We start from the raw sequence: 897,387 nt of genomic DNA on the forward strand, positions 1-897,387 counted from the left end.
ATAAATAAGTATCCTTTTCCCGGCACCTCGCTGAAGAAGGGGATGTACCTGCACGAATGGGGATATATTTCGGAGATCCGCAAAGAGTGGGGAATACCAGCAGGTAAGAAAACGTTGGAGGCTCAGCTTATGGACCTTTGTGACGATATCGCTTATTCTGCACATGATCTGGAGGATGGGATTAAAGCCGGAAAGATTGAAGTGCATGAACACTTTATGCATGATTCTTATATCCAACGGTTAATCGTGGAGAAAATCACCACGCTCGAGGATTTCTTCTGGAAGGGCTGGGAAGAGGAAGGCATTCGCGCGAAGGTCGAGGAAGTGCTCAGTTCATTTCTTCGGGTTTGGAAGGAAAAAATGCCAACCTGTGAAAACGACTATTCCCGCACTCGACGTGAAGTTAAGGCTTATTGGGTAAGTACCTTTGTCGCAAGCTTGGGAGTGATCCAAGATGGAGACTGGAAGAAGGTCACCTTTATAAAGGAAGGAAAAGAAGATGAAGATATGCTGCGGACCGTCAGTGTGTTGAAAAGCTTCGCATGGGTCACTATGATCCGTGATTTGCGTGTGCAGCGGCTGCAGAAACGTAGTGAGTGGATTTTGCGCCGACTATGGGGAGCATTTCTGGATCCACAGACCTCTAAAGCCATTATTCCATCGGATTGGCTGCAGCGCTTTGAGAAAGATCAGAAGAAGGCAAAGCCGATTTGGACTTGGGAGCATATGGTGATTGATTATATCGCAGGGATGACTGATGCTTTTGCAGAGAAAATATATAATGAGCTGTACGGACTGAAAGTCGGCTCGATTTATGATTTGGATTAGAGGCTCTTAGACAAGTAGCCCCTGCTGTTCATTTAGATCATCTAAATGAACAGCAGGGGCTATTTTTATAAGGATTATTGATTTAAATACCACTCATATGCAGTTTTTTCAAGATTAACCACAAATTCTTCTTTCCCGTCTATATAAGCTCCAATATCCTCTGGGAATTGTTTGGCAAGAGTATCTTTTAAATCTCCGTACTGTTTAACCGCCTCCGGATGTGATCGAAGGTAGTCTCTTACAGCCAGATGACGACCGATATCTATCTTATTATCCATTTGGAAGACATGAACATGATGGGTTCTGCTATTTCCGCCTTTTCTGAAATATCTTCTGCCACTGATACCGAACTCACCCATACATTCATAACCAAGTGCTGTCATTTGCTGGTTGAACTCATCTACAGCTTCGATATTTCGTACTACTGGCATTATATCTATGATTGGTTTCGCTTTGAGTCCGGGAACAGAAGTGCTGCCGATATGGTGAATATCAACGAGGGCATCAGCAAAGATATCTTTAATCTTCTGAGCTTCTTCGTTGAACATTAGACTCCATTGTTCGTTAAATTCTGTGACCGTGACCTTCATTGCACTAACCCTCTCTTTATGGATAACTTTGGATTTTCTTATTATAGAACAGATGTTCCTGTTTTGTAAAGCTTATTATTAATATTGCCGGTCATAATCAACAAGGTTTAGAGAAGGCGTGCCTGATGATAAGTAAGACTTCACATTTTCGGTAAAAATATTAACGATCCGGTCAGCATATTGATCTGTAATTCCAGCGGAGTGTGGAGTGATGATAACCTGCTCCATAGACCAAAGCGGATGATCCTGCGGAAGGGGTTCGGTCTCAAAAACATCCAACCCAGCGCCACGGAGTTGTCCGCGATTCAATGCGTCGATCAGCGCCTCTGTATCGGTAGTTGCGCCCCGGCCAATGTTAATGTAATAGGAGCCTTCTTTAAACGCGGAGAAGCTGGTGGCATTAAATAAATGCTTGGTCTCATCGGTAATAGGAAGGGTATTGATGATGAAATCGCCTTGACTTACAGCTTCGGATAAACGATCTGTTGTATAGATTTGATCAAAGTCTGCGACTGGCTTACCGGAACGGCTGACACCGATAGTCTTCATCCGGAAGGCTTTAGCAATTCTGGCGGTTTCACTGCCGATCGCTCCAGTTCCAGCTATTACGGCTGTTTTACCGAACAGCTCGCTTTCACTGCCATCAGATTTCCAAATCCGGTTCTGCTGATTGCGTACAGCTGTATGCAAATTACGGGTGAAGAGAAGTATGAACCCGAAGATTACCGCAGAAATAGGTTCGGCATGAACCCCGCTCCCACTGGTGAGCAGGATTCCTTGTTGCTTAAGACGATCGAGTGGAAGCTTCTCAATACCAGCAGACCAGGACTGAACCCAGCGAAGGGAGGACTCGGGGCGAAGGAGTGTATCCGAAATACCTTTTGCCCAGCCAATTACAATTTCTGCTTCTGCAAGCAGCTGCAAATCCGGATTTTTTGCGTCTCCTTGTGTAAATGTATAGCCTGGGGCAGCCGCTTTGATCCTTTCCTGCTGCTGAGATGTAAGTGGTTGTAGACATACTATAGACTTAGTCATGATGTGTTCCTCCTACTTTGTGGTTTAATGGATATGGATCATGTTATAGGTTAAGAATACCAAATCTATTGGAGAAGGTGAAATTGACCATGGATGCTAAAGCATCAGAGAACGAATCAGAACGGCTTTTTTTAGCTGTGAAATTACCTTCTGAGCTGCAAGAAATAGTGGCGCAGGCATGTTCAAAGCTATCTGAAAATTTTGATTTTGCTAAATGGACAAATCCGCAAGATTATCATATTACCCTGCAATTTTTAGGAGATACCCCAAAGGCCAAAATTCCAGATTTAGTGAAATCCTTGAGGAAGACTGCGGGGCAAGGCAGACCCTTCAATCTCTCTTTGGACAAATGGGACACATTTGGTCTTCCAGCTTCCCCAAGAGTCCTGTGGATAGGGGTTTCCGGCGAAATAGAGGCATTAAATCAATTAGCTGCCAGAGTGCATTCAGCGACGTTTCCACTAGGTTTTTCAGGCGAATCCAGGGCCTATAAACCGCATCTTACCGTGGCTCGAAAGTACCGGGGAAAAAATTCATATGATGATAAATTGCTGGAAAATTTACTGAAATTGGATGATGATTGGAACCTAAAAAACTATCAGAGAGACTGGACGATTGATAGTTTTGTGTTGTATGCTACCAGAATGTATGCCATTCCTATGTATGAAATTATTGAAAAGTTTACAGTTTAAAATCGATAATAAAGTTTTCAAAGCTTCCGTTTTCGGTTACATACAATAGGAATGTGCCGTGAAATAGGAGGAATATCATGTTAATTTTTAAACAAAACCGCTATATTGCGTTGCTCGTTGGCGTTATACTAGTGTGTTTCTCTGCCATAAGCTTATTGCAACCCGAACAAGTTGCGGAAGGGAAGGTGGACAGGGTGCAGATGGATAAGTTGCAATCCACTAGCCGTGCATCCGTACTTTCTCTATTGCAAGATGAATCGAAGTCTAGTATAACGAGTAGCATTACGAGGGGCATTACTGAAGTTACACAAGCCAATAAGCTTAATAACACATTCAGTCTTTTAAGTTCCGCTTGGAAACCGGCGAAGGGTGTGGAATGGCTTAGTGTAAAAAAATTAAAACAAAAAAACACAAAAAACACATCGAACGTTTCCATTATTCGGGTGAAGGCTGATGTAGTACAATCCAAGCCAGCTGCGCAAAAAGCGTCGCAATTGGCGGAAACAGCAACAAAGAGTAGTCAGGCGACAGCGAAGACAGTCTCGGCTTCTCAGAAACATCCCCTCACAACATTGTACTTCTCTCGGACAGAGCTATTAAGCCAGGAGCAGCAAAGTAAAGCAACCCGGCGCTACGCTGTATCCGAAGAAGAACTGCTTCTGCTACAAAAAATTGTAATGGCAGAGGCGGAAGGTGAACCGTACAAGGGCAAGGTGGCAGTTGCCAACGTTGTTCTGAATAGGCTGCGGTCAGCCAATTTCCCCGACACGATATATAAGGTTATTTATCAGAAGAGCCAGTTCAGCCCTGTAGCTAACGGGCGTCTTAACCGTGTGAAGCCTAACGATGATAGTATAAAAGCGGTGAATGCTGCACTCTCCGGAGTAAAGGAAGTTCCCGACAATACTTACTTTTTCTTGTCGCTAAAACTTGCACAGGATCTGACCGTACATCATACACAGACTTATGTTAAAACCATTGGCAATCATACTTTTTATAAATAAATTTGGTGGATCTGTGAACCTCAGCGCTATATAGGGTAAACTAAACTATATGAATCTGGAGGTGGAAGATAACCATGAAAATCACTTATTATGGACATTCAGCTCTGCTGGTAGAGACGGGGAACGTGAAGGTTATTATTGACCCTTTTTTGTCAGGCAATCCGAACTCCGGTATTTCACCTGCCAATATTTCAGTTGATGCCGTTCTGCTTACTCACGGCCACTCTGACCATTTTGGAGATGCTGTCGAAATTGCCAAGCAGAATGATTGTCCGATCTTTGCGGTGTTTGAGCTTGCCGAATATTGCCGGATGAAAGGTGCACAAGTAAAGCACATGAATATAGGTGGTAGTCATACCTATGCCGGGATGACTGTGAAATTTACGCAGGCATTTCATTCCTCATCCATTCAGGAGGGCGACTCTTGGATTTATGCTGGACAACCCGCGGGGATTTTGTTGACGATTGAGGGCAAGACGATTTTCCATGCGGGGGATACCGCGCTATTCAGCGATCTGCGCCTCATTGGAGAAAGGAACGCGATTGCCTTGGCAGCTCTGCCTATAGGCGATATGCTAACCATGGGACCGGATGACGCCTTGCTGGCCGCACGCTGGCTGCGGGCGGATAAGGTGATCCCGCTACATTACAATACATTTCCGGATATTGCTCAGGATGGAGCTGATTTCTGCGATCGCCTGCATCAAGAGGGAGTGGAAGGTTTCCCGCTTAAAGCTGGTGAGAGTGTAGAAATTTAAACCAATCCGATTTATATTAAAAAAAGCAGGTAGCCGGGGGAAATTCCCTGACTACCTGCTTATTCTTTAAGGTGTAATACATACAGGTTCTTCATTACGTGCTTGCGCTCTAGAGCCTCTGATTTCAGTTGCCTCGCTTACGGGGTTACCTAACATCTTCAGAACAGTAGTCGCACAGCTTTGCGGTTGATGTTTATCTGGAGCGAGACGTCGTCTGCGTTGCTCTTCCAGAACTGAATATTCACGAAGCATCATAGTGAACCATTTGTTCACTACTTCCGAGTCGAGCACCTCTGCCAGCCCAAGCTCTACGAAATATTGGCAGTTTTTCTCTTCCTGACCTGGAATAGCTTTATAGAAAAGCATCGGAATTCCTTTGGCCTGACCTTCTGTGCAGGTCATCCCTCCAGGCTTCGTGATCAGCAGGTCTGAGGCATCCATCAATTTATTGATTTCACTGCTATATCCCAGAATTTTAACATTGGGATGATTAAGCAGTGGATTGGACTTCATTTTGGCGATTAGCTTCTCATTGCTGCCCATACAGAAGACGAGCTGAATATCATCCATTCTGGCGGTGAGGGAATGCATAATCTCTTTGCCGAACATTAACCCCCAGCCTCCACCCATAATGAGTACGGTTGGGATATCAGCCAATCCCAGTTCCTTGCGCAGCAGCGTCTTGTTGGAGCGTTCCCAGAACTTTGGATGCACTGGGATGCCAGTGACGGTTACTAGCTCTGGAGCGATCCCACGGCCTGTCAGAATGGATTTGACGCGTGGGGTAGATACGAGATAACGATTGACCTCGGAATTTACCCAGCTCCCATGTGCATCATAATCTGTAATTAATGTATACAGAGGCACATTTAATCCACGACGCTTTAGTCTGGAAATGACCGCAGCCGGAATGGGATGAGTGCAGATAATCAAATCAGGCTTTAGCTGTTCGATCACCTGTGAAGCATGTGTATAAAAAATCCGGTGAAGCGCCATTTTAGTCAACGGGTTCAATGATTTATGATATTGTGTCTTATACATCATGCCGACCAGCTTAGGCTGGCTGCTAACTGTTTTGCGGTAAGCGGAAAGAATCCAAGGGGCGACCGTCGGGTTAAGAAATTTCCCCAGCTCGATGACTCGGCACTGGACATCCGGATTCAGCAGCTTTATTCCTTCGGCCAGAGCATAGGCTGCTCCTGTGTGGCCCGTACCGAAGCCTTCCGAAAACAGCAGTACTCTTTTCTTTCGCATAAGTTCACCTGCTACTTTCCTTTTCTATAGAAATGCTTTCCTTCTTCTAATTATACTAGGAAATCTATACTATACTCACATTATACAAGTAAGACGTAAATAGAAAGTTAAAACCCTGCAATAAATAAAAAAATAAAAGGTTCGCCCAAAGTATTGCAAACTAGAAAACAACATGATAAAGTAGTGAATGACCAATTGACCGGATTAGTAAAGTGGTCAGAAGTCAGCGGGAACGATATTTTCTGGAGAAAGGAAGTGTGCACAGGTGGCAGTGGTGGATCGAAGACAGCAGGTGCTTCAGGCCGCAGCGAAATCTTTTTCATTATTTGGCTATAAGGCAACTACAATGGATCAGGTTGCTAAGATTGCAAATGTCGGTAAGGGAACCATCTACACCTTTTTTACAAACAAAGAGCAATTGTTTGACGAGATCCTGCGCGATATGATGATGGAAATGAAGACGATAGCTGAACGGGAGATCAGGCGAGACAGACCTTTCTTTGATAACTTGCATCGTGTGCTGGATGCTCTGCTTGAGTTTCGAAGTGAGCAGGAGCTATTCATAAAACTTTCCCAGGAGAATCGCGAATTCGGTACGCCGCAGGCTGGAGAAGGACTCGAGAAGATCGAGAACGTAGTTTTAGAATATTTAGAACGGGAGGTGCAACAAGCGCTCCAACAGGGAGAAATCAAACCTTGCGATCCCAAAATCGTCTCGGTAGTCATGTTCAGATTATATATTGTATTGACTGCTGAACTGAATAAAACACATACTCCCTTGGACAAGGAACAGATCAAGATGTATTTTCATTTGTTTCTCGCCGAAGGATTGGCACAGTAAGGGTTGATTCAGGATAGGGATGGCGTTCTCAGCATCACTCGATTCGCTTTCCCTTAACAATTCTCAAGATGATTAGGCATTGAAGAAGAGCCGCAAGGCATTTTTTTATACCCTGAATTGACCGAATGGGGAAAACAGTCACTTAGTGTTACGTAATATTTCGCAAACAAAGCATTTTAAAGAGAGCATAAGCTCATAAGGAGAGAACCAGAATGAAATCATTATCCGTATTTACCAAGGATCTTGGCGCAGCCCTTAGAAATCCGAAGGTGCTGATTCCAATGATTGCTATCCTATTTATTCCGGTGATGTACAGCGGATTCTTCCTGAAGGCATTCTGGGATCCGTATGGCAAGATGAATGAACTTCCGGTTGCTGTGGTCAACCAGGATGTCGGCGCTAATTATGAAGGCAAGCAACTACAAGCCGGTAATGATCTTATAGAAGAGTTGAAGGTAACCGACGGCTTCCAGTGGAACTTCGTTTCCCTTGAAGAAGCGGAAGCAGGAATGAAGGACAATACTTATTATATGTCGATCATTGTTCCGGAAGACTTTTCTGCTAAAGCTACTACTCTTATGGATGATGAACCACAGCCGGCAAAAATTATTTATGAGCCAAATGAAGGTTATAACTTCTTGGCTGGTCAGATCGGTGGTACGGCTGTAGCAGAAATTAAAAATAAAGTATCTGCTAAAGTAACAGAAGCTTATGTGGAGTCTGTATTCAATCAGATTACAGAAGTATCTGATGGATTGGGCGAAGCCGGAGATGGTGCTTCCAAGATCGCTGATGGCGCTGGTAAGCTAGATGACGGAGCCTTGAAGCTGAAAGATAATCTACTTGTACTGACAGATGGTACAGGTAAACTTCAAAATGGTGTAGAACCCCTTACACAAGGTGTGACTGATTTGAATGCAGGTGCTACGGCGCTTAAAACAGGATCAACCACGTTGGCAAGCGGATTGCAACAATTGTCTACTGCACATACGCAACTTCAAGACGGTGTTGCCCAAAGTTCTGCCGGCAGTAAACAGCTTAGTGACGGCTTGAAACAAGCTGTAACAGGTGCTACACAGCTTCAGGCGGGAACACAGTCTGCTGTGGATGGTACTTCTAAACTACAAGCAGGAACACAATCTTTAGTTGATGGCAGCGCGAAGCTGGAAGCGGGCTTAACTTCTTCCGTAGATGGCAGCGCGAAACTGGAAGCGGGTTTGCAAGCTTCCGCCGCAGGCAGCACGAAGGTAACTGAGGGTGCTAAAGCGGTAGCTCAAGGATTGGAGCAATTGGCACAGGCTAGTCCTGAGCTGGCACAAAATCCAGCGGTACAGAAGCTGCTGGCAGCTAGTGCAGCCGTGGCACAAGGCAGTGAGCAACTGCAACAAAGCCAAGAGCAGCTGGCACAGGGTGCTACTGCACTCCACAGTGGGCAAGAGCAACTGGCACAAGGTGCAACTCAACTGCACTCGGGGTCACAGCAGTTAGCTGCTGGTGTAACTCAGTTGCATGATGGAGCTAAGCAATTAAATGCTGGTAGCACACAGCTGTTGACAGGACAACAAAAACTGGCACAAGGCGCATCTGCACTTGTAGCTGGTGGCGATAAGCTGAATGCAGGAATGCAACAATTTGGTGCGAAGCTTAAAGAAGCTGCAGCTGGAGGCAGCAAGCTGGCTGAAGGCGGTAAAGCACTTGGTGATGGTACCTCAAAACTGCTTAGCGGTGTAGGCGAACTAGGTTCCGGTATCAGTGCGGTAGCAGATGGTTCGAAAAAACTGGCTGATGGCGCAGGCGAGCTGAAAGATGGTATGGATGATCTGAAATCTGGATCAACAGAACTGGCAACTAAGCTTGGCGATGCTGCTGAAAAAACAGGCAGTGTGAACAAAACAGATGCAATGATGGAAATGTTCGCACAACCAGTTGTGGTTGAGGATAAAGTTGTGAATCATGTTCCGAACTATGGTACAGGTTTTGCTCCTTACTTCCTATCCCTTGGATTGTTTGTAGGTGCTTTGATTTCAACAATTGTTATTCCAATGCGTGATTCGGCTGTCCTTGGTGCTAGCCGTATGAACCGTTTCATCAGCCGTACGCTTACCTTCACAATCATGAGCTTCATCCAGTCTATGCTGGCTGCTGTGGTTGTATTGTACGGACTTGGACTGGAAGTACAAAGTAAACCGCTATTCTTCGTATTTACATTCTTAACAAGCTTAGTTTACACATGGGTAGTTCAAGCGATTGTTACTTGGATGGATCAACCGGGACGTTTCGTTGTTATCGTTATTCTTATTTTCCAATTAACAACTAGTGCCGGAACATTCCCACTTGAATTGATCCCTGACTGGATGAAATTCTTTAATCCACTGCTTCCAATGACTTACACAGTTAGTGGTCTCAAAGCAGTAATTTCTACAGGTGATTTCAGTGCAATGTGGGGAGATGTAGGTATCCTGGCAATCTTTGGTCTTGGATTCCTTGCTCTTACCTTCGCTTACTTCATGACACGTAGCCGTGAGAATGAAGTTGGAGTGAATAGTGAACAAGTTTTGACTGTATAAACTGATAAATTTTTTGAAAAAAAAGTATAAAAAAGCGTCTCCTCTGGGAGACGCTTTTTTTGATTTAAAATCATAAAAACCCTTTTTCTTGCAAACATAATAGAAGGAGTGAAAAATCTTGTAACGCTTTCATTGCATATGCACTTATGCGTTATTTATGTATAATTATGCAACATGAAGTTTTTTTAAACTTTTACTCGCTAAAGCTGTGATGCAAAAACAATTGTTAATCAGCATCATAAAAAAGTTTAAATTGCGCTGATGATACCTCGGTGATAAAATAATAGCACTAATCTGGATTGAATAATTATTAAGATTTTCATGTGAAAAATTTTCCTAACACATTGCATACTTTATAATAGAAAGGTTGCGTTCGATGAAACACACTGAACTGCCCGTAAAACAGGGCCTGTATGATCCCCAGTTCGAAAAAGATGCTTGCGGCATGGGATTTGTAGCTCATATTAAAGGCACACCGTCTCACAATATCGTAAGTAATGCTTTGACAATGCTCTTTAATATGGAGCATCGGGGAGGCCAAGGTAGCGAACCCAACTCTGGTGACGGAGCAGGTATCATGCTTCAAATTCCGCACCGTTTCTTTGCAAGCGAAGCTCAGAAGCTAGGCTTTGCTTTGCCGGAACAAGGCAATTATGGCGTGGGCATGATCTTTTTATCTCATAACGAAGAAGTTCGGGCGCAGCATGAAGCTCTCTTAAGCAATATTATTGCTGAAGAAGGTCAAATAGTACTCGGCTATCGTGATGTGCCTACCTATGATGAAATGCTTGGCAAGACAGCGAAAGCTGCTAAGCCTTTTGTGCGTCAAGTATTTATCGGCCGCTCGGCTTCGGTCACGAATGAGTTGTCTTTTGAACGTAAGCTTTATGTAATCCGCAAACGTGCAGAGCTTGCCATTCGTTACGGTGGTGCAGAAGAGGATGAATCCTTCTATATTCCAAGCTTGTCGTGCCGTAAGATTGTATACAAAGGCATGCTGACTACAGAACAAGTCGGACAATTCTACCTGGATTTGCAGAACGAAGAGCTGGAATCAGCGATCGCGTTAGTTCACTCCCGTTTCAGCACGAACACCTTCCCAAGCTGGGAACGTGCGCATCCCTACCGCTTTATGATCCACAACGGTGAGATCAACACCTTGCGTGGTAATGTGAACTGGATGCATGCGCGCCAGTCATTGTTTAAGAGCGAAGTGTTTGGTGAAGATCTGAACAAGATCAAGCCTGTTATTAACCCGGATGGATCGGACACTGCAATGTTCGATAACACCTTTGAGTTTCTCTATTTGAGCGGACGATCCCTGCCACAGGTAGCCATGATGATGGTTCCTGAACCATGGAGCAATCATGATAGTATGGACGCTGATAAAAAAGCATTTTATGAATATCACAGTACTCTAATGGAGCCATGGGACGGGCCTGCTGCAATGGGCTTTACCGATGGGATACAAATCGGCGCTATTCTGGACCGTAACGGCCTGCGTCCTGCTCGTTATTATGTAACGAAAGACGATATGATTATTTTATCCTCAGAAGCCGGTGTACTGGACATTCCAGCAGAGGACATCTTATATAAAGACCGCCTGAAGCCTGGACGCATGCTGCTCGTGGATACGAAGGAAGGCCGCATTATCTCCGATGAGGAAGTTAAATCGGCTATCGCCTCTGAGAAGCCTTATCGCCAGTGGCTGGATGAGCATTTGATCAGTCTTGATGAGCTTCCGGATGCACCTGAACTGCCAAATCCTAAGCATGATAATGTACAACAGCTACAGCAGGCTTTCGGCTATACTTTTGAAGACTTGCGTAAGGTGCTTGAGCCAATGGCATCTACTGGTGCTGAAGCTGTCGGTTCCATGGGTTATGATGCTCCGCTCGCCGTATTTTCGGACCGCCCGCAACGTCTCTATAACTATTTCAAACAAATGTTTGCTCAGGTAACGAATCCACCCATCGATGCCATTCGTGAAGAGCTGGTGACATCCACAACGACTACGATTGGACCAGAGCGTAATTTGCTTAAACCGGAACCGGAAAGCTGCCGCCAGATCTCGCTGCAAACGCCAATTCTTTCGAACGAAGATTTTGCTAAGATTCGCCATGTTCGCCGTGCAGGCTTCAAATCGATGTCTATTCCAATTCTTTTCCCGGCTGAGCTTGGGGCAGAAGGATTACGCATCGCGCTTGAGCGCATGAACGAGGCTGCTGACCGTGTTATGGCTAAAGGGCATAACATTCTGATTCTGACTGACCGCGGTGTGGACAGTGAGAATGCTGCGATTCCAGCTCTGCTTGCGGTATCGAGTCTGCATCACCATTTGATCCGCCAAGGAACACGGACGAAAGTTAGTATTTTGCTGGAATCCGGTGAACCACGTGAAGTCCATCATTATGCGTTGCTGCTCGGTTATGGTGTGAGTGCAGTAAATCCTTATCTGGCTTTTGAAAGCTTGGATGACATGATCGGCCAAGGCTTATTGCGGGGAATCTCGCATGAAAAAGCAGTGAAGAACTATATTAAAGCTGCGACTAAGAGCGTAGTTAAGATTCTTTCCAAAATGGGAATTTCGACGATTCAATCTTACCGCGGTGCGCAGATTTTTGAAGCTGTGGGTCTGAACTCTGAGTTCGTGGATCGTTACTTTACTTGGACACCTTCCCGGATTGGGGGGATTGGCCTGGAGGAAGTGGCAACTGAGGCGCTTATCCATCATAACCGTGCTTTTACAGAAAAAGACGGAAATGATAAGGTGCTTGACTCCGGGGGCGATTATCAATGGCGTAATGATGGGGAAGAGCATCTATTCAATCCCCAGACGATTCATCTGCTTCAGCACTCTGTGCGTAGCGGGAATTATGATATGTACAAGAAATATGCTGCCCTTGTTCAAGGAGAAAGCGAGAAGCAATTGACGCTTCGTTCCTTGTTGCAATTCAAGTCAGCCTATGAACCGATTCCACTGGAAGAAGTAGAATCTGCATCGTCCATTATGAAACGGTTTAAGACGGGTGCAATGTCCTTTGGTTCCATTAGTAAGGAAGCACATGAGACACTGGCCATTGCGATGAACCGTATCGGTGGTAAGAGTAATACGGGGGAAGGCGGCGAAGATCCAGCCCGCTATATTCCGGATAGCAATGGTGATTCACGTCGCAGTGCGATTAAACAAGTAGCTTCTGGACGTTTTGGTGTTACCTCGAACTACCTAGTTAACGCTGATGAGATCCAGATTAAAATGGCTCAGGGCGCTAAACCAGGGGAAGGTGGACAGCTTCCGGGACGTAAAGTTTATCCTTGGGTCGCTGAAGTACGTGGCTCAACAGCAGGTGTCGGTCTGATCTCACCTCCACCGCATCATGATATTTACTCTATCGAGGATTTGGCAGAGCTGATCTATGATCTGAAAAATGCAAATCCACGTGCAAACATTAATGTTAAGCTCGTATCGGAAGTTGGAGTGGGTACGATTGCTGCGGGTGTAGCCAAAGGGCGCGCTGATATTATCTTGGTTAGTGGCTATGATGGAGGTACAGGGGCATCGCCGATGAACTCCATTCGTCATGCGGGTCTTCCGTGGGAGCTTGGCTTGGCTGAAACCCATCAGACATTGATGCTCAACAATCTGCGTGACCGTGTAGTTCTGGAAACAGATGGTAAAATGCTAAGCGGCCGCGATTTGGCTGTAGCTGTATTGCTTGGGGCCGAAGAGTATGGTTTTGCCACTGCTCCGCTAGTATCTGTTGGCTGTATTATGATGCGTGTCTGCCAAATGGATACTTGTCCGGTTGGTGTAGCTACACAGAATCCGGATCTTCGTAAGAATTTTACCGGTGATCCGCAGCATGTAGTTAACTTTATGACCTTCGTGGCACAGGATCTACGTGAAATTATGGCAAGTCTCGGCTTCCGTACAATTGAAGAGATGGTAGGCCGTACCGATTGTCTAGACGCAACTCAGGCGTCGAAGCATTGGAAGAAGAAAGGCATAGATTTGAGCAGCCTGCTGCATACACCGGAATTACCGGAAGGAAGCACACGCTTCCGCAGTAAATACCAGAATCATGGTCTGGAAGAGACACTGGATGTTTCGCAGCTGCTCGACCTGGCAGCACCTGCACTGGAATCAGGTACGGCTGTTGAGGCATCACTGCCAATCACGAACGTTAATCGTGCCGTCGGAACTATCCTTGGCAGCGAGCTGACCCGCAAGTATGGGGCCGCAGGTTTGCCGGATGATACGATTCGGCTTCATTTCACCGGTTCTGCTGGTCAAAGCTTGGGTGCATTCGTGCCTAAGGGAATCACGCTTACGGTGGAAGGAGATTCCAATGACTATGTAGGTAAAGGATTGTCGGGTGGTAAGATTATTATCAAGCCATCTCCGAAAGCTACCTTTGCTGCTGAGGACAATATCATTATCGGAAATACTGCATTCTACGGTGCAACAGGTGGAGAAGCTTATATTAACGGTATCGCTGGTGAACGTTTTGCCGTCCGTAACTCCGGAGCGAAGGTTGTTGTAGAAGGCGTGGGTGACCACGGCTGTGAATACATGACTGGAGGCCGAGTGGTTGTCCTTGGTGAAACTGGCCGTAACTTTGCGGCAGGGATGTCAGGCGGTATCGCTTATGTCTACGACCCAGATAGAACCTTCATCGGCCGCTGCAATCTCGAAATGGTACTGCTCGAGAGAGTGGAAGAGTCTGAGGAGATCGAAGAGCTGCGTGAGCTGATTATCCGCCATACCGAGCTTACAGGTAGTGCGGCTGGCGCACGAGTACTGAATCAGTGGGCAGATAGCTTGCCGAACTTCGTTCGTGTCATTCCGAAGGATTACAAACGGATGATGGAGCAAATTCACAAGGTAGAACAAACCGGATTGACCGGAGAAGCTGCGTTGATGGCTGCATTTGAAGCAAATATGCGCGAGCTTGCCCGTGTTGGCGGTTAAACTGTTGTACTTGAATGAAATAGGAACTAAATGAATAAGGGGACCTGACTCTTCCTAATACCGGAGAAGTCAGGTTCCTTTTTTAGCTGGCAGACTCTTATCCTCTAGTGATTTTCGGAAAAAAGGGTATATGTGGTAAACTAGGTTATAGATGAAAGGAAGTGAGACTATGTCGAATACAGAAATATTGATGGAGCCTGTTGCCCGCCTGCAGGGAGTCACCAAAAAAATCGGCTCGAAAACGCTGGTGAGCGATTTAACGCTGGACATCCCGCCTGGACAAATCTTCGGTTTTTTGGGACCCAACGGAGCAGGTAAGACTACTACAATACGGATGATGGTAGGGTTGATTTCCATTAGTCGTGGAGACATCTTGATCTGTGGCCGTAGTATTAAAAACCATTTTGAAGAGGCTATCGCAAATATAGGGGCCATTGTAGAAAATCCAGAGATGTACAAGTTCCTCACCGGTTATCAGAATCTGCGCCAATATGCACGGATGGTGCCAGGGGTAACAAAGCAACGGATAGATGAGGTTGTCGAGCTAGTCGGACTAGGTCAAAGAATTCATGACAAAGTTAAGACCTATTCGCTAGGTATGCGTCAGAGGCTGGGAGTGGCTCAAGCACTGCTGCACAGACCCAAGCTGCTGATTCTAGATGAGCCAACCAACGGGCTGGACCCACAAGGGATACGCGAGCTCCGAGACTATTTACGCCGTTTATGTCAGGAAGAAGGAACAACTGTATTCGTCTCCAGTCATTTACTTTCCGAGATGGAGCTCATGTGTGACAGCGTTGCGATTATCCAAAATGGACGACTGGTGGATGTGAAGCAGCTGAAAGGGGTAGGCAATACTGTAATGCCTCTGGGAGAAACCTTGTTCGAGGTTGATAATGCTGAGGCTGCGTTAGCCCTCATTGGACGTGGAGTATTTAAGAGTGGGGGACTTGTGCTTGAGGCAGAGCGTGAGGAGATTGCAGAATTAAATGCCAAGCTAGTGGCAGGTGGGATTAAGGTGTATAACATCAGAACCCTTGCCCGTACGCTGGAGGATCAATTCTTAGAGGTTACAGGAGGTGAAGGAATTGGGTGAGTTTACAGCTCTCATACATAATGAGAATATCAAAATATACAGCCGTGTCCGCACATGGATTATGCTGCTTATTCTTGCAGTGATGAGCGTGCTGCTTCCTGCGCTTATTTATTTCACAAGCGAAGGCGATTCATCGCTTATGGGGCTTTGGGACAACTTTCAGATGACGGTGAGTATTGCGTTCTTCTTGAATACAATCTTTACCGTTGTAGTGGCTTCTGACTCCGTAGCGGGCGAATTTACCTGGGGAACCATTAAGCTGCTGCTGATTCGCCCGTGGAGTCGCTCCAAGATCCTGCTCTCGAAATATATTTCCATGGTGTTATTCAGTTTGCTTAGCACCGCAGTATTGATTGCTTTTGGGTTTGGTGCTTCGTTAATCTTCTCCTCATCTTCGGGAGATACGATGTCATCCATTACGGCTTGGAGTCCAGCGGAATATTCCTTCCTAGATCTCCTATGTCGTTACATTGAGCTTTTCCTGACTGCTGCTCTGGCTTTCATGGTATCTAGCGTATTCCGCGCAAGTGGGCTGGCTATTGGATTATCCTTATTTATTATGTTTGCCAAGAGTATTTTTACGGTTATTTTTAGTCCAGAACGGTTTGAATGGGCCCAATACTTGATCTTCACACATATGGATCTAAGAGGTTACCTATTGTCGGATACGGGTCCGGGGGGCTCAACACTTGGCTTCTCCATAGCTGTATTAGCGGTGTACTATATCCTATTCCTGGCCATTTCCTGGATTGTCTTCCGTAAAAGGGACGTTGCTTCATAGAAATAAGTCTAGCCGGCTTCAAGTGTTCCTTGAGCTTTGGAGGAGCGCTTGGCTGCCTTGTCCTTTTTCATATTACTTTTGGGCTCACCTGCTTTTTCAGAGGTGGGCTGTTCTTGCATGGCAATGGAGCCATTCAGGAGGCTGCCTTCCATAATGCTAAGTGCTCCTGCTGAAATATTGCCATGCAATTCTCCGGTTCCGGTCATAATGAGTCTGCGATCAGCCGTAACATCCCCGTATACTTTGCCGGCAATCACGATTTCTTCCGCTTTAATACTGGAGCGCACTGTTCCTTCTTCTCCTACAGTCACGACACCACTGCAAATAATCTCACCGCTAAAGGTACCCTCAATCCGCAGGTTTGTATCACATTGCACCTTACCCTCCAGTGTTCCTCCATGCCCAATTAGGGAATCGGTAGATTTAAAGGGGACACGCTGCTGCCGTTTGTTCCACATTTATAAATTCCTCCTATTTTGAAATTAAATGCAACCCTTTAGGGTTTGACATACGCCAAAGGGTTGACTGTTTTATTCTGCTTCACAACCTGAAAATGAAGATGAGGACCTGTGCTTCGGCCAGTGCTTCCAAGCAAGCCGATTTTCTGCCCTTTGCTAACCTTGTCTCCCGCAGATACGATCATTCCGTTCAAATGCATGTACCAGGTTTCCAATCCATTTGAATGCTTAATCACGATGTATTTTCCGCGTGCGCCCATTTGTTCCGCAGTAATAACCTCGCCATCTAAGGCAGCATATACAGGATCACCGATGTTCCCAGCAATATCGACACCGGAATGGAACGCAGACAAACCTTTGAATGGATCTGAGCGGTAGCCGAAGCTTGAAGAAATGACTTTGGACTCGGTAGGCCAGAGCGGTACAGCGTTAAGTTTAGCCTTTTCTGCACGGGCCTTTTGAGCTTGCAGATTTGCCTGTACGTTATTCTCGTGCTCTGCCTGTGTGATCGTCTGTGTGATACTTTCCACCATTTCATCAAGCATCCCGTGAATCTCCTCAAAGTCATCCTTAGTTTCTTCCACCAAGCTCGTAGCGTCGTTCTGATACACCGCGATGTATTCTCCACCAACCTGCGGGGTGAGTGTTTTTGGAAGGGCTGCGGTGATGGCCCCAAAGCGGAAACTTATGGCGGATAGAGAAGTGGAAGATGAGTTCTCTTCTGTACTCTGCTTAAAGGAAGTCTCTTTAGGAACAGGAGAAGAAAGACGGTTCGATAAACCTAATGTTGAATTTGAAGTGGCCGATCCAGCTTTTGATTTTTCTGTTGCGGATTTCTCCGGTTGAGATTCATTCGTGTCTGTAGCGGCAGCAGCACCTTTGCTTTTGTTAATCAATGCTTGCAGCTCCTGTTCCAGTGCATTTACACTCTTCAGCTTGTCTTTAATGTTATCTGCCTCTTCCGAAAGTTCGCTGACCTGGCTACGAAGCTGTGTTAAATCTTTATCCTTGTCGGCGACCTTCATTTCCATGCGGAGATTGGTTAGCGATAGTGCGGCTGCCTCGGCTTCTAGCTGTGAGATGGACTGAGAGGCATGGAAATGCATAGAGGTGACCAGACTGGAGATAGACAGGGCTGCTGCTGCCGGTAAGGCGAACGCTAGCGGTTTGGAAATGTGGAGCTGTTTGACTGGACGTCCGGCATCCCTTACGACAAGCAGCGTAATCCGTTTATGATCTGGCTGACTCTTCATGGCTTCTCCTTTCTGCGGCTTATGGCAGCCGCTTGCGATACCTGAGGCTAACGACTTTTCTTCCATTAGGCTCATCCGAATTGTCCTACTACTCTATGTATTCCATATCTTTCAGGAACATGACAACGGTTTGTTTGAATAAAGAAGGAGAGTTACGGCAAAACCTGTACTAGAGTCATCGCAGAGAGTCTATTGCATCTGTTTTTATTAATTGAGGGGGTAGAGAATTGAAGATTTTCGCGATAATTCTAATTCTTTTTATCATACAGATTGCATTGATTGTATTTCTGGAGTACCGACGCCCGCAAAGGGCTATAGCATGGTTGTTTATTTCCTTCTGTTGTCCACCGCTCGGTCTGGCATTCTATTATTTTCTAGGTCGTGACTACAGACAGAATAGAAAATTGAACAAAAGATGTACTTCACTCTTCCGGGAAATCCGTTCGTATGTCACTGGTAAGATTAAGGTAGTAAAACAAGCGTCGGATACTGGAAACGCTCAGTTTGAGAATAACGAGGGTTTATTGGTTTTGCTTGCAAAGCTCTCGGAAGGGCCTATTACAGGCCATAACAAAAGCAGAGTGCTGTCAACTGCAAGAGAAGCTTACGACGCTATGCTGGAAGCCATGGAAGAGGCAAAAGAACATATCCACATGCAATTTTATATTTATCGTGATGATGAGATCGGAGAACAGTTTCAGGACGTTATGATTCGAAAGGCGCGGCAGGGAGTAAAGGTGCGTTTGCTTTGTGATGGACTGGGCAGTCATCGATTAAGCCGTAGGTTTATTCGAACCCTGAGAAATGCCGGGGTGGAGTTCCACTTTTTTTTACCTCCGATTAGTTCTTTACTGGATCGTCGGTTTAATTTCCGCAATCATCGGAAGATCCTAGTGGTGGACGGATTGATTGGTTTTACGGGGGGAATGAATATCGGTGATGATTACTTAGGAAAGGACGCCAAGATGGGTTACTGGCGCGATACCCATCTGCGTTTAGAAGGAGATTCTGTTTATTATATTCAGTATGTCTTCCTGAAGGATTGGAGACTGGCCTCTGGTGAAGGTATGAGTCATCCTCGTTTGTTCCCTGAGCACTCTTGCAAGGAGCAAGAGGCCGTGCAGATTGTAGGAAGTGGACCGGATGCTGCGATCGATGCTTCTCAGGAGATGTATTTTGCCGCTTTTTGCTCTGCTAGGGAACGGATCTGGATTACTTCACCGTATTTTATTCCGGATCCTGCGATTTGTCGTGCTTTGAAGAGTGCAGTCCTTCGTGGAGTGGATGTTAGAATCATCATTCCGGCGAAGCCTGATAATAAGCTTGTTTATCATGCTTCTTTGTCTTATCTGGAGAATTTACAAGATGCAGGCGTGAAGTTCTATCGCTACACCAAAGGATTTATGCATGCCAAAGTCATGATAGTGGATGATCTGCTGGGTACGGTGGGAAGTGCGAATCTGGATATGCGCAGCTTCTATTCTAATTTCGAAATGACAGCGGTTTTGCTGCATCCTGAGACGATAGCAGAGCTAGTCGCGGGGTTTGAAAAGGATCAAAAGAACAGTGAATTCATTGATCCTGTAAAATTTAAGGAGAGAGGGAGAATTGTCAAACTCGGTGAAGGGCTATGTCAGTTGTTATCACCGCTGTTATGACCGGAAAGAGGACTAAATCTGAATTTTTCGAAGGATAGTACGTGTTCCATTCATTATTAGAGCATATTTTGTGATATAATAATTGTATAAGAAGAAATGTAAGAAAGTATAGATTGTAGTTATACTTCCGAATGTTTCAAAACTATACTGTTAAATTGTAGGGGGAGTTCTATGAATGTGAGTCCACAAATGTTTACCAAAGAGGAGCAGAACAAACTGCAGAAGACCGGTGCCCATAAAATGGCTAAGTTCGCGCAGCGTATGATCATGTTATCCGTAGGGGCCGCCATGATGGCTGTTGCACTTGAGATATTCCTAGTACCTAATCAAATGATTGATGGCGGGATTACCGGTATCTCCATTATTTTATCACATTTATTTGACATTCCTCTGGGTATATTATTGACACTGCTCAACCTTCCGTTCCTGTTAATCGGTTATAAGCAAATCGGTAAGACATTTGCCTTATCTACCTTATATGCGATTTTACTTATGTCTATCGGCACTTCAATGCTGCATCATGTAGAGGCCTTTACAGTTGAACCGATGCTTGCTGCCGTGTTTGGCGGTATCATTCTAGGTGTAGGTGTTGGATTGGTTGTACGTTTCGGGGGATCTCTAGACGGTACAGAAATTGTTGCGATTTTGGTAGCCAAGAAGCTTCCCTTCTCTGTAGGTGAAGTAGTTATGTTCTTCAACCTGTTCATCTTGTCCGGAGCTGGATTTGTGTTCGGTTGGAATAACGCGATGTTCTCCCTGATTGCTTATTATATTGCATTTAAGGTTATTGACATCACCCTTGAGGGTCTGGATCAATCGAAATCAGTATGGATTATCAGTGATAAATTCCGCGATATCGGGGAAGCTCTGACAGAGCGTCTTGGACGTGGTGTTACTTATTTAGATGGAGAAGGCGGATTTTCCGGTGAGAACAAGAAAGTGATCTTTGTAGTTATCACCCGTCTGGAAGAAGCTAAGCTTAAAACCATTGTTGAAGATTGGGATTCTGATGCATTCATCGCAATAGGTAACATCCATGATGTTAAAGGTGGCCGCTTCAAGAAGAAATCCATCCACTAGCGTAGCTCTTAAGTATCATTAACTGAAAGAAGGTATTTTTACGGATAAAAAAGCAATAAATACGGTGAACAAAGCTCGGCCTGCCGTATTCTTATATAGTATACCTTCTGTCCTTGAGTGGGACGCCAAATAAGCTCGTAGCATGTAGTTGATGCTGCGGGCTTATTGCTGTTTTTAGGGTCTTTTTTCTATGGGATTGCTCCTTTATGGGAGCTTAGCAATGAGCTGTTCAACGGGCTGTGGGGGCACTTTCTCTAAAAGATCTCCCATACGCAGAAGGCGTTCCTCGATATTGAGCAGATGAAAATTAGAGGGAGATACATTTTGCTGAACCTCCTCCCATAGCAAGGGTGTAGAAACTGTAGCAAGTGGTCTTGCACGTGGTGTGTAAGGTGCAGCTAATGTTTTGCCGCTATAATGCTGGAGGTAGTCAAAATAGATTTTATCTCCGCGATTCTTTTTTAGACGTTCCAGGGTGAACAGGTTGGGATGCTTTTCGGTGACGTAACGACCCACAAAATGCCCGATTTTCCGCAATCCATCAAAAGTAACGCCAGTCTCGATAGGGACAATGATTTGCACCCCGGTAGCACCGGAGGTTTTGGGTACAGAGGAGAGGCCAAGGGAGGTTAAGACCCCCCCAACGATCGCAGTTGCTTCCATGATACGAGGTTCGATTTCAAGTGACGGATCAAGATCAATCATCCACTCACAGGGCAGCTCGCTGCCTACATAATGCAGGGAAGGGTGGAATTCCAAAGCGGCGAGATTTCCCAGCCAAATCAGCTCAGGTAAACCTTGCAGCTTGATATAGTTAATATTCTCGTGCACAGCGGTTTGGACAAAGGCCGGGAGCGGATCAGGTGCATTTTTTTGATAAAAGGACATTCCAGAGATGCCGTGCGGATAACGAATGACGGTAAGCAGCCGGTCTCGGCAATAACGCAGCAGATAGGGAGAGAGTGCAGCGAGCTTTTGCAGATAAATCCGTTTGGTAATGCCACATTCGGGCCACAGCAGCTTCTCTGGGTTAGTGATGATGATTTCTTCTCCGTCTATGGTAATTGTACCTTTGATCGCTGCCGGCATCGGGGAAACTCCTTTCTGTGATAGGAATGAAGGTATTATGTGTCAGTCTGCTCCTTTTCATGAAAAAAATATTCCCAAAGTGTCCCTTTTGGATGATCATAAGACTTATAAGGATATACGTTAATGAGAAAGGGGAGTTTGCTGATTTTGGACGGGATCGAGCACACTGTTGTTCGGGTACAGTCAGGCGAGGTAGATTCCTATGCCTTGATCGTCGAGGCTTTTCAAAAGCCGATTTACCGCTATTGCTGTCGGCTGCTTGGGAGCCGTACTGAAGCGGAGGATGCAGTACAGGAAATTCTGGTAAAGGCATATCAGCATATAGGCACATACCGCCCTATCGCGAGCTTCTCTTCATGGCTATATAAAATTGCCTACCATCATTGCCTCAGTCTGATCCGCAAACGTCAAAGCCAAATAAAGTTTATGGCGCTTTTTCAACCAGATCCGCCTGCAGAAAGCCCGGAACAGTTGATGGACCGTTACATATTTAACGAACATCTGACTTTTGCCCTCGAGAAGCTGAAGACAGAGGAGCGAAACCTGTTAGTACTTAGAATCTTTGAGGAACAGAGCTTCCCGGAGATTGCGGAGATTCTGGATAAGAATACTGATGCTGTGAAGAAAAAATACAGGCGAACGATTACGAAGCTTGGCAAAATGCTGAATGCTCAGAAAGGGGGAACGGAATGGTGCGGCAACGAGGCTTTGTTGAAGAGAAAATGATCAAGAAAATGGATGCGGTAGGGAGCTGCCAAGAGCTGGATGTAAAAGCAGCTGTTATGAAGCGGGTAAGAGCAATTCATGAACAACAGAATAGGATTGACGGTGAAAGGACGAACATCGTTATCGAGCTGAAGCCGTTCCCAGAACCGGAAGATCCTATTATGCAGAAGCAAAAGGAGATGCCCCAACACCCGTCTAGGTTTAGAAAAAGAGTGCTCACAGGAGTCTCCGCGGCTGTATTGCTAGGGATTATCGGGTTGGGTGCTTTTCAGCTATCTGCTGATGGAGATTTATCGGAACAAGGTAGCCAGGTTACAATTGATATCTCAAAACCCCAAGGTGGTAATATTACACTAGTGAACAGCGGAGGGAAGGCTGTTGTGAAGACGGTGCATAATAATACGCCTGATCCGACAACCTCGCCTGCGATAGAGAAGTATCAGAGCTTATCTATGACTTATAAAGAGCAAGTGCTTGCTCGTTTAAACACTGGGGAAATGGCTGCTTATTATGTGAAGGATGCTGAATTAAATAAGCTGGAGTTAGGGTTAGGCTATGGAAATCAATTGCAGTTTGCTTTTATTTCGCCGGTGTATTCGAAATATCAAGACTTCGTAAAAGAATTAAAAACGGTTGGCGATTTCTGGCCAGGGTTGCCTTCCTCGTTAGCTGATGGTTATGAATTCGAGCAAGGAACTTTTAATGCAGCTCCCCTATACAAGTCGCTAGACACAGAATATGAAGAAATCCTTGAACAATTTCAAAAAAAGGCTACAACCGATAAAACTGGACAAAACTTGTTTATGGAGAAGATAGCTGCAAATTCCATAGATAATGCTGAGGTTACCTACCACAACGGAGATCAAAGAATTACACTATCCTTAAGGCAGAGTGTTTTTAAGGGTTATACCATGCAAGTGTCTATCTTGGAAGGCCAGACTGCTGAAAAATGGTCTGTGACAGGTACAGGTAAAGAGGCAATATTTATCGCGGCGGGTACTGGAAAAGGGAAGAATGCTTGGTCTTCTCAGAATCGATTGTATTGGTATGATGAAGCCACCCAGATGGTTCTTTCTCTGAGCGACAAGCAGGAGAATAAACTGACTCGTGAGCAATGGCAAAAGATTGCCACCAGTTTTATTCACTAGCTACTGTTCTAACTGTACATTAGGAGAAGCTGTCTCAAAAGTAGTGAATTCTACTTGGGAGGCAGCTTTTTTATGGAATAGGGGAATAATGGATTTTACTGTGCCATGTGACGATATGCCACGCGTAGAGTTCTATGTTAATGGTTGGGGCGATGTGCTATGTATGATTTTCGTGCGGCTTGCAGTAGATGATTTGTGGAATTAGTGGTATATGTGACGGTGGACTATGGGCGATACGTTCTGTGGACAGAAATATCTGAGGTTTAGGGAGAAATTCCCCAATTGTTCTATAAGTGCTTCACTTATTGCATCATTAGGAGCGTCACTTGATGCGTCACTTGTAATGTTAAGAACAAAAAAGAGGCTGTCCCAAGCAACTATTTCATGGCTTTTGGGACAGCCTCTTTTTTGTGAAAAAATGTCCCTTTTTCTAATGTTGGATTGTTATAGAAGTGTAGTTAAAAACAGGGGTGAAAATACATTTACCTTATTGAAGGAGAGGATGTTAGAAATTGAAGCTCCATTCTGATTTCAAAAAAACAGTTATCACGTTCTCTGCAGCAATCTTGCTGGGAACAGGAGTGGCCGGGGGTGTGGATGTACCCGGCTTGTCTCTTACAATTGCGGCGGCATCAGGAGCGCAGGTTGCATCACAAACCGATCAGAAGACCCAAAAGGAATTGCAGGCACTCGTAGCTGGAGTGAAGGAAGGTACGCTTTTGGCCTACTACGTACGGGATAAAGTCTCCAATCCACAGGATGCGATCAGCTTCTCTGGCAAAGGGTTTGTTTTTAAAGACTATAAATCCTTTGCTGCGAAGTTTAAAGCGCTAAAGGGTCCGTCTATTCCGCAGCCCGGAAATCTTCCTAAAGGCTTCACTCTGGCGAGAGCCATCATCTATCCACCGGCTGTAGCTAATGATTCAGAGCTGTATTTGCAACTAGAGCAGGAATTGAAGGCAGCAGCGGTTGCTGGTAATTCTAATAAACAGTTGTTTAGTAAAATCATCAGCTGGAACCAGACGAATTTGTCTATGCAGCTGTATGCGAAAGGAAAAGCCAATTTTAGCATTGTAACTGGGTCGCCGCCCGCCAAACTTCCGGAAGGAGCGGTACCTTTTGTAAGAGCCTCGGAATCTAAGAAAGAATTAACGGTCAACGGCAGGAAAGTAGTACTTACAACTGATTCCGCTAAAGACGCAAGCTTTAACACAAAGCTAGTATGGCTGGATAACTCAGGCACGATACAATATACCCTTTCAGACAATCGGGCCAGTACGCTGACGACAAATGAAATGCTGGCGGTAGCTAAAACCATGATCAAATAACCAAGGGGCTAAAGGAGGATATTATAATGATGATTAAGAAAAGCGCGGCGATTACAGCCTTAAGCTTATTAGTATTGATAAGTGCGGTGAGTGGAACAGCAGGCGCAGTGCCTGCGGGGAGTAATAATAAAAGTAAAGCTACCGCACCCGTTGAGCAGAATACGCCCATATCTTCAACGATTGAAGCTTTGATTGCCAAAGAAAATACAGTTCCCTTACAAGCAGGCGAACTTAAGATCCTGTATGTAAATGATAAGAAATCTAATCCACATGAAACCTTGAGTATAAGCTATATGCCGTATAGATTCAGTTCTATAAACGAAGCGGCGCAGAAGTTACTTTCATTAAGCGGGAAGTCACTCCTGATACCTACTTCTCTACCAGAGGATTATAAGTTACAGGATGTCGTTTTAAATCCGGTGATTCCAATGTTTTTTAGCTCAGAGTATAAAACCCTTAGGGATCAGTTAAAAGCTAAAGCCCAAGCTGGTGGTAAAAAGGTGATTTCGCAAAGCTTGAAGTGGAGCAATACAGAAACCTCTATCACCTATCTACGAAATGGAGAGAGGTTGAATTTAAGATCTGCACCTGCATACACGCTACCGGAAGGGGTGACTTTGGCCCAGCTGCCTGGGGATCAGGATGAGAGCTTGACCCTCAACGGGGTTGAGGCGATTTACACAGTTTTGGGGCCTCATCACGGTGATCTTAAAGTCCAGCTGGTATGGTCCAGTGCTGATGGAAGTGTCGATTATACACTTACGAGTACAAAAAATGCTGCGCAGACAAAGGCAGAGCTTGAGGCCCTTGTAACAAGTTTTACAGCACAATAAGAAACGTCCTCCCATTTCAGATTGGGAGGACGTTCTTTTATCCTTTTTGCTCCATTGTGCATGCCTCCGGGGGAAGATTCACTTTAGCTTGAGTAACAGGCTGACGCAGAGTGCCCGAGGTGTTCCATTCCAGAAAATGAACTTTGAAGACGAGCTCCGGCTTTATCCAAAAAGCACCCTTACCTCGTTGTGGAACATCTGCAAAGGGCATCCGATCCAGCTTAAGGCGGTGTGCCTCCGCAGTTAAGTCGCGTTTATCCTGCACAGTCAATTTTCCCGGACCGGCATGTCCGATATAATGCAAATTTCCTTTATCATCATAAAGACCAAGAAGCAGTGCGTTGACGATACCGTCACGGAACGTCACACCCCCGGCTACAGCTGTAATATCAGAACTGATTTTGCGTTTCTGCCAACGTTTATCTTTTCCGCCCGGAGCATAAGTACTGTTGATGTCCTTGCAGACGATTCCTTCCAAGCCCTGGTTCTGAGTGGCGACGAACAGTTCTGTAGGATCGGTATAACTTGGCACAGCTTGAACATGGGGATGCGGCAGCAGAATGTCACTTAACAGCTGCTGCCGCAAGAATAATGGTTGATCCATCGTCGATTGGCCATTATAAAACAGAATATCAAAAATCATATAAATGACAGGAACCTGATGCCTAACGACGGAAATTGTGGAACCATTTTTCAAGCTGTCCCTCCGCATCACCTCATGAAATGAAGGTTTGCCGTCCTTGAGTGCGATAATCTCACCATCTAGAATCACGGAGTCAGCCTTGCAGTAAGCAGATACATCAGTAAGTTCAGGATATTGCGTGGTACGGTAATTGCCACGTCTGTTAATAAGCTGAGTAGTGCTTCCATCGTAATAGGACAACATCCGTACGCCGTCCCATTTAATTTGTGCGATCCACTGGTCACCTGCTGGAAGCTGCCCAGCCAGTATAGGTTCAAAAGGAATAATGGGCTGAAGCTTCATCCGCAGAGCCTCCTAAGATACGGTTGTTTTGCTTTTCGTGCTGCGGCGTTTCGGTTTTGGCGTGATGACTGGAGTCGGCCCGGAGACCTCGTTTTGCTGCTTCGCAGGTTCCGCGGCGGTTGTTTTGGTCTTGGCTGTTTTTCTTTTGGCAGCAGGAGCCGCTTTAGTTTTGTTTTTTGTGTTGCCTGTTAATGAAGGACCAGGGTCTGAAGGAATATGCTGCACAGCTTGAATACTAGCCTGCAAGGCGGCCATTAGATCAATCACATTGCTTTCCTGTTTAGCAGGAGCGATATGAAATTCCTCGCCTGCAATTTTATGTGAGATCAGATCAAGCATACGCTGGCGATAATCATCGGTATATTTTGCCGGATCAAAAGGAGTGGATAGCTGTGAGATCAGCAGCTTAGCCATTTCCAGCTCTTTATCGTTCACTGTCCCTGCTTCGGGCAGACCAGGCACTTGCGAGATCGGCCGTACCTCATCAGGATAAAAAATGGTCTCAATCGCAAGGCAATCCTCAAGCACACGGATCGCTGCCAGACTGCTTTTTGAGCGGATTGAAATTTTGGCGATGCCAATTTTACCTGTCTGCTTCATGGCCTCCATAAGAAGTCGATAAGCATTTGATCCTGCCTGATCCGGGGATAAATAGTAGGTTTTTTGAAAATAAATAGGATCGATCTCCGTCAGGTCTACAAAGTCGAGAATGGAGATGCTTTTACTGGTCTCGTCGGATAGTTGATCCAATTCCTCTTTGTCGAAGAGCACAAACTTCCCTTTTTCATACTCATATCCTTTACCGATCTCTTCCCAAGCAACCTCTTTGTCACACACCGGGCATTTGCGTACATACGACAGCGGGCTGCCACACTCCTTATGGATATAACGCAGAGAAATGTCCTTGTCTTCCGTAGCGGAGAACATTTTAACCGGAACATGCACAAGCCCGAAGCTGATGGCTCCTTTCCAAACGGTATGCATGAGAAACACCTCCTGATCTAAGTTGATTTGCTTTGGGTTAGTATGAGGCAGGAAAGGCTTTTCTAGCCGGGTGCATTTTTTGAGAAGCTTGGGAAAAAATAAACTCGGACCTGTGAAGTTGAGGAGGAGAATCTAAGGTATGGAACCAAGAGATAACGAATGGAGCGATACGCTGAGCGAGCAGGATATTCCGGCCACAGTTGTGGATTGGGAGAGCATTATTGCGTCCACGGAGGCCAGTCAGGTTTCCGATTCGGAAAAGCTGGATGCGGAACGAACCCTCGAAGATACGTCACCCTTAGAATCGTAAACTTTAGGAAAGATAAAGGAGGAGAACAGTTGTGGACGTCAAACGGGCACAGGATATTTATGCTTCTAAAGAAACTGTAAGTGTACATTTGGATGGGGAGCCTGTATGGATTGAACATGTGGATGAAGAGAACGGAATGGCTACGGTACAAGTTGGCTCTCGACCAACCAATACGCACACTGTGGGTGTTGAACGACTCGAAGAGCAAGAGCACTAACAAAGGTCTACTTAGAGCGTACGTTAAAGCTGAATTATAGTTTAAAAAAAAGAGACTTTTATGCTTAAGTTTGCGTAAAGGTCTCTTTTTGATTTGGAGCATAACTGACGTCAAGGTTGACGGTGTAAGATTTAAACCAATATATTGGATCAGGCAGGACAGTCCATTATTGTTGCGCTGTGTTCAGGAGTTATTGCCACAGTATTATTCTTTCAAGCTACAGATATGGTAGGAGCAGCATGAGCGGATTAGCGGCAGTCGAAGCCATCCAAACCCTAGAGGTATTATTCGCATTATTAAGTGAAATGTTGATCCTGTCTTCGCCTTCACCTTCCTTATTGTCATGGGGAGGAATCTTAGTCATTATCCTTGGAATGATTCTACATAGCCTTTTCTCGCAGCGATCGGTATCGAAATCCAGCTTGACCACGCAAGTGAAGAAGAGGACTGTATCTCCTTCAGCTTAAACAATGGGCAGGGACAGTTGTTGCGGTGGATGCACCATACCGATATAATTGAATGTAATGGTTTTCGACAGGTATATTTTAAAAGGTGGTAGTTGTAGTTGGACAAAACAGTCGAAACGGTGTTCACTTACCGTTCTTACAATCTGCAGGATACGGAGCAACTGGCAAGTGCAATAGCTGCTGCTTCAACGGCAGGCATGGTTATCGGTTTGGACGGTGATCTAGGCGCAGGAAAAACGGCCTTCTCGCAAGGTTACGCTCGCCATCTTGGAGTGAAAGGGATCGTAAACAGTCCTACTTTTACTATTATTAAAGAGTACGAAGGTCGTCTGCCGTTATATCACATGGATGTATATCGGATTTCACTTCAGGAAGCAGATGAGCTTGGATTGGATGAGTATTTCTATGGTCAGGGTGTTTGTTTGGTAGAATGGAGCAGTATTATTACGGAGTTAATGCCGCCGCGGCATATGCATATATACATGGAAACAGTTGGACCGGAGGAACGAATCATTACGGTGACCGGAATCGGGGAGCCTTATGGTGAGCTTTGCCGGGAGCTGATCCAGAAGTGGGGTTAATAAAAATGACGAACGAGAATACAGAGCCGCGCAAGCGGCTTTTAGCGCTGGATACATCAACTGCCGTATTGGGGGTTGCAGTGACCGAGAATGGAGAATTATTGCATGAAATTAATGCTTCCGGTGAACGGAATCATTCGGTGCATTTGCTGCCGATTATAGAGCAGGCGCTGCAAGCTTCGGGAACAACCGTTGCTAATCTGGGCGGGATTGCGGTTGGTGTGGGCCCGGGATCTTATACGGGAACACGGATCGCGGTTACCGCTGCCAAAACACTGGCTTGGGCATGGAATGTCCCGGTAGTTGGTATTTCGAGCCTGCATGCTGTGGCATGGGGTGGGTATGAAACAGCCCTTAAGAATAAGACGACAGCAGAGTCAGGACAAGCCACTGCGAACAGTGGCTACGGTCCAGATTGGATCATTCCACTGATGGATGCGCGTCGGGGACAGGTTTACACAGGATTATTCGCAGCGGATGGGAATAGTTCTCTTAGCCGCCTTGAACCTGATGCCATCCGGTTGATGGCCGACTGGGTGGAGTACTTGGCAGAACGTTTACAACAGGCTTCAGCTGAAGGAACTAAACCAGCTATTCTATGGTTTGTTGGAGAAACCGCTGTACATGGCAGCGAAGAATCACTACATCCGCTGGCGGAACTCGGCACTTCTGTAGCTGTTCCATATGAGCTGGAGGGCCGCTGGACAGGCTTCCTTGGTGAAGCCCGGCTGCAAGTAGAGAATGATGATATTCATAGCTTGATCCCTAACTATACTCAGATTTCGGAAGCGGAGGCCAATCTGCGGTTAAGTAGTAAAGGAGGCTTAAAACGATGACGGAAGTGGAATCATTGAGACCACAAGAGGCTGACCTTGTTTTTCGTCTGATGAAGCTGGAGGATATTCCGGACATTCTTATTATTGAGCGCGAAGCCTTTACCATGCCGTGGACGGAGGAAGCTTTCCGGAATGAGCTGACGCATAATCATTTTGCTAAATACATGGTCATGGAGCTGGCGGGTCATATAATTGGCTATGCTGGAATGTGGGCTATCGTGGATGAGGCGCATGTGACGAATATTGCCTTACTCGAAGCTTATCGTGGACGTAAATGGGGGGAGCGCCTGTTGGAGGAGTTAATGAATACAGCCTCTTACGTAGGCATGAAATCCATTACACTTGAGGTGCGGGTATCCAACGAGGTAGCTCAGAATTTATATCGTAAAAAAGGCTTTCGTTCTGCCGGTACGCGCAAAGGATATTATTCCGATAATCGCGAGGATGCACTCATTATGTGGGCGGATCTACCGGATTATAAGGAGCATGGCTATTTGGAAGGAAGCGTGGACTTGAAATGAAGACAGAAACGGGCGCAGCTCAACCTGTACTAATACTTGCTATAGAGACCAGTTGTGATGAAACCTCGGTGGCCGTGGTCAAAAACGGATCAGAAGTGTTATCCAACATCATCTCGAGTCAAATAGAGACACATCGTGCTTTTGGGGGCGTGGTGCCAGAAGTGGCTTCCCGTAAACATGTGGAGGTAATTACGCTCGTAATCGAGGAAGCGCTCGCCAAGGCAGGCGTTACACCCGAACAATTGACTGCGGTAGCGGTGACTCAAGGCCCGGGTTTGGTGGGAGCTTTACTGGTCGGGGTAGTAGCAGCTAAAAGCCTTGCTCTTGCATGGGGCAAGCCGTTAATTGGCACGCATCATATTGCAGGCCACATCTATGCTAACCGTCTGGTTGCAGAGTTGCAGTATCCATGTATGACACTAGTGGTGTCAGGTGGACATACGGAACTGGTTCATATGGAGCGTGAGGGTGAGTTTCGAATTATCGGCCGCACGCGTGATGATGCTGTAGGTGAAGCATATGATAAAGTGGCTCGGGCGCTAGGGTTCCCTTATCCCGGCGGACCCCATGTAGATCGCCTGGCACGCGAAGCGACGGAAGTTGTTGCATTGCCGCGGGTATGGCTGGAGCCGAACTCTTATGATTTCAGCTTCAGCGGTCTAAAATCGGCGGTGCTGAATGTGGTGAATCAGAGCAAAATGAAAGGTCTTGAACCCAATGTCGCAGGCATCGCCCGGGGGTTCCAAGAATCCGTAGTTGAAGTGCTGGTGGAAAAGGCGGTACGCGCCGTTAAGGCCACTAACTCCAGACAGTTATTGCTCTGTGGGGGGGTCGCTGCTAATGGCGGACTTCGCTCGGCATTAATTTCGCGCTGTGAAACGGAGGGCATTGAACTTATTATTCCTCCACCGGTGTATTGCACGGATAATGCGGCGATGATTGGAGCGGCTGCATACGTGAAGTGGCAGCATGACGGTGGAATACCGCTGGATATGGTAGCTGACCCTGGATTCTCACTGGAACAATGGTCTGTATCTGCCTATTGACATCATTTGGAGCTAACGAGTATAATCAGTTCAATTAAACAAGGCAAACGCGATGAGCGGAAGTAGTAAGGATACTCTGGGATAAGAGAACTGCGGGTGGGTGCAACGCAGTCGAAGGAGTCCTGAACTCGTCTGGGAGCGGAGCGGTGGAAGCATTACTGGCAATTGTCGCCGGAACGTTTGTACACCGTTTACGGGTAACCTCCGTGATAGGGTGGTCTAGTACCTAACATACTGGACCGTAGAGTGGATGTTCAATTGGAATCGGCAGGAACTTAGCCGATACAGAGCATCAACAAGAGTGGTACCGCGAAGGTTAACAGCCTGTCGTCTCTTGAATGAGATGGCAGGCTTTTTTGTATGGATTTAGAGTGGTGAGTAATTTATATAATACACGCTAAGAACGGGAGTAGTAGAGTTTGACGGTGAACAGAGAGCTGCGGGTTGGTGCGACGCAGTCACCGGATTTCTTGAAGCTCGCCCGGGAGCGGAGCGGCGGAACAAGAGTACGCTGCCTACGGCTGTCCTCGTTATCGGACCTTTCCGGATTTAAGCTGGCATGCCAGCTTGAACCGGGAAGAAGAGCTGGACGCAGCTTTGAGGCTTGTTATTAGTGACAGCTGATGCGTCAAAAAGAGTGGTACCGCGGAGGGGTAACCCGCCGTCTCTTTATTAGAGACGGCGGGTTTTTGCGTTCTTGTAGAAGAAGTCCGGGGAATGGACTCAACGCTACATAAGACGCCAAAAGTGAACACTCTGCACATTGTGCAGAGATTCATTTGTTTCAGCTGCCGGCAGCAGTGGGTGGGAAATGAGCAGAACCGCAAGTCGACGTGTGGTTCTGCGCTGAAGCATAGGATAGAGATAAGGCATCCAATTACATGAAAACAAAACTAGGAGGAATTCAGATGATTATTCCAGTTAAGAAACGTATTCAAATTTTCGATACGACCCTGCGTGACGGTGAGCAGGCCCCTGGGGCTAGTCTGACTCCTGAGCAAAAAATATTGCTGGCTTATAAGCTAGCTGATCTGGGTGTTGATGTAATGGAGCCGGGGTTCCCGGTATCGAGTCCTGGAGATTTTGCAGCGGTGCAGACGATTTCGCGCAAGGTGCGCAACGTGGAGATTTGTGGTTTCGCGCGGGCCGTAAAAGGGGACATCGATGCTGCAGTCCGGGCCACTCAAGATGCTGAACGTCGGCGGATTCACTTGTTTATCTCCTCTTCTGATATTCATTTGCAGCATCAACTGCGTATGAGCAGAGCTGAAGTCGTAGCTAAAGCGCGTGAGATGACGGCTTATGCGCGACAATTCTGTGATGTAGTTGAATTCACGGCCATGGACGCTGCGCGGACAGGGATTGATGATCTGATTGAAATGGTTGAGGCAGTTATAGAGGAAGGGGCCTCCATTATTAACCTGCCGGATACAGTAGGATACGCATTGCCACATGAATATGGCGAGATGTTCCGGAGAGTGCGGCAGGGAGCAAGAGGTGGTGGCAAGGTCAGCTATAGTGCCCACTGTCATAATGACTTGGGGCTGGCTGTAGCTAACAGTCTGGCAGCGATTGATGGAGGGGCGACTCAGATAGAAGTCACCGTGAACGGTGTAGGCGAGCGCACAGGGAACTGCGCACTGGAAGAGCTTGTTATGGCGCTTGAAACCCGCGGCGATGCAATCGGTGCAGAAACAGGTATCGTGCTGGATAAACTGTATGATACTTCACGGCTGATTAGTGGAGCGATGCATTTTCCAATCGCCTATAACAAGCCGGTCGTCGGAAGAAATGCCTTCCAGCATGAATCCGGGATTCATCAGGATGGCCTGCTCAAGGATCGTAGTACCTATGAGATTATGGATCCCGAACGGCTGGGCATCCCCCGCAGCATGATCATTCTGGGCAAACATTCTGGCAGACATGCGCTGAAGGATCGGGCTGCGAAGTATGGAATAACGCTGGAGCCTGCGGAGCTGGATGCACTTTATGAGTCCTTTAAAGAGACCGCTGACCGTCAAAAGGTCGTAAGTGATGACCAGCTGCTGCAAATGGTAAGCAGTACAACTGGACAACAAGCTCAGGTCTATGAGCTGGGTGAGGTTCAGGTATTGGCGGGCAGTGCCCAGCGCCGTGTAGCTGCAGTTACGGTACGCCATCTGCAGACTGGCCGGGAAACGTCACATACCAGCACTGGTGAAGGTCCGCTTGAAGCGATTATCGCTGCTATTGGGCAAGGGATTGCTGAGGAGGTAGACTTTGCAGGACTCGAGCTTCATTCGCTTGGAAGCGGAGAGAATGCGCAAGCAGAAGCAGCGGTGATGGTGGAGTGGGAGGGCCTTAAATTCAGAGGCACGGCCACTCACCAAGATATAATTATGGCGGCAGGCATCGCTTATATCGCAGCCTGTAATGCCGCCCTGCTCTCTACACAGATTGTCTAAAATACGACGTGCCCGCTGTCAGTTTAGGAGATAGCGGGTTCTTTTTTAGCAGAAAATCAGTCTTGTAAAATGGGGTTACGTCTTTTGTCAAGTTGTGGACAACGTTATCCACATATTCTGCCTGAGTTGTGTAAAAAGTGCGTAAAATCAGCAATAACGGCTTTTTTCAAAATGCTCTAATAAACAATTTTGTTGGCAATGAAACACTGTGAGAATTGTGGATAATGTGGATAGATCCGTGGATAATAATTCCTTTTCCTTAAAAATACCGATTTAACGCATAAAAAAGACCCCGAAGGGTCTTTTGAAGTAGGGAGTTATACACGAAACCTGTGTATAGAGCTGTGGATAACTATTTATGAACAAATCTAGAACGATGAAAAAATATTTATAAGGAGGGTTTACATTATTCGTCAGCAAGGATTTCCCATTCGCTAAAGAAATCTGTCAGCTGAGATTTTTTGTTCTTCAGGTCCTCTTCATAACCTTGAAGTGCTAAATAATCCTGATAAACTTCAGGTTTAGTCATTTCATGCTCTATAAATACGATTGATTCTTCAAGTGAGGCAATGTTCTCCTCAAGCTCTGCAATACGCCGTTTGCGGTTACGCTCTTCACGCTTAGCCTGCTTGTCTGCTTCAAAAGAGGTTACAGCGCTTTTTTCAGGTACAGCAGCGTCCTTATTAACGTTTTTAGTAGCTAGTTCAGCGGCATCTTTTGCAATCTCTTCTAATTCTCGTTTCTTCTCGACATAGTCATCGTAGTTGCCGAGGTATTGGTCGATCCCTTCGGGATGCAGCTCCAGTACCCTTTCCGCCATTTTGTTCAAAAAATAACGGTCATGGGAGATGAACAGCAGGGTGCCTTCGAAATCAATTAAAGCAGATTCCAGAACCTCACGGCTGACCAGATCCAAATGGTTGGTAGGTTCATCGAGAATTAGCATATTTGCACCGCGGAGCATTAGTTTAGATAACGAAACCCGAGCTTTTTCGCCGCCGCTGAGTGCGGAAATCTTCTTAAGAACATCCTCTCCGCTAAAAAGGAAATTACCAAGGATCGTACGAATTCTGGCTTCCTCGATCATTGGATATTCACTCCACAGTTCTTCCATAACCGTATTTTGTGGATTAAGGCGGGTCTGTTCCTGATCATAATAAGCAATTTTTACTTTAGTGCCCCAATTCACCGTTCCAGCAGAAGGCTCACGGGTTCCGGTCATACACTGCAGCAATGTGGATTTACCGATACCATTGGGACCGATCAGGGCAGCAGTCTCCCCGCGACGAAGCTCAAAAGAAGCGTCCTTGAATAAAGGTGAACCTTCATTAAAGGCAACCGCAACATTGCGCACTTGAAGCACCTCTTTTCCAGACATAAAGTCTGGCTCAAAGGAGAAGCTAGCCTTCTTCAGATCACCCATTGGACGATCTAGACGATCCATCTTCTCAAGCGCTTTGCGTCTGCTCTGCGCACGTTTTGTGGTGGAAGCCCGGACAATATTTTTCTGAACGAAATCCTCCATTCGAGAAATTTCATCCTGTTGCTTCTCATATTGCTTCATCCGTGCTTCATATTCGGCAGCCTTCAAATCTACATAACGACTGTAGTTACCCGTATAACGCCGGGACTGGTGCCGCTCGATCTCTACAATAGTGGTCACGAGACGGTCTAGGAAATAACGGTCATGGGATACAACCAGAATCCCGCCAGCATAGCTGCGGAGGTAATCCTCCAGCCACGTTAACGTTTCGATATCCAGATGGTTAGTAGGCTCATCCAGCATCAGAAGATCTGGAGCCTGAAGCAAAATACGGGCCAGCGCGAGCCGGGTTTTTTGGCCTCCACTAAGGGTAGAAATGGGTGTATCTGGTGGGAAATCACTGAAGCCCATGCCGTGTAGGACACTGCGAATCCGTGTATTCATTTCATAGCCGCCGTGGTCCTTGAACCAATCCGATCGCCGCGCATATCGTTCAAGCAGTTCTTCGTACCGCTTGGGGTCTTCCGCGAGCTTAGGATCAGCAATACTTACTTCTAACTCTCTCAGCTCAGTTTCGGCTTCGATCAGCGGAGCGAAGACCGCCATCATTTCTTCATGAATGGTTTTGTCAGATTGCAGTCCGCTATTCTGAGCTAAATATCCGATTGTTGTTTCTTTTGATTTATGAATTTGACCGCTGTCATAAGACATCTCACCGGCCAGAATTTGTAGAAAAGTTGATTTGCCGGCACCATTCACACCCACTAGCCCGACACGTTCCTTTTCATTTACCTGTAGGCTTATGCCATCCAGTACGTTCTGTATACCATATGATTTAGTAATTCCTGTCGCTTGAAGAAGCATAACGATGAAACCTCCACCCTTGCATATTTCGCCTTGGTATTTATCCCTCAGCCGTATGAACAACTTATTCTATAGTTTACATGAAAAGCGTTTCCCAAGCGAGGGTTCGATCTAATGTAAGGAGGGAATAACGACCTAGTCCGATAACACAGTTCTATCCACCTTGGCGAACCGGGGAGAAGAGTGGTAAACTGGATTTACAAACAAGGATAAGCTAGGGATGAATAAGAGGGGGAGGCCGACAATGTCCAGCAAGGAGTCGGAGATCTCCAAAGTAAAGCAACAATTACGAACGGAGAAGACCATCGCCCGAAACGAGCTGTCTTCGGACCAGAGAAGTAAACTATCATCTGAAGTCTGCCACTATGCATTGGAGTGGCTGGAGTTGAAGGGTATAACTTCACTAATGGCCTATGTGTCTTTTCGTTCAGAGCTTGATACCCGCCCACTTATCACACAGGCGTGGAAAGATCAGCGTAAGGTGCTGTTGCCGCGTGTAATTCCAGCAAGCGGTGAAATGAGTGTCCACGCGGTGAATGCATGGAGCGATTTAGAGCCGGGGGCTTATGGTATCCAAGAACCTATTGTCTCCAGCAGAGATTTATTAGAGATTGAAGAGATTAAGCTACCTGCTGTTGTGTTCGTACCAGGGCTAGCATTTGATCTTCAAGGCGGCAGGCTTGGCTACGGTCGAGGATACTATGACCGGTTACGTGCGTCTTGGGAGAAAGCCGGGTACGTTAGCGCACAGCCCCCGATATGGATCGGGTTAGCTTACGGCATGCAGTTGGTTCCAAGGGTGCCGATGGATGAGCATGATGCTTTAATGGACATGCTGATTACTGAAAATGGTATAGTGCACTGCCGAAAAGGAGAGTGAGCCATGGAATTGACCCATTTCAACGAGCAGGGAAGAGCTCGTATGGTGGATGTGAGTGAGAAGGAGATTACGAAGCGGACAGCTGTCGCGCGGAGTATGATCAAGATGGCTGCTGGAACGCTGAGCGCCATTAAGAGTGGCAAGATCAGCAAAGGTGATGTCCTTGCTGTTGCACAGATCGCCGGGATTATGGCGGCTAAGAAGACGTCAGACTGGATTCCGATGTGCCACCCGCTGCCACTTACCGGTATTGATATCAGCTTCTCCGATAACAGCGAAGATGAACTTTATATAGAAGCAACAGTCCGTACTACAGGAAAAACCGGAGTAGAGATGGAAGCCTTAACCGCTGTTTCTGCCTCAGCACTAACGGTGTACGACATGTGTAAGGCTATTCAGAAGGATATGATTATCGGACCGACGCTTCTGGTATCTAAGAGCGGGGGCAAGAACGGAGATTATGCGCTCGAATAAGTATCAGCTGCTTTTGTTCGAAGCGCTGAGGCGAGCAGGCTGAACTGTACAGCCAACTATACATATAGAGAGGAAGGACAAACCTATGGCGTGGAAGACAGCAATCCTAACGGCCAGTGATAAAGGGGCCAGGGGCGAACGGGAAGACACGAGCGCCCAGGTTATTCGGGAGCTGGTGGAAGAGGAACTAGGTGGCGAGATCATTGAATATCGAATCGTTCCCGATGAACAAGATGAGATTATCGCAGCCTTGATTGAACTGACAGACTATTTTCAGGCAGATTTGGTACTGACCACCGGAGGCACAGATCTGGCAATTCGTGATGTAACCCCGGACGCTACTCGGCGAGTAGTAGAACGGGAAGTGCCTGGGCTCTCAGAAGCCATGCGAAGCACAGTGATGCAAAAAAACCGTGCAGCTATGCTTTTTCGTGGGATATGCGGCATTCGCGGTCGCACGTTGATTGTCAATTTACCTGGAACGCCGAAGGGTGTTCATGAGAATCTGGCAGCTATTATGGATCAATTACCGGAAGCACTGCTCATGGTAACTGGCCAATACCGTCAATAACCCTTTGTCATCTTCTTGTCACGTCACAATGATAATCTATTTATAGAAGAAAGTGGATGTAACTGTGACATAAGTTATGGTATTATTAAATTAAAGTAAACGATACCATGAACGGACAGGTGGACAAGGAGGAATAATAATGTTTAGTGGAATTGGTACTCCTGGTATTATTTTGTTGGTCATACTGGCACTTCTGCTCTTTGGCCCAAATAAACTGCCAGAGCTAGGCCGTGCAGTTGGACGAACCTTCCGTGAATTTAAGGAAGGCGCGCGTGAAATCATCGGGGATAATGAACCGGTGAAGAAGAGCGAAGCTCCTGTGCCGACGGCCCCGCAAACGGTCGCTGCAGATATTCCTCAGGACAAACGCCTGCCGGAATAATAGAAGATCTTTCAATGGGGCATTCTCAGGAGTCTACTAGACTTGAGGAGACGCCCCTTTTTCTTTGCTTTCCGCAGCAACGGACACTGCTTCGAAGAAAGTTAGTGTTATCTTTTTTACTCTTGTCATGGGATGGTGTCTGGATGTCTCTGAAATCGGAAGAAATGTCGGTGGTGGATCATCTCACCGAGCTGCGCAAACGGATTATTTATGTGTTAGTCGTATTTGTCCTTGGATTAATTGGCGGTTTATTTTGTGCAAAGCCCATTTACGATTATTTGATTAGCACGGACCTGGCGCAAGGTTTTGTTCTGCATGCATTCTCATTCTGGGATGGCATTGGGATGTACATGAAGATCGCGATGGCCGTTTCGCTAGTGATTTCTGTCCCGTTTATTGCCTACCAGCTGTGGGCATTTATCAGTCCGGGCCTGCGGCCGGAGGAGCGAAGTGCGACACTTCGTTATGTTCCCTATGTGTTTGTTCTTTTCCTTATCGGTCTTTCTTTTGCTTATTATATTGTTTTTCCAATGGCACTTTCGTTCACGATCTCAATTACCAGAAGCATGGGACTGGAAGAGACCTACGGGATTGCACAGTATTTTAACTTCATGTTCAGCCTGGTATTGCCGCTGGCATTGCTGTTTGAACTTCCATTGCTGGTGATGTTTCTGACCAAACTAAGAGTACTCAACCCGCTACGCTTGCGTAAAATGCGTCGGTACGCCTATTTCACGCTTGTTTTTATTGCTGTAGTTATCACGCCCCCGGATTTTATCTCAGACTTTCTGGTGACGATTCCACTGCTCATTTTGTATGAGTTCAGTGTATTTTTATCTGCATTTGTCTATCGCAAGCAACTTGCTGCGGACGCGGCACGGGATGAACGGTATGTTCAGAAGCAGGAGTGAGGAGAGAGGCTGCCGCTAAGTAGATTTTCTACGAATGTGGCAGCTTTTTTGCTATAAGTTGATTTCATTAGTTGGATTGAATACACTTAGTAAGTAATTGTTATCGATCAGGATCATTAGATGCAAAGGTCTAACCATTCTAGCAACCTTCATATCTATAAGGGGTGAGAGGAAAGCGCTGGAATCCTACGCATATTTTCAAAACCCGTGGATACAATGTAATAGAGTGTGTGCTTGGACAAGCATTGAAACGTATTTTTTTGCGAAAACTAATACGAATTTGTGTAAAAAGACTTGAAATCCGGGCTCAAGTTGAGTATCATAAAAATTGTTGTTAGCACTGCACGCTGTTGAGTGCTAACGCTCTTGAAAAATAGGAGATGGGCTGGAGATTAGCAGGGTTCCATTGATATTTTTCAAGAACATCACAGCATTCTAAGTTTGACCGGTAAGTTCTAAACTATGTTTTGAAGCAAAATAACATAATTTTAAAGGAGGCTATTTTTTCATGATCAAACCATTAGGTGAACGCGTATTGGTGCTACCGAGCGAGCAGGAGGAAACAACTTCATTCGGGATTGTGCTTCCGGACTCCTCGAAAGAAAAGCCACAAGAAGGAACTATTATTGCAGTAGGCAGCGGAGCTTTGAAAGATGGAGTACGTGTAGCGCTTGAAGTTAAAGAAGGCGACCGTGTTCTTTTCTCAAAATATGCAGGTACAGAAATCAAATATGAAGGTAAAGAATATTTGATTATGAAAGAAAGCGACATTCACGCGATTCTTGACTAAGCAAGAGTCGATCATAAGCTAAATCTAAACTACTTAAAGTAATATGATATACAAAAAATTCTAGGAGGTAATTACACAATGGCTAAAGAAATTAAATTCAGTGAAGAAGCTCGCCGCTCTATGCTTCGTGGTGTAGATGCTCTGGCAAACGCGGTAAAAGTTACACTTGGACCAAAAGGCCGCAACGTGGTGCTTGAGAAGAAATTTGGTAGCCCACTCATCACTAACGATGGTGTAACGATCGCTAAAGAAATCGAACTTGAAGATGCATTCGAGAACATGGGTGCTCAACTGGTTAAAGAAGTTGCTACTAAGACTAATGATGTAGCCGGTGACGGTACTACAACTGCAACGGTTCTGGCTCAAGCTATGATCCGCGAAGGTCTGAAGAACGTAACTGCTGGTGCTAACCCAATGGTTATCCGTAAAGGTATCGACAAAGCGGTTCGTGCAGCTGTTGAAGAATTGCAAAAAATCGCTAAGCCTATCGAAGATTCCCAAGCTATCGCTCAAGTAGCTGCTATCTCTGCTGCTGACGATGAAGTAGGTCAATTGATCGCTGAAGCTATGGAAAAAGTAGGTAAAGACGGTGTTATCACTGTTGAAGAATCCCGTGGATTCGCTACTGAGCTTGAAGTAGTAGAAGGTATGCAATTCGACCGTGGTTACATTTCCCCATACATGATTACTGATACAGACAAAATGGAAGCTGTTTTGGAGAATCCATACATCTTGATCACTGATAAAAAAATCAGCAGCACTCAAGAAATTCTTCCATTGCTTGAAAAAATCGTTCAACAAGCTAGACCGCTTGTTATTATCGCTGAAGATATCGAAGGCGAAGCACAAGCTATGCTGATCGTGAACAAACTGCGTGGAACATTCAACGCTGTTGCTGTTAAAGCTCCTGGCTTTGGCGACCGTCGTGAAGCTATGCTGCAAGATATCGCTGCCCTGACTGGTGGCCAAGTGATCACTGAGAAGCTCGGTCTTGATCTGAAGAGCACTTCCATTGAACAACTGGGTAACGCACGTCAAGTACGCGTAACTAAAGAAAACACAACAATCGTAGACGGAAGCGGCGACAAAGCGGACATCAATGCACGCGTAAGCCAAATCCGTGCTCAACTGGAAGAAACAACTTCCGAGTTCGACAAAGAGAAATTGCAAGAGCGTTTGGCTAAATTGGCTGGCGGCGTAGCCGTTGTCAAAGTTGGCGCTGCAACTGAAACTGAACTTAAAGAGCGCAAACTTCGCATCGAAGATGCCCTGAACGCAACTCGCGCAGCGGTTGAAGAAGGTATCGTATCCGGTGGGGGTACAGCTCTTGTGAACGTATATAACGCTGTTGCTGCTGTAGACGTAACTGGTGACGAGAAAACTGGCGTTAACATCGTGCTTCGCGCGTTGGAAGAGCCAATTCGCACCATCGCAGCTAACGCTGGTCAAGAAGGTTCCGTAATTGTGGACCGCTTGAAAAAAGAAGAAGTAGGTATCGGCTACAACGCTGCTACTGGTGAATGGGTGAACATGTTCGAAGCGGGTATCGTTGACCCTGCTAAAGTAACTCGTTCCGCACTTCAAAATGCTGCATCCGTAGCTGCTATGTTCTTGACTACTGAAGCAGTTATCGCTGACAAGCCTGAGCCTGAAAAAGGCGGCGGCATGCCAGATATGGGCGGCATGGGTGGAATGGGCGGCATGATGTAAGGAAATCATTATCGAAGCAATTCGATGATGAGTTTCCTTGAGAGGAAACACCATTTGACCACATAGTACAAAAATGAGAGACCTTTCATAAGTTCATTGAACTTTTGAGAGGTCTCTCATTTTTTTGTGGGTATAATTTAATCTAATTCTTGCTCTAAAACAGTTTTTACTAAACGACGTACTTCATCAGTTGATCTTGTATCCATTAATTGGTTTCTTAGTTCGCCTGCACCTCTAAATCCACGAACATAGATTTTGAAAAAGCGAAGAAGTGGTTTAAATAAACGTGGCTCAAGTTCATTTGAATATTTATCGTGAAGATCCAGCTGTAAAAGAAGTAAATTGAGAAAATCCTTCGCGCTGTGTTCTTTAGGTTCTTTTTCAAAAGCAAATGGATTGGTGAAAATGCCGCGGCCAATCATGACTCCATCAACGCCGTATTGTTCTACTAATTTTAATCCTGTTGCGCGGTCAGGAATATCTCCATTAATAGTTAACAACGTATTTGGAGCAATCTCATCGCGTAATTTTTTTATTTCAGGGATTAGTTCCCAGTGTGCCTCTACTTTACTCATCTCTTTTTTTGTACGAAGGTGAATGGAAAGGTTCGCAATATCTTGTTTCAATATATGTCCTAGCCAGTCGCGCCACTCGTCAATATCAGAGTATCCTAATCTTGTTTTAACACTAACCGGCAATCCACCTGCTTTTGCTGCTTGAATAATTTCTGCTGCAACTTCAGGATGTTTTATTAATCCAGCACCTTTTCCATTCGATGCGACGTTTTGTGCTGGGCACCCCATGTTTAAATCGATACCACGAAAACCAAGTTTTTTCATATCAATGCTCATCTGTTCAAAAAATACGGGTTTATCACCCCAAATATGAGCGACAATCGGTTGCTCATCTTCTGTGAACGTTAATCGACCACGTACACTGTCTTTTCCTACAGGGTGACAATAGCTTTCTGTATTTGTGAATTCTGTGAAAAATACGTCGGGTTTTGCAGCTTCACTAACGACGTGCCGAAATACAACATCTGTGACATCTTCCATGGGCGCTAATATAAAAAACGGCTTCGGTAAATCAAGCCAAAAGTTTTGTTCGTTACTCATATTATCTCCTCTTGTTGTAATATATAAAAACGATATAAGGATAGCAAAGTCCTATACCCATCATACATAGTATCATTTTTTTTCGTTTGATGCACAGAATCAATGATATGAGAATGTTCATCCATGGCTATTTGTTTATAATCTGTTTATTGATACTTGTTATAATCCTGTAGATGAAAAGTTTGTAATATAAAGTCGAATCGTGTTAACGAATCGATTATAGACAAACGACATAACGCATCCAAAGAACAGGGGGATAAGCAAGTGAACAAAAAGCAATGAATAAGCTCTATATTGGCTGCTGCTGTATTATCAAGCCCTATCATTATGCCGACCAAAGGATCGGCAGCGGCTTCCTTTATTGATATTGATGGCTCATACGCAAAGAAAGCGATTGTTGAGCTATTCGATCAGGGGATAGTGACCGGTGTCGGAGAGAGTAAGTTCTATCCTACGTCGAATATTACAAGGCAGGATTTTGCAATTATTTTAGCAAAGACATTAAAGCTGGATGTTTCAAACCCTCCTGCACTGCCAACCTTTCTGGACGTTCCCACAAGCAACTACGCATACAGCTATGTAGAGGCAGCTGTCAAAGCCGGATTGATTAAGGGTACAGGCAGTAATCTTTTCGGTACGGGGCAAAATTTATCACGTCAGGATATGGTCGTCATGTTCGTGAGAGCATTGGGAGTCAATCCTACGGGTAAAGCTGGAACTTTGCAATTTGCTGATAGTAGCCAAATTGCTGATTATTCCAAAGATTTTATAGCTGCTGCTGTGGAATATGGATTGATTACCGGATATAATAATTTTTTTAATCCTGATGCCAAAGTAGATCGTCAGGCCGTAGCTCTAGTAGCCTCTAAGTTTCTGAAGTTTAAGGAGAACGGAAACACTGAGCAGCCCGCCTCCACCCCAACTGCTCAACCGAGTAAAGAGCCGGTAACAGTGCCTACTCCTGTTGTTGGAGGGTCTTCCTCTTCGCAAAGTGAGCATAGCAGCAATTCAGATACAAATGCACCTATGGTTGAAAGTACCAAGTTCGAGGCGATCGACAACTACAACGGGACACAAGATCAGCTTCGCGGGTTAGCGGGAGCCATTGGCGAGCAAGGAGCAGCGGTACAAGCCTACCTGTGGACGGATGCGAATGAGAACGGTGAAGTAGATGCCGATGAGTTAGGAACCGCCATCGCATTAGGCACCAGCGAAGCAGACGGATCTGTGAGTGCGGCCAATATTGGGGATCTGAACGCAGGAACGTATCGTTTCGTGATTACCGGTAAGGATTCATCCAATAATGAATCAGCGAAGAACGCTGCCCATGCGGTTACGGTGACCTTAAGCAAAAACGAAGTTCCGGATACGAGTGCACCGGTAGTGGACGCAACCAAGTTCGAAGCGATCGACAACTACAACGGGACACAAGATCAGCTTCGCGGGTTAGCGGGAGCCATTGGCGAGCAAGGAGCAGCGGTACAAGCCTACCTGTGGACGGATGCGAATGAGAACGGTGAAGTAGATGCCGATGAGTTAGGAACCGCCATCGCATTAGGCACCAGCGAAGCAGACGGAGCTGTGAGTGCAGCCAATATTGGGGATCTGAACGCAGGAATGTATCGTTTCGTGATTACCGCTAAGGATTCATCCAATAATGAATCAGCGAAGAACGCTGCCCATGCGGTTACGGTGACCTTAAGCAAAAACGAAGTTCCGGATACGAGTGCACCAGTAGTGGACGCAACTAAGTTCGAAGCGATCGACAACTACAACGGGACACAAGATCAGCTTCGCGGGTTAGCGGGAGCCATCGGCGAGCAAGGAGCAGCGGTACAAGCCTACCTGTGGACGGATGCGAATGAGAACGGTGAAGTAGATGCCGACGAATTAGGAACAGCCCTCGCATTAGGCACTAGTGCAGCAGATGGATCTGTGAGTGCGGCCAATATTGGGGATCTGAACGCAGGAACGTATCGTTTCGTGATTACCGCTAAGGATTCATCCAATAATGAATCAGCGAAGAACGCTGCCCATGCGGTTACGGTGACCTTAAGCAAAAACGAAGTTCCGGATACGAGTGCACCAGTAGTGGACGCAACTAAGTTCGAAGCGATCGACAACTACAACGGGACACAAGATCAGCTTCGCGGGTTAGCGGGAGCCATCGGCGAGCAAGGAGCAGCGGTACAAGCCTACCTGTGGACGGATGCGAATGAGAACGGTGAAGTAGATGCCGACGAATTAGGAACAGCCCTCGCATTAGGCACTAGTGCAGCAGATGGATCTGTGAGTGCGGCCAATATTGGGGATCTGAACGCAGGAACGTATCGTTTCGTGATTACCGCTAAGGATTCATCCAATAATGAATCAGCGAAGAATGCTGTACATGCGGTTACGATTGAGCTTGTTAATGGTATTCTGACCACACCTACGGTTACTAGCTCTATATATGGCTTTGACGGAGGCGGCGGTTCAAAAACAAAACAACTGATAACGGGTTCTACACAATCGCGCATTCGCTTCGACTTTTTCTCGGGAGAAAGCTTTACGAATGCTGAAATTCAGGTAACGTTGGAAGGCATGATCTTTACCACAAACGACTATTATACCATTAGTGGATGGACACATCCGACGAGTGATCAAATTAGCAATAATGGGCATACGTTAACTTTCACAGGAAGTAACATAGGTGTTTCGGATATCGCTTTTGAACTTCATAATAAAGTGATGCCGGCACCGGGAACCTATCTCATTAAGTTCAAAGCAGATGCGGATGGACCTGGAACAGCCAGATCTTATTCCGAGGAACAAGTCATTACCTTAATTATTTTGCCACCGGCTTAAACTAGAAGCTTCTCATGAGTTCTTTGAACTTGTGGGAAGCTTCTTTTTTATGGAAAATAGGATTGCTCAATATAGTCTAAATGAGTATTATGAGTAAGGTATGTTCATATAAAAATAGAGATAAACAGGATGGAGAGCACCATGAAAACAACACGTCAGAACGCATTGATTTTCTCGTTTACTTTTATGGCTTTTATTCTGGGTACGACGGAGTATATTATTGTTGGTTTACTCTCTGAAATATCCTCAAGCCTCGGAGTTACGCTTGCGACAGCCGGGGGATTGGTATCTGGCTTCGCGATTTCTTATGCCATTGGCACACCAATTATGATGTCCTTGTGCAGCCGTGTTCCGAAACGGATTACGATTCTTGTATCACTTGTATTGATTTTACTGCTAAATTTGTGGAGTGCTGTAACTGGAACTTACAGTATGCTGCTGGTGACTAGAATAGTTACTGCCATACTATGTGGCTTTGTTCTTTCTGTAGCTATTACGGTAGCGAATGAAGCGGTTGATCAGGAGAAGAGAGGCAAGGCGATTGCTACAATTTTGAGTGGTTTTGCTATTGCGAATGTTTTTGGTGTGCCGATCGGTACTTTCGTCGGGCAGTTTTTTAATTGGCCAGCAGCGTTTGTTCTGAATGGGATATTAGCTGGAGTTGCCATAGTCCTAAATTATATCTATATTCCACGCCAATTACCGAAACCTGTGCCTAGCTCACTCAAGGATCAGATCGGACTGCTCACAAACGGCCGCATTATTCTTGCATTTCTCATTCCGGTTACGGCAGTGGGAGCCGTATTTGTGATGTACACTTACATTACACCTATACTGGAGCAAGTCATGAACGTTCCTAAAAGCTCAGTTAGCGGTGTGCTGTTTGTATACGGAATTGCCACGATTGTCAGCAACTGGATTGGTGGCAAGGTTGCGACCGGGAATGCGGTTAGTAAGCTGAGATTCGTGTTCCTTATCCAAGCTGTGGTCTATGTTATCTTTAGTATGACCGCATCTGTTTCCATTCTAGGAATGATTGTGCTAATGGCTCTAGCCATGATGTCGAGTATTGTGAGCGCCCCTGCGCAGCTCTATTTGATTGACTTAGCTAAGCAGTTCTCACCAAAAACGAAGGATCTTGCTGCCTCATTGAATCCAGTAGCCTCAAACCTGGGAATTGCAGGCGGGTCCGCGATCGGTGGAGTGGTTGCCGGGCATGGAGGATTAATCTCTCTTCCTGTAGCTGCTGCCATCCTGGCGATATTGGCCTGTGTGATTACGTTGATATGTTATAAGATGGATCATCAAAGCCAAGCAGCGGTCATCACTCAGCATCATAACTTAACCTAATGAGATGATATAAAATATCCCGGCTTCATACGAGTTCATTGAACTTGTGTGGAGCCTTTTTTATATGGAAAGCTTCAAAGCGTTGACTTCCTACAGATTCAGTGCTAAACTTATCTTAAGTTAAAGATATTTAAAGTGAAGATAAAAAAACTCGATGTTATCCACCAAAGAGCTTGTACAGTAGAAAAAGATCTTTTTTTTTAAGTGATATCTTAATATTAAGATAATTAAACTAAACCTTTTTGTTCTTGGGAATTATATTACGAGTCAAAATCAACTAAACATTAGGAGTGTATAACAATGAGAAACTTAAAAGGGATTCACCACGTTACAGCCATCACAAGCAGTGCAGAGAAAAATTACGAGTTTTTTACTTACGTGTTAGGTATGCGTCTAGTGAAGAAAACAGTTAATCAAGATGATATTCAGACGTATCATTTGTTTTTTGCAGATGATAAGGGCAGCGCCGGAACAGATATGACCTTCTTTGATTTTCCTAACATCCCTAAAGGGGTTCATGGAACTAACGAGATTGCGAAAACATCCTTCCGGGTACCAACAGATGCAGCATTAGACTACTGGGTTAAGCGTTTTGATCGGCTTGCAGTGAAGCATACCGGCATTAAAGAGCAATTCGGCAAAAAGACATTATCCTTCGTAGATTTCGATGATCAACAGTATCAACTTATTTCAGATGAATTGAATAAAGGTGTCGTATCAGGTACACCGTGGCAAAAAGGACCTATCCCTTTGGAGTATGCAATAACTGGCTTGGGACCGATCTTTGTACGAATTGCTGACTTGAACTACTTCAAAGAAGTATTGGAGAAAGTGATGTTGTTTAAAGAAATTGCTCAGGAAGAGACGTATCATTTATTTGAAGTTGGCGAAGGCGGAAACGGTGCACAAATTATTGTAGAGCATAACGAGTTCTTACCGAATTCACGCCAAGGTTTTGGGACTGTTCACCATGCTGCTTTCCGTGTAGAGGATCGTGCGATGCTGGACGAGTGGACAGAGCGTTTTGAAGGCTTTGGATTCCAAACTTCAGGATATGTAGATCGTCACTTCTTCGAGTCGTTGTATACACGTGTTGCACCACAAATATTGTTTGAGCTTGCCACTGACGGGCCAGGATTTATGGGAGATGAGGAATATGAAACCGTTGGCGAGAAGCTTTCATTGCCACCTTTCTTGGAACCTAAACGTGAGCAAATTGAGAAGTTAGTCCGTCCTATTGATACCGTTAGAAGTACGATCGACTTTGTGAAAGAGTGAAGAAGGGGCTGAGGAAATTGATTTCAATTGATCCAAAGCACAACAGTGAGCGGGAAAATTACAAATTATTAATTGGCACTATTATTCCTAGACCTATAGCCTTTGTCACAACACAATCAGAAGAGGGTCTCTTAAATGGTGCACCTTTTAGCTATTTTAATATCGTTTCGTCCAATCCTCCAATGGTTTCATTGGCAATTCAAAGACCAGCAGGGCGTTTAAAAGATACAGCCCGTAATATTTACGATAATCAACAGTTTGTTGTGCATATTGTAGATGGGGAGAATGTTGCGAAGATCAATCAGACTGCAGCCACATTACCTGCTTCTGAAAGTGAAATTGAACTGGCGAATCTTACACCGATTCAAAGTACAAGTGTTGCTGTGCCTGGCGTTTTGGAGGCGAAGGTGCGGATGGAGTGCAAGCTTGTTCAAGCAATTCCTCTAGGTGGCGAAGAACCTGGGAGTGACTTGTTTATTGGCGAAATTGTTCAATTCCATATCGATGAATCGATCTATCAGGAAGGGCATATTGACCCGAGAGTTCTAAACGCTGTGAGCCGTTTGGCGGGAAATAATTACGCAACCCTTGGAGAGATTTTTACAATAGATAGGCCGGAATAAGCAACTATAGAATAGACCTGCTAGTAAGCAATGAAGCCTACTTAGCAGGTCTTTTTGTGTACCGAAGCTACAGCTCGTCCGCAACCCCCAACAAAGCAATCCCTAGAATCACAACGATAATAACGGCATATTGTGCCTTGCTTAGTTTTTCTTTGAGGAAGATTCGCGATAATATTACGGAAAAAATGCTGTATGAAGCAATAAGTGGTGCCGCGATAATCGCGTTGCTGGACATAGCAAATACGTAGAAGAATTGTCCGGTCGTTTCCAGAATGGCTGCGAAGCCCTTATCCCGTTCTTTAAATAGGTTGAACTTTACCTTTTTAAAAAATTTCAGGTATGTAAAAGACAAGATGGCACATATAAAGAAGGTGTATTCATACGCGAGCAGAGCTGCTTTTTCGCTAATCAGGCTGAGTTCATCCAAATAAATAGCATCGGCAAAGGTGCCAAGTCCATCGATTAGGCAGTATAGGATTGGAAAAATGATGGCGATCACGCCAATCTGATATTTTTTATCAATCTGTGTGGTGCTGTTTTGAAGCGCTTGGTGTTCTGCTCTCTTTTCCAAGATGGCGATCCCGATAATGCCCAAGGTGATAACGGCAACACCAACGATTTCAAGCGCCCCTAGCTCATGGGTGAAAAAGATAAATAATAATATCGTCGTTACAGCGCCAGATGAATTTTGTACGGGGGAGGCAATGGATAACTCAATATATCTGAGTCCAATATAACCAACTGCCATCGACAGGATATAGAGTGCAGACACAGGGAAATATCGGATTAAGTCCATAGGATCAAAGGTTAATCCTTGAATGAGCATATAAGCTGTTGCGTGAATACCCATGACTATCCCCACGATAATGACAATCTTAATATGGCTATACCGATCCTGACTATCGGTCCCCTTTTTATAAAATAAGTCAGCCCCTCCCCAAGCGAAGGCTGTTAATAATGCAAACATAAACCACATGATCATTGCTCCTTGCTGTAGATTAAAATCCCCGCCGATTATACCAGATTAGATTCTACACAGGGTGCTCATTTCATCACACATAAAAAATACACCCTCTAGAATCGACCGGACAAACCAAAGGTTTATCAAATGTCTATTCTAAAGGGTGTACTTCATAACATAACAGAGGGGTAAGGCGCTATCTTAACGTAGAGTTTTCAATGCGCCACTCCAAGCCAAGACTTGATCCAGCATCCCATTAAGATTGGTAAGATGCAGATCCGCTGGTTTAAACACAGTTCCGTTCTCGAAATCAGTGAACAGTGACAATGCAGGGTGTACACGAACGTCTGCTACAGATAGTTCTCCCAAGATTCCGCGTAGATGTTCAGCTGCACGAGCGCCCCCTACGGAACCATAACTTACGATACCTGCTGCTTTATTATTCCAAGCTTCACGGGCATAATCGAGCGCATTTTTCAGTGATGCAGAAATACTGTGGTTATATTCTTGTACGATAAATACGAAACCGTCTAGTGTAGCGAGTTTAGTGTTCCATGCTGTTGCTTGTTCAGTTGCATCAGCCTCACCCAATAGTGGAAGCTTGAAATCTGCAATATCTATGATCTCATAATTAGCATCCCCGCGTGCATCCGCAATCTTTTTAACCCATTCTCCTACTTGCGGGCTTAAACGACCTTGACGAGTACTTCCGAGAATAATACCGATGTTTAATTTTGACATTGTTTGTTCCTCCTCAATTTTTGTTCTACCAAATAGTTTGTCTAGAAATCCCATGAAGTACACAACCTTTAAAAATTATTTATCTCAAGAGTAGTAAACTCTGGTTGTCTTTAAGTTAAGTATCTTTAAGATGAGATAATAATACCGCACACAGTGTGCTTTGTCAAGCAACTTTATAATAGTTAGTTTATAGCTTTGCTTCACCTTTACAAAATTAGTTGTTAGGAATATAATTGTTTAAGCAACTATTAAAACAGTGTTAATTGAGAAGGGATACGATCATGACGACAAAGCATAACCAATCCGAGCTTACGTTAGGATTTATGATGGGCACGACTTATCGTAAATTAAGCATGTTATTTCAAAGTGGGCTGAAAGAACATGATATAACACCAGAGCAATGGTCAGTCCTTTTTCATATTGACAGAACGGAAGGTTTGATTCAGAAGGACATTGCTAAGCGCTCTGGTAAGGATAAGCCAACTACAACGCGAATTCTGGATCATTTGGAAGGAAAGGGACTGATTTACAAAAGAACCGGTGAGAACGATCGGCGTTCTTTTAAAGTCTATATTACGGAAAAAGGAAGGTCTCTGGTGAAGGAAACCGTTCCTATTGAAGATAAGGTGACAGAAGAGATTATGAACTGTATTTCTAGTAAGGAATATGAGTTGCTCATGGAATTGCTGCTAAGAATAAACAATCATGTAGATCAAATAACAGATGGAGAGTAGGAAGGCAAGTTATGTTAGAACAACAAGAACTACGTACGAAATTATGGACCAAATCTTTTATTGCTTTAACGATTAGTGCTTTATTTTTATTTATGAATTTACAGATGTTGTTATCTTCATTTCCGTCTTACGTAAAAAGCGAATTTCAGGCCGGAGATATTATGGTCAGCCTCGTTACCAGCGTCTTTGCATTAACTGCGATCGCTTCACGTTTTATGACCGCTTTTCTGATGCGAAAGGTTAGCCGCAATGTATTATTATATATTGGTTTAGCAATTGCCGCCGCTATTACCGGCCTTTATGTTGTAGCAGATTCCATTGGCTCGCTGCTGCTGATGCGTGTGGGCTATGGGATTGGATTCGGGATTGCCAGCACGATTATTCCCACGATTGTTTCACAGATTATTCCGAGCAAAAGAATGGGTGAAGGGATAGGTTATTTCGGTTTATCCACCAGCCTGGCGATGTCGATCGGTCCAATGATTGGTTTGAATGTGATGAAACAATCGGGTTTTGGAACACTGGCTATGATCGGTATGGTAACCTTACTTCTTGCCTTTCCAGTACTTTTATTTTCTCGTTCACTTCCTGCACAACCGAAAAAACAGCCTACCCCGAATCAAAGTGAGTCCACCAAACCTCTCAAGGTTCCGTTTAATACAAAGTTAGTATTGCCTGCCATTCTAAATGTCATGTTGGCAATTACCTACGGGGGATTGCTAAGCTTTATCGCTTTATTCGGCGAATCAGTTCATCTGGAGCAAGTGGGTTTGTTCTTTTTATTTAATGCGGTTACGATCATCATTATAAGACCTATCTCCGGCAGATTATTTGATAAAAGAGGACCAGCTTCTGTCCTAATCCCGGCGGCGGTTTGCGTCGTTGCAAGCTTAACTGTGCTTTCTTATACGACCTCTATGCCAATGCTCATCGTTTCTGCACTGCTATATGGACTTGGCTTCGGCGCTATTCAGCCAACGATCCAGGCTTGGATGCTTCGCACCTCAACTCCAGCACAATATGGTATGGCCAACAGTATGTTCTATAACTCAACGGATTTGGGTGTAGCCAGCGGAGCCATTATTCTGGGGGCAATCTCGGCAGCAACTGATTATGGGATAATGTATCGTTATTCGGCTGGGTTTATGGTGTTGTTCCTTATCGTGTATGTGGGAATTCAGATTAACAAAGCTAGAGTGAATCCATCAACCTTAAGTCAATAGGGTTCGGAGATTAAGCCAATCTTTATCTACTATTCATATTATTTTAAGCTAAGAGGGTTATAGTAATCACATAACCCCCTTATAATATAGACTTTGACCCTGCCGGACGTTGGCAGGGTCCTTTTTTTGTGTATGAAGAGAAGAAGTACATTATGTCGATGCACTTTTCTGGCAGGATGGATTATGCTTAGAAGAATAGGAATCGAAGGGGGAGAGATTTGCGAATGAATATGACATGGAACTTAGATAGTTTATATCCTTCCTTTGAATCGGAGCAGTTAAAAAGGGATCGCAAGCTACTGGACCAGCATATACAAGATTTAAAGCGGTGGGCTGAGCACCATTTGAAAGTAAAAGACGTTACAGCCATGTCTGTGGAGGGCTTTTTAAGAATTTATAATGATTATAAAAGCATATATGTATGCTTGTTAGCTTATGCAGAGTTAACACTCAGCGCAGATAGTTGCTACGAGGAAGCCATGAATCTTGCTGATGATATTGAGGAGGCCAATTCAGAAATCATAGGGGTAGTTGTGGCTTTTAAGCGCTGGTTTAGCACTTGTGATCATATGGATGAGCTTATCGGTGGCTCACCTTATCTAATGGAGCATCAATTTTATTTGCGAGAACTCCTGTTACAATCCCGCTATGAGTTAAGCGAAGAACTTGAAATGGCCATAGCCAAAATGCAGAGTACAGGATCTAAAGCATGGAGCAGACTGTATATGGAGAGGACTTCAAGTGCACTTGCAGATCTAGTGGTAGATGGGGAAACTAGACAAGTGACACTTGCGGAGCTAAGAAGTATGGCTTATGAGAATAATGCCAGCTTAAGAAAAGCTGCTTATGAAGCGGAGGCAGAAGCCTGTAGTCGTATTGCTGAGGTCTGCGCAGCCAGCTTAAATGGCATTAGTGGTGAGGCGCTGACGATTTATGGCATGCGGGGTTATCAATCTTCTTTGGAAAAAGTGTTAATCGCTTCGAGAATGGACAGTGAGACTTTAGCCGCTATGCTCACTGCTCTTCGGGAGAGCCTGCCAGCCTTTCATACCTATTATCAAAAGAAAGCCGAGCTGCTGGGACATCCGGCAAAGCTGCCTTTTTACGATATTTTTGCACCAGTCGGTGTAGAAAACGGGAAAATTACATACGCTAACGCCAAAGATACAATCTTCTCGAGCTTCGCAACCTTTAGTGAGGAACTGTCTTGTTTTGCTCAGAAGGCTTTTGATCAGCAATGGATTGATGCAGAACCTAGATCAGGCAAAGGGGGGTATGGACTTTGCATTGATATTTTTCCGATTGGCGAGAGCAGAATTATGACCCAGTTCACCGGAAATGCTATAGATATTAGTATCCTTGCCCATGAGCTCGGCCATGCCTATCATAGCTCCTGTCTGGCTAATGAAACGATGCTGAATACGGATTACCCGATTCCGATTGCTGAAACGGCTTCGATTTTTTGTGAGACGATAGTGAACCATGCCATAATTACAAATTCAACGGAGAAGGAAGCTCTGCTTATTCTGGAGAGAAGTATTTCTGATGCCGGTTATTATCTTGTAGACTTTTATGCCCGTTATTTATTTGAGATCAAATTATATGAGAGAAGAGCATTAGGCCCGCTGTCTGTTCAAGAGCTAAATGAATTGATGATTGCCTGTATGGTGGAAGCCTATGGTGAGGGCATTGACCCGGGTACAATCCATCCGTACATGTGGATGAACAAAGCTGGATATTTTATGGCTAGTAATGAATTTTTGAATTTCCCGTATTCCTTTGGTTTGTTATTCTCTAAAGGACTGTACGCGGAATATTTAAAGAGGGGCGAAGAGTTCGCCCCTAAGTATCGCCAGTTCCTTAGGGATACCAGCAAACATAATATTGTTGATGTAGCAAAAACAATGTATCTAGATGTTCACTCCGTCGACTTCTGGAGAAGTGCATTGAAGTTAATAGAGAGCGACATTGGGGTGTTCATCGCTAAAGCCTAAACAACTCTCCAATTATGGTCACAGGTAGCTTCAATTTGGCCATGCTTTTCAATGTAGTCCGTGACAATTTCAGATATGTCGATCATAATTTCTTGAACAATCGGTTTACCCTTATACATCTCATAATCTCCGCCACCGCTGGCTCTATAATTGTTCATAACAACCTCATATTCTTTAGAGTCCTCTATAGGCTGACCTTGGTACAGCAGATGGAGGACTCTTTCGCCTACAGGTCTAGCGGTATCAAGCTCGTATTGTATTCCTTCCCACATATCATAATTGTAATGCTGCGGTTTAGGCTCGATGTAGGCGGGGTTAACGATTATTCCGTTTTCGTCTTGTTGGAAATAGTTAGCGGTTTGTTCTAAGGCCTCTCTAATATCTTGTCCTGTCAGTCTTAGGACGGTTAAGGTGTTGGGATAAATGAAGTTCGATAAAATGTCTCTGCGTGTGATGGTTTCGCTGAAACCCTTGCAATCGTTACTGAGTAAGGCTGCTGTAGAAATATCTATGCCAGTAGCCTCCATTTGTACCTTATTCATAAATTCTATAAAAGGGTGGTCAGCTAAGCGGCATTCATCAGCACTGGAAATAGACAGGTCCCCGATAACCGTTCCTATTCTCTCATCCAGCCAAGTTTGTGTTTCTGATTCAAGAGTACTGCTCAGCTCTAGGATTATTTCATCTGCAGCTGTTGTCTCATTAACGTTAAGGAGCTCGGCATGTTTACGCTGAATCTTCCAGTGTGTATTTTCTTTTTGGAAAATAACCGAAATTTTACCGAGGGAAAGTCCATTACAACCAGGTTGTATGATTGTAACACCGTTCAACTCTCCAGCTATGGAGCGGTGCTGATGTCCGGTAATTAGCACATCTATGCCCTCTACCTCTGTACACATGGCGTAGGCTTGATTCTCCCCCGTTAGTCTTTCTACAGGTTCTCCACTGCTTAGATCGCGTTCGAATCCGCCGTGGTAAGCTACAACGAGCAGATCAGGCTGCTCTTCTGCCCGTATAATGGCACACCAATGTTTTACAGTCTCTAGCGAATCCTCAAATTGAAGCCCTTCAATATGGCTAGGGTTCTCCCAGTGGGGGATGTAATGCGTCGTAACCCCTAGAACGGCTACTTTGATTTTATCTACCCATTTGATGATATAGGGTTTACCAAAGGCGGGTTGATTTGTCGTGTTATCTATAATTCCAGCTGATAACCAAGGAAAGCAGGAATCCTGAACGGCTTTATTCAGCAGAGTTTTGCCAAAATTGAATTCATGGTTGCCAATAATTGCAGCGTCATATTTCAATTCATTTAGTGCAGCTATGCCCGGATTCAGCTCATTACTATAATGTGTAGCTGCATAATAAGTTAACGGTGTGCCTTGAATAAGATCACCGTTATCTATAAGGATCAGCTCAGGAGTATGGGATCTTTCTTGTTTAATGAGGGTAGCAATTGTTGCTAAGCCTGCTGGTCGTTTCTCCCCCGTGCGGTAATCGACGGGCCCAAAATGTCCATGTAGATCACTTGTTACGAGGATTTCACAGGTTATTGAATTCTCTTTATTCATAGGTAGCCCCTCCTGATAATAAGTTCAGACCTCATTCTAGCAGATAATTTGGTAACTTTAAGAGATTGGAATAAATTTTACATATATTTGATGCTTGGTTGCTATTGATTTAATAAAACACATCTATAGTTTAGAAGTACTCAAAAATAAAAATAGAAAACAGTGGAGGTCTTTCGTTTGAGAAAAATCAGTAAATTCGTATTGCCGCTAATGATGTCTATTACATTGCTTAGTGGTTGTGGCGCTAACAACACTACAAATAATGCAAACCAAGGATCGACGGACGGGGCAAATGCACCGAAGGAAACGGCAGCTCCTGTAGCAGAGGGTTATGTTCCAGAGAAGCTTACTGTACAATTTGTTCCTTCTCAAAATGCAGATACGCTCGAAGCTAAAGCGAAACCTCTTGAAAAATTACTGGGTGACAAGCTCGGTATTCCTGTAGAAGTAAGTGTCTCTACTGATTACAACACCGTTATCGAAGCTATGGCCTCTAAAAAAGTGGATGTAGGTTTCCTTCCTCCAACTGCTTACGTGTTAGCTAAAGAAAAAGGAGCAGCTGAGGTTATTCTTCAGGCTCAACGTTTTGGTGTAAATGATGAAACCGGTGGTCCAACAGATGAATTAGCGGATTTCTATAAATCTATGATTATCGTCAAGAAGGATTCTGCGATCAAATCGGTTGCCGATTTGAAAGGTAAAAAAATTGCCTATCAAAACGTTACATCCTCAGCAGGTTTTGTATGGCCGGCTGCAACACTAATGGATGCAGGACTTGATCCGTTGAAGGATGTACAAGCCATTACGGTTAAAGGTCATGATCAAGGCGTGCTTGCTGTGCTGAATGGTGACGTAGATGCAGCAGCTATTTTCCAAGATGCCCGGAACACGGTCGTTAAGGATTATCCAAAAGTATTTGAAGATACTCAAGTTCTCGCCTTTACTGATAAAATTCCTAACGATACGATTTCGGTCCGTTCAGATATGAATAAAGAATGGATAGAAAAAATCCAGCAGGCATTCATTGATATCGCAGCTGACACAGAAGGCCATGAGATTATCAAAGACATTTACTCTCATGAAGGTTATGTGAAATCACAAGACAGCAACTTTGACATTGTTCGCGAATACAACAGTAAAGTAAAAACAGAGTAGAACAGGCCGTTCAAGGATACAACGATGTTGGTGTATAACAGGCATTAAGGATAGCCAGCTCCGGATTCCCCCCCGGATCTGGCTATCTCTTTTATACGAATATACGAAAACACATAAAGGGATGATTTCATGATAGAGCTTCGTAATGTATCCAAAACGTATCTAAACGGAACCAAAGGATTAAACAACATTAACCTGACCATTCCAGCCGGAGAATTTGTAGCTATTGTTGGTCTTTCGGGAGCAGGGAAGTCGACCTTGCTGCGTTCCATTAACCGGCTTCATGATATTTCCGAAGGTAATATTCTTATTAACGGGCAGTCCATCACGAATGCAAAAGGAAGCCGGCTACGAATGATCCGTAGGAATATCGGAATGATCTTTCAAAGCTTCAACTTAGTGAAACGTACGACGGTGCTTCGTAATGTTTTGGCAGGACGGGTGGGCTATCATTCCACACTGCGGACGATACTTGGCAGATTCCCACAAAAGGATATCGATTTAGCCTTCGAATCCCTTGATCGGGTAAATATCGCCGAGAAGGCCTATACACGTGCAGATCAGCTATCTGGAGGTCAGCAGCAACGTGTTGCTATTGCCCGTGTTCTTGCGCAGGAGGCACAGATTATCCTCGCAGATGAACCTGTAGCTTCACTAGATCCGCTCACAACCAAGCAGGTTATGGATGATCTAAAGAAGATTAATATGGAACTGGGGATTACGACCATTGTGAATTTGCATTTTATTGATCTGGCTAGAGAATACGCTACCCGGATTATCGGGCTCCGGGCAGGAGAGGTTGTCTTCGATGGTCCTGTATCAGAGGCAACTGATGAGAGGTTTGCTGAGATTTACGGCAGACCGATTCATCAGGATGAGTTGTTGGGTGAGCCTGTAGTCGGAGGCGTGTGAGATGAGTGTAAATGCAGAGAAGCTACATCCCAAACCGCCAAGAAAGATAAAACATTATTTCACAGCCATTATATTAGTAGTATTACTGTGGAGAAGTGCTGTCTTAACCGATTCATCCTTCGGGGAGCTGATCTCCGGTCTGCCGAATATGCTTGATTTGCTTAAGGAAATGTTTCCCCCGAACTGGGGGTATTTTGACAACATTATAGATGCGATGCTGGAGACGATCCGGATGGCGCTGGTTGGCACAACGTTTGGTGCCATTCTTGCGGTTCCGGTTGCGCTGTTGTGTGCAAGCAATATTACGCAAAGCCGTTGGCTTCATTATCCGGTCCGTATGCTGCTGAACCTGATCCGTACGATTCCCGATCTGCTGTTGGCTTCTATCTTTGTGGCTATTTTCGGCCTCGGTGCGCTTCCTGGGATATTTGCATTGACGATATTTTCGTTGGGGCTGATCGCTAAGCTTACCTATGAAACGATGGAGACGATTGATCAAGGACCTTTGGAAGCAATGACTTCAGTGGGGGCTAATAAGATTCAACGCATTATGTTCGGAGTCATTCCACAGGTACAGGCTCATTTTATGTCTTATGTCCTATATGCCTTCGAGATTAATGTTCGTGCTGCGGCGGTTTTAGGTCTGGTAGGAGCGGGTGGGATCGGCCACTATTATGAAGTCACCCTAGGCTTTTTGGAATACGATAAGACTTGCACCATCATCTTGTTCACATTAGCAGTAGTACTGATTATTGATTATGTAAGCACTAAGCTGCGGGAGAAATTAATATGAGTAAATCATGGAATACCCTTGTCCCTAAACCCCGTAAAAATCGTTTTCGTTGGCTGATTTATGTAGCCCTAGCCGCGTTATATATTTGGGCTTTTTCGGGAGTGCCGTTTAATGGATTCAAAGAAACCGCCGGGATCATTACTAAAGCAATTTTTGCCGGGATATTCTCACCTGACTGGGCCTTCGTTTATTTACCAGATGGGGAGGATCTCCTGCGAGGATTGCTCGAGACGTTAGCTATTTCAATCCTAGGCACTTTTATCTCGACCTTTTTATGTATTCCTTTTGCATTTTGGGCTGCAGTTAACATGAGCAAGGGAAAGGTAATTTCAGGTTCCGGCAAGCTGATGTTGAGCTTTATACGAACCTTCCCTGAGATTATTATGGCTTTGTTATTTATCAAGGCTGTTGGACCGGGTTCTTTTGCAGGTGTGCTGGCTCTGGGACTACATTCGGTGGGCATGCTCGGCAAATTGTTCGCGGATGAGATTGAGAATATCGACAACGGTCCACTCGAAGCTTTAATTTCTTCTGGTGCCAGCCGCATGCAGGTATTGTGGTTTGCGGTGTTGCCGCAGGTGCTGCCGGGATTCTTATCCTATACCTTATATAGATTCGAAATTAACGTTCGTTCGGCTACGATTCTAGGTGTGATTGGAGCAGGGGGGATCGGCACACCGTTAATCTTCGCGCTCAGTTCACGGAATTGGGACCGCGTGGGGATTATACTGCTAGGTATCATTGCGATGATCACAATTATTGATTTGATTTCCGGCAAGATCCGGAAGAAGCTGGTGTAACCGAGTTGCATAATGATATGTGAGACAAAGACCTCCTTAGGGTATGAACCGAACCTAGGGGAGGTCTTTTATGATATGATCCATACTATATTGGACCATTCGAAAATGTATGAAAAAGTAATAATTATTTTTTCTGAAACATATGTTGGTCTATCCGACTTGTACCAAAGGAGTTGAAGGTTTGGAATCTGCGCTTATTGGCAGCTTTGTATCGGCAATGGCTACCGTTCTTGGAGCATTTCCGATCCTGTTCGTGAAGAGGTTATCCGAGAAGTGGAAAGATATCCTCGTAGCCTTCACTGCGGGGATTATGGTGTCCGCCTCCACGTTTGGACTCATGCCGCAATCGATCAAAGAATCGGGGATTATCGCTTTAACCTTGGGCTTGATTACCGGAGTGCTGCTGCTTGATTTAATTGAAAATAACATCCCACATATCGATGTGGAGAATAAGCCCGGTTATACCAATATGGATTCAAAAGCGCTGCTTGTTATGATTGCGCTGTTCATCCACAACATACCAGAAGGCCTCAGTACAGGTTTCAGTTATGCCAGCGAACAGGCCAGTTTAGGTCCTACCGTGGCGATTGCCATTGGCGCACAGAATATGCCGGAAGGTTTGATTCTTGCGGTCTTTCTGATGAATTCGCGAACTAGCAAGCTAAAAGCCTTAGGAATCGTTACACTTACCGGCTTGATGGAGATGGTATCTGCGGTGATCGGGTATTTTACTGCTAGTTACCTGCATAATGTTGTGGGTTATGGTCTAGCTTTTGCAGCCGGGGCTATGCTCTTTATCGTTTACAAGGAGCTGATTCCGGAGAGTCATGGCCATGGTTATGAGCGGCCTTCGACGTATTCGTTTATTTTTGGATTATTGATCATGGTGTACATCACGCAGATATTTGGGTGAGCAAATAGAACTCTAATCTATAAAAAAGAAGACCAATGAAATGCCAGAGCAGCTTTAAGCTGCCTGACCTCATTGGTCTTTGTCTTGTTATAACTAAGCTTTATCCCCGCAGAATTGCCTCAATTTGCTCTAGTTCTTCAGCGCTAAGCTCTGGGGCATTTAAGGAAGCGACGGCATCTTCAATCTGGCTTACCTTACTTGCGCCGATCAATGCAGAAGTTACTTTGTCTCCACGGAGTACCCAAGATAACGCTAGCTGAGACATTTTTTGTCCACGTGCAGCAGCAATCTCGTTCAGTTTGCGAACCTTGCCGATCGCCTCTTCGGTAATGGCATTCTCAGACAGGAATACACTTGGACCAGCGGCACGGGAATCAGGAGCGATTCCGTTTAGATAGCGATCGGTCAGTATGCCACCTTGTAGCGGGGAGAACACAATGGAGCCGATGCCTTCTTCAGACAATACATCCTGCAAGCCCTCTTCAATCCAGCGGGACATCATGGAATAGTTTGGCTGATGAATCAGGCATGGCGTGCCAAGTCGACGCAGAATTTGTGCCGCTTCGCGTGTTTGTTCAGGTCCGTAATTCGAAATCCCGACATACAACGCTTTACCTTGGCGTACCACGAGGTCCAGCGCAGCCATGGTTTCTTCCAGTGGTGTATTTGGATCTGGGCGGTGGTGATAAAAAATATCAACATAATCCAGTCCCATACGTTTTAAGCTTTGATCTAGGCTGGAGACGAGATATTTTTTGGAGCCCCATTCACCATAAGGACCAGCCCACATATAATAACCAGCTTTAGTAGAGATAACCATCTCATCACGATAAGGGGTCAGATCCTTTTTAAGAATTTGGCCAAAACTTTCTTCGGCGGAGCCTGCAGGTGGACCGTAATTATTGGCAAGGTCAAAATGAGTGATTCCAAGATCAAAAGCTCTTCTTACCATGGCGCGGCCATTCTCAAATAAGTCGTTGCCGCCAAAGTTATGCCATAGACCAAGCGAGATCGCTGGCAGGAGTAGACCGCTCTTTCCGGTGCGATTATATTTCATATTGTCATATCTGGTAGCGCTTGCGTTATACATGATTTATTCCTCCTCTAAACACTTATTACTTAGTACGTTACGTCCTTATTGTAGCGAAAGATCGCGGACAAACGTATGTCAGCAAGGAAGAAGTTTATAGTACAATGTCATTTTCGAGATGACGGCTACGGTATTCTTTTGGCGAACAACCTTTCACCTTCTTGAACATCCGCGAAAAGAGTAAGGGGTCCTGATAGCCCACAGAACGTGAGATTTCACCAATCGTGCATAGGGTCTCTGTCAGCAGCTCGCACGCCTTAGCGATGCGGAAATTTAATAAATACTGCTGGGGTGGCATACCTATTGTCCGTTTGAACAAGGAGGATAAATATTTGCGATCCAGCTTGAGCGAAGAGGACATCATCTCAACCGAAATATTTTCACAATAATGTGTATGCAAAAAGTGCAGGCATTGCTCGACGTAAATACTCTTTTGACGTGGTAAAGGAAGTACATCTGGAACTGCTGGCACCGCTCGAAGTAACAGAGAAAAGAACTCATACATAATTGCTTTTAGAGGTAGATCCAGACTGTCCGAAGCTTCAGCTGCTTGTGTCAGGAGCTCGTATAAATTCGGCATAAGCTGTTCATCCATTGGAAAGATCGGGTGCTCAGGTGACAAGGCGGTTTTGGCCAAAATATAATCAACCTGCTCCCCGGTAAAAGCTACCCAAGAATAGGCCCATGGATTTGCTATGTCTGCTGTGTAGGCAGTTACGATATGCGGATAGGTGAGAAAAGCTTGTCCTGGCCTAAGATAATGGGTCTGTTCACCCACAGTAACTTCACCTGTTCCTGCATGGATAAAATGTATTTTATATACGTCACGGACCCCAGGTCCAAAAAAATGTCCGGGAAGACACTGCTCCCGCCCCCAGTAATGGAGATGCAGGTCGGGATTGCCTCGGAAGGGACGCTCAGAATTATAGTTAAATATCGCCATGGATGATTCCTTCTCTTTCTTCTATAGAGTTAATCAAGGTAGTTGTACCCGCTTACTTTTATTATACAGCATATTTTAGAAGGAATATTAACTCGGAATTGCAGACAATTCAAAGATCGTAGTTTATCCCTGTCCAGTTTGGTTAAGTAAGCTATGAAGCTGAACGTATGAGCTAACTACATCAATAGGAGGTAATGGAGATGAATAAGAGAATAGTGGGTGTCTTTGCTGCCGAATACGAAGCTTCGCGAGCTATTGAGGAGTTGAAGCGTCAGGGCTGTAGGACAGAGGATATTTCGATTATCGCGAGAAATAAAGCGGACGAGGAAACTCTTAGAGACGAGTCAGGAACCGTGGCCCCGGAGGGTATGGCTACAGGTGCAGCTACTGGTGGTCTGCTGGGTGGAGTAACGGGGCTGCTGATGGGAATTGGCGCTTTGGCTATTCCTGGTATTGGACCTATTATTGCAGCCGGACCTCTTGCGGCAACACTAGCCGGAGCGGCGATAGGCGCAGGCAGTGGCGGGTTAGTCGGCGGACTTATTGGCCTTGGCATCCCTGAAGAGGAAGCAGAGAGCTACGATAATTACGTGGATGAAGGTCATATTCTAGTAATGGTGGATGTGGAAGGCGAGCAGAAGGAGCAAGAAGTGAAACAAATCTTCGCAAAGTATAACAGCCTGAACGCAGAACGCTTTGAGAAAGTTGCTAATATAGATCCATTAGCGAGTGAACGTATTGGAAATAAATAAGAAGCAATTAGCATTCAGTGTAAAAAAACAAAACAGGCTATCTCACTAGCAAAGGATACTGCTAGTGAGATAGCCTGTTTTTTGCGGTTTTATAGAGAGACAGCATTTTGTCTAACAGTCTGCGCAGCCGGTATTTCTTTTCCTGGCAGGAAATGAATGCTGCGAATATAGCGGATTGTCCGGCTCTGTGCCCGCATGATTACCGAATGTGTCTCCGCGCGTTCTTTGCCGATAAAACGGACACCGTTCAGGAATTCACCTGACGTTACACCCGTGGCGGCAAAGAGGACGTCGCCCGTGCCAACCATGTCTTCCATGTGTAGCACTCGCGTTGGATTGGCAATTCCCATGCGTACACAGCGCTGTAGCTCTACTGGTCCATCCGGGAGCAATCTGCCCTGCATTTCACCACCAAGGCATTTCAGTGCAGCGGCAGCAAGAACACCTTCGGGTGCTCCACCGGAACCCATATATAAATCGACATCGCTGTCTGGCAGTGCAGCCGCAATAGCGCCAGCGACATCTCCGTGACCAAGCAGCTTTATTCGTACCCCGGCTTCACGCAGGCTATTAATCAGCTGCTCATGCCGTTTGCGATCCAGCACCATTACGGTTAACTCGGAGAGGGATTTGCCAGTGTAATGGCAGGCTTTTTGCAGAGTGATCTCTACAGGGTCCTCGAGTCTAAGCTTACCGGCAAGCTCGGGCCCGCAGGCTAACTTCTCCATATAAATGTCCGGGGCATGCAGCAGGCTGCCTTTATCTGCTATAGCAATAACAGATTGCGCATTATGCAGGCCGCAGGCAACAACCTCAGTTCCTTCGAGAGGATCGACGGCTACATCGACAGCGGGACCTTTTTGGTTCCCGACTTTCTCACCAATATAGAGCATTGGAGCATGATCCATCTCTCCTTCACCTATCACAACAGTTCCGTCGATGGACACAGAATCGAACATGGAACGGATCGCAGTCGTGGCTGCATCATCTGCCGCATTTTTATCGCCCCGTCCAATCCAACGAGCCGAGGATAAAGCACCTAGTTCAGTTACCCGTACAATCTCAAGGGCCAGTTCGCGCTCCATTCTAATTCCCTCCAGTGCATTCTATATATTTTGTATACTGAAATTTAGATATAACCCATAATAATACCAGCGGTTTCTTCTATAGCCTTGTCAGTAATATCAATTACAGGACAGCCCAGCTTGTTGAACAATGAAGCGGCGTATTCCATCTCTTCGGTGATCCGCTCCAGACTTGCATATTGGGAACCTGTTGGTAATCCGAGAACCTTAAGCCGCTCAGAGCGGACCTTCAGCATGTACTCGGGTTTCATGGTTAATCCGATAAGCCGGTTCGGCGGCAAGCTTAATAGTTCTTGCGGAGGACCAATCTCCGGGATAATTGGATAGTTAACGACTTTTTTTCCTCTATGGGCCAAAAAGATGCTAAGCGGTGTCTTTGAAGTACGGGACATGCCCAGCAGAACGATATCGGCTTTGAGCATGGCACCCAGATCACGGCCGTCATCACAGGCGACGGTGAATTCTATAGCTTCTATGCGGCGGAAATAATTCTCGTCGAGCTGGTGGAGAAGACCTGGCCGCTGCTGAGGAGCATCGTCGAAGGTATCAATGAAGGCCTGCATCATAGGGCCCATGATATCAACGATCCGCAAATCAAGACGTACCGCTTCCTCGCGGATCATTTCTCTTAATTCTGGCTGCACTAATGTATAGGCGACAAAACCTTGATGCTGAGCTGCTTCTTCCATAAGCTTGCGTAGCTCGTCTTCATGCCTAATATTGCCGTATCTTTTAATGGTGACCTGCTGATTCTGAAATTGGTGAATAACGGCCTGCACGACAGCCTCTGCCGTATCTCCTATAGAATCCGAGCATATCGTTATTAAGTTGGAAGATTGCTCGATGCTCATGGGTTCCTCCTGTTATCCTTTGGCTTCAAGTTCGAGGAGAAGTTTGATGATGGAGGTTTTTGTTAAACGTCCTACCACATCCAGTTTTGTACCACCGTCTTCAGCGGCGCTGGGAACAACCACCGGCAAACTGTCTACCTCGTGAAAAATCATCTTATGTGCAGCTTCAAGCACCGGCTCATCCGGTGAAGTTGTGACCACTTTGGGCTGGCGCGTCATAACCATGCTTACGGGCATGGAGACTGCACCGGGGTTGCCCAAGGTTACCTTTAGGAAATCCTTACGTGAAGCAACGCCCGTGAGTTTACCCTCTTCGTCACAGATAATAAGAGTGCCTACATCCTGTAGAAAAAGCGTAACTACGGCATCTTGAATAGTTGTGGTCTCACGGATAACTATAGGTACACTTTGAATTTCTTTGACCATCGTTTCCTGCAGCAGATAACCGCTTCCCTGACGACTGGATGATTTCAATCCTGGGAAGTACCCGACCTTCGGCTTGGCGTCGATATATTTGAGCATAACCAAAACAGACAGATCCGAGCGAATTGTAGGCCGGGTAAGGTTCAAACTTTCGGCAATCTGTTCGCCGGTAATCGGAGCTCTTTTGTTAACGATATCGATAATCTCTATTTGACGTGATGTCAGTTCGATCACAATTCCCTCCACTTCCGATAAAAAAGGCATTCCTCTTTAGAAAAGAAGCGCCGTTAAGCGAATCCTCCTTTCATATATGAGTCATATTTAGCTGTGTTTAATTTAACTTGTTTATATAATACGCAATAGTGGTCATAAATGCAATATATAGTACGTCATATATTTGATTTTTTTAACGCAACAGTGTTGATCTTCTTTTTTTGCAGTAATTGCTTTAAAGCATCAGCATTCACTAGGATCGTTCCGGCAATGATGGTGAACACTCCAAGAATTGTAATCCAAGATACGGACTCCTTGTAAAAGAAAAAGCCTACACCCACGGCAATCGGTGGAGAAATATAAAGCCAGGTAGAAGGAAACACTGGGTTGGTCTTAGCTACGAGCCAGTAGAACAAGGTATGGCCGACCATGGAGCCGATAACTGTGAGATAGAGCAGTGAACCTGCTGTCTCGAATGAGAAGAGAAATGCAGGATGTACTTTTTCCGTGGCAAAAGAAAGAATGAATAACAACGCACCGCCATACATCATTTGAGCCGCATTCAGCGCAATCGGTGAGACCTCAGGCATACTGTTAATTACTTTTTTGGAGTAAATCGCACCTACAGCATAGCAACACTCTCCAATTAGGACTACGGCGCAACCGATGAGCCACAGTGGTGAAATATCAACGGCGAGATTGGGGAGAACCAGCAGCAGTACGCCAGTGAAGCCGATGATGCAGCCATATAGGGAGATGGCGGGTGCTTTTTGCCGAAGAATAGAGGTTTGGAGCAGCAGGATCATGATCGGTCCAGTGGCAGAGAGTACAGCTGCAAGCCCTGAAGAAACATATTGTTCAGCCCAGTAGAGACCCGCGAAGGTGCCAAAGGTTAGTGCAGACCCGGTGAACAACATTTCTTTGCGCAACAGCAAGGAGAAGCTGGCTTTTCGTTTCCAGACCATCCATAGGAATAGAACAGCGCCTGCGACAAAAAATCTTAAGCCCGCTGAAAAGAAAGGAGGCGCACCGGCATCTACGCCGATTTTGATAGCTAGAAAGGTCGTGCCGAAGATCAGACATACAAGTGCATAAGCAAATAAGATCATTTTGAAAGTCCCCTTTTGTGTGCTTTATAAAATATAAGAATTTATAAGCTGGCATTTTGTTAATCATATAGGGGAGAGGACAGAACAGATTGCCTTGTGTAGAACAGATTAATTCGGAAATCGTGTACAATATGATTACAAGGTTGTTCGGAGAGGAGTTGTAGCCAGATGAAAAAGGTTGTGGGAGCGGAGCATAATCATCCTTTGTTTCGGCAGGTCTATGAATTTCTATTAAATCGCATGGAGCGAGGGGAATGGGTCGCACATGATAAGCTTCCTTCTATACGGCTGCTGGCGGAGGAGCTTAAGGTACATCGACTGACCGTATTCAAAGCGTACAGACGGTTGACGGAGGATGGAAAGGTTTATGTAAAAGATAAATCAGGATATTACGTGGCACCCATAATCTCGCTTCCTGCTATTGAAGTAGGAGCCGCAGTATCGGCTTATGCGCTCACTAATCCGCTGTCTGATATTCAGAGAGTGCCAGTTAAGTATCAGTTCTCGCAGGCGCTGATTGATCCGGGGCTGCTGCCGAATCTTTTTCTATCTGACTATGTTAAAAAAGTGTTCGATCTATATCCCAAGGTAATGGGAACGTATGCCTCGGTCCAGGGGGATAACGAGCTGCGTGAGACGTTAAGCCACCACTTTCGGAAGCAACATCGGCTGCAGTTAACTTCGGAAGAGCTGCTTATTACCTCGGGTGCACAGCAGGCGATCAATCTGATTGCCCGGATTGTGCTTGGTCCTCTGGATACGGTGCTTGTGGAGCGGCCTACTTATAGTGTTGCTATGGATATTTTTCGCCGGGAGGGGGCACGGTTGGTTCCGGTAGAGATCACTCCGGAGGGATATGATCTGGAGGAAGTAGAAGCTTTGATGAAAAAGCATAAACCGCGTATGTTCTACATTAATCCAACGCATCACAATCCAACGGGATACACGGTGCCTGTGCAACAGCGCAAGCTGTTGGTAGAACTGGCCGAACGTTATCGCTGTTTACTGGTGGAGGATGACCCGTTCCGCGATATGTATTTTGATGAGGAGCCGCCGCCGCCCTTTTTTGCTTATGATACGGAGGGGTGGGTGATCTATATCAGCAGCTTCAGTAAATATGTAGCCCCTGGCTTACGAATCTGTGCGGTGGCCTGCCGATATCCATTTATGGAGCGTCTAATCACGGCCAAATCACTCGCAGACAATGGCACTCCGCTGCTGAATCAAAAAATATTTCTACATTACTACACCTCCCCACGCTTGCAACAGCATCTCGGTAAGCTGCGTATTGCGCTTCAAGTGCATAAGGAAATTGTAGAAGAGGAGCTGGCGGGGACTGGCTGGGAATGGACGACTCCGCAAGGCGGACTAAATCTATGGGTGAAACTACCGGAGCATCTTACGATGGATCGCCTGTTTGCTTCAAGTATGGCGCAGTCGATCGCTTTTGTTCCTGGGGAGTTATTTGATCCACTGGGGGAAATGAAGTCAAGGCTTCGCCTAAGTTATTCCTTTGCAAGCGAAGGGGTGCTGCGCGAAGGAATACAGCGTTTGATTGGGATCGCGCACAGTTTGTGAGTGGTACAGCAGGTATGGGGGATTAATGAAGAGGATATGAGGAGTTAAAGAAGATTAGAGGAATTAAAGAAGAAGTTTAGATTAATTGCTACCGGATAGACTTGTATCACTTGTTTGGCAATTCCTGTAACACTTTCCACGTTTGCTCCGTCTGTAAGGTAAAGAAGGGGGTTATCAAAGTGCGAAAGATCAATTTCCGAAAGTTCAATTTCCGAAGTCCAATGATGATATTTCTAGGTGTCCTATTAATATTTACGGCTTTGCTGACGGTACGACCCTCGGTCACTTACGCCTGTTCCTGTGTTATGCCTGCGGAGCCACTGGAAGCTCTTGAGAAAAGTACAGCTGTTTTTGTCGGAAAAGTAGTGGATATGAAGGAGCCGTCACAGGGGAACATAATTTCTTCTGCTGATCCAGTAAAGGTAACCTTTGAGGTGGATTCCAGCTGGAAAGGGGTCAAGGGGAATCAAGTTACATTAACTACGGCTTTATCTTCTGCAAGCTGCGGCTTTGAATTTGTGGAAGGGGAAAGTTACATTGTCTATGCTTATGCTAGAGACGGCGGAGACTCTGGTAATCTGGAGGCTAGTTTATGCAGTCGAACTAAGCGGCTAACCGCTGACTCAGTGGATCTAAAAGAGCTGGGACCGGGTATTTCGCCTACAAGGCCTACCGCTTCTCCGGAGGTAACCCCGAATAATTCACCGGAGTCAGAAGCTGGGAGTAATGAGCCTGATCAAACGGGGAACCCGGCTGGGGACAGTGATTCCTTTCCACTTGTTAATGTGGGGATTAGTGGAATAATTATCGTTCTAGCAGCTATAGCTGGGGCTGTTCTATACCGTCGTAGAAATGATGGAACGCGCAAAAAATGACTCTAACTGTAGAGTCACGTCATGTAATGTAATGGTGGGATCAAGTTAGGACGTAAGAGTATATAAGGGGTTGTGATAAAATAAGCGGTCGCTCGGGATAAACATCCGAGCGACCGCTTATTTGTTTGAGAAGACCTTGAGTAACTGGTGTTGGGCTGTGTTGGTGGACCAGTGGTGGAGTATGTTGGTGGGCGAAAAGGTACTGATGCTAATGCTGGTGTGTGCTGAAGGGCGGCGTAGGTCTAGAGTTGGTATGTGTGGAAGGGCGATGCAGGTCTAGTGCTGGTGCTGGTGCTGGTGCTGGTGCTGGTGCTCAAGTGTAGCTCGGAACCATCTAGAATCAATAATTAGGGAAATCCTCCCTGATTTTATCGTGTTTTACTCATTAATAGCGATAATTGGGGAATTCCTCCCTAAAATTCTGCGGAAATTGCCCTTTTTGCCTATAATCGGCTAATTATTAGGGAGAAATTCCGCAAAAAGTCCAATGTGTGCTTATAAAGATCGATTATCAGGGAGAAATTCCGCAAAAAGTTTAACGCGCGCCTATAAAGTTCGAATTTGAGGGAGAATCTCCTTAAATATCAGTTCAAGGAGGGCAGAATTTTGTGAAGCAAGTTGAACTTTAGATTGTAAGGTAAAGTAAGGTGAATTCCGTGTAGCAAGGTTAATTTGGGTGATGTGATTAAGGTGAATTTAGTGAGTTAATGATGAATTTTTGCGATGTAAGTTGAAATCAGTTGAAGTCAGTTGTGATGTCACTTGAGTTTAGATCGCAAGCCTACCTCACCCTCGTCACACCCACCCAAATAACCGGGCAAGCTGAGCGACAGCAAAGGTTACTCCGATGGCGATACCCAGCGGAATGACTGCTGAGAGAACGGCCCACTTCATGCTTTTTGTTTCCTTGTAAATGTTCACGAGTGTCGTACCACAAGGATAGTGGAGCAGGGAGAACAGCATCATGTTGAGTGCGGTCAGCCAGGTCCAGCCATGTGAGAGAAAGACATCTTTGATACTGCCTAAGCTGTCGATATCAACCATAGCGCCTGAGGACATATAGCCCATAAGCAGGATAGGCAATACGATTTCATTCGCAGGAAGTCCAAGAATAAAGGCCATGATGATAAAGCCATCCATGCCAAGCAAATGTGCGAACGGATCAAAGAATGCAGCCATATGATTCAGTACAGAATCGCCGCCAATAAACAGATTGCCTAGAATCCAAGTGATAATCCCGGCAGGGGCAGCAACGACGATAGCCCGAGTAAGTACGTTAAGGGACTTATCTTTGGAGGAAATAAGTATGGTCTTCCAGATTTGTGGACGGCGGTAGGGAGGAAGCTCCAATGTGTAATGTGTGGGAACCCCACGCAGCGCAGTTTTGGACATGACCCAGGAAACGGTTAAGGTAACAATTATGCCGATTAGAACCATTCCCATTAGGACGGAGGCAGTGGTGAATGTACGAAGCGCGCCTGTCGTAGCGGCTCCTGCCATAAATAAGGAAGACAATAAAATCAGCGTGGGCCAGCGGCCGTTGCAAGGGACAAAATTGTTGGTCAGTATAGCCAGCATTCGTTCACGCGGCGATTCGATGATTCGTGTGGAGAGGATAGCGGCCGCGTTACAGCCGAAGCCCATGGACATGGTTAAAGCTTGCTTGCCATGACCACCTGATTTTTTGAACAGTCGGTCCATGTTAAACGCAACGCGTGGCAGATACCCGAAATTCTCAAGCAGAGCGAATACGGGGAAAAAGATCATCATCGGTGGCAGCATGACACTGATTACCCATGAGGTGCCTCGATACAAGCCAAGCACAAGCACGCCGTGCAGCCAAGCAGGGGCATGGAGAGCCTCAAATCCCGCTGTCAGATATCCTTCGATGAAGCCAAAGAAGGAAGCGAGCCAGCTAGAAGGGTAGTTAGCCCCGGCAATCGTAATCCAGAATACGACACCGAGAATGGCGAGCATGATGGGAAAACCCCAAATTTTGGAGGTCACGATATTATCCAGCTTGTAAGTGCTGTTCAGTTTCTTCTTATCCCGATAAGTAACTGCATCTCCGCAGATGCCTGCGGATACGCCATATATACCACTGACAATCTCATCCCGAATGGCTCCGCCGTCAGCGAGCTTTTTTGCGGTGGACAATAGGGAATCTAGAGCGTCAGATCCCTTAGTGATAGGCAGTGACTCCATGGCCGATGACCTCCTTTGCTTCGGGTAAATCCTTGCTTTTCATATGCTCTTTAAGTGAAGTAAGCAGGCTGTCATCACCGTCCAATAAGCGCAGTGCAATCCAGCGAGCGGGATATTTGGTACCGATGGTTTGCTCTACCAATGGTGTAAGCTCGGCAATTCCCCGTTCGATCTCTTCGTTGTAACTAATCCGCAGCGGCTGCGCTGTGAATGAGCCTGTAGCCACTCGCTCCACTTGATCCAATAAGGCATCGATCCCTATTTTATTGCGTGCCGATATCGCAACGACGGGTACGCCGAGACGTTTGGAGATACTCTTCAGGTTGATGTCGATGCCCAGCTTACGTGCTTCATCAATGAGGTTGATGCAGACAACCGCCCGTCCGGTAATCTCCAGTACTTGCAAGGCAAGATTGAGATTACGTTCCAGCGAAGTAGCGTCAAGCACTACAAGTGTCACGTCTGGCTGTTCAAAAATAATATAATCTCTAGCCGCTTCTTCATCCGCGGAATTTGAGTATAGGGAGTACGTTCCTGGTAAATCTACCGCGAGGTATGAATGGTTATTGTGTTTGAATTCGCCTTCGGCAGTAATGACGGTTTTACCTGCCCAGTTTCCAGTATGCTGTCGCATGCCGGTTAGCAGGTTGAATAGTGTGCTTTTTCCGGTGTTAGGATTGCCTGCAAAAGCGACGGTGAACTGACTCATGCTTCTACACCTCCAATTAATTCTCCGAATATTAAAGAACTTTCTTCTCTACGCAATGCAATGGTCGTATTGCTTACCCGAAAAGCTATAGGATCTCCTAATGGACTACGCCGCAACACCTCTACGATATTCCCGACTACGAACCCGAGGTCCAGTAATCTTCTTCTAAGCACACCTTGAACTTCAATGTCGCTGATGCGCAGCGTGCTACCCTTTGCAGCCTCTGATAAAGGAATAGTTGTTCCAGTCATGAGATCCCTTCTTTCATTTATATTTTTACCGCCTACGGTTTTTATTTTGTGTATTAGAACATTTCTTGTAGTCTGGCACAACATTAGTATATGGCAACAACTTTGTCCCTGCAACAAGAATGTTTCCCTTAGGCAAAATAAAATTAAGCAAAAAAAGCCCCTGACGAAAGAGGGCTTGTACGCTCTTTTCCGCAGGGTTGAGCTTAATTCTTAATTAACATTAAAATTACGACCAGCTGCCAAAATCAAGTGTACGTCCGGTCTCGACCAAGGTTTTAATATTACTCAGAACCTGCCACCAGGCGTTGATACTGCCAGCATATGAAGGATCATCAGGATGCCATTCATCGTGGATAAGCGTAAGCTTAGTAGTTCCACCCACCGGTTCAAGCAGCCAAGATATACGCGATTCATATCTTTCTGTACCCTTATGATAGGAGGGGCCGACCTTATGCGTGAAACGAAACGCTTTTTGTGGAGTGAACTCCAGCAGAGTCCCATATACATGTATCGTTTCATCGCCATCTGCACCGGGACCAACATATTCCAGCAATTCACCTTCTTTAAAAGTGGATTGGATTACGCTCCCGTAGTAAATCTGTTTAGTACCTTCGGGAGAGATCAAAGTCTCCCATACCTGCTCAGGTGTTCCGCCAATATAAAATTCATAGTGAAGTTCTTTCATTCCTTATTCCTCCTTGGTTTGTACAATCATTTATTCCCTTAGACTTATTTACACTATACAAAAGGATCACTGACAACTACGGTCAGTGATCCTAAAATAATCATTTTAAGTTTTATAATAAGCTGCCAGATCGGTAGCTATAGCGGACAGCTTTTGTTTCAGAGCTAAAGGCTCTAGGATTCGTAGTGTTGATCCATAAGGCAACAAGAAGTAAGGCGCATAAGTCAGTAAGGAGGTCTCATCGACTTGAAAACGGGCTTGTCCGTCAATGCGCTGCACCAGCGCATGTCCAAACAGCCAATGACTGCATAGATCGTTCAGGATTCCTTCATCGGCGGCGATGACTACTGCTATGAGTTTCTCTGGAGTATTTGGTGTGGGCAGCAAGCTTTTTAACAAAAAATCACGTGCAGAGAAGTCAGCAGGACGGGCAAACAGAGCTTCTGTGCGGTGCAGTTCAGTTATTCTATCGACTCGGAAAGACCGAATTTCTTGCCTCTGATGGCAATAAGCAACGGTGTACCATTGCCCTTTCCACAGGACAAGTCCATAAGGATCAATAGCGCGGGAAGAAATCGTCTCCCCGTTTCCCTTCCGATATTCCATCTGGAGGGTATGTCCGTTCGCCGTCGCTAATTCAAGCTCTTGCAGTAGGTGGGGAAGCGGCGCAGCAGGGGAGTGGATGGTTTCTATCCCGCTCTCATGACGCTCCATCTGTTCTAATTGCTGCGCATTGCTGTACCGTTTCAGTTTGGCGATTGCTTGATCTAGAGCTTCTACATAAGGATATCCAGTTCCCCGCGCAAAGGAGGCGGCTTGCAGGAGGGAACGTTGTTCGTCGGAGTCAAAGAATAACGGGACCTCGGAAAAATGCTCCGGAAGGCTATAGCCACCACCAGGTCCACTATCCGCGATAATGGGTACGCCACTGATGCATAACGCGTCGATGTAACGATAGACAGAGCGGACACTGATCTCTAGCGCTTCTGCTAGTTCCCCGGCGGTTCTTCCCCGTTGCTTGAGCATCCAGAGAATGGATAACATGTGATCAGCCTTGGACATAAATCAGGAACCTCCTTGCCTCATTAATTAGTAATAGTTTACTAACTATAGCAAATTGCCTATTGATCAGCTAGAGAACCTTTTGGTGCTGCCATAAGTTCCAAGCCGCGAAGTACATCCAGGGTTACGATTCTTTTCAACATGGTGTTACACCATTATTTTCTTGAGACTATGAATGTACCGTGATCTCGCAATAAGGAAATAGATAGTTTGCACAACCAGAAATACAGCAGATGTAGTAAGCACGGGCACAGTTACATTTGTGATATTAATCTGTTTCAGTATCGGGCGTATCACGACAAGGGTCTGAATGGTGGCAATAATAATCGGAATATAGAAAAGCACAGAAATCTGTTTGGTAGCAGAAGCTGACATTTCTTTAGTACTTAAACCGATTTTGGACAAAGCATTATACATTTGCTTATCTGTGTTGAGCTCAGTATGAAGTTTAAAAAAGAGAAAGCTGGCCGATGAAAGCGAGAAGATCAGTGCGATAAAAATTCCTATAAAGCTAAGCATGGCGGCTCCCTGTTTGGTCGATAGATAGCTGTCTGCTCGCGATCCCAGTATAGAGCTGTATTGATGGTTAGCCTTGTTAGCGGCTTTATTCCATTGGATAAGGTCTCTGGTGACAACAGCTTCAGCTGAGCTGTCATTAGGTGTAGGACCGTCCCATGCAGGGATTTTGTATAGATATTTCACATAAGGTCTCGTGTACTTCTCTGCTGAATTTGAAATCTTATGATATAAGTTGTCATCTACGATTAGAAGTGAGGTGGCCATTGGATCTACTGGATGCACCTTTGGTGTTCGTAATTCTTTTAACATCAGTTCCTCATCTTTTTGAACCTTCAAATGAATCGCTCGATTAGCAGCATAATTCTGTGAATCCATATGTGGGTTCAGCAGCAATACAGCTTCTTTTTCAGACAAGGGTCCAACCTCGGATACATCCATCTGTAAGCCCAGTTGATTGAACTGTGAGCGGGAGATCAGATCAATTCCAAGTATTATTTCCTTATCGATTCCTTGAATGGAAGCAGAGATTAGATCTACTTTATTCTCTGTATACTCGACTTTAGCATTCTTTAATTTAGTGTGAATGGGCTCTAAATCTGGTGCTTCATCCTTCGGATCATAAATCGTATAACTCACAGCGAATGGGGATTTTTTATAGAGGTCTGAGTTCGCTTGATTAATCGATAAAAGAATTCCCGAAGCCATGCAGGCAAGCGAGGTAACCACAGTTACAAGGAACAGCATTCTTGCATTGTCTTTAATCTTATAACTCATCTCGGAAATCCACAGCAGATTGGTTCCGCGCCACAACTGTTTGCGTCTTAGTTTTAGTAGGCGAATGCCCAATACAGATAACTGAGAGTAGAAAAAGTAGGTTCCAGCGATACCTGTGACAGCGGCGACTAACAGTGAGGACGGGGACAATTGCTTCCGAATCGCGAGAGCGCCGACGGTCAACAGTAGAAGCCCAAAGAGCGAGAACAACAAGGAGACACGGGGTTCTTTTTTAGGTTTAACATTTCCCTTAAGCAGTTCAAGAACTTGATGTTTACGAATGAACAATAATGTGAAGATCGAAATGACCAGAAATAATGAAATGAAAGAGATAGAAGTAATCATTAACGCCTTCATTGGCCAATAAAAGGGTAGTGGCTCCATGCCCATAATTGTCGTGCTTAGCAGCAAGAATAACTTGGATAAAAGCATGCCGAAAGACACACCTGTTACTATAGAGAGCAGTCCGATCAGCATGTTTTCTATAAGAATCAGCTTGTTGATCTGGCCAGGGCGTGCGCCTAAAATCATCAGTATGCCGAACTCCAGATTACGCATTTTCAGAAACGCACTAATCGAATATAGTACGAAAAAGAACGCAAAGATAAACACAATGTAAGAAGCAATTTGCATGCCGGAGGCTGAATTCGCACCCAGCGCGATGTTGGTAATACTAGGGTGATAAATAAAGACTGAATAAGAGAAAAAGATCATGACCATAAAAGCACTGCTTAAGAAAAAAGCAAAATAAGCGCGCGAATTACGGCGTACATTATTAAACGCGAATTGAGGAAAGTTCATGACTATTCCCTCCCCAGAACGAAAGTGTATCGATAATCTTTTGGAAGAAGGCCTGACGGTTATCTCCCCGGTGAATTTCCGCTGCTAGTTTGCCGTCTTTTATAAAAACAATTCGGTTGCAGTAGCTCGCTGCCAGTGGATCATGTGTTACGAGCATTAGCGTGGTGCCTTCTTTGTGGTTAATATCCTCCAGCGATTCCATCACCATCCGCGAAGAATTGGAGTCAAGCGCACCCGTAGGCTCATCGGCCAAAATAATCGAAGGAGAGGTGATGATCGCCCGGGCAATTGCGGTCCGCTGACGTTGTCCCCCTGAAATTTCATAAGTGCGTTTGCTCAGAATATCGGTAATGTTTAAGCGTTCAGCGACTCTTTGAAGCAAGATTTCCATCTGTGAGAGCTTACGGTTATCCAAAGTCAGGGGCAGCACAATATTTTCGGCGACGGTTAATGTCTCAAGCAGGTTGAAGTCCTGAAACACAAAGCCTAGCTGTTTTCGGCGAAAGTGAGCGAGCTCTTTTTTATTCAAAAGATAAGGGTTGCTGCCATTGATATTCACTTCGCCAGAGGACGGCTGGTCGATTGTGGATACCATATTGAGCAGTGTTGTTTTACCGCTACCAGACGGTCCCATAATTCCGACAAATTCACCTTTTTCAATATTAAGATGAATATCGGTGAGGGCTTGGGTCACTATTTTGCCAGGGTATACCTTATGAAGTCCTTTGACTTCCAATACGTTCATATCATTCATTCCTTCCAATACAAAAATGATTTCATCCGCCTTATTCGGGGAACGGGTTATGTATATAATTTATAAGATCGAGAGATTAGCTGCTATGGATTTACCTTAAGGTTTCCTTACAGAGACGTTAAGGTTATGTTCGCCATTCTCCTTGTGGAGAATGGGTTGAGAGATAAGTAGCCTATAAAGAAGAAGGAGGCTTCAAAGCCATGAATAATGACGATGAAGTCCCCTCAATATTATTTCTGTAGATGATCACTGTTGCTAAAAATAAGCCGCACACGGGTTCCTTCCCCGAGCCGGGACTGAATATCCACCTTGTGTTCGAGCCTGTTGCAAATCTCCCGGACGAGATACAGTCCCATCCCCGTCGATTCATGATAATGTCGTCCGCGGTCACCCGTAAAGTAGGGATTAAAGACCCGCTTCAGATCCTCAGGAGAAATGCCGATCCCTTGATCGGTAATATCCAGAATCGTGTCGGTGCCCACACGCTGAGCTGAGAGGGTAACGGTCTTGCCAGTACCGGAGGTATAGTTTACGGCATTGGTTAAGATTTGGGCCAGCATAAACATTAACCATTTAGCATCGCTATATACCGCGAGATTGGCATCCACCTGTACATCTACTTTTATACCCCGGCGTATGAATAGTCTGCGATTTTCGGCTACCGCCTCACTAACGGTTTTGCGCAGAAGTAACGGTTCAACTTGAAAATCATTTTCAAATCGGTCAAGTCTTGAAGTGTAGATAACCATCTCCAGCCCTCCGCGCAGACGTTCCAGTTCCTCCTGAATACTTGCGGCAGCCTCCTCTTCAAGATCCTTTAGCGTAAGCTGAATTACAGAGAGCGGGGTCTTCATTTGATGAACCCAGCGATTCATGAATACGATATGCTGATCCATCTGGCGCGCATGCGCATTCACTTGCTCCTGATACTGGCGGTCAATCAGCTGCAATAACTCATGGATAGCTTCTGAAAGAGGAGTGTCTCCTAAGGAAACAAGATGTTTTTGGAGCATGTCCATAGGTTCGCTTAATGCTGCATACAATCTCCGGTGCTGAACGTATCGGTAGCCTAGATATAGCAATAGAACTACGGTACTCAAGGCGATTCCATAAAGCATGATAGAGATCGGTCTGTTCTCACCAGACAGCCAATACAGCAAAGGGATAAGCAGCATCTGAAGCAGATAGAATAGGATCAGTGAGATCTGGTCTCTCCAAAAAAGCCTCATGGCGTATCCTTAGAGACATTAAGCCGATAGCCAGCGCCTCTTACGGTTTCCACAATGTCGCCAAGACCGAGATCCTTGAGCTTTTTGCGGACACGGGTTATGTAGACATTTAATGTATTGTCATCTATGAAATGCTGATCCTTCCACATGAGATCGAGCAGACGCTCCCGGTTAACCACTCGTCCTTCCTTAAGCAGTAAAGCTTCCAGTAGAACCGCTTCCTTTTGGGTTAGCTCACTCGTGTACCCGTCGTATTGGATCATATATCGTTCAGGATAGAGGATTAAACCTCCAGATTGGAGTTTATGCTCTTCTTGAGTCTGTGAGTATGAACCGTATGCTCTACGTATGTGGCTGCGGATTTTGGCAAGTACAACCTCATAGTGAAAAGGCTTAGTGATATAATCGTCCCCGCCATTCTCAAGCGCCATCACCTGATCCATTCCACTATCCCGTGCAGAAATGAACAGAATCGGGCAGAGTGAGAGGGAACGAATCTGGCGGCACCAGTAGAACCCATCGTATTTAGGCAGATTGACGTCCAGTAAGATAAGGTCAGCCGAGCTTTCATTAAAAGTCTCCAGCACCCTGTTGAAATCCTCTACAATAATTGTACGGAACCCATATTTCGATAGGTACGTGCTCAGCAAGCTTGCCAGCTTGGCATCGTCCTCTATGATTAGAATCGTCTCCATATTTTCACTCCTTTGTTCAGTTATACAGTAACATGGACAAGGAAAATTATGCAAAAAGAGTACTCTTATTCGTGGTCAACGTAAGAATCTAGCTAGATTTATCGAAGGGGAATTTGGCTGATCTAAGCCTAGCTGATCTAGCTCTAGCTGACCTAGCTGTAGCTGGCCTAGCTGTAGCTGATCTAGCTCTAGCTGGCCTAGCTTTAAGCAATCCAGATTTCGCTCAAGCAGCTTATTCAGACTTAATTGCACTTTGTACACTTATTTCTGCGTAGATAGACCCTAGAAGCCGTTTAGTTGCACTTCGTGCAGCTAAAAAGGGTGAATTCGGTGCAATTAAAGGAAAACCGGAAATTTAACTGCACGAAATACAACTAACTATCTTTTGAAGGAGCATTCTGAGGAATAGTTGCACTAAATGCAGTTAACGGATGCGTGGAGCTCATAATTATCGCTTGAGAAAGCTTGATCAGTGACTATTTCCTCCGGAAGAAGATCGCGCACTCCAAAGCTTTCTCTAATTGCACTTTGTACACTTATTTCTGCGTAGATAGACCCTAGAAGCCGTTTAGTTGCACTTCGTGCAGCTAAAAAGGGTGAATTCGGTGCAATTAAAGGAAAACCGGAAATTTAACTGCACGAAATACAACTAACTATCTTTTGAAGGAGCATTCTGAGGAATAGTTGCACTAAATGCAGTTAACGGATGCGTGGAGCTCATAATTATCGCTTGAAAAAGCTTGATCAGTGACTATTTCCTCCGGAAGAAGACCGCCCACTCCAAAACTTTCTCTAATTGCACTTTGTACACTTATTTCTGAGTAGATAGTCCCTAGAAGCTATTTAATTGCACTTCGTGCAACTAAAAAGGGTAAACTGGGTGCAATTAAAGGAAAACCAGAAATTTAACTGCACGAAATACAACTAACTATCTTTTAAAGGAGCATTCTGAGGAATAGTTGCACTAAATGCAGTTAACGGATGCGTGGAGCTCATAATTATCGCTTGAAAAAGCTTGATCAGTGACTATTTCCTCCGGAAGAAGAACGCCACTCCAAAGCTTTCTCTAATTGCACTTTGTACACTTATTCCTGCGTAGTTGGTCATTAGAAGCCATTTAATTGCACTCTGTGCAACTAAAAAGGGTGAATCTAGTGCAATTAAAGGGAAATCAGAAATTTAACTGCACGAAATACAACTAACTATCTTTTGAAGGAGCATTCTGAGGAATAGTTGCACTAAATACAATTAACAGATGTGTGGAGCTCATAATTATCGCTTGAAAAAGCTTGATCAGTGACTATTTCCTCCGGAAGAAGACCGCCCACTCCAAAGCTTTCTCTAATTGCACTTTGTACACTTATACCTGCGTAGTTGGTCCTTAGAAGCCATTTAATTGCACTTCGTGCAACTAAAAAGGGTGAATCTAGTGCAATTAAAGGAAAACCAGAAATTTAACTGCACGAAATACAACTAACTATCTTTTTAAGTAACTTTCTGAGGAATAGTTGCACTAAATGCAGTTAACGGATGCGTGGAGCTCATAATTTCCACTCGAGAAATGTTTGTTTTGTGAACGTACGGATCATATTAGGTAGTATAAAATAATAATAACTAATTATGATATATGCTTCATTTTGCATCCCCCTTAATATGAAATTAAAGAGAGGGGCGTGGAAAATGAACATTAATTTTAGAAGCTACCGTTCTGAAGATCTGCTAAAGGTACGTCATTTTCTTATAAAAAGTTATAGTAAGCTAAAGACTCCAAATACCTGGCTTATAGACCGCTGGGAATTTGTTATTTTTTTTCAGGAGACGAGAAGTGGAACGCTGGAGCAGTGGGAACAAAAAGTGGGCTTATGGGAGTATGAGAATGGAGAGCTTGCAGCTGTAGTGTGCAGGGACGATGGGTTCTATTTTCAGTGTGCTGAGATGAATCCTCCGGAAAAATTACTTGAAGAAATGTTCGCTTTTGCTGAACAAAAAGCTGAGGAAGAGAACGGTGGTTACGTAGAGCTGTATGTGCCAATACCGGAGAATATGACTTCTGCGGCGGAGGTTGCTCGTAAGAGGGGGTATTATCAAACGGGTGGTAAGGAAAGTGTAAACTCCTTGCGATTGGATAAGGAATTCCCTGTGGAGCTCCCCTCTGGCTTTAGAATATGCAGCGGAGATGAGATTGAGGTTACTGCAAAAGCGCTCGGACATATCATGGCCTTCGACTATGCAGAAACGGCGGAGGCAGAGCTCACGCTGCTGCATTATGGGAATATGAGTAACGCTCCAAGCTATAATCCGCAGCTCGATCTTAGCGTTGTGAATGACGCGGGCGAAGTGGTTTCCTTTTGTAATATTTTTTGGGACAGCAGCAATAGAATTGGTGCTCTGGAGCCTGTAGGCACATCCATTAATTATCGAAAGCTGGGACTGGGACGGGCGGTTCTACACGAAGGATTTAACCGTTTAAAACAACTCGGAGCTAGTAAAGTTTACGTAGGTTCTATGCAGCCTTTCTATGAGAAATTGGGCTTTACTACAGAAGTTTGGTTACAGGTGTGGGAATATTCAGGTCACACAGATTAAGTTGCACCGGCTGCCCCCGACATTGGATCTGTCAGCAGTACCTAAACTGGCAACGTTTTATGAAAAATCCCCTTGATGGGTAAGTCATCAAGGGGATTTTTGGGTTTGAGCTCGGCAATCATATGCTGCACAGTAATCTCATACGTCGCACAGCAATCATACCGCCATAGCAATTATGCGCTGCAAACTGCCTCTGATTGCACTTTGTACAATAGAATCATATATTCTTAGTAGCCATAGTCGAGCAGTAGCTGAGTCAAATCACAAAGCTCAGCACTCGCAACTAGCCGTCTGGCCAAGAGATTTTATTGATATTTGACTACAATCGCATTGCTGATCTGACGCCCAGGGGACGTAAGATATTTGCCGTTGTAGTAGAGCCCGCTGGATGCACCACCATCCAGATTCATGGCTTGATACGCTCCAGCTTGCTTCATCATTTCTGCCAGCTGTGGGATGGTGGCTCCACCAGTGGTCAGTAGAATGAGCTTATGGTCGCGTGTTAATCCGAGCGCGCTGCGTGCTCCGCCGCCGGTTAAGATTTTTGGATCTTTGAAGCCTTCTGCCGCGACATTTAGGGATACCTTGCCGTTCACAAGAAGACGCGGGCCGGCTTGAAGAGCTCCTTCCATAGAACCGGAAGCGAAGCGGCTTGTGAATTCCAGCCCAGGAATCAGTGACGCCAGATGGTTGCTGTCATAGGTAAAAATCGTCCGGCGATCCCCGGAGCTATTTTTAAGCATTTTTCCGCCGCTGACAATGTACCCGTATGGAGCTTTGTATGCTCCTTTTGTATAGGCATCAAAAAATGTTCCGTTAATCGCAACTACGGCATTATTACGTTTAGCCAGACTGCTTAGGTCCTCTACTTTTCCGACCGTATTTCCAGCCAGTACGACATCAAGTTTCACCTTAGGATGCATCAGGGACACTGTAACCGTCTGGGCTTTGAAGGATCTGCCGCCAACTTTGAAGGTTTTACTAGCGCTGACAACTGGTGAAGAATCCGCTTTGATTAGTGCGCCGGACTGTACAGGAACAGTGGTTGCAATATCATTACTCTTAAGGGTTAATGAAGAGGCTTCCTTATCCCAGGTTAATTGAATGCCAAGCGTTGTGCTGATAAAAGACAACGGGATATATACCGTGCCATTATCACTGAAAGCAAGATCAGTTAGCGTAACCGACTTTTCATTGACGAGCGCAGCGGTTTGACCTAATGTAAGCGTTATGGTGGTGTCTGCATTCGTAATGCTTATACGTTTTTCGTTAGGATTCCATACAGACTGTATACCAGTGAAGCTATTTAAGAGACGCAGTGGTATGTATGAATGGTTATTCTTGTCCACATAGACGGTGTTTTTAGGAACTGGTGTTGCACCAACAGTGGATGGGCAAGTGGCGACAAGTGGAACGAGCAGTAAGAAGGTAAGAAACAGAGTGGACCCTAGCTTTTTCATCATAAACAATTACTCCTTATCTTGTAGCTGTTGTAAAAAACGACAAGGTTTATTATACCTCATGTTCAAAAACTTGGATAACCTTTATTTTTAAATGTTCATAGGGTGAATCTGATAGAATATAGATTATATTATTTATATTAGCACTGAAATTGCACTGAAATTGCACTGAGATTAGCACAATAACCAGCACAATAACCACCACAATAACCAGCATCACAATTGCCACTAGACTCAATAGCTAAAAGGAGATTTTTATGACTACGATAGGTTTAATTCGCCATGGAAGTACCGCGTGGAATAAAGAAGGCAGAGTGCAAGGGCATACAGATAATTCATTGGATGCTGAAGGCCTGCAACAGGCACAACTACTGGCTGAACGTCTTAGCACAGAACAATGGGATTACATATATTCAAGTGATTTACTCAGAGCGCGGCAAACGGCAGAGGTTATTGCAGAAAGATTAGGCCTTGAGATCACGGGTTTAGCGTCGGGCATTCGAGAGATGTATGCGGGACTTATTGAAGGAACTACGCAGCAAGAGCGGATTGAACGATGGGGAACCGATTGGAAGACGTTAGATTTGGGTTTGGAAACTCCAGAAGCCAGCGAGCTCAGAGGCAGCGAAGTGATTGAAGAAATTGCGGCGAGACATTCAGGCAGTCATATTCTGATCGTTAGCCATGGTGCAATTTTACGCAGTAGCCTTAGAAGACTACTTCCAGAACTGGACGGCACAGTATTATTGAACAATACGTCAATTACGCGAATAACAAAATCCGAATCGGATGGCTCCTGGAACTGCGAGTTATATAATTGTGCGCGGCATTTGGAGAAAGAGTAAGTGTTCAGATAATGTTCAGAGCTTTTTTATATATTGGTATCGCAGTACAGTAAGCTAATTATTTGTAGTTCAGAAGGATGTGCGAATTAAAGGTGGTAGAGGTTCAGATTTATTTACAAACGTTAATGTCCATTATCATCGCAGGGGTTGTAGGTTATTTAGTATTGAGATTTTACCGGGATGTTGCTAGTAAGGAACCAAAACAAAGAGCGGTTTATACGGGCCTTTCCATTATAACTATCGTCGTTGGATTGTGGGCAATGCATCAGCTAGGCAAAAAAACCTTAGAAGAAACTATAGAGGTCAATGGGGGGATTTTCACTCCGTTATTGATATACGCGCTTACGATAGCTGTTTTAATGTTTTTGCTTACACGGCTGAACCTTGTTTTGGCGGAAAGAGAGCAGCTTAAGGAACTTGCCTATAAGGATGGCTTGACGGGGCTCTTAAACAAGAATGGAATGGATCACTTTTGGGATCGCTGCAAAGTAAATGAGCAACTAGCCGTATTGTTTATGGATTTGAACCGGTTCAAATCAATCAATGACAGCTTAGGACATCATGTGGGCGATTTACTGCTGCAAGAGGTGGGAGGAAGGTTAAGTCAATTCTCCAGCAAAAGAAAACGCCATATTTTCCGCATAGGCGGCGATGAATTTGTGATTGTAGCTAAAGGCTGCAATCAGAAGGAAGCGGAGCAGTTAGCGGTGCAGATTCTGGAGAAGACGACCAGACATTATCAGCTGGGAGAGCATAACCTCTTTGTATCTGCGAGCATAGGCATCAGCATTAGTCATGGCAAGGTGGATCATTTCAGGCTGCTGCACGAAGCAGATACAGCGATGTACACCGCCAAACAGCTGGGTACAGGTCGTTATTCAGTTTATAAAAATTAGTTTGTTAAGTATAAAATATAAGCGTCAGCCTTGGACATAAATGGATGTCTAAGGCTGACGCTTTTTTTTAGGCTCCCGGTGTGTGAAACTTGTGGGGGACTTGCTTGCGTCCCTTCATCAAGAAGAGGCAGAGCAGGGCAACCGCCATACTAATCGCTGCTACATAAAACAGGATGGAGTAATCAAAAATATCAATCATTAGCCCCAGCAAAGGTGGCGAGCTGATCGCTGCCAGTGAAGAGACCAAATAATACATCCCTGTTCGAGTACCGATACTCTCCTCAGTTCCCGTTGCAACAACATAAGGATAAGAGTTGATGTTGATACAAGCCCAGAAGATTCCTCCTGTCAGGAGTAACGCTCGAAGCACCAGCAGGTCCTGTGCAAACCCAACAAGCGCAAAGACCGTCATCAGGCCACATACGCCGACGATAATGATCTTCTTTTTCCCGAATCGCCCACCCAGCCAACCGCTCGGAATAGCGAACAGCACAAAGGCAAGGGAGAAGAAGGTAAGGGAGAAGGAGGCTGCTTGTTCACTGAGGCCCAGATGGTTTTTGCCATACAAGGTAAACAAGGTTTCGACCCCTTGATAAGCTACAAACCAGAAGAAAATCGCTGCCAGTAGAAAGACTGTAGTACGATCCAGCTGGCCGCGAAAGGAGACTCTGGAAGGCTTAACTATCGTCGTATAAGGGCTCCCCGCTGTATCGGATAGAAGCGTAGGGCTTATATTCACACCATCCCGTTTTTCTTTGATGAAGCGCGATACGATAAACAGACATAACAGGGTAATCAGTCCAGCAACGAGAAATGGCAGCGCAGGATTTGATTTATAGAGGATCGAACCCACGCCGAAAGCCAGAATTGATCCGAATCCACCCATGAAATTAATTAATCCGTTAGCCTTTGTACGCTGCTCTTCAGGTGTTATGTCGGGCATGAGAGCGACGGTAGGGGAACGGTATAAACTCATGGCTAAATTCATCAGCATCATAAATAAAAGCAGTGTAAATAGTCCGGTATGAAACGGAATCAGCATAGTCAGCACGGCAGCGAAGGGCATACCGATCATAAGATAAGGCATTCTGCGTCCAAAACGCGAGGTCGTGCGGTCACTCCGATTGCCGATCCAAGGCTGCAAGAATAAGGCGAAGTAATTATCAATCGTCATCATGAAGCTGATTAGGGCCACGCTATGTACATATTTTTCGAGGAAAAAAGGTACAAATGCGTTATACAGACTCCATGTAATGCTGATGCTGAAAAAGCCGAATCCGAGCAGCCAGACTTTTTTCACACCATCACACTCCCTTGTCAGCCAGAAGTCCAGCGAGTAGGTCTGGATGATCGGTAATAATGCCTGATACACCAGCTTCAATTAAATATTTCATCCGCTCGGGATCGTTAACGGTCCAAGGATGGTAGGCGACGCCATGCTTCGCCGCTTCTTCGACGAATTCAGGCAGTACCGCAAAATGATACGCATGCAACGCAGTCGCTCCAAGTGTAGCTGCATAGTCCCAAGGACGATACAAGCCTTCCCCGTATAGAATTCCTGTTCTGATCTCCGGTGCCAGCGACTGACAGTAAGCTAGTGAATAATGGTTGAAGCTCGAAAAAATGACGCGATCGCTCATCTTGAAATCACGTACGGCCGCGATCACTTTTTCCTCCATACCCGGATATAAAAAAGTGCCATTTTTAAGCTCGATATTTAGGATGGTATCTCTACCTTGCAGCAGATCTAATAAATCTTCCAGCAATGGAAGGCGCTCATCTTTGAATTCAGGTCCGAACCATGAGCCTGCGTCCACTTCCAGTAGTTCTGCGAGTGTATGATCCTTCACATAGCCGGTTCCGCTTGTTGTGCGGTTTAGAGTTTCATCATGAATGAGGACTAGGCCGCCATCCTTGGTCATTTGTACATCAGTTTCTATTCCGGTTGCACCCAGCTCAAGACCTTTGCGAAATGCTGCCATAGTATTTTCTGGACACACTGCCGACGCTCCACGATGCGCAAAATTAATGATGTTGTTCATAAGTTATTGTCCCTCCAACTTTAGTGTTTGCTATGCCCCTATAGATGGGGGCTACTTGTCATATTCCACAGAGAGTAAAGAAACCCTGTCTGGAATTTTAAATCAGTTATTCATAGCGCCATACGGGATTCGTTCCAAAAGTCCAGCTTCATAGATGCTCCGCAGCTTCAGCTCGGGCATATGAATATAACCGATATAACAATCGCATACCTTCATTCGGCAGCTTCTAACCGCAGAGAGACCCTCTAGCCCATCACGGTAAAGATTGCCTATGACCCCTCTGTCCTTATAGCAGCGTTTCACAAGCCCAGCGCCCTGTACGTAAAAAACATCTTTTCCTGCATTGCAGGCTTGGCCAAGGCTTTCATAATCCATAGCATTCACAGAAAAATGTGGATCAATCTCGCTAAGGAAGACAAAATCCTCAGCTGTATAATAATCAGGTTTATCTTTGTAAGCATTGACCCATAAGTACACGTTCTCTGGTAACGCAGAACGAAGTGAAGCTATAGCTGAAAAAGCGCTGCGTATTCCAACGCTTCCCACACTAAATGGAACGTCGTTCTCATATAAAGTCAAACATTGCGCCAGAAATTTATCCTCCCGCACTTGTCCGGGGTGGTAGGTGGCCCAAAAGGCCACTTTTTTACGATTCAGCTGGGAGATGAAATCCAGGTTGGCAGATAGGTTGGTCTGAATCGCTACCTTCTCTACATGGTCCATATTGGAGAGGGCAATCATTGCTTCTTTGTACCAGCGATGAATTAGCCCTTCGCCATAGGGATTAAAAAATATAGAAAGCCGATGACCTGCCGCACCTTGCTCAGAGGCCCACGCCACAAAGGCTTCCAGCCCCTGGCGGTCCTTGGCGAGCGTAGCTGCGCTGTCTCTTGTTTTGCCAAAAGGACAATAGGGGCAATCATAGTTGCAGGACGTGAGGGAACCGCGGTAGTAGAGGACCGCATTCATGGCAATACGAACCTTTCCATCTGCTCTCGGATCTCCCCAGAAATAAACCAATCCCCAATCGAATCAGAGTAACCCATCCCTTCGGTGGTAAGGCGCAGGATGCCATCTTCCTCCTGCCCAAGACCGGAATGAAGCAGGTTGGACAGCTCAGGATAATCGCTCCAGAGCGATTGACCGAAACGCTGGCTGTAATCTTCAAGCTTCAGCCCTTCGCTATGTAGAATCGCCTTCAGAATAAAGCGGCGTTTCTGTTCTTCAAGACTCAGCACAATCCCGTAATCCGCAGTATCGTAACGATCCGTCGCAACGTAATCAGCAATAATGCTCTCGGTTGCTTTACGGCTTACCCCATAACGGGAAGCGTAATGCACATGGCGGGTGTAGGATCTTGCTCCGCAGCCCAATCCGACCATTCCTTCTTCTTGGCAGCTATAATCGAGAATGGGTTTAGCTGTTCCTGCGTCTTCCTTGGCGAAACGACGCATGGAGTATTGGCGATATCCTCTCGCTCTAAGCAGCTGCCCAGCGGCTTTGTAGCAATCTAGGCGAATATCGTCCTGACGCTGGATATCACCAGGCTTCACAATCGTATGCTCACGGGTGTAGAGCGGATAGATGAAAATTTCCTCTGGCTCAAAGCTGATCGCTTGATTGAGCGAATATAGCCAAGAGTCGACCGTCTGCCCCGGAAGCCCGTAGATCAGATCTAAATTCAGTATGGGAAAATCATATTTCCCCAGCAGCTCTAGTGCCCGATATACCTCATCCGGATTTTGTGGGCGATAGATGGCCGCCGATTCAGCAGCGACAAAACTTTGGATGCCCATGCTGACCCGATCCACCGTATACTCTTTTAGAATATTCAGCTTCTCTTCGGTAATCGTCTCCGGTGAAGTTTCCACTGAGATGGAGGCTGTATTTGTGTCCAGTCCCATCGTATCAACGGCAATGTGGAACAAGCGGCGGAGCTGATCTGCTGCCAGCAGGGTGGGAGTTCCACCGCCGATCGCAAAACGCGCATAAGGTTTATGTCTGGTGAATTCCGCCCATTGCTTTGCTTGGCGTTCCAGGGCATCCACGTATGTGGCATGAACATTTGCGCGTTTATCAGGCAGGGTAAATAGGTTGCAGAATCCGCAGCGTGCGCCACAAAACGGAATATGCATATATAGAAAGAAAGATTCCGCAGGCTCATCACGCCAGAGTGTTTCTAGCGGCATCGGAGGCTGCAAATCCCTGTAAGCCGTTTTATGTGGATAGGAATACAGATAAGAACGGTAAGGGTGAGCAGTAATGCTGTCTTTCCACTTGTGAAGCTCTTCTAAAGAGAAGGACGATAACGTCATATCAGTTCTCCATCCTTTCCTTGTTATAAATATTATAAAATAAACTCCCGATAAGGGACGTTCCATACCGTCTCGTGGGCAAGGCGATGCCCCTGATAGCCATCTTCCCCATAAGCGGTTCCATGATCTGAAAAAGCCAGGCAGAAGACAGGATTGCCGCGTTCCCGGAACGCATCGAACAACCGGCCCAGTTCACCGTCCACATAACGAAGAGCGGCGCGCTGGCTGTCTACGGAGTCTTTTTTAGCACCAGGTACAAAATAATGATTTGGTCCGTGAATGGCAGAGACGTTGAGGAACATAAACAATCTTTGCTCGCTAGGAGTATCCTTTAGCAGCTTCAAGGCATGGTTCACCTGATGCTCTGTGGAACGCGGATTGGTCACACCGAAGGTCATCCGCCAGTAGCTTTGCTGGAAATAGCTTGGCAACACACGAGCGAGTGGATTTTTTTTGGTGAAAAAAATAACACCTCCAATACAAACCGTGCGATAGCCCTCGGCAGCAAGTCCTGACACGATATCCGGCGTATCGAACAGCCATGTATGAGGATGCGTCTTCATTCCGGTATTTCGGGAATGGAACATACGGATATGCTCAGTCTTATCCGTTGTAGCTGGAGTAGGCAAGAAGCCGCCGAAAAAAGCGTGATGGGCCGCATAAGTAAAGCTGCCGGGAGTATGTCTTTTCTCCCAGGATCCCGTTCCGCACAGGTTCGGGCAGTTCGCTTCCTCCATAGTAGCTGCATCGTATCGAAGGGTATCAAGCGTGATCATTAGAATGTCATGGGTGCCAACGATAGTGTTCATATCCATTAAGAGGATCCTTCCTTTATAAGCGGTGTTGAGGGATGAGTAATATAGTCTCTGGCGGTCAATACCTTCATTTCCCATTCGTAGGTGCTGCAGCCACGGTATTTTACATCGTACAGCAAATCGCCAAATGGATTAACGTCGGCGACAAAACACTGTTGCGATCCTCCAGATATCAGCACGTCTATCCCGGCAACTCCAGAACGGGGAAATGCCGCCAGCGCTTGCAACGCGGTATTTCGTACCTGCTCCTGTATGAATTCTGATAAACCGGCTTCTGAAGGAGACATCCGCTGGCTGCGTAAATGCAGATTCGTAATTGGGGTGGAACTTACACGAGCAATTGCATGACAGGCCTCGCGGAGAACCACGAGCTGGCGGATATCGAAGGCTTTGCCGTTATGGCCGATCTTAGGGATCCATTGCTCGGCATAACCACCATGCCGATAAATCCAGTTAATAATGCCGGAGATCGTGGCGGTATCTGTGTATCGCCGCAGTTTACCGGAATTATAGTAAATGGGCGGTCGGGTGATGTAATTCTCGACCCCCACTGTAGTTAAGGCAACTTCGGCACCTGTAACGGGATGGAGCTGATAGGCGATCACCCCGGAAGCGGCAGAGCCGAAGGCTAGCTTAATGAATACCCGGTGCATTCGCCGGGAGATCATCATCTCACGGAGAGAGGCATAGTCGGTAGGCTGTTGTTCCTCGCCTAATGGACGAGGAATAGTGATGCCTGCCTCACTCAGAATCTGTTGTGCCCGCCGTTTATCGGTCATGGCCGCAATGTCAGCGGGGTCATTTAACCATAGCGAGCCTGGACAAACCTCTTTGGCTTCGCGCTGTAGTCTAGCCAGCATGCGGCAATAACCGCGGAACCATTGCGAAGGATGATGCAGGACACCCTGCATCTCCTTCAATTGATGGGCTACCTTCACACGGAGTGGGCGCGGATCAGGTCTTTCAGCGTAGGGATGCAACGAATCGTCAACATCAACGGCATCAGGTGCGCCAAGAGCGATTAAGGCACGTTCTACTTCAAAGCTGCTGCCAGGCGATTCCAATCTCAGCAGCGGGGGAGCCGCACTGAGATCTATTCCGTTATAAACAGCCGGCTGGCTGGATAACTGCTGCTTCTGCACTTCCAGCAGATCACCTAACGATTGGCCTTGCAGAAATTCAGCGTACGATAAAATGATGGCAGGTGGCATTCCGAGATCGGAACGTGCTTGCTGAATGCCGCTAGTCCGTTTATCCCCAGGAATACCGATAACGATCATCGGCCGCATAGGGGGCTCACTCTGTGATGGAAGGATAACGCCAGTCTTCCTCATCATCGCTTTCCTGTTTGTCGCTGACATCGACAGGTAATCCACTCTGCTGCCACCGGCTGATCATCTCGTCGGACATAAAATGATGGCTTAGATTCAATGCTTTTAGTCCCTTGATTCTCTCGCTGGCAAGAAGCAATTCAGCACCTTCGTCGCTGAGGGTACCCAGAGATAGATCTAGCGTATCCAGCTGATCTAAGATAGGCGCATTTGCTACTGCACCGGCGATTTCATCTTGTATTTCGCTATTTTTTAATCCCAGATAGGTAAGTTTAGGGAACTTTCCTACTTCTATAAGAGGTAGAATATCTGCGAGGCTTCCGTCAAAGCCGTAGTTATCTACGCCAAGATATAGTTCCAGCTTGCGTAAATTCGGCAATTGGCTGGCTGCAATATTTTCAAGTACGGCTTTACTTAAGCCGCCGCTAATAATTATCAGTTCCTCCAGCTTGTCATGCTTTAGCTCTGAGAGGCTCAGCTCATTCCCGCCTTGAATCGTGAGTGATTGTAATTCTGGAAAAGCAGGGAGCAGCGGTGATAGATCGCTTTGGGTAATCCATGAAATCTCGCATTCCTCATAGCCCATCTCACCAATAAAAAGCTTGCGTAAAGCAGGGAAGCTGGCGCTATGCGTAACCAGTGCCTCTACAACCTCTTCCGAGCTATTCTCGTAGGCTTGCCCCCAATCACCGATAATTAGGCTGGTCAGCGACGCACCTTCAGGGCTGCTGCTTAACTTCTCAATTGCTTCGCCAATTCTTTGACCTTCTTCGAATTCGTCGTATCCAATACTAAGCTTTACTTCCGTCATGGGTGTTCCCTCCCGGAAAAATTTAACTTCGAAAATACCCTATCATCTGTAGCCGAGGGAGTCAAATAGCTGAATATAACTATAGTTAAACTCTCCATATTATTGAGGTGAAATTTTGTGGTAGGTTTATACTAGAGGCAATTTTATTTTTTTGGAAGGAGTTATTCGTATGAAGAATAAACTTCAGGAATGGATTATTGAGACGGATATAATTAAAATGCAAGAGGCTCTGGAAGCAGGTTTAATTACCTCAGAGGATATAGTTCAAGTATATTTGGAGCGGATCCATAAATACGATATAGACATAAACTCTATTTTAGAAATAAATCCAGAGGTTATACAAATCGCGCGAGCACTCGATAAAGAACGAGCAGAAAAAGGGAGCCGCGGGAGCCTGCACGGTATTCCTATTGTATTGAAGGATAATATAGACACCGCGGATAAGATGCATACGAGTGCCGGTTCTGTAGCTTTAGCTGGATCAATTGCGGCAAAAGATTCATTTGTAGCGGCCAAGCTTCGATTGGCGGGGGCTATTTTACTTGGGAAGGCGAATATGTCGGAGTGGTCTAATTTTATGTCTAGTACAATGCCTGCGGGATATAGCTCGCGGGGAGGGCTTGTACTGAATTCGTATGGACCTGGGACGGTATTTGTCAGTGGTTCCAGCTCCGGGCCTGCGGCAGCCGTAGCAGCGAATCTGGCAGCAGCAGCGATCGGAACGGAAACCGCAGGATCTATTGTCGGTCCAGCCAGCCAACATGCTCTTGTCGGAATCAAACCTACGGTGGGATTAGTGAGCCGTTCTGGAGTCATTCCCATTTCAGTAAGCCAGGATACCCCTGGGCCTATAGCTAGAACGGTTACAGATGCGGCAATTATTTTAGGGGCGTTAACCGGAGTGGACGCCAACGATTCAGCAACATTTTCAAGCGAAAAATACGCTTATACAGACTATACTTCAAGTTTAGATAAAAGCTTTATACGACAAGCAAGAATAGGTATTCCACGGCATTATTATAAGCATTTAGACGCTGAGAGGCTTGCAATTATGGAAGCAGCTATCTTGACCTTGAAGAATGAAGGGGCTACCCTTATAGATCCTGTCACAGTACATGTTGAACAACAGAATTGGAATAATGATGTGATTTGTTATGAATTTAAAAAAGGGCTCAACCAGTATTTAGCACAAGTAGATGATTCCGTTCCGATTCACTCTTTGCAAGAATTGATAGCCTATAATGAAAGACATGCTGAGATTGCTTTGCAATATGGGCAAGACACCCTGACAAGATCAGAAGAAGTAACATTAACTGAAGAGGCCTATGAAGAGAAGAGACAAGAATACAAGGAATTAGCGCTTGAGCAAGGAATAGATTATGTGTTGGAGCAATATAGTTTAGACGCGTTATTGCTGCCTGGTGATGTAGATGGCATGTATATTGCGGCACGCTTAGGTTATCCATTAGTTACCGTTCCGGCGGGATATGTATCTCAAGGCATTATTGATGCGGATGGGGATTCGACCAGGGGACCTTTTGGTGTTGTTTTTTCCGGAAAAGCTTATAGCGAGCCTACGCTCATAGCCTTAGCATACGGGTTTGAACAAGCTACGTATCACCGGATTCCACCTCAATTGGAGTAGAATTAGGCTAACTTAGAATAGAAGGAAGCGATCAGTTTGAAGTATTGCCTGGAATGTGGGACAGAGTTAGTAATGAAAGAAAGTGAAGGGGAAGGGCAGGTACCTTATTGTAATGCGTGTGAAATGTTCCGATTCCCTATTTTCAGCACGGCGATTAGTACAGCAGTATTAAACAGGGAGAAAAACAAGATTTTATTAATTCAGCAATATAATCGGCCAGACTACATATTACTCGCAGGATACGTGAACAAAGGTGAAGATGCGGAAACGACTCTCGTACGTGAGGTAAAAGAAGAGGTAGGACTTGATATTGTCGCTTATGAATATATGCGCAGCTTGTACTTCGCACCATCCAATACGCTAATGCTGAATTTTATAGGTGTTGCAGATTCGGAGGACTTGAGCCAGGTGAGTACTGAGGTTGATCATGCTGAATGGTTTACTTTGGAAGAAGCCGCCAGAGCGATTAAAAAGAACAGCCTAGCCGAAACCTTCTTACTGGCGATTATTGAGAAATTGAACGCGGGACAGGTACAGGTCAATCCGGTAGCTGTTGGAGGAAAGTAAAAAGGAGCCGTGAGGCTCCTTTTTATTGTTTCCATGTAGGGGGTCTAGTTTATTTAAGCTTATACACACGAGCTTCATAAGGACGAAGCTGAATTGTGTTTAGTTCTTCTTCTGGATTTACTTCGTAATTGGCAATAAGCAATGCCTTCGCTTGGAACTTCACAGTAGAAGGAAGTTCGAAGGTCGCAGGCTCTCCGAAGAAATTCAATACAACCAGTAGCTGTTCTTCACCAAGAGTACGCAGATAAGCATATACCTGTTCATTCTCCTCAGCCAGAATTGTATAATTTCCGTATACGATAATTTCATGCTGCTTGCGCAGCTCAATAAGTCTCTTATAATAGTAAAAAATAGAATCAGGATCAGCCAGCGCCTGCTCCACATTAATTTCCTTGTAATTAGGATTTACGGCTAGCCAAGGAGAGCCCGTCGTGAAGCCTGCCTGCGGCTCGGCGTTCCATTGCATCGGCGTACGGCCATTGTCCCGGCCTTTAATGTAAATGGAGTTCATGATAGCTTCTTCCGAATGTCCGGCAGCCAAGTATTCTTTATACATATTCAAGATTTCAATGTCTTTGTAATCGTTGATGGAATCAAACTGTACATTCGTCATGCCGATTTCTTCGCCTTGATAGATGTAAGGTGTGCCTTGGAGCGTGTGCAGCAGTGTTGCCAGCATCTTGGCAGACTCTTTCGGATATAACTTATCATCTCCGAAGCGGGATAACATACGCGGCTGATCGTGGTTGTTCATATACAGACTGTTCCAACCTTTACCGTCCAGCGCGATTTGCCATTTGGAAATGATGGACTTGATGTCCGCCAGCTTCCAAGGCTGCACATTCCATTTGCCTCCAGGTCCGGAATCGACGTCCATGAGCTCGAAATGGAATACCATGTTCAGCTCGTTGCGATCCTCGGAAACGTACAACGAAGCCTCCTCGGGAGTGACATTAACGGCTTCGCCCACTGTCATGATATCGTACTTGGACAGGACCTCACGGTTCATTTCCTGCATATACTCATGTACGCGTGGTCCGTTAACGAAATAGTCTCCTCCGAAGTGGTACGTAGGCTGTTCTCCGTTATTTTCTGGGGCAACGCTAGGTAATTCCGGTACTTTGGAGATCAAGTTGATTACATCCATACGGAATCCGTCAATGCCCTTGTCCAGCCACCAGGTCATCATATCGTAGACTTCCTGGCGCAGCTTAGGATTATCCCAATTCAGGTCGGGTTGCTTTCTCGAGAAGAGATGGAGGTAATATTCCTCCGACTTCTCATCGAATTCCCAAGCCGAACCGCTGAAGAAGGAACCCCAGTCGTTAGGCTTCTGTCCGTCCTGGCCCGGCCGCCAGATATAATAATCACGATAAGGATTATCCTGCGATTTGCGGGACTCCACGAACCAAGCGTGCTCATCAGAGGAGTGGTTGACCACGAGATCCATAATCAGCTTCATGCCACGGCTGTGAAGTCCAGCTAGCAGTTCCTCCCAATCAGAGAGTGTTCCGAAATCATCCATAATACTTTGATAGTTACTGATATCATAGCCGTTATCGTCGTTTGGCGACTCGTATACCGGGCATAACCAGACTACGTCGACGCCAAGCTGATTTAAATAATCGAGTTTCGAGATAATGCCCTGCAGATCACCGATGCCGTCCCCGTTACTGTCTTTGAAGCTGCGGGGGTAGATTTGATAAACTACGCTTTCTTTCCACCATTTCTTATCCATGTATAACTCTCCTATCTCTCTATATAAATCTTAGTTATTTAATGGACCCTGATGTTAGTCCACTGATAATCCATTTTTGCGCGAACAAATAGACCACGAGCATCGGGGATAAAGCAAGCAGATACGAAGCAAAGGCTAAGTTGAAATCTGTGCTGAATTGACCTTGGAAGACATACTGTACAAGCGGAAGTGTGTATGAATCCTGATCACCGAGCAGAATCAGCGGCAGCATAAAGTCATTCCAAGTCGACAGACAGGAGAGGATACCAATTGTTGCACTGACCGGAGCAAGAAGTGGGAAAATAATCTTCCAGAACGTTCCGAATGTCGTTGCACCATCTACTGTGGCAGCTTCCTCTAGCTCATAAGGAATAGAGCGGATATAACCAGTGTATACAAACACGTTAAAAGCCAAGCCATAAACAATGTATAGAATAATAAGACCCAGAATGTTGTTCATATGCAGATCCGTTGTCACTTTGACCACAGGCAGCATAATAATCTGGAAAGGAATAAACATTGCGCTGATAAAATAAAAGTAGAGCGCTTTGAAGAATTTTCGGTTCATATTGCGGGCAATCGCGTAGGCTACCATGGAGTTGGTAAGCAAGATGAACACTACTGATGTTATTGTGATCGTGGCGCTATTTCCTAAGGCGTTGAAGAAATTGGTTGCCTTAATGGCATTGGCGAAGTTCTCAAAATGCAGGCCAGTCGGCAGTGAAAAGATGGATTGAGCCATTTCCTCTGGATTCTTTAGCGCGATAGCAATAGTCATGTACAGCGGAAAAAGGATCAGTAGTGAGCCTAGCGCGATAAGAATCGTTGCAGGCCAGTTGCTTGATTTTTTGATCATAAGTCCATCTCCCGTTTCTGCAGAAATTTAAGCTGAAGGGCGGAGATCACAACGATCACGATAAAATAAATCACGGCGTTCGCCGATTGATAGGCAAATTCTCCGCCTTGGAAGCCGCCTGTATAGATTAAGTGGGCAATGGATTGTGTTGAACGTCCAGGTCCCCCACCTGTCAAGGCTACGATTTGGTCGAATACCATTAAGCCGCCCTTCATCGCCAGCACCATGTTGATCGTGAAGAAGGAAGCAAGCATTGGAAAAGTAATGCTCCAGAATTCTCTCCAGCGGCTAGCGCCGTCCAGATTGGAGGCTTCGTAAAGATCTTGCGGAATGGTCTGTAGACCTGCCAGATAGAGAATCGTGTTATAAGCAATTCCCTGCCAAACGGCTACAATGACGATACCGATCCAGGCCCAATCGGAGTTGCCGAGAATGTTCTGCGAAAGGAATTCGCTGCCAAGCTTCTCGCCCCAGATAGGGAATACATTTGCGAACAAATAGTTGAAAATAAAGCCGACAATCAGCACGCTGAGGATATTTGGCAGGAAATATACACCGCGGAAAAAGTTTTTGGCTTTAATCTTGGCGTTAAGCCCAAGCGCAATCAACAAACTGATGATGTTGATGAGAATAGTCGTTAAGATGGCATATTTAAAAGTGAACACATATGAATTCAGCACATTTTCGTCTTGAAAAATGTTAATGAAGTTCTTAAATCCTACGTAATCAAAGCTGTCACTGAAGCCGTCCCAGTTAGTGAACGAATAATAAATACCCTGCAGTGCAGGAAAGGTGTGAAAGGCAAAGAAAAGAAGCAATGCCGGTATAGTCATTAGATAAAAGGCGACTCGGCGTTTGGCCATCATGTAATCCTCCTTGGAAAAGAGAAAGAGAAAGGGGAGTCCCGTTCTCTTTCTCGGCTCTTATTTGTCAGGTCTCGTTATTTCCGGTCAGCTACCTTATCCCATTCTTTATCAAGCTGTTTCAGGTACGCATCAACATCTTTCTTTTGTAGGAAGGCTTGATTGATGGTATCCACTTTCATTGCACTTGGGATGTAGTGGTCCGCAAAGTCGGCCAAGTTACCTGAGGTAAATGCTGCTTTGAAGCCGTCCATTGTTGGATCATCTTGTGTTACACCTTGCACAGCTGGGAATGCTTTTTGCTCGTTAATGTAGAGGCTGACATTCTCAGGCTGGAGCAGGAATTCAACGAATTTTTTAGCTTCTTCTTTATGTTTAGTGCTCTTAGAGATAGTCAACAATGTGTCTACGCCAGAAATGACCTTATTGTTAGCAGCATCATTTGTCGCTGGGAAAGGGAATACACCAAGCTCAATGGATGGATTAGCCTTCACGATTTCTGGAATCGCCCATACCCCTTGCAGATACATTGCAGATTCACCTTTAGCGAAAGCTGTGTTGCCGTCATTGTAGCCTTTTCCAAAAATATCTTTTTGACCGAACTCCGTCAGCTTAAGCAGCTTTTCAGCAATTTCGGTGAAGCTGTCTGCGAAAGTCACAGTACCTTCAGTACGTTGCTTGAAGAAATCATTGCCTTTAATGATTGTAGAGAGGGAGTTGAACGGCGTAAGGGTTGTCCAGGAATCCTTAAGGGTCAGGTAAAAAGCATTTTTACCGCTGTCCTTGAACTTTTGAGCGACGGCAATGAACTCATCCCAAGTGGTTGGCACGGTAACGCCGGCTTCAGTGAACATCGCTTTATTGTAAATGACACCACTTGCGTTCGAAGAGAATGGAAGACCATTCAGCTCGCTCGAACCCGTCAGGTCTTTCAGCATTTGAACATAAGCAGGCTGGATATTTTCAGCAAGTGGATCACTAGAGAAGTCTTCAAACAGACCACTTCCGGATAATGTTTTGTAGGTGTCAGTGGCTCCTATACCCACTACGTCAGGGATGTCTTTTTTAGCTGCACGAGTCTTCAGCACTGTTTCGGCATCCGGTGGGTTCACTTGAGTGACTACGATGTTCGGATTGGCTTCATTAAATTTCGCAACCAGCTTGTCGAAGGTGGCTTTGGCTTCGGTCTTATTTTGGAAAAACTCGATTTTTACCTTGTCACCGGAGGAGTTCCCGCCGCTAGATGTGTTGTCAGCCGCATTGTTACCACTATTGCTACCGCAGGCGCTAAGCACGGACATAGCCAGTAGACTAACCATTACGGGTTTGATTGTTTTTTTCATGATAAATCCTCCTAATAATGTGTTGGTATTATGGTGAATTTGATAAGAGTAAACGTTTACGTTGACGGCAAACTTAAATGATGTTCGTGTTCTTCTAAGCGACGGGTATGCAATAAAGTGAACAGTAAACGTTTACGTAATATTGATAAAAAGACTTAGGTAAGCGATCTTACCGTTTGTCTTTCCACAATTGTGTGATCGACAATCTGGCTGTTGACAGACTCGCCTGTTTCAATCATCTGAATGAGCTTCTCCACGGCGATCTTTCCAATATCGTACAGCGGTTGGCGTACTGTTGTTAAAGGCGGAATAACCATTTTGGCTAATCCAAGATCGTCATATCCCATAATGGAGATATCCTCGGGCACGCTTAGACCATTTTTGATAACGGTAGAGAGGGCACCAATCGCCATTTCATCACTAGCAGCAAAAACGGCAGTCACATCAGGCGCTTGCTCCAAAAGAGTCTCCATAGCTATACTTCCGCTCTCATACAAAAAATCTCCGTAAGCAAGATAGCGGCTGTCAAAAGGAATACCATTTGCTTCAAGCGCATGCTTATAACCTTCTGCTCTTGGCGCACCAGCGATAAGATCGCTAGGGTTTCCACTAATCATGGCTATTTTGCGGTGACCTTTTGAAATTAAGTAGAGGATAGCGTCAAAAGCTGCTCGATAATCATCTACTTTCACATAAGGGACCTTGGCGAATTCTGTTTGGGAAGAGACCAATACAACGGGGATCCTCATGGTTTCGAGCACATCGTAATATTCTTTCTTAAGGACTTCACTAGAAAAAATAATGCCATCAACCTGTTTCTCTCTCAGGAGCTGTAAGTACTTCAACGTTCTTTTACCGTCCTGATCGGTATTGCATACCATCACACTGTAGTTCCGGTCATTGGCCAATTCTTCAATACCTTTGAGCAGATCGGAAGAGAAAGCACCAGAAACACTAGGGAACATAACACCAATGGTTTGTGTACGCTTATTGATTAGACCCCGGGCAATCGCATTGGGTTGATAACCAATTTCTTTGATCGCCTCATTTACCTTTTGTTTCGTTTTGTCCGAATACCCACTTAAATTGTTTAGCACGCGAGAGACTGTGGCAATGGAAACGTTCGCTTTCTGTGCAACATCTTTAATCGTTGGGTTCATTCCTATGAGCTCCTTAAACTACGGTTATCCTTGAATTAAACGCTTACGCTGATGAGAGTAAGTTATGAAAGAAGAGAACGTAAACGCTTACCCCGAATATAAATGCTGGTAGGCGCTTTTGTCAACTGTACTTAAAAAATAAAAAAATGATCAAAACTACGCAAGAGCAGTAATCTTTTAATAGGAATGAAACCAATGTATATACCAAAAATTTACTTAGAAATATCGGAATTGACAAAAGAATATTGGAGGTCTAACATTTAGAGAGTAAACGCTTACGTAAAATTTTTAAATATGGCATGCAAGCCCTGGTTATAATGATTTACTCGGATAAGGAGTTGCATTTATGAATATTTATCTCGAGATTCCGGATGTGGATAAGCACTTTCCTTACCGCAGTTTACTCTGCAATGGTGATACGTTGTGTTATCCGCATTGGCATAAAGAAATTGAAATTATCTATGTTACCAAAGGAAGCCTGAATCTGGGAATTAACGATACCCCTATTCACATGGAGCAGGGCGAAGTCCAGTTTATCAATGGTGGGGATGTGCATTATTTTCTCTCTTCCCCTGAGAGTGAACGGGTAGTGATTCAATTTGACCTGAATTTGTTTCAAGAAGTAGCCGCTTTGAACGGTAATGACTACTCACTTCGTGAGGTCTTTACGCTTATGGAGTATTCCAGTTCTAGATGGCCCGTGGCAACTGCCGCGAAGGTCAAAGGGCTGATTGAGAGTATTTACGAGGAAGATGTACAGCGAAGAGAAGGGTATGTTTTTCTAATCAAGGCTAGATTATTTGAACTGCTGACCGTTATTTTACGTGAGGTACCGAAAAGTCCGATCAATAAACAGCCTAAGTTCTCAGAAGATACACTGAATCAATCCAGAGAAACACTGGAGAGACTAGAGCGGATTTTTATTTATGTGGAGCAGCATTATCAGGAGGCTATTTCACTGAATGAGGTAGCTAATTATATGGGTTTTAGTCCTTATTATTTTACCAAATTGTTCAAGAAAAACACGGGCATGACCTTTATCGCATTCTTAAACGAATACCGGCTTAACAAAGCCAAATGGATCTTGATCAATGAAGATCTGCCGATGTCTGCCGTGGCAGAAGCAGCCGGGTTTGGCAGCGTGAAGACCTTCCATCATTTTTTCAAGGAAGCAACGGGGATATCCCCGCTGAAATACCACAAGACAATATTCGGGAATAATACAGCAAGATTACAGGAAGAAAGCCCTTCCTCAGCTTTGTATGATAGAGATATCAAAACAGGAATAAGTGGAGGTTAGACCAGAATGACTTTAACAGTAGGAATTATCGGCTGCGGAGGTATTGCGAACGGCAAGCACATGCCCGCGTTAAAAAAAGTAGAAGGTGCGCGAATGGTTGCTTTTTGTGATATCGTCGCTGAACGTGCCGAGAAGGCAAAAGCGGAGTTTGGAGATGAGCAGTCCGTAGTTTACACAGATTATAAAGAGCTTCTTAACGATGCAAGTATAGATGTGATTCATGTATGTACGCCGAACATTTCCCATGCGGAGATTTCCATTGCGGCTATGGAAGCAGGCAAACACGTAATGTGTGAGAAGCCGATGGCTAAAACCACGGCAGAAGCACAAGCGATGATCGAGGCCTCAGAGCGAACTGGGAAAAAGCTGACCATCGGTTATCAGAACCGTTTCAGACCAGATTCAGCTTATCTGCATGCGGTATGTGAGAATAATGAGCTTGGTGAGATCTATTACGCCAGAGCTAAGGCTATCCGTCGTCGCGCGGTCCCAACTTGGGGTGTATTTTTGGATGAAGAAGCGCAAGGCGGCGGTCCGTTGATTGATATCGGCACCCATGCGCTCGATTTGACCCTGTGGATGATGGATAATTACAAACCTAAATATGTCGTGGGCAACGCTTATCATAAGCTGTCCGGTCGTAAAAATGCTGCGAATGCATGGGGCCCGTGGGATCCTGAGAAGTTTACAGTGGAGGATTCCGCCATTGGATTCATCACTATGGAGAATGGGGCTACCATCGTCTTAGAAGCAAGCTGGGCACTGAATACACTCGATGTCGGTGAGGCCAAAACGGTACTTTGTGGGACTGAAGGCGGAGCAGATATGGAGAAGGGTCTGCGCATTAACGGAGAAGCCTACGGTAAAACCTTTGAAAAGCATATCGGTCTGGATGCCGGTGGCGTCGACTTTTATGATGGTGCAGGAGATGATCCTGCGGTGATAGAGGCAGCTCAGTGGATTGACAGCATTGTAAATGACACCGAGCCTGTAGTGAAGCCGGAGCAGGCGTTGGTTGTGACTCGCATCTTGGAGGCTATTTATAAATCCTCTGAAACTGGAATGCCTGTGTTTTTTGAATAATCAAGCAAGTTCGATGGTCATAGATAAATATGAACTAGGAGCGTGTCGCAAGTGACAAGAGTAACCGTATGGAATGAATTCCGTCATGAACGTCAGGAAGAAAGAATTCTTAAGGTCTATCCGCAAGGTATTCATGGACAACTGGCAAGTTTTCTTCAAGAGGCAGGACTGGACACTCAGACAGCTACGCTGGATGAACCAGAGCACGGACTGACGCAAGAGGTATTGGATAACACGGATGTACTGATCTGGTGGGGACATATCGCCCATCATGAAGTAAGTGATGAGATTGTAAATCGTGTACATGCGCGAGTGCTGCAAGGTATGGGACTTGTAGTGCTTCATTCGGGCCATATGTCCAAAATCTTTATGAAATTAATGGGCACCAGCTGCGATCTGAAATGGCGTGAAGCTGAGGAGAAGGAGCGTCTGTGGGTCATGGACCCAAGTCACCCGATTGCTGAGGGCATTGGTGAATACATCGACTTGGAGCAAGAGGAAATGTACGGTGCGCATTTTGATGTGCCAGCACCAGAGAGTCTTGTATTTGTCGGCTGGTTCGAAGGCGGCAACGTCTTCCCAAGCGGATCGACCTACCGTAGAGGCAGCGGGAAGATCTTTTATTTCCAGCCTGGTCATGAATCTTATCCAACCTATTACAACAAGGATATTCAAAAAGTTATCATCAATGGCGTGAACTGGTGTGCACCAACGAAACGTGACTATCCGGTTTACGGACATTCTGAAGCCTTAGAGCCTATCAAAGAAAAGGTGGTCGTATAAATGAAATTAGGCGTATTTGATCCTGTATTTGGAAGCTTGAGTCTTGACGAGATGTTAGATAAAATCGCCGCCGCAGGTTTGAATGCGGTAGAAATCGGCTCGGGCGGTAATCCCGGCAATGCTCACTGTCCGACAGATGAGCTGCTTGCCAGCGAGTCAGCACGACAAGAATATTTGGAAAAGTTCACGAAACGTGGCATTATGATCAGTGCCTTCAGTTGCCATAATAACCCGATTTCACCAGATAAAGAAGAAGCCCGCGCCGGGGATGAAATTCTCCGTAAATCGATCAAGCTGGCTTCACTCATGGGTGTTAAGGTCGTGAACACTTTTTCGGGAACGGCTGGGGACAGCGATGAGGCAAAAGCACCGAACTGGCCAGTCACACCTTGGCCTACCGTGTACAGCGACATCAAAACCTGGCAGTGGGAACATAAGCTGATCCCTTACTGGAAGGAAATCGGCAAGCTGGCCGAGGAGCATGGCGTTAAGATCGGTATCGAGCTGCATGGCGGCTTCCTGTGCCATACCCCTTACACGATTTTGAAGCTTAGAGAAGCAACCTGCGATGCTATCGGAGCTAATCTGGATCCGAGCCATCTGTGGTGGCAAGGTATTGATCCTGTAGGTGCCATCAAGATTCTCGGTAAAGCTGGCGCGATTCACCATTTCCATGCCAAGGATACTTACTTGGATCAGGACAACATCAATATGTATGGTCTGACCGATATGCAACCTTATGGCGATGTGCAGACCCGCGCATGGACCTTCCGCTCCGTTGGTTGCGGTCACAGCATATCTGAGTGGTCAGATATCATGAGCGCGCTGCGCACTTACGGTTATGATTACGTGGTGAGTATCGAGCACGAAGACCCTCTTATGACGGTTGACGAAGGCTTCCAACGTGCAGTAACCAATTTGCAATCCATTCTTATTCATGACCAGCCTCAGGGTATGTGGTGGGTGTAAGGTCGAATTAGAAAGCCTTGATTCTCTATTTAGAGAATCAAGGCTTTTTTTTGCGTGTAATGGGGATGGAGGGAGAGCGGGAGGGAAGAGCGGAAGAGCGGAAGGAAGAACGGAAGGGAGTAGAAACGAGCTGACAAAGAGATAGGGAGGAGGTAGGGACGAGTAGTAGCTAATAAGAAACGAACTAGAAACTAATCAGAAATGTACTGGAAACCAACTAAAAACCAACTAAAAACCAACCTGAAACTAACTGGTTTGCCAAAGGACTCAGATGCAGCTATTCGCGTGTTTTAGGCCTTTTTGAGCAAGTTTCGGACCCGAGAGACCTTATTGGTCCTGAAAAGCAAGAAATTCGAGGTGTTTTGAGCAAATAACTGCGCTGGAGTCCGATAGCATCTCAAAACAGCGGATTTGTTGCAAATAGGGTCTCTGGAGTCCGCAACTAATACGCTAGCTGATCTGCGATGGTAAAACCGTAGTTAGTTTGGGGGCTGGTGCGTTGAGCTTCGGGAGAATGGGATACGGGCAAATGTGCAGCGCAGTTAGTTTGGGGCTGGAGCGTCAGGAGCATGGTGGAGATGTGGTAGAGATGTGGTAGAGATGTGGTAGGTAACTGTGCTAACGGACTCAGATGCAGCTATTCGCGTGTTTTAGGGTTTTTGGAGCGAGTTTCGGACCCGAGAGACCTTATTGGTCCCGAAGAGCAAGGAATTCGAGGGTTTTTGAGCAAATAACTGCGCTGGAGTCCGATAGCATCTCAAAACAGCGAATTTGCTGCAAATAGGGTCTCTGGAGTCCGCGACTTATGCGCTGATGCGCTAGCTAATCTTCGATGGTGTAAAACCGTAGTTAGTTTGGGGGCTGGTGCGTGGAGCTTCGGGAGAATGGGATACGGGCAAATGTGCAGCGCAGTTAGTTTGGGGCTGGAGCGTCAGGAGCGTGGTGGAGATGTGGTAGAGATGTGGTAGGTAACTGTGCTAACGGACTTAGATGCAGCTATTCGCGTGTTTTAGGGTTTTTGGAGCGAGTTTCGGACCCGAGAGACCTTATTGGTCCCGAAGAGCAAGGAATTCGAGGGTATTTGAGCAAATAACTGCACTGGAGTCCGATAGCATCCCGAAACAGCGAAATAGATGCAAATAGGGTCTCTGGGGTCCGCGACTAATACGCTAGCTGATCTTCGATGGTAAAAACGTAGTTAGTTTGGTGTTAGAGCGTTAGAAGCGTGGTGGGGTGTGGGAGTAGATAACTGTGCTAACGGACTCAGATGCAGCTATTCGCGTGTTTTAGGGTTTATGGAGCGAGTTTCGGACCCGAGAGACGTTATTGGTCGTAAAGAGCAAGGAATTCGAGGTGTTTTGAGCAAATAACTGCGCTGGAGTCCGATAACATCCCAAAACAGCGCAATAGTTGCAAATAGGGGCTCTGGAGTCCGCGACTTATGCGCTTATGCGCTAGCTGATCTTTGCGTATCTAAAGTTCGGCTTTTTTGTCGTGCATTCACTGGTTACAGTATTGCAATCTCTGCGTCAAGCGGGAGTGGACGAGTTGAAAAGAATAGGTACAGGCTGGTACGCAACATATTTGAAATGATTTCGTCTTTATATAACGGAGGTGGAGCAAGATGAACTTATGCTTTTCGGGAGGCCGGTTTCAAACTTTTTTACAGCGGAACATTAAACTGATGCTAGTATTTGGACTTTTGTTCGCTGCTTGCTTTACAGGAGTTGGAAGGGTGGAAGCTGCTGGCTCAGATCTGATCATCGTGAACAAAAAAACAAACAAACTCGCGTATTTCAGTGACGGCAAGCTGGTGAAGACTTTTCCGGTTGCCACAGGAAAGTCGAAGGAACTGACGCCAGAAGGTAGCTTCAAAATGGTGGTTAAGGTAAAAAACAGACCCTACTACAAAGAGAAAATTCCCGGTGGGGATCCGGCCAATCCGCTTGGCGACCGCTGGCTGGGGCTGGAAGTGAACGGTACCTATGGCACGACGTATGCGATTCACGGCAATAATAATGAGTCATCGATAGGGAAGTATGTTAGCGCCGGTTGTATTCGAATGCATAATGATGATATTCATTGGCTGTATCCAAAAGTAGCCAAGAATACTCGAGTTATCATTACAACGAGCACACTGGCTATGGAGAATATTGCAACTAAAAACGGGTACTCTGTGGGAAGTAATAAGTTTGCGGGGACTTTTGAGATCAATGGGACGACAACAAAGCTGAAGGATCCTTTTATATTGGAAAATTCCCGTGTGTTTGTTCCGCTGAGAGAATCCGTGGCCTTACTGGGTGGTACTTTGCAGAGTGAATCGGGGACAGGAGCACTGATAATTACGATCGGCAATCGTACGGTGACACATAAGCCATTATCCAATAAGGCTATTGTGAATGGGAAATCCATTACGATTTTACCGTCACGCAATGAAAATAACCGATTACTAATTCCGCTGAGTATCCTACCTGATTTATTTGCTGTTCAGGTGCAGTGGAATGCGCAGACTCAGGTGGTAAAGATTAAGTTATAATTGTTCTTGGCCTTTTATTTCTGATTTAAATTGTTATATACTGTACTTATTCTAAAATACGGACAATTACGGAGGGCCACCGACTGATGAATAACTAACACGTTTCCTGAAACAGACCATAAAGTTTGTGAAGTGCATATGCACAAGTCACGGAGCACCCGCGCAGGGTGATAACGGTCAGGGATACGTGTGTCGGTCGGGGGTCTTACGATGCTTTTATATGGATAGTTCTATCTATTGTGTTGGTTTACTCTGCATCCAGCAGGTGAACACGGCCGTAGTCTATCCATGTCTGGGCACATTCCCCCTTCATACGCTATTCGACCGCAGACCGTTGGCTGCGGTTTTTTATTTGCAATGAAATCGGAGGAATGAAAGATGACTATAATTAAAGTGAAGAATTTACGTAAGGAATGGAATGGGATCCCTTTATTTAAGGAGGTATCCTTTGAGATAGCAGAGGGAGAGCGCGTGCTTTTATTCGGACGAAACGGGATTGGCAAAACCACACTGCTTAAGGGGCTGATCGGTCGGCTTACTTTTGAAGAGGGAAGTATCTATCATGGTTTACCATCTGAAGAATGGGGTGTGCTCGATCAACAGCTTGAGGTACCGGGGGAAGTAACCGCATTGGACTACGTTCTTTCAGGGTCAGCACAGCTGCCTGAATTAAAACGCCAGCTCGAAGCCCTCAGTCAGAGACTGCAGGAGCAGAATGCTGATAACGAAACTGAATTGGCTGAATATACAGAGGTGTACGATCGTTACTTGCAGCTCGATGGATATGGCTGGGAGGTCAAAGCGGAAAAAAGTCTAAAGCAGCTCAAGCTTGAACATGCAGTCTGGGATTTGCCATACGCCTCACTTAGTGGAGGGCAAAAGACACGGGTGCAATTGGCAGCTTTATTAGCCCGGCAGCCCAAGCTATTGATTCTGGATGAACCGACCAATCACATAGATGGAGAAACGATGGAGTGGTTGGAGCATTGGGTGTGCAACTACCCTGGAACCGTGTTTTATGTATCGCATGATCGTACATTTATCGATCGAACTGCGACGTCTGTGCTGGAGCTTAGTCCGGAGGGATGCCGGCGTTATTCGGGTGGATATACACAATACCGGGAGCAGAAGACTATAGAGCTGAGAACATTGGAGGGACAATATAAAAAGCAGGAGCAAGAAAAGGAGAAGCTGCTGGAGAGCATTAGGCGGTATGCAGAATGGTTCCAGCAAGCGCATCGTGCTGCCGGACAAAATGATTTTCTGCGTTCGAAATCCAAGAAAAATGTGTCTCGTTTCCATGCCAAGGAAGCTGCGCTGGAACGGTTAAATAAAAACCGTGTAGAATTGCCCCATGAGACTGGCAAGCTGAAGATGAAGCTGGAAAGCGAAGAGTTTCTGGCAGATTCTTTACTGACACTCCGTGAGATAGAGTTTGCCTATCAGGGGAGTGCGCCTTTTCTTAGGGATTTCAGTTTGTCGCTAAACCGGGGAGACCGACTGTCTATTCTGGGTCCTAATGGTGTTGGAAAGTCTACGCTGCTGAAATTGATTGCAGGGATCAATAAGCCTACAAAAGGTGAAGTGCGGCTGCATCCACGGACGACAATCGGTTATTTTGCACAAGAGCTAGATAACTTAGAAATGAACTCTACGATTCTGGATAGCTTGCTTGAACTGCCGGGAATGACCCAGACGGAGGCGCGGACGATTCTGGGTTGCTTTTTATTTACGCGGGACGATGTATTTAAACGGATTGGGGATTTGAGTCTGGGGGAGAAATGCCGTGTGGCTTTCCTCAAGTTGTATTTTGGAAAAGCAAATCTATTGGTCTTAGATGAACCCACTAATTATCTGGACATTGATACTAGGGAACGAGTAGAAGAGGCACTTATGGTGTATCCCGGCGGGTTAGTAATGGTCTCGCATGACCGTTATCTTCACTCTAAAGTGGCTAATCGCTTGGTGATATTAGAGCCGTCTCAGGCACCAAAGTTTTTTCAAGGAACGTATGCTGAATACTTCGCAAAAGACAGAACCCGTCTGCTTACTGGTATAGAACAGGCTCGGGAGGATGACCTTGCCCTCCTGCAGCTGCGTCTGAATCAGCTGATTCAGAGTAGCAGTGTGGATTCTGAGGCGAAGAATGCAGCGCTAGTGGCGGAAATCGTTAATTTGCAGCGACAAATACAGGAACTAAGGGGCGAGGGGAAACCCGCATCCTCCTAAGCTGATAAAAAACACAACCTTGCTCAGGATAAATTTATCTTGGGCAGGTTGTGTTTTTAGGTAGGAGTCGTAAGGTGTAAGGTGTATAATTTGGAGGAATGTGGATTTTTTTAGCGATAAAGAAACCTTGAGAGGATGATTGCAGAATTGCTGAAATTGGGCTCTTTTATATTGGAATTACTTCGCTTGTGTATATTGCTTGTGCTGACTTTGTTAGTTTTGGGTTGGGCAGAAAGATTGATTTATCAATTGATATTTGGTCAGCCCGTGTATAACTGGAGTATGGGACTCGGGAATTTATTGTTATTTTTTATGCTGTACCGGAATCATTTTCAGTTTAAGGGCTGGTATAAATCAGAGAAAAATAAAAAGCTAACGCTCCTCACCACAAGAATAATCACCGTAATTTCTATAGGACTAATAATCCTGCCGATAGGGCTAGGCTGAGCTTATGAAGATTAGAATCATTGGAGCTTGCGGCAGCGGCAAATCCTATATCGCCCGGGAGTTATCTAGAAAATACGGTGTAGAGTATTACGAGACTGACAACTTGGTATGGGACAGAAGTGCCGAGAATTTGCGCTTTTCAGTTGAAGCAAGGGATGCTCAGTTGGAGGAAATCCTTGATAAACCCTCATGGATTCTGGAAGGCGCACATTACAAATGGGGACAAGAGAGTTTTAAAGCTGCTGACTTAATCGTTATTTTGAATCCTAATAAAGTGATCAGGGATTTGAGAGTGTTTACAAGGTTTATAAAAACAAGACTGGGTTTAGAGCAAGCGAATTACAAGCAGTCATTTAAGAATCTGTATGTGATGATTTTTGAATGGAACCGTGGATATGATCATGAGGCCGCACATAGGATTATAGAGTTAACGGATACTCTGTCTGATAAACGGGTAATTGTGAAAAATAACAAAGAGCTGGAGTCCATTATCCAAGAGCATCTGAGGAAGGGATTGTTAAATAGGGATTGAGCGACAAAGTAAATGATAGAGAGAGGAGTGCTTACATGGATAACATTCTACCCGAGCATTTGGATCAGGAGAATTTTATAGGCTTTTGGAAAAGAGTGCTGGCTTCCATTCTTGATTTCTTGGTCATTGGAATACCTGGGGTTATCGTATACTTGATACTCAATTCATTAGCTGTTTCATTACACTCGGAGATACCTATTATCCTGGAGTACATTTTGTTTATCGCATTTGATATCTTTATGATCGTTAGATTTGGCGGAACTCCAGGGAAGCTGATTTTAAAAATAAAAATTGTCAATGAGCAAGGGAATTACCCTACAGTGAAGGAAGCTCTGATTCGAAATGTTTTCCGAATGATTAGTATGATTCTTTCAATGGTAATTGTGGTCAGCAGCTATGACTTTACCGTTATTTCCGCCAAATTATCCTTATGGTCGGATTTGGCTTTTGACCTCACTCAAGTCCTGGGTCCAATCATGCTGGTGGATTACTTGTTGGTTGGATTACATCGCCGTAAACGTGCGATTCACGATTTGCTGGCTGGCACTTATGTTGTTGAGAAATCCGCAATTTGAAGAATGCTTTTCACCAAGCATTCTTTTTTTTAATATTAGATATTTTACTATTAAATATTTTAGTGTTAAAATACTTCTATAAGCAGCCGATCATCATGAATGCCAAAGGAGAACCTCTTGGAAAATCCAGATATTTTTAAGCTAATACATGCAGTTGAATTATTTACGAATGAAGTTATTGTCCGATGGATGAACGCATTTGATCACAATATTGGGATATCTCCAGTTCTAGTCTTGGGCGAATTGAATAAAAAAGGCCCCTTGAAGCAGACTATTTTGGCTAAGAGACTAGGATATACGCCGGGAGCAATGACTAACATTGCTAATCGACTAATTAAGCAGGAGATGGCCGAGCGAAAATATAACGAAGATGATCGACGGAATGTACTTCTATCTATCACGGACAAAGGAAAAGACGTTTTGAAGGAAGCACAGCTTAAGGGACAGGAGCTAAGAGCTGAAATGTTCCAAAAGCTCAATGAGGAGGAACTGCAGCAATTCTTGAAAATCTATGAGAAGTTGTTAACGAGCTTTGATAGCTCTGAAACATAAACCAAGTCATCTTAGAAGCACAATAACATTATAAAGGGGTATGAACATGGGAAGAGTTCAAGGTAAAGTTGCATTAGTAACTGGAGGCGCTTCAGGTATTGGCTTATCAGCTGCCACTCTATTAGCTAGAGAAGGAGCAAAGGTTGTTATTGCCGATTTTAATGTGGAAGCAGCCAAAGAAGCAGCATCTAAGATTAAAAATGAAGGCGGAGAAGCTGAAGGTCTTTTCTTAGATGCCTCCCAAGCGGATTCGATCAAGGAAGCTGTTGACTTCACAGTTGCTCAGTATGGCACCATCACAATATTGTTTAATAATGTAGGTCTAACTAATCTGCAAAAAGACCTTGATGTGGTCAATATAGATTTGGAAGAGTGGGATCGCCTGATGAACGTAAATACCAAAAGTGTTCTGTTAGGCAGCCGGTTTGCTATTCCTCATATGATTAAAGCGGGCGGAGGCTCGATCATTAACACAGCTTCGATGTCAGCATTCGCAGGGGATTCATTGCGTACTGCTTATGGCTCCTCTAAGGCAGCTGTTGTGAACCTTACTCGTTACATCGCTACACAATATGGTAAAGACAAAATCCGTTGTAACGGGGTGGCACCAGGGCTGATCCTAACACCTGCCGCTGCAAGAAATATGCCGCCAGCGGTATTGGATATTTTCCAAAAATTCAACGCGCTTCCTTATCACGGTGAAGCTGATGATATCGGCAATACGGTTTTGTTCCTGGCATCGGATGAATCCAAATTCATCACAGGCCAAACGATTGAAGTAGAGGGTGGCCACTATATGTCTAACCCAAGTATCACGGATTTCCAGAATTATATGATGGAAGCTAAATCTAAATAAAAGACTACGCGTAATTAAAAATCCGGTCCATGCTCGAATTTGTCGAGCGGGACCGGATTTTTGTTTATTTTAATGAATTAGCGTACCTCTAAAACCTCCTGCATAAAGGTCTTCAGAGCAGAGGGTTTGGCACTTGCAATCCATTGCTTCAGCACATCCGTCTGACCGTTCACGTACCATTCAAGCTTCTCTTTTAACTCTTGGTCAAAGACTTTAGGTTGATTCTTTTGTTCCGCTAACAGTTGTTTAATCATTCGTGGCCAGCGATACCCACTATGACCAAAGCTGAGTTCAGGATAACGCTCAGCAAGTGTCATTACCGAAGAGAGTGATTCACCAGCGTATAATTCTGCCGCCAAAAAGCTGCCAATAAAACGATGGCTATCATCATACTTTAGGGCGATCGCGAATTGTTTACGAGCTTCTTCCAGCTTCCCTTGTTGCATGAGTGCTGTGGCGTTAATAGAAAGTACATAACCGTTAGTATTAGGTCGGTTTAGTTCGTTGTAGTAGGAATAATATTCGTTATACGACTTCCAGTCCGCATGGTCAAAATAGTACTGCGATAATGTGAAGGCGTAATTAGTAGAAGGCTGTAGTTGTATTAGCTTTTCGAGTAAAGGAATCGCCTTATCTTCTAATGTTGTATCCTTTGTGAGGGATGATTTTGCCAGCATCAACTTTACTAGCATGTGCAGGGCATGAACATCCTGTGGGTCATCGGCAATATTTTTTTGGTACATTTCTAGTGCCTGATCCGTTTTTTTATCCAGTAGTAGTTGGTCAGCCGTAGTAAGCTCTCTTTCCTTGAGATAAAAGAACGGCATATTGCCGACGGTGTCTTCGTTCAATCTGTAGCCATTACTGCGGGTAATCAGGCGTCCATCTGCATCTAAGGCTTCAATATTCCAAGAAAAGCGCACTTCGGGATTCATAAATCCGAGAAGGGAGAGGGGATCAATAGATTCCCAGCCATCTCCACTGCTGCCATAGGAAAAACCGCCGCCATCGTAAAGTTCTTCTACAGGAATGGAGATATGGTTATCTACAATACGATCCCGAATTTGTACGCCCAACACGGCCCCCTCCCCGCCACCGCTTAAACGATAGTAAGCTGCACCTTCAACAGCTTTCCAGCGGAAATCTATGGTCTTGCCTGTTAGGGTTTCCTGATTAATGGGAGACTGCAGCTCAAGCAGAGGTTGTAGAACTATGCTCTCATTCAACCTGTCATCTGGTTTAACTTCAATCCAATCGTCATATTGTACTGGCCAAGTCCAGCCGTCGATCTGATCATAGCCAAGTCCAAGCTGTAACTGATAAAAGCCCGGAATCACACCGTGAAATTCGAAACGTCCTTCAGTATCTGTGACGATTCGGTAGGGTTCAGCAGAAGTGATGCTATGGTTAACTTCGCTTTCAGCGCGGAGAAAAATACCAGCCCGCGGAACTGGGGTGCCATCGCTTCTTGTAAGGGTACCAGAGACGACAGCAGTTGAAGTATTTCCCATATCTATAGCAGACTGAATTGCGGTTCGAAGCGATTCCAGCTGTCTTTCAGTATCCGATGTCCCAGCTTCTGGTGCTGCTGCTGATCCTGTATTGTCTCTGGAGCCTTCGTTCGAACTGCTGGTGGCAGCGTTCATTTGTTTATGAATATCCTGCCAGAATTTTTTGTAGCTCTCCAAGCCATCGTTTACTACGGCAAGTGCTTCCTGTGCTTTGCCTTTTGTAAAGAGTAAACGCCCGGTAAGCCATGCTTTTTGTGCGTTTAGCTCTTCCTGAGACTCGGATGGAAAGGGGGTTTGTTCAAGAATTGTTTCAGCGGTTGTTATATCGCCACTATTTAGGGCCCGCTCCGCTCGAAGGAGCTCCAGCTGTTTAGCTACAGAGGAGCTGCTGTTTAACGGTTTCGCTGCGGTGATTAGCGCTTGATCTCCATCTTCCTTTCGGCCAAGAGCATCATATTCATAAGCTAACTGCTTAGCCGCAAATATACGTGTATTATCCGAAGGCCCCTCAAGGATATATTCCTCAAGTAAAGGTACTATGTCCTCCGGTAATAAACCGGAACGCTGGGTTTCATCATTACTCCACTGGCTCATCGAAGGACTGACATTAACGTCATATCTGTAGGGATCATAGCTGTGATCCTTATCAAGGATGTTTGTGCGGATTAGCTCCATACGTTTACTCCCGGTTGTGGATGCCAGCTTTTGCAGAAGATCAGTTCTAGCTATGTTAGATTGAATAGCTGTGCTCTGATCTATCTGCCTCTGTGAAGGTAAGAAGTTAAACAGAAGAATAAGCAGGGAGGCAGGGAGCAACACGAATAACACCAGATGTTTGATTTTTATCTTAATTCTCATGTTTTTTCACCGCCTGCTCGTAGATATCCTTCCAATACGTATTGCCTCCAGCTTCGATTAGTTCTCGGTTTACACGTTGCGGGGTATTTTGTTGTGGCTGCTGTTTAATCTCTGGCTGATGCAGGGTCAGCGAAACGATTAGAATTATGGCACCGATCGCACCTATAGGTTTGACAGGGATCTCAATTTCTTTATTCCACAGCGCCAATAAACGGGCTCCAAAGGTTGGAGGGTGAGTCTGCTTAATGACCCGGTCGTGTCCAGTGAACTGGAGGTTCTTTAATTCTTCATCCAGCTGCTTTTTGACCACATCGCGTTCTGTATTCATAAGAAATGTCCCTCCTTCACCAAAATCTTTTTTAAGAGCGTCCGGCCTCTGGCGAGTCTGGATTTGATCGTATTTTCAGAAGTATTTAATTGCTCGGAAATTTCCCGGATATTCATTTCATGAAAGTAATATAAAGTCAGACATTCCCGGTATAGATAATCAAGATTTCTCATGGACTCGGCGAGCCTGACATTATGCCATTCCACCATAAAAAGCTCTTCCGCTCCGGCTGTGAAGTCAGCATCTTCGTTAGTTTGCAGCTCTGACCCTCCCGCCGGGAAAATATTACGCCAGCTCCAAGTCCGTTGCCTCATGCGACAGCGATTGACCACTATCCGTATCAGCCATGCCTTCAGCCGGTCCGGCTCCTGTAACTGACTCATTTTGGCATAAGCTTGAATAAAAGTATCTTGTACCGCTTCTTCGGCACTTTGTCTATCTTTGAGCAGTAAAGAAGCGGTTCGCAGCAGCATATCTCCATATTCGTCCATTAACAGGCGGAGAGCTGACTCATCTTTTGCCACAATTCTCTCTATAATATTCAGATGCAGCTCCCCTCCCTTTACTAATAAGATGCGGCTTGGAGGATTAAGGTTGCGTTTGAATGGAAAATTCTTCAACAAATGTCGCGATTACAGTTCGTGTACTCAGAAGGACGCAGGAACGCCGGATATGGGTTTACTGTTGGAATCTATTGCACAGAATGCAATGGATTGCTTTTTAAGCAGGATGATCTCCTTTCTATTGTACGTTCTGCAATGAAACCTTCGAGGCAGGGAATGACGTCTAAGGTCATATGGTTCATTAGTTTATGAGCTTATGAGTTCACGAGTTTATAGTTAAATGGAGTTATGTGGAGATTTTAAAAGAGAAACTTACTTGAGTTAGGTGTCGAAAAAAAGGGTTTTATGTAGAAAAATAGAGTGTGTATGAATTTATATTTGTAGATATGGGTAAAAGAGGGTTAGCCAGAAAAATTGCCGCTATCCTGCAACTATTTGATTTTCACCTCGTCTGTATGTTCAGTTTCATTTTTTGCAAGTCGACTTTAAGGTAATCCACTAAGGAGATGACATCATGTCAGTACAGATAAAATTAATAGCAGGCTCTATTCTACTCACAGGAATGATTGGGCTTGCTGGATGCAGTTCGAACAATGAGGCGGGGAATTCAGAATCCCAGGCAACGGCGCCAACAGAAACGGCTGTAACAGCAACCTCTGAGCCGGAAGTGAGCCCAGCAAGCACCCCAGCAGCAACTGCACCAGAAACTGCACCAGAAACTGCACCAGCAGCGACTTCCTCCCCTACGGAGACTGATAAAGATTCAACCAGCTCAAATTCACAAAATAGCGACAAACAGCTTAAAGAGTTACTCGAGCTTGCCAAAAAAGGGAAGGTGCCTGGTGTAAAATATGCCGCTCATACCGGACTCATTGATGAGGTCGAAGCGGATTGGGGCAAACCTGATCAACAGGAGTCAGCGGGAAAAGGTATTTATGCAACCTATACTGACAAACATGTCGTGTTTGGATTTAATAAAGGAAGTTTAATCTTCGATGTTCGTTCAAGTGATTCCGCGCTGCAAAAGCTGACGCTGAAGCAAATTGAGGCAACACTCGGTAAGCCTGACGATACCAAAGTGAACGGAGAGGATAAGATTTACACCTATCAAGCCAATGACCAATACCAGCTGAAATTTATTATTCCAAGCTCGACCGGTACAGTAGATCACATATCCGTATTTAGTGAACAGGATTCTTTTAACAATATGGCTGGGTAAGTGGCATGGGTTAGAAGAGGAGAGAGCAATCATGCAGAGGAATCTGTGGGTTGCTCTTTTTGTATGTTCTTTTTTGAGGTGGAGTAGGCCTTGGACGGACTGTTATAATGAAACCAATGAGCGGGTTCGGGGAAAGTGAGGTTCTATCATGCAGCTGGAATTAAATGAAAGTGAATATAAAGTGACCGCAGAAGGGATAACGATAGAATTATTCCCAAAAGAATTTACGCTTTTTCAGTTCTTGTACAAAAATAGAGGGCGTACATTCAGTCGAGAACAACTATTGGATAAAGTATGGCCGCTTGAATATCCGGTAGAGCGAACGGTAGATGATCATATTTATCGGCTTCGTAAAAAGCTAGGCAAGCTTCAAGACTTAGATATTAAGACTGTTCGGGGATTTGGTTATAGTCTGACTATGCAGGAGCCCTCAGCTGCTATGGCCAATCCGACTACATATGACTTAGAGATGCAAAAGACGATGCGGGAAGTATTCAAGAAATATCACCTATATGGCCAAGGTCGCTCGATGTTAATCCTCGCACGCCAACAGGATGTTTTGGGGTATGCGATGGATCCGTTTTATTCGATCTATATTCATTTTGTACAGGGAGATTTGGATTGGCTGCTGAACACAACCGAGGTGGGGATAGAGGAACGGTTTTATTCCTTATTAATCTGTTATGTTCTATTGGGTGATCCTAAGAAAAAACTAGAGTTCTGCGAGTTAGTCCTTGAGAAAAAGATTCTTTTGCCGCCTCAGCATCGAGAAGTGGAGATCCTTAATATTCTGGATTTGTACATACTGGCTGGGCAACCGGAAAAAGCATTGGAACGACTAAAGCTAACATATGAAGTGATCAAAGAGCCGGGGTATGAGAGTTTCATTCCTATTACGGCGACCTCAGAAATGCTTGCACACTTGTGGATGGGAACAGAAGATCACGTAATAGAACGGATGGCAACAGACATTGAAGCGCTTTTGCTGGAGAAACCTTATTTGCGTGAGATCGGCAGTTATAAAGTTGCAAGGGGCTTGTGGTTTCTGCGGCGCCAGTCTTGGCGTGAAGCCGAGCAACTGTTGGATGAGGCACTTCAGGTGCTTGAGATGTCAGGGTTCGTGCCGATGCGGATATATGCATTATACCGAATTGTTCACTATTGTAACCAATTTCCACCCAAGCCAGCTTTGTATCGCAAATATGTGAATTTATTTGAACGAGAGAAGGAAGAGCGGGGGTTCCATCGGTTAGAACAATCCTTGGATACCGTGCTTACGAACCTTGTGACCGCCCCCTGATAATTTTCTGACAATTCTCCATTACATTAAGGTCATGCTAATAAGTTCTTAATTGTAATTTGGAGGAATGTTTAATGAATGCTTCAACACAAGCAGGCACGAGCCTGCTTAAGAACAAGGTGTATATGCGTGTGTACAGCGCATTTGCGACAGCGACCTTTGGGGATTGGTTTGACGCCTTGGCGATTCAGGTACTCGTAGGGTACCGCTGGCAGGCCAGCCCGCTAATGCTGGCTTTGATTCCGGTCTCCATAGCTTTGCCGGGGATTTTGCTGGGCTCGTTCGCAGGGGTAGTGGCTGACCGACTGAACAAGCTGAAGCTGATGCGAATGTGTGATCTGCTTACGGCATTGTTAACCGTATTCGTATTATTTGCTCCCAGTATGGTGTGGTTGCTCCCGTTATTGATGTTGCGTGCTGCCATTTCTACGTTAAACGTGCCTGCTCAGCAGTCGATGACCCGTAGTATGGTTAGAGAAGACCAGCTGCTCCAAGCTACCTCGCTTAATGGGCTTGTAAATCAAGGCTCGAAAATCGCAGGACCTTTACTGGGCGGCTTCGCGTTGTCTGTTCTTACGCCTCAGTGGTGTATATTGATCAATGCTTGTCTCAGAGGCTGCTCTTATTTGCTCTTACTTACCGTTAAAAACAGTGAGGCAGGACAAGTCAGCTCAGAAGGTAAAGGTGATCAAGAGGAGCGTGTTGCTCTACGCACGATGTGGAAGGAAGGCTGGAGCTTTATGCTGCGCAGCAGACTGCTTCTAAACAGCATGCTGTTTGGTTTAGTTGGTGCGTTGGCCATTCAGATGATCGATTTCCAGTTCACTAGTCTATTCAGAATTATTGCACCTTCTGAGGAATCTATGCTGGGCTGGCTTGTTGCGGCAACAGGCGTGGGGGCTGTATTCATGATCATGGTCCTGAACAAATTGAACAGGGGAACAGGCTACGGCTGGAAGCTGGGTACGGGTTACGCGCTTATTGGTATATCGGTCGGAGGGCTGGGCCTGCTTCAGCCGGGAGTCTCCATCCTTACTGTATTGCTGCTAGGATTTTTATTGGGTCTCGGGAATGGAATGTTTATGATCACCTTCAATTATTGTCTGCAAAAAGAAACACCCCCGCACATGACAGGGCGTGTGTTCGGTATTCAGAGTACCATTCTTAGCGGAGTTATGATTGGCGCGCCACTCCTTGGCGGAGTGATGGTGCAGGTTGCTGGGCCTAGCCGTATCTTTTTGAATTTTGGCATCGTAATCGCTCTGATTGGTGTGCTGGGCATCGCATTCGGGCGCGTGCTGTGGCCCGCGCAGAAAGAGAAGAGCGATAGCTCTGCGGAGAAGGCTAGGACGGTTGAGGTGATGGAGGGTAGCTAGCAGGTAGCACGCTAGTCTAGCTAGCGTGACTTCCTAGCCGATCGCTTGCGGGACTAGAAAGTTTGAGTGGGAGAGAGAAACTAGCGTGACTTTCTAGCATTTAGTTGCAGAATGTGCAGTTAAATTCTCTTTCAGCGATCGAACTGGGATTTAGTTGTACTTTGTGCAGTTATTATTTGATTTTCTCCCTTTTAGTCTAGGAAAGATGATTTTTAGTTGCACAGAGTACACTTATTTGCTCAGGAGGCCTCTTTTACCGCTTAATAGTTGTATATAGTGCAATTAATAGTCTCCTTAGTCATAGTCGCCTTAATATGTGACTTCTCAGTGAGCGATTTCTCAATAAGTGATATCTCAATAAGTGACTTCTCAATAAGTATCTCCTTAATAAGTGACCTCTCAATCAGTTATTACTTTGTGATCTAAAGCAACTGCTGCACGAAACGTTATAAGTTACAATATTACCTAGCCCGATAGGACAGTTTCTCGTCCATAAGGGCTTTTTTAGTGTGTAGAGGAGATTGGTTAGAACATTAGAATTTGTAGAGGTAAAGGAGGGAAAGGATGGCTACTTTTATTTATATGGTGAGGCACGGTGAGTCGCCCAAACTGCCCGGAGGAACTGAAAGGACTCGCGGACTAACCGCGAAGGGGGAGGCAGATGCCCGCAAGATAACGGAAAAATTACGTCTGGAAGGAATTCAAGTCTTCTATTCAAGTCCATACCTTCGGGCTATACATACGATTTCTGGATTGGCGCAGGAGTTAGGAGCAGAGATTCAAAGTGTTGAAGACCTGCGGGAGATCCATTTCTCGGACGGAAGTACGATTATGACTGATCAGGAACTGTATCCATTACTGGCAAAAATGTTTGAAGATCCGGATTTTGTCCCAGTTGGTGGGGAATCCATTCATGCGTGTCAGAAGCGTTCAGTTAGTGTACTGGCAGAAATTCTGAGTAATCACAGCGGTCAAAAGGTTGCTATTGGAACTCACGGGGCAGTCATGACGCTTATGATGAACTATTTTGATGCCAAATATGATCTGAATTTTTTACTTCAAACCACAAAGCCAGATATTTATAAAATGGAGTTCGCAGGCGGAACGTTAGTGGGTGTGGAGCGGTTATGATTATTGGGGGCTGCCAACAAGCGGCCCGAGCATCATCAACCTGAGACTTACGGACCCAGATGACATTATTCACAGATTATTAGCCTTTGGAGCATGGTTTCGGACTCCAGCGTCGTTATACCTTAAAAAGAACACCTTATTGGGTATTTTTTATACCAATAGCGACTCTGGGGTCCGTTCTCATCCCAAAAGTGGGGAATTGCTGCATATAAGGTCAGCGGTGTCCGATAGCGGCTTCACACGCGTAAATATGCACGTGTAATTGCGTACAGATAAATAGATACACGTAAATAAGCGCGTAAACTACGTGCACGTAAATACTACAGATAAATAAGTACGCGTAAACTACGTACACGTAACTATGTACAGGTAAATAAGCACGCATAAATGCGTACAGGTATAAGTACGTGTAAATACGTTTGTGTAAATGCGTACAGGTATAAGTACGTGTAAATACGTTCGTGAAAATACGTGCAGGTATAAGTACGTGTAAATACGTTTGTGTAAATGCGTACAGGTATAAGTACGTGTAAATACGCTTGTGTAAATACGTGCATGTATAAGTACACGTAAACTACGTACACGTAAATGCATACGCAAAAATATGTACGCGAAAATATTACCGAATCAAACGAAAATTGGTAAGGGGATCTGGATTAAGTAAGGTCGGCTTGTGACCAGTACTTCCACTATGAAAAATACGGATTCACAAGCTAAGTTGTGTTTATTCATAATGTTGGTCTGGCGTTAGGCTAGGCTAGCTAAGGCCCTGACTTTCCTCTACTCCTAGAATAGACCTATCAACAAGCTATAGAGCATCTACAAGCTATAAAATCGCTTAGTATTCGCAGTCAATAACTCTTCCGCTTCACCGGGAGTGTAACCATGGAGCGCTCCCCAAGCAGCGGCGACTTCACGAATCATAGACGGATGGGTGACTTTCCCTGCAAAAGGTCCTTCGAACGGCCAAGGACCATCGGTTTCAGCCATGACTAGCTCTGGGGGATAACGGCGGGCAAGCGCCTGTATCTCTGGCTCATACAGGATATCCGGGGTGAAAGAGATATAGTAGCCGTTCTTCATCATGCGGGCAATGGCTTCTTCCGGACCTTTGAACCAGTGGAAGTGGGCATGCTGTATGTTATGTTTCTCCAGGAGATCACAAGCAATAAGCGCATCTTCATAGACAGCATGCAGCACCACAGGTTTATTGAGATGGGAAGCTAACCCAAGCAACTGATCCAGCAGCTCAATATAGGGCTCCATATCAAAGGTTTCGCCACGTTCTAAGGCTTCAGCACGCGAATAGTAAGGTAGCCCGATTTCCCCCACAGCAATATAATCCTCACTAGATTGACTCTCGATCCATTTCAGTAGAGCAGCCAGCTCAGCATCCTGCGGCAAGGGTTGCTCTGGATGAAAGCCATAAGCTGGACGGACCACGCCGGGATTTATGGCTGCAAGTCTTTGGGTGCGTATACAAGAGTCCAAGTTCATAGAGACAGCGATAAGGGCTTTAACTCCCATGTCAGGCAGTTCACTCAGTATCTGTTCGGCAACTTCAGGTTCATATTGCTCTAAATGTATATGGGCATCAATCATAACTGTTCACCCTCCACGTAAGAAGCTAATTCCTCATGAACCTCAAAGCGAATAGAGTCGGGTTCCATTCCATCTTTTCCCGGTTTGTAGGCAAAAGTTAGTGTGCCAATACTCTCCAGAAATCCAATATAAACATTTGTTTCCGCCTTCAGCTTGCCCTCTTCCACTATGTAGTGAGTAACAGCACCAATGCCGGCTTCTTCGCCTAGATTGCCATCCTCAGCACGATCTGGATATCGCAAAGTCACCATGGATGGAGTTGAGCCTTTAACTTGAATTTGAATCAGGGCGTCCCCTTTTTCATTAGAAATTTTTGACGTAACCAATGCGGAGGCAGCTTTATCTGCAGAAGGGACAGTGACTTCTTCCCACTGGTTAGGCTTAATCACGTGAAGCTCTTGCATGGACATGCCCGTACCTGTTCCGAGCCACAGAATGACAACGATTTCTTCCTGCCCATCCTGATCGACGTCGGCATAATGAATCTCAGGAGGGTAACTTAGGAGTCTGGGTGCTTCCCAATCAAATGTATGCTTGTTACCGTTCACCTCTACAACAAATCCCTCATAGGTACCGCCATCTTTAAGGGCAGCATACAGCTTCACTTGGTCATTTTCTGTAGCAATAGCAAGAGGTTCGCTGGGTGTTCTGACGGTAGTACTAACATCCCCTGATGTTATTAATACTTCAGTTTCAGCTGCATTCAGCTGCGCAGTGGCACCAGACAGAGAGTTTAAGGAATCGGCTGGAATATATAAAATACCGTTTCGTAGAATAGCTGGTCCTTCAAGTGAGGTTTGATATCCGTCAGCTTGCATATACTCATTGTCCGGCGTCAGAACATAACTGCTGCTTCCGTCAGAGATGGTTAAGGTCTTTAAGTTATTATCCCATTTTTGTTCTGAGGTGTAGTATTCCATTAATACTTTTGCAGGTACATAGACCTTATCATCTAGGAAAAAAGGGGAGAGGGTAGGAAGAACGGCTTCGCCGTCGACGATTAGTTTCAGTGGTGCTGAAGTAGCTTGTGTTTGGTTAATAGCCATTGTTGTATCCATATCTATGGTTGCCGATGCTCCGCATCCGGCCAAAAAGAGCGTGATAGCTCCGATAGCGATGATTTTATTCATAATTACCTCCAGGATAAAGTCCAGTCCCCTTAAGTATAGAATAAAACAGCGCGTTGTAGGTCACTTTCTATTAACAAAGAGAATACAAGCTTGTTACAGTTCGCTAGTTTTTAATAAAATGCAGGCATCCACGCAATAAACGACGAGTGTAATAGAAAGAAATGAACAAAAGTAAGGAGAGGCAGAGGCCGATTGGAAGGCTGAGAATGTTCGGTAAATCATAATCTGGAAAGGCATTTAGTCCTATTCCTTGGATGCCAACAATACCTAGTACACCACCGATAGGTGCAATGATTGCACAGACAACACTCCCCGCGGCCCAGACACTAAGGATTGGTACACAGAATAAGATGATGGCTCCTTTGGCGATGTTTTTGAGCACAGTGGCTCCTGACAAATGAGTGCTTTTTTTCATGTAAACTCTCCTTTATGGGTTTAAAAATACAGTTCGGTCAACTTGCGACTTAAGATCCACCGTAAGACTTTTGCTATAGCGGATTTCCCCAATGGTACAACCCGGTCCGACGATGATTTCTTCACCGCACACAAGGTCAGCTGTCGTCCGGTATAACGTTATGTTAGTTCCTTCAATTGTTGTGCAGGTAAGTTTTCGAAAAGGGTGCATCAGCGCATTAATCAACTTGGAAGAGGGTTTAACGATAATGTTACCGCCAGCTCTCATAACCTCGACAGTGCTTCTATTGCCTAAACGGATCTCAATCGATGAATCTGCAGTTAGTCTGTTTATCTTCACGGCACCTTCAGCATAAAAAGTCCCAGCTGCAGCATTTTCTGCTACGGACATGTATCCAGAAGAGCGGAGATTATCTGCTTGGATATTTTGAACGCGCAGACTCCCTAGATTGTTTACCTGATTGGCCTTACAATTCCCCCCAATTGTACAGTCACCAGATACTTTGAGTTTAGAAGTCGAGACGCTCCCTTTGGTACTTAAGTGGCCAAACACATCAACCGTGACCGTATTAATATTCTCTCGAACAAACTGCGAACCTCTTACCTTCAAGGGTGGATCGATCATGTCAGTACGTTCATAAGTATTGTTATTATTGGACATTTACAGTACCGTCCTTTGAAATATATTTTAATGATTAAAATATATATTTATTATAATATATAGTCAATATAATAATTTGGGAGTTAAAGCTAAATAAACACTGCCGTCAGTTTCCTGACAGACAGTGTTTATAGAAAATAGTATAGCTGATAAGGAGCAAAATGAAGGCTGTTAGTGCATCATTTGTTCCATCAATTTATTTATTTGTTCTAAAGTTCCGGAGATTTTATTCAGATCAGGGGTAGGAAATGCTTCAAATATTGTATGGATACGCTGATCACCTTGTTCTGTAAGGACAATATTGACAACTCTGCGGTCTTCTTTAGTCCGCACCCGTTCAATAAGTCCAGCTTCCTCAAGCTTATCGCACATAGAAGAAGCGGCTCCGGGTGTAACCACGAAGCGTTCAGAGATGTCAGTAATGTTCAAGCTTCCGGTAAGCCGGAGTTGAAACAGCAGCATGATCTGATTGTGAGTCAGGGTTTCCTTTTTAGTGATCATATCAATGAAAAACTGGGATTTCTGCTGCACATTTGCCATAGATTCCATGACCTTATGGATAGCATTTTGTTTCTCTTCCTTTATGCTCATAACATTGCCTCGCTCCAATTTACTTTAATTACTAAAATATATAGAAGCTATAATAAGCTTGTCAAGTTTCCGGGTTACTGTAGCTTGGTTAGAAAGACTGAAATTAGCGGCGCTGGAACTCTTCTTTTTTTATATCTTGTAATGAAATTGGAAATGTATCGTATTAACTGATGATTTTACTTAGCTAAGTGAAAATTTGGTGGGAAAGGAGAGTTAGATTGATGCATGAGCGCGCATTGCTTCATCCTTTTGTAAAAGAGAATATACAGGAAAATGCTGACATAGATGTTTTGTTCACAACGATTTTTGAAACCTACTATAAAAGAATATTTAACTACATCGCTTACCGGGTTAGTTCTCTCCATACGGCTGAGGATCTGACAAGCCTCGTTTTTGAGAAAACGTTGGCGAAACTATCGACCTATTCTCAGGAAAAAGCTCCTTTAGAGGTATGGTTATTCGCCATTGCCAGAAACGTGGTCAATGATCATTACCGGAGTTTTAAAAGGAAAATTTTCTTTTCGCTGGATGCCGTCAAGGAACTGGTTTCTAGCAGGAAAGATCCGGAAAGCTTGATCCTCCAGGGAGAACGTAGTGGAAGGCTTAACGAAGCCTTGAATACATTGAGCTCAAAGGAGCGGAATATTGTGGCTCTAAAATTTGGTGCTAATCTGAGAAATAGAGAGATTGCCCAGGTTACGGGAATTTCGGAGAGCAATATCGGTGTGATACTCTACCGGACTATGAAAAAGCTGAAGACTGAAATAGGGAGCGTGGAGCAGCTATGAACAGTAAAGACATACAGCAGAAGTTCTCAGCAGATTTAGATGAAAGTATATATGGAGCGGCAAATGATCTAAAGGGTGCTGGGGAGTACAAGGAGCTGCTGGAGCTAGGCAGGGTTCTGGCCCATCAAGATTTCAGCGAGGGCTCTGACAAAACAGCCATTCTGAATAAGGCACGAAGAAAGTATGCCGGCCAAAAGGAGGAGAAAGGATTGCATACAAAACATAGATTAAGACGTCCTGCTGTTATGCTGGCAACTTTGCTAGTGGTTAGCGTATTAAGTGTAACTTTTGTGCAGCCGTCATTTGCGCAGGAGCTGTTAATGAAAGTATTGCAAACGATAAACTTAGGCCATATTGTAGCCCATGAAGTAGAATTTTCTGCGGATTCCAACGTGATTCCGGATGACTTTAAGGGGAAGATTTTTGATAGTAAAGGAAATGCGCTTGTGACCCTCGATGCTGCTCAAAAGGCAGGTGATATCTACAATGCTGACGGGGAAAAAATCGTCGGAGTTGAAGACGGCAGACTGGTTAAGCAATCTGAGAGGGATCAAGAGAAAGCGGAATTGCTGATCGAGAGGGATTCTAGCAAGCTAAACGAATATACGATTTTTGATGTGGGCTTACCGGCGTATTTACCAGAGGGTTATACCTTTGATCGTGCAGAGTTTTATAAGGATAGCAATGGTGATGTGATCCATAGCAAATATATTAATTTATATTTTGTTAATGAAGCTACCGATGAGATCATCTCGATGCAGCAGCGGCACGCTGATTCCGAAACGGCTTACGAGATGTCGACGGATGGCACCATCGAAAAAGTGAAGATTAACGGAGTTGATGCTGTATTGGTTAATGGAAAAGGGTTGGATTGGGAAGCCAATGGAGTGTTATACGGTGTAACATCAGCTAGCTTGGACAAGAATGATTTGATCAAAGTTGCTGAGTCTATCCGCTGACTGATTTTTTAGAAAGATAGGCGGTTACTATTCGAGTATATACGGGTAAGGGGATGATCCATATGGATCTCCCCTTTTTCGTTTTATTGAGGGCACATGCAAACAACGATTGGGAGGATATAGCTGTACTTTGTACAACTATATTTCTGCGAAATATCTTTCCAATGAAAATAGCTGTATTTCGTACACTTATTTTCACGATTTACACCACTATAGGAAGTTTCTCTGCTTTTTAATTGTATAGAATACACTTAAAATCAGAGTAAATCCTTTTGCATACGGAATAAGTGTACAGAATGCAGTTATCTCATAGATTTCGGCAGGGTCCGGCCAAAGCTGGTGTGAAAAGCTGAAGATCAGCTTCCACCGCCCATAATCTGCTCAAGCAAAGCTGAAGATCAGCTTCCACCTGCGCATAATCTGCTCAAGCAAAGCTGAAGACCAGCTTCCGCCGACTTCATCTACTCCAATAAGCCGCTGCAGAGTAAAAACACCAGGCAGCGATTCTCCAATAACCGGAAAATCGCTGCCTGGTTGTTTTTTTAAAATAAATCGAACGATTTATTTTCTATTTACCAATACATAGTGTAAGACCGAAGGAGGGATTGAGAGGGATGAAACATCCAAATGAATATTCTCAGCTCATTGCGCTTACGCTAGCCGGCAGCCGTGAAGCGTACAGTGAACTATATGAAGCAACGATTCGGGATGTGTATCAGACCGTTCATTTTCTCGTTCGCGAAACCTCCGATGTGGATGATGTTGTTCAGGAGATTTATATTCAGGTGCACCGGTCGCTTGAGCAATTTGACGTCAATCGTCCTTTTAGGCCTTGGCTTATGGGGCTGGTTATGCGGCAAATTCATGCCTATCGAAGAAAGAGATGGACGCATCTCCGAATGGTCAAAAAAGTAGAGCAGACTGATCTAAGGATGGAACCTGATTTCACTAGTGATGTTGTGGACAGGTTAGCTAACCGCCGTCTACTAGCAAGTGTTGATCGTCTTCCATTTAAGCTGAAGCAGGTGATTATTCTGCACTATTTAAATGAATATTCACAGGAAGAAAGTGCCGCGATACTGGGTATCCCTCTGGGTACGGTGAAATCCCGTATTCATGCTGCACTGCATAAGCTTCGTCAGAAGCCAGAAAATCATACTCTTTTTAAGGGAAAGGTGGAGGACCTGCATGAATTTCAATGAAGAGTTACGGACAGTTCTGCAGGAAGAGGCGAGAAATCTAAGTGCCCCACCGGAACTGAAGGAGCAAATACTAAATCAGACCGAGACTAGGTTAGGGGGAAGACGAATGAAAAAATGGCTTGTAGCAAGCATTTTGGCGGCTGCATTATTAATTCCTACTGGAGCATATGCCGGATATAATTATTTGGCGGATACCCTGTATGGCTCACAAGCAACTGCTGCTACGATTGGAGTAACCCAGCAACAATATGACAGGCTTGAAGCCAAACTGCAGAGCGCGAAGCAAAGTTTTAACGAAGAGGAATTCACAAAATTGATGTCATTACTAGAGGAATTGGGAGCTTACAATCTGCAAATGGCCGATGCTGAAGGAGTCTTTCACCTGGAACAGTTAAGTGCGAAGGATCAAAAGGCATATAACGATTTACAGGTTGAGCTTAAACCTTATTTTGAGAAAATGAATGAAACGGAAATCCCTAAGGCAAAGTCGGCTGTCGTTGATCGTGATACTTTCTGGGATGGCTTGCTGGAAAAAGCAGAACAGAGGCTTACTAAAGAAGAGTTTGCGGAGATCGAACAATTAATAAATGAGTTGCAAAGCTATGATGCCAAGGTATTTGATGCAGATGGAAGTGTTCATATGGATCGGCTTTCGAAAGAGGAGATACAAAACCAAGAGAAGTTAATTGAAGCGCTCGGCCCTTATATAAATAAGCTGGACATGATGATTAAACCTAGTTCTTAGTTGAATTTAAATGCATGTATTGAATAACGATGGATAGAAGTAGCATTAGAAAAGCCACCAGAAAAGGTCTAATACACCTTGTGTTCTGGTGTTTTTTTACATTCGGCTAATTTGTATTTTATACATCACTAATTGAATAAATGTATAATCAATTGAGTCAAAAAAAGTATTTGACCACTGGAATAATTAGACATATTATTATTTAAATACTATTGATCTATATATGAATCATGATGGCGAAAGGTGGCTTTGATCATGAAGCAGATGACCATTCGTGCAGAACTGGCGGACTACCTCAAGAAGAATGGAATAACAATTAATCAATTCGCAGAGGTATCTAAAGTAAATTCAGGCACGATTAGCAACATTATGAATGGGAATCGTCCTATAGCCATGCAGCAATTAGATCGGATTACAAAAGGTATGGGATTAGAGGAAGGCTGCTTTTACGATATGTATGTGGAGGAGTGTTTTATACATTCCAATCCCAATTGGAGACGTCTTCGACCTTTTCTATATCGCTGTGCTGAACTAGATAAGCTGGAATGTATAAGCCGGGTGATTGGAATCATGATGGACAGCCTATCTTATACACACCCGTTGTTTGATACAGCAGAAGATTTCTTTGCACAAGGGAAATATGAAGCTGCAGCGTTGTTATACCGGAGTGTGGCGGAGAGTGAGAAGTATCAGCATTCAGAGCGGCTGGCTTTTTGCCAATACAGATTGTTTACGATTGCTCTAGGGGGCGATCAGGATGTGAATTTGCGGGCAGCGGTGCAGTTTGAGGGCTTTGTAAATCGGCTTGATGAAGTTGATCAGCTTGACGCACTGAAGGTTCTGGCGAATACATATAGCGCTTTGAGGCATTGGGATAAGGTAATGGTAATGACTAAGGAATTGGGCAAAAAAGCATCCATTCAATATAATTATAATAATGAGCGAGCCAGAAAAAACGGGGTACAAAAGGAACCTGCAATGCCCTTATTTTCATATATTTTATATTCTTATGTGTTACGTTCAGTAGTTTACAGAGAGCTTGGAGATTATGATAGAGCATTGCATTATATCAACCTTTACATGGACATGAGCTGGATTCGTGAGGATACGGAGGAAGCTTTGCAACTCATGAATCAATGTATGGGTTGGGCGCAGGCTAATATTTTTTTGCTGAAAATTTTAAAAGGTGATGCAGCAATGCTTCCGGAATATGTGACCTATATTGAAGATAGAAAAGAAGAATTTCTTCCAGGCCTGTTCAAAATCCTTCAGGCAGCCAACCACTATGATTTTAATGTGGATGATATTCTTCAGCGGTTTGAGCCAGAAATATCAGATTTTAGAGATCAGCAGCGAAATCTTAAATGTTATAATCGACAAATTATCGAAGACAGATACACTTTTTTTATGGCTGAAATAGCATTGTATTATATAAGAAGAGGAAAATATGAGCTTAGTATAAAATATATAATGGATAGTTTGGAGACTTCTGTAAGGATTAATAACGAATCATGTATAATTAAGTGTGTCGGAATGTTTGAGCAGCTTCGGCATATTGCATCTTTAGAAACGCAGAAGGAGTACCAGAATCTGCTTAGAATCAATGAAAAGAAAAATTGCTTTGTTATTGACAGTGCTTAGTAGTGATAGTTTCATAGAAGATATCAATCAAGAGAGTTCTCAATTAAATCTGGTATCGCTTTTTTTTTTGAATTCTAGTAATGCACTTCAATGTAAAATTAAGAATTTGACATATACCTCTAGAATATTTCATTAGGGAGGTAGTGTTAATGAATGATCAGGAAATTATCCAAAAGAGAATAGAGGGTGCTAGAAACAAACTTTATTTGATGGAGAGGCAACATGGAGGGCTTTCGCATCCAAATGTGATCAGACAGTCCATGAGATTAGATGAATTAATTAATCAGTACAATAAAGCAGTACATAGTGATAACGAGAATTGAAGAGAATGGTTAAAACACCCTACATAATGATATTGCAACTTCTGATGAAGTATAGAGCCAGCGCTGTGCGCGGGCTTTTTGGCTTGTTGGAGCCCATAAAATAAATCAATGCTGCACGCTTGTCATGCCCGTCTGCATATTGCGGCCAAGTCCCTCATAGACATGTACTAATCAATGCATTCAAAACAGGTTAAGGGGATGATGTCATGCGCCGGATAACATGGGTACTCGCGATCATTATGAGCGTGGCCCTGGTGATGACGGGGTGCGGGAAGAAGGATGCCGCTTCCGTAGTCAAGGATTTGAACAATGTGGCTGACAAGTTGGAAAGTAAGCAGGGAACGTACCAAGGTTCTGGCACAATGACCCTGTATACCGGGGAACAGCCGCAGGAGTATAAGGTAGAGGTATGGTACAAGAATCCTTCCTACTACCGGATCAGCTTGGCAAATGTTCAGAAGGATATTACGCAGATCGTACTTCGTAATGATGAGGGAGTATTCGTACTCACACCAAGTATGAATAAGAGCTTCCGCTTCCAAAGCGATTGGCCGGATGATCAAGGTCAGGTCTATCTGTATCAGACGTTGGTTCGTGGCATAGTTTCGGATAATAATCGCCAATTTGTGGAAGATGGGGATAACTATGTGTTCGAGGTAGCCGCGAATTATCAAAGCAATGCCCTTGTACGGCAAAAGATTTGGCTTGATAAAAAGACTTATGAACCTAAACAGGTTCAAGTCTCGGATTCTGAAGCGAAGGTAGTTGTAAACGTGAAGTTTGACACCTTCAAATTCGATACGGATTTCACCAAGGATTCTTTTGATATGGAAAAGAACATGGCCTCGGGTAAGTCCGCAGAGAGCACAGTAGCTGAGGTTGATGAGAATGGTAATCCAATTACAGCTCCTGAAGGCCAAGAACCGGCTGAGCAACCAGTGGCTGCAGAGCTTGGAGACTTTGGGATCATTGAACCTGATTATATTCCAGCTGGTGTCGAGTTTAAGGACTCGCATAAATTGGAGGGCAACAAAGACCATGCTGTTCTCATCCGATATGATGGGATTTATCAGTACACTATTATGGAATCCCGTCCACTGGACCGTGCGGTAGCACTGGCGCCTGGAACCCTGAAAGACCTTGGTTTTACATGGGGAGTTCTGAGTGGGGATGAGCAGCAGACATTGACTTGGATGTCTGAGGGAGTAGAGTACCGAATTACAAGTGCCAATCTTCCTGCTAATGAAATGATGCAAATTGCCGCTTCTATGGAGGCACAATCGGGTAAATAATAAAAAGTAGGCGGATACTGCGTTTTGTGGGATTCTTTCCTCTACAACGTAGTATCCGCTTTTCTTTATTTGCCGGGGCTCCAGCACACATTGACAGCCACCTTCTGTAGCATTACCATTGGTACTAAGACAATGATTAATGCAATGCAGCAATGACGTTTTACTACAACGTAAGAAGGTGACTTGAAGTGCAAGCAAGCTATCGACCGACAGTAGCCGAAATTAATCTGGATGATTTGCGTGCCAATTACGAAGCCTTTCGCCGCTACTTGCCGGCAGAGACAAAGTTTATGGGATGCGTCAAAGGAAATGCGTACGGCCATGGAGCAGTGGAAGTGACACGGGAGCTGGAAAGACTCGGAGCAGATTATGTTAGTGTGGCTTTTTTGGATGAAGCATTGGAGCTGCGTCAGGCGGGAATACTGATTCCTATACTGGTGCTTGGCTACACTTCCCCAGAAGGAATAGCCGTTGCCTGGGAGAACCATGTAACTGTAACACTGTTCACACCGGAGGTATTGGAGGCTATAAGACAGCTTCCTATAGATCCGGAACATCGGCTGAAGGTGCATATCAAGATTGATAGCGGGATGGGACGACTGGGTCTTTTACCAGCTGACGCACCTGCATTTATCTCTGAAGTGCAGTCTGTTGCGCAGGCGGAGCTGGAGGGTATGTTTACCCATTTTGCCAAGGCAGACGAACAAGACAAAAGCTATACACTGGAACAGCATCGACGGTTCATGAGCGTGGCGGAAACGCTGCGGGAGCAGAACATTCAGATCCCGATCATACATACGGGCAATAGCGCTACGGCCATTGATTCACCTTATTTATCCAGCAACATGGTGCGTGTAGGCATCAGCTTGTACGGATTTTATCCCTCCACAGAGGTGAACCGTCAACTGGTAGAACTACGTCCGGTATTGACGCTGAAGACGCAGGTTGTATATGTCAAAAGCCTGCCTGCCGATTGGGGCGTCAGTTACGGCACTAGGTACATCACAGAGAGCGAGGAGATTATTGCAACGCTACCTGTGGGGTACGCAGATGGATATTCCCGCATGCTAACTGGCAAAGCGGAGGTGCTAATACGTGGACGCCGCGTTCCTGTCGTCGGAACAATCTGCATGGATCAGTGTATGGTATCACTCAAATCTTTCGCTGCAGAAGCGGAACAAATTAAAGCAGGCGAAGAAGTTGTTCTCATCGGCCGTCAAGCTGACGTGATGATCACGGCAGACGAGTTGGCTCTCCAGCTTGGAACAATTCACTACGAGGTTATCTGCATGTTGGCTCATCGGGTGCCCCGCGTTTATATAAGTGAAGGCACACTTCCTAAATTAGTAAATGCTCTGCTCACAAACTGAAAGTTCTTGACAGTGATGTTATACAAGGGAGAAAATAGAAGGAATTGTATCGTATTAGGAGATGTGACTAAAAGCCTATACGAACCACCATTTCTAGTTTATAATGGGATGCAGCATACTTGATATACTGGCGGCATATATTCCTTGTATAAAATTCCTTGTATATTGTAACACTGGAACACAAGGGCAGAAGGTTTGTGGGGGTGGAAGAGAAGGTGGCTAATTTGCAGAACACCAAAAGAATCATGATCAGCTTGCCCGATCATCTCTTGCAGGAAGTGGACGGAATTGTTCAATTGGAGAATTCCAACCGGAGTGAATTGATTAGGCAGGCCATGAAGCTGTACTTGAGCGAACGGAGGAAACGTTCCATCCGGGAGTCCATGCAGCGCGGCTACATGGAAATGGCTAAGATCAACTTGACCATGGCATGCGAGGCTTTCCTCGCGGAGGAAGATGCAGACAGCACTCTTGGCCGCTTAGTAAGCGGGGTGTAGACATTGATCGTTAAACGTGGCGATGTTTTTTTTGCTGATCTTTCGCCGGTTGTAGGTTCTGAACAAGGCGGAGTAAGGCCAGTTCTGGTCATCCAGAACGATATTGGCAATCGCTTTAGCCCGACGGTAATTGTGGCTGCAATCACAGCCCAAATCCAGAAGGCTAAGTTACCTACACATGTGGAAATTGACGCAGCTGCTCATGGCTTTGACAGAGATTCTGTTATTTTGCTGGAACAGGTTAGGACGATTGACAAACAACGCTTAACTGACAAGATCACCCACCTTGATGATGAAACGATGAAAAAGGTGGATGAATCGCTGCAAATCAGCCTTGGTCTGATTGATTTTTAATCACCCTAGGTTATAGATAACTCATGAGATTGGCGCTCGGGTACGAATCCGGGCGTCTTTTAATGTGCGTTTTTGCGTATAGTAAATAAAGAATCGTTAGGTCTTCACTTTTTGAAAATGATCTGATATTATTAGACCGTACGGTCGGTTTAGGAGGTGCTTAGAATCAAAGGACGCTCAGACGGAGAAGAAACTAAAAAAAGAATTGTGCGCAAGGCCACGCAGCTGTTTGTACAGAAGGGTTATGCTGCCGTAACTATGAATGAAGTTTGTGTAGCCTCGAATGTCAGTAAAGGCAGTCTGTATCACCATTTTCCGAGCAAGGATGAGCTTTTTCTATTTGTAGTGGAAGTGGATACGTTAGAGTGGCTGCAAGCGTGGGATGATAAGAAACAGGAAATTGTAGGGATCGAAGAACGATTTTATGCGTTAGCCGAACACTACGCAAATGATTTTCAGAATCCATTGATTCATGCGCTCGAGGAATTCTCCAGAAGCAGATGCCACCCGGAAGAGATTAGCAAGCGGCTTTCACTTCTTTATGAAGCAGCCTCACATGCTTGTCGTGATCTTTTGAAGGAAGGTATTGAAACGGGATATTTGGTAAAGGGCGACTTAGAGAACTATGTAATCATCGTGAGTGGCATGCTTGAAGGGATTGGAAGAGTTTCTGAATTCTCGATTCATGAGAAGACCCAGGAGGATATAAAAAAATATTACCGGGAAGCAGTAAATTTATTATTACAAGGGATCCGTACGGGGTAAGATAACGAGGGGCATGAAAAGAAGCTTTACATTCAGGAACATGAAGGCTGAAGCTTCTCAAAGGCACCGGAATAGGAAGGGTTATTTTTTTACTATTATTTAGACCGGATGGTCGGTCTTAACATGCATAATATTCGAAGTTTTGGCTTTAAACACACGGAGGGTTAATACAATGTCATTGTTACTTAGAAACAGAGGCGCTATGCTGCTTGTTATGCTTAATATTTTTCTGGCTTTTACTGGAATTGGGCTAGTAGTCCCAATAATGCCAACCTACATGAATGAGCTTGGGATCAGCGGAAGTACTGTCGGTCTCTTGGTCGCCTCCTTCTCGCTTGCCCAATTATTAATATCGCCATTTGCCGGCAGATTATCCGACAGAATCGGTAGAAAAAAGGTGATTGTAGCAGGTTTGATCGTGTTTGCGATATCGGAGCTGATTTTTGGTCTGGCCAATGTACCCTGGCTCTTGTTCGTTTCGAGATTGCTTGGTGGTGCAGGAGCTGCTTTAATTATGCCGGCAGTTATGGCTTATGTAGCGGACACGACTTCTTTTGAAGAGAGAGCTAAAGGAATGGGGCTAATTAATGCAGCCATTACCACCGGCTTTATTATTGGTCCTGGGATTGGCGGTTATCTTGCTGAGCTTGGAATGCGGGTACCCTTTTTCTGTGCGGCTGGGGCAGCTGGAGTTGCAGCTCTAATTACAGTTTTAATTTTGCCTGAGTCTCTATCTGAAGAGAAACGTAAGGAAGCGACGTTATCAAAAAATAATCAGGAAAGCTTCTTGACGCAGCTGATGCGTTCTTATCGCGAACCGTATTTTTTCGGCTTAATTATTGTATTTGTTATGGCTTTTGGGCTGGCTAATTATGAAACGGTGTTCGGATTGTTCGTGGACCATAAATTTGGCTTTACGCCTAAGGATATCGCTTTTGTAATTACCTTTGGTTCTATCGCAGGTGCGGTGGTGCAGGTGTCCGCGTTTGGCTGGATCTTGAATAAATTCGGGGAGAACAAGGTGATCTCCACTTGTCTTATAGTCTCATCATTGTTTATTCTGCTGACCTTGTTTGTAAGCGGCTTTTGGGCGATTATTACGGTTACCTTTATTGTGTTCTTTGCAATGGATATTCTGCGTCCAGCAGTAGGCACACAGCTTTCCAAAATGGCCGGAGAATCGCAGCAAGGTTTCGTAGCGGGAATGAACTCAGCTTATACAAGTCTCGGAAATATTGCTGGGCCTATCGTCGCAGGTTATTTGTTTGATCTTAGTATTAACTTCCCATATGGGGCAGCCGCGCTCGTTCTGGCTTTGTGTTTTGTATTGTCACTGAGTTCCGGAAAACGGGGAATGGGACAGCGGGCGTAATCGCCGAATCCGGGCTCTGACGACTCTACCATGCCTCGCTTTATCGCACAGCGGTTCAGTACAAAGCGCGCTATTCGGGCTGGTCTTTGGTGCAGAGCCGAATCTGTGATACTATTTTAATTATGAGATCAAGATATGTATAAGCAGATTGTGTACGGGAAGAGGGATACTAATGGCGGTAGATAACAGCAATACGGAAGTCATTACGGATGAGGCAAACGCACAGCGGGAGCAGGAATTGATAACCGTAGCGATTGCCAAGGAATTGAACATTAGTCTGAAACAGGTACGCACTACGGTAGGACTGCTGGATGAGGGAAATACCATTCCGTTCATCGCCAGATATCGGAAGGAAATGACGGGTGAGCTGGACGAGAATGCGCTTCGTGATATTGAAGAACGGCTGGGTTATCTTCGCAATCTAGGCGAACGTAAAAAAGACGTTATACGCAATATTGAAGAGCAGGGTAAGCTGACCAAAGAGCTTCATGAGCAAATTATCAATGCGGTCAAGCTTCAGGAAGTAGAGGACTTGTATCGTCCCTTCAAGCAAAAGCGTAAGACGCGGGCTAGTGTTGCGAAGGAAAAAGGACTTGTGCCGCTTGCTAACTGGATCTTGGAGCAGCAAAGACAAGGGGATCCACAGACTGAAGCATCGAAATATATTGATGTGGAAAAGGGAGTAGAGAGCGCAGACCAAGCGCTGCAAGGCGCACTGGATATCATTGCCGAGAACATAGCAGATGATCCTGCGATCCGCTCTTGGGTTCGCCAGTATACAGCAAGTCAAGGTATTCTTGTGTCTGAAGCAAAGGATGCAGAACAAGAATCTGTATACGAAAATTACTATAGTTACCGTGAACCTGTACACAAAATGCCACCTCACCGCATCCTAGCAATTAACCGTGGTGAGCGTGAAAATATATTAAAGGTAGGCATTGAGGTCGTCACTGATAAAATTCATGCCTATATCGCACGGAAGATCATTAAAGGGCCATCCCCGGTGAAGGAACTGCTGGAAGCAGTGACTGAGGATGCCTACAAACGTTTGATTGCTCCTTCTGTAGAGCGTGAAGTTCGTGGAGAGATGACCGAACGTGGGGAGAACCAGGCGATTTCGATCTTCTCTGGCAATCTACGTAGCCTGCTGCTGCAACCGCCAGTAAAGGGACGTTGTGTGCTGGGTGTTGACCCTGCATACCGTACTGGCTGTAAGCTGGCTGTTGTAGACGATACAGGTAAGCTGCTAGAGGTAGCTGTGACCTATCCGACGCCGCCGAACAACAAGAAGCTCGAAGCTGCTGCTAAGTTTAAAGAGTTGATTGCTAAGTACGGCATTCAGCTCATCGTAATCGGCAATGGTACAGGCTCGCGTGAAACGGAGCAGTTTACAGCAGAAGTGATTGCCGAGATTGGCAATCCAGAGCTGGCGTACCTGATCGTTAATGAAGCGGGAGCGAGTGTCTATTCGGCTTCCAAGCTGGCGCAGGAGGAATTCCCGGATCTGGATGTAGCGGAGCGCAGCGCGGCTTCTATCGCCCGTCGTGTGCAAGACCCGCTGGCGGAGCTGGTGAAAATCGATCCGAAAGCTATTGGTGTGGGACAGTACCAGCATGACGTCTCCCAAAAGCATCTGGAGGAGAGTCTTAAAGCCGTCGTGGAATCAGCGGTAAACCATGTTGGCGTGGATGTGAACACGGCATCTCCTGCCTTGCTTTCTTATGTGGCAGGAGTTAATGGAACAATTGCTAAGAATATCGTTAAATTCCGGGAAGAGAACGGCAAGTTCACGACTCGGAAGCAGCTGCAAAAGGTACCTCGTCTAGGTGCCAAGTCCTATGAGCAATGTATCGGCTTCCTGCGGATTCCAGGTGGAGACAACACCTTGGACCGCACGCCTATTCACCCCGAGTCCTATCCGGTGGTGGATCGTTTGTTCCGTGAGCTAAGCCTCGATGTGAATAAGCTTGGCAGCAAAGAAGTGGCCTCACAGCTTGAGGTGCAAAATGCCGAGGAGCTGGCTGTGAAGCTGGATGTTGGCGTACCTACGCTGCGTGACATCCTGGAGAGCTTGCAGCGTCCGGGCCGCGATCCGCGCGAGGAGCTGCCGCTGCCGATCTTCCGCACCGATGTGCTGAAGATCGAGGACCTGGTTCCTGGCATGGAAATGCAGGGAACCGTCCGCAATGTTATCGATTTCGGCGCATTCGTCGATATCGGCATCAAAAACGATGGGCTGGTGCATATTTCCCAGCTCAGCGGCAGCTTTGTGAAGCACCCGATGGACGTTGTCTCCGTAGGAGACAATGTCACCGTCTGGGTGATGGGGGTTGACCTGAAGAAGGGCCGGGTCAGCTTGACGATGCGTCCGCCGCGTGTTGAGGCGGGAAGCGTAAAGTAGACAGATCGCAGTGATCCTCAAAGAACGACAACAAGAAGCCAGTCTCCATTATTGGGGACTGGCTTCTTGTTGATTATTTTCAGCTGGAACCCTTTTTGTCATTATAGAAGTGAAGGACGTGCACTCTTTGGGTAAGTTTAGAGTAACAGTTGAACTAATGGCTTATTACTAGGAGGAGATAGATGTGGGAAATCCATTGAAAGAATTAAAAAATAGTGTGAATGGCCTGAAGCAATCCCTTGACGGAGTTAAGCAATCAGTAGAGGGGTTGAAAGAACCTATAGATGAGATGAAGGGAAACATTCAGATCACGTTGGAGCAGGCGAAGGACAGATCTGAGGGATTCAAATCGGAGATCAATCGTATGAAGGAATGTGTGGAGGAAACTAAGCTGGTTGTTAATGAGGCGAAGGAAACGGTAATGGAGGCGGGTGAGGTGCTTTACACTCAAAAACGCTATAAAAGATTGTTGAAGAAGCAAAACCGAAAAATGCAGCCTGCAAAGGCAGGCCGCCGTTTAATATAATCAACCGGAAGTCCAAACATTTACCGCAGTTACGAAATCTTTTTAATTATAGGAATGAGAAGGAACCGCATTTAAAAAAATCTGCAATAGCTCATTTACCGAAGTCTCTATATTGGAACGTTGCTCAGCTGCAAGCCAATCCTCTTGAATGATGATGTAGCTGCAGGAGCTGCTTTTTAAATAGCTGTATATTATTTGTGCTTCGTCAATTTCATGGCGGCCGATCGCTGCCGGGGTCTGATTGGGTTCACTGTGAAAAGTGGTCATAATCGCTGACTTTATTGCCGCTTGCAGGTGGGTGATATCCGGTTGATCATATTGTAGCTTGGTATGGGACAGGATACGGTTGCCCTTGAGCAGAATGAGTTTAAGCGTCTGTTCATTCATGGCCTCAAGAACTGCAATATTCTGATTCTCTTGAGCAAATTCGATGACCTTCTCTTTGTGAATCAGGAAGCTGACAGCTCCAATATAATCCCTGTATTTGGCGGCGGTTTCGAAGTCATAGTGCTCCGCGGCCACTGCCATCCGTTGCTCCATTTCCTCGAGGATGCTGGAATCTGAGCCGTTTAGTAAGCCAATGACCTGATCAATAATTTTATTATATTGAACAGCGGCATCTCCGCCTGCACACATCCCAATGCATAGGCCAAGCGAATGGTTTAGGCATAGGGAATTTTTAAAGCTAGGGTTGCTGCAAAGGATTTTTGAGCTTTCTTTAATGCCTTGCACTGCCCGTTCCACCGTGCTTCTGCTTGTATAGGGACCCAAAACCTGAGTGCCTTCTTTGACCGCAGGATCATAGGTGATCTCTAACGAACGTATTTTTTCATTCGCTCCTATTACGATATAGGTATAAGCCTGCGGATTTTTCATTTTTTTATTGTACATGGGTTTGATCTCTTTAATTAATTTGCATTCCAGCATAAAGGCTTCGAATTCTGTATCCGTAAGGATGATTTCCAGATCTTTAATATTTCTTACAAGCTGCTTAACCTTTGGGGAATGAGATTTTGAGTTTTGAAAATAGGATTGGACTCTCCGTTTTAACTGTTTTGCCTTGCCAACATATATAATATGACCGAGATTATCCTTCATGAGATAAACGCCGGGAGTTAGGGGAAGGCTTTTAAGTTTTTCTGTTAAATGAATGATAACCCCGCCCTCTCATAAGAGTTGTATGATTGATAGTTTTAGTATAAGCTTGCAACCTTCATTTGTTCAAATCAGTCTAAAGAGTGAAGGATGGAAGCTAAGGAGGGATCTTATGTACTTCGCAAAAAAAATCGGTGGGCTGGCGCTGATAGCAGCAATGTTATGGCTTACAGCATGTAGCGGAACGCCAGAAGCAGGGACGGAGCCGGAGCAGACGCCAGAGCATTCACAAGAGCAGACGCCAGTGCAGACGCAAAAGCCGATACCCGAGCAGGCACCAGAGCAGACGGAAAAGCAGACGCCAGAGCAGACGGAAAAGCAGACGCCAGAGCAGTCGCAAAAGCAGACACAAACTGCACAGTCAGCGGCTACTACGGAATCACCACAGGAGACTGAGACATCAAGTACGGGGCAGCCGCAGGATCTAGAGGGATTACCGCCATCAGTTGAGGAAGCAGCGACGACGGTTATAAGGTCAATTAAAAACAAGGATATGAAGCAATTAGCGGCATGGGTACATCGGGATAAAGGGCTACGTTTCTCTCCATATGCATACGTGGATACAAAAAATGATCTTGTATTCACCCGGGAGGAAGTAGAAGGATTAATGAATGACTCTACCAAAAGAGTCTGGCGAACATTTGCTGGCTCCGGTGATTTAATCGAGCTGACATTCGCAGATTACTACAAGCGGTTTGTTTATGATGCGGACTTCATTCAGAAGGCCGAAATTGCTGTGAACAAGGGGCTTGGGCAAGGGACGACGATCAATAACTTAAACGAAGTGTATCCTAAGGAGCAATATGATTTCGTTGAATATCATATTGCTGGTATCGATCCTTCTGTCGAGGGTATGGATTGGCGCAGCCTGCGTCTAGTCTTCGAAAAGATCGGAGAAGACCATGCATTAGTCGGCATTATTCATGATCAATGGACGCCTTAGCTTACGGACCCAGATGGCGCTATTATGGACGCCTTAGCTTACCGACCCAGATGATGCTATTATGGACGCCTTAGCTTACGGACTCAGATGGCGCTATTATGGACGCTGTTTGCCTGCTTCAACTAATTATTCACGTCCGTTGGTATACGCTGATCCTTACGGACCCAGATGACGCTATTCGCGTGTTTTTAGCGATTAGGGCATAGTTTCGGACTCCAGTGCAGCTATTCATTAGAAAAAGGCATATCTATGGTGCTTTTTGTGCCAATAGCGACGGTGGAGTCCGATAGTATCGTGAAATTGGCATTTTTCTGCGAATAAGGTCATCTGGGTCCGATAGCTACTGCAACCCCATCCGCTGCAAATCCTTCTGTTGCACACCTAGTTGCTGCACACCTAACTGATGCACACCTAGTTACTGCATACCTAACTCCTACACACCTAACTGTTGCACCTAGCGGTTGCACACCATCTGCTACGTTCGCATACCGCAAACATTGGAACATCGCTGATCTGTATCTTGTTTTTGGGTACCTGCTTCAGCGGATTTTCATATTCGTTGATACAGGATGAGCCTTACGGACCTAGATGACGCTATTCGCGTGTTTTTAGCGATTAGGGCATAGTTTCGGACTCCAGTGCAGCTATTCATTAGAAAAAGGCATATCTATGGTGCTTTTTGTGCCAATAGCGACGGTGGAGTCCGATAGTATCGTGAAATTGGCATTTTTCTGCGAATAAGGTCATCTGGGTCCGATAGAAGCTACGTCCGTGCAAATATGATCTAATCGCTCGAAGTTTGATGTTCATCCCCGTCAAGTAGCCTCTTGCACACAAAAATGATCTAATCCCTGGAAGTTTGATGTTCATCCCCATCAAGTAGCTTCATGCACACAAAAATGACCTAATCGCTCGAAGTTTGATGTTCATCCCCATCAAGTAGCTTCATGCACACAAATATGATCTAATCGCTCGAAGTCTGATGTTCATCCCCGTCTAGTAGCTTCATGCACACAAAAATGACTTAATCGCTCGTAGTTTGATAATCATCACTGCCAAGTAATCAGCATTTCTGAGCCTGAGTTAGCTTGCGAACCCAGCGACGTTATTTGCAAATTTATTGCGATTGGAGCACAGTTCGGGCCCAGTGCAGCTATTCGTTAGAAATAGGCCCATATTGGATGTTTTTTAAGACAATAGCAATTATGTAGTCCGATAGCGGCTGCATCCGTTACCTAATGAATCAGAGTTTGGAGTTGGGATAAAGGGCGAAGGAACAACAAACAAGGGATGCTTCAGCAGCCATATGATGGCTTTTGAGGCATCCCTTATTTGCTTATAAAAATGAACTTAGATACCTGAGGAAAGGGAAGAGAGGCGAAGGGGAACTTTAGAACTGTAAGAGTGATAATGCCCTCCCTATAGCTTTCCACAGGAAAGCCATCTTCGTAAGCATAAGCTTCTCCGTATCTCAGCCGTCATAAACGGCAGCTGGAAATCCAAATATTCACCGCAGCTGCGACTGACCCTTAACTCTAAAACCCTCAAGTTCAATTTATATTATTGTGCCGCGCTAGACGAATAAGAGGCGGAGCCAGTTACAGGTTGAGCGATAGCTTTGTATCCATCTGGCAGATAAGTGGCAACAGATGCTTTTGTGATCACCTGCGCGTACATTTTCCCTGGTTCAGGAGCAGTCACGTTAAAGTAAATCACAGCCGTATTGTCTTTACCAAATTCGATTCGCTCAATCACCAGCCCATACCCGGGGTTAGGTAGATTATTAACGGTAAGGGTGGCTTTATTTACGCCTTCACCCGCTTTGGTCAACGTAACCTCTGTTTCGTAGGTTGGAGTAGTGGGACTGCCATTAGATACAATTACACGTTTAGCAAAAGCGGCTGCATCATAGATCAGAGCGGCTGCTTCAGAGCGGGTAATAGCATCATTCGGCCGGAAACTACCGTTCTTATCGAGTGTGGCGATATGTGTATTCAGCAGGATCTGGAGACTATTTATAACCTCCGTAGAGAGTTTATCGCCATCCTTAATGTCTACATACATCAGCGTAACAGGGAAGTTACCTTTACTTTGCAACGCTTGCGTCAATAAGTGCGCGAACTGAGCACGGGTGATAGTTCCATTAGGATCCACTGTCCGGTCGAGTGAAAGGCCATTTTGCTTGGCAGTCAGGAAAGCCGAAGCATACCAGGCCTTGTCGTTCACTTTATCAAAATAATCACTGGCTTTGGAAGAACTACTACCTGCCGCTGGTTGCGGAGTCAGATTCAGACCCCCAACGATGAATTGTATCCCTTGCGCAAAGCTTACTTTAGATTTAGGAGCAAACTTATCTTTTTCTACTCCGTTTATAATCCCCTCTTTATGCAAAGAGTTGATTTTTGCTTCCGCAGGATCACCTTTCAAATCTGAAAAAGCAAAAGCGGATGCCCCAAAAGACACACTCGCTGCCAAAATGCCGCAGGCTATAGTCATTTTTTTAGCGTTATTTATGAATAATGGTTTTTTCATTTGCGTCACCTCCATACTCTTAGATGGTAGATTAGACCAAAATGTTGCATAGAATTTAAAATATTATAACGGTTCAAGTAAAATATTATCCACGCAGTAGCGATTCGGCACCATCTACATAAATTTCAGTTCCCGTCACATGAAAAGATTCATCCGATGCGAGAAATAATACCAGATTGGCAACCTGCTCAGGCTTACCCGGTGCATTTTCCAGCGGATGATTACCTTCCGGAAACTCCACAGGAATCTTCACTTCTTGAAGATCATCGCTTTTATACGTATTATCTCCAATTTGTGTATCGATTGATCCAGGACAGATGGCATTTACACGGATGCCGTATTGCGCCAGCTCTAGTGCAGCCATTTTCATAAAAGCAACTTGTCCTGCCTTGGAAGATGAGTAAGCGGAAGCGCCAATGTTCGAGAATACTCGGTTGCCGTTAATGGAGCTGGTGATAATGATGCTGCCGCCATTTTCTTTCATGTGGGGGATGGCGTATTTTACTGTGGAAAAGGTGCTGCGTAGGTTGGTATTCAGTGTCTGGTTCCAATCTTCGATTTCTAGTGTTTCGATGGGAGACCATGTACCATTAATGCCAGCATTGGCAAAAACAATATCAATCTTCTCGGCCGCCTCCCCAACCTTACGAATACTTTCTTCGACCAGACCTGGATTGGAGACATCGCATTCAATTACTGTTGCTGTACCGCCAATAGATTCAATCTCACGTTTAGTTTCATAGGAATCCTCGGGAGTGCGGTCAAGCATATATACCTTAGCTCCCTGTTGGGCAAACCGTATCGCTGTAGCTTTTCCAATACCGGAACCAGCACCTGTAACCACTGCAACTTTATCCTGTAAACGTTTATCTGTCATGATGAATTTCCTCCTCGGCGTTAAATTTCTTATATTAGTAATTACATACCCGGCATAGCTGAATCTAACCATTTGAACTGGAGGGTGGAACAACGTGGATGGATATATTACTATGGAACATAAGGATGTAAATAATATAAATTCAGATAAATTTAGATAAATCTAGCTCATGATAGGGGAACTATAGATGATTCAGCAGCAGGGAGCAGAACGGATTAATGTGGGGATATTTGCCCATGTGGACGCCGGGAAGACAACAACAACGGAGCATATTTTGTATGAAAGCGGTCGCATTCGAGCGCTTGGCAGCGTAGATACGGGGACGGCATTGACGGATTCTATGGATGTGGAGCGGCAGCGGGGGATATCCGTACGGGCGGCATTGGCTTCTTTTGCTTGGAAAGGTGTGCAGATTAATCTGGTCGATACCCCGGGGCACGTCGATTTTCTGTCCGAAGTTGAGCGGTCTTTGCGGGTGATGGATTGTGCGGTGCTTGTTCTTTCAGCCGTGGAGGGTGTGCAGGCCCAAAGCGAGATGATCTGGAACGCGCTGCGCAAGCTGGGAATCCCCACACTTATTTTTGTGAACAAAATGGATCGTGTAGGTGCTGACCCTGAAGCTGTGCTGGCAGAGGCGCGAAATTATTTGTCTAGTGATATTATTCCAGTTCAGCAACCCATCGGCAAAGAGAAGGAGTACATAGGAGCAAGAGATTTATGGGAGAATGAAGCTGATGCTAACAAGCGAACAGAATTATTAGAGGCTTTAGCTGAACGGGACGAAGAGCTGTTGGAGAAGTATATGTCTGGTAGTCCGATTGATTTGGCTGAATGGAAAAAATATATGAAAACAGCCTCCTCATCAGGTCGCTTTTTTCCGATGGTTTATGGCGTCGCCGCCAAGGGGCTTGGGATTACTGCCTTGCTGGATGCGATGGTTGAGTATTTTCCGCGCGCTGGTGGGAATGTGGAGGGTCCGGTGTCAGGCATCGTATACAATATTCAACGTGATAAAAGTATGGGACGGATGGCGTTTGTCCGCCTTTATGAAGGGACGATCCGTAACCGCGATACGCTGTTGAATTATACGCAGGATATTCAGGGAAAAGTGACCCAGATCCGCAAGGTCGAAGGTGGTCGGACCGAGGATGTTGGAGCGCTTGAAGCGGGAGATATTGCTGTTATCTATGGTCTTTCCGGGGTGCGCATCGGAGATGTGCTCGGCCATCCGGGGGCCATTCCGGAGGAGGCGAAGCTGGCTGTACCGCTGCTAACAGTGCGTGTATTCTGGGAACCAGATATGGATGACCATAAAGTTATCGGGGCGCTGCAGGAGCTGGCGGATGAAGATCCGCTTTTGGATGCACAGTGGCTGCAGGATGAGCGGGAGCTGCATATCAAAGTAATGGGACCGATTCAGCTGGAGATTCTGAACAGTGTTCTGGAGGAGCGATATGCGCTGAAGGTGACCTTCGGTCAGCCTTCTGTCATTTATAAAGAAACGCCAGCCCGTGCCGGCGAAGGTTTTATCGCTTACACGATGCCGAAACCGTGCTGGGCGATTCTACGCTTTCAGATTGAGCCTGGACCTCCGGGCAGTGGTTTAGTCTATGATTCGATAGTGCGGAGTTCCGATCTGCTGCCGCAATACCAGAGCGAAACCGCACGTCGTGTACCGGAAGCCTTGCAGCAGGGTTTGTATGGCTGGGAGGTTACCGACCTTAAAGTGACCTTGACCGAGGGACAGCATCATGTATGGCATACCCATCCGCTGGATTTTGCTGTGGCGACTCCGATGGGAATTATGGACGGACTCGCTCGGGTAGGCACTAAGCTTCTGGAGCCGATTCTGCAGGTTCGCATCGTGGTCCCTGAGGAGAATGGCGGCCGGGTGATGAACGACCTCGTGCAGATGCGCGGCACGTTCGAGCCTCCCGTGCTGCAAGGCGAACGGATGATCATCGAAGGACGTCTGCCGCTGGCAACGTCACTCGATTATCCTGTCAGCTTAAGCTCCTACACGAAGGGGCGCAGCACGTTTACTTCTTTTTTTGCCGGCTATGAAGAATGTCCACCAGACGTATCTGCTGAGCGCACCCGCCGGGGCGTGAACCCACTTGATCAGGCGAAATATATATTAAGCGTGCGAAAGGCACTGCAAGGGTAAATTGAGGTAGAAGGACTATTGAGACTAATAGGCAGGGTGAAGACAAAGGAGCGTGTCAGCGATGTTAGTACTAAGATATACTCAGAAATTATTAAAAGATATGAAAGTAGCTCCAGTAGAAGTAGAAGACATCTCCTCCTTTTTTAGTTGGCATGTGAATATTATGCAACTCAGAAAAAAACATATTTTATTTGTACATGATGCAAGCCGGTTATGTATATTATTGGATGGAATAAGAAGTGGTCAAGCTGATAAATTGGTTGAAAAGTTCAGAATAGAACTTAAGGAGTATTTATTGCAGGAGGGTTTTAAGAAGCAGCTCATAAATCAGTATTTACTAGAGGCCGGAGAAATCACTATATCCCGTACAAATAATAAAAGTGTACTTGGAACAATGAATGAAATAACACTATACAATTCGGTAGCTCAAAGTGATTTCAGCTTGCTTGAGAGGAATAAGTGGTTGAACACTATTATATATAAACCTATTGATTATAAAGAGCCCATTAATGTCTTTAGAGAATCCTTAAATAGTTACTATTCATAAGCAAGTACTGTCAATCTTGGACTAGCTGAAGCTTTTATCGGAAATCTGAGGGGGAAATAAATTGAAGATTAGAGAAGCAACAGCTAGTGAAATAGACGGGATCGCTTTTGTCCACGCTGCGAGTTGGAAAACCACGTACAGAGGGCTAATTTCGGACGAGTTTCTCGATAAAATCACAGTGGAAGCAAGAAGAAAGCTCTGGATTCGGAATTTTGAAAACCCCAATAAAGACGAGGTTATGTATGTGGCCGAAGATGGGGCTGGGACGATTATTGGTTTTGCAAATGGAGGAGCGCGAAGAGGGTCAGATCTCTCTGATCTCTATGATGCGGAGCTATATGCACTCTATTTGCTTAAGGAACAGCAAGGAAAGGGTCTTGGAAGGCAACTCATAAGAAGCGTAGCACAGAATTTATTGGAGAAAAATTATAGCTCATTCATGACTTGGGTGGTAACAGGAAATCCCGCGATTCATTTCTACCACAAAGTGGGTGGGCAATCTGTTGCGACAAAAGAAGTGAAGATTGGGAATGAGATTGCTGAAGAGATCATGATCGGGTGGAGGGATATTGGGGTTGTTGGGGATTAAGAGCCAAGGAGAGCGATGTGCAGAAGCTTTTAACTGTATTTTGTACAACTATAATCCCACAAATAACCCGCCAAAGGATATAACTGTATTTCGTACATCTATTTTTGTGATTTAATACTCTATGGGCACATTTTATAGTTTTTAAGTGTACAGAATACAATTAAAGTCCTGATGATCCCCTTTGGATGCGGAATAAGTGTATGAAATGCAGTTATTTTACGAGTTCATTAAGCTCTGCCAGCCTTTTTCCACTTGCCCATAATCTGCCGTAGCAAGCCACCGCAAACCGGAGTATCGTTGCTACAACCGCCTATTCCCCCTCAGACTCAGCCTTCTTCCGCGCCCGGAAGCGCCGCACCTTCATAAGGTTGCCACAAGCTTTGTCATCGCAGTACCGCTTGGAGCGGTTGCGTGTATCATCGTAATAGACCCAGAGGCAATCGGGATTCTCGCAGATGCGGAATCTGGTGGGTTCTTTTTCAAGCAATGCCTCGGCAAAAGACGCCGCAATCTCCGCCATCACCTGTTCCCAACCGCTATGGAGTGGCAAAAGCTTTATTTCCGCTTGCTCGTCGCTTTTCCATACAATTCGCCGTGTAACAGGACCCTTGTCCAAATAGATATTGAGCTGTTCAAGCATTTGTCCATACACTGTGTTTCCTTGCACAATAGCCTGTACCCAGTTCCATAGTAGTGAGCGAAGCTTTTTAAGCTGCGCCATTTCTATCGTGTTCGGCATCTGTGTTTCTAAAAGAGAATACTCCTTCAGCCATTTAAAAACCCATTCTTCTTCATCGAGCCTGTCCCGATCTTTATTCTTATCACCTGTTCGCCAATCCCGCCAGTAGCTGTTAATGAAATCCTCCCACAACACGGTCTGTTCATCCTTTCCGATTCAACGCTCATTACAAATCATTGTAACAGTTAAAAATAAGTTTAGCTAGTTACTTGAATACAATCTGGAAATATGCTACATTTCTTTTGTAACCACTATATTGTGGTTTAAGTCGTTACATATTAGTTCGCTTTGAAGTAGTTCTTTTTGAAGCTACACCATGAAGTTTATGTTTACACAAATTTTTAGGAGGTTGAACATGCAAAATAAAATCAGTGAGGTCTTGCTCCAAAATTGGGATTATTGCATGGATATCGAGGATTGGGCTCCGCCGCTTAGCGATGCGCTGGAAGGTGTGGATAGCAAACAGGCTCTCTGGAAGCCAGAGGGTGGGGCGGCCAATTCTATCTGGGAAACGGTTAACCATCTAACTTATTATAAGGTGCGTTTGCTGCGAAAGCTAAAAGGGTTGCCCAAACAACCCGATGCTGAAAGCAACGATGATACCTTTACTGTAACAGCTGAAGGAGAAGAAGCATGGGCGAAAGCCGTTGCAGACCTGAAGGACGTGCATGCTGCTCTTAGAGAAATCATTGAAGCGTTGGAAGAAGGCGCGTATGATTGGGGCGGTTCGGGTCATGCGCCAGGGGAAGAGGTAATGAGCCTTATCCTACACGATTCTTACCATACTGGACAAATTATTATGCTGCGTAAATTGCAGGGTTCTTGGGTGTCCAACCGTAGTTTTAATTAGAACCTCCACATTTAAAAATACAAGCCGTACACTGCTATTCCGGTATACCCGGGTCAGCGGAGGTACGGTTTTTTTGTGTGCAACTCTGGTAGGCACGAGTATATATTCTATATTGTTTTTTTTGGTTGATTTGGATAAATTAAAACGCGATATGGATATGGGCTCAGAAACTAATCACTGATATCATATAATCCAAAGGCTGAATTAACAAATAACTAGAGCTGCAGATGATTCCTGAAGATTTAAGGGTCATCTTTTTTGATGAGGAATCAAGTTTATCAGGCGGAAGGGAGTGTAAAGATTGACGAGGTTTGGACAGTTAAACACATTGCGTAATCAAATTTTCCTGGGTTTTATGTTTGTCATGGTGATCGTACTAGCCACGGTTGGTTTTTTTATGTACGGGCAAGTTTCGGTTCTATTACGCAATAGTGCGGAGAAGCACATTGAACAGACTGCAGTTCAGGCAACGGGCAAATTGGATGTACTGATCCGGCAGATTAATACGTTGACGGCACAAGTGGCAACCAACGCCTCCATTCAGCGATTGCTCGCTCAAGAGGCCGAAGGAAAGCCGATCAGCTTCGCCGAACGTCAAACCATCCAGCAGGAAGTACGTAAATATGAGGCGTATGCGACAGGGATTCGTTCCATTGAGCTGTATGCAGGTGATTATCAGAAATTACTTTCGGTTGATGACGCCAGCCTGAACAATCGAGTATCCGAAGAATGGATCAGCCGGGTGGACGAGGGCAAAGGACGTCTCGTATGGTTTGGACTTGACCCGCGGAATTCGGATATCGTCATTGCGATTCGTAATATTAGGCTGATTGATCATTCATTCACGAAAGCTGGCTATATTATGGTTCAAATTGAGAAAAGTTACTTCCAGCTTACGGATGAGGTGGACAGCTCACAGGCGGAAACGCGTGAATTAATGAGATTATTTGATGAAGCGGGACGGCAAATTTCTTCCGATTTTTCCGTAAATGTCAATGCAAATAAGATACTGGATCATGGAGGAGAAAAGGTTGAGGTTGGCGGAGAAGACTACATTGTAATTCAGAAGCAGTCCAAGGCAACAGGCTGGAGGCTAGTAATCCTCACTCCAGTTGACTATACGACAGAGGGGATATCTGTCCTTCGTACAGCGATCATCGTATCCGGTGTTGTTGGCAGTTTATTGTTTCTCATCTTTACTTTTATTTTATCCACGATGATTACACGGCCCATACTGAATTTGATAAAAGTGATGCGCGGTTCACGATTTGGAACCTTGAAACCGATTTCAGTCACTTCTACCACTATGGAGATCAATGAGCTCAATAATACTTATAACCAGATGGTTCACTCTCTGAATGAACTAATTGAAGTCGTCTATCAGAAGGAGATCGTCCAGAGTCGCACAGAATTAAAGGCACTTCAGGCTCAAATCAATCCGCATTTCTTATTTAATACATTAGAAGCATTCTACTGGGCCCTAGATGAAAAAGGTGAGGAGGAATTAGCCCAAATTGTGGTTGATATGTCGGGGCTTTTTCGTTATGTCATCAATCGAACTGATGATGATGAATGGGTGACTATCGGCGATGAGCTCGATCATGCCGAAAGATATTTGAAGATTATGGAGATGCGTATGCTCGACAGGTTATCCTGGCGGATTGAGTCAGATGAAGCTTGCCGAAGTGTCCCGCTACCGAAGCTGTTAATCCAGCCTCTTGTCGAAAATGCGATTCTTCATGGCGTAGAGCAAAGGGTTGGACCGGGGACAGTCATGCTAATTGTCAGACCTTCAAGTCGTCCGGGATATACATTGGTTACGGTAACTGACGATGGTCCAGGGATGGATGCAGCAAAGATATCGTCTATCTATCACACCATGGAGAAGGGGAGCATGAGGTCTTCCAAAGGGACTGGGATTGGTATTGCTAATATAGAGCGGAGACTGAAACTCAGTTACGTAGACAATACGGACGGGCTTGAAATACGAAGTGAAGAAGGTTATGGAACTAGCATCTCTTTTGAAATACCAAATGAACCTGGAGAGGGGAAAAACACGTGAAAACTATACTCATCGTAGATGATGAACCGAGAACAAGAGAAGGGGTTCGTAAAACATTAGAAGCCTGGTCATCCGGTCAATATCGCATCGAAACCGCAGCAAGCGGTGTTGAGGCACTGGCATGGCTGCAAAATAACGAAGTTAATCTACTTATTACCGATGTGCGCATGCCTGAGATTGGAGGGCTAGAATTAGTTGAAAAGCTGAACGAAATGCCTCATCCTCCAGTGGTTATTGTGATCTCCGGCCATCCTGAATTTGACTATGCACAGAAAGCCTTGCAGTTTGGTGTAGTTGAATATTTACTGAAGCCACTCGATAAAACGAAGCTGGTCCGAGCAGTGGAATTAGCATTGAAACGCAAGGATGATATTTATCGAATCGAACGAATGGAGAAGCTGATCGATCCCAAGCTTATGGAAACGGTACAGCAGGAGAAAGTGTATAGCACTCAAGTGCGTGAGGCACTCCAATACTTAGACGAACATCTTCACGAATCGATATCCATGCGTGATATAGCGGATCAATTACACATGAATGCCAGCTATTTCAGCGTCCTTTTCAAAGAGCAGACGGGACTGACTTACAGTGAATATGTAACGAGAAGGAGAGTACAACGAGCCAAAGAACTACTGGTGAACACCCGGCTGTCCATTGCTGAAATCGCGGAACAAGTAGGCTATCAAACAGCCAAATATTTTGTGAAGGTATTTCGTGCACTCGAAAATGTTAGTCCAGGGCAATACCGACAGAACGTCATGACCACGGAGGAAAGAATCCAATAATAGTGGTATTAGTCCCAATCCTTATGACCTTACGACATCATGGGATCCAAGCTACAATTTAGTTAAGCGGTTACAAGGCCGCTAGACAACAATAGAAAAGGGGTTGTAAGCGTGCGCAATAAAAAATGGACAATATTGTTCTTAACGATGTGCCTCGTTCTTGTCACAGCTGGTTGTGGTCAAAAAGATAACAATGCAGGTGAATCTAAAGGTAGTGCAAATGGGGGAAGCGACAAAGTCACCGTTAACTTCATGCATTTATGGCCAGAAGGTGTTTCTGCCGGACAAAATAAAATTGTTAATCAAATCATTAAAGAATATCAAACAGAGCATCCCAATGTTGTAATCAAGCAAGAGGTTCTTGACAACGAGCAATACAAAAATAAGCTGAAGGTATTGTCTGCTTCTAACGAATTGCCAGACGTTGGGGTAACTTGGGCCGCTGGCTTTTTGCAGCCTTACGTTGAAGGAAATCTGTTCGCACCTGTAGATGACTTGTTGAATGGTGAATTAAAAGACAAGTTCGTCGCAGGAACTACAGAAGCTTATGCTATTAACGATAAAACGTATGCGCTTCCACTTGAGTTTAACATCGCACCTATCTACTACAATAAAGCTATTTTTGAAAAGTATAATCTTGAGGTTCCACAAACCTACGATCAGTTTAAGCAAGTTGTAAAAACACTATCTGATGGGGGCATTGCACCGATTGCTCTCGGCAATAAGGATCGCTGGACAGGATCGCTTTGGTATATGTATCTAGCTGATCGGATCGCAGGCCAACAGGCACTTGCAGGTGCGATCAGTGGATCAGGCTCATTTATGGATGAAGGATTAGTAAAGGCGGCATCAGAGGTCCAATCACTTGTAGACAGCAATGCATTTGTTAAGGGATTCAACGGTTTATCAAATGAAGAGGCAAAATCAGAGTTCGTAAATGGCAAGGCGGCAATGTACATGATGGGATCATGGGATCTGCCAAACTTCACAACGAATGAAGAAATTCCACTGGAATTCCGTAATAGTGTTGGTTTCTTCAAATTCCCGACAGTTGAAGGCGGGAAGGGAGACATTAACAGCTGGGTAGGTGGACCAGGTGTAGGATTATTTGTTGCTGAGAACTCTGAGGTAAAAGAAGAAGCAAAATTATTCGTCGAGTATTTCGTATCCAAATGGGGAGAGCAATCCGTAACTGGAGCAGGCGTTATTCCAGCTACGAAGGTGGACACCGCCACACTGGATCTACCACAGCTCTACATCGATTTGTTTAACGAAATGAACAAAGCTAGCAGCATCACTTTATTCGCAGATGTTCAAATGCGTGCCAATGCAGCAGAAACGCATCTGAATATGATCCAGGCTCTTTTTGGCAAAGCGGTGACGCCAGAGAAGTATTCCGAGGAGCATGACGCGGCCATCTCTAAAGGCAACTAAAGCTTCGACAACTAGGCGAAGGGGACAATTAGCTTATCCGGCAGCGTGATGCCGGATAAGCCTTTCCTCAAACGGTTTATGAAGGAAAGGAGTCGGACACTTTGGATAAAGTGATGTCTAACAAAAAAATAATCGCGTTATATGTATTTCCCGCCTTGCTTCTCATTCTGGCTATTGTATATATTCCGATTGTTCTAACGGGTTATTATGGACTGAATAAATGGAATGGCATAGGTGCTCTGACTTTTATCGGATTTGATAACTATAAAGCTTTGCTAACAGACCAAACCTTCTGGAATAGTGCTTGGCATTCTCTGCAGTTAGCGTTGTTTTCTACCCTAAGTCTCATTATTTATTTGGCAATTGCTATGGTATTAGCCGCCCGGATCAAGGGAGCTAACTTGTTTCGCAAAATATATCTGATTCCGATGCTGCTATCGTCCGTTGCGATTGCGCAGCTTTGGCTAAGAATTTATCATCCGACGAACGGAATTGTGAACAGCTTATTAGTATCCATTGGTTTTGCTAATCCTCCTGCATGGCTTGCAGAGCCTACATTAGTTTTGTTTGCTTTATTTATTCCCATTCTGTGGCAATATGCTGGTTTCTATATTCTGATCTATTACGCAGCACTCAAGAATATCCCGACCTCTCTGGAAGAGGCAGCAAAGATTGACGGAGCCTCTGCCTTACAAATCGCTTGGAAAATTAAGCTTCCACTCGCAATGGAAGTCATTAAAGTTACGATTGTTCTGGCCGTTGTAGGTTCTCTGAAGTATTTTGACTTAATCTTTGTTATGACGGATGGAGGTCCTAATGGCTCTAGTGAAGTGATGGCGTCTTATATGTATCATCAGGCTTTTCGGGCTTATGATTTTGGCTACGGGAGCGCAATTGGTTTCTTCCTGCTCGTCATCTGTCTCGTCATTACTTGGGTCATTCGCAAATTAACTGCTACGAAAGATTCGATCCAATACTCATAAGGAGGGGCGCTTCATGATGTCTGGAACTGCAGGAAGGCTAGAAATCGGGCCAAAGACAGGCGGCGCTGGCACGGAGATCACACGTAAATTAGGCTACTCATTGCTATATATCGTGTTGATTGCCGTTGCTGCTCTGCAATTGTTTCCGCTTGTATGGCTGCTGTTTTTCTCATTAAAAAATAATCAGGAAGTGTTCAACCTTCCTGCTCTATCGTTGCCGATGAATCCTCATTGGGAGAATTACGCGAAGGTCTGGAATGTAGGGAACATCAACGTGTATTTCTTCAATAGCGTATGGATTACCATCGTGGCTACGGTGTTAACGGTTATCTTCGGGAGCTTGGTTACGTATGCAGTTACCAGGATGAAATGGAAGGGAAGCTCGTTCGTACTGGGATTGTTTATGGTAGCGATGATGATTCCTGTTCATTCCACGCTTATTCCGTTATTTAGTATATTCAATAAGATTGGCTTAACGGATCACCCTTTGTCACTTATTTTGTCTTATGTCGCTTTTAACATGCCGATAACGATTATGATTTTGCTGGGTTTCTATTACGCACTGCCACGCGAAGTGGAAGAGGCTGCAGTAATTGATGGTTGTTCCGTGAACAGAATGTTTTTTAGAATTATACTTCCTATGACAAGCTCGGTGATCGCGACTACAGCCATTATTAATATGATCTATAACTGGAACGAATTTATTTTTGTAAACACATTTATTAGTTCTGATTCTTACAAGACGCTGACCGTGGGGGTGCAAAACTTCATTGGTCAATATACGACGGATTGGGGTGCGATCGGGGCAACGCTTATGATCAGTATTTTGCCTATTCTGATTACATTCCTGTTCCTCAGTAACCGTATCGTTGAGGGAATTGCGGCGGGTTCGGTTAAAGGGTAAGTAGAAAGAAGACCTGAATTTCTCAGCTCGAAAAGCTGAAGAGAATTCCGGTCTTTTTTTTAATCCAATCTAGAATTTTGATTCAATCTTGAAAGCCTCGGGTTAATGGAGGCTATCAAAGATGAACATTCGAAAGGAGAGATTGCTGATGGAACCGGGCTATAAGGATAGAAGTGTTGAAGTGGAGCATAGGGAGGTACAACGGAAATCGGATTCCAGCGTTGTCGCATCTACCTTTATTAAATATGCTGCTTACATTATTATATTTTTTGGTTTTCTGTTCTTTTTGGTTAAATATGTATTTCCTAAGTTTTAATAAGGATTGATTCTTAAGGCGGAGTCTTATTGTTTCTCTGCGATGATCTTTTTTATTACTGCTATAGTTTCTGGTGCAGCATTCTCCAGCATAAACTCAATTGCAGCGAACTGCCGCATAACGTACCTGTGCTCAAGCTTTTCTAAAGGGTTGAAAAAGCCTTCCGGATAATCGATAATCTCCAGATCCCGCTCCGTGACCTGTCCTATGTATTCAAAGGCGTATTCGAATGTACCTTCCGAAATATATAAATCGACGATTTCTTCAATTCGCTTGCGATCAATATGATCCACGACAGTTAGATAATTAGGTGCACTCCAGTAGGCCCCATTTAGACAAGCACCACTTTGGATGTAGTCTTGTCGGATCGCTTCGATGTTCTTGAAGGTGTAGAAATCCGATGCCCAGCGGGAGCGGTCAGGGAATGTGACTATGACATAGAGATTATAATTGTCCTCTTCCTCAGTCCCACTTTCCGGAGACAGCTGTATATGTCTTGTTCTACTGATCATAATTATAAGTCCCCTTTCTTAACAAAAACGGCTACCGTCTTTTTAAAAGACGGTAGCCGCTGCTTTAAATATGTCCTAGATTTTAATCATCCGAGGCTATAACTTCATCTCATTACTCGATTCCGCAGAATTACGATAAAAGAACCAGCACTCATTCAGCAGCTTGATCTGACGGCGGTCTTTTTTGTAATAAGCTTTCATTAGCTGATGGCAGAGCCACTGTGGCAAGCGAATCCCTCCTCTAACAACTTACGTAAGTTAGAATATGGAGAAATAAGCCTAAAGGTGCGGATTACAGTAGGCTTTCTGCTTCCTCTTCGTACCACTGCTCCAATTGAGCCTGTAGTGCTCGTATCTCAGTAAGCAGGGAGATCAGTGGGTAGTTCTTCTGCTCTTGAACAGAGGCGAAGGCTTGTTCCAATCTATTGATATAATCCAGACCGGACTCCAGGGAGTAATCCTCACGTAACAGATCCAGCGAATCGCACTCGGCGATGGCTAAGGGCAGATCCGGAACATTATCGGCTGTCAGCTTGTCGATTTCTTTGTTCAGGCGTAAATTGAGCGCACTTAGTTGGTACGCATATTCCTCAGGCATTTCCACGAATTGTAGTTCTTGATTTTGCTGCAAAATTACATACCGCATTTTCGGCATTGTTCATTCTCCCTCCGTACTTGTCTTCCTTCTTGACAGTTTAGCCTATGCACAAGTTACAATTCAAGTAGAGATCTTATTTCCCGTGGAAAGGACTTGTGATAGAACGCTATGGAAACTATGAGCAACGAAGAGCTGCAGCTGTGGATTGAGCAGGTATCACGGGACAGCTTTGGCGTGCCGTTTAGGCATAAGGCCAGCTTTAACAGCCGGTTGTCCTCAACGGGCGGCCGATATTTTACCAAAAGCCATAATATAGAGATTAATCCCCATCAGCTTACCATGTTTGGCAGAGAAGAGACGGAGCGGATTATAAAGCATGAGCTATGCCATTATCATTTGCATTTGGCTAAGCGAGGGTATATGCATCGTGACGCTGATTTCAAAAGCCTGCTGGCGCAAGTCGGCGGAAGCCGCTACTGTCAGACACTGCCGGGTGCAAAAGCTCGGAAGTCGCTGCCCTATCGATATAAGCTTGTATGCAGTGCCTGTGCCATGGAGTATCCGCGTAAGCGAAAAGTAGACCCTAAGCGTTATCGCTGTGGTAAATGTTCGGGCAAGTTGAAGTTATTTATTTTATAACCAAACCTAATAATCCGACAAAAGAAACAGCTTGCTGAGGCGAAATGATACATCCTTCTAAATCTTTGATATCCACGATCAAGCCACTGAACTCGCAGTCACTAAGGTCGATCCCATTAAGCTTTGATCCTGACAATGTGGCTTGATCCATATTACACTCGCTGAAGCTGATTTTTTGGAAATTTGACTGATAGTAGTCGGAACTCATTAATGAGCTGTTCTCAAAAGCAACCTGCTTCAGATTAGCGAATCGAAACGTAGCAAAATCCCCGATACAATCTACTACCCGAACATTCTGGAATCTGCCTCTTGTAAAGTCTGTGCCGATGAGCTTGCAGTTTCTAAATTCAGTTCGATGAATAATGCCATTCGTAAAATCCACATTGGATAGATCACAGTGATCAAATATCACGTCCATAAGCTCGATCCCAGTTAGGGAGCACTCCGTAATCGTTACATTTTTAAAAATCACGCGATCGAAGCTGACCTTATTAGCCTCTTGATTATCAATAACCGTATCGCTGATGCTGCAACAGCTGAATTCGTCTTTAGTTTGCAGTGAATATATTTGCTCAGGAAGAAGAGAGTCTGGATCTGCTATTTTTGGCGAATCAATTTTGAAATTCATATGTACCTCCGTTTGTTTACTCCTTGCGGGTAGCTAAAACTAACTATCATCGCGTTAAACCGATTTGTCAATCTTCATGAAGGTTGTAGGGATTGGATATCCGTACAAATACACCTTTTTCTGGATAAAATCGCACATCGTTTTGTAAGCGTTACCAAACTAATATGAAAAGGAAGTCCATATTAATTAGAGGGGGCACATGTATGAAACGAATCAGGTCCGCAATGGCGGGTCTGCTCGCGCTGCTGCTGATTTTTTCAAGCTTGCCTGTAATGGGAACCGGTAGTGGTTCCGTGGGAGCAGAAGGGGTTGGAGGAACAGGCGCTGAGCAAATTCCATCAGGTACGGTACTCATCAAGAATAAGTGGAAAAACAACTTTTTATATGAGACATCCGCAGGAATCGTGCGTTATGGCATGACCAATCCAGCCGATGCTTCAGCGCATTGGACGGTTGAGACGGTGAACGGGCTGTCACGAATCAAGAATGTGAAGACAGGCCATTACATTACAATGGCTGGTAACAACGGCAAAGAGGATTCACTTAAGGCGGCAGAACACCAAGGTTCAGGAAGTGTTGCGGATCAGTGGCTAATTGATACTTCCAATCGCAATGGATACATGATCATCCGAAGTGCGACTGTGCCAGAGGGGAAGTTGGTTATCCACGAGGAGAATCAGCTTGGTTATGCGCAAGTAAGCTCGGATATCAATGTTACGTTTGAGAGTCCGCAGTGGGCTTTTATAGATCTAAATGCAGCACCTGTACGGCTAGAGAGTCGTCTCCGCCCCGGTCAGGTAATGTATGAAAGTGAAGGGAATGTTCTTTACGGTAAACAGCCTGTCAGCAATGAAGCGGCCCAGTGGTATCTTGAATCAGGGACGGATGACGGAACAGTAATGATTCGCAACCGTGCGACAGGTCATTATATTAAGCAAAATGAAGTGACCTGGGCTGGGGTTTTTTCGCAGGAAGTCGATATGGATCACGTGAAGCTAAGTGAATGGGTCCAAGAGCATGCACCAGGCCCTGATGGGACGGGCTTCATTACCCTTCGTAACAGTGGTTTAACTGAAGAGGGGAGTCCATTATGGCTAAATCCACAATTCAGCGATGACAATAATGTGCGATCTAACAGCTGGCCGGGTTCAGCCTCTAATCCAAGCGCGCAGTGGAGAATCGTGCCTATTTCCGAATTACAGCCTGTACGACTGGCAACTTACACGGATGCACAAGTGGCTACAGATTTCTTATATGAATCCGCAAACGGCGAGCTTAAGCATGGAATTATTGCGCCAGATGCCGCTAACACCTCTGACTATCTATGGTATATAGAAGATTATGACGGCAATAAGCGTATTCGTAATGCGGCAACCGATCATTATGTTTCTTATAGTGAAGGTACTGCCAAGGCCTTGCAGATTAGCGGAAGTCAGCCGTCGGATCAATGGATTTTTAATGATTCCGATGATTATGATGATTACCAGACGCTTCAGAATCTCGAAAGCACAGGCATTTATTTGTCTACATTGGGTGGAGAACATGCGGGTGCGATTGGGGATGCGACTTCTTTGAGCGCTCAGTGGCAGCTTTTAGATCCTAACACACCGACTGACGGCACCGTGCCCTATTACCGGATTCAGAATGGCTGGAAGTCATTTTATTGGTATGAGAGTGTTGATGGTCTTTTAAAATATGGAAATATGCAGAAGGACGGCTCCGATCAGTGGCTCGTGGAGAAATATAACGGCCGCAAGCTGTTCAAAAACAAGAAAACAGGCCATTACATGAACACGATGAATATGCCAAATGGCCACCTTCAGGTCACAGAGCTTCCAGACAGAAATCATGTGGAACGAGAATACATCTGGACAGGCAAAAATGTTGGGAACAACACCTACGTAATCAGTAGCGTTCTCGACAAGGAACCTAATAAAATCCCAGAGAAGTATATTTCACTTCAAAACCTCACTAAATATGCTGAGTACGGAGTGATCAATCCAGGTTGGGGCAGTCCGCAGTGGAGATTTGTTCCGGTCACCGAGAAAAAACAAGATTTGTTCCGTTTTCAGCTAGATGCTGTAAATGGAGAAGATCAATATCTTAAGGATGGTCCTTTGCTGACTTCTTCAGCCGCACTAGAGGAATTGCCAGAATCCAAGACGGTTACTGAAGCTGTCTATGCTGACCAGGACTCTGCACACTCTAACCAAAATCTTGCACCTCTAGCAGCTGCCAACGAGGATGTAACAGTAGGCCAGGCTACTTATGGTCCACTTGATTTGAATGACGATTCCTTTGTCTGGCAGCTGCAAGAAATAGCGGGCAGCAATGGATCGGTGAAGATAAAAAATAAAGGCACTGGACGTTATCTCTCCCTTGAGCATATAGGTGGGGCTGTAGATGAGATTGATCCTAAAGTTAGCGTTCAAACTTTGCAAACAGTGTACGATGTATGGGCCAGCATTAAGTGGAAGGTTGATATGCAACCGTCCGGTGTGACTACCATTATGAGCTCATGGGCTGGTCACTATATCTATGGTGCGCCGGATGATAACGGCAACCCAATTCTCCGAATCAGTAAAGCTGCAGATACAGCGGAAAAAAGCAGTGCACATTTTACTGCTGAAGCGGTTGAAGCGATTGCTCCGCCACTGCCTGATTACCCTGTAAGATTCAAGAATGCAAGCAGCGGAGAGTATTTATACGAAAATGAGCGTGGGGTTGTTCTGTATGGGCAGCCGTCAGCAGACAATGGATTTTCGCACTGGAATGTAACTGTACAGGAGGGTAAACAGACGATCACCAACCGGGCAACAGGTCATTTTTTAACGCTGAATGGTGATTATTCATATTTGGAGAGCAGTAGTACAGATCCTGCTGTAGACGGAGCATCCGCCTGGGAAGTAAGCTTGGCTTCCGATTATACACATTACACCATTCGTAGTCTCTTTGGAGAATACGACGATGAATTAATAAACATTGCCAATAAGACAGGATATGCTGAACGTGCGCTTTTGCTAGAAAGTGAGGGTACGGCACTATGGACACTTGAGGCGGCTCCACAGGAGTTTACTACTCCATCTGGAGAACTGCGCAATAACAATACAACTACTCCAGTTCAAAATGATACCAACATCATAACCATTGTACCGAAAGGCATGGCTGGTAAAGTATTGGCCGAAAAAGAGGGGGCTGTCCTATATGCAGATGCTTCCGATATGGCGGCTCAATCCCAGTGGCTGGTCCAGGAGATAAACGGACGCAAACGGATTATGAATGTTCAGACACAACATTATCTTTCGCTCAATGAATCGGGCCAAGTGGTCTTGTTAGCTGCTGGAGATACAGAAAGATCCCAATGGAAGCTGGAAGAGAAGTTAGGTTATGCTCTTCTGCTAAGTGCGAACGGAACAGGTCTTCTTTCTCACAGCACATCGGCTGTTCAGCTTGGTTCTGCTGCAAATGGAACTGATAGTGAGCTCTGGAGCTTCTTACCTATCCCTGCTGATGCAATTTATGCAGGAGGAGAAGCATTCAAAGGGGAACGTGTTATACGGTTTGCAGTCAACGCCCAGCAGGCTGGGGAATACGATGCTGTTATTCGATACAAAAATACCGCTGCTGCCGCAACGGATCTGGCACTAGAGGTGAATGGATTACACGAAGGGGGCAAGGTTAGTCTTGGCAAGTCTGCCTCTTGGAAGACTGTAGTGGTAAAACTGCAGCTTCGTGCAGGCATCAACACGGTTTCTCTAAGCAGTGACAACGTGGATTGGAGTAAAGTAACCCTTGATAGCCTGACCGTAAAAAACAGCGTAAACAAAACATACCGTGGAGCAACGGTTCCATATATCAGCTATGAAGCTGAGGATGCGGCAACAAACGGAACGTTGATTGGTTCGTCGCGGAAATATCTCAGCATGGCTTCCGAGGCTTCTGGACGACAAGCGGTGGCCTTAAAGAATACGGGAGATTATCTAGAGTTCAAGCTTGCAGAATCAGCTAACTCCATCGTTCTTCGATATTCTATTCCTGATAGTCCAGATGGGGCTGGTGCGGAAGAAACCTTGACTCTATATGTGGATGGAATTAAGAAGCAGCTTAAGCTGACATCCAAATATGCTTGGGAATATGGCAGCTACCCATGGTCAAATGACCCTCGCCAAGGCAGTGGACACCGCTTCTTTGACGAAATCCATGCTCTGATCGGCGATGCTCCTGCCGGAGCAACTATTCGCTTAGAGAAGGGAACAGGAGACAACGCAGCTTCTTACGTCATTGACCTGGTGGATATGGAGCAGGTTGCCCCTGAGTTGGCTCGCCCGGACGGATTTATTTCCGTAACGGATTTTGGAGCGGCAGCGAATGATGAGGGAGATGATACCGCAGCCTTCAAGGCAGCCCTTGCCGAAGCGAATGCGACAGGTAAAGGTGTGTGGTTCCCGGCGGGTACCTTTAATGTCGGTGAGGGTCTGCTGGATCTGGATACCGCTGAAATACGTGGTGCCGGCATGTGGTATACGGTTCTGAATGGAGCTAAGTTTTATGGTCACGGCGGTAAGGTTGGTGTTTACGATCTGATGATAGAAGGCGGCATTAACGAACGGGATGATGAAGCGATCACCAACGCTTTTCATGGTGCTTTTGGCCAAGGTTCGATTATACAGAACGTTTGGATAGAACATACCAAAGCAGGCTTGTGGTTAACTCAGCCGATGGGTGAAAAGGCGCGTACGAATGGTCTGTACATGGCAGGTCTGCGGATCCGCAATCTTATGGCAGACGGAATTAACTTTGCCGTAGGGACTGGCAACAGCATGATGGAACAAAGTGACATCCGCTATCCAGGGGATGATGGAATCGCAATGTGGTCGTTTACTGACGGCAAGTTGACGGATGTGAATGGTACGGAACGTACACCGAGCTACAACAACACGGCACGTTTTAATACGGTATCCTTGCCTTGGTTAGCGGATAACATTGTAGTCTTTGGGGGGAAAGATAACAAAGTCCAGGACAACGTGGTAAAAGACACTGTGACTAATGGAGCCGGGATTGCAGTGTCCACCCGTTTCACCGCCGAGCCATTCCAAGGAACAACGATTGTGGAGCGAAATACCTTGCTTAGAACTGGCAGCTACGATTCCGGTTACGGCGTGAATCTGGGTGCGTTATGGCTTTATGCTGGTGAGAGTGATCTGAAAGGAAAAGTACTCATTCGCAACAATACGGCACTGGACAGCACTTATTCGGGGTTGATTGCTCAAGGTGATCTAGAGGGAGATACTCTCACTTCCATTGATGGAGTTGTGCTGACGAATAATGTATTGGATGGCGCAGGTACAAGCGGTATAGAAGTTACGAAAAATCTGAAAGGGAGTCTGTTGGTCGACAACATGATTATTCGTGGTGAACGGATGAACCTACTGACCAATGCCTCTCCTGACTTAAGCATTAAAGAACAAAATCAAGGAATAGCCTCAGCCATTAAACCGTTCTCTATCAAACTAGCAGATGGACAGAGCGGGCCTGTGATATTAGAGCAGGGTAAGTCAGCTACGCTTAAGGTACTAGATAAAGAAGGCAGAGATCTTACCGCACAAGCTACTCTAAATATTATGAGCAGTGAGATTGCTACATTTACCAACGACAGTCTTAATGGAATTCAAGCGGGAATCACAGACTTCACGGTAACTGTGGGCAACGAGAAGAGGGGATATACAATTGAGGTGCTATCACCTGGCGGGACAGATCCTGTAGACCCGATCGATCCTGTGGACCCAACAAGTACTCCTAGTCCGACGAGTACTCCAGAACCAACAAGTACTCCTGGTCCAACAGACCCTACAGGGTCAGTGAACCCTGTTCAACCCGGCATACCGACGGCTACACCAGCACCTACGCCAGCAGCTAATCATGATGCGCAGCTAAAAGCTAAGGCGACTGCAGGGCAGGCTGTTATCGAGATATCAGCTAACGGTGACGGCACAGCCCGGTTTAGTGCAGATGCTTTACGTAAGGCGGCGGCACTTAGCCCCAAAGCTGTGCTTGTTATTGAAAGTGGAGGGATGAGCTACCGCTTCCCGTTAGAGCTTGTGGAGAGTGTGCTCAAAGCCGCACAAATGCCGGCAGGCACACTGGAGTTCAATGTAAATTCGCTAAGCGGAAAAGGATTGGAACAACTGCTTGTCAAAGCTAAGCAGCAAGGCTTTACTGTGCAAGGAACACCGGCTAATTTCACTCTAAAGGTAACGGATGGAAAAACCTCTGTAGCAGCAAGCGGGTTCGGTACCACTTATGTAGATCGTACATTTATGCTTAAGGAGGCGCTGGATGCGAAGACAGGTGTAGTCCTTATTTACGATGAACAGACGGGTTCCTTCCGTTATGTACCTGCATTGTATGAGCCCGTTAATGGGATGACCAAGGTTACGGTTAAGAGCAGTATTGCGAGCGGTGTATTTGTCGCTGCGCTGCACCCTGTGACTTTTGGGGATATTGCTACACATTGGGCGAGAAATGAGATTGAGGGACTTGCCAGCCGACTGATCTTGACCGGACAATCCACAGATACCTTTGCACCTCAGAAATCTGTCAGTCGTGCCGAGTTCGCAGCTATGCTGATTCGATCGTTAGGTCTTGTAGCTGCGAACACGACGAAGACCTTCAGTGATGTGTCCGATTTATCTTGGTATGCAGCGGACGCCAGAGCTGCTGCAGCCTTAGGACTGGTTCAAGGCTATGAGGATGGAACCTTCCGTCCGAACGCCCCTATTACACGGGAGCAAATGGCTGTTATGGCAGCCAGAGCAATGAAGCTGCTGAATCTAAAAGCTGAAGGATCTAGAGCAATCGTTGCTACAGATGTTTTCACAGACGCTTCAACTATTTCCTCATGGGCTAAAGAAGCAGTGTCTGACCTGGCTGCAAAAGGCATTATGAAAGGTCAACCATCAGGCAGCTTTGTACCTAGCAGTGATACTAGCCGTGCAGAAGCCGCCGTAATTCTTGTACGGTTGCTTAGAGCAGCTGAATTATTGAATTAGCTACCGCGGTAGAAGCTACAATATGGCATAAGTAAAAAGACAGCAGAGCAGCGATCCTCCGGTTATTGGAGAATCGCTGCTCTGCGTTTTTGACGATGGCTGGCCTGCTATAAAAGCTTATGGGCAAGCGAAAGCTCATTGACTTTGAGTAACCCAATCACTTGCATAAACACCAACACCAACATCGCCGAGCTATCATTGGCTGAGGCTTACGGACCCCAATGACGCTATTGGCAAGTTTTTAGCCTTTTGGGCAGGGTTTCGGACTCAAGTGACGCTATTCGTTCGAAAGAGGCTCATATTTGGTGTTTTTCGTGCCAATAGAGGCAATGGGGTCCGATAGTATGCCAAATATGCGATTATGCTGAGTATAAGGTCAACTGGGTCCGATAGTAGCTTCATATCCGATTCCGATGCAGCCTTACTTCAGTTTTCCCATCGATAGATTGACTCTGTAATTTCCGAACTTCAGCAGTTCGTCGAGAAAACTATTCAACTCCTCTTGGCTTCCGGTACGAACACGTATCCAGTAGCAGCCTTCTCCGCTGACCCTATGTATTTCTTTTACACTATCATGCTGCTTTGCGAATGTCTGAAAGGCTGGGTGAACCGTATTCGAACCCAAAAAAACAGTAATAAAGGCATGAATAGTCTCCCCAACCTTATCCGGATTCCAGCGTACCGTGTAGCCTTCAATCACTCCGGTGTCCTGCATTTTGCGAATACGTGCGCCCACAGCCTGACCGGTCATATGCACTTGCTGCCCAATATCTTTGTGACTGATCGTGGAATCTTCAATTAGAAGCTGCAGGATGCGAAAATCCACATCATCTATAAAATAAGAACTCATTATTATCTAAAATCCTTTCTGCGTGAAAGTAGAACGAGCCAATCTTTTTCCAATCTCAATGTATTCTGTTTCAAGGTCCAACTATAATTAATTGTAGCAGAAGATATCTGAAAGAAAGAAGGGCTTCCGATGAAAATACAGCATATCCGCAATGCGACCCTATGGCTAGAGTATGGTGGCAGTACATTTTTAATTGATCCTATGTTGAGTGAACAGGGTGCTAATCCACCTATTTTTAATACTGACAATGATCGCCGCAATCCGCTCGTTCCTTTGCCGGGAGCCGTAGAACAATGGCTGAGTCCTAATGCAATTCTTGTCACACATCTTCATCAGGATCATTGGGATGCTGCTGCCATTTCTTTGTTGCCGCATGATCTACCACTATTATGTCAGGAAGGAGATGGAGATAAATTAGCGAAGCAGGGGTTTGAGCATACCACGGAAATTAGCGGTTCTCTGACGTTTAATGGAATAACTATAACACGTACTGATGGACGGCATGGCACTGGAGTGACTGGTAAACTTATGGGTAAGGTATCCGGGTTTGTGTTTCAGGCGGAAGGCGAACCTGTTCTATATGTGGCTGGGGATACGATTTGGTGTGATAAGGTGAAAATGGCATTGGATGCTTTTAAACCTGAGGTGACCGTTGTGAATGCTGGTGGTGCGCAGTTTTTAAGCGGATGCCATATTACAATGAATGAGCAGGATGTCGTAGACTTATGTGAATATGCTCCTTCTACTAAAGTGATTGCTGTGCACATGGACGCCATTAACCATTGTTTGGTTACCCGAGATAAGCTAAAAGCTCATTTAGAGAAGGAATCGTTGGGGGATCGGGTACAGCTTCCGCAGGATGGAGAATGGTGTAATCTATAGACGGAGAGGGATGGAAATCTCTTTAAAAAATCTAGCAAGCGGCCGAATAATAGCATAAATTTGAAAACGATCACAAAAATTATTTTGCCCGCTTGACTAGACCTTGAAATCATGATAAATTAATTCATGTTCACTTGTAATGTTCCCTGATAGCTCAGTTGGTAGAGCACTCGACTGTTAATCGAGTTGTCACAGGTTCGAGTCCTGTTCGGGGAGCCATTTTCATGGAGAGATACCCAAGTGGCTATAAGGGGACCCTCTGCTAAGGGGTTAGACTGCGTAAGCGGTGCGTGGGTTCGAATCCCACTCTCTCCGTTCTGAATTACATAAGAAGAGCTTCCATTCTGGGAGCTCTTTTTTTGTTGTGTAAATTTATTTTTCGGTTGCTATATGCGATTCTGAGAACGGTGAATTCAATATTTTGGAAGGGGAATGGAGTGGAGGGATCGAATGTTTATTTGATAAGTGTGAAGATTTTAAAGGAGGAGCATGAAAACTATAAATCAAATACAAACAAAACCGTCAAGCCGATATGATAGTTTTGATCCGGATCAAGAGGGAAATAAAAATACTATTTTTGCCGACATAATAATTGATGATAGGTCTCTTTACCAAATGTTAAAAAAATATGATAGGGTTCCTTCGCTCGGGTGGGGTAGTGAAGAGCATCAAAGGAAAATGATTAATTATTTTTTGTTAAACGAAATGCATGAATATTTGTACTACAGGTACCCAATATTAGTCTGTCCCTGGTGTGGCGATGAAGAATGTGGCTTTATATCCGTATTTATTGAGAGAGAAGAGGATCTTATTATATGGAGAGATTTCAAATTAGAATCCGGTAATAAGACTATTGATATAGGCCCTTTTTGCTTTAAATGGGATGAATACGAAAAAGTTATTAAAGAGACATTTGGAACTGCGGGGATTCAATAAAGTAAACCTGAAAACCCATGGAAGAGATGTGCTCAAATAATTTATATGGGAAAGATCTATGAGTGAATCCAATAACTACATGATCAAAGGAGTGGAATCAACATGGAACTGTTTAAGCAGATCCCCTTGTACAGATTTTTGGCATTATGCAATGAAAGTGGTATGGAAAAAAACATATTAGACTGCGGGGCGGGAGGGGATTCACCTCCACTAAGTTTGTTTGCAAACTATGGATACAGTACATACGGTATTGAGATGAATGACGAACAAATTAAAAGAGCTAGTCAGTTCGCAACTGAAAGAGGACAGAATCTAAATATACAACAAGGCGACATGAGACAGTTGGCACTAAGTGATGAGTCGATGAGTTTTGTGTATTCATATAACTCTATTTTTCATATGAGAAAACAAGATGTGAAAAAAGCGATAAATGAAATGAAACGCGTTCTAAAACCTAATGGATTATTATTTGTAAATTTTTTAACTCTAAAGGATTTTAGAGTCGGCGATGGAGTTGATTTGGGGGATAATCAGTTTGAACAAATAGAAGACGATGAATTCGTAATACACTCTTATTATGATTATCATGAGGCGGATTCTATGTTTGATGATTTGCAGTTAATATACAAAGAAGATCGAGTACTGGAAAGAAAGTTTGAAGGCGAATGGATACGACAAGGATTTATCGATTACATATATAGAAAATAGCTGGATGCTGAAGAACATATTAGTAGCTCCGAAAAAGCTAGATAGCTGCGAACAATACGTTCACGCCGTGGACCACGAGGTGTTGGTTCGATAAAGGTAAAGGTTTGAAGAAGAGTTAGCTAGGTGGACAACCCCGCGAGTCTAATGCTAGCGACTGTTTCCTAGGTAATAAGTCGGAAATAAATAAGGTTATTTTTATATGTTTCGATGAAGCGAACTATGAACTATATAGGAATGAATTAAAGAGATTTTGTTAGAATTTTGATGTTTACCAGAAAAGGAGATGTGCCAATGAATAACAGATCAGATTTGCTAAATCAGTTTAAGGAATGGAATGGATTTGTTCTAGAAATTATTGATTTAGATTGGAAAACACCCATCGCTGAAGGAAAATGGACCATTCATGATGTTGTTAGTCATATTTTGTTATGGGATAAATACTTCTATGAATCGACGATCGAACCGATAGCATACGATAAAGCGATAACACTTCAACTTATTGATTTCGATCAATTCAATAATGATGCTGTTACATATGGTAAAACAAAAACCAAAGACGAATTAATAGAATTGACTGTGAAGTATCGTAACTTAATATTAGATTGTATAAGTAGTCTTGAGGAGGGAAAATACTCAGGCAAATATGTGGACGGAAGGTTTTCCTTTGAGTCCTATTTAAAGGATTTTATATCGCATGACCTACATCATATGATGCAGATTAAAGAATTAAACAAGAAAATGATGAGTAATTGACTCGTGACGGAAGTGCAAAGAATGGAACTGACCACCCTAATTAGCTTTCTCTCACTCGAATTATTGTGTGGGACAGAGCTTTTTTTTGCGCAAAAATAGAGATACAACTTGACCAGTAACTCATAATAAACTCGAAAAACACATATCCAAAGAGACAAATGTTATATTATTTATCATTAAATGCAATCTGTAGGTAAAATCAAAGACTCCCCCTCTGAAAATCAAACTTTAAAAATCTCCATAATTCTTCTGTTTTCTTCTCTTTACCCACTTTCTATCTTTATACATCCCAAAGGTTTAACTCGAAATGTTATGTAATATAACATAAAATATTGAATATTATAGTAAAAACCTCAAATTTTACTGACGCATGTATAGTACTGTGTTAATATAAGTGACATAAAACGATGAAAATGAATGTAAGCTAAAGAAAGGTGTTTTTAAAAATAAATATGGGGATTGGGGGACGGCGATGGAGTATTTCATTCAACAGTTAATTAACGGGATTTCTGTAGGGAGCATCTATGCTCTGATCGCACTAGGGTACACCATGGTTTACGGGATTATTAAATTGATCAATTTCGCCCATGGAGATGTGTTTATGGTTGGGTCGTTTATTGGATTGTTCAGTGCCAGGTACTTGGCTTCAGCAGGGCTTCCTCCGATACTGGTCTTACTTATCTCATTGGTGATTTCTATGACAATCAGTGCGTTGCTGGGGATGTCAATCGAACGGCTAGCATACAAACCTCTACGAAAAGCTTCACGAATCGCTGTGTTGATTACTGCAATTGGCGTTTCTTTTTTGCTGGAATACAGCGGTGTGTTTGTGCTTGGTCCTCAGGCTAAAGGATTTCCGGAGATTCTTAATAAGCAGCAATACAACTTGTTTGGTTCCTCGATTCAGGTGGACTCCAATCAAATCATGATCTTGGGGACGACGGTTATTTTGATGATCATCCTTCAGTATATTGTGCACCGAACAAAGATTGGTAAAGCGATGCGGGCCGTTTCTTTTGATATGGAAGCAGCACGGTTGATGGGGATTAATGTAGATCGGACCATTTCAGCCACCTTCGCTATAGGATCTGCACTTGCGGCAGCAGCAGGCGTTATTTTCGGAATGACTTATAATTCAGTGGATCCGATGATGGGGGTGCTTCCGGGTCTTAAAGCTTTTGTGGCTGCCGTTCTAGGTGGCATTGGCAGTATTCCTGGTGCTCTGGTAGGGGGAATTCTGCTGGGCACAGTTGAGACAGAGGTTTCTTCTCTGGGATACTCTTCATGGCGTGATGGTGTGGCATTTGCTGTACTCATCCTAATCCTTATCTTTAAACCATCCGGGCTATTTGGTAAAAATGTCCGCGAGAAAGTGTAGGGAGATGCCTATGAAGAAGATAAACAAGTCATTTTGGATAGGCATTGTATTTTCTGTCATGCTATATATCGTCATTCAAGTTCTTCTAACAACGGGAATATTTGATGATGTCATGGAGTCTACGCTAATTCTAATTTGTATAAATGTCATGCTGGCGGTGTCTTTGAATCTGATTAATGGGATAACGGGGCAATTCTCAATCGGGCATGCTGGATTTATGTCTATTGGTGCTTATGTTTCTTCCATTTTAACTTTAAACTTTGAGATGCCATTCGTGCTGGCGCTAGTGATCTCTGGACTGGTTGCTGCATTTTTCGGTGTACTTATCGGGATTCCGACCTTGCGGCTGAATGGAGACTATCTGGCGATTGCTACGCTGGGATTTGGTGAGATTATCCGGATTGTCCTGCTCAATACAGAATATGTGGGCGGAGCTTCAGGTCTTAGCGGCATCCCCAATCAAACGACTTGGACGATTATGTTTCTGTTCACACTGGTCACGATTGTTGTGATCAATAACTTTATACGTTCCACTCACGGCCGGGCTTGTATAGCGATTCGGGAGAATGAAATTGCTGCTGAAGCGATGGGGATTAATACAACTTTGTACAAAGTCATTGCTTTTTCACTTGGAGCATTATTTGCGGGAATAGCGGGTGGTCTCTCTGCTCATAAGTTCTACGTCATCAATCCTGGCAGCTTTAATTTTCTGAAATCATTCGAAATTCTAGTCATGGTAGTGTTAGGTGGGCTAGGAAGTACAAGCGGGGCCATCGTGGGTGCGATTGTACTGACGGTGCTCTTCACGGTGCTTCAGGAATATCCGGAGCTGCGGATGATTATTTACTCGGCGATTCTAATTCTGATGATGATTTTTCGGCCTAAAGGGCTGCTTGGCAGCACGGGTTTTTCTTTCTTGAAATGGTCTAAAAAGGAGGTCAAGCCAAGTGACAGCATCAACAGTGGAAGTGCTTCTTGATGTTCAACAAGCAAGTCGTGCATTTGGCGGGCTTAAGGCGCTTAACGAGGTATCTCTCCATATTAATAAAGGCGAGTTGATTGGGCTCATCGGACCTAATGGCGCGGGAAAAACAACCCTTTTTAACTTGCTGACAGGTGTATACCCGCCTTCCAGTGGCGATATTATCCTCAGCAATCAGGCAGTAGGCGGGATGAAGCCTTATCGGATTAACCGAAAAGGGGCAGCGCGGACATTTCAGAATATCCGTCTATTTACTTCTATGACGGTGCTGGATAACGTTAAGATCGCATTTCACCAGCATGCCAGACATTCAATGTTCACTTCCATGCTCCGTCTGCCTAAGCATTTTGTAGAAGAAAACGAAATTACGCAAAAGGCTATGGATATTCTCAAAATATTTAATCTTGCCGATCAATGTGCTGAATGTGCCGGGAATCTTAGCTATGGAAATCAAAGGCGTTTGGAAATTGCTCGCGCGCTTGCAGCAGGACCTAAGCTTTTGCTATTGGATGAACCAGCCGCAGGGATGAACCCGAATGAAACTCGGGATCTAATGAATCTTATTGCCTGGATCCGTGAAGAGTTTGAGTTGACGATCCTGCTTATCGAGCACGATATGTCCCTGGTTATGGGGGTGTGTGACCGGATTTATGTGCTGGACCGCGGAATGTTGATTGCTGAAGGTACGCCCGTTGAAATACGGAATCATCCCAAAGTGATAGAAGCCTATTTGGGACAGGAGGCGTAGTGGACCATGCTTAGCGTACAGGGGATCAATGTATATTATGGGGCTATTCATGCCTTGAAGGATTTAAGTATGAATGTAAAAGAAGGCGAGATTGTAACTCTAATCGGCGCAAATGGAGCAGGCAAGTCCACGTTGCTTAAGACGCTTTCGGGACTGCTGAAACCCAAAACAGGCAGTATAGATTTCATGGATAAATCTATTACGAATCAGAGTGTTCAGTCCATCGTAAAACAGGGGCTTATTCATTGTCCGGAAGGCAGGCGTGTATTTGCTAATATGTTTGTGGAAGAAAATCTGGAGCTAGGAGCTTTTTTACAGGATTCAGGCAGCTTAGCTGCTGATTTTGCCAAGGTTTACTCCACCTTCCCGCGTCTTTTAGAAAGAAAAAAACAGCTTGCCGGCACATTATCCGGCGGGGAGCAGCAGATGCTTGCTATGGGGCGCGCGATGATGGGGCATCCCAAGCTTTTATTATTAGATGAACCCTCGATGGGGCTTGCTCCATTGCTCGTTCAGGATATTTTTCGGATCATCCAGGAAGTAAATGCCTCTGGAACAACAGTACTTCTTGTAGAACAAAATGCCCATCAGGCGCTAAAAATTGCTCATCGGGCTTACGTTCTTGAGACGGGCAGAGTGGTGCTTGAGGGAGATGCCAAGGAATTGGCAGATTCGGAAGAGATCAGAATGGCTTATCTGGGACATTAATTCATCGGCTAGTTCACAACAGCATCACAGAAAGAACCTATAAAATATTTATTTTGGGAGGCTGGAAGAGGATGAAGAAAATCGGGGCCATATTGCTGACTGCGTTACTGGCTGGTGGATTGCTGGCAGGCTGTGGGAACAAGACAGACAACACTACTGCTGAAGGTGGGAATGCTGGTGGAGGGACCATCAAGATTGGAGCAGACCTTGAGCTTACAGGCGGCCAGGCTTCCTTCGGTGATTCTGCACTCAAAGGGGCAAAGCTGGCGGTAAAAGAAATTAATGACGCAGGTGGAATACTCGGCAAAAAACTTGAGCTGATTGAAGCGGATAATGCTTCCAAGTCGGAAGAGGCGACACGCGCAGCGCAAAAGCTAATTACTACCAATAAAGTTGTAGCTATTATAGGTGCAACTACATCTACGAATACACTCGGGATTGTTCCCGTTGCTCAAGAAAAAGGCATCCCGCTGGTTAGCTCCTCAGCCACCAATCCCAAAGTAACAGTTGATGAACGTACTGGAGATTTGAACGAATGGGTATTCCGGGCCTCTTTTATTGATCCTTTCCAAGGTGAAGTAATGGCTAACTTTGCTAAGGATACACTTAAAGCAAAGACGGCTGTTATTTATACGGATGCTTCAAGCGATTATTCCAAAGGGCTGCAGACCTTCTTTAAAGCAACGTTTACTAAGAACGGTGGCTCAATCTTAAGCGAAGAATCCTATCAACAAAAAGATTCTGATTTTAAAGCCGTATTAACACGTATTAAAGAAGCTAATCCCGATGTTATTTATCTTCCAGGCTATTATGAGGAGGTCGGCAAAATCGTAAAGCAAGCTCGCGAAATGGGGATCACCGTTCCGTTTATGGGCGGGGATGGCTGGGATTCACCTCAGCTGGCTGAGATTGCCGGAGCGGATGCCCTAAACAATACGTTTATGTCCAATCACTATTCACCTGAAGATAGCTCGCCAGAAGTAAAATCGTTCGTAGATGCCTTCAAGGCTGCTAACGGTGATCTTGTTCCAGATGGGATGGCTGCGCTTGGATATGATGCTGTGAAACTAGTGGCAGACGCGATTACACGTGCGGATTCCACAGAACCTGAGAAGCTGAAGGATGCACTGGCGGGGACAAAGGATTTACAACTGGCCACGGGTAAAATCACAATGAATGAAACGCATGACCCGGTAAAAGCAGCTGTGGTGCTAAAGTTTGTAGATGGGGTACAAACCTTTGAGGCAAAAGTAAACCCATAAGCGTTGTGATTAGAGGCGCGTACCTTTATTGGTGCGCGTTTCTTTTAGTTTAAACTTTTTTTTAAAAAAGGCTTGTCAAAATTCTTATGGTTTGATATACTCATTTTTGTTGTGACAAGAAAATAACTTGTAAAGCATGGCCCGTTGGTCAAGGGGTTAAGACACCTCCCTTTCACGGAGGTAACATGGGTTCGAATCCCATACGGGTCATATTATGCGGTAGTGGTGGAATGGCAGACACGCTATCTTGAGGGGGTAGTGGGTGTATACCCGTGGAGGTTCGAGTCCTCTCTACCGCATACAAATAAAAAGTAAGAAACCCTTTGTTCGCAGAGGATTTCTTACTTTTTTTTATAAGATTAGAAGTGAAATTCAGTGACGTCAGGTCATCTCTTAAAAGCCCCAGCATACTGGGGATAGAGCTGTCTTATGCAGTCTGGGCAGATATCATGAGTGAATTGCAAAGAAAGCTGATGCTTTAAGAAATGTTCAATGGTGATCCATTCATCCTTGGGATTACGAATACATTTACAGGAAGCACAGATTGGGATTAGCTCAAAAGATGATGGTAAGGTTGAACGGAGGTTTATGATCTCCGGATGAAGAGGTTCTTCTTTATAGGGGCCCACATCATATAGTGAAATTATAAAAGTGGCTTCTGGGTGCGGATCTGAGAGAAATGGGTAGATCTCCAAACGGAAGATTCGTTTCCCTTTATTAGCGGTTTGTATGGAGAATTCGGAAGTATAAACCTGATGCTCTCTGCGGAGTATATATTTCACTGATTCATAAAGCTTGGCCCATTGATCGGGATCGACAATCACATCTTGCATGAGCTCTGAGTAATACGCGCCAATCCATTTCTTATTAGTAGAAAGACCATATTCATGACTAAAGGCCTTCCACCTGCTGTTGGTGAACTGGATAATCCCATGACTGTTGATTACCACCGCATTGTGCGGTAAAGCTTCAAGTGAATGGATAATGGAAGATGATAAGCATTTTGACAAAAGTCACCGCTCCCTCCTAGAGATCATTCAGGATGATAAGTTAACAAAGGGGGCCAGACGGTATTCTACAGATACTTGTCACCTGAGTCGCCTCTTATCGTCACTCCAGCCATATGATATAATCGGATAATACATAACAATACTAATTATATACTTTTTTACGTTATTTTGCAATAGGTAATTACGTAAATAAGTAATTTATTTTTAGATGGAGGGCGATTCACCGATGCAGACCATATACGAACGTATAGAATACCTGATTAAGCAGAAAGGTTTGACCAAAAAATCATTCTGTGAGCAGTTAAATATCAGCACAGGTAATATGGGAGATTGGAAGCGGGGGAAGACTACTCCAGGAACACATAAGCTGATTGAGATCGGTGATTTTTTTCATGTTAGTCTGGACTGGCTCATTCTCGGCAAAGATACACCGGATACTGTACGAGAGAGCGGCGTAGACTATGATTTGAGTGATGTTCAGCTATCGGAAAGCCGAGTAGATGAATTACTTCCAGCAGAAAAGAATTTTATCAAGGAATATATAGCTTTTGCTGAATATCGTAAACAGAAAATGGTCGACGAAGAATCTTAAAATCTGCATCTTTACTTTTGAGAAAAGTACATTTATAATAATGAATGTTGACCTCAAACAAATTTATGTTCTATGTTTAACACACCGCGCGGTAGTGGTGGAATGGCAGACACGCTATCTTGAGGGGGTAGTGGGTGTATACCCGTGGAGGTTCGAGTCCTCTCTACCGCATACAGAATGAAGAAAGAGGCCTTGCGATGCAAGGCTTCTTTTTTTGTTCAATCCTCAATCACACAACCTACTTCTTTACAAGCGGCACGCATAGATTGGCTTCGAATCCTTCATCATCCGGACCGGACTTTTCCGTGTATTGGATGTAAAAGACTCCATCAGGGTTGAACTTATAACCGGAATCCGGCAGCCATTCATTATGTATATAATTCCAGGTATGTTGAAAAGCCAACTGAGGGAATCCTTTTGCAGTAAATATAGCATAGGTAGACGCAGGAAGTTTCTTATGAACAAGGCCTTCAGGGATACAATCTAACTGCTCGACTTCAACACAAAGGAAAAAATCAATATCCCATGCGGTATGCTCCCACAGTTTAGGCACGGATGTACGGTTCTGAAATAGACCGAGATAACAACCGCTGCTTTGAACTTTTGTGGGTATAGCATCAAATTTTGCATCAATATCCAGCTCGCCAAAAACATATTCCCAAAGATTCGCGTATGGCTCCCCGGATGAGTTTACATTTGCCCAGCCAATAACATTTAGTTCGGGTATATCAAGCAGTTGAACAGTCACCGATTGTCCCTCCCAGCAAAAATATTTCAACAATATTATAAAATATTCCAAGAGATTAAAGGGTGCTGATATATAGCGATATTATGACGTTCTTTCTAGTTAAAAAGGATACTTTACCGCATAACAACAGGGGGCTGTGTGATGTGGTGAGTATCCTTTTTCTAATGAATTATTTTAAAAGCTTGGAGATATCGGATTCGATCTGCTGTGGAGTGGTTTTAGGAGCAAACCGTTTTAGAACACGGCCATCTTGGTCAACCAGAAACTTCGTAAAGTTCCATTTCACGCTTTTTGAGCCTAAGACACCAGGGGCTTCTTTGGATAAGTATTTGAATAATGGATGTGCTTCATCGCCTTTTACGTCAATCTTCTCGAACATAGGGAAGGTTACCCCATAATTAATCTCGCAGTATTCCGCAATTTCATCACTTTCGCCAGGCTCTTGTCCAGCAAATTGATTGCTTGGAAATCCTAAAACTTCGAACCCGCGGTCCTTGAATTTCTCGTACACTTCCTGAAGACCTTTATACTGGGGAGTAAATCCACATTTGCTGGCAGTATTCACAACCAGGAGTACTTTACCCTTGTACTTTGACAATGATTCCTCTTCACCCTTAAGAGTGTTGACCTCAAAATCATAAATACTCATGGATGACACCTCCATAGCTAATTTAAGTTTTTAACAATTTAATTGTACACTATTTATGGTCTGGAGCCAAATAAGAAAGTATTATGAATCATTCCTCATCATCGTTTCAAATCATACCTGTTGTTTAAAGTATAAAGTATGAGCATGACCAATACAGCTTGATGAAGGAGAAGATGACTCATGAAAGCATTATACACAGCAACTACAACAGTCCATGGCGGTCGTGAAGGCTCCATTGAATCCTCGGATGGCGTGTTAAAGCATAATCTAAGCATGCCTAAAGAGCTTGGAGGGCCGGGAGGTTCCGGTACCAATCCAGAGCAACTATTCTCGGCTGGTTATGGAGCGTGTTACGAGAGTGCACTAGCGAATATCGCCCGTAAAGAGGGCGTGAAACTCCATGACGTGGAGGTCACTTGTAATGTGTCCATTGGGAAGGATGACAGCGATGGAGGCTTTAGACTTGCTGTGAGAATGGATGTGAAGCTGCCAGGGATTGAACACGACAAAGCAGAGGAACTGGCGAAGAAGGCTCACGAATTCTGTCCTTACTCCAAAGCAACCAGAGGTAATATCGAGGTTGAATTAAAGATTGTTGATTAAATGTATCTGTATATATTTTATGGAAATAATGGCTAAATAGAGACGTAAATCATAAAAGAGTAATAAATAGCTGCCGTGTTAGGCGTCTTTGGTTGACATCACCCTTAAAATTCTTTAATATGTCTAAGTATCTGAGAATGTGCCTGCGTGTGCAATTTACAACCAAAAATTTAAATAATGGGTGATGAAGATGTCTTACAGACCGAATATTACGAATGTGACCAAAGCCAGCAGCAACGATAAGGAAGGATTGTACGAGTTCATTATCAAGCTTGCTGATGGAACGGAGTGCCGCGCGTTTTATCATCGGTTTCCGGAATGGAAAATGACGAACATCAGCCGCCTGCTTAAAACTCCATGTCCAATTTGCCGCAAAGATTTCATCTGCAAATGCATGGAGGCATTCACTGCTGATTTCGAAGGGCAAATGATCGGGGATCAATGGATTGAGAAAGCAATCGCAGAATAATTAAAGAACGGCACTTGATGGCGCGGGAGGTTATCCCGCGTTTTTGTTTACCCAAAAAAGCAGAAATTTACGCCTTTAAGACAGAGGGGGAGCCATGAACGAGGAACTGAACCTTATGAAAGATAAGTCCATCGTATTGATAGACGGAGTGTGTCATCTTTGCCAGGGGGTAGTTCGTTTCATTATCCCGCGTGACCCCGAGGCTAAATTTCTATTCGCACCTTTACAGAATGAGATTGCGGCAAAGCTAATGAAAGAGTCTGGACTTCAGCCTGGACAATTAAACACGGTGATTTTACTGGAGAACGGAGTGTATTATACAGAGTCGGCCGCTGTGCTAAGAATTGCCCGTAAATTGAGATTTCCTTGGCCTGCCGCATACGTGTTCATCTTAGTACCACGCTCATTGCGTAATGCCCTTTATCGGTATGTAGCTAAGAACCGCTATCGTTGGTTCGGACGTGATGAGCAGTGTATGCTCCCTACCCCAGAGATCAAACGGAGATTTTTGTAAACCATAATCTGGGAGAATGTTATAATGAAACTATAAATGGGGACAGTTTTTTCATATTATCACTAGGGGTGAACGAATAGTGAAACGGAAAGGGCTTCTGCTTTGTATAGTCATGTTGTTATCTTTAAGTATGATCGGTACGGCCTCAGCTGCCCCCAAGCTTCGCATTATGGTGAACAATTCAAGTGTGGATGTTGGTGTGCAAATCGTGTCGGGGAAGACGCTGGTTCCGCTGAAGGCTTTTGAAAGATTCAAGAATACTTCTATTCAATGGGATGCCAATACCAAGCAAGCTACGATTGCTAGAGATTCTATGAAGATTAAGCTTACGGTTGGCTCACGGACGGCTTGGAAGAACTCGGAGGCTGTACAACTGGATGTATCGGCCAAAATAGTGGATGGAAGAGTAGCGGTACCCCTGCGGTTTATTGCGGAGGCTCTTGGAGCGAGAGTAACAGTAGATGCTGCTTCGAATACAGTCTGGGTTCAGGAACGGGCCAATGCTAAACTTGTGCAGAATTATAATAGTAATGACTTAGTTGTTTCCCGCATAGCTGCTCTGCAATTCCCGGTTGAAGAAAGAGAACCCTCCAAATTGACGGGTGATAATGAAGCATTGTCTATGACGTATTATTTTCCTGAAGGCAGATCTGATGGTTATTTTATATTGTATGGACATTTCGTAAAGTATTATGAGATCAAGGATAATATTGTAAAAGTAGTTTGGGAAGCTGATCTGGATATGTCCAAGGAGGCTACAAATAAAGATTTTACCGCGATATTCGGTTACCCAGTTGCGAAGGAATATGGTAAAGCACCTGTTCTAGCTCCATCCTATGCCTCTTTTTATACGAGTGTTTGGGGAAGTCAGATTATTTATGGAATGGTTAATGCGGATGGAACTACTAAAGTTTCAGGACAGTCTCTGTACTGGGGGAATAATGAACCTTTTGTCGTAGCTATTCCCGGAGAGACTAAGCTTTAAGCAATATATAAGTCTTATAAATATGGAGATGAATGATGAACAAGGGGAAGCCTAAAGGTTTTATGCGTTTTGATTGGCCTTATCATTTTGTAACTATGCCGCTAGCGCTGATTATATTTGTATGGTCGGGAATTTATGTCGTTCAGGTGTTACGTGATGATGGTGCTCTAACAGTGCCCTTGCTATTATTTGGTTTATCTCTATGCCTATTATTTGCGATTACTCGAATTCGAATTTATGCCACAAAAAATCAGGATCGAGTAGTGAGGGTAGAGGAGCAGTTCCGGTATTTCCGATTGACAGGTGAAGTATTAAATCCAGAGCTTGAATTAGCTCAGATTATCGCGCTTCGGTATGCAGGAGATGAAGAGTTTCCGGCACTATGTCAGCGGGCGGTGAAGGAAAAGCTTAGTCCTGCCGATATCCGGTCTGCCATCAAGAATTGGCGTGAAGATACGATGAGAGTCTAAAAACCACTTGATGTGCGAAAAAACTTATTGCTGCCTTCTTATATATATGCTACTATAGCTGTAAATTAAAGGGATAGTAACGGAAGCACCGTTCAATGTACCGTATCCACGGTTATTGTCGGTGCTTTTTTGCTGTCTTTTTTTTGACAATATTTATGAATTTCTTGCGAAAGGAGAGAGGTTTTATGGCGGCAAGGATTGTACTCGCAGTGCGTGAAAGCCAATATATCGAACCATTGCTACACTATCTTCATCATAGTGAGTATGGAGAAATGCTGCGAATCACGGCTTTTAGTCGGCTGGATGCTTTTATCGATTTTATGAGGGGAGAGGATATGCCGGATGCTGTTGTAGGCGACGTTACTTTTATCGAGGCTTGGCTTGTGGAGGGAAGAACTAAGGTGCCTTGGGCAGTTTTGAGTGAGGAGGGAGCTTATCTTAGCAGGGGTTCTAAAAGCCTGGCTGGAGGCATCATGATTGCGAAATATCAGGCACTGCCTTCTCTGCTGGGAGCATTTATTCAACTATGTGAAGTGAAACGAGCTAGAGGTTCCTCTGTATTAGATGAAACGCTGCTGCTCGGTATCGTCTCCTCAAGCGGGAACACGGGCAAAACCACAGTAGCTATGAATATGGCTAAGCAGCTAGGTGAATTGGGGCTTTCGGTCTTTTATTTGAATCTTGAAAGTGTGGACAGCAGTGGATTATTTTTACGGCCCCCTGCAGGAAATACGCCTGGACTAGAGCGGCTCCTTTATGAAATCAAAGCCAGCCGGGATAAGGGTGGAGCCGATACGATTGATTTGGGGCAATACGTGATTAGGTATGATCACCTTCGAAGTGCTGCTTTTAGGCCAATTATTAATGTAAAAGAAATGCTGCAGATGACTACGCAGGATACGCTAGATTTGTTGGCGCTGTTGGTTGCGGAAAGAAATTTTGACGTAGTTATAATAGATACCGGCAGTATTGAAGAAGAACGTGCCAAAGCTGTGTTACATAAATGCGGAATTCTATTGTGGGTAGTTAGAAATGACGAGGTAAGCATTCATAAGACCATGAGATGGCTATCCCATTGCAATGCTCCTAATTCTGGTATGCCCAGCCAAGTGATGGACAAAAGTAGATTTGCCGTGAATTTTGCCGCAGAGGGTTTAGAGGTGTGGGCACCTCCGGAAGGAATTACCGTTGAAGGTGTACTTCCGTATATCCCATCTTGGACGCTGCAGCACCGTGAGGAGCTTTTTCTGAACTCACCACAATTCCAAAAGGAGATCTTACAGCTGTGCAAGCAGATTATAGAACCGTCGCTTCCGCAAGTATTCACTGGTAAGGGTTTACATGAATGAGGAAATGTTTAAGGCACTTCGCAGTGACATCCGGGCAGGATTAGATGTTACTTCTGCAGTTGGAAATCGTGAACTCACCCAATATATTGAAAGGACAATTTTGGACAGCGAAAATCTGCGTTATTTAACAGCACAGGAGAAACATGAGCTCGTGAAGAGATTGTTCGATTCTTTTCGAGGATTGGATGTACTCCAGCCCTTAGTGGATAATCCGGCGATCACTGAGATTATGATTAACAGCCATACTGAGATTTTTGTAGAAGAGGAGGGGCAGATTCGTCGTCTCCATTTGGAATTTGAGTCCAGCAGCAGGTTGGAGGATATTATCCAGACGGTTGTATCCGGTGTGAACCGGGTTGTAAATGATTCTTCTCCTATCGTTGACGCTCGGCTAAAAGACGGATCGCGTGTAAATATCGTGCTTCCGCCGGTAGCTCTGAAAGGCCCGGCGATGACCATTCGGAAATTTCCTGAAACACCGATGACGATGCAGGATTTAGTCCGTCGTGAAGCTTTAAGCTTGGAAGCCGCAGAGTTGCTGCAAATTTTAGTGGCTGCTAAATACAATATTTTTATTAGTGGCGGGACAGGCTCTGGAAAGACTACTTTTCTTAATGCATTATCTCAGTATATCCCCCCACAGGAGAGGGTCATTACGATAGAGGATTCCGCTGAACTGCAGATTGTAACCGTGCCGAACCTTGTTTCACTGGAGACCAGGAATGCTAACACGGAAGGTAGAGGGGAGATTTCCATCCGAGATTTGATTCGTTCTTCTCTGCGAATGCGCCCTAACCGGATTGTTGTGGGGGAGGTACGGGGAGCGGAATGTCTCGATATGCTGCAGGCTATGAACACCGGACACGATGGAAGCTTGTCTTCCGGCCATAGTAACAGCGCACACGATATGGTCAGTCGACTGGAGACGATGGTGCTAAGTGCTGCGGAGCTTCCGGTAGCTGTTGTTCGCCAGCAAATTTCATCGGCAATTGATATCTTCGTACACTTATCACGTCTCCGTGATCGTTCCAGGCGGGTGATGGAGATCAGTGAGGTTGCGGGGTTGAAAGACGGGGAAGTGATCTTGAATCCCTTATATGAATTTCAAGAAGCTGGTGAACGAGAGGGAAGGGTGCAAGGGGGGCTGCTTCCCTGTGGTAACCCATTGTTGCATACAACGAAGCTTAGGATGGCTGGTGTAAACTCCTATCCATTGGCTCAATAGAGATTCAAAATTCCAGAAGGGGGGGAGGACATGCTTAAGTTTAAATTTGTTGCTGCAAAGCCTGTAGAAGCGGATCCTGACGGTCCTTCGTTATTACCAGATTATAAGGTATACGAATTGACCTTGCTGCAGAGGATTCTGACCCTTACTGCGGGTGGACTGCTGATGTATGGAATTGGATATCTTTTTTATCATCATTGGCTGCTGTCGTTGCTGCTTATGCCTGGCGGAGCTTATGCCCCGCATATGCTGCGTAACTATCTACTGAAAAGACGTCGAAATGCACTGAATTTACAATTTAAGCAGACGTTATTTTCGCTGTCTTCCTCCCTTTCAGCTGGGCGTTCGGTGGAGAATGCATTCCGAGAGGCGGTTCAGGATTTACGTATGCTCGACCCGGAGGGAAGCAGTGATATGATCTCCGAGTTAAACATTATCTGTGCACGCATGGAATATGGACAGCCTGTGGAAGAAGCGCTGCGGAACTTTAGTGAAAGAGCGGGAATGGAGGACATCGAGCGATTCGCGGATGTGTTCTCGGTCTGTAAGCGTACTGGTGGTGATCTTGTAGAAGTGGTGCGCCGTACATCAACGATTATCGGTGAGAAGCTGGATATTCAGCAGGATATTGCTGTAAGTATTGCTCAGAAGAAATTTGAGGCTAAGGCACTGCTGATATCTCCGCTGATCATGGTGATGTTTATGAGTTTGACGGCTGGAGAATATATGGAGCCAATGTATACAGGAGCGGGTATAGCCATATCGACATTAGCGCTTGTTGCTTTATTCCTATGTTATCTCTGGACTACTAAAATAATGGACATTCCACTGTGAAGGGGGTGAAATCATGCGCTGGCTATGTGCGGTGGTTACTGTTATTTTGCTGATAGTCTGGGTTCTACTGCGAATTCAATGCGGCAACAGATATGTCGCGTTACGCATTCTTCCTATGGAAGGATTACGGCTTCGGAAGTTAAGCGAACCGTTATTACTGCTTATTGAGAAGAGTGGTATCGCCAGTCGGTTTCCCTCACTGTTGTTCAGAATTCAGCGTTCTCTACAGCGCAGTTATGGGATGCGTTATAGCGCAGAGCGGACCCTGCTGTTCATGGGTGAGATGCTAAGTTACAGCTGGCTGTTGCTTGTAGGTGGAAGCTTGATTACAGCATTTAGTGGCGAACAGGCAGGTATGATATTGGGTGTGTTTTTGGCAATTGCTCTACCAACCGCTATGGTCAGTGATCTGCACAAAAAGGTGAGAGTCAGGGAGCAGAATATTATGCTCGAATTGCCAGAGCTGCTGAACAGTATTGTGTTGTTGGTTGGCGCAGGAGAGACCGTGCAACGAGCTATTATTCGCTGTGTGGAAAGCCACCGGGGGGATACGAATCATCCTCTGTATAAGGAGCTAATGACTATGACTAGTGAATGGGAGGGCGGATATTCTTTCCAGCAGGCTTTTGAAAATTTTAGCAAGAGATGCGCTGTACAGGAGGTATCGGTATTCACAACGACAGTTTTGCTGAATTATCGCAGAGGTGGAGCGGATTTTGTGCTATCGCTACGTGATCTGTCGCAGATGTTGTGGGATAAACGAAAGGCACTTAGCCGGACGCGCGGAGAGCAAGCATCCTCTAAATTAGTTTTTCCGATGGTAGTTATCTTTTTAATAGTAATTGTACTGGTGGGAACGCCAGCATTTTTGATGTTAAAAATGTAGGAGGCTGAAGCTGATGGTATCAACAATGTTGGACAGTATGAAGAACTTTTGGGAAGACGAGGAAGGTTTAGGAACTTTGGAGATGATTTTGATTATTGCTGTCTTGATTGCAGTTGTTCTTTTGTTTAAGGACAAAATTCAAGAAGTAGTAGAAGCCTTAATTAAAACGGCGGGTGAAAAGAGTCAGGAAGTATTCGATTGAACAAGTTTAAGGGTGATCAAGGCAGTTTTACTATTGAAGCGTCACTTCTGTTGCCGATCGTCATGTTTATTACGATGCTTCTTTTGTTTTTTTGCTTGTATAGCTATCAGAAGTCCATGCTGTTGCAAGTGGCCTCAGGAGCTACTGAGCGGGCGGCTTACAACTGGGACAACAGTCACAAGGAGGTCTCTGGTTCTTACATGGCTGGTGAGTATGACTCCCTTTATTGGAGAATTGGGGATGATGCCTTGTTAGCCTCATTATTTGGTGGAGAAGCTGGCAGTGCTGGCGTGACAATAGAGTTGCCCGGTGAAGTATCAGGGAAGAGTGATTTGCCAGTGCTTAAACTGGGCCATTCGTCTACTATGATTCCGGACAATATGCCAGGAACTATGCGTTATGCTCACAGCCTTACAGGACGGAGAGTAAAGGCCGAGTTAAATCGTCTACTGAGCTTGCCTGTGCTTGATAGCGTTCTATCGGATGAGGCTAACCCAACTGTTGAAGCCCAGTCTATCATTGTCGAGCCTGTTGAGTTTATTCGTACGGTCGACCTGATGCGTTATTTTGGAGCTAAATTTAAAGGGGGCTCTGAGGGTAGTGGATCTGCAGTTTACATGGATAAGAAGGATGCTTCTGCTATGCTGACCAAGCTTCAGGATAAGTAAAATCTCTGTTCAAGGGAGGGGGTTTTAATGAAAAGTATAATTACGGGTTGTCCTGCTAAGGGCAAAACAGAAGGCTCAGTTACAATTTTTCTAATCATGGTGCTGGCTTTCGTCTTTCTATTTACTGCTGTGCTGATTGATTATGCGCGAATCGCTGCGTTCAACGTTCAGGAGGAACGATTAGCGAGAGCCAGTATCCGCTCTGTTATGTCTTCATATCATGTTGAATTGCGTGAGAGATACGGTTTATTTGCATTCGGTGATAGTGATGGTGATATGCTGCTGTCCAAAGTGCTCAATGAAAATTTGCATAAAAGTGGGCGGGGGGATACGTTCAATCTCTTACCCTTTGCACTGGAATCCTCCTCTTTGGAATGGAGCCGGCCGCTGGGAAGTTATGATGTTTTTCGTCATCAAATACTGGAAGAGATGAAATATAAGGCTCCGGTTGATTTCGCCTTGGAGCTGGCAGGTAAATTCAAGCCGCTGTCGGGCGTAATGGCAGAGGCCTCAAGAGCTACTGAATTACTTAGTAAGCTGCAACCTTTATATGATGAACGTGAAGAGAATTTGGATCTAATGTTAGAGCGGAGAAGCCAAGCGGCGGAGAGTGGAAGAAGAGTACTGCTATGGATTATGAATCCGCCCGGAGATTCTATCTCGGCCCATTCGCTCGGAAGCATGCAAGCAGCCGCGGATATACCAGCACAGTATAGTGACTATCTTGGGAAATATTACGAAGATCTATATCGTGATAGTAAAAAGCCTGCAAAGTACACTTATCAGTTGGCACTTTATCAGAGCCGAACTTCAGAGATGTTGTCGCGGCTCCCATCCTTATTAACAACCTTTCATGAAGAACATGGACAATCAATGGAGGAAGCGAAGGATGCGTTAAACAAAGCGCAGCAATTGAATGACGAGATGAGAGATGTTTTGGCAGCTTCCCGAATAAGTGGCGTAAATCTGGCAGACGATCCTGCTAAGGACTGGGATATTCCGGGAAACTCGGGGGAAATAAGCGCTGAGCCACTTAAAAAGCTGCATGAACAGGAAGATGCCTTGATCCTCTCTTCGGCTGACATTAGTAGTATGGAGAATGGTTTATTTATGCAGCAAAGTGCGTACGAGTCCATTGAACCGACGGTAACAGGATTATCAGGAGTGTTGCATGAAGCTTTGGGAGTCAACGGCGATTCCTACCAAATGATTTCCTCTGTTCTAGGGGCTTCGCATGTAGTGGACAACTATTATAAAAAATACGGTAAGAAGGGAAGTGTTATCGCTAGTGATTTGGCTTTTCTTGAAGAGCATCGCAGCTCGGATAAAGCACGTAAGCAAGTAGAGTGGGAAGCCAAATCCAAGCTGGGCGAGGTTAGAGCACTGCTGGACAAAATTAGAATGCTAGGTAGCGGAGCGGCAGCTTCGATGGAACGTTATCAAATCCTTCATCAATTTTATGAGGACAATGTTTCATTTAACAACGGATTGGAGTCTCAATCCTCTGATAAATCTGAAGTATCCTCAGATCCCTATGCTGCTGGAAGCTCGGCGATGAAGGATATTGACGGGATTTATGCAGCAATGAGTGGCATTATGGGGGGCGCTAGAGACAGGCTTTTTCAAACAGAGTATTCCGCGCTTTATTTTCAGCATTTTGATGTTTCAAAGTTAGCTAGTCTGGCACTGAATTCTCTGGAAGACACTAGTGAGCTCACAGATCAGCTTGATCCTCGCGCTCAGGAGCTGGAATACATTTTATACGGATTTCATAATCCCGCAGGGAATGTGGCCGCAGCCTATGCCGAAATATTCGCGACGAGGTTGTCCATTCGCACAATGGAAGGATTTATAGAAAAGGCAACCTTGGGAAATCCACTGGCTGTTCTAGCGGCGGCACTGTTGTATGGAATCCAGCATGCCATTCAGGATATGTTGCAGCTTTGTGAGAAGGATGCGATTCCTTTATCCAAATATATGCCGGCGCAGCTGACTTACCGTGATCATCTGCGACTGTTCATGATAATGCATGGAGGCGGGGAAGTGCAGCTATCGCGGATGCTGGCTCTAATTCAACTGAACACAGGAATAAATCCAGCGGAAAGAAACACCTATGTATCATCGGACATTAAGCTCCAAATGCAGTTATGGTTTCTGCCAAGTGTAGTTAAAATGTTGAATTACACTGCTGGTTTTCCGGGAGAGGTACAAGGGAATAAGTATCTGAGGGCAGTAAAAGCTGATTATTCTTATTAGCGGGAGGTTGGTAAGGAGATGGGGGATGGGTATGGAATCAGAGGGGAAGACAAGGAAGAAGGTAGCATGGTAGTAGAAGCGGCGATGGTTCTTCCGTTCTTCCTGCTATTCGTCCTGTTCCTGATTTCTATCGTACAGATGACCTTGTATTCGACAGCTTTGCAAAGTACAGCATCAGACACTGTAAAGTCTATTTCAACTCATATGTATCCTACGGCTTTGGCGGTGCAGAAATGGGGAATATCCAGCGAAGTAAGTGATGATTCAGGAGGGGATGACAGTGATCATTCTGCTGGCCTGAATTGGACTATTCCTCGCTTGTCACTTACTGATTGGGGCGATAGTTATGCTGAGTCTTTACCCAAGCCGTTAAATGAGTGGGTTATGTCGGCTTTAGAAAGTGGTGAGGGACCGTTGCAGAAGCTTCAGGCAGAGACTAGTGAAAGTGTACTTGATCTTGCGATCAAACCTTTATTGAAACCATACCTGACATCAGATTTACTGGATTATGAGCGAATTCATGTATCTAATGTTATGGTGCCGGAGCTAAAAGAGGGTACTCGTCCCTACCTTGGGCTAGTGGTTAGTTATAAGCTGCCGATGAAGGTCCCCTTTCTAAACCAAAGTATTGTTTTAGAAGCAAGTGCTGTTGAACGCCTCTGGATCGGGGATACGGGAGAAGGCACAGCCAAGGAGGGGAACGGTACTGGCCAACCAGATGAATTCATTGAAATCTTAGAAAAGCCGAACCCGGCTGTAGCGAATAAGCAAGGCAAGGTTCGTGCCAGAATACCGCCGAATGCTTCTGCCAGCTTGTCAGTCTTTTATAAGAGCGGGGGCAGTACTGCCAAATATTTAGGCTGGAAACAAGCGGATGCAGATGGATATATCGAGTGGGAATGGAAAATTGGTGTAAATACCACACCGGGCTCGTGGCCGTTTGTTATACAACTGGATGATGGTAGATCTGTTGAGGTTATGTTCACAGTAGTGAAGTGAAAGGGTGGAAAAAGGAGTGTAATAAATGGCAGAGTGGACATTTTGGGGATGTCTACCGTTTTTAGCAGCGGCACTGATTACAGATTTGAAGTCGATGAGAATACCAAACTGGATCACCTTGTCAGGCTTGCTCACCGGTCTGCTTGCACAAGGGGTGATCAATAGCTGGCATGGACTGCTGAGGGCTTTCTGGGGAGCTGCTGTAGGATTTACAGTCCTTCTGATCATGCATTTAATAGGGGCGGTTGGCGCGGGAGATGTTAAGCTTTTTGCTGGAATCGGAGCGTGGACAGGGATGTTGTTTACGCTGCAAGTCGTCATGTACTCCGTACTATTTGGTGCTTTAATAGGCTGGTTAATTGTTTTAAAGAGACGGGAGGCGGTCAGTCGTTCGCGTAAGATCATCAGCAGAATTTCTGGATTTATTTTATGGAAGAGCCCGTTTCTATTAAAAAATAACGATAGTGAACTGTTGAAATTTCCCTTCATGCTGGCAGTAATTCCTGGTTCCATATGCGCTTATCTATACTTTTAGTTCGGGAGGTGATGTTTGTTGTTCGGATTAACCCGTGATTTTATACAACAGGATGGTATATATATGATCCTTGGTGAACCCGAAGAAATACCTGCGGAGAAGCTTAATTTAATTCAGGCGCGCATGCTGATGAACACCGACATTCCTCATCATTTGAGGCTGTTACTTAGAGAAATAGATATGAAGGTTACTATGGAATACGCTGTTTTACGCGAAAAATGCTTAGTCATCTACTCAAAGGAGAGAAGCTAAGTATGAGCTCATTTTTCGGGTTATTGCTGCAAATTGCCCAAGGCATGGAAGATGGCAGGTTATATATGCTGCGGGCGGAACAGTATGCTTTGCATGCGGATTACATTTTTATTGAAGGGTCGTTACAGAGCGGTAAAGTATACCTGACCTACATACCCATTCAGGAGAATAAGTCTGGTTCAAAGCTTGGAGAGTCACTCAAGTCACTAATCATGGTGTTAATGGCATCTATCACAGAGCTAACTGGCAGTGGTGTGCAAAGACTATTGCAATATTGCAGTGAAGAGGGATTTACTCCAGCTGGCTTAAAGATTTTTTTATCAGAGTTGCTGACAGAAAGAGCGCCCGTTACACCTGAAAGACAGCTTCATGAAGGCGTAAAAGAATATCTAGTGAAAGAGGCAGCAGCTCCACCATTAAGAAAAATATATGAGCATCGCGAAGATAAGGGATTGGAGCAGCCGACTGCTACTCCTTGGATCAGCAGCTATCCTAATCTTAAGATAAAAGAGGAGGAGAGCCTGTCTCTAAGCTTGGAGGATGAGCAGGTAACGAATCCGCAAGCCTCAAGCTCCAGAACCTATATAGTGCTAGGGTGTCTATTAGGCGATGCACTCCTGTGGAAGTTTCTATATTTGGATAGTCCAAAGCCGTTATGGCTTGCCGTCTGTGGAGTTGTGACGATTGTATTGGCTGTTTTAAGCTGGATGGTTTGGAGCGGAAGGCTAAAGGTTGGTAAAGAAGATGAGGATTGTCTGAGTGAGGATTCTGAAGATACTAACTGTAATCCGAGTCGGAAAGAATTGGAGTGGAATTTTGGCAGGAACCCTGTGGCTTCTACACGTCCTCCAGCAACAATCCCAAAGGTAACTCCGCAATTCTCAGATTCAGCAGCTAACGTTCCGGTAACCCGTCATGAATCACTAGCAGAGGAACATTGTTCTGTTAAAGCACCAGAAGCCATAGCACCAACAACTTTATTATCACAGGAGAAACCGCCTAAGCAAGGACGACAAATCGAAAAGCTGGATCGGAGTATTCCTTATCTCCAAAGAAGCGGTGAGGAGGGTGAAGAGGCGGAAATGATCGAGTTAAATCGAACTAGCTTCATTATCGGCCGATCGGCAGAGGTGGCTCAATATGTGGAAAGATCAGAAGGAGCCTCTAGAGTACACGCTGAAATATCTAGAAGCACCAGCGGATATATTCTGAAGGATCTTGACTCCAGAAATGGAACGCTTTTTCAAGGTGAAGCCATGGTCCCGTATAAAGAGTATCCACTAACAGAGGGGACCACATTTAAAATTATAAAAGGAAGCTACACATTTCATACAGCATGAAGGTGAGTTCTAACGATGAATGTGGCTCTACAATTTTTGTTTTTTCAAATCTTCTAAAGCGACTTGAAGTGTAGGGAAGGTAAAGTCAAAGCCATGATTTAATGCCGCTGCGGGCAGGACGCGCTGACCTTTGAGTAGGATTTCGGATAATTCCCCGACTGCTGTTTTTAACAGGAAGGCTGGCAAAGGGAACCAGTGCGGCCGTTTGTAGACTTTGCCAATCGTTCTGCCGAACTCTTCGTTCGTTACCGGATGTGGAGCAGTCGCATTAACAGGTCCGTTAATCGTTGGATTTTGCGTACAGAAATCAATTAGACGCACAATATCCGTCAGATGGATCCAAGAGAGCCACTGCTTTCCAGAGCCAATGTTGCCGCCACAACCTAATAAATAAGGCAGCTTCATTTTGGGGAATGCTCCGCTCTCATTGCCGAGCACAACTCCGGTACGCAGCTTGACCACGCGGATATCATGGTAGGTTTCATCTGAAGCCTCTTCCCATGTCTTAACTACTTCTGAAGGGAAATCCATGACCTGGGCTGGTGAGGATTCACTAAAAGTATCCTCTAAAGAGGTACCGTAAATCGCTACGGCGGAAGCCTGAATGATTGCGGAAGGCTTTTGCTTCATTTGATCTACTAACTTAGCTGCTGCGGAAACGGTTGCAAGTCGGGACTGCATAATCGCTTTTTTGCCACTTGGACTCCAGCGCTGGCTAAGGGAAGCTCCGGCGAGATTAATTAGGGCAGCTGCATTTTCCACTGGATCGGGATTAGAACTTAGACTGTCCCAGGTGTGGTAACTCAGCTTAGGATGAATTGTTGTTGCGTCTTTTGGTAAATTCCGACCTACAATAGCAACTTCATTACCTGCTTGCAGCCAGTATTTTGCTAGTTCGCTACCTATAAAACCGGTGCCGCCACATATCACATATTTCAAAGGAGGGCCTCCGTTCTAAATCGTACAATTCATTAAAAATTACTTAAACAAATGCTGGTAAGCAGAGTAATCGATTTTATTCTTTTCGAGAAAATTGACAAGAAAACGGTTATCGCGCCGCGGTGTGGCAACTATGTAACCTTTAATGCAGTGATCGCGAGTAACTTCTTTTGCATTGCTCTCGACGGCGATCTTTCCGATCTCGGCAGCAATAGAATGCTTCGCAATATCACGAAATGGCCCAGGTACAGGCTGAACAAGCTGGTCCAAAAAGGCTTTTGTTTCGTCACTCCAGAGCGGGCGGCTACGTTCCACCCAGTAATTTTGCCAGTCTAGCTTTGACTTTCCATCAGCTTTGGGCAGGACCTTTAGGAATTTGCGGAACATAAAAAAACCGCCGATACACATGGAACCAAGCAGCATAAATGTCCAGAAAGCGATAGAGTTCATAAACCAATTGCTCGGTGTGGATAATAAACCAAGTCCTGATTGGATAAACATGCATACACCACCTTTTGGCAATGAGGATTCTCACACGAATTATTCTCATATTAAAGTATAGCTTATTTCCAAAGTTTTGCGAAGCAGAACCCGGCATATTGGCCTCGTCTAGATTTATTTTTCCGATCACGGTAGAATAGGGGTTAATTCGTGAAGGAAAGAGGGAAGAAGTATGCTGAAAATAGGTTCACATGTGTCTTGCTCGGACAAGGGTCTTTTGACCGCAGCAAATGAAGCAAATGAGTATGGTTCCAGCTCGTTTATGATATATACAGGAGCGCCGCAGAATACGCGCCGCAAGCCGATTGATGCCATGTATCCCAACGAAGGGAAGCAAGTTATGAAAGAGAATGGTGTAGAGGAGATTGTTGTCCATGCACCTTACATTATTAATCTCGCTTCCTATAAAGAGAATACGTACCAACTGGCTGTTGATTTTCTGCAAGAGGAAATACGCCGTACCCATGCACTTGAGGTCAAGCATATTGTATTACATCCTGGTGCGTTCACTGATAAAGATGCTGAATATGGTATTCAGCGGATTGCAGATGGCCTGAATGAGGTGCTTGGAGGCACGAATGAAACGGAAGTGCATATCGCTCTAGAAACTATGGCTGGTAAGGGAACAGAGATCGGCCGCAGTTTTGAAGAAATCGCTTCTATTATTGCTAAGGTCGAACATAACGAACGTCTATCGGTCTGTCTTGATACTTGCCACATTCATGATGCTGGTTATGATATCGTTAATGATTTGGACGGTGTTCTCAACAAATTTGATGAGACTATCGGGTTGAATCGTCTTGGTGTAATCCACATTAATGACAGTAAAAATCCATGTGGCGCTCGCAAAGACCGTCACACGCCAATTGGCTCGGGTTGGATTGGGTTTGATACGATTAACAAAATCGTACACCATGAAAAGCTGGAAGGTCTGCCTTTCATTCTGGAGACCCCATGGATTGGTAAAGATGCTAAGACACAACGTCCGATGTATGAGGTGGAGATCGCTTTGCTGCGTGGTAACGTAGCTGAACGCTTTGGACCGGAATTCGTGCAGGATGTTGAAACATTACGTGAATTTTTTGCCAAGCAGGAGATTGATTCCCGTCAATATGTACTTAATGTCTGGGAGCTGCTGAAGAACGATGCCAAAGCTAAAAAAGCTGATCCACGTGAACCACTGGAGCGTCTGTACGATGAAGTTGTCGCTGCCCAGCTGTTCCCGCAACTAAGCGAGGAAGCTATTAATCATCGTTTAATTGCTTGGTTAGCAGGCAAATAAGTGCTCGTGAACGCTTAAGCTATACTTCAGATTGCGTATGTAGATGAGAGGATGGGAAGAGGGTCATGGAATTACACGTAAAAAGAAACAATTCGTCAGGTGTCGAGCATTATTCCAACCGGGCACGTATGCTCATTTCCTGTCCTGACGGACCGGGAATTGTGGCGGCTGTATCACACTTTCTGTATCAGCATGGCGCAAATATTGTGCAGTCGGATCAGTATACGATGGATCCAGATGGTGGAATGTTCTTTATGAGAGTCGAGTTTGACCTACCTGAATTAGGCGATCGTCTGGAAGAGATTCGCTCTCAATTTGGCGGAGTGGCGGAGCGTTTTAAGATGGACTGGAAGATTTTTAATGTTCGTCATAAGAAGAAACTTGCCATATTCGTCTCTAAAGAAGACCATTGTCTTGTTGAACTGCTCTGGCAGTGGCAAGCGGGCGATCTCGATGCCGATATTGCCCTCGTCGTTAGTAACCATTTGGATATGAAATCTTATGTCGAGTCGTTTGGCATTCCATTTCATCATATTCCAGTCACAGCGGATACTAAGGATGAAGCAGAAAAACGCCAGTTAGCGGTCATCGGAGACGATATCGATGTTATTATATTGGCACGGTATATGCAGATTATCTCGCCGTCCTTTATTGAGCATTATCGCCATCAGATTATTAATATTCACCACTCTTTCCTGCCTGCCTTTATTGGCGGCAATCCATACGCCCAAGCGTACCAACGTGGGGTGAAAATTATCGGGGCAACCGCTCACTATGTTACTGAAGAACTAGATGGTGGACCGATTATTGAACAGGATGTGCAGCGGGTAAGCCACAGTGATGATGTTATTGAGCTGAAACGGATTGGGCGTACCATTGAACGTGTTGTTCTGGCTCGTGCGGTGAAATGGCATATCGAGGACCGGATTCTCGTCCATCAGAATAAAACTGTAGTATTTAAATAAAGGTCTTCTCCGGTGAAAGCAACGGTTATGCCTGAGGGCTTTCACCGGAATCCTTTAATTTAATAGTTCACTAAATCTCTATCAGGTAAAAAAGCATTTTACCAGCAGCTTGGCTATTTATGCCAAGGTGCTTTTTGTCGTTCTCAAAAATCATGTAGTTAAGGAGGTGGAAGGTTTGGCGTTACAGCGAGGACGTTTGTTAAAACGTAATTATTTTTTCGCAAGTCTCATTTTGATTACTGGATTCGGGGGATTGCTAGGTTATGATCTCTATTTCAAGCCCTACGTGCTTTCCCAAACCGTGGTCAAAGTTAAGGTGCGAGCTGGGGAATCTCTACCTAAAAATTATGAGCTGAAAGCAAGTGATTTGTATCTGGATTCTGTTCAGACCAAGGATATACCTTCTGGTGTAATTACGGAAATCGCACAAGTGGAGTACAAAATTACGAATGTGAATCTGACTAACGGTAGTATTTTGACAGCATCACTGGTGGATGTTAGTGATTTAGAGCCTTTGCAGGATGAAGGTATATTTCCTATTCCGAAGGAGGCTATTTATGCCATCAATGGTTCGTTGCGAAGCCGGGATAAGGTAGACATTTATCTTGTAGAAGGTGAGCGAGAGAAGCAGCGAGAGGCGCTTGGTTCAAATACAGTTAAAAAAGAAAACGAGGAACAGGTGAAAAAACAAAGCTTGCTTAGCGATCCTGCTAAAGAGATCTTTTTATCTGGAGTTACCGTGAACTATGTGCGAACAGAAGACAATAATGATGTGCAGGATTCTGAGAAAGGCAACAACAATAACCGATTCACTTCTACTGGCAAGGTGGCGACACCAGAATTGAAGCTGAAGAAAAGTGAGGGTCAACGGCTAGGGCAATTTTTGGAGCAGGGCAAAAAACTGTGGATCGTACGGGTAGAGTAGGGGGAGATTGCCTTGAAAATATTTAGTCTGGGCATAGATCAGTTAACGATTAATGATATCAAAAACGCGGGATTTAATGTAGTTACACAAAACGTGTATCCCGATCCGGCGCATACCGAAGGTCATATGTTAATGGTTACTAGTGACCAGGTATCTGTTCAAGCGCTTAGCGAGCTGCGATACAAATATCCAAGCTCTATGATCCTGTATTTATATCTGCAAAAGGGAATTCGCGGCTATCAAGCTGTGCATATGTTGTGTGAAAGCTTAGGTCTATATTTTATTCCTCCTCGTTCTACCTCGTCAGCAGTGATAGAGAAGATTCGTTTTATCTTGGAAGAGGATGGCGAGGAACGGAGCAATTTGGTTGGCTTTTTTGGCTCAGGTCCAGGCATTGGCTGCACGAGTGTGGCGAAGCTGTTCGCAAGACGAATTGCTGCGGCAGGTCTACGTGTTCTTGTACTTGGTTTGGATTTATATGACCCCGGGTATGACCGCAAAGCGACGATAAGTCTAGACAAACTGCGCCCCAAGCTTACAGGGAAGATGATTCATGATGAAGATTTCGAGCAATTGATTAGGCAGGATGGCTATTTGTATCTACCGGGGAATTACGACTACTTGAGTGTCCAGGATTATCTGGAGGAAGAGATCGAATATTTCTTGGCTAGAGCTGGAGCAAATGCGGATGTGGTTATTGCTGATTTCGGTTCAATTCCCGAGAGTGCTGCGTGGTATGTCGGTATGCAAAAGTCGTCGTTACGCATGATTGTCACTCATCCTAAACATGAACACAGATTAGAACCTCTATTCGAGCTTGCGGGGCATATAGATCTGCGTCCGCATGATTTCCAGCTGATCATTAACCGCAGTAATGTGGAGGAAATATCTTCGTCCAAAAATATAGCCCTTAGATTTGGCACTGAAATCTTGCTGGAGCTACCGTATTACCAGCCCTTGCAGGAAAGCTTGCCTCTAGGCAAAAAAGAGCTACAGCATGTGGATGATAAGGTACATTCTCTATTGGTGTCGATGGGATTAGCGCCAGAGAACAAAAAGAAAGGGATATTTCTATGATTGAAACTCTCGCGAGTCGTCCACTCTTTTCTCTAAAACAAAGCGTGCTGCGCACTAGCAAACCGGGCAAGGAAGATTTTTATGCTTTTTTACAAAAAATGAAAACCGAGATGAACGAAGGGTTAGAACGTGAGGATGACGCTTACTTCGAGCTAAATGCAAAGGCATTAATTGGCGATCCGCAGGCAGTTAGCTTTTTTATGAATGAGATTGAGAAGTACTTACGAAAAACACCTTTTACTGGAAAGGTTCCAGAAGCGTACCGAACGGCGGCAGAGGCCCTGTATCACGAGTGGAAGGGTTTTGGACCAGCGTATCGTTGGTTTACTGATCGTGCATACAGCGAGTCAACCGGATTACAAATGATTGGGAAGCAAATTTTTTATAACCATAAAGGTGAGTTTATAGCTTACCCGTATGAGATGCCTTCACTGGATCGGGTGGAGCAGCTGAAGCGTTCCTTGCTAAAAAGTGATCCCAATAAAAAGCTGAACAAGGATAATCCTTCGGTGGAGTTCAAAATGGATGATCCGCTTTGGCCAGGTAGATTTATTCGGCTTGCGATTTGGGTATCACCTAGGGTCTGGGAGGGTTTTACTACGATATCACTGCGGCGACAGGTTGTGGAATTTCTGGATTTGGAGGATCAAGCGGGTACGGAATGTATTCCTGCCGAGGCGGTTGAGTTCATTCGGGCGTTATCGTCCACGTTTCGCAATACCATTATTGCGGGTGCTGTAGGGTCAGGAAAAACAACCTTTGCCAATACGATCGTTGGTGAGCAACTGCTTGGCTCTTCCTCCTGCATGGGAGTAGTGATGATTGAGAAACATCCGGAATCCATTTTACCGTATCAAATTAAAGGCCATCGGATTATTCCAATTCAAGCTGCGAATGAGGAACTGATGGAGGTGGGAGTAGAGTCGCTGCGGCATGACCCAAATATTTTGTATATGACGGAGATGCGTTATAACGAGTGGGAATTTTATTTGTGGAGTGGGGAAAAAGGATACGACGGGATTACCGGAACCTTCCACACCGTGGATTCGGAGGACATTCCTTATCAAGGTGCGTTTGCTGTGTCGACAAGAATTGGCGGGAGTTTAAAGGGGCATTTGATCTCTGCGCTGAAATCATGCGAGCTGGTGTTTATTTTGGAGAGTGTCCCGAACGGGAAGAAGCGGCTGGTGCGAATATCAGAAATCTTTTACGAAGAGGATAGAAATTCAGTGTTTGCTAATGATCTTATGCGCTGGGAGCCGGAGGAAATGTGTTGGTCTTATAATGACAAGCTGACGAAAAATCTGATGCTGAAAATGACTAAGAAAAATGCACAGGCTACGCGGATTCTCCAAAAAGAGCTGGGACGACTTGCTTCAACAAAACCAATGGATCAGCCGCTTAAAGAAAGCTTGAAATCTAAGATAGTACTTAATGAGTGAGGAGGTGCAGATATGGATTTACTATTTTATATTTTTCGTTTTGTTCTTCATTTATGGATTGTGTGGGGACTGTGGTTACTCACCAAACTGCTCATCGAAAGGCATTTACGGCAGGTAGTCCAGAAATTCGATTTTCGAATTAAACATAAGATGAGCATTTTTGGCAAAAGAGTTAGCTCGGTTAAAAAAAGGCTGTGGCTCTACCGCCATCTGGACAAGCTTCTGTATTTCGTACACCGGAAGTATGAACCGGGTATTAGCGTTATGCGTTTTGTTATGCGTACAGCCATTTTGTTTATTGCGGTTTTCTTATCAGGACTACTGACACTTAGTGAGCTCCCTGGAAGGTTGAGTTTTAACAATCCTTTTTTGGAGGGGATTACTTTTAATGAAGGACAGCCGATTCAGGGGGCGTGGAGATTTCCGCTTTTTATAGCTGTAATATCTGCGACGATTCCTTATTTTCGTATGAGATACATCTATGCACAGCGGAAGGTACATGGAAGCTACGATCTCCTCGATGTAGTCAAAATCTCCACCAAATTCACACATTTGTCGGTAGATTCGATTCTTGATCGTACAGCGGATTTTCTAACAGATAAAAATGTACTAAAGAGTCCTCTGAAGCTGCTTGGTGCCGCATTTTCTAATTACAGTAATGAGAAGGAGCTTGTTGAGGAGGCAGGGAGATTCTCCAGTGCGATTGGCACCACCTTCGCTTTAGAGTTTATATCAGATCTGCTCTATGCCGAGAAGGAGGGAACCCGTTATTTAAAAAGCTCGCTAATGCTGTTGAATCGTTCTATGGAGCAGCAGAGAGAGACGATTTTAACTGTAAAAGCAGGAAGCAGAGATGCGATCAGCCTTGGCTTATATGGGAATCTTCTGGTGCTGGTATCTACGGTTGGTACCTTTATGTATATGCTGAAGCCCGATATCTATTTTCAACTGCAGTTCGAAACTACGGTAGGTCTTTCCTTTTTGATGGTGATCGTCTCCGGCCTTTTTATCTCTTTTGTGATCAGTACTATTCTTGCCAGGCCCAAACTGGACTACCACTAAGGTGATGAACTATGGATAGATTATTACTACTAATTACAGTGATCGGGATCGTGTATGTCGCATTACTTGTGTTTGTGAGCAGCAGCAGTAAGCAGGAACGATATCTTGTCCGACTGGGCATCCGGTGGAATTCGCTGGGTGAACACGTGCAGAGTGATAGATTTCAGCAATTGTTGAATGAATGCGGTTTATCAATTTCGGCTCGAAAAGTTACGCTATTTCGTTATTCAGCGGCAATCATCTATTTATTTAGCCAAGTCGTCAGCGATTTCATCCGATCTGTTCCTTTTTCATTCTATGACCCTCTAATTGCTCTACTTATTCTCGTAATCAGCAGTCCGATGCGTTATCTTCCGCTTGGTTGGGTGTTGGCGTGGCTTCACCAAAAGACGAATATTCAAAAAGATGGCGAGTTGATCTCCTTCATTCGTCTCTATGAGAATAATCGCCTACGTAAGCGCGGATATGTGCAGTTTGGTGCTTTTTGTGGGAGTACAGCGGGACATTTTCAATATATACGTCAGGATTTGTATGAGCTGTCAGAACGGGCAGTAGATGAGGGTGTGGAGGGGGCGATTGAATGGTTTTGTGCCAAATTTCCGGATAACCATCACTTTATTAATGACATCCGGTCCATTTTGCTGGCGACAGAAGGCATGGATGATGACACGGAAGCTGCAAACTATTTGCGTGAACAAGGCAAGATTATCTCCAAAATCTCCAGCGATCAGTATTTAAAAAAATGGTCTTTCATCGGTGATCTATCGACGATTATTAATGTTATTCCATCGATTGCTACTTTTTTGATGATCGTTGCCATGGCGATGCAGTACATTTTGCTAATCAAAGGAAATTTTAATGGAGTCGGCATGTTCCAGTGAAAAATTGTATATTCAACCTTATTTTTAAAACCTAAAATAAAAAGGGAGAAATTAACAATGAAAAAAGACGCTATTTCTACAGGTTTGTTTATCGCTATCGGTTTTTTGTGTGTGGCCATCGTAATTGCCATTTTGATTCCTCTGGTGCGTGACGTGATTAATGCTGCCGATGATAATAGACCGACGATCCCGGGGGTATCTCTAACTCAACCGCTGGATTCCAGCCAGACTGCACTAACTATGTCCATGACTCATGTTTTGGTATAAGTCAGATGAAAAAAGACTCTATTTCCGTCGCTATGTTTTTGGCCATTGGCTTTGTAATTGCGGGGATGTTTGTCACGGTAGCTACGCATATGATCGGCAGCAGTCAGGACGATATCATCTCACATACTAAGCAAGTGGAACAGTATTAGAAGGAGGCATTTCTAATGAAGGAGACCGTCCTCCGGGCATTGTTCATGTGGCTAGTCCTGTTTATTATCCTGCAGCCTATCTTCACCTACATAGATTATCTGCTAGATTTACAGGTCAAAGCTAATACGTCCTATATCACACAAAAAGCAGCAACAGAGGGGATGGTTACAGCTTCTATGCGGAATGAAGTAATTTCAAATCTGAAAGCGATTGGATTTTCTGAAGCTTCGATAGAAATTACTAGCAGTACAGACACCGTTCAAGAGCGAAAGCAACGAATTGATGTGTATGTAACCGCGCCGCGGATAAATTTGTTTCCTTATAATTTTTCTACGGTTTCGCAGCCGACTCGATATTATGGGCATGGATCAATTATGAGTGAGTATCTCGATTGACTAAGGGATGAGCGTAATTTATGGATTACATTATTAAGCTGGCATTTGTCCTACTGATCTTTATCTACTCCTGGTTCTTTCAGATCCAGAATCAGGAGTGGGACCAGCTGCGCAGCATGTTAAAAGACGTAAATAATATCGCTGTTCACGATGCCGCACAGGAATTAGATGAGACCGAATTGACTCGTGGTCGTCTGATTATAGATCCTACAGAAGCGTACGATACTTTTCAGCAAACCCTGCAGAACAATCTAGGCCTTGATAGCGGCCTTTTCCCCCAAGGGAGCAGTCGTTTTAAGACACAAGTAAAGATTGTGAAATTCGATATTATTGATGATTCCGATGGTGTGACGTTCCCACTTTTATACGAGGATAGCGAATATGGCATAACCAAATACATCGCAGGTCCTTCGGTTATTGCCGTCATTGAGACGGAACACCCGGTTCTGATCTCTAGATCCAAAACACAACAGCCCATCAGGGTGCCAGCAGTTCAAGAGTATAAGTTCAATAAGTAAGAAAAGCCAATTAAAGAAAAGGGAGAGATTCAGTGATGAAGAAGAACATTTTAAGAGCAGCTTTGACTACAACAATGTTACTTAGCATGGTATTGGGGCAAAACGTGATTACTAACGCAGCAGCGGTTACACCAGTAACCGCAGCTACACCATCAGCTACAGCAAAACCTGCTGCTACACCAGCACCCATTATGAGGGATAACTTAAGTAAATATGGTTTGAAAAAGGATTTAGAGTTGCCGGTTACGGTTACGGCGGGTGGGCTTAGTTATACGCTGGAGAAGTTTATGATTTATGATTTCAAGTCAAAAGATGCACAAAATTTAGTGAAAAAATATGATTATGATTCATTCAGTGCTATGGTTAGTAATCCTAGGTACCTCATTTGGACTAAGATCACAATTATAAATAACAGTAAAAAAACAGTAAAAAGAACATTGGATGATCGTAAAGAAAAATGGACTTTAACTCTGCAGAGATTTGGGCAAATAGATGAAATTTGGCCAAAAGCAAACGTGAAAAAATTAAATAATAAAGAAGCTTATTATTATTATACCCTTAAGCCAGGAGAGCAATTAACTACTTACCAAGCTTATTTATATGATAAAGACATTAATTATTTTATTATTCGGTTATACCATGACGGTGGATTTGATGAAAAATTTGTAGTCAAATCTCCGGAGTAAGTAAAAATGAAAAAAATAATCATCTCATGTCTATGTTTTTTATTGCTTATTCAGCTTATGACACCTATTTCAGTACAAGCAACTGAGACGAAATTGACCTCGATTACTGTTCCTATTACCACTGGTTTGCAAGGGTCAAACAATGCAGCTAAAGATTTTTATTTAGAACTTCCTAGTGGAGTGTCTAGTTCATCAGTCAAGACAAGTACTTTAAAATACAGTGGATCTAACGAAAAAACAAGCCTATCTTTGGAGAACGGGAAGATTAAAGTTACGTTAAAGGGAGTCTCTAATCAAAAATATATTAAAGGTGTGCAGGGGTATAGAGCTTCTTTTGAAGCACTGTATAAGACGATAATCTACAATTCAATTTGGTTATACTCAGACGGTAGAAGATGGCAAATTAATGAGTACAGTGAAAAAAAAGATATTATGTCGACATATGATAAGCATGCAGAGGATGGATATCCCTCCAAGAATCCACCTGTAACCTCAGTAACTGCAGGTCCCTATCAAGAAAAAGAATATCTAAAATGGTATAACGGATCTAAAACTGAGATTATTGAATCTCAAGACATTATTCAATCTACTATAGAACCTAAATACACCGGTAAACCCTCATATGCCCAAGATCCAAAATTTAAAAATGGAAGAGTAATTATAAACTATTCGATTCCTAAGGGCGTCCCATGGGATCCTGAAAATAATGATGGTTTAACTGGAAAGGCAGAAGGACGAAGATATCTAGCATTCGCAGAATATTATTACACTGCAGACGCTAAAGTCACCACCTACAGCTACGGGGGAACAGTCAGCTTTGAATATGGTCTCCCAGATGAAGCTACACTCACAGGTTCTGCAATTCTAGAACAACCTAATCCAAACCCAATTAAGTTTGATAATAAGAATGTTTCGGTTAAGATCGCATTGAAGGGTGAGCTGCTATCCTATAAAGATACATCAAACATTTCAGAATGGATTTTTTATGCCAAAGAGAAAGGTAATGAAGGCTCACTCCAGACAAAAAAGATGTATATCAAAACTCTAACGGCAAACGAAACTTTCAAGTTTGAAATTCCGAAGGAGAAAGTGGCAGGTAAAAGTAACTACAGTCAAGAGTACGAACTAAGTATAGTAGTGAGATTTAAGAATGAAGTCGTGACCAAAAGAAGTAAGTTCGACTCGTTAAAAGAATCTTTTACAGTCAAAGCAGGAGTGTATACAACCTCAGGTCCTCCGGGAGGAGGGTTTCCAGGTCCTACATCACCGCCAGAACTACCGAGAGAGTTAAAACCCCCAGTAGCTCTTATAAATGCACCGAAAACTGTAAAAGCAGGACAAGAGTTTGTAGCCAGTGCAGCAGGGTCGTATGACCCCGATGGTTATATTACGGATTACTTTTGGGATACGCCTAATGCTAAGGGAGAATTGAGCACTTTGCCAAGGGGAACGCTTTGGTATGATAAAGACCATTTGGGGGAACAAACACTTGCTTTGACTGTAATGGACGACGACAAAATGACTGGAAGTACTAGTACTGAGGTTAATGTCATTGAGCCAAAACCAGATGCATCTATCAGGGTAGATGGTACATTAAAGCAAAATCGAAAGGTTATCATACAAAGTTACGTTAGTAGCCCGACCCACTACCCATTAGTAGATGCTAAGACTAAATTCACGATCACAGCCGTATCAGGTGGAACGAATTCTGATATTAAATATAGCGGATCGCTGAACGGAGTATATAGCAAAGATGTGCTATTCAAGAAGCCAGGGAAATATAAAGCAACCATTTATGTGGAGAATACATTAGGGCTAACTGCCAGAAACGAAACAACTTTTGATATAGCACCAGACCAGAAGCCTTTTGCATACTTTACGATGGCTGGAACAGTGTATCGCAATCCTTCAGATGGTAAACAAGCGACCCTATCAATAGATGATATGTCTTACTCTCCAGATCAAGATATTGTGGCTCGTAGGCTTTGGGAATACCGTTACGATTCAGATAACAACGGTAGTTTTGCAGGTGAGCAATGGGTTATTTTTAGCAATGAGAATTTAGATCGTTTGAATCTCAAGGTAAGAGATGTTGGGCAATACGAAGTGCGACTAACTGTATTCGAAGAATTTGGCCAGCCGACCATCGATGAGTATGTGACACAGGCTGATCGGCAATCCATTAATTCGGAAACTACACAAAATGTGATCGAACGGATCTTCACGGTTAAAAATCAGGCACCTGATGTCGACTGGTCATGGTAGAGAGGAATAGAGATGCAGAAATTAAAAAAAACAATTTCAACGTTTATGGCCCTTGTATTACTACTTCTTTCATTCCCTGAATTTTATTCGGGGAGTGCAAAGGTAGAGGCGACAGGTGACCCAAATATCATCAATTTTATGGATATCCGTCTTGAAGGATTTAATAAAACAACTCCTTGGGAGCCAGCTATGGGGAATATAGGATCTTTAAGTTTGAATATGCCTGCTATGACCCTAACCAATATTACTTTTGATCTAACAACAAGAATACTGCGCTACGATTATGTACCTGATGCGCCTGTAGTTTTAACATCAGGGGATATTAATTGGTACTATGATACGCAGCGTACTAGATTTCTTAATATTTACAGTTATATGTACAGGACAGATGGAAGTGGTAATACTGATTATGCTACTGATGCCTCATGGAGAATTGAAGAAATGCCACCTGTGAAAAGTTCGGATAGTCTTCAGTTTAACCTTGATAGAAATACAACCGCTTTTTATGAAAGTTATGCTTATCCAGCGAAGTATGGCATTCCAAAAGCCCTTAAAGTCGCACTAAGAGCAAGTGATGCGCAACACCAACCTAACGAATGGATGAATGGTTGGCATAACAACGTATATTATGATTGGGATAACATACCTCTAGTAATAAATTCAGCACCTACGCTCACAGTGACTACACCAAGCGAGCAGCAGCTACTGAATGAGCCAGGATTCAGTGGTATGAATATCGAAGGATATGTTCGAGATGTGGACAATAATGATCTAGTCGTTAGTGCTGAAATTCCTAATGTGTTCTATAAACAAGTCAATGTCCAACAGGCACTGAATAATAAATGGTTTTCCATCCCAATAGATGTTTTGGCAGACGGAATTCCTCCCGGACGACACAATATCATTATCAAGGTTGTGGATCCCTATAATTATAAGGATGAGAAATCGTTGGTCGTTAATGTATCCTATAGGCTTAGGAATAAATCCTTTATATTGATTAACACTCCTATAGACTTATCAACCACATACAAGGACTATGAAGGAGATTCTAAATATCAAGAACGCTATAGATACGACCATAACCCGTATTTCTTCGATAATTCGATGGGTATCATTTCGGATAGTGGGTTATGGCGTTCAGAAAGGTATACCTCCTTTCCATATAGCGGACTCTATAACGCAACCTTTCAAGCACGAGATAATCCTAAAAACGATGACAGATTCGATGTCTATCGTTTATGGAGCCGAGATAATTTATCTTCAATGACCTATCATGTTCATCGAAAGCCAATTGCATTGTTTGCTGCCAAACTGGCGTGGGGATCTCTTCTGCTAACAGATAGTTCCTACGATTTGGACCACATCACGGCTGTTAATAAGGGACTTATAGCTTGGCAATGGCAGTATAAAAAAACTGATTCTGAAATATGGACAGATGGTCAACCGCCAGCTCAATTACCGAGTTCTGTACAATATGACATACGCCTTAGAGTACGTGATGTCGATGGCGAAAATGGGTTGGGGGTCTGGAGCGACTGGTGTGTAAGGACGGTGGGGGCTGCAGGTAATCTACCTCCCGTAGCGTTATTTAGTGTTGATCCTAATATTGTTTCCTATCGTAAAGCTACTACCATAACTGACAAATCGTTTGATCCGGATAATGATCCATTAGATGTGTATTACTGGACGGTTATCAAAGACGGTTGGAACAAAGTTTGGGAGCATTGGGGTGGAGCTACAACGCCACCTAATATCGCAGCTTTTGGAATCGGTAATTATCAAATTAGTTTACAAGTGCATGACAACCGAGGATTATGGTCAGATTGGTATCGCCAAAATGTTCAGGTGATTAATCACCCACCCGCAGCAGCATTTAACATGCCAGCTGAAGTATATCGAGACACTGTAATTACAATGGATAATCTAACACCAGATCCTGATGAAGATGGAGATTCGCTTGCTTATTTATGGTACGCCAAACTCAACAATAGTCCTTATTATTATGCTGGCAGTAACCGCAACCAATCTTTGACGATACGAGATCTTATTGCTGGAAACGGAATTTCACCGCAGCAGGCTATATCAGAAGGATGGGAAATGCGCCTTAAGGCAACAGATGTACCTAATCCCTCAAGTATTGGAGCTTTAAGTTCCAATGCAACACGCGTATTTACTGTTAAAAATCATGTTCCAACAGCTGCTATTAATGGTCCATCGGCAGTATTCCAATATGATACCCGACAATATACATCTTTTGATGAGGATGGAGATCCCTCCGACATCGCTAGTCTGCAATACTTCTGGAAAGTAACGGATAGTGATGGCCTTACGCAATGGCTTCGAACTCCTAGTATTGATGTTAATTTTCCTGAGTCCGGTATCTATACATTGGAACACTGGGTTATCGATCAGATCGGTGATAAGTCTAATATAGCTACGTTGAAGGTGAGTGTTACTAAAAATCTAGCGCCCTCAATGACATTGATAACCCCGGCGGGAACCGTAACCAATCCATCCGTTATAGATGCCGAAATACAAGGAGATCCATTAATTAAATGGAATTATACAGACCCAGAGAGTGATCCGCAGGAGAAGTACCGTTTAGAATTTTTTTCGAAAGACGGACTCTTAGTTAAGACAGTTGAAAACCTTGACACCACAGGTCAGCTGCGGCAGTATCAACTCCCTAACCATACATTCAATCGATTTGAATACTTCACCGTATATGGTCGGGCTTATTCCAAATTATCCTGGTCAGAAATATCTAACGAAAAAACGTTTATCATCGACAATCCGCCGCAGCCCGGATTCACACTTATCACGGATACAGGCAGAGATGCTGCCAAAGAGCCGATTTATCGCACGGATCTTCTAAATATCAAGAGCAAAGCGACGGATCCAGACCTTCCAAAAGGAGATACGATCAGCCATAAGTATGATTTGAAATCATCTAACGGGACGGAAGGATTGGCTAGTACTCAAGCTGAATTTACGAAGAAATTCACCTCAAATGGCGTCTTTACCTTGAAACAAACCGTTACGGATTCTCTAGGACTGTATCGAGAGCTATCTCTGAGTATCACCGTAGCCAACCGTAAACCGACCGTAACGATAACGTACCCAACAAGTACTGACTCAAGTAAGCCTATGATCGCAAGTACGCTTACACCAATCATCAAGTGGGATTATCAAGATGAGGATGGAGATGAACAACAGCGGTATAAGGTACAAATTATCAACTTGGCGACAGGGATGGTTAAGGTTCAATCTGGCGAACAAAATTCAAGTGCCAAACAGTGGCAAGTGCCAACTGGAATATTGGTTGAGAACGAAAAATATGCCGTGGAAGTGGAAGCTTTTGATGGTTATAACTGGAGTAATATCTCAGCGCGTAAATATTTCATGGTTAATCTACTGAGTATTAAAGGTGGGGTCCAGCACACAGAGGAATGGAATAACAACCGTAAAGGCTACAATTTGAACAAGAGCGGTAATGAGGAGAGTCCAAGAGGCTATAATGTGTTTTGGGCAGGTGAGCGATTTATTTTGCAAGGGATAGCAACCGGTCTACCTGATACTGTTGAGGTAACGATGACGGGAGGTTATTCTACGCAACTAAATCCAACGAACAGTGATAAAACCTTGTGGACAGGCGAATTTTATAATCCGGCATTTGTGAAACTTCCCGATGGTCCAGTGACCTTTACCTTCACAGCTAAGAATGAGTACAATACCAAAATTGATACAGTTACTGTTGTGATTGCTGGCGATTGGTCTGAATATTTTCGGAACCATCGTGTGAAGTAATGATACATCTACGAATTTATCCTTTTTCCATCTAAAAAGGGCTACGCGGAAATACGATCCGCATAGCCCTTTTTTACGAGCAACAACTTATATAACTCCTTCAGTCCGTTCTTCATTCATTCTCATCATTCTTGTCGCAACGGAAGGTGTATGTAAAGGTATGTTCGTCGAACGTGCAGAGGCTCTTTGAGCTCTACGCACATAATAGGATAACTTGCCGCTGAATATTTTATGGGAACAGAGTGAAAGAGCGAAATCCTCCGGGGTAACAAAGCAGGAAGGCTTATTCACAGGCTGAACTGCGGTATTTTCAAATAAGGAAGCAACAAAATGAGAGCAGAAATAAGCGTTCTCTCGATCTATTTTAACATTTAGAAGTACGCCGATCAGGCCTAAAAGATGGTATTTATAACGTTCCTGATTTTTCATCATCCCTTGGACATGATTGTACATGGCATCGTATTCCGTGGCACTGACACGTAACTGATAAATAGAGCAATTTGCGCTGCTATAGAAAGGGTGAATGAAATTTTCTTGAATCAGACCCGCGACGAATGGATTGTGCATTTTTTTTCTTCCGAAGCTGTACACTTCACGTAGTTCACTATCAAAGGCGATCGAAGCATGGTTCAGATCAGCTTTTGTAAACCACTTAATGAAACCACTGAAGGCTGTACCTGTACCGGTAAGCACAATATAAACATCCTTTTTCGAAGTCATGTTCAGAATTCCTTTCCACTTGGAGATATTGGATAATGAATGAAAATTTTACTTGTGTAACTCCATCTTACTTTATATTCGAGCATTGTAAAACAAACTTTAGTCGCAATAGAAAACTAGACCATAGGCTAAGTAAAAACCCGTCTCATGACATAGTTACTTTTGCGTATATAAATGCGTAGATATTGCAAAACATAAGCTGTCAAACAAAGAGTTTTTAAAAACAATTGGAATTGCTTCCACACTAGTGATACAATAAGAGTCAAAATGACATTCTTGAGATTTCAGAGGAGGAACTATTAAATGAGTGAACAAGAACAAGCGATCCAGAAGGAAGAAAACTCAACAGTAGATAACCTGTCGATCACAACAATTCGTACGTTGGCTATTGATGCTATCGAAAAAGCGAATTCCGGCCATCCAGGTATGCCAATGGGTTCTGCACCAATGGGCTACCAACTGTTTGCAAAAACAATGAATCATAACCCTGATCATCCAACATGGGTAAACCGCGATCGTTTTGTATTGTCCGCTGGACATGGTTCCATGCTTCTGTACAGCTTGCTGCACCTTAGCGGCTATGATCTTCCTATGGAAGAATTGAAACAATTCCGTCAATGGGGTAGCTTGACTCCTGGTCACCCGGAAGTTGGTCACACAGCTGGTGTTGATGCAACTACAGGTCCGCTTGGACAAGGTATTGGCATGGCCGTTGGTATGGCTATGGCCGAAGCTCAATTGGGCGCAACCTACAACAAAGAAGGACATAACGTAGTTGACCACTATACTTATGCTATTTGTGGTGATGGTGACCTTATGGAAGGGATCTCTTCTGAGTCCGCTTCTCTTGCTGGTCATTTGAAACTCGGAAAATTGGTTGTATTGTATGATTCAAATGATATTTCCCTTGATGGTAAATTGAATCTTTCTTTCTCCGAAAATGTAGCTCAACGTTTTGATGCTTATGGTTGGCAAGTTCTGCGCGTAGAAGACGGAAATGACCTTCCGGCTATTGAAAAAGCTATTGCTGAGGCGCAAGCTGAGACTAGCAAACCGACTTTGATCGAAGTGAAGACAGTTATTGGTTATGGTAGCCCTAACAAACAAGGTAAAGGCGGCCATGGCGGTACTCACGGTTCCCCACTTGGAGCAGAAGAAGCTAAGCTGACCAAAGATTTCTACAAATGGGTATACGAAGAAGATTTCTATGTGCCTGATGAAGTTCGTGCACATTTTGCAGAAGTGAAGAAAAACGGAATCGCAGCTAACAAAGCTTGGGACGACAAATTTGCGGCTTACAAAAAAGCATATCCAGAGCTAGCTGCACAATTCGAAACAGTAATCAATGGCGATCTTCCAGAAGGCTGGGATGCTAACCTTCCAACTTACACTACTGAAGATAAAGCAGTATCGACTCGTGTCGCTTCCGGTAGTGCGCTTAACGGTCTGACTGCTGGCGTTCCTCAGCTAGTGGGTGGTTCCGCTGACTTGGAAAGCTCCACTATGACGCATTTGAATGGTTTGACATCTTTCACACCAGAATCTTATGATGGCCGCAACATTTATTTCGGCGTACGTGAGTTTGGTATGGCTGCTGCAATGAACGGTATTGCTCTACACACTGGTCTTAAAGTATTCGGAGGAACATTCTTCGTATTCACAGACTACCTGCGTCCAGCAATTCGTTTGGCATCGATCATGAAATTGCCAGTAACCTATGTACTGACACATGACAGTATTGCAGTTGGTGAAGATGGTCCTACGCATGAACCAATCGAACAATTGGCTTCCTTGCGTATCATCCCAGGTCTGACTGTTATTCGTCCGGCTGATGCTAACGAAACTTCTGCAGCATGGGCTTATGCTATGGAAAACAAAGAGAATCCGGTTGCTTTGGTTCTGACTCGTCAAAACTTGCCAATTCTTGCTGGAACCGTAGATGGCGTTCGTGAAAACATCAAACGTGGTGGTTATGTTGTCTCTGATTCCAAAAATGGCACTCCACAAGCACAACTTATCGCAACTGGTTCTGAAGTACAGTTGGCAGTTAAAGCGCAAGCTGCTTTGGCAGAAGAAGGCATCGATGTTCGTGTAATCAGCTTGCCAAGCTGGGATCTGTTCGAAAAACAAGACAAAGAATATCGTGATTCCGTAATTCTTCCAGGAGTCAAAGCCCGTCTTGCTATCGAAATGGCACAAACCTTCGGATGGGAACGTTACACTGGTGACCAAGGCGATATCCTAGGCATCACTACTTTCGGAGCTTCCGCGCCTGGCGATAGAGTTATGAAAGAATACGGCTTTACTGTAGAGAATGTAGTTAGCCGTGTGAAAGCACTTCTGTAATTAACTGAATAATCATTAGGGGGAGAACAAGTAATGAGTCAGTTTAACAACGCAACGATCGAAAAAGCAGCCAATGTATATTATGGCGGACAAGTAACCAGCCGTACGGTAATTTTGCAAGATGGATCTAAGGTGACACTGGGCATCATGTTGCCGGGTGTGTATGAATTTGGTACAGATGGTCCTGAAATTATGGAGATTCTGTCCGGCGATCTTAAAGTGCTGCTTCCCGGCACTGAGGTATGGCAGGAGATTAAGGGAGCATCAACGTTCAATGTTCCTGGCAACTCTAAATTTGCGTTGGAAGTATTTGAAGTAACTGATTATTGCTGTTCTTACCCGGTTCTATAGAAAACAGACTTTTCTAAGGGCTGTCCTATAAGTAGCTTTTTTCTATGAGTGAGACGACCCGGATTCAATTTAAAAATCGTAAAAGTCAGCAAGGCAGCGGTTCTCCTGTTATTGGAGGATCGCTGCTTTTTGTGTTGTTGGTTGGTGATATTGCTTGATGTTCAATTATGTATTCATCATTCTATTTTGAGGCTTAAGGACTCAAATGACGTTAGGGCTGAATCGGATCATCACCAAATTAGCACTGAGTCATAACCATCCCCACCGCGTACGGACCCAGATGACGCTATTAGCAAATTTATAGCCTTTTGAGCAAGTTTTCGGACACCAGTGCAGCTATTTCATAGAAACAGGCTCATAATTGGCGCTTTTTATGCCAATAGCGACTATGGAGTCCGATAGCATGCCAAATGTGGGATTATACTGCGAATAAGGTCAGCTGAGTCCGAAGGTGCTGTGTCATCACCAACTTTAGGCACCGGGTCCGCACCAACCCACTGCGTAACTACCCAGATGACGTTAACACTAGATCAACACCAATGTAGTACCGGGTCACCACCAATCCTACTGCTGTAGCACCCGGTCAACACCAATCCTACTGCTGTAGTACCCGGTCAACACCAATCCTACCGCTTAAGGACCCAGATGACGCTATTAGCAAAATTATAGCCTTTTGAGCAAGTTTTCGGACACCAGTGCAACTATTCCATGGAAATAACCTCATAATTGGCGCTTTTTATGCCAATAGCGACTATGGAGTCCGATAGCATGCGAAATATGAGATTATACTGCGAATAAGGTCAGCTGAGTCCGATGGCGCTGTGTCATCACCAACTTGGGCACCCGGTTAGCGCCAACCCACTGCGTACGGACCCAGATGGCGTTAACACTAGATCAACACCAATGTAGTACCGGGTCACCACCAATCCTACCGCTAAGGACCCAGCTGACGCTATTAGCAAATTTATAGTCTTTTGAGCAGGTTTTCGGACACCAGTGCAACTATTCCATAGAAATAGGCTCATAATTGGCGTTTTTCATGCCAATAGCGACTATGGAGTCCGATAGCATGCCAAATGTGGGATTATACTGCGAATAAGGTCAGCTGAGTCCGATAGAGATAGCTGTGTACCGCAGAGGTTACTTAGTTAAGGAGCTTGAGGTTTGGAGCGAGGGAGAGGTTCCAGAAAATACGGGATATACCATAGTCATCAAGCGATCATCTTGGTAACCAATTTGCAACTAAACAGCAGCTCACCCAGTGACTCCTCCAGTAACTAAGCAGCAACTAACCAGCAACTCACCCAGTGACTATCCAGTAACTTCTCCAGCACTTACCCAACATTTCAGCGCTCCCTCAGTAACTTTTAAGCGACTATTTAGCAACTCATCAGTAACTCCACCAGAACTATCCACCGTTTCATCACTAATACAGTAACTTTTGCGACAAACTAGTACTTCGCGACCTTCTTAGTAACTATCCCACCAACACCACCACAACGTTCTGAGTAACTCCACAGCAACCAATATTTTCTTGCACTACAACTGTTAATTTGGTATTATAATTATACAAACAAACGTTCGTATAATTGGTTTGACAATGGGATTGTCCATAAAGAAAAGACCGCATCGCAATATCATGTGCGAGGCGGTCGTAAATGTTCTTATGAAGTAGGTTTTGAGCTCTTGGATTTATTTATTGGATACATTTGCACCCATCTTTTGGCCGATCCACTCTTCGTAACATTTCACTACGGCAGAGAGATCTTCTTCACCATAACCTTGGGTGAATCCAGCTTGGAACATGCTTTTAGCCAAGCCCAGCATAGGAGAAGGAACGCCTGTTGAATCGCTATGGGCAGAGGCAAGCTTCAAATCCTTAAGCATTAGAGCGAGGGAGAATTGATTGCTGAAATCATCTTCTATGATTTTACGGCCTTTAAGCTCAGCTTGTTTGCTGCCCGCAGAACCAAGTTGTACTAGTTCCAGGAACTTGTCTGCTGGTACGCCTGATTTAACGGCAATGGCGAACCCTTCGGCTAGGGCAACATTATGAATACCTACCATAGCATTGTGAGCCAGCTTGGCCACAGCGCCGCTGCCGTTCTCACCCATATGTAGCAGCTTCTTACCCAAAGTATCAAAGATATCACGATGTTGTTCTATGACCTCAGCACTACCGCCGACCATGAACACTAAGGTTCCTTCAATCGCTGCTGGTTTGCTTCCAGTTACTGGCGCGTCTAGGAAATGTCCACCGCGCGCTTCTACAGCAGCGGCAATTTCACGAACTAGTCCTGGTGAAATTGTGCTGGAATCAATAATTAGTCCACCAGGCTTTACAGCATCAAGAATACCATCTTGACCATAAAACACTTCACGAACCGAATCATCATTGCTGATCATGGTAATAATAACATCCTTACCCTCAGCCGCTTCGCGGGGCGTGAGAGCAGTCTGGGCACCTTCTGCTTCAAGAGGTTTACACTTGGCTGCCGTACGGTTGTATACCGTAACCTGAAAGCCGCCACGTAGTAAATTGGAGGCCATAGGCGCACCCATTGTTCCGAGTCCGATAAAACCGATTTGTTTCATTTATATAGCCACCTTCCGTTTTCTTTATTCTATCACGGCACTTAGTCCAGCACCACAGCACACCTATGTCTTTTGATACAGGAAACGCTTCCAAGGAACTTTGGAAAACTTGGTTCTAATGCCCTCTATGTGCCCTAAGACCTTGCCAGTCAAGGCAAATTAAAGTATCCTAATTATAAAGTTGTAACAAACGGTTTTAAATTTAAAGAGATAAAACAGGAGGTTACCATTACCGATGTCTAAGAAGATTAATTTTGACTACACAAAAGCTCTTTCGTTTTTTAACCAACAAGAAATCGACAACCTTGCCGCCCCAGTTAAGCTAGCACACGAACAGTTGCATAACAAAACTGGTGTAGGCTCTGACTATCTTGGATGGATCGATCTGCCGACAGCTTATGATAAGGAAGAATTCGCTCGCATTCAACAAGCTGCTAAGAAGATCCAAAGCGATTCCGAGGTACTGATTGTAATTGGTATCGGAGGTTCTTATCTGGGAGCACGCGCAGCTATTGAGGCGCTATCGCATTCTTTCTACAATAACCTTTCTAAAGATAAACGCAAAACTCCAGAAGTTTATTTCGCTGGTAATAACATTAGCTCTACATACATCACGCATCTGCTTGATCTAGTAGAAGGTAAAGACTTCTCCGTGAACGTAATCTCCAAATCTGGAACTACTACTGAGCCAGCGATTGCTTTCCGCATTTTCCGCGCTGCTCTGGAGAAGAAATACGGCAAGGAAGAAGCTCGTAAACGCATTTACGCTACTACAGACAAGGAAAAAGGTGCCCTTAAGAAATTGGCAACTGAAGAAGGTTATGAATCCTTCATCATTCCAGACGATGTTGGCGGACGTTACTCCGTATTGACACCTGTAGGCTTGCTGCCAATTGCTGTAGCTGGCATTAACATTGAAGAAATGATGCAAGGTGCTGCTGCCGCTGCGGATGAGTTCAACAATCCAGATGTAGCTACTAACCAAGCTTATCAATATGCTGCAGTTCGTAACGCTCTATACCGTAAAGGTAAAACAACTGAAATTCTCGTCAACTATGAGCCTTCCTTACACTTTGTATCTGAGTGGTGGAAACAATTGTTTGGCGAAAGTGAAGGTAAGGACTTCAAAGGAATTTATCCTTCTTCCGTTGATTTCTCCACAGATCTACACTCCATGGGTCAATTTATCCAAGAAGGTAACCGCAACATTTTTGAAACGGTTATCCAAGTAGATCAAGTAGCTCATCATGTTACGATTGAGAATGATCCGGATGATCTGGACGGCTTGAACTTCTTAACAGGTAAGACTATGGATTTCGTGAATAAGAAAGCTTTCCAAGGTACAATGCTTGCACATACAGATGGTCAAGTACCTAACCTTATCGTTACTATTCCTGATCAAACACCATACACCTTTGGATATTTGGTGTACTTCTTTGAAAAAGCCTGCGGTATCAGCGGATACTTGCTCGGTGTTAACCCATTTGACCAACCAGGCGTAGAAGCATACAAGAAAAACATGTTCGCATTACTTGGCAAACCAGGTTACGAAAAAGAAAAAGCAGAGCTGGAAGCAAGACTTACTGAATAGTATTGCAGTAGGTTTTACAATAGCTATTAATCACAGAACATTCATACTAATGTAAGTCACCAGGAGCAGTCCATAGGTAATCCAATACCGGGACTGCTCCTGACATTATATGAAGACATCATATGTAAATAAGGACTGGAATAATTATGTTAGAACAATATCAAACGGTCCGCTCTTCCGGCTCAAAGGAAGTTGTGATCCGTAAATCTCGTTTCATTGGTCATGTTATGCCAGTGGAGAATGAAGAAGAAGCTTTGTTGTTTATCGAGGACATCAAGAAGAAACATTGGAACGCAACGCATAACTGTTCTGCTTATGTGATTGGGGAGAGAGACGAAATCCAGAGGCAATCGGACGACGGGGAGCCGAGTGGTACAGCCGGCAAACCGATTTTGGAAGTAATCCGCAATCAGGGAGTTAAAAATGTCGCAATCGTAGTGACCCGTTATTTCGGAGGCATTATGCTGGGTGCCGGTGGGCTGATTAGAGCTTATACGGATGGAGCAGTGCTTGCGCTTGAAGCAGGAGAAGTAATCACCCGTGTACTGAGACGAGAGGTATTCGTAGAGATTGAGTACACTTGGCTGGGCAAGGTTGAGAACGAACTTCGAGGAAGAGGGATTCAGACTGGCGAGACTTTGTTCACCGACAAAGTAACGTTGTTATGTTTGCCGCGAAATGATGAGGGTGACACTTTTATGGCATGGATAACAGATCTAACCCAAGGGCAAGCCCTGATAACAGAAGGGCGGCGGATTTACTACAGCGAAGGGGATTAGTATATGGCAAGGAGAGCAGTGGAGCAGGAGTTGTCGAGGGAAAGGATTTTAGAGGCCGCTAGGCATCTGTTTATAACCAAAGGGTATCGAGCAATTTCAATGCGAAGTATTGGTCAGCATTTGGGATATAGCCACGGCTCTCTCTATTATCATTTCAAGGAAAAGGCGGAGTTGTTCTACGCTATTGTTGTAGAGGATTTTAATCATGTGGCTGCTTTACTCAGTCAAGTGATGAATAAACCGCCTGAAGAAGGAATGACAAGGGTAGAACAGCTGATTATGGAATTTATTAGATTTGGAATTGATCATCCCTATCAATATGAAATTATGTTCATGATTCGCGATGAGGAATTGCTAGCTTATTGTAGAGCAGAACAGGGACGATGTTTTGATTTATTCTCAAGTATTGTGCGCCGTCATATGAAGGAAGAGGGATATGTGTCTGAGGACTGGCAGAATGTGCCGTTAACAATGTTCTTGTCTGCACACGGATTTATTTCTTATTATATCCAGGATAAAGTATCATTTGACGATGTGAAAGAGGCAGCGTTAGCTCATATAAAGGTTTTATGTCGCAGCCTTTAACATGCTGTTTTTTTTATAGATCTTCACTTTAAAGCTGTGCATTGGTATAACACTGCTTCTCTGCTTGATGAAAGTATTACTAGACTCTAGTTATAGTCTAAATGGCCGCTCCGCAGCGATAACGGAAGCGGCCATTTGTATGTTTATTATCCCTCTACTATTTTTAAGAAACATTGCCGGCGTCTAGGTCCATCGAACTCACAGAAATAAATACCTTGCCAACGACCGAGAATTAATTCACCTTCGTGGATGATCAGGGTCTGGGAAGGCCCGGTAGTAATAGATTTAAGATGAGAGGCAGTATTGCCTTCCTCATGCCGATACTTCGGATGCTCCCAAGGGTAGACCTCATCCAAACGCATCAGAACATCATGCTTCACATCAGGATCTGCATTTTCATTAATAGCAATACCAGCAGTGGTATGAGGACAATAAACTACAATCAATCCGTCTTGAACTCCACTTTTTTTTACATAAGAAATGACTTCCCGAGTAATATCACGTAATTCATCCCGCTTTGTAGTAGTGATCTCCAGAGTATGCAACATAATCAATCCCCTTCCTGTGAGGTGCCATTTTTTAGTGTACCTTTGATACATATATTTTAACCCAAATTCACTTGAAAGTAATTGACGGCGGTGAGAAGGATTTGGTAAAGTAGTAATAATATAAAACCAAGTATATAAATAGGAATAATTAATGAGGATTTTGGTTAGTATACCGACCGGTTATCCGGAGGTGGGAGGGCAAAAATCATTGAATTCGCTACTTAGACACAAAGGCTGGACTTGGGGTTTCCGAACTACAATTTTGCTCTATTTTGTAGTATTGATCGTGTTGCCCATACTCGGGGTCTATTACAACTCTTTTTCTCTTGGTTTTGGCAATTTTGTGGAAAGCGTCAGCGATCCAATTGCTTGGAAGTCGGTGCTGCTAACCTTAAAGCTGGCGATTTTCGCCACTTTAATTAATGTTTTGTTAGGAACTATGATTGCTTGGGTCCTTATTCGTTATCAATTTGCTGGTAAAGCGCTGCTAAACAGTCTGGTCGATTTACCTTTTGCACTGCCAACAGCTGTCGGAGGTTTGATGATTCTACTGCTGCTTGGACCAGGGAGCCTTATCGGCAAAGCAGCTGAGGCACTTGGATTTGAAATTGTTTTTCATCAACCGGCTATCGTAATTGCTATGGTGTTCGTGACGTTTCCATTCGTGATTCGAGCGGTTCAGCCCTTGCTGGAGGAGTTGGATCCATCCGAAGAGGAAGCAGCATATACAATGGGTGCCAAGGGGGCAAGGGTATTCTGGCAAGTTATTCTTCCATCAATGGCGCCTGGGATGATCAGTGGTGGGATGCTCGCATTTTCAAGAGCACTTGCGGAATTTGGTGCAGTGGTACTCGTCGCAGGTAATATTCCGGGGCGTACGCTTGTATCTTCTGTTTTTATTTTTGGTGAAGTTGAAAGTGATAATCCGGTCTCCGCCGCTGCGGTTTCTGTTATTCTCTTGACCTTATCCTTTCTCATTCTTTGGCTGATTAATATGCTGCAGATGCGGGGGAGACGCTCATGAGGAAATTATGGATTGCTCTTACTTATTTAGTGTTTTTTCTGCTCATTGCTGCTCCATTAGGAAAAATGGCTATCGGTGCTTTTAGTGAAGGATTTGGTGGTTTCTGGAATGCTCTGACTAGGCCTGAAGCGCTGCATGCGCTCATGATGACTGGGCTTGTTGTGATAGTAGTTACGTTATTAAATACATTGTTCGGTATTATGATGGCTCTGTATCTTGTTCGGGCGAACTGGATCGGCAAGCGTCTAAAAGGATTATTGAACAGTATTGTGGATTTGCCTTACGCGGTATCCCCTGTAATCGGAGGATTGATGATTGTCCTGTTGCTGGGTCCCGATAGTACCTTGGGAGCGATTTTTGAGGGAATTGGACTAAAGATCGTTTATGCGATTCCCGGGATGATCATTGCCACTTTATTTGTTACCTTTCCTTTAATGGTGCGTGAGGTTATGCCGGTGCTTCAGGAGATTGGTTCACAGCAGGAGGAAGCGGCTTCGACATTGGGCGCTCGTAGCTGGACTATTTTTTGGAAGGTAACTTGGCCTTCGATTCGTTGGGCGGTTGTGTATGGTGTCATTCTTACGGTGGCACGTTCACTTGGAGAGTTCGGCGCGGTACTTGTGGTTTCGGGGAACATTATGAACAAAACTCAGACGGCGACAACTTTAGTCTATCAGGATGTTGAGAATTTTAATGTGACGGCTGCTGGAGGAATAGCGCTAGTTCTGGCTGCATTTTCCGCAGGTCTGCTGCTGTTGATGGAATGGACCAAGAGAAGAAAGGAAGTGCAGTAATATGCATGTAGAAGTGCGGGGGTTAAACAAGCATTTTGGAGATTTTCATGCGGTCAAGGACGTCAATTTCACCATTACAAAAGGTCACCTGATTGGATTGCTCGGCCCAAGTGGAGGCGGGAAAACCTCAATTCTACGTATGCTGGCGGGACTGGAGTCACCGGATACCGGAGAGATTATTTTTCATGGTCAGACGGTGAACAATCTTCCTCCTCAAGAACGTGGGATCGGCTTCGTCTTCCAGAACTATGCACTCTTCAAACATATGACTGTTTTTGATAATATCGCTTTTGGCTTAAAGGTTAAAAAGGCTAACAAAACAGCTATCCGCGATCGTGTTATGGAACTTGTGGAGCTTACAGGGTTAAAAGGGTTCGAGAAACGTTATCCGCATCAGCTATCAGGGGGACAACGTCAGCGTGTGGCTTTTGCACGTGCGCTTGCGCCTGAACCACAGCTGCTGCTTTTAGATGAACCTTTTGCCGCTATTGATGCGAAGATCCGCCAGGAGCTGCGCGCTTGGCTGCGTGAACTGATTGAGCGTGTAGGTATCACCTCTATTTTTGTAACCCATGACCAAGATGAAGCGATTGAAGTAGCGGATGAAATTATGATCATTAATCAAGGACGTTTGGAACAAAAGGGTACCCCGTGGGATATTTACAAGGAACCCAAAACACCGTTCGTGGCAACATTTATCGGCGAATCTACGCTGATTGAGAACGCTTCTGAGGTTAAAGGCTTTACAGGTGCGGGGGACGGAAAACCTACCAAAGCGCTGATTCGTCCTGAATATATTGAAGTGGGTAACCTGCATGAGTTCAAGATGGCTTCTGCCACGGAAAAAGGTGTTGTGAAACATCTGCATTTCCGCGGCAGCGAATGGCTCGTTGAGGTTGAAGTAAATGGCCACAAGCTCGTCACCTACCGTTCGTTGGAGAAAGAAACCTTGCAGCCGGGTCAGGAAATCTCAGTACTGGTACATCGGGCTTATCTGTTTAATGATGAGCGCAGTTGGATCCAGGAGAACAACCTGAAAGAAGATCCAATGCCGATTTTTATTTAAAAATAAATAAAATGATTTTCAATTTCTTATAGTAGCGAATGTGATTCGCTAGGATTAGAGGAACTGATGTGAAGGCCAGAAGTAATGAAGTGGAAGTTTGGAACTGTAGGAGCGGAGCGACCGCCTTTGTTTCCGGATTTAATCCGCTGAGGATATAAAATTAATAAATCTGGGAACAACAGCGGCCGAAAGTCCAAACATTCCGCGTAATTACGGCAAATACCGAACGTTGGATACTTGAATTTTAAGTTTCAGCCATAGAGCTACTTTCAAGGAAATATTAAAAATCATTACCTCGAAGGATGTGGGCCGCAATGAATATCAAAAGGAGCAGACAACTGCACGGATGTTTTGCTGCCCTAATGCTGGCCATACTCACGCTGACAGTAGTCGGTTGCGGGAATGAGAAGGCAGCTACGACGATGGCAGAGCCTTCGAAGCAAGGGGATGTTACGCTGGTAATTGGCGCATACAGTGTGGCTAAGGATGCGATGCAGGATATTTTGCCGTTATTTGCTGCCAAGTGGAAGGCAGATACGGGTCAGGATATTAATTTTCAGGAGTCTTATGAGGCTTCAGGGACACAGGCGAGAGCGATTGTAGGTGGATTTGAAGCGGATGTGACGCTGCTAGCCATGGAAGGTGATGTCGAGAAGCTAGTTAAGGCTGGACTCGTAGCGCCAACATGGAAAGAGCAGGGTGAACAAGGCATGGTAACACGTTCAGTAGTAGCTCTTGGTACCCGCGAAGGAAATCCCAAAGGCATTCGCGATTTTGCGGACTTAGCCAAGCAAGGGATTAAAGTGTTATATCCAAACCCGAAGACCTCTGGTGGTGCGCAATGGGATATCAACGCGATCTATGGGGCTGGTCTGAAGCTGTCAGAGGAGCAGGAGGGGGCAAAGGATCCAGCAGCAGCCAAAGCTTTTTTGGAAAGCATCCATGCCAATGTAGAGTCTCTGGATAAGAGTGGCCGCGCTTCTATGGCAGCCTTCGAGTATGGAGTGGGGGATGTAATTGTCACCTATGAGAATGAACTGCTGGCTCGGATTGCTCAGGGAGTCAAATACGAAGTCATTATTCCTAAAAATACAATTCTGATTGAGAATCCAGCGGCTGTTGTAGAGAAATATGCGGATGAGCATGGGACACGCATAGCATCAGAAGCACTGGTTGATTTTTTGATAACTCCACAGGCACAAGAGATCTTTGCAAAATATGGCTTTCGTCCCGTGGATAAACAAGTCTATGCTGAGCACAAAAGCGATTACCCTGATCCGGCGGGCCTCTTTGATATTAACTATTTAGGAGGCTGGGATGAGGTGCGAAGCTCACTTTATTCCAAGCGTGGAATTTGGTATCAGGTACTTGCCGGAATATAAGGTAGAGGTATAACAAAAGAGTCATCCCAGCAGTTCATCTGTGGTGGGGATGGCTTTTTTTGGTGGGTCTCTTTAAGATAGAGAGAGGGTAATTTAGATTTATTACTTCGTTGAAGAGAACCTGAAGGAGAGATAGCAGATGGATACGTTGGTGTTTTTGGGTACAGGGGATGCCATGGGGGTTCCTCGGGTATATTGCAGTTGTGAGACCTGTACAGAGGCAAGGGAACAGGGTGAAAATATTCGCCTGCGCTCTTCTGTGCTTATAGATAATGGCAGTGACTTTTTAGTGATCGATTGTGGGCCTGACTGGCGGCGTCAGATGGAGGCGCAGGGAGTACGGAATATGCGCAGACTGCTGGTGACACACGCTCATTTTGATCATATTGGTGGGCTGCCGGAATGGGCGGATTCTTGCCGCTGGATGGGATATAAGGGCCAGCTCTATGCCCCAGCAGAAGTGATCCCGATAATAGAGCGGCAATATCCATGGCTGCGCAATCAGATCGAGATGATTCCTTGTGATGAAGGCATAGAGCTAGACGGCTGGACAATTGATACCTGGAAAGTGAACCATGGCAAGAATGGATACTCGTATGCTTTTCGTCTGGAGAAGGAGGGCTATGTATGGGTGTATTGTCCAGATTCCATTTCTCTTGGAGCTGAAGAGACACGCCTGATGCATGGAGCTGACTTGCTGGTATTAGGTACAAGCTTCTATTACGAAGCAGCGGAGTTATCGACTCGTTCTGTATACGATATGACGGAAGCAGCGGAGCTGCTGCAAACTGTGAAGCCTCAAAAGGCAATCTATACCCATATGTCGCATGATGTGGATATGAGAAAATCATATATTTTACCGGAAAATGTTACGCTGGCCGAGACGGGGATGAGAATACCCTTAGGATCTTCGGAGATCAGCTGAAATTTAGATAAAAAGAAAACTCCCTTTTGCTGGAAGGAAGTTTTCATGATCCTATTTAAACCTGTTATATTCCGCCTTGTTGAATATGTTTAATGAACTCTTCAAGCCAATAAATGGAGTGGTCCGCTTTAGTTGAGATATTCACTAAATCAAAAAGGGACATCATTCGGGCAACTTCAGCCTGTTGATGTTCCTTTTGTGATTTCTATTGCATTCAGTATTCAGATCCCGATATATACTATATAATCAAAAAGCATATCGTATTATTTTTACATATTTAGAATAATTATCATCGCCAAAGGAGGAGTACGAAGTGGCTGACTCCAAGGATCCAATCCTGCTTGATTTTCCCGAGAGTTTTGAAACAGAGAGGCTGCTCATTCGTGCCCCTTTATGGGGAGATGGAGTTAGCATGAATGAGGCTATCCGTGAAAGTATAGATGAATTGAGACCTTGGATGGCTTTTGCTCAAGTAATACCCACATTAGAAGAATCAGAGAAAGTTACTAGAGAAGGCAGACTGGAGTTTCTAAAAAGGGATAAGCTACATATGCGTATTTTTAGAAGGGATACGGAGGGTTTTATCGGCTGCATTAGCCTGCATCATCTAAACTGGGAACTCCGCAATTTTGAGATTGGTTATTGGATCCGGAGCGCCTGTGCAGGCAAAGGATATATGACAGAAGCCGTAAATGGAATCACCAATTTTGCCATACGGGAATTAGAGGCGAATCGTCTCGAAATCTTTTGTAGTGCACGAAATACCAAAAGTGCCGCGGTAGCCGAACGTGCGGGTTTTACACTGGAAGGGATCCTGCGCAGTGCGAGTCTTGGGTATGACGGGGAACGGCATGACAGTAAGGTGTTCGCTAAGGTTAGAGGTATAGAATTTTAAGTGAGAGGGCTGGTTCTTTGAAGCAGAAAGGCGTATTTTCAAGATTAAGTACATATATGTTAAGGCACAAGCTCTTATATACGATTTTATTATTTACGACTTTATTTGGGATTGTTCTGGATTTAACGATTGCTTGGCTGCTCTCAGTAATTACGGATGCTGCGGTTAGACTCGATGTGAAAGCTTTTAAAGGGCTGGTTATTTTCGGATTAATCTACTTATTAGTGAGTGCAATTAATGGTTTCATCGATCGATATCTCAAAAATAAAATCGCAGCTAAGATCAGAAATGAGCTGCGGTTGGATATGATGCGGCATGCCTTAGCTCTTCCTCAGTCTTATTTTGACCGTAATCATTCCGGGGATTTATTGTCCCGCTTTACTAATGATAATCAATCTGTTGGTAATGCTACAGGCGAGGTAATGATTGATCTAATCCGTAACCCTTTACTAGCCCTCGCGGCATTTGGTTATTTGCTCTATATTAACTGGCTACTGGCATTGATCTGTTTTGCAATGGGGCCTTTGATGTTCCTTACGGGAAAAATCTTCGGTTCAGCGATGCGTGAGAACAGTGTGAAGATTCAGACTAATATGAGCAAGATTACTTCCTTTTTACATGACATTCTAGGCAGTAGTATGGTGTTTAAATCCTTTAGCATTGAACGCAGACTAATGAAGCAGTATCAGGAGCATAGTGAGAATATTACTTCTGAAGAATTGAAGCGGGGAAGAATTGAGGGAGCTACTGGCTCATTCTCCTCTTTTTTGGGAAACTTTACGTTTCTTCTGGCGCTGGTCGTGGCTGGTTATTTTGTGGCAAAAGGATCACTTGAGGTCGGTGCGATGATTGCTTTCATCCAGCTCATGAATTATTTAGTGATGCCGTTCTCATCATTGCCGGGACTGATCAATTCGATGCAGCAATCACTTGGGGCGGCGGGACGGATCTTTGAGGTGTTGGATAGCCCGGTGGAGGTTGAGACCCTTCCAGAAGTGAAGACTAAGCAACCAGAATTTATGAGTATGGTTATGTCGTCGATCTCATTCTCGTATCCGGGAGCAGAGAGACAAAGTATAAACAAGATCAGCTTAGAGCTTCAAAAAGGAACACAGATGGCGGTTGTGGGACCGAGTGGTGGAGGTAAATCTACGCTTTTTAAACTATTGCTGGGATTGTATGAACCCGATGAGGGCGAAGTAATAATCAATGGGCAGCGGATCAACGAGATGAGTCTGGCTAAGCTTAGAAGTTATTTTTCCTATGTGCCGCAAGAGGCAGGTCTTTATACAGGAAGCATTCGTGATAATATCCGGAATGGAAATCCAGAGGCGGATGAGCAAGAAATTCTGGAAGCTTTGCGAAAAGCGAATGCCTATGATTTTGTAATGGAATTGCCTGAGGGACTGGATACTGATATTGGTGAGGAAGGCTCACGACTGTCCGGGGGACAACGTCAGCGGCTTTCCATTGCAAGAGCAATTCTGAGAAACGCTCCTATTCTACTGTTGGATGAAGCTACTGCTGCACTTGACAATGAATCAGAAAAACTGGTACAGCAGGCCATTCGTAAACTAATGGGAGACAAAACTACACTCGTTATCGCGCACCGTTTATCTACGATTCAGAACGCTGATATCATTCTCGTGATGGAGAATGGTGAAATTGTGGAGAGTGGAACGCATGATGTACTGCTTGCTGCTGAAGGAAGATATAATGATTTGTACTATTCTCAGCTAGAGCAGGAAGAAGAGAGTGGAATGGGAACCGAGAAAGTGGAATTAGCTTCTACAGGAGTTTGAGTTTTGGAATAAAAAAGGGTGCAGCAACGTCATGAAATATGGCGTTGCTGCACCCTTTTGCTTAAGGAAGTTTAGTTCACTTTATTAAGAATGAATTTATCAATCGCATATTTCACGCCATCGTCATTGTTGCTTAAGGTCACGAAATCAGCAATTTCTTTCAGAGCAGGAATAGCATTCTCCATAGCGACGCCAAGTCCGGCAGCTTCCAGCATCTCATGGTCGTTCCAAGAATCACCTACAGCGATGGTCTCGGAAAGATCACAGCCGTAATGTTTGGCTAGGAATTCAAGTGCAATGCCCTTGGTTCCTTCATGATGCATGATTTCCAGGAAGTGTGGTTTGGATTTGGTAATATGCACGGAATCGCCAAGCAATTCATGCAGGATTGGAGCCAGTTCATCCAAGAAATCAGGATCATCGATAATTAGCATTTTTGGTGTTTTTTGCGGGACAAGCTTTTCCCAGTCAGGCTCAATAAAATATTGCGTTTTATTCAAGTCCGTATAGTCTTTGATCTTTTGGTTGTCTTCACGGGCATATAGCTTGTCGTCAATGTAAGTTTGCAGATGCAGATTATGCTCCACGCAGTAAGTGAACAGCTTGCGGACTGCATCTTGCGGGACGTAACGCTCATACAGTACTTTTTCATCGAGCAAGTTCTTAACGAGTGCACCCTGGTAAGTAATGATAGGTACGTTTAGTCCAGTTTGACGGGCAATGGCTTGAGCGGAAGCGTAAGCACGGCCTGTAGCAAGGGTTACAACAACACCTGCGGCAACAGCCTCTTCAAGCGCAGTTTGGGTAGCAGGTGTTACTTCCTTGTCATCATTAATCAGAGTGTCATCAATATCAATCGCGATCAATTTGTACATTTGTCTCTCTCCTTATCTCTTTCTAAATAGATGTAATTTGGAAAAATAACTCTTCTTATGTTGATTCTGACCCGGTTCCGGGCTCAGCTCTGCCATAAGCATAGCCCCCAGAATACAACCACAACCGAGCAGAGCGGACAACCCGAGTGTTTCCCCGCCAAAGGCTAAACCCGTCAGAACGGCAAATACCGGTTCTGTGGCATAAATAATGGCTACCCGTGATGGGGTAGTATATTTCTGACAGGCGGTTTGAATCCAGAAGGCAAAAGCGCTGGTTGGCCCGATGGAGATCAGCAGAGCCCAAAGCACATCTGGGTCCTTAATCAGCTCCCCGCTGTGGGCGAGCGGTGTTGCCCCTTCAAAAATAAGCGAGGCAGCAATACTGAACAGCCCAACGAAAGCAAGCTGCAGAGTAGCTAGCGGCAACGCCGGATAATGAGGTGCATAAACGCCAGTATAGGCTACCTGTAACGCAAAAGCTATGGCACACAGAAGAATCAAGGCATCGCCTTTATTCAAGGATAATGCAGAGCCTGTGAAGGTCAACAGATAAAGCCCGATTGCGGCGAGTGCCGCACTGAACCAAGTGTATCGTGAAATCGCATGCTTCAATAGGGCAAGAGACAGAAAGGGAACTAGGACAACCGATAGCCCGGTAATAAAGCCGGTATTAGAGGTTGTTGTATATAGAAGTCCCATCGTCTGAAAGCCATAGCCCATAAACAAAAAAAGGCCAAGCAGCAGAGAATCGCGTACCATGCGGAAACTAAGCTGTTTCCAATCCTTGCGGTAAAAAATAACTGTGATTAGAGCCAGCAACAGGGCAGCGCCCATAAAGCGGATACTATTAAACGCGAGCGGTGGCAACACCTTGACAGCATTTTGTACAATCAGAAAGGTACATCCCCACATCATCGCCACCAATAGCAGGCTAAAATCGGCTATACGGGAACGCTTCACTACTTAGGTCATCCTTTCTTCAGCAGCTGCCGTCTCTATGTAGACGACAAGGTCAAGTTGTCCAAATTGTATCGTATATTCATGGGGAGGACAAGATAGAAATCGCGTAAAGGCTTATATACTAAGCGATTTCAGCGTTTTATGTAGACAAAAAAACCGGGTCTTGATATACTTCGATAACCGCACATTTGTTCTTGTTTTTGCATCTTAGAAAGGAGCGGTTTCACTATGATGGGCAGATCCCATTTAATTATCAGCACCGGGGTTACCCTATCTGTAATGAGTTTGATGGCCCATGAGATTACAATCCCGGTTATTGCCGTCGCCGCATTAAGCTCGCTCCTGCCAGACATTGATGAACCGAATTCGTTACTGGTACGCAAGGCGATTCCTGACTTTCTGCTCAGGGTACTACAGGTTGCTTTGATAGGAGCAGCGATTTATCTTTATTTTGCAGGAATCGTTGAAAGCCCTTGGAATATTGTACTGGCCCTACTTGTGGGGAGTGTGACTTTCCTGCCGGGAAGAAAGCTGCGGCATCTGGTGATGGTACTAATCGCTACTGCGGTATTTGCATACGGAGGGGCATATGACCCTTGGAACTACATAGTAGCTTGTATACTCGTAGTTACATCACTTGTCCCGCATCGTGGATTGACTCATACCTTATATGCTGTTGCAGGCTGGAGCACTTTATTGTATTTTGCTTCATCGGGTATACAGGATGGTGGCAGTCTATGGATTGCAGGCGGCATGTCTTATGCGCTTCATCTATTAGCCGACTCTCTCACCCAAAGGGGAATTACGCCCCTGCCGCCCATTCCATTTAAGCTGCGTCTAAAGCTAATGAGTACAGGCACGAAAAAAGGTGGAGCTGTAGAGAATGTTTTTATCCTGCTGACACTCGCCCTAGTTGTATATGTATTTATACTTTCTCCTTGAGATTTACGGATATGAAGCACATAATGAATTACCGCTAGAACACACAGGAGGCGGCTGTTATGCGGGGGGATTCCTTAGTGAAGTGGTTTGGAAGATTGCAGATTCGTAATAAAATTATCCTTATTTTTATACCTTTGATCATTTTTCCATTGCTTGCTTTAGGCTTGCTCTCAGGGCAGATGTTCAGCCGTTCGATGATCGAAAAGGCTAAGTACAATTTTAAAGATGAATCCAAGCTCATCATGCAGCAAATAGATACGATTGTAAAAAATACGGAGAGTAGTGCTAACATTATAACTACCGACATCCATCGGATGTATGCTGAACGTCCGTTGTTATCCTCGACAGTGGAGCAGACGCGGTTTCGCAATTTAATGCAGAGCCAGCTTTCTATCGATCTGATTATTTTTCCGGATGTTGATTCTGCTGTGTTTGTGGATACGGAAGGCCAGATTTATTCCTCTTACGCCTACGGTAATCCTAACGAGCAGAAGGTATTCACCAGCGATATGCTGGAGAAGGCTAAAGAAAAAGGCAGCTACGGGGTTAACCGTTGGCTTCCCATGGAGCAGAGAGATTATCTGGTTAGTGATCCGGCAGTTCCGGTACTCACACTAAGTAAAGTCGTGTACAATCTTAAAACGGGCAACCTAATAGGTACATTATTTGTGAACGTAAAAGAAGATGCTCTTTCTGCTTTTCTGGAAACCGCTAGAGAAACCTCTTCGGACAAGAAATATTTTATAGTAGACGGAACGCAAAGGACCGTGTCTACACCTGATAAATCAAAGCTTCTACTGAAGCCTGAGGACAGACTGAACGGCAGTCTTAGGAAGACGGGAAGCTCTGTCTCGGAAATTATCGGCAGGGGGAGCGGGCGAGAGCTGGTCACTGTGACGTATTATGATAAGCTGAATTGGAAGCTTGTGAATACCATTTCGCTGCAAAAGTTAACCGCTGATATTCACCGTAATATAACGTTAACTATATTCGTGGGAATTGGATGCCTGTTACTGTCTCTGCTGCTTGCAGGAAAGCTGTCACAGATTATCGTAAATCCGCTTCTTCAGGTGACGAAGGCGATGCGTAAAGTAAGGGAAGGCGATCTGAATGTCACCTCACCAGTGACTACAGAGGATGAGACGGGGTTGATCTCCACCGTATTCAATTCCATGGTTGGTCGTATTCAGGAGCTGATGCGGACGATTACGAATGAACAAGTCCGGAAACGTGAATATGAACTAGCTCTGATTCATGCCCAGATCAAACCACATTTTCTGTACAACACACTGGATACGATTTATGTACTCAACGATTTGGAGCTTAATGAAGCGGCTCGGGATACGACCAAGGCACTGGCAGACTTCTATCGGGTTGTTCTTAGCAAAGGAAACGAGGTTATTCCACTGTCCGAGGAAGTATCAAATGCAGCTGATTATTTGGCTATTATGCAGGTTCGCAACCCCGACGTATTACGTTACGAGATTAATATCCCAAAATCTCTCGAAGGAGTCAAGGTACCCAAATTGTCCCTGCAGCCACTCATAGAGAATGCAATCTACCATGGATTAAAAACAAAGGGTAGTCAGGGGCTTATCTCAATAGAGGCTTATACACACGGAAGAGAAGTTATCATTACCGTGGAGGATAACGGTGTTGGCATGTCCGAGGAACAGGTGTCCCGGATTGTAGAATACCGCTCACGAGAAGGAAAACCGGCATCCATTGGCATTTACAGCGTTCATGAACGGATTAAGCTGTATTTTGGAGAACCATATGGCCTATCGGTGGAAAGTAGACTGGGAAAGGGTACTGTTATGAAAATGACGATTCCCGGAACGGAAGCGCAGGGGGGCAGCATAGATGTATAAAGTGATGGTTGTAGATGACGAGCCGCTGTTTCGTTATTATATGCGGACCAAGCTGGATTGGAGTAAATATGATTTCAGTGTCTGTGGTGAAGCGTCAAATGGCAGAGAAGCGCTGGAAGAAGCGGAACGGACGAAACCTGATTTGGCTTTAGTGGACATTAGCATGCCCTATATGGACGGTATGGAGCTGGTTACCCGGTTACAGGCCAATGCTCCTGATATGCTGATTGTTTTTGTAACAGGGCACAATGAATTTGATTATGCGCAAAAAGCGATTCGCTTAGGTGTACAAGATTATTTATTGAAACCGTTTAACCAGCAAGAGTTTAACGAGATGATGATCAAGGTGAAGCAGCGCCTTCAGTCACATAAAATAGGTGCACGCAAAGCTGGTAAGCCGGAAATAATTGCAGAAGGGACGGCTTCTAGTAAGCTCTTTCCACTCCAAATGGACGAGCAGAATTCCTCTGAAGGGATAGAGGAGTTCTCCTTTCCATCCAAAGAAATCACTCATCTTGGAATTCAGGATGCCATGCTGATGGCGTTAAAGATGGGGGATGGCGATGCAGCGGCGAAGGACATAAGCAAATTAATTGAGATTTTACGACGCCAGAAAGGGGGAGGCAGCTATTCCTTTACTCTTTTAATGAGTATAGTATCCCTTTGCCTTGCCTATGCTGGAGAAAGAGGGATCAATCCGGAAAGTCTCTGGAAACCAGCAGGTTCATCAGAGCAGCGGCTACGGGAGATGGATAACTGGGATGAGACCGAAAGCTGGATAAAAGGCTTGTACAGTAAAGTCATTGATCAAGGTCGTGAGCACCGCCCCTCTAAGTCGTACAATTTATTCATTGCCGCCAAAGAGTACATCCGGGAGCATTATTCCGATTGTGAGCTGACGGTTGACCAGGTAGCGAATGGCGTATATGTAGATACCAGCTATTTACGGAAGGTTTTTCGAAAAGAAGGTGGAATCTCTGTACTTGATTTCATTACCTATACTCGTATGAAGCAGGCCAAGGAACTGCTTGCTGGAGGAAATGTGAGACTGTCTGAAATCGCCGGTAAAGTGGGCTATAATGATCCGAATTATTTCAGTAAATGCTTTAAAAAACACTATGGCATGCCGCCGTCTGAATTTGAGCAGCTGGCTGCCCGTTCCCGCCATATTGGCGTTAATAATGAAATTTAATAAACAAATTTGGTGGCGGCTCTCTGGTGAGGCCGCTTTCATTTTGTCCTGTTTATTACCGATTGTGCCCGATATGGCTCTTTTTGGGTCTTCAAGGCTCAAATATAATAGAAACAGGACGATGAAAACGCTAACAAATAGCGGTTTCAACTAGCTCCACTAAATAGAGCATCAGAAAGGGGATTCATTATGAGCAACAAGCTATTCAGAACACTGGGGGTTGCAACCGTTTTATCCTTAGCTTTCTCACTTACAGCCTGTGGTGGTAACAATGCCGGAAACGGTGGTTCAACCTCTGAAGATTCCAATACGACCGCTGGGAACACCGATAAGAAAATTCAAATAAAAATTTATGCACAGCATTTTGACGAAGATACTTCAAAGCCATTTGATTATGCCGTAGAGGAATTAAAAAAGGAAATGCCGGAGGTGGAGATTGTACTGGATGAGGCTGTTCAAGACGGCTACCAGAAGCTGAAAACATATGCCGCGACTGGGAACATGCCGGATATTTATGAAACAGACTGGCCTACGCTGCAAACCTTCGCCAAATCTAAAAATGTCGAGCTGCTTGATGAATACCAAGCCACCAAAGATTTCAAAGCGAATCTAAACACAGGGAATGAGTCCCGTCTGATTGCCCCAGACGGTCATGTATACGCATTCCCATATACGGGAATTGAATTCCAAATGTTGTTTTACAACAAGGATATCTTTAAAGAGGTAGGCATCGAGATGCCGATCAAGACGATCGATCAGCTGGCTGAAGCGGCTAAGAAGCTTTCTACAGCAGGGTATACACCGCTCTCAATTTTCGCGAAGGAGAAATGGATCACTACTTCTTTTTATAGCGGACTTGTGACTCGTGAGGAGACGAAAGGGTTTGGCCCACTCGAAACGAAGGGAACGACAACTTTGCCTTCGCCTTATGTAACAGCAGCAGAACAAATGAAGAAGCTGGAAGAAGCAGGCTTATTCGACGTCAATGCTACGAATACCAATTATGATCAAGCCTCATCTTTGTTCTACCAAGGAAAAGCTGGCATGTTCGTCAACGGTCAGTGGGAAATCTACAGCAGTGCTGAGAAGCTTGGGGATAAAGTGGATTGGATGTACTGGCCAGCTAAGGACGAAGCGACTTATGAGAACAACAAAATGTACATTAACGGTGCCGGAGGCCCTGGTGGTTTTGCCGTTTCTCCTAGCAGCAAGAATGTTGAGACCGCAGTGAAAGTAGCTAGTTTTATCGCACAAAAATATAGCGAATACAAATATACACAGCTGGGTAGCCCGATCGTAGCGACTAAAGTGGATAAAGAAATGACCGGTGAAGTGCCTGCCATGATGAAAAGAATCGCTGAAGAAGTGCTGCCAAACGTAAAGGGTTACGCCAATGCGGTAAGCAGTGTTCAAATTAAAAATGCACTGGACGACAATACACAAAATATGTTGATCGAAGGATTCTCGGCTAAGCAGTTCACGGATAACATGAACCGAGTGCTGAACAAAGAAAATAAATAATTAGAGAAATAAAATAAATAAAAATTGGTCCATGCCTGCAGCTCACCCGGATCGAGCCCTTATATCGGGTGAGCAGCTTGGTAAGGAAGGAGTGGAATCTTACCGCATGCATAAATACTTAGGTAATAAGAAAGCCATAATGCTGTTTCTGCTTCCCGCTCTGTTGATTTATAGCGTAGTGATTATCTATCCGGTGCTTCAATCCTTTTATCGTAGCTTTTTCGAGTGGGACGGGCTCAGTACGGCTACTTTTAACGGATTGTCCAACTATGTAGAGATGTTTGATGATCCATTGCTTTTGACATCCCTTCGTAACGGCCTTATTTTTGCACTGGTGCTCGCTGTATTTCAGATCGGATTGGGAACCATTCTTGCGCTTGCCTGTGCCGATCCGCGAATCAAAGGGCGTAAGTTATTGAAAACAGCTTATTTTATCCCCGTAGTTCTGTCGGTTACGGTTGTTTGTCAGCTATGGATTGCCATCTACGATCCGAATAACGGATTGATCAATAGGCTTTTTGAAATTTTGCATATTCCTTATCAACAAAACTGGCTCACTTCTCCAACCACATCCATAATTGCGATTGCCTTTGTTAATGCCTGGCAGTTCATGGGTTACCAGTTCAGTCTTTTATATGCGGGGGTTAAATCTGTCCCTGAGCAGTACATGGAAGCTGCCACGATTGACGGTTGCTCCAAATGGATGGCGCATCGTAAGGTGACGATTCCAATGATGAAGGAGACGTTCAAATTCTGTCTGATCATTGCCATTACTTCAGGAATCGGTGCTTTTGTACAAATGTTGATTATGACTAACGGCGGACCGGGAACGAGCAACTATACGCTTACCTTTATGATTTATCGTTATGCTTTCTTGGAAAGCAACTACGGCTATGCCTGTGCGGTATCGGTTGTGCTTGTCCTTCTGTCGCTTCTGGCCACCATTATTATCAACAAGACATTTGACCGAAATGAAGCATAAGGCAGTACGCCGGAAAGGAAAAGGAACGTTATGAAAAAAGTGAGAGCATTGCTCATACAGCTTCCCTTATGGATTTATTTTATCATTTCCATCTATCCGCTATTATGGATGATTTCTTATTCTCTGAAAAATAACGATGAGATTTTTGTCACCAACCCTTTCGGATTTCCGACTAATTTCCGGATTGAAAACTATGTGGCCGCTTGGTCACAGTTCAATATACCGCGATATTTTACGAATAGCTTGGTAGTCTCTACGATTTCAACGCTACTTATTATCATATTATCGCTGATGTTCTCATTCGCAATTTCCCGGCTGCGGTGGAGATTCCGTGAAGGGGTCAGATTGTATATGACGATCGGAATGTTCATGCCGCTGCAGGTAATTATGATTCCACTTGCTATACTCGTGCGGGACTTACATCTGACTAATACCTACGGTGGGCTGATTGTTCCTTATGTCGCCATTGGATTGCCGTTCTCTTGTCTGGTATTCTACGGCTTTATGAAGGGTATCCCTGGGGAGCTGGAGGAATCCGCTTGTATGGACGGCGCGAATGTATACCGGATGTTTCTGCAGATTATTGTGCCGGTTGTAACGCCAGCTGTCGCAACAGTAGCCATTTTTCAATTTCTGAACAACTGGAATGAATTTTTGCTGGCTTATATTCTGATCTCTGATGAGGGGATGAAAACACTGCCGCTGGGTCTATTGTTCTTCCAAGGCCAATACAGCACAGACTGGGGTGGCATGGGGGCGGTTATGACGATGGCGAGTCTGCCAATGGTTATTGTCTATTTGTTCTTTAGTGAGCAGGTAGAACGGGCTATGACAGTTGGATCTGCTGTAAAAGGATAAAGCGAAGAGTATTAATTCATGCAAAAGAGGACTTCTGGCGAATGCGCAGGAGTCCTCTTTTTGATTCAAATCATGACCAGTGAATTCATCCTATTCCTCTAGGAAGACCAATCCGATAAAATCCTCCGGCTCAATACGACCGAAATAATGCTTCAAATCGAGATCAGCTAATGCTTCTCTAACCTCAGCCTCGTCATAACGTTTGCCACGAAGTGCATTTTCAACATCTACTACGTCACCGACTCCGAAGAAGTCACCATAGATTTTGATGTCTTTAATGAGGGAATCTTCAATATCCATCCGAATATCAATAATTCCGGCAGGGAATTTGCGCGTGTGCTTAACGTTGCTTTTTGGTGACAGACCGTAGTTCCAGTCCCAGTTCTGGTAGTGCTCCTTGGAGATCTCATTAATTTTGTCCCAGTCGGCTTGTTGCAGCTTGTACTGAGGAACCTCCGAAGGATCCATGCCAAAGATCGAACGCAGCAGGCCGGCGCGGAACTCCTCGATCGTCATATCTGTACCCAGCAGCTCTTTGATATTCGCTACACGGCTGCGTACGGATTTGGTGCTCTTTGATTTAAACTTCTCTGGATTCACTTTTAGAGAGGCTTGTACATCATCTAAATTAAGATTGAACATCAAGGTACCATGGCTGAACATACGTCCGCGTGTGGAGAACTGAGCGTTACCGGAAATCTTTTGCTCACCAACTTGCAGGTCATTCCGTCCGCTTAGCTCGGCGTTAACACCCATGCTTTGCAGGTAATCGATGACCGGTTGGGTGAATTTCAAAAAGTTATGAAAGGATTGGCCGTCATCCTTGGTAATAAAGCTGAAGTTCAAATTTCCAAGATCGTGATAAACAGCTCCACCGCCGGATAGACGACGTACGACCTGAATATTATTATCTTTTACATACTCTTGGTTAATTTCTTCGATAGTATTCTGGTGTTTCCCTATGATGATGGATGGGCTGTTGATATAAAAAAGCAGGTAACTCTCGTCCATCGGCAAGTGCTTCAGCGCATATTCCTCAATCGCCAAATTGATGGATGCGTCAGTAATCCCTGTGTTATCAATAAAAAGCATAGTGAATTCCTCCGTCGCAGCAAAATTGATTACAACTTTCATTTTAAACCAAAAGCGGTTTTTTAACAAAAGAGATCACATTGTTGAGATTCATGTCGGTTTGAGGGAAGCGGGGGATTTAGCTGATTCCTTCTGCGAAAGCATTGACGTTCTTCCGGCAAAGAGGCAATAATGGTGGCAATGACATACATATCGTGCTAGAGAAAGTAGATAGAGGGAGTGTAATTATGCTTGAAAAATATGGGCATGGCGGTGATTTGTTGACGGCAGCGGAGCTCTATGGAGAAGCTGGGGGCACATTTCTCGACTATAGTGCCAACATCAATCCACTCGGTCCTCCACCGCAAGTTTTGGAGCTGCTCAGAACAGCACTGTCAACGGTGGTGGCATATCCGGACCCTGGACACCGTCGCTTTAAACGCCTACTGGCGGAAAATCTTGGCGTAGATAATAGCTGGTTAACTGTGGGCAACGGAGCAGCGGAATCTATGGCTTTGCTGCTGCTGGCGATAGCTCCGCAAAAGGTTGGCATCGTGGAGCCTTGTTTCTCTGAGTATCGGCAGCTTTCCGTACAATTTGGCGCTGAAGTATTATCGGTTCAGGGGACAAGGGAACAGCATTTTCGCGCTGGAGTGGAGGAGATTGCCGGGCTGTTGGAACAGGTGGAACTGTTATTTCTCGGACAGCCGAATAATCCCAATGGCGTTCAGTATGCTGTGGAGGAACTGCGCTTGTTAGCGCAGAAGGCTGAAAGCTGCGGGACTTATTTGGCTGTGGATGAAGCTTTTATTGACTTTATCCCGGAGTCAGAGCGAAATACACTCCTGCCGGAGCTGGAGCGGTTTCCGCATACGGTTCTGGTGCGGTCGATGACGAAGTTTTATGCGATTCCCGGCTTGCGTCTCGGGTTTGCGATTTCACATCCGAAGCTGGCGAAGGCGATGAGCGGAAAGCAGGTCACCTGGAGTGTGAACGGCTTGGCGCTGCTCGCAGGGGAAGCCTGCCTTACAAGTGGACGTGACTATGAACAGCGTACGCGTGAGCTTATTGCAGCAGAACGCGAAAAACTGCGGCAGGGTCTTATGCAGCTGGGCTGCGATGTCCCACCGGGAGAAGCCAACTTTCTGCTCTGTGGCTTGCCATCACCGTGGAGCGCGGCTGAGTTTCAGACTAGGCTTGGCCGCGTAGGTATACTAGTGCGCAGCTGCGCTATGTATGCAGGGTTAGGTGCTGAGCATATTCGAGTTGCCGTTAAGGGACATGAGGATAATGCCCGCCTTTTGCTGCAGATGGCGGAGATTCTAGCGACTAAGTGACAGGTGCATGTAGTCTTTAATGACTCTATGTGCGGAGCGAGCTGACAGCGCTATTGGTGTGGCATCCTTTCGAGGATGGTTGTAAGTATTCAATGAAAGAAATGAGCGGTGAAAGGAGCGGGATCGGCTATGGTGGAAGTGAAGATTCCATTTAATCTTACAGGGGGAATCAGGGAGTATCGTCCGGCCGTCTGGCCAGGGCTTGCTCTGCAATGGAAGGATAAGCATCTGCTGCTGGAGCTGCCAGCAGAAGCCGATGGTTTATCGAGCGCGTTCTACGGCGGAGGAATGAACCGGCTGCAGCGGGCCGTCAATTTATATGTTGATCGCAATTACGAATGTAGTGATCCTGTCCAGGATATGGAGAATAAGCTGCGCGATTGGGGTTATCCTTTATCCGGCTGTGCTGGTCTGATGACGGCTGTGCCGCTAGAGCATGCAGCGGTAGCTGAAGAGGACACGGGTTCAGCGGGAATATTTGTTTGCGTTACAGCCGCTGCAGGAAATGCTGCGCGCGCAGGTGTGGAACGCAATGTGCTGGCTGTGTATCGGCCGGGTACGATTAACATCATGCTCTGCATTGATGGCCGCCTGACACCGGCGGCCATGGTCAATGCTGTGCAGACAGCTGTCGAAGCCAAAGCTGCTGCGCTGGCAGATCTCGGGATTACCGATCCCGAGAATGGCCTGATCGCAACCGGCACGACTACGGATGCTATTGTACTCGCTGTGAGCCAAAGCGGGCGATACAGCGCCGAGCATGTATATGCCGGAACAGCAACCGATCTTGGAGGCGCTATCGGCCGGCTTGTATATAGCGCTGTGACGGGCAGCCTGCTGTCGGTGCAGGCAAGGAAGGATAGCTAATGAGAATGGATAGCTGGAGAAGTAGAAGCTTGTTCAGAGGTGATTGCTTGTGACAATCGCTTTGGTGTTGCTTGCAGCTTATGTGATTGACCGGATCGTAGGTGATCCGCGTAACCTGCCTCATCCCGTAATTGGTATGGGCAAAGCAATCACGGCTCTGGAGCGGGCGATCCGTCGTTTATGGTCCCGCCCGCAAAGCCTGCGCAGAGCAGGGGTGTTACTTCCGCTATGTGTGGCGGGCGGTGCTTGGGCACTGACAGCCATCCTGCTATGGCTGCTGTCATCTATCTCACCGTGGCTCGTCTGGATAGCCGAGGTTTGGTTGATTTCAACCACGATTGCCTCCAAGGGACTAAAGGATGCAGGAATGGCGGTGTACGTGGAATTGCAGAAGGGCGATATCCCTGCTGCCCGCAAGGCGTTGGGGATGATCGTGGGACGTGATACGACTTCGCTAGACGCCCCGGAAATTGTCCGTGGAACGGTGGAGACCGTAGCAGAAAACATCGTCGATGCGATTATTTCTCCACTTTTCTACACGCTGATTGGCGGTGCACCGCTTGCTATGGCTTATCGGGCGGTCAATACACTCGATTCAATGGTTGGTTATAAGAACGATAAATACCGTGATCTCGGCTGGGCATCTGCCCGGCTCGATGATGTGGCTAACTTTATCCCGGCACGAATTACGGCATTGCTTTTGGCTCTATGTGCAGGGATGCTTCGTCTGGATTGGCGCAGATGCCTGCAAATGGTGAAGCGGGATGCACATCTACATCCAAGCCCTAACAGCGGTTATCCAGAATCAGCTGTGGCTGGCGCACTCGGCATCCGACTCGGAGGCGAAAATATGTATCATGGCGTCGCTTCTTTTCGGGCTTATATGGGTGATCCGGTACGTACGATGGAACCGGATGATATCATCCAGACCTCGCGGATGATGATGCTCTGCTCTTCAATATTTGTAGGTCTATGCGCGGTTGTGGCATGGATATGGATTGGAGGCTGAGCGTCGGTATGGCAATTCCCTCTATAGAGCTTGAGCTAGTGCTTATCAGACACGGGCAGACGAAATGGAATGTTGAGCATCGTTACCTGGGACATACGGATCTTCCATTGCTTCCTGACGCAAGTGAGCGGCTATCCCAACCTCAGCAGCAGATCTGCCTGCAGACTGAGTTATCAGGTGGTTTTTGGCGTGTGTTCTGTTCCGATTTGCTAAGATGTCGGGAGACCTTGGCTTTCGTAGCCCCTTCACTAGAGCAGGACGCTGTTTACGATCAGCGGCTTCGTGAAATGAACTTCGGAGCTTGGGAAGGCTGCACTTATGAGCAGCTGAAAGATAACTCTCTATATAGACGTTGGATTGATGATCCTTCAAAGGTTACACCGCCAGAAGGAGAATCGTGGACAGCATTCGATGCTCGGTTGCGTAGTTTCCTGTTGGACCTAGGTCAAGCTGCTGTGGCTGCATTTGGATGCTGTGCTATCAAGGAGAAAAAAAGTGAGGTTACATCGAATAGAGTATTGGTAGTGACGCATGGGGGTGTAATCAGGAATTTACTTGCACAGTTAGTTCCTGGTCTCACATTCTACAGTGCAGTGGCTCCTTCTCCAGGGAATGTAATGGTACTAAAAATACTCTGGCAGCATGGACAATGGTCAGCTGATAAAGCTCATATTTTGGAAAAAGGATGATTACATGAAAAAAGGGTTCCACGTCATTAGGAAAACCTAATAGGTGGAACCCTTTATGTTTGAACTATCGTTTGCTGTCAGCAGAATAACATGGTTAATTAGATATTAGGTAATAGGTAACCATTCCTTATAGGTATCTGCACGTGATTGTAATTCATTATACAGCATGCTGGCATGGTAACCGTCACACACGGCATGGTGGAATTGCCCCGAGATGGGTAATAGTATTTTTTTGTCTTGCTGAAAATATTTCCCTATCGTAAAGATGGGAAGTAGGTAGGTTCCCTCGTTATACACATTCAGGTTAAAGCTTGTGAAGCTGACCCACGGAATGCTGGAAATAGGGAAGGTGTTCGGTGGTTCGTTTGCTTTAGCGATAAATTGTTTCACGCTTCCGTACATTTTCATATCATCGAGATAACGGTTATAGAAATCATTAAACTGTTCACCGTACGAAGTCCAGATGCTTGAGAAAGTCTTATCATCATCATGGAAAATTGTAAAACTAGGGGACAAGCTATCCCAATAACCTAATCTACCTTCAGAATCAAAACATGTGCGGAATTCACTATGACGGTTCACTACCGTAGTTATCATGTGGATTAGTGCTGGGTACAGCTTAATCCCCTTTAGCTTGAGCTCTGACAGTAGAAGGGTGATATCAATATTTACGGTCATGCTGTAGGTGCATCTGACATTGTTTAAATAATGTTCAAAATAGGGTTTTCTACTCCAGTTATCAATGACAATCGGGTTAAAAATCATTTATTATGACCTCCTAAAATTATTTCATTTTTCATTTTAGGAGGTCTGCTGGACTGATTTCACCATATCCTTATCACAATCCCTTGAGAAAGTATTTTGTAACGATGAGTATACCATCAATTGGAAGGGAGATGCATTTATAATGCTGAGCGAAAAGTTGGTTATTGAAAAATTGCTTCAGCAAAAGCGTACGAGTGTTGCTTCCAGCGTAGTGATGATGTGCGGTGTAGCGGGGTCGGGTAAAACAACCTTTGCTAAAAAGCTGGAAAAAGAGGGATTCGCCAGACTTTCGATAGATGAAGATATTTGGGCCACGCACGGCCGTTTCGGGGTGGATTATCCAGAGGACAATTATGAGTCCTATAAGGAAGAGTCGGAGATAAAGCTGCGGGGGGAGCTGGTGAATCTGCTTCAGGCAAAACATCATGTTGTTATCGATTTCAGCTTCTGGCAACGTCAGAGACGGAACGATTACAAGCAGCTCATTGAGAGTTATGGTGGCGTGTGGGAACTGATTCACTTAAAGGTTCAGCCGGATGAATTGCGTCAGAGACTGCTTATCCGGAGTGAACGTTTTGACGCCAATGCCGCATTTCCGATTACTGAGGACATATTAACCCGGTTTTTAAATGGTTTTGAGATCCCTGCTGGAGAAGGGGAGCTTGTGATTGAGCATAGATCTGTAACTTGATTTTTTTGGCATTTGTCCTCTTATAGAACCACAGCCGGATTAAAATCCCATGGCTGTGGTTCTTTTTTTAAGCGAGTGATTGTGCCATGATAGTCATGGGGGCGATTGAGAGATGTTTAAGGATTTTAAGCTCATAGCCGGACGGCCGGTATATATACAAATTAAAGACTATATGAAGCACTTAATCATAAAAGGCGGTCTGCAAGGCAATCAAAAGCTGCCCTCCACACGAGAGCTCAGCACATTGCTTAAGGTTAGCCGCAACTCCGTAATCTCTGCTTATGCAGGGCTTGAGGATGATGGCTTTGCTTATGCCGTGCAAGGGCAAGGAAGTTATGTTGCTGCTACGCCGCCCGGCAGTGAAACGATCTCTTCCTGGACGATGGACTGGAAGTCACGTCTCAATGATCACGCGGTGCTGGCAGAGGAACTGGATATCATGAAGCGCGGGATTCGAGCGGAGAAGGGGACGATCTCCTTCACCAGCATAGCGCCTGATGAGAGTCTTTTTGATCTGGATAATGTGAAGCGGTCCTTTATGGATCGGATGTCGGTAGAAGGCAACGTTCTGCTAAATTACGGCTATGCCAAAGGGTATAAGCCTTTAATAGACTATTTGAAGCAGTATATGGAGCACAAGGGCGTTGAAATGAAAGGCAAGGATATATTGATCACCAATGGCTTTACTGAAGGGTTCGATATTGTATTGTCTGCTCTGAGTAAAAAAAATGGTTCGGTCATTTGTGAGAATCCGACGCATCATACAGCGATCAAAAATTTGAAGCTGAACGGTTTTGAGATCACCGGGATTTCGATGGAGCGTGATGGGATTGATTTGGCGGAGCTGGAGAAAGCATTGCAACAGCAAGCTTTTGACTGTGCATACTTCGTCCCTTCTTATCATAATCCGACCGGAATTGTAATGTCTCCAGAGAAAAGACAGCGGCTAATGAAGCTGATGAATCGCTACCAAGTCCCGGTGATTGAGGATGGTTTTAACGAGGAATTACGATATTCGGGCTCACATGTGGCTCCACTTATCGCAGCAGCAGGCAGCGGCAACAGCGTGATTTATCTCGGCAGCTTCTCCAAGGTATTATTTCCGGGACTACGTGTAGGTTGGGTGCTGGCGGATCAGGAGTTGATCAATTCCCTCGAAAGCGTCAAGCGCGCCCGTACCATTCATACCTCGACGCTGGATCAATCCATTTTGTATCAGTATTTATTGGGTGGTCATTTAGAGAAGTATTTGAAAAAAGCCAGAGCGGAATACAAACGAAAGTATGAATTAACCCTGCAATGCTGCAAGGATTGTATTCCTTATACGGCGCTGTCAGGGGACGGTGGCCTGCATCTTTTTGTAACCTTCGCGGAGGGCTTTAATACAAGGACGCTGTTGGCGGCCTGTCATGAGCAAGGGGTTATTTTTACAGCAGGAGATATATTCTTCACAGACGGTAAGGGTCAAAATACGATACGGATCGGTTTCTCCAGAGTGACGGATGAGGATATCCGCAAGGGGATCGAGATTATTGGCAGAACAGCTCGACAACTAATGGGATAAAGAGGTGCTTGAGATGAAGGTAGGCGTAATTATGGGCGGGGTATCCTCAGAGTATGAGGTATCCATGAATAGCGGTAGAGAAATATTGAAGAATCTAGACCCCAATAAATATGAAATTATTCCAATTGTGATCACCAAGCGTGAGGAGCTTATTGAGCAGGCAAAAGGGATCGATGTCGCACTGCTTGCACTTCATGGAGCTTACGGCGAGGATGGTACGGTTCAGGGAACGCTGGAGACGATGGGGATTCCGTATACGGGCAGCGGGGTTTTGTCTAGCAGCATTTGCATGGATAAAGATCTCTCCAAAAAGCTTATGCGCTGCGCAGGCGTCAATACAGCAGATTGGCTATGCTGGGACAGCATGAAGGATTATTCGGCTGAAGCGGTGGAACGGCTCGGATATCCTGTTATGGTGAAGCCATGTTCAGGCGGCTCGAGTATCGGAATGGAAAAAGTGAGCAGCAGCGAGGAGCTGTTGTGCGCAGTGCAGAAGGCTTTTGCCTGTGATCAGTCGATTTTGATTGAAAGCTACATTCAAGGCCAAGAAATCACCTGTTCTATTCTAAACGGAGAGCTGCTGCCTATTCTGGGAATAACCTCAGCAAATGCCGAGTGGTTCGATTACAGTGCTAAGTATGAAGAAGGCGGAGCAGATGAACGGGTCATTGAATTGCCTGCTGAGGTGCATGAGCGGGTACGCGAGGCTGCCTTGAGCTGTTACAAAGCACTAAAATGTAGCGTGTATGCACGGGTTGATATGCTGCTTAAAGAGGGGATTCCTTATGTGCTGGAGGTGAATACGTTACCAGGCATGACGAAGGCCAGTCTTTTACCCAAAAGCGCGCAAGCGGCAGGCTACACCTTCAGCGGACTGCTGGACGAAATCATCTCCCTTTCCCTAACGGAAAAGAGTGCAAAAGAAGAGGTGTACAGCCATGCATAATGAATGGATTGCTCCACGTGTGCGGGAGATTGCACCCTCGGGGATTCGGGCTTTTTTTGACCTAAGTGCGGGGAATCAGGATATTATATCGCTGGGTGTAGGGGAACCAGATTTCGTTACACCGGAGCATGTAAGAGCTGCCTGTATTCGTGCCTTGAATAATGGGGAAACGATGTATACGCCAAATTCCGGTTTACTGGAGCTTAGAGAGGAGATCGCTTCTTATCTGCACACAAGTTTCAAGCTTCGCTATGAGCCAAACGATGAGATTATGGTTACGGTGGGAAGCAGCGAGGCTGTGGATTTGGCATTACGAGCTTTCATTACACCTGGGGATGAGATTATCGTCCCTTCTCCGAGCTATATCGCATATTCGCCGATTACCCATTTGAACGGGGGGGTTACGGTGGAGGTAGAATCATCGGCCGAGCAGGGGTTTAAGCTTACTGCTGAAGCGTTACGGAAGGTGATTACTCCGCGTTCCAAGCTTCTTATGGTGAATTTTCCGACTAATCCTACAGGTGCAGTAATGACTTATGAAGATTGGCTGCCTATTGCACAGATTGTAAAAGAGAATAACCTACTGGTCATTTCAGATGAAATTTATGCCGAGCTTACGTATGACAGTCAGCATGTCAGCATCGCCTCTCTTCCCGGGATGCTGGAAAGGACGATTGTGATTAGCGGCTTCTCCAAAGCTTTTGCAATGACTGGCTGGAGAGTGGGTTATGCTTGTGGCGATCGAGAATTAATTGCTGCGATGCTAAAAATCCATCAATACACTGCGATGTGTGCCCCAGTGCTCGGTCAAATTGCTGCGATTGAATCATTGCGCAATGGAATGCAGCATAAGGAACATATGAAGCAATGCTTCGATGAGCGGAGAAAGCTGCTGGTTAGTGGATTTCGATCCATAGGACTACCTTGCCATGAACCTGCGGGTGCATTTTATGCCTTTCCTTCCATCGCTCACACCGGAATGAAATCAGAAGACTTCGCTTTGCAGCTGCTCAGGGAGGTCGGTGTCGCTGCGGTTCCGGGTCATGTGTTTGGAGCAGGCGGAGAGGGTTATATTCGCTGCTCCTATGCCGCTTCCTTACAAAAATTGACGGAGGCGCTGGAGAGAATCGAAGATTTTATGAAAGTGAAGTTGTAATTCTAGAAGTCCCCCTCTATCATAGATGGGGGCTTTTCTGCGAATATGAGATAGAATAGGTTATACGGATACATTTAATAGGAGGTCGTAATTATATGCTTTCAGATATTCAAGACGTAATTAAACAAATCATTCCGGCTGATGATCAGTCCATCCTCAAGGCGGAGCATCGGCTGAACATTCTGACCAAACCTCCGGGCAGTTTGGGACAATTGGAACCTTTGGCCGTTAAGCTCGCTGGAATTTCGGGTACGGAGCAGCCTAGTTTCACCAAACGAACAGTTGTTGTGATGGCTGCTGATCATGGGGTGTGCTGCGAAGGGGTTAGCGCATTTCCACAGGAAGTCACGCTACAGATGGCCCATAACTTTCTCAGCGGTGGAGCGGCTGTGAATGTATTGGCACGTCAAGCTGGGGCAGAGGTACAGTTTGTTGATGTCGGCATAAACGGCGATCTTAGTCATGTCGATCTGATTGATCGTAAAGTGCGCCGGGGAACGGATAATATGGCTGTGGGACCTGCGATGAGTCGTGAGGATGCCATGAATGCTCTTCTTGTTGGGATAAGAGTTGCGCAGGAAGCGGTTAAGAACGGCACGGAGATTTTTATAACAGGCGAAATGGGCATTGGGAATACTACGGCTAGTGCTGCCATTCTATGTGCTCTCAAAGGAATAGCCCCTGAAGTAGCTGTGGGACGAGGAACGGGAATTGATGATGAACGTTTACTACATAAAATTGCAGTGGTGGAACGCGCCTTAAAGGTAAATCAGCCGAATTCAGCAGATCCGTTGGATGTGTTATCTAAAGTTGGCGGACTGGAAATCGCTGGCTTGGCGGGACTGATTCTTGGTGCCGCTGCTAATCGGACACCTATCATTTTGGATGGTTTTATTTCGGGGGCGGCAGCGCTTGTGGCAAAAGCCCTTGCACCTGAATCCATCGCTTATATGATAGCGTCTCATGTATCAGGAGAACGGGGACACAAGTTAATGCTGGAGCAGCTTGGGCTTGAACCGCTGCTTAACCTCGGTCTGCGATTGGGTGAGGGAACAGGGGGAGTATTATGCCTTCATTTAATCGAGGCGATCTGCCGCATTTTGAGCGAAATGGCAACCTTTGAAAGTGCAGGCATCTCTGGAGCTGGTCAACGATGAGCATTCTTGTAACGGGAGGTGCACGTAGCGGGAAAAGTGGTTTTGCAGAAAAACTGATACAGTCACTGGCAGATCAGGCCTTCTATGTAGCAACCGGACAGGCCTTTGACGACGAAATGAAGGAACGGATTGCTCTGCATCAGCATCAACGAATGGAAAGTGGTTACGCTTGGGAGACGCTTGAGGAACCGTATGATTTACCAGATCTGCTAAAGCGATTATCGGGGGAAAAAGCGGTGCTCGTAGATTGTTTAACCTTATGGTTATCCAATGCATTATTGGCTGTGGAAGGTTTTGAAAATAGACAAGAGCTTGTTGAGAGTGAAATAACAAGGCTTGAAGACAGTGTGCGTTCTTTTCAAGGCACGCTTATTCTGGTCTCTAATGAGGTTGGCGACGGGATTGTTCCGGAGTATGCGCTTGGCCGATTGTATCGTGATCTGGCGGGACGAATGAACGCCCTGATCGCTCGGCATTGCGAACAGGTCTTTCTAGTAACTGTTGGAATTCCGATTGAGCTGAAGAGCAGGGAGTATCGTTTATGAGGGAGCGTAGGGATGCGGCCGTAGCTGCCTTTCAGTTCTTATCCCGATTTCCTGTAAAAGGTGATCCGGGATTCTCTCCTGAACTGCTGCGCCGGAGTGTAATCTTCTATCCCATGGTAGGCGCAGCAATTGGGCTGTGTGTAGCTGCTGGAGCAGCCCTGACGGGATTGCTTTTACCTGCTTGGCCAGCAGCTGTGCTCACTCTGATTCTGTGGGTAGGCCTCACTGGCGGGTTGCATCTTGATGGCTGGATGGACAGCGCGGATGGTCTGCTCAGCTATCGGCCACGGGAGCGAGCCCTGGAGATTATGAAGGACAGCCGTGTGGGTGCGATGGGCGTACTCGCCTGCGTGCTGCTCCTGCTGTTTAAAGCATCTTTGTTGGCAGCTCTAATCGAAGGCTTCGCCTACTACGAGCTGCCGCTGCTCTTGGTACCAGCGGTCTGGAGCCGCTGGTATATGGTGCGGGCAATGGTGCGTTATCCCATTGCCCGTGGAGACGAGGGGATGGCCGCGAACTTCGCCGGCCTTAGCTTCCTCGCATGAGCGGCGCGCGCTGGCAGTCGCCGCGCTGCTCTCGCTGGCCGCCGCCGCTGCGCCACTGGCGCTCGGCGCTGGCTTAGCCGCGTGGCCGCTGCATCTGGCGGCAGCTCTGCTGCTGCGGTCGCGGCCTTGGCCTGCGGCACCGCGGCTGCGCGGCGGATCAGCAGCTTTCGGCGGGCTCACCGGCGACGTGTACGGCGCGCTGAACGAGCTGCTGGAGGTTGTGCTGCTGCTAGTGTTATTGCTGCTCCAGCACAATTTAATGTAAGCTCCACGGGGGAATCTTGAGTAATTTGGTGTAGGTGGTACTACGGATGAACCTTGAGTGGTTTGTTGTAGGAGCTCTACGGGTGAACCTTGAGTACAATTTGTTGTGAGCAACCTTTGCGTTTTTATGAGATAGATAGGGAAGAGGGATGACATGTTATTTGCCATTCTGCTGTTTATAATTGCTGGGCTTGCTGAGATCGGTGGCGGATATTTAGTATGGTTATGGTTGAGAGAATCACGGCCACTTTGGTACGGTTTAGTGGGGTCTTTGATTCTGATAGCGTATGGGATTATCCCTACGTTGCAGAAATTCCCTTCCTTCGGTAGAGTGTATGCGGCTTACGGCGGGGTGTTTATCGTACTCGCGGTCTTATGGGGATGGCTTGTAGACAAGAAGACACCAGACGTATACGACTGGGTCGGAGCTGTTATTTGTGTGATCGGTGTATCGGTTATCCTCTGGGCACCGCGGCACTAGGTTGAGTGAGGTTTGCTTAGCCATAAAAGCGGAATGAAAGCTGAGTAACCCAGTTTTTACTAAGTGAGTAACTTGGCTCCGGACTCAGGAGACCTTATTTGCGATAAAAGGGTTAATTTGGAGCGTTTTCGGACATCAGAGGCGCTATTTGAACAAAATAGGCTGAGTCTGGGTTGATTATGAGGCAATAGCGTCTCTCGAGTCCGAAAAAGTCTCCAAATGGCAGTTTTTCGAGTAATAGCGGCATCTGAGTCCGCAAGCCAGCAGCAAATGGCGTGCTGAGTCTAAGTGAGAGCTTCGCGCAAGCTAGCGCATGTAGCCGATTCTATTGCAGAAGGTAGCATCCACGGAGGGACTTTGAGTAATTTGCAGTAAGTAGCATCCACGGAGGAACTTTGAGTAATTTGCTGTTGGTAGCGCCACGGATGAACTTTGAGTAATTTGCTGTAGGTAGCATCCACGGAGGAACTTTGAGTAATTTGCAGTAGGTAGCATCCACGGATGAACTTTGAGTAATTTGCTGTAGGTAGCGCCACGGAGGAACTTTGAGTAATTTGCAGTAGGTAGCATCCACGGATGAACTTTGAGTAATTTGCAGTAGGTAGCATCCACGGATGAACTTTGAGTAATTTGCTGTTGGTAGTGCCACGGATGAACTTTGAGTAATTTGCTGTTGGTAGCGCCACGGATGAACTTTGAGTAATTTGCTGTAGGTAACTTGGCTCCGGACTCAGGAGACCTTATTTGTGATAAAAGGGTTAATTTGGAGCGTTTTCGGACACCATGGACCTCTGTCAAGAAAGTGGACAGTCACGCAACAGACATTCTAGTCAATTGCTCAGCAAAACGAACTGGAGAAAGATACCCCAGCGCGCCATGCATTCGCTTGCGGTTATAGTAAAACTCAATATATTGAAAAAGTGTCTGGTAGGCTTGCTCCTTAGTTTTGAATCGCGGATTACAATAAATGAGCTCCTTTTTCAAAATGCTGTGCCACGACTCGATACAGGCGTTATCATAACAGTTACCTCTGCGGCTCATGCTGGACTCCATGCCATACGCTTTCAACTGCTTCGTGTATTCATGAGAAGTATATTGAGAACCTCTATCGGAGTGATGTAATAGACCCTTTTCCGGTTGTTTAGCTTCGTAGGCATCTTGTAAAGCGCCCGAAATCAAGCTAGTTTCCATATGGTTGTCCAAACGCCACCCCACGATTTCGCGCGTGCAAAGGTCCATCACACTAGCCAGGTACAAGCGCCCTCCCCGGCAAGGAATGTACGTAATGTCGGTAACCCATACTGAATTGGGTTTGCGTATTTTAAATTGCTGGTTCAGCGTATTCGGGGCAATCGGATGGTCATGATTGGAGTCAGTGGTCTGTACCCGATACGTTTTGGAGACAATGGAGCGAAGCTTCATATGTCGCATGTACACACTCACCGTGCGTTCGGTAACGGTATAACCTTCTTGATGTAACAGGCGGGTGATCTTCGGACTCCCATACCGCTTTTGATGGTCTGTAAAATGATACTGAATTCGCTTCATTATCGCAGCCTTACGAAGCATATGCGTACTGTTTTTTTCTGTCCGCCACTTGTAGTACCCGCTCCGTGACACATGTAGGGTCATGCACATCTTCTCCAAGAGAAACTCGGAGCGATGTTTTTCAATAAACTGGAATCTCAGTTCCTTGGTTTGCTGAAGATGTGCACTGCTTTTTTTACGATCGCTAATTCCTCTTCCACATCGGCAATCTTGATATCTTTTTCTTGAAGTTGACGGCTCATTTCTTTCAACTGTGCCTCGAGTTCTCGTACTCGATCCACGCTAGCTGCCGGCTCATTCTTTAATTCTCGATACTGGCTCATCCATTGATGCAGGGTACTTTTTGGGATGTTGAGCTCTTCCGCCAAGTCGCCCACTGTTTTTGTTTGCTCTTGAATGAACTGCACTGTCTGTTTTTTAAATTCTTCGTTATACCGTTGTCGATGTTCTCCCATGTGAACACACCTCCGTGGACTCATTATCGCCAGTCTGTTAACTACTGTCCACTTTTTATTCTAGCTTCACCAGAGGCGCTATTTGAGCGAAATAGGCTGAGTCTGGGTTGATTATGAGGCAATAGCGTCTCTCGAGTCCGAAAAAGCCTCCGAATGGCAGTTTTTCGAGTAATAGCGGCATCTGAGTCCGCAAGCCAGCAGCGAATGGCGTGCTGAGTCTAAGTGAGAGCTTCGCGCAAGCTAGCGCATGTAGCCGAGTCTATTGCTGTAAGTAGCATCGACGGAGGAACTTTGAGTAATTTGCAGTAAGTAGCATCCACGGAGGAACTTTGAGTAATTTGCTGTTGGTAGCGCCACGGATGAACTTTGAGTAATTTGCAGTAGGTAGCATCCACGGATGAACTTTGAGTAATTTGCTGTAGGTAGCATCGACGGATGAACTTTGAGTAATTTGCTGTAGGTAGCATCGACGGATGAACTTTGAGTAATTTGCTGTAGGTAACATCGACGGATGAACTTTGAGTAATTTGCTGTAGGTAACATCGACGGATGAACTTTGAGTAATTTGCTGTAGGTAACTTGGCTCCGGACTCAGGAGACCTTATTTGTGATAAAAGGGTTAATTTGGAGCGTTTTCGGACACCAGAGGCGCTATTTGAGCGAAATAGGCTGAGTCTGGGTTGATTATGAGGCAATAGCGTCTCTCGAGTCCGAAAAAGTCTCCAAATGGCAGTTTTTCGAGTAATAGCGGCATCTGAGTCCGCAAGCCAGCGGCAAATGGCGTGCCGAGTCTAAACGAGAGTATCGCGCAAGCCAGCAGCACATGACGCGCCGAGTCTAAGCGAGAGTATCGCGCAAGCCAACGGCAAATGACGCGCCGAGTCTAAACGAGAGTATCGCGCAAGCCAACGGCAAATGGCGTGCCGAGTCTAAACGAGAGTATCGCGCAAGCTAGCGCATGTAGCCAAGTCTAATCGAGGTTCCGCGCAAGCCTAGCGTATGCCCCCAAGTCTAAGCGAGCCATCGCAAACTAAAAACCCCCGTTCAACACTTTCGTGTGAACGGGGGTTTTAATTTACAAGCGTTAAATCTTAAATTGCTGCACAGCTTCTTGGAGTTTCTTGGCTTGCTCATACAGATGTTTAACGGTTTCTGCATGGCCTTCCAGTTCGACGCGCTGCCGCTCTGAGTTAGCAGCGAGTGTGTCCGCACTTTCTTGCGATCTTGATGTAATTTGTGCAGTTTCTTCGACGGAAGCACTGACTTCTTCTGTACTTGCCGAGATTTGCTGTGTAGCCGCAGATACGGATTGGATGCTGTGATTGATGCTTTGGATAAGAATCAGGAGGTGATTAAAGGCATCACCTGCTTCTGCTACTTTGCCGACTCCAGAGGCAACCTCAGAATTCACGTGGTTCATCTCGGTAACGGAGCGACTCATATCTTCTTGAAGCCCAAGTAGGAAGTCACGGATCTGTTCGTTTGCGTTACGGGATTGTTCAGACAGCTTGCGTACTTCTCCCGCAACAACAGCAAAGCCGCGTCCATGCTCTCCTGCGCGTGCAGCTTCAATTGAAGCATTCAGCGACAGCATTTGGATCTGTTTCGTAATTTCAGTAATACTGTGAACGACTTCTCCGATCATTACTGAACGCTCATTCATGATTTGTAATTGATCCAGCGACTGTAGGGAAGCACGTTCAACCTGGCGCATTTGCAGCACAGCGCTTTGAGCAATTTCATTACCGCCACTTGCTTCAGCGGAAGCCTCACTGATTTGCTCCGTGACTTCATTCGCTGCTGAGGCAATACTTTGAATGCCTAAATTGATTTCTTCCATTGCTCTCGAGTTATCTGATGCACTGCTAGCGATAGTCGTACTACCTTTGCCGATTTCTACTACCGATGAGCTGGAGTGTTCCGCCATATCATTGAGAACCTCAACACGTTCTTTTAAAGAGTTGGAATCCGCAACGACAGTATTAGAGGTTACCAGTACATGTCCAATCATTTCTTTCAGGCGTTGGGTCATCGCTTGGAAGCTTACGGACAACTGTGCAACTTCGTCATTTCCTTTAACTGATAATTCTTCGGTGAAATCTCCCTCTGCGAGCCGGGCACTATAAGCTGCCAGTTTTGAGATTGGACGTGTTATACGCACACTCATGAACCATGCACCAGTTAGGCCGATGATCAACGTCAGAAGTGTGATTCCGGCACTTGTCCATAGAATACTGTCTGTTTTTTCTTGAATGAAGCTTACGTCACTGCTTACACCGATAACCATCGTACTTCCGGGAATACCGATATAAGCTGTTTTATGTATACCATGTGCGTCGCTATATGTATCGCTTAGTCCAGTTTTTCCTTTAGAGGCTTGTTGCATTGCAGAGGATACGGTGACACTTTCTGCCCGTTGCAATTTTGCATCGTGATCTGCGGATAGAATCTCAGCTTCTTTCCCTTTCAGATTGACCAGAAAAATGGTTTCCACTCCATGTTGTTTCCTCTTTTCCTGAAAATAGAACTCGAGATTGGTGGCAGACTGATCGTTCTTATTTAGGGTTTGCTGGGCGTGCATTACGTTGAGATTCTTATATACGTCCTGAGCAGCGGCAGTAAGGATTTTGTTAATCTGCGGCATAACATAGCTGTTGAAGATACTGATAGAGATAAAATAGAAGCTGGTGCTTAACAAAAGAGACGTGAGCAACAGAACAACAAATAATAAACGCGTAAATTTGCGACTGATCGAATGCTTGATACGAAACATATCGTTCTCTCCTTTTTTTATGGACGGTGAGGTCATTTCTTTTTTAGTCTTCACTAGATACTCCATGCCAACTGCTGGAAATTGGCGACCCGAGATATATTCCATAGTTATGTCATATTTCTACTAAATGGATCGGGAATAAGGTGTTTGATACTATTCTATAGAATTAACCTCTGGATGAATAGTGAAAGTTTTGTCCTATAGAGCATTTTTTTCTGAAAAAAATGAATTATTGCTGACTATTTTAGATAATTGGCGAAAAAAAAGAAATGGAACTACCAATTTCATATAAAAATATTATTTTTATGGATTGTTAAGCGCTATTGTGATAGAGTATTAATGTTTTGTTCCGAAAATTTAATATTGTAAGCCGCGGTTCGTAACCATCCCGCGTAAACAAAACTAGGAGGAATTTCAGTAATATGTTTAATTTGCTGTGGGGAGTTTTATTTGTTATTGTCAATTTTGCTTTTTTTCTACTCTGTTACCGCTTGTTCGGGAAAAGTGGAATGTACGCCTGGGTAGGTATTGCTACTGTAATTGCTAACATTCAGGTAGCTAAGACGATTGCTATGCCATTTGATATTGTGATGACACTCGGAAATACGATGTATGTCACTTTATATATGACCAGCGATTTACTTAATGAGAAGTACGGAAGAGCGGAAGCACGTAAAGCGGTCTGGTTTGGTTTCTTCACCTTGCTTATGACTACAGTCATTATGCAGATGGTATTAGTATTTAAGCCGCAGGAGACCGATATCGCTCAGTCTTCTTTAGAGACGATTTTTGGGCTGATGCCTCGACTAGCTTTGGGTAGTCTTACTGCTTACTTCATTAGTCAGTTCCTAGATGTTCGGTTGTACTCTTGGATTCGTAAATATTACAGCACCTCAAGTCAGCTGTGGATTCGTTCCAACGGTAGTACGATGATTAGCTCCTTTGTGGATACACTTATTTTCTGTACCATTGCGTTTGCGGGCTTGTATGACTGGAATGTATGGCTTGAAATTTTGCTTACGACTTATCTAGCGAAGTTCTTACTAACCGCAGTAAGCACACCTATCTTATATATCGCCAGAACCTTTACTTTTGCTGAAGAGGGTTCACCATCATCCGTTCAAAAGAAGGACTAAACAACAATACAGCCAGCGCGTACCGATCATAATCGATGCGTGCTGGCTGTTTTTTCGTTGTAAGATGGACTTAATCGTTACATGAAAGATGTGTACATAAAAATAATATAAAGCTAAAATAAGCTATCGTAGCAATTCTAGCGGGTTAGTTTAACAGGAGCGACTTCGATGGCGCTTATCACATATCCTTTAGTTTGGGCTGGACTTGCGGGGCAGTCCGATTGAAGAGAATGTATATAATCGGTAGTCACAGAAATTACGAACAGGTGTGATCAGGATGAATCTAGTAGTTCCTATACTGCGTCATGCAGCACAGCAGCCCGACAGCATTGCCTTAACCCATGACCAAGCAAGTCATACCTATGCCACATTAGTAAAAACGATGCGGAGAATCGCGAATGGCTTACAGCAAAAGGGTCTGAGGCATGACAAAATCGCGATTTTATCTACGAATCGTATTGAATTTGTTGAGGTTTTTTTGGGGGCGATTTATGCGGGCTGTGTTCCCATTCCCTTAGATCCCAAGTGGAGTGCTAATGAACTGCAGGTTATTATAGAGCAGTGCCAGCCGACAATGATTTTTGCCGAGCCGGAAGCCGCAAAGAATCTGGTTTTCAAGGATCAAACGATCCCAACGCTGACCTTCTCAAATGAACGAACAGGTTCCTATGATCAGTGGCTGGCTGCCCTGAAGCCGGAGGCTGAGTTGGATGAGACGAATGAATTATTATTTATTGGCTTTACTTCAGGCACAACCGGATTGCCCAAAGGTTATATGCGTACCCATTTATCATGGTTAAAAAGCTTTGAGGTTTCGAATATTGCTTTTGAATTGGACGCTATGAAGGATGTTTTGGCACCAGGTCCATTTGTGCATTCCCTATCCTTATTCGCCGTAATGCAGAGTCTATATGGTGGAGCAACCTTTCATATCACACAAAAATTTAGTGCCACGCAGGTGTTAGAGTTGTGCCAGCAAATTCCGGGCGTGGTGCTGTTCGTCGTACCAACAATGATCGAATCCATGATGCAGCAGGCTGTACCTGGGCAGATACAGATTGATGCGATTATTAGCTCAGGTGCAAAGTGGTCGGAGTTGTCCAAGAAAAGGGGCATGGAAGTGTTTGGTGGAGCGCGGCTTTATGAATCCTACGGTTCTTCAGAAGCGAGCTATATTAGTTATTTGAATGTTCTGACCGAGCATAATCCGACCTCTGTAGGCAAACCTTATCCCGGGGTGCAAATTTCCATTCGTGATGACCAGTTCCGGGAAGTCCCTCCTGGGGAGATTGGGCAGCTATATGTGCGTAGTGATATGATATTTTTAGGCTACCATCAATTGCCGAATGAGACAGCAGCAGCTTTTAGAGAGGGATGGCTTGTTTTAGAAGACTATGTTTATCAGGATGAAGCTGGTTATTTATATATGGCGGGACGTTTGAAGAATAAAATCATATCCGGAGGGCTGAACGTTTATCCGGAAGAAATAGAGAGGGTGCTGGAGTTTCTTCCGGAAATAGATGAAGTGATGGTGCTTGGCGTGCCTGATGATTACTGGGGAGAACAGCTGATAGCCCTCGTGAAGTGGAGCGGAGAACAGCATTTATCTGTCGAAGAAATTAAGAATTATTGCCGCCAGTATTTAGCGAGCTACAAAGCGCCGAAGCAGCTGCTAACCGTGGATGAATTTATCTATACAAGTAGCGGGAAAATTGCCCGGCAAGCGATGAAAGACTATGTGAAAAGAGCGATGATATGATAGAAGCAGTAATTGTCATGGCAAAACGTACACCGGTTGGCAGAATGGGTGGCTTATTAAGTACACTTGAGCCGGAGGCATTACTGGCGCCGCTTATTCAGCATATTGTAGCCGAAACGAACTTGCCTAAAGAACTGATTGATGATGTCATTATTGGGAATGTTGTGGGCCCAGGAGGTAATATTGCCCGGGTAGCTGCGCTTGAAGCGGGGCTGCCTGTTTCGGTTCCGGGTGTCACCGTGGATCGTCAGTGCGGATCTGGGCTAGAGGCAATTAATATAGCAGCAAGACTGATTCAAAGCGGCGCTGGTGAGATTTATTTAGCAGGTGGTGTCGAAAGTACGAGCCGTGCTCCATGGAAAATGGCTAAACCACAGACGTTAATGGGGGTTCCACAGCTGTATACCCGTGCACATTTTACGCCTAGCTCTTACGGTGATCCGGATATGGGAATTGCTGCAGAGAATGTAGCTAGGAAATACGGGATTTCTCGAGAAGAGCAGGATCAATATGCCTTAAAAAGCCATCAAAAGGCGGTTCATGCTCAGCAAAGTGACCGGTTTCAGCAGGAGATAGTACCTCTTCAGGTAGAGGGGCAGTGGGTGAACACCGACGAATGTCCTCGGGCAAATACGAGTCTGGACAAGCTGCAAAAGCTGTCGCCAATTTTTGAAGAAAAGGGTACCGTCACTGCTGGAAATGCCTGTCCTATTAATGATGGCGCAGCGCTTCTATTAATGATGTCTCGAGAGAAATGCCAGCAGCTTAAGCTTACCCCTATTTTGCGGGTCGTGGATGCGCAAGCTGCGGGTGTAGATCCGAACTATTTGGGTATGGGACCTGTACCAGCTGTGCAAAAGGTGTTAAAACGCCAAAAGCTTACCGTTGCCGATTTAGATATCGTAGAGTTTAACGAAGCTTTTGCTTCACAAGTATTGGCATCACTGAACGAGCTTCAAATTCCACAGGAAAAGGTCAATCTTGGCGGGGGGGCATTAGCAATAGGCCATCCATACGGAGCTTCCGGGGCTATGTTAATGACTCGCTTATGTGCTGAAATGCAAAATGCCCCTTACCAACGAGGGCTTGCTACTCTGGGAATCGGCGGTGGGATAGGTCTGGCAACACTCGTGGAGGTTATAGAATGAACAGTGTCCGACATCAGATCCATATGACTGCTGAATGGATTTCGGACTATGCACAGAGTATTGAAGCACCCGTGCAGACGATAAATGGAAAGCTGATCGCTCCTGCGACGATGCCTATTATTTTCTGGCAAGACTTCGATATTCCTTGGTTAATCATCGGTGAACCCTTGCTTCACGGCACTCAGAAATTTTCATATCAGGCTCCGATTACGGAGGGGATGATTTTGGATTGTGAATTAGCGTTAACGGGCGAGGTGCAAAAAGAAGGCAGACAGGGTAAACTGACTTTTTACACACATACGCTGGTTTGTAGGTGTGAGGGTGAGCTTATAGTCACCGCAGAAACGGTGTTAATTCGGGTAGGTGATGATCATGATAAAAAAGTGCATAACAGCTGAGGCTATCCGGCAATATGCAGCTGCTTCCCAAGATTTGGCGCCTATACATCTAGATGCAGAGGCCGCAGCCAAGGCTGGTTTGGAGCGACCCATCGCACATGGGATGTATCTTATGGGATTAGCCCAATCTTTGTATATTGCTGAGCACCCTACACAGTGGATCACTCAATATGATATGAAATTTCATAAGCCAATAGAGGTCGATAGTGTCGTGATTTTTGATTTTGCAGCGGACGATTGCTTTGTGAAAGTGATCCTTACAACAGAAGCTGGCGATGTTATTGCTGCGGGAGCTTTTGCAGTGAAAGAGGTGTAGCGATGAATAAAGTGGCCTTAATTACTGGAGCAACAAGAGGGATCGGACGTAGTATCGCCATGCAGCTTGGCAAGTCAGGTTATATAGTGGTTGTAAATGGTACGAAACAAGTCTTAATTGATGAGGTTGTGCGCGAGATCCGCCAGGCAGGCGGAGAGGCGCTAGGGTACGCTGCTAATGTAGCCGATTCCGCCGCAGTCACTGCCATGGTAGGTGAGGTCATTGCCCGATACGGTCGTATCGAGGTGTTGATAGCTAACGCGGGAATTGTGCAGGATCAGAAATGTCAACGTATGACGGATGAACAGTGGAAGAATGTTCTGGATGTGCATTTAAATGGCACTTATTATTGCATTCAACGAGTATTACCACATATGCGTGAAACAGGTGGGGATATCCTGTTGATGACCTCTGCTGCTGGACTAGCAGGTTCCGTAGGTCAGGTGAATTATAGTGCAGCCAAGGCTGGAATACTGGGCATGATGTGGACGCTCGCAGCAGAGCTGAAACGTGACCAGATTAGGGTCAATGCGATTTCTCCAGCGGCATTAACGGATATGACCAGACCAATAATTGACCATTTGAAGGAGAAACATGACAGTCGTAATGAACCTTTGCCTGACTTTTGGAGAATAGGTGACGCTGAGGCTATTGCTTCCTTCGTGACTGCATTATTGAATGAGTCCGACGCGGATTTAACCGGTGAAATCTTTGCTGTGAATGGATCAAAAGTGACAAAATGGGAGAAGCCTGCACCTGCATTTTCCGAGAATAGCATTGAGGCATTTTTTGCTGCTTGGCACCGTCAAAAGGGGACTGAATAAATGCTTACCTTCGATCAAGTTTGTTTTTATTATAAAAAGGGACAACCTCTCCTGGAGGATATTAGCTTTACGATAGACGCAGGGGAGTTTGTGGCGATAGTCGGGGCGAATGGTTCTGGCAAATCCACTATTGCAAAGCTCATGGACGGACTGCTGCTGCCGCGAAAAGGGACTGTACAATTTAAGAGCTTGGACACAGCAAAACCAACAGATCTTGCGGAGATTCATCAGCAAATCGGTTTTGTTTTTCAGAATCCAGAGGATCAATTTATCACCACAACCGTTATGGATGAGGTGCTTTTTGGTTTGGAGAATATCCGTGTGCCGAGGGAGGAAATGCGCAGCCGATTGGATCATGCCTTACAGGCCGTTCATATGGAGGATTATCTGGAAGCTATGCCACATCAGCTATCTGGAGGTCAAAAGCAACGTGTCGCTATCGCAGCTATATTGGCGATGCGCCCGCAAGTCATTATTTTTGACGAGGCTACCTCAATGCTTGATCCTCAGGGAAGACAGCAGGTTCTTTCCATCATGCAAGAGCTGCATCGTCAAGGCCTGACGCTTATTCATATCACCCACCATATGGAGGAAGTGTTTGCAGCAGAACGCGTATTGCTCCTGCACCAAGGACGACTTGAGTTTGACGGCGATCCACTGACTTTTTTTGAAACCATGCCTGTTGCGGACTATCAATTACAACTGCCCTTCGCAGTGCGTGTACATACATTGCTCCATTCAGCAGCACCGCTAACAGCCGATTGGAAGGGGATAATTCGATCACAATGGTCTACCAATTAAAAAATCTAAGTGTGAACTATGCCGATCATGAGGCTTTGCGCAATATAAACTGCACTATTCCTGAAGGCAAATGGATTTCTATTATCGGTCCAACAGGCGCAGGAAAGTCTACCTTTGTCAAAGTGCTGAAGGGCTTGATTCCCACCGTAAAAGGAGACTATTGGATTAACCAGCAGCCTGCCAGCAGAGATGCTAAAGGACGCTTAAAGGTTGTCCCCGAGTTGGGTTTCGTTTTTCAATATCCGGAGCATCAGCTATTCGAAACAACGGTGCATAAGGAGCTTGCTTTTGCTCTGAATCAGCAGGGTGCTTCACGTCAGCAAATTACAGAGGCGATTGAAATGATCTTGCCGCAAGTGGGTTTGCCAGAGGGGATTCTCCCCTTAAATCCATTCCAGCTAAGTGGTGGTGAAAAGCGCCGTGTAGCTATTGCCTCTGTACTGATGACAAATCCGAAGCTGCTGATATTGGATGAACCGACAGCGGGTCTCGATCCAGCTAGCCAAGTGTCTTTGCTGAGGCTACTAAAGGAATGGCAGCAACAAGACAATCGCACCATCCTCTTCGTTTCGCATCAGATGGGTGATGTTGCCGAATTCTCAGATGAGGTCATGGTTTTTCATGAAGGTCAGTTAAAAGGGCATCATGATACCAGAACATTGTTTCTGGAAAAGGAAGAATTACTGCTGGAACTTGGACTATCCTTGCCTGAACCCGTACAGCTCTTGAAGCTAGTGGAGGAATTATCTGGTCAGAAGATTGAAGTTGCCAGCTGTAAAGAGCAGGATATCTTCGAAGCGATTTTGCCGATTTGGCATTCGAGGGGGCAAGGGCATGGCTGATTCCGTATTAGTCGGTCAATATGTGGAGACGCATTCGATTTTTCATCGTTTAGATCCTCGTACAAAGCTTGTAAGTATCGTGATGCTCATGCTTAGCTTTATGATGCTTGGTACGGGGCTTAGTTATGTTGTTGCAACCTTTTTTGTATTGGGATTGTTACTACTGTCTAAAGTTCCTGTGCATTTTTTTTGGCGAGGGCTACGGCCGGTATTATTTATTTTATTATTTACTTTTGTTTACAATGCTGTGTTCACCAAGGGGACGATTCTCTGGTCATGGTTTTTTATCGAGGTGACTGAAGAGGGATTGCGGATAGGATTACGTTTTGTATGGCGGATTATATTGCTCATCTTGTTAGCCTCAATTCTGACATTAACTACTAAACCGCTAGACTTAGCTTATGGTCTGGAGAAGCTGCTTGCCCCTCTGTCCAAATTGGGGGTACCCGTAGAGCAGTTCTCTTTAATGATAGTGATTGCGATCCGTTTTATCCCTACCATCAAGGAGGAGCTTGATCGTATCCTTCTCGCACAAAAGGCTAGAGGTTATGATCTCACAGTATTATCACTGCCTAAACGGATATATGCGTACATTCCGATCATTATTCCTCTGCTCTTCACAACGATTCAACGTGCTGAACAGCTGAGCTATGCAATTGATGCGCGTGCTTATGGGAATGGTAAAGGAAGGACTTCTTTTAAAAGACTGCAATTTCAGCAAATAGATTATCTGGCAGGGGGAGCTGCCCTTTTAATTGCCGTGATTCTGCTTTGCTTAAAGATAGGAAAGGTGTAGATGAAGATGAAATGGAACACCCGTATTACGGAGTTATTGCACATAGAATATCCTATTATTCAAGGAGGACTTGCTTATTTAGGTTATGCAGACCTTGCGGCTGCGGTTTCAAATATCGGTGGACTGGGTCAGGTCACAGCAATGAGTCTTCCGGATGCGGAGGCCTTACGTGCAGAAATACGTCGGGTACGAACACTAACGGACAAACCATTTGGTGTTAATTTTGCTATCGGCATGCATGGGATTGGTTATGAAGATCGGGTGCAGGTCGCCATCGAAGAGCAGGTTCCCGTGGTGAGCCTCACTGGAGGGAATCCAGCCCCTATACTGGAAATGTTACAGCCCACCGATATTAAAACACTCGTGCTCGTCTCCTCACGCAGACAAGCCCAAAAAGCTGAACAATTAGGGGCTTCTGCGGTTATTGTTGTTGGGCATGAGGGAGGGGGCCACTTAGGGCGTGACGATGTTGGAACCATGGTGCTCGTTCCCCAAGTGGTTGATGCGGTTAATATTCCTGTGATTGCTTCCGGAGGGATCGGAGATGGCCGTGGATGGATGGCTGCTCATGCACTTGGGGCTGAAGGAATCGAAATGGGCACTCGTTTCGTTGCTACAGTGGAATGTGTTCATGCGGCCGCGTCTTATAAAAAAGCTTTAGTAGAAAGCTCAGAGTCGGATACGGTTGTAATCAAACGTTCTATTGGAGCACCCGCACGAGTGTTACGTAGTGATTACATTGATCAAATTCTTGAAATCGAGCGCGTGACTCCGACCTATGAAGCATTAAAAGAATATATCAGTGGTGCAGCCAACAAGCGCTGGATCTATGATGATATCAAAGAAGAGGGCATCGGCTGGGCAGGTCAAGTGACAGGAATGATCCAAGATATTCCTACAGTCGCGGAGCTGATCGGCAGGATGGTGAAAGAGGCTAAGTTGGTTCGCGGGATGTGGGGAACACAGGTTTGAATTTAAAAAAACACAGAGCGGCGATTCTCTCATTATTGGAGGAATCGCTGCTCTGTGTTTTTGGCTGTGGCTTGTAATTCTTTTCTATAAATGAAGAATAGTCAGTTCCTTAGGGAAGCTTGTTAAGGTCTCTGCACCTTCAGCTGTAATAATCAGATCATCTTCGATACGTACACCCGCTAGTCCAGGCACATAAATTCCTGGCTCAACGGTGAACACATTGCCGATTTCGATAATGTCGTCGTTCTGTCCGTGAAGTGATGGATATTCATGAACATCCATGCCCAGTCCGTGTCCGACACGGTGTAAGAAATATTCTCCGAATCCAGCTTCTTCAATCACATCACGTGCAGCTTTGTCGACTGAGCCGAAAGGTGCTCCAGGATTGGAGGCAGCGATCCCAGCTTCGTTGGCAGCCAGCACAGTGTTATAGATAGTGACTAGCTTGTCGTCCACGGATTCAATAGCAAAGGTACGTGTAATATCAGAAGCATAACCATCGGCATACACCCCGATATCAAACATCAGGAAGTCGCCGGGTTGAATGACCCGGTTGCCCGGAACACCGTGAGGCAGGGCAGTTTTCGGACCAGAAAGCACCATAGTGTCGAAGGAAGGGCCGGAAGCGCCAACCTTTTTCATTAGATATTCTAGCTCCGCTACTAGATCGTTTTCTGTAACGCCTGTTTTTACGTGGGTAAGAACGCGGCGCAAGGCTTCCTCAACTAGCTCAGCGGCATGTTTCATGCGCTTAACTTCATCCGGGGTCTTTTTGGAGCGCATGCTGCGCAGCAATGGACCAATATCACTAAACCTTTCAGCTGGAACAGCAGCGGTTAGGTGCTCAAAACGGGCTACTGAGAAATGTTCTTTTTCTATGCCGAGAGTACCTAGCTTACTGCTGCCGAAACAATCTTTTAGCAGGTTATAGGGATTATCAGTGTCAGTGTGAGTTAGGATTTTGGTGACCGAAGAGGCTGCTTGAGCTGCTTCTGCATCCAATGCAGGCAGAATGAGCATAGGCTCTTCTCCGCGTATCAGCAGCAGACCCAGAAAACGTTCATGCGGATCGCTGGCGAAGCCGGTTAAGTAGTAGACATGCTTAGGATCTGTTACGAGCAGGGCATCCAGACCTTCGCCCGCCATTTGCTGCTCTAGGCTTGTCAGAGCATTATTCATAGTTGGTGTTCCCCTTTCAACTTCACGATTAGAACTGCAATATTCCTATTATAGATCAAAAATAGACCAGACGCACCTGACGAACTATAACTATCGTTGGCTAATCATGACATGAAGCTTTTCTTAACCCTACTAGTTGGTGTAACATATCTTTAAATATACTTCTCCTAAGGTTAGGCTGAAGCTTATTCGGGTACGGTTGTTGAGAGAGGAGTGATTCTTGCAATGAGAGGAACAATCGCACTTGTTACCGGAGCGAATTCCGGTATGGGGCTAGCCACAACAGTTGAACTGGCTCGCAAGGGAGCTAAAGTTATTATGGTTTGCCGTAATCGCCAGCGGGGAGAAGAAGCACTTGCTGCCGCCAAACAAAAGAGCCACTCCGAGGATATCGAGCTCATGTTGTGTGATCTGGCTTCACTTGAGAGCATTCGCAGCTTTGCTGAGGAATTCACTTCGAAATATCCTATGCTAGACATACTTATCAATAACGCCGGGGTAGTCACGATTAAGCGTCAGCTTACGAAGGACGGCTTTGAGATGGATCTTGGCGTAAATCATTTGGGGCATTTTCTACTTACCAATCTGTTACATGAGTCGTTGCAGGCAGCAGAGCAAGGCCGTATCATTGTGGTTGCCTCCGGTGCTTACAAGATAGGTGCGCTCCATTATGAAGATCCAACCCTCGCTCGCCGTTTTAATCCTGCAAAAGCCTATGCCCGATCCAAGCTAGCCAATATTCTGTTCACGCGGGAGCTGGCTTCGCGTCTTCACGGAACAAGGGTGACGGTGAATTGCCTGCATCCAGGAGCAGTGGGGACGAATATAGGTGTAAACCGGGAGACTGGTTTTGGCAAGTCGGTACTTAAGTTACTCTCATACTTTTTCTTAACACCTGAACAAGGTGCCGATACAGCGATTTATTTGGCTACAGATCCCGATCTTGGAGAGGTAACCGGTCAATATTATTATCGAAGAAAGATTAAACAACTGTCTCCCAGAGCGCAGAATACAATAGAGGCCGAACGGCTGTGGCAATGGAGCCAGGAGCAGGTCGGCCTGAGTTAATTAACACATTTGGAGGAATTAAGGGATGAATTGGGAGAACAGCAGAATTGAAGATGCAACATCTGCAGACTTAGCAGCTATTGTAGATATTTATAACTCAACGATTGCTGGGAGGATGGTAACTGCAGATCTGGAACCCGTTACTGTTGCAGATCGGGAGAAATGGTTTCTTGAGCATAATAGCCATCACCGTCCCTTATGGGTACTGAAGCAAGGAGATGAAATTGCTGCATGGTTCAGTTTTCAATCCTTCTATGGTCGTCCAGCGTATAATGCAACAGCAGAAATCAGTGTATACGTGAATGAAAAGTTCCGTGGTGGTGGTGCGGGCAGAATTCTTCTGACAGAGGCCATTGAGAAAGCCCCTAGTCTCGGAATTAAGAATCTAGTCGGCTTTGTGTTTGGACATAATGATCCAAGCCTTGGTTTACTGAAAAAGTTTGGTTTTGAAGAATGGGGAATGCTGCCTGGTGTGGCTGAACTTGACGGTATAGAGCGTGATTTAGTCATTGTCGGCCTTAAAATCTAATGCCTCAGATAAAACGCTTACATTTTGAGAGTTGAATTTAGATTATCGGTGTCACAATCGACCCATTCTTTGGACCAACTCTGTAAGTCTCGGATGACTGATTCCAGGGCAAGACCTTTATCCGTCAAAGAATATTGGATCCGCACGGGGGTCTCTGGGAACACTTCTCGAAGAACGATCCCTTCCTGTTCCAGCTCTTTGAGCCGTTCGGAGAGCAGTCTTCCACTGATGGGTAATGCCGCTTCAATTACATTGAAACGTTGGGGTCCTTGAAGGAGCTGGTAGATAATTAAACCAGTCCAACGCCTGCCGATAATATCCATACTTTTTTGTAGCCGGGGACATAAATCATTGGACTTCATAGGGCTCACCTCTTAGTAAACATTATAAACGAAAAGACCAATAACTTAAACAAATTCCAATTTAATTCAGTACTAGAAAGGATGATGGACAGTGGCTAAAAAAAAGAAAATGCCTACCACACCAAGAGCCGCTACGAATGATGGCCCTGCTACGTTAAAAGATCTGCTAAGCAGTGATGTTCTAGGAAAGCTGAAGGCGCAATCTGATGCGTTGAAAGCGGAGGAAAATGACCGTAAAGAAGCTGCCCGTAAGGCAGTGGAAGATCAGCGGAAGGCTGAGCAGAAGCGGTTGGATAATGATTTTGCACATCTGCTGGAGAACAGTAATCAGGATTGGAAGAAATATAAATAAATCCTATAGTTTAGCGCTAAAAATATGGCAGAGATTAAAGAGGCACCCGTTAGGGTGTCTTTTTTTAGGTAACTTAAGCAGATAAGCCTAAGTCTTAATTATTTTAAATTTAAGTATATGAAAGGGTTGACCCTCAAAGTGGGCTTAGGTATAATTTAAAACATTGCGAATGAAAATCATTATCATAAAAGCGCATTTGTAAACTATTAAACAGATAAGGAACAACTCATGAAACTAAAATATTTGTCCCTACTTCTAATAGTATTTTCATTTATATCTTTGTTTATAGGCGTTAAAGATATATCCCCATTAGATCTCTTTCATCTTACGGAATCTCAAGCACAGACCTTGCTGGTAAGCCGGATTCCCCGGTTAGCCGCATTGATTATCGCTGGAGTCAGCATGAGTATTGCCGGATTAATTATGCAACAGCTGTCACGCAATAAATTCGTCTCCCCGACTACGGCCGGAACGATGGATTCCGCAAAATTTGGTATTCTCGTATCCCTCATGTTATTCACAGGCGCAACGCCAATGCAGAAATTGCTGGTTGCTTTTGTTTTTGCACTATTGGGCACCTTTATTTTTATGAGAATCCTGGATCGGATCAAGTTCAAGGATAGTATTTTTATCCCGCTGGTCGGACTCATGTTCGGAAACATTGTAGGTTCGATTACAACATTTTTTGCGTATAAAAATGATTTGATTCAGAATATCTCGTCTTGGATGCTTGGAGATTTCTCAACGATTATCAAAGGCCAATACGAATTAATTTATATCAGCATTCCACTTGTCATCCTGGCGTATCTCTTCGCTAATAAATTTACGGTAGCCGGTATGGGCGAGGATTTCTCCGTTAATCTTGGCATGAATTACAAAGCGGTTGTCAACGTGGGATTGGTAATTGTAGCGTTAATCTCTTCTGTTGTCATTTTAACCGTAGGTACGATTCCATTTCTGGGTCTGGTAGTACCTAACATTGTAACGTTGTACATAGGAGATAACCTCAAAAAAAGTCTGGCGCATACAGCCATTCTCGGAGCGGTGTTCCTCCTGTTCTGCGATATTCTGGGCAGGCTCATTATCTATCCATATGAAATATCAATCAGTCTCACGGTAGGCGTCATCGGTAGTGGTCTGTTTATCTACTTGCTGATGAGAAGAAAGGCGAACTAGAGATGAAGACAAAACTAACTATATTATCTATAAGTGCTGTCGCCCTCATCGTCTTGTTTATGACGTATCATGCTTTGGGAAATTGGGACTACGTTCTGCCCAGCCGGGGAAGAAAGCTGGCGGCCATTCTGATTACCGGAGCTGTGATAGCTGTCTCTACCGTAGTTTTTCAGAGCATCACGAACAATCGTATTTTGACACCAAGTATTCTCGGGCTCGATTCCCTGTACATGTTAATCCAGACGTTCGGTGTATATGCCTTAGGTTCATCGAATATGACCTTTATGAATAAAAACATCAACTTCTTGTTCTCTGCGTGTCTCATGGTCCTGTTTTCAGGCGTATTGTATAAGCTAATGTTCCGTAGGGAAGGACAAAATATTTATTTCCTGCTGCTGGTAGGGCTAATCATGGGGACGATGTTCCAGAGCGCGTCTTCTTTTATGGAAGTGCTTATTGATCCGAACGAATTCCTGATTCTACAGGGGAAAATGTTTGCCAGCTTCAACAATGTCAGCAGTGACCTATTGATTCTCTCTACCATTGTTCTGACGCTAACTACGTTGTATTTCTTGCGATTTGTTAAGTATTTGGATGTTATTTCGCTTGGAAAAGATGAAGCCATTAATCTGGGCATCAATTATGACTATGTGGTCAAAAGGCTGCTAGTTATTGTATCTATCTACGTTTCGATCTCGACGGCTCTAGTGGGGCCAATCACTTTCTTAGGTTTGTTGGTAGCTAATGTGGGACACCAGCTGTTCCGTACCTATAAGCATGCCTATCTGATTCCTGGAACGATTCTGCTGAGCATTGTTGCGCTTGTCGGCGGGCAGTTCCTGGTCGAACGTGTTTTTGGATTCAATACTACGGTTAGTGTGATTATCAATTTTGCAGGCGGCGTCTACTTCGTCTATCTGCTGTTAAAGGAGAATAAGTCGTGGTAGAAGTTAAAAATTTAACCAAACGTTATGGCGGAGTAACCGTCGTTGATGATGTGTCCTTGTCCATCAAAAAAGGCGCAATCACCTCGTTTATCGGACCAAATGGTGCGGGTAAAAGTACACTGCTCTCCATGATCAGCAGACTTATCTCCAAAGACGCGGGAGAGGTGCTGATCGAAGGTAAGGAAATCGGTACCTGCAAAAGTAATGAGCTTGCTCGTAAAATATCGGTGTTAAAGCAGTCCAATCATATTAGCGTACGTCTCACTGTGAAGGAGCTCGTTTCTTTTGGGAGATTCCCGTATTCACAGGGGAAGCTGAGTCCGGAGGATCGGGCGTTCGTTGACGAAGCGATTGCTTACATGGATCTCCAAGAGATGCAGGATAAATATATTGATCAGCTCAGTGGAGGACAACGCCAGCGGGCATATATTGCCATGGTTATGGCTCAGGATACAGAGTACATTCTGCTCGATGAACCGCTCAACAACCTTGATATGAAGCATTCCGTCCAAATTATGAAGGTGCTTCGCCGTTTGGTGGACGAGAAGGGGAAGACGATTGTGCTCGTTATCCACGATATTAACTTTGCATCTTGTTACTCTGACTACATTGTTGCGCTTAAAAATGGAAGAGTAGCTTCCTCGGGTACAGCGGATGAAATTATAGATTCTGCAGTTCTTAAAGAGGTATATGACATGGACATTCCTATTGAAACTATAGGAGGCCGAAAAATCGGTGTCTATTTCTAAAAAGGTAACTATTACTATGCGGATATTATTATGACGTAACGTAAGAAGTGAAAGGCGCCAGCTTCTTAACGCATACGCGAATAATTCAAATAGCTTCACTATAAAAATTAGGGGTGAATACATTGAAGAAGAACTTATCTTTACTGATTATGACAGTATTTCTTGCGGTAATCTTGGCGGCTTGTGGCTCCAATAATGCAGCAACTTCAAATAACAACACAGCAGCGGCAGGCAATTCGGAAGCTACTACTGCACCAACAACGGAAGCTACTACAGCACCGACAGAGCTTACTTTCAAGCATGCGCTTGGCGAAACAACTATCAAAAGCAATCCGCAAAAAGTGGTTGTTTTTGACTTCGGTACACTGGATACGCTGGATAAACTGGGTGTAGAGGTGACTGGAGTGCCTCAAAGTAATGTACCGGCTTATCTCTCTAAATATAACGATGCTAAATATGAGAATGTTGGGGGTTTGAAAGAGCCTGACTTCGAAAAAATAAACAGTCTTTCTCCGGACCTGATCATCATTTCCGGCAGACAACAGGATTCTTATGAAGAATTCAGCAAAATTGCACCTACTCTGTATGTGGCTGTAGATAATGCAAACTACATGGAATCTTTTACGAATAACGTGAAAATGCTGGGTCAAATTTTTGGAAAAGAAGCAGAAGTAGAAACTGAGCTTGCGACTATCAATGATTCCATCAAAGCTTTGAATACGAAGGCAACAGCTGATGGCAAAAAAGCACTTGTTATTCTTGCGAATGAAGGAAAAATCAGTGCTTACGGTGCAGGTTCCCGTTTTGGGATTATCCATGATGTGTTCGGATTTGCACAGGCTGATGATAAAATTGAAGTATCCACTCACGGACAAAGCGTATCCTACGAATATGTAGCGGATAAGAATCCGGATTATCTGTTTGTAGTGGACAGAGATGCGGCTGTGAAGAGTGATGGCGGCGAAGCCGGCTCAGCTAAAAAAGCAGTTGAAAACGATCTAGTGAAGAACACAAATGCCTTTAAAAATGGTAAAATCATCTACTTGGATCCTAACTACTGGTATTTGTCCGGTGGCGGTTTAATATCCGTTAGCGAAATGCTCAAAGAAGTTGAAGTTGTTCTGTAAGCAGAGTAACTTGGTGAATTAAAAAGCCTGTTGGCAGGAGTAATACTCCTTGCCAGCAGGCTTTTTTCGCTTTTTTCCATGGAATTACTGGTATATTCATACTAGTTGCTAAATTTATCTGTAACTTTTCAGGCTGGGATACGTGGTTAGGTTAAGGGGGGAGTGCATGAAGCGAAAGTCATTGGATGAAATATATCAGATGTATGTGATGGATATTTACCGCTATTTGCGCTCCCTTTGTGGTGATCATTATGCGGCTGAAGATTTGATGCAAGAAACCTTTTATCGCGCTTATCTACATTTGGAGGATTGTAAAGAAGAGAAGATTAAGCCATGGTTGTTCCGTGTCGCTTATAACGCCTTCGTAGATTACAAGCGAAAGGAAGGCCGCAGTACAGTTCAGAGTGAGGATTATTTCAAAAAGCTTGCTCATCCAGATACCACAGAAAGCACACTGCTTCATCAGGAACGTTGGGAAGAGATGAGGATAGCAGTAGGTGAGCTACCGGACAATCAGAGAAATGCACTGCTGCTGCATGATTTTCATGGGCTGAGTTATCGGGAAGCATCGGACATTATGGATGTGGGCTTGTCCCAATATAAGATATTGATCTTTCGGGCCAGACAGAAGCTGCGTGAGGTAGAGCGGAGGAGAAATGAACATGAGTGAAGAGTTTAAGGAGAAGTTAAGAAGGTATGGTGAAGGCACTCTTGCTGATAAGGATAGGGATGAGGTTGAACGTGAGCTAGAGAAGATGGAAGCTTACCAGGCTTATCTGGATGAACTCATGAGTGAAGAAAAGCCGGCTTCAGATGAGGAGAAGAGCATAAAATTCGGAAAGGGTAAAAGAAACAGACCCGGTAAAGAAAAAAAGATCATCCGCCGGGGCAAGTGGAAAGCACGCATATCAAATACTTTGACGGTGATTTCTGCATTTTTGATTTTTTTGATCGTCAGCAGTATCATCACAGCGTTATTTTATGGCACTGGAGAAAGAGGAGAGACTTACCGTGATGTCGTTTCTTCCGCAATTGCTGTTTCACAGCCGAATACAATCGTCCATTTGAGTAGCGATTCCGGACCGTTTTTTAGTATGAATCTGCAGGGTGAAATAATAAAACAAATTGGTGATGCGCGGATTAATGTTGGAGATTATTCGATGAAGTTTCTATTAGGCTGGCCCAGAATATATAGTTATTCATGGACATATGAACGCAGTGGGACAGGTAATTACTTTATCTATCCCACTGAGAACCAGTCTGCAGAAAATAGGATGGATGACAGCAGTGACTGGGAAAAACTAGAAAAGCTCCCTGAAGGTACGGTAGGAGAAGCCTATTTGTCTTTTGAACAATTTTTTACGACAGATGAGCTATTGAAGAAGTTTCAGCATAAAAATCTTGAGCTTTTATGGTTCGCAGCAGATACAGGTCCAAGGACACAAGAGCCAGTAATAAATGATCCCTTAGGATTTCCAAGTACGCCCATCTGGCATGCCGATGATATGAAGGTGACACAAGAGTCAAAGAAAAAGTGGGGTTGGTTTGGAGGGGTGACTAGCCGCACGAGTGTTTCTCCATCTGTTGACTCATATGGGGATGGTGAACTTCGTAATGCGAACTTCCTTAAGACACTGCACTTAATGCAGGAGCATAAATCGATCGCCAACAAGGTAATTCCGTTTATTGATCTGGATGACTCCATTAGTTATCTGGAGAAGAACGGAGTTAGGCTGTATGGAGCTGTCGTAACCGGTCCGGTTAAAGAACTGCTCAAGTTAAAGGAAGAAAAATGGGTCAGTAATATTCATGTTGAAGAAGTAAGATTATGGAATTGGCAGGATAGAGAGAACTGAGTTGGGATGCTAAATACTGTAGAAGGTAGTAAGCATAAATGATTTCTTTGGAATTACTTTATGGCAGCCGGATATGCCCTGTGTTAGTGGGGTGTACCCGGCTTTTCTGTGTGGGAGAAGTCACAGAGCTTGCTTCTCGTTTAAGCAAATCGTACAATTATTTGAATATGAGATGAGTATGATAGATTAGGAGCTGAGTTATATGAAAGTAGGCGTGGTATCAGATACACATATGACAAGAATGGCTAAGTCTCTGCCCAAAGCACTTGTTGCTGAATTCCGGAATGTAGACTTGATTCTGCATCTTGGAGATTGGGTGAGTATGGGAATCTACGATTTGTTGGCTGAATTGGCTCCAGTGGAAGGGATTGCTGGGAATAACGATGGAATAGAGATCATCGAGCGTTTCGGGGAGCGTAAGCTGCTAACGCTTGAGGGAGTCCGGATCGGAATGGTCCATGGTCATACGCCACACTCCCGCAAAGGAACGGACGGGAATGCGCTGCTTGCTTTTGCGAACGATAAGGTGGATTGTATTTTATTCGGTCATTCGCATCAGCCTTTATTGCGGGAAGAGAATGGGATTCTGCTCTTTAATCCAGGATCGCCAACGGATAAACGACGTGAGAAACTGTATTCCATCGGAATTTTGGATATCGAAGAGGGTAAAGTCAGTGCCCGGCATGTGTTCTACGATTCCAAAGAATAAGAATAATTGTCCAAATGATCTGGCGTTCGCTCCATGGTGCACGGTACGGCTGAAATATACAATAACGTTAAAACGGCCCAAGCCGGAAAGTGAGCGTTGAGGATGAACAACTATCGTATTGAACGTGTGATCTATGATGATTTGGAACGGCTTATCCCATTGTTTGATGAGTATCGGGTATTTTATGGGGCAGTCTCTGATCTGGATGGTGCGCGCGCTTTTTTATCAGATCGATTGAAGCTGAACGATTCGGTAATCTTTATTGCGGTGGAGGGAGAAGGCGAGGAGAAACGAGCGTGGGGCTTCACCCAGCTCTATCCCTCTTTTTCATCGGTCTCTATGGAGCGTCTCTGGATATTGAATGATCTATATGTAACTACGGAACTGCGAGGTCATGGGCTCGGCTCCAAGCTGCTGGAAAGTGCCAGAGCTCATGCGCTCGCAACGAATACGAAGGGCTTGTCCCTTACAACAATGACGGCGAATGTGGGGGCACAGCGTTTATATGAAGCGCATGGCTACATTCGGGATGATGATTTTTATACCTATAACCTTTTTTTCTAAAGCTAGAGAGAAAGACGAGTAAGGGGCGTTAAAGTGGATACAAGTAATAAGCTGGCAATCTTTTTTGACCTTGATGATACCTTATATGATCATTTGATTCCTTTTAAAGAAGCGGTGCGTCAAGTACTTAAACCGGATGAGAGCAGTCTGGACTTTGCGGAATTATTTTATAAAGTAAGACATCATAGTGATGTATTATGGCCTATGTATTTACGTGGAGAAATTCCGCTGGAGGAGACTAGGGTACGCCGATTGGAGCTTGCTTTTGCAGAGTATGGTTTACAGCTCGATCGTGATCAAGCCACGGCGGTACAAGCGGCTTACATTGGCCGTCAGTACACCATACAAATGATAGATGGAGTCCGGGAGCAATTGGAAAGGTTCATTACTGCTGGTCATAAAGTAGGCATCATTACGAATGGACCCAAAGATCATCAAATGAAAAAGATTCGCGGATTAGGTCTGGATCAGATGATCCCCGAGGAGATGATTTTTATTTCTGACGCTGTAGGTCTGGCCAAACCAGATCCGCAACTCTTTTTGCATGTGAATCAGAAGTCTGGCACTTCACCAGACCATTCACTTTATATAGGTGATACCTGGGCTAACGATGTAGTAGGAGCGCTTGCGGCTGGCTGGAAGGTCTGCTGGTATAATCCGAGAGGCAGACAGCCGGCTACGGATCATAAGCCTAGTTATATTTTCACGAATTATAAGGAATTTAGCGAGTTGCCTTTGGTGCTGCAAAAATCTTGATCGGGAATTAATTAGGGAAAACCTCCCTGAAATTAATCGATTAAAGCGCGAAATGGAGGTTATTGGGGAATTCCTCCCTAATAAAACCTAAATAAGCACGGTTATAGCCATATTCGGGTGATTTTTAGGGAGGAATTCCCTGATTATCAGGCTGCTGGGCGATGAATATCCCTCAGCCACGCCAAAGAACCTTTATCCACAACAAAAGAGCTTGCCTCCCAAAGCCAATAATGGCTTTATGGGGGCAAGCTCTATTTCATTTAATCAGCGAAGCTGTACGTAGGGTCAGTCAGATTCATTCTTTCTTTAATGCCTGGTGTGGCGTAGATTTTGTTGTCATCGGTAATAAAGAAAGCTTCTACATCTTCAGGTAACGACTCCAGATATTTCATGCCTTCTTCGATCCCCATCAAGAATACCCCAGTGGACAAAGCGTCCGCATCTGTTGCATTAGGGCTCATAATGGTCAAGCTTTTGAGACCGTTCTGAGAAGGGTAACCTGTGCGTGGATCAAGAATATGGTGGTAACGAACATTGTCTTGCATAAAATAACGTTCGTAAACACCAGAAGCATCGATGACCTCATCTGCGATTTTAATCGTTCCTAGCTGTGTGCCGCGGCTTTGGTCAGGGTCTTGCAGACCAATATTCCAATCCGTTCCGTTTGGTTTCGTACCTAACGCAATAATACTGCTGCCGCCGAGGTTGATCATTGCACTGTTAAGGCCTTGCTCTTTTAAATAATCAGCGATACGGTCAGCAGCATACCCTTTGCCGATACCTCCAAGATCCAGTACCATATTTTCCTTCAGTAGCTTCACGGTCTTAGCAGCTTCGTCAATTTCAACGTCCCTGTAATTGGTTAGGCTCTTGGCTGCATCGATAGCTGCTGGATCAGGGACTTTATCCCCGCCACTACCGATGTTCCAGAGGTCGATCAGCGGACCAATCGTGGGATCGAATAGCCCGTCCATTTCTTTTGCATATTGCACCGATTGTTTTACAACATCTAAGGTCTCTTCCGAAACGACAACCGCTTCTTTTCCTGCTGCTTGATTGACTGCGTAAACCTCGCCGCCTTCTTTTGTACGGCTAAGCTCCATATCCATTCGCTCCAGCATTTGCTGGATATCATCCATATTTTTTTGGGCTACATTTTCTCCGAACACTTTGATATTCACGACCGTGTCATAGATATAAAAGGTCTGTGAGAGTGACTTGGCTTCGCCTTTTCCTGAAGCTGTTGCGCCACCCGGTGTTTCCGTCGCTTTCTCATCCTTATTTTTAGTAATTAGCCAAGCGCCGACAGCTATGACGACGATGAGGATAACAACGAGGATCAACGTCGTTTTTTTGTTCTTGAACATATTCCACCATCCATAAAGTTAGTTTCTAAAACACATTATCACTATCATACCCTAGATCAGAAGTTGATGGAAATTAATTTCATGGCATATTTAGGTACAACTCCGTCTGCACGAAAAAAAAGCCCCGCAATCTGATTCGGAGCAACGCTGTGGATATAGAGGTAACTATTAAGCTAATCTAGCATGTATTCACGGTATTTGTTTTTACGAGGATTCATTACGAAAAGGATTCCCTTGGCATAACCGCTAACGGCTTTGAAATTTCGTTTGAGAGTTTCTTTGCCTGTCAGACAGGTTAACGTCCAGATCAATGCGGCATAATTCATAGGGGGTGCTTTACGTAAGTTGAGCAGATAATAATGATTGATGGCAGTAGCTCTTGCAACAACGCCCGCCTTATCCCGAGAACCCGGCGACTCATGATGAATGATTTTCATAGCCGGGTTAATGACAAGCTTGCCATAACGGCTAGCCAAATGGGACAAGTAAATATCCTCGGCAATGGAGTAACTTGTCATCCAGGGATAGGGTTTCATATCTTGTAATGCTGAGCGCCGGAATGACATATTACAACCGTGAAAAAAATCTGTCTCAAAAACCTGCTCCTTCTCTCCCCAGAGGTATAGGGAGCCTGCAAACATGCTTGGGGATAATCTGCCCGGGGATCCGGACATTTGTCCGGTCAGCATGCCAAACAGCCGGCCCGGTTTGCTGCTGCGCATGCCTTTAGCAACCCCGCCTACACCGACAATTGAATCGTCCGCTGCATAAGTATCAAGTAATCGTCGAATATATAAGGAATCATCTAATTCTGCATCATCGTCTAAATGAAGCACAATTTCAGCATTTACTAGTCCAAGTGACTCATAACGGGAAAGCCAGAGACCCGGATTAGTCTTACGATGATATCGAAACTCAGCCTGTGGCAATTTGTTCAGTATGTTACGATAATAGGTTAATCTTTCTACAGGAATCTCACCGTCATCTACAATCCAGAGCTCGATGGAGACATTCTCTAGCTGTGTCTGCTTGCTTATAGATTCTATGCACACTGTAAGGTCGTTTATACGGTTACGGGTAGGTATCACTATAGATACATCATGCATATGGGGATCTCCCTTCGGAATGTCTGGTGTTAACTTCATTCTATCTGCCCTGAAGGGGAGCGTATATACCACTTTCGTTTACTTTTTGCTTTAGCATTCACGTCTATAAATGTTATTTTAATAAAAGTTAAGTTTGTAATTTTGAGTTTTTAACTATATAATAGTAAGCGACGTATATTTAGTTATTGCTCTTATATAACAGCTACAAATTATCAATAATATTAGGAGGTTTTTTCGTGAGAATAGATATCTGGTCCGATTATGCATGTCCTTTTTGTTATATTGGCAAAAGACGGTTGGAGAATGCGCTCAGCCAATTTCCGAACCGTGATCAAGTAGAGGTAGTATTCCGTAGCTTTCAATTGGATCCACATGCAGAGGTAAGTACAGACAAGAGTATTCATGAGCTGTTGGCTACCAAATACGGGATGACCGTCGAAAAAGCAAAAGCAATGAACGCACAACTAGCGGAGCAAGCTAAAGATGTGGGTTTGGAATTTAATTTTGATACAGTGAAGCATACCAACACTTTTGACAGTCACCGACTGAGTCATTTTGCAAGCACAAAGGGAAAAGGCGCAGAAATGTCCGAACGTCTGCTGCGCGCCTACTTTACGGATTCATTAAATCTTGGAGATCGCAGTGTACTGGCTTCACTCGCTGCTGAAGTAGGTCTGGATCAAGCGGAAGCTGCGGCAATGCTGGAAACGGATGCTTTTGCGAATGAGGTTAATGGCGATATTGAAGAAGGAAGCCGTCTTAATATTACCGGTGTACCTTTCTTTGTATTCAACAATAAATATGCTTTATCTGGTGCACAACCAGGTCCTGTATTTACAGAGGTACTGGATACTGTGTGGGCGGAGGAACAAGCAGGGCCAACATTACAAGTGGTTGGTAAGGGGAATTCTGAAGTATCCACCGATGATGGCTGCGCAGATGGATCTTGCAATATTTAAAGTTTAGATTCGAGTAAAACAAAAGAGCTGAGGGAGCCCTCAGCTCTTTTTTGTTTCGATAAAACTGTTCTTTTGTTGCTTCCCACACTCAAAAACAAGCGCTCCCGATATCCGGAAGCGCTCGCTGCTGATTGTTGTTTTATCTGAAAGATGTAACAAAGCTTGAGAATAGTGTACGTACATCGTATTGATATTGGTTGATTGGCTCGATAGGCCGTTCGATACCAAGTAGAGTATATACCGCAATTCTCGCTGCTCTCACGGAGTATTCTTCAGTGAATACAACGTCATCTGGAATTTCACAGAATTGTCCAATAAAGGCCAGGTTCGTGGAACCCTCAGGGACAACTTTTGGTCTGTCACTATTGAGTCTAGGCATGAACTGTGAAGTGATATAAGGCATCATGCAAGGAATACAGTTGGCGGTAGCCATGATCTCGTCCTTATGTTCTTCAAAGTGAAGATGACCGATCAATTCTTGCATGATTTCTTCGCCGGTACAATCACACATTCTCTTTTTCACGAAATCCCCAACTTTGTCTGGATACAGTCCGTAACCCCAGAACACTTTAACATGCTCAGGTTGATTGCGGAAATGCGGTTGGTAGGCCAGTACAACGGACATAAACCAGCTCGAATCCTTGAATGTGACCAAAGCGCCTGTGCCGGCACGGTTACGTGTGAAATTTTCCATCAGATCGAAGAATTTGGAGTCATGGAAAGTTACAGTAAAGGACTCCCATTTCGAACCGTCTACATGATCATCGAACGAAGAAGGATTGCCAAGACTTGGTTTCTTGGAAGCGATGTTTTCCCATAATTTCCACGAGCTTCCCTTGCCGTTAAGGCGTGGAGCAGAAGTCATAGAACCAAGGCTGGAGCCTTCGGTCATAGAACCGTTTGTGATAATCACAAGATCATCTTCTTTTACATCAATCACATCTTTGACACCTTCGCGCACTACATTCATTTGGGTTACGGTAATTCCGTCACCTTTTTTGAACTGCAGATCAGTCACTGTACATTTCAGTGTGAAATCGACACCAAATGGTTCAAGATATTTGTGCAAAGGCAGAATGATGGAATCATATTGGTTATAAGGAGTGCGGGTTACACCTTCCAGTGTTTGAATTCTTGGGAATTCATGGAAGAAACGGAGCATATATCTTTTAAACTCTACAGCACTGTGCCAAGGTTGAAATGCAAAAGTAGTAGCCCACATATACCAGAAGTTAGTTGTGAAAAAGTGAGGGGCGAACCAGTCGTTGATACGCGCTTTCCCCATTTTATCTTCTGGTGTAATAATCAGCTTGCCCATAGCGAGACGATCAGCCATATCAAAACCCATGGACAATACATCTTCTACTTTGCCGTCTTTATTTACTAGTCTGGCGTTTGAGTGTGTTGGATTAGCGGTATCAAAAGCAATAATTTCATCCCGCACAGACAACCCCGGACGGTCGACAGAAGGAATCGTTGTTAATAGTTCCCAGAGATTTTCATAAGCTTCATCGTTGAGCATACGGCCGCCGCGGACAACGTAACCATGTTCAGCGTCACCTGCGCCGTCATTGCTACCACCAAGAATCTTCATCTCTTCAATAATGTGAATGTTTTGTCCCGGAAAATCACAGTCTCTGACCAGGTAAGCAGCGCCCGCTAGGGATGCAATTCCGCCACCGACAAAATAAACCTGTCTATTACCGTACTCTTTTTTCACAATGGTCGCCTCCAAGTAGTTGTTTAAATAATCACACTCTTAATGTAAACCAACTCCTATTTTGAAGGTATAATCAAACTCTTTAGAGTGTCTGGATTTTTGTCATTATGGGTGATCTGTCTAGTTTTTAGACAAAAAAAACCGCTGCAACCAAAGGTTACAACGGATGGTTCTCATATTTGTGTAAAGCTTTCAGAAAATTTCCTTCAATTAGATCACTTAGCTTCTCAATCATATGGTGCGGTTGTTCCTTCATGCCTTCTCTCATCCACTGAATGATTAGGCCTGTGAAGGCGAGCGTATAGAAATTGGCTATAAAATGCTTGTCTTCTTCGCAAACCTCCATCCCGGAGGACAGCTCGTTTATAACCCCCATGATGAGATCGTTTGTCACCTCGTACAGATATGCATCCAGGTGATTTCTGCCTAGTGAATTTAGCGTGTTACAGCAAAAGGATTTATTCCGCTCAATATAGCAGAAGATTCTATAAAAACCGTCCGTCCAAGTGCTGTAGCTGCGATACTGGGCGAGGCTTTCGACAGCCTCAGTCTTATAGATCCAACCTAGCAAATCAAATATATCCTGAAAATGATAATAAAAGGTTTGTCTGTTTAGTCCGCAATGGTCCACTAGTTGTTTAACAGTAATTTTATTGAGCGGTGTATGCTCCATTAGTTCTTTTAAAGAATGGGACAATGCATTTTTGGTTAGAAAAGAATTGGACAACAGCGTTTCACCTCTTCCATTCAAGACTTCGATGCTCGCGTATACAGCAGACGAATACCTTCCGCTAATAAACCCAGTGCAAATCCGGCACATGAAAATAAGGAAAATGCGAGGAAGCCTGCGAGATCCTCCCAACCGGACATCTCTTTGTAGGTGTAGCCCAGCATAAATGCCGCGCCTATGATTATTCCCGCCGTACTAAATACCCAGAGCAGACGTGCTCCGAGCCAGCCTAAAGTGTTGACGATGCCTGCCACTACTACGGAAAAAAGAGCAAAGCGCAGTAAGAGTGTGGTATCCATTTCTTGGGCCAGCATCACAAATCGGTGCAGAGGGAAGAGAAGCCATAGCAGAATGGCATAAACGGTCATCCAGAGAAACCAACTTTTACTTTTGGTAGCAGGCAGGAATTTCATTTCATGCACACCTCTTTTCCCATAGTTCGAACGTTAAAAAGTAGGAATTATACCGTGAAGGATTCCAGTTCTTCCGCACTTTGCAGCAGGTGGCTTAGCAGGTTTGGAATGTCCTCCATTTGTTCTTCTGTAAGTTGTCTTTTGAATTGTAGCTCGATGCAGTTATTGTAAGTTTCACTTTCCTGGCCATATATGAAGCTTAAAGATTGCACAGGCTGGAAATCAGGTCCCCAGATCGCTTTTAGAATACTGTCTATCGCCTGACATTCGTTAGGAATATCTTCGACTTCCATATAAAAACGAAGTGAAAGATTACAGCCGGGATCCGTATTAGGAACCTCCATGATTTCATCGCTGAGATCTTTCGTGGTCGAAGTGAGCAGGATTTCGGCGGTTACTTTCCTGCCTGCAGTTAATTGGAAGGAGAGACTGAACTCTCTGGACATCAGCGCCATATTCAGAAGGTCGGAGCGATCCGTAACCACCAGTATTCCGTCTAAATTATCGTAGTCATAAATCTGGTTCTCAAAGGCGATCTTAATATTATCGAAAACAGTAGGATGGAACAATAAGGGCACCTTCTTTGTTTATTTATATTGTAACATGATGTGATAGGAAGTTAAAAAAAGACGCCCAGGACCAAATGGACCGGGCATCTTGTGTAGAAGTTACGGCTTCCCATAAGCGGGAAGGCTCGTCAGTCGTGGGTATACGTTCAATTCTTAGTTTGTAGGCGCAGGCGCAGTATATTTCAGGAACGTCTTCGGAATCGGGCTCTCAAAGGTCATCAGTTCTCCAGTGGTTGGATGAATAAAAGAGAGCACTCGAGCATGTAGGCCAAGTCTCCCTACCGTTTTGGTCTCTGCCCCATACTTCTTGTCACCTGCGATAGGGTGGCCGATATCTGCCATGTGCACCCGAATCTGATTTTTTCGTCCGGTTTCGAGTTTAACCTCTAGCAAGGAAAAATGGCGGTTAGCCTGAATAAGTTTATAATGTGTAATTGCATGTAGTCCATCGCCTTCATGAGGACTGGAATACATTTTAAGGGTTGAGGTTTCTTTGAGCCAAGAGCTTATCTTGCCTTCAGGTCTTTTAACCGCGCCTTCGACGAGCGCTACGTAAGAACGTTCCTTCACAGTATCTTTCCACGTAGTTTGTAATGCCTGCTGAATCCGTTCGCTTTTGGCAAACATCATTACGCCTGAAGTATCTCTGTCCAAACGGTGTACGACAAAAATCCGATTTTTTGGATTGCTAACACGGACATGCTCCATAAGCTGGCGGTAAGCCGTCAATTCATTTTCTTCCGCAGTGGCGATAGATAGCAGTCCAGCATCCTTTTGAACAATGATCAGATCTTCATCCTCATGAACGATTTTAAGTCCGATCATCTCTGCTGTTTGTACAGGCTTCTCTTGATCAATAGTAACGTTTTGACCCGGATGCAGTTGGAAATTATGCTGTGTAACTACCTTATCATTCACCGACACTTGTCCACGCGATAGGATGGATTTAATCGCATTTCGTCCGCGACCCGTGACGTGGGTGAGTAAGAAGGGCAACAGTTCAGAAGGTTCATTTACAGTAAAAGACTTGGGTGCTGCGGTTGTTTTAGTTTTATGGTTAAGCTTGCCAGTAGGCTTGCTGTGAGAACGAGTACCTCTTTTGGCTGTTTCTTTAGGATTTCTTCTTGAGTTCATGGATGCATTCTCCGTCCTTTAATATTGTACTCCTCAATATACCATGGGCTGTGAAGAAATACTATGGAGAGGGCAGGCTTGCTGGTTTGGTTTGTAAATGCTCATAGATAGAACAGCTGGGCTAATCCAAGAAGCAGGAATAAACCGAGATATACCCAGCCTAACACGCGGGCATATTTTTTTTCCCGGTGCATAGCATTGACTGCATATATTTTAGTATCCACAGTAAGCAACAGAACACTGGAGATCAGCAGCGCAACAATTACGTAGGTTAGCTGGTGATAGAGCATAGTAGAGCCTCCCATAAACGTCATTTAATTTTGTTTAAGACCTACTCTGTCGATGTGAGTTTTCAACTTAACTTCAATACTGAGATTGGAATACTGCTGCTCCCAGTCATGTTTGTCACGAATATTGGCTTTCCAGTAGGAGGGAGCATATGCACGAATATATTCACCCATGCCAAAGACATCGGAATGCGCTTGTTGAGTTTCTTTGATAAGGTGGTTGAAAATACCGATCACTCTCTTTTGAAAAATATCTTCAATCTTTTCTAAAGAACGGCTGGAATCGATAGGGATATCACTACGTAAATGCTCATCTAGAGCCGCCTCTAAAGTGAGGTTATAAGTGATGTGAGGTTTGCCCTCTTTGAAATGGACCTTCACCCTCGTGAACCGGTCGTTGACCTTGAGCATCACCGGACCGAATTCATCAGCATAAAAAAGATCGGAGTATCCCCCTGGATTAATGCCCTTCATGGACATATATGCGCCAATCTCAATCGGAATCGTCGATCCGACCATCACTCCACCACTAAAGTAAGCTAGGCCTTTAATCATGATATTGTCTTCCTGATGTAATGAGACGTAAGGCAGATAACCACTTTCGCCCCATTTGGATTCTGCTGACCAGAATACACCTATATAATCAGCGGGGAATTTTCCTGATGTTACTGCTTTTTCCATAGTGGAGAGGATGTAAAGGGTCGGCACTCGCTGCAGCGGAGGATTAATATTCATAAATTTAGCAGCCTCCCCTTCGGATACTAGCAGCCAGGTCCGGCGACGAACTTCTGGATTTCGCCGCAAATAATCATTTAAGTCATTCATGCTTTTTTTTGCTATGTCCTCACTAATGATAATCACTCGTAAATGAATTAGATAACGTGGATCAGAAATTTGCTGCTGTAAATTGTTCATGGCGTCATCTAAGGTGTACCCGTACACTTCTACGACCCATACTGGATTTTGATTCACGCCTCCGCCTTCCCCCCCACTGCCTGGTCCGAGTGGAACTCTTCCCGGAACCGCAATTTGGGCGGTCACACGGATTTTGGGAAGGTTAATATTTGCGCTTTTAAGATGAGTGGTTTGATCATCATTTATTTTGCTGTCTGGAGGGACGGAATCAATGGATAACCCTAGTACCAATGCACGGTCTTCTATTTCAAGCTGGTCCCAGCACCCTGAGAGTAAGCCAGACATGAGTGAGAGAATAAATATAAGAACTACACGCTTGTAAATTTTTTTATTCATGAGAAATGGCTCCTTTATTTCGGATTAGAGAGACTAACCATAATAAAAGAGGATAGAAGGTCAAAAAAATCAAACCGATTATCGCTGTAATGCTAGCAAATGAATAGACCTGAAATATATTTCTCGGCAAAAGTGAAAAAGTGATGATAAGTGGAAGTAAGAAGCTGGATATTAGGCGGTGATCCTTGTGCCGCAGCACTTGTTGCAGAGAGTATGCAGCTAAGTAGTAGTTCGTAAAGATGGAAGTGAATATAGAAACCACCCAAATTATTATAAAAAGAGCATCAAACCGTTCTAAAAGTCCTGCGCCGATGGATATGGAGCGAGCAGCTTCTAAGGTTGGATAGGAAAGTAATTTGGTTTCTTGAGCTCCAAACATGCCTAAAGTGACCCAAACGATCATTACATAAATGAATCCAATGATACAAAGCGCAACAGTGCCTGCTTTAAGGATCTGTTGAGGTTTTTTCATTAAAGGAACCAGCAGGATGATGACAAAGGTGCCCTGATAAAGGCCAGCGGACGTAATCGTTCCTTTGGAAAAGCTTGAAAAGGTGGTGTGATTTCCGGTGAGGGGTAGCAAGTTTAGAACGTCAACATTTTTCATAGCTACCAAGGCAATTGCTATAACAGATAATAGAATAAAAGGTAAATAGAAAACATGGACATAAGTGAATTTCACAATATTTCTTCGGATTGATAAGGCAACCAGTAGGAGCATTAAGAGAATTACTGCTTCGATGGGTGTCTTTTTAAAGACAACCGCAATACATACTTCTCCGAATTGGCGCATGGTGATCCCGGCAGAGAAAGCAAAAAACAAAGAAATAAAAATGGAGAAAATATCCGCGAGCCCAGTTCCGAGAAGGCGGCGGCTGAATACGAACAACGTTTCGTTCGGGAATTTTCGGCAGACAGCTGCTGTAAACCAGCAACCCAAAAAAGCAACAGGTACACCAGAAGCAGTCACGAGCGGTGCACCACTGTCTCCGGCTTCAGCCATATAACGAGGAATACTTAAGATTCCTATTCCTATAATCGTACTAACGATTACAGCCATGACTTGGATCGTTGTTATGGGGCGGTTACTATTCATCAGCTTCACTTTTCTCCTTAAAAATCAGATCGGTATGCATTTTCGGAATATCCTTGGCAAGAAGATCAGGATCAGGTGTATTAAGAAAGCTTGGGCGGCTTCGCATCCACCATAAAGGTACCCGAACGATACTATCCTTAAGGTCCTTCCATATCGTAGGGACAAAGGGGGTCATGTAGGGAACGCCAAAAGATTCCAGGAATAATAAGTGGTTGATAATAACAATAGTGCCCAGCATTACTCCGTACAGGCCAAAGCAGCCTGCCAATATGATCAATGGAAATCTAAGCATTCTTGAAGAGATTGCGGCGTTGTAAGCGGGTGTGGCAAAAGACCCTATGGTCGTTATAGCGACAACAACTACGGTGGTTGGACTCGCCAGACCTGCTGCTACGGCTGCCTGACCAATGACAAGCACACCTACAATAGAAAGAGCCCCGCCAATCATTTGCGGTAGGCGAATGGTTGCTTCGCGCAGCACCTCCATGAAGACTTCCATAATCAGAACTTCCAATACGGCTGGAAAGGGTACGCCAGCTCTTGCACCTGTTATTGCTACGGCGAACTCTGTCGGCAGTAGCTCAGGATTGAAAGAGATAATGGATACATATAAGGCAGGGAAGAAAAGGGAAAATAATAATGCGATCAGGCGGATCATTCTTAGGAGGCTTCCTACGATAAAACGTTCCGTATAGTCATCCATCGTCTGAAAGAATTGGTTGAAAAGTGCCGGGACGATAAGGCAGAAAGGTGAGCCATCTACAAGGATGATGACTCGTCCTTCTAATAAAGAGGCTATAGATTTATCCGGACGTTCAGTTGGCTGAACCTGTGGAAACGGGGAAAGGGGATGATCCTCTATAAATTGCTCGATATACCCCGCATCAAGGATGCCGTCTACATTTATTGCTGATAATCTCTTCATCACCTTTTGAACTAGCCCTGGATCGGCTATTCCTTCGATATAACAAACAGCTACTTTTGAGCGCGTCCGTACGCCAAGAGGGGCAGTTACTACACGAAAATCCGGCGTTTGTAGTCGATAGCGAAGCAAAGAGATGTTGGATTCTAAATTCTCTATAAACCCATCACGTGAACCGCGTATAACTTGTTCAGTTTGAGGTTGCTCAATGCTACGATGCTCAATTTTACGCAGATTGAAGTAAAGTGCCTGATCCATTCCATCTATGATTAGAACTACATTTCCATCCAACAAGACGGAGACTAGAGTATTTAGGTCCTTAGTGCGGTTACCTTGTGTGACTTGTACCGTCATACTCCAGATGTAATCAGGTAAATCCTTTAGATCTTTTGGAATTTCTGAGTGGTCGGAGGAAACATTCATTAATGGCTTTAAAACATAGTTCTGAATTTGATTCTGGTCCACCACAGAAGAAAAAAAGATAATAGCCGCATCATATCTACCGTATACCTTGAAGTTACGGACAATAAGGTCGCTGTCTTCTCCAAAGACTTGTCGAATGAAGCTTATATTGCTCTTCAGGCTGGAATCCAATGGCTTTACTGGACGATTGTCCTGGGCAGAGGACTCGTTACGTGCAGGCTTTTGTTTAAAGGAGGTATATTTTTGTTTCCAATTTTGCACGGTCGCTCCACCTTTCTATGAAATCACGCTTATTAAAGCTTGGCTTAAAAGAAGACCTTTTATGTAAATATTTCAAAAGAAGAACAGGGTGATGATAGTTAAGAAGTGTTGCTCATTACACCATTGACCGCTAAACTAAAGATAGAAACGCCTAAGGAGTTATGAGAGATATGAAGATGCAAGCACCTACTATTGAACAGGCGCAGGCTGAGCTGCAAAAATATTACGGTTATCCAGACTTTCGGGATGGCCAGAAAAAGATTGTTCAGAACTTGCTGGAAGGACGCGACACACTGGGAATCCTCCCTACGGGTGGAGGGAAATCGATCTGTTATCAGGTTCCTGCACTGCTCCTGCCAGGGCTGACACTGGTGATATCACCACTGATCTCGCTGATGAAAGACCAGGTGGATGCGTTAACTACTGCGGGTATTCCGGCAGCCTTTATTAATAGCACGTTAAGCGGAAAAGAAGTGAATGAGCGGATTCGGGCTGCCCGGCGGGGCGATTTGAAGCTGCTCTATGTTGCGCCCGAAAGACTTGAGCTGGACTGGTTCCGTCTGGAAATGGCTGAGCTGTCTATTTCCTGCGTGGCTGTTGATGAAGCGCACTGTGTATCCCAGTGGGGACATGATTTTCGGACAAGTTATCTGTCGGTATCTCCATTTGTAGATGAGCTGCCTGAACGTCCGATCCTGGCAGCATTTACCGCCACGGCGACGCCGGAGGTTATGGAGGATATGGTCCGGCTGCTGCGCTTGCGCGAGCCGGGTATTTTCATGACGGGGCTAGGAAGAGATAATCTGGCAATGTCCGTGCTGCGGGGAGAGAACAAGCGGGAGTTCGTTATGGATTATGCGGCTACGCATTCTCACCAGCCGGGGATTGTATATGCGGCAACCCGCAAAGAAGTAGATGATCTGTATCAGAGGCTGCAAGCTTCGGGCATAGCGGCAGGTCGCTATCATGCGGGTATGAACGACCAGGAGCGGGCAGATAGCCAGGAAGGGTTCCTCTATGACGATATCCGGGTCATGGTGGCTACGAATGCCTTTGGGATGGGGATTGATAAATCCAATGTCCGGTACGTAATTCACTACAATATGCCCAAAAATATGGAAGCTTATGTTCAGGAAGCAGGTCGTGCTGGACGTGACGGGGAGCCGAGTGAATGTATATTGCTGTTTAGTGCGCAGGACATTATGACGCAAAAGTTCCTGATCGAGCAGAATCCACAGGATACTGACCGTAAAGCTAACGAATATCGCAAGCTTCAGCAAATGATTGATTATTGCTATACTACCCGCTGCTTGCGCAGTGCCCAGCTGGATTATTTCGGGGAAGAGCATGGGGACAAGCCATGTGGTATCTGCAGCTCATGTACGGATGAACGAGAGCTAGTGGATATGACCGTCGATGCGCAAAAGATCTTCTCCTGCATCCACCGCATGCGGGAGCGTTATGGTGTAGCGTTGGTGGCATCTGTGCTGAAAGGCTCGCGCAATCAAAAGGTGATGCAGTACGGCTTCGATAAGCTGCCCACACATGGGGCGATGTCGAGCCGGACGGAGAAGGAAATCTCAGAGAGTATCAATGTGCTCATCTCAGAAGGGTATCTTGCCTTGTCGGAAGGCCAGTACCCTGTAGTACGGCTTCAGCCTCTGGCTGCCGAGGTCCTGCGCGGACAGCGTGAGGTGATGCAGCGTGTGGCACGGCCTTCGCGGACAGGTACAACATCTGGTACGAGAGTTCGTAGCCGGGGGCATGACCTGTCGCCATCAGCCGTCAATGAGACTGTCTTTGAGCAGCTGCGTCTTATCCGGCGTGAATTGGCAGGACGCGAGCATGTGCCGTCGTACATTATTTTTAATGATGCTACGCTGCGTGAGATGAGTGTGGTTTGCCCGCAGACCGAAGCGGAAATGCTGAGGGTAAAGGGTGTTGGGGAAGTGAAATACCGGAAGTACGGTAAGGCATTCTTAGAGTTTTTTCAAAATGAAATGTAGAAAAGGTCGTGTAGCATGAAAATCGTCCTGACCACGTTAAACGCCAAATATATTCATACCTCACTCGCAATCCGCTTGCTAAAAGCGTACAGTGAGCATGAATTTAAGGATATTCATTTGGCAGAGTACACCATCAAAGATCCCGTGATGAATATTGTGTCCGACTTGTTTCAGAAACGGCCAGATGTGATTGGTTTCTCCTGTTATATCTGGAACATCGAAGAGACGCTGAAGCTGATTGGTATTCTTAAGCAAGTGATGCCTGAAGTTACGATTGTTCTCGGAGGACCGGAAGTTTCGTATGAGCCGCTTCATTGGATGAAAAGAGAAGCTGGCATTGATTTTATAGTTAATGGAGATGGGGAAGAGACGTTCCACCATTTGCTGCAGGAGCTAAGGGATGATCGTAAGTTTCACTTTGTGTATGGAGCCGCTTATCGCAAGGGAGAAGAGATCATTGTCAATCCACCACGTCCCAAAAGCGATCTGAATACGCTGCCTACGCCGCATCGTTTTCCTGAGGATATTCCAGATTTGAGTAAACGTATTGTTTATTTTGAGACAAGCCGCGGGTGCCCATTTAACTGCCAGTTCTGTTTATCTAGTATTGAGGTAGGCGTACGTTATTATGATATTGAACGAGTGAAATCTGATCTGCTCTATTTAATACAGAATGGCGCCAAAATCATTAAATTTCTGGATCGTACCTTTAATATCAACCGCAACTATGCGATGGAAATGTTTCAATTCCTGATCGATAATCATCAAGGCTGCGTGTTTCAGTTCGAAATTACCGCAGATATCATGCGGCCGGAAGTTCTGGATTTCCTATCTAAGAATGCGCCTCCGGGTATTTTTAGATTTGAAATTGGGGTGCAATCTACCAACGATGAGACGAATGAGCTTGTTAAACGCCGCCAGAATTTCAAAAAGCTGTCCCGTACCGTAATGAAGATTAAGGCAAGCGGCAATATCGATCAGCATCTGGATTTGATTGCCGGATTACCTATGGAGGATTACAGCACCTTCCGTAAAACGTTTAATGATGTATTCGTTATGGAGCCGGAAGAGCTACAGCTAGGATTCCTCAAAATGCTGCGGGGAACGGGGCTGCGGGCGCAGGCGTCTAAATATGAGTACACGTATATGGAACACGCACCTTATGAAATCCTTAGCAGTCATATGATGCCTTTCTCAGACATTATCCGTTTGAAGCGGCTTGAGGATGTGCTGGAGAAATACTGGAACAGCCACCGGATGGACCATACGGCCAAGTACTTGATCCGACATGTATTTGATTCGCCATTCGATTTCTTTCAGGAGTTCGGTGACTATTGGGAGGAGAGAGGCTGGCAAAAGATTGGCCATCAGCTGGAAGATCTCTTTACCCGCTTGCAGTCCTTCCTGATAGATCGCGGGACGCCGTCTATGGAGGTTATAACTGGCTTGATGAAGCTGGACTATTTTCTTGGACACAAGTACAAGCCGCGCAAAATCTGGTGGGATTTCGTGCTGGATAAGTCGGATTGGTCGAGCTATTTGAAAGATATCGCGGCTAATCCGGGTCAAATTTCTGCCCAGTTAGCAGAAGCAGGACTTAACGAAAGAGAACTGCAAAAGTATACTGTGCTGGAAGTATTGCCATTCTCGCTGGAAGCGGTGCTGGATTCCATCAGCGGCATGCGTGCCGATGAAGGCTTGGAGGATAGTGAAGCTGATATGGCTAATCTGGAGGCGTTGCCTTCGGCAGACTCGCCATTACAGGGAGCAACGGATAGTAGTTTAGAAGAGACTGCGCAAGCAGCAAACTCGGCTGTAGCTGTAGCGGAGCCCGCTTCCATTAGGGAAGGGCGCACGCTACTAATCGTAATGTATCAGCAGAACGAGAGCCAACGCGCTCAGTACTACACACTGCCTTTGTAATAGGCGGGTGGAAGGATAGACCGTTCCTTTATGGGACGGTCTATTTTTTTGTCTTGGGCGATAGCGTCATCTGGATTCACAAGTGGCTGGGAAGGGGATGAGGTGGAGCTAGTGGCGATTGAGTCCGCATGTGGTGGAGGAGAGAGATGGTGGGGATATTGACAACTGGGTCCGAAAGCGGTGAGTAACCCGACGCAGGCGGACCCAGCGGACCTTATACGTGGAATTATCTTGTTTTTTTGATGCTAACGGACCGCATAGTCGCTATTGTCACGAAAAACACCCAATATGAACCTGTTTCGCATGAATAGCTTCACTGGAGTCCGAAACCTAGCTCGAAAGGCTATAAATCAGCAAATAGCGTCAACTGAGTCCGAAAGCGGTGAGTAACCCGACGCAGGCGGACCCAGCGGACCTTATACGTGGAATTATCCTGTTTTTTGGATGCTAACGGACCGCATAGTCGCTATTGGCACGAAACACACCAAATATGATCCTGTTTCACATGAATAGCTGCACTGGAGTCCGATATCTAGCTCGAAAGGCTATAAATTAGCAAATAGCGTCATCTGAGTCCGGAAGTAGCGGGGAGAGTAATGAGTGTAGTTAGATAACAACTGAGATCGAAAGTGGCAGGGGAGAGTGACGATGTGTAGTTAGTGTTAACTGAGTCCGAAATTAGCGGAGAGTGTAATGACTCGGCGTAGGCGGACCCAGCAGACCTTATAACGTGGAATTATCCTGTTTTTTGGATGCTAACGGACCGCATAATCGCTATTGGCACGAAACACACCAAATATGAACCTGTTTCACATGAATAGCTGCACTGGAGTCCGATATCTAGCTCGAAAGGCTATAAATCAGCAAATAGCGTCAACTGAGTCCGGAAGTAGCGGGGAGAGTAATGATGTGTAGTTAGTGTCAACTGAGTCCGGAAGCGGTGAGTCACCCGACGCAGGCGGACCCAGCGGACCTTATACGTGGAATTATCCTGTTTTTTGGATGCTAACGGACCGCATAGTCGCTATTGGCACGAAACACACCAAATATGAACCTGTTTCACATGAATAGCTGCACTGGAGTCCGAAACCCAGCTCGAAAGGCTATAAATTAGCAAATAGCGTCAACTGAGTCCGGAAGTAGCGGGGAGAGTAATGAAGTGTGGTTAGCGTCAACTGAGTCCGGAAGTAGCGGGGAGAGTAATGATGTGTGGTTAATGTCAACTGAGTCCGGAAGTAGTGGGGAGAGTAATGAAGTGTGGTTAGTGTCAACTGAGTCCGGAAGTAGCGGGGAGAGTAATGAAGTGTGGTTAGTGTCAACTGAGTCCGGAAGTAGCGGGAAGAGTAATGATGTGTAGTTAGTGTCATCTGAGTCCGAAAGTAGCGGGGAGAGTAATGATGTGTAGTTAGTGTCAACTGAGTCCGAAAGTGGAGGGGAGAGTGACGATGTGTAGTTAGTGTTAACCGAGTCCGAAAGTGGAGGGGGAGAACGATGAGCTGAAAACAGCGTCAACTGAGTCCATTAGCGGTGGCGGAAGTTTATTTACTAAAGTTCAGATGCGCGGAGGAACTGGAGATTGTTAGATTGAGAAGTCTGCTGAGATAAGTTACGCAAACCGCAAAGAAGCGATCTCCCAAATACCGGGAGCATCGCTTCTATGTTGTCTCAATTCTCGTCTCATAAATTCACTAACTACCGCGTTTTCTCTTAACTTATCGTTGAAACCTCTGAAGGAAGGTGGCGCTCTAACCAGTTGAGCACATCGGCTGTGACTTGATCTCGATTCACTTCATTTAGCATTTCGTGTCTGCCTTCTGGATAGAGTCGGAACTCAACGTCTGACACTCCTCGTTTCTTATACAACTCCGCAAGACGGGGAATGCCTTGACCGTTCATCCCGACAGGGTCCTTATCCCCACCGAATATATAAATGGGCTTACCTGTACATAATGTGCTAAGTGATTCCTCAGTATGGATCTCTCTTAGGAGGTGGAAGAAACCACGGAAAAAGCGTGTTGTACAAATAGCTCCGCAGAATGGATCGGAAATGTACTTATCTACTTCCGCAGTATCGCTGCTCAGCCAGTCAAATGTTGTTCTGACCGGGGAAAAGGCGCGGTTATAGCTGCCAAATACCAGACTGTTCAGCAGTACACTGCGATGATGCTCACCCTTTAGCTTAAGCTGCGCGCTAGCCAGAGATTCTCCAATACGCAGCATACTGCGTGGACCATTTGTCCCGCTTAGGATAAACCCTGAATAGATTTCGTTGCCTTCTTCGCACATGAGTTTTTGACCCAGAAAGGAACCCATACTGTGTGCGAATAAAATGATGGGCTTTCCTTCATGCTTGGAGAGTGCTGCGGCACCTACCTGCAGAAGATTGCGCCGCATCCAATAAAATCCGTCCTCCCCAACATCACCAAGCAGGTTGACTTGACCAGCGGTTCTACCATGTCCCCGGTGGTCATTGGCATATACTGCATAACCAACCCCGGTTAAAGCTTCCGCAAAACGAGCGTAGCGGGCAGCAGTTTCACACATCCCGTGTGAAATTTGCACGATTCCTCTAACTGGCACATCGGACTCAGGTAACCATTCATAGACATGGATGGTTACACCTATGGGATCCGTTAGAGTAAAGCTGTTTTCCTTCATGGTCCATTCCTCCTAAAGGTTCTCGACTTATGGTAAATAAGAGCGAAGCACAGTAGAATGACCCTCGATAGTATAACGGCCTAGGTTGGAAGGAATTAGATAACATTCCCCTGCGGCATAAGGCTGGGAGCCGCCTTCCCAAGTCAGATGTCCGCTGCCTTCGCAGATAACCAGAATAGTGAAGCTGTCTTCTGAAGTGGTGAGATCCCATGAACCATTTACGATCCCTTTTTCGACAATAAAATAAGGTGAAGCGGCGAGCTGCAGCCACTCTCCAGGCACTGCATGATCGGTCTTCATCGAAGTAGCGCCAGCGCCTTCATAAGCTGTAACATTCAGAGAATCCTCGATATGAAGCTCGCGTGGTTTTCCATCTAGACCTGGACGGTCGTAGTCATAAATACGGTATGTAGTGTCGGAATTCTGTTGAATTTCCGCTACAACGACACCAGCGCATAGAGCATGTACCGTTCCGGCAGGGATGTAGAAGGAATCGCCAGCGGAGACAGATACCTCTTGAAGGCTATCCATAACCGTGCCTTTTTCCAGTGCTTCGCGTAATGTTTCACGGTCTACACCTTCTTTAAGGCCGTAGATGATTTTTGCATCTGGCTTAGCGTCTAATACGTACCACATCTCTGTTTTACCCAGTTCACCTTTAGGCAATCCTACATAATCATCCGTAGGATGGACTTGAACGGAAAGGTTGTCGTTGCAATCCAACAATTTGATCAAGAGTGGAAATCTTCCGCCAGCTTCTGATATTCCCTTGCTTCCGAACCACTCGTGACCAAATTGCTCACGAATTTGATCCAGACCTTGTCCAGCTAATTCTCCATTAACCACCGAAGATGTTCCATTCGCATGATCGGCAATCATCCAGCCTTCACCAATATGACCTTCTGGTAGATTCAGGCCGAATTTCTCCAGCGCGCGGCCACCCCAGACACGTTCTTTAAACTCCGGTTGAAATTTTAAAGGATATGGTTGTGTCATTCGTAATCTTCCTTCCCAATTACAAGATTGTTTGATTGTTTACAAAGCTTAAGATGGGGAACCTTTTTTCTTCTCGAGGGCAATTACATAAGGTGCGTCCGTGCGCTGCAACTGGCGGTATACAATGCTCTGCGCTACCTTAGGGGAAACAGTCGCAGCCCAAGCTTCAACAGCGGCGGCTTCGAGATCTCCGCCTGCATGGCCAGGATACAGTACAGCCGTAATAATTCCCCCCGGACGCAGCAGCTGGAGTGAAGCTTCCAGGGCTGCAATAGAGCTATCCGGCTCAGTAATGATATTCTTATCGGCATCGCCTGAAGGCAGATAGCCAAGATTGAACATTACAGCACCAACGGTGCCTGGCCAGTTAGCCGGGACGGCTTCTGCCATTTCGGCATGGCTGCGTTCCAGTAAGGTAACGGCAGAGAGTGAGGAAGTGTCCTCCCGCGCAAGCCGGAGACGTTCTTCTGCCAGCTTCAGCGCCGCAGCTTGAATGTCAAAGCCGTAGACTTCGCCACGAGCTCCGGTTGTTTTGGCTAGAAAAAGCGTGTCAGCACCAGTACCTACAGTTGCATCAATCGCACGGTCACCTAAAGTTAGCCGCTCAGAGATTAATTTATGAGCAAAGCTTAGAACGGACATAAAGCCCATTAGCCCTTCCTCCAATACTTACCCTGCCAAGTATCACGAGCAACAAGCTCATCGTCAATGGCATTTAGCACTTCCCATTTCTTGAGACTCCACATCGGTCCAACTAAGAGATCCCGTGGGGCATCTCCAGTCAAGCGATGAACAATCATCTCAGGGGGCAGAATTTCAAGTGAATCAGCAATCAGCTTCACATACTCGTCCTGTTCCATGAATCGGAGCAATCCTGCTTCATACTGCTTCACCATTGGTGTTTTCCGCATGAGATGCAGAAGGTGAATCTTAATTCCCTGCACATCCATGCGAGCTACAGCAGATACCGTTTCAAGCATCATTTCGTGCGTCTCCTGTGGGAGACCGTGAATGATATGGGTACAGATCCGAATATTGTGACGGCGCAGCTTCTCCACAGCCTCCACATAACACTGCGTATCATGCGCCCGGTTAATAAGCTCAGAAGTGGAGTCATGTATAGTCTGAAGACCCATCTCTACCCAAAGATACGTACGCTTGTTCAGCTCTGCTAAATATTCGACCACATCATCCGGCAGACAGTCAGGGCGCGTAGCAATCGATAATCCAACGACACCAGGCTGCTGCAAAATAACTTCGAAATATTCTCTCAGCTCTTCGACCGGAGCGTACGTATTAGTATAGGCTTGGAAGTAACCGATATATTTAGCATTTGGCCATTTCAGATGCTGTCTGTCACGGACGTTATTGAATTGTGTGACTAGGTCATCTCGGCGGCTTCCGGCAAAATCACCAGAACCTCTGGCACTGCAAAATGTGCAGCCTCCCTTAGCAATGGAGCCGTCACGATTGGGACAGGTAAAGCCTGCATCAAGCATAACTTTGAATACCTTGGTGTTCATGTGTTCACGCATTTCGTAATTCCAAGTATGAAAACGTTTATCTCCCCAAAGTTGCGGAGGAGAAGTGTATTGAAGATTAGACACGAGAAGCCCCTTTCTGAAAATATAATTATGGATAAGATTCCTTATCCTTATATTTTTCTGAGACAGATGGCGTCCTTATCCCAGAGAACGCACAGCCGTTTCTTATAATCCAATACATTGTATCAAAAAACCGAGCTCGGCGTAACATTGACTCCTCATAACGGCATGAAAAATAGGCAGGAAATAAGGCGCTTTCAGCTTGAAAATGCTTACATAGTATGTTATATTCAGAGTGTGAAAAGCTGCTGTGGCATAAAGAAATTCATCCAAGAGTTCATAATTTCGTGTCGTCCGATCCATAATAATAACCGTGAGGTGATAGCAATGAATTCTCAAACGGTATATGCTGAGGGTAAAGATTCGATTGAAGTCCACTTAACACCAGATGAAGCCCTTGCACTAACGGGCGTGGAATTTAACGGCAACCCTAAGATCAAGACAGATGCGCAGCGCAAAATTCGTAGCGCATTCGAAAAAAAGACATTTGCCACAAACACAAAGTAAATCCTGATTTGTCAGACAAGAACGAAATCTATTCCAATATACAACAACGAAGGAATTCCTCTGAACAGCTCATTTAAGAGCTGAACCAGAGAATTCCTTTTTCTTTTTTTACCGCAATCCCTTTACTTTTTGGGACAATTTCGGCACAATATTGCAAGTGACAGTTATCGTATAAGAGATAATCGGAGGAATACCTATGCGTTTACGCGGAAGAAAAGGAATACGTGAAAGTTTGGAAGAACAGACGGATTTAGTCATTCTAGATCCTCGGAGTTATAAAGGTGAGTGGTCCAAGCTGTTCGGTAACGATCATCCGATCCATGTGGAGTTCGGAATGGGCAAAGGACAGTTTATCAGCCAAATGAGCTTTAAATATCCTGATATTAACTTTATCGGAGTGGATATGTATGATGAGCTGATCCGCCGTGCTGGAGATAAGGCTAGAGCAGTATGGGAGCCGGCAGGACATGAAACACCGCCTAACCTGAAATTGGCACTTGCAAATATCGATTATGCTGAGGAAGTATTTGCTCCGGGAGAGCTTGAACGGATTTATCTTAATTTCAGCGATCCGTGGCCTAAAAGCAAGCATGCCCGGCGTCGTTTGACACATCCGCGTTTTCTTGACAAATATCGCGGTTTGCTTAGCGATCTAGGTGAAATTCATCTAAAAACAGATTCCCGCAGTCTTTTTGAGTTCTCATTAAATGCCTTTGCGGACTTTGGCTTGCAGATGAAAAATATTTCTTTGGACCTACATGCAGATGGCATCATCAACGAGGATCATATCATGACAGAATATGAGACGAAATTTGTCGGACGTGGCGTGAATATCCATCGTTGCGAGGCAATTGTAGGTGCAGAAGCACTCAAACAGTATCAGGCTACCCGATTGGATAAATATCGGCTGTAGTTACAAAGCACTGCTTCAAATGGCATGCTTCAATAATAAAGCGGCAACTCTCCAAGTAAAGTAGTTTGGAGGCTGCCGCTTTTTTAAATTAACTATTCCAATAATTCGATGATACTCTGAGCACATTGTAAAGGATGGTAGCGCGCAATTTCTTCAAGATGAAGTTTGCGCTTGTTTTGCACATCCTCATAGTTGTTTAAGAGGCGCTCCATCCACATTTCGACAACCTCTAAAGATTCGATGGGTTCTCCGAAGCCGGCTGCAGTAAAGTAGCGGCAATTCTCCTCCTCCTGCCCGGGAAGAGGGTGATGGAAGAGCATCGGAATACCTTTTGCAAGCCCTTCACTGCAGGTCATTCCTCCCGGTTTTGTAACCAGCAGATCGGACACCTCCATCAGCTTGTGGATTTCACGCGTAAAGCCGAGTAAGGAGATATTAGGATGATTATAATGCGGGTCTTCTTTCATTTCCTTTAGCAGCTGTTCGTTATTGCCGAGACAGAAAACAATCTGAATCTTGTCACGCCATTCCGCCAGACAAGCATTTACGACTTGGTCGTTCATGATTCCCCAGCCTCCGCCCATGACAAGAACGGTTGGCATCTCCCGCAGATTGAATTGCTCTCGAATCTCCTGCTTTCCGGGATGCTTCCAAAAATTAGGGTGTATCGGTATACCTGTTACCTGAATTTTCGTGGCAGGAATATTTCGGCTGCGTAATTTGGATTTAACCTCAGGTGTTGAAACCAGGTAAAGGTCTACCTCTGGGCTAATCCAGGTTGCATGCGCATCATAATCCGTTATGACGGTGACGAGCGGCACATTTAGGGTAGGATCCAATCTCTTTAGGCGGGACACTACAGCACCTGGAATAAAATGTGTGCAGACAATTACGTCGGGTTTCAGTTGTCTCACAATATTTTTGGCATGCGTATAAAATATACGATGCAAGGCAAGCGTGGTAAGACGATTGAATGATTTCTGGTGACGGTAGACATAACCCATCAATTTTGGCTGTGTCGTTACCGTCTTTCGGTAAGCAGACAGAATAATAGGTGCCATCTTGGGGTTTAAAAAATTTCCAAGTTCTAGCACCTTCGTTTGTAAATTAGGCGATAATTGGCGCAGACTGCTCGACAACGCATAAGCTGCTTGTGTATGTCCGGCGCCAAAACCTTCCGAGAGTATTAAGATTCTTTTTTTACGCAATGTTGATTCACCTATTCTCAAGGGTTTTCCCGGTTATTAACAATAAATGCTTTACATCCATAAGGCTATAGTACCAGCTGCTACGCAGGAACCGATCACTGCGCCAGCTATAACATCTGATGGATAATGCAATCCAAGATAAATACGAGAAAATCCGACAATACAAGCTAGCGGCAGCAGAATAACGGTCAAAGCAGGAAACGCCAGCATATAAGGGACCGTAGAAGCAAAGATAGCTGTAGTATGACCAGATGGAAAAGAATGATCCTTTAATGGATTACGAAAAGTATTGGTTTCCGGTAACGCCAGATAAGGACGCATACGCGGGTACAGTTTTTTGGCGATAGCTACGGGTATATGGCTGACAGCTAGTGCTGTTAAGGCTTGTAAACCTGTAGTTCTCCAAGGCTCAGGAGCTAATACCCATACCAGTATATTGATAACAATCGTGCTTGTAGCTCCACCCAAATGAGTAAGGTAAAAGAGCCAAAAGTTCAAAAAACGATTATGCATTCGTCCGTTGATCCACTTAAAAAGATGCCGCTCCCAGAGATGTAGTTTCATGAATAAATGTCTCATATCTAATTCCCTCCGCTAGTCCGGCTACCGTTAACAGATGTTAATGCAGTAATCCGTTCTATAGCTTAGATCTGTCTTAATCATACTTTTTAAAGGTAGTTCATTTCAAGGAAAAGCTCAGGTTTACACGAAATTTGCCAGTTTTGACTTAGAGCACTATTACGCTTTACAATGATTCAAGCAGACTAAACCTGTTTAAAAGGGTAAGAGATAAATAAGGATTCAAAAAAAGGAATCCATAGAATTCTTTTAAACAGCATATATAAAAATTGTGAAGTCTGCCGAGAATAAGAATACTCTTGGTCTATTGTTAAGGGATGCAACAAAAGGGTCAGAAAGAACGTCAAGCAAGCTAGAGAGAAAAAAAGAACACCAAGAGTGAAAAAAGGGGGCATCAAAAGGTCATGACAGACGCACTGTTTGTTACGCTCCAAGTGATCTTGGCAGCAATCGCAGTCTATCAGTTTACGTTTTCATTATTCGGACTGCACAGGAAAAAGAAAAAAACGCAGTATAAGCCGGAAAAATCTTTTGCCGTACTTGTTGCCGCACATAACGAGGAAGAAGTTGTCGGCGCATTAATGGAGAATCTGAAGCAGCTTAATTATCCATCAGAACTGTACGATGTATTTGTAATTTGTGACAATTGTACAGACGGTACAGCTCGCATCGTTAGAGAACACGGCATGAACGCTTGTGTCCGCACCAATGCAAATCTGAGAGGTAAAGGCTATGCAATAGAATGGATGCTTAAAGAGCTGTGGGCTATGCCGCGGCAATATGATGCTGTTGTCATGTTCGATGCCGATAACTTGGCGCATACTGAGTTCCTGATGGAGATGAATAATGATCTTTGTTCAGGTGCACGGGTAATCCAAGGTTATATCGACACCAAGAATCCAGAGGATTCCTGGATTACAGCTGCTTATGGTATTTCGTACTGGTATATTAACCGTTTGTGGCAACTTTCACGCCATAATTTAAATATGGCTAACTTCCTTGGCGGAACCGGAATGTGTTTTGAGACCACACTTCTTAAAGAAATGGGCTGGGGAGCTACAAGTTTGGTCGAGGACTTGGAGTTTACGATGCGTAGTGCAGCACATGGTGTATATCCTAAGTTCAATTATGATGCAAAGGTATTTGATGAGAAGCCGTTAACCTTCAAGGCCTCCTCAAGACAGCGTCTGCGTTGGATGCAGGGGCACTTCACTGTGGCTCGCCGTTATTTTTTCCCATTGCTTTGGCAAAGTATTAAAGAACGCAGCTTAACGAAGTTTGACCTCGCGCTTTATGGAGCGAATGTATATATTGTATTGCTCACTTTTTTAATGACGGCGGTAATGTGGGTGGATATGGCGTTCTTTAACGGACCGAATATCGCTAACATTTACGGCAGCTTGCCGATCTGGCTCAGCTTCCTGGCTATTGGCGCCAATCTGGTGACTTTTGGTATTGCGATGGCATTAGAGAAGGTTACGTTCAAGAAAGTATATGCTTATCTTGTATTCTTCCCGATCTACTTGATCTCGTGGTATCCGATTACGTTCTATGCGTTCTTCACGCAGAACAATAAGCAATGGAGCCATACCAAGCATACTCGCGTAGTACGACTTGAAGAAGTGCAAAGTAAGCAGGTATAAAATTCACGAAATTTCTGCATAAAAGGATTGACACCCCAAATAGTGTGGTGTATAGTATTCAAGTACGCAAATCATAGGGATTGCAAGAAGAAGCACCTGCTTCTCACCTGACTGGCATATTCGCCGGCTGGTTTTGATCTCAATGCTTTATGAATGTTAATGTTCATGAACGTTGATCAAACACGGGGTGTCGGGTGTTACCGGCACCCCTTTTTTATGGAGTTACGTGAGAATAGTTGTTAAAAAGATCCGGAGGTGGAGAGTTATCAGTAAGGAACATATGATCAATGATGAAATTCGGGCCAAAGAGGTACGGTTGGTTGGTGCGGAAGGTGAGCAAATCGGAATTAAACCGATCCGCGAAGCGCTGCAAATGGCGATCGATCTTAATCTGGATCTAGTCAATGTAGCACCACAGGCTAAGCCGCCGGTATGCCGCATCATGGATTACGGCAAGTTCCGTTATGAAACGCAGAAGAAAGAGAAGGAAGCGCGTAAAAACCAGAAGGTCGTTGATATCAAGGAAGTCTGGTTCCGTGCTAACATTGAGGAACATGATTATCAAACTAAGTTCCGCAATGTGATCAAGTTCTTGGGTGAGGGCGATAAAGTGAAGTGCTCCGTACGTTTCCGCGGACGTGAGATTACACACGCGAATATCGGCCAAAAAATCCTCGAACGAGTGAAGAACGAAGTGGCTGATATATCTGTTGTTGAGCGCCAGCCAAAGCTGGAAGGCCGCAGCATGATTATGATTTTGGCTCCTAAAGCTCAATAAATCTGGAGTCACTTGCTTATCTGCAATTTGGCGCCGCATAATATTCAAGGAGGAAACACCATGCCTAAGATGAAAACACACAGCAGCCTGAAAGGCCGCTTCAAAATTACCGGAACTGGTAAAGTAACACGTTACAAAGCTCACAAAAACCACTTGCTGTCCCACAAATCTAAACGCGCTAAGCGCGTTCTGAACGGAAATCCAGTAATGGCCCCTGGGGATGTAAGACGTTTGAAACAAGGATTGGCTAACTTGAAATAGTTTATTACACATTTTTGGGAGGTTTATTAATATGGCAAGAGTTAAGGGCGGATTTGTAGTTCGTCGTAAACATAAAAAAGTGTTGAAATTGGCAAAAGGTTATTTCGGTTCTAAACACCGTATTTTTAAAACAGCTAAAGAACAAGTAATGAAATCGATGGTTTACGCTTACCGCGACCGTCGTCAAACTAAACGTAACTTCCGCAGACTGTGGATCGTTCGTATTAATGCAGCAGCTCGTTTGAACGGTCTTTCTTACAGCAAGCTTGTATACGGCCTGAAATTGGCTGGTGTAGAAGTTAACCGTAAAATGCTGGCTGATCTGGCTGTGAATGATCTTAACGCATTCAACTCCTTGGCTGGTATTGCTAAAGAGAAAATCAACGCGTAAGTGTTGTAATATAACCGAAAAGCACCGCCTGCGGGTTGCCCATGCAGCGGTGCTTTTTTGTGCGGTAAGATAGGGATGAAGCAGCGTTGACATTCCCTACATAAAAGAAAAAGCTCTGCATCTGCAGAGCTATTCCCAGTACTTTATGGTGTTTAATTGAGCGGCGAGTTTTTTGCTGATATTGCGGCGAACTTTTCGTAGCTCGGAACGTTCATTAGCAGATTCGTTGATCAGCTTCTCTTCGTCTGTCTCTGGGATGATAGCTGGGACCGGAGTAGGCGTGCCATCCTCTTCGACTGCGACAAAGGTTAGGAATGAAGTAGCAGCGACAGCGCGCTCTCCAGTATATAGATTTTCTGAAATGATCTTCACAAACACCTCTATGCTTGTCCGTCCGGTCCAGGAGACGAAGGATTCAAAGCATACGGAGTCCGTAGGGCGAATGGGTCTCAAGAAGTCTACAGAGTCTGTAGAGGCTGTGACGACGTTAGTTCGACAATGGCGCATAGCTGAAATGGAGGCTACTTCATCAATGCCGCTCATAAGCTTGCCACCGAATAATGTTTTGTGATTATTGACATCATTAGGGAAAACGCGTCCGGTTTTGAAGACACGGGATTCACGGCAATACTTGAAGGCCGGTGTTGTTTGTGGATTTATTTCTTCGGTCATGATCTGATAACTTCCTTTCAGTGCAATTACTAAGGAATCATAATAATAGAAAACACTTAAGTGTGCAATAATATTTGTAATGTGTTGGAATACTATACAGAGTAAAATCAGGGTTTCTGACATTAACCAGACATAACTGTAACATGCTATGTCATGGAAAGCGGTTACTTGCTAAAAAGTGCAAATTATTATTGACCTGAGGTCATTTATGCACTGGATTTTAGATTTTATTGCAGTTATAATTTGAACTAATGGAATGTCCAAGCAGAACACAGAAGACATCCAATATTTTAAGGGGGATTACATTCAATGAAAAAAGGTTTAAAGCTATCTCTTGCAATGTTGCTGTCTCTTACAGTCGTTTTGACAGGCTGTGGAAACAACAATAACAACGCCGCTAAAGGTGAAACTAATGCAGGAACCAATGCAGGAACAAACGCACCTAAATCCGATTTCAAATTTGGTATGGTTACTGACATTGGTGGCGTAAACGATAAATCGTTTAACCAATCCGCATGGGAAGCATTGCAAGCTCTTGAAAAAGAAACAGGTAGTGGCGTTAAGTACTTGCAAAGTAAATCAAATGCTGACTATGAGCCAAACCTTAACTCCTTCGTTAAAGATGGATACAACTTGACTTGGGGTATTGGTTTTGATCTTGGCGACGCAATTAAAAAAGTAGCTACTGAGAACCCAAATGCTAACTTGGCTATCATTGATAGCGTAGTTGAAGCTCCTAACGTAGCTTCCGTTACTTTCTCCGAAAATGAAGGTTCCTTCTTGGTTGGTGTGGTTGCTGGTCTGACTACAAAAACTAACAAAGTTGCATTCATCGGTGGTCTGGAAAGCCCTGTAATCAAACGTTTTGAAGCTGGCTTTAAAGCTGGTGTAGCAGCAGTTAACCCTTCAGCTAAAGTAACACCTACTTATGCTGGTGGTTATGACAAACCAGACGTTGGTAAATCTCTTGCGGCTACATTGTATAACGACGGAAACGACATTATCTTCCCTGCTGCTGGACAAACAGGAAATGGCGTATTCAACGAAGCTAAAGCTCGTAACAAAGCAGGCGGTACTAAAGTATGGGTTATTGGTGTAGATAAAGACCAATCCATCGAGTTTGGTACTGACGTTACTTTGACTTCCATGATCAAACGTGTAGACGAAGCTGTTCTTAAAGTTTCTAAAGAAGTAATTGACGGTACGTTCAAGGGTGGTACTACAACCGTTCTTGGTCTGAAAGATAATGGTGTAGGTATTTCTGATACTAAGGACAACGTTTCTGAAGAGATCCTGGCTAAAGTTGAAGAATACAAAAAACAAATCATTGATGGAACAATCACTGTTCCTTCCGAGTAATAGTTAGTCTCCATTTATTGCATTACAATAAGGATCAAAGAATAAGGCCGGTGTTGTGCTGGCCTTATTCCTTGTTAAAGCACTGGTTATGATAAGAGGAACATAGATATACCGCCTTACAAAGGGCGGTACATCCGTGTCTATAAGGTAGTTATATATTCTGTGATGAGGGTGATTCCATGAGTGCTGCGGCTCCTGTCGTAGAGTTGAAGCAAATCACAAAACGCTTTCCCGGTATTGTTGCTAACGATTCCATTAGCTTGACGCTTAAAAAGGGTGAAATCCTTGCATTGCTTGGTGAGAATGGTGCAGGCAAGTCCACTTTAATGAACATTGTATTTGGATTGTATCAACCGGATGAAGGCAGTATTGAAATCGACGGGAAACCGGTTATTATTGATAACCCCAATAAAGCTATTGAGCTTGGTATTGGTATGGTTCATCAGCATTTCAAGCTTGTGGAGCCTTTTACGGTGACCGAGAATATTGTTCTTGGGATGGAGCCGAAAAAAGGTCTTAAAATTGACTATAAATCCGCTGCGGAACAGGTTCGGAAGCTATCGGAGCAATATGGCCTGCAAGTGAATCCAAATGCCGTTATTCATGACATTTCGGTAGGTATGCAGCAAAGGGTAGAAATTATGAAGACCCTGTACCGTGGAGCGGATATTCTCATATTTGATGAGCCGACCGCAGTACTTACGCCTCAAGAAATTACGGAACTCATGGCGATTATGAAGCGGCTTGTTGCAGAGGGAAAATCCATTATTTTGATCACGCATAAGCTTAAAGAAATCATGCAAATATCTGATCGGGTCACCATTATTAGACGTGGGAAAGTAATTGATACTGTGAATACCGCAGAGACCAATCCTAATGAGCTAGCTGAAAAAATGGTTGGGCGTGGCGTAACTTTCAAAGTGGACAAGAAGGTTCCTGAGGTTGGCCAATCTGTACTCAAACTGAAGGATGTCAGCAGTAAGAGTAAAGATGGGGTCTCCGTACTGGATGGTCTTAGCTTTGAAGTAAAAGCAGGGGAAATTCTCGGGATTGCTGGCGTAGATGGTAATGGACAAAGTGAGTTGATCCAGGCCATTACAGGTCTGCGCAAAATTGATTCGGGTTCGATAACCGTGTCTGGCAATGAAATTGCTAATTTATCACCGCGAAAGGTTTCAGAGATGAATGTCTCTCATATTCCTGAGGACCGCCACAAGCATGGGTTAGTGCTTGATTTCACCATGAGTGAGAATATGGTTTTGGAAACCTATTATAAGAGTCCTTACAACAAAAATGGCTTTTTGCAAAATGATGTCATTGATAAGTACGCAGCGAAGCTTATAGAGCAATTTGATGTACGTACACCTTCAATAGAGACCAAAGCACGTTCTTTATCCGGCGGAAATCAACAGAAAGCGATTATTGCGCGGGAAATAGATAAAAATCCGACATTGTTAATTGCCGCACAACCTACACGCGGTCTAGATGTTGGGGCTATTGAATTTGTTCAGAAGCAACTCATAGCTCAGCGTGATCAAGGAAAGGCTGTTCTACTTATTTCCTTTGAATTGGACGAGATTATGAACGTCTCTGACAGAATCGCTGTTATCTATGAAGGGAAAATTGTCGGTGAAGTGTTCCCGCAAGATACGAATGATCAGGAACTGGGTCTTATGATGGCAGGCAGCTTGCAGCGGGGAGGTAAGGCAGTTGAATAAGTTCAAAAAAATCTTCACAACTGACAGCTACATCGTTCCTCTGGTTGCCATCGTGCTTGGTTTTCTTGTGGGAGCAATAGTTATGCTTCTGGGCGGTTATGATCCGATAACTGCTTACTCCGCACTGTTCAAACGTGTGTTTGGTAATTTGTATAACTTTGGTGAAGCTGTGCGCGAAATGACACCATTAATGCTTACAGGGCTAGCCGTAGCTTTCGCATTCCGTTCAGGGATGTTTAATATCGGGGCAGATGGCCAAGTAATGATTGGTATGACAGCGGCAACAGTGGTGGGTATTAAGATGGCAGGTCTGCCATCCTTCCTGCTTGTCCCGCTTGCTGTAATTATTGCGGGTGTCTGCGGTGGTTTATGGGCAGGGATTGCCGGTTATTTGAAAGCAAAACGTGGGATTAACGAAGTTATTACCACAATCATGTTAAACTGGATTGCTCTTTACCTGTCGAATTATATCGTTAGAAACTTTTTGTTGCTTCCAGGACAAAATCGTTCCGAGGATATTCCGGCCTCGCTTTCCATGACCTTTTTGAATTCGATATTTGATAATGCACGTCTACACTGGGGTACAGCTATTGCTCTTGCTGCAGCGGTATTCTTCTATGTGTACTTATGGAAGACCAAGCAGGGCTACGAAATGCGTGCAGTTGGTTACAATCCACATGCTGCCGAATATGCAGGGATGAATGTTGGACGTAACGTTATGAAGGCAATGTTCATAAGTGGTGTATTCGCCGGTCTGGCCGGAGCAGGAGAGGTGCTTGGTGTATTCCATTATCAAGCTATTTTCGCGGCATCGCCAGGATATGGATTTGATGGTATCGCTGTTGCTCTTCTTGGTTTAACACATCCACTTGGTGTTATTCTGGCTGCGATTCTCTACGGTACGCTGACTTATGGTTCTGCGGGTATGAGTTTTGCTGCAGATGTTCCACCAGAGCTTATTCGTATCGTTATTGGTTCAATCATATTCTTTATTGCGGCACAAGGGATTGTGCGCTGGGTGCTTAAGCCCTTTTACTTCAAGCGCAAGAAAGAGAAGGTGTTATAGATGGATCTGCAGACGTTAGGTCAACTGCTTAATACAACGCTTGTTTTTTCCACAGCGCTCATTTTTGCCTCACTTGGCGGCATCTTCTCTGAACGTTCCGGTGTCGTAAACATTGGACTTGAAGGTTTGATGATGTTTGGTGCCTTTGCGGCAGCAGTAGGCGGTTATTATGCTCAGGACGCTGGAATGGGCGAATGGGCTCCTTGGGTTGGTGTACTCTGTGCTATAGCTGTTGGTGTGCTAGGCTCACTAATTCATGCGGTTGCATCTATAACCTTTAAATCTGATCAGACGATTAGTGGTACGGTTATTAACTTTTTAGCTGCAGGAAGCACGCTCTATATGGTAAAGCTCCTGTTTGATGGATCTGCTGAAACTCCGATCATTGATGGGTTTAGCAAGGTTGCAATTCCTGGGCTCTCCAAAATCCCAGTGATTGGTGAAGGGATTTTTAATTCCTATCCTACAACTTATCTGGCCATAATACTGGTCATCGTTATTTATTTGGTTCTGTTTAAGACGCCATTTGGATTGCGTTTGCGTGCAGTAGGTGAGCATCCAAGTGCTGCAGATACACTGGGTGTAAAAGTTAATCGGATGAGATATATCGGTGTAATGTTGAGTGGATTGATGGCGGGTATTGGTGGAGCTACAATCACTTTAACAACAACCGGAACCTTTGGACATAATACAATCTCTGGTCAAGGTTTTATCGCCATTGCAGCGATGATCTTTGGGAAATGGAATCCACTTGGTGCCTTTGGTGCAGCGGTATTCTTCGGATTCTCCCAAGCGATTCGCAACTATGTTCAATTGTATGAGTGGTCACAAAATATTCCTCAAGAGTTTATCTTTATGATCCCTTATGTACTGACTATCATCGTGCTGGTAGGGGCTGTAGGCCGATCCTCTGCTCCTAAGGCATTAGGACAGCCATACGATCCTGGTAAGCGATAGAAATGTAACCTTTCAAAGCCGTATTTCCGGTCTTTTCCCGGAAATACGGCTTTTTTATTAGGATCAGCAAGGATAAACATTGAGGCAGGAGGGCAAGTGTACAGGCGAAGGTCCTTTCCATCGAATAGACTGTTTTGTAGATGATGCAAATGAGAGGCGTACAAAACATTTAGGAGGGGATCATATGACTAAGCCAGTTACGAAGAAGCAGGTTATGAGACTCGTGGGTAAGCAGATCATTGCAGTAAAAAAGGACGGTACTCAGGTGACAGGGAAACTGCTTCGTGTATCCGGAAATCGTCTGATATTACAACGCGTAAGTGGTAAAAAAGTACAAACCAAAGCAATCATTCCTTTAGTGTTGTTTGATTTGCTAGCTATTGGTACAGCACCTTATGCTTTTGGTGGTGGCTATGGCGGTGGAGCTCCTTATGGCGGAGGTCCTGGCTATGGTAATCCTTATGGAGGTTACGGGTACGGAGGCACACCCTATCCACCTTTCGGATTCTTTTAAGTTCAGTTGAAATTCGATTTAACTAGATGAACCTTTTCTCCAATTCGTAACAGAAGCTTAGGGATTGATAACGGGCTACGCTGTAGCCCAATTTTTGATAAAAGGCAAGAGCTGCTGTGTTTCCTAAATCGACGGATACCTTAGCCCGATGACATCCGCGTGATAGTGCAAATCGTTCTGCTCGATCCATGAGCATATTCCCCAAGTGTTTGCGCCGTGCTGCGGGTGCTATGGCTAACATATCGATATAAAGTAAATCACCATGCAGCAGGAAATGGACAAACCCCATTGGATCACTCTCATAGTCGGGACAGGCGACTAAGGTGATACCGTGTCCCAGACGACGGGGGATATCTTTTTTGATTTTGGCAATTTCAGTCTTTGGTAAATGAGATAATGGTACAAGCTGTCGCTCGATTAAATCAAGGATAATGACGTCATCCTGCTTGGGTCGACGATAACGGATCATAGAGCGCCCCCTTTCTACGCATTGTCGTACATCATATGTCGGGAGCGTGGTGGGGGTTCCCAGCACGTAGAAGTAGGAGTTGTGACAATATTAAAAATAAGGGTATTGACTTATCCATGTTAGGAATCATATAATGTGTCTAAACATTTTATCGAACATACATGTATCGGCAATGATGAGGACGAAGTTTTAAGGGCTCTTTTGCTCAGAGAGTGTGAGGATCTGCTGCAACCTCCACCGAAATCCCTTATATACGAGCTCACCTCGGAGCTGTTTTCCTGAAAGGTCCACTGGCTAGAGTGGTGGAATTATTAGGGAAAATCGTTTAGTCCGCGTTAGGGACTTCAGGTTACAGAGATTAGGGCCCTTGCCTACATCGATGGATTTTTGTATACCTGATAAGGCGTTGCATCGCGAGATGTAATGCAAACATGGGTGGTACCACGGAAGATCAACCTTTCGTCCCTCACGCGCTAATACTGTGCGTGGGAGGCGAAAGGTTTTTTTGTTTTATAAGGAACCATTTGCTGATGTATAAAGGACGGTCCGTCATTTGCATAATGAATGTTAAATATCGGAGGAGGAATACTGATGAGCGCGCAAATACCGGAATTACGGTCTACTGAGCAGTTAAAAGAAAAATGGATGGAGCCGGAGGTCATTTCCGGTTCCGAGATATTACTCCGCAGCCTTGTATTAGAAGGTGTAGACACTGTATTCGGATATCCGGGTGGAGCTGTACTGTACATCTATGATGCATTGTACGGTTTTACGGATTTCAATCACGTGTTAACACGTCATGAGCAAGGTGCTATTCATGCAGCTGACGGTTACGCTAGAGCAAGTGGCAAACCAGGGGTATGTATAGCTACCTCAGGTCCCGGAGCAACGAATCTTGTAACAGGTATTGCTACAGCATATATGGACTCCACTCCATTGGTTGTAATCACAGGTAACGTATTCTCCAGCCTGATCGGTACAGATGCTTTCCAGGAAGCAGACATTACCGGGATAACGATGCCAATCACTAAGCATAGCTACTTTGTAAGAGATGTTGAGGATCTCCCCCGTGTTATACATGAAGCTTTTCATGTGGCGAATACCGGTCGTAAAGGTCCAGTGTTGATCGATATTCCGAAAGACGTGTCAGCAGCGAAGACGTTGTTCACACCAGTGAAAACAGTGAATCTTCGGGGCTACAATCCTTGTACAGTTCCAAACAAACTGCAGCTTGATAAATTGGTTCGTGCGATTGCGGTTGCTGAACGTCCGATCATCATTGCAGGTGGTGGAGTTATTTACTCCGGAGCACATGAAGCTATGTTCGAATTCGTGAAACGGACAGAGATTCCAATTACTACAACCTTGCTGGGTCTCGGAGCTTTCCCTAGTGCAGAAGAACTTTGGATGGGAATGCCGGGTATGCATGGTACGTATACCGCGAATAATGCGATCCAACAGTGCGATTTGCTCATTAATATCGGTGCACGTTTTGATGACCGTGTTACTGGCAGACTGGACGGCTTCGCGCCAAAAGCCAAAATCGTGCATATCGATATCGATCCTGCAGAAATCGGGAAAAATGTATCGCCTGATATTCCGATTGTAGGCGATGTGAAAACGGTATTGGAAATGCTGAATCCTGAGGTTGGCCGCGCATCTAATGCTGATGCTTGGAGAACACAGATTGCTCAGTGGAAGCTAGATCAGCCGCTTCGGTATAAGGATTCAGAAACAGAGCTTAAACCACAATGGGTGATTGAAATGATCAATGACACCACTAAAGGTGAAGCGATTGTTACAACGGATGTTGGTCAGCATCAAATGTGGGCTGCACAATACTATAAGTTCAATCATCCGCGTTCATGGATTACTTCAGGCGGTCTTGGAACGATGGGCTTCGGATTCCCGTCAGCTATCGGTGCACAGATGGCACATCCTGAACGGTTGGTAGTATCGATTAATGGTGATGGCGGCATGCAAATGTGTTCCCAAGAGCTAGCGATATGTGCGATTAACAATATACCAGTCAAAATTGTAGTAATTAACAATCAGGTGCTTGGCATGGTTCGCCAATGGCAGAATCTTATCTATGATAAACGTTACAGCTTTACAGACCTCGCAGGCAGTCCGGACTTCGTTAAGCTGGCTGAGGCCTATGGTGTAAAAGGTCTACGGGCGACGAATAAGGAAGAAGCACGTGATGCATGGCAGAAAGCACTGGAAACACCGGGTCCAGTATTGGTAGAATTCGTTGTTCCAAAAGACGAGAATGTCTACCCGATGGTAACTCAAGGTTCAACCATCGATCATATGCTGATGGGGGATGAATAACAGTGACAAGACATACGATTTCTGTACTCGTAAATGACCAGCCGGGTGTGCTTCAACGGGTGTCGGGTTTGTTCGGTCGCCGCGGATTTAATATTGAGAGTATAACGGTTGGCCAGTCTGAAGAGGTTGGATTGTCCCGGATGGTTATCGTTACTCTTGGAGACCAGCATACGCTTGAACAAATCGAGAAGCAGCTCTACAAGTTAATTGATGTAATTAAAGTCGTTGATCTTGGATCTAAGCCCATGGTTGCTCGTGAGCTGGCTCTGATTAAAGTGAATGCTGATCCAAGTGAGCGTCCGGAAATTATGGGCGTTGTAGAAACCTTCCGGGCTTCAGTTGTTGATATTGGTAGCACTACATTGTTAGTACAGGTAGTTGGAGATACAGTGAAGATTGATGCGATGATCGAGCTTTTGAAACCTTATGGAATCAGAGAACTGTCTCGCACGGGTATTACGGCTATGGTACGCGGTAACTCTTAAATATTTTATTTTGCGACTTTAACGGATTACTGCTTGATTGCATTAATCTGATATGATATGAATGAACTTCCCGCTAAAGAGCGGGAGCTTGAGGAGCAGCTAGATCTTCTATGATTCCAGTTCTCTTGAAGCACCCGCTCTTTATGATGGGTCTCAAATTAAAGGAGGATATTGACAATGGCAGTTACAACGTACTATGAACAGGATGCAGAACTTAGTGTATTAAAAGGAAAGACAATTGCGGTAATCGGGTACGGTAGCCAAGGACATGCCCAAGCACAAAACCTGCGTGACAGTGGTCTTCAAGTTGTCATCGGTCTTCGTGAAGGTAAATCTTTTGAAACTGCGAAAAATGACGGTTTTGAAGTATTGCCAGTAGCTGAAGCAGTATCCCGTGCAGATGTTGTGCAAATCCTAATGCCAGATGAAACACAGGCTTCGGTATATAAAAATGAAGTAGAACCAAACCTTAAAAAAGGCGCAGCTTTGATGTTCTCCCACGGCTTTAACGTACACTTTGGACAAATCGTTGCTCCTAAAGATGCAGACGTGCTGCTTGTAGCACCAAAATCTCCAGGTCACATGGTTCGTCGTACTTATGTTGAAGGCTTTGGCGTTCCTGGCTTGATTGCTATCGAACAAGATGCAACTGGAAAAGCTAAAGAAATCGGTCTTGCTTATGCAAAAGGTATCGGCTGTACACGCGCAGGGGTTATCGAAACTTCCTTCCGTGAAGAAACCGAAACTGACTTGTTCGGTGAACAAGCTGTACTTTGCGGTGGTGTATCCGCACTGATCAAAGCTGGCTTCGAAACATTGACAGAAGCAGGATATGCTCCTGAGATGGCTTACTTCGAATGTCTGCACGAATTGAAGCTGATCGTTGACATGGTATACGAAGGCGGATTGTCCAGCATGCGCGATTCTATCAGTAACACTGCTGAGTACGGTGACTATGTAACTGGACCACGTATTGTAACTGAAGATACTAAAAAAGCTATGAAAGCTGTTCTGACAGATATTCAAGAAGGTAAATTCGCTCGTGACTTTATCCTTGAGAACCAATCCGGACGTGCTTTCCTTACCGCTACTCGCCGCAACGAAGCTGCTCACCCAGTAGAAGTTGTAGGTAGCCAATTGCGTGAAATGATGCACTGGATTAAGAAATAATCATAATCATACTTATGATTAAATAGTATTACCTTCAAATGCGGCCGTGACTTTGCGAGCCGCATTTGAGAGTTTCAGCACAATTTTTGGGAGGTGCTTAGCATGCGGAAAATTTATGTGTTCGATACGACACTGCGAGATGGAGAGCAGTCACCAGGTGTGAACCTCAACACGCGTGAGAAAGTGGAGATCGCTTACCAGTTAGAGAAGCTGGGAATTGATCGCATGGAAGCGGGTTTTCCTGCAGCTTCTCCAGGTGATCTAGCTTCTGTTAATGCGGTGGCAAGAGCTGTGAAGAACGTCACGGTAATCGGCCTTTCTCGTTCTAGAGAGACAGATATTGATGCTGTAAAAGAAGCACTACAGGGAGCGCAGGACCCTTGTATTCATATTTTTCTGGCTACATCTCCTATTCACCGCCAGCATAAGCTACGGATGGATAAGGCTCAGGTGCTGGAAACTGCACAGTCTGCTATCCGATACGCTAAAAAATATTTCCCTAAGCTCGAGTTTTCATTAGAAGACGCGGGCCGTACGGAGTATGATTTCATGGCTGAAATGGTCGGCATGGCTATCCGGGAAGGCGCTAATGTTGTTAATATCCCGGATACTGTAGGTTATTTGAATCCTTCGGAGTACGGAGCTATCTTTAAATATCTAAAAGAGAATGTGCCTGATATTGAACGCGTACAGCTTAGTGCCCATTGTCATAACGATCTTGGTATGGCTACAGCAAATACGCTGGCTGCGATTCAGAATGGTGCAGATCAGATCGAAGGAACGATCAACGGTATCGGTGAACGTGCCGGGAACACAGCGATTGAAGAAGTTGCGCTAGCGCTTGAGACACGGGCTGAATTTTTTGGTGCAAAAACATCGCTTACGTTATCTGAGATCTCTCGCACAAGCCGTCTGGTCAGCAAGCTTACAGGTATGGTGGTTCCAGGGAATAAAGCGATTGTAGGAGCTAACGCATTTGCTCATGAATCGGGTATTCACCAGGACGGGATGCTAAAAGAGAAAACTACCTACGAGATCATGACACCGGAGACTATTGGACTTAAAGAGAGCAAGCTGGTACTCGGCAAACACTCTGGACGGCACGCTTTCCGCGATAAGTTGAGTGATCTTGGGTATGATTTGTCCGAAGAAGAGCTGAACACCGCTTTTTCTAAATTTAAGGATTTGGCAGATAAGAAAAAAGAAGTATCAGATGAAGACATTTTGGCTTTGATTGAAGAGAAATTAATTGATACGCCAGAAGTCTTTAAGCTGCAAACGATGTTCGTTACTTATGGTAATGAAGCTGTTCCAACCGCCAAGGTTATTATTGCGGGTCCGGAAGACCAGCCGATTGTAGCTGAGGCCGAAGGTAATGGTTCAGTAGATGCCATCTACAATGCTATTGATAAAGCCACGAATGAGGAAGTTACCCTTGGAGATTATTCGATTAAATCGGTCTCCCGTGGTAAAGATGCGCAGGGTGAGGTTCATGTGGTGCTTTCGCAGGGAGAAGTAGCTGCACAAGGCCGTGGACTTAGCACCGATATTCTAGAAGCAAGTGCCCGCGCTTATATTGATGCGCTGAACAAGCTTCTGGAGAAGCGTAAGACTTACACCAAACGTGATCACGCTAGTCTATAAGATGTACAATGTTATTTTTATTTTCCACTAAGTAGTAAATACGACAGGGATATGCGAGTTATTGCGCATATCCCTGTTTTTTTTTTGCAATAAAAAGATCTCCAAGACTGCAATAGGACGCTGTTCAGATTATGTATAGATGGACTATTTACAATAGTTGTTAGGTTGCAAATTTATATCATGAGAAAGAGTCAAGGAGGTTAATGCGGGGGAGTAGAGTACGGGATTCAAAGGATAAAGCTTAGGAAAAGCACGATAAACGGAGTGATAAAGGAGGCATTTTTAATAATGTTATCAAAAAAGAAAATTAGCGCATTGCTCGTAGTATTCTTGCTTGTGACGCAATGGGCTTACAGCTTTGGCTTTGGAGTCAATTCGCAGGCATATGCGAGTGGCAACGGTACTGTAATTGGAGATGACCTCATTACTAGTGTTACGCTTGCTGTATACACTGATGATAAATACACAAATACGGTTACAGAAAGCGTATATGAACTTGATTCCTATTCGGAATTGAACTATACATGGTCACTTCCAGATGGGCATGGATATAAGGATGGGTCCACCTATACCTTTGATCTTCCAACACAGTTTGAACTTTATAACGATCTGAATGGTGATCTTATTTTTGACGATGAGCCTGTAGGGACTTATACCGTCGACAAAAATACTAACCGCGTTGTATTTACATTTAATGCTTATATCGAAACTCACGATAAAGTGGGAGGGACTTTCTCCGTAAGGTCGCTTTTGAGCTCAAAGAAAATTACAGGCTCCACGAAGCAAACCCTGATTTTCCCGATACAAGGCGGTACTCAGACTATTGAGCTTAATTTTAAGCCGAAGGTTAGCTCTACTATAGAAAAAGACGGTTCGCCTAAGCCGCAGTATTATAACCCAACAAGCATCGCTTGGACGGTTGATGTGAATAAGGCACTGGAAAGCGTAAAAAATGCAGTTGTCACCGACACACTCCCTGCGGGATTATCACTGAATACGGTATCTATTGCTGTTTATGAGCTTGATGTGAAGGTCGATGGGACTGTGAGTCTTGGCAATCTAGTGGACAGCAGCAAGTATGATGTGACAGGATCCACTTTGGGAGAGTTAAAGCTGAAATTTGCGGATAACCCGCTTACTAAGGCTTACCGGATTGGCTTCTCTACGGATATTACTGGTACTGGTGTAGATGCGAAAACCTTTTTGAATGAGGCAGTCTTAACAGGAGATAACGGATTTTCTAAAAAGGCTAGCACTACAGTTACAGTAGGACGTGGCAAACCACTATCGAAAGAGTCCATCAATTACGATGCAGCGAATCAGGTGATTTCCTGGGCTGTTAATTTCAATTACAATGAAAAAACAATTTCAGCGGCAAATGCTATTTTGAAGGATACATTCAATAACACCCAAGATCTAATTCTCAGCTCGGTTAAAGTTTATCCTGTAACGATCGACAGTAATGGCAACGGGGTTAAAAGCGCGGAAATCGCTTCAAGCGAATATACAATAACTCCAACAACTGCAACGGGATTAAATGGTTTTGATCTGAAATTTAACAATGATATAAATTCTGCCTACCGTATTGAATATCAGACAAAGGCAAATGGCAGAGTATTTGATGATGGCAAGATTACGAACAAAGTTACTTATGATGGAAAAACAGAAACGGGTTACAGTGATATCAAGCAGCAAATTCTCCATAAATATTATAGCAACGTTAATTATGCGACTAAGACCCTTGATTGGACTATCCAAATTAACGACGACAGCAAGACTATGGAAAATTTAGTGGTGACGGACACTTTTGGCAATGCCGGATTAAAGCTTGTTCCGGGTACATTAAAGGTTCAACCAACTAAAGGCGGAACTGCTACCGTCCATAGTGTTGTTTACAATGCGCATGATCCGGTTGCAGTAAACGATGGATTTGTGATTACTTTTAATGCGCCGATAAATGAACCTTACACAATTACTTATACAACAAGCTTTAACTATGATTGGCTGGCTCCGGGCAAAACTCAATTCACTAATACAGGTGCACTCGATTGGAAAGAAACGGTTAATGGGGTGCAGGAGTCTAAGCATAAAGAAGCGACCGTAATCTTTAATCCAAGAGATGAGGTTAAAAACAATGGGAAGAAGAGTGGTTCCTACAATGCTGTAACTAAGGAAATCACTTGGAACATTGGGGCTAATTATAATCAGAAAACGTTAAACCAAGCTCAACTGGTTGATACCATTTCAGCTGGCCAAGTTGTAAATATGGATTCTGTGAAAGTGAATAAATGGGAGTATGGAAAGGATGGAAATCCTTCTCCTCAAGCTAGTGTGAATTCCGCGGACTATAAAGTGGAGCTGGATGGCAGTGAGCTGAAGGTGACATTTAATAAAACGATTAATTATGCGTTCTACGTCACTTTCAAAACAACGTTCGCGGATCAAGCGATTGATTCAAATGAAATTAAAAATACAGCTACGTTATATGACGGTGCGAAAGTAGAGTCCGCTAAACTGCAAGCTTCTGTTAATATCCCTCAGGGCGGGGAATACGTTAACAAAGAAGGTGCGCAGGATGGCAATAAAATACATTGGACGGTTTACATCAACCGTAACCAATCTTTTGTAAAAGAAGCGGTAATTACGGATATTCCAAGCGACAATCAAATCCTGCTGTCCAATACATTCCATGTCTACAAAACGAAAGTTGCAAGCAATGGGGATGTAACATCGACCAACCAAGAATTGGTGAGTGGTACAGATTATAAGCTGGAAATCACTACGGATAATGACGGAAAAGAAAGCTTTAAGCTTAGTTTCCTGAAGGATATTTCCGAAGCTTATATTTTGAAATATGACTCCCTGATCACAGCACAAAACAATGATAAGGTAACCAATAAGGTTAGTTTCGATGGTAAAAACATCAAGGTAGTTCCAGGTGTAAGCACCGAGGAAATTATCGTTAAGCTCTCTAGCGGCTCCGGCACAGGAAGCGGCGTAAGAGGACCGTTGACGATTACCAAAGTAGAAGACGGGAATACGAGTAAGGTGTTAAGTGGGGCCGTTTTTGATCTGTATCGGGTAGTTGATGCCGATAAGATCTGGATTAAGGAAGGCACTACGGATACAAACGGGATACTTGAATTTACCAAACTAACAGGTGGGAAATATATATTAATTGAGAAAACAGCGCCTGCTGGTTATGTTCTTGATCAAACACCACATGAAGTGACTATTTCTTCGACGACAGGGATAAGCCTTGAGGTAAAAAACAAAGTTCCGACACCAACAGCAACGCCTATACCGACCGTAACGCCCGCACCAACGGTAACACCAACGCCAGCGCCAACAGCAACACCAACGCCAGCGCCAACAGCAACGCCAACGTCGACACCGACAGCAACACCAACGTCGACGCCAACAGCAACACCAACGTCGACGCCGACAGCAACACCAACGTCGACACCGACAGCAACACCAACGTCGACGCCGACAGCAACACCAACGTCGACGCCGACAGCAACGCCAACGTCGACGCCAGAGGAACCGACAGGTCCTATCTGGACACCATCACCGACACCGGAAGTAGTCGTTACTTCTACACCAACAGCAACACCAGTTGTGGTGGCAACACCTTCGCCAACACCGATGGTAACGCCAGTGTCGACGGCAACGCCAACGGTTACGCCAACAGCTACTCCAAGCCAGCCTGTGGCAACTAGTACGCCTGTTGTTCCGCAGGTAACTCCACCTGTGCAGAAAGAGATTACCAATGAAGATGTTCCTATTGAAGGTGAAATTCCACTTGGGGGAGTGCCAAGCTTGGGAGATGAGCCGGGACATGGTAAAGTGACTATTACTAAGGATGGCAAATGGGTCTACACACCTGATCCGGGCTATATTGGTAAAGATAAGTTCACCATTATTGTTACAGATGAGAATGGAAATGAAGAAGAAATCCTCATAGAGATTGATGTGGAGGAAGTACCAAAGGGTACAGTTACTGAGCCAGGAAATAACAGCAATAAACCGACTCAGCTTCCGAAAACAGGAGAAGACAGCGCGTTTCCGATCTACTTGGCTGGTGGAAGTCTAGTACTTTTAGGGTTTGTATTAACAAGACGATTCAAACGTAATAACTAGGAAGGTAATAATAAAGACACCCGGTTTTATCCGGGTGTCTTTATTATGTCTTGATAGGTTATTTAGCTCATCGCACTCTATGGTTAAGCTGTTCCCATTGCTCGTACCATTGCTCAACGCTGGCTGGAAGGCCAAGGTTAAGTTCCTTTTGGAACAAATCCTTGAGCAGCTTGTACTGCTCTTCCACAGCGGAACGTTCTCCAATGCTGTCGTAGACCTTCATTAATCCTAAATGCCCTTGTTCAAAATAAGGCTGTAACTGCACTACTCGTTGATAGACAGTAACGGCCTCGGCAATTCTGTTGCTTTCTATATAAAATTGAGCTATGCCCATTGCATGGTGCAGCCAAATGGTACGAAGACGTTGCCGCTCACTTTCAGCCCATAAATAATCATAATCGTCATAGTAATCTCCAGAATAAAGCTCGAATAAAACTTGATGCTCCGCACAATTAACTTCACTGATGGTTTCCAGAGCCAGGATACCCTGTTCCCACTTATCTACATCAATCAACATTGATCCGGTTTCAAGGGTATAGCCTTCCCCCCCGCTAAGGTTGCTGATATGCAGGTCGACTTCATTCTGCTTTAAGCATTGCCGGACTTGATAAATTGTTGTATAGAGATGGGTAGAGGCCTTTTTCAGATTGAAGTCTGGCCACAGCAGTTCAATCAGCATGTCTTTACTTACGAAGCGGTTGCGATTATGGAGCAAAAAGGCAAATAACTCTTGGGCCTTAGAGGTTCTCCAACGCAGATTATTTAGAGATTGTCCGCCTCGTTCAAAACGAAGCGATTGAAGACAACGAATGGTTACCTCTTCTTTTGCAATTATGAGTTTTGGTGCAAGTGACAATCTTTCTTCTAACCGCTGGACAGCTTTCAATAGTCGGTCATTTCGCACAGGCTTCAAAATATAATCGAGCGCATTGATCTCAAAAGCCTCCACAGCATAATGGTTATACGCGGTAACGAAGATAATATTTGCATTTGGACAGGCCTCTTGGAGCATCTCCGCAGCTTGAAGACCATTAATTTCTGGCATTTCAATATCAATAAAAATAACGTCAGGATGATAAGACGGAGCCTCTTGAATGGCCTGTGAGGGGTCCGTATAGGAAGCGGCTATATGTAAAGATGGTATTTTTTTTAACATAAACTCTAATTTCACAAGGGCAAGCCGTTCATCGTCAACTAATATTGCCTGAATCATTATTAATCACCACTCAGATATAGTATTTTAGCCAAAATACGTCGAATCCTTACTTGATATTTCGGTTCACAATAGTTTGTCTGTTAATCAGAAAGTTTTCGAAGCGGATTTTTTTTGTCAGAAGGAATAATAAAACTCACAGAAGTTCCTTTCCCTTCGGAGCTTTTAATCTGCAGCCCTTTTCCGTAGACCCGCAACAGCCGTTTATGTGTATTTAAAAATCCGATTCCTCTTGCATCATTAGACGGATTGCTGAGCAACTGCTGGAGTTGTTCGTTTTTCATGCCTTGGCCATTGTCTGATATCGTGATTTCAATATCGCCAGCTTGTTCCTTGATGGTTATGGACACCGTTCCTCCTTGGGAGCGACTCAAAATACCGTGCCGGACAGCATTTTCAACCAGTGGCTGTATAGTCAGAGGCGGCAGTTGAAAATGCAAGCTTTCCTCATAATCCCAAAGAATGGTCATCCTATCTTCAAAGCGCTCCTTTTCTATGTAGAGGTAGGCATGAACAAGCTCAAGCTCTCGTTCAATCGGTATCATAGGCTCAGCATTCAGGAAATTGAAGCTTAAACGTAAATAAGAGCTGAAGGCATCCACAAGGTGACTCATTCTATTAATATCAAAAGAAGCCAGCGCGGATATTGAATTTAATGTGTTGAACAAGAAATGTGGTTGTATTTGCGCTTGAAGATAGGCAGCTTCCACACGAAGCCGTTCGTTTACGGACTGTTTTAGATCTGTTAAGGAGCGTACACGGGCCTTCAGCTCTATTGCATTCATAGGCTTCATTACATAGTCATTTGCACCTGAAATAAAACCGGTATAAATATCTTCCGCTTGGCCTCGTGCCGTCAGAAGCAGAATGGGAAGCTCAGCAATGGTGTAACGTTCACGAATTCTATGCGCCAGCTCATACCCGGACATTTGTGGCATCATTACATCTGTAATAATTAAATCCCACTGAACGGTATCCAGCAATAGTAAAGCATCGTTTCCGCTGGTCACCGTAACGATTTCATAGTCCTTGATGGAAAGTACGTTGGTAAGTATTTTTAGATTAACCGGATCATCATCTACAGCCAGAAGCTTGGGTCTCCTTCCATGGGCTGATGAAACGATACCCGGTGCGGTTAATTTGGATAAAGTGATCATAGATGGCGTGTCTGAGAATTCAGTCATAGAGGGCAGTTCTGAACTCAATACCCGGCTGGTTGAATCGTATAATGGCATTGTGAATGTAAAGGTAGTACCTTCTCCAAGTGTAGAGACTACACTTATTTTCCCGCCGTGAAGTTCAACTAACTGCTTGCTGGTGCTTAATCCAAGCCCGATGCCACCGCTAACTTCGTTCATGCTGGAATCGCCCTGTTCATAGGGCTGGAAAGCTCTGAGCAACGTCTCCTCGTTCATGCCAAGACCCGTATCCGTAATATGAATCTGCGCCGATTTTTTATGAATAGCTGCATGGATTCTTATCGTGCCTACAGTCGTATATTTAACAGCATTTTGAAGCAGATTGAACAAGATCTGAATGAGTCTTTTTTCATCAGCCACAATAGAAGGGAATGAATCTGGTATTTCTGAGATTAAGGTTAAAGATTTCCCTTCCGTTAAGAATTTGAGCATATCAAGCACACCCACTGCGAAGGATTGGATCTTAAGTTCTCTGAGCTGCAATTGTATATTGCTTTCACGGAGCTGGGATTGATCCAGCAGATCGTCAACCAGAAGAGACATACGTCTTCCAACGGTAATGAGCAGTTTTAAATTCTCAGCATTTTGATGCGTTACAGTGTCACGCTCGCTGTCCAGGACAGTTTCGGCAATGTTAATGATACTGTACAGCGGATTTTTTAATTCATGTGAGGTGTTAGCCAAAAAAACATCCTTTTGCGTAACACTTCTCTGCAGGCTGTGCGCCAGTTTTTCTGTCTCCTTAGTATTCCAGTGATATCGCTTAAATCCAAAAGTCGCAAAGCACAAAAAGGCGATAATTAGATCAAAAGGATAATAGGTAACGTTAACCCAGTTATAATTCTTGAACATTCCCCAAAGTGTGCTGTTAACGATGGCAAACATAGATAACAACAGGAAAATAGAGCCTTCGTAATTTTTAACAATAGATCTCAGAAAAAGAATTACGACACCTAATGCTAAAACTAATAAATTTATGCCGAAAATCAGTGTGTGAAATTCATAATAGTGAACAACGGGTCCAAATAATATGAACAGGATGTCTACTACGGACAGGATGGTTAGGATACGAATACTTTTTATTTTTAAATCCGCGAACAAAAGATGTTTGCTTGTCTGCAGGATAAAAATAAATACAGCAATATAAGAGATAAAAAATAGCTTGAAATTCCATTGATAGTTCAAGGGAAATACGTGCAATAAAAGCCTGTCATCATCTATGAGTACGGTAGTTATAGCGGATATTACCAGTAGAAAAAAATAGATCAACATCTTTTGCCGCAGCCCAATTATATATAAAATAACAGCATATACAGCGTGCAGTATTAGAACAACACATAATAGCAACTGTAGGCTAATAGAGAGCAGTCTTTCCTGTGTTAAAGCTTTTTCGCTGCCAAAAACAATCGTTTTAGAAATTCCTCCCGTTTGGGAAAAGGAATAGTTGGCTACATGGATCACAATTTCAAGTTCACTTTTATCGGTTGTAAAGGATACTGAATAAGGCAGTATGTACGGAATATAGTGTTCTTTACTCTCAGCAGGAGTGCCAGAGCTGTCCAGCCGTTCACCGTTGATATACACTTCTGAAGAGGACCGAGCTCCGGAAATTAGAAGACTATAGGATTGCTTCTTATAATTATCTGTTAGGACACGTAGCCGATAGGAGCCGTAGCCATAAGCAGATTTATCGCTATCGCTAAGGGCATCTTTCCAGTTCCCCGGGACTTGTATATATTTTGCAGGAGCAGCATTTACAGATTGTTCGTTGAATGAAGGAAGCAGCATACCCGGATAGAACTCCCACTGCCCATTTAAAATAAGGAGTTTGTCCTGATTCCATTGTTTATCCCGTAAATCCAACACACCATTGATCAGTGGTGGTTGTGTGGTGTGCGGAGAAATCTTTACCCATAGGATACGGAATCCAGTGAGTATAATAAGAAACAATGCGATAATTAAGAAGAGTTTTCTTTTAGTCATAGTAGTTAAACATTATTCGACAACAAACTATATATTCCTCTCTTCAGCCTATTTCAAAAAAACCAAAAAAATTTATGTATAGGTTGCAGGGGAGAACGATTGGTTGGCGTCTAACGTTATGAAGGTGAAGGAGGGGAGAAAGCTGGAAGAGGCAGAATGGATTGCTGCTGTGCTGAACGGTCAACATCAAGCCTTTGGGCATTTGGTGACACGTTACCAAGGCATGGTATACAGAGTATGCGTCAAAATCACAGGAGAAGCCGAATCGGCCAAAGATATGGCCCAGGAGGTTTTTATAAAAGCATATAAAGCGCTCCCCTCTTTCAGAGGACAATCCTCCTTCTCGACATGGCTGTATCGGATTGCCTACCGAACCTGTCTGGACTGGAAACGGGCCAATGATAGGGAGTGGAAGTACCGAAGTGCAGCTGATTACACAGAAAATGATTGGGTAACGTCTCAAACTCCGGAGCATGAGGTACTTGAGCAGGAAACATCAGCTGAATTAGGTGAGAATGTGAATAGTCTGGCGGAACCGTACCGGTCGGTCGTCCAGCTGTACTATTTTCAGCGGAATTCCTATCAAGAGATTGCAGAGCAAAAGGGAGTTTCCGTGAAAACAATCGAATCGCAGCTTTATCGAGCCAGACAGATGATGCGTAAACAAAGGGAGGAATGGCGATGAATTGTGCAATAGTGAAGGAATGGATGCCACATTATATAGACGGCCTACTGTCTCCAGAGATGGAGCTGAGTATCCGATTGCACATAGAGTCATGTCCTGATTGCGCAGAGTGGCTGGAGGAAGCCAAAGCAATGTCGGAGCTGTGGTCGGAAATGGATGCTGACAGAGAACAGTTGCAGGCGCAGATGGACTTCCCGGATCTCGCAGCAGATGTTATGACACATATTGAGCAGCTCGAAACAGGGCGCAGATCACGAGCGACTAAGGCAACCAATGTAAGACGTCGTTCTGCCCCAAAAACCTCATGGATTCATTATGGAGTGGCTGCTTGCCTCAGTTTGTTATTGTTGCAGTTTGGGGTATTTGAGAATTTGGCCTATGGCATTACCGAAATAAACGGCCATATGTCGAATTCAGTAACCCAGTGGTTTGGTGGCTTTGGGAGATAGTAATAAAATAATTGATCATCAATAGATGTTTAAATTGGCTAAAGTTTTGCTACCCAAATTTTAGGAGGATGTATTATGATTAAGAAGAGACGTTGGCTCACTTTTATGCTGGCTATGATACCTGGAGTAGGTCATTTGTACTTAGGCTTTAAAAAGCAGGGTTTACAGTTTATGATCGGGGCCTCCTTATGTATAATGTTTATTCCGTCCGAGCCCTTGATCTTCCCGTTTGCCCTGGCGGCGCTGTGGTTTTATCAGTTGTTTGATGCCCTGCAGAAGGCGGCTTGGATGAAAATAACTGCTGCTGAACACGAACGAATGATGTTTCATCCAGACAGCTTCGGAGCCCCTTGGACCATGGGGATGTCCTCTATGCCTGGATATCCACATGAAGAGATCAATCCAGCTTGGGTGGGAATCGGCTGTGTTGTTGCTGGGTTCCTTATGTTGGTAATCACAGCTTTCCCTACCCTTTGGGATATGCTGACTGAGATCAACATCGGTACGATCTTATTATCAGTGGGTCTGATTGCGTACGGACTGAAGATGTTAAGGAACAATACGAGAGCATAAGAAACGGGGATTTAACTATGGGGAGATGGAAAATAGGAAGTTTCACAGCAGCCTTGGGCTGCATTGCCCTTGGTGTCATTATCGTGATGGCTCAGTATGATATGATCAGCTATGAGGTGCTTGGTTTTTTATGGCCGGCGTTGTTGGTCTTATTCGGAATTGAGATGTTGATTAGACTTTTTATCAAATCCGATGTCAAAAGCCGTGTAAGCGGCTGGGCCATCCTGTTAATTATTGTACTGATCGGAGCAAGTGCTGCTCAGACAGTAATGGCTGGAGGTTCACTCAGCAATCTGATCGGTAATACACATCTAACTCCGCTTAGTGGGAATGTGGAAGTGAAAGAGAATATTACGACGCTCAAAATCGTACTTCCAAGTGGAAAAGTAAAGGTTGAGGGTGTAGCTGGAGGCACTTTGGATTATGAGGGGAGTTTACTGCTGCCTGGAAAATCGCAAAGTGATGCTGAAAGTGCACTGGAAAAGAAATGGAAGGTTAGTACTGAAGGAGATACACTGATTATGGAGCTTGATACCGATCATAATTGGTTCTCTAACATTCAGTTTGGATTCAATACCAAAAGTCCTTATTTAAATATAAGTGCACCCAATAACCTTGCTGTTGAGGTTGAGACAAGTGATGGCTCTATAGAAGCCTGGAATCTTAAGTCAGGTATAGAGGTTGAGACAAGTAATGGTGCATTAAATATTCATGATATTATCGGCGAAGTGGATGCGCATACCAGCAATGGGTCACTATCCGTACAGAATATCCAAGGTGAAGTTGAACTTGTGAGCTCTAATGGAGCCATAGTATTGGATAACATTGATGGGGCGTTGTCAGCCAAGAGCAGCAACGGCAAAATTACTATAAACTCAGCAGTGACCGGAAACTGGAAATGTACATCCAGTAACGGAAAGATTATAGTGGGCTTGCCGGCCGTGTCGGATGCGAAGATTATTGCAGATACAAGCAATGGCTCGCTGAAGGGGAATGTACCCTGGGATCGGGACGGCGATAGCTATGGTACCGCTGTGCTTGGTAAAGCCACGTATACTGTGGATTTAAGCACGAGTAATGGAAGTGTGACCGTGGACACAGCTGAATAAGTATGAGTAAAAGGGAGCTGAGGCTTCAGCGAATGGATTCTGCTGAGGCCTCAGCTCCTTTTGTGATAGAACTTACCTACCAAGCATAGGCTTTAGGGGCTTCACCGCCGGGTCCAGGGAATATTTCATCTAGTCGTTTAAGCACAGCTTCATCTAGTACAATCTCAAGACTGCGCAGCGCACTCTCAAATTGCTCCAGTGTGCGGGGGCCGATAATAGGAGCTGTTACAGCAGGATTAGCCAGTAGCCAAGCAAGAGCGACATTATCCTGTGGTTCTCCCAGCTCCATACATAAGCTGGCAAAAGCCTCAAGCTGGCTCTTGTGCTGCTCTACACGATCTGCATTTCCGCCACTTCGGCTGCCCTCTATTTTTTTGAGTGCATTTCTTCCGAGCAGACCTCCATCGAGTGGGCTCCAAGGAATAATACCTATTCCCAGATGGCGAGCGGCTGGCAAAACTTCAAGTTCAGGAAGCCGACAGGTCAGACTGTATTTATGCTGCTCTGAGACTAGTCCAAGAAAACCACGAGCCTTTGCTTCTTGTTGTGCTATGGCGATATCCCAGCCTGCAAAGTTACTGGAACCAACATAACCAATCTTGCCTTGACTCACAGCCAGCTCGAAAGCCCCCCAGAGCTCTTCCCAGGACGTACTGCGGTCTATATGATGCATCTGGTACAATTCAATATGATCGGTCTGAAGACGCTGCAGGGACCCTTCAAGATGGCGGCGAATGATATATGAGGATAATCCTTCTTCATCATTAGGACCATCAAGCTTATCATTCATGGCTCCATAAACTTTGGTGGCTAGTACAACCTTTTCCCGCCGCCCGCCGCCTTGTTTAAACCAGCGTCCGATAATGGTTTCAGTCAGGCCAGAATTTTCGCCCCAGCCGTAAATGTTAGCGGTATCAAAAAAATTAACACCTGCATCCAGTGCAGCGTCCATGATGCGGAAGGCTTCTTTTTCATCCGTCTGTGGGCCAAAATTCATCGTTCCTAGACATAGGCGACTGACCTTCATGCCGGATTTGCCAAGCTTTGTATAATGCACTTCGCATTCACTCCTTTGATAGATGACTTCATAGTAATTGTAAACATCTTCAGAACTAAGAGCAAATATGCTCAGCATTTACGGTGGTGTTCTGATTCTCACTGTTTATAGGCTATACCTATCAGTTCAATAGAATCTATATCTTTGTCCTTTACGACTGGGTATGATACAACAATATAAAGAAGAACTATGTCTGTTAGAGCAGAAAACTTGAGGAGTGACTGAGATGAGTGAAGTTAAAAAAATCGCCGTTATCGCAGGGGACGGTATTGGACCAGAAGTTGTAGCAGAAGCGGAAAAAGTATTGAAAGTAACAGAAGAAGTATTCGGTTATGCCTTTGAAACAGAGCATGCATTATTTGGCGGTATCGCTATAGACGAGAAGGGCACTCCGCTGCCGGAAGATACACTTGAAATCTGTCGTAGCGCAGATGCTGTGTTATTGGGTGCTGTTGGTGGACCGAAATGGGATAATAATCCAAAGGAACTTCGTCCTGAAACCGGACTGCTCGGAATTCGCAAAGCACTGGGGTTGTTCTCCAACCTGCGTCCAGCTGTCGTATTTGACTGTCTTAAGGATGCTTCGACTTTGAAGCCTGAAGTCCTGGAAGGCACAGATCTTATGGTAGTTCGCGAACTGACTGGCGGGATTTATTTCGGAGATAAATTGCGCCGTCAAGGAGAACATGGTGAAGAAGCTGTGGATACCTGTGTATATAACGTAATGGAAGTAGAACGAATTGTCCGCCAAGCTTTTGAAATTGCCGGCAAGCGCCGCAATAAACTGGCGAGTGTTGATAAAGCGAATGTACTTGAAACTTCACGTTTGTGGCGTGAGGTTGTGAATAAGATCGCTCCAGAATATCCGGAGGTAGAGGTAGAGCATGTACTGGTTGATAACTGCGCAATGCAGCTGCTGCGCCGTCCATCTAGCTTTGACGTTATCGTTACTGAGAACATGTTTGGTGATATCCTGAGCGACGAGGCTGCTATGCTGACAGGTTCTATCGGTATGCTTGCTTCGGCTTCGATGGGTGACGGCAACTATGGTCTCTACGAGCCCGTTCACGGCTCTGCTCCTGATATTGCCGGACAAGGGCTTGCGAACCCGATCGCAACAATCTTGTCGCTGGCCCTTATGTTCCGCTTAACCTTTGGTTATGAGGATGCTGCTGCTGCAATCGAAGCTGCAGTTGCTGCAGTATTGGATGCAGGGCACCGTACAAGTGATATCGCCGTGGATAAGAGCAAAGCGATCAGTACAACTGAAATGGGCGACCTGATTGTTGCAGCAATCCGCAAAGCCTAATCTTCTATTTATAATAATTATAAATAAATAATTGATCTAATCTTGACTTTGATTTTGTGCGATGATACCATTTGTTTAGTAGACAAGATATTATCGATTTCTGCAAATTTCAATATATTTCAGTATATTGAGAGATACAAATGGTACTTTTTCTTACATAATCAGAGGGAGGATTCTAGCAATGGCGGAACGTTTAGTAGGTAGACCGGCTCCCGATTTTACTATGGAAACCGTATCAGGTGATGGTAAGGATTTTGGTAAAGTAAGCTTGTCTGATTATCGTGGCAAATGGCTTGTATTCTTCTTCTATCCGCTTGATTTCACATTTGTATGTCCAACTGAAATCACAGCGCTCAGTGACGCAGCAGCACAGTTTGAAGCACTTGATACAGCGATTCTCGGCGCAAGCATCGATTCGATCCACAGCCACAAAGCTTGGATCAATACCCCTAAGGATTCTAATGGCCTGGGTCGTTTGAATTTCCCGCTTGCAGCTGATATTACGAAACAAGTCTCTAAAGACTATGGCATTCTGATTGAAGAAGAAGGTATCGCATTGCGTGGTTTGTTCATAATCGATCCTGAAGGCGAATTGAAATATCAAGTCGTTAACCACAATGATGTAGGCCGCAGCGTGGAAGAAACACTTCGTGTTCTGCAAGCCTTGCAATCTGGTGGTTTATGCCCAATGAACTGGAAGCCGGGAGATAAGAATCTGTAAATTTTAGACCGTTATCATAGTGATCCTTGATATTCTGATTTCTACCTCCTTGCAGAAAATTTTCTGTAAGGGGGTTTTTTGCTCCAAAAGATCTTGTATATCTAAATAGATTTGAAAATAGGCGCGAAAAGTTATATTATGTCCTCGAGTGGAGGAATCTCCATTGGGGTAATGTAATACAATAATAAACAATCAAAGGGTTATTTCTAAGGAGGGCGAACAAATATGAGCTTTTGCTGTGGAGCGAGTATGGTAGGAACAAAGGGGACCCTAAAACATTATCGCACGCAAGTCCATAATGTTCCCCTGCTTTTTTGTCCGGTATGTCATCGTGTGGAGGTTCACTACAAGGTCGAGAATGAATATGAGATCTTAGCGGAATATGCACATGGAGATGGTGTTACCGACGTGGACTTTCAGGACTATGTCATGGAAGACGAAACTGCAATATTCGAGAACGTCATTAACGTCGAGAGTGAAGATCCTCTAGCCGTTGTACGCAATCAAATCGATATGGCGCTTGACCTGCTAGCTGTAGCCAAACAGATTGAGGATACCAAGTGGGAACGGGAATTGAAAAAAAGGTTAGCTGTGATGAGTCAGCGCCGTCTACGCCTGCAACAAAAGGCATAAGTTTATTACTAATTTTTTGGGCATGCCCCATTTTTCCATGTAAGCCTCCGCAATCGCGGGGGCTTTTTAGCTTTTTATAATCCTTTTTAGTTTTTCGTGATCCTTTTTAGATTTTTTTAAATCATTTAGGCGAATAAATAGCGATAAATATAATTTGATGTGATGTTTCATATGTCTTTGGAATCATTTTATGAATTTTTTTACCATTCGACAGTTTCTCCGATTGCGTTGTCTAGTTCTCTTGGATATGATTGGAATATAATTGAACCGGTTGGAAAAAGTGCAACGATTACCGAATGTTCTGGCGGCTTCGTCATACACTCAAATACATAGTAATTTGATGTCGCTTAAGCGTCTTCGTCAAATGCAGTAAAAGGGGGAACTTCGTATCGTGATTAGCCAATATCAAGAAAGTCTTCTATTACCGGGAAGAACCTATCAAACTGGACCTGTGGATACTACATACGAGGATGTTCTAGAGAATATTGACAGCGGAATCATGCTTTTTGATGAAGAGGGAGTTATAAGTTTTGTAAATAAGCAAATGTACGGGATGCTTGAGCTTACCCGTCACTCTCTTGTGGGCTGCACATTTTCCCATCTGCTGTCTAATGTTCGACTGAGCCGTTCCAAGAAAAAACAAGTACTGCAGAGCTACAGAGAGATGGTATACAAAGGAAAATCAAATTATGAGTTTCTAGACGAGTATGGCCGTTACTGGAAGGTTACTTTATGCTGCGGAGAGCAAATGAAAGGCTGTTATTTGTTCACTGTCAAGGAAATCTCGGATTATAAGTTAATCGAACAAACGGCTTACCAGAACGATAGCTTGGCTATGCTAGGCAAATTATCCGCATCTATTGCCCATGAAATCCGGAATCCGTTGACCGCGATCCGGGGATTTATTCAACTGCTTCATCCATACTTGCATCAACTGGGGAAAGAGGAATATGCCAAGATTATATTGGCCGAGATCGATCGTGCGAACGATATTATCCATGAATTTCTGTCCTCCTCTAAGCCGTCAGTTCCGCAGGTGGGGATGATACCCGTGTCCGCATTGCTCAAGGAGGTTGTTCTCCTTACAGAGAGCGAAGCTTTAATGAAGGGCTGCCAGATCAATCTTCATCCTCTTCAAGAGGACATGGTGATTTCTGGCGATGTCAAACAGATGAAGCAAGTTGTGCTTAATATGATTAGAAATGCAATGGAGGCTGTAGCGGATCGAGAAGATGATTCGATGGGGAAAATCGAGGTTGGTGCCCGCAGAGAAGGCTCTGAGGTCCGTATGTTCATATCTGACAACGGTAAAGGAATGGATATTCGTACACTGGACAGGTTATTTAATCCTTTCTTTACTACCAAAGAGAATGGTACAGGATTGGGTCTTTCCGTAAGTGACCGCATCATCAAAAATCATGGCGGATGCATTTCTGTTAGCAGCAGAGTCAACGAGGGTACTCATTTTGTGATCTCTTTGCCATTAATCCATTAGAATAAGTAATAAGAGGCTGATCCCTGCGGATAATACAGATGCGGAGATCAGCCTTTGCTTATGTTACAATGGGTGTTGGTTTGGGGAAACAAATGGAGGGAATCACAATGAATATAGAATACAACAGTGGTGTTGCCAACAATGTGCAGGGTGATGCCCTTATCCTTATTATTTCTGAGTCTGAGGTCGAAAATGGAGGCTTTTCCGAGGGCTGGGATGACAGAATTCGCCTATTGGGAAAGGCAGGTTTATTTAAAGGCAAGCTTAATCAGACTTATGTACTACCTGCTGAGAATTCATCTGGTTGTCCTGTTGTTATTTTGGTTGGCAGGGGGGACCAACTTCTCACGACTGAGGATCTAAGGCAAATGGGGGCTCAGACAGTTCGTGCAGCACTTCGTTTGAAGGCGCTCAAGCTGATATTTGAAGTGCCGGACAAATTACAGGAGCTTACCGTAGAGAAGGATGTGACTTCTATTGCTTATGCGCTGACGGAGGGGCTAATGCTTGGTTCCTATCGTCGGTCTACCTATAAGCAGGTGCAGTCTTTTTATACAGGCCCAACAGCAGTTGTTTTCACTATAAAAGAGAAATTAGAGGGTACTGCCGGGCGGGATTGGACTCAAGGCATTCAGAAGGGGCTAGCTTTCGGTGAGGCCACGAATTTGGCGCGGAGCTTGACCAACATGCCTGGTAATCTATTGACCCCCTCAGACCTTGCTGTGGCCGCTATAGAGATTGCTGAGCGATATGGCTTTCCTTCTGAGGTGCTGGACGAACGGGAAATTGAGCAAAAAGGAATGGGCGGATTACTCGCCGTCGGAAAAGGAAGTGTAAACCCTCCACGAATGATCGTCATCCGTTATCAGGGGACAGGGAATTGGGATAATGTAGTGGGGCTTGTAGGGAAGGGAGTTACCTTTGACACCGGCGGGATCTCCTTAAAAAGAGCACCAGGTATGGAAGAGCTGATTAGTGATATGGGAGGGGCAGCGGCTGTACTTGGAGTAATGGAGGCGCTTGGCCGCTTACGTCCACGAATTAATGTCGTTATGGTTATTCCTTCTGCGGAGAATATGCCATCGGCCAATGCTTTTAAGCCTGGAGATGTTATTACCTCCATGAGCGGACGAACGATAGAAGTGTTGAATACCGATGCTGAAGGCAGAATTGTCCTGGGAGATGCGCTGACTTATGCTCGGGAATGGGGAGCGAAACGTATTATCGATGTAGCTACGCTGACAGGCGCTGTGTTGTCCACTTTGGGAGATATAGCAACAGGTGCTGTGACTAATGATGAAGCGTTTCTGGAGCGATTTCTGGCCGCTTCAAGCTATTCAGGGGAAAAGGTCTGGCAGCTTCCGGCATACCCGGAATTTCGTGAAATGCTAAAGAGCGAGGTTGCCGATATCCGTAACACTGCTGGAAGATATGGTGGAGCTACTACAGGCGGATTATTTGTAGGTGAGTTTGCTGAGGGCTTGCCATGGATTCATCTAGATATTGCTGGCACTGCATATGTATCTAAAGAACGTGGAGTTAATCCTAAGGGAGCAACAGGTGTCATGGTTCGTTCTATCATTCAGTGGCTGCTGAGCGAAAGCGAGATCTAAACATCCGGGGAGCTGTCCGTTCTAAATAACAAGGGGTGTTCCCTAAACCAGAGTCTGGTTCAGGGAACACCCCTTTATTGAAATCCAAGAGCAGAAGCTTAAACAGTGCCATTGGATTTTTTGACCTTCGATTGGGAAGTGTAGGATTGAATGCCGTTCATAATTTTATCGCGAGTTCCCTTATTCTTCAGTAAATATACTGCTCCCAATGCGACCGTTGTAAATAATGTCTTTTTGGTATTCATAGGAATTACCTCCTTGGTATTGTCTGTAGTTGCTTATAACAAACATACCCGTTAGTTAAGGAGGCTAAACGATAAATCTCTATTTATTGCTCGTTTTACAAGCTTACTTCTTGTTGTTAACCGGTGTTGAACAACAAGAAAGAGGGGAATCCACCGATGCTGCCGAGCAGCTTTTTCCTTTATCACAGCCTGCACAAGCGCCCTGCTTCCCCTTTTGCACATGTCGATAGATGGTCCAGCCAGAATAACCGAAAATTAAGGCGACAATCACAACATTTATCATAATGGTACCCCACTTTCATCATGAGAATCTTATAATTTACAAGTCTACGACCATCCTAATAACCGTCCGCCTTGAAAAATAATTAAAGATACGATATACGCCAGAACGAGAGAATAGCCCATGGAGAAGAAGGTCCATTTCCAAGACGCTGTTTCTTTTTTGATTACCCCTACAGTAGCCAAACAAGGAATATATAGCAGGATAAAGGCCATAAAGCTGATCGAACTCAATGGTGTGAAGACTTGAGAAATTTGATTTTCTAAACCAGCAGCATCTGGTGCATGATAGATGATATTCATGGTAGAGACTACGACCTCTTTTGCCAAAAAACCCGGAACCAATGTAGAGCCAGCCTGCCATGTTCCGAAACCAAGCGGTGCCAGTAGCGGGGCGATCATACCTCCAAACTTAGCCAGGAAGCTGTGATCCATGTCCACATCAAACCCGCCAGGACCGGCATAAGACATAAACCAAATAATTGCTGAGCCTGCAAGAATAATAGTTCCAGCTTTTCGCAGGAAACCTTTGCCCTTTTCCCAAGTGCTGCGCGATAAGGTCTTGATCTGCGGCATGCGATAAGGTGGAAGCTCGATCATGAAAACTGAGGATTCATTTTTGAATAAATATTTAGAGAATACCTTACAAAGAATCAGCGCAAACACAATACCCATCACATACATGGACAGAACTGCTACGGCCTCTTGCGCCGGAAAAAACACAGCTGCGAATAAAGCGTAAACAGGCAGTCTCGCAGAACAGGACATCAGCGGCATTAGCAATGTGGTCAGCATTCGGTCTTTGGGCTGTTCGATGCTGCGCGCCGCCATTATGGCAGGTACATTGCAGCCAAAGCCAATGATGAATGGAATAAATGCTTTTCCGTTTAGTCCCATACGTTCCATCGTGCTGTCCATTAATAAGCAAACCCGAGCCATGTATCCTGAATCCTCCAAGAAGGAAATGATCAGGAAGAGAATGAAGATTTGCGGGACAAAGACGAGGACGCCCCCTACACCGCTAATTAATCCTTCGACGATCAGGGCATGGGTGAAGCTGGATGCTCCAAGCGTCTGTAGCAGGGAATTGGCTCCATCACTAATCGGTCCGGAGATCAGGCCATCGAGGAGATCTGATAGAGGTCCGCCGACCCAGTCAAATGTGGTCTTAAAGAGAGCATACATAAAGAAGATAAATAAGGGCAGTCCTAGAAAACGATGCGTCAATATGGAATCTAATTTTTCTGTTAAGTTATGAGGCTTCTGCGTTGTTGTATCAAGTACAACCTCACAAATGGAGTGGATATAATCCATCCGCTGTGAGCGAATCCATTGGGGGAGCGTCAGGGCCAGCTTTTTGATCTGTAGCTCACTCTGACAGGATTCACAGATATTTAGCAGGCGGGTGGTGTCCATACGTGTCTTTAGAAAATGAAGAATAACCGGATTCTGCTCCATAAGCTGTAGAGCAATCCAGCGGTGATTGGGTAAGTCCTTGATAGGAAGTAATTCCTTTTCTATAGAAGATATCGCATGCTCTACAATCTCACCGTAGTTTAACTTGAACTTTACAGCGGGAATCGCAGAGGATTTCTCTAAAATACTGAGGACTTGTGCGCAGCCTTTTCCCGTTCTTGCAACAAGCGGGAGGACAGTTATACCCAGTCGTGATTGTAAGACTTCATGATTGATGCGAATTCCACGTGCATTAGCGACGTCAATCATATTCAGTCCGAGTAAGGTAGGTTTGCCATACTCAAGTAATTGAAGCGTGAGCAGCAGATTTCGTTCCAGCTGTGAAGCATCCACGATATTAATTAAGGCTTCAGGAGATTCTTCTATTAAATACTGGGCAGCAACTCCCTCATCACGTGAGAGTGGGTGCAAGGAATAAATGCCCGGCAAATCAATGAGCTTGCCAGCGCCGTTCTTCAGGCTGCCGATCTTCTTTTCTACCGTTACCCCAGACCAGTTACCAACATATTCGTATGAGGAGGTCAATGTATTGAAGAGAGAGGTTTTACCTGTATTGGGGTTACCTACAAGTGCTATTGAACTCAAGACACGTTCACCTCAATCAATGAAGCTTCCTTCCGGCGGATGGCGAACAGTTGTCCATTGCATTCCAAGGTAATAGGTCCTAAAAAAGGTCCTTTTCCTTTCAGGCGAATGCTTACACCCTCGGACACTCCAAGATCAGCCAGACGACGACGCAGGATGGGGTTGATTCCTTCTATTTTATGAATACATCCAGTCGAACCCGGTTGTAGTCGCAGTAATGAGCAAGAGGTAGAAGCCATTTTTATCCCTCCAAAAGAGACTGATAATCAATCTCAATGATTTTCTTGTAATGTAGCATTTTTAGGGCTTATTTACTGTGATCATTGTCGCTGACACGATGTGGTAATAGCATTAAAGAGAAGAAGATGAAATTCCTTTACATTTTATTCTTCATTAAAGTATGATTATACGATATAAATTGCATAGTAAAGCTATATTCGCGGTTATAATGATTGCAATAGTTGAAGGGAGATAATTATGAAGACTAATCAATGTAAGATTGTTGACTGCACCATCCGAGATGGGGGCCTAGTGAACAACTGGGATTTTAGTGTGGAATTTGTACAAAACTTATATGCCGGCTTGAATGAAGCTGGTGTTGATTATATGGAAATCGGTTATAAAAATTCACCAAAATTGCTCAAAGGAGCAGAGGGTGCCGGACCATGGCGTTTTCTGGACGATGATTTCCTGCGTAAAGTGATTCCGCAAAAAGGTCACACCAAGCTATCTGCTTTGGTTGATATCGGCCGCGTGGATGAGAATGATATTTTGCCCCGCAGCGAAAGTATGCTGGATTTGATTCGTGTGGCATGCTACAGCAAAGATGTAGAGAAAGCCCTGCAATTGGTACAAACTTTCCATGATCTAGGCTATGAGACAACGATCAACATTATGGCTTTGTCTAATGTTATGGAGAATGAATTGTTGGAAGCTTTTGAAATGATCCGTGAGAGCGTTGTTGATGTGGTATATATTGTAGATTCATACGGCAGCTTGGATCACAATGACATGAATTATCTGGTTGAGAAGTTCAAGACACATCTGCCAAACAAACGTCTAGGCGTACATACTCACAATAATCTTCAGTTGGCGTTCTCCAACACGTTGATTGCTGCTGAGAATGGTGTAGAGTTACTGGATGCTTCTTGTTATGGAATGGGACGAGCTGCAGGAAATTGCCCTACAGAGCTGTTAGTAACTCATTTGAAGAATACACGTTACTCCTTGCGCCCTGTGCTTGATATTATTGAACGCCTGATGATTCCTTTGCGTGAGAAAGAGGAGTGGGGCTATATCATTCCTTATATGATCACAGGTACACTTGATGAGCATCCACGTTCAGCAATGGCACTTCGTGCATCTGCAGACAAGGATAAATCCGTTGATTTTTTTGATAAGCTTACAACACCAGAAGTAACCTTTGGTGACAAATAAACTTGAGTTTCTTAGAAGCACTGAACCCTTTCGTAGGGGGAAGTGCTTTTTTGGTTGCCTGCTAGCAGAAAATGGTTTATATTTATGCAAGATTTATGAATATATAACTTATAAACGCGCCTTCCATTTGAATGCCCATAAAAGAAATGTAACTTAAAAGTCCTATCCCGCCGATATTTATACATAGGACATAACTATACTTGAATGTTAATTAATAGATATTATTTTCAGACGCGAGGGACTTATGAGACAAGAAGAGAAAAAGACAATTCAAGCAGCTGCTGTAGGCGCCTTGCTGTTCCTTTTAATTCAAATTTTCCATACATCGCTTAACCGATTGGACGATTGGGATATTATTTCTTCTCTCTATCTCATTGTCGGCTGCTGTAATGTTGCTTTTGGATTTGCAATATTTGCACAGGGCTGGTTATTCTTCTCTAGCAGATTATCTAAAGGAAGATTATATGCCGCTGCTCTTTTTGGTGGAATATGTATTATTGATTTCTTGCATACACTGGGTTTTGTCGGCGTCCCGTTGATTTCATCATTCATAACTTTTGAAGAATCGTTGTGGCTGCGAACCCTCTCACGACTAATCAGCGGTTTAGGAATGTTGTTTATTTTTAGCAGGGAAGATAAGCCCGTGTCTGTCTCTGAAAAAAGAAAATTGTTTAGAATAGCCTTCATGTTGATTGTGCTTTCCATTGTTTTGTTTATTTTCAGCCACTCGGCGTTGCCTCAGTTATTAACTAAGCCTTGGATGAATCCATTGAAGCAGATTGCTGATTTAGCAGTTCTTTTTGTTTACTTGGCAGGTGTTGCAGTTATTGTATTTCCTGAAAAAAGTGAAAAGTCAGCCTCACTGCTTATTATTATTCGAGCACTTATCTTTTTCTCTTTGGGCCAAGCCTTTTTTATGAGTCCATTCAGTAGTGGCAATATAGATGATCTTTTTGGAATGGTGTGTAGCGGAGTTGCTTACTACTTGCTGCTTACCGGAGTATATCGTCTGACGATTGAAGAACCTTTTTACGAAAAGCAGTTGGCTGAGGAGCGGATCAATTATTTAGCCTATCATGATGATTTAACGGGACTTCCCAATAGACGTCGTCTGACGCAGCGTGTAGAAGAGATGATTATTGCTGGAGAGAAGAAAACGAGCGATAAATTCTCAGCGTTAGCTATTATGAATATTAATCATTTCAAGAATATAAATGACTCCCTGGGCCATTTTGCCGGAGACCATTTATTGAAGCTAGTTTCTGAGCGGCTTGTGAATGAGGCCAAATCTACTGAAGAGCTTTATAGTATGGGGGCGGATGAGTTCGCTTTTCTTATGATGGAGAGAGCAAGTCTTGGAGAATGTTTGGTACGAGCTACGGAGCTGCATCGATTGTTTGAGGTACCTATTGCCTTAGAGTCGGGGGAGTACCATATTTCGCTTAGTATGGGGTTAAGTATTTATCCCGGTGACGGTGAAACTGCGGAACATCTAATTCAGAATGCTGATACGGCTGTACATAATGCCAAGGAACAGGGAGTGGAGATTCGCCGGTATATCCCAGCTATGCAGATGAAAGCAAAGGAACGTCTAAAGCTGGAAAATGACCTCCGCAGAGCGCTTGAACGCAATGAATTCTTTCTGGTGTATCAGCCAAAGGTTTTGCTGGAGACGGAAGAGATCGTAGGAATGGAAGCTCTGCTCCGCTGGAATCATCCGAAACGTGGTCTGGTCTCTCCTGCGGAATTTATCCCGTTAGCTGAGGAGAGTGGACTCATTGTTCCGATTGGGGAATGGGTACTCAAAACAGCTTGTCTGCAGAATAAAAAATGGCAGCTGGCCGGCTATGTGCCGATTTGCGTCTCCATCAACCTATCTATGCGGCAATTCCTTCAGCCTAATCTAGCAGGGAGGATTCATACCATCTTAACCGACATTGGATTAGATCCGTGTTATGTCGACCTTGAGATTACTGAGAGTATGACCTTGGATAAAGAAACAGCCTTTGATCAGCTGAAACGTCTGAAAGAGCTTGGTGTCTTCATCAGTATTGATGATTTTGGTACAGGCTACAGCTCCCTGCATTATCTAAAGAACATGCCAATCGACAGATTGAAAATCGACAGGTCGTTCGTATCAGAGGTTATGGAGGACAGCAACAATGCTGCTATAGTCTCTACAATCACTTCTATGGCGCATCATTTGAAGCTGAAGGTTACGGCTGAGGGTGTTGAGAACAAGGAGCAGCTGCAGTTTTTGCGTGAGCAGCATTGTCATGAAGCTCAAGGATTTCTGTTCAGCAAACCTATTCAACCAGCAGAGTTTGAGGCGATATTTTTAAAAAAGGCACCCCTCGGCGCTTCCCTGTAAACTAAAAAAATGTTGATTTTTACTTGTAGGGATGATACAATATCTCTTGTATTCAATTTCTAGTGCGGGTGTAGTTCAATGGTAGAACTTCAGCCTTCCAAGCTGATAGCGTGGGTTCGATTCCCATCACCCGCTCCATAATTCAAACTTCCAAATCCTTGCGATGCAAGGGTTTTTTTATATCCCATCAGCCTATTAATGGTTGGTGGGATTTTTTTGTTTATGCTATTTGCCTAATGGAAAAACTTTAATATAGCGTACAAGGTTGTGAAACTTTTGAATGGTGCAAAGAATGCGTTCCTATCTGTACTTAGCTATACATTTATCGTTTCTTTAAAGCTTATGGTCGGAGTACTTACAGGTTCAGTAGCAATTATCTCGGAAGCGATCTACTCCTCCTTAGATTTAGTTGCTTCGTTGATTGCTTTTTTCTCGGTCCGATGGTCGAGTCGCTCTGCGGATAAAGCTCATCCTTATGGTCATGGCAAAGTGGAGAATATCTCAGGGACGATTGAAACGTTGCTTATTTTTGTTGCTGGAGATATTACATGAAGGCTAATAATGGTGATTAAGCACAGAGTTTCTCTGCTATTTCAATATTTTGTATTAAGTGATATGGTGATTATATCTCTTTTATATTCATTCTATATGGGGGACGGATAATGATCGCTTATTTAAGACCTTTAATAATAAGTAGCTCAGTTAAAAGTCTGATTTTTCTTTTAATAATAATGGTGATAGCAATGGTATGGTGGTTTTATAAATGGACTAAGCAATGATGCTCTTTTGTTTGGCCGCATACTAAAAAGCCAGGCTCCCAATTTAGGGAACCTGGCTTTAATTGTTTGTAGGGAGCTTATACAGTCTTTAGGAACTCAACAATGGTGAGTAATCCCTTGTCGAAGTTCTCCAGGTTGAAATGCTCATCCGGTGCATGCAGGTTCTCATCATCGAGACCAAAGCCCATCAGAACGACAGGTGCTTCCAGTACACGGGAGAAGCTCTCCATGATCGGAATGGAGCCGCCGTCTTTGGTGAAGAGGGCACGGGTTCCATATACTTTGCCATATGCGTCTGCTGCAGTTTGCAGAATAGGATTCGACGGATCGATGTTAAAGGCACGTGCCTTCTCCATTTGCTTAACATGCACTTTCGCTCCGGTCTGAATATTAGCCTTCAGATGTGCTTCAACGGCATCGAGGATATGCTGTGGATCCTGATCGCCTACTAGGCGGCAGGTAATCTTCGCATGGGCTTCTTTAGGGATAACCGTCTTACTGCCTTCCCCTTGGAAACCGCCGTATACGCCGTTAAGCTCAAGCGTAGGACGAGCGCCAATCCGTTCTACAAAGGAATAACCTTCTTCCCCGTATAACGATTCCAATCCAAGACCTTCGCGGATTTTATCTTCATTCACACCTTGCTTCACGAATTCTTCCCGCAGCATTGGGGAAAGTTCAGGAACACCATCATAGAATCCGTCTACAGATACACGTCCTTTGTCGTCATGAAGCGAGCTTAGTAAAGATACTAGGGCATGCAGTGCATTCGGAACACCGCCGCCGTAAGAACCGGAGTGCAGGTCTGTCAAAGCGGTAGTTACATCAACTTCAAGGGAAGCTAGTCCACGTAACCCAGTGCAGATGGCAGGACGACCGCGTTCCAATAGGGATGTATCGGAGACTAACACCGCATCCGCAGCGAGCTTTTCTTTATTGGCTTCAAGGAACGGAGGCAGATTCACACTGCCGATTTCTTCTTCCCCTTCGATGCAAAGCTTGAGATTCACAGGAAGAGTACCTTCTTGTTTCAGGATCGCCTCAATGGCTTTGAGGTGAACGAATACTTGTCCTTTGTCATCTGTTGCTCCGCGTGCATAAAGCTTGCCATCACGAATCTCTGGTTCAAATGGAGGTGTGGTCCATAGGTTTAATGGGTCTACTGGTTGTACATCGTAGTGACCATACACGAGAATGGTTGGTTTGCCTGGAGCATGAAGATAATCGGCATATATAACGGGATGTCCCGCTGTCGGATGCAACTCAATGTTCTCAAGTCCGGCTTTTTTCAGGGTGTCTGTCAGCCAATGGGCTGCCTTCAGTACATCGTCCTTATGTTCAGATAAGGCAGAAATACTTGGAATTCTGAGCCATTGTTTTAGTTCTTCGAGATGTTCATCCCGGTGGGTTGAAAAATAAGTTTCGTATGACATAGTGAGTATGTACCTCCTTAAGTTTTGCTGCGCAAAACCGGCTTTGTAAGCGCCTGGGCATAAGCTTATTGGCCATGCGTGACCGTCTTGTTTAGCATTCTATAGGAACCATTATACTGGAGAACTCACTATGGATCAAAAGCGATGGGGCAAACCTCTCACCAGATGATTGTAGCCGGTGTCACACCTTGGGGAAAAGTATCCTCAGTTTTGCTTTTGTCCATATACATCTCATACCAAACATCAGCGATGAGTCCTGGATCTGTAGCAGTGCCGGGTTTAATGAATACACCAAGTGCTAAATGACCTACATAGATTCCTTGTGGAGCCAAATCTGCATGCAGGTTAAGTGCGTAGTTTCTTAATCCGCTAAGCGCAATGCCAACATTACCCATCATCTGCATGGGATAGACGGAGGACAATCCGGTTGTGAACAGCAGTGCGCCGCTGCGTTTCTCCAGCATCTCAGGCAATACCTGTGCTACGCTGCGGATAGCGGCTACAACCAGTGCCTGAAAGGCATCCTGTGCATTTTCTTCGGTTACTTGTGAAGCAGGAGTAGGAAGGTAATTTCCACTTGTCGGGCTGAATTCGAGCACATCGATAAAGCCGTATTTTTTCTTGATATTATCGAAGGCTGTGGCTACTTGTTCTTTATTGTATACGTCGGCAGGAAAAGCAGCAGCCTCGATATTTAGTGCTTGCAGTTCCTGAACAAGGGTGTTCAGCTTCTCTTCATTTCGAGAGATTAATGCCACTTGAAATCCGTTGGCTCCGAATTTTTTGGCGATTGAGAGTCCTAGGCCGGGTCCAGCACCCATGATGGCAATGGTCTTTTTCATGATTTATTAGTTCCTTTCCGGTTGTTGATTACTAACAGTAACCATGATAAGCTGAATAGGCTTGAGGGACAAGAAGGCACTATTACATGCTTAAGTTACATGGAGGTAACCACAGTTGGAACATTCAAAGGAAGAACCCACCCGGTTCATGCCGATGCTGGAGGATTGCTCCATTACCCGCCAGATTCTGGACAGGGTCGGAGACAAATGGAGTGTACTGATCATAGTCAATTTAGGTGCTGAAGCTTTGCGGTTCAAAGAGTTGCAAAGGCGCTCTGGAGGGATATCACAACGGATGCTGACCCAGACCCTGCGCCATTTGGAACGGGATGGATTAGTTTGGCGTAAGGCGACGCCTACAGTCCCACTGACTGTGGAATACGGTCTGACGAGCATAGGAGAATCATTGTTGGGACCTTTAACCTCGCTTGTGGACTGGGTCAACAAAAACAATGGGAAGATCGCCAAAGCGCGTATAGATTATGACCACCAGCACGACACACAGGAGTAACAAGACAGCAGAACAATTCACTGGGATAGAGGATGGATTATATTGCATACGGAAAGTGGAACCAACACATTTATTTATACTTACACCTGTTCAGAGGACGAGTTATCGCTGTGTCAGATGGAGCTGCGATGTCTTTTTGGCGAGCAGGTGCCGACTGCTCTTTTTAAGAGTGAGGTTGAAGTGGATGTCAGCCGCAGTCCCTTCATTAAAGAGCGGATAGATGTAATGTATGAAGGGGATAGTCTGCCTGAGATTTATGATCAAACGGAGCAGGTGGAGCTTGGCGGCAAGACGTTTAAGGTTATTTTTGTGAAGACCAACGATCTGGGCCCTGCAGACAAAATAGAGTATGATGAGCGCAGAGTGATCGAGCGGGAAATTGGGTTGCGGATTGAAGGAGAAGCGGATGTTAACCATCCGGAGCTGGTATACGGCATTGTTACGCTGGGTGGACGCTGGTACTTCGGATCTTATCATAAAAACAAGGCAACTTGGTTCCGCCAAATGAAGAAGCCACGCAGCTATTCTATCGCGCTTAGTACACGTGTTGCCCGTGCCGCGGTTAATATGGCTATTCCGAATCCTGAAGGTATACGTGCTATAGATCCTTGCTGTGGTATTGGAACTGTAATGGTAGAAGCCTTGTCAATGGGAATCGATATGGTTGGACGTGATATTAACCCTATGATTGCTACCGGTGCGAGAACAAATATTGCCCATTTTGGATTCACCAGTGAGGTAACGCTTGGGGATATTGCGGATATCACTGATCATTACGATGTAGCCATTGTAGATATGCCATATAATCTATATTCTAGTATTACACCTGAGGAGCAGTTCGCGATTCTAGTGAATGCGCGCCGGATTGCAGATCGGGTGGTTATCGTTGCGATTGAACCGATGGACGAGATGATCACTGAAGCTGGATTTACAATCATAGACCGTTGTGAAGCTAAAAAAGGAGCCTTCTCGCGTCATTTAATGCTTTGCCAGTAATCCTAATCATGGTACCGAAAAAGGGGTGCAGCAATGGAGCAGAAATGGTTAACGTGGGCCAAAGAAATTCAGGCCATCGCACAGACTGGATTAACTTATGCTAAGGATGTTTATGATATAGAACGATATCAAGCTTTGCGGGAGCTCAGTGTAGATATCCTCGCTAATTATACCTTCGAAAGCAAGGAGAGAATTAGACTCTCCTTTGCGGGTGAAGGGGGTTATGCTACTCCAAAAGTTGATGTCCGTGGTGTTGTATTCCGGGAGGATGAAATTCTACTTGTTCGCGAGAAGTTGGACGGGAATTGGGCGCTTCCTGGTGGTTGGGGAGACATTGGACTGTCCCCGAGTGAGGTTGTTGTGAAAGAAATCAAAGAGGAATCGGGTTTTGAGGCAGAAGCAGTTCGCTTACTGGCTGTATTAGATAAGAAATTTCATAACCATCCACCGGAGCCTTATCACGTGTATAAGTTCTTTATTTTATGCCGCATTGTGGGCGGAGAGGCAATGGAAGGGGTAGAGACAAGCGAAGTTTCTTTTTTTGCAGAAGATAAGCTGCCTGGGCTCTCAGCAGAGCGGAATACAGAGGCACAGATTCGGACGATGTTTGAATATTTACGAAATCCGGAAAAAGTAGTAATATTGGACTAAGAATCTGCATATACTGTATGACTTCCGCAAATTTAAGTTTTTAATTATTCAAAATTTGGTTAATATCTAATATGTAAGCACTTACAACGGTTTGGCCGCTGAGCCTTTATATCTACCAAAATTCAAAATTTTAATTTTTTGGGTCGAGCGGTCTACATTTTTTCCTCTACTGTGACGATAAGATATTTTAGGAGGGGATCGCATGGAACAAGAAGAATTGAGCATTCCATTGAAACAGGAAAATGTGGTGCGTCCTGCAGAAGGCAATATTGCCACTGGGCTGGTTTGGGGTATCTTAATCAGCATTCCGTTATGGATCTCTGTTATTGGCTGGATTTTGGGATTTTGGCACTAAACCATAAATTAATGAGGATCTAATTCTGTTGAATTTATAGTATACACAAAAGGCTGTCCCTTCCTTGTGGAAGAGACAGCCTTTTGCGTTTTCTGAAGATCTTAGCCTTTTGTATATACCACTTTAAAATTCTCACAAACAACTTTCATCTTTGGATCAAAGGGTTTGTTTAAGAATTTTAAGGATTCTCGGGTGAAGAACTGCTCATGATCATGACGCCATGACTTAAGCGTCCGGTCACCCTCTCCTTCAGTATAGGCAAACTCAGCGCTAACCTCATCAAAAGGTATAATTTGTACCTCTGTAGTAATAATTATTGCCTGCGGATCACCAGAACCATCCAGCACGATACTGTGCCCGCCAACTTGCGGAAACGTCTCGTCACAAGTTTCAAATATATCATAATTTGAAGCAGTTCCTGTCTTGATCCCACGAATCACCAGATCGAGCAGTTTATCGGCCATCTGGGGACTGTCACCAAAGGCCCAGGCGTCATATTTATCCGCTGTTTGTGGATGAAGCTGGGTATATTCTTTCCATAACAACTTAATTTTCTCTTTGTTGCTCATATGCTCATCTCCTTATAGATCAATTTATAGATCAGTTGTCTCCATCCATCCTGTATAGAGCTCATCCAACTGTTCCTGTATCGCATCACGTTCTTGTTGCAGTTCAGCAAGTTCAACTGCATCGCTGCTGATCAGGGGCTCTAACATCTTGGCATCGATCACGCCAAGGCGTTTCTCTACCTCTGCAATGGCCGTTTCCCAGTCGAAGGTGGTGTTTTTCCTACGGGAACTGGAGGATTTAGCGTTGGTTTCTTTCCCTGAATTGTTAGATTGAGGCTTATCAGAGCCTGAACTTGTTCGTTCTGCAGAGAAAGGTTTAGCTTGATCCGCAAAAGAGGGAGCTAATAATGCTTTTTCAGCTTGTTTTTCCTTGTAATATTCATAGTTTCCGTTAAACACTCCAAACCGCCCGTCTTCAATGGACCATAGTTTGTGAAATAGACGATTGATGAAATAACGGTCATGAGATACCGCCAGAACTGTGCCTGGAAACTCCTCTAATGCTTCTTCGAGTGCTTCACGAGAATCTATGTCCAGATGATTGGTCGGCTCATCGAGAATCAGCAGGTTTGGCTTGCGATGCATTAGTACAGCGAAACGCAGGCGGGTCCATTCACCACCGGACAGATTCGTAATGTCTTTGAATACATCGGGACCATAGAATAGGAAACGTGCAAGCTGCCCGCGAGCTTCACCTTCTTCAAGTCCAGCTTCTTCGCGGAAGTAGCGGAGTACAGACTGTTTGTTATTTTCCGGAACAGCCTCTTGTGCGAGGTAGCCGACCACAGTTCTTGAACCGAGTGTACAGCTTCCGCTGTCCGGGGTTTCCTGCCCTAAAATAATTCTTAAAAGTGTACTTTTACCTGCCCCGTTACCGCCGATGAGTGCCGTAGTCTCTCCGTAGCGAAGCACTTCGTTTGCCTCTTTGAAAAGGCTTCGCTGACCATATGCTTTTCCGATATCCTCCAAAATGACAACCTGATTACCGGAACGGTCATTTTGCTGTAGCTGCAAATCCATTGATTTGCGCTCCAGAATGGGACGTTTAACCTTCACCATACGATCCAGTGCTTTTTGCATGGATGCTGCTCTCCGGTAAAAGGAAGGGTTAGGAGGAGTCCCGCGATTGCCAAATTCAATGAGACGTTTGATGCTTTCCTGCATTTGTTTTATTTTTTTCTGCTGCTCTTGATAATCAGCAAATTGTTGAAGAAGTCGTGTTTCCTTCTCCACTTGATAGCCGCTGTAGTTGGTGTGGAAGGTAAAAGCCTCGCCATCTTCAATCTCGATGACTTTCTTGACTACAGCGTCCAGAAAGTAGCGGTCATGGGAGATCGCCAGCACTGTTCCATCATAACTCTGTAAAAATTGCTCCAACCATTCGATGGCATTCATATCGAGATGATTGGTTGGTTCATCCAGTAGAAGGATGTCTGGACGGCGTAGCAGCAGCTCCGCAAGTCCGACTTTTGTTTTTTCTCCTCCTGAAAGAGAGGCGAACAGTCGGCTGTATTGTCCGGTTCCGATCCCGAGACCCGAGGCTACGCGCTGAATAGAGGATTCGATCTCGTAACCTCCGGCGGCCTCGAACTTATCCTGCAAGCTGCCATATTCTTTTAACAGCCGATTCCAGAGGGTTTCATCCGTTCCGCTGTTAAAGCTGGACATTTCCAGCTCAAGCTCCCGCAGGCGGTGCTGCCATTGCAAAGGTTCAGCAAAGCTGCGCTGTAGAACATCATATACGGTTTCTTTTTCGCTAACTTCTTGTATTTGAGCCAGCAGGCCTACTACGCTACCTTTGCGTATCGAGATTTGCCCTTCATCGGGACGTTCTTCCCCGTTCAGCAGGTGGAATAGTGTCGTTTTGCCACAACCGTTGCGGCCGATCAGGCCAATTTTTTCCCCTTGGCGGATATCGAAGGTAATGCTATTCAGCACGAGTTGTGCCCCGTGGTATTTTTGAACATTTTGGCATTGGATGATCATATATATTCTCCTTTAAGAATGCCCTTCGCACCGCCAGTACCCTAAATGGCTCCGAAATCCTGTGAAAAACCATAAAAAAAGACCGTAGGGAAATTTCCCCACGGCCTTATCATTCTCCGGTTAACTGATCCGTCCGGGTGATGGCAGGAAAGGCATTTCACAATTGTGTAGTGTTATTAAATTCATACAAATGGACAGACTTCTCCCGTTATCGCCATTTACATGAGCAATGCCAGCTATCGCTTTAGGTAGCCGACTCATAACACTGTTGGTCCAATTGTGATCCATTCCTTCCACACCCCTCTCTTAGTAAATTTAATGACAGTGTAATCAAAAATCAAAGAATAAGCAAGTAAAAAGATGTCAGAGAGTATTTTTACACAGCATAGAATATAAAAAATAGAATAATATGGTTCTGTAGTGGGGGGCAAGTGGCTAAATTTAACGGATGAAAAGAGGAAGAGATATGGCACTTTTTGACGGGTTAATGGGCAATGCATCGCAAGTGAATCTTACGGAGGTCCAGCGGGAATACGCACAAATTCTTGCCCCTCAGGAGAAAATTGAACGCGCCTATAAGCTGATTAGAGATATGTTCATTTTTACGGACAAGCGGCTTATTTTGGTGGATAAACAAGGTCTGACGGGCAAAAAAACAGAATATCATTCGATCCCTTACAAAAGCATCTCGCATTATTCCGTGGAGACGGCAGGGCATTTTGATCTGGATGCGGAGCTATGTATCTACATTTCCAGCAGCACGCTTCCGGTGAAGAAGACCTTCAATAAATCCGTAAATATTTACGAGGTGCAGGCCGTGTTATCGCAATATATTTTAAAATAAATTGTTTATTCGGTGTTCCAAAGCACAAGCCCCCCCTAAGTAAAAGTGGCTAAGATTACTAAGGTTAGATGCAGCTAGATATATCTGAGATAGGCAGCCACAAGACATAACCGAGATAGGTAGCTATATAGCGGCAAAAGGTGACTATATATATTCGAGATGGGTAGCGATTTGGCGGCAAAAGGTGACTATATATATTCGAGATAGGTAGCGATTTGGTGGCAAAAGGTCACGGTAGTACGCCATGGGTGTATGCAGCTCCCTGTAATTAAAATGATTTTATAATATTCGTAGGCGTGAATCTACAAGGTTAAACAAAGAGGACCTCTTATTTGTGCATAGCTCACAAAAAGAAGAGGTTTATTTTGCGTTTCAGCGTAACCGATTGACAAAGGATTTTCGTGTAATGTTAAATGACACTAATTAAACCAGAAGTTATAGGGGGCTCGCAGAGGAACCTGCCGCAGAATATAGGAGATTGAATATGATGGAGAAACCGGCCGCAAAAAAATAAGGAGTTGGGACATGGCGGAAAAAACCGTAAAACATAGGGGGATGGGACATGGCGGAGAAACCCGTAATAGGCACAAAAACTATGGTAGTTAGCCCCCATTATTTAGCCTCGGCTGCTGGTGCACGTATGCTGGAAAAAGGGGGGAATGCCTTTGATGCAGCGGTGGCGATCAGTGCGACATTAGCTGTAGTATATCCACATATGACGGGGCTAGGCGGAGATTCCTTTTGGTTGACCTATAACACGCAAGAGGCGCGTGTTCGGGCCTATAACGGAAGCGGGCGCTCCGGGTACGGAGTCCGCAGAAGCAGCTACGCCGGGGAAGCTTTCATCCCGCGGCGGGGGATTCGCAGCGCCATTACGGTGCCGGGGATGGCGGACAGTTGGGATGCCATACTGAGTAAGTATGGCCGCTTTACGCTGGCGGAAGTACTGGAGCCTGCCGTTGGTTACGCTTTGGAGGGGTTTCCGCTGTCGCCGGATCAGCGGAATAACACGGCTGTTGCGGGCTCTGCGCTGTCACCGGAGGCGGCAGCGATTTACACGCCAGGCGGCGTGATTCCTTGTGCTGGATCGCGATTCCAGCAAAAACAGCTGGCGGCCACCCTGCGGACATTGGCGGCGGGTGGGCGGGATGCTTTTTATAAGGGAAAGATTGCGGAGGACATCTGTGACTTTATGCTGGCATCTGGCGGGTATCTGACTCGGGATGACTTTGCGGATCATCAGGGCGAGTGGGGCGAGCCGCTTCATACGGATTATCACGGGCATACGGTGTACCAAGTGCCGCCTAACTCTCAAGGTTTCACAGGACTAATGAGTCTTAATATGTTGGAGTATTTCAATTTTGAAGCAATCGAGCATGGATCGTATGAATATTATCACCTGCTTGTTGAAGCGTTGAAGTTAAGTTTCCGCGATCGGGATAGGGTGCTTACGGATCCGGATTTTAGTGCTATACCTTTGGAGCAGCTGCTGGATAAACGTTATGCAGGACAATTAGCGTCTGCGATTTCGATGCAAAAAGCTACACAACTGACAAGTCAGCCTATCGGCAGTGATACAGCTTATGCTGCAGTTGTGGATGAAGACGGGAATGCGGTCTCTTTTATTCAGAGTCTGTATTTTGAATTTGGTTCGGGCGTGATCGCTGGGGATACGGGGATTTTGCTGCAGAATCGAGGTTCGTTTTTTTCGCTGGATCCCGGGCACATCAATACGCTTGAGCCGCATAAGCGCAGCTTCCACACACTGATGCCAGCGATGGCCTGCCGCCAGGAAAAACCTGCAATTCTGTATGGGACGCAAGGTGGCGAAGGTCAACCACAGACTCAAACTCTACTGCTTACACGGATGCTGCATTATGGCATGAATCCACAAACGGCTGTGAATGAGCCGCGTTTTGTGTGGGGGAGAACGTGGGGAGAGCCTACGCAAGAACTGAAGGTGGAGAGCAGGGTAGCTGATGAGGTGCTGGCAGATTTGGCCGCAGCCGGTCATATTGTCCGGAAAGTAGATGACTATGATGGGGTTATGGGTCACGCACACGTGATTTCGATAGATGACAATGGATACCGCAGTGGGGGAACGGACCCGCGCTGCGATGGTGCGGCGATTGGGTGGTAGGTATAGGAATGATGGAGCGGCCGGAAGGACTCTGAAGGAATCGTAGGAGAAAAGGTGACGGATACGAAAAGCTACTAGAGGGATTGTAATAGTAATGGTCAAGGGAGGAGGGGGAGTTATGGTTTTGGATAATCGGTATGGTGCGTTTATAGATCCTGGGCTTACGGTTGAGAGTTTAGGTAGCGGGATATTGGATGGACTGACCTTTGCAGTAAAAGATGTATTCGCTGTAGCTGGACACAGCTCTTCAGCAGGTAATCCTGATTGGCTGCATAGCCACCATCCGTCCACGGAGCATGCGGTGGCTGTACATCGTTTACTGTTGTCGGGTGCTACACTTCGTGGTGCTGCCCATACGGATGAGCTGATGTATAGTCTGGGTGGCGAGAACCATTATTTTGGAACGCCGATTAATCCGCGTGCTGTAGGTCGTATCCCGGGCGGATCTTCAAGTGGTTCGGCAGTAGCGGTAGCTTCTGGTAGTGTTGATTTTGCGCTCGGTACGGACACCGGTGGCTCAATTCGAGTACCTTCCTCCTATTGCGGAGTATATGGCTTTCGACCAACGCATGGAGCTGTAGATTTTCAAGGTGTTATTCCATTATCTCCGGCTTTTGATACCGTTGGCTGGATGTCAGATCGTTTGGATGTGCTCCAGAAGGTAGGGGAAGTGTTGCTTGTGGCTGGGAGTACATCTGTGAAGATGGCGAAGAAAATAGAAAGTAGTATAGAGGAAACTGTAGGGAAGAGCATAGAGAAGAATGTAATTAAAAATTTAGAGAACAACCTAGAGGGAGACATGGTGAAGACTGATGAAAATAATTTAGAAATGAGCCAGAAGGAAAGTTTAGAAACGATTTTGGAGAAGCGTATTGAGAAGAGTACGGAGGAAATTTTAGAGATCGGCCCGGAGAACAAGGTAAAAAAGAATATGGAAGACAAAAACACAATGGGTACTTTATTTGTTGCTACTGACTGCTGGGCTTTGGTTAATCTGGAGAATGCAGCTATTTTATCGGAGGGATTAAGTTGTTTGCGATCCGGGGCAGATCATCTCATGGAGATAGAAACTGCTTTGGAGGGGTTAAGGGTCTGGATGGATGTTTTTAGAGAATTGCAGGGGAATGAAATTTGGGAAACTCATGGCGTTTGGATTGAGAACGAGAAACCAGTCTTTGGGCCTGATATTGCAGCGCGATTCTCGTGGGCTGCCAGTTTGGCGGAAGAGGATCATAGTGTTGCGAAATGTAAGCAAAAAGAGATTTCTAATCAGATGCGCTTGCTGCTAGGTGAGGACAATTGTCTTGTGATTCCGACAGTTCCGGGACCAGCGCCGCTGCGTGGAGGGGATTTGCGCCAATTGGAGGAGAATCGTAGCGGTGCGATGATGTTGAGTTGCATAGCAGGGTTGGCGGGTTTGCCTCAGGTAACAATACCTATGCTCTCCACAAGTGGATTGCCACTGGGATTATCCGTTATTGCCGGACATGGTCAGGATCTCCGGTTACTCTCTTGGGTGAATGAAGTGTGGCAGCAGTCCTGAGATACTGGGTGCAGTGGTCTTGAAAAAGTGATACTAAACAGACTGAAGGTACTGAACAACATATCTTGATGATACTTTTCTAGTTACTGTTAACTGGTACTCCTCCATTACCCTCTAGGAATACACTCTAGAAATACACTCTAGGAGTACACTCTAGGAGTACACTCTAGGAGTACACTCTAGGAGTACACTCTTGGAATACACTCTAGGAATACACTCTTGGATTACATTCTAGCAATACACTCTAACGCCACACTCACTTATTCATTCACAAATTAACGAAATGCACATGTCATTCCCTCCTGCTTTTAGTTTTATTGACACCTGGGAGCCTAGTGGAGTTGCTTTTAATACTAAGGCAGTTGGAGTTAGCTCAATAGTGGGGCAGTAGTGTGAAAAGATAAATTCAGCGCTCGATTGTGTGGTGTAAGACCAGTGGAATTAAGTGAATACGTCGCTGGAGAGAAAAGAACGGTATAACTCCCGCAGAAATCGGAGAAATGGCTAAAGAAGCTAAAAAGTACAGTATAAATCCCGTAGAATCTAGGAAAGTGGCATAAGTAACTAAAAAAGAACGGTATAAATCCCGTAGAATCTAGGAAAGTGGCATAAGTAACTAAAATGAACGGTATAAATCCCGTAGAAGTCGGGGAAATGGCTCAAGTAACTAAAAAGAACGGGATAAATCCCGTAGAAGTCGGGGAAGTGGCACAAGTAACTAAAAAGTACAGTATAAATCCCGCAGAATCTAGGGGAATGGCTAAAGAAGCTAAAAAGAACGGTATAAATCCCGCAGAATTCGGGGAAATGGCTGAAGTAGCTAAAAAGAACGGGATAAATCTCGTAGAAGTCGGGGAAATGGCTGAAGTAGCTAAAAAGAACGGGATAAATCCCGCAGAAGTCGGGGAAGTGGCACAAGTAACTAAAAAGAACGGTATAAATCCCGTAGAAGTCGGGGGAAATGGCTCAAGTAACTAAAAGTACAGTATAAATCCCGCAGAATCTAGGGGAATGGCTAAAGAAGCTAAAAGAACGGTATAAATCCCGCAGAATGTGGCGAAGACGCCTATGTAGCCAAAAAAAAGGGCAAAAGTGCCCTTCACCTCAGCAATTTCGGCTGGATAGCTGGAAAGAAGGGCAGAAGTGCCCTTCATCTCGGCAGTTTCGGCCAAACAGCCAAAAAGAAGGGCAAAAATGCCTCACACCTCGGCAATTCCGGCCGAATAGCCAAAAAGAAGGGCAAAAAAGCCTTTCACCTCGGCGATTTCGGCCAAACAGCCAAAAAGAAGGGCAAAAAAGCCCTCCACTTCTACCAGCAGCAGTAGATCTATAAGAGCTTGTACCTCCACCACAGTTGCTACAGTGGGGTGGTATTATCTCTACTCGTATGGATCTCCTCCACCGCTCAATTCCCCGTCTTGCAGCGCTGGTGTGCCTGTGACTTCGATCCGATGGCCAATGCGAATGGCCCGAGAATACCCTCCCATCAACTCCCATGTTGAACCCGTAAAAACTTGTTTTTACTCGAAAGCCCTCCCTCAACTCCACCTACTATTTTCCAATCCCCTTATACAGTTCACATGAACGATATGAGCTAAAGTTCAATAATTCATCATTCATCATTCATAATTCATCATTCATAATTCATAATTCATCATCCATGTTCATTTTGTGTTAAGTTTATTTACATATAATCATGAAATTTTAACTTTCCTCTATTCAACACGGTTCATTTTAATTATAATGTTACATAAAATAACATTATAAATCAGAAATGGTTCTATTGATCCTAATAAGGAGGGGTGGCATGCATCTTACGGTTGAAGAAGCGTTGTCCATTTATCCTTTGTCCGAGGCGAAGCTTATCGCTGGGTCTAAAGGGAAACATCGAATTGTGAAGTCAATTAATGTGATGGATGCCCCCGATATTTCGGATTGGATCAAAGAAGGCGAGATGCTGCTAACGACAGCCTATTTGATAAAGGACAATATGGAGGAAGCCTCTGCCTTGCTGCAGACTTTAAATCGCCGGGGATCTTCAGCCTTGGGCATTAAGCTGGGTCGGTTTTGGGATGAAGTACCAGAGCAACTGGTCGCAGAAGCGGAGAGTCTTAACTTCCCTCTAATCCAGCTGCCGTTCGAGTTTACTTTTTCGGATCAGATGAATGGTCTGTTTCGCGCCGAGCTTAGCCGCAGCACTCACGTTCTGCAGAGCATTATGGAGAAGCAGAAAAAGCTGATGCAATTCGCCTTAAGATCTGTCCGCAGCCGTCCGTTGTTTGACTCGGTGTCTGAAGTGATTGGCCATTCACTTGTGGTGGTTAGCGCGCGGGGGGATGTGATCTACAACAACTCTGAATACCATCCTTCACAGCTGCTGGAGGGGTGGCCATGGCAGAAACGGAATCAGCGCTTTCGTGTGGGAGATCATGTGAGCTACCGTACGCCACTTTTGCAAGGAGAGAAGTGTTCCGGATATCTATTGTTTTGTGCCATCGACCCTTTATTGCTCCCAATGGAAGAAAGTTTGTTTGTTCAGGGAGCTGAACTTATTTCATATCATATTCATTCAGGATACGAAGATTATTTTGAACAGGCAGAACACAGGGAGTTTAGCGGATTGCTGAGACGTTGTTTGAGTGGTAATTTATCTTACACAGAATTGGCGCAGGCTGCTCTCGATTTGGAGATTGAGCTGCTTCAATTACCATTTTGTCTCTTATTGACCGATACAGCTGCGACTGGGGAAGAACGCCAAGGGGAGCTACTCAGGCTAAAAGAAGAATATCTTGAACATCCCGGGCTGCGGGAAGTAAAGGGAATTCATGTGATCATAGATCAAGGACTTTTGTCTATATATCCGGGAGATCGTCAGCGTCCTGAACAATTTCGGGATCTAATCCAGCTTTGTTTTGACAACATGAAGTTTGATAAGGGATATTATCCGCGAGCTGCGATAAGCAGTTGTAAAGCGAAGCCGGAGGGGCTGAAGGAGGCTTTTGCCGAGGTAAAGGATTGTATGGGAATGCTTCAGGGCGGGGGAGTAAAAGGGAGTGTTGTGCATTACCGGCAGCTTGAGCTTAACCTGCTGCTCGGGCAAATCCCGGCAGAGGTTATGGAGAAATATTGTAATGGAAGTCTTAGAGGGTTGCTTAGCCGAGAACCGGAGTATGTCAGGGAAATGCTGCGGACGCTGGAAGTTTATCTAGAGAACGATGGTCATGTTAATGAAACGGCTAAGAAACTGTTTATTCATCGAAACACGGCTACCTACCGGATCGAGAAGCTTAGTGAGCTGCTGGACGTCGATTTTAAAAAAATAAATGATCTCATGAGGTTGAAGTTAGTATTCATGTTTCGGAGGATGCTCGGACGGGACTAAGGTCTGAGTTCTAAGGTCTAAGGTTTAAAGTCTAAGGTCTAAGTTCTAAGGTCTAAGTTCTGGATTGAAATGCAAACACGGAGGAGGGGTACCTCGTGAATACACATGAGATCGCCATGCATATTCAAACCCATCAGGCGCCTGCGGTGCTGGCAACGCTGATAGAGGTGGAGGGACACTCGTATCGTAAACCCGGAGCGGTGATGTTGTTTTTTGAAGGAGGTACGATTGGGAGCCTGAGTCCAGGTTGTCTGGAAAACGATCTGCAGCTGCGGACTTCTGAAATCTGGGAACGAGGGCTGCCCGAAATTGTGGAATACAACATGCTGTCTCCGGATGATCTGTCCTGGGGTGAGGTTGTCGGCTGTGGAGGCAAAATCAAAGTAGTGCTTGAACCCGTGCAGGGTCAGCTCTACAAGCTTTTAGTGCAGGCGAGTGACAGATTGGCTAGGGGAGAAAAGCTAATTCTGTTCCGCGAAGCATTGGAGAAAGGTTTTGCCTATAAGCTGGAGCTGGATCCAGAAATTGTACTGCCGCAGAGCAAGAAACATCCGAAATTATCCCACTCGGCAAAAGAAAACCTAGCGGCAGGTCGCTTTATGGCCGCTCCAGCAGAATTGACAGCATTCCATACGTCTTTCGTGCCTAAACCGCGGCTTGTGATTTTTGGCGGGGGACGTGATGTGGTTCCTATTGCGGAACTTGCTGACAGAGTTGGCTTTCGGGTAGCGGTTGCGGATTGGCGTGAAGGAAGCTTGCACAATAAGTTTCCTCGAGCTGAACAAGTAATTTGTTCCCCCATGGAGGTTGTTCAGCGATTGGGCGTAGCTCGGGAGGATTATGTATTGATTTGCAGTCATCAACTTGGGCGGGATAGACAGTTCCTGGAGAGTGTGATTCCGCTTGCTCCTCTATATATAGGGATTATCGGTTCGAAGGCGCGAATATCTCTTTTACTGGAAGGGTTTGAGGCTCCTGCATCTTTGCATGCACCTGTAGGGTTGCCGATTGGAGGAGAAGGTCCGGAGGAGATTGCGGTCAGTATTATAGCAGAAATTATTCAAATTAGAAGGGTGGGCTCACGAGAGCTGCCCAAAGGAGCGGATAGTATTGAAGGTAGCAGGAATATATTTGGCAGCGGGGCAGAGCAGGCGGATGGGCGTGTCCAAGGTTTCACTGAAATTGTCGCAGGAGGTCTCCCTCGGGAGCGTCGCGCTTAGTGAATTGGATCGTTGCAATCTAGAACCGCTAATCGTGGTAGTGCGTGCGGATGACAACTTGGAATGGCTGCCACCCGCGATTGAGCCGCAAGGCTCCAGACGTACCGAAACTTGCTTAACCGCACATCTAGGATTGTCTTTTTCACTGCGCTGCGGCCTTAATGCGGTATTGCCTTTACAGCCCGATGCAGTAGTTGTGGCGCTTGCGGATCAGCCATTTATTACTACAGCATTAGTGAACCGTCTAATACAAACGTTTGAACAATCTCCGGAGATGGATTATGTCGCTAGCGTCAGTAATGGGTCGGCTATGCCCCCGGCTTTGTTCTCGAAGACGTTGTTTCCAGCACTACAGGGATTAGATGGAGATCGAGGAGCGGCGGGGATATTGCGTTCACCTGATTATAAGGGGATTGTTCTGGAATCTGAGTCTGCCCATTATTTCATGGACGCAGATACAAAAGAAGATTTTGGTGAGATTCAGGAGCAATGGATTCTGAGAAATGGAAAGTGAAGTAAAGAATAGTCTGGAAAGTAATCTGAAAAGTAATCTGAAACAGTGTTCCTTTTCCACCTTTGGTCATATAATATGACACGCAACTCACCTTACGAAAACCAATTAGTGCATTACACACAAAAAAAGTTCTGATTCTTATATTCCTATACAAACGTATGTTATATAAATTTACGCCAAGGCCACCTCTAAGTATAGTAGAAGTACATTAATGGTTGCAGCCATGATGAGAGATGATTTGGAGGAGGAGAATTATGAAAAAAAGGGGTCAGTTCATAACATCTTGTCTTGCATTAATGGTTCTAATGACGGTGGCTTTGGTGGGGTGTGGCAGCAATAATAATACTTCTACAAATGCAACGGAGGCACCAGCGACAACTACAGCGGCAACAGAGGCAACTGCAACAACAGAACCGGCTGCAAAGAAACCGACGGTTGCTTTTGTTTATATCGGACCTCCAGGGGATGGCGGCTACACGTACCAACATGATCAAGGACGGCTGTATATGGAGAAGGAGCTGGGGATTAAAGCTGACTTTGTAGAAAATGTCCCTGAAAGTGCTGACGCCGAACGAATCATCACAGAGCTTGCGCAATCACACGACATCGTGTTTACAACGAGCTTCGGATATATGGATTTTACATTAAATGTAGCGGGCAAATTTCCCAACGTGAAGTTCCTGCATGCTTCGGGTTACAAAACCGCAGAGAACATGGGGACCTACTTCGGGAAAAACTATCAGGCCAGCTATCTGAGCGGCATAGCGGCAGGGAAAATGACCAAAAATAATCAGTTGGGTTATGTAGGGGCTTTTCCGATCAGCGAAGTGATTTATAACTTGAATGCTTTTACCCTTGGAGCACAAAGTGTCAATCCTGATGTAAAGGTGAATGTGGTATGGACGAATACATGGTATGACCCGACGACTGAACGTCAAGCGGCAATCAGCTTGCTGGATAAGGGGGCGGATGTGCTTTTGGCCTATCAGGATTCACCTGCAACCCTGCAGGCTGCTGCTGAACGAGGGGCTTTTGCCGGGGGAAATGACTCGGATATGAGTAAATACGCTCCGGACAATTATTTGACGAATCCGGTATGGAATTGGGGGCCGTATTACGTAAAAGCTGTGCAGGCAGTTATGGATGGAACCTGGAAGAGCGAGCAATATTCCGGTGATATGGCTGACGGTATGGTGGAGCTGGCTCCTTTCGGGAACAAGATCCCAGATGATGTGAAAAAGCTTGTCGAAGACGCCAAAGCCAAAATTATCAGTGGTGAGCTTGAGGTTTTCACAGGTCCGATCTCAGATAATCAAGGGAATGTGAAGGTTCAGGAGGGTCAGAAGCTGACCTTGGAGGAAGTGCTGGGCATGAACTGGCTCGTAAAAGGTGTGGAAGGAACTATCCCGCAATAATGTTTAAAAATAGGGAATAAGATGTGCACAATCTATGGGTGGGGCGGGTTCCGTTAAGCGGAAACTTCCCCACCCGTACTACAACTTGAAGGAAGGAGGGGTTCAGGCCATGCGGGGAACTTCAGTTGAAATGCGGGGGATTGTGAAAAAATTCGGCTCGGTAACCGCCAGTGATCAAGTCGACTTTTCGGCAAATGCGGGTGAGATTCATGCGTTGCTTGGGGAGAATGGGGCCGGGAAGAGCACGGTGATGAGCATGCTGTCAGGGGTGTACAGAGCAGATGAAGGAGAAATCTTCATTCATGGGAAAGGTGCTCAGATCCGTTCTCCTAAAGATGCTGCGCAGCTGGGTGTAGGTATGGTGTTTCAGAACTTTAGGCTGGTGCAAAGCCTCACAGCAGCAGAAAATATCGTGCTTGGCGAAAAGTCGTCTTTCTGGCGCGGCCGTAAGTGGATGAAGAACAAACGCGAGGAGATAGAGGCATTAGCGGAACGGTTTGGACTGAATTTCCCGGTGGATCGCCCGATCTGGCAGTTGTCCGTGGGTGAGCAGCAGCGTGTTGAAATCGTTAAGACGCTGTATCGCGGGGCTGACATTATTATTCTGGATGAACCAACCTCTGTATTGACCCCGGGAGAGGTGGAACAGCTATTTGAAACGCTGCGGGTCATGAAGCAGGCAGGAAAAACGGTCATTATGACTACTCATAAAATGAAAGAGGTTATGGCGTCCTCCGATCGGATTTCCGTCATGCGCAAAGGGAAAATGATCGCCACACTGACCACGGCAGATACAGATGAACTGGAGCTGGCTCGTCTGATGGTGGGCAAGGAAGTAACCATCACTCGTCAAGAACGGGAAGCCACTGAAGGGGATTCTTTATTAGTAGTGAAAGATGTGGACGTATATGCCGATCACGGGCGAAAAGCACTGGATCACTTCTCACTGAACGTATGTAAAGGGGAGATTGTAGGCGTAGCTGGGGTAGCTGGTAACGGGCAAAAGGAACTGGCTGAAGTGTTAACAGGTCTTAGAGGCTGGAAAAGTGGTGAAATCACGTTTGATGGAAAAACGGTGAAATCGGCTTCGGTTAGAGGGGCAATTGATTCAGGAATCTCCCACGTGCCGGAGAACCGGATGAAGAGCGGTTTAGCTGGACGCCTCGGATCGGTGGATAATCTTTTGTTTAAGTCTTACCGCTCAGAGGAGCACTCCAAATTTGGTTTCTTGAAGTCCGCGAAGAACCGTTTGTGGTCACAGGAGCTGGTCCAGCGCTTTAACGTCAAAACACCTGAGCTGGAGACGCCAGTACAACAGTTGTCAGGTGGTAATCAGCAGAAGCTGCTCTTTGCACGTGAAATCAGTCATCGGCCTAAGCTGATGGTCGCCGTTCATCCGACACAAGGGCTGGATGTAGGTGCCACGGCTGGTGTTCACGACCTTCTTATGGAGTTGCGCGGTTCAGGTAGTGGCGTGTTGTTAATTTCGGAGGATTTAGATGAATTGCTTCAGTTGTCCGACCGGATTCTAGTGATCTATAACGGCTCAATTATTGGTGAGAGTACACATGAGGAAGCGAATCGAGAGAGCATCGGACTACTAATGGCTGGTATTCATAATAGAGAGGAGAGCGCCGTATGAGCCCGGAGAATGGAAGAAATACCGCAGCAGCTGTACTGGAACCCCTCCCCTCTCACTCCGGAAAACGATTCTCTCTACGTTTCGAATACGATGCCAGCCGCATCCGTTCTCCTTGGTGGACACCTATTGTATCTATAATTTTAGCGCTATTGTTGTGTGCCCTATTTATTGCGGCGAATGGCATGAATCCGGTGCTGGTCTATGAAAAAATGTTCCGTGGCGCATTTGGCACTGCGTATGGGCTCACGGAAACGATGGTTAAAGCGATCCCGCTACTCCTATGTGGGCTTGGGATTGCTGTGGCTTACCGCATTTCGGTATGGAATATTGGAGCAGAAGGCCAGTTAACTGTTGGGGCTATGGCGGCCACAGCGGTCACGATTTATTTTCCTGACTTACCTTCATTCTGGTCCCTGAGCTTAATGCTGCTGTTCGGGATTGCCGCGGGTGCGCTTTGGGGACTGCTGACTGCTATTCCGCGGACGCATTTTGGAGTGAATGAGCTAATCACTTCATTAATGCTGAATTATGTTGCCCTATTGGCGCTCGATTACGTGGTATTCGGACCCTGGAAAGATCCTAAAGGATTTAATTTCCCGGGATCCCCTATGTTTACTGCGGCTCAGTCGCTGCCTGTTCTCGGAAGTACAAGATTGCATATTGGATTGTTATTTGGACTTATCGCCGTTGTGATTTATTACTTAATGATTCGTTTTACCAAGTGGGGTTACGAGCTCCGTCTGATTGGGGCCAATCCTGTTGCAGCCAGATACGCGGGGGTTCCTATCAAGCGCCATATTATTATCGTCATGCTGATCAGTGGGGGGCTCGCCGGGATCGCTGGCATGGCGGAGGTCTCCGGTGTTACACACAAGCTGATGCAGGGCATTTCACCGGGTTATGGATACACCGCCATTATTGTGGCTTGGTTGGCCAAATTGAATCCACTCGGTCTAATCGTTACTTCTATTTTATTCGGTGGCTTAATTGTTGGTGGATATAGTGTTCAAACCATCGGGCTGCCCTCATCGATATCAGAAATGCTGCAGGGCTCCATCCTGTTTTTCTTGATTGCTGGCGATATGATCTATCGTTTCCGCATTCGCCGTAGCCGGGTTCAGCTGAAAGGGGGGAGATAGGCGATGGATTTTACAACACAGCTACTTATTGCCGCTATTTCCGCAGGGACCCCGCTGCTGCTGGCTACGCTGGGAGGCATTCTAAATGAACGAGCCGGCATTATACAGCTTGGGGCTGAAGGTCTGATGCTGATGGGAGCGGTCACCACTTGTATCGTGTATATTCGCTCCGGAAACCTGTTGCTGGCTCTGCTGGCTACCGTAGCTGTAACGGCTGTGCTTGGTTTGCTGCATTCTTTTCTCTGTGTGACCTTGCGGGCGAATCAAACGATGTCCGGTCTTGCGATGACCTGTTTCGGCAGTGGGTTGAGCGCTTATCTTGGTAAACCAATCAGCGGCATTCCTTTGCCGGGAACCTCCCCTAAGCTGCATCTGGCTTGGCTGGAAAATGTACCGTTCATCGGAAAAATATTCGGCAACATGGACTACCTAACCTGGTTCAGCCTGCTGCTAGTGCTTGCTCTGCATCTGCTAATTCACCGCACTTCATGGGGCCTGCATTTGCGGGCAGTCGGAGACAGTCCGGCTACCGCAGATGTGATGGGGATCCGTGTGCAGCTTATCCGCTACAGCTATGTGATCACCGGTGCTGCTCTCATCGGCCTGGCCGGAGCGGATATGGTATTGGCCTATGCGCCAACCTGGAATGAAGGGCTGACAGCCGGTCGAGGCTGGATTGCGGTAGGGCTAGTGATTTTTGCCAGATGGAATCCGCTGCGCGCCTTGTTCTGCGCTTACTTTTTTGGGGCATTGGATTCACTTGGCTTCCGCATTCAATTGCTGGGCAGTGCAGTTCCGCCCTATTTTCTCAAAATGATTCCGTACCTTGTGACCATTCTGGTCCTGATGTACCTGGGGTACCGCAATCGCAACAAACCATCCGGTACACCGGAGGCGCTCGGAGTTCCTTATATTCGGGAACAAAGGTTTTAAGGCAGGCTATACGAGAAGGGAAGCGGCAATCTGGTACTCAAAAAGGGAGGCGGAGTGTATAGGAGTTATACGGGAAGAGGATGGAAGGCTACCTGAAGTAATTCAACCCCACAGCCTGCACGAAGCTTGGGAGAGAAAAACGGCGTTTGGAGACAGTTCCCGATATGTCGCAGGAGGAACATTGCTGAGAACAGGGTGGGAAAATGGAACGGATCATATGCCCAAACAGCTGATTGATCTTCGGCAAATCACAAATCTCGGCGACATTACCTTAACGGAATTTCACTTATCTCTGGGCGCTCTTGTTCCACTCTCCCAGTGCCGCAGTAATGAGCATTTGCAGGCCGTGGCTCCTGCGCTGCAAGAGGCTGCACGTTGCATAGCGGCTCCGTCGGTGCGTAATCTTGCCACGCTCGGGGGCAATATCGCTTCTGGCTTCGGAGATATTCTACCTGCGTTACTGGTCTATGACGCGGAGTTAATCTCCTTTGACGGCAAATTTATGACGGCACTACCTTTGATAGAGTGGCTAAACAATCACTGGAGCGGGATAAAACCTGCGGCAGATCTTGTGGCTGAGATTCGCATCTCACCTACTCGCTTAGAGAGTCCGTTAACGGATAGGCTAGAAATTTTTCGTAAGGTTGGCCGCAGGGAAGTGTTCACCCCTTCACTTGTAACAGTAGCAATCTCAGCATCAATCGATGAGGAACTCCGTTTCCGTGAGGTGCGTATCGCCGCAGGTGGGGGCTCTGGGCGGCCGCAGCGACTAAGTAGAGCTGAAGTTATGCTTGAAGGTGTGAGGTATACAGAGGAGCTGTTGGCTTCTTTATATGAAGAGGTTGAGAACAGCTTTGAGACGTATAGTGATCCCTTTGCAACAGAACTTTACAAGAAAAAGACTGCTGGGAATTTGGTTGTATCTGAGCTGTGGAAGGCTATGAATATACGGAGTTAAGAGGTGAATAACCCGACGAAAGGAGAGAGGGAAAATGCTGCTGAATAAGGAATCCAGCGGTAGCCGCTGGCGTACACGACCCGATGGAGAGGGCAAGGTATCCGGTAAGCTGCAGTATTTGACCGACATGAGGGCAGAAGGAATGTTGATCGGCCGCGTGCTCCGCAGTGAGCAGGCACATGCTCGTATTTTGTCCATACGCATTGAGAAGGCCGTTGAAGTCCCTGGTGTACACGCTGTAATTACTCATGAGGATGTGCCCGGACTTAACGGCTTTGGCATAGCTTTGCCGCATCAACCGGTATTTTGCAGTGACCGTGTGCGTTACACTGGCGATGCGATTGCGGCAGTCGCGGCAGAGACGGACGAAATTGCGGAATATGCCTTATCTCTTATCGAAGTGGATTATGAGCTTCTACCCTTACTTGAGAATCCGGAAGAGGCGATGAAAAAGGACGCAATTCTGCTGCATGCCGAGGGAAACGTGCTTCATCATACGGAATATCGGAAAGGGGAGCCGGAAACGGTATTTACGGATTGCTGTCATGTGGTAGAGGAGACTTATTATACACCACGCCAAATGCACACCTATATGGAGACTGAAGGTGGACTGTTTATCCCAGAGGATAACGGACGGCTTACCGTATATTCAGCTACACAACATGGGTTGATGGATCGCCTGCAGCTATCCAGAATTCTGGCTATTCCTCAAGAAGATATTCGCGTCATCTCGAGTCCTATCGGCGGGTCCTTTGGAGGAAAAGACGAGCTGAATGTACAGCCATATGGAGCGCTGCTCGCCTTGCGGACACTCCGTCCGGTAAGACTGCATAATTCGAGAGCTGAATCGGTACGTGCAGGACTAAAACGCCATCCCATGAAAATCACCATGAAAACTGGCTGCGACCCCGAAGGAATCATCAGGGCACATCAGGTCAGAATTATTTCGGATACGGGAGCTTACGCAACACTGGGGGCGGAGGTGCTCAACTTCGCGACAGAACATGTGATGGGCCCTTATATCATCGATCATGTGGATGTGAAGGGTTTTGCTGTATATACCAATAACGGTGTATCTGGTGAATTTCGCGGTTTTGGCGGCAATCAGGCGATTTTTGCTTTGGAGGGACAAATCGATCGGTTGGCTGAGCGATTGCAGATCGATCCGTGGGAAATGCGCCGCCGCAATTTGCGTAAATATGGAGATCTGGGGCCGCTGGGTCAGGAAATTGCTCAGACCGATGGTGCCTTTCAGGTGTGGGAAGCGCTGGCGGGTTCGCCTCTTATGACTGAGGCCGCATCTACAGACAGTGATTCAGGTGTGGTGGAACCTTGGATCGTAACTGGAACGGGTGCTGCTATAGCTATGCATGGTGCAGGACTTGGCTATGGTATTCCCGATCCGGCGGGTGGCAGGCTCTCTTTGACGCTAGAGGGCAAGATTGAGGCGGTGTTTGGTTACGAGGAGTTTGGTCAGGGGTTAATCGCAACAATGGAACAAATGCTGATTGAACAGTTTGGCTTGGCGGCAGAGGATCTAAGCATCGTCATTGGCGATACGGATGTTGTGCCCGATAGCGGATCTAGTACGGCTTCCCGATCAACCAGCATGATGTGGATGGCCTTAAAACGGCTGCGTCCAGACTTCACCGCTCGAGTGCTGCAGGCAGCTGCGATGATAAAGCCAGAGCTGGATAACTATGAAATGAAGCTCGGCCCTGGCGGTATTTGGCTAAAAGACGGCGGTCTGCTTCTGACTTACAAGGACTTGGCACAGCGTATTTCAGAACCCATTGTCTGTAATACAAAGTTTACTTATCCAACCACACCCTTTAAAAGAGTGGGGGCACATTTTCTATACACTTATTCCGCAATCGCAGTCCGCGTGGAAGTTAATCTGCTTACAGGACGTGTTCGTGTACTGGACCAATATCATGCGGTAGCGGCGGGACCGGTGGCTAATCCGCAAGGTTATCTTGGACAGATCGAAGGTGGCAGCAGTATGGCGGTCGGTTTCACCTTGTCAGAGGATGCTGTGATGTCTGGCGGCAGCTATGTCACCAAAAATTTAGACACCTATTTGGTGCCGACCATTGCCGACATGAATGGCAGCATTCAGGTGCAGCCGATAGAGGATTTGCCGGATCATGACACGTACGGTCCTCGCGGCATTGGAGAGGTGGGTTCCGTCAATTTAGCTCCGGCAGTCGCGTCAGCCATATTTCAGGCTGTAGGGAAGCGGATAACCAAACTGCCCATTGATCCCGAATGGCTGCAGTCTACACCGTTTATTCCACAAAAGGTGGTGAACATCCATGTCGAGCCATAATTCAGATGCGAATCTAGATGAAGATAACCTTGCCCCCTTATCGTCTGAGGAAGCCTTTGCAGAAGAGAGGTTCACCTTTAATTGCAATCTTAATGGCAAAGCGATATCCACGGAGATTCCACCCTCCCGTCGGCTTTTAAAGGTCATACGTGAAGATTTGGAGCTGACCGGCACAAAACGTTCTTGTGAGATTGGCCGCTGCGGGGCATGTATGGTGCTGGTGGATGGACGTCCAGTGAATTCATGTCTGGTCATGGCCTATCAATGCTCAGGTGCGGAAATTACAACGATTGAGGGTCTTAGTGAAGTAGGCCTGCATCCCGTTCAGCGGGCTTTTTTAGAAGAGGGGGGGTTCCAATGCGGTTATTGTACACCAGGGATGGTTATCTCGGTGGTTGCTCTGCTGGAAGAGAACCCGCATCCTACTCAGGCTGAAGTGGAAGAAGCTTTATCGGGTAACATTTGTCGCTGTACGGGGTACGGTGGCATTTTACGAGCTGTTAACAAAGCTATTGGAGGTTGAGTGGATGGTCGTTTCTGAAGGCAGGTTTACGATGGAAGAGATAAATGCCATGAGTATAACGGATTTTGTGAAGCATCTAGGCGGCATTTTTGAACATTCACCGTGGGTAGCAGAGGAGGCTTATAAGCAGATTCCGTTCCATTCTTTAGAGCATTTGCATAGCACCATGATGCAGACCGTACTGAGTGCTGACCGGAGCCGAATGGAGGGACTATTAAAAGCTCACCCGGATTTGGCGACTAGGCTTCAAGTTACGGCTTTGTCTGCCTCAGAGCAGCAGGGAGCTGGACTGGATCGGTTAACAACGAAAGAGTTCAATCTATTGAATGATCTGAATCGAAAGTATACGGACAAATTTCATTATCCTTTTATTCTAGCTGTTCGTGGCAAAAACAAAGATGACATTATCAGCGCCATTGGAGTGCGAGTAGAGCGTTCCCCTCAGGAGGAATGGGTTCAAGCCTTTTCTGAAGTCGGTACAATTACGAGATTTCGCCTAAGTGATTTAATTATTTAATTATTCATTCATTCATCATAAACGGGGAGGGTGTCAGCCATGCTGGAACCAATTAACGGACGTACAATGTTTTATGGAAAAAGTGATGTGCTAACTTATCGTACCTATGCTAAACCGCTGGCCGTTACCCCCGTTCCCGAATCTTCCTTCACGGGCTGTGACAACATTATATTCGCACATAATATTACATTCGCAGTCACGGGCGAAGCGTTTCTTCCTTCTTTTTCAGAGGGGGATAATTCCATGGTTGTTGCTACCGATTCTATGAAAAATTTCATCCTGCGCAATACCGCGGACTACACTGGAAGCACAACGGAGGGGCTACTGCAGCTTTTAAGCAGCCGTTTTCTCGATAAATACGATCATGTCACCGCAGTTTCAGTTTCCGCAGACCGGTTACCTTTTGAACAGGTGATGGTGCCCGGGGTTGAGGGGCTTAAACAGAGTCATTTAGTACTGCGTCACTCCAATAATGAATCTTATTCGGCTTCGTTAACTATAAAACGTGGAGAGAATGGGACTGAGGTTATCGCTCATGAATGCCGATTGAAGGATTTACAGCTGATAAAAGTGAGTGGAAGCTCGTTTTATGGATTCGTCCGTGATGAGTATACAACATTGCCGGAGAGCTTTGACCGTCCGCTTTATATTTTTCTGAATATTAACTGGACCTACAGTGATGTTCAGCATGCTCTGGATGGAGATCTAGGCCAATATGTGGCATCGGAGCAGGTTCGCGATATCGCCCATAGCGCTTTTCATGAGCTGAACAGTCCATCAATCCAATCGTTGATTTATCAAATTGGGCTGCGCGTATTGTCCCGTTTTCCACAGCTGGCTACCGTTTCATTTGAGTCCAATAACCGGACTTGGGAAACCATTGTTGAGCCTGAAGAAACTAAAGGTGGAGTCTTCACCGAACCTCGTCCACCCTATGGTTTTCAGGGCTTTTCTGTCAGCCGTGCAGATCTGGCCGGAGAGACAGCGTAATGAGCGGGCGTCTTACCACCCATGTGTTGGATCTGTCGCGGGGGATTCCTGCTACAGGTCTGACGCTTCAGCTCTGGAAGCTTACGGATGGGATGAGCAAGCTTCTGTGTGAAGAAGTCACGAACAGTGACGGGAGGCTGGATGCTCCGCTGTTGGAGGGAAACGAAATGGAGTCTGGATGTTACGAGCTGCTGTTTATGGTTGGCGATTACTACCGTAGAGCGGATGCCAAAGCGTCAGCAGACACTCAACGTGAGATGCCTTTTTTTCTAGAACAGATACCTATTCGCTTTCATATAGAGAGCTCCATGCAACACTACCATGTACCTTTGCTAGTAGCACCTGGTGGATATAGTACGTATCGGGGAAGTTAAGAGAAAGTTGACGACCGGAGGAGGTGGCAGCTCATGAAGGAATCCTATGAACTTGTGATTAAGAACGGGAATGTAGTGCTGCCCGATCAGGTACTCAAGCTGGATATTGCAGTATCAGAGGGTAAGATTGTCGCACTTGGAGAGGAACTTTCGCTTGCGCCGCTAACCAAAGTCATCGACGCAGAGGGGTTCTATGTGCTCCCCGGTATGATTGATATGCATGTCCACTTTAATGAACCAACGTTTGGACATTGGGAAGGCTTTCGCAGCGGTTCTGCGGCGTTGGCAGCTGGCGGCTGCACAACCTATGCAGATATGCCGCTTAACGGCAATCCACCTACTGTGAACGAGGCTGGGCTTCGTCAAAAGGTAGATGCTGCGGCTGGAAACTCTGCCGTTGATTATGTGCTGTGGGGTGGGCTCGTTCCCGGCAATCTGGATGATTTAGAAGTTTTGGCAGCCGCTGGCGTCACTGGGTTTAAAGCCTTTCTCTCCAATCCTGGAGGGGAGGGCGAAGGCAGATTCCGTGAAGTGGATGAGGATACACTCTATCAAGGGATGCAGCGAATCGCTTCTCTGGGCGGGATTCTGGCGCTGCATGCAGAAAGTGAGACTATCACGGCGGTGTTGACCGCAGATGCAGTGCGAAATGGCAGAACCAGCGCAAGTGATTTTGCGGCTTGCCGCCCTGCTGAAGCAGAGCTGGAGGCAGTGTCCAGGGCGCTGCTGTACGGTGAACGTACGGGCTGCCGGTTGCATTTTGTTCATATCAGCACGGCCGCCGCCATTGAGAAAATCTATGAAGCTAAGCTTCGAGGTCTGGACGTTTCGGCCGAAACCTGTCCACATTATCTGGTCCTCACTGAAAATGATATGAAGGCTTTAGGCCCTGTGGCGAAGTGTGCGCCTCCGCTGCGAAGTGCGGTGGAGCAGGAGAAGTTATGGGAGATGCTGGCCCAAGGCAAAATCGATCTGATTGCTTCGGATCATTCCCCCTGTCCAACGGAATTGAAGGTGAAGCCGGACTTGTCTTTTTTTGCAGCTTGGGGTGGGATCTCGGGTGCGCAGAGCAGTCTGGAGCTTATGTTCCATGAAGGCGTGAATGTGCGGGGTTTGGATGTTACATTAATTTCCAGTCTGCTTGCAGGGCAACCCGCAAAACGTTTTGGAATAGAGCATCGCAAAGGCGCTATAGCTCTAGGTCTAGATGCCGATTTAGTTCTGCTGAATCCAAATACAACCTATACGCTGACTGCGGAGGATTTATTGTATCGCCACAAGCACAGCCCCTACATCGGAAGAACTTTATCCTGCAAAGTAGTTGCTACGATCTGTCGCGGGAATGTGATCTATACCTCTGAAGAAGGAGTGATCAGTGAGGGAGGTGGACAGTGGCTGCGAATTAGGAAGGAGCAGTACAGCCTATGAATGATTCCAGAGTTCAAGCGTCGACTCAGAAACTGCTGGAGCTGCTGGAGGAGCTGGCGGCATTCAGCACACCTGGGCCAGGAGTTACTAGACTGCTATATACGGAGGAATGGAGCCGGGCGCAGATTTTTTTGCAGGAAAAAATGGCTGGGCTCGGCTTAGAAGTTTCCATAGACAAGGTTGGCAATGTATATGGACGATTGAGTGGATGCAATCCGCAGCAAAAGGTTATTTTAACCGGATCGCATATCGATACTGTAGTCAATGGCGGAAAATATGATGGTGCCTATGGGATCGCTGCGGCTATGATTGCGCTTCAAGATTTGCAGAGGAACTTTGGCCAGCCGCAGCGGACGCTTGAGGTCGTATCTTTTTGTGAAGAAGAAGGGAGTCGATTTCCGCTTGCTTATTGGGGTTCGGGCCATGTCACGGAAAGGTATGACGGAAGCGAGGCCGAGACCTGTATGGATGCAGAGGGCGTGACGTTAAAAGCAGCAATGGCACAATCCAGCTTCTTACAGGACATAACGGAGGAGAAAGCTTCTAAGCGGACTGGAGTCAGAAATGATATTGGTGCTTTTGTAGAACTGCACATCGAGCAGGGGATTATTCTGGAGAAAACGGACACTCAGATAGGCGTAGTTCAGGGGATTGTTGGACAGAGACGATATGTGGTCAAGGTCAGTGGTATTGCTAATCATGCGGGCACGACACCGATGTTTATGCGGCAGGATGCACTGGCTAGTGCGGTTGAAATGCTGTACGTGCTTGAAAGTTCTGCTAAAACGGCTGGTGAACCTCTTGTAGCAACCTCGGGTAAGCTTGAGGTGTATCCGAATACGCCAAATGTGATCCCGGGTGAGGTTCTTTTTACACTAGATATCCGCCATAGTGAAGAGGACGAACTGGAACGTTTCTGTGAGAAGCTTCTTGCGGAATGTAATGAAATTGCTGTTAAACGTGGGGTGATTCTTGAGGTTACATCCGTGCTCCACACAGTCCCTGCACCTATGGATACGAAGCTATCTGCAATGCTGGAAAATATCTGCCGCCAAGAGGGGAAGACGTACCGCATGATGGTAAGTGGAGCGGGACATGACGCCCAGCTGTTTGCGCCGCGTTGCCCTACTGCGATGATATTTGTGCCAAGCCGAGCTGGCATCAGCCATTCTCCGGAAGAGTATACTTCCCCTGAGCAGCTCGTTGCTGGGCTTGAGGTTCTGACTGCGATGTTATATGAGTTAGCTTATTAAAAAGAGTTCGCCGAACTTTTAAGGGAGGATCATCATGAAGCGTTACGAAGATTTGTCGCCGTCCCAACGCTGTATTATGACTCCGGGTCCGGTCGAGGTAGATCCGCGTGTACTGCGGGCGATGTCTTTTCCGGTGCTGGGTCAGTTTGATCCAGAGTTCACCTCTATTATGAATGAAACGATGGAAATGCTGCGGGAGTTGTTTGCTACTTCTAATTCATGGGCTTACCCAATTGATGGTACCTCCCGTGCTGGAATTGAAGCCGTGATGGTTAGTTTGATCCTGCCGGGTGAGCGTGTGCTGATTCCGATCTTTGGCCGCTTCGGACATCTATTGCATGAGATTGCTGAAAGATGTGGCGCTGAGGTGTTCGTGTTGGAAAAGCCATGGGGGAGTGTGTTTGAGCCGGATGAAGTGATAGCAGCTATGGAGACTTTTAAGCCACATGTGGTGGCAATGGTTCACGGGGAGACCTCTACAGGACGTGTGCAGCCACTCGCGGAAATTGGTAGAGCTTGCCGCCGGATGGATACTTTATTCATAGTCGATGCAGTTGCAACCATTGGGGGCATTCCTGTCGAGACAGATGCTTGGATGTTGGATGCCGTCGTTGGCGGTACACAGAAATGCCTGTCCATCCCTTCCGGAATGGCACCGATAACGTATAATGATCGTGCTGAAGCTAAGCTCATGACCCGAAAACGAGTAGAACGCGGGATTAGAACAAGTGATGTCCAGCCAGGTGACTTATCTTTTGTCCGCAGCAATTATTTCGATCTCGGCATGCTTCAGGATTACTGGAGTCCACAACGTCTCAATCATCATACAGAGATGACCTCAATGCTTTATGCACTGCGGGAGGGCTTGCGGCTTACCCTTGAAGAAGGGCTGGATGCCCGATTCGCCAGACATATCCTCCATGAAAAAGCACTTGTAGCTGGATTAACAGCTATGGGTTTAGAACTATACGGGGATCCTTCCTGCAAGCTTACTGTTGTTACCTGTGTGCTGATCCCTGAGGGGATAGATGGGGAAGCTGTCCGTTCGCTGCTGCTGGGGCGGTTCGGAATTGAAATTGCCAGTTCTTTTGGACCGTTAAAGGGAAGGATCTGGCGCATCGGTACGATGGGTTTTAGCTGTCGTGAGAATAACGTGTTGCGGCTGCTTGGAGCGCTGGAAGCCGCATTACAGCGTCATGGATTTAAGGGGCCTTGCGGGTTTGGGGTTCAGGCAGCACTTGACGTATATGAGGCAAAAGTAAGATAATCGTTGGAATAGAGCGGATGGCGGGAGAGTAAAAACAGGGGCATGTCCGGATGGTTCGGACAATCTTTGGGAATAAGTAAACGGCTATCATCTACAGGGATGATTGAGCCGTTTTTTCTTACAAATACAGACCTGCGCAACTATATTATCCTAGGCTTAATAGTTAGGCAATCCTCTATGATTACGGATCTATTCACTACATCAAGACAACACTTGGATACTAACGGGGGAGAGATGAAGATGACAACTTTTACAAGAAAGCCTTTAGCGGATTGTGTACCTGAGCTTGTGGCTACGGCAAGAGGCGATAAACCGGCAACACTGGTAATTACAGGTGGAAAGCTGGTCAACGTATGCTCTGGTGAAATTCTAGAAGGAATGTCTGTTGGTGTTCAAGGTGGACGAATTGCTTATGTTGGTAAAGATGTGACACATATGATTGGCGAAGGAACGCAAGTTATTGATGCGAACGGCAAGTATATAGCTCCGGGATTGCTCGATGGCCACTGCCATATTGAGAGCACCCAGCTAACCGTTACTGAATTTTCCCGCGCTGTTCTGCCGCTTGGCACAACAGGTGGTTTCTTTGATGCACATGAGATTGCTAATGTATTCGGGCTGAAGGGTATTCAATTGATGCTGGATGAGATGCGGGGGACGCCGTTAGCTGCTTACATGCAGGTGGCTTCTTGTGTGCCTGCGGCAGGTGCGGAATTCGAGACAACGGGAGCTTCTATTGGACCAGATGAAGTGGCAGAAGCCTTTACTTGGGGACCCGATGTGATTGCGCTGGGTGAAGTGATGAACTTTCCCGGCGTTGTTTATGGCGATGAGAAAATGCTTGGGGAAATTCAAGCTACGCTGCGGGCAGGCAGATTTGTAGATGGTCATTTCACATGGCCTTCCAGCGACTGGAGACTGCCCGTGTATGCTGCGGCAGGGGTGACTGGCGATCATGAGTGTGTGACAGCAGACGATGTGATTGAGCGCGTTCGACTGGGGATGTATGCCAAAATGCGCCGGGGCTCGGCTTGGCATGATGTGGCTAAAACAATTACGGCCCATACAGAACACGGCATAGATACACGCCGAATGATGCTGGTAACGGATGATCGTAGTTCGGAATCCTTACGAGATGAAGGGCATATGAATTTCGTCCTGCGTGATGCTATTGCTCAAGGTGTTAAGCCTATAACGGCTATCCAAATGGCTACCATTAATACTGCTGAACGCTTTGGTTTAGCGCGAGATATCGGATCTATTACTCCGGGTTCTTTTGCAGATATCATCCTTTTAGACGGGAATTTGGCGGATATTAATGTAGTGCTGACAATTGCCGCAGGTGTAGTAGTTGCGGAGAACGGGGTAATGACGGCAGAGCTTGCTAAATTCACTTATCCGGAGGAAGTGTTGGCTTCGGTTCATTTGCCACAGCGTCCTACTTCAGAAGACTTCATCATTGCTGCTCCAATTCAAACAGGTGAACTTACTACAAGAGTTATTAAAGTAAGAGAAAATCATGTGGAGACTATTGAGCGTATGGTTTCGATACCTGTAGTGGAGGGGCAACTGGATGTAAATGCTATAGAAGGTTTGTGCAAAATCGCAGTGCTCGAACGTCATAAAGGTACAGGCAATAAATCAGTGGCCGTTGTCGAAGGCATTGGATTTAAAGAGCCGGCTGCCATTGCAATGACGGTTGCTCACGATAGTCATAATGTACTCGTTATCGGTAATGATGATGAGTTAATGGCTAAAGCTGCAAATGCGGTGGCGGACGCTCAAGGTGGGGTCGCCGTAATTACATCTAGTGGAGAAACGTTATTCCCGTTGGCCATTGCAGGCCTAATGTCTACAGAGCCATTTGAAATTGCTGCTGAGAAATCAGCTGCGATCAGCAAAGCGTTGTATGATGCCGGCTGTACTTTGAATTACGCGTTTATGACTTTATCGCTGCTTGCTTTGGCGGTTATCCCAACGTTACGTATCACAGATAAAGGACTCGTGCGGATTTCACCCGAGGGAATACAGTTAGTGCCATTGTTTGTTTAAGTAAATTAACTGAAGTATAATCCTAATGCAAAAAACTGTTCTGAGGTCATAATGACCCTTCAGAACAGTTTTTTTGTTTAAATATAAGAAAGCAAAAGCTTCACATGATGCGTAATCTTTATACATCTTATTGTAATGAACAATAATATTAAACAGATTTTTAGAGAATGAAACATTTTTCTGAGCGAAATCCTAAAAAAATATAAATAAAGCATAGTCAGGTGACGATAATAATGTTAAATTAGATAAAATTAAAGTGAATTAATGGAGTTAATTTTACATTAATGGCATATAAAGAATTATAGATAATGGCAGGTTTCGAATAACCCAACTAAGAGGGACGAGGTGCATGGAGAGATGATCAGACTAGAAACGCAAGATATTTTGAATATTAGCATGAAGCAAATTGCTACTATTTTTAAGATGAAGCCGCTTGAACTGAGATTTGTCACCGATTTTCAGGGTGAGAAATATCTCTTAACTAATGATAAGTTACACCTCAACAACCAGCAATATTGGGCAAAGGTTATGGAATGTGTCTTTGATGATCATGTTAGACCTGTGTTAATGTGTGAGGTATTATATTTCCTTCGTAATGAATTTCTGGAAAGTGACATTAAGTTATGTTTTTCTTATGATTACGCAGAGGATGGGAATGGCGCAGCTACAGCTACGGCTGAAGTATCCTTTAATGACTCAGCAGATTTACAGCCGAGTGAGATTGCCGAGCTGATTGATTTTGCGTTGACCTTGCAGGACAAGCAGTGGTTCCATGAACTGACTACGAAATATAAGCAGCTTACAGCATAAGTATCCTTTCGATTCTTCATGCTTAACAATTGATATAGCTAACCGTCTTGTCTGCAACAGAAATGATCTGTGGACAAGACGGTTTTTTTGATTTACCATCCTTGGGCGTTTTTTTCTACATGTTCAGCCAAAAAATCAAGCCAATCCTCATGGTCATTCAAACAGGGGATTGCCATAAATTCCTCTGCTTGTCCTCCACCAGCCTCGAATTGTTCTCGTCCTTCTATGGCTAGCTCATGCAGCGTTTCCAGACAATCGGTCACAAGACCCGGTGAAAAAATCAGAGGCTTACGTATTCCTCGTCCGGCAAGCTCTCCCAGAACATCCGCAGTAGAGGGTCCTACCCATTCTTCTCGTCCGAAACGTGATTGAAAACTAAGCTGCCAGCGTTCGGGCTCCCAATTCATAGCAGAAGCAAGAAGATGCGCGGTTTCCATACATTGCTGCGGGTAGGGATCGCCGGTATCCGCATACCGTTTGGGAATCCCATGGAAGGTCAGTACAAAATAATCAGGTTCTTTGCTCAGAATCTCCATTTGACGCAGTAGGTGTGACTTCAAGGCTGAAATATAACCGGGCTCATTATAGTAGGCATCAATAAATCTTAGAGCCGGAATCAGACGTTTAGTTACAGGTCCAGTGGAGCTTTGGCGACCTAAGGCTGCAAAGCTGGCCTGATCGAATACGGACGCGGTAGTCGTGGACGAATATTGCGGAAACAGCGGCACAATGATAATTCGGGTAACTCCAGCGGTGTCGAATTTCGCCATCGCTTGCTCCATGCTGGGTTCGCTATAAGCCAATCCAAGCTCTACCTGATACCGTGGACCCAGCAGTTCTTGTAATCCAGATTGCTGAGCTAAAGAGTGAAAGAGCAATGGTGATCCTTCGGTTGTCCATATTTGACTGTACAGCTCAGCGGACCGGCGTGGACGTGAACGCAGAATGACACCTCGCAGCAAAGGCTGCCACAGCAGAGGAGAATAATCTATGATTCGGCGATCTGATAAAAAACGTTTCAGATAAGGCCGTACAGCTTTTGCAGTTGGTGCAGTAGGGGTGCCGATTTGGGCGAGTATAACTCCAATAGGTGGCTGTTTGCTCAAAGCACAGAACTCCTTTCCCATATAAGAGATCGTTCTAAAATAGCATAGCTAGCCTTGAATGCACAGTTATTGAGATCACTTTGCGCGTATAAATTAAATTTAATCGCAAATAGTGATGTTTCTTATAGGGTGTGTGATTTTCGATACAGAAGAACCGCAGAAAGGTCTGGTAGTATCAAACCAGAAATTGATGGAAAACGGGTGTAAGTGTTTTTATAGTAACTCATGTGAATTATTTCACCTTTTATACAGCTTTGTGTTAAAAGGAAGAAATGAAATAGATTCAAGCTATTTTTTATTGAAAATCGAGCGTGTAAAGGCATGAGAGGGGGGATGAGTTCTTATGAAGAGAGAAGTTATGCTTCATAAGAAGAGAAGGGGCATCGTACGAAAAAGGTTTGGTTAACAAAAAGCTACATATCACTGGGGTTTGGTAAAGGAGAATTTTCATTGAAAAAACTAATTTCTTTAACGGTTAGCGCGGCTATATTGTTAGCGCCGTTTGCTTACACACTTAATGTGCCTGCTGTAAACTTGAAGGTGGATGCAGTATCGGCAGCCTCCGAAGAAGCGGATGCACCGGCAGCAAAACCAACAGCAAAACCCACGGCAAAACCAGCAGCAACACCAAAAGCAACGGCAAAACCAGTAGCAACACCAAAGCCAACGGCAAAACCAACAGCAACGCCAAAGCCAACGGCAAAACCAACAGCAACAGCCAAACCAGCAGCAACCCCAAAAGCTACAGCAGCACCAGTAGCAACCCCAAAAGCAACCGCTGTACCAGCAGCGACAGTAGTACCAGCGGAAACTGTTAAGCCTGTGGCTACAGCAAAGCCTGTTACAGTTAATGAAAACGTATACCAAGATGGAGTTTACGTAGCTTATGGCGATGCATACTCCAAAGGCACGGAAGGTGCCAAGATCGAAATTAAAGATGGCAAAATTACTAGCATTGAGCTTTTGAGAACCAGTCCTAAGCTGATTGATAGAGATGCTCGTAACAATTATAGTGCTTTATGGCAAGCTTATGGATTGATGAAGGATAGATTGCTTGGCAAAACAAGAGATGGAGCAGCGGCAGTTGATGCTGTTTCGGGAGCTACCCGCTCCAGTAATGGCTGGAAATTGTCTGTAGATAGAGCGTTTGAAAGAGCTCTGACAGTGAAAGATACAAATGCCGTTTACTTTGATGGAGTTCATATGGGCGTAGATCCTACAGGTAAATATTCTGTATTCGCGACCTACGAATCCAACAAGCTTACAGATGTTAAAGTGTATCCTATGAACAGCGCTGGTGATTTCATTGAGGAGAAAGCTTACACAGCTGAGCAAGCGGCAGCGGTTGCAGCTATAGCTCCAGCCTTGCTGGCCAAAGGAACAGAGGCACAGCCTGTTGCAGGTCTTGAAGCCGACTTTATAGCAGCGATTAACGCTTTCTGGGATGCTGAGCAGAATGCAATAATCAACAATACATCTGCTTATGTAGACGGATTCTATTCCTCTTATGGTACGGCAAGAAGTGTTGGCGTTGAAAGAGCCGACATCGTGATTCGCAACGGTAAGTTGGTTGATGTGAAGCTGTTTAGACTTGGCAACAACCTGATTGACAGAGGGGCAACAGCTTATGCGGAAGTAGTAAAAGCAAATGCTCCTATGACAGCTAAGCTGCTAGCGAATGGTTCATATATCGCTAACTATGATGAAAAGGTTGACGGAATTTCCGGAGCTACGGAAAGCAGTCACAGCTGGAACCAAGCTGTAGAAAGAGCATTTGAGAAAGCGCTGAAGGTTCCTGCTGAAGGTCAATATTTTGACGGCAAATTTGCCGGAGTAGATAACCAATCTAAAGTACTGCTGCTAGTTGATGTTGATGCAGATGCGGTAACAGGCATTAAAGTAAGTCTGTTTGGAGCTGACGGCAAGCTGATTGCTGACGATAAACTGAGTGCAGAACAAAAAGGATGGGTAGCTACACTCACATCCGGGCTGTTAGAAAAAGGTGTGCAAATGGCCGATATTACAGGCCAAGAAGCATTTTCGGCAGCAGCTAAAGCAGCACTGACAGATGCTTTGACCAATGCATCCAAAGTCCAAGGAACCTATAAAGACGGAACCTTTACTGCATTTGGTGATGCTTATGATAAAGGAACGAACAGAGCGGACGTTACCCTGCGTAACGGCAAAATCGTAAATGTAGCCTTGTACCGTGTAGGAATGAACCTTGTAGATAGAGGGAACGCTGCTTATCCTGAGGTGGTAAAAGCAATTCCTCAGTTGACGGCTAGCTTCCTCGCAGCAGGGACTAGAGAAGGTGTGCAGGAAGTAGATGCTGTGTCTGGTGCAACTAGCAGCAGCGTGGCTTTGAAGACTGCGGTGGATAGAGCATACGGAAAAGCTGAGATTGTAGAAGCTAATAAAGCGGCTTATTTCGATGGAATCTTCATTGGTGTAAGTGCCGATAAGCTTGTAAATGTTATGGTGAATGTAGAGTACGGTGTTCCTGTCAAAATGCTTGTTTATTATTTGGATAAAAACGGAAGTGTAAGAACAATCAATCAGTTAACGGACGCGGAGCTGGCAGTGAAAGGTGAAATCGAGTCGACATCGACCGGATACAGCCTGCACAAATATGGTTACCGTCCAGCAGCCTTCGGAAAAAATGATGCAGAGAAAGAAATATCCGCTAAAGCGGTAGAAGCTATTAAATCAGCGCTTGAATCGGCTGGTAAATAATTATCGTTTTATAATAAAAGGAGGATATTCCAGTGCCAGAATATGGCCGGGGAGTAGCCTCCTTTTTCAAATATTCTTGGCTTGTACATAAATATGAAAATAGATCGTATAGTGATTTAAAGGGATTTTGGAGGTGAGTGTCTAAAGTTTAATATAGAGAGCAGGCCAAAAGCCTGTTATTAATAGGAGGCTCCAACATGACACAAATTAAACAGCTCGCTCCACAAGATGAATTTGTTGGCTTTTATCTTTTAAGAGAGCTGGCAATTAAACAAACGAACGGCACTCCTCCAAAAGATTATTTCGACATCGTTCTGGGGGATTCCACTGGACAATTATCTGCGAAATATTGGGATGCCAGCACAACCGATAAAGAAACTTTTTTTCCTATGGCGCTTGTGAAGGTACGCGGGATTGCTCATACTTATCGTGAGAAATTACAAATAAAAATTACTAAAATCAGGTTGGTTAACGATGAGGATGGTGTTGCACTTACGGATTTCATCCGTTCTGCCCCAATTCGTCCAGTAGACCTTATTCATACGATTAAAGGGGTTATGGCAAGTATTTCAGATCCGGAAATTGCTTCGATTGTCTCTTTTTGTGTGGGTAAAGTGGAAGAGAAATTGATGCATTATCCGGCAGCCAAAACACATCATCATGCTTATTTTGCCGGACTTGCTTATCATATGGTGCGTATGCTGGAGATTGGTGATTTTCTGTGCAAGCAGCGTCCGTTCTTGAATCCAGATCTAATGAAGGCAGGAATCATTCTGCATGATATCGCGAAGCCGGAGGAGATGGTCTCCCAGCTTGGGATTGTCTCGGAATACAGCGTTCAGGGCAAGTTGATTGGCCATATCTCGATGGCGTCTAACTGGATCACGGAAGCGGCTATCCGTTTAGATATTGATTTGAATTCGGAAAAGGTTATGGCGTTACAGCATCTCGTATTGTCACATCATAATTTGGGCGAATGGGGTAGTCCTGTTCAGCCACAGACAGCTGAGGCAGTCGCTCTGCATCATATCGATGCGATGGATGCGAAGCTGCAAATGGTGGAGGATGCTTTGGACACCACACCGGAGACCGAGGAATGGACACCGTTCATCAGAGGTCTAGAGAATAAGGCTGTGTATCGTTTGAAGATTTAAGAGATACCCTGTAAAACCAAACCCCCAATCAGCAGAAAGGAGCTGGTTGGGGGTTTTTGATGTTCTTTGGTTATTTGGACAAAGTGGCGCGGCTGCTATAAATGGAGGGTTTATGTTTAGTGCCTTGTTTCTTAGCAGGCTTTTTCGCGCGAGTGGAAAATGGGGTATACCCGCCGGCAAACATCGTTCCGCTAGTATATCCTTGACTGGCAGAGAGCAATAGAGGATCATAGTGCTCCTCCTGCTCCATAAGTTTTACTAGAATTGCAGCGGCTGCGCGTGCGTCATCCAAGGCATCATGGTGCTTTAGCGTAATGCCGAAAAAATCGGAGACTACATTAAGTTTATGGGAGGGCAGGTCGGGCAGCATTTTTTTGCCTAATAAATAGGTACATAAGTATTGAAAGCTTGGGTAGCTCAGGGACATTCCATCGAGACAATAACGCAGGACACTCATATCAAAAGCAGCATTATGCGCCACGACGATTTGTCCGTGTAGTAACGGTTCAACGGTGGGCCACAGTTCTTGAAAAGTAGGTTGCCCGATTACCATTGATGGCGTGATGCCGTGTATCGAAATGTTCATGCCATCAAACCGCTGCTGCGGGTCAATTAGCCAAGAATGTTCTGCGGTTATATTTCCAGCTTTAACTTCCACAAGTCCCAAGGCACATGCACTGGATCGACTGGAGTTCGCGGTCTCAAAGTCAATTGCTATAAAGTCCATTCGTAAAGCTCCTTATCTATCATATATACGTTTCATATTAAAGTAGTAAAATGATAAATACAATCTAGTGAATCACAATGAGCTGTTCAGTAAAAATAAGGAGATGATAGAGTGCGGCTTATAAAGGGGCAAAAGGTGGATATTACGAAAGGGAGAAACGTGAACAAGCTTTTGCTGAAATTTGGGTGGATGACTGCTGATACTAGAATTGGCATAGACTCTGCTGCTTTTTTACTGTCAGAGCAGAACCGTTGCGAACGCGATGAGAACTTTATCTTTTATGGTAATCCGTTGTCTATAGACGAAGCTGTAACTCATTCTGTCTTACAACTAGGGGATAAAGAAGCTATCGCCATTACACTTTCTCGACTTCCTAAGGATATTACTAGAATAGCTTTAACTTTAACGATCTATGAAGGAGAAAAATTAGGACACTCTATGAAGCAAGTAACCTCTCCTTATCTACGCTTAGTGGATGCTGCTAGCGGCGAGGAAATATTCGTTTTCGAGTATGGCTCTGACCTGTCGACGGAGACAGCTATTGTGGTTGGAGAGGTATATCGCTATGGTCCAGAGTGGAAATTCAGTGCGATTGGTAGTGGCTTTGAGGGAGGATTGGCTGCGTTATGTACAAACTATGGGCTCGTTATTGAAGAAGACGAAGGGAACCCTGAGGTAGCGGCCACAGCTGAGTTAACCCTGCCTTTAGAGACGATCCGTTATGAAGAGAAGAATGTACTGTCCTCTATTGATTTACGTAAAAAAATTGTTCAGATTACCTTAGAAAAAAAGAATCTGACAGGAGTCATTGCAAGGGTAGGCGTTGTCCTGGATATTACAGGATCTATGAGAAATCTCTATAATAATGGAACCGTTCAAGAAGTAGTTGAGCGTATATTAGCCGTTGCCTGCAAATTTGATGATAACCAATCGTTAGATGTGTGGGTGTACGATACGGAGTTTAGCCGGCTGCCACCTGTGACAGAGCAGGATTTAGGAAGATATGTGTTTACACATATTTTAAATAATCGTACCATTCATAAGTTTGGCCGCAATAATGAACCGCCAGTAATGGAGGATATCATTAAAAAATATACGGAGGAAGAACCCGATTCTACACCAGTATTTATCATATTTATTAACGATGGTGGTGTAGTGAAATCCACTAAAAATGTGATTATGGCTGCTTCGGTCCAACCGATTTTCTGGCAGTTTGTCGGAATCGGTAACTCGGATTTTGAAGTATTGAAGCAACTTGATACGATGAAGGGCCGTTTGGTGGATAACGCCAATTTTATTCATCTGGACAACATTGAAAAGGTGACTGATGAAGATCTGTATGATCAGCTGCTGAATGAATTCCCCTTGTGGCTAAGCGCAGCGAAAGAAAAAAGAATCCTGCGAGCATAAAAATACATTACTGAGAATGAATAAGCCTGTGCGCTACAATAGGCCATAACCACCTATCTTAGGAGGTCTTATGGCTTTTTTTGGTTTCGCTATCTTGCTATTCTATTCAACAATCCGTACACTGCCAAATAGGTATTGTATATTAGGATTAGGATCATCACTATCAGATACGGGAGGAAACACTTTGAGCAGCGTAATTACTAAGTTTTTTGATTATGGGCAAGAAGACATAGATTATCTCCGAAGTGTGGATCCAGTACTTGGTGCAGCTATGGCACGGATGGGCAGAGTGGAACGTGTAATTATACCGGATCTTTTTACTGCGCTTATCTATGCTATAGTAGGACAGCTTATTTCAGTAAAAGCGGTTCGGACCATTTGGAACAGAATGTTGGCTCAGTTCGGAGACATCACTCCGCAGCAGTTAGCCTTACATACGGCGGATGAGATTCAAAGCTGTGGGATGACGATGAAAAAGGCACTATGTATCCATGAGATTTCCAATTTGGTCGCTCAGGGTGATTTTAAGCTGGAGGAATTGCCTGGGTTATCAGATCAAGAGGTTATACAAAAACTTATGACGTTAAAGGGCATTGGCAAGTGGACGGCAGAAATGATGTTAATCCATTCTATGGAACGACGGGATGTGGTCAGCTGGGGAGATATTGCGATTCGTCGGGGGATGATGAAGCTGTATGGACTTGATAAGCTTACCAAAGATCAATTTGAACAATACCGGCTAAACTATTCTCCTTTGGGTTCTGTGGCTTCTATATATTTATGGGAAATTTCATTTGAATAATGGACGGGTAAGGAGTACTACTATGGAAAAAACAATAAGAGAACAGCTATTGAATTTGGCAGATGTGGACTACCAAAAGTTTTCTGCGGCCTTAATTCCGACGATAGATAATGTTATAGGCGTCAGGCTACCGGAACTGCGCAAGCTTGCCAAAATCATTGCAAAGGGTGATTGGAGAGCCTATTTGGAGCATGCCGAGACAGATTATTTTGAAGAAGTGATGCTGCAAGGTATGGTGCTTGGCTACGTGAAGACAGATCTTGAAGAAATCCTACGTTATATCGCTGACTTTATTCCCAGAATCGATAACTGGTCGGTATGCGATAGCTTTTGCACAGGCCTGAAGTTTACCGTAAAGAATAAAGAACGGGTATGGGAGTTTATAATGCCGTACTTATCATCAGATAAAGAATATGAGATCCGATTTGCTGTGGTAATGCTGCTTAATTTCTTTATTGAAGAAACGTATATCAGCCGGATTTTACCATTGCTCGATAAGGTCAGTCATGAAGGCTATTATGTAAAAATGGCGGTTTCTTGGGCGCTTTCGATTTGTTATGTGAAATTGCCAGAGCCTACGATGAGTTATTTGAGAAACAACAGCTTAGATGATTTCACTTACAACAAGGCTTTGCAGAAAATCACGGAGTCTTATCGCGTGGATCCGGAAACGAAAAAATGGATTCGCGGGATGAAAAGAAGTAAAAAACAAACCCCTTATTCAGCACAATAGCTGAGTAATAAGGGGTTTATTGTCCTATTTATTTTTTCTCAGTGTTTACTTCAGTGTTAGTTTTACGGTTGCGGATTCGCTCGATTTCGATGTCAACAGCGCTACGCAGGTTAGGATCGATGGAAGGACTTATTCCTGTACCTGTATTGAATTTATTTTTGGAGTTTTCCGCCAATGCTTCCCACTCGAAAATCTTCTCTTCCATACGTTCGAAGCCTTGCGAAGCTGATCCTACATTTAGACCTTTCGTAGAACTACGTGGAGCTGAGTGGAGTGTTTCTGTGGCTTGTTGAGCGCGAGCGATAAGCTCAGTTCTTTTCGCTTTGAGATGTTCACGCTCTTCTTTAGCTCTAGCGATATTGATCTCAAGCTCTGCCAGGGATTGCTTAGTTTGTACTTGACTATTTATGGACTCTTCCAGCTGTTCCACGTACCGTAACTTGGCTATGAGTGCCAGGCGAGCTCTTTCTTCATTTCCTTGCTCAACTGCTTGAACGGCTTCGGCTTCACTTTGCTCTACTAACTGAGTATATTCTTGCTTGCGGCGTTCCAACACACTGGCTGTTACTTGCAGATCACGCTCATTACGTTCCGCCTTAGCAATATCATTTTCAAGATCACGTAAATACTGACCTGTCAGCAATACCGGGTTTTCTAATTTATTTAGGCCTTCGTGTAGGGCTGCTTTAGTAATTGTGGAAATTCTTTTTAATAGACTCATGTTCTATCTCTCCTTTTTTATGGCTATATTAGGGCTGGCTTGTATTGAACGACGATTAATTAATAGAAATCATGTCCATCTGAAAAGCTGTTAAAAGGTTCTTTAGGAACGATGATACTAGCGATGACGTAGAAGATAAGTACTGTTCCGAAGCTGAACAATGCTGCGGCAACAGCAACAAGACGGATTACTGTAGCATCAATACCAGACCAACGAGCAAGACCTCCGCACAAACCACTTATCTTCTGATCACTTTGGGAACGATATAATTTTTTCATTTATTGTTTTCTTCCTCTCGTATGGGTGTGATTGTTATTGAATCCTGCAACCCGTTTGCTTATGTACTCATTCTAATGTCTTTTTGCATGCGAAAAAACGGCCTGGAGGCGGTTTTGTATACCAGACCTGAGTCGAGGTTCGTTCCCGCAGGAAGGCGGGGAAAGGGTTAGTAAATCGGTTATAGGCTACAAACCATGGACGAAGTTAGGTACAATAAAGAAAGGAATACTTCTGGCGGTGTCGAAATATGCTTATATATGACTACTACGGAATTGGGGGCTGAATATGAGTTTTTTTAACAAAGTAAAAGCAGGGGTAAGCGAGGCTGGGAATAAAGCAAAAACAGTGGTGGAGATTAACCGGTTGAAGCTGCAAAATAACGGTAAGCAAAATGATATTGACCAGCAGTATCAGGTCATGGGCAAACTGTTATTTGAAGCCGTAACTCAAGGTGCAGGACCACTGCCAAGTGAGCAAATCGAGACTAATATTAATCGTATTCTCGAATTGAAGGCGGAGATTGAGACGAACCTTCAGCAAATTGCTGAGTTGTCCGATGTAAAGCATTGCAAAGCATGTGGTGGGAATGTGGCGATCGAGGCACGCTTTTGTCCGGCCTGCGGATCCACTTTTGAAGTGGCAAAAGAACCTGTCAGTGATGTAACTCCATCGTCGATTTCTTTGGATAAGAAGGAATAGAGTTACTTCATACAAGAAACTTATGAACAAAGAGGCTGTCTTAAAAGTAGTGAATACTACTTATGAGGCAGCTTCTTTTTTAGTAAAAAGGCTATAAGCGGATTCTTGCTTTAGCCAATAGACTATGGGCTACGCACACAAAGTATTCTATGCCATTAGGTTGGGCGGCGGAATATTCACTTTGTGAATTTCAGGGAGAAATTCCCCAATTATTTTAGTGGAGCGTAATTAGATCATTAAGCGGGATTCGTATCTACAATCTTAATTTCACTTATTCACAATCTAGTGTCGTTTAAACCTTAGAAGCGTGGCGTTTCTTAAATTTATACACAACTAGCAACATAAGCGGCAGAACAAATGCACAGGTGAAATCCCAATCTACCCAGTAGGCGGGGATCTCCTTCACATAGAAAATGATGTCTTTGGCAATCAGCTGTGACATCCCGAATAACAAAAATCCAGTGGGTATGATCAGAGGACGGTGGCTTTTGAGTTTGAATAATTGGGCTGTACCTAAGGTTAAAGCATAGTAATAAACTGCAGTTTTGAAGTATGTGCTGATAATCCATGCTGTAGCCATAAGCGCTTCAATACGTTGCAGAGAATTAGCAATATTAATTTTTTGAGCAAGAATATAAGCGGCATAAAATTGATGTTCAGAAGCGTAAACACCTAGAACGGTAAGGGAAAACAATAAGATGAGGTTAAGGCCCAGAGCTCCGATGATCAAGGCTATGAAAATATCCCGGCTTGTTTTGCTATTTTTCTGAGCATAAGGATATATCATTAGAAACACGCACAATTCGCCAAAAGGATAAAAAACACCATACATCAAAGTATGAAGCATGTCCGGTACTGGTGTGTTCAAGATGGGGTATAAACGTTCCATTTTGACATCGGGGGTCAGCAGGAGCAGCAGACCGATTAAAAAAACTGCAAATAAAGGGAAAAATAGCTGAGCTGCCCGGCCCAAGGTTTCTAGGCCAAGTCGTACCCCATATACCAGCAGGAAAATGGCCATGAAACGAATAACCCCACCGGGTGTTTTCTCGTAAATCTGTGTACACATGAAATCTTCAATTTCTCTTATGTAGGTGGAGGCAGCAATCAGGAAGAACCCTAAATAGAATAAGGCCACAGCAGTTCCGACCCATTTTCCTAAAATTTGTAGGCTAAGCTCGATAATATTCTTGTTGGGTTCAAGGTCTGCTAAGCAGAGTAACAGTTTTATGGTCACTAGACCCAAGGGAATGCTAATCAAAGCAGCAATCCACGCATCTTGTTTCGCTCCTGATATCATTAACGCCGGATACACAAGCGCCATATCCCCAATAAATGTGAATAGCCCGAGTATAATCATTTGATTGGTACTAATTCGATCTTTCTCCAAACTCATATACCCCCTCAAATTTATTGGACTAGTTTTAGTATGGTTGTAGTTACCAGAATTATGCCATTCCGATTTTTTAATCCGAAGGAATAATTATCATAATTAACATCAAACTATACTCATCTATCTATGGAGAAGTGGAGGTTGCATCATGAAAGATACGGAGATTGGTACATTATCAAGCCGGTTGGAAGTTAATATTGCTAATTTGTACCAATTGATGGGTGAAAGCTCTGATGTAGTCATAAAAGAGTTGCAGATAGAAGAAAACACTCATATTTCTTTGGTTTACATAGATGGTCTTGTGGATACTCAGGTGCTGCATAATTCAATTTTGTATTCCTTGCAGGAACACATTCCTTATGAACAGCTGAGGGGGCTTTCTCCTGAACAGAAGTTTGAGATGATTAAGAAACAGATATTAATAGCCGGCGATATAGCCGTCATTGACGATTACAGCCAATTTATTCATCATTTATTGTCCGGTAATATAATGCTGCTGCTTGACGGGTTATCCAGCGCTCTGCGGATCGGCTTACCAGGCTGGGAAGATCGTAATGTAGGGGAGCCTAGCTCACAGTCGGTTGTTCGGGGTCCAATGGAAGGATTCACTGAGAATTTACGGACGAATACGGCACTGGTTCGGCGAAAAATCAAAGATAGCCATTTATGGCTGGAAACCGTTCAGATCGGAAGGGTGACTCAAACCAGCGTATCCATTATGTATCTAAGTAACATCGCGAATAAGGAACTGGTACAAGAGGTAAAGCGCCGTCTGAATAAAATAGATACGGACAGTATTCTCGAGAGTGGATATATTGAAGAGTTTATTCAAGAGACGGCAGTTACACCTTTTCCTACCGTATACAACAGTGATCGTCCAGATACGATTGCAGCGGGTATTTTGGAAGGAAAAGTGGCCATTCTTGTTGATGGAACTCCTTTTGTACTGTTGGTGCCCACATTTTTTGTGGCATTTTTCCAGTCAGCTGAGGATTATTACCAAAGAGCTGATATTGGAACATTGCTGAGATTAGTTCGTTTTATTTCATTTTTTATTACTTTGCTTGCCCCTTCATTGTATGTTGCGATTACTACTTATCACCAAGAGATGATACCGACCAATCTTGTAATCAGTTTAGCTGCCCAGCGGGAGAGTGTTCCTTTTCCTGCTTTTATTGAGGCACTGATCATGGAAATGACTTATGAAATTTTGCGGGAGGCCGGGGTGCGGATACCCAAAAATATTGGTCAGGCGATTTCCATTGTCGGAACGCTGGTGATAGGACAAGCCGCGGTAGCAGCGGGTTTTATTTCATCCGCAATGGTCATTATTGTATCGCTAACAGCCATTTCTAGTTTTGTTATTCCGGAGACAGGAATGTCTATTGCTGCGCGGATGATCCGTTTTGTGCTTATAGCTTTGGCCGGATTTATCGGATTATATGGAATTCTCTTCGGTATTTTCATCATCGTATTGCATTTGTCGAGTCTGCGTTCTTTCGGAATGCCTTATATGAGTCCGCTCGGACCGTATAATTCCAAAGATTTAAAAGACTCTATTTTTCGCTTTCCGTGGCCGTTTTTAAAGACAAGGCCTGCTGAGAATAAGACGCAGAACCTGTTTCGTCAAAGCACATCCAGTGATAAGGAACCAACAAAATGAATAAAAAATTAGTTAGAGGCGTTCTTCGATTAATGATAGCCCTCCAATTTACGTTAGTGCTAAGCGGCTGTTGGGAAAGAAATGAGCTGAATGAGATAGCTTTTGTCTTGGGGATAGGGATTGACAAGGCAGAAAAAGGTTATACCGTTTCGATGCAGGTCGTTATTCCATCTGCGATTTCCTCCCAAACGAATGGAGGAGGGGGAGGCAGTGGAGTCCCAGTGGTTGTATATAAATTTACTGTACCTACGTTTTATGATGCGCTGCGTAAGCTGAATCTGGATAGCTCTAGGTCAAGTTATCTCGGTCATATCCGGGTGTTGGTGATTGGGGAGGAGCTTGCCCGCACCGGAGTGGGTGAGATACTGGATGTATTTAAAAGAAGTCGGGAACCCCGGATGGATTTCTACGTTATGGTTGCCAGAGATACAACCGCCAGCAATGTCTTGAATGTCCTTACACCTATGGATAAATTACCAGCGAACAAATTATTTAGTTCCTTGGATAATTCTTATAAAGATTCAGCAAAAACAGTCGCTGTCACGCTGGATGATTTTATTGAGAATTTATTGTCTGAAGGCGAGAATCCTGTGCTAACCGGAGTGAAAATTATAGGCGATCCCAAAGATGGAGAGGACAAAAGCAATGTAGAGCGAACAATGCCTAAGGCAAGATTGGAATACCATACTGTAGCTGTGTTCAAAAAAGACAAGTTGATCGGTTGGCTAACCGAGGGAGAAACGATTGGTTACAATTATATCAACGATAAGGTAACCGCACATTCTGGCCCGATCGCAGGGGAAGACGGAAAGCCCATTGTAATCGAAGCGATCCAGGCTACAACTAAACGCAAAGTGAAAATCATTAATGGGGAGCCGCATATTTACCTTAGTGTTAAGACGCTTTGCAATATTGAAGAAGTGCAAAGTGTAGAAAATTTGGAATCGGAAAGCACTATAAAACGTTTGGAAAAGGAAACAGAGGAGCGGATTATAGAGCGGATGCAAAAAACTGTGGAGCATGTAAATGATCGTTTCAATGTTGATATTATGGGATTCGGACAATCGATCTACCATGCCAGCCCTAAAGCTTGGGCAAAGCTGCAGCAACAAAAGGGGGACGATTACCTTAAATCATTGCCCATCCATTACAAAGCCTCAGCAGTTATTAACCGCGTGGGTCTCACAGATAATTCTTTTCTTGAAAAAATCAAGGAGTGAAGTCAGATGCTAGTACTGTTATTCTCGGTGATTGCTGTAGGTTGTATGGCACTTGATTTGCCTAAATTAATGCGAAAGCGCCGAGTGCGTGATCTTAGCGTATATTTTATTTTTTGGATTTTGGGTCTTGGTGCGACCTTCTGCTCGTTGTTAAAATTGAACATCCCCAGTCCGCTGTTTCTTATTATTTTTATCTATAAGCCAATAAATAATTTATTTGGATTATTGTTTCATTAACAAAGAAGCTGCAAATATCGCAGCTTTTTTTGTTGCATCATCTAGAAGTTTTTTCCTTAAATTTAAGAATATTTCATGGGATGAAAAATGAGAGGTTGACCATATTTGTCAGTGGGGCATATGATTTGGAATGAACAATTTTTAAGTAAGCTTACGGCTTTACTTGTCTAGAAGCTTGCTCCTTGTTGGATGTATTGTATACTAACAAATGGAAAGAAAACGGTTACAAGGGGGAAGAAATGAAACCAATATTCAAAATTATGATTGTTGATGACGAGATGCTAGTAAGACAAGGAATCAAACATCTTTTGGATTGGGAGAATGAAGGGTATCGAATTGTTGGTGAGGCTGCTAACGGTCTTGAAGCACTAAATATGATGGATGAGGTCAGCCCACATATCATCATTACAGATATTGTTATGCCAATAATGGGCGGAGAGAAACTGGTTAAGATTGTTAAGGAGAAATACCCTCATATTGAAGTAATCGTCTTAAGTAGTTTCAGTGAATACGATTATGTCCGATCCACATTTCAAAGTGGGGTAGCGGACTACATTCTGAAGCCAAAGCTGGAAGCTGACTATTTGTTATCCATCCTAAATAAAACCACTGCTAAATTGGTAGGGATGGAGATGTCCGATCAAGGAACGGAACCTGGCGAAAAGCAAATTTTGCTAGTTATCGAGAAGCTTATGACCGGATATGAGTCTGGGCTTGAACCTGCTTTGCTTCATGCGAAGTTTCCACACCCACTATTCGCTTTCTTCGGAGCGGATATGAGACATATTAAAGATTCTGGGGACAGGTTAACTTTCACACAGAAAATAGAAAAGGGGCTTAGTACGCTCCCTTTGGGTGATACAGTGTTTATTCGGCTGAAGTTTGTCAATGATTCGGTTATTTATTTGCTTAATGCAAACCCGGAACAGTGGGATGAGCTTGTTATAGAGCTCCGATATCTGGTCTCGGAAATGGATCATTGGGCGAGAGAAACACATTTCGTTATCAGCCAAAGCTTTACGGATTTTAATAAGCTGGGAGAGATTTATCGAGACAATTATTTAAAGCTTACACGATACAGTTTCTACTTGCCGGATCGAAGCTTAATTGAAAACGATCATTTGCCCAGCCTTCCGAGAGCCTATCAGGAATATGATATGGGCGAATTAATGGAACAACTGAAACGTAAGCAATACCAGAAGGCATTTACTGGATTTCTGGAATATGTTCATCTCCGTTCGATGGATTATAGGACCGATATTTTCGAATTCAAATCGTTATTGGGGAATTTCATATTTAACGTAGCGACCACACTTGGAAAAATGAAGTACGAGACTGGAGGCTTGGAGGCATCCAAATACGACTTCTTTCGAAAAATAGATGAAGCGATGTATGCCGGAGACGCAATTGCTGTTGCTGAAGCCTTTATTCGCGAAGCTGAACGTGCGATTGGTGAGACGAACCTAACGATCAATCCCAATATGACCCGATTGCTTGAATACATTCAGACTCATTACGCTGATCCCATCACGTTGACTGGGGTTGCACGGCAGTTTCATTTCAACGCTTCTTATTTATCGAGCCATTTCACTGCTCAGAATGGTGAAGGATTTAATGAATATTTGAACAAGGTCCGGTTGGAGAAAGCTATGGAATTACTCGTGACGACGGAAAAAACAATTTCTGATATCAGCGCTAGTGTGGGGTATTCGGATCAGAGTTATTTTACTAAAGTGTTTAAGAAACAGGCTGGTATTTCTCCGAGCCAGTACCGAAGACGGGACGTAGAGCGACCATGATTGGAACTATCATTAACAAGATTAGAAAGCAGGGCCTATTTCTCAAGCTTTTTCTAGTGACCCTCATAAGCATTGTTGCTGTATCCCTGCTGACTTTGTCTATTACCATCCGTATGTCAGAAAATTTATTCTTAAAGACCTTCAGCATAACGAATGGCAAACTACTAAATCAGATGAAGACAAACTTGGAGTCCTACAACAACGTTGTAGCTACGGGTGCTACAATGACAGCTCAGAAAGGTGCCATCCGCAGCTATTTGTCTGGGGGAGAGACGGATTCATTGACACTCGCTATCAAAACCTACCAGATGACAGAAAGCATGCGGGCAGTCCGCTCCAACCTCAGTGCTTTTGATGTGGGGATTATGATTGTAGGTGCGAATGGCAGAAGTTACTCAACTGACCCTTGGTATTGGTCTGCTACTGCTGAAGAATTGAAGAACCACCCGATTACGAAAGAGACAGTGGCTCATCCGCAGCAAATTCTGTACCAGCTTTATCAAAAAGAGGATGGTCAAACCCATAAGAAAGAGATCATGTTAGTGGCTTCTAAAGCTCTATTTGATCATTCGACCGGCAGTATCTATGGCACTATGTACATTGCAATTCGTGATAGCGATTTCAAGGCCTTCTATGCCAATTTTACGAGTGAAGGTAATGATGTTGTGTTGCTGAATGCAAAAGGGCAAATTGTATCCAGCAACAGGACAGAGCTGATTGGACTGAACGATCAACAGCTGCTTCAAGAAGTAGTTGATGAACAGAGCACAGGAGACAATGGAGAATCTGTCTATGTGATGGGGAATGAACGGGTAGTATTCTCGGAATACTTGCCTGAATTTGATGTTTATTTGGTGAATCTGATCGATAAAAAAGCTGTGACCGGGCAGATGGTTAATGCCAAAGCAGTGTCGTTGACGATCATGGCTATCGTAGCCATTTCGCTTATTATTGTATTTTTAATTACAAGGAAAATGACGAAGTCCCTGCGTGTACTCGTTGAACAGATGTCGAGTATTCCTAAGGGGGGATTCGATAACCACGTGGATGTCGCTACTAGTAGTTATGAAGTTAAGGAGCTAGGCAATGCCTTTAATTTTATGCTTGATTCCCTACATGATTATGTTGATCGGTTGATGGAGACCCAGAAGCAGCAGCGTAATGCGGAGCTGGCCGCCCTTCAAATGCAGATCAATCCCCATTTTTTATACAATACACTGGCTTCTATCAAATTTCTGGTGCAACAGGGCAACAAAGAAAAAGCAGCTGGCACGATAAATTCGCTAATCTCACTCCTGCAAAATACTGTCAGTGATGTTCAATCCACTATACCTGTTAGTCAGGAATTAGAATCGCTGAAGCATTATGTATATATCAATCATGTAAGGTACGGCGAGAAGATCCGCGTGAATTATTTTGTGGAGCCTGAAAGCTTGGATTATCATATGCCAAAGCTAATTCTGCAGCCTTTTATCGAAAATGCGTTCTTTCATGCATTCAATCTTAAAGATGAGGGAAGAATTCTAATCATGATCGCTGTTCAGGAAGATCAGCTTGTATGTGAAGTTGTAGATAATGGTGACGGGATGGACCTTGATCCTAATTTTCTGAAAGAAGAACAGTTGCCAGCCTCGAAGCACAAACGCCAATTGTTCTCCGGGATCGGTATACGGAATGTGGATGACAGAATCAAATTGCTGTACGGAGAGAGTTACGGTATTAACATTACAAGCAAACGAAATGAAGGTACGAAGATCATAATTACGCTTCCATTGTTAAAAGGCTAAAAAATTTACAAAAATCTAAAATTAGTACCAGTGTCGATCTCAGAGGGAAAATAGAATCCAATAATAACACCAAAGCTAACAAAGATACTGCCAAAGAAAGCGAATACAAAATGATAATATGGAATTGTAGCAGAGAAAACGCTTCCATCTTTATTATTTTACAGATTAACAAGGGGGTTACGAAGTGAAAAAATTATTATCCGTGATGCTGGCTAGTGTGGTTCTACTTTCGGCATGTTCCTCAGGTGGAACGAAAAACGAAACGGGCAACTCCGGAAGCGAAGGTAGCAGTAAGCCACAAGAAATCACAGTTTGGGCTTGGGACCCAGCGTTTAACATTGCAGCCATGAATGTTGCCAAAGAAGCTTATGCGAAAGTCAATCCAGACATAACGGTAAACGTCGTAGAGAACGCGCAGGCTGATATCGTGCAAAAGCTGAACACAGGGCTGAACTCTGGATCTACGAAGGGTCTTCCTAACATTGTATTGATCGAGGATTACCGTGCGCAAAGCTTTTTACAAGCGTATCCGGATTCCTTTTATGAATTGACTGATGTTGTAAAAGCCGCTGATTTTGCGGATTATAAGATTGGCCCGACCAGTGTTGACGGCAAGCAATACGGTGTTCCGTTTGATTCTGGTGTGACTGGAATGTATGTACGGACAGACTATCTTGAGCAAGCAGGCTACAGCCTGGATGCACTACAGGATATCGACTGGAAGCAATATATCGAGATCGGTAAAGCTGTAAAAGAAAAAACCGGCAAAAGCATGATCACACTGGATCCCAATGATCTTGGACTTATCCGGGTCATGATTCAATCGGCGGGTGCATGGTATACAGGTGAAGACGGTCAGACTCCGACCATTGCAGACAACGCTGCTTTGAAAGAGGCACTTGTATTGTACAAAGAAATGATGGATTCCGGCATCGTGAAAGTTAACTCAGACTGGAGCCAATTTGTAGGCGCATTTAATAGTGGTGAAGTGGCAACCGTGCCGACGGGTAACTGGATTACCCCTTCAATTAAAGCCGAAGCTTCCCAATCCGGTAAGTGGGCAGTAGCTCCACTTCCTAAGCTGGCAGCAACAGCAGGCTCCGTCCATGCATCTAACCTTGGGGGCAGCTCCTGGTATGTAATGAATGTAGATGGTAAAGAAGCCGCTGCGGAGTTCCTTGCAAAAACATTTGCTTCTGATGCTGATTTGTATCAGACGTTGAATACAAAAGTTGGTGTTATCGGCACTTTAAAAGCTGCGGCAAGCGGAGAAGCTTATTCAGCAGCGGATGAATTTTTCAAAGGTCAAAAGGTTGTATCAGATTTTGCGGCATGGACCGAGCAAATCCCTAACGTCAACTACGGCATGAACACTTACGCAATAGAGGACATTATGGTTGTAGCAGTGCAATCTTATCTTGGTGGAAAAGATGTAGATACTGTTCTGAAAGATGCCCAGAAGCAAGCAGATACCCAAGTTCGCTAATCACACTTAGGCTGTACAATCTAAGCCCTTGCTTCTACTTCTCCTGTAAATTGGATTTCTACAGAAGGATGGGTAGCAGGGGCTTTCATCTCTAATAAATCAGACAGAAGGGTGTGAAGTGGAGTGGAAAATGTAAAGCCAGGGCTAAGCTCTCAAAGACATAAAAGCTCTAAGGGTCAACGGCAGATCCATCTGACAGGTTGGTTATTCGTTATTGTGCCGGTAATTATGATCAGTATTTTCTATTTCTATCCAATGATTCAAGCCTTAATTCTATCCTTCAAGACAGGTAGAGGCAACAATCTTCATTTTACCGGCCTTGATAACTATATTCGGCTGTTTAGCGACACCACTTTCCTTACAGCCGTCAAAAACACTTTTATTTACTTGATTATTCAGGTCCCAGTTATGCTGGTGCTAGCGCTCTTTATCGCTGTGCTGCTAAATGACGAAAGACTGAAATTTAAAGGGTTTTTCAGAACGGCCATATTTCTGCCAACGGTAACTTCACTTGTAGCGTACTCCGTTGTTTTCAAGTACATGTTTGGAGCCGAAGGTATCGTCAATAAATTTCTGGTGAATCTGCATCTAATCAGCGAACCGATTCAATGGATTACTGACCCCTTCTGGGCCAAAGTCACTATCATTATCGCTATTACTTGGCGCTTTACTGGCTATAATATGATTTTCTATTTGTCCTCACTGCAAAATGTCGACAAATCAATATATGAGGCTGCTCATATAGATGGTGCGAGTGCATTTACACAATTTTTCAAAATTACAATTCCCCTATTGAAGCCGATTATCTTGTTCACGACGATCACATCGACCATTGGTACCCTTCAGTTGTTTGACGAGGTGGTTAACATCACGAAAGGTGGACCCGGCAATGCAACCATGTCGATTTCCCAATATATTTATAACCTTTCCTTTGAATACACACCTAACTTTGGATATGCTGCAACTGTCTCCTATTCGATTGTTGTAATGGTGCTCATTCTGACGCTTATTCAGAACAAAGTAGGAGGGGATAAGAGATAATGAAAACCAAACGCATGTTTACTTACGTTTTTCTAATCATCGCTGCGCTGATCTCTATCTTTCCATTTATCTGGATGGTTATAAGCGCCACGAACCAGTCGGTTGATGTAACCAAAGGAACATTGTTGCCGGGTGCACATTTAGTGAAAAATATAAACAATCTTTTTAGTTCAGTGGATATGTGGCAGGCTCTCTGGAACTCTGCAAAAATCTCTGTGGTGACTACTGTGCTTTCACTGCTAGTCGCATCGGCGGCTGGATATGGTTTTGAAATGTACCGCAGCCGGAGTAAAGATATCGTATTCAATATTTTACTTGCTTCAATGATGATTCCATTTGCGGCGATCATGGTACCTCTATTTCAAATGTTCGCAAAAGTATCTAGTGTAGTGCCTTTTCTGGGCATCGATACAGCATCGGCGGTCATTCTTCCGACATTTACAACAGCATTTCTAATTTTCTTCTTTCGTCAAAGTACAAAAATGTTTCCTAAGGATATGATGGAGGCTGGGCGCATCGATGGTCTTTCGGAATTTGGTTTGTTCTTCCGCATTTATATGCCAACGATGAAATCAACTTACGCCGCCGCTGCGATTATCACATTTTTAAACAGCTGGAACAATTATCTGTGGCCTTTGATCGTATTGCAATCACCAGAAAATATGACTGTGCCCCTTCTTATCTCGAATCTAGGTTCAGGTTATGCCCCTGACTATGGTCTGATCATGTCTGCGATTGTCATTACGACCTTGCCGACAGCACTAGTGTTCTTCATGATGCAAAAGCAATTTGTAGCTGGGATGACGGGTTCGGTTAAATAAGTTAGCGATCATGTTATGAATAGAGGAGGATATATAGATGATGCAGCAGGTTGAACGAAACCTCACTCCAAGTCTGGAATGGTTATCAGACCCTTCCATTTATGCAATAGGCAGAGTGCACGCGCATTCTGACCATCGATATTACCAAACGAAAAATGAAGCCGAAGCGCTTGGAGAAATGCCCTGGCGCCACAGCCTGAACGGCAGCTGGAAATTTAGCTATGCCCAAAATGCCATGGAACGACAGGTTCATTTTTATAAGGAGAACGTGTCTTGCAGAGGCTGGAAGGATATTAAAGTTCCCGGTCATATCCAACTTCAGGGTTATGGGCAGCCACAGTACGTGAATACGATGTATCCATGGGACGGTCATGAGCATCTTAGACCTCCAATGATCTCTGAGGACCACAATCCTGTAGGCAGCTATGTCAAATATTTTGAAGTTCCTGCGGGCTGGGAGCAACGTCCGGTGTATATATCTTTTCAAGGAGTTGAATCGGCTTTTTATATATGGCTAAACGGGGAATTTGTTGGCTATAGCGAAGATAGCTTTACACCGAGTGAATTTGATTTAACATCGTACTTGACGGAAGGTGAAAATAAGCTGGCGGTCGAAGTCTATCAGCGCAGCACGGGGAGTTGGTTGGAGGATCAGGACTTCTGGCGCTTTTCGGGAATCTTTCGTGAGGTGTATCTATACACCGTGCCGGATGTTCATGTGCGGGATCTCCACGTTCAAACCGATTTGGATGAAAAGTTTGAGCAAGGAACGCTGACGGCTGTCATGCAATTGATAGGTAAGTCTGCCTCAAAAGTGCTCCTTGAGCTAAAGGATAGAGCAGGTAATCTTGTGGCTAGTGGGGAAAGTGAAGTTTCAGGAGATTCCCTTTCGCTTACGCTTGCGGCAACAAAGGTGCAGCTGTGGAGCGCAGAAGCTCCTAATCTGTATACCCTTTACGTCTCTGTTTACAACGCATCCGGGGATCTTGTAGAAGTTGTGCCGCAAAAAATTGGTTTTCGGAAATTCGAAATGATAGATAAGATTATGCACTTAAACGGCAAACGTATTGTATTTAAAGGTGTCAACCGACATGAGTTTAATCCGCGCTTTGGACGCAGCATTACAAAAGAAGATATGCTGTGGGACATAAAAACCTTAAAGCAGGCGAACATCAACGCTGTGCGGACCTCGCACTATCCGAATATGACACTCTGGTATGAGTTGTGTGATGAATACGGAGTCTATGTCATTGACGAGATGAATTTAGAGTCGCATGGATCATGGCAGAAAATGGGGGCAGTTGAGCCGTCTTGGAACATCCCCGGCAATAAGCCTGAATGGCAGGATATCGTGATGGATCGTGCGATTTCCATGGTAGAGAGAGACAAAAACCATCCCTCCATTCTAATTTGGTCCTGTGGGAACGAATCTTTTGCAGGAGAAGTAATTCTGAACGTAGCCAATTATTTTCGAGAGAAGGATCCTACTCGTTTGGTTCATTATGAAGGGGTGTTCCATAACCGTGAATATGATGATTCGAGCGATATGGAAAGCCGCATGTATGCGAAAGCAGCAGATATCGAAAGGTATTTAACAGAAGATCCGTTAAAGCCATATATTAGCTGTGAATACATGCATGCGATGGGTAATTCCGTCGGGGGACTGCATAAATACACAGAGCTGGAGCAGAAGTATCCAATGTATCAGGGTGGATTTATCTGGGATTATATGGATCAGGTGATTATAAAAAATGATCGATACGGTAAGCCCTTCATGGCTTATGGAGGAGACTTTGATGACCGTTCAACCGATTACAACTTCTCCGGTAACGGAATTGTGTATGCGGATCGGAGATGGTCGCCAAAAATGCAGGAAGTGAAATTTCTGTATCAGAACGTCAAGCTGGTCCCGGACAGTCAGGGGTTTACAATCAGAAATGAAAACTTATTTGTGGGCTTGGATGCTTATGAATTACAATACGCTCTGAACTATGAGGGTAGGGTCATCCAGCGTGGAACTGTATTCGCTCAGGTTAATCCGGGCGAGGAAAAATATGTAGAAGTTGATCTGCCCGATATCAAGAATCAGTCTGGCGAGTATAGCTTGGATGTTTCACTTGTCCTGAAGGAAGATTCATTATGGGCGAATAGCGGTTATGAAATCGCTTTTGGCCAGCATGTTTTTCAAGTGGCCAATACGTCAGCCGAGGAGTCTTTAACAGATGCTAAAATAACATCTGTCGTGAATGATTTTCGCGTGGTTGAAGGAGATGTGAATATTGGTGTACATGGTCGTGACTTCTCCGTAATGTTCTCAAAGCAGGCGGGTACATTAATTTCTGTTAAATATTCAGGACAGGAAATGATCTCTTCACCGCCGGCACCACTCTTCTGGAGAGCAATGACAGACAATGATAAGGGGGCAGGAATGCATTTCGACTCTTCCCCTTGGTATGCAGCAAGCTTGACCCGTAGAACGTTAAGCTTCGAGCTCGTGGAGGAGAAAGATCGTGCGACCGTGACTTACGTGTATAAGCTTAGTGTATCAGAGGAGGTACGTGTACGTGTAACTTACACAGTGTTCTCCAATGGAAGCATACAGGTGAAATCAAGCTACCATGGAGCAGCGGGTTTACCAAAGCTTCCACTCTTCGCTTTAAGCTTTAAGGTGCCAGCGGATTATCACCAGCTGAATTGGTATGCAAATGGGCCGGAAGAAAATTATATCGACCGTGCGTGTGGAGCAAGATTGTGTCGCTTCCAGAATCATGCGGTGGATAATGTGTCGTCCTATTTGGTGCCGCAGGAATCGGGCAACCGCACAGGTGTGCGCGAAGTATCCATTAAGAACGATTATGGTCAAGGCATTATAATATCGGCACCAGCTACAGCCCCTGTTGAAGCCAATATCTCGCCTTACTCGGCAATGGAGCTGGAGAATGCGACACATCATTATGAGCTGCCGAACGTTCACTATACCGTTGTTACCATTGCTGGACGTCAAATGGGCGTAGGCGGGGATGACAGCTGGGGAGCTCCAGTTCTTGATGAATATCAAATCAATCCATCCTTAGATATGGATTTTGAATTTACAATTCGCAGAGCATGATGATAAAAATTCAACAGGCTCGGTTCAATGTTAAATTTGAACCGAGCTTTTTTTATGCTCGTTATAATTCCTTATAATTTGAGCTCAGTAAAACCTTATAAAGTCCTTAGATTTGCTATATATGATCAACGTATAGCAAATGAGAGGATGATATAGGATGGGAGAGTATATTTTACAAACTAATAATTTATCCAAGAGTTTCAGGGGGCAGCGTGCGGTTAATGATATCAGCATAACCGTAAAAACTAATTCGATTTATGGACTGTTAGGCCCAAACGGCGCAGGTAAATCGACGACTCTAAAAATGATAACAGGGATTCTTCGAGCGACGTCAGGACAAATTTTATTTGACGGTCATCCATGGACACGTAAGGATTTACTACACATTGGAGCGCTGATTGAGTCCCCGCCACTTTACGGGAATTTGACTGCTGCCCAAAATTTGAAGGTACATACGACAATATTAAACTTACCGGATTCTCGGATTCGGGAAGTTCTTGAAATTGTTGATTTAACAACAACAGGCAAAAAAAGAGCGGGACAATTCTCTATGGGCATGAAGCAACGTCTCGGGATTGCGATCGCCTTGTTAAATCAACCTAGACTCTTGATTCTGGATGAACCGACAAATGGGCTTGATCCGATTGGGATTCAGGAATTACGTGAGCTTATACGCTCATTTCCTGCACAAGGGATTACCGTCATCTTATCGAGTCATATTCTTCATGAGGTGGAGCAAATTGCCGATCATATTGGGATCATTAGTAATGGTGTTCTAGGGTATCAGAATGCAATATATCCTGGTGATGATTTGGAGAAATTGTTCATGGAAGTCGTGACTCGGAACAGACAGGAGGTAACAAGATGATCCACTATCTGTTATCCGAAAATCTTAAATTCAAACGAACATTTTCGCGAAAATTGATTGTTGCGGTGCCACTGTTTTTTCTTTTATTTTCATTTTTCACACAACAGAACCTGCAAACGGAAGAACACTATTTTATGGAAATGGTATTTAATTGGTGGCCGCTGTTATTCATGACCATAGGATCTGCTTTGTTGTCTACACTATCGAATAACAAGGATCGTAAGGCTGGAGGGTACCGTAGCTTAAGCAGTCACGGAATTAGTATCGCTAAACTTTGGCTCAGTAAAATAATTGTGGTGTCATATTATTTGTTGCTGTCTTCGCTGCTTCTTATTGCAGTAATGTACCTATCTGGTCTTTTGTTTCCTTTGGGTGCAGCACCCTTATCTGAAATTACAACAGCCGCTATTGTTGTTTGGTTGACCTCTTTGGGGATGATTCCAATCTATCTATTCTTAGCCGAACAATTTGGGGCGGTAGTATCTATTCTTGCAGGTCTGTTTGGGATGATTGTGAGTGTACTAGCAGCGGATCAACCTTCATGGATTTATGTTCCGTGGAGTTGGGCTTTAAGGTTAATGTGTCCCATTGTTGGTGTGCGTCCCAATGGTGTGGCTCTTTCAGCACAGGATGCTCTAAGAGACTCTTCGGTTATTTTACCTGGAATTGTGGTGTCGCTGGTATTCTTTTTGGTGACCCTCACCTTAACTAGCTGCTGGTTTAGTAGAAGAGAGGTGCGATAGAGATGGTGATACTCCGACTATTACAAGCTGAATGGTTGATGACTAAGCACACTGCAATTCGTTGGTTGATATTCCTTGTTCCTGTTCTATATCCGATGATGGTACTTTGGTATTTTTCACAGCGTGCGGATCAGCTTCACATCTATGATGGTTATTTTTCATTAATAGCCTTTGGGTTGCCTGTTGGGATAGGATTATTCTCTGCTTTAATGAGTGGTTTAGAGGAGGGGGCAGGGGGATTCTATAATCTATTAAGTGCTCTTTCACGTCCGAAGTGTTATATAAGAAAACTAGGGTTCATAATCTTGGCGATGATATGGATCGTATTCGGTTCAACATCAATTCTAATACTGGGCATGAAAAAAATTTTGCATATAGAGCGGATACAATATCTAATATTCTGGCAAGGAGCTTGTTGGGTAGTAGGCACTGCTCTAATCTTAATGATCTTTCATCTCGTCTTAAGTTATGCTGGAGGCATGGGACTTTCTCTAACGGTGGGTAGTGCAGGTACGCTAATTGCAGCTATCGTAGGTGGAACAATTGTAGGCGATAAAGTGTGGTTATACATACCGTGGGCCTGGTCGATGCGGATGATTCAACTTCCCTTATTTTATGCTCAACCCAACAGGCTCATTGAAACGGAAGTATTGAAGCTGCAACTTCTTCATTCCGTACCTGCTATACTTATTAGTACAATGGTAATGGCAGTGTTAGGCTTGATATGGTTTCATTACTTTCAGGGTAGGAAATCATATGAATAAATAGGAGTGAGGTCACTGGCTAATATTTTAATAATAGATGATGAACCTGATATTTTGGCGCTAGTAAATAATATTCTTAGCAAAGATCACCATAGGGTTACGATAAAAACAAGTGCACGACATATGCCTTTGAATGAGTACTCGACATTTGATTTAATCCTGTTGGACGTGATGATGCCAGATATCGATGGTTTTGAGCTCTGTACTCAAATCAGGGATATCGTAGACTGTCCGATTCTGTTTCTTACAGCTAAATCAATGGAAACGGATATTATGTTTGGACTTAGTGTAGGTGCAGACGACTATATCGTGAAGCCTTTTCGTGCAGGCGAGTTGAAGGCTCGGGTGAACGCTCATTTGCGGCGTGAAAATCGAGAGAAAAATCATATGTTAAGCGCATCTGGAGTGAAATTCAATCTCTCGGCAAAGGAGATTTTTGTTGATAAAGAGAAAATAAATCTCACTAAAAGTGAATATCAGATATGTGAATTTCTTGCTAGAAATAAAGGTCAGGTTTTTTCCAAAGAACAAATTTATGAATCGGTTTATGGCTATGACAGAGAAAGCGATAGCTCAACTATTACAGAACATGTGAAAAATATCCGCAGTAAGCTGAGTGCGAGGGAGGTTTCACCGATTGAAACCGTTTGGGGGATAGGTTACAAATGGGTGTGAAACGAATACGGCTCCGTACAGTCTTCATTCAATATTTATTATCATTAGGTGCGTGTACTCTATTATTGGCATTTCTGTGTTTAGGGGTATTTACTCTCTTAATGCAGTATGGAATGATTGTTCCAGCAAACCATACCGAGCAATCCATTGCAAAGTCTTGGGATGTTTTGCAGCGTGCGCCACAAATTACGGAAGAAATGATCCCTTGGGGAGCGGAATATGCGGTATTGGATCAGCAAAAGAACTATATTTCAGGAAATATTCCTAAAGAACGTGCTCTAGATATATTGCAGAAGAATCAAAGCAGTTGCAATCTCATGGGTACAAACTGCAGCGATGTGATTGAGCGGGAGCATGAGGTTATCGTACTGCAATATGCAATTGTACCGCAGTTCACCTCAAATTTTCTGCATAACACGCTGCCTAATCCGCAATTAACGCTATTGCTGTTTTTTGTAGTTCTGATGTTACTGGAAGTTATTCTGATTTCTGGATTTTTCGCTCGAAGACTGAGTCAAAAAATGGCTTCCTTGCAGGAAGCTGCACATCACATTGAAGCTAAAAATTTGGATTTTACTGTCGTGTATTCTGGGGTCAGTGAAATTGATGAGGTGCTATCATCCCTGGAACAGCTGAGAGAGGAATTGAAAAAGTCACTAGAACAGCAATGGAATCTGGAACAAATGAAAAAAGAGCAGATTTCTGCGCTTGCCCACGACATTAAGACTCCTCTTACGATTATTCAAGGAAATGCAGATTTGCTGATAGACTCAGATTTAGCAGAGAATCAGCAAGAATATATAGGGTATATTTCCAAAAATGCAGATCAAATCGAACAATACATGGCAACACTCATTGAGATTTCTAATACAAGAAAACAAATTTCTCCCCGCTCTAAATGGGTTGCAACGGATGCCTTTATCCAGCAAATTCGTATGCAGTTAGATGCGTTGGTTGTCCCTAAGCGTCTTCAGATAGAATTTCACCAGGACAATAATCTGCCCCCTGAGGTGTTGATTGACGATGAGCTACTTCATCGGGCTGTGATGAATGTACTCGCTAATGCGGTAGAGTATTCCCCGTATGAGAGTGTGATTTATTTGCAGGTTGAGGCAAAACAAGATCGGTGGAGTATAACGGTAGCAGACAGTGGATCAGGATTTACGAGTGAAGGACTCCAATCAGCACTTAAGCAGTTTTATCGAGGGAACAGTAGCCGTACCTCCAAAAGTCACTATGGATTGGGACTTTATATTGCCGACACCATTGTCAGGCAGCATCAGGGCAGTCTGCATATTAGCAATTCTACCCTCACGGGTGGAGGTCAAGTTCGAATCGACGTCCCAGTTCGTGGAGTTAGGTAGAGGTTTATTACACCTCTTAGAATAACATTGGATAAAACTTCTGGTTTATCTGATGAAATTCTAAGGGGTGTATTTTTTATGACGATCAAAACCAAATTCTCAATTGTTGGAAAAGTAGATTAAAATATTGATTGCTATATACAATTAAATACAATAAAGTTGTCATATAGAGGATAATTTTGTCGATTTTTCTGCAAAAATGTTCCAATCCACATTGTATCAGGTGACATTAGGGTCTATGAGGTTCAAATCCTCTTCCTGAAAAAGACATAAGAAAGTGGTGCGCATAATGAGTAGCAACAGATTTGAAAACAAAGTAGTTATTATTACGGGTGCTGGTACCGGAATCGGAAAAGCTACAGCATTGAGAGTAGCAAGAGAGGGTGGTACTGTAGTAGTTGCCAATCGATCAGATGCTGGCGCTAACACAGTCGAAGAAATCAAAGCTTTAGGTGGAGAAGCGCTGTTTGTGCGGTCAGACGTTTCAGTTGAAGCAGACTGCAAAAATATCGTAGATCAAACCTTAGCAGCTTATGGAAAGATTGATTGCCTTTATAATAACTCAGCAATTACAGGAGATAATGCGGATGTTACAGAATATGATCCGATATTGTTTCAAAAGGTGATTCAGACAAATCTTAATGGCCAATTCTACATGTTGCATTATGCATTACCACATATGAAATCCGGTGCTTCCGTTCTAAACTGTTCCTCCTTGCATGGTATTTTTATTGGGATGGCAAATGATGCAGCTTATTCAGCAAGTAAACACGCCATTGTGGGCATGACTAAATCGGTTGCTAAAGAAGTGGGTCACCGTAATATCAGAGTAAATGCTATTTGCCCTGGTCCTATTCCTACACCAACCATGAACAGATACGAAAAGCTGTTGTCTGATGATGTAGAGATGCTTCAATCTCTTATCGCTTCTGGAACGGCTTTGGGCAGATATGGTACGCCTGAGGAAGTAGCTGCTTTTGCATGTTTCCTTCTAAGTGATGAGGCTTCATTTATTACAGGTACAGCACATGTGATTGACGGGGGCTACTCCGCAACTAAGTAATTAGACGGATTAATTTACTTATATAAGCATCTAGTATTGAAGGCTTTGCGGCGTATTCCTGTTCAAATATCCTGTAGGATGAATGGACTGGAGTTGGAAGGCGCACGCAGAGCCTTTTTTAGTTGTTTCTAAACGATAACGGAATTACACAAGTGTGAATGAAATTAAGGCAAATATAACCATGGATATGTTGGAATTTGTAGAAATTTGTATTTTAATATAAATAAAAAAAGAAATTTGTCGATAATAATATAGGTAATAGGTATGAGTTAAAATATATTAGAAAGGATGTTGCAATAAAACGATACAGGAAATAGATGTCATTAACTATTGATTGTAACGATATGGCATCATTTAAACAAGGCAGTTTGTTCCAAACCCAGTTGCCAAAAGTAGAAGTTACTGAAAAGCCTGGGCAGAAATTTTTTGTCTGTTGGAGTTACATACATTACTTTCTATTATTAAAAAATAACTATTAAAACTTGGAGGAATACAATTATGTCATACACAATTAAATACAACAAAAGTGAAAACCACATCGATGTAGTATCTATCGATTTTTCTGCTGAGGATGTTCCAGGATACTTGAAAGATTTTGAGAATATCATGAAGCTTGTTAGTCCTAAATTTACGGGTACAACTGATGTAACTGAATCTGCAAGTGTACTTTCTCCTGAAGTTGCAGCAATGTTGGCTCCAACAGGTGAGATGGCGAAAGCAGCTGGCCAAGCAGGATGGGCTTATGTAACTAAAAACCCAATTTGGAAAATGCAATTGAAACGTATTTTTGGCAGAGATTTTGCTGATGCTTACGATACCTATGAAGAAGCTAGAACAGTACTGAAAAAATTGCAATAATCTAATAAATAGAGTTAGCAAAAAGTGCGGAGAGCTTTCTCCGCACTTTTTGTTTTATCTATATTTAAAATTGAAAATCTTCATCCTTCAGTGGCTCCACATTAAGCGCCCGGACATATCCGTTGCCTTTCTTCGAGAAGAAGTCATGCTGCTTGGTGTGGGTGCTGATCCCGTTCTGAACAATCGGGTTGATCTCTTCCTCGTCGAATAGCGGATCATGGCCCAGATTCATCATCGCTTTATTGGCATTGTATCTTAGGAAAGTCTTAACCTCGTCCACCAATCCGATAGGGGCATAGATCTGCTCGGTATAACGCTCTTCATTCTCATGCAGCAGTCGAAGCAATTCTACCAGCGTATGGTGAAGTTCGCGTTGCTCGTCTTCTGGGAGCCCGTCAAAGATCTCCTGTGCCAGCACACCGACATATACCCCATGGATGCTCTCATCCCGTAGAATAAGGTCGATGATCTCACCGCTGCAAGTCATTTTGCCCTGCCCAGCCAGATATAGGGGATAGAAGAAACCACTGTAGAACAAGTAGCTCTCGAGCAGCACGGAGGCTGCCATGGCGAGGTACAGGTCTTTTGGTGAGTCTATGTTTTTGTAATATTGTGAGATGGTCTCCGCTTTGAACTGGAGGAAGGGGTTCTCTTCTACCCAGCGGAATACACTGTCGATCTCCTCTGTAGAGGATAAAGTGGTGAAAATACTGCTGTACGATTTGGCGTGAATTTGTTCCATCATACCCATGAAGCCCAGTACGGCTTTGCGTTGAAGGCCTTCGACATGTTCCATAATCTGTGGCATTCCGACTCCGCCTTGAATCGTATCCAGCAGTGTCAGGCCGCCCAGCACCTTCATATAGGAGTCCTTTTCTTGCTCACTGAGCGTGAGCCAGGACATTTTATCATCGGATAATGGAATTTCATCGTCCGTCCAGAATTGCATAATGTTCTGATTCCAGAACATCAATGAGAAATCGTCGTCGGGACGGTTCCAGTTAACGGCTTGGATAGCGGTCATAATATTGCAATCTCCTTTTCTGCGGCTATAGCCTTCCTTTTAGATCGAGCAGGTGAGGCATTCCTCGACGGACAGCTTTTTGGTCCGGGTGTAATACAGCGACTTCAAGCCTTTATGCGCCGCATACAGGTAGGAGCGGGCCAGTTCTCTGGTGGAAACATCACTGTTAACATGCAGAACGGTCGAGATACCCTGGTCGATATGGGGCTGAATTTCCGCGATCAGATCGATTACCTTGAACTGGTCCATCTGGTAAGCCGATTTATAGAAAAACACATTGTCCGGCCGCAGGTACGGCATCGGATAATAAGTAGTTGAATTAGCATAAGTCCGAGTCTCAATCTGCTCAACAATCGGCATAACGCTTGAAGTGGCGTTTTGGATATAGGAAATGCTGGCCGTTGGCGCAATCGCCAAACGGTAAGCATGGTATAGGCCATTTGTTTTTACCGCATCCCGCAATTGTTCCCAGTCTGCTGGGGATGGGATATAAATATCTCCGAATAATTCTTGTACCCTTGGGGTAACCGGGCGGTAATCGGTAGTCAGGTAACGCTCGAAATAAGCTCCCGTAGCATAATCAGAAGCCTCAAATCCATGGAAAGATCGGCCCGTGGCGGCAGCGATTTCCATGCTTTTCTCCAGCGAGTGGAAATTCATAGTCATAAAGAAGGTCCGGGCAAAATCGCGGGCCTGCTCGCTTTCATAAGCAATGTTGTTCTTAGCCAGATAGCCGTGCAGATTCATGACGCCAAGACCGACAGAGTGCATTTCCTTGTTTGCTTTGGCTACGCCTGGGGCATTGGAAATACTGGTCATATCGCTAACAGCGGTCAGGGCGATCATGCCCTCATGTACGGATTCACGGATTTTGCCATGTTCCATCACGTTAACAATGTTCAAGGAAGCCAGATTGCAGCTTACATCGCGGCGGATTGTACTCTCCTGTCCGTAGTCGGCAATCTCTGAGGTCTCCTGCAGCTGAAAGATTTCAGTACAAAGGTTGGACATTTTGATCTGTCCGACGTTTTTCAGGGCATGGGCCGCATTGGCATTGCTCTTGTTCATGATATATGGATAGCCAGATTCCAGCTGGATCATGGCGATTTTGGTCAGCATATCCCGTGCGCTCATAGCTTTCTTCTTTTTGACACGTGGATCGGCCAGCAGCTTATCATACATGTCATCCAGATCCATATCGTCGAGATGCGTGCCGTAGGCTTTGAACACACTGTAAGGAGCAAATACATGCAGCGCTTCATTGTCCTTCGCCAGCTTATAGAAGCGGTTTGGAATAATCAGGCCGATGGACAGGGTTTTGAGTCTTGTTTTTTCGTCGGCGTTGATCTTCTTGCTGTCAAGGAATTCCAGAACGTCCCAGCCAAAAATGTTGTAATAGGCTGCTCCTGATCCTTTACGTTGACCCATCTGATCTGCATAGGAGAAGCCGTCTTCCATCAGCTTGAGTACAGGTATAATTCCCTTTGCAGCATCCTCAACACCCTTGATAGTTTCACCACGGGAGCGTAGCTTGGATAGGTTAACGGCCACACCGCCACCGATCTTCGACAACTGCATGCAGGTATTCAGCACATAGTTGATGGAATTGAGCGAGTCGTCCATTTCGATTAGGAAGCAGGAGACGAGCTCACCACGCCGGCTCTTACCGGCATTTAAGAAGGTTGGTGTCGCAGGTTGCAGGCGCTGTTCCATCATCGAACGGGCAAGTACCCCCGCAGTATCGGCGTTGCCGCGTCCCAGGTGAAGGGCGACTGCCGCCACACGGTCCGGGTAATGCTCCAGATATTGTTTACGGTCATTGGTTTTTACAGCGTAATCCGTGTAGAATTTCGAAGCTGCCATATAAGATGGAAAACTGAAGTTGTAGGCATGGCTAATCTGGTAGACTTCTTCAATTTCCGCCGTGCTGTACTGATCGTAAAAATTCTCGTAGAAATCCTGTTCAATCATATAATCAACCTTGGCTTTTGTATTCGCAAAAACCAGACTCCGGCGCTCTACATCCCGCATAAATTCGGCTACTGCCTCAAGATCTTTGTCTAACTGAAAGAAGCCACTTTCGTCTCTCTTCATCAACATGTTGTTTAATTCAATATGCCGCAACCCGGCTCACCTCCTGTTTAATCCGTTCTACATCGCCAAATGTACCCGATAACTCAAATTTACCGATAACGGGCACGTTATACCGATCTGCAATCAAGTCCGCGCTGTGCGCGAACAGCTCGCCCCAGTTCTTATTGCCGCTGGCGGCGATGCCCTTCAGATTGGCATTATTGTTCTTCAAGAAAGTAGACACCTTTTCTGGAATCTGTCCAAAGCCGGTGGTATATGTAATAAGCACATAGGGCTCATCAATCGTCATATGCTCCTCAATCTGCACAGCCGGCAACTTAAGTTTGCTGATGAAGCGTCTGACATTTCCTGTTTTTGAATCATACGCGACTAGCATGGTGTCTGTCCCCCTGTAAATATTAAAAACTATTGAAAATAGTATGAAAACTGAATGGATAAGCTATAAATTCTGAAAAATCGTATCTATACTATATTTAGTGTGCGTTGTTTATTTTAATTACTATATGTTGAAAAGTCAATATAGGAACAGCAGTCTTAATAGCTGAGAAAGTGTCTCGTAAGCGGTTTTTTGGTAGACTTTTAGGGCAGAAAGACCGGAGTATTAGCATTTTGCTAGTTTAAAAATAAAAATAAAAAAATTGCAGGAATAAGGGTGATACTTAGGGATACTGCTGAGGGTGATGGCAAGCCAATAAATCTGCAAGGAACAGAGCCTGCTCCTTGCAGATTTATTGGCTTTATTTTTGCGAAGTGGGATTATTCTTAATAATCTCTTGATCTCAAGAACGGTTGTTCACTCCGAGGCTTCGGTCAGATGGTGAATCTGCTTTAAGTTGCTGCATGTATTCCCTGGGGGAAATTCCGGTTACCTTTTTGAAAACTTTACTGAAATAGAAGGCACTCTCATATCCCAGCTTCTGTGAGATTTCGTAGATGCGACCTTCCCCACGTGCCATCATTTCTTTGGCTGTCGTGATTTTGATCTCCGTGATATATTCCACATAGTTGACCTTGGCAACCTTGGAGAAAAGGTGGCTCAGATAGTTGGGACTGAAATTGAAGACATCAGCCACTTGATTGAGCGAGAGCTTAGTTCCGAGATTTCGTTTAATATACTCTTGGACATTTTTGACGAGCTGCTCCTTGTAGCTTTGTCTGCGGGTAGAGAGGATGTCTGAGCAACCGTCCCGGAACTGGATCAGCCAGCCGGCGATCTCTTCAATCGTATGCATCTGGTAGATAGCCCGGTAGCCCTCCGGTTCATTTTCGAAAATGTGTTCCACAATGTTCTCACCGTCTGCGAGCAGTGAAGTGGCCATGTACAGAATGTTGCAGGCGGCATCAGTGGCGGGAACCAGCAGGTCGGCCCGGCCGTCGAAGATTTCGATCATTTTGGAGATAATGGCGTATAAAGCTTGGGTATCCATTTCTTCAAAAGCACGGCGGATCTCTGTACGCAATTCGGAGAAATCAAACAACAGATGATCCTGCTCCAGCGACTCTCCTTCGGCAAAAAACACAAACGACTGTGCTTTAACCGCAGCAGGGAGCGCTTTTCGCGCAGCGAGGTAGCTTTCCCGCAGCAAATAAGGATCCTCGACCGCAAAGCCGATCGCGCCGATGATCCTTACATTAAAGTAGTTATGGAGTATGGAGGCCATATGGGTCAATAGCATTTCAATCTCAGGCATCCATTGCCGTGAATCCGTCCCGTTGACGGGCAGGGTTACAGCAAAATTGCGCAAGTCCAGACTGGTCACATAACAAGGTCTTATGGAAGTAAGCGTATCTTTAGCCATTTGGACGGTACTTGAGCACAGAGCAACCATTTTATCGCCGCGGGGCGGGACACTGTCTGGCCCCAAAATACGGCAAGTGCAGACTAGATAAGCAGGTTCCTTGAGCTCAAGGTTTAAATCATCTCTCTGCAAAAGGTACTGGTTTTTATTTGCGAATAAGTTATTGAACAGGCGGATGAAAAATTTATCGCGTTGAGCTTGTAGATTGCCTCTATGAGCAAGCATGGGATAGCTGTCTAGGGTTTGAAAAGCCTCTAACTGGGAAATTGCTTTCCGAATGGAGGCATCAAGTGCCTCTGGTGTCAGTTCTAGCTTCACTAGATAATCTGTGGCTTGCACTTCAATCGCTCCACGCGCGTATTCGAATTCCTCGTAGCTTGTTAAGATGATGAACAGCGGAAGCCGGCCGTGTTTTTTGCGTACCGCATTGGCAACTTCTAAGCCGCTTTTAATTGGCATTTTTATATCGCTGATTACGATGTCAGGACGTAGGGTGTCAATCATTTCTTCCTCTTGAGCCCCGTTGTGTGCAATGCCGACAATTTCTATATTATATTGCTCCCACTTCAGCATGGACTGCAAGCCGATGCAGACCAGCGCCTCGTCATCAGCAATTAACAACTTGATCAATTCCATCACATCCTTGCTTGATATGCTACTCTATTCCTTTTGCAGGAACGGCAGAAGAATCTTCATCCGGGTATATTGGCCCGACTCACTCTCAATCGAAAGACCGTAATTATCCCCAAATGCCAGGCGCAAACGTTCATTTACGCTGCGGAGTCCAATATTCTCGGGCATTTCTTTGCTTCCATCACCTGGATTCGACAGAATCGTGGAGATTTCTTCTTCCTTCATCCCTACACCATTGTCTTCAATCGTAACTAGAATATCGGCGAATCCACTTTTGGTCACCTTAATGAGAATTTCTCCTCTGCCTTTGGGCTCGATGCCATGGAAGATGGCGTTCTCGACCAGGGGCTGGAGCGTGAATCGTGGAATTAGGCCGGTTAGCAGTTCCTCGTTGTCAATCTCCTTTACCATAGAGACCGTACTGCCATAGCGGTATTTCTGAATTAGAAAATAATCATCCAGCAGGCTCAGCTCATCTTTCAGCGGCATTAGTCTACGGTTGTCTTTGGCGATGCTGCGCAGCAGTCTGGATAGTGAAGTGGTCATTTCCGCGATGCCGGTAGCATTCTGAATTGTAGCCATCCATTTGATCGAATTTAGTGTGTTGTACAGGAAATGGGGATTGATCTGACTCTGCAGCATCCGGTATTCCAGCTCCTGCTTCTGTTTCTCGTCAGCGAGCCGGCTGTCCATAAGCGCTACGATATCTTGGGACAGGCGGTTAATGCCCCGGCCGACATCGCCAAGCTCGCTGTTCCATTCGATATTGCGGTCCAGCAGGAAATTGCCCTGGGCGATCTTATCAATCCGCTTCTTCAGTTTTTCCACCGGAAGACTGATGGTACGGGTCAGATAAAGCGTAATGATAGCGCTTAAGACAATAACCAGGAGACAGACGCCGAGCATAACCAGAATCCATATATTTGTCTTGGGAGCGAACAGGTCATTGGATAAAGTCTGTGACAGAATGACTCCGCTGCGTACGGGATAAGATACCACGATATGGCTCTCTTTCTCGTCCTCGAGCTTGACCATGGACAGCTCAGTTTGCGGACCGACAGGTTTATCATTGGTATAGGCCACCGGTTCATACGGCTCTGCAATGGCGATGACCTGATCGCCGATGAGCTGATAATGATGATTGCCGAGCGTCAGCAGCAGCCGGGAATTCTTCGGCAGGGAGTACCCTTTCAGCTTGTCGGTAATAACAGTGGTATTCGCTAACAGGTACACTGTTCCAACGCGGGAAGCTCCTTTGCCGTAAATAGGAAAAACAAAAGGAATTCCGTTCGTGTTGGAGAGCGGGTCCTTGATCACCCGGTCCCATTTCTCCTCGGCATCGTTGCTAAGGCCGGTAATTTGACCGATATTGTGTATGGTAAGCGGAACAGAGGTGCCGGTTTTATCCACCTGCAGAAACTTTCCATTGCTGTCCGTAACAATCAGACGGCGGGCATAGCTGTTGGAGCGGTTGTTCAGGAAGTCCTGCTGCATCGAGTTGAATACATTAACTGCTTCCTTAGAGCTAGCCTTAGGTGAGCTGAAGTAGTCTGTAATCAGGGTATTAGTAGAAGAGTTAGTGCTGCAAGTCATCGCCAGCGATGACAGATCAATTAGATCCTGTTCAATAATATGGGATACCAGCTGCAGATTGAACTCGGTCGCCTGGATGGTTGTTTTACGCTGATAATAAGTAATTAATTCATAGCTAAAAAAAGACAACAGCGACGCTATCAGCAGTGCGAATACGGCCATGAGCAGAATAATGCGACTTTTAATGGTGGATTTTCTTACCGTATTTAACACTCCTCTACAAAATGTGAAAACATATAAAGCGTTTTCATATACCATAGCATATTCTTGCGTTCCGATACAGGGGGAGGTACATAAGCTGAATATTTTACATGTTTTAGATAGAAAATTACAGGTTTGAACCGGAGCAGGGAAGAAGAACACAGAAAAGTGAATGAACTTTGTTTGATAATGCATGCCATTCTTGCGAAAAAAGCTATAAACTTTGAACTAAGCTCAGAAGAGCCGATCGTAGTTACACAATCAGAAGAAAAGGGGATATTTAAATGAAACTGAAAAGATTCTATGGCATAACCCTCGCCACAGTGTTCTCCATGAGTCTGTTGGCTGGATGTTCTGGTAATAACAACAACGAAGGTGCTGCTGCAACGACAGCTCCAGCAACGGGGAATTCTGCAAACGCTTCCGCTGAACCGAGCCAGGAGCCTGTGACTTTGAAATGGGCCTTGTGGGATTGGGAAGCTACCGCTTACTACAAGCCGCTAATCGATGCCTATAAAGCTGAGCATCCGAATGTAACAATCGAATATGTCGATCTGGGGTCGACGGACTATATGACCATGTTAAGCACACAACTGTCCGGTGGCGCAGATCTGGACGTACTTACAATTAAAGATATTCCGGGCTACTCGAACCTTGTGAAACAGAATCACCTAGAGCCGCTTAAAAGCTTTATGAGTGGCAACGCTATTGATCCTTCGGTATATGGAGGTACTGTAGAACAAATCGAAGTGAACGATGAGGTGTATGCGCTTCCTTTCCGCAGCGATTTCTGGATTCTCTACTACAATAAAGATTTGTTCGACAAAGCAGGCGTGGAATATCCAAGCAATGATATGACATTCGAGCAATATGATGAGTTGGCCAGAAAAATGACATCCGGCAGCGGTTCTGAAAAAGTGTACGGAGCTCACTACCATACTTGGCGTAGTGCGGTTCAACTGTTCGGTATTCTGGACGGCAAGAACACTGTTGTTGACGGAAACTACGATTTCTTGAAGCCAACCTATGAGCGGATCCTGAAAGAACAGGAAGACGGCATCGTAATGGATTACGCCACACTGAAGACTTCAAGCACGCACTATTCTGGCGTATTCTACAATAATTCCGTTGCTACTATGAACATGGGCAGCTGGTTTATCGCTACACAAATTGAGAAAGTGAAGAGCGGCGAGTCCCAATCGGCTAACTGGGGCATTGCGAAATACCCTCATCCGGATGGTGTGGAAGCCGGTACAACCCTGGGTACAATTACTTCCCTAGCTGTAAATCAGAAATCCAAACATAAAGAAGCCGCACTTGATTTCATGAAATTCGTGACTGGTGAAGAAGGCGCTAAAGTCATTGCTTCCACCGGAACCATTCCAGCGATTAAGAATGATGAAGTTATCAATTCCATTACTTCCATCGAGGGCTTCCCTACGGATGAGAACAGCAAAGCGGCACTGACTACTGTTAAGACTTATCTGGAAATGCCTATGCATGAAAAGAGCGCAGACATCGAAGTTATTTTGAATGAAGCGCATGACAATATTATGACTAAAAATGCTTCGATTGACGAAGGTTTGGATGATATGAATGCTCGCGTACAGCAGCTCTTGAATAATTAACCTTAAGAGAGCCGGTTCTAAGGGCGGGTGAAAGCCCGCCTTTTATATTAAAAAGTATAGATTTGTGGGGAAAGTTTTAGAAGGTTTGGAGGAGAAAGAATGCAGAACGAAACCATATTGGGTACAAAAAAGATCCCTAAACGTCATTTGTCAAAAGGTGTCCGGGAAAACCTGGTAGCTTACAGCTTCATTGCGCCGAACTTTATCGGATTTGCCCTGTTTACACTGGTACCTATGTTTTTTGCCTTTATCCTTGCTTTTGTGAAATGGGACGGGGCCAATCCAATGAAGTTTATCGGGCTGGACAATTTCACCCGGTTGATCAGAGATACAACATTTCACAAAGCATTATGGAATACCATTGTTTACACTATTGGCGTAGTACCGTTCACCATGATTGTCGCGCTGGCGCTGGCGATTCTGCTTAATCAGAAGATAATGGCCCGCAATTTCATGAGAACCGTATTCTTTTTCCCTTATGTAGCATCCCTGGTAGCCGTTGCTGCCGTATGGAACTTTATCTTCAGTCCTACGATGGGTCCGATCAACAATATCCTGCATACCCTTACCGGTATCCCGCTGGAGGATCTTCCCCGCTGGGCAGCGGATAAACACTGGGCGATGTTCACAGTAATACTGTTTACAGTGTGGAAAAACATGGGTTATTACATGGTTATTTACTTGGCAGGTCTTCAGGGCATCAACCCTGAATTGTATGAGGCTGCTGAACTTGATGGTGCGGGCGCGTGGAGAAGATTCCGCAATGTGACGGTCCCTCAACTGGCGCCTACCTCTTTCTTTGTTCTGATGATTCTAGTCATCAATTCGTTCAAAGTCTACGATATCTTTATCAACCTATTTGCCGGCGCCGATAACCAGTTGAATGATTCTACAAGGGTTATGGTGTATCAAATCTATAATACGGCGTTCCGCTCGCTTGATTACGGATATGCCAGCGCCATGGCCATTGTATTGTTTCTGCTGGTACTTGGCATCACCATCGTCCAGTTCCGCGGCGAGAAGAAATACGGACAATAGGAGGATTCAAAAGATATGGTTGGTAAAAGTAAAGGACTTCGAATCAGCATTATGGTTCTTGTGTATATTTTGTTGTTTGCGACAGTACTGGCGATGCTGGTTCCGTATATATGGATGTTGTCTTCTTCACTCAAGATGAACAAAGATGTGTTTTCCTTCCCAATGCAGTGGATTCCACAGAATCCGCGCTGGGAGAATTTCGCGGATATCTGGACACGCATTCCGCTGGGCCGTTTTATTTACAATACGGCGAAATTATCGATTATCGTAACGATTCTACAACTACTGACTTCCAGCTTTGCTGCGTACGCGTTCTCCAAACTGCATTTCCGGGGAAAAAACATTCTATTCCTTGGATATATTGCAACGATTGCGATCCCTTGGCAGGCTTACATGGTGCCGCAATTTATCCTGATGCGTTACATGGGACTTAACAACACGCATTTGGCAATCATACTGCTGCAGGCATTCTCGGCATTTGGAGTATTTCTGATGCGCCAGTTCTATCAAGGTGTTCCGGATGAATTATGCGAGGCTGCCCGTATTGACGGCTTGAGCGAATATGGAATTTGGGCGCGAATCATGCTGCCGTTGTCCAAGCCAGCCTTGTCTACATTGACGATCTTCACCTTTGTCGCTACCTGGAATGACTTCCTGGGGCCAATGATTTATCTGACAGATACGAAACTCAAGACTATCCAAATCGGACTAAGAATGTTCATCTCGCAATATTCCGCCGAATATGGCCTGATTATGGCCGCGAGTGTGGTGTCCATTATTCCGGTTGTAATTGTTTTCCTGGCTCTGCAAAAGTACTTTGTACAAGGTGTTGCAGCATCGGGCATTAAGGGCTAGAACCGTATTTGACCTGGCAGTTGCATGCTTCATAGGCTGCCAGGTTTTTTTATAAGTCAAAGGGGTCTGTATAACTCTAGTAATTATTCATTTAACAATAAAATGAATACGCTTTCTTTTATTATTGGCCATCAAAGGAGGAGAAGAGAATGAACAGAAAGCACTTTCGAAAAAGGCTTTTCTCAATAACGATGACTACTGCGCTCGTAGTTGGGATGTTTCCGGCATTCACTCTGCCTGCAGCCTCTGCTGCTACCGTAAATTCTATCTACGCTGCCGCCCATATGGGGGCTACAACAATTGCAGATACAACGCTGCCAGCCAGCATTGATATCGGAGGCCAGAGCACAGCAGTGAACTGGAATATTGGAGCAGATACCTTTGCCGTGCCATACGATGCCGTGACCGTCAGCGGTACAGCAAACGGGGGGCCGGTCGTAGCCAGTGTGGAAGTTATTCCGCCCGCAAGTAATCCGTTGGTTTACTTTGTGGATAGCGGCAGAGGGGGCGATTCCGTAGGCAACGGGCCTACTTCCTCGCCGCTGTACGAAGCGGTCCGCACGCTGAGCGGCAGCGATTTGCTCAACCAGTCACCCGACCAGAAGTATATCAGCGGTACGGCGGACTGGGGATTTGATGATTCCGTAAACAAGGTCAAGAATTCCAAAGACGGGGGACTTACCGATCCAGCCACCGATCCGTCCCTATGGACTGTCGGACTTCGTGCCGACCCTGCCAGCAATCATATCGTGTATAAATTAAAAGCGCTTGAAGCTGGAACCTATACGCTCAGCAGCGGTTTCCATGATTGGTACGGCAGCCGCTCCCGTGTAATACGTCCTCAGATCGAGTATAAGGATGCTAGCGGGGCAACCAAGACCATCTTGTTTGACCAGTTCAACACTAATGTGACTAAACTAATTTCCGGCGAATTCACCATTCCTGGAGACATTGACGTTAGTAGTCCAATGACGTTGACTTACGCCTATGTTGCTGACGAAAAACCTATTTTGAGCTGGTTCGCCGTTGCCAAGGGCGGAATCAAGAAACAGATCGAAGAGGCTACACAGAGCGCAGCTTCTATGGTCAAGGTTCTGCTTGACGGCAACGATATCCAAGCTGACAATGTCAACGGCCTCACATTCAAGGGATTTGGCGTACTAAGCGCTAACAGCACCAGTGCGCTTTTGATGGACTATAAGTCAGAGCATCCAGAGGCTTATGCAGAAATGCTACAGATCTTGTTCGGTGGAGAACATCCGCTCATGACGCATGTGAAAATCGAGATGGGCAATGACCGCAATAACTCCACGGGACCTGACCCGGCGACTATGCGTACGGCCGATGAAGAGGCAAATGTTACCCGGCATCCCGGCTTCCAGCTTGCCGCAGATGCCAAGGCAGTGAACCCTGATCTTAAAGTGAGCATCCTGAGATGGAGTGCTCCGGCCTGGGCGAATAACAACGACAAAATCTATACCTGGTACAAAAAAACCATTCTGGCCGCTTATCGTGAATACGGTTATATGGCCGATTACGTTAATCCTTATATCAACGAGCACGCTCCAGATTTGGCGTGGACCAAACAGTACGCTGAGAGAGTCAAGACTGACAGCGAAGGCTTCAACAGCACCGAAGAGCGGGAACTGTACAACCGGATCAAGTCTGTGATATCCGATGAAGTCGGGATTGGCAGCTTCGGTGCCAGTATGGTGAGTGATCCTTCTCTGCGGGAAGCTGTGCCGATCGCTGGATACCACTACAACACGGACGACGACAGCGCAGGCAATTTCAAAAAACTTGCAGAACAATATGATATTGAGGTTTGGAACAGCGAGGCGCAGTCTACCTTCAGTAATTCCTCTTTCCGTCCCAACAACAATATGAAAGATCCTACAGTGGCAGGAACCGGCATTGGTGGTGTCGGCAGTCCGCTGGAGATGAGTAACACGATTATTAAAGGATTCGTTAACTCCCGCCGGACACACTTTATTTACCAGCCAGCCATTGGTTCCTTTTATGAAGGCGGACAATATTCCTTCAAGGAATTGGTCAGCATGCGCGATCCGTGGTCGGGATGGATTCATTATGATGCGGGTCTTGTCACTCTGCAGCATTACAGCTGGTTTGCGAATGTAGGCTGGGAGAACGAGGATAATACTGCTGGGATCTGGCGAGCGGTTCCTCAAGCCAGCTCTACAGGTGCGACAGGCACCAATCCGGTCAGCGGCCGCAACGGTTCCCCTAGCTATATAACCCTTGCAGCACCTGATAAAAAAGATTTCTCGACGGTTATCGTGAACGATAGCGAGTATTCCAAAATCTACAAGCTGCAGACAGTCAATATGGCTTATACGGGTAATCCATCCATGGAAGTATGGGAAACCCGTGCCGCTGATGCAGGAGAAGCGTTCAACAGCAATTATATGCAGTATCTCGGTGATGCCACTGCTGATGGGAGCGGGGTGTATACCGTTAAGGTTAAACCGTATTCGACCGTGACTGTGTCTACTTTGAAGAACAAGGACAAAGAAGAATATAATACACCGCTGCCTGTAGAAGGCGAGCGTACCGTACTGGATACTGATGCTACAGGAGCAGGACACAGTACTGGGGACAACATTCTGTACGCTGATGATTTTGACTATTCCAAGCAGACTGTTGTGAAGATTGGTGCAGGCGGTCAATCTGAGGGTACCCAGAGCTATATCGAATCCCGCGGCGGTTCCCAAAGCGTTATCCCGCGTTATACCCATGACCGCAACGGGGCATTTGAGGCCTATCTTCCGGACGGTTCAGACAATTATGTCCTGCGGCAGCAGCTGGACACGGGAACCATGGGGCTTGGCGGCACATGGAACAGCGGAGATCCCGTAACGGCCATCGGCGACAACCGGTGGATGAACTACAAGGCCAGTGTTGATGTATCGTTCGAAACAAACAATACTCAGGGCGGAGCCAATTATGCTGCGATAGGCGCCCGTTATCAGGGAGGTGGCAGTTCCCACTCCATAACCGGTACACCGTATGTGCTGAAATTCTGGTTCGACGGCGGCTGGCAGCTGCTGGTCAACAATAGCGCAGTTGCGAGCGGAAATGCCGCGAACGGTTCCGGCGGCGTGAAGATCGACGGATTCGATACCGCATATGACGCATGGCATAATATTGCCGTTCAGGTTGCAGGCGATAAAGTGACTGCCTATCTGGATGGGGTGAAGCTGGCTTCCTATACCGACCCTACTCCTGAATTGTCCGGCCGGGTAGATCTGGCCAGCGGCTACTATCACGTCCGCTTCGATAATTTGAAGGTGGAGAAGGTTGAGGGCTACACGCCGTATTATTCAGAGCTTCTAGACAATCTTGAGATGTATGACCTGGCAGCTGCTCCGAACCCTAAACTGATATATACCGGGTTGTGGAGCCATATAAATGGAGCGGGCATGTACATTTACCAGCGTTCTCTTTCTACCAGCCAGGCTGTAGACGCTGCAATGGAATATACGTTTGAAGGCACCGGACTGGATATTCTAGGAGCGAATAACGGATCGGCGAAGCTTGAGGTAACGGTGGACGGAAAAGTTATTGTTCTATCGGCTGATACATTAGCTTCCAAGGAGCTGTACCAGACGTACGCACTCCGCGGGCTTAAATATGGCCAGCACCATGTGCAGATAAAGGTGGTAAGCGGCACCTTGGTTGTCGACGCGGTGGCGGTTGTTTCCGGGGAAGTAACCGGTACTGTAGATACTGCTGCTCTTCAGGCGGCGGTAACAGCCGCGAAAGAAATGAACAAACAGGATGAATATTCGGACAGAGACTGGCAGCTCTTCGTAGATGCACAGAGCGCTGCACAGGAAGCACTGGATAATCCTATTTTATACAAATTGGATCAGGAAGGAGTTACTCAGCTTGAAGCACGCCTGATCTCCGCCCAGAACCAGTTGACTACGGGAGATATACGGGAGCTTGTCGCTCCTCAGGATTTGGCTACTTATGCTGGAAAACTGCCGAATCTTCCAGACAAGGTGGAAGCCACTCGGGCAGACGGATCCAAATTGCTGGTATCAGTAAAGTGGAATGTAAATGCGGCCAGCTTCAACAATCCGTATGAACGGGTAGCTGTAACCGGCACTTATGGAAATCTGAAAACAACTTGTTATGTGGAAGTGGTACCGGAGGGGCTCTTATACTTCCTCGATGCTGGTGTATCGGTGGACGGTATCACGCCGCCGTATACGTTAATCAAGGATTTTGTAGGTGACAGCTTGCTTAATAACAAGGCGGATCAGCCTTCGACAGGCAATGGCGTATGGGGGCATACCAGTACTAAGTACCTCCTCAAGGGGCTTGGTGGCGCTGTAGTTCTCTCTGATAAAAGTCAGACAGGTGTTTATGGTTCGGATACAAAAAATAATCCACTTGTATACCTGCTCCCTTTGAATGCAGGCAAATATACGATTACGTCATTCCATCGGGACTGGTGGAACAACACCAACCGCACGATGGATATTACGCTTAGCTATATCGACGCTGAAGGGAAAGAAGTGACCAAACCGGTCCGAACCGGCTTCGTCGCAGGTCCTAATGGCGCTATGATTAACTATGACTTCACGCTTCCGGTGAGCGGTACTGTGAAATACTCAATAAACAATACGTATTCAGGCAATCAGGCGGCATTGATCAGCTATGTGGCTGTAGCTAGAGATAAAGCCAGTGTTGTTAATGAGCAGGCTGTAAATGAGGCTAAGAGTATCATAGAAGGTGCGGTATACAGCGTGCAGAAGGAAGCGGCAAACAGCGAAGAAGCTGTCCAGACTTGGCTGCTGCAGACGATAGGCGCTCTGCCCGGTTTCAATGATACCGGAGTTACGATCGGTGAGATTACCTTGTCTTCCTTCCAAGAAGCAACCGATGAGACTAACGGCAGCTTCAGCTTTACGGTATCACTTAGTAAGGGAGAGGCTACAGCGGATAGTTCGGTGAGCGGAACAATCAAGCTGCCGGAACCGGATACTGTTCAGCCTTTGATTACTCTGTTAGGTGATGCAATAGTGAATTTGCACATCGGTTCTGAATATACAGATGCAGGAGCGACTGCTTATGATGACAAGGATGGTGATATTACAGACCGTATAACTACAACAGTTAGCAGTGAAGTATACGGGGTGACTGCTCTCGATACAGCGAAAGCTGATATTTATACCTTCCATTATAATGTCAGCGATACTGCGGGCAATGAGGCTGAAGAAGTGACAAGAAAAGTAGTCGTTGCACTTGATCCGGATGTAATGAAGCCGGTGATTACACTGCTTGGTGAACCGTCCATTCAACTGGAAAATGGCGCAAGCTATATGGATGCCGGAGCGACAGCGGTAGATGACCGTGACGGCGACATTACGGAGCACATTGTAGCAACGATTACGAAGAATGAGGAGAATGTGCTGGCACTGGACACTAAGGCGGCAGGCATCTACACCTATCATTATAATGTGAGTGATGCGGCGGGCAACGCGGCTATCGAAGTGACTAGAACCGTGACAGTGGGCGAAGCAGAGCAACCTCCGGTAGTGACACCAACACCAACACCGACATCGACGCCGGAACCGGAGCCAACAACAGCACCAACATCTACGCCGGCGCCAACGGAAGCACCAGTGTGGACGGTAGCACCGACACCAGCAGTCACCCCGTCCCCAACGCCAACACCGCTGCCGCAGACCGAAAAGGTTCTTGATCCAAAGGATTTCACGGCACCGGTTGGAGGAGTAATAACGGTTCAGCTTACTGAAGCTACAGAATCCGTGCTCCTTCCAGCAGGACTATCAGGAATCATCGGAGAGAACACTCTACGTCTGGCTTGGAGTAAGGTTGCTATCGATCTGACCCCAGAAGTGCTGAAGAGCATTCAAGAAAAAGCTACTGGAGGTCAAACGGAGGGGGCGCAAATTAAGCTCTCAGCAGTGAAGGTATCCAGAGATGCTGTGGAACAGTTAATCAATAATCCGGCTGTTAATGGTTCCGTACATTTATCTGCGGCGAGTGATGTGATTAACTTCAGCTTGGAGATTGTTGCTGCCAACGGCACTGCTGTAACGGTAACTGCTTTTGATAAACCGTTGACACTTACGTTCAACGTAGATCCGGATGCCAATACAAGCTTGCTCGGCAGCTACTATATTTCTGCAAATGGTGCGCTTGAATTCATGGGCGGAACGTTGACTAATGGTAAATGGACTGCTGAAATACGGCATTTCAGCCAGTATGCAGTCCTGGAATACGATAAGCTGTTCACAGATGTCAGCAGTGACAGCTGGGCCAGCAATGTGATTAAGACCATGGCTGCGAAGCATATTATTGAAGGCATTTCCAGTACGGAGTTTAATCCGCAAGGGGATGTAACTAGGGCACAATTCGCTGCTATGATTGCACGCGCGCTTGGGCTTAAGGCAGGAAGCCATGCAACATTTGGTGATGTGGATTCCAAAGCCTGGTATGCCGAAGCCGTGGCAGTTGTTAGCGGAACGGGTATCGTGCTCGGACGCAGTGCGGATTCGTTCGCCCCGGATCAGAGCATTACCCGCGAGGAAATGGCTGTGATGATCGTTCGTGCTTATGAATATTTGCAGGGAAGCGAGACCAATGAACCTGCTGTAGGATCGTTCAGTGATTATTCCCGGATTCATGACTGGGCGAAGAACGCAGCAAACATCGCCGAACAGGCGGGACTGATCAAGGGACGCGGCAATAAGCAATTCGCGCCACAAGAGACGATGACCCGTGCCGAAGGTGCGCAAGTTATCTCCAATCTGCTGGGATATTTGTAAGTAGCATTTCAAAGAACCTGGCAGGCTGCATTAAGCGGGCTGCCAGGTTCTTTATAGATTTGGAGAGGCGGGGGAGTGCTTAGGAAAACAGCGGCCGGAAGTCCAACTATTCACCGCAGTAGCGATTGCATCTTTTTTTGAAAAATCCTTGAATTTGAGTTTTAAAGCTCAGCTTCTTTTACTATATTTTCCGGGTGGAATGCCCGTGATGTTCTTGAAGGTACGGATGAAATTGGCATAATCGTTAAAGCCGGACAGATAGCAGGTATCGGATACGGAGTTCCCGGCGGACAAGAGCTGCTTGGATAACGCAATTTTTTTGAGCAAGACGTAACGGTAGATGGTTCCGCCTGTCTGCTGTTTGAACAGATGGCTGAGATAATATTTATCGACGTTCAGTTCTCCAGCGATTTGCTCCAGTGACAGATTTAGATGCAAGTGGTTGTCGATATAGCTCATGGCTGATTGAATATGTGAGGAAATGATGCTGGGCACGGTAGATCGGGTGCGGCTGTACAGCTCATTGATGAGGACGAGGATCTGAACCAGGTAGGTCAGAGCCAGAACTTCACTCCCGTACTGCTGATTCTCTAATGTCTCAATCAGGCGGGAAGCAAGGACTGTATACTCTTCAATCAGCGGTTCATCCATTTGCGCGAGATTATGCTCTCCGGGCTGGCGGTTCTGGAAACAAGCGAGCAGATTTGTAGTTGCGGTACAGAAGGGATAGACAAGTGGAGCTTTGAAATGGATTGTCAACCGTTCATAGGGCTCCGGAGATAAATTGATGATTTTATGAATCTCGTGATTGTTGAACAACAGGACATTGCCCCGCTGCAGGGGATAGCTGAACTGATCTACAAAACCGTTCACCTTGCCGCCCAAGAACAGGAAAATTTCATAGTGGTCATGGATGTGGAAATCCCTGGTAGGTGAGATCGGCGAATTTCCGATACCTGCCAAAATATCTCCATCGAACGGCTCATAATACTGGGCATGCTTCATTGGAACTGCCCCTTTCAGATTGATCACAATATACGCAATAAAACATCATTATTCGCAAAGACATTGCAATAATACAACACTAAACTATAGTAGAAGATTACGCAATATAACAAGATTCAGGCGTTAGGCAAGAGAAGTAGCTGTAGCTGATTAGATGCAATTGAAAGGGTGGAATTGTGCATGAATGGGAAGGAACAGCGTAAATACTGGCTGGATACAATGCTGCTGATCGGGGGGCCTGTGCTGAATGCTTTGGCTGAGCGGAAATTAAAGGAACAGTTGCCTACAAAGTTTCATAGTGACCGGAGCCAGTTTGCCCATTTGGAGGCTTTTGCTAGATTGGCATGTGGAATGGCCCCTTGGCTTGAGCTAGAGGGACTTGAGGGTGAGGAAGAACAGCTTAGAGCGCGTTATGCCGGGCTAATGCTGGAAGCCATTGATGCCGCTGTTGATCCGAATTCACCTGACTATATGGAATTCAAGGCTGAAGGCCAACCGCTGGTAGATGCGGCATTCCTGGCACATGCGCTGGTGCGTGCACCAAAGCAGCTTGCCGGCAAGCTGAGTGCGCGGGTCAAAGGCAATGTAATAACAGCGCTGAAGCAGACACGCCGGACAGCGCCAAGCGGCAGCAACTGGCTGCTGTTCAGCGCAATGGTGGAAGCCGCTTTGTATATACTTGGCGATCCTGAATATGACCGGATGCGCGTTGGCTATGCGGTCCATATGTTCATGGATTGGTATAAGGGCGACGGAGTTTACGGGGATGGCAAGGACTTTCACTGGGATTATTACAACAGCTTTGTTATTCAGCCGATGCTGGTGGATGTGGTAGCACTTTTTGAACAGGAGTCGGAGCAATATTCCGCATTGAAACCGCTGATTCAGCAACGGGCACAGCGATACGCTACTGTTCTCGAACGGATCATTGCACCGGATGGAACCTATCCCTTTATCGGGCGTTCGATCGTTTACCGTTTTGGGGCGTTTCAACTGCTGTCGCAGGCGGCGCTGCAGCATTTTTTGGAGGAAGCATTGCCCCCTGCACAGGTACGCTGCGCTTTGACAGCTGTGATTACGCGAATTATGGAATATCCGGGTACGCTGGATGAGTCCGGATGGCTACGTCCGGGGGTATACGGTTATCAGCCGGAGCTTGCGGAGAGCTATATCAATACAGGCAGTCTTTATTTATGCGCCTCCGTATTCCTCCCGCTGGGGCTGCTCCCTTCTGATCCATTCTGGTCAGGGGAAGAGATGAAATGGACTTCACTAAAAATTGCAGCCGGTGAGGATGTTATGAGAGATCATGCCTTGGAATAAAAAGTATTCAGCCATATTAGTGAAGAATAAGATGCTTCGCGGATCTGACTGACCATTAAGGAGGAAAAAAGGCATGAATAAACAGATGCTTTTGGAAATAGTGCATGAAATGAAGCCAGTCGATCTGAGCTTGTATTATCCAAAGGGGGATGCGGCTGCTTTTTGGAAACGGGCGTTATCATCGGGAGTACTACAGGCAGATATCAGCGAGATCCGCGCGGAGGCGGTAAGGCTGGACGGGCAGTCTATACCTGAACTGTCGTATACGTTATTTTCCATTTATTCGCGTACGGGTTCGAGGCTGGAATATGAACGGGTCTATTTTGAACGGAGAAGAAGGCTGAATACTTATGTATTTCTGGCTTTGCTGGAGCCGGAACATCCGGAAGTACTGGAGAAGCTGGAGGACATCCTCTGGGCTATATGCGATGAGTACACCTGGTGTCTTCCGGCCCACCTCCCAGCGGATCATAATGCAGCTGATATCAACCGGTATATTGATCTGTTTTCTTCCGAGACCGGATTTACTTTAAGTGAAGTTTTACTTTTGCTCGGGGAACGACTTTCGCAGCTTCTGAAATCCCGAATCCACCATGAAGTAGAGCGGAGACTGTTTCGTCCATTTCTTGAAAATGGCCCTTATGATTGGGAGACAGCGCGGCATAATTGGGCAGCGGTCTGTGCGGGATCAATCGGGGCTGCTGCCTTGCTGTCTGTGGAGGACCCAGCCATGCTTGCGGATATTCTGCTGAGGACAGAGCGCGCCATGTTGTATTACCTGGAAGGGTTCGGTGAGGACGGTGCCTGTCTGGAAGGCCTTGGGTACTGGAATTATGGGTTTGGTTATTTCACTTATTATAGCGATCTGCTCTGCTCCAGAAGCACAGGCAGACTGGACTGGTTCAACCAAGAGAAGGTAGCGCAAATCGCGCGCTTCCAACAAAAATGTTTCATTGACGGAAGTCATGTAGCCAATTTCTCTGATTCAGTGCCTCAGGTGCTAGTACATATGGGATTGTCTCATTATCTGGCGGAAGTCTGTACGGATGTCGAACGCCCCCCATCCGCTTTGCGCGCTCCTTACACTGAAGATCATTGCAGCCGCTTTGCACCGGCTTTCCGCAATCTGATCTGGACCAGGGCTGGCAAGGAGGACGAAGCTTGGCAAGCCGCCAGCTATTATCTCCCTGATGCCGCTTGGCTTGTCTCGCGTTATGTGTCAGAGGCGGGTTCATTCGGATTCGCCGCCAAGGGCGGGCACAATGCTGAACCGCATAACCATAATGATCTGGGACATTTCATTCTGAGCGGCCGGGGAGAGATCTACGCATCCGATCTTGGAAGCGGAGAGTATACCGCTGATTATTTTGGGGCTGGCCGTTACCAGTATGACTGCAATGGATCGCAGGGCCATTCGCTGCCGATCATTGATGGCCAGTATCAGCTGGCCGGTCGGGCGTTCAGCTCCACAGTGCTGCATGCATCGGCGGAGGAGAATGATGAGCTGACATTGGATCTGACACAGGCGTATCAGGTAACAGGACTACAGTCCTTAATCCGTTCGTTCGTCTGGCATAAAGAGGAATGTCCACGGCTGGAGCTGACAGACACTTACCGGTATGCGGGAATTCCGGCGAGCTGGACGGAGCGGTTTGTCACCTGGCGTGAGCCTAAGCTCCTTCATCCGGGTACCTTGCTGCTGCCGGGGACTACGGCTCGCGGCGTTGAAGTGACATACGATTCGCTGAAAGTTGAGCCGGAGATTACTGTGCATATGTACCGGGATCATTTTGGCATGGAGAAGCTCTGGTATAGTCTGGACTTCCATGTGCTTCAGCTTGGCGCGGTGGGCAAACTGGCATTCACTTTTCAATTTCTATAAAAGATGGGCCTGAGCATATAAAAAGTCCTCTATCAGAGGGTAGAGGCTAATTCAAATAAAGGCGGGATTTAGATGAGTAGATTAGTAAAGCAAGCTTGGGTAGACGAGGCTTGGGGCAAAGCCTTGGAGAAGACTAGAACGAACAGCCGGAGAATCGGTGCAGAATTCCCCCATGCCAGTCAAGGCGGCAAATACGTGCTTGAAGCACCAAACTGGTGGACGGCTGGCTTTTGGCCGGGAATGCTCTGGCAGCTCTATGCTGAGAGTGGTGATGAGGATTTGAAAGCGGTTGCTGAGCAGTGTGAGGAACGTCTTGACGAGGTGCTGGATGGTTATGTGAAGCTGGACCATGATCTAGGCTTTATGTGGCTGTTGACCAGTGTTGCGAACTATAAGCTCACGGGCAGAGAAGCATCACGAGTCCGGGCGTTGAAGGCAGCCAACTATCTGGCGGCCCGCTTCAATCTGAAAGGGCGCTACATCCGGGCCTGGAATCCATGGAGTGAAGGCGAGGATAACAGCGGGGTAGCCATTATCGATTGCTGCATGAATACCAGCCTGCTTTTCTGGGCTTCCGAAGTAACAGGGGATCCACGTTATCGGCATATCGCTGAGGCGCATATGGATACGGTGCTGGAGCACTTCATCCGGCCGGATGGTTCGGTTTATCACATCGTCAAATTCAACCCGGAATCGGGCGAAGTGGTTGAAAAGCTTGGCGGGCAAGGTTATGCGTCCGAGTCGGCTTGGTCGCGCGGGGCAGCCTGGGCGCTCTACGGACTGTCATTGGCCTATCATCATACGGGCAAGCAGAGTTACCTCAATGCATCCAAGCAGGTCGCGCATTTCTTCTTGACCCGTCTGCCCGGAGATCACGTTCCACATTGGGATTTCCGTGCTCCCGGTGAAGTTGGCGAGATTCGTGATAGCTCTGCTGGTTCCTGCGCAGCGAGTGGCTTGCTGTTGTTAGCTAGCCAGGTTGACGACTTGGAGGCTCATGTGTATCGGAACGGGGCTATAAGAATTACAGAATCCCTTTATAGGAATTATGGAACTTGGGACAATGCAGAAGAAGAAGGATTGCTGCTTCATGGTACGAGTAACTATCCTGAGAATCGGAATATAGATGTTCCGCTTATCTATGGCGATTTCTTCTATATAGAAGCGCTAGCTCGGCTGAAAGAAGCCGGACCGTTCTACTGGGAATAGGGGGGATATGATGCAGACCATGAAGGCTTCTACTACTATAGCTATTAATCCGCTGAAGACCCGGGAGGATCTGGTCTCTGCTCTTGAACAGCTTACAGATCCGCTTCGGCCGCTCTACAGCAGAGGCGGTGCACGGCTGGCAATCGGCGGGACAGGAGCGAGCTATCCAGCAGTAACTGCAGAAATGGAAGGTTTCTCCCGGGTATTGTGGGGCTTAGTGCCCCTGCTCATGGGAGGTGGAGAAAGCGGGCTTTGGGATACTGTGCTGGATGGCATACGCCACGGCACGGATCCTGCCCATGAAGAATACTGGGGTGAAGTTCAAGATTATGACCAGCGTCTGGTAGAGATGGCGGTCTTCGGTTTCGCCTTAGCCGCCATTCCTGGACAGATCTGGTCACCACTTACCCAGAAGGAACAGGAGCAATTGTACAGTTGGCTGAATCAGATTAATTCCCATCCTTGCTATGACTGCAACTGGCTGTTCTTCAACGTGCTGGTTAATGTTGGATTCCGCAGAATCGGCCGCCCCTACGACGCGGAGCAGCTGGAGAACAATCTGAAGCGAATGGATGATTTTTATCTGGGTGATGGCTGGTACAGTGATGGAATTAACGGGCATAGCGATTATTATGTTCCTTTTGCCATCCATTACTATGCGTTACTGTACGCGAAGCTGATGGAACAGGAGGACCCGGAACGTTCACAGGTGTTCAAAGAACGGGCCCGGCTTTTTGCCACCGAATTCTTGGGCTGGTTCGCTCCGGACGGATCTGCCCTTCCTTATGGAAGGAGCTTAACCTACCGCTTTGCCCAGTCTGCTTTTTGGAGCGCACTCGTCTATGCAGGCGTTGAAGTATTCCCTATAGGTGTGGTCAAAGGATTAGTACTGCGCAATTTGCGCTGGTGGTTCAGCCAGCCGATCTTTGATGCCGGAGGCGTACTGACGATTGGTTATACCTATCCCAACTTGGTCATGGCGGAGAATTATAACGCTCCCGGTTCCCCCTACTGGGCGTTAAAGACATTCCTGCCATTAGCTCTCAGCGCGGAGCATCCATTCTGGAAGGAAGAAGAACTGCCGCTGCCGGATATTCCTGCAGTTATAGTCCAGAAGCCTGCGCATCTTGTCATTGTCCGCGAACCTGCTTCCGGCCATGTGGCTGCCTTCAACAGTGGTCATCTATATACGAATGAACATACCCACACGTCTGCCAAGTATGAGAAATTCGTATACTCAACAGGCTTCGGGTTCAGCGTACCCCGCTCCGAATGGGGATTGTCTCAAGGGGCATTTGATTCCATGCTCGCTCTAAGTGAGAGCGGGGACAACTTGTATCGGGTCAGACGGCGGAATATGGAGTCAAGAATTGTGGACAATGTGCTGCACTCCGTCTGGAAGCCATGGACTAATGTGGAGGTTCGGACCTGGATCGTTGCTGGGCTGCCCTGGCATATTCGGATACACCGGATCGAGACCGGACGACCGTTGGACGCCGCAGAGGGCGGCTTCGCGCTTGGTCAGGAAGCGGGGGTGGAACAGCAGATCGGCCTTACAACCGCGGCAGTATCTACAGCATGGGGAATAAGCGGAGTCAAGGGTTTGATCGGCTACGTAAAGGCTGAGCTAATTTGGCCTAATGCCAACACAAACCTGCTTCATCCCCGGACTGTTTTGCCTACACTGACGACTTTCCTTGAGCCTGGAATCCATTGGCTGGCTTCGGCTGTATACGGTGATCCGTCGGGAGATTCTTGCGGCGGTATTATAGAACAATTACCTGAGTCTATTTTGAAGGTTACTTTTGATAAGGACATCATAAAGGTTCTTACGTCTAGTGAAGCGGAATTTATTATCAAAAGAGAGTGAGAATTACCGCTAACAACATTGTGTTAAAAAGACAAGTAATTGAGTAGAGTATGACTGATTTCTCGTATGAAAAATAAATTTCTGTGGTTGTACAATTTCCCCCGTACAGGCACTTCTAGGCGCACGCCCACATACAATAAGGATGACCATGAACCCGTAAGGCAAACAGATCGGTTTCATTGTACAAGTGCGGGAGGTGTCGCCAAGTTGCCTGGATTCTTAAGCACGATTGCGTTGCTGATCAAAGAACTGACGCTGCTGGTATCATACGTAAGGAATAATGCATTTCCACAACCGCTCTCGGAGCAGGAGGAAAGCCGATACTTAGGGATGATGGCTGAGGGAGATGCCAAGGCCCGCAATTTGTTGATTGAGCATAATTTGCGGCTCGTTGCCCATATAGTGAAAAAATTCGATAACACCGGAGAAGACATGGAGGATCTGATCTCCATCGGCACCATCGGCCTGATTAAAGCTATTGAGAGCTATCGTCCAAACAAAGGAACCAAACTAGCCACATTTGCAGCACGTTGTATTGAAAACGAAATTCTGATGCACCTAAGATCCTTGAAGAAGACTCGTAAAGACGTATCCCTGCATGATCCAATTGGGACGGACAAAGAAGGTAATGAAATTACACTTATCGATATCCTTGGCTCCGAAGCGGATGATGTCATTAAAGAAGTAGATCTGAAGATCGAAAAGAGTAAGATTTATCGTAACCTTGATATTCTGGATGACCGGGAAAAAGAAGTTGTCGTGGGGCGGTTTGGATTGGATACAGGTGGAGAAGAGCGGACACAGCGGGAAATTGCTAAGGAGTTGGGGATCTCGCGGAGTTATGTTTCGAGGATAGAGAAAAGGGCGCTTATGAAGCTGTATCATGAGTTTTATAAGGCGAAGCGCTAAATTCGAGATAGTGTGAATTAATTAAAATCGGTAGAAGCCATATGTTTTAAAAGCGACTTTTCTTCGGGAAAGTTGCTTTTTATTATCATTATTGCGTTGGAAAAGTTAATTAAATATATAGTTCATAAGTACAAGAGTTTGATAACTTTCTAGCTATTAGAGGAGTGCTACAATGAGATACAAAGAAATTTATGATCTCCACGTTCAGCTACTACACGTATATGAAAATAATGAGAAGTGTCAAGGTCCATTTCAGACACAAATAAATTATTACAAGAGACAATTTTTCATAGCTGAAGATATTGTTCAACGTATTTTTGTTCTAAATCAGCTCTTAAAAATCCATGAGAAAAGTAGAGCATTTAAAATTAAATGGTGTTCAGAAGAATACTTTAAATGACACAACAGATCAATGAGTAAATGTAGAAAAAGGAATGGAGTATAATTTGTATGGTACATTCGAAAAAAAGACATATGATGGATAGACCCTATATTAAAGAAGTTATTCGTGAACTTAAGCTTCTAGGATATGAGGAAGATGAAGCTAAGATAATTCTTATCAAGTACTATAGACCCTTAAAAAGGAGTTGGGGTTTTGGGCCCAATGCCTACTATTTTGCAAAAGAAGTCGATTCAATTCATAAAGCTGTTAATAAGAGAGTTGCTCCTTCTGAAAGTGGTCAGATCTTTATAGGTCATTTGAAAAATCGAATGAAATCAAATCAGAAGGATACGCCTTGATTTGAATGATGGAAGATGGAATATGTATGGAAAAGTTGCTTTTGACTGTATTAGAAAAAGACTAGTAACTCCTTATACTTCCGATAATTAGTCATCCATAGTTAAATTCTCGATCATTCATTTTCTCAATTTCACTGGTGCAATATCCTTTACAATTTGCCCGTATCACAAGAATGGATACAGGTTATTAGAAACATATATATATGAAGTACAATCGTAAATAGTGAAACAACGAGCTTCATTACCAATTGCTCTTAGTTTATTTTTTACATTGGTACATATCACAACCTCAAAAAAATCGACAATACTGGTGAAGACATAGAGGATCTCATCTCTATCGGCATCATCGGCTTGATCAAAGCCATCGAGAGCTATCGCCCGAACAAAGGCACAAAGCTAGCCACTTTTGCCGCTCGTTGTATTGAAAACGAAATCTTAATGCGTCTTCGCTCGTTGAAGAAAACCCGTAAAGACGTATCTCTCCACGATCCGATTGGGACAGACAAGGAAGGTAATGAAATTACGCTTATCGATATCCTCGGCTCGGAAGCCGATGATGTTATTAAAGAAGTGGATCTGAAGATTGAGAAGAGTAAGATTTATCGTAACCTTGATATTTTGGATGATCGGGAGAAAGAAGTTGTGGTTGGGCGGTTTGGACTGGATACTGGTAGAGAAGAGAGGACGTAGAGGGAGATTGCCAAGGAGCTGGGGATCTCACGGAGTTATGTGTCGCGGATTGAGAAGCGGGCGCTGATGAAGCTGTACCATGAGTTTTATAAGGCGAAGCGGTGAGATCTTAGATAATAACTAAAGATTTACTATAGAGTGTTTTAAAAGCGACTTGCCAACCAGGGAGTTGCTTTTTTGTATATTCAAGTAGGGGAGAATAGCTGATTAAAGCATTATTGAAAATTATCTTTTAGTTGCTCAGGAGAGTTTTACTGTGAAATACAAAGAAGTTTATGAGTTCCATATTCAATTGCTATACGTATATGAAAGTAACGAAAAGTATCAAGATCCATATCAGACACAATTTAATTATTTCAAAAGACAATTTTTCTATAGCTGAAGATATAGTTACCTCGTATTTAATATAATTCGACTACCGTATTGTTTATTTGAGTGGAATCATAGTTCAATATTCCCATTATTAAGTGAATTTTTGTGGTTTGGAAAAGTATTATAGCTAAAATTTATATAAAATGTAAAAATGTTGATTATGATGAAATGAATCTAAAGGGAATTAATTCTTTTAATGAAATATTATTCCTTGTATTCTTAATATTATCATCATAAAATCTGTCTATCTAGATCCATGCTATGGGAAGTAATTGTGTAGTGGTTTTACAGTTAATGGATTTTTTTATGGAAAGAAGTGATGTAACCTGAATTTATAGATTTTATGCTAAACAAGTGCGATGAGTCATGCTGAAGTTTAACATTCGTTATGGAATTAAGTTTTTGACTTGCGTACATCAATTAACTAAAGGAGGAAACAAAATAATAATTTACGCAATTAATATCGAGAGTGTTTCTAAATATTTTATTAACAGTCTTTGGGGTTATATTCCAGAAAGTAGGGTGCTGAGTATAAAAAAATATAAAAATAATGATGACATTACCAGATCTTTGTTAGGAGAAGTAATAATTCGAATATTATTATCTGAATTAAAGGGGGGGGCGTTAATTGAACAAGCAATTTCTAGAAATCTTTTTGGTAAACCATTTTTAGTAGGAGGAGAAAATATTCATTTTAACATTTCTCATTCAGGAAAATGGGTAATATGTGCAATAGATAATTATCCTATTGGTATTGATGTAGAGGAAATTTTGGGAGTCACTGAAAGTGATTGCAAACAACTATTTACAAAAGATGAGAATTATCAATTACTAAATGAAAATATCTCGTTTTACGATTTGTGGACATGTAAGGAAAGTTTTGTGAAGTTAGTAGGTAAGGGATTATCCATACCTTTTAATTCGTTCACTGTTATATTCAATGATGAATATCCATATATTCACTATGATTCAACTATCTACTATTGTAAGCAATATGAATTTGATACTGGTTATAAAATTGCTTGTTGCTCTGTAAGAACAAGGTTTCCAAAAAAAATAATAGTATTAAATGAGAGGAAAATAAATAAAAAAATTAATTGTTCGATGATAACGCAAAGTTAAAAATGTTTATGAATGTCTAATAAAATTATATAAAGGACCAGTGAAGTTCTAATGATAAAATTATTTTGTATTCCCTATGCAGGGGGTTCTTCGGCATCATATGTGAAGTGGAAAAATTCACTAAACGAAGATATTCAGCTTATACCCTTAGAATTAGCAGGTCGAGGGAAACGGATTTCTGAAGGTCACTACATCGATTTCAATCAAATGGTAGATGATATATTTGAATCAATTATAAGCAGTATTCATGATCATACTCCTTTTGCGGTATTTGGACATAGTATGGGCGGTTACATAGCGTATGAATTGTTTGAAAAGCTTAAATCATTTAACTTGAAACATATTTTCTTATCCGGTACTAGGGCACCGCACCTAAGAATAATGAATTACAAATTTAAGTCAGATCAAGAACTAATAAACACCTTAAGAATTATGGGGGGGACTCCGGAAGAAATATTAAACGACCAAGATTTTCTGAAAATACTAATACCGGTTGTACGCTCTGATTTTACAAATATCGCAACTCATTCTTTCTCGAAGATAAAAATATCAGTTTCGGCTACTATTTTACATGGGTTGCATGAAGAATATAATGTCGAGGATGTTTACGCTTGGAATGAGTATTTTAATATTGCTCCTAAGATGTGTTTCTTTGAAGGCGGGCACTTTTTTATTAACCAATTTGAGAGTTCTATAATTGATATTATTAACAAAACGTTAACGTGTTCTGAATTAATATCGATTGAAAAATAAATTGAGGATAGAGCATTTAAACTGTTTAAGTTATAAGAAGCGCTGTTAGGTGTTTCTTATAACTTGTAATTGACTTGACATACTTCAGGGTAACTTTTTATGTGCGATACAAAGTTAAATTGCTTTATATGTAATATTATAGATAATCGAATTTAACTCAACTCACCTATTTTATTTAATACATGTTGAACAAATATCGTATTATCTGTTATTTCAAAAAGATAAAGTGATTTTTCATAATAAGATCTTGCATTGGTTATTTCCTTAATAAGGGAGTAGTTATAGCCAATATGATAGTATAATTCGCCTAAAGAGAATGTTGAATAATGCTTAAGGCATATATTTACAGCTGTATGGCATTCTTTAATAGATTTTTCAAACAGTTGAAAACGTGTTAGCGTCACTGCGTAATTGTATAAAATCCTTACCAAGATTTTGTAATTAGATTGAACAGGAAGTTTATAATAATAGTGAAGACCACTTTCAAAATATGCAAGGGCTTCTTCCAGTCGGTACTCTTCGCAATACAATACTCCAATGCTATTTAACATCTGAATATCTTGTTCGGTCATGAACTCTGAATTTATTGAGTTCTTAATACAACTTAAGGCGTGCTCAAAATTATGATCAAGATAATATATACATATTCCCTCATGCCAAGAAAGATATCTTTGATATCTACTATTTTGAAATAAAGGGTTGTTTTTCTCTGATCGGATAAGATCATATAGATTTTGGTACTCGTGTTTATTTGTATACCCCTCAATTAAATCATAAAGGTCGGTAACATAATCGAAACGATCTGTCTGTCCCAAACTAAATAGATAATTAATATCTACACCAAGTCTATCAGCAATAAAATATAACATAGTTGCTTGTGGTTCTAACTCCCCGTTTTCAATTCTGCTTAATTGTGCTTGAGAACAAATTCCTTGGCATAACCTTTTTTGAGAGATTTTTTTTGATTTTCGAATGATTCGAATATTCTCCCCTATGGTTTTTAAATCCATTTTATAGCTTGTTGACACGTAAAAAGGCCTCCATCCAAAAATATTCTTATTAGTATATTTTATATTATCCACAAAAGAAAATTAGGGGTAATTTAGAATATTATATGTATTAAAGTAAATTATGGGCGGGTCGTTAGTTTAAAAATTCCTATATAGTAATAAATATACAAATATGATCAGGAGGATAGAAAATGAGAACAAAATGGAGAGCAGCTTTACTTATAATGACTATGGTCTTTATGTTTGGAGTAATGATACCCACAATAACTACCGGAGTAGGTGTTATTAGCACTAATGAACTACCGCTAAAACCCTAGAATCTGCTTGATGGTTTATTTTAAAAACTTATCTGTCTCTAGGGAGATTTTTGATTCGGTAAAATAATGTGGTTGTCAATTGTTATATATTAATAAATATTCCGATTAAAACCTTGGGATATAAGGAATATAAGGAGCTGACTGTGTGAACGAAAATAGTTTTACCACAAAAAAGGGACTATGGTCTTTCGCTATCTTAATGATAGGTAGCTTGTTGTCTGGTATTGGAACTCAAATGACACAATTTGCCTTGATTGCTTGGGTGTATGAAAAAACAGGATCCGCACTCAGTGCAGGTATACTTGCGACTGCTTCATATGGCTCTGTAATTGTTGCAAGTATATTTGCAGGTGCATTCGTAGACAAATTCAACCGAAAAAAAATGATTATTTTGACAGATATTATAGCCTCATTAGCCACTGTGCTACTACTAACAATCCATTCATTGGATGTAATGTCTAGTTTCGTATTAATTTTATATGGAATTGTAAGAGGAGTAGTTGGCTCAGTTCAATTCCCAGCTTACATGTCTATTATTACCTTAATGGTTCCTGCCGGACAAAGATCTAGAGCAAATGGAATGTACCAAACTGCTTCAAGTTTGTCTACAACACTTTCGCCTGCTCTGGCAGGTATGTTACTTGGATTTATCGGAATTGAGCAGATTTTCCTTATAGATATTTTTACGTTTTTGTTTATTATCTGCACGATTATTTTTATTAAGATTCCTGAGTCTCAAAAAACAACAGAACAAAATGAAAGAACAATATTGTCAGATACTATAGATGGATTTCGTTATTTGTTTGCAAGAATGAGTTTGCTTGGTTTTGTACTCGTTTTGACATTCTATAATATTGCATTTGGTGCATATGAAGGATTGTACCGTCCAATGCTACTTGCTTTTTCAGATAACAGTGTAAAAATTGCTGGTTGGGCACTCATGGGTTATGGAATCGGTAACGTAGTGTCTGGAGTATTTATGACCATTTGGAAAGGACCAAAAAATCGTGTGCCACTTACTCTACTAGCATGGGCTATTTCTGGATTATTTGGGTTTGTTGTAGGCGGATGGGGGCGTTCTCTACCAGTTTGGATTATCTCCGGTTTTTTACAAGGTGTGTTTAATAATATTGCTGTGGTTCTTACTGTAGGAATATGGCAATCAAAGGTTGAACCAGCATTTCAAGGACGTGTATTCGGTATTATGAAGTTGGTGGCACAAGTAACTATTCCTGTTGCAGTATTTGTAATGACATTTATATCGGATAAAGTTGCTATCCCAGGTTTTAAAGAAGGGGGGATTTTATCTAACCTCTTTGGTGAATATGTTGGTAATGGTCCAGGAGCAGGTATGTCATTCGTACTCATCGTGAGTGGTTTACTGTTTGGTGTGATTAGTCCATTAATCATGTTCGTCTTTCCTTCACTCCGCAATGCTGATAAGTCAGAAGACTCCTCTGTCAATTTAGCAAAAACTGTTTTGAAGGGATGACTACAAAAATCAAAGTAATATAAATATAAAAAACCACTTCTGTGAGAAGGAGAACGATGGTGAAAATTAAAGAGATTCTTGATTTAGAGCATGATGAAGTAAAAGGGTTAGAAAAATTAAGAGATGTACAAGACCTTCGTTTAATAGCGCCTACCAGAAGAGCTCCCATTATTAATCATCAATTACTAGAAGACAACGGTAAAGTAAACTTTGAAATCCCCAAAAATACAATAAAGAATATAGAAAAATATTCTCAAGAATTAAATATTGAAGCTAAGTTCATTTAAAGAGCCATAGAGTTCAAATTGAATAATGAGCTTCCTCAGTTAGAAAATGAACTTTTACATATCGAACAAGAACTAAACTTAACTGAAAGTAAACAGCTAAAAGAGGTCATTACAAGAGAAAATATAGATGCAATATTCAAAGTGACAACGACAAATGAGATAGGAATAGTAAATAATTTTCACAATATTAAGGGTAGTGAATATTTTGATCTGTTAAAATATCTTATCCGTTATGGATATATTGATGAGACTTATCCCGATTATATGACTTATTTCTATGAAAATAGTCTTAGTAGGGGGGATAAAACATTTTTGCGCAGTATAACTGATAGAAAGGCGAAGGAATACACCTATCAATTAAAGAATCCGAAGTTAGTAACTGCTAGAATTCGAGAAGTAGATTTTGAGCAAAAGGAAGTTCTTAACTTTGATTTGTTTGAACACCTTCTGCAGACACCTGAGAACGAAGAACTTCTCAATAGATTTATAAAGCAACTTAAAGAGGAAAGAAATTTTCAATTTATAGGTGCATATTTTAATACTCAAAGAGAGATTGCGTCTTTTATCATGAGTCTGAATCATCAATGGCCTGAATTTTTTGGAAGTATTCTAAATGGTCAATTTTTAAGTAATAAACAGATACGTATGTATTCGGTTTATACCTTGTATTTTTCGAATGAAGATGATATTCATGGTGTTAATGCTGAAAAGTATCTTTCTCACTACATTTCTACTTCAAATGATTACCTGAGTCTTAACGAGCCAAATGTTGAAAAATTAATTCATGGTTTTATAAAATTGGATGTTGCTTTTATTAATATTAATCAAGCAAATGCAGAGCTTTTGGAAGGAGTGTACTCCAATTGGTTATATGAGATTAACTTTGAAAACCTTTCACTCATGCTATATACTTTTTATTCAATTAATGAGGAAAGTGATATTTACCATCGGAATTATACTTTAATTAATAATAAACCAGAATCTCCATTAGCTAATTATATCGAAGAGAATATTTATGACTATGTTAATATCATATTAGCAGGTTGCAGAGGCACCATTTCTGATGATGAAAAGGACGTACTATTACTTTTAAACAATGAGAAGATCACATATGATCAGAAAAAAACTTATATAGATCATTTGAAAACATCTATTCAATTAATTAATGATGTAGATGATAAAGATCTATGGAGTTCATTGTTGAGTTGTAATTTAGTAGCATATGCTGAAGAAAATATAATTAAATATTTTCATTTTGGTTTAGAACTTGAATCTTTATTGATAACTTTTATTAACGGAAATGATGTCCAATTGAATTTCTCAGAAATGAAGAATGATTATGGTGAAGAAGTTGCAGGCGAATTTTTTGATGCAATTTTAGTTTGTAATGAGCTTTCAAATCAGAAGTATAGAGAAATATTAACAACACTTGAGTTGTCATGTGATCCTTTTGATAGGGAAGGGATATCTGTCGATAAGTTCCAGATCATTACTGATGAAAGCATTATTCAAATGAATTTGGAAACGCACTATTTTATTCGAGAACATTATCAGGAACAAGCACTATATTTTATAGAAAGAAACATTAATAATTATATTAGTATCATGACAACAGAAACCATAGTTCTAAGCGAAATAATTGATATTCTTTCTATAAATATAGAAGATGCCATTAAAATTAAACTTTTAGAAATTACGAATGGTCCTATCTCAATAGTAGGTAAAAGATATTCTGATACAATTAATGCATACGTTTTACAAAATAACCTCGATGCTAATGAGATACCTCACTTGTTCCTTTCGTATAAACAGTGGGCTACTGAAGTTAAGCAAATAGTATTTGAATTGGCAAGAGATCACATAGATTTAATTATCAACACACCTTTTAAAATTTGCAGCGAGTTGCTTAGGAAAATGCTTGAATCGGAAGAGATCGAAGGCGTTTATAAGCTTGATCTTTTTCTATCTTCAATACCCAATCTTGATGTAGAGATGTGTAGGGTATATCTTGAAATGTTAAATTTAGCTGAATACAATAAAGTTTTTGAACCTCGGACCCGACCCAAGTATGAAATTAATACAACAAACGAGAAAATATTATCAGCATTCAAGAAGAGAGGCTGGATAAATGATTATGAAAATGATGGGGACAGAGCAGGATATTATAAATTAATTCGAAACAGACCAATACTTAGAACCTCGCTTGATTTACTTTAAAAAAACACTTTAGGAAAATTAAACTACAATTAAAACTTTCCAAGACTTCAAAAGAAGCTTTGGGTCTTTGTCACTATTTATTAGGGAACGGATTTTCATGTTTATGTTTGTGTATCCAATGAGAGGTAATCTTTATTTCTTACTAATGCTTGGATTGATTCGGTTCGCAATCCTCTATTTTTTCGCACTGCGTGCGTTTCACGGCGCACGGTCTTTTGTCCAAGGCGATAGCTGGAGAAATATATGTAGATCCAAATCGATTTGATTTAACATGCTTCATTTTATTGAAAAACAATAATAAATATTAAAATGACATCGCATCGTGTCCATAACCTCAAAAAATTCGATAATACCGGAGAAGACATGGAGGATTTAATCTCCATCGGCACGATCGGCTTGATTAAAGCTATCGAGAGCTACCGCCCGAACAAAGGGACAAAGCTGGCCACTTTTGCGGCACGCTGTATTGAAAATGAAATTCTGATGCACCTAAGATCCTTGAAGAAAACACGGAAAGACGTATCTCTGCACGATCCGATTGGGACAGACAAGGAAGGTAATGAAATTACACTTATCGATATCCTTGGTTCGGAAGCGGATGATGTTATTAAAGAAGTGGATTTGAAGATCGAGAAGAGTAAGATTTATCGCAACCTAGATATTCTGGATGACCGAGAGAAAGAAGTTGTGGTGGGTAGGTTTGGGCTGGATACAGGTGGAGAAGAGAGGACGCAGCGGGAGATTGCCAAGGAGTTGGGGATCTCGCGGAGTTATGTTTCGAGGATAGAGAAAAGGGCGCTTATGAAGCTGTATCATGAGTTTTATAAGGCGAAGCGGTAGGACTGATGACAATTACACAGTAATAATCCATTAATAATAAAACTTGAAAAGCGACTTGTCTACGGATGAGTCGTTTTTTGTGTGGATAGGGTTCGCCTTACTTATGATACGGTTCACCGTAACATCTATAGAGAGAAATACAGGTAATTCTCATATCTATACCGTTTACAATTCCTCTTTCTGTAAATTGCCTAATAGCATCACTAGCATATGATCCTTCAATATCAGAATAACTGACTGTTATATCCTGTTGAAACAGTCACTCATAAGTATATTTCTTCTTGATTGATAGGCATTTTGCTCTCAATCCACCAAGTTACTAAACTAAGCACGGCTCCGATGTACGCCTCTATTTTAATTTGCTGTACTATTCCACATATTCGTACTTTTCATTAAAAACCCGCACTTGATTTCGACCAGCTCTTTTGGCAGCATAAAGTGCTTCATCAGCTTTATGAAGAAGTTGATGGATTGTTTCCTCCACAGCTCCTGTCGTTACGGATACCCCAAAACTAGAGGTAATCGTTACCAATTTTTCATTTTCAACTAGAGGCTTCTGTTCAATGCAAAATCTAAGGTGATTAGCGAAGTTTTCCCCTTCCGCTAGTGTATAACCAGATAAAGCGAGTACAAATTCTTCACCACCATATCTAGCAAATAGTATATGTTCTCCCATCTCAGCCTTACATATTTGAGCCACATGTACTAGCATTTGATCTCCGGTTTGATGCCCATAAGTGTCGTTCACTTTTTTGAAAAAATCAATATCAAATAGAATAATCACAAAGGATGATAATTCACCCTTTGCTTTCATTAAGCATTGCTCACTTTTCTGGAAAAAGGCACGACGATTGTATATTTGTGTAAGATCATCATAATAGGCTTGATGCTCTAACTTTTGTTGTAATGTATGTAGCTCTGTTATATCCGTAAATATAATTAGTAAGCCAGAGTTATTATTAGATTGTTGAAGCATAGAAATACGTAGCTGATATATATAATTACCTTGATGAATCGTAACATTCAATTTATCTGAGATCGTATCTAATTGAACAGGGAATGATTGATCCGTTAGCATATACCAAACTTGATCAAATGGCTGCCCTAACGTTGATCGATCCAATTCACTAAACATACTTTTACAAGCTTGATTATATTCGATTAATTGATAGGTATCATTAAGCACAATGACACCATCGTTCATACTATTAAAGATCGTTTCCTTTGCAATTGGCATTATTGATAACATTCGAGAGGAGGTAATAGACCAAAGGTACAAAACAGAAGAAAACCAAATAACCATGGGTACAGGATCGATACCATCGGGTGTCACTCCTATGAATAATAAAAATGCAGTCATTATTGGAAGCAGTTGACCGCAGATGAGGGCAAATAATTGAGATCGATATACACTAACGGTTTCCTTCCAGCGTGAAAGCAGCAATAAGAGCGCAGCTAACATACAACAGAAAATGTAAATATTATGTACGGCAAACCATGCCCCATACTCAATCTCACTATATGGAGCCCCGAGCACCGAATGGATATCATATATTCTATAGTAAAAATGATGGGATTCATTAGTTACATTGATGAGAAAAGTAATACAAGGCATTGTAAGTAGCGCGATTATTCTTTTTCTCGTTATTTTATAACCCAAATATTGCATGACAAACATTAATCCTAACGGAGGGAAAAATGGCATCCCTGCATACTGTACAATATTCCAAAATCTAAGCTGTTCTAACGAAGTCGATGTTAAGCTAAAGGCATAACCAAAGCAATAAATCATTGAAGTTAATGTATTCCACATGAACAAATTAGCGATATTTGTATAATAATGTCTCCTCCAATAAGTAAAGACAAGTATAGACAAATTCAGAACAGCCGAAGTACAAACTAATGTTATATATGCTGCTAGCTTCGAATCCAATAGGTATACCCACTTTCATACAATACATATATTTACGTTAACACGATTAATATAAGATGTTGATTTGTTCCTTGAACCATTTACAGGATTCCGTCCACATCACTATTATGTCTGTACTACCCACATCGTATTGATTATTGCTTCATGAAATAGATTGTTTTTAACTTAGCATGACACTCATGACAGTAGCAACACATTTAGCCAATCAGTAATGCTATGATTACTATTTCGTCTATACCGATCACCAAATAGTTAGTACAACATTACGTAATTCATCACTTCTATTGCATTGCAAACAAGTACCCATCGATTGGATGGGTACTTGTTTTTATTTCTAATTATAAAGGCTTCCCCATGTACGACATAAGTCAACTAAATCCATTTAGAATTTTGTGAAGCGCTCGCAGATCTATTCGTATTGTACAGAACGTGCAAGTGCCGCAACAGAGCCGCGAAAATCAGGTCTGCCGTCATCCGTCCACAACAGCTCCGCTACAAATGTATGGCGATTCGGATCGTATAGCGGATCTCCTACAATATGCTTATACGTTCTTGCGTGGAACACAAACAGCGTCTTCTCGCCAGTCTCTGACACCGTGAAACTATTATGACCAGGACCATACATCGAGATGCTCTCATCAGTCGTGAGAACCGGTACTTTCGACTTGCGCCATGAGGCAGCATCGAGCAAATCCGAGTCCGCATCGGCTTCAAGCAAGCCCATGCAATAATTGAAATCAGTAGCGCTAGCAGAGTAAGTGAGGAATACCCGATTATCTTTGCGAACAAATGCCGCGCCTTCGTTCACTTTATACCCGATGATCTCCCAGTCATATTCGGGCATCGTAATCATCGTTTGCGCCCCAATCAACGTCCACGGATTGCTCATTTTAGATATGTAGAGATTAGAGTTGCCTTCGATTTCCGGATCCTTTTGTGCCCATACGTAATAGAGGCTACCATTGTGCTCAAAGGTAGTGGCATCGAGGGAGAAGCTTTCCCAAGCGGTACGAACCTGTCCTCTTTCCGTCCAGCTGCCTTCGAGCGGATTTGCATTTTCATTCTCCAGTACATACATCCGATGGTCGAACAAGCCTTCTGTCGTTTCCGACGTATGCGCGGCAGCGAAATATACGTACCATTTTCCATCAATAAAATGCAGCTCTGGCGCCCAAATATTGGCACTAAGAATGCCAGTCTCTCTCTTTCTCCAGATCACTACAGGAGCTGATGTAATAAGCCCTACAAGGTCCTGTGCCCTACGGATTTCAATCCGATTATACTCTGGAACCGAGGCCACGAAATAATAATAACCATCTGAATGTCGGCATATAAAAGGATCAGCTCGTTGCTCGATCAATGGTTTAATGACGCGTAACTCCTCTTGTTGGACTCCCATCTTATCACCTATTTCATAAGTAATAGATACTAACCTTTAACAGCACCCGCAGTCATACCATCAATGAAATATTTCTGGAAAGCGATAAACAATATGAAGATTGGAATGATGGAGAAGAAGGAGCCCACGATCAGAAGGTCATAGTTATTCCCATAAGGAGTTAACAATGTTTTTAAACCGATTGGCAGTGTATATTTATTTTGATCTCCCAACACCATGAATGGCCACAATAGATTATTCCAGCTATTCATACCATTCAGAATGGCCATTGCCGCAAAGGAAGGCTTCATAATCGGCATAATCACTCTGAAATATATCGCATATTCGTTTGCTCCATCAACTCGCCCAGATTGAATAATTTCTTTTGGTATGCTTCTGAGATATTGCCTAAAGAAGAATATCGTCCCGGCATTAGCTATACCCGGCAGAATGATTGCCGAATAGCTATTCACCATTTGCAAATCATTTATTAAGCTGTACAAAGGAACCAGCAATATTTCAAATGGCACCATCATAATGAGCAACACACATATAAAGAGGAAGTTCTTACCTTTGAAATCATACGCTGCAAAACCATATGCAACAAAAGCGCTTACAAACAGTGTTAAAGCAACCTGAATGATTGTTAACGTCATACTGTTCCAAAACCATACAAAATAATCATGTTGTCCAGTGAATAAATAGATAAAATTATCAAAACTCATTATTTCAAAATTCAAACTTAAGTTAAGACCATATCTTATTAAAGCTTCACCTGGTTTAAAGGAAGAGAGGGCCACTGCATAGAATGGAACCATAATTATAACGAATAGTATAATAAAGGTACTAATTATGACTATTCTAGCAATTACGTTGTTCTTCATCTGACTAGTGTCCATTTTAATCCTCCTCCTTTTTGAACATTCCACTAAATTTCAACTGCGTTAAATTGATAATCATAGCAATGACTAATAGAACGATACCAACTGCTGCAGCGTAACCGAGCTTATTCTTCTCAATTCCTTGTCTATACAAATATCCGACTATAGTTAGGCCAATATTTTTCGGTGAATTGTTACCGTTAAACATCATTAAGCTCTCGGTAAACATTGCCAAACCTGCATAAACACTAATTGTCGTAACATATATCGTGGTCGGCTTCAATAATGGCATTGTAATCGATCTGAACTTCTGCCAAGCAGATGCCCCGTCAATTGAAGCAGCCTCATAATAATCATTGTCAATGTTTTTCAAACCAGATAGATAGTACAGCATATTAACACCTGTCCATCGCCAACATGCAAGAATTAATAGTGCAGCCATACTCCATTCTGCATCTTTCAAGAATTTAGTAGGCTCTACACCAAATAGACCTAGAAAACTGTTCATTAATGAACCATCCATTTCGCCGAATGTTAGGCGAAAAATAGTACCCGCCACTGCGACAGATGTCAATGCAGGAAGAAAGAACGAAGATTTAAAAAACTCCCTCCCCAGCATTAACTTACTGTTTATCATAACTGCAAATAACATTGGGAAAGGGATTAACAGCACTAAGGTTCCTAGCATGTATACAACGCTATTTTTAATAGCCGTCAAAAACACTTTATCTGTGAATAACTTCGAATAATTCGCTTCACCAACCCATTTTGGATCCTGTCCCAACATCCTATCTTGAAAACTCATTACGAATGAATTTACAAGTGGATAAGACCAGAATATCAAGAATATGATTATGAATGGCAACACAAATACATAAGGTGCAACCTTTTGAGAGTATACAAATTTCTTTATCATAATCCCACTCTCCCTTGACTATGACTAAACCTGCCGAGCACCATTCTTGCCGACAGGCTTAATCATAACCATTTACTTATTATTTTTATTTCAATTCTTGTTCAATTGCTGCCTGTGCTTCATCGAGAGCTTCCTTCACGTCTTGGCCATCTTCAAAGATCGCATTCAGAGTAACCGTATTGAGCACATTGCCGATCGTCGGTGAAGCTTTTACGGATTTGATAGCTCTAATTTCGTCTTTGATTTCATTCAAAGTATCAAATGCATTTGTTTTAAAATACTGGACGTATTCGTTATCAGGGTTTTTCGTTACAGCCTCATCTTTCCATACTTCCATATTGATTGGGTCAAATCCAAGTGTATTCCAGATTTCAGTAGTAGCTTCTTTCGAAAGCTTAGCAAAAGCTACAAACTCTTTTGCCAACTGAACATCTTTACCAGTCTTAGTAACAACTGTGCCAGTACCGCCTAAGCCAACGGAACGAGGATTACCTTCTTCGAATACAGGCAATGGAGCAATTGCATACTTACCTTTAAGGTCCTTCATTTCGTTTACAAAGCGGGACATGTACCACTCAGGCATCAATGCGCTTGCGTAGTTGCCTTTGTTGTATTCGCCTTTTGCTTCTTCTGTGTCGGGTTGTCCGCCTGGGATCGTATGAATAACATTATTCTTCTGCAGGTCAACTAACATTTCAAACGCTTTAATCATCTCAGGGGAGTTAACTTTTGGATTGCCATTTTCATCTGTAAAATCAGCGTTTTGCTGAGCAAGTAACAGCGAGGCTTGCCACGTAGCGGATGTATCAGCAGTACCTAAGTACTTACCAGTCTTTTCATAAACCTTGATACCTGCTTGATTGTAATCTTCCCAAGTTTTGATCATCTTGTAGTCAACACCTGCTTGTTCGAGAATTTCCGTGTTGTAGAAAGCAAGCGTAGCACCTACGTGATAATCAAAGCCATAAACCTGGTCAGCTTTGGAGTAAATATCGACACGTGAGGGAACGACAACGTCTTTGTATGGTGCAAATACATCATTCAAAGATTCCAGTGGAACGTTGTCCCCTTCCAAGAATTTAGGGAACTGACCAAGCTCGATATCCGCAATATCAGGAGCACCTTTTCCACTTGTAACTGCCAATAAGAGCTTGTTGTGCATATCATCGTAAGGCATAACCGTTACATTCAACTTAATCTGTTTGTCTGGATTCTGTTGGTTCCATAACCCCAGCATTTTATCCAAATGCTTGCCATGCAAATCTACGAATGTCCAAAATGACATTTCTGTTGCATTCTCACCGGCATCAGCGCCTAACTGCTGTGTTTCCGTTGATGAACTGGAAGACTTACTACATGCCGACAAAACTAGTGACATCATAAGGATTGTAACGATGGAGATTAATGTAATGCGTTTTTTCATTTGTTCGTCATCCTCTCTTTTTTTGTTACTCATTTGAGATGCTGGGTGACTGGTCACTTCTGTTAATTTAAGCGGTTTCAATACGTCTCGTTACCAACCTTCTTAACATGATTCTAACCTTTCAATGAAAAGACACCTTCGTAATAAATTTCCTAATTCTGTATTGTAAGCGCTTTATAAATTGCATTATAATATATACGTAATATATTTTATATAACCAATTGATTATAAAAATCATTAAATTTTAAGGGAGATGTACTTATTTGAAAAAGCTGGTGCTCTACAAGCAAATTCAAGAAGATATTGTACAGAAAATTAAATCTGGGCAGCTTCGGCCAACGGACCGCGTCCCTTCTGAACAAGAATTAATGGACGAATTCAAAGTAAGTAAAATAACCGTCAAAAACGCCTTAACCCAGCTAGCTGACGAAGGATTAATTATACGCGTACAAGGCAAAGGCACATTCGTCTCTTCTAGTCTTGATATTTCTAGCATTGATTCTCCATTATCTCCACACAGCGCGTCGTCCTTGCCGCTCATCGGCTTCATTATTCCGACGATGGTAACCCGTGTCATTCAGAAGCTCGTCGACTACACGGAACAATTCCTGTCTGAAGCTGGCCTCAGCATGGTACTAAGCATCACGCGAGAGTCCTCCTCTATCGAATCGAACGCCATTCGTACACTAACGGGGCTCGGTGTGAAGGGATTGATCGTTTTTCCAACAGAAGATGAGAAGTACAACGAATCACTACTGCGTCTGTCGCTCGATAAATTCCCATGTGTGTTCATCGACCGCTACCTGCGTAACATTGAAACATACACGATTACATCAGACAATTACGGCGGTGCGTATAAGGCTGTCTCTCATTTGCTATCCAAGGGTCATCATCAGATTGCGCTCATCTCACCTGAGAATGCCAATACAGCCATCGAGGATCGCACGCTCGGCTTCGAGAAGGCGTACACAGATCGAGGTATATCAATCGACAAGAGCTTGTGGTGTCACATCCCTCTCGACATTCTACGCGGTAAGCAAGCATTGGACTATGTAAGCGACTTCTTGCAGGGGCATAGTGGAATTTCGGCAGCTTTCTCCTTAACCGAAGAAACCGCACGCCTTACATCGGCCGCTATCAGCCGTCTCAACAATCACTCAAATATCGATTTGCTATCTTTCGATAATCCACATCTTTCATTCGTAGCTTATGTACAGCAGGATGAACAGGAAATGGCACGTACAGCCGTAAAGCTGTTACTTGAACAAATAGAGAATATATATTCACCTAAGAATGCCGTCATTCCCGTGCAGCTCATCTTCCCCTAACTATTTCATTGGACTTTATCGACACTCTAGGAGCACCTTCAGTAGAAGTTGTCTTCTTTTGCGTTCCAGCGCATAGAGTATAACAATATATCATAAAGGTGCTAGCGGCCAAAACGGGAGATTCGCTCCACTTTGTTACGAAAACCGCTGATTCATACGGATGAAACCGATCTTCGGGTCGGGGAGTGAGTGTCAAGGAATCTCAGAGCATGATGATCATGAAGGAATATTCAAATGTCTCCAGGAACTCAATGAGGAAATAAATATGAAAATGTTTATATGAGCAAATAATTTTCTAGGCGCTGGATGGAGTAAGATCGAGTAGGGATGACATGCCGAGTGTACCGACTTGTACATCGACCGAGCCCCCACCATAGTAGATTGTAAGATATTCATGCTGATTTGAGTCCATATTTTATTCACGTTTTGTAGCCAACTATTTGTAGAATCTTTATAGTGATTATCGCCGCTGTAGCTTGCAGGAATAGTGTGATTACCAACCGTAAGATCTGACGCCTCATAGACCGCTAGTCCCCTAGCATACAGTCCCTAACTCTACTTTTCCGCCATAAAAAGTGATAGTCCCGCTAGGAACAAACGACTTACAGAGGGAACTTCTGCTATAAACGAGACCGTCTTTCCATAATCCGGAAAAAGTCTTTTCGTTCTACTTATGATACGGTTCATCGCACTATCTGTAACGGCAAGTTATAAGGCCATCCCTTTCGGGATGGCCTTTCTTGTAAACGTGGTTACTCGAGTACTCTGTCATTTTTAATTGAATTTCTTTTAATTAGTAGTCTCTAGTAAGTCTCTAGTAATCTGGAAACAATTGTTGCAAACTCTGCTCTAGTAATATCTTTTTCAGGCTTAAATGTACTGTCTGCGTATCCTGTAATAATATTATTGGATGCGAGTGCATCAATGGAATCATAATACCATGCATTTCTTGTAACATCTTTGAATGATGTGTTTCCAGTACCTGTTAGCTTAAAAGCTCGAGTGATTAGTGCCGCTAATTCACCACGACTAATCTTCTCATCTGGACGGAAGCTTCCGTCACTATATCCGTTCATCAAGCCTGATCTAGCAGCTGCACCAATAAACTTATTCGCCCAATGAGTTGGAGATACATCTATAAAGTTACTTTCTTGTCCTTCAAGTTTCATGTGCGTTGCAATTACCTTGATGGCTTCCGCACGAGTCAAACCTGAATTTGGACGGAATGTTCCATCGGAATACCCCGTCAATAATCCCTTAGCAATTAGTGCGTCAATGCTTGTTTTTGCCCAATGATTCATTGTATCTACAAAACTAACAACTTTTGGCTTATCTGCTGGTGTTATTGTTTCTGCAGGTGCCGGTGTTTCTATAGGCGTTGTTATTGCTGGAGGTGTCACTGTACCTCCTCCAGTATTTGGATGGGTTGGTCCATTATCTGTGTTTGGATCAGGATTAGTAGAGTTTGAAACGTATTGAAGTGCTGGAGCAAATGTTGTAAGTAGTCTAGCTTGACTTTGTTGCTCAAGAGCGTAGCTCATGCCTAAAACTTTTGCATCGTCCCATGCTCTACCAACCAGTTGCATAGAGATAGAATATCCGCTGTCATTCGTTCCTACAGGAACAACTACCGTAGGTAGACCCATAGTAGAGGTTAATACGCCTGTGTTACGGTCTGAACTTAATTGAGAAGCTGCTGCGTCATTGTTATATACGTCGCTAATAAAACCTGCATAAACAACAGCATCAACACCATTCGCGTCCATCCAGCCTTTGATAACTTCCTTATAGTCAGTTCTATACTTAATGTAATCTTGTACAGCCTGTTCAGTCATACGAGTTGGGGTACTGTATCCTCTTTGATTATAGATAAGCACTTTATCTGAAGCTAGTACACTTGCTCCATCAATATAAGGGAAGTCCTTATGCAACTCAATATAACGTGCCCAACCTTCAGTAGATCCATTAATACCTGAAGGACGACTAGGGCCTGATGGTACAGCTGACATTTCAACCATAGTCGCACCCGCTGCTTGAAGCTCTGAGAACTTATCCATCACTGCCTGTCCAGTATCATCATCAGCATATGCAGATACAAAGGATGCAGGAATGTATCCAATTTTCTTTCCTTTCAATGCATTAACATCCAGAGATTCCTTCCAATCCACTGGACGCTTATGATCTGCATCAGCAGTGACTGTGAAAATATCCTGTGGGTCCGTACCCGTTGTAGCATTCAATATAATAGCTAGGTCAGTTACTGTTTTAGCAATGGGACCTGCATAATCTTGTCCCCAAGTGAGTGGCAGTACACCTGTAGTACTTGCCATACCGTCTGTACCCCGGAAGCTTTTTAAGCTAGCGCCTGTAGTTGGTGCATAGAGAGATACCCCTGTTTGCGATCCCATTGCTGCTGCTGCAAAATCAGCTGCAACAGATACTGCAGACCCGCCGCTTGAGCCAAAAGATGTTTTCGATGGATAGAGTGCATTCCATGTTTGCTGCCAGCCGCTTTCACTAAAACTTCCGCTGTTAGCAAACTCAGAAGTATTTACTTTACCAATAATTACAGCTCCAGCTTCCCGCAGTTTTTTCACTTGGAATGCATCAGAATCAGGCTGCCAGCCTTCAAGAGCTTTACTGCCACCGGTAGTAGGCATATCCTTTGTATCATAAATATCTTTTATCGCAATTGGAATACCCAATAAATCACCTTTTACACCTTGTGCACGGGCATCGTCAGCAGCTTTTGCTTGGTTAAGCGCAGTTTCAGATACATGCAGGAATGCATGGAATCCCAATTGTCCCTCATCGTATACCTTGATTCTATCTAAATAGGCTTGAGTAATTTGTACAGAGGTAGTTTTGCCAGTAATCATATCCTGTTGCATTTCTGCAATGGATTTATTCTTAACATCATACGGCGATGAAGTTACTAATTCTTTAGGCGCAGGAGCATTTGGTATAACCAGATGATCTCCAGTATCAAGTCCCTCTATAGAAGATATATCCCAGTTGCTAATTGACCGAATTTGTGCGTTTGTTAATCCTGTTACATCCAGAAGACTATTAAGTCCATCTAGCATAGCAACCAGATTTTTCAACCCTTCTTCACCAGCTTCTCCAACTTGTACATAATTTACTAGGGATTTCGATTCGCCCGGCCCAATATTTAGTGAATTAATGAACCCATAGAAATTCGCTTCATTTCCATACTCAGCTAAGGGTATTGTGAATGGATCCTGTTGCTGATTACCTAGACCGGTTAATCCATTATCAAACGGCTTTGGAGATCCCACTGCAACGCCTAGCGGCTTATTGTTTTTGGCGCTACTATCTACAACAATCCATGAATCATCTGTAGTTACCTTTAGATCGCCTGAATAGGTTGCCTTAACTACTGAAGCATTTGTTGTTGTACCATATCCTAAAGAGCCACCGAATGATACATCAACTTTTATTGCCACATCATTTTTATTAGTGAAAGTATCAAAGAATCTCGTTCGATTATGAATAGTATCCACATACACCTCACGTGTTACTGTTACATTTCCTAGATTTACAGATTGAGCCGAAGTAAACTTATTAACGCCGTCATATTTCAAGTCAAACCCACGCATCATTTGACCATTCATCAGCGGAGCTGAAGGCGAGGACACTTTAACAAAGATATTGCCGAAACCTTGTACTTGTGTAGCACCAACTGTACGTAAACTTCCTGTGTCTAAGCTAGGAGCAAAAACATCGTGAATCTCCCATACTGTGCCACTTTCTGAAGTAACTCTAGTTAAAGCGTCAGCTGTTTGGAACGGAATTACACTCGTAGCAATAACAGATAACACAATTGAAGTAGCTATAAATTGCTTTTTACTCCAATTTTTTTTTGCTGGTGAATATTCAGATCGGGAGGAACCAGAATGCTCTCTTTTAGTTTCACGTAGACGTTTGAACTTATTCATGTGCGTAATCTCCTTTTCCTGTATGTATTTTATTATTTAATGTTAGGAAATATAACACTAGTATTTGTTTCAGTCAATGAATATTATAAATTTAATATATTTTGAGTTTGTTAAAAGGCGAAAACGGCTCTTTTAATTATTATGTGTAACGTATATGTAAACTATTGTGTTAAATAGATTACAATTTATGATAGGTTTTGGAGTGTCTATAGGATATTGAGTATCATCATCCGGCTGCATCACCAAAAACCTTGAATTTCACTTATCTCTATGTGAATTTGACGAAATCAAAAAGAAAAGGAACAGCTAAAAATTAACGGAGAATATTATGTTTTTCATTTCATGAAAGTGGAAGATTCTATATCGGAGCATGGCATAAAACAGAATCACTGATGATTCCAGATGCATAGCCGCAAGATCACTAATGGGCATCCTGAAAAGAGTAAAGTATCTGCTGGGAAAGAAGCCATAAGAATAGCCAGGTAGTGTATCTGGAATAAGTGGGATTTCATTGTGGAAACCACTTTAGCGGGTGGTAACGTTATAAGGCAGATGAGGATGCAAAGGAACAAGGCTTTGAAATTATTGTGTTTTATGTGGAACTAGCAGATGTTCGGCTAAATATTGAATGTATTGCTCTACGTGTGAAAAACGGTGGCTATCATATTGAAACCGAGGATATTATTAGACGCAATTTAACAAGTATGAATAATCTGATATCTTACTTAGAGTTGATTGATCAAGTAAAGTGTTATTTAAATGGATTACCAGGATGTACACAAGAAATCAATCGGAAACTACAAATTAAATATAATATGCAAAAGGAAACCAATTCGAATCAGAATCGATCGTAATTGGTTTATTTTTTGACATCACATCGTGCCCATAACCTCAAGAAATTCGATAACACTGGGGAGGACATGGAGGATCTGATCTCCATTGGCAACATCGGAATGATTAAAGCTATTGAGAGCTATCGTCCAAACAAAGGAACAAAGCTAGCCACATTTGCAGCACGTTGTATTGAAAACGAAATCCTGATGCACCTGTGTTCGCTCAAGAAAACACGTAAAGACGTATCCCTGCACGATCCAATTGGGACGGACAAAGAAGGTAATGAAATTACACTTATCGATATTCTTGGCTCCGAAGCTGATGATGTCATTAAAGAAGTCGATCTGAAGATCGAGAAGAGTAAAATATATCGCAACCTAGATATTCTGGATGACCGGGAGAAAGAAGTTGTGGTGGGTAGGTTTGGGCTGGATACAGGTGGAGAAGAGAGGACACAGCGGGAGATTGCTAAGGAGTTGGGGATCTCGCGGAGTTATGTTTCGAGGATAGAGAAGAGGGCGCTCATGAAGCTTTATCATGAGTTTTATAAGGCTGAGCGGTAAACTCATAATCACAAGGTAGTATCCGTTAACCGGCATACATAGAAAGCTTCAAGGACCATATTTAAATTTTTTAGAGAAGATATAGTTCAGCGAATTTTTGTATTAAACCAACTCATAAAAATACATGAGAAAGGGAGAGGGAAAATTGTTAAGTGGTGCTCTGAAGAGTACATATATCCAGTCATCTTTTGCGATTGGGCATATTGCATTTTGGCTGTGAAGATATTTAGCTGTTGTTGCAATTAAAAAGAAAGGTACGGAAATCTTTGGTTAATACAACACAAAAGCTTATTAAATATAACTAGATTTGAGTATCAAGCGAAATAAAAAAACCACTTATGCTCGGAAATCCCAAGCTTGCTTAAGTGGTTAATCGTGCTTTTGAATCTTATAACAACCTTAAGTTGTCGGGTTCAATGCCCCTTGATACTCATCCATTAAATTGTCGATAATCTGCTGTACGGACAAAATCTCTTTAATCTCATGAACTCTGGACCCAGCAAAAACCAATCCGTTCTTAACATCTCCTCTAAGGGAAGTGAGCAGGGATTCCATTGTACAGAAGCGATGTGAACAAACCTTTAGACAATTATAGCATTTGACTATCTTTAATTTGGCATCATCACTGATCCGGTCCGTAAATTCATTCCGAATCGCTCTACCTTCTAGACCCACAGTAGACTTGATTAGGACAGTATCTCCTTGCTGAGCATCTACATACTTTTGCTTGAAGGCTAAGGGAGCATCACACTCAAGGCTAGCCACAAAACGGGTACCCATTTGAACACCAGATGCGCCGATCCGAAGGGCTTTTGCGATATCATCCCCTGTTAGAATTCCACCCGCAGCAATAACAGGAATCGAAACGGCCTCTAAGACTTCAGGAAGGATATCAAACATGGATCTGTCTGTACCTAAATGGCCTCCAGCTTCGAACCCTTCCACAACGACTGCGGAGGCACCAAGTCTTTCGGAAATTCGGGCTAATTTGGCGGATGAAACAATAGTTACGACAGGAGTACCATATTCTTTACCCCAAGCATAAATATCTCTAGAAATTCCGGCTCCGGAAATAATAAAGTCAACCTTTTCCTCCAAAGCAATCTTCATTTTTTCGGCAAAGTCCTTCACTGCGAATAGTACATTCACACCGATGTAGCCATTTCCTTTAGAGAGTTCTCTTGTTTTGCGAATATGCATTCTCAGCTCATCAGGAGTAATCCCTGTACCAGAGATGGTGCCGATCCCGCCTGCATTGGCTACAGCAGCGGCTAGTCCACTTAAGGATATGCCTACACCCATTCCACCTTGAATAACAGGAACTCTCGATTTAATATGTCCGAATTGGATTGTTGGAAGTTTCAATTACACACCTCTTTTGCAAGTTGTTGACATTATTAATACTCCTCTAGAGTAATAAGATATATCGTAACACAGCTAATTCTTTCCCGGATGTGACTGTAAACATGCTCAAACTATGTTAAATATCATGTCTTTCAACTGTTAAGTTGTTGATATCAAGTGAAAATTTAAGAAAACGAAGTGACTATTAAAAAAAGGACAATGAATAACAAAAAAAAGAGCCATCCATCCGGTAAAACCTTCATACTTCTATCAACGCTTTTCTATCAAGAAAGTGGATTTTGACATCGTATCGTGTCCACAACCTCAAGAAATTCGATAACACTGGGGAAGACATGGAGGATCTGATCTCCATCGGCACCATCGGCCTGATAAAAGCTATTAAGAGCTATCGTCCGAACAAAGGAACCAAACTAGCCACATTTGCTGCTCGTTGTATTGAAAACGAAATCCTGTTGCACCTGCGTTCGCTCAAGAAAACACGTAAAGACGTATCTCTGCACGATTCGATTGGGACAGACAAGGAAGGTAATGAAATTACACTTATCGATATCCTTGGCTCTGAAGCTGTATCATGAGTTTTATAAGGCGAAGCGGTGAGGATATTAGATAATAACTTAAGATTCACTATAGAGTGTTTTAAAAGCGACTTGCAAAAAGGGAGTTGCTTTTTTATGTGCGCCCAGCATTGGCGATCTATAGGGTTGAAGTTCCGCATACATCGTACAAAAATGGCAGACCTTGCGGCAAGCGATAGAAGAAAGAACCTATGAACCGAGTCCCTCCCCTACATAGAATTAGAAGGAATAACGGAATCGTGCAAAAAGTAACTTTCTTTGCTAAATAAAAATATCCATCATTCTTATATAATAAAGGTGACAAGGTATCATAACAAGATGCAGGTTATTCTGTAGTAGTCCGGTATTGTACAAATGTAAGAGAAGTATATGCATGAAGAATGGTAAATCATCAATGCCCAAGAAGACTAGACGTTGTAAGGAGACTTCGGTTTCTCCCAACAAGGAGCTTGGATCAACATAAAATAACCTCCGCGAGTGAGAAGGATAGGATGGATGCATCATGAAAAGGTACGGGGCGGTCGTGATAGGCTGTGGTTATATGGGCTCTCTCCACTTGGACGCGATATCACGACAGGTGCGGGTCCGGTTGATCGGCGTGGCGGATTGGAACCGTGACAGGGCCTCCTTAGTGGCAAGCCAATACGGAGCTGAGTGTTGGAGCACGGATTACCGGGTCTTGATAGAGCGTGATGATGTGGATCTGGTCATTATCGCCACGTACCCGTCCTCCCATCTGGGGATCGCAAAAGATTGTCTCGCTGCAGGGAAGCATATCCTATGCGAGAAGCCGATGGCGGGCAATGCACGGGAAACACAGGAATTCATGAAGCTGGCCCGTGGAGCTAAAACCAAGGTGCTGATCGGTCACATCCTTCGCCATAACACTACGTACCAGGCGGTTATGAAGATGATCCGGGAGGGCGCCATCGGCTTCCCTTTGGTCATCCGGCTATCCCAATTGAAGCCCTCCAAAAATTGGGCTTCCCACTTATCCCTGCTCCGGGACGTCTCGCCGATCGTGGATTGCGGCGTCCATTATATCGATGTGATGCGTTGGGCTACAGGGGCGGACGTAGTAAGCGTCAATGGGATCGGGCAGCGTCTCTACGAAGAAGTCCCGCCGTATACTTACAATTACGGACTCATGACCCTCCGTCTGTCGGACGGCTCCATCGGCTACTTTGAGACAGGGTGGGGCAAGGGGCTTCCGACTGATAACCGGAAGGAATTTATCGGACCGGCAGGCCGGATTCGCATCATATACAAGAACGAACGACCGCGAGAGGATCAGCATCTGGGGAATCTGATCGAGGTCGAAGACTACCAGAAAGGAGCGGTCCGGCAGATCAATATGGACTTCTCCGTAAAGCCTACGGGTGCCCAGCTGGACTATTTCCTGTCCATGCTGGAGAACAACTTGCCCCCTATACCGGCAATGGAGGAAGCTTGCCGGGCGATGGAGATCGCTCTCTTAGCCGACCGGGCGATCCATGAAGGAATTACGTTACCTTGCGCGAAATAAGGGTTGACCAACATGGTGATGGTAACAGGGGATGAACCGGTGCATGGTGTACACCTGCTGAGGAATAAATTGACCCATGCAAAGTACGGCAGCCGACATCAGTCAGTCGAACTGAGGGATGTATACGGTGCCGTCGGGTACCACCCGCTGGATCATCAACGGATTGCAGGGCTAGTAAGCTCCGGAGCCATATTCCGGGAGGTTCCATTCGGCGAGGTGAAGGTAGATTTCGACGCATTGCAGGAGAACGGATACGGGGGGATCTGACCATCGATCGGGAAGTGGGGGATGCGCCCGAGGGGATATAGAGTGTGCAGTTCCATCATCCGCCAATACAGGTAACGGCAGACGGCCGTGCGAAATTTCGGGGATCGAGACTGCGTATTGGAAAACCGGTAAGTCGCGGGTCTAAATAATCAAGTTAATTAATAGGGTTGTTTTGCTGTGTTAGCCTAGTGGGATTTCCAACCGAAGGGAATGAACCATGGAAAGAAAATTAGAAACCTTAGTGATTTCCCGCCTGATAAATCAGACGGATGTTTCAGTTACAGAAGATTTCCAGATCATTAAACAGTATCAATGGCTTAAAGGATATAACCCGGTCGTTACAGCAAGATTAAATTACAGTCAGGAGGATCTGAAGCTTCAGTTTAAGGTTTACGAACAGAATCCAATACGAACATATAGAAACATGAATGATCCTGTGTATAAGGATAGCTGCATCGAGTTCTTTTTTCAGCCTTCTCCGGATTCGGACCAGCGCTATATGAATTTCGAATTTAATGCGAATGGCGCAATTCTCTTGCAGATAGGGGCGGATCGGTATGATCGCTTCCCAATCACTATCAATCCAGCACTTTTCCAAGTCCTATCCACCACGGATCAGATTAATGATAAAGGGGAAGCGTATTGGGAATTAAGCTTTTCGATCTCATGGGCATGGGTACAATCTTATTTTTCGGATTTTCGGGCAGTGCCGGGAAAAAGGATAAGAGGAAACTTTTACAAGTGCGGCGATGAAACGGTTTATCCGCACTTTGGAACATGGAGCAAAGTTCATTCGAACAAACCAGAATTTCATAGAAGCTGTGATTTTGGGATTCTGTACTTAGAGTAACTGCGAAATGCAGGTTAATGAATAACTTCCGAAGCCGCATATACGGGGTTGGAGGTTTTTTTGTCGTAGTAGACACATCGAACAAATGTCATATTGGCAGCGCAAGGATACTATTATTTTAAAAAATCACCTGTTTTTTAAACTTTTAGAAGGGAGTGTCGTTATACTGTTCGACAATCTACTCGTGCGCACGGTAGTTGGCCAAGTACGAATGGAGGCAGGTAATGATGCATGTAGTTATCCAGCAATTGTGCAAAAAATATGGCAGTAAACAAGTACTGAACGGAATTAACCTGACATTGGGTACGGGTATGTTCGGCTTACTCGGTCCCAATGGGGCGGGAAAATCAACATTGATGCAAATATTGGCAACAGTAATACCGAAAACATCAGGGGATGTACAAATTGGACATTGCAAGCTTGGGCGGGATGAACGTGAAATTCGTGGCTTGCTTGGCTACCTGCCACAAGAGTTTGGCGTATATCGCAAGTTGACAGGCGCAGAATATCTCGATTATGTCGCGTCCATGAAGGGCATTACAAATGGAAAAGTCCGGAGGAAAGCAGTAGCCGAAATGTTGCGCCGAGTCAATCTGGAGGAGAAGCGCCATGTGCGTATAGGCAAATATTCTGGCGGGATGCGGCAGCGCATCGGTATTGCCCAGGCGCTGCTAGGTGATCCGCAGTTCATTATTGTGGACGAGCCTACGGCAGGGCTTGATCCCGAAGAACGCATGCGATTTCGTGATATGCTGACTGAGCTGGGTAAAGATCGTACTGTGCTACTGTCTACACATGTCGTCGCCGATATTGATAATAACTGTAAGAGTATGGCGATTATGAGCGGAGGGCGCATCGTATTTCACGGTACGCAAGAACAATTGCTCCAGCGTGTGCAGGGACAAGTGTGGACGGTCCAAGTGGGTGATGAGAAGCTTGCAGAGCTCAAAGAAACTGCAGCCATCGTGACTGCAAAGCGTTCAGGAGCCGGCTATGAGGCGCGTGTTCTTGCCAGTTCTGTCCCATTACCTGGAGCAGTCCAGGCAAAGGCAGGACTTGAGGACGGATATATCGGGGTCATGAGAGCGGGGAATAGCCAATGAGCCTGATTCGCTATTACAAAACAGAGTGCAAGCTACTGCTGCGTGGCCCAGGCTTGTATCTAATGCTGGCAACTGTGGTCGGCATCCTGTATTTGATGTTTCAGAACGCCGATGCCAAATTGGATCGTGCAGTATACGTGATGGATATTTCTGAGGTGTATTGCCTTGTAGCCCTCATTATTTTGCCTTTGCTGGCAACAGCGATAGCACGGCGGGATGAAGAATGGAAGACAGCAACCATGATGGCTACCTTTCCGTATCGAACATGGGAAATGGAGGCTGCACGCTTGCTCTGTGCTGTAACCCTTCCGTTAGCAGCTGCGCTCGTGCCGATGGGGGCTTATGTATGGTTGGTCGTAAATGATGGCATCTCATGGGGAATGCGTGAATGGTATACCTCTGCTGTATTGGCTTCCTTTGCCATCCCGATGTTATTTGCAACTGTAATTGCCTACTTAGTAGGTATCCTTATCCGCAAGCGATACAGTTACTTGATCAGCTTCGTCCTGTTGCTTAGCTTGGCAATTATTTTACCGGAATTTTTTAAGACCGATCGCCCTTCTTTTTCATTACCCCCTCATACGCAGATTTGGTTCGATTATTCACTAGTTAAATATATTGGTAAGTCTTACTCACGTATGTGGGGATTTATATATGATCCGGCATTTTGGCTGCATCGCGGCATCGTTGCAGCTTTAGCAGCAGGAATGGTCATGACTGTTCTACTTGTAGTATGTAGACGCAGGCGGGAACGGGTCAAGGCATGGCTTGTCTATCCCACGATGCTGATTCTAGGTGCAGCATTGTTATGGGCAGGTAGTGCGATGTACGGATACCTGCAGGAACGGGCAGATATTGCGGATGCCAATGAACGTTTCTATCGCGAACGTCTTACTTCAGCCAATGATATCACGCAACAGCGTGAATTGGAGCAACTGCTCGTTGCTGGAATTGCAGCGGGTAAATATTCGGAGGCGGATATTGAGGAAATGTCTCGGATCACCCTTAACACAAACGGGAATACCAGCAATCCGCTCTCGGTATCGCATATTAAAGATCTGCTTGTCGGAATGAAGTTCCAGGATCTACACATTAACAGCTACAAGCTGAAGTTGGAATTACTGCCGCGGCATGGGTTAGAAATACAGGCGACGATGCAAGCAAGCAATGGACAAGCGGCAACACTAGAGCGATTCCCAATCATGCTGCGACATATCTTTGATGTACAGGAACTGAAGGTGAACGGTGCTGCTGCTGCCTATGAGTGGGAAGAGGCTACAGATGTACTTTGGATCAAGCCTGCAACGGATGTTATGCCAGGGGAGCATCTGGAGATCGAGATGACATATAGAGGTACCCTAAATGATTGGCGGCATTATTATTCCGTCGCTCCTAGCAGGGATAGATGGGAGCAGATCGCTGTTGTCGACGATAACAGGATTTTCCTGCCAGCTTTCTATGGCTGGTACCCTGTTATCGGCAATAGCCGGCTATCGGAATTGCTTACCGATCACTACGAATGGGGGCGTCACGCTACAGATATTCTGGACACACAACTGCCGCGCCCTATGGCGGGCTTTGAAGTTGCTATCACAGGGCCAAGTGGCTTGAAACTGTTCTCCAACGCCTCTGTCATTACTAGTAAGATGGCTGGAGAGAAGGGAGCGACCATCACGCGCCTGGAGCTGGATGAAGCAAGCGGACTTACATTATTTGGGGGCGATCTGCAACTTGCAGAAGCGACGGCAGACGGCAAGACGTTGCGTCTGTTGGCATCTGGTCAATTGCCTGCCCGTTCTGTCGAAGAAGCAGCACAGTTCGCAGCCAGGCATTACGCCCAAGCGGCGCGTACTTTGAAAAAGTTGGATGGAGAAGCTGCAACGAGTTTTCCCCAGACGGTTACTATGGCACTTGCCGATTATCCGTATTATAGTTTGAATATGGTGAGTATGAGCACCCTTGGCATGGTAGATGCATCAGTTGGAGGTCCGGAAGCTCGCGATGTCCACTTTTTGTCTAAGGTGTCTGTGTCAAGTTATTTTGGGGCGGAAATTGATCGAGGGAAAAATGGGAATATCCAACTGAGAACGGGGCAGTACTGGCTTGATTACAGTGCCAAACGTAGAGAGATTAGAAATGCGAGAATGTTAAATTTAAACGCCCAATATACACTGAATAACTTTTTTCAGGCTTATAACGAGCTCAAGCTGGTCGGAGGGAAACTGCCAGATCGACTGTTCGAACCTGTTAGCAGCTATTTTTTGAACGGTACACCGAATCAGGTTTATGACCTTATGAATACCATATACAGCCAGTACGGTATTGAAAGTGTCTACGATGTCATCAAGCTTGTCTATGACAGTATTGGCACAGAGCAGCTAATCGAGGACATTGATGAACAAATGGAAGCGCTTCTGCGAGGCTATTTGCAAAGGAAAATGGAGGGAGGACAATGAAGGTTGCCCTCATTCTTTTGTCCCGTGCAAAATATGCTTGGCGCATCCTATGGGGCGGCTACTTGCTAGCTATAGCTATTATTGCGGCGCTGATAGCAGCTGGTTGCCTCATGCTGCCAATGATGATGCCCTCTCCTGGTTTTTATCATGTCAAAGTGGCTTTTATATTTGTGCTGCCTTTACTTGCGATTGCCTTGAGTGCTGCCTTGTTCGCCGATGATTTCAGTGAGGGTACTTTTGCCCATCATTTCAGCTATCCATATTCACAATTACTCGTGTTCGCCGAGCGAGGAGCGGTCGCTGCGCTATTGCTAGTTATCTATGAAGCAGCGTTGCTCTGGGCAATTGACCGCTGGGCGATCGTTTTAAGTACGGCACAACTAGCTTACATAATTAAACATAGCCTCAGTGTGAATATGTTCCTTGGCGGTCTGGCGGCATTGGGCACTCTGCTAGGGCGCAATATGGCTGTCGGGCTAGGAGTGGGGGCAACGGTGTGGCTGCTGGAGTATTTTATGTCCAGTATGCCGCTCAATCGGTACTATTTATTTCAAGCCGTCTGGCCGGTGAGCCGGTTCACAGATAAATCGCATAACGCTATCGCATTATTTGCAGCAGCTGGAATACTGCTTTTCTGCTGTATGCTTCTATTGGGGAAAGGCAGAGGTTGGCTCGTGTGCAGGCAATAGTGCTGAGCGAGAAAGGAGAGAGTCAAGTGAACAGCAGGGCTGTTGTTACGGATGAGCAACTGCTCGAGCAATACAAGCAAGGGAATACAGCCGTGCTGGAGTTGTTCGTCTATCGGTATCATCAGACCATCTATGCGTATTTATACCGACTGACCAGCAAGCGTCAGCTCGCAGAAGATTTGGTGCAAGAGTGTTTTGTCAGAGTATTCACGGCTTTGCAAGCTGGTCGGTTGCCTGAACGGTTTCGACCATGGATTTATCGAATTGCGACGAACCTGTGCCGTGATGTATGGAAGTCCGGAGCTTATCGTTATGAAGTAGCGGCTAAGGATACCGGAGTGTATGATGCGGCAGATGGCGGTAAGGATACGGTAGCGTCTTTTTTAGACAAGCAATATGAGCGTGAAGCAGTCATTGCTGCCCTTGGCGCTTTGCCTGAGGAGGAGCGGCAAATTGTTATTTTGCGTTTTTATGAGGAGCTCAAGCTGGATGAAATAGCCGAGTTGCTGGAACTGCCGCTTGGAACGGTCAAGTCCAAGCTGTATCGGGCGTTCAGGCGACTGGCCCATACATTGCAGAAAGGGGAGGATCAGGATGAGTTACATATCCGGAGCCGGTAGCGCCGATAAGGCTAGTCGCGACAGTCAACTGCACAGGGAATTGCAAGAGCAGCGGCAACTAGAGGAAAAGGGTGAAGCAGCAGCGGATCGATGGGAGCATGACCAGATCGGAGCCGTATTCAGCCAACTGGATCGCTATACCGTCGATGGTCCCAGCGGCCAGCAGACGGAATCTCTGCTGGCGCTTGCCGCCACATATGCCACACAGCCTGAGTGGGCGGTTGCTGTACCCTCTTCCAAGCGAGTGGCAAGACATGACAGGCCTGGGCGGCAAGCAACTGTCGCTATATCTTTACCAGTAAGGCTTATGCAACGCATGGCAGCTCAGGTAAGGACGATGCATTGGCTGTTTTGGCTTACATCAGCGCTTATGATTGGCATAGGAGCAGTCGTTGAGGGGCTGGTAGCAAGTGAATGGTTCAGTAGCTCTGCCAAGCCGGATGTATTTTTATTTACGATTCTGTTGCTTCCTGTAGCCAGTGTGGCCTATTCACTCCGATCCATGCATAAGCCAATGAGTGAGCTTGAGGCGACCTTTCCTGTTACACCCGTACAGCTTATGGTAGCCAGAATAGGAACCATACTGCTATATGACCTCCTTCTAGCGCTGTTGTTTTATGGAATACTCGTTATGACGGGTACCAGCGGTGAATTCGGATCTAACACTACTTTACTGATCACAGATCTATTACTGCCGATCTGCCTGAGCGCTTTTGCAGCGCTGGCTGCAATGCTTCGTTTCGGGACATGGCCTGGTACCGCGGTTGTGCTCGCAGTGGGCGTCATCCAGTTTTCCACTGGCGAGAGGCTTGGCGTATTTCAATTGTTCAGCGAATACGGGTCCGAACACTGGCTTGCAAGCAAGCTTGTTGCTGTTAGTCTGGCAATAGCGCTGGGTGTTATAACAAGTATTTTGCTGCGCCATCGGCATTATTACAAGCAATATGGATAGGAGGGAAGAGTGGTGCGAGGAGCTGAGCTAAAACTTACCGCGGTTGAACTTCTTGCAGATAATGGTCACCTGCTGCTAGGGGATGTGAATCTGGCTTTGCCGCCAGGCTGGTATGGTCTGGAGGGCGCCAATGGCAGTGGAAAAACAGCATTGCTCAAAGCGATAGCTGGTCTATACCAGCCTGTACGCGGCCTGATTACCTATCAGCTTCATGGCGTGACGTTGTCAGGCAATGCTTTCAAGCCTTATCTGGGCTACAAGCCACAGCAGGCAGCGTACTATGACAATATGAATGTCGAGGCATACTTGCGTTATGTGGGTGAGATGAAGCTGATGCCACGGGCAACCATTGAGGAACGATCTCGTGAGCTAAGTGAACGGCTCGGGCTTACTGCCGAGTGGAAAACGCCCATTCAGCGGTTGTCAGGCGGCAACAAGCAACGGCTTATGATTGCTCAGGCGATGCTTGCTGATCCATGGTTTCTGCTGCTGGATGAGCCTCTCTATGGCATGGATATCGAGATTCGTTTCCTGCTGCTAGACACGTTGTACGAAATGACACCTGGCACAGTCGCAATCTTTTCAGGCGCTTTGGAGGGCCTACAGGGAGGTTGGTTGGATGCTGTGATCAAACTTGAAAATGGTACAGCGGCGCTGCACTGATGCAGCGCCGTTTTCTATATTAAATCATCCTGCTGCGGCTGCGAAACTTGCCTGGCGGATAGCCAGACATTTGTTTGAACCATTTGCTGAAGGGGTGGATAAAGTCGGCCTCTAGATGGCTGGCAATGGAGACTCTTCTACTCTTATCATTGGCAAAGAACGGGGAGTTTTGAACACAAATAAAATAATGAGAAGTGACAGATTGCTTGGGTAGTGTTGGGATAATATCAATAATTGGCGAACCAGCCGATGGAATCAATGGCGTGATTTTCTCTTTGAATGGAGATTTTTTGGTACCTTATTGTCAGTACAATCATACAGAGAAAAAAAGGAGGAGAACCCAGAATCATGCACACCAAGAATAAGGGGAAGTACAATGATTTTTCGAGATATTTACGGATAGCCAATTGTTGCGGAAGAAGACGAAACACTTCCCTTGGCTCATCCTGATTTGATGTTGTTTTTGCTTAACACCACAAATGTAATTGATAGTGTTGATTATAGACTGTTCAAAATAAAGGAAACAGCTATCGTTCAATTTTTTGTAACGGACGCATTTAAACAACTAGTGGAACTCCATGACCTTAAGGGCTTAGATTTCTCAGAGGTATACGATTCAGCTTTTACTGCAGAAAAAGAAGAAGAGCAAGAACGTAATTACCAAGCTGCCCTTGATTTCATAGAGCGCAATAAAGGAATTGAAGTTCATATGATGAGGCTCGTTTCCTTATGGAGCAGGAAAAAGTTGTTGCCAGCGGAAAGTGGAGAATGCAACTAGATGAGAATGGGGAGCTATGGCTTGCGAATTTTACACCTGATTTGATTTATTGCTGGGGCCAGCCAATTTATATTCCTCCTGTGTTAATGCTTTTTCAATGGCATGAAGTAGAGAAGTCTGAAATTAACTTATAGAACCCGGTGGAATGAAATATACTCTTATGAAGCTTTATCATCATTTTTAAAAGGCTAAGCGCTGAGCTTAAAGTCATAAGTTAGATCCGTTAACACTAAAGTTTTACAAAGGCGACTTATCTGCGGACGGGTTGCTTTTGTTTTTTTCAGTTCCCATCAAAACAATATAGTCCTGACCGATCTGCTTATCCAAATCATTGAATACTATCAATAAAGATAACCGTCAAACAATAGAATATATGATATAATGACGTGGTTGTTGTAAGGTGCAATTTTAATATGAAAAATAGGATGGGCAATATGAAGGGTTATCTTTATAACGTGGATAAAAAACGATTGATTATTATGGTTATCGGCAATGTATTTCTGGGCATGGGAATTAGTATTTTTAAGCTGTCCGGCATGGGGAATGATCCCTTTAGCGGCATGGTAATGGCACTTGCAGAGTGCGTGGGTATAACATATGCAAATTTTCTGATCTTGCTGAACCTGGTATTGTTTGTAATCGAATTCATCACCGGACGAAGGTATATTGGAGCAGGGACTTTTGTAAACGCAATCTTTTTGGGGTATATCGCTACGTTCTTTCATAGTACTTGGCTATCTCTGTTAGGCGAACCTCAGCTGTTATGGCAGCGGGTGGTCGTCGTAGCGATTGGCGTGGTGGTATGCAGTTTTGGGGTATCCCTGTATCAGACATCGGCTGTGGGAGTCGCTCCTTACGACAGCCTGTCCCTGATTATGAGGGATAACGTCCCGAAAATATCTTATTTTTGGCACCGGATGTTTACGGATGCTCTTTGTGCTTTGATTTGCTTCCTGGCAGGAGGCATTATAGGCTTAGGAACTCTAGTGTCCGCACTTGGTTTGGGACCCATTATTCATTTTTTTGATGTGAATTTTACGGAGAAGCTGCTGGCAAAAAAGCGTCCAAATTAAGAAAGGCGGGGCAGACCAATCTGCCCCGCCTTTTCTGTAATTTGAAGGTCCATTTTTAATGAGTAAATGCACTCTTAATGTTATTTTTTTTATGAACATCTTCCGTGCCGCTATCCAAGGCGGTCTTGTAGTAGAAGCATTTATGGTCTATGACTTCCATCGTTTTTCTCAATTCTTCCATCTGTGCTTCTACAGAAGCTTTCCGCTCCAGGAACATATCATATCTCTGCTGCAAGGTGGAGTCCCCTTCAGAGCACCACTCAATGAAATGTTTTATTTCCTTAATCGGCATCCCGGATGACTTCAGGCATTCAATTACTTTTAAAGCATCCATATCCGTTTCTTTGAAAATGCGTTTCCCGCTGGGGGTTCTTTCTATAAAAGGCAAAAGCCCTTCCTTGTCATAGTAACGCAGGGTATGTGATGTCATATTAAAATATTCTGCAACTTCACTTATGGAGTATGTCTTCATCATCTATCTCCAGTCTTAATTATATTTTATGCTTGACTTAGAGTTAACTTTAAGTAATAACATAGGTTTTGTAAAGTCGGCGTTACAGCTTTTTATATTAACTAGAAGAGAGGTTTCACTATGATAAAAGTAAATGCACGTGCTACATTCAGTCAGGAAGGCCCGTTCAAGCTAACTACAATCGAACGCCGGAATCTGCAGCCGCACGATGTTCTTATTGAGATTAAATACGCTGGCATTTGCCACTCGGATATTCATACAGCCCGCGGGGAGTGGGGACCGGTTAAGTATCCACTTGTTCCAGGGCATGAGATCGCCGGTATTGTCAGCCAGGTCGGTTCCGAAGTTACAAAGTACGCAGTCGGCGATCGTGTAGGGGTTGGTTGTATGGTTGACTCCTGTGGAGAGTGCAGTAATTGCCAAAAAGGTGAGGAGCAGTATTGCCTGAGTGGAAATACGGGCACCTATGGAGCTATCGACCGGCATGGTCACTATACTCAGGGCGGATACTCCACGCACATCGTTGTAACAGAAGACTTCGTGGTCCGGATTCCTGATGCTATTCCGCTTGACGCGGCTGCACCGCTTTTGTGTGCAGGAATCACCACCTATTCACCGCTGCGCCATTGGGGAGCCGCTCCCGGCAAAAAAGTAGCTGTAGTGGGTCTTGGCGGGCTTGGACACATGGCTGTGAAGATTGCTCATGCCATGGGAGCTGAGGTTACTGTGTTATCACAGTCACTGAAGAAGAAGGAAGACGGATTGCAATTAGGAGCGGATCATTATTATGCGACCAGCGATCCGGAGACATTTAAGCAGCTTGCCGGTTCATTCGATCTTATTGTGAATACAGTAAGCGCACAAATTAATATTGATGCCTATCTTTCACTTCTGGCATTGGATGGTACATTAGTCAATGTTGGTGCGCCCGCTGATCCATTGGCAGTTAACGTATTCTCGCTGATCGGCCACCGCCGTTCGTTTGCCGGGTCGATGATTGGTGGAATCCGTGAAACGCAGGAAATGCTTAATTTCTGCGCTGAACATAATATTGCTTCTGAAATCGAGGTCATTTCTGCTGACCGGATTGATGAAGCTTGGGAGCGTGTGCTTGCTTCAGATGTCCGTTACCGGTTTGTCATCGACATCAGCACGATGGGGAACGAATAAGAGACACCTTCATTCTTGACCTCGGTTCGTGGCCACAACCTCAAGAAATTCGATAACATAGCGGGAATTTGCTAAGGAGCTGGAAATCTCACGCAGTTATGTTTCGAGAAGAGAAAAAAGGCGTTGTTGCATACAGCAGCATATGTGTATAAATGCTAAATAGGCAGAGCAGTGCTTCTACCATTGGGGTAGGAGGACGGCTCTGCTTATTGTCGTTGCTGCAATTGAATATTTTGGTTCAGCTGATTCTGCCGTTTTTATGAAAAAGCTGATTCTTTAAAGGTTGGAATTTTTAAAAATCAGGTTGAAAAATGCTATTTTCCCTAAAAGAAAATCATGACACAATAATAATAAAGCGCTTACTTCATTAAAACATCCCAAGTTCATGAAGACTCTATACCACTTTTTGAAAATATTTACGATATTAAAAGTCGTATCTGCTGGCCGAAATTGCGGATTCCAAGCAAAGGTTGAAATTATTAAAAAAGTTGGTACTAAACGTTTAACTCAATAACTTAAGGGGTCAAACGGTTAGACATATCTATGTAATTATGAAGGGGGAGAGGGAAATGAAAGTAGGTAAAGCATTCGGGGTAGGTATTCTTTCAACTGCACTAGCGTTAAGTGTCATTGGCTGCGCGAAAGACGAGACAAACACAGCAACCAAGGCATCTGATGCACCCAAAGCATCTGAGAACGCAACCTCCAAGCCTGAGGAGAAGGTCAAGATTATCTATTCGATGTGGGGAAGTGCGGAAGAGGGAAATGTAACCCAGGGAGTGGCGGATAAGTTTAATGCTTCTCAAGACAGAATTGAAGTAGAAGTACAAGCAATTCCTTGGGAAAACTACATGACTAAGCTGAATACAATGGCTACGGCAGAGCAATTGCCTGATACAGGGATGCTCAGAGAAGATGGGGTCGTTCAGTGGTCTACCCAAGGCATGCTGAATGATGTAAATACAATGTACGAAGGAAGCGACAGCAAACCACTGGATAGCTTAGCCTACAAATATCAAGGGAAAACCGTAGCCTACGCGGCTGCCAATGAAATCTTACTCCTCTATTACAACAAAGATATGTTTGACAAGGCCAATGTACCCTATCCCCCAGCCGCTTTAGACAAAGCGTGGACATGGGACGAATTTGTAACAACAGCAAAGAAGCTGACCCTTGATAAAAATGGTAAACATCCTGATGAGAGTGGCTTTAATGAGCAGAGTATCGTACAGTTTGGCGCATCCGTTGAAAACTTACCATGGCAGCTTGAGACCTGGGCGCTTGGTAATGGTGGAGGGTTCTATTCGGGTGATGGGACTGAGGTGAGAATTGGAGAAGACGCCAGTATAGAGGGAATTCAGAAGGTTGCAGATCTTTACTTGAAGGATCATGTTGCTCCGTTGTCTGTCGGACAGACTGATGATGGCATTCAACGAACCATCATCGCGGGAACTGTTGCCATGGCTACTAACGGTGCGTGGAACGTGGGAACTAGTCTGAATACGGCCAAGAATGAAGGCTTGAACTATGGCGTCGCAGTATTGCCTTACATGAAGGATAAGGTTACTCTCAACACGGGTGGCGCCAATGTCGTCTTCTCCCAGACTAAGCATCCAAAAGAAGCGATGGAATGGCTGAAATGGTACAACTCAGAAGAAAATAACTGGGGCCTCATTAGCTCGGGGATCTGGATGCCGACACTGGAGAAGTGGTACACGGATGAGACCCTTACCCGTAAATGGGTCGAAAATCCTAACTTCCCTGTTTATGACGAATATAAATCTGCAGTAGTCGATTATGCGCAATCACCTGCTGTGAAGCCTGCAGCGTGGTTCTATACGAATCATACGACGGAGTTTAACACCTTGCTCGGGTCGGTTCTAGGGGATGTATGGACTGGAAAGACGACCGCTAAGGATGCTATTTCTAAAAATCTCGATGCGTTGAAAGCAGCCCATTCAGGCAATTAATAAAGTTCGTAAAAGACTGGCCGCTGCCAAGCTCACACACGCGGCGGCCATATTATGATCTTCAGGTGGGGAGATAGAGATGGAAATGATTAATAAATCTCCGAAACGTCGTTCACGTATTCATGCAGGTGAGGCACGAGCCGCGTATATATTATTGATCCCTGCCTTCATTGGGCTGATCTTTTTAACGTATCTACCTCTTATTGGGGTGCTCGGGATCAGCTTAACGAATTGGACGGGACTTTCAGACCCCAAATTTGTTGGCTTCGAGAATTATATTAATCTATTTACCACTGATCCTTATATTAAAGATTCGATTATCGCTACGGTCTACTTTGCCGTCTTATCGGTAGTTGGAGGCATGATTTATTCACTTTTTATTGCGATGCTACTGAATCGTAAAATTCCGGCTAGAGGGTTTTTCCGGGCTGTGTTCTATGTACCGTACGTTTTGCCAGCAGCAGCAATATATGTAGGATGGTCCTGGTTATACGAAGCTAATTTTGGATTTTTTAACTTTATTCTCTCTGAGATGGGTTTGAACAAAGTTTCTTTTATCGCAGATTCCAGCTATGTCATTCCATCCCTATCCTTGATTTCGGTTTGGCTGTCAGGTAACTTAATTGTTATTTTCTTAGCTGGGCTGCAAAATGTTCCGGTCGTCTACCATGAAGCGGCTGAAATGGATGGTGCGAATGGATGGAAACGATTCTTGCATATCACTTTACCGTGCATGTCGCCCATTATCTTTTACAATTTGCTAATGAGCTTGATTGCCAATCTCCAAATTGTTACGCCGGCTCTTTCATTAACGAATGGCGGCCCGGGTAATTCTTCACGCTTTTTAACTTATCTGATGTATGATCAAGCTTTTGTAAATTATAAATTGGGGTATGCTTGTGCGACAACAGCCGTTATTTTTGTTATTCTTGCAGGCTTTACTGGTGTATTATTCAAAACCTCCAACCTATGGATCTTTAATGAAGGAGGCGATGACAAATGAGTGTAGCCTCATACGGAAGATTAAAGAGCAAAAAACTTAATAATCAATGGATGAACCTGATCTCGTTTGTCGTTGTTATTTTTTTTACTATACTCGTGCTCTTTCCAATCTGGTGGATATTTCGCACGTCGCTCATGTCGAATGCCGAGATATACCAATATCCGCCTTCACTGCTGCCAGGAAATTGGTTGTTTTCAAACTATGCAGAAACACTAGAGATCTTTAAGTTTTGGAAATATTTATGGAACACTATGATTATTATTGTACCCGCCTGTTTGGCAGGAACCTTTACAGCGACTTTATGCGGTTATGCCTTTGCAAGACTGCGTTTTCGGGGCAAAAAATTGATTTGGGCTCTTTGTGTCGGTTCGATGCTTCTACCTGCCATGGTTACACTTATTCCGCTATATATTGGGTGGACGAGAGGCTTAGGAATTCATGACAGCTATCTGCCGTTGATTTTGCCTTATTTCTGTGGTGGCGGGGCTTTTAATATCTTTTTGATTAGGCAGTTTATCATGTCTATTCCGAGAGAGCTTGATCAAGCAGCAACGATCGATGGCGCTGGATATTACCGCATTTTGTTCAGCATTATTATGCCGGCCATTAAATCTGCGATGATCGTCGTCGCATTATTTATCTTTATCGGTTTATGGAATGATCTACTTCAACAGATGATTTACATAAACTCAAGCGATAAGTATACGATAGCCTTGGGACTAACCGCCTTTAGAGGCCAACTAAAGCAGGACTGGTCGCTGACGATGGCGGCTACGTGTATGTCCTTTGCGCCGGGTGTCATTTTTTATCTGATTGGTCAAAAATATTTCGTAGAAGGAATCACGTTGACAGGACTGAAAAATTAGCTTCAATGTACACCCATCCGTTAAATTAAAGAGCCTCATCATTTTCTTGTATGCCACTTCAAGATAACACTGGTCATTGTATTGAAAACGAAAACCTGATGCACTTATCGATATCTTTGGCTCCGAAGCTGTATCATGAGTTCTATAAGGCGAACATGATAAAAAAGCAACTTATCTGCGGATAAGTTGCTTTTTGACGATACGTCATTCTTTAGCTAATTCGGCTCTTTTATTATTCAGAGCGGTTCTGCTCAATCATTAGGTTGTACCTCTTTACAAGCAGCTTGTTGAAAAAATAAAAACATAACCCGTTAAGGAATCCTATTACGGTTGAACTGAATGCCGAGATTAGATATCCTTCATTTTCTACATTTGAAACAAGGTTAATGACAATAATTGAAAGAATGAGACTGAAAGCAAAACCTCCCAAGGAGAAATATAACAAATTGAGTAGAAAAACTCCTCTTCGCTTTTTAATCAAGCTTTCAATAAAATCATTTAAATAGATAATAAGTAAAATACCATAAACTAATAATAGGGCAATAAGCCCATAGAAACCAGCAGGTGGTGGCTTATCCGCAAGAGCAAAAAAGATGACAGTCCAAAAAAAGAAGAATGTGAAGAAATTTATCGTTTTAATTTTTTTTAACAGCTTCAGGTCCATAACATTGGTAAACCTCGCTTTTTAGTTTTTTAACAAGAGAACTGTTTATTCTATTATTACCTGTCTATTTTATCAAAACAACATAATTATTTCTGAAATAGATTCATTTTTTTAAACATTTTCATGAATTTGCAAAATTAAGTGATGAATTAATTTCAGTTTATTCAAAACTTGTGTAAATATTGTAATTCTTTTCTGAAAAAATTGTAAATGTTTCAGAAAAAAATGGGAGTATAGTGTGATAGTACAAAAAACAGCTGACTGTATTTCTATTCTCCGCATCATTGGTTTTAGTATTCAGAGAGTATAGCTTTTCATTATTTTCAGGAAGGATTTGATTAATGATGAGTAAAAGTGATTTTTTTAGATTTGAGCGTAAAAATGATGATTTTCCATTCTACAGTGAACTGCAATCCCCTACCCCTACTCTAAATTTGAAAACCAGCCTAATATTTCTGATAGCTGTTGCTGCAGGTTTTGCATTGTTTCTTATTGGGTTTGGAGGTACTTATGGACATCCTTTTATAAATGTGATTTTCCCATTAGCAGCAGTTATCTTTGTTGCACGGAGTCAGTGGACATTACTTTTCAGAAAATTAGTTGCTAAAGATATTATATTAATTCTTGGGACGTACATTGTAAATCTTATTGTGACCTATGGTGTTGGTTTTATTATTACGAAATTATTTAATTTTAGTGCAAATCCAGTGAGTGAAGGATTCAATGGTAATTTTTCCGATACAATTACGACGTTCCTGACAATGCTCCCGATGCTGTTTGGAGAAGAATTAATAACGATCCTTCCATTCTTAGTCATTTTGTACTTAGGAGTAAAAAAACTTAAACTGAACAGAAAGTCTGCGATTATCTTAGCGTGGATTGTAGTATCCATTATTTTTGGCGCATACCATTTACCAACTTATAATTGGAATATTGCACAAGCCATTCTCGGTATCGGCATTGTACGGATTGTTCTGCTCTATCCATACATTAAGACTAAAAACATTTGGACATCGTTTATAGTGCATGTGCTAAATGACTGGACACTTTTTGGATTTGCTTTTATGGTTTCAATGCATCATTGATTAGCGAATTCCATGTAAAAATTGTAATCTTTTTCTGAAAATACTGTAAACCATCCGGGAAATGACGGGATTATAGTGTGATAGTAAGAAAATGACTAAAAGGAGATCTTCAAAAATGGAAACTCAAGTTAAAAAATTCACAACTAAAAAGCGGATGTCCGTACTTCTATTGTCAGCAGCACTGGCTGCAGTTGGCACAGCGGCGGCTTTACCCGTGTCTGTCGGATCAGTTCATGCTGCAGCCATTACTGCAACAATAACCTCCAGGGTGAATGTCCAGGTTAAAGGTAAAGCAATCGGGACTCAGGCTTTCCTAAGCCCATTAGGTAATACACTCATTCCGCTTAAAGACGCAGCGCAAGCATTAGGCGCAGCTGTTAAATACGATAACAAAAATCATAGTGTAGAGCTTATCCTGGGAGAGAATACTGTAAATTATTCATTGGATATCGACAGTGCACTTGTAAAGTTAAATGGAAGCGGTCTGGGACAAAGATATGAAGCTCAGGTAATCGGAGGAACTTCTTTTGTTGCAGTGCAAGCCTTGGTTGAACCTTTCGGATATTTGGCCCAATGGAACGGACAAACCCGTACTGTCAATATCACGAATGCAGGAATGAATGAACTGACTATAACTGCCGGTAAACTCCAGTCTTCTAATTCCCATAAGGATGTAACCATCAATATCGTATATCCAGTTGTATCGCAGCTTGCGAATCAAAATGCCGAAGCGGCAATTAATAAAGCGGTGAAAGCTCAGGCACAGAAGTTTCTAGATGCCTCGGAAAAACAACTGGCTAAGTCTGGTGCTCCAGCGGAAGGAGCGACATACGATTTCGAACTGGCCTACAAGGTGACTTACAATCAAAATGGAGTGATTAGCTTCCTGCTTACCAATTATCAATACCTCGGCGGAGCTCATGGAGGCGGCTCACAAACAGGTCTTACTTACTCTCTGCAGGATGGTACGACAATGAAGCTGGGAGATTTGCTGAAATCCAACAGCAATTACAGTCAGGTTATTAAGAAATCACTTCAAGAACAAGTCCAAAAAGGTACTGAGTCTTCTATCTACTCTATTGACCTGTTCAATAAGTTAACTAAAGATTCTAATGCATACCTGGATAACTTCTACTTGACTAATGCAGGATTCACTGTGTTTTTTGTTCCAGGTGATATAGCAGAAAGTGTTGTAGGCAGTCCTGAATTCAAATTCACATGGGCTCAGTTCCTTTCGAATAATGCGGATCCGTTCGCTGCTTATTAGGTCGGTTTTTGACTTCAATCGTTTTTTTTCATCGTTACTTTATCACAAAAGAGTTTTTTTAAAAGCAACTTGCCAACTGGGAAGTTGCTTTTTTTTGTTGAGTTAAGTAGGGGGGACTAAATGATTGCCTAGCATTCAAAATTGACCATGTACCGGAAACTTGCGGAGCCGCGACCACTCCTGCTGCAGTTTTTTAATAGGAATGGAAATGAGAGGGGCTATTCCGGGGAGATTTATATAAATTCAAAGATAAAATCCTATATGAGATAGAAACAATCCTTTTTGCGGTAGTTGCTAGCCAACATGTCTTATAGACTAGTTAATGCAAGGAGTCCCGTATAATTTTTGAACGAGGACTTTGCATATTCAGTCAAAAGAAGGAGAGAAAATTCATATTATGAACACAGTAACACAGATAAACAACAGCAAAGACAAGCAGACGGATTTTATTCTCAACGGTAATCTATGGAATATTATGGTCCAGTTATCATGGCCCGCTATCATCGCAATGGTCCTCTATGGCTTAAATGCGGTTATCGCCGCTGTATTTGTGGGAAGGTTTGTCGGAGAGGAAGCACTGGCTGGGGTTTCGGTAGCTTATCCTTTAACCCAGATCAGCTTGGGACTGGGCTCCTTGATTGGGGTGGGTGCCGGTTCTGCTTTAAGTTTAGCCCTCGGCAGGCAGGACAAAGAAATGCAGAAGCGTTTGATGGGGAATGTTAATTATCTGTCCATCCTTGTAACGCTTATCTATATGGTATTGGGTTTGCTTTTCTCTACACAGCTGGTGCGAATCATGGGAGGAGAAGGGGAAACTCTGGCTCTTGGCGACAGCTATTTTAGAATTACGGTGATTGGTTCATTTTTCTGGATTTATGGACTGGCTGCCAACATGATTGTACGTGCCGAAGGGAAAATGAAATCGGCAGCCGTGGTAATGGGCATTGGACTGGCAGTTGATGTATTGTCCAATTATATTCTGGTAGCCTGGCTGAATTTTGGAGTAGAGGGTGCTGCCTGGGCTACAAATATCGGGATGCTGGTCTACACCTTGCTGGGATGGATTTATTTTGGCAAAGGATTTGCCTCATTCCGAACGAATGTCTTCGCAATCTATCGGGATGCTGCCACAATCAAATCCATAATTGGTCTGGGAATGTCCTCTTTCATTATGAACTTTATGAATCTGGTACAGGCTGTTGTAGTATTTAATGCACTCTCGAGATACGGGACTACAGCAGATATTGCATTTTATGGAGTGGTTTTTCGTGTATTCACCTTCCTGTTGACGCCGATATTCGGATTAATGCGCGCCTTGCAGCCAGTCATCGGCATAAATTTTGGAGCAGAACAGTATGAGCGCGCCATCAAAGCCTATAAAATATTCACCCTCGTTTCCATGCTGCTGACTTTGCCTTTCTGGATAATTTCTATGATCTCGCCGGCTTCCATTCTGGGGCTAATGCTGCCGGATCAAATCTTTAAGACCAGCGAAATGTTATATTTCCGGTTGAACATGGCGGTTCTGCCGTTATTGTCGCTCATTTTTATGGCCATGACCTTTTTCCCTGCGATTAATAAAGGGAAGCCGGCAGCCGTTATCGGCATCACCAGACAACTTGTTTTTTATGTGCCAGTGATGCTTGTTTTGCCAAGATGGTTAGGCGTCTCCGGAGTATATTGGGGTTCGCTTGTAATTGATTCTGTGGTTGTAGTGTGGACGGTAATCCTGGTAACTAAGGAATTCACCCGGCTCAGAGCTAAATCCAAGCTAGCCAGGACTTACAATATGTGAAGGCAAGATGCTGGAACTTCTGCTTTGCCTGGATGGCCGATTTAATAGATATACCCTAAAAGAGCCTTGGAATTATAAAGGCTCTTTTTTGTGCTACTGGTTGACATTATAAACAAAAAGAAAGTATGATATTTTAAATCGTAATAATTACGAATAAATACAATGTAGAAGATGAATTGATTTGTGGATAACGAATGGTCACAAGCGGACTCTATCGTTCCTCACGAGGACTTCGAACGGTAATTAGAGCAGGTTGAACTGGATTCAGAAAGGATCTTTTGGATTTCTTGAAAATAACCATTTTAAAGGAGCTTCAATAAATAATGAATAAAAGCAGCACCAATCAACGTCTACCCAGAGCAAAAGGGATTGATATGGGTACCTATTATACACCCAAAGAATGTGCCAAAAAGGTTAGACATCTGATCCTACCCGATATGAATCGAAAGATTGTCGAAGAATTCATCACAATCTTAGGTATGAGGGAAAGATTTGAAGAGCATCGAGTTCCCATTCCCAATAAAGTGGTTATGTATGGTCCACCGGGCACAGGGAAAACACTGACGGCATTTTATATGGCTCAAATGCTGGAGCTTCCACTTATCCTAGTTCGACTTGATGCAATTATTCACAGCCATTTGGGCGAGACTGGAAGTAATATCCGGAAAATATTTGAGTATGCCAAAGCATCTCCTTGTGTTCTTTTCCTGGATGAGTTTGATGCCATTGCAAGAACACGGGAGAGTAATGACGAGGTTAAAGAAATGGCTCGTGCGGTGAATACACTGCTGCAATGTCTCGATGATTTTGGTGACAATAGCATTTTTGTAGCAGCGACGAACCTAGAAAATGAACTGGATAGAGCTATTTGGCGAAGGTTTGATACAAAAATGATTTATGCTAACCCGGATGAATCAAGTAGGCGTCAATATGTCGAACTGTTAATTAATGACTTTGAAAGTGAAGCTGGGCTGCTGGAGGAAACATGCGAACGTCTTTCCGGTTGCAGTTTTGCTGATATTGAACAAATTGTCCTGAAAGCGAAACGTAAGGCGATCATAGAGCATTGTCTGCTAAAAAGTGAGCATATTGTTCTTTCTTATGAAGAATACAATCCTTCCTTGAACTAATTGTGGGATTATAAATACAGGAAATTGTAATTGGAACAATTCAACGAAAAAAAAGAACCCAAGCGACGGAATTTTTAATCGCTTGGGTTCTTTTTAAATTCATCAACTGATATTAGGTGTAGATTCTCTTAGGATGAGTTTGGTATAAATATGAGAAACCTGATAGGGTTGCTTCGGATCATGAATTCGGGAAAGTAGCATTTCAGCTGCTTTGACACCCATCTGATTACTATAAATATGAACAGTGGTGAGATGGGGTTCTACAATGCTTGATTCAGGACCATTATCAAAACCACAAATGACGAGGTCATTAGGAATGGAAAGCATATTTTTGAGTGACTTCATAAAGGTAACCGCAATATAATCGTTAGCACACACGAAAGCAGAAGGAAGCTGATTGATTTGGCTTAGCTTAGCATCTGCCCACTCCGGACTCGAAAAAAATAGTCGATCGTCATCGAGAATACATTGTGAGAGATCGAGATGAATCCCAGATTCTATCAATGCGCGATTAAAGCCCACCCATCTTTCATTAAAACTCCTACAGTGATTATAGTCCCCGATGAACCCCAGTGATGTGTAACCGCCATCAATTAACTTTTTTGTGAGTTGATATGTGCTGTGTTCGTTTTCCATGAGAAGTACATCTGCTTGGAATTCAGGGTAGCAGATATCGGCAGAGCAGTCGATGAAAATAGTTGGAATGCCTAGACTTGTAATCAGCTTACTATATTCGGAATTGAACAACTCAATACAAATAATTCCGTCTACATTGGCGACATCAAAATTATTTGGAAGAGACAAGGACTCCTGATCAATGTCTCTTATAATGTGCATGGATAAATTATATCCTTCTGCACTGATTCGTTTCTCCATGCCACTGATCAGTTTCGATCCAAAGTGGGAAGTGTTAGGTAAGTTTTCTGTTAATAAAGCGATATTTCCAGAGTTTCTTGGTTGAACACTCTCGGTGTCCATAAAAGCAAATTGTTTATATTTTAACTCTATCGCTTTCTTTATAACCTTGTTTCTAGTTTCATCAGGTATACCATTCGTTCCATTTAAGGCTTTGGAAGCTGTATTTCTGGAGATTCCTAAAGCATCCGCGATGTCTTGTATGGTTACTTTTTCCCTGGCCATCTATGTAATTCACCTCTATATTCTTGTTCTTAACCTTCGCCACAAATAGTGTACTGTTTGGCATGATTCCAACTCTCTTTAATGTATATTAGTTTACTCAAAATAGCAATATGATATTTACAAATGCACAATTTAGTTTACATTTTATCAGCGGATAAATGTGCAAAAAAGGTATTATTATTTTCATCTTCATGAGAATATGTTGACTTTAAAGTATATAATCCTATTTAAATTGGCTGTATTTGTAATTATGTAAAATTATATGCATCATTTATGAACATAATGCTTTGTCATATGCACATAAATAATTTTACAAAATGTATTGACGAACGATTAAGTGTTTGGTAAATTGTAAAAGCAGCAGGACATAAGCCAATTGAAAGCCCTTACTGCATCAAGATATAAACATTGATAAGAACGGAGGTAAAGGCATTGCAAAACCTAATAGAAGCTGAACACAGAACAATGGTGACCAAACATAAGAGCTCCTTACTAGACTATCTAAAGAAATACTACTTTCTTTATATTTTGCTCGCACCAGCTGTGATCCTGACCCTGATTTTTAAATACGGTCCTATGTATGGTGCGATTATCGCCTTTAAAGATTTCAGCCCAATCAAAGGGATTATGGGGAGTGAATGGGTAGGCTTGTACAACTTCGAGAAATTCCTGTCATCCCCCAACTTCGAAGTTATCTTTATGAATACGCTTAAGTTAAGTTTTTTTGGATTAATTCTGAGTTTTCCAATTCCAATCCTGCTTGCGTTGATGTTAAATCAAATTCGCCGTGCAGGCGTCAAAAAGAACATTCAGTTGTTCTTGTATGCACCTAACTTTATTTCTGTTGTCGTTGTGGTCGGGATGTTGTTTATCTTCTTGTCCCCAACGGGACCGATTAACCAGTTTTTTACCTGGCTTACAGGTGAACCAATCATGTTCATGTCTCGTCCGGAGTACTTCCGTTCGATCTACATTCTTTCTGATATTTGGACCGGAGCCGGTTGGGCATCCATTATTTATGTAGCAGCACTTGCTAATGTCGATCCTGAGTTACATAATGCAGCCAATCTTGACGGCGCTAATCTTCTACAAAGAATACGCCATATCGATTTGCCAACCATTCGTCCAATTATGGCTATCGTATTTATCCTTGCAGCTGGTGGGATTATGTCCATTGGTTTCGAAAAAGCCTATCTCATGCAAACGGCGATGAACTTGCCAACCTCAGAAATCATTCCGACTTACGTTTATAAAATTGGTTTGCAGTCGGGCGATTATGCCTATTCAGCCGCAGTAGGGTTGTTTAACTCTATCATCAACATCGTCTTGCTCGTCACCGTTAACTTCACCGTGAAGAAACTGAATGAGGGCGAAGGTCTTTACTAAGAAAGGAGCAACAAGCTATGCCCATTAAACATTCCGGATTAGATCGCTTTATCGTCGTGCTGAACGCGATCTTCCTGACACTGGCCGTACTTATCATTGTACTTCCTTTGATTTATGTAGTGATTGCATCTTTTATGGATCCATCAGTTCTGCTCAGTAAAGGATTATCATTCAACCTTTCGGACTGGTCATTAGAAGGGTATATAAAAATTCTTTCTAATCCGGCCATGATCCGAGGTTTTGGTAACTCTGTTTTATACTCTGTTTCATTTGCTATGCTTACCGTTCTCGTCTCAATCTGTGCAGGGTACGCACTGTCTGATGACAGGCTCAAAGGAAAAGGATTCTTCATGACCTTGTTTATTATCACCATGTTCTTTGGGGGTGGGCTTATACCTACATACCTGCTCGTTAAGAATCTTGGTCTGCTTGATACAGTATGGGCGGTGATCATTCCAGGAGCAGTCAATGTATGGAACATCATTCTCTCTAGAACTTTCTTCAAAGGAGTACCGAATGAAATGAAGGAAGCCGCTAATGTCGACGGAGCTTCGGAGATGCGGATTTTCTTCAGTGTCGTATTACCGCTCTCCAAACCGATTGTTTTCGTGCTCGCTCTTTATGCTTTTGTGGGCCAGTGGAATTCCTACTTTGACGCCATGATCTATTTAGATAATCCGAATCTTCATCCACTGCAGCTCGTGTTGCGGTCCATCTTGATCCAGAATCAGGTAGATCCGGGCATGATCAGCGATCAACTCGCCATGGCGGAAATGAAACGATTGTCTGAAATCATCAAGTACGCTGCCATTGTTGTTTCCAGTTTGCCACTTATTGTTATGTATCCGTTCTTCCAGAAGTACTTTGAAAAAGGTGTTATGGTCGGTTCCCTTAAGTAGGAAACAGGCTGCACATAGATAAAGATTAATTCATTCATATCTAATTTGGAGGTCATACCCTATGAAAAGAATTAAGAAATCAAGAGTATCAACGAAAGTAGCTTCTGCATCTGTACTTGCTTCGTTTATGTTCCTTACTGCATGCGGTGGCGGAGGAGGAGGGGGAAGTGCAGCTAGTAAAGAACAGGACGCCAGCGGTAAAGTAACTTTGAACTTTATTACGCAAAGCTCTCCACTTGCACCCGTTGATCCAAATGAAAAACTGATTAATAAGCGTCTTGAAGAAAAGACGAATGTTCATATTAATTGGAAGAATTTCACGAAAGACGTATTTGTTGAAAAAAGAAACTTGGCTGTGGCAAGCGGCGATCTTCCTGATGCAATTTTTAATGCGGACTATAGCGACTATGAGCTGCTCAAGCTTGCTAAAGATGGTGCCATTATTCCGCTGAATGAGCTTATCGAGAACAATATGCCCAACTTCAAAAAGGTGCTGGAAGAAGCACCGGAATACAAGAGTATGATTACGGCACCAGACGGTAATATTTATGCCTTTCCGTGGATCGAAGAGCTGGGCAATGGCAAAGAAAGAATCCAGGCGGTAGACAGTATGCCTTGGATCAATGTGGAATGGCTTGAGAAGCTGGGCCTTGATATGCCTACAACAACAGAAGAATTAAAAGAAGTATTAATTGCCTTCAAGACAAAAGATCCAAATGGCAATGGTAAGGCTGACGAAATTCCTTTGTCCTTTATTAACAAGCCTGGAGCAGAAGATCTGGTTTTCCTATTTGCTTCATTCGGATTGGGGGAGAACCCCGACCACGCGGTTGTAAGCAATGATGGGAAGGTAATATTTACGGCGGCACAAGATGATTACAAAGAAGCCGTTTCTTTTATTAACGAGCTGTATAAAGAAGGACTCATTGATATTGAAGCCTATACTCAGGACTGGAGTACTTACCTTGCAAAAGGAAAGGATCAGAGATACGGACTTTACTTCTCATGGGATAAAGCTAACATCACTGGAGCAAATGACATTTACGAGGTTATGCCTCCACTTGCTGGACCAGATGGTGAAGTTAACGTAACAAGAACGAACGCGCTTGGTTTGGGCAGAGGTAAGATGGTTGTTACTAGCGCCAATAAGAACTTAGAAACGACAGCGAAATGGGTTGATCAACTCTACGATCCGATTCAATCTGTACAGAACAACTGGGGAACGTATGGAGACGATAAACAGCAAAATATCTTCGAATTTGATAAAGAAAAAGAAATGCTGAAGCATTTGCCGCTGGAGGGTGCAGCTCCTGTAGAACTACGTGAGAAAACAAGTGTCGGTGGACCCTTAGCTATCCTTGATTCCTATTATGGCAAATACACAACCATGCCGGATGATGCCAAAGGCAGAATGGATATTATCAAGAACATCATGGCGCCAAAAATGAAAGCAGAAAACGTAATGCCGAGTGTATTCCATTCTATTCAAGAGCTTGATCGCCTTACGACAATTGAGACGGATCTGTTTGCCTACGTGCTTAGAATGCGTACTGAATGGTACCAAAATGGTAAAGTCGAAGCGCAGTGGGATGAATATTTGAAAGAATTGGACCGTCTGGGCCTGCAAGAATGGCTTGAAATTAAACAAGGCGGCTATGACAGAGCAAGCAAATAATAAACTATAAATAATATACGGTAAAGACCGTGTTCGGGAGTAAAGGAGAAAACAATAATGTCTACGATTGCGAAACAAAATTACCGCGGAGTGTATCATTTTTCCCCTAAGGAAAAGTGGATGAACGATCCAAACGGAATGGTTTATTTTGAGGGTGAATATCATTTGTTCTTCCAGCACCATCCAGGTGGAATGACTATGGGCGCTATGCACTGGGGCCATGCGGTCAGCAAGGATCTGGTTACATGGGAGGAGCTGCCTATCGCTCTTGCTCCAGATGAGTTAGGTATGATTTTTTCCGGCAGTGCCGTAGTTGACTGGAATAATACGACTGGATTTTTTGAAGATAAACCAGGTCTAGTAGCGATTTTTACACACCATTTGGATATGCCGGAAGGCAAGCCAGCCATTCAGCGTCAAAGCTTGGCTTATAGTAAGGATAATGGAAGAACCTGGACGAAATATGATGGAAACCCGGTGCTTGAACATGATACATTCATTGATTTCCGTGACCCGAAAGTATTTTGGAATAAAGATACTAATCAATGGGTGATGATTGTAGCTTGTGGTCAAACGGTGTGTCTATATCATTCTCCTGATCTGATGAACTGGACATTTGCCAGTGAATTCGGAGCAGGAATCGGTTCTCATGACGGGGTATGGGAATGCCCGGACTTGTTCCCGCTGGCCATTGATGGCGATCCTTCGAACACGAAATGGGTGATGCTAGTGAGCATCGGTGCGGATCCCGCTTTTGTGGAAGGATCAAGAACACAGTATTTTACAGGGGATTTTGATGGAGAAGTGTTCACGCCAGATGAAGATTCGATAAAAGTTCGCTGGCTTGATTATGGAAGAGATAACTATGCAGGTGTAAGTTGGTCCGATATACCGGCGGAAGATGGAAGAAGGCTATTTATCGGCTGGATGAGCAACTGGATGTATGCTAACAAGACGCCAGCAGAAGAATTCCGTGGCGCGATGACAATTGCAAGAGAACTTCAGCTCGAATCAAGACAAGGGGGAACCTTTCTTGTGCAGAAGCCGGTACAAGAGTTGGAATCAGCTCGTGTACAAGTCCTTTCTATAAAAAATGCAACGGTGCAAGAAATCAATACTCTTCTTAAAGAGATTCAATTGGAATCTTATGAGATTATAGCTGAGTTCGCTCGGGATAAATCTGTAGGTTTCAAGGTAAGAATTGGTGCGGATGAACAAACAGTGATCGGTATCAACGGTGAGACAGAGGAACTTTATGTAGACCGGAAGGCTTCGGGCCAGCATGATTTCCATGAACATTTCGTAGGACATCATTCAGCCAAACTCGCAGCGCTTGATGAGTCAAATGATCTCCGTATTTATGTGGATCGCTCTTCCGTTGAGGCGTTTAGTAATAGAGGCCAGGCAGTGATTACGGATCTTATATTCCCTGGACTAGAATCTAAAGGTATTGCTGTGTTTGCAGATAATGAGAATGACTTGCTGATTTCCCTGGATATCTATGAGCTTACTCTCTCTGCTGAGCAAGACAAGAATTAGTCACCGAGAGGAGTCTTGTATATGCGTATAGGAGCGATTGAAGCTGGCGGAACGAAGTTTATATGTGGCATCGGGAATGAAAATGGGATCATTGAAGATCAGATCAGTTTCCCGACAGAACATCCTGAGTTGACGTTGCCCAAAGTTATTCAATATTTTCAAGACAAACCAGTAGAAGCTATCGGAATTGGATCGTTTGGTCCAATCGATATACGCCCAGATAGCCCGACGTATGGTTACGTTACAACAACACCAAAACCAGGTTGGGGAAATTACGATATGCTGGGCACTTTGAAAAGAAACTTTTTGGTTCCCTTTGGCTGGGACACGGACGTCAATGCAGCGGCATTTGGTGAAGCCAAATGGGGCGCAGCCCAAGGGTTATCCAGCTGTTTGTACTATACAGTTGGCACAGGTGTTGGTGTGGGAGTGTATTCAGAAGGCAAACTTATTCATGGTCTTGTGCATCCTGAAGGGGGTCATGTTCTTACAAGACGCCATCCTGAAGATGAATTCCCAGGGGGATGTCCCTATCATGGGGACTGCCTAGAAGGGATGGCGGCAGGTCCTGCTATTGAAGCAAGGTGGGGGAAGAAGGGACATGAACTTCCTATAGATCACCTTGCATGGGAAATGGAAGCATTTTATATTGCGCAGTCGATTACGGGTGCTATATTGCTTAACTCTCCTCAGAAAATCATTCTGGGTGGTGGTGTTATGCAGCAGTCACAATTGTTTCCACTTATTCGGCAGGCCGTGCTACAGAACCTGAACGGTTATGTCAGCTCAAGTACTATTTTGGAACACATAGATGAGTATATCGTTCCACCAGGACTAGGCCAACAGGCAGGATTATATGGTGCTCTCGCTCTTGGACTCACAGCACTGGAAAGTCAGATTTCTGCTCAATTGTAAAAGAATATAGAGAGGAGGTCAGTGCAATGAATTGGCCTCCTTCTTATTTTACAATAAAAGAAATGATTGATGATAGAAAAAGAGGGTGAAGAGGATGGTTAATAAGGGAAAAGTAGTTTTATCCTTTCTCATGGCAACAGGATTTGTTATGACTTCCGCAGGCATATATGTAGCCAATCCCGGTATGGGTTGGGCTGCGCCCGCTGATCAGGAGGTAAGTAAACAAGCTAAGGAGGGGCTTTCTATTTTTGAAAGCGTAACCAAAACAAACACAAACTTGACAGGTTGGCAAATAAAAGGAAAAGGTAAGTTGGCGGATACTGTGGAAGGGATTTTACTGACTTCCGATCCACAAGAAAATGTAATGGCAATCTCCGAAACGGTGTCAGAGGATTTTATCTATGAAGCTGATGTCATGATCAAGGATATGCAAGCGGACGCGACCTTATTGTTCCGTTCTAATGAAGATGGCTGGGGTTCCTACATGCTCCAAATTGTTCCGAATGCAGGTATGATCCGCTTACGAGACGCAAGTGATGGTGAAGGGAAATTAAAAGAGGAGCGGAAGGTTACTATTAAGGCAGGAGAGATCTATCATCTCAAGGTGAAAGCAGAGGGTTCATCACTGAAAGTATATTGGGACAACGAATATAAACCTTTGATTGAGGTTCAGGATGATGCGTATCGTACTGGTAAGCTGGGACTCAATGTATGGAATGGTTCTGTTTTGTTCCAAAATATTTTCGTGAGTGACCTGAAAGGAAATTTGGGTGCTGTGGTTACAAATAAAGGACAATGGCAGCCTAATATCAACGGCAAGAAAGGAATGGTAGTAAACCAGAGTAAGTCACAGCAAATTTATAATAAACAAGCTGCTGATTTTGTATATGAAGGAAATCTATCTCTTCGTCCTGATTCTGTTGCAGCGCTCGCCTTTCGTTCATCGGCTGATGGAACAAAGGGATATGAAGCAGCCCTGACAAAGGAAGGAAATCAGGTTCGTGTAAGTCTGACGAAAGCTAGCGGAACAACGATTGCAAGTTCACAGCATACCTATCCAAGTCAGGCCGGAGCAAAACATCATGTAGAGATAAAGGCGAAGGGAAACAGAATTCAGGTCTTTCTAGACGGATACACCCCGGCCGCAATCGATCTAACAGATAAAACCTATACCGATGGATATGCAGGAATCGTTGTTAAACAGGGAACAGCTTACTTCCAGGATACCTATGTGACGGAAGCCAGCAATTATTATAGTGAAAAATATCGTCCTCAATACCACTATACGCCAATTCGTGGTTCTGCCAGTGATCCGAACGGACTTGTCTACTTCGAAGGTGAATATCATCTATTCCATCAGGACGGAGGCACTTGGGCACATTCTGTCAGTAAGGATATGCTGAACTGGAAGCGGCTTCCGATTGCGCTGCCGTGGAATGATCATGGGCATGTCTGGTCTGGATCAGCTGTGGCAGATTTGACGAATGCATCAGGTTTGTTCGGGGATTCAGGAGGTAAAGGTCTAATTGCCTACTACACTTCCTATAATCCCGATGGCCCGAATGGGAATCAGCGTATCGGTCTTGCATACAGCAAGGACCAAGGTCGTACTTGGGAATATTCCAAGACGCGTCCAATGGTTATCGGAAATCCAGGCGATAATGGAGGGGAGCCGGGAGGCTGGGATTTCCGTGATCCGAAAGTGATTCGTGATAATGACAATAACAGGTGGGTAATGGTTGTATCCGGTGGAGATCATATTCGTTTCTTTACTTCAACAAATCTACTTGATTGGACCCTAACAGATAGTTGGGGATACGGGGACTATGTTCGCGGCGGTGTATGGGAATGTCCGGATTTGCTTCAGCTTTCGGTAGACGGAACATCACAGAAGAAATGGGTTCTGATGATTAGTACAGGAGCGAATTCAAAAACAGGCGGATCAGATGCTGAATATTTTGTGGGTCATTTAACAGCGGAAGGTAAATTCGTTAATGATAATCCGGCAGGGAAAGTATTGCGAACAGATTTTGGAAAAGAATTCTACGCTTCAATGTTTTTTTCGAACATGCCAGATCATCGCAGCGTAATGATGGCGTGGATGACAAACTGGGACTATCCGTTTGCTTTTCCAATAAGCCATTGGAAAGGCGTACTGTCAATCCCAAGAGAAGTCTCATTAGTAACGACAAAAAATGGGATTCAGCTCGCTCAAAGTCCGATCAAGGAGTTGGAATCGCTGCGTAGTCAGCTGTATTCTACTGCTAACAAAGAGGTGAGTCCTTCTTCTCAGAATCTATTGAAAGGGGTTACCTCTGGTGCATACGAGATTGAAGCTGAAGTAGAAATTCCAGCAGGTAGTCAGGTTAGTGAATTTGGCTTTAACGTTCGTGTAGGGGGAAGTCAAAAAACGGTTGTTGGATATAAACCTGGTGAGGGTCGGATTTTCGTGGATCGGTCTGCATCTGGTTTGACGGATTTTTCGAGTCTATTTAGTACAAGACATGAAGCGGCAATGCAAACGGAGAACAAGCGAGTTAAGCTGCGTATCCTTGTAGATGAGTCTTCTATTGAGGTTTTTGGCAACAACGGTAAAGTTGTTTTCTCTGACGTCATCTTTCCGGATCCAGCCAGCAGAGCTTTGAGTTTTTACACCAAAGGAGGCAACGTAAAAGTCGTATCTCTGAAGGTGAATCAGTTAGGCTCTGTATGGAATCAGGAGACGGGCTCAGCTACCAAGATAATGATGGATACAACTGATCGCGAACTGAGCAAGGGGCAAAGCGACATACTTTTGGCGATGGTAGAGAATGGTACCGGTAATGGGGCACAGCCGCTTAAATGGAATTCCAGTAACAAGGATGTTGTTGAACTAAACGTGGTGGATAACTCCCAGGCAACCCTTGTAGCTAAAAAAGAAGGCGAGTCTATCATTACTGTCTCTACTCCAAATGGGAAGACATCGGCTAGCTTATTAGTTAAGGTATCTGGGGGTAAATTTCATACGAACTTAAGTGGGTGGACTAAAGATCTATCTGCAGCCTCCTGGGTCATTGGTGAAAATGGGATTCATGGAAATTACTGGAGTGACGCGAATTATATCGCAGAGAAGCAGGCAGGAGATTTTACTTATGAAGCAGAGATGATGTTAGGGAAATCCGGAGGAGCAGGCTCTTTGTTGTTCCGTGCCAGCGAAGATGGACGCAGCGGATACTACTTAAATCTGGATCCGAATATGAAGTCCATCCGTCTGTTTTATAAAATCGACGGCCGTTTTGAAGAGCGTCAGATTCTAGCAAAAGTTCCGACGTTCATTCAGCCGGGTCAAACCTACAAAGTGAAAATCGAAGCGAAGGGCCCGCATATCGTGGTTTATGTGGATGGGCAGAAAGTGATCGACCTCCAGGACGGCGTATTTGCAGAAGGCCGCTTTGGACTACATGTATTTGGCGGAAATGTTTCATATCAAAACGTTAACGTGAGCGGAGAAACACCTGCCGATTTAACCACTTCCAGTCTAGTAAATGCAGAACTAGAGAAATCCCTTTATACAGCAAATCTCGCAAATGGTGAAGCTGTTACACTGAAGGATGCGAATGATTTTACGGATCAGAAGTGGGTATTCGTGCCGACGGGGGACGATGCAGGTTCCTATTCTATTCGTACAACAGCCGGTCAGGCGCTTGATCTAGACACAGGGCAAAATAAAATTCAGTTATACCCTTATCTCGGATATAACAATCAGCGTTGGATTTTTCACAAAAATGATGATGGGACCGTAAGTATTATTTCTGCTCATCATAAGAAAGCGATGGAAGTATCAGCGGATGGGTCGACACTGTCCCTTAGCGAGCTTGATCCTACTCTTGATCGACAAAAATGGGTAATTACCAATTAACCTGAGGATGATAGAAGCAATGGAAGGGGGAATAGCGTGTCTAAAAAGCAACTTGTCTGCGGATGAGTTGCTTTTTGTTTTGGCTGCATTTTATGTATTGACGGATATTGGAAATGTAAGTAGAATGTAAATTAGTTAAAACCTTAAAACTTTTGTAAAGAATTTTGGTGTTCTTGATAAAGGCAAAGCTGACATTCAGTGTGCAATTTTCAATCAGAACATAGAAATATCACGAAAGGTAAGGTTTTTTTATTTACCTAAAAAGTTTAATCGTTTAAACTTTCGGGTGACGGAGGTATGGAAGCTAAGATGAATATACATGATGTAGCCAAAAAGTCGGGACTCTCTGTAGTGACCGTATCCAGGGTGCTTAACAATTTACCCTCTGTACGGGAAGCTAATAGACAGAAAGTACTGAAAGCTATGGAGGAATTAAATTATCAACCCAATTCAGCAGCGCGGAGTCTTGTGAGAGGCAAAACGGGAGTCATCGGGATGTCGATTACCAACTTTAACGACTCTTTCTATGACCGGGTTATTCGCGTGGTGAACCGGAAGCTGGCGGCGCAAGGGTATTTTTTAGCCCTATCGATCGCCGAGAATGAGGATGAGGGCGATAATTTCCTGTTTCAGAAGGATCGCGTTGATGGAATTATCCTGTTGTCCCCACTTGAAGAAAAGGCATATGTAGAGGAACTGAAAAGAAAAAATATTCCGTTTGTATTGCTGGATAACCAGTTTCAGCATGAGGATGTGCCTAGCGTCGTGGTCGATAACTATCAAGGCGGGTATGAGGCTACAAAGCACTTGCTCGATCTTGGGCACACTCAAATCGCCTATATTGGCGGCCCTTCGGTATTTCTAAGTGTAGCGGAGCGTAAGCGCGGTTATGTCCAAGCGCTCGAGGATGCCGGGTTAACGCCATTCGGAACGGAATACTGCAGTTTTACAGTAAGCGGCGGCTATGAGGTGGCCAAGAGATGGATCCGCGAAGATAAGCTGCCGACAGCTTTTTTTTCCGGGGACGATTTTATTGCTCTTGGAATGGTTCAGGCTCTCCGGGAAGAGGGAATTCGAGTACCCCACGATATCTCAATTGTTGGATTTGATGATCAGCAGTTCGTAGGTGAATTTTACCCGCGGTTAACGACGGTCAGACAACCTGAGGCACAAATGGGCAATATAGGCGTTGATTTACTACTAAAAATGATCAACGGGGAGGTGATGCCGCCCGCTGTAACGAAGCTTGCTCCGCAGCTACTCATTCGTGAATCCACCGCATCTGTTAGATTACCTTGAATTTTAGGAGTGAAATCATCCGTGAAGTATTTTTTGGGAGTTGATGCAGGAGGCAGTAAAACCCACGCAATGATTGCAGATGAACAAGGGAAGGTCATCGGAGTTGGCAAGGGTGGGATCGGAAATCATCAAATAAACCGTGAGCAGGCGGTGAACAGTTTGCAGCAGGCCATATCGGAAGCAATTATGGCGTCAGGGCTGACCAAGGATCAGCTGGATTACTCCTGGTTCGGCTTAGCGGGAGCGGACAGAGAGGCTGATTTCCGGATTTTGCGACCGATCATCAGCAGCTTTGATCTTCCCCAAACTGAGATTTCCTGCGATACCTGGATTGCCTTGCGGTCAGGTACAGAGAAGAACTACGGGATCGTGCTGATTTGCGGATCGGGCGTGAACTGTAGTGGTAAAAATCCGTTGGGTGCTACATACCAATGTGGTGGATTCGGCTACCGGTTCGGGGATTATGGCGGTGGCTATGATTTAAGTATTGAGGTATTCCGTAGCGTCCTTCGGGCGGATGAGGGAAGAGAGAAGGAGACGGTCCTAACCGAACGCTTAACGGAATTGTTGGGCTATTCCAATGTTTCGGAGCTAAGAGAGGATTACCTGGATCATTTCAGAGACCTGCCTCCCCATATTGCTGAACTATTGTTTCAAGCGGCAGAGGAAGGGGACCAGGTTGCCACCGAGCTGCTGGTCAAGCAAGGGGATGAGCTGGGTTTGGCCGCGGCATCGGCCATCCATCGCTTGGGCATGGAGGAGGACTTCTTCGACATCGTACTTGCAGGCAGCCTGCTGACAAAGGGAGACCGCTCAGGCATCATCCGGCGGGCCATTGAGAGAAGAGTGAAGTTGTCGGCTCCGAATGGCACTTTAAGGATTTTGACCCGGGAGCCGGTTGTAGGATCGGTCGTTCTGGCTATGGAAAGCAGCGGTATGCGTGTAGATCAGAAGGTTCTAGATAATCTATCACAGGGGAAAGTACTGAACACAATAGGCTAGTTTTTATAAGACCAAAATGAAAAAGATGAAGGAAGGGTCTATCATGGAGGAAACATTGAAGCTGGTTGTCATCGGAGCGGGATCATCGTATACGCCTGAGCTTATTGAAGGCATCATCCTGCATCACCAAGAGCTTCCCATTCGCGAAGTATGGCTGGTGGATATTGAGGAGGGAAGGGAGAAGCTGCATACGATTGCAGAACTGAGCAAACGCATGATTGCTGAGTCCGGACTGCCGATTACCGTGGTCCAGACGCTTGAGCGCAGGGAAGCCATTGCCGGAGCGGACTTTGTATGTACGCAAATCCGGGTAGGCATGCTGGAAGCGCGCAAATGGGATGAATTAATTCCGCTTCAATACAATGTCATCGGCCAGGAGACGACAGGTCCCGGAGGGATGATGAAAGGCCTACGGACTATCCCGGTCATTCTGGATATTTGCAAAGACATTGAGGAGCTGGCTCCGGATGCCTGGTTGCTGAATTTTACGAATCCGGCCGGTATGGTGACTGAAGCTGTTCACAAATACTCATCGGTAAAAAGCGTAGGCCTGTGCAACTCGCCGATTGGTTTTCAAAAGTGGCTCTCCGAGTTCTTCGGACTTCCTATGGAGAAAATCTACGCGGAGTTTGTCGGCATCAACCATCTGCACTGGGTATCCGATATCGTGATTGACGGTAAAAGCAAGCTGCAGGAGCTCATTGATTACCCGCAGAGCTACAAGGCGAGCAATGTGCCGTTTGATTCCTGGGACTACCGGTTTCTGAATGCTTTGAAAGCGATTCCCTCTTATTACCTGAGCTATTACTATATGACGGACGCGATGCTTGCGGAACAGAAGGAAGCAGCAGCAACGACTGGATCGCGCGCTGAGGTAGTGAAGAAGGTGGAGGAAGAGCTGTTTGAACTGTACCGGAACGTAGCGCTGAAGGAAAAGCCCAAGCAGCTGGAACAGCGCGGCGGAGCCTATTACTCGGAGGCGGCAGTGCTGCTGATGCGCTCCATTTATAATGATTCCCGCGATATCCAGACGTTGAATGTAAGGAATAACGGAATGATTGACTTCTTGCCGGACGATGCCTCTATTGAGGTGAACTGTATGGTAACCAAGCAAGGCCCGCTGCCGATTCCGCTGCGTATAATTCCTCAGCCCATCAAAGGCTTGCTGGCCGCGGTCAAGCAATACGAGAGCCTCGCCATCGAGGCGGCTGTGCACGGAGACCGGGATATAGCCCTACAGGCTATGGTTCATCATCCGCTCGTGCCTTCGGTCACCGTAGCTGAACAACTGCTGGATGAAATGCTGGAGAAGAACAAATCGTTGTTGCCGTTGTTTCACTAGAATCGTCCAGAGGAGGAAAAGCGGATGAACACGGCCGGGAAACCGCGTAGATGGAAGAAATTTATCAGTCAATTGGATTTGCAGTCCATGGTTTGGCCGGGAATTATCTTTGTATTCATTTTTAGCTACATTCCGATGTATGGCGTGGTTATGGCATTCCAGCAATACGATATTTTTGGCGGCATTATGAAGAGCCCCTGGGTTGGATTTATGCATTTCAGAATGTTCTTCGAGGCGCCGGAGTTCTGGAAAGTGATGCGAAATACCCTTGTGATTAGCTTGCTTAAATTGATTATCTCTTTTCCTGCCCCGATTCTTCTTGCACTGATGCTGAATGAAATCGGGAATATGGGCTTTAAACGGATTATCCAGACCGTCAGCTATTTACCTTATTTCCTGTCCTGGGTTATTGTATCCGGTTTTGTATTTTCGCTGTTATCCGTTGATAACGGAACGGTGAACTATTTGCTGGAGCGATTCAATTTGGTAGGGGAGCCAGTTAACTTCCTGGCGTTACCCAAATACTTTTGGTCGATTCTAGTAAGCGTAAATGTGTGGAAAGAGGTCGGATTCGGGAGCATTGTCTACCTGGCCGCGATTGCAGGCATTGATCCAACCCTATATGAGGCCGCTTCTATAGATGGAGCAAGCCGGTTTAAGCAAATTCACTTGATTACACTCCCCAGCATTACCCCCATTATCATTATCTTTATGATTCTTGCCATCGGCAGTCTGCTCAGTGCGGGCTTCGAGGACATTTTGCTGCTGGCAACCAATCCAATTCTGCGACCCTACTCCGATGTTATCGACACCTATGTGTACCGTGTTGGGATTTTAAATGCCAGATTCTCTTATGCGACAGCTGTAGGGCTATTCAAGGCGGTGATCAGTGTCATTCTGCTAGTGACGGCCAACAAAATCGCTCGCCGGGCAGATGTTAGTCTCTGGTAGTACTACTACTCATAGCGAATGCTTCCGATGCTCCATAAACCTTTTAGGAGGGGTGAACAATGAGACTAAGCCTAGGCGACAAAATCATGCAGCGGAGTATTTATACCCTTTTGACGCTGCTGGCGTTACTCATGCTATACCCGTTTTGGAATGCGTTGGTCATTTCCTTTAACCTAGGGAGCGATACGGCGCTCGGCGGTGTAACCTTGTTACCGAGAGCTTTTACCCTGGAAAATTATTATATTGTGTTTCAGGATCAACGCCTGCTGAATTCTTTTCTGATCACCATTCTTAGAACGTTAAGCGGCACGGCATTGTCTGTCTTTTTCACGGCACTGTTAGCCTACGGAATGTCCAAGAAGACATTGCTTTTTCGAAAACAATATATGGTGTTCTTCATGATTACGATGTTCTTCAGTGGGGGGCTCATCCCTAGTTATTTACTAGTTCGCTCTTTGGGTATGCTGGACACCTTTTGGGTGCTGATTATCCCCGGCATCATCAGTGTCTGGAACATGATTGTCATCCGCACCTTCTTCCATGCTCTGCCGGAGGGTTTGGAGGAATCTGCCAAAATCGACGGCAGCAGCAACTACGGCATTTTTTTCCGAATCGTCATTCCGGTCTCCGGCCCGGTGCTGGCCACGATTGCCTTATTCACCGCAGTAGGTTATTGGAATGACTGGTTTACGGGAGCGATCTATATTACAAAGGATCACTTGCTCCCTATACAGACCCTGCTGCGCCAGATTATGAACTCCAACATCATGACCCAAATTGGCTCATCGAATGCTATCGCGCTGGATCATATGAACCGGAATCGGACGATTACCACGAAGTCACTGACTATGGCTACGATGATGATCGCTACCATTCCAATTATCCTGACGTATCCTTTTCTCCAAAAGTACTTTGTTAAGGGCGTAATGATTGGTTCGATGAAAGAATAGCAGTCTCCATATTATGTAGAAAGAAGGGAAAAGATGCGCAATCGTATGAAATGGGTATCTCTTTTGCTGACTTCACTGGTGCTTCTTCTCGCTGCCTGTAGCGGAGGAGGAAATTCTAACACTTCACCAAACACAAGCGAGAAAAATCTGAATACTGAGGCCGCCACAGATGACGGCAGCGGGATCAAGCCCGTCACCTTCAGCTTCTATGGAAACTATGACTGGCTTACGACATCACCCTGGGGGGATAATGAGGCGACAAAATGGATTCAGGAGAACCGTAAGGTTACTGTTGAACCCATACAATCCGGAGGAGCGGCCGGAGAAAAGCTCAACACGATGATCGTCGGCGGTGATTTACCGGATGTCATTTTTACTGACCGGGGATCCTCAGTGGAGCGGCTGGTGCAGGCAGGACAACTCGTTGCGCTGGATGATTACTATGAGAAGTATCCGAACTTCAAGAAATATGTGAAGGAATCCACCCTGAATTTGCTCCGTTCAGAAGACGGGAAAATCTATCAAATCCCGAACTGGTATACATCCGGGCAATTCGGCAACGGCGGATGGATGGTGAATAAAGATATTTATAACGAACTCGGCAGACCGGCGCTGGAGACCTTTGATGATTTGTATCAATATTTGCTTAAGGTGCAAGAAAAGTATCCGGATGTAGTACCTCTGGAGGTTGGGGAGAAGGGGGCAGGTCTGGAAATTATGTATGGTGGTTTTAAGGAGAACTCCACCAGTAAGTTTATTTCACTCATGGGATATCCGAATGGCGACAAGCTGTCATCTATCTTGGACGATCCCGCTTACGAGGAGATGGTGCTTTATATTAATAAGCTGTATCGTGAACGGCTGATTACGCAGGATGCACTGCAGCAAACCCAGGATGCGGTCAAAGAAAAGGTCAATACCAACCGGGTAGCAGTCATGGTCGAATCCAATATCACTACGTATGGAGCCGAGGGACACCGGGCACTGACAGCGAACAATCCGGACAGCGGTTATGAGATTATATGGCCGATTCATAAATCCGGACTAGACAAAACACGAGTGTTTGTAAGCGGCTTTGAGACGCTGGGTTGGAACGTTAATGTCATTACGAAAAAGGCCAAGGATCCGGAGGCCATCTTCGCTTATTTTGACTGGATTACGGGTCCGGAGGGGCAGAAGGTGCTTTTCTTCGGTCCTAAAGGCTTGTACTGGGATGAAGAGGATGCGGACGGAGCTCCAATCCCGAACGAGAAATACAAGACGACTCCTGCTAACGAGCGTACGGAAACGATGCGGAAATTCGAGGACTTTAACTGGGCGGGAAATACGACCTTTATTGATACGGCGAAAATGAGCCTCGAGGCGCTGCTTTCCGCGAACCAGAAATCCTGGGAGACCGTGGCGCAGTCCACGGTGACCTGGAAAACCGCGTTGGATATCACAGAGTTTGTAAATACCGATCCGATTCCGGATACGGAGATCGGCATCATCGCACAGAATATCGGGGATATTTATACCCTTGCTTACGCCCAGATGGTTCAGGCGAAGTCGGATGAAGCGGTGTTGTCGGCGCTAAAGACAGCTAAAAAGAACACCGAAAAAGCGGGGCTTGCTAAGCTGCTTGAATTCAGAACCGAAAAATGGCAGGAAAATGTTAAGAAAATCAACGCGACGAAATAAGACTATTTATAAAATCTTATAATTGTGGAGGCGAGATTATGGCATTTGCGTTGAGATCGAGGTTCATAGCACTGTTAAGCATCGTGTTGGTTTCTTCGATAGCCGGTGGTTCCGTTCCTGTTATGGCCGAAGAGGAGAGTAACCCCCCTTTCGAAACGGAGGTTATTGTACGGACCGTAAACCAGTTTAAGAACATGGCGGATGTCCAGAATTTCATCGCGCTGTCTACAAGCTATGGCGTCGATGTTATTAGCATGAACGTGAAGCAGGATGAAGATGATGAGGTTCCGTCTGGAAGTGTATTTTATCAGAGTAATATCGCACCAATTGCCCAAGGCTACCAGAATTTCGATGCCCTGCAGGCTGTCATTACGGCAGCCCATGCTGCAGGAATCAAGGTTCATGCCTGGATTCCGCAGTTCCATGATCAGCAGGCTTTCCTGGAGCATGATGAATGGCAGATGCAGGCGCTGGTTGACGGGGTTCAGACACCGTTTACAGGTTCTAACGGCAACGAATACTTCGTCAATCCGATTCACCATGAAGTGCAGGAGTATGAGCGTTCCATTATTCAGGAAGTAATCGAGAATTATGATGTGGATGGCGTTGTGCTGGATTGGATCCGCTTCGACAATTACAACATGGACGTCAGTGATTACACGGCCCTGAAGTATCAGGCGCAGTTCGGCTATTCACCGCTCAGCATTGACTTCGAGACAGATTCGCCTCAGCGTGAGCAGTGGAATGAATGGAGAACCGAACAAATCGGACAGTATGTGGGCGATATCCGTCAGGATATCACCCAGTCCTCGAAGCCGGATGTGCAGCTCGGCGTGTATATTTTGCCGCCAGAATTCATTGAAGTTGGGCAGAATGTAGCCAAATTCAAGGATGATATCGACTTTGTTGCACCAATGGCGTACTTTGATGACTGGGAGTTCAACAGTGATTGGGTATACAGCACTTCCTACGGAATCCTGAAGGATACGAGCGACCGGATTAGCGGCAGTGACGTGGAAATTGTTGCGACGCTGGATAATGACTGGACAGATGATCAATATCAGGAGATTTACAAGGGAATCCGCGAGAATTATCCAGGTGTGAAGCGTCTGTCGTTCTTTGCTTACGGGGCCTGGCCAGAAGATGAGCTAGCCAATATCAAAGAACGTGAAACCTGGCCTACGCCAGGCTGGACGCCTCCGGTAGAACAAGACTATCCGGCTCAATTACCAGCAGGGTGGAAGGCGCGAAATATTGGTTCCATGCCGGGGAACGTTACCTACAATTCTTCCAATAAGCAATTTACACTCAGCAGCAGCTCTACGGATATCTGGGGAAATGGAGATCAACTGAATTATATATACCAATCCGTGCGGGGCGATGCGGAGATTATTGTTAAAGTGCAGTCCACTAGCCGATTGGACGGCTGGGCCAAGGCCGGCATTATGATTCGGGAGTCGCTGGGTCATAATTCGAAGCACGCAGATATGATGCTTACCCCCGAAAATGGGGCCACCTTTCAGTATCGTGCAGAGACTGCGGGCAATATGGTTGATCAGACTGCGGCTGCCTCGGCTCCAAGATGGCTAAAGCTGACCCGAAGTGGAAATACCTTCAAAGGGGCTATTTCGACGAACGGGAATAACTGGAAAACGGTCGGAACTGTTCAGATTCCGATGAACCGCAAGGTGTATATTGGCATAGCACTTAGCAATCCCGGGGATGACTCGAGGAATAAGGCTGTGTTTGGAAATGTGAAGATTACGGATTAAGCCTAATACAAGGGCACCGGTTCTTCTTTATCCGGGGAGTTTTCGTTTATCAGGTTAACCAGAAATATTTGGTTGACCTTTTTTTGTTTCCGTTTAAGGTGATGGTGGGGGATATATCCAATTGAAATCTGAAATGAATTTAAAGCTGCTAAATCCGGTGGTATATTTAATGCAGCTAATTCTATAATATAGCTAATTCTATAATGCAGTTTAGCTTATTAATAATAGTCTTTGAGAATAACTTATACAGAATAGGAGAGATACGATGAGCGAGCGTATACCCTGCCAAACCTCAGGCTGCAAGGGAAGCATACTTCCTGCAACTGCTTTAAAGACGGGGGGAATCTGCATGCCCTGTCATCAAAGGAAGCTTGCGCTGGAGCAAAAGGCTTATATTGAACAAAATCGAAAAGACATTGATTTGTACGCAGGTGTGAATGATCCGGTTGAAATTCTTAAAATCATGCACAAACCGCGGAGATGGAGCCCGCTTGAACACGAAATCTCCTATTACAAAACCGCGCAAGAGTTGTATCGTCAACTGACTGAAAGCGAAAGGGAGCGATTGGAATCCTACGCCATTGAATTGATGGAAGAAGATGATTTTGACCAGGCTGAGGCTATTTTACTGTCGCTTATATGTTTTTCAAGTGCGTGCATTGAACGGGGGCTGGAGGTTTTTTTTCACAAAGGGAAGTATTATCCCGGTATTCTCTATAAAGAAGCGGGTCAGGAGATCCGCGATATGATCATTCATCAGTTAGAGCATGACTCGGAAAACCGTAATCATTTGCTGCTTGCATTGGCCTGGATTGGCGATAAAGAGGTTGTACGGCAGTTCGAGACATGGCGGCAGCATCCGCCTCGATGGACATCGGAGTTAAATGTGGCTCCGGAAACCTATGCTCACGAAGCAGGATGGGAATTAGATCCCGACGGTGGGAAAAGGCTGCTCTTTTACCCCGAGAGTTATCATTTTGAAGTAAACAGGGACGGAAAAAATGGGCTGGATCGGGATCATACGGCGGTAGCTACGCTGCAGGAGGGTGAGCATTCCTGCCCTTGGTGTGGCGGTAAATTGACAGTGCTGTTTGATTACGATTTGCAGAATCCACTGGTTCAATTTATGAAGCTTTCCGGCCAGCGGTTAAGGGTTGCAGCTTGCATGCATTGTAATTGTTATGGCACCGTGTTTATGAAAGCGGAGCTGGATGGCCAATATTCGTGGAGTGAATATAATACCGTTCCTGATTTTTTGCCTGCAAATGAAGACAGGGAAGAAATAGCATGGCATGCCATGCAGCTATCGGAACGGCAGATGGGAACCTATGAAAATTCGTATTGGATGCTTGAGGCGCCTGCGTCGCAGATTGGAGGACATCCGGCTTGGATTCAGGATGCGGAATATCCTGTGTGCCCTTGCTGTTCGACGACGATGAAGTTTATTGCCCAAATGGACATGGAACAGGCCGAGGACAGCGAGGGGATTTATTATGCATTTTTGTGTGAGGGTTGCCGGCAGGTAGCTGTGAATTACCAGCAGACATAAATCAACTTATTTCTGGTTAGCGTAAATTGGAACTTCAGACTTAAAAGAGAAAAATGCTGCCTTAGACAACTAAGGATGGCATTTTTTTATTTTGTATAAACATGATGATCAAAGTACCTTGACTGTCACAGTAGTATGATATACAATGCGATTATGAGGTGATGAAATGAGTGAGAACAAAATCACATCCGATCTGCTGCGAGGGCATACCGATACGATGGTATTACGGCTCTTGTCCGAAGCCGATCGTTATGGATATGAAATCGTCAAATTGATTGCTGAGCGTTCCGGAGGCGAGTATGAATTAAAAGAAGCTACGATGTACTCCAGCGTCCGGCGGCTTGAGGCAGACGGTGACATTGAATGGTATTGGGGGGATGAGTCTCAGGGGGGACGACGGAAGTATTTTCGGATTACCGAGAAGGGGAAAGCTGTTTACGCCAATAACAAGACTAATTGGGAGTACGCAAAGCGTGTGCTTGAAAACTTATTATAAGGAGACTTGATAATATGAATGAGAAATTAAACATGTATTTAAATGGCGTATTCGCACCCTATGACGGGATAAAAAGCGTTGCTGAATTAAAGAGTGACCTCCTTTCCGATTTGCAGGAGCGGTTCAGTGAACTCAAGGCTGAAGGCAAGGATGATGAAACGGCGTTTAAGATGACGATAGACAGCATCGGCGACATTGAACAGACGGTGCAGGAGGTTGCCAATCTCTCCCGTTCACTTGAGCGGCAGGTGGTGACGAGCTTTAGGGCGAGCAACTTATCGAAGAGTGATTTTGCAGGCGTTACCGCCCATAAAGGGGATTTTAAAGTGAGCGCGTTGCGGGGTTCCGATTTTACAGGCGCTGACTTGACTGGCAGTTCTTTCGCGGGCAGTGACGTAGGCGAGGCCAAGTTCGACAGCGCTAATCTGACCGACTGCAATCTGTCCGGCATTGAACTGGCAAATGCGAGCTTTCACAAATCTATTCTTGTTCGCACCAACTTTAGCTCATCAGGACTTACAGGGGTGAAATTTATCAGCGCAAGACTGACCGACGTCAAGCTGTGTACGACTGATCTCACGAAAACAATCTTTGAGAACTGTATCTTTGACGGTGTGGAATTTAAAACCTCTGATCTGCGGGGATTATGTTTTGACGGCCAGACCTTTATCGGGGTCAAGTTTGAAAAGTCGGCGCTGAACGATATTTCGTTTAGAGGTGCGACGTTAAAAAATGTGTCATTCCTCTCCGGGTTTTCATTATCCAAGAAGTTTTATCGTGCAATCAAAACGATCAACTTTGATGGTGCAATGATGGATAAGTTGACCTTTGCTGCGCTCAAAGGCATGGAAGCTGATTTGACAAAGGTTACAGTTCTATAAGCCTGAGCTTCCGAAGTGAGTTTTGCGGGGGGAATTCCATGAAGATATGCTAACAAAACCTTGAGGAGGGAATGCAATGAACAAGTCCATTAAAGTGGTTGGGTTAGAAAAGTCCTACAGACAGCTTCAAGTTTTAAAGGGGGTGGATTTTGAAGTGGAGCAGGGCAGCGTTTTTGCTCTGCTGGGCTCCAATGGTGCAGGTAAGACCACCATTGTCAAAATCCTCACCACTTTGCTGAATCAAGATGGCGGGACTGCTGCAGTGAACGGATTTGATGTCGCCACAAAGCCTGATTATGTACGCCAGTCCATCAGCCTGACGGGTCAATTTGCTGCCGTGGATGAGATTCTGACCGGCCGGGAAAATCTGATCATGATTGCGAGGCTCCGCCATGAGAAGCATCCGCGTCAAGTTGCGGACGATCTGCTGGAACGCTTCACTTTGACCGCTGCCGCGGATCGCAAGGTATCCACTTATTCAGGCGGGATGCGCCGGAGATTAGATCTCGCGATGAGTCTTGTTGGAAAACCGCAGATTATTTTCCTCGACGAACCAACCACTGGACTTGATCCTGAGGCAAGGATGGATGTATGGAAGATGGTTAAGGAGCTTGCCGACGGCGGTACGACTGTCTTTTTGACGACGCAGTATTTGGAAGAGGCAGAGCAGCTTGCTGATCAAATCGCCATTCTACATGAAGGTAAAATTATTGCGAGCGGTACACTCGAAGAACTAAAAAAGCGTTTTCCGCCCGCAAAAGTTGAGTACATTGAAAAGCAGCCGACGCTGGAGGAAATATTCCTCGCAATCATCGGCAAAAAGGAGGGAAAGTAAATGGAAATGATTAAGAAGCACTTTTTCAGTGACATGAGTGTAATGCTCGGACGCTCTATGCGCCATATTCTCCGCAGTATGGATACCATCATCACGGTAACTATCATGCCAATTGCATTTATGCTGTTGTTTGTTTACGTGTTCGGTGGGGCCATCCAGGCGGGTACGGATAACTATGTGAATTATTTATTGCCCGGGATCATACTGATCGCTATTGCAAGTGGTGTAACTTATACGGCTTACCGCCTGTTTAATGATGTGCAAAAAGGGATTTTTCAGAGATTCCATTCTATGCCGATTGCACGTTCTACCCTGCTGTGGGGACATGTGCTGACCTCCCTGATATCCAATGCGATTTCAGTTAGCGTCATCATTCTTGTTGCATTGATTATGGGGTTTCGTTCATCGGCAGGAGTGCTCTCATGGCTGGCGGTTGCCGGCATCCTGATATTGTTTACGCTGGCTCTAACTTGGGTCGCAGCAATTGCTGGACTATCCGCAAAATCGGTGGACGGCGCGACTGCTTTTTCCTACCCGATTATTTTCCTTCCTTTCATCAGCTCGGCCTTTGTGCCTACCGAATCGATGCCGCCAGTCGTTCGCGCCTTTGCTGAAAACCAACCCGTTACATCTATAGTAGAGGCGGTTCGCTCCCTCCTGATGGGGCAGCCTGTTGGCAATGATATTTGGGGAGCCATCATATGGTGCATAGCCATTCTAGTAGTTGCTTATTTAATAGCGATGCGGGTATACAAACATAAAGTAGTTTAATTGCAGATAACGTTATAGGGTTTAGAAGCGACTTGTCTGCGGATGGGTTGCTTTTTTTCATCTCTCTACGTATCGCTAAGCTGTATCCCTTTTTCTTTCACAAACTTCTCCAGAACCTTGAAATCCTCAGTAACCTTTTTAAAAGGTAAGGCTTCCAGTACCTGATCCCGGTAATCCTTTTTGGCGGCAATGGACAGGCGGGAATCGAGTATGCTGAGTACACCCAGATCAGTTTCACTGCGGATCAGGCGCCCGGTTCCTTGTCTTAACCGAAGCAGCATGTCCGGTACAAAAACCTCTTTCAAGGGATTCTTTGCCATCGAAGTCTTATATTCATAGACAGGATCGGCAGGAACAGGGAAAGGCAGACGGAAAATGATTAACTGCGACAAATCGGAACCTTCGATATTCACACCTTCCCAGAATACACCGGTACTAAGTAGAACGCCTTTACTGCCCCGAAAGTCAGCGATCACCCCGTCCTGGGACGAACCTTCCCTTTGAACATGTAATGCCCATGCCAGCTTCTCAGAGTTTAATTTCTTATGAATATACTTCATATCCTCTTTAGCTGAAAAAAGAACCAATGTCCGCCCGTCTGTTAAATTACAGAGCCTCATCATTTCCTTGTATGCCGCTTCAAGATAATCTTCCCGCCGCTGATGGTTATAGTAGGGGATGTCCTTGGCAATATACAGCATGGTGTGGTTGTCATAATCAAACGGTGAAGCTTGGCGCTCCATATAATCTCCCCTGTAACCGAGGGACTCAGTGAGATAAGCGTATTGTTCCTCCAGCGTTTCTCCGCTTTGACACATCGTTGCTGACGTTAAAATAACAGAGGTTTTCCCGTTAAATAAGGTATATTTCAGAAACTGGCTTATCCCTTTAGGGCAGATACTAAGGGTACTCTCCCGCTGGGTATTGCTTGCCCAGATCAGATAGTTATCCTCTACTCCGGCGAGTACATCAAAGAGGTCGATAAGTCCGTTCATGGCTTCGAAAATATTGTCAATCTCCCGCTCATGCCGTGAAGTTAAGACGGAAAGGCTGAGATTAAAATCTTTTAAAACCTGTGCCGCTCGTCTTAAGGGGATTCCTGTGATCTGCGATATTTTTATACGGTCATTATCCTGCTTGGCTGTTTGCAGTAAGTCTGCCTCAACTTGTTTAAAAATATGGCCAACGCATCTTTTTATAAATTTAAATTGCGGCATAAGCTCCGTATCGGCAGATTGTTTGAAGAGAATCTGTAAGGCGTCATCCAGAATACGGCAGGTTCCCCGGTATGTAAATTCGACCGTTCTTGCATCTCTAACCTTTGCTTCCAGATTATGAGCTTCATCAATTACGATCAGAGCCGGCCGTTCAGTGATTAACCCCTTCGTTCCTTCCTTTTTCTTGATTAAATCACGGATGAGCAGATCCTGGTTTACGATAATAAAATCCATATCGCTCGCGTTGGCATTAATTTTAGCTCTCATCTCATAAAACGTACATGTACTTTTATAATGGCAACGTTCAAATTTGCAATCATTCACACAAACGTTAGACCATACTGCATCACTAACCCCGCCCTTAATATCTGCCCGCTCATCAATTTCATAATTGACAATCTGTTGAGCAAGCGCAGACAGAGGGGCGTTTGAATCATCCGCTTGGAACAGATCTGCTGCCCTATACCGGCAAGCATACTGCCCCATGCCTTTTCCAACTACCGAACGTACCCTTGTAAATCTGAGCCGACTTCCGATGAATCTCAGATCTTTATGTATTTGTTCTGAAAGTTGTATGGAGGATGTCGCAATAATAACCGGTTGCCTTGAGATTTGGTTAATAAGCAGGCTGGGAATGAGGTAGGCAAAGGACTTGCCGATGCCGACTCCAGCTTCAATCATCGCGTTACGACCATTAATATAGGCATCAGCGATATCTAGAGACATATCCTGCTGGCCGATCCGCTCTTTAAGTCCAATCCTGGGAAATTTATCATACATGCGAAAGATAGCATTGACTAAAGAGGGCTCGATGTCCTTCTTTAGCTCCTGCTTCTGTAATTTGTAGAGATCACTTAACCAGCTAATGACGACCGCCCCTTTTCAAAATCAATGATCTTCCTAATTATAGTTTTTTTGGTTTTTTGGTGAGGTTGTAATTATCTTCGATGCCACTCTAACAGTCAAGTCCAGAATATAATATGATGATTAAAACAAAGTGAATTACTGTGTTTTTGAAGCAGGAAAATATACACATATCTTGAATACAAACTACAAAGAAGGAGGATGACAATGTCATACAAAGAAAATGAATTGCGTTCGTCATTAATCTTAGCAGTTCCAATCATTTTAAACAGGCATTATCATTCCATGACTATGAAAAACATCGAATTCTCCTGGTTTGTAGAGTCGCATAAGGAATTGTTAGATTCATCATTCAGTACGATATTAATGAGTATGGTAGAAGCCTTGTTTTTTGATTCTTTTGGTTACGATCAATACTTAAACCTGCTAGAAAAAGAGGGGGCTGAGCAAGGGGTTTATACTGCAGAAATATTCGGTGATCATTTTGATATTTTACTTGATATGAGCAAGGATTTAAATTTAACCGCTCAGAATATTATGTTTAAGATCATTGAAGAGTTTGTAGATGATTCCGCGATCCGATTGTTTTTTTATAATCGTTTAATGGAATGCAACTGGACCCGTTTTACTGGCTTTGCACAAGGTTATTTGTCTAATAAAAATCAACAGATTGACAATTTACATGAACAAAAAATTGCTGTTATGGGACAAATGGCAGCAGGAATGGCGCATGAAATAAGAAATCCGCTAGCTTCGATTAAAGGTTTTGCTCAGCTTGTAAATATCAGGCTAAATGAGCCGGAGATCAAAGCGGATGAATTGCGTGCATATCTGGATATCACCATCAAAGAAATTGATGCTCTGAATGGATTAGTAACGGATTTTCTAATACTGGCTCGAAAAGGTGACAGTACGAAAAATAACGGCGTAGTATTTAACGTTATGGAGGTTATACATAGAGTTAATAACATTGTGAATCAACTCATACTTAGTGATGATATTATACTTTCAGTAGAGTGCTCTTTAGAAAAAGTACTAACGTTTGGAAGCGCCTCTCAGCTAGAGCAGGTAATTCTTAATATTTTGAAAAATAGTATCGATTCCTTCACAGCTTTTAGAGGCAGAATAGATATTTCTGTTACCACAGCTGCTGAGACAAACGAAATTATTCTACTCTTTAAAGACAATGGAGAAGGAATTCCACAGGATAAATTAAAACGGATATTTGACCCTTTCTTTACTACCAAGCAAAAAGGGACAGGGATTGGATTATCGATTTGTAAACAATTAATTGAAATGTATGGGGGGCATATTAAGGTAGATTCAGAGGTTCAGGTTGGAACTAGCGTGAGGGTTATTTTGCCTTGGGTTTATGATTATCATATTTGAGATGCAGCTGCAGCTAATGAATGAAGGAGCGACTTGCCAACAGGGAAGTTGCTTTTTTTGTTATGGTTCTACAAAAAATCAGGATGTGCGTAAGATCACAAAGCAATTATTGGATACGTTTATACTCAATATATCAATTAAATTTGAAATATATATTACATAAGCAATTGGAGGCTACTGGCATGGATCAATTTACTTTTACAGATATGAAAAAAATAAAGAGAAAAAATTTAGGTAATGTCGTACCTTTAGAGCTTTTCAGAACGATTAGACTTATTGGTTTATATCAAGCGTTACCCATGAATGGTAAGGGTACAACGTTGACTATAGGAAGAAAAATTGGGGAAGAATTTGGTGTTACCTCGGTTAATGAACTATTCGAGTTATTCGAACAATTGAAGATAGGGATTCCTATAATAACCCATGAAGATGACAAGGGGATGACGATTGCAGTACACGATTGTTTCTGCGAAGGGTTACCTATTATGGAAGGGAAAATGGTTTGTGACCTGGAGGGAGCCATTATCGAAGGAGCACTTACTAAAATTCGTGGAAAGCGGGTTTCCGTCCGGGAAATAAAATGTAATGTTAATGGGGATGAATATTGCGAATATATCGTCAAATATTAAATTCATATATAAAAGCGAGTAAGCGACCTTTCGATTTTAAAAGGTCGTTTTTTTATGAAGAAGTTGTGATGGAATTAACATTCATTTAACATGGCTCTTATGCTGAAATGATATAACAGTTACAAATAGGTGAAAAGGTGGCTGTTAGATGAAACTTAGCAAAGAGGAAAAATCATGGATTTTATATGACTGCGGGAATTCAGCCTATTCGATGGCGGTTACAACTGCATTATTGCCTATTGTATTTGGCATGTTTTCAAATGTTAACAGCAGCATGGATTTAGGGTACTTTAACTCCATTGCTAGTATTCTTGTGGCTATCCTTAGTCCGATTTTAGGCACGATCGCAGATTACAAGGATAAGAAAAAGCGCTTTTTCTTATTTTTCTCTTTGATCGGTGTGCTGGCTACGGCTTCGTTGGCATTCGTTGCACCTGCGAGCGGGCAGTGGCAGTTATTGATTGTGTTTTACATCCTGTCTGTCATAGGTTTTGCCGGAGCCAATATTTTTTATGACTCTTTTCTTGTGGATATAACCACTGATGAAAGGATGGATAAGGTATCCACAAAAGGTTTTGCTTATGGATATATCGCCAGCGTCATTCCATTTGGCATCAGCCTGCTATTGATTCTGTTTATGGGGATGGATAAGTCGATCGGTTATCAGATTGGGTTTATCATTACTGCTCTTTGGTGGGGGCTGTTGACCATACCCATGATCAGAGATGTGAAGCAGAGATATTATATTGAGCCTGAACCAAGACCTGTAATCAACAGTTTTAAAAGACTGGGAGACACCTTTAGGAATGTTAGACAGCATAAAGTTGTATTTGTTTTCTTAATTGCGTACTTTCTTTATATTGATGGGGTAGATACGATTATTAAAATGGTGGTGCCCTATGCCACATCGGTTCTGGGTGCGGATGCTTTTGACACCTTTACCTTACTGGGGATATTATTAGTTATCCAGATCATCGCTTTTCCTTGTGCAATCCTGTATGGTAATCTCGCCAAAAAATACTCCGCCAGGACTTTGATCATCGTGGGGATTGTTACATATATCATTTCCTGCATCGCAGCTTTTTTTATCACTTCAGTGTGGCATATATTTATTCTAGGTGCGCTAATTGGTTCCGCTCAGGGAGGCATTCAGGCGCTCAGCAGGTCTTATTATGCGAAGATCATTCCAAAGGAGAATTCCAATGAATTCTTTGGTTTTTACAATATTTTTGGCAAGTTCGCGGCCATTGTTGGTCCTGCTGTAATGTCTTTAACAACAACCTTAACAGGTAATGCTAAATTTAGTATTTTAGCGATTATCCCCCTTTTTATTATTGGATTATTCGTATTTATAACTTTACCTAAAGAGCAGCCTGAACATGACGAACCTAAGGGGCTTATTCTATGAAGTCAATTAAAGCACAAACGGCTATGGCCAAGCATTTGATCGTCATCTCTTACGATGCCTTTTCAGAAGACCACTGGGCATTGGCCAGCCGGCTTCCAAACTTAGCGGAATTAATTAAAAACGGAGCCCATAGCCATAAATTGAAAAGTGTGTATCCCACGCTCACATATGTAGTGCACACCACCATAGCAACCGGTGTATATCCGGATAAGCATGGCATCCATCACAACAATCCGTTTCAGCCCTTTATTAAGGAAGAGGAGCAGAATTGGTTCTGGTTTAGAAATGCGATCAAGGTGCCAACGATTTACGATGTTGCGCGCGAGCATAAGATGAGCACCGCCGGAATCCTATGGCCAGTATCGGGTAAATCCTCCATCCAATACAATATACCTGAAATCAGAGCCATCAAAAACGAAAATCAGGCACTGAAGATATTAAAAAGCGGAAGCCCCTTATACTGCGTGGATATGGAGCTGAAATATGGCCGGATCCGCAAAGGGATTGAGCAGCCCTATCTGGATGACTTCACGACCAAATGTGCTATAGACACGATTAAGCGCAAAAAACCTAATCTTCTATTGATGCATCTGATCGACCTGGATGATGCCAAACATGCTTATGGAACTGACAGTGACGAAGTGAAGCAGGTAATCACACGTATGGATAAAAGGTTAGGCGATATTATGCAGGCAGTGGATGAAGCGGGGATAAAGGATGATACGATTTTTTTAATTTTGGGGGACCATGGCCAGTTTAATGTTAGGTACAAGGTGCATTTAAACAACCTTTTGCAGGAAAAGGGCCTGATCTATGAAGAGAACGGCGAAATGAAGTGGAGAGCTTACTTTCAGTGTGGGGGTGGAGCGGCTTACTTGCATATCCGGCAGGGCGATGAAGAAGCTGAGCAAATAGCATTAGCTGTTATTGGAGATAATATGAGAGATGAATCTTCAGGTATAGAGAAATTGTATGCTAGAGATGAACTGGATTATTTTCATGTGGGCCAAACCACAAAGTATATGCTTGAGGCTAAGAGAGGTTATTGTTTCGACGAAAGTATGGATGAACCAACGATTGTTGATTTGGACAAACAAGGCGTTAAATTTGCCACGCATGGCTATTCTCCTGATAAAGACGGCTATAGATGCAACTTGGTTGTCTCCGGGGAAAAGATTAGAAATGGGCATCATATAGGGGACATCGAAATGGTAGATATAGCCCCCACGATGGCAAAGATTTTAGGGATTGATTTTAATCCAGGTGACGGAAGACCTTTAGAGGAAATTTTTATGGACTAAATTAAGCAATGTGAAACGGAGAAATTCAATGATTGAAACGCGAAAACAGAAATCAAATAAACTCAAGATATTCTCAAAAGTATTCATGATTATTATTGGGGCGCTAATAGCTGCCTATGGTCTAGAATCCGTATTGATACCCAACAACGTCTCAGATGGAGGTGTCACAGGTCTAAGCATCGTTGGCTCTGAACTGTTTGGCTTACCGCTAGGGCTGCTAATTGGCATAATTAATATCCCTTTTGTATGGCTAGGATATAAGCAAATTGGTAAAAGCTTTGCTCTTTACTCCGTTATCGGTATTGCTTCACTGGCTATTGGCACTAGTCTTATGCATCATGTACCGACGATTATAGAAGGTGATACCTTATTAATTACCGTTGTTGGCGGGATTATTATCGGTTTTGGTATGGGTTTAGCCTTACGTAATGGTGGAGCATTAGATGGGATAGATATGTTAGCTGTCTTACTTTCACGAAAATTACCTTTTGGGACCAGTGATTTAATCTTATTTCTAAACATGTTTGTCTTTATTGTTGTTTCAACAGTATTTGGCCTACAAGGGGCTATTCTATCAGCGCTTGCTTATTTTATTGCTTCTAAGGTCATTCATATTATTGAAGAAGGTTTGAGTGGCTCTAAAACGTTTAAAATCATCACCATTCAACCGGAAATCATGGTCGAGACTATTCGTGACCGATTGGGTCGTGGAGCAACTTATACAGATGCTTATGGCGGCTACTCCAATGAACAATTCAAAGAAATTACTTGTGTAATTAACCGTCTGGAAGAAAGTAAAATAAAAGATATTATTCGTGAAATTGACCCGAATGCCTTTGTAGTAGTCTACGATGTTGCAGAAGTTAAGGGCGGCAGTTTCAAAAAGAAAAATATTCACTAATGACTATAAATCGCGTTGGAGAGAAGCTAATTATGCTCTTGCCAGCGCGTTTTTTGTTTTCTTTGAAGGAGAGGAAGGGCTTGGTATAGATTTAATATAATTAAAGTTGGAATACCTACTCTAACAACATGCTTATACAATAGAATTAATAAGGTTGGAGAGGGGACATGGATATGGATGCTGTTCTTAAAGAAAAGATCTTAATCAAAAATGAAAAGCTTATTAGCATGGTCATTGAACGGGCTAAGAGAGATTTTTCTGATGATATTGCAATTATTGGGCTTACAGGTTCTTTTAGTACTGGGGATTTTCATGAAAAAAGCGATCTTGATCTAATCATAATTAATAACACAGAGCAGGGCTGGGGAATATCTTCGTGTTTTATTTTGGATGATATTGGATACGATCTATATTGTACGCCATGGGAAACAAGGATAGAAGATCAAGCCAATCTCGAGAGTCCAATGATTTCATGTCTGGTGGATTTACAGGTGTTATACTGTGCAAAACCCGAATATTTGGAAAAGCTAAATTTATATAAACAGAGAGCACTCGATGCTCTGGCAATGCCTATAGGGAGAGAATGTATCAGTAGAGCGAAAAAGTGTATAGACATAGCAAAACAGGAATATGCGAATACATTACTTTCTGAAGATATAGGAGCAGTAAGATATGCTTCAAGCGAAGTTTTATACAATTTGTTAAATGCGCTAACTCATTTGAACAATACTTATTTCAAACGGGGAATGAAAAGATATTTGGAGGAAATAGCTACGTACCGTTATGTTCCTGATGATTTTGAAAAGACATATATGGCTGTGATAGAGGCGAAGACTATCGATGAAATCAGAAGTGCAGCATATAAGTCCCTTAGAAACATCAACGATCTATATAATAAAATGTATAAGGATTTTGTAGTGCAGCCAGTCCCAAGCTATGATAATCTTGGCGGAACTTATGAGGAATTATGGTGCAACTACCGCAATAAGATTATAGCAAGTGTAGAATCGGGTGATAGATCGTATGCGTATCTAGCAGCAATGGGCATACAAGGTTTTCTTGATGAAATGACAGAATGGAAGGGAACCAAAAAGTTTGATATCATGCAGTATTTTGATTCTGACCATCTTCAAGTCTTTAAGAATGAGTTTCTGAAGGTCATGGATGAATATCTGGAGGAATACAACAAGGTAGGCAGGAAAGTCGAACGATATAATACTTTCGAGCAATTATATAACGAATATATGAAGGTATAGAAAATAGCTCACTACCAATCTTTGGATTGGAGTGGGCTATTTTTTTGTTTGACAAGAAAACTTGGCGTATTATAATAATGATGACAAGTTTTCTTGTCATCATCTTTTCAATTTGAAAGGAGAAATTTTTATGAAAAAGGAAGAAATATTAGAAAAAAGCCGAAATGAAAAAGGAGACGAAGGAAAAGAATTTGTATTTGCTAAAGGCAGAAAAAGCGGATTCATTGGAATGTTGATTGTATTTTGCATTCTGAGTGTCTTCAATTTATATAATCATAGTCAGGAAACAAATTTTGCATTAAAAGCTATGATAGCTATGTTTTTTGGATATTTGGGCTGTGAAGGTCTTGGAATGTATTCTGTAACTAAGAAAAAGATGGATTTACTCAAATTCATTTTAGGATTAATTATAAGTGTTTATTTTTTGTATATTTACTTTTATGGAATGAGTGATTAGTATGAGTGAACATTTGGTTTTAAAAAATAAACTGCGCGAAGCAAGAACAGAACAAAAATTATCGCAAGCACAATTGGCAGAAATGGTGGGTGTCTCAAGAAATACTATAAGCTCGATTGAAACCGGACAGTTTAACCCTACTGCAAAATTGGCTTTGATTTTATGTATTGCGTTGGATAAAAGATTCGAGGAATTATTTTATTTTGATTAAAATCAACAGAAGCTTTTCTAGGTTTAACTCTAGATGTCAGAAAAACAGCGATACTCCATCATTGGAGAATCGCTGTTTTGTCTTTTCGGTCGATTATAGCTTACTCAGGAATTTACAGGGTTCTGTTCAACAGATTTAGGTGTAAAAGCTCTTCGAACAACCTTCGTTAATTCCATTAGGATGAGGGAGCCGAGGGCTAAGCCTGCTGCAATCAGCCACTCTGACATTCCAAATGAAGCCGGAATCGAGAAGATTTCTCTAACCCCTGGCAGAACTGCAATGCCGTAAAAGGCAAAGCAGACCAGAACGGCTCCGATGACGTATTTGTTGCTGAAAAGGCCAGCTTCAATAGCAGTTTGACTGTTCGAACGAGCGGCAAATGTCTGCAACGTACGAGACAAGATCAGGGTTGTGAATGCCATAGCCACGCCCATATCAGGCGAATCCTGAAGTCCGATATACAGGGATATGATTACAGCTATACCTATGAGTAGACCACGAGTGACAATCGCCTGCATCATTCCTCCTGCGAATATTCCTTCCTTGAGCTCTCTTGGTTTTCTGTTCATCACATTAGGTTCAGGTTTTTCCATCCCGAGAGCAATGGCGGGCAGAGAATCATTCGCCAGATTGATGAATAGAAGCTGAATCGCTGTGAAAGGATTAATCCAGTTGAAAATAAGGGTAAAGAGGATGGCGATAATTGCACCCAGGTTACCTGAAAACAAATAGGCGATCGCTTTTTTGATATTGTCAAATACCGTTCTGCCCACAGATACAGCATTGACAATAGATACAAAATTATCATCGGTCAAAATCATGGCAGCCGCATCTTTGGCAACATCGGTTCCACTGCCCATGGCAACTCCGATATCTGCTTGTTTCAAAGCAGGCGCGTCATTTACACCATCACCGGTCATGGCTGTTATTTTGCCTTTCCGCTGCCACGCGCGGACAATTCTGATCTTGTTCTCCGGGGAGACACGGGCGTACACACCGATCTGTTCGAGTTTTTGATCAAGTTCCTTGTCAGACATGGCATCGAGTTCTTGGCCGGTTACGGCAATTTCATTTTCAGTCATCAGACCGATATCGCGGCCGATCGCTTGTGCGGTTGTCTTATGATCACCGGTAATCATGATGGTTCGGATGCCAGCCTTCTGAGACTCTGCGATCGCGCCGTAGACAGCTTCCCGAGGTGGATCAATCATAGCTGTCAAACCTACGAGCACCAGATTTTGTTCATCCTCTAATCCTACTTCAGTAACCGTATTTGGTACGGTTTTGTAGGCATAGGCAAGTACACGTAGTGCTCTGCTGGAGAACTCCTCATTGGCTTCGAAGAAGCGTTCAAGAACTTCTGGTGTCATCGGTACTTCTTTTCCACTTAACAGTACATGCGAGCATAGACCAAAGAGCACATCGGGCCCACCTTTAGTAATCATTGCTTTTTGCCCGTTAAAAGTATGCAAGGTCGTCATCAGCTTGCGATCCGAGTCAAAAGGTAGCTCGGCTTCGCGCGGGAAATTATCGCGTATTTCCTTATAATCTTTATTCTTGCTGTTGCTGAAGGCAATAAGCGCTACCTCTGTAGGATCACCCAGCTCTTTACCATCCTCATTAATGTTAGAGTCGTTGCAGAGCACAGCAATATGCAGGAGCCGCCGGGCTTCTTCAGACCATTCTTCAGGCGCTTGATTGAATTGATCACGATCCCCTTCTGGCAAAAAGTAATCTACAACAGTCATTTTATTCTGGGTGAGGGTACCGGTTTTATCTGTACAGATGACACTGGTTGACCCAAGGGCTTCGACAGCGGGCAGCTTACGAATAATCGCATGTTGCTTAGCCATCTTATTAGTACCTACGGATAGGACAATGGTTACTATTGAGGAAAGAGCTTCGGGAATCGCAGCAACTGCCACAGCGACTGCAAACATTAACGCATTCAGGATAGCTTCTGTTGTATCCACAGTATCATTCGACAACCAAACACGTCCGGCCTGGATGGCAAAGATTACAATGGACAGGAGTATAATTGCTACCCCCAGCTGCTTGCTGAATGTTTCGAGCTTGCGCTGCAGCGGCGTTTGCTTGGCTTCGGCGCTTTCAATGAGTTCAGCAATTTTACCGATTTCGGTAGTGAGTGCAGTTCCCGTTACTACCAGGGTTCCGCGGCCATATACAACTAGTGAGCCGCTGAACGCCATATTACGCCGGTCTCCAAGCGGAGATTCTTTCGCGATGATATTCGTATGCTTTTCCACAGCTTCGGATTCTCCGGTTAGCATACCCTCATTTATTTTTAAACTTTCCGATTCTATAATCCGGCCATCGGCGGGTACGAAATCGCCGGCTTCCAGCCATACGATATCACCGCGAACAAGTTCCCTTGCCGGGACGGTTTTTAATTCTCCATCACGCAGCACTTTGGCCTCGGGTGCTGACATCTGCTGCAAGGCATCAAGTGAACTCTCCGCTTTACGGGTCTGGATGACACTTATAACTGCATTGAGAATCAACACGAGGAAAATAATAAGCGACTCCATAACTTGTCCCATAACAATCTGGACAATGGCCGCTATAAGCAGTACGACTACCATAGGGTCTTTGAAGTTTTCAAGAAAAAGCTTCCAAACAGGATCTTTTTTCTTTCCTTTTAATTCGTTAAAACCATAGTCTTTCAGACGTTTGTCGACTTCTGCCGAAGTAAGCCCGTTAGCTGAACTCTGAACATCCTGTAAACTGTCGGCTACATTGTTGCGGTAATATTCCACTAATGATAGCTCCTCTCTGCTGTGCTGTGTCTTTGTTCTTAAAAATTACGGTTCAACCCGGGACAAGTTTCAAAATATCGAGCTGCCGAAACTGTTTTCACATTACAAATGTGTCTTTTGAGCTTGAAATTGGACGGAAAAATATATGTAAATCTGGTTTCTTCATTATGTTTTTGGCTCACCGAGCACAAGTTTACTATGGGCGCTTTATTTATTATCCTATTTATGAATCGAGTTTATCCCCACCTTGAAGAGTTAAATAAAACTCATAAAGAGCTGAGGCTACGCATTAAAATAACAAAACAAGACCCGTCTGATGACAGGTCTTATTTGTCTGCACTTTCCTATTTTTTAGCGCCCGAATTAGCCGATTTCTGCAATTGCCCTGACTCACGGTGCTTCCGACTCATGAATACCAAAGACAATGCAATTACCGTGAGGATAACCCCAAGGACTTGAAATCCCTCGAAGCTAAACTTACCTCCCATTATGATACCTATTAACAATGAAGAGAGAATGGTTCCCAGGTATCTCGATGTATTAAATAATCCGGAGGCTACACCGATTATTTCTTTTGGAGAACTTTGGAACAAGGCTGCTTGCAGGCCGACATTGTTCAATCCGTTGCTAATACCGAATGCAGCTAAAGCCACACATACACTGATAACTGGTGAAGTCTGATTTAAGGTCACAAGCCACACTGATCCCAATGTCATCAGGACCCCGGACACTAGCAATGCTGGCCGGGGTCCTGATCTATCGATCCAGCGTCCTGCTATTGGAGCAGTAATCAGTGAGCATAATCCCAGCGTTAGCATGAGAATTCCTGTTTGGAATTCACTGACATGACGTACCATTTGCAAGTAGGATGGGATCCCGAAAAAGAGTGAGTAAAAAAGTACATTAACGAGCATGAATTCAACATTAACCCAAGTCATTGCCGGGTATTTGGCAAATGTACGTAAAGGAATAAAGGGTGATGCCGCTGTTAGCTCATGCCTGACGAATACTCCTAGCAGAACGAGTCCTGTTAGCAAGGTAATGACATGTATTAATGAGATATGTCCGGATGATTTTGCTGAAAGCAATCCAAGGAGCACGGCAATCAGCCCCACAGTGAAGAGCAGGATTCCTGACGCATCAATCAAATCAAACCATTTGCGCAGGGACATTCCCCGGGTAACGGTTGTTGACGGTTCGTCCTTGGGGATATGCTTCCAAGATAATAAAAAGCTAGCGACCACGAATGGAATATTGACGAAAAAGATAGCTGGCCAGTCCCACCAGTGAATAATAACCCCTCCAATAAAGGGACCAATTGCTGCCGCGCCGGATAGGAAGATGGATAAAACAGATAGTGCGGTCGCTTGTTTCTCCGTAATATGAATCCGCACAATGGCCATTCCAACGGCAACCATCATGCTAGTTCCAATGGCTTGCACAATACGGAACACGATGAGACAGCCAAAGTTTGGGGAGAAAGGAGCTAATAAACCTGCAATGAAGGATACGACAAGCCCGGTAAGAAATATTTTCCTCCGGCCGAATAAATCGCTGGCCTTTCCCATGACAGGTTGAGCGATGCTACTTGCAATGTAAAAAGAAAAAATAATCCAGGAAACACCTGTATAGTCAAGCTGGAATACATTTTGCAGCCTTGGAATAGCCACAGATACCATCGAAGAATTTAAAGGGTTCAATAAAATCCCCAGACCTACTGAAATCATTAACCACCTGTTGCGAACACTCATTTTAAATCCCCCTAAAGCTTATTAATGTCATCGTACTTGAAATCGATTATTCATTCCAACGCATTTTATGTTATGATCTCATTGACTTGAGGGAATGAACGGAGGTGCGAATTGGAACTTTTGCAACTGCAATATTTTCTCGCGGTAGCTCGGTTGGAACATATGACTGAAGCTGCACGAAATCTACACGTTACTCAATCTTCACTAAGCAAAACGATTCAGCGTTTGGAGGAGGATCTGGGGGTACCTTTATTCGATCGGGTAGGAAGAAAGCTGCGACTGAATGAGTCCGGAAGCCGGTTCCTTCGCCGAGCTGAAAGGGCATTGTTTGAATTGGAGCAGGGAAAACAGGAGCTTAGCGATTTATCCAGTCCTGAACATGGCACACTCGAATTAGCGGTGACGACCGCAAGCACATTACCCAATATCCTGCGAGAGTTTCGGAAAAAGCGGCCTGATATTCAATACCATGTGCAAATGCTAACCACGCAGGAAATGGTTACACTTCTTAATAGAGGAGAAGTTGATTATTGCTTATCCTCACCTCCAATAAAAGGGGATGACATCGAATGTCAAATCGTCTTTATCGATCCAATTCTTGTGGCTGTTCCAAAGGGGCATCGGCTGGCCAATCGAAGCAGCGTAACTTTGATAGAGCTAAGGGATGAGTGGTTTGTTGGTGTAAAGAGTGGCTATGGTACTCGCGATTTAATAGACTCTGTATGCAAATCAGTTGGATTTGTGCCTAAATATGTGTATGAGGGAGATGAACCCGCAAGGCTTAGCACTCTTGTGGAAGCTGAAATTGGCTTAGCTTTCATACCAAGCACGGCACGGAATTCACGGGAAGATATCCAATACCTCCAAGTAGAGAATCACGAATTGGAAAGGGAGATAGCTTTATTGTGGCACAGGAGTCGGTACATTTCTCAGGCCGCTTTGGAATTTCGGGAGGTAGTTGTAGAATATTTTGGAGCGTTATCCAAACAGACCATTTAATTATGCGGCAGAACAACTAACAAACCAATTCCCCGTTACCTTCCGTTACGTTCAACGGTCCGTAAGTGGGGTTTTCTTTTTGGGTTAAATTTGTAGAATCTTTAATCATACCTATGTTTTCCTATAATTATGGGGGGTAACACCTTTAATATTAGCGTAGTAGTGCGTAGCAGCGAGGCTGTAAAATAGTGTGAGTAGACATGAAAGCGTTTACATATAAGGAGGGGATCTGTAAGTAAAAAGATTCATTTGTGATGATGTTCTACTGCTCTTCGGGATGATTGTACCACTGTTGAAATTAAGGATTTAGCAGGTAAGGAAATTAGCGTGGGAATATAGGGCTGGTGCTAATAAGGTAGGTCATTAACTGATTTTTATGAAAATCACTAGAGGAGGAATGCATTAAATGAGTAGAATGCTTAAACAAGTAATCTCGATCTTACTCGCAGCTGCCTTGCTTATTCCGACAAGCTGGATCGCTCCGGTTACTGAAGCTGCGGCGCAGGATACGACAGTATCATCAGATAGGGTAACGGTATATCATGAAACTTTTGCGAGTGGCAAGGGGATTGCAGCTCAAGCAGGCAGTGCTAGCCTTACACCTGTGAATGATAAAGTTTTTACTGGCAATGCTGACGGCGCAGCTTTATATGTAAGCAACAGAGCGAATAACTGGGACGCGGCTGATTTTAAATTCAGCGATATGGGCCTAGAGAACAGCAAAACCTACACGGTGACTGCAACCGTTTATGTGGATGCTAATGCTACTATACCTAGCGGTGCCCAAGCTTATCTTCAAGCGATAGGCAGCTATGCCCTTTTGGCAAATGTGAATTATGAAGCAGGCAAAGCAATCACCTTGACGAAAGAATTTACCGTGGATACGGACAAAGATACGACACTGCGCGTTCAATCCAACGATGACGGGAAAACGGTTCCGTTCTACATTGGTGAGCTTCTCATTACAGCAAAAAAAGCAGTGACGGAAACGGATAAAGAAATCTATCACGAAACTTTTGTGAGTGGCAAAGGTTTAGCCTCACAATCAGGCAGCGCTAACCTAACCCCTGTCACCGGAAAGGTTTTTGCGGGCAATGCTGACGGGGCAGCTTTATATGTAAGCAATAGAGCGAATAACTGGGACGCGGCTGATTTTAAATTCAGCGACATGGGCCTAGAGAACGGCAAAACCTACACGGTAACTGCATCCGTTTATGTAGACGCTGATGTGATTGTACCCAGCGGTGCCCAAGCTTATCTTCAAGCGATAGGCAGCTACGCTCTTTTGGCAAATGCGAATTATGAAGCAGGCCAAGCGGTCATATTGACGAAAGAATTTACCGTGGATACGGACAAAGATACGACACTGCGCGTTCAATCCAATGATGACGGGAAAACGGTTCCGTTCTACATTGGGGATGTACTGGTCACAGAAAAGGTGGCTACCGTAGAGCCAACTCCAACACCAGAAACACCTAGAGACCCAGCTTTACCTTTTGCCACTGTTACTTTTGAGGATCAAACGGCAGGTGGTTTTGAAGGCAGAGCAGGTACAGAAACGCTTACGGTTACTAATGAAGCGAATCATACGGATGATGGTTCATACGCTTTGAAGGTTGAGGGAAGAACCAGTACATGGCATGGGCCGACATTACGTGTGGAGAAGTATGTGGACAAAGGCTACGAATATAAAATTTCGTTATGGGTCAAGCTGATCCAGCCTGCAAGCTCGCAGCTCCAGCTGTCCACGCAGGTTGGCAATGGCAGCAGCGCCAATTATGTGCAGCTCGCACCTAAAACCATCAGTGCAAGCGATGGCTGGATTCAGTTTGAGGGATCCTACCGTTATAACAATGTAAGCAGTGAGTATTTGACCATTTATGTGGAAAGCTCCAGTAATAGCACGGCCTCTTTTTATATTGATGATATTAATTTTGAAAAGGTAGGCTCTGGCCCGGTAGATATCGAAAAAGATCTTATACCGATTAAGGATGCTTATCAGAATGATTTTCTGATCGGAAATGCGATAACCGCTGAGGATCTGGAAGGTGTCAGACTTGAGCTTTTGAAAATGCATCACAATGTTGCTACGGCAGGTAATGCCATGAAGCCGGACGCGTTGCAGCCTACTAAGGACAACTTCACGTTTACCGCGGCAGATACAATTGTAGATAAAGTACTGGCTGAGGGCATGCAGATGCATGGACATGTGTTGGTATGGCATCAACAATCGCCTGCATGGCTGAATACAACAACAGACGCAGCTAACAACACAATCCCCTTGGGACGGGATGAAGCTCTTGTGAATTTGCAGACCCATATCCAAACCGTTATGGAGCATTTTGGTGACAAGGTGATCTCTTGGGATGTTGTAAACGAGGCGATGAGCGATAATCCATCCAACCCAACAGATTGGAAAACAGCGCTGCGATCCGCCCCATGGAAAAGTGCCATTGGAGCAGATTACGTAGAGCAAGCCTTCCTGGCGGCAAGAGAAGTATTGGACGCGCATCCAGATTGGGATATTAAGCTCTATTACAACGATTATAACGAAGATAATCAGAATAAAGCGCAAGCCATCTACAGTATGGTCAAAGAAATCAATGATAGGTACGCGCTGACTCACCCTGGCAAATTGCTTATCGACGGTGTTGGTATGCAGGGGCACTACAGCATTAATACGAACCCAGAGAATGTGAAGCTTTCCTTGGAAAAGTTCATTTCCTTGGGTGTCGAAGTAAGCATAACTGAGCTGGACATTCAGGCCGGAACCAACTATCAGCTCTCTGAAAAGCTTGCTAATGCGCAGGGCTATCTATATGCGCAGTTGTTAAATATCTTCAGGGATCACGCTGATTCTATCAAACGTGTTACCTTCTGGGGAATGGATGATAACACAAGCTGGAGAGCTTCATCCAATCCGTTGTTATTCGATAAAAATCTGCAAGCCAAGCCAGCTTACTATGGCGTTATCGATCCTGATACCTTCATTGAAGAGCATGAGCCTGAAACAGTAGAAGCCAATCAATCTACCGCTAAATTTGCTGCACCTGTTATAGACGGAACAGTCGACGAGATCTGGAGCCAGACCGCTGAGATTCCGGTCAATCGGTATCAAACCGCTTGGCAAGGAGCGAGTGGAGTGGCAAAAGCACTCTGGGATGATCAAAATTTATATGTCCTGATCCAGGTGAGTGATACACAGCTTGATAAGAGCAGTGTGAATGCACATGAACAGGATTCGGTCGAAATCTTCGTGGATCAAAATAATGGGAAAACGACGTTCTATCAAGATGATGACGGCCAGTACAGAATCAATTTTGACAACGAAACTTCATTTAATCCTTTAAGTATCGCAGCCGGCTTTGAATCGGCAACCCAGATTTCCGGAACCAACTATACGGTTGAAGTGAAGATTCCACTTCAAGGGATCACTCCGGACAACGATAAAAAGCTTGGTTTCGATGTACAGATCAACGACGCTAAAGAGGGCTCACGTCAAAGTGTCGCGGCGTGGAACGATACGAGCGGAACTGGATATATGGACACATCCGTTTATGGTGTGCTTACTCTAAAGGGTAAATCTACGGGGCCGGAACCCACTCCAACGCCGACAACAGCACCGACACCGACACCAACGAGCCCAACCGATCCAACTGACCCAACCGATCCAACCGATCCAACCGATCCAACCGATCCAACAAACCCAACGGAACCATCGGCAACCCCGACACCTGTTCCAACAGCGACGCCAGCACCAACAAATGCGCCAACGGGTAGCAGTAACTCGGGTAATGTAGTATCAACTCCACAGCCTGGAGCCATTACAAACAAAGATGGTGTTGTTACGATTAAACTGGAGGTAAAGTCCGATAACGGGCGGGTTATAGGTACGATCTCCAGCGACAACATGAAAAAAGCGCTTGAGCAGGCTACTGTAGCGGCAAACGGCAAGAAACAAATTATCATTGAAGTGCCAAAGCAAACGGACGGGAAAGGGTATGATATACAATTACCGACCCAAAGCCTAACGGGGAAAGAAAACTTTGAACTATGGCTTAAGACGGAAAATGCCACAATTCAAATTCCAAGCAATATGCTGTCCAACATAACAGATAATGCTGAGCAAGTATCTATACGAATAAGTAAAGTCACCACGGACAGCTTGGAAGCAGCTACCCGCAATATGATTGGCAACCGTCCAATTATCGGTCTAAGCGTAATAGCAGGTGACAAAGTTATTCCTTGGAATAACCCTAAAGCACCTGTAACGGTAGCCATTCCTTACGTGCCGACAGCGGAGGAGCTAAGTCATCCAGAGCTTATAGTCGTTTGGTACATCGATGGCAAAGGCAACGTACTGCCGGTTCCGAGCAGCCGATATGATGCTGCAACCCAAACGGTTGTCTTTCAAACAACCCACTTCAGCACTTATGCAGTAACCTTCGTAAAGAAAAACTTCGGAGATCTGCAGAATCTGTCTTGGGCCAAACAAGCTATAGACGTTATGGCGGCTCGCGATATCATTAAAGGAACGTCCACGAACAGCTTTTCACCTGCAGATTCAATCAAACGAGCGGATTTCATTGCTCTCCTCGTAAGAGCGCTTGAACTGAAGGGAACGGGCAAAAGTGCAATAATGTTCAACGATGTCCAAAAGACGGACTATTATTATGATGAACTGGTCATCGCGAAGGAATTGGGAATTGCTACAGGTTTTAAAGATGATACGTTTAGACCCAATAGCGATATCTCCAGACAAGATATGATGGTGCTGACAGCACGCGCGCTGGCGGCAGCCGGTAAGCAAGTTAAGGCGAGCGGCGTTGTAGCTGCTGCTTATCTTGATGAAGCAAGTATTTCCAGCTACGCAAAAGACAGCGCATCATTGTTGATCCAATCCGGAGTCGTAAACGGAAAGAATAATAGAATTGCGCCGAACGATACGCTTACCCGTGCTGAAGCGGCAGTCATTCTGTACCGTATCTGGAAGCTGTAGTCCCGGCATCACAGAAAAAAAGTCTGAATTGTCTCAAGGTCATATTTAGTCTGAAGAGTGGAAATACGTGTGCAACCATCCCTTGCATTCTTCTGTATTAAGCATCGCTGCTCACCTCCTTGCGGAGAGGGGCAGCGATTTTTTTGTGTATGTTCCGTTGAGTTGGAGCTGAAAAGGAAAAAAATGTCACGAAAAGAAAGTCTATCTTTTTTCAAATATTATCAGACTCTAGCAACAAGGTCATAGTTATTAAGGCTTACCAGAATATCGACCATTTTGAGGGGGAATTTGGCGTTGGAGAATGGAAATGTGTCTTTTTTAAGTATTCACAAATAAAGAACGAATATCCTATCATACCAATATTTACAAAATTCGATATAAAGTGATATAATTTTCGAGATTCATATACATAAACATGAAAGAAGAGTGTAAGATGCTAAAGGTAACAAGCAAAAAAGTCATGTCAATTATTACAGTTAGTTCAATGCTGTTGGCTGTGGGTGCAGTCGCTTACGCAGACACGACATTGAAGAAGATTTCCGCATATCAGAACGCGGCCATCAGCATTGAAGTGGATAATCAGAAAGTGAACCTGTCAAGTAGTGAAGGAACAATGTACCCAATTATCTATGAGGGACATAGCTATGTATCCGCCAAGGCTGTATCTGAAGCACTGGGGGCAACCGTGAAATGGGATAACAGTCGTCAAGCTGTTGTGATCACATCGGCGAACGGCGGAACATCAACATCCGTTGTCCCGGATAAGGACAATACTGTTGCACAAGCTACTGCGAAGCCTGCAACCGTATCTACTCCACCTGCAACTGAGTCCACTCCGCAAGCAACACCAAAGCCTGCTGCATCATCTTCCGCTACAACTTCCAGTAACAGCGGCGCTTCGTTTGCAGATGCAGTGAAGTTGGGTACTTCTTTTACTTATACGGACCTTGATAACTATTATAGCCCTAAGGGTGATTCAACATCTGCTCAATATACTTTCACTATCAATAAGGTTACGTCGACTACTCTCGGACAATTAAAAGCTCTTGGGTTTGAAGAACATGTCACTGATCCCGATGTAGCTGTAGATTATGTCCTGCTTGATGTAACGCTTAAGGTGAAGAACGCCAGTCTTGTAAAAGGTAGTCAGGGCCAAGGGTGGAAGTTCCTTTCAAGTTTTACACCTACCATTTGGGGAGCAGAAACTTCCAGTGGACAATACTATATTGGTGGCTCTAGTGATTATTTTGAGGGATCTCTCGGAGAAAATATCGAAAAGCTGTTGGCTGATTTTCCTGAAGTCACCCCAAGTAAACCGGGTTCTTTTGAAGCTTCGGGTAAAGTTATTCTGCCAATAATCAAAGGCAAGGAGAACAGCCTTGTTCTTCGTAGAAACGATAGTAAGCTTGAGTCCGACAAAACGTCCATCTATTTCAAACTGAAATAGTTATGCAAGTTAGCAGAAAAAGAGATCAACGATGTTATTCATCGTTGATCTCTTTTTTTATGAGGCTTACACAGTGCTGATAACTTTTATATCAAGCTTCTTTGGCAATGATTTTTTTGAGCTTCACCTTGGGTTCTTGCTCAGGGTCAGGCGCTTGCCCAACACGTTTAATAAAGAAAGATAGCAGCAGACCGAGGATACCAATTCCCACAATCACTAGATAGGAATCATTGATCCCTTGAATGGATGCTTCCATAATCATATGTTCCTGTGTTCCGTTCTGTGTACTGCCAGAGGCCAGCATATCCTTCATATGCGTTGTAGTACGGCTTGTCATTACGGTGACGAGCAGGGAAGTCCCAACGGCGCCAGCTACTTGTCGAATGGTATTCGAAATCGCTGTACCATGCGCACTAAGCTTGGCGGGGAGTTGATTTAGACCCAGAGTTTGTATAGGCATGAGGAGCAAAGCCATACCGATCCGGCGGCCTGTTGACATGTATACCAGATACATGTAGCTGGTTGAGTCTGTTAAATTTACAAAGCTTAGAGTCGTTGCAATTGTAATCAGAAGACCGATAATAGCGAGCCATTTTGCCCCGAACCGGTCGAACAGCTTGCCGGTTACCGGCATCAACAATCCCATTACGAGTGCACCAGGAAGTAGCAACAAGCCGGACTCCATCGCTGTAAAACCGCGGGCATTCTGCAGGTACAAAGGTAGCAGCATCATATCCGCATACATCACGATTGTAACTGCGATACTGATGACAGTTGTTAAGGAGAACATATTGTATTTAAAGGCCCGGAGATCAAGCAGTGGATTTTGGGAAGCCAACTGTCTCCAAGTAAACAAGCCAAGGGAAAGCACACCTGCTGCTAAAGACAATAACACTTCTGCGCTCGACCAACCCGCACTGGCAGCGCGGCTGAAGCCATACAGCAAGGTTCCAAAACCGATGGTAGAAAGAGTTACGCTAACAATGTCCAACTTGGGAAAGATGCGTTCCGATACATTTTTTAAATAAATAAATCCGCATATGATTACAATGACGGTCAAAGGAATCATGCCATAAAACATAATCTCCCAAGAATAATGTTCCAAAATATATCCAGCCAGAGTAGGTCCAATCGCAGGTGCGAAAATAATGGCCAACCCTACCATCCCCATAGCAGCCCCTCTCTTTTCAGGAGGGAACAGGGTCAAGATGACATTCGTGAGCAGTGGCATGATAATCCCGGCACCAGCTGCCTGAATCATACGCCCGGTCAACAGAACAGGGAAGTTTGTCGCGACGGCCGATACGATCGTTCCAGCCAAAAATATAAACATAGAAGCTTGAAAAAGCTCTCGCGTCGTAAATCGTTGCATTAGATAAGCTGTAATCGGAATTAGAACACCATTAACCAGCATATACCCCGTTGTCAGCCACTGAGCTGTAGCCGCTGAGATATTAAAATCATGCATTAACTCCGGAACGGCAACGCTCATTACCGTTTGATTCAGTGTTGCAAGAAAGGCGCCCAAAATCATAATGAATAAGATGGGGCCCTTTTTCACGGAACTGCTTGTTACTTCTCTCTTTGTACTCACTCCACTCCATCCTTTCAACTCGTCGATCATGGACTAAATTTACAGTGTGTTGTATAGTTTACAATGCATGAATTAGATTATAAATGAAATTTTCATGTAATCAAGCAACAATTTGCGAAAAAATGTAAAGTAGTTTACATTCTTTGTGAAAATGTAGTTTTTTCTTTTTAAAAAACAACAATTATCTAAAATATGTAGCTTACAATATGAAAGTAAAAGATTGGAGAGTAGAAGATGAATAACGCAACGCAACGTACAGATCCCCGGGTACTTCGGACACGTCAATTGCTTAGAGATGCTGTAATTGAATTGCTTGAGGAAATGGATATTGAGAAAATATCCGTAAACCGTATTGCAGAGCGGGCTAAAATCAATCGTGTTACTTTTTATCTGCACTATCGGGATCTCCCGGATATGTTAGAAAAGATGGCGGATGAGATGGTGGAGGACATTCTACAAGTGGTGAACAACGATGGCAACCATGATGAATCGGTTGATGAAGAGAATCTGAGAATATTAGAGAGTCTGCTTAAGCATATTGCGGAAAATGCAAAATTCTACAAAGTCATACTCACATCGAAACGAAGCCCGATTTTTACAGATCGCCTGTTTAATTTGATGGCGGAAATCATTTCTGCACACCAGAAGAAAAAGGAGGGGGCCGTTGATCATTCAAAGGTACCGATACAAAAGGACATTGCCGTTTGGTACGGTTCAGCAGCTCTAATTGGCACGGTTATTTCTTGGCTCCGAGATGACATGCCCTATACGCCTGTGTATCTTGCCAGACAAATTAGCATGCTGCGTGCGAACTAGCAACGGGTTCCGACTCATGAACGGAGAGGAATTAAATGAACACGCGCAAACAGCCACGCATCGTTGCGCGGCTGTTTGTCGTATCTAGAGCAGGTAAATCACTGCACACTGAGATTATCCCAGTTGATTTGGAATTCCTTCAACATCCCTTCTTTGGTCAGCTTGCCGCCGAGATACCCTTGAATGCTGCTGGATAATTCCTGTGGCATCCCGTTCGGCAGGCGGGTCCAGTTCCAGGTCAGCGCTTGATCTTTATCGGTATAAGCCAGCACCTCAGCACCTAGTGCTCCAAGATCTTCTTCGGTTCCCTTAATGTTGTCGAGCGCAGGGATGAATTGGAATTCCTTAGTGATATATTTTTTTCCGGTCTCGGAAGTGACTAGCCAATTCAGGAAGACCTTGGCCTCCTCCTTAACGGGAGAGTTTTTATTGATAACCCAATTGCTGGGTACACCTACATAAAGCTTGTCGTTGTCATCGGGAGTGTCGTCAATGGGCATGGGCAGGATGCCAAGGTTTAGATTGGGATCAATGCCGTCGATCTGCCCTTGTGTCCAGTTACCCTGCTGCATCATCGCAGCTTCGCCGCTCGCTAGCATAGTGACTTGTGTATTATAGTCGGTTGAGAGCGGGTTCTTATTGCCGTACTCAACAGTAAGGTCAAGTAGATCGATCCACTTGGAGAAAATAGGGTCTCCGGCGAAGGTTTTGGAACCGTCTGTAAGTCCGGCGATGAATGCCTCTGGATCAGGCTGCTGGGCGAAAGGCACGTTTACATTATGATTGCCAAGCACGAACCATTCTTGATAACCATTCGCAAAAGGTGTGATGCCTGCCGCTTTTAACTTCTCGGAGGCTTCGCGTAGAGCGGTTAGCGTCAATGGCTTCTCAGTGATTCCGGCTTTTTTAAATAGATCCTTATTATAGATAAAGCCGTATCCTTCCAGATTCATCGGCATCCCATACAGCTTGCCATCTATAGTCATTTGTTCTGCTGCGAGTGGCTTTACATCCTTGGCCCAAGCTTCGCCGCTCAGATCCTCCAGATATTCCAGCCACATATCACGTTCATTGTTGCCGCCGATGGTAAAGATATCCGGTTCATCTCCGGAAGAGAATTTGGCACGCAGCGAGGCGCCATAATCAGTCCCGCCACCCACGCTTTGTACCTCAAGCTTAATATCGGGATGTTCTTTCTCGAATTCGGTCTTGAGCGAAGCCAGCGCTTCAGATATTTCAACCTTGAACTGGTAGATGTGTACGGTTTTGACTCCATCTGCATTGTCGCTGCTGCGTCCGCAACCGGCTGTCAGGGCAGCCAGCAGCAGGGAGCATGCGAGGAGAATTCCACGTTTTGTTCTCATATTCATTCATCCTCTCTGGCTGAAAGCAACATGTATCATTAGCCCTTCACGGAGCCCTGGGCAATGCCTTCAATAATATATTTTTGCATCACTAGGAAAAAGATGACCACCGGCGTAATCCCGAGTACAAGTCCTGGAAGCGCCAAATCCCACTGCTTCGTATATTGTCCGAAAAAGCTATAAGTGGCGATAGGAATGGTGCGAAGCACCGGATCCTGCAGAATAAGCGATGGCATCAAGTAATCATTCCAGATCCACAGGGTGTTCAGTATGATGACGGTGACGATAATCGGCTGCATAAGCGGAAGAACAATCCGGAAAAAGGTACCGTAAGGACTGCTGCCATCTACTCTTGAGGCCTCCTCGATATCGAGAGGTACCGATTTGACGAAGCCGTGGAATAGAAAAACAGTCATCGGGGCCCCAAACCCAAGATATGCTAAAATCAAACCGGCGGTTGAATCCATGACGCCCAAACCGCTGACGACCTGCACCAGCGGAATCATAATAGATTGAAATGGAATAACCATGGCGGCTACTAATGCAATATAGAGCACACGGTTATACAAGCTGTTGTTGCGGACCATTTTGTAAGCGCACATAGAGCAGAGGAACGCTAGCAGAACATTACTAATCACCGTGATGATAAAAGAGTTCAGGAAGGCGCGAGGGAAATTGGTAGCTTTCCAAGCTTCCGCGTAGTTGCTCCACTGGAGTGCTGAAGGCAGCGCAGCAGAGTCAGAAAGTATTTCACTATAGCTTTTCACTGAGTTAGCCAGTAAAAAGTAAAAGGGCACTAAAAATAGAAGTCCCAGCAGGATTACAATCACTTCGATGAGAAGCAGGGGGACATTAAATTTCTTGGCGGTAGTCTCCATTACAGCTCCACCTCTCTTTTCTTGGTTGCTCTAACCTGTAGTAGGGAGATCACGGCCACGATGACGAAGAAAACCATCGCTTTAGCCGAGCCCATTCCGAACCGGCTGATGGTGTAGGCTTCATTGTAAATATTCAAGGCTACAGATTCGGTAGCTTTAAAGGGTCCACCTTTGGTCAGCGACAGGTTGAGGTCAAACAGCTTAAAGGACCAGGAGATAGATAGAAATAGACAAACAGTTACAGCAGGCATGACCAGTGGAAGAGTGACATGGCGCAAGGCCTGAAAACGTCCGGCTCCATCCACTTTGGACGCTTCAATTAGGCTTTGGGGAACATTGTTGATAGCAGAGATGTAAATTACCATCAGATATCCTGCATTTTGCCAGACAAATACGATAACAATCGCCCAGAATGCTGTTCCTCCGGTGCCTAGCCAGGGAAGATTAAAGAAGGACCAGCCGGTGGCCTGCCCGATAGAGGAGAATCCTCTGACAAAAATAAACTGCCAAATAAACCCGAGCAAAAGTCCGCCAATCACATGCGGTACAAAAAATACAGTTCTCAGGACATTACGTGTGAACAGCTTGCGCGTCAACACATAAGCGAGTGCGAAGCCAAGCAGATTGGTCAGCACTAGACCGAAGAAAGTGAACTTCGCCGTGAACCAGAATGAATTAAGAAAGGAAGGATCCTTGGTGAAAATATGTAGATAGTTCCGTAGTCCGGTCCACTCGACATGCCGCGAGATTCCGTTCCAGCTGGTAAATGAATAATAGAGTCCCAAAAAGAAAGGAATCAGCACAATAATAAAGAAAAACAAGGAAGTTGGCCCGACAAAAATAAACTGCTGCATCAGGCGTGATCTTTTTCTATGGTCCATCGTTCCTCACCCCTTTTGTTAATTTAAACTTTTCATTCTATAACCGAATTGGTGATTAACCGAAACAAAAAGTAATATTACTAACCGAGTATTCTTAACCAGTTGCGGCATCGGGAGAGGCAAAAATGCCTTTGATAGCGCCGAAAGTGTGCGATTTGGAGAAAAGAGAGGTAAAAATGCCCTTGATAGCGCCGAAAGTGTGCGGTTTGGAGGAAAGAGAGGCAAAAATGCCTTTGATAGCGCCGAAAGTGTGCGATTTGGAGAAAAGAGAGATAAAAATGCCTTTGATAGCGCCGAAAGTGTGCGATTTGGAGAAAAGAGAGGTAAAAATGCCTTTGATAGCGCCGAAGTCGGCTGAGCTTTCTCTGGATAATTTTCATTGGCCCGGAGCGATTTCTTTTCGGGCTTGACAGCCTTTTCAAAGAATCGGTATGGTGGACTTGTCAGACAAATGGGAGGTAGGGTACATGTCAGGATGGCTGGGGAATCATTTTGTTACGCAGATTGGAATTTTGGTGAATGATGTTGAAAAGGTAAGCACGGCTTATGCGGAGTTTTTTGGACTGGAAAAGCCGCGAATTATCGTTACAGATACAGAAGATCAGGCGCAGACTCGGTATAATGGCGAGGCGACGGTGGCGCGGGGGAAGTTAGCTTTTTTTGATATGGGCTCCCTGCAGCTTGAACTGATTGAGCCAGACCAGCAGCCCAGTACATGGCGTGATTATTTGAATGAACATGGTGAGGGACCTCATCATATTGCTTTTGTGGTTGAAGGAATGAAGGAGAAGATTATGCTGCTCGAAGGCAAAGGGTTCCCACTACAGCAAAAGGGCGAGTATACCGGGGGGCGTTATGCTTATATGGACACGTTCAAGGAGTTAAAGGTGATTGTGGAGCTGCTGGAGAACGATAAAGATAAAGATAAAGATAAAGGAGAGGATGTATAGTGAATATTCTAATTACTGGTGCCGGACGTGGACTAGGTTATGAGCTGGCGGCTGAGGCATTGAAGCGGGGGCATGGAGTCATTGCCGGGGTTCGCCGTCCCGATCAGGAACAAACAGCACTATCTCAGCTCGCTGCGACCTACGGGGAGAAGCTGACTGTGGCCCAGCTGGACGTGACGGATGAAGAAGGAATCGCGGCACTTGCTGCAAATCTGCAAGGACAAGGCCGGACGCTTGGTGCCATTATCAATAATGCGGCCGTACTGACTGCAAGGGACACACAGATTGAAGAGCTGGATTTCCAAGATATGCTTACCACGATGGATATTAATCTTTATGGACCGATGCGAGTGGTTAAGCATTTCTTGCCGCTACTCATTGAACCCGAGCTTTCGATCATCAACATATCGTCGGAAGCAGGCAGCATTACTAATGCTTATTCCGGAGACTATCCTTATTCCATCTCCAAAACGGCACTTAATATGTTCTCACAGCAGCTGCATGTATATTTAAAAGAACGCGGGGTACAAGTACTCGGCGTACATCCCGGCTGGATGCATACGGATATGGGCGGGGCAGAGGCGCCAACGAATCCAACCCAAAGTGCTGAGGGCATCATGGACTTGATCGAGAAGCGGACTATACCGGAAGGTCAATTCATGTTTGTAGACTATACGGGTAAGGATATGAAGATTTAATAATGAGTGTTCTAACTAAAAGAGGTAACTCAATAGCCATTCATGGCTTCTGAGTTACCTCTTTTGATTTTTCTATATGCTTATTTATTTCTTAATCAATAAATAAGCGAAATAAGGTACGCCGATCAACGCTACCATGATCCCAGCCGGGATGCCATCAGGGGAGACGAGATTGCGGCCAACGGTGTCCGCGATCAGAAGCAACCAGCCACCCAGCAATACTGCGACGGGAATAAACATCTGATTGCGCGGACCGACCAACGATTTCGCAATATGTGGTGCCATCAATCCGATAAAAGCGATTCCACCTGTTACGGATACCGCGGAGGCGGCAGCTGCGACGGCGACAAGAATCAGGACGATACGTTCGCGCTCCAGATTCAGACCGACACCAATGGCTGATACCTCACTCAGACTGAGCAGATTGAGTCGCAGCGATTTGTACAGGGTAAAGGGAACTAGCAGCAATAACCAAGGCAGTAAAGCCCAGATGAAGGGCCAATCTGTACCCCAAATATTCCCGGCAATCCATTTTGCGATAAAATCAACTTTGGCACGATCTGCGGATGAAATGATTACGATCATAACTCCCGACAGCGCTAGGGAAAATCCGACCCCGACCAAAACTAGCCGAATAGGATCAAGCCCTCTAGTCCGACTATATGAAAAAAGATAAATTAATGCTGCCGTAATGATAGCCCCTATAAAAGCAACCAGCGGCAACGCATAAATGAAGGTTCCAACGCTAACCGGGAAGTAGAGAAAAAATACAGCGACAGCCACACCTGCCCCGGAGTTAATCCCAATAATACCGGGGTCTGCTAGATCGTTTCGGGTAACACTTTGCAGAATCGACCCAGATAAGGCCAAGGCCATTCCTGCCAGTAGCGTAATTAGAATACGTGGCAGTCTCACAGAAAATAATACAAAGTCCTCTTTAAAGGTTCCATGACCGAAGAGAACGGGAAGCAGCCTGTCAAAAGACAGGGAAGAGTAGCCGATTCCCATACTGGCAATAGCCGTAAGCAGGATCAGTCCGGTGCATACCCACAGGATAAGACGTTGTTTTCGTACTGGAGCAGAGGAAATCATGAGAGTGTTTGACCTCCTTTACGAACAACGAACAAAAAGAAAGGCAGTCCTAGCATAGCCACGACAGCAACTATCGGCGTTTCATAAGGGGCATGGATTGTACGTCCAATGGTATCTGCAAGTAGCATGAAGGATGCCCCAGTGAATACTGAAATCGGCAGAATATAGCGGTAGTCGGTGCCGACTATTTTGCGGACAATATGCGGAATCATTAGCCCTACAAAAGCCATGTCCCCAATTAGAGCGACCGATGCGCCAGTCAGCAGAATAATGAACGTGAACAGAATCCCTTTAACCAAAACAAGGTTTTGTCCTAATCCGATCGCTACCTCGTCACTCAAGCTAAGAATAGTCAGCTGGTTAGAAAATATTAATGCCACCACGATCCCGATGAGGATCACAGGTGCAATGGCCTGAAGCTGGCCCCAAGTTGTGCCGATAAGCCCACCGGCAGTCCACATGGATACATCTTTGGATATCTTGAAGGCAATGCTGACACCACTTGCGATAGCATATAGGAATGCAGATACCGCAGCACCAGCGAGTACGATACGGATCGGAGACAAGCCACCTTGGCGCACGGAGCCGAGAATAAGAACCAGAACGGCTCCCAGAGCAGCGCCGAAGAAGCAAGCAATCATGGTACCAAAATAGTTCAGCCCCGGCATAAATACGAAGGTAAGCGCCAGTGCCATATTAGCTCCTGAAGTTAACCCCAGCAGGCCGGGATCGGCTAACGGATTGCGCGTAACGCCTTGCATAATAGCACCGGATACGGCAAAGGCGGCGCCGATCAGCATGGCGGCCAGTTCACGCGGCAGCCTGATCTCACGAAGAATGAGGACATTGTCTGCCGTTGAACTTGAAGTGATGGCAAGCCACAGATCATGGAGGGTGGTTTCTTTAGCCCCGAATAACATCGCGATCACGAGGCAAATAACCATTACCAGCACGCTACCAAGCAGCTTATAAAAGAATGGAATGGAAGTTTGCTTCGTAGTCATCTTTATTATTTTCCTAGAAAGCTTTTTTCAAAGAATTCCAGTTGATATTCTAAGCTAAGCGGATCGTTAAAATAGAATGCTTTGGCATCAGCTTCGTAAACATGATTATTTTTGACAGCAGGGATGCTCTTGTAGATTTCTGTATCCTGGAAGGAATTATCTTCATCCGCATTTTTACTAAAAATAACGTAATCGCCTAGATAATCCTTCAGCACTTCTGTTGAGAGGGCCACGTAACCATCTGTTTTGGTGCCTTCCTTTACTGTCTCCGGCATACCGAGCTTGAAGTCCCCATAGAGGAGTTCAGTTCCGCGGCCAAAGTTATACCCGTATACATACAATTGCTTATTGAAGGTTTCAATGACAGAGACAGTTGCATCCTCGCCGATCTTCGCTCTGATTTCCTCACCCGCTTTTTTGGTGCGGGCACTAAAGTCATCTACCCAAGCTTGGGCTTCTTTTTCTTTGTTCACCAATTTGCCGACTTCCAGCTGTTGGGTTAAGTAATCAACTTTATTATAAGTATAAGTAACCGTTGGTGCGATTTGCTTGAATTTATCGATGTTCTTAATATCGGAGAGACCGATAATCAGATCCGGCTGCAGCTCAATGATCTTCTCCAGACTTTCATCACTTACAGCTTCTACATCTTTCAATTGCTCTTCAAAGCGAGGATTGGTTTTGGACATTTCATCTACGCCTACAACAGGTACACCTAGAGCCATAACATTACCTGTTAAAAATCGAGTGAGGACAACGACACGCTGAGGATGTGTCGGAACTTCAACAGGTCCATTTTCCGATTCATAAGTAAAAGTCGCACTTTCTGACTCCGCAGCAGGAGCCGAGGATGGGCTGTTTGTAGGACTAACCTCATTCTTCGCCTGATTTCCCCCACAAGCACTAAGGGCAAGCCCTAAAATAAGTACAAACGGAATAAATATCTTTCTCATTTAAATAATTCTCCCCTTTTAATGACTATGTTTCCGTGAATAATTCCATTATTTAATGAATCCCAGGCTGTGCCATAGATTGATTATGAGAATCATTCGCATTTGTAATCATTATAGGGATCACTTATGTGCCTAACCATGCCTTTTTGTTGGAAAAAAGACTTGGACTATTATTGGCCTTCGAATAATGCAACCGCACGTCCAAGCTGCAAACGAATGGAAACTGGATTATAAGGCACCCATTCATCCAGATTAAGCAGATGGATCTTCTTGTTCTGCACAGCAGAAAGCTGGTTCCAATAAGAGGAGTGGAAGATTTCTTCACTGTGTGCAGTGGAGCCTTTTGCGTCTGGAAATACAGTGACTAACAATCGGTCACCGGCATAAGCCTCCAGCTCAGAGACGTCAATCACAAGGGAATGAAACTGGTCGCCGAGTTTATTTATTTGATCCTCAATCAAGGCAGGAGCCTTGAGACCTAGCGATTGATAGATCACATACCCAACATTTCTTGCCCCGTATACGAGTAGTCCATCTGGTTTAATGACCAGAAGGGTTACAATCTCGTTAGCCACCGCGCTTTGCTGCACCACGGCCCGAGCTTCCAGCTCCTCTTGTTCAAAATCGTCCAGCCACTGCTCAGCACGTTCGCTACGGTGAATGGCACGGCCGATCAAGCGCAAGTGGTCTTTCCATCCTAGTTCCTGCCAAGAGATTTCAACAATAGGAGCGACCGCCCGCAGCTGCTCAGCGTTCAAGCCGAATTCTTCCAGATGTTGTGTGGCTGCAATAAGCAATTCAATGTTTGCTTCCAGTAATAACACTTTTATCTGCTCAGCCGAGCTGTTCGTATGGATGAATTTCATAGACTGTGGTGGTTCCTGGTCAGAAAGATTTAAATACTCGCTGCTCTCTGAAATGGTAACTGCAGGTTCCAGGCCAAGCAGCAGCAAATGACTGGCATAGGGAGTGAGCATCACCGCTACACGTTGGAAAGGGATAAGATTATAGCCTGAAGGAGATGCGCCGGTCTGCTGCTTAAAGCGCCGACTAAGATAGAACTCATCCTTGTAGCCCACCTTTAAAGCAATTTCTCTTAGTGTGCTTGAACTATTAAGCAGTAGTTCCTTCGCTCTGTGAACTCTCAACCTGGACAGATATTCATTAGGGGTAAAGCCCGTAAATTGTTTAAATAGCGTTGAATAATGTGAACCGCTCACACCCGCAATTGCAGCTAATTGCTCACGTGATATTTTTTCGCTGAAGTGATTCTCTAAGTATGTGATACTGCGTTCCATTGAGGGCTGCTCACTCACTTCAAATCTTGTTTCCTGCTGCTCCAGCAATTGAAGAAGGATCTGATGGAACAGGATCTGGTTCTGTACATGACGTATTTCACGATCTGGCAACCGGTGAAGATACAATTCCTTCATATTAGATACAATGGCTGGTTCATGAGGAAATAACAGCATATTTGAATTGGATGTCAGTTGGCTTGTCCGCGTCATAGCACTGGAGGGCAGTGCTCGTGTCTGTTCTTGAATCCGGATTGAAAGCTTATAAGCATGAAGCGGCTGCTGGCGATTTGTAATTAGAGAGGCGTAAGTATTCTCGGGGAGAAGGACGACAATGCCTTCCATTAGCTCATAAGTCTGATGATTGACCTCAAGCATACCCTTGCCAGCAGCAATAGCTAGTAGGACGGTTGAATGCTCATGAATCTGAAGTCTTGGCAGATTTGAGGTTCCATACATCGACTGAATACTATCAGCGGTATATAAAGGGAAATGGGACTCCGCCCATTCTGGGACTACGTTATTCAAATCTTAAGCCTCCGTTACCTATAATTCTATGAATGGTATTATATTCTTCACTTCTATGGGACTAATTATAACATCTCTCGTTTGGGACAAGCCGCATAAATGACCACAAAGTAGAAGAGAAACTAATCTCCTAGATGAATCCATTGGTCCAAGAGTCCCTAAGGTCAAGCGAATATAAATACTACTATGATCCTTCATCCATTTTAAAAGAGGTGAATCTAAGATGAAAAGACAGGTGAAACCTAGTAGGAAAAGAAGACCTGCCTCCAGACTGCAGCCTAAACGTAGTTTAATTCTTAAAGCAAAAGCGCAAATCATTAACTTTGCGGTTATTGGTGATAGTCATGTGGGGTATGGAAACAGCTCAAGCATTTTTAGTAATCTTTTGCCTAAAGCTGTGAATAACGGGAATAAGAGATTTGTTATTTTTGGAGGAGATAATACGCAAGCGGGAGCTAATCATGGAAATAATGCGAATGCTTACTACAAGGACTTCAAGGATACGGTAACAAGCACGCTTGGGAGTATTCCTTATAAAGCATCTATAGGAAATTGGGAGGCAAGCACACAGTCCTTATTCACACAATATTTAGGTGCTGTTGAAGGTCAAATGAATTTTCCGGGTACGCAGGGGAAGGTCAAGTATGTATGGCTTAATTGTGCGCTTGGACGGTTTACTCCGGGTAGTATAAATTTGTTGAGAAATTTAGATGATAGTTTTTATTATATTATAGATTTTCATTGGCCCCTCAAAGTAAGTGGGATTACGGTGGACCCAACCCATGTATTAAGCGCATCGGAGACGAATAAGTTTTTTTCATCCATTCCTACAAAAGTGAGAGATAAGGTGTTAGCTATTTTTACGCATCATGGACATCTGTTTTACCGAAAGCTTAGTAATATATATCCCGGTTACAACAAAACTAAATTTTTCGTATGCGGATGTTCTGGGGAATATAAATGCAAAACAAATGGTGATCGGGGTTATTACAATGCCACATTATCCATCAACGGGACAACAATTAATGTAGATGCTTTTAAGGTAGCGGTAACTTAGCAAAAACTAAGCTGAAGCTGATTTTCGGGAAAAACCGGGTTCAGCTTTAGTTTTTTTAGCAAATAGTTAATAGAAACTCAACAATTCAGTCACAGGATAATAGTAAGCTAGCAGGATTATTTAATATATTTGTATAATAGTTTATATATGTATTAAATGAATCATATTGGGGGGCTACCGATGAGAGGGTTAGTATTTAATTCTTTAGAACAGGCGGGTGTCTCGACTTTTGGTGTGGAGCGTATTCGTACAGCCGCCGCACAAATGGTTGAAGACAATATCACACCTGCGCAAGTTATTGTTGCTGCGAGAAAGGGGACGCTGCTGGTCCATCAAGCGAATGGAAAATTCGGACCTGAAGCAGACGCAGCAGATTTAACAGCGGATGCTATATTTCCACTCTGTTCCATCACAAAACTATTTACTGCAACCGCTATTATGATGTTAGTGGAACAAGGGAAAGTGGGCCTAAATAGGCCGGTTTCTGATTACATCCCCGAATTTACAGGGGAGAACAAAACAAAAGTATGCGTACATCATTTGTTGACACATACCTCTGGAATTGAGGTTAATGGCGGTTATGATGCACCACTAAGCCACGAGCCAGGTACTGTGATGTCTTACTGTGGATATGGTTATGAGCTGTTGGGTGAAATTATACGGCGAGTTAGTGGACAAGCTTATGATGTATTCGTAAAGGAAACCATATTTAAACCGCTTGGAATGGAAAATACATATTATCGTGTGCCAATGGAAGTGCGGAACAGAGTAGTTAGACGTGCCCCTGAGGCAGCATGCGCGGAATGGGTAGACAGCGAATACAATTTGAATTCTGTATCTGCGGGGGGCGGGGCTTACTCAACGGCTATGGATTTGGCTGTTTTTGGCCAGATGTTCCTTAACGGCGGAATTTATAACGGAGTACGATTGCTTAGTCCGGTAACAGTAAAAGAAATGACCCGCAATCAAATTCCGGGCGTATCCTCACAATATAGAGACGAAGTTTTCCCTGAAGCGTACTGGGGTACGGATGGGCGATTAATGGCACGAAGCGTGACGGCGGAGATCTGCTCTCTGCAGATGCCTATTCACACTGGGGGGCGGCAGGTCCTTTCCTCTGCGTGGATCCGATTTATCAGACAGTGACGGTTCATTTATCCGTAGAACTGGATCACCAGAAGCCATTTAAAAATATGTATGTTGATTACTTCAACAATACTGTTCTTGCAGCAATCACAGAGCTGTGATGTCAGCTGCTATTTTCATATCCATTTAGAATTTTTGTTGTGTCTACTTTTCTTAAAGTGTGTTTTCCCTGTTTGTTCTAAATTGTTTAGGGGTGATTCCGGTATATTTCTTAAACACTTTGGTAAAGTAGCTCTGATCATTAAAATGTAGGCGTGAGGCGATGTCCGATAAGCTTATCTCTGGTACTTCTATTAGTCGTTTTGCCTCTTCAATCCGCTCCAATTGAATAAAATCGCTGATGGTGATGCCGGTCTCCTTCTTAAATAATAGGGAGAGATAACTTCTATTTAATCCTGCAACCTCAGCCAGTCTATCTAAGGAAAGTTCCTCATATAGGTGATTGAAAATATAGTTCTGACAGAGAGCCACGGTGCGCGACAGTTTCGCCATCCGGCTCTCTTTGACATGGTCTGCGAAATCGCAAAGGGCATTAAGAACGGCATGATCTACAGCGGGAATATCTTTTAGTTCTTCGATATGCTGGATATGAAAGTCGCTTAGGGTATAAGAAATTTCCCAGTACAGCCCTCCATCTATAGCTGCACGTGTAGCGAGTGTAATACAAGAGATTGCCAGATTCTTTTTGTTACGTAATTGGCTCCTTTTAGAGAGAAGCCCGTAACTCTCTTCGGAGAACGAAGCTTGAACGCGTAGCAGCTCAGTTTTATTGCCTTTTTTGACATAGTGAAAGAGATTTTTTTCTAGCATGGGCTCGTGGTGCAGCCACGTATTCTCACGGCGATAAGAAATATCCAAATCCAAACTGCCTGAGGGCAGTTGTTTATAGGCAAGAATGCGGGAGTCCAGCAGTAGTTCGCTAAGGGTCAAGGTTTTTCCAGTAACGAGCGAGTATAGCAGCATAGCGGTATGGTATAGTCTCATTTTATTTAACACGGTCAGGCTGCGGTAATAGTTAAGCCATTGCTCCTGAAACTTAAGCGGAACTTCATGATCACGCATCAGACTTGCCACATTATCCTCCGTAGGTTGAGCATACAATGAAGGGCCAATCACAATGCTTCCCTCGTTACTGTTGTCTGAGGGTAAATGGAGAATGATGTAATTCTCTAGAAAATTTGTGGTACGAACGATTGGTACAGTACAAGTCGGTCCATTGCCATTAGAGTTGTTCTCACGATTAAAAGATTTAGTAATTTCAGAAAGTGGCTCATTAAGGTTATGAACCCAAGGGGCGCACTCGAAGGAGGAAGGCATAGCAAATTCAATTTCCCGAGTGGCGTCGAGCAGGAACACGGGAATTTGCTGTGACTCATACATCACTTTACAGATATATTGGACTCTTTCCTTATCCTCCAAATGATCTAACATGTTATGACCTCCTCACCTAACAAGAATACCAAAAACACAATAATAATGCCATAAATCAAGCATGAAGTATATTAAAATGGGGATAGTATACATTCAGAGGAGGCATTTTTATGAAAACCAAAATTCATGAACTCATATCACAATTGACCCTTGAGGAGAAAGCGGGACTCTGTTCAGGGCTTGATTTCTGGCATACCAAGGGGATTGAACGACTCGGAATCCCTTCTTTGATGGTAACGGACGGACCCCATGGTTTACGCAAGCAAAAAGAGAGTGCCGATCACCTCGGGCTTCATAACAGTGTTCCCGCAACTTGTTTTCCTTCAGCAGCAGGGTTGGCTTCTTCGTGGGATCGGGAACTAATTGAGCGAGTGGGGAAGGCGCTTGGTAAGGAGTGCCAGGCAGAAAACGTTGCTGTTCTGTTGGGACCGGGGACGAATATTAAACGCTCTCCACTGAACGGTCGTAACTTTGAATATTTCTCGGAAGACCCTTATCTTTCTGCGGAGATGGGGGGGAACCATATCAAAGGTGTGCAAAGCGAAGGAGTCGGCACCTCGCTTAAGCATTTTGCCGCCAATAATCAGGAACACCGGAGAATGTCGGTAGATGCGGTTATTGATGAACGGACGCTGCGGGAGATTTATCTGGCTAGCTTTGAAGGTGCAGTTAAGTACAGTCAACCTTGGAGCGTAATGTGTTCTTACAACCGGGTTAACGGTGAATACGCTTCTGAGAGTGAAACGCTTCTAACGCGGATTCTTAGAGATGAATGGGGTTTCGAAGGATTTGTAGTTTCGGATTGGGGTGCGGTCAATGAGCGAGTGAAGGCGCTGCAAGCAGGGCTGGAGCTGGAAATGCCGTCAACGGGAGGACTTGGCGATGCCAAGATTGTCGCAGCGGTGCAAGGTGGGGAACTAGCTGAAGAAACGTTAGACCTTGCGGTGGAGCGGCTGCTCACTTTTATTTTTAAGGCGGTAGACAATCGTAAAGATAATACTTCATTTAATGCTGAAGAGCATCACCAACTGGCACGGAAAGTGGCGCGGGAAAGCATGGTGCTTCTTAGAAATGAGGAGGAAGTTCTACCCTTATCTAAACAAGGTACTATTGCGATCATTGGGGAATTTGCTAAAAATCCGCGTTATCAAGGTGGGGGAAGCTCGCATGTGAATCCAACTCAATTGGATGATGCTTTTGAAGAGATGAGAGGTCTTGCGGGGTCTGCTGAGCTGCTATATGCCCAAGGATATGAACTGGAGCATGATGAGATTAATGAGGTTTTGCTGCAAGAGGCACGAGAAACAGCGGCAAAAGGTGATGTAGCGGTGTTGTTCCTTGGACTGCCGGATAATTATGAGTCAGAGGGTTATGATCGCAGCCACTTGTCTCTTCCAGAGAGCCATAAAGCGCTGATCGATGTGGTAGCTGAGGTGCAGAGTAATATCGTTGTTGTACTCAGTAATGGCTCACCTGTAGAGATGCCTTGGATTGATAAAACAAAAGGAGTCCTTGAGGGTTATCTAGGTGGGCAGGCGTTTGGGGGTGCCGTAGCAGATTTATTGTTTGGAGAGGTCAGCCCAAGCGGTAAACTGGCAGAGACGTTCCCCATGAAGCTGAGCGACAATCCATCCTTTCTTAATTTCCCGGGGGATGGGGATAAGGTAGAGTATAAGAAAGGTTTGTTCGTAGGTTATCGTTATTATGATAAAAAAGAGATAAAACCGCTGTTTCCTTTCGGCTTTGGTCTCAGCTACACAGAGTTTCAATACAGTCATTTAACAATTTCCAAGAGCAGCATAAAGGACACCGAGACTATTCAGGTTAAGGCTACTGTTAAAAATACGGGCACTCGCGCAGGAAAAGAAATCGTTCAGCTCTATGTTAGTGATGTGGAGAGCAGCGTGATCCGTCCACTGAAGGAACTAAAAGGCTTCAAGAAGCTAGAGCTTCAGCCTGAAGAAGAGCAGGAGGTAACCTTTGAGTTAGATAAACGCTCCTTTGCTTATTACAACGTTAACATTGGTGATTGGCATGTGGAAAGTGGAAATTTTGAAATTGCTATTGGCTCATCATCGCGGGATATTCGTCTGACAACTTGTATCGGAGTGGAATCGACCAATCCGCTTACGATGCGTTATCATCGGAATAGTACTATTGGTGATTTGCTGGATAATCCACGGACAGCGGAAAAAGTGAAGAAATTCAGCAGTGTTTTTGGCTTAGAAGGTGCGATGGACGATAACCCGGAAATGTACATGGCGATGATGAAATATATGCCGCTGCGGGCAATGATCGGTTTCGGCCAAGGGAAATACACGGAAGAAGATTTAGCCAAGGATCTGCAAGAATTTAATACATTGGCTACTAAGTAGAAGTAAGCCAGTGGCACATATTAGTCCTATCTAATATGCACCACTGGCCTTATTTGTGTAAATTTCTTGTCTGGACACTTACCCATTAACTCGATAGGTGTGCCTCAACGTTTCCTTGAAGGAAATCCGTAATCTTTAGCGCGCCACGCTACTAGCAGCGCAAGAATCAATAGTATAAACATTACCCACGGGAAGGAGCGGACACCAAGTGTTTCAATAAGAATTCCGCCTATCACTCCGCCACCGCCAATAGCTAGGTTCCATGCCGTCACCAGCATCGATTGGGCCACATCTGCACTTTCGCCAGCGGTTTCGGCAACGGCTGTCTGTAGCAAAGTAGCTGCTCCTCCGAACGTCAACCCCCATACACCAACCACTAAATAGATCACTATGGGCTGGCTGCTACTAATGCCTAGTACAATGGATGACAAGGCAAAAGCAGCTAGGCTGATCAGAACCAATGGACGCAGTTTGCGGTCGATCAAAATACCGATGACCCAGATGCCAACAAGCGCTGTAATGCCGAAAACAAGCAACACCAAGTCAACCCGCTGGGTTAGCCCGGCCTGAGTAAGATAGGGGGCAATATAGGTATACAAGATGTTGTGTGCTAGTACCCATACCAGAACGACAAACAATACCGGCCGTACCCCCGGAATAACAAAAACCTTGTAGAGAGGGAGCCGTTTTTCAGGGGCTTCTCCTGGATAGTCCGGTAGCTTCCAAAATACCCAAGCGATCAGCATGAGAGCTAATAGCGACATGAACCCGAAGATAGAGCGCCAGCCTACAAGGGTGCCAAGAAGGGTTCCAGCAGGGACACCGAGTGCCAGAGCGAGAGGTGTGCCAACCATCGCTACCGCCATTGCTCGTCCCTTGAGTGACTCCGGCACCATGCGCCGGGCGTAACCTGCTATCATGCCCCATAAGACTCCAGCGGATACGCCGGCGAAGAACCGAGCTGTTAGCGTAAGTATATAATTGGAAGAAAAAGTGGTGACGGTGTTGAATATGAGAAAACCAAGGATGCACATTAGTAGCAGTGGTCGCCGCCGCCATCCACGCGTCACGGTAGTTAAGGGAATCGCGGCCAACAGGGAACCAAGAGCATACAAAGTGACAAGTTGACCGGCAAGGGCCTCGGAGACACCAAGCCCCTCACCTATTTGGAGCAACAAGCCTGCCGGAATCGTTTCGGTAAGAATACAGATAAACCCCGTCATAGCTAAGGCGAGTAATCCAGCCCATGGCAGACGTTCAGAAGAGGGAGTGCTGGGGGCACTTTGTGTGGCAGAAGATGTGTTTTGGCTCATAGAGAAGCCCCTCTCTTATATAATTTTAGCAAACTCAATGATATAGACGACGAATAGGGTCTACTGGACAGAGAGCCTAGGCTGGTTCATTCCGGACCCAGGCTTCTTGTGTTCATGCTCTATTTATTACGTCTATCATAAATGGCATCACAAAGGTCTACAGTAAACTGACCCGACATGCCTTCCAATGCGGTATTAGTGAAAGCGACGACACTGAGGCGTTGCTTGGGATCTACGAACCACGAATGACCATAAGTACCCCCCATGCGCCAAGTACCCGGAGATTCTGGAGTGTCTGCAGCGACAGGATCCTTTAGTACCGTGATGCCTAGGCCAAAGCCTCGTCCTGGCCAGAAGGCCATTGGCAGATCATCGATCTGGTTGGTCGTCATATCGTGAACCAGTGACTCCGGTAGCAGCGGCGCTCCGCCCTTACGTAATGTTTCCAGCAGTTGCAAAAAATCTCCGGCGCTGCCGACCATGCCAGCTCCTCCAGAAGGATAGGCAGTAGTGTCAAGTGCTCGGCTAGGGGCAAGCAGGAACCCAGCCGTTCCCTCCACAAAGGCAATACTGTCAGGATCAAGTAAGGGCCGTGGCTCTGGAGTATCATTGGCATAGGAAGTGGCCAGCCGTTCTCGATCGACTGCAATAAAACCCGTGTCGCTCATGCCAAGCGGCTTGGTCACGAGTGAATGTACAGCCTCACTGAGCGGTGTTTCTGTGACCTTTGCAATTACTGCTCCCAGCACATCTGTCGCGATGGAATATTTCCACTCGGTACCTGGCGTATAAAGGAGGGGGACAGAGGCAAGACGGCGCAGGTTCTCTTCCAATGTGATGCCGGACTGATCCATACCATCTGATACCCCTGCTGACTGATAGGAACCCTTCTCTTCTTGGAAAAATCGGTAAGACAGGCCCGCGGTGTGCGTCATCAAATGACGAATCGTCAAGGAAGCGAACTCGCCATTCTGCAAACGCGGCTGAAACTCTGGAAGCCAACGATCAACGCGGTCGTCCAGTTGTAGACGACCTTGCGCAACTAATACTAGGGCTGCCGTTGAAACGATAGGTTTAGTAACTGAAGCGAGCCGGAATAAGGCATCTTCTCGCATAAGTCGGCCTAGCTCGCGGTCGGCAAAACCGGCAGCACGGCTATAAACCAGTTCCCCATCTATCGCCACTTTAATGACAGCACCGACCAAGCGCTTGTCAGCGAGGGTTCGATCGATTACTCTATCGATGCGACCTGATAAACATTCTGTAATTATTTTATTTGAATCCAATATACTCAACGGTCTTCATCCCTTCGGAATAGTTAAAGTCAAGAACACTTTACTATTGTAGGGTTATTATATATAACAAGTTATCTTGATTACATAAGGCAACTAAGCTAAATTAGCTTTATAACGGTTAATTACAATCTAGTTAATATAGAAAACCTTAAATTTAAAGGAGGCGATTTTGATGGACCATGTTGATAAGCAAATTCTTTTCCATCTTCAAAATCAAGCAAGAATTTCTATGACAGAGCTGGGCAAATGTGTCGGTTTATCGCAACCTGCGGTTACGGAGAGAGTTAGGCGTATGGAGGAAAAAGGCATCATCAGCGAATATCGCACCATAATTTCTCCTGAAAAGATTGGGAAACAAGCAGCTGCCTACATGTTATTTCATTCTAGGGATTGTAATGCATTCCTTGATTTCTGCCGCTCAAGTCCTGATGTCGTCGAATGTTACCGTATAAGTGGGGAACACAACTACTTATTGAAGGTAGTAACCGACTCTACACGAGCCCTCGAGGAGTTCGGAAATCAATGTGACAAATACGGTACTTACACGATTCTGATCGTGATGTCATCACCAATCGATTATAAATTTCTTATACCCTCGCTTGAAGAAGCAAGCCTAAACTTGCTGAGTTAGATTTTAAACATAATCCGTTAGCCTGTCGTAACAAAAAAAAAGACTCTTCTATATAAATAGAGGAGTCTTTTTGGTTTAGATATTGTAATAAAAAAGATTGCAGCTGCTCCTTTTTCGTAGATACATCATGGACTTTCTATCTTATAAGTCTGGCGGTATTTTAGTGGAGAAAGCCCGGTGATTTCCTTAAATACCCGACCAAAGTGAGTCATATTATCAAATCCAAAATTTTCAGCTATCTTGGCTACTTTAAAGGCAGTATTGATTAACAAGGCACGAGCTTCCTGGTGGCGATAAGTATAAATAAGCAGCTTAAACATAAGTGTTTTTAAATATAATTCATAGCCGGGAGGTTGCTTCGTAAATTCAGAGACCCTTTTATTGAATAATTTCTCGATAAAGTTTTGTTCAGAACCATGAACCTGAACGGGTGGGAGATCAGTTCGAAGAAGTCCGGAAAAACCTGAAGGCCATTGGCTATCGGGAATGAGCTACCTTCCATAAACGGGTTAGAACAATGGTTAGTCTAGACCAACTATAAAATGAATTAAGTAGCCAAGCTAATGCCAGCATCGCCTAGTTTCCAACGGCAGGTCATTATCAGCTTCTCACCCTCCAGTTCGGCTGTCAGCGTGCCACCCATTTTATTCATTAGACTTTTGGCGATGGAGAGACCCAGCCCGGAAGCTTGAGAAGATCGGGTACGGTCTGCGGTATAGAATCGGTCAAATAAGAGGTTAACATCGCTTCCGACTAGTTCCTTCGCATCGTTTACTATCGTTAAGTCAGCTGTTTCCCGCCGTCGTTCGAAATGGATTTCTACATACCCGGTCGCGTGTTTGACCGTATTGACAAGTAAATTCTCGACAACTCTCCGCACAGCGGATTCATCGGCGTATACGGATACATTTTCTTCAGGTAGCCGTATATCCGGTGTAATATTGCGTTCGTTGAAAGAATCGTAAAATCCGACCAGAATTTCCGAGAGCAGGGCCGTCATCCCAAGCTTTTCCGTATGTAGAGGATAATCTAGCGATTCGATCAAGGAAAGCTCAAAAAAATCATTCAGCAGCGCCTGCAGCCGTTTCGTCCGATTTTTAACGATGGCAACATATTCAAGCTTTTCATCAGGGGTAATAGACTCATCCTCCAACAGTTGAATATAACCGAAGATGGAGGTGAGGGGTGTACGGATATCATGTGAAATATTCGCCACAGCCTGACGGAATTCTTGTTCGACACGTTTTCGCTGGGCTTCCGCTTCGACGATTAAATCAGATTGACGATTGATTTGTCCCGCAAGCGCCTCAAGCTTCTGGTCGAATAGAGCCACATCAATTTTTTTACCGGATGCTCGCTCGTTGTAGGTATGCAATTGCTCTGTTATCCGCCCTAGTTCTCGCCTTAACATTAAAAAATGGAAAAGCAGGAGAGCTCCTGCCGCAAACAATATGATTGTCAGAATAAGCAACACTCTCCTGCACCCCCCATTTGCTATTTGATTTCTTTTCGGTGGAATACGAGAATACCGAGTACCCCGGAAACGGCTATTGTCAACAACGGCACGAGTAGAAGTGCTGGCCAATCTCCACTGTCGATACTGGGCTTACCGATATCGCTCACCCGTTTGAAGATGGAATAATCGTACAAATTACTAAAGAAAGAGATCTTCGAACCTATACTAGCCAAAACCGTATCGATCATAAGGAAGAAAATCATTGAGAAGCCGATAGTTTTGCCGCTGTCGGTTAGGATTACGGTGAACAGCGCCCCAATGGCTGCGTAACCAGCCGTGTACAATAACGTTAGCCCGAGAGCTCGCGGTATGAAAAGTGTAGTGCTTCCTTCCGGCAGATGACCGAAGCCCGAAAGCAGCGTGACTTCGACTGTGCTGACAATAGGAAAGACGAGCGAAATCGCCATGGCTCCAACTGAGAATACGATTAGTTTTGCTGCGAACAGCCGGCCTCTGGTGTTGCCCGAAGAGGCGATCGTCTTCATGACCCCTGTGGAATATTCGTTAGAGATAAAGAATCCAGCCAGAATGGCTACGCCGAATTTAATAATGTAGGCATTGCTTGAAATAAAGGTAGTCAGAAATTCAGCGCCGGTGATCTGAGGTTCCCCATTGGAACGATGATCAAAATAATATAGCAAAGGGTACGCAAGCGAGAGGACGGAAAGTGCCAATAGAAAAGTCCAAAATGATCTATTCTTTCGGAGCTTGAAAAACTCCACTCTGATCAGATTATACATTTGGGTTCCCCCCAATCCGCTTTGTAAAATAACTTTCCAAGTCTTCACCCATAGGCATAAACTTCTCGATCTCGAGGCCCGCAGAGAATAAAGCAGTTAATACTTTGCCTGGCTGCTCAATACGGCTATACAACTTGATGGTTCCATCCTGCATCACTTCGAAATCGGCCGTACCCAGCTCGTTCTGAATGACGGCTGTTGCCTTGCCCGGATCATCCACTTTGATAAATAAATACTGCTGACATTTCTCGTTTAATTCCTCCGCAGTGAGTTGTTCAAGCAACTGACCGTGGTGAATAATGCCATAATGACTTGCCATTAAATGCAGCTCACTTAGAATATGACTTGAGATCATTATCGTAATGCCTAGCTCACGGTTTAGTCGCTTGAGCAGTTCGCGCATTTCGACGACACCCATCGGATCCAACCCATTAGTTGGCTCGTCCAGAATCAGAAATTCTGGATCTCCCAGTAAGGCGATGGCAAGACCTAACCGCTGCTTCATTCCAAGTGAGAAATTTTTGGCTTTCTTCTTTCCGGCGCCCTGCAGTCCAACTTGCTCTAGCATTCTAGGAACACAATCTTTGCCGGGAATACCACGTAGAATCCGGTTTGCTTCTAAATTTTCACTCGCAGTCATATGGGGGAATAAAGCGGGACTCTCGATAATCGAGCCGATTCGCTTACGAGCCTGGATCAGGGCTTGCTCTTCACTGGCTCCGAACAGCTCGATCGTCCCCTGAGTCGGAAAAGCAAGTCCGGTCACAATCCGGATTAATGTTGATTTTCCGGCTCCATTTTGTCCAATAAAACCATAAATAGAGCCTTTACGGATTGACAAATTGACTTTGTCCAGCGCTGTATGGCCCTTGAACTTTTTGGATAGCTGATTTGTTTTTAATACATACTCGTACATCTCGTCTTGGCCTCCTTTTCGTGATAGACCAAGTATAGAATTGAAAACATAAGAAGAGCTAAAGCCAAATCTTAAGAATGTCTTAAGGCTTGAGCCGATAACCTATGCCCCATACCGTCTCGATAAATTCGCTTCCTGGTGCGGCCTTGGTTAGCTTGCTGCGCAAGTTGCTCATATGGACATTGACCGTATTATCGTCCCCGTAATATGGCTCGTGCCAGACTCTTTCATACAAATTCGCTTTCGTAAACACCTTTTTGGGGGCTGACAAAAGTAACGAGAGAATTTCAAACTCTAGAGCTGTGAGCGTCAGTTCCACACCATTTGCCGTAATCGACATCGCCTCTCGATGAAGTACAAGACCCTGATGCTGGAGCACGTTAGGCAAAGCCGATTGCGTAATCCGCGAATACAAACGCAGATGAGAATCGATCCGTGCAGAGACTTCCTCAACGTCGAAGGGTTTCGTAATGAAATCATCCGCCCCCGCCCGCAGGGCAGACACCTTGGTCTGGGGCTCACCCTTGGCAGAAATGATAATTACCGACATATCATCCCGCCCGGCAATCTTCTCAAGTAGTTCCTCACCTGACATGCCTGGCAGCATCAGATCCAGTAGCAGCATGCTCCATTGACGTTGCTCCAGATAGAGAAGTGCCTCCGTTCCCGAGTAAGCAGGTTGGGGAATATAGCCGCTTTTCTTAATAATGTTGCACAGCAATCGGTTGATGTCGCTGTCGTCCTCAGCAACAAGAATATGTATCGGGTTATTCATTTAATCTCCTTTTTTTACCTGAAATAGGTCGTTGTTCGGATGAATGCCTATTAAATAGGATAGCAGGTTTTAGATTCTGTATCCAGATCCAGCCAATTTCTGCATTTTGGTTATTCAAATCTATATCACCGATTCTCGTGAGTTCATTTTTATATACGAAAGAGACTCTTCTATTTAAATAGAGGAGTCTCTTTGCGGCGTTAAGGTATTTAGATAAATAGATTATGACCCGACTGATCGGCTTGGCCGAGATAGTAACCAACGCCGCCGATTCCGACACCGTCAATCAGTTCTTCACGAGTGATGCCCATAAGATCCATGGACATTTGGCAGGCGACGATTTCCACACCTTGGTCGATAGCCATCTGAATCAATTCTTCCAAGGAAGAGATATTTTTGCTCTTCATTAGAGAGCGGATCATCTTCGAGCCCATGCCCATCATGTTCATATTTGAAAGCGTCAGCTTCCGGCTGCCGCGTGGCATCATGGCACCGAACATTTTTCCGATAAAGTTTTTGTTCACAGGCACCTTCTCATCCTTGCGGATAATATTGAGGCCCCAGAAGGTAAAGAACATTGTGACTTTTTTGCCGCTGGATGCTGCTCCGTTGGCAATGATGAAGGAAGCGATCGCTTTATCCAAATCCCCGCTAAAAACAACCATTGTGCTTGCATTGCTAGTTTGAATTACTTGTGCGCCTGCTCCGGTTGGTGCTGATGCTGAAGTCTCGATAACTCCTTTGCGCAGATAAGCTTCGATCATGCCAGTAGGCAGCTTTGTTAGCTGCAAAAGCGTATTGTTGGACATACGAGCCCAAGCCTTGATATCCTCATAAAATCCGGGATCGGAAGCAGTGACCTTCAGGACTTGCCCGTCCAAGAGCGGGTCCATGCTCATTTTAACTTGGATCAGCGGCCCTGGGCAGCACAGTCCGCAGGCATCAAGCACGGAATCAGGTGTTGTGAAAGCTGTAGCGTTAACGGTTGGTGTAACTGTGCCAGTTCCAGTCTCTGTCCCAGTTCCAGTTCCAGTTCCAGTTCCAGTTCCAGTTCCAGTTCCAGTTCCAGTCTCCGTCATTGCTCCCGTTGCTGCGATTTCTTTACTGGCTGCTGGTGTACCAACGTTTGGCGTCAAGTTATCTTTTTTTTTAGGCGTAAATTGGCTAATCTGATAGGTTTTATAACCGCCGGTCAGATTCTTCACACGGTAACCTTTTTGCTGTAAAATCCGGGAAGCGGTGTAGCCTCTGAGTCCAACTTGGCAATACACCCAAATTTCTTTACTAGAGTCAAGCTCGCTTAGCCGACTACGCAGATCATCCACGGGGATGTTAATAGACCCTTCAATATGACCATTAGCATGTTCGATTTCCGAACGTACGTCAACTAAAATGGTATTGTTTTTGTCACGACCTTCTAAATCCTTAGGGACGAATACCGTAGTCAAACCATGCAAAATATTTTCAGCGGCAAATCCAGCCATATTCACCGGATCTTTAGCGGAAGAATAAGGAGGGGCATAAGATAGCTCCAACTCCGTCAAATCAGTGACCGTACCTCTAAAACGAATAACTGTAGCGATATCGTCGATACGTTTGTCTACACCACTGTAACCTACAGCTTGTGCTCCTAGCACCGTACCTTTTGGATCAAAAATCAGCTTCATAGATATCGGGGTTGCCCCCGGATAATAGGTTGCGTGTGAGCTTGGATGTATATAAATCACGTGATACGGCAGACCCAAACGTTGTAATGTTTTTTCATTATTACCTGTAGAAGCACCTGTGACTCCAAAAACCTTTATAATAGAAGTCCCTTGTGATCCTTTGTAAGTTGTGCCGAGACCACTGACGTTGTCCGCAGCAATCCGCCCTTGCTTATTGGCAGGACCAGCTAGTGGAATGGCGGTTTTTGTTCCGTTTACGAAATCAACCACCTCAACCGCGTCACCTACAGCGAACACTTGATCCAGATTGGTCTCCATCCGCTCATTGACTAAAATATGGCCACGGGGACCGAATTCTAAGCCACTGTCCTTCAGAAAAGAGGTATCCGGAGAAACGCCGATAGCCAGCAGAACCATATCACTTTGCAGTACAGTGCCACTTGCTAATTGCACCTGTATTTGTTCTCCCACCTCAGCAAACCCTTGGACCATATCGGAAAAAATAAGATTAACACCATGCTCGTCGAGTTCTTTTGCCAAAATAGAAGACATTTCAGTATCGAATGGAGCTAATATTTGTGGTCCTGCTTCAATTAAGGAAACTTCCAGACCAGCTTCTCTAAGGTTCTCAGCCATTTCCACACCGATAAATCCACCACCGATCACCACGGCCGAACGTGTGCCTTCCGCAGCGACTTTAGCTTTGACTTTGTCAGTGTCGGGAATGTTACGCAACATGTGTATTTGGGAACTCTCGATACCGGGCAGATTCGGACGAATCGGTTTAGCACCTGGCGATAAAATAAGCGCATCATAGCTCTCTTCATAGGAGCCTTTTTCTATGCTTTCTACTCGCACTTTTTTGTTCACGGGGTCGATAGCCACGACTTCACTTTGAATCCGGACATCGATGTTAAAACGTTTATGCATCGCCTCCGGTGTCTGCACCAGCAGCTTGGAGCGGTCCTGAATGGACCCGCCGATATAATAAGGAAGTCCACAATTGGCAAAAGAAATGTACGGATCACGCTCAAACATTACAATATGGGCATCTTCATCTAATCTCCGAAGTCGGGCGGCTGCTGACGCGCCTCCTGCAACTCCACCAACAATCAATACTTTTTTACTCATGATGACTTATTCCTCCCCTAAAAATAACTGAATCAGATGTTTGATTTTTTCGTCTTTAACAGAATAGTTAATCTCCAGCCCATTACGTTCGGTTTCAACGATGCCTAGTGATCTAAGCTTCTGTAAATGCTGGGACACCGTAGATTGTGGAAGATCGAGACAGTCCTGCATGAAGCTCACGTTGCAGCTGCCCTTTTCCAGAAGTCCCTTGATGATGCACAAGCGCACGGGATGAGCTATAGCCTTTAAGGTTTCGGCGGTTTGGTTATAGGCTTTGAAATTTTTGTCCATGGTAACGAACACCTCGCTTTACAATATCCTTATATCGTAATATTATGATATAGTGATATGAAAATCAAGTTATTTTTATAAAGGTGAAGGAGAGATGCTCGATGTCTTTTAAAATTTCAAAGGAAATTACCCCACAGCAAGTGGCAGAACGCTTGAAGAATGGCGAAACTCTTACCATGTTAGATATACGCGAACCCGCCGAATGGGTGGAGGGACATGTAATGGGTGCTAAACATATTCCGCTTGGACAGCTATTAATGCGCACAGATGAACTGGATTCTCATGGCGAGATAATTGTGATGTGCTTAAGTGGTGGCCGTAGTGGACTGGCTTGTGAGCTGCTGAGTGAAAAGGGGTATAACGTTGTGAACATGACGGGTGGATTAGGCGCTTGGACGGATGATTTTTTGGTGCGGGAGTAATGATATGAGCATGATGGTTCGGATCCTACTGAGTATTTTAATTGTCTTTAGTATTGTGAGGTTTTTGCGTTATGCTTGGCCTGTTCGTTCACTTACTTATATAGAAGTCCGTGAGGTTCGCGAATTAGCGGATCAATCATTGGCTATGAAAATGCTCGATGTCAGGGATGCCGTTGATTACCAGAAGGACAGTATCCGTGGTTCGATAAATATTTCGCTGGGGCGATTACCCTATGTCTGGCAGCACTGTCTATCTCCGGGCGACTCGGTTCTAATTCTTGCAGGAAGTTACTACAAAAGAAATAAAGCCGCGCGAATTCTTTATAAGCAGGGATTTCGTAAGCTATATGCGGTAAATGGTGATTTGTTAGGGAACAAAAGAACGCTCTCCGACATTTCTGTGAAAGGTTGTTGTGAAGGATAATGGATAATGGATTTAAGGTCATGGATTTCCCGTCTCGAATTGAAGCTGGGGTGTCGAAGTCAGGGGGACGATGGAATGATCTCTTTTGATGCCTATGGGCTAGGGGCTCGGCCTGCACATTTGCTAGGTGAGGGAAGGCAGTGAAGAGGGAGCAATATGTCACTCTAGTTGAGCCGCTATATTAATGGTGCTAAGTTGTGATGTTGTGGCTAGATCGCTAAATTAATGTTGCTAAGTCGCGATGATGTGGCTAGGCTGCTAAGTCAATGTAACTAAGTCGCAATGTTATAGCTAGGCGGCTAAGTCAATGTAGCTAAGTCACGATGTTGTAGCTAGGCCGCTAAGTCAATGCAACTAAGTCGCAATCCAGTCAGCCTCATCTCGAACTCAGTTTTAATTGCATTTTGTGCAGTTAAACTTCAGTAGTTTTAGGAAAAGTAACAGTTAACTGCACTTTGTACATCTAAATTTGATCATTTACGCTTAACTACCTAATGTTTCCTTTTTTAGTTGTAGAAAGTACAACTAAATGGACTTTTAGGGGGATAAGAGTTAAATAGTTGCATGAAATACAATTAAATAGAAAAAGCACAGGTCGATAGCCAGTGAATAGTGGAGAATGGGAGACGATTTCGGACAATTTCAAAAAGGTAGGACGAATAATATTATTCTAGCGGAACTTAGTCAAACCGAGATTACTTTAACGGAACTACTATACAAAACCTACCTATATTGAGCTAAATCTAGTCGTCTAACTCAAATGTAGTTTACTTAACCAAGATTGCTCTTGCTGAGTTAATTCTAACTGAACTGTAGTGATCTAACTCTAGCTGAACTAACTTTAGTGATCTGACTCTAAATGAACTTACTGTAATGAGCTAACTGTAACTGAACTTACTTTAATGCGACTCACTTTAACCAATGTGATTTTTTAATAGGTAAGCATATTTAGCTCGAGTACTATCGTTGAATGTAGAGTGTCATTGACAGCATAAGAAGGCGAATACTATACTTCTGAGTAATAGGACGAAGCACGTCCCGCATCCATAATTGGGTGCGGGATTTTTTTATGCCAAGGAGGAGGAGAACGTTATGGGGTTTACGGAAGAACATCGTAAGTGGGTGGGAGATCATATTAGTCGAAGAACGGGAGAAAGACGGGGGAGATTGGAGCGGGGACATGGGCATGGTGAGCGAATGTTTACGGAGAAGGTTTGGTGGCCAATGATGGGTCATTTTAATGATCTTCATCCTGAATATGAAGTGTTGGATTGGCGGGGATGGCCTTATTTTGTTGATTTTGCGTGGAAGCCTGGGCAGGTTAAGTTTGCTTTTGAGGTAAAAGGTTACGGCCCACATGTGCAAAACACAGATCGGACGCGTTATCGGCAGGAATTGAATCGAGAGACTTATCTACAAATCGCGGGTTATCGGGTAGTGGCGATACCATATGATGATCTGGAAGCGAGTCCTGAGAATACTATTTTTTTGTTGAGATCATTACTGATGCCGTACCTCGCTTTAAGGACAGAAGAGAAGGAGGCGTTTAGTCGACTGGAGCGTGATATTTTGCAAATTGCGGTGCGTTCGAACGGGGACATTCGGCCTGTTGATTTGGTGAGAGAGCTTGGCATTGATCTGCGTACAGTTAGGAAATGTATGAGGTCACTTTGTGAGAAAGGTAAGTTTAAGCCGATAGTTTCCCAGGTGAGTGGGAGGGTTTGTCGCTATGAATATGTACATTCACTTAACGATATTCAGCTGTGGTGAATAAACGGTATAAATCCCGTAGATTGTGTGCGTGGAGTGGGAATCGAGTAAATGTGCGGTATAAATCCCGCAGATTGGAGGCGTGCAGCGAGAATAGGGCAAATGAACGGTATAAATCCCGTAGATTGTGGGCGTGGAGCGAGAAGTGAGCAAATGAACGGTATAAATCCCGCAGATTGTGGGTGGGGAGCGGGAATAGGGCAAATGAACGGTATAAATCCCGTAGATTGGAGGCGTGCAGCGAGAAATGGGCAAATGAACGGTATAAATCCCGTAGATTGTGGGTGGGGAGCGGGAATCGAGCAAATGTGCGGTATAAATCCCGTAGATTGTGTGCGTGGAGCGGGAATTGGGCAAATGAACGGTATAAATCCCGCAGATTGGAGGCGAATAATGAGCAAACCCATGCACTCACACTCACATCTTCCCCCTAAATCTCTAATTATGACCTGATTTCTATTTAGATTGTTAAGGTGTTGCGGAGGAGGGGAATCTTCTATGATTAGATGGATAGGACGTATGGGTGTTTTTTCGAAGGATTGTCCTCGAGAATGAATGAAACCGCTATCAACAAGAGACGAAGGAGCGATTTTGATGGGAACAGATATAGCTAAATATCCATTTCAACAGATTGATTTACCTTTAAATGAGCGAGTGCAGGATCTGATCTCCAGACTAACACTTGATGAAAAAGTAAGCCTGATGCCTCAGTATCAAGCTGCCATAGAGCGTTTGGGTGTTGGGGCCTACAAGCATGGTACGGAAGCGGCGCACGGGATTTCTTGGCTTGGAAAAGCGACTTCTTTTCCTCAGCCGAGCGGACTGGCTTGTACTTGGAATCCAGAGCTGCTGAAGGAGATTGGTTCGGCCATCGGAGATGAAGCTAGAGCCTTTTACAAAAAGAATCCAACGGTGAACGGTCTGACATTATGGGCGCCAACGGTGGATATGGAACGTGACCCGCGTTGGGGAAGAACCGAGGAAGCTTACGGCGAAGATCCAGAGTTGACCGGACGCCTCAGCACATCACTTGTGCAGGGAATCCAAGGTGATCACCCGGTCTATTTGAAAGCGGTAGCAACGCTGAAGCATTTCCTCGGCAACAATAATGAGATTGAACGCGGGAACTGCTCCGCGAGCATCGATCCGAGAAATATGCGGGAGTATTATCTGGAAGCGTTTAAGCCTGCTTTTCAAGAAGGTGGCGCACAGTCCATGATGACCGCTTATAACTCGGTGAATGGCGTGCCTGTTATTCTTCATCCGGCAGTAATGGATGTGGTCAAAGGCGAATGGGAAATGGATGGCTTTATCGTAAGCGATGCCGGCGATCTTTTTGGGATTGTGAAGGATCACAAGTATTATGAATCTTTTGCACAATCGATGGCTGAATCTATCAAAAATGGAATTGACAGCGTAACAGAAGAAACCGCAGAGACAATCAAGGTTCTTCACGAAGCACTAGACCAAGGCCTCTTAGCAGAGGAAGATTTGGATCGTGCGCTTGCCAACACTTTCAGAGTTCGTTTCCGTCTGGGAGAGTTCGATCCGGCTGAAGGGAACCCATACGCAGCGATCGACGATTCCGTTATACTTAGCAAAAAACATACCGCACTCTCCTTGGAAGCAGCGAAACAATCGATAGTATTGTTGAAGAATGACCAAGGTACATTGCCATTGAGCAAAAGCAGTCTGAGCAAATTGGCGATTATTGGTCCACTTGGTGATGAAGCTTTTAGAGACTGGTATTCTGGCACATTACCTTATGGAGTGACTCCGCTGCAGGGGGTTAGCAAAAAGCTGCCTGGTAAACACGTTACTTTTGAGAGTGGCGCAGATCAGATCATTCTTACTTCAGCTGCAAACGGCCAAGCCATTGGAATCACAGGGGAGGACGGAAGACTGGCTGTACAGCATGACATAGCAGCGCACGGAGAATTGTTCCATCATACAGCTTGGGGCTGGACTAGCAATACTCTGAAGGCGACAAGTCGCGGTCAGTATGTAACTTTAAGCGAAGCAGAGACTCTCACAGCATCTGCTGATGAAATTTACGGCTGGTTTGTAAAAGAATCGATTAACATCGTTCCGGAAAGCGAAGATACGGTATCTTTGCGGACCTGGAATGATAAAATGATCTCGGTGAATCCGGAAGATGGAACGCTGCAGGTGGCAGATCAGGATGCCAATGCGCAAGCACGTCTTTTCAAAAAGAACATCGTAACTAACGGCATAGAGGCTGCAGTAGAAGCTGCCAAGGCGGCTGAAATCGCTGTGGTTTTTGTGGGCAACCATCCACTCCTTAACGGAAAAGAAGAAATCGACAGACCGGATATTGTGCTTCCAGAGGAGCAAGAGCGACTGGTCAAGGCTGTCTATGCAGCGAACCCGAATACAGTTGTAGTCATTGTCGGCAGTTACCCGATAACTTCCACTTGGATTGACGAGAACATCCCGGCTGTATTGTATACCTCCCATAGTGGACAAGAGCTGGGCAATGCGGTGGCAGAAGTTCTTTTCGGCGATTACAGTCCTTCCGGCAAGCTGAACATGACTTGGTTCCGTTCTGTAGAACAGCTGCCTGAGCTGATGGATTATGATATTATCAAAGGCAAAAGAACATATATGTACTTTGACGGAGAGCCACTGTATGCGTTTGGACACGGCTTAAGTTATGCCCAAATTTCCTACAGCAACCTAAGCCTAAGCGCTAAGGAGCTGCAAGCGAATGAGACGCTGAAAATTTCTGTTCAAGTAGAGAATACAGGCGTTGTTGATGGGGACGAAGTGGTGCAGCTTTATGTGCAAGCTCTGAATTCCCGGGTCAAACGTCCGATTAAACAGTTGAAGGGTTTTGAAAAAGTAAACCTAACCGCAGGTCAATCGCAAACCCTAGAGTTTACGTTACCGGTTGCCGAGCTGGCATTCTGGGATGTTACCCGTGAGCAATATTGCGTGGAAAATGGAGAGTATATGGTTCTGATCGGCCGTTCATCTGCTGACATCCAATTATCCGCTCAACTATCGGTCCAGGGGGACGTTATTCCGTCGCGTAATCTGTATATCAATACCAAAGCAGAGAATTACGATGACTACGAAGGCGTATATCTGGACGAGTGCAAAGCAGGCGGTGCTTCCATACATCCAGTAAAAGATGGCGCTTGGATCGCTTTTAAAGATGTATTGTTCGAGCAAGGGGCAGGAGCTTTTGAAGCCTTGGTATCCTCTGCAAAAGGTGGCACCCTTGAGATCAGAACGGGCAGCCCAGCAGGGAAGCTGGTTGGATCTGTGACTGTACCGTCGGGTGGCGTGTTGCAGCAGTGGAACACACTTACTGGTGAAGTGTCCGTGGAATCTGAAACTACCGATGTTTATCTCATCTTTAATGGTGAGGTACTGCTTAGCCGTTTTCAATTTAATCAATAAGATAAGCTAGAACGCTCCATCCGCACGGTGCCGAAAAGTTATTAAGCCAAACTCAAGCTAAAATTCTCAGTATCATAAATGAGCATTAAAAAAAAGGGCATTCCTGAAGGATCAGGAATGTCCTTTTCTTTTCGTTTCTTTTCAATTAATCACAACCGCCCCCGCCAGCATCTCCACCCCCACCGAAGTCTCCACCGCCACTATGTCCGCCGTCTCCACCCCAGCTATGCCCCCCGCTGTCAGGTCCAGAATGGTGATGCGAGTGATCTCCGTGGTGATTATGGTGGTGGTTAGAATGATTAGAGTGGTTAGAGTGGTTAGAGTGGTTAGAGTGGTTTGGATCCAGCAGATCCGGATGACTGGCAGCCATAAAAGACATGTTGGCGGCATCATGTTGCCTATTTCTATCAAAGGTACTTTTGTTTGAGCTCGAGCCATTACGTATTACGGCTTGTATAATAATAAATACAGCAACACCTACAAATAGTATCCCAAAAACCATAACGAACCGCTCCCTTCAACTCCAAAAATTAGTTACTAGCTGCTTTCGTCAAAAACTCAAGATTTCTGTAAAAAATACTCCCATAATTCCAGCCCAGATAAGGCTCGGGAATTTCTATATGGTTCACATTCACATTCATGTCTTCGCGTATCAATGATTCGCTAATATGGATTATATCATTTATATACCGTTTTATTTGCTGTAGATAATGTTTTTGAGTAACGGGCCCATGACCGGGAACAATTATGTTCACATCTAAGCGCTCGACATAAGTAAGTGCCTCCAACCAGGATAAGGGATTACCGTCTACTACTAATGGATGATTATCAACTGCGACAATATCTCCAACAAAAGCTAAAGAATCGGATGGAGAAAATAGAATAGAATCGCATTCCGTATGGGCAGTACCCACCGATAGGAGTTCAACGGTCCTTGCCGAGCCATGTATAGTCATTTTGCGGTCATAAGTTAGTTGGGGAAGGGTTACTTCAAGCGTTAGTATAGACTCTTTGATTTCTTGTAAATAACCTATTTGCGAAAGGAGCTCTCGTTGTTTGGAATCGTTCAGTTTGAGCTCGAGAGATGTATTAAGCTTCGTAAGATCTTCTTCAAGATTAGGAAGCAGTTTCTTCATTCGGGCAAGCCAGTCTGGTTGAGTTTTTATCATGAGCTCTCTAGTTCTACTGGAGGATATGATTACTTCATCCGAGAAGAATTGGTTCCCTCTAACGTGGTCTCCATGCCAATGGCTGTTGACGATGTATCTGATAGGTTTATTAAAATAATACAGAGCGGCATCCCTAAGATCTTTGCCAGCTTGTGGAGTGTTGAATGTATCAAAGATTAATGTGTAATCACCCATATCTATCAAACCGGCATTACTCATGGCTCCGCCTTGCTCCTTCGCTTCAAGGCAATAAATGCCTTCCACTAGAGGGACGCAGTTAAAATGTCTGGAAAGAAACATGAATTACCCTCTTTTCCTAGATAATCGAATGAAATTGATATCTATTTTATAATTTTATGGAATTTTATACTGTGATTTAATTACGCTAGTAATAGAAAAAAGGTTGCTTTTATACGCCCGATTTGCTACCATACGATGTAACTTAATCATTTATTTGTTTTCTAGGGTTCCGCAGCGGGTGCACAGCTGGTCTGGTCCGAGGGAAAACGCACGAACATTAAGTTTGTGTCTACACGGAGGGATAAAAGCCCGGGAGGTATCGCCATTTGGCGATGACCTTCCGGGCTTATTTGTTTGTCCGTGGGCAATCATAAGTTATGGAGAATTGAAGGAGGGCTTGAAATGAAAAAGAATTCAGAGTGGCTGAAGGTAGTTGGCGCTGCGATTTTCGAAGTCATGTGGGTCATAGGTTTAAAGCATGCTTCAAGCGTGTGGGAGTGGCTGATCACAGTTGTAGCCATAATCATAAGTTTCTATGTCATTATTTCAGCAAGCAGTAAATTACCGGTGGGTACCGTATATTCTGTATTTGTTGGGCTGGGAACCGCAGGAACAGTCATTGCGGACATGGTTTTATTCGGTGAACCCTTCAAGCTAATGAAGCTGGTACTGGTGGTTATTTTACTGGCAGGAGTTATAGGTCTGAAAATGGTAACTAACGAAACCAAAGATATCAAAGAAACTGAAATAAAGGGGGAGTCTTAAATGGCATGGGCATTTTTGGTTGTTGCAGGATTGTTTGAAATGTTCGGAGTGGCTATGATCAACAGGTTGAATAAATACCGGAATCTGCAGTCGTTTTTGCTGCTCTTCCTTGGTTTTGGAGGAAGTTTTCTTTTTCTATCATTTGCAATGAAAAGTTTGCCTATGGGCACAGCTTATGCGGTATGGACGGGGATCGGTGCATCCGGTGGAGCAATTTTGGGGATGCTTTTATATGGGGAGGCCAAAGACTGGCGGCGGGTTATCTGTATTTTTATGATACTGGGAGCCGCAGTGGGGCTGAAGTTGATAGCGTAGTTAGCAACCAATTTGTTGCTTTTTCTCTCCTAAAGGAAAGATAAGTTATAAATTAGACACGATTCAGATGTTTCGAAAGGGTCATAAAGGTCGTATAAAGTAAGTATACAATTTATCGGTAAGGAGATTTTTACAATGACTAAGGATTCAATCGAGCATTTGGCTGAAATTGTGAAAGTGAACCGAGCTAACCGCATGCTGCTTCCAGACGGTACCTCTGTGCCTAGAATAGGACAGGGAACTTGGAATATGGGTGATGATGCTTCCCGTAGAGAGGAAGAAATTGCTGCTCTTAGATTAGGCGTGGAATTAGGCATGGATTTGATAGATACGGCGGAGATGTATGGGGAAGGAAACTCAGAGCTTTTAGTAGGTGACGCTATTAAAGGAATTCGGGATGACGTTTTTCTGGTATCCAAAGTATACCCACATAATGCCGGCAACGAGAATCTTATTCGCAGCTGTGAAGAAAGCTTGCAACGACTGAATACGGATCATCTGGATCTCTATTTACTGCACTGGCGGGGAGATATTCCGCTTGAAGTGACTGTGGAAGGCATGGAGAAACTGGTCTCTCAAGGTAAAATAGCAAGATGGGGTGTATCGAACCTCGATGTTGACGATATGAAAGAGCTGCTTAGTATAGCTGGGGGGACTCACTGTGCTATGAATCAGGTGCTGTATCATTTAGGGTCGAGGGGCATCGAAGCTGAATTGCTGCCATGGCAGAAAAGTCACCGCATGCCCGTAATGGCGTACTCTCCGCTTGCACAAGCAGGCGCGCTCCGCAAAGGGGTTATCGAGAGTGAGGCAGTTCAGGAAATCGCCCGTGTTCATAACGCAACCCCACTACAAATTATGTTAGCTTGGACGATCCGCGAGGAGGAGATCATTACGATTCCAAAAGCTTCTTCACGTGAGCATGTAATTGAGAATGCTGCTGCAGGTTTAATTACGCTGAGTGAAGAAGAAAGATGGAAGCTGGATGAGGCTTTCCCGATACCTTCGTGGAAAGTGCCGCTGGATATGAGTTGATATAGCTGTCAAAGAGCTCGCCGTTGAGGCGGGCTTTTTTATATGAAAAGAGATAGGGGGAGTCTCTATAGGACACAGATGATCTTAAACGCAGAATTATGCCACTTTTGGAGGAATATCGGACACCATAGTCGCTATTAGCATAAATGACACCAATTATGAGCCCATCTCTATGGAATAGTGTCACTGAGGTCCGCAACTTTACTCAAAAGGCTCTAAATTAGCAAATAGCGTCATCTGAGTCCGAAGCAATATGGGGAGCGTAAACAATAAACAACGTGTCGCCGTAAGCAAGCAACTTGAGAGCGTAAATAATAAACAACGTGTCGCCGTAAGCAAGTAACCTTGGGAGCGTAAACAATAAACAACGTGGGTTCGTAAGCATCATGGGTCCGTCGTAGTACCAATGGCGGGATCAGCGGGCAACGGGGTTCATAAGCACAATTGTTTTTTAGAAGTAATATTGGGGTTTGTAAACACCACTGGGGCGCAAGTGACACAGGTCCGTAAGCCCCGACCCAAAAAAGAGCAGCAATCCTTCAAAAAGGATCGCTGCTCTTTTAAAAATAAGAACTTAGCTGTTCTCAATAATCGTTTGCAGTGTAGTGCGGTCGAGGCCTTCTACCAGTTTAACTAACAGCTCTTTAGCAGCTTCGTAGTCATCGCTATGAATAACAGATGAAGCAGTATGAATGTAGCGGGAGCATATTCCGATGACTGCGGAAGGAACGCCGATTCCACTTACATGAACCTGACCTGCATCTGTTCCACCTTGGGAGACAAAATACTGGTATTTGATCTTGTGAGTATCCGCTGTGTCTTGTACATATTCGATTAAGCCGCGATGTGTAACCATCGTAGGATCATAAATGCGCAGGAGAGCGCCTTTTCCCAAATGGCCAAAGGCTTGGCTATCCCCGGTCATATCGGCAGCAGCGCTCGCATCCAAGCCGAAGAAAATGTCTGGGGACAGAAGATTAGCGGCTGTACGTGCTCCACGAAGTCCGACTTCTTCTTGTACAGTAGCACCAGCATAAACAGTATTAGGCAGCTTTTTGCCGTGTAATGACTTAACCAGCTCAATGGCGAGACCTACACCGTAACGGTTATCCCACGCTTTAGCCATGATTTTTTTAGGGTTGGCAAGCGGGGTGAACGGACAGATCGGCAGTACTTGTTGACCTGGTCTGACGCCAAAGCTTTCCGCCTCTTCACGGCTGTCTGCACCGATATCAATATACATTTTGCTAATTTCGCCCGTCTTGCCGCGTTCTTCTGCGCTTAGTAGGTGGATAGGCGTGCTGCCAACAACACCGGTTAATGTGCCTTTTGGTGTAATGATTTGGAGACGCTGGGAAGCAACAGCAGAAGCAAGCCATCCGCCTAGCGGTTGAAAACGAATCATCCCGGTGTTAGTAATTCCGGTGACCATAAAGCCCACTTCGTCAAAATGTCCAGCGACCATAATTTTTGGCCCGTTTTCCTCACCGCGCAATACGCCGAACAGACTTCCGAGACGATCCTGCACGAACTCTTCGGTATAAGGTGTCATAGCATCCTTGACGTAAGCGCGGAGTTCGCGCTCAAAGCCCGGGGCTGCAGGGAATTCGGTAAGTGTTTTGAATAGATCCAATGTTTCTTGATTCATTTGAAATCACTCCTTTATTAAAATATAAGGACGTATAAGCTTTGCGTTATACATCATCCTTATAGTTCTACGAGAAACGGTTGCCATCCAAAATGGACGACAACGTTATTTCTTCCTGCCACTTAGTATGAACATTGTGAGCTCACTTGTCCATGCTAAAGAGACAAATGAACACCCGGTGAACGCTCCGCGAATACAATGCAATAGGGGCTCTGGTGGCAGGAGCTTTAGAAAGGATGCGAAGGAAATGAGGGTAGCAGGTAGTGTACCCAAAAGAAGGGTGCAGGGAGGATACTCCAAAAGAAACCTAAAGGTTAGCGGAGCGCGCAGACGTTACTGGCGCCACAACTCTCTGGAAAAGGAAGCAGTGCTTATTCTTGTGCTGTTCTTGCTGCTGATAGTTGTGTTACTGTATTTTTCCTGAATTGGAGGGACATAACGAAGCGGGGTATGGCAAACAATAAGGAAAACTTCTAAGCGAAGAAACAACTTGAGGGGCTCAAAGTGAGTACTACTATGATGCTTGTCAGCCCCCTTCGCCTAACTTTCAGGAGGTGCCCTCAATGCCGGCGAAAACGAAAAAATCGGGTGTCAAGCTGAAGCTTGATACCCTGACCCCGCAAGATTACGAGAAATTGTCCAAGCCCTTTGTACCCGCTAGGCCCGTATTCAAAAACTGTGTGCGAGCATTTCTTGCTGGCGGCCTAATCTGTGTAATTGGACAAGGGATTCAGGAGGCTTATATGGCAATATTCGATATGACCTCCAAAGAAGCCGCAAGTCCAACTGTAGCGACGATGATTCTACTTTCTGTAATCCTGACCAGCTTTGGCGTGTATGACAAACTGGCGCAATGGGCCGGTGCAGGAACTGCGGTTCCGGTTACTGGTTTTGCGAACAGTATGTGCTCAGCAGCTCTTGAACATCGTGCGGAAGGACTTGTGCTCGGTGTGGGCGGCAATATGTTCAAGCTGGCGGGTTCAGTCATCGTATTTGGTGCCGTTGCTGCTTTCATAATTGGTATCGTCTATCTCTTTTTAGGCGTTGGCGGAGGTGCACATACATGAAACAGCTTGGCAGTCAGACTTGGGAGTTCACGAGCCGTCCCGTTATTTTAGGCTCTTCCGCTGTAGTGGGTCCTGAAGAGGGAGAGGGTCCATTAACGTCAGATTTTGATTTTATATTTGATTCCTTGGAAATGGGTGAAAAAACATGGGAAAAGGCTGAGCGGGCTCTTTTCGAAAAAGCCTCCCTATTGGCACTGATTAATGCAAACCTGGATAAGGAGAAGCTGGAGTTTTTTGTTGGCGGAGATTTGATGAACCAGATTATCAGCAGCTCCTTCGCGGCAAGAAAATTAGGTGTGCCTTATCTTGGAGTTTTCGGTGCTTGCTCCACTTCCATGGAGAGCCTTGCAATTGCCTCTATGATCGTTGATTCCGGAGGCAGCAAATACGTGCTCGCGGGAACATCCAGCCATAACTGTACGGTGGAGAAGCAATTTCGTTATCCTACCGAATACGGTTCACAGAAGCCGCCAACGGCGCAATATACGGTCACAGGCTCGGGCTGTGCTGTAGTAGGTCAGAATGATGGGACTGGCAACAATCCGGTAGTGGTCTCGGCTACCCTTGGACGAATAATGGATCTCGGTTTGACAGATCCTTTTAATATGGGAACAGCGATGGCACCGGCGGCGGCGGATACGATCACTGCGCATTTTCGGGATACCGGACTATCCCCCGGGCATTATGACTTAATTGTTACAGGTGATCTTGCATCTGTAGGCTTGCCCATTGCGAAAACCTTATTAGCTAAAGAAGGAATTCCAATGGAGCAAACAACCTTTGATGATTGTGGTTTGCTTATCTACAATTTGGAGAAACAGAAGTATGTGATCGCCGGAGGAAGTGGTTGCGGGTGTTCCGCGGTAGTGACTTATGGTCATATACTCAAGCGTATTAAAAAAGGTGAACTAAAACGGGTGCTGATTGTGGCAACTGGAGCCTTATTATCCCCATTGTCATACCAGCAGGGAGAGAGCATTCCGTGTGTGGCTCATGCTGTTGCTATAGAAAGTGGAGGTGGAGTTTAATGATGATTTACTTATGGGCTTTTCTGATCGGAGGAGCCATTTGCGTTATAGGCCAGCTGATGTTTGATGTATTGAAGCTGACACCTGCACATACGATGAGTACATTAGTTGTAGCCGGAGCGATTGCTGATGCTTTTGGCATCTATGATCCACTTGTGAAATTTGCGGGTGCGGGCGCAACCATTCCAATCACAAGCTTCGGTAACTCTTTGGTCCATGGAGCATTGACAGAGCTGGAAAGGGATGGCTGGATCGGTGTAGTTACAGGGATTTTTGATATCACGAGCGCAGGGATTTCGTCAGCGATTGTGTTCTCTTTTCTGGCTGCATTGGTTGTTCGGCCTAAAGGATAATGGGATTTTAGCGATTTAGATTAGAACCTGCGGGACATTTTGTCCTGCGGGTTTTTGGTTTGTTTACACTTCGTAAGCTTCAACAATGTACTTTGGGTCCCCTAATCATGTAAAATATAAATATTACTGCTTATTCTGACCTAGGAGGATCATATATGCCCGTTCGTCAAGAATCAATGCACATCATGAATGCTGTCCGTAATAATCTAGAATCCTGCATACTTGGAAAATCATTTGAAATACAATTGCTGCTAACAGCGCTGCTTGCCGGTGGTCATGTTCTGATCGAGGATGTACCGGGAACAGGAAAGACCCAGCTTATTCGCGCACTTTCCAGATCAATGTCCGGAGAGTATCGCCGGATACAATGTAATCCGGATATTCTTCCGAGTGATATTACCGGTGTATCTGTGTATCATCCGAGAGATGAGATGTTTCATTTCCGCCCAGGTCCAGTGATGACGAATATCCTGCTGGCCGATGAAATTAACCGAGCCACCACAAAGACACAATCCGCCCTTCTGGAAGTGATGGAGGAACGAAATGTAACCGTAGATGGGGAGACCTATCCGCTGCCGCATCCATTTATGTTGTGCGCCACCCAGAATCCGATAGATTTTGAGGGAACCTACACGTTGCCGGAAGCTCAGTTGGATCGGTTTATGCTAAGAATTAGTCTTGGTTATCCTGATGCAGCAACCGAAAAAAATCTATTGCTGAGCCATCAAGAAGGTCAACCAGTGGACAGGCTTACGGCTGTCACTAGTATGGAGCAGATCGCTAGTATTCAGGAGGAGATTCGTGAGATTTATATGAGTGATCCTGTACTGAATTACTTGTTAGATATTGTGCGCCAGACAAGAGAGCATCCGCTTGTATTGCTCGGTGCAAGTCCACGAGCTTCGTTATCGTTTATGCTGGCTTGTAAAGCTTATGCTTTCTTACAGGGAAGAGATTATGTGCTTCCAGATGACGTAAAGGTTCTTACTCCATTTGCCTTGGGTCATCGTATATTGCTGCGTCCAGAGTCGCGCCTAGATAATGTTAGCGTAGATTCACTGCTTCAAAAGCTTCTGCAGAGCATTCAAGTGCCTGTTACGATGAGGCAATAATATGAGACGTTATTTGTCTACGGTGGCAGCTCGCATTCAGCCTACTAAGTTCGCCAGCATCCTTGTAATTTGGAGTATTACGCTCTTATATGTACTATTTCAGGGCGGTAAAACTGCATTTATGTTGTTTATTATGGTCTCTGTACTTATTGCATATCTGATTGCTGGAGGTTTGGGAGGCGTTCGGCGGGCTAAGGGTGTTCGCAGTTTTTATGCCGAACAGGATAAGGGAGATTTGCTCTCTGCCGGTGGGTATCTTCGTGTAGGTCTGAAGGTCACAATCCCGGGGATTTTGCCTTTACCTTATGTAGTTGTTAGGGAAGTTCTGAAACGGCATAATGGCGAATCCTGGGTATTTGAGGAAAGCCTGATTCCCAGCCTCAGAGGACTTGGGGAACTGCGGTTTCAGACACCAGTTCTCGAACGGGGCACTTATACATTTTCAGATACGGATATCATCAGCCAAGATATTTTTGGCCTTGTTGAGCATAAAGGTACTTTTCTGGCTGAAGGCCAGTTTCAGGTGTTGCCTCGTGCAATCTATGTTCCGCGGTGGCAGTTATATGAAAGAAAATCCCGTCTTTCTGGGCCACAGACCTCTGTTGTTCAATCACGACGTGAGACTACCCAAATTAACGGTGTACGCGACTACGTATATGGCGACCGCCTAACACGCATTCATTGGAATGCAACGGCAAAGACAGGCTCGTGGAAGTCCAAAGAGTTCGAGCATGAGTCGATTCCCAAAACCATTCTAGTTCTGGACGGCTCTGCTTCTGCTTATATGAATTCGAACCAATTTGAACTCGCAGTCTCCGTCGCAGCCTCACTACTTGGATTCGGCATTCGAGAGCGAATTGGGATCGGTCTTTGCTGCTTGGATAAAACCACCAAGGTATTTGCACCTGTTGAAGGTGCTGCTGAGCGTCAGAAAATGATTCAATATTTGATCGATCTTAACGCCGAAGGGCACGGTCCACTCATATCCCGTTTGGAAAAAGGTTACCGTATGTTCCCTAAAGGCTCATACTTCGTGCTAATTAGTCCTCAACGTGGTCAGCCTGTACTGGATGCACTACGTTGGGCTGACAGCAGAGGGATGACTCCGTCGCACATTCATATAGGGAATTTATCAGAAACGAATAGCAGCACAGATTGGACAGACGTTCTAAGATCACGGGGGATTACAGGCTACAGCATTAGCTCACTGCAAGAGCTTCCCATAGTATTAGGAGGAGAAGTCTGATATGAGAAACTGGTGGAATCAGATGAAATTCTCCTGGCACCGTTCTTTGGGTCTATTGTGGCTTTTGATTATAGCCCACCAGTGGGTCTCTTATACGGAACCTATCTGGTTAAGACAGACAACTGCTGTTGTGTGGGCTGCATTAATAACGATCACTGTTATTGAAATCATAATTCCTGTAAAAGTTCAGATAAGGCTCTTTATTGAAGCGGCAGCTATTATTTATATCGTTTATCGGATACTTATCAATTATGGTATATACGTTGCTGATCCTTGGGCAACAACCCTCCCGGACAGACTGCAGGATATTGCAGTTCATATGGTGCCCTATATCTGGTTTGCTCTCGGAGCCTCAGCCCTGCTGCTGTTGTCGTCTTGGTGGGCATCCTCAAAAAGACGTATTTTATGGTTTATAGGAATGAACATAGTGGCCTTGGCTGCCTTGGATTCCTTTACATCTATTGTTTTGTGGCAGGAAGTAGCCTGGACGGTATTTGCGGGGATGGGCTGGCTGGTCAGCCAGCATCTGAGAAGCTTCCAGCTTCAATATCCGCGTGGTTGGGTGCATCTGCTGAAATATCCCACGAAAATAGTCATTAATATTGCCATCGTCTTCTCTTTGGTCATCCTAATTGGAGTGAATATGCCTGGGGTAAGGCCTACCCTAACCGATCCTTATACCGCTTGGCAAGAATGGAATGGGATTGGGAAGTCTTCTGGGAAGGGCACAGTTGGGACCACGAAATCTGAGATGGGTTCTGTCTCCCCTACTAACAATACATCGTCAGGCTACAGTCTGAATGATGATCAACTAGGTGGCGGCTTTACCTTCGATTATACACCGGTGATGACAGTGGTTTCTGATTTGCGTATTTATATGCGGGGAGAAACGCGCAGATTATATTCCGGAAGAGGTTGGGTCGATAGAGACCGGTTAAATCGGGGACCTCTAGAAGCGGTGGATGTAGGTGAAGCTTTAGAGAGCAGTGTGGGTTCTAAAGTAAATACACGAACACTGAAACAAACAGTAACCGTGCTTAATAATAATGAATTTCCCGTACTATTTGGCACTTATTCAGTATCTTCGGTGGATTCTTTAAATGGGGAAAAAGCTGGAGATGGACTCTCCTGGAGAAGCCGAGACAGCGAGCTGATCTGGGATGTGGATGGGAAGAAACTCGCTTATCCGTCTACTTTTGAGGTGACGTCTGAGGTTCCTGTAATTCCTGTTCAAGAATTGACAACAAAGACGTATGAGGAGCTATATAAAGGGAACGATTTGGAGAAAATGTTTCTTCAACTGCCTAACGATTTTCCTAAAAGAGTCCGGGAGCTGGCTGAGGAAATCACGGCTGAAGGAAAAACGCCGTATGAAAAAACAGCGCTTTTGCAACAATACTTACAACAAACCTTTCCATATACCAATAATCCAGATATATCACGTGTCACAAGCAACGATTTTGTAGAAGGGTTTTTGTTTGAGTTAAAGGAAGGTTACTGTGATTATTATTCTACGGCACTGGTTACTATGGCGCGCTCTCTGAACATCCCTGCACGGTGGGTTAAGGGGTACGCACCTGGGGAACAGCCGGAAATCCCAATGAATCCGGCACAACAGCAATCAGGCACAGTGAATAATAACTATACAATTACCAATGCGGATTCCCACTCTTGGGCTGAGGTTTATTTTGGTGATTATGGTTGGATTCCAGTTGAAGCTACACCTGGATTTAATATTCCGCTTTTAACTCAGAGTGAGCAAACCCCTGAAGTCGAACCAGAAGATCAAAAAGAGCAGGCAGAACCTACACCAGCGCCTGTGAATAACGCACAAGAAGATCAAGGGTTTCATGTAGGTCTATGGGTTGTTGTGGCAGCTGTAGTGGTGTTGCTGTCCTGGGCGATTTTTATAGTTTGGCATAGACGCTTTAAGCTTCGCTTCTTCATGCAGCAGCTGCGCAATGGCCGGCCTTTAACGCCAGATCAGAAAGTAGTGGCGGAAACTGAGCGTTGGGTAAGGTATTTGCATCGCAAGGGAATGCTAAAAGAAGAACACGAAACTTTACGTGAAGCCGTAGATCGCTGGAGTGGAGAACGGCCGGCAGTGGCTGATCATCTACACTCGCTACTAACAATGTTCGAAAAGGCGAAATATAGCCCTGAGGTTATTGAAGACAAAGACTGGCAGAGCGTGTATACTGAAGCTTTGTGGGTGCGGAGAAAAATGAGATCCAAGAAATAACACTTTGCGTGAAAGTATAGCTACAGATTTATTTGCGATGCGCAAGGAGTATGTTATAGTTTTTTGTATGAAATCGAGGTGAACGTATTGTTTGAAATGTTAGTTCCCAAACTCCGGGTGAATACGGTATTCGATATTGCTCTGGACGAGCTGTATAGACAGGGATATCGCGGAATCATCACGGATCTGGATAACACACTGGTCGGTGCCAAAGCGCCTGTGGCTACTCCGGAGCTGTTGTTATGGTTCGAAAAGGTGAAGGAACTGGGCTTTAAGCTCATCATCGTATCTAACAATAACATGGAACGGGTGTCCCGCTTTGCAACACCGCTTAATATTGAATTTGTGCACCAAGCTCGTAAACCGAGTAATGCTCCTTTTCTCAAAGCGATGAAGCAGATGGAGCTGCCCCCTGAACAAACGATTGTGGTGGGAGACCAAATGCTTACTGATGTATACGGCGGCAATCGCCTTGGCCTGTATACTGTTTTGGTACTGCCAATCTCCGTCAAGGACGAGGGGTTCGGCACAAGGTTTAATCGCCGGGTAGAGCGGGTTGCTCTGACACGGCTTCGCAAAAAAGGATTGTGGCACGAGGAGGATAAATAGTAATGAACGAACAAAGCGAAACACAGCGTCCTGAGAAGTGCAGCGGTTGCGGCATCAAGCTTCAGACGGAGCATAAGGATCAACCAGGATATCTTCCGGAGGTTGCACTTGAACGGGACCCGGTGATTTGCCAACGCTGTTTCCGGATTAAAAATTATAATGAGGCTTCATCTGTTTCGGTGAATCAGGATGAATTTCTTCGCCTGCTGAGTGGAGTAGGAGAGAAGAATGCGCTTGTTATTCATATTGTCGATATCTTCGATTTCGAAGGCAGTCTGATTTCCGGCCTGCAGCGGTTTGTTGGCAATAACCCTGTTATTCTTGCAGTGAATAAATGTGACTTGCTGCCGAAGGTTACAAACTGGAACAAGTTGCGTAACTGGATGCAGCAGCGCTGTAAAGAGGAAGGCTTGCGGACGGCTGAAATCGTACTTTGCAGTGCGAAACGCAATCAAGGTTTTGACCGTTTGCTGGAAGCCGTAACGGAGTTGCGCGGTCAACGCGACGTATATGTAGTAGGTGCTACCAATGTGGGCAAATCCACACTTATTAATCGTCTGATTTCGGACTATAGCGATTTAGAGCAGGAGTTAACGACTTCACGTTACCCTGGCACAACACTCGATACGGTCAAAATTCCACTGGATGACGGCCACTACATTATAGATACTCCAGGGATTGTGTATCCTTGGCGTTATAGTGAATTAGTTGAGCGTCAGGATCTGGATGCAGTTATGCCTGCCAATCCTTTGAAGCCGACAGTCTATCAGTTGAACGAAGGACAGACTCTTTTCTTCGGTGGATTGGGACGTTTTGATTTCGTACAAGGCCCGCATCAATCCTTCACTTGCTTTATTAGTGGTACTTTAAAAATCCATCGCACGAAGCTGGAACGCGCAGATTCCCTCTATCAGGATCATCGCGGTGAAATGCTGTCTCCACCGGGAAGTGACCGGATGGACAAGCTGCCACCTTGGCAGCGGCATGAGTTCCGGATTAACCGGGGCAGCAGAGCCGATCTGTATATTTCGGGTCTGGGCTGGATTAAGGTTAATGGAACTGAAGGTGCAGTTGTGGCCATTCATGTTCCGCGTGGTGTGAAGGTGCTTACCCGCCCTTCGATGATTTAACGAGGGAGGATAATCTATTGTCTACAACTGCAGTCGAAGGCTACAATAGCGGTAATATTCTACTCGGTGTAATGGGAGATCCTATTATACAATCCAAATCTCCAATTATGCATGAAGCAGCGCTGCAAGCGCTGGGAATTCCGGGTGCTTATGTACCGCTTCACATCCGCCCGGAGAAGCTGGGCGATGCGGTGCAAGCGATCCGTACGCTTGGTTTCCGTGGAGTGAATGTGACGATTCCGCATAAGGTTGCGGTGATGCAATATTTGGATGTATTAGATGAGAGTGCAGTAGCCGTTGGTGCAGTCAATACGATTGTTAATGATAACGGAGTGCTCACCGGATATAATACGGATGGGATCGGTTATGTGCGTTCGCTCAAAGCGGAAGCTATTTCTGATTTGTCTGGTGTGAAGATTATGGTTATCGGGGCCGGTGGAGCAGCAAGAGGAATTGTTGCCGCACTACTTCAGGAGAAGCCTTCTTCAATCATTATCGCTAATCGCAGTGTTGATAAGGCAGAGGATTTGGCGACACAATGCCGTAGCAAAGGGAATGTCATCGGGATTAGCATGAACGAAGTAGCAGAAATGCTAAGTGGTGTAGACGTGCTGATCAATACTACCTCCGTAGGTATGTATCCTCATATGGATGAGACACCGATAGATCCTGGACTGCTTCGTAAAGGAATGGTCGTAAGCGATCTGATTTATAATCCGCTGCGTACGCGGCTATTGTTGGAAGGACTCGAACGGGGCTGTACGATTCATGGAGGCCTTGGTATGTTTGTCTATCAGGGAGCTTATGCACTGGAGTATTGGACAGGGCAGCCTGCGCCTACGGAAATCATGCGGCAGACCATTCTCGATTGCTTGGGTGGAAATGAGTAAGAAATGGATTCATCAAGTTAGGGTAATAATAGGTAATAATATATGTTAATTAAGGAGTTATTCATTTATGTTAACTGGTAAACAAACACGGTATCTTCGTTCATTGGCGCACCATCTCGATCCTATTTTTCAAGTGGGCAAAGGTGGAGTAAATGATCACCTCGTACGCCATATTGAAGAAGCTATTGAGAAGCGCGAGCTTATGAAGATTAGTATACTGAGCAATAATATTGAGAATCCCAAGGAAATTGGCGCTGCTCTGGCTGAACAATCGGGTTCTGAGCTTGTGCAAGTGATCGGTAAGACTGTCGTTCTATACAAAGAATCACGTGATAACAAAACCATTGAGCTGCCGCGTTAATAGCTGTAAGTATACCTTACCGAGGAGGTCGTCCTCTTGAAAGTTGGAATTATGGGAGGTACCTTTGATCCTCTTCATATCGGTCATATGATGGCAGCGGAAGCCGCAAGAGATACTTATGGGCTGCAAGAGGTATGGTTTATGCCTTCACATATCCCGCCTCATAAACATGAGGCGGGTGTATCTGGAGAAGACCGACTAGCCATGGTGCAGGAAGCGGTGAAGAATCACGAAGCTTTTTGCACATTAGATTGGGAAGTTGTCAGAGGTGGCGTCTCCTATACCTATGAGACCATAAGACGTCTGCAAGAGGAGTATCCGCATTTCGATCTTTATTTCATCATTGGAGCGGATATGGTTCAGTATTTGCCGAAATGGAACGAGATTGAAGAACTGGTGCAGCGGCTTACATTTATTGGTGTGGGTCGTCCGGGGACACCTCTTGATCTAGATGCATTGCCAGACTTTATAGCAAAAAAGGTATTGCTTGCAGATATGCCACTGGTTGATATTTCGTCAACGATGTTAAGAGAACGGGCGGCAGCAGGTAAATCTATTCGTTATATGGTTCCAGAGGCAGTGTTCGATTATGTTCAAAGGAGTGGATTGTATGGCATACAGCCGCGAAGCACTGATTGAAGCGGTCTCCGCACAGATGCCTGATAAGCGCTGGAAGCATACACTCGGCGTGATGGAGACATCTATTCAACTGGCGAAGCAATATGGTGCTGACCCTGAGCGTGCAGAGACAGCAGCAATTCTGCATGATGTGGCTAAGTATTGGCCGGTTGAGCGTATGAAGGAGATCATTGAACAAAATCAATTAAATTTGGATCTTCTGGTGTATGACAAGCAGATGTGGCATTCGGAAGTAGGCGCCTTTGTAGCTGAGAAAGACTATGGGATTACGGATCCTGATATTATCAATGCGATTCGTTTCCATACCTCAGGCCGTGAAGACATGAGTTTACTTGAAAAGATCGTCTGCCTAGCTGACTACATCGAGCCTGGGCGTGATTTTCCCGGGGTTGATAAGATACGCGAGAAGGCACAAGTAAGTTTGGAAGAAGGATTAGTCGCTGGGTTCGATTCTACGATTAGTTTGTTACTGGAGAAACGCCGGGTGATTTTCCCCTTAACGGTACTGGCGCGTAATGATTTAGTTAGAATATTGGAGGATAAAATATGAGTGTACAACCAAGCAAGCTGTTAGAACTGGCCCTTAAGGCTGTTGAAGATAAAAAAGCAATGAACGTCGTGGCACTAGATCTACGTAATGTTTCACCAATCAGTGATTACTTTATCGTATGTCACGGTAACTCGGATATTCAGGTACAGGCGATCGCTACCGAAGTCCGTAAAGTGGTTCATGAAGCAGGCGGAGTGATCAAAGGGATTGAAGGCATGGATTCAGCACGCTGGGTGCTGATGGATCTTGGCGATGTTATCGTTCATATATTCCACCGCGATGAGCGTGAATATTACAATATCGAGCGTCTGTGGTCCGATGCCAAGGTTGTGGAGACTGTATGAGCCTGATTGCAGGAACTACGGTTACACTTCATGTAGAGCGGGAAGTTTCCCCATACGGATTTTTTCTGAATGCTGGAGACCAGGATGTTATGCTGCATTATACGGAGCTGACAGAGAAGGTAAAAGCCGGCGATAAAGTTGAAGTTTTCATTTTCTTTGATACCGAGGACCGTCTTGCGGCAACGATGAAAAAACCATTTCTGACGCTGGGCGAGATGGCGTTATTGGAAGTGGCTGATATTCATCCGCGTCTGGGCTGCTTTTTGGAGATGGGTCTTGGACGTCAGCTGCTGCTGCCTATCCGTGAGCTTCCAGAGCTTCCAGAGCTGCGTCCGCAGGTTGGGGACTATGTGTTTGCGATCATGGAGCATGATAAACAGGGGCGTCTGCGTGCCAAGCTGGCCGGAGAACAGGAGCTTGCTCCTCTAGCTCTGCCTGCACCTGAATCTTGGATGGGACAGACTGTAACAGCCCGAGTGTATAAGCCGCTGCAAATGGGTACTTTTGTACTTGTGGATGCGGGTGTGCTAGGCTTTGGGATTATCGGTATGGTCCATTCCTCGGAGCGGAGCCGTCTGCTGCGTCTTGGTGAGCAGTTTGAAGCACGTGTCTCTCATATCCGTGAAGATGGACGTGTTAACCTTTCTATGGGTCTTCGTAAAGAAGTGGGGATGGATGTAGATTCCGCCGCACTTTTGGAGTTCTTAAATGCTCGTCCAGGTGGAGCGATGCCTTATTCGGATGCTACGCCGCCAGATATTATCAAACAACGGTTCGGAATCAGTAAATCCGCCTTCAAGCGTGCACTTGGGAAGCTGATGAAGGAAGGCCATATTACTCAAAAAGAGAACTGGACGTATCTTGTTGCTAAGGATAATGAAGAAGGAACAACCGAAGGGCAAGAAGAAACGACGGATTAAGCTACGATTCAATAGACGGAATTTATAAAATGTTGTTATAGAAAGCGGTGTAATTGTGTCTTCCTATGGGAAATTTGCTTATGTATACGATGAGCTTATGGCAGATATGCCGTATCCAGATTGGATATCCTTTGCTGAAGCCGCATGGAGTAAATACGGCAAACCGTTAACTGTAGCCGAGCTTGGCTGCGGAACAGGAAGTATTACAATTCCTTTGGCGGGTTCAGGATATCATATGACCGGAATCGATTTATCTTCTGATATGCTCTCAGTGGCACAGCGCAAAATGGAGGAGCATCCCCAGGGACGGCGTTTTTTGCGCGAAGGCAGTGTTCGTTGGATTAGACAAAACATGAAGGAATGGGAGCTTCCGGAGCTGGTGGATTCTGTAATTTCCTTTTGTGATTGTCTGAATTATGTGTTGGAAGAGGATGACATCAGCGCAGTTTTTGCCAGTACCTATGCAGGGTTAAAGCAAGGCGGAACCTTCCTGTTCGATGTGCATCATCCAAACACACTAATTCGTTATGAAGAAGAACAGCCCTTTATTCTGGACGAGCCATCTGTTTCTTATATTTGGACTTGTGAGATGGATGTTCCACGCCGCGAAATTGAACATCATCTGTCCATTTTTGCCCGTGAAGACGGACATAGCGATCGCTATCGCCGATTCGAAGAGACCCATATTCAGCGCGCCTACGATCCTAACTGGATGAAGGAAGAGCTGCTTAAGGCTGGGTTTAGTGATGTGAAGATCTACGCCGATTTCGAGTGGGTAGAGGCAGAAGATGATGCTGAACGATTATTTTATGTAGCTATAAAATAATTATTCAAAATGTTAAGAGGGGCTGTCCCATAAGCTATGAAAATAGCTGCTGGGACAGCCCCTTTTTTTGACTTTAGCTTATTGCTGGGGGAAGCGAGTGGAATGCTGCTGTTGGAAGCACCTAGGTTGACGCTGCCGGAAACAAGTAGGTTGCCGCTATTGAATGCTCATGCATTGCCGCTTTGCGGAAGCGTGTAGGTTCCCGCAATCGAATGCTCTTGCATTACCGCTTTGCGGAAGCGTGTAGGTTGCCGCTATCGAATGCTCATATATGCCCATTGCGGAAGCGTGTGGGTTGCCGCTCTCGAATGCTCATGCATTACCGATTGCGGAAGCGTGTGGATTCCCGCTATCGAATGCTCATGCATTACCCTTTACGGAAGCGTGTGGGTTTTCACTACCCATCACGCATGCATGCACAAGTACCATCAGATATACGTATTAGTAGTAGCGATCGGACCCAGCGGACCTTATACGCAGCATTTTCCAATATTTTGGGTGCTATCGGACTCCATTGCAGCTATTGGCTTGAAAAACGTCCAATATTGGTCTTTTTCCAATGGATAGCGTCACTGGAGTCCGAAAACATGCTCCAAGAGCTAAAAATATGCAAATAACGTCATCTGGGTCCGTAAGCCGCTAAGCCGCGTAAGTCACGTAAGCCGCGTAAGTCACGTAAGCCACGTAAGCCGCTAAGCCGCGTAAGTCACGTAAGCCGCGTAAGCCACGTAAGTCACGTAAGCCGCGTAAGTCACGTAAGCCACGTAAGCCACGTAAGCCACGTGAGATACGTGAGATGATGGAGACAAGGTTGGAGCAACCAGCCAGCGCCCCAAACAAAAACAGCGCTTCTCCGATATCAGGAGAAGCGCTGTTTTTTTTATGACATCATTTGTTGGAGCAGCTTGTAATTGCGCCAACATAAGAAATACAAAATAAACCGGGCAGTGTTCATACCACCCGGCATCTTCCAATCCTTACCGATGCTCAAACAGATCAATGGCACCCAATACGACATGAGCCAGACCAAATCCAAGTACGCCTGTTGCTGCCATCTTATACTTGCTTCCAAGAAAAGCGGCGCTAGAAGCGGTTACGACGGTTCCAAGAACAGCGGGAATTAGACCTTCACGCATTCGAAACACTCCTTCTCGGTGGTTTGGGAGACAAAGTTATTATGGTTCAATATCGAAAAAATATACGAAGCACAAAAAGACCCTAAATCAGCGTTAGCTGAATCTAGGGTCTTTTTATTTAAGCGGGGTTGTTACTCTGCTATTATAACAGCGTTACGAGGGAGGCCCTCTCCAACTTCATGTACATCATACAACACACGTGCCAGTAGGTCCTGGCTATAATTGCCGAAATGTTTTCCGTAAATCGTGAGTCCACGTTTGTTTGTAGGCTTGTCGGTTACTGCGATACGGAAAGTGAGTTCACTCTTGTAATCCAATTGGATATCATCAAGGGTCACGTCAGAAATCCGACAGCCATCAATAAAGCTGCCTTCATTATTGATACGGATCAGCTTCAGCATACCGTATTGGTTTAGGTGCGGAGGCCACCAATCGGGGTTAAATGTTCCCCGGGTATCTCCGAAATCGCCAGGGCTAGTCCAGAATCCGATTTCAATTCCATTTAAATAGAAATAAAGGTCGGACGGATAGTTATCGTTAGACCCAGGAGCTTCAGAGCCGATCTCCATCGAGAACTGAATTTCGCGGAACGTTTGGTTGGCTTTAAGGTAGTTCGGAATTCTATATTCGAGGAACCCTTCAGCCATCCAAATAATTTCGGATTCAATTCGCTGCGGATCTGCAAAATAACGCGGCTCGTCGAAATCCCCGATGATGCTGTCTTTGGTAGCCAGTCCACAAGTTGGAACAGCCTGATAGTTGCTGTAATGACCTACTTGAATTTCTACTTCGTAAAGATTATCAACATCCTTGCTGCGAAGGTCAACAATAAGCTTGTCCTTATTTAAATAGCAGACCTTTTGAATACCGTGCTTACCCACTGATGTGTTTATCTCAATGAGACCGCTTTCTTCTAACTTTTTAATATGCATGGTGATGGCGCCGTTGCTGAGGTTCAGTTTCTTGGCAATTTCATTCAGGTTCAAGGCTTGATTGGTGGCAAGGAGCTCTAAAATGAGAATTCTGATTTCTGAGCTTAGTGCCTTAAAAATTTCTAATCCACTCATTAAATCTTTAATATAGATCATTTTATCAATACCTTCTTCCGATTACGTCATAAATTATACTATTTTATAAAATTATAAACTAATAAGGCATATAAATAAAGTATACTTCCTTATTTTGTAGAATGTACGAATATAAGAGGGATTTTTGGCATGATTTTTATTTGATTTAGTAAAATTTAAACATATAAAGAATTAATCTAAAGAAAAAGGCTGTTATTTCGCCCTAATTCATTTATTTCGAGTTTAATTTCATATAAATATAAAAAGGTTTATAGAAATATATTTACAAGGCTTTTTATATATGTTATTTTATATTGTAAGCGAATACATATTTTTTCATTTTAAATTTAATATTTATTGCTGTTCAATCTGTTGCTATTTCTGAGGTGATAATTTAATGGTAAAAAAAACATCAGATCTTGTCTTTCCAAGTTCCCCGGGGAACATGCCAATGTATGATCTATCAGTGATTGATATCGAGTCTTTATGGACGATTCACAACACACATGATCCAGGCATTATTAAAACAGATGAGGGTTACTATGTTTTTTCTACCGACATAAGAGTCGGAGGAGAATTACGTCCAGGCGTAATGGTTCGGAAATCACAGGATCTTATCCATTGGGAATGGGTTCATTATGCGCTGCCGGGAATTCCCCAAGTTGCGAAGGAATGGGCAGGGGCTACTAATTTATGGGCACCCGATGTGGTGAAATACGGTGAACAGTATCGAATGTATTACTCGGCCTCATCTTTCGGAAGTAGACAATCACTAATCGGACTTCAAACTTCAGCTTCTATTGAGGGACCTTGGACCGATGAAGGTGTAGTGATTCAGACGCGTGCTGAAGATTCACTGAATGCGATTGATGCCAATGTGCTTACGGATGCAGATGGGCGAATGTGGATGGTGTATGGTTCTTTTTTTGGTGGAATTCATATCATTGAGCTGAATGCGGAAACGGGCAAACCGAAGCAAGAAGGTTTTGGTACGCTGATCGCTAAACGGGATAACACCATTAAAGATGGAGCAGTTGAAGGACCGTACGTAGTGTATAACGAGCAATTCAAAAAATACTATTTGTTCGTCTCCTATGACTCTCTGTTTGAGGATTATAACGTTCGTGTCGCTCGTGCAGATACTATTACCGGCCCATATGTGGATTATAACGGACGAGATATGACTGATAGTGCGCATCAACCCCGATATGAGGTCGGCAATAAAATACTGGGTGGCTATCGCTTTGGACAAGATCCAGGTTGGATTGCTCCCGGCCATAACTCAGTTCTTCATGAGGATGGCAGCTATTATATAGTTCATCATGCACGTGGTGAAATCGATAAACATTGGTCCTATTTACAGATTCGTCGAATTCTGTGGACAGAGGATGGTTGGCCTGTTGTATCTCCAGAACGGTATGCGGGTGAAGTGGAACAGGATATTCCAGAACAGCTAATCGCAGGACAGTGGGAATGGATTGTAATGGACCCCTCAGCGGATGGCCAGATTCAGTCTGCCGTCATAAGTCTATCCTCTGACTTTAAGCTGGAAGGTGCGAATGGAAAGGGAAGCTGGTCTTTTGATGGATGCAGAGTCCTGACCTTGGTCTGGAATGATGTTGTCGAGGGTAGAGGCCGGATAGAGAAGGTGCAATTGCTTCCGTCATGGGATTGGGAGAAAGAAACTCAGACCCTTGTATTTACTGGATTAAATGAAAATGGAATTTCCATCTGGGGTAAGCAAAAGAATGGAGAAGAGAATAGATGACTACGATCAAGCTACATGCAGGTAAAGGAATTAATAAAATCAGCAAATATCTATATGGTCATTTTGCCGAGCATTTGGGCAGATGTATCTATGACGGGATCTATGTGGGGGAAGATTCACCGATTCCGAACACCAAGGGCTTCCGCAATGACATCCTAGCAGCACTCAAAAAAGTTAATATTCCTGTCCTTCGTTGGCCGGGGGGCTGTTTTGCCGATGAGTATCATTGGAAGGATGGCGTCGGTCCAAAAGAAACCCGTAAGCGGATGGTGAATACGCACTGGGGCGGTGTCGTCGAGAATAATCATTTTGGGACGCATGAGTTTTTTGAATTATGTGAGTTGCTGGATTGTGAACCGTATATCTGCGGGAATGTTGGCAGTGGCACTGTTCAGGAGATGTCGGAGTGGGTTGAATATATGACCTTTGAAGGCGAATCACCGATGGCGGACTGGCGTCGTGAAAATGGGCGTGAAGAGCCGTGGAAGTTGAAGTATTTTGGTGTAGGTAATGAGAACTGGGGCTGCGGCGGCAATATGCGTCCAGAATATTATGCAGATTTGTACAGACGTTACCAGACATATGTGCGCAATTATGGTGAAAATCAGATCTATAGAATCGCTGGTGGCGCCAACGTTGATGATTATAATTGGACGGAAGTGCTAATGCGCGAAGCTGGACGGTTTATGGATGGTCTCAGTCTTCATTCATATACGATTCCTGGAAGCTGGGAAGAGAAACGTTACGCTTTAGGTTTTGATGAAGCCGAATGGTTTGAGACTATGCAAAAAACCTTGCATATGGATGAATTGATTACTAAACATTCAGCGGTTATGGATAAATATGACCCGGATAAGCGGGTTGGAATGATTATAGATGAGTGGGGAACTTGGTTCTTAAGTGAACCTGGTACGAATCCAGGGTTCCTGTATCAGCAGAATACACTCAGAGATGCATTGGTAGCAGGGGTAACGCTGAATATTTTCCAAAAGCATAGCAGTCGTGTGCAAATGGCGAATTTGGCTCAAGTGGTCAATGTACTGCAAGCCCTTATCCTGACGGAGGGCGACAAGATGATTCTAACGCCTACCTATCATGTATTTGAAATGTACAAAGAGCATCAGGATAATGAACTGCTTGAAGTTACTATTGAGAGCCCTGATTATACGTTTGGGGAGCTTACAATTCCACAGATTAGCGTTTCTGCATCTCGTGATACGAATGGCAAAGTATATGTTTCACTCTGTAACCTGAGCCATAAGGACAGCGCATCGCTAAGTATTGGTATTGAAGAGGTTAGCTTTAGCAAAGTGACAGGTCAGATTTTAACGCATTCCGTGCTGGGAGCGCACAATACGTTTGAGGCACCGGATACAGTTACTCCAGTAGCTTTTGAGGGTGCGTCTTTATTAGGTGAAAAGCTGAGCTGCGAGCTTCCACCTGCTTCCGTGGTAGTCTTGACTCTGGAATAACATCATGTCAGAGAACCAAGAAAAAAACCGTCGCTGCAAAAGCTGTGATGAGAACATGAGAATAAGCCCAGAAAAACTGGAGCGTTTAATAGAAATAGCCACTAGAGAAAGACCTTTAGCACCGGAGGAGCAATATTTGCAGCGTATTGAACATTGCCGAGATTGCTCTGGCCTGCAATTTGGTAGCACTTGCCGTTATTGTGGCTGTCTTGTAGAGGTAAGAACAAGATTGCAGGACTCTACTTGCCCTTATCCCTTGGCACCTCGCTGGGAGTGAATACTAAGTTTTTGAAAAGGACGTGAAAATCATCAAACAAAATTTGTTAGCTGCTACGCCCCCGATGGGCTGGAATAGTTGGGATTGTTACGGGGCCAGTGTAAATGAAGAAGAAGTAAGAGGCAATGCAGAATATATGGCTACCCATTTGAAGGACTTTGGTTGGGAATATGTAGTTGTGGATATTCAGTGGTATGAGCCTGGAGCGAATTCTTCGCAGTATCGCAACTTTGTACCGCTGGTTATGGATGAGTACTCCAGACTTCAACCTGCTGAGAACCGGTTTCCTTCCGCAGCGGGAGGCAAAGGGTTTGCGCCACTCGCTGAATATGTACATGGATTGGGTTTGAAATTCGGCATACACATTATGCGCGGAATCCCGCGTCAGGCTGCTCATGCGGCCAGTGCCATTCTAGGCTCTGAGCAAACCGCACGCGATGTGGCTCACCCAAATTCTATTTGTCCATGGAATACGGACATGTATGGAGTAGATGCTTCAAAAGAAGGCAGTCAGGCGTATTATGACTCGCTGTTCCAGTTGTATGCCAGTTGGGGTGTGGATTATGTGAAAGTGGATGATATTGCCGCTTCACGCATTTATGGATATCACAAAGAAGAAGTTGCTATGATCCGTAAGGCTATTGACCGCAGCGGTCGCGAGATGGTGCTCAGTCTTTCGCCTGGACCTGCTCCAGTGGAAGAGGCTGAACACTTAGCCGGACACGCTAACCTTTGGAGAATGACCGATGATTACTGGGATCATTGGCATTTGCTGCGCGGGATGTTTGAGCGCTGTGAGAAATGGGCTCCTTATGTGCAGCCGGGCCATTGGCCGGATTGTGACATGCTGCCGTTAGGTCATCTGGGCATTCGTTCTGTAGATGGCGGGGGAGACCGGTTCACGCGGTTTACTCATGACGAGCAGGTCACCATGATGACACTATGGAGTATTTTCCGCTCCCCGTTAATGTTTGGAGGAGAACTTCGGGACAATGATGATTGGACATTATCTTTATTGACCAATAAGGAAGTGCTTCATCTGCATCGTTATGGTAAAGGCGGCAGTCAGGTGGCGCTAAATGAGGAGCATGCGATCTGGACATCTGAGGATGAACAAGGTAACCATTATGTAGCTTTGTTTAATCTTAGCGATGAAGCTTTAACGCTTCAGGTGTCGTTCGAGCAGCTTAAGGTTTCAATTCCTAGTACTATACGTGATCTATGGCAAAGCCGCGATTTGGAAGTGGTTAACGAAGGTATTTCTCAAACTCTTCCACAGCATGGTTCTGTATTGTTAAAGTTTAAATAGAGGAGAGAGATTATGAATACGAGTGTAGAATATAAAAATCCATTGGTGGAGCAACGTGCTGATCCATGGGTATATAAACATACAGATGGTTATTACTACTTTATTGCTTCTGTCCCAGAATACGACCGGATCGAAGTACGGAGAGCAACAACAATCGAGGGATTGGCTGCTGCAGAACCGGTTGTAGCTTGGCGTAAATATGAGACGGGTCCGCTTAGTGCAAACATTTGGGCACCAGAGCTCCATTATATTGACGGGAAATGGTACATTTATTTCGCGGCGGCGCGTACTACGGAGACGAAGGATGGATTATTCGATCACCGTATGTTTGCTCTTGAGAATGAATCTGCCAATCCTTTAGAAGGAACATGGGTAGAAAAAGGCCAGGTAAAAACCGCTTGGGAATCCTTTGCATTGGATGCAACCACCTTTCAACACAAAGGAAAATTGTATTATGTATGGGCACAGAAGGATCTGAATATTGAGGGGAATTCTAACCTGTATATCTCGGAAATGAGTAATCCATGGACGCTAACCGGTCCTCAGACCATGATTGCTACTCCTGAATATGACTGGGAGATTATTGGGTACAAGGTAAACGAAGGAGCTGCAGTGCTTAAACGTAACGGCCGTATCTTTATCAGCTTCTCGGCTAGCGCTACGGACTTCAATTACTGCATGGGACTTTTGGTTGCAGATGAGGACAGCGACCTGCTGGATGCCACTTCATGGACCAAACTGCCGGAACCGGTATTCCAGACCAATGAAGAGAATGGACAATATGGACCGGGTCATAACAGCTTTACTGTAAATGAAAATGGGGAAGATGTACTCATCTACCACTGCCGCAATTATAAAGAAATTACCGGCGATCCGCTGTACGACCCGAACCGTCATACTCGTGCTCAAGTCTTCCATTGGAATGAAGATGGTACGCCGAATTTTGGGGTTCCCGTTAAGGATGCAGCTAAACAATAATTCGTTAAGGAAATAAAAAAAGAGGGTTACTTATAAGCCATTTACATGGCTGCTGAGTAACCCTCTTTCTTATGTTGCACCTTAAGGTATATATTGTTGAACGATAGAAGTAATTACGCCGTCCTGAACGGTGATGTGATACGGGAACTGGCTCAAGTCGATGACATCCGTTTTATTAAATTGATCCATAAATTGCTGTAAGGTGATGGACTCATTCCAGTTGATATCCAAGTCATCCATATTGCCAGTGTGATCAAAAATTTGCATCGTCACTGTGGCGTTATCCGCAATCGGATAAGTTGTCAGAGTATCAACATCATTTACAATATAATAACTGTCTGGAGCTCCGCCTATTTCTGCTGCAGCTTCTGGATCTCTTTCAGCAAAGATTCGATCGGCATCAGCACCCTGATACCAGTTTATTTCATCGGTCGTACCGGAGAGCTTGCCATGGTCGGATTCAATAGTATGAAAGTAAACTGTTTGATGCTGGGTCTTGTCACTATCTTGCGCATCTACCCGTGTTCCAATGGTACTTGCAGAAGTAATGAGGGAAAGAAACAACAGAACGACAACCGGTAACACATACGCTGACTTTTTCTTAAACATTATTAATCTCCCCCTTGAGATATGTAAGACGTTGTATAGAACTTATTACCCGCTCTGTTTTTTCTTAAACGGGTTTATATTACTCTTTACGTGAGAAGAGCAGTTTTTGTTGCATTTTTTTAAAAGTTTTTTTAAAAAGCAATGAGAAGTCATGAGTTTCCTAAAATGAATAGTAAAAGCTTGTCTCCTCGGGCATATTAAAATATCAAAACATGCAGATTAGGGGGAGCAGCGAATGGGCGGAATACTACGGATTTATAGGAACGATTGGCGTAATTTATTCAGAGTTCCTGTGGCCGTATTGCTGGTTGCCGCTTTGGTGGTATTGCCCTCCGTGTATGATTGGGTGAACGTTGCGTCAGTATGGGATCCTTATAGCAATACTTCTGGCATTAAAATTGCTGTTACCAGCTTAGATGAAGGTACTAAGGTGCAGGAGAAGGATTTTAATATCGGCAATGAGGTCATGGAAAGTCTTCGGAGCAATAAAAACTTGGGCTGGACCTTTGTAGATGCAGAGACTGCACATAATGGTGTCAAACGCGGAGACTACTATGCCAGTATTGTTATCCCTGCTAATTTCTCCAAACGAATGACTGGAATTCTTGAAGGAACGATTGTGAAACCAGAGATCGAATATACCGTCAATGAGAAAATAAATGCGATTGCTCCTAAAATCACAGATAAAGGCGCCACTTCAATCACCACACAGATCAGTGAGAATTTCACGGAAACGATTAGTGAGACGGTATTTACTGTTTTAAGTCAAATCGATAAGGAATTTCAATCTGAATTGCCCATTATACGCAAGGTAGAAAAAGGATTGTTTAAATTAGAGGCGAGCCTGCCAGAAATTGAAACCGCAGGTAAACGTGTATTAAAAATTCAGGAAAATTGGCCGCAGATTCATGCCTCAGCAGAGCGTATTTCCACATTGGAGAATAAGCTGCCAGAGGTGGAAAAAGCGGGTGAGGCTTTAGAGAAAATTGCTGAGCATTGGCCGCAAATCGCGAGTACCTTAGATCATTTAGGGGGGCTACAGGACAAGCTGCCCAAGATTGAAGAAGCGGCACAGCTAATCGTTCAACTTGATAACCATTATGGTGAAGTTGAACAGATCATGGCTCAGGCCTCGCAAGGTCTTACGGAAGCGCATAAAATCGTTAATGCTGCCTTAACAGCACTGCCTGAGGCAGAAAAGATTGCCACTGCCGGAAATGATTTTGTTCTGGAGCTTCAACAATTTTTGGAGAAGAGCAGTGCTGCATTTGAAGCTGTTCCAGCAGCTGTCAAACAGAATCTTAATCTCCTACAGCAAACGGAGAGCTCAGTGGTCAAGCTTGCTGAACAGTTAAAGGGAGAGGATAACGAGCCACAAGCTGTACGTGAGCAGTTGGAGTTACTCTCAGCACAGTTGGCTGCAGGAAGCAGCGTAATTGAACACACACTTTCTATGTTAAATGCATTGAACACATTTTCCCCTGAAACAGTGTCTATTGCTGAGCTTGCGGCATTGAAAGGTGTAGACAGTGTTTTGAACAGTCAGAAGTCCTTGGTAAATGCTATGGCGGCTGACCTTCAGAATAAGGATAACGCTGATTCCAGTGCAATTAACCAATTGTTCCTAAAGTCTGGTCTTGGGAAGCTGGCAATTGCGAAGCTTATCTCTGGGTATGATTCGTCGACTATCCCTGCCATAAAAAATACACTGGAGCAAATAACTTCGGCGGCAGATGTCACAGCCACCGCATTGCAGCAGGTGCCAGATCGTATACCCGCGCTGGGTACCCTGCTGGAAGAGACGATGTCGGCGATTGAGTTCGGGCAGACAAGCTTAGCTAGTCTGCAGCAGGATTTGCCAGCTATACGCGAAGCGGTCCACACAGCAGCCAGTGGGGTTGCCGATCAGACCCAGGGCTTTGGTGCTTTCATCCGAGATACACTTCCGCTATTGGAGAGCAGCTTACCTACTGCAGGGGAAAAGATACAGCAAGCTGCGAATTTCGTGCGTCAGGATCTGCCTACTGTAGAAGAGCGGGTTCATCAGGTCTCGGAGCTGATTCGTACAGGACTCCCCCGTGCAGACAAAGGAGTGGCGCTTGCCGCAGATTTGGTGAGAAATGATCTTCCAGTACTGGAAGACTCGATTCGAAAAGCCGCCTCCACGATCCGCCAAATTAAAGAAGAGATTGATCTGGGGGAAATTGCGCAACTGCTCGGAGGAGATATTAAGAGCAAAAGTGATTTTTTGGCCAATCCGGTAGTGTTAAAAGAGAATAAGCTATATCCCATTCCGAATTACGGCTCAGCAATGACTCCTTTTTATGTCGTACTTTCCTTATGGGTCGGAGGCACACTGCTTGTCTCTCTTCTCCGCACAGGTGTGGATACGGGGGGGCTAACGTACAAAAGATATCAATTGTATTTTGGCCGCCTGCTGACCTTCCTTACGGTGGGGATTCTTCAGGGGCTGGTGGCTGTCCTGGGCAACATTTTTATTTTGCACTGTTATGTGGTGAATAAGGTGTGGTTTGTACTTTTTGGAGTATTAATCAGCATCGTGTTCGTAACCATTGTATTTACGCTTGTCGCTGTATTTGGCAACCTGGGAAAAGGAATAGCAATCGTGTTCATGGTGCTTCAATTCTCTAGCTCCGGCGGTACATTTCCGATTAGTACGACTGGGCGTTTTTTTCAAATATTAAATCCGTATATGCCGTTTACCTATGCAATTAGTCTGATGCGGGAGGCGGTTGGGGGAATTCTGCCGGAAGTGGCGATTCGTGATGTGATTTATTTGATTATCTTCGGTGTGCTGGCACTCTTGCTGGCATTACTCCTCAAGAAACCACTGGAGCCTTTTATCCATAAGGCTTCTGAACAAGCCGAAGAGTCTAAATTGATTTCTTAAAGAAAAAGAGGATGTGCCTAAGCCATGGTGATGGCTTTTGGCACAACCTCTTTTGTGTACTATATGGCAAGTGTGCAATAGGTTATCTTGCAGGAGCAAAATCAGCTACCGGCTTAAGAATCTCCTCGATTTGCTGTAAAGTATCTGCGGAGAGTACCGTATCTACAGCTTTGGCATTTTCTGCAACTTGCTCTGGTTTACTGGCACCAATTAATGCTGAACTTACACCAGGCTGGCGTAGAATCCATGCCAATGCCAATTGCGAAAGCTTCAGGTCTAAACTGTGAGCGAGTTCATCCAGCTGTCCAACCACAGACAACACATCATCACGGAGGTAGCTGGAGATCACACCATTAACTGAATTATCCGCTGCACGGGTTCCTGCTGGAGGTTGTTGCCCAGGTTTATATTTGCCAGTCAGAATTCCTTGCGCTAGAGGAGAGAAGACCACTTGGCCCAGCCCTTCACGCTGGGATACTTCAAGGACCTCATCTTCAATATAACGTTCGAACATATTATAGATGGGTTGATTCGAGATCAGTGGACGCAGGTTCAGTCTGCGGCTGATACCAGCTGCATTGGAGATTTGGGCTGCGCTCCATTCGCTAACAGCGGAGTAGAGAATCTTACCTTGAGCCGTCAGATCATCCAGCGCGCGTAGAGTCTCCTCTACAGGGGTCTCTGTATCAAAGCGATGACAAAAATATACATCAATATAATCGGTGCCTAAGCGGCGGAGGCTGGCTTCACATTGCTCCATAATATGCTTCCGGGACAAACCACGGTTATTAACATCGTCTCCCATGGGGAAAAAGACCTTTGTACTTAGCACATAAGATGATCTTTCATAGGAGCGTAGAGCAGCACCCATCGCTTTTTCGCCTTCACCACGGTTATATGCATTAGCCGTATCAAAGAAATTGATACCGCATTCAAAAGCTTTGCTGATACAAGCATCGGCTGCCTTTTGCTCTGCTGCTGTTCCATATGTAAGCCAACTGCCTAGTCCGATCTCACTGATTTTGAGCCCTGAATTGCCTAGTCTTCTATATTTCATTTTTCTCTTTCCTCCTTGTATTCTATATGATAACTTTACTTGTATTATAGGAGACATTCAAGTTGAATGATTAATATACTAGTAATCAAGGAGATGAAAGATTCAATGACTAATCCAGCTACTAAAAAATCAAAAGTGATCTTATTTCAGGGTGACTCCATTACGGATGGGAATCGGGGTCGTGATGAAGACCCGAATCATATTCTTGGACATAGCTATGCGTATATCATTGGGGGCAAGCTAGGGAATGAGCGGGCAGAAGAGAATCTGGTATTCTATAACCGCGGAGTGAGTGGAGATCGAATCTCCGATTTATATGCACGCTGGAATGAAGATGCAATTAGCTTGCAGCCTGACATCATTAGTATATTGATTGGGGTTAACGATATTTGGAGAATGATGAAAGGGGAACCAAGTGGAGTTACGGACCGTTTTGAACGCGCTTACCGTCACGTACTTGAAGAAACACGTGAAGTTCTGCCACAAACGAAGCTGGTTTTATGTGAGCCTTTTGTTTTAAATACCGGAGCTCCAGCTGAACAGTGGGCAGAATGGGAAGCGAAGATTACACATTATCAGGGAGTGGTTAAGCAGCTGTCTGAGCAATTTGATACGGTCTATGTACCTTTACAGGATACTTTCAATGCAGCTGTGGAGAGAGCAGAAGCAGCCTACTGGCTGTGGGATGGCGTTCATCCGACGACTGCCGGGCATGATCTGATTGCTGGGGAATGGCTGAAGGTCGTCTTGGAAAGGGGTCTTTTAAACAACTAAGTTATAAAGTTATTATCTCTCTTTATCTATGCACCTGCTGATCACTCAGCGGGCGCATAGATAAGAGATACATGGTAATTATTTAAGAAATCGATCCATTCCTCAGAAGGCTTCTGATCTGTAACAATATAATCCACTCTATCAAAGCTGAACAACTTAATGAACGCAGTCCGGTCAAATTTGGAGTGATCTACGAGCAGAACCACTTTATTTGCCTGCTGCTGCATAAGCACCTTCAGTTCACTTTCTTCTTCATTTGAATCACTTAGCCCGCCTGTCATGGACAATGCTTTACAGCTGAATATAGCTACATCCACATTATATTTTCGAATCGTCTGTGAAGCGGTATTTCCAACAAAGGAGCTGGTCTCGGGGCCTAAAATTCCACCTGTGGAAATCAGCTTTTGACCGGAGTGTTGAAATTCGGATAATACCACCAGAGAGTTCGTAATAATTGTCAGATTGTTTTTCTCCTCAATAATTCTACGCAAGGCTTCAAACACCGTTGAGCTTGTATCCGTCACCAAGCTGTCTCCATCATTGATTAATTGCAGTACATTATCGGCTATGATTCGCTTTGCTTCAATATTGACCTGATGTCTGCTGATGTAGGAAGGATCTTCATTGGTATGGGCGTTGAGAATGGCTCCACCATAATTTTTTTTGGCAAGACCTTCTTTGTCCAGTTTATCTAGATCCCGCCGAATGGTCTCTTCCGAGACGTTGAATTTTTGCGCTAGCTCTGCGACATGGACCTTCTTCTGTCTGTAAAGCTCTTTAATAATTAGATCCCGTCGTTCAAATGCTTTCATTCGTTCACTCACCTTTATATATAAATCGTCTGCTTTCTAGTGTACTACATTGTTGTTTAAATCTAAAAATAATTACATATTCACATAAAACCACAATATATAATAATTATATCACATAAAACCACACTTTTGTTTAGGTAATATGTTGTTTTGTGTTGACTAAAGCGCTTGCAGATTTTATGATGAAGGAGAAATAGATCTATTAACGATGACTCTAAGATGATCTTGAGGAGGAACGGCATTGATAGAAAACTATCCGAAAATTGGTATCCGCCCAACCATTGATGGCAGAAGAAGAGGCGTTCGTGAATCACTGGAAGAGCAAACGATGGGCATGGCTCAGCGGGTGGCTAAGTTTATTGAAGCGAATTTAAGGTATCCGAATGGGAGTCCTGTAGAGTGCATCATCGCCGATTCTACGATCGGTGGAGTTAAAGAAGCTGCTGCTGCGGCTCAGAAATTCTCCGGGGCTAACGTAGGGGTGTCGATCACCGTGACGCCTTGCTGGTGTTATGGCTCAGAGACAATGGATATGGATACATCCATTCCGCATGCCGTGTGGGGATTTAACGGAACGGAACGGCCGGGTGCTGTGTATCTAGCTGCTGTTCTCTCGGCGTATGCTCAAAAGGGAATTCCTGCGTTTGGTATCTATGGTGAAGATGTTCAAGAGTCTAGCAGTGAAGAGATTCCAGCGGATGTGCAGTCTAAATTGCTGCAGTTTGCTAGAGCAGGCTTAGCAGTTGCTCAAATGAAGGGGAAATCATATTTATCTATGGGTTCTGTTTCGATGGGGATTGCGGGTTCCATTGTGAATGAACAGTTTTTCCAAGAGTATCTGGGCATGCGCAATGAATATATAGATATGTCTGAATATGTCCGGCGCTTTGAAGAAGAGATTTATGATAAAGAGGAATTTAAGCGGGCGCTAGCATGGACTAAAGAAAACTGCCAAGTTGGCACCGATAATAATCCGCCGCATCTGCAAATCAGTGCAGAAGAGAAAGAGAAGCAGTGGGAGACCTGTGTGAAAATGACATTGATCGCCCGCGACCTGATGATCGGCAATCCGGTTCTCGCTGAGCTTGGTTTTGAGGAGGAAGCTAACGGCCACAATGCAATTGTTGGCGGTTTCCAAGGCCAGAGACAATGGACGGACCATTTCCCTAACGGCGATTTCATGGAGACGATGTTGAATTCTTCTTTTGACTGGAACGGCAAACGTGCACCTTATCTCGTAGCGACAGAGAATGACAGCTTGAATGGGGTAACGATGCTGTTCAATTATTTGCTTACGAATACAGCACAAATCTTTGCGGATGTCCGAACCTTCTGGAGTCCCGATGCTGTGAAGCGAGTGACGGGTCATCAATTGGAAGGAGAAGCAGCTCACGGAATACTGCATCTGATCAACTCTGGTTCGGCAGCGCTTGATGGTACAGGTGAGCAAAGGATAGAGGGTAAGCCTGCAATCAAACCTTTTTGGGAGATTACAGACGAAGAGGCTGAGGCTTGTCTAAGCAATACACAATTCCGGCCAGCTTCTCAAGAATATTTCCGGGGAGGCGGCTTCTCTACCGATTATTTAACCCAAGGCGGAATGCCGGTTACTATGGCTCGTTTGAACCTGGTGAAGGGGCTTGGACCTGTTCTTCAGCTTGTTGAAGGTTACACCGTAGAGCTGCCTGAAGAGGTTCATCATACTTTGGATCAAAGAACAGATCCGACATGGCCGACGACCTGGTTCGCTCCTAAGCTAACTAACAGTGGTTCATTCCAATCGGTATATGATGTAATGAATAATTGGGGCGCGAATCATGGGGCGATCAGTTATGGCCATATCGGGGCGGATCTGATTACGCTGGCGTCGATTTTACGCATTCCAGTAAGTATGCATAACGTTGAGGAATCACGTATTTTCAGACCACGGGTGTGGTCGTTATTTGGGACGGAGAATCTGGAAGGAGCAGATTACAGAGCCTGTCAGAATTTCGGACCGCTATATTAAAATCTTCTTGTGGAGCAGGTGTGCTTGAAATGGGTGATACGATTAAGCTTCTGGCTATGGATCTTGGCGCCAGTTCCGGAAGAGTGATGTTGGGATTGTATGACGGTAACACCCTTCGCATAGAAGAAATTCATCGGTTTGCTAATACGCCGGTGTATGTTGGCGGGCATTTGTATTGGGATGTTTTGAAGCTCTTCCACGAAATGAAAAAAGGAATCCAGAGAGCTTATAGGGCGCATGGAAAATTGAGGTCTCTAAGCGTGGATACGTGGGGAGTCGATTACGGTTTTATTGATAAAAGAGGGATGTTGCTCTATTCCCCCCATCATTATAGGGATAGGAGAATGGGAAGCCATCGTCTAGGGTTGGAGGCGCTGCTTCCACCAAGGGAGCAATTTAGCATTACAGGTATTCAACCGAGCTTGATTAATACGGTTTATCAGCTGTTTGCTGATTTTCAGGATAATGATTCTCTGCTAGAGATCGCAGATACTATTTTAATGATGCCAGACCTGTTCCACTATTTATTCTCTGGTATCGCGGCAGCAGAAAGCACGATTTGGAGTACAAGTGGCTTAATGGACGCTGTATCTGGTGAAGTCTCCACTGAAGTATTCAGCAGACTTAATATCCCGGTTGGTCTAGTGCCACAACGGGTTCAAGCGGGAACGGTTATTGGTTCTATCCTTCCGGTAATTCAAGAGGAGCTTAGCGTAGGTTCAATGGAGGTAATTGCGGGCGCTTCTCATGATACGGCTTCAGCAGTAGCCTCTATTCCTTATTCTCTAAAGGATGATGCAGCATTTATTAGCTGTGGTACATGGTCGTTAGTGGGCATGGAGACGCCTAAAGCTGTCATTACAGAGAAAAGCTATGAATACGGATTCACAAATGAGCAGTGTTACGGCCAATCTAATCGTTTGCTCAAAAATATAACGGGACTATGGATTTTGCAGGAGCTGCAAAGGAATTGGGCCGAAGCGGGAAAATACGTCAGCCAAGGCCAAATGGTTGAGCTAGCCGAAACCATAAATCATGCTCCAGCAATTATTAATCCGAATGACGAGCTGTTCAGTACACCCGGTGTGATGACCCAACGGATTAGAGAATATTGCGAACGAACAGGCCAGCAAGCCCCTTATACGAAAGCTGAGATTATACGCGTCATACTTGAGAGCTTAGCAGAGTCCTATCGCCATACGATTGACGAAATGGAAGAGATCACCGGCAAAAAAATCAATATCATTCATATGGTCGGTGGTGGGATTCAGAATGAACTGCTCTGTCAGCTTACCGCTAATATTACGGGGAGAAAAGTTGTAGCGGGGCCTGTGGAAGCCAGTGCAATTGGCAATATAATTATTCAACTGGCTGCCCTAGGGGAACTGGAAATCTCCGGGGGCAAGCAGGTAGTGGAAAGATCTTTTGCCTTTAAGACATATCAGCCTTCTTTGGTGAAGGTTTGTGAAAAATAGGATACGAGGAGAGAAACCCTATGGATACCTTGGAACAAAAATTACGTTTGCAGATTTGTGATATCGGGAGAAACCTGTTTAATAAAGATTTTATCGCGGCTAATGATGGGAATATTTCTGCTCGCTTATCAGAGAATGTAATTCTGACTACCCCCAGAGCGGTGAGTAAGGGATATTTAGAGCCTCATATGCTTGTAAAAGTGAATCTGCAAGGTGAAGTCCTTGAAGCAGCTGAAGGCTACAGACCCTCAACTGAAGCAAAAATGCATCTAAGAATTTATAATGAGCTGCCAGAGATGAAGGGTGTGGTCCATGCACATCCCCCGTATGCTACTGCATTTGCCATAAAAGGTGAGGCGCTCGACAAGATGATGATGCCAGAGTCGGTGATTATGATCGGAGATATTCCGTTGGCGGAATATGGAACACCATCGACGGAAGAAATTCCAGATTCACTGATGCCTTTCCTGGGCAAAAAAACTGCGGTTCTGCTAGAGAATCACGGAGCCCTTACTTGGGGAGAAGATGTTATGGAAGCATATCTGAATATGGAGCGGCTTGAGTATACCGCCAAGCTCACCTTCATTACCCGGATGATTGGCGGGGAGAGAGAATTGCCGCAGCATCGGATTGATGAGCTGGTAGCGTTGCGATCATTTTATGGGAAGTAAAGAGGTGCCTTATGTTAAAAGGAATTCCTAAGCTGCTGTCTCCGGAGCTGGTACGCATTCTGATGGAGATGGGTCATGGGGATGAGCTTGTATTGGCTGATGCGAATTATCCCGGACATTCGTTGAATCCGAGGGTACTGAGATATGATGGCATCGGTATTCCCGAACTGCTGGATGCCATCTTAGAGTTGTTACCTCTGGATCATTACGCAGAGCAACAGGTGGCTTTTATGGCAGTAGTTGCAGGAGATCCAACTGTGCCGGTTATCTGGTCCACATACGAGACAATCATCGCCAAACATGATGCTGAAGCCACGATTAAACAGGAGGAACGTTTTGATTTCTATAACCGTTCTAAGCAAAGTTATGCAGTTATAGTTACTGGTGAAGAAGCGTTGTATGGGAACGTTATTCTTAAAAAAGGCGTTATTAAAAGTTAAAATAAGGGAAACGAAGCCGCTAACCGCTTGGGTGACCAAGGAGTTAGCGGCTTTTTATGCTGCAAGGATAAGTATTTATAACCGGATTACTCGGTACTCATATGCACCAAGGGAGAGGGGGCCGCAGGCCACGGATTTGCCTGAGAGAACATCATGTCCGTCCCGCGGGAGTGTGAGACTTCCCCCGTGTCCATCCATATTTACAAGGGTCCAGACTTCGGCAGACTGGTCATCGCTTCTAGGGCAGACAAGGGTTCCCTTAGTGACATTACTGCGTAGGGTGACACCAGCACGTTCTGCATAATGATCAATGAGTTTATATAACATTAGGTCGCCTTCTTCACCGGCAGGCATTGAACCCAGCATAACAATAGTACCTTGTCCGTAAGGCTGCTCCGTCAGGAAGGACAACCCCGGCGTCACCCCCTCCGTAACCATTCCGATACTGGAAACGGACTCTGAAACGGGTTCAAAAACAGAACTCCACAAGGACAAGGGAGCAGATACCCCAAAAGCGTGTCCAATCGTGCCTGTTGATTCCAGCGGATAGGTAAACTTAGTTTTGACGCCTGCTAACCGCTCTAATTCCCCAAGTCCGGCATTCGTATGAAGGGTATGCTCCTTCGTTCGTCCTCCGGTAAGAGGACCGACAATCCAAATCCCGCCAGCTGCTGTGAAGGCCAGGGCACTTTGCACATACTCGGGGGACAAATAATGTACGAATGGAGTGAATAACAGCTTGTATCCGGTTAAGTCTCCGCCTTCGGGCAGCAGATCCCTGTGAATGCCCATATGAAGAATTCTTTTGTAGAAATCGCCCAGCAGACTACGATAATTTAGCTTCCGATGAGGTTCAGTTGCGAGATAAGCTTTGGTTCTGTCCGAATAGGTGATCGCAACATCTGCCCGAAGGGGCCGGGTGGAGAGCATAATTTGTTCAATTTCCCGCCGTGCTTGATTGGCCTCCAGCACATTAACGTACCCTAGAGCTGGTTCTCCCCAGGCACTAAGGATCGAGCTATGTGTTTGTTCACTTCCGGAAGTATGCTGGCGCCAGAGCCAATAGCAAAATGCACCTGCACCCAGCGCATAGGCGGCAACTGCTTCTGCTTTCAGATATCCATTCGGATGGGGCACACCAAAACTGACTAGAGATGCGGCAAACGAGGGTCCGGTCTCCATTATCCAGAAATCTTTTCCCGGCTTGAAATTTCGCCACAGATCACAGTTAAGCAGATAAGCATGCATATTTTCCTGTGAGGCATAGGTGTCGTAGGCAGCAAAGTCGAGATTTTGAAATAGCCGCTCATTATCTAGATGAAAAGCGACACTGCTGTTGTGGGTAATTGGCGCAGTGGAGTGGCGGCGGATAATATCAGCCTGCTCATCGGCGAATTCAGCGATCTTTTCCATTGAAAATAAGCGATACATCGTCCGCAGGGATGAATTGTGGAGGAAAGGTGCGGGTCCTGGCTGTGGCACCTGATCAAAACGTTGATAAGTTTGGCTCCAGACGGCTGTTCCCCATGCCTCATTCAACCTTTCAATGGAGCTGTAGCGCTGCTGCAACCAGATATGCCATAAGCCTTTACAGGTCTCACACATACACTCCGCCACATGCGCTTTGAATTCGTTATCAAGCTGCCAGGCGGTTAACCCCGGCAGTACTCCGGTCTCCTTGGCAATATGCTCCGTAATGATGGCAGCCCGCTTACGAAAATAAGGATTGTTGGTACAAATATGCTGCCGTGCTCCATGTCCCATTACCGTTCCGCTTTCATCCACATAACAGCGCTCAGGATGTCCATGAGTAAGCCAGATGGGGGGTGTAGGTGTCGGCGTACACATTACTGTGTCAATTCCGTTTCTATGTAACCTTTCGATATATTTCACGACGGGGCCGATATCAATCTTATCTTCTTCTGGCTCCAAAGCAGACCAAATGAATTCTCCGATTCGTACGATATTAATCCCCGTTTCTTTCATTAGAAGGATGTCCTGCTTAAGCACCTCTTCACTCCATAGCTCGGGATACCAAGCAGCACCGTAGTATAGCTTGTTCTTCAATTCAGTTCCTCCTTTAAGGCAAACATTTGCTGGAAATCATCACTTGGAATCATAGGTGCTTAATGTCTTACGGACAATAGTAAACTTTTGCGCGGTTTGGACTTTTTAGATAAAATGGGATTTTTAGCTTATATAAAGCGTTCAAAAAAGTCCGATTGCTGGAAAAAATCACTAGCAGCATAATAGGAGTCGCAGTAAGGGTGATTGCAGTAATCCATGGCTACAGTAATCGCGAGCTGTACATGACAAATGGAGGTGAACAGGATGAAGCACGTAACAGTTCCGGGAACTGCAGAACAACAGCCAAAGCCGCAGACCTATCGAAATATCCGGGTAAGAAGATGGAAACGTTTTAAACGTGATAAATGGTTATATATTCTGCTGCTCCCTGGAGTCCTTTATTTTCTTGTTTTCAAATATGTTCCGATGTGGGGCGTGCTGCTGGCTTTTAAGAATTACCAGCCGTTTCTTGGTTTTCAGAAAAGTGAATGGGTAGGTTTTGAGCATTTTCGTGTTTTTTTCCAGAATCCCGATTTCTTTATGCTGCTGCGCAATACGTTATTGTTATCGTTTTATAATTTGATTTTCTTTTTTCCGGCGCCGATTATTCTGGCACTGCTTCTAAACGAAATACGGCTTTCCTTCTATAAAAAGACGATACAAACGATGATTTATGTTCCGCACTTTATATCCATGGTCATTGTGGCCAGTATGAGCTATGTATTTTTAACTACGGAAGGCGGGACTGTAAATGAGTTTTTGTATACGTTTACAGGCAGGAAAATAGACTTTCTAGCTAATCCTGACTGGTTCCGTCCATTGATTATTCTCCAGACGATCTGGAAGGAGTGCGGCTGGGGGACGATTATATTCCTGGCAGCGCTGGCCGGTGTAGATGTGGAGCAATATGAGGCTGCGGTAGTAGATGGTGCGAACCGGTGGCGGCAGATTTGGCATATTACGTTGCCTGCTATCCGCAGTACAATCGTTATTTTACTTATTCTTCGGATGGGAACGATTTTGGATAACGGTTTTGAACAAATTTATTTAATGATGAATGCTCTTAATCGTGAAGTAGGTGAGGTGTTCGATACCTATGTATACGCACTGGGGATTACCCAGGGAGCTTTTAGTTACAGCACGGCTGTTGGATTATTTAAATCAATAATCGGTGTGACGCTTGTGCTCGGGACGAATTGGATCGCCAAAAAATTTGGTGAATCTGGACTTTATTGAGAAGGGAGAAGCTTGCTGTGGCCAAACAATACAAGAGTACGGGTGGAACTGCATTTGATATATTCAATTATATATTTTTAGGGATTATCGGGATCGTAGCGATTCTCCCTTTCCTCTTTGTGGTTTCGGGCTCCTTCGCTACAGATGCGGAAATTACTAAACGTGCCGTATTCCTGATCCCGACCACGATTTCATTTGACGCCTACCGGTTTATCTTTTCAACAGATACGATTATGCGCAGTATAGGGGTTTCTATTTATGTTACGGTAATCGGAACTGTCGTTAATTTATTCTTCACGGTAACTATGGCTTATCCGATGGCAAAACGATATCTGATGGGCCGTAATTTGGTACTCAACCTTGTTATTTTTACGATGCTGTTTGGTGGAGGAATGATTCCAACCTATCTCGTCATTCGGGAGCTGCATCTGCTGGATACGCTCAATTCTCTTATTTTACCGGGAGCAATTAGCGCCTTTAACCTGATTATTGTCAAAAACTTTTTTCAGGAGCTGCCTATAGAAATGGAAGAAGCGGCGCGTATTGATGGTTGTTCTGAGCTGGGCTTGTTGTGGAAGATAGTCCTTCCTTTATCCAAACCGGTTCTCGCTACATTTACGTTGTTCTATGCTGTGGGACATTGGAACAATTTCTTCTCGGCACTGCTCTATATTACGGATCCGACAAAATGGCCTTTGCAGGTGATGCTGCGACAGATCGTAATGTTATCCCAATCTGCGGCTGGCGATATGAGTTCTATGGATCCAAGCTTTGTGCAGCCACCGGAGCAGTCGATTAAAATGGCGGTTATTGTAGTAGGTACTCTACCAATTTTATGTGTGTACCCATTTCTGCAAAAACATTTCGCTAAAGGGGTGATGCTGGGTTCTGTTAAAGGATAACAAACTTAACTTATTCCAATTTGGAGGTATAATAATGGAAGCTAATCGTTCGGTAAAAAAGAAGCGCTGGTTGTTACTTTTACTTGTGGCTATGATGGTTACAACTGTTGTTGCAGGTTGCTCAGGTAATGAATCTGCAGGTTCTAACAGCAAAAGTGAGGGAAGTAGTAATACTGGAGAAGAGAAAAGCGAGTCCCCGCTGGATCTGACCCTCATGCTGCCGATATTCAAAACAAATTATCCGAAGGATGGCAGTCCGGTTGCTGCTGAACTGGAGAAACAGACCAATACAAAAATCCACTTTGAGTGGGTCCCGAATGCATCTTATGCAGATAAATTTAATATTACGCTAGCTTCTGGGAAGCTGCCGACCATTATCTACGTGGGGGATGTTAAGGCTTCTAGTTTTGTGAACGCTGCCAAATCGGGTGCATTCTGGGAAGTAGGGCCTTACCTTAAGGATTATCCGAATTTAAGCCAAGCGAACCCGGTTATTCTGAAAAACTCGGCCATTGATGGGAAGAATTACGGGATCTATCGGGGGCGTGTACTCGGCCGTAACGGTATGGTTTTCCGCAAGGATTGGCTGGAGAAGGTGGGGTTGCAAACACCGCAGACGGTGGATGATTTCTACAATATGCTGAAAGCGTTCAAGGAAAAAGATCCAGACGGCAATGGTAAAGAGGATACGTATGGCATGGTGCTTGTCAAATGGAGCGGCCAGTGGGCCAGCGGTTTTGATACCATTAAGTTATGGTTTGGAACACCGAATAAATGGGGCGTGCAAGATGGCAAGCTGGTGCCTGAGCATGAATATCCAGAATATTTGGAAGCGCTTAAGTTCATGAAGAAGCTGTATGATGAGAAATTGATCAACTCCGACTTTGCTGTAATGGACAGTGCCAAATGGACAGATCCGATCGTGAACAATAAGGCAGGAGTAATCGTCGATGTGGTCGATACAGGCGCCCGGGTGGATGATAAAATTCACGCTGCGCTAGAAAAAGAAGGCAAAGACGAACCGGATAAACATTATGTAGATGTAAGCGGGGGCGTAACAGGTACGGATGGCAAGCTACACACATTGCCGACCTCTGGTTTCTCGGGCATGCTGGCTATTCCAAAATCATCTGTGAAGAGCGAAGAAGAACTGAAACGGGTACTGGCTTTTCTAGATCAAATCAATAATCCGGAATTACAAACGATGTTAGGTTTTGGTTTGGAAGGTACTCACTACACTATGGTGGATGGTTTTATTGAACGCTCCAAAGACACTGTACTTGTGGAGTCAGAAGTGGAAGGTCTAAACCAAATATTGGCCTATATTCCTGAGGATAAGTCCAAGACTGTAGCACAAACGCCGCTGCGTCTTAAACAAACTGAAGTTCAAAAGGCAAATGAAGCTTCGATCGTGGTTAATCCGGCAGAGGCCTTTATTTCCACAGTATATTCGCAAAAGGGTGCTCAACTCGACAATGTAATTAATGATGCACGCATAAAGTATATTGTAGGACAAATTGATGAAGCTGAATTGAAATCCGCATTTGACGTATGGAGAAAAACAGGTGGAGATGATTTAGTAAAGGAAATGAACGAATTATACGCTAAGGCTGACCAATAGATCCTTCCTAGTGCTTTTATCCGGCTGGAAAGGATCTGAGGAGCAAAACGAATGTGGTTCGATTGCACTTCAAATTTATCTGATTCGGCTGGTGAGAGCATAGTGATGAGAAATGTGGCGAAATGGAAGCGTTATACAAAAGGCTGGTCAGGCTGTAAAGGCCGGTATTATCGGAAAAACCTGATCATTATGCTGGTGGTGTCATCCATTCCGGGGTTTATTATTGGTGCGCTTGTCTACTGGATGGCAGGGGGACGTCTGGAGAGCGAGCTGCTGCAGATGCATAACAGGCAGATTGAACAGCGGGCGGCTAATATTGATGATCAGCTGTCCAATCTGGAGCTGATGCTGGCACATTGGGCTTTTGATCCCAAGTTTGATTACAGCTTGAATGGCCTTGATTTTATTCAGGATCATGAGCGGGCTTGGGATATTACGAAGACACTCGTAGTGATGCAGGGCTCGAACACGATGACGAGTAACGTTGAACTCTATCTATCAGGAGATCATCCATTACTATTTAATCCCGAATATGGCACGATTGACTCCAGCATGGTTTCTGGTCAATATGACAAATTGATTGATACTGAACAAAGCACCTATTGGACGCAGTGGGCATTCGATCCCAATAAACCAAATGTCAAAGAATTAACGCTTGTCCATCATATTCCGGGCGGAAGCTTGAAGCCCTTCGGGGCTCTTTTGCTCCGCATGGATACGGAGAAAGTAGCTGCGATGCTACGAACTATGACACCTTATAATAGCGGCGAGACATTTTTGCTGCAGACGACGGGGGATTTGTACGTATCTGCTGGAGACAGTGCCGAGGATTCTCCCTTACTTACCGCATTGCATAATGAGATTGTGGAACGGGGCGCGAACCATGAGTCAAATCTTGAGTCCTCTTTTCTCTTCGACTGGGGTAAGGCTACATATGCAGTGACTTATGGTGAGTTTTCCCGACTCTCCGCAGATTGGCTCTATGTGTCCGCTTCACCGATAACCAGCATAATTTCACCTGTCGTCTTCATTTCAAGACTGATATTTTTAGTTAGCTTTAGTGCTTTGCTGCTGGCGGCGATTCTGTCTTGGTTTGCTTCCCGTAAAATCTATTCACCGATAGGACGTTTGCTGCAGACTTTGTTGCCTGACCAAGCGGCGGCTGCGAGTAGGGAGGATGAGTTCATTCTGATTGAACGGCATTGGCAGAACTTGCACGGGGAGAGCCATGCCCTGAAGTACACTCTTTCCGAGCAGCTTCCACATGTGAAGGAAAGCTTCCTGCATCAGCTGTTTCAGGGGTATTTATATTCCTATTCTGAGCAGGATCTGCAAAGCCGGATGCGGCGCTTTAAGTGGGAAGTAGAGGATTGTCATTATATTATTCTTTATATTCAGCTTACAGGCATCTCCAGCCAGGAGGGGAAGTTCCGCAACGGTGATGAAAGTCTTGTATCATTCGCCGCCGTCAATATTATCGGAGAACTGTCTGCCGAGCACTTCAACCAGGCTGATATTATCAATTTCCATGATCTCACGGCAGGATTACTTCTTATCGAACCCGTTGCGAATCCATCGCTGGAAGTGGTGCAAGCCTTTAGCGAAGAACTGACAGGAACGATTAATCGCATGTTAAAAATGAGGGTAACAGTGGCGTTTAGTGCACCGGTTGGAAGGATATCCGGTATTCCGCTAGCGTTCGAGGCTGCGAAGCAAGCCGCTAGTTATCGCCAGTTTGGTGGTGAGAACCAGATTATTAATATGGAGCTACTGGATCGTGAGGGGCAAAGTACGCCTGAACCGCAATATTCGTTCACTTTGGAGCGCGGAATGATTCAGGCCCTGCGCACAGGAGAAGCGGAAGAGGCTTACCGGCTGTTGGAGGAATTTCTGGAGGCACTGTGTGCCAATGGGGCAAAAGTGATTGATGTGCAGCAGGGCATGCTTCATTTGTTAGGCAGTATTCAGCACGCCATTATGGTCTCAGGCATTCATCCAAACCAACTGTTCAAAGGGGCTAATCTGTACGCGGCACTGTCGCAAATTCATGAGCCGAAGCTTATCCTTGCCTGGTTTCAGGAAAAGGTAGTCGCACCGTATCTGACGGAGCTGAGTGAGCGTTCTGATGCCGGAATCAAACGGACGATTGAGCATGCCATGATGTATATCAATGAGCATTATATGGATAATATTTCGCTGGATGGATGTGCGGATTATACAGGGATCAGCCCATTTTTACTGAGTAAATCATTCAAACGGGTCACCGGGAAAAATTTCATCGATTATCTGACCGAATTACGGCTTGATAAAGCCAAGGAGCTGCTGCGTGATACCTCGCTGCGAATTAACGATGTAGCTGAACAGGTGGGTTATCAGCATAGCTATTTTAACCGGATTTTTAAGAAACAAGAGGGAATAACCCCAAGCCGCTATAGAGAGCTAAGCCATAATAATGAAGCTCTTTAAAAGTAAAGAGGACGTGCGGCGAAGAACGTATGAAGGAGATGGTTGTTGTGCCTACGGCTCTGCCGATTGGCCTGCATTGGCTAAAAAAGCCCACTATTGATGTGGGTGTTACCTGGGGGGTTCCTTGGAAAAAAGGAGCGCTCGACAGGGAAGCGTTAAAGAATCTCTGCTTAAGTATGCCGAAGAACGAAAAGCATGTGCCGCTGCAAAGCTGGCCAGCAGCTTTTTGGCCAGACGGGAGCATCAAATGGTCCACGCACTCGGTAGTAAACAAAAATTCGGATATTCAGCAGGATTCCTTAGCGACAATGACAATAAATCAAGCGACTCCAGCTACGGAAGTGACTGAGCGACTCACTGTGCAGGAAACAGAGGAAGCTTTCATTATAGATACAGGTGTTATTATTTGCACGGTTAACAAGCAGGGGAAGGGTCTTATCCGCAGTATTGTGCGCAGAAATCCGGCGGACACGGAAGGAACCGAAGTATGCAGTAATGGCGAGCTTGTATGTATACGTGAACAGAGAGATGAGGGTGCTGGCACCCTGAGCATACGTGAGGAGCGATTCGCAGGACGAACGTTAAGGGCCATCCTTGAACAGGGCGGACCTGTTCGCGCAGTGGTGAAGCTAGATGGACTTCACCAAGCTTCGCACAGTGCTCGTGAGTGGCTTCCCTATACGTTACGTTTATATTTTTATGCTGGGCTGGAGTCTATTCGATTAGTTCATACGTTTCATTATGACGGTAATCCACAGCAGGATTTTATTAAAGGATTGGGAATAGAATTCACAGTGCCGCTGCGTGGACCTCTTTACAACTGCCATGTTCGTTTTGCCGGAGATAGCGGCTTGTTTAGCGAGTCTCCTAAGACGTTGCATACACGGCGAACCAAAGGTAAGTACCGTGATTTATTCCTCGATCAGGTAGCAGGATGTGCTGTGAAATTTAATCCAGAAGAGGATGCCTATTTCCTTAATTTATTGGATGACTCCGCCACTTGGGGCAGCTTTCGGCTGGTTCAAGATTCTTCCGAGCATTATGGGATCTGGAAACGGACAGAGGATGGCTGCGCTTGGATCAAGGCAGCAGAAGGCCGCCGGGCAGGTGGGCTTGGTTATGTTGGGGCAGAGGGCGGAGGGCTAGCAATCGGGATGAAGAATTTCTGGCGTAAGCATCCGGCAGGAATGGAGATTGGTTCCATTGCCACTGACGCGGCAGCGCTTACTGTCTGGTTCTGGTCACCTGATGCGGCAGCTATGGACTTGCGGCATTATGATACGAAAACACATGTGGAATCCTCGTATGAAGGTGCAGAAGAATTACGGGCCACTCCATTTGGTATCGCTAATACTAGCGAGCTAACATTCTGGTGTACGGCGCAGACTCCCGGGCCTGAATTGTTGCAGCGGATGCAGGCAGAAGCTGAAGAACCTTCATTGCTGGTTTGCGAACCAACTTATTATCATGAAGCGGGTGCTTTTGGTTTCTGGAGTTTGCCTGATCGGAGCACGCCAGCCAAGGCATATCTGGAAGAGCGGCTGGACGGGATCATCTCCTTTTACAAGGAAGAGATCGAGCAGCGCAAATGGTACGGTTTTTGGGACTACGGAGATTTCATGCACAGCTACGATCCGGTCAGACATGTATGGAACTATGATCTCGGTGGCTGCGCCTGGCAGAATTCCGAGCTGGTGCCAAATATGTGGTTGTGGGTAACGTTTCTCCGGTCCGGGAGAGCGGATGTGTTCCGTATGGCCGAAGCTATGACCAGGCATACGAGTGAGGTAGATGTATATCATTTTGGCGAATACGCCGGACTAGGCTCGCGGCATAATGTCATCCACTGGGGCTGCGGCTGCAAAGAGGCTCGTATCGCCATGGCGGGTCTGCATCGCTACTATTATTATCTGACCGGAGACGAGCGGGTCGGCGATATTATGGACAGTGTAAAGGATGCTGATTATTCAACAGTTACTCTGGACCCGATGCGGGCGTATTTTCCGAAGGATGAATTCCCGACTCATGTTAGGGTGGGTCCGGACTGGGCGGCCTTTAGCTCTAATTGGATGACCCGCTGGGAGCGGTTCGAGGATACCGCTTATCGTGACAAGATTATAACAGGCATGGATTGCATCAAAAGGGCAAATTTACGGCTATTATCTGGTCCCACATATGGTTATGATCCGGCAACTGGCCTATTGTCAGGAATGGGCGACGATAACTGGGGGCGTCATCTAGCGATTAGCATGGGAGGTCCGCAGGTGTGGTTCGAGCTGGCGGCAATGCTGGAGGACCCGGACTGGGAAGATATGCTGGCTGAGTTCGGTGTATTTTATAATTTGCCACAAGAAGAGAAGGACGCATTTACGGGAGGGTTGATTTCAGGAAAACTCCGTTTTGAGCATCCTGTACTCAGCGTAGCCATTGCTGCATATGGAGCATATTACCGCAAGGATCCAGCGACGGCAGAGCGGTGCTGGTCGATTTTGCTGGAGAATCCGTTTGGTTGTGTGAATCTACAGGAGGAAGCTGATCGGGTCACTTATATGACTGAGTTAAATGAGATCGATTGGATGAATACAAATGAAGCCTCGCAGTGGTCTTTAAATACGATCATTGCCTTGGAATTAATCGGTAGTGCTTTACCGGAACGCGCGAATTAAAGGCTTCATTGTGGGGAGGAATGTTTTATGGCTAGGCCGATGCAGGACACGGGTATAGGTGGTTTGATCCCTGAAGCATGGAAACCAATCTACCATAATCCCCTCGCTTCAACTAGTGATATCGCTGGATTCCAGATGGAGGGAGCGGGAGCGGTTTCCTTCCCTTTGCAGCGAATGAGACTGGAGAGTACTATCCATGCCGAGGCCGGACAACAAGCAAATGTCGTTCTCTGGTGTCCAGAAGAGTTCCCGGCAGACCTCGCCGTATCTTGGAATTTCCGCCCATTGCGTGAGCCGGGGTTGGCGATTTTGTTTGTAGCGGCCAAAGGAGAGGGTGGGAAGGATTTATTTGATTCCACGCTTGCTCGTCGTACGGGTGAATATGATCAATACCATCACGGGCAGATAGACACGTATCATATCTCGTATTTTCGCAGGCGTTGGGTGGAAGAACGTGAATTTCATACCTGTAATTTGCGTAAAAGCTATGGTTTTCATCTGGTTATGCAGGCAGCCGATCCGCTTCCGGACGTAAGCGACATGACTGAGCCCTACCGGATGTTAGTGGTGAAGCGTGGTCCTATGCTGTCTTTTGCAATCAATGAACTGCCGATTTTTACATGGATAGATGATGGTGAAACCTATGGGCCGCTACTGACAGGCGGGAAAATTGGGTTCCGACAGATGGCACCCCTGATGGCTGAATACTCAAATCTGACGGTTTTTGGACAGTAATGCGAAGGAGGCTTCAGATTGATGTCTATTATTTATTATTGTTACCCTGAGGGCAGACATAAGGCGCTTACAATGAGCTATGATGACGGCAGACGGGCTGACGAAAGATTGGTAGGACTATTTAACCGCCATGGGATTAGAGGAACATTTCATCTCAATTCTGGCCTGCTGGGTGAAGGTGATCGTATTACGGCAGATGAAATAACTGAGCTGTACCAGGGACATGAGGTATCTGTTCATACGCAACACCATCCGACGATGGCCCGTTGTCCGCAGGAGCAAATCATCCATGAGATTATGGAGGATCGAAAGTGTTTTGAGACGCTGCTCCAGGTGCCGATACGGGGAATGTCTTATCCTAACGGTTCCTTTAACAAGGAGATAAAGAAGCTTTTGCCTCGTTTAGGCATGGAATATGCCCGTGTGGTACAGACCACTGGCGGCGGCTTTGGGCTGCCGGAGGATTGGCTGGAATGGCGGGGGACTTGCCATCATAATGATCATTTGCTGGAGCATGCGGAGCAGTTCGTGAAGCTGCATAAACGGCAGTATTTATATCTGATGTATGTGTGGGGCCATAGTTATGAATTTGATAACGATAATAACTGGGAGCTGATGGAAAGCTTCTGTGAAGCAGTGGGAGGACTAGAGGAAATCTGGTACGCGACAAATATTGAACTCGTTCATTATATGAAGGCTTGTGAAGCCCTTATTTTCTCCGCTGCTCGGGATTTTGTATATAATCCGGGAGCGCTATCTGTCTGGCTGGAAATCGACGGTTTGATTATAGAAGTAGCAGGCGGACAAACCATCCGTTTCCCGGAGATCTAATCGAAGAGAGAAGACAGGAGGATTCTAATGAAAACGAAGGACACACAATTAGTCTATCAGCTGGCAAAAGTAGATATTTCCGCTGCCGGTCCACGCTGCAAAATGCTTATTGGCGATCTGAATGGGGATGGACGTGCGGAAATGCTGCTGGTTCAGCCGGATAATCGCCAGGATGTACGTTATATTCCCCATCAGGTGCAATGCCTGACTGCTTTTGATATGGATGGCAAGCTGCTGTGGCAGGTGGGCACACCCGATCCTGACGCTGGCAGCCAAGGCTCGGATTATCCAGCGCAAATTTATGATTTAGATGGTGATGGGGCGCTGGAAGTATTATGTGTAATGGATGGACGGTTTCATATTCTTGAAGGTTCAACAGGAACGGTTAAGTCGATATACGACTTACCTGCTGAACATGCACATGATTGTATTATCATCGCCAATCTAACAGGGCAAGAACACGCTTCCGACATCATTCTGAAGGACCGTTATCATCAACTGTGGGCCATGGATCAGAATTTCAATTTATTATGGACGCATAAAGGCAATGTAGGACATTATCCGTGGGTTCACGATCTTCATGGAAATGGACAGGATCAAGTGATGGCAGGTTATGATCTGCTTGATTCTAAAGGTGATTTATTATGGAGTTGCCATGATCTTGACGACCATGCGGACTGTATTTGGGTTGGCGATGTGAATGGAGATGGCTATCCTGAACTGGTTGTCGGCGGAAGCGTAACGGTGATGTATGACCGGGACGGACAAGAGCTTTGGCGTTATGACGGCTCTATCGAGTCACAGCATCTGGCGTTAGGCCGATTCCGGCCTGAACTGCCTGGCCTTCAGGTTGCCGGGCTGGACCGAATGATCCGCGAAGATGACGGCAAAGGGCTGAAGGGCAAGGATGCGTTGTTTCTTCTAGACTGTAATGGCAAGGAACTTTGGAAAGAAGAACGTACAAGCGACGGTTGGCTGACTATAGTTGAAGCCGTGAGCAACTGGCAAGCGGGTTCTCCGGATTATATTCTCGCGTACCGCCGGGGAGGCGGAGTATATCCTGCTTTGTACGATGGACATATGCGGGTTGTAGCTGAATTCAAGGAGGAAGGTTATGCCGTTCACGGCGATCTTCTGGGATGTGGCAGGGAACAGGTTGTAATTTATAATGATGAGTCCGCAACGGTATATTCAAGCGAGTGGATAGATATTAGTACCTGTGCCTCCGAGAAATCGTTACCTCAGCCTAAAAGATTGTACAACTCGACGCTGTATCCCGGTGGAGAAATAACGGTGTGAAGGAGGATACGCTTAGTGAGTACTTATATTACAGAATACTTTCCTGATCCTGATTGTATTGCCAAATATAATGGGGGCAAAATCGAAAATGTACTGGCCGCTGTGGCCAGCCGTTTTATCGGTGCCTATCCCCCGCAGCCTCCGGTGTACCGGGTACATTCGCAGAGTGGTTTCAACCGGCTCCGCGACTGCCGTTACGATATGAATCTGGAAGAACGACTGCCGGAGCTAGCGGCAGGACAATTCGTATATGTATGGGGAAAGCTGTGGAGTGACAATGAGGTAGATGCCCCTTTCTCAGTTAGTTGCTATAGTCCAGTTAAGGTTTACATAAATGGACGGCTGGTGTTTAGCTCCAATCTAAATGATGATGTGTTTCCGGACAGAAGGACGTTTTTTCGGGCGAGCATGGGTAAAGGCTGGAACCATCTTGTACTGGAGTATGTTGCAACAGGTACAGGTTGCGGAGGGGTTTTTGGAACGGGCAGTGTCAAAGGTGCACCAGTACACTTTCTTACTCCAACGGCGCAGTTAAGCGGTTGTGAAGGTTGGATTTATAGTGGACCCCAGCAGACATCTTGGGCAGCTTGGCTGGAAGCTGAATTCACTGAAGAGCAAATGACAGCTCGCTGCGTTTGGTTTCCGACACAGCAATGGTCGCCACAGGAACAGGCAACTGGCAACTGTTCACGCATATTTGGGGAAATGCTGGGAGCCAAGGCGTATGCTTGGTGTAAGCTGGAAGTTAACAGCCTACAGAAAGACGACATTCGTCTGCATGGTAGCTATCGTGGAATGGCTGAAATCTCTATCTATGTGAATGGGAAACTTGTAGCTGAGCATCAGAACGTGAAAGGTATGCTTGATATCCAACTGGAGCTTGGTTATGGACTACATGATCTGGTCGTGGAGTCCATCTGTGGAGAGGGGAATTGGGGATTTGAACTGGACGTACGGTCTGGTGGTGTTCAGAGTAGTCTCGTGCAACCATATCCCGTTAAAGGATTAACTGATCCATGGTTGTACCTTGGATTGTTCACCAAGGAGGCAGCGCCGAAAGTCTTAGAACTGACCTCTATGGATACTTTATTTGGGGAAGCGGATGAAGTAACCTTTTGGCGTGTAGACCAACCGAATAGCTGGGTTAGGCCTTATTTGGAGAGTGTTATGTTTGGGCGCTGGAATTACCCTCTAGGCGTAACCCTGTACGGATTGCTGAGAACAGGAGTAGAGCTTAAGGCCCCCCATTATGCCGAATATGCACAACACCATATTGAGCAATGTACAGGGCTGCATAAATATGCCTTATGGGACCTTGTACGTTATGGCGCTCCGGGCATCAATCATCAGCTGGCGCTGATGGATTCGCTGGACGACTGCGGATCCTTCGGGGCAACGATGCTGGAAGCACATAAGCTTCGTCCACTACAGGGCGCACCGGAAGCTGCTGCTGAAATTGCCAATTACATTACTAAAGTGCAGAGCAGGCTGCCTGACGGAGCTTTGTATCGGACCAGTGGCACAGTTGATTTTATGCAGCAGACGATGTGGTGTGATGATCTGTATATGAGCACGCCATTTCTAAGCAAATATTATGAAATGACCGGAAATGCGGCTTATCTTGATGATGCGGCGGTGCAGTTTTTACATTACAAGGAGCGGCTGTTCCAGCCGGAGCTTGGCATTATGCATCATGTGTATGATTATAAGTTTAATAAACCCAATGGCGTGCCTTGGGGCAGAGGTAATGGTTGGGTGATTTTCTCGCTGACTGAGCTGCTTGAAGTTATGCCTGAGCAACATCCGTTGCGAGCTGATTTGCTTGATTATTTCCGCGAGCTTAGTAAAGGCTATCTTAAGCTGCAAGATGAGCGGGGCCTATGGCATCAAGTGTTGACGGATCCTGAGTCCTACGCGGAGGCTTCTTGTACCTCTATGTTTATTTACGCTTTTGCTAGAGGCGTACGCTGCGGTTGGCTGCTGGAACCAGAGTCATACGTAACCTCTGCAATCAACGGCTGGAGTGGCTTAACCCGTTATTGTATTGACAAACAAGGCAATGTTTACGGTGTCTGCCGCGGTTCGGGTTATTCGTTTAACAAACTGTATTATAAAGATGAATTGACCTGGCAATTAAACGATACACATGGGATTGGCATCGTGCTGCTGGCCGGAATTGAGGTTCACAGGCTCGTACGAGATTTGGAAATGAAATCACATGACGAAGCAAAATGAATGGCATGATGAGGAATGAGACGACCGTATTAATCACAAAATTACAGCGGAGCAGCGATACTCCATTAGTGGGGATCGCTGCTCTTTGTTATGCGTTACAGTGCTGCTTAAACCCCCGAAACCCCGAAACCCCCCCCGGTCCCCCCGGCCCCCCGAAACCGCCGATTACTCCTGCTAGACAAAGTTATGCGGACTCAGATGACGTTATTTGCAGATTTATCGCCTTTTGGGGCCATTTTCGGACTCCAGTGACGTTATTGCTTCGAAAACGGCTAATATAGGTAGCTTTTTATGCCAATAGCGACTATGGGGTCCGATAAAATCCCAAAATAGCGATTATGCTGCGAATAAGGTCCACTGGGTCCGATAGCCTCATGAGCTTTGTTCGCGCGAAAAGGTAATCTAGTGACGAGATATTGTTGTTGCTCAGATGCTCCTGATGCTCCTGATGCTCCTGATGCTCCTGATGCTCCTGATGCTCCTGATGCTCCTGATGCTCTTGATGCTCCTGATGCTCCTGATGCCCCCGATGCTCCCGATGCTCCCGATGCTCCCGTCCCAGATGCCCCCATGCCCATGGCAGTTCACATAAGGTACTTTTGATCGACGGAGCGGCTACAAAGAGAACTGGTTGTGATTTCTAGCTGTGGATCAGCGGTTTTGCTTGCGATATTGCAAAGGCGAACGTTTAACGATTTGTTTAAACACACGCCCGAAGTGGGCGATGCTGTCAAAGCCGGTATCCTCGGCGATGTTCGTAACTTTAGCGTTGGTGCTCTGCAAGAGACGTTGGGCTTCCTTGATCCGAATGTAGTTTAGATATTCTACGATGGTGAAGCCAGTTGTCTGCTTGAACACACGGCAGAGATAGGTGCTGCTGATGAAAAAAGTCTCAGATAGCCGCTCCAATGTAAGCTTTTCAGCATAATGTGTTTGTAAAAAATCAATAATTTCGTAGACTTTTAGCTGCTTCTCACTGCTCTCAGGGGCAATGGGCTCGCGGCTTATTTCCTGTATTCTGTTCATTTCAATAAATAGTTGGATGAGCAGCGTCTGCAGATAGGGGAATTGCTGTGTCCGTGGTTCTGTTTGTTCTTTTAGCATGCTGAAAAGAAGATATTCAATGGCCCCCTGTTCATGTACTCCGGGCCGCAAAAGCAAGCTTTGTGTAGCCATAAATGGAAAATGCAGCTCGAAGTGCGCCAATGTCTTTTGCAGAAAGCTTTCCTCAAAGTTAATTAAGATCCGTTCATGGCTTGCAGAGCCTTTAGAGGTGGTACGATGGAGCTCGTTCTTGTTAATAAAAATCAGATCACCTTTACGCAAGGTGTAGATCAGATTGTTAATGTAATAACTGCGTTCCCCGGCGAGTAAATAATAAATTTCATAAGTATCGTGATAATGGTCGGAATCCATGCTGAATGGACCGGCTCTTTTTATTTGCTCAATTATAAAAGGAGGCTGAGGCTCCTGTTCCATGCTAAATCTGCTCCTTTCTGATAATGAGGATAATATATGCAAAGTTTTTGTTATTTCTGCTAAGAATCGCTTAGATTAAGATATATTTTATACTATACACTATAAGAAGAAAACGCTTTTAAATCAATAAGTGATGGAGTGATCCTGATGTCCAACAAAAAATATGCTTTCGTAGGAACCGGCGGCCGAGCGGAGTTTTTTTATGGTGAGATCACCACGAATTATCGTGAAACCTCTGAGATTGTAGGCTTTTGTGATGTGAATGGAGCAAGAATGGATTATGCGAACCGTTTGCTGGAGGAAAAATATAAATATCAAGCGGTTCCTACCTATAAAGCTCATGAGTTTGACCGTATGATTGAGGAAACCAAACCTGACACGGTTATTGTCACGAGTATTGACCGCACGCATCATCGTTACATTATCCGGGCGATGGAGCTTGGCTGCGATGTTATTTCGGAGAAACCGATGACAGTGGATGAAGAGAAATGTCAGGAAATTCTTGAAGCGATTGAGCGGACTGGGAAAAAGCTGCGTGTGACCTTCAATTACCGCTATGCCCCACACAACACCAAAATCCGTGAACTCATTATGGACGGCGCGATTGGAGAAGTGCTTTCCGTCAACTTCGAGTGGCTGCTAAATACGCAGCATGGGGCGGATTACTTCCGCAGATGGCATCGTGATAAACGGAACAGCGGAGGTCTGTTGGTTCATAAATCCACACATCATTTCGATTTGATGAATTTCTGGCTGGGTTCGCGCCCAGATACGATTTATGCGATGGGTGATCTAAGATTTTATGGCAGAGAAAACGCGGAGAAGCGCGGGGTGACTGAGTTTTATCAGCGTGCTCATGGTAGCAGTGCGGCGGAAAATGATCCGTTTGCCCTGCATCTTAAAGATAATGAGCAGTTAAAGCAGATGTATCTGGATACGGAGCATGAGGATGGCTACCTGCGTGACCAAAGTGTGTTCGGTGATAATATCAGCATTGAGGATACGATGGCGGTTATGGTCAAATACAAAAATAAGACGATTATGAATTATTCACTTAATGCTTATCTGCCTTGGGAGGGTTTCATTGTGGTATTTAATGGGACCAAGGGGCGGATGGAAGTAAAGGTCGTCGAACAGTCTTATGTAAATGCCGGAGGAAATAAGGAAGATGAAGGGGCGTTAAAAGACAAGCGGATCACGGTCTTCCCTCATTTCGCAGCACTTTATGAAGTGGAGATTGAAGAAGGAGTTGGGGGGCACGGAGGCGGAGATCCTGTGATGCTGCGTGATATTTTTGAACGTCCGCTGGAGGATCGCTTTAATCGTGCAGCATCCCATGTGGACGGAGCGTTGTCTATTATGACCGGGATTGCGGCAAATCGTTCAATAGCTACTGGACTTCCAGTTAAGGTAGATCAGTTAATAAAATTGTAGTAGCCCGTTTATGAACAAGCGGCTTTGGGTTCGTAGGGAGCGTTTCTCCAGAATCCCGGAGGGCCCTCCGCTCTGTCCACATGTTAAGCCAACTTCTACTCTTAGATTGAGCTAAAAAAAGTGAAAATAAAAGGCTGTCTCCAAAATCATCGTAGATGACTAAGAGACAGCCTTGTTTATTTTAGCTAAAATTCAATTATTGTTTGACGACGTTAAAGCCATCTTTTTGCAATTGGGTCACGATACCATCGTCACCGAGCATATGCAGCGCGCCAACGACGACAAGGTAAGTCGCTTTTTTATCACTATTCAAATATTCTTTTACATGCTTCACCATGTTGACGTTACGATCCGAAACCAGGCCTTTATAATACTCTGGCTCTTGCGCGACCGCTTTTGTCATCGCTACGAGCGACTGCTCATCACCTTGCATCCACATTTGGGATAGTGCATCCAGCGAAGCTGCTGCGGAAGTATTGTCCGTTTGATTGAGGCTGCCGAGTGTGTCGACAAGAAGCTTTTCTTGCAATCCATCTGAGAACTGGTCGAACATATTCAGCTGCAATTGTGTGTTTTCCAGTTCAATAATAGGTTTGTTCAGCTTGCCTGCTTTTTGTAAAAAATATAAATCAATGCCGGTATCCGCCGTATAACTTGTAACTTGCATCTGTAGACTTGAGACACCTTGGGTAACGACCCACGGTTTGAAGGAATCGAATGCATTTTCCGCCAGACCATTTGCTTTTAGCAGCTGAGTTACTTTGTTATATGTATCTGCGGATACATGATCCTTGAGCTTGGTTCCATCTGTATAAGAGCCTTTTTCCAAAATAAACTTTTGGATCTCAGCTTGATCAATCTTAGAGATATCTACTTCGACACCTAAATATTGCGAGGCTTCAAAAGCAGCTTCAATCTCCGGACGCAGCGGGTACATTTTGTCGTTAGCCACATGGATAGAACCAAGCAGATAGACGGTGTTGCCGTTGTTCTCCACTTTCCATAAGAATCCAGTGCTTCCGGCAGCTTGAGTATCGGCCACAAAAGTGATGGTGCGCAGCGCTGGACTCCACTCCACCTTATAGCCGATCGTTTCTCCTATAAAGCGGACAGGAACATAGGTGACATTGTTGATGGTTTTAGGAGCCACCTCTAGTTTTTTCTTCTCCCCGTTTACCGTTGCGGTTGTGCTACCGATGGTCAGTGAGAGGGCCAGTCCATTTTTGGTCCCTGTTACGGTTTGGGTTTTTTTATTCCAATTAATATTTACATTAAGCTTCTCTAGCAGGGGACGCATAGGAACTAGGGTCGTTCCTTTTTCTACAACAGGGTTAGAATTGCCTAACTTTATTTCGGTTCCATTAATCCATACACCGACAGGCTTTTCAGCAGCATGCGCAGTGGTAAAGACAGACATAACCATGAAAATGGATAAAAATAATGCACCTAGCTTTTTCATTAATAGGACACTCCGTTTCTAAAAAAGAATGAAAGATGTAAGTCACTCTCTGATTTTAACGTATTTTCCCATAAACAGTTATACCTTTTGTTACTATATTGATTTGATGCCTATGATTGGAAAGTAAACTTACAGTACTTCACGTCATTCAAAAGTCAAAATAATGCACATCAAAGCAAAAATCGCCCCTATTAGATCCTGTTCACTCTCCTTATCATGAAACGTAAGAAACGAAGAGCCTGAAGGGAGCAAGGAACTTATGTGGAGCAGTGCGATTGAAGATGCGATAGAGAAGGTACGTAAGAACATAGACCGGTTCGGGGGCAGTTTCCCTCATGTCAGCAGGAATGGAACTTATCAGCTCAATAACAACGACGACTGGACTAACGGATTTTGGAGCGGCATGTTGTGGTTGTGTTATGAATATACGCGGGATGACAGCTTCCGTATTGCGGCATCCCATACCGTAGAAGATTTCCGCCGCCGTTTCGCGGCAAAGACCGTGCTTGATCATCACGACATCGGCTTCCTGTATTCGTTATCCTCTAAAGCCCAGTGGATTATAGATAAAGACGAATCAGCGCGTCAACTGACATTGCAGGCGGCAGACCTGCTGCTGAAGCGCTGGCGTACAGCTGGCGGTTATATTCAGGCTTGGGGACCGGAGGGGGATACTCAGGAAGGCGGGCGGATCATTATTGATTGTCTGTTAAACCTTCCCCTTTTGTATTGGGCAGAAGAACAGACCGGTGATTCCGAATACAGGGAGGTGGCGGTCATGCAGGCGGAGAAAACGAGACGGTATCTGGTACGGGGAGATGACAGCTCTTACCATACGTTTTTCTTCGACCCGAAGACCGGAGAGCCGATTGGCGGCGCCACTCATCAGGGCTTTACTAACGGATCGACCTGGACGCGCGGGCAGGCTTGGGGTGTTTACGGTTTTGCATTATCCTACCGCTATACCAAAAATCCGTTGTATTTGGAAACGTCCAAGCGGATGGCCCGCTATTTTCTGGAGCATTTGCCGCAGGATCATGTCGCTTACTGGGATTTTAATGCTCCGGTATCTCCGGATACTTACCGGGATAGCTCGGCCTCAGCAATAGTAGCAGCCGGACTACAGGAACTGCTGGAGCTAATGGATGGGGAGGATTCGGAGCGGGCTTATTTTCAGCAGGGATTAGTGCAGTCGATGACTTCGCTTGTGCAGAACTATTCCACGCTCGGTGAAGAGGCGGAGGGGCTGCTGAAGCATGGTTCTTACCATGTGCGCGGCGATCTGTCTCCAGATGACTTCATGATCTGGGGAGATTATTTCTATCTTGAAGCATTGATGCGGCTGCAAAAAGGCAACAAGGGGTACTGGTATGAACGCTGATGGCCGACAAATCTCCCCCTATGCCGTCTTTGCGCTGCTCGACCTTGAGTTGCCCGCTTTAGCTCTAGTGAAGAATGCGCTCAGCCAAGCGCGGCAGGACGATGCGCTGACTGTATTACATCGGTATTTGACCCGACGGAGCACGCCGGGCTGGCGGAAAGAGGATAACCGGAAGCAGCTTATTGACTATGTACGGCTTTATTGTGCAGACGAGCTGGAAGCTGTAATGAAGACAGCGGATGAAGTTGTGGAGCAGACGTTTCTCTTTCGTTTTCCCTGGGATATGGAGCGCAGCCGCATTCCGGTTACCTTTGAGGAAGAAATTGACTGGCGTCATGTTCCGGACAAGGATGTAGAATGGGCTTATATGCTGAATCGCCACCGCTACTGGGTGGCATTAGGACAAGTATATGCGATAACAGGTAAAGAGGTTTATGCAAGAGCATTTTGCTGCCAGCTTGAAGATTGGATAGACCGTAACCCCGTTCCAGACAAGCCTGCGAATGATTCGCTGACATGGCGCACAATTGAAGCGGGCCTTCGTTGTGCTAACTGGATTAAAGCACTGTCTTATATACAGGATAGTCCGCTGTTCACACCGACGCTGCTGGCCAAAGTGATGATATCTCTCCATGAACACGGCCAATATTTAGCTTTATCGTTTACGGGCTGGAAGAAGATCAGCAACTGGGGGGTGCTGGAGACTTGTGGTTTGTTCCAAACTGCGCTCTACTTCCCTGAGTTCACTAGCGCCAATAACTGGCGACAGCTCAGTGAGGAGAGATTGGGAGAGACGGCGCGAATTCAGATTATGGCGGACGGCATCCACTGGGAGCAATCGCCTACCTATCACCATGAGGTTTTGGTATGTTTTCTCGACTGCATCCGCTTAGCCCGATTGAACGGACTGGAGCTTCAGGAAGAATTTCAGCAAAAGGTTCAGCAAATGGCTGTCGCTTCATTGTATTGGGCCAAGCCGAATCACCGGCAGCCGATGCTTGGCGATAGTGATGACAGCGATATCCGTTCGCTTTTGACTTATGCGGGCTGGTTATTTCAGGATGCTGTACTCCGCTTTGGCGGATACGATCAAATGGATTATGACAATGCCTGGTTGTTTGGGATAAATGGAGTTGAGGGCTACGAGCGGCTGAATGCGGAGCTACCGCCAAACTTGTCACACGCCTATGCACATTCCGGCCATTATGTGATGCGAACGGGCTGGGACGAGCAGGATTTGTACCTATATTTTCACTGCGGACCGCTTGGGGGTGGACATGGGCACGCGGATCTGCTACATTTCGATCTGTATGCCTATGGGCGGGATCTGCTTACCGATCTTGGCAGATACAACTATAGTGATCATACACCACTTAGAAAAGCGCTAAAAGAAAGCGCTGCCCATAATACGACCACTGTCGACGGAATTGGATTTACCGAAGTCACGGATACATGGTCCTTCTCTCAGATTGCGAAGCCAACGGGTTGCCAATGGAGCAGCCATCCGGACTTTGATTATGTAGAGGGCAGCCATGACGGCTACCGTCATTGGGATGATCCGGTCTACCCGTTAAGGAGGATCCTATTTATTAAGCCTTTTTACTGGCTTCTGGTGGACAGCTTCAGTTCCCGGCAGGAGCATACATTTTCCCAGCATTTTCATTTTGCACCCGGAACGGTTCAGATGGAAGATGGAACGCTAATATGCCGTACAAAAAATGAGCGGGAAGCCAATCTTTGTATCCTTCCTGTTCATGTTGATGGTCTTCAGGGCAGGATGGATGCTGGGGTAATCTCCCGCGAATATAATCTGCTGGAACCCAATCAGTATGCTGTGTACTCCCGAAAGGGGAAAGGAACGGTCTCGATCATGCAGGTGCTGTACCCGCAGCCTGCGGGTGAGTTGTTCTGTCCGCTGGTCGAACAGGTGCCGATTTACCGCCATACGGGTGAACCGGTGGCTGCTGCACAGGCGGAGGCCTGTCGCATCATCCTCCCCGAAAGGAATGAGGAGCATATTATCGTGATCAGCCACGAGATTCCATCCAGTCATTTAGATTCCTATGTAGTGGAAGGCGTACAAATTTTTGGAGTAGTAGTGCTTATTGTTTCTGCAGACGGTCAAAAGAAAGTCACGGTAATCAGATAATGTATGAATACTGGACAACGGGCTGATAGAATAAAAGAAAAGAGCATGAGAGAGGCGCGGAGAAAACATGTTCAAATTCACTTACTATAGACGTATCCAGGTTTCATTTCTTTTGCTGATTTTTATCCCGCTGATTGCAGTATCGATCATCTCCTTCGTGCTCATCCGGGATACGATGGTAGAGAAGCTGCAGCTCAGCAACGATAACTTCCTGAACGTTATGATTGACGAACTAAACAAAACTATTGATGATGTGACGTTCGCTTCCCATTTTATTGTAAACGATACCAATTTCCGCGCTAATCTGAAGTCATTTGCGGATACTGAGCGGCTAAATAGCTATCAGGATTACGTACATTTTACGCAAATTCAAGATGTGTTTTCGCTCATCAACTCTAAGCCGTTGAATAATAATATCCGCATGTATTTGGTCAACCGGAAACACTTTGTGATCTCCTCTGGGACGGAGAATTTATCTGTAATCAATGCTAACCTGGACAAGCTGATGAGCCGTGTCAATATCCACGAACCGGAGACCTTGCAATGGCTTGGGATGGCTGACAGCGGTTCCGGTAAAAGCAGCAGCTATTATATTGCCAGAGTAATCTATGACAGCCGGGAGAAACGGCAGGTGTCCGTGCTGCTTATCTCAATTCCTGAATCCTATTTCAATAAATTGCTCGGACCCGTCGAATTTGGCAAGGTTGCATTATTTGATTCTGGAGGAGGCTTGATCGCTGGGAACTCAGAATTGGCTCCAGAAGGCAAGGAAGCGAGAGGAAGCGTTCGTACAGCCAGAGCTATCGACAAATCCAATTGGCAGCTGATCTATGAAGCTTCGGAGAAAGAATGGTCGGGCCAGATCTCGCGGACGTTTTATAGTGGCATTGGCTTGGTACTCCTCTTATTTATTGTCTTTTCGGCTACCTCCATGCTGATTGCCAAAAGATTGCATAGTCCGATCATGAAGCTGCAGCGCGTTGTGCGCCAGTTCGGGATGGGGAATCTTGATGTCAGGCTGGAGGTCAAGGGCAAGGATGAAATCGCTGAGCTGGGGCAGACGTTGAATACTATGCTGGACCAGCTGCAAGGACTGATTCACGACATCGAGCTGGAGCAGGAACAGAAGCGGGTGATGGAGCTGGAGGCGCTGTTTATGCAGATTCGCCCCCATTTTTTGATCAATACGTTGAATTCGATTAAATGTAGCCTTATTTTGGCCAAAGATAAGCTGCATAGCGGGATCATCGATTCATTAATGAGTCTGCTCCGGGCTTATTTGAAGGTCAATGAACCGGCTACCTTGCAGGAAGAATGCAAACTGCTTGGCCATTATATCGATATTATGAAGATCCGTAACGAAATCCCTCTTGAACTGGAGGTCGATCTGGAAAAGGATACAGAGAAGCTCATTGTCCCTAAGCTAATTTTGCAGCCCCTTGTAGAAAATGCAATCGTCCACGGATTGGTTGACCACCCGGCACCGCGTATTGTCGTTCGCTCGCGAACGGTCCCTGATGGGATCATGATTGAAGTTGAAGATAATGGCTGCGGTGCAGGGGCTGAAGTTCTGGCGGGCCTGAACCGCAGGTTACTGTATAAGGACGATGAACAGGATGAAGCTTATCAAAGGGTCGGGTTAATGAACGTGGTTCAAAGGCTGAGGCTGACCTATGGTCAGGATACCCGCTTGTCGCTGCATAATCTGCCGCAGGGTGGGGTGTCCGTTTCTCTGTATTTGCCGCAAGGCAATCATCAGGTTAATCTGTCAGAGAGAGAGGGATATTGATGTATAAAGTGATGCTCATAGACGATGATGTTCCTATGCTCAAAGTGCTTCAGCAGATGATTGACTGGGAGGCACATAGCTTGCAGATTGTCGGCAGCACCTATTCCAGTGCCAAGGCGTTATTAATGTTTGAGGAAGTGCAGCCTGACATTGTGATCACGGATATTGGTTTGCCGCAAAAGAACGGGATTGAGCTAGCCGATTGCTTCACCCGCATGAAGCCGGAGGTCAGAATTATTTTCCTGACCTGTCATGAGGATTTCCATTATGCTCAGCAAGCGGTAAAGCTGAAAGTGGATGATTATTTAATCAAGGACCAGCTTACAGAAGAGCAACTGGAGAAAAGCCTTGCCAAGTCCGTACACTTGCTTAAGTCGAAGATCGGGTTGATCAGCCATGGGGAGACAGGCTACAACAGCCAGCTCTTCCGGCAGAACCTGCTGCAAAGGGTGATTGGCGGTGCTCCGCCTGAAACCACACTGGCCTATGCGGCGCAAATCGGCATATCCTGGACGTATCCGTGGTTTATGCTGGGCACGGTCAGTATTCATTTTTCCAGTTTCGACAAGCGATACAAGCAGAGTGAGTATCCACTTATTTTATATGCTATTTACAATATAGCCTTGGAATTGTCCGAAACGTGTGAAGGGGTTACGCCTTTCTTGGAGCAAAAGAATATTGTGATTTTATATAATTACCGTGTGAATCTGGCGCAGAATGCCAGTCTTCATTTTCACGATTATTTACAGCGGCTGTGTTCTGAATGCTCCCATCTTCTTAAGATTCAACCGGGCATTATTGCCGTCACAGAGAAAATGGAGCTACAGGCGATTGGCCAGATCCATCGGCAGATTGTTCAGGACAAATGCGAGTTCTATGCAAGTGCGGATTACACGGTTCTGGATACTTTGCAAATCGCTTCTCCACGTTTCCAGCCTGCTCCCCAAGGATTTCTGGACAGCTATATCCCGCAGATGGAACGGGCCGTGATTAAAAAAGACCTTGAAGCCATCCGTGGCACTCTACAGGAAATCGCTAGGACTGCAAAAGTTATGTCTATTCATCCTGGCGATTTCGCCCGGGATTTATCCTTTATGCTCCGCGGCATCGAGTTAATGTTTACGAGCCTGATGTTCGATGAGGATCTGTTCGTCTATCTCGTGCAGACCCGCACACTTGAGGATACGATGGAACTGGTGGAGAGAAAGCTTGTACAGATTACAGGCAGCAAGCAGCAGGTGGCAGGAACTTCTCCGCAGGAGCCCAAGCTGCAGCTTATCCAGCAGTATATCGACCAGCATCTAGGCGATAATATCACTTCAATTGATATGGCACGTTATCTGTTTCTGGATCCAAGCTATTTTTCGCGTTATTTCAAGCGCATGACTGGCCTGACCTTTACGGACTATGTGCATCAGCACAAGATGAAGGTCGCTACCAAAATGCTGAAAATCTCCAGCCAGAACCTGGAGTCGCTGGCCGTCGGCCTGGGATATTCGGACAGAACCTATTTTTCAAAAGTGTTCAAAAAATATGTGGGAACAACGCCAAGCGAATATAAATCCAAACATTCGGTACGCTGAGAAGCACAATTGTTAATGATATGAACAGACGCGCCGCCCCTCTAGGGCGGTTTTTTGTTGTCGGCGGACAAAGGTCAAAATCTTGCACATTCCGGGTCATAATCACTCCTTCTTGCGGAAGGCGGATGTATTACTATAATGACAAATCAAATTGTCGAGGTGATACAACGTGGAGGCTGCAAAACAACCTGTGCCAAAAATTCTGCAAGAGAAGCGGAAATTCTGGACTCCGCAACGGAAAGAGGCTTTAACCGGGTGGCTGTTTTTGGCACCCGAAATTGTCGGGATGCTATTTCTTAATGTATTTGCGCTTGGATTCTCACTTTATTTGAGCTTCTCGAAATGGGATCTATTGTCGGGAGTCAAAGGAATCGAGTTCATCGGATTGGATAACTATATCAAAATGTTCCATGATCCGAGTATCATTCAAGCTTTGAAGAACAATGCTTTTTATATGATTATGACCGTGCCGATACCGATTGCGATTGCGCTGGTGCTCGCGGCATTGATTCAAAACAGTGTGTTCCTCAAAAATTATTTTAAAGTGGCTTTCTTTATTCCTTATATTTCTTCGATTATTGCGATAGCTGCCGTATGGAGTGCATTGTTCCATCCGTCTCTTGGACCGATCAATCAGTTGCTGATGGAGTTTGGAATTTCCAGCCCTCCGAAATGGCTAGTTGATCCAAAGACCTCACTGTTATCCATTGCTATTATCAGTTCTTGGGCGAGTCTTGGCTACACCATAATTATCTATATGGCTGGCTTGACGAATATTTCCGATGAAATCTACGAAGCCGCCGAAATAGATGGCGCCAGCGCGTTGAAAAAATTCTTTGCCATCACAGTTCCGATGCTGCGTCCGACCACATTTTTCCTGCTTATTACCATGCTGATTGGCTCGTTTAAGGTGTTCGACATCATCGCCTTTTTGACCGAAGGTGGCCCGAATAATTCTTCTACCGTGCTTGTATTCAGGATCTATGAGGAAGGGTTCAAATACTACAACATGGGCTACGCTTCTGCAATTTCCTGGCTGCTATTCGCTGTCATCGGCTTGATTACCGCAGCCACTTGGAAAATGAGAAATGAAGAATAAAGGGGGGAGATTAACATGCAACTGATTAGAAAAAATATGTCCAGAGTGATCACTACCTGCATCATGGGGGCTTTGTCCATTGTATTTCTTATTCCGCTGATCTGGATGATTTCCGCAGCCTTCAAATATGAAAAAGATGTAATGCGCTTCCCGATCCAATGGATTCCCGAGAAGATCAATGTAGCGTATAATTTCAAGATGGTTTGGATGGGACGGGTACCTTTCTCCCATTTCTATTTAAACTCCTTTAAAGTTGCGATTATTACAACCTGCATCACACTGATCATTTCATCTATGTCGGCGTATGCCTTGACCAAAATCAAGTTTAAAGGACGGAATATGGTCTTTCTGGCGCTGCTGTCATTCATGATTATTCCTGACCAGGCCACGCTGATTCCGCGTTTTCTGCTGATTCGTTGGTTCGGCCTCTATGATACTCATGCTGCTATCGTATTAATGAGTATGTTCTCCATCTACTTCACGTTCTTGCTGCGGCAATTTATGATTGGTATCAGCGACGAATATATTGAAGCGGCGCGAATTGATGGTGCAGGCCATTTGCGGATATTCTGGTCTATCATTGTTCCGCTCTGCAAGCCGGTGCTCGCTACCGTGGCGATCATTAAATTTATCTGGACCTGGAATGACTACCAGAATCCGCTGATCTTCTTGCTAAACAAGAATCTGTACACTATCCCACTCGGTATGACACTGTTCCGAGATGATTATTCGAACAACTATGCGATTATGATGACGGCAGCCGTTTCGGCGATCATCCCATTGGTCATCGTGTTCATTGCCCTGCAAAAGCAAGTCATTAACGGAATCTCCTTGGGGGGCGTAAAGGGCTGACTTGCGAGTCTGCAAAAGAGGGTAAAAGTCAAAAATGTGATCCTACTACAGCAAAATTGTGCACTTGGCCTGTACAGCGGGTGCCTATAATAAGAAATGAACAAGGCACTATACTTAAATTTCAGTGCGGGGGGAAGTAAAATGAAAACAAAGGGCAAAAAAAGATTATCCGTTGTACTAGGCTCCATGCTGGCGGTTTCCTTAACGTTAAGCGCCTGTGGAAATTCCGGAAATTCAGAGAAGAATGGCGGTGCTGAAGCCAGTACGAATACCGGGAACACCAAGGTGGACAAGCAAGTCGCCATCAAATATTACAACTGGGACAATGAAGCCCAATCAGCAGGCACGGATGCCATGCTGCAGGAATTTATGGATCAGAACCCAAATATCAAGGTAGAGCATGTGACACTCGTTCCCGGTGATTCTGTGGAGATGCTGAAGAAACTCGACTTCCTGATTTCATCCGGCGAAGCGATTGACGTTGTTCAGGTACCAAGCCTTGGAGGCGTACTTGAACGGGCGACCCGGGGAGCACTTGCCCCGCTGAATGAATTCTATGAGAAGGATAACCTCGTTCCTGAGGATGAATATTATGTGAATGCTAAGGTAGACAACAACTATTATGGGATGCAATATACCAAGAGCAGCAACTATGTAATGCTGAACAAAGATGCACTGGATGAAGCTGGGCTGCCTGTACCTACTTTTGGCTGGACATGGGATGACTATCGCGACTATGCCAAAAAACTAACCAAAGGTGAAGGCGTAGACAAACGTTACGGCACATACTTCCACACCTGGGAGTTGTATATGAACGCTCCGGCCCAAACGATGATGAAAGATCCATTCGTGTATGATGACGGGACGACCATTTTCGCGGATCCAACCTATAAATACTTCTTCCAGCTGCGCAAAGATATGGAGTCTGCTGATAAATCTGCGAAAACTTATGCAGACGCTTTAGCGGCTAAGCTCAATTACCGCACGGAATTCTTTAATGAAGAAGCCGCTATGATTCTGGCTGGTAACTGGACGATTGCTGATCCGGGCAATACTGAGCAGTATCCGCATGATTTCAAGACAGCTTTTGCTCCGGTACCGGTGCCTCCGGCAGGATCGGAACCAAAAGAATACGAGGGCAAATACTTCACCAGCGGCAATATGCTGGCGATGGGCGCTACTTCGAAGAACAAAGAGGCGTCTTTCCAACTGATGAGATTTATGTCAACGGCTGTTAGTGATAACAGACTGGAATTCTCCGGTTATAAAAAAGCGGATAATGAAGCCTTGCTGACCAAACTGGTAGCTGGCAAAGAGGATATGTATGATATGGATTCACTCAAATATACACTCTTTGACAGTGCAATCCAGTTCCTTGATGGTGCGCAGGTGATGACGACGGCAACGTCCGAATTGACCAAAATAATCGATGACGGCTTCAGCAGATTTATGCTTGGAAATGAATCGATTGATAAGGTGCAGCAATGGATGGTTGATGAAGCAACAAAAATTATCAACGAAAAAGGTGTCATCAAATAAACAGGGAATAAGCAAGTATCACAAGTTGTGGACGGGGCTTTGGAAGGTCATCAACTGGCTTTCCAAAGCCTTATTTATATATTGGGCCTACACAAACATATGGGAGAGTGTAGAAATGATGGAAAGCAGATTTTCACAGAACAAGCCGGAAGAGCAACTGGCGCTGCCTTCTAGGGAACAGCTGGAGTGGCAGGACCTGGAGCTGGGGATGTTTTGCCATTTTGGCATCAATACGTTTTGCGATCAGGAGTGGGGAGAAGGCAATGATTCACCTGCGGTCTTCAATCCGCTTCATTTGGATGCCCACCAATGGGTTAGTACAGCCAAAGAAGCTGGATTCCGTTATTTTATACTGACAGCTAAACATCATGATGGCTTCTGCTTGTGGCCGACTGCGACAAGTACTTATTCTGTGGCTTCTAGCCCATGGAAAGAAGGGCGCGGCGATGTCGTCAAGGAATGCGCGGAGGCTTGCCGTGAACTTGGAGTTGGCTTCGGCATTTATTTGTCTCCGTGGGACAGACATGAGCCCTGTTATGCAGATCCGCAAGCGTACGATGATTTCTATGCCCTGCAATTGCAGGAATTGCTTACGGGCTATGGTCCGCTTACGGAAATTTGGTTCGACGGCGCAGGGTCGGAGGGCCGCAATTACGATTGGCAGCGGATTATGGATCTGATCAAGTGCCATCAGCCAGGCGCCATGGTGTTTAATATGGGGGCACCAACGATCCGCTGGGTTGGCAATGAGGATGGTGTTGCTCCTTATCCATGCTGGAACACTGCGAATTCTGCGCGGGGTAGCATGTTCAGTGAAGCTTCATTGAACTGGCTTCCCGGAACGCCGAGCTGGGTGCCTGCGGAATGCGATGTGCCCATCCGTAAAGACCGCTGGTTCTGGCATCCTGAGGAGGAGCATCTGCTGCTGTCTCTGGAGCAGCTAATGGATATTTATTATCGTTCGGTTGGACATGGGGCAACTTTGCTGCTCAATGTAGCCCCTGACAAACGCGGGCTGTTTCCGGAGGCTGATGTGCAGCGGCTGCTGGAATTCGGCAAGGAGATAAGACGCAGATTTGACAAGGCTCTGGCGGTAACCGCAGGTACAGGAGATATTGTTGAACTGGAATTGCCAGCAGCTACTGTGATTGATCATGTCGAGATTATGGAGGATATCGCTTACGGCGAAAGAGTAGAAGGATATATGCTGGAAGCGTACAGCAACGGAGCGTGGCTGGAGTTGAAGCGTGGCAGTTCGATTGGCCATAAGAAAATCGATGCCTTCCCTCCGGTTGTCGCAGAGAAAATCCGCTTACGGGTGTCAGAAGCTGCCGCAAGCCCCAAGATCAGACGGCTTGCCGTCTACCACTGCGGGGAATCGTTAGAATAAATATTAATAAAGGAGGTTGTCGATAATGAGCCTGCTCACCTGGAACGACGGACACTATTTGCTGGACGGACAGCCTTATCGTATCGTATCGGGAGCCATTCATTATTTTCGGGTTGTGCCTGAATATTGGAAAGACCGGCTGCTGAAATTGAAAGCCTGCGGATTCAATACCGTGGAGACCTACATCGCCTGGAATATACATGAACCTAAAGAAGGGGAGTTCGTATTTGATGGCATGGCCGATGTGGTATCTTTTATCGAGCTGGCTGGGGAGCTTGGGCTTCATGTTATTGTCAGACCGAGTCCATTCATCTGTGCGGAGTGGGAGTTCGGAGGCCTGCCGGGCTGGTTGCTAGCTTACGGGGAACTCCAGCTTCGCTGCTGTGACCCTCTTTATTTAAGCAAGGTAGACCGTTATTACGATGAGCTAATTCCTCTGCTGGTTCCGCTGCTCTCCACACATGGCGGACCAATTCTGGCCGTTCAGGTAGAAAATGAATATGGCAGCTATGGTAATGACAGTGGCTACCTGGGCTATATGCGTGATGGACTGGTCAGCAGAGGGATCGATGTGCTGCTCTTTACTTCCGACGGGCCAACCGATGAGATGTTGCTCGGCGGAACACTGGAGGATGTGCATGCGACAGTCAATTTCGGCTCCAGTACAGAGGAATCCTTCCGCAAATATCGGGAATACCGCTCTGAAGAGCCGCTTATGGTGATGGAATACTGGAACGGCTGGTTTGATCACTGGATGGAGGATCATCATGTACGTGATGCCGGGGATGTAGCAGGTGTTCTGGATGAGATCCTGACCCAGGGCTCCTCATTTAATATGTACATGTTCCATGGTGGAACTAATTTTGGTTTCTATAATGGTGCGAATCATATCGTCACCTACGAGCCGACGACTACAAGCTATGACTATGATGCCCCGCTCACGGAATGGGGAGATACGACGGCGAAATTTGAAGCTGTCCGGTCGGTACTCAGCAACCATGGATTTGCCCCGACTTGTCCATTCCCTGAGCCGATTCCGAAGATTTCTTACGGGAAAGTCGCTTTGACGGAAAGAGCGGAACTATTCACGGCTTCCAATCTGGAGAAGTTATCAGAGACGGTGAACAGCGTGTGTGTACAGCCGATGGAGAAGCTCGGACAATCCTATGGTTTTATATTGTACAGCACTTATGTGAAAGGGCCGCGCTCTAGACAGAAGCTTTACATCGAGGGCGTGCGCGATCGGGCGCAGGTCTTCCTGGATGGACAGGTGCTTGGGGTGATTGAGCGCTGGAATCCGCTGCCACTGGAACTTTCCATCCCCGCTGGGGGAGCACAGCTGGATATCCTCGTCGAGAACATGGGACGAATCAATTACGGGCCGCTCATTCGCGATCCGAAAGGGATTCTGGACGGGGTTCGGATTGATAACCAGCTGCAATATAACTGGACGATTCGTACTTTGCCGTTGGAACAGGAACAGCTGGCTTCACTAGCGTACAAGAAGCACCCGGTGGAGAAGCAGCAAGCTGCGACCCTTTCGGGTCTGCCCGGATTCTACCGGGGCAGCTTCGAGGCGGAGGAGATTGGCGATACCTTTCTACGATTCGATGGATGGAATAAAGGGGTCGCCTGGATTAACGGATTTAATCTGGGCCGTTACTGGAACGTTGGACCGCAGCGGGCGCTATATATCCCTGGTCCACTCTTGCGCAAGGGGAGCAATGAGCTGGTTCTTTTGGAGCTGCATGGTTGTGCGGAGACTTGCGAGATTGAGCTTGTGAACCTTCCTGATCTGGGAAGAACTTCGGCCGTCGATGACGCCGTGTTGAATTTTGTGCAGGATGATAACTTGTAGATGCCTTTAGCTTTAACCAATTCTAAGATTGGGGTGAACAAATGCGTAAACCAAGTCTATTTTTAGTATTAGTTCTCATTGTTGATCTTTTTTCTTCCTGTGGGGGAGTTCTTTATCCCTCGCATAGCAGGGCATCTGCGGCTGCATCAAATCTTATGCTTAACGGAAGCTTTGAGAATACAACGACAGCCCTTGACTCAACCTGGACAGGGGTTACAGACGCTGCTCCGGTGGGCTGGAGCTTATGGGTCCCTACAGGTAGCGGGAAAGGCACGAATAAAACAGCGAATATCAAGATAGACGCTGGCACTGCGCATGAAGGAACCCGGTCCATGCTGTTCGATGCCTTTGCCACAAGCAGGATTTCCATCAATCAGGGGGTAACTTCGGTTATCCCCGGTAAATCCTACAGACTTAAAGTCTGGTTAAAGACGGACAACGTCACTGGACAGGGAGCCTACTTTAGAACACAGTATTACAATACTGCCAAAGTGGGAGATGGACCTTCCTCTCCCAAAATAACAGGCACACAGGACTGGAGTTTGCAGCAAGTACTTCTAACTATGCCGGCTAACGCGACGAAGCTAGTCATCGAGCCTTTTTTGGAGACTGGAAAAGGAAAGCTATGGATAGATGATATCGCTTTGGAGGAATATGCGGGTCTTACAGGAATTGCGCTAGACCGTACGGCCTTTTCTATGGTCAAAGGGGACACGGTTGCACTTCTGCCGACTTTATCCCCTATAACGGCGGTGGATAAAACGGTAGTGTGGACTTCGAGCAATCCAGAAGCTGCGACTGTGGACGCACTTGGTAATGTAATGGGTACGGGGATCGGTTCTTCGACCATCAAGATCGCCACACCGGATGGTAGCCTTGCAGCCGAATGTCTGGTTACTGTCGAAGCTCCCGACACGATACAGGCCTACAATAAACTGAGGCTGAAATGGTACGACCGATTAAGTGGTGGTCAATACGATGGGAGTGATCCTGATATAGCTGCTAGTATTAGCGCTCAGGCTGCATCGGCTGCTGTACTTTGGGAGAGTATGGATAAATCCTCCGGCCGCACCTCCTTGTGGAGTGATACCGCGAGCACTACAGATTCGCAGTTTATTACAAGCGCTTACAATCGCTTGAAGACTATGGCATTGGCCTATTCTGTGGAGGGATCGGAGCTTTACGGCAACAGCGTTTTGGTGAATGATATTGTAAGCGCAATCAATTGGATGTATACAAACCGCTATAATCCGAGCAAAAGCGCTTATGGGAACTGGTGGGACTGGGAGATTGGCACGCCGCAGATTGTGAATGATCTTATGGTGCTCATGTATGACCATCTAACACCGCAGCAAATCAATCAGTATCTTGCGGCTATTGATGCCTTCTGTCCAGACCCCAAAGTAGGGTCGGTGCTTGGCGTTAAAGGCACGAAGATGACGGGAGCAAATCTACTAGATAAAGCACTTGTGGTCACGGTAAGAGGTGTGATTGGCAACAACAGTGCAAAGATCATTCAGGGCCGTGATTCCATTGGCTCCGAGTATGTGTACACGACCCATGGTGACGGTGTGTATAAGGATGGTTCCCTCGTTCAGCATAATAATATTGCCTATACGGGAGGATATGGTTCGGTCTGGCTCAAAGGGACGGCGGACATGTCTTATCTGCTGACCGATTCTCCATGGCCAATAACGGACCCGAATGTTCTGAATATTTACGAATGGGTGGCTCAGACTTACGAGCCGGTGATCTACAACGGTCAATTTATGGATTCGGTAAATGGCAGAGGTATATCTAGAAAAGGAAGCGGCAGCGCAAGAGGGTTGATTGTCACCTTGCTGCGGATGGCTGAAACTGCTCCGGAGAATATTGCAGTATCCATAAAGCAAGCGGCGAAGGAATGGATTTCAGCGAATATGACATCCGGCAATTATTATGAAGGGTTGTCGCTTGCCGATATAACGATTGTGAAAAAGCTGATGAATGACGGAAAGATCAATCCAAGAGGAGCTCTCATTAAGAATCAGGTATTCGCCGGCATGGACCGGGTGGTTCATCTACGCGAAGGTTACGGCTTCGGCTTGAGTCTGTTCTCGAATCGCATCTCGGCGTTTGAGAAAGGGAACAACGAGAACCTGAAAGGATGGTATACGGGGATTGGGATGACCTATTTATACAATCAGGATCTGACCCAATACCGGAATGACTTCTGGCCTACCGTCAATTCCTACCGCTTGTCTGGCACGACAACGGATGGATCGGGGCAGGGGATGGTGCCTGTGGAATGGAAAAGTTACATGAATCCGAAAACCTGGGTGGGTGGATCGTCGCTGGAAGGCCTATACGGTGCAGCAGGTATGGATTTCTCACTCTCCCAAGTGACCGGTAGCGATTTGCAAGGCAAGAAATCCTGGTTTATGTTCGATGATGAGATTGTGGCTCTTGGTTCGGGAATTTCTAAATCAACTGCCGGCCCGCAGTCTGTTGAGACGATTATCGATAACCGGATGCTTAACGAAGTGGGAAACAACAAACTTCTAATCAACGGAGCTGTAGAACCGTCACAGTCCGGATGGTCAGCGACGTTAAAGAACGTTCAATGGGCCCATCTGGAGGGTAATGTGCCAGGTGCCGACGTGGGCTACTATTTCCCTGAAGCTCCAAGTATACTGGCGCAACGTGAAGCCAGAACCGGCAGTTGGAAAGAGATTAATGCCACTCAATCCGATGTTCCCATTACACGCAACTATTTAAGCCTGGCAGTTGAGCATGGAGATACGCCTACGAATGGCTCATACTCCTATGTTCTGTTGCCTAATCGTGACATTTCAGGTACTGAGGATTACAGTGGCAACCCGGATATCGAAGTGCTGCGCAATACAGAGGATGTGCATGCGGTCAGAGAGAAGAAGCTGGGCATAACCGCCGCTAATTTCTGGAATCCAGGAACAGTAGATTCCATCAAGGCACTCAATCCAGCTTCCGTGATGATTCGGCAGATCGATCAGGAGCTTGTCGTTTCGGTGTCTGATCCTACTCAGTCGCAAAACCTATTGTCCCTGGAACTGGATATACCGGGGTTGACACTGCTCAGCAAAGATAGCAAGACGGATGTAGTGCAAGCTTCGGGAAATACAGTTATAACGGTGGATGTGAAGAATTCTATAGGGGCAACGCATGTATTGAAATTTAATATTACTGAAGGAGAGACTCCAAAAGACGAATATGACGAGCTTCGTGGAAGATGGGTGGAGTATTTGACCGGAGGGCAATCCTTCGACCCGAATAACCCGGACATTGCCAAGTCTATAAAGACTTTATCCGATAAGATCAGTAATCAGGAGCGAACTGGATTCTGGGATACGATGAACAAGCAAATGAACCGTACTTATTTATGGAGCGATAAGCCGGGCAGCACAGCGGATGCTTTTGATACGGCAGCCTCTTATAACCGGTTGAAGGATATGGCTATTGCCTTTTCGACATCCGGCTCACCATTGTACGAGAATATGCAGTTGAAATCAGATATTATGGATGGTTTAGATTTCTTATACGACAATTGGTATAACGAAACTAAACTGGAGAAAGGCAATTGGTTCGAATGGGAGATCGGCATTCCGCTTGCATTGGGAGATACGATGGCCTTAATGTTCGAGTATTTGTCAGCCGATCAGATTACCAAATATACCAAAGCCATTGATAAATTCTGCCCGGACCCAACCAAACGGACCAATCAACCCTCGTTGATGGAAACCGGCGCGAATCGGCTGGATAAAGCACTGGCAGTGGTCTTGAGGGGCATTCATAATCGTGACAGCGCGAAGATCAAACAAGGGCGGGATGCAGTTAGCCAAGTATTACCCTATGTGACCCGCGGAGACGGATTTTATGAGGACGGCTCCTTTATCCAGCATAATAATATTGCTTATACCGGCAGTTATGGGGCTGTATTGCTTGGCGATATGATGAAAATGATGACTTTGCTGACAGGGTCCTCTTGGCCGCTGACTGATACCAATATGAAGAATGTATACAACTGGGTAACGGATTCTTATGAACCTCTTGTCTACAGAAAATTAATGATGGATATGGTGTTCGGTAGATCGATAGCCCGGGGAAACCGGCAGCTCGTGCCTTGGTCGCATATTTTGCGGCTGGCTTCTTCCGCGCCACCGGAGCAAGCGGCCCGATTTAAATCGATGGTGAAGTATTGGTTCGAAGCCGATACGGTAGTAGAAAGTTATTACGACGGTCTAAGAGTAGCCGATATTGTTCTGCTCCAGACGCTTATGGACGATCCAGAGGTGCAGCCATCAGGAGACCTTACTGTGCATAAGCAGTTTTCGGCTATGGACCGGATTGTCCACCATCGGCCTGGATATGCCTTTGGGATCAGCATGTCTTCGGCCCGAATTGCCAACTATGAAGCGGGCACAGAGAATCTGAAGGGCTGGTATACAGGCGAAGGCATGACCTATCTGTATAATCAGGATCTGGATCAATATGCAGATGCATTCTGGCCGACCGTGAACGCTTATCGTCTGCCTGGGGTTACATCGGATGGGGCAAGTCGCGGTGCAGCCAAGACTACATCTAAAACATGGGTGGGAGGATCATCCATAGACGGGCTTTATGGAGCGGCCGGCATGGATCTGGATCCAGATAACAGCACATTGTCCGGTAAAAAGTCCTGGTTCATGTTCGATGATGAAATCGTAGCACTTGGGGCAGGCATTACAAGCACGGATAACCGCAAGGTGGAGACCATCGTAGATAACCGTAAGCTCAAGGCGAGCGGAGACAATGTACTTACGGTCAACGGAGAGGCCAAGCCATCCGCGCTGGGTTGGTCTGAGTCAATGAATCAGGTGCATTGGGCACATCTGGAAGGCAATGTTCCCGGCTCGGGAATCGGTTATTATTTCCCTGATGCCCCAACGATAGACGGTCTGCGTGAGTCTCGGACTGGCGCATGGAAGGATATTAATCAAGGGGGATCAACGGAGCCGATTACGAGAAATTATGCCAGCCTGTCGATTGCTCAGGGAACGAATCCGGTGAATCAATCGTATTCGTATGTGCTTCTGCCGAATCAGGATGAAACGGCGACAGCGCGCTACAGCAGTAGTCCTGACATCGAAATTATAGCCAACACGGATAGTGTGCAAGCCGTCAAGGAACAGAAGCTGGGACTTACGGCTATGAACTTCTGGGTACCGGGAATGATCGAATCCGTGCGCGCCAATCATCCAGCCTCCATTATTATCAAGGAGTCTGGAGATGAACTGACGATAGCCATTTCGGATCCGACACAGTCTCAATCTGTGGTGAATGTGGATGTCGGCAGAACCGCGCTGGAAGAGCTGATGAAAGATCCAACCGTAACGGTACTGCAGACCTCACCGAGGATTGAACTCGCAATTCATACCAGCGGGTCCAAAGGAAAAAGCCATGTTGTCAAGTTCAGAATTGATCCGAATGCCGAGCCTTCTGAGCCTTCCGATTCGGAACCAGACGAAGCGGCAATAACGAAGCTGTATGTTTCTGAAGATGCGTATGTCAATGGAGGATCGAAAGCTGCAGTCAATTATAGTTCGGTCAATTACTTGCAGATCAGAAATGGCAGCGGGGACACAGACAGAAGGGTTTATCTAAAATTCGATCTGAGTCCATTTCTCGGTGAAGTTGGTTCTGTGAAGCTGAATGTGTTCGGAAAGACAAATGACGGGGCAGGCACTTTGTCCGATATCGGTGTATTTGGAGTCCAAGATGATGATTGGACGGAGGCAACGCTAAATTACAATAATGCTCCAAAAATCGGTACTCAAGCTGCGCTGCAGACTTTTTCCGGACCGGAGCAGTGGCGGCAGTTCGATATTACCTCATGGGTTGGCACGGAGTTCCCTTCCGATCCGGTGATAAGTCTGGCTCTTAGGCAGGTAGGCTATAATCTCGCCACAGACATAAGAAGCCGTAAGAATGAGAATGGCAAATATACCGCGTATCTGGAAATTTTGCCGAAAGATACAACACCTCCAGTCACGAAGGCTACCATACTTGGAGAAACAGGAGAAGGGGGCGCATATAAGGGCAAAGTCAATATCACTTTTGATGTCACCGACCAATCCAATGGGGGAGCTGTCGGCTGGGGAGTCAAGCGGACAGAATACCGGCTCAATGGTGGTTCATGGAGTACGGTTACTCAGAGCGTATATATCGAGAACCCCGGAACCTTCGGGATCGATTATCGTTCGGTGGATAAGGCTGGAAATGTAGAGCCTTTCCGACAGCTTCAGGTGACAGTCATGGAGCCTACAGAAAGAGTCTCAACGGCAATTAGCGGCCCGGAAAGCCTGGCTGTCGGGGAGACCGGAACGGCGGTTACTTCGGTAGTGTACAGCGATGGCAGCCGTTATATAGTAACCGAAGGTATAGTCTATGAGAGCAGCGATCCTAACGTCGCAAGTATAGGCAAAGATGGCCATATTGAAGCTAAAGGACCGGGCGTTTCGGTTATTTCATCCGTATATGACAACATGACCGCTTCCTATTTATTAAAGGTGTATGGACAACTGCCGGAGCTCGTCTCTATTTCGTTAAGCGGTCCGACATCCTTGGAAATAGGGCAGAGCGGTAAGGTGGTCACAACGGCGGTATATAGTGATGATAGCCACCTTACGGTAACCGAGGGTGTGATCTACGAGAGCAGTAACAGGAAGGTAGCCACAGTAACGACAACGGGGCAGCTGCAAGCACTTGATCCGGGCATGACTGTGATTACTGCAAGTTACGGAGGACGGCAGAGCAGTCTGAGGCTTCAGATTCTACAAGCGGAAGAGACTACTTCAACTGTTCCGAGTCCGCAACCACAAGTGCCTTCCGTACCGGAGGTAACGGCAGGGCGGCTGCAACTAAACGCAGCTTCGTTGAACGATCTTTCGGAAGCCATTGTCTACGAGGGTAAATTGAGAATGCTAGTATTGCCGGGGATGGCAGCAGACATGCTCAAACAGAAGCCGCTTCGGGTAGAGGCTTCTAACTTTAATCTGACCCTTCCGGCAGCGGTGCTTCAACAATTGCGGGGTTTGATTCCTGCGGAGCAATTGGCCGGCAGCCAGATCTTTCTGGAGGCTTCTGAGGTGAATGGGGAAGCGGCGCAGAGAATACTAGCTAGCGCAGAGAAGAAATCTGGTGCAGTGCTAAACCAGGCAGGAGAGTTCCTTCTCTTTACCCTGTATATTGTTGCTGGTGACGGTACAAGAAGCATACTTCCCCAATTTGTTGAGCCCGTTACATTAGAGCTTAACGCCTACCCTGAGGCCAAAAGGAATTTGCTCGGCGGCTATTATTTTCCGGATTCCGGAAATATAGAGTATGCGGGCGGTTCCTGGCTGAAGGGCAAGGTGGCTCTGCGCACCGAACACTTAGGCACATATGCCGTGCTGGAATACAACAAATCGTATGACGATGTTCCTTCTGGACATTGGGCGGCGGCGGTTGTACAAGAGCTAACGGCCAAACATCTGATTCAAGGAGTCGGACTTCGGAATTTCGAGCCGAACCGCTCTGTGACCCGTGCAGAATTTACAGCTATGCTGATCCGCTTGCTAGGACTTGAAGGGAAATCATCTACAGCATTTGCGGATGTATCTGCGGATGAGTGGTATGCGGAGGAAGTGGCGCAGGCAGTAGAGGCGGGGATAGTCCATGGGGTGAGTGAGACTCGCTTCGCTCCAGAAGCCCCTATTTCCCGCCAAGAGATGGCGGTCATGGTGATGCGAGCCTACGAATATGTCAGCGGGAAAAAGGTGGAACCGAAGCCTGTAATCCAATTCGGTGACTTGCGTGCGGCTGCCTCATGGGCCCGTGAATCGATCATTGCTGCCCAAGCCCTTGGACTTATCCAGGGTCGAAGTGACCAGCAATTCGCTCCGGGAGGCTCAGCAACTCGAGCTGAGAGTGCAATGGTTCTATACAATCTTTTAGCAATTAAGACTGAAAAGTAAGAATTTGAAGCCAGGGCTTTGGGTAGGTTCAGTAGAACCATTCCAGAGCCCTTTTGGCGTTTAGAGAAATCGGCAGATTTGGATGGGCAGAGCTTTCGTTGAGGTTTCATTTCTACTCGGTTTGTGAATAATGGAGGATTGAATAGGAAGGGAGCATTAGAGATGCAGGTGTATATGGACATTGTGCTTAGGGCCTTTGTTGCTATGATCATGCTTTTGCTGATCGCCAAAATATTGGGAAAACAAACGTTATCTAACTTGACCTTCCACGATTTCGTGACGGGTATTATATTGGGCTCAATAGCCGCGAACTTGGCGTTTAATAAACAGCTACATTCTTCCTACATGATCCTGGCGCTTATAGTCGTTACCGTTACATCTTTTTTACTATCTATCATCGCTTTAAAAAGTCGTAAAATGAGAAGCTGGATTTCAGGTTCACCCACTGTACTTATTGAGGATGGGAAAATTCTTGAGCAAAATATGAAAAAGGTAAGGTATTCGTTGGATTCTTTGGATCAGGCCTTGAGAGAAAAGGAAATTTTTAATCTAGAGGTAGTAGAATACGCTGTGCTGGAAGATAACGGAATGGTGTCTGTATTAAAGAAACAAGAGTACCAATATGTTACCCGAAAAGATCTAAAGCTGTTGTCCGTTCCTCAGAGCTTTCCCGTTGAATTGATTATGGATGGAATAGTGCTTGCAGATAATCTTAAGGATAATGGCCTGACCCAAGAGTGGCTGGAGAACGAGTTAAGACGTAAGGGAAAACAAATTTCTGATGTGTTTTACGGGGTAAGAGGAACGCAGCAGCAGCTGATTTTTGACTATTATGAAGACGGGATAAAGAAACCTATTGATAAAGAATAGCTTTTGTTCATATTGGAGATTGACGGATACCTAAGCAGCGTCTTATAATGTTTATATAATTATTAATTAGTTAATAAAAATATAAACGTTGAGAGGCGGTATTTAACCATGGCAGAACGTGCGATCCTTAATACTGACATTCGCAAAGGGACGATTAACAGAAATATTTACGGACATTTTTCTGAGCATCTTGGCCGTTGCATTTATGAAGGGATTTGGGTTGGAGAAGATTCAACTATTCCTAACACCAACGGTATTCGTAATGATGTTGTGAAAGCGCTTAAGGAAATTAAAATTCCTGTACTACGCTGGCCAGGTGGCTGTTTCGCGGATGAATATCACTGGAAAGATGGTATCGGAGCCCGTGAAGGTCGTAAACGTATGATTAACACTCACTGGGGCGGAACGGTTGAGAACAACCATTTTGGTACGCATGAATTCATGGAATTATGTGAGATGCTGGAATGTGAGCCTTACATTAACGGTAATGTGGGCAGTGGTACCGTTCAAGAGATGTCCGAATGGGTGGAGTATTTAACCTTTGGAGGCGTATCTCCAATGTCCGAGCTTCGCCAGCAGAATGGTCATCAAGAGCCTTGGGCTGTGACTTATTTTGGCGTGGGGAATGAGAACTGGGGCTGCGGCGGGAATATGCGTCCAGAATATTATGCAGATCTTTATCGCCAATATCAGACGTATGTACGAAATTACGGGGACAATCGTATTCACCGGATTGCTTGTGGTCCTAACGTGGATGATTATCACTGGATGGAGGTTCTGATGCGTGAGGCAACACGCTTTATGGACTCGATTACCCTGCATTATTATACAATTCCTGGTCCAGCATGGGAGAATAAAGGTGCAGCTACAGGCTTTGAAACGAGTGAATGGTTTAGTACATTAGAGAAAGCCCTTCGCATGGATGAGCTGATCACCAGACATGGCGTTATTATGGATAAATATGATCCGGATAAAAGAGTAGGTCTTATCGTAGATGAGTGGGGAACTTGGTATGATGTAGAGCCGGGGACGAATCCAGGATTCCTGTATCAACAAAATTCAATTCGGGATGCTCTTGTAGCAGGCGTGACCTTGAATATTTTCCATAAACATAGTGACCGGGTACGGATGGCAAATATTGCGCAGACGATTAACGTACTTCAGGCAGTTATATTGACCGAAGGGGAAAAGATGGTGCTGACCCCAACGTATCATGTATTCAATATGTTTAAAGTCCATCAGGATGCGGAGTTGCTGGATTTAGCACTGGAAAGTGGCACTTACAGCTTTGAAGGCCGTGAGATTCCTGAAGTATCTGCTTCGGCTTCCGTAACTGCTTCTGGAATCATCCATGTCAGTCTTTGCAACTTGAACCATGCTGCTTCTGCTGCTGTTCCACTTGAGCTTCGTGGTCTTTCCGGGAAGAAGGTTGAAGTGACAGGCACAACACTTGCCGGTGATAAAATTGATGCTCACAATACCTTCAGCCAACCGGAGGCGGTAGTGCCGCAAGCCTTCACTGCCTTCACTCTGGAGGGCGATCTTCTTAATGTTGAACTGCCTCCAATGTCAGTAACTGTGCTGGAGATTACGCCGAAGGCTTAAGGTGGTGTTACCATGTCAACAACATCAACATGCAAGGGATGCAGAGAGGATTATAAAGTTACGCCAACGCAGATTAATCGTATCTTGTCTTCTTCCATGTTTAAGCCAGAGTTTTGTGTTCCAGATGAAGTTTACGCTGAACGGGTTGCCCTTTGTGGGACTTGCCCTAAGCTGCACGAAGGGGTAACTTGCGTCGCTTGCGGCTGCATCATCCCCGTAGTAGCCAAGCTTAAGGAACGTAGTTGTCCATTGCCGGGGGGTGGCTTGTGGGGTCCCTTTATCGAAAAGAATTAAGCTAAAATAAGAGCCGCATTCGACTCTCCAATGGGAGGTGAATGCGGCTTTATTCTTGGTTATCCGTATAGAACAACTCAACGATTAGATCTTCATTATAATTTCCAAAACCTTTGCCAAAAAGAGTAATCCCGCCAATATGCTCGGCATCTTCATCTACGGAAAGCTTGAAAGACCACTGTTTGTCACGGATATTCACTTGATCAAGGGTAACTTCTGAGAGCTTCAAACCATCCATAAATGTACCTTTCGCTGTAATACGCAGCTGCTTGAGCAAGCCGTATTGGTTCGTGAGTGCTGGCCACCAGGCCGGTGTATATTTACCACGGCTATCCCCGTAGTCACCGGGACTTGTCCAGAATCCAAGCTTCACTCCGTTCAGAGTGAATGTGATATCCGAAGGCCAATTATTATTAATGGAAGGTGCTTCGGAAGCAATTTCCATGGTTATAATCAGTTCCTCAGGATGCTGGCTGGAGAGGAGGAAATTAGGGATTTTATATTCGATAAATCCTTTGCCGAACCAAAGAATCCCCGCATTCATACGCTCAAGATCCCAGAAATAGCGGGGATCATCAAAACTGCCGATCACTTTCTCAGTAGTTGCAAGACCACAGGTTGGCTCGATCAGGAAGTCGGAGTAATGTCCAACCGGAATTTCCTTGCGATAACTTTTGCGCTCATTGATCTGTCTGCCTGGGAAGGTGATTTCTGCTCCTTCAGCAGCTAGAGTACAGATCTTTTGCAGACCACTTCGACCAGGTGCCATATGCGTCTGGATCAGTCCAGCAGCTTCCAGCTTACGCACATGCATAGTCATAATGGCGCTGCTCAAATTTACTGCTGCGGCCAATTCCTTAACATTCATAGGATTTTCGGCAAGCAAACGCAACATATGCAGGCGTACTGAGCTGGCTAAAGCTTCATAGACGGGAAGGGATTCTTCCGACAGGTCAAGTTTCATAAATGGCCTCCAATTAAAATTTATGGGCTAATCGCCGATGATTAAGAAATTTATTAATAACAATATAAAAATCGACGTTTATTTCGGATGTATAGTTAATGATTATATTAGTTAAATACTTTTTTTACAATATGGGACTTTAAAAAAAGAACGGAGCCTGTGGCTCCGCTCTCTTTTCAAATCAAATCTTGCTTAATCTACGTTCGAGCTATACTCTGCCTGTACTTCATCTGACTTGAGCGCTCTGCTGTAAATCTTCAGTTCATCAATCATGCCCTTAAATGGTGCATCCCAATAGTTGACGCCTAGAGCGAAAACGCCGTTTTTGTTCTTAAAGACATTCGGGAAGCCCTCACCAGAGAACTGCTCTACTCCGTTGAGGTAAACTTTTACGGTACCATTGCTGACCGTAAACGCAACATGTGTCCATGCGTTTACTGGAATCTTCATGGCAGAAATAGCATCATACCAAGCTTCTCCGGACCATAATAACGTTTTACCGCCGCCGTTCTGAGGAACGAAGCTAATCCAGCTATTTTTAGTGGCAGCGCCGAAGAAAGTAGTTGTTGCATCTGTAAGTTGTTCAGGATTTAGCCACATAGATACGGTGTAGGTATTGCTGTCAATTAATCCATCAGGCAAACGGATACCGGAGGTACCGTTGAATATTGCAGCTTGACCGAGGACACCGTTACCGTATGTGATATTGCCTACTGTTGGGCTATCTACTTTTGCTCCTGTAACTTCGCCTTTTCCGTTCAATTGGAAGGAGTTATCCAGGTCGCCATCAAAAGCATAATGAGCTACTTTTCCATCAGTTACATTTACTGTGTAGCTGGCTGAAACTTCGCTTCCATCAGTCGCTGTTGCAGTAATTACAGCTTGGCCACCGACAGTTAGTGCTGTTACTCTTCCGCTCGCTGCGTCAACAGCCACTACGCTGGAATCGCTAGAGCTCCAAGTTAGCGCCTTGTTTCCGGCATTGGTTGGAAGCACACTTACTTGAGGGGTGAAAGTATTTCCTACAGCTACTGATTTAACAGCTTCACTGAATGAAATATTACTTACTTTAATGTTCGTATCAGGCTCACCGTTTACAAGCCAGCCCACAGCTTCCGCAGACAATGCTCTATCATACACGCGGAATTTATCAACCAAACCTTTGTATGGTGCATCCCAGTAGTTCACACCAAGAGCAAATACACCGTTTTCTGTATCAAAAATATCTGTGAATCCTTTTCCGGAGGATTTCAATATACCATTTACGTACATATTGACTGTTCCAGCATTGTAAGTGAAGGCAACATGCGTCCACTGGTTAACTGGAATTTGTAAGCCTGTATCAGCATCTAGCCAAGTATCGCTACCGAACCAGAGTCTGGTGGTTGCTCCACCGTTTCCATATGGCAGGAGACTGAACCAGTTCGTTTCGGTTTTAGCACCGAAGAATACAGGAGTAAAAGCTTTTAATTCGGATGGGTTCAGCCACATCCCTACCGAATATGCGCTACTTTGAATTAATCCGTCAGGTAGACGAACACCGGATTTACCATCAAACTTGGCTGCCTGACCGTCTTTACCAGCCTCAAAAGTGATGTCTCCATCCTCAGTGTTGTTGATCAGATTTCCGGTGACTATGCCGTCAGCTGTGCGATCCCCATTTTCTGCAAGGTCGCCATCAAAGTCAAAGGCAGCTACTAAGCCGTCTTCCAATTGCGTGCTCTTTTTTTCCATAACAACGGCGGTGAAGGTCTTAGTTACTGCGACTTCACCTAGCTTAATTGTAGCAGTCAGTTCAACTGTAGCGTTTCCAAGTCCAAGTTCAGGACGAGTAACCTTACCATTGTTAGCAATTACAGCCTCATTGGAAGAGGACCATGAAATTTCTGCTCCGCGCAAGCCTTCCGTAGGAAGGGTGATGTCATCGTATATTTTTCTTGTGTCACCAATACTCAAGCCTGCAGCAATATTGTTCAAAATCTGCTCAACGCTCATCGATTCCATCTGGCTGCCCCAGATAGTGATCCCTTGATCTGACATTGCGGTGAACGTCATAACATGCTGTTGGCGTGAGGAATCCCATTGCTTCACAAATACACCTTTGTAGAGATGTTGTACGGTGCTTCCATTTTCCGTTTCGTTAATGAGCAAATGAGCGAAGTACTCATCCTTCAATTCCCAAGTTCCGGTTAACGATCCAACGATCGTTCCGTCACTTTTTAGCTCGATATCTACTGTAGGTTTGATAATGCCTGAAACATCCTTGCCGTGGTTAACGAACTGATAAGAGCCGACAACATTATCCCGTGCTACAGCCCCAATAGTTTCACCCGTGTAACGATGTACGGCAGTTACTGGCCAGCCATCTTCGTTAGTGAACATTTGATGCACACGAAGTTCATGGGTTTCACCACGGAGTGGGAAACGAGTGTGGAAGAAGTTAAATATTTTACCCGTTTCATCATCATATTGTACCGAGTTATGTCCTGAGGACACATAACCATACGTTTGGAAATTCGGGTCTGCATTTTGATTTGTAAACATGAAGTTTCCTAATAGCTTATTACCATATGGTGTGTTGTCACCATCGGTAGTTAGAACAGCATTCTGTCCTGCTGCATCCGTATAAGGGCCGTCCGGATTTGTTGAACGGAACTGCCGCATGCTGTAACCGCCTTTGGAGTCAAGTCCACCGTAAGTTACATACAAGAAGTAGTAACCAGTCTCCTTGTCGTAAACGATATACGGACCTTCACCCGATTTGGTCATTCCGCCAGAAATATGGGTTCCGAAATAGCGGTCGATAATACGTCCATCAGCGGTCTTTCCATCTTTGCCTGGATATTTAGGTTCTCCGGTAGCTGGATCAATCTCCAGAATGAATATACCACCTGACCATGAACCATAAGTCATCCAAAGCTTGTTGTCTTTGTCGTAGAAAATAGTTGGGTCAATTGCATTTGTATAGGTTTTGTTTTGATACAAACCACCTGCATTAAACCAATCTGGATTGACACCTTCCAACGTTCCATTGTCGATAAGGTCCTTGATATTTGTATTGTCCCATTTCTTATTTACTTTACTGTCACTGTCATAAGCCTCTTCCTTGGTGAAACCGGAATAAATTACGGTATTTCCATAAGTATAAGGCCCTTCGATATTTTGCGAAGTGGCGTAGCCAATCGCCGAACGGATATAAGTAGAAGAAGCGCTGTAATACATCATATAAGCGCCAGTTGTTCCATCAGCGTTCTTATAATCATTATTCCAGAATACGTCCGGTGCCCAGATGGAGAATCCGCCTTTACTGTCCGAATCGTTCTCGCCAGCCCACTTAAAGGATTCTGCCAGATTCTTGGACAGATCACCAAAAATCACGTTGCCCGGTGTTGTATAACCATTAGTGAACTGTGTCCAGTTCATCAGATCATCTGATTTGGCCGCATCGATATGGGAGCCAAATACATAATAAGTTCCATTATCCACTACCACCGATGGATCATGTACCGAGACATTGGTGAGTGCTGGTGCAGTTGCTCCCGGACTAGGTGTAGCCGTCGGACTAGGTGTAGCCGTCGGACTAGGTGTAGCCGTGGGATTTGGTGTAGCCGTCGGATTTGGTGTAGCCGTCGGATCTGGTGTAGCCGTTGGGGCCGGAGTAGCTGTAACTTCCGGAGCCGAAGTAGCAACAGAACCGCCGTTAGATCCACCGGTACCAGTGGTTGCCGTAGCCGTTGGAGTTGGTGTTTCAAAATGGATTAACTGACTGTACTTGCTATCAAAGATAACCTTACCCGTGCCTTGGATGGTTAGGATATCGTTGAAACCAAGGATTAGATTCTTGATTTCTGTACCTGCTTCTACACGCAGCTTGGCTTTTTGCTTCAGTGTAACTTCAGCAATACTGCCTGCTGTCAGATGGAGTGTAGGCTCTCCCAACGCTTGAAGCTCAACGGAATCAAAGCTTCCTTTCAGCTTGAGGATGGAATCCTTAGGCAGCGTATTCTCAACAATAACCCGGCTGAAACCTGCCCCCGTTAGTGCATCTTCCTCTAGTATTGCGCCGGAATGTACACGTACGTTTGGTACAGCACTTGTGCCTCTAGTAACGACTCGCAGCTTGCCGTTATGCTTATCTACTACCATTTCAGCAGCATTGGAGTCGCTTAGTACGACACTGTTCTCACCACCACCAGAAACGAATACTTTTCCCTTAACAGTGACATTATTCAGTGTGACATCGCCCTCAGCAATACCTTCGGTAAGGTAGAGATTCCCTGAAATTGTGGAGTTTTTCAACTCTACGCCTGGGCTGCTGATAACCATATTCCGAGTGTTAATCCCCGAATAGCTTCCGCTCTTAGGCGTGATTTCTCCGCCCAGCTTCTCAATCATGCGCAGTGCTTCCGCTCTTGTTACAGCCTGAGTTCCTTTAAAGCTGCCGTCAGTGTAACCTTGCAGATAACCTTCACCAAGTAAAGACAATACTGCTTCTTGGCTCCATTCTGGCAAATCAGCAGCATCCTTTGGTGCAGAAGTGCCAACAGATGAGTTGAGTTGGAACAGTCTGTATAACATTACTGCAGCTTCTTGCCGACTTACTTGCTGTGCGGGTCGGAAGGTGCCATCGCTGTATCCTGTTACATATCCTGCAGCGGTTGCTTTTTGGATATCGCTGTAGTAAGCACCTGTCGTGGAAACATCCGTGAAGCCTATAACGGCTTTTTCCTGCAAATTAAAGACCCGATTAACCAGAGTAACCCACTCTGCACGGTTGATTTCTTGATTTGGCTTATATATTCCGTTTCCGTAACCGAGAATCAAGCCCTTATCTACCCAGGTTTGAAAATCTTTTTGTGCCCAGTGGCCGGAATAATCGGCAGTTTGTTGCTGAGTGGATAATGCGACTGCTTTGGAATCGCTTGCAGAAGCAGCAGAAATTAATGGAGCAGGCACTAATAGAGTGAGGGCAAGCAGGGAAGCGGTTAGTTTACCAGTAGTTTTTCTCAAATGTATGTTCCTCCGATTCTAGTGATGTAGAGCTTGTACACGCGTATTTTTCCAATTCCTCCCTTCTTTACTGAAAAAAATGTAAAACGCTTACATAAATAGCTACTAAAAAAACGCTTTCGAATATGAAAATGGTTTTAATTTATGTATTACTAAACCATAACACGGAAAACGTTTTATAATGCTCTCATTTTAAGCATGATATCAGCAAATAGTCAAATAGAAATTTAATGATTTATGAATCTTTTTATATTTTTATAAATTATAAATTTAAAAATAGAGGCAAATGATTTAACTACTGGTGATTACTGCTGAAGTGGATAAGAGTGAAATGTGGTGAATGGATGACTAGGCGGGATATATCAGCAAGATAAAGAGAGGGGATAGGGCATAACAGGTGGGGGGGAGCTAAAGAAGAATAGCTAATTAGTTGTTCACCCCCGCAAAAAAACCAGTTTTGCTTAGATCATAAATGAAAAATTTACAGATAGTACAACTTGAAAATGATATCTTGATCATGGTTTCCGAATTTTTTTCCGAAAATCGTTGCTCCTCCTACGTGTTTTGCATCTTCCTTCACTTCGATCCGAAAGGTCCAACGATCACAATTCGTATCTAAATCCTCAATCGAAACCTGAGACAGCGGGTCACCGTCAATATAAGTTCCATTGTGGTTTGTAATTCTAATCGTTTTTAGCAATCCGTATTGATTGATATTGTGTGGCCACCATTCCGGTGTGAATTTACCTCTAGCATCAGCGAAATCTCCGGGGCTCGTCCAAGTCCCTAATTCCAAGCCATTCAAAGAAAAGGTGATGTCTGAAGGCCATACGTCATTAGCAAAGGGGAATTCGGAAGAAAGCTCTAAGCTAATCTCAAATTGCTGTAGGGTTTCCTCTTTTTTTAGGAAATTAGCGATATTATATTGCACATAACCTTGCGTGAACCAGAGAATCTCTGCGTCCACTCTTTTAGAATCCATGAAATACTTAGGTTCGTCTACTCTGCCGATAAACTCCTTATCCGTAGCAAGTCCGCAAGTAGGTTTCAGATCATAATCGGTATAATGACCAATCGGCACTGATGTCTCGTAGGAGGCAAAAGAGTGAAAGATTTTTTTCGGGAAGTTAATCTCAATATGATCCACCCTAAGGATTGAGATTTTTTGCATTCCTGATTTACCAGGCACCTTTTCAGTTTTTATGAGCCCTGCATCTTCTAGTTTTTTAATGTGTTTGGTAACGATAGGACTGCTTATTTTAAGTTCTTCTGCCAAATCTTTGATGTTCATCTTATTTTTGGAGAGCAACTGAATAATTTTGATGCGTACTTCACTCGCTAAAGCTTCGTAAACAACAAGAGAGGATTTGTCGATTTCCAACTGCATTTTACCCACTTCTTTCAAAGTTATTTCATATACTGTAAAGTTTATTAATCTATATATAAAGTAACATGAAAGGTAACCGAAGTAAATATAATATCGCTTTCATCTCCGAGAGATGAATCAAAAGGTTAATTAAACGAAAAAAAATTCTGTTAAGTTTATTTAAATGTTATTGACTACGCTTTCACAATGAATGTATACTAATCTCAAGTTAATCGTTTTCAAAGAAAGTGAACATGAATGGTTATCTTAACATTACAGCTGCAGGGGGAGAGAGTAATGAAAAAGAAATTTGGAGTTTTATTAGCAACGGTTCTAACATTATCGACAGTTTTGGCAGGATGCGGTGGTAAAGATGATAGTAAGACGATTACGTTCTGGACACCGCTGACCGGTGATGACGGTGCTTATATGGATCAAATTGTTAAAAACTACAATGCAACGAATCCCGAAATCAAAGTAAAACATGTTATTACGGCTGATATGTACACAAAAATTTCTACAGTTTTGGCATCTAGCAAAGGTGTTCCTGATTTAGCAATTATCCACGCTGACCGTGTTCCTGGGTTTGTTAAACAAGGTGTACTGGAATCCATGCAAGATACCGTATTGCCAGCACAACCTGAACTGAAAGCTGAAAATTACTTACCACAAGCTTGGAACACTGGTAATATCGATGGAACTCAATACACAGTTCCTCTTGATATTCATAGTAACGTAATGTATTACAATAAAGATTTGCTGAAAAAATATAACGCTGAATCCTTCTTGGATGATAACGTTGTTACTATTGATGAAATGCTTTCCTTACAAGGTAAATTGGATGAAGGCGATTACGTAGTTAATGATGCCTTGCTGGGCTGGGTTATCTTGGCTCAAATTCAAGATTTGGGAGGGGATATCCAAGTCGATGGAAAACCGGCTGTTAATACCCCTGTATTTAAACAAGCGTTTGAAAATGTTAAGAAAATCGCCGATGCTGGCCTGATGACTCCATTTGGTGAAGACGGTTACTTGATGTTCCAATCTCAAAATGTACTTTTCTCGACAGACGGAACTTGGAGTTCTACAGCACATGCTGGGGTTGAAGGCTTGAACTTTGGCGTGACCAATGTTTATTCTCCTACTCCTGATAAATTCACCAACAGATCTTCTTCTCACTTGTTCGCTATGTTGAAAAATGATAAGAGAACAGACGAAAAAGAAGTGGGTATTGCTAACTTCTTGGAATATGTTCGTACGAATTCGATGGAATGGGCAAAAGCTGGACAAAACGTAGCAAGTAACGTAGTTAACCAAAGCCCTGAGTACAAAGACTTTATGCAATCCTTCTTTACATCTGATGAAAAAGAAATCGAATCCCTATACATTTACACCTATGAATACTACCCATACATTGCGGAAGCTGTAGATACTTACTGTGCGGATATCGTGCGTGGCAACGTTGATATTGATGAGACTTTGGCAACGATGCAAAAATTTGTTGAAGATAAAATTGCGGAAAGCAGCAGTGCAGCAAAATAAAGCAAAATAGAATAGATTGTACGAAGTAATGTGCCATGTTATGGTGCATTACTTTGTGCAAAAGGAGAAATGAATTCCTATGAAAAAGAAAATCAATTGGGCACCTGCTTTCTTTGTAGGTCCGCATGTCATTTTGTTTGCTGTCTTCATTTTATTGCCAACGATTTATGGGATTTATGCTTCATTTACAAAATGGAATTTAATGAGTGATCCGGTATGGGTAGGCTTTGATAACTATAAGGCTATTCTTTTTGACAACAGTTCAACCTTTCATACTCAATTTTTCAGAGGCCTAAAAAATACATTGATTTTCGTTGCTATGTCTGTTCCGTTGCTGATTATTATTCCATTAATGGTCGCGGTGGCGTTGGAACATAAAAAAGTTAAAATGAAGAGCTTAATTCAATCTATTCTTTATATTCCTGGCTTGATTTCAATTTCTGCGGCAGCACTGATTTGGCTGTTGATCTTTAATAAGCAACTTGGGATCACTGGTAATCTATTTGGATCACAAATTGCTTGGCCTGCAAATCAACCCTATGCGTGGATTATTATCATTGTAATTACTTTATGGGGTGGTATTGGGGGCAACATGATTATCTATCGTGCTTCCTTAAGTGGCGTTTCTCAAGAGTTATATGAATCGGCTGAGCTCGATGGTGCGGGTTCTATTAAAAAATTCACTAGTATTACCTTGCCATCTATTCGTTTTCCATTAATTTATACCTTTGTTATGACAACTGCGGGTGCCTTTAATGTATTCGGCCAACCGTTAATGATGACCGATGGCGGACCTCGACAAAGTACACACGTTCTAATGATGTATATTCGTCAATTAGCTTTCGGTAACGGTGAGTCCATCGCCGGGATGGCATCCGCTATGGCAGTTTTACTGGGATTAGTTATTTTGGTGATCTCAGCGCTGCAATATTTTGTAATGAACCGAAATGCTTCATAGGTTCGCAGAAACTAATTGACTAACAAGGAAATGGAAAAGGTAGGTGTACTAAAATGTCAAACCAGGCAGTAAATCCAGTTGTAAATACAACAGGCAAAATAAAAGGCTCCTCCAGTGTAAGTATTTCAAAATATATTTCCTATATATTTCTAGGTATCCTATGTGTGATTTGGATCATTCCTGTTATATTCGGGATTTCCACCTCATTTAGATCACAAACGGAAGTAGTATCCTCGGGCTTTAGACTATTTCCTAAAGAGTGGGTCTTTGAGAACTACGTTACAATCCTAAACAATACTTCTACAGCTCCAATTCTACGTTGGTTAGGTAACTCATTGTTTATTGCCACATCTCACACCATTCTGGTTGTTATTGTTATTTCGATTACAGGTTTTGGTTACACCCGTATTAAGTTTAAAGGAAGAGACACATTGTTCTTCACTTTGCTGGGGATCTCCTTCTTTCCGGGTGTTGTTAACTTGATTCCTTCTTATAAAATCATTGACTCCTTTGGTTGGGTGAATACTTCCTGGGCTATGATTATCCCTGGTCTTGCGGGTATGGGTAATATCTTCTTGGTCAGACAGTTTATGAACGGTATCCCAAAAGAATTAGATGAATCGGCTAAAGTTGATGGTGCTAGTGACTTTAGAATTTTCGCGCAAATTATATTGCCGTTAGTTAAACCAATATTGATTGTTTGCGGATTGTTCTCCTTTACTGGATCTTGGAATGACTTCCTCTGGCCGGTTATTGTGTACACAGATGTAGACAAAATGCCAATTACCGCTGGTTTGCTCTTATTGCAAGACATCTACGGAAACTATCGTATGATCGGACAATTAATGGGCTCGGCAATCATGGCGATTATTCCAACATTGCTGCTATTCGTTTTTGCACAAAAATACTTCGTTCAATCCATCAACCTGAATTCGGGTATCAAAGGTTAGATCGAATGAACTTAAACTTAAATACACCTTGACTTCTTATAAGGAAGGGTGTGTTTTGGTGACCTGCAAATATAAAAAAAGAGATAAATATAGGAGTTGTCATTGTGAGAGAATTTAATGTGAAAAATCCACTAGTTGAGCAACGAGCAGATCCTTGGATCTATAAACATACTGACGGGTACTACTATTTCATAGCTTCAGTTCCAGAGTTCGATAGAATTGAGCTTCGCCGTTCTGAATCCATTCAAGGATTAGCTGAGGCTGAAGGGAAGACCATTTGGGTTAAGCATGAAACGGGCTTGATGAGTGCTAATATCTGGGCGCCAGAGATTCATTATATTGATGGAAAATGGTACGTGTATTATGCAGCTGCACATACCTCTGATACGAAAGATGGTTTATTTGATCATCGCATGTTTGCACTAGAAAACTCATCCGCAAATCCTTTAGAGGGTGAATGGGTGGAAAAGGGTCAAATAAAAACAAAATGGGAATCTTTTGCCTTGGATGCAACAACTTTTGAGCATAAAGGAGTTAGATATTACGTTTGGGCACAAAAAGATCCTGCTATCCCTGGCAATTCAAATATTTATATTTCCGAAATGGAGAACCCTTGGACACTAAAAGGCGAGCAGGTGTGCATCACCACTCCTGAATACGATTGGGAAAAAATCGGATTTTTGGTGAATGAAGGCGCGGCAATCCTTAAGCGTAATGGACGCATTTTCATGACTTTCTCAGCTAGTGCAACAGATCACAACTATTGTATGGGATTGTTGACTGCTGATGAGAATAGTGATTTGATGGATCCAAAATCATGGGTCAAGACACCTGAACCTGTGTTTACGACTTCTGAGGAAAACGGCCAATATGGTCCGGGACATAATAGCTTCACTGTCTCTGAGGATGGCACACAGGATATCCTTGTTTTCCATGCTAGAAGCTATAAGGAAATTGTCGGTGATCCGCTTTACGATCCGAATCGTCACGCACGTGTGCAAGTAATCCAGTGGAATGAAGACGGAACGCCAAACTTTGGTGTACCTAGACCGGATACGAAATAAAAAGGGATTGGTCGCATAAAACAACAGAGCAATGATTCTCCCAGAGGTGGAGAAACACTGCTCTGTTGTTTTTTATAAGAGTCATAGTTATAACCCTCCTGAGGCTTAAGGACTCAGCTGACGCTATTTGCAAATTTTTGGACATTTGAGGAAGGTTGCGGACCCCAGTGCAGCTATTCCTTTAGAAAAGGTTCATTTTTGCTGTTCTTCAAGCCAATAACGACTTTAGGGTCCGTTAGGTACACAAATTTGTGATAAAGTTGCATTTAAGGTCAACGGTGTCCGATAGTTGCTTCGGAAACGCGTAAAAGCAAGATGATCAAATGAGGTACTCTTATAATGGAAGATCCCGTCTTCTGAACAGCTCTACTCCCAAGGAAAAGGTGAACACTCCGATCAACAGCAGCCAACTGGAGACCTGAATAATCTCCACGTTGCCCTGAACGATTTCCCCGGGTTGATAGAAGGAGAATAAGGTTAGGAAACGCAGTCCTTCCAGTTTGTCGCTTATTTTACCGAGTAGATCCAGAGTGAAAAATCCGAAGGCGATGGCGCCGGAAATTCCGAGCGCTTTTTTCTCGTCATTACATACAGAGGACACGAGAAAGGTAAGGCCGCCTACCGCAAAAAATAATAAAAACGCCACGGTATTCAGCTGAGCGAAGCGACCACTGTTAAAGTCATATTCACTGCCAAGGAACCATGCTTTACCTAATAATCCGGCGAGGGTGGTTACACCCATAATTAAGAGTAATGCTGTAGTGAGAACAAGTGCCTGCGTGGTAGCGACTTTTCTCCGTGTAGTTGGGGCTATGAGCAGATAGGCCATGGAACCGCGATCCACGAGTCGAGCCATAAGCTGCGTTGACATTTGCACACAAACTATGGAAAGAATCAGAACTAGTATAAGTCCATAATATTCTCCGGAGATAAAAGCTTCTGCACTAGTAAAACCGCTATTTAGCCCAAAGGCTTTACCCACACCCTCTGGCATCGCCTTAATAAGGTCATCAATTGCTTGTGTACTCCCCGCAATCCCAGGATAAAGCCAGATCATAAACAAAATATAGAAGGCAGAACCAAAGGCGTAATTCAATATTCCTTTCAGGTTCACTCGCATCATTTCCTTATAGAGCGGAAGATTCATTACACTACCCCCTCGCGGTCATAATAGTCCATGAAGATGTCCTCCAGATTCTGCGTGAATACGTCGATGCTGCGGATATTGTATTTTCCAGTTTCCCGGATGAATCGGTCATAATTGCCCTGCACAGCTATTCGGACCCTATTTCCCTCGTGAGCTTCCACTTGTAGGCCGGAGGCGGCAAAATTCACTGCATCTTCACTATTCGCAAAAATGACCTCAAACAGCTTCCGTTGCATCGATTGCAGTTCATGAATATTTTTCACGGTGATAATCCGTCCGTCTTTAATAATTGCGGCGCGGTCACAGGTGCGTTCAATTTCTTGAAAGCTGTGTGAGGACATGAGAAAGGTGGTTCCGGCTGATTTTTCCTCCAGTACCAGATCAATAAATACCTTTTGCATGAGCGGGTCGAGACCCGAGGTAGGTTCATCCAGAATAATAACGTCAGGACTGTGCATAAAAGCAGCGACGATTCCGACCTTTTGCTTCATTCCCTTTGACATTTTTCGGATCGGAGTGGTGGCATCAAATTGCAAACGTTCAATCAGCTGCTCGCGTTTGGTAGTATTTTTGATTCCCTGCATGGCTGAGATAAATTTAAGGAAAGAAAGACCCGTCATCCCATCAAAAAAGTTGATTTCACCGGGTAAGTAGCCAATATGCTTCTGGACTGTCCCTTGTGCCTTCCATACATCAAGCCCATGGATACTCGCATGCCCTTGATCTGGTTTCATAAAACCCATGATATGCCGTATGGTCGTCGATTTACCCGCACCGTTAGGACCCAGAAATCCAAAAACCTCGCCTTTATTTACGGTAAATGTTACATCTTCGATTCCTTTGCCATTCGAAAATCGTTTAGTTAAGCCTTCTACTACCAGCATGCTGCCACCCCCGCCGTAAAAATAATGAACTATTATGAATCAAATATTTCATATGTTATATTATTCCTAGTGGTTAATGAAGTCAATAAAATTATGAAATAATTGAAATGGAATATTTCATTAAATTTGAATATGCTTACTTAATAACGAAGTTAGGGTGGAAGCTATGAATGGATTTGAGAAGAGAGCAGCACAGATTAAACTCAAAATTATGAAAACTACCATGGAGATGCTCAAGAACTGGGAACCGAAACGTCTACGGATCGCTGATATTGCGAAAGAAGCAGGGGTCTCTCAGGTGACGATTTATAATTATTTTGGCAGTAAGGAAGCGCTGCTTAGTGAGTCTTTTAAGGACTTTGTTCAGAAGGAAATTCAGGAGTTTGAAGATTACATTTATCAAGAGCATTCTCTAAAGGAGATTATTGGTTACATTCTAACCATGGAGAGGGAAACTTACAGCGGCTTATCTCCCGCAACTGTGAAGGAGCTTATGGTTGAGGATCAAGAAATGTTCCATTATATTGAGGAACGATATGCGAATGACATTTTGCCGGTGCTGGTGAAGATGGTCGAAGATGGGAAAGCGCGGGGAGAAATCTCAAATAAAGTATCCACCAAAGGGATACTTTCACTAATGGGGATGTATATGCGTAATGCAGGTGAACTTCTAGACGAAGCTAGCAAACAGGAAGATATGGATGCCTTCATCGAGGAAGCCATCCATATTTTCTTCTATGGCATTTGCGGGAAAGAGTAAGGGGAGCTTGAGCTGCGAGAGCATCACCCTTAATTGATCAGGTGAACAGCGGATTTCCAGTCATGCCGACCCAAAGAGCGGATTGTTCAAGCTGGGCAGCAAGCTGAAGCAGCAAATCTTCACGGCCTTTGTTCGCCATGACTTGAACGCCTAGCGGCAGGCCATTTGCTGACTTATGGACGGGCACACTCATTGCAGGCTGGCCTGTCAGATTTGCGAGCTGGGTGAACGGTGTATAGGTTAGGCTTGGCTCAAACATCTCGTAAATTAAGCGGCTCTGTTCTTCTTTTGGCAATTCGTTTACGTGCAGCAGCTTTGCTATCTCTGCAGGTTTATGCGTTAATTCACCAATTTTGGGAGCAGAGTTTGCATTCGTAGGTGTTATATATAAGTCGTAATGATTAAACAGTTCCGCCATTTGGGCGGCTGCAACGTCCCATTCATCCAGACTATGTACGAATTCGGCCGCTGAAACATTTTTTCCGGTCTCACCAAGGACCCACGTAATGATATCGACATCGTCAGCAGTTATGGAACGTCCCATATTTCTCTCCAGGGAGACGAACATAGCTGCTACCTCTCCGGCATTCATCGTATAGTAGTTCTCCATCAGTCTTGTGCCATTCACAGGACTTTCTGTTTCTTCAACCGCATGTCCTTCAGTTTCGAGCCATTTCACGGTTTTGAGAACAGCATTTGCGGCCTCTTCAGAGACAGGCGTACCTACTGGGGAAGCCGTCGTAAATCCAATTCGTAGTTTACGTTGCGTAGGCTTAAACAGGTCATCCAGATATACGCCCGGGTATAACGGGGTCTGGAAGGCGGCTTCCGGCTGCACAACCTGCAGCAGATCTAACATAGCAGCGCTATCGCGAACGGACCGGGTTAAGGCAAAATCAATAGAAGCCCCTTGCCATTGACGGCCGACTCCAGGTCCTACTGGTGTGCGCCCGCGCGTGGGTTTAAGTCCGAATAGGCCTGTGAATGAGGCGGGAATACGGATGGACCCACCACCATCACTGGCTCCTGCTACTGGAACAATACCAGAAGCTACAGCCGCCGCGGCTCCGCCACTTGAACCTCCAGGAGAATATTCGAGATTCCAAGGATTACGAGCAGGGCCATGGAGGACATTCTCTGTAATGTTTTTTAAGCCGAACTCGGGTGTATTCGTATGGCCAAGTGGAATAAAGCCGGCTTTCCTAATTCGTGCAACATAATTTGAATCCCACCGTGCGACATTGTTCTTCATCAGCATAGCCCCACAAGTGATGGGCTCGCCAGCGATAGATTGGGAAATATCTTTTAATAGAAACGGAACGCCAGCAAACGGCCGAGTGTTATCCTGAACAGGCATCTCGTCGGCTTCTCTAAGAGCAGCTTCACGACGGGTGCGCACCACCGCATTTATGACCGGATTGATCTCATCTAACCGAGCAAAGGCGGCTTCGACCAGCTCACGAGGTGAAATTTCACGTGCTTTGACAAGTGAAGCAAGTCCTAGAGCGTCATAGGTAGAGTAAGAAAAGGACAAATTAGATACCCACTTTCAATTTAGGATGATTATTATATTATACATCCCATTAGTTATTTTTTGAAAATGGGTAATCTGACATCTATCAATTCTTTTTTACGTCATATTAGGCTATACTTAGTGTTAAATGATTTTATGGGGTGTACTGATGAACGAAGAGAAATATCAGAATGTGGATGGGTTAATGGAGGCTTTCCAACAATTCGCTAGAATGAACTGGCGTAAAACCACGATTTGGGGCTTGAAGCCAAGTGAGGTCCGGATGTTGGTTTCTTTAAAGCTTGGTAAAGAACGGGAAGGGAAGAAGGGACAGACGGTTTCGGAGATTAGCAAGTTTCTGAAAGTCACCTCTCCTACGGTTACCCAAATGCTCAATAGTCTGATTGCACAAGGATATGTGGTGCGTACTTCTGATGCACAGGATCGCCGAGTTAGTGAGATCACGCTTACGGAAAAAGGGGAGCATCTGGCTGAGATGGCTGTAACGAAATCCCGGAATACCTTTAAAGGTATGATTGATTACATGGGCAAAGAACAGACGGATACGTTAATGGAGCTGTTAAACGGAGTCTATGTTTACTTCGAAGAATTGAACGATCAACCAAATGAATCCTAGCCCTTCTTATAAAAAAAGAGATGCCGCACAGCCTAAGCTGTTTACGGACATCTCTAATGTAAGGTTATTTGTGATTAATGTGCAGCAGGCACAGATTTTTCGAGTTTTTTACTCCCGTTTTTATCCTCTGCGTGTGTCTCCATTTTTTTCTCTCCACTACGTAATGGAATCTCTTTAAGGAACAGAACGAGCAGTGCTGCGATAACTAACAGCGCCGTACCACTTAAGAACACAACTGTCAGGGAATCGCTTAGTGCGTTCCGCAGCATCTCAATCAATTGATTGAAGAGCGGCTGGATTTGCTCTGGCAGTGTTGCATGCAATTCTTTAAGCTTAGGCTGATCTAGCAGCATTTGAGGATTCATAAAGGCAGAAAGCTGTTTAGCGGATTCAGAATCAAGTTTGGATAAATCCGGACCTTTGCCAGAAGACACCGCTGCCTCTAATTTTTTCGTTAATGAGGAGTTCATAATGGTACCCATGATGGCAATACCTATGGTTCCACCTAAATTACGGAATAAAGTATTTGTAGCAGTAGCAACACCTAGCATTGAAGGCGCTACAGCATTTTGTACGGTTAGAGTAAATACAGGCATTGATAGTCCTAACCCAACCCCGAAGATAATCATGCTGACTACAGCCGTAGCAATGTTACTCATAAAGGCCATTAATATCATGGCTACAACCATGAATGGCATCCCCATTAGAGCATAACGTTTATATTTTCCTGTTTTGGAGATCCATCTTCCCACTAAAGTACTTAGTACAATCATAGTAAGTGACATTGGCATATTGATGAAACCAGATTTAGTTGGGGAGACGCCCTCTACCCCTTGCACGAAGAAAGGCAGGTAGATCATTGCGCCCATCATACCGGCATTCATCAGGAAGCCGACAATCATTGAGATGGATACGATGGAATTTTTAAATAAGGATAATGGCAATACTGGGCTTTTAGCTTTACGTTCAATCAGAATCAGGATAATCAGACCCAGAATGGAAGCCCCAAACAAGCCGAGAATCTCCGGAGAACCCCAGTCATATTTTGTTCCTGCCCATGAAAAGCCGAGCAAGAGCGCAACAATGGTCAGGGAAAGGAAAATGGAGCCTAAGTAGTCGATGGACTCAGATGTAGAACGCGTGGTTTTAGGGAACATTTTCAAAATCATAAAGAAGGCCACGATCCCGAAAGGTAAGAAGATCCAGAAGATCCATTTCCAAGCCATGTGATCTACCATGAATCCACCAAGGGTAGGACCAATTACACTGGAGAAACCAAATATCGCCATCATAATTCCAGTCCACTTGGCTCTCTCTCTTGGAGCGAACAAATCACCTACAGCGGTTACGGTAGCCGACATTAGAATCCCGCCGCCTAGACCTTGAATCCCGCGATAAGTGATCATTTGAAAAATGTTGGTCGACAATCCGGATAGGAAAGCACCTATAATAAAAATGACAATCCCTGATAACAGGAAGGGCTTTCTTCCGTAAATATCGGATAACTTACCGACAAGTACGGTAGCAATGGTTGAGGTGAGCATATAGATGGTAATTACCCAGGTATAATGTTCAATACCTCCAAGCATCGCAATAATTCGGGGCATTGCTGTGCCCACAATCGTCTGGTTGATTGCTGCGAAAAACATAGCCGCCATTAAAGCAATCATAATTGTAACTTTCTTTTTCTGAGTGAGATGCTCCAGAGCAGTTCCTCTCCTTTAACTTCTATATATTGTAGTTTGGGAATTCATGTCGTAATAATTAGGTAGCCAAACTATCATTTATGTATAATACACAAATTCATCAATTAGCACAACAGGTTAATTATTAAATTTTAATTTAAAGAGAATTTGAATTTGACTTGATTTTTTGGGAATAGGTAAGTAATCTAATTAGATTGAGGTATATTGGAGGTGCCCTATGGATACCCATGACAATCAAGAGCAGAAGCTGATCATAGCCCTTGAAAATATAAAGCGTCTGACTGCTCGCCCCTACTCGATTGATGTAGTATCGTATAGAGAGTTTGTTATGATGTACGTCATTCACACTGTTATGAAGCAAAAGAAAGCGGCTGAAGGTGACAAACAGCACCGGGGAGTTATGATTTCTAAATTAAGTGACCTGCTCCAGATAAGTAGACCTACTGCCACGCAAATGGCAAATACGTTGGAGGAAAAAGGTTACGTAGTGCGTACAACATCCGATACAGATCGGCGGGTCGTATATATCTGTCTGAGTGAGCTTGGAGAGCAGATTTATAGCAGGCAGATGGCATCCTATTCCGGCATTTTGAGTGAAATCACACAAAAGGTCGGTAAGGAAGAGATCGACCAGCTGATCTTTTTGTGCGATCGTTTTCAAGAAGCGGTGCATGAGGTCAGAAGCCGTCATTTTTTTCCACAGTCGGATGAGGAGCCATTAGTTATAGATTCAGTATAGAAAGACCAACATCAAAAGATATTCCTGCAGACCTGCGGGAACATCTTTTTTTGCATCTTAGAGCAAGGAGTGATTATCATCAGAATATTAGCAATTAGTGACATTCACGGAAGTTATGTAGAATTCAATGCCCTATTATCAAAAGTGAATTATCGCCCGGCGGAGGATAAGCTTATTTTAATGGGAGATTATGTGGATAGAGGTCTGGACAGTAAAGGAATTGTGGAGCAAGTGATGACTCTGCAGCAAGAATGTGGAGCGATAGTTCTCAAAGGAAATCACGATAAAATGGCTTGCGATGCGCTCACCAGCGATGATGATAAATTGGATACCCATTGGCTAACTAACGGCGGATTTCATACACTGATGAGTTATTGCGAGGCGGGCTACGAAGGATTGCAGAAGGATTTTGGCTGGAAGGATTATATGCAGCTAAAAGAAAAAATTAGGCGGGACTATAGACATCATATAGACTTTCTGAGCACATTGCCGCTTTATCATGAGACGGAAGAACATATTTTTGTTCATGCAGGCATTAATCCATTAATAGAGGATTGGAAGCAGCAAGACCCTTATGATTTTATCTGGATTAGAGAACCCTTTTATAAGAATCCGGTAGTTAGCACTAACAAAACGGTTGTTTTCGGTCATACTTCGACGATGGATCTGCATGATTCAGAAGAAATCTGGTTTAGTCCACTGGGAGATAAAATTGGCATAGATGGCGGCTGTGCATATGGCCAACGACTAAATTGCTTGGAGATTTCCGCAGGGAAATACATAACGCATTTTGTTCGGAATGGTGAGACGCTTTGAGCGTTCTCCCATTTTTTTTAGAATAGTAATGAATTAAACGTTAACTATGTATAAAATAAAGATAGGAGGGGTGCAAATAGGTGAATGCGAACAACAAATATCATATCCTCATGCAAGGGGCCATCAGCAAGAATGTGAGCGAAACCTGTAAGGAGTTTGGCATTTCCCGGACGATCTATTATAAGTGGTCTAAAGCTTATCAACAACATGGAATGGATGGACTTGGGGAGAAGAAAAGAAAGCCGGTAATGCCTAATAAAGTAGATAAGAGAACGGAAAGATTGATCTTGGAGTACGTCGCCAGATTTCCTGAGGATGGGCCTAAACGCATCTTTTATGAACTGCAAGATGAAGGTATGCAAATAGGGGAATCCGGTATTTATAATGTACTACGTCGAAACGGACTAAATAAACGAATAGAACGTGAAGCTTACGCCAATCAAATCAAAGCAAAGAAGAGGAATGGCGCACAATCCACTCACACTAAAGGATTTAAAGAGAAACGGAAAATACTAGATTATAAGATGAAGAATCCGATAAATGCTCATCCCGGGTATATGTGTCAGCAGAGTATTAGCTATTTGGGAGTTTTCCCGAGGGTCGGAAAGGTATATCAATATGTAATTTATGATGCCTACTCCAGACTAGGTCTAGTTAAGCTATACAATCGGAAATCTACCATTCATTTTATAGATTTTATGCATCTGAAAGTTCTCCCATTGATGAAGACATTAGATTTTCATATCGATAATCTGGTTACGAACAAAAGCCGTGAATTCATTACGAACTGGGACAGAGGAAAACATAAATATAGTGAATTTTTACATAAGAACAATATTAATCAAGTCGCTATAACGGTAGACCAAACAGAGATATTTCAGCCCTTGCAGCAATTTGCGGCGGTGTTGACCAAAGAATTCTACCAGCAGGCTTGGGTAGATGATACGATAGATTCCTTTGAAATTTTAGAAAAGCGCTTACATGAATACTTGAGAACCTACAACTTCAACAGGCAAATTACAGACGGACCTAATCAAGGTAAAATACCATCGGATGTCGCACTTGCCTATACGGGACAACGAGAAACTTTGCCATTATGGTTATTTACAAGGAGATAACGGATGATGACAAACACAAAGAATAAAGACCGAATTGGAATCATCGGTGCAGGGATTTCTGGGGTTACGGCTGCTTATGAATTAGCGAAAAAAGGATATACCAACATTACCCTCATGGAGAAGTCGGATAGAGTAGGAGGAAAGTGTCATTCTATTGAGTACAAAGGAAAAAGTTATGAAATGGGGACGCTAATCGGCCTGCCTACCTATAAACATACGATGGATTTTATGAGAGATTTTGATCTTATGGATAGGGGACCATTGTTAGAACGTGGATTTTTTGATAATAATGGGAGAAAAACTTCACAAATTCCCATGGAGCAGATAGAGGCGTTTACACAAGAATTCAAACGATTACCGGATATTCTAAAACGCTATGAGTCTCTCCAAGAACCGGGTTTTCTCCACTTACCGCCAGATTTATGTCAGCCATTTTCGCAGTGGTGTGTAGAGAATAAGCTGTCTGTCCTTGAGCAGGTCTACATGCATTATTTTAATACTTTTGGATTCGGTGGTATCCATAATGTGCCCGCTGCATATGTGCTGAAATTTCTAAGCTATGATAATCTGTTGTCGTTTATTGAAATTACTCATATGATAACCTGGCCTAAGGGTGTTACTGAGCTGATTAGACGAATGGCCGACCAAGTAAACGATCTACGCCTGACTTGTGAAGTGCTTTTTATGGAGCAAGAACAAGATGGGCAGGTTCGAGTAGAGACGAGTCAGGACATCTTTTATTTTGACAAGGTCATTTATACAGCAGCTTTAGAGCAAATGGGCGATACAGTTAGCCTGTCAAGTGAGGACAAAACTTTATTAGCGAATATAACCTATGAATGGTTTAGGGTATATGCGTATAGAGTGAAGGGGTTGCCGGAGCTTTCTGGCTATATCCCCCGGAATATGTACCCTGAACGTAAAGGGCATATGATGGCATGGTACTATCGGTGGGCAGATATGGGAACTACGGATCTAGTTACGGTTTATGTAGCAGAGAATGAAGCTATGACTGATCTGGAAATGCGAGAGACGGTAGAAAATAAACTTCGCGAGCTGGGCGGAGAGAGCATTCGACTATATATGATGAAGCGTTGGAGGCATTTCCCACATGTGGATTCTAATGCGCTACATGAGGGATTTTATGAACGGGTTGATCAGATGCAGGGGAAAAACAATATCTATTTAGCTGGAGAAATCATGAACTTCCCTACACTTGAGAATTGTATTATCTACGCGAAACACTTGGTTGAACGATTCTTTTGAATAACATTAATGAGGAACCTTGTCCACAAAGAAATTTGTCGACAAGGTTTTTTTTACATTCAAGTTAGGTTTGCAGTATATAGTTCTATAGACATGTATTCTAATAGATCTCTCAGAAGAAAGGTAGAAAGTTTGGCGAATTCTAGTGCTAGGGTTGTGTAAACTCAACTTGAAATGAAACTAAAAAAACACTGATAAATCAACGTTTTAAGCGATTTGATCGTTTAAAGAGGGATGGGCTATATTGGACCTGAGACACAGATTACATACACCAACCTACAAGGAGGAGTAAAACATGTTTTTATTCGAATCGATTCCCTGGTACTCTGCGCTAATGTGGTTAGTAGTACTAGCAGGATTAATGTTTGTAAATGAAATCGCACGGAAGAGCAAGTGGTTCTCAATCATTCTGTTTATAGTTATCCCTATTGTTCTTACCATAGCGGTTTGGCCAAATACGGCAGGAGAAGGCTCCAGTACTGGAACATGGTTTCACTGGGTAAAAGTATATTCTGCTTTGGCAGGATGTATAGGGTTTATGGCTATCCGTTATGTTAAAGGATGGGACAAAAATAAATATATATTAATGTTCCCGGCTATTATCCTTGCAGTTAACATTCTTGAAGCAGTTATTCGTGATTTCCAAGTGTACAGCTTGCAAGGTATGGTGGATGGCGTAATGATGGTAGGTGGTCCTTGGAACATTATGAACGGGATCGCAGGTATTCTGAACATTATTACGATTTCTGGTTGGATGGGTATTGTGATCAGTAAAGATAAGAGTAAAGATATGTTGTGGCCTGACCAGCTTTGGTTCTGGATCATTGCTTATGACATTTGGAACTTTGCCTATGTATATAATGCAGTTTCTGACCATTCCTTCTATGCAGGTGCAGCATTGTTGATCTCTTGTACCATCCCGGCGTTCTTCTTTAAAAAAGGGGCATGGCTGCAGCATCGTGCACAGACTTTGGCGATTTGGATGATGTTTACGATGTCGTTCCCGGCGTTTGTTGGTGAGTCAAAGTTCTCTGTACAATCCTCTCATAGTGAAACCGCTCTGTGGATAGTAAGTGCATTATCTTTAGCTGCTAATATTGCAGTGTTTGGTTATCATTTCTATAAAATCATCAAGCATAAACGCAATCCGCTTAAAGCGGAAGTTTATACGGATTTAGCTGCTTATAAAGCTATTGCAGAGGGTGCGAATTAATAGAGACATTATAGTAATAGTGATAGAAGTTCCTCCTGCTTAAAGGGGGGGACTTCTTTTTGTGAATAATTAAAGTTCTAATTATCAGAGCCCCATATCCGCCCGTTGCTGCGCACGAAATGTTTTCCTTTTTATACAAAGCAAAAGACAAGTCAGTAATAAGACACATAATAAAGTTGCCGTATACGTGAAATTACTGTTCCAAAACACTATCTGAATATTCATTAATGAGTGAACGCCGATCACGAAAAATAAATTTCGGGTTAAGATATAGAGTAGAGCGAATATAATTCCTAGAATTAGAAGCATGATAAAATCATAAACAAACTCCATTCCAACTAATCCTGAGTAAATCCGGTTTGGGATATGTATGGCGGCAAAGATCGATTGTGAAATCAGCATTGCAGAGATCATCCGTGTAGTTTTGTTGTTGATTTTTTTTAAGTATAGATAGATTTGAACGAGCAGGAAGCCGCGAAATAAGATTTCTTCCAATAAAGCATTTCCCAAGACTTGACCTAGAATTTCACCGAAAACTAAATTTGAATGGCTGAAGATAGCATTGTTAAGTGTTAGCTCTGAGTGATTCAGGTGTACCATACACAAATCTACTATATTTATAGCGAGCCAAAACAGAAAGGTACCCAGCAGTCCGGCTCTTAATTTTTCTATTTTTAACCCAAAATCCCGGGGCGAAACTTTAGCTATCAGAATCAAAAAAATAATTACTTCTAAGAGAAGCCCAACTAGATTGGCGGCTAACGTTTCATTGATCCAGTGGTTTGTGTTTTTGGCAATAAAACTTAAATATCCATGCTCAAAAAGGATGAGATTAACCGTAAGAGTAAAGATAATATGAATAAAAATGAGGCTCGCTATAAAAAGGTAGTGTGTAGGCTTTGCTTCAAAAATCGATGATGGATTGAACTCCTTGGAGTGAAGCATCGACGGCAGTCCTCCCAATACAAAATATTCCAAATTAACCTTAGATTTCACTATATCCTTTTTGAGGCCAAGTTTACTGTTACAAAAATCATGTGTTATTCTTCACATTCGCCCATCCCCAGATTGACAGAAGCAAGGGCACTGGCTATACTTGAAATGTTAAAATGCAAATCGGACAAATCGTTGATGAAAATGAAGTACACCGGAGGATGGCTTGATCAGAGAAAAGGTTCCTTTACGAAACGTTTCGTAATGGCTGTGAGAACCTTGAAGACAGGCCGGTGGAAAGCTAATTTCGGAGTGTGAGATCAATGCTCACCGGGGGCGCCCGTTATCAGCCGCGACAAGGCGATCGTCTGCAATTGTCCCATTAGTGGGGTCAAGGCGATAACCAGGGTGGTACCGCGATATTAATCGTCCCTGAATTATTCAGGGGCGTTTTTTTGTTTTTATTTTTTAGGTATTTTGTAATTTCCGGTGTAAATGCCGAAGTAAAAAGATGAGACGGGAGCTGTAAATGATGAAAGCAAGTGAAATTCGTTCCAAATGGCTTAAGTTTTTTGAAAGTAAAGGTCACAAGATTGAACCAAGTGCGTCCCTCGTTCCTCACAACGATCCTTCGCTTCTGTGGATCAATGCGGGTATGGCACCTTTGAAAGTGTACTTCGATGGCCGGGAGGTTCCAGAAAATCCGCGCCTGACTAACTCACAAAAATGTATTCGTACCAATGATATCGAGAATGTGGGTAAGACACGCCGTCACCATACATTTTTCGAGATGCTGGGTAACTTCTCCATCGGCGATTATTTCAAAGAAGAAGCTATCACATGGGCTTGGGAGTTCCTAACCGGCAAAGAGTGGATCGGCTTTGACCCGGAACGTATTTCCGTAACGGTGTACGCAGAGGATGAAGAGGCATTTAAGCTGTGGAATGAAAAGGTTGGCCTGCCTGCTGAACGCATCATTAAGCTGGGCGACGATAATTTCTGGGATATTGGCGAAGGCCCATGCGGTCCTTGCTCGGAAATCTTTTATGACCGTGGTGAAGCTTACGGCAGTGATATGAGCGATCCGGAAATGTATCCAGGTGGAGAAAATGAACGCTGGTTAGAAGTATGGAACCTGGTGTTCTCACAATTCAACCATAACAAGGATGGCAGCTATACGCCGCTTCCGAATAAAAACATTGATACAGGGGCTGGCTTGGAGCGTTTTGCATCCATTCTACAGGATGTAGATTCGAACTTCGACACTGATTTGTTCCAACCTATTATTCAAAAGACAGCACAGCTCGCGGGTGTAACTTATAAAGATAACGTTGAGCAGGATATCGCGCTTAAAGTAATCGCTGACCATGTGCGTACTGTTACTTTTGCAGTAGGTGATGGAGTACTTCCTTCTAATGAAGGACGCGGTTATATTATCCGCCGTTTGCTTCGTCGTGCTGTTCGGTACGGAAAGACCTTGGGTCTGGATCGTCCATTCCTGTATGAGCTGACTGAAACCGTTGGCGAAATTATGGGTGTCTACTATCCATCCGTTGTGGACAACCGCGAATATATCGCAAAGATTATTCGTACTGAAGAAGAACGTTTCCACGAAACATTGTCTGACGGATTGGCTATTTTGGGTGAGATCAGTGCTAAAGCAAAAGCAGAGGGTCTCAGCAATATTGCTGGAGCCGATGCATTTAAGTTATATGATACTTATGGGTTCCCATTTGACCTGACCGAAGATTTCGCAGCAGAGCAAGGATTAACTGTAGACCGTGAAGGTTTTGATGCGGCTATGCAGGAGCAACGTGACCGTGCGAGGGCTGCACGTCATGATGGCGGCAGCATGAAGATCCAGGGAGGCGCACTAGCAGACCTGACGGTTAAAAGTGAATTTGTTGGATATAATGACTCGGTAACAGAGTCGAAAATCCTGGCTATTGTTGTGGGTGATGAATTGGTAGATGTCGCCGGTGAAGGCGCAGAATGCCAAGTTATTCTTGATACAACACCGTTCTATGCTGAGAGCGGCGGACAAGTAAGTGACACGGGTGTGCTTACTGGGGGTTCAGTTACAGCTAAGGTAAAAGGACTCTTTAAAGCTCCACACGGCCAACACGTACATTTGGTAACTGTGGAAGCGGGAGAATTGAAAGTGGGCGAATCCGTTCGCGCGGAAGTGGATCGTGCGGACCGTGAAGATATCGTGAAGAACCACACAGCTACCCATTTATTGCACAAAGCGCTTAAAGAAGTTCTTGGCGGGCATGTTAATCAAGCGGGATCTTTAGTGGAAGGTGCTCGTTTGCGGTTTGACTTCTCCCATTTTGGAGCGATTACTCCAGAAGAATTGAGCGATATCGAACATCGCGTAAATGCACAAATCTGGCGCGGTCTAGATGTAGTGATTGAGAACAAGCCGATTGATGAAGCTAAAGCAATGGGAGCAATGGCACTCTTTGGTGAAAAATACGGTAATATCGTCCGTGTCGTTCAAGTGGGTGATTACAGCCTTGAGCTTTGCGGTGGTTGTCATGTATCCAACACGTCGCAAATCGGAATTTTCAAGCTGCTTAGCGAAAGTGGCATTGGTTCCGGAGTGCGCCGCATCGAAGCGGTTACCGGACGTTACGCTTACCAGTTCACTGAAAGTCAGCTAGATTTGCTCAAACAATCAGCAGGCCTTCTTAAGTCTTCTCTGAATGACGTTCCGAAACGGATCGAAGCGCTGCATAACCAGGTGCGTGAGCTTTCGCGTGAGAATGAGTCCTTGCAATCCAAGCTGAGTGCTACTTTTGCTGCTGAACTTACAAGCAGTGTGAAGACAGTTGGCGCAGGTACGCAGCTCCTGGCTGTTGCTGTTCAAGCAGGCAATATGGATGCTTTGCGTTCCACAGCGGATGAATTGAAATCCAAGCTTCCGGATGCAGTGCTTGTATTAGGTGCAGCGATGGATGATAAGGTAAACTTTGTAGTATCTGTACCGCAAGACCTGGTGAAGAAAGGTTTCCACGCTGGTAAACTCGTTAAAGAAATTGCAGCAGTTTGCGGCGGTGGTGGCGGTGGGCGTCCAGATATGGCGCAAGCCGGCGGTAAAGATGCTTCTAAGCTAAACGAAGCATTGGCAAAGGCTGAAGAATTGGTAGCTTCCTTAGCCTAAGTTAAAATTACGAAACCATTTCTCTAACTAAACGTATTACGAGAAAACATAGCGGTACTGAGAGTTTGATATCAGTACCGCTACTCTTTATTAGCAGGATGTTAGATATTCATGAATAATTGTGCTTGACAATAGCTTAAAAGCCAAAAATATCATAATTTTTGTAGAGAAAATGCCAAAAAAAGCGTTAATAACGGGCAGGATTTCCTCGTTGGGGCATGAATATGTTATGATAAAGGAAGCAAGCGAGCTGCACAGTAGCAACTTTGCGAAGCCGTCCCAAAAGGCGATTTTGCAGAAGGAAGGTGTCACAAATGGACTCCATGGACAAAACGGTCAAATTCAATGTGAAGGGCGACGAAAAGGAAGCTTCTCCCCAGGAAATATTGCTAGCAGTATACGATGCACTGGTGGAGAAAGAGTATCATCCGATCAATCAGATCGTAGGGTATCTTCTTTCCGGAGATCCGGCTTACATTCCGCGCCATAACAATGCGAGAAGTTTGGTCCGGAGAAAAGAACGTGATGAGCTGATTGAAGAGCTGGTTAGATTCTATCTCGTCAATCACAGGGTGGACAATCCGAAATGAAGAAGAAGTTAGGTTTAGATTACGGCGACCGTAGAATCGGTGTAGCCACAAGTGATGTTTTTGGCTGGACGGCACAAGCTCTTGAAACAATTGAGCGCCGAGGTACGGGTAATGAGTTCGAACGCATTCGTGAACTTGTTGCAGAGCACGAAATTGGAGAAATTGTAGTTGGTCTACCGAAGAATATGAACGGCTCAGTAGGACCCCGGGGCGAAATCTGTATAGAGTTCGCTGATAAGCTACGGGAACAGTTAGATATGCCCGTACACCTTTGGGATGAGCGTCTGACGACGGTATCCGCAGAGCGGGTGCTGATTGAAGGGGACGTCAGCCGGAAGAAACGCAAGGGGATTGTGGATAAAATGGCTGCAGCCCTGATTTTGCAAAATTTTTTGGATGCTAACAGTAAAAGGTGAGGGGTGCGAGGATATGACAAACGAACAGATTGGCCAAGAGGAAGAACCGGAAATTATCTATATTCCCGATGAGGAAGGTAATGAAGAGGAATTCGAGGTCATTATGAAGTTTGAGGTTGATGGCTCGGACGCTAAGTATATGATGGTGGTTCCGCTAGACTCCGAGGACGAGGAAACCGATGAGGTATACGCGTTCCGTTATGTGGAAGAAGGCGACGATCTTCAATTGTTCATGATCGATAATGACGAGGAGTGGGCGATTGTCGAAGAGACTTTCAACACACTGGTCGACGAGTTGGACGGAGGATCGGAGAATGACTGAGATATCCGCTGATCAAGCGGTATGGACTACACGGCTTAAAGAAGCCTACGGAGAAACTGTAGAACTGGAAGAGGAGCAAGGCAAATCTTCCATTTACGATATTATCGCCGAATTTGAAGTCGGTGATCGCGGATATGCAGTGCTGAAAAGCTCTGGCAAAGACGTGGAGTATGAGATCCTGCGTATTGTTGTCTCTTCTGACGGACTTCCGGAATTGGAGAGCATTATGGACGATGAAGAGTGGGAAGACATCTCTGAGCTATACGATGAGATGACTTTTCCAGCAGATGGCGCTGAATAAAACTTAAACATGTACGTTACATTTATGATGGGCACGGAAGAGGGCGGAGAATTCCGCGCTCTTTTTGCTTGAAATGCGAGCAATATCCTATATACATCAATCTAAGGAAATATATATTGAATTTTAGGCAATACACTTTTATACTTTATAGTCGGAAAGTGAGGAACCAGACTTGAAATCCGCAATCCGTACTGTGTTAATCATTATTCTTTTGCTGGTAGCAGCAGGAGGTGGGGGCGCATGGTACATTTGGAACGGGATGCAGCCGGTAGAGCCTGCAGGTCCTGCTGTAACATTTACGATAGAGAAGGGCATGGGAAGTGCGGAGATTGCTGATCTGCTTGAGCAGAATGGCATTATCCGTAAGAGTCTTTTTTTTAAGGGATATTTGAAATGGACTAAAGAAGGCTCTAGCTTCAAAGCAGGTACTTATATCGCTAAGCCCGGTGACAGCTATGATGAACTCATTGCAAGATTAAATGCAGGTGATGTAGTTAAGGAAGAAACTGTGGTCTTTACTATCCCCGAAGGATATACTGCTGAGCAGATCGCTAAGAAGCTCGCTGAAGCCTGGAATCAGGATGCGGCTACTTTTCTTGAAATTATGGATACTGGTGCAGGTTTGAAGGGGATTGATATTCTGGGTATCCCGCAGGATAAGAATCTACGCCACCGTCTTGAAGGATATTTATTCCCCGAAACCTATGAACTGGCCAAAGATAGCACGCCCCAGGAAGTTGTAGAAGCGCTTTTGGATCAGTTCCAGAAGAAGCTAGATACGATTCCTAACTGGCAGCAAAAGCTAGAAACGCGTGGATTGTCTCTGCATGAACTGTTGACCGTAGCCTCGCTGGTTGAGCGGGAAGTTGTGGTGGATAGTGAACGTCCGCTTGTGGCTGGTGTTATTTATAACCGCCTAAAGAAAGAGCAGAAGCTGGAGATCGACGCTACCGTTCAATATTTACTCAATAAGCAGAAGGAAAGACTTTTGTATAAAGATTTGGAAGTTGATAGTCCATATAATACGTATAAGAATATTGGACTTCCTCCGGGACCTATTAGTAATCCGGGGCTGGAGTCCATTCAAGCGGCACTCGAACCAGAAGCTTCTGAATATTACTTCTATGTGACCAAAAAAGATGGTACACAGGGCCATTTATTTGCTAAGACCTACAAGGAACATTTAGCCAATATCGAAAAAAGTAAGCAAGAATCGAAATAAACTATTAAAATGAAGAGTGGTGCGGTTGAAATAACTGTACAAGTAGGAGGTACAACATGACTAACAAACCGGAATTGCTGGTGACGGCAGCGTCCTTGGAGGAAGCTGCTGCTCTGCTGGATGCCGGAGCAGATGCGTTGCTCATTGGGGATGACCGTTTCGGGATGCGGCTTGCTGGACATTTCTCTCTGGAGGATACAGCGACTGTCGTAGAAATGGCACATTCGCGAGGCTGCAAAGTGTATGCAAGCTTGGGTGGGCTGATGTCCAACCGTCTGCTGGATGAGCTTCCTGCCTATGTGAAGGCTTTAGGTGAGCTTGGCATTGATGGTGTTGAATTCGGGGATCCAGCAGTGTTAACCACTGTGAAGAAAGAAGCGCCAGCAATGAAGCTGCACTGGAATGCGGAAATGACTTCCACCAACTATGCGACCGCGAATTATTGGGGACGCAAGGGGGCTTCTCGCGTTGTGCTGGCCCGTGAGCTGAATATGGATGAAATGACGGAAATGGTTCCGCTTTTGGAGATTGAGGCACAGGTGCAGGTTCATGGAATGACCAATATATACCATTCCAAGCGGAAGCTTGTTGAAAGCTATATGTCACATCAAGGCCGTCCTAGTGATGGAGGAAGTCTCGGAAAGGAACGCGGACTATTTCTGATTGAAGAAGAACGAGATGACCAGAAATTCCCGATTTATGAAGACGAGAACGGCACTCATATTATGAGCTCGGATGATATTTGTATTTTGGAGGATCTGCATATTCTGATGGCTGCAGGTATACACAGCCTTAAGATTGAGGGACTCTTGAAATCGATAGCGTATAATGTAACGGTTGTGAAGACTTATCGTAAAGCTATAGATCTTTATGCGGCTGATCCGGAAGGTTATGCCTTCAATGAGGAATGGATGGATGTAATCAGAACGGTGCAGGACCCTGAACGGGAGTTAAGCTTCGGATTTTTCTATAAAGAGCAAGTATATTAAGTTTGACAAAAATAAAGAGGTTATAGGTCCCCACGAAGATTAGGTACAGCATTTATAGCATGTGACTTAGCTTTGTGGGCGATGGAGGGGAGAACAGGAATGGGAACCATGACAAAGCCGCAATATAAGGGCAAACGTTACCGTCTGGACAAACCGGAGCTCCTCGCTCCGGCTGGTAATTTGGAAAAATTGAAGTTCGCAGTACACTATGGTGCGGATGCTGTTTATATCGGAGGACAACAATACGGCTTGCGTTCCGGCGCAGATAATTTCAGCTTCGAGGAAATGCGCGAAGGTGTTGAATTCGCCAAGAAATATGGCGCTAAGGTATTTGTTGCAACAAACATTTATGCTCACAATGAAGATGTCGCGGGAATTGAAGAATACCTGCGTAACTTATATGAAGCTGGCATTGCTGCTATTATCGTAGCTGATCCAATCATTGTAGATACAGCACGCCGGTTAGTGCCTGGTCTTGAAGTGCATTTGAGTACACAGCAGTCTACGTTGAACTGGCAAGCGGTGTCCTTCTGGAAGGAAGAGGGGCTTCCGCGTGTTGTTTTGGGCCGTGAGACAAGCCTGGAAGAGATCGCTGAGATTAAAAAACATGTCGACATTGAAATCGAAAGCTTCATCCATGGTGCAATGTGTTCCTCGTATTCGGGTCGTTGTGTTTTGTCTAACCATTTCACCGACCGTGATTCCAATCGCGGGGGCTGTTGCCAGTCTTGCCGCTGGAAATATGATTTGTTTGAGGATGCACGTCCGGAAGGGACTTGGGTGTCTGAGGAAGAGCAGGCTGAAGCGAAATCTCCAGCTCCTTTGCTTCCCGGGGTAACTCAGATTCCACTGCATCAGCAAGGAGATAATCCCTTCTCCATGGGCTCTAAGGATTTGTGTATGCTGGAAAGTATACCTGAACTGATTGAAGTGGGCATCGACAGCTTCAAGATCGAAGGACGAATGAAGTCAATCCACTATGTGGCTACTGTCGTTAATGCATATCGTAAAGCCATTGATGCTTATATGGCAGATCCGGAAGGGTATGAATTGAAGCAGGAATGGCTGGATGAGCTTAATAAAGCCGCTAACCGTCCGCTAAACACAGGATTCTTCTATGATACTCCGGATCATGAAGATCATATCTATGAGCCTGAAGAAAAAGCAGCTCCGTATGATTTTGCCGGACTTGTAATTGAATATGATGCTGAAAGTGGTACGGCACTAGTTCAACAGCGCAATCACTTTAAGCCAGGTCAGGAAGTAGAATTCTTTGGACCTAACGATACGTTCTTCAAGCAAACGGTTGGCGAAATATGGGATGAGAAAGGCAATTCGCTTGATGCTGCCCGTCATCCACTGCAACCTATTCGTATGAAGGTAGATCAACCGGTTGCATACTTTGATATGATGCGTAAGAAGAAGTTTTAATAAAAAACAGGGAAGCCTTTGGTCATCCAAGAGCCTCCCTGTTTTTCTTTTTGACAAAGCAAACAATAAGTTATATATATTAGGGATTAACAAATATCTCCAAGAGAGGAGGTGCAGCAAGCTATTTATTATGTTTAAACATACATAGGTTAAAAGTTGTAAAAAAAGTCTCGTAAAGCTAAGGAAAAAGACCTAATACGCCGATATATATATTGGTTAACGCTTTCATGCGTATTCTAATATTAGCGGGTAGGTGATCAAGATGGGGGATCCTGATCAAGATAGTATTAGTGAAAAGCATAATGAGAGAAGGTTTAGCATGAATAAAAAGAATAAGAAATCGGCGATCACAGGAAACAAGGAAACAAGCAAGATTGAAGGGGCAGTTAAGACACCTAAGTTTAATTTGAAGAATGGGATAGATTTGCGGGGACAGATCAAAAGAGTTAATCCTATGGAATCTGTTGGCGTGAAGATATTCCTGATATTTTTGTGTGCAATTGTAATTGTGGTAATGGCACTTGGACTGCTATCTTATTCAAAAGCCAAGAAGACAATTAAGAACAACGTATCGGAAGCCTACCGTCAGACTATTATTCAGACCTCAGAAAAGTTAGATATTACTTTGAAACAGTACGAGAACTTGGCTTTACAGCTTTATTTTGATGCGCAGATGCAAGAAGATTTGAAGTCTTTAGTGACTGCACAATCTTCCTATGAGAAATTTGAAGCTACAAGCGCAGTAAGTAAAAAGTTGTCCAGTCAGATTACAACGGATTCTAATATTCTTAGTGTTTCTTTGATCCCGGAGTCGCCTGATCAAGACATTGTTACAAGTGGCAGTGGCGGCATTAAGTTAGATAACATAAGAGAACAAGAATGGTATAAGAAGATTGTCGACAACACTGCATCTTATGAATCCTACTATTCTAAAGGTGATGGTGATGCAGCCAAGAACATATGGTTCTCGACAGCTGTTCAAGGTGATGGAGACAAAAATATTGCTATGGCAAGATCTCTCAAAACCCTGGGCTCAGGTACAGGATACATAGTCATCCTTGTGTTGAAGAATACATTGCTGGAGGAATCATTCGCAAGTGTACAGCTGGGAGATGGCTCTCGAATTCAACTTGTCACTCCTGATGGAACCGTAGTAGCTTCTTCGGATTCAAAAGACGATGGTAAACCTTCAGAGTTCGCTTTTATTCAGGCAAGTAAAAAGGATAACAAAAGCTTGGATGAGAAGGATACAAACGGGAAAGAAATCCTTGCTGTCTTTAATCCAATGATCCGGGCGGATTGGAAGTTGGCAGGGGTAGTCCCAACAGATGAGCTAGTAAAAGAAGCACGTCCGATTCTGTTGACTACTTTTATTGCGGCTGCTGGTGCGGCTCTGCTAGCCATAGTAATCGGGATCTGGATGGTGCGTATGATTGCTCGCCCTCTAGCACGCTTGAAGGATCTTATGGTACAAGGTGCAGGTGGTGATCTAAGTGTACGTACAGAATATGTTTCTAAAGATGAAATTGGCCAGCTATCGGCTTCCTTTAACGTGATGATGGAGCGTATTACTGAGCTTGTATCGCAAACGACAGAAACCGCTCGGGATGTGCTGGAGACCGCTGGTGAGCTTGGTGAAGCCTCACGGAAGACAGCTATTTCTGCGAAGGAAATCGCAGCCGCTACGGAAGAAATTGCCGGTGGGGCAGGCAGTCTGGCGCTTGAAGCTGAACGAGGTAATGAGCTAACAGATGTGATTGCTACGCAAATGCAGACTGTAATATATGCCAACACTGAGATGGATGAAGCAGCACGTGGGGTTGGTGAAGCTAGTGCTCAAGGCGCTAAGCAATTAACTGACCTGCTGGATCAGACTAGCCGCACTGGAGAAAAAACAAGTGCACTTGTCGAACGTGTCAACCACCTGAAGGAGACAGTATTCTCCGTAATTAAGGTGTTGGATGTGATGAAGAGTATCACGCAACAGACGAATATCTTATCGTTAAATGCAACAATAGAAGCCGCTCGTGCAGGAGAAGCTGGTAAGGGCTTCATGGTAGTTGCGGGTGAAGTACGGCAGCTTGCTGACCAATCGAAACAATCTATTGCCCTTGTTGCTGGAATTACGGATAAGATCATGGCGGAAATGAACGAAACGGAAGCTGTATTATCCGAAGTAGCACCACTGTTTAAAGAACAAGTAAGCTCCGTGAAGAGTACAAGTGATATCTTCCTGTCCGTAAAAGGACAGATGGATGAATTCATAACAAGCCTGGAATCGGTGACGAAAGCGATCAGCAGTCTGAATCATTCGCAAGGTGTGTTGTCAGAGGCTATGGGGAACGTTAGCGCCGTAGCTGAGCAATCTTCAGCAACTTCCCAAGAAGTAGCTTCACTCAGTAATGAACAGCAAAATGTAAGTGATCAACTCGTTTCATTATCTGGCAAGCTGGAAAGTGCTTCAGGTCAATTGAAGGACAAGCTGTCATTATTCACTATAAAATGAGTGGATTCATCACTAATTTCTAAATTGTTTACCTAACAAAACCGCTTCTTCAACATGAAGAGGCGGTTTGTTGTTGTGTAATGAAGAACTACACCGTATAATAACTTTGTTAGGTATTTGTTATAATTTAATAACAAGTTAGGTAAAAAGTATTAAGGAGAAGGACCAAATGAAAGGTAGACGCATCTCTGGCTGGTGGTCCGTTATCGGGGACATGAGCATGGAACGCAAGCTGCTCCTCGTCTTTTTAATTATCATTACCCTCCCGCTATCCTTCATCAGTGTATTTACCTTCAAGAGCTACTCAGAATCTATTCAGGGGAACACCATTGCTTATTCTGAGAAATTAATCGATCAAATGATGGATGGAGTAGACGATTATATCGAAGATATGAAGCGTATTTCATCTATGCCCGCCTATGTGAATGATATCAAACAGAATTTAATACGTTCGAACAACTACCATGAGCAGAAAAAGATTATGGGAGGCGCAACTGGGAGTGCTGCTTTGTCGCCCGGTGATTTTGATCTTCTGTTGTCCATTCAACGGGGGATAGAGGGCAACATTTCGTTTATTAACAATATTAAGCGAGGTGCGAACTCGGTTTATATTTTTGACGCTTACGGAAATGGTTATTATTCTGCGAAGGATGGTGGCGTACGACTTGATCTCGAGCAAAGCTATAAATACTGGAGCCAGCAGACTAAGGATTCCAGCGGAGAAGCATTATTGTTCGGTACTCAAGCGTATACAAGTAATCTGCAGAGCACCCGATATGCTTTTACCGTTGTTCGCAAAATCGTGGATGGCTTGTTAAATCCAATCGGGCTGATTGCGGTTGAAGCGAATATTAGCAATTTGGAGAATCAAGTTAAGGAACTGGATAAAGTCACCCATGGGAAGTCGTTGATTGTGGATGAGAAGGGAATGGTCATCTACGACAGCGACAAGAAGCTGCTGGCCACAGATATTTCTGATTCAGACTTGTTCAAAAGAGTTGGAGGCATTTCTGGAAGCTTTTATGATACAGTCAACGGAAAAGAGCGGTTGAATATTTACTCTGGCTCTACCAAAACCAATTGGAAGGTAATTATCTCTATTCCTGTTGATGTACTGATGCGTGATGTGAAGCTGACCCGTAATACAACACTTGCTGCTACATTAAGTATCATAGTACTAGCGTTAATTATTTCGATTATTCTTTCCGTTGCCCTTACTAAATCGCTGACTCAAATGATTCAATTGATGAAAAAAGTTCAGGGCGGCGATCTGGATGTGATGTTCAGAGTTAAACGGCGTGACGAAATTGGTCTGCTGGGGCATCAATTTAATCGTATGTTAGCCCGAATCAGGCAGCTAATTCAGGATATTTACCGCATAGAAGAACAGAAAAAGGAAGCAGAGCTTCATGCGCTGCAGAGTCAAATCAATCCTCATTTTATCTATAACACACTGGAGTCCATCCGAATGACCGCCGAGCTGAATGATGATGTCGAAGCTGCGGATATGATCTCTATTCTGGGCAAACTGCTACGGTACAGTACAAGTGATCTGAGTGGCAATACGACATTGAAGCAAGAGCTTGGGTATGTGCGTAATTACGTCGAGCTGCTGAACTATCGTTATCCTAACCGTTTTTTACTGGATATCGATGTGCCGAAGTCGTTAGATAATTACTCTATTATCAAGCTGGTCTTCCAGCCTATCATTGAAAATGCAGCTTACCATGGCTTAGATGATAATAAGCCGCAAATGCATTTAAGCATCCGCTGCGAGATTACAGAGCAAATGCTGTTGTTTCATATTAAAGACGACGGGATCGGAATGGATGAGAAGACTTTGGAGAAATTGAATGATGGGCTGCAGAACGAAAGTCCTCCTAAGAAAAGCATTAACGGGGGGATAGGCATGAAAAATGTACAGCAGCGAGTGCGTCTTCATTATGGAGCGGCATTTGGGATCCAGGTATATAGTGAGCTTGGACGAGGGACCGATGTTATTTTGTCGCTGCCATTACTGGAGCAGGAATTAATTGGCTTACCTGAGTAACGAAATAAGAGGGGGCTGTCCGTTGAAGGGGTTGAAATTAGAATGGACTATGCGGACCATACTGTTACTTCTCTTAGTGTTATTGAGTAGTAGCTGTGCCAATAACAATAAGCAGACGGAATCCACTCCGCCTCCAGTTGGAGACGAGGTGAAGTCTGACTTGTCCGGCACCATAGTCATGATGACCAATCGAATAGATCTGATAGAGAACGGAACTTTTCAAGGATACGCGGACCAATTTAAACAGAGATACCCCGAAGCCAATGTGGAATTTGAAGGCTTGTCCAATTATGCAACGGATATTCTGGTACGGCTATCCACGAAAGATGCCGGTGATGTACTGTTGCTTCCGGTGAATCTTCCGTCAAAGGAGCTGGATTATTTTTTCGAGCCGCTGGATGAAGAAACCGCCGCTAGTGAGAGGTTCACCTCTTTTGCTACGTATAACGGGAAACGATATGGGCTGTCTACGGGGACTACTACGGTTGGGATTGTCTATAATAAAAAGGCATTCGAAAAAGCAGGAATAGCTACTGTTCCTAAGACGCTGGATGAATTCTACGAAGCTTGTGCGAAATTAAAACAAGCGGGTATTATCCCCCTATATATGAATTATGGAGCCGTTTGGCCTTTACGTGAATGGGGAAACAGTCTGGTTAACTATATGACAGGTAATCCAGAGTATCTAAATAATATGGTAAATGAGGATAGCCCGTGGCAGCTTGATAATGAGTGGGGGAAATCAATTTCCATTGCTCGAACCTTAATTGGTAAAGGCTATGTTGAAGATGAACTATTCTCGAACAATTGGGAGATATCGAAGACTAAGCTAGCTAAAGGTCAAGCAGGGATGTATTTACTGGGAAATTGGACGATTGGACAAGTCCTTGATGTGGGGGCTGCCCCGGATGATATTGGATTCTTCCCGTTTCCGTATGATAATAGCAGTGCTCATTATGCGCCGATCAATCCAGATTGGTTCATGGGGGTTAGTAAATATACCAAGAACAAAGAGCTTGCTATGGCGTGGTTGAATTTTTTTGTGAAGGAGACTTCCTATCGAGATGATTGGGGATTTCTTCCGGCAGATGGAAGCTTGAATCCCTCTATGTCGCAGTATCGTGAGTTTTTATCTTATAAGCCTAAGCTACTCGATGCTACTGTACAAAGTGATGCGTTCATCGAGCTGGCGAATAGAGCCAAGCTATCCTTTTGGTCCGGGGATTATATTCAGGAGTTACTGGCTGCGCCTGATTTACAAAAGGCTTTTGACGAATTAAATGCAAAATGGAAGGAAGCGCGGGCAGGAGCGTCACAAACTTCTCAGCCTTAAAGTTAGTACTAAATAAATTTGATGACATTCTCTGGAGGGTTATATATGGCTAAAAAGGTCACCATGCAAAAAATCGCTGATCATCTCGGCGTATCCAAATTCGTTGTCTCCAAGTCACTTTCGGGTAAGGGCGGCGTTAATGAGACGACAAGAGAGCGAGTGATTCAAGCGGCATCGCAGCTGGGTTATTTTACGCAAAAAAATGCTTTTGTCCAAGGTATAAAACGCACGCCTCCGGTAGGTGGCGGGGATCGGAATAAGCAATCCGTGCTGGTGTTAATGCCGAATATTCGTTCTCAGACGCAGGATTCCTTGTATTGGGGAAAAATTGTGGATGGTATTGCGATTGCGCTGGATCAGGAAGGGCTTGGGATGGTCATTATCTCCGAGAACCGTGCGGATAATTTCGTTAATATTTTGAATCCCAATGGAATCCTTGGTTTGATAGGTGTGGGCCAAATCTCTACTTCCTTGCTGCTTGAGGTACACCGTATTGGTTTGCCGATGGTGTTGATTGACCATGAAGATCCGCTAATTCCAAGTGATACCGTGTTTGCGAATAATGTGGATTCTATGGCTCGACTTACGAATCATTTGATGGGCACAGGCCATACCCAAATGCATTTTATCGGCAATATTGGATTCTCACGCAGTTTCCGCGACCGGTGGATTGGCTTCCGGAGTGCGCTGGAGGAGAGTGGGATAAGACTGCCTTTGGAAGATGATGCGAATCTTTTTCTGGAAGGGGTGGAGGAAGACTTATTTCAGGAGGATTTTAAAAACTGGGTGAATAAGCGTAAAAAAGCCAAAACACTCCCGACAGCCTTGGTTTGCGCTAACGACTCCACAGCCCTTTCGGTCAGTGACATCCTCAAGGAAGAAGGGTTTAATATTCCGGAGGATATCTCGGTTACTGGCTTTGATAATATTGAGGATGCCTTAAGAGGCGTTCCACCGCTTACAACTGTTCATGTTCCTAAAGAAGCGATGGGCCGAGCCGCAGTGGAGAAACTTCTGAGCCGTATTCATAATCCTTCTGCACCGCTTGAGAAAATTCTTATTGCAGCGGATATTGTACATCGTGATTCCGTGGATAAGCCGCGAGACTAGAACTATGTTGATCTAAAAAGTATATAAGCCATGGAATCTAGTTTTGCTTGAGTAAGGGGGAGTTTAGTTATGACAGAATCAGTTGCCATGCCAAAGATTGAAGGCGAACAGATTCAACTACGCGGTGTGCAAGCATCCGATCTGGAGGCTTATTATAAATTTTTGCTTGATGTTGAGATGGGGCAATTAACAGGATCACAAGGAGATTTCTCCCGTGAGCAGACGGCAGCTTGGATTCGTAAGATTCGTGTTCCAGCCGAGGATCGTGTGGATCTTATGATTATAGTAAAGGACACGGGTGAGCTCGTTGGAGAAGTGGTACTAAATGAAATAGATCCGGACAATCGTAGTGCAAATATCCGGATCGGCATTTGTGGGCATGAACATCGGGGTAAAGGTTACGGTACTGAAGCTATGATTCAAATGCTGCGATATGGCTTTGAAACTATGAAGCTGCATCGCATCCATCTCGGCGTATATACTTTTAACCCCAGAGCCGTTCATGTCTATGAGAAGCTTGGTTTTCAACGCGACGGTGTGGAGCGGGATGCTCTTTATGTAGACGGAGAGTTTCATAACATGATTCTGATGTCCATGCTTGAAGAGGAGTTCCGCAGTTTGTACAATTAAAAAAAGTGAATCTAGGGTAAGGAAGATTGTAGGTAACTTCCTCACCAGATTCACTATGAATATTAGTCTGTAATATTTCCAGCCATTTTGAGGCGTTTGGCAATTTCTTTAAAGTCTTCGGGGGAGATTCCGGGAGCGAATTCCTCTTCGACTGCCGGAGCAACGGGGATCGGAAAGCCTTTAGGGGATCCTTGAATAACTTCAAGCGGAAGATTATCCTCTGGGTGGGTTCCCTTCCAAATCTGATCGATGGCGCCGAAGTCACTTTCACTCCAGGTGTATAGCTTGGTATGCACGCCTTTTTCTTCATATTTTTTTGCTTCGCTGAATGATTTATTATTTAACGAAGGAATCGGCACGAGCTTAGTTACATTAACACCTGTTGCCACTTCGATGGCTTTGGCATAAGCGACCACGTGGACACCACCACGGACTAAAAGGAATCCGACTACAGCGCGTGCAGCTGGATGGTCTGTCATTTCGTAGACCTTCATTTTATGTGTTCTGGCTCCGCATTCGAGGAAGAAGTTATGTAGCAGATCTTCCACTAGGTTGCCGCTATTAAAGACGTTTGCTCCGGTCCACGGGTTCCCTGTTGAATCAAAAGGCATAGCCCCTTGTGCACCAGCCAGAAAGTGATAGGATAGACGCGCATCTTTTGCGGACCCTAGAGGGGTGGAATCGGGCTCTTTATAACTTGTTGACCCTCGAAGACATTTGTTGATGGCATGCGAAACCAGCTCGACATGGCCAAGCTCTTCCGCTGTTATGCTCATCACCAAATCATAAAAAGGCTTCAGCTTGTCTTTTGAACGGAAATTAAAGGATTGAAAGAGGTAATTGTTAAGGGTCGACATTTCTCCGAACTTTCCGCCAAGTAATTCCTGAACAGCGGCAGCAGCATTGGGATCGGGCTTCTCAACTTCAGGAATCTCAATCATGATTTCATCCATACGTTTGAACATTAATATCTCAGCCTCCTTGGAGTTAGGGGTTACTGACCTATTTTGAGCTTAATCTATAGGAATTACTCATGAATGGGCTGAAAAGTATGGATGTGCGTCATGTAAAAGGCTTTTTGTGTCGAAAAGGCAAACGGCAAATACTATCAAATACGCAATTAAAACCACAATCAAATACGCAATCAAATACGCATATTAACCTGCTAACGGACACAGCAGACCCTATATGCATGCAGTATTATCCGATATTTACAATGCTAACGGACTCCAGCGCAGCTATCGGCCTAGAAAACGCCCCAAATGGGACTCTTTTCAGGGAATAGCGCCCCTGGAGTCCGAAAACTTACTTTGAAGGCTAAATACATGTGAATAGCGTCATCTGAGTCCTTAAGTTACTCTAGATGATTGATATTCGCTTGAAGCAAACAGTGAATGATCAAAACGCAGAGCAGCGATCCTCCTAATATAGGAGAATCGCTGCTCTGTTGATTTTTAGGGTTTATGAACTTTTTTTACAATGCTAAATTACGATCAATAAGAGCAATACGTTGCTGTACACAAGCATAAGAGCGAAGGGGATCCTCTGGAGTGTTCAGCACATAATCTAACATTTGGTCAACGGTAGTTGTAGCCACATGGATACGAGTGTCGGAGGAGGCGTAGTAAATATAGATTTCACCGTTATCAAGTGCAATCACGCCATTACAGAACACGACATTGGAGACATCGCCGACACGTTCTTCACCGTCTGGTGCGATGAAATGACCACCAGGTGAATGAGTAACTTTGTTTGGCTCATCCAGGTCAGACAAGAAAGCATATAGCACGTATCGGAGTCCAGCAGCTGTGTTGCGTACACCATGAGCAATATGCAGCCAGCCTTTTGCAGTTTTGATTGGAGCTGGACCTTGGCCATTTTTAACTTCCTTGATGGTATGGTAGTAGCGTTCGTCCATGATAGTCTCGCTGGTAATTACGGCATCTTCAATTGTATCCGAGAGTCCCCAGCCAATACCGCCACCGGAACCTGCATCGATAAAGCCATCTTGTGGGCGAGTGTAGAAAGCGTATTTTCCATCTACAAATTCAGGGTGTAGCACGACATTACGCTGCTGAGCAGAGCCTGTTTTGAGATCCGCCAGACGTTCCCAGGTCTTCAGATCTTTGGTGCGAACAATACCACACTGTGCTACTGCGCTAGAAAGGTCACCATGTGGAGCTTCTGGATCTTTGCGTTCTGTACAGAAGAGGCCGTAGATCCAGCCATCTTCATGGCTAACGAGGCGCATGTCGTAGACGTTGATATCAGGAACTTCTGTCTCCGGCAGCACAACTGGATGATCCCAGAAGCGGAAGCCGTCCACGCCATTGTCGCTTTCTGCTACAGCGAAAAAAGATTTGCGGTCATTGCCTTCCACGCGAGCAACAAGATAGAATTTGCCATTCAGTGCAATAGCACCCGGGTTGAAGACGCCGTTGACGCCAATTCTTTCGGCAAAATAAGGGTTGGTATCTGGGTTAAAATCATAACGCCAGATTAAGGGCGCATGCTCAGCAGTTAGCAGTGGATGAGCATATCGGTCATAAATACCGTTTCCATAAGGAAGCTTTTCGTTCTTGCGAGCGATCAGGGCTTCATAACGTTCTGTTAATTGTTGTTTGCGTTCTTGGAATAATGATGACATTAGACAGTCTCCTTTATAGTTGATTTCAGTCGTGCGATCATTTCGAAGCAGGCTCTGCTGTTATGATAAGGACATTTCCAGGCGCTAACCTTTGATCCGTGAGGCAGGGGCTGAAGGTTCTCGTCCACGCCCCAGTACCATTCACCCAGCTTGTGATCCACCATGTATTTATCGATAAAAGTCCAGGAGGCTTGGGCAGCCTCATTAAATTTGCTGTTACCAGTCAGCTGATAAGCATTATAGAATCCAACAACCGCCTCAGCTTGCGGCCACCAATCTTTATCTTTGCTCAGCAGCCCGCTTGGGTCAGCTTCATTCCATATCCCTCCATCGCTATCAATACCTTCCGCAAGAACGGCTTCTGCCATGGAGACAGCGACTGTTCGCACACGCTGCAGCAGTTGCTCTTCTCCAAGGGTTTCAGCGGCTTCCACCAACAGCCAGCTTCCTTCGATGTCATGTCCGTAGGAGATAATATCTGATTTCACATTCCATGCCTCATCTAAGAAAAGATGAAAATGCTGGCCTTCCTGATCAATGATATGATCCAGCATCGTTTCGATTAGCTCAGTTAGCGTGCTCTTTAGTTCCTCCGACTTCCATACTCGATAGAGACCGGTATACGCTTCCAGAACATGCAGATGGGTATTCATAGATTTTTTTTCATTCATATCCTTGCTGCTGAGACTGAGGTTATCAGTGATTTGCCATTCCCGTGATAAAGCTTCGACATAACCTTTATAAATAGAATCATAGCCGTATTTCTCAACTAGCTGGAATAATTGAATCGCATCCTCTAAGACCTCTGGACGTCCGGTCGCATGGTAGAATTCAGCAAGTGCGTAGATAGCAAAGGATTGGCCATAGATCTGCTTTTTCTCTTGAGAAGGTCTGCCCTCAGCATCCACCATCCAGTATAATCCGCCATACTCTTTATCAATGAAGTGTTCCATCAGATAGGTATAAGCACGTTCTGCCATCGCCAGATATTCCGGTTTACCGTAGATCCGGTAAGCGCTCGCAAAGGACCAAAGAATCCGGGCATTAAGCACAAGGCTTTTCTCTGCGTTAGGAGTAATGTTCAGCTGATTGTCGATTTCACCTATAAAACCGCCGTTCACTTCGTCCTTCGTCTGTTTCATCCAAAAACTAAGAATATTATCCTGCAGTTCATCCTCAAGTTGGGTCAACCATAATTCTGGTGAATTAATCATTGTAATCAGTCACTCCTCACATTATTTGGTGATTTTTGAGGTGAAATATTCGTTGATGATCCCAGCGGCTTGCTTACCGTACATACAGTAATCATCATTCTGTGCTGCTTCTTCAATTGGATAAAGATGAGTAGGCCAATCCCAGAGCATAAAGCCCTGAACCCAATCTCTGTGCTCACAGCCTTGAAACATTGCCTGATAGAATTTACTTTGTTCTTTTTGACTTGGTTCGCCCTTTAAAGTCCAATCATTGGGAATCGCGGCGCTTCCGCTCCGGCTTGGGCAACCCGCTTCCATGAAAAAGAACGGCTTATTCTGTGAGTGCACCACTTGCTCAATCCGGTCGAGCTGAGCCTCCCAATCACTAGCTGGATAATACCCACTTGAAGAAATCACATCGAGCGCATCCCACCAGGTTACGTTATCCTCCTGATACTTATCGCAATTATAAGTAAGAATACCTGAGTAGACCTTCCGCACCTCAGCAATAAGCGAACGCCATTCGGCTTCGCGTCTATCCGTCTGTACAAGCTCACAGCCAATACAGAACATTTCACAGCCTGTTTCCTCAGCGATAGCGGCATAGTGCAGAATAAATTTAGTATAAGAGCTGAACCACTCAGACCATTTAGGCTCGCAAGGGACATCCTTATCAAAAAAGTTAATATGGGCACGCCAAGTTCCGTCAGCACAATTAACAATCGGCTTCAGGCATACTTTTAGCTGCAGTGACTTCGCTTTGCTGATAGCCCATTTCACTTCTTCGTCGCTAACGGTTGGAGCCTCCCAGTAGGGGATTTCCGTAGAATGAGCGGTAGCTTGAAGCGCACTGAGCGCAATGGCCGTCCAGTTCGCTCCGGTGACAGAGGACATTAATTCCAGCGAACACTCAGCTTCTTTTGTTGTCCATGAACCACGTCTACCCGAGAAACCCCAGGTTACGCCTGCAATGTATTCGTTGTTTAACATCATCGAGAATCCTCACTTTACACACAAAAATAGAAAAATTAGCAATCTTCATTTTGTTAGATAGTTATTATTGTTTTGTTAGTTTATAATAACAACTTAATTTAGTTATATACTTTTTTGCAGATGATTTCAAGGACAATTTGTAGTTGAAGCTGGGAAATTTGAATAACTTTAGTTATAGTAAATATAAGACTATAAAAGGGCGCAATCGTACATTGACGTAATACATGGGGAGATACTATTCGTGATGATAGCGCAATCATAATAACTGGCGGATACAACTGGAGGGAATTACTCAAATGATAAATGTTATGATTGCGGACGACGAGGAAGTCATTCGCAGGGGGCTCGAAAAAATCACATCCAGAATGGAAATAGACGTACATGTAATTGGATCTTACGGCAACGGCTTGGAAGCCTGGGAACATTTAGAAAAGTTATCCCGGGAGGATATAGATCTGCTTATTACAGATATCAAAATGCCTAGAATGGATGGTTTTAAGCTGATTGAACAGGCTAGAGACCATATGGAGGATATCCCTATTGCTGTCCTTAGCGGTTTTAGTGAATTTGAATATGCCCGTCGAGCGATCCGTCATGGGGTGATGGATTATTTGCTTAAACCGATTGATAAGACTCAGCTATATGAACTGCTTAAGAGAGTAGAGGATGTAAAGAAAAAGACCGTGACGGAGCATGAGGAGATTTTCTCACAAGCTGCGGATGGTGGAGAACATTATGTAGTTGAGCAGACAAAAAGTATTCTGGAGAGAGAGTATGATCAGAACTTCGAGCTTGAACGCCTAGCGGAGATGGTGGGCATGAATGCGAGTTATCTCAGCCGTTTGTTCAAATTAAAGACGGGGCAGACGATCACAGACTATCTGATTCGGATTAGAATTTCTAAAGCAAAGGAACTGTTAATGGAGCATCCTGACCTGAAAAATTATGAAATTGCCGAGAAGGTTGGTTATAGCGATCCGGTATATTTTAATAAATTGTTCAAGAAAATGTGTGGTATGACACCTAAGGATTATAAAAGCGGCTGTAAATTCCCGAAAATTGAACGTGAGTTTTAGGCATATATAGGAAGTTATTTATTAGGAGGGCGAAAAGCTCTCTTTTTTTGTGGATATTTTTATAAATTAGATAACAAAATTGTTATAAGTAAAACAAAAATAACAAATACAAGACCAGAAAAAGCAATTGAAACCATCGTTTTGCGTCGAAAATAGATTTATAATGGGTTTGTAAGCGATATCATCACTTGTTTTCAAGAGTAATTCAGATAATCCGGTATTAATGGCTACTCTTTCAAGTTATGAGTGATGATAAAAGTTATTATTTTTGTTATTTACCTAAAACTAGAGTTGAATTGAAGAGAGGGGTCGTAACAGCATGAAAAAAGGCAAAACAATGATGGGCTTGATGGCACTAACACTTGTGGCGGGATTGTTTAGCGGTTGTTCCTCAAACAACAACACTAACAATGAAGCTGCTAAAAACACAGGAAACAATGGTTCTTCAGCAGAGGCAACTGCTCCAGCTGATGGTACAGCAGCTAAGGATATCAAAGGGGATATCACAGTCATAACGCAAAGAACAGATATTGTTGATACCGTATTCAAAGAGTATGCGGCTAAATTTAATGAGAAATATCCTGATGTAAAGGTGAACTTTGAAGCGCTCGCTACTTACGAAGATCAAATTAAAATTCGTATGAGCACTAGTGATTATGGCGACGTTCTTTTGTTACCTACTAGCATAGCTGTAAAAGATATTCCTGATTTCTTCGAACCCCTTGGCAAGCTTGAAGAAATGAGCAAACAATACACAGGGTTGGAAGAACGTGCAGTAGACGGAGTTGCCTATGGTATTCCGATGACCATCAACTTTAACGGGATTATCTATAACAAACAAGTCTTCAAAGATGCCGGAATTACAGAGGTTCCCAAAACCCCTGAACAATTCTTGACTGCTCTGCAGACTATTAAAGACAAAACACAAGCTGTTCCTCTTTACACAAATTACGCAGCAGGCTGGACATTGACACAATGGGAAGCGGATCTGGCTACAGTAGCTGGTGACCGTGATTATGTGAACATTGCTCAAGTGGCTAGCGACGACAACTATGTAGCGGGTCAACCACACTATGAATTGTACAAAATTCTGTACGATGCAGCACAAAAAGGTTTGATTGAAGAAGATCCAACTACAACAGACTGGGAATCTTCCAAAGCTGATCTGGCCAACGGAAAAATTGGGACTATGGTGCTTGGATCTTGGGCAATTGGGCAAATCAAAGGCCTGGCTACAAATCCAGACGATGTTGGATTTATGCCTTTCCCAACCAATGCGGATAAAATCCTTGTGCCGCTTGCTGGGGACTACAATCTGGGTGTCAGCGTGCACAGTAAAAACAAAGAAGCTGCTAGAGCTTGGGTGGATTGGTTCATCAACGAATCTAACTATCCTACAACTGAAGGCGGCGGTATGAGCCCGGCTATCGGTGCAGAGCTTCCAGAAATCCTGAAACAATATGAAGGTACAGATGTAACCTTTGATACTCTTGCTCCTGCTAAAGCTGGTGAAGAAGGCTGGTCTGATGAAATCGACAAACAAGCTGAGATCGGTGCTTGGCAGCCAGACTTCAAGAAACGGATTATTGAAGCAGCGATTGGCAACAGAAAAGAATCCTATGATGACATCATGAAAGACCTGAACGACAAGTGGAAAGCCGCTCGCGCTAAAGTCACAGCACAGTAACAACTATAAGCTTCTTAGATGCTATAGGCGGTAGTGAATGTGGGAGGGGATATGCTAACAAGCATTTCCCCCTTCACATTTAAACGAGTCTTAAATAAATGAGGATGCTTTTTCTGGAGGTGTATCGGGTGTTTAAGTTTTCAAATTTGAGCTATAAAAATCAAAGAATCGCTATCATCATCTTATTCTCATTAGTGCCGATATTGTTGCTGCTCACATTCGCTTATTATCCAGTCATCAGTATGTTTCGGTACAGCTTCACCAGTTGGAATGGATTGAGCAAAAATATGGAATATGTCGGTTTAGAAAACTACAAGACCATTTTTACGAAACCTGAGTATTTTTCTGTGTTTAAGGTCAGCTTGTATTATTTCTTTACCACCTTTATTCAGATGGCACTTGCCTTGTATTTTGCAACCATCTTGAGCTTTAGTGTTCGCATGAAAAACTTGTTTAAAGGGATTTTGTTCTTCCCAACCTTGCTAAACGGTGTAGCAATCGGTTTTATCTTCCTGTTCTTTTTCAAACCAGATGGAACGTTAGATACGATTCTTAATCTGATTGGGCTTGGCAGTCTGCAGCAGAAATGGCTTCTGAATCCTAACTTGATCAACTTCTCGCTCGCAGGTGCGTCACTGTGGAGATACATGGGAATGAACTTCCTGATTTTCCTCGGAGCTATTTCTTCTATTGGTAAGGATATCTATGAGGCCGCTGAAATTGACGGTGCAAACAGATGGCATCAGTTTATGCATATTATTTTGCCAAGCATTAAACGTATTCTGCAATTGAACTTGATTCTTGCGGTTAGTGGCGCCATTGGGGTATTCGAAATTCCATACGTCATGACAGGCGGATCTAACGGAAGTAGTACATTCGTAATTCAGACGGTCGATGTAGCTTTCAAATACAGCAAGGTTGGTTTGGCATCGGCGATGGCCGTGGTATTGCTGGGTATTGTTATCATAGTTACTATTTTGCAGCGCGTTCTGATCAAGGAGGAGAAATAAACTATGCATTCTGTAAAATATACCACTGCTAGTATATTCAAATATCTCACCTTGATTTTGGGAGCACTTGTAGCTTTGATACCTATCGTGGTCGTGTTTTTCGCTTCATTAAAAACCGGAGCCGAATATGCTTCTACCGGACCGTTAACGCTGCCAGAGAATTGGTTGAATTTCTCCAACTACACTAAGGCTTTTGTAGACGGAAAAATGCTGCTCGGTTTTAAAAATACTGTCATTATCGTTGTGATTTCTATTGCGGGTGCTACGTTGACGGGTTCGATGATGGCTTATATTTTATCGCGCTTCAAATTTAAAGGCAGTAAGATCCTAATTAGTATGTTCCTGATTGCCACCCTGATTCCAGGTGTAACTACACAAGTAGCTACTTTCCAAATCATCAATCACTTGGGATTATTTAATACCAGATGGGCACCAATCGTTATGTACTTGGGCACGGATATTATCGCTGTTTATATCTTCATGCAGTTTTTGGACTCGATCTCCGAGTCACTGGATGAATCCGCGATGCTGGACGGAGCTTCGTATTGGACAATTTATTGGAGAATTATTTTGCCACTGTTGAAGCCGGCGATTGTAACTGTAGTGATCGTGAAGGGTGTTAATATTTATAACGATTTTTACACCCCTTTCCTTTATATGCCGAAAACAGATCTGCAAACGATCTCCACAGCACTCTTTAAGTTTAAAGGTCCATATGGATCGCAGTGGGAAGTAATATGTGCGGCGATTATGATCGCAATTATACCGACATTGGTTGTGTTTACCGCCTTGCAAAAATATATCTACAATGGTTTTTCACAAGGTTCTGTAAAGTGAGCTCGACAGTAAATTTAATAACAGTACTAGATAAAATAGCATACTGAAAAGTTGCATACATTTGGAGGGAAAACTAATGAGTGAAGTAAAATTGGTTGGAGCAAGTGCAATTAACATCCCGAACATGCCTTGGCAAGAAAAGCCTGCTGGCTACGAGAATCCGATTTGGAGACATAATGATAACCCGGTTATCAAAAGAAATCCTGCAAAAGGTGTAGCCCGTATTTTCAATAGTGCGGTTGCTGCGTATGAAGGCAGTTTTATTGGTGTATTTCGTGTAGAAGATAACACTACTCGTCCGCATCTGCGTATGGGACATAGTGTGGATGGTTTGGATTGGAAAATCGATGATGAGCCGATCCGATTTATAGATGAAGAAGGTAATCCTTATCAGCCGCGTTATGCTTACGATCCGCGTCTGGTGAAGGTTGAAGATACATTTTATATTATCTGGTGTACAGATTTCTACGGAGCAGCTATTGGGGTAGCAAAAACACAAGATTTCAAAACATTTATCAGCTTGGAAAACCCATTCCTGCCATTCAACCGGAACGGTGTACTGTTCCCTAGAAAAATCAACAACAACTTCGTGATGTTGTCCCGTCCAAGTGACAGTGGCCATACGCCATTTGGTGATGTATTCCTTAGTGAGAGCCCTGACTTCGTATATTGGGGAAAACACCGCCATGTAATGACCAAGGGTGGTCAAGGCTGGTGGCAAAGTGTCAAAATTGGTGGCGGACCAGCGCCGATTGAAACTACTGAAGGCTGGTTGATGTTCTACCATGGCGTAACTGGAACGTGCAATGGTCTTGTGTATAGTATGGGAGCGGTTATTTTGGACATCAATGAGCCCTCGAAAGTAAAATATCGCTCGAAGAACTTTGTATTAACGCCAGAAGAATGGTACGAGGAAAGAGGTTTTGTGAATAACGTCCTATTCCCATGTGCTACTCTGCATGATGCAGAAACCGGCCGTATCGCCATCTATTATGGCGCGGCTGATACTTATGTAGGCGTTGCTTATACAACGGTTGATGAAATCGTCAACTATGTCATCGAAACCCATGAAGAGGTTGGCGATGATGCAGGTTTAGGCAAAATCTAATTGGACTTAATAACCTATATTTTCAGTGAGTTTGCTAGAGTTCCGGAGAATTGCGTAGCGTAGAGTTCGAAAAAAGTGTGTTGGGTTTGGTGTGTTGAATGTTGTTGGGTGTGCTCAGTGCGGAGGTTGCCTTGTGCGACCTCCGTGTTCTGTTGCAGAATGTACAACAGAACGACACATTATCGCCTGTAACAGATAAGTAGCGGGTGAGGGGGAAATTCGGCTCTGTTGGCGATTCTGATCACTCTGTTGTTTAGTCACTCTGTTGTTTAGTCACTCTGTGGCTTGGTCACTCTATGGCTCTGACGTAAATAGTTGCACTATGTGCACTTAAACTAACATTTCTTTGTTTACTAGGCGATATAATTGCACTTCGTGCAACTATATCAGCGAAGTAACCACCAAAAGCTCCTTTTGCCGTTTTTTAGTTGTACAAAGTGCAACTAAGATTAGAAACAAATATATTTCAGCTATAATAGCTGCACAAAGTGCAACTCTATGGCTCTGACGTAAATAGTTGCACTCTGTGCACTTAAACTAACATTTCTTTGTTTACTAGGCGATATAGTTGCACTTCGTGCAACTATATCAGCCAAGTAACCACCAAAAGCTCCTTTTACCGTTTTTTAGTTGTACAAAGTGCAACTAAGATTAGAAACAAATATATTTCAGCTGTAATAGCTGCACAAAGTGCAACTATCCAGTCGCAAACTGTTACTGTGCCGATTATAAAGAAGTTAATAGGCAAAATGGAAATGTGGGTGTTGTGAAGGCAATAAGAAGATAGCGGATAAGTGGAATGTGAGTGGTTGTAGAGGTAATAAGAAGGTAGTAGGTACGTGGAATATGATTAGTTGTGGAGGTAATAGGCAAGCAGCGAGTGAGTGGTGAATGTGGCTCTGTTGGCGCTTCTGCTACTCTGTTGCTTAGTTACTCTATGGCTTGGTTACTCTATGGCTCTGACGTAAATAGTTGCACTATGTGCACTTAAACTAACATTTCTTTGGTTACTAGGCGATATAATTGCACTTCGTGCAACTATATCAGCGAAGTAACCACCAAAAGCTCCTTTTACCGTTTTTTAGTTGTGCAAAGTGCAACTAAAAGGGAAAAAACACATATTCAGCTATAATAGCTGCAGAAAGTACAACTATCCAGCCAGAAGCTGTTACTGTGACGATTATAAAGAAGTTAATAGGCAAGGTGGAAAATGTGGGTGTTGTGAAGGTAATGGGAAGATAGGTGCAAGTGGAATGTGAGTGGTTGTAGAGGTAATAAGAAGGTAGTAGGTACGTGGAATGTGATTAGTTGTGGAGGTAATAAGAAGGTAGTGGTACGTGGAATATGATTAGTTGTGGAGGTAATAGGCAAGCAGCGAGTGAGTGGTGAATGTGGCTCTGTTGGCGTTTCTGCTACTCTGTTGCTTAGTTACTCTATGGCTTGGTCACTCTATGGCTCTGACGTAAATAGTTGCACTATGTGCACTTAAACTAACTATACCTAAGGTGCTAAGCGATATAATTGCACTTCGTGCAACTATATCAGCGAAGTAACCACCAAAAGCTCCTTTTACCGTTTTTTAGTTGTACAAAGTGCAACTAGGAGGGAAAACACACATATTCAACTGTAATAGCTGCACAAAGTGCAACTATCCAGCCTCGGAGCTGCGACTAAACTATCCAGTCGCAGAAAACGCAACTATTGCATCCCACTCCATCGCAACTATTCCATCGCAACTATCCATACATCAACGGAAAACCCATATTGGGTTTTCCGTTTCTATCTAGCATAGTAACTCTAACGTTGCTTCGCGGTTACGAACAGCAAGCGAACAATTTCGTTACATAACTTAAGGAGGAATAATATTTTGGGAAGCGACATGAATTTGTCACAGTTAAAGGAATATAACGGAAGTAGTCCAAAACCGGATGATTTCGAGCAATTTTGGGAGCGGGCATTGCGTGATCTGGATGCACAGGCGCTGGATTATGAACTGGAACCAGCGGAGTTTGTCAGTGAACTTGCGGAATGTTTTCATTTGTATTTTACCGGAGTTGGCGGTGCAAGAATCCATTGCAAATATGTAAGACCGAAGAACAGCGTACATAAAAAAGGTCCCGGTGTAGTGATGTTCCATGGATACTCCTGTGACAGCGGGGATTGGATGGAGAAGGTGGCATATGCTGCTCACGGGATTAGCGTCCTGGCGATGGATTGTCGCGGCCAGGGTGGCCTCTCCGAAGATAACCTTACCGTAAAAGGGACTACGATACGCGGACATATCATTCGAGGGATGGATGATCCTAATCCTGATAACCTTTATTATCGCAATGTGTTTTTGGATACGGCACAGACTGCCCGAGTTCTGATGTCTATGGATGAAGTTGATCCTGAACGTGTAGGTGCCTTTGGACTATCTCAAGGTGGAGCGCTGACTGTGGCTTGTGCAGCATTAGAGCCTCGCATAAAACTAGCCCTGCCTGTATATCCCTTCCTTTCAGATTATAAACGTGCTTGGGAGCTGGATATTACCACCTCAGCTTATGAGGAGATCAACTATTATTTCCGTTTTTTTGATCCCCATCATTTGCGTGAGGATGAGATTTTTAATAGGCTCGGTTATATCGATATTCAGAATCTTGCCGAAAGAATACAGGCTAAAGTACTGTGGGTTACCGGGTTATCCGATACGATTTGTCCACCTTCAACTCAATTTGCCGCATACAATAAAATACTAGCGTCCAAAGAGCTTATGGTTTATTATGAGTACGGTCATGAGTATTTACCATATCTTGCCGATCGGGCGTTGGGATTGTTCATGACCTTGTAAGAGATAAGCCAGCAGGCATAACTGAAGACAACGGTGGTGAACAATTGATGAAGTCGCAAGTAAAAAAAGAAAAGGCGCATTTCCAGCTGCACCCTGCCAAATCGATTGGGGTGCGGCTTTTTCTCATCTTCTTCATCTCAACAATGGTGCTCGTTCTCTCACTTGGCTACATTTCCTATTCCGTAGCTGAGCAAACGATCGAGAATAACGCGCTGTCAGCCAATCAACAGACAGTCGTCCAAGCTGCAGAGAAGTTTGATGTTGAATTATTGCGTTATGAGGATGGCCTAGGAAGAATTCTTTACAACAATGAGATTCAGGATGCACTCAAACAAGGGAATAATCCCACTACAAGTAATGAGGAACGTAATTTGCAGTCCAACCAGATTAGCGCCGAGCTAAATGCCTGGCTGACCGCATCAAAGGGGGTAGAAGCTGTATACCTCATCCCGATGAATCAGGAAGTCCCTACTTCGTCAGCGGGATCAAAAGACAGCGCTTTTATCAAAGAATTCAGAGAGTCCTCATGGTTCAAGCAGCTTGAGGAGCAACCACAAACATTGTGGATTCCCCGAACAGAACAGGGGCAAGCCGGAAATACTTCGGGTATGTTTCATTTGGCACAATCGATAGCTGGGGATACACAAAGCCCGGGATACATAATTATCTGTGATATTAGAATTAGTGAATTAGAAAATCAGCTTCGTAAAGTTGATCTCGGACCCAGCTCTTACATGCAATTGCTGACGGATAAGGATGAATTGATCGCATCGTCCCAGCAAGTGGGAACAGATACTTATCTCAGTCTGGGAGGGACTCTTCTTCATGGTTTGGAGCATGAGGCTGGATCATTGCCAACGAAGGATGAGAAAGGAAAATCCATTCTGGCTGTGTACGGGACGATGGAAAGCTCCAGCTGGAGATTGCTTGGTGTTGTTCCGGCTGAGAATCTTACGAAAGACGCACTTCGTATTCTAAAAACTACATATATTATTGTTGCGGTGGCTGCTATTGTCGCCATTCTAATTGGTTACTGGATGTACAGAATGGTATCTAAGCCCTTGACCCGACTTAAGGATCTAATGTCTCAAGGGGCAGATGGAAATCTTGGAGTACGTACGGATATTACCTCACGAGATGAAATTGGTCAGTTATCGGGTTCCTTTAATAGGATGATGGAACGGATCACAGAACTGGTAATCCATACTAATGAAACCGCGAGGAAGGTAATGGAAACTGCCGATGAACTTAGTAGAGTATCGCGTAAGACAGCGATGGCAGCCAAAGAGATTGCCGCAGCGACAGAAGAAATTGCCGGAGGTTCAGGCAGCCTAGCTTTGGAGGCGGACCAGGGTAACGAGCTTACGGGGCAAATTTCGGTGCAAATGAACAAAGTGAACTCAGCTACGCATGAGATGGATCATACCGCACATAGTATCGGCGTGCTTAGTGAAGAAGGTTTTAATGAGTTAAAAGAGCTGCTTGGCAAGACCAATAAGACGGGCGATATGACGAATAAGCTTGTGCTGAAAGTGAATGAGCTGCAAGACACCACATCATCAGTGATGAAGGTGCTTGATGTTATGCAGAATATTACACAGCAGACGAATATTTTGTCTCTAAATGCAACGATAGAAGCGGCAAGGGCAGGGGAGTCCGGCCGGGGGTTTATGGTAGTGGCCGATGAAATACGCCAGCTTGCAGATCAGTCCAAAGAATCCATTGCTGTGGTGGCTAATATAACAGACACCATTATGAAGGATATGAACGAGACCGTAGGTGTTCTCTCGGAAGTAGCCCCTCTTTTTAATCAGCAGGTTACTTCAGTGGAGAGCACTAGCGATATCTTCGTATCTGTACAGGATCAGATGCGTCATTTTATTACACGCTTGGAATCTGTTGCTTTATCGATGGATAGCTTGAGCCAATCCCAGAAGGTGCTGTCAAATTCGATGGGCAATATCAGCTCCATTGCAGAAGAATCATCAGCAGCTTCTCAAGAAGTGGCTTCGCTTAGTGGGGAGCAACAAAGTGTGAGTGATCATTTAGTGGAGCTGTCTGAGCAGCTTGAGCATGCGTCCCGGCAGTTGCAAGAAAAACTGTCCAAGTTTAATTTGTAACTTTGCATAACCTAAGTAAATATTTTTAACTACAAAGACCAGTCTCCAATTATTTGGGACTGGTCTTTGTGATATTCAAAAGGCTATAAATTAGCTAACTAAGCATGAGTGTAAATAATCCAGCGGGTGGGACATAATAAAGGCTATGAACGTCAGTCAGGAGGAATGGGATTGCACAATAATGTCCACAGACGTATACTCGGCGGACTGATTATTTTATGTTCAGTAGTAGCCGTGTTGGTCCTTAGGCTGGCGTGGATTCAACTGTTTATGAAGGAACAGACGGTCCCTGGAACGAAATATACACTTGCAAAGATGGCAGAAATTCAAAGCGAACGGGAGACGGTATTGGACACTGGGCGGGGGCGTCTGTATGACCGAAAGAGTGAACCCCTTGCCGGGGAAACCATTTGGACGGCTGCGTTTTTTCCTCAAGAGGCGAAGGCTAGGAATACCGTGACGCAGGTCGTATACGAAGAAGCTGAGTCCATGCAGCGGTTGGCAGCTATCCTTGGAGTGAGTTATGAGCAATTGCTAAACAAGCGCTCTTCCCTTAAAGAACCATTGCTTTGGCCATCCTCAGTGGGAAAAGGACCGCTCGCACTTACATCCGCACAAGCAGAAGAAGTGAGTGCATTGGGGATCGACGGCGTAGGCGTGCTTCCTTTTGCTCGCAGATATGATGGGAACGCAACTGGTCGGCAGTGGCTTGGATATTTATCGGAAGCGGTCCCAAACACTGGTGGGAAGGCTTCGCCATCGGGGCTGAGAATTCCGATGACAGGAACGGACGGGTTAGAAAAGACCCTGGAGCCGTTGCTTCGAGGTGTAGGGCATACTGAGGCATACGCTCAGGTTGATGCGCGCGGGCAACGTGTCCCCGGCAGTCCCATTCAAGTAAGAGCCCCGGGCAATCCGTATTATCCGCTGTCTTTATATACAACGATTGATAAAAAGCTTCAGGAACAAATAGAGGAGTTAGCTGTTAAAGCTGGAATGAAGGAAGGAGCCGTGGTGGTGTTAGACACCGGAACGGGAGATATTGAAGCCATGGTATCTTTACCTTTTTACGACCCAGAGAAGATATCCCCTGAAGGGGGAGAGTGGAATAACCGGGCGTTGCAGGCTGCCGTACCTGGATCAATTTTCAAAATCGTCACAGCAGCAGCAGCACTAGAAGCCGGGGTCACCTCAGCGGATGAGCTCTTCTATTGTTCAGGGCAATATGAGAAATATGGATTGTCTTGTCTAAAAGGAAAAGGACACGGTCCCCTCACGCTGGCGCAAGGGTTCGCTGTGTCCTGTAATACTGTATTTGCTGCGCTGGCAGAACGTTTGAGTGGGGCGCAGCTTCAAGCGACAGCACTCGCGCTGGGGCTCGGAAGAGATATTAGCTGGCAAGCGGAGAATACGCTTGGTTTTCCAGTTCTTAAGCCACTGTCCGGTGAGCAGAAGGGGACGATCTTTACTTCTTTGCTGCCGGATGATCCAGGCGCCAGAGTGCAGACGGCCATTGGGCAGCGAGATGTGCAAGTGACCCCACTTCAGGCAGCGAACCTGGTGGTGACGTTACTGCATGGCGGGGAAGTGAGAGCGCCAAGAATTCTCCAGCGTGTAACCTTTGCAAATGGGCAAAAGCTAGAGGATCTGCCGGGTCATCTTTCCCCTTCAACTGCCGGGAGGATCTCAGAATCTACAGCCCGCCAGCTGCTGTCCTGGATGCGTAAAGTAGTTACGGATGGAACCGGCACAAGTCTGCAGAGCACAAAATGGCCGGTTGCCGGGAAATCAGGTACGGCACAAACCCTTGTTAAGGGTATGCCGCGTAACAATCAATGGTTTATCGGCTATGGGCCGGTGGATCATCCCAGATATGCTGTGTCGGTAGCGGTGGAGAACGTTGCTCCGGACAGCTCACATCTAGCCGTTAAGCTGTTCGGTCAGGTATTGGATTTATTATCATCGGTTCCCTCTGGAGCTTGAGGTTCAGGTGGTGGCGCAGAGCTGGTCTGATTGGAAGCTGGACCGTTAGCTGCAAAGGGCGAAATGATAAATTCCTCTTGCGGAAGATAGATCCAGCTCTGAAGATACCCTTGTTGAATCAGTTCTTTTATCAGAATAAGCAGAATCGGCGACAGGATCAGACCAGCCATACCGAAAGCAGATGTGGACAGAATGACGAACGACAGCATAAGGAAGGCTGAGGATACGCCAATCGAATTCCCGGTAATCTTCGGCTCAAGCAGCTGCCTAACAATTAGTACAATGGCAAGGAGGATAATTAATCCGATAGCCAGTGAAGTATTGCCCACGATGAACAAATAGATGATCCAAGGGACTAAAATTGTCGTCACGCCAAGAAGCGGCAAAACATCAAATACCGCGCAGACTAATGCCATTGTGATTTCGTTGCCGGTTCGCAGAATAAATAAGCCGACTAGAACTATGGCAAAAGTAATGCTGATCAGAATAAGTTGTGCTTTTAAATAGGAACCGATAGCTTTGAATACATTGCCTTGCAAAAAGGCGAAGGCGTTCTTAAAGGTTTTTGGCATTTTGTCATGCGCGATTTTACGCCAATCTTTGATTTCCATGCTAAGAAAAAATGCCAAAATAATGGCTATCCCGAAATTGGCCATGAAGGTGGAGAAGGAGCCTAGAATACCGGCCATGTATTTTAGAAAAGTAATCAGCCATCCTGTTAGAACATCCGTGGCATCTTTAAAGTACCCGTTGACCTTGTTCGTAATATCGGGTGGCAAGTTATCTATTTTTTGCTGCAGGTAGGTCGTGGTCTCCACAAAATGCTGCTGCACCACATATGTATATTTAGGGAGGTTCTCTTGGAAGTGAAGGGCCTGGATCGTAATCAGTAGACCGGCACCAAATAATGTACCTAACAGCACAATCAGAAAGAGCAACACTGAAATGGCGGAGGCAAAAGGTTTACCAAGACCACGGCGGTTCAAGAAGCGGGCCAAGGGTTCGATAAGCAAAAATACAAAAAAAGACAGGAATACAGGTGCAGCTAACTGATACAGCTTACTAAAGGAGAACATAATTAGATAAACCGTGAGGACAATTAATCCGATGTCAAAAAATGTGCGCCAATATTTTTTGTATAACGGCAGCATAGATATAAACAACTCCCTTTTTTTATAAGTGGATACGCCAGGTTGATTACATTGTACATGATTTTACTTTAAAAGCGTCTATTTCTTTGATACATGTGTTAAAATAGGGGGTAACGTTTTTTTATTCTACTTCACTTGGCCGTTTCACGGGTTCTGCTTGCAGACATTAGGCGAGCCAAAGTCAACTCTGGAAAAGCGGGGAATTAATATGCAGACTTTGCTGCTCTGGTTATTTTACATCTCATCATTTTATGCTTTTATCCCTGGTATGATCAGCCGGATTTTTGGTTACCGTGTCTTTCGTAAAGGAACTGGGCGAAATGAATTCGCACTGACCTTCGATGATGGACCTGATCCTCGATTTACACCATTACTGCTGGAATTACTGAAGAGGTATGATGCAAAAGCAACCTTTTTTGTAGTCGGCTCTAATGCTGAACGTTATCCTGATCTTATTCAGCGTATCCATGATGAGGGACATCTCATCGGAATTCATAATTATGTTCACAAGACGAACTGGCTCATGCGGCCAGCAACCGTCCGCCGGCAGATTCAACGTACGAATGATATTATCTATAATATTATTGGCGAACGCAGTACGTATTACCGTCCACCTTGGGGTATTGTCAATTTATTTGATATTTCCAAACGACGCCAAGTTGAAATTGTGCTTTGGTCGGCAATGTTTGGTGATTGGCGTGAGAAGCTCGGCGCCGAAAAACTCACTGAGAAGATGCTGGCCCGTCTAAATCCCGGGGAAGTGATGTTGTTGCATGATAGCGGCACAACGCTGGGTGCAGATGCGGATGCTCCAGGGAATATGCTTGTGGCTCTTGAGCAGACTCTGGAGGAAGCCCGTAAACGGGGACTACGCAGCATTCGGATTGATGAGATGATTAAGATGGCTGAGACGTCACCTATCCGGCGCTTATCTTTTGGTAAACGGGTGCTTGTAGGACTTTGGTTAGCTTGGGAACAGGTATTTCAAGCTCTTTTTCATCTCCAAACGATTACTCCGTCAGATCCTTTCTTGCATTATCGGATGCGGAAATATCAGGGTGAACCGGTTGAACTCGAGGGCGGAGAACTGCTGCGTAAAGGCGACAAAGTCATTGAGCTGCACATCGATAATAAACAGTTGTTCGAATTAGGAATTCATTCACGTTCTTCCGCTCAACTTGCGATTCGAATGATCCGCAGAATGGAAAAGGATCTGCCCATTCTTGCTGAGATCATTGCCAAAGATGTGGATCTTGCGGAAGCCAAAGCGCTTTATGGAGTCAGCATGATTAACCGGGGACCGGAGAAATTCGGCTTTACCGTACGTGATTTGCCGGATGGCTTATTCGCACGTTCCTCCAAATTTTACTTAAGGATCCTGTTAAGTGTGATTCATCCAGCAGGTGGGGCAAGGCTTAAAGAACGGAGCGAGGTCCTTGTGCCGAAGCTTATCCTGATGCCTGTCTCAGAGCTGCTCAAAAAGATGAACCAACAGCTGCCTCATCATCCGAAAACTGCAAAAAAACGCAAATCGCAACAGGAAGAATCGTTGTCACTTAATGATTCGGTTGCGGATGTAGAAATGCCAGGTGCGACAGTAACCAATTGATTCATGATCTTATTGATAAATATTTTACAGTGGACATGTAAAGAGATGTTCTACAATCCAGCGATGGGTTGTGGAACATTTTTTTATTGGGATAATTAAAAAAAGAGCAGCCCGCCATTAGAAATACTAAGGTGGGACTGCTCTTGCTTGTTTTAATATTCTTTTTTGCTAAAGGGATTAAATCTTCAGCACTGCGCCGTTACTTGCATTGGTTACCATTTTGGAGTAACGAGCCAGGTAACCAGTTTTAACTTTAGGTTCGAATTCTTTCCAACCCGTACGACGAACTGCTAATACTTCTTCTTCAACCAGCAATTCAATCTTCCGGTTGTTGAGATCCAGCTCAATGATGTCTCCATCCTCAACAAAAGCGATCGGACCGCCTTCAGCTGCTTCTGGAGAGATATGACCGATACTGATTCCGCGGGAGGCCCCCGAGAAACGACCGTCTGTAATCAGACCGACCTTAGCACCTAGCCCCATACCCACGATTTGTGAAGTAGGCGCCAGCATTTCCGGCATTCCTGGTCCGCCCTTAGGACCTTCATAGCGGATAACGACTACATGGCCTTCTTTAACTTTACCGTTCGCGATACCTTCCAGTGCAGCTTCTTGGGAATCAAAGCAGATCGCAGGACCTTTATGATATCCACCTACTGAAGCATCAACTGCACCAACCTTGATGATAGAACCCTCTGGAGCCAAGTTTCCATAAAGTACGGCAAGACCGCCTCTTTCGGAGTAAGGGTTGTCGATAGTATGAATTACGGAAGTATCTTGGATCTCGTGTCCGATTACGTTCTCAGCTAATGTTTTGCCGGTAACGGTCATACATTCCCCGAACAGAGCACCTGGTTTCTTCAGCAGTTCATTCAATACAGCACTAACGCCGCCCGCACGGTCCACATCTTCGATAAAGATATCAGAAGCTGGAGCCAGCTTAGCCAGATAGGGAACACGGTTTGCAACTTCGTTAATGCGTTCAAGCGGATAATCGATACCTGCTTCTTGAGCTAATGCAAGGGTGTGCAGCACTGTGTTAGTAGAACCACCCATTGCCATATCCAGTGCAAATGCGTTATCAAGGGATTCTTTAGTTACGATATCTCTTGGTTTAAGATCCAGCTTAATCAATTCCATCAGTTGTGTTGCGGATTTGCGAACAAATTCTCTACGCTCATCAGCAACAGCCAGAATCGTACCGTTACCTGGCAATGCCAGTCCAAGTGCTTCTGCAAGGCAGTTCATGGAGTTGGCAGTGAACATTCCGGAACAAGATCCACAGGTAGGACAACCAAATTGTTCTAATTCAAGCAGCTCTGCATCGTTGATTTTGCCGACTTGGTGAGCACCAACGCCTTCAAATACCGAGGTCAGAGAGAGCTTTTTACCTTTACTATCTACGCCGGCTTTCATTGGGCCGCCGCTTACGAACATGGTTGGGATGTTAACACGCAGTGCGCCCATCATCATGCCCGGTGTAATTTTATCACAGTTAGGGATGCAGACCATGCCATCGAACCAATGCGCGGAAACTACAGTTTCCAAGGCGTCAGCGATGATCTCGCGGCTTGGCAGTGAATAACGCATGCCGATATGTCCCATAGCAATCCCGTCATCTACGCCGATCGTATTGAATTCAAAAGGAACGCCACCAGCTTCGCGAATCGCTTCCTTAACGATTTTACCGAACTCTTGCAAATGCACATGCCCTGGAACAATATCAATATAGGAATTGCAGACCGCAATAAACGGCTTTCCGAAATCTTCTTCTTTTACTCCGGCTGCTCTCAGGAGACTACGGTGTGGAGCACGGTCAAAGCCTTTTTTAATCATGTCTGAACGCATTTTCTTGGCTGCCATAATGACATTCCCCCCTAAATGAATTTCAATCAAATATAGTGTCGCATTAACGCAATGAACTCCAAAGACCTGCGTATATACGGTTTATAGAAAGAACGGGGACCTGCTTCCTCAATAAGAAAAGCGATGCCGTTTCTATAAAAAAAGCCGCTGTTTTGGTATAAACAGTTACCGCCTAAAATGAACGGAGAAGTCATTGTTATTAGTGAGTCTATCACAAAGAGCACGTTTTTTCTACCGGACAATGTGAAGTTTGTCGATTGACGCAAAGCGTGGGAAGTGGAGGAAAAGCTCATTTTCGAAAGGAAAGTGCTTTATTTGGAAAATGGAACAGGGTTCGGATGTATCTATTTACCACTCTAGACAACTTTAGGAGAACTGAGTATGATGGGAGTTATTATTTTATGGGAGGTGCTGGAAAATCGGGATTTGTCTATTATTATCGCCGCGGTGGATCTTTTTACGGGGATGAAAAGCTAAGGAGGGAAAGGGAATGTCACAGCGTACAACTTTTTTAAATCCAATTGTAGCAAGCTCAGGAGACCCATGGGTATTCAAACATACCGATGGCTATTATTACTTTATGGCCACAAAAGCTAAATGTCTGGAGCTGACGAGATCTAGAACCTTGACCGGCCTTGCGGAGGGCGACAAGAAAGTGATCTGGTCTCCCGAACCGGGGGGCAGCTACAGTTACAATCTGTGGGCGCCGGAAATTCATCATTTGGACAACAGATGGTACATTTACTACACTGCGAATGACGGAGGAGGCGACGATTCACGGCGGATTTGCGTGCTGGAGAATGAAGCAGCGAACCCGCTGGAAGGACAGTGGGTATGGAGAGGGGCTTTGCAGACACCTGTCCCAGGGTTGGATGGAACAGTAATGTCTTTGCGGGATCAGCTGTATTTTCTGTATGCGGGATATGGTCATTTTCCTGATTATGGGTCGGCTATTTACATTATGCGAATGAGTAATCCTTGGACCTTGGAAGGGGGGCATCACCTGCTTACCGCTCCAACTCTGTCATGGGAGAAGCAAGGTGGCATGGCGATTAACGAAGGTCCGGTAATTTTGCAGCGACACAATCGTATTTTCATGGTTTATTCGGCAAGTACGACTTGGTCTGAGGATTATGCACTAGGGATGCTCACCATGAGCGAAGCGGCAGATCCTTTGCAACCGCTGTCATGGGAAAAATCAATGTCGCCTGTATTTTGCAAAAGTGTAGAGAACGGGATTTTTGCCACGGGGCACAATAGCTTCACACATTCTCCTGATGGCAAGGAAGATTGGATAGTCTATCATGCGCTTCCTTCCGCTGGAGCGGATGTGTCTTTGCGCGCGACCCGTATCCAGAAATTTGGGTGGAAGGTGGATGGGACACCAGATTTTGGGGTTCCTTGTAGGGATACGCTTGCTCAGAACGTACCGTCGGGAGAATAAGAATAAAACAGGAAATCAAGACTGAAAAGGCCATTCATTACAGAAAAACTGTAATGAATGGCCTTTTCATGTAATGCAGATATTTTTATTCGCTGTCGATAATAATTGACGAAAAACGCCTGTTTTATAAGGGCTTTTTCGCCAAAATACAGGATGGTTAGTACGCTTTTTTAATAGGTTTGTAGTTGGCATAGCCATATATTTGTTTGAGAAAAGTTCATAAGATTACAAAATTATTGTATGAAAGCGTTGACATATGAATTTTGGATGCTTATAATTCGATCTGAGATACAGAAAAACTGTATTAATCAAGGGGAGTTATCTACAGGTCAAAAAGGAGCGTGGTTCCAAGCTTTGGATTTGCTTAAGGCGTTGTGGCAAATATTTTATAGTGGGAGGTTAAGTATGAAGAACAATGCAAAGCGTTATTTTAGTCTTTTATTTGTGTTAATACTGATCATTTCGACTGTAACAGCATGTAGTGGCAACAGTGCAAACAATGGGGCTGATAAGGGTGTCTCCAACAACAAAGAGAACGAGAGCACAGCCAAAGACCCGGTTGAGTTTACAGATATCAGCGCAGACATACGCGGCAATACAGCCCCAACGCAAGAGCAAATCGACGAAGTTAATCATTCCTTGAATGATACATACCTCGGCGACGTCTTCGATGAAGTCATTCCAAATGATTACTCAGCTTATCCTGTTAAAGGTGATGTGGTTCTGGATGTATGGATGCCTGCGAATTCCAATATTCCGGATATGAACAATCATGCTGTCCAGAAGCAGGTGGAGCAATTAACGGGAATCAAAGTAAACTTCATCACGCCGCCAATCGGCCAGGAAGCGGATGCCTTCACGTTGATGATCTCCTCCGGTGAACTGCCTGACATTATCATTGAGCCGGGACGTTATCCGGGAGGTTTTGAAGCGGGCGTAAATGACGGTGCTTATATCGATCTGACAGATCTGATGGAGAAAAATGCTCCGAACTATACGAAGTGGCGCAATTCGGATGAATCAAGAAGAAAAACCACGGTCACGGATGACGGCAAGCTGCTCGGCTTCTATGGCATCGCCCCATATTCAGAGTGGACTTGGTTTGGAACATTGATTAAGCAGGAAGCGCTGGACAAAACAGGGCTTGAAGTTCCAAATACGATTGATGAATGGCATACCTTCCTGACAAAAGCAAAGGAAGTCGGATACAAAGCACCACTTAATTACGGCTCTACTTACGGCCAGATTTTTACCGGCATCATAAATGGCGCATATGGAGTATGGGATTGGACGTTCCTTGATGAGAATGGCAAAGTGGCCTGGGGGCCAGCACAGCCGAAAGCTAAGGAATATTTGACCACCATGCAGCAATGGAACAAAGAAGGATTATTGAACCCGGACTGGGCAACGGCAGACTTTAACCAGAGAATGGCGAGCGCCATTTCGGGAGATACCGCGATGATGATGGACTCTCCGGATACGATGTGGAGTTATTGGAAAGAGCAAAGCGGTATCGACTTTGTGGGCGCACTGAACCCGGTTCTGAACAAAGGAGATAAGTCCGCAACCACGTACAAAAATTTCAAAAGAGCGGGTATCGAAGCTGCGATCACCACGCAAAGCAAAAATGTAGAAGCGGCAATGGCTTGGCTTGATTTTAATTACAGTAAAAAGGGCTGGGAATTGATTAACTTTGGTGAATATGGCACGGTCCACCTGATTGATGAGACGGGAATGCCTTATTATCCAGAGAACAGTTATATCTTTAAAGACCCTGAAGGTCAGCCCGTATCGACAACCTTATGGAAATACCGGATGCACAACTGGCCGGATATCCGGGATGAGCATCATTCCAACCCGCTGATCGCTGCCAAAGGAAGTTACTCGGGAGACATTCGCAAGAATTGGACAGAAAATATGGACACCAGTATGGCTATGCCACCTATTTCCTTTACCAAAGATGAAGCTTCGCGGGAAGCCGAGCTTGGAAACCAGCTGTCGACACTGCGCGGAGAGTATTTTGCAAAAATCATAATGGGAGACCTGCCGGTAGATGCCTATGATAAATTTTTGAAAGAAGCTCAGAGTATGGGACTGGAAGAGTTTTTGAGTATCCATCAGGCAGCCTTAGATCGATATAACAAACGATAGGTGGTTGTTTTATGGAAATATTACGAAAAAACAGAGCGATAAAGCCCATTCCTCAGGACGCCAAACCTAAAAATACCAAGTTAGTGATTAAGAAGGATTTGAAAAAGAACTGGTTTGTCTATCTGTTGGCTGTCCCTGTTGTAGCGTGGTTCCTGATTTTCTGCTACGGGCCGATGTGGGGGGTTATGATCGCCTTCAAGGATTTTAAACCCCTGCTGGGGTTTGGCCAGAGCGAGTGGGTAGGGTTTAAGCACTTTATTGATTTTTTCCAAGGGCCTTATTTCTGGCGGGTCGTTAAAAACACCCTTCTCCTCAATGTTTGGGGGATTGCCTTTGGATTTACAGCCCCGATTATTCTGTCCTTGATGCTGAACGAAATCCGTGGGGTTAAGTTTAAAAAAGTGGTCCAAACGATCACCTATATGCCGCACTTTATATCCCTGGTGGTGGTATGCGGGATCATTCATATCTTTGCCGCAGATGAAGGGATTATCACGCAAATCCTGCAATTTATTACCGGAAAAGAGTACTCTTCACTGCTCGGCTACTCTTCGTTCTTCCGGCCGATTTATACCTTCTCCGGCATTTGGCAGAGCATCGGCTGGGATAGCATCATCTACCTTGCGGCGATGAGTTCCATTGATACTTCATTATATGAAGCTGCTGAAATTGACGGAGTGGGACGGATTAAAAAAATGTGGCATATTACGCTGCCGCAGATCAGCCCAGTTATCATCATTCTGTTTATTTTTGCCATCGGCGGGTTGATGTCGTCCGGGTACGAGAAGATTATCCTGCTGTACAATCCTCTGATCTATGATACGGCGGATGTTATTGCCTCTTACGTGTATCGTCGCGGTTTAAGAGAAGCCAGTCTTAGTTATTCCACGGCTGTGGGCTTGGTCAGCTCAATCGTTAACTTCGGACTGCTCTGGATGACCAATACAATAGCCAAACGCAGGTCCGAGGTCAGCTTATGGTAAGAAAGAGGGACAGCTATGAAAGATAATTTGCAGCGTAAAGCGAAAAAAAGACGAAAACATAAATCCATCGGTGACAGAGTATTTGACGGAACACTTTATACTCTGCTGACCGCATTAACCTTGGTGTGTTTTTATCCGATCCTGCACATCCTGTTTGCCTCCGTCAGCGACCCCGGCATGTTGATTGCTCATAAAGGCATTTTGCTGAAACCGCTGGGATTCACTTTGGATGGCTATAAGCTGGTATTTAAAGATAACAGTCTGATCAACGGCTATAAAAACACGATTATATATGTAGGATTAGGCACATTAGTCAACATGATCATGACCATTCTGGGAGCTTATGTATTATCCAGACGAGGATTGTATTTCAAAAACTTCATCATGATCCTGATTACAATCACCATGTTTTTTGGCGGCGGGTTGATTCCTTGGTTCTTATTAATGAAGGATATAGGTCTGTACAATAATTTGTGGGCCATGATTTTGCCAAGTGCTTTAAGCACATGGAACATTATTATCCTACGAACTAGCTTTCAAGCCATTCCGCAGGAATTGGAAGAAGCGGCTACCATAGACGGGGCAAGTCAGGCCCATATTTTAACGAATGTGATTCTTCCGCTGTCCAAAGCTACGCTGGCCGTAATCTTTTTATACTATTTAGTGGGGAACTGGAACTCATGGTTTAATGCGATGGTGTTGTTGAAGGACAGACAGCTGTTCCCACTGCAGCTATTAATGAAGGAAATATTAGTAGCTAATGATGCAACCGCAACCTCGATCGGCAGTGCAGGCGGGGTAGTCATCGATAGTGCCCAGAGCCAGACGGCTTTCCGCGAGCTGGTTAAGTATTGTGCGATCGTCGTTTCTACGCTTCCTATATTAATGGTATATCCTTTCTTGCAAAAATATTTTGTTAAAGGTGTTTACGTAGGTTCGATTAAAGGATAGCGGGCAAAAAAACAAGTTCATCTTATATAGAAATTATTTAATAGGAGTGAAGTACACCATGTTGACAGAAGCAAGCAGCACATCCGTTCCACGTCCAGAATATCCAAGACCCCAATTTGCCCGTAAGGATTGGCTTAGCCTAAATGGAGAATGGGATTTTACGTTTGATGATGAAGATGTCGGTGAGGAAGAACAATGGTATCGGACGGACACAAAGGGTTTATTTTCACGGGTTATTCAAGTGCCCTTTGCGTTTCAGAGCAAGCTGAGCGGGATTGAAGATCCTTCATTTCATGATGTTGTGTGGTATAGAAGAACTTTTGAAGTTCCTGAGGGTTGGAATGGGAAGCGGATTGTCCTCCATTTCGGCGCCGTTGATTATTTGGCAAAAGTCTGGGTGAATGGTCAGCTGGTGGCCGTGCATGAAGGCGGACATACACCATTTCAGGTCGATATCACTCCTTCGCTGCTCAAAGGAAGGAATACCATCATACTGCGCGCAGAGGATTTCAGCCGTGATGTCACCTTGCCGCGTGGCAAGCAATATTGGCTGGAGCAGTCTGCTGCCATCTTTTATACCCGCACAACCGGAATCTGGCAGAGTGTCTGGCTTGAACCGCTGTCTGCAGTGCATCTGAGTAAAACCATGATGACACCAGATATTGACCGCAATGAAATCCGGCTTCGGACCTTTCTGCAAGGATTTAAGTCTGCTGATCCGCTCAAGCTGCGCATAACGGTATCGTATGACAGTGAAGTAATTGCGGAAGATCAATATATGGTCATGAATGGTGAGCAGCTGCGCACTATCGGCTTGGGTGATTTTGCGGATCATGGTCTTGGACGTTTATGGAGCCCTGAGCATCCGAATTTGTATGATATTCAATTTCAATTGCTTCGGAATGAGGAAGTAATTGACGAAGTGGCGAGTTATTTCGGCATGCGCAAGGTGTCGATTGAAAATGGCAAGCTATGCTTGAATAACCGCCCATATTTCCAGAGACTGGTGCTGGATCAGGGGTACTTCCCTGACGGGATACTAACCGCACCTACAGACGAAGAGCTGAAACGGGATGCCCAGCTGACGAAAGAAATGGGCTTTAACGGGGTGAGAAAACATCAGAAGACAGAAGATCCCCGGTTCCTGTATTGGTGTGATAAGCTCGGCCTGCTGGTATGGAGTGAGGCAGCCAATGCTTACGAATATTCCGAGGAGTATGTCCGCCGCTTCACGAAGGAATGGCAGGAGATCATCGAGCGCGACTATAACCATCCTTGTATTGTGACCTGGGTTCCGCTTAATGAGAGCTGGGGTGTTCCCAATGTCCAGATTGATACACGCCAGCAGCAGCACGGATTGGCTATGTATCATTTAACGAAATCCTTGGATGAGATGAGAACTGTTGTGTATAACGATGGGTGGGAGCATATGACTACAGATTTGGTGACTATTCATGACTATGAGAGCCATCAGGCAGTGCTGGAGGAGCGATATGCCACGGCAGAATCTTCTGTAAATGCGATGCCGGCCAACCGCAAAATATTTGTCGGTGGAGCTTCGTATCAAGGCCAGCCGATTCTCGTATCCGAGTTTGGTGGAATTGCCTTCAAGAAAAGTGAGTGGGAGGGCTGGGGTTATTCTGGGGCAGAGAATGAAGAGGATTTCCTGATGAAGCTCAAGGCTGTGGTTGACCCGATGTTCACTTCCCCGGTGATCCAAGGGTATTGCTATACCCAGCTGACGGATGTCGAGCAGGAAATCAACGGACTGCTCACCTATGATAGACAGCCCAAAGCTCCGCTTGAAGCGATCCGCAACATTATGATGCATATCCAATAAATAACATTTACTAAAGGGAGTTACACCATGACACAACAAGCAACGCTTCCGCGTCCTGAATATCCCCGCCCTGACTTTGTTCGACCAGAGTGGATCAATCTGAACGGCCAGTGGCAATTCGAAATTGATCATGGCAAAAGTGGGAAGGAGCGCGGATACCCTGTTAACGATCATAATCTCTCAGGGACAATTACTGTGCCCTTCTGTCCGGAAAGCAAGCTGTCCGGTGTAGAATATAAAGATTTTATGGCTGCAGTATGGTATAAAAGGGAATTTACCGTACCGGAGAGCTGGACAAATGGCAGAGTTATCCTTCATTTTGGCGCCGTTGATTATATGGCGGAGGTCTGGGTGAACGGCGTATCCGTAGGTACGCATCGCGGAGGATATACTCCGTTTAGCTTTGATATTACTTCTAATCTTTTAGCGGGCAGTAATGTGATTACTGTCTATGCTGAAGACGACGTTCGATCGGGACGACAGCCACGGGGCAAGCAGAGTGAACAGTTCCATTCGCACGGCTGTGATTATACACGCACTACAGGAATCTGGCAGACGGTATGGCTTGAGCAAGTCCCTGAAACCTATCTGTCTAATCTGAAAGTTGTCGCTGATCCCGACAATGGCTGTGTGCACCTAGAAATGAAGGTACAAGGGAACGCAGCGGGGGACACGCTTAGGGCCACTGCTCTTTATGGCGGCAAACCCGTTGGGGACAGCAGTGTGATCGTTTCCGGACCCTCTATAAAACTTACAATTCCGCTATCAGAGATTCACTTGTGGGAAGTTGGAAACGCCAGATTGTATGACCTGAAGTTGTCCTTGCATAGTCAGGGACGGGAGAGTGACGTGGTCCATTCTTATTTTGGACTCCGCACGGTACGACTGGATGGGATGGCATTCCGGATCAATGGGAAATCCGTATTTCAGCGGTTAGTTCTGGATCAAGGTTTTTATCCGGAGGGAATCTATACCGCTCCTACTGATGAAGATCTGCGCAGAGACATCGAAATCTCAATAGGGCTTGGCTTCAATGGCGCGAGGCTTCACGAGAAGATCTTTGAACCGCGTTATCTTTATTGGGCTGACCAATTAGGTTATCTTGTCTGGGGAGAGCATGCCAATTGGGGGCTGAATATTACTGGAGCGGATAGCCTGACTCACTTCCTGCCGGAATGGCTCGAAGGTATGCAGCGTGATTTCAATCATCCCGCGCTGATCGGCTGGTGCCCTTTTAATGAGACCTGGGACCGGGACGGTGCGAAACAGCATAACCCCGTGCTCCAGATTGTTTACGACGTAACAAAACGTATGGATCCAACACGTCCAGTAATTGATACAAGCGGCAACTTCCATGTGGCTACAGATATCTTCGATCTTCATGACTATGACCAGAATCCGCAGACGTTCCGGGACAGATATGAACCGATGAAAAGTGGCGGAGAAGTATTCAATACCTTCCCGGATCGCCAAACGTATGAAGGTCAACCTTACTTCATCAGCGAGTATGGCGGAATTTGGTGGAACCCGCAGCAGAAAGATGAAAAATCATGGGGGTATGGGGACAGACCGACCTCAGAGCAAATGTTTATCGAACGCTACGAGGGGTTGACGAATGTTCTATTGGATCATCCGCTGATGTTTGGATTCTGCTATACCCAGCTGTACGATGTGGAGCAGGAAGTCAATGGACTGTACACTTATGACAGACAGCCGAAGTTCGACCCCGAGCGAATCCGCGGCATCAATGCGCGTAAGGCTGCAATTGAAGATTAGAGGCGCTACGTAACTATTCATTCGAAAGGAATGTGATAGATTATGAAAGTGAATTTCCGGCAAAAATGTCTGGTCGCCTTAAGTGTTCTTCTTATTCTTCCAATGGGGAAGGTGACCCTAGCTGTCTCTGATCATAATGACTTTTACAACGTGGTTATGCAGGACGGGGCGGACCCATGGGTGTATAAACATACAGATGGCTTCTATTATTTCACCAAAACAACAGGTGGCAATGTTACCCTCTGGAAGTCAGCCCAGTTGACCACTATTGATGCAGCGCCTACTAAAGTTGTCAACACGGGCGGTAGCGGCATCTGGGCGCCTGAGCTACATTATATAAACGGAGCTTGGTATATCTACTATGCGATGGACGACGGAGATAACGTAAACCACCGCATGCATGTAATGGAGAACACAGCGGCAGACCCGATGCAGGGAACTTGGCAGTACAAAGGCCAGATCACAGATTCAAGCAATAAGTGGGCTATAGACGGTACTGTGCTGCAAGTGAACGGCGAGCTGTATTTTATCTGGTCCGGCTGGGAGGGGAATGTTAATGTGCGGCAGAATCTCTATATCGCGCATATGAGTAATCCCTGGACCATTGATTCCGAACGCGTAGAGATTTCAAGACCAGCGTATAGCTGGGAAACGAATCATTCCCCAAATGTGAATGAAGGACCACAGGTGATTATAAATGGAGAAGTCATTAGTTTGGTCTACTCGGCAAGCGGAAGCTGGACTAATGATTATTGTCTGGGACTGATCACCGCAGACATCTCCAGTGATCTGTTGAATCCGGCATCATGGAATAAACGCAATCAGCCTATCTTTTCCTCAGGCAATGGACTTTATGGACCTGGACACCATTCGTTTACAAAGTCTCCTGACGGCCAAGAGGATTGGATCATGTACCATGTCGCCAAATACAATAACGCTGGCTGGAACCGCGAGGTGCGGATGCAGAAATTCAGCTGGAATGCTGATCATACACCTAATCTGGGTATTCCCGTTGACCCTAATCTTCCGATAACTTTGCCTTCAGGTGAAACCATGCATACCCGCTACGAAGCGGAAAAAGGGACATTTGGCGGCGATGCCTATGCCTCTTCGAGTCCCAAGGGCTCGGCTGGACTTAAGGCGGGTCATATTGATACGCCGGACAGTTACGTGGAATTTTCGGTTGATGCGGCAGCCGCAGGCGAGTATATTCTTTTGGCTCGAACGGCGAATGGAACGTCTGGCGGGAATTGGTCGAATTTTCAGCTTAGTGTCAATGCAGGACCTGCCAGCCCATTCTATATCACCAATAAAGGGTGGGAGAATTGGGGGCTGTCCACAGCCCGGGTTCAACTGAAGGCAGGCATGAACAAGCTTCGTTTTACCAAAGGCGAAGGTTACGGAGAAATTGATTTCATTGATATTAAGCCATTGTGAATCGAACAAACCTAAGAGACATATGAAATGGCTTCCGGTTTTCCGGAGGTCATTTCTAGGTGAAAGGGCTTGTAGGTGTAATTGTTTTTCATCTCATTAAGAAGTAAGATTAGGATAATTATTAGGATACAAGGAGAGCTGATTTGTGCTGGAACTTAGCTTAAACGACCCGGAAAAATTAGTCACAGTAACGCATGCTTTATCAACTCGTTCTAGGGTTGATATTCTTCGGCTCTTAAACTCCAAAAACTTAAATATTATTGAAATCGCTGAGAGGCTGAAGCTTCCAGTGTCGACGGTAGCAAGCAATATTAAAGTATTAGAAGCAGCAGAGTTAATTCATACAGAATTGCTTCCGGCTTCACGCGGGGCAATGAAAGTTTGCAGCCGGAATTATGATGATCTTCATATTGCCTTGAATTTGAAAGAACCGATGTCAAAGGGATTAACTCATGTCTATGAAGTAGAGATGCCGATCGGCCATTATAGCGACTGTGAGGTATCTCCTACTTGCGGAATGGCTAATAGCGAGGGTCTTATTATCAAAGAAGATGAACCGTCGAGCTTTTATCACCCTAAACATGTCAACGCTCAGCTGATCTGGCTCCGCAAAGGATTTCTGGAATATTTGCTGCCTATGGATATCCCCTCCGGAGCACAAATTGAATCGCTGGAATTATCCATGGAGATCTGTTCGGAAGCTCCGAATTATGACCAGAACTGGCCTTCGAACATCTCTGTATGGGTGAATGGATCGGAGATCGGCATGTGGACCAGTCCCGGTGATTTCGGTGACCGGCGGGGCAAGCTGAATCCGAACTGGTGGTGGGATGGATCTACACAATACGGGTTTCTCAAGACCTGGCGTGTTGACCATGAAAAGACGACACTTGATATGGAGAAGGTGTCGAATGTTTCCTTAAATGATCTTCTGATTAACCGGAGCCCCAAATTGCGGCTGCGCATTGGAATCAACCCTGATGCAGTTCATCAAGGCGGACTTAACCTGTTCGGGCGCCAGTTTGGCGATTATGAACAACATATTATGATGAAGGTAAAATATACCATGGATCAGGATGAAGTAGAACTTTAGCTTAGGAGATGAACAAAGCAAGGCGGTTCCTCGGAAACGAATCTTCGTATCCAAGGAACCGCCTTGCTTTGTTTGTTCTGGATGTAAAGCTAGAGTGTGCGCCGTAGGGCGGCACGCTGAAGGGTGATCATCCAGTCAACGGACGGCTCAACCAGCGGGTGAAAGAGCCGTTTAACGGACGGCTGAGCCAGCAATACGGTGAATAATACGGCGGTGAGCAGCAGGACTACTGCCCCAGCAGCATTGCCAATATAGGTGTAAATCCCGGAAACGGCAGCCAGACGAACGATAAAACCATGAAGCAGGAAAACATACAACGTGCGGCGCCCCCAGTCGGTCATGCGGCTCGCTCCGTAAGGTACGAGGCCGAGGAAAGTGAGTGAAGCGACAATTTGTAGTCCGTACAGTCCCAGACGGTATACGCCTGCATACCATACATTGGCATCAAGCTGCATATAGGTCATGCTGCCATATAACCAGCCAAAGGGAAATCCTGCCCCCCATGCGGCCATGACGGCAAGGAGTAGAATGGAGGCGGCTGCTGCAAAGATTTTGATATATTTCTGATAGAGCTTGACGAAGGTTTCGAAGGAGAAATGATAGCCGATAATGAAAAAAGGCAAATATACAAAGGTACGGCTGATGCTAAACCATACACCGTCCAGCTGGAGATATCCGACAGCCACCCCCGCTGTTACAGCGAAGAGGAGCTTAGCGGTTATGGACCATCTGCTCATACCGAGCATCAGGAGGCGCCAGCAGGCATGACTGGCCAGAAACCATAGGAGCAGATAGGGTGCGAAAATGGAATGCTGGATGTTGCTTACATGAAAGAGGGAAACGTCGAGTGCGGAATATAAGCTTTGAAAAATGAGGTATTGCAATCCAATTTGCAGCAGCATTTTGCGGCCGGTAGTTCCGGCAAGGCTTTTTCTGGCGAAATAGCCGGTCACCAGTACGAACAGCGGCATGTGAAAGCTGAAAATCCACATATATAATCCGTGTATTCCGCTCATTTTGTTAATCAGAGGTTCAATTGCATTACCGGCAAAAACAGTGATAATAAGCATAAAACGCAGGTTGAGAAAAAAGGTTTCTCCGCGCGTTTCCAGCGAGTTTTCCCCTACCATGATTTAGCCTCCAAATTATGCTGTATGCAAATTAATTTAATTTTAAAGTACTAGATTTTCTTTGATTTAATTGTGAATTAAGTCACAATAGAAAGCGTTATCATGTGTGCGAAATGTGGCGATGTGTTGAAGGTTGTTAGAATAGAGGGATTCCACTATAATTTTTATATGCATTAACATCTGGGAGTGGAACATGTTGAAGAGAAGAATAACTAAGCGTCGCGTCGCTATTTTTGTATTGATTATTTTAGTTGTAGCCGGGTTGCTGATATGGAAGTATTTAACGCCATATGCACCGGCTCAAGAAGCCGAAACCGCACTGATTTCAAGTGGTGGAGTTACCGTCGAACAGAATGATAATTGGATTTCGTTCGAACCTTCCATTACTAAAGGCGCCTCGATTATATTTTATCCTGGGGCTTTGGTTAAACCGGAAGCTTACTCCCCTCTTGCGAAGAGCGTCGCTGCTGCAGGGCATCCCTTCTACATCGCCAAAATGCCGTTTAATTTAGCCGTAACGAAGGGGGATGCTGCAGAAGAGATTATTCGTGTGCATCCGAAGCAATCTTTTGTGCTGGGTGGACATTCACTTGGGGGTGTCATGGCCTCACGTTACGCAATTGAGCATACGGACCAGCTGGAAGGTGTATTTTTCTTAGCCTCTTATCCAGATGAAAAGGGCAGTCTGCGAGAGACTACTTTGTCAGTGTTGTCGGTTGTGGGTACTGAGGATCAAGTGATTGACAGAGACAGCTACAACAAAGGGCGCTCCTATCTGCCAGATAATACAGTTTATAGTTCAATTATAGGTGGGAATCATGCGCAATTTGGCAGCTACGGGCCTCAGAAGGGGGACGGCGAAGCCACAATATCCGAGGAAGAACAGCAGAGTCGCACAGTAAGTGCCCTGTTGGATTGGCTGGGAAATCTGAGGTAGTTACGGGTCATTCAACAGAGGGAGGAAACAATTCATGCCCATATTACACGTTAACGATGAATGCGTTCCCTGCTCCGGAATATTGTTTGATAAAGACGGGACAATACTCGATCTATTAGCCACCTGGGGGAATTGGGCGGAGCTTGTGCTGCGTGGACTGGAAGATCAACTTGCGATCATGGGAGCGGGATTTATTGTAGAGCGCAGCAAGGTGCTGGGTACGCAACATGATCCGCAAGGGAAGTTAATAGGGTACGACCCGGCGGGGCCGCTTACCATGGCTACAGAAGAAGAAAGTTACGGTGTACTCGCATGGCAGCTATATGCAGCAGGAGTTCCTTGGAATGAAGCGCTGACCCGTGTGAAAAGCATAACTAAAAACGCGATGTATGAATTACGCCGACGCCGTATGGCACAGCCTTTAGCGGGACTTCATTCTTTTTTGGAGCAATGCTCTGCGGCATCCCTTAAGCTTGGCGTGGTTACCTCCGACGGGGCAAAGACCACCGGAGAGCATTTGGAATGGCTTAATGTGGCAGGCTATTTTGATTCGGTAGTTACTAGGGACAGAGTAAAAAACGGAAAACCAGCTCCTGAAATGGCTGAATTGGCCTGCCGGGAGTTAGGGCTTTCGCCTGAAGAGACGATTATTATTGGGGACAGTAATGCCGATATGCAATTAGGTAAAGGTGCAGGGCTTCGCCTCGCAATTGGGATTTCCGCCAGTGGTGATGGGGAGCACCTTATAGATGCAGATGTAATCATTTCCGGTTTTAATGAGCTTCGGATCACTTACTGATCAGCTAATAAAAGGAAAGGATGTGCTACTTAGCATGGATCAATTGCAGACACTTGCTTCTTGGATCAAAGAAAGTGACAATATCGTTTTTTTCGGAGGGGCGGGTACGTCTACAGAGAGTGGAATTCCTGATTTCCGCTCCGCAGCTGGATTATATCAAACTCAGCACAATTCACCTTATCCACCTGAAGTGATGCTGAGCCGCACTTTTTTTATGTCCTCACCGGACATTTTTTTTGATTTTTACCGCAGTAAAATGATTCATCCAGAGGCCCGTCCGAATGGTGCGCATCAGCTACTAGCGGAGTTGGAACAGCAGGGGAAGCTGAAAGCGGTGATTACGCAAAATATTGACGGCCTGCACCAGCAGGCGGGCAGCCGTAGTGTCCTTGAGCTGCATGGTTCGATCCATCGCAACTATTGTATGGACTGCTCACGGTATTACGGGCTGGATCAACTGCTGGAAATGACTGAGATCGTTCCTCGCTGCCCGGAATGTGGCGGAATTATCAAGCCGGATGTGGTTTTATATGAAGAAGAATTGGATCACTCCGTGCTTATGGGCTCTGTCGCAGCGATTGCCTCTGCAGATATGCTTATTATTGGTGGAACCTCGCTAACGGTTCAGCCTGCGGCCAGTCTGGTGACTTATTTCCGGGGCAAACGTACGGTGCTGCTGAACGGAGATCCCACACCTTATGATGATCAGGCGGATCTGCTGATTACAGATCGAATTGGAAAAGTAATGGGCAGTGTCAAGGATCTATTAAGCTAGAAGAAAAAAGCTGTCCTTTGGTTTCTCTTGCCAGATTATTATTACGCTCAGAAGTTTAAAGATAAGGTAGGCTCACAACAGCGTGTAATGAGAGGCAGGGATAAGCAATGGTATATGTAGCAGACGATAAACGGTATGACAACATGCGTTATAATCGTTGCGGGAACTCAGGTCTCAAGCTCCCAGCAATCTCATTAGGATTATGGCAGAATTTTGGTGGGATCGATAATTACGAGAACGGCAGAGAAATGATCACTCGTGCTTTTGATCTTGGAATTACCCATTTTGATCTGGCCAACAACTATGGTCCACCTGCTGGTTCAGCAGAAGAGCTGTTCGGTAAAGTTCTTGCCAATGATATGTTTCCTTATCGTGATGAAATAGTGATCTCTACAAAAGCAGGGTATAACATGTGGTCCGGCCCTTATGGCGAATGGGGTTCACGTAAATATATGCTGGCTAGTCTGGATCAGAGCCTGAAGCGGCTAGGCCTAGATTATGTTGATATTTATTACTCTCATCGTCCAGACCCGGAAACACCGCTTGAAGAAACCATGCAGGCGCTGGATTATGCGGTACGTTCTGGCAAAGCTTTATATATAGGACTATCCAACTATAATGCGGAGCAGACGGCTGAAGCCCTCAGTATTCTAAAAAGCCTGGGCACACCGCTCTTAATCCATCAGCCTAGTTATTCTATGCTCGATCGTTGGATTGAGGGCGGCTTACAGGATGTACTGGAACATAGTGGTGTAGGAAGCATCGCTTTTACACCCCTGGCTGAAGGCTTGTTAACCAACAAATATTTGAATGGTATTCCAGAAGGGTCAAGAGCTGCCAAGCCGTCTGCCGCCTTGAATGAGAGCCGAATTACACCGGAGGTGCAGCGGAGGATTCGCGCACTTAATCAGCTTGCGGTTTCGCGAGGACAGAGTCTGGCTCAGTTTGCACTGGCTTGGACACTCCGGGGTGGTAAGGTTACTTCTGCCCTAATTGGAGCAAGCAGAGTGGATCAGATTGAAGAGAATATAGCTGCTTTAGCTAATCCTGATTTCAGTCCGGAGGAGTTAGAGCGGATTGAAACGATTCTAAAGACAGAACTATAGCATATTGAACACAGTAACAGCCCGGTTCCTTACGTTAAGGAAGGCGGGCTGTTGTTGTATAGTGCATTTATGGATTAAAGGGCAGACTAACGTTCAGGTTTCTCTGCTTGTCTCGTTGTAGTCATCCGGTAAGCCGTCGGTGACTGGGCACAAAACCGTTTGAATTGGCGAGAGAAGTATAAAGCATCGGTGAGCCCCACAGATGCTGCTACCTGTTCCACGGACAGCTCCGGTCGTTCACGCAGCAGTTGTCTGGACTTTTCAATCCGCAGCTTCAGCAAGTAGGTCACCGGAGATAATCCGGTCTCTTGCTTAAATACACGGGACAGGTAGGCTCGATTATAACCCAGCGTATCACACATTTGTTCAATAGAGACCGGGTGCGCATATTGAGATGCCATGTAGTGGATCATTTGCTTCACAGTACGCTTAACCTGTGATTCTGCGCCGGGAAGACGAGAGAAGGAAGAGAGCAAATCAGCTGCTTCGCCGACAATGAGATAGAGATAGCCAAGCGAAGTCAGATGGGCACTCTCTTTGTTGGCGTTGAAGGCTTGCATGATGCTGGACAGGGCACCTGGAATGAGGCTTTCACCTGTTGTAGTCACCACAGGCTGTTGTGGTGTGAACCCTGTCTGCAGCACCAGATCGTCAGCTTCGCTGCCAGTAAAAGCTGCCCAGCGATAGCACCAGGGCTGGTCTTTATCCGAGACGTAACTGACTAATTGTCCCGGATGGATCAAGAAGCAGTCCCCTTTACCCAACTCATATTTATGATGTTCTGTACGGAAAACGCCCGATCCAGATTCTATGAAATGCAGCAGATAATAATCATAGATCTTGGGTCCAGCTTGATGCATGGGCAGGGTCTGACTCTGGCCGGCAAACAGTACATGAAGGTTCTGTTTATCGTAATACACTGGATTGGATCCTACGGAATAAGTATGCTCCATTTGGGACAGCCTTTCTTGTGTTAATGTCATTTAATGGCTTATAGTTTAGAGAGTAACAGTAATATATGTAATTATTATATTATGGGAAGTCACATTTATCCATACATTACACACATGATTGCATTATCAGAGGATGAATGAATCTATTATAATGAGTACATAAAGAACGCTTTACTAATTCCCACTGGCTGAAGCAGCGAAAGGATGGAGTGGCATTAATGAGCATACAGGAACTTAATAACAAATTTATTGAAAAATATGGGGTGAGCGAGGAAGAGGCTAAGGTGTTTTATGCACCAGGTCGTGTCAATCTCATCGGAGAGCACTTGGATTATAACGGCGGGTATGTACTTCCCGCAGCTTTGGAATTCGGTACAACGCTGATTGTGCGTCCACGTAGTGACAGCAAAGTGAATTTTGCATCAACTAATTTTCCTTACGAAGCTTCTATTGATTATAGCGAAATTGGCAAGGCCAAAACGGGTGAATGGATTGACTATCCGATTGGGGTAATGGTTGAGCTGGATAAGAAAAGCACCCCAGTATCCAAAGGGTACGATCTGCTGTTCCATGGCGATATTCCGAATGGAGCAGGCTTGTCCTCCTCGGCCTCTCTTGAAGTCGTTACTGCTTATGCGTTCCTGACTCTCGAAGGTGGCGATACAGACACTGTAGAGATTGCACTTTTGTCCCAGCGTGCTGAGAATCAGTATGTAGGTGTAAACTCCGGAATAATGGATCAGTTCGCAGTTGCTAACGGCAAACGCGATCATGCGATCCTGCTGATGTGCGACACACTTGAGTACAATTTGGTACCGTTCATCACAGGTTCATACAAATTGGTTATCGGCAACACGAACAAACGCAGAGGGCTTGTAGATTCCAAGTACAATGAACGCCGTCAGCAGTGTGATGAGGCATTGGCTATTTTGCAAAAAGAAGTGCCTTCACTAGCTTATCTGGCACAGCTTAATCGTGAACAGTTCGAAGCACATCAAGATAAAATCACAGACGAAATTGTAAGACGCCGCGCTCGCCATGTTGTGGAAGAGAACCAACGCGTGCTAGATTCCGTTGAGGTATTAAAAAACAATGATCTGAAGCAGTTTGGACAGTTTATGAATGATTCGCATGCGTCCTTGCGCGATTTGTATGAAGTTAGCTGTGCAGAGCTTGATATTATGGTTGAAGAAGCTGGGCGCATCCCAGGTACACTCGGTTCCCGTATGACTGGCGCGGGTTTCGGAGGTTGTACAGTATCTTTGGTACATGAAGATGATATAGAACGTTTTATTCGTGAAGTTGGTGAAGCCTATACCACAAGATCTGGTTTGGTTGGCGAGTTCTACGTTTGCGGCATCGGTAATGGTGTCCAAGAATTGAAGGGAGTGTAATCAGATGGCGATTTTAGTAACAGGTGGAGCAGGGTATATTGGGTCTCATACTGTAGCGGAGCTGCTGGATCGTGGCGAAGAAGTGGTGGTCATCGACAATCTGCTAACAGGGCATCGTGAGGCACTGCTGGGTGGCAAGCTGTACGAAGGTGATCTGCGTGATAAAGAACTGCTGGGTAAGCTGTTCGCTGAAAATGAGATTGAAGCGGTTATCCATTTTGCTGCAAGCTCTTTGGTCGGAGAAAGCATGAAGGACCCTGTAAAATATTACGACAACAACGTATATGGTACACAATGTCTTCTAGAAGCTATGCAAAAAGCGGGCGTGAACAAGATCGTATTCTCGTCCACTGCCGCAACCTACGGCGAACCGGAAAAGGTGCCGATTGAAGAAACAGACCGCACTGAACCAGCCAATGTGTATGGAGAAACTAAGCTGACCATGGAACGGATGATGGCTTGGTTTGACAAAGTACTGGGCATCAAATACGTAGCATTGCGTTACTTCAATGCAGCTGGCGCACATGCCAGTGGCAAAATCGGTGAAGACCATCGTCCAGAAAGTCATTTGGTGCCGCTGGTATTGCAAACGGCCTTGAAGCAACGTGACAGTATCGCAGTTTTCGGAGACGACTATCCTACAGAAGACGGTACTTGTGTGCGCGACTACATCCATGTCAGCGATCTGTCTGACGCCCATGTCCGTGCGGTAACTTATCTGCGCAGCGGAAGCAGCAGCAATATTTTCAACCTGGGCAATGGACTTGGATTCTCGGTAAAACAGGTGATTGAAACAGCGAAGAAGGTTACTGGACTTGAAATTCCTGTAGTCATTCAAGAACGCCGTGCCGGCGATCCGGCTGTGCTGGTAGCTTCCTCCGACAAAGCGCGTAGCGTCCTTGGATGGAACCCGCAGCATGCAGATTTGGAAGATATCATTCAAAGTGCATGGAACTGGCACTCTGCCAATCCGCAAGGATACGGAGAATAAGGGACTTTAGGTTAGCTTATCTTGAACTTGAGACCCTACTTAAGGAGAATTAAAATGCACAACGAGAATAAGATTACACCTGCTGGCCAGAAAGCATTACATGCGATTGAGCAGCTTGTTCTGTTCGCACTGCGCCAGCAGCTTATAGCTCCATCCGATGAAGATTATAGCCGTAATGTGCTGCTCGAACAGTTTGGTTTCAGTGAGCCGCATGTAGGTGATATCGATCAAAGTCCATTGGAAGGGCCGCAGGCTCCACTCGATGCACTGATTGATTATGGTTTTGAAATCGGATTGATCCCAGAGAATAGTGACACTTACCGTGACTTGCTGGATGCCAAGATTATGGGACTTCTCATGGCCCGTCCTTCGGATGTAAATGCTGAGTTCTATAGTCTGACCGCTGAAAAAGGCATCTCCGCGGCTACAGACCGTTTTTATAAATTGAGCATTGATTCGAACTATATTCGGATGGATCGGATCTCGAAGAATGTCTACTGGCTGCAGGATTCGCCGTACGGAGACATTGAAATGACGATCAATTTGTCCAAGCCTGAGAAAAATCCGAAGGAAATCGCAATGGCTCGGCTGCTCCCGCCGCCAGTCTATCCGAAATGTCTGCTGTGCCGTGAGAATGTAGGTTATGCCGGACGGATCAATCATCCGCCGCGCCAGAACCTGCGTATCATTCCGCTTAACCTGAATAATGAAAAATGGTTCTTCCAATACTCGCCATATGTTTACTACAATGAGCACTGTATTGTATTCCATCATGATCATGTGCCAATGAAGCTTACCAAGGATACCTTGAAGCGGCTGCTTAGCTTCGTGGAATCATTCCCGCATTATTTTATTGGCTCCAATGCAGACTTACCGATTGTTGGCGGCTCTATTCTGACGCATGACCATTTTCAGGGCGGACGCCACACATTCCCGATTCAAAAAGCGCCTAAGGAAGATACATTTACACATGCTTCTTATCCGGGTGTCAGCATTAATATCGTAAAATGGCCGATGTCCGTATTGCGCTTAATTGGAGAAGATCCTGCGGTTCTATTGGAATGCGGAAATGCGCTTTATGAAGCTTGGAAAGCCTACAGCGATCCAGAGGCGGAAGTGCTAGCCTTTAGTGAGGTTGACGGTGAAGTACAACCTCATAATACCGTTACTCCTATCGTACGCCGGGCCGAGGACGGCAGCTTCGAGATGGATCTTGTGCTGCGGAATAACCGGACTAATGAGCAATATCCTGAAGGGATTTTTCATCCACACCGGGAAATGCATCATATCAAGAAAGAAAACATCGGCTTGATTGAAGTTATGGGACTGGCGATTCTGCCGGGCCGTTTGAAGGAAGAACTCGATTCCATCGCAGGTATTCTTGCAGGAGATCAAGCGCTGTTAGAAGCGGTGAAGAATGACCCTAGTCATTCTCTTGCGCAGCATGCGGCTTGGATTCAGGAGCTGGTGGAGCGATTCGGAACTGCACTGCAACACGAGGAAGCGCTCAAGATTGTGCAGAACGAAGTTGGCATCAAGTTTACGCATATTCTTGAACACGCTGGCGTTTACAAACGGACTCCAGAAGGTCAAGCAGCTTTCCGCCGTTTCGTAACAAGCTTCGGTGCTTTGTAGTAAGTGAATTTGGATTTAAGGATGTCCTCTAGCCTATGGGCTTGGGGCATCTTTTTTTATTCAGAATGACGAAACGCAGCCACCTAATTTGAATGCAGGTAATCAGAGGTTTATAATACGAAGGAGTAAGACATTATGAATTAACTACTGGAGGTTTACACATATGCGTAAATTTGAATTTTATAATCCTACCAAGCTGATTTTTGGACAGGGTACCCTTGAAGCCTTGAAGACGGAGGTGCCTAAGTACGGTAAAAATGTGCTTTTGATGTACGGTGGCGGCAGTATCAAGCGCAGTGGTCTGTACGATAAAGTAGTTGCTGAGCTGAGTTCAATAGACGCTACAGTGACTGAACTCTCTGGAGTAGAACCCAATCCACGTCTTTCCACAGTACATAAAGGCGTAGAGCTGTGCCGGGAGCATAATATTGACCTGGTTCTTGCAGTAGGGGGCGGAAGCGTATTGGACTGCGCAAAAGCTGTTGCTGTTGGAGCGAAATATGATGGTGATATGTGGGACTTTGTAGAGCGTAAAGCAGCGGCTCAAGACGCGCTTCCACTGGGTACAGTGCTGACAATGGCTGCTACGGGTTCCGAAATGAATAATGGCTCCGTAATCACAAACGAGGTTACTAAGGAAAAAATGGGCTGGGGCAGCGTGCATGCCTACCCGGCATTCTCGATTCTTGATCCAGAGAACACTTTTTCTCTGCCACGTGATCAGACCGTTTATGGCATGGTGGACATCATGTCACATGTACTGGAGCACTATTTCCATACAGACGGCAATACACCGGTACAAGACGGGTTCTGTGAAACTTTGCTGCGCACTGTAATTGAAACCGCGCCGAAGCTTATCGAAGATCTGAACAACTACGAGCTGCGTGAGACCATTATGTACTGCGGTACGATGGCGCTTAACGGAATGGTCAGCATGGGTTTTGCCGGAGATTGGGCGACTCATAATATCGAGCATGCAGTGTCGGCTGTATACGATATTCCGCATGGCGGAGGTTTGGCGATTCTGTTCCCGCAATGGATGAAATATAATCTCAGCACAAACCCTGCGCGTTTCCGTCAGCTTGCAGTAAATGTGTTCGGAGTTGAACCTGCTGGCAAAACTGATGAAGAAATCGGGCTGGAGGGTATTGAGGCTCTGCGTAATTTCTGGGATTCCATCGGTGCGCCGAAGACGCTCGGAGATTATGATATTGATGACAGCGAGATCGGCAGTATGGCTGACAAGGCTGTTCGTTTCGGAGCGTTTGGTAATTTCCGCAAGCTTGAGCGTGAAGATGTAGTTGAGATTTATAAAATGGCTTTGTAAGTAATTCTTCTACGAAAAGAGACCATTTGTCTTTATTCTAGAAGTCGCAATAGAATGTCAAAGAAGCGATTCCTCCGTTATGGAAGAATCGCTTCTTTGTATTTATGTTCTAGTGTGACTTGCTCCTCTTGCTATACTTTTCGGTCGCTCTCATCCCAAGATTTCGCTGCCGCTGGCCGAACCTCCGCTGCCGCTGGCCGAACCTCCGCTGCCGCTGGCCATACCTCCGCTGCCGCTGGCCGTACCTCCGCTGCCGCTGGCGTACCTCCGCTGCCGCTGGCCGAAACTCCGCTGCCGCTGGCGAACCTCCGCTGCCGCTGACCGCACCTTCGCTGCGGCTGGCTGGACCTGCACTGCCGCTGGCCGCACCTGCACTGCCGCTGACCGCACCTGCAGTGCCGCTGACCGCACCTGCACTGCCGCTGACCGAACATCACTGCCGCTGACCGAACATCACTGCCGCTGACCGTACCTCCGCTGCTGCTGTCCGTACCTCATCTATCACTGTTCGCACCCGTAATCTAATCCGTCGACCGTCCTCCAGAGTCTTACGGACCCAGCTGACGTTATCTGTGAATTTTCAGCCTTTTGAGCAAGTTTTCGGACACCAGAGACACTATTGCTTCGAAATGGTCTTATATTTGCTGTTTTTCATGCCAATAGGGGCTATGCGGTCCGATAGCATACCAAATGTCGGAAAAATCGGCGAATAGGGTCTGCTGAGTCCGATGGGCCGAGGTGCGAAAGCAGCATAGCCTCTTCATATGCGCGAGAGTGTTACCCAACCAACTAGGGTTTGTAAGATCCCCACACGACTGATTCCTCTACCAATACACGCCTACCCTACGGACCCAGCTGACGTTATATGCGAATTTTCAGCCTTTTGAGCAAGTTTTCGGACACCAGAGACACTATTGCTTCGAAATAGCCTCATATTTGTTGTTTTTCATGCCAATAGGGACTATGCGGTCCGATAGCATACCAAATGTCGGATAAATCGGCGAATAGGGTCTGCTGAGTCCGATAGGCCGAGGTGCTGAGGCGCCGAGGTGCGTAAGCAGCATAGCCTCTTCATATGCGCGAGAGTGTTACCCAACCAACTAGGGTTTGTAAGATCCTCTCACGACTGATTCCTCTACCAATACACGGGTACCCTACGGACCCAGCTGACGTTATATGCGAATTTTCAGCCTTTTGAGCAAGTTTTCGGACACCAGAGACTCTATTGCTTCGAAATGGTCTCATATTTGCTTATTTTCATGCCAATAGAGACTATGCGGTCCGATAGCATACCAAATGTCGGATAAATCGGCGAATAGGGTCTGCTGAGTCCGATGGGCCGAGGTGCGAAAGCAGCATAGCCTCTTCATATGCGCGAGAGTGTTACCCAACCAACTAGGGTTTGTAAGATCCCCACACGACTGATTCCTCTACCAATACACGCCTACCCTACGGACCCAGCTGACGTTATATGCGAATTTTCAGCCTTTTGAGCAAACTTTCGGACACCAGAGACACTATTGCTCCGAAAGGGTCTTATATTTGCTGGTTTTTATGCCAATAGGGACTATGCGGTCCGATAGCATACCAAATGTCGGATAAATCGGCGAATAGGGTCTGCTGAGTCCGATAGGCCGAGGTGCCGAGGCGCGAAAGCAACATAGCCTCTTCATACGTGCGAGAGTGTTACCAACAAAAATCCGTGCTCCACCAACTATTGAACGGCCTTTAGGACAGCCCCAGCACATGTAATAAAATAGTGCCAATGTGAGCATGCTTATCCTCTGAATGGAACTTATTTGGGTGAATATCCAAAGATTGTGAAACCAAGGACCTACTTTGTACGTTTAATGTAATATGACAGTCCTGATTGAAGACAGGAGGAAACAAAAATGCAAACGCTGTATTTAGGCTGCTTGGCGCTAGGCGTCATATTTGCCATAGTCAGCGTCCTGGTGGGCGATGTGATCGGAGATGCCTTGCATGGGGTCTTTGATTTCGTATCCGTAGATTTTCTGAATCCCACCGTACTGGCTGGAGGAATAACCGTGTTCGGCGGAGCGGGCATTCTTCTAACCCGGTACAGCGCTCTGGAAGCTGGGGCGATCATTGCTTTGTCTTTGTTAGCCGCCGCTTTTTTGGGAGTACTTATGTATCTAGGGGTGGTTAAGCCCATGGAAAAAAGCGAAATGTCCAATGGTTTCTCAATGAGTGATCTGCCTGGCAAGATCGGGGAAATCACAATTCCTGTTCCCGCCACTGGTTATGGTGAGATTATGGTAAAGTTTGGCGCCGGCAATAGCCTGCATACGGCAGCAAGCTTTGATCATGAGCTGCTTCCGGCAGGGATTAAAGTTGTTGTAGTGGAGGTTAGAGAAGGCGTTGCATTGGTGTCAGAATTCGAAAAGAGAAGAGGAGTGGATCTTTAATGTTCGGTATTCCTGAGTATTTGTTAGTCCCTGCTGTTGTCGTTGCTGTCTTGTTTGTGCTAGGTATCGCATTCTGGGCACGTTACAAAACGGTTGGACCCGATGAAGGGATGATCGTAACGGGGTCGTTCTTGGGGAAAAATCATATTTCAGACGATGGTTCTGGTCGTAAAATAAAGATTGTACGCGGGGGCGGGGCCTTTATACTCCCAGTCTTTCAGAAGGCTGAATTTATGTCGCTTCTTTCTCATAAACTCGATGTGACGACCCCGGAAGTATACACCGAACAAGGGGTTCCGGTTATTGCCGACGGCGTAGCGATCATTAAAGTGGGTAGCTCAACGGAAGATGTGGCGACAGCTGCTGAGCAATTTATGGGCAAACCGATTGAAGCACTGAAGAGCGAAGCACAAGAAGTTCTTGAAGGTCATCTGCGGGCCATTCTCGGTTCGATGACCGTTGAGGAAGTATATCGTAACCGTGACCGCTTTGCGCAAGAGGTTCAAGGCGTGGCGGCACGTGATCTTAAGAAAATGGGTCTGCAAATTGTTTCCTTTACCATCAAGGATGTGCGAGACAAACATGGATATCTAGAGGCACTGGGTAAACCGCGGATAGCTGCTGTGAAGCGGGATGCAGAGATCGCTGAAGCAGAAGCAGTGCGGGATGCGAGAATTCAAAAGGCAAACGCAGAAGAGCAAGGGCAAAAAGCTGAGCTGCTGCGGGATACGAATATTGCCGAAGCCTCCAAGGAAAACCAGCTTAAGGTGGCTGCGTTTAAACGGGATCAGGATACAGCGAAAGCGGAAGCCGATCAGGCTTATCATATTCAAGAGGCACGTGCAAAGCAGACCGTTGTTGAAGAACAGATGAAGGTTGAGCTGGTACGTAAGGAACGTGAAATCGATTTGCAAGCCAAAGAAATTCAAGTTCGCGAGAAGCAGTATGATGCTGAAGTGAAGAAAAAAGCAGAAGCGGATCGTTATGCAGTAGAGCAAGCGGCGGAAGCCGATAAGGCGAAGAGAATGCGTGAGGCAGATGCCTTGCAATATAGTATTGAAACGCAAGCTAAAGCGACATCTGAGCAGAAGCGTCTTGAAGGTCAAGCGATGGCGGATGCAGAGCTGGCTAAAGGTACAGCGGATGCTGAGGTTATCCGGTTGCGTGGTCTAGCGGAAGCAGAAGCCAAAGAGAAACTGGCGGAAGCTTTCCAGAAATTCGGCGAAGCAGCGGTGCTCGATATCATCGTCAAAATGCTGCCTGATTTGGCTGGCCAAATTGCGAAGCCGCTGGCATCTATTGATAAACTTACCGTTGTAGATACAGGTAACGGGGAAGGTGCAGCCCGGGTCAGCAATTATGTGACTCAGCTAATGTCCACCGCTCCAGAGATGTTGAAGAGCGTCTCAGGGATTGATGTAGAGGCACTGATCAAGGGGTTGACCTCTAAAGCTTCCGGAAGCAAAGGAGCATCAGTTACACCAGTCGCACCAGTCGCACCTGTTGTACCAGCTACACCTGCAACTTATATTCAGCCATCAGCAACATCTAGTACGGCCAGCGAGACTTTAACTTCTGTGCCTGAACAAAAGGAAAAATAGTTTAATGCAATTTATATGGTTTTAATTTACTTAAGGTATGACTGGCAAAGCTGCTGGTCATACCTTAATCTTTATGTTTTGATCTGTTTTGATCTAAATTAGACAACATGATAAAAAGCTCATGCGTTTACAGGTGATTTTTGATGAAGCTTTATAGCTTATCGGCATCCCGTGGGAATTATTGTATATATAGACATCGACGCTTTCACTGGTGTTTAAAGATTTTTTCAGGTAAAATAAAAGCCTTTAAGGCTGTTCACTCTGATCTACTAGCTTAGTAAGGACACAGAGTGTTCTTCTAATATGCAATTCTTGGTGTTATGATGGTAGCAAAGCTTGTATTCATCGTACGATTTCTTATTGCGTATGCTGCTGGAAGTTAGGTGTTTAGAAATAAAAGAGGTGTCAAAAATGAGTAGCATAACAGTGGCGAAGGTGTTGAATAACAACGTTATCATTGCCCAGCATCCTCAATATTCCGAGGTTGTAGTTATCGGTAAAGGGATAGGGTTTAACCGCAAGCTGCGGGATCAGATTAATCTATCCTCCGTGGAGAAGATGTTTATTCTTCGCAGCCAGGAGGAACAGGAACAATATAAACAGCTTCTTCCCCAAGTGGATGAGAAGTTGATTGAGGTCGTTCAAGAAATAGTATTACATATTATGCATTGTAGCCGTCAGCCGCTTAATGAGCATATTCACATTGCACTTACCGACCATATTTCCTTTGCTATCCGTCGTTTCGAACAAGATATCCCAATTCATAATCCATTTTTGTATGAAACTAAGGAGATTTATCCTGAGGAATATAAGATGGCAGAATATGCGATTGGACGGATCAATGAGGCTATGGGCGTGGAATTGCCGGTGGATGAGATAGGTTTTGTGGCTCTTCATATTGTCAGCGCACTTAGTAATAGGCAAATTTCCGAGGTTAGACAACATTCTCTCTTGATTGGAGAGCTGGTTGGGTTAGTCGAGAATTATCTGGACTATCGAATCCCACGTGATTCACTTGATTACTCAAGACTGGTAACACATCTGCGATTCGTTCTAGAAAGATTACGCCGCGGAGAGGCGGTACAAGAGACCTCAACCCTGGATGGACTCATGAAACGGGAGTATCCTGAGATGTATTCGTTGGCTTGGAAATTAACAAAAATTATCGAACAGCGTGTGCGAATTCCCGTGTATCAAGCTGAGGTAAGTTATTTGACGATTCACCTGCAGCGTATTGCCCAGAAAAAAGTGGACGAACAAGATATGGACAAGAATGGTGAAGCTCCTTAAAGTGCAAAAGTTGTAACAAATCATGGTTTCAAAAAAAACGCTTGCCACTTAAAAAAAACGATGCTACAATGTTCACTGTCATCAACAAAACAGAATATCGAGCGTGTAACTGATTCGATCAGGCATGAGTGAATTACAGTATTTTGGTTGTTAACCCCCTTCTTGGGGCAATCTAACGATAGCGTTAGATTACAACTCCTATACTGTGTTGCTCATGCCTTTTTTGGCATCTGTTTTAGTGAAATTAATGAAAGGAGTAACCTAAATGTTTAAAAAGTTGTTTGGTGTTTTACAAAGAGTTGGTAAAGCTCTGATGCTTCCAGTAGCTATTCTGCCTGCGGCAGGTTTGCTTCTTGGAATAGGAAACATGCTGGTAAACCCAGACTTCCTGCAATATGTTCCAGCACTGGAGAACCATGTTGTTCAGGCTGTTGCCAACGTATTGATGAACTCAGGACAAATTGTATTTGATAATCTAGCCTTACTCTTCGCGGTGGGGGTTGCGATAGGTTTAGCCGGCGGTGAAGGTGTTGCGGGTCTAGCTGCCATTATCGGTTTCCTCGTAATGAACATTACGATGGGTACAGTTATTGGCGTTAATGATTACGTCCTGAGCCAAGGCGACTTCTCGTATGCCAGCGTATTAGGGATTCCAACACTGCAAACAGGGGTGTTTGGAGGTATACTCGTCGGGATATTGGCTTCGGCCATGTACAAGCGATTCTTCAAAATTGAGCTTCCTTCTTACCTGGGTTTCTTCGCAGGTAAACGTTTCGTACCGATCATGACGGCGGTAACAGCTCTAATCTTGGGCTTGTTACTAACAATAGTATGGCCACCTATTCAACATGGTCTGAACTATGTGTCACAAAGTATGATTGATACGAACAAAACGCTTGCAGCGTTTATCTTCGGAACGATCGAGCGTTCGCTCATTCCTTTTGGACTGCATCACATTTTCTACTCTCCATTCTGGTATGAATTTGGTACCTACGTTGATAAAGCTGGAGAATTGGTACGTGGTGACCAACGGATCTTCATGCAGCAGCTTCGCGATGGAGTAGACTTCACAGCAGGGACATTTACTACAGGTAAATATCCATTCATGATGTTTGGTCTTCCAGCAGCGGCTTTGGCTATCTATCATGAAGCTAAACCTCAGAATAAAAAGATCGTCGGAAGTTTGATGATTTCCGCGGCATTGACATCGTTCTTGACAGGGATTACTGAGCCGCTCGAATTCTCGTTCCTATTCGTGGCTCCGTTGCTGTTCGCTGTACATGCTGTGTTTGCAGGTCTGTCCTTTATGACTATGCATATTCTGGATGTTAAAATCGGCATGACATTCTCGGGTGGCTTTATCGATTTTGTGCTCTTCGGTATTATCCCGAACCGTACAGCTTGGTGGCTGGTCATTCCGGTAGGTCTGGTCCTTGCCTTAATTTATTACTTCGGCTTCCGGTTTGTAATTCGGAAATTCAATCTTATGACACCGGGTCGTGAAGAAGATACGAATGAAGAAGAAGAAGTGAATACGGAGTCTGTCTCCAGAGCCGGTGATGATCTACCGCGGAACATTTTGTCCGCTCTAGGTGGTAAAGAAAACATCACTCATCTAGACGCTTGTATTACCCGCCTTCGTGTTGAAGTTAAAGATAAGGCAGGCGTAGACAAGAACCGTCTTAAGAAACTTGGTGCATCAGGTGTGCTGGAAGTGGGTAATAACGTTCAAGCGATTTTTGGCACACGTTCAGATACGATTAAATCGCAGATTCAAGATGTGATTAACGGAAAGACACCTGCAGCTTCAGCAGCTCCAGTAGTGGTTACTCCAGAGCCAGAAGAAGAACAACAGGCAGGTGAAGCTGGTGAAGCGATTATCAAGGAAGATATCGTATCTCCAGTAAACGGTGAATTGTTGGATATCACAGAGGTGCCAGATCCAGTATTCTCCCAAAAAATGACGGGCGACGGCTTCGCGTTCCTATCCGAAGATGGGAAGATTGCTTCACCGGTTTACGGTAAGGTATTTAACGTGTTCCCGAGCAAACATGCCATCGGTATTATGTCTGACGGAGGCAAGGAAGTGCTCGTTCATATTGGGGTTAATACGGTTAAGCTTAAAGGTCAAGGCTTCACGGTATTAGTTGAAGAGGGCGATCTTGTAGCGGCTGGACAACCGATTATGGAAGTGGATTTAGAGTATGTAAAAGCACATGCACCTTCTGTAATCTCACCTGTTATTTTCTCTAATTTACCAGAAGGCTCTTCTGTAACATTGAAGAAGCCGGGTAAGGTTTCTATAGGAGACCAAGACATCATTACGATTCAGTAAAAGTGCAAGGGCCGATGCTTCCTTGTTCATACAAGGAAGCGAAGCTTTCACTATAAATTTAAAATACTTTAATAACAGAAAGCGAGTTGGATAATATTATGCAAAAAACATTCAGAATTGTCGATGAAGATGGAATTCACGCACGTCCAGCAACTGCCTTGGTAAATACAGCAACAAAATTCAAAGGTACAGAAGCATATGCAGAAGCTAAAGGTAAAAAAGTAACTTTGAAATCCATTCTTGGCGTATTGTCATTGGGTCTTGAAGCTGGAGATACTTTGTCTTTGATTACTGAAGGAAGCGAAGAAGCAGAAGCTTTGAACGCTCTTCAAGAAGTAATGATTAAAGAAGGGCTAGGGGAAATCCATGAATAAGATTTCAGGAATCGCGGCTTCAGCAGGGATTGCAGTAGCCCGTGCTTTTATCCTGAAACATCCGGATTATACGATTACGAAGACAAGTATCAGTGATACTGAAGCAGAAGTCGCTAAGTTGAATGATGCACTCGCCAAATCAAGAGTGGAGCTGCAAACGATTAAAGAGCGTACTTTGGCAGAGCTGGGGGAGAAGAAGGCTGAGATTTTCGAATCACATCTGCTTATTCTTGATGACCCAGAGCTGATCAATCCTGTAATTGATAAAATCCGTGAGGAATCGGTTAACGCGGACTATGCGCTAAACGAAGTGGCTACGCAATTCATTGAGATGTTTGAAAATATGAAGAGTGCCTATCTGCAGGAACGTGCAGCTGATATGCGTGATGTTACCAAGCGCTTGCTGAACCACCTGCTGGGCATTCATTATGTAAGTCCTGCAGAAATCAGTGAAGAAGTAATCGTGATTGCTCAAGATCTAACACCATCGGATACAGCACAGCTTAATCGTAAGTTCGTTAAAGGCTTCACAACGAACATCGGTGGACGGACTTCTCACTCTGCAATTATGGCCCGTTCTTTGGAAATTCCAGCGGTTGTTGGAACTAAAACGGTTCTGTCAGAAGTGAATTCTGGCGATTTGGTGATTGTCGATGGTCTGAACGGAGACGTTCTGATCAATCCTAGCGAAGCTGAAGTGGCAGAGTACACTCGCAAGCAGGAAGCTTACGACTTGCAAATCGCAGAATGGAAGAAACTTCGCGACGAACCTACAGTATCAGCAGACGGTAAACATGTTGAGCTAGCTGCCAATATTGGTACACCAAATGATGTGAATGGTGTCATTGAGAATGGTGGCGAAGGTGTAGGTCTGTACCGCACTGAGTTCCTTTACATGGGTCGCGATAAGCTGCCTTCTGAGGAAATTCAATATAACGCCTACCGTACTGTACTTGAGAACATGAAGGGTAAGCCGGTAGTCGTACGTACCCTGGATATCGGTGGCGATAAAGAGCTGCCTTATCTTGACCTTCCGAAGGAAATGAATCCTTTCCTTGGTTTCCGTGCGATCCGTCTTTGCCTGGATCGTCAGGATATTTTCCGTACTCAATTACGCGCATTACTAAGAGCAAGTGTTCACGGGGATCTTCGCATTATGTTCCCTATGATAGCTACGCTTGGTGAATTCCGTGCTGCACGTGATCTTTTGCTCGAAGAGAAAGCTAAGCTTCGGGAAGAAGGTAAGGAAGTATCAGACAACATTCAGCTTGGCATAATGGTTGAGATTCCATCAACTGCTGTACTGGCTGACCAGTTTGCTAAGGAAGTTGATTTCTTCAGTATCGGTACGAATGATCTTATTCAATATACAATGGCTGCGGACCGTATGAATGAACAGGTATCTTACCTGTATCAGCCTTACAATCCAGCCATCCTGCGTTTGGTCAAAAATGTAATTGATGCAGCCCATGCAGAAGGTAAATGGACGGGGATGTGTGGTGAAATGGCTGGTGACGCAACAGCTATTCCGCTGCTACTGGGTCTTGGTCTCGACGAATTCAGCATGAGTGCAACTTCCATTTTGCCAGCGCGTAGTCAAATTTCTAAATTGTCGGCTGCCGACATGAAGGATTTGGCTGCAAAAGCGTTGCAGCTTGGCACGGCTGAAGAAGTCGCTGCGCTTGTTCAAAGTATCGCTAAGTAACTTTTTACGCATGCATTAATCCGTTTTAGCGTTCTACTGTTTTTCCAACTACTATTGCCGACTTCCGATGGCTGGAGGTCGGCTTTTTTATGTTTTTTAACCTATAATTTTCTGTAATTCGACCTCATTTACTGTTCACTGTTTATTTTCTTTATTGCGCAGATGTCTATACCGATAGTATTAGTAATGAGCATAAAGTCGATAAGGAACCCAAACCTATAAATATGTCGTACATATAATAGTAAGGATCCATAGAAAGTTTATACTCCATTTGCCGACTTGCAGCGCTGTGCAAGTATTAATATGAAATGAATTGGTAATATATGGACTTATAAGCAACCCCACAGGGTTAGGTGGGGAGCCATAGGATGGTGTTAATTCATGAGTAAAAATTATATAAATGCAGAATTGATGATGGAAGTCTACGAGGGCAAGGATTTAGGCTTGACGTATTCAACGGAGTACAGTGTATTTAAAGTCTGGGCACCTACGGCACTTGCTGTGTCCCTAGTACTGTACGAAACAGGTGGGCATCAACTGAATACTGAGTCACCTAAGAGTGCTATGGACAATGGACGTATTGTATATATGCAGCGTAGTAATGGTGGAGTCTGGCAGACCAAGTTATCAGGTGATCTAAAAGGGAAATATTATATGTACCGTGCTGTTTTTGCAGATGGAAATGTGACGGAAGCAGTAGATCCTTATGCAACAGCGGTATCTGCAAATGGTTTAAGATCAGCAATCGTTAATTTGCAGGATACGAATCCAGAACATTGGGATCAGGATGTAGCGCCTCCGTTACAGCATCCTGCCGACGCAGTGATTTATGAACTGCATGTTCGTGACTTCTCCTCGCATGAGAGCTCAGGTATGCATTATAAGGGTAAATTCAAAGCATTTACCGAATTTGGATTAAAGGATTCGGCAGGAAATACAGTGGGGATTGATCATCTGGCTGAATTAGGGATTACCCATGTACATCTGATGCCGGTATTTGATTTTCAGACCGTGGATGAGCTGAAGGTGGTCAATCGGGGTTCCTCCATAGCTAATGTGGACTACAATTGGGGGTATGATCCCCAGCATTATAATGTACCTGAAGGATCTTACAGCACCGATCCTGCCAATCCTGGCTTGCGGATTCGTGAATTTAAAGAGATGGTGCAGGCCTTACACAGCCGCGGGATCGCGGTAATTATGGATGTCGTTTACAACCATACGTATGCTGTTGAGAATGGCCCCTTTGAGCCGCTTGTCCCAGATTATTTCTATCGCCGCGATTTTACGGGACGTTTGTCGAATGGCTCCGGGGTTGGCAATGAGCTGGCTACAGAACGTCCGATGGTCCGTAAATTTATTAAGGACTCCTTATCTTATTGGGCTTCGGAATATCATATTGATGGTTTCCGGTTTGATCTAATGGGACTGATGGACAGTGTTACCATGCGGGAGATTACCGAAGAGCTTCGGCTAGAAGTGAATCCGAATCTGTTGCTTTACGGTGAACCTTGGACGGGTGGAGATTCTCCGCTGGCCACTAAAACGCTAAAAGGTGTACAGCGGGGCAAGGGCTATGCTGTCTTCAACGATAACTTCCGTTCAGCGATCAAAGGGGATAGTGATGGCTTCGGAAGAGGGTTCGTGACAGGCGAATACGGCAAAGAAGGTGCTATTGCAGCCGGAATTAAAGGAGCAATTCATGAGTTTACGGACTCGCCTGTGGAATCGGTGAACTATGTAACTGCCCATGATAATTTGAATTTATGGGATAAGATGCTTATCGTTCAAGGAGGGAGTCAGGAAGCTGATTTTCCGGTAATCGCTAACATGGATAACGAAGATCTGGAAGAGGCAGTGGCCCTTGCCAATCCATACGTGAATGTAGATCAGGAGAATATTCTCGGTAATGAAACTATACGTCGATCCTTGCTTGCTAACGGAATGATTCTGACCTCGCAGGGGATTCCTTTCCTGCATGCTGGAGATGAGCTCCTGCGCAGTAAATTTGGAGATCATAACAGCTACCGCAGCGGTGATGCGGTCAACTCGATCCGCTGGAATATGAAAAGTGCATTTAAGCCCGTATTTCAATATTATAAAGGTCTGATCGAGCTGCGGCGTACACATCCGGCATTTCGTCTGCATGGCCGCCAGGAAATTGAACGCTCCTTAGAATTTCTGCGTTGTGATGGCGGAATAGTATCGTATCTGCTTAGAAGCCATGCAGGAGGTGATCTCTGGAACAATATTACCGTTGTCTTCAATGCTAATAATGACCGGATGTCGGTATCACTTCCTGAGGTTGCTGATAGTTGGAACGTAGTAGTAGACCATACCCGTGCCGGGATAGAAGCCATCCGCAGAATCGAAGGCAATGAGGTAGAGGTGGAAGGGTTGTCGATGATGGTCCTTTATGATGAATGTGGTGAGCCAGCCCCACGCTCTAAAATTATCGAAATACACTATGAACGCCCAGATCAGAATTACCAAGGCTGGAATCTTTGGGTTTGGGATACAGGAATCCAGGATGGACAATGCGATTTCCGTTATATGGAGAACGGGCGTGCAGTAGCCCGCATCGAAGTGCTGCCAGATACCCAAACTATCGGATATATTTTGCGGCTTAATGATTGGGAAGAAAAAGATGGGGACGGAGACCGTTTCATTGATTGTTCTACGAATGGAGAGTTAACCAAGGTCTTAGTTCGGGATCGTGATCAGGAGATTGACGAAATTTCAGAAGATCATCTTCGGTTAAGCAGTTAGAGGCCATACAAAAAAAGCTGTTTCAGGGTTGATTTTTCCTGAGACAGCTTTTTATTTGCTCTTATGGTTTTACAATGGTCTGGTTAGCTAACCCTTCGTCCACAAGCTCGTAGTAGAGATTGGCTTTATTGCCACCATGGTCTTTGGAGCGATACATCGCCAAATCGGCGGCACGCAGCAGTTCATTAATACTGCTTCCGTGTTCAGGAAATAAAGCGACTCCGATACTCGCGGAGGTATGGAAGCTGGACCCGTTATCAACAGACCAAGACTTGTTGAACAGTTTAAGTAACCGCTGTAGTGTTTCATCAAGCATCTCTGGAGAAGTGAATCGATGCAGTACAACTGCGAACTCATCTCCGCCGATCCGGAAGGCCTGACCTATTCCTTTAACCGTATGCTGAAGTTCACGGGAGAGCAGCTGAAGAAATTCGTCTCCAGCCAGATGGCCTAAGGTATCATTTAGCTGCTTGAATCTATCACAGTCCAGCAGGGCAAGCGCAATATTTTGCCTCCGTCCTTCGGGTTGGGTGATAAGGTTCTCCATATACATTTTGAAATGAGCCCTGTTGGGAATCGCTGTTAAATGGTCATAGAAGGCTAGCTTATGTAGTCGTTCTTCGTATTGTTTTCGCTGGGTAATTTCCCGAGATAACAGCATAAATTGTGCTGGGAATTTACGACTGCCGAGAACAGGTGACACCTTAGTTTCAAGCCATACCCATTGGCCTTCTGCTCCGCGCATGCGCAGTTCAGAAATACGCGGAGTTCCCTGAACAACACTTTTTAATTTAGCCCAGGCAATTTCCGGTTCACGTATGTAGTTGGATAACGGATCTCCTTTTTTAGGCACATAACCTAGAATACTGGAGTGTGAGGGAGAAGCATATAGAATCAACCCGTTGGGATCCGTCAAAATAATGAAATCAGACATGGTTTCACCGATAAGCTGATAAAGTGTTTGTTCTTCCAGCATTTCATTCTGGAGCCAGATGATTTTGCGTCCAAGGTAAATAATAACTAGGAGAAACACAAATAAGAGGAGTGAATAAAGAGAGAACAAAGCGCTTTTTTTATCTCCAAATCCATCCGTTACTTGCAAGGCGTAGTTGCCAATCAAGTCCTCTGCTTGATCGAGATGTGCCCTAGCTTCATTGAATTGCGAGTTTAGGGTGAGCGCAGAATATGAATCTGGGTTCCAGCTGCTCTTCGTCCGTTCTGTTATTAGCGTATACCCTGAATTTTTCCATTTGATAATGGTAGTTTCGAAGGAGCTGAGCTCGTTTTTTAATTCGGAAAGGATAATTCCACTTTGTTTTATATCACTGTAAGGGTTTTTTATAGCGTTGATATTTGATCTTGCTACACTTATTCGTTCCTCCGCTTGAAGATTATTATCTATAAACTCCTTAGTGAACTGTTCACCTTCTGCGGCTGTTAGGTTTGGACCCATTGCGATTTGCAAGGCTACAGCGGCTTGATGCAGATCACGATCCGCGCTCAGTATAAGCTTAGAGTTCTGATATATATCATCATAAAGAGAATCTGACAATCTATTAATCGTGTAATTTAAATAGAGTAGCGAGGCGACGCTGATCCCAACCAGAAGGACGGAGATTGCAGCGAAGACATAGAATAGTTTGCGTGTTACCTTGAACTCAAAGAATCCTGCCACAGTCATCTTCTCCCTGTATAAGATGATTAAGAAAATCTATTGCTGCTTAAGTAGAACCTGCAGAACGCAATCTATGGTCAGGCGTAATTTAATACATTCACTGATGTTTGAAGGTGCTTTTGGGATAAAAGAGGTGTTGTATACATAGTGGGAAAACATAGGAAAGTGTACGTGTGAGTAAATGGTAGTTTCTAGTATATCAAGTATATAGGACGTGCTGCTTATAGAGCAATCTTTACTCAGATAATAATCAAAAAGACAAAATTTAAAGTTTAGTGTATGGGCCTATTGAATTATCTATATTCAAACCGATGGTTCCTATTACCCAACTCGATCATAAATGATACCTTTTACAGCTGCTGAAAAAAACTGCCCTTAGTCATCTTAATGACTATAGGACAGCTAATCATTCATTATTCGTTACGCAGTGCGTGAATGGGGCGAAGTCGTGCGGCTTTGTTCGCAGGCATCATTCCAAAAATCACGCCGATGAGTAAGGAGAAAATAAAAGAAATCAGTACCATATCCCAAGCAATGGAAACTGTAAGTGCAGAGTATTTACCCAGCAGCCAACTGCCCGCGATACCAATGCCGACCCCAAGCACCCCACCCAAACCGCTGAGCACGATGGATTCAATCATGAATTGAGCGAGGATATCGAATTTTTTGGCACCAATTGCTTTACGGATACCAATCTCACGTGTTCTTTCATTGACAGATACGATCATGATGTTCATGATTCCGATGCCGCCGACAAAAAGTGAGATGCCTGCTATGCCTGCAAGCGCCATGGAAAGTGTATCTGTTGTGGAGTTGACAGTTTCCAGCATTTCCTGAGAATCAAACACACTAAAAGCATTATCCGCATAATTGAATTTAGCATCAAGCGTACTTTCCAGTTTTTCTTTTGCAGCTGCTACAGTATCTGCTGAAGTTGTCTTAATGGTGATGGAACGGACGCCTTTACTTTTTAATTGGCGTTCTGCAGTGCTTATAGGAATGAGTATGATATCGTCGTTGGAACCACTTAGACTGGAGCCTTTTGTTTCTAAAAGCCCAACGATTTTATAGCTAATTCCGTTTAACTGGACCTTCTGCCCTACAGGATTGTCTGTACCGAATAAATCTTCGGCCGTACCTGAACCGATCAACGCTACCTTTTGCCGGTATTCGTTATCAATATCAAGTAAGAAGCGGCCCGCCTGTACATGAAAATCTTTAACCTCCTCATAAGAGGGGGTGATTCCTTCTACAGTTACACTAACGTTGTCCGTTTTGTTCTTGGCTGTAGCATTGCCGCTGATCACAGGAGCTACATTTGCTATACCCTCTATATCCCCTAGAGCAAGGGCTTCCTCATAGGTGAGAGAGGTAGTCGCCCCACGGCCAGTAATGTTTACAGTGAGTTGGTTTGTGCCTAGTCCGTTTAGCTGCTCTGTGATCTGTGAAGTAGTTCCTTGTCCAACAGAAACAAGAATGATGACCGAAGAGACTCCAATAATAATCCCAAGCATCGTTAAAAAAGCTCTAACCTTACTGCTGTTGATGCTCTTCAGGGCCATTCGCATGCTTTGGTACAATTTCACCCCGCATTCCTCCGATCTTCCACGAGGTTGCCATCCTGAATACGAATAATCCGCTCCGCTTGTTTAGCTATTTCCAGATCATGTGTGATAAGGATAATGGTATGTCCTTGCTTATTCAACTCACGTATCATTTGCATGACTTCCTGCCCCGTTCGCGTATCCAGTGCCCCGGTTGGTTCATCGGCGAGTAGAATAGGGGGAGATCCCGCCATAGCCCGGGCAATCGCTACCCGCTGTTGCTGTCCTCCCGAAAGCTCAGAAGGGCGGTGATGCATCCGATCCTCTAGCCCTACTTTAATGAGTGCTTCCTGTGCTAGTTGTCTTCTTTCCCGATGGGGGAGGCCACGATAAATCAATGGCAGCTCCACATTTTCAATGGCTGACAGCTTGGGGAGCAGGTTGAAATTTTGAAAGATAAAGCCGATCTTCTCATTGCGGATCGTTGCGAGCTTATTGTCGGATAACTTGCGAACCTCTTGTCCATCTAGAAGATAACTTCCTTCATCGGAGATATCGAGGCAACCAAGCATATTCATGAGTGTTGATTTACCAGAACCGGAGGGACCAATAATAGCTACGAACTCCCCCAGATCAATTGTAAAGGAAAGGCTATTTAAGACCGTCATGGTTTCTCCGGCCATTGTGTAGCCGTGGGACATGTCGTGAACTTCGATCAGAGGTGCTGAAGCACTCATCTGCCGCCACCTCCGCCACCACCTGGTGCGCTGCCCATACCACCAGCGCCACCTCCGGTGAAGCCGCCACCCCCACTAAAGCCACTGCCGCCGAAGCCAGCGCCACCCATACCGCCCATACCACCTCTAGTTTCCGTTTCCGTGCTGGTTGTTCCGGTTTTCGTAGAGATTACGGTAGGGATGATCACCTGGTCCCCTTCATGGAGTCCGCTGACAATTTCAATGCTGCTCTCATCATGGAGACCCACTTCGACAGTGACCATCTGTCCTGAGCTATTGCCGCGATTTCTTCCACCGGCAGCGCCGCTGCGAGCGTCAGGAGCCCCGCTGGGCATAGCGCCGTCGCGGGCGTCAGGAGCCCCGCTGGGCATAGCGCCACCGCGAGCGTCAGGGGCACCGCTAGGCATTGGTACTTGGCCCTCGCCAGCAGTTTTGGAAGTTGCGGCTGAACCCGCTGCTAGAGGAATAGAAACTGTGTATTTTCCGTTTCTTTCTTGTACAGCTTCAATAGGTACTGTTAATACATCCTTTTTCTCAGCAGTGGTTACTGAAACTTCCGCAGACATTCCAACAAGAGCACCTTCGGAGCTTGTTAGACCTATGGTAACATCGAAGAGGGAAACACCGTTTGAGGCGGTGCCCTCATTAGCTATTTTCGTAACCGTTCCCTTGAATTCCGTATCAGGCAGAGCATCCAATGAAATAGTGGCAGGCATCCCTAGCTTTACAGTAGGAATATCAAGCTCATCCACCTGCACAACTACACTTAAATTAGCATAATCGGTAATGTCGATGAGTTCAGAGCCGTCCATGGCTTTTTCGCCGCTTGCAATATTAACTGTCGTTACAGTTCCATCAATAGGAGCCGTTAACGGATCAGGAGGAAGCATATCTTCTTGGACAGAAGCTATTTTTTCCTGTTGCGCCGAAATGTCGGTTTTGGCCTTTTCAATCGAACGTTTGGCATTTGCCAGCTCATCTTCTGCTGCACCTGATACGGCCAGCTTCTTATATTGCTCCTGCTTGTCCTCAAGATCGGTCTCAAGTGAGGCAAGTGAAGTTTGTTCCTGCTTGAGATTGTCACTCAGATCATTGCCTTCAAAGGTAATCAAAGTCTGGCCTTTTTTCACGAGATCGCCCTCTTTGACAAGAACCTCAGCTACGGTCCCGCTGTCCTTCGTTTTTACTTTACCAGTTTCTGTAGCAATCACGGAGCCGGCTCCGGATACACTAACTACGATATCGCCCTTTGTAACGGTAGCTGTATTAACAGGCACTTCAGCGGCTTGACTGTTCTTATCAGGTAACAATGTATAAACCAGCATTCCTGCTGTTGCTACAACTACTACTACTCCAAGAGTCCAGAACACTATTTTTTTCTTCTTCATTTCTATCCTCCATAGCTCATCATATTAATTGCCGGATGTATTGCTGGTGTCTGGATCTGTGCCAGAAGTAGAGTTGCTGTTCGAAGTCGTTGATGCCGCCTGATAAGTGACGACATAGGTTTGTGTTCCCAGCAGATTTCGATGGCCTTGGAATTCGTCGTATAGATTCAACCGGATTGCGCCGCCACCCAGTGTTTTGTACAGGCTGCTTGTGAAGGTTGTGGTGTACGACTTGAAGTTACCTAATTGTAGATCTGTGCCAAGTGTTAATGTTTTTTCCATGCTTTGTCCTAAGGGGTCAATCAGCTCCAACACCAGTTTGTGCTCGTAGGTGCCTGATTCATAAAGCGTGCTGGCTGACATGTTGTAGGTTAGTGCAGTGCTGAGCGTATCTTTACCAGCGGTGACGGTGGCGACTGCATTTGTAACGGATAGGGTATAAGGAAACATTTCCACGTTCAAAAGATTGCCTTTGGGCTCCACTCCCAGCTGGTTCAGTCCAAGTGATACCGTATTGATATAACCCGTCGATTGACCGCCAGGAGCGGTAAGCTTGCCTTCAGAAACACCCTCCCCGATGTATAGGACAAGGTTCGCTGGATCTATACCGAGAGGGAGCTTACTCCAGAGGGTGACCAGACTTTTTCCGTTAGGACTGGTGGAGGTTTTGGACTGGGTGACTTCGGCTTCATAATATTGATTGTCTTGTGTTTTGTAATAGGCTACGAGTTGAGCCTGTTCGGATTTACGCGATTCCTCACTGTTCATTTCTAGTTCTGTGTACAAGAGATTTGAATCTGTACCTGGGTACACGAGGGTCCGGCGTACAAGTAATTCCGCTTTTTTACCTTCAAGCTCAAGATGGAAAGAATTTTCAGCTGCAACACTCTGTACCCGGCTGTCCAGTTGGGTAGTACTTAGAGAAAGGAAGTTAAGCTTACTTTCACCTGAAGTTTCTTGCAGGGTGATTTTTAATTGATTGAAAGTATAGCTATAAGGAACATTGGCTACGACATACACAGCAGCCGATTCATTTGGACCGAGGATGGTTTGCGTACTTTCTGAGACAACCTGGGAAGTGCTGCTGATGTCACTTTCTCCAGCTTTGACGACACTTGTAAGCGCAGGAAGCTGAACAGAGGTTGATTTAGTGTTGCGGATGTTGATTTTAGCTACGATCTGGTCTTTGTCGGACCAAGGGAGTCTTTGAATGTTTGCAATTTTGACAACAAATGTACCGTGACTGTTCTCAATGGGGTATTCCGTGTCCTGCCAATTGTTAGTTTGCAGCGTGTAAGGGATCTGATAATAGGCGGTAGGAAAAATGATCTTGCCTTCAGCAGCCGGCTCAGTCATTTGCAGCTGCAATGTTCCTTGATTGAGTGTGAGTGGTACATCTGCGCTGAGTTCAATAATCTTTTCTTCAAGCGGTTTCAATGTTAGGCTGGCAAAATCCTTCGTATCCACCGGAAAGCTATACCCTTCAGCGGCTTTAATAGCAAGTTCATAGGCAGGCACATTCACCGCTTTGTTGCCGCTATTTTTGATGCGGAACTGTAGTGTCCACTTTGCGTTGCCATTGTCAGCATAGACGTTAGCCGTTTTCAACTGTGTTTCGACTGTATTATTGCTGATTGTAAGCTTCTTCGTGACATTGCTGGCTACGACAAGATCCGGTGTTGTTGCAGCGGGGAGATTGTAGGCGACAACCGGCAAAGCTATTTTTAATGAGGCATCTTCTCCGGCAAATTGCAGCGCCATGTTGTCTGTCTTCATATAAGAAGGGATTTCCGTCAAATAGTAGATCGTCTTCTTTTCCTGAGGCTGTACTTTATAGCTGGTGCTGGTGTCATCAAGTGCGAGTTCAAATACAGATCCTCCAGCGGAAGCGAGGTATCCTTTAAGTCCAGTATCACTGAGTACCTTGGTTCCTTGATTAGTGAAGCTAACGCCAACCTTGGCATAGACCTTACCGTTATATTTATAAATTTGCAGGCTCTCTGCCTTGGTGGTTACAGGGAGATTGTTTAGGGTGATCTTTTTACTCTGCCCTCTGGCGACAGCTTGTGAATATCCTGTTGGTACGGTGAAGTTCCCTAGCTTTTTTTGATAATCGGTGGTGTTGAAGTCCCATCCGTACAATGAAATTTTGACCCCGTTTAAAGAGGTGGATTTGCCGATGTTTACATAGTAGGTGATAGATTGACTGCTTTTCGCGGCAATGGATTTGATGGTTGCACTGCTGGTAATAGGGCTTCCTTGAATAACTGTACCGCCGCTAGTAGTTACTTTGGAGAAAAAGTCCACCAGATTGAGGCTAGCGTTGCTTCCATTAGAGTAGCTGAGTGTGTATGTAAGAATATTTCCGCCATCCTGAGTTAATAAGCTGACATCCGTCAGCTTTGCGCTGATGTTAGTCTTCAAGGCTATGGAGCCTAGTTTATCCAGAGCGGATACGGAAGCTGTTGTTGCTATTTTGGTGGATGTAGTCCCGGCCCAAGCGGTATGAGCACCATACGCTGCAGATTGGCTAAGTACAGCTGTGCTTAGCAGCACCGCGGCTACTTTTATTCTCCGTACATGCATTTGATTTCCTCCCAATAGGATAGTTAATAGTCTGCGAAGGTGCACCCGAGTGGATAAGCAAGCCTTCCTAGTAATGGAAATTATCAAGCCCCGCTGAATGTTAGCTGAAAAAAAGTTGGAAAAATGGCTCTGAAGCTTAAAGCCAGCTTAAAAGAAGATAAAAATTAGCCTAATTTTGTCCAGCTTGTCAAAACGACAGATTTTGCATATAATAAAGAGACATATCTCTTGTAGTAAAGAGATACCTGACAATTAGCATGAATTGTGAAATGCAGTGATGGAGAAGAGTACACAGTGCCTGACTTACAGGGAGGAGACGCCGCGGATTGAGAGCGTTTCTAAGAAGCAGAGCTGTCGAAGTTCACTCCGGAGCAGTTCCCTGAATTCCTTAAGCTGTCTAATAGGGAAGGGTAGGGGATACCGGTCACAGACCGTTATTTCTGTATAAAGTGAGATAGGTATCTGTCCAGCCAAAAGAGGGAATGAAGCTCTTAAGGGGAACAGATCAGCTTGTCTAACAAGGGTGGTACCACGGTCTTTTCGTCCCTTACCGGGAGGAAAGGCCTTTTTTTGTTGAACTAGACAATGATTGAAGGGGGCTGTACACGGCCATGAAAGAGAAGTTGGAAGCATTGAAGGTTGAAGCGCTGGCTAAGCTGCAGGAGGTTATGGATCCGCAGGTACTAAATGATCTAAGAGTGAAGTATCTCGGTAAAAAAGGTGAGCTTACAGAGGTTCTGCGCGGTATGGGAGGACTTAGTGCTGAGGAACGTCCGGTAATCGGGCAAGTAGCGAATCAGGTTCGCAGTGCTATTGAGGAGATTATCGGCGCGAAGCAGGAGGCTTTTCAAGAGCAGGAAACCCAGCAACGTCTGCAGGCTGAAAAAGTAGACGTAACCTTACCGGGTCGCCGTATGCAGCAAGGGGGCATTCACCCGCTTAGCAGAGTCGTACAGGAGATTGAGGATATTTTTATCGGCATGGGCTACCGTGTAGCTGAAGGCCCGGAAGTAGAGACCGATTATTATAACTTTGAAGCTCTAAATTTGCCTAAGAATCACCCGGCACGTGATATGCAGGATTCTTTCTATTTAACGGATGACCTGTTAATGCGCACACAAACCTCGCCGGTACAGATTCGTACTATGCAGGCTATGAACGGTGAAGCTCCGGTAAAAATCATCTGCCCGGGTAAAGTATTCCGCCGTGATGATGATGATGCAACGCATTCCTTCCAGTTCCACCAAATCGAAGGTTTGGTCATTGGAAGTAACATTCGAATGAGTGATCTGAAGGGCACCCTGCAACAATTTGTGCAGGAGATGTTTGGACCGAATACAGGCATTCGTCTTCGTCCGAGCTTTTTCCCATTCACTGAGCCAAGTGTTGAAGTAGATGTAAGCTGCTTCAAATGTGGCGGCGATGGCTGCAGACTATGCAAGCAAAGCGGATGGTTAGAAATCCTTGGCGCAGGTATGGTGCATCCAAATGTACTGAAAATGGGTGGCTATGATCCTGCTGAGTACAGCGGCTTCGCTTTCGGAATGGGTGTAGAGCGGATTGCAATGCTTAAATACGGCATCGATGACATCCGACATTTCTATAGTAATGACATGAGTTTTGTGAAGCAATTCAAGGGCGTTTAGTTTTTGTGGGCGCGCTGGCTGATAGTGGCGGAGAATGGCTTTGGAGCGTTCTCCCACAGGAAGCAGCGCGAACAACAGTGAAATAAATACATCTGAAACATAAAGGAAGTGAGCGGATATGAAAGTATCAACCGGATGGTTGGCTGATTATACATCGATTGAAGGAGTAACCGCCGAACAGCTAGCGGAGAAGATTACCGCTGCCGGCATTGAGATTGACGGCGTAGAGCGCCGCAATAAAGGCATTTCCGGCATCGTAACCGGCTATGTGAAATCAAAGGAAAAACATCCTGATGCAGACAAGCTGAACGTATGTATCGTGGATGTGGGCCAAGATGAGGAGCTACAAATCGTTTGCGGCGCAAAAAATGTAGCTGCAGGTCAAACTGTACCTGTAGCAATGGTTGGCGCAAAGCTGCCAGGACTGGATATCAAAAAAGCCAAGCTGCGCGGTGTCCTGTCGCAAGGAATGATCTGTTCGGCCAAAGAATTGGGACTGAATGATAAATTGCTTCCAAAAGAGCAACAAGAAGGTATTCTTGTGCTGCCTGAAGGGACAGAGATTGGTCAGGATATTTCCAAGGTCCTCGGCTTAGATGACGAGATTCTGGAATTCGATCTGACTCCGAACCGTTCAGATTGCCTCAGCATGATTGGTGCTGCTTATGAAGTAAGTGCAATTCTTGGGCGTGAAGTTAAATTACCTGATCCAAAAAGCGAAATGATTGAGATCAGTGGTCCTGCTGCGGATTCCATTTCCGTCAAGATTGAAGATGAAGAATACTGCAGCCATTATGCAGTTCGTTATATTGCAGGTGTTAAACCTGCACCATCACCGCTGTGGATTCAGAATCGTCTGATGGCTGCTGGGGTTCGTCCAATTAATAATATTGTGGACATTACCAATTATGTGATGCTGGAATATGGACAGCCGCTGCATGCTTTTGATGCAGATAAAGTACAAGGTGGAGAACTCGGCGTTCGTCTTGCCCATGAAGGTGAAGTTTTGGTTACACTTGACGGTCAAGAGCGTAAGCTAGAGCCGCAAATGCTCGTTATCGCTGATGGAGTAAAAGCTGTAGGTCTGGCCGGAGTAATGGGTGGACGGGATACAGAGGTTACTGCTGAGACGGTAAACCTTGTTTTGGAATCTGCTAAGTTTGATGGAGGAACGATTCGTAAAACCTCGCGTCAATTGGGACTTCGCTCGGAAGCCTCCCTTCGTTTCGAGAAGGAAGTGGATCCAAGTGCAGTTATTCCTGCATTGAACCGTGCAGCCGTACTGATTGCACGTTATGCTGGCGGATCGGTCCATGAAGGCATCGTGCAAGCAGGAACTGACGCTGTTCAAGAGAAGGTTCTCACCTTGTCCTTAGAGAAACTGAATCGTTATCTGGGAACGGATTTGTCCTTGTTGGAAGTGAAGACATTGTTTGGCCGTCTACATTTCAAATGTGGAGATACCGCACAAGGGCTGATTGAAGTTCAAGTCCCAACCAGACGTGGCGATATCAGCTATGATGTTGATCTTATTGAAGAAATTGCCCGCCTGTACGGGTATGACAATATTCCAACGACTCTAATTGAAGGAATTACAACGCCAGGAGCACTAACTCACAAGCAAGCGCTCCGTCGTGAACTGCGTCGCCTATTGTCACATGGCGGTTACCAAGAGGTGATGGGTTACTCCTTCATCCAGCCGCAACAAAGCACAATGTTCCCTGAGTTATCAGAAGGAGCAGTAGCGGTGAAGCTGGCTATGCCGATGAGTGAAGAACGCAGCGTACTGCGTACCAGCCTTCTACCACAACTCTTGGATATTGCCAGCTACAATACCAATCGTCGTCAAAGCGACTTGGCATTGTTTGAAATCGGCAACGTCTTCTTCACGGATGAAGAACAGTTGACTCGTCAGCCACGCGAACTGCCGGTGCTGGGGCTGCTGCTTAGCGGAAGCTTAACAGTGAAGCAATGGAATGTTTCGGCACAGCCTGTGGACTTCTTTGATTTGAAGGGTGCGCTGGAAACTGTATTTGCTCATTTAGGGCTGACCGATAAAATCGTCTATGTAGGAGATAGTCCAGAAGGATATCATCCTGGGCGTTCCGCGTCGGTATATTTACTCGGAAACGAGGGTCGTGTGAAGATCGGAACGATGGGACAGATTCATCCGGATCTGCAAAGACAGCTGGATCTGGTGGATACTTATGCGGCAGAAATTTTATTGCAGCCGTTATATGAAAGTGCGCAAAGCCGTTTGCAATATAATGAGCTTCCGCGTTTCCCAGGAATGGAGCGGGATATTGCTGTGGTCGTGGATTCCGCTGTACCAGCGGGCGATCTGCTAGCTTCCATCCGCGATAACGGAGGTTCTTTGCTCCAGTCCGTACAGGTATTTGACGTTTATACTGGTGGTAAGCTGGAGAATGGAAAGAAGAGCATCGCGATCTCACTGCTGTATCGTCATAGTGAACATACACTGACTGATGAGGAAGTAGGAGAGGTGCATGAGAAGGTATTAGCATCTCTTCAACAAACTTTTGGTGCAGAATTAAGAAAGTAGCAGGAATTGTGTAAAGCCGCAGCGAATCCATTTAGAAACTGAGATTCGCTGCGGCTTTTTCTAGGTAGAGTGCAAAGCGGAGAATATCAGCCATAATCTATTGAATATTAGGGATTTTGCCAAATGCTTACCAAAAAAGCTACAATAGAAGAAGTGAAACTAGCTTAGAATCCGCACACATACAAAGGAGGGCACAACTGTGGCTATGGACCGGACACGTGTCGCCGTGGAGATATACGGAACTTCCTATAAACTCGTCGGAAGCAGTACTGAATATATGAAACAAGTGGCCCGTTATGTTGATGAACATATGCGCACGATTTCTAAATCTCACACCAGACTGGACACACCGCGTATAGCGGTGCTTGCAGCTGTACATATGGCGGAGCAGGCTATTCAGGTTCAGGACTTCAAAAATGAACTAAACATGATGACAGGTGAACGCAGTGAACTGCGATTGGAAGTATCTCGCCTGCTGGAGGTACAGCGGGAGCGGCAAGAAGAATTCGAGCGACTTGAAGCTGCGGCCAAAGAAGAGGCTGGGCGACTGATTGCTGCTGCGGAGGAAGAACGTAAGCGGCATTTGGAGATTCAGGAGAATGAACGCAAGGTACATGCGGAACAGCTTCAGGAGGCAGTGCAAGCTGTGGAAGCTGCACGCAAGAAGCTGGAAGAAGAATTGCTTGAGCGTGAGATAGAGCTGCAAGCACTGCGGACAAGCTACGAAGAAGAGCAGGCAGCTAGTCGTGAACACCAGCGGCAGGAACTGGCGAAGGCGGAAGCCATCCGTTTGCAGCAGCTGGAGGAGCAGAAGGCTGCTCATCTGCAAGAGCTGGAGAACATCCGGGAGACGCTGACCAAGGAGAAGACAGACACGCTGTCTGCTCTGCAGCTTGAGCTGACCGTGACCAAGTCAACACTGGAGGAAGAGCTTGAGGTTACCAAGTCTACATTAGGTAAAGAACTCGAAGATACCAGATTGACGCTGGGTAAGGAGCTTGAGGATACCAAGTTGACGTTAGGTAAGGAGCTTGAAGATACCAAGTTGACCTTAGGTAAAGAGCTTGAGAGTACCAAAGCGAAGTTAGGCAAAGAGCTGGCGGAAGAACGTGAAGCACTGCAGCGGGAACAAACCAAGAATAAGGAACTGCGGCAGTCACAAGGCACTCAAGAGCATAGACATAAGCAAAATATTCAAGAGCTGGAAAAACAGCTGGCTGAGCTTCGTGGTGGGACAGGGCAACTTCAGTCCAGATTACGTGCGGCTGAAGCCAGTCTTAAGAGTGAACGAGATGCAAGACAGACGCTTCTTGGACAATATGAAGCGATTGTTAAACGTGAAGAACAGCTCAGTGAAGAGCTGCGCACGGCTACTGAGCTGGGCACACTGTTGAATGAGGAGCTGGAAGAGTTACGCCAGCGTTATCAACAGTCACAGAATGAAGCTACAGAGCTAAGAGCGTCACTACAGGAGACGAGTGAAAATCTGCACCGTGTTCAGGAAGAGCTTGCGGGATCAGCAGCAGAGGCGGCTAACTGGCAGGAGCTTTCGGATAAACGCATGGAAGATATTGGTGAACTGGAAATGAATCTGCTGGAGTCTGAGGAGAAATCCGTGTTGCTCCAGAAAGAGATCGACACGCTACGTGGGCAAGCCGATGGATTAGTACAGCAGCTGGATCAGGAGGTTCAGCTTCGTACAGATGCAGAACGCGAAACAGCGGTACTTCGGGAGCAAGGTGTGCAGGCTCAGAAGGAATTGTCTGCGCTTCGTGTTCGTTATGAGGAATTGATTGCTCAATACGACGATGTACTGCAAGAAGGAGAACGCCTGCAGGAAAGATATCAACTGTTGCAGGAAGAAGGCGAAGAGGCAACACGACGCTTAGAAGAGTTATCTGAAGCTAGTCGTGAAGCTGCTGCTACTGTTGCTGAGCAACAGGAAGTGCTGAAGGAAGCAGAGGCGTACGGAGCTTCCTGGAAGCATAAGTACGAGGAACTATCCGATCAGCAGCTGCAGTGGACGGATCTCGAAGCGAAGCTGCGTGAGGAGATCGACATTTGGCAGCAGGAAGCCGGTGAGGCTGAAATGAAGCAGGAAGCTATTGATCGTGAACGTAGCGAAGTGCTTCAGCAGCTAGGTGAAGTTGGTGAAAGCTATGAAATGGTTCAAGGACAGCTTCGTTTGTTGCAGCTCCAGTTTGAAATGCGTCAGGAAGAGCTTGACAAGCTGACAGATGAGCATCGTAACCTTAAAGAGGAATATGCCAAGCTACAAAATGAATATAATGAATGGATTCAACTGATCGAGCAAGACAGTTGAGTGCCGGATGCAAGTAAGAGAGCTGACCTGATGAGTAGAGAGATCTATTTCGGGTCAGCTCTCTTTATTAATGAGCTCAAATTAAAAAAACAGCCGATCTCAGGGGGAATCCCTAATAATCGGCTGTTTATGTGTAATCTATTCCACGATGATTGTAGCTCTCATTCCGCTATGTCCGGAGCCACACATAATGGAGCAGGTCATTTCGAAAGTTCCAGCTTCCTCGGGTACGATCACCTTTGAGGATTTTTTTTCATTAAGCTGCAGCTCGAACTCTGGAATAAGGATACCGTGATTACCGTCATCATTTTTAAAAATGATTTTGACGGGAACACCCTTTTTTAGATGATATTCTTCCTGATCAAAGCTGTAATTTGTAGCTGTGATTATGAGTTCTGTTTCTGCCTCGATTTCCGGCTCCGATGTGTTAGCATTGCCAGCAGCACTATCATTGTTGTTCCCACAGGCTGTAAGTGCTATAACGAACACCATTGAAAGTAGAATTGCAAATTTTTTAATAATCTAAATCCCCTCCCAAGAAGTCCAAGCATAGTGAAAATGTGACAATTATGTAGACATCATAACTTAAAATTTAAGTAAGCGCTTTGATTAAATGTGAAAAATATGTGAACAGGCAGACTGTTCAAACTTTGTCGTAAATTGCAAAAAAATGATGAAAATATAACTAAAATTTATTATAATGAAAGCTATTACATTAACGTATAAAAGTAGGGGATACATATTACAAGTATTAATGATGCGCTAAGTACGGAGGTTTGGCACCGTAGAATCTTACAAGGCTATTGGATGGTAGTCATTCTTTTATTAATCTCACAGTTGCTGTTTTTGTCGAATATTGACCGACTCCAAATAAAAACAACCATGGATACGAATCTATGGCATTTATTTATAGCCTGTAATTTACTAATTGTGTTCCTTATGATTACTGCGGAGCTGTGGCTGCGTTATAGTAAACAGTCCCCTAAATATGGGGTGGTTAGCTGCGGGTTTTTAGTGTCCTATCTTATGTATTTTGTATTAGAGCCTTTTGTTGACGGTGCTCAGATGACACTTATGATGCCGATTATGGTTGCTCTTATTTATTTTGATCGTAAGCTCCTGTACATAATGGGGTTATTTAGTATTGTGTTTTATGCCGGGGTATATTTTGGGTTGGAACGGCCATTCCTACATAAACCGCTGCTTGAATTCTTGATGGTAGAGTGTGTATTTTTGGTATTTGTGCTGATGGCTATTGCAGTAATTATTCGTGCTCGTGAAGCGCGTATTAATTTAGAAAGATTAACCAAGGCGGGCCAAGATCTAATGGTGGAGAGGGCTATTTCGGATAAGCTGCTGAAGATAGACGCACTCACTGGACTCTATAATCATAAAACCTTTCATGAATATTTGGATTCATTATTGGAGCAATGTGAAAGCAACAACCTTCAGCTACAGCTGGCTCTTTTCGATATTGATAACTTCAAGCAAGTGAATGATACCTACGGACACAGGGTTGGAGACCTTGTACTTAAGGTGATAGCGGACAAGGTAGGCGGCATGATTGAGTTAAATGATTTTGCGGCTAGATATGGCGGGGAAGAGTTCGCTGTGATTTTTACAGATAAAAGTTTCTCGGAGTCCTATGAAGCAGTAGAGAAATTACGGAAAAATATTGCTCAAATTGAACATTTGCAGGCTGGTAACAAGCCGATCACCGTGAGCATTGGAATTTGTGATTATCAGCTTGGGGATGGAAAAGAGCTTCTCTTTCGTAAAACAGACAAAGCGCTCTATACCGCTAAAAAGCAAGGCAAGAACAGAGTGGTCAACTGTGCGGAGAGTCATAAAGAGGAGATTGTGTCTTTTGCATAAAAACAACACAGAACCCCTTATTGCCGGAGAAGAACCGGAATAGGGGGTTCTGTGTTGTGAAGAGCTTTTGTTACTTAGCGGCCTCAAATGGAGTGGATACCGGCAGAAACAGGTCGATAATCCCAATGACAAGAGCTGCTAAGATGGCACCCAGAATGGATACGCTGACTCCGCTGACTACGAATTGAGCGACCCAGATTACTACCGCGCTGACAATAAAGCCGACGATACCACGACCGAAAGGCGTTGCTTTTTTGCCGAAGATTCCTTCGACTACCCAGCCGAGTAGCGCAATCACCAGTGCAAGGATTAAAGCGCTCCAGAACCCACCAACCGTGAACTGTGGAACAATCCAGCCAACAACCATCAGAACAAGCGCTGCGACCACAAAACGACCAACATGACTTAAGAAATTCACTGTACTAACCTCCTTTGGCCCATGCTAAGGATATGTGCAGTTCTTATTGTGACCTTATTACGTGATTCTATGCTTAAAAATAAGACCCAAATAGCGAAATTGACCTGAATTCTGTATAATGGAAACATCTATGAAGGGAGCTGTGACTGTAATTGGACGACAAAATTTTGCATACGCTTGAATATCGCAAGATTTTAAATAAATTAATGCAATATACGCAAACCCCCATGGGAAGATTGGCTGCGGAGCAGCTAAGGCCCTCCGGCGATTTCGAAGGTGTGAAGAAGCTGCTTCAAGCCACGGATGAAGCGGCTAATGTGGATCGCCTGAAGGGCATTCCTTCGTTCGGCGGGGTAAGCGATATTCGAGCTGCACTAAAACGTGCTTCTATCGGCGGAATGCTGGGAACAACTGAGCTGCTGGCCGTTGGAAATACCATTGGCGGCGCACGCAGAGTCAAACGTTTCCTGGCAGCTATGCATGAGGAAGAAAAGATTGAGCTCCTGTTCTCACTGAGCGACGTTTTATCGGAGCAAAAACATGTGGAAGATGCCATCCGTTTATGTATAGACGAGAATGCTGATGTACTTGATACAGCTAGTTCTGAGCTGGCTAACATTCGCCGTGAATTGCGCGGAGGAGAGACCAGAATTCGTGAGAAGCTGGATTCGATGATTCGTTCGTCTTCTGTAGCGAAAATGCTGCAGGATCAGCTGGTGACCATTCGTGGTGATCGGTTTGTTATTCCTGTAAAAGCGGAGTACCGTGCCCATTTCGGTGGTATCGTACATGATCAGTCTGGATCAGGAGCGACTTTATTTATCGAGCCAGAGTCTATTGTGGCGATGAATAATAAACTCCGTGAAACACGGCTGCGTGAGGAACGGGAAATCGAGATCATTTTACACAGGCTGACGGCACTTGTAGCCGACATTGCGGAAGAAATGACCTACGATATTGATATTCTGGGAGAACTGGACTTCATCTTCTCCAAGGCGCGTCTTGCTCGTGATATGAAGGCTACTCAGCCGCGTATGAATGACCGCGGTTATCTTAAGCTGCGCAAAGGGCGGCATCCGCTTATTCCAGCGGAGCATGTGGTTCCTTTGGACGTGGAGCTGGGCAATCAATACAGCTCAATTATCGTAACCGGACCGAATACCGGTGGTAAGACCGTTACCCTCAAAACCATCGGCTTGTTGAGCTTAATGTCGATGTCCGGCTTGTTTATTCCAGCAGAGGAAGGCAGCCAGATGTGTGTGTTTGATGCCATTTATGCTGATATTGGCGATGAACAGAGCATTGAACAAAGTCTGAGTACCTTCTCTAGTCATATGACTAATATTATCTCCATTCTGCGTAGAATGACTCCTAAGAGCCTTATTCTGCTTGATGAGGTGGGGGCTGGAACCGACCCGGCAGAAGGCTCTGCGCTGGCAATTGCCATTCTGGAGCATATTCACCGGATCGAATGCCGTATGGTCGCAACAACACATTATAGCGAACTGAAAGCATACGCTTATGAGCGTAAGGGAGTCATCAATGCCAGTATGGAATTTGATGTCCAGACCCTTAGCCCAACCTATCGCTTGTTGATCGGCGTACCCGGACGAAGCAACGCCTTTGCGATTGCCGAGCGTCTAGGCCTGCCTCATGCGATTCTGGAACATGCCCGCGGCGAAGTGAAGGAAGAAGATCTGCGCGTGGAGCATATGATTGCTTCTCTCGAAGAGAATCGGCTGGGAGCGGAACAGGAGCATGAACGTGCAGAGGGCATCCGCCGCGAAGTGGAGGAGCTGCGCAGCAGACAACAGCAAGAGCTTGAGAAGCTGGAAAGCCAGCGTGAGAAACGCCTCGAGAAGGCTGAGAAGGACGCCAGCGCGATCCTGGACAAAGCGCGTAAGGAAGCTGAGGAAATTATCAGTGATTTGCGCCGCTTGGCTATGGAAGAAGGAGCTTCAGTTAAAGAGCATAAGCTGATTGAAGCGCGGCGACGTCTGGATGAAGCTGAGCCATCACCGCGCAAGAAGGCTGTTACCCGCAAGACTACCAAGGCTCCACGTACAATTGGTCCTGGAGATGAAGTGAAAGTCGACAGCTTGAACCAAAAGGGCTTTGTGGTGGAGCTAAGCGGTACTAAAGAGGCGCTGGTGCAGTTTGGCATTATGAAGATGAAGGTAAGGCTGGATGATTTGGAATTGCTCTCCTCGAAGGCAACAGCTGCGCCAACGGCCCTTCGCCATGCGACAACCGTCAAACGTTCCCGTGATGAGAACATTCGCAGTGAACTGGATTTGCGCGGGACTAACCTGGAGGAAGCTATCATGGAGACAGATCGTTTTATCGATGAAGCCTTTTTAGGTAATCTGGGCCAGATCGCCATCATTCATGGTAAAGGAACGGGTGTGTTGCGCACAGGAATTCAGGAATATTTGCGTAAGCACAAGCATGTGAAGAGTTATCGGCTCGGGAATTATAACGAAGGCGGCGCGGGCGTAACTGTGGCTGAGCTGCAATAGCGGGATTTCCCGGCAGAAAGAAGGGGAAAGCGTGCAAGAAGATATTGATCTTTTGCTGGGTCATCCGCTAGGTGCCTTGCTTGGCTACTTTGCAGTGGCGATTCTTGGGCTGGTTGTATTTCTGTCTTTTTTTGAAATGGTAACGAAATATAATTGCTGGGAAGAAATACGTAAGGGAAACCTGGCAGTGGCAATGGCGACAGGCGGCAAAATCTTCGGAATTTGCAACGTACTGCGTTTCAGTATTGAAGCTGGTGTTTCAATTTACGAGACAATGAAGTGGTCCGTCGTCGGTTTTTTGCTGCTGCTGCTTGCCTATTTTTTATTTGAATTTCTGACCCCTGTATTCTCTATTGACGAGGAGATCGCTGCGGATAACCGTGCTGTTGGACTTATTGCCATGCTGATCTCGGTATCGTTGTCTTATGTAATAGGTGCGGCTATTTTTTAAATCCGTCCTTATAAGGACACCCTGCAAAGGATTATGGATCTGGACAAGCTTTGAATTGAGCAGTCCCACTCTTTGTGGGGTATCTTAGGAGGAAATCATGAAGATTCTCACCCGAGTTCTGTTTCTGTCAGCGATTGCTTTTATAGCAGCCGGTATTATTTATTTAATGATGAATTAAATTTAAAAGTGAAAGTATGAAGGAGATTATAAAGATGGAAACAACTGTATGCCCTTGGTGTCATACTGAAATTGTATGGGACGAGGAATTTGGACCTGAGGAGAATTGTCCTCACTGTAACAATCAGCTTAGCGGATACCGTACGGTCACTGTTGGGATTGACGGCATCGAAGAAGAAGAAGTAGAGGAAGTCGTAGAGGAACCCAAACAAGAGGTTGTTAATGACGATGATCTTTGGGGAGAGCCTGATAAAGACAGCGTAGTTCCAATCTATAATACGCTTAATCAATTCGGCGATGATTATGACTTGAACAAGTACGAAGAGAGTGTCTCAGCTATTCTGGCCATTCAGGAGGAAGCTCCGGAATGTACTCAATGCCATGAGCTTACGATCCTTGCGGGTAAGCAGCCTGTGAGCAGCTTTGAGCCGTCTGCTCCAGCTACACTAGGTAAGTCGGTATTAACCGCTCCATTCTCACTCAATGTTTACGTATGTCCTTCCTGCTTCCATGTTCAGCACAGTCTGGCACAGGAAGATCGGATTCAGCTCGTACGCAATTTGAGCAACGCTCAGGCGTAAGAATAAGTATATAAAAAAAAGGGGCGGTCCCATAAGCTAATAGCTGCTGGGGCGTGCCCCTTCTTTTTTTGGACCTTACTTGACCGTTGACCGTTGTCGGAAGCGTGCGTATATGTAATCACTGTGGATGCGCATAGTAACCCGCTAACGGACACAACCGGCCTTAATCGCACCATTATCCGATATTTGGAATGCTATCGGACTCCAGTGCAGCTATTGGCCTGAAAACCGCCTATATATGGGCCTCTTTCCAAGGATAGCATCACTGGAGTCCGAAACCTTGTTTTAAAGGTTAAAAACATGTAAATAACGTCAACTGTGTCCGTAAGCTCCATGGGATGATGGATTTACGATTGTAGCAGGCAATTTAATAAAAAGCAGGGCTGTCCCAAAAGCAGTGAAGCGGCTGGGAGGGCCAGCCCCGTTTTTATTTTCTACAAAAATCAGTTCTGTTTCATCACGTCCAAACTCTTAGAAGGAGAGGGTTTGGCTGACCGGGTGAGTGAGAATAAATCTAACTCAGGCCGATGTTTGCCGGCAATCGTATCCGTTAACAACTCCGCAGCGATCATACTGTACACCGTCCCATTGCCTCCGTAGCCCTCGATGAAGTAACAGTGAGGGAACTTTGGATGTGGGCCGATATATGGAAGCCCATCACGAGTAGAACCGAACACAGCACCCCAGGAGTACTCCAGCTCAATGCCTTTAATTTCTGGAAATAAGGCTTCAAGCTCTTCGAGCAATTTTTGACCTTGAGAAATCACTCGGACCTCACGACGTTCGGGGTCTGTTAACTGCTCATCCTTACCTCCCGCAATAATCCTGCCTTCAGGGGTTGTCCGAAAATATAAATAAGGGCGGGCTGTCTCCCACAGCAGGCTACGCTCATGCCACTTTGGAAAATCCTTTAGAGGTTTGGTCATCACTGCATACGTGTTGATCAGCTCAGCGCCCCGGTCTTTTTTGAATTCCTGTGTTTCATAACCCATTGCAAAAATAACATCCTTGGCAAAAATCCGGCCATTTTCTGTATGGCAAATCACGCCATCCTCAGTAAACTCATAATGTTTCGCTTCGCTCTGTTCAAAGACGCGGACGCCATTCGACGCTGCCTTGGCGATTAGGCTGTGCACCGTTCGATAAGGATTCGCTTCGGCATCCCCACGTGAATAAAGTCCTGCTGGTTTTGAAAAAGAGTACAGAGCTGCAATCTTATCCTCTTCCCAAAATTCAGAATCGAAGCCATTAGCCACGAGATTCTCATATTCTTCCCGCAATGCAGGTACATCCGCAGGAGTGCTGGCATACAAAAGACTGCTGCGAGGAATGATCTGCGGATCGATATCGAGCTTGTCCGGCAGGTCCAGAATGTTCCTTACCCCAGCCTGGCATAACTGATAAAAGAGCAAACCGTTCTTTTGCCCAAAGGTGTTCATACATGAGGTTAACGATTTATCGTTGGAAATCTGCAGGAGTCCAGTGTTAGCATGCGAGCTGCCGCTGCCGACCCGTCTTTTTTCGATCAGAACAGCATCCGCTCCACTTAAGGACAAGCGATAGGCGGCCATTGCCCCACCCATTCCGGCGCCTACAACCAGGCAATCACAATGAATAGTACCTTCTAGAGAGGGGTAAGTTGGAGGGTTCTGTAAAGTGCTTGACCAAGGTGTATTTCCACTATTTAAATTCATGAATTGTTCGCTCCTTCATTCGTGCCGTGATTTAGTATTGGCGGCATTTTATCGTCTCATTCGCGGTATGTTCTTATTTCTGTCATAACTCTCTAGTGCCTTTCGGCAAATAAATCGCGGGCATAGGCGGCATACTAAAGCCTGTATGAATCAACTACAAGGAGGGACTACAACAAATGCAATCAACGCAAATGCAAGCGCTAAGTGGTAAGGAATTGGAATATATCGCTGACTCCATCTCTAATGAGGACTTGCTTCTCAAGCAATGTGCAGCAACGGCTGCGACAACACAGAATCAACAAGTTCGCCAAATTTGTATGCAGCATATGCAAAATCACACCAAACACATGACTGAGCTCACTCAGTTAATCCAACAACATCAACAATACGCGCCAACAAGCCCACAATAATTGCAATATTAATTCTAAGGAGGTTATTTAATGAACGCGCAAAATACTGGGGCATTTATGCCGGATGAGGATTTACTAAACACCATTTTGTGTGATTTGAAGCGGACCGTACGCGAATATGCTACAGCTGCTACAGAATCAGCATGTCCAGCCGTTCGTAGGGTTTTTAACACTATGACCATGGACACTTTGCAACTCCAAGGTGATTTATACACGCATATGTCTCAACTGAATATGTATCCTGCACCTGCAAAAGCATTGCGCCAAGATGTGGACAAGCAGCTTCAAACCGCACAGCAAATGCAACAGCAAACAGGGCAATTTGTTCAACAAAAAACCGGGCAATTTGGCGCATACGCTCAGAATGCTCATATCCCGGCTAACGGACAACATCAGCCTTCTCATTTAATGTAACCATGATGGTTGGCGAATGAAGCAAATCGCTTCATGAGTGTGGAGATAACGCCCGTTTTTACTGGTTAAATCCGGTAGAACGGGCGTTTTTTCTATTTTTTTATGTATGTGCTATGTAAACTCTGCCTTTCATGGAAGCTCCTATGGGGTTATTTTGTTTGCAGAGATGCACATTTCATGTCATATTAGTATTAAACTCTTTTCGCGGGGCGACGCATTAATAGCGTACCGTCATTGGCGAACTATCCGGAGGGAAGGCATGAAGGAAATGAACGAGCTTAAGAGGAAAGTGCTGGAACTGCTTAAGGAAGACGCGAGAAGATCTACTGCACTCTTAGCAACGCTGCTTGGCGCGGAAGAAGAAGATGTGAAGACTGCGATTGAGCAGTTGGAGAAAGATCATGTCATTGTAAAATATGCCGCCGTTGTAAACTGGGATAAAGTGGACGATGAGAAGGTAACCGCACTGATTGAGGTGCAGATTACGCCTGAACGAGGGCGTGGTTTTGAAGGGATTGCCGAGCGAATCTACCTGTATCCACAGGTCAAATCAGTTTATCTGATGTCTGGTGCTTATGATCTTCTGGTGGAAGTGGAAGGCCGGAATTTACGTGAAGTGGCCAATTTTGTATCTGAGAAGCTGTCTCCAATTGATTCAGTACTTTCAACCAAAACGAATTTTACCCTTAAAAAATACAAACAGGACGGGATCATCTTCGAAGAGCATGAGGAAGACAACCGTCTGATGATCTCTCCATAAAGGAAGTAATCATATGATCACGAATAAATCGCAGCTAACTGGAGAAGACAGCAAATCAATGGATTCTTATTTGGCCCCGTTGGTACAGCAAATTCAACCTTCGGGTATCCGCAAGTTTTTTGATCTGGCTGCAGGCAGTAAGGATATCATCTCTTTGGGAGTTGGAGAGCCTGACTTCAAGACCCCCTGGCATGTCAGAGAGGCTTGTGTCTATTCGCTGGAAAGAGGATTTACAGGGTATACATCCAATGCAGGGATGCCTGAACTGCGGGAAGGGATCGCGAATTACTTGCACAGCCGTTTTGCTGTGGAATATGATCCTGCCAATCAAATTATAGCAACCGTTGGCGGAAGCGAGGCCATCGATTTGGCACTACGTGCGCTGATTTCACCGGGGGATGAAATTCTGATTCCTGAGCCTTGTTATATCTCTTATTCGCCGATCACCGCGATTGGTGGAGGAATACCTGTAGGTATTGAAACGGTTGGTGAGAATAACTTTAAACTTACTGCGGAAAGCTTGGAAGCCAAAATCACTCCGCGCTCCAAGGTTCTGATTTTGTGTTACCCTAGTAACCCTACGGGAAGTGTAATGACCCGAGAAGATTGGGAGCCGATTGCTAAGGTAGTAGAGAAACATGATCTTATAGTGATTTCAGATGAGATTTATGCAGAATTGTCTTATGGCATTAATCACGTCAGCTTTGCCTCTTTACCAGGCATGATAGACCGTACGATTCTGGTTAGCGGCTTCTCCAAAGCTTTTGCAATGACCGGATGGCGGATGGGGTATGCTTGTGGTCACCCGGATCTTATCGCTGCAATGCTTAAGATTCATCAGTATACTGTGATGTGTGCTCCTTCTATGGGACAGGTGGCTGCACTTGAAGCGCTGACCAATGGGATGGAAGAGAAGGACCGGATGGTGGATTCCTATAACCAACGGCGGAGGTTGATCGTCAAGGGCCTACGCGATGCAGGGCTGGAGTGCCATGAGCCGCAGGGCGCCTTCTACGCTTTTCCAAGCGTGCGCAAGACAGGGCTGACTTCTGATCAATTTGCTCAGCGGCTTTTGCTTGAATACAAGGTTGCAGCTGTGCCTGGAAGTGTCTTTGGATTAGGTGGAGAAGGTTACTTACGCTGTTCTTACGCCACATCAGTATCCCAACTGAACGAAGCAGTAGAACGCATTGGTGCTTTTGTCACAAAGCTTACACGTGAGAGAACGGATTAGTGAAAATTGAACTATAGCCGATCATACAATCCTATGGTATTATTTTACTTTGAGAGTAATTAGCCCCTATAATAGAACTTACAAGGATCCATTTACTCTGGAACTAAGCGTTGCTTTGAAGTTGCTTTATTTAACTTTTATGCTCTTTTGCAGCACGCGCTCAATAATACTTTTGGGAGGGATGATTGTGCTTAGCGCCGATTATTACTTACCTTCCTATGGTGGGAAATGTTTCTCTGGAAATGGGAAAATACCCCCCAAGGGTGATGCTTCTGCTCGCATACTCTCTCTGGAAGATGAAATTAGAATACTCCGCAGCAAGATGGAGCAGCTTTTCCTGCAGGAAAAATCATTCACTTCGGATAATGTGATTGAAATTAGCAGTTTATTGGACCTCAAAATAAATGAGTACATGAAGGGGCGTCCAGCTGGAAAATAGTGCTGCTGAATGCTCTTGAGAGGACCCTAGGGTCCTCTTTTTGTTGTGCACTCTTACTAATGATGGTGTTTTTGTGTATACTCTTAATTTGCTATCTTTATTGCCTTCCTTATAGCAGAAAGCTTAAACTATCAGTATATGTTTTTTAAGAATGGATAGGAGGCTTAAACCATGGCGATTTATACACGTACGGGTGATGCAGGTCAGACCTCAGTGATTGGCGGCCGGGTCGGCAAGGATGATGTCCGCGTCGAGGCCTACGGAACGATCGATGAGCTGAATTGTTTTGTAGGGCAAGCACGAAGCCTGATGGAAAGTGATAATTTCGACGATGTCCGCGAGCAATTGCTCGAAATACAGCATGAGCTGTTTGATTGCGGTACGGATTTAGCATTTGTTAGACTTGCTGATGGTGGTCAATATATGGTGACAAGTGAGATGGCTCAGCGGCTGGAAGGCTGGATAGATACTCTACAAGAGGAGAATCCGCCACTTGAGAAATTTATCCTGCCAGGAGGTAGTCAGCTGGCTTCGGTTCTACATGTATGCCGCACGGTTTGCCGTCGTGCAGAACGCCGGGCGGTTACCTTAGGGCGAACTGCGGACATTAACCCAGAAGCGGTGATTTATCTCAATCGATTGTCGGATTATTTTTTTGCTTTGGCTAGAACGGCTAATACACGGTCAGGGATTACTGATGTAGAATACATCCGCAGTAAAAAGGTGTTCCGAGACTAATATGACAAGCTATTATTCACCCATTACTTATATCATACCGCCTGAAGAAGATGACTTCCTGCTGAAGACCATCCTGCACAAACGGATGGATGTCTCACGCAAGCTGCTCTCTCGCCTGAAGCAGACGGAGCAAGGCATTACATTAAACGGTGAACGTGTATACATTAGTGTGCATGTAAAGGCAGGAGATACCGTGCAGATTCGCATGGAAACGGAGACTTCGGATGATATTTTGCCGCAGCCGATTCCATTTGAGATTTTATTTGAAGATGAACATCTGCTAGTGGTTAACAAGGCAGCGGGAATTATAGTTCATCCCACACATGGACATTACACCGACACGCTTGCCAATGGTGTGGTTTATTATTGGGCACAGAAGAATGAACGCTTCCGTTTCCGGCCTGTTCACCGTCTGGATCAGGAGACCTCCGGTGTGTTAGTGATCGCCAAAAATCCTTACAGCCATCAGCATATTTCCGAGCAGATGATCGCCGGTACTGTGGATAAGCGTTACGCTGCATTTGTTCACGGGGTTCCTGCGGAGTTATCCGGCGATATCGACGGCCCTATCGATCGTGATCCTGAGGAGCCACATCGGCGTATCGTGACACCGGATGGATATCCTTCCCTAACCCGATATGAGGTTAAGCAGGTGTATTCAGCTGGCTCTAGAGTTGAACTAAAGCTGGAGAGTGGGCGTACGCATCAGATTCGGGTCCATATGACCTCAATCGGCTGTCCGCTGATTGGGGACAGCATGTACCGTCATGAGCTGTACAATCTACCAGAATTGACTTCAACTCAAAGCGAGCAATTGGAGACCGTTGCAGCACTCGATGCTTCCATACCGCGTCAGGCGCTGCACGCAGTCCGTCTGACGTTCAAGCACCCGGTGCTTCTGCAAAAAATGATTTTCGAAGCCCCGTTGCCACCTGACATGGCAGCCTTGGAGAAAATATTGGAGCAAGGTCCGACAGTGGATTTGTGATAAAATTATGATTCAGGCGATGGTGTGGCGAAGGGGAGGATTGGAACTGTAGGAGCGATAGCGACCGCCTTTGTCTGCGGATTTCAACCTCGTTTAACGGTGAAATTGAAGAAATCTGTAGACAACAGCGGCCAGAAATCCAAACATTCCCCGTAGTTACGATATTATTAGCCGATTATTAAAGGAGCACAGCATGAGCAAATTAAAAGTATATCAATATCCCAAATGCAGCACCTGCCGCAGCGCAGTGAAATGGTTGCAGGGACAAGGTCATGAGCTGGAGCTTCAGCACATCGCAGAGCAGCCACCTACGGTGGACGAGCTGCGTGAGCTGCTCGCGAACAGCGGCCTTGAGCTGAAGAAGTTTTTTAATACAAGCGGTGAAGTATATAAATCATTAGGTCTGAAGGACAAGCTGCCCCAGCTTACGGAACAGGAGAAGTTAGAACTGCTCTCAAGCCACGGGATGTTGATCAAACGTCCGATTGTCACCGATGGAGTTAAAGTTACGGTGGGATTCAAAGAAGACCAATATGCCGATACTTGGGCTAATGTTTAATATCAATACAACGATCAAGGGAGAGGTTTATAAGTGAGAACAGATACAACGGGCCGGGTAATGCTTGTAGATGGAATGGCTCTGCTGTTCCGGGCCTTTTATGCGACCTCTTATGGAGGATATATTCGCAAGACAAAAGAAGGTTTACCGACGAATGCGGTATATGGATTTTTGCAGTATTTTTTTGATGCAGTAAGTACGTTTGAGCCTTCTCATGTCGTATGCTGCTGGGATATGGGTAAAGGAACGTTCCGTACCGAGAAATATGATGGATACAAATCCAACCGGATCGAAGCTCCCCTGGAATTAATTCCGCAATTTGATCTAGTAAAAGAAGTAGTGGCTGAGCTAGGTGTGCCAAACATCGGTCTTGCCGGCTATGAAGCAGATGATTGCATTGGTACGCTAGCATCCTGTTACAGCGATAATTCTGAGGTTTACATTCTGACGGGTGACCATGATATGCTGCAGCTTATTGATGAGAATGTTAAGGTCGTCATTATGAAAAAAGGACGCTCCAACTATAAAGTTTATGACCTTGCAGAATTGCTTGAGGATAAAGGTCTAACCCCTAGACAGGTTATTGACCTGAAGGGCTTTATGGGCGATACAAGTGATAATTACCCTGGTGTAAAAGGGATTGGTGAGAAAACCGCGCTGAAGCTGTTAACGGAATACGGTACAGTTGAAGGTGTAATTGAGAATCTTCACTTGCTCCCTAAAGGTGTGCGGTCCAAAATTGAAGCCGACCTTGATATGCTGCATCTATCAAGAGAGCTGGCTGAAATCCGTTGTGATGTGCCTGTGGTCTGTGAGCTGGCGGAAGCTTTATGGCAATTACAACGGGAAACAGCCGCGCGTAAATTTCAAGAACTGGAATTTGGCAGCCTGATGCATTTGATCGCTGAGGTGCAGGACGAACGGGGAATTGTACAGATTGAGTTAGGTGATCTGGGTTAAGGAGAGTCTCCCTTCATGCAAAAAGGCATGAAGGGAGTTTTATTATTGTGATAGCGCTTCATCCAACGTATAATAAGGGCTGTTGATTGTTTTATTTTATATTAATTTTTATTTTCAAACTGGATGGCGGATTATTGCTTAATGGAGAAGGGAGATAGTTGCTATGAAGTTATTGGGAGCGATTGAAGCAGGCGGAACGAAGTTTGTATGCGGAATCGGTTATGAGGACGGTACCATTCTGGACCGAGTTAGCTTTCCGACAACAACACCGGAAGAAACGATGGGACTCGTAATTGACTATTTTAATGGGAAGAATGTAGAAGCTTTTGGTATTGGATCGTTTGGACCGATTGATCCCGTGCTGGACAGCCCTACTTATGGTTACATAACAACGACACCAAAACCTCACTGGGGACAATATAATTTGGTAGGTACAATGGCTGAGCAATTTAACGTGCCGATCGGTTTTGATACGGATGTGAATGGTGCAGCGCTTGCGGAAAGTAAATGGGGAGCGGCTAAAGGTCTGGACAGCTGCCTTTATATTACGGTTGGGACAGGCATTGGAGCGGGAGCAGTAGTTGGAGGTCAGATGGTGCATGGATTGTCTCATCCTGAGATGGGGCATATTCTAGTTCGCAGACATCCAGAGGACACGTTTGAGGGCTACTGCCCTTATCATGGCGATTGCCTTGAAGGGTTAGCCGCAGGTCCGGGGATTGGCAAACGCTGGGGACAACCAGCAGGCGAGCTGCCTGTTGACCATCCAGCTTGGGATATGGAAGCTCATTATCTTGCACATGCACTTATGAATTACGTGTTGATTCTGTCTCCCGAAAAAATCGTAATGGGCGGTGGTGTCATGAAGCAAAGCCACTTGTTCCCGCTAATTCGTACCAAGCTGCAGGAGCTGCTGAAGGGTTATGTTCAGCATCCAGCGCTAAATACCGACATCGATAATTATGTTGTGCCACCGCAGCTTGGAGATAACGCAGGACTTGCAGGTGCGATTGGACTGGCAACTTTAGCTTTGGCAAGGAACTAGTATAAAAAGATATTGACTGTTAGGAAATATATGGTATTGTAGGATCTAACAGTATAGCATTTAATGAGGGAGCACCTCTTTCACGTTTATCGTGAGAGTGGTGCTTTTTTGCGTTTTCCGAGTCTGACAGTGTGGGATTCACATCAGCGAATAAGTAGCTCAGACCGGTAGGTATAGTGCTTGCTGAAGACTAGAAAGGCAGGGATGAATATGCAAATTGTATTTATGAATCGCTTATCCAGAATATCCGGGGTGGATCAAGAGGTGTTCGCTCAGCTATGGATTGGAGAGGAAGAAGGAGTGTGGAGTCTGGGCTGGCGTGATTTTTCAGGCGGTGAGGAAACACAGGAGCATTTGTGGTACGCGGGTGGTTCATGGAATGAAATGCTTTGTGTTTACAGGCATGAGCTGGCGGTGAAGATGGGGGATGGCTATCGGCCGTTGATTGATGGCGTATTTCATGAAGAAGACGGCCTTACCGGGCGTAATCAGGAGCAGCTAAGGCTGCAATATTACAGTGAATATAATGGGAACGAAGCTATATATGAGGAGTTATGTGCTTGGCGCCGCAGCCGAGCTTCTAGTGAACGGAAAGCCCCTTACATTCTTGCCAGCAATCGTTTGTTACGTTTGATAAGCACTTTCTTGCCACATACACCAGAGGAGCTGCTGCAGATCCCTGGTGTAGGGGAAGGAAAGGTAGCCCAATATGGCACGGATTGGTTGGCTATAACCTCTACGGCTGCAAGGGAACACTCCTTTCCTTTGAATTGGGTACACCAAGAAATTGAGGAGGATTCTTTTGTATCCTGGCTCTATAAACAGAAAGAGGTCAAATATAAGAAACAGCTAGAAAGACTGCGATTACGGCGAATTCTGCTGCAAGGGATCGAGAATGGGTTAGGGTTAGAACAGCTTAAGGTGAACAGTGGAGTGAACCGTCGCGAACTGATTGAAGCGATAGAGGAGCTGGAAAGAGAAGGTTATTGCGTGGAGAAACTGATCGAGGTAGAACTGAGAAATGTGCCGCAGAATGAGCAGGAGGCGATATGGAATGCCTATGCAGAGGTAGGAGATCTTTTTCTAAAGCCAGTGCTGCATAAGGTGTATGGGGAGGATTTTTCAGCAGCAGAAGGGCTGGATAGCTATTATGAACGTCTGCGGCTGATCCGCATTCGTTTCCGGCGGGAGCAAGCTCCTAAAGTGGGCATGGCGACCAGTTTCTAGTAGCTTTTTATCATATCAAAAAGACGAAGGCTTCCTTACACCATAGGGTTAAAGGGCCTTCGTCTTGCCTATTCGTCCGTTTATTTTCATAGCCATTCTTTCTTGCGGAATACATACAGCATCCCACAGCCTAACGTCAACATTAGACCTATAACGGCAAAATAACCGTATTTCGTATGCAATTCCGGCATATGATCAAAGTTCATCCCATAGATTCCGGTAATTACGGTCAAAGGCATGAATATCGTTGTAATCGCGGTAAATACTCTCATAATTTCATTGGCGCGGTTGGCGATACTGGATTGGTAGGCCTCACGTAAGTTGCCCATGAGATCGCGGTACGTCTCAAAGGTTTCGGATATTTTAACTGCATTTTCATAAATGTCGCTAAAGTATTTCTGCAGCTGATCATCAATCAGACGGAGGTCTTTTTTATTCAGGGTATTGATAACCTCTTTCTGTGGTCCCAGCATCTTCTTTAACCATAAGATCTCACTTCGCAGACCGATAATCTCACTCAGATGAGATTTCTTGGTATGCATTAGGATATCCTCTTCAAGCTTCTCAATCCGGGCTTCAATTCGGTCACCTACGGAGAAATAATTATCTACGACAAGGTCGATAAGCAGGTAAAGGAATTGGTCGGGTTCGCTAACCTCTTGTTCCCATAACATGGGCTTCAGGACGCGTAGCTCGTGAATCTTTTGTTTCGTTACAGTAATAATATAATGTCTGCCCAAGAATATATTGAGCGCCCGCAGGAAGATTTCCTCATCATCAAAGCGGATGCTGTTTACAACAATAAAGTAATGACTTTCGTATATTTCGATCTTTGGACGTTGATCCTCTTCACTAAGGCAATCCTCAACAGCGAGATCATGCAGGTTGAACAGGGGCTGAAGCAGCTCCAAATCCTCCACATCTGCATCAATCCAATAGAACCCTTCTGTTGGGGGTGTCAATGTTTCATCAATTTCATCAATAGGTGTAAAAACCCCTGCATTCACCAGCCGGATTTTCATCTGATTCCACTCCTTCTATCCCCGGGTCTTCACCAGGGACTGCTAATTAAGCACAGAGAAAAAATCAGCTTGGCCGGCGTTACAATCAATACAAGAGGCCGAATGACGATTCGAGGGCATGAAGAAGAACTGCTCCCGCCGCCGGCAAGCTGATGATTATCCTGTGTGGTTGCTCATTCTGTACACTTAATTGCGAGCTCGGGTCGCCTTCCATTCTTCTTCTCACCTCTTCTTTTCGTTCAGGTATGAAATACTTGTCTAGTATAACAACGGAGTATGCCTCTTTCAAGCAAATTTATTGTTACTTTGAGGCTACTTCAGCATTGTATGGACTTGACGAAAAGGAGGTTCATGATTTAAAGTAAATTTTAAAGAAATTTAATTGAATACAGCTAAATCTTATCAAGAGCAGGTGGAGGGACTAGCCCTATGAAACCCGGCAACCGGCGTGTGAACGCACGGTGCTAATTCTTGCGGAACTTTGCTGACGACTAAACCTCGTCCAAAAGTTTCTGGCAGATGAGAGAGGCGCATATGACTGTAGATATGACCTTTCTCGTTTTCCGAGAAAGGTCTTTTTATTGTTCAGAAAGCCGCGATGTGACATCATAACCTAAATACAGTTAAGGAGTGGAAAGACAATGCCAATTAAAATTCCCGACAGTTTACCAGCAAAAGAAATACTATCCGGTGAAAATATTTTTGTGATGGATGATAGTTTGGCTTTCCATCAGGATATCCGTCCACTAAGGATTGCTATTCTGAATCTCATGCCGACTAAAGAAACGACGGAGACTCAATTGCTGCGTTTAATAGGAAATTCACCGCTACAGGTTGACGTTACCTTGCTGCATCCACGCTCACATACTTCTAAGAATACTTCTGCTGAGCATTTGAGAAGCTTTTACAAAACTTTTGACGAGATCAGCCACCGCCGTTTGGATGGTCTTATTGTTACAGGAGCACCCGTAGAGCAAATGGAGTTTGAGGAAGTATCCTATTGGGAAGAGCTAAAAGAGATTTTTGAATGGAGCAAGGATAATGTGACCTCGACCATGCATATCTGTTGGGCGGCACAGGCAGGGTTGTATCATCATTTTGGTGTTCGTAAAGTGGCTTTGCCTGAAAAATGTTTTGGAGTATTCTCCCATACGATTAATCAAAATAACATTAAATTGCTGCGCGGCTTTGACGAGGTATTCCATGTACCGCATTCCCGTCATACCGATGTCTCCCGCGAAGATATTGAGAGCAATCCAGATCTGCAGATTCTGGCGGAATCCGAAGAAGCTGGTATGTATCTAGTAGCTACGACCGACGGCAAACAAATATTTGTGACCGGACATTCCGAATACGATCCATTATCCTTGAAATGGGAATATGATCGTGATTTGGAGAGGGGCATGGAGATGGCCTTGCCGAAACACTATTTCCCTAAAGATGATCCAGAACGAACACCTCCTGCAGTGTGGCGTGCACATGCCAACTTATTATTCTCTAATTGGCTCAATTACTATGTATATCAAGAGACACCTTACGATATCGACCCGATTGTTTATTAAGATCAGCGCTACATTACAATTTAGGAGGCATTTATCATGGACGACAAACTTAGGATTGAAAGTAGACTGGCACAAATAGGTTCACAAGAAGATCCGGCTACCGGAGCCATTAATTTTCCTATCTATAATGCTACGGCATTCCGTCACCCGAAGCTTGGGCAGAGCACAGGTTTCGATTATAGCCGTACCAAAAGTCCAACCCGTTCCGTACTAGAGAATGCGGCTGCGGAATTGGAGTCTGGTGATGCAGGTTTTGCCTGTAGTTCTGGGATGGCAGCTATTCAAACCATATTTACCCTGTTTGGGCAAGGCGATCACTTGATCGTTTCGCTGGATCTTTACGGCGGGACCTATCGTTTGTTGGAACGAATTATGTCCAAGTTTGGAATCACTGCTTCCTATGTAGACACGAATGATTTGGATGCGCTTGAGGCTTCACGTCTTCCAAATACGAAGGCGATATTTATTGAAACGCCAACGAATCCTTTGATGATGGTTACGGATATTGCGGCCGTAGCTACTTGGGCCCGTCATCATGGGCTGCTCACAATTGTAGACAATACACTGCTGACTCCATTTTTCCAGCGTCCTCTGGAATTAGGTGCGGACATTGTAGTTCATAGTGCTACCAAATATTTGGGCGGACACAATGATGTACTTGCTGGTCTTATTGTATCTAAAGGAGCTGAATTATCCGCTGAAATAGCGATTCTACATAACTCTATTGGCGCTGTGCTTGGGCCAACAGACAGTTATCAGCTGATGAGAGGCATGAAGACACTGGCCCTGCGTATGGAACGGCACGAGAGCAATGCGCTAGCAATTGCCCGCTATCTACAAGAGCATCCGGCGATTGCGGAAGTGTTCCATCCAGGCCTGCCGGATCATCCGGGATATGAAATCCAGAATCGCCAGTCCTCGGGCAATACCGGAATTTTTTCTTTCAAATTAAAAGATGCCAGATACGTAGAACCTCTGCTTCGTCATATCCGGCTTATTGCCTTCGCGGAGAGCCTCGGCGGGGTTGAATCGCTAATGACCTATCCTGCAGTACAGACGCATGCCGATATTCCTGTGGAAATTCGGAATGCGGTGGGTGTAGATGATCGATTGCTGCGCTTCTCGGTTGGCATTGAACATGCGGAGGATCTAATTGCTGATCTTGGTCATGCTTTGGAGGCTGCGCGGGCGGAAATCGAAACGAAGTAAAAGTAACGGCAACCCAGATCGGCACCGAATTGCTGGAAAATATCGAGGATCTATCTCAACGTTGATTTAGAGCTGGTGTTGGACGAAGGATGAAATAGAGCTGTCTCATAAGCCGGGAATTGGCTGCTGGGATAGCTCTTCTTTTTGGACTTTTTGCTATTGGACACAGCTGACCTTAGACACAGCATTATTACACATTTGGAATGTTAACGGACTCCACAGCAGCTATTGCGCTAAAAACCTGCCTTCATGAGTCTCTTGTCAAGGAATAGCGTCGCTGGAGTCCATAACTATGCTCCAAAGGCTAAATACTAACTAATAACGTCATCTGTGTCCGGCAGCCTCCAGGAATTTTGATTCACCGGGTGCAGGCAGCAATGTAAAGACTCTTTCTGCTGGATGGTATCTTGCTAAGAAAGTAAAAAGTTTTTCAAGCTGTTCAGATTGTGATACGATGAGGAAATGAACTGTTCATTTATTAAAATATAAGGTATAAGTTACATACTATACTTTATCCTTATGTTACTACGAGAAACGGTTGTTATCTCTAAAGGACGACAACGTTATTTTTCTTGTGATTTTGTGAATCTACCATATCCCTAAGGGTTTAAAAGGAGGATGCGAACGATGAGTACGATAGATCTTATTTTGGATAAAGCCCTGCGGGGTGACCGTCTCCAATTGGAAGATACCATCCGACTATTCGAGAGCAACGAAATTGAGAAAATGGGTGCTGCTGCAAACACTATTATGGAACGCTGGCATCCGGACCCGTTAGCCACATTTGTAATTGGCCGTAATATTAACTATACGAATGTATGTGATGTGTACTGCCGTTTTTGTGCTTTTTACCGCAGACCAGGCTCGGATGAAGGCTATGTGCTGCCAGATGAAACGATTTATCAAAAAATTGCTGAAACGATTGCTGTTAATGGTACAGAAATTCTTATGCAAGGTGGAACTAATCCTAACCTTCCATTTAGCTACTATACAGATATACTGCGCGGAATTAAGCAACGTTTCCCTGAGATTACAATGCACTCCTTCTCTCCTGCGGAGATTATGAAGATGAAAGAAGTATCAGGATTACCGTTGGAACAAGTGGTTCGTGAAATTCATGCTGCGGGTCTGGATTCCTTGCCAGGCGGAGGTGCAGAAATTCTTGATGACCGTACACGCCGCAAAATCAGCCGGCTAAAAGGCTCGTGGCGCGAGTGGATGGATGTAATGCAGACAGCACATAAAGTGGGTATGAATACAACAGCAACAATGGTGATTGGGCTTGGAGAAAGTATGGAAGAACGAGCTTTGCACTTACTACGTGTACGTGAGGCTCAGGATGAGTGTATTGCCAACAAATATGATTCTGAAGGTTTCTTGGCCTTTATCTCATGGACATTCCAACCGGACAATACGAACCTGAAGCTGGACAGACAAACGCCTGAGGAATATCTGAAGACGGTAGCGATCAGCCGCCTTGTGTTGGATAATATTAAGAACTTCCAATCTTCTTGGGTCACTATGGGGCCAGAGGTCGGCAAGCTCTCCTTGCAATATGGCTGCAACGATTTCGGCAGCACAATGATTGAAGAGAACGTAGTATCTTCTGCGGGTGCGACTTACAAGGTAAACATCGAGTCGATTACTCAGCTGATTCGCGAAGCAGGCAAAGTTCCAGCACAGCGGAATACACGTTATGATATTCTGCGGGTGTTCGATGATCCTAATGCGAAGATTGATAATGATTTTGTAATGCAGAACTAATATATATTAATTATTAATCAACGCTTGATGCTTGTTAATCCTTAAGTGGATTACTGAGCATCAAGCGTTTTTTTGTAAGGTTAGGTTTACGATCATTAGCAAGTCTTATTGCAGAACACATCTGAATCTTCGCTTGTTATATCATCCGCTAGGCGTACGGACCCAGTGGACCTTAATTGCAAATTCAGCGCTTCTTGAGTCGGGGTTCGGACCCCAGCGACGCTATTCCTTGAAAAGAGCCTCATATAGGCTGGTTTTTAGTGCAATAGCGACTGTGGGGTCCGATAGCATAGGGAAAATCGGAAAATGTGGCGTATAAGAGCATCAGTGTCCGATAGAGCTGAAGTATACGAACATTTTGAACTAAGGTTAACTACATAAACTAAGGTTGGTGTGGAGTACGCCTTTTAACGAAATTTTTATAAATGTGAACATAAAATTATTTTTATTTCTTTTTACCCATTCACATTATTATCCAAAAGTGATATCATAATCATATCAAAAGAATATCTAGTGGGGGTGCTTTTATGAAAGAGAAAACGCTTCGTCCTGTCAGTGGATTTTGGGTTCTCGCCTTAATTGCAGTTTGTTTAGCTGGGGGAATTTATGGTGCGGTTCAAGAGTATGTCGCAGTGCCAGTCATTCTGTTCGTTGTAGCTGGGGTATTATGTACAAGTGTTACGGTTGTGCAGCCCAATAAGTCGGTTGTAGTTACCTTTTTCGGGCAATATGTAGGGACTATCGTGACAAGTGGCTTGTTTGCAGTCATTCCGTTCAGTTTGCGCAAGACGGTTTCCCTCCGCGTACGTAACTTTAACAGTGTCAAGCTGAAGGTTAATGATGTGGAAGGTAATCCGATTGAAATTGCTGCAGTTATCGTATTTAAGGTAATTAACTCTGCAAAAGCGCTTTTTGATGTAGATAAATATATGGCGTTTGTGGAAATTCAAAGTGAAACAGCGCTGCGTCATGTGGCCAGTAAATACCCGTATGATAACTTCAATGAATCGGGCATGTCCCTGCGGGCCAATGCAGATGAGATTGCTAAAGAATTGGCAACCGAGCTGCAAGAACGTTTGTCGATATCTGGTGTAGAGGTCATTGAAGCGCGGCTCACACACTTGGCTTATTCCACAGAGATTGCCAGTACAATGTTGCAACGTCAGCAAGCATCTGCAATTCTGTCCGCTCGTCAAATCATTGTTGAAGGCGCCGTGGGCATGGTCGATATGGCGATTAAACAGCTTAAAGAGAGTGGCGTGGTTGAGCTTGATGAGGAACGCAAAGCGGCGATGATTAATAATCTGATGGTTGCGATCGTGTCGGAGCGCGGAGCGAGTCCGGTCATTAACGCCGGCTCGTTGTACTAAGGCGGTGCATCATGGCGGCCAAGAAAAGCTTTCCACTGCGGATTGATCCGGATTTACATGAGGCGCTGGAACGATGGGCGGGAGAGGAATTTCGCAGCGTAAACGGACATATCGAATACTTGTTGCGTGAGTCTTTGAAACGTGCAGGCCGCTTACCTGAAAAAAAACGGCGAGAGGAATAACCATAGAAGGGCTGTTTCAGCATCCATGTATTGGCTGCAAGAACAGTCCTTATGTGTGTCTTCTGACTGTGTTTCTATCATTTTGGACCCTTTTCTGACTTGACTGTCAGAGAGGACAGATTTATAATTACTCCATAATTCACGTTAACAGCATTGACGAAGATATGAGTTGATTGTTCTGGACCGTTCAGAGAGAGGAAACTTAGGCTGAAATTTCCTCCGGCATCCTGCTTTCGATTTACCCCTTTGTAGCTGCGGTTTTGAACTCCCTGCAATGGGATAGTAAGAGCTGCCGGTTCATGGTCGTTACTCCATGCTTACGAAGGATTCTATCTTCACTCCGCTTGAGGATTCAAGGGAGGCTAGAGAGAATCGAATTTGGGTGGAACCACGGGTGTAATCGCTCGTCCCTTTGCGGGACGGGCGTTTTTTTGTGTGCGTGGATATTATTGTTCCGCAAAGGTTAAAGGGCCCTTAGGCTTAATTATATGAAGGAGGAATTAGCAATGTCAGTAAGTATTAAGCTTCCGGACGGTTCTGTCCGTGAATACGCAGAGGGTAGCAGTATTGATGATGTAGCAGCTTCTATTAGCAGTGGCCTGCGCAAAAATGCAGCAGCGGGGAAATTGAACGGTATCGTTGTAGATTTATCTACTCCCCTTGAAGAGGGCGCACTGGTAGAGATCGTAACTTTGGATTCACCTGAAGGTCTGGAGGTTATGCGTCACAGTACAGCTCACTTGATGGCTCAAGCGGTTAGACGTTTGTTCGGAACAAAAGAAGTTAAGCTTGGTGTAGGTCCGGTCATTGAAGATGGCTTCTACTACGATATGGATCTGGAACATCCTCTAAATCCTGAAGATTTGCTCAAAATCGAAAAGGAAATGGACCGCATAATTTCGGAGAACCTGCCGATCGTGCGCAAAGAAGTTAGCCGCAAGGAAGCCCTTGAAATTTTCGGTGAGCTAGGTGATCCTTACAAGCTGGAATTGATCGAGGCATTGCCTGAAGATAGCGTAATTTCTATCTATGAACAAGGAGAATTCTTCGACCTATGCCGTGGACCCCATGTGCCGTCGACTGCTAAGATCAAAGTCTTTAAATTGATGAATGTAGCCGGTGCTTACTGGCGCGGCGACAGCAAGAATAAGATGCTTCAACGCGTATACGGCACAGCTTGGATTAAAAAAGCTCAGCTTGATGAGCATCTTCGTCTGCTTGAAGAAGCGAAGAAACGCGATCACCGGAAGCTTGGTAAAGAGCTTGAAATCTTTACATTTAATCAATTGGTAGGACAAGGCTTGCCAATCTGGTTGCCTAAGGGTGCTAAATTGCGCAGTATTCTGGAGCGTTATATCGTAGATCTGGAAGCAAGTCTTGGCTATCAGCATGTATACACACCAGTTCTGGGTAATGTTGAACTGTACAAAACTTCAGGACACTGGGAGCACTATCAAGAGGACATGTTCCCTAAGATGACTATCGACAATGAAGAATTTGTTCTTCGTCCAATGAACTGCCCGCATCACATGATGATTTATAAGAGCTCGATGCACAGCTACCGTGATCTGCCGATCCGTATTGCTGAGCTTGGTATCCAGCACCGTTATGAAATGTCAGGCGCATTGACTGGCTTACACCGTGTGCGCTCGATGACTCTTAATGACTCCCATATTTTCTGCCGTCTGGACCAAATTAAAGGCGAGTTCATTCGTGTAATCGAATTGATTAAACAGGTATACAGTGACTTTGGTATTAATGACTACCGTTTCCGGTTGTCCTATCGTGATCCTAAGGATACTGAGAAATATTATGCGAATGACGAAATGTGGGAAACTGCACAGCGGATGTTGCGTGAGGTTGTAGAGGAAGCTGGACTGCCGTTCTACGAAGCAGAAGGCGAAGCTGCATTCTATGGTCCTAAACTTGATGTGCAAATTAAGACTGTATTAGGTAAAGAAGAGACTCTGTCTACTGTACAAATCGACTTCTTGCTGCCTGAACGTTTTGAACTGGAATATATCGGCGATGATGGTCAAAAACACCGTCCAGTCGTTTTACACCGCGGAATCTTGGGTACAATGGAACGTTTCGTTGCCTTCCTGTTAGAGAACTTTGCGGGCTCGCTGCCGCTTTGGTTATCTCCACAGCAGGTTAAAGTAATTCCTGTATCGACAGCGTTCGACGATTATGCCAAGGAAGTTACAGACAAGCTGCGTCGCCGTGGTATCTCTGCTGAAGCAGATCTCCGCAATGAGAAGCTGGGTTATAAGATTCGCGAAGCTCAGCTTGAGAAACTGCCATACATGTTCGTAGTTGGCGAGAATGAGATGAACGCTCAGACGGTTTCCATCCGTAAACGCGGGGAAGGCGACATTGGAGCTAAGCCGCTTCAAGAAGTGATTGAGCTCTTGTCTCAGGAAATTGCTGATCGTGTGATCTCCTAGTTTCTTGTAATTATCAACACCAAAATTACGTCTAAATAAGACCTCTGTTATATGCCAATGAGGATCAACTTCTGATCTTCATGTATAAAATTTTGTGAATCGGGAAACCTTCGCTAATAAGGGGGAGGTTTTTCACATGAACAAAATGGGCATATTTCAGAGGTTTTGGTGTCTTTTTGTCACCATTGTTTTGCTATTGACCGCTGCTGGAATCATTCCAGAATCTAAGCAACAGGCAGTAGGGGCCATTGGGACAGGAGACACTTTACAGCACACGGGTATTAACAAAACGCTATCGAACGAGTTGCAATATACCAAGGCTAATTCTGTGTTTATGAGAACTACAGATGATAAGGTCATTCTTACGACTGGCCGTGCCACACTTATGTCAAACGAGGCGCATTCCGTCGCACCTGTATTACCTGCAACAACAAAAAATAAACCAGCAGCGACGAAGGCACCGCAGAGCACCAAAGCTCCAACCACTAAAACAAACGGTGGCAGCGGATCTTCCAAACAGTTACCAAATTCTATTCCTGTAGCCGCACCTGCGGAAGACCAGATCATTACTTCAATGAAAGTGATGGCGACTGGATATACTGCGGGTTATGAATCTACAGGTAAAACATCTAAGCATCCCGAATATGGAATTACCTATTCAGGGGTAAAAGTGCGCAGAGACAAAAATACAGTCTCAACCATTGCTGCGGACCCTAAGGTTTTGCCGCTGGGGAGTATTCTTTATATACCGGGCTATGGATATGCCATAGTTGCTGATACAGGCTCGGCTATTAAAGGGCGGAAGATTGATCTGTATTTTGCTACTACGAAACAGGTGTATAAGGAATGGGGCAAAAAATCAGTTGTAGTTCAACTCATTAAGCGTGGTAACGGGACTTGTACGGAAGTCATGCTGAAGAAGCTGAGCCAAGCGATTGAGACTTACAAAGCAGTACCGCAATCCATGCTCGAAGAATCCATTTAAAGGGATTGAACTTATTTTCACTTGGTCATGCATAATAGTGACATCACCTTGCCATAATACGGACTGGGGCAAAGCAATTGCCTCTTCCGAGATGTTCTCTTAGTAAGCATATTCTATGCTGCATAAGAGAAAAGGAGGTGAATTCCGTGGCCAATAACAAGAAATCTAAAGTACAAGAAAATTACAAAACACCAAATGAAAAATACAATGCTGAGTTTGCTGTTGAGAATGACGGCGCTACTAAGCAAAGTGGAAATACTTCTAAACCAGCTCAGAAACCGCAACAATAATGCGCTGACTGAAGCAGAAGACTGCTGAAAAAAAGAGACTGTCCAATTCAGTTAATTACTGAGGGACAGTCTTTTTTCATATATAATGAAGTAAATAGAATTTTATCCCATTCATCTCAGTCTAGAGACTGAGGGGAAGTTCCTTCTCTCGCCGCTGTTTCTCAGTACTTCATTCCTGTAGACTAAGGCTATAAGATTGAAGAAGAGAGCGTTCCACTACTTTAAAGGGGAAATGAATGATGAAAAGAAGGTTCACCAGCCAGGTTTTAGGCGGCCTGATCCTGATAGGGATTGGAGCTATGTTTCTACTGAGACAATTAGGTTACACTGATTTCAGCTTAGGTTACCTGATTTCGAATTATTGGCCGGTAATTTTGATCCTAATGGGAATGAACCGGCTTTTAGGTACAGGGGATGGACAATCCAAAGGTTCTTCACCTATCGGCGGCTTTTTCTTTCTGGCGATCGGAGTGTTTTTCCTTGGACGGAATTTAGATTGGTTCGATATTTCGGCCGGGGATTTTTTCAAAATGTTCATTCCAGTTATGTTGATTGGCGGCGGACTTTATGTGATTTTTAAACCACGCGGTTCAGTACCACCTGTGCCACCAGCTCCACCGTCACCACCAGATCACTTTCCTTCAGGAAAAAGCTCACTAGATGTGGAGCCGCCCAAACCACTGGATTCCACACTTGATGAACAATTTGAGCAAAAATTCGGCAAGGCTTCTGGTCAACGCGACTGGAAGGACTATCTTCAAAAAGATGAAGAAGACGATGAGGACGAAACAGGATCTTATAAGTCCAGCGCTGAAGCACGTTGGCAAGAGAAGCAGGAACGACACGAGCGCAGACGTCAGGAACGTCATGAGCGTCATGCTCATAGACATGGTAAATGGCATGAGGAATTCCATGAATCAAATAATCAAAAGGAATCGACCAATCGCTCTGCTTTTATCGGAGATGTCCACATGGGGCGCGAGCATTTCCAACTGAAGAACACGAATATCTCGCAGTTTATCGGCGATACCGTACTGGATCTGACGAATGCACAGATTGCTTATGGCGAAACGAGGATTAATATTTCCGCTTTTATAGGCGACATTAAAGTGTACATTCCGAATGATATGGATCTTGGCATCTCGGTGAACAGCAGTTCTTTTATCGGGGATATGGAAGTTCTGGATCAGTCTCGCAGTGGTTTTATGAGCAGTGTACAGTGCAAGACTCCTTATTATAAAGAAGCAGGCAAAAAAGTCCGTATAAATGTAAGTGCATTTATAGGTGACATTAAAGTTAAAACGGTGGGTTAGATGGGGACAATCTTCAGTAATACCAAATGGTTGCTGTTGTTTTACTTTTTGCTCACTGGAGCGGTAAGTGCAGGATTGATGTATGCAGGCACTTGCCTTGGTTATATCGAAGTGAAGGATTATCGGATGTGGCTGTACTTATGTCTCGGGATTGTGTTGTTCACTGTAGTTATCGGCTATATGGCAGGCCAGCGGATTCAGCGCCGGATTGATCATCTGGATCTGAATATGCTGCAGGTAGCCAAAGGAAATCTGTCCGTGCGGATGCCAGAAAGTGACGATCAGTCTTTTGCCCGAGTGTATCACGAGTTTAATGTCATGATGGATACGGTCGAGAATAAGATGCAACTGCTACAGCGATTGGGTGAACAAGAGGTTATTGAGAAGGAACAGGCAGCGGAGAGTGCGGTGTTGGAGGAAAGAAGGCGTATGGCCCGGGATCTGCATGATACGGTGAGCCAACAGCTTTTTGCCATCCATATGTCGGCTTCTTCGCTGCCTAAAGTACTGAAGGTCAATGAAGCTCAAGGTCAAATGGTCATGGACCAGTTGATTACAATGTCTCAGATGGCACAAAAACAAATGAGAGCATTAATTGCACAACTGCGTCCGGTGGAGCTGGAAGGTCGAAATCTGTTCGAGGCGCTGGAAAAATGGTTTCCCGATTATTGCCGCCAGAATGGCTTGAAAGGAATGAAGGAGCTCGAACTTCAGGGCGAGTTATCGGAAGCAATCGAACATCAGCTGTTCCTAATTATTCAAGAGGCGATGGCGAATATCGTGAAGCATGCCGGGGCTAGACTGGTGAGTCTATCGCTGCGTGAAGGATCAAGACAAGTTGTGTTGAGTATTAGTGATGACGGTCAAGGTTTTGAACATGTGCAGCAAAAACAAGGCTCCTACGGTCTCACCACCATGCGCGAACGGGCGGAGAAACTGGGTGGGCAAGTGGAGATTATTAGCCGCAAGGGTGCGGGAACGACGATCCGTGTACATATTCCTAAGTTTGTTCAAGGGAACCCAGAATTAGAGCAGAATAGATCGTTAGGAACAGATACACAGGACGAGGAGGAGTAGAGCATGAGTGTCATAAAAGTGTTGCTCGTAGATGATCATGATATGGTACGGATGGGCCTCAAAACTTATCTAATGCTGGAGCCTACATTCGAGGTCATCGGTGAGGCGGCGAATGGACAAGAGGCGCTGGAGATGCTGCGTGCGGGTGGACATGAAGGTCTGCCTGACCTCGTGCTGATGGATTTGATGATGCCAGTGATGAATGGTGCCGAGACCACGAGAGCAGTGCTGGCTGAATTTCCTGGCGTCAAAATCGTGATCCTCACCAGCTTCCTGGAGGATGATCTTGTTGTAGATGCTATAGAGGCTGGTGCAGTCAGCTACGTGCTCAAAACAGTGTCGGCAGAAGAGTTAATCTACGCATTGCAAGGGGCTTACCGCGGCATGCCAGTCATGACGGGTGATGTGTCACAGGCGCTGACCCGTGGTATTCGCCAGCGCACCGTGCAAGGTGATTCCTCCGGTTTAACAGAGCGTGAGAAGGAAGTCCTGCTGCTTATAGCTGAGGGCAAGACCAATAAGGATATCGGTGAGGAGCTGCATATCAGCATCAAGACAGTGAAGACGCATGTCAGCAATCTGTTGATGAAATGCGAGCTTGATGACCGTACCCAGTTGGCTATTTACGCTCATCGGAAGGGCTGGGCTCAGGGGTAGGACTTGTAGACTAAGGTGCATTACTATTTGAAATGGTTTTAGAAGCTCGGGCCGCGATGTTTTTCGCGCCCGAGCTTCTTTTTTTACTTTCCTGCCTAATCTCCTCCCATTTGCCTATATCTTTTATCTGCGCTTAAATTGTTTTTAATGTGACCTTAAGGTTTAAAGTACAAAATAAGAACATGAAAACAAATTAATCCTTGTCACGGCGACAGGAAGCAGGAGGAAAGATAAACATGGACGATAACAAAAACAACTTCAATCGCGACAATGGACCAACACCAGATCGGGAATGGGACAATAATAACAATAGCAGCAATAATAATAATTCATCTGAAGCAGGATCATCATCATACTACTATTCTTACGGACCTTTTAAATCTTTGAACAAAGATGAGAATAACGCTGACGGCGGCGCACAACACTACAATCGGATGGAGCCAGAACGTGTCGAGGTTACACCTCCACAGCCTGTAAAGCCATTACCTTATAACACATCGCTTCGCACCACTGGCTATGATGGCAATGGTGGTGGCCGCGGAGGAAATGGCGGTGGCGGTTCTGAAGGTGGCGGCGGCTGGCAATATAATAAAAAACCAAAAAGCTCGTTAAAAACAGTGCTGGTATCATTCCTAGCCGGTATGGTCGTTCTCTCGGGCTCAATGTATATGGCAGACAGAGGTAACTGGTTTACGGGAGATACAGCTACAACGGTTGCTAGCTCCGGAACGAATGGAACGGCGAAGACAACGGGCGAGAGTGCAGGTGTTGCGCCTTCTACTTCTACTACATCCTTGGTGACTGGATCTCGTGATGTGACAGGTGTTGTTGATGCGGTGGGACCAGCAGTTGTTAAGATTGAGACACTAGTTAAATCTAATTCGCGTAATGGAAGCTCATCCAGCCCGAATCTGAGTGATCCCTTCTCACAATTTTTCTTCGGGGATCAATACAGTGGAAATGGTTCTTCCCAAAATGAACAGGATTCCAAATCAGGATCGGATTCTTCATCACAGCTTATCCCTTATGGAATTGGAACAGGCTTCATTTATGAGAAATCCGGCTATATTTTGACCAACCAGCACGTAATTGACAATGCCGATGTAATCCAAGTCACCGTGGATGGCGTAACCAAGCCTTATGAAGCGAAGCTGCTAGGTTCTAGCAAAGATCTGGATTTGGCTGTGCTTAAAATTGAAGGAGATAGTGATTTCCCTACAGTAGCACTGGGAGATTCGGATAGCATAAAGGTAGGTTCAGAAGTGGTTGCTATCGGTAACCCGCAAGGCTTCGACCATACTGTAACTTCCGGTGTTCTTAGTGCAAAAGGACGCAGTATTGATATTAACGAAGAAGATGGCAGTGGAACACGTAATTACAAAAACCTGCTGCAAACCGACGCTTCTATCAACCCGGGTAACTCAGGTGGGCCGTTGCTCAACATGAATGGGCAGGTAATTGGGATGAACGTAGCCGTCAGCACGGATTCTCAAGGTATTGGTTTCGCAATCGCTGTGAATACGATTAAAGAAGTCGTAGATAAACTGGAAGCCAACCAAGCCATTCCGAAAGAGCCAGTACCTTTCATTGGTGCAACTCTTATGACGATTACAGATGAGGTTGCTAAGCAAATGGGTACGGATATTAAAGAAGGTTCTGTGGTTGCAGATATCATCTATAAATCCCCAGCGTATACCGCTGACCTGCGCCCTTACGATATCATTACCGGTGCGAATGGAACGAAGTATGCAACCAACCAAGATCTGATTACTTTCATTCAAACGTTAAAAGTTGGTGACAAAGTAACATTAAATGTTGTGCGCGACGGTAAAACAATGGATCTCTCAGTTACCATCGGTAACAAAAATGATTTTGATACAACGACTACACAACAAAGTCAGCAGCAATAATACCGGACGGTAAGTCACACGGAAGGGGCGACCCTTCCGTTTTTGTCTAATTGTGATGTAAACTGCTACAATATATAAAAAGAACTGAACAATGGGGGCTGCTTGATGCGACCGAATATTCTAATAATTGATGATGACGAAAAGATTATTTCTATGCTGCGTAGAGGTTTAGCTTTTGAAGGTTACGATGTGAAAACAGCGGTGAATGGAGCGGATGGATTACGGGCAATCTTGAGCAGTGATCCGGATGTGGTAATTTTGGATGTAATGATGCCTCAGGTGGATGGCTTTGAAGTATGTCGCCGCTTGCGGGAAGGGGGCAGTAATGTTCCTGTTCTCATGCTTACCGCGAAGGATGAAATTGAGCACCGTGTAAAAGGGCTTGATCTGGGTGCGGACGATTATCTGGTTAAACCTTTCGCGCTGGAAGAACTGCTTGCACGTGTACGTGCGCTGCTTCGGCGTAAGAGTGAGCAAAACGAAGGTGGAGAGCAAGCGGTTTCTTATGAAGATATTACGCTGGATGTGGATTCACGTGAGGTTACCCGCGCCGGTAAAAGACTGGAGCTAACAGCAAAGGAATTTGAGCTGCTTCATCTTTTTATGCAAAATCCGAAACGTGTGCTTTCACGGGATCTGATCATGGATAAAATATGGGGTTATGATTATAGCGGTGAATCTAATGTGCTTGAGGTATACATAGCTATGCTACGTCAAAAGACGGAGGAGCATGGCGGTAAACGCCTCATTCAAACGATCCGGGGTGCCGGTTACATTCTAAGAGGTGACAACTAACATGTCTATAAGATTGCGGCTGACTGCTTGGTATTCAGGGATTTTGGCCGTTATGCTGCTGGCCTTATCAGCCGCAATTTACGGTTTTGTTTATTTTAATACTTATGGGGACTTGAAGGATCGTATACAAAAACAGGGTGAGCAGCTTGTAACCAATCTCAATCCTAACTGGGCGTATGACGGTTCATTGCAAAGTGTGAGCATAAACCCCTTCTTCGGCAACAAACTGGAGGAAGCTAATATTCTGGTGCAAACCTATATCTATAATAATGAGAACCTGCAAAAGTCAGAGAACTTGCATTATCTAGATATCCAATTCGAAGTACCGAAACTGGAAGATATTGATAAAGCTCACGGGTTCAAACAGACTACGCTTGGCGGATATCATTTGATGGTTTATCAGATACCGATATATGACTTGAATAAGAGTCCTGTGGCCCTTCTGCAGGTGGCAACACCGTCAAATTCGGAAGACAAGCTCTTGGAGCGTTTAAAAAATATACTACTCGTAGGTTCTTTTGCTACCCTGATCGCGGCATTTACCTTCGGCTTGTTCCTTGCGCGCAAATCCATGAGTCCAATCGGCAAAGTAATTGAAGCTGCGAATGGGATTCAGACGGGGAATGATTTAAGCTCGCGGATTGAATACGATGGGCCGCCAGACGAGATAGGAAGACTTATTGAGACCGTTAACAGTATGCTTGGGCGTATGGAAGGATTCTACACAGAGCTGGAGGATTCGTATGCGGCTCAGCGCCGTTTCGTTTCAGATGCTTCACACGAGCTTCGGACACCGCTCACTACGATCCGCGGAAATATTGATCTGCTGCAAAAGGTTTGGGAGATGGAACCCGGAGAAGGGAAGATGAGTGAAGCTGAGATTCGCCAGCTATCGCTTGAATCGGTGCAGGATATCGCAGACGAGTCTAAGCGTATGAGCCGCTTGGTAGCGGATATGCTCTCGCTCGCGCGTGCGGATACTGGACGTACTTTTGATATAGAGCCCGTGGCACTGGAACCGATGATGAATGAGATTGCGCGCCGCGCCTCTTTCCTGCCCCGTCAAGCCGAGTGGGTTACAGGTGATATGTCAGTCTTAAATGGCAAATATATAGTTGGGAATAAAGATTATCTACAGCAAATGCTCTTTATTTTTATTGATAATGCTTTTAAGTACACGCCTTCAGGCATCGTGAGTTTGGATACCCTCTTCTATCAGAATCAGATTGGCATTCGGATCACTGATACAGGGATTGGTATGGATAAAGATGAGGTTCCATATATCTTTGACCGTTTCTATCGTGCAGATGAATCGCGTGGAATTACGGAAGGGATTGGGCTTGGCTTATCCATTGCTAAGTGGATTATTGACGAGCATGGTGGATCTGTGGAGGTTGTTACACGCCAAGGCGAGGGTACCACTTTTGTCATATGGTTGCCGCTTCTCTTTGCTCCGCCGCTGGAATAGGGTATAATTTAGAAGTGTCCTATTACAGAGGTCAATGAAAGCAGAAAGCTGGTGAACTCATGGAAGTCATTAAAATCTCTCCCCGGGGATATTGTTACGGAGTTGTCGATGCAATGGTTATGGCACGGCAGGCTGCGCAAAATCTCGATCTTCCCCGGCCGATTTATATACTGGGTATGATTGTTCATAACAGTCATGTCACGAATTCGTTCGAAGATGATGGCATTATTACTTTGGACGGACATAATCGTCTGGATATTCTGGATAAAGTGGATAGTGGGACTGTCATATTCACTGCACACGGGGTTTCTCCTGAGGTACGCAAGATGGCTAGGGACAAGGGTCTAACTACGGTCGACGCTACCTGTCCTGATGTCACGAAGACCCATGATCTTATTCAGGAAAAAGTAGATGACGGTTATGAGGTCATTTATATCGGCAAAAAAGGCCATCCGGAACCGGAGGGTGCTGTGGGTATTGCCCCTGAGCATGTGCATCTGATTGAAAAAGAAGATGAGATTGCTACGTTATCCATCTCTTCTTCACGTATTGTCATTACGAATCAGACTACTATGAGCCAGTGGGATATTAAACACATCATGAAAAAGCTTCTAGAGACCTTCCCAGGTGCTGAAGTGCATAATGAGATATGTATGGCTACCCAAGTACGTCAAGAGGCTGTGGCGGAACAAGCGGGGCAATGTGATCTGGTGATTGTTGTCGGTGATCCGCGAAGCAACAACTCCAATCGTCTGGCACAGGTGTCGGAAGAAATCGCTGGGGTTCCTGCCCATCGTATTTCTGATGTGTCTGAACTCCAAACAGAATGGCTAGAGGGTGTAAATATCGTCGGGGTCACTTCTGGCGCGTCCACACCTACACCTATCACCAAAGAAGTGATTAACTACTTAGATCAGTATGATTCGGCTAATCCGGAGACGTGGGAGATCAAACGTACAGTGAATATGGCGAAGCTGCTGCCACCGGTTAAGAATAAAAGTGCAAGTACTACTTAATGTAATGGGCTAAGCTCGAACTTATATATTATGAACGCTACAACAAGAGCGCTTAACTTCGTCAGTCGAGGTTAAGTGCTCTTTTTTATCGAAAGAACGCTTCCGGCATAGGAATTAGAATATAGATTGACTATAATCGTTTTTTGAGGTAAAATTGCTTTAGTGATTAAAAGCATAAAAGCTTAAAAGCGAACACGCGTCGTAGCGAGATAGTATTTAGCGGAATTATTATAAATTTTAAATGTAGAGAGGGAGTTATAAATATGATCGTCATTACATCAAATCAAACACCGGAAGAGCAGGTTAAAGATATAATTGCCGTAATCGAAAAAGAAGGCTTGCAGGTGCATCTCTCCAGAGGAGCAGATCACACGGTGATAGGTTTAGTGGGAGTCGTCACTCCTAAGCTCGCCGAGCATTTGCGGCAAATGAAGGGTGTAGAGAACGTCGTGAAGATCTCCAAATCCTACAAGCTGGCCAGCCGGGATTTCCATCCTGAGGATACGATTATTGATATCAAGGGTGTGAAGATTGGTGGAGAAAACCTGGTGATCATGGGCGGACCTTGCGCCGTTGAGTCTCCAGAGCAGATTGATGAGATCGCCCGGCTTGTTAAAGCGTCTGGTGCTCAGGTACTTCGTGGAGGCGCGTTTAAGCCCCGTACAGGACCGTACAGCTTCCAAGGCGTAGGTGTGGAAGGTTTGACTATGATGGCTGAAGCAGGAAAGCGTCATGGGCTGTTGACCATTACAGAGGTTATGACACCAGAGTATGTTGAAATCTGTGCGGAGCATGCGGATATTCTGCAGGTGGGTACACGGAATATGCAGAACTTTGATTTGCTGCGCAAGCTGGGGACCTGTGGCAGACCTGTTCTTCTAAAACGTGGCTTCAGTGCGACCTACGATGAGTTGCTCAATGCAGCGGAGTACATTTTGGCAGGCGGTAATAAGGATGTAATGCTCTGTGAGCGCGGGATTCGCACATTTGAGACCTACACTCGTAACACGCTGGATCTATCGGCTATTCCTGTGCTACAAAGCTTAAGCCATCTTCCAGTAATCTCTGATCCAAGTCACGGAACCGGTCGTCGTGAGTTAGTTGAGCCTATGGCCAAAGCTTCTGTTGCTGCTGGCGCAAATGGTCTAATTATTGAAATGCACACAGATCCGGACAATTCCATGACAGGTGATGGTGTTCAATCGTTATTTCCTGATCAGTTTGATAACCTGCTTAAGGATCTGGAAAAGCTGGCTCCAATTGTTGGACGTAAGTTTTCAACTTCGCCAGAAGCGGTTTCGGTCCTATAAAATTTAATCTAATAGCTTCCTCGGAAGCCCTCTTAACCCGCGACCTAGTGGGAAAAGAGGGTTTTTTTGGAGTTGGATAAAATAAATGTGACATGGAAATATGCGAAAATAACAGATTTCACGAAAGCGTTAGAATATCTTACATTGCTGAAAGAAATACCTGACATAAGCATTGACGATGTTAGGTATGAGATTTATAATTACGACAGCAAAAAAAATTAAAACAAGAACATTTGCATACTGTGAGCGGCCTAATGTTCGGAACTTGGGGGAGGAAAAATTCATGTCGGTTGAAAAAGTGTTGCAAACAATTAAAGAGAACAATATCGAGTGGGTAGATTTTCGATTCGTAGATTTAGGTGGTCGTGCCCACCACATCTCTCTGCCAGCTTCTGAAGTGGAAGATGAAACTTTTGTAAATGGGGTAGCATTCGACGGTTCTTCCATCAAAGGTTTCCGTGGTATTGAAGAATCAGACATGGTTATGATGCCTGATCCGAATAGTGTATTCATAGATCCGTTTACAGCTCATCCAACGCTGAACGTGATGTGCGACATTTTCACTCCTGATGGCGAACGTTATGAGCGCGATCCTCGCGGTATTGCTGTGAAAGCAGAAGAATTCCTGCAAAAAAGCGGAGTAGGTACATCTGCATTCTTCGCGCCTGAATCAGAATTCTTTATCTTTGACGATGTTCGTTACGAAAGTGGCATGAACAGATCCTCATTCTTCGTAGATTCTGAAGAAGCGGCTTGGAATACGGGTCGTAAAGAAGAGGGCGGCAACTTGGCATTTAAAGTTGGCGTTAAAGGTGGATATGTTCCTGTAGCACCAGTTGACTCCCAACAGGATATCCGCAGTGAAATGTGCCGTCTGCTCGCTGAAGTTGGACTACGCATTGAACGTCATCACCATGAAGTAGCCACTGCAGGTCAAGCGGAAATTAACTTCCGTTTTGATACCTTGAAGAAAACTGCTGATAATCTCATGACTTATAAATATATTGTACAAAACACTGCACGTCAGTATGGCAAGGTAGCAACCTTCATGCCAAAACCGCTGTTCGGTGATAACGGTAGCGGAATGCACGTGCATCAATCCATCTTTGACGGAGACACTCCTTTGTTCTACGAAAAAGGCGCTTATGCTAACCTGAGCGAAATGGCTCTTCATTATATCGGTGGTATTTTGTACCATGCACCAGCATTGATCGCTTTGACTAACCCAAGCACCAACTCCTTTAAACGTCTGGTTCCTGGCTACGAAGCACCGGTTAACTTGGTTTACTCCAAAGGAAATCGTTCTGCAGCAGTTCGTATCCCGGTAGCAGCTGTGACACCAAAAGGCTGTCGTATCGAATTCCGCACACCGGATTCCACAGCTAACCCTTACTTGGCATTCTCCGCAATGCTGATGGCAGGTCTGGACGGAATCAAGAACAAGATCAACCCGCAAGAACTGGGTTATGGTCCTCTGGATAAGAACATCTATGAATTGTCTGATGCAGATAAAGAAAAAATCCGCAGCGTTCCAGGCAGCCTGAGCGAAGCGCTTGATTCTTTGGAAGCTGATTACGAGTTCCTAACAGAAGGCGACGTATTTACTAAGGACTTCATCGATAACTATATTGCTCTGAAACGTTCTGAAGCACAAGAGGTTGCCATTCGTGTTCATCCACATGAATACGCCTTGTACTTCGATCTATAAGATTCCTGCTATTATAATCTTTATAATAAAAGAAGCTATCTCAAAAGTAGTGAATTCTACTTGGGGCAGCTTCTTTTTTATGAATCAGGAAAAGTAATGGATTTTACTGTGCCCTATGACTTTATGCTAAGAAAGACTACACTAGCCCCCGTTCAGGAGCGCCGCAGGACTCTCTAATGATAAGCTCTGGCTCCACGCTGAAAGAACTCGTGCCGGATTGGTTGTTTATTAGATCATATAGCATTAGCGCTGCTAGGCGGCCGATCTTATCTTTATTTTGGCGGATGGTAGTCAATAGGGGGGTTGTATAATTGCAGGCCTCGATATCATCACAGCCAATAATTGCGACAGTTTCAGGAACGGCGATAGAAGCCTCTTTAAGAGCACGCATCGCCCCTATAGCAAGCTGATCGGACGCCGCGAAGATCGCTCTAGGTAAATTTCCATTCTCAATCATTCTACGCATCGTCTCATACCCGCTGGCCTCAAAGAAGTTACTTCCGTTTAAGAACCAATTCTCGTTAATAGGCAGTCCTAAATCTTCAAGAGCTTTGCGATAACCACTTTCGCGCATATTGGAGATGTCTGAATCTGAGGAACTGCCGATGTAGCCAAGCTCTCGATAGCCCAGTAAGTAAAAGTGTTCCACCACTTTGGAGGACATTTTGAAATTATCCGACATGATAAAACCAGAGTTGTCACCGGTCAGCTTTAAATCTACGCCGATACACGGAATTGCACTGTTGTCTAATTCGCTGATAGAGGTTTCTAGCTCCTGTCCGGATAGAAGCACACACCCATCTACATTAAAATGCTGGCAACGGGCAAGATAATCGTTAGTATCGCCACTTTGGAATTTTTCATTGGAAAAAAAGATAAGGTCGTAACCTAGTAATCCCATTTGTTTTTTGAATGAATTTAGCACCTCGATGAAAAAAGGGTGGGTAAAGTCGACATTCAGCATTCCGGCAAAAATCACTCCGATTAGATTGGATGATTTCGTAGCCAATGTTTTAGCTGAATTGGAGGGGGTATATCCAGTTTCTTTTATAATTTGTTGAACCCTTGTCTTGGTATCTTCCGAAATATCACTGTAGTTATTAATGATTTTGGATACTGTCGAAACAGAAACTCCAGCAATTTTCGCTATATCTTTGATGCTGTAGGCCAAATTAAGTCCCCCTTATAGTGAAAAATGTTCCGTAATATATGTTTAAAATCTACTCAAGGCTATTTTTTATGACTTGAATTTATGATTTACGAAATAGTTTCGTTACTTATTTTATAGTTCAATAAGATTATAGTCAATGGGATGTTTACTCTTAAACTAGGATTATGCTTGGTTTTAAAGGTTTTTTTGAATATTTGGTTCAAAAAACGTTCAAAAACGAACAAAGAAAAAAGACTTTACAAAGACAAATAACGATGTAATAATAAAAACACCGAAACCGCTTTCTGTGATATCGTCCTTACTGTTTCGTGATTTTCAGGAATTAACATGTGGTTTCGTTAAAAGGGTCATAACAAATTATCTGGGGGGTAACAAAATGGTAAAGAAGCTTTCTGCGGTATTGTTGAGCTCAGCGCTAGTGCTCTCATTAGCAGCATGTGGAAACAGCAATAACAACGCGAATGGTGAGGCTACTCCGGGCAGCGGAACAAACAAGCCTGCATCTGGTGATAAGAAAGTGATTAAGATCTTACACTGGAAACAAGAGAATATTAACAAGGTCATTACAGAAATTAATAAAAAGTTTGAAGAAAAATATCCGGAATACAAAGTGGAGTACACAACCACGGGTCCGGATGATGAATTCAAACAAGCACAAAGAGCAAGAATTACAGCTGGTGACGTAGATGTTCTTGCCGATCTATCCGGTATGAGATTGTCCCCGAAAGATTGGACACCAGGTGCGAAAGTGCCAGACTGGCAACAATGGATTGATTCCGGACTGATTGCTGATCTGAGCAACGAAGCTTTCGTTAAAAACTACAATGCGAATGATATTGCTAAAGCCGGCACTTATAAAGATAAAGTGTATGCAATCCCAACCGGTAAAGTAGCAATGTCAGGATTCTTCTATAATAAAGAAATTTTTGAACAAAACGGTCTGACTGTACCTACAACTTGGACAGAGTTCATTAGTGTTCTAGATACATTGAAAGCTAAGAGTATTGTTCCAATCGTAGTGGCTGGTAAAGACGTATGGCCATTGAAACTGCCAGTGTTCGGTTTGCAAGCTAAGATTCTGGGTGGCGGCAACCAACAACAATGGATTGAGGGCGTTTGGAAGGGAACTTCGGCATTTAACGATGCTGAGGCTGTAGAAGTATTGGAGAAAATGAAGACGCTTCAAGATAACTACATCATCGACGGTTTCTTGGGTATCGACTATGCAACAGCACCTTCGTTTTTCGCAACAGGAAAAGCAGCTATGATTGCTGACGGAACTTGGGATGCTCCTACGATCGCGGCAGCAAATCCAGATGTGAAATTTGGTTACTTCCCAATCCCAGCTACAGAAGATGCTGCTAAGAATAATTCTCTTGTCGGTAAATACGATGTAACTTGGTATGCAGCAGAAAAAGGCCCGAACAAAGAAGGTGCTTTGAAATGGCTGGAATTCTTCTCTGAACCAGAAAACTACACAGAATATGTTAAAGCAGCAGGATTCTTGCCTACACAAGACAATATTGCCACTGAAAGTGATTTTATTGACAAAGAACTTGCTCCATACATGACTGGAGATTTCGAGCTTGCTTATGAAATTATGATGATTAACCGTGACAACGTTGGTGAACACATTGCAGCTGAAGGCGTTCACACTGAGTATTTGGCACCAGGCGGCGAGTTTAAAACCGCTAAAGAGCTTGCAGACGTACAACAAAAAGAATGGGAAGCAGCAGCACCTAAATAAGTAGCTATCCCAATAAATAAAAAAGAATCTACAACATACTGTACACCAAACATGTTTTACAGCTTCGGGGTCTGTTTTGTGCAGGCCCCGATCATTTTATTGAATTAGGATTGGGTAGGTGAGAGAAATGTATCCGTTCGGGAAAGGTTTTAAACGATATATACCGCTTCTGCTGCTAATGATTCCATTATCATTGTATGTAATTTTCTATTTTGGCCCATCTATGATGACGGTCATCTATTCATTTACAGATATCACTAACGTTCCTGGAAGCAAGATGAGTTTCGTAGGCCTTGACAATTATTATGATGTATTTTACTCAGGAAATTCAGGCGAGCGTTGGGATTCCATTATACGTACTATTTATTTCATGGTCATTGTAACCATTGTACAGAACGGTGTCGGTCTGCTTATGGCCGTAGTTATCAATCAGAAGCTGAAAGGCGATTATTTCTATCGCGCGGTATTCTTTTTACCGGTTGTGCTTGGTGTGGCGGTAGTTGCACTGGTATGGGGCATGATGTTCGATCCGCTGAGTGGTCCGGTTAACCAACTGTATGATTCTTTGTTCGGTTATAAAGATATGTTCTTTGGAAGCTTCACTCATGCGTTCGGTTATATTATATTTACGCAAATTTGGATGTATATGGGATATTCAATGTTGATTTTCCTTGCGGGACTACAATCCGTACCCAAAGATTTGTATGAGGCTGGATATATAGACGGAACTACGAAGTGGCAATCTTTTAAAAATATCACATTCCCACTTATCGCTCCATCCTTTACGATTAACATTATTTTGTCTATTATCGGTGCGATGTCCACCTTTGATATTATTCTCGCAACTACGGACGGTCGCTTTAACACAAGAACGATGGCATATGACGTTTATAAAGAGACGTTCCGTGGTTCTCTACAGATGGGACTTCCTTCCGCGCTTTCCGTGGTTCAGTTCCTTATGATTCTGGTGTTTGTAGTATTTGCAGTGAAACAAATGCGTAAGAGAGAGGTGGAATATTAATGAAGGATTCCAAAACCGCCAAAACTCTCTCTTATATTCTGATTGCAGTGTTGCTTGTTTTGTATATCATGCCGTTGTTATTTGTAATCAATATTTCATTCAAGTCCTTTACAGAATATCTGTTAGATCCTATCGGTCTCGTAAAAAGTATTCAATGGGATAATTATAAAGAAGCTTGGCTACAGGGTAATTTCTCTAATTATTTCTTAAACAGTCTGCTGTATACAGCCGTAGCAACAGTGCTGACCCTAATTGTTTCGTTATTCGGGGCCTTCCCGGTGGCGAGAAATTATGTGAAGTGGAGCGGATTTATTTATTTGTTCTTCTTGATGTCTCAGTTCCTGCCGAATCCAATGGTCGCACAGTTCAAGCTGATGCTTACCATGAAACAGGAGCTAGGATTTGTAGGTTATGACACGAAGCTGGGTTACATTCTCCTTAAAACAGGCGGAACGGGTATCGTGTTCATGATGTTTGTAGGTTACATCAAAGGAATTAGCCGGGAGATGGATGAAGCAGCAGGTATGGATGGCGCTGGATATATGCGTTATTTGTTCCAGATCATCATGCCACTTATGAAACCAGTAATTGCTACAGGTGTTATTCTAACAGCAATTAGTATCTGGAATGACTTCGTGGGGCCGGTCATGTATTTACCGAGTCCAGAAAACTATCCAATCACCTTCGGGCTTAAAGAATTCCGCGGTCAATACGGAAACAACTGGCCTATGTTGGCGTGCGGGATCATGATCGTATCTGCACCGCTTATCATCCTATACACCTTCATTCAAAAGTATATCGTTGACGGTGCATTGGCAGGTGCGGTTAAAGCTTAAGTAGTTGTGTAAATGAGAGGATGGAGAGAATGGATCGTAATAAAATTCATGGCTTCGAATTCACCGGAAATGATGGGGAATTCAGGCTTCAGCAACCGGATCGCAGCAGTTTTCTATATTTCCCTCTAGTGAATGAAGGGGGAATGATGTCGACAGTAACTCCAAAACTTCATGGTCAGGTTACCACAGGTCATAATTCATTTTTAACACCGCCATTATCTGTTGAAGATTTGCATAATTCGCGGGCTTCCCGCAACTTCTGGGTATACGTAGACGGCAAGGGAGCTTGGTCGGCAGTGGGGAACTCCGCTAAGCAAAATGCCGATTTTTATACATCGTCTACTGATGAAGCAGTACTAGAGGCTGGTTTCTTGTGGCAACGCGTAACGCGTTGTAACGCAGAGATGGGTGTTAAAGCTGAAATCACCAGCTTTGTGCCAAGTGGTAATGATAAAGTCGAATTAATGAAGGTTACGTTGACCAATACAGCAGCAGAGGCTATTACGCTGACACCGACAGCGGTAGTTCCGATTTACGCGCGTTCGGCGGATGATCTGCGCGATCATAGACATGTAACCTCCTTGCTTAACCGGATTTATACTTCACCCTATGGTGTTGAGGTTCAGCCTGCGCTCTCCTTTGATGAGCGGGGACACCGCATCAATCACACTTCTTATGGAGTATTTGGTGCAGAGGGTGACGGCAGTCAACCTGCGGGGTTCTTTCCGGTGCAGGAGGAGTTCATTGGAGAAGGTGGAAGCCTGGATTGGCCGGAAGCTGTTATCCTGAACAACACGCCGGAGATTGGCAAGGGCGGAGGCGTACAAAGAGAGGGATATGAGGCTATCGGGGGTCTTCGTTACGAGACGCTTACTCTGTCTCCTGGTGACAGCCATTCTTATATAGTAGTTATGGCGATCCATAATGAGAGAATTGATGTGGATGCTTTGATGAACAAATATGGTACATCTGAAGCCTTTGATCATTTGCTTGAGGAGACTAAAGCCTTCTGGGCAGATAAAGTGAATATGGTAGAATTTCATACCGGTGATTCAGATGCTGACCAATGGATGAAATGGGTTACGATTCAACCCGTGCTGAGAAGACTTTATGGTAACTCCTTCTTGCCTTATCATGATTATGGAAGAGGCGGACGTGGCTGGCGGGATCTTTGGCAGGATTGTCTAGCACTCCTTATTATGGAACCGGCTGAAGTACGCAGCTTACTGCTGAACAACTACGCTGGGGTAAGAATAGATGGTAGTAATGCCACTATTATCGGTCAACAGCCTGGTGAATTTATTGCCGACCGTAACAACATCCCGCGGGTGTGGATGGATCATGGGGCTTGGCCGTTCTTAACTACTATGTTATATCTGGATCAGAGTGGTGATCTTGATTTCTTATTGCAGGAACAGACGTATTTCCGCGATACCTTTATGAGTCGCTGTAAGGAACGTGATACTTCATGGGATACCTCGCTAGGAAGTGATCTCAGAACAACTTCTGGTGAGGTTTATAAAGGTACGATTCTGGAACATATCCTGCTGCAAAATCTGGTTCCGTTCTTTAATGTTGGAGAGCACAATAATATCCTGCTGGAGGGTGCAGACTGGAATGATGGTCTTGATATGGGCGCAGACCGGGGTGAGAGTGTAGCTTTCACAGCATTCTACGCAAGTAACTTATTGGATATTTCTCGTGTGCTGCGTACGCTAAAGACTTCTAAAGGGCAAGAGACAGTTGAATTGGCAGAAGAAATGAAACTATTGCTAGATTCGCTTGGTGAGCAAGTGGATTATGAATCTGTATCAGGCAAGCATGAAAGACTTAATCAATATTATGCTGCCGCTCCGAACAAAGTTAGCGGTATTCGTGCAGCACTCGACATAGAGACAGTAGCGGACGATCTGGAACAAAAAGCAGAGTGGATCTTTAATCACTTGCGCCGCAATGAGTGGGTGGAAAGTGAACAAGGTGGAGGCTGGTTTAACGGTTATTATAATAATGATGGAGAACAAGTGGAAGGGGAATTTGCAGAAGGCGTTCGAATGACGCTTACAGGTCAAGTATTCCCGCTGATGGGTCATGCAGCTGCGCCAGAGCAAATTCCGCATATCATTGCCGCCGTGGATCGTAATCTACTGGATGACAAAATTGGGTACAGACTTAATTCCCGTTTTGGAGGCATCCAGCAGAATCTGGGTCGCGCCTTTGGCTTTGCCTTTGGACATAAAGAGAACGGTGCTATGTTCAGTCACATGACCATCATGTATGGCAATGCGTTGTATAAACGCGGATATGTGAAAGAAGGACATAAAGTATTAGAATCTCTGTATAGCTTAAGTACTGACTTTGCAAAAGCCCGCATATACCCAGGAATTCCTGAGTATATTAACGAGCAAGGCAGAGGGATGTATACGTATTTAACAGGATCAGCAAGCTGGCTGCTGTTAACTATGGTTACTGAAGTATTTGGTGTAAAAGGTAAGCTAGGCGATCTTTTGTTGGAACCGAAGCTTGTTAAAGAGCAGTTTGATTCTGAGGGAAAAGCCTCTATTAAGACAATCTTCGCGGATCGCGAGTTTGAAGTGGTCTATAAAGCCACAGGAAGCTTAAACTACGGGGAGTACCAAATACACGCTGTTACCCTGAATGGCAGCGAGGTGACGCTGCAGCGCGGCTCAGGAAGTGCGATTATTCCGCGTGAAGAGTTGCTCTCTCTGCAGACAGAGAAATGCCACTTGATTGAAGTGACATTGGCGTAGCTTTATACGATATTTTAAGACGTCTGCACCGTTATTCATAGCGGCTGCAGACGTTTTTTTCAATAATGAATATTTATTCATTGTAACAATGAACGAAAGGGCGCGTTAGGTATGGGTTACAGACTGTCAAATGGCATATTAACTGTCGATATCGCTGATATCGGAGAGTATAAGGGCACACGTTTTGACTGGACAGGATTTATTACACAGGTGACATTAGAAGAGGGGAAACATACGTTTTGTGTGCCGGAAAGCTTGAAGCCAGGCGAAGGAACTGGGGGCAAGGGGCTTTGTAATGAGTTTGGCATTTCCCGGGCAATTGGATATGATGAAGCACCAATCGGAGGCTGGTTTCCAAAAATCGGAGTCGGATTGTTACAAAAAGGAAATTCCCCATTATACAGTTTCAATGAGGAGTTCCCCTTAACCTCTTTTAGTAAGGATATCGAAGCAGGGAATGATGCGGTCACCTATACGATCCACCCGATGGAAAGCAACGGATATGCTGTGCAGCTAACCAAAACGATTTCTTTACAGGGGGATCAATTAATAATTGCATATGAACTGCATAACAAAGGGCAAAAGCCTTTCCATACGGAGGAATATATTCACAACTTCATCGGAATCGACGGGTTGAATATTGGGCAGGATTTCGAACTGCGTCTTCCGAGGGAACTCAAGGTAGTAGAACCAGAATCCTCCTATACGAAAGAATTGCTAGAGGTATCCGGGAATACCCTTACTTGGTCAAAGGAACCGGATAAACCCTTTTATTGCAAGTTGAGCGGTTGGGAAGGTGAGGAAAATGAGTTCACCTGGGAGTTGGTTCATAAGCCTAGTGGAACAGGCGTGCGAGAGAGTGGGGACTTTCCAGTAGAACGTATGGCCCTGTGGGGAGAAGGTCATGTAGTCTCTCCTGAAGTATTTGTGAACATTAGTCTTTTACCGCGTCAAAGCAAGAGCTGGCGCCGATCTTACCGGTTTTTCACTGCGAAATGAGTACCGTCTTAACCTTTTATGTGAATAATTATACTTGCTGGTGCGGGAGAATATTGCTATCATAACCATATCCATATTGATAGGAGAGAAAGGGTGGGGAGCAGTTTTGAATAAGAGAGCATACAATTTTAATGCCGGACCGGCAGCATTGCCGCTTACGGTACTGGAACGCGCACAAGCGGAGTTTGTTGATTTCCGGGAAAGTGGAATGTCTATCATGGAGATGTCGCACCGTGGTGCCATTTACGAATCCGTGCATAATGAAGCGCAGGAACGTCTGCTTTCGCTCCTCGGCAATCCGAAGGGCTATAAGGTATTGTTCGTACAAGGCGGAGCAAGCACACAGTTTGCAATGATCCCTATGAACTTGATTTCCGAAGGCCAAGTAGGTAGCTATGTAATGACAGGTAGCTGGGCAGATAAAGCTTATAAAGAAGCCAAATTGGTAGGAGGCGCTCATGTTGCTGCTTCTTCCGAAGATAAGAAATTCTTGGCTATACCTGAATTAAGTTCGATCAAAGCTGCGGAGAATGCTGCTTACCTTCATGTTACTTCCAACGAGACCATTGAAGGAACGCAATATGCAGAATTTCCGGATGCAGGCTCGATTCCGTTAATCGCGGATATGTCCAGTGATATACTTTGCCGTCCAATCGATGTGAACCAATTCGGAATGATCTATGCCGGAGCACAAAAGAACCTTGGACCTTCAGGCGTGACTGTAGTTATCGCGAAAGAAGAATTGCTTGCAGAATCACCTTCTAACATTCCTACTATCATGCGTTACAGCACTCATTATAAGAATAACTCTCTTTACAATACACCTCCATCTTTCTCTGTATATATGGTGAACGAAGTATTAAAATGGATTGAGGAGCAAGGCGGCTTAGCTGGCATCCATTCCAAGAACCTTGAAAAATCGGGTCTGTTATATGATCACATCGATGGAAGTGACGGTTTCTACCGTGGTGTTGCAGAACAAGGCAGCCGCTCTATTATGAACGTTACTTTCCGGATGCAATCAGAAGAACTCGAAAAGCAGTTTGTCAAAGCTGCTGAACTGGAAGGTTTTGTCGGCTTAAAGGGTCACCGCAGTGTTGGGGGCTTGCGTGCTTCCATCTACAATGCAGTTCCTTACGAAAGTGTAAAAGCACTATCCGATTTCATGAACCATTTCCGGCAAACTCAAGGTTAATGAATTCTATCTATAACCTTCCGCCTTCTTGGTGGAAGGTTTTCAGTTTGTTTGGAGAAGCTATGGTTAGGCACTAGAGTAAAACATCTGGCTATTAAGCCTTTAGAGAGGAAGGAACCATATAATGGCACTCCATATCGTATTAGTCGAGCCGGAAATTCCGGCCAATACTGGCAACATTGCGCGTACTTGCGCCGCTACCGGCACTCATCTTCACTTGGTTCGTCCACTCGGATTCCGTACAGACGATGCTACATTAAAAAGAGCAGGATTAGACTATTGGCATGCTGTTACTATTGAATATCACGACTCCTTTGCTGAGGTTTTGGAGAAATATAGCGAGGGGCGTTTCTTTTACGCAACGACGAAAGCAGAGAAAAGATACAGCGACTTTAAGTTCCAAGATGGCGATTTTTTTGTTTTTGGCAAGGAAACGAAGGGGCTTTCTGCAGAGATTCTAGAAGCAGGTAAAGAAACAAAAATGCGCATGCCAATGAGTGATGCTGTGAGATCTCTGAATTTATCCAATTCGGCAGCAATTATTGTGTACGAGGCGCTTCGACAATTGGATTTCCCTAATCTTATTTAAAAAAAGACAAATTTTTTATTTTTTTCAGCAGGATTCGACAATTAGGTAACGAAATATATTGAAAGAGCCGAAATAAGTAGTAGCTACTAAATAATTTTTCTTGAACAGGAGAGGTGTACGTTAGTTATGAAACCTGCTGGTGTAGTTCGCAAAGTGGATCAGTTGGGTAGAATTGTTCTGCCTAAGTCCCTGCGTAAAAGGTATCAGATGAATGAAGGCGACCCGGTTGAAATTTTGGTACAGGGTGACCATATCATCTTGGAGCGTTACCGTCCAAAATGTGTTTTCTGTGGATCGATGGATGGTGTAAGCGAATATAAAGATCGTTATATTTGTTCTGCATGCCTTTCGGAAATGACTCAATTGCCAAGACATGCCTAAGAAGTACATATTTTGAATTTTGACAGCCAAGAGCTTATAAAAAAACTGTCCTCTTCGTAGAACTCTTCTACTTGGGGGGCAGTTTTTTTATGTATACAAAAAATGCCCCCGCACCAAGTGGCTGCAGGGACATATCGGCTTTATAGGCCTTTTGTTTTGTCGTCGTTGTAAGATGAGGTAAGGATGCCGACCGTAAATAACACAAATACGAACATTACGATCCAAAAGGTTAATGAGAACGACATACTGGCACCTCCAATAGCGAATGTATTCGTTATCAAGATTATAACCTGCAATTTAATAAAAATAAACGCAAATGTGATATGTTACATAGACAATTTACTATATTATTTAAAAAACAGAAAATTCGTTGGCACAGCTCTTAGATTTCCATCGGATGGTTTATTGATAACTCTTCCGTTAAAGATCAATGAGGAAGAGCCACCACCATCTAAATTATAAGCATCTACAAGACCCATATTCGATAATTTGTTCTGAATCTCCTCCAGCTGTGCACCAGAGCTGCCATACTCATTATATCCATCCGCTACAAAAAGCAGGATCTGATCATCTTTATATTTGCCGATCACGGTACGTGGTGCCCGATTAGGGGATGTTTTCCACTTTTCGGGTATGGGTGTTTTGATGTTGTTTTTAAGGAGGACAGGCACAAAGGTGGCGCCGAATACCGGATCTAGCTGATCTAATTGTGCGCGACTGTAGAATTTCCCGCCGATTAATTGCCCGGATTTGTTCAGCCCAACAAAACTTAGGTCCTTGTACGTCGGCTCAAAACCGTATAAATACTTTCCATCCACTACAGTTGTGCTTAAGGGATAACGTTTTCCGGATTGATCTGCAAAGCCGCCCGCATTAATACCAGCAATGGCACCATTACGCTGTACGGCATGCATAGTAGTTTCCGCACCGGAGGCTGTCTCCGCCAAGCTCATCTTCATAGCGGTCGGGTCCTTCAATTTGATTTTCAACGCATAAGCTTTGTAGTTTCCTGGATTCAATCGATATAACTCAACTCTTATACGGTCGCTAGTAACGATCTCTGAAGGTATACCAAGCTTGGCTGAAATCCTGCGGTTATAGATCAGTTCAGGCCGGGTCGCCTGAGTCTGTGCTGTTTCGACCAGCTTATTCATCGTAGTGGTAGTCTCTTTATATAGCTTGGCACTAGCGCTGACAGCATCAATGGTGTAAGCTGCGGAGGCCTCTGCCAGCGTCAGCTCTTTTTTTAAGGAAGCTGTTTCATTCACTGGCCCAGCGCTTGGTGTGAATTGTCCTACATCAAGGTCTAGCTGTAGCGGTGGTCGATACCACGACATACAAATAACCAAGCCTATGAACGGTGCAGTTAGAAGCATGAAGAAGCGGTTTACTCTTTTGACTGGCGTCATCATTTGATCAGATCCATTTCTTTCTTCAAAGCTTCTAACTGTTTGCTTACCTCACTCAATTGCGTATATAGCTTGTTGCTGTTATCTGTCTTGGCACTAGCATTATCTTTAGTGAAGGTTAATAGTTCGTTAAAGCTTTGCACTGTATTCTGCAATTCCTTCACTTCTTCAGAGAGAACGGCAATTTTTGCTTCATAGTCGGTCTTCAAAACGGTAAGCTGCTGCTGGCTCTGAGTACTAAGTTCGGTAAGCACCTGTTGCTTCAGATGGTTCGTGTAGCTGTATACAGCATATACGCCGAGTCCGATCATCATAATCCAGAACAGTAAAAACCATTTTACGGAAGGGCCGTTTCTCGCAGTAGTAGAGCGCGAGCGTACCGGGGACGTTTCCGCTAGCGGTTGCATTTTATCACCTCGGGTTGGTCTTTTTTTCAAGTCCCCATTCTATCAGACTTTGACAAGATTCGCAAAAATGTAAGAGAGTATGAAAACTAGAAAAAGTAATTGCATCCTATTAAACTACTGCGATACAATTTCTATAGATTGGAATTCTGATAGACGTACACAAGGTAACCAGCTAGAGATTATACAGACAAGTCATCATACAGCCTTGCTTGCGTTTTAACCGGAAACGCTGCGGCGCTTTCCTTTCTAGATGATTATATATAGAGCAGGGGGTCAGGGCATTAATGATGAAGGTTTGGCAGGTGGTCATTGTGGGGTGTCATCCTACAAGTATGCTGGGGACAAAATTGATTTTGGAAGAGGAAGAGGGGCTTAAGGTTCTGGGAATGTATTCCACTTGGGACGAAGGCGCTACCATCGTAAGGGAAAAAAATCCCGAGCTAGTGCTAGTAGATTATCATATGCCTGAGGGGAATATTGAGAGTGTGCTGTTAAATATGAAAAAAAGCTCACCAAACTCACATTTTGTCGTGATGACAGACGAAGACGGGCGAGAACTGCTTCAGCCCCTCGTAGAACTAGGAGCCAGCGGGATATTCTCGAAGGGAGCTTCTCCCCGTCAGCTTTTACAGCTGATCCTGGGTTTACGGGAGGGTTTTCTTTCAATGCCCTTGGAATGGATTGAAAAAGGAGCTTGGCCGATTTCGACATTTAAAGGATTAGATGATGTTTTGCAACTGACGGAGACAGAGATGTTTATCATGGAGCGAATCGTTCAAGGGATTACCTACGATAAAATTGCGCTTGAAATTGCGGTAAGCCGTCGGTCCATTGATAATTATTTGCGCAAAATCTATGTAAAGCTAGATGTTTCGACCCGGGCACAAGCGATTGAGAAATTCGCGCTCTTCTCAAGACAAAACAGGCAAATCTACGCCTAACCCACGCTTTACGACATAATGACGTATGGGGTGGAATATTCTTGGAGTAGAAGTAAGAATATCATGTTGAATGGGTAACCATCCCATCCTTGGATGAGGATGACGAAGCCGTTTCTACTTGGTAACAGGGAAGGGGGATTTCGCATGATTTACGAATTTTCTGCTCGCGCACACACATTGTTGTCGTCATCGCTTCTTAGTATCCGCACCCAAACACGGAGAAGCTCCATGATATCGCTAGCTGAAGAATTACCAGCGGAAGAACTATTCCCATTGTCACTGCTTGCTGAAGCAGCATCTACGGTGATTTCAGCAGATGCGGGAGCACTGCAATATGGTGATCCTGCAGGGTACGGACCGCTTCGGGAGTGGCTTGCAGGGGATTGGCTTAAAGAAAAAGGGGTAAATGTTGTTGAAGGTGGAGTTCTGCTAACAACGGGTAGCCAGCAAGCCATTGATTTGTTGTCGCGGGTGTATATTGATCCAGGAGATCGTGTATTAGTAGAAAATCCGACCTCTCCAGGATTTTTGCAGACTCTTCGGATGCAGGGGGCCGTTATTATTCCTGTACAGGGTGATTTGGACGGGCTTGATCCGGAGCATTTGCGGAGCCAGATCGAGCTGCATAAGCCGAAAATGCTGTTCGCAACCCCTAGCTTTACCAATCCAAGCGGCATTTTATGGAGTTTGGAGAGACGCCGCGCAGTATTGGATTTATGTATCGCATATAACATCTTGATTGTGGAAGATGATTCTTATGGGGATTTGCACTTCCAGAAGCAGGGTGAACACAAGGCTAAAAGATATCCGTCTTTGTATGCACTGGAAAATATCAGCGATGGCGGACACGTGCTTTATATCGGTTCGTTCAGCAAGACCGTTGCGCCCGCGCTGCGGACGGGCTGGGCGGCAGGCAGCCGAGTCTTGATCAGAATGATGTCTGCGGCTAAGCAGATGGCCGATTGGCAGTCGAGCGCATTAAATCAGCGGCTGCTGCATCATTTATTGGATGTGTCTGCGTTTGATCTGCGTGAGCATATCGCGCAGCTGAATCGAGAGTATAACACCCGTCTGAAGCTTATGGTGGAACTGCTCAAGCGGCCTGCTTGGAAGGGCAGCTCCTATGACCTTCCATCAGGAGGCATGTTCCTGTGGGTCGCACCACCAGAGGGAATGGATGTTATGGCGTTGCTCAAATGTGCGCTGGGTAAGGGAGTGGCTTTTTTGCCAGGTCCGTTATGTAGTGTAGATGGAGTCAGCAATCACCTTCGCCTTAACTTTAGCCATCCCGGGCGGGATGAGCTGCTGCTTGGCATGAATCTGATGAGCGAAGCGGTTAAGGAGTTCACAGCACGGAGTTAGGTAGTGGAATGAAAGTTGTGAATGAAATGATTGAAATGATGAAAACACAACACAAGACACTTTTAGAGCTAAAACAAGGACAGAATTACAAGTCGGGCAAGATGAAGTTCGTGATGTGAGATTAATTAGGGAAATCCTCCCTAAAACTGGTCGATTTGAACTCTAAAATGGACTATTTAGGGAATTTCTCCCTAAAAAATCAAGGGATTCCCCGTTTTAGGGGTAAATCTGGCGAAAATCAGGGAGGAATTCCCTAAAATGCAGTTTTTAGCGTGTGAATCGAAGAATATTGGGGAGGATTTCCCTAATAACTTAGTGTGCCCTTTTCGGAAGGGTGTTTTTAAGCTTATTTTGCTTTGAATGATTTAGTAAATAGCGCTCGTGTTCGAAGATTGTAAATAAGTTAGTTAAGTACAGTCAAGTAGAGCTGGATGAGGTACGCATGAGACATGAACGTGGTAAGAGTGAGATATGAACGTGGTACGAAAGAGTTACTAATGTGATGAGAATGATTTACGAATGTGGGAAGAGCGAGTTAAACACGCGGTAAGAATGCAATTCGAATAGGGAACGTATGAGTACTAATGAGATATGAGTAAAATAAGACATGGTACGTATGAGATACTAGTGTGTTAAAAATGTAATCTAAATGTGATATGAGTGTAGTAAGAGCGTGGTACGCACCAGATACTAATATGTTAAGTGTAAGTTAAGAACATGGAATGCACAGAGATAGGATTTAAATAAGATAAGACATACGAAAAAGCATCCCGTAGTTGGGATGCTTTTTGGCGTTATTTACACATGTTATGTGTGCATCAGAATAATAAGTTTAAAGTCTGAGTAAATGATTAGAACCGAGCTAAAAGAATAAGACCCGACTAAAAAGAAATAGTCGATAGAAGTACTGTCCAGGCTAGGTTAGCTAATTAATGGGATGATTGCTGTTATTGGGTACGCCGCTTGTTATCGCGGCATATTCCACCAGCGCCGCATGACCGGCTGGGGTTAGGGTGTAACGCCCACGGCTTACCCGGTGAAACCAGCCGTAGTAGTTATTCTGAAGCATAGCGGCGGCGGTGGGTACGCCGCTACGCTTCCGCAGCTCGGCCGGAGTGATGCCGGCCGAGCGGGGAGCGCTTCCTGCGGCCAATACGGCCGCTGGAAGCGTGCTTGAGGCAGCGCTAGGGGCATCGCTTCGCGTGCCTGCCGCCGCTGCCTCCCGTGCTGCCGCGTCCCCGGCAGCACGGCTCTCCGGCGCTGAGCTCAGCGCCGGAACCTGTTCAGCGGTGCCCGCCGCTGAACGTTTGGCTGCTGCAGGCGAAGCCTTCGCAGCTGCCTTCTCTGCAGCGGCGGCGGCGTCCGCCTCCGCTGCTTGCAGAGAAAGCGCGACACGCAGCGCTTTCTCGCGGTAGGCCGTCACGAGCTTGACGCGCGTGCTGCCGCCGCGGTGTTGTAGTCTCCGCTGCGCTCGCGGAACTCATAGAGCAGGCGTTCGCGCCGCCGCTTATTGCTGCGCTGCGCAGGCGGCTTCTCGTCTGGCTCTACGAGCACCTCGACCAGCGGTGCTTTGGTCTTATAAAAGATAACAGTGATCAGCCCAAGACCGAGGTAGCGGCATAATCCGCTAAGCTCGCCCCAGCGCTGGTTCACCGCTCCTTTTTTATCACGGACACGTTCCACTGCGAGATAGACGGTGGGACTGAGCTTCAACCGTTCTACCCCTTGCAGCAGTAAGGCGAGATTGAATGATTTTTTCATCTCCACGATCAGAGGCTGTTCAACGTCCTCCCGAATCCCCACCAAATCGCAGGTCCGAACCTCACCTTTGATGCTGTAACCCTGCTTTTCAAAAAAATCTTCAAAGGAGCATATAGCTCCGTTTCATGTCGTACCGCCATCTTGTCACTCCCGTAGGCCTTTATTTTCGGGTTTCCCAATAAGGTTTTACAGCCATTTTCTGATTCTCTATTATAGCACAGTAAAAAAGAGGTCAACTATTCCGCGCTTGCCGCATAGGTATGTAATACACTTTTTAACGCTATAGGAGAGCAAGTAGAAGAGCAAGTAGGAGCGCAAGAGGAGGCAGCGAGCAATGGACATTTTTGAGCGTATAGCTTCGTATCGGGCTGAGAACGACCCTATTGGCGTGGAGCGGCACCTTCAAGCAGTATATAGAACTGTTGAGAAAAGACCCTCTCCCGCAAAAACCGCTCACTCCCGCGTTTATGACATGATTAAGTCGCACGGCGTAGAGGACATAAACGGACGCAAACGGTATAAGTTTTTTGAACAGGAGATTTTTGGACTTGATCGTGCAGTCGAAAAGTTGGTCGAGGAATATTTTCACTCTGCAGCACGTCGGCTTGATGTTCGCAAACGGATTTTGTTATTGATGGGACCTGTCAGTGGTGGGAAATCGACCCTGGTCACGCTGCTTAAACGTGGTTTGGAACAGTACTCGCGGACAGATGCGGGTGCGGTATACGCAATAGAAGGCTGCCCGATGCATGAGGACCCGCTGCATTTGATCCCGCTGGAGCTCCGTCCGGAGATTGAGAAGGAACTTGGTGTACGGATTGAGGGCAACTTGTGCCCATCCTGCCAGATGCGTCTAAGAAATGATTATGCTGGTGACATTGAGCAGGTTAAGGTGACGCGTGTTATTCTGTCAGAAGAAGAGCGGGTAGGGATTGGTACTTTTAGTCCCTCTGATCCGAAGTCTCAGGATATCGCCGATTTGACAGGAAGTATTGATTTTTCGACCATTACTGAATTTGGTTCGGAATCTGATCCGCGTGCCTACCGTTTTGATGGGGAGTTGAACAAAGCTAACCGTGGGCTGATGGAATTTCAGGAAATGCTCAAATGCGACGAAAAGTTTTTATGGAACCTGCTGTCACTGACGCAAGAAGGCAATTTCAAGGCTGGCCGCTTCGCGTTGATAAGTGCGGACGAAATGATAATTGCTCATACAAATGAAACCGAGTATAAGTCGTTTATTTCTAATAAAAAGAATGAAGCGCTCCAATCCCGTATGATTGTTATGCCTGTTCCGTATAACCTCAGAGTTTCGGAAGAGGAAAAAATCTACGCGAAGCTGATCGCCCAGAGTGATATGAGTCATGTGCATATTGCACCACATGCGCTGCGTGCCGCCGCTATTTTTTCTATCCTAACCCGTCTTAAAGAAAGCAAAAAACAAGGTATGGATCTGATCAAAAAGCTGCGGATGTACGATGGCGAAGAGGTCGAAGGCTATAAAGAGGCCGATCTTAAAGAGATGCAAACGGAGTATTTAGATGAGGGCATGTCCGGAATTGATCCGCGTTATGTTATCAACCGCATTTCCAGCGCTCTGATCAAAGGAGATCTGCAGTGCATGAACGCACTGGATGTCCTGCGGGCGATAAAGGATGGCCTGGATCAGCATCCGTCGATTACAAAAGAGGAGCGGGAGCGTTATCTGAACTTCATCTCCATTGCCCGCAAGGAATATGATATTTTAGCGAAAAGTGAAGTACAAAAGGCATTTGTCTACTCCTTTGAGGAATCTGCGAAGACACTTTTCGAGAATTATCTAGATAATATCGAAGCTTTCTGCAATTGGTCGAAAATTCGTGATCCGCTGACGGATGAGGAAATGGAGCCGGATGAGCGGTTAATGCGTTCGATTGAAGAGCAAATTGGAATCTCTGAGAATGCAAAAAAAGCGTTCCGTGAAGAGATCCTGATCCGGATTTCCGCGTATTCACGCAAAGGGAAGAAATTCGAGTACAACAACCACGACCGTCTGCGGGAAGCGATTGAGAAAAAGCTGTTCACAGATCTCAAAGATATTGTCAAAATCACCACCTCGTCCAAAACACCTGATGAAAGTCAGCTCAAACGAATCAACGAGGTATGCGCCAGACTTATTGACGGACATCACTACTGCCCAATTTGCGCCAACGAGCTGCTGAAATACGTGGGAAGTCTGCTTAACCGTTAAAAAAGAGTTCATTTATGCGGGGTGTTCCAAAAGCCATGAAAATGGCTGTGGAGCACTCTTTTTTTGCCCTCCCATGTTGTATTTTCTTCCTTTTACCCTCCTAATGTTAATCTAAACGCCGCAACCCGTCTGACTAATTTGGCTGTTGTGCGTAAGAAGTTGCTAAAGGACACAGGTGACACTAAACGTAGATTTTGAGCATATTTCGCAGGCTATCGGACCCCATGGTCGCTATTAGCAGGAAAAACCCTAAATATGAGCCGTTTTTGACTAATAGCTGCACTGGAGTCCGAAACTCCGCTCAAAAGGCGATGTTTTTGCAATTAACGTCATCTGGGTCCTTTAGTCAGTCGTTGGGAGCAACAGAACTGAAGAGTAAGTAGTTACGTGGATCCAGCGTTGTCTACTTCGAGGCTTACCCAAAATGATGGTGACTAAGAATACGCAGAGTTGTGATCCTTTTGTAAATGGAGGATCACTGCTCTGTTTTTCTATACAGGCAATAATGCAGCTCAGCAAAACAGGAACAGTCCATTTCCAGCGCAGTTGATATAATGAAATCACCGTACGGGGAAAGGCTGGTGCTGCACTTGAATTACAGTAAAGATATAGAAAAATGTGTTGAATATATAGAAGCTCATATTAAAGAAAATATAACGGTTGAAGAAATAGCGACGGAGGTCGGATATTCGGTGTATCATTTTTGCCGAGTGTTTAGCTTGTGCAAAGAAATGTCTGTGATGGAATATGTGCGGAGCCGAAAATTATCCTTAGCCTCAATTGAATTATTTGCTGGAAAAAAGATCATTGATATTGCGCTGGACTATGGTTTTGAAACACAAAGTGGCTTTACTAAAGCTTTTCGCAAAACCTTTGGTTATAGTCCGACACAATATGCGGCACGGATGGATGGGTTTAGTAAAGGAAATTCAATATTTGATATCGGAGGTTATATTATGAATCCTGTTTTTGTTCGTAAGCCTGCTTTTAAGGTGGCTGGTTATGGTATCCAAACTAATGTTGCGGGTAGTATGTACACTAAGGATATTGCTTCTTTTTGGAGCCATTATGAGGGTGAAAACCTGGAGTCCAAAATGTATAAAATACTAAACCCGCCTAAACACGGAGAAGTTGGTTTATGTATTCCGTCTTCAGATAACGGCAATGCCACCTATCTTTTGGGTGTTATTGTTGAGGACTACTCCAAGGTAGAAGCTGATATGTTGACGATGGATGTGCCAGAAGCCGAATATGCCGTGTTTACAACACCTCCAGTGGATACTTCAACGGATACAGAGCAAATAGAGTTTGCCCAAGTCATAAAAAGCAGCTGGAAGTACATCTTCGAAGAATGGTTTAAGGACAGTGGTTACGTTTATGACGAGACTAAGCTGGATTTTGAGTTTTACGATGAACGCTGCCATTCGCGGCCAGATACAGTGATGGAGATTTACGTTCCTGTGAAAAAGTTGACTGAATAGTCGATAAGGGCAAAGACCGCGCGGTGATAATTGTAATTTCAGAAATGTTTGGACTTTAGGTCGCTGACAAAGGCGAACGCTACGGTCCTACATTTTCAAACTTCCTTACGTTACGTTCACCTGAGCATTTGCCATGTGCAGTTATTAAGTTGATATGAGGGTGTCGATGAAGGTCCGCAGCGTGTTACCGCTGTGGGTCTTCTTTTTTAGGAACTCCCAAATGGAAACCAATGATACTTTTGGGGTGTTTTTTTATCTAATCAGTTTATGTTTGACGAGTATGTTCTTCCGTAGTGTAATAGAGTCAATTAGAAAGGTAATTTGAAAATAACGGGGAGTGGGGCAGATGATTAGAGAAGCGAGAGCTGATGACTGGAAAGACACAGCGGAATTATTAGAACAGTTGGGATATCCAGATACAGAAGTGTTCATGCAAGAAAAAACAGAAAAGCTAATCCTACATCCGGACGAGGAATTATTGGTTTTTGAGGAAGATGATAAAGTGGTAGCTTGTATTTCCATGCATTACATACCCCAATTAGGTCTGGTAGGAGAGACTGCAATTATAAGTTATCTTGTGGTGAGTAATGCCATTAGGAGCAAAGGAATTGGAAGAAAGCTTGAGGAGTATTGCGCTGATTTAGCTAGAAAAAGAAACTGTGATAAAATTCAGGTTCATTGTCATTCCAGAAGAACTGATGCGCATAGATTTTATGCTCGACAAGGATTTGTTGAGGCTCCAAAATATTTCTCGAAGTCGTTAAAAGAATCTGAATCCTCATTTTAGTCATAGCAAAAAGCGGCAGACCAGGGTGTTAATACCCGTCTAGGTCTGCCGCTTTTTTTAGTTTAAATAAACTTCCGCTGCACCTTTTTGCCATCGTATGAAAAACGCGCCTTTTTGTCTTCCACAACCGTCTGTAGATGAACCGTCCGCCCCCATAAAGAGTAGATGTGAGGGAGTGTGCGCTCCAGATACTTCAGATCCAGCTCGATGCTTTCATAGCGATGAGTTATAAATAATTCACCATTCTTCTCGAAGTCTGCGTCCTCAATGACCAAGTAAGGAGACCCGCCATTGACCCGGGCGAGCACCAGTTGATCTCGTACATTTTCCCATGCTTTATCGGTGATTTTCCATTCGGGGCCTTTTTTCTCAAAAACATAAAGATCGAGGTCGTTCACCAATTCCTTCGACAGATAGCTGCGGATAAAGGAGGTATCGGATTCCAACTCACGTACTTCAAAGATTTTCTCACGGTCCCAGCGGCGTTCGATGTCTTCAAAGATTTTCAGCCCCAGATAGTAAGGATTCAGGCTTTGCCGTGAGGGCTGCACGACGGATGAATTCAATTTTGCGTATTCCACAGTTTCCTCTTCGGTCAGATCTAGTTCGCGAACGATGCGCTGATGCCAGTAGGAAGCCCAGCCTTCGTTCATGATCTTCGTCTCCATCTGCGGCCAGAAGTAGAGCATTTCGTCATGGAGCATCGTCATAATGTCACGCTGCCAATCCTCCAAAACAGTGGAATATTGCTGGATAAACCAGACCATATCTTTTTCTGGCTCAGGGGGAAAGCACGGTTTCCAGAGGATGCTTCCTGCGGCCCGGTATTGCTTTTATCTAAATTCCATAATTCGTCATAAGGATTGGATGATTTCGAGCCGCCTGGAGGGGCGTCTTTGAGCTCCTTCATCTTAGCTTCCAGTAGGTGAGTTTTGCCCAGCTTGCGTGGCTGGATCAGACTGGGGTCTATATGCTCCTGGATAGCCAGCACTGAATCGATGAAGCTCTCCACAGCATCAGTTCCGTAAGTTACAGAATAACCTAAGCAATCCGATCTGCTGTAGCTGACATGCTCTCGACCATATCTCGGTTGGACATGGAGAAACGCATATTATTTTTGAAAAAATCACAGTGCGCTAGCACATGGGCAACGATCAGCTTATTCTGAATCAGTGAATTTCCATCCAGCAGGAAGGCATAACAAGGGTTGGAGTTAATAACGAGCTCGTATATTTTGCTCAGTCCGAAATCGTATTGGGATTTCATTTTATGAAAGGTTTTTCCAAAACTCCAGTGTCCAAATCGTGTAGGCATTCCATAAGCGCCGAATGTATAAATAATATCTGCGGGGCAAATTTCATAACGCATGGGATAAAAATCTAAACCGAAGCCAGTGGCTATTTCCGTAATCTCGGCAATGGCCCGCTCTAGCGCATTAATTTCTTCGCTTGGCATGAATCTTTCTCTCCTTCCTACTCTGGGCACCGCCTGTATGGGGCAGAACCTATATGAAATGCGGATACCTGTATCGAAAAATGCTATTCATACTATGTATATGGGAGGAGGGGAGGCAATATGACGGGGGAACTATCGTAGCCACCACCCAAACGTATTTATAAATAGATGATTCCTCATTCAGAAATTCGGCGAATTCTTCCTCGCTGTCACTGTATGTGGAAATTCCATCCTTGCGATCCTTCTGAGCTTGCTGAAGTTGAGACAGGACACCTTCATTGTTGAAAATGACTGAAGTCATTCGCTTCTTCTCCAACAAAGATAATACAAACGAAAAGTATAACAGCGAGAGAGATTTTCAAGGCGTCTTGAAGTAAAGAAGAAACTATGGGGTGGAGAATTTATAGAATGGTTTCTATACTAGCCTAAAATGATATTTGTCAAACGGTTTACCGCCGTATGCAAAGTTTCTTTCCCCTCTACACAAGCCATTGCAACCCCGTAGATGCCCCAACTCCAAAATGTAGCCAGTAAATAATGTTCTTCCTTCACACCATGCTCTTTATCTAATAAAGCTTGAAGTGTTTCCGTCAATCGTTGTTTAATTTCATAGTCCATTTTCGATTTGAATTCTTCAAGAGCATGTTGACATTGTAAGGATAAATTTATTTGAGAACTCATAATAGCTTGGAGGGACATAATAATTGTTTGTTCATTGATGACTTCTTGTAAGGCTACTTCATTAAAAATTTCTTTCGTAAGAACTTCTCTTTGAATCACATCGATTAAATCGTATTTATCCACAAAATGATAGTAAAATGTTGAACGGTTAATCTCTGCTTCTTGTGTAATATCACTAATGGTAATATCACTAAAATCTTTTTGTTTAATCAGTCTCATAAAACCATTCATGATATTTTCTCTTGTTCGTTGAATCCGTGGATCTTGTTTTTTCATTTGTACCTTCCTTCTTAAAATACTAATACTTTTTGACACTTGTTGGATTAATGGGTGACCCCATTATAACAGAAAAAATTTTCGAAAAAAACACTTCATGGTCCATTTTTTGTATGGACTACGAAGTGCAGTATAAAGATAATAAACGATTAGAAGCTTTGTGCTAATTGCTTGGCACGCTCGATGCCTGCTGCTTTAATTTTCTCGGCATTATTTGGCATTTTAGCTTGACCTTCAATAAATAAACCTTCATATTCAGTAATACCCATGAAGTTCATAATATGTTTTAAATATCGATCGCCTAGCTCTTCATCTGCTAAATGACCTTCTGAATAAAAATCACCGCGAGCTTGAATATGAAGCACTTTCTTATTATGAAGTAAGCCAACAGCACCAGTCTCCGTATATCTAAACGTCTTACCAGGTACAGCTACGGCATCGATGTATGTTTTCACAACGGATGGGAATGAGAAGTTCCACATCGGCGTTACGAATATCATTTTATCCGTTGCAATAAATTGATCGAGAATTTCGTTTAGGCGACTAACTTTCGCTAATTCCTCAGTTGAAAGAGCGTCAATTTTCTGTCCTGCACGAAGTTTCCCCCAACCACTCATAACATCTGCATCTAAATTTGGAATATCTTCTTTGAATAAATCCAAGGTCACGATTTCATCCGTTGGGTTGGTCTCTTTATATGTTTCAATAAATGCCTTTCCTGCTGCCATACTAAACGAACGATTTTCGTCATTTGGATTTGCTGTAATAAATAATACCTTAGTGATAATAATCTCCTCTATTCTTTTATGTTTACAACAATTGTTGTTAAAGTTAGTATAAAACGATTAATCTACTAAACAAACCATCAATTTTATTGAATTGTTGCAAATCCAACACTCAGCTAGCATTGATTGAAATAGTTTTGGAAAAAGAGAAGCGGCCAATCGGACACAATCCACGAAGGGGATGAATCTGAAATAAAAAAGCTCTCCATAAACGATGCTTCATCGTTTGTAGAGAGCCTTTTTGCGTAAGCACCTTAGCTGACCGAAGCCCAGCCTTCGTTCATGATTTTTGTCTCCATCTGTGGCCAGAAGTAGAGCATTTCGTCATGGAGCATCGTCATAATGTCACGCTGCCAATCCTCCAAAACAGTGGAATATTGCTGGATAAACCAGACCATATCTTTTTCTGGCTCCGGGGGAAAGCACGGTTTCCTGAGGGTGCTTCCTGTGGCCCGGTATTGCTTTTATCTAAATTCCATAATTCGTCATAAGGATTGGATGATTTCGAGCCGCCTGGAGGGGCGTCTTTGAGCTCCTTCATCTTAGCTTCCAGTAGGTGAGTTTTGCCCAGCTTGCGTGGCTGGATCAGACTGGGGTCTATATGCTCCTGGATAGCCAGCACTGAATCGATGAAGCTCTCCACAGCATCAGTTCCGTAAGTTACAGAATAACCAAGAATCCGATCTGCTGTAGCTGACATGCTCTCGACCATATCTCGGTTGGACATGGAGAAACGCATATTATTTTTGAAAAAATCACAGTGCGCTAGCACATGGGCAACGATCAGCTTATTCTGAATCAGTGAATTTCCATCCAGCAGGAAGGCATAACAAGGGTTGGAGTTAATAACGAGCTCGTATATTTTGCTCAGTCCGAAATCGTATTGGGATTTCATTTTATGAAAGGTTTTTCCAAAACTCCAGTGTCCAAATCGTGTAGGCATTCCATAAGCGCCGAATGTATAAATAATATCTGCGGGGCATATTTCATAACGCATGGGATAAAAATCTAAACCGAAGCCAGTGGCTATTCCGTAATCTCGGCAATGGCCCGCTCTAGCGCATTAATTTCTTCGCTTGGTATGAATCTTTCTCTCCCTCCAGCTTGGGCTTATGCTGCAACCTATTCTGACAAGGCTGCAAAGGTTCCGCGACAACGTCCGGGACTGTTCCATTTAAGTATATGGGAGAGAAGATGAGTGTATGACGTTCTGAATTTCTGAGTGGAAATAATGTGATTTTGTATACATTATTGGAAGGAAGCACTAGCTTTTTTTGTATGCGAATTCTATCAACGGTATCCTTCTCGGTGAATTCGGACTCAGATGACGTTATTTGCAAATTTCCAGCCTTTTGAGCAGGGTTGCGGACCCCACAGACGCTATCCCGCAGAAAGAGGCTCATATGTGGTGTCTTTCTTGCCAATAGCGGCTATGGGGTCCGTTAGCATACCAAAAGTGGAATAATACTGCGATTAGTGTCATCTGTGTCCGATAGGTGCCCAATAGGTGCCCAATAGGTGCCCAATAGGTGCCCAATAGGTGCCCAATAGGTGCCCAATAGATGCTCCATATGTGTTCGAGGAGCAGTTCCATAGGTGCCCGATAGAAGCTCCACAAGTATCCGATTAGTACTCCATGTGTTCGAAAAGTGCTCCACAAGTGTCCAATTAGTGCTTCACAAATTCCCGATAGCTCACCACACAAGCATAAGCAGTCGAGAGAACGTAACCTTCCCCAGAGTACCCAAACCCTCAGTACACAAACCCTCAATAGACAAACCTCCGTTGCGCCCAATAGCTGAAAAGGAAGATTGAAGCCTCGGTCAGTAGCTTGGCAGCGACAAGCGGAATAATCAGCTTTTCATTATAGAAATAGAGTAGCCCATAGTTGAACAACAATACGAGGATCACCAGCGCAAAATATTTGGGAAGCGATGCCTGAATCTTGGAGCGTTTGCCGCCTGTGAAGACGTATTTTCGGTTCATAGAATAGTTAAAGACAGAGCTGCACAATCTCGCGGTCGCGACGGACAGGAATAGGTTATGGCTGAGCCTCTGAAACAGGAATAAGAGTGTGAAGTCGAGCAGGGCTGACAGCAGCGAAGAAGTGCTGAATATCAGTATCGGCAGATAAATCCGGAAGGAGTCCATCAGAGGCCGGAAATGGGATGATTTATTATCGTCCAGATAGACGGTATCGATGTACTCTTCAGTAATGGTATACCCCTCTTTATGGGCGGTTAGCAGCATGTTCATTTCATATTCAAACCGTTCGCCGGGAATCTGGCATAGCCAATCAAGCATTGATAGGGGGTAGCCGCGCAGACCAGTCTGTGTATCATAAATCTTAGTGCCTGTAGTTAAGGAAAAGACCGTCCGGGTTACCGAGTTGCCGAAGCGGCTGCGCAGAGGAATGGTTCCGGTGAACCGGCGGCTGCCGAGTACGATTCCCGGGGTAGTCTGGTTCCGCAGAGATTCAACGATCCGGTTAATATCATAAGGCAGATGTTGGCCGTCGCTATCCGCGCAGACTACATAATCCGGCAGACCAGTCTCCTGAATATACTGGAACCCTGTCTTCAGAGCACGTCCTTTTCCGAGGTTGACTTCATGGGTTAGGACAGTGCAGCCGAATGCTTCGGCCATATCGAAGATTCCACGGTAGTGCGGGCCGCTGCCGTCATCCACAAGAACAATAGGTTCGAGCTGGAAATTATGCAGCTGTAAAATCAAATCGAGCAGTCGTTCATCGGGCTCATAGGCTGGGATCAGTATAGTCATGATGTTGCACCCTCCTTGATATAAAGAATGTCGCTGACGCCCCGCTCCTTGTTTTTGCCCTGCGGATTATTTACGACCCGTCCCATGAAGTACATAGTGGATGAACCACCGCCGTCCAGATTGTAGGCTTCTGTGGCGCCAAGCTCGGACATTACATCAGCTAGCTCAGTAAGGGTCATCCCACGGCTGTACCCTTCATTGCGCCCGTCAACTACGACAAACACATAATGGTTTGGTGCGATCATACCAACTGCGGTGCGGGGATTCGCATTCTGGATGGAATGGTTGCCGAAGTTAGTATCGATTTTGACATTGCTGAAATCACTGGCAATCTCCCCGTCCTGAATCAGAATCGGACCAAAGGAAAGGGTATCGGTGGCCCCTTGCGCCAGCAGTTCAGAGGAAGAAATCTCTTCCTCGTTATAGGTTTGCATTGTCCCATCATCGAACAGCGCCATTGCATCCCGCACAGGATCATCACGATACACCGTGCCGTTACGGATTATCACTCCGTCATTGCGGAAGCCATAGTAATCACCATTGATGGCAAAAATCGCATGGTTCGCGGAAGCAATGTCCGAGGTATCCTCAGTGATGTTTGTTCCAAAGCTGTTGTCGGCAAAAGCAGTGCGCAGGCTGCTCGCTTCCTTGAGGACGATATCAGCGACAAAATAAGTGATCTGGTCTGATCCGGAACCGGTCTGCACTTGGTCGATCTGGATCTGAATATCATCGCTGGAGTAATTCCAGTCGTCAGAGGTTGCGTTAACTTCGGCAGCTGTAACGGCTGTAGCTCCTGAGCTGCTAGTTGTAGCTGCATCATCCGCAACTACGACTTCGACATGTTCGATTAAGTAACGATCTGCCAGACTATATATCACTGTGCCGAGAAGCAGGAGGACAATGATCATCACGATCAGCAGCTTTCGTTTGAAGCTCCAGGCTTGCTTACTTCTCTTGTTCAACATTGAAGCATCACCTCATTTTGTAAGTTGTTATGGCCATAATACCTGGGCTACCTTTAATGAAACTGAAATAAAAGCTGAAATAAAAACCGAAATAGTAAGAGCTCCGGGAAATTGGTATAATTTAACGAAGAGGTTTTCGACTATGGGGAGGTTTGGACATGCCACAGCGTGTGCTGCTGATTGAGGACGACGAAGCAATCAGTGAAATGGTCAGGTCTTATTTGGTAAAAGAAGGTTATGAGATTGAAGCTGTATTTGACGGTGAAGTAGCGGAGAGAACATTTCGGACCGGTGGTCCATTTGATCTTGTACTGTTAGACCTTATGCTGCCGAAGCGTAGCGGGACTGACATTCTTCAGACTATTCGTGCGGGGAGTCTGGTTCCAGTGTTGATCATGTCCGCCAAAGACAGTGATGTAGATAAAGCGCTTGGGTTAGGCTTTGGGGCGGATGATTATATTACGAAGCCCTTTTCTATGATTGAGCTAGCGGCTAGGGTGAAGGCAGCGATCCGTCGTGCAGGTTATGCATCTCCCAGTATCCAAGTGGAAGATCAAGCTCCGGTGAAGCAAATGATCTCCATTGGCCGATTGACTGTAGATTTAGATAACTTCTCTGCGTTGAAGAACGGGGAAGAAGTAAAGCTAACGTCGAAGGAATTTCATATTCTTAAGCTGTTTGTGACGCATCCGGGCCGAGTATTTACCAAAGCGCAGATTTATGCGAGCGTATGGGAGGATGATTATTTCGGGGATGAGAACGTCATTAATGTACATATGAGAAGATTGCGTGAAAAAATAGAAGACGATCCCTCCCATCCCGAATACATTAAGACGTTATGGGGCATCGGGTATAAGCTGGGAGAACAGCTATAATGATTGCGGTGCTAGGTGTTGTCATTGTGCTCTTACTCGCCGTCATTGTGTGGCAATATCAGAATTCGCGTAAAGCTTCTAATGATTTGCGATATATGCATGACAAGTTAAGCAGCATTATGGAGGAAGGCTCACATGAAAGATTGCTGCTGTTCAGCGGTAATTTGGAGCTGCAGAGCGTGCTGATTGACCTGAACCGGCTGCTGGATATCAATCATAAAGGAAGCATTGAGCGCGTAAGGCTGGAGAAATCCATGCGTAATATGCTGTCTAATATTTCTCATGATCTTAAGACTCCGCTAACGGTTGTGCTTGGTTATATTGAGACCATTCAACAGGATGAGCATTTGCCGGCCGGGGAACGGGAACGAATGATGAAGATGATTCATCAAAAAGCCAATGAAGTGATCCAGCTGATGAACAAGTTTTTTGATTTGTCCAAGCTGGAATCAGGGGATCGGGAAATTGCGCTTTCACGAGTTGAGGCAGGTGAAGTATGCAGACGCAACATCCTTTCTTTCTATGATATCCTCAGCGCTAAGGGCAGTGAGGTGGAGATTGAGATTCCGGATGAGGCTGTTTACTTCATGGGAAATGAAGAGGCTCTTGATCGAATATTGTCCAATCTGTTGTCGAACGCAATTTCTTATGGCGACGCTGGGAGCGTATTAGGATTAAAGCTCTATAGTGATGAGAACAAAGTATACATAGAGGTGTGGGACCGGGGAAAAGGCATCAGTGAAGTACACCAGGATAAAGTATTTGAGCGTCTGTATACGCTGGAAGACTCAAGAAATCGGGCTTATCAAGGCAGCGGTCTAGGTCTGACGATCACCAAAAGATTAACGGAGCAAATGAATGGAACGATTACATTGGTTAGTCAGCCGTATGTGAGAACGGTGTTTACCCTTACTTTTCGCAGATTACGCTTCTAAGGAATAGAATTGTGCGCAGCTTAAGATTTTCGTAAGAAACGAGTAATAAAAAAGAAAATTCTGCTGTGTACAATAAGAACTAAGGAAGACGAGACGAAAACAAAGGGGAGCGCGGAATTGACTACAATACTTCGGACAAGAAATTTAACGAAAACCTATCAAGGTAAAGAAGTCGTCAGCAATGTGAATATGAATATTAAGCAAGGTGAAATTTACGGGTTTCTTGGACCCAATGGTGCTGGCAAAACTACCGTGATGAAAATGGTCACGAACCTCGTTAAACCTACGAGTGGAGAAATTGAATTTTTTAATGAAAAAATGACTGAGCATTCTTACGAAATGCTGAAGCGGATGGGCTGCATCATTGAATATCCAGTGTTTTATGATAAATTGACAGCCAAAGAAAATCTGATTTTGCACGGGGAGTACATGGGCTATTATGATCCGCAAGCGATTGGTGAAGCGCTGGAGCTGGTAAAGCTCACAGGTGTCGATAAAAAGCCGGTGAAGCAATTTTCACTTGGGATGAAGCAACGTCTGGGTATTGCCAGAGCCTTCATGACGAAACCTGAGCTGCTCATTTTGGATGAGCCGATTAATGGGCTAGATCCTGTGGGAATCAAGGAGATGCGTGAAGTGTTCCGGATGCTTAGCCGTGAATATGGAATGACGTTACTTGTATCTAGTCATATTCTGGGGGAAATAGAGCAGATTGCTGATACGATCGGTGTGATCCGGCAGGGTGCTCTGGTAGAAGAAGTGGCGATGGATTCCATTCGTGGCCAAAATACTGAATATATCGAAGTGGTTACGAATGAGATTAATAAAGCAGTGTATGTGTTGGAGCATAAGCTTGGGCTTAATAATTTCAAAGTGCTGGACCATATTACAGTTAGAATATATGACGGTGGAATCTCACAACGTGATCTGAATAAGGCGTTAGTGCTAGCAGATGTGGAAATTGAAAGTATCAGCAAAAAACAACATACGCTGGAAGATCATTTTCTGCAATTGATTGGGGGTGAAGGCATTGCTTAAATTAATATCTTTGGAGATTCGGAAGAATAAGCTAAAAACGCTTCTTACAGGTGCAGCAATCGTCAATCTTGCGATTCTTGCGTTTATGATTATGGTTTTATTCGTTGATCAAAATGAGAGCGAACCGTCGTTTGCTTCTTATGCAGAGTTGTTTGAGGGCGTGTTCGTTTTTGTAAAGGCTGCTTATATTATTTTCGCTTCGGTTATTATTAGCAAGCTGGTGATTGATGAGTATAAGAACAACACCATTACTCTTCTCTTCATGTATCCTATCTCACGTAAAAAGCTGATGACTGCGAAAATATTGATAGTGTTCGCCTTCACATTTGTTGCCATAATCGTGGCAGACATTGTAGTCGGCGCTATCCTAATAGGATTCAATTCCTTTGCAGGGCTTATTCCGGGTGAACTGACCCTTCATGTAATCACTTCAGAGCTGATTAAGTTAGGCGCAAACGCTTTTTACGCAGCGGGTATTGCTCTAATCCCATTGTACTTTGGAATGAAGAAAAAATCGGTCCCTGCCACCATCGTCTCAGCTGTGTTAGTTACCTCCTTAATTTCTGGGGGATTTGATCAAGCTCGCTTAGGTAATTTAGCGGCGGTGTCGATCTCACTTGGATTGCTAGGAGCAGGTATTGCCTATATGGCTATTCGCAACATTGAACATAAAGATATAGCCTAATAGATTCGGAATTCACCCCCTTTTATAACCCTTTTGTAACGATGAAAAAGCATCGTGATTGGGGTTATAAAGGGGGGATTTGACGTTTATCTACGACTGATTTCCGTAATTTTGATATAATAGATATGAAATATATTTTAAATTTTAGATGAACATTGCTCGTTTAGGGGTAATGATAATGGATGAGAGAGCCTGAGGGGATGTGAACTGTGGATAAAGACTGGACGTCCATTCTGAGACGGTTGCTTTCGGAAGAGAGCGCTTATAAATCGTTATATGACCAACATCCTGATTTGATATTCGTTCTGGATAGACAAGGTCGCTGCGTAGGAACCAACCGAACTTTTCATCTAGGCTTGAGCGCAGAAGCGAAGTTGCAAAATACAAGTCCGATATCAGCAAAGAGAAAAAATCTTGGCAATATTGCTAGTTTTGAGGCTGCTCTGCAGGGGAACTCCTCAAGCTTTGAGCTACAAGATTTAGAGAATCCCAAAAAAGGCTCGGATTGCGTAGGCGTTAAACTTTTACCCATCAGAACGGAAGAAGGGATCGCCGGGGTATTCGCGATTACCCAAGTGGCTAACGGAAGCGCTCTTTTACATGCGGAATTGTTACAAGACTGGCTAGATGAATTAGCGGACACCTTAGATACTGAATTACCTATCACGGGCGAAGTGGAGATAAGCTCCAAAGATAGCTCAATAGTAGCTGTGAAGGATCAACAATCGAGCCTCATTCTGAATTCCGTCTCCGCGGGAATCTTTGTGCTGGATACAACGGGGCGTGCTCTATTTATTAACCGTGAGGCAGCGGATATGTTAGGCTACCAACCAACAGAATTGATGGGTCTGAAGCTTATGGATTATATCCATCATATCCAAGGTGATGGTTCGCGTTATTCGACACCTGATTGCCAGATTAGTCTTACGATAGAGGATGGAATCATCCGCAAGAAAGATGATGAGATCTTCTGGCGTAAGGATGGCACCAGTTTTTTTGTTAATTATCGGGTAGCACCTCTTATTGATGAAGGGCTGATCGCAGGTGCGGTTATTGCCTTCAGTGATATTACGAATGAGCGAGAAATCATTCGTGCGAAAGAATCAGCAGAGCAGGCAGCGCAAGCCAAATCTGATTTCTTAATGATGATGAGCCATGAAATTCGGACGCCGATGAACGGGATGATCGGAATGGCTGATCTATTGTTGGATACTGAACTTGGAGAAGAGCAGCGAGGTTATGCCGAGATTTTACGCAGCAGTAGTTATACGTTATTACAGATCTTGAATGACATTCTTGATTTCAGCAAAATGGAAGCAGGTAAAATGTCACTGCAATCCGAGAAGTTTGATCTCCGCGAGATGATCTCAGACGTCATTGATTTATTTGCACCGAAAGCGGAAGAGAAGAAGCTGGCATTACGTTGGTGGATGGATACTAGCGTTCCAACCATAATCATTGCTGATCCGATCCGCTTGCGGCAGATTGTCGTGAATCTGGTAGGCAATGCGCTGAAATTCACGGAACGTGGGAGCGTGACCCTATCGGTGAAGAACATTCCACTATCTGATGAACAAGAATTTTTGTTGGAATTTTCAGTGCGGGATACAGGTGTAGGAATTGCCGGTAACAAACTCAATCTATTGTTTCAATCTTTCTCACAGCTGCATCCGTCCATAAACCGTAAATATGGAGGCACAGGCTTAGGACTGGCGATTTGCAAGCAGCTTGTGGAGCTGATGGGTGGGACGATCTTTGTAGAAAGTGAAGAGAATCACGGTTCTACGTTTCGTTTTATGTTGCCTTGCAGAGCAGAAGATATAGAGCTGGAAGTAACTTCAAACTAGGGGGGTTACACACAAATCTCCGGTCCATTTGCTTAAGAAGCAATGGCCGGAGATTTGTGTGTTATTAGTCCTGAAGCATATACATGAGACCTACAGTATGCGGCCCACAATGGCTGCCAATTACACAACCCGCATGGAGGATTGCTATTTCATTAACTTGAGTTTTCTCTCGTAGTGCTGCCTCCAGATAGAGCGCATCTTCTTCCGCCAAGGTATGGACCACGATGAGCAACTCATTATCCATTCGATCGACATGAACCAAAGCGTTCTGGAGCATTTGTTCCACAGCTTTTTCTTTTTTGCCACGGATTTTGCTGGTAGGTATGATGCTTCCATCTACCAGTCTAAGAACAGGACGGATTTTGAGCAGACTACCGATGAAGTTCTGCATGCCTGAACAGCGTCCACCCATATATAAGTAATCTAGCGTATCCACAACGAATTCAGTTTCCACAAGGCTGCGGCTGTGCTCCAGCATGGCTGCAATCTCTACGGCAGAGTGGCCCTTTTCAGCAGCTCTGACAGCCTTCATAACAAGGAGGGCAATGCCTCCGCACAAGGTTTGTGAATCTATAACCTGTACGCGTCCCTCAGGAAATTCCCCGGCAGCCAAAAGTGCATTCTGATATGTAGAGGATAGTGAGGAGGAGAGACTGATATATACAATATCTTGTCCGCTGCTAATCACGGGTTGAAATGCAGCAATGAAATCTGCTGGCGAAGGTGCTGCCGTTTTCGGCAATACTCCACTAGCGGCTACACGGCGATACACTTCCTCGGGTGTAATATCTTCACCATCTTTGTAGGTACCTTCTTCAAATACAACATAAAGAGGAACGATGCCGATGTCATAAGTATCCTTCCAGTTTTGAGGTAAATCGGAAGTGCTGTCTGAAAATATTTTTACAGTAGACATGAAATTCTCCTTCACCGATAATTCGGATGACAATAATCAATAATCATTATAGAACTACATAATCTATTTATTATACCAAGACTATGCCAATTCTCAAAATGAAATAGTAGGCAATCACAAGAAAAAAGACTATCGGGATTTCGATAGTCTTTTTAGTTCTATTCTTTTTTCGTAACAGGGATCCATATCTCACAACGATAGTCCTCTGCGTCTGGTCTCCCTGGAAGATATAGCTCAAACTCAGGTCCGCCTGTGTGCTCGTAGCCTGTGGAAGGGAACCACTCCTGGAAAATGCGTGCCCATACCTGCTGGATCGCATCAGGCATCGGCCCTACTGAGGTGAACACAGCCCAACTTGCAGCTGGGATTGTTGTAGAAGCAAAGCCCTGTGCATCAGTCTCTGGAGTAGCTTCGACAGCGATCCAATAGGAGAAGGTTTCTTTATCATGGTTCATGTCAGAGCAGATGCCTAATAAATCCTTATCTTCACCGAGCTCAATCAGCTTATCTGACGTACCATTTTCATTAGCTTCTATCCACAACTGAGGGATGCGGCGCAGATTCTCCCCATCCTTCGTTGTCATTTCCTCTACTAGTCCGATAACATTAAAAGCGTCTCTTTTCTCAATTCTGTAGTCCATTTCTTTATCTCCCTTCAGTGATAGATGGAAGGAGAGTCTAGGGAAAGCCTTGAGCTGTACCCCTGACTCCCGCGCAGCAGAAGGAGTAATTCCATGTGCCTTGCGGAATGCTTTGGCAAACGACTCGGGCGAGTCATATCCGTATTTCAGTGCAACATCCAGCACTTTAACTTTAGAAATAGCAAGCTCCTGTGCAGCCAGAGTTAATCTGCGCTTACGGATATAGTCTTTGATAGATACTCCGGTAAGCATATTGAACATGCGCTGGAAATGAAAGGGGGAGGAGTAAGCAACCTTGGCGATTTCTTCAATGGTCACAGATTCCTCCATCTTGCTCTCCATATAATCTAAAGCTTCTTTCATGCGGATAAGCCATTCCAAGTCCGTCATCTCCCTTTAAGTTCATACTATCAGGCTGCATTTGCAAAATCCTGTTATTCCGTGCTCTCTAATGACAGGTAGCAGGCAGAAGGATAATCTCATAAAAAATCATCCTAAATAGTATAACTCAGGAAGATAGACAAAGTTAGTCTTTCAATCGATACACTCTTGCTTCATAAGGTCGTAATAATTCCCGTGTGGGTGCATCATCAGGGTAATTTCCAATAATAAGTTCCGTAGCCTTACTTAGCTCTGCGGAAAGATCAACAGTCTGTGGAACCTCATTGAAATTGAGCAGCACCAGCCACTTCTCGCCATCCAGAGTACGCGTATAGGCATAAATATCCTCATGCTCTGGCAAAAGTAGCTTGTATTCGCCATAAGCCATGATCGGATTTTTTTTGCGCAAAGCAAGCAGCCTTTGGTAATAATAGAAGATGGAATCCGAATCCGCCAGGGCCTGCTCCACGTTAATTTCCTTGTAGTTCGGATTAACTTTGAGCCACGGCTCCCCTTCAGTAAAGCCGGCATTCGCAGAATCATCCCATTGCATCGGAGTACGCGCATTATCACGGCCTTTGATATGAATAGCGTTTAGCACGCTGTTAGGATCAGCGCCGCCTTCGGTAACCTTTTCGCGATACATATTGAGGATTTCAATGTCTTTATAATGTTCAATGGCTGTGAATTTTACATTAGTCATCCCGATTTCTTCGCCTTGATAAATATAGGGTGTCCCTTTCAGCGTGTGCAGTAAGGTAGCGAGCATTTTGGCAGAGATCACACGATACTTACCGTCATCCCCGAATCTTGAGACCATACGTGGCTGGTCATGATTGTTAAGATAAAGACTATTCCAACCCTTATCCGCCAGACCCACTTGCCATTTATGAAGAATATCGCGCAGCTTCGACAACGTCCACGGGGCTACGTCCCATTTGCCGTCAGGACCCGAGTCCACATCCATATGCTCGAACTGGAATACCATTTGCAGCTCTTTGCGTTCCTCGTCCGTGTAAAGGATGGCATCTTCAACTGTAGCGCCAGGGGTTTCGCCGACAGTCATAATGTTATAGTTGGATAACACTTTGTCATTCATTTCATGTAAAAACTCATGAACACGTGGTCCATTCATATAATATTCGCCACCCCAAGCAAGTTCCCCGGGAGCAAGGCCGTCTCTATGAGAGGAAGGGAGACCTTCCACTTTGGAAATCATATTGATTACATCCATTCGTAGACCATCCACACCCTTGTCGAGCCAGAAGGTGATCATCTTGTATAACTCCTCACGCAGCTGCGGATTCTCCCAGTTGAGATCCGGTTGCTTGCGCGAAAACAGATGCAGATAGTATTCACCAGTGGTTTCATCCAGTTCCCAAGCCGGGCCGCTGAATACAGAACTCCAATTGTTGGGGCGCTCACCATCTGGTCCACCCGGACGCCAAATGTAGTAATCGCGATATGGATTATCTTTTGAAGAACGGGATTCTACGAACCAAGGATGCTCATCTGAGGAATGATTGATTACAAGGTCCATCATCAGTTTTATGCCACGGGCGTGCAATCCAGTCAGTAATTCTTCCCAATCCTGCAATGTGCCGAACTCATCCATAATATCTTGATAATCGCTGATGTCATAACCGTTATCGTCATTTGGCGATTTATATACAGGTGACAGCCAAACTACGTCGACACCTAGCTTTTGCAAATAATCCAGACGTGAAATGATTCCATGCAGATCTCCAATCCCGTCACCATTGCTATCTTGAAAGCTGCGGGGATAGATTTGGTAGACAACGGCTTCTTTCCAAAAGGTTCTGTTCATTCAAAATCACTCCTTATATAAGTTATCTTCCTAAAAAATAAAGAGACCCCAAAAGCATTAAGCTTCAAGGGTCTCTTGGGTGTAAGTTTTATACTGTAACGGAATTGCTATCAGCAGTGATGCTGCTTAGTCCGTTTACGGTATATTCTTTGTCGTAGATAGTAATAGAAGCAGGGATATCAGTTTCATTCGTAACAGTAACTTGTGCATCCGTAACACTTACTTTCAGACGGGAGCCGCGGAACATGATTTTAAAAGAGTAAGCGGTCCAGTGACCTGGGTTAGATGGGCTCAGTGTCAGTCTGCCGTCATGCACGCGGAGTCCGCCGAAACCATGTACGATTGACATCCAAGTACCAGCCATGCTAGTGCTGTGCAAGCCGTCTTCTGTATCATTGTTATAGTTATCAAGATCCAGTCTTGAAGTACGCAAGTACATTTCATAGGCCTTATCCTTATATCCCAGCTCACTGGCTAGAATGGAGTGGATACAAGGGGAAAGGGAGGACTCATGAACAGTGATCGGTTCATAAAAGTCGAAGTTACGTTTTTTGGTATCGAGATCGTAACGGTCACCCAGGAAATATAATCCCTGCAGAACGTCTGCTTGTTTAATGAAGCAAGAACGCAGGATACGGTCCCATGACCATTTTTGGTTGAGTGGCAGATGCTCACGTTCCAGATCTTTGACTTGAATGATCTCTTTGTCCAGGAAGCCATCTTGTTGTAAGAAGATACCCAGCTCTTCATCCGCAGGATAATACATCTTAGCAATGATGTCTTTCCATTTTGTAGTTTCGCTCTCTTGCAGCCCTAGTTTGTCGACTAGCTCAGCATAACGAGTAGGCTCATTTTCTTGCAAGTATGCCAGTGCTTCCATGGTATATTCCATAGTCCACGAAGCCATACGGTTCGTATACCAGTTATTATTAACGTTATTCTCATATTCATTCGGGCCCGTTACGCCGAGCATTACGTATTTGTCTTTGCGTGATGCATAGTGAACACGTTCTTCCCAGAAGCGGGAGATTTCCACGAGAACCTCAAGGCCATATTGTCCCAGATAAGCTTTGTCTCCGGTGTAGTTCACATAGTTGTAAATAGCGTAGGCAATGGCACCATTCCGGTGAATTTCTTCAAATGTAATTTCCCACTCGTTGTGGCATTCTTCACCGTTCATCGTAACCATTGGGTATAGCGCACCTTTTTTGAATCCAAGCTTACGGGCATTTTCTTTAGCTTTCTCTAAGTGCTTGTAACGGTAGATCAACAAATTGCGGGCAATGGAGGAGTCCGCCGTACTGAGATAGAAGGGAACGCAATACGCCTCAGTATCCCAGTAAGTGCTGCCGCCGTATTTTTCACCGGTAAAGCCTTTCGGGCCAATGTTCAGGCGGTCATCTTCACCATTATAGGTTTGATTGAGTTGGAAAATATTAAAGCGAATCGCTTGCTGAGCCGAAACGTCACCTTCAATGATGATGTCGCTTTCTTTCCATTTTTCTCTCCAAGCTTCAATTTGTTCGGTCAAAAGAGTTACAAATCCGGCTTCCTTAGCAGCTTGCAGAGCAGTTTGGGCGGCGTCGACCAATTGTCCCAGACCGTGATTCCGAGAAGTAACATTGGCTACATATTTATAAATGACGATTTGATTGCCCGCTTGTGCGGTTACGTCCAGTTTGCTGGCTACATATTTCTCTTGTTCGATCGCTTCTGCTTCGGCAGTTACCTTCTCACCATTGACAAGGATATCAAAAGCCATAGCAGAGGTGACATGGAAGTCGAGTTTCTTAGTCTTAAGAGTGAGATGTCCATGATCAGGTCCCGCTTGTTTCTCAACTTCATTCCAGAATTTCTCGTCATAGTTGGAATCCTTGTTCTTCACATCACCATCAAGATAAGGAGTAATCGTAATCTTGCCTGAGAAATTAACAGGAATGATGGAATAGCGAATCGCGCCGATTTCTTGACGAGTCATGCTTACGAACCGGATACTTTCTACTTTAACTTCCTTACCATCTTCGAGAGTGGCAGTGAAGCTACGGGAGAGCGTTCCTTCTTTCATATTAAGTACACGGCGGAATTCGGAAACGGTGCACTTTGCCAGATCAAGGGGGGTACCCTCGATATCAATGTTAATACCGATCCAGTTCGTGCTGTTAAGTACTTTGGCAAAATATTCAGGATAGCCGTTTTTCCACCAGCCGACACGTGTTTTGTCAGGGTAGTAGACGCCCGCCATGTAGCTGCCTTGCAGGCTGTTGCCGCTATATTGCTCTTCGAAATTGGCCCGGCCACCCATAAATCCGTTACCAAGACTAAATACGCTTTCAGAAATTTCTTGCGTCTGTGGATCAAAGGATTCCTCAATAATGGACCATTCATCAATTGTTAAATATTGTTTCACGATAACCGCTCCTTTAAATATGTTAGGGGGATATATAAAATGAACAAATCTTTTGTTAAACTTCCGGTGATATAAAAGTGACTGCGATGAATCTTTGGACTTTCGATCGCTGTTATAATCAGATTTCTATATTTAAACCACATTTTGCGGATGAAATCTGATTATAAAGGCGAACGCTATGCTTCTACAGTTCCAAAATTCCTCTCCGTCACTTCATCACCAGAAAGTTAACGATTAATTATTAGTTCATTTAATCTCTGGTAGGAATGTCCATAACAACTCAAATCAGTACTATTTGAGTTCATTATGTTCACTATATTTATGCAAAAGATTCTTTGAGCATGGACACACTCATATGAGCGAGCGATGGAACCACAATATTCGCGGCACTGAGGGTTTCCGGCGAACCAATGCCAACACTGAACATACCGGCCCGGGTAGCGGCCTCAATTCCCGCTTCTGCATCTTCGAAGACTACACAATGTTCAGGTGCGGCATCCAGTGCATTGGCTCCTAACAGGAACACTTCCGGATCTGGTTTAGCAGCACTAGTATGAGTTCCATCGATGATTGCATCAAAGTAAGGGGTTAATCCGGTATTATTCAAGATCGTCATAGCGTTTTTACTGGCAGAACCGAGAGCGACTTTGATGCCATTCGTACGGCACTCTTTTAGGAAATCAAGCGCACCTGGCAGAATCTCAGAACTGTCCATTTTTGCAATATATTCGACATAACGATTATTTTTCTGTTCCGCAAGCTTAGCTTTCTCTTCTTCAGCAATCGTTAGTCCACCGATTTCCAGCAAAATATTTAGTGAAGCCGTTCTGCTGACTCCCTTAAGGCGTTCGTTATCTTGTTCTGTGAAAAGAAACCCCAGTCCATCTGCAAGCTCTTTCCAAGCGATATAATGGTATTTGGCTGTATCGACGATTACTCCGTCCAAGTCGAACAAGCAGGCTTTAATTTCCGACATTGTAGTACCTCCTAAAAGTTTTGACAGCGTCGTGATCCAGCGGATGCCGTATTAGAATCTTATTAAACCGTTTAAACTTTGATTAAGATGTGTAAGTTTATCCTAACCTAAGATCCTAGAAATCACCCATAAAGAACTGGATCATTAAGTATTGTATGATTTAGCGCAAACGTTTGTACAGATTTTCAAAAAATAAATGAAGCGATTAAACGCTTCACTTATTCATTCGGTTTTATGCTTTGCCTGAGAGTGCATGGATGACTCTCTCACGATCAGACGATGGGGAATGACAAATCGGTTGGTATGACCTGAACCGTTATCCGGACTCTTGATATTTTGGATAAGTACTTGTGATGCGGTGTAGCCAAGATGATAAATTCCTATATCAATACTGCTGATCGGAGGACTAGATAATTCAGATAATGGAATATTGTTAAAGCTTACAATGGCGAGATCGTCTGGAACCTTGTATTTCAGTTCATTCAACCCGCGCAAAATTCCGAACGATACCATGTCATCCACCGCTACCAGCGCAGTGGGTCGATTCGGCAAATTCATGAAAAAGGACATCGCTCTATAGCCGCTATCCTGTAGAAATTCACCCTCTACAATCCATTCATCCCGCATTTCTAAACCGCTATTCTGCAATGCTTTACGATATCCGGCGAGACGGTCACGAGAAACGATTAGATTAGGTGGTCCACTTACGAAGCCAATACGTTTATGCCCCATGGAAATGAGGTGGTTCGTAGCATCGTATGCTGCCATCACATTATCATTATCGACTGATAAAATATTCTCATATTTATCACTCCGGCCAACAAGCACGAATGGATAATCGTTGCTCTCTAGAAAATCAATAACGGCATCATCCGTACGAGAGTAAAGCAGAATAACGCCGTCAACACGGCGACCCTTCAGAAGTCGTGAAACGGCTTCCAGTTCTTCTTTCTCGTTCGCTCCGGAGCTTATCAGCACATCATAACCGGAACGGCTGGCTTGTGTAACGATCCCGCGAATTAATTCCATAAAAAATAGATTAGAGAACAGCTCTTCAGCAGGTTTAGGAAGACTGAAGCAGATGCTGTTAGTAGTTTTCGACACCAAGCTCTTAGCCATCATGTTAGGGGTATAGCCCATATCCTCCATAATAGCTTTAACTTTGCGGGAAGTTTCCAGGCTGATTCTGGGATGGTTGGACAATACCCGGGATACCGTGGAGGGAGATACTCCCGCTTTCTTGGCCACATCCTTAATGGTAACTGTCATTGAAACCTCCTTATGGAACCGTTTGCTTTACACAGTAATATTAATCTAAGAGTTCTAAATTGTAAATAGATAAAGTCATTCAAAAGGAGGAAATTGCTACTTTTGGAAGGAACACAAGAAATTTCAATGCAATATTGTTGCTTTTCACCAAAAAAGTATGAATGATTCGGGAATTTTGATCTTAATATGTATAAATGCGGTCTGAATTTTGTGAAAAGAGCATTCGCTGAATGCAAACGTATGGCTTAAAGGATGCAAGAACTTAGCTGAAAGGAAGGGAAGAACAAGTTTCGTTTTTATTGCGGCTTTAAATTGAGATTTTATTTTAGAAAATACTGGTTGACAATACCGTAAATTCGGCATTAGTATGTAAATCAAAATACAGCAAGCGTTTTCATTGGGTATTTTTAGGTTGTAATCAGTTGCGCTAACGATCGGGTTTTATGGACTAGTGTTTGTGCATAGCTTTTTGCAAACGATTGCACTAATTTTGACATGATGTATCAAGCTTTTACTTTGATAGAAGGATGGTGACAGCGTTGAATTGGCTTGACGAGCCCTACATATAGACCTTCTTCACCTTCAGAAGGAATTCGCATGATTTATAATCTCATAAATTGGTGGGGTTTGTGAAATCATGTATCCGCTTGCAAAAAGGGAATTCATAATTATGGGAGGTTTTGCAAAAATGAAAATAACTTTATGGGGGAAGAGGGCATTTGCGATCTTTATGATCATTGCTCTCGTGTTCTCTGGTCTTGGACTACATCCTGTTAATGTTACAGCAGCAACGACGAAGGTTGTATTGGTTGGGGATCTGCAGTCTAAATTTACATCGACAGATGCGGAAGCGCCGGGTAAGGATTGGGATGAGACATCGGTAGTTACCCAAATGACCTATTCAGATAATGGCCTATATTCTTTTACAGGCACACTGCCGGCAGGAGAATATAACTACAAGGTTACTCTAAATGATTTATGGGATGAGAACTATGGATTCACAAGTTACACCAATCCTCAGGGGAGCAATGATGGGGAGAATATTCATATCAAGCTAGAAACAGAGACTGCCGTGACCTTTTATTATAATGACTTAACTCATAAAATAGCCGATTCCACGTATTACACACCGATTGCTTCCGCTAAACTACCAAGATTGACAGGAAACCTGCCGGCAGAAGCACTTACCACATTATCTGATCCTGATTTTGATGATGTTTACAGTACGGTGGCTACCCTTCCTAAGGGAGATTACACCTACCAAGTTTCTGTTCCAGGAGACGGTGAAGCCGGGGATCAATTGTATCCCGAAACTGCTAATAATCTGAGTCTTCCTTCCGATCTGCCGGTTACCTTTAAATTGAATCCACTGGATGGCAGTGTGACAGCTGAATATAAAATTCCTTCTGAACCTGTTGAGGTTACCCCTGTTCCGGCTGGACACATCCGTATTCACTACAATCGGACAGCTGGTGACTATGAAAATCAGGGATTATGGACATGGGATGATGTTCAATCCCCTTCCGCAAATTGGCCAACAGGGGCAACTTCATTTCCTGAAGGGCAAATCGATTCTTATGGTGCTTATGTTGACGTGCCAGTGAAGGATGGAGCCAAGAAAATTTCGTTCCTTGTGGTAAACCGAGTCACTCAGGCTAAGGATGAAGGCGATAAACTCTTTGCTATTAACACGCCTGAGACGAATGAAATTTGGATCAAGCAAGGGTCAAATGATGTAACACCGTATGAACCAGTTGCACTTGCTCCTAATACAGTGCGAATTCACTATACCAGAGCTGATACAAATCATGATCAATACGGACTGTGGCTGTGGGATGACGTCGTAGCCCCATCCGAAAATTGGCCGTCTGGTGCCACTCCTTTTGTGGCAGATCAAACAGATCGTTATGGTGCATATGTTGATGTTCCGCTTATTGAGAACGCGAAGAAAATTGGCTTTATTGTGATGAAACCTTCGAACGGTGATAAGGACGGTGACAATAAAACCTTTAGCCTGCTGGATCGATACAATCAGCTATGGGTTAAAGAAGGAGACAACAATGTTTATGTTTCTCCGTTTGGAGAGACACCAATTGGCTTAGTATCCGCAGAGGTGTTGTCGACGAGCAAAATCCTTCTCGGCTTCACACTGACTGACGGTTTGGATCCAGCAGCCTTAAAGTCAGCAATTACAGTTAAGGATAAAGAGGGTGCTGCAGTCCCGATTAATGCTGTAACCCTTACAAGCAAAACTTCAATCGAAGTGGATACAGAAGCTTTTGATTTGGAAAAAGTTCCGCTTAGCGTTACCTATTCAGGTAAAACAGTCTCCGCCGCAAGTGGCTGGAGAATGCTTGATGAAATGTACAATTATACAGGAGACGATCTTGGAGCTACGTATAATGCTGACAAAACAGCCACATTGAAATTATGGGCACCTAAAGCAAGCGGAGTCGTTGTAAATCTTTACGATAAGAATGACTCTAACGTGCAAGTGGGTAGTGTTGCTTTAACACTCGGCGAGCAAGGGGTTTGGTCAGTCCAGCTGAAGCCAGCTGATTTGACAGGCACAACGGCAACAGATGTAAGGGGCTTCTTTTATCAATACGAAGTAACGAATGACGGTGTAACCCATAAGGTCCTTGATCCTTATGCTAAATCAATGGCGGTATTCACTGTGGATACCACAGGTGCTGCTGGTGCCGGCGGGGATACAGTGGGCAAAGCGGCTATCGTTGATTTAAGCCAGACGAACCCTGATACCTTTGGGTATGCTGATATAAAAGGCTACGAAAAACGTGAGGACGCCATCATCTACGAAGTCCACGTGAGAGATTTTACATCGGATGTATCGATCGAGGATAGTCTGAGTGGGGAAAGATGGGGTTCTTATAGCGCTTTTGAAAAGAAACTTGATTATATTAAATCTCTTGGTGTAACGCATGTTCAGTTGCTTCCTGTGATGGCTTGGTATTACGGGGATGAGACGAAGATGGGGACTAGAGAGCCAGATTATTCCGCAAAAAACAATGAATACAACTGGGGGTATGATCCTCATAGCTATTTCTCTCCGGACGGGGCTTATTCACAGAATCCTGCCGATCCAGAAGAGCGGATTAAAGAACTAAAAGGTTTGATTGATGCCGTGCATGAAGCTGGAATGGGTGTCGTTCTGGACGTAGTGTATACTCACATGGCTAAAAAAGAATTTTTAAACGACATCGTACCTAATTACTATGCCTTCCAAGATGCAAACGGCAACTTTATCGGGGGGTTCGGCAACAATTTAGCCACCAACCATAAAATGGCTGAGAAGCTGATGGTTGATTCGGTAAAATACTGGTTTGAAGAGTATAAGATTGATGGAATGCGCTGGGATATGATGGGCGATGCGACAGCTGATGCTGTTCAGCATGCTTATGATGCCGCGGCAGCAGTGAATCCGAAGGCACTCTTTATTGGTGAAGGCTGGAGAACATTCGGCGGCGCTGCGGCTGATCCTTCTCTCGCTGGGCAAGGTGCAGATCAGGATTGGATGGACAAAACGGATAGTGTCGGTGTTTTCTCCGATGAATTCCGTAATGAATTGAAGTCTGGTTATGGTTCCGAAGGTCAGCCTAGATTTATTACCGGTGGAGCACGTCCGATCGCTACAATCCTGGACAATATTAAAGCTCAACCTTCGAATACACCAGCAGATGATCCGGGTGATATCGTCCCATACATCGAAGCTCATGATAATCTGACACTTCATGATGTCATAGCACAATCGATCAAGAAGGATCCGGATATTGCTGAGAATGAGCTTGAAATTCAGCAGCGGATCAGATTAGGAAATATGCTCGTATTAACTTCTCAAGGTACAGCCTTCATCCATGCCGGTCAGGAATATGGGCGGACTAAGCAGTGGAAGGGCACAACGGATCCTGAGGATAAATTCACAGAGATGTTCGACAATAACAACCAATCGTTTGGCTATTTCATTCATGATTCTTACGATTCATCGGATGCAGTTAACATGTTTGATTGGACCAAAGCAACGGATGAATCTAAGTTCCCAGTACAGAACACGACAAGAAAATATACGTCGGGTCTGATGGAGCTAAGAAAATCAACGGATGCCTTCCGATTGGGCGATAAGGATTTGGTTGACTCTAACATTAACCTGATCCCTGCTCCAGAAATGAAGGATAACGATCTTGTCATCGGTTATTCCAACAAAGCAACAGATGGTACTGGCATCTATTATGTCTTCATGAATGGTGACAGCACAACTAGAAAACTGACCTTATCTGAGGATTTGACGGGTGGTCAAGTGCTTGTGGACAACGATGAAGCTGGTGTTACAGCGATACCGGCTGCGCAGCAGACAGGTTTTATTTTGACAGCAAATTCAATTACATTAGAGCCTTTGACGGCTGTGATTATTCAAAAGGAAGCTGCACCAGTTAAGCTGACCTCTTTGGAAACAGATAGTGCAAGCTACACGCTGGCAGCAGGAAATACGCATCAAACCGCTGTTTTTGCGAAATATGATGACAATAGCAGAAGTAATGTTACTAAGAAGGCTACTTACCTTTCCAATAAACCTGAAGTGGCTACAGTAACTGATAAAGGTCTAGTCAAAGCGGTTGGGCTAGGAACGGCAACCCTTACTATCTCTTATGAGGGTGTTTCCACAACCGTCACCGTTAAAGTTACTGACAAACGATATGTTCAATTCACTTATACCCGTAGCGATAAGGACTATAAGGATTGGAATATCTGGGTTTGGAACACTGGAGCTAAAAATGACCAGATTGATTTCACAACCTTTAAGAATGGCACAGCGAGCGTTCTGATTGAGGTTGCGGAGAATGCAACAAGCGTTGGATTTGTCCTGCGCAAAGGTACGGATTGGAACACGGGAAAACAAGACTACCCGGACGATCGTGTCATACCGTTGACCCCTGGTGAACCGTTCACTAAGGTGTATGTAACCAGTATGGTTAAAGAGCTTGATATCAAACCAAGTATTAGCGGCCCCATTTTAAAAGATGGAACGATTACTTTCAGATACCGCGACGACGCTTTGTTCCGTACTGGAAATATGGACGCAATAACAGCTGCTAAAGTAAAAGTGAACGGCACTTCGTATCCAATGATCTATGATCCGGCTAACGAGTGGTTCACTTATACACTGGCTGATTTAAAAGAAGGTATGTATAAATATACTTTCTTGATTACTAAAGACGGCGTCACTACCGAAATTACAGATCCAAAGAATACGGTGAATGATGAATCTGTTATTGATTATCATCAACCTGTCGTTACGATTACGGCATCCGTAAGTCCAGAGGCAGTCACATCCAATCAGAATGCTGTTGTAAGCATCAACGCATCCTCTTCGGAAAAAGTAACTTACTCTGAAGCATATATGGATTTAACCAATCTTGGAGGACCTAGCAAAGTTAAGCTGGATACGGAACTCTTGAGACAAACGGTTGCTGTGAAAGACACGGTGTCAGCGGGCATCAAGGATATTCCGATTACGCTCGTAGACCAATACGGCAATGCACATAAGGAAAAGGCTACACTTGAGGTAAAAGCAAGAACCTATACAGGGGATAAGCTGGATTTTGATTGGGATGAGGCCCGGATTTATTTCGCGCTTACAGACCGGTTTAAAGACGGTGACCCAACGAATAATGAGAATGTAAATAAAGATCATCTGGAAGCTTATCATGGTGGAGATTTCCGGGGGATGATCGACAATCTCGATTATTTGCAAGAGCTAGGAATTAACACGTTATGGATCACGCCAATCGTAGATAATATTGATTTTAACAAAGGCGTTGACTTTGGCAGCGAACAATATGGATACCATGGGTATTGGGCAAAAGATTTTACCAAGCTCGACGAGCATCTTGGCGATATGGCAACCTTCAAGGAGCTAATCGAAAAGGCGCATGACAAAGGGATCAAGATCATGGTTGACGTTGTACTCAATCATACGGGTTACGGTCTGAAAGCTGAGGATACCTATCCGACAATTACAGCTGAGGATAAAGCACGTTTCGAAGGGATGCTGCGCACGGATGGTGTATCCGCAGATACAGATCCAATTAAGGGTGAGCTTGCTTTCCTGCCAGATTTCAAGACGGAAGATCCAGCCGTTCGTGAAAAAATTATCGCTTGGCAAACAGGCTGGTTAGACAACGCACGTACGGAACGTGGAGACACGATTGATTATTTCCGTGTGGATACAGTCAAGCACGTGGACGATACGACTTGGAAAGCCTTTAAAAATGCACTGACAGCGATTGATCCAAACTTCAAAATGACCGGCGAATACTTCGGTGGAACCATTGATAACAATGGTGGAATGCTCGAAACTAGCCAGATGGATGGTCTGCTTGATTTTGGATTTAAAGATGCAGCCAGAGATTTTGCAAATGGTAAGGTAAACAGTGTGGATGCTTATCTGCAGGAACGTGAATTAAAGATCGATAATACGAAGATGATGGCTCAATTCCTGAGCAGTCACGATGAGAATGGTTTCTTGTCTGATTATGTGGGAGGCGATAAAGGCAAGCTGAAGATTGCTGCAGCTCTGCAAATTACCGCCAAAGGACAGCCGGTAATATACTACGGAGAAGAACTGGGGAATTCCGGAAGCAATGCTGGAAATATGTCTGAAGGTCAATTCAGTGAGAACCGTAAGGATATGCCTTGGGATCAATTGACGGCAGAGAAGCCACTACATAACCATTATCAAAAGCTGTTGAATATCCGTGCGAAGTACTCCAAAGTGTATTCCAAAGGTGCGCGCACGAAGCTCGCAGGTTCAGATGATTCAGGTTATTTGGCTTTCAACAAATCTTATGAAGATGAGAACGTAGTGACGGTAATCAATACTAAAACTAGTGGGAATTCTGTAACGATTCCAGTACCGTTTGCTGCCAATTCATCGGTAACCGATGAATACAGCGGTAAAACATACATGGTTTCCGAAGATCAAAAGGTAAATATTGACCTGCCAGGCAGAGATGATGGAGGCACGGTTATTTTGGCGGAGGTATCGGATGTTATACCGACACCAACGCCGACACCGACGCCGACGCCGACGCCAACGCCGACACCAACGCCGACGCCGACACCAACGCCGACACCAACGCCGACGCCGACGCCGACACCAACATCGACGCCAACGCCGACACCAACGCCGACGCCGACGCCGACACCAACATCGACGCCAACGCCGACACCAACGCCGACACCAACGCCGACACCAACAACGACACCAACGCCGACTCCAGAAGTAACACCGTCGCCTGAGGTGACACCAACACCAACGCCAGAAGCCACAGCGGCACCAACCTCTGGAGTTGTTGTTAACCCTAGCCCTACGCCGCCAGCGGATACTCAGGTTGTGAATGAGGATAGCTTGAAGAATGGTAAAGACGGCAAGGTGCAAATTGATGTTGCTGCCGGTAAGACAGCGGTACGCTTACCTTTACAAGCTGCACAAATACTAGGAACTAATGATCTTGTGTTTAAAATGGGAGATCTGTTAGTTACTATCCCTAGCCAGCTTTTAAGTACAATGCCAAGTTTAGCTTCAGGTATTGATGGGGTAGGTGCCCAAATCTTGCTTGAACTGAACCCACTGGCGCAGTCTGCTGCGAAAGCCATAGTAGACGGTATAAACAAAGATAGTGCTCATATTAGCTCTCTTTCCGATGTATTTGAATTCAGACTTAGCGTGCTGATGAAAGACGGTACTCGGATTGTAATTAAGCAGTTCGATGAGCCGATTACGATCTCATTCAAGATTAAAGGGCAATTCAACAAAGACTTAATCGGAATCTATTATTTAAGTGATAATGGCGGGTTAGAGTACGTGGGAGGACAGCTGAATGGAGATGTGATCACGGCACAAGTCACACACTTCAGTAAGTATGCTGTGCTTGAAATCGATAAGTCGTTCAAAGATGTTCCTGCAACCTATTGGGCATTTAAGGCGATTCAATCACTTGCCGCCAAACAAATTGTGTCAGGGGTCACTACCTCTGAGTTTGATCCAAAAAGTAATGTTAGCCGTGCGGAATTTACAGCACTACTAGTACGTGCACTTGGCTTAAAAGCGGAAGGGCAGGTCCTGTTTACTGACATCAGGTCAGATGCATGGTATGCCTCATATGTAGCCACAGCTACTAAGCTGGGTATTGTTAGTGGACGGAGTAATAATAGTTTTGCGCCGAATGCATCAATTACCCGTGAGGAAATGGCTGTTATGGCGATCCGCGCACTTGAAGTGAAGTCTGGTAAGAAGCTTGAACCTGTAGCAGTCTCTACGGCATTTACTGACGCTTCAAGTATTAGCAAGTGGGCGGAAGCCTATGTGAAGACTGCAGCAGACTTAGGACTCCTGCAAGGCCGAGAGAACAAACGATTCGCTCCAAAAGCATGGATGACACGCGCAGAAAGCGCACAGGTTATTTATACGCTGCTGAGCAAGTAGGCTAAACTAAGGTGTGCTGAATTCTGGCACCCCTTAGTTTGAGCAGCGGTTAGCATTTTAGTATGCTCCAAAAGAAAACAGGGTATCCCGAAGCGATTATCGCTTGCGAGATACCCTGTTTTGATATGCTGTATGGCTGGGCAGTGGGAAGAAAAGAAATCTTTTAGATGATTGCCTTTAGGATAGCGAATCCATAGGCTGGCATTTTCACGATCAGCTTGCTTCGTTCTGTGCGCATTGTTTCGCCTGTAAACAAGTTCTCCCAATCCCGCTCGTCTACGTCAATACGGAAGGTCTGAGCGGTCTCTTCACTGTTGATTAGTACCACAATCGTCTGCAGATCCAGCCGGCGCTCATAGGCTAGCTTGCTGCCTTGTTGTCCTGCCTCAAGGAAGGTAAATGTACCTGTGCGGAGAGCAGGGTGGTTATTGCGTATTTTAATAAGCTGACGATAGAACTCGAAGAGCTCTCGATCCTGCTTTTCAGGGTTCCACTCCATGCATTTGCGGCAACCAGGGTCACCTTCACCGTCCATGCCGATCTCGTCACCGTAATAGATGCAGGGAGTGCCCATAAAGGTGAATTGGAACAGTGCCGCTAATCGCATCTTGTTTTTGTCTCCAGCAGCCAGCGTAAGCAGTCGTGGAGTATCGTGGCTATCCAGCAGATTAAAAGCAACTTCACTAGCCTGCAGCGGGTAGCGTGATAACTGTTTACCAATGGAATTGGCGAATCCTTCAGCATCAAGAGTGCCATGCACAAAGAAGTCAAGGACGGCGTCAGTGAAAGGATAGTTCATAACGGCATCAAATTTATCGCCTTCCAGCCAAGGTGCAGATTCATGCCAGATTTCCCCCAATATGTAGGCCTCAGGATTAGCACGTTTAACCACCTTGCGGAATTCCCGCCAGAAATCATGATCCACTTCATTGGCAACGTCCAGACGCCAGCCATCGATCCCGACTTCTTTGATCCAGTATTCTGCGACTTTCAGTAAGTATTGTTTAACTTCAGGGTGTTCTGTGTTTAGCTTTGGCATTAGCGGTTCAAAAGCAAAGGTGTCATAAGTAGGGACACCGTTTTCAATCTGAAGCGGAAACTTGCGAATATGGAACCAATCTTTAAAGGCGGAAGCCTCTCCTTTTTCTTGAACATCTACAAAAGGAGCAAAGGTTTTGCCAGAATGATTGAATACGGCATCTAGCAGGACACGAATCCCACGTTTATGGCAGCTATCGACGAGCTTTTTTAAAGTCTCAATATCTCCAAAATGCGGATCGACTTTCATATAGTCTTCTGTATCGTATTTATGATTAGTAGTTGCATCAAAGATAGGTGTGAAATAAATAGCAGTGATCCCAAGCTCGTTAAGATGATCTAAATGATCAATAACCCCTTGCAGGTCGCCGCCAAAAAAATTGGTTGGTGTTGGTTCGGAGCCCCATGGCTGAACATTTTCCGGATCAAGGCTCGGGTCACCATTTGCAAAGCGTTCTGGGAAGATCTGATAAAAAACAGCGTCCTTTACCCAGGCAGGCGGAGCAAATACATCAACGCGGTTAATGAAGGGGAATTCGAACAGCTTGTTTGGGTTTTCCGGCCGCACCGTTTGAAAGTCACTTTCGGTCATCCAAATTCGTTCGTTATCTTTTTGAAGTAAGAAGCCGTATTTCAAGCGGCGGTAGAGAGGTACTGAAGCACATTCCCAATAGTCAAACATAGCATCGGAGGTGAAGAGGGTCATGGGAATTAGCTCTTTTGTGGTATCCCAAGCATATTTATCTCCAGCAAAGGCGAACACTTCGGTTAAATCCCCTTTTTTAGCGCGTAGACGCAGGTGAATCGTACTTTCATTATAGGCATAAGACCAATTTAACCGCGGACGATGATACACTGCTTCCAGTAACATGATAAATCCTCCTAAAGTTTTGTTAGCGTTACTTCCTCGGATACTTCGGCAAAACCACATCGAAAGCATAGGCTAAGTTTTGTTAGCGCTACTTTCTCGAAAGCATAAACTATTCCCGGACGATACTCCACAGAGCGCGTGGAATGTAGAATGTCGCTATTGTTATTGGTTGCACAGTTTTTTATGCAACATGCACTAAATCAGTAGCCGAGTAGCACATAACAAAGAGGCACAACCACCGCGAAGTAGCTTGCCCGAGGTTGTACCTTTGATAAGTAACATTGCCTTTTAATTATATAGAACAGGAGGCAGACAAGGGATGTTGTGCTTCATGCTGGACAGCCTCTTAACGTTTTGGATTATAGCATGGAATAAAAGGGCTTTCAATACTCTTGTTCAAACCATTGCACTAAATTTCACTAAAGTAAACGAGCATTGTGAAGGGCAATTTATGAGAAATCTCTTGAAATAGAGAAAATGTGGCATATTAGGGGCAAATAAAATAGATATTCCAATAATAAACACATGAATTATCGACTAATTAAAAGATATCATGTGAAAAATGGAGATATATGCCTTTAATGTATATAAAATAATGGAAAATGACCCAATACAGTATATGCAAACGTTTTTAAAAACAATCGTTACTGTTGTATGATGTACTCATGAATGAAGCGCTTTCTTACCTGTGAAATGCAGATACAGAAGGAGCAAGCTAAAAGAAGAACTTTTTTTTTAGCCTTTCTGAAATCGTTTGCGCAGATTACAGCACTACTATTTTCCATCTTACGTTTTTAAAAATTGGGAGGGGTTAAAGTAATGAAATTGAAAAAAATGATGGTTATCACCGCAGCTTTCTCAATGGCTCTGTCCGTTACAGCATGCGGTTCCAACAACAACAGTACGAATAACGGGGGCAACAACGCAGCAAAAGCTACTAATAATGCTACTACAGAGACTGCAGCGCCAGAGAGCACAGATGCAGCAGCAACAGATGAAATTGTACCTGAAGATGGCGCAACTCTAGTGGTATGGGAAAGTAAAGAAGAAAGACCTTTTGCAGATGAGATTGCTAAACAGTTCACAGCAAAATATAACGTTCCAGTCAAGGTTGAAGAATTGGCACCACCAGATCAAGTAACTAAACTTACTCAAGATGGTCCTTCAGGATTAGCGGCAGACGTTATTCTTATCCCTCACGATAACTTAGGTAAAGCGGCAAGCGCGAGCTTGGTTCTTCCTAACGATGTCTTCGGTGAAGAAACAAAAGCTAACAATACTGAAGCTTCGATTATCGGATCTTCGTACGAAGGTGAATTGTATGGTTACCCAAGAGCAGCAGAAACTTATGCATTGTTCTACAATAAATCGCTTGTTAAAGAAGCACCTAAATCATTTGATGATGTTCTTGCATTCAGCAAAACATTCACGGATAAATCGAAAAATAGATATGGGATTATGTGGGAAGTAGGAAACTTGTACTTCAACTACATGTTTATCGCTTCCGATGGCGGATACCTCTTCGGTAAGGATGGTACGGATAAAGATGATATCGGTCTTGCTAACGATGGTGCAATTGCAGGACTTAAAGAATTTGTGAAACTGAAGGAAGCATTGCCAATTAAGAGTGGTGATATCAACAGTGATATCAAACGCAGCTTGTTCAACTCTGGTGATGTAGCTATGGATATCACAGGTCCATGGGAGCTTGGAGGATACAAAGAAGCTCTTGGTGACAACCTTGGTATTGCTCCAATCCCTACAGTGAATGGCAAAACAGCAATTACATTCTCTGGTATTAAAATTTTCGCAGTTAACTCGTTTACTCAATATCCGAATGCTGCTAAATTGTATGCGAATTTTGCTTCAAGCAAAGACGCTCAGCTGTTACTGAACAAAACGATTGGTTCGGTTCCTACAAACAACGAGGCGCTTCTTGATCCACAGATCTCTAGCGATCCATATGTCTCTGTTTTTGCAGAACAAGCTAAGAACTCCCAACCGATGCCTTCTATTCCTGAAATGGGTAACGTATGGAGCCCAGTAAATGCTGCCCTTCCAGAAATTTGGGATAAAAATGGGGATCCAAAAGCAGCAATGGACAAAGCTGTACAACAAATCAAAGATTTGAATAACAGTGCATCCCAATAAGGATCATAATTCACTGTCTTAACAGCATACAGTGAATCAAGCTGCCCGCCGCATGTTTAGCGGCTGGCAGCTTCTTATTTTCACTCGGAGAGGAGAACGGAAGCGAAATGCAACGACATCGCACGAGGGCCGCAATACTGTCGACGATTTTTATGGGATTGGGACAAATATATAACCGCCAATTCGTTAAAGGAATATTATATTTAGCCGTAGAAGCTGTAGCCGTTTTTTATTTTATTGAGAACCTTGCCAACTCTTTATGGGGCATCGTAACACTAGGAGAGAATCCGAGTCGTCTGGTTAAAGTGAAGGGGATCGCCAAGATGGTTACCGGTGATCACTCGATTTATATCATGATCCAAAGCTTGATCACCATCCTTATTCTTATTCTATTGATTATCGCCTGGTATTTGAATATCAGAGATGCTTACAAGATTGGAGAAAAACGTGATAACGGTCTTCAGGCAAACACTTTTAAACAAAGTGTTCGTTATATCCTGGATTACAAGTTTGCTCAAGCGTTTCTAGTCTTGCCGGGCATTGGTGTTCTATTCTTTACGATTATGCCAATTATCTTCATGATCCTGTTGGCCTTTACGAACTATTCCGCACCTGATCATCTTCCACCCGCCAAATTGGTGGACTGGGTTGGATTTCAGACCTTTCGTAATTTATTGGTCCTTAAGACATGGAGCCACACTTTTTATGGTGTATTAACATGGACAATTATATGGGCAGTTCTTTCAACCATTACTACATACTTCGGAGGACTGTTGGTCGCTTTGCTGGTGAGTCAGAAGGGCATTCGCTTCAAAGGAATGTGGAGAGTAATTCTGATTGTGCCTTACGCGGTGCCACAGTTAATCTCGCTTCTGCTCATGCGCAACTTATTTAACGGTCAATTCGGGCCTATCAATCAATACATGGGGTATTTTGGATTGGATGGTTTACCGTGGCTGACTGACCCATTCTGGGCTAAGGTTACCGTAATTATCGTTAATATGTGGGTAGGTATTCCTGTTTCTATGCTGCTTATCATGGGCGTTCTGACTACTATCCCACGGGATATGTATGAAGCTGCTGAGGTGGATGGAGCATCGGGTTATCAGAAGTTCCGTATCGTAACGTTGCCGATGGTATTGTTCTCTACAGCACCGACCTTGATTACGCAGTTTGCAGGTAACATCAACAACTTTAACGCGATCTTCCTATTAACTGGTGGTAGTCCGGTAAATGGTGACTATCAATATGCCGGTTCTACGGACTTGCTAGTAACCTGGTTATACAAATTAACGCTAGATCAGAATAAAAACAACATGGCTTCGGCAATAGGGATTATTATCTTTATCATTGTCGCTTCATTCTCCCTGTACAATTACCGCCGGACGAAGTCATTTAAAGAGGAGGATATGATCCAATGAGCAGAAAAGTCGCGAACTTTATTCGCTTAGCAGGTAGTTATATTATCTTGATTGCTTTGTCGATAGCTGCACTCTATCCTGCCCTTTGGATTCTTTTAGCTTCTTTCCGACCTGGTAAATCATTGTACAGCAAAACGTTTATTCCCGAGCAATTCACTTTATCACATTACAGAGAATTGTTCACATCACCCAGCTATATGTTTGGGACTTGGTATGCCAATACCTTGAAAATAGCTGTTTTCTCGATGCTTATCGGGGTAGTTCTTACTTTGTTAACCAGTTATGCCGTATCCAGATTCCGGTTTAAAGCGCGTAAAACAGCGTTATCCACCGTATTGATTCTTGGTATGTTCCCTGGTTTTATGAGTATGATCGCTATTTATATGCTGCTTAAAGAGTTTAATTTGCTGGATACACATATTGCGTTAATTATCGTTTATGCGGCCGGGGCGCCGCTGGGAGGGACCTTTATCGCCAAAGGTTTCCTCGATACGATTCCTCGTTCCTTGGATGAGGCCGCTCGTATTGACGGGGCGAGCAATTTCGGAATATTTATGCGAATCATCTTACCTTTGTCACGTCCTATGATCACATATATGGCGCTGACTCAGTTTGTTGGACCATGGGTGGACTTCATTTTTGCGAGACTCATTCTGCGGACTAAGGAGAACTGGACAGTTGCAGTGGGGATGTGGGATATGGTTAACACCAATCAAAACACTAACTTTACCTTGTTCTCTGCGGGTGCGGTTTTGATCTCCATTCCAATTATGATTTTGTTTGTATTCTTGCAACGTCTGCTAGTAGATGGCTTGACAGCAGGAGCTAGTAAGGGGTAAACCCATTCGCTCGCTTCATGCTAATAAATGATCAGGGTACAGCCTTTATACAGAAATGGAGGGCTGTACCCTTATTTCGTCATGGGGAGTGAACTTAATGAAAAAGTCCTGGACTCTATATTTTAAATCTGTTGGAGTTAAACTGTTCGTTATTTTATTTAGTTCTATAGTTCTCTTATCCTCCGTGCTAGGATTGACTTCCTATTTTGCCGCTAAAAATATCATTACGAATGAGGTTGCTGCAGCCTCCACACAATCTGTAGTTCAGGCAGCGGACAAGCTGGATTTTGTGCTGGCAGAGTATGAGGCACTATCAAGGCAGTTTGCACTCGACTCTGTGTTAAAGGGTGATTTAGAAAAAATAAATAGCGGCGAGCTTACAACTGTGGCCAAAGCCGGTGCTGAAGATCGGATTCGCAGAAAGCTGGACTTGGTAAAAGGGTCTGATGAGCGGATGTATGGCGTCAGGCTGGTATCCAAGAGCTTGGTAGACTCAGAATCTTATAAGTCTGCTGGTATAAGTGGGATTCGTAGTGATGAAGGCATTTCCGCAAGATTAGAGCAAATTGCCGCAGCTAAAGGAGAGCCAGTCTGGTTTCCCGTTCGTGAGAAAGGCTTTTTTGATGCTTATACTGAGCCCTCCTTAACTATGGGGAGATTGCTACGTAATCTTTTACATCCCGAAGCGGAGTATTACATGCTAATCGAAGTGAAAGGGAAGGCCATGACTGAAATGCTGTCTAACCTTCAGATTGGGATGACCGGTGAAATTCGTATCTTGAGTGCGGATGGCAGCATTGTGTATGGTGCAGATCATGCCAAGCTGGGTCAACCCTCTTACATAAAAGTTTCAGAAGAACAAGGGAAGGAGCAAAATCATTCATTTACAGCGGAGGATGAGAACGGAAGTTCTCAGCTTGTTGTATACCAGCCCCTGGCGACTGCCAAGTGGATGCTTATGGGGTATGCTCCTGTCAGTGATTTTACTAAGTCTGCGGACAAGCTTTTATATATCACATTTTCTGTGGTGCTGGCGGCAGCCTTAATAGCACTACTAATTGGTTATATTCTTGTTCGATTGGTAGGGCGCCCGCTGGGTAAGCTGGCAATCTTGATGGAGGAAGGAGAGCGTGGGAACCTACAGGTACGAACCAATTTCAAGGGCAAAGATGAGATTGGCCGCTTGGGTCAAAGCTTCAACCAAATGATGGAGCAGATCTCCTTACTTGCAAGGCAGAGCGGGAATTCGGCAGATGAGGTCCTCCTTACTTCGGAACAATTAGTACAAGCATCAAGTACAATCTCCCTCCATGCCAGAGAGGTTGCGACCGCTACCGGTGAGATTGCAGCGGGGTCAGCCAGCCTCGCTGTTGAAGCCGAACGCAGTTATCACAATGTTGAGATTATCGGCAACAAAATGAGTGAAGTGACGGAAATAAATACAGTGATGGACCATTCAGCAGAACGGGTCATTGAGGTTAGCAATCAAGGTACAGAGCTGATGAAACTGCTGGTAGAGCAGAGTGAGTCTACGGTAGAGATGATCAATCGAATTCAAGATAATTCTACTAAGCTCAGAGAAAGCACTCATTTAATTCGCAGTATACTCAGCCCTATGATTGCTGTGAATAAGCAGACCAATATTTTGGCACTAAATGCTACCATAGAAGCAGTTAGAGCAGGTGCGGCAGGCAGAGGGTTCATAGTGATTGCTGATGAAATCAGGCAGCTCGCTAACCAGTCGAATGAATCGATTCAATCGGTCTCCAAGATCACGGAAGAGATTGGTCTACATATCGAGAACACCGTTAAGGATATCAATGAAGCCGCTCCTAAGTTCCGTGAACAAATCTCTTCTGTAAGAGAGTCGTCAACGATATTCGCGAGTGTCAAAGAGGAAATGGAACATTTCATGAGACATATTAGTGAATCTTCTGCTTCTGTCCTCGAACTGATTGAGTTCCAGCGTCAACTCGGTGAATCCATGGCCAGCGTAAGCTCCATCGTCCAGCAAACCACTGCTTCGACGGAGGAGGTAGCTTCTATGTCATCTCAGCAATTCACGGTTAGTGAGGAATTGGTTGCCCTATCGGAAAAGCTGGAGGGCTTGGCAGCCGATCTTAAGCACTCTTTGGTTTCTTTTCAAGTATGACAATATTATTCTAATAGAGACGGGCAATTTTCCAATATAATGGAGAGTTGCTCGTTTTTGTTGATTTGATTGCTATCGGACGTTATCTTGTCTTCGAAGTGGCTAAAGAGATACACTTGTATTAAGTAATAAATGAAGAAAGTAGTGATCCATTGACGAACTTAAATCTGAGCCCCAGCGGGAGTCTTTTTCAGCAGGTTTTAATCGAGGGAGATTATAGTCCTCATTTTTTTGCTTACTATTATAAACAGTGGAATAACTACAATATGTCTTACCATCAGCATAATTCAACGGAAATCATGTATTTGATCTCAGGAAGTTGTATCGTAGATGTCCGTCCAAGCTCAGGAGGAGAAGAGAGAGTTCGGCTGAAGCGGGGAGAATTGATCATTTTAGACGCGAATGTTCCGCATAGGCTGATTGTTGAAGAGGGGGCACCTTGTCGGATGCTAAATGTGGAATTTGGGTTCATGGAATATAGAGGGGTTGCACCCTCTGTCGGCAAGCTAGCCCGTGAAGAAACGGCGCTCGCAGAAATGCTGCAGCTTCCTTTTTCCAGTTTAGTAATGCCTGATCCGGAGGAAATCTATCATGTTCTAAAGGGACTTGTGTTAGAGCTTGATCAGAGCGGCGGAAAGGGTGGAAGTATGGTTGATTTATTATTTTGTGAGCTTCTGTTGCGGTTATCCAGACTTCGGCAAGAGCAGCTTCATACCAGCCAACAGCCCTCGCAGCTTTATGTGCGGCGGAGCATTGAATTCCTGCATCAGAACTATGACCAGAACATTCAGGTTAAGGACATCGCTGCCGCAGTTAATCTGCATCCCGGATATTTGCATCGAATTTTTAAGAGCCATACGGGTCGGACGCTCAGCGATTACTTGAACATGCTGCGAATGGAGAAAGCGAAGATGCTGCTTGGGCAGAGCGACATCCCGATTGCTGAAATTGCAGATTACGTAGGAATTAGCAGCAGGCAATATTTTCACCTTCTTTTTAAAAAATACGCCGATTGCACGCCTGTAGAATTCCGCAATTCCATTGAGCGTCACGCCTGGAGTTATGAAGAGCATGATTTTCAGTAGATAGGTTAGGATTTTTGACACCTTCTTTCAAAAGAGGTCATGATATTGGTTACGCTTTCCTAAGGTCCCTTGCTACAATGGACAGGAACAACCAATTCATTACCGGAGGATGATAACCATGTCATTTAAAGTGTCTTTTATAGGGGCAGGCAGCATTGGATTTACCCGTGGATTGTTGCGGGACTTACTAACTGTACCGGAATTTAAAAATATCGAAGTCTCATTTATGGATATTAACAGCCACAATCTGGAGATGGTCACGGAGCTATGCCAGCGTGATATTAAGGAGAATGGTTTAAATATACAAATTCAGGCGACAACGGATCGCAGAGAAGCACTGAAGGATGCCAAGTACGTATTTTGTACTATTCGGATGGGTGGGCTTGAAGCCTTTGCTACGGATGTGGACATTCCCTTAAAATACGGAGTCGATCAGTGTGTGGGAGATACTCTGTGTGCGGGTGGCATCATGTACGGGCAACGCGGAATTGCGGAGATGCTGAATATTTGCCGTGATATTAGGGAGATGGCAGCACCGGATGTGCTTTTGCTTAACTATTCGAATCCGATGGCTATGCTGACCTGGGCCTGCAATAAATATGGTGGTGTTCGGACCATCGGTCTATGTCATGGTGTACAGCATGGGCACCAACAAATTGCGGATGTGTATGGTCTTAAGAAATCCGAAGTTGATATTATCTGTGCGGGCATCAATCACCAGACCTGGTATATTTCAGCAAGTCATGAGGGGAAGGATCTGACCGAAGGTCTTTTAGAGGCTTTTGAGAAACATCCGGAATTCAGCCGTACGGAAAAAGTGCGCATCGATATGCTTCGTCGCTTTGGCTACTATAGTACAGAATCCAATGGACACTTAAGTGAGTACGTGCCATGGTACCGTAAACGCAGTGATGAAATTATGGATTGGATCGATCTTGGGAGCTGGATTAACGGAGAAACAGGCGGTTATCTGCGTGTCTGCACGGAAGGTCGGAATTGGTTCGAGACCGATTTTCCAAACTGGATGAAAGACCCGGCATTGGAGTATACGAAGGAGAATCGCGGGGAAGAGCACGGCTCTTATATTATAGAAGGATTGGAAACGGGACGAGTGTACCGGGGGCACTTTAATACAGTGAACAATGGTGTAATCTCTAATCTGCCAGATGATGCCATCATCGAAGCACCGGGATATGTAGACCGGAACGGGATCTCCATGCCATTGGTAGGTGAATTGCCGCTGGGTCCTGCCGCCGTATGTAACGTGAGCATTTCAGTGCAACGTCTGGCGGTTGAAGCAGCTGTACACGGCGATGATAAGCTGTTACGTCAGGCATTTATGATGGATCCACTCGTTGGTGCTGTATGTAATCCAAAAGAAATCTGGCAGATGGTCGATGAGATGCTCGTCGCAGGGGAACAGTGGCTGCCTCAATACAGCGAAGCTATTGCTAAAGCCAAGGAACGTTTGGCTTCAGGAGAGCTTATCCCAACGAACGCTAACAACGAGGGCGCTGCTCGCCTGAAGGTGAAGACGGTGGATGAGATGATGCAGGACCGGGAAGCAGCGAACAAAAATGCTGGTGAGTCTGATAAAGGCAAGGATAGAGAGAAGGTTCAATAAGGTGTAGCATTGAAAGCTTTTTAACTATAAATAACCTCCACATTCCATAGTTTGGGATTGGAGGTTTTTTTAGGATGGAAATCTAAGAGGGGGAAAAACAAAACAGCAGTCATAGCTTACGAAAATAAGCTGACATGGGTGGGGAGTACAAGTTTATCGGTACCGATCCAAATTGTGAAATTAGGTTTATAGTAGGAGTTATTATGTAACTGAAAAAAGAAAGTTAGTTTAATTTCACTGGCTTATTTTTTTATCTATATCGTAGCGCCGAGGGCTACAGTAATCCCACACAGTTGCCCTACATACTATACTGACGCATTCCTCGATACTTACGGACTCAGATGAGCAATTTGCCCATCCCCGATACTTGCGGAACCGGATGACGCTATTCGTCCATTCCACGATACTTGCGGGCCTAGATGACGCTATTTGCCCATCCCCCGATACTTGCGGACCTAGATGACGCTATTCGCCCATCCCCCGATACTTGCGGACCTAGATGACGCTATTTAGCAATTTATCGCCTTTGGAGCGTATAATCGGACTCCAGTGCAGCTATTGCTCAGAATGAAGCTCGTTTTTGGTGTTTTTCATGCCTATAGCGGCTATGGGGTCCGATAGCAAGCCAAATATGCGATAAAGCTACGTATAAGGTCATCTGTGTCCGAAAGCGCCGATCTCCCAGAATCCCACAGTTGCCCTACATACTATTCTGACGCATCCCCGATACATACGGACCCAGATGACCCTATTCGCCCATCCCTCGATCTTGCGGACCCAGATGACGCTATTTAGCAATTTATCGCCTTTGGAGCGTATTATCGGACTCCAGTGCAGCTATTGCTCAGAAAGAGGCTCTTTTTTGGTGTTTTTCATGCCTATAGCGGCTATGGGATCCGATAGCAAGCCAAATATGCGATAAAGCTACGTATAAGGTCATCTGTGTCCGAAAGCGCCGATCCCCCAGTAATCCCTCAGTTGCCCTAATTGGATTTCCAGCGCATTCCCTGATACTTACGGACCTAGGTGACACTATTCGCCCATCCCTCGATCTTACGGACCCAGATGACCCTATTTGCAAATTTATCGCCTTTGGAGCATATTATCGGACTCCAGTGCAGCTATTGCTCAGAATGAGGGTCGTTTTTGGTGTTTTTCATGCCTATAGCGGCTATGGGGTCCGATAGCAAGCCAAATATGCGATAAAGCTACGTATAAGGTCATCTGTGTCCGAAAGCGACTAACCCCAGAATCCCACAGTTGCCCTACATACTATTCTGACGCATCCCCGATACTTACGGACCCTGGTGACGCTATTTGCCCATCCCCCGATACTTGCGGACCCAGATGACGCACTTTGTCCATCCCTTCATCTTACGTACCTAGATGACGCTATTCGCCCATCCCTCGATCTTACGGACCCAGATGACGCTATTTGCCCATCCTCCGATACTTGCGGACCTAGATGACGCAATTCGTCCATCCCTCGATCTTACGGACCCAGATGACGCTATTTGCCCATCCCCTGATACTTGCGAACTTAGATGACGCAATTTACGAAGTTTGTTGTTTTGTTCAAGAAGGAGCAACGCCAAAAACGCGGATGTCCCATCAGCCATTTTTGGCTTTTGGGATACCCGCGTTTTGGAGTGGGGGATTAAGAATTAACCGTACCCTTTGGACTAAAGAAGGTCTTCAGCGCCTGATACACTTCTTTTTTGTCTTTAATGACGTAATGCATGAATTGTTCATGTTTCAGATGGCGATAAGCTGACATCAAGGTACTGCTTCGATTGTATTGGTTCACCTCACCGTAGCCGAACATATTGCTTCGTTTCAGCAGTTCTCCGATCAGCTTCACGCAACGTTCGTTGTCGGAGGTGAGATTATCACCATCGGAGAAGTGAAATGGATAAATATTGTACTGCGCAGGCGGGTAGCGGCTATCGATAATTTCAATCGCTCGTTGATATGCCGAGGAACAAATCGTTCCCCCGCTTTCGCCACGGGTGAAGAAATCATGCTCACTGACTTCCTTAGCCTCCGTATGGTGGGCGAGAAAAACAATCTCTACCTTCTCATACTGGCGGCGCAGAAAACGGGTCATCCAGAAGAAGAAGCTGCGGGCGCAGTATTTTTCAAATGAACCCATCGAACCTGACGTATCCATCATCGCAATAATGACCGCATTGGAATGAGGTGTTCTAATATCATCCCATGTTTTGTAGCGCAGATCATCTGGGCTGATACTGTGAATGCCGGGATTTCCGCTGCTTGCATTGCGTCGGAGATTCTCCAGTAGCGTACGTTTTTTATCGATGTTGGACATCATCCCTTTTTTACGAATATCGTTAAAAATTATGGATTTGACCTCGATCTCTTCCTTATTCTTAGGCTTCAGATGAGGCAATTCCATATCCTGAAACAGAATGTCCTCCAGATCTTCCAGATTGACCTCTGCTTCCACGGTATCTTGGCCCGGCTGATCACCTGCTTTTTCTCCTTTGCCAGGCTGTGCCGATTGTGAATCGCGCCCAAGCACATCGCCAACCTGACTTTCCCCGTCGCCCTGTCCTACATGCTTCTGTTTACGGAAGTTATAAATAATCCGGTATTCATCCAGACTGCGAATCGGAACCTTCACAATCTGCTTACCGCCTGACAAAATAATATTTTCTTCGGTAACGAGGTCAGGCAAATTATCCTTGATGGCTTCTCTGACCTTTTGCTGATGGCGTTCCTGATCCTGATGACCTTTACGATGAAGGGACCAGTCTTCTTTTGAGACTACGAAGGAAAAGGGACCGGATGATTGCGACAGGATGACCACCTCCCATGGAATATGAAATGTTGATTGAGGCAATTTTTTGCAAAGTATATATTTGGATCCCCCGCAAAGCACCTGAGTACGCATAGAAAGCAAAGCCTCACTTTGTGGGGATGTTTTGGGGTTGTAACTAAAGTATATTCATGGGGATGAGGGATATGTGATTTCTTATTCACTGATCTCATCTACGGTCAGCACATAGCTGTTAGATTGGCTTTCGCCAGAGTAGTTACGTCCATCCATATTGAAAGAGTATTGAGCATTTACGGAGCCCTTAAGGAAACGACCCATTACCTGTTCACTCACCTGGACAAAATAATGAATGTTAACCATAGATGCAGCATTAACTACCCCCAGCGGCAAGGTGCCGGCAAATGAAGATTGTGGATTCGGAACTCCATCAATCACAATGCTGTTGGGATCAAGAAAACATTTTTCCGGGGTTAGCCGATTCAGAGATATTTCCGCAGGCCAATTTCCACTATTGGTTAGTGAGATCCAACATTGGACTCGCTCTCCTGATTCTACAATAGTTGGTTTTGCATGGACTACGAGTGAAATGACAGGTGTGACTACTAAGGTGGTAACGGTATTGGAACGAGAGGTTTGTCGTACGGTCCGTCCGTCTGGAAGCACAAAGGTATACTGAACACTACCATGGTTTTGTACGGCTGCGATTTCATGAATGTTAATGGCTGCAGGTATACTCACTTGAAAAACTACAACTGCTGTAGTTCCGCCTCTTAAAGTACCTAACTGGATGCCTTCCGCTGGTCGTGCACTTTTTTGCAACACTCCATTTAAGAGAACACTATCCCATACGAAAAGAGTACCTGAAGGTATAGCATCTGTTAGGACTGCATTTACAGCCAGATTCCCGTTGTTCGTTACCGTAAGCTCATATCTCAAATTATCGCCCGGAGCTGCTGTAACATGATCCACTTTTTTACTAATGTTGACCCCCGCTTGGACAAGTGAGACAACCGCAGTGTTACTTTCGGTCGTAATTGTATGCTCATCGACTGAATAGGTGACAACCGCGCTGTTGGTTAAGGCCAACGAGGGAGAAAACTCTGTTACTCGGACACGAAAAGTAATATCAACGCTTAGGTCTGTGTCCAGCGAACCGAGTAATATCCCCTGAGCCGGGTCTGATTCTGGGTAATAAATCCCACCTGCAATGACACTCCCCGGTATAAACACCGCCCCGTCCGGAATAGAAATTATTGCGTTGATTTGAGTTAAAAGGCTGTTGCCTTCATTTGTAAGCCGCAAGGTGTAAGTGACTACATCCCCTATAAAAGAAGTCGGAGTACTTGCAGACAAGGAGGTCGAGAGCTGGTAGGAGCGTAAAGAAACCTGTACGGAATTTGAAAATAGATCACCTTTAACGATTCTTCCCTCCGGTGTGGAAAAAGAAAAACGGCCTAGCGCTTTATTTTGCAGCACTAGGGAAGACGGCAGGGAAATGATGACGACTTGAAAGGCGATGCTCACTTGATTCTGCGGTGCAATAGAACCAAGGGGGATGCCTGAAGACGGTGTAGCCCCCGGAAGAGGCACACCGTCTCTGAGCACACTGTTGGAAATAAAGGATACACCTTCTGGAAGAATGTCAAACACCGTCAAAAAAGCATCTGTATTTCCATTATTACTGGCTGTAATGGTATACACCAAAGTGTCGCCTAAAGAGGCGTGGAGTTTATCTGTACTCTTCAGCAATGAAAGCACGGGGCCCACGACCGGGGTGTTAACGGTATTGGAATAGACAATTCCGTCAACACCCGCTGCCGAGTTGAAGAGTACCATGGACTGATTGGTTACGACAGGTTGGGTACGTGAGCCGGGAATCATAACGCTACTACCTGAACCTGGAAGGTAATGGTTGAAGAAGCACCTGCAGCAATTGTACCAATTGCGATTCCCGAAGCCGGACTGCCACTAGGACGTGGGGCTCCATCTACGGTAATGCTTCCCGTTACGAACTGGCTGCCAGCTGGAATAGGGTCAACCATGATGACATTATTAACTGGTGCAATCCCTAAATTGGTGACAACAATCGTATAGGTGATGATATCGCCAACAACCGCATCAATAGAAGTAGTGCTCTTAACCACACTTACGTCAGGTGAAGATACAGGGATAATTAGGACATTTGAGACAGAGGATCCCGTGAGTGAACGTCCATCTGGTGGTGTGAATGTGAAATTTGCTGTAGCTTGATTGACCAATTGCTGCGGTGAAGGCAGGGACGCAATAGTAACCTGTAAGGTAATCGTTACTGTTACTGTACTTCCCGGAGCTACCGACCCAATACTTAAGCCAGTAGCCGGATCTGATCCTGGTTGTGGTACCCCATTCACGAGCACGCTGTTTGGAACAAAGACAGCTCCGTTCGGAATGGTATCGGTAATAACTACATTTGCTATGAGGTTACCAGTATTCGTCACATTTAAGGAGTAAGTAATCGTATCTCCGACAGTTGCGGCGGTTCTGTCCGCCCCTTTGACAACTACAATGATAGGTTGATATACCGGAATAACAAGTGTATTTGAGAATGAAGATCCTGAGAATGCGCCGGAGGTGAAACTGACGGAAGCTTGATTACTAAGCGTTGCAGGATTAGGCAGCACATTGACAATCGTGTTGAACGAGACTTGGAAAGATGCTCCCGGTGCAAGTGTACCGAGCGAGATCCCGTTCGCTGGGTTGGCGCTAGGGCGTGGAGTGCCATCTACGGTCACACTGCCAGCGACAAAGCTAGAGCCTGCAGGTATTGGATCACTGAGGTTAACGTTACTGATATTTGCTATTCCACTATTGGTAACAGTGAGGTTATAAGTGATGGTATCGCCAACAACGGCATCGGTAGCTGTCGAAGATTTAGTGACGATAACGTTCGGTGAGGATACTGAGATTGTTGTTGTATTGGAATTGATCGAATTGTTAAATGTCCGTCCATCTGGAAGTGTGTATGCAAACGTGACGGAAGCTTGATTGAGCAGCTGTTGGCTTGCCGGCAATGTTGTGATAAGCACTGAGAACATTACAGACAGGCTTCCATTCGCGGAGATTACCCCCAGTGGGATCCCGGCAGCTGGGTCTGCTCCTGGAGCAGGAGCGCCTTGAATGAGTACACTATTTGGAATAAACGTTGTACCCGCTGGAATGGTGTCACTCAGGGTTGCTAAAGCTCCGTAGTTACCTGTGTTGGTCACATTTATAGTATAAGTAATCGTATCCCCAACGGTAGCATTGACTGAATTGGAGCTTTTTGCTGCTGCAAGGATAGGCAGATAGACAGGCGTCGTGACGATATTTGAGAAGGCTACATTTGAGACAACACCTGAGGTGAAGCTGACTGTTGACTGATTATTTAACAATCCAGTAGGCGGCAGTGAAACTACATTTACGGTAAAAGCAACAGTTACGGTTACACCGGGTGCTATGCTGCCTAGGGTCACTCCAGTAGCTGGGCTAACTCCTGTGCGAGGCACACCGTCCACAAGCACGCTGCCTGTCACAAAGGTGGTGCCGGCAGGAAGGGCGTCTGTGAAGACCACATTATTTACAGTGGCAATCCCGTTATTAGTTAAAGCTATGGAATAAGTAATAGTGTCACCGACTGTAGTTGATGTTGTGGTTGTAGTTTTAACTACAGCAATATTAGGTGAGGAGACCGGAATAGTGACGGTGTTAGAGAGTGCAGACCCATTAAGTGTACGTCCGTCGGGTAAGGTGAAGCTGTATGCTGCGGTTCCTTGATTGACCAGTTGCTGAGGACTAGGCAATGAAGTGATGTCAACCGTGAAAATGACTACGGTCGTTCCTCCAGGCTGTATTATTCCAGCTGCAATTCCGGTGGAAGGATCCGCTTGCGCTAATGGGAGTCCATTGATGAGCACACTATTCGGAACAAAAGCCGTACCTGCGGGAATATTATCCGTCAATGTTAAATTAGCAGCATAGTTTCCTGTGTTACTCACTGTCAGTGTGTAGCTAACGGCATCGCCAACCGTGGCATTGGCTGTACTAGCACTCTTGACTACGGCAATGTTCGGCTGGAACACAGGGACAGTAACGGTATTAGAAAAAGTGGAGCTTGAAATAACACCTGAAGTGAAGGTAACAGATGCCTGATTGATGAGTGAAGCTGTAGGAGGGACGGAGGTAACAGTAACACTGTAAGTAACCAGCGCTGATGCACCGGCTGCTAGAGTGCCGATAGATATCCCCGAAGCAGGATTCAAGTTCGGGAATGGAACTCCGTTGACAGACACGCTGCCTGTTACAAAAGTACTCCCTACCGGTGTAGGATCATTGAGTAAGACGCTAGTAACAGATTCTATACCATTATTAGTTATATTGACGTTGTAAGTGACCGTTTCACCAACAGCAACTGATGTTGAAGTAGTGCTCTTGGTAACGACAATGTTAGGAGCAGAGACTTGTAAAGTTACAGTGTTAGACACCGCAGTCCCAGATAACGGTCTACCGTCAGGCGGAGTAAAGGTAAAGCTTGCAGAAGCCTGATTACTAATCTGCTGAGGTGTTGGCAGGGAGATGATATCAACGGTGAAGCTGACTGCAATACTGGCACCAGGAGCGACATTTCCTACAGCTATCCCTGTATCAGGGGCTGATCCGGGTTGAGGCATGCCACCTACAATGACACTATTAGGAACAAAAACTGTACCTGCTGGAATGTTATCAGTTAGCGTAAGATTTGCAGCCAGATTACCTGTGTTGCTAACAAGCACTGTGTAGATGACAGAATCACCGACAACTAAAGCATCGAAATCGCCATCTCCATCAGCGGCACTTTTTAATAAGGAGATTTGGGGCTGAATAACTGGTGTAGTTGTGATATTAGATGAAGAAGAACCGGAGAATACACCGGATGTAAAACTGACAGACGACTGATTGTTAATCTGTGATGGTATCGGCATCGTTATCCTCACCTCGAATGTTACGGTAGCTGTGGCGCCAGGGCTCAAACTACCGATTGGAATGCCGGCGGACGGAACTGCTAGCGGCAGGGTAGTGCCACTTACAATTACGGTTCCGGGAATAAAAGCGACATTCTCAGGCAGAGGATCGCTGAGAATGATATTGCTTACTGTTGCAATACTGTTGTTGGTCAATACAGAGGTAAAGGTAAGGATATCACCAGTAACAGCAGTAGCAGCGTTTACGCTTTTTACAACACTGACGTTAGGGGCGGACACTGGGACAGAGAGCGTATTGGACACTACATTTCCACCGAGCTGACGCCCGTCTGGAAGGGTGAAATTATATGTCGCTGAAGCAGAGTTCAGCAATACTTGTGATGGAGGCAGGGCTGTGATTGTGACCAGAAAACTTACGGTGACACTATCACCAGGAGCGAGCGGTCCAACTGGAATGCCAGTTGCCGGATTATATCCGGGCAAAGGTGTTCCTCCAATAATGACACTATTCGTGTCAAACACGGCTTGGGGTGGCAGGATATCAGTTACTAATAGAGTAGCTGCAATATTCCCGGTGTTGCTGATCAGGATGGAGTATGAGAGAGATCCCCCTACAGATGCCTGGGCTGCATTGGCGCTTTTGACCATACTAAGGATGGGCTGAAATACAGGTGTTACTATCGTGTTTGAGAGCGAAGAACCGGTGAACGCCCCAGAGGTGAAGGAGGCGCTGGCTCTGTTTGTAAACTGTGCTGGACTTGGCAAGGAAGCAACATTCACTCTAAAAGACACCGTGACAGAGCTGCCCGCGGCGATACTTCCGATTGCTATACCTGTACTTGGGTTAGCCGCTGCAACCGTCGAACCGTTGACAGTCACACTGCCTGCTACAAAAGCTCCCCCCGTAGGAATAGGGTCAGAGACAACAACGTTAGTAACAGTGACGCTGCTTGGGTTGGACACTATGACTGAATAAGTAAGATTTTCTCCAACCGCTACATTAGTTAGATTTGCAGTTTTGGTTAGTGTAATGTTGGGAGCGGAGACCGGAATGGTTAGGGTATTGGATAGACTGGTCCCGGAGAATGATCTTCCACTTGGCAGTTGGTAGGTGTAATTGCTACTGCCTTGATTATTCAGAACAGGTGGAGCAGGCAGAGATTGTACAGAGACAAGAAAGGTCACAGGAACAGCTGCCCCAGAAGCTAAAGTGCCTAAGTTAATTCCTGTAAGTGGAGAGTCAGCAGGTCTAGCAACACCGTTAACAGTTACACTTCCCGAGACAAAGGCGCTTCCTGAAGGAATATTGTCGCTCAGGGTTACAGCCGCCCCGATATTCCCTGAATTCTGAACATTTAACGTATAAAGAATATTGCCACCTACAGTTGCACTGGAAACGTTCGAGCTTTTTGCAATTTGGATTACAGGCTGATACACGGGAGTTGTAGTCGTGTTTGAGACTGAAATGCCAGTAAAAGCACCCGAGCTAAAAGAGGCACTAGATTTATTCAATAGCTGAGCGGGACTTGGTAATGAGATAACGTTGACTTGAAAAGTGACGGCAACGGAGCTTCCGGGAGCGATGGTACCGACAGCAATCCCTGTTCCAGGATTAGCTGAGGGTTGTGATACACCGGCGACGGTGACACTTCCGGGAACCAGCGATGTACCCGCAGGTATGGTATCTGAGAGTGAAACGTTGGTAACTGCTGCAATTCCGTTGTTACTGATTACTGAGGTGTAGAGCAGTATATCTCCGACAGTTACGTCGGTGAATCCAGCGCTTTTGACTACGGTAACATTGGGTGTTGTAACGGGAATAGACAAAGTGTTGGACGAGGCAGAACCAGTTACCGTTCGCCCATCTGGAACTTGAAACGTATAAGCGGCGCTTGCTTGGTCAACCAACTGCGGCGGTGAGGGAAGACTATTCACGATGACCCGAAATTGAACAGTAGAACTGCCACCGGCGGCAACCGTACCGATAGCAATCCCCGTGGCAGGGTTACCAGCGACAGGATTTCCATTGACGGTGAAGCTGCCTGCGACGTAAGAGCTGCCTGAGGGAATGTTATCCGTAAGTGTTGTTACCGCGCTGATATTTCCTGTGTTCGTGATTTGAAGGGTATAGGTGATCTGATCTCCAACCGTAGCATTGGTGGTATTGGCTGATTTCACAATGTTAAGGACGGGTGAATATACAGGTAAGGTTACTGTATTAGATGGAATGACCCCCGTCATGATAGGGCCTCCGGCTACACTTTGAAACGTAAAGGCAGCGTTGGCAGTATTTGCGATATTTTGTGGACTTGGCGGCAATGAAGTGACTTTGGCTTGATATGTAACCGTTATTGAACTGCTTAAAGCTAATGAGCCTAATGGGATTCCTGCTGTAATATCAAAAGTAGGCCTTACGACGCCAGCAACGACTACGCTTCCAGTTACAAAAGTGGATCCTGCCGGCAGCGCATCTGATAAAACGACACTTGCTGCTCCTGCTGTTCCTGTATTACTGACAGTCACCGTATAAGTTACCGTATCACCGACTATGGGGCCGGCTACATTAGCGCTTTTAGTGAGGTTTATTTTAGGAGCATTGATATCAACCTGTATGGCATTACCGTTGAGTACATAAGCATCGCCTGAGGTGGTTAATTGTAATACGGCTGAAGATTGATTGTTTATCAGCCGGGCGGAGACGTCAACATTGGTAATATCCCAGCCTTGACGGCCGCCGATAATGTTGGTCCCTGGGTTTCCGTTGGTTTGATTGCGGTTTCCAAAGGTACCTGTTGTGTTTAGATTACCTGCATCATTGTTAATCTGTGACGCAAAAAAGTTGTTGGCAAAGTTGTTTGGTCCCGATAAAGCAACAAGTGTAGCCGAGGTTGGACCAAATAACGCTTGATCCCCCGAACGGTTGGCATCCCCCTCCTGTGCGCTGAATAACGCTCTGCCGCCAAGCGCACCTGTAATTGGTGTTGCGAAGCCTGTGATCGTAGTTGAAACTGGGGCTGAGGTTGCCTGTACAAGTATTGCACCTGCCCGTAGGGACATATTGCGAAAAGGTAAGGCTGTATTTTGGTAGATTACGCCTAATGTCCAGCCAGCATGGTTGGCCGTGGAATCACTAGGGATAACAATCGTACCCACTACACCGCCAGTGGTGTAGGTGCCGGCGCCGCCTTGTTGGATAATGCTGGTCACGTTGGCGGAACGAACATATGCTGATGCACCACCTCCCAAATCGACTACGTTGCTCGTTGCTGAATCGGGAGTAACGCTGAATGTATTGCCAGCAGGAGTTATTAGGGAGACAGGATTGTTAATGGCCGAACTGAGGTTAACGGTTCCGTTAATATAGGTACCGCCCCATATCAGTTCTGCATACAGCACTGTGCTGCCAGATGGTAGGACCAGTATGGCTGCTGAACTGTTGCTTGTATAAAGACTAGTAGTTCCGCTAGGATAGGAACCAAATGTCGATGAAGTATTAACAGTAGTAAAGCCACCGATGCTGTCTAGTGTCCCTGGCACTCCGATCGTATCGGAGCGGCTAAGTCCAAGCGTGTTGCCGGTAAATGTGATAGCACCGGTCGCATTGATCGTTGCCCGTACGACTAGTGGAATGATTCTCACCTCCTTCGAGGTTGATTTTGGCCAAAAGTGAACCGTCCTATAGTTAGGACGGCACAGTTAATACCTGTATGTTAGCCTATGATACAAAATGGGTATTAGTGTATGTCCCATCTTAAAATTATAGAAAAAAATGTCTGTTTTGTGATTTAAGTCTTCGTTCGACAAGAACATGAGGTTCAGGATAATGACGTCTGCTCATCAGCTCCAGCTCTTGATCAGTGATATTGTGCTTGACTACGACAAAATGGTACATGATTTCATGCACTACATTTGCTTGAAGGGTCTTTAGTATTTCTAGTTCTTCAGTTTCGTAAAGCGGATCTTCATAAGGGTGTTGATAGAATAACTCCATCCGCAGCAACCGATAATCGAAGGGTGGTGCGGGTACAGGGTAGTCTGGAATAGCTGGGCATACTGGACCGGATGGGGGTTGGAAGAAGGATCCTGTAAAATGCCGGGGGGTATATTCGTCAAACTTCTGCTTAAAGGAAGGATTGGACATATGGGCAAAGCTGTGGGCATAGGGTGCTAGAATGCAAACAACTGCTTTATGGATGCTAATTCTGTGAATTTCCGCCATGGCTGCGAATAAATTGTCCACATAAGGCAGTACACGGCTAGCCATAACAAACTCAGCGCTATTGTCAGGGAGAGGAATCTCTTGGCAAATATCACAGACAATATCTACAACAGGACCCGCGATCCGATCGATCCCGAGATAACCTGCTTCCTTATTAGATCCACAGCCGATATCGATTTTCAAGGGGCTCACTCCTTTGGGATAAATCAGGCTCACACTATTGTATTAATACCGCTGTAGCCTGCATCCGACGGATGCCTAATAGAGGCTGGAAGTTATCTAAAATTACTTCATATGAAACTTTCATAGAGTGGTTAACGTTATAAGAGTATACTTATGAAGATGACTTTGAAAATAATCGCCACATAGAGGAGGCACTCAACATGAAAAAACAACGTTCATTACCCGCCATAGCAGCGATTGCTGCCTTAACATTTGCCTTAACCGCTTGCGGTGGGAATAATTCGGCACAGACTTCAGGAGAACCGACTGCAACACCTTCTCCAACTCCAACCGAGAGCGCAAGCACAGCTGAGCCTACAGAAGCTCCAAGCACTCCCGTACCTACTGAGAACCCAAGTACAGCCACACCAACCGAAAATCCGAGCACAGCTAAACCTAGTTCTACTCCAAAAGCTGAAGGAAAAACAATAAAAATGACGGCCGTTTATATCGGACAAATAGATAGTCATTCCGTTGAGATTGCGACAAAAGAAGGTCCAACCGCTTTTGAGATTTCAGCTGGAATGGAGAGTATACTTGATACTTTGAATTCAGATGATTCCGTAGTTATTGAATACGTGGAAAAAGCAGTGGAGGGCGATCCGTCCGTCAAGCAGCGTGTGCTGACAAAGCTGGCTCTAGCAAAATAATTGAATGTATTGATTTGCAAGTAGAGGGTGTCTCAGCAATCATATAGTGGTTGCTGGGACACCTCGTATTTTTTAAGCATAGTTCTTGCTCAAAACACTAGACTTTGTTTGATCAATCACAGTCCGCATACCTAGCTGCATCATTATGGATTAGGAGCCACACTATTGGATCTAGCTGCACCACTATGGATATAGCAACCCCACTAACGGAACTAGTAGCACCACTATGGATATAGCAGCCCCACTATTGGATCTAGCAGCACCACTATGGATCTAGCAGCCCCACTAACGGAACTAGTAGCCCCTATATTGGACTCAGCATTATCGGACCCAGCAGCCCTAAAACGCAGCTTTTCCCTACATTTAATTCGCTATCGGACCCAGCAGCCCTAAAACGCAGCTTTTCCCCACATTTGGTTCGCTATCGGACCCCATCGCAGCTATTGCCATAAAAAACGCCCAATAGGATCCTTTTTCGATGCAATAGCGTCACTGGGGTCCGAAACTGTGCTCCAAAGGGCGAAAATCCGTAAATAACGTCATCTGAGTCCGTGAGCCGCGGATGACGGGGAAAACTCAGCATCATCGGACCCAGCAGCCCTAAAAAGCAGCTTTATCCGACATTTGAATTGCTATCGGACCCAGCAGCTCTTAAACGCAGCTTTTATTCACATTTGGTTCGCTATCGGACCCCATCGCAGCTATTGCCATAAAAAGCGCCAAATAGGATCCTTTTTCGATGTAATAGCGTCACTGGGGTCCGAAACTGTGCTCCAAAGGCGAAAAAAACGTAAATAACGTCATCTGAGTCCGTGAGCCGCGGATGAAGATGAGGACTCCCCAATGCAGATTTTGGATTCATACATAAATAAAGGTATCCTCACAACCCGCTCAAAGTTGTTGGGATACCCTTTTTAATGAAGTTAGCATGTTTAAAAGAAGCTTAAAGCGTTCCAGCATTGACTAGGAAGGTTGTAATAAGCAGCATAAAGAGTAAGATAATAACACCATTGACTATTGTGCCAATAATGCCAAACACCTTGCGACGTTTCCGAATGGAAAGCCCAATGATGCCGATGACTACACCGATTACATTAAGAGCAGCCAGAATAATAACCGTTAATCCTAGAAGCATTATGAATTGCGAGGACTGGCTTAATAGTTCGGAATTCTCATTAACCAATGAAGAAGACTTCATTATAATAGAGATAAAGATGGCTGCATAGCCGATGATCGACACGAGACAGATAATGAACGAAGCAATACCAGGTCCAGAATGTTGAAGATCATGTTCTACTTTTTGATGCGTAGATGATAAATCAGCGCTTAGGTAATCCGGATGAGGATTGGGATTTCCCACCTCTGCCGCAGGTACGTCTGATTTTGACAGAGAATTTAAGTCCATGGTTTGCACTCCTTGAGAGATTAGAATGAAAATGTTGTTAATATCCACTTTTTCATATTGATGCTAAAAAAGCAACCCCTGAATGAGGCAAAATAAAAAATGACTGCTGGAAATAGGAACTGGCATTACGTTATGATAGAATGAGTCTAAAATTAAGGGGGTGTAATCATTTGCAACGGAAATTTATGGCCTGGGGGGCTGTGCTAGCAATGCTGGCAGTAGGAATTGGTGCTTTCGGTGCCCATCTACTAAAACCAGTGATCAGTGAAGACTATATGAAGGTATATGAGACTGGTGTGCAGTATCACTTGGTACATGCGCTGGGGGTAATTCTCATCGCACTGGCTGTGGGCCAATGGGGCGAAAGTGCCCGATTACGTTGGGCGGGCCGATTGTTAATTGCAGGTACCATTTTGTTCTCTGGCAGTTTGTATGTTCTGAGTATCTCCGGAATTAAGGTGCTAGGAGCGATTACACCTATCGGTGGGGTATGCTTTATAATTGGCTGGTTATGCCTTGCGATAGAGGGATTTTCACGTAAAACGTCGTCTTAGTTGTTAAAAAAAGAAAGACCAATAAGCACCTGTTCCCCAAAGAGGGAGGGTGCTTATTGGCTTGTAACGCATGCGCTTACAGAAACTCGTCGATTTCATTTAGATTAAAGCTGTACACCTGCTTCTCATCCACATGGTAGACACTTATAGAGTTGGCTGCTTCATCAAAGTTTAAAATACGACAGGGCATGGACACTTGTTTCCCGTACCGGTTCGCTCGTAAACGTACCAATTGATTATTCTGAATATACTGACGAATCTTCCCGTATGCATCAGCTGGCGTCTCAATGGCCGTTTGCTGTGCAGGCGTTTCTGCCTGTTTTTTTATCGGTGTATCCAGCTGCTTCTTCGTAGATTTTGGAGGCAGCTTTAATGAAATGGGAGGAGCAGAGTTTTGATTCAAAGCTAGTTTAGCGGAGCGTAGCAAGCTGTCAATGGTTCTCCCTAATTCAAGACCGGAGTTAATGTTGAAATCTGTGATATGGTCATTATTGTTCAACATTTCGAGCAGAAATTGCAGTGCAAGCGGGTTGGTACGGGCATTAATCAGGATGTCGACGTTAAATAAATAATTGCCGTCTGTGCGTTGTAGTTTCTCGTCCATAAATCCCCCAGCTTTTCGTTTAGAACATCTCTGAATGGTTACAGGAATGTAATTAACTATAACATTAAACATGCAATATTCATATACCCAGGACTACTGGAATAGGGACTATTATACTGCATTTTATACTAGGCATAGGACTACCGTCAGCACACCCACAGGAAAATTAGCATACATATACAACGTGGATAGTGAAAAAAAGGAGGTGCTGCTATTGGTTACTATGGAGCCTATTACAGTAGGTGAACATACGCTGATCGGGGTAGAGGTTAAGCTTCCCAAAACTACACTGCTCTCCATCAGCACGAACCGAGGTTATATTATGTGCGGTGCACTGGATGTCGGTCTCCTCAATGAAACACTTAGTGATCGGCATATCATCGCAGCTCGTGCGGTGGGTGTACGGACGCTTGCCCAGCTTTTAGCTGCCCCGTTGGAGTCTGTAACGATAGAAGCAGAGAGTCTTGGCATCGTACCAGGTATGACGGGTGCGGAAGCGTTACTTCTTATGGTCTGACCGGAAAATTTAACAATTCCAAACAAACGGGGCTTAGGCCCTTTTTGTTTGTGTGCAAGTATTCACATTTAAGCATAATCGGGTGTGTCTTTGCTCATGCTAGTACAAATAAAGGTGTTATGGAAGGCTTCTCCTTGTTTCGTATTACAGGTAAAAGGGTAAATTAAGAATAGACAAGTTACTACCGGACGAAGGAAATAGTAACCGGTAAATATAATGGATAAGGTAGGGATCATCTCATGGCTAAAGCATCGAATAAAGTAAATACAACTTCACTGGAACAGATCATGAATCGTCAGGTTGCTAACTTAAATGTCCTGTACGTAAAAATTCATAACTTTCATTGGTATGTCAAAGGAGAACAGTTCTTCTCCCTTCATGTGAAATTTGAGGAATTATATAATGAAGTAACCCTTCACATGGATGAAGTAGCAGAACGCTTGCTAACCATCAAAGGCAGTCCGGCAGCAACATTGAAAGAATATTTGGAATTAGCTACAATTCAAGAAGCTACAGGTAAGGAAGATACACGGGGAATGGTTCAGTCTCTGATTGAAGACTTCGCCACCATCTCTGAAGAGCTGACAGAAGGCATCGAGCTTGCCGAAGAAACCAAGGATCAGCCAACCTCAGATATGTTCATTAAAATCCGTAGTGATCTGGAGAAACACCAATGGATGCTACGTTCGTTTCTTAGCTAATCATTAAGCAGTTTGAATAAGGCTTCCTGCGGGAAGTCTTATTTTTGCGTAGTCTTATGTTTAATGAAAATCTTCTCTGAGTCACAAGTGATTAGCTAAAGAGAAATTTGTAAAAAAACAAGGTTTGATATAAAATTAGTGAGAATCATTGATAATCATTGTGATTCAATTTATAATAATTATAATGTGATAGAAAATCTAATTGTGCTGGGAATCAGGATTATCCTGTTTCAATACAACTTTTGATTTCGCAAATCGATCAATGGAGGGAATAATATTATGGCAGCAGAATTTGTCATTGAGGGTCTTAAAGCGACGATTGAGGGAAAAGAAATTTTGAAGGGGATTAACCTTCAAATGAAAGGTGGCGAAATTCACGCCATCATGGGACCAAACGGTACAGGTAAAAGTACTTTGGCTTCGGCGCTAATGGGTCATCCTAAATACGAAGTAACTGATGGAACTGCAACTCTAGATGGTGAAGATCTTCTGGAGATGGCTGTTGATGAACGCGCACGTGCAGGTCTTTTCCTTGCAATGCAATATCCAAGCGAAATCTCTGGAGTAACTAACTCCGACTTCTTGCGTTCTGCCATTAATTCCCGTCGTGAAGAGGGAAGCGAAATCTCGTTGATTCGTTTTATTCGCCAAATGGAAGCAAAGATGAAAGAACTAGATATGAACCCTGAGTTTTTACACCGTTACTTGAACGAAGGCTTCTCCGGTGGTGAGAAGAAACGTAATGAAATTCTACAAATGATGATGCTGGATCCAAAAATCGTGATCTTGGACGAAATTGACTCCGGTCTTGATATTGATGCTTTGAAAATTGTAGCTGAAGGCGTAAACTCCATGCGGAGCGAAGAACGTGGCTTCTTAGTTATTACCCACTATCAACGTCTTTTGAACTACATCAAACCTGATTATGTTCACGTTATGATGCAAGGTAGAATCGTGAAATCCGGTGGTCCAGAGCTTGCACAGCGTCTGGAAGCAGAGGGTTATGAATGGATTAAAGAAGAACTCGGAATTGAAGATGAAACTGTAGGGCAAGAAGCGTAAGAAACGCCAGGAAGGAGGAGACCACTATGACGACACAGACCATTCTTCCGGTGGATGCCGAACGCTTGAGCGAATTATCGCACAGCAGCGGCGAACCGGGTTGGCTGAAAGAAAGCCGCTTGAAGGCACTAGAATTGGCAGCTACTCTGACACTGCCTAAATTAGAGAAGACACGGATTGATCGTTGGAATGTCAATAATTATGGTAGCTATAAAGCAAGTGAACCTTTTGCTTCGCTAAGTGATGCACCTGCATCTATTTCTTCCTTGATCAAGGATCAGGAGGAAGGCAGCCTGATTATTCAACGCAACTCTGGTGCAGTATATACACGTATCGCTCCTGAGCTTGCAGAACAGGGTGTTATTTTTACAGATCTACAGACAGCTGTTAAAGAACACGGAGATTTGGTTCAACGTTACTTGCATAAAGCCATTCAGCCAGACGAACATTCTATCGCAGCGCTTCATGCTGCATTGTGGAATGGTGGAGTATTCCTCTATGTTCCTAAGAATGTTGTTATTGAAACTCCGCTTCAAGCAGTGCTGTTAACGGATGATGCGGAAGCGACTTTTGTTCCACACATTCTGGTCGTAGCTGATACTAACAGTTCCGTAACCTATGTAGACAACTACGTATCGGATAAAGAAGAAGCTGGACTACACAATGGTGCGGTAGAGGTATTCGTGGGCGCTGGCGCTAAAGTTCGTTATGCTACAGTGCATCAGCTTGGTGTAGATACTACAGATGTAACTTATCGCCGGGCTGTTGTTGAGAATGACGGAGTCATCGAATGGATCGTTGGTGAGATGAACTACGGAGATACTGCGAGTGATACCAAGTCTGTGCTTAAAGGCAACGGTTCTAGCTCCGATGCTAAAGTAATTGCAGTAGGTACGGGATCACAGAAACTTAATTACACCACTCAAGCTCAGCATTTTGGCAAAAGCACACCAAGTGACATGATCACTCGTGCAGTTATGCGTGATTCTGCTACATCTATCATCAACGGAATCACCAAGATTGAGAAAGGTGCTACTAGAGCGGACGGCCAGCAAACGGAAAAAGTATTGATGCTGAGTCCAAAAGCCCGTGGTGACGCCAATCCGATCCTGCTTATTGATGAAGATGATGTTACAGCCGGCCATGCCGCTTCCGTAGGACAGGTCAATCACGAGCAAGTCTTTTACCTAATGTCCCGCGGAATTACACGGCATGATGCAGAGACTCTGATCATCTACGGCTTCTTGGCTCCTGTTGTGTCACAAATTCCACTGGAGGGACTGCGCAATCAGCTCCAATCTCTTGTGGAAAGGAAGTTAGTGCAATGATTAGCAACGCCATCCGGGAGCAATTTCCCATACTGAACCAAAATGTGAACGGACATCCACTGGTCTATCTGGACAGTGCTGCTACTTCACAGAAGCCTCGGAAAGTAATTGAGGCGGTCAAGTCGTATTATGAGTGGGATAACGCCAACGTACACCGTGGCGTCCATACTTTAGGCAGCCGAGCAACCGATGCCTACGAGGGAGCCCGGGAGAAGCTAGCTAAGTTTATTAACGCCCGCAGCACTAAAGAAATTATCTTTACACGCGGAACAACTACAGCCTTAAATCTTGTGGCCTCTTCTTACGGACCCTCTGCTGTGGGTGAAGGCGACGAAATCGTCATCACCTTAATGGAGCATCATAGTAATCTGATTCCATGGCAGCAGCTCGCTAAGAAGACCGGTGCTACATTAAAATATATACCGTTGCAACCTGATGGAACGGTTACGTTGGAAGCTGCCGAGCAGACGATTACGGATAAAACCAAAATCGTTGCTATCGCTTATGTATCCAACGTTATGGGAGTAACTCATCCTATTAAAGAGCTTGCGGCTATTGCTCATCGTCATGGTGCAGTAATTGTCGTAGATGGTGCACAAAGCACACCACATATGAAGGTCGATGTGCAGGATCTGGATTGTGATTTCTATGCACTATCTGGTCATAAAATGCTCGCACCCACCGGAATTGGCGCTTTGTATGGCAAGAGAGCACTTCTCGAAGCCATGGAGCCCGTCGAATTCGGTGGCGAGATGATCGATGATGTGGGTCTTTATGAATCCACATGGAAAGAACTGCCTTGGAAGTTTGAAGGCGGTACGCCGATCATAGCTGGTGCTGTTGGTCTAGGTGCAGCCATTGATTTCTTACAAGAAATCGGTTTGGATGAGATACACCGCCATGAGAAAGCTCTTGCAGCGTATGCAGAGCAACGTCTGTCAGAGATCGAGGGTCTGAACATTTATGGTCCTCGAAATCGAGAAGTCGGCGTTGTCACCTTTAATCTGGGTGACGTTCACCCGCATGATGTCGCTACAGTGCTAGATGCGGAAGGCATTGCCATCCGCGCCGGGCATCACTGCTGTCAGCCGCTGATGCGCTGGCTGGAAGCCAGCTCTACAGCACGTGCAAGCTTTTATCTGTATAATAACGAGCAGGATGTAGATCGACTGGTGGACGCTTTAATCAAGACAAAGGAGTACTTCAGCTATGAACTTGGATGACTTATACAGACGCGTAATTATGGATCATTATAAAAGTCCTCGAAATCGCGGTTCATTTGAAGATGATGCTCTAAAAATTGAACTGAATAACCCAACCTGTGGTGACCGGATTACTCTTCAGCTTAAGGTAGTGGATGGAATCGTAAAGGATGCCCGTTATAATGGTGAAGGCTGTTCGATCAGTATGTCATCGGCTTCGATGATGACTGAGGCGATCAAAGGACAAACGGTTGAACGTGCGCTTGAACTGGCTGATAACTTCTCCTTACTGATGAAGGGTGAAGACGTGGATTTTGGAGATTACGAAGACATTGAAGCCCTTTCGGGTGTGAATAAATTCCCTGCGCGGATCAAATGCGCAACACTGGCTTGGAACGCACTTCGTAAAGGAATTGACGAAGAAGAGCAACATAAATAACAGTAGAACAAGGAGGCTGACACCATGGCTAAGAAAGCGCCTGATATGGAAGAATACCAGTACGGGTTCCGTGATGAGCATAAATCGATATTCCAGTCTGGTAAAGGTTTGACGGCCGAAATTGTTAAAGAAATTTCAGCAATCAAAAATGAACCACAGTGGATGCTTGACTTCCGCTTGAAATCTTTGGAGCAGTTCCGTAAAATGCCAATGCCAACATGGGGCGGCAATATGGATGATTTGGACTTCGAGGATATTCAATACTATGTAAGACCTTCAGAGAAGCAAGGGAAGACTTGGGAAGAAGTTCCTTCCGAAATCAAAGAAACCTTTGATAAGCTGGGGATTCCGGAAGCGGAACAGAAGTTCCTCGCCGGCGTTTCGGCACAATATGAATCTGAGGTAGTCTATCACAGCATGCAGAAGAGCCTTGAAGATCAAGGGGTTATTTTTACAGATACCGACACTGCATTGCGTGAGCACCCAGAGCTTCTGAAAAAATATTTCGGGACGATCATCCCTCCAACCGATAATAAGTTTGCCGCACTTAACAGTGCAGTTTGGTCAGGCGGCAGCTTCATCTATGTTCCTAAAGGTGTGAAATGTGAAGTTCCTTTGCAGGCTTACTTCCGTATTAACTCTGAGAACATGGGACAATTCGAACGTACTTTGATCCTTGCTGATGAAGACAGCTTCGTGCACTACGTAGAAGGATGTACTGCTCCAATCTATAGCACGAACTCTCTGCACAGTGCGGTTGTTGAAATCTTGTGTATGAAGAACGCTCGCGTTCGTTATACCACAATCCAGAACTGGGCTCCAAACATCTACAACCTCGTTACGAAACGTGCGGTTGCAGAAGAGAATGCTACTATGGAATGGGTCGATGGTAACATCGGTTCCAAGCTGACCATGAAATACCCTGCGGTTGTTCTTAAAGGCCGTGGTGCTAAAGGTTCAGTACTATCCATCGCGGTAGCAGGTAAAGACCAGCATCAGGATGCGGGTGCCAAGATGATCCATTTGGCTCCAGATACAACATCTACCATTGTATCGAAATCCATCAGTAAACATGGCGGTAAAGTAACTTACCGTGGTCTAGCTTCCTTCGGCCGTCAAGCAGAAGGTGCGAAATCGAACATTAAATGTGATACGCTGATTTTGGATAATGAGTCCACTTCGGATACTATTCCTTACAATGAAATCATGAACGATAACATCGTTCTTGAGCATGAAGCAACCGTGTCTAAAGTTTCTGAGGAGCAACTGTTCTACCTGATGAGCCGTGGCCTCACAGAAGCAGAAGCGACTCAAATGATCATCATGGGCTTCATCGAGCCGTTCACAAAAGAACTGCCGATGGAATATGCGGTCGAAATGAACCGTCTGATCAAGTTCGAGATGGAAGGTTCTATCGGTTAATAAGAGCGCTTATGAATGGAGGCTTGTCCTCCCAACGCTTATATTTCTTCAAAGCATCCGTAGATATTTTTCTACGGATGCTTTTTTATTGGCACAATTGAAAAAATCCCCGAATGCTCCGGGGACACACCTTTAATATTTTCAATTATCCATTTCCGGCAACGGCAATTCCACTGAAGGATCTGGCTCCCAGAGATGCCGTTCTAATCGCTGATGCTACAATGGTGTATTGGATCTGGCCGGTAAGCACATCGGTTGAAGGCGGATAGTCGACAGTGGTGATTCCAACCATTTCATATTGGGTCGTTGTATTATTAATGTTTCCGGGGTAGGTTGTACTAAAAATTAATATATTATTGCGGTAAATACTAAAAGTAACATCATTCTGAACTATAATGCTGACATCAACACTAAGTCTGGCAAAAGCATTCAATGTGACTCTCACTAAGCCTGCATTTGCAGGTGTAACATTTACTGTCTGAAGTCCAATGTCACCGAAAATTGCACTTGAACGAACTAAATTAAGACTTTGTGCATCCATAGTGCTGCCCTGTGAAATTCGCATATCAAGAAACTGTATACTCATCCTATTCACCTAACCTCTCATTGTAGATTTTATATTTTATGAGAGAAAGAATAGAATGGCGCCAAATCATTGGCGGTTTTTTTTATATATAGTAAAGGTTACAGTTTTGCCAGATCATTCACTTCTTTACTAAAAGCCTCTGAATATTGATTAAATTTACCTGCATCAAGTTTTAAGCTGTTATCGTTTGCTTTTGGAGGTGTCTCCTGGATCTGTTTATATAAAAGATCAATTTCTGGGGAAAGCTTGGCCCATATTTTTTTTATAGAATCATACTTAATATCTAACTCGTTCATATATGTATCGTATTCTTTTTTCTCTTCCATGGCTTTGCCAAGCTGTTCGATCGTAAAGTCAATGTCCATGCTCGCTCCTGTACTGCTTGTACCACTTCTAGTGTATGAGATAACATCTACAAACCCCACATTCCAAATGTCAGCAATAACAAAATTGCTTATTTCTCTTAGCATTTTTTCAGGTGAGGGTGCTGTATCAGTTTTTGAGGAGATTTCCCCGAAATTAAACAAGTTTTTAGATTCGTTGATCGCAGTGTTTGCGTCCGTAGGGTTAATGTTATTTGTATTGCTACACCCTGAAAGAAGGATAATGGCGATAATACAAGATAAAACAAGCTGCTTTTTCAATATAGTTCCCCTCCATAATATAAGTAAAAAGTGTTGTATTACTATATTACGGTAAATTGTGGTAAAAGTTTTACATCTGACGCAAATTTAAGACGGCGAAAAAGTGAACTCTTCGTATCCCGAAATAAATTCCAATAATTATGCAAAAAACCGAATAAAGGTCCTCCTAATATTACACGATGATTACAATAATCATGTAGATTCTTAATTCATCAGGATTAAGGAGGAAACACGAGCATTTTAAGATAACGAGGGTCCTTTATATCATGTAGATGCTGCTTTTTTCCGAAATAACCGCAAAAACGCGCAATTCTCCCCTTTGCCGCATTAAATTATGGATGATACACTGCTTAAAGTCACTAAATTGTAAGCGCTAAAAAAAGCTAGCTTACGATGTAACATTTGTTTTATACAAAAAATTGCTTACTAAGTAAGCCTTAAGGAGGAGAGATATGGATGTTCTCAGGCAACTGCGCGGTTATTATCGGGAGAAGCTGCATTTTCTGATTCTTTCGATTATATGTTTGGCCGCTGCAACTGCAGTGGGGCTGATTACCCCCAATTTGTTAAGAAAGCTGATCGATGATGTTATTGTGCCACTTAAGTTTACAGAGGTGCCAGTGCTCGCATTGAGCGTGTTAGCTGTAGTAATAGTAAAAGCATGCCTGCAGTTTGCACATGGATTTTTTGGAGGACGGCTAGGTAACTTTCTTGCATACCGGCTGCGTAATGCTTGTTATGAGAAGCTGCAATTCCTATCTTTCCGTTATTATGATACCGCGAAAACGGGAGATTTGATGTCCCGGCTAACCGGAGATTTGGAAGCGATTCGTAACTTTATCGGTTTCGGTTTTGCTCAGTTGCTGAATGTCTTTTTTATGGTCATTTTTGGTTCGATTATGATGTTCTCACTCAATTGGCAGCTTACTCTAGTAACTTTGATTACGATGCCAATCCTGGCGTTTATTGCGCTAAAATTCGAGTCTAAGATTCACCCGGCCTTTCAAGAGATGCGTCTTGCACTCAGTTCTCTGACAACGGCTGTACAGGAGAATATCACGGGTGTGCGCACCGTCAAATCATTTGCGAGAGAGGCTCATGAAGTAGAGAAATTCTCACACCGCAACGAACGTTATAAGAATAACCAGATTTTTGCCGCTGAGCTCTGGAGTAAGTTTTTTCCGGCGATGGAGTTTTTAGCATCGATCAGTGCAGCTATTCTGCTTGGAGTAGGTGGAACGTTAGTTATTAAGGGGAAAATGTCACTAGGCGAACTGGTTGCTTTTTTCAGCTTAATTTGGTACATCATTGGACCGATTTGGGGTCTTGGATTCCATATTAATAACTATACACAGTCCAAAGCATCGGGAGAACGTGTATTGGAAGTACTTAATCAGAATATTGATGTGAAGGATAAAGAGAACGCCCGTGAACTGGTACCTTCTGAGGTTAAGGGAGATGTAGCGTTTAATCACGTCACATTTGCTTATGGGAACAAAATGCCTGCGGTTACAGACATTGATTTTGAGGCCAAATCTGGTGCGGTTATAGGGTTCCTTGGAGGTACGGGCTCTGGTAAATCGACCATTACACAGCTGATGATGCGTGCTTATGACGTTAATGAAGGCAGCATCACACTGGATGGGATGGACATCAGAGAATACAATGTTCGCAGCTTGCGTTCACAGATCGCGACGGTCTTTCAGGAGACCTTCCTGTTCTCCTCCTCAATTCGCAACAACATCTCCTATGGGTTGAAGAATGTAAGCATGGAAGAAATTATCCGAGCTGCACAACTTGCCAAAGCCCATGATTTCATCATGGAGATGGAAGACGGTTATGACACTGTGGTGGGTGAGCGCGGAATGGGTCTTTCCGGTGGACAAAAGCAACGGATTGCCATCGCTAGAGCGCTGCTTAAGAATCCGCGGATTCTTATCCTCGATGATGCGACCAGCGCTGTCGATATGGAGACGGAGCACGAGATTCAAGCCGGATTCCAAGAGGTCATGAAGGGGCGCACTACACTTATTATTGCCCATCGGATCTCCTCCTTGCGCCATGCGGATCAAATTATCGTCATGAATGAAGGTCATGTACAGCAGCGTGGTACCCATAAAGAGCTAATTGAAGTGCCGGGTCCTTATCAGGATGTATACCGGATACAATATGCTGATTATCTGGCCAGAGCGACCGGAAGAGGGGAGGAGGGAGGCATATGAAACTTGAAGCCAAACCAATGACCGCTACGGGAGCAAAAAATAAAGCAGCCGAGCAGCAAGAACTGGATGAACGTTTTGTTTACAAAGATGATGATGTCATCGATAAGGCTTTTGACTGGAAGCAATTCACCAGACTGTTCGGGTACATGAAGCCTTATGCAAAGCAGATGCTTCCATTGGTGTCCATCATGATGATTCTAGGAACCATTACGAAGTTGACCGTCCCGTTCCTAACAAGTTTAGCCATTGACCGTGCGATTGCGCCAAAGGTGGGGAATCCCAGCTTATCACTGCTTTATTCGCTTACAGCTGGGGTAATCGTCTTATATCTGATTCAATGGATTGCGGGAGTGTACCGGATTAAATATACGAACATCATAGGCCAAAGAGTGATTTATGATTTGCGCTCAGATTTGTTCAAGCATATTCAGAAGCTCTCCTTTAACTTCTTTGATAAACGACCGGCAGGTTCGGTATTAGTACGGGTAACCAATGATATCAACTCTCTGCAGGATCTGTTCACAAACGGGGTTGTCAATCTGATGATTGACTGCGTGCAGCTTATGGGGATTACCATTATTCTGCTAGTGATTAACTGGAAGCTAGGTCTTGCAGTAATGGTTACGGTTCCGATTATGTTCTTTGTTTCAACTAAGCTGCGCCAAAAGATTCGGATCGCTTGGCAGGATGTGCGGATGAAGAACTCCAGAATTAATTCTCATTTAAATGAATCGATTCAGGGAATCAGAGTCACACAAGCCTACACCCAAGAACAAGAAAATATGAATTATTTCGATGTTATGAATACCGACAGCAAAAAATCCTGGAACAAAGCCTCTGCGATGAACCAGGCGTTCGGTCCGATTATTGAGGTCACAGGTGGTTTTGGAACAATGATCCTCTTTTGGCTGGGGGCTTATCTGATCCAATCTGGAGAACTCACAGTAGGTATGCTGGTAGCATTCAGTTCTTATGTCAGCAACTTCTGGGATCCGATTAATCGCCTTGGGCAGATGTACAATCAGCTGCTTGTGGCAATGGCTTCCTCGGAACGGATCTTTGAATATTTGGATGAGCAACCGGCGGTGCAAGATAATCCTGGTGCTAAGCCAATGGGAACGATTCGTGGGGATATTAACTTTGAAAAGGTCATTTTTGAATATGAAAAAGGCCGGGCTGCACTAAAAGGTATTGATCTGGATGTAAAAGCAGGACAGTCGATCGCGCTCGTAGGTCATACAGGTTCTGGTAAAAGTACGATCATTAACCTGATTGGCCGGTTCTATGATATTAAGAGCGGCCGAATCACGATAGACGGTGAAGATATCCGCGGGGTTACATTAGACAGCCTGCGAAGGCAGATCGGAATCGTGCTGCAAGATACCTTTATTTTCTCGGGAACGATTCGGGATAATATCCGTTTTGGCCGTCTGGAGGCTACAGATGAAGAAGTGGAAAATGCCGCAAAAGCCGTGGATGCCCATGACTTTATTATGAAGCTGCCCGGAGGGTATGAGACTGAGGTGGAAGAGCGCGGCAGCGCATTGTCGATGGGACAACGTCAGCTGCTCTCCTTCGCCCGGGCGCTTTTGGCAAATCCGCGGATACTAATCCTGGATGAGGCAACTGCCAGCATTGATACGGAGACGGAGCTGAAGATCCAGGAGGCACTCAAAATCCTGCTTCAAGGCCGAACCTCCTTTATCGTAGCGCACAGACTCTCTACCATCCGTCATGCGGATAAAATAGTCGTCCTCGATCACGGAGAGATTAAAGAAGAAGGTAACCATCATGAGTTGACATCCCGTGATGGGGTTTACAACGGTCTGATCGAAGCGCAATTCCGCTTCCTATAGACCGACAGAACGGAACATAGCGGAACACAACACAACAGAACAGAACAGAACAGAACAGAACACAACACAACACAACAAAACAGAACAGAACAGAACAACAGCTCATTCCCGTTGCTTAGGCAACTGCGGGGTGGGCTGTTTTTTATAGGGATATAGTGATTAAGGTGGTCGGGGCTTGGTGGATCAGAGTAGAGTGGAATATGGCAGAGGTATTACGGAACAAGGCAACCGAAGAACGGAAGAACGGAAGAACAGCAGGACGGAAGAACAGCAGGACGGAAGAACAGCAGGACGGAAGAACGGCAGAACGGCAGAACGGCAGAACGGCAGAACGGCAGAATGGAAGAACGGTAGAACGGCAGAATGTCAGAACGGAAGAACAGCAGAACAGCAGAATGGAAGAACGGAAGAATGGAAGAACAGCAGAACAGCAGAACGGCAGAAAATAATATAGCAGGGTAAGATTTCTATTCAGTTACTTAGGGCGTTTGGATACCCTGCCCGTCACACGCAGCTCAAACATTTGTGCACAAATATCTTGATGCCATTGTAGATCAGCTGTCTGTTCCGCTAATAGGATTTCATTTTGTAATCGGGCCATCTCATAGCAGTAGGTTGCGTTAATTTGCAGGCACTGCTGTTGCTCCGTTTCCTCAGCAGCAGTAAGCTGCCGTCTACGGCTCAGGGTGAACAACTCGGCAAGGCGTTCATGGACAGGAAGCATGCTTTTTTCCTCCTATAGCAATTTAAAACCACATATTAGTCTCGCCATTAGAAGAGGAATTCAAACGTTACGTCAGATAATTAAATTGAGGGGCCTTACTATGTTGAGGGTAGGGAGGAACTATCTTAGAAGTCAGAAGGAAACAATAGAGGTGAGAGAGGTGAAAATCGAGGAATGTTTAGGAGTAATCTGGAAACCAATCTTTAGTTGCAGTTTGTACAATAGAAACCATCATTCTCGTTATAAAAATACTGTTAATTGCACTTTGTGCAGCTATTTTCGAGAAATGTGCTTATAAAGAACATTTTCCTTAATTCTAGTTGCACAAAGTACAACTAAATCAGAATTTGGCTTGCTAGACGTGGATTTTGTTGCACAAAGTACAACTAAATCACCATTCAGCTCGCAAGACGTGGATACTGTTGCACAAAGTACAACTAAATCACCATTGAGCTCGCAAGACGTGGATTCTGTTGCACAAAGTACAACTAAATCACCATTCAGCTCGCTAGACATGGATTCTGTTGCACAAAGTACAACTAAATCAGAATTCAGCCTGGTAGACGTGGGTTCTGTTGCACAAAGTACAACTAAAAAATCCCCCGTAGTCAAACCGGGGGATTTAGTGTACAAACAGCAGCTCTGAACCTTCTGCTAAGCAACGCAGGACCTCAAGAAACGCCCTAGTCCATGTAGATTTCCACAATCGTAACATTACGTTCGCGGGCTAGATCGACAAATAATCCATCGATCTTTACCAGCGGACGGAAAATATCAACTGGATTGTTCATGATAATCACACCTGTATCACCCGTGTTCAGTAATACTCGCTTGCCGATAAAGTTGGGCATTAAATGCTGTATAAAGGCTTGAACCGTTCTGCCGTTCAGCTTACCAAAGCTGAGGTCATTTAGTTCACGTAGGACAGAAATAAGCTCTTGCTTGGACTGATAGACGCGTTTAGAAGTCATCGCACTATAGATGTCAGCTACAGCAGCAATTTGCGCATAAGGATGAATCTCGGATTTGGTTAGCTTATTAGGATAGCCAGAGCCGTCCTCACGTTCATGATGCTGTAGGGCTGCCAAAGCTGTATGTGAGTCATCCATCGAATTGCGGATAATTTCGTAGCCGTACTTAGTATGTAGTTTAACTTCTTCGAATTCTTCCGCGGTTAATTTTCCAGGCTTATTTAATAGAGCAGGTGAGATTCTACATTTTCCAATATCAATTAAATATCCAGCTCGTCCAATCTCATAGCATTCTTGTTTGGAATACCCAAGCCAGATTGCAATATAATAAGAGAGCATACCTACCTGCAAAGAGTGGTTGTAGGTATAATTATCTTCGCGATCGAGCAGAAGCAGCAGGGAGACTACATCCTTTTGCTTGTCCAACGATTGAAGCGAAGGCTGAAGAATGTCGTTAACCACGGATTGGTTAAAGCTTCCTTTTAATAGTGCTTCCATATAAAGATTCTCAAAGCCGTCAATCATGGTATCAAAACTAGTGGTCACCGTCTGAATAATTGAAGGTCTGCTTAATGGGGCAGGTTCTTCCACTAACGTCTGGATATCAACATAATCAACTCCATGCTGCATCAGCTTGGCGATATCATCTATCTGGAGCAGCGATCCCTTTGGTAATACATGCAGACCTCTTGAACTATAAGCGTCTGAGTTGAGGTGATTACCAGGTTTTAGATCCGAGACGTGTACTCTCAATGCCTATGCCACCTTTTATCCGATTTTATCCAGAATATCAACAAAGTGCAGATTTTTCAATGAAAAAGGAGTGAAGATTAATTGTAGAGGGAATCGGCAGCCTTTTGTTCAGAGCCTACCCAGTGCTGGCCTGATTCATTGATGTCTTTTTTCCAGATAGGGACGGTCTGTTTCAGCAGTTCAATGGCCAAACGACTAGCCTCGTAACAGGTATCGCGATGAGGGGTGGAGACAGCAATGATAACGCTTGCTTCCTTAAGACCAACAAGCCCAATGCGGTGGGAAATCGCGCAGCGTGCATTCCAGCGATTTTGTACCTCATCACCAATTTCTTTCAGCTTATTTAAGGCCATAGGAATATAGGCTTCATAGTCTAATGCTGTTGTGCGTTGTTCTCCGGTCATTTCGCGTGTAGTTCCTACAAATAATAGGGATGCTCCATGATTGGCATCGAGGACGGCATCCAGAAGCTTCTCAGCATTTAATGGCAGATCCGTTATGCTATAGAGGCCGTCAGGAGTGCTCTCATATAAAGAACCATTCTCTCCCCCGGAAACGGGAGGGATTAATGCAACTTCGGCAGACTCGGTGATGAGGGCTTCATCAGGTGCATATTCCCGGTCAATAGCGACCAAAGAAGTTCCAATTAGGGATGCTGCATCCGGATAAGAGGTTGTAAGGAGTTCTTTTAACTTCCCAGCGGTTAAGGGATTCTCCGTCGCATGAAAGGTCAGAGAAGATGAACCGATAATCTCAGCCAAACCCGCGAACAGGCGGATTGTGATATGCATACTTATTCACCTCTGAAATATGTTGTAATGTCTACAATATACCATAATGAGCCTGAAAATGTTATGCTAGGCTCTATAAGATCATGCATCGGCTGCTTCATTAAAGAGCGGCTCAACAGGTAGGAGGAATGTTGCTAATGGGGCATGTGCCGCAAAGACTGACCATACTTCATACCAATGATATACATAGCCATTTCGAAATGGTGAGTCCATTGGCAGCAGAAATCGGGAGACAAAGAGCTGCAGCGGGAGAAGCGCCTGTGCTGCTGCTGGATATTGGCGATCATATGGATCGTGCAGCCGTCGAGACAGAAGGAACTATGGGTCAGGCTAACATTGATGTACTTAATTTAACAGGATATGATGCTGTAACCATCGGTAATAATGAGGGGTTAACATTCTCACAGGAGATGTTATCCTCTATTTTCTCCGGGTTACAGTGTCCAGTGGTATGCTGTAATTTTGTGGAGACTGCAACAGGGGAACCTCCCCACTGGATGAAGCGTCATGCCATCTTGGAGAAGGACGGAATCAGAATAGGAGTGACTGGAGCGACAGCGGCATTTACTTCGTTTTATTCCTTGCTGGGCTGGGATGCTCTGGATCCCGAGACAACCCTTCGTGAACAATGCCTTCTTCTAGCTCCTCAGGTGGACATTCTAATCATCCTTTCTCATTTGGGGCTTCCCGCAGATCGAATTCTGGCAGAGCGGCTGGAAGGTGTGCATGCTATTCTAGGTGGACATACACATCATATGCTGGAAGAACCGCTCATGATTAACGGAACAGCTGTATGTGGAGCCGGGAAATTCGGGCGTTACCTCGGGCGGCTTCAATTTGAGCGGAGAGAGGGACAACCTGGATTTAGCCTGGTGGCGGGTGAATGTATTCCGATTGACCCAGGACTGAAGGAAGAGATTGTAGGTCCTGCCGCTACTATTCATTTGGAGCGTGGTCGTGAGGCTCTTCAGCAGACCGTTGCGATCACAGATCGTGAGCTTCCTTTGAATTTGCAGGGAGAATCCCCTTTTGGCAATCTTTTAGCCCAAGCTGTACGTAGATTTACAGGCACCAGTTTGTCGATAGTTAACACAGGTCAGCTTCTAGGACCTTTGCCTGAAGGGGAGGTTACAGCGGGAATGCTGCACGCCCTATGTCCTTCTCCCATTAACACCTGCGTAATCAAGCTGAAAGGCCTAGATATTCGCATAGCTTTGGAGCAGAGTCTTACTGAAGAATTTTATAATAAGGTGATTTTTGGGTATGGCTTTCGCGGGAATTATCTGGGCAGCTTAGCAGTAGATGGGATAAAAATCTTGTACGATCCGCAGAAGATACCGTATGATAACAATATTGCAGTTTTTGTCGAAGGAAACCCGCTGGAGGATGATAAAGAGTATAATGTTGGTACGCTGGACATGTTTACTTTCCGTGCAGGCTATGAGACGATCGCCAATGGGAAGGATCCTGTATTTTTGCTGCCTCATTTTTTACGCGACCTGCTTGGGATGGAATTGCAGCGTCCGGACAGTCTTGATGAATGTATGCTCACTCGGTGGGAGATCAAGTCTGAGTAAACCTGCAGCTCACAAGATATACTTTTTGATTCCATTTAAACAGTACTAGATTCCCGAAAAATAGGAGGAGATTATGGACACGATTACAGCTATTATTTTAGCAATTGTCGAAGGGATCACTGAATTTATTCCTGTTTCTTCTACAGGACACATGATCTTGACCTCGAAGCTTCTGGGCTTTGATGAGCAGGATTCGATTATGAAGACTTATGAAATCGTTATTCAGCTAGGGGCAATATTGGCGATTGCGCTTGTTTACCGCGAGCGTGTGCTTAATTTGCTGGGCATTGGGCGTAAGAACTCAGGAAGAGGCGGTGTGATGCCGGCGTCTCGTTTGAACTTAATCCATGTAATACTTGGGATTGCCCCAGCACTAGCTGTGGCATTTTTTGCCCGCGATTTTATAAAAAGTCTCTTTGGAGCCACGACTGTTCTTTGGGCGCTTGTCGCCGGCGGGATTCTAATGATTATCGCAGAATGGGTAAACAGACGCAAAATTAGAATTACAGCGCATGAGCTGGACGATCTTTCTTACGGACAGGCGCTGGCTATCGGGATGTATCAGATTATTTCAGTGCTGTGGCCAGGATTTTCCCGTTCGGGATCTACGATCTCCGGAGGGATGTTAAGTGGGGTTAGTTATAAAGCGTCTGCGGATTTCTCCTTCCTTATAGCCATTCCTATTATGTGTGCGGCTTCCGGATATGAAATGTTGGATTCTTATAAGAACTTCACTAGTGAGACGATTGGCTATTTTGTAATTGGATTTCTGATTTCTTTTGTAGTGGCTTATGTAGTGGTTATTTTGTTTATGAAATTGATTCAAAAGATTAGATTGACGCATTTCGCGATCTACAGATTTATTCTTGCTGCTATATTCTGGTTGTTTATTATGCGTTAATGCCCATAGGCAAAGACCTAGACACACCCGATGTTCTTCATGGTGCACCTGTCTGATCTCTACATAAACGGTATAGACAAAGCGTGTGACCCAAGGATTTCAAAACAGAATAGCATTTTACCGTTAAAGGCAGGAGTGAGCTAAGTGCGTTTAGTATCCGTGAATCAGCTTCAAGCAGGCATGAAATTAGGTAAAAAAATATATAATGATGAAGGTCTAACTCTCCTCGCGGATGGGGTGGAGCTTACTGATGCATTGATCAAGAGGCTTTCAAGAATTGACATCGGTTATATTTACATAGAGGACTCTGTCACGGACGATGTTGAGATTATAGGTATGCTTCAAGATGAGACACGTAATCAGGCACTGAAGGTGATTCGTAATCAGTTTCAGCAAATGACAGGCGCTTCAGGAATAAGCAAGGGATTCTACCATCTGGATAAAAAATTCTCAAAGATCATGGATAGCATCCTGGATGATTTGTCTTTACAAGAAGATCCGATGATCATGCTGCTTGATATGCACACCGCTGATAACTACTTGTACGTCCATTCCCTGAATGTCTGCTTGTACACTTTGGTGCTTGGCATTGCGCATGGGTACAGCAAAGAGGAGCTTCGAGTGATTGGTCTGGGTGCGCTGCTGCATGATATTGGCAAGACCCAAGTCCCGATAAAAATCATTCAAAAACCCGGTAAGCTCAGTGAAGATGAATTTCGCCATATGCAGGCACACACCGAGATCGGGTATCAGATTCTCAAGGAAGAACCGAATATCCCGCTGCTCGCGGCTCATTGTGCGCTTCAGCATCATGAACGCATTGACGGATCCGGATATCCGCGGGGATTAAAAGGACCTCAAATTCATGAATATGCCAAATGGTTGGGCGTGGCTGATTCCTACGATGCCATGACCTCCAACCGGGTCTACAAAAAGGCTATGCTGCCACATCAAGCCGTTGAGGCGCTTTATGTAGGTTCTGGTACATTGTATGAGCAGAAGCAGCTAGAGTTATTTAGAGATCGTGTGGCTATCTATCCTCTTGGTCTTACGGTGAAGCTCAGTACGGGTGAAAGTGGAGTTGTTGTCAAAATAGACCCAAGTACGCCTCACAGACCGATTGTACGTGTGCTTACAGGGCCTGAAGGAGAGAAAGTCGTACCGTTCGAAAGGGATCTAGGAAAAGCCCTCTCCGTTGTTATCGTTGACGTCGCAGATCAAGGCGATTCTGTGGGAACGCCAAAATATTTATCATAGCAGCGAAGAGAGAAGATTAGGCTTGTCCGCATAACTCGCGGAAGCCTATTTTTCGTCTCGCTGCTATTATTTTTTACAGTGAAAAAGCTTGTAAGGACAGTCTGAAAGACATCCGAAGTGCAGTTTTTCTGACTAACGTGGTATGATATAGGATAAGACACCGTTCAATCTTCATGATTATGGGTTAATAATAGGAATAAGATTTAAAGGAGCTAGTACAAATGAATGTTTTAAGACCATTAACATCTTCACCGAAGGAGCTGTCGCCAAGCTACGATCCGTGGGATCCCATTACTTCTTTACGTAAGCATGGACGCCATGTGCTAACGAGTGTGGAATTCACAGTAACCAATTTATGTAATATGCGGTGTGAACACTGTGCGGTAGGTGATAGTTTAACCTCTAGAGAAGGGGATATGCTGCCGCTTAAAAATATGTTGGACCGTTTAGATGAGGTAGAGCATCTGGAGACGATTAGTATTACCGGCGGAGAGCCTATGTTCTTGGCTGGAACGGTGGATAATATCATAGTGCCGCTCTTAAAGTATGCCAAAGAGCGGGGGATTAGATCGCAAATTAATTCTAATCTGACGATGCCGTATGCTCGATATGAAAAGCTGCTTCCGTATTTGGACGTTATGCATATTTCTTTTAATTATGTGAACGGAGACGATTTTCATGAAGTTGGTTTTGCCAACAGCGGGCATGCAGTTTCAAAAGAAAGTGCATATCGGTTATATAATGCAATGATTGAGAATTCTCGACGGCTAAGTGAGGATGGTATGCTAATTTCTGCGGAAACTATGATTAATTACCGTACACATACTAAGCTGCCTGAAATTCATAAGTTGATTCTCGATATGGGCGCCAAACGGCATGAGGTACATCCTATGTACAACTCCAGTTTTGCTTCGGCTTTGCCAGTGTTGTCCTTGAATGAAATGCGGACGGCAATCCATAAACTACTGGATACCCGTGATCCGGAGATTTGGATGCTGTTTGGGACCCTTCCGTTTTTTGCTTGCAGCTTCCTGGAAGAAGATCAGAAGCTGATAAGCAGAATGCGCGCCGAGAAGAATGTTACCCTTCGCAATGATCCGGATGGCCGGAACCGAGTGAACGTAAACATGTTTACTGGCGATGTTTTTGTTACAGATTTCGCTGATATCGCAGCCTTTGGCAACATCGAGAACCAAAAGCTGGATGATATATTTATCGATTGGCAGACTAAACACCCGCTGAACCAAAAGGTGAACTGCCACTGCGATGCAGCAGGCTGCTGCGGACCTAATCTGTTAGTGGCTGATATGTATTATCCGGAAGTTGACTTCAAAACTAGAAAAGCGATCAATCTGTAGAAATGAGGCGTTGTTAAGTGGTGCATACGGAATTTGAAGTAGGGAGATTATTGCTTAATCTTTTGCTGGTTCTGGTGCTCGTATTATTGAACGGTATTTTTGTAGCAGCGGAATTTTCATTAGTTAAGGTCAGGCAGTCCCGCCTGACCCAACTTGTCAGTGAAGGTAATAAAATGGCTGGATATGCTCTGAAAGTAAATAAGAGACTGGATTCCTATTTATCCGCCACTCAGTTTGGGATAACACTTGCGTCGCTGGGCTTAGGTTGGGTTGGAGAGCCCGCGATTTCTGAGCTGTTGGTCGAACCTTTAATGTACCAGATGGGGATCACCGATCATACCCTGATTTCTACCGTATCTGTGATTATTGGATTTTCGATCATTACATTTTTACATATTGTACTTGGGGAGCTTGCTCCTAAATCGCTCGCGATTCAAAGAACAGAAGGTTCGGCACTGTTGTTATCTGCACCCCTGATGTTCTTCTATAATGTGTTCATGCCTTTTATCTGGGTGCTGAACGCTTCAGCCAACGCGTTGCTTCGGTTGGTCGGTGTGGAGCCTGCAAATGAAAGTGAAGCAGCACACTCGGAAGAGGAGATACGTATTCTGATGAATCAGAGCGCCAAGAGTGGTGTCATTGACAAAGATGAAATGAAACTAATGGATAATATCTTTGAATTCTCAGATCTGCTTGCACGTGAAGTCATGCTGCCTCGTACAGATATGGATGTGCTTTACAGCAATCTTTCGTTAGAAGAAAATATGAAGATTATTACCGAAACGAGACATTCGCGTTATCCGGTTGCTCTGGAAGATAAGGACCGTATTATCGGTTTTATTCATATTACCGACCTGTTGTTTGCTCCACCGGAGCAGCAGAATGATCTTACAACTCTGGTTCGGCCTATCCTTAACGTTCCGGAATCGATGGAAATCAGCCATACTCTTCGTTTTATGCAGAAGAATAAGGCTCAGCTGACGTTAGTTGTCGATGAATATGGCGGCACAGCAGGTTTGCTGACAGCAGAAGAGATTCTGGAAGAAATCGTAGGCGATCTGCATGACGAGTTCGAAGATGAGCGTCCAAGTGTGGAACATAACGGGGAGTACATCTCTGTTGAGGGCCGGATGCTGATTGAGGATGTCAACGATCTTACGGGTGTTGTGATTGAAGACGATGAGGTGGATTCCATCGGCGGCTGGTTGTTTAAGGAGCTGGAGGGTAATCCAACCAAAGGAAAACGTGTCAAAGTAGAAGATGTTATTTTTGAAGTCGAGGAATCGACAAGATTGCGTATCACTAGAATTAATATCCACCGGGAACCACGTGTGGAGGACGAAGAAACCTCATCAGAACCCAATGAGGATAAAGAATAACCTATTAAAAATTATAACGTATTGTTCCGGTTGATCAGGGATATAATGAACTCCTCCTGCAAGAGCTGTATGGCTCATGAAAGGGGGAGTTTTTTGTGGACACATAAAGGACATAACGCTCGTCTATGCTAATGTTTATTAATTGTTTGAAAGCGGGGTCTAGATTGAAAAAGAAACTTCTTCTCGTTGAGGATGAAATTCGTATTCGTGAACTGGTATCTGATTATTTCTTACAGAATGATTGGGAGGTACTTGAAGCGGATAATGGAAAAGATGCATTGGTTTGGTTTGATTCACTGCTGCCGGATCTGCTGATTCTGGATATCATGATGCCTGCTATGAATGGCTTCGAAGTGTGCCGTGAAGTTCGTGAGAAATCAGCGGTACCCATCATTTTGTTAACGGCCAAGTCTACAGATGACGACAAAATCTACGGTTTTGAATTAGGAGCCGATGATTATGTTACAAAACCATTTAGTCCAAAGGTGCTAGTAGCCCGGGCAAATGCACTTATGAAACGGGTTGAAGGCACCCATCAGCCTGAGTCTAGCATAATAAAATTTGGTTCCGCGATGTTCAATCCCTTGGCTCATCGGTTGGAGGTAGAAGATGCGGAAGTGGAGCTTACCCCTAAGGAATATGATCTTTTATGGCTTTTAATACGAAATAAAGGGATTGTTATTTCAAGGGATACGATCCTCAGTCGGATCTGGGGAATTGAATTTGAAGGAGATTCCAGAGTTGTGGACAGTCATATCAAAAAGCTGCGAAGTAAATTGGGTTATGAATCACGTTTTATTCGTACGGTAATTGGCACAGGATACATGTTCGAGGAAGAGGCATGAGAAGACGGGGAATTACTTTTAAACTGTTTGTGATGACCGTTATCTTTTTCCTTTGCTTCTATGGCATGGTGATTCTAAGCCAATTGCTGTTGTTTGACAATTTCTATCAGAAGCAAAAAGAGCACCGTGTGGAGAAACACCTTAAGAGTTTTGCGGCAAGATATATTAGCGAACCATGGGGAAGCACTAGAACCTCTCAGGAGCTTGTCCGGTTTATGCTGCGGAATAAAACACAAATGGTTATTTTGAAGCTGGATGGAAAGATGAATTCAGAAGATCCATTTCATATAAAGCTAATCGATGATGACGGGAAGAGTATGGTTGTTTCTTTATCCCTATTCATGAATCAGTACGGAGATTCACTGAGAGCAGCTAACATTAAAGTAGATGATCAGTTGAGCGTGGAAGGCGAACTTCTGGATGAAGACAGTGCTTCACCCGTTATACTCTACCCCATAAGCATTACAAAAAAAGGGGGCGGAACCATAGGGGAGACGGGAGAGACTGGGACGATTCATGCATCTGGTACTGTTGCAGAAGTTGTACTGCCTGATTTAAAAATATGGAATCCCCGCCAGGGAATATTGTTTGAGGCTCTTGAGGAATGGTTTCCTTTGACACCAGCGCAGATAGAAGACTTTAAAAATTTGAAAATACAGAAGCAAGACTGGGTTGCTCCCTGGAGTGGGAGTCGCAATTCTGTGGTTATTCTGCCCCTGAAGCAAAGTAACGGAGAAATTGAATTACTATTCACAGTCACTTCATTACAGGAAGTTAAGGATTCGAACGATGCCTTACGTTGGTTCTTTTTATATCTGGGAATGGGTGGCTTTGTCCTGATTCTGGTGCTTTCTCTCTTTTTCTCGAAAATGGTAACGCGTCCGCTAATTAAGTTAAACAAGATAGCAAAACGGATGGTTTCTCTGGACTTTACAGGGGACACATCGATTCGGCAGAAGGATGAGCTAGGCAGCCTTTCTAACAGCATGTTCACCTTATCACTAAGTCTGGACTCTGCTTTAGGGGAGTTAAGAGAGGCCAATCAGCAGCTAGTTGAGGATATGGAGCAGAAGCAAAGAATGGAGATCATGCAGCAGGACTTTTTTGCCAACGCCTCCCATGAATTGAAGACACCCCTCAGTATTATCAAAGGGTTTGCTGAAGGTTTGGAAGACGGCGTTAGTGCCGGCAAGCAGGATCACTACATTAAGGTGATTATTGAGGAAGCCGATAAAATGGAGTTTCTTGTTAAAAATATGCTAGATCTAGCGCGGTTGGAGTCGGGCACGATTAAACTACGGAAATCTTCCTTTATGTTAAGTGAACTGACGGAAAAGGTGACAGACAAGCTGGTCCACTTGCTGAGTGAAAAACATTTGGAGGTCATCATTATTCCTGCGAATGAATTACCGGTCTATGCGGATGTGAACTGGATCGAACAAGTTATGCTAAATTTTATGACCAATGCTATCAGGCATGCGGAAGAAAGAAGTTCTATCACTGTCAATATTGAGAGTCATGCCCAGACTATTGTATTCACTATTCAAAATATAGGAGAATCAATCCCTGAAGATCAGCTGGAGCAGATCTGGGAACGGTTCTATCGGTCGGAGCCATCCCGCAGTCGAATGACAGGCGGTACGGGTCTGGGGCTTTCCATCGCGAAGCGAATACTGGATATGCACGCTTGTCTTTATACAGTGAAAAATACGGAGAACGGTGTCAGCTTTACAGTGACCTTTGAAGGTTAAACCGAATCAACAGAAATACTGCTATGAAAGGGGTGGAATTGTATGAAATTGAACTGGTTGCCTTCAACGTGCACACTCGGAAATTTGGGACTAGGATCACTATCCTTGTATTTTACGATTCAAGAACGATATAGCCTAGCTTTATTAATGATATTGCTCGCGGCAATATGTGATGTACTGGATGGATTACTGGCAAGAATATTGCAATGTACTAGTGAATTCGGTAAACAATTGGACTCATTGGCGGATATTATATCATTTGGTTTAGCGCCTACCTTCCTTATCTTGTTGTATAGGTTAGAAGATGCCCACTGGATTGGACCTGCAGCTGCAGTTTTCTTTTTGATCTGTGGCGCACTTCGTTTGGCCAGATTTAATCTGTCGGCGCCTTCCAAAGGGTTCGTGGGGATGCCCATTACTGCTGCTGGAGTCATTCTGTCGATGATTTCTTTACTAGATGAACGGATGAAACCAGGACTGGTCATCGGATTAATGGCATTGCTGTCCGTAATGATGATCAGCCGTATCCCATTTCCGTCCCTTAAAAAATCCTTCAACAGGAAGTGATACAACCATGCCTTGGATTATAGAGTTCATTTCACAATACGGATATTTAGCCATATTTGGCCTTATGGCACTTGGGATTATCGGACTTCCTGTGCCTGATGAGGTGTTAATGCTGTTTGTAGGCTATTTATCCTCCGTTATGGTTTTGGATTTTTCACTTTCCGTATTGGTTTGTTTTATGGGATCCATCACAGGAATGCTTATCAGCTATACCATTGGTTTAAGGCTAGGACAACCTGTGGTAGCAAAATTCGGCAAGTGGGTTGGCCTTACACCCAAGCGTTTTGCCAGTATGAAAAGATGGTTTTTGCGGTTCGGAAACTGGGCGATTTTCATTGCTTATTTTATTCCAGGTCTGAGGCATGTATCGAGCTATATCTCTGGAATCAGTGCTATGTCTTTCAAAAAATATATACTCATAACGACTGCAGGAGCGCTAACCTGGTCACTCCTTTTTGTTTCCATCGGCTTTTTTGTGGGGGCTAAGTTTTCCTTTTTATAGCCATTGAAGTTTAACATTATTAATCGCAATTGAATGGAGCAAGATCAATGAATGTATTCAAGCGATTCTACGCGAATAGTACTACCAGACGCTTTTTTATTCTCGCACTTATCGGGTTGCTGCTGTACATGGTTCGAGGGATGCTTAATCTGGTACTGCTGACGTTTCTGATTGCTTTTGTCATGAACAGCTTTCAGATTGTGCTCAGTAAACGAATTGGTAAATTCATGAAGGTTAACAGTAAGGTGATTATTGTCATTTTATACCTTGCTTTAATCGCATTGATTGTACTGGCCCTTGCAAAATATCTTCCTAAAGTATTGGAGCAGATTAAGCAATTAGCTATCTTCCTCACCAATCTCAAATCAGAGGATCTTCCGCAGAACAAGATTACATTATATTTGTATGATATGCTCAGGGACCTTAACTATCAGTCCTATATCAAAAGAGGCATCGATTATGTGCTGCAGGTTAGCAACTGGGGTGCAACTTTCGTTCTATCAACCATTTTAAGCTTTGTGTTTATTCTGGAGAAGAACCGGGTCGTCAGTTTCACTTCTAGGATGAGAGAGAGCAGGATTGCCTGGTTTTATATAGATCTGGAGTATTTCAGCCGAAAATTCATCGTTTCCTTTGGGAAAGTAATTGAAGCGCAAATTCTTATTGCCATGTTCAATACCTGTCTTACTGTTATTGGCTTGTGGTTGCTTAACTTCCCGTATTTATTTGCCCTAGCGATTTTGATTTTTCTGCTCAGTCTCATTCCGGTGGTTGGTTTTTTGATTTCGCTCATTCCGCTTTTAATAATTGGTTACAACATCGGCGGTCTGATAACAGTTACTTATGTGCTGGCGATTATTGCGGTGTTGCATTTTATCGAAGGCTATTTCTTGAATCCTAAGTTGATGTCCACAAAAATGAATTTGCCGATGTTTTTCACCTTTAGCGTGTTGTTGTTCTCTGAGCATTATATGGGTGTCTGGGGACTTATTCTTGGTATTCCTATCTTTGTATTTATGTTGGATATCCTTGAGATTACCCACGAAGATTCGTTCAAAAGAGCGAAGCCCTAAGCTGAATACTAAAAAAAACAAGTTATAAGCTGTTTTCGGTACTTTTCCGGAGACAGCTTATTTGTCATGCACATTGCACAAAAAAAATTGCTAATGGGCTTTTTTTGTGAATAACGTTTTATATTGTGTCCTGCTGTCATAAGTTAGCTAAGGGAGTAATGTTCAGAGTCTTTAAAGAAGGAACAGGAACAAAGGAGGTACAAAAAGATGGAATCACAGCTGCGGAGGTATACCCCCTTTAGGGGCCCGTTTGATCCTTGCCCACCGGTGCCGTTCAAGACGTATGTAGTTCCACCCAATCAATTTATCACCTTTCAGCCACCCGATTTACCACAGTTTAGTTTGCAGGAGGCTCTGAAGTATGGAACGCTCTGGCCAGCACTATTTAGTCCGTATGAATCCAAGTGCAAAGGAGGAGGGAAATAGACTATGGAGGCAAATCCTTGCGACCAACGTTATTATGAATTGCTTGAACAGTTGCAGACCCTTGATTTTGCCTTAGTGGAGTTGAACTTATATCTAAATACGCATCCTGACGATCTGAGAAGTATTGAACAATTTAATCAGCTTACGCTGGAACGAACTAAGCTAGCGAATCATTTTCAGGAGTTATATGGTCCGCTGCAGAATTTTGGCCGCGCTTATTCTAAATGTCCATGGGAATGGAATCAACCCCCTTGGCCTTGGCAGGTGTAAGAGGAGTATAACCGTAAGGAACTATTTTTCTAGAGGAGGGAAGTTCCCGAATGTGGATATACGAAAAAAAACTGCAATATCCGGTACGGGTGGGTAAATGTGATGTCCGGATGGCGCGTTATTTGAGTGAGCAATACGGAGGCGCAGATGGCGAGCTCGCCGCTGCACTACGCTATATGAATCAAAGATACACGATTCCAGATAAAGTTATTGGCGTGTTGAACGATATTTCTACTGAGGAATTCGCTCACCTTGAGATGATTGCCACGATGATCTACAAGCTGACGAAGGATGCTTCGGTATGTGAATTAGAGGAAGCGGGATTAGGGCCACATTTTGTAGCGCATGATCATGCCCTGTTCTACACGGATGCTAGCGGAGTTCCATTCACCGCAGCCTATATTCAAGCTAAGGGAGA

General features: G+C 44.8%; 753 protein-coding genes, 6 tRNA genes, 7 pseudogenes, 3 riboswitches and 3 other annotated features (1 of these 772 cut by a window edge). Of the genes and pseudogenes, 548 read left to right on the plus strand and 218 right to left on the minus strand.

Features of this window, described 5'->3' with window-relative positions:
* Window positions 1-828, plus strand: partial view of a deoxyguanosinetriphosphate triphosphohydrolase family protein gene (locus tag MHH89_RS26985; RefSeq protein ID WP_341088576.1) — the 3' portion only. It extends 582 nt beyond the left edge of the window; the window shows 828 of its 1,410 coding nt (coding positions 583-1,410); its start codon lies beyond the left edge, outside the window; it ends in the stop codon at window positions 826-828.
* A 74-nt stretch (window positions 829-902) separates the two neighbouring features.
* Here MHH89_RS26985 and MHH89_RS26990 read toward each other — a convergent pair whose 3' ends face one another.
* Both MHH89_RS26990 and MHH89_RS26995 read right to left on the minus strand, forming a co-directional pair.
* Window positions 903-1,418 (minus strand): GrpB family protein, encoded by a 516-nt coding sequence (locus MHH89_RS26990; RefSeq protein WP_340393411.1) that lies wholly within the window; start codon window positions 1,416-1,418, stop codon window positions 903-905.
* Between the two features lie 78 nt (window positions 1,419-1,496).
* Window positions 1,497-2,453, minus strand: a complete 957-nt coding sequence (locus tag MHH89_RS26995) for a D-2-hydroxyacid dehydrogenase (RefSeq protein ID WP_076129248.1) — start codon at window positions 2,451-2,453, stop codon at window positions 1,497-1,499.
* Between the two features lie 89 nt (window positions 2,454-2,542).
* Between MHH89_RS26995 and thpR the strand changes: the two genes are divergently transcribed.
* The 3 genes from thpR (at window position 2,543) to MHH89_RS27010 (ending at window position 4,907) form a co-directional block, all read left to right on the plus strand.
* Complete coding sequence (thpR, locus tag MHH89_RS27000; protein WP_076194205.1) at window positions 2,543-3,145, plus strand: RNA 2',3'-cyclic phosphodiesterase; 603 nt, start codon at window positions 2,543-2,545, stop codon at window positions 3,143-3,145.
* 77 nt (window positions 3,146-3,222) lie between these two features.
* Window positions 3,223-4,149 (plus strand): cell wall hydrolase, encoded by a 927-nt coding sequence (locus tag MHH89_RS27005; protein WP_076185046.1) that lies wholly within the window; start codon window positions 3,223-3,225, stop codon window positions 4,147-4,149.
* Between the two features lie 74 nt (window positions 4,150-4,223).
* On the plus strand, window positions 4,224-4,907 hold the full coding sequence (locus tag MHH89_RS27010) for a metal-dependent hydrolase (RefSeq protein ID WP_076218346.1): 684 nt from the start codon (window positions 4,224-4,226) through the stop codon (window positions 4,905-4,907).
* A gap of 66 nt (window positions 4,908-4,973) precedes the next feature.
* On the opposite strand, the gene MHH89_RS27015 is transcribed toward MHH89_RS27010, so the two are convergent.
* Entirely contained in the window at window positions 4,974-6,161 is a 1,188-nt protein-coding gene (locus tag MHH89_RS27015; RefSeq protein WP_076129244.1) for an MGDG synthase family glycosyltransferase, read from the minus strand.
* 265 nt (window positions 6,162-6,426) lie between these two features.
* On the opposite strand from MHH89_RS27015, the gene MHH89_RS27020 reads away from it, so the two are divergent.
* The 5 genes from MHH89_RS27020 (at window position 6,427) to MHH89_RS27040 (ending at window position 16,418) form a co-directional block, all read left to right on the plus strand.
* Window positions 6,427-7,002, plus strand: coding sequence for a TetR/AcrR family transcriptional regulator (locus tag MHH89_RS27020; RefSeq protein WP_076129243.1), 576 nt, complete (start codon window positions 6,427-6,429; stop codon window positions 7,000-7,002).
* A gap of 212 nt (window positions 7,003-7,214) precedes the next feature.
* Window positions 7,215-9,569 (plus strand): YhgE/Pip domain-containing protein, encoded by a 2,355-nt coding sequence (locus MHH89_RS27025; protein WP_076129242.1) that lies wholly within the window; start codon window positions 7,215-7,217, stop codon window positions 9,567-9,569.
* A 376-nt stretch (window positions 9,570-9,945) separates the two neighbouring features.
* Window positions 9,946-14,541, plus strand: a complete 4,596-nt coding sequence (gltB, locus tag MHH89_RS27030) for a glutamate synthase large subunit (RefSeq protein ID WP_341088577.1) — start codon at window positions 9,946-9,948, stop codon at window positions 14,539-14,541.
* A gap of 169 nt (window positions 14,542-14,710) precedes the next feature.
* Complete coding sequence (locus MHH89_RS27035) at window positions 14,711-15,637, plus strand: ABC transporter ATP-binding protein (RefSeq protein WP_232061156.1); 927 nt, start codon at window positions 14,711-14,713, stop codon at window positions 15,635-15,637.
* Window positions 15,630-16,418 (plus strand): ABC transporter permease, encoded by a 789-nt coding sequence (locus MHH89_RS27040; RefSeq protein ID WP_076185050.1) that lies wholly within the window; start codon window positions 15,630-15,632, stop codon window positions 16,416-16,418. The genes MHH89_RS27035 and MHH89_RS27040 overlap by 8 nt, the downstream gene beginning before the upstream one ends.
* An 8-nt stretch (window positions 16,419-16,426) precedes the next feature.
* On the opposite strand, the gene MHH89_RS27045 is transcribed toward MHH89_RS27040, so the two are convergent.
* Together MHH89_RS27045 and MHH89_RS27050 are read right to left on the minus strand one after the other, a co-directional pair.
* Complete coding sequence (locus MHH89_RS27045) at window positions 16,427-16,876, minus strand: bactofilin family protein (protein WP_038568928.1); 450 nt, start codon at window positions 16,874-16,876, stop codon at window positions 16,427-16,429.
* A 38-nt stretch (window positions 16,877-16,914) separates the two neighbouring features.
* Window positions 16,915-18,195: a M23 family metallopeptidase gene (locus MHH89_RS27050; RefSeq protein ID WP_076185051.1), complete on the minus strand. Its 1,281-nt coding sequence runs from the start codon at window positions 18,193-18,195 to the stop codon at window positions 16,915-16,917.
* A 161-nt stretch (window positions 18,196-18,356) separates the two neighbouring features.
* On the opposite strand from MHH89_RS27050, the gene cls reads away from it, so the two are divergent.
* Together cls and MHH89_RS27060 are read left to right on the plus strand one after the other, a co-directional pair.
* A complete protein-coding gene (gene cls / locus MHH89_RS27055) occupies window positions 18,357-19,787 on the plus strand; it encodes a cardiolipin synthase (protein ID WP_076129238.1) in 1,431 nt (476 codons plus the stop codon).
* Window positions 19,788-20,027: 240 nt separating this feature from the next.
* Window positions 20,028-20,867, plus strand: coding sequence for a YitT family protein (locus MHH89_RS27060; RefSeq protein WP_248547977.1), 840 nt, complete (start codon window positions 20,028-20,030; stop codon window positions 20,865-20,867).
* Window positions 20,868-21,071: 204 nt separating this feature from the next.
* On the opposite strand, the gene ligD is transcribed toward MHH89_RS27060, so the two are convergent.
* The gene (ligD, locus tag MHH89_RS27065) at window positions 21,072-21,956 is read right to left on the minus strand and encodes a non-homologous end-joining DNA ligase (RefSeq protein WP_076308897.1); all 885 of its coding nucleotides are present in this window, start codon (window positions 21,954-21,956) and stop codon (window positions 21,072-21,074) included.
* Between the two features lie 123 nt (window positions 21,957-22,079).
* Between ligD and MHH89_RS27070 the strand changes: the two genes are divergently transcribed.
* From MHH89_RS27070 to MHH89_RS27085, 4 genes are all read left to right on the plus strand, one after another.
* Complete coding sequence (locus tag MHH89_RS27070; RefSeq protein ID WP_248547910.1) at window positions 22,080-22,682, plus strand: RNA polymerase sigma factor; 603 nt, start codon at window positions 22,080-22,082, stop codon at window positions 22,680-22,682.
* Window positions 22,646-23,830, plus strand: coding sequence for a hypothetical protein (locus tag MHH89_RS27075; protein ID WP_076309555.1), 1,185 nt, complete (start codon window positions 22,646-22,648; stop codon window positions 23,828-23,830). Before MHH89_RS27070 ends, MHH89_RS27075 begins: the two co-directional genes overlap by 37 nt.
* Before the next feature lie 512 nt (window positions 23,831-24,342).
* Window positions 24,343-25,158 (plus strand): hypothetical protein, encoded by an 816-nt coding sequence (locus tag MHH89_RS27080; protein ID WP_076279897.1) that lies wholly within the window; start codon window positions 24,343-24,345, stop codon window positions 25,156-25,158.
* Window positions 25,159-25,184: 26 nt separating this feature from the next.
* Complete coding sequence (locus tag MHH89_RS27085; protein WP_341088578.1) at window positions 25,185-25,991, plus strand: hypothetical protein; 807 nt, start codon at window positions 25,185-25,187, stop codon at window positions 25,989-25,991.
* 37 nt (window positions 25,992-26,028) lie between these two features.
* On the opposite strand, the gene MHH89_RS27090 is transcribed toward MHH89_RS27085, so the two are convergent.
* Complete coding sequence (locus MHH89_RS27090; RefSeq protein WP_340397762.1) at window positions 26,029-26,976, minus strand: ATP-dependent DNA ligase; 948 nt, start codon at window positions 26,974-26,976, stop codon at window positions 26,029-26,031.
* Window positions 26,977-26,988: 12 nt separating this feature from the next.
* A complete protein-coding gene (ku, locus tag MHH89_RS27095) occupies window positions 26,989-27,960 on the minus strand; it encodes a non-homologous end joining protein Ku (RefSeq protein WP_341088579.1) in 972 nt (323 codons plus the stop codon).
* A gap of 139 nt (window positions 27,961-28,099) precedes the next feature.
* On the opposite strand from ku, the gene MHH89_RS27100 reads away from it, so the two are divergent.
* From MHH89_RS27100 to MHH89_RS27135, 8 genes and pseudogenes are all read left to right on the plus strand, one after another.
* The gene (locus MHH89_RS27100; RefSeq protein ID WP_175620005.1) at window positions 28,100-28,270 is read left to right on the plus strand and encodes a hypothetical protein; all 171 of its coding nucleotides are present in this window, start codon (window positions 28,100-28,102) and stop codon (window positions 28,268-28,270) included.
* 31 nt (window positions 28,271-28,301) lie between these two features.
* Window positions 28,302-28,487: an H-type small acid-soluble spore protein gene (locus MHH89_RS27105; RefSeq protein ID WP_036676525.1), complete on the plus strand. Its 186-nt coding sequence runs from the start codon at window positions 28,302-28,304 to the stop codon at window positions 28,485-28,487.
* Between the two features lie 144 nt (window positions 28,488-28,631).
* Window positions 28,632-28,954 (plus strand): annotated as a pseudogene (locus tag MHH89_RS27110) (multidrug resistance efflux transporter family protein).
* Window positions 28,955-29,052: 98 nt separating this feature from the next.
* Entirely contained in the window at window positions 29,053-29,535 is a 483-nt protein-coding gene (tsaE, locus tag MHH89_RS27115) for a tRNA (adenosine(37)-N6)-threonylcarbamoyltransferase complex ATPase subunit type 1 TsaE (protein ID WP_076137213.1), read from the plus strand.
* A 5-nt stretch (window positions 29,536-29,540) separates the two neighbouring features.
* Window positions 29,541-30,371, plus strand: a complete 831-nt coding sequence (gene tsaB / locus MHH89_RS27120) for a tRNA (adenosine(37)-N6)-threonylcarbamoyltransferase complex dimerization subunit type 1 TsaB (protein WP_076276850.1) — start codon at window positions 29,541-29,543, stop codon at window positions 30,369-30,371.
* The gene (gene rimI / locus MHH89_RS27125; RefSeq protein WP_340397763.1) at window positions 30,368-30,892 is read left to right on the plus strand and encodes a ribosomal protein S18-alanine N-acetyltransferase; all 525 of its coding nucleotides are present in this window, start codon (window positions 30,368-30,370) and stop codon (window positions 30,890-30,892) included. The genes tsaB and rimI overlap by 4 nt, the downstream gene beginning before the upstream one ends.
* Entirely contained in the window at window positions 30,889-31,938 is a 1,050-nt protein-coding gene (gene tsaD / locus MHH89_RS27130; protein ID WP_076099403.1) for a tRNA (adenosine(37)-N6)-threonylcarbamoyltransferase complex transferase subunit TsaD, read from the plus strand. Before rimI ends, tsaD begins: the two co-directional genes overlap by 4 nt.
* A gap of 43 nt (window positions 31,939-31,981) precedes the next feature.
* Window positions 31,982-32,276 (plus strand) — a binding site (T-box leader).
* Between the two features lie 52 nt (window positions 32,277-32,328).
* Window positions 32,329-32,610: a binding site (T-box leader), on the plus strand.
* 236 nt (window positions 32,611-32,846) lie between these two features.
* Window positions 32,847-34,382, plus strand: coding sequence for a 2-isopropylmalate synthase (locus MHH89_RS27135; RefSeq protein ID WP_076282077.1), 1,536 nt, complete (start codon window positions 32,847-32,849; stop codon window positions 34,380-34,382).
* Window positions 34,383-34,788: 406 nt separating this feature from the next.
* On the opposite strand, the gene MHH89_RS27140 is transcribed toward MHH89_RS27135, so the two are convergent.
* Window positions 34,789-36,729: an ABC-F family ATP-binding cassette domain-containing protein gene (locus MHH89_RS27140; protein WP_076129226.1), complete on the minus strand. Its 1,941-nt coding sequence runs from the start codon at window positions 36,727-36,729 to the stop codon at window positions 34,789-34,791.
* A 244-nt stretch (window positions 36,730-36,973) separates the two neighbouring features.
* Here MHH89_RS27140 and MHH89_RS27145 point away from each other — a divergent pair, with 244 nt between their 5' ends.
* From MHH89_RS27145 to groL, 7 genes are all read left to right on the plus strand, one after another.
* Window positions 36,974-37,609 carry a 5-formyltetrahydrofolate cyclo-ligase gene (locus tag MHH89_RS27145; RefSeq protein ID WP_076309556.1) on the plus strand — a complete coding sequence of 212 codons (636 nt, stop codon included), beginning with the start codon at window positions 36,974-36,976 and terminating at the stop codon, window positions 37,607-37,609.
* 3 nt (window positions 37,610-37,612) lie between these two features.
* Window positions 37,613-38,083 (plus strand): cyclic pyranopterin monophosphate synthase MoaC, encoded by a 471-nt coding sequence (moaC, locus tag MHH89_RS27150; protein ID WP_076129224.1) that lies wholly within the window; start codon window positions 37,613-37,615, stop codon window positions 38,081-38,083.
* 85 nt (window positions 38,084-38,168) lie between these two features.
* Window positions 38,169-38,654: a MogA/MoaB family molybdenum cofactor biosynthesis protein gene (locus tag MHH89_RS27155; protein WP_036676512.1), complete on the plus strand. Its 486-nt coding sequence runs from the start codon at window positions 38,169-38,171 to the stop codon at window positions 38,652-38,654.
* A gap of 139 nt (window positions 38,655-38,793) precedes the next feature.
* A complete protein-coding gene (locus MHH89_RS27160) occupies window positions 38,794-39,036 on the plus strand; it encodes a twin-arginine translocase TatA/TatE family subunit (RefSeq protein WP_036676510.1) in 243 nt (80 codons plus the stop codon).
* 143 nt (window positions 39,037-39,179) lie between these two features.
* Entirely contained in the window at window positions 39,180-39,947 is a 768-nt protein-coding gene (gene tatC / locus MHH89_RS27165; protein ID WP_076129223.1) for a twin-arginine translocase subunit TatC, read from the plus strand.
* A gap of 508 nt (window positions 39,948-40,455) precedes the next feature.
* The gene (groES, locus tag MHH89_RS27170; RefSeq protein WP_036676506.1) at window positions 40,456-40,737 is read left to right on the plus strand and encodes a co-chaperone GroES; all 282 of its coding nucleotides are present in this window, start codon (window positions 40,456-40,458) and stop codon (window positions 40,735-40,737) included.
* Between the two features lie 78 nt (window positions 40,738-40,815).
* A complete protein-coding gene (groL, locus tag MHH89_RS27175) occupies window positions 40,816-42,447 on the plus strand; it encodes a chaperonin GroEL (RefSeq protein ID WP_076129222.1) in 1,632 nt (543 codons plus the stop codon).
* 137 nt (window positions 42,448-42,584) lie between these two features.
* Here the strand turns inward: groL and MHH89_RS27180 are convergent, their stop codons facing one another.
* Window positions 42,585-43,562 carry a tRNA dihydrouridine synthase gene (locus MHH89_RS27180; protein ID WP_076129221.1) on the minus strand — a complete coding sequence of 326 codons (978 nt, stop codon included), beginning with the start codon at window positions 43,560-43,562 and terminating at the stop codon, window positions 42,585-42,587.
* Window positions 43,563-43,856: 294 nt separating this feature from the next.
* On the opposite strand from MHH89_RS27180, the gene MHH89_RS27185 reads away from it, so the two are divergent.
* The 4 genes from MHH89_RS27185 (at window position 43,857) to MHH89_RS27200 (ending at window position 49,660) form a co-directional block, all read left to right on the plus strand.
* On the plus strand, window positions 43,857-46,409 hold the full coding sequence (locus MHH89_RS27185) for an S-layer homology domain-containing protein (RefSeq protein WP_341088582.1): 2,553 nt from the start codon (window positions 43,857-43,859) through the stop codon (window positions 46,407-46,409).
* Window positions 46,410-46,550: 141 nt separating this feature from the next.
* Window positions 46,551-47,759, plus strand: a complete 1,209-nt coding sequence (locus MHH89_RS27190; protein ID WP_036676501.1) for an MFS transporter — start codon at window positions 46,551-46,553, stop codon at window positions 47,757-47,759.
* A gap of 300 nt (window positions 47,760-48,059) precedes the next feature.
* Window positions 48,060-49,037, plus strand: a complete 978-nt coding sequence (locus MHH89_RS27195) for a ring-cleaving dioxygenase (protein WP_076280468.1) — start codon at window positions 48,060-48,062, stop codon at window positions 49,035-49,037.
* 17 nt (window positions 49,038-49,054) lie between these two features.
* On the plus strand, window positions 49,055-49,660 hold the full coding sequence (locus MHH89_RS27200; RefSeq protein WP_076309559.1) for a flavin reductase family protein: 606 nt from the start codon (window positions 49,055-49,057) through the stop codon (window positions 49,658-49,660).
* A gap of 67 nt (window positions 49,661-49,727) precedes the next feature.
* Here MHH89_RS27200 and MHH89_RS27205 read toward each other — a convergent pair whose 3' ends face one another.
* Window positions 49,728-50,636: a DMT family transporter gene (locus tag MHH89_RS27205; protein WP_339171756.1), complete on the minus strand. Its 909-nt coding sequence runs from the start codon at window positions 50,634-50,636 to the stop codon at window positions 49,728-49,730.
* Window positions 50,637-50,822: 186 nt separating this feature from the next.
* Entirely contained in the window at window positions 50,823-51,362 is a 540-nt protein-coding gene (locus tag MHH89_RS27210; RefSeq protein ID WP_036676495.1) for an NADPH-dependent FMN reductase, read from the minus strand.
* A 281-nt stretch (window positions 51,363-51,643) separates the two neighbouring features.
* Here MHH89_RS27210 and MHH89_RS27215 point away from each other — a divergent pair, with 281 nt between their 5' ends.
* The 3 genes from MHH89_RS27215 (at window position 51,644) to MHH89_RS27225 (ending at window position 55,313) form a co-directional block, all read left to right on the plus strand.
* Entirely contained in the window at window positions 51,644-52,096 is a 453-nt protein-coding gene (locus tag MHH89_RS27215) for a MarR family winged helix-turn-helix transcriptional regulator (protein WP_036676493.1), read from the plus strand.
* An 11-nt stretch (window positions 52,097-52,107) separates the two neighbouring features.
* Entirely contained in the window at window positions 52,108-53,319 is a 1,212-nt protein-coding gene (locus MHH89_RS27220) for an MFS transporter (RefSeq protein ID WP_076278044.1), read from the plus strand.
* 224 nt (window positions 53,320-53,543) lie between these two features.
* Complete coding sequence (locus MHH89_RS27225; protein ID WP_076305590.1) at window positions 53,544-55,313, plus strand: M3 family oligoendopeptidase; 1,770 nt, start codon at window positions 53,544-53,546, stop codon at window positions 55,311-55,313.
* Here the strand turns inward: MHH89_RS27225 and MHH89_RS27230 are convergent.
* Window positions 55,310-56,884: a bifunctional metallophosphatase/5'-nucleotidase gene (locus tag MHH89_RS27230; RefSeq protein ID WP_076309560.1), complete on the minus strand. Its 1,575-nt coding sequence runs from the start codon at window positions 56,882-56,884 to the stop codon at window positions 55,310-55,312. The genes MHH89_RS27225 and MHH89_RS27230 overlap by 4 nt on opposite strands.
* A 177-nt stretch (window positions 56,885-57,061) precedes the next feature.
* Here MHH89_RS27230 and MHH89_RS27235 point away from each other — a divergent pair, with 177 nt between their 5' ends.
* The 5 genes from MHH89_RS27235 to MHH89_RS27255 all read left to right on the plus strand — a co-directional run bounded on the left by MHH89_RS27235 (window position 57,062) and on the right by MHH89_RS27255 (window position 61,457).
* Entirely contained in the window at window positions 57,062-58,039 is a 978-nt protein-coding gene (locus MHH89_RS27235) for a phosphate/phosphite/phosphonate ABC transporter substrate-binding protein (RefSeq protein WP_038568963.1), read from the plus strand.
* Window positions 58,040-58,168: 129 nt separating this feature from the next.
* Window positions 58,169-58,951 (plus strand): phosphonate ABC transporter ATP-binding protein, encoded by a 783-nt coding sequence (phnC, locus tag MHH89_RS27240; protein ID WP_076187310.1) that lies wholly within the window; start codon window positions 58,169-58,171, stop codon window positions 58,949-58,951.
* Between the two features lies 1 nt (window position 58,952).
* Window positions 58,953-59,744: a phosphonate ABC transporter, permease protein PhnE gene (gene phnE, locus MHH89_RS27245; RefSeq protein ID WP_036676482.1), complete on the plus strand. Its 792-nt coding sequence runs from the start codon at window positions 58,953-58,955 to the stop codon at window positions 59,742-59,744.
* Window positions 59,741-60,544: a phosphonate ABC transporter, permease protein PhnE gene (gene phnE / locus MHH89_RS27250; RefSeq protein ID WP_036676480.1), complete on the plus strand. Its 804-nt coding sequence runs from the start codon at window positions 59,741-59,743 to the stop codon at window positions 60,542-60,544. The genes phnE (MHH89_RS27245) and phnE (MHH89_RS27250) overlap by 4 nt, the downstream gene beginning before the upstream one ends.
* 181 nt (window positions 60,545-60,725) lie before the next feature.
* The gene (locus MHH89_RS27255) at window positions 60,726-61,457 is read left to right on the plus strand and encodes a ZIP family metal transporter (protein ID WP_036676473.1); all 732 of its coding nucleotides are present in this window, start codon (window positions 60,726-60,728) and stop codon (window positions 61,455-61,457) included.
* Window positions 61,458-61,557: 100 nt separating this feature from the next.
* Here MHH89_RS27255 and MHH89_RS27260 read toward each other — a convergent pair whose 3' ends face one another.
* Both MHH89_RS27260 and MHH89_RS27265 read right to left on the minus strand, forming a co-directional pair.
* Complete coding sequence (locus tag MHH89_RS27260) at window positions 61,558-62,547, minus strand: aldo/keto reductase (protein ID WP_370510728.1); 990 nt, start codon at window positions 62,545-62,547, stop codon at window positions 61,558-61,560.
* A 94-nt stretch (window positions 62,548-62,641) separates the two neighbouring features.
* Window positions 62,642-63,490: an AraC family transcriptional regulator gene (locus MHH89_RS27265; protein ID WP_341088583.1), complete on the minus strand. Its 849-nt coding sequence runs from the start codon at window positions 63,488-63,490 to the stop codon at window positions 62,642-62,644.
* Window positions 63,491-63,690: 200 nt separating this feature from the next.
* Between MHH89_RS27265 and MHH89_RS27270 the strand changes: the two genes are divergently transcribed.
* Window positions 63,691-64,242 carry a general stress protein gene (locus tag MHH89_RS27270; RefSeq protein ID WP_038568969.1) on the plus strand — a complete coding sequence of 184 codons (552 nt, stop codon included), beginning with the start codon at window positions 63,691-63,693 and terminating at the stop codon, window positions 64,240-64,242.
* Window positions 64,243-64,331: 89 nt separating this feature from the next.
* On the opposite strand, the gene glpX is transcribed toward MHH89_RS27270, so the two are convergent.
* From glpX to MHH89_RS27290, 4 genes are all read right to left on the minus strand, one after another.
* The gene (gene glpX / locus MHH89_RS27275) at window positions 64,332-65,327 is read right to left on the minus strand and encodes a class II fructose-bisphosphatase (RefSeq protein WP_340012001.1); all 996 of its coding nucleotides are present in this window, start codon (window positions 65,325-65,327) and stop codon (window positions 64,332-64,334) included.
* Between the two features lie 44 nt (window positions 65,328-65,371).
* A complete protein-coding gene (locus tag MHH89_RS27280) occupies window positions 65,372-66,178 on the minus strand; it encodes a pyruvate, water dikinase regulatory protein (RefSeq protein WP_038568970.1) in 807 nt (268 codons plus the stop codon).
* Window positions 66,179-66,190: 12 nt separating this feature from the next.
* The gene (locus MHH89_RS27285) at window positions 66,191-66,865 is read right to left on the minus strand and encodes a helix-turn-helix transcriptional regulator (protein ID WP_051490920.1); all 675 of its coding nucleotides are present in this window, start codon (window positions 66,863-66,865) and stop codon (window positions 66,191-66,193) included.
* Window positions 66,866-66,990: 125 nt separating this feature from the next.
* Window positions 66,991-67,923 (minus strand): DMT family transporter, encoded by a 933-nt coding sequence (locus MHH89_RS27290; RefSeq protein WP_076130627.1) that lies wholly within the window; start codon window positions 67,921-67,923, stop codon window positions 66,991-66,993.
* 168 nt (window positions 67,924-68,091) lie between these two features.
* On the opposite strand from MHH89_RS27290, the gene MHH89_RS27295 reads away from it, so the two are divergent.
* Window positions 68,092-69,501, plus strand: a complete 1,410-nt coding sequence (locus MHH89_RS27295; protein WP_076130628.1) for an aminotransferase-like domain-containing protein — start codon at window positions 68,092-68,094, stop codon at window positions 69,499-69,501.
* Between the two features lie 179 nt (window positions 69,502-69,680).
* Window positions 69,681-70,376: a hypothetical protein gene (locus tag MHH89_RS27300; RefSeq protein WP_341088584.1), complete on the plus strand. Its 696-nt coding sequence runs from the start codon at window positions 69,681-69,683 to the stop codon at window positions 70,374-70,376.
* Between the two features lie 795 nt (window positions 70,377-71,171).
* On the opposite strand, the gene MHH89_RS27305 is transcribed toward MHH89_RS27300, so the two are convergent.
* From MHH89_RS27305 to MHH89_RS27345, 9 genes are all read right to left on the minus strand, one after another.
* Window positions 71,172-72,581: a nucleoside recognition domain-containing protein gene (locus tag MHH89_RS27305; protein WP_076220490.1), complete on the minus strand. Its 1,410-nt coding sequence runs from the start codon at window positions 72,579-72,581 to the stop codon at window positions 71,172-71,174.
* Entirely contained in the window at window positions 72,559-73,290 is a 732-nt protein-coding gene (locus MHH89_RS27310) for a FeoB small GTPase domain-containing protein (RefSeq protein ID WP_076130631.1), read from the minus strand. Before MHH89_RS27310 ends, MHH89_RS27305 begins: the two co-directional genes overlap by 23 nt.
* Window positions 73,287-73,541 (minus strand): FeoA family protein, encoded by a 255-nt coding sequence (locus MHH89_RS27315; RefSeq protein ID WP_036679839.1) that lies wholly within the window; start codon window positions 73,539-73,541, stop codon window positions 73,287-73,289. Before MHH89_RS27315 ends, MHH89_RS27310 begins: the two co-directional genes overlap by 4 nt.
* Before the next feature lie 226 nt (window positions 73,542-73,767).
* Window positions 73,768-74,226 (minus strand): SRPBCC domain-containing protein, encoded by a 459-nt coding sequence (locus tag MHH89_RS27320; RefSeq protein ID WP_076104700.1) that lies wholly within the window; start codon window positions 74,224-74,226, stop codon window positions 73,768-73,770.
* Window positions 74,227-74,331: 105 nt separating this feature from the next.
* Window positions 74,332-75,288 (minus strand): helix-turn-helix transcriptional regulator, encoded by a 957-nt coding sequence (locus MHH89_RS27325; RefSeq protein ID WP_076280460.1) that lies wholly within the window; start codon window positions 75,286-75,288, stop codon window positions 74,332-74,334.
* A 147-nt stretch (window positions 75,289-75,435) separates the two neighbouring features.
* Window positions 75,436-77,382 (minus strand): FtsX-like permease family protein, encoded by a 1,947-nt coding sequence (locus MHH89_RS27330; protein ID WP_076307419.1) that lies wholly within the window; start codon window positions 77,380-77,382, stop codon window positions 75,436-75,438.
* Window positions 77,357-78,127 carry an ABC transporter ATP-binding protein gene (locus MHH89_RS27335; RefSeq protein WP_036679832.1) on the minus strand — a complete coding sequence of 257 codons (771 nt, stop codon included), beginning with the start codon at window positions 78,125-78,127 and terminating at the stop codon, window positions 77,357-77,359. Before MHH89_RS27335 ends, MHH89_RS27330 begins: the two co-directional genes overlap by 26 nt.
* A 239-nt stretch (window positions 78,128-78,366) precedes the next feature.
* Window positions 78,367-79,365, minus strand: coding sequence for a sensor histidine kinase (locus MHH89_RS27340; protein ID WP_312148953.1), 999 nt, complete (start codon window positions 79,363-79,365; stop codon window positions 78,367-78,369).
* Window positions 79,362-80,060, minus strand: coding sequence for a response regulator transcription factor (locus MHH89_RS27345; protein ID WP_076282065.1), 699 nt, complete (start codon window positions 80,058-80,060; stop codon window positions 79,362-79,364). The genes MHH89_RS27340 and MHH89_RS27345 overlap by 4 nt, the downstream gene beginning before the upstream one ends.
* A 113-nt stretch (window positions 80,061-80,173) precedes the next feature.
* Between MHH89_RS27345 and MHH89_RS27350 the strand changes: the two genes are divergently transcribed.
* Together MHH89_RS27350 and MHH89_RS27355 are read left to right on the plus strand one after the other, a co-directional pair.
* Window positions 80,174-80,335: a hypothetical protein gene (locus MHH89_RS27350; protein WP_341088586.1), complete on the plus strand. Its 162-nt coding sequence runs from the start codon at window positions 80,174-80,176 to the stop codon at window positions 80,333-80,335.
* A 1,405-nt stretch (window positions 80,336-81,740) separates the two neighbouring features.
* A complete protein-coding gene (locus MHH89_RS27355) occupies window positions 81,741-82,646 on the plus strand; it encodes a GNAT family N-acetyltransferase (protein ID WP_312148959.1) in 906 nt (301 codons plus the stop codon).
* 305 nt (window positions 82,647-82,951) lie between these two features.
* Here MHH89_RS27355 and MHH89_RS27360 read toward each other — a convergent pair whose 3' ends face one another.
* Window positions 82,952-84,106 (minus strand): phosphodiester glycosidase family protein, encoded by a 1,155-nt coding sequence (locus MHH89_RS27360; protein WP_340034586.1) that lies wholly within the window; start codon window positions 84,104-84,106, stop codon window positions 82,952-82,954.
* A 257-nt stretch (window positions 84,107-84,363) separates the two neighbouring features.
* Between MHH89_RS27360 and MHH89_RS27365 the strand changes: the two genes are divergently transcribed.
* Window positions 84,364-84,951, plus strand: a complete 588-nt coding sequence (locus tag MHH89_RS27365; RefSeq protein ID WP_076282062.1) for a histidine phosphatase family protein — start codon at window positions 84,364-84,366, stop codon at window positions 84,949-84,951.
* 77 nt (window positions 84,952-85,028) lie between these two features.
* Window positions 85,029-85,847: a GGDEF domain-containing protein gene (locus tag MHH89_RS27370; protein ID WP_081383526.1), complete on the plus strand. Its 819-nt coding sequence runs from the start codon at window positions 85,029-85,031 to the stop codon at window positions 85,845-85,847.
* A 67-nt stretch (window positions 85,848-85,914) separates the two neighbouring features.
* Here MHH89_RS27370 and MHH89_RS27375 read toward each other — a convergent pair whose 3' ends face one another.
* The 7 genes from MHH89_RS27375 to MHH89_RS27405 form a co-directional block, all read right to left on the minus strand.
* The gene (locus tag MHH89_RS27375; protein ID WP_076307458.1) at window positions 85,915-87,147 is read right to left on the minus strand and encodes an SLC45 family MFS transporter; all 1,233 of its coding nucleotides are present in this window, start codon (window positions 87,145-87,147) and stop codon (window positions 85,915-85,917) included.
* 4 nt (window positions 87,148-87,151) lie between these two features.
* Window positions 87,152-87,889: a glycerophosphodiester phosphodiesterase gene (locus MHH89_RS27380; protein WP_076104695.1), complete on the minus strand. Its 738-nt coding sequence runs from the start codon at window positions 87,887-87,889 to the stop codon at window positions 87,152-87,154.
* A gap of 102 nt (window positions 87,890-87,991) precedes the next feature.
* Window positions 87,992-88,858 carry an STM4011 family radical SAM protein gene (locus tag MHH89_RS27385; RefSeq protein WP_076195184.1) on the minus strand — a complete coding sequence of 289 codons (867 nt, stop codon included), beginning with the start codon at window positions 88,856-88,858 and terminating at the stop codon, window positions 87,992-87,994.
* Window positions 88,855-90,204 (minus strand): STM4012 family radical SAM protein, encoded by a 1,350-nt coding sequence (locus tag MHH89_RS27390; protein ID WP_076129568.1) that lies wholly within the window; start codon window positions 90,202-90,204, stop codon window positions 88,855-88,857. The genes MHH89_RS27385 and MHH89_RS27390 overlap by 4 nt, the downstream gene beginning before the upstream one ends.
* Window positions 90,205-90,236: 32 nt before the next feature.
* A complete protein-coding gene (locus tag MHH89_RS27395; protein WP_076129567.1) occupies window positions 90,237-91,019 on the minus strand; it encodes an STM4013/SEN3800 family hydrolase in 783 nt (260 codons plus the stop codon).
* Window positions 91,019-92,308 carry an STM4014 family protein gene (locus tag MHH89_RS27400; RefSeq protein WP_076195180.1) on the minus strand — a complete coding sequence of 430 codons (1,290 nt, stop codon included), beginning with the start codon at window positions 92,306-92,308 and terminating at the stop codon, window positions 91,019-91,021. Before MHH89_RS27400 ends, MHH89_RS27395 begins: the two co-directional genes overlap by 1 nt.
* A 7-nt stretch (window positions 92,309-92,315) precedes the next feature.
* Window positions 92,316-93,161 (minus strand): STM4015 family protein, encoded by an 846-nt coding sequence (locus MHH89_RS27405; protein WP_076129565.1) that lies wholly within the window; start codon window positions 93,159-93,161, stop codon window positions 92,316-92,318.
* Window positions 93,162-93,330: 169 nt separating this feature from the next.
* Between MHH89_RS27405 and MHH89_RS27410 the strand changes: the two genes are divergently transcribed.
* Both MHH89_RS27410 and MHH89_RS27415 read left to right on the plus strand, forming a co-directional pair.
* Window positions 93,331-94,806, plus strand: coding sequence for an amidase family protein (locus MHH89_RS27410; RefSeq protein WP_340034059.1), 1,476 nt, complete (start codon window positions 93,331-93,333; stop codon window positions 94,804-94,806).
* Between the two features lie 36 nt (window positions 94,807-94,842).
* Window positions 94,843-95,373 (plus strand): NAD(+) diphosphatase, encoded by a 531-nt coding sequence (locus MHH89_RS27415; protein ID WP_076195176.1) that lies wholly within the window; start codon window positions 94,843-94,845, stop codon window positions 95,371-95,373.
* 49 nt (window positions 95,374-95,422) lie between these two features.
* Here the strand turns inward: MHH89_RS27415 and MHH89_RS27420 are convergent, their stop codons facing one another.
* From MHH89_RS27420 to MHH89_RS27440, 5 genes are all read right to left on the minus strand, one after another.
* A complete protein-coding gene (locus MHH89_RS27420) occupies window positions 95,423-97,111 on the minus strand; it encodes a glycoside hydrolase family 13 protein (protein ID WP_076219686.1) in 1,689 nt (562 codons plus the stop codon).
* 34 nt (window positions 97,112-97,145) lie between these two features.
* Window positions 97,146-97,967, minus strand: coding sequence for a carbohydrate ABC transporter permease (locus tag MHH89_RS27425; protein WP_172628781.1), 822 nt, complete (start codon window positions 97,965-97,967; stop codon window positions 97,146-97,148).
* The gene (locus MHH89_RS27430) at window positions 97,964-98,830 is read right to left on the minus strand and encodes a carbohydrate ABC transporter permease (RefSeq protein ID WP_038568998.1); all 867 of its coding nucleotides are present in this window, start codon (window positions 98,828-98,830) and stop codon (window positions 97,964-97,966) included. Before MHH89_RS27430 ends, MHH89_RS27425 begins: the two co-directional genes overlap by 4 nt.
* Before the next feature lie 77 nt (window positions 98,831-98,907).
* Window positions 98,908-100,173 (minus strand): ABC transporter substrate-binding protein, encoded by a 1,266-nt coding sequence (locus MHH89_RS27435; RefSeq protein ID WP_076129561.1) that lies wholly within the window; start codon window positions 100,171-100,173, stop codon window positions 98,908-98,910.
* Window positions 100,174-100,328: 155 nt separating this feature from the next.
* Complete coding sequence (locus MHH89_RS27440) at window positions 100,329-101,333, minus strand: LacI family DNA-binding transcriptional regulator (RefSeq protein WP_036680403.1); 1,005 nt, start codon at window positions 101,331-101,333, stop codon at window positions 100,329-100,331.
* 346 nt (window positions 101,334-101,679) lie between these two features.
* On the opposite strand from MHH89_RS27440, the gene MHH89_RS27445 reads away from it, so the two are divergent.
* The 11 genes from MHH89_RS27445 (at window position 101,680) to MHH89_RS27495 (ending at window position 113,195) form a co-directional block, all read left to right on the plus strand.
* The gene (locus tag MHH89_RS27445) at window positions 101,680-102,633 is read left to right on the plus strand and encodes an AraC family transcriptional regulator (RefSeq protein ID WP_076137707.1); all 954 of its coding nucleotides are present in this window, start codon (window positions 101,680-101,682) and stop codon (window positions 102,631-102,633) included.
* Window positions 102,634-102,639: 6 nt separating this feature from the next.
* Window positions 102,640-103,716: a Gfo/Idh/MocA family protein gene (locus MHH89_RS27450; RefSeq protein WP_076129559.1), complete on the plus strand. Its 1,077-nt coding sequence runs from the start codon at window positions 102,640-102,642 to the stop codon at window positions 103,714-103,716.
* Between the two features lie 51 nt (window positions 103,717-103,767).
* Window positions 103,768-104,499: a ThuA domain-containing protein gene (locus tag MHH89_RS27455; RefSeq protein WP_038569006.1), complete on the plus strand. Its 732-nt coding sequence runs from the start codon at window positions 103,768-103,770 to the stop codon at window positions 104,497-104,499.
* On the plus strand, window positions 104,500-105,468 hold the full coding sequence (locus MHH89_RS27460; protein ID WP_036680409.1) for a sugar phosphate isomerase/epimerase family protein: 969 nt from the start codon (window positions 104,500-104,502) through the stop codon (window positions 105,466-105,468).
* A gap of 1,624 nt (window positions 105,469-107,092) precedes the next feature.
* The gene (locus tag MHH89_RS27465; RefSeq protein ID WP_341088590.1) at window positions 107,093-108,004 is read left to right on the plus strand and encodes a L,D-transpeptidase family protein; all 912 of its coding nucleotides are present in this window, start codon (window positions 107,093-107,095) and stop codon (window positions 108,002-108,004) included.
* A gap of 378 nt (window positions 108,005-108,382) precedes the next feature.
* Window positions 108,383-110,233: a ribosomal protection-like ABC-F family protein gene (abc-f, locus tag MHH89_RS27470; RefSeq protein ID WP_341088591.1), complete on the plus strand. Its 1,851-nt coding sequence runs from the start codon at window positions 108,383-108,385 to the stop codon at window positions 110,231-110,233.
* Window positions 110,234-110,380: 147 nt separating this feature from the next.
* Window positions 110,381-110,680, plus strand: a complete 300-nt coding sequence (locus tag MHH89_RS27475; protein ID WP_341088592.1) for a hypothetical protein — start codon at window positions 110,381-110,383, stop codon at window positions 110,678-110,680.
* A gap of 4 nt (window positions 110,681-110,684) precedes the next feature.
* Window positions 110,685-111,212 (plus strand): hypothetical protein, encoded by a 528-nt coding sequence (locus tag MHH89_RS27480; protein ID WP_076129554.1) that lies wholly within the window; start codon window positions 110,685-110,687, stop codon window positions 111,210-111,212.
* A 35-nt stretch (window positions 111,213-111,247) separates the two neighbouring features.
* Window positions 111,248-111,787: an RDD family protein gene (locus MHH89_RS27485; RefSeq protein WP_341088593.1), complete on the plus strand. Its 540-nt coding sequence runs from the start codon at window positions 111,248-111,250 to the stop codon at window positions 111,785-111,787.
* 117 nt (window positions 111,788-111,904) lie between these two features.
* A complete protein-coding gene (locus tag MHH89_RS27490; RefSeq protein ID WP_076129552.1) occupies window positions 111,905-112,339 on the plus strand; it encodes a MarR family winged helix-turn-helix transcriptional regulator in 435 nt (144 codons plus the stop codon).
* 46 nt (window positions 112,340-112,385) lie between these two features.
* A complete protein-coding gene (locus MHH89_RS27495; RefSeq protein WP_076129551.1) occupies window positions 112,386-113,195 on the plus strand; it encodes an SDR family NAD(P)-dependent oxidoreductase in 810 nt (269 codons plus the stop codon).
* A gap of 77 nt (window positions 113,196-113,272) precedes the next feature.
* Here the strand turns inward: MHH89_RS27495 and MHH89_RS27500 are convergent, their stop codons facing one another.
* The 3 genes from MHH89_RS27500 to MHH89_RS27510 are packed head-to-tail and all read right to left on the minus strand — an operon-like array spanning window position 113,273 to window position 116,416.
* Entirely contained in the window at window positions 113,273-115,564 is a 2,292-nt protein-coding gene (locus MHH89_RS27500) for a carboxypeptidase-like regulatory domain-containing protein (RefSeq protein WP_341088594.1), read from the minus strand.
* The gene (locus tag MHH89_RS27505) at window positions 115,554-115,892 is read right to left on the minus strand and encodes a hypothetical protein (protein WP_341088595.1); all 339 of its coding nucleotides are present in this window, start codon (window positions 115,890-115,892) and stop codon (window positions 115,554-115,556) included. Before MHH89_RS27505 ends, MHH89_RS27500 begins: the two co-directional genes overlap by 11 nt.
* Window positions 115,889-116,416 (minus strand): RNA polymerase sigma factor, encoded by a 528-nt coding sequence (locus MHH89_RS27510; RefSeq protein WP_340977339.1) that lies wholly within the window; start codon window positions 116,414-116,416, stop codon window positions 115,889-115,891. Before MHH89_RS27510 ends, MHH89_RS27505 begins: the two co-directional genes overlap by 4 nt.
* Before the next feature lie 553 nt (window positions 116,417-116,969).
* Here MHH89_RS27510 and MHH89_RS27515 point away from each other — a divergent pair.
* From MHH89_RS27515 to MHH89_RS27530, 4 genes are all read left to right on the plus strand, one after another.
* Complete coding sequence (locus MHH89_RS27515) at window positions 116,970-117,674, plus strand: YjgB family protein (protein WP_341088596.1); 705 nt, start codon at window positions 116,970-116,972, stop codon at window positions 117,672-117,674.
* A 148-nt stretch (window positions 117,675-117,822) separates the two neighbouring features.
* Window positions 117,823-118,974, plus strand: coding sequence for a winged helix-turn-helix domain-containing protein (locus MHH89_RS27520; RefSeq protein ID WP_076220633.1), 1,152 nt, complete (start codon window positions 117,823-117,825; stop codon window positions 118,972-118,974).
* 74 nt (window positions 118,975-119,048) lie between these two features.
* Window positions 119,049-120,350, plus strand: coding sequence for an MFS transporter (locus MHH89_RS27525; RefSeq protein ID WP_340977335.1), 1,302 nt, complete (start codon window positions 119,049-119,051; stop codon window positions 120,348-120,350).
* Window positions 120,351-120,914: 564 nt separating this feature from the next.
* Complete coding sequence (locus MHH89_RS27530; protein ID WP_076221148.1) at window positions 120,915-121,481, plus strand: histidine phosphatase family protein; 567 nt, start codon at window positions 120,915-120,917, stop codon at window positions 121,479-121,481.
* Between the two features lie 819 nt (window positions 121,482-122,300).
* Here the strand turns inward: MHH89_RS27530 and MHH89_RS27535 are convergent.
* From MHH89_RS27535 to MHH89_RS27555, 5 genes are all read right to left on the minus strand, one after another.
* Complete coding sequence (locus tag MHH89_RS27535) at window positions 122,301-123,083, minus strand: TatD family hydrolase (protein ID WP_341088598.1); 783 nt, start codon at window positions 123,081-123,083, stop codon at window positions 122,301-122,303.
* A complete protein-coding gene (locus tag MHH89_RS27540) occupies window positions 123,080-124,213 on the minus strand; it encodes a copper amine oxidase N-terminal domain-containing protein (RefSeq protein ID WP_339189898.1) in 1,134 nt (377 codons plus the stop codon). Before MHH89_RS27540 ends, MHH89_RS27535 begins: the two co-directional genes overlap by 4 nt.
* A 103-nt stretch (window positions 124,214-124,316) precedes the next feature.
* Window positions 124,317-124,628, minus strand: coding sequence for a hypothetical protein (locus MHH89_RS27545; protein ID WP_341088600.1), 312 nt, complete (start codon window positions 124,626-124,628; stop codon window positions 124,317-124,319).
* A 12-nt stretch (window positions 124,629-124,640) separates the two neighbouring features.
* Entirely contained in the window at window positions 124,641-125,288 is a 648-nt protein-coding gene (locus tag MHH89_RS27550; protein ID WP_341088602.1) for a hypothetical protein, read from the minus strand.
* Window positions 125,289-125,459: 171 nt separating this feature from the next.
* A complete protein-coding gene (locus MHH89_RS27555; RefSeq protein WP_076219269.1) occupies window positions 125,460-125,879 on the minus strand; it encodes a MarR family winged helix-turn-helix transcriptional regulator in 420 nt (139 codons plus the stop codon).
* Window positions 125,880-126,100: 221 nt separating this feature from the next.
* On the opposite strand from MHH89_RS27555, the gene MHH89_RS27560 reads away from it, so the two are divergent.
* From MHH89_RS27560 to MHH89_RS27625, 14 genes are all read left to right on the plus strand, one after another.
* Complete coding sequence (locus tag MHH89_RS27560) at window positions 126,101-126,667, plus strand: sigma-70 family RNA polymerase sigma factor (RefSeq protein WP_312150323.1); 567 nt, start codon at window positions 126,101-126,103, stop codon at window positions 126,665-126,667.
* On the plus strand, window positions 126,664-127,626 hold the full coding sequence (locus MHH89_RS27565; protein ID WP_341088603.1) for a DUF4367 domain-containing protein: 963 nt from the start codon (window positions 126,664-126,666) through the stop codon (window positions 127,624-127,626). Before MHH89_RS27560 ends, MHH89_RS27565 begins: the two co-directional genes overlap by 4 nt.
* Window positions 127,627-128,240: 614 nt before the next feature.
* Complete coding sequence (locus tag MHH89_RS27570) at window positions 128,241-128,828, plus strand: sigma-70 family RNA polymerase sigma factor (RefSeq protein ID WP_036686766.1); 588 nt, start codon at window positions 128,241-128,243, stop codon at window positions 128,826-128,828.
* Window positions 128,815-129,573 carry a DUF3600 domain-containing protein gene (locus tag MHH89_RS27575; RefSeq protein ID WP_076129536.1) on the plus strand — a complete coding sequence of 253 codons (759 nt, stop codon included), beginning with the start codon at window positions 128,815-128,817 and terminating at the stop codon, window positions 129,571-129,573. Before MHH89_RS27570 ends, MHH89_RS27575 begins: the two co-directional genes overlap by 14 nt.
* 255 nt (window positions 129,574-129,828) lie before the next feature.
* A complete protein-coding gene (locus tag MHH89_RS27580; protein WP_340395109.1) occupies window positions 129,829-131,214 on the plus strand; it encodes a helix-turn-helix domain-containing protein in 1,386 nt (461 codons plus the stop codon).
* 149 nt (window positions 131,215-131,363) lie between these two features.
* Entirely contained in the window at window positions 131,364-131,537 is a 174-nt protein-coding gene (locus MHH89_RS27585) for an aspartyl-phosphate phosphatase Spo0E family protein (protein ID WP_076129534.1), read from the plus strand.
* Between the two features lie 206 nt (window positions 131,538-131,743).
* Window positions 131,744-132,829: a LolA family protein gene (locus tag MHH89_RS27590; RefSeq protein ID WP_076129533.1), complete on the plus strand. Its 1,086-nt coding sequence runs from the start codon at window positions 131,744-131,746 to the stop codon at window positions 132,827-132,829.
* A 188-nt stretch (window positions 132,830-133,017) separates the two neighbouring features.
* Window positions 133,018-134,199 carry an alanine racemase gene (alr, locus tag MHH89_RS27595; protein WP_036686775.1) on the plus strand — a complete coding sequence of 394 codons (1,182 nt, stop codon included), beginning with the start codon at window positions 133,018-133,020 and terminating at the stop codon, window positions 134,197-134,199.
* A 215-nt stretch (window positions 134,200-134,414) separates the two neighbouring features.
* On the plus strand, window positions 134,415-134,696 hold the full coding sequence (locus tag MHH89_RS27600; RefSeq protein WP_025698676.1) for a CopG family ribbon-helix-helix protein: 282 nt from the start codon (window positions 134,415-134,417) through the stop codon (window positions 134,694-134,696).
* Window positions 134,697-134,699: 3 nt separating this feature from the next.
* On the plus strand, window positions 134,700-135,050 hold the full coding sequence (locus MHH89_RS27605) for a type II toxin-antitoxin system PemK/MazF family toxin (RefSeq protein WP_036686777.1): 351 nt from the start codon (window positions 134,700-134,702) through the stop codon (window positions 135,048-135,050).
* 156 nt (window positions 135,051-135,206) lie between these two features.
* The gene (locus MHH89_RS27610) at window positions 135,207-135,815 is read left to right on the plus strand and encodes a TetR/AcrR family transcriptional regulator (protein WP_081383506.1); all 609 of its coding nucleotides are present in this window, start codon (window positions 135,207-135,209) and stop codon (window positions 135,813-135,815) included.
* A 172-nt stretch (window positions 135,816-135,987) separates the two neighbouring features.
* The gene (locus MHH89_RS27615) at window positions 135,988-137,187 is read left to right on the plus strand and encodes an MFS transporter (protein ID WP_076100052.1); all 1,200 of its coding nucleotides are present in this window, start codon (window positions 135,988-135,990) and stop codon (window positions 137,185-137,187) included.
* Window positions 137,188-137,359: 172 nt separating this feature from the next.
* The gene (locus MHH89_RS27620) at window positions 137,360-139,588 is read left to right on the plus strand and encodes a Tex family protein (RefSeq protein WP_341088604.1); all 2,229 of its coding nucleotides are present in this window, start codon (window positions 137,360-137,362) and stop codon (window positions 139,586-139,588) included.
* A gap of 184 nt (window positions 139,589-139,772) precedes the next feature.
* Entirely contained in the window at window positions 139,773-140,114 is a 342-nt protein-coding gene (locus tag MHH89_RS27625; RefSeq protein ID WP_076219274.1) for a hypothetical protein, read from the plus strand.
* Window positions 140,115-140,156: 42 nt separating this feature from the next.
* On the opposite strand, the gene MHH89_RS27630 is transcribed toward MHH89_RS27625, so the two are convergent.
* Window positions 140,157-141,212 (minus strand): GIY-YIG nuclease family protein, encoded by a 1,056-nt coding sequence (locus tag MHH89_RS27630; RefSeq protein WP_341088605.1) that lies wholly within the window; start codon window positions 141,210-141,212, stop codon window positions 140,157-140,159.
* A 169-nt stretch (window positions 141,213-141,381) separates the two neighbouring features.
* Between MHH89_RS27630 and MHH89_RS27635 the strand changes: the two genes are divergently transcribed.
* Window positions 141,382-142,212 (plus strand): hypothetical protein, encoded by an 831-nt coding sequence (locus MHH89_RS27635; RefSeq protein ID WP_341088606.1) that lies wholly within the window; start codon window positions 141,382-141,384, stop codon window positions 142,210-142,212.
* Between the two features lie 1,560 nt (window positions 142,213-143,772).
* On the opposite strand, the gene MHH89_RS27640 is transcribed toward MHH89_RS27635, so the two are convergent.
* Both MHH89_RS27640 and MHH89_RS27645 read right to left on the minus strand, forming a co-directional pair.
* Window positions 143,773-144,744 (minus strand): S-layer homology domain-containing protein, encoded by a 972-nt coding sequence (locus tag MHH89_RS27640; protein ID WP_076309576.1) that lies wholly within the window; start codon window positions 144,742-144,744, stop codon window positions 143,773-143,775.
* Window positions 144,745-144,829: 85 nt separating this feature from the next.
* A complete protein-coding gene (locus MHH89_RS27645; RefSeq protein ID WP_076280197.1) occupies window positions 144,830-145,621 on the minus strand; it encodes an SDR family oxidoreductase in 792 nt (263 codons plus the stop codon).
* 187 nt (window positions 145,622-145,808) lie between these two features.
* Between MHH89_RS27645 and MHH89_RS27650 the strand changes: the two genes are divergently transcribed.
* From MHH89_RS27650 to MHH89_RS27660, 3 genes are all read left to right on the plus strand, one after another.
* Entirely contained in the window at window positions 145,809-147,788 is a 1,980-nt protein-coding gene (locus MHH89_RS27650; protein ID WP_076129526.1) for a GTP-binding protein, read from the plus strand.
* A gap of 61 nt (window positions 147,789-147,849) precedes the next feature.
* Window positions 147,850-148,335, plus strand: coding sequence for a DUF6933 domain-containing protein (locus MHH89_RS27655; protein ID WP_076129525.1), 486 nt, complete (start codon window positions 147,850-147,852; stop codon window positions 148,333-148,335).
* Between the two features lie 61 nt (window positions 148,336-148,396).
* On the plus strand, window positions 148,397-148,924 hold the full coding sequence (locus MHH89_RS27660; protein WP_341088608.1) for a GNAT family N-acetyltransferase: 528 nt from the start codon (window positions 148,397-148,399) through the stop codon (window positions 148,922-148,924).
* Between the two features lie 310 nt (window positions 148,925-149,234).
* Here MHH89_RS27660 and MHH89_RS27665 read toward each other — a convergent pair whose 3' ends face one another.
* Entirely contained in the window at window positions 149,235-149,798 is a 564-nt protein-coding gene (locus MHH89_RS27665) for a CGNR zinc finger domain-containing protein (protein WP_341088609.1), read from the minus strand.
* Window positions 149,799-150,018: 220 nt separating this feature from the next.
* Here MHH89_RS27665 and MHH89_RS27670 point away from each other — a divergent pair, with 220 nt between their 5' ends.
* From MHH89_RS27670 to MHH89_RS27700, 7 genes are all read left to right on the plus strand, one after another.
* A complete protein-coding gene (locus MHH89_RS27670; RefSeq protein WP_036686798.1) occupies window positions 150,019-150,513 on the plus strand; it encodes a DinB family protein in 495 nt (164 codons plus the stop codon).
* A gap of 301 nt (window positions 150,514-150,814) precedes the next feature.
* Window positions 150,815-152,575: a cache domain-containing sensor histidine kinase gene (locus tag MHH89_RS27675; protein WP_038569068.1), complete on the plus strand. Its 1,761-nt coding sequence runs from the start codon at window positions 150,815-150,817 to the stop codon at window positions 152,573-152,575.
* On the plus strand, window positions 152,572-153,360 hold the full coding sequence (locus MHH89_RS27680; protein ID WP_341088610.1) for a response regulator transcription factor: 789 nt from the start codon (window positions 152,572-152,574) through the stop codon (window positions 153,358-153,360). The genes MHH89_RS27675 and MHH89_RS27680 overlap by 4 nt, the downstream gene beginning before the upstream one ends.
* Before the next feature lie 111 nt (window positions 153,361-153,471).
* Entirely contained in the window at window positions 153,472-154,794 is a 1,323-nt protein-coding gene (locus MHH89_RS27685) for an extracellular solute-binding protein (RefSeq protein ID WP_038569072.1), read from the plus strand.
* 101 nt (window positions 154,795-154,895) lie between these two features.
* The gene (locus MHH89_RS27690; protein WP_036686803.1) at window positions 154,896-155,777 is read left to right on the plus strand and encodes a carbohydrate ABC transporter permease; all 882 of its coding nucleotides are present in this window, start codon (window positions 154,896-154,898) and stop codon (window positions 155,775-155,777) included.
* Between the two features lie 13 nt (window positions 155,778-155,790).
* Window positions 155,791-156,681, plus strand: coding sequence for a carbohydrate ABC transporter permease (locus MHH89_RS27695; protein ID WP_076219626.1), 891 nt, complete (start codon window positions 155,791-155,793; stop codon window positions 156,679-156,681).
* A 121-nt stretch (window positions 156,682-156,802) separates the two neighbouring features.
* Window positions 156,803-156,997, plus strand: coding sequence for a hypothetical protein (locus tag MHH89_RS27700; protein WP_036686806.1), 195 nt, complete (start codon window positions 156,803-156,805; stop codon window positions 156,995-156,997).
* 26 nt (window positions 156,998-157,023) lie between these two features.
* On the opposite strand, the gene MHH89_RS27705 is transcribed toward MHH89_RS27700, so the two are convergent.
* The 3 genes from MHH89_RS27705 to MHH89_RS27715 form a co-directional block, all read right to left on the minus strand.
* Window positions 157,024-157,509: a hypothetical protein gene (locus tag MHH89_RS27705; protein ID WP_076280204.1), complete on the minus strand. Its 486-nt coding sequence runs from the start codon at window positions 157,507-157,509 to the stop codon at window positions 157,024-157,026.
* 96 nt (window positions 157,510-157,605) lie between these two features.
* The gene (cmpA, locus tag MHH89_RS27710) at window positions 157,606-157,737 is read right to left on the minus strand and encodes a cortex morphogenetic protein CmpA (protein WP_094903512.1); all 132 of its coding nucleotides are present in this window, start codon (window positions 157,735-157,737) and stop codon (window positions 157,606-157,608) included.
* A 64-nt stretch (window positions 157,738-157,801) separates the two neighbouring features.
* Window positions 157,802-158,164 (minus strand): hypothetical protein, encoded by a 363-nt coding sequence (locus MHH89_RS27715; protein ID WP_036686808.1) that lies wholly within the window; start codon window positions 158,162-158,164, stop codon window positions 157,802-157,804.
* A gap of 120 nt (window positions 158,165-158,284) precedes the next feature.
* Here MHH89_RS27715 and MHH89_RS27720 point away from each other — a divergent pair, with 120 nt between their 5' ends.
* On the plus strand, window positions 158,285-158,746 hold the full coding sequence (locus tag MHH89_RS27720) for a SprT family protein (protein WP_081386440.1): 462 nt from the start codon (window positions 158,285-158,287) through the stop codon (window positions 158,744-158,746).
* On the opposite strand, the gene MHH89_RS27725 is transcribed toward MHH89_RS27720, so the two are convergent.
* Complete coding sequence (locus tag MHH89_RS27725; protein WP_076282038.1) at window positions 158,736-159,374, minus strand: pentapeptide repeat-containing protein; 639 nt, start codon at window positions 159,372-159,374, stop codon at window positions 158,736-158,738. The genes MHH89_RS27720 and MHH89_RS27725 overlap by 11 nt on opposite strands.
* 203 nt (window positions 159,375-159,577) lie before the next feature.
* Here MHH89_RS27725 and MHH89_RS27730 point away from each other — a divergent pair, with 203 nt between their 5' ends.
* Window positions 159,578-166,423 carry an S-layer homology domain-containing protein gene (locus tag MHH89_RS27730; RefSeq protein WP_341088611.1) on the plus strand — a complete coding sequence of 2,282 codons (6,846 nt, stop codon included), beginning with the start codon at window positions 159,578-159,580 and terminating at the stop codon, window positions 166,421-166,423.
* Window positions 166,424-166,844: 421 nt separating this feature from the next.
* On the opposite strand, the gene MHH89_RS27735 is transcribed toward MHH89_RS27730, so the two are convergent.
* A complete protein-coding gene (locus tag MHH89_RS27735; protein ID WP_076277914.1) occupies window positions 166,845-167,273 on the minus strand; it encodes an Lrp/AsnC family transcriptional regulator in 429 nt (142 codons plus the stop codon).
* A 129-nt stretch (window positions 167,274-167,402) separates the two neighbouring features.
* On the opposite strand from MHH89_RS27735, the gene MHH89_RS27740 reads away from it, so the two are divergent.
* The 13 genes from MHH89_RS27740 (at window position 167,403) to MHH89_RS27800 (ending at window position 175,929) form a co-directional block, all read left to right on the plus strand.
* Window positions 167,403-168,155, plus strand: a complete 753-nt coding sequence (locus MHH89_RS27740; protein WP_076277915.1) for an MBL fold metallo-hydrolase — start codon at window positions 167,403-167,405, stop codon at window positions 168,153-168,155.
* Between the two features lie 143 nt (window positions 168,156-168,298).
* Window positions 168,299-168,374 (plus strand) — tRNA-Asn (locus tag MHH89_RS27745).
* Window positions 168,375-168,381: 7 nt separating this feature from the next.
* Window positions 168,382-168,470, plus strand: a tRNA-Ser gene (locus MHH89_RS27750).
* A gap of 174 nt (window positions 168,471-168,644) precedes the next feature.
* Window positions 168,645-169,091, plus strand: a complete 447-nt coding sequence (locus MHH89_RS27755) for an oxidoreductase (RefSeq protein ID WP_076220227.1) — start codon at window positions 168,645-168,647, stop codon at window positions 169,089-169,091.
* 102 nt (window positions 169,092-169,193) lie between these two features.
* The gene (locus MHH89_RS27760) at window positions 169,194-169,799 is read left to right on the plus strand and encodes a class I SAM-dependent methyltransferase (protein WP_076278193.1); all 606 of its coding nucleotides are present in this window, start codon (window positions 169,194-169,196) and stop codon (window positions 169,797-169,799) included.
* Window positions 169,800-170,090: 291 nt separating this feature from the next.
* Window positions 170,091-170,552 (plus strand): DinB family protein, encoded by a 462-nt coding sequence (locus MHH89_RS27765; RefSeq protein WP_076280575.1) that lies wholly within the window; start codon window positions 170,091-170,093, stop codon window positions 170,550-170,552.
* A 550-nt stretch (window positions 170,553-171,102) separates the two neighbouring features.
* Window positions 171,103-171,930 (plus strand): branched-chain amino acid ABC transporter permease, encoded by an 828-nt coding sequence (locus tag MHH89_RS27770; protein WP_445739144.1) that lies wholly within the window; start codon window positions 171,103-171,105, stop codon window positions 171,928-171,930.
* Window positions 171,931-171,940: 10 nt separating this feature from the next.
* Window positions 171,941-172,909 carry a branched-chain amino acid ABC transporter permease gene (locus MHH89_RS27775; protein ID WP_076128228.1) on the plus strand — a complete coding sequence of 323 codons (969 nt, stop codon included), beginning with the start codon at window positions 171,941-171,943 and terminating at the stop codon, window positions 172,907-172,909.
* Entirely contained in the window at window positions 172,878-173,660 is a 783-nt protein-coding gene (locus MHH89_RS27780) for an ABC transporter ATP-binding protein (RefSeq protein WP_076195260.1), read from the plus strand. Before MHH89_RS27775 ends, MHH89_RS27780 begins: the two co-directional genes overlap by 32 nt.
* 6 nt (window positions 173,661-173,666) lie before the next feature.
* Window positions 173,667-174,368, plus strand: a complete 702-nt coding sequence (locus MHH89_RS27785) for an ABC transporter ATP-binding protein (protein WP_076128224.1) — start codon at window positions 173,667-173,669, stop codon at window positions 174,366-174,368.
* 71 nt (window positions 174,369-174,439) lie between these two features.
* Window positions 174,440-175,630 carry an ABC transporter substrate-binding protein gene (locus tag MHH89_RS27790; protein WP_076099058.1) on the plus strand — a complete coding sequence of 397 codons (1,191 nt, stop codon included), beginning with the start codon at window positions 174,440-174,442 and terminating at the stop codon, window positions 175,628-175,630.
* A gap of 138 nt (window positions 175,631-175,768) precedes the next feature.
* Window positions 175,769-175,840 (plus strand) — tRNA-Glu (locus tag MHH89_RS27795).
* 6 nt (window positions 175,841-175,846) lie between these two features.
* A tRNA-Leu gene (locus MHH89_RS27800) sits at window positions 175,847-175,929 on the plus strand.
* Window positions 175,930-176,016: 87 nt separating this feature from the next.
* On the opposite strand, the gene MHH89_RS27805 is transcribed toward MHH89_RS27800, so the two are convergent.
* Window positions 176,017-176,640: a hypothetical protein gene (locus tag MHH89_RS27805; RefSeq protein WP_076128220.1), complete on the minus strand. Its 624-nt coding sequence runs from the start codon at window positions 176,638-176,640 to the stop codon at window positions 176,017-176,019.
* Between the two features lie 226 nt (window positions 176,641-176,866).
* Here MHH89_RS27805 and MHH89_RS27810 point away from each other — a divergent pair, with 226 nt between their 5' ends.
* The gene (locus MHH89_RS27810; protein ID WP_036681672.1) at window positions 176,867-177,232 is read left to right on the plus strand and encodes a helix-turn-helix domain-containing protein; all 366 of its coding nucleotides are present in this window, start codon (window positions 176,867-176,869) and stop codon (window positions 177,230-177,232) included.
* Between the two features lie 88 nt (window positions 177,233-177,320).
* A tRNA-Leu gene (locus tag MHH89_RS27815) sits at window positions 177,321-177,403 on the plus strand.
* A 67-nt stretch (window positions 177,404-177,470) separates the two neighbouring features.
* On the opposite strand, the gene MHH89_RS27820 is transcribed toward MHH89_RS27815, so the two are convergent.
* Both MHH89_RS27820 and MHH89_RS27825 read right to left on the minus strand, forming a co-directional pair.
* Entirely contained in the window at window positions 177,471-177,980 is a 510-nt protein-coding gene (locus MHH89_RS27820; RefSeq protein ID WP_076128218.1) for a GyrI-like domain-containing protein, read from the minus strand.
* A 169-nt stretch (window positions 177,981-178,149) separates the two neighbouring features.
* Window positions 178,150-178,629: a glutathione peroxidase gene (locus MHH89_RS27825; RefSeq protein ID WP_038569095.1), complete on the minus strand. Its 480-nt coding sequence runs from the start codon at window positions 178,627-178,629 to the stop codon at window positions 178,150-178,152.
* Window positions 178,630-178,809: 180 nt separating this feature from the next.
* Between MHH89_RS27825 and MHH89_RS27830 the strand changes: the two genes are divergently transcribed.
* From MHH89_RS27830 to MHH89_RS27905, 16 genes are all read left to right on the plus strand, one after another.
* Window positions 178,810-179,232 (plus strand): organic hydroperoxide resistance protein, encoded by a 423-nt coding sequence (locus MHH89_RS27830; protein WP_036681676.1) that lies wholly within the window; start codon window positions 178,810-178,812, stop codon window positions 179,230-179,232.
* A 190-nt stretch (window positions 179,233-179,422) separates the two neighbouring features.
* Window positions 179,423-179,701, plus strand: a complete 279-nt coding sequence (locus MHH89_RS27835) for a hypothetical protein (RefSeq protein WP_036681678.1) — start codon at window positions 179,423-179,425, stop codon at window positions 179,699-179,701.
* 94 nt (window positions 179,702-179,795) lie between these two features.
* Window positions 179,796-180,215, plus strand: coding sequence for a thiol-disulfide oxidoreductase DCC family protein (locus MHH89_RS27840; RefSeq protein WP_076282033.1), 420 nt, complete (start codon window positions 179,796-179,798; stop codon window positions 180,213-180,215).
* 79 nt (window positions 180,216-180,294) lie between these two features.
* Entirely contained in the window at window positions 180,295-181,200 is a 906-nt protein-coding gene (locus tag MHH89_RS27845; RefSeq protein WP_341088613.1) for a copper amine oxidase N-terminal domain-containing protein, read from the plus strand.
* 35 nt (window positions 181,201-181,235) lie between these two features.
* Window positions 181,236-181,670 carry a DUF6526 family protein gene (locus MHH89_RS27850; RefSeq protein ID WP_076185827.1) on the plus strand — a complete coding sequence of 145 codons (435 nt, stop codon included), beginning with the start codon at window positions 181,236-181,238 and terminating at the stop codon, window positions 181,668-181,670.
* A 185-nt stretch (window positions 181,671-181,855) separates the two neighbouring features.
* Window positions 181,856-183,019 carry a hypothetical protein gene (locus tag MHH89_RS27855; RefSeq protein WP_076099052.1) on the plus strand — a complete coding sequence of 388 codons (1,164 nt, stop codon included), beginning with the start codon at window positions 181,856-181,858 and terminating at the stop codon, window positions 183,017-183,019.
* Window positions 183,012-184,244 carry a CpaF family protein gene (locus MHH89_RS27860; RefSeq protein WP_076099051.1) on the plus strand — a complete coding sequence of 411 codons (1,233 nt, stop codon included), beginning with the start codon at window positions 183,012-183,014 and terminating at the stop codon, window positions 184,242-184,244. Before MHH89_RS27855 ends, MHH89_RS27860 begins: the two co-directional genes overlap by 8 nt.
* 30 nt (window positions 184,245-184,274) lie before the next feature.
* Complete coding sequence (locus MHH89_RS27865; protein ID WP_340393461.1) at window positions 184,275-185,078, plus strand: type II secretion system F family protein; 804 nt, start codon at window positions 184,275-184,277, stop codon at window positions 185,076-185,078.
* Window positions 185,079-185,088: 10 nt separating this feature from the next.
* Window positions 185,089-185,964, plus strand: a complete 876-nt coding sequence (locus MHH89_RS27870; protein ID WP_445739145.1) for a type II secretion system F family protein — start codon at window positions 185,089-185,091, stop codon at window positions 185,962-185,964.
* 13 nt (window positions 185,965-185,977) lie between these two features.
* Window positions 185,978-186,166 carry a Flp1 family type IVb pilin gene (locus MHH89_RS27875; RefSeq protein ID WP_036681690.1) on the plus strand — a complete coding sequence of 63 codons (189 nt, stop codon included), beginning with the start codon at window positions 185,978-185,980 and terminating at the stop codon, window positions 186,164-186,166.
* Complete coding sequence (locus MHH89_RS27880) at window positions 186,163-186,834, plus strand: TadE family protein (RefSeq protein WP_076302219.1); 672 nt, start codon at window positions 186,163-186,165, stop codon at window positions 186,832-186,834. The genes MHH89_RS27875 and MHH89_RS27880 overlap by 4 nt, the downstream gene beginning before the upstream one ends.
* A gap of 27 nt (window positions 186,835-186,861) precedes the next feature.
* Entirely contained in the window at window positions 186,862-189,090 is a 2,229-nt protein-coding gene (locus tag MHH89_RS27885; RefSeq protein WP_076280064.1) for a hypothetical protein, read from the plus strand.
* A gap of 18 nt (window positions 189,091-189,108) precedes the next feature.
* On the plus strand, window positions 189,109-190,089 hold the full coding sequence (locus MHH89_RS27890; protein ID WP_076280065.1) for a TadE/TadG family type IV pilus assembly protein: 981 nt from the start codon (window positions 189,109-189,111) through the stop codon (window positions 190,087-190,089).
* Window positions 190,090-190,114: 25 nt separating this feature from the next.
* Complete coding sequence (locus MHH89_RS27895) at window positions 190,115-190,624, plus strand: A24 family peptidase (protein ID WP_076282026.1); 510 nt, start codon at window positions 190,115-190,117, stop codon at window positions 190,622-190,624.
* Between the two features lie 18 nt (window positions 190,625-190,642).
* Window positions 190,643-190,876, plus strand: a complete 234-nt coding sequence (locus MHH89_RS27900; RefSeq protein WP_341088615.1) for a hypothetical protein — start codon at window positions 190,643-190,645, stop codon at window positions 190,874-190,876.
* A 2-nt stretch (window positions 190,877-190,878) separates the two neighbouring features.
* Window positions 190,879-192,216 carry an FHA domain-containing protein gene (locus tag MHH89_RS27905; protein ID WP_341088616.1) on the plus strand — a complete coding sequence of 446 codons (1,338 nt, stop codon included), beginning with the start codon at window positions 190,879-190,881 and terminating at the stop codon, window positions 192,214-192,216.
* Window positions 192,217-192,243: 27 nt separating this feature from the next.
* On the opposite strand, the gene MHH89_RS27910 is transcribed toward MHH89_RS27905, so the two are convergent.
* A complete protein-coding gene (locus MHH89_RS27910) occupies window positions 192,244-193,146 on the minus strand; it encodes a TIGR01777 family oxidoreductase (RefSeq protein WP_445739146.1) in 903 nt (300 codons plus the stop codon).
* Between the two features lie 48 nt (window positions 193,147-193,194).
* Window positions 193,195-193,656 (minus strand): DUF2621 domain-containing protein, encoded by a 462-nt coding sequence (locus tag MHH89_RS27915; RefSeq protein WP_036681700.1) that lies wholly within the window; start codon window positions 193,654-193,656, stop codon window positions 193,195-193,197.
* A 172-nt stretch (window positions 193,657-193,828) separates the two neighbouring features.
* Here MHH89_RS27915 and MHH89_RS27920 point away from each other — a divergent pair, with 172 nt between their 5' ends.
* The 14 genes from MHH89_RS27920 to MHH89_RS27985 all read left to right on the plus strand — a co-directional run bounded on the left by MHH89_RS27920 (window position 193,829) and on the right by MHH89_RS27985 (window position 209,378).
* Complete coding sequence (locus MHH89_RS27920) at window positions 193,829-194,938, plus strand: deoxyribonuclease IV (protein ID WP_076206523.1); 1,110 nt, start codon at window positions 193,829-193,831, stop codon at window positions 194,936-194,938.
* Window positions 194,939-195,003: 65 nt separating this feature from the next.
* On the plus strand, window positions 195,004-195,903 hold the full coding sequence (gene purU / locus MHH89_RS27925) for a formyltetrahydrofolate deformylase (protein WP_076219715.1): 900 nt from the start codon (window positions 195,004-195,006) through the stop codon (window positions 195,901-195,903).
* Window positions 195,904-196,078: 175 nt separating this feature from the next.
* Window positions 196,079-196,828 (plus strand): SAF domain-containing protein, encoded by a 750-nt coding sequence (locus tag MHH89_RS27930; protein WP_076277691.1) that lies wholly within the window; start codon window positions 196,079-196,081, stop codon window positions 196,826-196,828.
* 12 nt (window positions 196,829-196,840) lie between these two features.
* On the plus strand, window positions 196,841-197,905 hold the full coding sequence (locus MHH89_RS27935; protein ID WP_341088618.1) for a hypothetical protein: 1,065 nt from the start codon (window positions 196,841-196,843) through the stop codon (window positions 197,903-197,905).
* Window positions 197,902-199,347, plus strand: coding sequence for an ATPase, T2SS/T4P/T4SS family (locus tag MHH89_RS27940; protein WP_312149725.1), 1,446 nt, complete (start codon window positions 197,902-197,904; stop codon window positions 199,345-199,347). Before MHH89_RS27935 ends, MHH89_RS27940 begins: the two co-directional genes overlap by 4 nt.
* Before the next feature lie 12 nt (window positions 199,348-199,359).
* Window positions 199,360-200,409 (plus strand): hypothetical protein, encoded by a 1,050-nt coding sequence (locus MHH89_RS27945; RefSeq protein WP_076282023.1) that lies wholly within the window; start codon window positions 199,360-199,362, stop codon window positions 200,407-200,409.
* Between the two features lie 11 nt (window positions 200,410-200,420).
* On the plus strand, window positions 200,421-201,290 hold the full coding sequence (locus MHH89_RS27950; protein ID WP_036681711.1) for a hypothetical protein: 870 nt from the start codon (window positions 200,421-200,423) through the stop codon (window positions 201,288-201,290).
* Between the two features lie 57 nt (window positions 201,291-201,347).
* Entirely contained in the window at window positions 201,348-201,557 is a 210-nt protein-coding gene (locus tag MHH89_RS27955) for a hypothetical protein (RefSeq protein ID WP_076128184.1), read from the plus strand.
* A 5-nt stretch (window positions 201,558-201,562) separates the two neighbouring features.
* Window positions 201,563-201,706 (plus strand): hypothetical protein, encoded by a 144-nt coding sequence (locus MHH89_RS27960; protein ID WP_162636675.1) that lies wholly within the window; start codon window positions 201,563-201,565, stop codon window positions 201,704-201,706.
* Between the two features lie 15 nt (window positions 201,707-201,721).
* Complete coding sequence (locus tag MHH89_RS27965; RefSeq protein ID WP_036681716.1) at window positions 201,722-202,102, plus strand: hypothetical protein; 381 nt, start codon at window positions 201,722-201,724, stop codon at window positions 202,100-202,102.
* 20 nt (window positions 202,103-202,122) lie between these two features.
* Entirely contained in the window at window positions 202,123-202,620 is a 498-nt protein-coding gene (locus tag MHH89_RS27970; RefSeq protein ID WP_341088619.1) for a hypothetical protein, read from the plus strand.
* 35 nt (window positions 202,621-202,655) lie between these two features.
* Window positions 202,656-203,306 (plus strand): hypothetical protein, encoded by a 651-nt coding sequence (locus tag MHH89_RS27975; protein WP_341088620.1) that lies wholly within the window; start codon window positions 202,656-202,658, stop codon window positions 203,304-203,306.
* A 6-nt stretch (window positions 203,307-203,312) separates the two neighbouring features.
* Entirely contained in the window at window positions 203,313-205,571 is a 2,259-nt protein-coding gene (locus tag MHH89_RS27980; RefSeq protein ID WP_341088621.1) for a PKD domain-containing protein, read from the plus strand.
* A 12-nt stretch (window positions 205,572-205,583) separates the two neighbouring features.
* Window positions 205,584-209,378 carry a hypothetical protein gene (locus MHH89_RS27985; RefSeq protein ID WP_341088623.1) on the plus strand — a complete coding sequence of 1,265 codons (3,795 nt, stop codon included), beginning with the start codon at window positions 205,584-205,586 and terminating at the stop codon, window positions 209,376-209,378.
* Window positions 209,379-209,465: 87 nt separating this feature from the next.
* Here the strand turns inward: MHH89_RS27985 and MHH89_RS27990 are convergent, their stop codons facing one another.
* Window positions 209,466-210,098, minus strand: coding sequence for a hypothetical protein (locus MHH89_RS27990; protein WP_036681725.1), 633 nt, complete (start codon window positions 210,096-210,098; stop codon window positions 209,466-209,468).
* 303 nt (window positions 210,099-210,401) lie between these two features.
* Here MHH89_RS27990 and tkt point away from each other — a divergent pair, with 303 nt between their 5' ends.
* Both tkt and ppnP read left to right on the plus strand, forming a co-directional pair.
* Entirely contained in the window at window positions 210,402-212,444 is a 2,043-nt protein-coding gene (gene tkt, locus MHH89_RS27995) for a transketolase (RefSeq protein ID WP_036681727.1), read from the plus strand.
* Between the two features lie 33 nt (window positions 212,445-212,477).
* A complete protein-coding gene (ppnP, locus tag MHH89_RS28000) occupies window positions 212,478-212,795 on the plus strand; it encodes a pyrimidine/purine nucleoside phosphorylase (protein WP_036681729.1) in 318 nt (105 codons plus the stop codon).
* Between the two features lie 1,692 nt (window positions 212,796-214,487).
* On the opposite strand, the gene MHH89_RS28005 is transcribed toward ppnP, so the two are convergent.
* Window positions 214,488-215,390: an NAD(P)-dependent oxidoreductase gene (locus MHH89_RS28005; protein ID WP_076206557.1), complete on the minus strand. Its 903-nt coding sequence runs from the start codon at window positions 215,388-215,390 to the stop codon at window positions 214,488-214,490.
* A gap of 235 nt (window positions 215,391-215,625) precedes the next feature.
* Here MHH89_RS28005 and MHH89_RS28010 point away from each other — a divergent pair, with 235 nt between their 5' ends.
* From MHH89_RS28010 to MHH89_RS28020, 3 genes are all read left to right on the plus strand, one after another.
* Window positions 215,626-216,981 (plus strand): glucose-6-phosphate isomerase, encoded by a 1,356-nt coding sequence (locus tag MHH89_RS28010; RefSeq protein WP_036681734.1) that lies wholly within the window; start codon window positions 215,626-215,628, stop codon window positions 216,979-216,981.
* Window positions 216,982-217,127: 146 nt separating this feature from the next.
* Window positions 217,128-217,760 carry a YigZ family protein gene (locus MHH89_RS28015; protein WP_076099036.1) on the plus strand — a complete coding sequence of 211 codons (633 nt, stop codon included), beginning with the start codon at window positions 217,128-217,130 and terminating at the stop codon, window positions 217,758-217,760.
* A 3-nt stretch (window positions 217,761-217,763) separates the two neighbouring features.
* Window positions 217,764-218,345, plus strand: a complete 582-nt coding sequence (locus MHH89_RS28020) for a TetR/AcrR family transcriptional regulator (RefSeq protein WP_036681739.1) — start codon at window positions 217,764-217,766, stop codon at window positions 218,343-218,345.
* A 146-nt stretch (window positions 218,346-218,491) separates the two neighbouring features.
* On the opposite strand, the gene MHH89_RS28025 is transcribed toward MHH89_RS28020, so the two are convergent.
* Window positions 218,492-218,893, minus strand: coding sequence for a secondary thiamine-phosphate synthase enzyme YjbQ (locus MHH89_RS28025; RefSeq protein ID WP_076128168.1), 402 nt, complete (start codon window positions 218,891-218,893; stop codon window positions 218,492-218,494).
* Between the two features lie 208 nt (window positions 218,894-219,101).
* Here MHH89_RS28025 and cysT point away from each other — a divergent pair, with 208 nt between their 5' ends.
* The 7 genes from cysT to MHH89_RS28060 all read left to right on the plus strand — a co-directional run bounded on the left by cysT (window position 219,102) and on the right by MHH89_RS28060 (window position 226,781).
* The gene (cysT, locus tag MHH89_RS28030; RefSeq protein ID WP_076128166.1) at window positions 219,102-219,917 is read left to right on the plus strand and encodes a sulfate ABC transporter permease subunit CysT; all 816 of its coding nucleotides are present in this window, start codon (window positions 219,102-219,104) and stop codon (window positions 219,915-219,917) included.
* Complete coding sequence (locus MHH89_RS28035) at window positions 219,914-220,711, plus strand: sulfate ABC transporter permease subunit (RefSeq protein WP_076104839.1); 798 nt, start codon at window positions 219,914-219,916, stop codon at window positions 220,709-220,711. The genes cysT and MHH89_RS28035 overlap by 4 nt, the downstream gene beginning before the upstream one ends.
* Before the next feature lies 1 nt (window position 220,712).
* Window positions 220,713-221,777: a sulfate/molybdate ABC transporter ATP-binding protein gene (locus MHH89_RS28040; RefSeq protein ID WP_076104838.1), complete on the plus strand. Its 1,065-nt coding sequence runs from the start codon at window positions 220,713-220,715 to the stop codon at window positions 221,775-221,777.
* A gap of 314 nt (window positions 221,778-222,091) precedes the next feature.
* Window positions 222,092-223,159, plus strand: a complete 1,068-nt coding sequence (locus MHH89_RS28045) for a sulfate ABC transporter substrate-binding protein (protein ID WP_076218825.1) — start codon at window positions 222,092-222,094, stop codon at window positions 223,157-223,159.
* A 139-nt stretch (window positions 223,160-223,298) separates the two neighbouring features.
* Window positions 223,299-224,084, plus strand: coding sequence for an MBL fold metallo-hydrolase (locus MHH89_RS28050; RefSeq protein WP_076099032.1), 786 nt, complete (start codon window positions 223,299-223,301; stop codon window positions 224,082-224,084).
* 313 nt (window positions 224,085-224,397) lie between these two features.
* Entirely contained in the window at window positions 224,398-224,979 is a 582-nt protein-coding gene (locus tag MHH89_RS28055) for a GNAT family N-acetyltransferase (RefSeq protein ID WP_076128163.1), read from the plus strand.
* A 17-nt stretch (window positions 224,980-224,996) separates the two neighbouring features.
* A complete protein-coding gene (locus tag MHH89_RS28060; RefSeq protein WP_341088625.1) occupies window positions 224,997-226,781 on the plus strand; it encodes an ABC transporter ATP-binding protein in 1,785 nt (594 codons plus the stop codon).
* Between the two features lie 71 nt (window positions 226,782-226,852).
* On the opposite strand, the gene MHH89_RS28065 is transcribed toward MHH89_RS28060, so the two are convergent.
* Together MHH89_RS28065 and MHH89_RS28070 are read right to left on the minus strand one after the other, a co-directional pair.
* On the minus strand, window positions 226,853-227,656 hold the full coding sequence (locus MHH89_RS28065) for a Cof-type HAD-IIB family hydrolase (RefSeq protein ID WP_036681768.1): 804 nt from the start codon (window positions 227,654-227,656) through the stop codon (window positions 226,853-226,855).
* Window positions 227,657-227,668: 12 nt separating this feature from the next.
* Entirely contained in the window at window positions 227,669-228,616 is a 948-nt protein-coding gene (locus MHH89_RS28070; RefSeq protein WP_052096830.1) for a DMT family transporter, read from the minus strand.
* Between the two features lie 228 nt (window positions 228,617-228,844).
* Here MHH89_RS28070 and MHH89_RS28075 point away from each other — a divergent pair, with 228 nt between their 5' ends.
* The 6 genes from MHH89_RS28075 (at window position 228,845) to MHH89_RS28100 (ending at window position 235,982) form a co-directional block, all read left to right on the plus strand.
* A complete protein-coding gene (locus MHH89_RS28075) occupies window positions 228,845-229,558 on the plus strand; it encodes a metal-dependent hydrolase (RefSeq protein WP_076128159.1) in 714 nt (237 codons plus the stop codon).
* A 59-nt stretch (window positions 229,559-229,617) separates the two neighbouring features.
* Window positions 229,618-231,429 (plus strand): cache domain-containing sensor histidine kinase, encoded by a 1,812-nt coding sequence (locus tag MHH89_RS28080; RefSeq protein ID WP_076128157.1) that lies wholly within the window; start codon window positions 229,618-229,620, stop codon window positions 231,427-231,429.
* Window positions 231,422-232,621 (plus strand): response regulator transcription factor, encoded by a 1,200-nt coding sequence (locus tag MHH89_RS28085; RefSeq protein ID WP_076128155.1) that lies wholly within the window; start codon window positions 231,422-231,424, stop codon window positions 232,619-232,621. Before MHH89_RS28080 ends, MHH89_RS28085 begins: the two co-directional genes overlap by 8 nt.
* 189 nt (window positions 232,622-232,810) lie before the next feature.
* Window positions 232,811-234,142, plus strand: coding sequence for an ABC transporter substrate-binding protein (locus MHH89_RS28090; RefSeq protein WP_076128153.1), 1,332 nt, complete (start codon window positions 232,811-232,813; stop codon window positions 234,140-234,142).
* Between the two features lie 106 nt (window positions 234,143-234,248).
* Window positions 234,249-235,124: a carbohydrate ABC transporter permease gene (locus MHH89_RS28095; RefSeq protein ID WP_038569153.1), complete on the plus strand. Its 876-nt coding sequence runs from the start codon at window positions 234,249-234,251 to the stop codon at window positions 235,122-235,124.
* Window positions 235,125-235,154: 30 nt separating this feature from the next.
* Complete coding sequence (locus MHH89_RS28100; protein ID WP_036681776.1) at window positions 235,155-235,982, plus strand: carbohydrate ABC transporter permease; 828 nt, start codon at window positions 235,155-235,157, stop codon at window positions 235,980-235,982.
* Between the two features lie 90 nt (window positions 235,983-236,072).
* Here MHH89_RS28100 and MHH89_RS28105 read toward each other — a convergent pair whose 3' ends face one another.
* Window positions 236,073-237,074 carry a lipoate--protein ligase gene (locus MHH89_RS28105; protein ID WP_076128152.1) on the minus strand — a complete coding sequence of 334 codons (1,002 nt, stop codon included), beginning with the start codon at window positions 237,072-237,074 and terminating at the stop codon, window positions 236,073-236,075.
* 227 nt (window positions 237,075-237,301) lie between these two features.
* On the opposite strand from MHH89_RS28105, the gene cobD reads away from it, so the two are divergent.
* The 4 genes from cobD (at window position 237,302) to MHH89_RS28125 (ending at window position 240,955) form a co-directional block, all read left to right on the plus strand.
* Window positions 237,302-238,390, plus strand: coding sequence for a threonine-phosphate decarboxylase CobD (gene cobD / locus MHH89_RS28110; RefSeq protein WP_076280083.1), 1,089 nt, complete (start codon window positions 237,302-237,304; stop codon window positions 238,388-238,390).
* Window positions 238,391-238,519: 129 nt separating this feature from the next.
* On the plus strand, window positions 238,520-239,257 hold the full coding sequence (locus MHH89_RS28115; protein WP_076218820.1) for an adenosylcobinamide amidohydrolase: 738 nt from the start codon (window positions 238,520-238,522) through the stop codon (window positions 239,255-239,257).
* Between the two features lie 49 nt (window positions 239,258-239,306).
* The gene (gene cbiB / locus MHH89_RS28120) at window positions 239,307-240,266 is read left to right on the plus strand and encodes an adenosylcobinamide-phosphate synthase CbiB (protein WP_076280084.1); all 960 of its coding nucleotides are present in this window, start codon (window positions 239,307-239,309) and stop codon (window positions 240,264-240,266) included.
* A gap of 8 nt (window positions 240,267-240,274) precedes the next feature.
* On the plus strand, window positions 240,275-240,955 hold the full coding sequence (locus tag MHH89_RS28125; protein ID WP_076280085.1) for a histidine phosphatase family protein: 681 nt from the start codon (window positions 240,275-240,277) through the stop codon (window positions 240,953-240,955).
* Between the two features lie 105 nt (window positions 240,956-241,060).
* Here MHH89_RS28125 and catA read toward each other — a convergent pair whose 3' ends face one another.
* Window positions 241,061-241,720, minus strand: coding sequence for a type A chloramphenicol O-acetyltransferase (gene catA, locus MHH89_RS28130; RefSeq protein ID WP_076280086.1), 660 nt, complete (start codon window positions 241,718-241,720; stop codon window positions 241,061-241,063).
* A gap of 142 nt (window positions 241,721-241,862) precedes the next feature.
* Here catA and MHH89_RS28135 point away from each other — a divergent pair, with 142 nt between their 5' ends.
* The 9 genes from MHH89_RS28135 to MHH89_RS28170 all read left to right on the plus strand — a co-directional run bounded on the left by MHH89_RS28135 (window position 241,863) and on the right by MHH89_RS28170 (window position 249,069).
* Entirely contained in the window at window positions 241,863-242,411 is a 549-nt protein-coding gene (locus tag MHH89_RS28135; protein WP_076128141.1) for an AAA family ATPase, read from the plus strand.
* Between the two features lie 112 nt (window positions 242,412-242,523).
* Window positions 242,524-243,975 (plus strand): MocR-like pyridoxine biosynthesis transcription factor PdxR, encoded by a 1,452-nt coding sequence (pdxR, locus tag MHH89_RS28140; protein WP_076277713.1) that lies wholly within the window; start codon window positions 242,524-242,526, stop codon window positions 243,973-243,975.
* A 13-nt stretch (window positions 243,976-243,988) separates the two neighbouring features.
* Window positions 243,989-244,921: a D-alanine--D-alanine ligase gene (locus tag MHH89_RS28145; protein ID WP_076280087.1), complete on the plus strand. Its 933-nt coding sequence runs from the start codon at window positions 243,989-243,991 to the stop codon at window positions 244,919-244,921.
* Window positions 244,914-246,077 carry an aminotransferase class I/II-fold pyridoxal phosphate-dependent enzyme gene (locus MHH89_RS28150; RefSeq protein WP_076128136.1) on the plus strand — a complete coding sequence of 388 codons (1,164 nt, stop codon included), beginning with the start codon at window positions 244,914-244,916 and terminating at the stop codon, window positions 246,075-246,077. The genes MHH89_RS28145 and MHH89_RS28150 overlap by 8 nt, the downstream gene beginning before the upstream one ends.
* Window positions 246,078-246,172: 95 nt before the next feature.
* A complete protein-coding gene (gene cobT, locus MHH89_RS28155) occupies window positions 246,173-247,234 on the plus strand; it encodes a nicotinate-nucleotide--dimethylbenzimidazole phosphoribosyltransferase (RefSeq protein ID WP_076104822.1) in 1,062 nt (353 codons plus the stop codon).
* Window positions 247,231-247,779, plus strand: coding sequence for a bifunctional adenosylcobinamide kinase/adenosylcobinamide-phosphate guanylyltransferase (gene cobU, locus MHH89_RS28160; protein WP_076128132.1), 549 nt, complete (start codon window positions 247,231-247,233; stop codon window positions 247,777-247,779). Before cobT ends, cobU begins: the two co-directional genes overlap by 4 nt.
* On the plus strand, window positions 247,776-248,324 hold the full coding sequence (cobS, locus tag MHH89_RS28165; RefSeq protein ID WP_445739134.1) for an adenosylcobinamide-GDP ribazoletransferase: 549 nt from the start codon (window positions 247,776-247,778) through the stop codon (window positions 248,322-248,324). Before cobU ends, cobS begins: the two co-directional genes overlap by 4 nt.
* Window positions 248,272-248,589 carry an adenosylcobinamide-GDP ribazoletransferase gene (locus MHH89_RS31395; protein WP_445739147.1) on the plus strand — a complete coding sequence of 106 codons (318 nt, stop codon included), beginning with the start codon at window positions 248,272-248,274 and terminating at the stop codon, window positions 248,587-248,589. The genes cobS and MHH89_RS31395 overlap by 53 nt, the downstream gene beginning before the upstream one ends.
* Window positions 248,590-248,742: 153 nt before the next feature.
* Window positions 248,743-249,069: a YnfA family protein gene (locus MHH89_RS28170; protein ID WP_076128128.1), complete on the plus strand. Its 327-nt coding sequence runs from the start codon at window positions 248,743-248,745 to the stop codon at window positions 249,067-249,069.
* A gap of 810 nt (window positions 249,070-249,879) precedes the next feature.
* On the opposite strand, the gene MHH89_RS28175 is transcribed toward MHH89_RS28170, so the two are convergent.
* The 3 genes from MHH89_RS28175 to MHH89_RS28185 all read right to left on the minus strand — a co-directional run bounded on the left by MHH89_RS28175 (window position 249,880) and on the right by MHH89_RS28185 (window position 253,845).
* Window positions 249,880-250,806 (minus strand): IS3 family transposase, encoded by a 927-nt coding sequence (locus MHH89_RS28175; protein ID WP_340398196.1) that lies wholly within the window; start codon window positions 250,804-250,806, stop codon window positions 249,880-249,882.
* Window positions 250,755-251,072: a transposase gene (locus MHH89_RS28180; protein WP_248547695.1), complete on the minus strand. Its 318-nt coding sequence runs from the start codon at window positions 251,070-251,072 to the stop codon at window positions 250,755-250,757. The genes MHH89_RS28175 and MHH89_RS28180 overlap by 52 nt, the downstream gene beginning before the upstream one ends.
* 1,084 nt (window positions 251,073-252,156) lie before the next feature.
* Window positions 252,157-253,845 (minus strand): methyl-accepting chemotaxis protein, encoded by a 1,689-nt coding sequence (locus MHH89_RS28185; RefSeq protein WP_076193028.1) that lies wholly within the window; start codon window positions 253,843-253,845, stop codon window positions 252,157-252,159.
* A 366-nt stretch (window positions 253,846-254,211) separates the two neighbouring features.
* Window positions 254,212-254,257, plus strand: a riboswitch (PreQ1 riboswitch).
* Window positions 254,258-254,267: 10 nt separating this feature from the next.
* Between MHH89_RS28185 and MHH89_RS28190 the strand changes: the two genes are divergently transcribed.
* The 10 genes from MHH89_RS28190 to MHH89_RS28235 all read left to right on the plus strand — a co-directional run bounded on the left by MHH89_RS28190 (window position 254,268) and on the right by MHH89_RS28235 (window position 262,837).
* Window positions 254,268-254,981 (plus strand): queuosine precursor transporter, encoded by a 714-nt coding sequence (locus tag MHH89_RS28190; RefSeq protein WP_076128125.1) that lies wholly within the window; start codon window positions 254,268-254,270, stop codon window positions 254,979-254,981.
* A gap of 277 nt (window positions 254,982-255,258) precedes the next feature.
* The gene (locus tag MHH89_RS28195) at window positions 255,259-256,740 is read left to right on the plus strand and encodes an AMP-binding protein (protein WP_076309603.1); all 1,482 of its coding nucleotides are present in this window, start codon (window positions 255,259-255,261) and stop codon (window positions 256,738-256,740) included.
* Entirely contained in the window at window positions 256,737-257,888 is a 1,152-nt protein-coding gene (locus MHH89_RS28200; protein WP_341088627.1) for a thiolase family protein, read from the plus strand. Before MHH89_RS28195 ends, MHH89_RS28200 begins: the two co-directional genes overlap by 4 nt.
* Window positions 257,885-258,286 (plus strand): FAS1-like dehydratase domain-containing protein, encoded by a 402-nt coding sequence (locus MHH89_RS28205; RefSeq protein WP_341088628.1) that lies wholly within the window; start codon window positions 257,885-257,887, stop codon window positions 258,284-258,286. The genes MHH89_RS28200 and MHH89_RS28205 overlap by 4 nt, the downstream gene beginning before the upstream one ends.
* Window positions 258,261-258,602 carry a MaoC family dehydratase gene (locus MHH89_RS28210; RefSeq protein ID WP_052096837.1) on the plus strand — a complete coding sequence of 114 codons (342 nt, stop codon included), beginning with the start codon at window positions 258,261-258,263 and terminating at the stop codon, window positions 258,600-258,602. Before MHH89_RS28205 ends, MHH89_RS28210 begins: the two co-directional genes overlap by 26 nt.
* A gap of 2 nt (window positions 258,603-258,604) precedes the next feature.
* Window positions 258,605-259,426, plus strand: coding sequence for an SDR family NAD(P)-dependent oxidoreductase (locus tag MHH89_RS28215; RefSeq protein ID WP_341088629.1), 822 nt, complete (start codon window positions 258,605-258,607; stop codon window positions 259,424-259,426).
* A complete protein-coding gene (locus MHH89_RS28220) occupies window positions 259,427-260,227 on the plus strand; it encodes an energy-coupling factor transporter ATPase (RefSeq protein WP_076128113.1) in 801 nt (266 codons plus the stop codon).
* Complete coding sequence (locus tag MHH89_RS28225) at window positions 260,212-261,069, plus strand: ATP-binding cassette domain-containing protein (protein WP_076304524.1); 858 nt, start codon at window positions 260,212-260,214, stop codon at window positions 261,067-261,069. The genes MHH89_RS28220 and MHH89_RS28225 overlap by 16 nt, the downstream gene beginning before the upstream one ends.
* Window positions 261,062-261,865, plus strand: a complete 804-nt coding sequence (locus tag MHH89_RS28230; protein WP_076128108.1) for an energy-coupling factor transporter transmembrane component T family protein — start codon at window positions 261,062-261,064, stop codon at window positions 261,863-261,865. Before MHH89_RS28225 ends, MHH89_RS28230 begins: the two co-directional genes overlap by 8 nt.
* A gap of 6 nt (window positions 261,866-261,871) precedes the next feature.
* Window positions 261,872-262,837 (plus strand): NAD(P)H-dependent flavin oxidoreductase, encoded by a 966-nt coding sequence (locus tag MHH89_RS28235; RefSeq protein WP_076142180.1) that lies wholly within the window; start codon window positions 261,872-261,874, stop codon window positions 262,835-262,837.
* 84 nt (window positions 262,838-262,921) lie between these two features.
* Here the strand turns inward: MHH89_RS28235 and MHH89_RS28240 are convergent, their stop codons facing one another.
* On the minus strand, window positions 262,922-264,016 hold the full coding sequence (locus MHH89_RS28240; protein ID WP_076128106.1) for a M24 family metallopeptidase: 1,095 nt from the start codon (window positions 264,014-264,016) through the stop codon (window positions 262,922-262,924).
* A 225-nt stretch (window positions 264,017-264,241) separates the two neighbouring features.
* Between MHH89_RS28240 and MHH89_RS28245 the strand changes: the two genes are divergently transcribed.
* Together MHH89_RS28245 and MHH89_RS28250 are read left to right on the plus strand one after the other, a co-directional pair.
* The gene (locus tag MHH89_RS28245; protein WP_341088630.1) at window positions 264,242-265,084 is read left to right on the plus strand and encodes an SDR family oxidoreductase; all 843 of its coding nucleotides are present in this window, start codon (window positions 264,242-264,244) and stop codon (window positions 265,082-265,084) included.
* Between the two features lie 25 nt (window positions 265,085-265,109).
* Window positions 265,110-265,613 carry a GNAT family N-acetyltransferase gene (locus MHH89_RS28250; RefSeq protein ID WP_076128102.1) on the plus strand — a complete coding sequence of 168 codons (504 nt, stop codon included), beginning with the start codon at window positions 265,110-265,112 and terminating at the stop codon, window positions 265,611-265,613.
* A 17-nt stretch (window positions 265,614-265,630) separates the two neighbouring features.
* Here the strand turns inward: MHH89_RS28250 and MHH89_RS28255 are convergent, their stop codons facing one another.
* Window positions 265,631-265,975, minus strand: a complete 345-nt coding sequence (locus MHH89_RS28255) for a winged helix-turn-helix transcriptional regulator (protein WP_076128100.1) — start codon at window positions 265,973-265,975, stop codon at window positions 265,631-265,633.
* A gap of 91 nt (window positions 265,976-266,066) precedes the next feature.
* Between MHH89_RS28255 and MHH89_RS28260 the strand changes: the two genes are divergently transcribed.
* The 10 genes from MHH89_RS28260 (at window position 266,067) to MHH89_RS28305 (ending at window position 274,211) form a co-directional block, all read left to right on the plus strand.
* A complete protein-coding gene (locus MHH89_RS28260; RefSeq protein WP_036681837.1) occupies window positions 266,067-266,327 on the plus strand; it encodes a YqkE family protein in 261 nt (86 codons plus the stop codon).
* Window positions 266,328-266,555: 228 nt separating this feature from the next.
* Entirely contained in the window at window positions 266,556-267,503 is a 948-nt protein-coding gene (locus MHH89_RS28265) for an ABC transporter permease (protein ID WP_036681839.1), read from the plus strand.
* A 2-nt stretch (window positions 267,504-267,505) separates the two neighbouring features.
* Window positions 267,506-268,450, plus strand: a complete 945-nt coding sequence (locus MHH89_RS28270; RefSeq protein WP_036681842.1) for an iron chelate uptake ABC transporter family permease subunit — start codon at window positions 267,506-267,508, stop codon at window positions 268,448-268,450.
* Window positions 268,444-269,199, plus strand: coding sequence for an iron ABC transporter ATP-binding protein (locus MHH89_RS28275; RefSeq protein WP_036681845.1), 756 nt, complete (start codon window positions 268,444-268,446; stop codon window positions 269,197-269,199). Before MHH89_RS28270 ends, MHH89_RS28275 begins: the two co-directional genes overlap by 7 nt.
* Before the next feature lie 122 nt (window positions 269,200-269,321).
* Window positions 269,322-270,326: a siderophore ABC transporter substrate-binding protein gene (locus MHH89_RS28280; RefSeq protein ID WP_282579687.1), complete on the plus strand. Its 1,005-nt coding sequence runs from the start codon at window positions 269,322-269,324 to the stop codon at window positions 270,324-270,326.
* Window positions 270,327-270,492: 166 nt separating this feature from the next.
* Complete coding sequence (locus MHH89_RS28285) at window positions 270,493-270,996, plus strand: sigma-70 family RNA polymerase sigma factor (RefSeq protein ID WP_341088632.1); 504 nt, start codon at window positions 270,493-270,495, stop codon at window positions 270,994-270,996.
* A complete protein-coding gene (locus MHH89_RS28290; protein WP_341088633.1) occupies window positions 270,989-272,182 on the plus strand; it encodes an anti-sigma factor in 1,194 nt (397 codons plus the stop codon). Before MHH89_RS28285 ends, MHH89_RS28290 begins: the two co-directional genes overlap by 8 nt.
* 202 nt (window positions 272,183-272,384) lie before the next feature.
* A complete protein-coding gene (locus MHH89_RS28295; protein WP_076128097.1) occupies window positions 272,385-272,891 on the plus strand; it encodes a metallophosphoesterase family protein in 507 nt (168 codons plus the stop codon).
* Between the two features lie 102 nt (window positions 272,892-272,993).
* Window positions 272,994-273,455, plus strand: coding sequence for a GNAT family N-acetyltransferase (locus MHH89_RS28300; protein WP_076185717.1), 462 nt, complete (start codon window positions 272,994-272,996; stop codon window positions 273,453-273,455).
* A 33-nt stretch (window positions 273,456-273,488) separates the two neighbouring features.
* Entirely contained in the window at window positions 273,489-274,211 is a 723-nt protein-coding gene (locus MHH89_RS28305; RefSeq protein ID WP_076142176.1) for an HAD family hydrolase, read from the plus strand.
* A gap of 260 nt (window positions 274,212-274,471) precedes the next feature.
* On the opposite strand, the gene MHH89_RS28310 is transcribed toward MHH89_RS28305, so the two are convergent.
* Entirely contained in the window at window positions 274,472-275,578 is a 1,107-nt protein-coding gene (locus MHH89_RS28310; RefSeq protein ID WP_341088634.1) for an FAD:protein FMN transferase, read from the minus strand.
* A 173-nt stretch (window positions 275,579-275,751) separates the two neighbouring features.
* Entirely contained in the window at window positions 275,752-276,684 is a 933-nt protein-coding gene (locus tag MHH89_RS28315) for a glycosyltransferase family 2 protein (RefSeq protein ID WP_076128092.1), read from the minus strand.
* 236 nt (window positions 276,685-276,920) lie between these two features.
* On the opposite strand from MHH89_RS28315, the gene MHH89_RS28320 reads away from it, so the two are divergent.
* Window positions 276,921-277,643 (plus strand): DsbA family oxidoreductase, encoded by a 723-nt coding sequence (locus MHH89_RS28320; protein ID WP_076142179.1) that lies wholly within the window; start codon window positions 276,921-276,923, stop codon window positions 277,641-277,643.
* 139 nt (window positions 277,644-277,782) lie between these two features.
* Here MHH89_RS28320 and MHH89_RS28325 read toward each other — a convergent pair whose 3' ends face one another.
* The 9 genes from MHH89_RS28325 to MHH89_RS28365 all read right to left on the minus strand — a co-directional run bounded on the left by MHH89_RS28325 (window position 277,783) and on the right by MHH89_RS28365 (window position 286,449).
* Window positions 277,783-279,363, minus strand: a complete 1,581-nt coding sequence (locus MHH89_RS28325; RefSeq protein WP_076128088.1) for an oleate hydratase — start codon at window positions 279,361-279,363, stop codon at window positions 277,783-277,785.
* Between the two features lie 157 nt (window positions 279,364-279,520).
* The gene (locus MHH89_RS28330) at window positions 279,521-280,090 is read right to left on the minus strand and encodes a TetR/AcrR family transcriptional regulator (protein WP_036681438.1); all 570 of its coding nucleotides are present in this window, start codon (window positions 280,088-280,090) and stop codon (window positions 279,521-279,523) included.
* Between the two features lie 20 nt (window positions 280,091-280,110).
* Window positions 280,111-280,506 carry a hypothetical protein gene (locus MHH89_RS28335; protein ID WP_076128086.1) on the minus strand — a complete coding sequence of 132 codons (396 nt, stop codon included), beginning with the start codon at window positions 280,504-280,506 and terminating at the stop codon, window positions 280,111-280,113.
* Between the two features lie 47 nt (window positions 280,507-280,553).
* Window positions 280,554-281,075 carry a hypothetical protein gene (locus MHH89_RS28340; RefSeq protein WP_076128085.1) on the minus strand — a complete coding sequence of 174 codons (522 nt, stop codon included), beginning with the start codon at window positions 281,073-281,075 and terminating at the stop codon, window positions 280,554-280,556.
* A 153-nt stretch (window positions 281,076-281,228) separates the two neighbouring features.
* Window positions 281,229-282,209 (minus strand): RluA family pseudouridine synthase, encoded by a 981-nt coding sequence (locus tag MHH89_RS28345; protein ID WP_076128083.1) that lies wholly within the window; start codon window positions 282,207-282,209, stop codon window positions 281,229-281,231.
* 101 nt (window positions 282,210-282,310) lie between these two features.
* Window positions 282,311-282,499 (minus strand): CLC_0170 family protein, encoded by a 189-nt coding sequence (locus MHH89_RS28350; protein ID WP_076185706.1) that lies wholly within the window; start codon window positions 282,497-282,499, stop codon window positions 282,311-282,313.
* A 24-nt stretch (window positions 282,500-282,523) separates the two neighbouring features.
* The gene (locus MHH89_RS28355) at window positions 282,524-283,747 is read right to left on the minus strand and encodes a Ger(x)C family spore germination protein (protein ID WP_076128080.1); all 1,224 of its coding nucleotides are present in this window, start codon (window positions 283,745-283,747) and stop codon (window positions 282,524-282,526) included.
* Window positions 283,740-284,843 carry a GerAB/ArcD/ProY family transporter gene (locus MHH89_RS28360; RefSeq protein WP_076128078.1) on the minus strand — a complete coding sequence of 368 codons (1,104 nt, stop codon included), beginning with the start codon at window positions 284,841-284,843 and terminating at the stop codon, window positions 283,740-283,742. Before MHH89_RS28360 ends, MHH89_RS28355 begins: the two co-directional genes overlap by 8 nt.
* On the minus strand, window positions 284,836-286,449 hold the full coding sequence (locus MHH89_RS28365; protein WP_139330130.1) for a spore germination protein: 1,614 nt from the start codon (window positions 286,447-286,449) through the stop codon (window positions 284,836-284,838). Before MHH89_RS28365 ends, MHH89_RS28360 begins: the two co-directional genes overlap by 8 nt.
* A gap of 170 nt (window positions 286,450-286,619) precedes the next feature.
* Here MHH89_RS28365 and recQ point away from each other — a divergent pair, with 170 nt between their 5' ends.
* Together recQ and MHH89_RS28375 are read left to right on the plus strand one after the other, a co-directional pair.
* The gene (gene recQ, locus MHH89_RS28370) at window positions 286,620-288,455 is read left to right on the plus strand and encodes a DNA helicase RecQ (protein WP_076137470.1); all 1,836 of its coding nucleotides are present in this window, start codon (window positions 286,620-286,622) and stop codon (window positions 288,453-288,455) included.
* Window positions 288,456-288,470: 15 nt separating this feature from the next.
* The gene (locus tag MHH89_RS28375; RefSeq protein ID WP_341088635.1) at window positions 288,471-290,378 is read left to right on the plus strand and encodes a B12-binding domain-containing radical SAM protein; all 1,908 of its coding nucleotides are present in this window, start codon (window positions 288,471-288,473) and stop codon (window positions 290,376-290,378) included.
* A gap of 1,707 nt (window positions 290,379-292,085) precedes the next feature.
* Here MHH89_RS28375 and MHH89_RS28380 read toward each other — a convergent pair.
* The 4 genes from MHH89_RS28380 to MHH89_RS28395 are packed head-to-tail and all read right to left on the minus strand — an operon-like array spanning window position 292,086 to window position 295,639.
* Window positions 292,086-293,036, minus strand: coding sequence for an alpha/beta fold hydrolase (locus tag MHH89_RS28380; protein ID WP_076279506.1), 951 nt, complete (start codon window positions 293,034-293,036; stop codon window positions 292,086-292,088).
* 27 nt (window positions 293,037-293,063) lie between these two features.
* The gene (locus MHH89_RS28385; RefSeq protein WP_076128070.1) at window positions 293,064-294,032 is read right to left on the minus strand and encodes a type I phosphomannose isomerase catalytic subunit; all 969 of its coding nucleotides are present in this window, start codon (window positions 294,030-294,032) and stop codon (window positions 293,064-293,066) included.
* Window positions 294,033-294,080: 48 nt separating this feature from the next.
* Window positions 294,081-294,683, minus strand: a complete 603-nt coding sequence (locus tag MHH89_RS28390; RefSeq protein WP_076219068.1) for a class I SAM-dependent methyltransferase — start codon at window positions 294,681-294,683, stop codon at window positions 294,081-294,083.
* Window positions 294,683-295,639: a TIGR01212 family radical SAM protein gene (locus MHH89_RS28395; RefSeq protein ID WP_076107276.1), complete on the minus strand. Its 957-nt coding sequence runs from the start codon at window positions 295,637-295,639 to the stop codon at window positions 294,683-294,685. The genes MHH89_RS28390 and MHH89_RS28395 overlap by 1 nt, the downstream gene beginning before the upstream one ends.
* 324 nt (window positions 295,640-295,963) lie before the next feature.
* On the opposite strand from MHH89_RS28395, the gene MHH89_RS28400 reads away from it, so the two are divergent.
* Entirely contained in the window at window positions 295,964-296,143 is a 180-nt protein-coding gene (locus MHH89_RS28400; RefSeq protein ID WP_036679526.1) for a hypothetical protein, read from the plus strand.
* Between the two features lie 196 nt (window positions 296,144-296,339).
* The gene (gene trmB / locus MHH89_RS28405) at window positions 296,340-297,056 is read left to right on the plus strand and encodes a tRNA (guanosine(46)-N7)-methyltransferase TrmB (protein ID WP_036679523.1); all 717 of its coding nucleotides are present in this window, start codon (window positions 296,340-296,342) and stop codon (window positions 297,054-297,056) included.
* A 92-nt stretch (window positions 297,057-297,148) separates the two neighbouring features.
* Here the strand turns inward: trmB and MHH89_RS28410 are convergent, their stop codons facing one another.
* Window positions 297,149-298,264 (minus strand): MGDG synthase family glycosyltransferase, encoded by a 1,116-nt coding sequence (locus MHH89_RS28410; protein ID WP_076128064.1) that lies wholly within the window; start codon window positions 298,262-298,264, stop codon window positions 297,149-297,151.
* 51 nt (window positions 298,265-298,315) lie between these two features.
* A complete protein-coding gene (locus tag MHH89_RS28415; RefSeq protein ID WP_076128062.1) occupies window positions 298,316-298,843 on the minus strand; it encodes a phosphatase PAP2 family protein in 528 nt (175 codons plus the stop codon).
* Window positions 298,844-299,247: 404 nt separating this feature from the next.
* On the opposite strand from MHH89_RS28415, the gene MHH89_RS28420 reads away from it, so the two are divergent.
* From MHH89_RS28420 to rplT, 4 genes are all read left to right on the plus strand, one after another.
* Window positions 299,248-300,486, plus strand: a complete 1,239-nt coding sequence (locus tag MHH89_RS28420; RefSeq protein WP_036679513.1) for a glycosyltransferase family 2 protein — start codon at window positions 299,248-299,250, stop codon at window positions 300,484-300,486.
* 280 nt (window positions 300,487-300,766) lie between these two features.
* Window positions 300,767-301,264, plus strand: a complete 498-nt coding sequence (gene infC, locus MHH89_RS28425; protein ID WP_036679510.1) for a translation initiation factor IF-3 — start codon at window positions 300,767-300,769, stop codon at window positions 301,262-301,264.
* A gap of 60 nt (window positions 301,265-301,324) precedes the next feature.
* Window positions 301,325-301,525 (plus strand): 50S ribosomal protein L35, encoded by a 201-nt coding sequence (rpmI, locus tag MHH89_RS28430; RefSeq protein WP_036679507.1) that lies wholly within the window; start codon window positions 301,325-301,327, stop codon window positions 301,523-301,525.
* Window positions 301,526-301,556: 31 nt separating this feature from the next.
* Window positions 301,557-301,916, plus strand: coding sequence for a 50S ribosomal protein L20 (gene rplT / locus MHH89_RS28435; RefSeq protein ID WP_036679505.1), 360 nt, complete (start codon window positions 301,557-301,559; stop codon window positions 301,914-301,916).
* A gap of 129 nt (window positions 301,917-302,045) precedes the next feature.
* Here rplT and MHH89_RS28440 read toward each other — a convergent pair whose 3' ends face one another.
* Window positions 302,046-302,588 (minus strand): acyl-CoA thioesterase, encoded by a 543-nt coding sequence (locus MHH89_RS28440; RefSeq protein ID WP_051491073.1) that lies wholly within the window; start codon window positions 302,586-302,588, stop codon window positions 302,046-302,048.
* A 309-nt stretch (window positions 302,589-302,897) separates the two neighbouring features.
* Between MHH89_RS28440 and MHH89_RS28445 the strand changes: the two genes are divergently transcribed.
* The 5 genes from MHH89_RS28445 to MHH89_RS28465 all read left to right on the plus strand — a co-directional run bounded on the left by MHH89_RS28445 (window position 302,898) and on the right by MHH89_RS28465 (window position 308,202).
* Window positions 302,898-303,947 (plus strand): BMP family lipoprotein, encoded by a 1,050-nt coding sequence (locus tag MHH89_RS28445; RefSeq protein WP_076107271.1) that lies wholly within the window; start codon window positions 302,898-302,900, stop codon window positions 303,945-303,947.
* Window positions 303,948-304,126: 179 nt separating this feature from the next.
* Window positions 304,127-305,665 carry an ABC transporter ATP-binding protein gene (locus tag MHH89_RS28450; protein WP_076192998.1) on the plus strand — a complete coding sequence of 513 codons (1,539 nt, stop codon included), beginning with the start codon at window positions 304,127-304,129 and terminating at the stop codon, window positions 305,663-305,665.
* Window positions 305,658-306,731 carry an ABC transporter permease gene (locus MHH89_RS28455; protein WP_076107269.1) on the plus strand — a complete coding sequence of 358 codons (1,074 nt, stop codon included), beginning with the start codon at window positions 305,658-305,660 and terminating at the stop codon, window positions 306,729-306,731. The genes MHH89_RS28450 and MHH89_RS28455 overlap by 8 nt, the downstream gene beginning before the upstream one ends.
* The gene (locus tag MHH89_RS28460; protein ID WP_036679496.1) at window positions 306,732-307,688 is read left to right on the plus strand and encodes an ABC transporter permease; all 957 of its coding nucleotides are present in this window, start codon (window positions 306,732-306,734) and stop codon (window positions 307,686-307,688) included. It begins immediately after the preceding gene.
* Between the two features lie 184 nt (window positions 307,689-307,872).
* Window positions 307,873-308,202 carry a hypothetical protein gene (locus MHH89_RS28465; protein WP_076128060.1) on the plus strand — a complete coding sequence of 110 codons (330 nt, stop codon included), beginning with the start codon at window positions 307,873-307,875 and terminating at the stop codon, window positions 308,200-308,202.
* A gap of 22 nt (window positions 308,203-308,224) precedes the next feature.
* Here the strand turns inward: MHH89_RS28465 and MHH89_RS28470 are convergent, their stop codons facing one another.
* Window positions 308,225-308,671, minus strand: a complete 447-nt coding sequence (locus tag MHH89_RS28470) for a GNAT family N-acetyltransferase (protein WP_036679492.1) — start codon at window positions 308,669-308,671, stop codon at window positions 308,225-308,227.
* Window positions 308,672-309,262: 591 nt separating this feature from the next.
* On the opposite strand from MHH89_RS28470, the gene ilvB reads away from it, so the two are divergent.
* From ilvB to MHH89_RS28495, 5 genes are all read left to right on the plus strand, one after another.
* On the plus strand, window positions 309,263-311,005 hold the full coding sequence (gene ilvB / locus MHH89_RS28475; RefSeq protein ID WP_036679490.1) for a biosynthetic-type acetolactate synthase large subunit: 1,743 nt from the start codon (window positions 309,263-309,265) through the stop codon (window positions 311,003-311,005).
* Window positions 311,002-311,490 carry an acetolactate synthase small subunit gene (ilvN, locus tag MHH89_RS28480; protein WP_170914191.1) on the plus strand — a complete coding sequence of 163 codons (489 nt, stop codon included), beginning with the start codon at window positions 311,002-311,004 and terminating at the stop codon, window positions 311,488-311,490. The genes ilvB and ilvN overlap by 4 nt, the downstream gene beginning before the upstream one ends.
* Before the next feature lie 177 nt (window positions 311,491-311,667).
* Window positions 311,668-312,660, plus strand: coding sequence for a ketol-acid reductoisomerase (ilvC, locus tag MHH89_RS28485; protein ID WP_036679485.1), 993 nt, complete (start codon window positions 311,668-311,670; stop codon window positions 312,658-312,660).
* 102 nt (window positions 312,661-312,762) lie between these two features.
* Window positions 312,763-314,304: a 2-isopropylmalate synthase gene (locus tag MHH89_RS28490; RefSeq protein WP_076309613.1), complete on the plus strand. Its 1,542-nt coding sequence runs from the start codon at window positions 312,763-312,765 to the stop codon at window positions 314,302-314,304.
* 288 nt (window positions 314,305-314,592) lie between these two features.
* Complete coding sequence (locus MHH89_RS28495; protein WP_341088637.1) at window positions 314,593-318,447, plus strand: collagen binding domain-containing protein; 3,855 nt, start codon at window positions 314,593-314,595, stop codon at window positions 318,445-318,447.
* Window positions 318,448-318,514: 67 nt separating this feature from the next.
* On the opposite strand, the gene MHH89_RS28500 is transcribed toward MHH89_RS28495, so the two are convergent.
* Together MHH89_RS28500 and MHH89_RS28505 are read right to left on the minus strand one after the other, a co-directional pair.
* Window positions 318,515-319,660, minus strand: a complete 1,146-nt coding sequence (locus MHH89_RS28500; RefSeq protein ID WP_081386357.1) for a response regulator — start codon at window positions 319,658-319,660, stop codon at window positions 318,515-318,517.
* Window positions 319,661-319,743: 83 nt separating this feature from the next.
* The gene (locus tag MHH89_RS28505; RefSeq protein WP_341088639.1) at window positions 319,744-322,842 is read right to left on the minus strand and encodes an ATP-binding protein; all 3,099 of its coding nucleotides are present in this window, start codon (window positions 322,840-322,842) and stop codon (window positions 319,744-319,746) included.
* Window positions 322,843-322,945: 103 nt separating this feature from the next.
* On the opposite strand from MHH89_RS28505, the gene MHH89_RS28510 reads away from it, so the two are divergent.
* The 4 genes from MHH89_RS28510 to MHH89_RS28525 all read left to right on the plus strand — a co-directional run bounded on the left by MHH89_RS28510 (window position 322,946) and on the right by MHH89_RS28525 (window position 325,658).
* Complete coding sequence (locus MHH89_RS28510; protein WP_076125482.1) at window positions 322,946-323,527, plus strand: RNA polymerase sigma factor; 582 nt, start codon at window positions 322,946-322,948, stop codon at window positions 323,525-323,527.
* Window positions 323,524-323,976: an anti-sigma factor family protein gene (locus tag MHH89_RS28515; protein ID WP_038569222.1), complete on the plus strand. Its 453-nt coding sequence runs from the start codon at window positions 323,524-323,526 to the stop codon at window positions 323,974-323,976. The genes MHH89_RS28510 and MHH89_RS28515 overlap by 4 nt, the downstream gene beginning before the upstream one ends.
* A gap of 75 nt (window positions 323,977-324,051) precedes the next feature.
* Complete coding sequence (locus MHH89_RS28520; protein WP_076125480.1) at window positions 324,052-324,549, plus strand: hypothetical protein; 498 nt, start codon at window positions 324,052-324,054, stop codon at window positions 324,547-324,549.
* A gap of 17 nt (window positions 324,550-324,566) precedes the next feature.
* Window positions 324,567-325,658, plus strand: a complete 1,092-nt coding sequence (locus MHH89_RS28525; RefSeq protein ID WP_076308054.1) for a DUF4097 family beta strand repeat-containing protein — start codon at window positions 324,567-324,569, stop codon at window positions 325,656-325,658.
* 76 nt (window positions 325,659-325,734) lie between these two features.
* On the opposite strand, the gene MHH89_RS28530 is transcribed toward MHH89_RS28525, so the two are convergent.
* Window positions 325,735-326,715 carry an aldo/keto reductase gene (locus MHH89_RS28530; protein ID WP_312148647.1) on the minus strand — a complete coding sequence of 327 codons (981 nt, stop codon included), beginning with the start codon at window positions 326,713-326,715 and terminating at the stop codon, window positions 325,735-325,737.
* Between the two features lie 226 nt (window positions 326,716-326,941).
* On the opposite strand from MHH89_RS28530, the gene leuB reads away from it, so the two are divergent.
* The 5 genes from leuB (at window position 326,942) to MHH89_RS28555 (ending at window position 332,486) form a co-directional block, all read left to right on the plus strand.
* Complete coding sequence (gene leuB, locus MHH89_RS28535; RefSeq protein ID WP_036680106.1) at window positions 326,942-328,024, plus strand: 3-isopropylmalate dehydrogenase; 1,083 nt, start codon at window positions 326,942-326,944, stop codon at window positions 328,022-328,024.
* A 181-nt stretch (window positions 328,025-328,205) separates the two neighbouring features.
* On the plus strand, window positions 328,206-328,745 hold the full coding sequence (locus tag MHH89_RS28540) for a peroxiredoxin (RefSeq protein WP_036680102.1): 540 nt from the start codon (window positions 328,206-328,208) through the stop codon (window positions 328,743-328,745).
* Window positions 328,746-328,970: 225 nt separating this feature from the next.
* Entirely contained in the window at window positions 328,971-329,378 is a 408-nt protein-coding gene (locus tag MHH89_RS28545; protein ID WP_036680100.1) for a hypothetical protein, read from the plus strand.
* Between the two features lie 391 nt (window positions 329,379-329,769).
* Window positions 329,770-330,873, plus strand: a complete 1,104-nt coding sequence (locus MHH89_RS28550) for an ATP-binding protein (protein WP_036680098.1) — start codon at window positions 329,770-329,772, stop codon at window positions 330,871-330,873.
* A gap of 107 nt (window positions 330,874-330,980) precedes the next feature.
* Window positions 330,981-332,486 (plus strand): leucyl aminopeptidase, encoded by a 1,506-nt coding sequence (locus tag MHH89_RS28555; protein ID WP_341088642.1) that lies wholly within the window; start codon window positions 330,981-330,983, stop codon window positions 332,484-332,486.
* 98 nt (window positions 332,487-332,584) lie between these two features.
* On the opposite strand, the gene MHH89_RS28560 is transcribed toward MHH89_RS28555, so the two are convergent.
* From MHH89_RS28560 to MHH89_RS28575, 4 genes are all read right to left on the minus strand, one after another.
* Window positions 332,585-332,731 carry a hypothetical protein gene (locus MHH89_RS28560; RefSeq protein ID WP_175618979.1) on the minus strand — a complete coding sequence of 49 codons (147 nt, stop codon included), beginning with the start codon at window positions 332,729-332,731 and terminating at the stop codon, window positions 332,585-332,587.
* 103 nt (window positions 332,732-332,834) lie between these two features.
* On the minus strand, window positions 332,835-333,014 hold the full coding sequence (locus MHH89_RS28565; protein ID WP_076125472.1) for a FeoB-associated Cys-rich membrane protein: 180 nt from the start codon (window positions 333,012-333,014) through the stop codon (window positions 332,835-332,837).
* A gap of 44 nt (window positions 333,015-333,058) precedes the next feature.
* A complete protein-coding gene (feoB, locus tag MHH89_RS28570) occupies window positions 333,059-335,071 on the minus strand; it encodes a ferrous iron transport protein B (protein WP_341088643.1) in 2,013 nt (670 codons plus the stop codon).
* Complete coding sequence (locus MHH89_RS28575; protein WP_076218517.1) at window positions 335,068-335,310, minus strand: FeoA family protein; 243 nt, start codon at window positions 335,308-335,310, stop codon at window positions 335,068-335,070. The genes feoB and MHH89_RS28575 overlap by 4 nt, the downstream gene beginning before the upstream one ends.
* Before the next feature lie 238 nt (window positions 335,311-335,548).
* Between MHH89_RS28575 and MHH89_RS28580 the strand changes: the two genes are divergently transcribed.
* From MHH89_RS28580 to MHH89_RS28595, 4 genes and pseudogenes are all read left to right on the plus strand, one after another.
* The gene (locus MHH89_RS28580; RefSeq protein WP_170914180.1) at window positions 335,549-336,508 is read left to right on the plus strand and encodes an aldolase catalytic domain-containing protein; all 960 of its coding nucleotides are present in this window, start codon (window positions 335,549-335,551) and stop codon (window positions 336,506-336,508) included.
* Window positions 336,509-336,752: 244 nt separating this feature from the next.
* Window positions 336,753-338,879: a putative bifunctional diguanylate cyclase/phosphodiesterase gene (locus MHH89_RS28585; RefSeq protein WP_076192986.1), complete on the plus strand. Its 2,127-nt coding sequence runs from the start codon at window positions 336,753-336,755 to the stop codon at window positions 338,877-338,879.
* 64 nt (window positions 338,880-338,943) lie between these two features.
* Window positions 338,944-339,017: transfer RNA gene (locus MHH89_RS28590), tRNA-Gly, on the plus strand.
* 138 nt (window positions 339,018-339,155) lie between these two features.
* Window positions 339,156-339,419: pseudogene (locus MHH89_RS28595) on the plus strand (cation diffusion facilitator family transporter); the annotation flags it as partial.
* A gap of 316 nt (window positions 339,420-339,735) precedes the next feature.
* Here the strand turns inward: MHH89_RS28595 and MHH89_RS28600 are convergent.
* Entirely contained in the window at window positions 339,736-341,091 is a 1,356-nt protein-coding gene (locus MHH89_RS28600) for a dipeptidase (RefSeq protein ID WP_036680069.1), read from the minus strand.
* A gap of 158 nt (window positions 341,092-341,249) precedes the next feature.
* The gene (locus tag MHH89_RS28605) at window positions 341,250-341,933 is read right to left on the minus strand and encodes an SDR family NAD(P)-dependent oxidoreductase (protein WP_341088645.1); all 684 of its coding nucleotides are present in this window, start codon (window positions 341,931-341,933) and stop codon (window positions 341,250-341,252) included.
* Window positions 341,934-342,048: 115 nt separating this feature from the next.
* On the opposite strand from MHH89_RS28605, the gene MHH89_RS28610 reads away from it, so the two are divergent.
* From MHH89_RS28610 to MHH89_RS28625, 4 genes are all read left to right on the plus strand, one after another.
* Window positions 342,049-342,444 (plus strand): winged helix-turn-helix transcriptional regulator, encoded by a 396-nt coding sequence (locus MHH89_RS28610; RefSeq protein WP_244886429.1) that lies wholly within the window; start codon window positions 342,049-342,051, stop codon window positions 342,442-342,444.
* Between the two features lie 42 nt (window positions 342,445-342,486).
* Window positions 342,487-343,440 carry an RNA methyltransferase gene (locus MHH89_RS28615; RefSeq protein ID WP_076125464.1) on the plus strand — a complete coding sequence of 318 codons (954 nt, stop codon included), beginning with the start codon at window positions 342,487-342,489 and terminating at the stop codon, window positions 343,438-343,440.
* Window positions 343,441-343,473: 33 nt separating this feature from the next.
* Window positions 343,474-344,091 carry an NUDIX hydrolase gene (locus MHH89_RS28620; protein WP_341088646.1) on the plus strand — a complete coding sequence of 206 codons (618 nt, stop codon included), beginning with the start codon at window positions 343,474-343,476 and terminating at the stop codon, window positions 344,089-344,091.
* 202 nt (window positions 344,092-344,293) lie between these two features.
* Entirely contained in the window at window positions 344,294-344,446 is a 153-nt protein-coding gene (locus MHH89_RS28625; RefSeq protein WP_155288093.1) for a hypothetical protein, read from the plus strand.
* Between the two features lie 101 nt (window positions 344,447-344,547).
* Here MHH89_RS28625 and MHH89_RS28630 read toward each other — a convergent pair whose 3' ends face one another.
* The 3 genes from MHH89_RS28630 to MHH89_RS28640 form a co-directional block, all read right to left on the minus strand.
* Window positions 344,548-345,015: an ASCH domain-containing protein gene (locus tag MHH89_RS28630; RefSeq protein WP_076185408.1), complete on the minus strand. Its 468-nt coding sequence runs from the start codon at window positions 345,013-345,015 to the stop codon at window positions 344,548-344,550.
* 24 nt (window positions 345,016-345,039) lie between these two features.
* Window positions 345,040-347,001, minus strand: a complete 1,962-nt coding sequence (locus MHH89_RS28635; protein WP_341088647.1) for an ABC-F family ATP-binding cassette domain-containing protein — start codon at window positions 346,999-347,001, stop codon at window positions 345,040-345,042.
* 120 nt (window positions 347,002-347,121) lie between these two features.
* A complete protein-coding gene (locus MHH89_RS28640; protein ID WP_162636617.1) occupies window positions 347,122-347,289 on the minus strand; it encodes a hypothetical protein in 168 nt (55 codons plus the stop codon).
* 178 nt (window positions 347,290-347,467) lie between these two features.
* Between MHH89_RS28640 and MHH89_RS28645 the strand changes: the two genes are divergently transcribed.
* The 4 genes from MHH89_RS28645 (at window position 347,468) to MHH89_RS28660 (ending at window position 352,506) form a co-directional block, all read left to right on the plus strand.
* A complete protein-coding gene (locus MHH89_RS28645) occupies window positions 347,468-347,845 on the plus strand; it encodes a PH domain-containing protein (protein ID WP_036680049.1) in 378 nt (125 codons plus the stop codon).
* 562 nt (window positions 347,846-348,407) lie between these two features.
* Window positions 348,408-349,985: a gamma-glutamyltransferase gene (gene ggt, locus MHH89_RS28650; protein WP_341088648.1), complete on the plus strand. Its 1,578-nt coding sequence runs from the start codon at window positions 348,408-348,410 to the stop codon at window positions 349,983-349,985.
* A 118-nt stretch (window positions 349,986-350,103) separates the two neighbouring features.
* Complete coding sequence (locus tag MHH89_RS28655; protein WP_438357069.1) at window positions 350,104-351,528, plus strand: amidase family protein; 1,425 nt, start codon at window positions 350,104-350,106, stop codon at window positions 351,526-351,528.
* A 654-nt stretch (window positions 351,529-352,182) separates the two neighbouring features.
* On the plus strand, window positions 352,183-352,506 hold the full coding sequence (locus MHH89_RS28660; RefSeq protein WP_341088650.1) for a hypothetical protein: 324 nt from the start codon (window positions 352,183-352,185) through the stop codon (window positions 352,504-352,506).
* Between the two features lie 221 nt (window positions 352,507-352,727).
* Here the strand turns inward: MHH89_RS28660 and MHH89_RS28665 are convergent, their stop codons facing one another.
* Complete coding sequence (locus MHH89_RS28665; protein ID WP_256716047.1) at window positions 352,728-352,877, minus strand: hypothetical protein; 150 nt, start codon at window positions 352,875-352,877, stop codon at window positions 352,728-352,730.
* Window positions 352,878-353,335: 458 nt separating this feature from the next.
* On the opposite strand from MHH89_RS28665, the gene MHH89_RS28670 reads away from it, so the two are divergent.
* The 18 genes from MHH89_RS28670 (at window position 353,336) to MHH89_RS28755 (ending at window position 374,274) form a co-directional block, all read left to right on the plus strand.
* Window positions 353,336-354,910, plus strand: coding sequence for a PucR family transcriptional regulator (locus MHH89_RS28670; RefSeq protein WP_076279511.1), 1,575 nt, complete (start codon window positions 353,336-353,338; stop codon window positions 354,908-354,910).
* A 95-nt stretch (window positions 354,911-355,005) separates the two neighbouring features.
* Window positions 355,006-356,130: an XdhC family protein gene (locus tag MHH89_RS28675; protein ID WP_076279512.1), complete on the plus strand. Its 1,125-nt coding sequence runs from the start codon at window positions 355,006-355,008 to the stop codon at window positions 356,128-356,130.
* The gene (locus MHH89_RS28680) at window positions 356,072-356,644 is read left to right on the plus strand and encodes an NTP transferase domain-containing protein (RefSeq protein WP_175617362.1); all 573 of its coding nucleotides are present in this window, start codon (window positions 356,072-356,074) and stop codon (window positions 356,642-356,644) included. Before MHH89_RS28675 ends, MHH89_RS28680 begins: the two co-directional genes overlap by 59 nt.
* Before the next feature lie 254 nt (window positions 356,645-356,898).
* Complete coding sequence (locus tag MHH89_RS28685) at window positions 356,899-358,059, plus strand: BMP family ABC transporter substrate-binding protein (RefSeq protein WP_036680038.1); 1,161 nt, start codon at window positions 356,899-356,901, stop codon at window positions 358,057-358,059.
* A 109-nt stretch (window positions 358,060-358,168) separates the two neighbouring features.
* Window positions 358,169-359,701, plus strand: a complete 1,533-nt coding sequence (locus MHH89_RS28690; RefSeq protein ID WP_076279513.1) for an ABC transporter ATP-binding protein — start codon at window positions 358,169-358,171, stop codon at window positions 359,699-359,701.
* Entirely contained in the window at window positions 359,698-360,840 is a 1,143-nt protein-coding gene (locus tag MHH89_RS28695; RefSeq protein WP_076279514.1) for an ABC transporter permease, read from the plus strand. The genes MHH89_RS28690 and MHH89_RS28695 overlap by 4 nt, the downstream gene beginning before the upstream one ends.
* Window positions 360,841-360,843: 3 nt before the next feature.
* A complete protein-coding gene (locus MHH89_RS28700) occupies window positions 360,844-361,773 on the plus strand; it encodes an ABC transporter permease (protein WP_341088652.1) in 930 nt (309 codons plus the stop codon).
* Window positions 361,774-361,873: 100 nt separating this feature from the next.
* The gene (locus tag MHH89_RS28705) at window positions 361,874-362,731 is read left to right on the plus strand and encodes an FAD binding domain-containing protein (protein WP_256716053.1); all 858 of its coding nucleotides are present in this window, start codon (window positions 361,874-361,876) and stop codon (window positions 362,729-362,731) included.
* A gap of 34 nt (window positions 362,732-362,765) precedes the next feature.
* Entirely contained in the window at window positions 362,766-365,060 is a 2,295-nt protein-coding gene (pucD, locus tag MHH89_RS28710) for a xanthine dehydrogenase subunit D (protein WP_341088653.1), read from the plus strand.
* Window positions 365,047-365,583, plus strand: a complete 537-nt coding sequence (locus tag MHH89_RS28715; protein WP_081383303.1) for a (2Fe-2S)-binding protein — start codon at window positions 365,047-365,049, stop codon at window positions 365,581-365,583. The genes pucD and MHH89_RS28715 overlap by 14 nt, the downstream gene beginning before the upstream one ends.
* 4 nt (window positions 365,584-365,587) lie before the next feature.
* On the plus strand, window positions 365,588-366,100 hold the full coding sequence (gene uraD / locus MHH89_RS28720; RefSeq protein ID WP_341088655.1) for a 2-oxo-4-hydroxy-4-carboxy-5-ureidoimidazoline decarboxylase: 513 nt from the start codon (window positions 365,588-365,590) through the stop codon (window positions 366,098-366,100).
* 39 nt (window positions 366,101-366,139) lie between these two features.
* Window positions 366,140-367,090: a factor-independent urate hydroxylase gene (gene pucL / locus MHH89_RS28725; protein ID WP_076125438.1), complete on the plus strand. Its 951-nt coding sequence runs from the start codon at window positions 366,140-366,142 to the stop codon at window positions 367,088-367,090.
* On the plus strand, window positions 367,090-367,464 hold the full coding sequence (gene uraH / locus MHH89_RS28730) for a hydroxyisourate hydrolase (RefSeq protein ID WP_076125436.1): 375 nt from the start codon (window positions 367,090-367,092) through the stop codon (window positions 367,462-367,464). Before pucL ends, uraH begins: the two co-directional genes overlap by 1 nt.
* Before the next feature lie 33 nt (window positions 367,465-367,497).
* Window positions 367,498-368,892 carry an allantoinase gene (locus MHH89_RS28735; RefSeq protein WP_341088656.1) on the plus strand — a complete coding sequence of 465 codons (1,395 nt, stop codon included), beginning with the start codon at window positions 367,498-367,500 and terminating at the stop codon, window positions 368,890-368,892.
* The gene (locus MHH89_RS28740; protein ID WP_076302166.1) at window positions 368,889-370,145 is read left to right on the plus strand and encodes a Zn-dependent hydrolase; all 1,257 of its coding nucleotides are present in this window, start codon (window positions 368,889-368,891) and stop codon (window positions 370,143-370,145) included. Before MHH89_RS28735 ends, MHH89_RS28740 begins: the two co-directional genes overlap by 4 nt.
* A gap of 34 nt (window positions 370,146-370,179) precedes the next feature.
* Window positions 370,180-371,412 carry a pyridoxal-phosphate-dependent aminotransferase family protein gene (locus tag MHH89_RS28745; protein ID WP_341088657.1) on the plus strand — a complete coding sequence of 411 codons (1,233 nt, stop codon included), beginning with the start codon at window positions 370,180-370,182 and terminating at the stop codon, window positions 371,410-371,412.
* A gap of 234 nt (window positions 371,413-371,646) precedes the next feature.
* A complete protein-coding gene (locus MHH89_RS28750; RefSeq protein ID WP_341088832.1) occupies window positions 371,647-373,464 on the plus strand; it encodes an adenine deaminase in 1,818 nt (605 codons plus the stop codon).
* Between the two features lie 357 nt (window positions 373,465-373,821).
* Window positions 373,822-374,274, plus strand: coding sequence for an IDEAL domain-containing protein (locus MHH89_RS28755; RefSeq protein ID WP_076125508.1), 453 nt, complete (start codon window positions 373,822-373,824; stop codon window positions 374,272-374,274).
* A 92-nt stretch (window positions 374,275-374,366) separates the two neighbouring features.
* Here MHH89_RS28755 and hemH read toward each other — a convergent pair whose 3' ends face one another.
* On the minus strand, window positions 374,367-375,380 hold the full coding sequence (gene hemH / locus MHH89_RS28760) for a ferrochelatase (RefSeq protein WP_175617361.1): 1,014 nt from the start codon (window positions 375,378-375,380) through the stop codon (window positions 374,367-374,369).
* A 450-nt stretch (window positions 375,381-375,830) separates the two neighbouring features.
* Between hemH and MHH89_RS28765 the strand changes: the two genes are divergently transcribed.
* On the plus strand, window positions 375,831-378,116 hold the full coding sequence (locus MHH89_RS28765) for an FMN-binding protein (RefSeq protein ID WP_341088658.1): 2,286 nt from the start codon (window positions 375,831-375,833) through the stop codon (window positions 378,114-378,116).
* Between the two features lie 197 nt (window positions 378,117-378,313).
* A complete protein-coding gene (locus MHH89_RS28770) occupies window positions 378,314-379,270 on the plus strand; it encodes a 3'-5' exoribonuclease YhaM family protein (protein WP_036680004.1) in 957 nt (318 codons plus the stop codon).
* Between the two features lie 70 nt (window positions 379,271-379,340).
* Here MHH89_RS28770 and MHH89_RS28775 read toward each other — a convergent pair whose 3' ends face one another.
* Entirely contained in the window at window positions 379,341-379,997 is a 657-nt protein-coding gene (locus MHH89_RS28775) for a 3'-5' exonuclease (RefSeq protein ID WP_036680002.1), read from the minus strand.
* 111 nt (window positions 379,998-380,108) lie between these two features.
* On the opposite strand from MHH89_RS28775, the pseudogene MHH89_RS28780 reads away from it, so the two are divergent.
* The 4 genes and pseudogenes from MHH89_RS28780 to MHH89_RS28795 form a co-directional block, all read left to right on the plus strand.
* Window positions 380,109-380,624: pseudogene (locus MHH89_RS28780) on the plus strand (TerD family protein); the annotation flags it as partial.
* A 111-nt stretch (window positions 380,625-380,735) separates the two neighbouring features.
* Complete coding sequence (locus MHH89_RS28785) at window positions 380,736-381,407, plus strand: vWA domain-containing protein (protein ID WP_254847739.1); 672 nt, start codon at window positions 380,736-380,738, stop codon at window positions 381,405-381,407.
* Between the two features lie 184 nt (window positions 381,408-381,591).
* Window positions 381,592-382,209 (plus strand): DNA-3-methyladenine glycosylase family protein, encoded by a 618-nt coding sequence (locus tag MHH89_RS28790; protein WP_076099514.1) that lies wholly within the window; start codon window positions 381,592-381,594, stop codon window positions 382,207-382,209.
* A gap of 22 nt (window positions 382,210-382,231) precedes the next feature.
* Complete coding sequence (locus MHH89_RS28795) at window positions 382,232-382,942, plus strand: DNA alkylation repair protein (protein ID WP_076185389.1); 711 nt, start codon at window positions 382,232-382,234, stop codon at window positions 382,940-382,942.
* 28 nt (window positions 382,943-382,970) lie between these two features.
* Here MHH89_RS28795 and MHH89_RS28800 read toward each other — a convergent pair whose 3' ends face one another.
* Window positions 382,971-383,663 (minus strand): PspA/IM30 family protein, encoded by a 693-nt coding sequence (locus tag MHH89_RS28800; protein ID WP_076136267.1) that lies wholly within the window; start codon window positions 383,661-383,663, stop codon window positions 382,971-382,973.
* A 59-nt stretch (window positions 383,664-383,722) separates the two neighbouring features.
* On the minus strand, window positions 383,723-383,941 hold the full coding sequence (locus tag MHH89_RS28805) for a PspC domain-containing protein (RefSeq protein WP_038569266.1): 219 nt from the start codon (window positions 383,939-383,941) through the stop codon (window positions 383,723-383,725).
* A gap of 286 nt (window positions 383,942-384,227) precedes the next feature.
* Between MHH89_RS28805 and MHH89_RS28810 the strand changes: the two genes are divergently transcribed.
* Entirely contained in the window at window positions 384,228-384,641 is a 414-nt protein-coding gene (locus MHH89_RS28810; protein WP_036679993.1) for a zinc ribbon domain-containing protein, read from the plus strand.
* Window positions 384,642-384,933: 292 nt separating this feature from the next.
* On the opposite strand, the gene MHH89_RS28815 is transcribed toward MHH89_RS28810, so the two are convergent.
* The gene (locus tag MHH89_RS28815) at window positions 384,934-386,037 is read right to left on the minus strand and encodes a GerAB/ArcD/ProY family transporter (RefSeq protein ID WP_036675894.1); all 1,104 of its coding nucleotides are present in this window, start codon (window positions 386,035-386,037) and stop codon (window positions 384,934-384,936) included.
* 145 nt (window positions 386,038-386,182) lie between these two features.
* Between MHH89_RS28815 and MHH89_RS28820 the strand changes: the two genes are divergently transcribed.
* The 16 genes from MHH89_RS28820 to MHH89_RS28895 all read left to right on the plus strand — a co-directional run bounded on the left by MHH89_RS28820 (window position 386,183) and on the right by MHH89_RS28895 (window position 405,532).
* Window positions 386,183-387,697, plus strand: a complete 1,515-nt coding sequence (locus MHH89_RS28820) for a spore germination protein (protein ID WP_076282262.1) — start codon at window positions 386,183-386,185, stop codon at window positions 387,695-387,697.
* Window positions 387,694-388,917: a Ger(x)C family spore germination protein gene (locus MHH89_RS28825; protein ID WP_076125410.1), complete on the plus strand. Its 1,224-nt coding sequence runs from the start codon at window positions 387,694-387,696 to the stop codon at window positions 388,915-388,917. The genes MHH89_RS28820 and MHH89_RS28825 overlap by 4 nt, the downstream gene beginning before the upstream one ends.
* Window positions 388,918-388,923: 6 nt before the next feature.
* Entirely contained in the window at window positions 388,924-389,154 is a 231-nt protein-coding gene (locus tag MHH89_RS28830; protein ID WP_076125408.1) for a hypothetical protein, read from the plus strand.
* Window positions 389,155-389,393: 239 nt separating this feature from the next.
* The gene (locus MHH89_RS28835; protein WP_076279539.1) at window positions 389,394-390,953 is read left to right on the plus strand and encodes a response regulator transcription factor; all 1,560 of its coding nucleotides are present in this window, start codon (window positions 389,394-389,396) and stop codon (window positions 390,951-390,953) included.
* Window positions 390,950-392,740, plus strand: a complete 1,791-nt coding sequence (locus MHH89_RS28840) for a sensor histidine kinase (RefSeq protein WP_076309626.1) — start codon at window positions 390,950-390,952, stop codon at window positions 392,738-392,740. Before MHH89_RS28835 ends, MHH89_RS28840 begins: the two co-directional genes overlap by 4 nt.
* Before the next feature lie 184 nt (window positions 392,741-392,924).
* Window positions 392,925-394,226 (plus strand): ABC transporter substrate-binding protein, encoded by a 1,302-nt coding sequence (locus MHH89_RS28845; protein ID WP_076125404.1) that lies wholly within the window; start codon window positions 392,925-392,927, stop codon window positions 394,224-394,226.
* A 228-nt stretch (window positions 394,227-394,454) separates the two neighbouring features.
* Window positions 394,455-395,267, plus strand: a complete 813-nt coding sequence (locus MHH89_RS28850; RefSeq protein ID WP_232061505.1) for a carbohydrate ABC transporter permease — start codon at window positions 394,455-394,457, stop codon at window positions 395,265-395,267.
* Window positions 395,267-396,088, plus strand: coding sequence for a carbohydrate ABC transporter permease (locus tag MHH89_RS28855; protein WP_076185385.1), 822 nt, complete (start codon window positions 395,267-395,269; stop codon window positions 396,086-396,088). The genes MHH89_RS28850 and MHH89_RS28855 overlap by 1 nt, the downstream gene beginning before the upstream one ends.
* A gap of 37 nt (window positions 396,089-396,125) precedes the next feature.
* The gene (locus MHH89_RS28860) at window positions 396,126-399,197 is read left to right on the plus strand and encodes a glycoside hydrolase family 2 TIM barrel-domain containing protein (protein WP_341088660.1); all 3,072 of its coding nucleotides are present in this window, start codon (window positions 396,126-396,128) and stop codon (window positions 399,195-399,197) included.
* 157 nt (window positions 399,198-399,354) lie between these two features.
* Window positions 399,355-400,065, plus strand: coding sequence for a lantibiotic protection ABC transporter ATP-binding protein (locus MHH89_RS28865; protein WP_076136283.1), 711 nt, complete (start codon window positions 399,355-399,357; stop codon window positions 400,063-400,065).
* Entirely contained in the window at window positions 400,062-400,808 is a 747-nt protein-coding gene (locus MHH89_RS28870; RefSeq protein ID WP_341088662.1) for a lantibiotic immunity ABC transporter MutE/EpiE family permease subunit, read from the plus strand. The genes MHH89_RS28865 and MHH89_RS28870 overlap by 4 nt, the downstream gene beginning before the upstream one ends.
* A 2-nt stretch (window positions 400,809-400,810) precedes the next feature.
* Entirely contained in the window at window positions 400,811-401,572 is a 762-nt protein-coding gene (locus tag MHH89_RS28875) for a lantibiotic immunity ABC transporter MutG family permease subunit (RefSeq protein WP_076309629.1), read from the plus strand.
* 15 nt (window positions 401,573-401,587) lie between these two features.
* The gene (locus tag MHH89_RS28880) at window positions 401,588-402,247 is read left to right on the plus strand and encodes a response regulator transcription factor (protein WP_076125504.1); all 660 of its coding nucleotides are present in this window, start codon (window positions 401,588-401,590) and stop codon (window positions 402,245-402,247) included.
* 101 nt (window positions 402,248-402,348) lie between these two features.
* Complete coding sequence (locus MHH89_RS28885; RefSeq protein WP_341088663.1) at window positions 402,349-403,611, plus strand: HAMP domain-containing sensor histidine kinase; 1,263 nt, start codon at window positions 402,349-402,351, stop codon at window positions 403,609-403,611.
* A gap of 289 nt (window positions 403,612-403,900) precedes the next feature.
* Window positions 403,901-404,674, plus strand: a complete 774-nt coding sequence (locus MHH89_RS28890) for an SDR family NAD(P)-dependent oxidoreductase (protein ID WP_036675873.1) — start codon at window positions 403,901-403,903, stop codon at window positions 404,672-404,674.
* Window positions 404,675-405,172: 498 nt separating this feature from the next.
* Entirely contained in the window at window positions 405,173-405,532 is a 360-nt protein-coding gene (locus tag MHH89_RS28895; RefSeq protein ID WP_036675871.1) for a hypothetical protein, read from the plus strand.
* 64 nt (window positions 405,533-405,596) lie between these two features.
* Here the strand turns inward: MHH89_RS28895 and nrdF are convergent, their stop codons facing one another.
* The 5 genes from nrdF to MHH89_RS28920 form a co-directional block, all read right to left on the minus strand.
* Window positions 405,597-406,556 carry a class 1b ribonucleoside-diphosphate reductase subunit beta gene (gene nrdF / locus MHH89_RS28900; RefSeq protein WP_076099522.1) on the minus strand — a complete coding sequence of 320 codons (960 nt, stop codon included), beginning with the start codon at window positions 406,554-406,556 and terminating at the stop codon, window positions 405,597-405,599.
* Between the two features lie 39 nt (window positions 406,557-406,595).
* Window positions 406,596-408,680: a class 1b ribonucleoside-diphosphate reductase subunit alpha gene (nrdE, locus tag MHH89_RS28905; protein ID WP_341088664.1), complete on the minus strand. Its 2,085-nt coding sequence runs from the start codon at window positions 408,678-408,680 to the stop codon at window positions 406,596-406,598.
* Complete coding sequence (nrdI, locus tag MHH89_RS28910; RefSeq protein ID WP_036675861.1) at window positions 408,667-409,026, minus strand: class Ib ribonucleoside-diphosphate reductase assembly flavoprotein NrdI; 360 nt, start codon at window positions 409,024-409,026, stop codon at window positions 408,667-408,669. Before nrdI ends, nrdE begins: the two co-directional genes overlap by 14 nt.
* Before the next feature lie 403 nt (window positions 409,027-409,429).
* Entirely contained in the window at window positions 409,430-411,079 is a 1,650-nt protein-coding gene (locus MHH89_RS28915; RefSeq protein ID WP_341088666.1) for a helix-turn-helix domain-containing protein, read from the minus strand.
* Window positions 411,080-411,109: 30 nt separating this feature from the next.
* Window positions 411,110-412,888, minus strand: coding sequence for a sensor histidine kinase (locus MHH89_RS28920; RefSeq protein WP_076193030.1), 1,779 nt, complete (start codon window positions 412,886-412,888; stop codon window positions 411,110-411,112).
* A 272-nt stretch (window positions 412,889-413,160) separates the two neighbouring features.
* Between MHH89_RS28920 and MHH89_RS28925 the strand changes: the two genes are divergently transcribed.
* The 4 genes from MHH89_RS28925 (at window position 413,161) to MHH89_RS28940 (ending at window position 423,221) form a co-directional block, all read left to right on the plus strand.
* Window positions 413,161-414,504 carry an ABC transporter substrate-binding protein gene (locus MHH89_RS28925; RefSeq protein ID WP_036675860.1) on the plus strand — a complete coding sequence of 448 codons (1,344 nt, stop codon included), beginning with the start codon at window positions 413,161-413,163 and terminating at the stop codon, window positions 414,502-414,504.
* 99 nt (window positions 414,505-414,603) lie between these two features.
* A complete protein-coding gene (locus MHH89_RS28930; RefSeq protein ID WP_036675858.1) occupies window positions 414,604-415,542 on the plus strand; it encodes a carbohydrate ABC transporter permease in 939 nt (312 codons plus the stop codon).
* A gap of 15 nt (window positions 415,543-415,557) precedes the next feature.
* Window positions 415,558-416,397: a carbohydrate ABC transporter permease gene (locus MHH89_RS28935; RefSeq protein WP_081383301.1), complete on the plus strand. Its 840-nt coding sequence runs from the start codon at window positions 415,558-415,560 to the stop codon at window positions 416,395-416,397.
* Between the two features lie 149 nt (window positions 416,398-416,546).
* Window positions 416,547-423,221: an S-layer homology domain-containing protein gene (locus MHH89_RS28940; RefSeq protein ID WP_341088668.1), complete on the plus strand. Its 6,675-nt coding sequence runs from the start codon at window positions 416,547-416,549 to the stop codon at window positions 423,219-423,221.
* A gap of 168 nt (window positions 423,222-423,389) precedes the next feature.
* Here MHH89_RS28940 and MHH89_RS28945 read toward each other — a convergent pair whose 3' ends face one another.
* Window positions 423,390-424,226: a helix-turn-helix domain-containing protein gene (locus tag MHH89_RS28945; protein ID WP_051490882.1), complete on the minus strand. Its 837-nt coding sequence runs from the start codon at window positions 424,224-424,226 to the stop codon at window positions 423,390-423,392.
* 180 nt (window positions 424,227-424,406) lie between these two features.
* On the opposite strand from MHH89_RS28945, the gene MHH89_RS28950 reads away from it, so the two are divergent.
* The 9 genes and pseudogenes from MHH89_RS28950 to MHH89_RS28990 all read left to right on the plus strand — a co-directional run bounded on the left by MHH89_RS28950 (window position 424,407) and on the right by MHH89_RS28990 (window position 435,097).
* Complete coding sequence (locus MHH89_RS28950) at window positions 424,407-425,549, plus strand: DUF2264 domain-containing protein (protein WP_076220723.1); 1,143 nt, start codon at window positions 424,407-424,409, stop codon at window positions 425,547-425,549.
* 73 nt (window positions 425,550-425,622) lie between these two features.
* The gene (locus MHH89_RS28955) at window positions 425,623-427,431 is read left to right on the plus strand and encodes a hypothetical protein (RefSeq protein ID WP_341088670.1); all 1,809 of its coding nucleotides are present in this window, start codon (window positions 425,623-425,625) and stop codon (window positions 427,429-427,431) included.
* A 72-nt stretch (window positions 427,432-427,503) separates the two neighbouring features.
* Window positions 427,504-428,640 (plus strand): glycoside hydrolase family 88 protein, encoded by a 1,137-nt coding sequence (locus MHH89_RS28960; RefSeq protein ID WP_341088671.1) that lies wholly within the window; start codon window positions 427,504-427,506, stop codon window positions 428,638-428,640.
* A gap of 19 nt (window positions 428,641-428,659) precedes the next feature.
* Entirely contained in the window at window positions 428,660-430,510 is a 1,851-nt protein-coding gene (locus MHH89_RS28965; protein ID WP_341088834.1) for a DUF2264 domain-containing protein, read from the plus strand.
* Between the two features lie 207 nt (window positions 430,511-430,717).
* Window positions 430,718-431,419, plus strand: a complete 702-nt coding sequence (gene sigK, locus MHH89_RS28970; protein ID WP_036675850.1) for an RNA polymerase sporulation sigma factor SigK — start codon at window positions 430,718-430,720, stop codon at window positions 431,417-431,419.
* 450 nt (window positions 431,420-431,869) lie between these two features.
* Window positions 431,870-432,160 carry a hypothetical protein gene (locus tag MHH89_RS28975; RefSeq protein WP_341088672.1) on the plus strand — a complete coding sequence of 97 codons (291 nt, stop codon included), beginning with the start codon at window positions 431,870-431,872 and terminating at the stop codon, window positions 432,158-432,160.
* Window positions 432,161-432,442: 282 nt separating this feature from the next.
* A pseudogene (gene sigK / locus MHH89_RS28980) lies at window positions 432,443-432,955 on the plus strand (RNA polymerase sporulation sigma factor SigK); the annotation flags it as partial.
* Between the two features lie 633 nt (window positions 432,956-433,588).
* On the plus strand, window positions 433,589-434,344 hold the full coding sequence (locus MHH89_RS28985) for a 4'-phosphopantetheinyl transferase family protein (protein WP_076192931.1): 756 nt from the start codon (window positions 433,589-433,591) through the stop codon (window positions 434,342-434,344).
* A 51-nt stretch (window positions 434,345-434,395) separates the two neighbouring features.
* The gene (locus MHH89_RS28990) at window positions 434,396-435,097 is read left to right on the plus strand and encodes a thioesterase II family protein (protein WP_076192929.1); all 702 of its coding nucleotides are present in this window, start codon (window positions 434,396-434,398) and stop codon (window positions 435,095-435,097) included.
* 152 nt (window positions 435,098-435,249) lie between these two features.
* Here MHH89_RS28990 and MHH89_RS28995 read toward each other — a convergent pair whose 3' ends face one another.
* Window positions 435,250-436,125 (minus strand): helix-turn-helix domain-containing protein, encoded by an 876-nt coding sequence (locus MHH89_RS28995; protein ID WP_341088673.1) that lies wholly within the window; start codon window positions 436,123-436,125, stop codon window positions 435,250-435,252.
* 444 nt (window positions 436,126-436,569) lie between these two features.
* Between MHH89_RS28995 and MHH89_RS29000 the strand changes: the two genes are divergently transcribed.
* The 4 genes from MHH89_RS29000 to sigK (MHH89_RS29015) all read left to right on the plus strand — a co-directional run bounded on the left by MHH89_RS29000 (window position 436,570) and on the right by sigK (MHH89_RS29015) (window position 441,260).
* Entirely contained in the window at window positions 436,570-437,916 is a 1,347-nt protein-coding gene (locus MHH89_RS29000) for an MFS transporter (protein WP_076192925.1), read from the plus strand.
* Between the two features lie 56 nt (window positions 437,917-437,972).
* A complete protein-coding gene (locus MHH89_RS29005; protein WP_341088674.1) occupies window positions 437,973-438,203 on the plus strand; it encodes a hypothetical protein in 231 nt (76 codons plus the stop codon).
* 18 nt (window positions 438,204-438,221) lie between these two features.
* A complete protein-coding gene (locus MHH89_RS29010) occupies window positions 438,222-440,420 on the plus strand; it encodes a hypothetical protein (protein WP_341088675.1) in 2,199 nt (732 codons plus the stop codon).
* 309 nt (window positions 440,421-440,729) lie between these two features.
* The gene (sigK, locus tag MHH89_RS29015; RefSeq protein ID WP_076276602.1) at window positions 440,730-441,260 is read left to right on the plus strand and encodes an RNA polymerase sporulation sigma factor SigK; all 531 of its coding nucleotides are present in this window, start codon (window positions 440,730-440,732) and stop codon (window positions 441,258-441,260) included.
* A gap of 367 nt (window positions 441,261-441,627) precedes the next feature.
* Here the strand turns inward: sigK (MHH89_RS29015) and MHH89_RS29020 are convergent, their stop codons facing one another.
* The 5 genes from MHH89_RS29020 to MHH89_RS29040 all read right to left on the minus strand — a co-directional run bounded on the left by MHH89_RS29020 (window position 441,628) and on the right by MHH89_RS29040 (window position 447,791).
* Window positions 441,628-443,193: a histidine kinase N-terminal 7TM domain-containing diguanylate cyclase gene (locus MHH89_RS29020; RefSeq protein WP_341088676.1), complete on the minus strand. Its 1,566-nt coding sequence runs from the start codon at window positions 443,191-443,193 to the stop codon at window positions 441,628-441,630.
* A gap of 409 nt (window positions 443,194-443,602) precedes the next feature.
* Window positions 443,603-444,592, minus strand: coding sequence for a glycoside hydrolase family 43 protein (locus MHH89_RS29025; RefSeq protein ID WP_076125375.1), 990 nt, complete (start codon window positions 444,590-444,592; stop codon window positions 443,603-443,605).
* Window positions 444,593-444,621: 29 nt separating this feature from the next.
* The gene (locus MHH89_RS29030) at window positions 444,622-445,455 is read right to left on the minus strand and encodes a carbohydrate ABC transporter permease (protein WP_076125501.1); all 834 of its coding nucleotides are present in this window, start codon (window positions 445,453-445,455) and stop codon (window positions 444,622-444,624) included.
* A gap of 16 nt (window positions 445,456-445,471) precedes the next feature.
* Window positions 445,472-446,368 (minus strand): carbohydrate ABC transporter permease, encoded by an 897-nt coding sequence (locus MHH89_RS29035; protein ID WP_042185833.1) that lies wholly within the window; start codon window positions 446,366-446,368, stop codon window positions 445,472-445,474.
* A gap of 85 nt (window positions 446,369-446,453) precedes the next feature.
* Window positions 446,454-447,791, minus strand: coding sequence for an ABC transporter substrate-binding protein (locus MHH89_RS29040; RefSeq protein ID WP_042185834.1), 1,338 nt, complete (start codon window positions 447,789-447,791; stop codon window positions 446,454-446,456).
* A gap of 263 nt (window positions 447,792-448,054) precedes the next feature.
* On the opposite strand from MHH89_RS29040, the gene MHH89_RS29045 reads away from it, so the two are divergent.
* Complete coding sequence (locus MHH89_RS29045; RefSeq protein ID WP_076219034.1) at window positions 448,055-449,119, plus strand: GntR family transcriptional regulator; 1,065 nt, start codon at window positions 448,055-448,057, stop codon at window positions 449,117-449,119.
* Window positions 449,120-449,922: 803 nt separating this feature from the next.
* On the opposite strand, the gene MHH89_RS29050 is transcribed toward MHH89_RS29045, so the two are convergent.
* Complete coding sequence (locus MHH89_RS29050; protein WP_341088677.1) at window positions 449,923-453,078, minus strand: amidase family protein; 3,156 nt, start codon at window positions 453,076-453,078, stop codon at window positions 449,923-449,925.
* A gap of 854 nt (window positions 453,079-453,932) precedes the next feature.
* Between MHH89_RS29050 and sigK (MHH89_RS29055) the strand changes: the two genes are divergently transcribed.
* Window positions 453,933-454,475: an RNA polymerase sporulation sigma factor SigK gene (gene sigK / locus MHH89_RS29055; protein WP_341088678.1), complete on the plus strand. Its 543-nt coding sequence runs from the start codon at window positions 453,933-453,935 to the stop codon at window positions 454,473-454,475.
* A gap of 399 nt (window positions 454,476-454,874) precedes the next feature.
* Here sigK (MHH89_RS29055) and MHH89_RS29060 read toward each other — a convergent pair whose 3' ends face one another.
* Window positions 454,875-455,840 carry an NAD(P)H-dependent flavin oxidoreductase gene (locus tag MHH89_RS29060; RefSeq protein WP_036675848.1) on the minus strand — a complete coding sequence of 322 codons (966 nt, stop codon included), beginning with the start codon at window positions 455,838-455,840 and terminating at the stop codon, window positions 454,875-454,877.
* Window positions 455,841-456,088: 248 nt separating this feature from the next.
* Between MHH89_RS29060 and MHH89_RS29065 the strand changes: the two are divergent.
* The 13 genes and pseudogenes from MHH89_RS29065 to MHH89_RS29125 all read left to right on the plus strand — a co-directional run.
* Window positions 456,089-456,406: pseudogene (locus tag MHH89_RS29065) on the plus strand (sigma factor); the annotation flags it as partial.
* 504 nt (window positions 456,407-456,910) lie between these two features.
* Window positions 456,911-457,033, plus strand: a complete 123-nt coding sequence (locus tag MHH89_RS29070) for a hypothetical protein (RefSeq protein WP_341088679.1) — start codon at window positions 456,911-456,913, stop codon at window positions 457,031-457,033.
* Window positions 456,993-457,940 carry a Gfo/Idh/MocA family protein gene (locus tag MHH89_RS31400; protein WP_256719255.1) on the plus strand — a complete coding sequence of 316 codons (948 nt, stop codon included), beginning with the start codon at window positions 456,993-456,995 and terminating at the stop codon, window positions 457,938-457,940. The genes MHH89_RS29070 and MHH89_RS31400 overlap by 41 nt, the downstream gene beginning before the upstream one ends.
* A 39-nt stretch (window positions 457,941-457,979) precedes the next feature.
* A complete protein-coding gene (locus tag MHH89_RS29080) occupies window positions 457,980-458,207 on the plus strand; it encodes a hypothetical protein (protein ID WP_143766440.1) in 228 nt (75 codons plus the stop codon).
* 217 nt (window positions 458,208-458,424) lie between these two features.
* A complete protein-coding gene (locus MHH89_RS29085) occupies window positions 458,425-459,057 on the plus strand; it encodes a carbohydrate-binding family 9-like protein (RefSeq protein WP_076125364.1) in 633 nt (210 codons plus the stop codon).
* A gap of 224 nt (window positions 459,058-459,281) precedes the next feature.
* Entirely contained in the window at window positions 459,282-460,160 is an 879-nt protein-coding gene (locus tag MHH89_RS29090; RefSeq protein WP_256715762.1) for an ABC transporter ATP-binding protein, read from the plus strand.
* Window positions 460,157-462,616: a hypothetical protein gene (locus MHH89_RS29095; protein ID WP_340977173.1), complete on the plus strand. Its 2,460-nt coding sequence runs from the start codon at window positions 460,157-460,159 to the stop codon at window positions 462,614-462,616. The genes MHH89_RS29090 and MHH89_RS29095 overlap by 4 nt, the downstream gene beginning before the upstream one ends.
* Window positions 462,613-463,305, plus strand: a complete 693-nt coding sequence (locus MHH89_RS29100; RefSeq protein ID WP_076125360.1) for a hypothetical protein — start codon at window positions 462,613-462,615, stop codon at window positions 463,303-463,305. The genes MHH89_RS29095 and MHH89_RS29100 overlap by 4 nt, the downstream gene beginning before the upstream one ends.
* A gap of 26 nt (window positions 463,306-463,331) precedes the next feature.
* Complete coding sequence (locus MHH89_RS29105; RefSeq protein ID WP_076125358.1) at window positions 463,332-463,925, plus strand: RNA polymerase sigma factor; 594 nt, start codon at window positions 463,332-463,334, stop codon at window positions 463,923-463,925.
* The gene (locus MHH89_RS29110; protein ID WP_076125356.1) at window positions 463,900-464,877 is read left to right on the plus strand and encodes a hypothetical protein; all 978 of its coding nucleotides are present in this window, start codon (window positions 463,900-463,902) and stop codon (window positions 464,875-464,877) included. The genes MHH89_RS29105 and MHH89_RS29110 overlap by 26 nt, the downstream gene beginning before the upstream one ends.
* A gap of 12 nt (window positions 464,878-464,889) precedes the next feature.
* Window positions 464,890-465,540, plus strand: a complete 651-nt coding sequence (locus MHH89_RS29115; RefSeq protein WP_076125354.1) for an ATP-binding cassette domain-containing protein — start codon at window positions 464,890-464,892, stop codon at window positions 465,538-465,540.
* Between the two features lie 436 nt (window positions 465,541-465,976).
* Window positions 465,977-466,318: a hypothetical protein gene (locus MHH89_RS29120; protein ID WP_076221106.1), complete on the plus strand. Its 342-nt coding sequence runs from the start codon at window positions 465,977-465,979 to the stop codon at window positions 466,316-466,318.
* Window positions 466,319-466,731: 413 nt separating this feature from the next.
* Window positions 466,732-467,391 (plus strand): YczE/YyaS/YitT family protein, encoded by a 660-nt coding sequence (locus tag MHH89_RS29125; protein WP_340012087.1) that lies wholly within the window; start codon window positions 466,732-466,734, stop codon window positions 467,389-467,391.
* 55 nt (window positions 467,392-467,446) lie between these two features.
* Here the strand turns inward: MHH89_RS29125 and MHH89_RS29130 are convergent, their stop codons facing one another.
* On the minus strand, window positions 467,447-467,863 hold the full coding sequence (locus MHH89_RS29130; RefSeq protein WP_076218374.1) for a MerR family transcriptional regulator: 417 nt from the start codon (window positions 467,861-467,863) through the stop codon (window positions 467,447-467,449).
* Window positions 467,864-467,983: 120 nt separating this feature from the next.
* Here MHH89_RS29130 and MHH89_RS29135 point away from each other — a divergent pair, with 120 nt between their 5' ends.
* The 4 genes from MHH89_RS29135 to MHH89_RS29150 all read left to right on the plus strand — a co-directional run bounded on the left by MHH89_RS29135 (window position 467,984) and on the right by MHH89_RS29150 (window position 472,872).
* Window positions 467,984-469,033: an NAD(P)-dependent alcohol dehydrogenase gene (locus tag MHH89_RS29135; RefSeq protein ID WP_076185356.1), complete on the plus strand. Its 1,050-nt coding sequence runs from the start codon at window positions 467,984-467,986 to the stop codon at window positions 469,031-469,033.
* Window positions 469,034-469,602: 569 nt separating this feature from the next.
* The gene (locus MHH89_RS29140; RefSeq protein WP_341088681.1) at window positions 469,603-471,003 is read left to right on the plus strand and encodes an ABC transporter substrate-binding protein; all 1,401 of its coding nucleotides are present in this window, start codon (window positions 469,603-469,605) and stop codon (window positions 471,001-471,003) included.
* Between the two features lie 85 nt (window positions 471,004-471,088).
* Window positions 471,089-472,006: a carbohydrate ABC transporter permease gene (locus tag MHH89_RS29145; RefSeq protein ID WP_248547752.1), complete on the plus strand. Its 918-nt coding sequence runs from the start codon at window positions 471,089-471,091 to the stop codon at window positions 472,004-472,006.
* Window positions 472,003-472,872 carry a carbohydrate ABC transporter permease gene (locus MHH89_RS29150; RefSeq protein ID WP_312148710.1) on the plus strand — a complete coding sequence of 290 codons (870 nt, stop codon included), beginning with the start codon at window positions 472,003-472,005 and terminating at the stop codon, window positions 472,870-472,872. Before MHH89_RS29145 ends, MHH89_RS29150 begins: the two co-directional genes overlap by 4 nt.
* Before the next feature lie 232 nt (window positions 472,873-473,104).
* Here the strand turns inward: MHH89_RS29150 and MHH89_RS29155 are convergent, their stop codons facing one another.
* A complete protein-coding gene (locus tag MHH89_RS29155) occupies window positions 473,105-473,536 on the minus strand; it encodes a hypothetical protein (protein ID WP_076276588.1) in 432 nt (143 codons plus the stop codon).
* A 341-nt stretch (window positions 473,537-473,877) separates the two neighbouring features.
* On the opposite strand from MHH89_RS29155, the gene MHH89_RS29160 reads away from it, so the two are divergent.
* The 4 genes from MHH89_RS29160 to MHH89_RS29175 all read left to right on the plus strand — a co-directional run bounded on the left by MHH89_RS29160 (window position 473,878) and on the right by MHH89_RS29175 (window position 478,813).
* Complete coding sequence (locus tag MHH89_RS29160) at window positions 473,878-474,621, plus strand: CPBP family intramembrane glutamic endopeptidase (RefSeq protein WP_076279554.1); 744 nt, start codon at window positions 473,878-473,880, stop codon at window positions 474,619-474,621.
* Window positions 474,622-474,736: 115 nt separating this feature from the next.
* Window positions 474,737-475,888 carry a PdaC/SigV domain-containing protein gene (locus tag MHH89_RS29165; protein WP_341088683.1) on the plus strand — a complete coding sequence of 384 codons (1,152 nt, stop codon included), beginning with the start codon at window positions 474,737-474,739 and terminating at the stop codon, window positions 475,886-475,888.
* Between the two features lie 397 nt (window positions 475,889-476,285).
* The gene (locus MHH89_RS29170) at window positions 476,286-477,683 is read left to right on the plus strand and encodes an MATE family efflux transporter (protein ID WP_076125308.1); all 1,398 of its coding nucleotides are present in this window, start codon (window positions 476,286-476,288) and stop codon (window positions 477,681-477,683) included.
* 323 nt (window positions 477,684-478,006) lie between these two features.
* Window positions 478,007-478,813: an AAA family ATPase gene (locus tag MHH89_RS29175; RefSeq protein ID WP_179086319.1), complete on the plus strand. Its 807-nt coding sequence runs from the start codon at window positions 478,007-478,009 to the stop codon at window positions 478,811-478,813.
* Window positions 478,814-478,915: 102 nt separating this feature from the next.
* Here the strand turns inward: MHH89_RS29175 and MHH89_RS29180 are convergent, their stop codons facing one another.
* Window positions 478,916-479,953, minus strand: a complete 1,038-nt coding sequence (locus tag MHH89_RS29180) for a LacI family DNA-binding transcriptional regulator (protein WP_076279555.1) — start codon at window positions 479,951-479,953, stop codon at window positions 478,916-478,918.
* Between the two features lie 465 nt (window positions 479,954-480,418).
* Between MHH89_RS29180 and MHH89_RS29185 the strand changes: the two genes are divergently transcribed.
* From MHH89_RS29185 to MHH89_RS29270, 18 genes are all read left to right on the plus strand, one after another.
* Window positions 480,419-481,339 carry an ABC transporter permease gene (locus tag MHH89_RS29185; protein WP_076185370.1) on the plus strand — a complete coding sequence of 307 codons (921 nt, stop codon included), beginning with the start codon at window positions 480,419-480,421 and terminating at the stop codon, window positions 481,337-481,339.
* Between the two features lie 17 nt (window positions 481,340-481,356).
* A complete protein-coding gene (locus tag MHH89_RS29190; protein ID WP_036675818.1) occupies window positions 481,357-482,238 on the plus strand; it encodes a carbohydrate ABC transporter permease in 882 nt (293 codons plus the stop codon).
* Between the two features lie 61 nt (window positions 482,239-482,299).
* Window positions 482,300-483,913 carry an ABC transporter substrate-binding protein gene (locus MHH89_RS29195; protein WP_076193509.1) on the plus strand — a complete coding sequence of 538 codons (1,614 nt, stop codon included), beginning with the start codon at window positions 482,300-482,302 and terminating at the stop codon, window positions 483,911-483,913.
* Window positions 483,914-483,970: 57 nt separating this feature from the next.
* On the plus strand, window positions 483,971-485,452 hold the full coding sequence (locus MHH89_RS29200; RefSeq protein WP_341088684.1) for a glycoside hydrolase family 32 protein: 1,482 nt from the start codon (window positions 483,971-483,973) through the stop codon (window positions 485,450-485,452).
* Between the two features lie 21 nt (window positions 485,453-485,473).
* Entirely contained in the window at window positions 485,474-486,367 is an 894-nt protein-coding gene (locus MHH89_RS29205) for an ROK family protein (RefSeq protein WP_341088685.1), read from the plus strand.
* 94 nt (window positions 486,368-486,461) lie between these two features.
* Window positions 486,462-490,265 (plus strand): GH32 C-terminal domain-containing protein, encoded by a 3,804-nt coding sequence (locus tag MHH89_RS29210; protein ID WP_076309641.1) that lies wholly within the window; start codon window positions 486,462-486,464, stop codon window positions 490,263-490,265.
* Window positions 490,266-490,574: 309 nt separating this feature from the next.
* A complete protein-coding gene (locus MHH89_RS29215; RefSeq protein ID WP_248547745.1) occupies window positions 490,575-491,564 on the plus strand; it encodes a LacI family DNA-binding transcriptional regulator in 990 nt (329 codons plus the stop codon).
* Window positions 491,565-491,585: 21 nt separating this feature from the next.
* Entirely contained in the window at window positions 491,586-492,566 is a 981-nt protein-coding gene (locus MHH89_RS29220; protein WP_076125294.1) for an N-acetylglucosamine kinase, read from the plus strand.
* A 43-nt stretch (window positions 492,567-492,609) separates the two neighbouring features.
* On the plus strand, window positions 492,610-493,908 hold the full coding sequence (locus MHH89_RS29225; protein ID WP_076219660.1) for a 6-phospho-beta-glucosidase: 1,299 nt from the start codon (window positions 492,610-492,612) through the stop codon (window positions 493,906-493,908).
* Between the two features lie 24 nt (window positions 493,909-493,932).
* The gene (locus tag MHH89_RS29230) at window positions 493,933-494,859 is read left to right on the plus strand and encodes an ABC transporter permease (RefSeq protein WP_341088687.1); all 927 of its coding nucleotides are present in this window, start codon (window positions 493,933-493,935) and stop codon (window positions 494,857-494,859) included.
* Window positions 494,860-494,918: 59 nt separating this feature from the next.
* Complete coding sequence (locus MHH89_RS29235) at window positions 494,919-495,809, plus strand: carbohydrate ABC transporter permease (protein WP_076185342.1); 891 nt, start codon at window positions 494,919-494,921, stop codon at window positions 495,807-495,809.
* A gap of 33 nt (window positions 495,810-495,842) precedes the next feature.
* Complete coding sequence (locus MHH89_RS29240; RefSeq protein ID WP_076185341.1) at window positions 495,843-497,489, plus strand: extracellular solute-binding protein; 1,647 nt, start codon at window positions 495,843-495,845, stop codon at window positions 497,487-497,489.
* 38 nt (window positions 497,490-497,527) lie between these two features.
* Window positions 497,528-499,261: a family 10 glycosylhydrolase gene (locus tag MHH89_RS29245; protein ID WP_076279561.1), complete on the plus strand. Its 1,734-nt coding sequence runs from the start codon at window positions 497,528-497,530 to the stop codon at window positions 499,259-499,261.
* A 265-nt stretch (window positions 499,262-499,526) separates the two neighbouring features.
* Window positions 499,527-500,810 (plus strand): DUF1963 domain-containing protein, encoded by a 1,284-nt coding sequence (locus tag MHH89_RS29250; RefSeq protein ID WP_341088688.1) that lies wholly within the window; start codon window positions 499,527-499,529, stop codon window positions 500,808-500,810.
* Window positions 500,811-500,976: 166 nt separating this feature from the next.
* Window positions 500,977-501,306 carry a PadR family transcriptional regulator gene (locus MHH89_RS29255; RefSeq protein WP_036675798.1) on the plus strand — a complete coding sequence of 110 codons (330 nt, stop codon included), beginning with the start codon at window positions 500,977-500,979 and terminating at the stop codon, window positions 501,304-501,306.
* Between the two features lie 14 nt (window positions 501,307-501,320).
* Entirely contained in the window at window positions 501,321-502,187 is an 867-nt protein-coding gene (locus tag MHH89_RS29260) for a pentapeptide repeat-containing protein (protein WP_076279563.1), read from the plus strand.
* Between the two features lie 76 nt (window positions 502,188-502,263).
* Window positions 502,264-503,022 (plus strand): ABC transporter ATP-binding protein, encoded by a 759-nt coding sequence (locus tag MHH89_RS29265; protein ID WP_076185338.1) that lies wholly within the window; start codon window positions 502,264-502,266, stop codon window positions 503,020-503,022.
* Entirely contained in the window at window positions 503,023-503,793 is a 771-nt protein-coding gene (locus MHH89_RS29270; protein ID WP_076276575.1) for an ABC transporter permease, read from the plus strand.
* A gap of 65 nt (window positions 503,794-503,858) precedes the next feature.
* Here MHH89_RS29270 and MHH89_RS29275 read toward each other — a convergent pair whose 3' ends face one another.
* The gene (locus MHH89_RS29275; RefSeq protein WP_341088689.1) at window positions 503,859-505,790 is read right to left on the minus strand and encodes an ATP-dependent DNA helicase; all 1,932 of its coding nucleotides are present in this window, start codon (window positions 505,788-505,790) and stop codon (window positions 503,859-503,861) included.
* A gap of 291 nt (window positions 505,791-506,081) precedes the next feature.
* Here MHH89_RS29275 and MHH89_RS29280 point away from each other — a divergent pair, with 291 nt between their 5' ends.
* The 8 genes from MHH89_RS29280 (at window position 506,082) to MHH89_RS29315 (ending at window position 513,426) form a co-directional block, all read left to right on the plus strand.
* Entirely contained in the window at window positions 506,082-507,263 is a 1,182-nt protein-coding gene (locus tag MHH89_RS29280) for a sensor histidine kinase (protein WP_076305024.1), read from the plus strand.
* A gap of 182 nt (window positions 507,264-507,445) precedes the next feature.
* Window positions 507,446-507,892, plus strand: coding sequence for a V4R domain-containing protein (locus MHH89_RS29285; RefSeq protein WP_076185335.1), 447 nt, complete (start codon window positions 507,446-507,448; stop codon window positions 507,890-507,892).
* A 148-nt stretch (window positions 507,893-508,040) separates the two neighbouring features.
* The gene (locus tag MHH89_RS29290) at window positions 508,041-509,300 is read left to right on the plus strand and encodes an MFS transporter (protein ID WP_076098890.1); all 1,260 of its coding nucleotides are present in this window, start codon (window positions 508,041-508,043) and stop codon (window positions 509,298-509,300) included.
* The gene (locus MHH89_RS29295) at window positions 509,297-510,601 is read left to right on the plus strand and encodes an alkaline phosphatase family protein (protein WP_280752638.1); all 1,305 of its coding nucleotides are present in this window, start codon (window positions 509,297-509,299) and stop codon (window positions 510,599-510,601) included. Before MHH89_RS29290 ends, MHH89_RS29295 begins: the two co-directional genes overlap by 4 nt.
* Window positions 510,602-510,629: 28 nt before the next feature.
* Window positions 510,630-511,502, plus strand: coding sequence for a YitT family protein (locus MHH89_RS29300; RefSeq protein ID WP_036675789.1), 873 nt, complete (start codon window positions 510,630-510,632; stop codon window positions 511,500-511,502).
* Between the two features lie 167 nt (window positions 511,503-511,669).
* Window positions 511,670-512,758, plus strand: coding sequence for a nucleotidyltransferase domain-containing protein (locus MHH89_RS29305; RefSeq protein WP_340397838.1), 1,089 nt, complete (start codon window positions 511,670-511,672; stop codon window positions 512,756-512,758).
* Window positions 512,759-512,888: 130 nt separating this feature from the next.
* A complete protein-coding gene (locus tag MHH89_RS29310) occupies window positions 512,889-513,215 on the plus strand; it encodes a DUF6442 family protein (RefSeq protein WP_076125270.1) in 327 nt (108 codons plus the stop codon).
* A 1-nt stretch (window position 513,216) separates the two neighbouring features.
* Window positions 513,217-513,426 (plus strand): helix-turn-helix transcriptional regulator, encoded by a 210-nt coding sequence (locus MHH89_RS29315; protein WP_076279566.1) that lies wholly within the window; start codon window positions 513,217-513,219, stop codon window positions 513,424-513,426.
* Between the two features lie 104 nt (window positions 513,427-513,530).
* Here MHH89_RS29315 and MHH89_RS29320 read toward each other — a convergent pair whose 3' ends face one another.
* Both MHH89_RS29320 and MHH89_RS29325 read right to left on the minus strand, forming a co-directional pair.
* Window positions 513,531-516,203, minus strand: coding sequence for a cation-translocating P-type ATPase (locus MHH89_RS29320; protein WP_340397839.1), 2,673 nt, complete (start codon window positions 516,201-516,203; stop codon window positions 513,531-513,533).
* A 344-nt stretch (window positions 516,204-516,547) separates the two neighbouring features.
* Window positions 516,548-517,954 carry an MFS transporter gene (locus tag MHH89_RS29325; RefSeq protein ID WP_076185330.1) on the minus strand — a complete coding sequence of 469 codons (1,407 nt, stop codon included), beginning with the start codon at window positions 517,952-517,954 and terminating at the stop codon, window positions 516,548-516,550.
* A 111-nt stretch (window positions 517,955-518,065) separates the two neighbouring features.
* Here MHH89_RS29325 and MHH89_RS29330 point away from each other — a divergent pair, with 111 nt between their 5' ends.
* The 3 genes from MHH89_RS29330 to MHH89_RS29340 all read left to right on the plus strand — a co-directional run bounded on the left by MHH89_RS29330 (window position 518,066) and on the right by MHH89_RS29340 (window position 525,399).
* Window positions 518,066-518,953, plus strand: a complete 888-nt coding sequence (locus tag MHH89_RS29330) for a LysR family transcriptional regulator (RefSeq protein WP_076125263.1) — start codon at window positions 518,066-518,068, stop codon at window positions 518,951-518,953.
* A gap of 406 nt (window positions 518,954-519,359) precedes the next feature.
* Entirely contained in the window at window positions 519,360-523,952 is a 4,593-nt protein-coding gene (locus MHH89_RS29335; RefSeq protein ID WP_341088691.1) for an endo-1,4-beta-xylanase, read from the plus strand.
* 433 nt (window positions 523,953-524,385) lie between these two features.
* Complete coding sequence (locus MHH89_RS29340) at window positions 524,386-525,399, plus strand: stalk domain-containing protein (protein WP_076305029.1); 1,014 nt, start codon at window positions 524,386-524,388, stop codon at window positions 525,397-525,399.
* 91 nt (window positions 525,400-525,490) lie between these two features.
* Here the strand turns inward: MHH89_RS29340 and MHH89_RS29345 are convergent, their stop codons facing one another.
* Window positions 525,491-526,933 carry a DHA2 family efflux MFS transporter permease subunit gene (locus MHH89_RS29345; protein ID WP_254847740.1) on the minus strand — a complete coding sequence of 481 codons (1,443 nt, stop codon included), beginning with the start codon at window positions 526,931-526,933 and terminating at the stop codon, window positions 525,491-525,493.
* A gap of 294 nt (window positions 526,934-527,227) precedes the next feature.
* Here MHH89_RS29345 and MHH89_RS29350 point away from each other — a divergent pair, with 294 nt between their 5' ends.
* Window positions 527,228-527,809: a TetR/AcrR family transcriptional regulator gene (locus MHH89_RS29350; protein WP_312148694.1), complete on the plus strand. Its 582-nt coding sequence runs from the start codon at window positions 527,228-527,230 to the stop codon at window positions 527,807-527,809.
* Between the two features lie 98 nt (window positions 527,810-527,907).
* On the opposite strand, the gene MHH89_RS29355 is transcribed toward MHH89_RS29350, so the two are convergent.
* From MHH89_RS29355 to MHH89_RS29365, 3 genes are read right to left on the minus strand one after another with little or no spacing between them, the layout of a single operon-like run.
* On the minus strand, window positions 527,908-529,179 hold the full coding sequence (locus tag MHH89_RS29355; protein ID WP_139329917.1) for an ABC transporter substrate-binding protein: 1,272 nt from the start codon (window positions 529,177-529,179) through the stop codon (window positions 527,908-527,910).
* Window positions 529,180-529,211: 32 nt separating this feature from the next.
* A complete protein-coding gene (locus MHH89_RS29360; RefSeq protein WP_076141188.1) occupies window positions 529,212-530,051 on the minus strand; it encodes a carbohydrate ABC transporter permease in 840 nt (279 codons plus the stop codon).
* Window positions 530,051-530,932 (minus strand): carbohydrate ABC transporter permease, encoded by an 882-nt coding sequence (locus tag MHH89_RS29365; protein ID WP_076125253.1) that lies wholly within the window; start codon window positions 530,930-530,932, stop codon window positions 530,051-530,053. Before MHH89_RS29365 ends, MHH89_RS29360 begins: the two co-directional genes overlap by 1 nt.
* A 125-nt stretch (window positions 530,933-531,057) precedes the next feature.
* On the opposite strand from MHH89_RS29365, the gene MHH89_RS29370 reads away from it, so the two are divergent.
* Genes MHH89_RS29370 through MHH89_RS29380 form a run of 3 tightly spaced genes read left to right on the plus strand, consistent with a single transcriptional unit; the run spans window position 531,058 to window position 532,580 of the window.
* Window positions 531,058-531,342: a hypothetical protein gene (locus MHH89_RS29370; RefSeq protein WP_340034149.1), complete on the plus strand. Its 285-nt coding sequence runs from the start codon at window positions 531,058-531,060 to the stop codon at window positions 531,340-531,342.
* Between the two features lie 57 nt (window positions 531,343-531,399).
* Window positions 531,400-531,882 carry a VOC family protein gene (locus MHH89_RS29375; RefSeq protein ID WP_341088693.1) on the plus strand — a complete coding sequence of 161 codons (483 nt, stop codon included), beginning with the start codon at window positions 531,400-531,402 and terminating at the stop codon, window positions 531,880-531,882.
* A complete protein-coding gene (locus MHH89_RS29380; protein ID WP_076279577.1) occupies window positions 531,882-532,580 on the plus strand; it encodes an SDR family oxidoreductase in 699 nt (232 codons plus the stop codon). Before MHH89_RS29375 ends, MHH89_RS29380 begins: the two co-directional genes overlap by 1 nt.
* Before the next feature lie 84 nt (window positions 532,581-532,664).
* Here MHH89_RS29380 and MHH89_RS29385 read toward each other — a convergent pair whose 3' ends face one another.
* The 4 genes from MHH89_RS29385 to MHH89_RS29400 form a co-directional block, all read right to left on the minus strand.
* On the minus strand, window positions 532,665-533,672 hold the full coding sequence (locus tag MHH89_RS29385; RefSeq protein WP_076125241.1) for a FecCD family ABC transporter permease: 1,008 nt from the start codon (window positions 533,670-533,672) through the stop codon (window positions 532,665-532,667).
* Window positions 533,669-534,676, minus strand: coding sequence for a FecCD family ABC transporter permease (locus MHH89_RS29390; RefSeq protein WP_076193445.1), 1,008 nt, complete (start codon window positions 534,674-534,676; stop codon window positions 533,669-533,671). Before MHH89_RS29390 ends, MHH89_RS29385 begins: the two co-directional genes overlap by 4 nt.
* Window positions 534,677-534,681: 5 nt before the next feature.
* Window positions 534,682-535,629, minus strand: coding sequence for an iron-hydroxamate ABC transporter substrate-binding protein (locus MHH89_RS29395; protein WP_076220363.1), 948 nt, complete (start codon window positions 535,627-535,629; stop codon window positions 534,682-534,684).
* Window positions 535,630-535,799: 170 nt separating this feature from the next.
* Window positions 535,800-537,452 carry a helix-turn-helix domain-containing protein gene (locus MHH89_RS29400; protein ID WP_076220364.1) on the minus strand — a complete coding sequence of 551 codons (1,653 nt, stop codon included), beginning with the start codon at window positions 537,450-537,452 and terminating at the stop codon, window positions 535,800-535,802.
* Window positions 537,453-537,675: 223 nt separating this feature from the next.
* Between MHH89_RS29400 and MHH89_RS29405 the strand changes: the two genes are divergently transcribed.
* Together MHH89_RS29405 and MHH89_RS29410 are read left to right on the plus strand one after the other, a co-directional pair.
* Window positions 537,676-538,509 (plus strand): metallophosphoesterase family protein, encoded by an 834-nt coding sequence (locus tag MHH89_RS29405; RefSeq protein WP_076279580.1) that lies wholly within the window; start codon window positions 537,676-537,678, stop codon window positions 538,507-538,509.
* Between the two features lie 180 nt (window positions 538,510-538,689).
* A complete protein-coding gene (locus MHH89_RS29410; RefSeq protein ID WP_341088696.1) occupies window positions 538,690-539,655 on the plus strand; it encodes a serine hydrolase domain-containing protein in 966 nt (321 codons plus the stop codon).
* Window positions 539,656-539,808: 153 nt separating this feature from the next.
* On the opposite strand, the gene MHH89_RS29415 is transcribed toward MHH89_RS29410, so the two are convergent.
* Window positions 539,809-541,086, minus strand: a complete 1,278-nt coding sequence (locus MHH89_RS29415) for a helix-turn-helix transcriptional regulator (protein ID WP_076279581.1) — start codon at window positions 541,084-541,086, stop codon at window positions 539,809-539,811.
* Window positions 541,087-541,196: 110 nt separating this feature from the next.
* On the opposite strand from MHH89_RS29415, the gene MHH89_RS29420 reads away from it, so the two are divergent.
* Window positions 541,197-543,461: a glycoside hydrolase family 3 C-terminal domain-containing protein gene (locus tag MHH89_RS29420; RefSeq protein ID WP_341088697.1), complete on the plus strand. Its 2,265-nt coding sequence runs from the start codon at window positions 541,197-541,199 to the stop codon at window positions 543,459-543,461.
* 104 nt (window positions 543,462-543,565) lie between these two features.
* Here the strand turns inward: MHH89_RS29420 and MHH89_RS29425 are convergent, their stop codons facing one another.
* Window positions 543,566-544,774, minus strand: coding sequence for an MFS transporter (locus MHH89_RS29425; protein ID WP_076279583.1), 1,209 nt, complete (start codon window positions 544,772-544,774; stop codon window positions 543,566-543,568).
* Window positions 544,775-544,893: 119 nt separating this feature from the next.
* Entirely contained in the window at window positions 544,894-546,069 is a 1,176-nt protein-coding gene (locus tag MHH89_RS29430; RefSeq protein ID WP_254848798.1) for a serine hydrolase domain-containing protein, read from the minus strand.
* Window positions 546,070-546,241: 172 nt separating this feature from the next.
* Here MHH89_RS29430 and MHH89_RS29435 point away from each other — a divergent pair, with 172 nt between their 5' ends.
* The gene (locus MHH89_RS29435; protein ID WP_076279584.1) at window positions 546,242-546,700 is read left to right on the plus strand and encodes an Lrp/AsnC family transcriptional regulator; all 459 of its coding nucleotides are present in this window, start codon (window positions 546,242-546,244) and stop codon (window positions 546,698-546,700) included.
* 125 nt (window positions 546,701-546,825) lie between these two features.
* On the opposite strand, the gene MHH89_RS29440 is transcribed toward MHH89_RS29435, so the two are convergent.
* From MHH89_RS29440 to MHH89_RS29470, 7 genes are all read right to left on the minus strand, one after another.
* The gene (locus MHH89_RS29440; RefSeq protein WP_076279585.1) at window positions 546,826-547,020 is read right to left on the minus strand and encodes a helix-turn-helix domain-containing protein; all 195 of its coding nucleotides are present in this window, start codon (window positions 547,018-547,020) and stop codon (window positions 546,826-546,828) included.
* Between the two features lie 227 nt (window positions 547,021-547,247).
* Complete coding sequence (locus MHH89_RS29445) at window positions 547,248-548,174, minus strand: sensor histidine kinase (RefSeq protein ID WP_339247276.1); 927 nt, start codon at window positions 548,172-548,174, stop codon at window positions 547,248-547,250.
* 20 nt (window positions 548,175-548,194) lie between these two features.
* Entirely contained in the window at window positions 548,195-548,956 is a 762-nt protein-coding gene (locus MHH89_RS29450) for an ABC transporter permease (protein WP_341088699.1), read from the minus strand.
* On the minus strand, window positions 548,949-549,872 hold the full coding sequence (locus MHH89_RS29455) for an ABC transporter ATP-binding protein (RefSeq protein WP_341088701.1): 924 nt from the start codon (window positions 549,870-549,872) through the stop codon (window positions 548,949-548,951). The genes MHH89_RS29450 and MHH89_RS29455 overlap by 8 nt, the downstream gene beginning before the upstream one ends.
* 82 nt (window positions 549,873-549,954) lie before the next feature.
* The gene (locus MHH89_RS29460; RefSeq protein ID WP_076125214.1) at window positions 549,955-550,647 is read right to left on the minus strand and encodes a response regulator transcription factor; all 693 of its coding nucleotides are present in this window, start codon (window positions 550,645-550,647) and stop codon (window positions 549,955-549,957) included.
* Window positions 550,648-550,856: 209 nt separating this feature from the next.
* On the minus strand, window positions 550,857-553,445 hold the full coding sequence (locus MHH89_RS29465; RefSeq protein ID WP_341088702.1) for an FAD-dependent oxidoreductase: 2,589 nt from the start codon (window positions 553,443-553,445) through the stop codon (window positions 550,857-550,859).
* A gap of 6 nt (window positions 553,446-553,451) precedes the next feature.
* The gene (locus MHH89_RS29470) at window positions 553,452-553,736 is read right to left on the minus strand and encodes an ArsR/SmtB family transcription factor (protein ID WP_036675735.1); all 285 of its coding nucleotides are present in this window, start codon (window positions 553,734-553,736) and stop codon (window positions 553,452-553,454) included.
* Window positions 553,737-553,837: 101 nt separating this feature from the next.
* On the opposite strand from MHH89_RS29470, the gene MHH89_RS29475 reads away from it, so the two are divergent.
* The 4 genes from MHH89_RS29475 to MHH89_RS29490 all read left to right on the plus strand — a co-directional run bounded on the left by MHH89_RS29475 (window position 553,838) and on the right by MHH89_RS29490 (window position 556,352).
* Window positions 553,838-554,158, plus strand: a complete 321-nt coding sequence (locus MHH89_RS29475) for a rhodanese-like domain-containing protein (RefSeq protein WP_076185313.1) — start codon at window positions 553,838-553,840, stop codon at window positions 554,156-554,158.
* 4 nt (window positions 554,159-554,162) lie between these two features.
* Window positions 554,163-554,582, plus strand: a complete 420-nt coding sequence (locus tag MHH89_RS29480; RefSeq protein ID WP_076185312.1) for a rhodanese-like domain-containing protein — start codon at window positions 554,163-554,165, stop codon at window positions 554,580-554,582.
* 6 nt (window positions 554,583-554,588) lie between these two features.
* A complete protein-coding gene (locus MHH89_RS29485; protein WP_179087693.1) occupies window positions 554,589-554,726 on the plus strand; it encodes a hypothetical protein in 138 nt (45 codons plus the stop codon).
* A 948-nt stretch (window positions 554,727-555,674) separates the two neighbouring features.
* The gene (locus MHH89_RS29490; RefSeq protein ID WP_076309660.1) at window positions 555,675-556,352 is read left to right on the plus strand and encodes a winged helix-turn-helix domain-containing protein; all 678 of its coding nucleotides are present in this window, start codon (window positions 555,675-555,677) and stop codon (window positions 556,350-556,352) included.
* Here MHH89_RS29490 and MHH89_RS29495 read toward each other — a convergent pair.
* Complete coding sequence (locus MHH89_RS29495; protein WP_143759868.1) at window positions 556,326-556,763, minus strand: hypothetical protein; 438 nt, start codon at window positions 556,761-556,763, stop codon at window positions 556,326-556,328. The two genes, MHH89_RS29490 and MHH89_RS29495, sit on opposite strands and share 27 nt — an antisense overlap.
* A gap of 183 nt (window positions 556,764-556,946) precedes the next feature.
* Here MHH89_RS29495 and MHH89_RS29500 point away from each other — a divergent pair, with 183 nt between their 5' ends.
* Window positions 556,947-559,778 (plus strand): glycoside hydrolase family 3 protein, encoded by a 2,832-nt coding sequence (locus MHH89_RS29500; protein ID WP_341088704.1) that lies wholly within the window; start codon window positions 556,947-556,949, stop codon window positions 559,776-559,778.
* Window positions 559,779-559,923: 145 nt separating this feature from the next.
* Here MHH89_RS29500 and MHH89_RS29505 read toward each other — a convergent pair whose 3' ends face one another.
* Entirely contained in the window at window positions 559,924-560,280 is a 357-nt protein-coding gene (locus MHH89_RS29505) for a hypothetical protein (RefSeq protein WP_312151463.1), read from the minus strand.
* Between the two features lie 28 nt (window positions 560,281-560,308).
* Window positions 560,309-561,247, minus strand: a complete 939-nt coding sequence (locus MHH89_RS29510) for an MBL fold metallo-hydrolase (protein ID WP_312151461.1) — start codon at window positions 561,245-561,247, stop codon at window positions 560,309-560,311.
* 150 nt (window positions 561,248-561,397) lie between these two features.
* A riboswitch (guanidine-I (ykkC/yxkD leader) is annotated at window positions 561,398-561,505 on the plus strand.
* A gap of 84 nt (window positions 561,506-561,589) precedes the next feature.
* On the opposite strand from MHH89_RS29510, the gene MHH89_RS29515 reads away from it, so the two are divergent.
* The 3 genes from MHH89_RS29515 (at window position 561,590) to MHH89_RS29525 (ending at window position 563,302) form a co-directional block, all read left to right on the plus strand.
* Window positions 561,590-561,952: a DMT family transporter gene (locus MHH89_RS29515; RefSeq protein ID WP_036675723.1), complete on the plus strand. Its 363-nt coding sequence runs from the start codon at window positions 561,590-561,592 to the stop codon at window positions 561,950-561,952.
* Complete coding sequence (locus MHH89_RS29520) at window positions 561,953-562,267, plus strand: DMT family transporter (protein ID WP_076125196.1); 315 nt, start codon at window positions 561,953-561,955, stop codon at window positions 562,265-562,267. It abuts the gene before it with no gap.
* 195 nt (window positions 562,268-562,462) lie between these two features.
* Complete coding sequence (locus tag MHH89_RS29525; protein WP_197740363.1) at window positions 562,463-563,302, plus strand: aldo/keto reductase; 840 nt, start codon at window positions 562,463-562,465, stop codon at window positions 563,300-563,302.
* A 574-nt stretch (window positions 563,303-563,876) separates the two neighbouring features.
* Here the strand turns inward: MHH89_RS29525 and MHH89_RS29530 are convergent.
* Window positions 563,877-564,950 (minus strand): M42 family metallopeptidase, encoded by a 1,074-nt coding sequence (locus MHH89_RS29530; RefSeq protein WP_076125194.1) that lies wholly within the window; start codon window positions 564,948-564,950, stop codon window positions 563,877-563,879.
* 563 nt (window positions 564,951-565,513) lie between these two features.
* Between MHH89_RS29530 and spoVAC the strand changes: the two genes are divergently transcribed.
* From spoVAC to MHH89_RS29610, 16 genes are all read left to right on the plus strand, one after another.
* The gene (spoVAC, locus tag MHH89_RS29535) at window positions 565,514-566,017 is read left to right on the plus strand and encodes a stage V sporulation protein AC (RefSeq protein ID WP_076125192.1); all 504 of its coding nucleotides are present in this window, start codon (window positions 565,514-565,516) and stop codon (window positions 566,015-566,017) included.
* Window positions 566,014-567,045 carry a stage V sporulation protein AD gene (spoVAD, locus tag MHH89_RS29540; protein ID WP_076185304.1) on the plus strand — a complete coding sequence of 344 codons (1,032 nt, stop codon included), beginning with the start codon at window positions 566,014-566,016 and terminating at the stop codon, window positions 567,043-567,045. Before spoVAC ends, spoVAD begins: the two co-directional genes overlap by 4 nt.
* Window positions 567,046-567,047: 2 nt before the next feature.
* Window positions 567,048-567,398 (plus strand): stage V sporulation protein AE, encoded by a 351-nt coding sequence (gene spoVAE / locus MHH89_RS29545; RefSeq protein WP_036675923.1) that lies wholly within the window; start codon window positions 567,048-567,050, stop codon window positions 567,396-567,398.
* Between the two features lie 155 nt (window positions 567,399-567,553).
* Window positions 567,554-568,510, plus strand: a complete 957-nt coding sequence (locus MHH89_RS29550) for an AAA family ATPase (RefSeq protein ID WP_076125188.1) — start codon at window positions 567,554-567,556, stop codon at window positions 568,508-568,510.
* A gap of 1 nt (window position 568,511) precedes the next feature.
* A complete protein-coding gene (locus tag MHH89_RS29555; RefSeq protein WP_076104720.1) occupies window positions 568,512-569,756 on the plus strand; it encodes a DUF58 domain-containing protein in 1,245 nt (414 codons plus the stop codon).
* Between the two features lies 1 nt (window position 569,757).
* Window positions 569,758-571,998, plus strand: a complete 2,241-nt coding sequence (locus MHH89_RS29560) for a transglutaminase domain-containing protein (protein ID WP_076125184.1) — start codon at window positions 569,758-569,760, stop codon at window positions 571,996-571,998.
* A gap of 87 nt (window positions 571,999-572,085) precedes the next feature.
* Window positions 572,086-572,607: a YqeG family HAD IIIA-type phosphatase gene (locus MHH89_RS29565; RefSeq protein WP_036675921.1), complete on the plus strand. Its 522-nt coding sequence runs from the start codon at window positions 572,086-572,088 to the stop codon at window positions 572,605-572,607.
* Between the two features lie 2 nt (window positions 572,608-572,609).
* A complete protein-coding gene (gene yqeH / locus MHH89_RS29570; RefSeq protein ID WP_076125182.1) occupies window positions 572,610-573,737 on the plus strand; it encodes a ribosome biogenesis GTPase YqeH in 1,128 nt (375 codons plus the stop codon).
* A 17-nt stretch (window positions 573,738-573,754) separates the two neighbouring features.
* Window positions 573,755-574,627 carry a shikimate dehydrogenase gene (gene aroE / locus MHH89_RS29575; protein ID WP_341088708.1) on the plus strand — a complete coding sequence of 291 codons (873 nt, stop codon included), beginning with the start codon at window positions 573,755-573,757 and terminating at the stop codon, window positions 574,625-574,627.
* A 67-nt stretch (window positions 574,628-574,694) separates the two neighbouring features.
* The gene (yhbY, locus tag MHH89_RS29580) at window positions 574,695-574,988 is read left to right on the plus strand and encodes a ribosome assembly RNA-binding protein YhbY (protein WP_036675703.1); all 294 of its coding nucleotides are present in this window, start codon (window positions 574,695-574,697) and stop codon (window positions 574,986-574,988) included.
* A 36-nt stretch (window positions 574,989-575,024) separates the two neighbouring features.
* A complete protein-coding gene (locus tag MHH89_RS29585; protein ID WP_076125178.1) occupies window positions 575,025-575,627 on the plus strand; it encodes a nicotinate-nucleotide adenylyltransferase in 603 nt (200 codons plus the stop codon).
* Window positions 575,599-576,177 (plus strand): bis(5'-nucleosyl)-tetraphosphatase (symmetrical) YqeK, encoded by a 579-nt coding sequence (gene yqeK / locus MHH89_RS29590; protein WP_076125176.1) that lies wholly within the window; start codon window positions 575,599-575,601, stop codon window positions 576,175-576,177. The genes MHH89_RS29585 and yqeK overlap by 29 nt, the downstream gene beginning before the upstream one ends.
* Window positions 576,174-576,521: a ribosome silencing factor gene (rsfS, locus tag MHH89_RS29595; protein ID WP_036675699.1), complete on the plus strand. Its 348-nt coding sequence runs from the start codon at window positions 576,174-576,176 to the stop codon at window positions 576,519-576,521. The genes yqeK and rsfS overlap by 4 nt, the downstream gene beginning before the upstream one ends.
* Window positions 576,518-577,441, plus strand: coding sequence for a CvfB family protein (locus MHH89_RS29600; RefSeq protein ID WP_036675697.1), 924 nt, complete (start codon window positions 576,518-576,520; stop codon window positions 577,439-577,441). The genes rsfS and MHH89_RS29600 overlap by 4 nt, the downstream gene beginning before the upstream one ends.
* A gap of 55 nt (window positions 577,442-577,496) precedes the next feature.
* The gene (locus tag MHH89_RS29605; RefSeq protein WP_038569469.1) at window positions 577,497-578,267 is read left to right on the plus strand and encodes a class I SAM-dependent DNA methyltransferase; all 771 of its coding nucleotides are present in this window, start codon (window positions 577,497-577,499) and stop codon (window positions 578,265-578,267) included.
* A 36-nt stretch (window positions 578,268-578,303) separates the two neighbouring features.
* The gene (locus tag MHH89_RS29610) at window positions 578,304-578,465 is read left to right on the plus strand and encodes a hypothetical protein (RefSeq protein WP_175623606.1); all 162 of its coding nucleotides are present in this window, start codon (window positions 578,304-578,306) and stop codon (window positions 578,463-578,465) included.
* A gap of 779 nt (window positions 578,466-579,244) precedes the next feature.
* Here the strand turns inward: MHH89_RS29610 and MHH89_RS29615 are convergent.
* Window positions 579,245-579,403: a hypothetical protein gene (locus MHH89_RS29615; protein WP_036675694.1), complete on the minus strand. Its 159-nt coding sequence runs from the start codon at window positions 579,401-579,403 to the stop codon at window positions 579,245-579,247.
* Window positions 579,404-579,534: 131 nt separating this feature from the next.
* Complete coding sequence (locus MHH89_RS29620) at window positions 579,535-580,491, minus strand: ArsR/SmtB family transcription factor (RefSeq protein WP_036675692.1); 957 nt, start codon at window positions 580,489-580,491, stop codon at window positions 579,535-579,537.
* 424 nt (window positions 580,492-580,915) lie between these two features.
* Between MHH89_RS29620 and MHH89_RS29625 the strand changes: the two genes are divergently transcribed.
* Genes MHH89_RS29625 through MHH89_RS29645 form a run of 5 tightly spaced genes read left to right on the plus strand, consistent with a single transcriptional unit; the run spans window position 580,916 to window position 586,274 of the window.
* Window positions 580,916-582,238 (plus strand): arabinan endo-1,5-alpha-L-arabinosidase, encoded by a 1,323-nt coding sequence (locus MHH89_RS29625; protein WP_370510820.1) that lies wholly within the window; start codon window positions 580,916-580,918, stop codon window positions 582,236-582,238.
* Window positions 582,235-583,710 (plus strand): alpha-N-arabinofuranosidase, encoded by a 1,476-nt coding sequence (locus MHH89_RS29630; RefSeq protein WP_076125169.1) that lies wholly within the window; start codon window positions 582,235-582,237, stop codon window positions 583,708-583,710. Before MHH89_RS29625 ends, MHH89_RS29630 begins: the two co-directional genes overlap by 4 nt.
* Before the next feature lie 4 nt (window positions 583,711-583,714).
* A complete protein-coding gene (locus MHH89_RS29635; protein WP_076125168.1) occupies window positions 583,715-583,987 on the plus strand; it encodes a DUF6171 family protein in 273 nt (90 codons plus the stop codon).
* Between the two features lie 31 nt (window positions 583,988-584,018).
* Window positions 584,019-585,296 carry a glycoside hydrolase family 27 protein gene (locus MHH89_RS29640; protein WP_076282322.1) on the plus strand — a complete coding sequence of 426 codons (1,278 nt, stop codon included), beginning with the start codon at window positions 584,019-584,021 and terminating at the stop codon, window positions 585,294-585,296.
* A 12-nt stretch (window positions 585,297-585,308) separates the two neighbouring features.
* Entirely contained in the window at window positions 585,309-586,274 is a 966-nt protein-coding gene (locus MHH89_RS29645) for a glycoside hydrolase family 43 protein (protein WP_076125166.1), read from the plus strand.
* A gap of 81 nt (window positions 586,275-586,355) precedes the next feature.
* Here the strand turns inward: MHH89_RS29645 and MHH89_RS29650 are convergent, their stop codons facing one another.
* Complete coding sequence (locus MHH89_RS29650; RefSeq protein ID WP_076142484.1) at window positions 586,356-586,883, minus strand: hypothetical protein; 528 nt, start codon at window positions 586,881-586,883, stop codon at window positions 586,356-586,358.
* Window positions 586,884-587,118: 235 nt separating this feature from the next.
* Here MHH89_RS29650 and MHH89_RS29655 point away from each other — a divergent pair, with 235 nt between their 5' ends.
* On the plus strand, window positions 587,119-589,794 hold the full coding sequence (locus MHH89_RS29655; protein ID WP_341088710.1) for a YhgE/Pip domain-containing protein: 2,676 nt from the start codon (window positions 587,119-587,121) through the stop codon (window positions 589,792-589,794).
* Between the two features lie 82 nt (window positions 589,795-589,876).
* Here MHH89_RS29655 and MHH89_RS29660 read toward each other — a convergent pair whose 3' ends face one another.
* Entirely contained in the window at window positions 589,877-590,851 is a 975-nt protein-coding gene (locus MHH89_RS29660; RefSeq protein WP_076280513.1) for an aldo/keto reductase family protein, read from the minus strand.
* A gap of 66 nt (window positions 590,852-590,917) precedes the next feature.
* Here MHH89_RS29660 and MHH89_RS29665 point away from each other — a divergent pair, with 66 nt between their 5' ends.
* The gene (locus tag MHH89_RS29665; protein ID WP_341088711.1) at window positions 590,918-591,625 is read left to right on the plus strand and encodes an SGNH/GDSL hydrolase family protein; all 708 of its coding nucleotides are present in this window, start codon (window positions 590,918-590,920) and stop codon (window positions 591,623-591,625) included.
* Between the two features lie 41 nt (window positions 591,626-591,666).
* Here the strand turns inward: MHH89_RS29665 and MHH89_RS29670 are convergent, their stop codons facing one another.
* Window positions 591,667-592,437 (minus strand): DeoR/GlpR family DNA-binding transcription regulator, encoded by a 771-nt coding sequence (locus MHH89_RS29670; protein WP_076185292.1) that lies wholly within the window; start codon window positions 592,435-592,437, stop codon window positions 591,667-591,669.
* 241 nt (window positions 592,438-592,678) lie between these two features.
* Here MHH89_RS29670 and MHH89_RS29675 point away from each other — a divergent pair, with 241 nt between their 5' ends.
* Genes MHH89_RS29675 through fucU form a run of 4 tightly spaced genes read left to right on the plus strand, consistent with a single transcriptional unit; the run spans window position 592,679 to window position 597,031 of the window.
* Window positions 592,679-594,445: an L-fucose isomerase gene (locus MHH89_RS29675; RefSeq protein WP_076142492.1), complete on the plus strand. Its 1,767-nt coding sequence runs from the start codon at window positions 592,679-592,681 to the stop codon at window positions 594,443-594,445.
* Window positions 594,446-594,474: 29 nt separating this feature from the next.
* Window positions 594,475-595,920, plus strand: a complete 1,446-nt coding sequence (locus MHH89_RS29680) for a rhamnulokinase (RefSeq protein ID WP_076282758.1) — start codon at window positions 594,475-594,477, stop codon at window positions 595,918-595,920.
* Window positions 595,921-595,940: 20 nt separating this feature from the next.
* The gene (locus MHH89_RS29685) at window positions 595,941-596,591 is read left to right on the plus strand and encodes a class II aldolase/adducin family protein (protein WP_038569477.1); all 651 of its coding nucleotides are present in this window, start codon (window positions 595,941-595,943) and stop codon (window positions 596,589-596,591) included.
* Between the two features lie 11 nt (window positions 596,592-596,602).
* A complete protein-coding gene (gene fucU / locus MHH89_RS29690; protein ID WP_076282757.1) occupies window positions 596,603-597,031 on the plus strand; it encodes an L-fucose mutarotase in 429 nt (142 codons plus the stop codon).
* 75 nt (window positions 597,032-597,106) lie between these two features.
* On the opposite strand, the gene MHH89_RS29695 is transcribed toward fucU, so the two are convergent.
* The gene (locus tag MHH89_RS29695) at window positions 597,107-599,098 is read right to left on the minus strand and encodes a beta-galactosidase (RefSeq protein WP_076282756.1); all 1,992 of its coding nucleotides are present in this window, start codon (window positions 599,096-599,098) and stop codon (window positions 597,107-597,109) included.
* A gap of 264 nt (window positions 599,099-599,362) precedes the next feature.
* Between MHH89_RS29695 and MHH89_RS29700 the strand changes: the two genes are divergently transcribed.
* From MHH89_RS29700 to MHH89_RS29740, 9 genes are read left to right on the plus strand one after another with little or no spacing between them, the layout of a single operon-like run.
* On the plus strand, window positions 599,363-600,334 hold the full coding sequence (locus tag MHH89_RS29700) for an ABC transporter permease (protein WP_036675672.1): 972 nt from the start codon (window positions 599,363-599,365) through the stop codon (window positions 600,332-600,334).
* Between the two features lie 17 nt (window positions 600,335-600,351).
* Window positions 600,352-601,236 carry a carbohydrate ABC transporter permease gene (locus MHH89_RS29705; RefSeq protein WP_076130713.1) on the plus strand — a complete coding sequence of 295 codons (885 nt, stop codon included), beginning with the start codon at window positions 600,352-600,354 and terminating at the stop codon, window positions 601,234-601,236.
* Between the two features lie 34 nt (window positions 601,237-601,270).
* Window positions 601,271-602,857 carry an extracellular solute-binding protein gene (locus MHH89_RS29710; RefSeq protein WP_076220261.1) on the plus strand — a complete coding sequence of 529 codons (1,587 nt, stop codon included), beginning with the start codon at window positions 601,271-601,273 and terminating at the stop codon, window positions 602,855-602,857.
* Window positions 602,858-602,908: 51 nt separating this feature from the next.
* On the plus strand, window positions 602,909-605,323 hold the full coding sequence (locus MHH89_RS29715; protein WP_081392618.1) for a helix-turn-helix transcriptional regulator: 2,415 nt from the start codon (window positions 602,909-602,911) through the stop codon (window positions 605,321-605,323).
* 29 nt (window positions 605,324-605,352) lie between these two features.
* Window positions 605,353-607,989: an exo-rhamnogalacturonan lyase family protein gene (locus MHH89_RS29720; RefSeq protein ID WP_341088715.1), complete on the plus strand. Its 2,637-nt coding sequence runs from the start codon at window positions 605,353-605,355 to the stop codon at window positions 607,987-607,989.
* 27 nt (window positions 607,990-608,016) lie between these two features.
* The gene (locus MHH89_RS29725) at window positions 608,017-608,724 is read left to right on the plus strand and encodes a DUF1961 family protein (RefSeq protein WP_340034170.1); all 708 of its coding nucleotides are present in this window, start codon (window positions 608,017-608,019) and stop codon (window positions 608,722-608,724) included.
* A gap of 21 nt (window positions 608,725-608,745) precedes the next feature.
* A complete protein-coding gene (locus MHH89_RS29730) occupies window positions 608,746-609,555 on the plus strand; it encodes a polysaccharide deacetylase family protein (RefSeq protein ID WP_076280517.1) in 810 nt (269 codons plus the stop codon).
* A gap of 27 nt (window positions 609,556-609,582) precedes the next feature.
* Window positions 609,583-610,854, plus strand: a complete 1,272-nt coding sequence (locus tag MHH89_RS29735) for a rhamnogalacturonan lyase family protein (RefSeq protein WP_076142506.1) — start codon at window positions 609,583-609,585, stop codon at window positions 610,852-610,854.
* A gap of 15 nt (window positions 610,855-610,869) precedes the next feature.
* The gene (locus MHH89_RS29740) at window positions 610,870-613,089 is read left to right on the plus strand and encodes a glycoside hydrolase family 88/105 protein (RefSeq protein WP_249267793.1); all 2,220 of its coding nucleotides are present in this window, start codon (window positions 610,870-610,872) and stop codon (window positions 613,087-613,089) included.
* Window positions 613,090-613,361: 272 nt separating this feature from the next.
* On the opposite strand, the gene MHH89_RS29745 is transcribed toward MHH89_RS29740, so the two are convergent.
* Together MHH89_RS29745 and MHH89_RS29750 are read right to left on the minus strand one after the other, a co-directional pair.
* Complete coding sequence (locus MHH89_RS29745; RefSeq protein WP_076279775.1) at window positions 613,362-613,667, minus strand: hypothetical protein; 306 nt, start codon at window positions 613,665-613,667, stop codon at window positions 613,362-613,364.
* Window positions 613,668-613,740: 73 nt separating this feature from the next.
* Window positions 613,741-614,568: an AraC family transcriptional regulator gene (locus MHH89_RS29750; RefSeq protein ID WP_340012126.1), complete on the minus strand. Its 828-nt coding sequence runs from the start codon at window positions 614,566-614,568 to the stop codon at window positions 613,741-613,743.
* A 147-nt stretch (window positions 614,569-614,715) separates the two neighbouring features.
* Between MHH89_RS29750 and MHH89_RS29755 the strand changes: the two genes are divergently transcribed.
* Window positions 614,716-616,002: a Gfo/Idh/MocA family oxidoreductase gene (locus MHH89_RS29755; protein WP_341088718.1), complete on the plus strand. Its 1,287-nt coding sequence runs from the start codon at window positions 614,716-614,718 to the stop codon at window positions 616,000-616,002.
* A gap of 196 nt (window positions 616,003-616,198) precedes the next feature.
* Here the strand turns inward: MHH89_RS29755 and MHH89_RS29760 are convergent, their stop codons facing one another.
* A complete protein-coding gene (locus MHH89_RS29760; protein ID WP_341088719.1) occupies window positions 616,199-617,461 on the minus strand; it encodes a TraB/GumN family protein in 1,263 nt (420 codons plus the stop codon).
* A gap of 259 nt (window positions 617,462-617,720) precedes the next feature.
* Between MHH89_RS29760 and MHH89_RS29765 the strand changes: the two genes are divergently transcribed.
* The 13 genes from MHH89_RS29765 to MHH89_RS29825 all read left to right on the plus strand — a co-directional run bounded on the left by MHH89_RS29765 (window position 617,721) and on the right by MHH89_RS29825 (window position 641,879).
* Window positions 617,721-618,842: a glycoside hydrolase family 88 protein gene (locus tag MHH89_RS29765; protein ID WP_076192904.1), complete on the plus strand. Its 1,122-nt coding sequence runs from the start codon at window positions 617,721-617,723 to the stop codon at window positions 618,840-618,842.
* Entirely contained in the window at window positions 618,832-620,991 is a 2,160-nt protein-coding gene (locus tag MHH89_RS29770) for an alginate lyase family protein (RefSeq protein WP_341088721.1), read from the plus strand. The genes MHH89_RS29765 and MHH89_RS29770 overlap by 11 nt, the downstream gene beginning before the upstream one ends.
* A gap of 67 nt (window positions 620,992-621,058) precedes the next feature.
* The gene (locus tag MHH89_RS29775) at window positions 621,059-622,780 is read left to right on the plus strand and encodes a sensor histidine kinase (RefSeq protein WP_076281121.1); all 1,722 of its coding nucleotides are present in this window, start codon (window positions 621,059-621,061) and stop codon (window positions 622,778-622,780) included.
* Window positions 622,780-624,363 (plus strand): response regulator transcription factor, encoded by a 1,584-nt coding sequence (locus MHH89_RS29780; RefSeq protein ID WP_076279771.1) that lies wholly within the window; start codon window positions 622,780-622,782, stop codon window positions 624,361-624,363. Before MHH89_RS29775 ends, MHH89_RS29780 begins: the two co-directional genes overlap by 1 nt.
* A 169-nt stretch (window positions 624,364-624,532) precedes the next feature.
* Complete coding sequence (locus MHH89_RS29785; RefSeq protein WP_051490863.1) at window positions 624,533-625,462, plus strand: carbohydrate ABC transporter permease; 930 nt, start codon at window positions 624,533-624,535, stop codon at window positions 625,460-625,462.
* Between the two features lie 15 nt (window positions 625,463-625,477).
* The gene (locus tag MHH89_RS29790) at window positions 625,478-626,314 is read left to right on the plus strand and encodes a carbohydrate ABC transporter permease (RefSeq protein WP_036675652.1); all 837 of its coding nucleotides are present in this window, start codon (window positions 625,478-625,480) and stop codon (window positions 626,312-626,314) included.
* Window positions 626,315-626,455: 141 nt separating this feature from the next.
* Complete coding sequence (locus tag MHH89_RS29795; RefSeq protein ID WP_076192894.1) at window positions 626,456-627,853, plus strand: ABC transporter substrate-binding protein; 1,398 nt, start codon at window positions 626,456-626,458, stop codon at window positions 627,851-627,853.
* Between the two features lie 115 nt (window positions 627,854-627,968).
* Window positions 627,969-629,243, plus strand: a complete 1,275-nt coding sequence (locus tag MHH89_RS29800) for an alpha-L-fucosidase (protein WP_254848818.1) — start codon at window positions 627,969-627,971, stop codon at window positions 629,241-629,243.
* Window positions 629,244-629,268: 25 nt separating this feature from the next.
* Entirely contained in the window at window positions 629,269-631,101 is a 1,833-nt protein-coding gene (locus MHH89_RS29805; RefSeq protein ID WP_076279770.1) for a glycoside hydrolase family 35 protein, read from the plus strand.
* A 41-nt stretch (window positions 631,102-631,142) separates the two neighbouring features.
* Window positions 631,143-639,110: a polysaccharide lyase family 8 super-sandwich domain-containing protein gene (locus MHH89_RS29810; RefSeq protein ID WP_341088723.1), complete on the plus strand. Its 7,968-nt coding sequence runs from the start codon at window positions 631,143-631,145 to the stop codon at window positions 639,108-639,110.
* Window positions 639,111-639,272: 162 nt separating this feature from the next.
* Entirely contained in the window at window positions 639,273-639,980 is a 708-nt protein-coding gene (locus MHH89_RS29815) for a DUF421 domain-containing protein (protein WP_076184726.1), read from the plus strand.
* 108 nt (window positions 639,981-640,088) lie between these two features.
* Entirely contained in the window at window positions 640,089-641,585 is a 1,497-nt protein-coding gene (locus tag MHH89_RS29820; RefSeq protein ID WP_076104908.1) for an alpha-N-arabinofuranosidase, read from the plus strand.
* Between the two features lie 12 nt (window positions 641,586-641,597).
* Entirely contained in the window at window positions 641,598-641,879 is a 282-nt protein-coding gene (locus MHH89_RS29825; RefSeq protein ID WP_076100542.1) for a DUF6171 family protein, read from the plus strand.
* 49 nt (window positions 641,880-641,928) lie between these two features.
* Here the strand turns inward: MHH89_RS29825 and MHH89_RS29830 are convergent, their stop codons facing one another.
* The 3 genes from MHH89_RS29830 to MHH89_RS29840 all read right to left on the minus strand — a co-directional run bounded on the left by MHH89_RS29830 (window position 641,929) and on the right by MHH89_RS29840 (window position 649,240).
* On the minus strand, window positions 641,929-642,843 hold the full coding sequence (locus tag MHH89_RS29830; RefSeq protein ID WP_076100540.1) for an ArsR/SmtB family transcription factor: 915 nt from the start codon (window positions 642,841-642,843) through the stop codon (window positions 641,929-641,931).
* 192 nt (window positions 642,844-643,035) lie between these two features.
* Window positions 643,036-647,853, minus strand: coding sequence for a LamG-like jellyroll fold domain-containing protein (locus tag MHH89_RS29835; protein WP_076310200.1), 4,818 nt, complete (start codon window positions 647,851-647,853; stop codon window positions 643,036-643,038).
* A 481-nt stretch (window positions 647,854-648,334) separates the two neighbouring features.
* Window positions 648,335-649,240 (minus strand): ArsR/SmtB family transcription factor, encoded by a 906-nt coding sequence (locus tag MHH89_RS29840; RefSeq protein WP_076126270.1) that lies wholly within the window; start codon window positions 649,238-649,240, stop codon window positions 648,335-648,337.
* A 276-nt stretch (window positions 649,241-649,516) separates the two neighbouring features.
* Here MHH89_RS29840 and MHH89_RS29845 point away from each other — a divergent pair, with 276 nt between their 5' ends.
* From MHH89_RS29845 to MHH89_RS29860, 4 genes are all read left to right on the plus strand, one after another.
* The gene (locus MHH89_RS29845; protein ID WP_076101554.1) at window positions 649,517-650,761 is read left to right on the plus strand and encodes an extracellular solute-binding protein; all 1,245 of its coding nucleotides are present in this window, start codon (window positions 649,517-649,519) and stop codon (window positions 650,759-650,761) included.
* Between the two features lie 79 nt (window positions 650,762-650,840).
* Entirely contained in the window at window positions 650,841-651,719 is an 879-nt protein-coding gene (locus MHH89_RS29850; RefSeq protein ID WP_076138280.1) for a carbohydrate ABC transporter permease, read from the plus strand.
* A 53-nt stretch (window positions 651,720-651,772) separates the two neighbouring features.
* Complete coding sequence (locus MHH89_RS29855) at window positions 651,773-652,669, plus strand: carbohydrate ABC transporter permease (protein WP_036675639.1); 897 nt, start codon at window positions 651,773-651,775, stop codon at window positions 652,667-652,669.
* A 104-nt stretch (window positions 652,670-652,773) separates the two neighbouring features.
* Window positions 652,774-653,733 carry a glycoside hydrolase family 43 protein gene (locus MHH89_RS29860; protein WP_076184723.1) on the plus strand — a complete coding sequence of 320 codons (960 nt, stop codon included), beginning with the start codon at window positions 652,774-652,776 and terminating at the stop codon, window positions 653,731-653,733.
* A 334-nt stretch (window positions 653,734-654,067) separates the two neighbouring features.
* Here MHH89_RS29860 and MHH89_RS29865 read toward each other — a convergent pair whose 3' ends face one another.
* Both MHH89_RS29865 and MHH89_RS29870 read right to left on the minus strand, forming a co-directional pair.
* Complete coding sequence (locus tag MHH89_RS29865) at window positions 654,068-654,880, minus strand: ABC transporter permease subunit (RefSeq protein ID WP_076134034.1); 813 nt, start codon at window positions 654,878-654,880, stop codon at window positions 654,068-654,070.
* A complete protein-coding gene (locus tag MHH89_RS29870; RefSeq protein ID WP_076279767.1) occupies window positions 654,880-655,764 on the minus strand; it encodes an ABC transporter ATP-binding protein in 885 nt (294 codons plus the stop codon). The genes MHH89_RS29865 and MHH89_RS29870 overlap by 1 nt, the downstream gene beginning before the upstream one ends.
* Window positions 655,765-655,930: 166 nt before the next feature.
* On the opposite strand from MHH89_RS29870, the gene MHH89_RS29875 reads away from it, so the two are divergent.
* On the plus strand, window positions 655,931-656,524 hold the full coding sequence (locus MHH89_RS29875; protein ID WP_076126280.1) for a TetR/AcrR family transcriptional regulator: 594 nt from the start codon (window positions 655,931-655,933) through the stop codon (window positions 656,522-656,524).
* A gap of 37 nt (window positions 656,525-656,561) precedes the next feature.
* Here MHH89_RS29875 and MHH89_RS29880 read toward each other — a convergent pair whose 3' ends face one another.
* Window positions 656,562-658,058, minus strand: a complete 1,497-nt coding sequence (locus MHH89_RS29880) for an amidase (protein ID WP_341088724.1) — start codon at window positions 658,056-658,058, stop codon at window positions 656,562-656,564.
* Window positions 658,059-658,206: 148 nt separating this feature from the next.
* Between MHH89_RS29880 and MHH89_RS29885 the strand changes: the two genes are divergently transcribed.
* The gene (locus MHH89_RS29885; protein ID WP_076126284.1) at window positions 658,207-658,674 is read left to right on the plus strand and encodes a MarR family winged helix-turn-helix transcriptional regulator; all 468 of its coding nucleotides are present in this window, start codon (window positions 658,207-658,209) and stop codon (window positions 658,672-658,674) included.
* A 74-nt stretch (window positions 658,675-658,748) separates the two neighbouring features.
* On the opposite strand, the gene MHH89_RS29890 is transcribed toward MHH89_RS29885, so the two are convergent.
* Window positions 658,749-660,380 (minus strand): MDR family MFS transporter, encoded by a 1,632-nt coding sequence (locus MHH89_RS29890; RefSeq protein WP_076218151.1) that lies wholly within the window; start codon window positions 660,378-660,380, stop codon window positions 658,749-658,751.
* A 217-nt stretch (window positions 660,381-660,597) separates the two neighbouring features.
* On the opposite strand from MHH89_RS29890, the gene MHH89_RS29895 reads away from it, so the two are divergent.
* The 5 genes from MHH89_RS29895 to MHH89_RS29915 all read left to right on the plus strand — a co-directional run bounded on the left by MHH89_RS29895 (window position 660,598) and on the right by MHH89_RS29915 (window position 665,532).
* Window positions 660,598-661,119 carry a MarR family winged helix-turn-helix transcriptional regulator gene (locus MHH89_RS29895; RefSeq protein ID WP_076134039.1) on the plus strand — a complete coding sequence of 174 codons (522 nt, stop codon included), beginning with the start codon at window positions 660,598-660,600 and terminating at the stop codon, window positions 661,117-661,119.
* A 69-nt stretch (window positions 661,120-661,188) separates the two neighbouring features.
* Entirely contained in the window at window positions 661,189-661,935 is a 747-nt protein-coding gene (locus tag MHH89_RS29900) for a metallophosphoesterase family protein (protein ID WP_305953684.1), read from the plus strand.
* A gap of 80 nt (window positions 661,936-662,015) precedes the next feature.
* Window positions 662,016-663,053, plus strand: coding sequence for a helix-turn-helix domain-containing protein (locus MHH89_RS29905; protein ID WP_076126290.1), 1,038 nt, complete (start codon window positions 662,016-662,018; stop codon window positions 663,051-663,053).
* A gap of 3 nt (window positions 663,054-663,056) precedes the next feature.
* Complete coding sequence (locus tag MHH89_RS29910) at window positions 663,057-664,319, plus strand: FAD-dependent oxidoreductase (RefSeq protein ID WP_076184718.1); 1,263 nt, start codon at window positions 663,057-663,059, stop codon at window positions 664,317-664,319.
* Window positions 664,320-664,614: 295 nt separating this feature from the next.
* Entirely contained in the window at window positions 664,615-665,532 is a 918-nt protein-coding gene (locus tag MHH89_RS29915) for a DUF5692 family protein (RefSeq protein ID WP_341088725.1), read from the plus strand.
* A gap of 84 nt (window positions 665,533-665,616) precedes the next feature.
* On the opposite strand, the gene MHH89_RS29920 is transcribed toward MHH89_RS29915, so the two are convergent.
* Window positions 665,617-666,528 (minus strand): CPBP family intramembrane glutamic endopeptidase, encoded by a 912-nt coding sequence (locus MHH89_RS29920; protein ID WP_341088727.1) that lies wholly within the window; start codon window positions 666,526-666,528, stop codon window positions 665,617-665,619.
* Between the two features lie 469 nt (window positions 666,529-666,997).
* On the opposite strand from MHH89_RS29920, the gene alaS reads away from it, so the two are divergent.
* From alaS to MHH89_RS29985, 13 genes are all read left to right on the plus strand, one after another.
* Complete coding sequence (gene alaS / locus MHH89_RS29925) at window positions 666,998-669,631, plus strand: alanine--tRNA ligase (RefSeq protein WP_340978037.1); 2,634 nt, start codon at window positions 666,998-667,000, stop codon at window positions 669,629-669,631.
* A 314-nt stretch (window positions 669,632-669,945) separates the two neighbouring features.
* Window positions 669,946-670,221 carry an IreB family regulatory phosphoprotein gene (locus tag MHH89_RS29930; RefSeq protein WP_036675601.1) on the plus strand — a complete coding sequence of 92 codons (276 nt, stop codon included), beginning with the start codon at window positions 669,946-669,948 and terminating at the stop codon, window positions 670,219-670,221.
* Window positions 670,218-670,637 carry a Holliday junction resolvase RuvX gene (gene ruvX / locus MHH89_RS29935; protein WP_076277088.1) on the plus strand — a complete coding sequence of 140 codons (420 nt, stop codon included), beginning with the start codon at window positions 670,218-670,220 and terminating at the stop codon, window positions 670,635-670,637. The genes MHH89_RS29930 and ruvX overlap by 4 nt, the downstream gene beginning before the upstream one ends.
* Window positions 670,638-670,650: 13 nt before the next feature.
* The gene (locus MHH89_RS29940; protein ID WP_038569507.1) at window positions 670,651-670,959 is read left to right on the plus strand and encodes a DUF1292 domain-containing protein; all 309 of its coding nucleotides are present in this window, start codon (window positions 670,651-670,653) and stop codon (window positions 670,957-670,959) included.
* Window positions 670,952-671,260 carry a DUF1292 domain-containing protein gene (locus MHH89_RS29945; protein ID WP_341088728.1) on the plus strand — a complete coding sequence of 103 codons (309 nt, stop codon included), beginning with the start codon at window positions 670,952-670,954 and terminating at the stop codon, window positions 671,258-671,260. The genes MHH89_RS29940 and MHH89_RS29945 overlap by 8 nt, the downstream gene beginning before the upstream one ends.
* Window positions 671,261-671,432: 172 nt before the next feature.
* Window positions 671,433-672,482 carry an endolytic transglycosylase MltG gene (gene mltG / locus MHH89_RS29950; RefSeq protein WP_248547697.1) on the plus strand — a complete coding sequence of 350 codons (1,050 nt, stop codon included), beginning with the start codon at window positions 671,433-671,435 and terminating at the stop codon, window positions 672,480-672,482.
* 56 nt (window positions 672,483-672,538) lie between these two features.
* Entirely contained in the window at window positions 672,539-673,471 is a 933-nt protein-coding gene (locus tag MHH89_RS29955; protein ID WP_076126299.1) for a peptidase U32 family protein, read from the plus strand.
* 99 nt (window positions 673,472-673,570) lie between these two features.
* Window positions 673,571-674,902: a peptidase U32 family protein gene (locus MHH89_RS29960; protein ID WP_036675585.1), complete on the plus strand. Its 1,332-nt coding sequence runs from the start codon at window positions 673,571-673,573 to the stop codon at window positions 674,900-674,902.
* Between the two features lie 319 nt (window positions 674,903-675,221).
* Window positions 675,222-677,408: a methyl-accepting chemotaxis protein gene (locus MHH89_RS29965; protein ID WP_341088730.1), complete on the plus strand. Its 2,187-nt coding sequence runs from the start codon at window positions 675,222-675,224 to the stop codon at window positions 677,406-677,408.
* A 169-nt stretch (window positions 677,409-677,577) separates the two neighbouring features.
* Window positions 677,578-679,458, plus strand: a complete 1,881-nt coding sequence (locus MHH89_RS29970; protein ID WP_076279762.1) for a cache domain-containing sensor histidine kinase — start codon at window positions 677,578-677,580, stop codon at window positions 679,456-679,458.
* A gap of 22 nt (window positions 679,459-679,480) precedes the next feature.
* The gene (locus MHH89_RS29975; RefSeq protein WP_341088732.1) at window positions 679,481-680,791 is read left to right on the plus strand and encodes an ABC transporter substrate-binding protein; all 1,311 of its coding nucleotides are present in this window, start codon (window positions 679,481-679,483) and stop codon (window positions 680,789-680,791) included.
* Window positions 680,792-680,836: 45 nt separating this feature from the next.
* On the plus strand, window positions 680,837-681,901 hold the full coding sequence (locus tag MHH89_RS29980; protein WP_076126305.1) for a LacI family DNA-binding transcriptional regulator: 1,065 nt from the start codon (window positions 680,837-680,839) through the stop codon (window positions 681,899-681,901).
* Between the two features lie 69 nt (window positions 681,902-681,970).
* Window positions 681,971-682,531, plus strand: coding sequence for a GNAT family N-acetyltransferase (locus tag MHH89_RS29985; protein ID WP_341088733.1), 561 nt, complete (start codon window positions 681,971-681,973; stop codon window positions 682,529-682,531).
* Window positions 682,532-682,593: 62 nt separating this feature from the next.
* On the opposite strand, the gene MHH89_RS29990 is transcribed toward MHH89_RS29985, so the two are convergent.
* The 4 genes from MHH89_RS29990 to MHH89_RS30005 all read right to left on the minus strand — a co-directional run bounded on the left by MHH89_RS29990 (window position 682,594) and on the right by MHH89_RS30005 (window position 687,364).
* Window positions 682,594-683,496, minus strand: coding sequence for a manganese catalase family protein (locus tag MHH89_RS29990; protein WP_076126309.1), 903 nt, complete (start codon window positions 683,494-683,496; stop codon window positions 682,594-682,596).
* 509 nt (window positions 683,497-684,005) lie between these two features.
* Complete coding sequence (locus MHH89_RS29995) at window positions 684,006-685,178, minus strand: glycoside hydrolase family 130 protein (protein WP_076279759.1); 1,173 nt, start codon at window positions 685,176-685,178, stop codon at window positions 684,006-684,008.
* Window positions 685,178-686,392 carry an AGE family epimerase/isomerase gene (locus MHH89_RS30000; RefSeq protein WP_076218142.1) on the minus strand — a complete coding sequence of 405 codons (1,215 nt, stop codon included), beginning with the start codon at window positions 686,390-686,392 and terminating at the stop codon, window positions 685,178-685,180. The genes MHH89_RS29995 and MHH89_RS30000 overlap by 1 nt, the downstream gene beginning before the upstream one ends.
* Window positions 686,393-686,413: 21 nt before the next feature.
* Window positions 686,414-687,364, minus strand: a complete 951-nt coding sequence (locus MHH89_RS30005) for a glycoside hydrolase family 113 (RefSeq protein ID WP_076279758.1) — start codon at window positions 687,362-687,364, stop codon at window positions 686,414-686,416.
* Between the two features lie 296 nt (window positions 687,365-687,660).
* Between MHH89_RS30005 and MHH89_RS30010 the strand changes: the two genes are divergently transcribed.
* The 8 genes from MHH89_RS30010 to MHH89_RS30045 all read left to right on the plus strand — a co-directional run bounded on the left by MHH89_RS30010 (window position 687,661) and on the right by MHH89_RS30045 (window position 700,015).
* Window positions 687,661-688,440, plus strand: a complete 780-nt coding sequence (locus tag MHH89_RS30010) for a response regulator (RefSeq protein ID WP_076126317.1) — start codon at window positions 687,661-687,663, stop codon at window positions 688,438-688,440.
* Between the two features lie 319 nt (window positions 688,441-688,759).
* On the plus strand, window positions 688,760-690,127 hold the full coding sequence (locus tag MHH89_RS30015; RefSeq protein WP_076134055.1) for an ABC transporter substrate-binding protein: 1,368 nt from the start codon (window positions 688,760-688,762) through the stop codon (window positions 690,125-690,127).
* Between the two features lie 128 nt (window positions 690,128-690,255).
* Window positions 690,256-691,137, plus strand: a complete 882-nt coding sequence (locus tag MHH89_RS30020) for a carbohydrate ABC transporter permease (protein WP_036675555.1) — start codon at window positions 690,256-690,258, stop codon at window positions 691,135-691,137.
* 3 nt (window positions 691,138-691,140) lie between these two features.
* Window positions 691,141-691,974, plus strand: a complete 834-nt coding sequence (locus MHH89_RS30025) for a carbohydrate ABC transporter permease (RefSeq protein WP_076126321.1) — start codon at window positions 691,141-691,143, stop codon at window positions 691,972-691,974.
* A 76-nt stretch (window positions 691,975-692,050) separates the two neighbouring features.
* On the plus strand, window positions 692,051-693,082 hold the full coding sequence (locus tag MHH89_RS30030; RefSeq protein WP_076126323.1) for a glycoside hydrolase family 130 protein: 1,032 nt from the start codon (window positions 692,051-692,053) through the stop codon (window positions 693,080-693,082).
* Window positions 693,083-694,949: 1,867 nt separating this feature from the next.
* Entirely contained in the window at window positions 694,950-695,912 is a 963-nt protein-coding gene (locus MHH89_RS30035; protein ID WP_139330161.1) for an acetylxylan esterase, read from the plus strand.
* Window positions 695,913-695,959: 47 nt separating this feature from the next.
* Window positions 695,960-698,032, plus strand: a complete 2,073-nt coding sequence (locus MHH89_RS30040) for a methyl-accepting chemotaxis protein (RefSeq protein ID WP_081386426.1) — start codon at window positions 695,960-695,962, stop codon at window positions 698,030-698,032.
* A gap of 171 nt (window positions 698,033-698,203) precedes the next feature.
* Entirely contained in the window at window positions 698,204-700,015 is a 1,812-nt protein-coding gene (locus MHH89_RS30045) for a peptidoglycan D,D-transpeptidase FtsI family protein (RefSeq protein ID WP_376747917.1), read from the plus strand.
* On the opposite strand, the gene MHH89_RS30050 is transcribed toward MHH89_RS30045, so the two are convergent.
* Window positions 699,973-701,166 (minus strand): AI-2E family transporter, encoded by a 1,194-nt coding sequence (locus MHH89_RS30050; protein WP_076126329.1) that lies wholly within the window; start codon window positions 701,164-701,166, stop codon window positions 699,973-699,975. The two genes, MHH89_RS30045 and MHH89_RS30050, sit on opposite strands and share 43 nt — an antisense overlap.
* Before the next feature lie 208 nt (window positions 701,167-701,374).
* On the opposite strand from MHH89_RS30050, the gene MHH89_RS30055 reads away from it, so the two are divergent.
* Complete coding sequence (locus tag MHH89_RS30055; RefSeq protein ID WP_076192865.1) at window positions 701,375-702,775, plus strand: polysaccharide deacetylase family protein; 1,401 nt, start codon at window positions 701,375-701,377, stop codon at window positions 702,773-702,775.
* Window positions 702,776-702,952: 177 nt separating this feature from the next.
* Here the strand turns inward: MHH89_RS30055 and ilvD are convergent, their stop codons facing one another.
* The gene (ilvD, locus tag MHH89_RS30060) at window positions 702,953-704,638 is read right to left on the minus strand and encodes a dihydroxy-acid dehydratase (protein WP_076134060.1); all 1,686 of its coding nucleotides are present in this window, start codon (window positions 704,636-704,638) and stop codon (window positions 702,953-702,955) included.
* A gap of 493 nt (window positions 704,639-705,131) precedes the next feature.
* On the opposite strand from ilvD, the gene MHH89_RS30065 reads away from it, so the two are divergent.
* From MHH89_RS30065 to MHH89_RS30100, 8 genes are all read left to right on the plus strand, one after another.
* The gene (locus MHH89_RS30065) at window positions 705,132-706,085 is read left to right on the plus strand and encodes a glycoside hydrolase family 43 protein (protein WP_341088735.1); all 954 of its coding nucleotides are present in this window, start codon (window positions 705,132-705,134) and stop codon (window positions 706,083-706,085) included.
* Between the two features lie 405 nt (window positions 706,086-706,490).
* On the plus strand, window positions 706,491-708,236 hold the full coding sequence (locus MHH89_RS30070) for an extracellular solute-binding protein (protein WP_076126335.1): 1,746 nt from the start codon (window positions 706,491-706,493) through the stop codon (window positions 708,234-708,236).
* A gap of 11 nt (window positions 708,237-708,247) precedes the next feature.
* Complete coding sequence (locus MHH89_RS30075; protein ID WP_036680973.1) at window positions 708,248-709,219, plus strand: ABC transporter permease; 972 nt, start codon at window positions 708,248-708,250, stop codon at window positions 709,217-709,219.
* A gap of 15 nt (window positions 709,220-709,234) precedes the next feature.
* Entirely contained in the window at window positions 709,235-710,170 is a 936-nt protein-coding gene (locus MHH89_RS30080) for a carbohydrate ABC transporter permease (protein ID WP_076126337.1), read from the plus strand.
* A 58-nt stretch (window positions 710,171-710,228) separates the two neighbouring features.
* A complete protein-coding gene (locus MHH89_RS30085; RefSeq protein WP_341088736.1) occupies window positions 710,229-712,010 on the plus strand; it encodes a glycoside hydrolase family 2 protein in 1,782 nt (593 codons plus the stop codon).
* Window positions 712,011-712,037: 27 nt separating this feature from the next.
* Window positions 712,038-713,786 (plus strand): glycoside hydrolase family 2 protein, encoded by a 1,749-nt coding sequence (locus MHH89_RS30090; protein WP_248547690.1) that lies wholly within the window; start codon window positions 712,038-712,040, stop codon window positions 713,784-713,786.
* Between the two features lie 42 nt (window positions 713,787-713,828).
* Complete coding sequence (locus MHH89_RS30095) at window positions 713,829-715,223, plus strand: family 43 glycosylhydrolase (protein ID WP_339172505.1); 1,395 nt, start codon at window positions 713,829-713,831, stop codon at window positions 715,221-715,223.
* Between the two features lie 145 nt (window positions 715,224-715,368).
* Complete coding sequence (locus MHH89_RS30100; protein ID WP_076126345.1) at window positions 715,369-716,316, plus strand: ArsR/SmtB family transcription factor; 948 nt, start codon at window positions 715,369-715,371, stop codon at window positions 716,314-716,316.
* Between the two features lie 89 nt (window positions 716,317-716,405).
* Here the strand turns inward: MHH89_RS30100 and MHH89_RS30105 are convergent, their stop codons facing one another.
* A complete protein-coding gene (locus MHH89_RS30105; protein WP_076303830.1) occupies window positions 716,406-717,446 on the minus strand; it encodes an acyltransferase family protein in 1,041 nt (346 codons plus the stop codon).
* A gap of 193 nt (window positions 717,447-717,639) precedes the next feature.
* On the opposite strand from MHH89_RS30105, the gene MHH89_RS30110 reads away from it, so the two are divergent.
* From MHH89_RS30110 to mgrA, 4 genes are all read left to right on the plus strand, one after another.
* Window positions 717,640-718,383 (plus strand): alpha/beta hydrolase, encoded by a 744-nt coding sequence (locus MHH89_RS30110; RefSeq protein WP_076126350.1) that lies wholly within the window; start codon window positions 717,640-717,642, stop codon window positions 718,381-718,383.
* A gap of 34 nt (window positions 718,384-718,417) precedes the next feature.
* Entirely contained in the window at window positions 718,418-719,182 is a 765-nt protein-coding gene (locus tag MHH89_RS30115; RefSeq protein WP_341088737.1) for an HAD family hydrolase, read from the plus strand.
* Between the two features lie 34 nt (window positions 719,183-719,216).
* Window positions 719,217-719,957: an NAD-dependent protein deacylase gene (locus MHH89_RS30120; RefSeq protein ID WP_076134068.1), complete on the plus strand. Its 741-nt coding sequence runs from the start codon at window positions 719,217-719,219 to the stop codon at window positions 719,955-719,957.
* Window positions 719,958-720,064: 107 nt separating this feature from the next.
* Complete coding sequence (mgrA, locus tag MHH89_RS30125; RefSeq protein ID WP_341088738.1) at window positions 720,065-721,063, plus strand: L-glyceraldehyde 3-phosphate reductase; 999 nt, start codon at window positions 720,065-720,067, stop codon at window positions 721,061-721,063.
* Between the two features lie 86 nt (window positions 721,064-721,149).
* On the opposite strand, the gene MHH89_RS30130 is transcribed toward mgrA, so the two are convergent.
* Window positions 721,150-722,016 (minus strand): AraC family transcriptional regulator, encoded by an 867-nt coding sequence (locus MHH89_RS30130; RefSeq protein WP_076126358.1) that lies wholly within the window; start codon window positions 722,014-722,016, stop codon window positions 721,150-721,152.
* Window positions 722,017-722,234: 218 nt separating this feature from the next.
* On the opposite strand from MHH89_RS30130, the gene MHH89_RS30135 reads away from it, so the two are divergent.
* The 4 genes from MHH89_RS30135 (at window position 722,235) to MHH89_RS30150 (ending at window position 727,363) form a co-directional block, all read left to right on the plus strand.
* On the plus strand, window positions 722,235-723,410 hold the full coding sequence (locus MHH89_RS30135) for a galactokinase (RefSeq protein ID WP_076303832.1): 1,176 nt from the start codon (window positions 722,235-722,237) through the stop codon (window positions 723,408-723,410).
* A 4-nt stretch (window positions 723,411-723,414) separates the two neighbouring features.
* Window positions 723,415-724,401 (plus strand): UDP-glucose 4-epimerase GalE, encoded by a 987-nt coding sequence (gene galE / locus MHH89_RS30140; RefSeq protein ID WP_341088740.1) that lies wholly within the window; start codon window positions 723,415-723,417, stop codon window positions 724,399-724,401.
* Window positions 724,402-724,455: 54 nt separating this feature from the next.
* Window positions 724,456-726,036, plus strand: a complete 1,581-nt coding sequence (locus MHH89_RS30145; protein ID WP_341088742.1) for a UDP-glucose--hexose-1-phosphate uridylyltransferase — start codon at window positions 724,456-724,458, stop codon at window positions 726,034-726,036.
* Window positions 726,037-726,199: 163 nt separating this feature from the next.
* Window positions 726,200-727,363, plus strand: coding sequence for an iron-containing alcohol dehydrogenase (locus tag MHH89_RS30150; protein WP_341088743.1), 1,164 nt, complete (start codon window positions 726,200-726,202; stop codon window positions 727,361-727,363).
* A gap of 150 nt (window positions 727,364-727,513) precedes the next feature.
* Here MHH89_RS30150 and MHH89_RS30155 read toward each other — a convergent pair whose 3' ends face one another.
* Window positions 727,514-727,732: a hypothetical protein gene (locus MHH89_RS30155; RefSeq protein ID WP_341088745.1), complete on the minus strand. Its 219-nt coding sequence runs from the start codon at window positions 727,730-727,732 to the stop codon at window positions 727,514-727,516.
* A gap of 1,523 nt (window positions 727,733-729,255) precedes the next feature.
* On the opposite strand from MHH89_RS30155, the gene MHH89_RS30160 reads away from it, so the two are divergent.
* The 7 genes from MHH89_RS30160 to pulA all read left to right on the plus strand — a co-directional run bounded on the left by MHH89_RS30160 (window position 729,256) and on the right by pulA (window position 739,866).
* Window positions 729,256-729,792, plus strand: coding sequence for a hypothetical protein (locus MHH89_RS30160; RefSeq protein ID WP_042186148.1), 537 nt, complete (start codon window positions 729,256-729,258; stop codon window positions 729,790-729,792).
* Window positions 729,792-731,393, plus strand: a complete 1,602-nt coding sequence (locus MHH89_RS30165; protein WP_339190219.1) for a flotillin family protein — start codon at window positions 729,792-729,794, stop codon at window positions 731,391-731,393. Before MHH89_RS30160 ends, MHH89_RS30165 begins: the two co-directional genes overlap by 1 nt.
* Window positions 731,394-731,804: 411 nt before the next feature.
* Complete coding sequence (glcT, locus tag MHH89_RS30170; RefSeq protein ID WP_076126370.1) at window positions 731,805-732,683, plus strand: glucose PTS transporter transcription antiterminator GlcT; 879 nt, start codon at window positions 731,805-731,807, stop codon at window positions 732,681-732,683.
* Between the two features lie 265 nt (window positions 732,684-732,948).
* Complete coding sequence (gene ptsG, locus MHH89_RS30175; RefSeq protein WP_076135917.1) at window positions 732,949-735,018, plus strand: glucose-specific PTS transporter subunit IIBC; 2,070 nt, start codon at window positions 732,949-732,951, stop codon at window positions 735,016-735,018.
* Window positions 735,019-735,116: 98 nt separating this feature from the next.
* The gene (locus tag MHH89_RS30180; protein WP_076126374.1) at window positions 735,117-735,392 is read left to right on the plus strand and encodes an HPr family phosphocarrier protein; all 276 of its coding nucleotides are present in this window, start codon (window positions 735,117-735,119) and stop codon (window positions 735,390-735,392) included.
* Window positions 735,385-737,097 carry a phosphoenolpyruvate--protein phosphotransferase gene (gene ptsP, locus MHH89_RS30185; protein WP_076126376.1) on the plus strand — a complete coding sequence of 571 codons (1,713 nt, stop codon included), beginning with the start codon at window positions 735,385-735,387 and terminating at the stop codon, window positions 737,095-737,097. The genes MHH89_RS30180 and ptsP overlap by 8 nt, the downstream gene beginning before the upstream one ends.
* 381 nt (window positions 737,098-737,478) lie before the next feature.
* A complete protein-coding gene (gene pulA, locus MHH89_RS30190) occupies window positions 737,479-739,866 on the plus strand; it encodes a type I pullulanase (protein ID WP_341088746.1) in 2,388 nt (795 codons plus the stop codon).
* A gap of 61 nt (window positions 739,867-739,927) precedes the next feature.
* Here pulA and MHH89_RS30195 read toward each other — a convergent pair whose 3' ends face one another.
* From MHH89_RS30195 to MHH89_RS30215, 5 genes are all read right to left on the minus strand, one after another.
* Complete coding sequence (locus MHH89_RS30195) at window positions 739,928-741,541, minus strand: sensor domain-containing diguanylate cyclase (protein WP_076281090.1); 1,614 nt, start codon at window positions 741,539-741,541, stop codon at window positions 739,928-739,930.
* A 413-nt stretch (window positions 741,542-741,954) separates the two neighbouring features.
* Complete coding sequence (locus tag MHH89_RS30200; RefSeq protein ID WP_139330124.1) at window positions 741,955-743,127, minus strand: ABC transporter permease; 1,173 nt, start codon at window positions 743,125-743,127, stop codon at window positions 741,955-741,957.
* Window positions 743,124-743,822, minus strand: coding sequence for an ABC transporter ATP-binding protein (locus tag MHH89_RS30205; protein WP_076135911.1), 699 nt, complete (start codon window positions 743,820-743,822; stop codon window positions 743,124-743,126). The genes MHH89_RS30200 and MHH89_RS30205 overlap by 4 nt, the downstream gene beginning before the upstream one ends.
* Window positions 743,819-745,210, minus strand: a complete 1,392-nt coding sequence (locus MHH89_RS30210; protein ID WP_341088748.1) for an efflux RND transporter periplasmic adaptor subunit — start codon at window positions 745,208-745,210, stop codon at window positions 743,819-743,821. The genes MHH89_RS30205 and MHH89_RS30210 overlap by 4 nt, the downstream gene beginning before the upstream one ends.
* A gap of 24 nt (window positions 745,211-745,234) precedes the next feature.
* A complete protein-coding gene (locus MHH89_RS30215; protein ID WP_076281088.1) occupies window positions 745,235-747,796 on the minus strand; it encodes a hypothetical protein in 2,562 nt (853 codons plus the stop codon).
* A gap of 265 nt (window positions 747,797-748,061) precedes the next feature.
* Window positions 748,062-748,347, plus strand: a binding site (T-box leader).
* Between the two features lie 60 nt (window positions 748,348-748,407).
* On the opposite strand from MHH89_RS30215, the gene pheS reads away from it, so the two are divergent.
* The 3 genes from pheS to MHH89_RS30230 all read left to right on the plus strand — a co-directional run bounded on the left by pheS (window position 748,408) and on the right by MHH89_RS30230 (window position 754,328).
* Entirely contained in the window at window positions 748,408-749,442 is a 1,035-nt protein-coding gene (pheS, locus tag MHH89_RS30220) for a phenylalanine--tRNA ligase subunit alpha (protein WP_076126387.1), read from the plus strand.
* 118 nt (window positions 749,443-749,560) lie between these two features.
* Window positions 749,561-752,005, plus strand: a complete 2,445-nt coding sequence (gene pheT / locus MHH89_RS30225) for a phenylalanine--tRNA ligase subunit beta (protein ID WP_076126389.1) — start codon at window positions 749,561-749,563, stop codon at window positions 752,003-752,005.
* Between the two features lie 205 nt (window positions 752,006-752,210).
* Window positions 752,211-754,328 (plus strand): hypothetical protein, encoded by a 2,118-nt coding sequence (locus tag MHH89_RS30230; protein ID WP_405169585.1) that lies wholly within the window; start codon window positions 752,211-752,213, stop codon window positions 754,326-754,328.
* Between the two features lie 138 nt (window positions 754,329-754,466).
* Here the strand turns inward: MHH89_RS30230 and MHH89_RS30235 are convergent, their stop codons facing one another.
* On the minus strand, window positions 754,467-754,820 hold the full coding sequence (locus tag MHH89_RS30235) for a cupredoxin domain-containing protein (RefSeq protein WP_256715140.1): 354 nt from the start codon (window positions 754,818-754,820) through the stop codon (window positions 754,467-754,469).
* A 315-nt stretch (window positions 754,821-755,135) separates the two neighbouring features.
* On the opposite strand from MHH89_RS30235, the gene MHH89_RS30240 reads away from it, so the two are divergent.
* Window positions 755,136-756,203 carry a GGDEF domain-containing protein gene (locus MHH89_RS30240; protein ID WP_076126393.1) on the plus strand — a complete coding sequence of 356 codons (1,068 nt, stop codon included), beginning with the start codon at window positions 755,136-755,138 and terminating at the stop codon, window positions 756,201-756,203.
* 70 nt (window positions 756,204-756,273) lie between these two features.
* Here the strand turns inward: MHH89_RS30240 and MHH89_RS30245 are convergent, their stop codons facing one another.
* Window positions 756,274-756,621 carry a phage holin family protein gene (locus tag MHH89_RS30245; RefSeq protein WP_036683548.1) on the minus strand — a complete coding sequence of 116 codons (348 nt, stop codon included), beginning with the start codon at window positions 756,619-756,621 and terminating at the stop codon, window positions 756,274-756,276.
* 152 nt (window positions 756,622-756,773) lie between these two features.
* On the opposite strand from MHH89_RS30245, the gene MHH89_RS30250 reads away from it, so the two are divergent.
* The 3 genes from MHH89_RS30250 to MHH89_RS30260 all read left to right on the plus strand — a co-directional run bounded on the left by MHH89_RS30250 (window position 756,774) and on the right by MHH89_RS30260 (window position 760,349).
* The gene (locus MHH89_RS30250; RefSeq protein ID WP_076126396.1) at window positions 756,774-759,140 is read left to right on the plus strand and encodes an endonuclease MutS2; all 2,367 of its coding nucleotides are present in this window, start codon (window positions 756,774-756,776) and stop codon (window positions 759,138-759,140) included.
* A gap of 31 nt (window positions 759,141-759,171) precedes the next feature.
* A complete protein-coding gene (locus MHH89_RS30255) occupies window positions 759,172-759,591 on the plus strand; it encodes a DUF350 domain-containing protein (RefSeq protein ID WP_036683543.1) in 420 nt (139 codons plus the stop codon).
* Between the two features lie 212 nt (window positions 759,592-759,803).
* Window positions 759,804-760,349 (plus strand): hypothetical protein, encoded by a 546-nt coding sequence (locus tag MHH89_RS30260; RefSeq protein WP_341088750.1) that lies wholly within the window; start codon window positions 759,804-759,806, stop codon window positions 760,347-760,349.
* A 443-nt stretch (window positions 760,350-760,792) separates the two neighbouring features.
* Here MHH89_RS30260 and MHH89_RS30265 read toward each other — a convergent pair whose 3' ends face one another.
* Window positions 760,793-762,043: an NAD(P)/FAD-dependent oxidoreductase gene (locus MHH89_RS30265; protein ID WP_341088751.1), complete on the minus strand. Its 1,251-nt coding sequence runs from the start codon at window positions 762,041-762,043 to the stop codon at window positions 760,793-760,795.
* A gap of 176 nt (window positions 762,044-762,219) precedes the next feature.
* Between MHH89_RS30265 and MHH89_RS30270 the strand changes: the two genes are divergently transcribed.
* From MHH89_RS30270 to MHH89_RS30320, 11 genes are all read left to right on the plus strand, one after another.
* Complete coding sequence (locus tag MHH89_RS30270) at window positions 762,220-762,453, plus strand: spore coat protein (protein ID WP_036683535.1); 234 nt, start codon at window positions 762,220-762,222, stop codon at window positions 762,451-762,453.
* A gap of 30 nt (window positions 762,454-762,483) precedes the next feature.
* Window positions 762,484-762,867, plus strand: coding sequence for a spore coat protein (locus tag MHH89_RS30275; protein WP_076126401.1), 384 nt, complete (start codon window positions 762,484-762,486; stop codon window positions 762,865-762,867).
* Window positions 762,868-763,126: 259 nt separating this feature from the next.
* Entirely contained in the window at window positions 763,127-763,627 is a 501-nt protein-coding gene (locus MHH89_RS30280; protein WP_036683529.1) for an Lrp/AsnC family transcriptional regulator, read from the plus strand.
* 13 nt (window positions 763,628-763,640) lie between these two features.
* Entirely contained in the window at window positions 763,641-764,861 is a 1,221-nt protein-coding gene (locus tag MHH89_RS30285; protein WP_036683526.1) for an aminotransferase class I/II-fold pyridoxal phosphate-dependent enzyme, read from the plus strand.
* A gap of 250 nt (window positions 764,862-765,111) precedes the next feature.
* A complete protein-coding gene (locus MHH89_RS30290; RefSeq protein WP_232061510.1) occupies window positions 765,112-765,300 on the plus strand; it encodes an aspartyl-phosphate phosphatase Spo0E family protein in 189 nt (62 codons plus the stop codon).
* A gap of 171 nt (window positions 765,301-765,471) precedes the next feature.
* Window positions 765,472-766,038 (plus strand): cob(I)yrinic acid a,c-diamide adenosyltransferase, encoded by a 567-nt coding sequence (locus tag MHH89_RS30295; protein ID WP_076126402.1) that lies wholly within the window; start codon window positions 765,472-765,474, stop codon window positions 766,036-766,038.
* A gap of 1 nt (window position 766,039) precedes the next feature.
* Window positions 766,040-767,026 (plus strand): RluA family pseudouridine synthase, encoded by a 987-nt coding sequence (locus tag MHH89_RS30300; RefSeq protein ID WP_340034193.1) that lies wholly within the window; start codon window positions 766,040-766,042, stop codon window positions 767,024-767,026.
* 193 nt (window positions 767,027-767,219) lie between these two features.
* Window positions 767,220-767,585, plus strand: a complete 366-nt coding sequence (locus MHH89_RS30305) for an arsenate reductase family protein (protein WP_076126405.1) — start codon at window positions 767,220-767,222, stop codon at window positions 767,583-767,585.
* Between the two features lie 60 nt (window positions 767,586-767,645).
* Window positions 767,646-768,545 (plus strand): 5'-3' exonuclease, encoded by a 900-nt coding sequence (locus tag MHH89_RS30310; protein ID WP_076126491.1) that lies wholly within the window; start codon window positions 767,646-767,648, stop codon window positions 768,543-768,545.
* 163 nt (window positions 768,546-768,708) lie between these two features.
* Window positions 768,709-769,590, plus strand: a complete 882-nt coding sequence (locus tag MHH89_RS30315; RefSeq protein ID WP_051491338.1) for an ROK family protein — start codon at window positions 768,709-768,711, stop codon at window positions 769,588-769,590.
* Window positions 769,591-769,800: 210 nt separating this feature from the next.
* Window positions 769,801-770,817 carry an HRDC domain-containing protein gene (locus tag MHH89_RS30320; RefSeq protein WP_340393761.1) on the plus strand — a complete coding sequence of 339 codons (1,017 nt, stop codon included), beginning with the start codon at window positions 769,801-769,803 and terminating at the stop codon, window positions 770,815-770,817.
* Window positions 770,818-770,903: 86 nt separating this feature from the next.
* On the opposite strand, the gene corA is transcribed toward MHH89_RS30320, so the two are convergent.
* Window positions 770,904-771,839, minus strand: coding sequence for a magnesium/cobalt transporter CorA (corA, locus tag MHH89_RS30325; protein ID WP_036684479.1), 936 nt, complete (start codon window positions 771,837-771,839; stop codon window positions 770,904-770,906).
* 396 nt (window positions 771,840-772,235) lie between these two features.
* A riboswitch (SAM riboswitch) is annotated at window positions 772,236-772,365 on the plus strand.
* Window positions 772,366-772,480: 115 nt separating this feature from the next.
* On the opposite strand from corA, the gene metA reads away from it, so the two are divergent.
* The 17 genes from metA to glnA all read left to right on the plus strand — a co-directional run bounded on the left by metA (window position 772,481) and on the right by glnA (window position 792,902).
* Window positions 772,481-773,401 (plus strand): homoserine O-acetyltransferase MetA, encoded by a 921-nt coding sequence (gene metA / locus MHH89_RS30330; protein WP_076126410.1) that lies wholly within the window; start codon window positions 772,481-772,483, stop codon window positions 773,399-773,401.
* Window positions 773,402-773,437: 36 nt separating this feature from the next.
* Window positions 773,438-774,610, plus strand: coding sequence for a PLP-dependent transferase (locus MHH89_RS30335; protein ID WP_076103991.1), 1,173 nt, complete (start codon window positions 773,438-773,440; stop codon window positions 774,608-774,610).
* A gap of 627 nt (window positions 774,611-775,237) precedes the next feature.
* Window positions 775,238-776,374 (plus strand): cyclic dehypoxanthinyl futalosine synthase, encoded by a 1,137-nt coding sequence (gene mqnC, locus MHH89_RS30340; RefSeq protein ID WP_076184682.1) that lies wholly within the window; start codon window positions 775,238-775,240, stop codon window positions 776,372-776,374.
* A gap of 527 nt (window positions 776,375-776,901) precedes the next feature.
* Window positions 776,902-777,744 (plus strand): SPFH domain-containing protein, encoded by an 843-nt coding sequence (locus tag MHH89_RS30345; protein WP_036684473.1) that lies wholly within the window; start codon window positions 776,902-776,904, stop codon window positions 777,742-777,744.
* An 11-nt stretch (window positions 777,745-777,755) separates the two neighbouring features.
* Window positions 777,756-777,926: a toxin-antitoxin system HicB family antitoxin gene (locus MHH89_RS30350; RefSeq protein ID WP_036684471.1), complete on the plus strand. Its 171-nt coding sequence runs from the start codon at window positions 777,756-777,758 to the stop codon at window positions 777,924-777,926.
* Between the two features lie 506 nt (window positions 777,927-778,432).
* Window positions 778,433-780,373 carry a threonine--tRNA ligase gene (thrS, locus tag MHH89_RS30355; protein WP_076135889.1) on the plus strand — a complete coding sequence of 647 codons (1,941 nt, stop codon included), beginning with the start codon at window positions 778,433-778,435 and terminating at the stop codon, window positions 780,371-780,373.
* 385 nt (window positions 780,374-780,758) lie between these two features.
* Window positions 780,759-781,358 (plus strand): 3D domain-containing protein, encoded by a 600-nt coding sequence (locus MHH89_RS30360; protein WP_175618916.1) that lies wholly within the window; start codon window positions 780,759-780,761, stop codon window positions 781,356-781,358.
* Window positions 781,359-781,504: 146 nt separating this feature from the next.
* Window positions 781,505-781,648 (plus strand): hypothetical protein, encoded by a 144-nt coding sequence (locus MHH89_RS30365; RefSeq protein WP_156113077.1) that lies wholly within the window; start codon window positions 781,505-781,507, stop codon window positions 781,646-781,648.
* Between the two features lie 236 nt (window positions 781,649-781,884).
* On the plus strand, window positions 781,885-782,961 hold the full coding sequence (gene liaF / locus MHH89_RS30370) for a cell wall-active antibiotics response protein LiaF (RefSeq protein WP_305953552.1): 1,077 nt from the start codon (window positions 781,885-781,887) through the stop codon (window positions 782,959-782,961).
* Window positions 782,962-784,038, plus strand: coding sequence for a HAMP domain-containing sensor histidine kinase (locus tag MHH89_RS30375; protein ID WP_076126420.1), 1,077 nt, complete (start codon window positions 782,962-782,964; stop codon window positions 784,036-784,038). It begins immediately after the preceding gene.
* Window positions 784,039-784,041: 3 nt separating this feature from the next.
* Window positions 784,042-784,695, plus strand: coding sequence for a response regulator transcription factor (locus tag MHH89_RS30380; protein ID WP_341088752.1), 654 nt, complete (start codon window positions 784,042-784,044; stop codon window positions 784,693-784,695).
* Window positions 784,696-784,931: 236 nt separating this feature from the next.
* On the plus strand, window positions 784,932-786,605 hold the full coding sequence (locus MHH89_RS30385) for a S1C family serine protease (RefSeq protein ID WP_341088753.1): 1,674 nt from the start codon (window positions 784,932-784,934) through the stop codon (window positions 786,603-786,605).
* Window positions 786,606-786,710: 105 nt separating this feature from the next.
* Window positions 786,711-787,400, plus strand: coding sequence for a response regulator transcription factor (locus tag MHH89_RS30390; RefSeq protein WP_076126423.1), 690 nt, complete (start codon window positions 786,711-786,713; stop codon window positions 787,398-787,400).
* Window position 787,401: 1 nt separating this feature from the next.
* Window positions 787,402-788,868 (plus strand): sensor histidine kinase, encoded by a 1,467-nt coding sequence (locus MHH89_RS30395; protein ID WP_341088754.1) that lies wholly within the window; start codon window positions 787,402-787,404, stop codon window positions 788,866-788,868.
* 59 nt (window positions 788,869-788,927) lie between these two features.
* Window positions 788,928-789,884 carry a 4-hydroxy-3-methylbut-2-enyl diphosphate reductase gene (locus MHH89_RS30400; RefSeq protein ID WP_076126427.1) on the plus strand — a complete coding sequence of 319 codons (957 nt, stop codon included), beginning with the start codon at window positions 788,928-788,930 and terminating at the stop codon, window positions 789,882-789,884.
* Between the two features lie 263 nt (window positions 789,885-790,147).
* Entirely contained in the window at window positions 790,148-791,194 is a 1,047-nt protein-coding gene (gene aroF / locus MHH89_RS30405; protein WP_341088755.1) for a 3-deoxy-7-phosphoheptulonate synthase, read from the plus strand.
* Between the two features lie 283 nt (window positions 791,195-791,477).
* Window positions 791,478-792,902, plus strand: coding sequence for a type I glutamate--ammonia ligase (gene glnA, locus MHH89_RS30410; protein WP_036684454.1), 1,425 nt, complete (start codon window positions 791,478-791,480; stop codon window positions 792,900-792,902).
* Window positions 792,903-793,038: 136 nt separating this feature from the next.
* Here the strand turns inward: glnA and MHH89_RS30415 are convergent, their stop codons facing one another.
* Window positions 793,039-794,073, minus strand: a complete 1,035-nt coding sequence (locus tag MHH89_RS30415) for a LacI family DNA-binding transcriptional regulator (protein ID WP_076101584.1) — start codon at window positions 794,071-794,073, stop codon at window positions 793,039-793,041.
* A 376-nt stretch (window positions 794,074-794,449) separates the two neighbouring features.
* Between MHH89_RS30415 and MHH89_RS30420 the strand changes: the two genes are divergently transcribed.
* The 8 genes from MHH89_RS30420 to MHH89_RS30455 all read left to right on the plus strand — a co-directional run bounded on the left by MHH89_RS30420 (window position 794,450) and on the right by MHH89_RS30455 (window position 803,609).
* Window positions 794,450-795,820, plus strand: coding sequence for an ABC transporter substrate-binding protein (locus tag MHH89_RS30420; protein WP_076126433.1), 1,371 nt, complete (start codon window positions 794,450-794,452; stop codon window positions 795,818-795,820).
* A gap of 127 nt (window positions 795,821-795,947) precedes the next feature.
* The gene (locus tag MHH89_RS30425) at window positions 795,948-796,841 is read left to right on the plus strand and encodes a carbohydrate ABC transporter permease (protein WP_076126435.1); all 894 of its coding nucleotides are present in this window, start codon (window positions 795,948-795,950) and stop codon (window positions 796,839-796,841) included.
* Entirely contained in the window at window positions 796,841-797,677 is an 837-nt protein-coding gene (locus MHH89_RS30430; RefSeq protein ID WP_036684447.1) for a carbohydrate ABC transporter permease, read from the plus strand. The genes MHH89_RS30425 and MHH89_RS30430 overlap by 1 nt, the downstream gene beginning before the upstream one ends.
* A 29-nt stretch (window positions 797,678-797,706) precedes the next feature.
* Window positions 797,707-800,445, plus strand: coding sequence for a GH36-type glycosyl hydrolase domain-containing protein (locus MHH89_RS30435; RefSeq protein ID WP_076192810.1), 2,739 nt, complete (start codon window positions 797,707-797,709; stop codon window positions 800,443-800,445).
* Between the two features lie 111 nt (window positions 800,446-800,556).
* Complete coding sequence (locus tag MHH89_RS30440; protein WP_341088756.1) at window positions 800,557-801,444, plus strand: hypothetical protein; 888 nt, start codon at window positions 800,557-800,559, stop codon at window positions 801,442-801,444.
* A 106-nt stretch (window positions 801,445-801,550) separates the two neighbouring features.
* Window positions 801,551-802,639, plus strand: coding sequence for a 3-phosphoserine/phosphohydroxythreonine transaminase (gene serC / locus MHH89_RS30445; protein WP_036684441.1), 1,089 nt, complete (start codon window positions 801,551-801,553; stop codon window positions 802,637-802,639).
* Window positions 802,640-802,763: 124 nt separating this feature from the next.
* Window positions 802,764-803,228: a tRNA (uridine(34)/cytosine(34)/5-carboxymethylaminomethyluridine(34)-2'-O)-methyltransferase TrmL gene (gene trmL / locus MHH89_RS30450; RefSeq protein WP_076218323.1), complete on the plus strand. Its 465-nt coding sequence runs from the start codon at window positions 802,764-802,766 to the stop codon at window positions 803,226-803,228.
* Window positions 803,229-803,354: 126 nt separating this feature from the next.
* Window positions 803,355-803,609 carry an AbrB/MazE/SpoVT family DNA-binding domain-containing protein gene (locus MHH89_RS30455; protein WP_036684437.1) on the plus strand — a complete coding sequence of 85 codons (255 nt, stop codon included), beginning with the start codon at window positions 803,355-803,357 and terminating at the stop codon, window positions 803,607-803,609.
* A 347-nt stretch (window positions 803,610-803,956) separates the two neighbouring features.
* On the opposite strand, the gene MHH89_RS30460 is transcribed toward MHH89_RS30455, so the two are convergent.
* Both MHH89_RS30460 and MHH89_RS30465 read right to left on the minus strand, forming a co-directional pair.
* A complete protein-coding gene (locus tag MHH89_RS30460; protein ID WP_139331019.1) occupies window positions 803,957-805,021 on the minus strand; it encodes a phosphodiester glycosidase family protein in 1,065 nt (354 codons plus the stop codon).
* Window positions 805,018-805,425: a hypothetical protein gene (locus MHH89_RS30465; RefSeq protein ID WP_036684435.1), complete on the minus strand. Its 408-nt coding sequence runs from the start codon at window positions 805,423-805,425 to the stop codon at window positions 805,018-805,020. The genes MHH89_RS30460 and MHH89_RS30465 overlap by 4 nt, the downstream gene beginning before the upstream one ends.
* 284 nt (window positions 805,426-805,709) lie before the next feature.
* Here MHH89_RS30465 and MHH89_RS30470 point away from each other — a divergent pair, with 284 nt between their 5' ends.
* The gene (locus tag MHH89_RS30470) at window positions 805,710-806,366 is read left to right on the plus strand and encodes a response regulator transcription factor (RefSeq protein WP_036684433.1); all 657 of its coding nucleotides are present in this window, start codon (window positions 805,710-805,712) and stop codon (window positions 806,364-806,366) included.
* Between the two features lie 144 nt (window positions 806,367-806,510).
* On the plus strand, window positions 806,511-807,728 hold the full coding sequence (locus tag MHH89_RS30475; RefSeq protein WP_036684431.1) for an aminotransferase-like domain-containing protein: 1,218 nt from the start codon (window positions 806,511-806,513) through the stop codon (window positions 807,726-807,728).
* A gap of 925 nt (window positions 807,729-808,653) precedes the next feature.
* Here the strand turns inward: MHH89_RS30475 and MHH89_RS31405 are convergent.
* Together MHH89_RS31405 and MHH89_RS31410 are read right to left on the minus strand one after the other, a co-directional pair.
* Window positions 808,654-809,151, minus strand: coding sequence for a DUF2161 family putative PD-(D/E)XK-type phosphodiesterase (locus MHH89_RS31405; protein ID WP_445739135.1), 498 nt, complete (start codon window positions 809,149-809,151; stop codon window positions 808,654-808,656).
* Complete coding sequence (locus MHH89_RS31410; RefSeq protein WP_445739148.1) at window positions 809,148-809,489, minus strand: DUF2161 family putative PD-(D/E)XK-type phosphodiesterase; 342 nt, start codon at window positions 809,487-809,489, stop codon at window positions 809,148-809,150. The genes MHH89_RS31405 and MHH89_RS31410 overlap by 4 nt, the downstream gene beginning before the upstream one ends.
* Before the next feature lie 334 nt (window positions 809,490-809,823).
* Here MHH89_RS31410 and MHH89_RS30490 point away from each other — a divergent pair, with 334 nt between their 5' ends.
* The 3 genes from MHH89_RS30490 to MHH89_RS30500 all read left to right on the plus strand — a co-directional run bounded on the left by MHH89_RS30490 (window position 809,824) and on the right by MHH89_RS30500 (window position 813,987).
* A complete protein-coding gene (locus MHH89_RS30490; RefSeq protein WP_445739136.1) occupies window positions 809,824-811,719 on the plus strand; it encodes a PrkA family serine protein kinase in 1,896 nt (631 codons plus the stop codon).
* Between the two features lie 554 nt (window positions 811,720-812,273).
* On the plus strand, window positions 812,274-813,200 hold the full coding sequence (locus tag MHH89_RS30495) for an AraC family transcriptional regulator (protein WP_248547664.1): 927 nt from the start codon (window positions 812,274-812,276) through the stop codon (window positions 813,198-813,200).
* A 346-nt stretch (window positions 813,201-813,546) separates the two neighbouring features.
* Complete coding sequence (locus MHH89_RS30500) at window positions 813,547-813,987, plus strand: GNAT family N-acetyltransferase (protein WP_341088757.1); 441 nt, start codon at window positions 813,547-813,549, stop codon at window positions 813,985-813,987.
* 62 nt (window positions 813,988-814,049) lie between these two features.
* Here MHH89_RS30500 and MHH89_RS30505 read toward each other — a convergent pair.
* From MHH89_RS30505 to MHH89_RS30530, 6 genes and pseudogenes are all read right to left on the minus strand, one after another.
* A pseudogene (locus MHH89_RS30505) lies at window positions 814,050-815,442 on the minus strand (SpoVR family protein).
* Window positions 815,443-815,862: 420 nt separating this feature from the next.
* A complete protein-coding gene (locus MHH89_RS30510) occupies window positions 815,863-816,399 on the minus strand; it encodes a TetR/AcrR family transcriptional regulator (protein ID WP_076195279.1) in 537 nt (178 codons plus the stop codon).
* Window positions 816,400-816,548: 149 nt separating this feature from the next.
* Window positions 816,549-817,184, minus strand: coding sequence for an FMN-dependent NADH-azoreductase (locus MHH89_RS30515; protein WP_076281059.1), 636 nt, complete (start codon window positions 817,182-817,184; stop codon window positions 816,549-816,551).
* 263 nt (window positions 817,185-817,447) lie between these two features.
* Window positions 817,448-818,267: pseudogene (locus MHH89_RS30520) on the minus strand (SpoVR family protein); the annotation flags it as partial.
* Window positions 818,268-818,951: 684 nt separating this feature from the next.
* On the minus strand, window positions 818,952-819,965 hold the full coding sequence (locus MHH89_RS30525; protein WP_076281057.1) for a bifunctional glycosyltransferase family 2/GtrA family protein: 1,014 nt from the start codon (window positions 819,963-819,965) through the stop codon (window positions 818,952-818,954).
* Window positions 819,962-820,933, minus strand: coding sequence for a phosphodiester glycosidase family protein (locus tag MHH89_RS30530; RefSeq protein WP_341088758.1), 972 nt, complete (start codon window positions 820,931-820,933; stop codon window positions 819,962-819,964). Before MHH89_RS30530 ends, MHH89_RS30525 begins: the two co-directional genes overlap by 4 nt.
* A gap of 158 nt (window positions 820,934-821,091) precedes the next feature.
* Here MHH89_RS30530 and MHH89_RS30535 point away from each other — a divergent pair, with 158 nt between their 5' ends.
* From MHH89_RS30535 to MHH89_RS30555, 5 genes are all read left to right on the plus strand, one after another.
* A complete protein-coding gene (locus MHH89_RS30535; protein ID WP_036684414.1) occupies window positions 821,092-821,808 on the plus strand; it encodes a response regulator transcription factor in 717 nt (238 codons plus the stop codon).
* A complete protein-coding gene (locus MHH89_RS30540) occupies window positions 821,808-822,743 on the plus strand; it encodes a sensor histidine kinase (protein WP_076195080.1) in 936 nt (311 codons plus the stop codon). Before MHH89_RS30535 ends, MHH89_RS30540 begins: the two co-directional genes overlap by 1 nt.
* Before the next feature lie 117 nt (window positions 822,744-822,860).
* Entirely contained in the window at window positions 822,861-823,781 is a 921-nt protein-coding gene (locus MHH89_RS30545) for an ABC transporter ATP-binding protein (protein ID WP_076126453.1), read from the plus strand.
* Complete coding sequence (locus MHH89_RS30550) at window positions 823,765-824,466, plus strand: ABC transporter permease (protein ID WP_232061220.1); 702 nt, start codon at window positions 823,765-823,767, stop codon at window positions 824,464-824,466. Before MHH89_RS30545 ends, MHH89_RS30550 begins: the two co-directional genes overlap by 17 nt.
* A gap of 209 nt (window positions 824,467-824,675) precedes the next feature.
* Window positions 824,676-826,313, plus strand: coding sequence for an ATP-binding protein (locus MHH89_RS30555; protein WP_076281056.1), 1,638 nt, complete (start codon window positions 824,676-824,678; stop codon window positions 826,311-826,313).
* Between the two features lie 64 nt (window positions 826,314-826,377).
* On the opposite strand, the gene MHH89_RS30560 is transcribed toward MHH89_RS30555, so the two are convergent.
* The 6 genes from MHH89_RS30560 to MHH89_RS30585 form a co-directional block, all read right to left on the minus strand.
* Entirely contained in the window at window positions 826,378-827,229 is an 852-nt protein-coding gene (locus MHH89_RS30560; RefSeq protein WP_076126458.1) for a DegV family protein, read from the minus strand.
* 158 nt (window positions 827,230-827,387) lie between these two features.
* Window positions 827,388-828,251 carry an AraC family transcriptional regulator gene (locus MHH89_RS30565; protein ID WP_175618914.1) on the minus strand — a complete coding sequence of 288 codons (864 nt, stop codon included), beginning with the start codon at window positions 828,249-828,251 and terminating at the stop codon, window positions 827,388-827,390.
* A gap of 145 nt (window positions 828,252-828,396) precedes the next feature.
* Window positions 828,397-830,079, minus strand: coding sequence for a glycoside hydrolase family 13 protein (locus MHH89_RS30570; RefSeq protein WP_341088759.1), 1,683 nt, complete (start codon window positions 830,077-830,079; stop codon window positions 828,397-828,399).
* A gap of 88 nt (window positions 830,080-830,167) precedes the next feature.
* Window positions 830,168-832,486, minus strand: coding sequence for a glycoside hydrolase family 65 protein (locus MHH89_RS30575; protein ID WP_076126463.1), 2,319 nt, complete (start codon window positions 832,484-832,486; stop codon window positions 830,168-830,170).
* A 319-nt stretch (window positions 832,487-832,805) separates the two neighbouring features.
* Window positions 832,806-833,462, minus strand: coding sequence for a beta-phosphoglucomutase (pgmB, locus tag MHH89_RS30580; RefSeq protein ID WP_340034199.1), 657 nt, complete (start codon window positions 833,460-833,462; stop codon window positions 832,806-832,808).
* 222 nt (window positions 833,463-833,684) lie between these two features.
* Window positions 833,685-834,731 carry a LacI family DNA-binding transcriptional regulator gene (locus tag MHH89_RS30585; RefSeq protein ID WP_076195090.1) on the minus strand — a complete coding sequence of 349 codons (1,047 nt, stop codon included), beginning with the start codon at window positions 834,729-834,731 and terminating at the stop codon, window positions 833,685-833,687.
* A 688-nt stretch (window positions 834,732-835,419) separates the two neighbouring features.
* Between MHH89_RS30585 and MHH89_RS30590 the strand changes: the two genes are divergently transcribed.
* A complete protein-coding gene (locus tag MHH89_RS30590) occupies window positions 835,420-843,234 on the plus strand; it encodes a pullulanase (protein WP_341088760.1) in 7,815 nt (2,604 codons plus the stop codon).
* Between the two features lie 163 nt (window positions 843,235-843,397).
* Here the strand turns inward: MHH89_RS30590 and MHH89_RS30595 are convergent, their stop codons facing one another.
* Window positions 843,398-845,143, minus strand: coding sequence for an alpha-glycosidase (locus MHH89_RS30595; protein ID WP_341088761.1), 1,746 nt, complete (start codon window positions 845,141-845,143; stop codon window positions 843,398-843,400).
* An 819-nt stretch (window positions 845,144-845,962) separates the two neighbouring features.
* Between MHH89_RS30595 and MHH89_RS30600 the strand changes: the two genes are divergently transcribed.
* The 6 genes from MHH89_RS30600 to MHH89_RS30625 all read left to right on the plus strand — a co-directional run bounded on the left by MHH89_RS30600 (window position 845,963) and on the right by MHH89_RS30625 (window position 854,415).
* The gene (locus tag MHH89_RS30600) at window positions 845,963-847,294 is read left to right on the plus strand and encodes a sugar ABC transporter substrate-binding protein (protein WP_076126469.1); all 1,332 of its coding nucleotides are present in this window, start codon (window positions 845,963-845,965) and stop codon (window positions 847,292-847,294) included.
* A gap of 107 nt (window positions 847,295-847,401) precedes the next feature.
* Complete coding sequence (locus MHH89_RS30605; protein WP_036684375.1) at window positions 847,402-848,715, plus strand: sugar ABC transporter permease; 1,314 nt, start codon at window positions 847,402-847,404, stop codon at window positions 848,713-848,715.
* Complete coding sequence (locus MHH89_RS30610; protein WP_076126471.1) at window positions 848,712-849,554, plus strand: sugar ABC transporter permease; 843 nt, start codon at window positions 848,712-848,714, stop codon at window positions 849,552-849,554. Before MHH89_RS30605 ends, MHH89_RS30610 begins: the two co-directional genes overlap by 4 nt.
* 97 nt (window positions 849,555-849,651) lie before the next feature.
* Entirely contained in the window at window positions 849,652-851,706 is a 2,055-nt protein-coding gene (locus MHH89_RS30615; RefSeq protein WP_341088762.1) for a methyl-accepting chemotaxis protein, read from the plus strand.
* Between the two features lie 167 nt (window positions 851,707-851,873).
* On the plus strand, window positions 851,874-852,791 hold the full coding sequence (locus MHH89_RS30620) for an AraC family transcriptional regulator (protein ID WP_076279416.1): 918 nt from the start codon (window positions 851,874-851,876) through the stop codon (window positions 852,789-852,791).
* 118 nt (window positions 852,792-852,909) lie between these two features.
* A complete protein-coding gene (locus MHH89_RS30625) occupies window positions 852,910-854,415 on the plus strand; it encodes an alpha-glucosidase/alpha-galactosidase (RefSeq protein ID WP_076126474.1) in 1,506 nt (501 codons plus the stop codon).
* A gap of 1,657 nt (window positions 854,416-856,072) precedes the next feature.
* On the opposite strand, the gene yhbH is transcribed toward MHH89_RS30625, so the two are convergent.
* The 4 genes from yhbH to MHH89_RS30645 all read right to left on the minus strand — a co-directional run bounded on the left by yhbH (window position 856,073) and on the right by MHH89_RS30645 (window position 866,593).
* The gene (gene yhbH / locus MHH89_RS30630) at window positions 856,073-857,236 is read right to left on the minus strand and encodes a sporulation protein YhbH (protein ID WP_036684553.1); all 1,164 of its coding nucleotides are present in this window, start codon (window positions 857,234-857,236) and stop codon (window positions 856,073-856,075) included.
* A 174-nt stretch (window positions 857,237-857,410) separates the two neighbouring features.
* Window positions 857,411-859,096 carry a DUF11 domain-containing protein gene (locus tag MHH89_RS30635; RefSeq protein ID WP_076310226.1) on the minus strand — a complete coding sequence of 562 codons (1,686 nt, stop codon included), beginning with the start codon at window positions 859,094-859,096 and terminating at the stop codon, window positions 857,411-857,413.
* Window positions 859,093-865,830 carry a DUF7507 domain-containing protein gene (locus MHH89_RS30640; RefSeq protein ID WP_341088763.1) on the minus strand — a complete coding sequence of 2,246 codons (6,738 nt, stop codon included), beginning with the start codon at window positions 865,828-865,830 and terminating at the stop codon, window positions 859,093-859,095. The genes MHH89_RS30635 and MHH89_RS30640 overlap by 4 nt, the downstream gene beginning before the upstream one ends.
* 118 nt (window positions 865,831-865,948) lie before the next feature.
* A complete protein-coding gene (locus MHH89_RS30645) occupies window positions 865,949-866,593 on the minus strand; it encodes a methyltransferase domain-containing protein (RefSeq protein ID WP_341088764.1) in 645 nt (214 codons plus the stop codon).
* A 200-nt stretch (window positions 866,594-866,793) separates the two neighbouring features.
* Here MHH89_RS30645 and MHH89_RS30650 point away from each other — a divergent pair, with 200 nt between their 5' ends.
* Window positions 866,794-867,282 carry a hypothetical protein gene (locus tag MHH89_RS30650; RefSeq protein ID WP_036684361.1) on the plus strand — a complete coding sequence of 163 codons (489 nt, stop codon included), beginning with the start codon at window positions 866,794-866,796 and terminating at the stop codon, window positions 867,280-867,282.
* Window positions 867,283-868,225: 943 nt separating this feature from the next.
* Here the strand turns inward: MHH89_RS30650 and MHH89_RS30655 are convergent.
* A complete protein-coding gene (locus MHH89_RS30655; RefSeq protein ID WP_341088765.1) occupies window positions 868,226-868,687 on the minus strand; it encodes a hypothetical protein in 462 nt (153 codons plus the stop codon).
* A 170-nt stretch (window positions 868,688-868,857) separates the two neighbouring features.
* On the opposite strand from MHH89_RS30655, the gene MHH89_RS30660 reads away from it, so the two are divergent.
* Window positions 868,858-869,241, plus strand: coding sequence for a DUF423 domain-containing protein (locus MHH89_RS30660; RefSeq protein WP_036684358.1), 384 nt, complete (start codon window positions 868,858-868,860; stop codon window positions 869,239-869,241).
* 76 nt (window positions 869,242-869,317) lie between these two features.
* On the opposite strand, the gene MHH89_RS30665 is transcribed toward MHH89_RS30660, so the two are convergent.
* Window positions 869,318-869,845, minus strand: coding sequence for a hypothetical protein (locus MHH89_RS30665; RefSeq protein ID WP_036684355.1), 528 nt, complete (start codon window positions 869,843-869,845; stop codon window positions 869,318-869,320).
* A 214-nt stretch (window positions 869,846-870,059) separates the two neighbouring features.
* Between MHH89_RS30665 and MHH89_RS30670 the strand changes: the two genes are divergently transcribed.
* From MHH89_RS30670 to sufB, 7 genes are all read left to right on the plus strand, one after another.
* The gene (locus tag MHH89_RS30670) at window positions 870,060-870,362 is read left to right on the plus strand and encodes a YunC family protein (protein WP_036684352.1); all 303 of its coding nucleotides are present in this window, start codon (window positions 870,060-870,062) and stop codon (window positions 870,360-870,362) included.
* A 239-nt stretch (window positions 870,363-870,601) separates the two neighbouring features.
* Window positions 870,602-871,063: a Dps family protein gene (locus MHH89_RS30675; RefSeq protein WP_036684350.1), complete on the plus strand. Its 462-nt coding sequence runs from the start codon at window positions 870,602-870,604 to the stop codon at window positions 871,061-871,063.
* 279 nt (window positions 871,064-871,342) lie between these two features.
* Window positions 871,343-872,125: a Fe-S cluster assembly ATPase SufC gene (sufC, locus tag MHH89_RS30680; protein ID WP_036684347.1), complete on the plus strand. Its 783-nt coding sequence runs from the start codon at window positions 871,343-871,345 to the stop codon at window positions 872,123-872,125.
* A gap of 26 nt (window positions 872,126-872,151) precedes the next feature.
* Entirely contained in the window at window positions 872,152-873,453 is a 1,302-nt protein-coding gene (gene sufD, locus MHH89_RS30685; protein WP_036684344.1) for a Fe-S cluster assembly protein SufD, read from the plus strand.
* A complete protein-coding gene (locus tag MHH89_RS30690; protein ID WP_076219340.1) occupies window positions 873,450-874,676 on the plus strand; it encodes a cysteine desulfurase in 1,227 nt (408 codons plus the stop codon). Before sufD ends, MHH89_RS30690 begins: the two co-directional genes overlap by 4 nt.
* Window positions 874,663-875,094 (plus strand): Fe-S cluster assembly sulfur transfer protein SufU, encoded by a 432-nt coding sequence (gene sufU, locus MHH89_RS30695; RefSeq protein ID WP_340393803.1) that lies wholly within the window; start codon window positions 874,663-874,665, stop codon window positions 875,092-875,094. The genes MHH89_RS30690 and sufU overlap by 14 nt, the downstream gene beginning before the upstream one ends.
* A gap of 24 nt (window positions 875,095-875,118) precedes the next feature.
* Window positions 875,119-876,516 carry a Fe-S cluster assembly protein SufB gene (gene sufB, locus MHH89_RS30700; RefSeq protein ID WP_036684335.1) on the plus strand — a complete coding sequence of 466 codons (1,398 nt, stop codon included), beginning with the start codon at window positions 875,119-875,121 and terminating at the stop codon, window positions 876,514-876,516.
* Window positions 876,517-876,661: 145 nt separating this feature from the next.
* Here sufB and MHH89_RS30705 read toward each other — a convergent pair whose 3' ends face one another.
* Both MHH89_RS30705 and MHH89_RS30710 read right to left on the minus strand, forming a co-directional pair.
* Window positions 876,662-877,102, minus strand: a complete 441-nt coding sequence (locus MHH89_RS30705; protein WP_341088766.1) for a hypothetical protein — start codon at window positions 877,100-877,102, stop codon at window positions 876,662-876,664.
* Window positions 877,103-877,200: 98 nt separating this feature from the next.
* Window positions 877,201-877,746, minus strand: a complete 546-nt coding sequence (locus MHH89_RS30710; protein WP_341088767.1) for a hypothetical protein — start codon at window positions 877,744-877,746, stop codon at window positions 877,201-877,203.
* A 452-nt stretch (window positions 877,747-878,198) separates the two neighbouring features.
* On the opposite strand from MHH89_RS30710, the gene MHH89_RS30715 reads away from it, so the two are divergent.
* From MHH89_RS30715 to MHH89_RS30725, 3 genes are all read left to right on the plus strand, one after another.
* Window positions 878,199-879,968 (plus strand): ABC transporter ATP-binding protein, encoded by a 1,770-nt coding sequence (locus tag MHH89_RS30715; protein ID WP_076191071.1) that lies wholly within the window; start codon window positions 878,199-878,201, stop codon window positions 879,966-879,968.
* A gap of 17 nt (window positions 879,969-879,985) precedes the next feature.
* Window positions 879,986-881,824, plus strand: a complete 1,839-nt coding sequence (locus MHH89_RS30720; RefSeq protein ID WP_036684176.1) for an ABC transporter ATP-binding protein — start codon at window positions 879,986-879,988, stop codon at window positions 881,822-881,824.
* Between the two features lie 178 nt (window positions 881,825-882,002).
* Complete coding sequence (locus tag MHH89_RS30725; RefSeq protein ID WP_341088768.1) at window positions 882,003-882,278, plus strand: hypothetical protein; 276 nt, start codon at window positions 882,003-882,005, stop codon at window positions 882,276-882,278.
* Window positions 882,279-882,299: 21 nt separating this feature from the next.
* Here MHH89_RS30725 and MHH89_RS30730 read toward each other — a convergent pair whose 3' ends face one another.
* The 3 genes from MHH89_RS30730 to MHH89_RS30740 all read right to left on the minus strand — a co-directional run bounded on the left by MHH89_RS30730 (window position 882,300) and on the right by MHH89_RS30740 (window position 885,063).
* Complete coding sequence (locus MHH89_RS30730) at window positions 882,300-882,548, minus strand: DUF7667 family protein (RefSeq protein ID WP_076124783.1); 249 nt, start codon at window positions 882,546-882,548, stop codon at window positions 882,300-882,302.
* Between the two features lie 683 nt (window positions 882,549-883,231).
* Entirely contained in the window at window positions 883,232-884,272 is a 1,041-nt protein-coding gene (locus MHH89_RS30735) for an HD-GYP domain-containing protein (RefSeq protein ID WP_076219643.1), read from the minus strand.
* 77 nt (window positions 884,273-884,349) lie between these two features.
* Window positions 884,350-885,063: a molybdenum cofactor biosynthesis protein gene (locus MHH89_RS30740; protein WP_312150948.1), complete on the minus strand. Its 714-nt coding sequence runs from the start codon at window positions 885,061-885,063 to the stop codon at window positions 884,350-884,352.
* 137 nt (window positions 885,064-885,200) lie between these two features.
* Here MHH89_RS30740 and MHH89_RS30745 point away from each other — a divergent pair, with 137 nt between their 5' ends.
* From MHH89_RS30745 to MHH89_RS30805, 13 genes are all read left to right on the plus strand, one after another.
* Window positions 885,201-886,640 (plus strand): bifunctional metallophosphatase/5'-nucleotidase, encoded by a 1,440-nt coding sequence (locus MHH89_RS30745; RefSeq protein ID WP_076191080.1) that lies wholly within the window; start codon window positions 885,201-885,203, stop codon window positions 886,638-886,640.
* Window positions 886,641-886,713: 73 nt separating this feature from the next.
* Window positions 886,714-887,541, plus strand: a complete 828-nt coding sequence (locus MHH89_RS30750; RefSeq protein WP_076124791.1) for an undecaprenyl-diphosphate phosphatase — start codon at window positions 886,714-886,716, stop codon at window positions 887,539-887,541.
* 144 nt (window positions 887,542-887,685) lie between these two features.
* A complete protein-coding gene (locus MHH89_RS30755; protein ID WP_076187093.1) occupies window positions 887,686-888,798 on the plus strand; it encodes an HD-GYP domain-containing protein in 1,113 nt (370 codons plus the stop codon).
* Between the two features lie 221 nt (window positions 888,799-889,019).
* Window positions 889,020-890,156: a radical SAM/CxCxxxxC motif protein YfkAB gene (yfkAB, locus tag MHH89_RS30760; RefSeq protein ID WP_036684078.1), complete on the plus strand. Its 1,137-nt coding sequence runs from the start codon at window positions 889,020-889,022 to the stop codon at window positions 890,154-890,156.
* A gap of 20 nt (window positions 890,157-890,176) precedes the next feature.
* Window positions 890,177-891,535 (plus strand): hemolysin family protein, encoded by a 1,359-nt coding sequence (locus MHH89_RS30765; protein ID WP_076187132.1) that lies wholly within the window; start codon window positions 890,177-890,179, stop codon window positions 891,533-891,535.
* A gap of 164 nt (window positions 891,536-891,699) precedes the next feature.
* Entirely contained in the window at window positions 891,700-892,380 is a 681-nt protein-coding gene (locus tag MHH89_RS30770; protein WP_076191082.1) for a response regulator transcription factor, read from the plus strand.
* Window positions 892,377-894,131 carry a sensor histidine kinase gene (locus tag MHH89_RS30775; protein WP_076187097.1) on the plus strand — a complete coding sequence of 585 codons (1,755 nt, stop codon included), beginning with the start codon at window positions 892,377-892,379 and terminating at the stop codon, window positions 894,129-894,131. Before MHH89_RS30770 ends, MHH89_RS30775 begins: the two co-directional genes overlap by 4 nt.
* 42 nt (window positions 894,132-894,173) lie before the next feature.
* Window positions 894,174-894,698, plus strand: coding sequence for a CDP-diacylglycerol--serine O-phosphatidyltransferase (gene pssA, locus MHH89_RS30780; RefSeq protein WP_036684073.1), 525 nt, complete (start codon window positions 894,174-894,176; stop codon window positions 894,696-894,698).
* 7 nt (window positions 894,699-894,705) lie between these two features.
* Window positions 894,706-895,200, plus strand: a complete 495-nt coding sequence (locus MHH89_RS30785) for a DedA family protein (protein ID WP_076100017.1) — start codon at window positions 894,706-894,708, stop codon at window positions 895,198-895,200.
* A 47-nt stretch (window positions 895,201-895,247) separates the two neighbouring features.
* Complete coding sequence (locus tag MHH89_RS30790; RefSeq protein WP_280752686.1) at window positions 895,248-896,273, plus strand: AI-2E family transporter; 1,026 nt, start codon at window positions 895,248-895,250, stop codon at window positions 896,271-896,273.
* 207 nt (window positions 896,274-896,480) lie between these two features.
* Window positions 896,481-896,699 (plus strand): spore coat associated protein CotJA, encoded by a 219-nt coding sequence (locus MHH89_RS30795; protein WP_036684070.1) that lies wholly within the window; start codon window positions 896,481-896,483, stop codon window positions 896,697-896,699.
* A gap of 3 nt (window positions 896,700-896,702) precedes the next feature.
* Entirely contained in the window at window positions 896,703-896,969 is a 267-nt protein-coding gene (locus MHH89_RS30800) for a spore coat protein CotJB (RefSeq protein ID WP_036684069.1), read from the plus strand.
* A gap of 50 nt (window positions 896,970-897,019) precedes the next feature.
* Window positions 897,020-897,387: manganese catalase family protein (locus MHH89_RS30805; protein ID WP_341088771.1), on the plus strand; the 368-nt coding region annotated here is incomplete at its 3' end.

Origin of the sequence: Paenibacillus sp. FSL H7-0323 (genome assembly GCF_038002725.1) — a bacterium.
Classification (GTDB): domain Bacteria; phylum Bacillota; class Bacilli; order Paenibacillales; family Paenibacillaceae; genus Paenibacillus_AQ; species Paenibacillus_AQ odorifer.

Coding starts and splice junctions, on each gene's coding strand:
- MHH89_RS26990 (WP_340393411.1), bottom strand. CDS start 1,418: ATGAAGGTCACGGTCACAGAATTTAACGAACAATGGAGTCTAATGTTC.
- MHH89_RS26995 (WP_076129248.1), bottom strand. CDS start 2,453: ATGACTAAGTCTATAGTATGTCTACAACCACTTACATCTCAGCAGCAG.
- thpR (WP_076194205.1), top strand. CDS start 2,543: ATGGATGCTAAAGCATCAGAGAACGAATCAGAACGGCTTTTTTTAGCT.
- MHH89_RS27005 (WP_076185046.1), top strand. CDS start 3,223: ATGTTAATTTTTAAACAAAACCGCTATATTGCGTTGCTCGTTGGCGTT.
- MHH89_RS27010 (WP_076218346.1), top strand. CDS start 4,224: ATGAAAATCACTTATTATGGACATTCAGCTCTGCTGGTAGAGACGGGG.
- MHH89_RS27015 (WP_076129244.1), bottom strand. CDS start 6,161: ATGCGAAAGAAAAGAGTACTGCTGTTTTCGGAAGGCTTCGGTACGGGC.
- MHH89_RS27025 (WP_076129242.1), top strand. CDS start 7,215: ATGAAATCATTATCCGTATTTACCAAGGATCTTGGCGCAGCCCTTAGA.
- gltB (WP_341088577.1), top strand. CDS start 9,946: ATGAAACACACTGAACTGCCCGTAAAACAGGGCCTGTATGATCCCCAG.
- MHH89_RS27035 (WP_232061156.1), top strand. CDS start 14,711: ATGTCGAATACAGAAATATTGATGGAGCCTGTTGCCCGCCTGCAGGGA.
- MHH89_RS27045 (WP_038568928.1), bottom strand. CDS start 16,876: ATGTGGAACAAACGGCAGCAGCGTGTCCCCTTTAAATCTACCGATTCC.
- MHH89_RS27050 (WP_076185051.1), bottom strand. CDS start 18,195: ATGGAAGAAAAGTCGTTAGCCTCAGGTATCGCAAGCGGCTGCCATAAG.
- MHH89_RS27060 (WP_248547977.1), top strand. CDS start 20,028: ATGGCTAAGTTCGCGCAGCGTATGATCATGTTATCCGTAGGGGCCGCC.
- ligD (WP_076308897.1), bottom strand. CDS start 21,956: ATGCCGGCAGCGATCAAAGGTACAATTACCATAGACGGAGAAGAAATC.
- MHH89_RS27070 (WP_248547910.1), top strand. CDS start 22,080: ATGAGAAAGGGGAGTTTGCTGATTTTGGACGGGATCGAGCACACTGTT.
- MHH89_RS27075 (WP_076309555.1), top strand. CDS start 22,646: ATGGTGCGGCAACGAGGCTTTGTTGAAGAGAAAATGATCAAGAAAATG.
- MHH89_RS27085 (WP_341088578.1), top strand. CDS start 25,185: ATGATGATTAAGAAAAGCGCGGCGATTACAGCCTTAAGCTTATTAGTA.
- MHH89_RS27090 (WP_340397762.1), bottom strand. CDS start 26,976: ATGAAGCTTCAGCCCATTATTCCTTTTGAACCTATACTGGCTGGGCAG.
- ku (WP_341088579.1), bottom strand. CDS start 27,960: ATGCATACCGTTTGGAAAGGAGCCATCAGCTTCGGGCTTGTGCATGTT.
- MHH89_RS27100 (WP_175620005.1), top strand. CDS start 28,100: ATGGAACCAAGAGATAACGAATGGAGCGATACGCTGAGCGAGCAGGAT.
- tsaB (WP_076276850.1), top strand. CDS start 29,541: ATGACGAACGAGAATACAGAGCCGCGCAAGCGGCTTTTAGCGCTGGAT.
- rimI (WP_340397763.1), top strand. CDS start 30,368: ATGACGGAAGTGGAATCATTGAGACCACAAGAGGCTGACCTTGTTTTT.
- tsaD (WP_076099403.1), top strand. CDS start 30,889: ATGAAGACAGAAACGGGCGCAGCTCAACCTGTACTAATACTTGCTATA.
- MHH89_RS27135 (WP_076282077.1), top strand. CDS start 32,847: ATGATTATTCCAGTTAAGAAACGTATTCAAATTTTCGATACGACCCTG.
- MHH89_RS27140 (WP_076129226.1), bottom strand. CDS start 36,729: ATGCTTCTTCAAGCGACAGGAATTACTAAATCATATGGTATACAGAAC.
- MHH89_RS27145 (WP_076309556.1), top strand. CDS start 36,974: ATGTCCAGCAAGGAGTCGGAGATCTCCAAAGTAAAGCAACAATTACGA.
- moaC (WP_076129224.1), top strand. CDS start 37,613: ATGGAATTGACCCATTTCAACGAGCAGGGAAGAGCTCGTATGGTGGAT.
- MHH89_RS27155 (WP_036676512.1), top strand. CDS start 38,169: ATGGCGTGGAAGACAGCAATCCTAACGGCCAGTGATAAAGGGGCCAGG.
- MHH89_RS27160 (WP_036676510.1), top strand. CDS start 38,794: ATGTTTAGTGGAATTGGTACTCCTGGTATTATTTTGTTGGTCATACTG.
- tatC (WP_076129223.1), top strand. CDS start 39,180: ATGTCTCTGAAATCGGAAGAAATGTCGGTGGTGGATCATCTCACCGAG.
- groES (WP_036676506.1), top strand. CDS start 40,456: ATGATCAAACCATTAGGTGAACGCGTATTGGTGCTACCGAGCGAGCAG.
- groL (WP_076129222.1), top strand. CDS start 40,816: ATGGCTAAAGAAATTAAATTCAGTGAAGAAGCTCGCCGCTCTATGCTT.
- MHH89_RS27180 (WP_076129221.1), bottom strand. CDS start 43,562: ATGAGTAACGAACAAAACTTTTGGCTTGATTTACCGAAGCCGTTTTTT.
- MHH89_RS27190 (WP_036676501.1), top strand. CDS start 46,551: ATGAAAACAACACGTCAGAACGCATTGATTTTCTCGTTTACTTTTATG.
- MHH89_RS27195 (WP_076280468.1), top strand. CDS start 48,060: ATGAGAAACTTAAAAGGGATTCACCACGTTACAGCCATCACAAGCAGT.
- MHH89_RS27205 (WP_339171756.1), bottom strand. CDS start 50,636: ATGTGGTTTATGTTTGCATTATTAACAGCCTTCGCTTGGGGAGGGGCT.
- MHH89_RS27210 (WP_036676495.1), bottom strand. CDS start 51,362: ATGTCAAAATTAAACATCGGTATTATTCTCGGAAGTACTCGTCAAGGT.
- MHH89_RS27215 (WP_036676493.1), top strand. CDS start 51,644: ATGACGACAAAGCATAACCAATCCGAGCTTACGTTAGGATTTATGATG.
- MHH89_RS27220 (WP_076278044.1), top strand. CDS start 52,108: ATGTTAGAACAACAAGAACTACGTACGAAATTATGGACCAAATCTTTT.
- MHH89_RS27225 (WP_076305590.1), top strand. CDS start 53,544: ATGAATATGACATGGAACTTAGATAGTTTATATCCTTCCTTTGAATCG.
- MHH89_RS27230 (WP_076309560.1), bottom strand. CDS start 56,884: ATGAATAAAGAGAATTCAATAACCTGTGAAATCCTCGTAACAAGTGAT.
- phnC (WP_076187310.1), top strand. CDS start 58,169: ATGATAGAGCTTCGTAATGTATCCAAAACGTATCTAAACGGAACCAAA.
- phnE (WP_036676482.1), top strand. CDS start 58,953: ATGAGTGTAAATGCAGAGAAGCTACATCCCAAACCGCCAAGAAAGATA.
- phnE (WP_036676480.1), top strand. CDS start 59,741: ATGAGTAAATCATGGAATACCCTTGTCCCTAAACCCCGTAAAAATCGT.
- MHH89_RS27260 (WP_370510728.1), bottom strand. CDS start 62,547: ATGTATAACGCAAGCGCTACCAGATATGACAATATGAAATATAATCGC.
- MHH89_RS27265 (WP_341088583.1), bottom strand. CDS start 63,490: ATGGCGATATTTAACTATAATTCTGAGCGTCCCTTCCGAGGCAATCCC.
- MHH89_RS27270 (WP_038568969.1), top strand. CDS start 63,691: ATGAATAAGAGAATAGTGGGTGTCTTTGCTGCCGAATACGAAGCTTCG.
- glpX (WP_340012001.1), bottom strand. CDS start 65,327: ATGGAGCGCGAACTGGCCCTTGAGATTGTACGGGTAACTGAACTAGGT.
- MHH89_RS27280 (WP_038568970.1), bottom strand. CDS start 66,178: ATGAGCATCGAGCAATCTTCCAACTTAATAACGATATGCTCGGATTCT.
- MHH89_RS27285 (WP_051490920.1), bottom strand. CDS start 66,865: ATGCCTTTTTTATCGGAAGTGGAGGGAATTGTGATCGAACTGACATCA.
- MHH89_RS27290 (WP_076130627.1), bottom strand. CDS start 67,923: ATGATCTTATTTGCTTATGCACTTGTATGTCTGATCTTCGGCACGACC.
- MHH89_RS27295 (WP_076130628.1), top strand. CDS start 68,092: ATGAAAAAGGTTGTGGGAGCGGAGCATAATCATCCTTTGTTTCGGCAG.
- MHH89_RS27305 (WP_076220490.1), bottom strand. CDS start 72,581: ATGGAGTCACTGCCTATCACTAAGGGATCTGACGCTCTAGATTCCCTA.
- MHH89_RS27310 (WP_076130631.1), bottom strand. CDS start 73,290: ATGAGTCAGTTCACCGTCGCTTTTGCAGGCAATCCTAACACCGGAAAA.
- MHH89_RS27315 (WP_036679839.1), bottom strand. CDS start 73,541: ATGACTGGAACAACTATTCCTTTATCAGAGGCTGCAAAGGGTAGCACG.
- MHH89_RS27320 (WP_076104700.1), bottom strand. CDS start 74,226: ATGAAAGAACTTCACTATGAATTTTATATTGGCGGAACACCTGAGCAG.
- MHH89_RS27325 (WP_076280460.1), bottom strand. CDS start 75,288: ATGTCCAAGGCTGATCACATGTTATCCATTCTCTGGATGCTCAAGCAA.
- MHH89_RS27330 (WP_076307419.1), bottom strand. CDS start 77,382: ATGAACTTTCCTCAATTCGCGTTTAATAATGTACGCCGTAATTCGCGC.
- MHH89_RS27335 (WP_036679832.1), bottom strand. CDS start 78,127: ATGAACGTATTGGAAGTCAAAGGACTTCATAAGGTATACCCTGGCAAA.
- MHH89_RS27340 (WP_312148953.1), bottom strand. CDS start 79,365: ATGAGGCTTTTTTGGAGAGACCAGATCTCACTGATCCTATTCTATCTG.
- MHH89_RS27345 (WP_076282065.1), bottom strand. CDS start 80,060: ATGGAGACGATTCTAATCATAGAGGACGATGCCAAGCTGGCAAGCTTG.
- MHH89_RS27355 (WP_312148959.1), top strand. CDS start 81,741: ATGAACATTAATTTTAGAAGCTACCGTTCTGAAGATCTGCTAAAGGTA.
- MHH89_RS27360 (WP_340034586.1), bottom strand. CDS start 84,106: ATGAAAAAGCTAGGGTCCACTCTGTTTCTTACCTTCTTACTGCTCGTT.
- MHH89_RS27365 (WP_076282062.1), top strand. CDS start 84,364: ATGACTACGATAGGTTTAATTCGCCATGGAAGTACCGCGTGGAATAAA.
- MHH89_RS27370 (WP_081383526.1), top strand. CDS start 85,029: ATGTGCGAATTAAAGGTGGTAGAGGTTCAGATTTATTTACAAACGTTA.
- MHH89_RS27380 (WP_076104695.1), bottom strand. CDS start 87,889: ATGAACAACATCATTAATTTTGCGCATCGTGGAGCGTCGGCAGTGTGT.
- MHH89_RS27385 (WP_076195184.1), bottom strand. CDS start 88,858: ATGAATGCGGTCCTCTACTACCGCGGTTCCCTCACGTCCTGCAACTAT.
- MHH89_RS27390 (WP_076129568.1), bottom strand. CDS start 90,204: ATGACGTTATCGTCCTTCTCTTTAGAAGAGCTTCACAAGTGGAAAGAC.
- MHH89_RS27395 (WP_076129567.1), bottom strand. CDS start 91,019: ATGGATATGAACACTATCGTTGGCACCCATGACATTCTAATGATCACG.
- MHH89_RS27400 (WP_076195180.1), bottom strand. CDS start 92,308: ATGCGGCCGATGATCGTTATCGGTATTCCTGGGGATAAACGGACTAGC.
- MHH89_RS27405 (WP_076129565.1), bottom strand. CDS start 93,161: ATGACGGAAGTAAAGCTTAGTATTGGATACGACGAATTCGAAGAAGGT.
- MHH89_RS27410 (WP_340034059.1), top strand. CDS start 93,331: ATGAAGAATAAACTTCAGGAATGGATTATTGAGACGGATATAATTAAA.
- MHH89_RS27420 (WP_076219686.1), bottom strand. CDS start 97,111: ATGGATAAGAAATGGTGGAAAGAAAGCGTAGTTTATCAAATCTACCCC.
- MHH89_RS27425 (WP_172628781.1), bottom strand. CDS start 97,967: ATGATCAAAAAATCAAGCAACTGGCCTGCAACGATTCTTATCGCGCTA.
- MHH89_RS27430 (WP_038568998.1), bottom strand. CDS start 98,830: ATGGCCAAACGCCGAGTCGCCTTTTATCTAATGACTATACCGGCATTG.
- MHH89_RS27435 (WP_076129561.1), bottom strand. CDS start 100,173: ATGAAAAAAACAATCAAACCCGTAATGGTTAGTCTACTGGCTATGTCC.
- MHH89_RS27440 (WP_036680403.1), bottom strand. CDS start 101,333: ATGAACCCAACGATTAAAGATGTTGCACAGAAAGCGAACGTTTCCATT.
- MHH89_RS27445 (WP_076137707.1), top strand. CDS start 101,680: ATGAATATTTATCTCGAGATTCCGGATGTGGATAAGCACTTTCCTTAC.
- MHH89_RS27450 (WP_076129559.1), top strand. CDS start 102,640: ATGACTTTAACAGTAGGAATTATCGGCTGCGGAGGTATTGCGAACGGC.
- MHH89_RS27460 (WP_036680409.1), top strand. CDS start 104,500: ATGAAATTAGGCGTATTTGATCCTGTATTTGGAAGCTTGAGTCTTGAC.
- MHH89_RS27465 (WP_341088590.1), top strand. CDS start 107,093: ATGAACTTATGCTTTTCGGGAGGCCGGTTTCAAACTTTTTTACAGCGG.
- abc-f (WP_341088591.1), top strand. CDS start 108,383: ATGACTATAATTAAAGTGAAGAATTTACGTAAGGAATGGAATGGGATC.
- MHH89_RS27480 (WP_076129554.1), top strand. CDS start 110,685: ATGAAGATTAGAATCATTGGAGCTTGCGGCAGCGGCAAATCCTATATC.
- MHH89_RS27485 (WP_341088593.1), top strand. CDS start 111,248: ATGGATAACATTCTACCCGAGCATTTGGATCAGGAGAATTTTATAGGC.
- MHH89_RS27495 (WP_076129551.1), top strand. CDS start 112,386: ATGGGAAGAGTTCAAGGTAAAGTTGCATTAGTAACTGGAGGCGCTTCA.
- MHH89_RS27500 (WP_341088594.1), bottom strand. CDS start 115,564: ATGAGAATTAAGATAAAAATCAAACATCTGGTGTTATTCGTGTTGCTC.
- MHH89_RS27505 (WP_341088595.1), bottom strand. CDS start 115,892: ATGAATACAGAACGCGATGTGGTCAAAAAGCAGCTGGATGAAGAATTA.
- MHH89_RS27515 (WP_341088596.1), top strand. CDS start 116,970: ATGTCAGTACAGATAAAATTAATAGCAGGCTCTATTCTACTCACAGGA.
- MHH89_RS27520 (WP_076220633.1), top strand. CDS start 117,823: ATGCAGCTGGAATTAAATGAAAGTGAATATAAAGTGACCGCAGAAGGG.
- MHH89_RS27525 (WP_340977335.1), top strand. CDS start 119,049: ATGAATGCTTCAACACAAGCAGGCACGAGCCTGCTTAAGAACAAGGTG.
- MHH89_RS27530 (WP_076221148.1), top strand. CDS start 120,915: ATGGCTACTTTTATTTATATGGTGAGGCACGGTGAGTCGCCCAAACTG.
- MHH89_RS27535 (WP_341088598.1), bottom strand. CDS start 123,083: ATGATTGATGCCCATATACATTTAGAGCAATATGAACCTGAAGTTGCC.
- MHH89_RS27540 (WP_339189898.1), bottom strand. CDS start 124,213: ATGAATAAAATCATCGCTATCGGAGCTATCACGCTCTTTTTGGCCGGA.
- MHH89_RS27545 (WP_341088600.1), bottom strand. CDS start 124,628: ATGAAAAAAAGCACTCATTTGTCAGGAGCCACTGTGCTCAAAAACATC.
- MHH89_RS27550 (WP_341088602.1), bottom strand. CDS start 125,288: ATGTCCAATAATAACAATACTTATGAACGTACTGACATGATCGATCCA.
- MHH89_RS27555 (WP_076219269.1), bottom strand. CDS start 125,879: ATGAGCATAAAGGAAGAGAAACAAAATGCTATCCATAAGGTCATGGAA.
- MHH89_RS27560 (WP_312150323.1), top strand. CDS start 126,101: ATGCATGAGCGCGCATTGCTTCATCCTTTTGTAAAAGAGAATATACAG.
- MHH89_RS27565 (WP_341088603.1), top strand. CDS start 126,664: ATGAACAGTAAAGACATACAGCAGAAGTTCTCAGCAGATTTAGATGAA.
- MHH89_RS27570 (WP_036686766.1), top strand. CDS start 128,241: ATGAAACATCCAAATGAATATTCTCAGCTCATTGCGCTTACGCTAGCC.
- MHH89_RS27575 (WP_076129536.1), top strand. CDS start 128,815: ATGAATTTCAATGAAGAGTTACGGACAGTTCTGCAGGAAGAGGCGAGA.
- MHH89_RS27580 (WP_340395109.1), top strand. CDS start 129,829: ATGAAGCAGATGACCATTCGTGCAGAACTGGCGGACTACCTCAAGAAG.
- MHH89_RS27585 (WP_076129534.1), top strand. CDS start 131,364: ATGAATGATCAGGAAATTATCCAAAAGAGAATAGAGGGTGCTAGAAAC.
- MHH89_RS27590 (WP_076129533.1), top strand. CDS start 131,744: ATGCGCCGGATAACATGGGTACTCGCGATCATTATGAGCGTGGCCCTG.
- MHH89_RS27615 (WP_076100052.1), top strand. CDS start 135,988: ATGTCATTGTTACTTAGAAACAGAGGCGCTATGCTGCTTGTTATGCTT.
- MHH89_RS27620 (WP_341088604.1), top strand. CDS start 137,360: ATGGCGGTAGATAACAGCAATACGGAAGTCATTACGGATGAGGCAAAC.
- MHH89_RS27630 (WP_341088605.1), bottom strand. CDS start 141,212: ATGAAGGATAATCTCGGTCATATTATATATGTTGGCAAGGCAAAACAG.
- MHH89_RS27635 (WP_341088606.1), top strand. CDS start 141,382: ATGTACTTCGCAAAAAAAATCGGTGGGCTGGCGCTGATAGCAGCAATG.
- MHH89_RS27640 (WP_076309576.1), bottom strand. CDS start 144,744: ATGAAAAAACCATTATTCATAAATAACGCTAAAAAAATGACTATAGCC.
- MHH89_RS27645 (WP_076280197.1), bottom strand. CDS start 145,621: ATGACAGATAAACGTTTACAGGATAAAGTTGCAGTGGTTACAGGTGCT.
- MHH89_RS27650 (WP_076129526.1), top strand. CDS start 145,809: ATGATTCAGCAGCAGGGAGCAGAACGGATTAATGTGGGGATATTTGCC.
- MHH89_RS27655 (WP_076129525.1), top strand. CDS start 147,850: ATGTTAGTACTAAGATATACTCAGAAATTATTAAAAGATATGAAAGTA.
- MHH89_RS27670 (WP_036686798.1), top strand. CDS start 150,019: ATGCAAAATAAAATCAGTGAGGTCTTGCTCCAAAATTGGGATTATTGC.
- MHH89_RS27695 (WP_076219626.1), top strand. CDS start 155,791: ATGATGTCTGGAACTGCAGGAAGGCTAGAAATCGGGCCAAAGACAGGC.
- MHH89_RS27700 (WP_036686806.1), top strand. CDS start 156,803: ATGAACATTCGAAAGGAGAGATTGCTGATGGAACCGGGCTATAAGGAT.
- MHH89_RS27705 (WP_076280204.1), bottom strand. CDS start 157,509: ATGATCAGTAGAACAAGACATATACAGCTGTCTCCGGAAAGTGGGACT.
- MHH89_RS27715 (WP_036686808.1), bottom strand. CDS start 158,164: ATGCCGAAAATGCGGTATGTAATTTTGCAGCAAAATCAAGAACTACAA.
- MHH89_RS27720 (WP_081386440.1), top strand. CDS start 158,285: ATGAGCAACGAAGAGCTGCAGCTGTGGATTGAGCAGGTATCACGGGAC.
- MHH89_RS27725 (WP_076282038.1), bottom strand. CDS start 159,374: ATGAATTTCAAAATTGATTCGCCAAAAATAGCAGATCCAGACTCTCTT.
- MHH89_RS27730 (WP_341088611.1), top strand. CDS start 159,578: ATGAAACGAATCAGGTCCGCAATGGCGGGTCTGCTCGCGCTGCTGCTG.
- MHH89_RS27735 (WP_076277914.1), bottom strand. CDS start 167,273: ATGAGTTCTTATTTTATAGATGATGTGGATTTTCGCATCCTGCAGCTT.
- MHH89_RS27740 (WP_076277915.1), top strand. CDS start 167,403: ATGAAAATACAGCATATCCGCAATGCGACCCTATGGCTAGAGTATGGT.
- MHH89_RS27755 (WP_076220227.1), top strand. CDS start 168,645: ATGAAAACTATAAATCAAATACAAACAAAACCGTCAAGCCGATATGAT.
- MHH89_RS27760 (WP_076278193.1), top strand. CDS start 169,194: ATGGAACTGTTTAAGCAGATCCCCTTGTACAGATTTTTGGCATTATGC.
- MHH89_RS27765 (WP_076280575.1), top strand. CDS start 170,091: ATGAATAACAGATCAGATTTGCTAAATCAGTTTAAGGAATGGAATGGA.
- MHH89_RS27770 (WP_445739144.1), top strand. CDS start 171,103: ATGGTTTACGGGATTATTAAATTGATCAATTTCGCCCATGGAGATGTG.
- MHH89_RS27775 (WP_076128228.1), top strand. CDS start 171,941: ATGAAGAAGATAAACAAGTCATTTTGGATAGGCATTGTATTTTCTGTC.
- MHH89_RS27785 (WP_076128224.1), top strand. CDS start 173,667: ATGCTTAGCGTACAGGGGATCAATGTATATTATGGGGCTATTCATGCC.
- MHH89_RS27790 (WP_076099058.1), top strand. CDS start 174,440: ATGAAGAAAATCGGGGCCATATTGCTGACTGCGTTACTGGCTGGTGGA.
- MHH89_RS27810 (WP_036681672.1), top strand. CDS start 176,867: ATGCAGACCATATACGAACGTATAGAATACCTGATTAAGCAGAAAGGT.
- MHH89_RS27825 (WP_038569095.1), bottom strand. CDS start 178,629: ATGAGTATTTATGATTTTGAGGTCAACACTCTTAAGGGTGAAGAGGAA.
- MHH89_RS27830 (WP_036681676.1), top strand. CDS start 178,810: ATGAAAGCATTATACACAGCAACTACAACAGTCCATGGCGGTCGTGAA.
- MHH89_RS27835 (WP_036681678.1), top strand. CDS start 179,423: ATGTCTTACAGACCGAATATTACGAATGTGACCAAAGCCAGCAGCAAC.
- MHH89_RS27840 (WP_076282033.1), top strand. CDS start 179,796: ATGAACGAGGAACTGAACCTTATGAAAGATAAGTCCATCGTATTGATA.
- MHH89_RS27850 (WP_076185827.1), top strand. CDS start 181,236: ATGAACAAGGGGAAGCCTAAAGGTTTTATGCGTTTTGATTGGCCTTAT.
- MHH89_RS27855 (WP_076099052.1), top strand. CDS start 181,856: ATGGCGGCAAGGATTGTACTCGCAGTGCGTGAAAGCCAATATATCGAA.
- MHH89_RS27860 (WP_076099051.1), top strand. CDS start 183,012: ATGAATGAGGAAATGTTTAAGGCACTTCGCAGTGACATCCGGGCAGGA.
- MHH89_RS27865 (WP_340393461.1), top strand. CDS start 184,275: ATGCTTAAGTTTAAATTTGTTGCTGCAAAGCCTGTAGAAGCGGATCCT.
- MHH89_RS27875 (WP_036681690.1), top strand. CDS start 185,978: ATGGTATCAACAATGTTGGACAGTATGAAGAACTTTTGGGAAGACGAG.
- MHH89_RS27885 (WP_076280064.1), top strand. CDS start 186,862: ATGAAAAGTATAATTACGGGTTGTCCTGCTAAGGGCAAAACAGAAGGC.
- MHH89_RS27890 (WP_076280065.1), top strand. CDS start 189,109: ATGGGGGATGGGTATGGAATCAGAGGGGAAGACAAGGAAGAAGGTAGC.
- MHH89_RS27895 (WP_076282026.1), top strand. CDS start 190,115: ATGGCAGAGTGGACATTTTGGGGATGTCTACCGTTTTTAGCAGCGGCA.
- MHH89_RS27905 (WP_341088616.1), top strand. CDS start 190,879: ATGAGCTCATTTTTCGGGTTATTGCTGCAAATTGCCCAAGGCATGGAA.
- MHH89_RS27915 (WP_036681700.1), bottom strand. CDS start 193,656: ATGTTTATCCAATCAGGACTTGGTTTATTATCCACACCGAGCAATTGG.
- MHH89_RS27920 (WP_076206523.1), top strand. CDS start 193,829: ATGCTGAAAATAGGTTCACATGTGTCTTGCTCGGACAAGGGTCTTTTG.
- purU (WP_076219715.1), top strand. CDS start 195,004: ATGGAATTACACGTAAAAAGAAACAATTCGTCAGGTGTCGAGCATTAT.
- MHH89_RS27940 (WP_312149725.1), top strand. CDS start 197,902: ATGATTGAAACTCTCGCGAGTCGTCCACTCTTTTCTCTAAAACAAAGC.
- MHH89_RS27945 (WP_076282023.1), top strand. CDS start 199,360: ATGGATTTACTATTTTATATTTTTCGTTTTGTTCTTCATTTATGGATT.
- MHH89_RS27950 (WP_036681711.1), top strand. CDS start 200,421: ATGGATAGATTATTACTACTAATTACAGTGATCGGGATCGTGTATGTC.
- MHH89_RS27955 (WP_076128184.1), top strand. CDS start 201,348: ATGAAAAAAGACGCTATTTCTACAGGTTTGTTTATCGCTATCGGTTTT.
- MHH89_RS27960 (WP_162636675.1), top strand. CDS start 201,563: ATGAAAAAAGACTCTATTTCCGTCGCTATGTTTTTGGCCATTGGCTTT.
- MHH89_RS27965 (WP_036681716.1), top strand. CDS start 201,722: ATGAAGGAGACCGTCCTCCGGGCATTGTTCATGTGGCTAGTCCTGTTT.
- MHH89_RS27970 (WP_341088619.1), top strand. CDS start 202,123: ATGGATTACATTATTAAGCTGGCATTTGTCCTACTGATCTTTATCTAC.
- MHH89_RS27975 (WP_341088620.1), top strand. CDS start 202,656: ATGAAGAAGAACATTTTAAGAGCAGCTTTGACTACAACAATGTTACTT.
- MHH89_RS27980 (WP_341088621.1), top strand. CDS start 203,313: ATGAAAAAAATAATCATCTCATGTCTATGTTTTTTATTGCTTATTCAG.
- MHH89_RS27985 (WP_341088623.1), top strand. CDS start 205,584: ATGCAGAAATTAAAAAAAACAATTTCAACGTTTATGGCCCTTGTATTA.
- MHH89_RS27990 (WP_036681725.1), bottom strand. CDS start 210,098: ATGACTTCGAAAAAGGATGTTTATATTGTGCTTACCGGTACAGGTACA.
- tkt (WP_036681727.1), top strand. CDS start 210,402: ATGAGTGAACAAGAACAAGCGATCCAGAAGGAAGAAAACTCAACAGTA.
- ppnP (WP_036681729.1), top strand. CDS start 212,478: ATGAGTCAGTTTAACAACGCAACGATCGAAAAAGCAGCCAATGTATAT.
- MHH89_RS28005 (WP_076206557.1), bottom strand. CDS start 215,390: ATGAAACAAATCGGTTTTATCGGACTCGGAACAATGGGTGCGCCTATG.
- MHH89_RS28010 (WP_036681734.1), top strand. CDS start 215,626: ATGTCTAAGAAGATTAATTTTGACTACACAAAAGCTCTTTCGTTTTTT.
- MHH89_RS28015 (WP_076099036.1), top strand. CDS start 217,128: ATGTTAGAACAATATCAAACGGTCCGCTCTTCCGGCTCAAAGGAAGTT.
- MHH89_RS28020 (WP_036681739.1), top strand. CDS start 217,764: ATGGCAAGGAGAGCAGTGGAGCAGGAGTTGTCGAGGGAAAGGATTTTA.
- MHH89_RS28025 (WP_076128168.1), bottom strand. CDS start 218,893: ATGTTGCATACTCTGGAGATCACTACTACAAAGCGGGATGAATTACGT.
- MHH89_RS28035 (WP_076104839.1), top strand. CDS start 219,914: ATGAGGAAATTATGGATTGCTCTTACTTATTTAGTGTTTTTTCTGCTC.
- MHH89_RS28040 (WP_076104838.1), top strand. CDS start 220,713: ATGCATGTAGAAGTGCGGGGGTTAAACAAGCATTTTGGAGATTTTCAT.
- MHH89_RS28045 (WP_076218825.1), top strand. CDS start 222,092: ATGAATATCAAAAGGAGCAGACAACTGCACGGATGTTTTGCTGCCCTA.
- MHH89_RS28050 (WP_076099032.1), top strand. CDS start 223,299: ATGGATACGTTGGTGTTTTTGGGTACAGGGGATGCCATGGGGGTTCCT.
- MHH89_RS28065 (WP_036681768.1), bottom strand. CDS start 227,656: ATGTACAAATTGATCGCGATTGATATTGATGACACTCTGATTAATGAT.
- MHH89_RS28075 (WP_076128159.1), top strand. CDS start 228,845: ATGATGGGCAGATCCCATTTAATTATCAGCACCGGGGTTACCCTATCT.
- MHH89_RS28080 (WP_076128157.1), top strand. CDS start 229,618: ATGCGGGGGGATTCCTTAGTGAAGTGGTTTGGAAGATTGCAGATTCGT.
- MHH89_RS28085 (WP_076128155.1), top strand. CDS start 231,422: ATGTATAAAGTGATGGTTGTAGATGACGAGCCGCTGTTTCGTTATTAT.
- MHH89_RS28090 (WP_076128153.1), top strand. CDS start 232,811: ATGAGCAACAAGCTATTCAGAACACTGGGGGTTGCAACCGTTTTATCC.
- MHH89_RS28095 (WP_038569153.1), top strand. CDS start 234,249: ATGCATAAATACTTAGGTAATAAGAAAGCCATAATGCTGTTTCTGCTT.
- MHH89_RS28100 (WP_036681776.1), top strand. CDS start 235,155: ATGAAAAAAGTGAGAGCATTGCTCATACAGCTTCCCTTATGGATTTAT.
- MHH89_RS28105 (WP_076128152.1), bottom strand. CDS start 237,074: ATGCTTTTTATTGATAACACAGGGATTACTGACGCATCCATCAATTTG.
- cobD (WP_076280083.1), top strand. CDS start 237,302: ATGCTTGAAAAATATGGGCATGGCGGTGATTTGTTGACGGCAGCGGAG.
- MHH89_RS28115 (WP_076218820.1), top strand. CDS start 238,520: ATGGTGGAAGTGAAGATTCCATTTAATCTTACAGGGGGAATCAGGGAG.
- MHH89_RS28125 (WP_076280085.1), top strand. CDS start 240,275: ATGGCAATTCCCTCTATAGAGCTTGAGCTAGTGCTTATCAGACACGGG.
- catA (WP_076280086.1), bottom strand. CDS start 241,720: ATGATTTTTAACCCGATTGTCATTGATAACTGGAGTAGAAAACCCTAT.
- MHH89_RS28135 (WP_076128141.1), top strand. CDS start 241,863: ATGCTGAGCGAAAAGTTGGTTATTGAAAAATTGCTTCAGCAAAAGCGT.
- pdxR (WP_076277713.1), top strand. CDS start 242,524: ATGTTTAAGGATTTTAAGCTCATAGCCGGACGGCCGGTATATATACAA.
- MHH89_RS28145 (WP_076280087.1), top strand. CDS start 243,989: ATGAAGGTAGGCGTAATTATGGGCGGGGTATCCTCAGAGTATGAGGTA.
- MHH89_RS28150 (WP_076128136.1), top strand. CDS start 244,914: ATGCATAATGAATGGATTGCTCCACGTGTGCGGGAGATTGCACCCTCG.
- cobT (WP_076104822.1), top strand. CDS start 246,173: ATGCTTTCAGATATTCAAGACGTAATTAAACAAATCATTCCGGCTGAT.
- cobU (WP_076128132.1), top strand. CDS start 247,231: ATGAGCATTCTTGTAACGGGAGGTGCACGTAGCGGGAAAAGTGGTTTT.
- cobS (WP_445739134.1), top strand. CDS start 247,776: ATGAGGGAGCGTAGGGATGCGGCCGTAGCTGCCTTTCAGTTCTTATCC.
- MHH89_RS28170 (WP_076128128.1), top strand. CDS start 248,743: ATGTTATTTGCCATTCTGCTGTTTATAATTGCTGGGCTTGCTGAGATC.
- MHH89_RS28180 (WP_248547695.1), bottom strand. CDS start 251,072: ATGGGAGAACATCGACAACGGTATAACGAAGAATTTAAAAAACAGACA.
- MHH89_RS28185 (WP_076193028.1), bottom strand. CDS start 253,845: ATGTTTCGTATCAAGCATTCGATCAGTCGCAAATTTACGCGTTTATTA.
- MHH89_RS28190 (WP_076128125.1), top strand. CDS start 254,268: ATGTTTAATTTGCTGTGGGGAGTTTTATTTGTTATTGTCAATTTTGCT.
- MHH89_RS28195 (WP_076309603.1), top strand. CDS start 255,259: ATGAATCTAGTAGTTCCTATACTGCGTCATGCAGCACAGCAGCCCGAC.
- MHH89_RS28200 (WP_341088627.1), top strand. CDS start 256,737: ATGATAGAAGCAGTAATTGTCATGGCAAAACGTACACCGGTTGGCAGA.
- MHH89_RS28205 (WP_341088628.1), top strand. CDS start 257,885: ATGAACAGTGTCCGACATCAGATCCATATGACTGCTGAATGGATTTCG.
- MHH89_RS28210 (WP_052096837.1), top strand. CDS start 258,261: ATGATAAAAAAGTGCATAACAGCTGAGGCTATCCGGCAATATGCAGCT.
- MHH89_RS28215 (WP_341088629.1), top strand. CDS start 258,605: ATGAATAAAGTGGCCTTAATTACTGGAGCAACAAGAGGGATCGGACGT.
- MHH89_RS28220 (WP_076128113.1), top strand. CDS start 259,427: ATGCTTACCTTCGATCAAGTTTGTTTTTATTATAAAAAGGGACAACCT.
- MHH89_RS28225 (WP_076304524.1), top strand. CDS start 260,212: ATGGTCTACCAATTAAAAAATCTAAGTGTGAACTATGCCGATCATGAG.
- MHH89_RS28230 (WP_076128108.1), top strand. CDS start 261,062: ATGGCTGATTCCGTATTAGTCGGTCAATATGTGGAGACGCATTCGATT.
- MHH89_RS28235 (WP_076142180.1), top strand. CDS start 261,872: ATGAAATGGAACACCCGTATTACGGAGTTATTGCACATAGAATATCCT.
- MHH89_RS28240 (WP_076128106.1), bottom strand. CDS start 264,016: ATGAATAATGCTCTGACAAGCCTAGAGCAGCAAATGGCGGGCGAAGGT.
- MHH89_RS28245 (WP_341088630.1), top strand. CDS start 264,242: ATGAGAGGAACAATCGCACTTGTTACCGGAGCGAATTCCGGTATGGGG.
- MHH89_RS28250 (WP_076128102.1), top strand. CDS start 265,110: ATGAATTGGGAGAACAGCAGAATTGAAGATGCAACATCTGCAGACTTA.
- MHH89_RS28255 (WP_076128100.1), bottom strand. CDS start 265,975: ATGAAGTCCAATGATTTATGTCCCCGGCTACAAAAAAGTATGGATATT.
- MHH89_RS28265 (WP_036681839.1), top strand. CDS start 266,556: ATGAAACTAAAATATTTGTCCCTACTTCTAATAGTATTTTCATTTATA.
- MHH89_RS28270 (WP_036681842.1), top strand. CDS start 267,506: ATGAAGACAAAACTAACTATATTATCTATAAGTGCTGTCGCCCTCATC.
- MHH89_RS28285 (WP_341088632.1), top strand. CDS start 270,493: ATGAAGCGAAAGTCATTGGATGAAATATATCAGATGTATGTGATGGAT.
- MHH89_RS28290 (WP_341088633.1), top strand. CDS start 270,989: ATGAGTGAAGAGTTTAAGGAGAAGTTAAGAAGGTATGGTGAAGGCACT.
- MHH89_RS28295 (WP_076128097.1), top strand. CDS start 272,385: ATGAAAGTAGGCGTGGTATCAGATACACATATGACAAGAATGGCTAAG.
- MHH89_RS28300 (WP_076185717.1), top strand. CDS start 272,994: ATGAACAACTATCGTATTGAACGTGTGATCTATGATGATTTGGAACGG.
- MHH89_RS28310 (WP_341088634.1), bottom strand. CDS start 275,578: ATGTTCAAGAACAAAAAAACGACGTTGATCCTCGTTGTTATCCTCATC.
- MHH89_RS28315 (WP_076128092.1), bottom strand. CDS start 276,684: ATGCATGATGTATCTATAGTGATACCTACCCGTAACCGTATAAACGAC.
- MHH89_RS28335 (WP_076128086.1), bottom strand. CDS start 280,506: ATGAAATTCCTGCCTGCTACCAAAAGTAAAAGTTGGTTTCTCTGGATG.
- MHH89_RS28345 (WP_076128083.1), bottom strand. CDS start 282,209: ATGAACTCAAGAAGAAATCCTAAAGAAACAGCCAAAAGAGGTACTCGT.
- MHH89_RS28350 (WP_076185706.1), bottom strand. CDS start 282,499: ATGCTCTATCACCAGCTAACCTACGTAATTGTTGCGCTGCTGATCTCC.
- MHH89_RS28355 (WP_076128080.1), bottom strand. CDS start 283,747: ATGAATAAAAAAATTTACAAGCGTGTAGTTCTTATATTTATTCTCTCA.
- MHH89_RS28360 (WP_076128078.1), bottom strand. CDS start 284,843: ATGAATAGTAACCGCCCCATAACAACGATCCAAGTCATGGCTGTAATC.
- recQ (WP_076137470.1), top strand. CDS start 286,620: ATGAAGATGCAAGCACCTACTATTGAACAGGCGCAGGCTGAGCTGCAA.
- MHH89_RS28375 (WP_341088635.1), top strand. CDS start 288,471: ATGAAAATCGTCCTGACCACGTTAAACGCCAAATATATTCATACCTCA.
- MHH89_RS28380 (WP_076279506.1), bottom strand. CDS start 293,036: ATGAAGGAAAACAGCTTTACTCTAACGGATCCCATAGGTGTAACCATC.
- MHH89_RS28385 (WP_076128070.1), bottom strand. CDS start 294,032: ATGACACAACCATATCCTTTAAAATTTCAACCGGAGTTTAAAGAACGT.
- MHH89_RS28390 (WP_076219068.1), bottom strand. CDS start 294,683: ATGGGCTTTATGTCCGTTCTAAGCTTTGCTCATAAATTAATCTCTGAG.
- MHH89_RS28400 (WP_036679526.1), top strand. CDS start 295,964: ATGAATTCTCAAACGGTATATGCTGAGGGTAAAGATTCGATTGAAGTC.
- trmB (WP_036679523.1), top strand. CDS start 296,340: ATGCGTTTACGCGGAAGAAAAGGAATACGTGAAAGTTTGGAAGAACAG.
- MHH89_RS28415 (WP_076128062.1), bottom strand. CDS start 298,843: ATGAGACATTTATTCATGAAACTACATCTCTGGGAGCGGCATCTTTTT.
- MHH89_RS28420 (WP_036679513.1), top strand. CDS start 299,248: ATGACAGACGCACTGTTTGTTACGCTCCAAGTGATCTTGGCAGCAATC.
- infC (WP_036679510.1), top strand. CDS start 300,767: ATGATCAATGATGAAATTCGGGCCAAAGAGGTACGGTTGGTTGGTGCG.
- rpmI (WP_036679507.1), top strand. CDS start 301,325: ATGCCTAAGATGAAAACACACAGCAGCCTGAAAGGCCGCTTCAAAATT.
- rplT (WP_036679505.1), top strand. CDS start 301,557: ATGGCAAGAGTTAAGGGCGGATTTGTAGTTCGTCGTAAACATAAAAAA.
- MHH89_RS28440 (WP_051491073.1), bottom strand. CDS start 302,588: ATGACCGAAGAAATAAATCCACAAACAACACCGGCCTTCAAGTATTGC.
- MHH89_RS28445 (WP_076107271.1), top strand. CDS start 302,898: ATGAAAAAAGGTTTAAAGCTATCTCTTGCAATGTTGCTGTCTCTTACA.
- MHH89_RS28450 (WP_076192998.1), top strand. CDS start 304,127: ATGAGTGCTGCGGCTCCTGTCGTAGAGTTGAAGCAAATCACAAAACGC.
- MHH89_RS28460 (WP_036679496.1), top strand. CDS start 306,732: ATGGATCTGCAGACGTTAGGTCAACTGCTTAATACAACGCTTGTTTTT.
- MHH89_RS28465 (WP_076128060.1), top strand. CDS start 307,873: ATGACTAAGCCAGTTACGAAGAAGCAGGTTATGAGACTCGTGGGTAAG.
- MHH89_RS28470 (WP_036679492.1), bottom strand. CDS start 308,671: ATGATCCGTTATCGTCGACCCAAGCAGGATGACGTCATTATCCTTGAT.
- ilvB (WP_036679490.1), top strand. CDS start 309,263: ATGAGCGCGCAAATACCGGAATTACGGTCTACTGAGCAGTTAAAAGAA.
- ilvC (WP_036679485.1), top strand. CDS start 311,668: ATGGCAGTTACAACGTACTATGAACAGGATGCAGAACTTAGTGTATTA.
- MHH89_RS28490 (WP_076309613.1), top strand. CDS start 312,763: ATGCGGAAAATTTATGTGTTCGATACGACACTGCGAGATGGAGAGCAG.
- MHH89_RS28495 (WP_341088637.1), top strand. CDS start 314,593: ATGTTATCAAAAAAGAAAATTAGCGCATTGCTCGTAGTATTCTTGCTT.
- MHH89_RS28500 (WP_081386357.1), bottom strand. CDS start 319,660: ATGATTCAGGCAATATTAGTTGACGATGAACGGCTTGCCCTTGTGAAA.
- MHH89_RS28505 (WP_341088639.1), bottom strand. CDS start 322,842: ATGACTAAAAGAAAACTCTTCTTAATTATCGCATTGTTTCTTATTATA.
- MHH89_RS28515 (WP_038569222.1), top strand. CDS start 323,524: ATGAATTGTGCAATAGTGAAGGAATGGATGCCACATTATATAGACGGC.
- MHH89_RS28520 (WP_076125480.1), top strand. CDS start 324,052: ATGATTAAGAAGAGACGTTGGCTCACTTTTATGCTGGCTATGATACCT.
- MHH89_RS28525 (WP_076308054.1), top strand. CDS start 324,567: ATGGGGAGATGGAAAATAGGAAGTTTCACAGCAGCCTTGGGCTGCATT.
- leuB (WP_036680106.1), top strand. CDS start 326,942: ATGAGTGAAGTTAAAAAAATCGCCGTTATCGCAGGGGACGGTATTGGA.
- MHH89_RS28540 (WP_036680102.1), top strand. CDS start 328,206: ATGGCGGAACGTTTAGTAGGTAGACCGGCTCCCGATTTTACTATGGAA.
- MHH89_RS28545 (WP_036680100.1), top strand. CDS start 328,971: ATGAGCTTTTGCTGTGGAGCGAGTATGGTAGGAACAAAGGGGACCCTA.
- MHH89_RS28555 (WP_341088642.1), top strand. CDS start 330,981: ATGAATATAGAATACAACAGTGGTGTTGCCAACAATGTGCAGGGTGAT.
- MHH89_RS28560 (WP_175618979.1), bottom strand. CDS start 332,731: ATGAATACCAAAAAGACATTATTTACAACGGTCGCATTGGGAGCAGTA.
- MHH89_RS28565 (WP_076125472.1), bottom strand. CDS start 333,014: ATGATAAATGTTGTGATTGTCGCCTTAATTTTCGGTTATTCTGGCTGG.
- MHH89_RS28575 (WP_076218517.1), bottom strand. CDS start 335,310: ATGGCTTCTACCTCTTGCTCATTACTGCGACTACAACCGGGTTCGACT.
- MHH89_RS28580 (WP_170914180.1), top strand. CDS start 335,549: ATGAAGACTAATCAATGTAAGATTGTTGACTGCACCATCCGAGATGGG.
- MHH89_RS28585 (WP_076192986.1), top strand. CDS start 336,753: ATGAGACAAGAAGAGAAAAAGACAATTCAAGCAGCTGCTGTAGGCGCC.
- MHH89_RS28600 (WP_036680069.1), bottom strand. CDS start 341,091: ATGTCATACGAAACTTATTTTTCAACCCACCGGGATGAACATCTCGAA.
- MHH89_RS28605 (WP_341088645.1), bottom strand. CDS start 341,933: ATGAAAAAGACCATTGCCATCATGGGTGCTGGACCCGGCCTAGGACTC.
- MHH89_RS28620 (WP_341088646.1), top strand. CDS start 343,474: ATGGAGCAGAAATGGTTAACGTGGGCCAAAGAAATTCAGGCCATCGCA.
- MHH89_RS28625 (WP_155288093.1), top strand. CDS start 344,294: ATGGAACAAGAAGAATTGAGCATTCCATTGAAACAGGAAAATGTGGTG.
- MHH89_RS28630 (WP_076185408.1), bottom strand. CDS start 345,015: ATGAGCAACAAAGAGAAAATTAAGTTGTTATGGAAAGAATATACCCAG.
- MHH89_RS28635 (WP_341088647.1), bottom strand. CDS start 347,001: ATGATCATCCAATGCCAAAATGTTCAAAAATACCACGGGGCACAACTC.
- MHH89_RS28640 (WP_162636617.1), bottom strand. CDS start 347,289: ATGGATCACAATTGGACCAACAGTGTTATGAGTCGGCTACCTAAAGCG.
- MHH89_RS28645 (WP_036680049.1), top strand. CDS start 347,468: ATGGCACTTTTTGACGGGTTAATGGGCAATGCATCGCAAGTGAATCTT.
- ggt (WP_341088648.1), top strand. CDS start 348,408: ATGGCGGAGAAACCCGTAATAGGCACAAAAACTATGGTAGTTAGCCCC.
- MHH89_RS28655 (WP_438357069.1), top strand. CDS start 350,104: ATGGTTTTGGATAATCGGTATGGTGCGTTTATAGATCCTGGGCTTACG.
- MHH89_RS28660 (WP_341088650.1), top strand. CDS start 352,183: ATGGCTCAAGTAACTAAAAAGAACGGGATAAATCCCGTAGAAGTCGGG.
- MHH89_RS28670 (WP_076279511.1), top strand. CDS start 353,336: ATGCATCTTACGGTTGAAGAAGCGTTGTCCATTTATCCTTTGTCCGAG.
- MHH89_RS28685 (WP_036680038.1), top strand. CDS start 356,899: ATGAAAAAAAGGGGTCAGTTCATAACATCTTGTCTTGCATTAATGGTT.
- MHH89_RS28690 (WP_076279513.1), top strand. CDS start 358,169: ATGCGGGGAACTTCAGTTGAAATGCGGGGGATTGTGAAAAAATTCGGC.
- MHH89_RS28695 (WP_076279514.1), top strand. CDS start 359,698: ATGAGCCCGGAGAATGGAAGAAATACCGCAGCAGCTGTACTGGAACCC.
- MHH89_RS28700 (WP_341088652.1), top strand. CDS start 360,844: ATGGATTTTACAACACAGCTACTTATTGCCGCTATTTCCGCAGGGACC.
- pucD (WP_341088653.1), top strand. CDS start 362,766: ATGCTGCTGAATAAGGAATCCAGCGGTAGCCGCTGGCGTACACGACCC.
- MHH89_RS28715 (WP_081383303.1), top strand. CDS start 365,047: ATGTCGAGCCATAATTCAGATGCGAATCTAGATGAAGATAACCTTGCC.
- uraD (WP_341088655.1), top strand. CDS start 365,588: ATGGTCGTTTCTGAAGGCAGGTTTACGATGGAAGAGATAAATGCCATG.
- pucL (WP_076125438.1), top strand. CDS start 366,140: ATGCTGGAACCAATTAACGGACGTACAATGTTTTATGGAAAAAGTGAT.
- uraH (WP_076125436.1), top strand. CDS start 367,090: ATGAGCGGGCGTCTTACCACCCATGTGTTGGATCTGTCGCGGGGGATT.
- MHH89_RS28735 (WP_341088656.1), top strand. CDS start 367,498: ATGAAGGAATCCTATGAACTTGTGATTAAGAACGGGAATGTAGTGCTG.
- MHH89_RS28740 (WP_076302166.1), top strand. CDS start 368,889: ATGAATGATTCCAGAGTTCAAGCGTCGACTCAGAAACTGCTGGAGCTG.
- MHH89_RS28745 (WP_341088657.1), top strand. CDS start 370,180: ATGAAGCGTTACGAAGATTTGTCGCCGTCCCAACGCTGTATTATGACT.
- MHH89_RS28750 (WP_341088832.1), top strand. CDS start 371,647: ATGAAGATGACAACTTTTACAAGAAAGCCTTTAGCGGATTGTGTACCT.
- MHH89_RS28755 (WP_076125508.1), top strand. CDS start 373,822: ATGATCAGACTAGAAACGCAAGATATTTTGAATATTAGCATGAAGCAA.
- MHH89_RS28770 (WP_036680004.1), top strand. CDS start 378,314: ATGACACAAATTAAACAGCTCGCTCCACAAGATGAATTTGTTGGCTTT.
- MHH89_RS28775 (WP_036680002.1), bottom strand. CDS start 379,997: ATGGACTTTATAGCAATTGACTTTGAGACCGCGAACTCCAGTCGATCC.
- MHH89_RS28795 (WP_076185389.1), top strand. CDS start 382,232: ATGGAAAAAACAATAAGAGAACAGCTATTGAATTTGGCAGATGTGGAC.
- MHH89_RS28800 (WP_076136267.1), bottom strand. CDS start 383,663: ATGAGTCTATTAAAAAGAATTTCCACAATTACTAAAGCAGCCCTACAC.
- MHH89_RS28805 (WP_038569266.1), bottom strand. CDS start 383,941: ATGAAAAAATTATATCGTTCCCAAAGTGATCAGAAGATAAGTGGTTTG.
- MHH89_RS28810 (WP_036679993.1), top strand. CDS start 384,228: ATGAGTTTTTTTAACAAAGTAAAAGCAGGGGTAAGCGAGGCTGGGAAT.
- MHH89_RS28815 (WP_036675894.1), bottom strand. CDS start 386,037: ATGAGTTTGGAGAAAGATCGAATTAGTACCAATCAAATGATTATACTC.
- MHH89_RS28820 (WP_076282262.1), top strand. CDS start 386,183: ATGAAAGATACGGAGATTGGTACATTATCAAGCCGGTTGGAAGTTAAT.
- MHH89_RS28825 (WP_076125410.1), top strand. CDS start 387,694: ATGAATAAAAAATTAGTTAGAGGCGTTCTTCGATTAATGATAGCCCTC.
- MHH89_RS28830 (WP_076125408.1), top strand. CDS start 388,924: ATGCTAGTACTGTTATTCTCGGTGATTGCTGTAGGTTGTATGGCACTT.
- MHH89_RS28835 (WP_076279539.1), top strand. CDS start 389,394: ATGAAACCAATATTCAAAATTATGATTGTTGATGACGAGATGCTAGTA.
- MHH89_RS28840 (WP_076309626.1), top strand. CDS start 390,950: ATGATTGGAACTATCATTAACAAGATTAGAAAGCAGGGCCTATTTCTC.
- MHH89_RS28850 (WP_232061505.1), top strand. CDS start 394,455: ATGATCAGTATTTTCTATTTCTATCCAATGATTCAAGCCTTAATTCTA.
- MHH89_RS28855 (WP_076185385.1), top strand. CDS start 395,267: ATGAAAACCAAACGCATGTTTACTTACGTTTTTCTAATCATCGCTGCG.
- MHH89_RS28860 (WP_341088660.1), top strand. CDS start 396,126: ATGATGCAGCAGGTTGAACGAAACCTCACTCCAAGTCTGGAATGGTTA.
- MHH89_RS28865 (WP_076136283.1), top strand. CDS start 399,355: ATGGGAGAGTATATTTTACAAACTAATAATTTATCCAAGAGTTTCAGG.
- MHH89_RS28870 (WP_341088662.1), top strand. CDS start 400,062: ATGATCCACTATCTGTTATCCGAAAATCTTAAATTCAAACGAACATTT.
- MHH89_RS28875 (WP_076309629.1), top strand. CDS start 400,811: ATGGTGATACTCCGACTATTACAAGCTGAATGGTTGATGACTAAGCAC.
- MHH89_RS28885 (WP_341088663.1), top strand. CDS start 402,349: ATGCAGTATGGAATGATTGTTCCAGCAAACCATACCGAGCAATCCATT.
- MHH89_RS28890 (WP_036675873.1), top strand. CDS start 403,901: ATGAGTAGCAACAGATTTGAAAACAAAGTAGTTATTATTACGGGTGCT.
- MHH89_RS28895 (WP_036675871.1), top strand. CDS start 405,173: ATGTCATACACAATTAAATACAACAAAAGTGAAAACCACATCGATGTA.
- nrdF (WP_076099522.1), bottom strand. CDS start 406,556: ATGACCGCTATCCAAGCCGTTAACTGGAACCGTCCCGACGACGATTTC.
- nrdI (WP_036675861.1), bottom strand. CDS start 409,026: ATGCTAGTCGCGTATGATTCAAAAACAGGAAATGTCAGACGCTTCATC.
- MHH89_RS28925 (WP_036675860.1), top strand. CDS start 413,161: ATGAAACTGAAAAGATTCTATGGCATAACCCTCGCCACAGTGTTCTCC.
- MHH89_RS28930 (WP_036675858.1), top strand. CDS start 414,604: ATGCAGAACGAAACCATATTGGGTACAAAAAAGATCCCTAAACGTCAT.
- MHH89_RS28935 (WP_081383301.1), top strand. CDS start 415,558: ATGGTTGGTAAAAGTAAAGGACTTCGAATCAGCATTATGGTTCTTGTG.
- MHH89_RS28940 (WP_341088668.1), top strand. CDS start 416,547: ATGAACAGAAAGCACTTTCGAAAAAGGCTTTTCTCAATAACGATGACT.
- MHH89_RS28945 (WP_051490882.1), bottom strand. CDS start 424,226: ATGAAGCATGCCCAGTATTATGAGCCGTTCGATGGAGATATTTTGGCA.
- MHH89_RS28950 (WP_076220723.1), top strand. CDS start 424,407: ATGAATGGGAAGGAACAGCGTAAATACTGGCTGGATACAATGCTGCTG.
- MHH89_RS28955 (WP_341088670.1), top strand. CDS start 425,623: ATGAATAAACAGATGCTTTTGGAAATAGTGCATGAAATGAAGCCAGTC.
- MHH89_RS28960 (WP_341088671.1), top strand. CDS start 427,504: ATGAGTAGATTAGTAAAGCAAGCTTGGGTAGACGAGGCTTGGGGCAAA.
- MHH89_RS28965 (WP_341088834.1), top strand. CDS start 428,660: ATGAAGGCTTCTACTACTATAGCTATTAATCCGCTGAAGACCCGGGAG.
- MHH89_RS28975 (WP_341088672.1), top strand. CDS start 431,870: ATGGTACATTCGAAAAAAAGACATATGATGGATAGACCCTATATTAAA.
- MHH89_RS28985 (WP_076192931.1), top strand. CDS start 433,589: ATGCTGAAGTTTAACATTCGTTATGGAATTAAGTTTTTGACTTGCGTA.
- MHH89_RS28990 (WP_076192929.1), top strand. CDS start 434,396: ATGATAAAATTATTTTGTATTCCCTATGCAGGGGGTTCTTCGGCATCA.
- MHH89_RS29005 (WP_341088674.1), top strand. CDS start 437,973: ATGGTGAAAATTAAAGAGATTCTTGATTTAGAGCATGATGAAGTAAAA.
- sigK (WP_076276602.1), top strand. CDS start 440,730: ATGACATCGCATCGTGTCCATAACCTCAAAAAATTCGATAATACCGGA.
- MHH89_RS29025 (WP_076125375.1), bottom strand. CDS start 444,592: ATGGGAGTCCAACAAGAGGAGTTACGCGTCATTAAACCATTGATCGAG.
- MHH89_RS29030 (WP_076125501.1), bottom strand. CDS start 445,455: ATGAAGAACAACGTAATTGCTAGAATAGTCATAATTAGTACCTTTATT.
- MHH89_RS29035 (WP_042185833.1), bottom strand. CDS start 446,368: ATGATAAAGAAATTTGTATACTCTCAAAAGGTTGCACCTTATGTATTT.
- MHH89_RS29040 (WP_042185834.1), bottom strand. CDS start 447,791: ATGAAAAAACGCATTACATTAATCTCCATCGTTACAATCCTTATGATG.
- MHH89_RS29050 (WP_341088677.1), bottom strand. CDS start 453,078: ATGAATAAGTTCAAACGTCTACGTGAAACTAAAAGAGAGCATTCTGGT.
- MHH89_RS29070 (WP_341088679.1), top strand. CDS start 456,911: ATGCATCATGAAAAGGTACGGGGCGGTCGTGATAGGCTGTGGTTATAT.
- MHH89_RS29085 (WP_076125364.1), top strand. CDS start 458,425: ATGGAAAGAAAATTAGAAACCTTAGTGATTTCCCGCCTGATAAATCAG.
- MHH89_RS29090 (WP_256715762.1), top strand. CDS start 459,282: ATGATGCATGTAGTTATCCAGCAATTGTGCAAAAAATATGGCAGTAAA.
- MHH89_RS29095 (WP_340977173.1), top strand. CDS start 460,157: ATGAGCCTGATTCGCTATTACAAAACAGAGTGCAAGCTACTGCTGCGT.
- MHH89_RS29100 (WP_076125360.1), top strand. CDS start 462,613: ATGAAGGTTGCCCTCATTCTTTTGTCCCGTGCAAAATATGCTTGGCGC.
- MHH89_RS29110 (WP_076125356.1), top strand. CDS start 463,900: ATGAGTTACATATCCGGAGCCGGTAGCGCCGATAAGGCTAGTCGCGAC.
- MHH89_RS29125 (WP_340012087.1), top strand. CDS start 466,732: ATGAAAAATAGGATGGGCAATATGAAGGGTTATCTTTATAACGTGGAT.
- MHH89_RS29130 (WP_076218374.1), bottom strand. CDS start 467,863: ATGAAGACATACTCCATAAGTGAAGTTGCAGAATATTTTAATATGACA.
- MHH89_RS29135 (WP_076185356.1), top strand. CDS start 467,984: ATGATAAAAGTAAATGCACGTGCTACATTCAGTCAGGAAGGCCCGTTC.
- MHH89_RS29140 (WP_341088681.1), top strand. CDS start 469,603: ATGAAAGTAGGTAAAGCATTCGGGGTAGGTATTCTTTCAACTGCACTA.
- MHH89_RS29145 (WP_248547752.1), top strand. CDS start 471,089: ATGATTAATAAATCTCCGAAACGTCGTTCACGTATTCATGCAGGTGAG.
- MHH89_RS29150 (WP_312148710.1), top strand. CDS start 472,003: ATGAGTGTAGCCTCATACGGAAGATTAAAGAGCAAAAAACTTAATAAT.
- MHH89_RS29155 (WP_076276588.1), bottom strand. CDS start 473,536: ATGGACCTGAAGCTGTTAAAAAAAATTAAAACGATAAATTTCTTCACA.
- MHH89_RS29160 (WP_076279554.1), top strand. CDS start 473,878: ATGATGAGTAAAAGTGATTTTTTTAGATTTGAGCGTAAAAATGATGAT.
- MHH89_RS29165 (WP_341088683.1), top strand. CDS start 474,737: ATGGAAACTCAAGTTAAAAAATTCACAACTAAAAAGCGGATGTCCGTA.
- MHH89_RS29170 (WP_076125308.1), top strand. CDS start 476,286: ATGAACACAGTAACACAGATAAACAACAGCAAAGACAAGCAGACGGAT.
- MHH89_RS29175 (WP_179086319.1), top strand. CDS start 478,007: ATGAATAAAAGCAGCACCAATCAACGTCTACCCAGAGCAAAAGGGATT.
- MHH89_RS29180 (WP_076279555.1), bottom strand. CDS start 479,953: ATGGCCAGGGAAAAAGTAACCATACAAGACATCGCGGATGCTTTAGGA.
- MHH89_RS29185 (WP_076185370.1), top strand. CDS start 480,419: ATGGTGACCAAACATAAGAGCTCCTTACTAGACTATCTAAAGAAATAC.
- MHH89_RS29190 (WP_036675818.1), top strand. CDS start 481,357: ATGCCCATTAAACATTCCGGATTAGATCGCTTTATCGTCGTGCTGAAC.
- MHH89_RS29195 (WP_076193509.1), top strand. CDS start 482,300: ATGAAAAGAATTAAGAAATCAAGAGTATCAACGAAAGTAGCTTCTGCA.
- MHH89_RS29200 (WP_341088684.1), top strand. CDS start 483,971: ATGTCTACGATTGCGAAACAAAATTACCGCGGAGTGTATCATTTTTCC.
- MHH89_RS29205 (WP_341088685.1), top strand. CDS start 485,474: ATGCGTATAGGAGCGATTGAAGCTGGCGGAACGAAGTTTATATGTGGC.
- MHH89_RS29210 (WP_076309641.1), top strand. CDS start 486,462: ATGGTTAATAAGGGAAAAGTAGTTTTATCCTTTCTCATGGCAACAGGA.
- MHH89_RS29215 (WP_248547745.1), top strand. CDS start 490,575: ATGAATATACATGATGTAGCCAAAAAGTCGGGACTCTCTGTAGTGACC.
- MHH89_RS29225 (WP_076219660.1), top strand. CDS start 492,610: ATGGAGGAAACATTGAAGCTGGTTGTCATCGGAGCGGGATCATCGTAT.
- MHH89_RS29230 (WP_341088687.1), top strand. CDS start 493,933: ATGAACACGGCCGGGAAACCGCGTAGATGGAAGAAATTTATCAGTCAA.
- MHH89_RS29235 (WP_076185342.1), top strand. CDS start 494,919: ATGAGACTAAGCCTAGGCGACAAAATCATGCAGCGGAGTATTTATACC.
- MHH89_RS29240 (WP_076185341.1), top strand. CDS start 495,843: ATGCGCAATCGTATGAAATGGGTATCTCTTTTGCTGACTTCACTGGTG.
- MHH89_RS29245 (WP_076279561.1), top strand. CDS start 497,528: ATGGCATTTGCGTTGAGATCGAGGTTCATAGCACTGTTAAGCATCGTG.
- MHH89_RS29250 (WP_341088688.1), top strand. CDS start 499,527: ATGAGCGAGCGTATACCCTGCCAAACCTCAGGCTGCAAGGGAAGCATA.
- MHH89_RS29255 (WP_036675798.1), top strand. CDS start 500,977: ATGAGTGAGAACAAAATCACATCCGATCTGCTGCGAGGGCATACCGAT.
- MHH89_RS29260 (WP_076279563.1), top strand. CDS start 501,321: ATGAATGAGAAATTAAACATGTATTTAAATGGCGTATTCGCACCCTAT.
- MHH89_RS29265 (WP_076185338.1), top strand. CDS start 502,264: ATGAACAAGTCCATTAAAGTGGTTGGGTTAGAAAAGTCCTACAGACAG.
- MHH89_RS29270 (WP_076276575.1), top strand. CDS start 503,023: ATGGAAATGATTAAGAAGCACTTTTTCAGTGACATGAGTGTAATGCTC.
- MHH89_RS29275 (WP_341088689.1), bottom strand. CDS start 505,790: ATGTATGATAAATTTCCCAGGATTGGACTTAAAGAGCGGATCGGCCAG.
- MHH89_RS29280 (WP_076305024.1), top strand. CDS start 506,082: ATGTCATACAAAGAAAATGAATTGCGTTCGTCATTAATCTTAGCAGTT.
- MHH89_RS29285 (WP_076185335.1), top strand. CDS start 507,446: ATGGATCAATTTACTTTTACAGATATGAAAAAAATAAAGAGAAAAAAT.
- MHH89_RS29290 (WP_076098890.1), top strand. CDS start 508,041: ATGAAACTTAGCAAAGAGGAAAAATCATGGATTTTATATGACTGCGGG.
- MHH89_RS29295 (WP_280752638.1), top strand. CDS start 509,297: ATGAAGTCAATTAAAGCACAAACGGCTATGGCCAAGCATTTGATCGTC.
- MHH89_RS29300 (WP_036675789.1), top strand. CDS start 510,630: ATGATTGAAACGCGAAAACAGAAATCAAATAAACTCAAGATATTCTCA.
- MHH89_RS29305 (WP_340397838.1), top strand. CDS start 511,670: ATGGATATGGATGCTGTTCTTAAAGAAAAGATCTTAATCAAAAATGAA.
- MHH89_RS29310 (WP_076125270.1), top strand. CDS start 512,889: ATGAAAAAGGAAGAAATATTAGAAAAAAGCCGAAATGAAAAAGGAGAC.
- MHH89_RS29315 (WP_076279566.1), top strand. CDS start 513,217: ATGAGTGAACATTTGGTTTTAAAAAATAAACTGCGCGAAGCAAGAACA.
- MHH89_RS29325 (WP_076185330.1), bottom strand. CDS start 517,954: ATGAGTGTTCGCAACAGGTGGTTAATGATTTCAGTAGGTCTGGGGATT.
- MHH89_RS29335 (WP_341088691.1), top strand. CDS start 519,360: ATGAGTAGAATGCTTAAACAAGTAATCTCGATCTTACTCGCAGCTGCC.
- MHH89_RS29340 (WP_076305029.1), top strand. CDS start 524,386: ATGCTAAAGGTAACAAGCAAAAAAGTCATGTCAATTATTACAGTTAGT.
- MHH89_RS29345 (WP_254847740.1), bottom strand. CDS start 526,933: ATGATTTTGGGCGCCTTTCTTGCAACACTGAATCAAACGGTAATGAGC.
- MHH89_RS29350 (WP_312148694.1), top strand. CDS start 527,228: ATGAATAACGCAACGCAACGTACAGATCCCCGGGTACTTCGGACACGT.
- MHH89_RS29355 (WP_139329917.1), bottom strand. CDS start 529,179: ATGAATATGAGAACAAAACGTGGAATTCTCCTCGCATGCTCCCTGCTG.
- MHH89_RS29360 (WP_076141188.1), bottom strand. CDS start 530,051: ATGGAGACTACCGCCAAGAAATTTAATGTCCCCCTGCTTCTCATCGAA.
- MHH89_RS29365 (WP_076125253.1), bottom strand. CDS start 530,932: ATGGACCATAGAAAAAGATCACGCCTGATGCAGCAGTTTATTTTTGTC.
- MHH89_RS29370 (WP_340034149.1), top strand. CDS start 531,058: ATGCCTTTGATAGCGCCGAAAGTGTGCGATTTGGAGAAAAGAGAGGTA.
- MHH89_RS29375 (WP_341088693.1), top strand. CDS start 531,400: ATGTCAGGATGGCTGGGGAATCATTTTGTTACGCAGATTGGAATTTTG.
- MHH89_RS29385 (WP_076125241.1), bottom strand. CDS start 533,672: ATGATTTCCTCTGCTCCAGTACGAAAACAACGTCTTATCCTGTGGGTA.
- MHH89_RS29390 (WP_076193445.1), bottom strand. CDS start 534,676: ATGACTACGAAGCAAACTTCCATTCCATTCTTTTATAAGCTGCTTGGT.
- MHH89_RS29395 (WP_076220363.1), bottom strand. CDS start 535,629: ATGAGAAAGATATTTATTCCGTTTGTACTTATTTTAGGGCTTGCCCTT.
- MHH89_RS29405 (WP_076279580.1), top strand. CDS start 537,676: ATGAAAAGACAGGTGAAACCTAGTAGGAAAAGAAGACCTGCCTCCAGA.
- MHH89_RS29410 (WP_341088696.1), top strand. CDS start 538,690: ATGAGAGGGTTAGTATTTAATTCTTTAGAACAGGCGGGTGTCTCGACT.
- MHH89_RS29415 (WP_076279581.1), bottom strand. CDS start 541,086: ATGTTAGATCATTTGGAGGATAAGGAAAGAGTCCAATATATCTGTAAA.
- MHH89_RS29420 (WP_341088697.1), top strand. CDS start 541,197: ATGAAAACCAAAATTCATGAACTCATATCACAATTGACCCTTGAGGAG.
- MHH89_RS29425 (WP_076279583.1), bottom strand. CDS start 544,774: ATGAGCCAAAACACATCTTCTGCCACACAAAGTGCCCCCAGCACTCCC.
- MHH89_RS29435 (WP_076279584.1), top strand. CDS start 546,242: ATGGACCATGTTGATAAGCAAATTCTTTTCCATCTTCAAAATCAAGCA.
- MHH89_RS29440 (WP_076279585.1), bottom strand. CDS start 547,020: ATGTTTAAGCTGCTTATTTATACTTATCGCCACCAGGAAGCTCGTGCC.
- MHH89_RS29450 (WP_341088699.1), bottom strand. CDS start 548,956: ATGTATAATCTGATCAGAGTGGAGTTTTTCAAGCTCCGAAAGAATAGA.
- MHH89_RS29455 (WP_341088701.1), bottom strand. CDS start 549,872: ATGTACGAGTATGTATTAAAAACAAATCAGCTATCCAAAAAGTTCAAG.
- MHH89_RS29460 (WP_076125214.1), bottom strand. CDS start 550,647: ATGAATAACCCGATACATATTCTTGTTGCTGAGGACGACAGCGACATC.
- MHH89_RS29465 (WP_341088702.1), bottom strand. CDS start 553,445: ATGAGTAAAAAAGTATTGATTGTTGGTGGAGTTGCAGGAGGCGCGTCA.
- MHH89_RS29470 (WP_036675735.1), bottom strand. CDS start 553,736: ATGGACAAAAATTTCAAAGCCTATAACCAAACCGCCGAAACCTTAAAG.
- MHH89_RS29475 (WP_076185313.1), top strand. CDS start 553,838: ATGTCTTTTAAAATTTCAAAGGAAATTACCCCACAGCAAGTGGCAGAA.
- MHH89_RS29480 (WP_076185312.1), top strand. CDS start 554,163: ATGAGCATGATGGTTCGGATCCTACTGAGTATTTTAATTGTCTTTAGT.
- MHH89_RS29485 (WP_179087693.1), top strand. CDS start 554,589: ATGGATTTAAGGTCATGGATTTCCCGTCTCGAATTGAAGCTGGGGTGT.
- MHH89_RS29490 (WP_076309660.1), top strand. CDS start 555,675: ATGGGGTTTACGGAAGAACATCGTAAGTGGGTGGGAGATCATATTAGT.
- MHH89_RS29500 (WP_341088704.1), top strand. CDS start 556,947: ATGGGAACAGATATAGCTAAATATCCATTTCAACAGATTGATTTACCT.
- MHH89_RS29505 (WP_312151463.1), bottom strand. CDS start 560,280: ATGGTTTTTGGGATACTATTTGTAGGTGTTGCTGTATTTATTATTATA.
- MHH89_RS29510 (WP_312151461.1), bottom strand. CDS start 561,247: ATGTTTCTTTCCAGACATTTTAACTGCGTCCCTCTAGTGGAAGGCATT.
- MHH89_RS29515 (WP_036675723.1), top strand. CDS start 561,590: ATGAAAAAGAATTCAGAGTGGCTGAAGGTAGTTGGCGCTGCGATTTTC.
- MHH89_RS29520 (WP_076125196.1), top strand. CDS start 561,953: ATGGCATGGGCATTTTTGGTTGTTGCAGGATTGTTTGAAATGTTCGGA.
- MHH89_RS29525 (WP_197740363.1), top strand. CDS start 562,463: ATGCTGCTTCCAGACGGTACCTCTGTGCCTAGAATAGGACAGGGAACT.
- MHH89_RS29530 (WP_076125194.1), bottom strand. CDS start 564,950: ATGAATCAAGAAACATTGGATCTATTCAAAACACTTACCGAATTCCCT.
- spoVAC (WP_076125192.1), top strand. CDS start 565,514: ATGCCGGCGAAAACGAAAAAATCGGGTGTCAAGCTGAAGCTTGATACC.
- spoVAD (WP_076185304.1), top strand. CDS start 566,014: ATGAAACAGCTTGGCAGTCAGACTTGGGAGTTCACGAGCCGTCCCGTT.
- spoVAE (WP_036675923.1), top strand. CDS start 567,048: ATGATTTACTTATGGGCTTTTCTGATCGGAGGAGCCATTTGCGTTATA.
- MHH89_RS29550 (WP_076125188.1), top strand. CDS start 567,554: ATGCCCGTTCGTCAAGAATCAATGCACATCATGAATGCTGTCCGTAAT.
- MHH89_RS29555 (WP_076104720.1), top strand. CDS start 568,512: ATGAGACGTTATTTGTCTACGGTGGCAGCTCGCATTCAGCCTACTAAG.
- MHH89_RS29560 (WP_076125184.1), top strand. CDS start 569,758: ATGAGAAACTGGTGGAATCAGATGAAATTCTCCTGGCACCGTTCTTTG.
- yqeH (WP_076125182.1), top strand. CDS start 572,610: ATGAACGAACAAAGCGAAACACAGCGTCCTGAGAAGTGCAGCGGTTGC.
- yhbY (WP_036675703.1), top strand. CDS start 574,695: ATGTTAACTGGTAAACAAACACGGTATCTTCGTTCATTGGCGCACCAT.
- yqeK (WP_076125176.1), top strand. CDS start 575,599: ATGGCATACAGCCGCGAAGCACTGATTGAAGCGGTCTCCGCACAGATG.
- rsfS (WP_036675699.1), top strand. CDS start 576,174: ATGAGTGTACAACCAAGCAAGCTGTTAGAACTGGCCCTTAAGGCTGTT.
- MHH89_RS29600 (WP_036675697.1), top strand. CDS start 576,518: ATGAGCCTGATTGCAGGAACTACGGTTACACTTCATGTAGAGCGGGAA.
- MHH89_RS29610 (WP_175623606.1), top strand. CDS start 578,304: ATGAAAATAGCTGCTGGGACAGCCCCTTTTTTTGACTTTAGCTTATTG.
- MHH89_RS29615 (WP_036675694.1), bottom strand. CDS start 579,403: ATGCGTGAAGGTCTAATTCCCGCTGTTCTTGGAACCGTCGTAACCGCT.
- MHH89_RS29620 (WP_036675692.1), bottom strand. CDS start 580,491: ATGATCTATATTAAAGATTTAATGAGTGGATTAGAAATTTTTAAGGCA.
- MHH89_RS29625 (WP_370510820.1), top strand. CDS start 580,916: ATGCCAATGTATGATCTATCAGTGATTGATATCGAGTCTTTATGGACG.
- MHH89_RS29630 (WP_076125169.1), top strand. CDS start 582,235: ATGACTACGATCAAGCTACATGCAGGTAAAGGAATTAATAAAATCAGC.
- MHH89_RS29635 (WP_076125168.1), top strand. CDS start 583,715: ATGTCAGAGAACCAAGAAAAAAACCGTCGCTGCAAAAGCTGTGATGAG.
- MHH89_RS29645 (WP_076125166.1), top strand. CDS start 585,309: ATGAATACGAGTGTAGAATATAAAAATCCATTGGTGGAGCAACGTGCT.
- MHH89_RS29650 (WP_076142484.1), bottom strand. CDS start 586,883: ATGTTTAAGAAAAAGTCAGCGTATGTGTTACCGGTTGTCGTTCTGTTG.
- MHH89_RS29655 (WP_341088710.1), top strand. CDS start 587,119: ATGGGCGGAATACTACGGATTTATAGGAACGATTGGCGTAATTTATTC.
- MHH89_RS29660 (WP_076280513.1), bottom strand. CDS start 590,851: ATGAAATATAGAAGACTAGGCAATTCAGGGCTCAAAATCAGTGAGATC.
- MHH89_RS29665 (WP_341088711.1), top strand. CDS start 590,918: ATGATTAATATACTAGTAATCAAGGAGATGAAAGATTCAATGACTAAT.
- MHH89_RS29670 (WP_076185292.1), bottom strand. CDS start 592,437: ATGAAAGCATTTGAACGACGGGATCTAATTATTAAAGAGCTTTACAGA.
- MHH89_RS29680 (WP_076282758.1), top strand. CDS start 594,475: ATGGGTGATACGATTAAGCTTCTGGCTATGGATCTTGGCGCCAGTTCC.
- MHH89_RS29685 (WP_038569477.1), top strand. CDS start 595,941: ATGGATACCTTGGAACAAAAATTACGTTTGCAGATTTGTGATATCGGG.
- fucU (WP_076282757.1), top strand. CDS start 596,603: ATGTTAAAAGGAATTCCTAAGCTGCTGTCTCCGGAGCTGGTACGCATT.
- MHH89_RS29700 (WP_036675672.1), top strand. CDS start 599,363: ATGAAGCACGTAACAGTTCCGGGAACTGCAGAACAACAGCCAAAGCCG.
- MHH89_RS29710 (WP_076220261.1), top strand. CDS start 601,271: ATGGAAGCTAATCGTTCGGTAAAAAAGAAGCGCTGGTTGTTACTTTTA.
- MHH89_RS29715 (WP_081392618.1), top strand. CDS start 602,909: ATGTGGTTCGATTGCACTTCAAATTTATCTGATTCGGCTGGTGAGAGC.
- MHH89_RS29720 (WP_341088715.1), top strand. CDS start 605,353: ATGAAGGAGATGGTTGTTGTGCCTACGGCTCTGCCGATTGGCCTGCAT.
- MHH89_RS29725 (WP_340034170.1), top strand. CDS start 608,017: ATGGCTAGGCCGATGCAGGACACGGGTATAGGTGGTTTGATCCCTGAA.
- MHH89_RS29730 (WP_076280517.1), top strand. CDS start 608,746: ATGTCTATTATTTATTATTGTTACCCTGAGGGCAGACATAAGGCGCTT.
- MHH89_RS29735 (WP_076142506.1), top strand. CDS start 609,583: ATGAAAACGAAGGACACACAATTAGTCTATCAGCTGGCAAAAGTAGAT.
- MHH89_RS29745 (WP_076279775.1), bottom strand. CDS start 613,667: ATGGGCATGGGGGCATCTGGGACGGGAGCATCGGGAGCATCGGGAGCA.
- MHH89_RS29750 (WP_340012126.1), bottom strand. CDS start 614,568: ATGGAACAGGAGCCTCAGCCTCCTTTTATAATTGAGCAAATAAAAAGA.
- MHH89_RS29755 (WP_341088718.1), top strand. CDS start 614,716: ATGTCCAACAAAAAATATGCTTTCGTAGGAACCGGCGGCCGAGCGGAG.
- MHH89_RS29760 (WP_341088719.1), bottom strand. CDS start 617,461: ATGAAAAAGCTAGGTGCATTATTTTTATCCATTTTCATGGTTATGTCT.
- MHH89_RS29765 (WP_076192904.1), top strand. CDS start 617,721: ATGTGGAGCAGTGCGATTGAAGATGCGATAGAGAAGGTACGTAAGAAC.
- MHH89_RS29770 (WP_341088721.1), top strand. CDS start 618,832: ATGAACGCTGATGGCCGACAAATCTCCCCCTATGCCGTCTTTGCGCTG.
- MHH89_RS29775 (WP_076281121.1), top strand. CDS start 621,059: ATGTTCAAATTCACTTACTATAGACGTATCCAGGTTTCATTTCTTTTG.
- MHH89_RS29780 (WP_076279771.1), top strand. CDS start 622,780: ATGTATAAAGTGATGCTCATAGACGATGATGTTCCTATGCTCAAAGTG.
- MHH89_RS29790 (WP_036675652.1), top strand. CDS start 625,478: ATGCAACTGATTAGAAAAAATATGTCCAGAGTGATCACTACCTGCATC.
- MHH89_RS29795 (WP_076192894.1), top strand. CDS start 626,456: ATGAAAACAAAGGGCAAAAAAAGATTATCCGTTGTACTAGGCTCCATG.
- MHH89_RS29800 (WP_254848818.1), top strand. CDS start 627,969: ATGATGGAAAGCAGATTTTCACAGAACAAGCCGGAAGAGCAACTGGCG.
- MHH89_RS29805 (WP_076279770.1), top strand. CDS start 629,269: ATGAGCCTGCTCACCTGGAACGACGGACACTATTTGCTGGACGGACAG.
- MHH89_RS29810 (WP_341088723.1), top strand. CDS start 631,143: ATGCGTAAACCAAGTCTATTTTTAGTATTAGTTCTCATTGTTGATCTT.
- MHH89_RS29815 (WP_076184726.1), top strand. CDS start 639,273: ATGCAGGTGTATATGGACATTGTGCTTAGGGCCTTTGTTGCTATGATC.
- MHH89_RS29820 (WP_076104908.1), top strand. CDS start 640,089: ATGGCAGAACGTGCGATCCTTAATACTGACATTCGCAAAGGGACGATT.
- MHH89_RS29825 (WP_076100542.1), top strand. CDS start 641,598: ATGTCAACAACATCAACATGCAAGGGATGCAGAGAGGATTATAAAGTT.
- MHH89_RS29830 (WP_076100540.1), bottom strand. CDS start 642,843: ATGAAACTTGACCTGTCGGAAGAATCCCTTCCCGTCTATGAAGCTTTA.
- MHH89_RS29840 (WP_076126270.1), bottom strand. CDS start 649,240: ATGCAGTTGGAAATCGACAAATCCTCTCTTGTTGTTTACGAAGCTTTA.
- MHH89_RS29845 (WP_076101554.1), top strand. CDS start 649,517: ATGAAAAAGAAATTTGGAGTTTTATTAGCAACGGTTCTAACATTATCG.
- MHH89_RS29850 (WP_076138280.1), top strand. CDS start 650,841: ATGAAAAAGAAAATCAATTGGGCACCTGCTTTCTTTGTAGGTCCGCAT.
- MHH89_RS29855 (WP_036675639.1), top strand. CDS start 651,773: ATGTCAAACCAGGCAGTAAATCCAGTTGTAAATACAACAGGCAAAATA.
- MHH89_RS29865 (WP_076134034.1), bottom strand. CDS start 654,880: ATGAATCTTCCGCTCTATAAGGAAATGATGCGAGTGAACCTGAAAGGA.
- MHH89_RS29870 (WP_076279767.1), bottom strand. CDS start 655,764: ATGCTGGTAGTAGAAGGCTTAACTAAACGATTTTCGAATGGCAAAGGA.
- MHH89_RS29875 (WP_076126280.1), top strand. CDS start 655,931: ATGAATGGATTTGAGAAGAGAGCAGCACAGATTAAACTCAAAATTATG.
- MHH89_RS29885 (WP_076126284.1), top strand. CDS start 658,207: ATGAACGAAGAGAAATATCAGAATGTGGATGGGTTAATGGAGGCTTTC.
- MHH89_RS29895 (WP_076134039.1), top strand. CDS start 660,598: ATGGATACCCATGACAATCAAGAGCAGAAGCTGATCATAGCCCTTGAA.
- MHH89_RS29910 (WP_076184718.1), top strand. CDS start 663,057: ATGATGACAAACACAAAGAATAAAGACCGAATTGGAATCATCGGTGCA.
- MHH89_RS29915 (WP_341088725.1), top strand. CDS start 664,615: ATGTTTTTATTCGAATCGATTCCCTGGTACTCTGCGCTAATGTGGTTA.
- alaS (WP_340978037.1), top strand. CDS start 666,998: ATGAAAGCAAGTGAAATTCGTTCCAAATGGCTTAAGTTTTTTGAAAGT.
- MHH89_RS29930 (WP_036675601.1), top strand. CDS start 669,946: ATGGACTCCATGGACAAAACGGTCAAATTCAATGTGAAGGGCGACGAA.
- ruvX (WP_076277088.1), top strand. CDS start 670,218: ATGAAGAAGAAGTTAGGTTTAGATTACGGCGACCGTAGAATCGGTGTA.
- MHH89_RS29940 (WP_038569507.1), top strand. CDS start 670,651: ATGACAAACGAACAGATTGGCCAAGAGGAAGAACCGGAAATTATCTAT.
- MHH89_RS29945 (WP_341088728.1), top strand. CDS start 670,952: ATGACTGAGATATCCGCTGATCAAGCGGTATGGACTACACGGCTTAAA.
- MHH89_RS29955 (WP_076126299.1), top strand. CDS start 672,539: ATGACTAACAAACCGGAATTGCTGGTGACGGCAGCGTCCTTGGAGGAA.
- MHH89_RS29960 (WP_036675585.1), top strand. CDS start 673,571: ATGGGAACCATGACAAAGCCGCAATATAAGGGCAAACGTTACCGTCTG.
- MHH89_RS29965 (WP_341088730.1), top strand. CDS start 675,222: ATGAATAAAAAGAATAAGAAATCGGCGATCACAGGAAACAAGGAAACA.
- MHH89_RS29970 (WP_076279762.1), top strand. CDS start 677,578: ATGAAAGGTAGACGCATCTCTGGCTGGTGGTCCGTTATCGGGGACATG.
- MHH89_RS29980 (WP_076126305.1), top strand. CDS start 680,837: ATGGCTAAAAAGGTCACCATGCAAAAAATCGCTGATCATCTCGGCGTA.
- MHH89_RS29985 (WP_341088733.1), top strand. CDS start 681,971: ATGACAGAATCAGTTGCCATGCCAAAGATTGAAGGCGAACAGATTCAA.
- MHH89_RS29990 (WP_076126309.1), bottom strand. CDS start 683,496: ATGTTCAAACGTATGGATGAAATCATGATTGAGATTCCTGAAGTTGAG.
- MHH89_RS29995 (WP_076279759.1), bottom strand. CDS start 685,178: ATGTCATCATTATTCCAAGAACGCAAACAACAATTAACAGAACGTTAT.
- MHH89_RS30000 (WP_076218142.1), bottom strand. CDS start 686,392: ATGATTAATTCACCAGAATTATGGTTGACCCAACTTGAGGATGAACTG.
- MHH89_RS30005 (WP_076279758.1), bottom strand. CDS start 687,364: ATGATGTTAAACAACGAATACATTGCAGGCGTAACCTGGGGTTTCTCG.
- MHH89_RS30010 (WP_076126317.1), top strand. CDS start 687,661: ATGATAAATGTTATGATTGCGGACGACGAGGAAGTCATTCGCAGGGGG.
- MHH89_RS30015 (WP_076134055.1), top strand. CDS start 688,760: ATGAAAAAAGGCAAAACAATGATGGGCTTGATGGCACTAACACTTGTG.
- MHH89_RS30025 (WP_076126321.1), top strand. CDS start 691,141: ATGCATTCTGTAAAATATACCACTGCTAGTATATTCAAATATCTCACC.
- MHH89_RS30030 (WP_076126323.1), top strand. CDS start 692,051: ATGAGTGAAGTAAAATTGGTTGGAGCAAGTGCAATTAACATCCCGAAC.
- MHH89_RS30040 (WP_081386426.1), top strand. CDS start 695,960: ATGAAGTCGCAAGTAAAAAAAGAAAAGGCGCATTTCCAGCTGCACCCT.
- MHH89_RS30050 (WP_076126329.1), bottom strand. CDS start 701,166: ATGCTGCCGTTATACAAAAAATATTGGCGCACATTTTTTGACATCGGA.
- MHH89_RS30055 (WP_076192865.1), top strand. CDS start 701,375: ATGCAGACTTTGCTGCTCTGGTTATTTTACATCTCATCATTTTATGCT.
- ilvD (WP_076134060.1), bottom strand. CDS start 704,638: ATGGCAGCCAAGAAAATGCGTTCAGACATGATTAAAAAAGGCTTTGAC.
- MHH89_RS30065 (WP_341088735.1), top strand. CDS start 705,132: ATGTCACAGCGTACAACTTTTTTAAATCCAATTGTAGCAAGCTCAGGA.
- MHH89_RS30070 (WP_076126335.1), top strand. CDS start 706,491: ATGAAGAACAATGCAAAGCGTTATTTTAGTCTTTTATTTGTGTTAATA.
- MHH89_RS30075 (WP_036680973.1), top strand. CDS start 708,248: ATGGAAATATTACGAAAAAACAGAGCGATAAAGCCCATTCCTCAGGAC.
- MHH89_RS30080 (WP_076126337.1), top strand. CDS start 709,235: ATGAAAGATAATTTGCAGCGTAAAGCGAAAAAAAGACGAAAACATAAA.
- MHH89_RS30085 (WP_341088736.1), top strand. CDS start 710,229: ATGTTGACAGAAGCAAGCAGCACATCCGTTCCACGTCCAGAATATCCA.
- MHH89_RS30090 (WP_248547690.1), top strand. CDS start 712,038: ATGACACAACAAGCAACGCTTCCGCGTCCTGAATATCCCCGCCCTGAC.
- MHH89_RS30095 (WP_339172505.1), top strand. CDS start 713,829: ATGAAAGTGAATTTCCGGCAAAAATGTCTGGTCGCCTTAAGTGTTCTT.
- MHH89_RS30105 (WP_076303830.1), bottom strand. CDS start 717,446: ATGGTAGGGGAAAACTCGCTGGAAACGCGCGGAGAAACCTTTTTTCTC.
- MHH89_RS30110 (WP_076126350.1), top strand. CDS start 717,640: ATGTTGAAGAGAAGAATAACTAAGCGTCGCGTCGCTATTTTTGTATTG.
- MHH89_RS30115 (WP_341088737.1), top strand. CDS start 718,418: ATGCCCATATTACACGTTAACGATGAATGCGTTCCCTGCTCCGGAATA.
- MHH89_RS30120 (WP_076134068.1), top strand. CDS start 719,217: ATGGATCAATTGCAGACACTTGCTTCTTGGATCAAAGAAAGTGACAAT.
- mgrA (WP_341088738.1), top strand. CDS start 720,065: ATGGTATATGTAGCAGACGATAAACGGTATGACAACATGCGTTATAAT.
- MHH89_RS30130 (WP_076126358.1), bottom strand. CDS start 722,016: ATGGAGCATACTTATTCCGTAGGATCCAATCCAGTGTATTACGATAAA.
- MHH89_RS30135 (WP_076303832.1), top strand. CDS start 722,235: ATGAGCATACAGGAACTTAATAACAAATTTATTGAAAAATATGGGGTG.
- galE (WP_341088740.1), top strand. CDS start 723,415: ATGGCGATTTTAGTAACAGGTGGAGCAGGGTATATTGGGTCTCATACT.
- MHH89_RS30145 (WP_341088742.1), top strand. CDS start 724,456: ATGCACAACGAGAATAAGATTACACCTGCTGGCCAGAAAGCATTACAT.
- MHH89_RS30150 (WP_341088743.1), top strand. CDS start 726,200: ATGCGTAAATTTGAATTTTATAATCCTACCAAGCTGATTTTTGGACAG.
- MHH89_RS30160 (WP_042186148.1), top strand. CDS start 729,256: ATGCAAACGCTGTATTTAGGCTGCTTGGCGCTAGGCGTCATATTTGCC.
- MHH89_RS30165 (WP_339190219.1), top strand. CDS start 729,792: ATGTTCGGTATTCCTGAGTATTTGTTAGTCCCTGCTGTTGTCGTTGCT.
- glcT (WP_076126370.1), top strand. CDS start 731,805: ATGAGTAGCATAACAGTGGCGAAGGTGTTGAATAACAACGTTATCATT.
- ptsG (WP_076135917.1), top strand. CDS start 732,949: ATGTTTAAAAAGTTGTTTGGTGTTTTACAAAGAGTTGGTAAAGCTCTG.
- MHH89_RS30180 (WP_076126374.1), top strand. CDS start 735,117: ATGCAAAAAACATTCAGAATTGTCGATGAAGATGGAATTCACGCACGT.
- ptsP (WP_076126376.1), top strand. CDS start 735,385: ATGAATAAGATTTCAGGAATCGCGGCTTCAGCAGGGATTGCAGTAGCC.
- pulA (WP_341088746.1), top strand. CDS start 737,479: ATGAGTAAAAATTATATAAATGCAGAATTGATGATGGAAGTCTACGAG.
- MHH89_RS30205 (WP_076135911.1), bottom strand. CDS start 743,822: ATGAGTGCTTCAGCACCTCTGATCGAAGTTCACGACATGTCCCACGGC.
- MHH89_RS30210 (WP_341088748.1), bottom strand. CDS start 745,210: ATGAAGAAGAAAAAAATAGTGTTCTGGACTCTTGGAGTAGTAGTAGTT.
- MHH89_RS30215 (WP_076281088.1), bottom strand. CDS start 747,796: ATGCATGTACGGAGAATAAAAGTAGCCGCGGTGCTGCTAAGCACAGCT.
- pheS (WP_076126387.1), top strand. CDS start 748,408: ATGAAAGAGAAGTTGGAAGCATTGAAGGTTGAAGCGCTGGCTAAGCTG.
- pheT (WP_076126389.1), top strand. CDS start 749,561: ATGAAAGTATCAACCGGATGGTTGGCTGATTATACATCGATTGAAGGA.
- MHH89_RS30230 (WP_405169585.1), top strand. CDS start 752,211: ATGGACCGGACACGTGTCGCCGTGGAGATATACGGAACTTCCTATAAA.
- MHH89_RS30235 (WP_256715140.1), bottom strand. CDS start 754,820: ATGGTGTTCGTTATAGCACTTACAGCCTGTGGGAACAACAATGATAGT.
- MHH89_RS30240 (WP_076126393.1), top strand. CDS start 755,136: ATGGTAGTCATTCTTTTATTAATCTCACAGTTGCTGTTTTTGTCGAAT.
- MHH89_RS30260 (WP_341088750.1), top strand. CDS start 759,804: ATGGAAACAACTGTATGCCCTTGGTGTCATACTGAAATTGTATGGGAC.
- MHH89_RS30265 (WP_341088751.1), bottom strand. CDS start 762,043: ATGAATTTAAATAGTGGAAATACACCTTGGTCAAGCACTTTACAGAAC.
- MHH89_RS30270 (WP_036683535.1), top strand. CDS start 762,220: ATGCAATCAACGCAAATGCAAGCGCTAAGTGGTAAGGAATTGGAATAT.
- MHH89_RS30275 (WP_076126401.1), top strand. CDS start 762,484: ATGAACGCGCAAAATACTGGGGCATTTATGCCGGATGAGGATTTACTA.
- MHH89_RS30280 (WP_036683529.1), top strand. CDS start 763,127: ATGAAGGAAATGAACGAGCTTAAGAGGAAAGTGCTGGAACTGCTTAAG.
- MHH89_RS30285 (WP_036683526.1), top strand. CDS start 763,641: ATGATCACGAATAAATCGCAGCTAACTGGAGAAGACAGCAAATCAATG.
- MHH89_RS30295 (WP_076126402.1), top strand. CDS start 765,472: ATGGCGATTTATACACGTACGGGTGATGCAGGTCAGACCTCAGTGATT.
- MHH89_RS30300 (WP_340034193.1), top strand. CDS start 766,040: ATGACAAGCTATTATTCACCCATTACTTATATCATACCGCCTGAAGAA.
- MHH89_RS30305 (WP_076126405.1), top strand. CDS start 767,220: ATGAGCAAATTAAAAGTATATCAATATCCCAAATGCAGCACCTGCCGC.
- MHH89_RS30310 (WP_076126491.1), top strand. CDS start 767,646: ATGCTTGTAGATGGAATGGCTCTGCTGTTCCGGGCCTTTTATGCGACC.
- MHH89_RS30315 (WP_051491338.1), top strand. CDS start 768,709: ATGAAGTTATTGGGAGCGATTGAAGCAGGCGGAACGAAGTTTGTATGC.
- MHH89_RS30320 (WP_340393761.1), top strand. CDS start 769,801: ATGCAAATTGTATTTATGAATCGCTTATCCAGAATATCCGGGGTGGAT.
- corA (WP_036684479.1), bottom strand. CDS start 771,839: ATGAAAATCCGGCTGGTGAATGCAGGGGTTTTTACACCTATTGATGAA.
- metA (WP_076126410.1), top strand. CDS start 772,481: ATGCCAATTAAAATTCCCGACAGTTTACCAGCAAAAGAAATACTATCC.
- MHH89_RS30335 (WP_076103991.1), top strand. CDS start 773,438: ATGGACGACAAACTTAGGATTGAAAGTAGACTGGCACAAATAGGTTCA.
- mqnC (WP_076184682.1), top strand. CDS start 775,238: ATGAGTACGATAGATCTTATTTTGGATAAAGCCCTGCGGGGTGACCGT.
- MHH89_RS30345 (WP_036684473.1), top strand. CDS start 776,902: ATGAAAGAGAAAACGCTTCGTCCTGTCAGTGGATTTTGGGTTCTCGCC.
- MHH89_RS30350 (WP_036684471.1), top strand. CDS start 777,756: ATGGCGGCCAAGAAAAGCTTTCCACTGCGGATTGATCCGGATTTACAT.
- thrS (WP_076135889.1), top strand. CDS start 778,433: ATGTCAGTAAGTATTAAGCTTCCGGACGGTTCTGTCCGTGAATACGCA.
- MHH89_RS30360 (WP_175618916.1), top strand. CDS start 780,759: ATGTCAAACGAGGCGCATTCCGTCGCACCTGTATTACCTGCAACAACA.
- liaF (WP_305953552.1), top strand. CDS start 781,885: ATGATGAAAAGAAGGTTCACCAGCCAGGTTTTAGGCGGCCTGATCCTG.
- MHH89_RS30375 (WP_076126420.1), top strand. CDS start 782,962: ATGGGGACAATCTTCAGTAATACCAAATGGTTGCTGTTGTTTTACTTT.
- MHH89_RS30380 (WP_341088752.1), top strand. CDS start 784,042: ATGAGTGTCATAAAAGTGTTGCTCGTAGATGATCATGATATGGTACGG.
- MHH89_RS30385 (WP_341088753.1), top strand. CDS start 784,932: ATGGACGATAACAAAAACAACTTCAATCGCGACAATGGACCAACACCA.
- MHH89_RS30390 (WP_076126423.1), top strand. CDS start 786,711: ATGCGACCGAATATTCTAATAATTGATGATGACGAAAAGATTATTTCT.
- MHH89_RS30395 (WP_341088754.1), top strand. CDS start 787,402: ATGTCTATAAGATTGCGGCTGACTGCTTGGTATTCAGGGATTTTGGCC.
- MHH89_RS30400 (WP_076126427.1), top strand. CDS start 788,928: ATGGAAGTCATTAAAATCTCTCCCCGGGGATATTGTTACGGAGTTGTC.
- aroF (WP_341088755.1), top strand. CDS start 790,148: ATGATCGTCATTACATCAAATCAAACACCGGAAGAGCAGGTTAAAGAT.
- glnA (WP_036684454.1), top strand. CDS start 791,478: ATGTCGGTTGAAAAAGTGTTGCAAACAATTAAAGAGAACAATATCGAG.
- MHH89_RS30420 (WP_076126433.1), top strand. CDS start 794,450: ATGGTAAAGAAGCTTTCTGCGGTATTGTTGAGCTCAGCGCTAGTGCTC.
- MHH89_RS30425 (WP_076126435.1), top strand. CDS start 795,948: ATGTATCCGTTCGGGAAAGGTTTTAAACGATATATACCGCTTCTGCTG.
- MHH89_RS30430 (WP_036684447.1), top strand. CDS start 796,841: ATGAAGGATTCCAAAACCGCCAAAACTCTCTCTTATATTCTGATTGCA.
- MHH89_RS30435 (WP_076192810.1), top strand. CDS start 797,707: ATGGATCGTAATAAAATTCATGGCTTCGAATTCACCGGAAATGATGGG.
- MHH89_RS30440 (WP_341088756.1), top strand. CDS start 800,557: ATGGGTTACAGACTGTCAAATGGCATATTAACTGTCGATATCGCTGAT.
- trmL (WP_076218323.1), top strand. CDS start 802,764: ATGGCACTCCATATCGTATTAGTCGAGCCGGAAATTCCGGCCAATACT.
- MHH89_RS30455 (WP_036684437.1), top strand. CDS start 803,355: ATGAAACCTGCTGGTGTAGTTCGCAAAGTGGATCAGTTGGGTAGAATT.
- MHH89_RS30460 (WP_139331019.1), bottom strand. CDS start 805,021: ATGATGACGCCAGTCAAAAGAGTAAACCGCTTCTTCATGCTTCTAACT.
- MHH89_RS30465 (WP_036684435.1), bottom strand. CDS start 805,425: ATGCAACCGCTAGCGGAAACGTCCCCGGTACGCTCGCGCTCTACTACT.
- MHH89_RS30470 (WP_036684433.1), top strand. CDS start 805,710: ATGATGAAGGTTTGGCAGGTGGTCATTGTGGGGTGTCATCCTACAAGT.
- MHH89_RS30475 (WP_036684431.1), top strand. CDS start 806,511: ATGATTTACGAATTTTCTGCTCGCGCACACACATTGTTGTCGTCATCG.
- MHH89_RS31410 (WP_445739148.1), bottom strand. CDS start 809,489: ATGAAAAAATCATTCAATCTCGCCTTACTGCTGCAAGGGGTAGAACGG.
- MHH89_RS30490 (WP_445739136.1), top strand. CDS start 809,824: ATGGACATTTTTGAGCGTATAGCTTCGTATCGGGCTGAGAACGACCCT.
- MHH89_RS30495 (WP_248547664.1), top strand. CDS start 812,274: ATGAAATCACCGTACGGGGAAAGGCTGGTGCTGCACTTGAATTACAGT.
- MHH89_RS30500 (WP_341088757.1), top strand. CDS start 813,547: ATGATTAGAGAAGCGAGAGCTGATGACTGGAAAGACACAGCGGAATTA.
- MHH89_RS30510 (WP_076195279.1), bottom strand. CDS start 816,399: ATGAAAAAACAAGATCCACGGATTCAACGAACAAGAGAAAATATCATG.
- MHH89_RS30525 (WP_076281057.1), bottom strand. CDS start 819,965: ATGACTATACTGATCCCAGCCTATGAGCCCGATGAACGACTGCTCGAT.
- MHH89_RS30530 (WP_341088758.1), bottom strand. CDS start 820,933: ATGTTGAACAAGAGAAGTAAGCAAGCCTGGAGCTTCAAACGAAAGCTG.
- MHH89_RS30535 (WP_036684414.1), top strand. CDS start 821,092: ATGCCACAGCGTGTGCTGCTGATTGAGGACGACGAAGCAATCAGTGAA.
- MHH89_RS30540 (WP_076195080.1), top strand. CDS start 821,808: ATGATTGCGGTGCTAGGTGTTGTCATTGTGCTCTTACTCGCCGTCATT.
- MHH89_RS30560 (WP_076126458.1), bottom strand. CDS start 827,229: ATGTCTACTGTAAAAATATTTTCAGACAGCACTTCCGATTTACCTCAA.
- MHH89_RS30570 (WP_341088759.1), bottom strand. CDS start 830,079: ATGAACAGAACCTTTTGGAAAGAAGCCGTTGTCTACCAAATCTATCCC.
- pgmB (WP_340034199.1), bottom strand. CDS start 833,462: ATGTCGGAAATTAAAGCCTGCTTGTTCGACTTGGACGGAGTAATCGTC.
- MHH89_RS30585 (WP_076195090.1), bottom strand. CDS start 834,731: ATGACAGTTACCATTAAGGATGTGGCCAAGAAAGCGGGAGTATCTCCC.
- MHH89_RS30590 (WP_341088760.1), top strand. CDS start 835,420: ATGAAAATAACTTTATGGGGGAAGAGGGCATTTGCGATCTTTATGATC.
- MHH89_RS30595 (WP_341088761.1), bottom strand. CDS start 845,143: ATGTTACTGGAAGCAGTGTATCATCGTCCGCGGTTAAATTGGTCTTAT.
- MHH89_RS30600 (WP_076126469.1), top strand. CDS start 845,963: ATGAAATTGAAAAAAATGATGGTTATCACCGCAGCTTTCTCAATGGCT.
- MHH89_RS30605 (WP_036684375.1), top strand. CDS start 847,402: ATGCAACGACATCGCACGAGGGCCGCAATACTGTCGACGATTTTTATG.
- MHH89_RS30610 (WP_076126471.1), top strand. CDS start 848,712: ATGAGCAGAAAAGTCGCGAACTTTATTCGCTTAGCAGGTAGTTATATT.
- MHH89_RS30615 (WP_341088762.1), top strand. CDS start 849,652: ATGAAAAAGTCCTGGACTCTATATTTTAAATCTGTTGGAGTTAAACTG.
- MHH89_RS30625 (WP_076126474.1), top strand. CDS start 852,910: ATGTCATTTAAAGTGTCTTTTATAGGGGCAGGCAGCATTGGATTTACC.
- MHH89_RS30635 (WP_076310226.1), bottom strand. CDS start 859,096: ATGATTCCCGGCTCACGTACCCAACCTGTCGTAACCAATCAGTCCATG.
- MHH89_RS30650 (WP_036684361.1), top strand. CDS start 866,794: ATGAAAAAACAACGTTCATTACCCGCCATAGCAGCGATTGCTGCCTTA.
- MHH89_RS30655 (WP_341088765.1), bottom strand. CDS start 868,687: ATGGACTTAAATTCTCTGTCAAAATCAGACGTACCTGCGGCAGAGGTG.
- MHH89_RS30665 (WP_036684355.1), bottom strand. CDS start 869,845: ATGGACGAGAAACTACAACGCACAGACGGCAATTATTTATTTAACGTC.
- MHH89_RS30675 (WP_036684350.1), top strand. CDS start 870,602: ATGGCTAAAGCATCGAATAAAGTAAATACAACTTCACTGGAACAGATC.
- sufC (WP_036684347.1), top strand. CDS start 871,343: ATGGCAGCAGAATTTGTCATTGAGGGTCTTAAAGCGACGATTGAGGGA.
- sufD (WP_036684344.1), top strand. CDS start 872,152: ATGACGACACAGACCATTCTTCCGGTGGATGCCGAACGCTTGAGCGAA.
- MHH89_RS30690 (WP_076219340.1), top strand. CDS start 873,450: ATGATTAGCAACGCCATCCGGGAGCAATTTCCCATACTGAACCAAAAT.
- sufU (WP_340393803.1), top strand. CDS start 874,663: ATGAACTTGGATGACTTATACAGACGCGTAATTATGGATCATTATAAA.
- sufB (WP_036684335.1), top strand. CDS start 875,119: ATGGCTAAGAAAGCGCCTGATATGGAAGAATACCAGTACGGGTTCCGT.
- MHH89_RS30705 (WP_341088766.1), bottom strand. CDS start 877,102: ATGAGTATACAGTTTCTTGATATGCGAATTTCACAGGGCAGCACTATG.
- MHH89_RS30715 (WP_076191071.1), top strand. CDS start 878,199: ATGGATGTTCTCAGGCAACTGCGCGGTTATTATCGGGAGAAGCTGCAT.
- MHH89_RS30720 (WP_036684176.1), top strand. CDS start 879,986: ATGACCGCTACGGGAGCAAAAAATAAAGCAGCCGAGCAGCAAGAACTG.
- MHH89_RS30730 (WP_076124783.1), bottom strand. CDS start 882,548: ATGCTTCCTGTCCATGAACGCCTTGCCGAGTTGTTCACCCTGAGCCGT.
- MHH89_RS30740 (WP_312150948.1), bottom strand. CDS start 885,063: ATGCATATCACAATCCGCCTGTTCGCGGGTTTGGCTGAGATTATCGGT.
- MHH89_RS30745 (WP_076191080.1), top strand. CDS start 885,201: ATGGGGCATGTGCCGCAAAGACTGACCATACTTCATACCAATGATATA.
- MHH89_RS30750 (WP_076124791.1), top strand. CDS start 886,714: ATGGACACGATTACAGCTATTATTTTAGCAATTGTCGAAGGGATCACT.
- yfkAB (WP_036684078.1), top strand. CDS start 889,020: ATGAATGTTTTAAGACCATTAACATCTTCACCGAAGGAGCTGTCGCCA.
- MHH89_RS30775 (WP_076187097.1), top strand. CDS start 892,377: ATGAGAAGACGGGGAATTACTTTTAAACTGTTTGTGATGACCGTTATC.
- pssA (WP_036684073.1), top strand. CDS start 894,174: ATGAAATTGAACTGGTTGCCTTCAACGTGCACACTCGGAAATTTGGGA.
- MHH89_RS30785 (WP_076100017.1), top strand. CDS start 894,706: ATGCCTTGGATTATAGAGTTCATTTCACAATACGGATATTTAGCCATA.
- MHH89_RS30790 (WP_280752686.1), top strand. CDS start 895,248: ATGAATGTATTCAAGCGATTCTACGCGAATAGTACTACCAGACGCTTT.
- MHH89_RS30795 (WP_036684070.1), top strand. CDS start 896,481: ATGGAATCACAGCTGCGGAGGTATACCCCCTTTAGGGGCCCGTTTGAT.
- MHH89_RS30800 (WP_036684069.1), top strand. CDS start 896,703: ATGGAGGCAAATCCTTGCGACCAACGTTATTATGAATTGCTTGAACAG.